Genomic DNA, 913,398 nt, shown 5'->3' with positions numbered 1-913,398 from the left:
TCTACTCCATCCATAAATTCGGGGTGTCGGTGCAGATGTCGCAGATCATGCTGTTCCTGTTCCTCGGTGCCTCGGCGCTGGGCATCCTGCTCGGCGGCCCGTTCGGCGACCGTTATGGACAGAAGGCGATGATCTGGTTCTCGATCGTCGGCGTCCTGCCCTTCACGCTGGCGCTACCTTACGCGAACCTGGAATGGACCATGGTGCTGACGGTGCTGATCGGGCTGATCCTGTCGTCGGCCTTCTCCAACATCGTCGTCTTCGCCCAGGAACTGGTGCCTGGCCGCGTCGGCATGATCGCCGGCATCTTCTTCGGCTTCGCCTTCGGCATGGGCGGCATCGCGGCCGCCGTGCTCGGCGTCGTCGCCGACATGAAGGGCATCGATTTCGTCTTCCAGATCTGCTCGTATTTGCCGTTCCTGGGACTGCTGACGGTGTTCCTGCCCAACATGAAGGAAGCGAGAAAGGCCTAGACAGTCGTTGCAAGAGGCAGAGGCAAAGTGGGCGTCGATAAGACGAGATGCCCCGCCTTGCCCTGCCCTTCCCGCGGCGAAGCAAGGCTTCAAGGCCGGTTTTGGGGATGGCAACTCCTTCAGTGAACGGGCGCGTCAGGCGCCGGCGGGATCGAGAAAAACGAAAGAGAGTGGATGAGGTCGCCGTGGAAATGCGCGACGTCGGTTCCAGTCACGGCGACAGGGCCGTTGGGCGGCCCGGACTGCCAGCGCAGCCGCCCGACGCTCGCCTATGCCGCCTATGCCGCGAGCAAGCTTTCGGCGCCCGATTTACCCGGGCAGATCACCGATTTACCCGAAGAGATTACGAATCTGCCCTGGCTGACCTACGAGGACGGCATGGCGTACCTGCCGCAGGCGCGCTGGATCGCCGGCGTTTCCCGTAAGGATGGTCACGCGCCACTTGTCGTCAACGATGCCGAACCGCTGCTGCAGGCGATCCTGGCCGGACTTGGCCGCTCGCTGCTGCCCTGTATTGTCGCCGATCATATGACGGGGCTTGCACGCCTGCCGGAGGACGGCCATCCCTTCCCCGCCCGCGAACTGTGGCTGCTGACGCATCCCGATCTACGCCACCTCGCTCGCATCGCGGCGGTCACCACCTGGATCGAAGCGACGATCCAGCGGCTCGAGACCAGGAAGGTCTAGTCGTTACGCCGCGGCACTCCGGCCTTTCGCACCGGCTTCCGCCTTGAAGATGCGGAACGTGTTGCGGCCTGCCGCCTTGGCGGCATAGAGCGCGGTGTCTGCCTTCGCGAACAGGTCGCACGGCGAGCCCGCCCCGGCAAACGCAATACCGACCGAAGCGCCCAGCCTCAGTGACTGGCCGCGGACCGCGACCGGCTTGCCCATCCTCTCGATGATGTCGCGCGCCACGCCGGAGACGGCACCTCGGTCGAGATGCGAGCCGAGCAGCACCGCGAACTCGTCGCCGCCGACGCGCGCCACCAGTTCCGCCTCGCCGCAGCCACCGGCAAGGCGCTCGGCCGCCGCCTTCAGGCACTCGTCGCCGACGACATGGCCGAACGTGTCGTTGACCGCCTTGAAGCCGTCGAGGTCGATCAACAGCAGCGCGCCGAGTGGGCGGCTTTCATCCACCTGCGCCAGCCGCGCCTGGAACCGGGCGCGGTTGGCAAGTCCGGTCATGGCATCGAATTCGGCGAGATAGCGCATCCGGTCCGAGAGGATCTTTTCCTCGGTGATGTCCTGCTTCATGCCGAAGATGCGCACCGGCACGCCTTCCTCGCATTCGACGGTCGCGGTGATGCGGATCCAGCGGCTGTGGCCGGCGAAAGTGGTGATCTCGGCGTCGAGGCTGAAGCCGCTGCGCTCGGCGATCGCGCGGCCACGCAAACTGTCCAGCGCCTTGCGCGACTCCGCCGGATAGCACTTGATGATCTGCGAGCGGTCGAGCACCGAGCCGCGTGGCAGATCGAACAGATCATAGACCACATCAGTCCAGTGCAATTCTTCGCCAGGCAGGCTGCATTCCCAAACGCCGATGCGCGCGGCGGCCGAAGCACGGTCGAAGATCTTGCGGCTGTGCGCCAGCGAAACCTCTTGCCTGGCGATCAGCGCGGCCTGTGCCGCGAGTTCGGCCTTGAGCTTGGAGATGGCAGCATCGCGACGGCGCTCGTCGGCGCTGTCGTGTCCCGCCCGCTTGCCGGGCTGCGAGGCCGGGCCTTTCGGAGCGTATGACGTATCGGGCATGGCGGAATTCCTGGCGGGCGACCACCATGGCGCAACAGCCCTTAAGACTTCGCTGACAATCCGTGGGGCTCCTCGCCCCACTACCGTGCTACGGCATGCACACATTTCCAATCAGCTGATCTTTGGCGATAGCATGCATGGCAGCTTGGTGCATGCATTGTCTGATGCTGCTGGTCGACCCCCACTCCGTCTCGGCTTTGCCGAGACACCTTGTATCTACACGAGAGAGATTTCGTGGGATTGAAGCGATTGAGCCAAGGCCCGGGCGGCCGCCCGGACCTTGGCTTGGCGAAGTCGCCCGTACCACCTGAGGTTACAGCCGCGGGAGAGCTTGGGATCTTCGCCTTCGTCACGCACGACCGAACAGTCGCTTGGTTCCAACCGTACGCACAAGGCAGGTTACCGTGAACAAGATCATTTGTGGAGTTGATGTTTCTAAGGATTGGCTGGACGCGCATATCAGGCCGAGTGGGGCGATAGAGCGCTTCGCCAACGATGCGACGGGGATCGCAGCTCTTTGCCTGTTTTGCCGCAGCCATGGCGCAGCTCTTGCGGTGATGGAGGCGTCGGGCGGCTACGAGCGGCTGGGCTTCATGCTTTTGTGGGCGCACGGCATGGAGTGCGCTCTGGTCAATGCTAGAAGCGTGCGCCGCTTCGCCGAGGCGATGGGCCATCTGGAGAAGACCGACCGGATCGACGCTGCCGTCATCGCCCATTACGGCGCAGTCAAGAAGATGGTTCCCACGCCACCGCCCAGCACTGCTCAGCAGCGCCTTGCTGCGCTGGTTGGGCGGCTTTGCCAAATTGTCGGCGATGCCACCATCAACAAGCAGCGTAGAAGTGCCGCACGCGATGCCGAGGCATGCGCCAGCATCGAGGCCATGCTGGCCTTCCTCAAACGCGAGGAGCGGCGCCTGGCAGGCGAGATCGCCTCCATGATCGATGACGATCCGCTGTGGGCCAGGCTGGGATCGGCATTCCGTTCGCTCAAGGGTGTCGCCGGGCGCACCGTCGCCCGCCTGATGGCCGAACTGCCCGAGATCGGCCTCATCTCCAACAAGGCCATCGCCAAGCTGGCAGGCCTCGCCCCCATCGCCAATGACAGCGGCAGGCGCGCCGGCAACAGGCATGTGCGCGGCGGACGCGCCGGGCCGCGTGGCATCCTCTTCATCGTCGCGGCCATCGTGGCCAAGTTCGATCCCCATCTCAAAGCGTTCACTCAACGGTTGCAACAGGCGGGAAAGCCCAAAATGCTCATCCGCATCGCGCTCGCCAGAAAACTTCTCGTCATCCTCAATGCAAAAGCACGCGACGCGAGAAGCGAGTTCGCAAATGCAACTTGACACCCCAGATAGTCGCTCTCCCCCGATCGACGGGGTAGAGGAAGGGCGCCAAGCTCTTTGCCGTCAACGCTCGTCCAGCAAAGCTCCCTTCCTTTCCCTCCGGAGGGGGGAAAGGTGGCGCTGCGAAGCAGCGACGGATTGGGGGAACCACGTAGCAATCAAGCTCGGGCTGATCAGTCACGCCAGTCACAGAAGATGTGCATAGCGTAGACGGGAGTGGGGGCGAGGAACCCAAGTCTTGCTAGCCTCAGCCCTTTCTCTGCCCACCGACAGACCTTCGCCACTTTTCCCCTTGAACGCTCCCCAAATCTGGCCTAGCCTGACTTGAGAAAAGGTTTTTCCAAACAGTTTCGATCGGGCTTGGCCATTGGCCGGGCCTTGTTCCGGCCTGTAAGAGAAAACCTTTTCCCAACTAAGGATTCCTCGGCGCGATGGCATCGGAACCTGTCCCGGTCTTCCCAAAACCCGTCACCTTGCGTGACGTGGCGGCGCAGGCCGGCGTCAGCGTCGCCACCGCGTCGAAGGCGCTCAACGACCAGGGGCGCATGACTGCCGAGACGCGCGAGCGCATCCGCGAGACGGCGCGCAGCCTGGGCTTCCGGCCGAACAGCCTGGCGCAGAGCCTGCTCCGGCGCCGCTCCTTCACCGTCGGCCTGCTCACCAACGATACCTATGGCCGCTTCTCGCTGCCGCTGATGTCGGGCATTTCCGACGCGCTGGTCGACAATGGCGTCTCGGTGTTCCTGTGCAATGTCGAGGAGGATCCGCGCCTTGGCCAGCTGCATGTCGACGCCATGCTCGACAAGCGCGTCGACGGCATCATCGCCACCGGCAAGCGCATCGACCGCCATCTGCCTGTCGATCTCTCCAATCTGCGCGTGCCCGTGATCTATGCCTTCACCCAGCCCGATCCCGACGCCGTCGCCTTCGTCTCCGACGATGCCGGCGGCGCTCGGCTGGCGGTAGAACATTTCTGCCGGCTCGGCCGCCGGCGCATCGCCCATGTCAGCGGGCCGGCGAGCTTTGCCGTGGTCCACGCCCGCGCCCAGGCCTATCGCGACGTGCTCGCCGAAAACGGGCTGCCGGTGACCGAGCCGCTGCTCGGCTCGTGGTCGGAAGCCTGGGGGCATGAGGCGGTGACGCAATTGTTCGATGGCAAGCACCAAAGACCCGACGCTGTCTTTTGCGGCAATGACCAGATCGCGCGCGGCGTCATCGATGCGTTGCGCGAGCGCGGCCTCAATGTTCCCAGTGATGTCGGCGTCATCGGCTTCGACAATTGGGAGATCGTCGCCGAAGCGACCCGCCCGCCGCTGACCTCGGTCGACATGAACCTTGTCGCCCTCGGGCGCGAGGCCGGGCTGACCCTGCTGTCACTGGTCGGTGGCCAGCCCGCCGCGCCGGGCATTCGAAAACTGCCGTGCCGGCTGGTGGTGCGGCATTCCTGCGGCCATCCGCTGGATGGCTGAAACGAAAGCGCCGCGTGATCGGCGCCAAGCCGCGGATAGCGGCCAACCTTGGAGGAGGAGAAGATGAGGAACCTGATTGCCAAACTGGCCCTGACCGCTGCCGTGCTGGGCAGCGGCCTCGGCGCTGCCGCCGCCGACACCGCCAACATCTGGGTGCGTGCCGACGGCTCGAATTTCATGCCGAGGATCGTCGACGCCTACAACAAGGGCCACACCAACCAGATCAAGCTCGACATCATCCCCAATGCCGAGATCATCCCGAAATATGGCGCTGCCGCCGCCGGCGGCACGGCGCCCGACGCACTGTCGCTCGACCTGATCTACACGCCCTCCTTCGCCGCCTCTGGCCAACTCGAGGACATCACCGACTGGGCCAAGTCCCTGCCCTATTTCGCCAGCCTGTCGCCGGCACATGTGAAGACCGGCACCTACAAGGACCACATTTACGGCCTGCCTTTCTCGGCCGACGCCTCGGTGCTGATCTGGAACAAGAAGCTGTTCAAGCAGGCCGGCCTCGATCCTGAAAAAGGCCCGACCAACTGGGCCGAGATCGCCGCCGATGCCGAGAAGGTCAACGCGCTTGGCGGCAACATCAAGGGCTTCTACTTCTCCGGCAATTGCGGCGGCTGCAACATCTTCACCTTCACGCCGCTGATCTGGGCCTCGGGCGGCGATATCCTCAGTGAAGACGGCTCCAAGGCGACGCTGGACAGCCCGCAACTGCGCGGCGCCATCGATCTCTACCGCTCGATGGTCAAGAAGGACCTGGTGCCGGCAGGCGCGCAGACCGACACCGGCGCCAATTTCTTCGCAGCCTTTGCCGCCGGCAATATCGGCATCTCGCCATCCGGCGCCTTCGCCATCGGCGCCCTCAACACCCAGTATCCCAATGTCGATTACGGCGTCACCTTCCTGCCCGGCAAGGATGGCGGCTGGTCGTCCTTTGCCGGCGGCGACAATTTCGTCGTCACCAAGGGCACCAAGAAGCTCGCCGTGGTGAAGGAGTTCCTGGACTTCGCCTATTCGCTCGAGGGTCAGACCATCCTGGCGAAGTACGGCAGCCTGCCGGTACGCGGCGACATCGCCAAGGACGCGCTGAAGGATCTCGATCCGCGCTACCAGATCGCCGCCGAGGCCATGGCCAAGGGCAAGACACCTTATTCGGTGGTGTTCAACGATCTGATCAACTCCGCCAACGGCCCGTGGACGCAGATGATCAACGAGGTGTTCTTCGGCGACGACGTCGACGGCGCCATCGCCAATGCGCAGGAGACCATGCAGTCGATCATCGACCAGGCGCCGCAGAAGTAAGCGCCGACCCCACCTCCCCCTCGAGGGGGGGTCGGACCGCAGGTCCGGGTGGGGTCGCCTCGGCAGTGCTCGACGCCTCTTTCTCGTCGGCGCGCTGCGGAGAGGACCCCACCCCCGGCCTTCGGCCGGACCCTCCCCTCAAGGGGGAGGGGACGCAGTGCCAAGGGAATCGCCATGACCACCATCACAGGCACCACCACCGCCCCGCCCCGCGCCCGAAAACTCGTCGGCGCCGGGCGCCGGCAATGGATCGGCCTGCTCTATGTCGCGCCGGCGGTGGCGCTGGTCATGGTGTTTTTCGTCATCCCGCTTGGCATGACGGCCTGGATGTCGCTGCACAACTGGCCGTTGATGGGCGAACATTCCTTCATTGGCCTCGACAATTACGGGGCGATCCTGCGCGACACCAGGTTCTGGAACGCGCTCAAATTCACCGGCTACTACACGGTGATCGTCACCATCGCGATCTTCGCCGTCGCCTTTCCCCTGGCGATCTTCATCGAAAAACCGCGGCCGCTGACCAATCTCTACCGCACCTTCTTCTTCATGCCGGCGGTGGTCGGCTTCGCCTCGGCGAGCCTTTTGTGGTCATGGCTCTTGAATGTCGATTCCGGCCTGTTCAGCCCCGCTGCCTACGAACTCGGCCTGATCGACAAGAAGTTCAACCTCTTGGCCACCTTCCAGCCGGCCTTCTGGTCGATCATCGCCATGGTGGTGTGGAAGGTCGCCGGCTTCACCATGATCATCCTGATGACCGGCCTGCAATCGATCCCGCAGGACCTGCAGGAGGCCGCCGTCATCGACGGCGCCGGACCGTTCGCGCGGTTCCGGGCGATCACCTTGCCGCTGATGCGCCGCACGCTGGCGCTGGCGCTGATCCTGTCGGTCGCCGGCTCGATCCTCGCCTTCGACCAGTTCTACATCATCCTGCGTGGCGGCCCGCGCAACCAGACGCTGACGGCGGTCTACTGGATCTTCAACCAGTCCTTCGTGTCGTTCAAGCTCGGCTATGGCGCGGCACTGTCGATGGTGTTGCTGGTCATCCTGGTGGCGCTCAGCCTCGTCCAGCTCTGGCTGCTGCGCAAGCCGGAGGGCGTCGACTGATGGCGCAGGCGATATCAGCCAAAGGCAAGCTCGCCGCCCGCTTCGCCCGGCATTCCACCGGCATCATTGCCTCGGTGCTGTTCGTGGCGCCGATCGTGTGGACGGTGCTGTCGGCCTTCAAGCCGGCGGCCGAAGCGCGCCTACCGCCGCTGCCGCCATGGCCGACCACGGGCTTCTCGCTGGAGAACTACGCCACGCTCAACTCCTTCGGCGACGGGCTGTGGGCCTCGGCGCAGAACAGCATCTACGTCTCGGTGATGACCGTCATTCTGTCGGTCATCGTCAGCGTGTTGGCCGGCTACGGCTTCTCGCGCTTCCGGTTTCCGTTCAAGGACCTGTTCTTCGTCCTCATCCTGTCGACGATCATGATCCCGTTCCAGTCGATCCTGACGCCGATCTTCCTGGTGCTGACCAAGCTTGGCCTGCACAACACGCTGACCGGCCTGGTTGGCGTCTATGTGACGCTGCAGCTGCCGTTCTCGATCTTCATGATGCGCAACGCCTTCGACGCGGTGCCGCGCGAGATCGAGGAGGCGGCGCGCATGGACGGCGCCAACAACGTCACCATGCTTTTGAAGGTGATGCTGCCACTGGTCTGGCCGGGCGTCGTCACCATCGCGCTGTTCGCCTTCCTCGGCGCCTGGAACGAGTTCCTCGCCGCCCTGGTGCTGATGACCGACCAGTCCAAATTCACGCTGCCGGTGATGATGACCGCACTGCAGTCGGGCCGCTTCGGCGCCATCGACTGGGGTGCCGTGCAGGCGGGCGTCACCGTGATGATGGTGCCCTGCCTCATCCTCTTCCTCGCTTTGCAGCGCTTCTACATCCGCGGCCTGATGGCCGGGGCCGTCAAGTAATCGCCTGACGGCCGAGGCCGTCAACTAATCGATAGAATAATGGAGTAAGTTCATGACCGCATCCGCAAAACCCGGAAAACCAAAACTCGCCTTCCGCCCGCTGCCCGTGCCGCAGGTGGACGTGCATGGCTTCTGGGGCGACCGCGCCGACGCGGTCGCGACGCGCACCGCCGACATCCTCTACGAGCGCTGTGTGGCGGCGCGCATGCTGGAGCAGATCGATCCGGACCGCCCCTCGCCCGGAATCGTTATTCCCTTCCACTCGCCCTCGCCCGACGAGGCGAACCGCCAGGGCGCCGAATTCACCGGCTCGACGGTGACGACGCAGATGTTCTGGGATTCCGATCTCGGCAAGACGATCGAAACCGCAGCCTATTCGCTCTACCGGCGCAAGAACCCGCAACTGGAGAAGAAGATCGACGCCGTCATCGACATGTATGGCAGGCTGCAGCAGGAGGACGGCTATCTCTCCAGCTGGTACCAGCGCATCCAGCCCGGCAAGCGCTGGACAAACCTGCGCGACTGCCACGAGCTCTATTGCGCCGGCCATCTGATCGAAGGCGCGGTCGCCTACTATCAGGCAACGGGCAAGCGCAAGCTGCTGGATATCACGTGCCGCTATGCCGACCACATCGCTTCGGTGCTGGGGCCGGAGCCCGGCAAGAAGAAGGGCTATTGCGGCCATGAGGAGATCGAGCTGGCGCTGGTCAAACTGGCGCGCGTGACCGGCGAGCAGAAATACATGGAGCTGGCCAAATACTTCATCGACCAGCGCGGCCAACAACCGCATTATTTCGACGAGGAGGCGCGCACCCGTGGCGCCGACCCCAAGGCCTATCATTTCAAGACCTACGAATACAATCAGTCGCACAGGCCGGTGCGCGAGCAGGACAAGGTCGTCGGCCATGCGGTCAGGGCCATGTACCTCTATTCGGGCATGGCCGACATCGCCACCGAATATGGCGATGACTCACTGCGCGTGGCGCTCGATCGGCTGTGGGACGACCTCACCACGAAAAACCTCTACATCACCGGCGGGCTCGGGCCGTCGGCGCACAATGAGGGTTTCACCAGCGACTACGACCTGCCCAATGAGAGCGCCTATGCCGAGACTTGCGCGGCGGTCGGCCTCGTGTTCTGGGCCAGCCGCATGCTCGGCATGGGGCCGAACGCCCGCTACGCCGACATGATGGAGCGCGCGCTTTACAACGGCTCGATCTCGGGCCTGTCGCTCGACGGCTCGCTGTTCTTCTACGAAAACCCGCTGGAAAGCCGGGGCAGGCACAACAGGTGGAAATGGCACCGCTGCCCCTGCTGCCCGCCCAATGTCGGGCGCATGGTCGCTTCGATCGGCAGCTATTTCTACAGCCTGGCCGACGATGCGCTCGCCGTCCACCTCTACGGCGACTCCACCGCCCGTTTCGACATTGGCGGCACGCCGGTGAGCCTGACCCAGGCAAGCCGCTACCCCTGGGACGGCGCCGTCGAGATCACCGTCGAGCCGCAAGCGCCGGTGGCGTTCACGCTGCACCTGCGCATACCGGGCTGGAGTTCCAACGCCACGCTCCAGATCAATGGTGAGCCGGTCGACCTCGATGACGTGACCAGCGACGGCTATGCCGCGATCCAGCGCGTCTGGCAGAAGGGCGATCGTGTCCGGCTCGACCTCGAAATGCCGATCGAGCGGCTCTACGCCAATCCCGAGGTCAGACAGGATGCCGGCCGCGTCGCGCTGTCGCGCGGGCCGCTGATCTACTGCGTCGAGGCATCAGACAATGACAGCCGGCTGCATCGCCTGACACTGCCGCGCACGGCAGGCATAGACGCGCATGAGGCACCCGAACTGCTGGGTGGCGTGGTGACGCTTTCAGCCACGGCGCGGGCCGATGCCGGCGACGGCTGGCAGGACGGGCTCTATCGCTCCGAACCGCCGACCAGCGTCGAGACCCGCCTGACCGCCATCCCCTATTTCGCCTGGGACAATCGCGAGCCCGGCGAGATGCTGGTGTGGCTGCGGGACGGCTGAGGTTGGCCGCAAGGCTTTCGGGCCTTGCGTTCGACTAGGTCCGGCTTGATTGAGCGGCGGCAGCAGGCAGCGCCGTTTTCGGTGCCGCTTGCGGCGCGCTGTTGTCGATATGCGCCCAGGCCGGCCGCTCGAACAGGAACATGCCGAAGCCCACGCGTTGGATGACGAGGGAGAGCACGACCGGGCTGATGATCGAGACCAGCAGCACCGCCAGGCTGAGCATGCCGGTGTCGGTCAGCAGGCCGCTTGCCAGTGCGGCGCCACGGAAGAGCGACATCGGGATGGTGAAGGCGACATAGACGACCAGCGAATGTTCGCCCAGCCAACGCAGCCATTCCATCGCGGCGAATGTGCAGAGGAAGCCGCCAAGCACGCACAGCGCCACCGCGCCGGCGACGGCCAAAGTGAGATGCAGCGGCGGCCATGCCGCCAGGCCCATCTGCATGCCGACCGGCTGCATGGCATAACCCGGCGAATAGACGAGCAGGCCGTTGACGACAGCCCATAGAGCCAAGCCGGCGACGGCCACCGCCGGGCGGGGCTGCGTCCATTCGACGAGCCGGAAAATCAACGGCGCCAGCACGAAACCAAGGTAGAAGAACACGAAATAGGCCGCGAATTGTTCGACCCCATAGCTGTCGGGATGCGGCGCCCACATCTGCAGGGCGGCAGCGATCGGGATGACGATCCAGGCGGGCACGCGAAACTGCCGCAAGAGTTTGGCGGCAAGGCCGAACACCGCCAGCATGTAGATGAACCACAGCACGCCATAGGGCTGGACGACGGCCATTGCGAGGTCGTGCAGCATGCCGCCGGGATCCCGGCTGAAGATGCCGATCTTCAGCCCGATCGAGATGATCGCCCACAGCACGTAGAAATAGAGATAGTGGACGACACGCCGGTCGACATAGCGCCGCCACGGCCGGTCGATCACCTGCGACAGGAACAGGCCGGAGATCAGAAAGAATTCCGGCATGCGGAACGGCGTTGCGAAGCCGATGACATAGTGGAGAAAACCGACGCCGCCCGTGTACTCGCCGGTGTTGTAGGCCGAGTACATCATGACCACGAGGATGATCGAGAGACCTTTGGCCGTGTCCACCCACGGCATGCGCATCGGGCTGTTCATGGCGAATCCATCCGGGGCCGGCCAAGGTGGCCAACCATCATCCGGCGATATCTAGCACCATCAAGCTTCCCAGATCGTAAACGCGGCTGGTTTTGGGGTGGCAGGATGGCTGCGCCGCGGGCCACTCCTGCCGTGTTGAAGTCATTGGCAATCTCTGCTGTCAGCGCTGTCCCTCACTGTCCTGCCGGACATCTCTCCCCGTAAACGGGGCGAGAGGGGCTGGCCGCAACGCCGGCGCCTTTCTTGCGGCGCTGACAGTTGGCGAAAGCAGCGGCAACAGCGTCCCTCGCCCCGTTTACGGGGAGAGGATGCCGGCAGGCAGGTGAGGGGCAGCGCTGACGTCGACCGTTAGATAGTAGGCTACGACGCAGCTCCTTTTCGGCCCTTCGACTTATTCAAGGCGATAGCAGCCCGCACCAATGCCTTCAGTGCCGCCGCATCGATGTCAGCACCTTCCTGAAAGTCAATAGCCCGCCGCGCATTGCCTTCGAGGCTGGAGTTGAACAGGCGCGCGGGATCGGGCAGCGCAGCACCTTTGGCGAAGGTCAGCTTGACGACGCTCTTGTAGGTCTCGCCCGTGCAGATCATGCCGTCATGCTCCCACACCGGAACGCCGCGCCACTTCCATGTCTCGACCACGTCGGGATCGGCTTGATGAATGAGCGCGCGCAGCCTGGCCAGCATCTCGCCGCGCCAGTCGCCCAATTCCCTGATCCTGCCGTCGATCAGCTCCGAGGGAGATTTGCTCTCCTGTAATCCGGTCATGCTGTTTCCTCCTCAAAAATAACAATAGAGCGCTTACATGCGCTCGCCAGGCAATTGGCTGGCCTGCTTCACCCAGGCGCTGAATTGCGCCTCGTCGAACGCGTCGTCCTCGTGGATGTTGAGGTAGCGCGTGTCCTGGCTTTTGGATTCGCCCGGCGGCACCGGCTTCAGCGACGCGCCGCGGAAGAAGGCCACCTTGATGTATTTGGTGAAGCAATGGACGCCGAGGAACCAGCCCTCGCCCTCGACGCCATAGAGTGGCGAGTTCCATTTCACCGCCTTGTGCACACCGGGCACGGCGCGCTCGATGAGCGCATCGAGCCGCCCGCCCATCTCGCGCTTCCAGCCCAGCATGGCCGCGATATAGGCCTGCACGGGAGCATCGCCAAAACCCTTGGCGATCTGCGGATTGCCGCCGGAAAGCAGTTTCGGTTCAGCCTTGGTGGCGGTCGACTTGGCCATGCCTTCCCCTCCTATCCATTGACGCGCTGCACGCGGCGTCCTTTCCCGACATAGGGCAGCACGAACATATAGAGGCCGCTGAACAGCAAAAGGAAGAGCGGCGGCAGTGGCGAATAGACCACCCAGGCCGGCGGTTGCCCAAACGCCATGGTGACGAAATTGGCGACGACGGTTGCCGTGAAGATGATCGACAGCCAGCGATGCGTTTGCCTGATCCATTTGCTCCAGTCCAAGACGACCTCCTGTGAAAACGTGTGAAACCGGGCGTTGCTACCAGCGCGCCAGCTGGGTGATCTGGATGAGATTGCCGCAGCCATCGTTCAGCTTGGCGATGGTCGAGCCGGTCACCTCGGTGGGCGCCATGCTGAACGTGCCGCCATTGGCCGTGATGCGCTCATGGTCGCCCTTGATGTCGTCGGTGAAGAACATCACCGCCGGCTGGCCCTGCTCGAACATCGCCTGCTGGTAGGTCTTGGCCGCCGGATTGTCGTTGAGCGCCAGTTGCAGCTCGGTGCCTTCAGGCTCGTCCGGCGAGGCGACCGTCAGCCAGCGGAACGGCCCGTTGCTGAAATCGGCCTTCTTGGCCAGGCCGAGCACACCGGTGTAGAAGGCAAGCGCCTTTTCCTGGTCGTCCACATAGATGCTGGTCAGTTTGATCTTCATCGTCTTTCTCCATAGGTTTTGCTGGCGGCAAGCCGCCCGGTGAAGTCAGGTGTTGGATTCGATCGGTCGGTCAGTCCGTCCGGTCGAGAAGCTGCTCCAGCTTCTCGAAGAATTGCGGCCATCCCATCTTGGCGCCGCCATAGGCCCGCCGCTGATCGGGCCGGAAGCCGGATTGCTCCATGCGCAGATGGGTTCCGGTTGGCGTCGGGGTGAGCGTGAAGGTCACCACGCTCCTGAGATCAAAGGCCGGATCCGGATGCGCGAGGTTCCAGGTGTAGGACAGCGTCTTGTTCGGCTCGACGGCAAGCACCTCGCAGTCCAGCACGCCGCCCCAATCGGCGCTGATGTTGAAGCGGTGGCCGACATCAGGCTTGAAATCGTTCTTCATCAGCCACTCCTCGATCAGATGCGGTTGCGTCAGCGCGCGCCAGAGTTTTTCAGGCGGATGGGAAATCTGCCGCTCGACGACGACAGTGCGGGTCTCCTGGGCACTATCGTTCACTGGTCCATCCTTTTGAGCAAATCCTCGAGATCGTCGAACCGGCTTTCCCAGAACCCGGCCATCTCACGTGTCCAGTCCATCAGCGGCGCCAGCGCACCGAGCTGCGCGCTGTAATGCGTCTGGCGGCCTTCGTGGCGGTCGCGCACCAGCCCGGCCTGCTTCAACAGGCCGAGATGTTTCGACACCGCCGGCTGCGAAACGCCGGACTGGCTCGTCAGCGCGCCCACCGTCTGCTCGCCCTGGCGGCACAGCCGTTCGAAGATCGCCCGCCTGGTCGGGTCGGCGAGCGTCCTGAAGAGCATGTCATGAGCGTCCGGCATGTCAGATCGATAACCCGTTGGCTATTGGTTGACGTATAACCACAGGGATATATGTTCGTCAAGCGGGGATTTGGACGGCGGAAGATTTTGAACGGGCGCAAGATTGGTTGACAGCAATGATCCTCGTCACCGGAGCCACCGGCCATGTCGGCAACGCCGTCGTCTCAAGGCTGGTATCATCAGGCCACGAGGTGGCAGCACTTGTCCGCAAACCTGAGACCGCGCAAAAGCGTCTGCCCAAGGGAATAGCGCTGCGCGTCAGTGACTACGAGGATGCCCCCACCCTGAAGGCAGCCTTCACCGGCATCGACGAACTGGTGCTGATTTCAAGCGACGGCCATGCGGATGCGGTCATGCGCCACCACGCCAACGCCATCGCGGCAGCAAGCGCGGCCGGTGTCGGCCACATCACCTTCACCAGCATCGTCGACATCGGCGAGGGGTCGCCGTTCTACTACGCGCCTGTTTACCGCGACGCAGAGCGCCGCCTGGCCGCCTGCGGCGCGCCCTCGACCGTCCTGCGCTGCGGCCTCTACAGTGATTTCATCCGCGACGCCTGGCTGATGCCCGCCCGAGAATCGGGAGAACTCGCGCTACCTGCCAGACAGGGCCTGGTTGCACCGGTCTCGCGCGACGACGTGGCAACGGCGGTCGCCGCGGCGGTGGCCAGGTCAGACAGATCCAGCGCCCTCTACACGATCACTGGAGACCGGGCGCTGGGCTTCGACGACATCGTCGCCTTCTATGCTGACGCGACAGCACAGCCCCTACGCTATCGTCCCTGCTCCCCCGGCGACTATCTGGCCTCCGCCTCGGCGCGTCTCGAAAATCCCTGGCCACAGGCCTTCACCACGCTATGCGCCTCGATCGCCGAGGGCCGCCACGTTGCGACCTCCAGCGATTTCACTGCGCTTACCGGTAAGCAGCCGGAAAGCTTTCGAGATTTTCTGGGTCGCGCAGCGTTTGGAGTGCTGACGAAAGGCTAGTTCCTCGGCTCAGTTATTTTTGATCGATTGGATGGAGATTAGCCGAGGCCTCTCAACTTCGTCATCCACGGGCGGAGCAGCCGCGCAGCGGCGTCGCGGAGACCCGAGGATCCATGCCGCGACCTTTGCCGTAAAGTGCAGCGGAGCAGAATTCTGCACCGTGGCGGCGCTCAGGAGTTCCGGCATGGATCCTCGGGTCTGCGCCGCGTCGCTTCGCTCCTTGCTCCGCCCGTGGATGACGAAGCGGTGGATGTTTCCGCCAATCGCCAAGGCAGGCGATCCGTCACAGCAGGCAACTGGTCGAAACTTCCGTGCACTAGGTGGCGCCCTGCACCCGCCCAATCTCCTGCGCCACCAGTGCCTGCAGCTGCCAAAGATTGCGGTCGCGAATACCACAGGCGTCGAGATGGCGGATCGTCTCGAACAAATATTGCGCGCCCGACCCCCAGTGACCGACAGCTCTGGCCAAGGTCGCCGCGACCGCCTGCTTGTCGAGCTTGCCGGCGTAGCGCGGATTGGCGGGATCGACGACGAAGCCGAGCGCCCGGCTCGCACCGCTCTCGGTCGTGACCTGCAGCCAGCGCGGCACGTTGACGGCGGGCAGGATCGTCATCTCGCGGCGCAGCAGCGCTTCGAGATTTTCGGCAACCGGTTCGGCGATCTCGAACACCATGCCCTGGCATTGGCCGCCACGGTCAAGCGCCATCATCAGGCCGGGCTGATCAAGCGTGCCGCGGAAGCGCTGCACGGTAAAACAGAACGACCGGTGCCAGCCCCGCGCCACGGCCCGTTCACCACCCCTCACCTCCCCGGCCGGCTTCCACAGCAGCGAGCCATAGGCGAACAGCTTCAGTGGTCCGGGCGGCGCGCTGGCGAGGATCTCGTCGCGAAACCGCGCATAGTCGGCGTCCAGCATATAGACCATGCCCGGCGTCGGCCCGGCATCCTCGACCACACGCATGGTCCGCGCCACCAGCGCCTCGGTTAGCGCCATCGGCGCCTTGCGTGGTGCGGGCTTGCGCGGTGCGGTGGAAATCGGCTTGTTCATGCTCGTGTCTCGGCCATCGCCGCCATGTTGCTGAAGGCTCGAAGATTCTCAAGGGCTGGCCGGATGCGAGTCAAAATCTGAACGGGCACGCCTAAGCGATTGAAAGGACTCAAACCACCAGCTCACGACACCAGTGGCATCGGCACCTGCAGCCCATCGATCAGCGCGTCGCGGAACAACGCGATCGGCCGGGCAAGCCGTCCGGCAGGCGGGCGGTGCAGCAGCCAGGCGCGGACTTGCGGTTTGAAGTCGGGGCAGTCGATCACCTCGACCCTGTCACGCCAGCGGCTGTCGGCGAAGGCGCCGGGCGTGACGATGCCGATGCCGTGGCCGCGCGCCACCAGCGACATTCTGAGATCGACGCTGAGCGCTTCCACGCCGACCTGGAACGGCAGCCTGGCGGCCTCGAAACTCTGGCGGATGAAGGCGCGAAAACCGCAACCGTTTTCGTTCATCACCCAGGCAAAGCGCGACAGTGAGGCAAGGTCGGCTTTCTTCGGCACGCCAAGGCCGGGCGACGCCACCAGCAGCACCGATTGCGCGCCGAGATCGTCGCAGACCAGTTCGTCCGGCGGCGCCAGGCCTTCGGCGAGGCACACCGCCACCGCGTCGAGCTCGCTGCGCGCCACCTGTTCCACCAGCCTTGGCGACCAGCCCGAGGTGATGCGCAACGTCAGCTGCGGAAAGGTGGCACGCAGACTGTCGAGTGGGAGCGCAAGTGCTGCGTCGGAGAGATAGGGCATGATGCCCAGCCGGAACTCGCCCTTGACCTCGGCTTGCGGCGACACGCCGGCCTTCAAATCCTCCAGCGAGCGCAGCACCCGCCTTCCATGCTCATAGGCCTCGCGCCCGGAGGCCGTCGGCTTCAGCGGCTTCGACTGGCGGTCGAGAAGCGCGGTCGCCAGCCCATCCTCGAGGTTCTGGATGCGGCGCGTAACGCCTGGCTGGGTGAGGTTGAGCCTGGCCGAGGCACCGACGATCGAGCCGGTTTCCACCACGGCGATGAAGGCTTCGAGATCATGGATATTCATGCGTATCTCGCATAATCATTATCGAATTGATTGAATTGTAGCATGATAAGGCTTCGGCATAAAGTCCCCAAACGATATGCCGACTTATTGAGGACCCCATGCCCGACACCAATGACGGCCAGCTGTGCGAGCGGCTTCCCGCCGGCACCATCACCGGCCCGCAGACGCTGTTGTTTGCCGCCTCCACCGGCATCATCGTCACCAATCTGTTCGCGCCGCAGACCCTGGTCGGGCTGATCGGCCCGTCGCTCGGCGCCAGTGCGGCGAGCGTCGGTCTCGTCGCCATGGCGACGCTGCTCGGCTATGCCGCCGGCCTGTTCTTCCTAGTGCCGATGGCCGATCTCGGCGAGAACCGGGCGCTGATCCTGCGCATGCTCCTGACGGCCGCCCTTGCGGCTGGCGTCGCCGCCTTCGCGCCCACCATCGCCTCGCTGCTGATCGTCCTGTTCGTTCTGGGTGCTGCCTGTTCGGCGATCCAGATCCTGGTGCCGATCGCCGCCTCGATGGCGCCGCCCGGCGAGGCCGGCCGCGTCATCGGCGATGTCATGAGCGGGCTGATGATCGGCATCCTGCTGGCGCGGCCGCTGGCCAGCCTCATCGCCGATGCCTGGGGCTGGCGCGCCTTCTACGGCCTCAGCGCCGCCGCACTCGTCCTGCTTGCCTGCGTGCTCGCCTTCACCTTGCCGCCACGGCGCCCGCAGGCGGAATCCTCCTATGGCGCGCTGATCGCCTCACTGTTCGGTCTACTGCGCGACGAGCCGGTGCTGCGGCGCCGGGCGCTGACGGCGGCGCTGGTGATGGCGGCGTTCAGCCTGTTCTGGACGGCGGTGGCCTTGCGCCTCGCGGGGCCGCCTTTCGGCCTTGGCCAACGCGGCATTGCGCTCTTCGCACTCGTCGGCGCCGGCGGTGCCGTGGTCACGCCGCTGTTCGGCCGCGCCGGCGACCATGGCTGGACGCGGTTCGCCACCATTTTCTGCCATCTCGTGCTGATCGGGGCGATGGCGCTCGCCGCCTGGGCCGGCTCCTTCCTGTCCGGAGCGACTTGGCAACCGCTGGTGCTGATGGGCGCCAGCGCCGTGCTGCTCGACATCGGCGTCACCGGCGACCAGACACTCGGCCGCCGTGCCGTCAACTTGCTTCAGCCCCAGGCCCGCGGCCGCCTCAACGGCCTGTTCGTCGGCATCTTCTTCATCGGCGGCGCCATCGGCTCATTGCTGGCCGGTGTTGCCTGGAGCTGCGGCGGGTGGCCCACGGTTTGCGCAATTGGCGCCGCCTTTGGCCTCGTCGCTCTTCTGGTTGACTGGATCAGTGGGCGGAAATGACGGCAGGCAGGGGAACACGTTCACCTTGCTGACCCTCACCTCAGCCGATCCATAGTTGTTGCCGTAGAAGTCATGGATGCCAGGCAGGCCGAATACGGCATCGTTGACATAGACATAGAGTTCACCCGATGTCTTGGGCTTGATCTCGGCGGTGAGCTTCATGTTCGCGCATTGGCCGGGGATCACCGACTCGACGGCATTGAGGACATACTCGTCATTGCCGAACCTGTTGACGCGGGCGATGGGCTTGAAATAGGGCTCCGCCCACCAGCGTTTCATCAGCGTTGCCAGATAGTGCTTGACGCTGCTCTTCGGCACGCCACGCGTATCGGCGCATAAGGTGCTGTCCTTCCAGGCGTCGGTGATTGAAATCGCAACCTCGTAGCGAACGCCTTCCTGTAGCCAATTGCCGGTGTCGCCACACATGTCAGCGGTGCGGAATACGTAGGGTGTCTCCGTCAGCCTTTCACCCTCTAGCGGATCGCCAAGCCCGGGTTTGGCACAGAAGGCGCCCATGGAGTCGGCGACCTCGAATGTTGCCTTGTTGATGACAAACAACAGCAGAACGGCCGACACGAGCAGAAATGTCATAGGCAGAACATACTCCCGCAGTCGCTCGTAGAGGCGTTGAGCGCGAGGGTCGGTTCGGATGGCGCGCGCGATGCGCAGCGAGACGGGCGTCGGCGCGGCCCCATCACGCGGGCCACGGCTGGTCAACACGGCGTAGGTACCGAGGAAGCCCAGTGCCACAGCTGCGAAGCCCAAACCGGTCTTGTAATTTCCGCCAAACCACACCGCCAGCGCACCTATGCCAAGGCCAACAGCTCCGATCAGTGAGGTGCGTCGATGCGCATCGTTTCTGCTCGACTGCAGCATCGTCGCATTGCGCCCTGTATTGACGTTCCAGGCCGATCGCGCCCGGTCGTTGATACGTGTGCGCAGAACTCCGTTGACCCAAAGGAGAACAAGAAACAGCGCCGCCAGGATTGCGGCAGGAACGGATTGCTTGGCCATGGCATCTATCCATGGCGAGGCGATGCCAGGCAGAAAGCCGCTGACCAATCCAATGATCGGCCCGACAATGCCTCGGGCCGATTGACTGAACTGGTTGCTGATGTCGAGCGTGACGTACCCTGCAAACAGCGGAAACGCCGCGAAAAGCACCGCAATCGACAACAGCACGTAATAAAGCCCGCGCCGCCACCAGACCGTGTCCAGCATCAGCTGCATGCGTTGCGTACGGCTGCCGATATGTTGCGTACTGGCTGCGACGCTGTTCCTTTGAAGCTGGTCGAGCGCGCCATGGAATTTCCTCTCCATCGCCACCAGATCGCGCTGGCGGTCGTCCGGCAATGGCAGCTTGTCGACAATGCCAGTGCCGGCCGGCGCCAGGACGCCCGCAGGCACACCGTTGAAGGGAATGCGGGCGCCGAGTGGTGTCAGCACGTCGATATGCTCCGGCAGCGAAACCGGCGCATAGTCGTCCGCACCCTTGGCCATTCGGGTGATGACGCTGGCATCGACCAGCGGCCTGACGCCCTCGCCCATCAGCGTCTTCACCGGGCGCGGATGATAGCGGTAGAAAACGCTGACGCCGGAACGGGAATCATAGATGCGGCCGGCATCGGAAGCGTAGTCCCAATAGTCGGCAACCGTCTCTGCCTTGAAACGCAAGCCCCGTTCCGCAGCTTCGCCGATCATCCAGCACAAGGGGATATGGGCAAGCCTGTCATCGGGATAGCCGCCGCCGACATTGGAGTGACAGCCGGCGAACCACACCTGCTTCAGGCGGGGGTCGGGGATCTTCTTGTCGGCCGCGGCGGCTTCTTCATTGCCCACTGCCGGGCCGGCCTCGGATTTCTTCACCGGGATCAGTTCGTTCCACGGGATCGGGAAGAAAGTGCGCCGCTCGTCGTCAATGCTGAAGGCCTGCCTTGCGCATTGAACAGGCTCCAGCAGCGTGCGCCTCTCGAAGGTGATCGGCCAGACCCACTTGTCGACCGCCTTGGTCAATTCATCGACCGGCAGGCCATAGGCAGAGACCGTATCCCAGACGCCGACGAAGGCGACCCGGATATCCTCGGCCGAGCGGGGGTCGGGCGTGCGCGGCTTGACCTGGCTGTAGTCGCGGCTTCCGGTGATCTCGTTCCAGAGCGCGAACCATTGCGCGGCGGCGTAGCGGGCGAACACCACCCAGGGCTGCCATGCGGGAAAAGCCTTCGGCCGATAGGACCGGTAGGCGGCGCGCGCGTTGCGGTCGAGTTCCTCTTCCGTCTTGAAGTTGACCAGCCCTTCGCGCGCGATCATGCCGACCAGCACGCGGATGGTGAAGGCGCCGCGGCTGAAGCCGAAGGCGAAGATCTTGTCGCCCGGTTCATAGTTCAGGCACAGGAACTTGTAGAGCGCCAGCACGCGGCGCTTGACGCCGAAGCCGAGCGCCAGGCCGATGATCTCGAACGGCTTGAACTGCGAGGTGCCGACGCCGTCGCTGAACACGGCGATCTGGTCGGCGCCGGTCAGATCGAGCGCCTGGTAGAGCCGCCACACATTGGTCTTGAACGCCTTGGCCGCGCTGTTGCCGGTGCCGTCCGCAAAGACAACGATGTTCCGGGATGGTCCATCACCTGGAACATCAGCCATTGGTTCCCCCCTTGGCGCCAGCCCTATTGCTTTGCCGCGCGCACGTATTTGTCGACCTTGCCGAGCAGACCCCAAGCGGTCAGAGCCAGCGAAATCGGCATCATGATCGGCGCCAGTCCCGGTATCGAGCCGAGAATCGGAATGAGTTCGCCCAAGGGAGATGTGGTCGCTGCCCCTCCGGCCGTTGCCGGCGTAAGCAAGGCGCTTGCCAGCACTCCAATGATCCCGAGCGCGCTCTTGCGCCCGTCGAGCAGCTTCCCCAACCATTGGCCAAGCGCCCCGTTGACCGGCGTCAGCACATTGGTGGCGGCGGAATCCGGTGGCAGCACGACAGGGTTGCCGTCCAGACCCTGCGCCAACTGGCGCAGCAGAAGCGCCAGGCCGGCAGCCGCCGCCACGGTGGTCCCCGCTCCTGTTGCCGGCGTGGTGGTTGTCGTGGTGGTTGCCGGCGTCGTCGTGGTTGCCGGTGTCGTCGTTGTCGTTGCACCAGGCTGGAGTGCAGCCAGCAGCGCCTGAATGAATTCGCTCACTTTGTCCGTCACGACAGGATCCCCTTCTTCGCCTAGGTTGGGCGTCGGTATTGGAAGCGTCTGTTCGCCGTCTTCCTCAAGCCAGCGCTCGGTTTCGAGCCGCAGCTTGTTGACGCGCCGATTGAAGCCGTTCTTGAAATGCTCGTAATTGGGATGCGCGCGCAGCTTGGCGTCATAAAGATCGATGACGTCGCCGATCAGATCCGGCAGTGGCACCTTCGGAATCGCACCCAATGTCTCGCCGCCGATGCCGCCATCAACGGCTACCGCCGCGCCATTCTGGTTGAGCGCCTTCTGCAGATAGGTTGCCGCGGTGCCAAGCCCGGCATGGACGGCGACATTGTAGACGGCGAGCGCCAGCGGACCAGGCATCGCGCCGCAGGACGATTTCGACCAGTATTGCGAGAAATAAATCTCCTTGGCTTCCTGGTACGACATGTTTGCGACGTCGGCCTTGCTGACCGGCTTGCCACGCCACGCCGCAAGCGTCTTGAAGGTGATGCCGAAATTGGTGGCGCCGCCGGGATCCTTGGGATCGTCGGAATAGCCGCCTTCGAACTCGCGAACGATTTCCTGGGCGCGTTCGAAGTTTGCCCGGCCGCCATCGGCGGGCGGCGTCACCGTCCCTTGCCCTGTCGTCGAAGTTCCGCTCCCCTGGGTAGAGCCGGCGGCCGGGCCCGTCGATGTTGGCGGCGGTGTGGTCGTCGTGCCCGTGGGTGGCTGCAGGCCCAGCGCGGAAAGCAGCAGGGTCAGTATGTCCGGCGCCAGATCGGTTTCGTCGGGAATATCCGGATTGCCTGATGTCGCCTGGTCGGCGGGACCGGCAGGCATCGGCGACGCGCCCGCATTGGCAATGGTGGGAAGATCCACGCCAAGGGCTGCCGCCGTTATCTCTCCGCACACGCCATCGGCGGCGCCTGCGCCAAACTGGCGCTTCTGGAAATCGACCAGCGCCATCAGCGACAGCCGTCCGAAGGCGCCATCGGGCGTGCCCTGCAAATCGCCTTGCTTGACCAGCGCCTGCTGTACTTTCTTGGCGAGCGCGCCCGACGAGCCGAAGCGGACGACCTGCTTCAGCACCGTGTCGGCAACCTTGTCGACGGACGACAATTCCTCGGCGGTGAACAGCAGATAGACGAAACGGGTCTGGCTGGTGCCATAGGCGCTGTCGATGAAGGCCCGCCACGGGCCGGTTTCCGGCGCCATGTTGCGCGCCGGCGATTGCGGCAAACCGCAGACCACCTGGCAGCCGGCGCTGGAATAGCCCGCCTCCGGATTGTCGTAGTAGGCGCAGTGGATATTGTCCCAGACGAAATCGCCCGAGCCCGAGCCGAAATCCAGCCTGTCCTGAAGGTCGTAATCCAGATTGTCGGCGGTGCGCCAGACCGGTTGGAAAGACGCCTGACGAAAGGCCCGGTGGCCACTCGGCTTGCCGGCCTTGTGCGTGCCGCGCTCATGTTCGAAGCGTCCAGGCATCAAAAGATTGGTGCCGGAGCCGCCCTTGGCTTTCGCATTGGTGATGTTGGGCAGGGATGGCACGGTCGAGCCCGGAAACAGCGCCACTTCGCCTGTCTCCACCTTCCACTGCCCAAGAGTGCAGCGCATGTGGCGGAAATCATAGGCGCTGAAATGCGCCGGCTGCATCTGCGCGAAAGTATTCTCGAAAGGATGATCTGGAGACAGGCCGCGAATGCCAAAGAAGACCAGTCCTTTGGCAGGAACGGCATAGCCATTCCTCTTCGCAGCGCGAGCGAGCAAGCTCGCGCTTATAGAAATGTCCGTCATTGGAGCCCCCCAATTCGGCAACTCCAAATCGTATTCTTATATTGCCTAATATGTCAAGCGACACTGATTCGGAGGCGATAGAAGATAATTCAACTTCTTCTAAAAGGCTATTCTCTTAAACCTTCAAGAAGTTCGACCGCGCCCGGGAAGCAGGGTTTATGGATAGTCAACATAAGTTGCGACCCGGCCTCGCGAAGGACTCCAGAATGCCCTGTGCCGTTCAGAACCGCGTCGAGAAACTCGCCTTGAAGGCGTTTTCCATGGCGCCCGAAGCGAACTGGCCGTCATAGGTGAAGCCGAGCCGGCTGCCTTGCCCGATGGCGAGATCGACGCCGGCCTGCAGCGCCAGCGCATCCCTTGCGATCGGCACGCCGGTCACCGTGAAGGCGCGGACAAATCTGGACATCGAGGCATCCACTGGCCCGCAATCGCGACCGTGGTGCTGGCGCCGGGACAGGATTGCTCTCCCGGATCGCGCCATCCACCTGTTCGCGTCAACTGCCGCAAGGGAACGATTTTGCCGGCAAACCGTTTTGGTCCTTGCCGGAGGGCGCCATGAACGATGCGTCGGCGAAACCCACAGGGCCTGTCCTTTCATCGACGGAGCGCGTGAACACGCTGTCGCATTTCCATCGCGCCGAGATCGCGCGCATGGCCGGATGGCGCGATCGCCTTGATAGAACCACGAACTGGGCGATCACCGTGGTCGCGGCGCTGCTTTCCGTATCGCTGTCGACGGCCAGCGCACATCATGGCGTTCTCTTGTTTGCCATGCTCTTGATCCTGCTGCTTCTGTGGATCGAGGCGCGCCGCTATCGGTTCTTCGACTTCTACCGGGCGCGCGTGCGCCAGTTCGAGCGCCACTATTTCGCGCAGATATTCTCCCCGCAGCCCGATTTCGCCTCGGACTGGCTGCTCATCGTCGGCGAAGGCCTGCGCGCGCCGAAATTCCTCCTGTCGCAGCGTGCTGCCTTGGCGCGCCGCCTGCGGCGGAATTACATCTATCTCTTCATGATCCTGCTACTGGCCTGGGTGGTCAAAATATCGACCCCCAGCCTTCAGACCGGGGAGGTCAAGGTCGGGTTCGTCGGCTCGCTTCGCGATGCCGTCGACGGCGCCGCGCTTGGCCCCATTCCCGGTTTGGCGATCGTGGTCGTTGTGGCGGTATTCTATGCCGGGCTGTTCGCCATTGTTCTTTTCGCGTCCGGCGGCGATGGCGAGCTCTCCTTCGGCGACGTCCACGTCTGACGACAGGATGACTGCAACGCAAACGGCAGCCCGCGCGTTGTGATGGTCAGCCCGCCGCGACGTCTTGAGGGAACCCATGAACCGGCAATCGGCAACGACGTCAGGCCGTATCACGGCCACTCTCGTGCTGGCTGCTCTTGTTCTGGCGCCGGTAAGCCGCGCCTTCGCCGCGCTGGCGCCCGCACATGCCTCGGGCATGGGCGGCTCGGCCGAAGGCCTGTTCGTCGCCGAGATCGTGCTTCTGCTTCTGGTTGGCCGCGGCCTCGGCGAAGTCTTCCAGCGCTATGGCCAGCCGGCGATCATGGGCCAGCTGATCGGCGGCATCCTGCTCGGCCCGTCGCTGTTCGGCTGGATATGGCCTGACGCCCAGCACCTGATTTTCTCCAGCGATCCGGCGCAAAAGGGCATGATCGATGCCGTCTCCCAGCTCGGCATCCTGCTGCTCCTGCTCTTGACCGGCATGGAGACGGACCTGCGCCTGGTGCGCCGTGTGGGGGCTGCCTGTTTTTCGATCTCGATCACCGGCGTCGTCGTACCCTTTGTCTGCGGCTTCGCGCTGTCACAGTTCCTGCCGGACTCGCTGCTGCCCGACCCGACGCAGCGCGTCGTCGCCGGACTGTTCCTCGGCACGGCGCTGTCGATTTCCTCCGTCAAGATCGTCGCCATGGTGGTGCGCGAGATGAACTTCATGCGCCGCAATCTCGGTCAGGTCATCATCTCCTCGGCGATCATCGAGGACACGATCGGCTGGCTGATCATCGCCGTCACCTTCGGCATCGCCACCAATGGCAGCCCGCAGGTTCTGCCGCTCATCACCACCGTGACCGAGGTGGCGCTGTTCATGGTGTTTTCCTTCACCATCGGCCGCCGCCTGGTGTTCACCCTGATCCGCTGGAGCAACGACTCTTTCCGCAGCGAATATGCCGTCATCACCGTCATCCTCATCATCATGGGCGTGATGGCCCTGATCACCAACCTGATCGGTGTCCACACGGTGCTCGGCGCCTTCGTCGCCGGCATACTGGTCGGGGAATCGCCGATCCTGTCCGACCATATCGAGAGCCAGCTGCGCGGCGTCATCACGGCACTGTTCATGCCGGTGTTCTTCGGCATGGCCGGCCTGTCCGCCGACCTCACCGTGCTCACCGACCCGACACTGGCACTGCTGACGCTGGCGCTGGTGGCCATTGCCAGCATCGGCAAGTTCGGCGGTGCCTTCCTCGGCGGCAGGATCGCCGGCATGTCGCTGAAAGAGGCAACCGCCGTCGGCAGCGCCATGAACGCGCGCGGGTCGACCGAGGTCATCGTCGCCAGCATCGGCCTGTCGATGAACATCCTGTCCCACAACCTGTTCACGATGATCGTCACCATGGCCGTCATCACCACGCTCGCCATGCCGCCGATGCTGCGCTGGGCACTTGGCCGCCTGCCTGTCAACGATACCGAGAAGCAGCGCGTCGACCGCGAACTGCTCGACGAGCGCGGCTTCGTCTCGAAGCTGGAACGGCTGCTGTTGCTGGTCGACGACAGTCCGGTCGGCAAGTTCACTGCCTATCTGGCGGGGCTGGTCGGCGGCGGCAGCGGCATGCCGACGACGCTTCTCCACCTCGAGGGCGGGGAGCTGCCCGTCACTACCCGCGATAAGGGTCCGGAGCGGACCTCGCAACAGGTCAAGAAGGGGGCGGCCAGAAGCGCCAGGGCCGTCAGCAAGGCCGAGGATACGCCCGTCGACAAGGTCCACCTTACCGCCCGCACCGAGATCGAGGCTACCGCCGAGACGATCGCCACGGAAGCCCGCAAGGGATACGGCCTCTTGCTGGTTGGGCTGGAAAATGCGCTGACCGACAATGCCACGTTCAGCGGCACGCTGAACGATATCACCAGTGGTTTCGACGGCCCGCTGTGCCTGGTGCTGAACGGTGCCAAATCCACCGGCAAGATGCCGGTGCTGCGCGCCGGAACCATCATACTGGTCCCCGTCAACGGCACGGCGGTCGCGCGCCGCGCCGCCGATTTCGCTCTGGCGCTGGCGCGGCCGCATAGGGCGCGCGTCAAGGTTCTCTATGTCTCGCAGGCGAGGCAAGGCAGCCGGCCGGGCTCGGTCTCGCATCGCCGCGAGGAAGCTGTATTGAAGGAAGTCGCCGATCTCGCCGACCGCTATGGAGTAGCTGTCGACACTGCGATCCGCACCCGCGCCACACCGGACAGGGCGATCGCCAGAGAGGCGGCCAAGGGCGTCACAATGGTGGTGATGGGCGTCACGCAACGCCCGGGTGAAGAGCTGTTCTTTGGCGACACCGCTACGGCTGTACTTGCCGCCGTCGCCTGTCCGGTCGTGCTTCTGGCCAGCGAACGCGTCAAGCGGGCCGAAGCCAGCGCCGAGGAGGCGGCAGCCGAAATCAGTGCCTGATGCCTTCGGCTCAGGGAACCTATATGCCGAAGAACTGCCTGCCGATCATATAGCCCAGCGCCGCCACGACGAGTGGAAACAGCGCCGGCGCGGCTTTGCTGAACAAGGAAGCCTTGTGTCCTTGGGCGGCACATAGCGTGCGTTGCCAGATTCTTGGTCATTGCGTACCCCGCGCCAAACCAATCAGTTTCGCGCATGTCGTTATCCCAAAACGCTACGCAGTTTCAGTCGACATGCATTAGAACGCGCTCATTAACAGCATGGGCGAATTAACGGCTTGCAAAGAAATTCGATCGAATAGCCGGCTTTCACACCCTCAATCCGGCAACCCTGCCGAAGGAAAATCGGCAAGTGCCGGGAACCGAATGGCTTTTTCCGGGTTGAGGCGTTCAGGGGAGCAATGCCTATTCACGGCTTCGTCAAAAGCGTCCAACACGGCGAGCGGTCATGGCGCTCCGCCATGGTCAGCACGAGCGCACGATCCACAGAATCCGACATGTTAGCCCGCACCAATCGACTCTCGCACAGATGCCGACCGATTCACGAGACGCCATGCCGCAAACCAGCACAACGACCATAGGCAATCGTCACCTTGCTTTCCTGTCGGGCGGCGGAGAGCTCGGCTGCCTGATCGCGGCGTTCGACTGGGCCTCGACCTCGATCGGACCGATCGAAGTCTGGCCGCAGAGCCTGAAGACGGCGGTCTCGCTGATCCTGCGCTCCAATGTGCCGATCGTCATGCTGTGGGGCGAGGATGGCGTCATGATCTACAATGACGGCTATTCGGAATTTGCCGGCGGCCGCCATCCGCAATTGCTCGGCTCGAAAGTGCGCGAAGGCTGGCCCGAGGTGGCCGACTTCAACGACAACATCATGAAGGTCTGCCTGGGCGGCGGCACGCTTGCCTATCGCGAGCAGGTGCTGACGCTGAACCGCACCGGCAAACCCGAACAGGTCTGGCTCGATCTCGACTATTCACCGGTGCTCGACGAAAGCGGCGAACCGGCCGGCGTTATCGCCATCGTCATCGAGACGACAGCCAAGGTCGCCGCCGAGCGCTGGCGCGCCAGCGAGCGCGACCGCCAGCGCCAGATGTTCGAACAGGCGCCGGGCTTCATGGCCATGCTGTCGGGTCCGCAGCATGTCGTCGAGCTGACTAATGCCGCCTACATGCAGCTCGTCGGCCACCGGGACATCATCGGCCTGCCGATCCGCCTGGCCCTGCCCGAGATAGAAGGCCAGGGCTTTTTCGAGCTGCTCGACCAGGTGTTCACTTCCGGCGAAGCCTTCATCGGCTATGCGCTGAAGGCCGAGCTGCAGCGCGCGCCGGGTGCGGCGATCGAAGACCGCTTCATCGACCTCGTCTATCAGCCGGTGCGAAACCCGGCGGGCGAAGTGTTCGGCATCTTCGTCCAGGGTGTCGACGTCACCGACAGGCTGCTTGCCGAACAGGCGCTGCGCCAGAGCGAGATGCAATTCCGCACCTTCGCCGAGGCGATGCCCAACCATGTCTGGACGGCGACGCCGGACGGGCTGCTCGACTGGTTCAACCCGCGCGTCTACGATTATTCCGGTGCGAAGCCCGGCGAGCTTGACGGTCAAGGCTGGGCCGACATCGTGCATCCCGACGACATCGTCGCGGCCGCAGAAAAGTGGCAACAGACGGCGGCCGCCGGCACCTTCTACGAGACCGAGTTCCGGCTGCGTCGGCATGACGGCATCTATCGCTGGTTCATTGCGCGCGCCGTCCCGATCCGCGATGCCGACGGCGTCATCCTGCGCTGGATCGGCACCAACACCGATATCGATGACCAGAAGCAGGCGGCGCAGGCCTTGTTGCAGAGCGAGCGGCGCTTGCAGCTGTCGCAGAATGCCGCCGGCATTGCGGCACTCGAACTCGACATCGCCAGCGGAACCGTGGTCGGCTCCGAGGGTTTTTGGGGTCTCTGGGGGCTGTCGCCGCGCGACAGCGTGCACATCAGTGTGCTGGAAAACATCGTCATTCCCGACGACAAGAACGTCCGCTCCAACCCGGAAACGCGTAAGAATGGCACCGCCGTGCCTGCCGTGGAATACCGCATCCGGCGGCCCGACACGGGCGAATTGCGCTGGCTGTCGCGCCACATCGATTTCGTCCATGACGAGACCGGCAAGCCTATCAAGATGTTCGGCGTCATGCAGGATGTCACCGACCGGCGCGAGGCACAGGCGCGGCAGGAACTGCTGACCCACGAGCTCGAACATCGCATCAAGAACATATTGGCGATGGTCGCGGCCATCGCTTCGCAAACTCTGCGCAACACCGACATCGCCACCGCGAGCGCCACCTTCAACGAGCGTCTGCGGGCGCTCGCCAACGCGCATGACATCTTGAACAAGACCCGTTGGACCAGCGCCTCGATCCGCGAGGTGGTCGACAACACCATCGCCACCTTCCCGCTCGAACAGATTTCGATTTCCGGCCCGGCGCTGCCGATCAATCCCAAGATGGCGCTGACGCTGGCGCTCGCCGTCAACGAGCTGGCCACCAACGCGCTGAAATATGGCGCCCTGTCGACACCGGAAGGCAAGGTGTCGATCGAATGGTCGCTGCAGCCATCGGCCGAGGCATCAGGCGAAAAGCGGCTGCTCTGGCGCTGGCGCGAGAGCGGCGGCCCGCCGGTGACGCCACCCAGCCGGCGCGGCTTCGGCCGCTTCCTGATCGAGCGCGTGCTGGGCACCGACTTCGGCGGCTCGGTGCAGATCGACTACCACCCCGACGGCGTCGAATGCGTGTTGAACGCACCGGCACCCCAGTTGCCGACAGCACCTTACTGACTACATAGAGCGTGCCATGACCACTCAGAGCCTCGCCACCGTCCTTGTCGTCGAAGACGAAGCGTTCCTGTTGTTCGCCATCGCCGACGAGCTGCGCGAGGCGGGATACGATGTGCTGGAAGCCAGCAATGCCGACCAGGCGATCCGCCTGCTGGAGAGCCGGCAGGACATCGCCATCCTGTTCACCGACATCGACATGCCCGGCTCCATGGACGGCCTGCGCCTGTCGGCCGCCGTGCGCGACCGCTGGCCGCCGGTCAAGATCATCATCACCTCGGGCAAGCGCCAGCCGGCGGCGGACGCAATGCCGAGCGGCGGCGTCTTCCTGCCCAAGCCCTACGCCCCGGCGGCCGTGGCGGCTACCATCCAGGGCCTGCTCGATTAGGCGCCGACGGCTGAGATTATGCTGCGCATTCCTCTCTTCGTCATCCTAGGGCGTAGCAAGGAGTGAAGCGACGCGGCGCAGACCCTAGGTGTTTGATCCCTGGCTTTAATGGTGTGATATTTTCTTCCGAATGGAAGGAGGCACTATGGGACAGGTTCTACACGGCCGGGCCACGACGACAGAGGCAACCCGTCGAGCAATACAAAATAGTCAAGAGAGCCTGAAGAAGCTCGCCAAGCGCTATGGCATCGATCCGAAGACGGTCGCGAAGTGGCGGCACCGAACCTCGACCGCCGATCTGCCGACCGGTCCCAGAGAGCCGCGCTCGACAGTGCTGTCGCTCGAAGAGGAAGCCGCCATCGTCGCCTTTCGCAAACATACGTTGCTGCCGCTCGATGATTGTCTATATGCCCTTCAGCCGACGATCCCACACCTGACGCGCTCGTCATTGCATCGCTGCCTTCAACGCCACGGCATTTCGAGACTGCCGGAGGTGGACGCCGACAAGCCGGCCAAGAAGAAGTTCGAGGCTTATCCGATCGGCTATTTCCACATTGATATCGCCGAGGTGCAGACCGCCGAGGGCAAGCTACGTCTCTTCGTTGCCATAGATCGAACGTCCAAGTTCGCTTATGCGCAATTGCACGAGACAGCGGGTAAGATGCTGATGGTCCAGTTCCTTCAGGATCTGATTGCGGCCGTGCCCTATGCCATCCACACCATTCTAACCGACAACGGCATCCAGTTCACCAATCGGACCTGCGATCAGCACGCCCCTCAGCACGTCTTCGACGACATTTGCGACAAGCATGGCATCAAGCACCGGCTCACAAAGATCAACCATCCTTGGACCAATGGCCAGGTCGAGCGGATGAACCGAACCATCAAGGAGGCGACCGTCAAGCGCTTCCACTATGACGACCACGATCAACTGCGTCGGCACCTCGCCGACTTCATCACGGCCTACAACTTCGCGCGCAGGCTCAAGACCCTCAAAGGCCTCACGCCCTATGAGTTCATCTGCAAAATCTGGGAAAAAGAGCCAAAACGGTTCCGGCTCGATCCAACCCATCAAATGCCGGGACTAAACACCTAGGGTCTCCGCGACGGAGCTGCGCTCCTGCTCCGCCCTAGGATGACGAAAGGAGGGAGCTCGGCGACCTTGTAAGCCACAGGAGACGCGCAAAAGTCCAGCAACTACTTATCGCTGTTCTCGAGCGCCCCGATCCCCTGCGCGATCAGGTTGGTGGCCATCACCAGCGAGATGATCGCGGCCGAATTGAACACCACCACCCACCATTTGCCGCCGGTGAGGAACCCATAGCCGTCGGCGATTGCCAGCCCCCAGTCGGCCGATGGCGGCTGGATGCCGAGGCCGAGGAAGCTGAGCGTCGCGATCGAGAAGAAGGCGTAGCCGAGCCGGGTGATGAGCTCGATCAGGATGGTCTCCCGGACATTGGGCAGTATCTCCAGGAACATGATCGCCAGCCGTCCTTCGCCGGCGAGCCGCGCGGCGCTGACATAGTCGCGTTCGCGCTGTTCGCGCGCGGCGGTGCGCACGGTGCGCGCCACCAGCGGCGCATAGGCAAGGCCGATCACCAGGATGACGGTGAGGTTGGACGGGCCGATCGCCACCAGCGCCATCGTCACAAGCACGATAAAGGGCAGCGACATGACGGCATCGAGCAGCCGCGCACCGACGGCATCGACCAGGCCGCCAAAGGTGCCGAGCACGAGGCCGATGATGCTGCCGGCTGTGACGCCGGCCAATGTCGCCAGCGGCGCTACTAGCAGGATGTCGCGCGAGCCGACGATGATGCGCGAAAGCACGTCGCGGCCGAGCTGGTCGGTGCCGAACCAGTGCACCGCGTCGGGCGCCGTCATCATCGACAGGAAATCCTCGGCGTAGGGATCGAACGGCACGAATTGCGAGCCGAACACCGCACAGGCGACCCAGAACAAGAGCACCGCCGAGCCGATCACGGTCGACGGCGCCACATCGGGCAGAAGACCACGCAGTCGGCCGAGCCAGGAGAGCCTGATGTCGCCGCGCACGGGAGACTGGGCGAGGTCGGTCATGGCGCGTTGCGCCGGCGCTGGCGCGGATCAAGCAGCGCCTGCAAGAGATCGCCGATCGCCGCCGTCGACACGAAGATCGCAGCCATCACCAGCACGCCGGCCTCGAGCATCGGAAAGTCGCGTGCCTTGGCAGCACTCAGCACCAGATTGCCGAGCCCTTGAATGCCGAACAGCGCCTCGATCACCACCAGCCCGCCGAGCAGAAAACCGCTCTGGGTGGCGATGACCGCCACCGTCGGCACCAACGCGTTGCGCAGCACATGCTTGAACAGCACCTGCGAGGGGCTGAGGCCCTTGAGGATGGCGGTGCGCGTATAGTCCGCGCCGCGCGCCTCGATCACCCCTGCCCTGGTCATGCGCGCGACATAGCCGATGAGGTTCAGCACCAGCGGCAGCGCCGGCAGGATGAGGTAGTGGCTGGACGTCCAGAAGCCGGCCCCGTCCGGCGCCGCTCCGGTGATCGGAAACCAGGCCAGCCACAGGCCGAAGACCATCAGCAGCAAAAGGCCGGAGACGAAGTCCGGCACGATCGAGAGCGAGACGCCGGTCAGCACGATCAGCCGGTCGGCAAGGCTCCCCGAGCGCAGGCCCGCGACGACGCCGGCACCGATGCCGATCGGCACCAGGAACAGCAGCACGACGCCGGCCAGTGCGGCGGAATTCTTGATGCTCGACAAAACGAACGGCGCCACCGGCGCGCGCATCGACAGCGAGTCGCCAAAATCCCCTGTGATCGCCCGGCTGAACCAGTGCCAGTATTGCGCAAGGATCGGCTGGTCGGTGCCGAGCTTGCGGTTGAGTTCGGCGACCGCCTGCGCATCGGCGAACGGGCCGAGCATGACGCGGCCGACATCGCCGGGCAGCACCTGCCCGGCGAGGAAGACCAGCGCGCTGACCAGCCACAGTGTCAACAGCAGCGAGCCCGCGCGCGCCGCCAGGGGTCGGACGATCGCGATTGAGGCGATGCCGCTCAAACGAACGACACTTTATCGAGCAGCAGATGCGAGATCGCGGTGAAACGCACGCCCTCGACCTTAGAGGAGACGATGCGGCTGTACTGCGAGAAATAGCTGATGATCAGCGGCGTCTCGTCGAGCAGCAGCGTCTGGATCTTGCCGGCGGCGAGCCGCTGCGCCTGCAGGTCGCGCGCCTTGCCATACTCGAGCAGCAGCGCGTCATAGTCCGGGTTGTTGAAATGCGCTGCGTTCCAGGCGCCCGAGCTCTTCAGCGTCGCGTTGAGGAAGATGTCGGGCGTGCCGCGATGGCCGAAATCGGTGATGCCGAGATTGGAGTCGAGCCATGGCGAGCTGCCGAATGTCGCCGAGCCGTAATAGGCATCCTGCGGCAGCACGTTTAGCTTGATGTCGATGCCGGCCTTCTTGGCGAAGTTCTGTATGATCACGGCATAGTCGGGAATGTCGTAGGCGCGTTCGGTGGTCAGCGTCACCTCGAAGCCGTTCGGTACGCCGGCCTCGCCCAGCAGGCGCTTGGCCTCGGCAATGTCCTGCTTGCGCTGCGGCACCGACGGATCGGCCGACGGGAAGATCGGCGCAAACGGCGTGTCGTTGCCGACAACGGCGCGGCCCTTCAGCAGGCCCTTGACCACGGCCTCGCGGTCGATGGTCAGCGCCAGCCCGCGGCGGATACGCTTGTCGGTGAACGGCGCCTGGTCGGTCCTGAGATGCGCCGGGTCATGCGAGCTGGCCTGCACGCTGAGCAGCTTGAAGTTCGGATTGCCTTCGATCGCCAGTTCCAGCCGCGTCGTGCTGGGGATGACGTCGAGCTGGCCGGCCTGCAGCGCCAGCACCTGCGCCTGTTCGTCGTCGAAGAACTTGATCTCGACGCGGTCGGGCAGCGCCTTGTCGCCCCAATAATCCGGGTTGCGCACGAAGCTTGCGCCTTGCTTGGGACGGAAGGAGTCCAGCTTGAACGGGCCGGTGCCGTTGAAAGTCTTCTCGAAGTCGCCGGCATAGTCGGCCGGCAGGATGACGGCGTTGTAGACGTCGGAGGAAACGTAGAACGGGAAATTGCCGTTCGACTGGTCGAGATCGAAGGCGACGGTTTCATCGTCGACGACCTTGGCGCCGCCCTTGGAGAGAATGCCCTTGTAGGCCGACAGTGCCGAGGAACCGCTGGCCGGATCGACCAGCCGCTCGAAGCTCGCCACCACGTCCTTGGCGGTCACGCTGCGGCCATCGTGGAACTTGACGCCGGGCCGCAGCTTGAAGGTCCAGCGCTTGGCCGTCTCGTCGGCTTCCCACGACAGCGCAAGCTTCGGCTGCAGCCCGTCCTTGGGATCATCGAGGATCAGGTACTCGCCGACCTGGCTGAGCACGCCGATGCTGGCCGGATCGGTGATGGTGACGGGATCGATCGCCTTGGTCGGCTGGCCGAGGCCGACGCGGACCGTGCCACCGGTGGTCGCCGCGCGTGCGCCGGATGTAAACAGCCCCTGCGAGGCGGCAAAGCCGGTGAGGCCAGAAGTGCAGCGTATTTCAAGAGGTCGCGGCGCTTGAGGAAGCCCTGCGCATATTCATCCACGGCGACATTCCAGATGTCGCCATTGGTGCCGTGCGTCGACTGGTTGCGCAAAAGATCGATGTCGGAACGTTTCGTCATTGTCAGTCTCTCATCAATTGGAGGATGGGGAGAAAAGGCCGCCGTCAGGCCGGCTGGCCGTCGAGATGGATGCGGTCGACCGCTTGCGGATAGAAGGCGATCAGGCCTTTGATCCTAGGCATTTCGTCGATCGGGTCGCGGTAGCTCCAGGCAATGTCGGGACGGATCGAACCGTCCTTCAGCAGACCCGACCAGTACGAGGCGATGCCTTTGTAGGGACATCGCGTCGTCGAATTGGACGCCGTCAGCCGCTCCAGCCGGATATCCTCCGGAGGAAGGTAGAAACGCGTCGGCAGATGGGTCTCGAACAGCAGCACCGGGCGCTTGCTGTCGGCGATGATCTCGCCGTCGAACCAGACCTGGACATGGCTGGAGCTTTGCAGCACATCGATGCGCGCATAGGGATCGCGGGCGTGGACGAAGACTTCTTCTTCCTCCTCGAACCATTGGTCGACCGCCTTCCAGGTGAAGGCGATACGGCCGGCGAGCGGCGCCAGATTTTCATCCGGGGGTGCTGTGAACGACCACGCCGCATTGGCGGCGCGCCTGTCGCCGCTGTCGATGTCCCAATAGGCGGTCTCGCCGCCGACGGCATGCGGCTCGCGATGCAGCGAGGGTTTCAGCACCGACGGATCGACCGCGGACGGCGGGAAGAAATAGATCGGCAGGAAATGATTGGAGCGCAGCACCAGCACATTGCGGCTGTCGGCGATGGTGCGCCCGCCAAATTTGACGCGGATGCGCTTGGGGCTGTGCAGGACATTGACGAGACGCGGAGCGGTGGCTTCGCGGGGTTGCAGGTTTGGCGCGGCGGTCATGATTTCCTCCTCAGGACACGGCGCGCGCATTGGCGCGCTGCTCGGCGAAGCGGTTGGCGGGACGGGCAAGGCCAAAACGGTCGCGCAACGTGCCCGGCGCATATTCGGTCGGGACCAGGCCGCGCCGCTGCAGTTCCGGCACCACCTGCTCGGCGAAATTCACCCAGTCCTCGGGCAGCAGCGGGAACATCAGGTTGAAGCCGTCGGCGGCACCCGCGACGAACCAGTCTTCGAGCTGGTCGGCGATCTGCTTCGGCGTGCCGGCAACCGTCGGCACCGAGCCGCTGTTGGCGAGCTTGCGGGCGATATCGCGCAGGCTGAGATTCTGCTTCGACCATTGCTTGACGCGGTTGAGCGAGGTGCGGCCGCCATTGAAGGTGCTCTCATCCGGCAGCGGCGGCAGCGGGCCATCAGGCGGATAAGCCGAGAGGTCGAGGCCGCTCCAGCTCGACAAAAGGTCGATGCCGACCTGGTCGGGAAGCAGGCTCTGCAGATACTCCTGCTTGTCGCGGCCTTCGGCTTCGGAGGCGGCGACGATTGGCAGGATGCCGGGCAGGATCTTGAAGCTCTCCGGCCGCCTGCCGTGGCGGGCCAGCCGCTCGTTGATGTCCTGCCGGTATTTGATGCCGTCTTCCCTGGTGCTGAAGATGGCGAAATGCACGTCGGCCTGCGCGGTGGCGAAATTCTTGCCATCCTCCGACGAGCCGGCCTGGACGATCAGCGGGTGGCCCTGCGGCGGCCGCGACACGTTGAGCGGCCCGCGCACCTTGAAATGCTTGCCCTTGTGGTCGATCGGGTGGACCTTTTCGGGGTCGGCGAAATAGCCCGACTCCTTGTCGATGAGCAGCGACTCGTCTTCCCAGCTGTCCCACAGCGCCTTGACGATATCGAGGAATTCGCCGGCCCGCTCATAACGGAAGGCGTGTTCGATGTTGCCGTCTCGGCCGAAATTGCGCGCTTCCTCGTCCATCGCCGAGGTGACGACGTTCCAGGACGCCCTGCCCTTGCTGATATGGTCGAGCGAAGCGAACATGCGCGCAACATTGTAGGGCTCGCTGTAGGAGCTCGACGCCGTGGTGATCAGGCCGATATGCCTGGTCACGCCGGCCAGCGCCGACAACAGCGTCAGCGGCTCCAGGCGGGCATTGGCGTAGTGCGCGACGCCGCTCTTGACCGAATCCCAGATCGAGACGTGGTCGGCAACGAAGATGGTGTCGATCCTGGCCCGCTCGGCCGCCTGCACCAGTTCGCGATAATAGTCAAAGTCGAGCACTTCGCGGCCCGGCGCGCGCGGATGGCGCCATGCCATGCGATGGTCGCCCTGCGGGTTGAAGAAGAACGCGCTGAGGATCATGTGCGACATCGAACTTCCCTTGCCTTCGCTGCGGAAAACCGCCGGCGCTGCGGCCTGTCGCCGTGCCCCGAAAATCGTCCTGTCCTTGAAAGTTAGATTGCGCTCAACTTTAATTCGAGTAATTTTATAGAGATTGTTCCCTGTGAAAGCGGAAGCGATTGCCCCCGATCGCGGCCCGCGCAGAAAGTGGTTTCAGGTTTCCATGTCTTCGGTTCTAAACGTCGAGCACCTCTCCGTTTCCTATCGCGGAGCCAGGCATATCCATCGCGCGGTCGATGACATATCGCTTCGCATCGGCCAGGGCGAAGCGCTCGGGCTGGTTGGCGAGTCCGGCTCGGGCAAAAGCTCGGTGGCGCTGGCGGTGCTGCGCTATCTGCCCAAACATGCCCGGGTCGAAGCCGCGCAATTGGCCTTCGAGAACCGCGAGATTCGCGACCTTTCCGCCGACCGGCTGCGCCGGCTGCGCGGCGACCGCATCGCCGCCGTCTACCAGCATCCGGGCTCGGCGCTGAACCCGAGCATGACCATTGGCGGCCAGATCACCGAGACGATCCTGCGCCATCGCCCGATGCATCACGACGATGCATTTGGCCGCGCGGCCCAGCTTCTGAGCCGCGTCCGCGTCGCCAACCCCGAACGTGTGCTGCAGCTTTATCCGCACGAGCTGTCGGGCGGCATGCAGCAGCGCGCCAACATTGCCATTGCGATTGCGCTCGACCCGTCGCTGCTGGTGATGGACGAGCCGACCACGGCGCTCGACGCTAGCGTGCAGTCCGAGATCATCGCCATCCTCGACGATCTGCGCCGCGAGCACCGCACCAGCATCCTTTTGATCAGCCACGACATCAACCTGATCCGCCGCTCCTGCGACCGGGTCTCGGTGATGCAGGCCGGCTCGATTGTCGAAACCGGCGTCGCCGGCGAAGTATTCGACAATCCGCGCCATGCCTACACAAAGGCGCTGGTTGCGGCCATTCCGACGCTCAACCGCACCAAGCGCGACGGCAGGCTGGCAGAGGATGCGAGCCCCATCGACCTCACTTCGGACGTGCCCGCCGGCGAGAGCGAGGACAACGCCCTGCCCGCGCGGCAGCGCGAAATCGCTGTCTCGTGCCGGGGCATCAAACAATCCTTCGGCGGCCAGCCGGTTTTGCACGGCATCGACCTCGACATCGCCAGCGGCGAGACTTTTGGGCTGATCGGTGAGTCCGGTTCCGGCAAATCGACACTAGCCAGGATCGTCACCGGCCTGCAGCCGCCGACGGCGGGCACGGTCGACCTATTCGGCAAGACCGTGGCGCCGCTGGTCGAGCGGCGCCAGCACGGCGAACGGCGCGACGTGCAAATGGTGTTCCAGTCACCGGACCGCACGCTCAACCCGCGCCAGCGCATCAGCCGCATCCTTGGCCGCCCACTGCGCCGTCTGGCCGGCCTGCCGCGCCGCGCGGTGCCGCAGCGCGTCGGCGACCTCCTGGCCTCGGTCCGCCTCGCCCGCACAACGGCCGAGCAAAAACCCGGAACGCTGTCCGGCGGCCAGCGCCAGCGCACGGCCATCGCGCGCGCCTTTGCCGGCCTGCCACGGCTGGTTGTGCTGGACGAGCCGACCTCGGCGCTCGACGTGTCGGTGCAGGCCACGGTTCTCAACCTGCTCAACGATCTCCAGCGCAAGCAGGACACCGCCTATCTCTTCATCAGCCATGATTTGCGGGTGGTGCGCTACATGGCCGACCGCATCGGCGTGCTCTATCGCGGCCGCCTGGTCGAGACCGGTTCATCCGACCAGATCTTCGCCGGCCCCAATCACCCCTACACGCAGATGCTGCTGGCCGCGTCTTCCAATGATGGGCAGGCCGCGACCCTGGCCGAAGCGCCCGCCATCGAAGCCGGCCCCCGCGGCTGCGCCTTCGCCGGCCGTTGCCCCTTGGCCGACGCCGGCTGTCTCAAGGCCGAACCTGTGGCCAGGGAGATCGAAGCAGGCCATTTTATCGCCTGCTGGAAACGCGCTGCCTGATCGAACCTTGGTCCAGCCGTCGCGGTGGTTTCGCTGCGGTTCTTTCGAAGCGGACCTCACCCACAAGCGAGGCGATTATATGGACTGAGATCACTCTGAAACCCTGTGGGTGAACAGGATTTGTGCTACACTCGGCCCCATTGAAAAACCCTCACTCGCTGGGTTCTTGCTGCTTGGATGACGAATACCGCAACCATCCACGTGTATCTGGCCGACGAGGGTGTTGACTGCTGGCGCCCCGCTCTCGCGACGCATCTTAACGATGACCGATACCGAATCATTGCCAAGCCGCCGATGGGTGAAGTCTGGGAATTCCAGAATGGGGACGTGGTGCACTGTGAAATATGGCGACTATCTGGCGACGGAGGCGTGATCTCAGATTGCCTCGTCGCCGTACGACGCGCGGATCATTAGGCCGGTCTCGATTTCGCGCCGGAAAGTTAAGGTCTTACGGGCCTTTAGCGCTGTCCGGAAGTTCTCTTTGGCGTTGGCTTTTGCTTGTGATCGGCTGGCTTTCGCGCCGGTAGGGTGCCTTATGCAACGGCTGCCCCATTGCCCCTACCCCCCGAGATAAAGCCGGTGCAGTTCGTCCGGCGACTTCAGCAGGTTCATGCAGTCGCCGTCATGGACGACGCGGCCGCGCCGCATGACATAGGCGCGGTTGCCGATCGACAGCGCCAATGCGGCGAACTGCTCGACCAGCAGCACCGCCAGCCCATTGTCGGCGAGCTTGCGCACCGCGCTCATCAATCGTGTCACGATGACCGGTGCCAGGCCCGCCGACATCTCGTCGATCAAAAGCACCTTGGGCCGCGTCAGCAGTGCGCGCGCAATGACCAGCATCTGCTGCTCGCCGCCCGACAAAAGGCTGGCCTTCACCGTTCGCCGCTGCACCAGTTCGGGAAACAGCGCATAGGCCTCGCCGAGATCAGCCCCTGAATGCAGGCTCACCCGAAGGTTCTCCTCGGTGGTCAGCTGGCGGAACACGGTGCGGCCCTGCTCGACATGGGCAAGGCCTTCGCGCGAGCGCACGCCGGGCCGCGTCTTCTGGATCTCGCGGCCATCGATGGCGATCGAACCGCCGGCGACAGGGATGATGCCCGACAGGCCTTCGAGCAGCGTCGTCTTGCCCGCACCGTTGGCGCCGAGCACGACGCTGATGGCGCCGCTTTCGACCGCTATGTCGAGCGACGACACGACAGGCAATTCTGCGCGGTTGATCGACAGGTTGGAAACGACGAGCTTGCTCATGCCGCCACGCTCTCTTCCTCGATGCCGAGATAGGCCTTCTTCACCGAACCCTGGTCGAGCACCTTGGCCGGCGGACCCGACGCGATGACGCGGCCGAAATCGAGCACGGTGACCTCCGAGCAGACCGCCCGCACCAGGTCCATATCGTGCTCGACCAGAAGCACCGCCGAGCCGAACAGTCTTGGGATTTCCGCGATGCGCTGCCCCAACCGCACGCTCTCCTCATGCGACTGGCCGGCGGCCGGCTCATCGAGCAGCACCACCGCCGGGCGGGCGGCGACAACGCCGGCGACGTCGAGCAGCCGCCTGGTGCCGGCATCGACCGAAACCACCAGCGTGTCGGCATCGGGACAATCCAGCCAGCCGAGGATCGCTTTGGTCTCGCTCGCCGACAGCCCCTTGGCGGCGAGCGCCAGATAGCCGCCGACCGTGAGTTCCGGCGCGATGCGGTTGGTCTGCCAGGTCCGGCGAACGCCTTCGCGGGCGCGCAGATGCGCCGGCATACCTTCCAGCGGTTTTTCGCCCAGCCGGATGCTGCCCTCATAGCTTGATAGGAAGCCGGCGACGGCATCGATGAAGGTCGACTTGCCCGCGCCGTTGGGGCCGATCAACCCGGCGACGGTGCCTGCAGCAACCGTCAAGCTGACGCCGTCGATCGCCACCACGCTGCCATAGCGCACGGTGAGCTTGTCGATGCTGAGCGCCGGGCCGGCTGCGCGACTGACCGGGCTCGGCAAGTCACTTGCCGGCGCCGATGCGGCCGCCCTCACGCGGGTCGGCATCAGCTTGCGCACTTGCCGCCGAAAAGTCTCGCTCATCGTCTCGCCTGTCGACAGTGCCTGCGTGGCGCCGATGGCGAACAGCACATTGCCGATGTCCTGCGGCAAATCGAGCCGGCGCAGGATTTCCGGAAACATCACCACCAACAAGCCGCCGATGATGGCGCCCTCGGCGAAATGCGCGCCGGTCATCACCGCCACCGCATAGAGCGACAGCGACTGCATCATGCTGAAATTCTCTGAAACCAGCGTGCCGAGATAACCGGCAAGCAGTCCGCCGGAAATGCCGGCGATGAAAGCCGAGATGGCGAAGGCCGACAGCTTGGCGGTGGCGATGCTGACGCCGTGCGCGGCCGCCGCGCGTTCGGAATGCCGCACCGCCAGCCAGGAGGCGCCAAGCCGCGAGCGGCTGAGCACTTCCAGCACCACCGCGACGGCGACATAGAACATCAGCACGAAGACGAAATAGCCTTCGTCGCTGTCGAACAGTTCCGGCCGCGGCACCTGCAGGAAGTCGGTCTGGCCGGGATAGGTCATGGTCGCCAGGATGGTGTCGAAGGCGGTGGCGAAGGACAGCGTGACGATGGCGAGGTTGATGCCGCGCAGCCTCAGCGCCGGCAGGCCGATGGCGACGCCGAACGGCACCGCCGCCAGTCCGCCGATGAGGATCCAGACGGACAGTCCGCCCGGCGCCTCGGCGAGGTTGAGATAGCCGACGGTCCAGGCGCCGACGCCGGCAAACGACATCTGGCAAAGCGCGATCATGCCGGTGCGTCCGGCGACGAGGCCGAGGCTCTGCAGCGCGACGCCGGTGATCAGCACCGAAGTGGCCAAGAACACCCAGTAGGACGGCAGCAGGCCGGCGATGACGCCGCCAAGGACGATCGCCGCGATGATAACGATCAGCGAAGCTTTCAGACTAGCGCGCTTCATCCCAACGGGCCTCCCGTTGCGACCACAGCAGGACGGCAAGCACGACCAGGAACGGAATGGCGCTGCGATACTGGCTGATGCTGTCGACCGAGCTTGCCATGCCCTCGACCAGGCCAAGCCCGATGCCACCGGCGAGTGTGCGCCAGAAGCTGCGGAACAGGCCGACAAGGGCGGCCGCAAGTGCGGGCACGACCAGCAGGCTGAGCGTCATGAAATTCGGCGAGCGCTGCGGCGCGATGATCATCAGCGCGAAGGTGGTGAAGGCGCCGGTCATGCCCCAGACCAGCAGCGACAGGAGCTGCACGCGGATGCCGAGCAGTTCGGCCGCCATCGGCCGATCGGCCAGCGCGCGCAGATTGAGCCCGACCTTGGTGGTGTTGAGGAAGAGGTCGGCCAGGATGGTGAACAGTGCCGCCAGCCCGATGGTCAGCACCGAGGCGATCGTCACCTCGACACCGGCCATGCGGAAGGCCGAACCGGGAAACAGTTCCGGCATGTTGTGCGGATGCTGGCCGCCGGTGAGCCGCAGGCCGATGGCAATGATGCCGACCAGCAAGGCCACCGTCACCGCCGCCTTGGTCGAGGCGCTGGCCTCGCCGAACCACCGCGTCATGATAAAGCCGATGGCAACGCCGACCACCGTGCCGGCGGCAATGCCGGCCAGCACAGACGGCCAGATCGGGAAACCGGCTTCATAAAGCGCGATCAGCACGAAGGTCCCCGCCGTGCCGATGGCGGCGCCGGTGAAATTGACCACGGCGACGAGCCGATAGGTGAAGACGGCGCAGACGCCGAGCAAGGCATAGGTGCCTCCGGCTGTCAGCCCCGCCACGGCGGATGTAAGCAATGCGTTCATCGGATTCCCAATTTGGAGAAATGGACTGGCTTCGAGCCGACCTCTTGTCGAGGCCGGCGCCGCCTCTCATTCTCCCGCCCGTCCTCCGCAGCAGCTGCGCTGCAGCTGCGGAGGGTGGACCGGACATTTCTCCCCGTGAACGGGGAGAAAGAGCCTGGATGCCGGCAGGCAGATGAGGAGCGGCGCCAACGCCCCGGGAGGACTCTACTTGGCCTGTGGCAGCACGACCCAGTCCGGCGTCTCGACCGTCCAGGCGCCCTTTTCCAGTCTCATCACCTTGGTCGCCTGCATCGGCGAATGCGTTTTCGCCGTACCGAAAACATAGGGGGAGCCGGAAAGCGGATTGGTGATCGGCTGCATCTCGTGCAGCGCCTTGGTCACGCTCTCGCGCGTCACCTCGCCGTCGATCGACGACACCACCTTCACGAACAGCTGGGCGGCGAGGTAGCCGCCTTGCGAGAAGGCGGTCAGCGGCCGGCCGGCCTTCTGCATGTCGGCCACCCATTGCGCGTTGGCGGCCGAGCTCTTCTCGGTGAAGGGCTCCCATTCGGTGCCGACATAGATCGGCTGTTGGGTGTCGGCCAGTGCCGAGGCGACCTGCTCGGTATAGCCGGGCGCCAGGAACAGCCAGTTGATGCCGGTGATCTTCTGCGCGTCGACGGTCTTGATCAGCTGCACCACTTGCGGTTCGACCTGGTTGGTCAGCACCGCGTCGCAGCCAGCGTCGCGCGCCTTGATCACATAGGGTGTCAGATCGCCCTGGAAGGGCAGCGTCAGGTCGATGAGATGGATCTTTTTGCCCGAGATCTTTTCCCAGTTCTCGATCGCCTTCTTGTAGGCTTCCTGCGTGCCGCCGATGATGATGAAGAAGGCGCACAGTTTTTCGCTCTTCAGCTGGTTGGTGGCGTACCAGGCCATCGCGGTCGACAGCGTGTAGGGCCCGACATTGACCGGCGCCACGTTGGGCGAGGAAAAGCAGGCGGCGTCGACGCCGAGGCCCTGCACCGACAGGATCTTCTTGCGGCTGTAGGTGGCGGAGTTGACGGCGCAGTCGAGCAGGCTGCCCGAGCCGACCAGCGCCACCGCTTCCTTGTTGTCGATGAGGTCGCGCGCGGCCTGGGCCGCGACCGCGGGATCCGCCTTGTCGTCGGCGATGGTGTAATCGATCTTGCAGCCATTGATGCCGCCGGCCGCGTTGACGGCATCGAAGGCCGCCTTTGTCGCCTTCGGCACTTCACTGAAATCGGCGGGTCCGGTAATGGTCGACACCGCGCCGACCTTGATCGTCCCGTCCTTGCAGGTCGGGCCGGCGGCCGAAGCCGTCCCGACCATGGCGGCAAGGCTCGCGCCGGCGAAGGCTGCCGCGAGCAGGCTGGATTTCCATTGCATGTCAGTCACTCCCCTGTTTTTCCTGATTCATTTTCTGATCATGCGGCGGCGCGATCCGGCGCCCTGATGCTGGCGGCGTCGATGGCCGCGAACTTCGTCAGCGTGCGTGCGATCGTCTCACGCGCAATGTCGCGCACGATGAACACCAGCCGCGTGCGCCGGTCGGCCGACGGCCAGGCGTCGAGCCGCACCAGCGGATGGAAGACATGCTGCACGCCATGCAGCACCAGCGGCCGCTCCGGCTGGTCGGTGACATGCACCAGGCCCTTCAGCCGCAAGAGATCCTCGCCCTTCAGCGCGGCGACATAATCGAGCCAGCGCGCGAAGGCCGCCCACTCGACAGGCTCGTCGATGACGAAACTGTAGGACTGGATGCCGTGATGCGCGTGGGCATGGTGGTGATGATGTTCGTGGTCATGCTTGCAATCAGGCCCGCATTCCTGCCCGGCCATTTCCAGCCAGGCGGCGATCCCATGCGGATCGGTCGCCGCGCCAAAATGCTTGATATCGAGGATGTCGAAATCGGCCTCGCCATTATACGCCAGGCTTTGCCGCGCAGTCGGCGCGAGCGTCGCCAGCCGGCGCTGCAATTCGCCCAAAACTTCGGGCGAAACCAGATCGGTCTTGGTGATCAGCAGCCGATCGGCAACCGCGACCTGCTTGGCTGCCTCCGCATGGCGGTCGAGGGTCGACCAGCCATTGACCGCGTCGACCGTGGTGACGACGCCGGCAATGACATAGCGGCCGGCGAGTTCCGGCTCGTCCATCAACGTGTGCAGGATCGGCGCGGGATCGGCCAGTCCCGTCGTCTCGATGACGACATGGGTCAGCTCAGGCACTTCGCCGGAACGGCTGCGCTCGTCCAACGCCTTCAGCGTCGCGACCAGATCGCCGCGCACCGTGCAGCAGACGCAGCCATTGTCGAGCAGCGTGAACTGCTCCTCGCTCACCTCGATCAAGAGATGGTCGAGGCCGATGGCGCCGAACTCGTTGATGATCACGGCCGCACCGGCCAGCGACGGCCGGCGCAGCAGGCGGTTCAACACCGTGGTCTTGCCCGAGCCGAGGAAGCCGGTGAGCACCGTCACCGGGATGGGGCGGTCAGCTCCGCTCATAGACCACCCTCCCCTCGAACCAGGTGGTCAGCACCTTGGTGTCGGCGATCTCGTCGGCCGGACTGTCGAGCACGTTGCGGTCGAGCTTGATGAAGTCGGCCGACTTGCCGATCTCGATCGAGCCGACCGTGTCGGCGAGCCCAATGGCGCGGGCCGAGTTGATGGTGAAGATTTCGAGCGCGGTGGCGACATCGAGCGCCTGCTCCGGCCACAGTGCGGCGCCCTTGAATTCGCCGCTCGGGTTGCGGCGCGTCACCAGCCCTTCGATGCCGTCCCAGGGATCGGGATTGGGCATGACCGGCCAGTCCGAACCACCGGCGAGCAGCGCGCCGGCCTCCAAGAGATCCTTGTTCGGCCAGAAGCGCAGTGCGCGCGCCTCACCCATCGTCTGTTTGTGGCCTTCGAGGAAGCTGGTCGGATACCACAGGAAGGGCGACAGGTCGGCGGCAACGCCGAGTTCGGCAAAGCGGGCAATGTCATCGGGCGCGATGTAGCTGGCGTGCGCGATGTGGTGGATCAGCCTGGTCGGCCCGTTGAAGGAGCGCACGACATCGATGGCGTCGAGCGCCTGGCTGACGGCGGCGTCACCCGCGCAGTGGATTTTCACGCCGAGCCCGAGCTTCTCGCATTTGCCGACCCAGCGGATCAGCTCCGGCACGGTGACGATGGTGGAGCCGCGAAAGCAGCAGCCGAGGACCGGGTCGTCGGTATAGGGCTCGTGGAAGGCGGCGGTGCGCGCGCCCGGCACGCCGTCGAGGAACACCTTGACGAAATCCGGCTTCGCATGAACGCCGCGATAGTTCTCGCGCAGCGCGATCAGCTCGTCGCCGGCGATGCCGAACATGAAGGAGGGCTCGACCGCCGGCATCGCCGACACCGACCAGGCGGTCAGTTCGCCGCGATCGTCGAGGCCTTTGAGCGCCGCCAGGATCGGCTGCATGGCGGCGGCGTCGAGGAAGGCGGTGACGCCATAGGAATTGAGCGTGGCGATCGACTGCGCCATCGCCGCCCGGTCCATCTCTTCGGTGTAGTGGCCTGATCTGGCGATGGTGCTTTCGACGATGCCGGCGGCGGATTCGATCATCATGCCGGTCGGCGCACCAGACGTCGGGTCGCGGCCGATCGAGCCTTTTTCCGGGTCGGGCGTCGCGGCGGATACACCAGCCAGGCACAGGGCTTGCGAGTTGATCCACCTGTTGTGATAGGTGTCGTCGCGCAGCATTACCGGCCGGCCCTGGCTGGCTCTGTCGAGTGCGGCCAGCGCTTCCAGCGTGTTCAGCTTCGGCAAGAGGTCGCTGCCCCACTGGCCGCCGATGATCCATGACCCTTCCGGCGCCTTGGCGGCTGCGTCGGCGACGTGCGCGATCAGCGTCTCGAAGCTTGAGGTCGGCGCGAAGCGCAGTTCGAACAGCTCCGCCTGCCCGCCCATCATCAGATGCGCATGCACGTCGACAATGCCTGGCATCAGCATGGCGCCGTCGAGATCGACAACGCGCGTCTGCGGCCCGCTCAGGCCGGCGACGGCATCCGCCTCGCCCACCGCCACGATGCGCCCGCTTTTGACGGCCACCGACGAGGCCCATGGCCGCTTGCGATCCAGCGTGTAGATGCGGCCATTGGTCAGAACCAGGTCAGCACTTCTATCGGGCATTTTTTCTCGCTCCTCACTCGCCGCCAGTTGCGCGCCATACAGGGCACTCCAGCGAACCTCGGCATTGCGTGCGGCGCCGCACTTGGCCTTGCCGCGAAATCGCTTTTGCCCCTTGTTTTTTACGTTCCCATATCGGTTCACCATGTGAACCGACGTTTTGTATGTTATATCCAGACTGCAAGCCGCAAAGGCTGCTGTCAAGTTAATTCACACGCTAAGTATCTCGGAGATTTCTGCCATGAGCACGGTCGGCAAGGCGATTTCGCTGCTGGAGCTTTTCACGCCGAAGGAGCCGGAGATCGGCCTCTCCGACATCGCCCGCAAGTCGGGCCTCGACAAGGCCACGGCGCGCCGCCTGCTGGTGGCGCTGGCCGAGCACCGGCTGATCGAGCAGGAGCCGCTGAGCCGCCGCTACCGGCTCGGCGCCGGGCTCTCCCGCCTCGCCCGCATGCGCGACGCGCATCTGCCCTTCGTGCGCGTCGCCGCGCCCATCGTGCGCGAGCTGGCGCTGGAGACCGGCGAGACCGTGCATCTCTCCGAATTCAGCGCCGGCGCGCTGCTCACCGTGCATGTCGAGCTGTCCGCAAAAGCCAACCGCGTCAGCGTCGATGTCGGCCAGATCCTGCCGCTGCACGGAACGGCTTCCGGAATCGCCTTCCTGGCCTTCTCGCGCCCGGAAACCATCGAAGCACATTTCGGCAAGCCGCTCACCGCCTTCACCCAGCACACCGTGACCAGCCGCGACGCGGTGATGGGAGCCGTACGGCTGGCGGCGGCACGCGGCTATTCGCGCAGCGCCCAGGGCTATGAGGAAGGCGTGCACTCGGTCGCCGCCCCCATCCTCGGTTCGGACGGTTTTCCCGTCGGCACGCTGGCCGTGGCCTCGCCGCTGTCGCGCATCGACGATGCCATTGCCGAGCGCCAGGGCCAGGCCGCGCGAGAAGCCGGCGCCAAGATTTCTGCCCACCTCACCGGCGAACAATGGCATGCGTCTCTGCCGTTGCGGCAGAGATAATTATCATGTTAAGTTCATGTCTGCCGCAAGCCCGCGACAAGACGGGAGGTTTCTTTGGAGGAGGAGACTAGAATGCACGCTGCCGCCCACCATGTCAGCATCGCCGACGGCGAGGCTTTCCTGTCGACATCGCGCCTTCTGTTCGGGCCGATCACGCAGCGCTTCCCGCGCGGCACGGTGCCGTCGATCCCGCAGCTTGTGTCGGTCAATCTCGGCGCCTGCCGGCTGTCCGAGATCAAGGCCAATTCGCATCTGGTGGTCAACGACCGGCTGTTCTGGCGCAGCTTCGATCCCGACGCGATCAAAATCCTGATGCAGATCAGAGGCCGCAGCCGTTTCGAGCAGCAGCAAATCGCCGTCGACCTCGGCCCGCAATCGGCGATCATATATGACCCCGTGCGCAGCTACTCCCTGCAGAACCTCAGCGATGTCGACCAGCTCATCCTGCAGGTGCCGCGCTCGACCTTCGGCGACGACACGCTCGCCCGCCTCTCCGCCCCCCTGCCGCTGCCCGGCAACGGCGACAGCCTGACCCACATCGTCTCCGGCCTGATGCAGATGGCGATCGGCGAGGCCCACAGACTGGACGAGGCCGGCAGCCGGCGCGTCGGCGACAGTCTCGTTCAGCTGGTCAACGGCCTGATCCAGGCCAAGCCCATGGCGCCCGAATTCCGCCGCTCGCCGTTAGAGGCGCTGCGCGAGCGCATCGTCGCCTATATCGACGCCAACCTAGCGCGCAGCAGCCTGTCGGCCGAGGACATCGCCCGCCACATGGGCTGCTCGCGCCGCTATCTGCACCGCGCCTTCGAAGGCGAAGGCGCCACCCTCGAACGCTTCGTCTGGGACCGGCGGCTGGAGCGCAGCAAGGAAGAATTGCTGTCCCCCGCCCGCGCCTCGGCCTCGATCTCCGAAATCGCCTTTGCCTGCGGGTTTAACTCGAGCGCGCACTTCTCCCGCGCCTTCAAGAGCCGGTATGACGTCGCGCCGCGGGAACTGAGGGAACGGTTGCGGGCGGTGGTTCATTGACGCGCGATCTTCGCTGAAAATTCCGCGCAACCGCCCGCCCTTGCGCCCAGACCTGAATGCGGCGGAGCGCTAAACGCGGCAGACCGCCATGACGAAGAACTCGCGGTAACAGAAGTCCGGATCGTCGAGCAGGCGATCGGGCCGCTGCTTCAGCTCCTGCCAATAGGCCTGGTCGGCGTCAGGCAGGGCGTAGCCCGGCGCGACGCCGGCAAGATAGGCCAGCAGGTCGCGAACATAGTCGCGCGTGAAGGCAGGCGCGGGCGCCCAGCGCTCGACCAGCCAACCCTTGCGGCTGACGACCTCCAGGCCCGCCTGCCGCAGACGCGACGGAAGCGTCGAGCCGCAATCGGTACCGAGCACGCCTCGGTCGCGAAATCCCTGCAGCCGGGCTGCCATGAAGCGCGCGAACAGGGCGCGATCCATGGGCAGGATCTGCAGGATGGTCGAATCGAAATCCTTGACCGCGAAGATGCCGCCCGGCTTCAGCACGCGCCTGGCCTCGCCGACGGCAAGCTCGAACTCGGCCGGCGTCAGATACTGCATGACATTGCCGGACCAGACGCAATCGAACGATGCGTCGGCGAATGGCAACGACAGGATGCTGCCGACATGCGTGGCAATTTCCGGCGGCTCGGACAGCGTGCCCGCGAGCGCCTCGACCCGGGCGATGTTTTCGGGCGCGAGGTCGAGTGCGGCGATGAAGCCCGATGGGCCGACGGCCCTGGCGATGAGCGGCAGGAAGCCGCCGCTGCCGCAACCGGCGTCGAGCACGCGCCAGCCCGGGCGGATACCGGCGTCGAGCAAGGCCGCCTCGTATTCGGGGCGCGACGATTCGAAATGAAGGTCGAGCCAGCCGGCCTCGCTCGCTTCATGACCGGTGGACGTTTCGTTTCTGACAGACAAATGGCTCCCCCCGGTGATGGCGCATTGCAGATAAAAGCGTGCCGAACGGCATCACGCAATGGCAGTGCTGGTCTGCGTGGAACCAACGCCGGCCTACGCCGGCAGCGACGGCTCGGTGTTGACCTCCAGCGCCTCTTCCGCCTCGTGATCGTCCGGAAGCGTGTCGCCGTGCACCCCCAGCGGCCGGCCGATCCAGACCGGATCGACCAGATGGTCGCGCTTGGGGTTGGTCGTGTTCGGGTGGATGAGGATGCTCAGGCCGCCATGGTTCAGCATCAGCCACGGGACGAGCGCGCCGAAAAGCTCGTTGGCGAAGGAGACCTGGTACATGGGCTGGTCATGCGGGCCGACTTGCCGGTCGTGCCAATTGCCCAGGCGGACGCGGAACCGTTCGCCGATGCGCAGCCGCAGCCATTCGGCATGCTGCCGTTCGGCCTGCCCGTCGAAGTAGATATGGGCGTGATAGCTGGCGATCTCCGCCAGCGGCCGTGGACTGTCTTCGCTCATCTCGATGCCCTCCCTCGCAACGTGGCGACACTCCGGCCATTGAGCCCAAGAACGCGGTTTTAAGCAAGCTCACCTGACCATCCAGAGGGTCGCGCCACCGCCGGCAAGACCAGCAATGGCTGGCACCGCTATAGCTCTCGATAATGTGTATGGCTGGCATTTGAGACTTCCCTTATCAACGACGCAGCTTTTGCCCATCCGTGGTTCCCGGACAGCCCCGTCCGAGAAAAAATGTGTTTGACGCGTCAACTGGGAGGGAAGTCGACAGGCATCGCCATTGATCCGCCGGGAAGCGGGCCATTCGTGCCTGAGGACGAGAGCGTGCGGCGCCAAAGGCGCGCTGAACGGGCGGCGTCCACCATCTTCAATTCTGCAATCAACGCGGACCACGGAGCGGGGCTGGTCGAATGTCGTTCTTTGTCTTTGCACTCATCTTCGCATTCATTCTCTGGCGGCAGCTGGGCAAGAGCCGGCGTCCGGAAAGAGCCGTCCAGCCAGAAGCCCCCGCCTCGCCGCTGGCCGCCTTCACCGACGACGACAAGGTCGAAGACATCGCCACCGATGTCGCCGGGCTGGTCTCGACCTTCCTTGGCCAAAACAGCAAGGACCTGATCGAGCAGGTCGTCAGCCGGGCCATCCAGGACTCTGGGATCAGGACCGCCGAAGCCATTGCGCCGGTCGTGCGGGCCATCTCGGCCGCCCGACCGCCGGCCCGCGAAAAGCAGCGCGCAAAATACCTGCTCGACGGCGATGGCGGCTACCGCCAGCGCACCGACCGCACCGCACGGCTGCAGCAGCAATTCGGCGGCAAAGGGCTCTGTTCGCCGCGCCATTCAGGGCCGGCGAAAGCGCAGCAGACAAATCGCTGAGCCGGAGCCAGCCAGCTCTGCCCGGCCGAAAGTCAACAGGATCAGGCACGCGCTGGGCGTGCCGGTAAATCAGGAGGGGAATTCGACATGGCAATCACCAGACAGGTCATCACGTCGCTGCAGCGCGACGGCACGGACGCGCTCGGCACCCGAACCGTGGCGATGAAGATCGTCGACGAGAGCATCGTTTCAGGCTCGCTGTTGACGGTGGAAAGCAACCATTTCTGCATCCTGAAGTCGCGCGGCGCGGTGCTCAACGTCTACGAGACCGGCCAATATGCGCTGCAGACGCCGGACAAGCCGCTGGTCGGATCGATCGTGCAAGGCTTCTTCGGCGGCTCCTCGCCCTGGGTCTACGAGGTCATCTACATCAACCGGTCCAAGCTGCTGGTGCGCAATGAGGGCATCGCCACCTCAGCCGAGATGGCGGAGATGGCCTATGTCGTCGACTACTACATCCACATCGACAGCAAGGAAGAGGCGCTCGATCTCATCACCCACATGCCGTTCGCGGGCGCGGTGATCGACACCAAGGAAATCGCCGACTATGCCGGCCCGGCCATCGAGCAGGCGATCAACCAGATCATCCAGGTCACCAAGATGGAGAACATCAACGAGCGCATCAGCGATGTGCGCGAGGCAGTGAAGCTGCACCTCACCGATTTCCTGAAGGTCTACGGCATCATGCTGAACGACCTCAAAGTGCTGATCATGCCGCGCGACGAGCGCATGCGCGAACTGATCTCGCTGCAGGCGATTGGGCTCAGCCCCATCGAGGCGGTGCGCTATTATCTGGCGCTGCGCATGGCCGACAAGGGCCTGGTGTCGGCGCCCAACGCCGCGGCCGGCCTGCCCTTCAACATTGGCGGCCAGCCGACGGGCTTCTATCCCCTGGGCGACGAGGTGGGCGCGACAAGATGAGCCGCTTCTACGAGGCCGGGCCGCTCGCCAGGGTCGGGATCAACCTGTTCTATGGCTATGGCTACAATTTCTACCGCCAGGAAAACCAGCTGCGCGCCGACGACCAGCGCGTGCGCGAGATGGCCTGCTCGCTGCTCGGCCGCGCCCGTGCCGCCGTCGACGAGGCCGAGGCCCGCTACCGGCGCGAAAACATCCAGCCGCCGACGCGGGCCAACCCGTTCCCCGACGCGACAGTCGTCGCCAACGCCCAGGCGCTCGAGCGCCTGGGCCGCGAGGTCGGCGCCCTCGAAGGCCTGATCCGCCACCAGCCGGTGCCGGAAAACGACCGCATGACCCAACGCTACCGCCAGGAAGCCGCCACGCTCGCGGCCTTGGCGGAGAAGGATGCGGTGCTCGTCGGCCAGGCGGAGCTGCTGCGGTCGATGTTGGAAGGCGTCGCGGGCGATGCGATGCTGGCCGGCAGGCGTGAGATCGAAGAGGGGATTGGCGCGATCACGGCGACGTTGCGGGAGCGGCAGACGTTTTTGCTGTGAGGTTGGCGATGAAAGCGACAGGCGGCTCGCCCATCCTCCCTTCCGCCGGCCCGCCGGGATGAGCCGCTTCCCCAAACCGCTCGCCGGCATCGCCAAGGCTTTCGGCACCGTGCACATCGTGTAGTCTGACGGTCTCCTTGGGAACATGACAAGATGAACAACCAGTCCCCGGCCGCCGAGACCCTGCCCTATCTGTCGTCGGCGGTTCTCGATCGCCTGGCGATCTCCACGCCTGACATAGTCGACGAGATCGAACGCCAGATCGTCGGCCAGCGGCGGGGCGAAGTCTGGTGCGCGCCGAAGGCCGCCGTGTGGCCGGGCGACGACCGCTACATCATGGCCACGCTCGGCGTCGCGTCCGTGCCACCAGTGCTGGCCACCAAGTCGCTGGTGGTGAATCCCCGCAACGCCCAGCGCGGACTGGCCACGATCAATTCGCTGATCACGCTGCTCGATGCCGAGACGGGTCTGCCGCTGGCCCTGGTCGACGGCAATTGGGTGACGGCCAAACGCACGGCGGGCCTGAGCGCCGTCGCCGCCAGGCGCATGGCCCGGGACGATGCGTCGTCGATCGCCTTCATCGGCTGCGGGTGCAATCGCGTGGACATTTAGAGGCATTCGCTAATCTTTTTCCCTTGCGCGAAATCCGCGCCTTCGGGCGCGGCAAAAGCAATCGCGACGCGCTTTGCGAGATGGCACGGTCGCGGGGCCTCGAAGCAATCCCCAGCGATACGGCAAGGGCCGCCGTGGAGGGCGCCGACATCGTGGTGACGACCGTGACCCTGGTGCCCGAACCCGAACCGTTCCTCAATGCGAAATGGCTGAAGCCGGGAAGCTTCACCGCCATCACCGACCTCGCATTGCCCTGGCTGCCCGCAACGATGCGCCGCTTCGACCGCATCGTCATCGACGACCTGGAGCAGGAGAAGCAGATGCCCAAACCCATGGTCGACCCAGCGCTGGTCGCCGGCGACCTGACGGGCCTTGTCTGCGGCGACTATGCGGGGCGGCAGAACCCAAGCGAGGCCACGGCGTTCGTGTTCCGGGGCATGGCCGTGGGGGATCTGGCGGTTGCGGCGCTGGCGTATATGCGCGCGCAGGCGGCGGGGGTGTTTGGGGCGTAGCTAAGGTCGGGACCGGCGGAACGGGCGCGACGTCAGCGCTGGAAGGCCTGATCCGGTGCGAGATCGAGGTGGGGATTGGCGCGATCACGGCGACGTTGCGGGAAAGACAGACGTTTTTGTTGTGAGGTGGGAGGGCGGGTGACCTAGCTTCGCAGACCGACCCTGACTGCCTTGCGCCTCATATCGGCCATTGAGATAATCGCTGCCGCTTCCCGAAAGCGGACTTCACAGGGACCGCGCTGTAGGACTCTGTTGCGCCATAAGCGTTCATCAATGGCGTCGCTGTAGGGTCGACAACGACCGAGTTGCGCCCAGGATTATCCATCTTGGCAAATGCTCGAAATGGAGGCCGCCGGATTGTCGTCACCTTCCAAAAGTCCCGCCTCGTTCAACCACTATGCGAACCTCGCCGCCCATCGGGCGACGAGAACGAAGGTCTGTCAGTCCGATGAAGCGGCCGCATCGGCCTTGAGCCAGCGGATCAGTTCCGCACGGCGCTTGGACTTGAGCTCCTGTCCTTTTCCGTTGCCCCACTCGCGAACGCCGAGCCCTGTCGGCACGCCACGGTGCCCGGCCTTCACAAGTGCCCCTATCGCGTCGGGCGGCCCGGAGGAAACGTCGAGATGCGGCTGCAGGAAGCTGGCAAAGTGATACATCGTATCAAGCCCGCCCATGTCGGCGGACTCGATGGGCCCGGTCACTGCCAACCGACGGCCAATCGAGTTTCGAACGATGGCGTCGATCGCCTCCGCCGTCGCAAAGCCAGCGGCCCACAACGACCAGGCTTCACGCAGAGCAGCAAACTGAATTCGGTTGCCAATGAAGCCCGGAAGTTCGTGATCGATGACCACCGGTTCCTTGCCCGCTGCCTTCAACTCCCGACAAATCCGCTCAACGACATCGGGCCTGGTTCGCGGGCTGCCGCAAACTTCCACCAGCGGCAGCAATTGGGGCGGATACCAGAAGTGAGCCGCGACGACACGCTCTTTTCCGGAGACAAGCGTGTCGAGGGCGCTCGCAGGATGCCCGCTCGACGACGCAAGGATCGCTTCGGGCGCGCAAATCCGGTCGAGTTCCGCGAAGATATTCCGCTTGAGATCCATGTCCTCCGGAACCGCTTCGAAAATCAGTTCGGCCATCGCGGCGTCAGCGATTTCGGTGTGAGGCAAGATACGCGCGAGCGAGGTCTCGGCGTTCTCCAGGCTCAACAGACCGGCGTCGACGAACTCTTTCAGGCTCAGGCGGATATTCTCCAGCGACCGGGTCAGACTGGCTTCACTTCGGCCGATCAAGCGCACGGTCCAGCCTGCTTTTGCGAGCACCTCGGCAATTCCGTGGCCTATGACACCATTGCCGATTACTGCGGCGATGCGGCTATCTGTAACCATCTTCTCTCCCTGCACCGGTGTGACGACCCAGGACGCTGCGCGCCCCGGGTCCTGTAAAGGCAGTGATCAATCCTGCCTTATTCGATGACGTGCGGTTCACCCACATCGGCGGCGGATGCAGGCAAGCCATGCGCTTCAAGCGCCTTAACGACCGTACCGTCGCCGTGGTAGACGGCCAAGGTCGTATCCATCGCCTTGATCAGAGCCTTGTTGTTCAAGGGCAGTAAGAACGCCGTTTGGGAAGCGAGCGTAGTCGCGGCGATCCGCTTATCCGCCTTCAACAACTTCACCTGGACATCCGAACCCTGGGTGAGGTTCAGCGCCGCACCGAACCCCTCAAGGCCGGCGTCGAGACGTCCTGCCTTTACGTCCTGCGCCAGGTTGAGTGACGACGGGTAGGTCCGTGATCCCTCGAACTGCGTTTCCATGTCGTTGACCCAGGCATAGCCTTCGATCGTGCCGACGGCCTTGCCCTTCAGTTGATCGATCGTTTCGAAACCTTTCGTGGATTCCACGGCGATCTGATCCAGATAAACCGGTGGGCTGAGCGCCACGACCTTGGCACGGGCAGCGGTGCGATAGAAGCCGCCGATGGCGACGTCGGCTCTGCCCGACTGGATGGCCGAAACGGCTGCCGGATATGTGTAGATCTGATACTCGACCTTCAGGCAGTTCTCTGCCGCGAAGCCATTGACCAAGTCACCGTCGATGCCAGCGACAGCGCTCTTGTCTTCAAACGAGTATGGCGGCGTGTTGGTGAGGGCCACCGTCAGAACACCGGCCTTGATCGGATCGAATTTGAACTTTGGCGTGCAGGCTGTGGCGCTGGCCATATGCGTTCCGAATACGATGGTGGCAGCTGCCGCGACAGCGATCTTGTATCCGATACTCATTGCTCATTCTCCTCTGTGATTGTTTGAACGACTTCGAGTTCTGTTTCCTTTGCAAAATATCCTGCGCAGCCCTCCAGGTGCGCAGAGGGCTATTTGTTGAGATGCCGGCCCATGCGCCCTTCGACGAAGCTGACAAGCCAGCCAAAAGGTATGGTTACCGCCAAATAGAAGAGGCCTGCGGCAGTCAGAACATCCAGATACTGGAAATTTGATGCGCCTATTCTGTATGCCCGGCTCAGTAGTTCGGGAATTGCTATCGTAAAAGCGAGCGACGTTACTTGAAACATGAGGATGGCGAAGCCGAGCAATGCTGGCGTGGCCACCATGACGCCTTGCGGGATCACCACATAGCGCAACATATCCCGACGGCGCATGCCGAGGGCCGATGCGGCCTCCACTTCGCCGTAAGGGACCGACTGCAATCCTGCCCGCAGGATCTCGCTGGTATAGGCCGCTGTCGTCAACGACAGGGCTATGGCGCCGCATACAAAAGGCGCGAATGTGAGCCCGACGGTGGGCAATCCGAAATACACCATTTGAAGGACGACCAATGCAGGGGCGCCACGGCCGATCTCCACCAGGACGATGCTGGTCCATCGGACGGTCCGCAGCGTGCTGGACGAGGTCAGCGCCATCATCAGCCCCGCTGGAAATCCGAAAAGCAGACACCAGAACAGCAATTGCACGCTGACCCAGAGGCCGCCGGCGAGTTGGGGAACCCAGCCCCACCATGTTCCCAAAACGTCCATCATCGCGACACCCGCTTGCGAAGCCGGGTGTCCACTGATCGCGATAGCCAGACGACTGGGATGGACAGCAGGATGTACAGTGCCGCGGCCAGCATGAACGGCAGCAAACCGCCGCCGGTGCTTTGCGCATGCTGGAACGCGCGAAACGAAATATCGGTGACACCCAGAGTGGACGCGACCGCCGAGTCCTTGAGCAGGCTGATCAGGTAAGTGGTCGCCGGCGGGATCGCGACACGCATCACTTGCGGCCCCACGATCAGTGCCATGACATCGGGCCCGGACATACCCAGAGCCGTCGCCGCCTCCGCCTGGCCGAAATGCACCGCCAGAAACCCAGTGCGGTAGATTTCTGCCAGATAGGCGGCGGAAACCAGCCCAAGACCGATCACGGATGCCTGGAAAGGGTTGAGATCGATGATCGAGGTGCCGATGCCAAAGAACAGGATGAACAGCCAGACGATTGGCGGAATACCGCGCAGGACGTCGATCAAGGTTCTGCTGACCATGCGCAGCAGAAACGACTTTGACCGGCGCATGAGAACGAGCGGAACTCCAAGCACTGCCCCAATCGCAAAAGCGACGAACGTTACTCCGAGGGTCCACGGCACACCTGCCAACAGTGTTTGCAAGGTCTCGATCATTGGCGGTCCAGGATTGCTCGGAAGAATTCGCGCGACCGTGGCGAGGTCGGGTTCTTCAAGACCGACTCGGGCGGACCGTCCTCGATCACCGCGCCATCGGCCATGACGATGATGCGATCGGCGACATCAGCGGCAAAGGTTATCTCGTGGGTGACGACGATCATCGTCATCCCGTCCTTGGCCAATTCCCGCATGACCGCGAGCACCTCGAGTCCAAGTTCGGGATCCAGTGCCGAAGTCGGCTCATCGAAGAGCATCACCTCTGGACCGATCGCCAGCGCGCGCGCTATGGCGATGCGTTGCTGCTGCCCACCCGACAGTTGCGATGGATAGGATTCAGCTTTGGCGACCAGCTTCACTCGGACGAGAAGTTGGTCGGTGCGCTCGTCAGCCTCCGCCCGGGTGAGACCCAGCACGCGCTGCTGGGGCAGCGATATGTTCTTGCGCACGGTCATGTGGGGGAACAGGTTGAAGGACTGGAACACCATGCCGGTGCTGCGCCGCAGGTCCAGGAGTGTACGGTCGGAGGTGGGGGCACCAGCATGGAACCGACGCCCGCACACCTCGATACAGCCCGACATTGGCCGTTCCAGCAGGTTTATCGAGCGCAACAAGGTGCTCTTGCCAGCACCGCTCGGCCCGACGATGGCGACCACTTCGCCACGCTGGATCTCCAGGGAGACGTCGTTGACCGCACGATGCGTACCGAACTCGACAACGATATTGCTCAGCTTGACGATGGTTTCGTCCCGAACCGCAGATATTCGCGTCGTCTGATCGGCGGCTGGCATTTTCTGTTCGTCCATCTGTGTCCTCCTTGCGGCGCGCAGCGGCCCTGGCTTGCTTCAAGCGCAGTCTTCCGTCCGCCGTGAACCGTGAGGTTCAAAACGCGCCAATTCCAGAAGTTCCATTTATCGGTACTTTGTCCCTATTTTCGGGAATTGACCAAAGTACGCTCTCATTGTCAAGCGGCGACTTCGGCCAAAGCCTCATCCACCGACTTGATGATCTCCAGAATGTCGCCGTCGGTCATCGGGGTCGAAAGCGCAAACAAGCCGTATCCGGCCGCCAGAATGCCGCGGTTGAGCAGTGCCATGTGAAAGATGCCCAGTTTCCGGCGCGCTTCGGCGTTCGGATAGACAGATCGGTAGTCGGTCACCGGCTGATCGGTGAAGTGAACCTTGAACAGCGAACCCAGGCCCACGCAAACGCCGGCCAGACCGCGCCGGGCAAACGATGCATTGATGCCCTGGCGAACGGTCTCGCCGATCCTGTCGAGCCGCTCGAAAACAGACGGCGTCAACGCTTGCATGGACGCCAGCCCGGCACGCATGGTGACAGGATTGGCCGAGAACGTGCCTCCATGTGGCAGCGCAGGTTTTCCGCGCGTTGGATCGAACACGCCCATCACGTCGGCGCGCCCGCCGACGGCGCCAACGGGAAATCCGCCGCCGATGATCTTGCCCAGAACGGTCAGATCGGGCGCAATCTCCCACAGGCCCTGCGCACCGGAATAGCCGAGCCGAAACGAGATGACTTCATCGAAGATCAGCAACACACCTGCGGCACGCGCCGCCTCGGCCAGCGCTGCAAGATAGTCCTGCCGTGCCGGAATGAGTCCGGCGCGGTTGGGCAGCGGATCGATCAGGATCGCTGCCAGCTGGGGACCGTGTTCGGCGATCACCGCCTGTGCCGTCGCGATGTCGTTCAAGGGCAGGACGAGAACGTCATCCAGCACACCTTGCGGCGTTCCCTCGGCATATGCGATCGGCGCAGGCGTATTGCTCCAATTGTCGGGCCGTGAATCGAGGCTGACTTCGGCGTAATCATAGGACCCGTGGTAGGCGCCTTCGATCTTGGCGATCTTAGGCCGGCCGGTGAACGCCCGAGCCGCCTTGATCGCCATCATCACTGCCTCGGTACCCGAGTTGGTGAACCGAACCTGATCGACCGCTGGCAGGCGCGATACAAGCAGTTCGGCGAGATCGATCTCGCTCGATGTGGGTGCTCCGAACGCGGTTCCCAACCCCAACTGGTCGTTCACAACCGCATTGATGGACGGGACCGCATAGCCATGGATCATCGACGTGAAATTGTTGATGCAGTCGATGTAGACGTGCCCGTCCGCATCCCACATGCGGCAGCCTTCGCCGCGCACCGCGTAGATCGGGAAGGGGTCGAAATAGACAGTGGTCCGCGTATTGCCGCCAGGCATCACCGCCTTGGCCCGCTCATAAAGCCTGGCAGATTCGGGAGAGTTCTCGGGATAGTTCATGTGTCGATCTCGGTTTGAAGAATGCGCATTGGGCGTCGGGCTCAATGCGCCTTGAGCTTGCCCAGCGGCGTGCGGGCAGTCTTTTTGTCTTTCCAGTCGAAATATTTCATGGCAGCCGGCAGGAACCAGGGCTTGCCGCGGTAGAACGGCATGGTCGGAAACCGATCCTGGGAGAAGACGGTCTGGCCTTTGGGGTCGCCCAATATCTGGTGGCCGATCTTGTGACCCAGATAGCTGCCCATGGTGACGCCGGCGAAGTTGTAGCCCATGGCATGCCAAAGGCCGTCCCGCCCGCCGGCGTGTGGCATGAGGTCAAACGTGCCCGCGCAAAACCCGGTCCAGACATGACTGAGCTTGACCTGCCGCAGGTCCGGTAGCACCCGCGCCATGATGGCATGCATCTTGAGGGCGATTTCGTCAGCCGACTGCATGCCGCCGGCTGTTGCGCCGCCGAGCAATATGCGGTTGCTGTCCGGCGCCGGCCGGAAAAAGTCGATGTCGGTATTGGTGTCGATGACCACGCGCCGATGCGGGATGATCTTGCGGACGAGTTCAGGCGCAAGTTCCTCGGTGGCAGCCATGTAGCCCTGGAATGGAATCACCCGTCGCGACCACCAGCCCAATCGCGCGGTCGTGTAGCCGTTGGTGGTCACGACCACGTCACGCGCCGCAACGTTGCCGGCGGTCGTTGTCACCGAGAAGCGGTACGGGCCGCCCTGGCGCACGATTCCCATCACGTCGGTCCGTCCGCAGATCAGGACACCGGCGGCGGCGGCTCTGTCCAGCAAACCCTGGTGATAAAGCCCCGGATGCAACGACCCGAGATCGGGAATGGTGGCACCGCCATGATAGATGTCGGTGGCCAGCTCCGTGCGAACGTCCTGGCGCCCGATCATCGCATAAGGCAGATCGAGGTGCTTGTTGACGGCGCCGAGTTCGCGCGCCAGCAATTCATAGTGCGCAGGCGAGGTTGCCCCGACGAAGCGGCCGTCGCGAGCGGCAAGACAGTCGATTTGCTCCTCGGTGATGAAATTCATCAAGGTCTGGTAAGCGTCATCGAGTTCGCGATAGACGCGGATCGCGTGCGGCAGGCCGCGGCTGTTCTGCAGGCCGATGAACGACTTCTTGAGCACACGGCCGAGAAACCCGGCATTGCGGCGAGCAGCCCCGGAACCTGGATCCTCGCGATCGACGACGACGACCTCTCGCCCCCTGCGCGCCAACACAAGCGCCGCGCGCAAGCCGGTGAAACCAGATCCAACAACAACGACATCCGCCACGCGAGGCAATGGGACTTCCTGACTGGCAACAGGGGTCGCGGCGTCCCACCAATAAGGCGCGAAACGCAGGGTTTCGGTTGTGACTGCGCGGGCGCCGCCGATGCGCGAACCGTTTGGCGATATCATCTTGACCTGACCAATCAGCGCTTGTGCATCACGGTGTGGCTCTGCTCGCGCGTGAACTGGGGCAAATAGTGCGGCCCGAGCCCGCCCTTGCCTGTAACGCCCGACCCCTTCCACCCGCAGAAAGGCTGCGAACCCGGCCAGGCCCCGGTCGTGGCGCCGCTGGCGCGGTTGGCATAAAGCACTCCGGCTTGGGCGTGCGCCAGGAAATAGTCGATTTCGGCCTGATCCCGTGAATAGACACCAGCGGACAGACCGTAATTGACGTCATTGCCTTCTTCGATGCCTGACTGCAGGTCGTCCACCGGCCGGATGACCAGGAAGGGCATGAAGAGCTCGTCGTTGGTCAGCCGGTCTCGCTCGCCCAATTCGACGATGGCCGGGGTGAAGTAATTGCCCGTCAGACCTTCGAGGCGTTTGCCGCCGAAATGGACAACGCCTCTGGAGCGCGCCTCTTCAACGGCGGCAGTGAAGCGGGCAACACTCGGCGCATCGTATAGCGGCCCCATGAACTGCTCACGCGCTCGCGGGTCGCCGATATGCAAGGTAGCGGCAAACGCCTTGATCGCGGAAACGAACTCATCCTTGACGGTCCTATCGACATAGACGACCGAGCAGGCACTGCACTTCTGCCCCTGCAGACCAAATGCAGATCGGGCGACACCTTCGGCCGCCACAGCAATATCGGCGTTGCGGCTGACATAGGCCGGATTCTTGCCGCCCATATCGGCGATCAATGGCTTTGCGTGGTCCTGCGCCACCAATTGACGGAAAATGCCCATGCCTGTTTCGTAAGAGCCGGTGAAGGCGATGCCATCCACATCGGCCGAGCTTACGAGGGTTTCGCCGACCACACGTCCGCCGATCACAATGTTGAATACGCCTTGTGGCAGGCCGGCCGCCTTAAGCGTGTCGGCCAGCATCAACCCGGTAAGCGCACAGGTCCGGGAAGGTTTGTAGACCACCGTATTTCCCGTCAGCAGTGCACCGCAGATCATGTTGATCGAAAGCGCCAGCGGGAAATTGAAGGGCGAGATCACGCCGAAGACGCCGTAGGGGCGCAGAACGCTTCTGGTGGTCTCGTTGCGCACCAGTTCGTTCATTGGCTGCGCGTAGCCGTTGCGAAGCTCAAGCTCACTGCGGTAGTACGCCACCATATCAAGACACTCTTCGGCTTCGCCAACGGCCTCGATGCGCGATTTGCCGATCTCGTAAAGTGCCGCCAGTGCCAGATTGTATTTCTCGGCGGCAAGCGCTTCTTCCCAGCGGGACGCGAAATCCAACCTGTCCTCCAGCGAACTTGCGGACCAGGCACCGCGCGCCGCGCTGGCCGCAGCGATTGCAGCTCGGATGTCGGATACTGTCGAGGTTGGAAACGCCCCCAACAACAGCGCACCGTCGATCGGGCTGATGATCGAATATGATGGCCCACTGGCAAATTTCGCTGTCCAGGAGCGGCCGAGTCCTTCGGCTTCAAAAATCGGAATCAACTGATCGAGCCGGTCATGAACCGGAGAAAAGTCTGTCCCGGTGTTTGAATATGTCACGCGCGGCAGGGAGCTCGGCATAAAGGGAAATCTCTCAATTAATGGCACTAAGTTCCATTTATCGGAACTCTCTTGCGATTGTCAAGCTAGGTACCATTTATTGGTTTATTGGCCTAGAAACTGGAACGGCGCTGCGCTAACCCTGTCATTCCCGACAATCAGGCAGGGCTGGTGGTGATGGACGATCTGACGAACCAGGATGGGCCGCTCGAGCGGTACATATCCGTTCTCGAGGTGTTGGCGCCTTTTCCGGAGGGCTTGGCTGCTAGTGACATCGAGACCATGCTCAGCCTGCCTAAGAGCACTGTGAATCGGCTATTGAAGACCTTGAGTGATGCAGGCCTGGTTGCAGCGAGCGGGATCAAGAGCCGCAACGTCGTTCTTGGGCGACGGCTCCTGCGCTTGCTGCATACGGCATCCGACAGCAGCTGGATCGAGATCGCGACCAAGCGGCCGCTTCAGGCACTGGCTGACAAGACCGGCGAGTCCTGCTTCATCGTCAAACTCTCCGGATTGCAGATCCGCTCGGTTAACAGTGAAGCGCCCGACACGCCCGTGCGGACATACGTGGTTCCTGGGAGTATCATGCCCATCAACGCCGCCGCCTCCGCCAAGGCAATCCTGGCATGGCAGGAAGAACAGGTCGTCGCGTCGCTGCTCGAACAGCCCCTGGCAGCCCTCACTGCGAATTCGACAACCGACAAGGCCAAGCTCAGGCAGGAGTTGGAGGTCGTCCGTGCAAAGGGTTACGCGACCGATATGGCGGAACACGTGGAGGGCCTGGCCTCGATCGCGTGCCCCATTCACACCAAGGCAATTGGTGTGATCTATGCCATCGGCCTTACCGGACCGTATCATCGTATCATTGGCGACGCGTTTGAGCGACATGTGGCCGACCTTAAGCACACGGCCGCGCAATTGGCCAAGTCGCTGGCCTTTGAGCCCGACTAGCGCACGGTCGCCGCTATGGTTGGTAGCAATGCACAGTCACCTGGATAAAGGCTCCGGCGCTAATTCTGGTCTGCCATGTCAGCCAGGTCATTTGGCCAAAGCTGAGACGGCATTTTCCCCGGTTGACGGTTGATCGTCCGCTAAGGGTCAATCTGAGACCTTGGATCCACCCGGTTGAATGTCCGCGATCGTTTTTTCGACCGCGAGAAGTTGCCTGTCCGCTACCGTGAAGAGTTTCGGGCGCCGGCAGGCGTACGAAAGTCCCCGAGGAAGGAACCCGCGGGCCACAGGCGATGGTTATGGGGATTTCGATTTTCGGCTGGTGTCGGCGATGGCGCGACCGCCGCTGGGAAGTGGCGGGTTTGATGCGGACGGACCGTTTCGCCTTTCAGTCACGCGGTATTGTCGGCTCGTCGCGCGGCCGGACGCGACCCGTTCGGCGTCGATAATGACCATGGACACGCGTGGGTCCGTTGCCGGAGGCTGAGTGCCTGCGGCTGAAGGCTGGAGCATGCCATGCCGGGTCATGGAGAGTTCTCCCGGTTCGTCGCCGTGGTGTCCGGCGGTCCGCGCGGCTGTCGCCACCGTTCGAACGTCTCGATGATGATCATGCTTCCGCCGCAGCACCGGCATGGCGGACGGAAATCAGTCGGTTCTACCGAGTTGTCGTCCTCCGACGGCGCAACGACGTTCAGCAGTTCGCGGGCGCGTGCGAGGCTGGTCTTGCGAGCGGAGCCGGCGAGCAGGCCGTAGTGCCGGATGCGGTGGAAGCCACGTGGCAGGATGTGGAGCAGGAATCGGCGGATGAACTCGTCGGTGGCGAGCGTCATGACCTGCTGCCGATCGGTGCCGTCACGACGATAGTCCTTGTAGCGGAACGTGACCCCTGCCTCATCGAACCGGATGAGGCGGCGGTTCGAGATCGCAACCCGGTGGGTATAGCGGGACAGATAGGCGAGCACCGCCTCCGGCCCGGCGAACGGCGCCTTGGCGTACACCACCCAGCGCTTCTTGCGGACCGGCGACAGGTGCCGCACGAATGCCTGCCGCGCGGACAGGTGCGCCATCGATCCGAAGAAGGCGAGCCGTCCTGCGTCGTGTAGCGCGACCAGCCGGGTGAGGAAGAGCCGTCGGAACAGCTTGCCGAGTACGCGCACCGGAAGCAGGAAGGCCGACCGAGAAGATATCCAGCGGCTTCCGTCCGGCGCGATGCCGCCGCCCGGCACGATCATGTGCAGGTGCGGATGGTGCGTCATCGCCGATCCCCAGGTGTGGAGCACCGCGGTGATACCGATGCGCCCGCCGAGGTGTCTTGGGTCGGCGGCGATAGTCAGCATCGTCTCCGCTGCCGCCTTGAACAGCAGGTCGTAGACGAGCGCCTTGTTCTGGTACGCGATGTCGGCGACCTCGGCGGGCAGCGTGAACACGACATGGAAGTAGCCGACCGGCAGCAGGTCGGCCTCGCGCTCGGCCAACCATGTCCGTGCCATCGCGCCCTGGCACTTCGGGCAGTGCCGGTTGCGGCAGGAGTTGTAGGCGATCCGCCATTGGCCGCAGTCCTCGCAAGCCTCGACGTGACCGCCAAGGGCTGCGGTGCGGCAATACTCGATCGCCGACATGACCTTGAGCTGGGCGAGGCTCAGGTGACCTGCATGGGCGGCCCGGTAAGCGGGTCCGGCAGCACGGAAGATGTCCGCGACCTCGATCGAGGCGCGCACGGCTCAGATGTCGGGCGAGACCTCTCCCGGCTTGAACAGCCCCAGTTTGTCGAGCGGGCTCGTCACGGCACGCACCGTCCGGGTCGCCACCTTCGCGTAAAGGGCGGTGTTGTTGAGCTTGGCATGCCCGAGCAGGACCTGGATGATCCGGATGTCGGTGCCGTCCTCCAGCAGGTGGGTGGCGAAGCTGTGGCGCAGCGTGTGCGGCCCGACCCGCTTGGCGATGTCGGCGGCCTGGGCCGCCTCGACGACTATGCGATAGAGCTGCCGCGTGCTGATCGGCTTCATCGCATGCTGTCCGGGGAACAGCCAGCCGTCGCGGTGCATCACGCCCTGCTGACGTCCGACCTTCCACCACTCCCGCAGAAGCGTGAGCAGGTCCTCCGAGAGCATGGCGTTGCGATAGCGCCCGCCCTTGCCACGCTCGACGCGCAGCAGCATGCGCTCGCTGTCGACGTCGGCAACCTTCAGCATCGACACCTCGGCGACCCGCAGGCCCGCGCCATAGGCGACTGACAATGCGGCCTGGTGCTGAGACACGTGGTGGCGTTGAGCAGCCGGGCCACCTCGTCGCGGCTGAGCACCACGGGCAGGTTGCGCGGATGCGCCAGCCGGACAAGCCTGCGCGCCAGGTCCGGGCGGTCGAGCGTGTGGGTGAAGAAGAAGCGCAGCGCCGACACGATGCTGTTCATCGTTGGCACGGGAACGCCGTCCTCCTGCTGCTCGATCTGGAACCGGCGCAGGTCGTCGGCGGTAGCGGTGTCTGGTGAGCGCCCGAGGAATGTCGCCAGGCGTCCGATGTCGCGGAGATAGTTGCGCTGCGTCTCGCGTGAGAAGCGCCGCATGTTCATGTCGTCGATCAGCCGCCGGCGCAGCGGGCTGACGGGTCCATCGAGAACGGGGTGCTGCATGGTCAGGCTCCTTGTTGAAGAAGCCCGTCATGCTCTGCCCCCGCCGGACGACGCTCAATGCAGGCGCGACGCCCGGCCTGTGCCCTCTACCTCAATCGCAGGCGCCCTCCCGCGCAGCGGGTTCGTTCTCCGGCCTCAGCAAGACGTTCGAGGCCTTGATGCCAAGCGATTTCGGCGAGGCCTCTACCCCCCTCACCCCCCCGCCAGCCGCGGCAGCAGAAAAATCTCCGCCCCCTGCGGCAGCTTCTTCGACCACGTATCGCGATAAATCACCCCGTCGATCGCCACGGCAATCCCGCGATCTATCCACGGCTCAAACCCGGGATACTGTTCAGCCAGTTTCCTGAACAGCTCCCTGATGTCCTTGGCCTCGACCTCGACCTTGCTCTTGCCGCCGGCGAGCTGGCCGAGCGCGCCCCAAAGGGTGACTTCGACCAGACCTACTCTCCCCGTTCCGCCTCGATGGCCGCCAGGATGCGTGGCGGCGACATCGGGATGTGGGTCATGCGCACGCCCGCCGCGTTCGACACCGCGTTGGCGATCGCCGCCAGCGGCGGCACGATCGAGGTTTCGCCGACGCCGCGCACGCCATAGGGGTGGTTGGGGTTGGGGATTTCGAGGATCTGCGTGTCGATCATCGGCAGGTCGGAGCAGACCGGGATGCGGTAGTCGAGGAAGCCGGCGTTCTGCAGCCGGCCGTCCTTGCCGTAAATATACTCCTCGTTGAGCGCCCAGCCGATGCCTTGCGCGGCACCGCCCTGGTACTGGCCCTCGACATAGGTCGGGTGCACCGCCTTGCCGGCATCCTGCACCACCGTGTAGCGGATGACCCGGGTCGAGCCGGTCTCGGGGTCGACCTCGATGTCGCAGATATGGGTGGCGAAGGAGACGCCGGCGCCGTCGGCGACGAGCTCGCTGTGGCCGGCGATCGGCCCGCCGGTCTTGCCGGATTGCAGCGCGATCTCCTTCAGCGAAAGTGCCGCGAGGTTGCCGTACTTCTCTCCCTTGGCCAGCGCATGGCCCTGTTCCCAGACCACGTCGTCGACCGGAATGTCCCACATCTGCGCGGCGCGCTCGCGCAGGATCTTGATCGCGTTGCGGGCGGCCGAGATGGTCGCCATGGAGGAGGAGAAGGTGCCGCGGCTGCCATCGGTCATGTCGTTGTAGCCGAGGGAGGATGTGTCGGCGACCACCGCCTTGAGCTGGGCATAGTCGATGCCGAGCTCCTCCGCCGCCACCAGCGACAGCGACGCCCGCGAACCGCCCACATCCACCGTGCCGACGGCCAGCGACACCGAGCCGTCCATGCCGATGTTGAGGTCCACGCAGGTCTGGCCGCCGAAGTTGAACCAGAAGCCGCAGGCCATGCCCCTGCCCTGGTTCTTGCCCAACGGCGCCTTCATGTGCGGATGGTTCTTCACCGCCTCCAGCGTCGGGCCGATGCCGATCGGGCCATAGACCGGGCCGTAGGACGAGCGTGTGCCTTCCTGCGCGGCGTTCTTGATGCGGAAGTCGACCGGATCCATGCCGATCTCCTTGGCGAGCTCATCGACCGCGCTTTCCACCGCGAACGCCGCCATCGGTGCCGACGGCGCGCGATAGGCCGCTGTCTTCGGCCGGTTGACCAGCACTTCGTAGCCCACCGTCTTGACGTTATCGAGCTTGTAGCAGGCGAACGCCGTCATGGCGCCGATCTCGGCCCAGGAGCCGGCATAGGGGCCGGCGCTGTAGCGCAGTGTCGCTTCCGCGGCGGTGATGGTGCCATCCTTGCGGGCGCCGATCTTGACGTCGATCGAGGTGGCGCTGGTCGGGCCCGAGGCGCGGAACACCTCGTCGCGGGTCATCACCAGCTTCACCGGCCGTCCGGCTTTCCGTGACAGGGCAAGCGCCACCGGCTCGGCCCAGACATGGGTCTTGCCGCCGAAGCCGCCGCCGATCTCCGAAGAGGTGACGCGCAGCTTCGAGGCTTCCATGCCGAGCAGCTGGGCGCAATGCTGGCGGTAGACGAAATGGCCCTGCGTGCAGACCCAGAGGTCGGCGGTGCCGTCGGACGAGACGCTCGCCACGCAGGCATGCGGCTCGATATAGCCCTGGTGCGTCTGCTCGGTCTTGAAGGAGCGTTCGACGATGAAGTCGGCGTGCCCAAAGCCCTGATGGACATCGCCATGGCCGAACTGGCTGCGCTTGGTGACGTTGGAGGGTTTTACCGGCTTTTCCTCGAGGCCCTCGGTGAAGATCGTGTCGTTGATCAGCGGGGCGTGGTGCTGCATCGCCTCATCGACATCGGTGACATGCGGCAGGAGCTCGTAGTCGACCTCGATCAGCTTCAGCGCTTGCCTGGCGGTGCGGGCATCGACGGCGGCGACCGCGGCCACCGCATGGCCGTCATAGAGCGCCTTGGTGCGTGCCATGCAATTGTCGAGGATGTCGTACATGGCGGCATCGCCATCGGTCAGGTCGGGCAGATCGGCGGCGGTGATCACCGCCTTCACGCCGGGAAGCTTCTCTGCCTTTGAGGTGTCGATCTTCTGGATGATGGCGTGCGCATGCGGGCTGCGCAGCACGCGGCCGACCAGCTGGCCGGCCATGTTGAAGTCGGCGCCGTAGCGGGCACGGCCCGTCACCTTGTCGACGCCGTCGGGACGGATGGGGCGTGTGCCGACGGATGTGAATTTACGCCCGGAAAAACGCGGATCGAAATTCATCTTCAGGCTCCCTTCATCACATGTGCCGCGTCCTGGACGGCGCGCACGATCTTGTCATAGCCGGTGCAGCGGCACAGGTTCCCGGCCAGGCCGAAGCGGATTTCCTCCTCGCTCGGGTCGGGGTTTTTCGCCAGCAGGTCCTTGGCCGCGATCAGAAAACCCGGCGTGCAGATGCCGCATTGCAGCGCTGCATGCTCGAGGAATTTCTGCTGCAGCGTATGCAGCTGGTCGCCATGCGCCATGCCCTCGACGGTCTCAATGCGCCGGCCTTCGGCTTCGGCGCCCAGCACCAGGCATGAGCAGACCAGCCGGTTGTCGAGGATGATTGAGCAGGCGCCGCAGTCGCCGGTGCCGCAGCCTTCCTTGGCGCCGGTCAGCCCGAGCCGGTCGCGCAGCACGTCGAGCAGCGTCTCGTCAGGCTGGCAAAGGTACTCGATGTTGTCGCCGTTGATTGTCGTCGAGACTGCTATACCAGCCATCATTTGCCTCCTGCACGTGCGTAGGCGGTCGTGGCGGCACGCCTGGCCAGCACACCCGCAACCTTGCGTCTGAAATCGATCGTACCGCGCTTGTCGTCGATGGGACGGCAAGCGCCGGCGCAGACTTTTGCCAGCCGCTCGAGGGCGGCTTCATCCAGCTTTCTGCCGATAAGCGCCTCGGCGGCCTCCTCGACCAGCAGCACGGTGGGGGCAGCCGCACCCAGCGCCACACGGGCGGCCGTGACGACGCCGTGTTCGTCGATCGTCAGGTTCACGCCGGCGCTGGCCACGGCGATATCCATCTCGGTGCGCGGAATGAAGCGCAGATAGGCATCGCCCGAACGCGGCGAGCGCTTGTCGAGCAGGATCGCTTCGATGATCTCGCCCTTGACGAGCGAGGTCTTGCCCGGCGCGATCGGCACGGCCTCCACGGCAATGGTACGCTTGCCCGACGGTCCGGCGATCAGAGCCCTGGCACCAGCCGCCACCAGCGCCGGCACGCTGTCGGCCGCCGGCGAGGCGTTGCACAGATTGCCGGTTATCGTACAACGGCCCTGCACCTGCTTCGAGCCGATCAGCTTGGCCGCCTCGACGACGCCGGGCCATGCCTTCTTCAGCGCCGCATTCTCACCCAGCACGGCGCAGGGGACAGTGGCGCCGATGCTGAAGCCTTCGGCCGTTTCGCGGATTTCGCTCAAGGAGGCGATCGACTTGATATCGATGATCAGGTCGGGTTCGACAAAACCGCCCTTCATCCTCACCAGCAGGTCGCTGCCCCCGGCCAGAATGGCTGATATGCCAGCCGATCCGGCCAATTGGCCAACGGCATCTTCGATTGAAAGCGGACGTATGTAGCGCATCGTCTCCCCTTGGATATGGCAATCTGAGCGACCGTTATAAACAATCGCCTCATAATGGCTATCCGGTTCCGCATTTGCGACGATTGGGCCAGCCGCAGAAAATCGAGTCCCAAAGCGACCTGAACCGCCCTACGCCTGCTACACAGGCTTGCGGCTGGGTTCTCAAAAAATTTGAGAGCCTGTGTCGGACTGGCCAAGCCTGGTTCGTCCTTGGGACATCGAACAGGCATCATGAAAGGACAGGATATGCCCGGTACCGTACGTTTGCACCGCGTTCTCACCACCAGCCCGGAAAAGGTCTACCGCGCCTTCGTCGAAGCCGATGCGCTGGCCAAGTGGCTGCCGCCGAACGGCTTCACCTGCACGGTCGATCAATTCGAGGCCAAGGTCGGCGGCACGTTCAAGATGTCGTTCCGCAACTTCACCACCGGTGGCAGCCATGCCTTCGGCGGTGAGTATCTGAACTCGTTCCCGGCGAGCGCCTGCGCTACACTGACAGATTCGACGACCCCAATTTGCCCGGCGAGATCCAGGTAACCGTCATCCTGAAGAAAGTCTCGGTCGGCACCGAAATCGACATCACCCAGGCTGGCATCCCCGACGTCATCCCGGTCGAGGCCTGCTATCTCGGCTGGCAGGAATCGCTGAGAAACCTGGCAAAGCTGGTCGAGCCCGAGATCAATCAATAAGGCAGGAGAAGTGCGCGGCGGTTTTCCGTCCGGAATTGCACGAAACGAACTGCTGCGGCGCCGCCGTATATGACATCGTCATCGGCGGCGGCTACACGCTGCGGTGTAGTAACCGTTGCTTTTCACCTCAGACCAATTCGGCAAGACCGCGCCAATTCCAATCAACGGCGGGGAGAATAGATGTATGGGCGGCGGATGGCGTCCATCCTGCCGCCGACCTCAAACAAATAATCAGCCACGCGGCGTCGCTGAATTGCCTCACCGATCGAGGTCGATCCCAACTGGATCGCCGAAGAAGTAGAGTTTGATTATGTCTGAAATAGTCGATACGATTTAATTCTTGACTTGTCTTTGACCCGGGGTGGGGGGCGAATGACTCATTTGGTCTTCATTCACGGTGTGGCAACAAGACCCGGGGCAGGATACAAAACGGCCGTCGAGAACAGGGACAGGCTGATCAAGGACATTCTGTTCGAAGGCAAACAGGTCACCATTCATTCGCCGCTCTGGGGGGATCTCGTACCCGCGATCGACGAGGCTGTGTTCGCCACCGCCGGCAAGGTGAAGAGCTTCGGCCTGGGCGCCGGCCTGGGTGGAGCGGACCCCGGCGCAGGCGCCCAAGGCGATTCCGCCGTGGCCGCCATTGCACAAAAGAACGCCACCGCCGCCCTTGACGCGATCTTCACGGTGCTCCTGGAAACAGTGGATGCCGAGGAACGCCTGTTGACCGACAGAGAAATCGAGGCCTTCCGCAACGCTGCCGGGCAAGTGGCGTCGGGGAAGTCGCCGATCCAGTCCAGCCAGACCAACGACGAGATTGTCTTCGAACTGGAGAAGGGATTGCCGAAGGGGTTCGGGCTCCAGAGCACAATCAAGGATGCGGTGAGCGCCGTCGCCGACCGGGTGCGGAACGCTGTCTCGACTGTCGCATTCGACGCTGTCCGGGATCATCTCAGCCCCGCAATTGCGTTCTTCCTCGGGGATGTCTTCGTTTACCTGAAGCGGGGCGACCTGCGCGACCAGATCCGCAAGAGGGTGACTGACGCAATCGCCAAGGCGCACGCTGAAGCGAAGGCGAAGAACGAACCGCTGGTGATCATCGGCCACAGCCTGGGCGGGGTGATCCTCTACGACTTGCTGTCGGCCCCTGCACCGGAACTGCCGCAAGATCTCAAGGTCGATGCGCTCATCACCGTAGGTTCTCAGCCCGGGCTGTTCCAGGCCATGGGCGTGTTCGACCGCCAGGCCCCCGCGGGAGGGCCGACGCCCAGGCCCGACAGTGTAAAGACCTGGTACAACGTATTCGACCCAATCGACCCTCTGGCCTTCAGAACCGACAAAATGTTTAGCGGCGTCGAGGACCTCTCGTTCGATTCCATCACCGGACTGGCCTCCGCCCACACGACATATTTCAAGAGGCCGCAATTCTACGCGCGCTGCCGCAAGCGGCTTCAAGACCTGAAAGTGATCTGAGGTCGAGATGACGCAGATATTCAAACGGGCAGTTGCGGGATCCGGAACGCATGCGCTGGTGGTCGGCGTCGGCCACTACCCCACCGCCAAGCCGGGGCTAGGTGTCAGGAAGGACCTGCGGACGGTTCAGGACCTCCCGAGTGCGGCCGATAGCGCCAAACTGATGTGCGACTGGCTCATCGCCAACCAGGACAAACTCGCCGCTCCTCTCGCAACGCTTGAAGTCGTGATTGCCGACCCGCCAGACCAACAGGACAGATATACATGGCTCAATGCTAAGCCGGTGGCGACTGCTGACACTGCCAATGTCTTGGCGGCGGGGACACAATGGAGCACCGAACTTACCGCCAAGCCCGGCGAAATCGCCTTCTGCTATGCTTGCGGCCACGGGGCCGGGCTGTCGACCCGACCCGTCGTCTTCCTGTCCGATCTCAACGCGAATGCGGTCAATCCCTGGGCACACCACAATATCGGCATGACAGCATCTGCCTTGCGGCACCTGGACGGGGTCGCGGCAGCCTTCTTCTTCGCGGACACCTGCCGCGAATTCATCCCGCGTTTCGAGCTCGCGAATTCGCAGGACCTGAGCCGATTCGTCACGCCTCCCGATCCTTTCGAGGTCGGACGCGATAAAGTGTCTCTGCTCTGCGCTGCATCCGAGGCTGTACTCGCCTATGAGGGACCCATGGAGGGCGGGGCCGTGAAATTCGGAAGATTCACCCAGACGCTCATCAAAGGTCTGAACGGCGCGTCCGCGCGCTGGCGTGGAAACGCCTGGTCCGTGCATCCCAGCGGCCTCTTCGACGACTTGAAGCTTTTGCAACGGGCGTACCGACCGGATTGGAGGGCCGAGCCATTCGAACCCTCCCATCCGATGACTCAGAATCAGGTGGTGTCGATCGTCAAGCCGTCCAATCCGAGACTGCCCATGCTTGTACTGACAGATCCTGAGGACGCCATGACACGCTTCGAGCTTGGCATCTGCCCGAACGACAGTGGAAAGAAGCCTTGGATCGATGCGCGGGGAGAGCCTACATCCGATGCGTGGCTGGCCTATGTGCCAGGTGGTCTGTTCCCGCTCTATGCCGTCGCCGCAGCCAATCCGGCTTGCCACGCCAGTGTCTTCGTGCCGAACAGCCCCATCTTCGAACTGAGGATACCGATCACATGAGCACCAAGCTCAGCTTCGAGGCACCTGCGGATCTTTCCGTAGGGACCGTCAAGATCAGCGGCGAGACCGGCGTTGTAAAGGAGTGGATCGCCACGCCGAACGACCGCACGCGCGACGGCTTCGACACACCGCCCGGCTTCTACATCGCTGAGATCACACCGGCCGGTGTTCGCCCCCAATCCGTCATCTTCGAGGTCAAGTCGGGGATCGCCAACAACGTCGTTATGCCGGTCTTCTCCTCGTTGGCGGCAGGCGGCAACAATCCGGTCTTTCTCAACGTATCGGATCAGAAAGCGGCCGTGGAGGCGCTCAGCAAGGCCAGGAACGAAGTGGCGCCGGATGTCAGCTTCGCATTCGAAGAGAGCTCACCAAGGACTGTCCTCAAGACAGTGAGATCGGCCGGAACCAAGAAGCGGGTCACGATCGCGCTGGCCGCCGAGGGCTTGCCAGGCAAGGAGTCCTGGAGACCGTTTCAAGGTACGACCTCCGTCGATCTCGTCAGCAACAGGCTAACCGTGCTCGTCCAGGAGCAGCAGATGCTCGCGAACGACACGCGGCCGCGTGTCCGCCTCTCTCTTGCGGTCGAGCGCGTCAGGGTGGAGCGTTTGCTGCTGCCCATGTACCGTGGAGGTACAAATGTCGCGTTGTCGCCATCACAGCTGTCCACATCGGATGTGGAGTTGGAGGTCACACCTGTCGATCCCGAACGGCGCGCGCTGTTCCGAGCCCTTGCGGCGGGTACACAGGAGGAAGCTATCGCAGTCAGTAAGGGCGTTCTCGACGGCAGCACAGCATGGCGGTACATGCGGGGAGCGGAGGCCGATCCGTGGGCGGCCATCCTGGTAAGTTTGCTGACCTTGCGGTTTCCGGACGTCTTCAACCGCATAGACCAGCATTGGGTCGACGCTCTGCTGAGCCAGGCCCCCTGGGCCTACGACTCGCACGTCATCCATGCACGGTCGCTGCTCACCTCTGCGGGGACGGATGCCGAAGCACGCCGCACAGCGGCCGCGGGCGCGGTCGCCGCGCTGGCGAAGGCGCAAGCGCTCGGCTCTCCATATTTCTCCTACTCAAACCAGCTGATCGGCGAGATGTTGATCGCGCTTGGTGCCCTCAAACAGGTCGATGAGAAGATCGCCAGCCGCAGCCGGTCGCTCCTTGCCAGATGGCAACGAGACCTACCCCTGCAATGCGAGTCGCGAGCGACGTTCAAATGGCGGCGCCGTGACCCGAAGAAACTCGCCAAGGGCACTCTGGCGCCCGATCGCAACACATCGGGCGTGTTAAGCCGCCAGCACGGAGCGATCGCGTTCCGCGGAACGATCGAACTCGGGCGGATCGGGCTGGACACAACGCCGCGGGTGGTGCCCAAGGCTTCTACGCAACGCGTTGCCAGCGATGAAACATCTGGCAAGAGCGACCAACAGTCCTGGTCGATGCCGGCGGACGCGCCGGCGTTGAGCCGCTCGCCAGGGCCACCTACCGACCCCAACAAGGGACGCTTCGGTGGAAAAGCTGAAAGCGATGGTTTCTCCGTGGTTGCCCGCTTCGATCACACCAAAAGTGAGCAGTTCGTATCTCTTACGTTGAGCGTGGTGGCCATACACGGCGCATCATCGGTCACCGGCGATCAGGTGCTGTTTTGCTTGCATCCCAGCTTCTATCCGCAGTGGGTGAGGACCACCTTCCGCGGTGAGAGCGCTTCCATATCACTCAAGACCTGGGGCGGTTTCACCGTGGGCGTTTGGATACCAAGGCAAAAGGTCGAACTCGAATGCGACCTGTCCCTGCTGTCTGATGCACCGAGGGTCATTCGCGAGCGTTAGACGAGGCTTGAAATCGAGCATGGTCCTGGTTCTCGGACTGGAGACGACGACTTCCCGGCATGACCGGGGTTAGTCTGCAGCGTGCCGCAGCCACCCATCACCGGCATACGCGACATGGCTCCGGCGCCTCGTCATACGATGTCACGCTGGACCAGTTCAAAGCGCTCTGCCCCAATCGCGTCCACTAGCGGCGTTTGCGACACTGTGCCGATCGGAGCAAACGGAGGCGGAAACACGTGACCCTCACCAACCGGGATATCATCGAGATCACCGAGTGGCGGCGCAAGCTGCACCGGCAGCCGGAAATCTCCAACGAGGAGGAGAAGACGGCGAAGGAAGTCGTCTCCTTCCTCGCCGACACGGCGCCGGACAGAGTGCTGACCGGCCTCGGCGGGCACGGCGTGGCGGCGGTCTATGACAGCGGCAAGGCCGGACCGACCGTGCTGTTCCGTTCCGAACTCGACGCGCTGCCGATCGAGGAACTGTCAGGGGTGCCGCATGCTTCGCAGGTGCCGGGCAAGTCGCATATGTGCGGCCATGATGGCCACACTGCGATCCTGGCCGCGCTTGGCCGCCAGCTCGGGCGCGAGCGGCCGGCAAGCGGCCGCGTCGTGCTGATGTTCCAGCCGGCGGAAGAAACCGGCAATGGCGCGGCCGGCGTCGTCGCCGATCCCCGCTTTGGCGAGATCGCGCCCGATTTCGCCTTCTCGCTGCACAACCTGCCCGGCGCGCCGTTCGGCGAGGTCAGGCTCAAGCCCGGCGTCGTCAACTGCGCCTCGCGCGGCATCCGCATCGTGCTCGAGGGCAAGACCGCGCATTCCTCCATGCCCGAGACCGGCATCTCGCCCATGCCGGCGATCTCAGAGCTGATGCCGGCGCTGCCCGCGCTCGGCCGCGCCACCTTCGCCGATGACGATTTCTCCATGGTCACCGTCACCCATGCCGAAATGGGCGAAGCCGTGTTCGGCATCGCGCCCGCGCATGCTGAGGTGTGGGCGACGCTGCGCACCCGCCGCGACGAGCGCATGGCCGACCTCTGCACTGCGGCCGAAGCGCTGGTCAAGGAGATCGCTGCCCGGCATCGCCTCGCCGCCCGATGGGATTACCACGAGATCTTCGTCGCCAGCGTCAACGCGCCGGACGCGGTCGAGCATCTGCAGCGCGCGCTCGACGAAGAAGGCGTCGTGCATGGGCAAGAAGCCCTGCCGATGCGCGCCTCGGAAGATTTCGGCCTGTTCGGCCACAGTGCAAAGTCGGCGATGTTCTTCCTCGGCGCCGGCGAGCGCCACCCGTCCCTGCACAATCCGGACTATGATTTTCCCGACGACCTGATCCCGATCGGCTCAAGGATCTTCATGCGCACGGCGCGCAATCTGCTGGGTGAGTTCGCCGGCCGGCGGAGGTCTGTGCCGATCCCGAAAACCGGGGCAGCCCGCGGTCATGCGGATTTGAGGTATGGGCGTTTTTGCATGCCGCGCTTGGCCTGGTAATTCGCGGCGGGAACGGGACGGCCAACGCGAAAACCCTGGATCTTGTCGATGCCGAACTCGCGCATGAGCGCGATCTGCTCGTCGGTTTCCACGCCTTCGACCAGGATCTTGTGGCCGCGATTGCGCACCAGCGCAATGATGTCCTGCAGCATCGCCATGCCCTTCGGCGTGCCGCAGTCGTGCAGGAACGAGCGGTCGATCTTGACCGTATCGAAATCGATCAGACGCAGCCACGAAAGGCCGGCAAAGCCGGTGCCGAAATCGTCGAGCCAGATCTTGATGCCGAGCAGCTTCAGGTCGCTGATGCAGCGCAGGATGTCGGAGTGCATCTCCATCTCGAGGCCTTCGGTGATTTCGAAGGCCAGCCTGTTGCCGGTCACGCCGGTCTCGCCCAGGATGGTCGCGACGGATGCGGCGAAGCCAGGCGTCTTGAGCTGGATCGGCGAGACGTTGACACTGACGACACGCACGTGATCGTCCGCCAGCAGTTCGGCGCAGACCTTCCTTATTGCCCAGCGGCCCAGTTCCAGGATCGCGCCTGTGCGTTCCGCGACGGGAATGAACAGGCTCGGCGGAACCAGCGTGCCATCAAGCATCTTGAGACGCATCAGCGCCTCTACCGCCTCGACCCGGCCCGACACGACGTCCTGGATGGGCTGATAGACGAGTGAAACGAGACCCTGGGCGATTGCGATCTTCAGAAGCGCCGCGAGGTTCTCGCTCTCGTCGCTGCTCTGCGGATCGGTCGGGTCGAACAGCCGGACACAATTGCGGCCGCCGGCCTTGGCCAGATAGAGCGCGCGATCCGCCTCGTGGATGATCTTCTCCAGCTTGGCGCCGGCCTGCGTCCTGGTAAACGCAGCGCCTACGCTCGCCGTCACGATCGAGACCCCGTCGCGCCTGAGCTCATGGGTGATCGCCAGGTTCTCCACCGTGCGACAAACGGCTTCCGCCAGCTCCGTGACCTCTTCCTTCTTGTCCATGCGGGCGAGCACGATGAACTCTTCGCCGCCATAGCGCCCGATCGAGCCATTGTAGTTCTTGATCAGATCGCTGAGCGCGTTGGCGACATGGATCAGGCAACGGTCGCCTTCCTGGTGGCCGTAGCAGTCGTTGAACTTCTTGAAGAAGTCGACATCGATGAGGATCGCCGCGAACTTGCTGCCAAGCTTTTGCCAGTCGTTCCAATAATCGCGCAGCTTCTCGTCGATGGCGCGCCGGTTCTCCAGGCCCGTAAGCGGATCCGTCCGCGACAGTCTCAGCAGGGCCTTGCCGCGTTCGGTGGCCTCCTTGTGCTGGATCTTGGCTTCCAGCGCGTTCAGGAAGACGTTGTAGCGCTCTTCGTTCAGCTTCCAGTTTATATAGGAGGTGAAGGTGAAGCATGAAACGTAGAACGTACCGAACACCATCTTGTATGTCAGAGACGCCGGCACAAAGTAGTTCACGACGTACAGAATGCACAGGATTATTGTCGACGTTACGATCGAAACCTTGAAGCTGAACGTGAAGAAAAGATTGGCACTCATCATGAAAATGGTGCCGAAGACCATATAGTAAGCGACGCTTTCCTTGTTTGCACCCAGGAATGCCGGGCACAACCAGCCGATATAGCCAAAAATGATGGCCGCGGCGCAGGTTATGTCGAGCCAATCGGTGGCGGCTCCCCGGCGAAGCTGTGCTTCCAGGATCAATAGCGCGGTCAGTCCGACCGCGAAGCGCGCCGTGATCGTATAGGGGGCGACATCCGGTATCAGCAGCAGATCCGACACCGAAAACAACACATAGATGACGACTGCGATCCAAAGCCCTGGCCTGGCGTCCGCTCTTCGTTTCGCTTGGGATTCCTTGCGGTAGAGGATGCGCAGCTCGGCCGCCCCCAGTTCCTGGCGCGGATCGTACGGTTCGACATCCACCGTATCGGCCAATCTGGACGACGCGCGCTCGTTCACAAAGCCCTGCGAAAGGGGATTTTGTGCTCCGAACCCTTTTCCAAATTCTGCCCCCACGCAGGCCGACTCCCTGGGACGACACCATTGCCGCGACGTAAAATGCAATGGCTCAACACAAGTTTGCGTTAACTCGAACCCGGAATCCGCCCGACAACTTATCTAATGAGTTGAGATGGTTAGCGGGAAATTAATCATACCGATAAAATGCCCCCGAGGCGCGTTGGCAAATGGAGTATTCTACGCAATAAGTTAACTGACTGTTAACCAAGGAGTCCTGGTGTGCAAACCGTGTTCGATGGGCAAAGCCTGATTACCGCAGAGATGATCGCCGGCAGTCTGCGTAAAGGCACGCTAGAGCATCATGGTGAAGCGTTCGAGACCGCCCGCGCCGAGCTGGCCCTCATCCTCCACGCCACACAGCAGCAGATCGAGCAGCAGAAATTTCCCGCCGAGATCGTTCGCCGCTTGCTGTCGCTGCTCAGCGCGCTGCGGGCCAAGGTGCATCCCGACGTCTGGCAGGCCTTGATACCGGTGGCGCAGAACCATCCGATCCTGAAGTACTTTCTCGAGGATCCGCTGACGCACTGGTCCTTCACCAAGCCCAGGGGCTATTCCGGCGACGCGCAGCTGCTCGACTACATCTATTGCGACCCGCATGTGGCCGAGAGCGTGGCGAGCGCCTCGGAGATCGGCAAGGCGCTTTACAGCCATACCCAGAACGTTCCGTCATGCGTGGCGGCTCGCGAACGGCGCGATCTCCTGACCCGCTATGTCGATGAGACCGCCGCCAAAAACGGACCCGAAACCGAAGTGCTGGCGATCGCGGCCGGCCATCTGCGCGAAGCCAATCGCTCCGTCGCGCTGGCCGAGGGCGGCCTCAAGCGCTGGGTCGCGCTCGACCAGGATCCGCAGAGCGTCGGGCTGATCGCACGCGACTTCCAGGGCACCGCGGTCGAGGCCATCGACGGCTCGGTGCGGACCGTACTGACCAGAGGCCACAAGCTCGGCAAGTTCGACCTCATCTACGCCTCAGGTCTTTACGACTACCTCCAGCACAACGTCGCCGTGAAACTGACCAAGACCTGCCTGCAGATGCTGAAGCCGAACGGCACATTCCTGTTCGCCAACTACGCCGAGGGCACCCCCGACGCCGGCTACCGGGAAACCTTCATGGACTGGGTGCTGCTGCTGCGCTCGGAAGTCGACATGTGGAACATCGTCAACGCCAGCGTCGACCGCAACGCCGTCGAGGCAAAGGTGTATTTTGGCGAGAACCGGAATGTGCTGTATGCGGTGATTGAGAAACGCGGGTAGGCACCAGCGCCAACATCCGGCGAGCGCCCTGCGTCAAGTGTTGCGGCGGATCGCAGTGGGCGGACAACGATTGGATAGCCGGTTCAGGAACCGGCTATCCCCCTGATGTCCCTGGCCAGCACCAGCCCGGCATCGTCGGCGACATAGCCGACATAGCGATAGTCGCGGATGAAGCTGATCCGCCCTTCCCGCCATTCCAGCCACATGAAATGAATTGGCTTCGCGGCCGCCCGGTGTTCGAAAACCGCTATCACCTCGCGGCCCTCGACCCAGGCCGGTTTGAGCCACAGGCCCTCGCTCTTGGCATAGATCGTGAAGAACGTACCAACGTCGGCGGCGCCCGAGCGCTGCGGGTGCATGGACTGCTGAAGTCTTACGTCATCGGCAAGCAGCGCGCGCAGGCCATCCCAGTCGCGCTGGTTGAACAGGCTGATGTAGCGGACCACTGCGGCCGACGCGATGCGCGCATCGGGGAGCGGGTTGGCCTGGGCGTTGATCTCCCGAAGCCGCGCGCGGCCGCGCGACAGATGCGCCTTCACCGCATCGACCGTGATGCCAAGCAGAGCGGCGATCTCGGACAGCGGCTCGTCAAGCACATCTTTCAGGATGATGACGCTGCGTTGGTTGACCGGAAGTTCCGCGAAGCGCGACACAGCGGTTTCCATCGCTTGCCTGCGCATCAGTGCCTCCACCGGGTCGGCTTTGCTGTCGTCGGCAATTTCAAGCGCCGCCTCGATCGGCTCGGCGACGCGGATCGCGCGGCTGCGCAAGAGGTCCAGCGCACGGTTGTGGGCGATGCGGAACAGCCAGGGCCTGAGCTGCGGCACCTCGCACAGTTCGTCCAGCGCGACGAAGGCCCGCGCAAACGTGTCTTGCACCACATCCTCGCCGTCGATGACCGATCCCATCAGGCGCGCGCAGTAGCGGTGCAGTTCCGGGCGCAGCGCCACGGCCAGGGCAAGCAGCCCTTCCTGTCGGTCGCGGTCCACTTCAGGCTTTCCGTCGCTCAGCAGCCGTGCCCTCCATGATCGTAACGCCCGCGTCGCCGTTGAGACCGAAGACGACGCCCTCCGCATATTGCGGGTCTTCCAGCACGGAAACCAACCTGTCGCCGAACGCCCGGGGCGGCATTGGCGCGCCGAAGCGGGTGACGAACTGTTCCGGCGTGATGCCCATCGAGCCGGCATAGGCGCCGGCCGCCGCCTCGCCGATTCCCGTTCCGAGGATTATCTGCCGGGGCAGGATCGCCTGGAAGCGGATGCCGAGGTTTTTCTCCTGCGCCACGCCATTGGCGTATTTGGCCATGAACCAGAGCATGCGCTTGGAGCCGCCATAGCCGCCCGACATCTGCGATCCGGTGACGGCCGCACCACTCGACCCAACCAGCACCCGGCTGCTAGGCTTCAGCGGCAGGTTCAGCGCCGCCTGCAGCCAGTAGAACCCGCCCTTGACATCGGTTTCCCAGGCAACGGAAAAATCCTCCCACTTCAGCTGATCCAACCGCCCCATCCGGGGCGTCGCACCGGCGTTCAGCACCACTATGTCGGGCCGAACCTCGCCGAGGATGCGATAGGCCGCATCCTCGTCCGTGACGTCGGCGGCAATGGTGGCGACCCCAAGCCGCGCCCCGACCGCCTGCAGCGCCTCGGCGCCACGCGCAACGACCGTGACGCTGGCGCCCTTCTCGACCAGCGCTTCGACCAATCCGAGGCCAAGCCCCCGGCTGCCGCCGGTGACGACGATTTTCTTGTCCTTGAGGCTCATTTGACCCTGCTCCGTTGCTTCACTGAAGCTAAGACGTTTGAGGAGAGGGAAAAGAGTCAGGGCGGTATTGAGATTCGCAGGCGGCGGCGCCAGCCCATAGCGTGAGCGCATCAAGACGCGGATGCCACCCCACATGGATTGCCGTTCGAAACCCGGGCACGCTGCGCACTGACGCTCCCATCGGTATCGCGGAGCCGCGAATCTATGCTAAGCCGCCGCCCAATCAACCAACATGAGGACGACAGCTGTGAGCGAACTGACCGTGGCCGAGGCGACCGAGAGTATCTATGCCTCGCTCCGAGCGGACAATGCCGAGATCGACGCCCATATCGCGGCACTTAAGGCAGCGCTGGCACGAGAGGGAATAAAACAGGCGGTGTTCGATCCGACCAAATTGGCGCAGAGCAACCGCTCGGGCCGCAAGTTGATGCAGGCTTATTTTCGCCAGCGCGGCGTGAGCGTGAGTTTTTCGGACTAACCCGCGCCGGCGATCTCGAGCCGTTTGAGAATGAGCAGGTGAGGATCAAGGCCGATGGAGGAATTCGTTGGTCGCTGGATTGCCGGGAATGACCGGCACAAGACCGCAACGATCGAGATCAAGATTGTCGATGGCCACCTCGTCGTCTGCGCCATCGATGGTTCCAGCGGCGAACTCGCGGAAATCCAAGACCTGACTTCTGGGAATGATGAAGTCCGTTTCACCGCCCATTGGTTATCAGGCAAAACGACCGCCTACCGGCTTCTGCTGTCGGATGGACGGATGGTCGTCCATGTCACGTTTTCCGACACCGACCATTTCAAGCGAGATTTGAACCCGGACGGGACGCACAAATGGCGCAGCGGCATACTGCACATCGCGCCCGGCCATTCGGCGGGTCATTCGCTTCGCCAGGCGATCCGCACGAGCGGGCGTACCGACGACGTCATCATTTTTCGCGACAATCTCAGCTGCGGCCCAATTGATTCCGAGGAGTCCTCGGCACGCCTGCGCTGGTGGGCGTCGTTGTATGACGAGCACGACATCGATTTCGACGATTTCTGGCGGCACGTCATGTCTACCCCGGACCGCCTCGTCGTCTGGTTCGGACGCCACAGCGCCCATGAGCATGCTTTCTTCCTGGCCCTGGTGGATCGCCTCGGCGACCGCCCCTACGACATCATCGACGTCACCCGGTTGCAAATGCCGGTGACGCGGCCCGGCGGCAAGGCGGAATTGTCGAGCCCCAGACAGGCCGTTTCGCTTATCAACGAGGAGGAACTCGCCTTGCTGCTCGGCACGGAACGCGCGATGACGAGCCAGGAACGAGAAGATGCCGCGCGGCGCTGGCGGACGTTGAAATCCGAAAACGCGCCGTTCCGTATCGTCACCGATTCCGGGCTCGTCTCGGCGCCTGAGGATGTTTTCGATGCGCTCCTGCTGGAGCGAGCCACCAAGGACTGGCGCAAGGTTGCACGGGTCATCGCCGAGACCATGGGACACAATATGGAGCCGTATATCCAGGTCGGCGACTTGATGTTGCTGAGCCGTATCGTGGCCCTTGTCGATCAGGGAAAGCTCATGGCCCATGGTGATCCCTGGCTGATGCGAAAATGCGAAGTACGGCTGCCGGATTAGCAAGATAAACGTTTGGTTTTCGGTAGGACTCCTACAGGCCCGCCAGTCTGCCCTCGGCCCATTCCTGACACCGGATGACAATCCGGCACCACGATGCGTGCCAGATCGAACACTGAGTAGATGACGAAGGCACCGGAGCATCGTGCCGGACGGTCCCCTCAACGCAAATCCGCGCGCAGGTCGCGCGCGCCGCCGATGAGCACCCCATCGGCGCCAGCGGGGCACCAGTCGGCAAATTGTTCGTCGTGATTTTACATTCAGCTATAGCTGAACTCGCCCCTCTATATCTTTGCTGAAAGAATAGCTGTCGGACCTCGCGGAACGGCTATCAATCATGCAAGCAATTGGGTAATAATTTCGGGCATGACATTTGGGCCGGGGGGCGCTTATGCAGGGAGCAACCAATTCATCCACAGCATCAGCCAAAGCCGATCCCGGCACCGTCACATTCGATCGGGTGCTGAAGGACGAGTACGAAGCAATTCATGAGCGGCGTGGCGAGCCAATCAGCGTCGACAAACCGGACAATCTCTTCGGTGTCGCCTTGTCGGGTGGCGGAATCCGCTCGGCGTCGTTTTCCCTTGGCGCATTGCAGGCCCTGAACCTCTACGGCCTGATCCCGAAGATCGATTATCTGTCGACCGTATCGGGCGGCGGCTACATCGGGGCAAGCATGGTCGCCGCGTTGACCCGCGAAGCTGACGACGCTGCTGAAGCCGCTCGCCACGCTAAGGCCCAAGGTACGGCGCCGATTGTGAAGCCCCTCAAGTTCCCGTTCGCAGATGATGAGAAAACCGGTGGCGATAGCAGTCAAGTCAAGCATCTGCGTGACAACAGCAAGTTCCTTGCGCCCGAGGGACTGAGAGATATCGGCCTATCGCTGGCGATCCTCCTTCGCGGTCTGATGGTCAACTTCCTGCTGCTGCTGACAGTGATGTTGCCTCTGGCGACGTTGCTCATCCTGGCCAACCCGACCACGGCTCATCTTAAGCGCAGTCTGATTTCGGATCTTCCACCTTTCCTGGCTTGTCCAAAGTACAATGGATTCTGGTGCTATCCCTTGGCCGACACCGGTGGCTGGCAATGGTTGCACCCCTACATCAGCGATCCGTGGATCATGAGCAAGCTCGTCGCTGTATCTTTGGGATGCTGGCTGGTCGGTTGGGCGCTGTCGCGATCCATTGTCGATTTTGCAGGCGGTGCGAGGGCAAGAGACCTCTTCGAGCCGTCGTCGCGGGGCGCCGGGATGGGCCGGGCACTGCTGGTTCTGCTTTGCGTGTCGATGATTGTCGAGCTGCAGCCATATGTGATCAATCTTGCCATCTGGTTCCAGACATCGGCGGATGTCGGCTTCACACTGAAGGCACTGGCGACCAGCGCCGTTGCCTTGATCACCTCTACGGCTGCTTTCCGCGGTGTGCTGATCGGCTGGATCGAACGGGCGCTGAACTCGCAGAAGACAGGCGCGTGGCTTCAGGGGCTGCTGGCGCAATCCGCTTTCTATGCGTTGGGCATGGCGCTGCCGCTGCTGCTCTACGGCCTGTTCATCATGCTCGTGGCCTGGGGAATCAAGATCCAGCCGCCCTTGGGTTCGCAACCATCTCTGTTCGTCTGGCTGCTCACCCGCCTTGGTGAGGCATTCCCGGTGCTGGCAAACCACTTGGCTTCATGGGGCATCACCTTCGAGCGGCCGAGCCGGGTCATTGCGGGATATGCGCTCAGTCCACACTGGTTGACCAGCGCCAACCATTTCTGGTCGTTCATCCTTGGCACCGTCGTCTTGATGGGCGCCTCATGGTTCATCACCTACAGATCATACAAGGACACCAGAGCCGGCGAGGCTCTAACCTGGAAGGTCCGTCTCGCTTTCCTTGGCGACCGATTGCGTTCGCCCAAAGTGAAGCCCAGCATCGCCTTGTATATCGTGGCCGCATTGGTGGTCGCGGCACTGGCCGCGGCGGCGGTGCGGCCCGTGGATGCAGGCGATCAATGGCCGGTGCTGTGCAACTATGTTGGGCTGACGTTGTCGGTCTGGCTTGTCACACTGTTCTTCACGGAAAATGCGAACGGCCTGCATCGTCTTTACCGTGACAGACTTCAAGCCGCTTTCAGTCTGGGTAGAACCCAGGAGACTGGGATGAAGTTGCATGAACTCAGTGACAAAGCACCCTATTTGTTGGTGAACGGAACGCTGAACGTCAAGCGGTCGACGAAAGGCACAACAACAACAACGACCGAATTTGACCCGGCCAAGCGCGGCAGAAACGCCGAGTTCTTTGTCTTTTCAAAGAAATACGTCGGAAGCGATGCGACACATTATGCGCCAGCGAAACGGTTGGCGGAATGTGAAAATCAGCTGGATCTGGCGACAGCGACAGCGATATCCGGTGCCGCCGTATCGTCCAGCATGGGCCGCATAAAGATCGGCCTGCTCGGTCCGACATTGGCAATGCTCAATCTGCGGATGGGCTTTTGGCTGACGAATCCCAAGCGGCTTCTCTATTGGGAGGAGTATCGGGGTGATATCTACGACTATCGCGATCGAGCTGCGAAAAAGGCCGTGCAGAAGGCTGAGGAGGAACTGACCAAGGCAGCCGAGGTGGAAGGGCATGCCGCGCCGACCACAGGCATTGAGGCAGTCGCCCTGGATGCCCAATCCGGGCCCCTCCCGGAGGCAGGCGCAAACGAGGCAGAGCACGAAACCCGGGCCTTGGCTGGAGCCCCGGTCAAGAAGCCTCAAGAGCGCAGCTGGGAAGAGTATATGCGCCTCTATCTGTTCCAGGAGGCCTTCGGCATATTGAGGTCGGACAGTTCGCGCATCTACATCACCGATGGCGGGCATCTCGACAATCTCGGCCTTTATCAATTGCTGAAGCGCAAGTGCAAACTGATCATCGTCGTCGATGGTGAAGCCGATCCGGGCATGAACTTCGGCGCATTCTGCGATGTGCAGCGCTTTATCCGGATCGATGAAAGCACCCGCATCGAACTGGATTGGCAGCCGATCCGCGACACCGTCATCAAGCGCCAGGCGGACAAGGTGAAACGAGAGCCAAGCGAAAGCCTGGCTCATCTGCATCATTTCGCCATCGGCCGCATAGCCTATGCCGACAAGGCGAATTCACGCGAAGAGGGACTGCTGCTCTATATCAAAGCCGCGGTGACCGGCGACGAGCCCGATTATGTGCTCGACTATGAGCGCCGCAACCCGCTGTTTCCTCACGAATCGACGGGCGACCAGTTCTTTTCCGAGGAGCAGATGGAGTCCTATCGGGCTCTCGGTTTCCACTCCGTGAAACGCGCCTTTGACGGTCTCGACATCAAAGACAAAAGCGAAGCCTACAAGCTCGAAAAAGAGCGCATCAGCCAGTTCCGAGACGAGTTGGGGGTGACGAACTACATCGATGATTGGCGGCAAAACGCGCGCAAGGCGGTCAAAGGCAAGACGTCCGGCAAGGTACAGAAACAGTCACCTGTCATGCCAAAGTCGGCGGCCACGAAGTCCACCGGTAAAGCCGGTGCTCAAGGGGTTCGCAAGCGCAAGGCACGGTCAAGAATTCCGAGGGAGATAGCGGCGTACGAATAGGGACCGAACTTGCATCCAGCAACCGGCTGTTAGCGCCAGGTTCTTAGAGCGCCACGGACGTTCGCGTTTCTGACATTGAACCGGCGGCAGCCGGCCGCGTTTTGACATTAGCCTCGCACCACCCGCGCCCTGCCGCCAAAACTCCGCATCAGGCCCTTCGGCAAGAACAGCATCGCCAGGATGATCGTCAGCCCTGAAATCACCGGGTGATAATCGGGCACCACGATGCGTGCCAGATCAAACACCGCATACATCACGAAGGCGCCGAGGATCGGGCCGAGCAGCGTGCCGGTACCGCCGACCACGGTCATCATCAGCGGCAACAGCATCCAGTCGAGGTCGAAGACCGAATCCGGGCCGACATGGAAGATGTAATAGGTGTAGAGGCTGCCGGCGATGCCGGCGATGAAGGCGCTGCCGGCGAAGGCTGCGACCTTGACCTTGAGCACATCGATGCCGTTGGCCGAGGCCGCCATCTCGTCGTCGCGCACGGCGATCAGCGCCAGCCCGTAGCGCGAGCGCATCAGCAGGCGAATGGCAAGTGCCGTGCCGACCATCAGGCCGAGCCCGACCAGATAGTGCGGCAACAGCGTGTCGAAGGTGCCGGCGGGTGCGACGACGCCGAAGGCGCCGCCGGTGAAGTCGCCGCCATTGATGAACATCACCTTGACGATCTCGCCGAAGCCGAGCGTGCCCAGCGCGAAATAGTCGCCGCGCAGTTTGGACAAAAGCGGCAGGCCGATGATGATGGCGGCCACCGCCGCGACCAGCCCGCCCAGCACCATCGTCACCGGGTCGAAATAATAAATGCGCGGATAGGCGTCATAAAGCGAGCCCCAGAGATAGTTGCCGCTCCACAGGATGGCGGTGGTGTAGGCGCCGAGCCCGAAGAAGGCGTGATTGCCGAGGCTGATCTGCCCCCCGAAACCGGCGACCAGGTTCCAGCCTTGAGCCATTATCGCGTAGATGAAGACGAAGAACAGGAACGAGAAGGCATAGCCATCGATCGCGCCGGGCAGCAGCGGCAGCAGTGCGAGCGCCGCGATGACGGCGACGGCTATCCATGTCCAGGCTTGTTTCGGCCAGGCCCGTTCCAAATAGGCTTGCTTCACCATGGTGCTCAAGCTTTCTTGTAGGGCCGGCTGAACAGGCCTTCCGGCTTGAACATCAGCACCGCCAGGAACACGCCATAGGCGATGGCGTTGGTCCAGCCGCCCGAGATGAAATACTGCACATAAGCCTCGATAAGACCGAGGATGATGCCGCCGGCCAGCGCGCCCGCGACATTGCCGATGCCGCCCAGCGCCAGCGCCACCAGCGCCTTCAGGCTGAAGATGAAACCGGCGAACGGGTTGAACGGGAAGGTGGTCGCCACCGCCACGCCTGCCGCTCCGGCCAGCGCGATGCCGATGGCGAAGGCAATCGCATTGACGCGGTGCGGGCTGATGCCCATCAGCGTCGCCGCTTCCATGTCTTCCGAAGTTGCGCGCACCGCCTTGCCGACAATCGTCTTGCGCAGGAACAGCACCACCAGCCCGGTGCCGGCGAGCGCGATCAAAAAGCCCATCGAGCGCATGAACGAGGTGCGCACGCCCAAAATCTCGATGCCGCTTGCCGTGTAGGAGGTGACGATCGCGGCGGTGTTGCCGCCCCAGATGACCGTCATCAAATTCTGGACCAGGAACATCAGGCCCACGGCGATCAAGAGCGAGATGTTGCGGTCCTCCGCGGCCGCCGCGCGGCGGAACAGGCCCTGGTAGATCAACCAGCCGACGACGAGCCCGACCGGAATGACGATCAGCAGCGACAGGAACGGGTCGATGCCCAGCCCATAGAACAGCGCCCGCACGAAATAGGCGGCGAGGATGATCATCGCGCCCTGCGCCAGGAAGATCAGCCGCATGGTGCCGAAGATGAGGCTCAAGCCCACGGCGGCGACGCCATACATGGCGCCGCCCAGCGCACCATTGAGCGACAGCTGCAGCAGGATTTCGGGAGGCGGAATGGCCTGCATCATTGCACCTCCAACACGCCCATATAGGCCTTCTGGATTTCGGGGTCGGCGATGAGCTCGGCGCCCGTGCCTTGCATGGCGAGTTCGCCGGTCTTCAGCACGAAGCCGTAATCGGCAACCTTCAGCGCCTGGTGGATATTCTGCTCGACGAGCAGGATGGTGACGCCCTGTTTGTGCAACGTCTCGATCAGCGCGAACATCTGCTGCACGACGATGGGGCTCAGGCCCAGCGACGGCTCGTCGAGGATGAGCAGCGACGGCTCCGACATGGTGGCGCGTGCGATGGCCAGCATCTGCTGCTCGCCGCCGGAGAGCGAGCCGGCCTTCTGCCCTGCCCGCTCCTGCAGCCGCGGAAACAGCGTGTAGGCTTTCTCCAGCGACTGCTTGAAGCGCTTGCGCACCCTGGGCTGGAAGGCGCCGAGTTCGAGGTTTTCCAGCACCGTCATCTGCCGGAACAGGCCGCGCCCTTCCGGCACATGCGCGATGCCCATGCCGGCGATCTCCTCCGGCGCCTTGCCGGCCAGCGGCGCGCCCGCGAGAAAGATCTCGCCGCGCTTCGGCTTCAGCAGGCCGGAGATCGTCTTCAAAAGCGTCGTCTTGCCCGCGCCATTGGCGCCGACAATGGCGACGATGCTGCCGGGGTCGACATGGATCGACACGCCCCACAGCGCGCCGACATCGCCATAGGCGACTTCGAGATTGGTGACTTCAAGCAGCCGGTTCGCCAAGATAGGCCTCGATCACTTTGCGGTTGGCGACGATTTCGCGCGGGCTGCCGTCGGCGATCTTCTCGCCATGGTCGAGCACGATCACCCGGCTGCAGACTTTCATGATGGCATCGACCTTGTGTTCGACCCACAGGATCGACACGCCCCGCTCGCTGCGCACCCGGCGGATGACATCGACCATGCGCTGGATCTCGGTCGGATTCAGCCCCGCCATCGGCTCGTCGAGCAGGAGCAGTGCCGGGCTGGAGGCGACGGCCCGGGCGATCTCCAGGAGGCGTCGGTCGGACAGCGTCATATGCGCGGTGCGGACATCGCGCTTGGCGGTCAGCCCCACCAGTTCCAGCGCCTCCTCGGCGGCAGCCGTGGCATGCCTGACACGCCCGCCTGATCCATAGACCGCGCCGACCATGATGTTCTCGAACGCGGTCATGGTGAGAACGTACGCACCAATTGGAAGGTGCGGGCAATGCCCAGCCTGCAGATGCGGTGCGGCGCCGTGCCGGTGATGTCCTGGCCACGGAAGCGGATGCGCCCTTGCGTCGGCGTGTAGAGCGCGGTGATCAGGTTGAACAGCGTCGACTTGCCGGCGCCATTCGGACCGATCAGCCCGATCAGCTCGTTGGTACCGACAGCAATGTCGATGTTGTTGAGCACGACAAGCCCGCCGAACCGCTTCTGGACCGCCTCGAGGCGAAGCAGGGTTTCGTCAGGCTGCATCGTGTTTCCGGTTCCCCAAATCGTCAGGTGCCAAATCGTCAGGTGCCAAGTCGTCAGGTGTCAAGTCGTCAGGTGCTTGACATCGCGGCGGGCGCCTAGCTTGGCAATCAGGCGCCCGCCTCCCCCGCCGCTGTCTTCACCCGCTCAGCGCTTGTCCCAGGCCGGCGCCGGCTTGTAGGTCCAGTTGCCGTCCGGGAAGATCAGCTGGTGCTTGCCTTGCCACCATTGCGTGGCGACGCTGGGGATGAGCGCAAAGCCGGTCTGGTCGAATTTGAGATCGCCAACCACCGTATCCTTGAACTCCTGGCCGAAGATCGCGTCATGCAGCGCGCCGGCATCGGTGGAGCCGGCCTTCTCGATCGCCTGCGCCAGCACCTGCGCATTGGCGTAGAAGGCGCCGACGGTCACCGAGTCCTTCTTGAACTCGGCCTCGTAGCGGTCGCCGAGTTCCTTGGCGCCCTTGTAGGGATAGCTCGCCGACCAGAAACCGTCGGTCAGGATGTAATCGGAATCGGCCCCTAGTGCTTCGTGGAACTCGCCCGTCCAGGTCCCTTTCCAGCCATGCAGATAGGGCACGGAGAAGCCGAGCTCCTTCATCTGGCGCAGCAGCGTCACCGTATCGGCCGGCGAGCCGAACACCAGCATGGCGTCGACATTGGCCGCCTTGAGCTTGGTGATCAGCGCCGAATAATCGGTGGCGCCGATCGCCCAGGGATCGTCGACGGCGAAAGTGTAGCCATACTTCTTGGCCGCCGCCTCGAAGGCGCCGCCAAAGCCCTTGCCGTCGGGCGAATCCTCGGACACCAGCGCCGGGTTCTTCGGCTTCTCATTGGCCGGCAGCTTGTCCCAGATCTCGAATGGCACCTCGGCACCCGGCCCTGGATGGAAGAAGAACAGCGCCGAATATTTGAGCTTCAGCGGCTGCCATTCAAACGGGAAGGCCGTCGTGATCATGTAGAACTTCTTGTACTTCTCGGCGACGATGGCGCCGGCGATGTTCATCGGTCCCGAATGGGTCGACAGCAGCGCATCGACCTTCTGCACCTTGATCAGGTTTTCGAGCGCCGAGGCCACCTTGCCCTCCGAGCTTTCGTCGTCGGCGACGACGAGGCGCACCGGGAGCTTCTTGCCGGCCGACTTGACCATGATGCCGCCGGCCTTGTTGATGTCGGCCACCGCCTGCTCATAGGCCCATTTCTGCTCCTTGCCGTCGCCGGCCAGCGGCCCGGTCAAGGAGATCGGCGCGCCGATGACGATCTCGGTGTCGCCGGCATTCGCCAGGCTGGTGTCGCCAAGCGCAAGCGCGCTTGTCAGAGCCAGGCCCGCCAGCATTGCCTTCAGACTGTTTCCCATTTCATCCTCCCAGGTTTTTCGATCGTGCAGACACCGTCGGTGTCCGCAGGCATGCCTCAGACCGTCGCTGCCGCAACCAGCCTGGTGTCGGTGAACTGCTCGAAACTGAGCGCCTTGCCGTCCTCCATTTCCCAGACATGGACGACGCGCGCCGACATCGGCTTGCCGGTCTTTTTGTAGGTGCCCGAATAGGTGCCGATGCCGACAATGGTGGTGCCGCCATCGACCAGTTTTTCGAGTTTCAGGGCATAGCCGTCCCACTCCTCGCCGATGCGCTTGAAGACGCCTTCGATGATGGCGTCGGGGCCGACATAGGTGCCGGCATAGGGAAAGCCCGCCATCTCGGTCCAGGCCGTGCGGCTGGTGACCGGCGCCATCATCGCGGCCAAATCCTTGGCGTCGGAGCCGGCATAATGCGCCTTGATCGCTTCGTGGTTTTTATTCATGGCGTCCCCCCGCGCGGTCAGACCGGCGCCTTGCCTTCGTCGTAGACGGTTCTGGATTTCTTCTCGATCTGGGCGCCGGCCGGTTTGTTCTCGATCTTGCCCTGGCTGGTCACGCCGAGGAATTTGCCCGTCGAGTGCATGACGTCCCAATTGTAGAAGAACAGCGAGGCGACCGGGATGATGAACTCGCGGAAGCCGAACACATACTGGTTCTCGGCGAACTTCCAGGTCGTCGCCAGGTCGACGTCGCCATGGCCGCGCTGGATGCCGACGAGGTTCTGCCAGGCATAGCGCTCGGACGAGAGATAGATGTGCTCGTAGACATGGTTTGGACTGTAAGTGTAGTGCGCGGTGAGCCCGATCAGGTCCCGGGTTGGCGCCGGCGCGATGCCGGTCGGCGCGACCAAGGGATCGCCGAGCACGCCGGCCGACCAGGTCTGCGCCACGCGCGGCTCGCCGGGCGCTTCACCGGCATCGCGCACCCGTTCGCGCACCGACAGCACGCGGCGCGTGCTGGTGTTGACGATGAAGGCCTCGTCCTCGTTCAGTCGGGCCGAGAAATCATGTTGATGAAGAACACGTTGGAGGCGACTTCGAGCGCCTCGTACCAGTCGGCGCCGGCCTCCGTGCCTTCGCTCCACGCCACCGTGTCGACGGAGGTGAAGGCGAGGTCGATGGTGCGGCCGGTGTCGAGCGTGATCTTGAAGGTCTGGCCGCGCAGCGCATCCGTCGTCGCCAACCGGTTGGTAGCGATGCCGGCGGCGAAGTCGTCGAAGTGCTTCCAGTCCGCCGGTCTGTTCTGGTCGTTCATGGCCATCTCCACATCAATCCACAAAAGCTAACGTCGGCAGGTCGACGACGGTGGCGCCGCCATCGACCGTCAGGATCGAACCGTTCATCATCGCCGCCTCCTCCGAAGCGACGAAGCAGATGACGTTGGACACCTCCTCCCGCGTCGCCGGCCGGCCAAGCGGCACGTCCTTCGTCACCAGGCGGTAGGCCTCTTCGATCGAGCCAAGCCCGTGCTTTTCGACGATCACCTCCATCTGCTCGTCGGCCATGTCGGTCGACACCCAGCCCGGGCAGATCATGTTGGTGCGCACGCCCTTGCGGCCATAGTCCCGCGCCAGCGATTTGCCGAAGCCGATCAAGGCATGTTTCATGGTGACGTAGCCGGCCGCGTCCGGGCCGGCGAACAGGCCGGCAATCGAGGCGACGACGACGATATTGCCCTTTTGCGCAATCAGGTCGGGCAGGCATTCGCGGGCGCAAACGAAAGCGGTGTCGAGATTGCTGCGCGTCGCCATGCTCCAGGTCTCGTCGCTCATCGAAATGGTCGGGCCGACGCCATGGCCGCCGGCATTGGCGACGAGGATGTCGACCGGGCCGATCTTGTCGTGCACTTCGGCCAGCGCGGCACGCACCGCCCGGGGATCGGCGGCATCGCCCTGCACCACCAGCCCGCCAATGTTTTTGGTCACCGCTTCCAGCGGCTCGCGCCGCCGGCCCATCAGCACCACCCTGGCGCCATCGGCCGCCATGCGCCTGGCGACCGCCGCACCGATGCCGGTACCGCCGCCAGTGATGAAGGCCGTCTTTCCAAGAAATCGCATGGTTCCATCCCGATTGCTGAGCGCGCCGGCTATGCGCCGATCTTCGCTGGGGATAGTGCGGCATCGGCCATTCCGCGTCTTGTCCGAGCGGGAACTTTGTTTTGACTGAGCGCGCACTTTGCGCCTTGCCCGATGAAGTGCCGCGCGACCTTTTTTTCGATCGCGCGGCCGCCACCCGCTGACTGCCGGCGGCCTATTTCTTGACTGCTTCCAAATCGATGACGATGTCGACATCCGGGCCGAGGCCGAAGCCGGCGGCGGCCTTGGCCATCGGGAAGTCGGCGGTGCTGACTTTTCCGGTGGCGGTGAACGCCGCCTTGGTCAGCGTCGCATCCCAAGGTGCGGGCGCCTCATTGACCAGCGTCACGTCGAGCGTGATCTCCTTGGACACGCCGCTGATGGTAAGGTTGCCCGTGACCTTGCCGGTCTTGTCGCTGACCTTCTCGACCTTGGTGCTTTCGAAGGAGATCGCCGGGAATTCGGCGGCGTTGAAGAAGTCGGGGCCTTTCAGATCGCTGTCGCGCTGGTCATAGGCGGTGTGCACCGAGCCGACATCGAGCTCGGCCTTGACGCTGCTCTTCGATGGATCGGCCTTGTCCATTACGATCGCGCCCTTCACGGCGCCGAACTGGCCATGCGCGGTGCCGTAAATGCCGTGCTTGATGGTGAAGGTCACCCAGGCATGCTGGCCGTCGATCTCGTAATTGTCGGCGTGCGCGACCGATGCGAAGGCGCACATCGAGGCAAAGGCAAGGGCGGCCGTCAGTTTTCTCATCGTCACGTTACTCTCCCCATTGTTGGTTGTCATTCCTTGGCTCAGGAAAAGCCAAGCGCGGCTCCGTGCGGCGCAAACAGGATCGCCGTCAGGATGGCCAATATCGCCGGCGCGGCGATCAGCAGGCCGGCAACCAGCGGCCGCAACGGCCGGGCACCGGGAACAAGGCCCCGCAACGGACCGGGCACCAGGGCGGCCACGATCAACGGCAAGGGCGAAAGCATGAGCGCGGCCGGATTGGCCTTTGGCGCCAGCAGCGCGACTTGGATCAACACCGTGGCGGCGGCAAAGATGAGGATCAGCTCGGTGCCCTTGCTCCAGGCAGTGGCCGACCCGCCACGCAGCACCGCGATATATTGGACGAGGCACCAGCCGCCGGCGAGCGCGGCAAGCGATCCCAGCAACTGCCCTGTGACGATCGAGGCGCCGAGCACCGAGATGATGGCGCCGGCCAGGCATAAAGCGAGCATGGCCGCCGGCACCAGGAACGGCTCCTCTGCCGGAGGCGATGGCGAAGCTTTCAGGGACAGCAGCATCGCGGCGCCGACGATCGCCAGCAGGCCGGCGATGAGGGCGGCGATCATCTGCAGGTCGAGTGCACCGCCGGCGATACGGCGCCAGCCGAGCCACAGCAGCGCGGCCGCAAGAGCGGCAGCGACAAGCTTGCTCGTGACGGCAGCGCTGAGCAGGCGTTCGGGCAACAAGCCGATGACGATGCCGGCAAAGGCGAGATAGATCAGCTTCTGGCTGGCGGCGACGGGCGGCACCACGGGCGGGCCGAGCGTGTCCCAGTAGAAGAACAGCAGCAGCGCGGCCGACACCAGCGAAAGCACGGGCGCGAACGGCGGCAGGGCAAATCGCGCCAGCAGCGCCATGACCACGCCGAGCAGAAACGGCAGCGCCGCCGTGGTGACCATCGGATTGCCCAGCAATGCGCTCAATTACACCCCTCCGAGCCAGCTCCCTCACCCAGCCTCCGCTTCGCTCGGCTGACCTCTCCCCGAGGGGAGAGGAGACATGCAGCGTCGCCGCCTTCCTCTTCTTCCCAGCGGGGAGAAGGCGGCCGGATGAGGGGGCGGCGCGGCGAGACCGGGTTGGCGATGATCCGTTCTTCAATCTTGACCGGCGAAGTAGCGAGCGTCTTGTCCGAGCGGGAACTTTGTTTTGACTGAGAGCGCACTCGTGCTGCCTTTGGCTTGAAGCCTGCCGATGCGCTCCATAACCCTCGCTGCACTGTGTTCACCAGCAATCGAGGAGGATGGCATGAACGAGAGAACCGTGCCGCCGATCAGCGCTGCAGCAGCCGCCTTCCTGGCGCGTTCGCACCGGCCGTTCATCAATGGCCGCTTCGTCGATGGGCTCGCCGGTGAAGGCCTCGCCGTCGACGATTCCGCTTCCGGCGAGATCGTCGCCCGTGTCCCCGAGAGCGGCCCCGAACTGGTCGACCAGGCGGTGCGCGCGGCGCGTGCCGCCCTAGATGGCCCCTGGGCCTCGATGCGGCCGGTCGACCGCCAGAATTTGATGCTGAAACTCGCCGACGCCGTCGAGGCCGATGCCGATCTGCTCGCCGAGATCGAAAGCATCGAGAACGGCAAGTCGCTCGGCGTCGCGCGCATGCTGAGCGCCGGCGGCACCGTCGACTGGCTGCGCTACTACGCCGGCTGGGCGACCAAGATCGAGGGCTCGACCTTCCAGGTCTCCATCCCCGTGCCGCCGGGCGCCAGGCATCAGGCGATGACGGTGATGGAGCCGGTCGGCGTCGTCGGCGCCATCGTGCCGTGGAATTTTCCGCTCTTGATCGGCATGTGGAAGATCGCGCCGGCGCTCGCCTGCGGCTGCACGGTAGTCCTGAAGCCGCCGCAGGAGACCCCGCTCGGCCTGCTCAGGCTCGCCGAGCTGATCGAGGCTGTCGGTTTCCCGCCCGGCGTCGTCAACATCGTCACCGGCAGCGGGTCAATCACCGGCGAAGCGCTGATCCGCCATCCCGGCATCGACAAGCTGACCTTCACCGGTTCGACGGAGGTCGGCAAGCGCGTCGGCCACGCCGCGGTCGACCGTGTCGCCCGCTTCACGCTGGAGCTCGGCTCGAAATCGCCGATGATCCTGCTCGCCGACATGGAGGAAGGCATCGAGCCGCTGATCGCGGGCCTCGGCATGTTCTTCAACCAGGGCCAGGTCTGCACCTCGGCCTCGCGGCTGCTGATCGAGAAGTCGATCTATGATCGCACGTTGGCAAGACTGGCCGAGATCGCCGACGGCATGACGCTGGGCGCCGGCCGCGATGCGGGCGCTGAGATCAACCCGCTGGTCTCGGCCAAGCACAGAAGAAGCGTCGAGGGCTTTGTCGAGCGCAGTCTGGCGGCGGGCGTCGAACGAGTCAGCGGCACACGGCCGGTGCCCGGCAAGGGCCACTATGTGGCGCCGACCATCCTGCACAATGTCCGCCCCGACATGGAGATCGTGCGCGAGGAGGTGTTCGGCCCGGTGGTGGCGGCGATGCCGGTCGCCGATCTCGACGAGGCGATCCGCATCGCCAACGACACGCGCTACGGCCTGTCGGCCTCGATCTGGACCCGCGACATGGGCAAGGCGATGACCGCCATCCACGGCCTCAAGGCTGGCACGGTATGGGTCAATTCGCACAACACACTCGACCCCAACGCCCCCTTCGGCGGCTTCAAGCAGTCCGGTATCGGTCGCGAGCATGGTCGTGCCGCCATCGACGGCTATCTCGAAACCAAGACCGTCATCATGCGCTACGCCTGACATGAGTGTCGAATACGACTACATCATCGCCGGCGCCGGCTCGGCCGGCTGCACGCTGGCCAACCGGCTGGTCAATGCCGGCAAGCGCGTGCTGGTCGTCGAGGCCGGCCCGGCCGACAACACCAGGCTGATCGACATGCCCGCCACCTTCGCCAAGGTGATCGGCACGGCGCGCAGCTGGATCTACGAATCCGAGCCCGAGCCCAGTGTCGGCGGCCGCCGGCTGCCGGTGCCGCAGGGCCGCACGCTGGGCGGCGGCTCCTCCATCAACGCCATGCTCTACATCAGGGGCCAGCCGCAGGATTATGACGGCTGGCGCGACCTCGGCTGCCCCGGCTGGGGCTGGGACGAGGTGCTGCCGGTGTTCCGGCGGCTGGAGCGCAATGAGCGGCTGGCCGGCGAGCGCCACGGCACCGAGGGACCGCTGCCAGTCTCCGATCCCCGCCACCGCCATCCCCTGTCATTGGCCTATGTCAAGGCCGCGCAACAGGCCGGCTACCGCTACAATGACGACTTCAACGGCGCCGCGCAGGAAGGCGTCGGCTTCTACCAGACGACGACCGCCAATGGCGAACGCCAGTCGGCGGCAAAGGTGTTCCTGCGACCGCTGGCCGGCAACGCCAACCTCACCGTCATCACCGATGCGCTGGTCACCGGCGTGACCCTGGAAAACGGTGCGGCGAGCGGCCTCGCCTACACCACCTCGGACGGCCAAAGCCATGCGGCGACGGCAAAGGCCGAAGTGATCCTCACCGCTGGCGCGCTGGCGACCCCGAAGCTGATGATGCTGTCTGGCCTTGGGCCGGCCGAGCACCTGACCGGGCTCGGCATTCCGGTCATCCGCGACATGCCTTCGGTCGGCCGTGACCTGCAGGATCACGTCGCCGCACCCGTCTATGCGCTGACGCGGCAGCCGGTCTCGCTGCTGGGCGAAGATCGCGGCCTTCGGGCGTTGCGCCACGGCCTGCAATATCTGCTGTTCCGGACCGGCCTGCTCACCTCCAACGTCGTCGAGAGCGGTGGCTTCTTCGACAGCGATGGCGACGGCCGGCCCGATATCCAGTTCCACGTCCTGCCGGTGATGATCGAAAGCGCCGAACACGGCTCGATCGAACGCCACGGCATGGAGCTCAACCCTTGTGTGCTGAGGCCCAAGTCGCGCGGCACCGTCAGGCTGCGCTCGCGCGACGCGGCCGACCCGATCCGCTTCACCACCGGCTTCCTGTCCGACCCGGACGATCTCGCTTTGCTGCTTGCCGGCATGAAGATCACCCGCAATATCCTGCGCCAGCCGGCGCTACGGGCAGTGGTCGCCGAAGAACTTTCGCCCGGCGAGGACGCCGACCTCTCCGACCAGGCGATTACGGACCACATCCTCGAACATGCCAAGACCGTCTATCACCCTTGCGGCACCTGCCGGATGGGCAGCGACGACGATGCGGTGGTCGATCCGCAACTGCGCGTGCGCGGCGTGCCGCGCCTGCGCATCTGCGACGCCTCGATCATGCCGCGCCTCATCAGCGGCAACACCAACGCCCCGGTGATCATGATCGCCGACCGCTGCGCCGATTTCATTCTGGGCGGTTAGCGCCCATTGCGGCCGGCCATCTGACCGCCTTGCCGAGACGGCGCTCCGTTTGCGTTTGGCTGGCAACATGGCATGCTCCTGCCGAGAGGCAGGGATTTTGCGCGCATACGTTCTCAAGCACTATGGCGGCCCCGAAAGTGCGCTGATGACGGATGTCCCGGCCCCCGTGCCGGGGCCGCGCGAGCTGCTCGTTGAAGTCGAGGCCGCGGGACTGAACCCGGTGGATTTCAAGTTCCGCCAGGGAAAGATGCGCGCGATCCTGCGGCCAAAGCTGCCGCTGGTGCTCGGCAACGAACTGGCGGGGACCGTCATTGCCGTTGGCAGCCAGGTCGAGCGGTTCCGCGTCGGCGATCCTGTGTTTGCCCGGATCGCCAAGGATCGTGCCGGCGCCTTCGCCGAGCAGGCATGCGTTGACGAGGATTACGCCGCCCACATACCCCCAGTTCTGGATTTCACCACCGCCGCGGCCGTCCCCCTGGCCGGGCTGACTGCCTTGCAGGCACTGAGAGACGTGCTCGATGTCAAACCGGGGCAGAAACTGTTCATCTCCGGCGGCGCCGGCGGGGTCGGCACTTTTGCCATCCAGATCGCCAAATGGCTCGGCGCCCATGTGACGACCACGGCTTCGAAGCGAGGGGAAGCCCTGGTGCGCTCGCTCGGCTGCGATGAGGTGATCGACTATACGGTCCAGAACATATCCAGTGTCGAAGGCCAGTTTGACGCGGGACTTGACCTGGTTGGCGGCAAGGCCCTGGACCAGATGTTCGACATCATGAAGCCCGGGACCATGATCGTTTCAGTGGCTGGCGTGCCGGAACCGCAAACCGCGATCAGGGATCTGGGCGGTCGCCGGGTTCTCTCCGCCGTCTTCTGGCTCATCAGCCACGGCGTCCGGGCCCGGGCTCGCCGCGCGGGCGTCGGCTATCGCTATTTCTTCATGCACCCAAGCGGCCGCGATCTCTCTGTGCTTGCTGAACTCATCGAGCGGGGGAAACTGAAGGTCATCGTCGACAGGACCTATCCATTTGCTGGGATTGCCGAGGCGCTCGACTATGTCGAAAGCGGACGCGCCAAGGGAAAAGTTGTTGTCACGATCCGATGAGTTGACGGCTGGCTGTTCTTCCTCCGTCTCTCTCCTTGGCGTTCGCCGCCTGCGCCAGCACGCTGAGCAGCTGGCTCGTATTGTCGATCGGGAACTGCACGCCTGCTGTCCGTGGCGCCGGTCCTGATGCTATGCCTGCTCGCGCCGCGCATCATCGTCGATGCGCTGGCGCCATGCCTGGGCGAAAGGCAGAAGGCGAAAAAGCAGGGACCATGAGCACAGTCATCGTTGTCGGCTATGTCAATTACGACCAGGTCTGGTCACTGTCCTCGCCCCTCGCCTCGGGCGCGCGCATCGTCTATTCCGGCCGCAGCGTCAGGCTCGGCGGTGGCGGCTTCCACACCGGCACCCAGCTGGCCAGGCTCGGCAACCATGTCCGGCTGATCAGCAATCTGATGGACGACGACCATGGCCGGGCAGCGCTCGCCAAATTGCAGGCGAACGGCATCTATACCGGCTGCGTCACCATCTGGGCCGGCGAAACCCGGTTCACCGAAATCCTGCTCGAGCCGAATGGCGAGCGCACCATTTTGAACCCCGGCGGCCAGATGCGCCCGCCCTTCGCCGCACCGGAGCCCGTCAGCGGTGACGCCGCCTATCTCAACGCCCTGGTGCTCGATGCCGGTCTCATCGCCTCCCTGAAGACGATTCCTCTGGTGATCTCGCAATTTCCGCTGCGCAGCGCCTCGCCGCGCCCGGCCGACATCGTCATCGGATCGCGCGCCGATTTTCCCGGCGAGGACACGCGAGCGATCTGGGAGCGAGCAACGGGGATCGCCGGGCCTCGTCTGAGGACGCTGGTACTGACCGACGGAACGCGCCCGATCTCGCTCTATGACGGCAAGGTGCTGAACCACGTCACGCCGTTGAAGCAGGTTTCCGTGCCCGACACGATCGGCGCCGGCGACTGTTTCACCGGGATATTCCTCCATGGCCTGCTCCAAGGGCTCAGCCTCGCGGTTTCCGCCGAGCAGGCAAGCCAGCAAACCGCCGAATGGCTGTCGGAACGATCCCGTACCGACTGAGCCAAGCGCTGCGGCAAGGCGGGCTTTCATGAAAATGTCATAAAAATCAAATGGAAACCGACGTTCGAGTGAACTAGAAAACGTCCGAATGTCTTGGACGGATCGCGACCGATGCGGCGGCAAGCCGGCGCATCATGATTCCAGTTTTTCATCACCCCGACGATGTCGCCGGCCTTGTCGACCGCGACCTTGAAACCGCTTCCTTGCAAGAGACCTGACATGTGGCTGAGTGAATTCGAAATTGTCCTGCGCGACCGCGTCATCCCGAACGGCGCGATCAGGATCGAGAACGGCCGGATCGCCGAAATCCGCGACAAGCCTGTCGAGCATGCCGACATCGAGGGTGGCGGCCGCCTCCTGCTGCCCGGCTTCATCGACATGCATGGCGACATGGTGGAGAGGGAAGTCGAGCCGCGCATCGGCGTGCACGTGCCGATGCGGATAGGCATTGCCGAACTCGACAAGAAGCTCGCCTCCTGCGGCGTCACCACGGCCTATGCCGCGCTTTCCTTCATCGGCGCCAGCGTCACCAGCGGCGTGCTGCGCTCGGAAGATCATACGACTGCGATCATCGACACCATTGCCGGCATGAAGGACGACCTTTTGGTCGATCACCGCATCCATGCCCGCTTCGAAGTGACCTTCACCCCGGCGATTCCCAAGCTGCAGAAGCTGATGGATGCCGGCAGGCTGCATTTGATCTCGCTGATGGATCACACGCCCGGACAGGGGCAGTACCGCGACGTCGAACTCTACATCGCCCGCATCGCCAAGGAGCGCGGCATGTCCGTCGCGGACGCGTCCGAGGTCGTCGGCAAGCGCATGGCCGGCCGTAACGGTCAGGGTGATGTGTTGAACGCGCTGCAGGATCTGTCGGCGCGTGCGCAAGCCGCCGGCATCGTGCTTGCCTCGCATGACGACGACACGCTGGAGAAGGTGGAACTGGTCCACGGCCTGGGTGCCGCGCTCTCAGAATTCCCGGTGACCCTGGAAGCCGCGCAGGAAGCCCGCAGGCTGGGCATGCATACCGCCATGGGCGCGCCCAACGCGCTGCGCGGAGAATCCTATTCCGGCAATCTTCCGCCCGCCAGGCCTACGAGGCCGGGCTGCTCGACATGGTGGCCAGCGACTACCATCCGGCCTCGATCCTGCCGGCCGTGCTTGGCCTGGCGGAACTGCGGAGCGATGGCCTGGTGGCGGCAGCGGCACTCACAAGCGCCAACCCGGCCGCAGCCCTGGGGCTCACCGATCGCGGCGCCATCGAGCCGGGGCTTTTGGCTGATCTTGTGGTGGCGGACCGCCATCCCGTGCCACGTGTGCGTGCCACCTTCCGCGCCGGCCGCATGATCTACGGCGATGGCACGCTGAGCCTGGCAGGGAAAGTAGAACGCCTTGCCGCTGCCTTGGCTGAACGGCTACCGGCTGCCTTCCGGGAAAGCGCGTAGCGCTTTCCGTTGGGAATTGCGTCAAAACAAAGAGATAGAACTAAAGCAATTCCAGGAAAAGCATGTACCGGTTCTCCCATGGGAATTGCGTCAAACAAAGAGTTGGATCAGCTCGCCGTTTCCGTGAACCGGTGAGCCGCTCTAAACGTCGAGCGCGACCATCATACCGCGCACTTCAGCCATTTCCAGCAGCATGTCCTGCAGGGTTTCGACGGCCAGCGTCGCACCGGTTATGGCCAGCAACTCGGTAATACTCTCTCTCATGGAAATGACCGCCATTCCGGTTTTCTCGGAAAGCAGCCGTCCGATGGCCGCTTGGATCAGAATATTCTGGTCAGGCATGATTCCCCTTTCATGCTGGATGACGATATAAGTTTTTCTCCAACGGTATGCTTTTTGCGCAACTTCTGCGAGCCTTAGCTTACGCTTGCAAGCCGTTTTGATGTGTCGGATCTGTATTATTTGTCCGACAGTTGCTCAGCGATGACAGCGGCGGCAGCGACCACGGCTTGCCGTCGGCTTCCATGGCTGCAAGCAGAGCCAGTGGCACTTGGTATCGGTAGAGCCCGATGAATGTCCTGCCTCCCGCCATTGCCGGCAATTCCGTGTCGAAAATGGAATATGTGCCCGATGGCTCGTTCAGGATCTCAAAGCGGTCCAATGCAAACCTCGTGTTCCCCCTGGAAAACCAGTAACGCAAACCGCCCGCCAGAAGTTGCAACGGGTGATGCTTTTTTTGTCGCCATGGAACGTATGTGCCGCCGGCACCGGCCGACGTACGAGCGATGTCGTGCGGCGGAGCGGTGAAAATCACTTCGCACCATTTTAAATCTTGACGCGTGTCAATTTTTTCTGAAACATGCGCAAACGCCGGCAAGGCATCGGCCGGCGCTCTGGGAGGAGCAATGCCTGACACGAAGGAGCGCCCGCACCGGGGCCACGCGCCGCATATCCAGCGGCTGGCAGCGACGTGTCGGCGGTTCGTGACACCAGGCGTTGGGGTCGCGTGCGTCCTGTCGGCCACTTCGTTCGCCGAACACCGAAACTGATGCGACGGCACATCAAACAATAAGGAGGAGGAAAACCATGAGCATATTTAATGGCTTAAAGCTCGGCACAGGACTGCTTGGCGCGGGCCTGCTGGCAACCATCGTCTCGGCCCACGCCGAGGACGCAGCCAAGGTCGCGGCTATCGTCAAGGGCCTCGACAACCCCTTCTTCCAGACCATGCAGAAGGGCATCGAGGAGCAGGGCAAGGCCAACGGCGTCAATGTCAGCGTCCAGGCCGCCGCCAATATGGGCGACGCCACCGGCCAGGCCGACCGCCTGACTGCGATGGCCTTGCAGGATTTCGATTGCTATCTGGTCAACCCGATCAGCGTCTCCAACCTCGTCCAGGCATTGGTGCCGGTCGCCCAGAAGAAGAAGCCGATCGTCAACATCGACTCGACCATCGACGCCGAACAGGCCAAGGCCGCCGGCTTCGCCGTCTCGACCTATATCGGCACCGACAATGTCGCCGCCGGCGCGCTGGCCGGCGAGGAAATGCTGAAGCTGGTGCCGAAGGGCGGCAAGGTCGCGCTGATCGCCGGCATCGTCGGCGATGTCGGCTCCAACGCCCGCATCAAGGGCTTCAAGCAGGCCGTCGAAGGCAAGCTCGAGGTGGTGGTGATGGTGAGCGCCGACTGGGATCGTGAGAAGGCACTGACGGCGGCCACCGACATCCTCGCCGCCCATCCCGATCTCGCCGGCTTCTTCGCCGCCAACGACATCATGGCGCTCGGCGTCGAACGCGCCGTGCAGACCTCTGGCAAGGACGTCAAGGTGATCGGCCTCGACGGCATTGTCGACGCGCTGAAGTCGATCGCGGCAGGCGAGCTCACGGCCACCGTGGCGCAATATCCCTATGTCGTCGGCGCCATGGGCGTCGAAGCCTGTGCGTTGGCGGCCAAGGGCAAGGAATTGCCCGCCAACGTGCCCGCGCCCGTGCTCCTGATCAACAAGGCCAATGCCGACGCCTCGCTCACGAACTTCCCGCGCCCCGGCGGCGACTATCCCGATCCCTTCCGCGAGATGCTGAAGTGAGCAATTCCACGGACAACGCGCCCGTCGCCCATTCGGCGGGCGCGGCGGAGGAGAGCCGCCCCTCCCTGTCGGCTCTCCTCCTGGATCCGTCCTTCTGGGCCGACTGGGCGTCCGTCGTCGGCCTGGTCGGGCTCGTCATCGTCTTCGGCATCGCCCAGCCGGTCTTCCTCAGCATCGCCAATCTCCAGGCATTGCTGCTGGCGGCAGCGATCCTGGTGGTGCTGTCGATCGGCCAGACCTTCGTCGTCGCGACCTCAGGCATCGACCTGTCGCTGGCCGCGGCCGTCATGCTCGGCGCCATCGTCCTCGGTCTGGTCAACACCGCCGGCTACGGCATCTTCATCGCCTGCGTGCTCGCGGTACTCGCCACCAGCGCCATCGGCTTCCTCAACGGCCTCATCATCACCGTCGGCAAAATTCCCGATTTCGTGGTGACGCTCGGCACGCTGTCGGCCATCACCGGGCTTGGCCTGATCATGTCGGGCGGCGAACCGACCATGGTCGGCTCGACCTTCCTGCTGAAGCTCGCTTCGGGCTCGTTCGGGCCGTTCGGCTATCCGGTCTGGGTGGCGATCGGTGCCGTCATCGCAGCACATATCGCGCTCTACCACACGCGCTTCGGCGTGCATCTGCTGGCGACCGGCGGCCAGGTCGAAAGCGCTGGTGCGCTCGGCATCCGCACCAACCGCGTCAAGATCGCCGCCTACACCATTTCGGGCTTCTGCGCCGGCCTCGCGGCCATTCTTCTGGTGGCGCGCATCGGTTCGGCCGAGCCGCAGATCAACACCAGCCTGCTCCTGAATTCGGTGGCGGCGGTGGTGCTGGGCGGCGTCAGCCTGTTCGGCGGCCGCGCCAGCATATTGGGTCCGGCCATCGGCGCGCTGATGCTGACAGCGCTGGTCAACGGCCTGACCTTGCTCAACGTCTCGGCCTTCTACCAACCACTTGCCGTGGGTGCCATCGTGGTGCTGGCAGCCCTGATCATGCGGTACCAGAAATGAGCGCCGTCAGCCCTTCCCCTGCCTCCGACGCGATCATCGCCTGCGACGGCCTGAGCAAGCATTTCGGCGGCGTGCGCGCCTTCACCGATGTCGCCTTCCAGGCGCGTCGCGGCGAGGTCACAGCCGTAATCGGCGACAATGGCGCCGGCAAGTCGACGCTGATCCGCTGCCTGGTCGGCGTGCATGTGCCGGATGCCGGCTCGATCGTCTTCGACGGCCGCGAGCATCCCTTCTCCAACCCGGATGGGGCACGCAAGGCCGGCATCGAGACCGTGCACCAGAACCTAGCGCTGATCGATGAGCTGACGGTGGCGCAGAACCTGTTTCTCAACCGCGAGCTCGTGCGCCGCATCGGCCCCTTCGCGTTCCTCGACCGCAAGGCGATGAAACGCGAGGCGCGCGCCATGCTGTCGCGCCTGTCGATCAACGTGCCGTCGATCAACCAGCGTGTGCGGCGCCTGTCGGGCGGCCAGCGGCAGGCGATCTCGATCTGCCGCGCCGTCGGCTCCGGCGCCAAGCTGGTGGTGATGGACGAACCGACGGCCGCACTCGGCGTGCAGGAGACCGCCAATGTCGAGGCGCTGATCCGGCGCCTGCGCGAGCAATCCGTGAGCGTCATCCTGGTCAGCCACAATTTCGATCAGGTGCGGCGCCTGTCCGACCAGATCTGGGTGATGCGGGCTGGAAAGATGGCAGCCACCGTGCGCGCCTCGGAGACCACGGGCAACGAGCTCGTCGCGCTGGTCACCGGCGCGGCGTAACCGCCCAATCGTGAAATCAACCGTTGGCCGCCTGGGCCGGAAATGAAATCAAGGGAGTTTGAGAGTGGCACCACTTCGTGTCGGGCTTGTGGGTCTTGGAGAAGTCGCGCAGTCGATCCATCTGCCTGTTCTGGCCGACCAGCGCGACCGCTGGGTGATCGCGGGCGTGTATGACGTGTCGCCGAGCCTGGTGACGCTCATCACCTCGCAACATGCGACGGCAAAAGCCTTCGACACGGCCGAGGCGCTGATCGCTTCGCCTGATGTCGACGTGGTCTTCGTGCTGTCATCCGACGACACCCACAGCCGCCTCGTGCGCGCGGCCATGCAAGCCGACAAGCACATCCTGCTGGAAAAGCCCGCTTGTCTCACGGTGCGCGAGATCGACGAATTGCTGGCGCTGATGCCGGCCTACAAGAAGACCCTCTTCGTCGGCTACATGCGCCGCTACGCACCGGCCTATCTGGCGGCCAGGGATGAACTGCCCGCCCATGCCGACATCACCCATGTCCGCATCTTCGATCTGATTTCGGAAGGCCGCCATTTCCTCAAGAAGAGCCAGAATGTCCTTTATCCCCGGGACATCGACCCAGCCCTGCTGGCACGCGGCGCCAAGGAGCGGGACGCACTGATCCGCGAAGTCGTCGGCGCCGACGCCCCCGCCGACCTGGTGCGCGCCTATCGTGGGCTGACGGCGCTGTCCTCGCACCACATCTCGGCGATGCGCGGACTGATTGGCGAGCCCGTCGGTGTGGTCGCCGCGCACCGCACCAATGGCGGCGCCAACACGTCGGTCACTTTCGACTACGGCCATTTCGCCTGCCTCTATGATGCGGTGGTCGACGATCTCGGCTTGTTCGACGCCATGATCGAGGTGCGCTCCAACACCCGGCGCGTGCGCATCATTTACGACACGCCCTATATCCGCAGCCTGCCGACCCGACTGGAAGTGACCGAGGCCGGCCCGCTCGGCCCGGTGACGAAAAGTTTCGGACCGCTTTATGGCGACGCCTTCTCCAACGAGCTGGAGATTTTCCATCGCCATATCACCGAGGGCACCAAGCCGCTGACCGACCTCGCCGACTCGCGGCGCGACCTGGCGCTGATGGCCGAGATCATTGAGCGCATGAAGGGGAGTGGCGGAGACGCCTGAGCGCTGCCGGCAAGGTGTCGGCAGGAACAACACGTTCCGGCAAAGATTGACTGCTGGCTCTTGCCGAAGCCGGCGGCCTCGCTCATCCATGGCGGGCGACAACAGCCGGGGCCAATGATGACCGATGCCAGCCTTCATCTCGTCGAAGCAACGATCGAGCAATTGCGCCGCGCGCTGGACGACGGTCTCGTCACCAGCGTCGAACTGGTCGCGGCGTATCTCAGGCGCATCGCGCATTTCGACCGGCATGGCATCAGCCTCAACGCGGTTCCCGTACTCAATCCTGATATGTTTGCGGAAGCGGCCGCTTCCGACCAGCGGCGGCGCAACAGTGCCACGCTCGGCCCGCTCGACGGCATCCCCTATACCGCCAAGGACAGCTACAAGGTCGCTGGCCTGACGGTGGCCGCCGGCTCGCCGGCCTTCGAACATCTCGTCGCCAATGAGGACGCCTTCACCATCGCCCGGCTGCGCGCCGGCGGCGCAGTGCTGATCGGCCTCACCAACATGCCGCCCATGGCCAATGGCGGCATGCAGCGCGGCGTCTATGGCCGCGCCGAAAGCCCCTACAATGCCGACTATCTGACCGCCGCCTTTGCATCCGGCTCGTCCAATGGCTCCGGCACGGCGACAGCGGCCAGCTTCTGTGCCTTCGGCCTCGGCGAGGAAACCTGGTCGTCCGGCCGCGCGCCGGCCAGCAACAATGCACTGGTCGCCTACACGCCGTCGCGCGGCGTCATTTCCGTGCGTGGTAACTGGCCCCTGGTGCCGACCATGGATGTCGTGGTGCCGCACACGCGGACCATGCACGATATGCTCGAACTGCTCGATGTGATCGTTGCCGATGATCCGGAAACGCGAGGCGATTTCTGGCGCGCACAGCCCTGGGTCGCCTTGCCGAAAAGCTCCGAGGTACGGCCGCAACGCTATGCTGATCTGAGGCTTGCCGGCTCGCTGCAGGGCAAACGGCTTGGCGTGCCAAAAATGTATATCGGCCGCGACAGCGAGGCCGACCGGCCGATCGAAACCCGCGCCTCGGTTATTGCGCTCTGGGAACAGGCTGCGACCGATCTCAAGCGGCTGGGCGCCGAGGTGGTGGAGGTCGATTTTCCCGTCGTCTCCAACTATGAGCGCGACCGCCCCGGCGCCCGCAGCATGGTGGAGCGTGGGCTGGTGCCGCAGGACTTCGCTGACAGCGAACTCTGGGACCTCTGCATCTGGGGCTGGGACGACTTCCTGCGCGCCAATGCCGACCCGGCGCTGCCCGATCTCACCTCGGTCGACGGTCCAAAGATTTTCCCGCAGCCGCCGGGCACGCTGCCCGACCGCTATGACGGCGGCTTCGACCTGGCGGAGTATGTCGAACGAGCGAAGCTTGGCGTCACGCCCGTCACGGATATTCCGACACTAGAAGACGGCCTGAAAGGGCTGGAAGCGACACGACGGCTCGATTTCGAGGACTGGCTCGACGCCCAAGGCATCGACGCCGTGGTCCTGCCCGCCGCCGCCGATGTCGGCCCGGCCGATGCCGACACCAACGAAGCGTCGGCGGCGCTCGCCTGGCGCAACGGCACCTGGGTCGCCAACGGCAACCTGGTTTGGCGCCATTTCGGCATCCCGACCGTCACCGTACCGATGGGCACCATGGCCGACATCGGCATGCCGGTCGGCCTGACCTTCGCCGGCAAGGCCTATGACGACGAACGCTTGCTGCGCATGGCCGGCGATTTCGAGCGCGCCACGCAGCGCCGCACTCGCCCGCCGCGCACGCCTGAACTGGCCGACGATGTGTTTTCGAGCCGACCCCGCGAGGCCAGCAATGGCAAGGCACCACCGCTGGCAATCGCGCTTGTCGCCGAGACGCGGACTTCCGGCGATCAGGACGAGATCGCGTTAACGCTCGACCTTCCGGCCGAGGCGGAGAACGCCAGCGTCAAGGTGCACGTCAATGGAGAGGCCGTCGCGATGCAGCGAAGCGGTGCGCGCTTCAGCGGGAGCACCCTCGTTCCCGCCCCCGAGCATAAGCGGATCCACAGCGTCTGGCGCGGCTCGTATGGTTCGATCGTCACAGCGGTGGTGCGGCTGGAGGATGGGCGTAGTGCCGGCGCTTATGTGGTGACGGGCGGGATTGGGTGAGGCTGCGGCCTCCCCTTTCTTCGTCATCCTAGGGCGGAGCAAGGAGCGAAGCGACGCGGCGCAGACCCTAGGTGTTTGATCCCGAGCTTTAATGGTGCGATATTTTCTTCCGAATGGAAGGATGCGCTATGGGACAAGTTCTACACGGTCGCGCCACGACGACAGAGGCAATCCGTCGAGCAATACAAAATAGTCAAGAGAGCCTGAGGACGCTGGCCAAGCGCTACGGGATCAACCAGAAGACAGTTGTGAAGTGGAAGAACCGGACGTCGGTTGCCGATCTTCCTACGGGTCCCAAAGAGCCAAAGTCGACGGTGTTGTCCGTCGAGGAAGAGGCCGCCGTCGTCGCCTTCCGCAAGCATACGTTCTTGCCGCTCGATGATTGCCTCTATGCCCTACAGCCAACGATCCCGCATCTGACGCGCTCGTCATTGCATCGCTGTCTGCAGCGCCATGGCATTTCGAAGCTGCCGGAGGTGGACGCTGACAAGCCGGGCAAGAACAAATTCAAAGCCTATCCGATCGGCTATTTCCACATCGATATCGCCGAGGTGCAGACCGCCCAGGGTAAGCTGCGTCTCTTCGTTGCCATCGACCGGACGTCCAAGTTCGCCTATGCGCAATTGCACGAGGCGGCTGGCAAGCTGGAGATGGCCCAGTTCCTTCGGGATCTGATCGCGGCCGTTCCCTACGTCATCCATACCATTCTGACCGACAACGGCATCCAGTTCACCAATCGCAGCTGTGACCGGCACGCTCCCCAACATGTCTTCGACGAAAATTTGCGACAAGCATGGCATCAAGCACCGGCTCACAAAGATCAACCATCCTTGGACCAATGGCCAGGTCGAGCGGATGAACCGAACCATCAAGGAGGCGACCGTCAAGCGCTTCCACTATGACGATCACAATCAATTGCGCCGGCACCTCGCCGACTTCATCACGGCCTACAATTTCGCGCGCAGGCTAAAGACCCTCAAAGGCCTAACGTCCTATGAGTTCATCTGCAAAATCTGGGAAAAAGAGCCAAAACGGTTCCAGTTCGATCCAACCCATCAAATGCCGGGACTAAACACCTAGGGTCTCCGCGACGGAGCTTCGCTCCCTGCTACGCCCTAGGATGACGAAGTCGTGGGTGCTTGCTATAGAAACAAAGACAGCGACACTCGCTCCCCGTCATCCGCTAGCGCCTCGCCACAAAGGCCAGGTCCCGCTGAATGACGTCTCGTTTGTCTTGCGACAGACCAGCAATCAACTTTTCGTCGAGATAACCTGCTCGAATGAGTTGCGCGAAGACAAACAGAAGCTGCGAGTAGCGATAGTCGAACGTCCGATCGATGTCCCGCCGCTGTTCGCGCAAATAGTCTTCCAGCTCCCACATGTCGGAGGGCTGCGTCACCGCACTGGCCTTGCTTTTGAAGTCAGCCATCGTCTTTGCGAGGGCCGCCTCAAGAGCCGTATCGAAGGCACGGCGCGCGAGCTTCTTTTCGGATGCGGACCAATCGAGACCATTCATTGGATATCTCCTTAGATGTCCCAGCGAATTCGGCCCAGATTTCCACGAAATTTCGCGCGCCGCTACCCTCGCGCAGCCCACACCAACCCGCGCTCCACAATCAGCGCCATCTCCGGTACCGCGAACTCATCCGCCGTGTGCCCAAGCGAACTGTAGAACACCCTGCCCGCGCCATACCGGCGCTTCCAGACCACCGGCATGACAACCCCGCCAATGCCTGGAAAATGCGTATCGCTGAAGGTCGTCGTCGCCAGCACATCGTTGCTCGGATCGACATGCATGTAATACTGCTCCGATCGGTAGGCGAAATCACTGATGCCTTTTGTGATCAGATCGTCCGGTTGTGTGATCACCACCTGATAGTCGATGATGTTGCCGGGATGCGCGACCCATTGGCCGCCGGTCATGAACTGGTAGTCGGGCTCATTGCGAAAACTGTCGCCCATCGTGCCGTGGAAGCCGCCAAGTCCGCTTCCCGCGCGAACCGCCTGCGTCAAGTTCTGCAACTCGGCCTTTTCGATCGTCGACATGGTGATGACCGGCACGATGAGATCGAAGGACGCAAGCTCCGGGTCGGCGAACAGCGCGGTGCCCTCGCCCAGCGTGACATCAAACCCGTTGCGCTGAAGCAGCGCGCGGATGATGTTGGCGCTGCGCTCGGGCGTGTGGCCTTCCCAGCCGCCCCAGGCAATCAGGGCCTTCTTCGCCATGCCGTGAACCTCCTGAATCGCCCGCCGCGATCGATGGTTACACGGCGCCGCGGTCAGCGCCAGCCCAGCGCCGGCGCGACATGGGTCAGGATCGCCTCGATGACATGGGCGTTGTAGTCGACGCCGAGTTGGTTGGGCACGGTGAGCAGCAGCGTGTCGGCCTCGGCGATCGCCTCATCCTGCGCCAGCTCCTTGATCAGCACATCCGGCTCGGCGGCGTAGCTGCGGCCGAAGATCGCCCGCGTATTCTCCTCGATGAAGCCGATCTGGTCGCGGCTTTCATTGCCGCGGCCGAAATAGGCGCGGTCGCGGTCGTCGACCAGCGCGAAGATGCTGCGGCTGACCGAGACGCGCGGCTCGCGGTCATGGCCGGCCGCCTTCCAGGCCTCGCGATAGATCCGGATCTGTTCGGCCTGCTGGATATGGAAAGGCTTGCCGCTCTCGTCGAATTTGAGCGTTGAGCTCTGCAAATTCATGCCGAGCTTGGCCGCCCATTCCGAGGTGGCGTTGGTGGCAGCACCCCACCAGATGCGCTCGCGCAGGCCCTTCGAATGCGGCTCAAGCCGCAGCAGCCCAGGCGGGTTGGGGAACATCGGCCGCGGATTGGGCTGGGCGAAGCCCACGCCGCGCAACGTGTCGAGGAAGACCTCGGCGTGATGCCGCGCCATGTCTGCGTCGCTTTTGCCTTCCTGTGGCTCGTAGCCGAAATAGCGCCAGCCATCGATCACCTGCTCGGGCGAGCCACGGCTGATGCCGAGCTGCAGCCGGCCACCAGCGATGATGTCGGCCGCGCCCGCATCCTCGGCCATGTAGAGCGGATTCTCATAGCGCATGTCGATGACCGCCGTGCCGATCTCGATGCGGCTGGTCTTGGCGCCGACCGCCGCCAGCAGCGGGAATGGCGAGGCGAGCTGGCGGGCAAAATGGTGCACGCGGAAATAGGCGCCGTCGGCGCCAAGCTGCTCGGCGGCGACGGCGAGATCGATGGACTGCAGCAGGGCGTCAGACGCCGAGCGCACTTGCGATTGCGACGAGGGCGTCCAGTGCCCGAATGACAGGAAACCGATTTTTTTCATGGCCCTGAAGTATATGCGAGCGGCACGTGCTTCAATGCCAAAACAGCGGGGTTACACACCGTCGCCCAGGCCGCAACGAGAGGGCGCGATACTCAGGAGACGCCGTGGAGGGTGGAATGCTTAGGGGAATTCGCATCGTCGAGATCGAGGCGCTGGGGCCAGCGCCCTTTGCCGGCATGCTGCTCGCCGATCTCGGCGCCGACGTCATCGTCGTCCATCGCAAGCAGGCGCCCGTGCCAGGCCTCCCCGAACGCTCGCTGCTCGATCGCGGCAAGCGCTCCATCGCGCTTGACCTCAAGGATGCCAACGATGTCGCCGTGCTGATGCGCCTCATCGCCACCGCCGACGGGTTGATCGAGGGGTTTCGGCCAGGCGTCATGGAGCGTCTCGGGCTCGGCCCGGATGCTTGCCTGGCGGCCAACAAGCGGCTGGTCTATGGCCGCATGACCGGCTGGGGCCAGGACGGTCCGCTGGCCCACACCGCCGGCCATGACATGAACTATACCGGTGTGTCGGGCGCGCTCTGGTATGCCTCCTTGCCGGGCGAGCCGCCCATGGCGCCGCCGACGCTCACCGGCGACATAGGCGGCGGCGCGCTCTATCTGGTGATCGGCATGCTCGCCGGCATCATGAACGCGCGAGCAAGCGGTGAAGGCACCGTGGTCGACGCGGCCATCGTCGACGGCTCGGCCCACATGATGAACTTGCTGATGGCGATCGGCCAGCCCGACGCGCTCGTCGCCGAACGCGGCCAAAGCCTTCTCGATGGACCGCATTGGTGCCGCGTCTACCGCACATCCGATGGCGGCTTCATCAGCGTCCAGTGCATCGAGCCGAAATTCTACGCGCTGTTCCTCGAGCGGCTTGGCCTCGCCGCCGATCCGCAATTCGCCAACCAATTCGATCGCGATCTCTGGCCGCAGCTCGGCAGCCGGCTGGCGGCGATCTTCGCCGCAAAAACCCGTGACGAGTGGACCAGCCTGTTCGAGGACTCGGACGCTTGCGTCTCCCCAGTGCTCAATCCTTGGGAGGCGGCACTGCATCTGCACATGGCCGCGCGCGGTTCCTGGCTAACGATGGACGGCATCTTGCAAGCCGCCGCTGCTCCGCGTTTTCCGGACGGGCGCAAAAGATACCGGCGAAAAGTCCGGCACGCGACGAAGATGGCGCGGAGATTCGCGCCGAACTGGCGGATCCAGCCAAAAGTCGTTGAAATCGGGCGGCTTTCAACTTCGGGGGCACCCTCGCACTTCCGGCTGCCGGGAACCGGCCAACACCGACCTCCACCCGCATCGGACCGAACCGATAGCATCTTCGCGGCACCGCCGCGATGCTCCACGGGCAGCATCGCTTGAAAGTCTTTTCATAATATCGTATACGAGTATACGAGATTTATCGGAAGGCTATAACTCATGTCCTTCGTCTCAAATCCCGGCAAGGCACCAAGGGACGCCTTGGTCATCGGCGGTGGCATTGCCGGCTGCACGCTCGCCTATGAGCTGGCCCGCCGTGGCCTCAAGACGACCATCCTCGAGCAGAGCATGATCGCGGCCGAGTCGTCGGGGCGGAACACTGGCACCTTGCTCAGCGGTCCGCAGAAAGAAGTGGTCGAACTGCTGGACGCCAGCGTCGAGGTCTATTCGGAACTCGCCGACGGGCCCGTGCCCTTCGAATTCGCCGCCATCGCGCATCTCTTGATTTCCGAGGACGACGCCCGTTTCGAGGCCGCCGCCGCAGTGGCCGAGCGCTATCGGGCGGCCGGCGTGCCAATGGAGAAAATCTCTGGCAAGGAACTGGCGCGCGACCATCCGCGCATCGGCTTCAAAGTGGCGGGCGGCTATTCCGTCGGCCGCGCCTGGACTCTGGAGCCGATGGGCGCGACACATGCCTTCGCCCATGCCGCGCGTGAGGCAGGGGCTGCGATCCGCACCGGTCTGCGCGTCGCCCAGATCTTCTCCAAAGGCGGCAAGGTCCAGGGTGTGCTGACCGACCAGGGCCTCATTCCCGCTGATCTCGTCTTCCTCGCCAACGGCCTGTGGATGTCGGAGCTTTTGCGGCGCACCGTCGGCGACGGGCCGCTGCCCGGCCTGCCCTTCACCGCCGGCCGCGGTTGGCTGATCCAGTTAGGAAAACTCGACTTCGAATTGCCATGGATCGTCGAAGAACTGACCTGGCCGGATCAGGAGGAACTCGGCCGGCGCATGCGGCTCGACGGCCTCGCCGATGTCGCCGCCCAGCGCGACGACCAGCCGGCGGTGGAGGCGATCTGCCTTAATCCGATGCGCGGCGGCGACGCCAGGCTCGGCGCCTCCGTCCAGCCCGCCTTTCGCGACCTCGTCCGCAACACCGATATGGCAAGCCGTATCGCCAGCCGCACGCTGCGCATGCTACCCGGCCTCGGCTCGCCGCAGGTCAAGAACGTCTATCCCGGCAACCGCCCGATGCTGTCCGACGGCCTGCCGGTCGCCGGCAGGACCGCCGTCGAGGGGCTGTTCCTGCATGGCGGCATGGGTTCGATCGGCATGCATGCGGCACCCGCCACGGCGCGCTGGCTGGTCGACGCCGTGCTATCGGGCGACGGCAATCCGGCACAGGAATGGCTGCGCCCCAACCGCTTTGCGGGATGGGAAACGGTCTGAGGCAGGATCAGCGAACACGCAGCCCTTGCGCATCGAAGATGCGCGTGCGGTGGGGCTGGAAGCGCAGCGTGATGGTCTCGCCGAAACGCGGCTGGTCCTCGCGCCGTTCGGCCACCACCGTTTCGCCGCTCGGCAGCACGCCGTGCACATAGGAGGTCGATCCCAGGCGCTCGGTGACATCGACGGCAAGCGCGAGTTCGACGCCCTGCTTTTCGTCAAGATGCTCCGGCCTGATGCCCAGCGTGACCTGCTGGCCGCCGACGAGCTTCGCGACAAGATGCGAGACGTCGACCCTGGCATCACCGACGAGCACGGCTTTCCCGTCTTCGACCACGCTTGCCCTTAGGAAATTCATGCGCGGCGAACCGATGAAGCCGGCGACAAAAGCATTGTCTGGATCGTCGTAGAGCGAAAGCGGCGTGCCGATCTGCTCGATCTTGCCGGCCTTGAGCACGACGATCTTGTCGGCGAGCGTCAACGCCTCGGTCTGGTCGTGCGTCACATAAACCATGGTGCGGCGGATCGACTGGTGCAGGCGCTTGATCTCGGCGCGCAATTCGGTGCGCAGCGCCGCGTCGAGATTGGACAGCGGCTCGTCGAACAGGAACAGCCGGGGATCGCGCACCAGCGCCCGGCCGATGGCGACGCGCTGGCGCTGGCCGCCGGACAACTCGCGTGGCTTGCGCCCCAGCAAGGGTTCGATCTGCAGCAGCTTCGCCACCGCGTCGACCTTTTCCTGTGATGTCTTGCGGTCGAGTCCGCGCATCTTCAGCGGAAAGGCGATGTTCTCGGCCACCGACATGGTCGGATAGAGCGCGTAGGACTGGAACACCATCGCCACGTCGCGCTCCCGCGCGGGAAGGTTGGTGACGTTGCGGTCGCCGATGACGATGGTGCCGGAATCGATCGGGTTCAGTCCGGCAATCGCATGCAGCAGCGTCGACTTCCCGCAGCCCGACGGCCCGAGCAGCACGACGAAGGAACCTTCCTCGACCTCGACCGAGACATCGTCCAGCACGTTGACCGCACCGTAGGATTTCGACACCGACCGTATAGACAAATTCGCCATCGGATTCCCTTCAGCCCTTCACGCTGCCCAGCGTCATGCCGCGCACGATCTGCCCCTGCACCAGAACGCCAAGCACGATCATCGGCAGCATGATGAGCGTGGCGGCGGCGGTCAGCGCGCCCCACTGGATGCCTTGGAAGGTCAGGAACGAGGTGATGGAGACCGGCAAGGTCTGCGTGTCGCGGCCGGTCAGCACCAGGGCGACGAAGAACTCGTTCCAGGTGAACAGCACGCACAGGATCAGCGTCGCCACCATGCCGCCGCGCGCCGCCGGCAAATAGACATGCCAGAACACGCTGAACTCGCGCGCGCCGTCGACGCGGGCCGCATCGCGCAATTCCTTCGGGATGTCGTCGAAGAAGGTGATCAGCAGCGAGATGGCGAACGGCACGTTGACAAAGGCATAGGCGGCAATCAGCAGCCAATGCTGGTTGAGCGCGCCGATCCGCGTCGCCAGATAGTACATCGGAATGACGAACAGCAGCGCCGGCGCGATGCGCAGGCTGAGGATGAACTTTTCCTTCGAGCGGCGCAGGTCGCCCGGCTGCTGCGCCAGCCCGTAGGCGGCGACCGAGCCGATGGCCACCGCCAGCGCGCTGGACAGGATGGAGATGATGAAGGAGTTGGCGAAGGCGCTGAGGAAGCCGCGATTGGCGAACACCGTGCGGTAATTGTCGAGCGTCGGGCTGAACAGCCACACCGGCGGAATGGCGAAGGCATCGCGCGTCGTCTTGAACGAGGTCACCACCACCCAGTAGAGCGGGAACAGCACCGCCAGCAAAAGCATGAGCAGCCCGACATAGAAAACCGCGCGCCGGCCCATCAGCGCTCTCCTGCTTTCGGAAACAGCACGCTGTACATGGTCAGCAGCGCGACATTGGTGAAGATGGTCAGGATGACGGCGATGGCCAGCGCGTAGGAAATGTCGAAATTGGTGAAGGCGACGATGTAGCCGTAATATTTCAGCGTCTCGGTCGACAGCGCCGGCCCGCCGCGTGTCATGATGTAGAACAGGTCGAAGGCCTTGATGCTGTCGATCGCCCGGATCAGCGCGACGATGGCCAGCGCCCGGCGCAGCATCGGCAACAGCACGTACCAGGTCACCTGCCATTCGCGCGCGCCGTCGACACGGGCCGCATTGAGCGGATCGGTCGGCGCCGATTCCAGCGCCGCCATCACCAGCAGGATGACGAAGGGCGTCCATTGCCAGATGTCGGCGATCAGCACCGCAAACAGCGCAATCTGCGGGCTGCCGAGCCAGTCGACCTGGGAGATACCGGCCAGCGACAGAAGATAATTCGCCATGCCGGTGGCGGGGTCGAACAGGAAGCGCCAGGTCAGGCCGACAACCACCGGCGTCATGATGATGGGCACCAGAAGCAGCGTCCGCACCAGCCGCTTCATGGCGAAGTCGCGGTCGAGGAACAGCACGACGGCAAGGCCGAGCGCGATCTCGATCACCGTCGCCAGCGCCGTGAACAGCACCGTGCGCCACAGCGCGGCCATGGCGCGCGGATCGCCGAAGAAGCGGAGATAATTGTCGAGGCCGACAAACTTCTCACGCCCGGCGCGCATCAGCGACAGATCGTGCAGCGAAATCCAGATCACGAACAGCGTCAGCGCGACCGATGCCACGGTCAGGCAGACGATGATCGGCTGGAAGAAATGCTTCGTCGGATCCGACGCTGTTGTCGCCACGGTCTCAATCCATCAGTTGAGGATATCGCCCTGCCGCGCACAGGGAGCGCACGCGGCAGGGCACGCCTGCCCGCTTAACGAGCGAGCGCGGCGTTGTTGGCCTCGTCCGCCTCCTTCAAGGCGTCAGCGGCGCTGGCCGTGCCGGCAAGCGCCTTGGAGACGGCGATGCCGGTGTTGTTGATGATCTCGTTGGCCTGTTCGACCGTCGGCAGATATTGCGGATTGCCGGCGTTGATGGCGGCGATCATGCCGTCCTTGAAGGCGCCATAGCGCTTGCCGAAGGCCTCGCTGTTCAGCACCGAAAGCGAGGTCACGCCGGAGTTGGGATCGGTTTCGATCGCCTTCAGCTGCTGCTCCTTGGCGGTCGCCCAGGCAGCGAACAATGCGGCCGCTTCCTGGTTCTTGGATTCGGCCGAGACATACATCGAGTGCACGGCGAGCGAGGACGAACCGCCCTTGGGCGAGGCGGACTTCATCGGCACCGGCACATAGCCAACCTTGCCGACGACCGTGGAGACGGTCGGGTCTTCATTGTAGGCGCCGTTGACGGTGGCATCGAGCGTGATTGCCGCCTTGCCCTGCTGGAACAGCAGCCGGTTTTCTTCCCAGCCGAAATTGGCGACGCCGACCGGACCGTAATCCTTCAGCAGCTTGGTGAAGGCATCGAGTGCGGCGACGCCCTCCGGCGTTGCCAGCGCCGACTTGCCGCCGGCATCGAGGAATGAGCCACCAAAACCCCAGAGATAGGCAGCCCAGACATAGACACCCTGGATGCCTTGCTGGCCGCGCATGGTGATGCCGGCGATCTGCTTGTTGGTCTTTTCCGAAATCGTCTTGGCCGCGGCCTCGATGTCGTCGAACGTCTTCGGCGCCGCAAGCCCGTACTGTTCGAACAGGTCCTTGCGGTACATAACGAAGGTGCTCTCGCCATAGACGGGCAGCCCGTAAACCTTGCCGTCGACGACGTTGGTGTTGAAATAGCCGGGCACGAAATCGGCTTTGTCGAAGTTCTCCTTGTGCTTGGCCAGGAAATCGTCGAGCGGCACGACATAGCCCGACTTCACGAAGCCCGGCAGGTAGATGATGTTGTTCTGGACGACATCGTAGCGGCCGGACTTGGAGGAGAATTCGAGCAGTTCCTTGGCCGTGATATCCTGCTCGGGCACGACTTCGAGCGCCACGTCGATGCCGGTCACCTGCTTGAATTCCGGCAACAACTTCTGGATGGCGTCGGTGGTCGGGTGGCCTTCGAGCAGCACCGACAATTGCACCCCGTTGAACGGCTTGTCCTGCGCCAGGGCCGGCAGGGCAGTGGCAAGCGCGGCGGCAGCCACGCCAAGCATCAATAGATTGCGTCTGTTAAGCATTTTTCGTCTCCCATTGTTGGGCCGCTTTGGCCTCGTTTCAAATTCTCTCTGTTTGTCTGATCGTCACCTCTAACCAAGGCGCACGATTTCGCCGCTCTCAGCCGACCGCATCATCGCCAGTGTGAGTTCGAGCGAACGAAGACCATCGCGACCGCTGGCGATCGGCATGGCGGCGCCATCCAGCCAGGCAAGCAGGCCGCCGAGCTGACGTGCCAGGTCGCCGTCGAGACGGCCGTTGACGACAGGCCAATGCTGGGTGTCGATCTCGCGCGAGGTTTCGTTGCTGGCGTAGTAGAGGCCGCTGTCGCCGCACTGCACCTCGAACGACCCTTCGGTGCCGATCAGCTCCATGCGGGCATCGATCATGTGGCGGGCGCCGGCCGGCAGCGACCAGGCGCTTTCGAAATTCACCACAGTGCCGCCGGAGAAGCGCACGATGGCCGCCAGGCTGTCCTGCGTGCCCGACGCGCCGAGCAGAATGTCGGTCTGTTGGGCATAGACGGAAACCGGATGCTGCCCGTCGAGCATCCACAGCACCATGTCGACATCGTGCACGGTGACGTGCAGCGCCAGCGGCAGCTTGCCGCCATAGCGCTTGGGGCCTTCGGTGCGGGCGCTGTTGCGCCGGGCATAGATGTGGATCGGCGCGCCGATCTTGCCTGAAGTCATCAGCTCCTTGGCCGCGGCGTAGCGCGGATCGAAGCGCAGGAGATAGCCGATGCCGAGCTTGATCTTGGCCGCCTCGCAGGCAGCGATGATGGCTTGCGCATCCGCGACCGTGGAGGAGATCGGCTTTTCGACGAATATATTGATGCCGGCCTTGGCCACGGCAACCGCCGGCGCCAGGTGCAGATTGTCGGGCGTGCAGATCGAGACGAGATCGAGATCGCGCTCGGCCGCCAGCAGCGCCTCGTGGCTGGCGTAGACCTTGCAGCCCGGCGCCTTGGCGGCAACAGCGCCGGCCAGCTCCAGATTGGGATCGACGATCGCCGCCAGTTCGCAGCCGACCAAGTCAGCAAAGATCGCGGCGTGCATGGAGCCCATGAAGCCCGCACCAATAACGGCGACGTGGCGGCGCTTGATCATGACTGGTTCCTCTTCAATTGCGGATTGGCGCTCCACGACGCGACCTGGTCGACGAAGCCGCGGGTGATGGCGTCGGGCCGCGTGATGGCGCCGCCGACGACGATGAAACGGGCACCGAGCTCAAAGCAGCGGACCGCCTCCTGCGGCGTCCAGATGCGGCCCTCGGCGACAAACGGCAGACCGGCGCCGGCGAGCTGTTCCATGAGCTGGAAATCCGGCCCGCGCTGCTGGTTGGAGTAAGGCGTGTAACCGGCCATGGTGGTGCTGATGAGGGAGGCGCCGGCATCGAGGGCGCGCTTGCCTTCGTCGAGCGTGCTGACGTCGCCCATCGACAGGCGTCCCCTCTGCGCGATCGCACCGAACATCGTCTTGAGGTCGGTCGGGCGCGGCCGGTTGGTGGCGTCGAGCGCCACGATGTCGGCGCCGGCCTCGATGACCGACGCCACATTGGCGAGCGTCGGGGTGATGTAGATTTCGGTGTCGCCACGACGCGCCTTGATCAGGCCGATGATGGGAACGCCGACCTGTCCGCGGACGGCCTCTATGTTCGCGGCACCCTCGATGCGCACAGCGGTGGCGCCGCCGAGGACAACCGACCGGGCAATGGCGGCAATGTGCTCGGGAGCGTCGAGCGGCATGTGGGATTCAGCCTGGCACGAGACAACCAGCGTTCCATCGAGCTGAGCGAGCACATCGCCTTGCACCTGGGGTTTCTCCTTCGAGCGTTACCCCTGCAATCAAGCGTGGATGAAACTTTTTGTCAAGAAACTATTTTCGGTGAAAATTTCCGTCAGAGAGCAACGCGACCCCCAACAGTCCCGCATCGGCGCCGGCCTGCGCGGCAAGGATCTGGCGCTGGAAGACCGCCGGAAGCTCCAGGGAACGCGCCTGCAGGGCCTGGATAAAACCCTCCGCCAGCCCGACGCCGCCGCCGACCGCGAAACAGTCGATGTCGACGGAAGCCGTCAGGTCGGCGAAGCCGTTGACCAGCGCATCGACGGCGGCGGCGATCACCTCGGCGGCGGCGCTATCGCCTTGCCTGGCGGAGGCGAACAGATCCGGCGCGCCAACCGGGCGGCCGAGCCGCTCACTGCCGCGACGGGCGAGTGCTGTGCCCGAGGCGATCGTCTCCAAGCAGCCCCGCCGGCCGCAGCCGCACAGCACGCCGCCGGGGTCGGACATCATATGCCCGGCATGGCCGGCAAGCCCGGTGGCGCCGGTCTGCAGGCGGCCGTCGATGACCAGGCCACAGCCAATGCCTGTCGAAACCGTGAAGAATGCGAAGTTGCGAAAGCCGCGGCCGGCGCCGACGGTGAATTCGGCCCAGGCCGCCGCCTGCGCATCGTTGACGACCAGCGGCGGCACGCCGAACGCCGTTTCGAGCGCCCGTGCCAGCGGATAGCCGTTCTCGATCGGCAAGGTCTGCGGGTTGAGCGCGGTCAGCGCGCCGTCGCGGACGATGCCCGTGGTGGCGACGGCGACGGCTTCGAGCGCATGCTTGGGCGCAAGCCCGGCGATCGCCGCGACCAGATCGTCGCCCCTGCCCGTTCTCGGCGTCGCCGTCTGGCGCCTGTCGTGCAATTGGCCGCCGCGCACTTCGGCGGCGGCGATCTTGGTCCCGCCAATGTCGACGGCGAAGACCGCACGATCAGAAGCTGCGGTCACTCACGACCTCCGCCGTGCGCCCGAGCAGCGAGAGCCGCGCCGGATCCTGCCGCATCATCTCGGCCGCCAGCGCATCGACGATCAGCAACTGGCTGATCTTCGACGGAAACGCGCCGCCGGTCAGCGGCGTTTCCGGCCAGGACGCGATCAGCGCGAGGTCGCAGGCGGCGACCAGCGGACTTTTCGAACGATTGGAGATGCCGATGACGAAGGCGCCTTGCGAGCGGGCAAGTTCGGCGATGCGCACCGCGTCGATGGTCGAGCCCGAACTCGAAATCACCACCTGCACGGCGCCCTTCTGCGTGGTTCCCGCCGCCATCACAGCCAGATGCGCGTCACCCAGCGCGCGGCTGAGCTTGCCGATGCGGGTCATCTTGTAGGCGAGATACTGCGCCGTGATCGCGGAAGCAGCGATGCCGAAACAGTCGATCGCCGTCGCCGCCAGCAACTGCCGCGAGGCGGTGGCGATATCTTCCCGGACGATCAGCTGCTCGGTTTCGCGCAGCGAGATGATGGCGGTCTCCACCAGCCGCTGGATGTCGTCGGTCGGCAAGCCGATGTCCCGCGCCCGCTCGTCGGTCGCCAGTTCCTTGGCCAGCGCCAGCTTGAAATCCTGGAAGCCGGTAAAGCCCTGGTCCCGGCAGAAGCGCATGACGCTGGCCTCGGACGAGGCTGAGGCCTCGGCAAGCTCGGTGATGCTCTGGCGCAAGGTGGCATCCGGCTGCGCCAGCACCGTCTCGGCGACGCGCGCCAATGCCGGCGTCATATCCCCGGCCGCCGCCCTCAGCGACGCAATAAGCGCATGTGTCATGAATTTCCCCGCGGTTCTCTTTGTTTGAGCATGACCTCCGGACAAACGAAACCGTTTGTCTGAGAAAACCGGTTCCCACTTTTCGGGATCATGCTCTAAAAGTGCTCCGCCACCCAGGGCGGCGGTCCGGCAAACAGCTGGTCACACAGACGCATGGCAGCCACATCGCCGATCACCTGGCCATACTGCGCCAGTTTCGAGGCGCTGCGAAAGCCCGTGAATATCTGCGCGAAAGCCTGGGCCTGCAGGGCAACGGTCGGGCACCCGCCGGCCGCCTCGCGGACCTCGACCGCGCCGCCCCTGATTTCGATCTCCAGCGCCGCCTCCGCTGAGCCGAGCCGCAGCGCCAGCCTGATATCGTCGGCATGATAGCCGCGCTGGCGCAGCGCCGCTGCCGGATCGAGCACCCGCAACAGCCATTCCTCCTGATGCGCGAGGCGCCAGCCCTTGTCCGGCATCGCCGCCACCAAATCGTCCTGCGGGCCGCCATGCCAGCGCGCCACCGGATAGACCGAGCGGAACCTGGCCAGGAACGACAGCAGCCCTTGCGCGGCGTCAGGCGAAGCGGCGTACCAGTCGCGGACATCGAGACGAGCCTCGTCACTCATATCGAGGATCAGATAGGCAGCATCGCCTTCGCAGAGATAGGCAGCGAGCGCATCGGTCGGTTCTCGCCGCAACGCGTTCCAATGCGCCGGGCCACGGCTGAGCAGCCCGGCCTCGCGGCTCGCCTTGACGGCATAGGCAGCGGCAAGGCGCGGATCGTCGAGCTCGACGCGTTCGAAGGCGAGCCTGCTCGCCGCCGGCAGGCTGGCCGTCTCGGCTTCATAGACGATTTCATGACCGGCAAGCTCGAAGCCGCTCTTGCGATAGACCGGCCGCGTCGAGGCAAACAGCGTGGCGATGGCCGCGCCCTTGCCCTGCGCCTCCGCGCACAACGCGTCGACGAAAGGCACCGCCAGCCCCTGGCCGCGACGCTCCGGCGCGATCGCCACATGCGCGATATTGGCCGCCCGCACCGGTCTGCCGTGAAAGACATGCGCCGTCTCGAGCAGCGCCGCGCAGGCCTCCGGATGCCCGCTTTCGCCGCGCAGCAGCCGCAGTGAACTGAACCCGACACTGGCGATATATTCCTCGGATCGTGCCTTGCCGAAGCCGAAAGCCCAGCTCAGCAGGCGTGCGATTTCAGGCGCATCCCCGGCCGTTGCCGCTTCAACGGTGACGGATTTGGAGTTTTTTTTCATGATTTTCTCACGATTGGCGATTTCCATCATATCCTGAAATCGCCAATGCGCAATGGGCAGCAAAACAGAAGCGGCATCGAGCCGTCGCTTATGTCCGTAAGCTCTCGTGAGGATAGCGGCCTATGTCTGCCAAAGGCAGATCAGCCGATCATTTCCCGCAATGGTGGTCGTTGATCTTGTTTATCGCGTTCGCGTCCGGCCCCACCCGATGGTAGGAACAGGCGCCCGCCGCCGTCGTGAACAGCTGCTGGTCGTAATAGCGCGGACCGCCGAACAGGAAGTCGATGAGATCGTCCTGGGCGGGAACGTAGCGTTCCGGCTCGGCCTGGTGGTGACGATGCTTGCCTCCGGCCAAGGCGGACGAGGACACAACGCAGCCCATAGCCAGGGCAACAGCGCAGATCGCAAACCGTTTCGTCGTCATCGGCAACACCCTCCTGGCCATTCGCATTCCCAATATAGGCAAAAATCGCCAGCCGAACAAAGGTTCCCTGATAGCGGTTTGCCTGCCTTGCGATTTGCATGCCGCCTTTCGCAGGCCGGCCTCACCTGAATATCGGCACACCCCTAGTCGGTCTGGATCCAGACTGACTTCGTCTCCATGTACTCATGCAGATGCTCGATGCCGCCCTCGCGGCCGTAGCCGGACATCTTCATGCCGCCGAACGGCACCGCGGGGTCGATGGCATGGTACATATTGACCCAGACCGAACCGGCCTTGATGCGGCGCGCCAGCTTGTGCGCGGTGCCGAGATGGGTGGTGAAGACCCCGGCAGCGAGGCCATAGGGCGTGGCATTGGCGCGCACCACCGCCTCGTCGAGCGTGTCGAAGGGCATGGCGGAAATGACCGGCCCGAAAATCTCTTCCCGCGCGATGGTCATCTTGTCCGACACCGCGCCGAAGACCGTGGGCGCGATGAAGTTGCCGCCATCGTAGAGCGCGCCCGTCAGCCGCGAGCCGCCGGCGACCAGTTCCGCCCCCTCATCGCTGCCAGCCTTGATGTATCCCTCCACCTTGCCGGCCTGCCGGGCATTGATCAGCGGCCCGATTTCGGTCTCAGCCTCGATGCCATGGCCGATGCGCAGCTTGCCGGCGAACTCGGCGACCCGGCGCACGAATTCGTCGTGGATTTCGCGCGCCACGAACAGCCGCGAGCCGGCGATGCAGATCTGGCCCGAATGCACGAACACCGCCATCGCCGCGACCGGAACAGCCTTGTCGATGTCGGCGTCGCGGCAGACGATGATCGGCGACTTGCCGCCGAGTTCGAGCGAAACGCGCTTGAGGTTCGTCACGCCCGCGCGCGCGATCGCTTGCCCGGTCAGCGTCGAGCCGGTGAAGACGATCTTGTTGACGTCTGGATGTTCGGCGAGCCGCGCGCCGGCCTCGGCGCCTGTACCGGTGACGATGTTGACGACGCCGTCCGGCACGCCGGCTTTCTGCATCAGCCGCGCGATCAGCAACGGTGTCAGCGAGGCGTCCTCGGAAGGTTTCAGCACGACAGTGCAGCCGGTGGCGAGCGCCGGCGCGATCTTCCAGATCGAGGCGGCGGTCGGCGCGTTCCAGGGAATGATCGCACCGACGACGCCGACCGGCTCGCGCCTTGTGAAGCTGACGATCTCACCTGGGATTGAATTGTCTATGGATTCGCCATGCAGCGTCGTCGCCATGCCGGCATAGAAGCGCAGCATGCCGATGACCCGGCGCCGGTTGGCGAGCGTACGGGTGATCGGCAGCCCCATGTCGAGCGTGTCGGAAACGCTGAGCTCTTCCCAATGCGTTTCGAACAGATCGGCGATGCGCAACAGCACGCACTGCCGCTCATAGGGCGAGAATTTCGACCACGGACCTTCGAAGGCCGCGCGCGCTGCGGCCACCGCCGCATCGATGTCGGCGGCCCCGCCACGCGGCACCGTGGCCAGCACTTCGCCCGTCGCCGGGTTGAGCGCCTGCATCACCTCACCGGACTGTGCCGCGACCCACTTGCCGCCGATGAACATCGGCCGGAATTCGCCATGGTAAAGCGTCGTGGCCTTCGCCCTCGGGTCGAAGCTCAGCGTCATCTCTTCCTCCTTGCAAGTCTCAGGCCGCGTCCGCCGGTTTGCGCGCCAGCACGAAATCCCAACTCACCGCCCAATAGGGCGATGTGAAACCAAGCTCTGCCGCGCTGGCCGGGTCCGTGACCGCCTTGAAATCCGCGACCAGCGAATCCTTCACGCCAAAGACCGCGTCTTCGGCGAGATACTGGCAATCGGGCGTGAAGATATGGGTGATGACCGGATCATAGCCCGGCGCGCTGATGATGAAATGGATATGGGCGGCCCGGTTGGGATGGCGTCCCAGCGCCGCAAGCATCTTGCCCACGGGGCCGTCGTCCGGGATCGGGTAGTAGCGCGGCTTGACGGCGCGATACCAGTAGTCACCGTTCTCGCCGCTGGTGAACACGCCGCGCAGGTTCCAGTCCGGCTGCAGCCCTTTCTGCTGGACGTCGTAGAAGCCGTCGTCATTGGTCTGCCAGACGTCGATCAGCGCGCCGGCGACCGGTTTGCCGTCGGTATCCACCACGCGTCCGCGCACCACCAGCGGCTCGCCCTTGCCGTCCCGGCAGATGTTCGCGCCGTGCTCGTAGCGCGGCGCCTCGGGCACGTAGAATGGTCCCAGAATGGTGTTCTCCGTCGCGCCGTTCGGTCGCCGGTGATTGATGGCGTCGACCAGCATCGAGACGCCGAGCGTGTCGGACAAAAGGATGAATTCCTGCCGCCAGTCCGAACACATCTGGCCGACTTCGGTCAGGAAGGTGACGCCCTTGAGCCATTCCTCATGCGTGGGCTCGATTTCCTTGATGGCGGCGTGCAGATGCTTGACCAGCACGCTCATCACCTCGCGCAGGCGCGGATCGACATCGGGCCCCATGCGCGCGTTGACGACATCGACCGAGGTTTCCTCCTCGAAATAGGGATATTTCGGCCGCTCAGCGCGCCTGGCCTCGACTTTGCCCAAGATGATCCTCCTCCATATGGCGCCGCGCCTCAGGGGCGCGGCCGTTGCCCGGCATAGGCCTGGGCGATCAGGCCCTTGATCGCTTCGCGCTCCAGCGGGCGCGGGTTCCAGTAAGGGTTGGACAGCGCCCTGTCCGTCGCAAGCTCGATGCCGCTTTGCGGCATGCCGATGTCCGCAAGCGCGCGCCGTGCACCGACCCTTCCAGCAAGATCGTAGAGCGCCATGGCCGGCTCGTCCGTGCCGAGCACCTCTCCAAGCTTGTGCATCACATCGGGCACCGCCGGCGCGTTGTAGGCAAGCGCGTGCGGAAGCACGATCGCATGCGTTTCGGCATGCGGCAGGTCGAAGCTGCCGCCGAGCGTATGGCAAAGCTTGTGATGCAGCGCCATGCCCACCGAGCCGAGGCAGATGCCGCAAAGCCAGGCGCCGTACAGCGCCTGTGCGCGCGCTTCCCGGTTGCCGGGATCGTCGGAGATGATCGGCAGGGCGGCGGCAAGCGCGCCGATCGCTTCTGTCGCCATCAGGCTGATGACCGGGTTGCGCTCGCGTGCATAAAGCGCTTCGACCGCATGCGCGATCGCATTCAAGCCGCTGGTGCCGGACATGGCCGCGGGCAGCGACAGAGTGAGGTCGATGTCGTAGATCACCACCTCCGGCAGCACTTTGGGGCTCGATTGGGTGACTTTCACCCCATCCCTGGTCTCGCCGAGGATCGGCGTCATTTCCGAGCCGGCATAGGTGGTCGGCACCACGATCTGCGGCAGGTCGGTGCGCAGCGCAATGGCCTTGGCCAGACCCGTGGTCGAGCCGCCGCCCACGGCAACGAGCCCGTCGGCCTTGATATCCAGGATGACGCGCAATGCGTCCTCGGTGATCTCCACCGGCGTGTGCATCGTCGCCCGCGCGTAGACGCCGGCGGCGCGGCCGCCAAGCTGTTCGACGAGGCGTCGCGCTCCCGGCTCCTGCGGCGGCGTTGCCAGCACGGCGACCCGCCTCAAACCCAGCCGATCGAGCTCCGCGGGCAGCTGCCGGATGGTGCCGGATCCGAAAATGACGCGGGTCGGCTGGGCGTTATAGACGAAGGGTTCCATGAATTCGCCTCGGGCTTAGAGCAATTCCAGGAAAAGTGTGAAACGGCTTTCCCACAGGAATTGCGTCAAAACAAATAGTTAGAGCAGTTCGCCGTTTCCGTGAAACGGTGAATTGCTCTAGCTCCGGTTGTCGACGCGCATCAGGAACGGATTGATGCTGACCGACTGCCAGACATTGGCCGCGTTGAAGGGATCGGCGGCATTGAATGCCCTGACATCCTCGATCTTTTCGGCGGAAAACACAAAGAGCGAGCCGATCATCGTCTCGCCGTCCCCCGCCAGCAGCGGACCCGAGATGACGGTCTTCACCTGCCCCTGGGCAAGATGCGCCTTATGAGCATCATAATTGGCCAAGCGCCTGGGCAGGGCGTCGGCATGGTCCAGGCAGTGGACGGCAAACAGTGTCACGATATTCCTCCCAAAGTGCCCGGCAGACCGTGGCCAGCGATCTGAACGCGGCGACTCCCAAAAGGGGTCGAGCGGCCTTCGAGGCTGGCGAGGAACGACAGGCGAGCAGAAGGTAGCCCGAAATATGGCTGACCGGTTCCAAGATCTGTCCAATTTGGACAAATATGATCGTATTGTGAACACCGACGACCGGCCCGCCGAAACACCATCGCACGGGCTCTCCTTTTCGGACCGATCCCTGCGCCGATGCTTTGGGCCATTGCGTTCTGCAATATCAGCGAATATGCTTGTTGTACGATCGTTCAACAAGCGTGTTTGCGAAGCCCCGATGACCTGCAATCCCCGCTACGAAATCCTGTTCGAGCCGATGCGTATCGGGCCGGTCACCGCGCCGAACCGCTTCTACCAGGTGCCGCATGCCAGCGGCATGACCAACGCGCTGCCGCGCGTTCGTGCCGCCTTTCGCGAGGCCAAGGCCGAGGGCGGCTGGGGCGTGATCTGCACCGGCGCCTGTTCGATCGACCCAAGCTCGGACGATGCACCACTGCCTTTCGCCGCGCTGTGGGACGACAACGACATCCGCGCCCATGCGCTGATGACGGAAGCCGTGCATCGCCATGGCTCGCTGGCCGGCGTGGAGCTCTGGCATGGCGGCGCGTCCGTCATGAACAGGGCGAGCCGCCTGCCGCCGCTGTCGCCGTCGGGAATTCCGTGGATGGCCACCCATGTCGGCTTCATGGGCAATCTGCGTCCGAAGACCATGGACAAGGCCGATATCAGGGAGGTCCTGCGATGCCAGGCCGAGGCGGCGCGCAAGGCGCGCACGGCCGGTTTCGACGTCGTCTATGTCTATGCCGGCATGGGCTATCTCGGCTACGAATTCCTGCTGCCGGAATACAATCATCGCGTCGATGAATACGGCGGGTCGATCGAGAACCGCGTGCGCTTCGTGCGCGAGATGATCGAGGTCACCAAGGACGCCGTTGGCAAGGATTGCGGCATCGCCTTGCGGGTCAGCCTCGAGGAACTGCGCGGCCGGCCCGGCCGTAACCAGCCTTCCGAGGCGCACGAACTGATCGAACTGCTGGCCGACCTGCCCGACCTGTTCGACGTCAAGATGGATTCCAGCCCGACCGACTGTTCGGCGTCGCGCTTCACCGGCGAAGGCAGCCACGAGCCGGTGATCGATTTCGTCAAGTCGCTGACCAAGAAGCCGGTGGTGGGCGTTGGCCGCTTCACCTCGCCCGACACCATGGTTTCGCAGATCAAGCGCGGCGTGCTCGATTTCATCGGCGGCGCGCGGCCCTCGATCGCCGACCCCTTCCTGCCGGCCAAGATCCGCGAAGGCCGCGAGGCCGAAATCCGCGAATGCATCGGCTGCAACATCTGCATTTCGAGCTGGCATGACGGCGTGCCGGTACGCTGCACCCAGAACCCGACCGCCGGCGAAGAATGGCGGCGCGGCTGGCATCCCGAACGGGTCGAGCCCACCGACAGACCGGAGCGCATCCTGATTGTCGGCGGCGGGCCAGCCGGGCTCGAATGCGCGCTCACCCTCGGCCGGCGCGGCCATGAGGTGACGCTTGCCGACGCCAGCCGCAGCTTCGGCGGGCGGCTGACCTTCGAGAAGACACTGCCCGGCCTGTCGGCCTGGAACCGCGTCGTCGATTACCGCCTCGGCCGTCTCGGCGAGATGGGCAACGTCTCACTCTATCCCGAGAGTGTTTTGGGCGCGGACGAGATCATCGATCTGGCGCCAGACCGCGTGGTGCTGGCGACCGGCGCACGCTGGACCAACATGCTCTATTCCTCGATGGAGATTCCGGTCGGCATGCTCGACCATCCCAATGTGTTCACACCCGACGACATCGCCGCCGGTAGGCTCCCGCAAGGGCCGACGCTGGTCTTCGATTTCGACAATTACTACATGGGCGGTGTCCTCACCGAGCATCTTGCAGCGCAAGGTATCCCGGTCAGCTACGTCACCCCGGCAGGTCAGGCTTCTGCCTGGACGATCATGACCAACGAGCTGCCGCTGGTGCATCGCGCGCTGGCGCGGCGCAAGGTGCCGGTGACGACGCTGAATCTCCTGAAATCCTTCGACGGCGAGATGGCGACGCTGGCGCATCTGTTCACCGGCGAGGAGAGCAGCATTGCCTGCCGCTCGGTGCTGATCGTTGGGCTGCGGCTGCCGCGCAACGAGCTGTTCGAGGCGTTGACTGAGCGGGCGGATGCTCTTGCGGCCGCCGGCATCCGCAGCGTCGATCGCATCGGTGACACGCTAGCGCCGGGCGCGATCGCTCACGCGGTGCATAGCGGCCACAAGCTTGCGCAAGAGATCGGTGCGAAGACCCGCTGGCAACCCTACCGCCGCGACACGCCGATCGTCGATGCGGTGGCGGATTTCGATATGCGCACGGCAGCCGAATAGGAGAAGGTTATGGAGCGCATCACGGCACGTCGCAGACCCGGCCGCCCGCAGCGCGAGATCGGCGGCATCGAGCAGCGGCCGTGGAAGCAGCTGACACGCCCCTACGCGCCGATCGAAATCCTGTCGGCTGATCAGGTGCAAACGATCCACGAAATGGGCCTGACCATCCTTGAGGAGATCGGCATGCGCGTGCTGCAGCCGCAGGCGCGGCAGTTCTATCGCGCCGCCGGCTGCGACGTCGACGAAGGCGAGATGCAGGTGCGCTTCGACCGCGCCATGGTCATGGAGCGCGTCGCCATGGCGCCGTCATCGTTCGAGCTGCGCGCTCGCAATCCGGAGAAGAACGTCAAGGTTGGCGGACGGCACTGCATCCTGTCGTCAGTCGGCGGGCCGGCCTATGTCATGGACAATGATCGCGGCCGCCGGCCCGGCACCTATGCCGAGATGTGCGATTATTTGAAGCTGATCCAGTCGTTCAACGTGCTGCACCAGGAAGGCGGCGGTCCGTTCGAGCCGCTCGACCTGCACCAGAACACGCGCCATCTCGACCTCTACTATGCCGAGATCACCTTGCTCGACAAGAACTGGCAGCCACAGACGCTCGGCCGCGGTCGCGCCACCGACGCGCTGGAGATGGTGGCGATATCGCTCGGCACGACGCGCGAGAAGCTGGCGCAGGAGATGCCTGTCTTCACCGGCATCATCAACACCAACTCGCCGCTGCAGCTCGACGAACCGATGGCCGAAGGGTTGATCACATTGGCCGAGCATGGACAGGTCAATGTCATCACGCCGTTCACGCTGGCCGGCGCGATGAGCCCGGTGACGCTTGCCGGTGCACTGTCGCAGCAGCATGCCGAGGCGCTGGCCGGCATCGTGCTGACCCAGATCGTGCGCCCCGGCGTGCCGGTGATGTATGGCGGCTTCACGTCGAACGTCGACATGAAGACCGGCGCGCCGGCCTTTGGCACGCCCGAATACACGCAGGCCGCGCAGATCACCGGGCAGCTCTGCCGGCTGATCGGCGTGCCGTTCCGCTCCAGCAATGTCACCGCCGCCAATTCGGTCGATGCACAGGCCGCCTATGAGAGCGCCATGTCGCTGTGGGGCTGCCTGATGGGCGGCGCCAACCTGGTTCTGCACGCGGCCGGCTGGCTCGGCGGCGGGCTGACCGCATCATTCGAAAAACTGGTCATCGATGCCGAGATGCTGCAGATGATGTCGGCCTATTTCGACCCGCCCGTGGTCGACATCGACACGCTGGCGCTGGAGGCGGTGCGCGAGGTCGGCCCGGCCGGGCATTTCTTCGGCGCGGCACACACCATGCAGCGCTACGAGCGCGCCTTCTATTCGCCGATGGTGTCCAACTGGGACAATTACGACACCTGGATGGAGCGCGGCCAGATCACCGCGCGCGAGCGCGCCAATGTCGTCTGGAAGCGCATGGTCGCCGAATACGAACAGCCGCCGATCGATCCCGGCATCGACGAAGCGCTGCGCGACTATATGGAGCGGCGCAAGCGCGAGGGTGGTTCGCCGCTGAATTGAGGGCGAGCTCATTTGAGGTTAGCGCCAAGCACCCCCCTCTGTCCTGCCGGACATCTCCCCCTCAAGGGGGGAGATTGGCCGCTTCATCGGAGGGCTCTTCTTTCAACGCTGATGATTGGCGAAGGCCGAAGTGACATCCGATCTCCCCCCTTGAGGGGGAGATGTCCGGCAGGACAGAGGGGGGTACAGCGCCGACCTGAAATTCTTATCCGCCCCGCAGCGGCCCCACCTGCCCTTCAAGCATCTCGAACCCCGCCGCCTCCGCCGCCTGTGGCGTCACCACGCTTTCGTCGAGGCACCATTCGAGCCACAGCCCGTCGACCAGCGCGATGAAATTGCGCGCCAGCGCCGGCGCATCGACTTGCCTGCCGCGCGGTACGGCAACCGCGGCGATGTCCTCGGCAAGCTCCGCCCGATAGGCATCGTAGAGTTCGCGGTGCGCCGCCTTGAGACGTGGGTTGACGGCGATCTCGCCCCACAGCGACAGCCAGATCAGCAGGTTCTCGCGGCTGAAATATTCGGGTGAAAAGTTGGAGTGCACCAGGGCGGCAAGTGCCGCCTGCGGCGACCAGTCCGATGTTTCGGCGCGGCGGCGCTTGGCCTCGGCGATCTGGTTGTTGACGCTGGCGTAGAGCGAAGATTTGTAGACCTCGACCAGCAACCCATCGAGGCTTTCGAAATGGTGGTTGATGAGGCCGCGCGAGACGCCGGCCTCCTTGCAGATGCGATCGATGGTGAAGGCGCCGATGCCGCCAACGGACAGGCAGCGTGTCGCCGCCTCGATCAGCATGGAGCGGCGTACATCCGCCTGTTCGCGGCTGAAGCGCGGCGGAGCCTTCTTCGCGCCGCGCTTCCTTTTTGCACCATCTGGTTGGGCTTCCGTCATGGACCCCAGCTAATCGATTATGCCCTTCCTGTCCATGAAGGCGCGTTCAGGCCTTCTTCTTGAACAGGACGGGATTGGGGTGGCCGTCCGGATAAATAACCGGGTCGAAAGCGGTCTTGTGGATGGCGACCAGCGGCTGGTGGCAGATGAAGACGAAACCGCCGGACTGCTCCATCAGATCCTCCATGCGGTTCGACAGAGCGATGCGCTTGGCCTCGTCGCTTTCCGCCACCAGCTGCTGGTAGCTGGTCTCGAACTCCGCGCTGTCGAAGCCGGACCAGTTGTAGGCGCCGATCTGGTCGGGGCGGAACCAGACCAGGTTTTCCGACGGATCGATGCCGCCGGCGAAGTCCATCAGCGCCAGATCGATGTTCTTGTAGCCATCGCCCTGCGTCTTGTCGCCGACGCCCCAGAAGGCGGCCTCGTCATAAGGCTGGATCTCGACCTTGATGCCGGCCTGTTCGAGGCTGGCCTGGATGATCTGCGCGGTCGCCGTGCGGATGGAATCGTTCATCACCGTCAGGGTCAGCGACAGATCGCTGACGCCGGCCTCTTTGAGCAGCGCGGCGGACTTCTCATAGTCGACTGCTGCGATCAGATTGCCGGCGCGCGCGAATTTGGTGCCGGGCTGGACGACGCCGGTGGAGCGCTTGGTCAGGTCGTCATAGACGCCGGTGAGGACCTGCCCGACATCGATGCCATACTGCACCGCCTGGCGGACCTTCAGATCCTTGAGCCGTGGGCTCAGCATGTTGATGGTCAGCCAGACATAGCGGGTCGATTGCGCCTCGATCAGCGTCGTATCGGCGGGTGGGCTCGCCTTGACCGCCTTGGTCGCCGAAATGGCGATCTTGGTGTAGTCGAAGGCATCGGCCTCGTAGGCGAGTTGGGCAGCCTGGTCGTCCGACACGACATAGATTTCGACCTTCGAAAAGTCCGGCTTCGGACCCGGCCAGTCCGGGTTGGCGGTCAGCGTCACCTTCTGCTTCTGCTGCCAGTCGGAGAAGAGATAGGGTCCGCAGGTTGCCGGCGGCTGCGTGGTGAACTTACCGCCCGCCTTCTCGGTGCCGGCGCGGCTGATGATGTGGCCGCCATAGTAAGGCAGGCTGGTGACGAAGATCGGCTGATAAGCTTCCTTCAGATGGATGATGCCGTTGCGGGCATCGACGACCTCGACGCGATCGAGTTTTTCGAACTGGTAGGCCCAGGGCGATGCCAGCGCCTTGTCGGCAATGCGTTCAAACGAGAATTTCACATCGTCAGCGGTGACCGCGCCGAAACCACCGGACCATTTCAGCCCGTCGATCAGGGTGAAGGCGATGGTCTTGGGGTCTTTCTGTTCAAGCTTTTCCGCGCCCCACAACGACCAGGGCGAGCCCTTCCGGATGTCGCCGAAATGGTTCAGCGAGACATAGATGCCGCGCATCATGACATCCTCGATGCCGCCATTCATGAAGGCAGGATCGAGGCATTGCAGATCGCCCTCCATGCGGATGCGCAGCGTGTCGCCGGTGGCCGACCAGGCAAAGCCTGGCTTCATCGCCAGGCCGGCGCCGAGCACGCCGGCCGCCTTCAGGAATGCACGTCTGTCCATGGTCCATTGTGTCATGTCAGTTTCCCCTTTGGTTTGCGGAAGCGCGTGAAAAGGCTTCCCGTTCTTGCCCACCTGAAACCAGCGGGAAATGGCAGCGCACCATCCGATCGGCGCCCATCGGCCGATAGGCCGGCGCCTCGGTCTTGCAGCGCTCACGCGCGATCGGGCAGCGCGTGTGGAACTCGCAGCCCGAGGGTCGCCGGAACACGCTCGGAATCTCGCCGGTGACGGCAGGGGTCTGGCTGCGCCGGCGCGGGTCGGGGATCGGCTCGGACTGGATCAGCGTCGCGGTGTAAGGATGCATCGGCGCGGAGAACACATCCTGCGTCGGGCCCGTCTCGACCAGCCGGCCGAGATACATGATGGCCAGCCGGTCGCTGACATGGCGGATCATGGCGAGGTTGTGGGTGACGATCATCGCGGCGAAACCGAGTTCGCGCTTGAGCTCGCCGATCAGGTTGAGCACGTCGCCCTGCACCGAGACATCGAGCCCCGCGGTCGGCTCGTCGGCAAGCAGCAGGTGCGGCTTCATCGCCAGCGCGCGGGCGACGCCGACGCGGCGCGCCTGACCGCCCGATAGCTCGTGCGGAAAGCGGTCGACGAAGGAAGCCGGCAACCCGACCAGCGCCAGGAGTGCCTTGGCCGCGGCGCGGCGATCCGGCATCGGGATACCCTGGATGATCTGCGGTTCGGTCAGCAGCGTGCCGATGCGCAGGCGCGGGCTGAGCGAGGCGACAGGGTCCTGGAACATCATCGCCGAGCGCCGGCGCATGGCGCGGAAGTCGGCCGGTGTCGCCACGTCCCTGCCCTCGAAGACGATGCGGCCGGCGGCCGCTCGTATGAGGCCGAGGATGGTGCGGGCCAGCGTCGTCTTGCCGGAACCGGATTCGCCGACCATCCCAAGCGTTTCGCCGGGCATCAGCGACAGCGTCACGCCGTCGATGACGTTGAAGCCGGGCAGCGGGAACGGATTGATCAGCCGGTTGAGCAAGCCACCGCGAACGAAGCTCACAGAAAGATCTTCGACGGCGAGCAGCGGGCTCATGGCGTCACCGCATGGCAGCGCGCGACACGGGCAGCGCCGAGTTTCACCAGCGGCGGCGCGATCGAACCGCATGGCGCGAAGGCGCGGTCGCAGCGCGGTGCGTAGACGCATCCCGATGGCGGCTGGGTCAGGTTGGGCAGCGAGCCGGGAATGGTCGGCAGCCTGTCCAACCGTTCGTGGAAACGGGCAGGATCGCAGGCGAGCAGCGCTTGCGTGTAGGGATGCTGGGCGTCGTGGAAGATCGCGTCGACCTCGCCGCCCTCGACCACCTCGCCGGCATACATGACATAGACCCGGTCGCAGAGTTCGGCGATAACGCCGAGATGGTGCGAGACGACGATGATGATGCCGTTGTACTCGCGGCGGAGTTCGCGCAGCAGATGGATGATCTGCGCCTCCATGGTGACGTCGAGCGCCGTCGTCGGTTCGTCGGCGATGAGCAGGCCGGGATCGGTCAACAGAGCGGCGGCGATGGCGACGCGCTGGCGCATGCCGCCGGACAGTTCATGCGGATAGCTCTGCATGCGCCGTTCGGCGTCCGCAATGCCGACGCGACCAAGCATGGCGGCGATGCGCGCCCGCTTCTGCGCCCGGCCAAGGTCCTTGCGGTGGTGCTGGAAGTCGACGAGCTGGTCGCCGAGGGTCAGCACCGGGTTGAACGCCGTCATCGGATCCTGGCTGACCAGCGCGATCTCGTCGCCGCGCAACAGGCGCTGATGGTGCGCGTCGAGCTTGGCCAGGTCGACGCCGTTGTAGCGGATCGACCCGTCGATACGGGCATTGGCCGGCAATAGATTGGCCAAAGCGGTGACCAGCGTGGACTTGCCGCAGCCGCTCTCGCCGACAATGCCGATGACCTCGCCGGGATGCGCCTCGATGTCGGCATGGCGAAGAGCGTGCACGCTGCCATGCGGCGTCTCGTAGCGCACGCTGAGATCACTGGCGGCGAGCGAGCCGGTCATGCCGGCCTCCGCAACTGCAGGCGCGGATCGAGATAGTCGCGCAGGCCCTCGCCGAGGAAGGTGAAGCCGAGCGTCGCCAGCACCAGCGGCAGCCCGCCGAAGATGACCATGAAGGGTGCGGCGCGGATCGAAGTGTAGCCGTCATAGAGGATCGAGCCCCAGGACGGCGTCGGCGGCCGCACACCCAGGCCGAGGAAACTCAGGCCCGCCTCGACCATGATGACGACCGGAATATCCATCGACAGAAGGATGATCAGCGGGCCGACGACATTGGGCAGCAGGTGGATGAAAATGATGCGCGCCGCACTGGCATCGATCAGGCGTTCGGCGAGGATGTAGTCGCTGTTCTTCAGCGCCAGCGTCTGCGCCCGGATCAGCCGGGCATAGCTCGGGAATGAGGTCGCGGCGATGACGATGATCAGCGTGCCGGTGCCGGCGCCGAGCAGGGTGATGATGGCGAGCGCGAACATGATCATCGGCAGCGAGTTCAGGCTGTCGAACGTGAGCACCAGGATGGCATCGAGCCACCGCGGGCCATAGCCGGCGATCAGCCCAAGCATCAGGCCAATGGCGCCGGCGATGGCCACCGAGACCATGGCGATCGTCAGCGCGGTGCGCGCGCCATAGATGACGCGCGACAGGAGATCACGACCGAGATGATCGGTGCCGAACCAATGTTCGACCGATGGCGGCTGCAGCTTGTGCAGCACGTCGATCTTGACCGGCGAATAGGGCGCCAGCCATGGCGCGAAAATGGCCGTGACGAGGAAGCCGGTGACCAGGATCAGCGCCACGCAGGTGAACGGATCGGCAAGCAGCGCGCGCAGCAGCGGAAACCGTTGTCGGTCCGGAATGGACAGCGAGGCATCAGCCACGGAAGACATCGCGCACCCTCGGATCGAGCCGCGCGATCAAAAGATCGGCGGCAATGGTGATGGAGACATAGATGGCGGTCATGATCAGCACCGTGCCCATGACGACGGGATAGTTGCGGGTGTTGACGGCGTCGGTGATCAATTTGCCGATGCCGGGCCGGGCAAACACCGCCTCGACGAAGACGGCGCTGGACAGGATGCTGCCAAGGCCGACGGCGACCAGCGAGATGGTCGGGATGATGGCGATGCGCAGCGCATATTTGGAGACGATCTTCCACTCGGGCAAACCAAACGAGCGCGCGGTGCGGATGTGCGGTTCGCCCATCACCTCCATCATCGAGGCACGCACCATGCGGGCGATGTAGCCGATCCAGCCGAGCGCGATCGCCGCCGCCGGCATGACCAGCGCCTTGGCCTGGCTGACGAAGTCCCCGCCTCGCCGGCGCCGATGGCCGGCAGCCAGCGCAGCGTGACGGCAAACAGCAGCAGCGAATAGATGGCGACGACGAAGGACGGCACGGCAATGACGCCAACGGAGAGCACGCCGATGACGGCATCGGCCGCCGTGCCGCGCCGCATCACCGACAGGCAGCCGAGCGGCACGCCGATCAGGAGCGCGACGGTAAGCGCCGTCAAGCCTAGGATCAGCGTGTTCGGCAGCGCTTCCAGCACCAGGGTGGAGACGGGCCGGTTCGACCAGACGTCGTAGCCGAGATTGCCGGTCAGCGCGTTGCGGAAGAATTCTATGATCTGCCACCAGACAGGCTGGTCGAGCCCCATGCGCTCGATCAGCAACCGCTTCAGTTCCGGCGTGGCGCGCGGACCAAGCGCCACGGTTGCCGGATCACCGGGAACCAGGAAGACGGCCGCGTACATGGCAATCATGACGAGGACGAGGATCAGGAGGCCGAGACCGATGCGCTTCACTGCATATGCGAGCATGGTCTCCCTCCTTTCCTCAGGCGAAATCGCGCCTGATGCGCCGCGTTGCCGATGCGCTGTGGACGAGCGTGCCCCGTTCTCGCGCCTCAAGCCGCCAACTCAGGTTGAAATGGGTTTCATCGGATGTCAGCTCGGTCACGGCGATCGCTTCGGTGTCGGCCTCGCCGCTGGCGATCGCCCAGCGATATTCGGTGACAAGCTTGGCCGACTGCGGATCATCGGCGCGGATGCTCATCGTGTCGCTGTTGGCCGAGGAGACGGTGATGCCGCGATCGTCATAGCGTCGGCGCCCATGGTTCGAGGTCAGTGCGATGGTCTGCACGCCCGACACGACATCTTCGGTGACAATGCGGCGATCGAAGCCTTCGTCCAGTGTCGTCGTGGGAACCGGCGGCGCGGTTTCGGCCGGCTCGAAGCGGACGTCGCGATCCCGAGGCGATGGCGGCCGCACCGGCAGCATCACTGTGCTGTCGCCGGTTGCGACCGAGAGCGTCGACAGCTTCGGCTGCGGCCACAGGATCGGCCAGTGCTGGTTGGCCAGCGCCAGACGGATGCGATGGCCTTTGGGTATGGTGCGGGCGAAATCGTTGAGCTTCAGCTTGACACGGAAGGGCGTCCCAACCGGACACGGTGTCGGATGCTCATGGCTGTCGCGATGGCTGAGATTGAGCACGCCATAGGTCATCAGCGCCGAAGTGCCATCGGGATAGACATCGCAGAGCCGAGCCGAGAGATTGACATGCGGCTGGTCGACGGTGACGAGCAGATCCAGCTCGGGCGCGCCGAGCAGGGTCAGGTCATCGTCGAGCGGAGTAGTGTCGAAGCACAGCGCCATGCCGTCTTCGCGGCGCTGGTCGATGGGCATGTCCGGACAGGAGCCGCCATAGCCGCCCCAGCGGCCGCATCGCGCCCGGCGGTGGCCGGCGAACGGACTGAAAGCGTCGCTCCCGGCGCAGGCTTGCTGCTCAGTCCGGCAGCGTTCAGATGCAGCGTGCGACGCTCGATGCGCGGCGACGGCCACTGATCCTCGGCGGCCCAGCTTCCAGCATGGTCAGGCAGATAGAAGGGCTGCGGCCGTTCTTCGCCGATGACCCAGACGCGATAAAGCGGCTCGTCCATGATGCCGGTGTCTTCGCCACACAACCAATGGCGCCACCAGCGCAGCGCCTCCTGCAGATAGCCGATCAGCGGTCCCGGCGCGCCGCGGCAGGGATAGGCATGCGACCAAGGCCCGACAATGCCGAGTTTTGGACCCGGCAGATGCTCAAGCAGGCGGGGGACAAAATTCGAGTAACTGTCCTCCCAGCCGCAGACGGCCATGACGGCGCATTCGATCGCGGCATGATCCTCGCAAACGGAGCCCTGCCGCCAGTAATCGTCGCGGCGCTGATGCGCGAGCCACACTTCCGAGAGTGAACTTGTTGCGGCAAGCCGGCTCATCCACATGGCGCGCCAGGCGTCGCCGACGATCTGCGGGTCGGGCGGCATCGCCTTCTTCACCAGCATGAAGTTCGACCACATCTCCTGCTCGGTCAGCAGCGCGCCGCCCATATAGTGGATGTCGTCGGCGTAACGGTCGTCGGTGGCGCAATTGGCGATGATCGCCTTCAGGGCCGGCGGCCGGCGCGCCGCGACCTGCAGCGCGTTGAAGCCGCCCCATGAAATGCCGGTCATGCCGACATTGCCGTTGCACCAGGGCTGGGCCGCCAGATGCGCGATGATCTCGCAGGCATCTTCCTGTTCGCGCGGCAGATATTCGTCGGCCAGGTCGCCGTCGGAATCGCCTGAGCCCCTGATATCGATGCGGGCACAGGCGATGCCGTGGCCGGCAAGCCAGGGATGGATGTCGATGTCGCGCGCCACGGTGCCGTCACGCCGGCGATAAGGCACCATCTCGACGACGACGGGCACCTTGCCCTCGCTGCGCGGACGCCACAACGTCGCTGCAATACGAGTGCCGTCGGCCAGCGTGATCCACAGCGGATCGACGGTTTCGACGGCAAAGGGAAACTCGGTTCGTACCACGGCAGGTACCCGCAAATGCTCTTGTTGAACGTTCGTACAACAAGAGCATTTGCGGCGCAATCCCGCTTCGTCTTTTTGACGCTGAATGCGAACCGTTCTTCGACGGCCGTGCGGCGCCGTTAGACTTTCTGGTCGGATGGAGGCCTATGTAGCTGCAGGCGCCTCGTCAGTGGATGCGGTCCCCGGCCCGAGGATCATCTCGGCTCCGGCACAGTCGAGGCGGATGCGCCTCTCCAGCGACGGTGCAACGGGTTCAGGCGGTGCGGCAAGCTGCGTCGTAGTCGGCCAGCACCTGGCCGATCGCTGCGTGAAAAATGGCCTCGGGATTGCCGGCCGGTCCAAGCCCGGACGGCAGCGTCGGCAGGAATTGCCGCATCAGCGTTTCGGGAATGGCAACGCCGGCAAGCGCCTCACGCAGGCGGCCGACGGCAACGCTGGCCGTTGGATTGCTCCAATAATAGCGGATGCGGTCGCTGTAGCTGTAGTGCCGCTGCAGATAGCGATCGGCTTCATTGCCGTGATAGTGGCCGTGCCAATGGCCGGGAGCGGCCAGCATCACGCGTTCCATCGTGTGGGCAAGCGACCTGTCGCCATAGTCCGCGATCATTTCGGAGGCGATCAGGTCGAGCCCGTAGAACGCCTCGCGCAGCGCGAAGGTCAGCCCTGGACCCACTTTAAGGATCGGAAAGCCGTTGCCGACAAGGGCGGTCAGCGCAGCGCGGCTCTGGTAGTCAGTGGAATGCGCCTCGTAGACGAGGGACGGTTCCTCGTCGAGCAGTCCGGTCAGCGGCTTCGATGCCTCCGGCCTGTAGGCGACGACGTTCTGGCTGCCGAACTCGACGCCCGGCTGCACGACCACGGCGATGACGCGGCCAAACGCTTCCGTCAGCCCTTCCCTGGCAAAGATCTCGCGATGAACCTCGATCGTGCGCCGCGCCGCCGCCGCCTCGGTGGGCTTCAGGTCGCTGATCGTGTGATCGACGCCGCCGGGAGCTGGAACCTCGGTGCCGATAATGTAGACCGGCAAGGCGCCACCGGTGGCGCGTGCCGCCTTTTCGGCCGCCTTGGCCAGCCGCGCGGCCCGTGTCGCGATGGTCTCGTCGTCGAGGGCCGCCGGCTCGCCGGCACAACCCATCGATGCGTCGAGATGGATCTTGCTGAAGCCGGCCCAGACATAGGCGGTGACCATGGCTTCGGCCTTGCTCATCGCCTGTGCTGCCGGCTCCGTGCGCCACGGGTTCGGCCCCAGATGATCGCCGCCGAAGATGATGCGTTGGGGGTCGAGCCCCTCCTTGCCGGCGATCTCGAGCACGAAAGCGATGAACAGGTCCGGGGTCATCCCGGTGTAGCCGCCGAACTGGTTGACCTGATTGCAGGTCGCCTCGATCAGCAGGCTGCTTTCCTTGTCCCTGACGGCGCGCCGGATGGCCGTCTGGATCACCAGCGGATGGGCCGAGCAGATCGAGGTGATGCCGTAGGGCGACCCGTTTCTGCGCGCGACTGCAAGGCCTGCGAGCGGGTTGGTCCTCATGTCGCCCTCTGCGTCCCAGCAATGAAGTTGTCCAGCACATCGAAGCCGGCGGTGCCTTCCATGGGCCCGCGCCGCGTGACGTTGCGGGCGCCGGCGGCATTGGCATAAAACAACGCCTTGGCCGGCTCCATGCCCTTGCGCCGGCAGGTGAGATAGGTCGCGCCGAAACAGTCGCCGGCGCCGGTCGGGTCGACTTCCTCGACCCGGAAACCGGCACAATCGATCCTGGCGCCATCAGCGCCGAACCAGGACGAGCCGGCGGCCCCGCGCTTCAGCACGATCTCGCCGACGCCCCTGGCAAACAACGCCTTCACCGCCTGGCATTCGTCATCGACCCCGGCGGCGGCAAGCAACTCGTCGCCGGAGGGCAACAGCAGATCGGCATCGTCGACCAGCGCTGAAAATTGCGCGCCGTCGGCGCCGTCGATCAGCTCCTTGCGCATATTCGGATCGAAAGAGGTCGAGCCGCCACGGGCCCGCACCGATTTCAAGGCATAGGCGACGATCTCCTTCAGCCCGGCCACCGACAAGGTCGAGCCCATGACATGCAGATGGCCGGCCCTGTCCGCCAGTTCGCGCGCCGCGTCGGTGAGACGGATTTGCCCGGCGGCGGATTCGGCGATGTTGTAGACGAAGTCCCTGCCGCCGTCGGGCCTGTAGCGCACGAACGCGCTTCCCGTGGGATAGCGGTCGCTGACCGACACGGCCGAGACATCGACGCCGTCGCGTCTCAGCCTGTCCAGGTTGATCGTTCCAAAATCGTCGCGGCCGACGCAGCCGATGAGCCCGGCGCCGCCGCCCAGTCTCGCCACCTGATCGATGAAGATGGCCGGCGCGCCGCTCGGGAATGGGCCGATCAGCGTCAGCGGTTCGAGGAAACCCAGGCCGGGGTCCGTCGCCATGATCTCGACCAGGATTTCGCCGGCGGTAATCGTCGGCCCCGCGGCTTCGGAGGCGATCTCCCTTCGGCGGCTCATTGCTGCAATTCCTTCTCTCCCCCAGCCGGCCCGGATGCCGTCACAGTAGCACCAGCCCCACGATAGCGCTTGGCTGCAGCCGAGGTAAATCGCGGCAAGCGCGAAGTCAACAGAAACTGCACGCATGTACACTTATTTTGCTTCGCGTGCGGCCTTCTTGAACATGCCGAACCAGGAATATCAACTCGCTTGGTGACGGTATGGCGCCGAAATCAAGCATGGCCGCCTTGACTCGGCTTTCCCATAGCGCAATAAAATGTATACGCATGTCCACTTATACATGCGCATTCGTAAAGGAGGAGACGAAATGCCTATCGGTAAGCGTATCGGAATTCTTGGCCTGTCGGCCGCCGTTTCGGCACTGGCGGCAAATGCCGCCCTGTCCGAGGAGATCACGGTTGCGACAGTCAACAATGGCGACATGATCATCATGCAGAAGCTGTCGCCCGAATGGGAGAAGGCGACAGGAAACAAGGTGAACTGGGTGGTGCTCGAGGAAAACGTGCTGCGCGAGCGGGTCACCACCGACATCGCCACCAAGGGCGGCCAGTTCGACGTGATGACGATCGGCGGCTATGAGACGCCGATCTGGGGCAAGAGCGGCTGGCTGACATCGCTCAACGATCTCGGCGACGATTATGACTATGACGACCTGATCGCGCCGGTACGCAGCGGCCTGACGGTCGACGGCAAGCTCTATGCCGTGCCCTTCTACGCCGAAAGCTCGTTCACACTCTACCGCAAGGATCTGTTCGACGCCGCCGGCCTGAAGATGCCGGAACAGCCGACCTATGACCAGATCACGGAATTCGCCGACAAGCTCACCGACAAGTCGAAGGAGCAATACGGCCTGTGCCTGCGCGGCAAGCCGGGCTGGGGCGAGAACATGGCCTTCGTCGGCACGCTGGTGAACACGTTCGGCGGCCGCTGGTTCGATATGGACTGGAAGCCGCAGCTCAATTCGGATGCGTGGAAGAAGGCGATCGGCTGGTATGTCGACACAATGAAGAAGGATGGACCTCCGGGAATAAGCTCCAACGGCTTCAACGAGAACCAGACCTTGTTCGCCTCCGGCCATTGCGCCATGTGGATCGACGCCACGTCCGCCGCGGGTCGCGTCTATGATCCGAAGCAAAGCAAGGTCGCCGACAAGGTTGGCTTCGCCAAGGCGCCGGTGGCGGTCACGCCGAACGGTTCGGCCTGGGGCTGGGCATGGAGCCTCGCCATCCCGACCTCGACCAAGAAGGCGGATGTGGCAAAATCCTTCGTCAAGTGGGCGACCTCGAAAGCCTATGTCCAGCGTGTCGGCGAGACCGAAGGCTGGGTCGCGGCACCTCCGGGAACGCGCAAGTCGACCTATGCCAGCGCCGACTACCAGAAGGCGGCGCCCTTCGCCGCGACGGTCCTTGCCGCGATCGAATCCGCCGACCCGACCAAACAGACCAAGGATCCGGTTCCCTATACCGGCATCCAGTTCGTCGCCATCCCCGAATTCCAGGGCATTGGAACCGACGTCGGTCAGGCCATTGCCGCTGCGGTGACCGGTCAGCTGTCGGTCGATGATGCGCTGAACGGCGCCCAGACCGCCGTGGAGAAGACGATGACGGAAGCGGGCTACGTCAAATAGGCGGGCTCGAGCCACACGACCAGACCAGGGGGCGGAACGTGCGCCGCCTCCTGGCGATCCCGGCCTGTCATACCTCCCGTTGCAGCGGGCCGGGAGGATGCACGGATCCGCCGAGGCAACTCCAGGAAAACTGCGGTGCGGTTTCCCTCCGGAATTGCGTGAGCAATCGGCAGGTCCGTGCGTTCCTCGCAGCAATTCGGCGAAAAGCGTGTAACGGTTTTCCCACAGGAATTGCCTGAGAAGACGCCGCCACGCATCGGCCGGCAGGCGCCAAATATCGTTTCGACCAAATATCGTTTCGAACAGTCGGGAAAGGCTGGAACCGGATATGAAACTGAAGAGCAAGACGGCGCTGATCACCGGCGGCGCGCGCGGCATTGGCCTCGGCTTCGCGCAAGCTTTCGCGCGCGAAGGCGCCAGCGTGGTGATTGCCGATATCGATATCGACCGCGCGACGCGGGCCACCGCCGCAATCGGCTCGGCGGCCAGCGCCGTCAAGCTCGATGTCACCGACCTCGATGCGATCGAGAAGGTGGCGGCGGAGGTCGACCGCGCGTCCGGCGGCATCGATATCCTGGTCAACAACGCCGCCATCTTCGACATGGCGCCGATCACCGACATCACCGAAGCGAGCTACGACAAGGTTTTCGCCATCAATCTCAAGGGGCCGCTGTTCATGATGAAGGCGGTGGCCAATCTGATGATCAAGCGCGGTCGCGGCGGCAAGATCATCAACATGGCAAGCCAGGCCGGCCGCCGCGGCGAGGCGCTGGTGACGCTTTATTGCGCCTCCAAGGCAGCGATCATCTCGGCGACGCAGTCGGCCGCGCTGGCGCTGGTCAAGCATGGCATCAACGTCAACGCCATCGCGCCCGGCGTCGTCGACGGCGAACACTGGGAGGTCGTCGACGCCCACTTCGCCCGCTGGGAGGGCTTGAAGCCCGGCGAGAAGAAGGCGGCGGTGGCCAAGTCCGTGCCGATCGGCCGCTTCGCGAACCCTGAGGATATTGCCGGGCTTGCCGTGTTCCTCGCCTCGTCCGACAGCGACTACATCCTGGCGCAAACCTATAATGTCGATGGCGGCAACTGGATGAGCTGACGCGCTCCAAGCCCGCGCTGCCGAGACAAGGGAGACTGCAATGAAGGCCATCCGATTTACCGCTGCAGGCGTCGCCGGCATGGCGGATCTTGAGCTGCCAAAGGTCAAGCCTGGACACGCTTTGGTGCGTGTCCGCGCCGCCGGCCTTTGCCATACCGACATCGAGGTGCTGCATGGCCGCTACGGCGAAGGTGCGTTTCCCCTGGTCCCCGGCCACGAATATTCCGGCACGGTCGAGGCGGTCGCCGACGATGTCACTACCGTCAAGCCGGGCGACAGGGTTGCCGTCGATCCCAACATACCGTGCGGCCACTGCGCCGCTTGCCGGAAGGGCCTGACCAATCTGTGCGCCAGCCTGAAGGCCTACGGCGTCACCGAAAATGGCGGCTTCGCCGAATTCAGCATGGTTGCCGTCGACCATCTGCATGGGATCGGCGATCTCGCCTTCGATACGGCGGCCCTTGCCGAGCCGCTCGCCTGTGTCCTCAATGGTCTCAGTGCCGCAGGCGTCGAGGCCGGCAGGAGCATACCCGGCAATGCGCTGGTCTTCGGCGCCGGGCCGATCGGCCTGCTTCTGGCGCTGTCGCTCAGGGCCAAGGGCGTGGCAAGCGTGGCGGTCGCCGACATCAGCGAGCAGCGCCTGGCCTTCGCCGAGGCGCTCGGGCTGGAACCGTTGGTGTCCGGATCGCAGGCACTGTCGACGCGGGCGCGGGGCTTCGATTTCGTCGCCGACGCCACCGGCGTCCCCAAGGTGGTCGAAGGCATGATCGGCTTCACCGCCGATGGCGGCACGGCACTGGTCTTCGGCGTCTGCGCGCCCGATGCCAGGATCTCGGTCGCCCCGTTCGAAATCTTCCGCCGGCAGATCAGGCTGGCGGGTTCGCATTCGTTGAACCGCAACATCCCGCAGGCGCTCGAGATCCTCAAACGCGATGATGGCACGATGGCGCGGCTTGTCAGCCATCAGTTGCCGCTGTCGCAATTGCTGCCGTTCTTTGCCAAGAGCAGCGGCGACCCAACGACGATGAAGGTGCAGTTTTCCGCGCAAGCGTAGCCAGGGCTATGCGGCTTCCCCTTGCGGGCCGATCGTTTGCGCAGCCGGGAGAAAAATCCTTCGGCTTTGCGCAAATAGGTGACTCACGTAGAAGGTCGAGACGGCGGGTTCAAACAGGGGGCCATGGATGGCGAAGACGATAAGAACGATGGAGGATTTTTCTGCCTTTGTCGGTCTGTCCCGCACGACGGTTTCCAAATATTTCAACGATCCCGGTTCGGTGCGGCAAAACACGCGCAGCGCGATCGAGGCCGCGCTGAAGAAGTCCGACTTCCGACCGAGCATGTTCGCCGTCAATCTCAATCGCCGCCGCAGCAACATACTGGGCGTCATCATCCCGAATTCGACGGATCCGTTCTACATGGCGCTAACGCGCCGCATCGAGACGATCGCCAATGAAGCCGGCTTCCTGGCGTTCGTGCTCTCCTCCGACGGGCGCCCCGAAATGGAAGACCAGGCGATCCAGACGTTCCGATCGATGAACATCGCCGGCGCCATCATCGCACCGCTCGGCGTACAGTCTCACCACAGGATCCTGGCCGAACTCGGATCGAGCATCCCGCTGATCTATGTCGACTCGCCGCTTGACGAGACCTCCTCGTTCGTCGGCACCGACAACAGGCAGAGTTTTCGGCTCATCGTCGACTATCTCTGCAGGTCTGGTGAGCCCCCCTGCTACTTCGCCATGCCGCTCGTCAACAACAACGCCTCGGCACGCCAGGACGCCTATGTCGAGGCCATGCAGCAGTTCAAGATGACACCTGAAATCGTGCCCGTCGCCGACATCAGATCGTGGGATTTCGAAAAATTCGGCTTTGACGAAGCGCTTCGCATCCTGCAGGCGCAGGGTTTCCCGACGAAGACGGTGCTTTGCGCCAACGACCGTGTTGCCTTCGGCGTGATCGCCGCCGCGTTCCAGCTCGGCTTGAAGGTCGGCCATGGCGCGGATTGCGACCTGCGGGTTGCCGGACACGACGACCACCCATTGTCGCGCTATGCCTGCCCACCGATCACGACGGTCGCGCAGAACTACAACGAGATCGGCCGCCTGGCCATCGAACTGCTGCTGTTGCGGCTGGATGAAAAGGCGGTGAAACGCGAACGCGGACGCATTCTGCTTAACGCCGAACTGATGCTGCGAAGCTCAGCTTGAATTTGCGCAGAATGCGCATCGTGGTGGTTCACCCAGCATTTCCTTAGGCGAGAACCAGTCTAGCCAAAAGGACCGCAAAGATAAGCGAGAGAGGTATGGCGAGAAGCCAGCGAGCTTCCAGAATGCTGTTGTGCTGGTTATCCATTTCGGACCTAGTACCAGCGTCCACGGCCGTAAAAGCCGCCGCCGCCCAGCACGATAACAATAAGAACTATGATCAGAATTGTGGTGATATCCATATCCGCCTCCTGAGCGCGCCCGGCAGGGTTTGCCGTTCACCGCTCTTGCCCTGTAGGGCATCGATTGTTCCTGTCACCTTGACACCCATCAACGTTCCGCACGGCATTGTTGTTCCGACGAACCCATCAGGCATATCCGCCCAACGGCACTGTTGGCCCGCATCTCGGCTGGAAAGGTTTCACAAACCATGTCCGGGTCCACCAAGGAACCAACCGGCCTGACGATTTCTTTAGCTGCATGACAAATCCTGGCACGCTCGGAACGGAAGATCACGATCACACCGATTCAGTCCGTGGGCCGCTCGAATTGCCATCCCAACATCAGGATGCTGAAGGCGATTTCGGCGGTCGATTTGGATATGGCCATCCCGCTCACAGGCCGGATCCTTTTACCACCTACACGTTCTCGGCCGGGGCTGTTCGTCCTCTGCCGGTCAATAAGAAGAAAAGATGGCGCTGACCACTGTGCAAAAACCCTATGAAACAGCCTATTTCGCCAGGAAGCACGGGATCACACAGGCCCAGGCACGACGGATCACCAAGGACTTCGGCCCTTCACGTGTCAGGTGCGACACAGCCGCCCAGGATCTGAACTTGGCCCAGACAGAGCTCATCGCCTTGCATGAGCGTCGGCAGCATCTGTGTCTTCGAAACCGAAGGAATAGCTGATCCTGGACGCAGACTGCCAAAGCCGATGCATTGGTGTCTTGGCACAATCATCGAAGCCACTTCCTGAACCTCGCGGCTTTGTTCCGCACGAATGCAGCAGCTGCCGCATCACACGTCCTGCGCGACGGTCCATTCGCGGCAATGATGAACTTGGCGTCTCTGAGCGTGAGACCGTGCTTCTTTGCAAAGTGGATTGCTCCATAAGGCTCGTCTTGGGGTATGCCCCCGTTCGTGTAGGCCATTTGTGCCTCGCATGACGGATGGTTCGGCTTCGGCCTCTTCCGCCCGCCCAGCCTGGTACATCAACCTTCGACGACAGGCGAAGGTTCCGATCAGAGGTGGAACCTCCAACTATAGGGCGAGGTTTAAGCTTGATGTTCGAAGGCTTTCAACTTGAGACAATCCAGCTGCCCGAGGCGACGCTTCGGGTCAGGCACGGCGGTACAGGAACACCGGTCCTGCTTCTGCATGGCCATCCTCGCACGCATGCCACGTGGCACCGTGTTGCGCCGCTTCTCGCGGAAAACCACACGGTGGTTTGTCCAGATCTCCGCGGCTTCGGGCAGTCTTCGATTCCAAGGGATAGTCACGATCATGCGGGTTCATCCAAGCGCGCCAAGGCGAGGGACTGTGTCGCGCTCATGCGCCATCTGGGTTTTGATCGCTTTGCCGTCGGCGGGCACGATCGCGGAAGCTACACCGCTTTCCGGATGGCGATGGATCACCCATCCGCCATAACGCATCTCATCGTTATGGATAGCGTTCCCATCCTGGAAGCGCTGGAGAGATGCGACGCCCGCTTCGCTACCGAGTGGTGGCATTGGTTCTTCTTTGCCCAGCCCGACAAACCGGAACAGGCGATCATGGCCAACCCCGAAGCCTGGTATGGCGGCTCCGCCGATCAGATGGGTGCGGAGCCGTATGCGGACTACAGGGCAGCTATTCTCGACGCTCGTGTCGTCCATGGGATGATCGAGGATTATAGGGCCGGCCTCTCGCTTGACCATCTGCATGACGCCGATGACCGAAAGGCCGGCCGACGGGTCCAATGTCCCACCATGGTTCTATGGTCGATGCGCGATGATCTGGAACGGCTTTATGGCGACGTGCTCGGCGTATGGCGCCCTTGGACGACAAGTTTGCGGGGGAAAGGCATCGCCTGTGGACACCACATGGCCGAAGAGGCGCCAGAGGTGCTGGCGTCAGAAATCCTGGCTTTCTTGCATGGTGCAAAGCCGACCTCCGAGGCCGGCCCGTCAGCGGCGTGATACCTAGCCCAGAGATGGAGCCCTACTTGCCTCGGTCAGCCAGCAAGCAGGCCTTCGAGTTTGCTGGTCAGTTCATCAAAGCTGAACGGCTTGCGAAGGACGGCACGGTTGCTGAAGCCTTCGCGCATGTCGCGATCGGTGTTGCCAGTCGAATAGATGAACGGCACGCCGCGCTCGGCAAGCGCGTCGGCAACGGCGTTGCTGTCGTCGCCATCCAGGTTCATGTCCAGCATGACGGCATCGAACGTCTGCGTTTCGATCAGGGCGATCGCTTTTTCGATCGTGGCGGCTGAGGTCACCGATTGGCATCCAAGATCGCCCAGCATGTCTTCAATCATCATCAGGACCAGAATTTCATCCTCGACAACGAGCACGCGCCGGCCAGAAAGCAGTTTATCCATCGCGAATTCCCGGTACCGGAATGTTCATCGTGCAAATCAACCCGTCCGGGCGGTAGTCGAGTTGCACAGTGCCTTCGAGTTCGTGGGTGAGGCCGCGCTCGATCACGCGCGAACCGAACCCCTGTCGCGACGGTGGCGTAACCGGCGGTCCATCCTTCTCCCGCCAGCAAAGGATCAATCGACGGTCATCCGGCGCCGGCTCGATCGTCCAGTCGATCCGGATCGAGCCCTTATCATTGGAAAACGCACCATATTTCACCGCGTTGGTCGCGAGTTCGTTGAAGGCGATGCCGAGCGCCAGCGCCGCCCTTGTCGAAAGGCGGATGTTCTCGCCTGATATCACCAGGCGTTCCGCCCGCCCGTCGGTGACGTCGAACGGTTCCAGGGCATCGTGAAGCACATCGAGCAGCCCGGCGCTGTGCCAATTTTCACGGGTCAGCAAATTGTGCGACCGGGAGAGCGCAAACAGCCGGGACTCGACGGCTTCGCGGATCGCCCGCGGATCGGAATTGACTCGCGATGCCTGCCAGACGATCGACTGCACCGTTGCAAGCGTGTTCTTCACACGATGGTTCAGTTCGTCGATGAGCATTTTGGATTGTGCCTGCTCCTCCTTGTGTTTGGTCAGGTCGACGAAGGAGGTAAAATATTGGACGATGGCGCCGCTCTTGTCGTGGACAGGACTGGCAAAAAGGCCCGCCCAGAATTCGCTGCCGTCCTTGCGCCTGTAAAGAATTTCCGCACCCGTCTCCGCATTGGCTTCGAACTCGACCTTGATGCGTTTCAACGCCCCGGCGTCGGTGCCGTCCGCCATCAGGAAATTGAAGGGCTGACCCAGAACCTCTTCCCTAACGTAGCCGGTCAGGGCGAGGAAGGCGTCATTGGCAAAGATGATGGGATTGCCGGGCTCTTTTGCATCGGTGAAAACCATGGCCATTCGTGTTGTCTCGGCGGCAACCACGAACGGGCCAAGGTCGTCGTGAAAGCCCGCGACCTCGGCTTCGGCGTCCTGCTGCTCTTCGGACTTGGCGACTACGCTGGACATGTCGTTAACCGGTCGGCGTCCGCTATGCCGTTGACCGCCATCGCGCTTCTCCCGTGGTTAAGGGGCGAAAGCGTGATCGACTCTTTCAATCGCCAGCGCCCACTCACAGGCTGACGACACCCGCTTTGTACGCTTCCGACACTCGATTAGCGAGTCATTCCACACGCGGTCCGCAGCCGTCAAGGAACGCTGCCCCCCAACAATCGTTCCAGCGAGGATTGGCGTGGCGGCGGCCAATGAGCCGCGTCAACCGGGCGTGGCGGCACGGTGAACAGGATGGTTTTCCCGGTTTCATATCCTGACCACGAATGGCAAAAGCGCCTGTCCCGCCCGGTCCGCAGCAACGGTGGCGCGCCCCCGCAGCTTGTCAGTGACCGGCCATCAGTCAACGAAATCAACGCGATGCAACGAGGCTCGCCAGACAGGATTGGCTAACCGAGGGTCTGAAAATCCTCTAACCATTGATAAATAACGATAATGGTGGGCCCGGAGGACGTATTAGAACCGTTGATTTTGTTGGCTTTTTCGTGGGCCAAAATCAGAAATCTCCCCGTATCGTTCCGTATGCTCCCGCGGCAGCCAAACAGTCGAGTTTAGGGACAACGGAACTTGCTGGCCAAGCTGCAGACAACGATCCAACTGCAGAGGCAACACTGGCGGCACCTGCTAGAGCGCAACAGATGACTTCCTTCGCTTTGGCGCCACATAGCTTTGCACCAAGCACAACGTGTTCGCGACGACCAGTTCGCGACCTTGTCGCCAACCTCGATGCTGCCCTCCGCCACGGAAGAAGAGCCTGGCGCGTCTGGTGCCTTCCTCAAGCCTGCGCTAATCTTGCAATCTTATTGGCTTGGGGGAATGGCGTGCCGAACCGTCAGGGCAAAGGTGACTATCGGGGAGGATCAACGGTCCTCTCGAATTCTGGCCATGGTTTCAGCCCGCTTGCACCCGCCCCGAGTCCCACAAGCGTCGACGAAGTGTTGAAGCTGGGTTTTTGGTTCCCTGCATCTGAAGCGAAAAAGCCGAAGCGCAAACGGAAGCGTCGCGGACGTCGGCTATTATATTCCTGACCGCCGATGGCCGTTGCGCATCAGGCACTGCGCCCAACGATCTTCAAGACTAGCTCGTGAGCCTGCAATACTGCCTCCAATGCCGCGTGCGCCGACAGCATGGCGTCTATCAGTTCAGCCGGCAGCGGATCGTCCCCCGCCGCCCGGCGCACCGCCTGCTCGAAAGCCCCGCGTCCGACCTTGCCCAAGCAGAGGCCGAATGAACTCAGCGAGCGGCGGATGCCGTTCTCCGGGTCCCGGAACTTGGCCTTCAGATTGCGCAGCGTTGCGCGATCTTGTGCATGTGGATCCTGTGGCAGAGCGCTGCCGGTTCGGGCGGCTGCATCGCCGTCGTTTGCGGAAGTTCCCTCTTACACTGCGTGTTCCTGCTATCGGTGGAGATGGACCCTTGAGCGAGAATCGTGAGCTAGCCGCAATCCACGAAGACGCCGTGTTCTACTACCAACCAAACGGCGCTTACCGCGGCTGCGACGAAATCGACCGCATCGCAGGGCGTGATCAAGGCCACTCAACCTGACTTTCAATATGTGCGCCACAAAGCATTGAATAAATCCGTTCGCTGGCGTTCGGCATCTGTCGGCACATACAGTTTGACACCAACGCCACGTCCAACGGACCTCCGGCATACTCCCGGCCGAACATTTCAAAGTACCGTCAGGGCCAGTGAGGTTCGTGACGGCACTTTCTTCGTCTCAATCGGTTGAACATAAAAGAGTTCCCCGTCACGGCCGATGCGCGAAAAGCCGCGTTGTGACCGGCAGGTGTCACAGCTTTCCTACTCCGTAGTGCCAGCTTTTTTTCTGCGCCGATTGGTGTGCGACTGCGCGACGGCCATTTGCAACTCGGGTGGGATCTCCAACGGCGCATTCTCTGCCTCATGTGGGTTCTGCAGCCCCTGGACGTGGACGGTCGGAAATGGCAGTTCGATGCCCTGCTCCTTGAAGGCTTGGCGGATGCGTACATAGAATTTGCGTTTCATACCGAAGGCGCCTCCGGGTCTGGTCATGGCCTTGACCCTCAACACGATGCCGTACTCGCCGAATTCCTGTACGCCCTGCATCTTGATCGGGTCCAGCACCCAGTGTTTGAACTCGGGATCTTCCGCCAGTTCGAGACCGATCCGCTTGATCAGCTTGCGAGCGAAGTCGATATCGGTGTCATAGCCGACGGTGATGTTGAATTTGTCGATAACCCAGTCACGGCTCTGGTTCTGGACTGCCCCGAGTTCACCGAACGGTATGGTGAACAGCGGACCACGATGGTGGCGCAGCTTCACCGAGCGCAGCGAGAAGCTTTCCACCGTACCCTTGTAATTGCCCGAGGAAATATATTCGCCGACACGAAACGCATCATCGAGCAGAAAAAACACGCCCGAAATGACGTCCTTGACGACGGTTTGTGCGCCAAAGCCCACAGCGACGCCGACGACGCCAGCGCCGGCGATCAGCGGGCCGATCTGGATACCCAAAGAGGCGAGCATCATCAGCACCGCCATCACGATGATCAATGCGAGCAGCATGTTCTGGAGGATCGGCAAGAGCGTGTGCAGCCGTGCCTGCTGCGCATCGAGGATCGGAACGTCCTCCTCGCTGATCACAGGGTGCGGCATTTCGATGCCCAGCTTTCGTTCGATCAAAGCCTTGATGATCGACCAGCCGAAATCGGCTGCGAGGGCAATGACCACGACGTTGATCAAGCCGCGCAATATGAACGTCGTCGTAGTATCGCTGTCGCGCATGGATTGCATGTCCAGGCCCCAGACACGCGCGAGGAAGTAAGCCGCCGCCAGGATCAACATCATCCGGATTCCGCGATCGATGACCGCGATCGTCACCGCCGGGATGGTAGGCCGGCCGACATCTTCCGAACCCGGCCGCAGGACGAAATTGACCCCGCGCTGCGTCAGCACGATTGCCAAAGGCAGGACGAATGCGGCCAAGGTAAACCAGAACCATATGTACAGGCCGGCGATACGCTCCACAAACAGAGCGACGAAATAAGCAGTCAACAACCATGTTGCTGCCGTGTGACCGTGCCCATCGTCCCGCCGCATTCTTGGCCGGCGCCAGACGGCAAGCAGCAAGAGCACCAGCAGCACGAAATCGGCGCCCACCGACAGGACCATCATCCCGTCGCGGTCGATGCCGAGACCGGGCAGGAGGATAAAAGCGGCTGCGAAGAAGGCGAAGACGCCGACGATCCGCGATAGCCAATAGGACCAATGGTCGGCGGTCTCGTTGGTGATCGGCAAGGCACGAACCTCGACGGCGTTCTCGACATGCATGAAGGAAGGGACGAGCAGGGCTATGACGTACGTGCGCACACCCCATGTAACGACTGCCGCCATCAGAAATGTCAGCACAATCTCACGGATGAGCACTGGCCAGTCGAACAACATGAACGCGCCGGCGCTGCCCACCGCGAACGAGACAATCAGCAGGCTGGAATAAAGCAGCCGACCACCAATCTTCTTGGCCCGCCCGATGGGCGTATCCTTCGGTTGGGCGATAATCCAAAGACGAAATGGACGGGTGAGTTTGTACGTGGCCCAGGTCAGCGCCAGCCCGGCGGCGATGAAAATCGCAACCAGCAAAAATACGCCGGCTGGCCCCCTGCTGGACATATCCTCCATGGTCGCTTCCCGAACGCGCGCGAACTGGCCAGGCAGCGAGGGCAAGGTTCGCACGATCCGTTCGATATGATGCTTGATCCGATCGAGCGTCGAGGATGCCATCGTATTCATCTGGCCGGGTGCGGCCACGGCGTCGGACGATGCGTCGGCCGGCGAAACTCCTGCCGCGGCAGGCGCTGCCGTTGACCCGGCGTCCTGATTTCGCTGTTCGGCCACCCAGGCCTTCACTGACGGATCGTCGAGAAGCTCGAACAGCTGTTTGACCCTTTCAGGCGGGACGCTCGCCGCCTGCGCCTGTGCCGGACCAGCCAGCAAGAGGGCGATACCACAGAGGAGCGGCCCGACAATCAGGACAAACATCGCAGTCAGATATCCGAGACGTCGTGCCCGGCGCGCCAGATTCCTGGCTCCCAATCGTCGAATCATGCGTGGCATCGTGCTGTAACCTTCCGGTCAAATCGGCAAGCAACGACATCTATGTCCGTCGTCGCTACTAACTTCAACAAGCCAATGTTGTGGTGCAAGGCGTCATCAGTGCGGGCTAGACCGTTGCGCCGGGTACTTGGCGGTGTCTACTAGCCGCCAGGGGAGGTATTTCGACCTCGGCTCGGGCCTCCGGGCGTTTCCATGAACCGGGCATCGGTGATTCTGGGCACAGAACGCCGGCACCAGGATCCCAGGCCATACACGAGGGGCATGAGCGCTTGCCATTCAGCCTGTCACCAAGCCTTTTTGCCTGCCTCTAATCCGCCCCGACCTTGACAGAGCAGTGCTGCCATCCGATGCCGTCATCCGTTTTTGACATTCGCCGACTCTTGCCGAAGAAAACGAAAGCTCGATGGCCAACGATAATGCGAACGGCGGTACCGCTTCCGAAGCCCTTGCGTGGACCGCGTTGCGGAACGCCGCGTCGGATTGCGGCCGCGGCTCGCGCTCGATCGATCCGCAGTCCCTGCGCGCGCTCCCGGCAGGACGTAAGTGGATATATGAGATCGCCAAGGTGGTCTTCGACGGCCTTATGGCCGGAAGCCTGTCGGTGCCGGCGCAATTGGCTGCCAGGTGGGACAGGTTCGGCGGGGCCATCACCGAGTTGATCATCGAACTCGGCAAGGTCTGGGACAATCCCGCAGCGGGTCGCCGCGTCCAGTATCAGCTTGAGCAAATGCTTCTCGATGCCGACGATCTTGCCGCGCCGCGCAAGCTGGCGCGGACACTTGGAATTCGCGTCGACGCACGCAATCCGACCGCGATCGAACTACCGGAAGGCATCGACCGAATTTATGCCTATCTGATGATCGACGGCCAGATCGAGGCTGTCGTGCAGTTTGGCGTGCTCGGGACAGTGACAAGGGATCATTGGATTGAGTTGATCCGGAATATCGTGCCCGCTGAGCGGCTTGCAGACAGTACGGCAAGGCTTGCAGGACGATCTGCTGTGCCGCAGGAGGGCGCCGGTGCCGACACGTCAAACACGCTTGCGGCCGAGGCATTGTTGTCCACAGCCGAACGCCGGTCCGATCCGGACAGTCACTTCGGCAAGCTCGCCCAATTGGCCGCTGAAGCGCGGGAACTGGTCCGGTCGAGCGCCGAACCAGCACAGCCTCCTGCGGCGCCGCGCCGAGCACGGGCCACGGACAGGAATGATCGCACGGCGTTCTGGAATAGCTATTTCGCGACCGAGGATCCGTGGAACTACGGCTCGTTCTATGAGCAGGAAAAATATGAGCGGCAGCTCGAAATCCTGCCTGCCGGTCCCATCGGACGGGCGCTTGAGCTGGCCTGCGCGGAGGGCCACTTCACGCGGCAGCTGGCGTCGCGTGTGAGCCATTTGACCGCAACCGACATCTCCGCCATAGCCATCGAGCGGGCCCGTGCGCGATGCAGCGATCGGCCTAACATTGAGTTCGGCGTGCTGGATTTCGCTGCGGACACGCTGCCGGGTGAGATGGATCTGATCTTTTGTTCGGAAGTGCTCTACTATCTGGATGATCTCGCCGAGTTGCGGCGCATCACCAAAAAATTCGCCGAGGCGTTGGCGCCTGGCGGCACTTTCATCAGCGCACACGCATTCGTGCTGCGTGACAATGTTGAAAGGACGGGCTTCGACTGGAACACATTCGGTGCCCAGGCGATCTCGGAGACGCTGGCAGCGACCGAAGGCCTCGTCCTCGAGCAATCGATCCAGACCGAGCTCTATCGCATAGACCGCTTCCGCCGCCTGTCACCGGACGATGTGGTGACGGAACCGAGGATTGATCATGTGCCGATCCGCGCACCCATCGAAATCGGGGTCGCGCGAAATATCATCTGGGGCGGGGCGCGGGCCTTGCGCCGCGACGTCGCGCGTAACGAGCGGCGCCAGCGTATCCCCGTCCTCATGTATCACGGCGTCGCCGAGGAAGGTGCGGCCGCGCTCGCCCGTTTTCGGCTCACGCCCGCCGCATTCGCCAGCCAGATGGCATGGCTGCGCGCCAATGGCTTTCACGCGATTAGTTCAGAGCAGCTGGAACAGTTCATCGCCAACCGTCAGCCTTTCGTTGGCCGCCCTGTGCTCATCACCTTCGATGACGGCTTCCAGAACTTTGCCGACCATGCCTGGCCGACCTTGCGCGCCAACGACCTGACCGCGGAAGTGTTCCTGGTGACGGACTTGGTGGGTGAAAGTGCACAGTGGGACGCCCACAGCGGTCCGCCGACGCCGCTTATGGACGCTGGGATGGTGCGACGCCTCGCCGGCGAAGGTGCCTTCTTCGGAAGCCATATGGCGACACATCGCGCGATCGATGGTCTGTCGAGCTCTGACCTGGCCGCCGAGCTCCTGCGCTCCCGTATGTTCATCGAACGCTGGACCGGTCGGCCAACCACGGCGTTCGCGGCACCCTTCTCCGTCACTGACCGACGGCTTGGCCGGCTGGCCAAGGAGTGCGGCTATCGAATCGGCTTCGGCCGCAAACACGGGCCGGCGGACCTCGATTGCGATCCCATCGACCTTCCGCGCATCGAGATTCGCGGGGATCGCTCGCTCGATGACTTTGTTGCCATTGTCGAGGCCGTGCTCGAATGAACGGTGAACTTGTCTATTGGGCGACTTGCGACACGGCCGACATCAGCTCCCGTGGGTTTGGCGCCCCAAACATGTATCGCCCGCCCTCTGGAACCTCCGTGAAGCTCCAGCGTACGATCCCCTGCCGGTCCAGCAGGAACTGACCGACCAGTTGTCCGTGTCCCGTTGCCATCATCTGCTCGTCGGCTTCGGTCAGTTCGTAATGGTCCCTCTTGTTGAGGATTTCGCCGGCCGCCATAGGATCCATGGGACCGGGCAACTCGCCTGGTATGTCGACCCGCATATCCATTGCCGCTGCCATCGACACCTTGTACGGCCAGTTCGTCTCGTTTTGGGTGAATTCGAGATTGGGCAGTCCAAAAGCACGATGTGAAGCGCGTTCAGGGTCGGAGGCCGCAAGCAGATTCGGCATCGGGTGGTAGCGGAAATAGAGACGCGCCCGTTCGATCGGCGTGTTGACCACCGTCAGGCTCTCCACACCCTTTTCGCGCAGCTCCGGATCAAGCCGCGCCTGGGCGGCGATATGGCGCCGGCAAAACGCGCAATGCAGGCCTCGAAACAGGCCGACCAGCACCGGTTTTTGCCCGCGAAAGTCGTCAAGCGCGATCTTGCCTTCTTGGGTAATGGCGTCGAGTATCACGTTCGGCGCACGGTCGCCCGGTTGAAGCGGTACCAAGTCACTAGGCGCAGACATTGTCCAACCTCCCGCCCGGCTAGTCGAGAAAAGGCAGCACCACAAGCGCTTCCGGGTCGAGCCCGTGCTGGGCGCATATATCCTGCGCCAGGGAAAAGTAGCGTTCGGCCTCGGCCAGATTGTCGAGATCGAGATTAAGCGTTGCAAGACCATCATAGCACGGAAACAGCAGTTGGGGCTCGCCCGTTTCGCAGGCGACATCCAGTGCTTCGTGGAACAAGCCAACCGCCAGTTCCGGGCGGCCGTTGCACTGGTGGATCTGCCCAAGCACGATCAACGGCACCGGCAGGTGCTCGCGCTGGTCGAGTGCCCGATCGATCTCAATGGCCTTCTCTGCGGCAGGCACGCCCTCTGTCGGACAGCGATCCGTGAAAGTACAGCAAGCGACCGCCAGATTGGCCAGCAGGCGCGCCTGGAAGCCCAAATCACCGATACGGCGCGCCACGTCGAGACCGCGCCGACAGACTTCGATCGCCCGTGCCGGATCGATGGTCGTGTAAAGCACGCCGAGATTGGTGTAGCCACGGCAGGCCGCGCCCAGCAGACCGGCGGCTTCGGCCAATTCGATGCTGCGCTCAACCTGACGCACGGCCTCATGGTTTCGCCCGAGGCGAGCTAGCGCGACAGCCTTGGTATTGAGTGCCTCGGCGGTCACAAGAGTGGCATCAGCCCCCACCTCGGAGACCTGCTCCGTCGTCAGAGTGCCTACGCAATCCAGCGCCGCGTCTGCCCATTTTGCCGCGAGAGCGTGATCTCCGCTCCGGAATGCCTGTCGGCCACGTTCTTGCCAGAGATGCGCCTGCTCGATCGGAGCATCCGCTCCATCCAGAAGCGCTGCCGCTTCAGCATAGCGGGATTCTGCGTTGTCCCGCTTGCCGACGTCCCAGAGCAGCCGACCGATCTTGCGCAAAACTCGCGCCGAAGCGACACGATCGGCTGACTCGCGATATACCTGCAGCACCGTCTCGTAGTGCTGGTGCGCGATCTCGCGGCGGCCTGCCGGGCCGCTCAAATCGGCAATGCGCTCTGCAATTGCCAGTTTGAGCGGTGTCTGCCCGATCGCGCCCAACGCAGTCAGTGCGCGCTCGTAGAAACGAAGGGCGTCGTCGTTGGCGTATATTGTGCGAGCGCGATCGCCTGCCGCCTGTAGGTAATGCGCGCCTCTCTCCCGCTCGGCGCTCAGTGCGAAATGATGACCGAGCACGGTCAAATCCTCGAGCCGTTCCGGCTTGTCGCCGTACAGGTGCTCCAAGGCGGCACCGACCCGCCCGTGGATGTCGGTCCGGCGTTGCAGGAGCAGATTCTGGTAGATCACGTCCTGCAGCAATGTTTGCGTAAAGCGGTAGCTCTGCGATGATGCCGAGCCTGATCCGGCAACTTCCTCGATGATCTCCGCATCGCAAAGTAGTTCGCAGCCGGCTTCCAGCCGGCCGGGGTCGGCTGTCACGGTTTTTAGAAGTGTGGCATCGAAGCGCGGGCCGATTACCGCGGCTTCCTGGGCCAACCGGCGCACCTCCTGGGGCAGCCGGTCAACACGAGCAAGCAACATTGCCTGGATGGTGGCGGGAATGCCGGTTGCGACTTCGCCCACCGCAGTCCGCCACCGCTGGCCCTCACGCATCAGTACACCGCGATCGATAAGGCCGCGAACGATCTCCTCTACAAAAAGCGGGTTGCCACCCGCGCGCTCGAGGATCTGGTCGGGAAGCCCGCTTGCGGAGTTTACCCAACCCTCGCCGAAAAGCGCCGCCAGCAGGCTGCGTCCGTCATCACTGTTGAGCGGAGAAAGCCTGAGCGCTGTGTGACTGACCCGACTTGAGTCGAGTTGGCCGTTGTCCGGCCCCGGACGATGCGTGACCAGCAACATCAACCGCGTGCGTTCCAACCTGTCCATCACGAAACGGAGTGCCTCGAGCGACACGGCGTCGGCCCAGTGCAGGTCTTCGACGACAATCAACAGCGGCGACAACGCAAGCCGCCGTTCGATGATAGTGCGGACGGCGTAGAGAATTTGCCGCCGCAGCTGCTCGGGCTCGACATGCTGCAAGGTGCCATCGGGGTCGCCAAGGCCAAGCACATGGTAGAGCAAAGGCATCAGCCGTTTCGCTTCTTCGCCCTGCAGGCCGAGATCGGTAAGCAAGTCTGCGAGCTTCCCCCGCATCTCGTCCCCATTGTCGTTTTGCATCATCCCGGCAGCGCTGCGCACCACCGCGCCCAAGGCGCCAAATGATTGTTCGCCAAGCGGTGAGCAGGTGGCCTGCCGCACGGCGACGTTGCGAAAACGATCCTCGTCGCCGACGCGGGCGACGAACTCCTTCACAAGCCGCGATTTCCCGATACCGGCTTCTCCGACGAGGCGGACAAGTTGGGCAGAGCCGCCGCACGCCTGGTCAAGGCTCTCCAGCATTCTATGGAGCTCCGCACCACGACCTATTATCGGCGCGCCGAGGCCGAGCGCCTCGAGCCCACGCGCTGCACGCGGCGCCGCAAGCGGTGCATCCAGTCGATGGACGAGCACACTGCCAGCCTTGCCGCGAAGCACGACATCGCCCAGCGGTTCGTAAGAGAAGGCATGCCGGGTCAGCCTGTGCGTGAGCTCGCCTACCAGCACCTCACCCGGTGCGGCCAGCGATTGCAGGCGCTGCGCCGTATTCACCGTGTCGCCGGTCACCGAATAGGATTTGGCGGTGCCGATGCCCAATCCGCCAGTGACGACTGGACCGGTGTTTATGCCGATGTGGAGCAGCAGAGGCGTGCCGGAGTGGGGGGCACTTTCGCCGAGCCGCGCCGTCCGGGCGATCATGTCGAGAGCGGCGCGAAGCGCACGTTCCGGATCGTCCTCATGCGCGACCGGCGCACCGAACAAAGCGAGCAGTGCATCGCCGATGAATTTGTCGACGAAACCACCAAAGTTTCGCACAGCCGCCGTCAATTCCTTGAACAGTTCGTTCTGCAGCGCTTGCATGACCTCGGGGTCGAGCTGCTCGCTGAGTGTCGTGAAGCCGCAAAGGTCGGCGAACAGGACCGTTACCGTCCGGCGATCGGCGTCAGAGACGGGATGCAGCCCATCTTCGCTTTCGATGTTCGCAAGCAGCGACGGAGTTCGAGAAGGCGGCACAATGGTCCGACTTGCTGTCGGAGCAGGCCGTTCGACGGCTTTTGCGGGCGCACCGACGCTTGCCCCACACTTTGGACAGAACTCGAAATCCGGTGCGCAGAGGTAGCCGCAACTGGCGCATGGCACGGGCTGGCGCCTGCCACACCTCGGACAGAAAGCGAAGCCGCCATCAACCTCGAAACCGCAGCCCGAGCAGTCCATAGGACAAGACCTCACTAGAGCATGATGCCGAAAAGTGTGAAGCGGTTTTCGGACGACATCATGCTCTATCTCTTTGACTTAGAGGCGGATTCAGATTTCAGGTCGATTCGACCTGAAATCATCCGGCTCTAGGGGCCGTGTCGGCGCGATCTCGCCACGCACTTCACGGCCAGGGTATTTGCAAGGATGAACCGATAGCCGTCGACCGGCAAGCGCGGTGTGGTCCTGTGGCGGAGCGCTGCCGATGCCGGCGGTGCGTGGCGTCGTTTGCGAAAGTTCCCTCTTGCCGCCGTCTTCCTGCTATCGTGGGGATGAGGAGACGGACCCTTGAGCGAGAATCGTAAGCTGGCGGCAATCCTGGCTGCGGATGTGGTTGGATACAGCCGGCTCGCAAGCGCGGACGAAGATCGTACTTTGGCGAGGTTGCGGGCACTGCGCAGCGACCTGATCGATCCAATCATCGCAGTGCACAACGGGCGTGTGATCAAGCGCACCGGGGATGGGGCGCTGGTTGAGTTCCGCAGTGTGGTGGATGCCGTGCGCTGCGCCATTGAGGTTCAGAATGGTATGGTCGAGCGCAATGCCGGCGTGCCGCAGGACCGCCGCATAGAGTTCAGGATCGGCATCCATCTGGGGGATGTGGTCGAAGAAAGCGACGGCGACCTGATGGGCGACGGCGTCAATATCGCCTCGCGTTTGGAGGGCGTCGCGGCGCCCGGCGCCATCTGCCTGTCCGAGGATGCCTATCGCCAGGTCAGGGCGAGGCTCGACCTCTCGGTCAGCGATCTCGGCAGCACGCAGCTCAAGAACATCGCCGAGCCGATCCGGGTCTATTCGCTGCAAGTCGGCAGCGTCGGGACCAAGGCGGCCGCGACCTCGGAAACCGCGACGAGCCGGCCGGCTGCGGCGGCGCCGCCGAAGCTGTCGATCGCCGTCCTGCCGTTCGCCAATATGAGCGGTGACGCCGAACAGGACTACTTCGCCGACGGCATCTCCGAAGACATCATCACGGCGCTGTCCAAACTGTCGCAGCTCTTCGTCATCGCACGCAATTCGTCGTTCACCTTCAAGGGCCAGAACGTCCATGTGCAGGAGGTGGGCACGAAGCTCGGCGTGCGGCATGTGCTCGAGGGCAGCGTGCGCAAGTCGGGGAACAGGGTGCGGATCACCGCGCAGCTCATCGATGCAATCTCGGGCGGCCATCTTTGGGCGGAGCGGTTCGATCGCGACCTGACCGACATATTCGCCGTGCAGGACGACGTGACACAGCAGATCGTCGGTGCGCTGGCGCTCAATCTGACCGAGGACGACCGCCTGCGGCTGGCGCCGGAGCATCCGCGCAACGCGGAGGCGTATGACTGTTTCCTGCGGGGCCGGGAGCTGTGGCACCGGCTGACGAAGGACACGAACGCGGCGGCCCGCGACCTACTGCAACGTGCCATCGAACTGGACCCGAAATTTGCCTCGGCCTACGCTTTCCTCGCCCTCACGCACGGCCTCGACTACCTGAACAGGTGGAGCGCGTCACCGCCGGCTTCGATGGCGCAAGCGGAAGAGGCTGCAACGCGAGCGGTAGCGCTGGATGACAGCGATCCCTGGGCGCACTGGGCGCTGGGCATCGCGAGGCTCTACACACGACGGCACGATGAGGCCATCGAGGAGGCCGAGCGCGCGATAGCCCTCAATCCGAACTTCGCCGAAGGCCACGTCATCCTCGGCGAGGCGCTGCACTATTCGGGCAGAGCCGAAGAGGCCCTCGAGAGCTTCGCCCGGGCCAAGACCTTGAATCCATACTTTCCGGATGTGCTTCTGCATTTCCAGGCTTCGGCCTGGTTTCAACTGCGAAGGTACGAAGAGGCCGTTGACCTTCTGATGCAAAGGCTGGCTCGCAACGCCGCCACCGACGTCTCGCGCGCGCTTCTGGCCGCCAGCTACGGCCATCTGGGTCGTTTGGAGGAGGCCCGCGCGGCATGGCAGGAGGTGCTTCGCGTCAATCCCGACTATTCGCTGGAATACCGTCGCAAAGTCGTGCCTTACAGGAATCCCGCCGATTTCGAACTCATTGTCGACGGCCTCCGCAAGGCCGCTATCGTACAATGACAAATGAGGCCATGCTGCTGCGCACCAGCAACCTGAAGTAAGGCCTGAAGCGAGGCTCAGGTCGCCTTGATTCCTGCTTGGCCGATCTTGCGCCACCGGGCGTTATCGCGAACCAGCTTCAGGTCGTCGGTCGTCTCGGCAAAAGTCCGCAAACGGTATTGCCGGAGCAGGTCCGGGAAGAGCGCCCCTTCCGGCAGGCAGGCTAGCTGCTCGCGGACCGAAATCCTTTCATCGATGACCCGCATGCCCCAGGCATTTTCCCGAACCTGCAGCTCCGCAGCCAGATCGCGCTCTTCCGGCACGTTTTCGTCCAGCACAGCCAGCAGGATCTGATGGAAAAGTGCGACATAGCCAATCTGTCTCAGGCCGCCCACAACCCGCGCCCGCGGCAATATGGCAAGGACGAGGAACGTCAGGAACAGGTTCGGCAGCAGCAGTCCGTCCAGCAGCGCCTGCTTGAGATGCGGCCGTTCGAACGGGATGGAAAGGCCATGCGGCCTGTCAAGCTCGATCAGGTGTCCGTTCTCGAGGACGAGCTTGCGCACGCGCTCCTCGCGGATGCCCCAGAAATAGGCGGTGGTATTGGGCAGGAATCTGCCAAATGGGCCCGATGCGGCCTCTTGCAAGGCACGTTCGAGACGCTGGCGCCTTGCAGGCTCAATGAGCAGCCTGGAAAGAAGGCTGCCATCATCTTCTAGATGCCGCGCCATGGCAGAAGCGGCGAGCCGATCGTCGATGAAAACCGGCAGGGCCATGCCGGAACGATCCCAATCGGCGACCAGATCCTCGTTGAGGGCTGTCAGCGCATCGGCGGCGGTTCCAAACACCTTGTCCTGGCTGGAAAGCAACGTGCCCAGCCAGCGGCTGGCATCCGTTTCATCGCCCACCGCTTCGAGTGCGCGCTTGTTGAGTGAGACGGGACCGGCCACGCAGGCGCTTTTGCGGCACAGTTTGTGGCGCCCATGCCGAACAGGTTGACCTTGTCGTCGCCGACATCGAGCCATCCCGGCCCCTCCCGGCCAATTGTCTCCATGGTCATCGTCGTTCCCATGAAGCAGAAGAAGGCCGACAGCCCGTTTTCGACCGCGCCGAGCCAGGCAAGCAGGAGGGCGTCGAAGGTGATCCGGTCCATAAGAAGCAGGCAGTGCAGGCCGGACTGAATCACCGGTCTGTGCTCGAACTCGTCGAGCGCCTTGCCGATCTCCTCAGCCAGCATGATCATACCGAGGCGCTGCTGCAGGACTTCGCGCAGGATCGAGCGGGCAGCGATCGCCGGGCCCGATGCAGGCCTTGCCACCGGCCGCCACAGATGGCGGGCGTAATCGGAAACCGGTGCATTCCAGTTCTGCTCGATGTCACGCACAACTTCCGGGCAGAGCCGCGACAGCACAGCCAGAATTTCCACCGGCGGCGTAGGGGTTGGGTCAAAGACGGCGGTCATTGGTCCCGTCTAGCCGCTTGCGGTGCAAACGCCAAGGGAGACAGCGGATCTCAGAACCGCAGCCGGGCCATGCTCAGGAGGTCGTGGTACTGGCCGTCGGTAAAACCGGCCTTCACATGCCGGCCTTCGACCTCGAAGCCGTGGCTTGTGTAGAGACGGACCGCCGGTTCGTTGTCGGCATAGACGGTCAATTCGACCCGCTTCAGGGCGCGCCAGTTGTCGGCCACGTCAAGCAGCGCGCCAAGTATGGCAGAGCCGATGCCCTTGCCGACAAAGGCGTCGTCAAGGCCGATATTGATCTCGCCGATATGCGAACGGCGCGGCGAACCCTGCACAACAAGGTTGCCATGGCCGACGACCTTGCCGTCCAACTCGGCAACGATCCAGGTGGTTTCCTGGCCGGACTTGGCGATGCGCCGCTCCACCTGCTCCACCATCTCGAAGGGCATCCTGAGCGTACCCCAGCGGAAGCCCGGCATGTTGAAGATGGCGCAAAGCGCCTCCGCATCGCTCGGCCTTACGGCGCGGAGCCGCGGCTGGATTTTCTCAGCGGAGGTCGTGCTGGTCATGGCGTTCCCGGCTACAGCAATTCCAGGAAAAGTGTGAGCGGTTTTCCGCCCCGGAATTGCGTCAGAACAAAGTGATAGAGCAGTTCGCCGTTTCCTTGAAACGGTGAAATGCTCGAAGGCAATCGGCTCGGCACGATGCACCGGACGTCACCTGAAAATCCAGCCGTCTCTGCACCTTATTATACCGTTTGCGAGCTGAAATGGCGGGAAGCGGCGTAGAGTTTGAAGATGCCGCTGACGGCGATCCAGCCGAAAAGGGCGAGCCAGCACAATGTTTTAGTCGCCGTCCAGTCGATCCGGTGCACCGCGGCGTCGGTGATGACCAGGCCAAGGATGGCAAGCAGGCCGACCAGAAATTGCGCCAGGCCGAGCACCAGCAGTTCCTCGCGCGGCGCGTTTTTCCAGACGAGGTATGTGCCGCCGGCGCCGGCGAGGAAGATGGCGCTGTAAACCTGGCCATGGAAGGGATCGACCGGCCATGGCCAGCTGCTGCTGACTATCCTGGGAAACAGCAGCATGCCGGCGCCATAGAGCCCAAGGATCGCCATTTCCGCCAACATGTGGCCGCGCCATGCGGGGTTTAGGGGCACGCCTTTTGCCGAAGGACGGGCCCTGGCCCACCACAGGAACAGCCCGGATACCGCGGCCGAGGACAGATAGACCAGGAACCAGAGCGAGGCCGCTTTTCGTTCGAAGTTGAAATAGCCGAGATTGATCAACGATACCGCCGACACGATGACGGTGAAGATGAAGGCCATGACGAGCACCAGCCTGCCGGGCGACCAGCGGTTCCAGAACAAGAGCGCCGCCATCACCGCCATTTCGGCGGTGTAGAAGCCGCCGAGGAAGCGGGCACTGAATGGCGTGACGGGCCAGGGCCAGTGCGGCTTGACCAGCGCCGGCGCGAAAAACAGGCCGGCGCCCACGATCAGGACGATGATGACCCCAGCGGAGAAAATGCGCAGGGCTGCTGGAAATGGCGGGTTGTCGGACGTCTGCATGGAAAGGGCCCCAAAAGGTGAATACCCGTGGACCATCATAGTGCCGCTTGCGGTCGGATGGAAATCGAGCTGTCACCAGGCTTGTCTATTCGAATGGCCGTACGATCCGTTTCGACGTAAAATGAATCACTCGGACCAAGGAGCGGTCCGGTCAACCCGCCTCGGGAGGCGCATTTTCCGGAGCCTGCACGATGAACGAAGCTCAGGATCTGTTCTCGCTTCTGCGGCAATCGACCGATGTCGATCCACGGGCAATCGACGCGATCAAGCGAACCATCGCGGAGGGCAATGACCGCGAGCTTTGCCGCATCAATGCGCCAGCCTTCGCCAGCAAGCATGGCCTCGACGAGGAGAGCGCCATAAGCGCCTTTCTCCATGCGGCGCGGGTGGGCATCTTCGACATTTCCTGGAATGTTCTGTGCCCCGGCTGTGGCGGCGTGCTCGACACCAACGCCACGCTGAAAACCCTGCAGAAGGACGAATACACCTGCGCGCTGTGCGCCGAGGGCTATTCGCCGACCCTCGACGAGATGGTCGAGGTGACATTCACCGTCAGTCCCCGCGTGCGCAGGATTGCCGCCCACAATCCACACGAACTGCCGATGGTGGAATATTTCCGCCAGATCTACTGGGCGTCCGGCGTCGATCTGCCGGACGAGGATTTCGCGAAAACGATCGAAGCGTTCTCGCTGGAGGATATCGAGCTTGCGCCCGGTGAAAAGGCGGTTCTGCCCATACAGCTTCCGTCCGAATTCATCATTATCTTCGAGCCGGTCACCCATTCAGCGCAGTTCATCGACGTGAAGGGCGATCCAACAAAGGAGCGCCGAAGCCTCTCTTTGGTCTTCGACCGCGACCATGTCCAGAACCAGACGCTGGAGATGCAACCCGGCCCGTTGCGCATTTCGCTGGAAAACAGGACCGACACCCGCGTGCTGCCGACGGTCTTCGTCGCCGGCCAGGTATTGCATGATTTCCTCGGCAAACGCCGGCCCTTCCTCACCGCCAAGCGCTTGCTCACCAACCAGACGTTCCGCGATCTCTATCGCACGGATACGCTCGATATCAACCAGCGCCTGAAGATCACCAGCCTGACTTTCCTGTTCACCGACCTGCGCGGGTCGACCGCGCTTTACGAGCGGGTGGGCGACCTTTCAGCCTTCGATCTTGTGCGCGCGCATTTCCAGGTTCTGCACGAGATCGTCGCGGCGGAGGCAGGCGCGGTGGTGAAGACGATCGGTGATGCGGTGATGGCGACCTTCGCGACGCCTGATCGTGCGATTGCTGCGGCCCTCAGGATGCGCGATGCCATGCGTGCACTCAACGACAAGGGCGGGCGCGAGGATCTGCTGCTCAAGATCGGAGTCCATGCCGGCCCCTGCATCGCCGTTTCCATGAACGAGCGACAGGACTATTTCGGCCAGACGGTCAACATTGCTTCGCGGGTCCAGAACCTTGCCAACGCACAGGCGATCTTCGCCACCCGTGCCGTGGTCGAAGACAATCTCACCGCCGCTCTGTTGCGCAGGAACGCGCTGACGCCCGTGCCCCACGAGGTCTCGCTGCGCGGCATTGAGCGGGAGATAGCAGTATATACGATCCCTTGAAGACTTGGCCCCTGAAGACGTGGGATCGTCTCCACCCTCACACGCGCCTGCTGAGAAAATAGCGATCGGCGGGCTCCGAAGTTGGCGGCGGGAGGCGTTGCAACTGCGGGTGATCGAGCGGTGTGCCGCTGACCGCGAAGCCGCCGACGCGAAGCATGCGAGCAATCAGATCGGGAAGCCAGGTGGAGGTCACTGCATCGCGATCGTCATAGCCGGTGCCGATGTCGGCATGAACAAGAGCGGCGTCGATGCCAATGAACCTGACCCCTGTCTCGCGTATTTCGCCGAGCACGAGGTTTTCAGCGTCGGGAATTGAGCTGGAGTGTGCGCCGACTTCGCGGTCGAACACCAGGATCCGGCGCCCGGGCAGGCGCTCGCGCAGATGGTGGAACGTCCGGCCATTGCCGAGGCCGAGCTCAAGCACAGGCCCCTCCATCTTCGCCACCTCGGGGCAGATTTGATTGAGAATGTCGCGCTGCGCGCTCATCCTGCTGATGAAATTATCGAGGCGACTCATATGCGTTTGTGTGTCCCGAACCAGCTCAAGAGATCGGCAATGCCCCACGACCAGAACGGTTCACGGGTGAAACCCGAGGGCGACGTGTTTAACCCCGATCGCGTCTCGCCCCATATAGAGGCGAACCATGAACACTGCGACAGTCGAACAAGGCTGCCGACTAGGATCATACCGGGTGGGTCCGGCGCCCCGGCGTGGAGGAATGGCGATCTCACTTATAGGGGTCCGCGGCGTCCCGCAACCCGTCGCCGAAGAAGTTGAACGCCATGATGACGAGAATGACGGGGAGCATCGGCAAAAGCAGCCATGGATAGAAGGCGATCACGCTGACGCTGCGTGCCTCGGTGAGCAGGATGCCCCAGCTGGTTGTCGGTGCCCTCAGGCCGAGCCCGAGGAAGCTCAGCGCCGTCTCGCCCAGGATCATGCCGGGTATGGAGATCGTCGCCGTCGCGATCAGATGCGACATGAAGCCAGGAATGAGGTGACGCCCGATGATGCGGCTGCTGCTGGCACCCATCAATTGCGCGGCCAGAACGTAATCCTCCTCGCGCAAGGCTAGAAGCTTTGAACGCACGGCCCGCGCCAGTCCGGTCCAGTGGATTAGCCCGAGAATGACGGTGATGCCGAAATAGATCAGGATCGGGCTCCAGGTTATCGGCATGATCGCCGCCAGGGCCAGCCACAGCGGAATGCTGGGGATCGATTGCAGAACTTCGATTATCCGTTGAACGATCAGGTCGAAGATACCGCCGTGATAGCCCGCCAGTCCGCCGATGACGATGCCGAGCACAAAGCTGAAACTGATGCCGACGAGGCCGATTGTCAGTGAGATGCGTGCGCCATAGATGATGCGCGAGAGCACATCGCGCCCTAGCCTGTCGGTGCCGGCCAGAAAGAGCTGGCCGCTTTCGGCGGGGCAGACAAGATGCCTGTCACCTTCGATAAGGCCCCAGAACCGGTAACTGTCGCCCTTGCAGAAGAAGCGGATCCGCTGAACATCATCCTGCTGCTCCATGTAGTTTCGCTTGAGCGTGTCCATATCCAGCGTCATGTGGCGGCCATAGACGAACGGCCCGACGAACTGGCCGTTGTGGAACAGGTGCACCCGCTGTGGCGGCGAATAGATGTAGTCCATGTTGCGCGTGTGCAGATTGTAGGCGCCAGGAACTCGCAGATCAGTATCCCGAAATAAAGCGCTGCCAGGAATATGCCGGATACGACGGCAAGCCGGTGCTTTCGGAATTTCCACCACATCAGCCGCAACTGCGACGCCTGATAGACCTTCGATTGCTCCGGCGTCATCGCCTCGACCGACTGCAGGTCAAAGGGCGCGACGGAAATGTAGTGTTGCAGTGGAGCACCCGGAGCGGGCAGCGGCGATTGCGTGTTCATTTGGTGCTGCCGCCCTGCAAACGAATTCGTGGATCAAGCAGCGCCAGCGCCAGGTCGGAAATCAGCACACCGATGACCGTCAGGAAGGCGAGGAACATCAGGAACGACCCTGCCAGATACATGTCCTGGCTTTGCAGTGCCCTGATCAGCATCGGCCCGGTCGTTTCCAAAGACAGCACGATCGCGGTGATTTCGGCGCCGGAGATGATGGCCGGCAGGATAGAGCCGATGTCGGAAATAAAGAAATTGAGCGCCATGCGCAGCGGATATTTGACCAGCGCCTTGAAGGGATGAAGGCCTTTGGCGCGCGCGGTCACGACATATTGTTTGTGTAGCTCGTCGAGCAGATTGGCGCGCAGCCGCCGGATCATGCTTGCCGTGCCCCCGGTGCCGATGATCAAGACCGGAATCCAGAGATGGGCGAGGATCGACTTCGCCTTGTCCCAGCTCATAGGCTCGCCGAGATATTGCTGGTCCATGAGATGGCCGATGGACGTGCCGAACCAGATGTTGGCGAAATACATCAGGATCAGGGCCAGCATGAAGTTCGGAATGGCAAGGCCGAGAAGGCCCAAGAACGTCAGGCCGTAGTCGCCCCAGCTGTATTGGTGCGTGGCGGAGTACATGCCGATCGGAAAGGCGATGAGCCAGGTGACGATGATCGTGACGAAGGAAACCAGCACGGTCAGCCACATTCGGTCCCCGACGACGTCGCGAACCGGCAGCTCATATTCGAAGGAATAGCCGAAATCGCCGTGCAGCATCCCGCCGACCCAGTAGAAGTAGCGAATGACCGGCGGCTGGTCGAAACCATATTCCTTGCGCATCATCTGGATGCGATCGGAATCCACCGCTTCGCCCTGAGCCCGAAGCTCGGCAACATAGCTGTCGAAATAGTCGCCTGGCGGAAGTTCGATGATCGTGAACACCAGCGCCGATATGACCAGCAGCGTTGGAACCATCACGGCGATGCGCCAGACAATATATCGAAGCACGCTCAGGTCTCTCCAAGCCAGAATGTATCCGGCATATAGACACCGAAATAGGCAGTCGGGTCGTAGCCGTAGAGCGCCTTGTCAGGCAGGTTGCGCAGCCGAGAGGACGCCAGAACCGGCTGATATGTTGCGTTCACCGTGCCGATCGAAAACACCTGATCGGTGTAGATCGATAGCATTGAATTCCAGATTTCGGCGCGCTCCGCGGCTTCGGTTGATGCATTCCAGCGCTTGAGCAAAGCCATCAGCTCGACCACGGGCGGAAGATCGGGCGCCTCACCGACCGTGCCATGAGACAAGTAGTGAGCACCCCAGAGCGGCCATTGCAGTTGGTCGTCGATGGTGGGGGCCAACTGGTACGGGTTCATGTCGGCGGTCGGCACGCCGTTGTCGATGCCCGACCACATCGACATCATGATCTCGCCGCCAAGCGCGCGGCTGCGGAAGATGTCTCGCTGCGAAGTCCGGATGAACAGGGCAATGCCGATCTTGCGCCAGTGATCGGTGATGAGTTCGAGCGCGTCGGTTTCCAGGGTACTTTCGCCGGCCGTTTCCACGATGACCTGCGCCGGGCGTCCGTCGGGAAGTATCCGCAAGCCGTCATCGTCACGCCTCTGAAGCCCGACCTCGTCGAGCAGCGCATTGGCCTGGTCGGGATCATGGGCGACCCAGGCTTTCGCGAATTCCGGCCGGTAGAGCGGGCTCTCCGGCAGGACTGTATCGGCACTTTCCTGCGCCAATCCGTAGAACACGGCCATGTTGATCTCGCGCCTGTCCACAGCGAGCGAAAGTGCGCGGCGCACGCGCACGTCACGGAAGAGGTCACGCCACACCTGGTCGGCACAATTCAGATTGGGCAGCAGCGCCAGCCGCGAGCCCTGTGTGCGTTTCCAGAGATGCATCTTCACCGGGTAGCGCTTCTCCGCGTCCTTCAGGAAGGAGTAGTCGGTGAAGTCAATTCCCATGCATTGCAGGTCGCTCTCGCCCGCGCCGGTCTTGGCGGAAATGATCGCCGACGAGCTGACACTCATGACAATCCGGTCAACATAGGGCAGTTGCCGGCCATTCTCGTCTATTCGATGAAAGAACGGGTTGCGCTCGAAGACGAACTGCTCAGCCGGCGGCTTGGTCCGATTCTGCCAGGGATCGAGCGTCGGCAGATCCGGGTTCTCCGGGCGATACTGCCGCGACATGCGGATATGCAAGAGCGTCCATTTCTTGGCCCGGTACTCCTTCATTAGGCCGGCGAGCCGGAATGGATCCTGATATTTCTTGTGGAACTGCTTGAGATAGGCGGCCGGCAGAACAAGCGGTAGCGGCGAAGCAGCGGCGAGCTTTGGCAGGAAGTCGGGATTGGGCGCATCCCAACTATAGCGGACCGTCAACGGATCGACGATCTCGAAGCGAGGCGGCTTGCCGTCCGCCAGGAGGGCCGGGCGAGCCCGCCTTCCGAAAGCTCATCGTTCAGCCAGACATCTTCCCAACAATAGCGAAAATCCTCCGGCGTCAGCAGGCTACCGTCGGACCATTTATGTCCTTCCCGTATCTTGAAAGTGAAGACGCGATCATTCGCTACATCGAAACTTTCCAGAATGTCGGGTTGCATCTTGAGCTTTTCGTCATAGCCGACCAGCCGAGCATACCCGTAGATCGTCATCATCCGGATATCTTTCTGGCTGCCGATGATCGTGCGCAGCGTGCCGCCATACTGGCCGGGCTGCCGGCCCATCGCAGCGAGATTCAACGCGCGCGGGCTCTTGGGCAGGCGTTCGGCGAGTGCCGGCAGAGCCCTGGCCTTCAACCGCGGTTGAAGAAATTCCGGCTCCAGATCGCCGGCGCGCACCGTGCCCGGCAGAAATGCCGAAGCCATGACGCCAAGGAGGGTGCGCCGGCGGATCAATGGCGTAGCTCGCTGACATCGGCCGAACGTCGGGCCAGCACGAGGTGGCCGCCGCCAAGATCGAGCGGCGACAGCATATCCTCGTCGCCCTCATCGCGGAATTGCGGTCCCCATGCGCTGGTGTCGGAAGCGCCGCTGAGCTTCAGCGTCTTGAAATCCATCGGCCTGTCGAGATCGGGGAAAGGTACCGCGGCGACCAGTGAGCGAGTGTAGGGGTGGATCGGCTTCCTCAGCAGGATTTCGCGCGGCGCAAGCTCGACGATACGCCCGCCGCACATCACCGCGATGCGGTCTGCCATGTAGTCCACCACCGCCAGATTGTGGGATATGAACAGGTAGGTCAGGCCTAGTTCTTTCTGCAGGTCCTTCAGAAGGTTCAGGATCTGCGCCTGGACAGAGACATCGAGCGCCGAAACCGGCTCGTCGCAGATCAGGAGTTCAGGCCCTAGCGCCAACGCGCGCGCGATGCCGATACGCTGACGCTGCCCGCCCGAGAAGCTGTGCGGGTAACGCTTGATGAAGCGCGGATCGAGCCCGATTGCCTGCATCAGGCTCTTGACCGTGGCTAGTCGGGACGCGGCATTGCCGCGTTGATGGATTTCCAGCGGCTCGCTCAAGATGTTCTCCACCGTCATGCGAGGTGAAAGCGACGAAACCGGATCCTGGAAGACCATCTGGATTTTCGCGCGCAGCATGCGCAGGGTGTCTCCCTCGGCCTCTAGGACGTCGATTGATCTGTCGCGGCCGTTGAAGACCACGGAGCCGCCGCTAGGGGTGACAGCCCGCATCAGCATCTTGCTGACGGTGGTTTTGCCGGAGCCGCTTTCGCCGACCAGACCCAGGCACTCACCCCGCCTGATATCGAAGCTCACGCCGTCCACGGCGCGAACAGACGTTTGATGATCCCCGCCAAACCATCCGGACTTGCGGATGGTGAAGACCTTTTTCAGATCCCTGACCGACAGCAGGATGTCGTCGGGCCCCTTCGATGCCGGCGCCGTCTGCTTGCCGAGCAGGTTCTCGACATTCACCGGCACCTCGCGGAGCGCCTTTAGCCTTTCGCCGGGCTTCAGGTCGAAATGCGGGACGGCTGCCATCAGGCCCTTCAGGTAAGGGTGGCCCGGCCGGCGGAATATTGCCTCCACAGGTCCCGCTTCCATGATCTCGCCATGGTACATGACCACCACCTCGTCGGCGACATTGGCGACAACGCCGAGGTCGTGCGTGATCAGCAGCATCGCCATGTTCAGCTTGGTCTGAAGCCCGCGCAGCAATTGCAGGATTTGCGCCTGGATGGTGACGTCCAACGCTGTCGTCGGCTCATCGGCGATCAGCAAAGCGGGCCGGCAGATGAGAGCCATGGCGATCATGGCGCGTTGACGCAATCCTCCCGAAAGTTCAAACGGATACATGTCGTAGGCGCGCTTGGGATTGGGAAAGCCGACAAGGCTGAGCATTTCCTCGGTCTGTGCCTTGCGCTCCGCCCGAGCCATGGGCGTATGAATCTGCAGGGATTCGCTGACCTGGTTGCCGATCGTGTGCAGCGGTGACAGTGATGTCATCGGCTCCTGAAAGATCTTGCCAATGCGGCTGCCTCTCAGCGCCCGGATTTCGGGTCCATCACGCGGCATCTGCAGGATATCCTGCGTCGTGCCGGGCTTTTCAGGATCGGAAAACAGGATACGGCCGCGAACATGGGCTGTGTTCGGCAAAATGCCCATCACGGCCTGGCTGAGAACCGATTTTCCGGAACCTGACTCGCCCACAAGCGCGGTAACCTTGCCGGGCAGCACGCGAAGACTTGCGCGCCTGACGGCATGCAACGGCCCCCCGATAATGGCAAAGAGATGCCAACATCCTCGATCCGCAGCAGATCAAAACCCGAATTCATTCTCACACCAGCCCCACTCTGGCAGTCCAGAAACCGAGACTAGCGCATTGCCAGCTTAGAGCAACTTGGATTCGAAACGGTCGCCAGTGGCGGAACCGACGAACCGGACTGCCTACCAATGGCGTTCGGACCGGATCGTGGCGGTTACTGGAGCTTCGCCGGGTCGCCCGCCGATATCCGCGCGGTATCGCGATGAAGCAGCATGACCTGCTCGGCGTCCGATCTTCGGTCGTGGGCCGGCTCCAGCGCAGCGTCTTCATCGAGTGCGAGAGCACCCGACAGATCGGGTGCAAGCACCGTCAGCTTCTGCTTGATGCCCCGCAGTTCCTCCTTGCCGAGCGTCAACCAGCTGCTGGCGCCGCAGTAGCTGGCGAAGTCTTCGCTGGCGAGAACGCTGTGCGGATATTTCTTGGTCAGGGTCTGTAGGCGCTGGACCTCGTTTACGGCCGAGCCGAAGACAGAGAATGTGAGCCGGTCGGTAAGCCCGACATTGCCGAACATCACATTACCCACATGCAGGCCGATACCAAATTGTATGTCGCCCAGCCCCCGCTCCTTTCTGCGCAGATTGAGATCCATCATGCGCGCGGTGGCCTTGTGCGCTGCCGCAAGAGCAGCCTGGCAGGCGATCTCGGACTGCGAGCGGTGCCTTTCGCAAGGGTAGACGGCGATGAAGCCATCCCCCAGGAAACTCATGATCTGCCCGCCTCTGCGATTGAAAGGTGCAGCAATGGCATCGAAAAACTGGTTCAGCGTATCGATATAGATTTCGCGGCCAGAGGTTTCGGCAAGCCTAGTCGACCCGCGCATATCGCCCATGACCAGTGCGGCCCGGATCGTGTCGCCCTCGCCGCGCTTGATCTGGCCGTCCAGCACGCGCCTGCCGGCGTCGCCGCCGAGATAAGTGGTCATCATGTTGTCGGCGAGCTTGGTGAGCACCGCCATCTTGGTTGCGATAGCGAGATGGTTCTGGATTCGCAGCAGCGCCGCAATCATGCTGTCGCTGAAGCCTGCAGCACTGTCGGTGGACCAAGACCCCAACATGCCCTGACTGGTGTTGCCGTTGAAGGGATGGACGAAAGCCATGTAATCGGTGACGCCCATAAGCTTGAGCTCATCGAAAACAGGAAACTCCGACGGCTCCGACGCGTTGAACCGGCGCCGCAGATGGTCGAGCTTGTTGCTGAGCAGATGGTAGTATGGGCTGGTCAGGAATCTGTCGGACTGCACGCCGCCCTCCTTGCGGAAGCCTTCCATTTCCATGCCCTGGCCGCGAAGCCAGGTGAAGCCAAGCGCGTCATAAAGCGGATGAAGCATCGAAAAACTCAAATGCACCCGCTTCAGTGGCAGACCGGCGGCAGCCAGCCGTTCACAAAAGCCTTTTACCAATGTTTCCAGGTCGTTGCCGGCCAGCGCCGACTGGGTCAGCCAATCGGCAACCTTATCCATGAGAATGGTGGAAATTTCTGCTTGCGCTGTGTTCATGCTGTCTCGAAACCCGTCCATTGATCCGCCATAACTCAGTCCGCCAACGATCCAAAGATAAGCCGCCGAAGTCAACGAGGCTGGCTTCGGCGGCAAAAGCGGCGATGACTGTCCTTGCAGCCAAGGAGCAAGCGCAACTGCATTTATCATTATGTGGCGAGGCTGCCGGCGAAGTGCAATCACGATCCTGACATCGGGCAAAAAATTCGCCGGCTCAGACGCCGTCAGGCCTTCACCACCGTCTCTCGGGCCAGCCCGAGGCGGCCAAAAACATTGCGTGTGTCGACGATCAGAAGGGCGTGATCAGCGATCGTCTGATAGTCGATCGCGTCGTGGTCGGTTGCAACGACGACAGCATCGAAATCCTTTAAGGCCGCCTCGGTCAATTCGACCGAGCAACGCCCCTTGATCGCCATATGCTCCCGTGTGGTCGGGATCTCGGTAACATGCGGATCGTGGAATTCCGCCTTGCCGCCCCATTCCTCGATGAGTTCAATGAGCCGCAGTGAGGGGCTTTCGCGGATGTCGGGCACATTCTTCTTATAGGCTAGCCCGATGATGAGAATGCGCGAGCGGCTGAGCGCTTTGCCGCAGCGCCGGTCCAGTGCCTTCGCCAGTTCATCGACCACATGACGCGGCATGGCCGTGTTGATCTCCGCCGCCAGCTCGATGAAGCGGGTCGGCAGTTCGTATTCGCGCGCCTTCCACGTCAGATAGAAGGGATCGATCGGGACGCAGTGCCCGCCAAGTCCCGGGCCAGGATAGAAAGGCATATAGCCGAAGGGCTTGGTCTTTGCCGCCTCGATCACCTCCCAGATGTCGATGCCCATCGCACCGAGCACGACCTTCAACTCGTTGACGAGGGCTATATTGACCGAGCGGAAGATGTTTTCCGTCAGCTTGACCGCCTCGGCGGTCGCCGTGGTGGAAACCGGAACGACGGTCTCGACCACGTTCTGGTAGAAAGCCTGCACGAGCGTCGCCGCTTCAATGCCGTCGCCTGCCACAACCTTGGGGATCGTCGCGACTACAAAGCTGCGGTTGCCGGGATCCTCGCGTTCGGGCGAGAAGCCGAGGAAGAAGTCTATCTTCGACTGCAAGCCGGTTTCTTCCAGTATGGGCTTGACCACGTCGTCAGTGGTGCCGGGATAGGTGGTCGATTCCAGCACGATCAGCTGGCCGAGACGCAGATGCTTCGCGATGGTGCCTGCCGTGTTCCTGACAAAGGAGAGGTCTGGCTCACGGTGTTTCGTCAGCGGTGTCGGAACGCAGATGATGATGACATCGCAGACGGCCAGTTCGGCAAAGTCCGCGGTGGCGCGGAACCGTCCGCTCGCCACCTGGCTGGCAAGGGCTGTCGACGTCACCGCCTCAATGTAGGATTGGCCGTTGTTCAGGCTCTCGACCTTCTGGGCTTCGATGTCGAAGCCGGAAACCTGGAAGCCGGCGTGTGCGATCGCAACCGCCAACGGCAACCCGACATAGCCCAGTCCGATCACGCCGACCTGTGCGACGCGCGTCGAAATCCGGTTCAGAAGACTGTCATATGTCGATCGTGAGGCGTCCAAAAAACTGCTTTCCCGTCAATTCGGACAGACTACCCGCGCCCATGGCGGGGCTCACCGGGTCCCAAAGAACCATGGCCGAGGCATATTGCCGAAAATCGATTTCCGCAAGCCGTCATTGGACCGGCGCCTTCGCCTTCAGGCTTGCGGCAGCCATCGCATAGCCGCCGTCGGCGCCATCGATGAAATGAACATGATCGGGCTGCAGCGGCGAGATGACGAGGCAGGTCATCAAGGCCGACTTCTGGCGGTGCAGGCCATAGCTGCAAATGCCCGCCTCTTCCGCCTGTTTCAGCCGGTTCTCGATCCGGTGTAAGACATCCGCGTCAACATCGATGGTCATCTTCAAGCCGTCGTCGAACTTGCGGAAATCCGAATTGCTGGCCACCTCGCGTTTGTAGACCTTCGGATCGAAACGGCCGATCGTCCAGCCAAATCTATCGGTGACAGCCGTAAGCGTCATCAGGAACATCACCCACAGCTTCACCCGCCACCGCCGCCCTGGCGGCGCCGTGGCCCGCGCCTCAACATCGAGGCCGGCGGGCAACAGACTGTAGGCCGGCCCGTCCACCGGCACCGGGTGGCCATCACGCTCCTGCCTGCCGGCAAGGGCGATGATGTCGGACGCCAGAAACTGAAAACCGCGCAAGTCTCGCGAAGCCCCCGGTATGGCTATGATCGAGACGATTTCGCCGTGCCGGGCTTCGATCGGGTTCCAGCGGCAGGAGAGGCCCGTCAGATCCGGCCGCGCGCCGGCCGGCGCAGGGTCGATGCGGTAGCGCCCGGCTTTCATCTCGGCTTCCGCCCAACTGCCGCCACCGCCGGCGAACATGGCATAGAAGGCCGCTTCGGAGGCCTGGAACCTCGCCACGCGAACATCGAAGCCTTGCGCTCTTATGTCCTTTATCGGCACGATTGCCGCACGCAAGGTCAGGTCCAGTTCGTCCGCCACCCATCTCTGGACAGAAGCCAGCGCGTTGCGGGCGATCTCAAGCGCCGAGCCGGGAAACGCCACGAGTGCGCCGTCGCCGCCGAAGACATAGGGAAGATCTTGCCGGCCCAGCGCATTGAGCAGCGCCGAAATGACGCTGGCGCCGGCCATATTGACGGTTTTATAGCGCCCCGCCTCGATCGCCTTGGTCGAGCCGACAATGTCGGCGGTGGCCAGCGCCCAGCCATCGGGCAGAGGCCGATAATTGTCGATATCGGCAACGCTTTCGAACTTTGCGAAGACTGGCAAGGAACCGACAAACGGGTCGGACGCGACAGCTGTTTCCATGAGCATTAGATAGCACATTCCAACGCTTGAAGGTGAAGTCGATCGTGCTTCGAAATTGACTTGCGCAGGCTTTCCGATGATAGGGTCGCGCGATGCGAATTGCCTTCTACGCGCCGCTGAAGTCACCCAATCATCCCGTCGTCTCCGGCGACCGCCAGATGGCACGGATGCTGGTCAAGGCGCTGGAGCACGGAGGGCATAGCGTCGAACTGGCATCTGAGTTGCGCTTCTATCTACGCCAGCCGGAGCCGAAAAGTTTCGATGCGCTCAAGATAGAGGCCGCGGACGAAGCCGCGCGGCTGACCAAGCTTTGGCATCGTGACGGCAAGCCCGATCTCTGGTTCACCTACCATCCCTATTACAAGGCGCCCGACTTGATCGGGCCCGAGCTGGCGTCGACCTTTGCTGTCCCCTATGTGACAGCGGAAGCCTCCTATTCCAGGCGACGCAACGCCGGCTTGTGGGCCGATAGCCAGGCGTTGGTGGCGCGAGCCATCGAAAAGGCGGCGCTGAACATCTGCTTCACCCAAAGGGATCGCCAGGGGCTGACAGATGCGATTCCCCAGGCCGTTTTCGATATGCTTTCGCCCTTCATCGACACATCGGCATTCCGCGACATGCCGTCACGGGGTTGTCCGACGCGCCTCGTTACCGTCGCCATGATGCGCCCGGGCGACAAAGTCGAAAGCTATCGCATGCTGGCGCAAGCCCTCGGCTCGATCGGCCACCTGCCCTGGACCATGTCGGTCGTCGGGGACGGGCCTGCCCGTGACGAGGTCAAAGCGCAATTCGCCGGCTTGCCCGCCGACCGTATCGAATGGCTTGGCGCGATCGAGCCGGCCGCCGTGCCGGATGTTCTTTACAGCGGGGGAATCTACGTCTGGCCGGGTTACGGCGAGGCCTATGGCGTTGCCTATCTTGAAGCACAGGCCGCCGGCCTTCCGGTGGTGGCTCAAGACATTGCCGGCGTGCCGGAGGTCGTGCGGGATGGCCAGACCGGGTTTCTCACTCCGCCGGGCGATGTCGAGGCGTTCGCTTCCGCCATTGCAAGGCTTCTGGCCCGTAACGACGAAAGAACCATCATGGCCGCACAAGCCAGACGTTTCGTCCTCGAGGAACGTTCCCTAGGCGGTGCAGCGGCGCGGCTGGCCGAACTTCTCAAAAAGATCCCGGTCTCATGACATCCGACCCCATCTGGCAGCCCTTGGTGGAAGAACTGGCGCGCCTGCAACGGGCGGGCCGCAAGGCGGAGTTCTGGCTGCGCGACGATGATGCCGTGGATCCGACGCCGGCGCTTGATCGGCTGCTCGACCTCACCGGCGAATTCGCGGTTCCGGTCACTCTGGCCGTCATTCCGGCGCAGACCGACGGGAAGCTTGTCGTGCGGCTTGACGAGGCGCCGCAGGCCACGGTCGCCATCCATGGCTGGGCGCACCGAAATCATGCGCCCGAGGACCAGAAAAGCAGGAGCTCGGCGTGCATCGGCCACGCGAGGCGGTGCTCGATGAGCTGGCTCGCGGACTGTCGCACATAGCCGGACTGCACGGCACACGTGCCGTTCCGATGCTGGTGCCGCCCTGGAACAGGATCGACGCCGGCATGGTATCCGACCTTGGATCGATAGGGTTTGCGGCATTGTCGGTCTTCGGGCCGCCGAAGCCGGCTTCCCTGGCGGTCATCAACAGCAATGTCGACATCATGGATTGGCATGGCACGCGCGGCTGCCGCGACCATGGCCTGTTGGTTCAGGCCATCATCGCGCAATTGCAGCAAGCATTCGACGGCGGCGAACCGGTCGGCCTGCTCACCCATCATCTCGTCCATGATGAATCGGCCTGGCTTTTCCTCGAACGGCTGTTCGCAGTCACCGCGCGGACCGAAGCCTGCGCATGGCTTCCGATCCGGACATTGATTGGGCGCAGCGTCGCTGGAGCATGATCCCGAAAAGTGGAATCCGATTTTCTCGGACAAACGGTTTCCGTTTGTCCTGAGATCATGTTCAAACAAGGAGAGGAAAAATAGCTCAGCGCTTTTTGGGCAAAGAGACCGGGAATTGGAGCGTAAGGCCATCCCGCGCCGCAAAAGCGCCGGCAAACCTGTCCTTGGCCAGTTTCTCCATCGCGTCCAGTTGCTCGTCGGTGCGTGTCGGATCGTGGTGAAACAGCGCGAGCCCTCGCGCACCGGCCGCCTCACAGAGCTTGACGCCCTGTTGCCATGTCGAGTGCCCGTTCCCGCGACGGCGTTCCATTTCCTTCTCGGTGTAGGTGCAATCGTAAATGACGAGGTCGGCATCTCTGATCAGGCCGAGCACCGACTGATCGAGTTTGTCCGGCTCGTGCTCGGTGTCTGTGATCACCGCCACGACGCGACCTCCCCATTCGACCCGGTAGCCTATGCAGCCGCCCGGATGGGTTAGACTGCCGGTCCGAACCACCACCCCTTCGCGCGGCCGAAGCACGTCTCCGGACACGAAATCGCGGCAGTCGAGCTTTGCCTTGCAGACGTCCATTTTCACCGGAAACCACGGCGGCCGTATGAACTCATCGATCATCTGCCGGGTCGTCATGCGTCCTGCAAGATGCCCGGACCAAACCGTAAGTTTGACGCTCGGGTCAAAGATCGGCGCAAAAGCCGGCAGCCCGATGATGTGATCGTAGTGGCAATGGGTGAAAAACAGGTCGAAATCGGTCACATCCGCCGCCTGAAACGCCCTGCCGGCAGGCCGCAAGCCCGAGCCAGCGTCGAACAGAAGCGTATGCTTGCCGCATCGCATCTCGATGCAGTTTGTGTTGCCGCCATAGCGAACGAATTCTGGCCCGGATACCGCAATGCTGCCGCGCACGCCCCAAAATCTGACCTGGAAAAAATCGTCGTCCATGCTACTTTTCGCCCATCGTAGCTCTAGGCGGTTCGTGCGTCGATCAGATCCGCGGTCGTATGGCTTAGCCGGTCGGCAAGAACACGCAATATCTCGATGGTCATTTCCGGAAACTCCTTCATAAGCCTCAGGAAGTGATCCTTGCGGATTCTCAAGGCCTCCAGATCACTCGCCGCTCTGACGGTGGCAGTGCGGGAGCTGTTGCACAATATGGCGATCTCGCCGACGATCGAATTTGGCAGCAGTTCGGCAACTTTTATCGGCCCGCTGTCGGAATCGACCAGAATATCCGCCCTGCCCGAAAGGATGACATAGGCGGCGTCTGCCTCGTCGCCCTGCCGGAAAAGGATCTGGCCGGCGCTGTAGCTCACGCGATCGGATGTGAACGCGAGCAGCTTGAGCTTTGCCGGCTCGATGCCAGAGAACAAGGGAACGCGTTGCAGCATTCCAACTTCATCCTTGAGCAGCATTGTCGCAAACCTTCCTAAATTCGCGTCTGCCAGACTATGACAGAAGTTCCTTGAAGATACCGTTCTCTGCCAAAAGTGTCTCGTGCGTACCGTCCTCCACCAATTGGCCTGAGTCAAAGACGATAACGCGATCGAACATCATCGCCATTGCCGGACTCGTCACGACCCACACAATTGCCGGCGCATGGTCGTCGCGTCTGGCTTCCTCGAGCACGTTTCGCAGCACCTTGTCCTGAACGCGCTGGTCGAGCGCCGACAGCGGTCGGTTGAGAATGAGAAAATCAGGACGCTTGAGCAGGGCCCGGGCAACATCGAGCTTCTGTCGCTGTCCACCGGTCAGCCGCCTGCCGCCGGCGCCGACGTTGAAGTCCAGGCCGACATCCAGAAGCTCGGCGTAAAGTCCCAGCTCGTCAAGAATGTCGTAGACGATGGAGCGTATGCGGTCCGGCGCGTCGGGATGGTTGTTGCCCACACGCCCGAACAGGACGTTATCCATGACGGTGGCCGCGGCAATGTATTTGGCAGGATCATACCGTTCGATCGCACCCTGCAGCTCGGACGGCAGGTTTTCATAAAACTGGTTGCGTGCGGCGACGATCTTGCTCATCAACTCGTCGCTCAGCAGACCGAAGCGGTGCCGGGGCTCGATATAGGCAAAGCTCAAGGTGATGATCATGGCCCGGTCGGCCTCCGAAACCACCTCGTAGGGACGGTTCTTGAGCCGCTGCAGCAAGGTCTCGTAGGCGGGGATCTCCTCGGCGCTCATGAAGGCGAGCTGCTGGAAGAACTGGTGATCGGGCGGCAGGTCGGCAAACAGCTCGATCGCCTGTTCGGCGATCTCCATGCCCATTTCGTAGAGCGTGCGGTCGAGGCCGGCTTGCTTCAGCACAGAAGCAAAATAGGGATTGGCCGCCAGTGCCTTGTCGGCCAGTTCGGGGCCGGCGGCAGCGCCGAAGAGCAGGTTCTGGCCGATCGTCGCTTCGGTGTTGTAAGCGCCCGGCTCGAAAGGAACCACCAGTTCGCGCAGCCCTTCCTGTTCCAGCCGGGTTCGCAGCGCTGCACGCAGTTCGACGATCCGCCCGGCAAGTTTCGTGTGACGCGTGAGGTCGGCCGACGAGCGCAAGCCAAGATCCAGAATGTCGCGCGACAGAAGAACCGCGTCGAGCACCCGGCGCACCGCTTCAAAGAGGTCGTGCGGGCCGGTAGCACCGGCGGAAGCATAGTCGATCCAGTCGCTATGGGTATCGAAATCCGGATTGCCCGACCGGCGCGCCTCGTCGATGTTCCAGCGCTGCTGGTCTGCCGCGGCGCCGTCATAAGTCACCGATGTCAGCGGCGCATGCTTCAGCCCGTAGAGCAGGTTATCGCGCAGGCTTGCGTGGAACAGGAAAACATCCGACGAGGCGTAGGACATCCGCCGGCCGGTCACTGCTTCGGGGAGTTCAAGCAGGTCATCGGCGCCCGAAGCGACCTTTCCGCTTTCCGGCCAGTTCAGCCGCGCGAAAGCTTCTGCCAGCGCCTCCGCTCCACCTGTTGAGGTGCTGACCAGCGCCACCGTCTCAGCCGGCTTGACCTGCATGGAGATACGGTTGAGGAGCATTGCACCGCCATCGTCTGCTATGGACAGACCGATCGCCGACAGAGGGTTTGTCATCGGACCGGGATCGTCGACCGTCAGTGCTCCGATTCCCGGCGCAATGATATCCTCGACGGTGAACTGTTCAACGACCTGCTGATATTTGACCTGGACGTCCTGCCGATCCTGATCCCAGTCGATCAGTTCCTTCATCGGTCCGGGCAGGTCCTTGTAGGCGCCGATCACGGCCACGAGCTGGCCGACGTCCAGCCGGCCCCCGATGACCAGATACCCGCCGATCATGTAGAACAGAAAGGGCGTGAGCTGCGCGAGAAAATTGTTGAGGAACTTTACCATGAACTTCCATTGGTAAAGATCGAAGCGGATCTTGAAGATCAGCCCGAGCCGGGCAGCTATGTCGGCGCGCTCGTAGTTTGACGTGTCGTGGACGTGAACCGCGCCGATGCCGTCGACGATTTCGCCAACCCGGCCCGAAAGCGCGCGCGCCGTCAATTGCCGTTGGCGCCCGAGCACGATCAGCCGCCGCCGCATTCGCGGGATGAGCACGATCTGGATCGCCACGATCACGAGCGCTATCGTTCCGAGCCAGACGTTCTGGACCATGATGAACAACATGGCTGTCAGCGCCTGGCCGCCGAGCAGCACCGGCTGCAGGAAGGCATCGCCGATGAAGCCGCCCAGCGGCTCCACCTCGTCCTTTACCATGGTCGCCACTTCGGCGGATTTCACCCGCTTGAAGTAAATCGGCGGAAACCGCAGCACACGATCGACCAGATCGAAGCGGATACGCCGCAGCATGCGTTCGCCGAGGCGACCCTTGTAGGTGTTGATGTAGAGTTTGAACAGGCCGTTGATGACGACCAGCAAGAGGAACACAAGGCTCAGGGCAAGCAGCGTCGCCGTCCGGTCGAGTTGAAAACCGGAGAAGAACTGGACCTCGCCAATGAACGGCAGATTATAGTGCAGCCTCATGAATGGCAGGGTCGCGCCCGGTTGCTCGAACCCCTTGCCCTGGATCGGGCCGTTGACGATCAGCTTCGGCAGATCGAAGGACATGAAATACGGGATCATCGAAAGCAGGACGATCATCAATATCCAGATCTGCTGCTTCCTGGTGTGCTTCCAGATATAGCGGGCTAGGCTGGGTTCCATATGCGGCTGTGGGTCCTTCAGTTGGCAGGATGCAGGATGCAAAAGCACCTGCCGGCGAAGGGCGTATCGGCAATGTCTTCGTCGCCAACGACAAACTCGAAGCCGCAATGCATGCAGGACACCAACGGTCCGGACAGATGCAACCGGTTCTCTCCAGGCAATGGCGAAGCGGCTAGCAGCATAATCATGTCCGCGGATCAAACAGCCTTGCAGGGGCAAGATTGCGTTGTGTCGCCCGAAATCCCACCCTACAAGACGAATATGATGGATGTCACGCAACCACGCAATGCCGGCTTGGACGGGCACGAGCAAGCCCTGGACCTCACGCGGGGAATTGCTGCCTATGTCAACCACCCTCTCGTGGCCGGGCTGGCGCGCGTCATCGCCAAGCATCCGAGGGCCGATATCGCCAACGCCTTCAACCACAAGCAGGTCGCCTGCAAGATGTGGGCGCTCGACAAGCTGTTCGAAAGCGACGGCGGCCGGTTCGGCGCATATGGGTTCTGGGCGGATGGTACGGCGTATTGCCGGCAATGCTTTTCAACGACGCCCGTTTCGACATCGCGGCGATCGACAGCATCGACATCGATCCCGAAGTCGGGCCGGTCGCACGGACCCTCAACCGGGAAGCCGGCGACCGCTTCCGGGCCCTGACGGAAGATATGTACGCACTAGACTATGCGGCCGGGCGGCCCGACCTGGTGGTCAATACGAGCTGCGAACACATAGCCGATCTCAGCGCCTGGCTTGCCCTGCTTCCGCGAGGCACGAATGTGCTGCTGCAATCGAACGATTATTTCAGCGAGCCGACGCACATTAACTGCGTGCCTTCACTTGCAGCCTTCGAAGCCATGGCGGCGCTGCGGGAGATCAGCTTCTCCGGCGAACTGCCGACAAAAAAATACACGCGCTTCATGCTCATTGGAACTGTTTGAAGCGCGTTGCGCGAATCGAACCCAGACGCGGCCCCACGTTGGAGCATGATCTTTTCCGAAAACCGGATTCCACTTTTCGGGATCATGCTCTAGGATTTCGGGGACCAGGTTCGATACCGGTCGCGCAGAATCTGCGCCGAGCGACGCGCGCCTTCCAGATCGAGACTATGCGAGGTTGGCGCCGGCCTCGCAAGCGCCTGTTTAACCGCTTGCGCCAGACCTTCAGGCGTCAGGTCCTTTTCCGTCAGTACCGTTGCAAGACCGAGCTCTTCGAGCATCAGGGCGCGAACCGTCTGTTCGGTTTCCCCGCTGGCTGCAAAGGGAACGAGCAGCGAGCGACACCCCGCGCGCAGGATATCGCAGACCGTGTTGTAGCCCGCCTGCGAGACCGACAGGCGGGCGCCAGCCAGCAGGCTGGCGAAATCCTCGCGGAACCGGAAGATGGACAGGCCCGAGGTGGCATCGCCTGCAATCGCGTCAAACTCGTCTTTCGGCAGGTTCGGGCCGGTGATCAGACACCATTTCCAGGCGTTGTCGGCATTGCGCGCCGCTGCGATGGTGGACCGGACAAGGCTCTTTCCCGCAGCCCCGCCGCCAACCGACACCAGAACGTCGAAGCGCTCGGAGGCCGCGGGCGCCCGCGGTGCGGCAACGAGCCCTGTGTAGGCGACCTCGGCCCTGATCGCGCCGGCCGGTGGAAATGTCTTGTCGATGGTTGCGAAAGCCGGATCGCCATGGACCATGACAAGGTCGAAATGCCTGTTGACGAGATCGACCGTTTCCTCGTTTCGGCCCGGCTTGACGCGCTCCTGAAGGATGTCGCGCACGGACGTCGCCAAAAGCGGTCTGGGCGACGTCGCTTCGATGGCCTCGATCAGCGGCAAGAGTTCGAAACGCATCTGCCGGCGCCCAAAGGGAAACGCCTCGACAATGACGATATCAGGCCTGCAATCCCGAAATGCCTGCAGCAACATCTCGGAGCGCGATTTCTTGAAATCATCGTCGATGGGTTTGCCCTGCAGGTCGACAAGCCCGGAAAATCCTTCATCTCCGGAGGTGACAGGCGGCAAAGTTACAGATTTTACACCCGGTCCCGGAAACCCCGCGATCGGCGCTCCGCCGGTCACGACGGTTACGTCAAACCCGTCATCGGCCAGAGCAGCCGCAATGCGGCTGGCGCGCGCGAGATGGCCGATGCCGAGCAGGTGCTGGACATAGAAGAAAGCGCGCAGCCGCTTCATTCGGCGGCCCGCCACTCCCGCTCGAACAGGTCCTTGAGCTGTCCAATGCTTGCCACATGATCGAAATTGCCGCGCACGCGCCGCTCTGCGGCGTCGCCGAGGCGGGCGCGCAGCACGGGATCACGGATCAGGCGCTCCAGCGCCTGTGCCAGGGCAATCGGGTTTTCCGTGGGAACCAGCAGCCCGGTTTCATCCGGCGATAGAAGCTCCGGCACGCCGGAAATATCCGTCGACAAGCAGGCAAGCCGCTGGCTAGCCGCCTCCACCAGAACATTCGGCAGACCGTCCCGGTCGCCATTTGCGGTGATCCTGCAGGCCAGGGCGAAGATGTCGGCGCAGCGGTAGTGCTCAAGCACCTCCTCCTGCGCAAGCGCGCCTTTCCAAGAGACGCGACCATCCAGTCCGAGCTTTCGCGCCAGCGCCTTGAGCCCTTCCAGTTCCTCGCCGCCGCCGATATGCTCGAAACGCCACGCCAAATCACCAGGCAAGAGGGCAAGGGCCTCCAGCAAGGTATCGTAACCTTTCTTTTCAACGGCGCGCCCGACACTCAGAACGACAACCGGTTCGTCCTGCGCCGAGCCGTCATGCTGTTTCCGCGTCTCGCCGAAACTGCCGAAGCGATCAAGGTCGAGCCCATGATAGCTCAGATGCACAGACGAGTTGCCGTTAGCGAGTTTTTTCAGACGGTCGAAACCGACTTTCGTGCAAGTGACCGTCCAGCGCGCCGAGGCAAGCTTGCCAACCAGATCCCAGTCCGCCGAAGTCCAGATGTCCTTGGCATGGGCCGAGCAGCTCCAGGGCAGGCCACGAAGCTGGCTGGCATAGCGCGTCACCGATGCCGGCGTGTGCGCGAAATGTGCATGCAGCCAACCCGCGTCTTCCGGCCATTCGGCGGCCAGCACGAGCGCTTGCCCGAAGCGGCGCACGCGATTGCGCGTAAAGTCGCGGGGATATCGGCCGCCAGCGATCCGAGAGCGCGCCAGAAGCCCGGCCGCAGCAGACAAGCAAACAGCGAGCGAACCACGCGCAACGGCTCTTCATGCAGATATTCCGGCAGATAATGGACGGGCGCTTTGATCTCGTCATGCACGGGGTGGCGTCTTGCGTCGGTCGGCCGCCTGAGCGCGACGAGTATCAGGTCGAACCCCGCACGCTCCAGACCGAGCAGTTCCTGAGCGATGAAGGTTTCCGACAGCCGCGGATAGCCCTTCAGAACCACGACGATCTTGCGATGTTGCAACTCAGTTCATGCCTTCAATGACCGAAAGGTGATGACCGGCCCGCCGGTCGAGCAGTTCTGCAACGATTTCGGAAATATGAGGCAGCCCTTCCAGCGTTAGATGCGGATTGCTCTGCGATGGGCGAGGCCGGTCCGGCAGAACCTTCAGTGCATCGGCAAACCGCTGGGAATCCTCGGCTTCCTCCGGCAAAAGCATCTCGATGAGGCCTAGTTCAGCTGCGCGCCGCGCGCGGATCAGTTGTTCCTCGCGGGGCTTGACGCGCGGCACGATCAGCGCCGGCTTGTCGAAAGACAGTATCTCGCAATAGGTGTTATAACCGCCCATCGCCACCACCGCCTTGGCGCCGGCAATCAGGTCTTCCATGCGGTTGTCGAACTCGATGATCTTGATATAGGGAATCTTGGACCCCTTCCTGAGCAGCTTGTTGCGCTTGCGCGCCGGCATGTAAGGCCCAAGCACGATCAGCGCCCTATGCTGCAATTGCGGATCCTGCTGATAGGCATCGATGACGTCGTGGATCAGTTCGGCGCCGTCACCGCCACCACCGGTGGTAACGAGGATATAGTCGCCCTCGGGCCGGTGGCCGGGCAACTCGTTCTTCTGCAGGCTGCGTTGCAGGAAACCGACGAACTTCATCTTTGCCCTGACTGCCGGCGGCACATCCAGGCCGGTCAACGGATCGTAGAAATCCGGCGGGCCATAGGCCCAGACCTTGTCGTAGAACAGGCCTATCTTGCGCATCACATCCCTACGTGCCCACTCTGCTTCGAGCAGATGCGGCGCGTCCATCACCTCGCGCAGGCCAAGCACGAGCGTGGTGCCCCGCGTCTTGAGGTAGGACAGCGTGTCCTCGATCTCACCGCGCAGGCCGAGTGGTTCCTTGTCGACGATGAAGATATCCGGCCTGAAGGTCTCGGCTGTGTGGCGGATGATTGACTGGCGCATCCTTAGCGTCTCATGCAGATCGATATCCTTTTCCAGCGAGGTGTATTCGCCGTTGCGCAGCTTGATGACGCTGGGGATCTTCACGAAGTCGACACGGGCGCGGTAGTCGAAGGCGCCAGCGATGGTCGCACCCGAGATGATAAGCACCTGAAGTCCGCGGAAATCCTCGACCAGCGAATGCGCGATCGTCCGGCAGCGCTGCAAGTGGCCGAGCCCGAACGTGTCGTGGCTGTACATGAGAATTCGAGCATTGTGTACGTGCTGGGTCATTTTGAACGTCTTTTAGAATTCTCGCCTTGAGGACCGTGGGTGACCCCACAGGCTTCGAAACCGTCCTCGCAGGGTCTACCGACCTCTTTTGAAACATGAGGCCGCAATTTTCAATTTGTATTACCCAGGAGGGTCCAAGGATGACGCTCTCCTGATTGTGTCTTCAGGCTGATCGTCGTCCGCTATACGACTTTCGACAATGTCGTCCAAGCTCATTAATCACTTCGAGGTCAGGCTATTCGAGCCGCCGCGTGACAGCGCCTCGTGGCTGAAAGTGGCGCCGGGAGTAGGGTAACGACCTGCGAAACTCGGCGAAAGGGCTATTTTAGCGTGGAAAGGCATAGGATTATCTGCGGCTTGTTGACTATCGACGCCACATCATCAATTGGACCTCGGTTGTCGGCAAGCTATTGATTTTCAGAAGATAGGTTCTGATTGGCTGCTGGCGACAAAGGAGCAGCGGGAAAATCTGACGGTATTTCCGGCGATACATCCAGGAGGGATCGAGTTCCGGCGGCCAAACGCTTCCTGTGCAAGGCGCTTGCCATCCTGACGATCGAGCTTCAGGGCAAATGCATTCGCAAATTCAAATCCATGTGAATTGGCGCCCGTCCAAGTGAAGCACCGCGTCATGGGGGACGGCAAGCGCCATCGCCTCGTCCTGTGTCAGGCCGGCGAGCATGAAGGCCATTACCCTTATGTTCCCGGTATGCGACACGACGAGTACCGGCTGCCCCGGATCGAGATCGGCCAGGAAGCTTTCCATTAAACGCGCCAGATCGGCGTAGCTGTCACCATCATGGGAGTCGAAATTCCAGCGGTCCGCCTTGCGTCGGCGGCGCTCGGCGGGAAAACGCTCCTTTACCTCCAGCGTGGTCATCCCCTCCCAGCGGCCGAACGAGGCTTCCGCGAGACGAACGTCGATGTTGACCTGGCTTTCGGCAATCCCCACTTCCAAAGCCGCCATGGCAATCGTCTCCCGCGCCCGCTTGAGCGGCGACGTATAGGCCGCGATCCGGGCAGGTTTCACGCCGAGACGTTCGAAATGAGCCTTCAGCCTACCGCCATTTTCCGTGGCCTGCCGCCGCCCGGGAACCGCCAAGGAATGGTCGCTGCGGCCCTGAAAGCGCCCCTCGGTATTCCACCGGGTTTCTCCGTGACGCATTGCGAAGAGTAGGCGTTTGACCATATTTGGCCTAATCGGCCCGAAGCTGTGATTTTGGCCAAATTGAGGAACAATCAGAGAACATTATGGCTTGCCCTTTGCCTGCGACAGGAACATGGTGACGTTTTCGGCAGTAAATTTGAAGCCTCTGCGGTCAGGGATCCGGAAGGCCGGCGGCCCAAAGGCCCGTTCACCAAGCTCAGGGCTTCGGGCGGGGTTTGGGACTGGAAATGAACGGTCCAAGATCACCGGCATCCACCCCACGCGGTCGCACTATCCTATCTCCGCCGACAGGTCCTGAACGACATTACTTCTCTGATCTTGCTATAACTGTATCGTATCTTGGAAGTCTGAGAAGAAACCATCGAAAAATGATCAGAGGGTTCACCCTCTTGAATCGCTTCGTTCGTCATCAATTGCCACACCGCCGGAGTGGATAGATCAGCCCTATCCGCTCGGAAGCGTCCTTTCAAGACATTTGAATCACGCGATTGTGATCTCATCCGCCCATCAGCGGATCCCACGAAACCAACCACGGACCCTATTCAGCTATCGATACCCCCATCCTTCTGTTGGCCTTGACCCAGTCACAAAACAAAAACAGCCCGGGCGCTTGCGCGCCTGGGCTGGATTTCAGCTCTAAGGAACCAGCCCTTAGAACGAGCGCTGGAAGCGGAGGATACCGCCGACGCTGCTCTTCTTGTCGGCGCCGGTCCAGTTGGAGAAGTCGGCGTCGTCGTACTTGCCTGCATTGAGGTAATCGACTTCGGCCGTGACCGTGAAGCCCGGAACGACGTCAAAGGCGATGTTCGCAGCGACGCCGAGGTTCTTCCGCTCGTCATACGAGATCTGAATGTTGAACGAGGTCTTCTCGCTGAACTTGTAGGTGCCACCGCCCCACACTGCCCACGACAGCGCTCGACCGACCTGTTCGAAAGCAGGACGGCTTCGTGTGGATCGGGCTCGAGTGAAGCGACGTTCCGATATTTCAGTTTTCCGTCGCTATTGTCCGGATCGGGTCATTCTCGTCGGTTGTGGCCTGTCTGTTCACGTCCGGTCACGAAGCAATCCCGGACATCCGAGTTCACCGTTGGTGATTCACATCGCAGCGACAGTAAGCACCTTTACGCTTGCCTTGAAGGCATCCTATTTTGGAGGGTATAGCCGCTCGTGGGCGTAGCGTGGGCATAGAATGTCGGTAATGCCTTTCTTAAGAATTTACGCGCCGCTCAACGCGGTGCTGGCTGCGCCTGGGCTTCTGGCGATGGCAGCGCTCACAATACCGGACATGTCCGGACGAAGCAGACTGGCTCTGGCTGCCCTGCTCGCTGTCATCTGGGGCGCCTATCTCCTGCAACTGGCCGCGACGCTGCTCAAGCGCCGGACGGGAGACCTTCGGGACAGGACGCCCAAAATCGCCATCGATGTGCTCGCGGTCTTGGTTCCACTCGCCGCATTTCTGCTCGTCGGCACGCCCGACCGGGGCCTCTACTGTGCTGTCTGGCTGCTGAAACCGCTGCGCGACTCGACGTTCTTCCCGGTGCTGGGCAGGGTCCTGGCCAATGAAGCGCGCAATCTGATCGGCGTCACCACGCTTTTCGGCGTCGTTCTGTTCGCTGTCGCGCTCGCGGCCTATGTCATCGAGCGCGACATCCAACCGGAAAAGTTCGGCAGCATCCCCCAGGCAATGTGGTGGGCGGTGGTCACGCTTTCCACGACCGGTTATGGCGACACTATCCCGCAAAGCTTCGCCGGCCGCGTCCTTGCCGGAGCGGTCATGATGAGTGGCATCGGTATCTTCGGGCTCTGGGCCGGCATTCTTGCCACGGGCTTCTATCAAGAAGTCCGTCGCGAGGATTTCGTCCGCAATTGGCAATTGGTCGCCGCCGTGCCGTTGTTTCAGAAGCTCGGCCCGGCCGTGCTGGTCGAGATCGTGCGCGCTTTAAGAGCTCGCACGGTGCCGGCGGGCGCCGTGATCTGCCGCATTGGCGAGCCCGGTGATCAGATGTTCTTCGTCGTGGAGGGGCGCGTCAGCGTCGCGACGCCGAATCCGGTTGAGCTTGGCCCTGGCGCCTTCTTCGGTGAGATGGCGCTGATCAGCGGGGAACGGCGTTCGGCAACCGTCAGCGCCGCAACGGTGGTCTCACTTCTGTCGCTGCACGCGGCGGATTTCCAGATGCTGTGCAGCAGCAGCCCGGAGATCGCGGAAATCATCCGCAAGACCGCGCTCGAGCGGCGCGGGGCGGCACAACGCAACAGTCCATCTACCGACTTGGAGCCCTGAGGCCGCTCCAGCGGCGCTACGACCCCTTCTTGACGTCTGGAAGGCTCGTCACGCCATCCGCGAGTGCGCGCGCAAACACCCGCAGCGTTGCCGTGTAGTTGATGAAGCGGTTCTTACCGAGCTAAATCAGATCGCCTTCCTCGAGCGCGAAACTGCGCCCTGCCGCTGTCGTTATTCGGTTGATCGCCTTGCGGTTGAAAGCCGGATACCGTGAACGCGGAGATTGCGGGGCGTCACCGCTTCGACGAACGCGCTTACCGCCTTTGATCCCGACCAGTCGCGGCTGCCGCTTTTGAAATGGCGTCGCCCCAAACTTCCATTGCTGAGTCGGCGATGCGCCCGGCTGCCTCACGAATCGGCTCAAGTCAAGACGATACCGGCTTGCGAGCCGGGTATTTTGCTGACATGCTCACTTTCTTATATATGGGGTTTTGCACTGTGGCAGGTGTTCAAATGGAAGGGCAAAAGCATGGCAAAGGAATCTTCGAATTCCGTTTCTTCAGAAAAGAAGGCGGACGGAAATCTTATAGGTAACGCAGACGGAAACGGGCTGAACTTCATGGGGGTCCAGGCTCGCGAAAACGGGGGCTCCGGCGACCCTGTAGGTGTCGACAAGATACGTGATCTGCTGTTCGGCAACCAGATGCAGGACTATGACCGCCGCTTTTCCAAGCTTGAAGAACGGGTCTTGCAGCGCTTCAAGGATGTCGAATCCGAGGCCAAGCGCAATCTCGAAATGTACGAGTCGAATGCAAAGAAGCAGATCGATTCGCTCGCGGGGCAATTGCGGAGCGAGAAAGACTCACGAGCCGATGCCGACAAGGAGATCGACCGGAATCTTCGCGAGCAAAATCAGGCCCTTGAAAAGCAGGTGCGCACGTTGTCGGATCAATTGAGCGCGCTTGAGCGCGACGTTTCGGACCGGATAAATCGGAACGATCATTTGCTGCGCGAGGAAATCAAGCAGAAGAATGAAGGCGTTCAGATGCTGATCGAGAAGATGTTTGCCGATCTCAGCAACGTCAAGACCGACCGAAATCTTTTGGCTGGCCTGTTTGTCGAGGTTGCAAAGTGTCTCAATCAGGATCCCGTTGGGAGCAAGAACAACTCGGACCGTAGCTGGAAAGTGAGTTGATGGGACCTTGACGTCAACCGTCGACCCAATCAACCTACCGCAAAGAACAGCCTCGAACGATACAGAGATTGATCGCGAGGCTCTGGCTCGTCTTTTGATCGAAATTGCCCGGAACGTTGATCCGGACTACCGTGCGCAGTTCGAGGCAGTTCCAACCGCCGATCCGCGCATGGAAACGCTGCGCCAGTTGCTGGTCAGCCGCGAAATTTCGGAGCTTTCACGAGTTACGCATCTGCTGGATGAACCGGAGCAGCTCGCGGCAGCCGTGGGCGACGTTCTTCCCAGTGCGGCCGCTCGAGCGCCTCATGCGCAACTCGGCGAGGCCCTTGCGCCAGCTGTCGAAAGGGCTGTGCAACGGTCGATCCAGAAGAGCCCACGCACGCTGACGGATATATTATACCCGGTGTTTCTGCCGGCAATTCGCAAGTCGATCGGGGAAAAGATCGACCAGACCTTTCAGTCGCTGAATGAAACTTTACGACATATATTTACCTGGCACGGGCTCAAGTGGAGATTTGAATCTTGGAGAACCGGCGCTAGCTTTTCTGAAGTTGTTCTTAAGCATTCTCTTGTATATCGTGTAGAACATGTCTTTCTCATTAGCCGCACTTCTGGACTTTTGATATCGCATGTAGCTGCCGACAACGCAACGAGCGAGGATCCTCAGCTTATTTCTTCGATGCTTAGTGCAATTCAAGATTTTGTGAAAGACTCATTTAACGAAAAAGAACAGAGCAGTCTGGACACTATCCGTCTTGGTGACCTTCGTCTCTGGTCAGAAGTTGGACAGTTCGCGACCTTGGTTTCGGTGATCCGAGGAAATCCACCAGAGGAATTACATGAAATAGTTCGCGATGTATTGCTTCGCATCCATGAGGAATGCTCACAGGCTTTAGGGGAGTTTGACGGCGACAGTTCGCAGTTGGCCGGCGTAGAGGCGCAATTGCAGACGTGCGTTGAGCTGAAACAGGAGGAATCAAACCAGGGGTTTCCGTGGCTGGTAGTGGTTGCAGCCCTGCTGCTTTTGGTTCCGGCAGGCGGTTGGTTCCTTCTTTCCTGGCAATCCGGGCAGCGCTGGCAGGCCTATGTGTCGCAACTGGAGACCCAGCCGGGCATCATCGTTGCCGAACAAAAGGTAAGCTATGGCCAATTCTATATTTCCGGCCTGAGAGACCCGCTTGCCGCCGACCCGCAAGCTCTGCTGCACGGAACGCAGGTCGATCCCGCCCGCGTTCATTCGCAGTGGCGGTTCTATCAGAGCCTTGAGCCGGAGTTCGTGTTGAAGCGGCTGACGGCGTCGCTGGCTCCGCCGGATACAGTACGACTTTCGATCGTCAATGATCGCATCGTTGCCGAAGGCGAGGCTCCTGCCACGTGGATCAACCGGGCGCAAGCCGCCGCCCAGCAGCTTTCGGCAGGCGGGCCGGTGTTCGATATCTCCAGGGTCCGTGATGTAAGCCTCGAAGAACGCGAGGCGGATCGCTGGCAGGCCTATGTGTCGCGACTGGGGACCCAGCCGGGCATCATCGTTGCGGAACAGAAGATACGCGACGGCCACTTCTATGTTGCCGGCCTGAGAGACCCGCTTGCCGCCGACCCGCAGTCGCTGCTGTCGGGAACGCAGGTCGATCCCGCCCGCGTTCATTCGCAGTGGCGGTTCTATCAGAGCCTTGAGCCGGAGTTCGTGTTGAAGCGGCTGACGGCGTCGCTGGCTCCGCCGGATACAGTACGACTTTCGATCGTCAATGATCGCATCGTTGCCGAAGGCGAGGCTCCTGCCACGTGGATCAACCGGGCGCAGGCCGCCGCCCAGCAGCTTTCGGCAGGCGGGCCGGTATTCGATATCTCCAGGGTCCGTGATGTAAGCTCCGAGGAACGCGAGGCGGATCGCTGGCAGGCCTATGTGTCGCGACTGGGGACCCAGCCGGGCATCATCGTTGCAGAACAGAAGATACGCGACGGCCAATTCTATATTGCCGGCCTGAGAGACCCGCTTGCCGCCGACCCGCAGTCGCTGCTGTCGGGAACGCAGGTCGATCCCGCCCGGGTTCATTCGCAGTGGCGGTTCTATCAGAGCCTTGAGCCGGAGTTCGTGTTGAAGCGGCTGACGGCGTCGCTGTATCCGCCGGATACAGTACGACTTTCGATCGTCGATGATCGCATCGTTGCCGAGGGCGAGGCTCCCGACACCTGGATAGATCGGGCGCGCGCAGCGGCCCGACAGCTTTCGGCAGGCGGACCGGAATTCGACATCTCCAAGGTTCGCGATGTGAGCCCCGAAGCACGCGCGGCGGAGCATTGGCAGTATTATGTCTCGCGACTTGAGGCCCAACCGGGAATCATCGTCGCCCAGCAAACGGAGAGGGGCGGACATTTCTACATTTCCGGCCTCAGAGACCCGCTTGCCGCCGACCCGCAGTCGCTGTTGTCTGGAACGCAGGTCGATCCTGCCCGCGTTCATTCACAGTGGCAATTCTATCAGAGCCTTGATCCGAAGTTCGTGGTGAAGCGGCTGACGGCGTCCCTGACCCCGCCGAAATCGGTTCTGCTTTCGATCATCCAGGGTCGCATCGTTGTCGTGGGTGAGGCTCCTGCCAACTGGATCAACCGGGCGCGGGCCGCCGCCGAACAACTTTCGGCGGACGGAGTGGTTCTGGATGTCTCGCAACTGCATGAGCTGGACCTTGCAGAACTCAATCATTTGAGAGAGGCCATCCAGACAACCGATATCTTCTTCTCTTCCGGCAAAGTTGTGCCGGGACCAGAGCAGATGCCGGTTCTCGACAGGTTGGCGGATCAAATAAAGGAATTCGCCCAAAATGCCCGCGAGTCAGGCGTAACGGCGCGGTTCATGTTGACCGGCCATTCGGACGGCACGGGCCGTGAGACGGCCAACGCGTCGATCAGCGCCGCCCGCGCGGAGACAGTTCGTGCGCTTCTCAACAAGCGCGGCGTCGCTCCGGAACTGCTGCTGGTTCGGGGCGCGGGCACCTTTGAACCGGCTGTGCCAGAAAATAGTCAAACAGGTAGCTCCACCAATCGCCGGGTTTCGGTTACGGTAAACCTGGACTAGGGCGGAGCCCAAGATGTTGCAAAAAAGATCTGCATGCTGGGCGGGTTCTCTGTCGGCAAGACGAGCCTGGTCCGCAGGTTTGTGCAAAGCATCTTTTCAGAAACCTACCTGACCACGGTGGGCGTGAAAATCGACAAGAAGAGTGTCGCACTACCGGACAAAACCGTGGATCTGATTTTGTGGGATTTGGCCGGCGAAGATGATATCGGCTCATTCCGCGTCAGCCATGTGCGAGGTGCGACAGGGCTCGTGCTTGTCGTCGATGGAACCCGCGCCGCTACTCTTGCCGCAGCGCTCACGCTGCGCGAGCGCGTCGAGGCCGAATTCGGCGCTATGCCGTTTGTATTGCTGTTCAACAAATCCGATTTGGCCGATAAGTGGGTGATACCGGATGGAGAGATTGATGAACTGAGGCAACGCGGATGGCAAATCTATCTGACAAGTGCGCTTTCGGGCGAACATGTCGATGACGCGTTTCGTCAACTTGCTTCGATGGTCACGAAATAGACCATGCATAGATTGCCAAGAGAAGTCGGAAAATGGACCTACAATTTCTTCTACAACGAGCACTCTATCGCATATGTGAAAATTGACGCCCAGCTTTGCATAGCGACGAAGGGCGGTAACGTTAAACATTACGGGCTCTCATCGCTTCGCATTGGTAAGCCTGTTGCCGATCAGCTTGAATTCATGGAAGGTTTGCTGCCTTGCCCGGAGCTTCCATATCATATGCCTATGGTCGAACTGCCCAGCGGCCGTGTCGCGGATCTTCATCTTTTTGCTGACGATGACTGCGTGTGGCTGCTCTTTCTCGACGTCACTGCCGAACGAGACAATAAGCGGCGGCTTCAACAGAAGGCTTATGAAATGACGCTCCTGCAAGAGAGGGAGCGTCAACTCAACGAGAAATTACAATCGATGAACGAGGCGTTGAGGGAGAGCCAAGAGGGATTGCAGCGCGAATACCAGCGCGCCGAAACCCTGCTCCTCAACATTCTTCCGGCGTCGATCGCGGAGCGGTTAAAGTCAGACGAACAAATTGCCGACAACCACGCAGAGGTAAGTGTGCTTTTTGCCGACATCGTCGGTTTTACGGAAAGAGCGCGGAGCGTCGGAGCCGTGACGACGCTCGCTATTTTAAATTACTTCTTCAAGGCGGCGGATCGGCTGTCGGACCAATACGGCTGCGAAAAGATCAAGACAATCGGCGACTGCGTCATGGTGGTCGCTGGCATGCCCGCCGCGCGATCCGATCATGCAGAAGCCCTCGCGCGCTATGCACTTGAGCTGCGGGAGGCGGTTCAGCACGAACGCTTCGCCGGAGAACGGCTAAGGCTCAGAATTGGAATTAACTCAGGACCAATCGTCGCGGGCGTCATAGGCAAAAGGCGGTTTGCCTACGACCTGTGGGGCGAGACCGTTAATCTCGCCGCACGTATTCAAACGTCCGCGGAGCCCGATGAAATCCGTATTTCGGATGCAACCCGCAGACTGCTTGGGCCAAATTTTGCTTGTGACCCACTCGCGGAAACGGAACTGCGTGGTACAGGTAGAGTGCGAATGTGGCGCCTCCCGGCTTGATTTGCCGCTTGGCGGTGCCGACCCTGGAGCGCATCACCCGGTGCAGGCGTACCGCGTGATCGTCGACGGCCGGCGAAGGGAACGTGATCAGACGGTTGCGGTGATAATGATAGTTGGAGAATGCGATCAGCGATTCGCTTCGACTGCGGTAATGCCATCTGAGAGACCTTTCGGAGATAGCCGCGCTTCGTCGCGGAATTCTTGGGCTCTTCGAACGTCTTCGCCGGCAAGGTGTCTGAGATCACCAGCAATGCCGTCAGGATCGCCACGTCGGCTGGACAGTTTGACGTCCCGACAACGCTCAATTCAACTCAAAGAACTAAGCGTAAGCCACTGATTTGTAACAAGTTGGTGGGCCCGGAGGGACTCGAACCCCCAACCAAGCGGTTATGAGCCGCCGGCTCTAACCATTGAGCTACAGGCCCCACGCGGGCTGGATTAATGTTTTTCGCATCGCGGCACAAGGCTTTCCCGCCAGGCTTTCGCGGATCGCCCAAATCAACCCATAATCGCGCTCTACTCGACCTTGGCGACTGGATCGCAGACCAAGGAGATTTTCATGACCAAATACGTTTTGCCCCTCGCGCTCGCCGCTGCAATCGCTTTTCCGGCGATGGCTGGAGCCGCCGATTCGCCGACGCCCGCCCGCATCATTGTTTCGGGCGAAGGTGAAGCGACCATCCCTCCCGACCTGGCGTTGCTGTCGCTCAGCGTGATGCGCGAAGCCAAGACGGCGCGTGCGGCACTCGACGCCAACAACGACGCCATGGCCGCCGTGATCGCGGCGATGAAGGCGGCGGGCATCAAGGATCGCGACCTGCAGACCGCGGGCATCCAGATCAACCCGCGTTACAACTACACCAACAAGCCGGACGGCAGCCAGGAGGCCGAGCTTGTCGCCTACCAGGTGACCAACACGCTTGCGGTGCGCGTGCGCGACATCGACAAGACCGGCGAAATCCTCGACAAGGCCGTGTCGCTCGGCGTCAACCAAGGCGGCGGCATCTCCTTCACCAATGACAACCCGGCAGCGACCATCGACGCGGCCCGCAAGAAAGCTGTGGCCAGCGCAATCGCCAAGGCCAAGACGCTTGCGGAAGCCGCCGGCGTGAGCATTGGCCGGGTGCTGGAGATCTCCGACCAGAACATCGCCCCGCCGCCGATGGCGATCAACGCCAAGGCCTTCGACGCCGCCGCCGGTGCGGCAGTGCCGACGCAAGCCGGCGAGAACGCCTACAACGTTCAGGTCACCGTCACCTTCGAACTGAAGTAAGCAGCCCAAATGATGCGTGGTCGAGCCTTGCCCGGCCACGCATATGCCTTCGGCAAACGCTGTGCATGAAAAACCCCGCGGGATCGCTCCCGCGGGGTTTTTCGAGCCGCACCCGTCGGATAGAGACAGGGGCTCTGCTAGCACAGGCTAACCCTCACAGAGGGTTAGCCGCAAACCTCAGCGATAGATGACCGGGCAGCCGCGCTCGTTGGCGAACACGATGACGACGCGGTCGCCGTCCTGGCGGCCCATCACCTTCACAGTGCGGCGGCTGACGTCGACGATGCGGGCGCGGTCAAGGCCCATGCGCTCGGCCTTGTCGAGGGCGCGATCCGGCGAGCAGCCGCGGCGCCAGCCGTCACCGCGCCAGTCGTCACGGCGCTCATCGCGGCGATGCCGATAGCCATCGTCGCCGGCGTAGACGCCGAAGCGCGGATCCTGGTTGTTGCCGAAGCCGAGATAGAGGCTGTCGGCGTGGGCGGGAATGGCCGCCAGCGTGCTGAGGCCGACCAGCGCCGAAAGGGCCGCCGTCTTGATCTTGTTGTACATGGTTCTCTCTCCTTGTTGCGGGCTTGCGCCCCTCCTCGTGAAACCGATGCAGGGAGAATGCACTGGCCTGCCTGAACTGTTTACGAACCCGCCGTTCATCTGCGGTTCATGTGGCGGATGGGCAATGGTGTAACGCTGGCCTTACGGCTCGTCGTCCAGCATATAGTCAAAATAATCCTCAGGCTCGGCCAGCTCGGTCTCGCTCGCCTTGACCCGGCCGCGCATCGAGATGCCGGCCTCGTGCACGGTCTCGGCGCTGCCGGACACCAGCCGATGCCACCAATAGAGGTCGCGGCCCTCGGCCACCAGCCGGTAGGCGCAGGTGCTGGGCAGCCAGCTGATGGTGCGCACATTCTGCGGCGTCAGCCCGACGCAATCGGGGACGCGCGCCAGCCGGTTGGCGTAATCCGAGCAGCGGCAGGTTTGTGCGTCGAACAACCGGCAGCCGACGCTGGTCCAGTAGATCTCGCCGGTATCCTCGTCCTCGAGCTTCGACAGGCAGCATTTGCCGCAGCCGTCGCACAGCGATTCCCATTCGGCTGGGCTCATCGCTTCCAGCGTCTTTGTTTTCCAGAATGGCGTTTCCATCCTGGGGATGTGGCCCCGGCCGCCGCCGAGGTCAAGCGCGGCAACGGTTGAAATGGGCCGCAATCCGGCCGTATGACACGAAGTTGCCTTCAAAAGGCCGGCCAATCGCCCCGTACAACTTCTATCGCTGCCAAACTGGAACCAATCGGGCTAAGATCGGTTTCGGCAAGGATGGGACCCCACAAGGAGAGTTTTCGATGAAACGCCAACCACGGATTCTGGCAGGCACCGCACTTGGCCTGTTGATGGCATCCGCGCCGTTGGGCGCGTACCCGCTGCAAGGCAATGCCGCGTTCGGCCCGGCCCAGCGCACGTCAGCCCCGTTCACTTTGGCGCAAGCCGCTTGCGCCGAGGGCGAGTCGGCCGAAGCCTGCGCACAGAAGCAAGGAAAGAAAAAGCAGGAGCAGCCCGCCCAGGCGGAGCAGCCGGCGCAAGGTGAGCAGCAGCCGCGCAAGAAGCGTGACCAGCAGCAGCAGACCGAACAGGCGCCTGCCGAGCAACCTGCGCAAGGCGAGCAGAAGCCACGCAAGAGGCGTGATCAGCAACAGCAGACCGAACAAGCCCCCGCAGACCAGCAGGCGCAGCCGGAACAGCAACCGCGCAAGAAGCATAACCAGCAGCAGCAAATCGAGCAGGCGCCCGCTGGCGAGGCCGCTCCCGCAATCGACGAACAGCAGCCGCGCAAGAAGAAGCGCGACCAGCAGCAACAGACCGAACAGGCGCCAGCCGGCGAAGCCGCTCCCGCAACCGATCAACAGCAGCCGCGCAAGAAGAAGCGCGATCAGCAGCAACAGACCGAACAGGCGCCAGCCGGCGAAGCCGCTCCCGCAACCGACCAACAGCAGCCGCGCAAGAAGAAGAGCGACCAGCAGCAGCAGACCGAGCAGGCACCGACCGGCGAGGCCCCGGCTGGCCAGGCTGAACCCGCCAACGACAACCAGCCGACCAAGCCCGGCAAGAAACACAAGAAGGACCAGCAGAAAGCGGCGCCCGCCGAGCAGGCCCCGGCAGTAACGCCAGAAGCCGCCCCGACGCCGAAGGAAGCCCCTGCCGGCGAAGCGACACCGAAGATTACACCGGCTCCCGCCGGCGAGCAGCCAGCGGTCCAGGACAAGACAAAAAAGCACGGCAAGAAACCGGCTGGTGAGCAGCCTGCCACCGGCCAGCAGCCGGCCAATGGCGAACAGCCGCAGACAGGCAAGCAGCCCGTGACTGGTGAACAACCGGCCACCGGCGAGCAGCCAGCCAACGGCAACAAGGCCGCGCCTGTCCAGGGCGAAACCCCGGTGCAGGGCGAAGCACCCGCCGACAAGAACGCTGCCCCCTCCTCGACAGCCAGAAGGACGCCGAGCGCAAAGGTGGCCGCAAGCATGGCGACAAGAACGGCCAGCAGAATGGCGAGCAGCAGAGTGGTGGCCAGAACGCCCAGCAAGGTGGCGATCAAGGCCAGAAGCCGGTGGTCGCTCCTGTCGATCAGGGCCCGCCGCCCGCCGACGACAAGGCCGCCCAGCAGCAGATAAAGCCTGAAAAGTTGGTCCCGGTGACCGAGGAAAAAGGCAAGCGCCTAGATCGCGCACCCGACGAGAACATCCGCGACCGCCGCCGTCCGAAGGGCGTCGACGTGCTCAAGGAGATCGGCGACCGCGTCATCATCCAGCTCGGCGGCCAGACGATCGTCCAGAGCGATGAAGGCTCGCGCATGAATCGCGGTGCCAAGGACGTCTATTACGAGGACCTCCCGCAAGGCCGTCGACGCGAGACGGTCGAGCGTGACAATGAAGTCCAGATCGTCACCATCCGCAACCGCTACGGCGATGTCATCCAGCGTTCGCGCATCACGCCGGACGGGCGCGAATATGTGCTGAGCTATGTCGACGAGCGGAACTATCAGGATGAGGGCGACTGGCGCGATCCCGGCGACGACCTGCCGCCGATGCGGCTGACCATCCCACGCCGCGACTACATCCTGGATTCGGAGGATGTACAGAGCGCAGACGACTACTACACCTTCCTCGATCAGCCGCCGGTGGAGAGGGTCCAGCGTCTCTATTCGATCGACGAGGTCAAGCGCTCGGCTCGCGTGCGCGACATCGCACGCCGCGTCGACCTCGACACGCTGAACTTCGAATTCGGTTCGTCCTCGATCTCCGACACCGAGGTGCAGAAGCTCGAGGGCGTCGCCAACGCCATGGAGAAACTGCTGAAGAAGAACCCGGCCGAGACCTTCCTGATCGAAGGCCATACCGATGCCGTCGGCAAGCCGGAGGCCAATCTGGCTTTGTCGGACCGCCGCGCCGAAGCGGTTGCCGAAGCGCTGACCAATGCCTTCGGCATCCCGCCGGAAAACCTGACGACACAGGGCTATGGCGAAGAGTATCTGAAGATCAACACGCAGGCACCCAACCGCGAGAACCGGCGTGTCGCCATCCGCCGCATCACCTCGCTGGTGGCGCCTGTCGCCAGCAACAATTGACTTGGCTTTCCAGAGGCTTGAAGTGGCTTCTGGAATCAGGTCGGCAAGCAAGTCCCATCCCGGTCAGCCGGGATGGGACGGAGTGCGGACCACATGCCCTGGGTCAACAAGATTTGTACGGGCATTGGAGCCGGCTCATTGAATCGCGGGCTCGCACACCCCAGATTCTGGTCTGGGCGTTCCCTGCCCCATCCCGACTCCAGCGGGATGCATTGAGCCCCGCCGGCCCCCTCCGGCGGGGTTTTTGCTCCCCAATTTATCTTGCAAACGGGAGCAGCGTGGTCGAAATACGGTCCACTCCGAAAAAGAGAACCAAGCGGAACCATCCTATGAAGCGTCTCGAACTTGCTATCGAATCGATCATTCTCGCCTCGCGCTGGCTCCTCGTCGTCTTCTATATCGGATTGGCTCTGGCATTGGCCGTCTACGCGCTGTCCTTCGGCAAGAAGCTCTACGAGTTCGTCACCGTCGCCTTCACGCTCGGCGACACCGACACCATCCTGAAGATGCTCGGCCTGATCGATGCGGCACTGGTCGCTTCGCTGGTGGTGATGGTCATCATCTCGGGCTACGAGAACTTCGTCAGCCGCTTCGACGACCAGGATGGTGGCGTCCATTGGCTGGGCACGATCGACGTCGGTTCGCTGAAGGTCAAGGTCGCCTCGACCATCGTCGCCATCTCGTCCATCCACCTCCTGCAGGTGTTCCTCAACTCGTCCTCCTACACCACCGAACAGCTGATGTGGCTGACCATCATCCACCTTGCCTTCGTCGTCTCCGCCTTCATGCTCGCCTACATCGACCGGCTGATGGGCCTGAGCAAAGGCAAGAAGGACGAGATAGGCTGACACTCGACGCGGACTGGCCAAAAAACTTCGTCATCCCAGGGCGAAGCAGCCGCGCAGCGGCGTCGCGAAGACCCTGGGATCCATTCCGTGACATCAGCCGTAGAGTGCAGGGGTGCAGAATTCTGGACCGTGGCGACGCTCCGGAGTCCCGGCATGGATCCCGGGGTCTGCGCCGCGTCGCTGCGCTCCTTGCTTCGCCCCAGGATGACGAAGCTACGCCTGCTGGAACTATCTCGAAATGATGTGCTCTGCGTCGAAGGGCTAGTAGATATTCTTGATCTTGCTGTCCGTCCGCGCAAACACTTCGTCGGGCACGAAAAAGTCGCCGGCCAGCGGCCCGGTCGCGCCTGGTGAATAGACCGAAAAGTCGCTGACGCCCTCGGCGCGCAGCACCTCCTCGTCGATGTAGAAATTGCCTGATGTCTCGCGCGACGGTCGCATGAAGATGGCGCGCGCGGCATCGGCCATGATGTCGGGCGACCGGCTCATTGCCGCCACCGTCGCACCGCCCAGAAGATTGCGCACCGCCGCCGTGTCGATGGTCGAGATCGGCCACAGCGAATTGACCGCGATGCCGTCCCTGGCGAACTCCACGCTCATCCCCAGCGTGCACATCGACATGCCGAACTTGGCCATGGTGTAGGCGACATGGTTCTTGAACCACTTGGCCTTCATGTCGAGCGGCGGCGCCAGATTCAGGATGTGAGGATTGCCGGCTAACTTCAAATGCGGAATGCATGTTTTGGACACCAGGAAGGTGCCCCGCGTGTTGATCTGGTGCATCAGATCGTAGCGCTTCATGTCGGTCTCCAGCGTGCCGGTGAGCTGGATGGCGCTGGCATTGTTGACGCAGATATCGATGCCGCCGAATTTCTCGACAGTTTTCGCGACCGCCTCGGCGACCTGCGCCTCCTCGCGGATATCGCACAGCATAGGCAGCGCCTTGCCGCCGGCCTGCTCGATCTCCTCGGCCGCCGTGTAGATCGTGCCCGGCAGCTTGGGATGTGGCTCGGCGGTCTTGGCGGCGATCGTCACGTTGGCGCCGTCACGCGCCGCACGCAGCGCAATCGCCAGCCCGATGCCGCGTGATCCGCCGGAGATGAACAGCGTCTTTCCCTTGAGCGACATTTCCTGCGCCTCCCTTGTAACAGAGCAGGCGCGAACCTTTGCGCGGCAGACGACCACAGCGCAAGGCCAGATACGCCCGACACCGGTTACGCTGCGTAGGGTTTAAACCAGCACCAGCCCTTGCCGCATCGCAATCGCAATGGCGTCCGTGCGGTTGGCGGCGCCGAGCTTGATCAGGATCGCGGCGACGTGAAATTTCGCCGTATGAACGGAAATGTTGAGCCGCCGCGCGATCACCTTGTTGGGCGCGCCTTCGGCGAGCAGCGCCAGCACCTCGGCCTCGCGCGGTGACAGCGACGGGCGGGGGGCAACACCATCGTCGAGCTGTTCCTCACCGAACAGCCCGCCTTCGTTTCCAACTCTGTTGGCTGCATCACCACGATCGAAATCGTCATGGCGATCCGGCGTCGAGCGCCCGTCGCCGGACACCCGGTAGCCGGCCGCCGCCAGTCTGACGGCAGCCGCGATCAAAGTTGCATTCGCAGCCAACGGCAGCACGGCAAACACCAGGCCTTCTGGCCGGATAGCGCGCACGGAGAGCAGAACTTGTGGGGGCGGAGTGTGGCCTGCCCTCACCCGATCGATCCAGGCCGCGCTGTTGGCAACAACGTCATCGACGATGGCGACATCGGCAACCCCGCCGCCGGCCACGACCGGCAGCAGATCGTCCGACATGGCAAGCGAAGCCGACAGGCGCTCGGCGCGCGCGGCATCGCGCAGTGCGATCAGCACCACGAGCTGGCGTTCGCCGCTTGCCACTTCCGGCCCAGCCACATCAGGCCCAACCACGTCTAGCCTCGTCAGCGTGTCGCTTTCCATCAGCCCTCTCAGCTCAGCGGCTTCTCGCCGATAGTCAGCACAACATCACGCTGTTCGCCGCCGCGCACCACGCCAAGCGTCACCGAAACACCGGCGCTGTCGGGTCCGAGCCGGCGGATCAGGTCGCGCGGACCATGCACGGCCTCGCCGTTCCACGCCACGATGATGTCGCCCAGCGACAGGCCGGCGGCCTTGGCCGGGCCGTTGTCGTCGAGGCTCATCACCATCGCGCCATGCGCATCGCGGTCACGCACCGGGTGCAGGCCGGCGCCAAGATAGCCGCGTGCGACATGGCCCTTTTCACGCAGCGTCGCCACCGCCCGCTCGATCGTCTCGTAAGGCATGACCAGCGCACGGCCACGCGGCCCGAACAACAGCATGCCGATCAGCGCGCCCTTGGCGTCCAGCACCGGGCCTCCCTCGAAGCGGCCGCCGGCGCCGACAGCCAGGTTGATGCGCCGGTCGATCGTGCCGCCGCGCATCGAGCGCCAGGCCGGGCCGACTTCGCCGACCGAGCCCGACACCGCCAGCGCCGAGCCCTGGCTGTTGCCGATGGCAATGGCGATGTTGCCCGGTCGAACGGCATCGGCCTTGGCAAGGACAGGTGCTGCGGCCGCATCCGCGGGCTTCAGCAGGGCGACACCAGTCGACGGATCGCGGCCGACCAGCTCGGCCTTCGCCGTCTCGCCCGAAGCCAGCGTCAGTTCGATCTCCTCGCCGGCCTCGACAGCCTCCTCGGCGGTGACGAAATAGCCGTCGCCCCAATGGAAGGCGCTTGCCGTGCGGTGATGATGGGTGGCGAAGCTTGCCGTTGCCGGCGCCGCCTTGGCCGCGAGATCGGCGATGGCGTCGGAAAATGCGCTCAGATTAAAATCGCTCATAGTGGTCTCCTGGGTTCTGTCATGCCCCAGATATCGCTCGGCAGCGCCCCCGGAGGTACTCGCCTGACGGCTAGTTGCTGGTTTGACTGGCCATCTGGTCAGGTCGCGGCGGTTCCGACCGCTCCGCACATATAGTCACGATCAAGCCTGAAAACACGGAGCCCGCTCATGGCCCTCGCCGCCCAGAAATTCGAACCCGATGACACGCTGCTCGACGCCTATTCCATGACGGTCGCCGATGCCGTCGACCGTATCGGCCCGGCCGTCTGCCGCATCGAGCGTATTGGCGGCCAGGGCGGCCATGGTTCCGGCTTCGTCATTGCGCCGGACGGACTGGTCGTCACCAATTTCCATGTCGTCGGCGACGCCAGGACGGTCCGCGTCTCGATGCCGGACGGCGCCTCCAGCGAGGGCCGCGTGCTCGGCCGCGATCCCGACACAGACATCGCGCTGGTGCGCGCTGACGGCAGCTTCGCCGATGTCGCGCCGTTGGGCGATTCCAAGCGGCTGCGGCGCGGCCAGATCGCCATCGCCATCGGCAATCCGCTCGGCTTCGAATGGACGGTCACATCAGGCGTCGTCTCCGCCCTTGGCCGCTCGATGCGTGCTTCGACCGGGCGCCTGATCGACGACGTCATCCAGACCGATGCCGCACTCAACCCCGGCAATTCCGGCGGGCCGCTGGTGTCGTCGGCCGGCGAGGTCATCGGCGTGAACACCGCCATGATCCATGGCGCGCAAGGCATTGCGTTCGCGGTCGCCTCCAACACCGCCAATTTCGTCATTTCGGAAATCATCCGCTTCGGCCGCGTGCGCCGCGCCTTCATCGGCGTCTCGGCCGACACCACCAATTTGCCGCGCCGCGCCGCCCTCCTGTCGCAAGTGTCGACCAGCACCGCTGTGCGGCTGCGCAGCGTCGAGAAGGAGGGCCCGGCGGCCAAGGCCGGTCTTAAAGAAGGCGACATCATCGCCGCGATCGATGGCCGCCCGGTCACCGGCGTCGACGACCTCGTGCGCATGCTCGACGCCGAACGCATCGGCCGCGAAACGCTGTGCACGGTGGTGCGCCGTACCGGCGTCAGCCAGGTGGCGGTGACGCCGGTAGCGCGGGCGAGTTGAGGCCGCCGCTCAAGCCCCTGCCGCCCCCTCGGCGTACTGCGCCAAAAATTCCGCGCTGGGCGGGATCGGCTTGATGATATCGATCAGGACGCCGTTGGGATCCCTGGTGATGAAATGGCGCTGGCCGAAGGGCTCGTCGCGTAGCGTTCGCAGGATCGGCAGGCCGGCGGCAACGACGCGCTCATAGACCGCGTCGGGATCGCGGACCTCGAAATTGATCAGCAGGCCTGACGTGCGCCCCCGCCCCTCTTCCGGGATCGTCTCGTGGTCGCCCTGGACGATGCCGAGGTTGACGCGTTTGTTGTCGACCGACTGCAGATGCACATACCAGTCGCTTTCAAACAGCGGCTGGAAGCCGAAATGCCTGACGTAGAAGGCCGCCGTGCCGGCGACGTCGCCGGTCATCAGCACCGGGTAATAGCTGGTGGTCTTCATCTTTCTTTCTCCCTGGACATAACATACAGTCTGTATGTAAATTGAATTAACATACAGGCTGCATGTATGCAACAAGAATCCGCGCGCCGTTCCAACCGCGACCGCACCGAGGCGACGCGCGCCGACCTGATCGCGGCGGCGCGAAAACTGTTCACCGAAAAATCCTATGCCGAGACCGGCACGCCTGAGATCGTCGCCGCGGCCGGCGTGACGCGCGGCGCGCTCTATCACCATTTTGCCGACAAGCAGGCGCTGTTTGCCGCCGTGGTCGAGCAGGAGGCACAGGCGGTGGCGCAAGAGATCGACCGCGCTTCGCCATCCTCGCTCGAAGCCCGTGATGCACTCATCGCCGGCTCCGACGCCTATCTCGCCGCCATGCGCGCCCCCGGCCGCACCCGGCTGTTGCTGCTTGATGGGCCGGCCGTGCTTGGCCGCGCCGTCATGGATGCGATCGACAACCGCCACGGCAACCGTTCGCTGCGCGAGGGCCTGGTCGCGGCAATGCGGGCCAACACGATGACGCGATTGCCGGCCGAGGCACTGACCGCGCTGCTAGCATCCGCCTTCGACCGCGCAGCACTTGCCATCGAGGCCGGCGCGTCGGCCGAGGATTACCGCGCCGTTCTCATGGCGCTGATTGACGGACTTTCCCGCGCCTGACGCGATTGGTCGGTCACTTGGTCGATCGCAACGCAGCGACGGCCAGAAGCAAGTTCAGCCAGAGGATCCTTCCGCGCTAGCGCTGGATGACGTGTCCGTCCAGCGCCGGAACAACGCACTGGCGTTGACCCCTCCAAAGCCGAAGCCATTGGAGATCGCGTAGTCCATCTCCATTGGCCGGGCCTGGTTTGCGACGAAGTCGATCCCGTCGCCGGCCGGATCGGGGGCGGTCAGATTGAGCGTCGGCGGCGCGACCTGATCCCTGAGCGCCAGGATCGTGAAGATGGCGCCAAGCCCGCCGGCCGCCCCCAGCAGATGTCCGGTCGCCGCCTTGGTTCCGCTGACGGCTATGCTGAAATCCGCGCCAAAGAGACTTTTGATCGCCTCGATTTCCCCGGCATCGCCGACCGGCGTGGAGGTGGCGTGCGCATTGAGGTGGCGGACGTCCCGTGCTGAAATGCCGGCTTGGCTGATCGCGATCTCCATGGCTCGGCGCGCACCGTCGCCATCCTCGGGACCGGACGTGATGTGATAAGCGTCCGCCGTTGTGCCGTAGCCGACAAGCTCGGCGAGCGGCTTGACGCCGCGCGCGAGCGCGTGGCTCAACGCCTCGACGACCAGGACACCGGCTCCCTCGCCCATGACGAAGCCGTCGCGCAACATGTCGAACGGACGGGAGGCCTGATCGGGACGGTGATTGAAGGATGTCGAGAGAGAGCGTGCCGCCGCGAAACCGCCGAGACTGACCGCGTTCATGCAGGCTTCGGTTCCGCCGCACACCGCGATGTCGGCTTCATTGGCGCGGATAAGACGCGCCGCATCGCCGATCGCCTGAATCCCGGCCGCGCACGCCGTCACCGGAGCACCAAGCGGTCCCTTGAAGCCGTATCGGATCGAAATTTGTCCCGCTGCCATGTTCACCAAGAACGATGGCACCGTGAACGGCGAGAGACGCCGAACCCCGCGCTGATCGACGGTCCGCACAGCTTCGGTTATCGCCGGAAATCCTCCGACACCCGAAGCGATGATCGTCGCGGTACTGGCCTTGTCATCGTTCGAGACTGGTTTCCACTTGGCCTGGGACAGCGCTTCTTCCGCCGCCGCCAGTGCAAAGAGAATGAAGCGGTCTGCCTTGCGCTGTTCCTTCGGAGCCAGGACAGTGTCGGGATCGAAGCCAGCTTCAGGGTCTTCCTGCAGCGAAGGAACCGTTGCGCCGATCTTTGCCGGCAGGTCTCCCACCACATCCTCCGCAAGCCTCCGGATGCCCGAGCGACCAGCCAGCAGCCGGGACCAGGAAGTCGCCACGTTGGCTCCGAGCGGGCTAACTGCTCCCATGCCTGTAATAACGATACGACGCATGTGTACTCCAGCTGTCATTCTGTCGGGTCTCTTCGCGCGACGGTGTCATGCCGACGCTTGATCGCGATCACCGCTTGTTCATTTCGGCGAAGGAACGCCTGAGGTCGTCAAAGGTGCGCGCAATGCGTACCGGAGCGGAGCTATTCTCGCGAAGCCGCAATTCGCTTGACTTGGCCAGCAGCAGCACTGAGAAAACGCTGCGACATCTCTTCATCTTTCAGGATACGGGAGATCGTTACGGCACCCACCATGAGCGACAGCATCGCCATGGCTTTGTGGTGGTCTCCCGGTGCTTCAGCAACAGGCATCAATTGGTCGAGAATCTCGAGGTGAGCCGCGATGCCATCCTGGAATGGCTCTCTCACCTCCTCGCTTTGACGCGCCGCGTCCGAGCCAAGCGCCACCAGAGGACAACCCTCGCTCTTCGTTTCGCGATGTCCGGGTGAAAGGTAGAAACCGATCACGGCCTCAAGTGGGTCAGGGCTTGCGGCGGCAGCGGTCGACCATCTCCGGGTCGCGTGCTCCATCGCCCGCCTTGATGCTTTTGCAGCCAGATCGTCCTTGGAATCAAACTGCTTATAGAATCCACCCTGAGTGAGGCCGGCGCTCTTCATCAGGTCCTTCAGCCCGATACCATCGAAGCCATGCTCTCGAAAAAGCCGGCTCGCGGCGTTGATGACCGCTTCGCGATTTGCCTCCGCCTGCGCACGACTCACTCTCATGTCGATCTCAATTTGGATTTCATTCGACATTAATATCAGAGATAGAGTTAGATCACAATCTATTTGAAACACCACCCGCCAACAAGGGAAACGGCAACGCCTTTCTGCGGCCTGACGTCCTGGTTCGGCCATCGCCGAACTCACCCCTGCGCGTTGGAGATTTCCGGCTCCTCTTCAGGCACCTCGCCCGGCTCGAACTCGTTGAAGCAGCCGAGCCCGCTCTTGAACCGGTCGATCAGCCAGGCCGCCGCCGGCTTCGGGGTGCTGTCGTTGCGGTACATGGCAAACATCGGCGAGCGCACCTCGCTAAAGGGTTCGAGGTCGAGTTCCACCAGGCGACCAGTGGCCAGGTCGTCGGCGATCAGCCAGCGCGGCAGGCCGCCCCAGCCCAGCCCCTCGCGCATCAGAATATGCTTGGTGCGCACATCCGTCAGCCGCCAGGTGCGGTAGGCGAAAACGCCGAAGTCGCGTCCCTTGGTGCGTTCGGACTGGTCGGTGACGACAAGCTGGGTGTGCTCGCGCGCATCCTCGATCGCCACCGGTTTCGGCAGCAGCGCCAGCGGGTGGGTGGGCGCGGCAGCCAGCACGATCGACATGAAGCCGATGCGCACAAGGTGAATGTCGTGGACCTCGCCAAGCAGGCCGCCAATGCCGAGATCGGCCTGCCCGCTGACGACATGGTCGGGAATCAGGCCGAGCGTGCCGATATGCAGGCGCAGCATCACGGTGGGGAACTGCGCCTCGAACGCCTTCAGCACCCGCACCAGCACCGGCGAAGGCAGCGCTGAGTCGACCGACAGCGCGACCTCGGCCTCCAGCCCCTGATGGTGGCCGTCGACGCGCGAGCGGATGCGCTGCAGCACGCCGATCATGCGGCGCGCATCCTCCAGCATCGCCCGGCCGATTTCGGTCAGTTGCGGCTCGCGCGTGCCCTCGCGCTCGAACAGCTTCAGCCCAAGCTGCGCCTCGAGATTGGCGATGCCGTAGCTGATGACGGACTGCGCCCGGTTGAGCTTGCGGCCGGCGGCCGAGAAACTCCCGCTATCGGCAACGGCGACAAATATCTGAAGCTGGTCGAGGGTCGGGTTGGGTTGCATCGGTGTATCTATTTTGTGGATGGATCGTATAGAAAATATACCAGTTTATCTGATGGATTGATAGCCCCATATGTGGCGGGACAATTCAATTCCCACTGGAGAGACCCGCTATGTCCATTCTTCTCGTTACCTCGAGCCCGCGTGGCTCCGCTTCGCACTCGACCCGCATCGCCACCGAATTCGCCGAAAAGCTCGTCGCCGCCGACCCATCGAACACGCTTGTCGTGCGCGACCTCGTGGCGAACCCGCTGCCGCATATCGATGCCGACTATTCCACCGGCATCTACACACCCGCCGAAGCCCGCACCGCGCGCCAGGCTGAAGTGGTCGGCGTTTCCGACGTCGTACTGGACGAGCTGTTCGCCGCTGACACGGTGATCCTCGCCACCGGCTTCATCAACTTCAACATCTCCTCGACGCTGAAGTCGTGGGTCGATCACATCGCCCGCTCCGGCAAGAGCTTTGCCTATGGCGAAGGCGGCCCCAAGGGCCTCGTCACCGGCAAGAAGGTCTACATCGTGCTGGCTTCGGGCGGCATCTATTCCGAAGGTGCGGCCGTACAGTTCGATCACGCCATTCCCTATCTGCGCGGCGTGCTCGGCTTCCTCGGCATGACCGATGTCGACGTCATCCGTATCGAAGGCGTCGGCATGGGCCCTGACGCGGTGACCGCCGCACTCGCCAAGGCGACCGCCAAGGTCGACGCCGTGGTGGCAGCCAGCCAGCAGGTTGCCGCGGCTGCGTAAGGCTGCCGATCATCTGAACTGGAAAGGCAGGCGCCGGGCGCCTGCCTTTTTCTTATCAAGCGTCCTTTGCGTCGTCCTGCTGGACCTCGGACAGCGGCGGCAGCACGACAGCCGGATGGCGGCCTTCGCGCAGCATCAGCCCGAGACTGTAGTCGACGGCCAGCTTCATGGCACCGAGCGCCGTGCCGCCGTCTTCCAGCGAACTGACGGCGATCCGTGTCGGCCATGCAAGTTCCGCCGCGACGTGCTCGACGTTTTCCGTCATCAGCGGGTTTCTGCCGACACCGCCGCCAAGCACGATCAGGCCGGGGTCAAGCATGCCGATGCAGCCGGCCGCCAGCCTGCCGATATCGGCAGCATGGCGCGCGACGGCCGCTATTGCCGGCGGCGAGCCCTCGAGCGCGCGCGCAAACAGATCCTTGGCCGAGTCGGGCGGCGCGCCTTCCCCGGCGGGCCAGTCGACACGGCAGCGCTCGATCAGCGCCCGCGAGCCAAGATAATGTTCGAGCCCTTCACGATAGGGCGTCTCGCTGGCCGACCACGGAAACGGCATGCGGCCGATTTCGCCGGCCGCACCGCCGGCACCGCGAAACAAGCGTCCCTCAGTGATGAAGCCGAGGCCGACCCGCACGCCAACCTGCAGAAAGGCGAAGGTCTGGTGGCCTTGCGCGGCGCCAAAATGCATCTCGCCAATGGCCGCGCAGTTGACGTTGTTTTCGAGGATGATCGGCACTTCGACACTCCGCCGCAGCAGGCCGAGCACGGCGGACGGCCCACCGGGCCGGTCGAAGCGATCGTTGGAGACGATGCGCGGCACGGCCACCGCAATGGCACGCAGCGCGCGAAAACTCTTGGCCACCCTGGCCATGGTGGCACGCGCCACCGACAGCACGACGGCGCCGACCGCGTCGGCATCGCCAGCTATCGTTTCCGGGATGGGTTCTTCGATCGATGCCAGCTTCTGTGCGTCCATCGAATAGGCGACGGCGCGCACCTGGGCGGCGCCGACGTCGACGCCGATCGCGTAGCCGGCGCCCGGGCCGATGCCGTAGATCGTCGCCGTGCGGCCAATGGCGCCACGCTCCAGCCCGCGCGAGGCAACGAGGCCGAGCGCACTCAGCTCCGACACCGCCGCCGACATGGTCGGCTTCGACAGGTCGAGCATGGCGCCAAGCTTCGGCCGCGTCACCGGCCCGTGCGCGGCAAGCACGCGCAGCACGGCCCGGGCGCTGTCGGTCAGATTGGGGATTTCCGCAGCCGCCATCTCAGCCGTTCGACCTTTGCCCTGAAATCCTGTTGTCGTCGGTCGCGCGCGAAATCACCGGCACGACTCACAGGTGCATGCATGTTCCCCTGAATGCCCCATCGCCCAGCGGTTTGGCAATTTCCACGAGCATGATCTCAAATCGAAGATCAAACGCCGCCAAAAAAAGCACGAACAAGACAAGCTAGACTTCGGTCGGTGACCACGGTTTCAGCTTGATATCGGTCTGGCGGTAGCGGAACACGATATCGGTGAGGCCGGCCGCGTCCTGCATGTCGCCGACAATGAGCTGGATGGCGATGATCTCCAGAATGGCATCGGCAATGGCGTTGCCGAGCGCTGGAATGGAGATCACCACAAGCCTGTCGGCTGGAGCGACATCGCCGCGCCGCGTCACCAGCACCGAGGGACAGCCCAGCGCCGCAACATCCTGCGCGATCTTCACCTCGCGGCCATCGCCGATGGCGATCAGTCCGGTTGCCGCATCCTGCGATTCCATCGGTCCGTGCAGATAGTTGAGCGTATCCCATCCCGATGCCGGCACCCGAACGGCCTCGCGGATCAGCATCGCCGCCTCGCCGGCATTGGCGAAGCCGACACCGGCGCCGACGATATCGATGGATGCTCTGCCTTGCAGCAGCCGGGCCGCCTGGCCCGCAGCGCTTTGCGCGCCAGAGAGAACGGTGGCGACAGCGCTGGGCAAACGCGTCCAGTCGAAGCTGTTGCCGGCAAGCCTGTCGATCAGCATGCCAAGCGCCAGCAAGGTCCCGGTATAGCCGGTCGAACTGGCGCCATTGTCGGCGCCCGAATCCGTGGCAAGCACGGCGCCGGTGAGAGTGGCCAGCGGATTGTCGCTGCCACGGCAGACCGCGAGGCGCGGCGACGCCGAGGCCTCGCGCATGACGTCGGAGATCTCGCGGCTCTGCCCGGAGGCCGAGAGCGCGATGAACGCAACGGCGGCTGCATCTGTCCGACCATAGAGATCGGTCGGCGTATAGGCAAAAGCCTTGATACCGGAGGCGCGCAGATAAAGCGCGCCGGCCAGCGCGGCCTGGTAGCTGGCGCCGATGCCGGCAAGCCCTATCGTCTTGCCGGCGAAGGCCCGCAGATCAAGACCGTCCAACGCGACCGCCACCGAACGCCGGCCGATTTCGAGACTTTCCGTCTGGCGCGCCACCGCCGGGCGATAGCCGATACGCTTCATTATTCAAACGACTCCAATTTGCGAGGACAGCCCTTGGCCGACGAGCAGCCGCCGGGCCAAGGCGACCGCACCCAGCACAGGCGGTTCGCGCAGCAGCAGCACCTGGCTCGACGGCGACACCTTTGCCATGGCCTCGACAAATGCCGCCATCAGCATCGGCTGCTCCGAGATGACACCGCCGCCAGCCACGACCAGGGCGGGATTGGCGCCGCGTTCGATCAAGAGTTCGACCAGCGCGGCCAACCCTGCGCCGCCTTCCCTGATGACGCGGATGGCGAGAGCCGAGCCGGCGATCGCCGCGGCGAACACGGCATTGGCATAACGGCCCCAGACCGCCGCACCGCGCGTTTCGTTGAGCAGGATGCCGAGCTTGGTCTGGTCGTCTGTATCGAGTTCGCGCATCAGCGCGGCAATCAGCGGGTCGCCATCCTGGCCCCGGTCGAGGCTGTGCCGGATTGCCTTGGCCGCCTCGCGCACCAATGCCGGCGCGCTGCCCTCGTCGCCAAGGATCCAGCCCCAGCCGCCCGCGGCCAGCATCTTGCCATCGGCCGTGCGCGCCACCGCGATGGAGCCTGTGCCGGAGACGACGCCGATGCCATCGATATAGCCAGCGGCAGGCACCATCAGTTCGGCATCGTTGACCACCTGCACCGCACCACCGGTCCTGCTGGCCAGCAGCGCCTGGAAGCGCAGGCATTGCTCGTCCGTGTCACAACCGTGCGCTCCAACCGCCATGGCCGCTGGCGCGAAGCCGCACAATCCGGCGACGATCCCGGCCAGTGTCGTCGCATCGGTTTCCATCTGGCGGATGCGCCAGCTCTCCGTCACCAGCACCTCGTCGGCGATCGCGCGCTCGCCCTGGCACGCCATGATGCGTGTCTTGGTGCCGCCTATATCCACGCCTGCAATGATTTTCTGGGTCACCGACATCCACCGCGCACGCCGGACGAAGCGGGTCGCCTCGTCTCAATCCACATTAGTTAGGAAACTTTACAAACTATCTTCCCAGACGGCAAGAACTATGATTTGATAATCGTCGTAAAAAGCGCATCAAGCGCGAATGGGAGATTGCAACATGAGCAGGAGAAGGATTGGGCTGGCCCTCGCGGCCGCGTCTTTCGCATGGGGATTGGCAGCCGGCGTGGCGCATGCCACCGACATCTCGTTCTGGACCTGGCGCCAGGAAGACAAGGCCGCCTACAACGAACTTTTCGCCGACTTCACCAAGGCCAACCCGGACATCCATGTGAAGTTCGAGTCCTTCCCGGACGAGAACTATCCGACCATCGTCTCGACGGCGCTGGCCGCCGGCAAGGGCGGCGACGTCATCCACACCCACGCCTATGGCTGGCTCGAGCAGTTCGTGAAGGCGGGCTATTTCGAGCCGCAGGATCTGACCACGGTGCCTTCGCTGGCCAACCAGCCCGCCGATGCGCTGGTGGCCGGCACCTACCGCGCCGACAAGAAGGTCTATTCCCTGCCCTTCGCCTCGCAGACGCTCGGCCTGTTCATCAACAAGGACGTCTTTGCAAAAGCCGGGCTGACGCCGCCGACCACATGGGATGAGTTCATCACCGTCAGCAAGGCGCTGAAGGACAAGGGCATTTATCCCCTCGCCAACGGCATGGGCACCAGCTGGTTCAACGAAATGTTCGTAGCCATCTTCACCAACCCGTTCCTCGGCCAGGACTTTGTCAGCGACCTGACGTCGGGCAAGACCACCTTCAAGGACCCGCGCTATATCGCGGCGCTCGGCAAGCTGCTGGAACTGCGCGACTATATGCCGCCCGGCTTTGAAGGCATCGACTACGACACCGCCGGCCAGTTGTTCATCAGCGGCAAGGCGGCGATGCTGGCCGGCGGCAGCTTCGACATCGCCAGCTACCGCACCCAGAACCCGGCCATCAACATGGACTTCATCGCCCCGCCAATGGCCAAGGCCGGCGATACGCCGCAGGTGACCAAGTTCTTCGACGGCGGCTATGCCGTCAACGCCAAGTCGGCCAACAAGGAGGCCGCGCTCAAGCTGGTCAACTGGATGGGCACCAAGGAGTTCGGCGACAAGTTCTCCGCTTTGCTCGGCAACATCTCGCCAATCAAGGGCGTCGTCATCAAGGACGAGCTTCTCGCCCATGTCGCCAAGTTGAACGAAACCGCCATGCCGCATATCAATGTCGTCTACTTCCGTTTCGAGAAGCCGACGGGATCGGAGCTGCTGCAGGGCGACATCACTAAGATGATGTCGGGTTCGATCACCCCGGACCAGCTGGCCGCCGACCTGACCAGCGGCCTCGCCAAATGGTACAAGCCTTTCCAGGGCAAGTGACATGAGCATCGGCCGGCGCCACACCACAAAAGCCTTTCCGTGGCGCCGGTCACTCTGGATCGCGTCCCTGCTGACACCGGCCCTGGTGGTCATGGTGCTGTTCGTGCTCTGGCCGCTGCTGTCGGCCTTCCGCCTTGCCTTCTATGAGTTCAACGGCTTGCAGCCGATCGGATTCATCGGCTTCGAAAACTTCCGCAAGGTGCTGTTTGAACAGCCTTATAGCGACTGGACCTACAATGCGCTGAAGCACAACATCATCGCCTTCGTGGCGCTGATGGTGTTCGAGAACGGCACCGCCTTCCTGCTCGCCTATGCCTTGCTGAAGGCGCTGCCCGGCCACCGCATCCACCAGGTCATCGTCTTTCTTCCGGTCGTGCTGTCGGCGGTCATCGTCGGCTTCCTGTGGAAACTCTTCCTGCACCCGCTGTTCGGTCTGGTGAACCAGACGCTAGCGCTGGTCGGCATCGGCGCCATCCCGTGGCTTGGCAATGAACACACGGCACTGGGCAGCATCCTGTTCGCCAATGTCTGGCACTGGCTCGGCTTCCCGACCCTGGTGCTGCTCGCCGGCATGCAGCGCGTCAGCAAGGAAGTGATCGAGGCCGCCCGTCTCGACGGCGCCGGCGACTATGTGCTGATGACGAAGATCATCTGGCCGCTGATCGCGCCGAGCGTGACCATCGTCACCATCCTGACCTTCATCGGCAGCTTCAACTGGTTCGAAATCCCCTACGTCATGGCCGGCCTCACCGGCTCGCCCGGCGGCGCCACCGACGTGCTCGGCCTCTATTTCTACCGCACCGCCTTCGGCTCGACGACGACCGGCATCCAGGATTTCGGCCAAGGCAGCGCGCTGGCCGTGATGATGTTCATCATCGTTGCCGGCGTCACCGCAATCGCGCTTCGCTACCTGCGCCGCCGCGAGATCGAACTGTGAGCGCGACAACCCGCACCGCGCAACCCGCCGAACTGTTGAAGAACGGCGCCATCCAGCTGATGCTGGCGATCAACGCCGTCATCATGATCTATCCGCTGTTCGTCATGGTGACGTCGTCCTTCAAGACCAATGCAGAGATCTTCAGTTCGCCCTTCGCCCTGCCGGCGCACTTTTCGCTGGCCAATGCCGAGCGGGTGTGGAGCGAAACCAACTTCGTCCGCTACCTCGCCAATTCCGTCGGCATCACAGTGGCCGCGGTGGCGCTGATCCTTCTGTTCAGCACCATGGCCGCCTACGCCATTGCCCGCTACCAGTTCAGGCTGAGCGCATTGGTGCTGATGTTTTTCCTAAGCGGCATGACGGTGCCGCTGAAACTGGCGATCATTCCGCTGTTCATCCAGCTGTATTCGCTTGGTCTGGTCGACAGCTATGCCGGCCTGGTGCTGGTCTATGTCGCCATGGGCATTCCCTCGGCGGTGTTCATCATGACCGGCTTCCTCCGGACCTTGCCGCGTGAACTGGAAGAGTCCGCACGCATGGACGGCGCCAGCGAATTTCGCATCATGCGCTCGATCATGCTGCCGCTGGCGCGCCCGGCGCTCGTCATCGTCGCGATCCAGAACGCGGTTCCGATCTGGAACGACTTTTCTTTCCGCTGGTGCTGATCACGTCGGACAATCTCAAGACGCTGCCGCAGGGCCTCACCGTCTTCGTCGGCGAATTCACCACCGACTGGGGCGTGCTGTTCACCGGGCTGACGCTGGCGGCGCTGCCGATCACCCTGCTCTACATCGTGCTGTCGAAGCAGTTCATCTCGGGCATCACCCAAGGTGCGGTGAAATAAGGCGCGGTGAAATAAGCTGCGGTCAAATAGACGAGGAATCTTCAAGTGGCGAACCAGAACAAGATCATCATCACCTGCGCGGTCACCGGCTCGATCCACACGCCGTCAATGTCGCCGCATCTGCCGGTGAGCGCGCAAGAGATCGCCGATGCCGCGATCGGCGCGGCCGAGGCGGGTGCTGCCATCGTCCATCTGCATGCGCGCAATCCCGCCGATGGCCGGCCCGACCAGTCGACCGAGGCCTTCGCGCCCTTCCTGAAGGTGATCAAGCAGCGTTCGGACTGCGTCATCAACATCACCACCGGCGGTGCCGCGACGATGAGCGTCGAGGAGCGCGTCAAGCCGGCGGCGACCTTCGCGCCGGAAGTCGCCTCGCTCAACATGGGCTCGATGAATTTCGGCCTCTATCCGATGCTGGAACGCTTCAAGACGTTCGAGCATGACTGGGAACGGCCTTATCTCGAAGGCTCGCGCGACCGCATCTTCCGCAACACTTTTGGCGACATCGAGCACATATTGCGCACCTGCGCGGAGAACGGCACGCGTTTCGAGATCGAATGCTACGACATCGGCCATCTCTACACGCTCGCCCATTTCGTCGAGCGCGGCCTGGTCAAGGCGCCGTTCTTCATCCAGAGCGTGTTCGGTATCCTGGGCGGCATCGGCACCCATCCGGAGGATGTCGCGCATATGAAGCGCACCGCCGACCGCCTGTTTGGACAGGATTACCACTGGTCGGTGCTGGGCGCTGGCCGCAGCCAGCTGCCGATCGCCACCCAGGCGATTGCGCTCGGCGGCAATGTGCGCGTCGGGCTGGAGGAACTCGCTGTGGATCGGCAAGGGCCAGCTGGCGAAATCGAACGCCGAGCAGGTAAGGAAGGTGCGCCAGATCATCGAGGGGCTCGGCGCCTTCGTGGCCACTCCTGACGAGGCGCGGCAGATCTTGCAACTCAAGGGCGGCGACAAGGTCTCTTCTAAGGAAAAAACCAATGAGTGCGCTCACCATAACAGGCGTCGAGAAGGCCTATGGCAAGGCCAGGGTTATCCACGGCGTGTCGGTCGATATTGCATCGGGTGAATTCGTCATCCTCGTCGGTCCGTCCGGTTGCGGCAAGTCGACCTTGCTGAGAATGATTGCCGGGCTGGAAGACATCAGCGCCGGCGAGATCGCGCTCGAAGGCAAGGTCATCAATGACGTCGCGCCGAAATCGCGCGACATCGCCATGGTGTTCCAGAACTATGCGCTCTACCCGCATATGACGGTGCGCGAGAACATGGCCTTCGCGCTGACGCTGAAGAAGACCGACAAAAGCGAGATCGACGCCAAGATCATGCGCGCCGCGACGATCCTCGGACTGAAGGATTTGCTGGAGCGTTATCCGCGCCAGTTGTCCGGCGGCCAGCGCCAGCGTGTCGCCATGGGCCGCGCCATCGTGCGCGACCCGAAAGTCTTCCTGTTCGACGAGCCGCTCTCCAACCTCGACGCCAAGCTGCGCGTGCAGATGCGTACCGAGATCAAGGCGCTGCACCAGCGCCTGGGAACCACCATCGTCTACGTCACCCACGACCAGGTCGAAGCCATGACCATGGCCGACAAGATCGTCGTCATGAATGGCGGCATCGTCGAACAGGTCGGCGCCCCGCTCGATCTCTACGACCGCCCGGCCAATCTGTTCGCCGCCCAGTTCATCGGCTCGCCGTCGATGAACATCCTGCAGGGCCGCACCACGGCGGACGGTTTTACCGCCAGCGACGGCATCGTGTTTCCGCTGCCGGTGTTGGAACAGGGCGAAAGCGCGCTGGCCTGGGGCATCCGGCCAGAGCATCTCAGGCTCTCCGACAGCGGCGTGCCGGCCGTGGTCGAAGTGGTCGAGCCGACCGGCGCGGAAACGCTTGTCATGGCCAAGGCTGGCAACAACACGCTGAGCGCACTGCTGCGCGAACGTATTCCCGTGATGCCGGGCCAACAGGTTTTCCTCGCGCCAGACCTGAGCCAGTTGCATCTGTTCGACGCCAGCGGTCGGCGCATCACGTCCACGGTCCAGTAAACGCGGGCGCCCGCCTGGCTTTTGTTGGATTCTATCCGATGAAATGTCTGAGCAGGCCCGCAGCACCCACGCCGATCAGCACGGTCGGCAGCATGGAGAACCGCGTCGCCGCGACGAGAGTGATCGCCAAGGCCAGCAGATCGCCCGGATTCCGGGACACGAAAGCCGGCGCGATGACCGAGATCAGCACGCAGCCCGGTGCTGCCTCCATCACCGCCGTGGCACGGGCGCTGAGCGTGCGGTTGCGGAGCACGACATAGCCGCCGATCCGCGTCAGATAGGTGACCCCTGCCATTAGCACGATGGTGAGAAAGGTTGCCGCGTCGATCATGCATCACCTGCCATCAGCCAGGCAGCGGCGAGCCCCGACACCGCGCCCGCCGCGACATACCAGGCGCCGGGAACGCAGAGATAGACAAGGGCGGCAACGACCAGGCTGACCAGCCAGGGTCGCGCCGCCGCCACGCTCTTCCACATGCCGCGCATCAGCACCAGGAAGACGGCCGGAAACGCCATGTCGAAACCGTAGTGCTGGACATCGCCGAGCATCGGTCCGAGCAGCGCGCCCGTCGCCGTGAAGCCCACCCAGGCCAGGTACATCGCCAGCGCCGCGCCCATATAATAGCGCGGGCTGAAGGCCGGCGTGATCCCGGCGGCAGCGCGCTGTTTGGCATCGGCAAGGCCCAGCGCCCAGCTTTCGTCGCATAGGAAGAACAGCGCTGGAAACGCCTTGCGGCGCGGCAGGCCGCGCAGGAACGGTGCGAGCGCCGCTCCCATCAGCAGATGCCGGCTGTTGACCAGGAAGGTTATGGCGACGATGAGCAGGATATGCGGCGGCGACGTCCACAACTGGATCGCCGCGAATTCCGAACCGCCGGCGAAATTCAGCCCCGTCATCATGGATAGCTCGACCGTGGTCAGCCCTTTCTGCGTCGCCTGCGCGCCCAGCACCAGAGCATAGGGAATGGTGCCCAACAGCACCGGCGCGCAGGACGCGACGCCCCGGCGGAATTCGGATCCCGAGCCATCGCCCGCCGCCTCGACCGTCTGTGAAATGCTCATGCTCTACCATCGGCCGGCCCCGCGGCCGCCGCTTCCCTGCGTTTTGAACTCTCGTGATACCGGCGGCAAACATACCCGCACCTCTCCGCAATTTGGTTGCGAAGATTGTCGCATTTCACCTATTCTTGGCACCAGATGTCACAGATATCAAAAAAGATGGAGTTCAACACCATGAAACTCGATGACATCGACAGGCGCATCCTGCGGGCGCTGCAGCGCGACGGCCGCATGGCCAACAATGATCTGGCCAATGAGGTCGGGCTGTCGCCCTCGCCTTGCCTGCGGCGCGTGAAGCTTCTGGAGGAAGCCGGCGTCATCGACCGCTATGTCGCGGTGCTCAACCCGGCCAGCATTGGCAAGGGCCTCACCTTCTTCACCCGCATCTGGCTGAAGACGCAGGACGAGGACACGATCGAGCATTTCGCCACCGAAGTGGCCAAGCTGCCGCAAGTCATGGAATGCTACCTGATGCTCGGCGACTGCGACGCCATGGTGCGCGTGGTGGCGGCCGACATCAACGACTATCGCCGCTTCCAGTCGGAGCATCTGAGCCGCATCAAGGGTGTCCAGAACGTCAAGACCGACGTGCCGAGCTGGACGATCAAGTACACATCGGAACTGCCGATCTGAGGTGCCCCACAAGCGAGAGGAAACCGATCATCAATCCGTTCCGACGATGCCGCCTTGCCAATGCTCGTTGGGCACCGAAACCTCGCGCATGAAATCCACGAAGCTGCGCACCGTCTGCGACAGCTCGCGCTTGCTCGGGAACAGCAGATTGACCTCGACCGGCGCGATGTCCCAATCGGTGAGCAGCGGGACGAGGTGCCCTTCGGCGAAATCGTCAATACAGAGATAAGTTGAAAGCACGCCGAGACCGGCGCCGTTGCGAACAAGTTGATGGATGGTCAGCGCATCGTTGACGCTGACCCGGTTGCGGACATCGACCGTGGCCATCTCGCCGCCCCGGTAAAAATGCCAGGTCCGCGTCCGGCCGTCGCCGCGAGGCATCTCGATGCATTCATGCTTTGACAGCTCTGCCGGCGTCAGCGGCGTGCCGTGCCGGGCGAGATAGTCCGGCGAAGCGGCGAGGCAGCGGCGCACGCTGCCCAGGCGTGTCGCCACGAGTGCGGAATCCGGCAGCGGCCCCATCCGGATCGCCACGTCGACCCGCTCGGCGACAAGATCAAGGTCTCGACTTGTCAGGTCGAGCGACACATCGACATGGGGAAAGCGGGCGAGGAATGCGGGCAAATGCCGTGACAGGACATTGATGCCGAAGCCGATGCCGGCGCTGACCCGCAGCAAACCGCGCGGCTCGCCGGCGAGGCTCTCGACATAGGTCACCGTCTCGTCGATCCGCACCATCAGCTCGACGCAGCGTGTCTGCAACGCCTCCCCGGCGGCGGTCAAGATCACGGCGCGGGTGGTGCGCTGAAACAGCCGCGCACCCAGCTGCTGCTCCAGCCTTGCGATGTTGCGGCTGACCGTCGATTTCGGCAGGCCGAGCGCGCGGCCGGCAATCGAGAAGCTGCTGGTCGCCGCCACTTTCTCGAAAACGCGCAGGTCATTGAGATCGATCATGCCGGCGACTGTTCCATCCGTGGGACAGTGAGTCCAGCCGGTCGAACGACCTTTTTGCTGTGCCGGCCCTAACTAGCAGGTACCACTGACACGAAAGCTGGCAACCCGCCGGTACCCCCCTTGGAGGCCAGACATGCCCGAATTCGAAATCCCCGCTGACGACCTCGATCGCCAGCTCTCGGTCGTCGATCCCGACGATGCATCGCTTCAGCATCTGGCCGTGGTCGGCGACACCTACACCGTGCTGCTTTCCGGCACACAGACGGCCGGACGCTTCTGCCTGATCGACATGAAGGTTCCCGATGGCGGCGGCCCCGGCCCGCACCGGCATGATTTCGAGGAAATGTTCCACCTCCTGGAAGGCGAGATGGAGTTCACCTTTCGTGGCCAAAAAAGCGTGGCCAAAGCAGGCATGACGGTGAACATCCCCGCCAACGCGCCGCATTCCTTCAAGAATGTCTCAGGCGCTGATGTGCGCATGTTATGCATGTGCGCACCCGCCGGGCAGGAGGTGTTCTTTGCCCAGGTCGGAACACCGGTCGAGAGCCGTACCGCATCCGCGCCGGAGCTGACAAAGGACGAATTCGGCGCCTTTCTCGCCAAAGCCGCGGCGCTCGCTCCGGAATTCCGCACCGAACTTCTCAAGCCTTAGGACCAACTCATGAGCGTCGAAATCCACCCCGAGGACGAGAGTGACCGCGCGGTCATGCAAGCGATGCGCGACATGCTGGCGACGTTGCCGGCGCTGGAGTTTGCGCCGGCGTCGCGGCCAGCCTTCGAAGAGCTGATGCAACACACGCCTGCCGCCGACGGGATCAGCTTCGAGACAGGCACGGTCGGGGCGGTATCGGGCGTATGGTGCCGGCCAAAGGCCGGTTCCTCACGCGCCGTGATCCTCTACCTTCATGGCGGCGCCTATGTGCTCGGCTCGGCCATCGGTCACCGCAACTTCGTCAGCCAGATCGTGCAGCGTGGCGGCGCACCGGCCTTCATTCCAGACTACCGGCTGGCACCCGAGCACGCTTTTCCGGCCGCCATCGACGATGCGCTCAGTGTATTCACCGGGCTTTGCGAAATGGGCCAAGAGGCGATCGCGATTGCCGGCGACTCGGCTGGCGGTGGCCTTGCGCTGTCATTGCTGACGCTGGTAGCGGCCAAGGCCACGAAGGGCACTGGCGTCATGCCGCGTTGCGCGGTGCTGATGTCGCCATGGGCCGATCTTGCGCTGGCCGGCGGCTCGATGCAGACGAGAGCGGAAGCCGACCCGTTGGTGAAACGCGACGAGCTGAAAAAGGCGGCTGACCTCTATCTCAAAGGCGCCGATCCCAGCGATCCACGCGCCTCGCCGCTCTATCAGCCCCTGGGCAGACTGCCGCCGCTGCTGGTCCATGTCGGCGATGACGAGATCCTGCTCGACGATTCACGCCGCGTGGTCGAGGCGGCGTCGAGCGCGGACGGCGATGCAGCGCTGCATATCTGGGAAGGCATGACGCATGTTTTCCCCTCGAACCTTGCCCAGCTGCAAGCCGCGCGCGACGCTGTCGACATGGTGGGAGCCTTCCTCCGCCAGCATCTCTAACGCATGTCGCCCAATCTCGGGCTTTTACCCCTGACTATTCGTTCGCTAAAATGGCTTTGCAGCACGGCGCGAAACTTCTGCATCGTCTTTTCGGTCGTCGGCGCATCGGCTGCCGCGAAGCCCATGACGAGGCCGTTCTGCTCCGTGCCGTGACGGTACTGGATCGACAAAGCCGAGACGTTGATGCCCTGCTGAAGCGCCGCCTCGGCAACCGCCCAGTCGCTGCATTTCTCGCGAAAAATGCCGACGACCTGGATGCCGGATTCGGTGGCGTGGAAATCCAGCCACTCGCCCAGATGCCTTTGCGCGCTTTCGAGGAAGAACTGGCGCCTCTCCGCATAGAGGCGCCGCATGCGTCTGAGATGGCGGGTGAAATGCCCTTCGTTCATGAAATCCGCGAGCGCCGCCTGGGTCAGCAAGGGGGCGAACTGGCCGCTGACGCTCAGCGCCGAGACGATCGTATGGTCTATCGCCTTGGGCGCCACCATGAAGCCGAGGCGCATCGCCGGGAAAAGTATCTTGGCGAAGGTGCCGACATAGACCACACGGTTTGACGCGCCGATGCCTTGCAGTGCCGGAATGGGCTGTCCCTGGAAACGGTATTCGCCGTCATAGTCATCCTCGATGATCCACGAGCGCCAGGTCTCGGCCATGTGCAAGAGATTGAGCCGCTGTTCCATCGGCATGGTGATGCCGAGCGGGTGATGGCAGGAGGGCGTCACGAAGATCATGCGCGGAATGACAGGCGGCGGATCAAGGTTCCAGCCGGCGTTGCTGACGCGCAGCGGCGCCAGTTTCGCCCCGGCCGAGACAAAGGCCGAACCGGCCCCGTAATAGCCCGGCTCCTCCATCCACACCGTATCGCCGTCATCGATCAGCAGCCGGGCCAGGAGATCGAACGCCGATTGCGCGCCATTGGTCACCACGATCTGCTCGGCGGTGCACTTCACGCCGCGCGATGCGGTGAGGTAGCGCGCTATCGCCTCGCAAAGCGGTGGATAGCCTTTGACGTGATAGGTGCCGAAAAGATCGATATGCGCGAATTTTGCGCGGCGGCTGAGCAGTTTCGACCAGGTGTTGAACGGAAAATTATCCCGGGTCCGGCATGCCGGGATGAAAGGCAAGCATGCCCGGCCGGCCATGATGGTAGGGTTGCGCAAGCATTGTCTGCCCGCGCCGCGATATCGGATTGGCGTCCTCGAGCGATACATCTTCCACCGCCACCGAGCGGGTCGGCAGGTCCATCACCACTGAGGGTCTGCGTGGCCGTATGGCGAGATACCCTTCCAGCGCCAGCTGATCGCAAGCGGCAATCACCGTGTTGCGCCCGACATTCAGATCCCGCGCCATGACCCGTGTCGAGGGCAATGCGTGGCCGCTCGGCAGCACGCGCCGTTCGATCAGGCCGCGCAACTGGACATAGAGCTGCCGATGCAGATTGGCGGGGCTCTCGCGATCGAGCGCCATGCCGTCGACGGGAAAACTGGTCTTCATCTGGTTCCCAAAAATCAATCGGATCTGGCTCTCACAATGGAACCAAAGCAGCCTTAGGCTCAAGAAAAAGCGTTCGGGTTCAGATGGGGCTGGCCGATGCAGTGCATAAGGGTGGGCGTGATCGGTGCGGGCGGCGTCGCCCAGGTCGAGCACATCCCGAACCTGCTCAAGCTGCACCGGCAGTTCAAGATCGTCGGTGTCTACGACCCTTCGCGCAAAGTCCGCGCCTTCGTCGGCGAGGAATTCGGCCTCGAAACATCCGCCGATCTCGACGCGCTTCTCGCCATGCCGCTTGACGCCGTGATCATCGCCTCGCCGGATGCGCTGCACCGCGAACAAAGCCTCGCCGCCTTCGCCAAGGGGCTGCATGTCTTCTGTGAAAAGCCGCTTTGCTACAGCGCAGACGATATCGACGAATTGATCGCCGCCAGGGATCGCGCCGGAAAGGTGCTCCAGGTCGGCTACATGAAGCGTTTCGACCCGAGCTACGAGGCGGCATTGAAAATGCTGCCCGGCACGGCGCGGACGCTTCGCTACATTTCGGTCGAGGTCAACGATCCCGACGCCTGGCCCTTCATCCGGCACGCCTCCACTTGCCGGGGTGACGACGTCGCGGCGGAATTGATTGCCTCGACCGAAGCCAGGCAGCGCGAACAGGTGGAGCGCGCGGTGCCGGGGCTGGACGATCCCGACGCCTTTCGCGGCTTTGTCGGCGCCTTTTGTTCGTCGATCGTGCATGATGTGAACGCCGTCCATGGCTTGCTCGATGCACTCGGCGTCGTCGATGGTGAAATTGTCGGCGCCTCGCTCTTCGCCAAAGGCGAAGGCGGCCAGGGCACTGTCCGGCTGCTCGACGGCGAGGCGCTGTGGACCATGGCGCATGTTGCCGTTCCCAAGCTGCCCGATTACCGCGAGCGCATCACGCTCTACTTCGACGACGCCGCGCTCGAGCTGGAATTCCCCTCGCCCTATCTCAACCACCAGCCGACACGGCTGACGCTGCGCACCGGCGACGGCCATACGCTTTCCAGCCGCGATATAAGCAGCGGCTACGAGGAAGCATTCGTCGAGGAGTTGAAAGGTTTCTGGTCGGCGATCGTCGAAGGCTCAGCCGTGCGCAACACCGCCGAGCATGCCCGCCGCGACATGACGCTGCTCGCCGGCCTCGCCCGCCATCACCTAGCCCAGTCGAAGCAATCAGGAGTTCGCCCGTGACGGTTCGCATCGGCATCAACCCGATCACCTGGTCCAACGACGACGTGCCGGAGCTCGGCGGCGATACGCCGCTTGACGTCTGCCTCAGCGAAACCAGGCAGGCCGGCTATGCCGGCACTGAACTTGGCGGCAAGTTTCCGCGCCGCTCGGCCGAGCTGAAGCCGATCATGCAGCGCTATGGCCTTGCCGTGATTTCCGGCTGGTATGATGGCCGCTGCGACGAGAAGGATGTCGGTGCGGAAATGGATGCGATCACGCCGCATCTCCAGCTTCTGAAGGATATGGGCTCGACCCATGTTGTCTACGCCGACACCTCGCGCGGGCGCCACAACGCCATCTGGGGGCCGATCTCGCAGCGCCCTGCGCTCGGCGCGGAAGAATGGCCGGCCTATGGCCGCAAGCTGACGGCGCTGGCAGAGAGGATGGCGGATTTCGGCGTGCGCATGGCCTTCCACCACCATATGGGAACCATCGTCGAGACCGATGCCGAGGTCGGCCTGTTGATGCGGCACACCGGCGAAGCGGTCGGCCTGCTCTACGACACCGGCCATTCGACATTTTCGGGTGGCGATCCGCTTGCCCTGATCAAGGCGCACGTTAGCCGAGTCGTGCATGTGCATTGCAAGGACGCCCGCAAACCCGTGCTCGAGCGCGCCCGCGCCGAGGACATGAGTTTCATGGGTGCGGTCATGGAAGGGATCTTCACCGTTCCCGGCGACGGTTCCATCGACTACCCCGCCATTTTGCGCGTGCTGGCCGACAATGGCTACAGCGGCTGGCTGGTCGTCGAGGCCGAGCAGGATCCCAACAAGGCCAATCCGCTGACCTATGCGACGATGGGATTTCAGAACCTGTCGCGCATGGCGCGGCAAGCCGGATTTGACGTCATCGAGTGATTGAGGCCGCCATGCGGCCTCTGGGGAACCAGTGCTGAGGAACGGAACTGGAATGAAGGGGCAACTGGACTGCCGACCGTAATTGCGGCGGCGGAAAACAAACAGGAGGTTCTATGTTTTCGCTTGCGAAATTAGTAAAGCTTGCGCTCGGCCTGCTGGCCGGCTTCACCATGATGACGGCGGCCACGACCCTTGCGGCCGCCGACGAGACTCGGGTGGTGTTCGTCACCCACGGCCAGAGCGGCGACCCCTACTGGTCGGTGGTCAAGAACGGCATGGACGATGCCGCCAAGACGCTCGGCGTCAAGGCCGATATCTGGCGCCCGAAACCTTCGACATGGCCAAGATGGCGCAGATGATCGACGCCATCGCCGCCTCGAAGCCCGACGGCATGGTCGTCTCGATCCCCGACGCGGCCGCCCTTTCGGCTCCGGTCAAGAATGCCATCGCCGCCGGCATCCCGGTCATCATCATCGATTCCGGCGGTTCGAAACTCACGCACGATCTTGGCGGCCTGCTGTTCATGGGGCAGGATGAATTCCAGGCAGGCGTCACGGCCGGCGAGCGCATCAAGGCGCTCGGCCTCACCAAGGCGGTCTGCGCCAACCACGAGGTCGGCAATTCGAGCCTCGACGACCGTTGCGCCGGCTTTGCCAAGGGCCTGGGCGTCGATGTGCCGGTGATGAACGGCGTCATCGACCCGACCGAAATGAAGAACCGCGTGATCGCCTATATGACCGCTCATGCCGATACACAGTTCATTCTTGCCGTCGGCGCCAGCGGTGCCGAACCGACGCTTGCCGCGCTTGATGAATTGGGCCTGTCGGGCAAGGTGAAGACCGGCACGTTCGATCTCTCCCCCACGATCCTGCAGGCCGTCGTCGCCGGCAAGATGGAATGGGGCATCGACGCCCAGCAATACGCCATGGGCTACATCCCGGTCGCGATGTTCGATCTCTGGAAGAAGTACAAGATCATGCCGATCGCCGACTATCCGACCGGCCCCGGCTTCGTCACCAAGGACACCGCCGCCTCGGTTATCGAGCTGTCGAAACTCGGCAAGCGCTAGGACTGGCGGCCGGGGCCTTGCCCCGGCCGTTCTTACTTGGGTGAAGGGCAAGCAGCCATGGTTTCAGAGACTAGCGACGAGCGGGTCCGGTCCGTCTCACGCCTGAGCCGCCTGTTGAGCAGGCCGGAACTTGGCGCGGTCGCCGGCACCGTGTTGGTCTTCGTGTTCTTCGCCATCACGGCGGGGGGCACGGGACTGTTCAGTGCCAAGGGCATCATCAACTTCCTCGAAGTCTCGGCCCAGCTTGGCATTCTCGCCGCCCCGGTGGCTCTGCTGATGATCGCCGGCGAGTTCGACCTGTCGGTCGGCTCGATGATCGGCTTTGCCGGCATCCTCATCGCCATCCCCGCTGTTTTCTGGGGCTGGCCGATCTGGCTGTCGCTGCTGTTCACCTTCGCCGTTTGCGGCGGCATCGGCGCGCTCAACGGGCTCGCCGTCGTCAGGACCGGCCTGCCCTCCTTCATCGTGACGCTCGGCAGCCTGTTCATGCTGCGCGGCCTCACCCTTGGCCTCACGCGCGGCATTTCGGGGCGGACCCAGGTGTCGGGCGTGCACGAGCTGGCGTTGCACGATCCGCTGAACAGCCTGTTTTCGGGACAGGTGTTTTCCGGCCTGATCGCCAGGCTTGCCGACATCGGCCTGATCGGCAAGCGGGCGGACGGCCTGCCATCGATATCAGGCATTCCGGTGTCGATCGTGTGGTGGATCGTGCTGACCCTGGCCTGCACCTGGCTGTTGACGCGCAGCCGCTTCGGCAACTGGATTTTTGCAGCCGGTGGCGAAGCCAATGCCGCGCGCAATCTCGGCGTGCCGGTGGCGCGCACCAAGATCACGCTGTTCGTCATGACGGCACTAGCGGCCGCGCTTTTTGCCGCGATCCAGGTGCTTGTCACCGGCTCGGCCGACACGCTGCGCGGCACGCAGAAGGAGTTCGAGGCCATCATCGCCGTCGTCATCGGCGGCACGCTGCTCACCGGCGGCTATGGATCGGCCATCGGCGCCATGTTCGGCGCCCTGATCTTCGGCGTGGTGCAGATGGGCATCTTCTACACCGGCATCGACACCGACTGGTTCAAGCTGTTCATGGGCGCCATGATGGTCATCGCGGTGTTGTTCAACAGCTATGTGCGCAACCGCGCCATGAGGAGCCGGTGATGGCCGAGCCCTATGTCGAACTGAAGTCGGTCAGCAAATATTTCGGCTCGGTCGTGGCCCTGAAGGATGTGTCCTTCGATGTCTGCCCCGGCGAGGTGCATTGCCTGCTCGGCGACAATGGCGCCGGCAAGTCGACGCTGATCAAGACGCTGTCCGGCGTCTACACGCCGGACGAAGGCGAGATCCGTGTCCAGGGCAAGCCGACACGGTTTGCCTCGCCCGCCGATACGCGTAACAGCGGCATCGCAACCGTCTACCAGGACCTGGCGCTGGTGCCGCTGATGAGCGTGGCGCGCAACTTCTTCCTCGGGCGCGAGCCGATGCGCAAATTCGGGCCGATCAGCCAGTTCGACGCCGACTTCGCCAACCGCACCGCCTATGACGAGATGTCGGCGATGGGCATCCAGCTGCGCGATCCCGAACAGCCCGTCGGCACGCTGTCGGGCGGCGAACGGCAGTGCCTGGCCATAGCGCGTGCCGTCTATTTCGGCGCCAAGGTGCTGATCCTCGACGAGCCGACATCGGCGCTGGGTGTCCACCAGGCCTCCGTGGTCCTGAAGCTCATCGTGCAGTCCAAGGCACGCGGCATCGGCGTCATCTTCATCTCCCACAACGTTCACCACGCCTATGTCGTCGGCGACCGCTTCACCCTGTTGAAGCGCGGCCGGAGCACCGGCACCTACGCCAAAGGCGAAATCACCCGCGACCAGCTGCTCAATCTGATGGCGGGCGGCAAGGAACTGGTGGATCTGGAACAGGAATTGGCGAAGGCGGCGAGGAATGGGCCGGCGACGTAGGTGATCCTAGAGCAATTCCAGGAAAAGTGTGAGCGGTTTTCCGTCCGGAATTGCGTCAAAACAAAGAGTTAGAGCGGTTCGCCGTTTCCATGAAACGGTGAAATGCTCTAAGTCGAACGGCAGCTTTGCGCCGCATAGCTTTTGGTCTTCAGTCATGCCGTCGTGGCCGTTGCCGCGCGGCGCCGATTTTCTGGAGTGATAAGCCGCGCCCAACACGGCGAATTCGTAACCCTACTCCGCGGCCGTCTCCGATGGCGCCTCTGCCGGCCCCGAAGGCTCGGCCTCGGCACGGGGCTTGCGCCGTGAAAACAGCGACCTGAGCGTGACGTAGAACACCGGCGTCAGGAACAGGCCGACGAAGGTGACGCCGAGCATGCCGGAGAACACCGCGGTGCCGAGCGACTGGCGCATTTCCGCGCCCGGGCCCGTTGCGATCATCAACGGCACGACGCCGAGGATGAACGCGAAGGCGGTCATCAGGATCGGTCGCAGCCTGAGCCGGCAGGCTTCGACGGCAGCCTCGGCGATCGACAGGCCGCGTTCCTGCGCCTGCCGCGCGAATTCGACGATCAGGATCGCGTTCTTGGCGGCAAGCCCGATCAGCACGATGAGGCCGATCTGCACGAGGATGTTGTTGTCCAGCCCTCGCAAAGACACGCCGACCAACGCCGCGAGCACGCCCAGCGGCACCACCAGCACAATGGCGAACGGCAGCACCCAGCTTTCATATTGCGCCGCCAGCGCCAGGAACACGAACAGCACCGACAGTCCGAAGATATAGACAGCGGCATTGCCGGTGTTGCGCTCCTGATAGGCGAGCTCAGTCCATTCATAGGAGGTACCGGCCGGCAGCGTCTTTGCCGTGATCCCTTCCATCAATGCCAGCGCCTCGCCAGTGGAAACGCCGGGCGCCGCGTTGCCCTGCAGCGGCACCGAGACGTACATGTTGTAGCGCTGGACCAGCGCCGGGCCAGTGACGTCGCGGATCTCGACCAACGTGCCGAGTGGAACCAGCGCGCCGGTCGCCGAGCGCACCTTCAGTTTCAAGATGTCGGCGCGATCGAGGCGGAACGCCTGGTCGGCCTGCGCCCGCACCTGGTAGACGCGCCCGAAAGCGTTGAAGTCGTTGACGTAAGCAGTGCCCAAATTGATCGACAGCGTCTCGAAGATGTTGGGGATCGGCACGTTCAGGATGCGCGCCTTGTCGCGATCGATCGCCAGGAAGAATTGCGGGCTCGACGCTGAGAACGTCGTGAACACGCCCGTCAGCCCGGCGTCTTGTTGGCCTTGCCGGCGATTTCGTAGGCAAGCGCCAGGATCTGCCGCATGTCGGCGCTGTTGCGCTCCTGGATCTGGAGCTTGAAGCCGCCGGCATTGCCGACGCCGCGGATCGGTGGCGGCGGCAGTGCGATAATGAAGGCTTCCTTGATGCTTTGCAGGCTGCCGAACAGATTGCCGATGACCTTGGTCGCCGACTGGCCGGCCTTCAGTCGCTCGTCAAACGGCTTGAACCTGGCGAAGATCACGCCCGCGTTGGTGGCGTTGGTGAAGGTCGCGCCGGAGAAGCCGGCGAAGGCGACTGCGTAGTCGACGCCTGGTGTTTTCTGGATGATCTGCGACGCCTGCTGGACGACCGCATCGGTCCTCGATAGCGAGGCGCCGTCCGGCAACTGGATGACGACGATCGCATAGCCCTGGTCGAGCGACGGAATGAAACCGCGCGGCACCGTCTGCACCATGTAGACAGTGGCGTAGATGAGGGCCGCGAAAACGGCCAGCATGGCGGTGATCGCTATCCGCGAGCCGACCAGCACGCGGATGATGCTCGAATACCAATGGGCGACCCTGTCGAAGCCGCGATTGAAGCCGTCGGCGAGCGTCCGTCCGAACCGCGCCAGGAAAAAGCGCGGCGGCGCCGCCGCGGCGTGGTGCGGCTTGAACAGCAGTGCGGCCAGCGCCGGCGAAAGCGTTAGAGAATTGAATGCCGAGATCGCCGTCGACACCGCGATGGTGATCGCAAACTGCAGGTAGAACTGCCCAGAAATGCCGGGGATGAAGGCTGTCGGTACGAACACGGCGATCAGCACCAGCGAAATCGCGATGATGGCCGTTCCGACTTCGTTCATGGTCAGGTGCGACGCCGGATTGGGCGCCAGCCCACTGGCGATGTTGCGCTCGACGTTCTCGACCACGACGATCGCATCGTCGACGACGATGCCGATCGCCAGAACGAGGCCGAACAGTGTCAGCATGTTGAGCGAGAAGCCGGCGGCATAAAGCACCGCCAGCGTGCCAATCAGCGACACGGGGATCGCCACGATCGGCACGATCGCCATGCGCCAAGATTGCAGGAAGACGATGATGACGACGATGACCAGCAACATCGCCTCGAGGATCGTCTTGTAGACCTCCTGGATCGACTCGGCGACGAACTCGGTCGGATTGTAGACGATGTCGTAGCTCAACCCCTTCGGGAAGTCGCGGGACAGCTCCTTCATCTTGTCCTGGATCTCCGCGGCCGCGGCGAGCGCATTGGTGCCCGGCCGCTGGAAGATGGCGAGCGCCACCGCCGGCTTGCCGTTGAGATAGGAGTTGGTGACGTAATCCTTGGCGCCGAGCTCGATGCGTGCCACGTCCTGCAGCTGGATCAGGCGGCCGTCCTCGGTCGATTTGACGATCACGTATCGGAAGTCGCGTGCGTCGTTGAAACGGCCTTGCGTGGTGACCGTGTACTGGAACGCGGTGCCCATGTTGGTCGGCGGCGCGCCGATCGAGCCGCCCGACACCTGGACGTTCTGGTCGCGCAGCGCCTGCACCACATCGCCCGAGGTCATCCCCAAAGCGGACAGTTTTTCCGGATCGAGCCAGATACGCAGCGAATATTCGCGTTCGCCGAAGATGATGAGGTCGCCGACGCCGTCCAACCTGAGCAGTATGTCGCGCACCCGCGAGCGGGCGTAGTTCGAGACGTAGAGCTGATCGTAGGTATTGTCGGGCGACAGCATGTGCACGACCATCATCAGGTCGGGCGAGCTCTTGGTGGTGGTGATGCCGAGGCGGCGGACTTCTTCGGGCAGGCGCGGCTCGGCGACCGACACGCGGTTCTGCACCAGCACCTGCGCCTGGTCGAGATTGGTGCCCAGCTTGAAAGTGATGGTCAGCGCCATCGCCCCGTCACCCGACGAATAGGACGACATATAGAGCATGCCCTCGACGCCGTTGATCTCCTGCTCGATCGGCGTTGCCACCGTCGCTGCGACCGTCTCGGCGTCGGCGCCCGGATACTGCGCGCGAACGACGATGGTCGGCGGTGCGATCTCGGGATATTGCGAGACCGGCAGCTGGGTATAGGCAATCCCGCCGAGGATCAGCAGGACGATCGAAACGACCGATGCGAAGATTGGGCGGTCGACGAAGAAATGTGCGAACCTCATTGCTGCAACCCGGCGGTCTCGGCCTTGGGCGGCAACGTCACCATCTCGACCTTCACCTTGGTGCCGGGCCTAGCGTGCATCAGCCCGTTGACGATGATCGTCTCGTTGCCGGTCAGGCCCGAGCGGATCACCCGGTAGCCGTCGAGAAGCGGGCCGGTGCGCACGGGCTTCGCCGAGACCATCCCGGCCTCATCCACCAGGAACACGATGCGGCGATCCTGATCGGCGCCGATCGCCTCGTCGGGCACCAGCACGCCGCTATGCGGCAGCGACCCCGGCACGTTGATGCGCCCGAACATGCCTGGCTGGAGAACGCCGTCGGCGTTGGGAAACCTCGCACGCACCCGCATGGTGCCGGTCGCGTTGTCGATCCGGTTCTCGGCAAAATCGAGCTTGCCTTTGAATACCGCCTCCGCGCGGTCGGCGACGCGAACCGCCACCTCGAGCCCGCCGGCGCCTTCCTGCATGCTGCCGCCACGCTCCTTCGCGTCGCGGGCGTAGCTGAAATACAGGCGCTCATCGACGTCGAAATAGAAGTCGATCGGATCGCGCGTAACGATGGTCGTCAGCAAGGTGGAATCCGGCTGCACGAGGTTGCCGACCGACACCAGACGGCGGTCGATGCGGCCGGACAAGGGCGCCTTGATCTCGGTGAATTCCATGTTCAGGCTGGCCGTCGTCAGCGCAGCCGTCGCGCCCTGCATCTGCGCCTGCGCCGAAAGGTATTCCCGCCGGCGGTCGTCGACCGTCGCGGTTGAGATATTGCCGGTCTTGGCGAGTTCGTCGGCGCGATCCAGCTGCATCTTGGAGAATTCGAGCAGACTCTTGGCGACGTCCACTTGCGATTTGGCGGCATCATAAGCCGCCTGGTACGGACGCTGGTCGATGGTGAAGAGCAGGTCGCCCTTGTTGACCAGTGCGCCGTCCTTGAAGCTGACCTTGTCCAGATAGCCGCTGACGCGCGAACGGATGGCGACCTGGTCGACGGCTTCGAAGCGCCCGACGAACTCGTCGTCTTCGACGATTTCACGGACCACCGGCTTGGCCGCTGTTACCACGGGTAGCTGCTGGTCCTGCGCAAACGCAGTGCTGCTGAAAGCCATGCCGAGCAGGAATGCCGCCGACACGGCCGCGCGGGCAAGCCAGCCGACCGATCGACGGGGTCGCCCACCCGCGTCGCGATGCAATTGCGCATTCTCTGGGGTGTCCATTTGCGTCCTCGCTCGCTGGACCCGGAGGTCGGTTGATCCGCTTCTACGCTCAGGCTTTCTCGTCGAGATCAGAGCACTGCAGTGTTGTGCATGGCAACATGATCATTTTCCATGTGGGCTGAAATGTCCACCCTGTGGCTGCCCCGCCACCGGGCCAAAGCCAGTCGCGATTTAAAGGATTCAGGATTCCCTTGATGGACGGCTTATGATTCATATTGGTCGAAGGAGATCGATATGGGCATCACCACGCCGGCCGGATTCAATGGACTGCAACACTTCGGCATCGAGCAGTGCGTTGACATATCCCTCCCGCTGCAGCCGTTGTTCCGCCTCGCTCATTGAAGACGATACATCGACACAGAGGTAGAAGCACCGGCACCTACGCCAAAGGCGAAATCGACCGCGACCGGCTGTTCAATTTGATGGCGGGCGGCAAGGAACTGGTGATCTGGAACAGGAACTGGCGAAGACGGCGAGAAATGGACCGGCCTGAGGTACGGCGCCGGCTTGGAACGAAGCATTCGCCTCTCGCCTACCCCAGCGTAAGCTTGTTATTGTGCAGTGCAGCAACGATGTTGCTGCATGTGCATTGTGCTCGGGCTTCCGCCATTCCGGCGGTCTAGGATCTCGGTTTGCGGAACATCTCAGATACGATCGCCCGCCTTTCGGCCATGCGAGGCCGGACGGCATTTTCCCAACCGGGCCATCTCGACAGCCTGTCCGACCTGGCCACGTTCGGGTCCAATCCGGGCGCCTTGCGGGCACGCTTCTACGTTCCTGAGAACCTGCCACGCGGAGCCGCACTGGTCGTGGTCCTGCACGGCTGCACGCAGACGGCGGCCGGTTATGATCACGGGTCCGGATGGTCGCCTGGCAGCAGAGGAAGGATTTGCTGTGTTGCTGCCGGAACAGCAGCGCGCCAACAATGCCAATCTCTGCTTCAACTGGTTCGTGCCCGAAGATGTCACCCGCGATCGCGGCGAAGTGCTCTCCATCCGCCAGATGATCGAAGCCATGGTGACGAAGCATGGCCTGGACCGCCGGCGCGTTTTCGTCACCGGCCTTTCCGCCGGCGGCGCCATGGCAGCAGCAATGCTGGCAACATATCCGGAGGTGTTCGCCGGCGGCGCAATCATCGCGGGCCTTGCCTATGGCAGCGCGTCGACGATCCCGGAAGCTTTCGATCGCATGCGTGGCCATGGCGGCCCGTCCAAGTCGGAGCTCCAGCGACGTCTGGCGCAGGCGTCATCGCATAAAGGGAGTTGGCCGAAGATTTCGATCTGGCAGGGCACGGCCGATCACACGGTGGCGCCGGCTAATGCGGATTCCCTTGTCGCCCAATGGCAGGGCGTTCATCGCGTCGGGGCAAGCCCTGTTCGAAAGGAGGCCGCCGATGGACAAACGCGGCAGGTCTGGTGCGACGCCGATGGCAATGAGGTAATCGAAAAATACGCCATTGCCGGCATGGGCCACGGCACCCCCTTGAAGACGGGGGGGCAGGACGGCTTGGGCCATGCCGCGCCGTTCATGCTGGATGTTGGAATATCGTCGACGAGACGTATGGCGGCCTTCTGGGATCTTGCGAGCCGGGATGCACCAAGAGGGGCGAAGCCTGAGGCGGCCGTAGCGAACCCCACTGCGGGTAGGGACTTGCGCCCATATATTGCGCCGGAAAGGTCGAGGCCAGCGCGGGTTGAACCTGCCGAACAACCGCGTCCGGATGGTTCACGCGCTTCTGCTACAGGCGTGGGCAAGGTGATTGAAGATGCGCTCCGCGCTGCCGGCTTGATGCGCTAGCCAAAGGCTTTTCGGCAGATTGGCCCCGCCGCCTTTCGGCGGCGAGGCCTTGTCGATCAAACTCGGTTCACGTCGCGAGCGCCGTCGCGGCCGATTTCGTTCGAGCGGTAGTTCTCCGCGTCAGGGTCGAAGCCGGTCCAACCATCGGCCCGGTATTCGCCGCGCCGTTCCTGCAGGTCGACGGACCTAGCCTGTCCCAGGATCCTTTCGGCCCCCGGCACCAGCTGGTCTTCGACCTTGGCTGTGACCAGCGTGCCGCCACGACGCACGCCCTCGGCGTAGACATGGGCATCATTCTCAGGGACACCGGAATCGGTAAGCGCCCCGACGATGCCCCCAGCGGCACCGCCAACCACGGCGCCGCCAACGGCACCGACGGCAGTGGCAGCCAGCCACCCGGCGGCGACCACCGGACCAACACCCGGAATGGCCATCAAGCCAAGCCCAGCGAGCAGTCCACCAGCGCCGCCGATCGCGGCTCCCAGTCCAGCCCCACCGGCAGCGTCGTCGGCGGCCTTGGACCCGTTGTCGTCGTGCTGGTTGTTCGAATTGCTGGAAACGATGCTGATGTCGTCACGCGCGATACCGCTGGCTTCCAGTTCGCCGACAGCGTCGGAAGCATCATCGTAATTGTCGAAAAGTCCGGTTACGGTTTTCATGGTTTTGATCTCCTGGATTTCAGTTTCAGTTGGTGCCGGCAACGACGTTGCCCTTGTAGTCCAGCGCCACGGTGGTGTTCTTGCCGTCCTTGTTGGCCTGGCCACGCCAGATGCCCTGGTAGTCCTTGGTCAGCTTCGACACATCGGCGAAGCCGGCATCCTGGATGCGGCCCTTGGCCTGGTCCTCGGTGAAGCTGTTGGCACCGGGAAGCGGAGGCATGGGGTCGGGTGCGCCGCCGACCGTGTTCTTGGGCGTCTGCGAATCCGAGGACTGGGTGCCCATTGTCGCCGCGATCTTCTCGATCATCTCCTGGTGCATCTTGAGCGTCGGCGCCGTCTGCTGGGCGAACGTCTTCAGCTCGGCGTTGTCGCCATCCTTCGCGTAGCTCTCGAACAGCGTCACGGCATCGGTGTGCGCGTCGCGCTGCATCTGGACATAGGGCGCGTCGATCGGATCCTTGCCGTTCTGCAAAGTGTCGACATCACCCTTATGCTTGGCGTCCAATTCCTTGGGAACCGTGAGCTTCTGTTCGCCGGCGATCGTCTCCAGCTTGGCGTTGGCCGCACCGTGATCGTCGATCATCTTTTGAGCGAAATCCTTGACGCTCTGGTTCTGCACCTTGGCTTCGGCAACCTTGCTGGAATCGACCTCGAACATGCCGCCGGCAGCGGCCTTGTTGACGAAGTCCTGCGCGCTGTCGGCGGCAAGTGCAGGCAGGGCGAAAGCCATGGCTGTGGCTGTGACCAGTGAGGCCAGCAATAGGCGGGTTTTCATGGGGAAGGTCCTTTTTATGCACACATGTGCTGTGGACCTAATCTGCGCTCGAAGTCTTTGTTCCGAAGGATCAGAGATAATCTGCCGGTGGCTGCGGCTTTGGTTTATCTAACGAGCGCGTGGGCGCGCTGAAAATTGCCGTACGCGGCCATCGGCGTCAGCGGCGAATACGACGAAAAAGAGTTTCTACAATCACGTTGAACCGCTCCGGGTCGTCAAACGCCCGGGCTGCGAGCATGGCTCCGTATACGGTCGCCATGAACGCTTGGGCCTCGATCTCGGGCGATGCCTCAAGATGCAGGGCGCCCTGCTCTACACCAAGTTCGAACAGCCGTTCCAGCCATTTGCCGAGATCGGTGAAATGGCCACGAACGGAAAGCGCCACCTCTTCAGGTAGACCGGGCAATTCAGCCGCCAGGACAGCGGCCAGGCAGAAGGGAGCGGACTGATCCTTGATACAGCGTTCCCAATACCCTGTGTAAAACCGCAGCTGATCTGTTGCGACCGGCGAGCCTTCCTCCAACGCTGCAATCTGAGCTCGGATACCGGCACGCGCTTGTTCGACAACGGCGACCACCAGATCGACTTTCGAGGGAAAGTGGTGGTGAATGCTGGCCTTGCGAATGCCAAAGCGCTCCGACAGATCGGCATAGCTGAAGCCGTTATAGCCAACACGCATGATGAGCTGGGCAGCTCCGCCAACCAATTTGCCCGCAGTGTCACTGAGCGCGATGTTCATCGTCTACCTTCCAATAGGTCGAGGTAGGAAATTTTGCCGATCCTTGCAAGATTTGTCCAAGGCATCGGCCAAGGGTGCAGCATGGCCGCCAATCCTTTCGACAGGAAATGCGCCGTCCCTCCTAGGGACAGCGCACCACTCGTCAGTGGAAAGGATGTCAGCATCTCCAACAGCCCTTTCAAAGGGCGCACCTAGCCGGCGGTTCGCGGTGACTTGCGAAGGATGTCGCTGACCGTCAGCCACACCGCCGACACCAGGAAGTAGAACGCGCCAAACGCGGCATAGGGTGCGACATTCGTGATGCCGATATCGTCAACGCCGCCAGCCATCTTGACAAAAAAGATGCCGGCCAGCGCCGATTGGGCGCCGCTCAAGATCATCGCCCACTGCGCGCCACTGGTCTTCCAGCGCCGCACTGCGGTCATCAGCTGAAACAAGCCGGACAGTGCAGCCCAGACGCCATAGATGGCGAGCACTGCGTTCATGCTGCTGGTCAGCGCGATAGCGACCGCCAGAGTGGCAAGCGCGCTGATGACAAAGTTCAGCAACTGAGACTTGTTGCGGCTTATCCCACCTGTGCGCTGGGCATCGACGAAGTTCGCCAAGGCATCCCAGGCGGGATACGCCACCAGCATGATCGCGGCCAGCGGCGGCATGGTCCTGGCGACGGTAAAGGCCAGTGCGACCCACAACGCCGAGACAGCAAACCGCACAAAGTAATAGCTTTTGAGCCATGCGTTCGAAGCTTGGGCGAGGCTGCCGGTATTTTGAGCAAGGGTGTTTTGAGCAGGCATAGCTGTTTCCAACATTGGTTGATAAGATGCCTACCTACTAGAAGGTAGACAGATTGATGTCAACAGAAACGTCGCCTGAGTGCGGACCAGCTTCGGGCGAAACCGCCGTCTGCTTCTGTTCGGCCACCCGGCAACGGCGATGCCGTAAATGTGTATGAAGCGTTCCCTACTTGCCGATCCTCCCTCCCCTATAATTTTGACGAGCAAATTGGTCGTTGGATCGATTTTACCGTCATGCAGGGATGGAGAGATATGCTCACGCTTACAATCAACGGACAGTCGCGAAACGTCGATGTGCCGGAGGACATGCCGCTTCTGTGGGTGCTGCGCGACCACCTCAATCTGGTCGGCACCAAATATGGCTGCGGCATCGCCCAATGCGGCGTTTGCACGGTGCATGTGGCCGGCAAGCCGGTGCGTTCCTGTCAATTGACCGTCGGCGATGTCGGCACCCGCGCGGTCGTCACCATTGAAGGCATCGGCGGCACGCCCAACGGCGCCAAGGTGCAGCAGGCCTGGATGGAAGCCGCGGTACCGCAATGCGGCTATTGCCAGGCCGGCCAGATCATGTCGGCCACAGCGCTGCTGGACGGTAATCCGCAGCCCGACGATGCCGACATCGACGCGGCGATGGCCGGCAATCTCTGCCGCTGCGGGACCTATATCCGCATCCGCCGGGCGATCAAGAACGCCGCCGCCAAATCGGCCTGACCATGAAGAAAATCATCGGCATCGTCGTTGCGGTCATTGTCGTCGTCGCGCTTGGTTTCGCGGGCTGGCTTTATCTTGGCCGCGATCCGATGTCGTTTGCCGCCGGCTCGACCGTGGCGCTCGCGGATTACCATGGCGGCGATGTCACCGGCGTTCCGGCTGAGCTTGCCAATGCCGCTCTTGTGAAGCGCGGCGAATATCTGATCCATGCCGCGGACTGCCAGGCCTGCCACACCGCTCCGGGCGGCGCGCCTTTCGCCGGCGGCTTCGCCTTCAACATGCCATTCGGTACGATCTATTCCACCAACATCACGCCGGACAGAGAGACCGGCATCGGCAATTACAGCGACGCCCAGTTCCTGGCCGCCGTGCACAAGGGTATTCGCGCCGACGGCGCAAAACTCTATCCCGCCATGCCCTACAGCTCCTACACCTACATGACCGATGCCGACGCGCTGGCCATCAAGGCCTATCTCTTCACGCTGGCGCCGGTAAAGGCCCCGGCCAGGCAAAACCAGCTTTCCTGGCCCTTCAGCCAGCGCAGCCTGGTGGCGGTGTGGAACGTGATGTTCAATCCCGACGAACGCTTCCATCCCAACACCAGCCAGAGCCCGCAATGGAACCGGGGCGCCTATCTCGCCGAGGCGATCGGCCATTGCGGCGAGTGCCACACACCGCGCAACCTGGCTTTTGCGCTGGACAACCACACCAAATTCGCCGGCGCCCTCACCGCCGGCTGGCGCGCCTACAACATCACCGGCGACAATGTTTCGGGCATCGGCGACTGGAGCGACGAGGACTTCACGTCCTATCTGTCCACCGGTCATGCCAACGGCCATGGGGGCGCCGCCGGCCCGATGGGTGAAGCCGCCGACGACAGTCTGAGCTATCTCGTGCCGGACGACACCCGTGCCCTGGTGACCTATCTGCGCAGCATACCCGCCCATGCCAGCGACCTGCCGCGCACCGTCACGACCGCTGCGCCAGCCTCTTACAAGGAAGGGGTGACGGCCGATGCCAATATACGTGGCGAAAAGATCTTCGCCGGCGCCTGCGCCTCTTGCCACGACTGGACCGGTGTTAGCCCGGTCACCGGCTTTGCCACGCTGACCGGCGTGCGCGCGGTGAACGATCCCAGCGCCACCAATGTCGCGCAGACGGTCATCAACGGCGTCAACCGCAAGACCGCCGACGGCACGATCTTCATGCCGGCCTTCGGCGCTGGCTATTCGGACGACGACATCGCGGCCGTGGCCAATTACGTCACCGCCCGGTTTGGCGCCAAAGGCGCTGACTTGACAGGCAAGGATGTGAGCGCCCTGCGACAGCAGGCAGCCCAACAATCCAAGGAGACCCCCAATGGCTGACACGCAGTTTGCCCAGTCCGATGCTTACTTATCGGCGCTGATCCGCGAGGTCCGTTCGGTGCCGCCTAGCGCGCCGACGACCATGGGGCGACGCACCTTCTTCAAGCTGGCCGGCGCGGGCGCGGCGGGGTTGGTGCTGGGCTTCCACCTTGGCGGCGTGGCATTCGCGGCGGATGTCGCGAATGTCGACACGCCTGATGTCAAGAACCCGGCGATGAACGCCTTCATCCGCATCGCTCCCGACAACACGATCACCATCTATTCCAAATGCCCGGAGATCGGCCAGGGCATCAAGACCTCGTTCGGGGTGATCATCGCCGACGAACTCGATGCCGACTGGAACCATGTCGTCATGGAGCAGGCCGACATCAATCCCAAGGTCTATGGCAGCCAGGGCGCCGGCGGCTCGACCTCCATCCCGCACGCCTGGGACCAGCTGCGCCAGGCCGGCGCCGGCGCAAAGGCAATGCTGATCGCCGCCGCCGCCGGGCAGTGGCTGGTGAACCCCTCAGAGATCACCGCCAGGGATTCCGTCCTCACCCATGCCGCCAGCGGCCGGTCCGCAACCTATGGCTCGCTTGCCGCCGCGGCGGCGAAAATGCCGGTGCCCGACCCCAAGAGCCTGAAGCTGAAAAGCCGTGCGGACTACCGCCTGATCGGCAAGCGCTATCGCGGCGTCGACGATCCCAAGGTGGTCACCGGCAAGCCGCTGTTCGGCATCGATGTCCAGCTGCCCGGCATGGTCTATGCCACCTACACCGAATGCCCGGCGGCAGGCGGCAAGGTCAGGTCCTTCAACGTCGACGAGATCAAGGCTGAGCGTGGCGTGCTCGACGCCTTCGCCGTCGACGGCACCGGCATGATGGTCGAAGTGATGCCGGGCGTGGCGATCATCGCCAGGGATACCTGGAGCGCCTTCCAGGCCAAGGACAAGCTGCAAGTGGATTGGGACCTGAGCGAAGCATCGAAGGACTCCACGTCGCGATTTTCGGCTGAGGCCCGCAAGCTGGCGGCCAGTTTCCCGGAAAAACCCGACGACAATGTCGGTGACATCGACAAATCCTTCGCCAATGCCGCCAAGACGGTGGAGGCCTATTACGAATATCCCTTCGCCGCGCATGTGCCGTTGGAGCCGATGAACACCACGGCGCACTGGCATGACGGCGTGATGGAAATGTGGGTGCCCACCCAGCAGCCCGATCGCGGCCTGCCACTGATCGCGAAGGCGGCGGGCATACCGCCGGAAAAAGTGGTGATGCATCAGACCCGCGTCGGCGGCGGTTTCGGGCGGCGGCTGGTCAATGACTATGCCTGCGAGGCGGCGGCCATCGCCAAAAGGGTCAACGCCCCGGTCAAGTTGCAATGGACACGGGAAGACGATTTCGCCCATGATTTCTACCGGCCCGCCGGCTACCATCAGTTCAAGGGCGCGATCGATAAAGCTGGCAGGCTCGATGCCTGGCAGGAGCATTTCATCACCTTCACCGCCGACGGCAAGAAGGAAGCCTCGGGCGCCAATCTCACCGACAATCTGCGATATTCGATCAAGGCGCCCAATCTGCGCCGCGCCAAGACCATGTTGCCGCTGAAAATCCCGACCGGCGCCTGGCGCGCGCCGGGCGACAATGCCCAGGTCTTTGCCGCGCAGAGCTTCATGCACGAATTGTCGCTGGCTTCTGGCCGCGACCATGTCGAATTCCTCATCGATGCGGTGAACCGCGACGTGCCCGAACTGGTGCCTAAGGACAAGAGCATCAACTTCAGCCCAAGCGGGCCACCGACGTCATCAAGATGTGCGCCGACAAGGCGGGCTGGGGCAAGACGCTGCCGAAGGGCAGTGGGCTCGGCCTGGCCTGGTGCTACTCGCATGCCGGCCATGTCGCGCAGGCGGTCGAGCTCAGTGTCGATGCCAACAAGCGGATCAAGATCGCGCGCATCCTGGTGGTGCTCGATGTCGGCCCCATCATCGACATGGCCGGCTCCGAAGCCCAGGCGCAGGGCGCGTCGACCGACGCGCTCTCGACCGCCATGGGGCTCAAGATCAACATCGAAAATGGACTGATACAGGAGCAGAACTACAACGCCTATCCGATCCTGCGCATGCCTTTCGCGCCGATGACGATCGATCCCTACTTCATCCAGTCGGACAACCCGCCGACCGGCATGGGCGAACCCGCCTTCCCGGCGCTGGCGCCAGCCCTCGGCAACGCCATTTTCGCCGCCACAGGAGAGCGCGTGCGCCTGCTGCCGCTGCGCGATCTGGGTTATTCGCTGGCGGTCTGACGGATCACGTCAGGCGGCAAATGTCTCTACCTTGGCCGCGAACGCATCGACTTGCGTTTCCTGCGTTGCCCATGACGTGACCAGACGAATGACGGATGACGACTCGTCATGGGGTTCCCAGACGTAGAAATCAAAATGATCCTTCAATTCATCGATGAGGACATTGGGCAGGATCGGAAAAAGCTGGTTCGTTTCGGTTTCGGCAGCGAAACGGTAGCCAGCCTCCAGGATTTTCGATGACAGGCGCTGAGCCATGCCGTTGGCGTGCCGGGCAAGGTCGAAGTACAACCCGTCGCGGAACAGCGTCCTGAACTGCAGACCCAGCACACGCCCCTTCGCAAGAAGTGCCCCACGCTGCTTGATGTGGAACCTGAATTCCTCGCGCAGTTCGCGATTGGGAATGACGATTGCCTCGCCCAGAAGAGCGCCGACCTTGGTGCCGCCGATCCAGAAAATGTCCGTGAGTTCCGCGATGTCCTTCAAGGTGACGTCGTTCGTCTTCGCAGCCAGGGCCGCCCCCAGCCGCGCTCCATCCAGCAGAAGGAGAAGGCCGCGCTGCTTGCAGAGATCTGAAATCTCCTTGAGCTCCGCCTTCGTGTAGAGCGTGCCGACCTCGGTTGCATTGGAAAGATAGACCAGTCGGGGCTTGGCCATGTGCGGAAAGTGGGCATTCGCCTTCAGGGCGGCGACAATACTGTCCGGCGTCAGTTTTCCATCGACCGGAGGCACGGTGATGATCTTGTGGCCCGTGGCCTCGATCGCGCCGGTTTCGCGGACGACGATATGGCCGCTTGCAGGCGCGATCACGGCTTCATGGGATCGCAAAACGCTCGACATGATCAGGATGTTTGCAAGCGTACCGGTTGTGACGAACCAGACATCCGGATTGACGTCGCCCATATGCTGGCGGATCAGGCCCCGCGCTTCCGCTGAATAGGCGTCGTCGCCATACGCCGTCTGCTGAGCCATGTTGGTTTCGGACAAGGCTTTGAGAATGTCGGGATGCGCGCCTTCGCTGTAGTCGTCCAGGAAGCTGTGTCGGTTCATCGTGATCTCCATCGGCGCATGGCGTTGCCGGCGCGGCTCGTTCTAAAGCAGCGCATGCGCCCTGTTTTGTAAAAAATTGCTCAGAGTGAGGAGCTGGCTCTCAGCATGCCGGGCGTGTAACCTAGGGACCGGCGGAACACGTGCGTCATATGCGCCTGATCTACGAAGCCGACGGCCGCCGCGGTGTCGGCGAGATCGTTTCCCGCGAGGATCAGGGTCGAGGCCCGGCGCACACGCACCTGCGACAGGTAGGCATGCGGCGGCAGGCCATAGACCGCCTTGAATTGCCGCAACAGGTGAAACTTGCTGATGCCCGCAAGCTCCTTCAGATCGGACAGGCTGATGAGATCGGCGTGGCGATCTTCGAGAAGCTCGCGAACCTGGCGGAGCGCCGTCCAATGCCGCCCTTGCTCCGCCAGAGGACGCCGGCCGGCATGGCGTTCGACCGTCATCCGTACGGTGGCGAGATAGAACGTTTCGAACTCGAGACTTTGCAGATGCGGCGAGGCCGTCATCTGGTGAAGCCGCTGCAGGCAGACATGCAGTTCAGGATCGTCGACGGCGGGGGAGTTGAAGACGACATCGGGCGTGCCGAAAATATCCTCTGCGGCTTGCCCGATCAGGGACGCGGCTGGATAGAACATCCGGTAGGTCCAGCCATTCTCGGCTCCCACCCAACCCTCGTGCACCATGCCGGGAGAAATCAGGCAGACCGTTCCGCGCGGCAGATCGACCCGATGCTTGCTGTCGTATGAAAACGCCTGACAGCCTTCCTCGATAATCCCGATGGCGAACTCTTCATGGAAGTGCGGTTGGAAACGATGGTTGCGATAATTCGCCCACAAGAACAGCGTGTCGGCTAGCGCGCTGGAGCGCCACATCTGAACCGTGTTGACCCCTGGGGGCATGTCGTCCTTCCAAGACTGGCGCGGCGGGCAGGATTGCGGCAAGGACACTGCTTATACCGTAGCGCGATCGACGGTGAAACTTTGCGTCGGCCGCAAAGCGTCAGGGTTGGAGATGGCCTGGTCGCCTTTGTCCCAGATTAAGCCGAGGAAGTCGTTCCCTCAATCGTGGGATGCCCCTAGCTCACGCCCGCCGCCGTCTCTGTCGCCTGCGAAAGCGCATCCAGCGCGGCCGGAAGAACGGTGATCGGCAGATAGCCAAAGCCGAGGCGCAGGATGGCGGAGGACTCGCCAAACCAGGCACCGTCACCGATCTGAAGGTCCGCTTCGGGCAGAGCCGACCAGAAGCGATCGACTGCTGCCGCATCGAATGCGTCCGGATTCAACCGAAGGCAGCACAGTGCCCCGCCATCCGGCCTCACCCAATCGACACGCCCCTTCAGGCCGTCGACCCACGCGGCGACTTTCGACACTCCCCCCGCCAGCAGCCCCCGACGCTCGCTCAGGATCGTCTCGCGGTTTTCGAGGACGACGGCGGCCAGGGTCTCGTCGAGCGGAGAGCCCGAGATCACGATGTTCATCTTGGCGGTCGCCAGCCGGTCGCGAAGCCCGGCGTCCCTCACAGTCAGCCAGCCGACGCGAAGTCCCGGCGCGCCATGCGCCTTCGATACGGACCCGCCGATGATGATGGGCCCCTCCAGTGCGGCCGAGCTCCGTGGCGGCGTCTCATCGCCGTAGGTCGCATCGCGATAGGTCTCGTCGACGAACAGAGTTGCGGCGGGCGCCTTGGCGCGCATCAGCGCCAGGATAGCCTCGATCTCCGCCACGGAAGTTCGAACACCGCTCGGGTTCTGCGGGCTGGCGATGCTGACCAGCCTTGTCCGTTCATTGAGCAGCGGCTCAAGCAGGTCCGCCGTGAGCCGGTAGCCTTGATCGAATGTGAGGCGGCATTCGCGCACAACGACACCCGAGGCGATAAGCGAGGCGCGCGACGGTGGAAAGCATGGCATGGCGATCACCGCCTCGTCGCCCGGACGGCAGAGTTCGAAGGCAAGCAGGAACAGGCCCAGCGCCATGCCTTGCGTGGTAACGACTTGATCGGGCTGAACGCCCGTCAGCGCCGCGATGGCAGAGCGAAGGCGCGGCAGGCCGGCGGAACAGCCATAGCCCATCTTGAGATCCTGCAGCGCGGCAGCGCCGCCAGCCAGGTCGATGAGTTCACCGAAGGTCAGATCCTGCGCCGTGCTCTCGGCGAGGTTGAAGCGCCGGTTGACGTCCAGCAGCGAGATGATGTCGTTTCGCGGGAAGCGTCCCTCCGGCTCGCGTCTCATGCTGGCCTCCGCGCGATGACATCGATTTCGACACGCGCGTTGAGCGCCAGCCTCGCCACCTGCACGGTCGTGCGCGCCGGAAAGGGCGCTGAGAACACCGTCCCGTAGATGGCGTTCATAGCGGCAAAATCGTTCATGTCGGCAAGGAACACATGCGTCTTGATCACATGGTCGAAGCCAAGGCCGGCTGCGGTGAGCACGCGCCTGAGGTTCTCGAAGGCCTGACGCGTTTCTCCCTCGATGCCGCCGGCGACCATCGCGCCTGTCGCCGGATTCTGGCCGACCTGGCCCGACACGTAGAGGAGATCGCCGGCCCAGACGGCTTGAGCAAAAGGCCCGACGGGCGGCGTCAGATCTGGTGCGGTAACAGTCGTCCTGGTCATGTCATGCTCCTCGGTCCGGTTGGCGATGGCGTCCGATCCGGTTTGGGTGTGCCATCGGTTTACGGAAAGCACGATCCGATCTACGCTTCTTGTCCGATCTTGACTTTTTGCCTGATTGGCGACCATGCCGGCCCAGCAATTCGAAAGCCTGCTCGACAAAGCAACATTCCGCAGCTCGCGAATGTTCGGCGGCATCGATCTGATGTCGGCAAGGTTCGTGCGGCACAGCTTCGCGCCACACACGCATGACGAGCTGATGATCGGCATCATCCATGCCGGCGTGAAATCGTTCCGGCGCGGAAGGTCACGGGAATATGCAGCACCGGGCAGCCTGTCGGTCGTCAATGCCGGCGAAATGCATACCGGAGAGCGCGAGCACGGAAGCGAGCTGATCTACGCGGCCCTCTACGTGCCGCAAACCGCCCTTGCCACGATGCTGGCTGATGCTGGAAACGGATATCCCGAAATCAAGCGACCAGTCGTCGACGACCGCGACATCTGGGACTGCCTGGGGGCCGCCCATCGGCTCGCCATGGCCAGCGACGACGCCGCCGCCGAGGAGGCGATGATCTCCGGCATGTCCCTGCTGTTCCAGCGCCATGGGACCGGCCGGGCAGTCCAGTCCGAAGTGGCGGCCTGCTCGAAGGCGGTCAACCGCGCGGTGGAATTCCTGCAAGCACATGCCGGCGACCGCATCAGCCTCGAAGAGGCTTCAACGGCATCCGGCGTCGGACCGTTTCACCTCATCAGGCTTTTCCAGAAACATCTTGGGTTGACCCCATACGCCTATCTCACTCAAATCCGGATCGCACGGTCGCGGCGCCTGTTGAGACTTGGCCAGCGCGTCGCGCAAGTTGCGCTGGATGTGGGTTTCGCCGACCAGGCGCATTTCACCAAACGCTTCAAGCAGCTTACCGGTACGACGCCGGCCTTCTATGCCCGATCGATGCAGTGACTGCCAGTCCGATGTCCCGGTCCAGCGCCCTTACATCCGCGCCCTGGCCGAGCTGGGGTCATAGGGCGAATCCGCGATGACTTCAGCGGTCTTCCATTCCCCCAGAATGGCGACGTCGAGCTTCGTGCCGGGCTTGCCGAGACGCTCGGGCAGCAGCGCCAGCGCCAGATCATGTCCGAGCGTGTAGCCATAGCCGCCCGATGTGATGCGCCCGACCAGCTCGCCGCCGATGTAAGCCCCTCGCTGGCAAGCGTGCTGGCGCCGTCGGTCTCGACCCTGAGCGTCACCGACCGGCGCTGGTCGTTTTTGTCCTTGTATTTCAGCACCGCATCGCGGCCGACGAAATCACCCTTGTCGAAGCGGATGAAGCCCTCGAGCCCGCTCTCCAGCGCGTTGAGCTCCGGGTTCATGTCGCGATACATGGCGCGGTAGGATTTCTCCAGCCGCAGCGATTCCAGCGCGTGCAGCCCGACGAGCCGCATGCCGTGTTTCTCGCCCTCCCTCAGGATCGCGTCGAGCAATTGCCGCTGGTAGGCCATGGGGTGGTAGAGTTCCCAGCCGAGCTCGCCTTCATAGTTGACGCGCAGCAGTCGCACATCGCTGGCAAGCGCCAGGTTGCCTGACTTCACGCCGAACCAGGGAAAGCTCGCATTCGACAGATCGATCTCGGTCAGCGGCTGTAGAACCTCGCGTGCCTTGGGGCCAACGACCGTAAAGCAGCCGCGCTCGTTGGTGACATTCTCTAGGCTGACGCTGCCGTCGGCGGGAAGCAGTTTTGAGAGATCGTCGAAATTCCAGCGCTCGGCGCGCGGCGTCGATATGAGGTAGAAGCTGTCTTCGCCAAGGCGCGCCACCATGTATTCCGCCTGCACGCCGCCGGCAGGTGTAAGGTGATGCGCCAGCACCGCCCGGCCTGTCGCCGGCAGGCGGTTGGCGAGGATCTTGTCGAGCCAGGCGGCCGCGTTCGGCCCCGACACCTCGAACTTGGTCATCGGCGTCATCTCGACCAGGCCGACGGCGTTACGCACGGCCTGCACCTCCTCGCCGACGAACACGCCCTTGGCGGTCCAGCGCCAGCTATACTGGTCCTTGGCCTCGACGCCCTTGGGCGCGAACCAGTTCGGCATTTCCCAGCCGTTGAGCACGCCCCAGACCGCGCCCAGCTCGGTCAACCGTGCGTAGGACGGCGCGGTCTTCTGTGGGCGGGCGGCGGGCATGTCCTGTCCCGGATATTTCTGTTCCGCATGCGTGCCCCAGGCCTCGCGGACTTTCTCGCGTGTCCAGGCCTTGTTGGCATGGTCGCCGAAGCGGCGCGGATCGAGATCGGAGGTGTCGAGACTGTTGCCGCCTTCGACGATCCGTTCCGACAGATAATAGCCGATCGTACCGCCCCACAGGATGCCGCCGGGCACGCCCTCGGCCAGCCACACATTGGGCAGGCCCCGGGCCGGTCCCATCAAGGGAAGCTCGTCCGCCGTCATCTGGAAGGGACCGCGGACATTGGCCTTGATCCCGGCGCGTCCCAGCGCCGGCACAAGCTGCGTCGCCTGCTCCCAGTTCCATGACACCGCATCGAAATCCTCCTCGACGAGATCGGCGCCGAACCAGGCGGGAACGCCATCCTCGGCGAACAGTTTCAAGTGTTCGGTCCGCTCGTAGGGTCCGAACATGAAGCCGTCGCCTTCCTCGCGCAGATAGCCTTCAAAACCCTCGTCGCGCAGGATCGGCATTTCGGCACGCCCCTGCTTTTTGCGCTCGACGATCTCCGACACCGGCTCGGTGATCCAGTACTGGTGCAGGATCGGGATGGCGGGGATGTCGAGGCCGAGCAGCGCGCCGGTCTGGCGCGCGTAGTTGCCGGTCGCGCAGACCACATGCTCGCAAATGATGTCGCCCTTGTTGGTCGCGACCCGCCATTCGCCGCCGGCAGTCCGCTGAAAGCCGGTGACCTCCGTGTTGAGATGGATCTTGGCGCCCAGATCCCGTGCGCCCTTGGCCATGGCGTGGGTCACGTCGGCCGGCGCGATATGGCCGTCATCGGGATGATACAGCGCGCCCAGCATATGCTTGTTGTCGAGAAGCGGGCACAGCGCCCTCGCCTCGCCCGGCGACAGCAAATGCGCCCGCATGCCCTGGACATCGGCGACGCTCATATAGCTCTTGTATTCGTCGAGCCGGTCCCTGGAGTTGGCGATGCGCAACTGGCCGCATTTGTGCCATCCGACCGGCTGCCCGGTCTCGGCCTCGAGCCCTTCATAGATCTCGATGGTCTTGTTGATCATCCGGCCGATATTGATGTTGCGGGCATAGGACGGGACGAGGCCCGCCGCATGCCAGGTCGAGCCGGCCGTCAGCTGCGTGCGTTCGAGCAGTGCGACATCGGTCCAGCCGCGCTTTGCCAAGCCGTACAGGATACCCGCGCCGACGCACCCGCCACCAACAACCACCACCCGCGCATGTGTCTGCATCGACCCACCAAATCCCAGTCATTTCCAACGTGCAGCGTCGAAGCTACAGGCGGGGAAAGGCCGTGTAACGTCTTCAAAAACTAGGGGTGATGATAAGCTGGATTTATGCAGGCAGTACCGGGTCGCACGTTCCGACCGCGCCATCAGGCGCCGCGCCGGAGTTGCAGGCAGCATAGGGGCAATTGAAACGGCGGGCTTGGGCAGAAAGCCGATATCGCTTCAAGTCCCCTTTTTGCCCTCAGGCTTCCGATGCCGGGGAGCATCTTGCTCAACGGGGGTGTCGGTCCCGGCACCACCCGTCTTGAACCAATCGACGAATGCCCGCAGTTTCGCCGGCTGGAGGTCACGCGACGGGAAATAGATGTGAAGCTGTTGCGGCTCCGGCTCGTAGGCGTCCAGCACGCTGACCAATTCGCCGGATTCTATGGCCGCCTCCTCGGTAACTCGGAACCGCTGGGCCAATCCCAGTCCGGCCCGCGAAGCCAGTGCGAAATGTCCGTTGTCGTCCAGGATGAGGACTGCCGGCGGATCCAGCTGGATGGTTTCTTCGCCACGCCGCAGTGTGAGCGGCTCCAGCCGGCCGCTCCCGGGAAAGCGATAGCGTATGACCGCATGCCGCGACAGGTCTTCGGGCGTTTGCGGCTCGCCGGCCCGCGCCAGATAGTCCCGGCTGGCGAGCATGGACCGACGCAGCGGCGGCCCCAGCGGGACGGAGATCATATCCAGCTCCAGCGTGCCTCTGAAACGTATGCCCGCATCGAAGCCGCCGCTGACGATGTCGGTCAGGCGGTCGTCCGTCGACAACTCCAGCCGGATTGCCGGGTAGCGCCTGACGAAACCGACCAGCGTGGGCAGGATGCAGATCTCGGCTGCAAGCCTCGACAACGTAATCCTCAGATGTCCGGACGGCTCGCCGTCCACCTCCCTGGCGGTTTCGATGGCTCCAGCAAGGAGACCAATCGGTCCTTCGATGGTTTCCAGCAACTGGCGCCCGCGCTCGGTAAGCCTGACGTTACGGCTTGTCCGATCGAACAGACGTATTCCCAGGCGAAGTTCAAGCTGTCGGATCGACTGGGAGACCGCCGAAACCGAGATACCGAGCCGGCCGGAAGCCGCGGTGAACCCACCAACCCGTGCCACCATGCGGAAGACAGGCAGCCCGGCCAGGATACTACTTTCCATCGTTAAGTCTGTCTTCATGATGCTTGCAGAAATGTGCCCGTTTTTATTGAGGGTTGTCGAGCCTATTTCTCTGTTCAGGGCCGAAACGGAGATTGAACAATGTCGCGAGAAACAACCTTTCCGACGCGTCGTCCTGCTGCTCATCAACACCGCCTACGAAGGAATGCTCGGGCTCTTGCCCCAGGCGATCGCCAAGGCACTCGGCAGCTGATGCAGCTCGCCCCTTCGAGCCGGGAGGGTTCCGCCCGGCGCCTACACTTGCCCATACGTGCAAATTCAGGAGTGAGACATGACGGCAACGTTTGATTTTTCCGGCAGGGTTGCGCTCGTCGTCGGCGCCAGCAAAGGAATTGGCGCCGAGACGGCCAAGGCGTTCGGCCGAGCCGGAGCCGCGGTCGTGGTCGCGGCGCGAAACCAATCGGCAATCGACGAGGTCGCGCGGCAAATCCAGGAGGCAGGAGGCCGGGCGCTTGCCATCCAGGCCGACGTCACCGATCCCGGCAGCATGGAAACCCTCGTCTCAAGAACGATTGCCGCGTTCGGCCGTCTGGATGCAGCGTTCAACAACGCGACCGATGGGCCGAGGCCCGCGCCGCTCGCGGAGATCGATCCGGAAGCGTTCGACAGAGGCATCCGCACCAACATTCACGGCACGTTTCATGGCATGAAGTTCCAGATCGCGGCCATGCTGGAGAACGGCGGCGGCACCATCGTCAACATGGCTTCGACGGCCGGGGTCGAGGGCGTCTCGGGGCTTTCCGCCTATGTGGCGGGCAAGGCCGGCATCATTGGATTGAGCCGCGTTGCAGCCCTCGATTATGCCGACAGGAACATCCGCGTGAATGTCATCGCGCCAGGCCCCATCCTGACCCACCATTTGGAGGCTGCCGGACAGGAAGCGCAGCGCATGGCCGCAATGGCCGTTCCGATGGGTCGGCTGGGAACGGTCACGGATGTCGCCGACGCCGTATTGTGGCTTTCATCGCCATCGTCCGGGTTCATGACCGGAGCGGTCCTCCCTTTGGACGGAGGACAGCTTTCTGGTCGTGTCATCAAATCGAACTTCAGGCGCGACGCCTGACGCCGCGGCCATCGACCTTACGGTCCTGGATGGCGGGCTGCCGACCTACCCGAAAATCCGCTCGCCCTGCTCATCCACCAGCTGCATCCCCTTCTTGATCGAGATGTCGACGGCGTCGTCGAGCCCGGCAAAGCGGTCGGCGCGGATGAATTTGTGCTCCTTCACCACGCCGTCGATCTCCTTGGAGACGATGCCGCAGGTCTGGTACTGGCCGTCGGCCTTATAGGGGGTGGCGCTGATCAGGAAACCCTTGTGCTCGACCTGCTTGGCCGGTGCCGCACTTTTGGGCTCGGCCGCTTCCCCGCCGCCGCCACCGCCGAAAAGACGTTTCAGAAAAGACATCGCTCAAATCTCCTTGTTCGCCCTGCAAACCGCGGTCCATTCGCGATTCACGACGTTTTCGCCCCAGCATGCGCGAATGTGCCGCCGCGTTCCAGCCCCCTGATGAAGACGGCGACCAGCAGCTCGATCTGCTGGTCGATCTCGTCGGCCTGCCGGCGCACGGATCTGGCCGCATAACCGCCGGTGACGATGCCATGCACGCTTGACCACAGCGTGCGCGCGGCGATGCGGCGCGTATCGTCGTCGAGGTCGAAGTCGCCGCCGGCAAGCACCTGGGCGATGATCTCGAACAGCTGGTCGAGCCGCGATTCATAGGCATCCGGCTCGGCCAGCGTCGGGCGCCGCCTGTTGAAGGCGAGCAGCGCCGGCCAGCTGCCCGGATGCGCTTCGACAAAGCGCACATAGGCGCCCGCCAGCGCCAGCAGGCGCTGGCGCACATCGGTGATGCCGCGTTTGCCGAGATCGGCCATCGCTGCCGCCCCTGCCGCACCCAGCCGGTCGAGCAGCCGCATGTTGACGGCACGGTGCACCCCGTCGAGATCGGAAAACAGATTGTAGACCGAGCCGACCGAGATGCCCGCCTGCTCGGCGATGGTCCTGGCCTTCAGATTGTCCATGCCGCCCTCGTTGAGCAGCACCTCGGCAATCGCCAGCACCCGCTCGCTTATTTCTTCCCTGTCCAGTGCCATGCTTGTCCTTGTAGATGCCCGTGCCCTCAGCCCAGGCTGCAAGTGTTTCGAACCACGATCGTCCTTTCGTTTACCATATAAGGGATTTCGTGAACAGCGTTCAAAAACAGCTTGAACAATGTTCATTTCCTGTTATGTTGGCTTCGTGAACATTGTTCACGCAACAATTCGAAGGGAGAAGAACCATGCTTAGCCTGATCAGAACATTGCTCGACGGCGCCAGCGCACGGGCCGAGGACGGCCTCAAGGATCGCTTCGCCATCGACCTTCTGGCGCAGCGCATCCGCGACGCCGAGGCGGGTCTTGCCGCCGCCAAGCAGACGCTTGCTTCGCTGATCGTCCGTCAGCGTGCCGAGCAGGCCGGTCTCGACCAGCTCGAGCGCCGCCACGCCGATCTCGAAAGCCGCACCATCAGCGCGCTGGCCGCCGGCAACAACGGGCTTGCCGAAAGCGGTGCGGCTGCCGTCGCCGAACTGGAGAATGAACGCGAAGTCCGCCGCGCCACCGTGCAGAGCCTCGGCGAAAAGACGTTGCGGATGCGCGTTTCGGTGGAGCGGGCGCATCGCCGCATCATCGACCTCAACCAGGGCATGATCTCGGCGCGGGCCATCGATGCCGAGCGCAAGGCGCAGTCACGCCTCGTCAGGTCGATCGGCAATTCGGGAAGTCTCAACGACGCCGAAGAGCTCTTGGCCCGCATCAAGGGAGCCAGCGACCCGTTCGAGGAGGCCGGCATTCTCGACGAGATCGACGGCGAGCTGCGTCACGAAGCGATCCGCGATCGCCTTGCCGACGCCGGTCACGGCCCGGCGGTGAAGGTGCGCGCCAAGGACGTGCTCGAGCGCCTGAAGACCCTCAACTGAAAACCAGCCTTCGCAGACCTGATCTCATCAAACCCAAACATCAAATCAACGGAGAACTCCAATGAACGCCAATCAGACCTACATCATGTTCAACACCGCCTCGGTCGGTGCCGCCTATTTCATGCTCGGCCTGTCGCTATGGCTGGCACCGGTCGACCTGGCGACCAAGGGCTACTGGGCCATGGGCATCCTGCTGCTCACCGGCAGCCTGGTGAACCTGGTCAAGTACCGCACCGATGAGCGCCTGTCGTCCGAGATGACCGCCAAGATCGAGAAGGCGCGTAACGAAAAGCTGATCAGCGAATATGTCGGCAAGGAATGATGCCATCCGCATCACCGCCAACAAAAAAAGCCCGGGTCTCCCCGGGCTCTTTTGCGTACCGAGAAGTGCCGCCCGCCTCAGCGAGGCGAAAGCGCCTCCAGTGCTTCGGCGGCGGCTTCGAGAATGGCGATAGCCTCGGCCTGCTTTTCAGCCGGGGCATCGACGATCTCGCCCAGCGCCGCGCGCAGCCGGTGGCGGATGGCGCGGAATTCGTCGCGCGTTTCAGAGCGCTCGCCACGGCCACCACGGCCACCGCGTCGTTCGTCGCTATCGTCGTTCCAGCCGAACCAGTCGCGCGCCTTGGCCATCTTGCGGCCGAAACGCTCGAGGTGTTCGAGCACGCCGTCGATCATCTCGCGATTGTCGGCAAGATGCGCCTGCCCGGCCTCGGTGATGGAAAACACCTTCTTGTTGCCTTCGCTCGACGAGACGGCATAGCCGGCCTCTTCCAGGAAGGTCAGCGTCGGGTAGACCACGCCCGGGCTCGGGCTGTAGATGCCGCTGGTGCGCTCTTCCAGCGCCTTGATGATGTCGTAGCCGTGGCGCGGCGCCTCGGCCAGCAGCGACAGCGTGATCAGCTTGAGGTCGCCGTCGGCCAGCATGCGGCCGGCCCGGAACATGTCGCCCGGGCCACCGCGTCCGCCACCGCGACCGCCATGGCCGAACGGGCCGAAGCCGCCACCACGCCCACCGAATTTGCCGGCCATGTGCATGAACATGCGCTCACCGAAATGACCGCGCCCGAAATGATTGTCTTTGTGCATTGATTGCTCCTTGAGTTCTATCTTACGATATATCTTAAGTAGGCGCGTGCTTCCATGGAGTCAAGATATATCTTACGATGTATCTGAATGCCGCGCCAGCCGGGTCGATCTCCCGGTCCGGGGCGTTCCATTCAACGGGATGAATTCGCTACCAGCGGCCCTTGCGCCGGTTCCAGGCGTAGAGCAGGTCGGCGAAGCGATCATAGGCAAAACGCGTCAGCGGCAAGGCAACCGGATTGCCGAAAAGCGTGGCCAGCCAACCCTCGCCGGGTGTCGCCTGCCATATGGCAATGGCGACGTCGGCGCCGACCAGCAAGCGGCCATTCGCATCGGTGGCGTGCAGCCGACGGCGTATATCTTCCAGCGAGGCGCCATGCCCGGCAAGCGCCGCCGGCTCCAGATTGATGTCGCGAAACGCAATCCGCCCGGCCTTGACCGCTTCGATCAGCCGCCGCTTCTGCCAGCTGATGCCCGCATCGCAGACAGGGCAGCGCGTGTTGTACCAAACGGTCAGTTCAGGCCTGGGTGTTTGCTTGAGCATGATCTTGGCATGCTCAGCCGTGGCCATGCCGGTGATGCAGGTCGGGATAGTGCGGATGCCGGTGGCGCATCGGCGCATGCCGGTGCCAGTGCGAATGCGGCTCGCTCACCGGCCCGTCATGATGGTGCTGGTGGTGTTCGTCATGCACGTGGCTGTGCTCGTGTTCCAGTTCCTCATGGTCGTGCTCATGTTCATGGCGCTCCGACAGGTGCAGCCACAGCCCGACGCCCATCAGCAGCCCGGCGATCGCCAGCTTGAGCGTGACGGCATCGCCCAGCATGACGATGGCCAGCAGCGCACCGATGAACGGGGCGAGCGAATAATAGGCGCCGGTCCGCGCGGTGCCGAGATAGCGTAACGCCAGGATGAACATCACCAGGCTGACGCCGATGCCGGAGAAGCCGACGGCGGCCGTTGCCACCACGATTGACGCTGGAGGAAACGAAGCCCCGGCGGCAAGCGCCAGCCCGACATTGACGACACCCGCCACCAACCCCTTGAGCATGGCAATCACCACCGGATCGGTGGCCGAGATCTTGCGGGTGAAATTGTTGTTCACCCCCCACGCCAGGCATGCGCCGGCGACCAGCATGGCACCAAGGTTGAAGGCGACGCCGTCGCCTTGCCACGACAGCAGAACGGCGCCGGCAAGGATGGCGAAGGCGCCCAGAAGCAGACGCCGGTCGACATTCTCGCGGTAGACGAGCCAGGCGATCGCCATGGTCGCCAACCCCTCGAGATTGAGCAGCAGCGCCGAACTGGACGCGGTGTTCAACGTCAGGCCGAACATCAACAGCACCGGCGCGACGATGCCACCCATGCCGATTGCCAGCGCCAGCCACGGGATATCCCTGGCAGCCAGCTGCGCCTCGCCGGCGGCGGCCTGTTTGCCGCGAAGCAGGCGATAGAGCGCGAGGCCGACACCGGCGCCGAGATAGAGCAAGCCGGCCAGCATGAAGGGGTTCACGGCATCGAGCAGCAGCTTGGACAGTGGCGGCGTCGCGCCGAACAGGACAGCCGAGCCAAGGGCGAGCGGCACGCCGGGCCAAAGATGCGAATGCGTTTCGGACATGATCTCACCCTCTGTCGCGTTGCGCGTCACTTGCCGCGCATGGCCGCCTTCGGCCCGATGCATTTGTTGTCGCGAAACAGCGCCCACTCTTCGCACAGGCGCCCTTTGGGCAGCCGGCAAAACCCGTATTCGTTGCCGGCCTTGTCCTTCCTGATCACCAGGCGCCCGCCGATCTCGCCACAATGGACGGATGCCGGATTGGCCATGCCGACCGGCTTTTGCGCAGCAGCGGCGGTGAACGGCATCGACGATATCAAGGCAAGGCCGATAGCCAATATCGAGACGTTCTTCATCGCGATCTCCCCTCGCCACATTCTATCACGGCCACGCGTCCCGTCCTGCGGCAAAGCGCCGTCAGGCCGGTACGCGACCATCGACTCCCAAAAAACCAGCCGAGTGCTTCATCCAAGCGAGGAGATGATCTCGCGGTAGGCGAATTCCGGGAAAGCCTTCAGCGTCCGTGACTTGAGGTTTCCGTTCGCGGCCAGCATCAGCGCGAAACGCGCCAGCACCGCATCGTCGGGCGCCTCGACCACCGCCACCATGTCGAACTCACCCATGGTCAGGTAGAACGCCTTGAACGACCCGCCCATGTCTCCCAGCTGCTTCCTGGCGGCGTCGAGGCGCTTGGGCGAATCGCGCACGTTCTTCGCGCCCTGCTCGGTCCAGTTCATCAGCATGATGTAGGTCGTCATGGTACGCCTCCTTCCGGAGCCACGGAGCACGGCGGCTTCGCCGGGGCGGGCATCCGGGTTGTCGCCCAGAAAATGCATCCGAGGCGAAATTATCCTCCCGCGGCGAACGTCCGGCAAGGACGCATCCACGCCATCATTTGCAGGCTCGAGGTGACACGCGGCGGCGGCCAGGGAAAGCCGGTTTGAAAAACCGCCTGATTGCGGCAATCTCCATCGGTTTGGAAATCTTCGGCCAATATCCAAGACCCGATGCGGCCGCAGGAGAGCTTCATGCGCGAGACAACAGACCTGCCGCCTGAACGGATCGACATTCCTGCCGCATGGACCGGCGAGGACATGGCGAAGCATCCCGGGAATTGGCTGGTCGAATTGGATCCCCGGGACGTCGCCGAGCTGGAAGCGGCGGCAACCGGCTTTCTCGCCGGTTCGCAGGATATCGGCGGCCTGACCAAGGCCGACTTCCCCTTGCCCCGGCTCGCCGGTCATCTTGCCGCGCTTCGCCAAAAACTGATCGCAGGCATCGGCTTCGAGGTGCTGCGCGGGCTCCCGGTCGAGAGATATTCGGCGCAGATGGCGGCAACGATCTTCTGCGGATTGGCGCGCATCTGGGAAGCGCACGGTCGCAGAATGCCCAGGGCCATATACTCGGCCATGTCCGCGATATCGGCGCCGACGCGAAGGTCGCCACGACGCGCATCTACCAGACGGCGGAACGCCAGACGTTTCATACAGACTCCGCCGATGTCGTCGGCCTGCTCTGCCTGAGGGATGCCATGCAAGGCGGCGAGTCGCTGCTGGTCAGCACGGTGACGATCTACAACGAGATGCGCAAAAGCCGGCCCGATCTGGTCCGCCTGCTGTTCGATCCGATCGCCACCGACCGGCGCGGCGAGATACCGGAAGGCGAAAAACCCTATTTCGAGATTCCGGTCCTGAACTGGCATGCCGGATTGCTGACCGGCATCTATCAGCGCCAGTACACGGCGTGATGGCCGATGGCAGGGCCTATCGCCGTGAAGGCGAAGCCTGGCGGCAGGCTCGACAGCAGCTCATTCACCGCATGATTGATCGCGGCATGGCCCGTTGCCGAGGCATCCGGCTCGTAGAGCACGGCCTTCCGGATCACGAATGCCGGAGGAGGCGGATCGCTCAAAAACGCTCGATCCGATGTCTCTCGCCTGTCCGGTCGAGAAACTATCGTTCACGGCCGCGCGCAATGCAACGCCCGGCTGAACTGCGACAGGCCCGCCAGCGCTGCCGGGCGCGCGAGCTCGGCGCACTCGTCTGAAGCCGAAAGAAGCACCCGCCCCAATGGCGGGTGCTTCTTTATGCCTGATGCGACCTATGCCTTGAAGAAGGCCAGCAGGTCGGCGTTGATGACATCGGCATGGGTGGTCGCCATACCGTGCGGAAAGCCCTTGTAGACTTTGAGCTCGCCCTTCTTGAGCAGCTTGATCGACAGCAGCGCCGAGTCGGCGATGGGGACGATCTGGTCGTCGTCGCCATGCATGACCAGCACCGGCACGTCGATTGCCTTCAGATCCTCGGTGAAATCGGTCTCCGAGAACGCCTTGATGCAATCATAGTGCGCCTTGGTGCCGCCCATCATGCCCTGGCGCCACCAATTGTCGATGACGCCCTGCGAGACTTCAGCGCCCGGACGGTTGAAGCCGTAGAACGGACCGGCAGGAACGTCGCGGAAGAACTGGGCGCGGTTGGCCGCCTGGGCGGCGCGGAAACCGTCAAACACCTCGATCGGCAGGCCGCCGGGATTGGCAGCTGTCTTGAGCATGATCGGCGGCACAGCCCCGATCAGCACCGCCTTGGCGACACGGCCGCCTGAGCCGTACTTCGCGACATAACGCGCCACCTCGCCGCCGCCGGTCGAGTGGCCGACATGGATGGCGTTCTTGAGGTTGAGATGCGCGGCAAGTTCGGCCACATCGGCGGCATAGGTGTCCATCTCGTTGCCGATATCCGTCTGGGTCGAGCGGCCATGGCCGCGGCGGTCATGGGCGATGACGCGGTAGCCTTGCGCCAGGAAGAACAGCATCTGCGCGTCCCAATCGTCGCTGCTCAACGGCCAGCCATGATGGAAGACGATGGGCTGACCGGTTCCCCAGTCCTTGTAGAAAATCTGCGTGCCGTCCTTGGTGGTGATCGTGCCGCTGCCGGAGCCGGACTTTGTCTGCGAAGCCATCTCAATCTCCTCTGATTGTCTTTCGCGATAAACAATATCGCGATATTTATACCGCTAACGCAGGTCGAAGGCCTTGTCTACAAAAATATGTATCGCGATATCATTTTTCGTGGTACATATTTCGTGATTAATCGGCAAAGGAATCCGTCGTGCCTCTCCCGTTGGACAATCAGCTCTGCTTCACGCTCTACGCCACCTCGATGGCGATCAACCGCACCTACAAGCCGATGCTGGACGAGATGGGGATCACCTATCCGCAATATCTCGTGCTCAACGCGCTCGCCGAGGCCGACGGCATGTCGGTCGGCACGATCGCGCACCGGCTCGCTTTGGAATCGAGCACCATCACACCGCTGGTGAAGCGGATGGAACAGGCCGGCCTGGTCACGCGCCAGCGCAGCCAGACCGACGAGCGCCAGGTGCAGGTCGACCTGACATCAGCCGGTCGCGCGCTGCTGGTCCAGTGCAACTGCCTCAACGAGACCTTGATCGAGCGCTCGGGCATGACACTGGCAGAACTTGATGCGCTGAACCGCCAGATCCAGGCGCTGCGTGATGCGCTGAGCGGCAATCAGGAGTAACCGATGCCAGGCGCTCCCGGGCGCCTGTGCTGTAACCGCGGTCGCGTGGGCGCTGCGATCAACCGATGATATCGAGGACGTCATCCGTTTCGATCACGAAGGCCGGACATTCGCCATCTACCGCAGCCCCGACGATGCCTTCTTCTGCACCGACGGGCTGTGCACACATGAGAAGGTGCATCTGAGCGACGGGTTGGTTATGGAACACAGGATCGAATGCCCGAAGCACAACGGCGTGTTCGACTACCGGAGCGGCGAAGCGCTGCGCGCACCGGTCTGCGTGAACCTGAAAACCTACACCACGAAGGTCGAGGACGGCCGCGTGTACATTGAGGTCTGACATGTCCGATACCTTTACGCTTGCGGCTTGCGTCGAAATGCTCTGGCGCGACAAGCCGATGGAATGGCGCGTCAAGCGCCTCACCGAAATGGGTTTTCAGGTCGGCCTCTGGAACTGGCCCGAGCACGATCTCGCAATGCTGGAGAAATCCGGCGCCAGCTTCTCGATCATGAACGGCTATTTGCGCGGCAGGCTTGCCGACGACGAAGGTGCCGCCGAACTTTTGAAGACAGCGAAGGAGACGGCGGCGGTCGGCAAGCGGCTCGGCGTCGCGCGGCTCAATCTGCACGGCACCGGGCTGGGCGATGGCGGCCTGCCGGTCACGCCGTGCGAGATCGTCACCGGAGCCATGTGGCTCAAGGCGCGCGAGACGCTGAACCGCATTGCCGACCTTGCCGAGGCCGAGGGCGTGACCTTCACGCTGGAGAATCTGAATCTGCCGGTCGACCATCCCGGCGTGCCGTTTGGACGCGCGGAAGACACGCTTGCGCTGGTCTCGAGCGTCAACCGGCCGGGCCTGCGTCTCAATCTCGATCTCTACCATGCGCAGATCGGCGAAGGGAATTTGATCGAGCTGTGCCGCGCCTGCCTGCCATGGATCGGCGAGGTTCAGGTGGCCGACGTGCCCGGGCGCATGGAGCCCGGCAGCGGCGAGATCAATTACCGGGGCATCGCCCGTGCGCTGAAGGACATGGGCTATCGCGGGCCAGTCGGCATGGAGGCGTTCGCCTCCGGCGACCCCGAGACAGCCCTGCTGGCCTTCCGCGAAGCTTTCACCGTCTGAGGAAACAAAATGGTCGCCAAGAGCCCTCGTCCAACCGTCGCCGACATCCGCGCCATGAAGGGCCGCGGGCAGAAGATTTCCATGCTGTACGTCACTTCGCTCGAAGAGGCTGCGGCGGCGGATGCGGCCGGTGTCGACATGCTGTCGATCGAAGGCCGCTTCTTCTCGCCCGAGATGCGCGAGGCGGCCGGCCGCTGCTTCGTGCAGGTCGGGCTTCCCTATGGCCCCGCCGGCAATCTGGTCACGGCGGAGGACTATCTGAAAACCGCCTACCACTTCATGCGCATCGGCGGCGACTGCTTCTACTGCGCCGCCTCGCTCGATATCCAGAAGACGCTTTGCGACAACGCCGTACCGGTCATCGCCCATGTCGGCCTGATCCCCTCGCAATGCACCTGGACCGGCGGCTTCAAAGCCGTCGGCAGGACGGCCGAGAGCGCGCGTGCGGTGTGGGATCACGTCAAGCGGCTGGAAGCCATCGGCTGCTTCGGCGCCGAGCTGGAAGTGGTGCCGGACCGGGTCGCCGAACTGATCACTGGGAGTACGCCGATGATCATGCTCGGCATGGGCGCCGGACCGCATGCCGACGCGCAGTATCTGTTCAGCGAGGACGTGCTCGGCCACACATCAGGCCACAGACCGCGCCACGCCAAGACCTATCGCAACTTCGCCGCCGAGTATGAGCGGCTGCAGCGCGAGCGCATCGCCGCCTACCGCGAGTTCATCTCCGACGTGAAGACAGGCGCCTACCCCGAACCGCAGCACGTGGTCGCCATCACCGACGACGAGCTTGCGGCGTTCAAGATCGCCCTGGGCCTCTGATTTCTCCGGCCTACGGCGATCAGCTGGCCGAATGCCAGACGACGTCAGCTGGCGAACTCTGCTCAAGAACCAAATCGACATTCGGCATGTCGTTGCCATGCACCTTGGCCTCGGCATCCCTCGTTGAATAGCCGAGATCGGTCCACCTTTTCAGCAGCCGCTCTTCCAGTTGGGCGCGAGATTCCGTGAGGAACAGTGTCAGGTCGAACAGCCGTGCCAGACCAGACCATGGCGCGCGGTTGAGGAGCAGATAGTTGCCCTCCACGATCACATAGCGGGTTGCCGAAGCGATGAGCCTCGCTCCGGCGCGTGACAGGTCCAGGCTTCTGTCGAAGGTCGGCACGGCGACGGTGGCCTCGGTGTCACGCACGCGGCGCAAGGTCAGTTCGAAGCTGTCGAAATCGAATGTCTGGGGTGCGCCCTTGCGATGACGCAGTCCAAGCTGGTCGAGCACGGCATTGTCGTAGTGAAAGCCATCCATCGGCAGGATCTCGGCGCCTTCCGATGCCAGTTCCGACCGCAATCGCTCGGATATGTATGATTTGCCGGCGGCCGGCGGGCCGCCAATCGCAATCATGACGCGGACACCGCCGGCCTCGGTTTTGCGAATGCGCGATACGAGATCGTTCCAGTCGTTCATGATCTGCTCGAGGCGTCCTAATCGTTGCCTGCCAGCCAGCGGACGATGTTCGCCATCAGCTTGCCGTAGAGCGGCCATCCCAGGAAATCCTGCGACAGCCAGTGCGGGCCGATGTCGGTTGCCCAGGCCACCGTGCGGCCGCGGCCGTGATTGCGGACGGCAAGCAACGGCCAGTCCGCGCCGCGATGGTGGCATGTCGCCAGAAGCCGGGATGAACCGTCGCTCCTGAAATCCAGCTTGTTCATGCCGAGGATCGGCGGCAATGGCCCCTCGAGGCCGGCAAGGATCGGATGTGACGGCTGCAGGATGGAGGTCTGCAGACCCTGCGGCACCTCCATGCCGTCGCAAAACGGCAGGCAGCGGACCGGCAGCACATCCTCGACCGGGGTGTCGTAGAACCGCGCCGTCCCGAACATGCCCTGAAATCCCATATAGCCGCCCGCCAGCATCAATCCGCCGCCCGCTTCAACATAGGCTTTGAGGACCTCGAGCCGGTTGACGCCGACACGCCCGGCACGGGCATCCGGCGTCACCAGCAAGGTCAGCGCGCCGACATCGGAGATCACCACCGCCTGGAACTCAGCGAGCGCATCAAGGTCGAAGGGAAACTCGGCGGCGCAGCGATCGCCGCCGATCTGCGTCACCGCAATGCCCTCCGCGGCGAGCGCGGCATTGAAGGCTGTCGCACCATTTACCCACGCAGCACTCGTCAGCACGTCGCCACCGGCAGCGACCGAAGTCGTCGCCGCGAAGGTCTCGCCTGCCAGCAAGAGTTTCATCGTCGCCTCGCGATTTCCGACTGAAGATTGAAAGGCGGGCGCCGGCTTGAACCGGCGCCCGCAAAGCCTTGGGAGGCTTAGAACTTGAACTCGGCCAGGTTTTCCGGCGTCACGATCTTGGCCGGTCCCAGGATCAATTCGCCACCGGCGCCGATCGTGTATTCACCGAGCCGGCCGGCGCTGAACTTGTCGCCTTCCTTGCCGGTGATCTTGCACTGAGCAAGCGCCTGGGCCGCCTGGTAGGTCAGGTAGCCGAGATCGGAAACATTCCACCAGATGTCCTGGGCAGCGCCATCCTTGATGTATTTCGAGATCAGCGTCGCGGGCGCCAGACCCGTCAGCTTGACCTTACCGATGAGTCCTGCTTCCTCCAGCGCACGCGCCGCGGCGGGCAGGCCGATGCCAGCCGGGACGATGATCGCCTTGAGGTCGGGGAAGGCCTGCACCAGCGCCAGCGCCTGCTGCTGGTTGATCTGCTCGCTCTCCTCACCATAGGCGACCTGGACCAGCTTCATCTTGGCGAATTTCGGCTCGGCCGCCATCTTCTTCTTCATGAAGTCGATCCAGGCATTCTGGTTGGTCGCCGTCGGCGTTGATGACAGGATAGCGAACTCGCCCTCGCCTCCGGTCAGATTGTAGGCGCTCTCCAGCATCATCTCGGCCAGGCTGTCGCCCTTGGCCTGGTTGACGAAGATCGAGCGTGCGTCGCCGGCAACATCGGAATCGTAGGAGACGACCCTGACGCCCTGCTGTGCCGCGCGTTTCAAGGCCGGGGCGACGGCGTTGGCGTCATTGCCGGAAATCGCGATCACACCGACCTTTTGCGAGACCAGGCTGTTGATGAAATCGATCTGCGCTTCGGCCGTTGCTTGCGAAGGCGCGACCTGGATCGCCTTGCCGCCGATTTCCTTGGCGGCCTCCTCGGCGCCCTGCTGGGCAACCTTGAAGTAGGGATCGGTGTCGAGCTTGGGCAGGAAGCCGACCGTGACCGGTTCCTTGGCGCATTCCTGGCTGAGAGCCAGCGAGGTCGGTGCGAGCAGAACCGCGGATGCGAGCAAGGCTAATCTAAACGCTTTCATTGTGACTCCTCCGTCAGAACATTCGGGCTTGAAGGAAGGGGCCCGAGATCACCCCTTGGTTTCGCGCAGGACGCGCGATCTTGAGAGCCGCTCCTCCAGGGAGCGCCAGTAATTGCCGACCAGCAGCGAGCCGATCAGAAGCAGGCCGATGATCATGCCTTGCGCGTCGCCGCCGATCTGGTTGAGCGCCAGCACGTTGCGGATGATGGCAATCAGCAGCAGCGCCAGCATGACGCCGGTGAGCCGCCCCTTGCCGCCAAACACGCTGACGCCGCCGAGCAGGACGATGGTGATGACGTCGAGCTCCATGCCGAGCGCATTGTTGGCGCGGGCATTGGAAAGCCGCGCCGTGTAGACGATGCCGGCAATGGCCGCGACGACGCCGGAGATGACGAACAGCTTCAGCACCATTTTTCGCGTGTCGATGCCGGAATAGCGCGCCACTTCGGGGCTGCCGCCGAGCGCGTAGATGCGCTTGCCTGTCGGCGTCTTCTGCAGCACGACCGCAAACACCGGCGCCAGCACCAGGAAGGGCACGATGGTCCACGGGATCTGCGTACCCGACAAATTGTTGATGCCGAAATCGACGACCGCGGGCGGCAATATGTTGACCGAACCGGTGCCAAGCAGGATGTAGCCAATGCCGCGATAGAGCGCCATTGTGCCGAGCGTCACCACCAGCGACTGCAGCCCGAGCCCCGAAACCAGATAGCCGTTGAAGGCGCCGAGCAGACCGCCGGCGACAAGTGTCAGCGGGATGGCCGCCAGCGTCGGCACGCCGGCCTGGACGAGCAAGCCGAAGACGACGGAGGTCAGCGCCAGCACCGAGGCTATCGACAGGTCGATCTCGCGGGTGATGATGAGCAGCGTCATCGGCAGGATCAGCAACGCCTTTTCCGAGGCGCTCGCCGCCAGTTGCGAAAGGTTGAAGCCTGAGACGAAGTTCGGCACGAAGACCGCCGCGTAGAGAAAGATGGCGAGGCAAGCGGTCGCCAGCAAAAGGTCCCAGAAGTCGATCGAGCGCAGGAATTTTCTCATCTCGCCCTCGCCTGTCTTGCCTGCTCGGCGCGCCGCACGATGAAGGTGTCGATGCCGATGGCGACCAGGATCACCAGGCCGTAGACGCCCTGCAGCCACAGCGGATCGACGCGCACCAGCGTCAGCCCGTTCTTGATGACCAGCAAAGTGAGTGCACCGAGGATGATGCCGAGCAGCGTACCCGAACCGCCACGGATGGCGACGCCGCCGACCACCGCCGAAGCGATGACCGTGAGCTCGAAGCCGAGGGCGACACGGGCATCGATGGTGGCGTAGCGCGATGCCCAGAGCGCCCCGCACAGGCCACCGAGCAGGCCGGCCGTGCCGAAGGCAAGCAGGATACGCCGGTCCACCGGAATGCCTATGAGACGCGCGCCGTCCGGATTGGAGCCTGTGGCAAACAGCTCGCGCCCGATGGCCGTGCGATAGAGCAGCACATAGCCGGCGCACAGGATGAGAATGGCGATGACGACGATCAGCGGCACGCCGGCGACCTTCAGCCCAGTCATGTCGAGCCACGCCTGCGTGACCTCGTCGGCGCTGACCTGGTCGCCGGCCGCCCAGATCGAGTTGAAGCCGCGAAAGATCGACATCGAAGCCAGTGTGACGACGATGGCCGGTATCTTTCCCCTGGTGACGACCAGGCCGTTGAGGAGGCCGGCCGCGGTGCCGACCGCGCATGCGGTCGCCAGGCCGATGCCGATGTCGAGTCCCGGATAGGCCTGAACCATGCTGGCCGCCATATAGGCCGAGAGGCCGATCACGGCGGCGATCGAAAGATCGATGTTGCGGGTGATCAGCACCAGCATTTGCGCGAGGGCCGCGACGATCAGCAAGGCCGCGTCCATCGACAAAGCGGTCAGGTTTGCCGCGCTCACCATGCGCGGGTTGATGATGGTGACCGGGATGGCGACGGCCAGCATCGCGGCAAGCAGCCCGAACTCCCGCCGCTTCAGGAAATCGAATGATCCTCCGGTCTTCTCCTCGCGAACGGCTCGCTCCATCTGCTGTGCCTGGTCGGCGCGTTCATCGGTCCTGGTCGCCGCTTCCAGGACTTTTTCCTGGGTTGCTTGCCCGCGCGCGAACTCGGCCGTCTGGTGGCCTTCGCGCAGCACGACGATGCGATCGCACATGCCGATCAGTTCAGGCATTTCCGACGAGATCAGCAGGATCGCCATGCCTTGCGCAGCAAGGTCGGCGATCATCGCATGCACTTCCGCCTTGGTGCCGACGTCGATGCCTTGCGTCGGCTCGTCGAGGATGAGGACGCGCGGCTCGGTGCGCAGCCATTTGGCCAGCACCACCTTCTGCTGGTTGCCGCCCGACAACTCCTTGACAGGCTGTCCGTAGCCGGAAAAACGCAGCTTCATGCGCTTCAGCCAATCCGCGACCAGGTCGATGGCGCGGTCGGTGCCGTAGAAGCCGGCTGGAGCGGCCTTATCGAGAACGGGCAGCACCGCATTGTCGAGGATGGAGAAGTCCATCACCAGGCTCTGGCCCATGCGGTCTTCCGAGACATAGGCGATGCGCGCATCCATGGCATCGCGCGCCGATGCGAAATGCACGGGCCTGCCATCGATCAGGATTTCACCGGCATCCGGCTGATCGATGCCAAACAGCGCGCGCGCGATCTCGGTCCGCCCGCTGCCGACCAGGCCGCCAAGGCCCAGCACCTCGCCGGCGTGAAGCTTGAGGTCAATGCCGGAAAAGCCGCCGGCGCGCGAAAGCCCCCTCGCCTCCAGCACCAGCGCACCGGTGGCGTGGTGTCGTTCAGGGTAGAGGTCGGTGACTTCACGGCCGACCATCATGCTGATGGCGGCGGCGCGACCAAGCTCGGCCTTCGGCTTGACACCGATCAGGCGCCCATCACGCAGCACCGCGATACGGTCGGCGATGCGGAAGATCTCATCCATGCGGTGGCCGACGAACATCATCGCCACGCCGTGGAGCCTGAGATCCGCAACGACGGTGAACAGCCGCTCGACCTCGCGCTGCGACAAGGCTGCCGTGGGCTCGTCCATGATCAGCACGCGCGCATCCAGCGACAGCGCACGCGCGATCTCGACCAGTTGCTGTTCAGATGTGCGCAGCGTTCCCAACCGCGTTGCGGCCGGCACATCGAGGCCTACCGTCGCCAGCACCTTGCGCGCGCCGGCAAGCATGGCGGTATTGTCGATGCCGCCGAAGCGGTCGCGCGGCATGTGGCCGAGATAGATGTTCTCGGCCACCGAAAGGTCCGGAAACAGGCCGGGATGCTGGTGCATGACCGCAATGCCCGCCGCCTGCGCATCGTGCGGCGATCGGAAGACTATCGCCTTGCCGTCGACCTCGACGTGACCGCTGGTGGGAGAATGCACGCCGGCCAGAAGCTTGACGCAGGTGCTCTTGCCGGCGCCGTTTTCGCCAAGCAGCGCCAGCACCTCACCGGAGCGCAGTTCGAAGGAGGCGTCCTTGAGCGCAACGGTGCCGCCGAAAGCCTTCGTCGCCTGAACCAGGGCAACGGGAACAGCAACATCCCGCACCCTCGCCGCGTCGGCCTCGCTCTGTGTGCCCGAGTGCAGCACATCTCCTCCCTGGTCTAGTTATTTTTTCAATTTGCTATATTAAATAGAGCTGGATCGCAACTGGAAAATTGACTTACGCGGTTCCAACGCGCAGTGTTGCGTCGTGCACGGGTGCGCTCAAAGCGCCTCGATCGCAGCAGTTTCAAAGCTGTAGGCGATCAGGGTGGCTTCGCGAGAATAGATGGGGAGAGGCCGGTTTTGTCCGGAAAAGGTAGCAATTCTGTCAAGGTTCGGCACTACAATGAGCGTTTCGTGCTCGATGCCATCCGTCGCCTTAAGGAAGCCTCCAAGTCGGACTTGGCGCGCGCGGCAAACCTGACGCCGGCCGCGGTCGCCGCCATTGTTGACGGCCTGGAGTCGTCTGGATTGGTAAAGCAAGTGGGAAAAAGGTTCGGACAACGCGGATCGCCCTCCACGCTCTACAGGCTGACACCGGAGCGGATCTACAGCGTCGGCATCAAGATCGGCCGGCGTGCGCTGGAAGCCGTACTCGTCGACTTCGCCGGCGAGGTTCGGGCACGCGAGTCACACGAATACCGCTTCCCCGATCCCGATCTGGTGCTCAAGGCCGGCAACATGTCGCTGGCCAATTTCGAAAAACTGGTCGACGGGCTTGGCGATGCCAGCATCGTCGGCGTCGGTATCGCCTCACCGTATTTCCTCGGCGGCTGGAGCGAGGAACTCGGCTTTCCCGACGATCTCGGCAGCCGTTGGGAGGCCATCGACCTGACGACATGCTTTGCCACACCGCCGAAGACGCCGGTGTTCGTCGAAAACGATGCCACTTCGGCGGCGCTGGCCGAACTTGTTCAGGGCGCCGGCGCCCGGTTCCGCGACTTCATGCACATATCGATCGATACTTTCGTCGGCGGCGGGCTGGTGCAAGGCGGCAAGGTCCATACCGGGCCGCACGGCAATAGTGCCGCGCTCGGCCCATTGCCGGTTTCGCCCTCGAGTCTCGATTCGGTGGCGGCCAAGCCGGCGCGCTACCAAAGCCTGCTGCATCGCGCCTCGATCTACGTGCTGGTCAATCATTTGAAGTCACGCGGCGTGGTGATCAATCGTGTGCGGGAGCTCGATCCGCTGCCGCCGGGCGCACGCGAGCCGCTGTTCGAATGGATCGACGATTGTGCGAATGCCCTCGTCGAGGCGATCATCGCCATCACTTCGATCATCGACATCGAGGCCATCGTTCTCGACAGCATCCTGCCGCGGCCGATCCATCTCGAACTCTTGGCAAGGGTGCAGACCCAGTTCAACCGGACCAGCGCCATCGGCATCGTAGCGCCGGAGATCGTGCCAGGGCAATTCGGCCCGGAAGCCTCGTCGATCGGCGCTGCCATGCTGCCATTCTCGGCGCTGCTGGCACCCGACAGCGGCGTGCTGATGATCGGCAAGGACCGGACGAAGCTGCTTAGCGCGCTTTCGACGCTGACTGGAAACTAAGTACCAGGTGCAGACGGCACCCACAGCCAGTCCTACGCAATCATCTGCTCCGGCTGCAAGGCCGAGGCTTGCGATCACGAAGCGGTGACGGCTGTAACGCAGGCCCGGTAGGCCGCGAAGACTGGACATAGGCGCCGGGCAAAGCATTTGCGGCGTGTCCAGCGGAAGTCTGGGCGCGGTCCGCCAACACCTCAAGGAATCCACGATCATGTTGAATAGGCGTACTTTTCCACCACGCTCGTCGCCGGGGTGGCGGCGGGCATCCTGGCGGGCTCCGCCAAGGCGCAAGCCCAGACGGGCTCCAAGGTTCGCCCCGAGGTTCGCCCCGAGGTCCGCAATGTCGTCCTGGTCCATGGCGCCTATGCGGATGGCTCGTGCTGGTCGGAGGTGGTTGGCCTGCTGCAGCAGGCCGGCTTCAACGCAACCGTCGTCCAGCACCCGCTGACCACGCTGGAGGCGGGCGTCGAGGCAACACGCCGTGCGATCGCTCTCCAGGATGGACCGACGATCCTTGTCGGACACTCCTTTGCCGGCATGATCGTCAGCGAGGCGGGGGTGGATCCAAAGGTTTCCTCGCTCGTCTATGTCGCGGCGCGCGCGCCCGATGCCGGTGAAGACTATACGGCGCTCGCCAAGACGTTTGCGGCGCCGCCCGCCTCGGCAGGCCTTGTCTGGTCCGGCGGCTATGGCAAGCTCAGCGAGGAGGCTTTCCTGCGCGATTTCGCCGGCGGTATTCCTCGCGAGAAGGCGCGTATCCTCTATGCCGTCCAGGGACCGATCTCGGACAAGCTTTTCTCCGGCAAGACAACCCAGGCGGCCTGGCGCTCGAAGCCAAGCTGGTATGCCGTCTCGACCGAGGATCGCACCATCAACCCGGATCTCGAGCGCTTCATGGCCAAACGCATGAAAGCCAAGGCCATCGAGGTGAAGGCAAGCCATTTGTCGCTGATCTCTCACCCGCGCGAGATCACCCAGCTCATCTCGCAGGCCGCTCAGTTAGAGCAATTCCACGCAAAAGTGTGAAACGGTTTTCCCGCGGGAAAAGCGCATAGCGCTTTCCCTTGGGAATTTCGTCCAGACAATGAATTAGAGCAGGTCGCCGTTTCCGTGAAACGGTGAACTGCCCTAGCGAGGCTGGCCGCGTCTGGGCGGTATGGAATTCAACCGCCCGGGGCCGGCTCGTTCGAATGTCGCGACCCCAAGCCGACCGGCCGGCCGGGCACTGCGGCCGTGGTGAACAGCCCCGGCGCGGCTTGAAGGGCGCTCGCGCAGCGCCAAGGTCAACATCAATCAATCGCGTCGCCTTTTCGTGGGGAGCATGCAGTGCCAAAGCGGATTGAGCTTGCGTCATGGCAACGTCGATTGGCCTAGCCAGTGCGGGCCAGCCAGTCGCGGCGTTCGTTGCACGGACTTGCCATCAAATGGGATCGATATGCTTCCTTCGTTCGTCCTCTAATGTGCAGGCTGGCATAAAAGGAAATTGAGCATGATGAGCGGCGGGGAGTTGACCTGTAGGCTCTCAATTCTGCTATAGGGTGTAGCGCGAGTAATGCTTCGGCAAAGGTGAGATGTATGGGTGTCAACAGCCCCAAGATAAGCGGCTTCGTCATAACCTACAACAGTGGAGAAATTCTCAAGACTTGCTTGCGTTCCTTGCGATTTGTCGATGAGCTCATTATCGTCGACAAATCATCCACCGACGGTAGCGCTGCTGTTGCGGCCGGCTTTGCCGACAAAGTCATCTCCGTGCCCTGGTCGCCATTGCCCACCGAGACGCGGTTCGTCGCCTACGACGCCTGTTCACACGACTTCATACTCTATCTCGATCATGACGAATGCCTCAGCGTCGAAGCCATTCGCTGGATAAGGGAAAATGCCGGCTCCCACCCGGCTGGCGTGTTTCGCTTCCCCAAGCGCGAATACATTATGGGTCGCCACGACGATGATGCCTATTACTGGCCGTCCTACAATGTGCGCGCCTTTCGCCGCGGCGCCGCGGAATTCGTTTCGACACTGCATGAAGAGGTCGGACGAATAACGGGCGAGGTCTGCGATGTCCCGCATGATGGAGGCGTGTGCATCCACAATTTGTCGCATCGGGATGCGCATCAATGGATTGAAAAAACCAATCGTTATACGAGCGAGCGAGACAGGGTCTCGTTCTTCGACGCCAGCACCCCCCTGGAGACTTTCGGGCAGAAGCGCATAGCGTACTGGCTGGCTCAGTCCAGGTCGCGGTCGGACTATGTTGTCGCCACCGCGCTGCTGCGGGCGGTCTACGATATAGTGGACCGGGTAAAACTGTGGGAAGCACGGGATGGCCTTGATGGCGACGCGGCATTCGCCGCCGTCTGCTCGGAATTGGAGGCAACCTACGATATTGCCGAACGGGCGAAGCTCTGGGAGACCCCCGGCGGACCTGAGGAAGAGGCAATATTCGCCGCCGTCCGCAAGGAGATGGAAGCATTTCATGACCCGTTGAGGTCCGACCGCCGTCAAACGTCCGCGCAAGCCGCCGGACCGAAGGTCCGACCGAAGCCGCCATCCCGTCTCGAAAAAGACCTTGAAAAAGATCCTCTCGCGCTTGACGGGAAGACGGCGTTGACGCCGAAAAACGGCGCGCCTGGATCCGCCATCCACGCCCCGCCGCTTCGTGTTTTGACCCTGATGGCGCGTCACGGGACCGAGAAGTATCCGACCGCATGGCAGGACTTGCGCGCTATGTTCGCCGACCAGATGCCGGACGTTGCGCATCGCATGCTCGTGATCGACAATGCGCTGCCAGTCGGTCACGGCTCCGATCTCGACTGCGAGGTCGAGCTGATCGGCGCGTCGAACGACGATTGGGAGTTCTCGGCGTGGGACGGCGGTATCAATCATACCGGCGCCAAACTTCATCACTATGATCTCATCCACTTGGCCACTTCGGCTTTCGCGGCATCCGCATCCGACCATCTCAAATTGATGGATGGCGGCTTGTTGCGGTCGTTCCTTGATTTAAAAGGGGCGCTGGGCCGCATTGATTTTCACGGCGAGGCCATCTCGATTTTCGGAATCCCTTCGCAAGCTTGGCTCCGCAGCTCGTTCATCCTGATGCAGCCGCGGCAACTCAGCGGCCTGGGATCTTTGGTAAGCGTCAGCTGGAACGCGCCGATTTTCAGCGGCAACCCCCGGCAACCCTTCCGTGATGACGCTCCGATCTCAAAGGGATATCAGCAGTTTTTGCTGCGTTGGCTCACCGGCGACGGAGCCGGCAAAGGGCCAGTCTGGCATTCAAGGTTCGATCTTACGCCTGAAACGCTGCCGTTTTTCGAAAGCAAGGCCCGGGCTATTCTCAATGAGCAGATGCTCACCAACCGGTTGCTGGCCAACGGATGCGCGCCTGTCGACGTGACATGGCTGGCGCGGAAGGCCCGGGCGACGAGCACGCAATCCCAGAATGATATTCCGGATTGGCGCGTGCAGGTCAGCTCCCGAGCGCAAGCCAAACGCACTTTGACCCAAAAGCTCCGCCGCCGGTTGTCTAAACTTATGTCGTGGCAATGATGCCGACCATCGTTCGTCGCCGCCGCAGGCATAGCCAGCCCAACCGCTTGCACCTGTGGCCACCTTCCGCTATAGAGCCGCCACCCGCGTAGACACCCTTGGAGGCAACGCGGCGGAAGGCCGCCTCACCCGGCGGCTTTCGACGTTTACGGTCCAGGCGCACTGCCCACCGCGAACGCTCCAGAACAACCCGAAAGGAAATGCCATGAGCCACGACACTTACGAGCTCAAGGCCGAAGCACGCGAACAGGTCGGTAAGGGGTCCGCCCGTGCAGTTCGCCGCAACGGTAAAGTGCCTGCAGTAATCTATGGTGACAAGCAGCCTCCCCTGGCAATCGCGCTCACCTACAAGGACATCTACTACAAGATCCATGGCGGCGGGTTTCTGACCACGATCGCCACGATCGATGTCGACGGCAAGAAGATCCAGGTCCTGCCGAAGGACTTTCAGCTCGACCCGGTCAAGGATTTCCCTGTCCATGTCGACTTCCTGCGCATCGGCAAGGACACCGAAGTCAACGTCGACGTGCCTGTCCACTTCATCAATGAGGACAAGTCGCCCGGCATCAAGCGCGGCGGCGTGCTCAACATCGTGCGTCACGAAGTCGAGTTCCACTGCCCGGCCAATGCGATCCCGGAATTCATCACCGTCGATCTCACCGGCACCAACATCGGCGACTCGATCCACATCTCGGCGGTCAAGCTGCCGGCCGGCGTCAAGCCGGTCATCTCCGATCGCGACTTCACCATCGCGACCATTGCCGGCTCGTCGGCAATGAAGCCGGAGACGGAAGAGACGGCTGAAGTGGCTGCACCTGAAGCGGCCCCTGCCGCCGAAGAGAAGTAACTCTTTCCCGCCCGGAGCAGACGATGCTGCTGTTTGCAGGTCTCGGCAATCCGGGCGCGAAATACGCTGGCAACCGGCACAATGTCGGTTTCATGGCGGCGGACGCTATCGCCCGCCGCCATTCCTTTTCGCCCTGGTCGAAGAAATTCCAGGGCCTGATTTCAGAAGGCACGCTCGGTGGCGAAAAGATCGTCCTGATCAAGCCGCAGACCTTCATGAACCTGTCCGGCCAGTCGGTCGGCGAAGCGCTGCGCTTCTACAAGCTCGACCTTTCCGCGCTCACCGTCTTCTATGACGAGATCGATCTTGCCGAAGGCAAATTGCGCATCAAGACCGGCGGCGGCGCCGGCGGCCATAACGGCATCCGCTCGATCGACGGCCATGTCGGCAACGCCTATCGCCGCGTGCGCATCGGCGTCGGCCATCCCGGCGTCAAGGAAATGGTCCAGCATCACGTGCTCGGCGATTTCGCCAAGGCCGACCGCGAATGGCTCGATCCCTTGCTCGATGCGATCGCCGACAACGCCGCCATGATCGTCAAGGGCGACGAATCCGGCTTCATGAACAAGGCCGCGCTCGCCGTCCAGGGCAAGGCGGCCCCAGAGCCGGAAAAGCCGGCGCAAAAGCAGGCTCCAAAACAGCAGAGCCACATCCGCCAGGCACGCCCGCAACAGGCGCCCGCCAAGCTGCCGGAATCCGGGCCGATGGCCGCCATGCTGAAGAAACTGTTCGGAAAAGACTGAAGCGACCGGCGCCGCCTGACAATACAGGCAGCGCCGACCTTGCAAAACTACATCGCGCCGACGGCCATGCCTTTGGTCGTCTCCTCGATCGCATCCTTCACCAGCGCCATGGCCTTGACGCGATGGCCGCCCTTGTCTGGCAAGGCCGCCTGAAGCTGGTTGAGCGCCGCCTGGAGATCGGACAACGCCTTGCTCATATGCGGTTGCGCGGCATCGGCCGTGCTGGTCGAAAGAACCGTTGCACTGCCGGCAATGGCAGCTCCAGCCATGCCGAGCACGGCGATATTGCGCAGACTGTCACGACGGGAAAGCTTGAATTCGGTCATTTCAGAACTCCCTCTCTGGTGAAACTGTCGTCACGCGACGCCGCTAAATTAGCTCACGCAAGCATCACGCCGTATTGACGAACGCGTGATCGGCGGCCGGCGCGCCTTGCCGTCAGGCGATGCCCCAGGCTAGCAGTTCACCCAGCGTCGGCGGCAGACGGCATCGGAATGGCGGACACTGTTTCTGATTTAGCCGCACAAGCCAGGAAACTGGGGCTGGCCGGCGATTTCGGGACGGCTCATCAGCTGATCGACCGGGCCGCGCTTCTTGCCGGCGACGACCCCACAGGGCGTGCGACATGCGCCATCGAGCGCGGCCGGCTGTACAATTCCGCTGGACAGCGGGATCTGGCGCGGCCGCTGTTTGAAGAGGCATGGCGGTTGGCGCGAGAGGCACGGGCCCATGCCCTGGCGGCCGATGCGGCCCATATGATTGCCATCGTCGGAACGCTCGACGACGCCGTCGAATGGACCGCGATTGGCCTTGCCTATGTCGGCGAACATCCGCAGGCCGAGCGATGGTGCGGGCCGTTGCTCAACAATCTCGGCTGGTCCTATTTCGACGCCGGCCGGTTCGAGGATGCATTGCCTGTCTTCGAGCAGGCGGTGGAGGTGCGGCGGTCGAACGGCCATGCCCGGGAACTGCGCGTCGCCCGCTACGCCGTCATCAGGACGTTGCGCGCGCTCGGCCGCTTCGACGAGGCCCGGCGGCTTGCCGAAGAGACGGCCAGCGCGGCGGAAGTCGACGGCGATCAGGCGCCTTACATTCACGAGGAACTGGCCGAGTGCCATGCCGGGCTCGGCGACTTGGAACGCGCACGCTCGAGCGCGCGCCTCGCGCTAACCGTCCTCGGGAACGACCCAGCCTTTGCCGGCCAGGAACCCCGCCGCCTCGCCAGATTGCGAGACCTGGCAGGCTGAACGCCGGTCTTGGGTTCGCCTCCGCCGGGCCACCCGTCCCGCTGGGGGCTTGACGTTGATCACCCCTATCGCCCATAGCCCTCATCAAATTTCGCTTTTCCCGATAGGACTGGACACAATGGGTTTCAAATGCGGCATCGTTGGCTTGCCCAACGTCGGCAAGTCGACGCTCTTCAACGCGTTGACCAGGACGGCGGCGGCGCAGGCCGCCAACTATCCGTTCTGCACCATCGAACCGAACACCGGCGAGGTAGCGGTGCCCGATCCGCGCCTGCAGAAGATCGCCTCGATCGCCAAGTCGAAGGAGATCATCCCGACTCGCATCTCCTTCGTCGACATTGCCGGCCTGGTGCGTGGCGCCTCGAAGGGCGAAGGGCTGGGCAACCAGTTCCTCGCCAACATCCGCGAGGTCGACGCCATCGTGCACGTGCTGCGCTGCTTCGAGGATGACGACATCACCCATGTCGAGGGCCGCATCGACCCCGTCGCCGACGCCGAGACGGTCGAGACCGAGCTGATGCTCGCCGACCTCGACAGCCTCGAGCGCCGCATCGTCCAGATCCGCAAGCGCGCCTCGACCAAGGACAAGGAAGCGACCACCGTCCTGCCGATGATGGAGGCCGCGCTCGAACTGCTGCAGGCCGGCAAACCGACCCGCATCCTGCTCAAGGGCATTTCGGCCGAGGATTTGCGCATCCTGCAGGGGCTGAACCTGCTGACCTCGCACCCCGTGCTCTATGTCTGCAACGTCGCCGAGGCCGACGCCGCCACCGGCAACGAGCACACCAGGGCGGTGGACAAGATGGCCACCGCACAGGGCGCCGGCACCGTGGTGATCTCGGCCGCGATCGAGGCCGAAGTCGCCCAGCTCAGCGATGAAGAAGAGATGGAATTCCTGTCCTCGCTCGGCCTCGACGAGCCTGGCCTCAACAAGGTCATCCGCGCCGGCTACGATCTGTTGCACCTCATCACCTATTTCACCGCCGGACCGAAGGAAACGCGCGCCTGGACCATCCACAAGGGCGACAAGGCCCCGCAGGCCGCCGGCGTCATCCACACCGACTTCGAGCGCGGCTTCATCCGCGCCCAGACCATCGCCTATATCGACTACATCACGCTGGGCGGCGAAGTGGCGGCCAAGGAAGCCGGCAAGGCGCGCGACGAAGGCAAGGAATATGCCGTCCAGGACGGCGACGTCCTGCTGTTCAAGTTCAACACTTGATGTCTTGAAGCACGCGGCTCGTCGCAGCGCGCCATGTAGGCTAAGGCAGGAACCTACATGGCGCAGTGGGTACGAATTGCAGCCTCGATACTGTAAAGCGTACCGCTAGGTGATCTATATCTGGGTAGACGAAATCACTTGGCCTCAATTGTGCGATAAATACATCGCTATGACCTAGTTCCTCCTAGACACCCCACTCATTCTGCGTATCGATGTACCGGGGTGGAGGATGCGACGATGGTAACACACGTCTTCGGGGGGCCAGACACCCCCAAGAAGCTCCGTTGCTTGCAGGAATATCTTCGAGCCTTTGCTATCGCTTTGCGCGATCAGGAATTCGCTTGCATTTACATCGACGCTTTTGCCGGCTCTGGGACCCGTACAGAAGTCCGCCCCGGTCTTCCTCTCTTCGGTTCAGAAATGGCAGAACCCGAAGAGGTAACGACACAGGGGTCGGCTAGGATTGCAATCGAAGTCGACCCGCCGATGCATTCCATCGTCCTGATCGAACAGGATAGCTCCCGTTTCGCGCAACTCGAAGAGTTGATCTCTGAGTATCCCAATCGCAAGATAATTGCTCGGAACGGGGATGCTAACGCTCTTGTCCAACGCCTTTGCAAGCGCACAAATTGGCGTGGTCCAGAGACAGTCGGCCGGGGAATTCGTGGCGTTGTCTTCCTGGATCCCTATGGCATGGAGGTTTCCTGGGACACGGTAAAGGCCATCGCAGCAACAGAAGCCCTAGACTGTTGGTATTTCTTTCCGTTGTCAGGTCTCTACCGAAATGCTCCCCATGACCCAGCAAAGCTCGATCCGAGCAAGCAGGCAAGCCTGGATCGCGTTCTAGGAGCAACCGATTGGCGCGAGCATTGGTATAGTCACGAAAGTACTCGCCAAGACCTATTCGAAACGAACGGGCAAGCAGTTCGCCGAGCAGATGTGAACGCTATCGAATCCTACGTGAAGGAGCGCCTACGAACAGTGTTCAAAGGGGCTGTTTTGGACCCAGTTCGTCTTCATCACAAAGGCGGTGCACCATTGGCTTCACTCTTTTTCGCTGTGTCAAACACAAGCCCAGCCGCAGTCGCACTAGCGACAAAGATGGCCTCTCATATTCTCAAATCGGGAAGATTGTCCCAAAGCCGATCGCGATAGGTGCGACCTGTCACCTTCTTGTTCTTGCCGCCCCACTGTTTAAAGAAGAACGCTGTGTCTGCATCGGTGCATTGGTCGAAAATCTCGTCCACCCATCGAGTATCTAGGGGCCTAGCCTGCGGTCCGCTTTCGCCTCCGACGATTGCCCAGTGAATGCTCTTAAGATTGGCGCCAGCGACAGAGCCGATCAGGGGCTCGAATGAAACAAATCTCACGGCGGCAGGAACCGCCCGAAGTTCATCCAGCCTGTGCAGCACCCGACTATCTTCGACACTGGTGCCGAGCCAGACGTTCGGAAGCACATTGAACTCAGGGAGGAGAGTACTTCCGACATCCTATCGGGCCGCTTTGTCAGAATTTGATAGGTGTGGCGAGGCGTTGCGGCCATGACCTGCCATATCTCAGCGATGAAGGCTGTTGGCACCTCCGCATGAAAGAGATCAGACATTGAGTTTACGAAGACACGCTTGGGCTTCTTCCATTCTTGCGGAACGGAAAGCGACGCGTGGTCAAATTTAATCTTGCCTGTCCATTTCGCTTTGCCACCACTTTTGCGTGTCACTCCTACGTATTTGTCCACTCCCATGGCTTCCAGCCGAGCAGCCATCCTCATCGCGTAGCAATTTGTGCATCCGGCAGTAAGGATTGTGCAGCCGGCGACCGGGTTCCAAGTCGCATCTGTCCATTCGATTGATGTTTCGGCCATCACATCACCTTCCGTGTTGATGGAAGAGTGGCATAGACATTGTAAACGTCACTCTAAGACATACTCTAGGAATTTGTTCACAACGAGGCCTTTGATTGGCCCTCATCGCCCCACCACCATCCGGCCGCCCACCCAGACCGTGGCGATATTCGCCCGTGCCGCATTGAGCACGATCTTCTGGAAGACATCGTCGAGCGTGTCGTCGGCGGCGTTGATGTGGATGTTTGACGCGCTCGCCCTCGTATCGATCAGCAGCGCGTCGAACTCATGGCCGGCGCGAAAACTGCCCGTCGGCAGGTCGAGCGCTTCCGCGCCGCCGGCGGTCGCCATCCAGAACGCCTCCTGATGCGTGATCGGCTCGCCGGGCGCACCGCGCTGTTCTGGCGGCAGGCCGGCGTGGACGCCGCTCTGCAGCGTCCTCGACGCCGACAATGCGTGCCGGCAGCCGTCGAACAGCGACGGGCTGTAGCCACCGGAAATATCCGTGCCCAGCCCGACATGCATGTGCCGGTCCAATGCCGCGCGCAGCGGAAACGCGGCATTGGCGAAGTAGACATTGGAGAGCGGACAATGGGCGACGCCGGCGCCCTTCTCCTTGATCAGGTCCATATCCTGCCCGTCGATGAAATTCGAATGCGCCAGGATGGTGTGGCGCGTCAGCAGGCCGAAACCGTCCAGGCTTGCCGCGTCGGTGCGGCCGAAACGCTCTTCCACGAACTGCTTTGCCCAATCGCTCTCCGAACAATGTGTCTGGACGTGGCAGCCGAATTCGGTCGCGAGCTCACCCAGCCCTTGCAACGCCGCATCCGTGCAGCTCGGGATGAAGCGTGGCGTGATCACCGGGTGGACCAGCGGCCTCTCGCCCGGATCCAGGGACCTGACCGCCGCGATGAAACGTCTGCTGTCCGCGACAGCGCTGGCCGCATCGGCATCGCGGTAGGAGGGCGGACACTGCTCGGGATCGTCCATCACCACCTTGCCGACCAAAGCGCGCTGGCCTTTTTCAAGACATGTCTCGGCAAGCACCAGGCTCGCCTCGACATGGACGGTGGCGAAATAGAGCGCCGTGGTGGTGCCGTTGGCGAGCAGGTTGTCGACCAGATCGGCGTAGACCTCGCGCGCATAGCCGACATCGGCATAGCGGGCCTCGAGCGGAAACGTGTATTTCTGCAGCCAGACTTCGAGCGGCACATCCAGCGCCTTGCCCATCTGCGGCCATTGCGGCGCATGGATGTGCAGGTCGACTAGGCCAGGCAGCAGGAACTGACCATCGGCAAGCTGCACCAGCGTACCGGACTGGCGGGCATCGCTTTCTCGCGCCTCATAGTCCGGATGACCGGGCGCCAAAATCTCGGCGATACGCCCCTGCGCGTCGATGCTGAACAGATAACTCTCAAGCACCTCCAGCCGGCCGCGCTCCGGCGTGTGGAAGGCGGTGCCACGCAGCGTGAAGGGCTTTCTTGTCATCTGTCGCTCCGGTTGCGCTGGCGCGTGCGACCGCCCTGCGTGGCCCCATTAAAAAACAGTTGGCAAAGCTTTGCGCCGCTGTCCTTTTTGCCGCCGACTGATCACATGATCAGATGGGGATTTCCAGAGGGGACATCATGGAACGCGTTGCGCCAGAAATCACTTTGATCGCCCAGCCGGACGATCCATTGCCCCTGGGCAAGGCCGCCCTGCTCGGCCTCCAGCACGTGCTGGCGATGGACGTCTATATCGTGCCGTTCATCATCGCGTCGGTGCTCGCCTTCAGCGTCGGCGATGCCGGCGCCTTCATCCAGTCTGCCTTCGTGGCGGCAGGCATCGCGACGCTGATCCAGTCGCAATTGCTGATGCGGCTACCGGTCGTGCAAGGGCCGTCCTTCGTCCCGATCGGCGCGGTGCTGGCGATTGCCTTCGGCGCCGGCGGCGGCATTGCCGGCCTTTCAGCTGTGGTCGGCGCGCTCATTCCGGGCGCCATACTGGTCATGCTGCTGGGGTCGCCGACCAAGCTTTTCCATCGCCTCGTCAACCGCTTCGTCCCGCCCATCGTCGGCGGCGCCATCATCATCGTCGTCGGCGTCGCCCTGATGCCGGTGGCGCTCAGGGAAAGCGTGTTCGCCGTCCACGGCACCGCCACCGTCGGTGGCAACATCATCCTCGCCTTCATCGCCGCGGCGGTGCTTGTCGGCTGCATGCTGACCGGCATGGCGCTTGGCGCGAAAGGCGCCTGGCTGCGCCTGCTTTCCGTGATCATCGCGCTTGTGGCCGGCAGCGTCGCAGCCGCTTTCATGGGTCAATTGAACATGACCGGCGTTTCCGCCGCGACCTGGTTCTCCATGCCGCGCATTGCCTTCCTCAATCTCGACGTGACCTTCTCGCTGTCGGCGACGCTGACGATGCTGATCGTCTATATCGTCGTCCTGGCCGAAACCACCGGCACCTGGTTCGCGGTCGGCGCCGTCATCGACAGGCCGCTGTCGGATGAGCAGCTCGACAAGGGCGCCACCGGCGAAGGCCTCGGCTGCCTGATCAGCGCTCTGCTGTGCAGCACGCCGGTCACCGGCTACTCGTCCAACGCCGGCATCATCGCCATCACCGGCATCGCCAGCCGCGCCGCCTTTGCCGCGGCCGGTATCTTCCTGGTGCTGTTCGGGCTGATCGGCAAGCTATCGGCGGTGATCGCCTCGATCCCGGGGCCGGTCATCGGCGGTGTCTTCGGCGTGCTGTGCGTCGTCATCGCCATGAACGGTTTTCGCGTGGTGCGCGGCACGCCGCTGACCGAGCGGAACATGCTGGTCATCGGCCTGCCGATCCTGATGGCGCTGTTTGCCACGCTGGCGCCGCCAGACTTCGTCAAGACGCTGCCGGATATCGTGCAGTATATTCTGGGCTCATCCATCGCCTTCGGCGCCGTCTGGGCCATCGTGCTGCACCAGATCCTGCCGAACGCGCGATAGAGAGATCGGGAGGCCGGACACCAGAGTCCCGGCCTCCCCGATCCCCGGCCTCCCAATCCTTGTCGATGAACTTCGCCCCCGAAAATGAACTGCCGCAGGCGCTGAAGAACAGGCTCTCCGGCTACCGCTGGCACCGCCAAACCATCGGCCAATCACAGGCCGGCGTGTTCCGGCTGGTGGCCGACGGCAAGCCGGCCCTGTTCCTGAAATGCGAGCGCAACGGTCCCTTTGCCGAACTCGCCGATGAAGCCGCGCGGCTGCGCTGGCTTGCCGGACAAGGCATCGCCTGCCCTGATGTGATCGCTTGGGAAAGCCATGCCGGTCACGACTGGCTGCTGATGTCGGCGATCGCCGGCGAGGATCTGGCGTCGGCGCCGATCGATCCGGCTGATGTCATCGACATCATGGCCAGTGCGCTTCGCGAACTGCATGCGCTCGACATCCGCTCCTGTCCCTTCGACCATCGCCTCGACCGACGGATCGCGGTGGCGCGGGCCCGCATGGATGCCGGCGAAGTCGACGAAAGCGATTTCGACGACGAACGGCAGGGCTGGACCGCCACGAAGGCCTTTGCCGAGCTTGAGGCGCTGAGGCCGGCGACCGAGGATCTTGTCGTTACCCATGGCGACGCCTGCCTGCCGAATTTCATGGCCGCCGAAGGCCGTTTCAGCGGTTTCATCGATTGCGGCCGGCTGGGCGTCGCCGATCGCCATCAGGATCTGGCGCTCGCCTGCTGGAGCATCCGCTATAATCTCGGCGAGACCTGGATAGAGCCTTTTCTCGAACGTTACGGGCCACCGGAAGCAGAGCCAGCGAAGCTTTCCTGGTACCGGCTCCTCGACGAGTTTTTCTGAGCGGCCGATGCCGGCCCGGCGACATCCCGGGCTTGTCTTGATTTTGTCATGCCACAGGTCTAAGCGGCTGGCACACGGTCGCGCACGCGACGAAGAGCCGTGCAATCCGACACGACGCGCAATCCGAACCCACCTTCGCAGGGAGATCTGGCGATGATCAAGGCATTTGTCGTGGACAATGACCGCCTGCGCGTCGTCGACGACCTGCTGGCGGATGGCGACAGGGTCGTCTGGGCCGACCTGATCAGTCCGACCAAGGAGGAAGAAGCTACCATCGAAAGCTGGCTCGGCGTCGCCATCCCGACCCGCGAGGAGATGGAGGAGATCGAGATTTCCAGCCGTCTCTACATCGAGGACGGCGCCTACTTCATGACCGCCACTCTGCCCGCCCAGACCGAAGTCGATGATCCCCTGATGTCGCCGGTCACCTTCGCGCTTGCCGGAAAAAGGCTGATCACCATTCGCTATCATGAGCCGAAGGCGTTCAAGACCTTCCCGCTGCGCGCCGAAAAGGTGGCGACCGGCTGCACCAGCGGCGACACCATCCTGATCGGCCTGCTGGAGGCGATCGTCGACCGTCTCGCCGACATCCTCGAGCGCGCCGGCCGCGACATCGAGGCGATTTCGCGCGACATTTTCGAGGCACGCTCGACCAAGGTGTCGAAGCGCAACCGCGACTTCCAGGAACTGCTGAAAGCCATCGGCCGCAAGGAGGACATCGCCTCGTCCGTCCGCGACAGCCTGATCTCGCTGCAGCGCCTTGCCGGCTTCCTCGCCCATGTCGCCACCCAGACCAAGATGAGCAAGGACGTCCGCGCCCGCATCAAGACGCTGACGCGCGACGTGCTGTCGCTCGCCGACCACGCCACCTTCCTGTCGCAGAAGATCTCCTTCCTGCTCGATGCCACGCTCGGCATGATCTCGATCGAACAGAACGCCATCATCAAGATCTTCTCGGTCGCCGCCGTCATCTTCCTGCCGCCGACGCTGGTCGCTTCGATCTACGGTATGAATTTCGACATCATTCCCGAGCTGAAATGGCAGCTCGGCTATCCCTTCGCCATAGGCCTGATGATCCTGTCGGCGATCCTGCCCTTCTGGTATTTCCGCCGCCGCGGCTGGCTCTGACCGCTGCCGCCAATGCCGGCTGCCTCAGGCTGGCTCACCAGAAAGGACTTGACCAAATCGCGCGCGGCCTGCATCCGGGTTCGCCGATCCATGCGGATCGCGTTCTGCAGGGATGCCAGACCATGAGCGCAAAAACATGGGCCTATGAGGATTTCGTCGAGGGCGCCTCGTTCGACCTCGGCACCAAAGAGGTGAGCGCGGCCGAGATCGTCGCGTTCGCCAGCGAATTCGACGCCCAGCCGATGCATCTCGACGAGGAGGCCGGCAAAGCCAGCATCCTGGGCGGCCTGTCGGCTTCGGGCTGGCACACCTGCGCCATGTTCATGCGCATGCTGTGCGATGCCTTCCTGCTGGACTCCACATGCCAGGGCGCGCCCGGGGTCGATCAGGTCAAGTGGAAGAAACCGGTTCTGGCCGGCGATACGCTCAGAGGCAACCTGGTTGTCCTGGCCAAGCGCCTGTCGCGCTCGAAGCCGCAACTCGGCTTCGTCACCATGCGCAGCGAGCTGGTCAACCAACGTGGCGAAAGCGTCTTCGAGCTTGAGAATTCCGTCATGTTCCTGACGCGTGATGCGGCGGGGAATGCGGCATGACCCTCGACGAATTCTTCCGCATCGGCACCACGGTGACGCTGGGCTTGCACACATTCGAAGCCGAAGCGATCAAGGCCTTCGCCCGCAAATACGACCCGCAGATCTTCCATATCGACGAGGAGGCCGCCAGGAAGAGCGTGCTCGGCGGGCTTTGCGCTTCCGGCTGGCACACCGCGGCCACCTGGATGAAGCTCAACCTCGAAGCCCGCATGGATGCCGAGGGCGCCAACTGGAACGGCCCAGGCCCGATGCCCGAATTCGGCCCCTCGCCCGGCTTCAAGAACCTGAAATGGCTGAAGCCCGTCTATGCCGGCGAGACCGTCACCTTTACGCGGACGGCGGCTTCCCACCGCCCAATCTCATCGCGCCCCGGCTGGCGGCTGCTGGCGCTCCGCTCGGAAGCCTTCGATTCGACCGGCGACAAGGTGCTGGAGTTCGAGAGCGCCGTGCTGGTGAAGGTGGAGTAAGGTATGTCGCGCCTCCCTTCTCCCCTTGTGGGAGAAGGTGGATCGGCGCGCAGCGCCGAGACGGATGAGGGGTGTTCCAGCGGAGTGAGACGTTGGCGTTCCCTGGAACACCCCTCATCCGACCTCGCTTCGCGAGGCCACCTTCTCCCACAAGGGGAGAAGGAAGAACCGCTCCCTCAATGCCCTTCAAACCCGATCAGCGTCCGCACCGGCACACCCAGCGCCTCAAGCTTGGCGCGCCCACCCAGGTCGGGCAGATCAATGACAAAGCACGCCGCCAGAATATCGGCGCCGATCTGGCGCAGCAGCTTGACCGCCGCTTCCGCGGTGCCGCCGGTGGCGATCAGATCATCGACCAGAATCACCTTCTCGCCAGGGGCAACGCCGTCCTTGTGCATCTCCATCTCGTCCAGCCCGTATTCCAGGCTGTAGGCGACGCGCACCGTCTCATAGGGCAGCTTGCCCTTCTTGCGGATCGGCACGAAACCGGCCGAGAGCTGATGCGCGACGGCGCCGCCGAGGATGAAGCCGCGCGCTTCGATGCCGGCGATCTTGTCGATCTTCTGGCCGGCATAGGGATGCACCAGCTCGTCGATGGCGCGGCGAAAGGCGCGCGCATTGCCGAGCAACGTGGTGATGTCGCGAAACAGGATGCCGGGCTTGGGATAGTCCGGAATGGTGCGGATCGACGCCAGCAGCGCGTCTTCGAGCGAAGGTTTCATGAGGCGGCTCCGGGTGATCCAGCTGGCAAGTGCGAACGGCGCAGGGACCAAACCCGACGCGACCGACAACGGCTAGCGCGATGTGACGCCCGAGACAAGCGCATCCGGCAAGGGATTGGCCTCGTTCGCTCTGTCCCATGCCTGCGCGGCGATCTTCCACTGCCCTTCGCTCTTCACCAGCAACAGCATTTCCATGGACCGGCTGGTCTCGGCACTGTTCTCGATCATCTCCGCCGCGACCGCCGCGATCGCGATGTTGCCGAAAACGCAGATATCGGTGCCGAGCACGGTCTCCTGGAGCGATCGCAGCGACGTGCGTGACAGGCCGCGCATCCGCTCGACGAAATCGACAACGGCGATGCGTCTTGCCGGGCGGGCTGCCGGATAGAGGCCGGCGTCATCCAGGAAATCGCCGGCAAACCCATCCCACCCAGGGGCGACACTCTCATCCCAGCTAAGGCTGGCAAACTGCCGGTCGATGACGGCCCGTATCGCGTCCTCGTCCGTACCCATTCCGTTCGCCATGATCCGCTCCTTCCGTTCGGCTGCCTGCACTGGAGATTGGCACGCGACACTTTTCCGATCGAATTGCAGCCCATAAGCTTCATAGCCCGTCCGATCTCGATCCGCATCTGTTTGAGCGCCGCGCTATGCCAAAGGACTTATTGCCGAACCCGCGCATAGGGGTAGAAAGGGGCGCCTGAAGCGCCCCTTCCGGTCGAACCATGGCCGCTACATGACCCATCTTCTGCGGAAAATACCGATCGTCCTCATGGCAACCTCGCTCCTGAGCTGGGCGCCGGCAGCCGTCTCGGCTGCCGAGCGGGCCAGTTGGACGGTCGTGCTACGCCCGACAGATTTCGTGGTCGGCGACGCGCTTGGACAATTGCATACGCATCGACAATGGATCACTGGATTCGACGAACGGTCCGGCGTGTTCGAGATCGCTCTGCGCAGAAAGGCAATCGCGATTTCGGCGCCGCGCTGTCGGATGGACTATCTGATTTTGACGATCCCCGTTTATTACCCTGAAAATCCGAAGCAGGCATCCGTCCGCGAACGTCGCGTGGTCTATGATGCTCTCGTCGCACTGCAGGCGAAAGGCAAAGGCAGCGCAACTGTTGGCGTTGAAGCGCCTGAGCCCCTCGCTCGCCTGGGAAAACGAGGTATCGAGCTTCTTGCCTGCAACCTGTACTTTGCCTTTCCAATATCGGTGCAAGTGTCGACGCAATGAGCTGTTGCCGGCTTCAGTCCCCTGGGTCCCTCTGCGCGAGAACGAAGACAAACTGACGTGGCGGCTGGCGCGCAGAGAAGCACCCAAATCGCGTCGCATGAATCCGCTTCGACGCGACGCGCTTTAGAGCAATTCCAGGAAAAGTGTGAGCGGTTTTTGGAGTGCGCCCCTCGGAGCGGACAGATTGACTAAGCAGAATTGACTTGGAAGCCGGGCTTTCGAAGGATGGAAGCCATGACTGCACATCGCGCGCACAGCATCGAGTTCAAACGTCAGGTAGTGCAAGAGTTCCTCTCCGGTGAGACGCTTCATGGTCTGGCCAGGCGGCACGAACTAGCGCGTAACCTGATCCGTATCTGGGTCCAGAAATACGAGGCCGGCGCCTTCGACGAGGATGTAGCGGCGGCCGAGACGATGCAGACCTATGAGGCTCGGATCGCCGCGCTGGAGCGGCTGGTAGGCCGGCAAGCCTTGGAAATCGAGTTTCTAAAGGGGGCTCTGAAAAGCGCACCACGTCCCAGAAGCGGGCCTACATCCGTGATCACCGGCCCCGCGGTGTCTCCATCGCTGAAGGATGCCGGCTGATGGGGATCGCGCGATCAACCTACTACGATCAGCCCGAAACCGCCGTGGATGACACAGCGCTCGTCGAGACGATGGGTGAGATCTCCGACAGCTTCGAAGCCTACGGCTATCGCCGCATGCAGGCGGCGCTGCGGCAGAGCGGCATTGTCGTGAACCACAAGAAGGTCAGACGATTGATGCGCGAGCATGATCTGCAACCCAGGATCAGGCGACGCTTCATCTCCACCACGGACAGCAATCATGAATTGCCGATCTTCCCGAACCTGGCGAAGGACGTGACACTCCATGGCCCGAACCGGCTTTGGGTAAGCGACATAACCTACGTGGCGATTGCGGCAGGCTTCGTCTACGTCGCGGTCATCTTGGATGCCTGGTCCCGCAAGGTCGTTGGTTACGCCATCGGCCGGTCGATCGACGCGCGCTTGACCGTTGCAGCATTGAAGGCGGCAATCGAACGGCGAAAGCCGCCGCCGGGCTGCGTCCATCACTCGGATCGAGGCGCGCAATATGCCGCGCTCCTCTATCGCAATCTTCTCGCCGAGCACGATCTTATTGGATCGATGGGTCGGCGCGGCAATCCCTACGATAATGCCAAAGCGGAAAGCTTCATGAAGACGATGAAGGTCGAAGCCATCTATCCGATGGCCTATGAAACCTTCACCGACGTCGCTGAGGACCTTCCCCGCTTCATTGATGAGGTTTACAACACTCGCCGATTGCACTCAGCGCTCGGCTATCTCAGCCCGCAACAGTTCGAAGACCAACACGCCCGGAAGATGGTCAAAACTGCCGCCTGATCCTGTCCGCTCCGAGGGGCGCACTCCATTTCCCGGGCAAAGCGCGTAGCGCTTTCCCTAGGAATTGCGTCAAAACAAAGAGTTAGAGCGGTTCACCGTTTCCATGAAACGGTGAACCGCTCTAGGACTTACATTCCGAGATCGGAACGAAGCTCGGCCTTGGCCACTTCATACTCGGCCTTGAAGTCGTCGCGGTTGAGCAGGACCGCGGCGATGACGCTGCCGGAAATCTTGCCCATCTCGACATCGGACGCATAGTGGATGCCGCCAACCTCACGGTTGTGGGCGTATTCGGCCGCGCGCGCCATGATCTCGGCGCGCTTCTCGGGAACCATGTCGGCGAGGATGATGCCCATCATGGTGCCGACGGTGGCGTGGCCGGACGGCCAGGAGCCGGAGCTCGACAGCTTGACCGCCGGCTTGACGAGATCGCTGAGCTGGTGCGGACGCGGACGCTTCCAGACATCCTTGGCCGGATCGACGACGGCGCCTTCGGTCTCGACCACGCGGTCGAAGAAAGCGCTGAACTTCGGCAGCTTCTCCTTGTTGAAATTCGGCCCCATCACATTGGCGAAGCGCCAGACATTCTCCTCGGCGTCGGCAACGGCGCTGGCTACCATCTCGGGCGTGCGCGTCACCTGCAGCGTCAGCACCTCGCCGAGTTCGGCCTTGGTCTGCGCCGAATCGTTGGCCGGCGGCGGCGGCAGGATCATCGTCAGGTCGATGTCTTTGTTGGTGACGAAGGGTTTTGCGTCTTCGGCCCGGGCGGCCGAGCCGATGACCAGCAGCAACAGACCTGCCGCCAGCGATGCGTATTTCTTCATGGGTGCGATCCTTCGTTGAGAATGATGCAGGATCGCCATATGCGATGACGGTCATGTGACATCACCGCCCCCCGGAAATACGAAAGGGCGCCTCGAGGCGCCCTTTCGTATTCGTATGCTGCCTTGGCGCTGCTTAATGCGCCACGCCTTCCCACACCTTGCGCTTGACGAGGTAGACCAGCGCACCGAACACCAGCAGGAAAAACAGCACGTTGATGCCGGTATGCTTGCGGGCTTCCATGTGCGGCTCTGCCGCCCACATCAGGAAGGTTGCCACGTCGCGGGAATACTGGTCGACTGTCTGCGGTGCACCGTCATCATAGGTCACCTGGCCGTCGGATAGCGGCTTGGGCATTTTCAGCGACACGCCGGACATGAAGTACGGGTTGTAGTGCGTGCCTTCCGGGATGACCATGCCGGCAGGCGGCGTCTGGTCGTAGCCGGTCAGCAGCGAGTGGATGTAGTCGGGGCCACCCGCGTCATACTGGGTGAAAATGTCGAAGACGAATTGTGGAAAGCCGCGCTCGACGCCGCGCGCCTTGGCCAGCAGCGACATGTCGGGAGGTGCCGCACCGCCATTGGCGGCCGCGGCCGCTTCCGTGTTCGGGAACGGCGCCGGGAAATAGTCCGACGGCTTGCCGGGACGGTCGAACATGTCGCCGGCATCATTGGGGCCGTCATGGATCGTGTAGGTCGCCGCCAGCGACTTGATCTGCGCATCCGAATAGCCAAGGTCCGACAGGGTGCGGAAGGCCACCAAATTCATCGAATGGCAGGCCGAGCAGACTTCCTTGTAGACCTTCAGGCCGCGCTGCAACTGGCCCTTGTCGTAGGTGCCGATCGGGCCGGTGAAGCTCCAGCTCATTTCCTTCGGCTCATTGATCGGGAAATGCGTCGGCGCCGCCGCGTTGTGCGCCTCTTCGGCCGCGAAGGCCGCAGTGCCGGCGGCCACAAGGCCGATCAGCGCCAGCGAGGTGAGAATCTTCTTCATGCCAAATCCCCTTAGATTCTCTACCGCTCAGCCCTTGGTCTCTGGCGCGGCCGTGGCGCCCGCCGGATGCCCGCTGCCACCCTTGTTCTTTTCAAGCACCGCCTCGGTTATCGAGTTCGGCACACGCCGCGGCGTCTCGATCAGGCCAAGCACCGGCAGCGCGACTAGGAAGAAGCCGAAGTAGAACAGTGTCGCCGCTTGAGCGTAGCCAACGTAGTTGCCCGTGAACTCACCTATCAGGAGGGTCAACAGACCGCCGCCTTCCGCCGGCTGCGAACCCAGCCAGCCAAGCAGGATGGCATCGGCCACGAACAGCCAGAAGAACAACTTGTACCAGGGACGGTAGACCGCCGAGCGAACCTTGGAGGTGTCGAGCCACGGCACCAGGAACAGCATGACAATGGCACCGAACATGCATAGCACGCCGCCGAGCTTGGAGTTGATCGGCCCGACATTGAAGGTGATGGCGCGCAGGATCGCGTAGAACGGCAGGAAGTACCATTCCGGCACGATGTGGGCCGGCGTCTTCAACGGATTGGCGACGATGTAATTGTCGGGATGGCCGAGATAGTTCGGCAGGAAGAAGATGAAATAGGCGAAGATGAACAGGAACACGATCATGCCGAACGCGTCCTTGATGGTCGCGTAAGGGGTGAAGGCGACGGTGTCGGTCTTCGACTTGACCTCGATGCCGGTCGGGTTCGACTGGCCAACGACATGCAGCGCCCAGACGTGCAGCACGACGACGCCGGCGATCATGAACGGCAGGAGGTAGTGGAGCGCAAAGAAGCGGTTCAGCGTCGGGTCGTCGACGGAGAAGCCGCCGAGCAGCAGCTGCTGAATCCAGTTGCCGACCAGCGGAATGGCACTGAAGAAGCCGGTGATGACGGTGGCGCCCCAGAAGCTCATCTGCCCCCATGGCAGCACGTAGCCCATGAAGCCGGTCGCCATCATCAAGAGGTAGATGATGCAGCCGAGGATCCAGAGCAACTCGCGCGGCGCCTTGTAGGAACCGTAATAGAGGCCGCGGAAGATGTGCATGTAGACGGCGATGAAGAAGAACGAGGCGCCGTTGGCATGCATGTAGCGCAACAGCCAGCCGGAATTCACGTCGCGCATGATCTTCTCGACCGAGCCGAAGGCGAGATTGGTGTCGGACGTGTAGTGCATGGCCAGCACGATGCCGGTCAGGATCTGCGCCACCAGCATGATCGACAGGATACCGCCGAAGGTCCACATGTAGTTGAGGTTGCGCGGCACCGGATAGGCGACGAAGCTGTCATAGACCAGCCTGGGCAGCGGCATGCGGGCGTCGAACCAGCGTTCGATACCGGTTTTGGGCGTGTAGGTCGAGTGTCCCTCGCTCATCGAAATGTCCCCCTGCCTCAACCGATAAGGATCTTGGTATCGGAAATGAATTTGAATACCGGCACAGCCATGTTCTCGGGCGCCGGGCCTTTGCGGATGCGGCCGGCGGTGTCGTATTGCGAACCATGGCACGGGCAGAACCAGCCGCCGAAATCGCCTTCCTGGCCGAGCGGAATGCAGCCCAGATGCGTGCAGACCTGAACCATCACCATCCAGGCTTCCTTGCCGGGCGTGGTGCGGTTGGCGTCGGTCGCCGGTGCGTCGGCCGGCAGATTGGCGTTGCGGGCGATCGGATCCTTGAGATCGGAGAGATTGACGGCCTCGCCGTCCTTCATTTCCTTCTCGGTGCGGTTGCGCACCACGACCGGCTTGCCGCGCCATTTGACGATCAGCGAACTGCCAGGCGTCAGCGAAGCGACATCGACCTCGACCGAAGCGAGTGCCAGCGTCGAGGCATCAGGGCGCATCTGGTCGATGAACGGCCAAGCGAAGGCACCGGCGCCGACAACGGCGGCCATGCCCGTGGCGACATAAAGAAAATCTCGACGATTGGGATCGTGGATGTCGGTTGCGCTCACGGGTGCCTGATCCTTTCGCCTCTTCCGCGCCGGTGGCCGAGCCTTGTTCCCCGCTCAATCACGCCAACCCGACAGCGCATGGCGAACAGGCTAGCGAATTCCTCCGGCATTTGGACTTCGGTTTATGCGTGAAGCCCGTTTTTGTCCAGACGGGTGAAGGCACAAGGGCAGATTGTCGCGGGACAAAATCCCCTATTGCCCGGCGGGACGGCGAATGGCCGCAAAGGGCGGCTAAACAACCGGGAAATATCAGCAAAATCCGAGGTTCCGGCTTGCCTCGACACGGGGCGTTGGTGTGATCTATCCTCCCAAGCATGGCACACGTCATAGACCGTGAGGAATGGGCAGTTCGCTCCGACCACTGGAAGGGCGAGTTGCAATGCGGTGCCTACGGCTCCAACTCCTGCCTGATCTTCAACTACCTGCCTGATGAAGGCGGCGGCCCGCGGCTGCACGCTCACCCCTACGCAGAGATCTTCATCATCCGCCAGGGCACCGGCCTGTTCACCGTCGGCGACCAGGAAATCGAGGCTTCCGCCGGCCAGATCGTCATCGTGCCGCCCCACACGCCGCACAAATTCACCAATCTCGGCCCGGGCCCGCTGGAAACCACTGACATTCACGAGAACGGCAAGTTCATCACCGAATGGCTCGAATGATCCTTACATTGCTCCCAGCCGGACAAGCACCGCCTTGGGTATGCCATACTCGCGGATGACGGCCTCGTGCCTGCGCAGGCCGCAAAGTTCGCGCTGGATGAAATAGGCATGCACGGCCGCGGCAGCCTCCTTGAGAAGCCGGGGGCGCAGTTCCTCGTCTGCATTCTCGCTTAGCCGAGCCAGCGCTTCCTCGACCTTTTGGCCAGCCCGGCCGAGTGCCGCCGCCTTCTCAGCCAGGATCTCATGGCCAAGCGCGTCGAAGGCGGCTTCAGCGGCCGAAGAGCCGGCAGATGGCGGACGCAAGGACATTTCAGTTCCCCTTCCCGAACACCAGGCGGTGGGTGACGAATTCTTCGCCTGCCACGCGCTGAAAGCCAAGCCTTTCATAGAAGCCGAAGGCTTGCGGCGGCGCGCGCGTGTTCAACACGCTGAAATACTGGCGGGCCCGATCTATGACGGTCTCGACCAGCATGCGGCCAAGGCCGGCACGGCGGTGAGGCGCGCTGACGAACAGGTGCCGGACCCGGCCCTGCTCCCTGCCTTCGAAATAAGGATCGATGTTCAGCCCGCAGACACCGGCGAGGTCCCGGCCATGCCATGCCCCGTAAAGCGCCTCGCCCCGCTTCAGGAACTTGTTACGGCCGCCAGAGTCATGCCCGCTTGCCCAGCCATCCGCCAGGCGCACCAGCATCCAGTAGCCTTCCAGTCGGCTCTCGTCCTTCAGCCAGTCGAAGGCCGGCGCGGTCGGCCGCAGCCGCCTGATCCCATAACCGATCTCGGAGCCGACCTGTGGACTGGTCTCTGGCGTCCCACCCATGCGCCTACTCCGCCGGCCGCGTCTCTTCGAGCACGCTTTCCTCGTGATAGAGGAAGCCGCCGGACTGTCGCTTCCACAGCCGCGCATAAAGCCCGTCGAGCGCCACCAGCTCGTCATGCGTGCCTTGCTCGACGATGCGGCCGCCGTCCAGCACCACGAGGCGGTCGAGGGCGGCAATCGTCGACAGCCGGTGAGCGATGGCGATGACCGTCTTGTCCTCCATCAGCCGCGTCAGATTCTCCTGGATCGCCGCCTCGATGTCGGAATCGAGCGCCGAGGTCGCTTCGTCGAGGATCAGGATCGGCGCGTCCTTGAGGAAGACACGCGCGATCGCCACACGCTGGCGCTGGCCGCCCGACAGTTTCACGCCGCGCTCGCCGACAAAGGCCTCGTAGCCGGCGCGGTCCCGGTTGTCGCGCAGGTCCAGGATGAAGTCATGCGCCTCGGCCTTCCTCGCCGCGGCGATCACCTCCGCATCGGTCGCGTCGGGCATGCCGAGCTTGATGTTGTCGCGCAGCGAACGGTGGAACAGGGCCGTATCCTGGCTGACGACGCCGATATTGCCGCGCAGCGAATTTTGCGTGACATCGGCGACGTCCTGTCCGTCGATCAGGATCTTGCCGCTCTCGAGATCGTAAAGGCGCAGGATCAGATTGGCGAGGGTCGTCTTGCCCGCACCCGACGGCCCGACCAGCCCGACCTTTTCGCCCGGCTTGACGACGAGGTCGATGCCGTTCAGCACGCCGAACCCCTTGCCGTAGTGGAACTCGACATTCTTCACGTCGATGCGCCCGCCGGCGACGACAAGCTCCCTGGCATCGGGCGCGTCGATCAGCCCGAGCGGCTGCGAGATCAGCGCCTTCGAGTTCTCCAGCACGCCAAGGTTCCGAAGAATGCCGTTGAGCTGCATCATCACTCGGCCAAGCAGCATGTTGAGCCGCAGCACCAGCGACAGCGTGAAGGCGACCGCGCCGACGGTGATCGAGCCCTCCACCCAGAGATAGACGGCAAAACAGCCGATCGCCGTGATCACGATGCCCGACAGCGTCGTCAGCGCCATGCGCACGCCGGTGAGCCGGCGGGTGAAGGGGCGCAGCGCGTCGAGATAGATGTCGAAGCCGTTGCGGATGTAACGGTCGTCGCCATCGGCCGAGAACAGCTTCAGCGTCTGCACGTTGGAATAGGAATCGACGATGCGGCCATTGATCATCGAGCCTGCTTCGGCCGTGGCCTCCGCATGCTTGCGGATCGCCGGCAGATAGAGTTTTGCCAACCAGCCGAAGGCCGCGATCCAGATCACCACCAGCGCCGCCAGCCGCCAGTCAAGGCTGGCGACCAACGCCAGTGTCGTCACCGTGTAGACAAGCATGAACCAGATGACTTCGATGAAGCTTTCCATCAGGTCGCCGGTGGCCTGCCCCGCCTGCCAGACTTTCGTCGCGATGCGGCCGGCGAAATCGTTCTGGAAGAAGGCGTAGGACTGGCGCGAGACGTGCCGGTGCGCCTGCCAGCGTACCAGATTGTAGAAGCCGGGCGTGATCGTCTGCTCGTCGACCAGCGCCGACAGACCGACGACGATGGTGCGGATGACCAGCACCACCGCGATCATGAAGACAAGCTCGGGGCCGGCGGCGGCCCACAGCGCGTGCCAGCTGCGCTCGCCGGGAAGCTGGTCGAGGATGTCGACCAGCCGCCCGACGAAGTAGAACAGGCCGGCCTCGACCAGCGGCGCGATGCCGCCGATGACCAGCATGGCGAAGAAGGCGAACTTCGCCTGGCCGACATAGTGCCAGAGAAACCCGCCGACGCTCGACGGTGGCCGAAGATTCGCCGGCTCCCTGAACGGATAGACCCAGTTCTCGAACCAGCGATAAACGGCTGTCATCATTCGGCAGCTTGGCCCTTTGCAACAGTGTCGTTGGCCACATCGGCCGGAATATCCTCGAGCAGGAACCCACCCGACTGGCGCTGCCAAAGCTGCGCGTAGAGCCCGCCCTTGGCGACCAGGTCCTCGTGCGAACCTTCCTCGATGACCCGACCCTGGTCCATCACCACAAGCCTGTCCATCGCCGCGATGGTAGACAGCCGGTGGGCGATGGCGATGACGGTCTTGCCTTGCATGAGCTTGTAGAGGTTCTCCTGAATGGCCGCTTCCGCCTCGGAATCCAGCGCCGACGTCGCCTCGTCAAGGATAAGTATCGGTGCGTCCTTCAACATAACGCGAGCAATGGCGATGCGTTGCCGCTGGCCGCCGGACAATTTGACGCCGCGGTCGCCGACATAGGCATCGAACCCCTTGCGGTCCTTGTGGTCGGAAAGCCCGCCGATGAAGTCCAGCGCCTCGGCGCGCCGCGCCGCCTCGACAAGCATTTCGTCACTGGCGTCCGGCCGGCCATAAAGGATGTTCTCGCGCACCGAGCGATGCAGCAGCGAGGTGTCCTGCGTGACCATGCCGATCTGGGCGCGCAGCGAATCCTGCTTTACGCCGGCGATCTCCTGGCCGTCGATGAGGATCCGGCCGCTTTCCAGATCGTAGAAGCGCAGCAGCAGGTTGACCAGCGTCGACTTGCCGGCGCCCGAGCGGCCGACAATGCCAACCTTCTCGCCCGGCCTCACCGCCAGCGACAGGTTTTCGATGACGCCTTTCTGCTTGCCATAGTGGAAGCGGATGTCCTCGAATCGGATCTCACCCCTGGCAACGCTGATCTCCTTCGCATCCGCCCTGTCCTCGACCAGGCGCGGCAGCGAGATCGAGGCAATGCCGTCCTGCACCGTGCCGATGTTCTCGAACAGGCCCGACATTTCCCACATGATCCATTGCGACATGCCCCACATTCTGAGCACCAGGCTGATAACCACGGCGACGGCGCCGATCGTCACCACCTGGCCGAGCCATAGCCAGAGCGAGAGCGCGGTCACCGAGAACAGCAGCAGCGCATTGAGGATGTAAAGCAGGCCGTAGAGCACCGTCACCAGCCGCATCGAGCGATAGACCGTGTCGAGAAACCCGGCCATCCCCTCCTTGGCGAAAGTGGCTTCGCGGCGCGCATGGGAGAACAGCTTGACCGTCTGGATGTTGGTGTAGCTGTCGACGACGCGGCCGGTCATGGTCGAGCGCGCATTGGCCTGCTCCTCGCCGACCTTGCCGAGCCGGGGAATGAAGTAACGCAGCAGCGCGATATAGCCGACCAGCCAGACCACGAGTGGTGCCGCCAGCCGCAAGTCCGCCGAGCCGACGATGACCAGCATGCCGAGGAAATAGACGATGACGTAGTTGAGAACCTCGATCAGCTTGATGACGCAGTCGCGTACGGCAAGCGCGGTCTGCATCAGCTTGGTGGCGATGCGGCCGGCGAACTCGTCCTGATAGAAGGCCATCGACTGCTTCAAAAGATAGCGATGCACCTGCCAGCGGATGCGCATGGGATAGTTGCCCATCAAGGTCTGCTGGTTGAGCAGCGAATGCAGCCATACCGTGCCCGGCAGCGCGAACAGCACGATGAAGGCCATGCCGGCGAGCTTCCAGCTCTCGGTCTGAAGAAAGGTCTCGCGGTTCTGCCCCGACAGCCAGTCGACGATGCGGCCCATGAACCCGAACATCCACACTTCGGCAATGGCGATCGACGTCATCAGGACCGCGTCCGGAATGATGTAGGGCAACGCGCCGCGCGTGTAGTGCAGGCAGAAGGCGACCAGCGTCTTGGGTGGCTCGACCGGCTCCGCTGCCGGGAACGGATCGAGCCTTTTTTCAAACCAACTGAACGACATGAGAAATGCTCACAAATCTGTTTTCCGCTTACGCGGCTTGGCGACGTCCGAAGTCCCGGGCTGTGTGGCGCCGAGGGCCGACGGTCCGGAATCATCCGAACCGTCGGCCCTGCTTCGCGCAATATAGGGGTTCGCGGGCTTTTCGCCGACAGGCTCGCTTGCCGATCCTGACGGCGCGGTGTCGACAAGCCTGATTTTCGCACCCGGCCGGACCAGCCGGATGATCCGGCGCACCAGTGAAGGCCGGCTCGGATCGGGCACCGCGCGCGAAAAATCGACATCCGGCAGCATGCCGCGATGCGGGCGGCGGCGGACTTCGGCATGGACCGCCGACGAATAGGTGTCGCCGATCAGCAGCGCCCAGGTTGGCAACCGGTGGGTATGCAGGCTCCTCGAGCCAGGTATTCTGTAGGGATCGAACATCGGTCCGTCCTCCGTATGAAAATAGAGATGAGAAGGCGAAGCAACATCGTCCGCCGGCATTCGGCCGGAGGCATGGATTGCGTCTGTCCGCAACCGACGCTCGGCATCGGTCCGGACATGATCAGGTGGGGCGTTCAGCCCTTTTGACTTTTTGAAAAACATCGCAGGATTCCTTCGAGAGCCGAAAAATCGTTTCGGCGGGAATCGGTGCGATCAAGTCTTAGAGAACTAGGAGAATTGTCGTACCGAAACCGCCGGCAGGCAGGTAAGCCCACGAGAGGGGCGCTGGATGTACATGGTCATCATGAGTTTCCCCTCCATCGGTTCGGGTTGACAATGCTGGCCGTATACCCGACTTCGAAAAAAATGGCCACCCGCAGCTCCCGCAATTTCCAAAACCACGACCCCGCTGTTGCCGATCTGCCACTTATTAGAAGGACGCGGAAATGAACTGTCGTCTCCGCATCGCGCTCTACCAGCCGGACATTGCCGGCAATACCGGGACAATCCTGCGCTTCGCCGCTTGCCTCGGCCTTGGCGTCGATATCATCGAACCGGCCGGCTTTCCGCTCTCCGACAAGGCGCTCAAGCGCGCCGGCATGGACTACCTCGAAATGGCTGCCCTGACCCGGCACATTGACTGGAACGCCTTCGAGGACTGGCGCAAGAAAGACGGGCGCCGGCTGGTGCTGCTGTCGACCAAGGCGACGACCCCCTACACCAGCTTCAGCTTCGCGGACGGCGACATCCTGCTGTTCGGCCGCGAATCCGCAGGCGTGCCGGACGCGGTCCATCAGGCGGCGGATGCGCGGCTGACCATCCCGATGCAGGGTAGCGCGCGCAGCATCAATGTCGCGCTGTCCGTCGCCATGGTGGCGGGCGAAGCCGTCCGGCAACTCGGATAGGATCCGCAGCCCGTCGATGACACCATGCTTGCCGTCGCCGACAACAGCGGTTTCTCCAGCCATTCTCACCCAGGCGCACATCGCCTTCTCCTGTCATTTGCCCACTCGACAGTTCTTCGCTACAAGCTCAACTTAACTTGAGGTCAAGCGGAAAATGGGAAATGGCTCCAGCAACGGAATTGACGGTCGGCCAGGTAGCCATGCGCAGCGGCGTTGCGGTGTCGGCGCTGCATTTCTATGAGGCGCGCGGGCTGATCCGTAGCCACCGCACGCCAGGCAACCAGCGTCGCTACGGCCGCGACGTGCTGCGGCGGGTGGCGATCATCAAGGTCGCCCAGGAGGTCGGCATCTCGCTGGCCGAGATCGGTGCCGCACTTGAATCACTGCCCGAGGGCCGCACGCCGACGCGCAACGACTGGAACCTTTTGTCGACCGCCTGGCGCGACGGGCTCGACCACAAGATCGCCCAGCTGAAGAAACTGCGCGACGGGCTGACCGACTGCATCGGCTGCGGCTGCATGTCGATCGACAAATGCCCGCTTCGGAACAAGGGCGACCGACTGGCAAGGGAAGGCACCGGCGCGAGACGGCTGGTGGCACGCTGAGCGCGTTCCCTGGCGGCAAACTCAGGAGGCGAAGCTGCGAGCCAGCGCGACCAGGGCCGCCTGATTGTGGACATCAGTCTTTTCGAATGCGCTTTTGAGATTGTGGCGCACGGTCCCGGGCCTGATCGCGAAATGGGCGGCTATGGCATTGACGCTCATGCCGCCAGCCAGCAGACAGACGATCTCGCATTCGCGCCGCGTCAGGCCGAATGTTTCGGTCAGCGCGACGTGCTCGAATCGAAGGGGGGCGCTCGGCTCCTTGATGAAGATGACGACGCGCGGCGCCCGCAATCCGGGCTCGGCGATGCCGAGCCGCCATGCCGGCATGATATCGAGCAGCAGCGGCAAGCGATGGTCGCGGCGCGGCAGATGCAGCCTTTGTCCGCGATCCGCCGGGGAGACCGCCGCGGCGGCGATAGCCTTGCGCAATTGCTCGGTGAGCGCCGGTGTCGCCGCCTGCAACTGGCCCGCGACCTGGGCCAGCCCATCGCCGCGGCTGAGAATCTGTGTGGCCCGTGCGTTGACGATGAGCGGACGGCCTGTCGCGTCGAGCACGATCGCCGCCTCGTCCAATCGTTCGATGATTGTCGTCAGCCCCGCTGCCTGCTCGTTGCTGATCCGCAGCCTTTGATACAGCAATTGGGCGCGTGTCAAATGGGGGAAAAGTTGCTCCAGAGCCCGGCTTTCCCCTTGCACGAAACCGCCCTTCTGGCGTGAGCGGCAGACCCACATGCCGAGTGGCAAGCGCGAATCGTCGTGTGATATGCCGGCTGCATAGAACGTGCCCAGCGGCCGAACGATTTCATTGTAGTAGCCGCTTCGTTCGAAGTCGGTGTCCGTGTGGACTTCGCTGCTGCTGACGACCGCCGCTCCCGGCGGCAAACTGGCGAGATGGGAGTTGAGCAGCGGCGCCAGCAGTCTGGAGGCTTCCGGCGACAGGAAACGCTCGACATCGGCGTCTTCCATACCGGTCCGCGCGATGAACGGGGCCGCCGACATCGGCTGGTTGTTCATCACCAGATATGCGTGATCGGCGCGGAGCAAACCGGTTATGCCCGCGAGGGCAGTTGCCCACGTGCTTGGATCAAGGGCCGCCTGGTAGAAGATGTCGATGAGGGCAAGGGCTTCAGTGTCCAAATCGTGCCCCTGCTGGCCACATTCCGAAAACCTGACCCCTCGCAAATAGCACGGGTACAACCGTGGCGCGTGCACAACACCGTGACCAGCAGTTGAAAGACACTGCCCATATGGGCAATGCGGTCACGTTAAATTTCGCGGATCAATGCTTGCAAGGGCGCCGGCTCTCCCAGTTCCGGCGGATTGCAGCGGGGTGGTTCGTGAAGAAGATATCAACACCGGTTCATGCGCGGGCGCACGAACTCTTGCCTGTCGGCGGCGCCACATCGGGTGGCGCGCTGCGCAGCCTTGCGCTGGCCGCAGGTGTCGTTGCGGCCGTTTCGTTCGCCGCCGGCACGGCGTCAGCCGGCGACTATGCGGCGGGCGGGGGCACCATAACCAGCGGCGGTAATGCGACAGCACTTGGCGATGGCGCCAACGCGACTGGCTCACAGGCAACCGCTGTCGGCGCCGAAAGCACCGCCACCGGTGCCTCCGCGACCGCAACGGGAACCTCCAGTCAAGCCAATGGCGCGGCGGCGACAGCCGTAGGCGATGGCGCCAACGCAGCTGGCTCGCAGGCAATCGCGGTAGGCTTCGACAGCCACGCCATCGGTGCCTCCGCGAGCGCGGTGGGAGCCTCCAGTCAAGCCAATGGCACAGAGGCAACAGCCGTAGGACAGGCTAGCGGCGCGACCGGTCTGGATGCCACGGCTGTCGGCGTAAACAGCAGCGCAGCCGGCGAGGGCGCCACGGCGATCGGCGCGATCAGCGGCGCAAACGGCAATTCCGCAACAGCGATAGGCGTACTCAGCAATGCGACCGGCACCAACGCCACAGCGACGGGCCAGGGCAGCATCGCGAATGGCAACAATGCCACCGCGACGGGGCAGTACAGCGCGGCGAATGGCGCGGCTGCGAGTGCCTTTGGCCAGGGAAGCACGGCGACGGGCGACGCTGCGAGTGCCTTCGGCCAGAACAGCCAGGCCAATGGCGCGTTGGCAACCGCGACCGGACAAGCCAGCAACGCAACCGGCAACGCCGCGACTGCAACCGGCGCCGACGCCGCAGCCATCGGCACCGCTGCCACGGCGACAGGCCAGGGCTCCACGGCGACCGGTTTCTCGGCGAGCGCGATGGGCGCCAACAGTACCGCGACCGGTTTCGCGGCGACCGCGCTGGGAACCGCCAGCACTGCCACTGGCGACGGTGCCTCCGCGACGGGCGGGTACGCCAAGGCGACCGGTGCCGCGGCGACCGCAGTGGGAGTCGACAGCATCGCCAAAGGCGACGCGGCCACGGCGGTAGGCGAACTCAGCGAGGCCAATGGCACCACCGCGAGTGCCTTCGGCCAGGTCAGCCATGCCGAAGGGGACCATACCACGGCCATCGGCGAGGCCAGCCAGGCGATCGGGGACGGCGCCACCGCGCTTGGCGCAAGCGCTGCCGCCAACTATGCCAATTCGACCGCCATCGGTGCCGGCGCAACGACCACGGCTGCCAACCAGATGTCGCTTGGCACCGCGTCGAGCACCTACCGGATGTCCGGCATCGGCTCGGCGGCGAGCCTCGCCGCGCAATCCGGCCCGACCACCTTCGTCACCACCGATTCAGCGGGAAATCTCGCCAGTTCGGCCTTCAGCCCGCAGGACATCTCCGCGCTCCAGTCCAGCGTCGGCACCTTGCAGACGCAGATGAAACAGGCCTTCGAAGGCACTGCTGTCGCCATCGCCATGGGCGCCAGCGCCCTGCCCTCGGACAAGCGATTCGCGATTTCCACCAACTGGGGCAATTTCCGTGGCCAGAACGCCATCGGCGTGGCCGCGCAAATGCGCCTGACCGACTATGCCGTGGTGAATTTCGGTCTCGGCGGCGGATTTCAACAGGGCGGTATCGGCACCCGCGCGGGCGTAACATTCGCGTGGTGAGCGCCAGGCCTTTCACGCTGCGCCTGGCGACACTGGCGTTGGTGTTGGTCATCGGCTGTTGCGGCGGGCGTGCCGAGACACAGACACCAAAGCCGGCGCAGATCGACCGCAACGGCGTGCTGATCCTGGTCCGCTCGGCGCTGCTCGCCCTCGACGAAGCCAACAAGACCGGCAACTACACGGTTCTGCGCGATCTCGGCGCCCCCGGGTTCCAGGTCAATACGGCGGCGCGGCTCGGCGATATCTTCGCCAAGGAACGCAACGAAAATCTAGACCTCTCGGGCGTCGCGGCGATCGACCCGCAGCTCTCCGTGCTGCCGCAGATCGAACCCGATGGCCTGATGAGGATGGCGGGCTTCTTTCCCTCCATACCCGCACCGGTTAATTTCGAACTCGCCTTTGCGTCGGTGAACGGGCAATGGCGGCTGTTCGGCATCTCTGTTTCGATCGGGCAGGTTGCGGCCGCCCCGCAGCCCGCTGGCCCGCAGGTCGCCGAGGCCAGGAAAACAGCGCGGGTGACGAAACGAAGACAACCTCCCCCGGCCGCGCCCAAGCAGCCGTGACGGTGCAAACTGCAGGCAGGCGGAAACCGGTTCCGGCCCGCGAAAGGGCCTGACCCATGTCGTGCGGACGGTAAGCCGCCCGCGTGCACTTCTTGGACGAGTGCTTCCCTGTTACCGCGTTTTGAACGGGATCATGATCGGGTCCGTGACAACGTCTTCCGGGTCAACGGCAATCGACTCATTGCGCACATCGGGTCTTGTCGCTTGGCGCGACTCGCCGCATGCGGTGGAGGCGCTTCCCGCCGTTGCAAGTGCCTGCTCCAGGCCAAGTTCACCCTCGACACGCGTAAGCATCACATCGGGCGTCGCCCCGAGAATGTCCCTGAAGCCTGGAAAATCCAACGGCGTCTTCCGACTCAAGGAGCTAACATTAATCTCCCACCGAAAACGGAAGCGAACGCGGTCGGAGTGAATACCGATCACACCGCTCTCCGGTGATAGTACCGATACCCTCGCTATGCACCCTGTGCTGCCGGTGAAATACCACAGCTGGCTACCTTGCGAGACAAGGGCAAGATCGAGTTGTCCATGATTGCTGGCAACGTCGACAACCGTTACCGAAGCGCCGCCGCCGTTCCAGCGACCGATGGCGATATCCGATTATAGCCGGGGTTCGGCCACGCGATGAGGACTTTCGTCGCAGCCCCGCCACCGCCTGGCCAAACTTCATCTCTGAAGCCGGAGCGACAGAGCTCGCGGTATTGCTCTGCTCCCACAGGGATGATGCAACGGACCTTCTTTGCCTCCTGATCACTCTGGCGAGCACGCTCGGAACACGCCTGTGAGGCCGCTTGCCGGTGGGAGACGACAACTTCGGCCGACTTGCAGTCCAGACTGCCGTTGATCTGCATGACGCGCCTCGACCTGTCGTCGAATATGTATTTGGCTATTTCGCCGACGGCGGCATCGGTTTCCGTCGCATCGGCGTCCACCGCACCGAGCATGCCGAGAGCGGGAATTGCGGCATCGGCGTTCGCAGCAGGTCCCTCGGCCAGGATGTTCGAGATCATCGCGGCAAGCTCGCGCGGCGTCTTTTGCCCGGGAACGTCAATACCGGCCGGGTCGATCCGGACACCATCGAACACGAACTTCAGGATATCGGGATCAAACGTTCTGTAGGAAGTCCTCATCGAATGAGACCCGCGTGTATCAGAGTCTCTCACGCCATAGGGAAGAAGCCGCGCAACGAACGATCGGCGAAGGGGCTGGCTGGTTTCCCAGTAAGCCAACAAGCTTTCTTTACCGCCACCGATTTCCGATAACTGCATCCCGCGCTGTTCCTGTCGAAGAGAGGCGGACATCAAGGGAGGAGAGCCGATCCACAGCGTCAGCCGGTTGGCAGGCGGGGTTCCAGCTTCCCGTATCGATCGGGCGCAACGGGTGAATCCGGTCGCTGCCGTGAACTGGACGTATGCAGTACGCCGCTTCATGCAGTCATCGGCGTCTTCGACGACGATACGCTGATCGAAACGATCCTTGTTGCCGCCCCAGGACGTCGTCACCTGAAACAACCCGGATTCCGCCAGCGCCAGAACCGCTTCATCACCTGAGGAGGACACCCCGATGATATGCAAATGGTAGGGCGGCTTTGACGACGGCGAAGACGTCGTGATCGAGGCGACCTGTCTCCTGTGGTAAGCCCGCAAAACGTCATCGGCTTCAGGCTTGAGGAGAATGGCGGCGGCAACAAGAACGACGACTATGCCCAATGGATAGCCCCCTGTCTTGCGATCGGTGGCCACCAGTCGAACCGCATATATGAAGAGACCCAGGAGTATGGACCAGATCAGAACGACTAAAGGGAGAACAGTGACGGCGAATATGGCCACGCCTTCCAAGCAAGCTATCCCTTTTATCCGCAGTTCCCACTGACGCTCGTGTCCACGAGAACGTGTAGCCTGCGGCGATTACAACCGGGTTAATAGCAGTTGGGAAATGCCTCTCAATCGCCGTCGATGGCGCTGGCAGATCGGGCGAGGCGCGAGCGATTGGCTAGTCAGTCCGCCACCGGCAACCGCCTGATCGTGAACTCGATCAAATCCCCCGGGCGCTCGAACCAGCTTTCGATCTCGGTCCAGTAGGCCTGCTTGGGGAAGCGCTCGAACCATTCCTTGGCCTTGAGCCGCGCGTCCGAGCGCGGCAGGACGAAGGTCTCGCGTAAAAAACCGTCGCGCGGCATGCGTGCGCGTTCGGCACGGCTTTGGTCGAGCCTTTTCTTCAGGCCATCCAGCGGCGGTCTTGCCGGCGTGCGCACGAAACAACTCCTTGCACAGCAGCGCATGACCCCGAAACCGGATTTCGGAAAGGATCATGCGCAAAACCAAAGTGACTTGACCCTGTCCCTCAAGAGATTAGGGATCGCGCCCGGAAAAGACGAGTCTTTTGTCGACTCACCGCCCCGCAACCGGAGACGGCGCTTTGGAACGACCTGAAATACCCGCTGGCCTGCCCGCCGACATCGAAGAGAAGAAGATGAAGGCACGCCTGTGGTTCGAAGCCTTGCGCGAACGCATCTGCGGCGCCTTCGAGCAGATCGAGCAGGATCTCCAGGGCCCGCTCGCCTCATGGTCACCGGGCCGGTTCGAAAAGACGCCTTGGGAGCGTGACCAGGGCAAGGGCGGCGGCGGCACAATGTCGATGATGCACGGCCGCGTCTTCGAGAAGGTCGGCGTCCACACCTCGACCGTCTATGGCGAGTTCTCGCCCGAATTCAGGAAGCAGATGCCCGGCGCCGAGGAAGATCCGCGCTTCTGGGCCTCCGGCATCTCACTGATCGCCCATCCCTGGAACCCCAACGTTCCGGCCGTGCATATGAACACGCGCATGGTGGTCACCTCCAGGCAATGGTTCGGCGGCGGCGCCGATCTGACGCCGGTGCTCGACCGCCGCCGCACCCAGGACGATCCTGACACCGTCGCCTTCCATCGCGCCATGCAATTCGCTTGCGAAAAGAACGCCGACGTCGCCGACCATCCGAAATTCAAGACCTGGTGCGACGAGTACTTCTTCTTAGCCCACCGCAACGAGCCGCGCGGCACCGGCGGCATCTTCTTCGACTGGCTGCATTCGGGCGAGGACAAAGGCGGCTGGAATGCCGATTTCAACTTCGTCCAGGATGTCGGACGCTCCTTCCTCGTCGTCTACGGCCACCTCGTGCGTGCCAACTTCAACGAGAACTGGACCGACGGCGACCGCGACGAACAGCTCATCCGCCGTGGCCGCTATGTCGAATTCAACCTGCTGCACGATCGCGGCACCATTTTCGGCCTGAAGACCGGGGGCAATGTCGCCGCGATCCTCTCCAGCCTGCCGCCGGAGGTGCGCTGGCCGTAACATCAGCCAGAGCAATTCCGTCCGGAATTGCTCCAAATCAAGGACACTGAGCAAGCGGTGCACGATGCTTTGATGCAACCAGACCGGCCCTTGCGTGTTATAGTCTTCGCCCCGCTCACGTCCGGGAATTCAATCTGGAATGGACCGTGAGCCAAAAAAGTGGCGGAGCCTCGATTGGCTCCCCGGAGGAAAAGGAGAAATCCGATGAAGGCATTCCACTGCGGGTCGCTCGTTCCCGGCTGTGACTGGCACACCCGTGCCGACGAGGAAGCCGAAGTGATGCGCCGTGCCGTCGAGCATATGCGCGAGACGCATGGCGAGACCGTTATCCGCGAGACGATGGTCGAGGCGATCCGTTCGCGCATCGAGAAGGTGCGCGACGCCGCCTAGGTTTTGCCCGGCCTTGCTTCGTGGGCGGCGGCCAGTTAACCGCGCCGACGCTCACCATTCGACGAAGCGGACAGACGGTGTTCGCCGCGCCGCCCGCGAGTAGCGTTTGACGCCATCGCGGGCGCGGCGCGAGCCACATTTTTTCAGTCAAAAATCATATTTGCCTCCGCTAAAGTAAACCCTGCGGTAACCGAACCCGTGCCAATGTCACACGGATAATCCGGCTACAGTGGGCTGCCAGAGAAGCCCGTCGCCACCAGGCACTGATCCGGAACGGTGGGGCGAGGTGTTTCGCGCATGCGCGAAAAATCCGGCAATCGATTGGGTTTCCGCACGGCGGCGCCGCTGCTGTGGGCGCTCGTCGGGGCGTCCCCGGCCATTGCGCAGGAAATGACGACATCGTTGGTCGACATCCATCAGGGTTCACCGCTCAGCGATCGCGCGAGGAGCCTGGGCAATGGTGGTTACGAACTGCAGAACGGAACCTTTGTCTCGTTCAACCAATGGTATCGCGCAAGCTGGGTCGACATGCATGTCGACCTTTTGACCCAGATCACCGAGGATACCGGCATCCTTTGGGGGTTCGGGACCGGAGAAGAGGGCGAGAAGTATCGGATCGCGCCCAGCCTCAAGCTTGGGTTCCTAACTCAGATGCATCCGAACCCCAACAGCACGCTTTCCCTGTCGTTCACCGCGACCTTCGGCGGCAAGCTCACCGAAAAGTCCTGCGAGGCCGACTATGGCGATCTGGGTAGCTACAGCGTCAATTGCCGGCTCGCGGCCAGCCAGATGGCGCCTGAGGAAACCTTGAAATATCTGGTTAATGCTAAACCGGAAAGCCAGCATCTCTGGCTGAACTACCGTGTTACTTTCTGATGGCCGCGAGGCTGCAAATGAGGAATTCATCGCCCCGAAAGCGATCGCTCATCCTGGTTCTTGTCTGACTGGAGTAGGAACATGTCGGGTACTTGCATGAAGTTCGGCCTCGCCGCCGCCCTCGTCATCCTCTCAGTGCCATTCGCCTTGGCGCAGGAGGCCCTTGACACCGATGAGATGGCCGCGCTCTGCCACGGTGGCGGATCCATATGCGTGAGCGCGACGATCCCGGCCGCGCCGGCGACGCAGACGGTAAAGAGCTGGATGAGCCCCGATGTCGGCGCCGCATGGGCCGCAGGGTACAAGGGCAAGGGCGTCACCATTACCATGGTCGACGACTTCAGCAGCACGTCGCGCTTCTCCGGCAATTTCGGCCTCGGGGTTCAAACCCAGCGGCACGGTGAATGGACCCGCGAGGAAGCCAGCATGGTTGCGCCCTTGGCGACGATCAGGTCGAAAGACTTCACCACCGGTTCATACGTCCCGCTGGCGAGCGGGCTGAACGTGCTCAATCTGAGCTACGGCATGTACGCCAAGGCCGGCTACAGCTCAAACCAGATCGGCTGGGCACCGGAGGAAGCTTCGATCATCTCCTACGCCACCAAAGGGTTGGCCGTTGTCTCCAAGGCGGCTGGCAACGACTCGGTTGCCGTGGGCGGCGTCACTGGCGGCCAGCAGGATTATCTCGACCTAGCCCTGGTCGGCAAAGCCTCGGCGATCTTCGTCGGCGCGCTGTCGACCAACGGCACGACGTCCAACAAGGCCCAGCTTGCCTGGTATTCCAACTACGCCGGCTCGAACACGGCTGTGCAGAGCCATTTCCTCGTCGTGGGTGTCACTGGCGACAAGACCGGCCTTTACGGCACCTCCTTCGCCGCGCCGATCATTTCAGGGTATGCGGCGATCATCGGCAGCAAATTCACCAGCGCGACGCCGACCCAGATCACCAACGATCTGCTCAATACGGCTCGTACGGATACCTTGGTCAACTACAACCCCTCCGTCTACGGCAAGGGCGAGGCAAGCCTTTCGCGCGCCCTGGCTCCGGTAGCAATCAGATAGGAAGATAGCGCTTCGCTCGATTCGCCGGGTCGCGCAGAGCAGCCTTCGTGCAAAGATCTATGTTTCCAGTGCCTTCGCGGCGCGGTCAAGCAGCGCGCCGCGATCGGGCGCAAACCCCGCTTCGATCCATTCCGCCTCGAGATTCTTGAGGATTTCGCCCAGTTTCGGCCCCGGCGTTGCGCCGAGCGCCGCCAGATCGGTGCCTTTCAGCGGAAACACCGGCTTTTCCCATTTGAGTGCGAAGGCCAGCAGGCGCGAAAAGCCGCCCGCTTCGAGCAGCGCGGCATTGTCTTCGACAGCGCGCACCCGCGCCGCGGCAAGCGACAGTCGCAGCCGATCGACAAACCCTTGCTTGTCGCCGCGATAGAGCCTTTTCGCCAGTTCGCCCTCGGTCGTCTTCGGCTCGACGGCGGTGGAGAGTGCCCAGTGGCGCAAGCGGTCTGATTCCGCAGTCGAAAACCTCAGCCGCTCGGCCAGCATCTTCATACGCGCGGCATCCGGCGGTACGATCGCCGCCAACCGCAGCAGCGGATCCGCCACCCAGCCCAGATCCTTCTCGGCCTTGGTCAGCCCGTGGATGGCATCGATGCCCCATTTCTCGCTTTCCGGCAGCGCGGTGGTCAAAACGCTGGCCTGCCGCATCCAGAGCAGCGCCCGCGACGGGTCGGGCGCCGACAAGAGCTTCTTCAGTTCGGACCAGACGCGCTCGGCCGAGAGTTGGGCCAAGCCCTCCTTCAGCCGGGCGCAGGCCTTCAGCCCCTCGGCGTCCGGCCGGCCATCGCCATACCAGGCGAAGAAGCGGAAGAAGCGCAGGATGCGCAGATAATCCTCGCGAATGCGCGCTTCCGCATCACCGATGAAGCGCAGTCGCCGCGCCTCGATGTCGGCGATGCCGCCGACAAGGTCGACGACAGTGCCGTCGGCCTCGGCGTAGAGCGCATTGATGGTGAAGTCGCGCCGCTCGGCGTCCAGCCTCCAGTCGCGCCCGAACGACACTTTGGCGCGGCGGCCGTCGGTCTCGACATCGGCACGCAAGGTGGTGATTTCATAGGGTTTTCCACCGGCGACCACCGTGATCGTGCCGTGCTCGATGCCGGTCGGCACCGCCTTGAAGCCCTCCGCCTCGGCGCGGCGGATGGTTTCTTGCGGCAAACAGGTGGTGGCGATGTCGATATCGGCGACCGGCTGGCCCATCAGCGTGTTGCGCACGGCGCCGCCGGCTACACGCGCCTCCTCACCGCCTTCAGCCAGGGCGGCAAGCAGGCGCTGCAAATGCTTGTCGGCGAGCCAGTCGGCCCTGCCCGCGATCGAAACACTCACGCATAGAGCCTTTCATAGAGCGTACGGATGATGCCGGCGGTGACGCCCCAGATGCGCCGGTCGCCATAGGGCATGTCGTAGAAGAACCATTCGAGATCGTTCCACATGCGGCTGTCGCGCTTGTGGTTCACCGGATCCATCAGGAAGCGCAGCGGCACTTCGAAGGCGGCATCGACCTCCTCGGCGTTCAAAGTCAGCTGGAAGCCGGGCCGCACGATGCCCAGCACCGGCGCGATCCGGTAGCCGCTGCCGGCGACGTAGTCGGGCATGCGGCCGATGATCTCGATGCGGTCCCCGCCAAGCCCGATCTCCTCGAAAGTCTCGCGCAGCGCCGCCGCCTCCGGGCTGGCGTCGGTGGAATCGATGGTACCGCCGGGAAAGGCCACCTGCCCCGAATGGTTGCGCAGCTTTTCGCCCCGTTTGGTCAGCAAAACCGTCGCCTCGCCGTCATGATCGACCACCGGGATCAGCACCGCCGCATTGCGCAACGCCTTGCTCTGGTTAAGCCGCGGATGACCCGGATTGAAGCGATGGTCGCCATAGTCGTCGCCGGCATGCGCCTGCGGCTGCGCGGCGAAGCGCGCGCGAAAATCCGCCGATGAAAACGGCGCCGGCGATACCTGATCCATCATGCGCTCAGCCGCTTCAGTTGGTCCGCCGGCATGATCGGGAACACGGCGCCCTTCGAGCGCACGGCAAACATCGTCTTGCCGCCGATTTCGATTTCTTCGCCATGCCCGACCAGTTCATACATGACAGGCCGGCCCACCAGCGCCTCCAGCCGGCCGCGCACCAGCACATAGGGTTTCAACCCGCCGGTCTCGTTCTCGTCGACGAAGCGCAGTGGCCGCTCCGGCCCCGCTTCGACCACATCGCCAACATTGGTGCGGAAGGTGATGATCTGTTCGTCGCCACTGCCCGAAACATCCACTTCGACGGCGACGAAGGGCGCGTCGGCGACGCGGATGCCGACCTTTTCCACAGGCGTCACCAGATAGGTCCTGCCGTCGGCGTCCTTGCGCAGCACGGAGGAGAAAAGCTGCACCAGCGGCATGCGGCCAATCGGCGTTCCCAGATAGAACCAGGTGCCATCGGCCTTGATCTCCATGTCAAGATCGCCGCAAAAGTCGGGATTCCAGCGTTCGACGGGTGCCGCGCCCTTGCCGGCACGCGCCGCGCGCGAGATCAGCGCCTCCAGGCCGCTCGCCTCGGTGGCGCTCGTAAGGCTTTGTTCGCGATGTTCGTCGTGTTCCGTCATCGTCACGAAATAGTCACTGTTGTTCCGCTTGTCAGCCTAAGTCTGTGATTTAAGTTCGACCATAGGCGCTACGCGAGGCCGAATCGCGGCAACCTATGATATGATGCGGGCCGGTATTTCCAACCAAAGGGATCGATGCGGCATGAGCGTGATGGTCAAGGAAAGCCCGATCAGCGATACGGACATGGTCGCCGAGGCCGAGAAGGCGCTGGCCGACATTTCCAGGATCCGCGACGGGGTCGGCCGGGTGATCTTCGGCCAGGAGAACGTCGTCGAGCGCACGCTGGTGGCGGTGCTGGCCGGCGGCCATGCGCTGCTGGTCGGCGTTCCCGGCCTCGCCAAGACCAAGCTGGTCGAAACGCTGGGCGTCGTGCTTGGCCTCGATTCGCGCCGCATCCAGTTCACGCCCGACCTGATGCCGTCCGACATCCTCGGCTCCGAGGTCATGGAGCAGGACGACACCGGCAAGCGCTCCTTCCGCTTCATCTCCGGGCCGATCTTCGCCCAGCTGCTGATGGCCGACGAGATCAACCGCGCCTCGCCGCGCACCCAGTCGGCGCTGCTGCAGGCGATGCAGGAATACCATGTCACCATTGCCGGCGCCCGCTATGACCTGCCGGCACCCTTCCATGTGCTGGCAACGCAGAACCCGCTGGAGCAGGAAGGCACCTATCCGCTGCCCGAAGCCCAGCTCGACCGCTTCCTGATGCAGGTCGATATCCTCTATCCCGAGATCGAGGCCGAGCGCCGCATCCTGCTGGAGACCACCGGCATCGAGGACGCCAAGGCCCAGAACGTGCTGCAGCCGGCGCGATTGAAGGAAATCCAGACGCTGATCCGCCGCATGCCGGTGCCCGAAAGCGTCGTCGAGGCGATCCTCACTTTGGTGCGCTCGGCGCGCCCGGGGCAAGGCAATGCCGAGACCGACAAGCATGTCGCCTGGGGCCCCGGCCCGCGCGCCAGCCAGGCGCTGATGCTGTGCACGAGGGCGCGGGCGCTCTACGACGGGCGGCTGGCGCCATCGGTCGACGATGTGCGTGCGCTGGCCGAGCCGGTGCTGCAGCACCGCATGGCGCTGACCTTCGCCGCCCGCGCCGAGGGCACCAGCGTGCGCGATGTGGTGGCAAAGCTCGTGAAAGGAATTTGATGGCGCGCATCGGCGAGGTCCAGGCTCCGGCAGCGACGCGCGACGCGCTCGCCCGTGGCCGGTTGCGGGCTTCGCTTGTGCCCGACCTGCTGGTCGAGGCCCGCCGCATCGTCAACACCGTGATCGCCGGCTGGCATGGCCGCCGCAAGCGCGGCATCGGTGAGAATTTCTGGCAGTTCCGGCCCTATGTCGAGGGCGATTCCTCGCGTATCGACTGGCGCCGTTCGGCCCGCGACGACCACACCTATGTGCGCGACCGCGAATGGGAAGCCGCCCATACGGTATGGCTGTGGGCCGACCCCTCGCCGTCCATGCTCTACAAATCGACCGGCGCCAGCGTCTCCAAGCAATCGCGCGCGCTGGTGCTGGCGCTGGCCATGGCCGAATTGCTGTCGCGCAGCGGCGAGCGCATCGCCTGGCCGGGCCTGACCGACCCGTTCACCGCCCGCAACGGCGCCGAACGCATCGCCGCCCAGTTGATGCATGCCGGCGACTTGCCTGCCAAGCCTGACCTCACAGACATCAGGCGCTTCTGCGACATCGTCATCGCCAGCGATTTCCTCGATCCCGTCGAAGAAACGATGGAGTGGCTCGACGTGCTCGCCCGCCACGGTGTGCGCGCCCATCTGATCGAGGTCGCCGACCCGGCCGAAGAAACCTTTCCCTATGCCGGCCGCACCGAATTCACCGATCCCGAGACCGGCGACAAGCTGACGGCCGGACGCGCCGAGATGCTCGGCGATGAGTATCGCCTGCTCTACACCGCCCGCCGCCAGGAGTTGGCCGGCTGGTGCAAGCGGCTCGGCTGGAGCTTTACCGTCAACCACACCGATCGGCTGGCGTCCGACGCGCTGGTGCGCCTGCACATGGCAATGACCGCCGACGGCGGCTATGCCGGTAGCGGTCGTGCCGGCATGACCGCCAGTGGCGATCAGCCCAGGCCGACCGCCGGTGGCGGTCGTGCCGGAAAGGCGGTCGCATGAGCTGGCTACCGCTCTCCTTTGGCGCCCCCATGGTGCTGTGGGGCCTGCTGGCGCTGCCGGTGATCTGGTGGCTGCTCAGACTGACGCCACCCAAGCCGCAGACCGAAATCTTCCCGCCGCTGAAAATCCTCGCCCGCGTGCTGAAGCGCGAGGAGACACCGCATCAAAGCCCCTGGTGGCTGACGCTGCTCAGGCTGCTGATGGCGGGGCTCATCGTCGCGGCCCTTGCCGAACCGGTGTTCAATCCGCGCGAAAAACTGCCGGCCGAGGGCGCGGCCCTTGCGCTGGTCATCGACAATGACTGGGCCAGCGCCGCCGACTGGAACAAGCGCGTCGCCACCGCCGAGCGGCTGATCAAGGATGCCGGCTCGAACGGCGTACCGGTCATCATCGCCTTCACCGCCGAAAAGGCCAATGCCGAGATCGGCCCCTTCGATGCCGCCGCCGCACTCGACCGGCTGCGCGCCGCCAAGCCGCGACCGATCCCGACCGACCGGCCCGCCGTCTATGCCCGCGTCGCCGGCGTGCTGGAGACCTTGCCCGGCGCCAGCGTCGCCGTGCTGGCCGATGGCCTCGCGGCCAAGGGTGACGAGGCCGCCTTCAACACGCTGTTGTCGAAGAATGCCGCCCGTGTCGTCTGGGCCGTTGCCGACCGGCTTTCGCTGACCGGTCTGACCGGCGCCGACAACCAGGTCGACGGTTTTGCGCTCACCGCCATCCGCGCGCCGGGCGATCCGGCGCCGGCGCAGGTCACCGCCGGCGCCTTCGACGACAAGGGCCGCCGCATCGCCGATGCGACGCTGACCTTCGCACCGGGCGAAGCCACCGCCACCGGCACGATGGCGGTGCCGTTCGAGCTGCGCAACGACTTCGCCTCGATCGCGCTCGACGGTGAGCGCCAGGCGGGTGCGGTGCGCGTGCTCGACGAAAGCTCCAAGCGCCGCCGCGTCGGCCTGTTGTCGCAGGCCGAGGCCGACCAGGCGCAGCCGCTGCTGTCGCCGCTCTACTACATCAGGCGCGCGCTGCAGCCCTTCGCCGATCTGGTCGAGCCGTCGAGCGCCGATCTTGCCGACGCCATCCCGCAGATCCTCGACCAGAAGCCGGCGATGATCATCATGGCCGACGTCGGCACCATTCCAGCGCAGGTCCGGCAAAGGCTGGTCGACTGGGTCGACAATGGCGGCACGCTGGTGCGTTTCGCCGGTTCGCGGCTGGCCGCCGCCGGCAATGATGATGATCTGCTGCCGGTCCGCCTGCGCACCGGCGAGCGTTCGCTCGGCGGCGCGCTGTCATGGACATCGCCGCAACCGGTCACCGAATTTCCCAAGGCCGGCCCGTTCGCCGATCTGGCGCCGCCGACCGAGGTAACCGTGAACAGACAGGTGCTGGCCGAGCCGACACCCGATATTGTCGAGCGCACTTGGGCCGCTCTTGCCGATGGCACGCCGCTGGTCACCGGGCTGAAGAAAGGCAAGGGCACGCTGGTGCTGTTCCACGTCACGCCCGAGGCGACCTGGTCGAACCTGCCGATCTCGGGCAGCTTCGTCGAGATGCTGCGCCGCATCGTCCAGCTGTCGCGCAACCAGGGCGCGGCGATCGCCAATGCCGAAGCCGCCGCCACATCGCTGGCGCCCTATCGCATGATCGCGGCCGACGGCTCGCTGGTGCCGCCGACGCCGGATGCGCGGCCTCTGGTGCCCGGCGCCGGCGCGCTGCCGGTGACCTTCGAGAACCCGCCCGGCCTCTACGGCTCCGAGACCGGCGTCTTCGCCCATAATTTGCTCGATGCTGCCAGCACGTTTGCGCCGCTGGCACGGCCGCAAATCGCCGGGCCGGTCACCACGATCCAATATGCCTTCGACGAATCGCGCAATTTGAAAGGCGCGCTGGTCGCGGCCGCCCTGGTGCTGATGCTGCTCGACACGCTGGCGGTGTTCTGGATGGGCGGCCTGTTTTCGCGCCGGCCGCGCCGTGCCGGCGCGGTGGCAACCACCGCGGCGGTCTTGATTGCGCTTGGCGCGCTGTTCGGCCATGCCGATTTCGCCCGCGCCGACGATGCCAAGCCAGGCGACGATGCGGCCATCGAGGCGATTTCGAAGACCCGCATCGCCTATGTGCTGACCGGCGTGCCGGGCGACGATTCGATCAGCCGCGCCGGGCTCGAAGGCCTGACCCGCTTCCTGATCGAGAAGACGGCGCTCGAACCCGGCGCGCCGGCCGGCGTCGACATTTCGAAGGACGAACTATCCTTCTATCCCTTGATCTACTGGCCGATCGATCCGGCCGCACCCATGCCCAGCCAGGCCGCGATCGCGCGCATCGACGCCTATATGCAGCAGGGCGGCACGGTGCTGTTCGACACGCGCGACCAGTTCGCCAACGGCATCGGCGCCGATTCCACCAGCCCGGCGACCGAGCGGCTGCGCGACATCCTCGGCAACCTCAACGTGCCGCCGCTGGAGCCGGTGCCGTCGGACCATGTGCTGACCAAGTCCTTCTTCATCCTGCCGGAATTTCCCGGCCGCTTCGCCGGCAGCCCGCTTTGGGTCGAGGCATCGCTCGATGCCAGCAATGCCGACAACCGTCCGGTGCGCACCGGCGACGGCGTCTCGCCGATCATGATCACCGCCAATGATTTCGCCGGCGCCTGGGCGGTCGACGAGAATGGCGACCCGCTGCTGCCGACCGTGCCGAACGACCCGATGCAGCGCATCTATGCGCTGCGCGCCGGCGTCAACATCATGATGTACATGCTGACCGGCAACTACAAATCCGACCAGGTGCATGTGCCCATACTGCTCGAACGGCTGGGGCAGTAAGATGAGGCTCCTCGTTGCTCGACTTGAGTGGATCGACCCTCCCTGCAAGAGGGAGGGTAAGACATGAACTGGTCGATCTCCTTCGAACCGCTGATCTCCTGGCCGCTGCTGGCTTTGGTGCTGGTGCCGCTGGCGCTGCTTGCGCTTGTCGGCCTGTGGTTTCGCCAGCGCGGCGGTGTGCTGCGCTTCGTCGCCCTGCTGGCGCTCGCCGCCGCTTTGTTCAACCCGGTGTTCCTCAATGAGGAGCGCGAGCCGCTGAAGAGTGTCGTCGCGCTCATCGTCGACCGCAGCCAGAGCCAGGACATTGGCGACCGCACCAGGCAGACCGATGAGGCGGTGGCCGGGCTGCAGCAGCGTCTTGGCCGCTTCAAGCAGTTCGATGTCCGCGTCGTCGAGGCCGGCAAGTCCGATGCCGCCGAGGAGCGTACCGAAACGCGGCTGTTCGGCGCGCTGGAAGGCGCCTTCCGCGACGTGCCGCCGTCGCGCATCGGCGGCGCCATCATGATCACCGATGGCGAAGTGCACGACGCGCCCCCGAGCGCGCCCGACTTCAACGCCCCGCTGCATGCTTTGATCACCGGCAATGACCACGAGAAGGACCGCCGCATCCGCTTCGAGAACGCGCCGCGTTTCGGCATCGTCGGCAAGCCGCTCGACATGACCTACCGCGTCATCTCGACCGAAAACGAGACCGGCCCGGTCGATGTGCGCGTTTCGGTCAATGGCGAGCAGGTCTCGGTCGAGCATGCAACAGTCGGCCAACCAATGCCGCTGCAGGTGACCATCCCGGGCGCCGGCCGCAACATCATCGAACTCGCCATCGACCGCGAACCGGGCGAATTGACCGACACCAACAACCGCGCCATCGCGCTGGTCGACGGCATCCGCGAGAATCTGCGTGTGCTGCTCGTATCGGGCGAACCGCATGCGGGCGAGCGCACCTGGCGCAATCTCTTGAAATCCGACGCCTCGGTCGATCTCGTCCATTTCACCATTCTGCGGCCGCCGGAAAAGCAGGACGGCACGCCGATCAACGAATTGTCGCTGATCGCCTTCCCGACCCGTGAGCTGTTCGTCGAGAAGATCAAGGATTTCGACCTCATCATCTTCGACCGCTACCAGCACCGCGACGTGCTGCCGATCCTCTATTACGACTACATCTCCGAATATGTCGAAAAGGGCGGCGCGCTGCTGATCGCCGCCGGCCCCGAATATGCCGGCGAGGCTTCGATCGCGCGCACGCCGCTGATGTCGGCCCTGCCGGCGATGCCGACCGGCGAGGTGGTCGAAAAGGCCTTCTATCCGCGGCTGACCGAACTCGGCCAGCGTCATCCGGTGACCCGCGGCCTCGATGGTTCGGCCACCGAGCCGCCGCACTGGAGCCGCTGGTTCCGCACCATCGGCGTGCAGAACCCGCAAGGCGAAGTGGTGATGAAGGGTGCCGACAACCGGCCCCTGCTGCTGCTCGACCGCAAGGGCGAAGGCCGCGTCGGCATGCTTCTGTCCGACCAGGGCTGGCTGTGGGCGCGCGGCTTCGAGGGCGGTGGCCCGCATGTCCAGCTCTACCGGCGCATCGCCCACTGGCTGATGAAGGAGCCGGAGCTTGAGGAAGAGCGGCTGACCGCCGAGGGGCGCGGCATGGTGCTGGAGATCCGCCGCCAGACCATGGCCGACGATCCCGGCCCGGCGCAGATCATCACCCCGTCCGGCAAGACCGTCACCGTCAAGCTCGACAAATCCGAACCCGGTGTCTTCCTCGGCAGCGTCCAGACCAACGAGATCGGCCTGTTCCAGGTCGCCAATGGCGATCTCACCGCGCTCGCCCATGTCGGGCCGGTCAATGCGCCGGAATTCGCCGACGTCGTCTCCACCGAAAACCGGCTGAGGGCGCCAACTGAGGCCACCGGCGGCAGCGTGCGCCGGCTGGCCTCATCCACGGCCCTCGGCAGCGACGTGACCTTGCCTTCCATCGTGCCGGTGCGCTCGGCCGGCGAGGCCTCCGGCAGCGACTGGATCGGCCTGCGCACCACCGACGACAGCGTGCTTAAGGCCGTCTCGCGCGTGCCACTGTTCGGCGGCTTCCTCGGCCTCGGCCTGCTGCTGCTGGCGATGGGTTCGATGTGGTACCGCGAGGGACGGTAACGCGACGCCGTTTTCCTTCTCCCCTTGTGGGAGAAGGTGGATCGGCGCGCAGCGGCGAGACGGTTGAGGGGTGTTCCAGCGGAGTGAGGCGTAGGCGTTCCCTGGAACACCCCTCATCCGACCTCGCTTCGCGAGGCCACCTTCTCCCACACGGGGAGAAGGGAAGAACCCTGCTCTACTCCTCCGGCTCGGTCGTGAACAGCAGCGGATAGCCCTTGGCCTTGCCGGCGTCGGTGGCCCGCGTCGCCTTCGTCTCGGCGACATCCCTCGTGAACACCGCGACCACACAGACACCGAGCCGATGCGCGGTGATCATGACGCGGTGCGCCTGGTCCTCGCTGAGCTTGAACTCGCCCTTCAGCACCGTCACCACGAATTCGCGCGGCGTGAAATCGTCATTGATGAGGATGACCTTGTAGAGCTTCGGCCGCTCGGTCTGCGGCTTGACCTTGGTACGCGGTTTTGTGGTGATTTCAGGCATCGGAACCGACAGTTTCGCGATCGGGCTTCACCGCGCATTTTGCCACGGGCGGCAGCGATCGTCCATTTTGATTGGCGTGCGGACCACCGGCGGGGGAGCCCGGTCATTCACAATCATGTGGGGAATTATCGGTCGCGGTTCAACGGCCCTGACGGCCGAAGACACGGTGATGCGCGGCGGCATCCGCCCGGCGCTCCAACCACGCCGCGATCGGCCATCCGGCAACGCAGACCAGCGTCACGGCAAGGAGCACGATCAGCAGCCACGCCTGGACAGGCGTAATGTAGTCCCAGTTGCTGGAAATTATCGGCGCGAACAGCGACGGTTCGGTGCGGCCACTGGCCGGGTCGGGCACGGGGCTGGCGGTAAGCAGAATCAGCGCCCTGGCGACACCGGTGGCCACGAGGCCGCCAATCACCATGGAACGCAAAATGGACGAAAGCCGCTTCTTCATGCGGATTGTCCTACATGGCCGGCGTTGAAAACGGGTAAATGCGATCGAGGTGGCTGGCTGTGAGCCCGCCGGTGTTCAGCCGCTCGATCGGGTGCCTGGCAGAAGGCCGCCCCAGCCAGTTGCGGCTGGAACGGCCTTGATAGAACTGACCTCGAAACCGATCAGGGCTTCTTCTTCGGAGCCGCCTTCGGAGCAGCCATCGGGGCGGTCTTCGCGGGGGCCTTCTTGACCGGGCACTTGTGCTTCTTGGTCACCTTGCAGACGGCCTTCTTGGCGACCTTCTTCGGAGCAGCCTTGGCCGGAGCGGTGGTCGTCGCGGCAGCAGCCGGAGCAGTGGTCGTGGTGGCGGCAGCAGCCGGGGCAGCGGTCGTGGTGGCGGCAGCGTTGCCGAGAACCGGCATCGAGAAGGCGAGAGCGACGGCGAGACCAAGGGCGGACAGGAGGGGCTTTTTCATGGCTTCGTTTTCCTTTTTATGCGGGTCGATTTTGAGTGTCACTGAACTGGGTCGTTCGGTGTCACTCCAAGCAGCTTCAAAGCGTTGGCGAGCATCCGGATGCCCTGCGCCTGTTTCTTGGCGGCACAGTACCGGTTGCCCTTCCTCTGAAGTGCCTTTGCCGCGGTGACCTGCGTTGCCGTGGCATGGGTTTCGAGGGCTTCATCAAATTGGTGGCTGAGATTGGCGCACCGTTCGCTCCGGGTGAGCGGCGCCTTTGCGTCCGACTGGCCGACAGCGGCAGTGACCAGGCCAAGGCCCAGCAACGCACCCAACAAACTGATCGACAAGCTTGGCATCGGTTTTTCCGTGAACCCGGAGATAGCGTCGCAGCCGATAACCTGACCGCCACGGCACCGTTATGCCGCCCTACCTTTTCAGGAGTTTTTCCCGATTGTAGAATTTTGTTTCTGGATTGTGTCTGGCCGGAGCGCCGCGAAGAGGCCATAGCTTTCCATGTGGAGAAGGCGGAATTCATTCTCCCTTGAAAAGCAAGGCACTGGCCAACATATGGCCCGAATTCTATCGTGTGGCTCACCAGCCAGAATACTGGCCGGCAATCGAGACAGGGCACCCCGTGAAATCCGACGCACACATACTGATCGTCGACGACGACAAGGGCATCCGCGACCTGCTTCAGGAATTCTTCCAGAAGCGGGGGCTGCACACTTCGGTTGCCGCCGACGGCACCGAGATGGAGGCCATCCTGCGCCGCGCGCAGGTGGATCTCATCGTGCTCGATGTGATGCTGCCCGGCAAGAGCGGGCTGGAACTGTGCCGTGACCTGCGCGCCCAGTATACGACGCCGATCATCATGCTGACCGCCGTCACCGAGACCACCGATCGCGTGGTCGGCCTGGAGATGGGCGCCGACGACTATGTGCCCAAACCCTTCGACCCGCGCGAACTGCTGGCTCGCATCCGCGCCGTATTGCGGCGCAATGGCGCCGCCGAGCCGAAGCGCGCCACCACCAAGCAGATCTACCATTTCGCCGGCTGGACGATGGACTGTTCGCGGCGCCGGCTGACGGCGCCCGACGATGTCAGGGTCGAGCTGACCATGGCCGAGTTCAACCTGCTGCAGACCTTCGTCAAGAGCGCCCAGCGCGTGCTGACCCGCGACCAGCTGATCGAACTCTCCGGCGGCGACAGCGACTATTCCTTCGACCGCAGCATCGACATCCTGGTCAGCCGGCTGCGGCGCAAGATGGAAGATGACCCCGAAAACACCGAAACTGATCCTGACGGTGCGCAGCGGCGGCTACCAGTTCCTGCCCGAGACAACCTTCGAATGAGACGTTTCCTGCCGCAGACCTTGCCTGTCTGGGTGCTGCTGATCGTCATTGCCGGCCTTTTGATCAGCCAGGTCGCGACCCTCTACATCGTGTCGCGCGACCGCGCCGCCGCCAACGATGTGGTCGATCTCTATCGTCTCAACGACCGCGCCTTCTCTTTGGTGCAGCTGATGAGCAACGCCACGCCCGAGGAGCGCAAGGCAACCGCGGCAGGCCTGTTCAACGCGACCTATGCCCTCACCGTCTCGGACACGCCCGCCGTCACCTCCTCGATCGCCGGCGACGACGAACTGGCCGAACTCGAGGACATCCTTGTCGGCCGGCTGTCGAAGTTCGGCGTCACCGACGCGCGCGTGCGGCGCGATCCGGCGACGCGCGAGGCCGACGACGCCAGCACCGTATCCGGCCCCGATATCGGCCAGGTCGAGCGCGACCTTCTGGTGCTGGCCGCCGACTTCGCCCAGAGCGACAAGCTGACGGCCTCTTTGCGCTTCGCCGACGGCCAGTGGCTGAACTTCACCGAGCCGATCACGCCGGTCGGCCCGATCCTGAGCTTCGACAGCCTGCCGCTCTATTCGCTGATCGCCGGCCTGGTGGTGATCATGTCGATCTGGTCGCTGCGCCGGTTGACCGCGCCCTACCGGATGATGGAAACCGCCGTGAACCGGATCGGCAAGGATTTGAAGAGCCCGCCGATCGCCGAGTCGGGCAGCCGCGAGGTGCAGGCTGCAGCCAGGGCAATCAACGCGATGCAGACGAGGCTACGCGAATATGTCGAGGACCGCGAACATCTGGCCGCGGCACTCGCGCATGATTTGCGCACGCCGATGACGCGCATGCGGCTGCGGCTCGAACTGTTGCGCAAATCGGCGGTTCGCGAGGCGCTGGCGCATGATCTCGCCGATGTCGAGAGCATCGCCAGTTCCGTGATCGACTTCGCCACTTTCGAGGTGAACGAGGAAAAGACCGAGCGCATCGATTTCTGGTCGTTCGTGGAATCGATCGCCGACCCTTATCCGGAGGTCTCGTTCGACAATGACGACACCCGCTCACGCGGCCTGATCTGCATCGCTCGACCGGTGGCGCTCAGGCGCTGCGTCACCAATCTGGTGCAGAACGCCGTCACCTACGGCAAGAAGGCGCATCTCAGCCTGCACCGCTCGGACGGCACCATCACGCTCACCATCCGTGACGAAGGACCGGGCATACCGCAGGCCCAGATCGACGCCGTCTTCGGCTCCTTCGTGCGCCTGGAACAGTCCCGCAACCGGCAGACCGGCGGCCTCGGCCTCGGCCTCACCATCGCCCGCAACATAGCGCGCGCCGCCGGCGGCGAGATCCGCCTGTCCAACCATCCGCAGGGCGGATTGCTGACGGAGCTACGACTGCCGCTGGCGGCGTAAGGCTACCCAGAACAACAGGCAGCTTCGGTGGCCCCTGCCTCGCCTGCTCTGACTTTAAATATTTGGGACGTGTTCCGTTTCCACCGAAAGACATCGGCGACAAACACCGCCGGTGAGGCGACCTGCCATCACGACCGAAGACGCCACCGCCGAGCGGGACGTTCAGAACAGCCGGCAGGTAATTGGCACGCCGTTGCTGAAATCACTAACGTTAGCTACAAGTACCTGATGAGGCGTTTCGCTACATAGACGTGAGCGGCATCGATGAAGCAGTTGAAGACTGCGTTATTGTTGGGTGCGGTTTTGAGCTTTTGCATGGGCGTGCCGTCTTTCCCGGCTAGTGCGGACCAGGCAACCGAGGCTCGACACGGCGTCGCTGTTGAGTTTGAAGGTATCCAATGGTCCGTCGAGCATCATGGCGCCAATGTAAGATTGCAATGCCAAACTGACGCATGCGGAGGAAAGACTGCACGGTGCCAGCTGATGATTTTCAGCAGCCACCCAGATGAATCGGCCGGCGCAGCGGAGATCCGCTTCAACAATAATGTGCTCGCAGAGACGCAAGCGAGGGGCTATGACGTCATTGTAGTTGACGAACCTGCGACCCATGACGTTGGGAACAGGATTGCCGGATTATCCTCATTGCGACTCAGCAAACAGGGCAAAAATCCAACGCGGCTATGGACCGCTCAAGTCAATGCCGCGTTCGGTATAACCGGCTTGGCATGTTGGGGGCCAGAGAGCAAATACGCTTCTGAACTTCCCAATTGGATGTCGCTGCTTCAGCACATGTCGATCCCAGGACAACGTTGAGGAACGTGATGGGCTGCTGACGAGCGGCAAAGATGTAGTCGATAGCGAAGTTCACCTTCGCAGCACCGCGCTCAGCACATCCCTGATACCGATGGCGCCGACGAAGCGCGACTGGTCGTCGAACAGCGCCACGGGGGCGGTCTGCGAGCGGTGCATGGCCAGCATCACGGTTTTCAGCGAGGTGCCCGGATTGGCCCAGAACACTTGCGCTGCTTCCTCCGGCTGGGCCTCGACATCGGCGCAGGACACCCACACCGCCGGCTTGCCGTCGCGTTCGGCCGCTGCCACCAGCCCATGCTCGTCGATCTTGAAGCGCGTCGTCTTGCGCCGGTCGAGCCACACCCAGCCATTGTCGCCGTGATCGAGGTCGCGGCTGTCGCGCATGACGTTCCAGGCGGTGAGCACCGACAGCGGGTTCACATTGGCGATGAAGTCGCGGACGTAATCGTTGGCGGGGCGCAGCACGATGTCTTCCGGCGCGCCGGTCTGGACGATACGCCCGCCTTCCATGATGGTGATGTGGCTGCCGATCTTCAGCGCCTCTTCCAGATCGTGGCTGACGAAGATGATGGTCTTCTTCAGTTCCGCCTGCAGCTGCAGCAATTCGTCCTGCAGCTTGGTGCGGATCAGCGGGTCGAGCGCCGAGAACGGCTCGTCCATCAACAGGATCGGCGCCTCGGTGGCAAAGGCCCGCGCCAGACCGACGCGCTGCTGCATGCCGCCCGACAGTTCGTGCGCATATTTCTTCGACCACTGGTCGAGATTGACCAGCTTGAGCTGCTTGTGCACGCGCTCCTTGCGCTCGGCCTCCGGTACGCCGGCGAGTTCGAGGCCGAGGCCGACATTTTCCTCGACCGTGCGCCATGGCAGCAGGCCGAATTGTTGGAACACCATCGCCACCTGCTTCTGGCGCAGCCGCCGCAAGGTGGCCTGGTCGCAGGTCACGACATCGACGATCTTGTCGCCGTCCTTGACCAGCACCTGGCCACGCGACACCACGTTGAGCCGGTTGACCGCCCTGAGCAACGTCGACTTGCCGGAGCCTGACAGGCCCATCAGCACCGAGATCTCGCCCTCGTGCACGGTGAGGCTGGCGTCGGCGCAGCCCAGCACATTGCCGGTCTTCTCGAGAATTTCGGCGCGCGTGGCGCCCTTGTCGATCATCGCCAGCGAGCCGGCCTGGTCGGCGCCGAAGACGATATCGACGTTCTTGAAATCGACGGCGACGGTCATTTCTTGCCTCCAACGCCAATGCGGGTCATTCGGTCGAGAACGATGGCGAGCACGACGATGGCGAGTCCTGCCTCAAGCCCAAGATCGATGCGGCGCGAACCAAGCGCGCGGTTGATTTCGGTGCCGAGGCCGCCGGCGCCGATCAGGGCCGCAAACACCACCATCGACAGCGACAGCATGATCGACTGCGTCAGGCCCGCCATGATGGTGGGCAGTGCGGAGGGCAGTTCCACCTTCCACAACAGCTGGCTCTTGGTGGCTCCGAACGCCTCGCCGGCCTCGATGATCGACTTAGGCACCGAAACGACACCCAGATGCGTCAGCCGGACCGCGGTCGGAATGACGAAGATGATGGTGACGATGAGGCCGGGCGCATTGCCGAGGCCGAACAGGGTCAAGACCGGGATTAGGTAGACGAAGGTCGGCAGCGTCTGCATCAGGTCGAGCACCGGCAGCATGATGCGGTAGACCTTCGGCTTGTGCGCCGCCCAGATGCCAAGCGGCACGCCGATGGCCATGGCCATGGCGGCGGCCGCGACGACCAGCACCAGCGTCTGCACGGTCTGCTTCCAGAGGTTCTGGTTGATGATGAAGATCAAGCCAAGGAAGACGCCGATGGCGAGCGGCCGCGACCGCTGCAGCAGCCAGGCGATAACAGCGATGACCAGCGCCAGCGGCACCGGCGGCACCATCAGCAGGATGTTGACCAGCCCGTCGAGCAGGAAATTGAGGCCATTGGAGAAGGCCCTGAAGATGGTGTCGAAATTGTCGGTCAGGAAGCCGAAGAACGCCTTTCCCCAGGCGCCGATCGGGATTTTGTGATCGACCATGAATTGCGAAATCGGATCCATCTCACCCCTCTTCGTCCAGGAGCCGTCCTGCTCTCGGCTCGCGCAACGTCATCTTGTCACAGGATATGAAAAAGGGCAGCCTTTTCTAAGATGGCTGCCCTTCCTGGTTCGGCTTTGCCGAATTCAGTCGGCTCAGCTTCCGAGCGCGGTCTTGATGGCCGCTGCCGCGTCGCCACCGTCAAAGGTGGTCACACCGGCGATCCAGGGGGCAACCGCGCCCGGATTTTTCTTCAGCCAGTCGGTCGCCACCGTGGTGGCATCGCCGCCCTTGAGGATCGCGTCCATCATCTGGCCTTCCATATCCAGATTGAACTTCAAATTGGCGATCAGCTTGCCGGCATTCGGGCATTCGGTGGTGTAGCCCTTGCGCACATTGGTGAACACGGTGGCGGCGCCGAAGCCGCTATCGCCCATGCCGTCGAGATAGGTGATCTTCATGGCGCCCATCACCGGATGCGGCGTCCAGCCGAGGAAGGCAATCCACTCATTGTTCTTCATCGACTGCTCGGCCTGCGTCAGCATGCCGGCCTCCGAGGATTCGACCAGCTCGAAGCCGTCGAGCTTGTCGGCGGGATTCTTGATCATGTCGAGGATGATGCGGTTGCCGTCATTGCCGGCCTCGATGCCGTAGATCTTGCCGTTGAACTTGTCCTTGAACTTGCCAAGGTCGGTCAGCGACTTGACGCCGGCATCCGCGACATAGGTCGGCACGACGATGCCGTAGCCGGCGCCGGTCAGGTTGGTGCTGATGGTCTCGACCGAGCCATCGGCGGTATAATCCTTGATGTCGTTGGTCATCGACGGCATCCAGTTGCCGAGGAAGACATCAAGATCCTTGTTCTTCAGCGACGCCATGGTCACCGGCACTGAAAGCTGGATCACCTTCGGCTCGTAGCCGAGCGCGGTGAGCAGCGCCGAGGCAACCCCTGTGGTGGCCTGGATGTCGGTCCAGCCGACATCGGAAAGACGCACGGTCTTGCAGCTTGCCGCATCTCCGGCAAAGGCGGCGCTGGTGGACAACAAAGCCGCCAGGCCAAGGCCGGCGGCGAAGGAATTCATACGCGACATAGTTAGTCTCCCATTGTGATTCTTTGGCGAAGCGTAGTTACGGTTTCTCTGCCCGCCTTGTTTCGTCAGCCAAACACCATTCTGGTGTGGATTCAAGCGCTAAGGCAATCACGATCAACGGCGCGGACTGGCCAATCAGCGACACGGTTGACGCTTTTGTCGTGCAAGGCTGCTTTTTCAGGGGAATGCGGCGGCGGCCCCTCCCAGTGCCGAGGCAAGTCGGCTTAAAAGAGCGGCATGGCCAAGCTCTATTTCCACTACGCGACGATGAATGCCGGCAAGACGACGATGCTCTTGCAGGCGTCGTACAATTATCGCGAACGCGGCATGACGACGATGCTGTTCGTCGCCGGCCATTACCGCAAGGGCGACAGCGGCCTGATCTCCTCGCGCATCGGGCTGGAGACCGAGGCCGAGATGTTCCGCGACGGCGACGATTTGTTCGCCCGCGTCGCCGAACATCACGACCATACGACGGTGCATTGCGTCTTCGTCGACGAGGCGCAGTTCCTTGAGGAGGAGCAGGTCTGGCAATTGGCCCGCATCGCCGACCGGCTGAACATCCCGGTGATGTGCTACGGCCTGCGCACCGATTTCCAGGGCAAGCTGTTTTCCGGCTCGCGCGCGCTGCTGGCGATCGCCGACGATCTGCGCGAGGTGCGCACGATCTGCCGCTGCGGCCGCAAGGCGACGATGGTCGTGCGCCTCGGCGCCGATGGCAAGGTGGCCCGCCAGGGCGAACAGGTGGCGATCGGCAAGGACGTCTATGTCTCGCTCTGCCGCCGTCACTGGGAAGAAGAAATGGGCCGTGCCGCGCCCGACGATTTCATCGGCTTCATGAAATCCTGACTCGCGATCCGCGTCAGGCCGTCGAGACGCGCCTTAGCGGAAACCGCCAGCCCAGCCGGACACCGAGCGTCGCCACGGCGATCAGCACCATGCCGGCGGCCTGTGCCGGCCCGAGCGGATGCCCGTAGACCGCCCAGTCGATGATAATGGCAACGACCGGATAGATGAAGGTGATGATGCCGATCACCGGCGTCGTCAGGCGCGGAAAGGCCGAGTTCATCAGCACATAGGCAATGCCGGTGTGCAGCACGCCGATGCTGACCAGCCAGCCCCATGAATGCGCGGGAACAGGCTCGCCGATCCCGGCGAAAGGCGCGAGCATGACAATCCCGACGATCGTCTGGCAAAGCACGGTGACCTCCGCGCGCTGCTGGCCGAGGCCTTTGGCGAGGATCGTCGCCACCGCATAGAGCAGCGCGGCAACCAGCGTCAGCGCGATGCCCAGCGCCCATGCCGTGCTGGCCTGCGCATGCGAAACCACCAGCCCGCTGGCCAGCACGACGCCAAGGAACGCGCCGAGCATCCACAGGATCTGGTCGAGCGAGATGCGCTCCTTGAGGAAAACCACGCCGATGATCACCACAAAGAACGGCTGCACGTGATAGACGATCGTCGTCGTGGCGATGGACGTCATGGCGAAGCCGGCGAAGAAGGCCGTCCAGCTCAGCACCATGCAGGCGCCGGCGAGCGCGGCCAGCGCCAGGCGGGTCGGGGACAGGGTGCGGTCCGGCAGATAGCCTCGCAGAAAGCACCATGCGCCGAGGAACATGGCGCCGAAGACGCAGCGCCAGAACACGATCGTCACGGGATGCAGCCCCGCTTCCGTCACGAAGGCGCCAACCGTGCCGGCGATCGTCATCGCGAAGGCGAGGCTCGCGGCCGGAAAACGGGAGGTTGGCAGGTCCTTCATCGAAGGCTCCTCAAACGGAGAAGACTCATTTGGCCAGCAGGATAGCTTTCAAACAAGTGAATAGATTTGGACCTAGCTATTCGATATGCTGATAGCACCATGGCTGCTCCGCTTGACCTCAATTTGCTGAAAACCTTCGTCGCCGTCGTCGAAAGCGGCAGCCTGTCCAATGCGGCACCGCGGGTCGGCCGCAGCCAGTCGGCGGTCAGCATGCAGATGCAGAGGCTGGAAGAGATGGTCGGCAACCAGCTTCTGGTGCGAGGACCGAGAACCGTTACCCCCAACGCGATCGGCGAGGACTTTCTCATCTATGCGCGCCGGCTGCTGAAGCTGTCGGACGAGGCCTGGGCGAGCGTCACCCGGCCGAAGGAGACGGGCAGCGTGCGCCTTGGCGTACCGGACGACTATGCGGCCTTCCTGCTGCCGCCGGTCCTGTCACGCTTTGCCGAGGACCATCCGCTGGTGACGGTCGAACTGATCTGCGAACAGTCGACCGCGCTGGTGAAAACCCTGGCGGAAGGGCGACTCGATCTGGCGATCATCACCCGTTTGCCGGAACAGGCGCTCGAGGTGATCCGGCTCGAACGCTTCGTCTGGGTCGCCTCGCCAAACCATGTCGCGTGGCAGGCCGATCCCTTGCCCGTCGCGCTGTTCGAGCCCGGCTGCGCCGCCAGGATGAATGTCCTGCAGGCGCTTGGCGAAGCCGACCGATCCTACCGCTGCACCTATTCCAGCGCCTCCCTGCTTGGCCTCATCGCGGTCGTGCAGGCTGGGCTTGCGGTCGCGGGTCTAGCTCAGCGCAGCGTGCCGCCATCACTGCGCATCATCGGCTCCAATGAAGGGCTTCCGGTACTGCCGGATCTCGAAATCGGCATCCTGCGCAACCCGGCGTCAACGACGCCGGCGGTCGATCGGCTGCATGATTTCCTGCGCCGCGACCTCGCGCAGCAGGCCTGAGATTCCATCGTCCGGTCGCAGGAAATTGGGCTGAACTCCGCCCTTGCCAATCCGCCACGATGCAGCGTTTGTTAAGGGCTCGGTCCTATAAGGCCGTCAGCCAGAGCTCTCCGGGGTCAGCCATGCTTCGAGCCGTTTCCTCAGCCGCCCTTCTTCTGCTTGCCACCTCCGTTGCCGCTCATGCCGGCGGCGACCCCGTGCAGGGCAAGCACGTCTTCAACCGCTGCATCGCCTGCCATGAAGCAGCCAGCGACCGCGACAAGGTCGGCCCGCATCTGCTGGGTGTCGTCGGCCGCACCGCGGGTACAGCCGAGAGCTTCCTTGGCCATTATTCGGAGGCAATGAAGGGTGCGGGCGCTGGCGGTCTTGTCTGGGACGAGGCAAATCTTGCTGAATATCTCAGGGCTCCCAAGCTCAAGGTTCCCGGCAACAAAATGGCTTTTGGCGGCCTGACCAATGATGACGACATCGCCAATGTCATCGCTTATCTGAAGGCTGATCCGAAGCCCTGAACGCGCGCTGTGCGCCGCATGACGGCGCTGGCTTTGCCTGCAACCGGTTCAATTCCCTGCCGAATTCAGCATATCCGCGTTGGCGAGGGTCGACTGCTTTGCCGGCATGAAAGTTCAATGGCAGTTGAACTAAGCCTGACCGGCCGGCTAATCACGCCATGACCCCACCTTCATTGTCTTTCAAGGCCTTGGCGGATTCTTTTGTTTTCACACCGCCTCAATCTTCACGTCTTTCAATCCCCGGATGCCCCACATATATTCGCCGCTGTTCGCAACCAGCGATCGGAAGCCGAAGCGGGAGGCCCCTATGGCGACATTGCAGAATTTCGATGCCGAAATTGCCAAGACCAAGCAGGTCGTCCAGGACATGCGCACCAAGATCGAGCAGTCCGGCACCGTGCTTGATACGCTCGCCACCGCGGACAAGAAGATCGGCGACGCCAATTTCGACATCGAGAACGCCCGCATCGAGGATGTGCTGAAGCAGCAGAAGGTGATGGAAGGCAACATCGCCGACCTGATCATCGGCCTGGAAGACGCCACCAATGTCTTCGGCGCCGAGTTCGAGAGCATGAAGAACTATTCCGGCTGGGAAAATTTCGTCGGCATCTTTTCGTCGCAGCGCAAGCAGCGCATGCGCACCGACCGCGTCCGCAACATGTCGCTGGCCGGCAATCTGCAGGAACTGCTGGCCAAATCCGACACCATCGTCGGCATCCTGAAGGCGCAGAAAGAGGTTCTCGACCAACGCTACAAGACCTCCGAGGCCAGCCTGTCGCAGGTCATCGAGCGCCGCAAGACCACCATGTCCAACCTCGAAGCCGTGCAGAAGCGCATCGAGGAACTCAATCCGATGCTGCTCGACATCGAGAACAAGATCGCCGCCTCGACGAACCAGAAGGACCGCACACAGCTCGAAGGCGAACGCTCTGTGCTCGCCACCGAATACAACGAAAAGCAGGCCAAGGAGCAGGAGCTGCTGGCCGAAAGCCAGACGCTGGAGCGCTACACCTCGATGTTCCAGACCTTCGTCGATTCGCTCAACAACCAGATCGCCGCGCAGTCGACGCTGATCAACAAGCTGACCATCGATACCGAGCAGCGCATCGTGCTCTACAAGGCCCTGGAAGATTCGCTGAAGACCGCCGCCCAGCAGGACGTCGCTCACAAGATCAACACGCTGGGCAGCCAGGTCGACAACACCGCCGAGGAAACCATGGCCGGCATTGGCGCCGCCTCGCAAAAGCACATTGGCGACCTGCTCGAGATGCATGAGAAGAACATGGTCGCCAGCGCCGATATCCAGCGCCGCAAGAAGCTCGCCGACGATGCCTTCGCCCGCCGCTTCGACGAAGTGCTGAAGAAGCACAATTCGGCCAACTACGTGCAGTCATAATTGCCGCGCGCACCGGTGCGACAATCCCAGGGCTGACAGCATGACCCCCGAAAACGACGCGGCGGCGCGGTATTTCTCGGCAATCACGGCGGCGCTCAGCGGCCTTGAAGTGTTCATGCGCGACGACCGCTCGCCGCTCTACCGGCATGGCATCGTCGCCAAGATCGTTGCCGAATACATCGCCCGGCTCGACAAGTCCTTCTCCTGCTGGCGCAACCGGCTGGGCTTCATGGACACGTTCCGCATTTCGCGCGCCGAAAGCGGTTTTCCTGTCTTCCAGAACCTGCTCGAGCTGGAGAACGACCGCCGCCAGGCTGACAGCCGGCTCGCCAACATCCCGCTGGCCGGCGAGCTGCGCGAGGAGATGGCCGACTTCATCCTGCGCCACAAGGAATTCCCCGAGGCGCTGCAGAAATCGATGGCCGAGCGGCTCTATCTCGAGGACGTCAAGAGCGAGCAGACTTTCGGGCCGTTCACGTTGGCGCAGACGGCCAAGGTCTCGGTCAACCCGAAGACGGCGCGGCCCTACTACCTCGTCCACTGGGCGACCTTCGACGGCAGCGCCAACCTGCCTTTGGTCTACATGGTGACGGTGGAGGATTCCTCGGAAAGCATGATCCGCCAGCTCGTCGACAGCAACGGCAAGCTCAACGACAAGGTCGACATCCCGCTGCCGGTCGACGGCCTGCTCAATCCCGAGCTTGCCCACCGTTTTGACGATTTCACCGAGAAGAACTCGGCCTACACGCTGTCGCCGGCGACCATTGCGGTGAACCTCGACAAGGATTTCGAGCCGCTGCACCCCAAGCAGTTGCGCCGCGTCGTGCTCGGCCCTTTCTATTCGGCCGGCATTACCGACAACAATTCGACGGTGACGGAAGTGCTGGCCAAGGTGCGCAAGCCCGAAAACGCCTGGCTGCTGACCTGGACCATCCAGGAGGTCTATTCCAAGGGCGAGAAGCCCGGCCGCAAGGGGCTGTTTTCCAGCGAAAAGACGACGCAGGAATTCTTCATCAACACCGATGATCTGGAAGCCGCGCGGCAGGGCGTGTCGAGCTACGAGAACCACGCGCTGATCCCGCACGAGGCCTACCAGGCGCTCTACGCCGCCGGCGAAGCCCAGAAGATTTTTGGCGGCTACAAGGTTCATATCCTGTCCAACGGACAGGTCATCTCAGACGTCTGACCGTCACACCACGGAGCATCCTTCATGGACACCGGCCTGACCACCATCCCGGAAGCGGCGATCGAGAAGCACCGCGCCATGGCGCAGAGTTTTATCACCCGCATCGTCGTGCTGGAGGACCCATCGCGCGAATCCGGCACGGCCTTGGCCGGCACCAACCGCCGTTTTGTCTCTACGGTCTCGGTCGGCTCGGTGCGCCGCACCCGCGAGGTCGAGTTGACGAAGACCGTCGGCGCCGTCCATCCCGACGACCAGTTGCTCACCATCCCCCAGCACACGCTTCTGTTTCGCGCCCGGCGCGGCACGGCGATTGCGCTCGCCGTATCGGATGTCTTCGCCGAAGGCTCCGATCTCGAAAGCCTGCAGGCGAAAAACACCCGCGCGCCGCTCGAGGGCGACGAGGCTTCCGTCTTCAAGAAACTCCTGTCGGCCTCGGCCTACATCTCGGCTTTCAGCCTCGCTTCCTACCTGTTCCAGCTGATCGACAGCGATGGCGAGGCGCCCAACGACACGCCAGAGCCGGACTTTCTCTTCGACACGCCGCAGGATGCGGTGAAGTCGATCCTCGCCGGCCTCGACAAGGCGATAGCGGGCTCGAAGGACGATGCCGACCTGATGACCAGGGCGCGCGCCTTTGCCCGCGTCGCCATAGACGGGCTGCTGGCCAGAAAAGGCCGCTTCGATGGCATCGGCCCGTTCGAGAATGCCCATATCCGTATCGACGCCGACGACTTCACCCTCGATGGCTTCGACGTGGCGCCGGGCAAGCGCTCCAAGCCGCTGGTGATGACCTTCAAGAAGCCGGAAGAGGTCGTCGGCAACCACATCGCCAAATACCAGTCGGTCAAGCTCGCCAGGATGCTGATGGCCTATGATTTCGAGCGCGAGCTGAACCCCTTCGTCGAACTCGGCGGCTTCCTGTTCACCTTCATCGGCGACGGCGCGCCCGGCACCGGCAAGACGACTTTGATCCAGATGATCGCCGGCCTCGTCAACGGCTATTGCCAGGTCGCCGGCTATCCCTTCGCCTATGAGAATTTCGGCGTCGACCAGATCTCGTCCTATCAGGGCAAGTCGGGCCAGAACTGCCGCCAGTTCATCAACAATGTGCTCAATCCCCGCGTCATCGGCTTCGGCACCATCGACGACATCGACCAGGTGGCCGCCAGACGGTCCGACGACCGCGCCTCGGCCGGCCAGCAGGAAATCACTGGCGTCCTGATGGATGCCTTCGCCGGTGCTTCAACCGTCGTGCGCGGCAACTGCTCGTTCGGCATGTTCTCCAACTATCCCGAAAATGTCGACGACGCGCTGCGCCAGCGCGCCGGCGCCCGCTGGCTGGTCGACGGCCCGCAGACCCGCGACGACTACATCGACATCTTCGTGCTGCTCGCCGGCAAAAACCACGAGATCCCTCTGGGCAAGCACGAGCTCTACGCCGCGCAGGAGATCCAGCGCGCCGTGACCGAGGCCTATGAAGAGCATGAGAAGCCAAGGGAAGACGGGCTGATGAAGGTCTACGAGCGCTACATGAAGGAGAACGGCGCGCCCAAGACCATGGCCGATATCGGCACCTATCTGCACCTGATCAAGGACGCCGAGCCGCGCTTCACCGGCCGCGCCATCAAGAACGTTACCGACGCCATCAAGATGCGCGCCATGGACATCGAACTGCCCGACGACTGGTTCGAAAAGCCGGAAGCCTTCATGCACAAGGGCTATGACGAGAAGAAAGCCATGATCGAGGAACTGCGCGGCCCGTTCTCGATGGACATGGTCATGCAGGAGATCAACCGCTACGCCGACAGCGAGTTCCGCTATTCCGACAAGTCCGACGATGCCGCGGTCGAGAAGCTCCTGCGCGATGCGCGTCTGCGGGAGAGGGCCGCGCGCGAGATGGAGGAGATGAAGAAGAAGGGCAATTGGAATGCGTAGACCTTCGTCGACGGCGGAAGACGCGCCGCACGCAGCCAAGAAACCCGACCTTCTGCGCGACAACGAACTCATCTATGGCCGGCTGCTGACCGTCGACGAGCCTCATCTGATCGATCGCTACAACAAGGCGCTGGCCGCGTTCGGCAAGAAGCCCACCAAGCTCACCAGCTTCCAGATCGACCGCACCGGTTTCTCGCCCGAAGTGGCCGAGGAATGCGGCGACTACGATTATCTCGACCCCGACGAGGTCAATCGCCGCTTCATCATCCTGACGCCGTCGCAGATCGACCTGCCGGTGGTGCACACCGCCTTCTCCAACACCTCGCTGCTGATGTTCGAGTTCATGTCCAAGAACCAGCGCGCCATCGACGCGCTGACCATCAAGGACGTCATCTACGGCGAGATCGAGGACTCCGTTCCCAAGGTCAACGACATCGAGGACCTGCTGTCGATCAACCAGGTCGAGTTCAAGGTGCTGTCGGCGGAGGATGTGCTGGGCAAGGCCGCCGAACTCGGCAAGCTTGTCGACCGGCTGAAGCAGGAGCCCGACGCCTGGCGCGACAATGCCATGCTGACCCGCATGGTGGAGTTGGCGAAGGTCTGCGGCGATATCCGCGAGAACGCGCTGGTGCCCGACCAGGTGATATTCCGCCACAACGCTTACTGGACCAGCCATTTTGGCGGGCTCTACGTGTTCGTCGATCCCGACATGACGACGGTGATCAGCGATCCGGCTGCCCCTGGCTTCCGCCGCTCGCGGCCATGGCAGGTGAGCTATCTCTCGATCAACGACGCCGACAAGGTGTTCAAATTCCTGGCCAGCACCGGCCGCATCGAATTGCCGCGCGCCTCCTGGGTCGAAGCCTCGGGCTATCTCGAACACCGGGCCGAGATGGTGGTGCGCGCGCTGATCCGCGACGCCGAGCCGGACCGCAATTTGACCGATGTCGACAAGGTCTGGCTGCAGACATGGATCCAGAGCCATGCCGACCTGATCACCAAGGACGGCAATTTCCCCTTCCTCAACGCCGCCAAGCGCGAGATCGCCCAGCTTGGCCACCTCAAGATCGACGATGTCTTCCCGCAGCAGCGCTTCCTGGTGATCCGCGCCAAGCCGGACCATCCCGACGCCTGGCTGACCAATCGGCTGATCTCGGATTTCGTGCCGTCGGACTTCGTCTCGCGCTACATCTTCAATAAGGACGGCTTCTACAAGGATTATGACGGCTTCAGCGACGCCTGGCGATCGCATGTTGTGGACGTTCTGAAAACCACATATTTGAAGGACAAGGTGGCGTTTCGCACACGCCTCTACGGCCTGACTGACTAGAACGAAATGAACTGTCATTTCGTTCTAACTTATTGTTTGGCGCATGATTTTATCCAAAAAGTCTGCAACTTTTTGGCATCATGCTTTGAGGGGATGACACAGCCATGCTCGATCCGATCGTGAACTTCTTCACCCGGATTTTCCAATGGATCGGCCGCGGCATCGGCCTTTTGATCGGTGTCATCCTGTGGCCCTTCCTGTGGGCGGGCAGCTGGTACAAGCAGCGCGGCTGGATCCTGAAGGCCGTGGTCGGCCTGGCCGTGCTGGTCCTGATCGGCCTCTATGCCAACTTCTTCTATGCCACGCAGTGGTGGAACAAGTTCAACCCGAACTACCCTGACACCTACACGTTCGAGAAACGCAATGTCTCCGCCGGCGAACAGGTGGCCGCCGGTGCCGGTACCGATACCGCCAAGACCTGCGGCAACTCCGGCATCGCCCAGGTGGCGGCCGACCTGACCGATTTCAACGTCAACCAGAATGCCTGGATCTCCTCGATGATCCTCTACAAGCTCGGCCTATTCGGCATCGACTGGGACGACACGCCGTGGATGGACAACAAGGCCTCGTTCCAGCGTGGCATCAACCAGGCGGTAAGGCGCACGGCGACCGAGCTGGCCGACAATCTCGGCCGCGTGCGCACGACCTCGCAGATCGATGCCGACCTGCAGGATGCGCGCGGCAATCTGCAGTTCGACGAATACACTTGGTATTTCGGCGTCAGCCCGTTCGGCCCGAAGACGCCGACGCCGAGCTATTATCGCGACGCGGTGCGCAAGCTGCGCTCGTTCAACGCACGGCTGGCCACCTGCCAGGCTACTTTCGATGCCCGCGCCGACAATCTGAAGCAGTACATCGACCGCATCGCATCGGACATCGGCTCGACCTCGGCCATCCTCAAGGAGCGCGCCGAGAACCACAACAATGGCTGGTTCGACACCCGCGCCGACGACCGCTACTGGTTCGCCTATGGCCAGCTCTATGCCTATTACGGCCTGATGAAAGGCGCCCAGGCCGATTTCGAGGACGTCATCAAGGAAAAGCACCTGCAGAGCCTGTGGGACACGATGGACGCGCAATTCGTCTCGGCGCTGCGCATCCAGCCCTTCATCATCGCCAATGGCCGCGAGGATGGCTGGCTCTTGCCGACGCACCTGACAACGATGGGCTTCTACATCCTGCGCGTGCGCTCCAATATGGTCGAAATCAGCAACGTGCTGACGCAGTAACCCTTTAGGCTTCGGCCCAGGCGATGGCGGATTTGCGTCGTCGCCTCTGTCGCATTCGGTGCATTGTGCGGCTGTTTTGAGACGGCGGAAGCGCCCTTGCTCTGGCTTCTATACGGCGCGGCAAGCGGAGCCAGAAAGAACCGAGGACAGGTCGGCCGGCCGCGGAAGAATTTTCTCTATAGGAAACATAGTTGCATGGAAGTTGACGCCACGGCAGCGACAGGGTTAGAACATGCCCGCGCGCCCGGTTCCAGCCTGCTTGCGATAGAAACCAACCCCGTCCCCTCCACCGTACAATCCAGAGGAAAGCCGTCATGGCCGAAGTGAAGTCCGACATCGAGATCGCGCGCGGCGCCAAGAAAAAGCAGATCCAGGAGATCGGCCAGAAGATCGGCATCCCGACCGAACATCTGCTGCCCTATGGCCACGACAAGGCCAAAATCTCCGCCGAATTCATCAAATCGGTGAAGGGCAACAAGGACGGCAAGCTGATCCTGGTCACCGCCATCAACCCGACCCCGGCCGGCGAAGGCAAGACCACCACCACCGTCGGCCTCGGTGACGGTCTGAACCGCATCGGCAAGAAGGCGATCGTCTGCATCCGCGAGGCTTCGCTCGGCCCGAATTTCGGCGTCAAGGGCGGTGCCGCCGGCGGCGGCTATGCGCAGGTCGTGCCGATGGAGGACATGAACCTCCATTTCACCGGCGACTTCCACGCCATCACCACCGCGCACAATCTGCTTTCGGCATTGATCGACAACCACATCTACTGGGGCAATGAGCTCGGCATCGACACCCGCCGCGTGATGTGGCGCCGCGTCATGGACATGAACGACCGGGCGCTGCGCGAAATCATCTGCTCGCTCGGCGGCGTCGCCAATGGTTTTCCGCGCGAAGGCGGCTTCGACATCACCGTCGCCTCGGAAGTCATGGCGATCCTGTGCCTGTCGAACGATCTGAAGGATCTGGAAAAGCGCCTCGGCGACATCATCGTCGCCTACCGCCGCGACAAGTCGCCGGTCTACGCCCGCGACCTCAAGGCCGACGGCGCCATGGCCGTGCTTTTGAAGGACGCCATGCAGCCCAACCTCGTGCAGACGCTGGAGAACAACCCGGCCTTCGTGCATGGCGGTCCGTTCGCCAACATCGCGCACGGCTGCAACTCGGTCGTCGCCACCACGACGGCGCTGAAGCTAGCCGACTATGTCGTCACCGAAGCCGGCTTTGGCGCTGATCTCGGCGCCGAAAAATTCTTCGACATCAAGTGCCGCAAGGCGGGCCTCAAGCCGGCGGCAGCCGTCATCGTCGCCACCGTGCGCGCCATGAAGATGAATGGCGGCGTCAAGAAGGAAGACCTCGGCAAGGAAAACGTCGAGGCCGTCAAGAAAGGCTGCGCCAACCTCGGCCGCCACATCGAAAACATCCGCCAGTTCGGCGTTCCGGCGGTGGTTGCCATCAACCACTTCTATTCCGACACCGACGCCGAAATCCAGGCGATGAAGGACTACGTCGCCTCGATGGGCGAAGAGGCGATCCTGTGCAAGCATTGGGCCAAGGGCTCTGCCGGCATCGAGGAACTCGCCAACAAGGTGGTGGCGCTGGCCGAATCCGGCGCGTCGCAGTTCGCCCCGCTTTATCCCGATGCGATGCCGCTGTTCGAGAAGATCAACACCATCGTCCAGCGCATCTATCGCGGCTCGGAAGCGATCGCCGACAAGTCGGTGCGTGACCAGCTCAAGGCCTGGGAAGACGCCGGCTACGGCAATCTGCCGGTCTGTATGGCCAAGACCCAGTATTCCTTCTCGACCGACCCGAACCTGCGCGGCGCGCCGACCGGCCACACCGTGCCGGTGCGCGAGGTCAGGCTTTCGGCGGGTGCCGGCTTCGTCGTCATCATCTGCGGCGAGGTCATGACCATGCCCGGCCTGCCCAAGGCACCGTCCTCGGAGAAGATCTTCCTCAACGAGGCCGGCCAGATCGAAGGCCTGTTCTAAGATCCTTCAGTTCCCAAAAAGCGAAGGGCGCCGCAGCGATGCGGCGCCCTTTTTGTTCGCGGATCGTCCTACGCCGCGCTGCGCGCCAGCGCCCGCTGATTGGAGGCGTAGATCGTGTCGCGCTCCGGCAAGGCGCCAGTCTTCAGGCACTCGGCCCATTCGGCGGTCTTGAGCACCGCGGCGAAGCGCGACTGCAGGATGATCGTGACCACGCGGTGGATCTCCTCAGCCGAGGCATAGCCGGCGCTGTTGGCGTAAGGCACCGAGCCGGTCGCATCCGACAGGAACTCGACAGCAAAGCCCGCATGCACGGCATGGATGATGGTCGACAGGTCGCAATTATGCGTCATGTAGCCGACGACCGTCAGCGTATCGATGGCATTGGCGCGCAGCCATGCCTCGAGGTCGGTGCCGGTAAAGGCGGAAGGCAGCATCTTCTCGACATAATGGTCGCGGCCACGCCTGGCGATCTCCGGATGCAGTTCGCCGCCGTGACTGCCCTTGGCGAAGATCGGCGACGTCTCGGGCGCCATCTGCTTGATAACAACCACCTTGATGCCGGCGGCCGCCGCGGCATCCATGGCGCGTGCCACATTGACGACGCTGTCGCGGAACGGCGGATGCTGGATGGCCAGGTTGCCGCCATCATAATCGTTCTGGACATCGACGACGATCAGCGCGCGACGCGGCGTGGTGTTGGCTGGGGCAGACATGGTGTTTTCCTTTCCGGCTTGAATGCGATGGGCGAAAACTAGGCTGGTCGGCGATCGACCAAAAGTGGCCCGATTGACATCATTCGAAAGAATTGGGACAATCCGATTTTCCCTTGCTGGAAGCAGCCCATGACCGCCCCGATCATCGCCGTCCTCGCCTTCGACGGCATCAGCCCGTTCCATCTCTCCGTGCCTTGCCTGGTGTTCGGTGAGGACAGGACATCCCTTGGCCTGCCGCGCTTCGAGTTCCGCATCTGCGCGGTCAAGGCCGGCCCGATCCACACCGAGGCCGGACTGACCATTGCCGCGCCGCACGGATTGGAAGGCCTCGATGGCGCAGACATGGTCATCATCCCCAGCTGGCATCATCTCGGCCAACAGCCGTCGCCGCTGCTGGTGGCGGCGTTGTGCCAGGCACACCAGCGCGGCGCCTTGATCGTCGGCCTGTGCCTTGGCACCTTTGCCATTGCCGCGGCCGGCCTGCTTTCCGGGCGCACTGCCGCGACGCACTGGGCCTATTCCGAGCGGCTGCAGAAACTTCATCCCGACATCAAGGTCGACCCCACCGTGCTTTATGTCGACAATGGCGATGTCGTGACCTCGGCCGGTGTCGCCGCCGGCCTCGATTGCTGCCTCCACATCGTGCGCGCCCGCTATGGCGCGGAAGCAGCACTGCGGCTTGCCCGCCAGATTGTGCTGTCCCCGCATCGGCAGGGCGGGCAAGCACAGTTCATCGAGCATCCGGTGGCAAGAAGCGCCAACGCCGACCGTTTCACCCAGGCCCTCGACGCCGTGCGCGCGACACTCGGCGAGACGCACAGCCTGGACAGCGTCGCCGAGGCCGCCGGCCTGACAAGGCGTACCTTCACCCGCCGTTTCCAGAAATCGATCGGCACCAGTTTTGGCGACTGGCTGACAAGCCAGCGCATCGAACTGGCGCAACGCCTGCTGGAAGCAACGGAGAAATCCATGGACATTGTGGCCTTCGAAGCCGGCTTCGGCAGCGCCACCTCGCTGCGCCAGCATTTCGCCGCGAGGCTGCGGACATCGCCGGTGCAATACCGACGGGAATTCTCCAGGCGGATAGATCGGGACGAACGGATGGCGCACACCTGATCGCTTACGAGAAGCACTCAGCGCTTAACTGGTCTCGCCGGATTGCCAACCACAGTCGTGTTCGCAGCCACGTCGCGCGTCACCACCGCGCCGGCGCCGACGATGGCGCCCTCGCCGATGCTGACGCCGCCAAGGATGATAGCGCTGCCGCCGATCCAGGCATGGGCGCCGATCTCGACCGGCCTGGCGATCTCCAGTCCCGCTTGCCGGCCGGCAGCCTCCTTGTGGTGCTCGGCGCAGTAGATCTGCACATTGGGGCCGAGCAGCGTTCCCTTGCCGATGCGGACGCTTGCCGTGTCGAGAATGGTGCAGCCGGCATTGAGGAAAACATTGTCGCCTAGAACGATGTTGAACCCATAGGCGCAGTGGAACGGCACCTCGACGCGGGCGCCCTCGCCGACGCCGCCGAGCAATGCCTTCAGGCCTGGCCCGAGATTGCCGCGCTGCCGCGGCGGCAGGCAATTGTGCTCGAACACCGCGTCGCGCGCCGTGACACGCAAGGCCTCCAACTCGTCATCTAGGCAAGTGTACCATTCGCCGGCCGCCATCTTCGCGCGCTCGCTTCCAGCCATGGCGGGTCTCCAATTGACGTCATTGCAAAGCATAGTTGCGGCCAGCAGAAAAGCGCCAATCCAAGTACTGGTCAAATATCGGACCTATGGTAGCCTGCCGCCTCAAGGCCGTCCTGGCCGGGTGATCGAGGGGGATCAACATGCTCTATCTTCTTGCACTTCTGATCGGCGTCATCGCCGGTCTGCGCGCCATGACGGCGCCGGCCGCGGTCGCCTGGGGGGCCTATCTCGGCTGGCTGCCGGTTGCCGGCACCTGGGCAAGCTTCATGAGCCATTGGGCCGCTGTCGGCATCTTCACCATCCTCGCCATCGTAGAGCTCGTCACTGACCAGTTGCCGTCGACGCCAAGCCGTAAAGTGCCGCAGCAATTCGGTGCCCGCATCCTGCTTGGCGCCTTCAGTGGCGCAGTGATCGGTGCGACAGGTGGTTCCACCATAGGCGGCCTGATCGCCGGCGCCATCGGCGCGGTCATTGGCACGCTGGGCGGTGCCGAAGCGCGCGGCCGGCTGGCCACCGCCTTCGGCAAGGACCCGCCCGCCGCCTTCATCGAGGACGCGGTGGCGATCATCGGCGGCCTGCTGATCGTGGCGGCGGTGGCATGACGGCAAAAACCTACGACGCCATCATCATCGGCGCCGGACAGGCCGGTTCTCCCTTGGCCGGCCGGCTGACTTCAGCCGGCATGAGCGTGGCGCTGATCGAGCGCAAGTTGGTCGGCGGCACCTGCGTCAACACCGGCTGCATGCCGACCAAGACCATGGTGGCCAGCGCCTATGCCGCGCATCTGGCGCGGCGCGCGGCCGATTATGGCGTGACGCTCTCCGGCCGGTCGGCGTCGATTACAGCAGGATCAAGGCGCGCAAGGACAAGGTCACAAACGACTCCCGCACCAATCTGGAGACATGGATCGCCGGCATGAAAGGCTGCACGCTCTACCGCGGCCATGCACGCTTCGAATCCGCCAACACCGTGCGTGTCGGCGATGACCTTCTGACCGCCGAAAAGATCTTCCTCAACACCGGCGGCCGCGCCTCGGTGCCGGACCTGCCCGGCATCAACGACATCGACTATCTGACCAATTCCTCGATGATGGATCTCGACGTCCTGCCGCGCCATTTGATTGTCGTCGGCGGCAGCTACATCTCGCTCGAATTCGCGCAGATGTTCCGCCGCTTCGGCTCCGATGTCACCGTCATCGAGAAGAGCCCGCGCCTGACCGGCCGCGAGGACGAGGAGGTCTCCTCCGCCATCCTGTCTATCCTCGAAAACGAAGGCATTGCGGTCCATGTCGGCGCCGACGACATCGGCTTCGCCAAACAAGGTAACGACATCGCCGTGACCTTCTCCGCCGGCAAGCCGCCCGCGGTTGGCTCGCACGCGCTGCTGGCGCTGGGACGCACTCCCAACACCGACGATCTCGGCCTCGACAGAGCCGGCGTCGCGGTCGACAAGCGGGGCTTCGTCATCGTCGACGACCAGTTGCAAACCAGCGTGCCCGGCATCTGGGCGATGGGCGACTGCAACGGCAAGGGTGCCTTCACCCACACCTCCTACAACGACTACGAGATCGTCGCCGCCAACCTGCTCGACAATGATCCGCGCAAGGTGAGCGACCGCATCGAGGCCTATGCGCTCTACATCGACCCGCCGCTCGGCCGCTGCGGCATGACCGAGGCGGCGGTGAAGAAATCCGGACGCCGCGGGCTGGTCGGTCAGCGGCCGATGACGCGCGTCGGCCGCGCCGTCGAAAAGGGCGAAACGCAAGGCTTCATGAAGATCCTCGTGGACGCCGATACCAGGGAAATCCTCGGCTGTTCGGTGCTCGGCCCGGGCGGCGACGAGGCGGTGCATTGCGTGCTCGATTTGATGTACGCCAAGGCGCCGGTCGACATGCTGGCGCGCGCCGTGCACATCCATCCAACCGTCTCGGAGCTGCTGCCCACCATCGCCCAGGAGTTGAAGCCGCTGGCCTGATATCTACTCGACAGCTTCCGGTCCGGCCAGCTTCGCCTCCAGCCGGCTCAGCAGAAGCACGGCTCCCTTCAGTTCATCGGCGCCAACGTCGCTAAGCAGATCGGCGCGCAGCACCGCCAGCAGGCGCTCGATCTCGATCACCCGCACTCGCCCGGCATCGGTCAACGACAGGATCTTGGCGCGCCGGTCGATGGCGTCCTCGGTGCGCGTCACCAGCCCCTCTTCGACCAGCAGGTCTACGATACGCACCAGCGACGGCCCTTCGAAACCGAGATGGTCGGCAAGCACGCCCTGGCGCAGATTGTCGCCGAGCCTCGACAGCATCACCAGCGGCATGGCGGTGGCATGCGACAGGCCGCAATCGTCGAGCGCCTTGTCAGCCGCGCGCCGCCACAGCCTCGCGACCGATATCATGAGTGGGCCAAATCTGGCGCGATCCGGGTCTTGCTTGGTCATGACGAAAATGATAACATGCTATCTATTAGGATGCGATACGATTCTTCTGCTTGGGCGATTTCCGCGCCGCCGGAAGCCAGACGAACCAGACCTTGACAGATCGCCAGCGCGACTTGAAGCCCGCGCGACCACGAGGCATCGCATTCCGAAATGCGCGAGGAACACGATGTCAGAACAAGATGATACCGACATCTCCGGCGGCGCCTGGCTGCTCGTCCTTTTCGGCCTGGTGCTGATGATCATCGGTCTGCCGCTGCTCTATGGCGGCGTCCAGTTCATCGGCCTCGGCGGCTCCTGGTATTACGCGCTGGCCGGCGCCGGCATCATCGTCTCCGGCTTTCTATACGCCTTGAGCCGGCGCGCCGGCTTCTGGCTCTGCATTCTCATCTTCCTCGCCACGGTTGCGTGGGCGCTGTGGGAAGCCGGGCTGGATTTCTGGCCGCTGGTGCTGCGGCTGGTCGCGCCGTCCGTGCTGGCCGTCATCGCCCTTCTGTTCGCGCCACTGTTTCCGTCATCCGGGGGCGGCAAGCGTGGCCCGTTCGCCCTTGCCGGCATTCTGGTGCTCGGGCTGATCGCCACCGCAGCCTATGCCTTCCAGCCGCATGGCATGATCCGCGACACGGTGGCCACCGCTGAGACGCCGGCGCCGGCCGCCGCGACACGCCGATCCCTCGATCGCGGCGACGACATCATCGCCTATGCCTCGCCGAAGGCACCGTGATCCGCAAAACCCTCATGCGGATAGTCTGAAAACGGGGCGCCTTAGCGCCCCGTTTCGATCTGCTCCACGCTTTCTGCATTGCTGCATTGCAGCAATAGACATTGCGCCCGGTATGGATCCTCGCGCAGTCTCGAAATTGAACCGATTCAGTCTGGACGCCCCATGCCTTTGCCGATCCTTGCGCTTGCCATTGCGTCCTTCTGCATCGGCACCACCGAATTCGTCATCATGGGCCTGCTGCCGGAGGTCGCCGCCGACCTTGGCGTGTCGATCCCTTCGGCAGGCCTGCTGGTCACCGGCTATGCGCTGGGCGTTGTCTTCGGCGCTCCGATCGTCGCCATGGCCACCGCGCATTTGCCGCGCAAGCCTGTGCTGGTCGGGCTGACTGCCTCGTTCGTCGTCGGCAATCTGTTCTGCGCCATCGCGCCTGACTATTGGACGCTGATGGCCGCGCGCGTCTTCACCGCTTTTGGCCACGGCGCTTTCTTCGGCATCGGCTCGGTCGTTGCCGCCAGCCTGGTGCCGCGCAACAAGCGTGCCAGTGCCATGGCCTTGATGTTCGCCGGACTGACGCTGTCCAACATTCTGGGCGTTCCCGCCGGCACGGCTCTTGGCGAAGCTTTAGGCTGGCGCTCCACATTCATCGCCGTCGTCGGCATCGGTCTGATCTCGGTCGCGGCCATCGCCTGGCTGGTGCCGTCCGATGTCGCCGAACCAAGCGGCGGCGGCCTGCGCGGCGAGTTGCGGGTGCTGGGCAAATTGCAGGTCTGGCTGGCGATGCTGATCGCCGCCCTTGCCTCGGCCAGCCTGTTTGCCGTCTTCACCTACATAAAACCCTACCTCACCGACGTGTCCGGCCTGTCGACCTCCGCGGTTACCTGGGTGCTGCTGCTGTTCGGCGCCGGCATGACCATCGGCAACATCATCGGCGGCCGGCTGGCAGACTGGAAGCTGATGCCGACCGTCATCGGCACGCTGCTGTTGATGGCGGTGCTGTTCGTTGGCTTCATGCAGTTCGGCGCCATTGCCAGTGTCGCCATCGGCATCGTCTTCCTGTGGGGCCTGCTCATCTTCGTCGTCGTGCCGCCGCTGCAGATCCGCGTCGTCGAGGCGGCGTCCGAAGGACCGAACCTTGCCGCCACGCTCAACCAGGGCGCCTTCAATGTCGGTAATGCCAGCGGCGCCTGGATCGGCGGCGTGGCGCTGTCCGCCGGCGTTTCCTACGCCCACCTGCCATTGGTCGGCGCGGTGCTCGCTTTGCTGGCGGTCACCGTCGCGGTACTCTCGCAAGCGCTGGACCGGCGGGCACCTGTCCCGCTTCAGGCTGCCGCGGAGTAGCTGCCTGTCGCCCAAAAGCATGCCCACGGGCTTGACCCGAGGGTGCGCAGCGGTTTTGGGACAACGACATGCAGCAAGGCAAAAGACCACCCTTGCGCCCATAGCGTGGGCGGGCTGGACCAATCGACATCGGTACTCTCAAATGGGCATGTCTTCTCGCTCTAATGGAGGAAGTCATGCAGAAATCGATCGAACGCATCGCCGGTGACAGCGAAGGCGTTTCCTACGAATTCCCGGTGTTCCGCTTCGCAGGTAGCGACAAGGCGGCACCCTCGGCCTATCTGCAGGCGGCCCTCCATGCCGGCGAACTGCCGGGCGTCGTCGCCATCGACGCTTTGATGCCGATGCTGAACAAGGCCGCAGCCGAGGGCCGCATCAAGGGCAACATCACCATCGTGCCCTGGGCCAACCCGATCGGCCGCGCGCAATATCATTTCGGCGAGCATCAGGGCCGCTTTCACCTGGGCACCCGCACCAATTTCAACCGCGCCTTTCCGCTGCTTGCCGCGCCCGACGCCAAGCTCTTGCCCGACACCAGCTTTGGCGGCGCCGACCAGCGCCTGAAGTCACGCCTGGTGCAGCTGTCGCTCGGCCACGACATTGTGCTCGACCTGCATTGCGACGACGAAGGCCTTGCCTATCTCTACGTCCACACCAGCCTGTGGCCGGCCATGGCCGATTGCGCCGCCGCCATGGGCATCGATGCGGTGGTGCTGTGGAGCGAAGACAGCGACGGCACTTTCGAGGGCGCCTCGATCATGCCCTATCAGAACGTTCCCGCCGATGTGGCGAAGTTCGACCGCCGTGTCGCCACCACGGTCGAATATCGTGGCATCCTCGATGTCGATGGCGCGCTGGCTGGCGCTGATGCCGAAGGTCTCTACCGCCTGCTGGTGGCCCGTGGCGTGGTCACCGACAGCGCCCTGCCTGCGCCGGGTCCGTTCAAGGGTGTCGTCGCTCCCTTGGAAAACATCGACATGATGCCCGCCCCCCGGGCCGGCGCTGTGCTCTACGACGTGAAGCCCGGCGACCGCGTCGCCAGGGGCGACCGTCTCGCCACCATCGTCCACGCACCGGGCGAGACCGGCGGCCGCGCGGAAGTGTTCGCGCCGCAGGACGGCATCATCCTGACCCGCCGCTCGCGCCGCATCATCCGCGCCGGCGAGGACCTGCTGAAACTGGTCGGCGACAGGAAGAGCGCCGACGCCAGATCAGGGACGCTCGAGGACTGAGGAAGCTTGCCTGGTAGTTTGCCGAAGCGTCCCATAGCTTCGTCATTCTAGGGCGGAGCAAGGAGCGAAGCGACGCGGCGCAGACCCTAGAATCCATGCCGTTACATCTGTGCACCACAACGGTGCAGAATTCTGCGCCGTTGCACTCCACCTCCAAGGTCGCGGCATGGATCCCAGGGTCTCCGCGACGGAGCTTCGCTCCTGCTTCGCCCAGGGATGACGAAGTGGGGGGTCTCGCCTTATCCCCTACTGGCTGCCCCGTGCAGCACCACTATCCGGAGATCGCCAGCCGCGCCTTGGCCTCAAGCCATTCCGCCATCTGCCGGTACGGCACAGGGCCGTGGCTGATGCGGGCGACGCCGAGTTCGGCCAACCGCTGGCGCGGCGGCACATGCGCCAGCGCTATGATGTTGACCGGCAGGTTCGTCGACTTGCAGAGCGTCTCGATCAGGCCCTCGTCACCAAGACCCGGCGCAAAGAAGCCGCTCGCTCCGGCCTTTTCATATGCCTGCGCCCGCTCGATGGCCTGATCGAGCAGTTCGTCGTCATGCGCGTCCGGCTTCGCCTTGAGGAAGATGTCGGTGCGTGCGTTTAGGAATGCCGGAATGCCGGAAGCCTTCACGGCAGCGGCGGCGGCTTCGATGCGCGTTACCTGGACGTCGATGTCGTGCAGGCCGCTGCCGCCGACAATCTGATCTTCGAAATTGAAACCGATGGCGCCGGCGCGCAACGCCAACGTCACCGTGCGAGCAACGAATTCCGGATCGACCCCGTAGCCGCCTTCGAGGTCCATGGTCACCGGCAGGTCGACCGCTGCCACGATGCGCTTGATGTTGTCGAGCGCCAACTCCAGCGGGATTTTCTCGCCATCGGGATAGCCAAAGGCGGCCGCGACCGGCCAGCTTCCGGTGGCGATCGCCTTGGCGCCCGCCTTCTCGACGATCTTCGCCGAGCCCGGATCCCAGGCATTGTAGAGAACGATCGGGTTGCCCTTGACGTGAAGGGAATGGAACGTCCGCGCGCGCTCGGCCTGTTCGGTCATTGGTGTTTCCCGTTCTCTCGATGTTGGATGTATAGTCTAGGCAACGCCGCAGGCTCTGGCGATGTGCCATGAGCCTGGGAAGCGGCGGCCACCGAACAGGCTTTCAAATCAGTTGCGCATCCGGTTTTTCGCCGCTATGGATTTCGCCATGAACATGCGTTCGACCAAGACCATTTGGTGGTGGGCCTGCTGACAGCGGCCTGTTCGAACGCGCGTGCGTGAAAGAGAGGGTGGCCGCAACGGAAAGTCCGGGCGGCCATTTGTTTTTTGCGAAGCCAGTCCCGGGTCCGTTGCCCCAACAAGCTGATGGAGACGGCAATGACGATGAAGGTTCTGGAAAACGGCGCTGAAAGCTTCGTGACCGCAGGTGGCATCACCATCACCCGCGAGCGCCACGACCGGCCCTATGCAGGCGCGATCGACGCTTACGTCGATGGCTTGAATTCGCGCCGTGGCGCGGTGTTTTCTTCGAACTACGAATATCCCGGCCGCTACACGCGCTGGGACACCGCCATCATCGATCCGCCGCTGGTGATCTCGGCGCGTGGCCGTGCCATGCGCATCGAGGCACTGAACGGCCGTGGCGAGGCGCTGTTGCCGGTCATCGGCAAGACGCTGGGTGGTCTTGCCGACATCACCATCGCCGAGACGACGAAAAAACTGATCCGCCTCGACGTCGCCAAGCCCGGCAGGGTCTTCACCGAGGAGGAACGCAGCCGCGTGCCTTCGGTGTTTACCGTGCTGCGCGCCATCACGGCCCTGTTCAAAACCGCTGAAGACGCCAATCTCGGCCTCTACGGCGCCTTCGGCTACGACCTCGCCTTCCAGTTCGACCCGGTCGACTACAAGCTCGAGCGCAAGCCGAGCCAGCGTGACCTCGTCCTGTTCCTGCCCGACGAAATCCTCGTCGTCGACCATTATTCGGCCAAGGCCTGGACCGACCGCTACGACTATTCAGGCGAGGGTTTTTCGACCGAAGGCCTGTCGCGTGACGAAATCGCCGAGCCGTTCAAGACCGCCGACCGCATCCCGCCGCGCGGCGACCATGAGCCCGGCGAATACGCCAATCTGGTGCGCAAGGCGATGGATTCATTCAAGCGCGGCGACCTGTTTGAGGTCGTGCCCGGCCAGATGTTCTACGAGCGCTGCGAGACGCAGCCGTCCGAGATTTCGCGCAAGCTGAAGTCGATCAACCCGTCGCCCTATTCCTTCTTCATCAATCTGGGCGAAGGCGAATATCTGATCGGTGCCTCGCCGGAAATGTTCGTGCGCGTCAACGGCCGCCGGGTCGAGACCTGCCCGATCTCGGGCACCATCAAGCGCGGTGACGACGCCATTTCCGACAGCGAGCAGATCCTGAAGCTGCTCAACTCCAAGAAGGACGAGTCCGAGCTGACGATGTGCTCGGACGTCGACCGCAACGACAAGTCCAGGGTTTGCGAACCGGGGTCGGTGCGCGTCATTGGTCGCCGCCAGATCGAGATGTATTCGCGCCTGATCCACACTGTGGACCACATCGAAGGCCGGCTGCGCGAAGGCATGGATGCCTTCGATGCCTTCCTGTCGCATGCCTGGGCGGTCACCGTCACCGGCGCGCCGAAACTGTGGGCCATGCGTTTCATCGAGCAAAACGAGAAGAGCCCGCGCGCCTGGTATGGCGGGGCGATCGGCATGGTCAATTTCAACGGCGACATGAACACCGGCCTGACGCTGCGCACCATCCGCATCAAGGACGGCATCGCCGAGGTGCGCGCCGGCGCCACATTGCTCTTCGACAGCATCCCCGAGGAAGAAGAAGCCGAAACCGAATTGAAGGCATCCGCCATGCTCTCCGCCATTCGCGACGCTAAATTGGGCAATGCCGCCAGCACCGAGCGCACCACCGCGCGCGTCGGCGATGGCGTCAACATCCTGCTCGTCGATCACGAGGACTCCTTCGTCCACACGCTGGCCAACTATTTCCGCCAGACCGGCGCCAATGTCTCGACCGTGCGCACGCCAGTGCCTGAGGAAGTCTTCGACCGGCTGAAGCCGGACCTGGTTGTGCTGTCGCCAGGACCGGGCACGCCGAAGGATTTCGACTGTGCCGCCACCATCAAGAAGGCGCGCGCCCGCGACCTGCCGATCTTCGGCGTCTGCCTTGGCCTGCAGGCGCTGGCCGAGGCCTATGGCGGGGAGTTGCGCCAGCTGCATATTCCCATGCATGGCAAGCCCTCGCGCATCCGTGTCTCGAAGCCGGGCATCATCTTCTCCGGCCTGCCCAAGGAAGTCACCGTCGGCCGCTACCACTCGATCTTTGCCGATCCGGTGCGGCTGCCCGATGATTTCATCGTCACGGCGGAGACCGAGGACGGCGTCATCATGGCCTTCGAGCACCGCAAAGAGCCGATCGCCGCGGTGCAGTTCCACCCGGAATCGATTATGACGCTCGGCCACAATGCCGGCATGCGCATCATCGAGAACATCGTCGCCCACTTGCCGCGCAAGGCCAAGGAAAAGGCAGCCTGACCTCGATGGCCGAAGCCGAGAACACGATGGCGATCGCGGCCAAGGCGGCCGCGAAGCGCAAGGTTGCCAACCTTGCCTTCTGGTCGATCGTGATCGCCTTTGTCGTGCTCGCACTGAAGGCCGCCGCCTGGTACATCACCGGCTCGGTAGCGCTCTATTCCGATGCGTTGGAATCGATCGTCAACGTCATTGCCTCGGGCGCCGCCTTCTGGGCCATCCAGGTCAGCTACAAGCCGGCCGACCAGGATCACCCCTTCGGCCACCACAAGGCCGAGTATTTTTCGGCGGTGCTCGAAGGCGTGCTGATCGTGCTCGCCGCACTGTTGATCCTCAACGAGGTCTGGCGCTCCTGGCAGGCGCCGGCGCCGCTGGAAAAGCCCTGGAACGGCCTTGCCGTCAACGGTATTGCCACGGTCATCAATGCCTTCTGGGCCTGGACGTTGATCCGCGCCGGACGGGCCGAGAAATCGCCAGCACTGGTCGCCGACGGCAATCACATCATGACCGATGTGGTGACCTCGATCGGCGTCTTCGGCGGCCTGGTCGGGGCGATCCTGACCGGCTGGCAGATCCTCGATCCGGCGCTCGCTGTCCTCGTCGCACTCAACATCCTGTGGCAGGGCTGGCATGTCATCGGCTCGTCGATGAACGGCCTGATGGACCGCGCCGTCGACACCGCCGAGCACATGCGCATCCGCGACATCATCTCGGCCAACTGCAAGGGCGCGCTGGAGGTGCATGACCTGAAAACCCGCATCGCCGGCCGCGCTACCTTCATCGAGTTCCATCTGGTCGTCGACGCCGACATGTCGGTCGGCGCCAGCCACGTCATCTGCGATCGCATCGAGGACGCGCTGAGAGCCGAAATCCCCTCGGTGCGCGTCACCATCCACGTCGAGCCGGATGATGAGGCCAAGCTGCCGAAAGGCACGACGGCCGTGCCGTTCGCCTGAGGCGATTTTCGTCACGACTTTAGAAAAATAGCCGAAGCGTCTCGACTTCGTCATCCACGGGCGGAGCAGGAGCGAAGCTCCGTCGCGGAGACCCGAGGATCCATGCCGCGACCTCGGACGAAGCATACAGCGGAACAGAATTTCTGCACCCCAGCAGCGCTCGGATGTCACGGCATGGATCCTATGGTCTGCGCCGCGTCGCTTCGCTCCTTGCTCCGCCATAGGATGACGAAGCTGGTGCTCAAGGTGCGCAGGCTGATTGCGGCATTGGCTCCAGCCGATAGACCTTGTCGTCCGATCTCGTCTTGCCGTCGGCGGCCTTCGAGCAGAGATCGACGATCGCCAGGCTGCTGTTGGGATTGGCCAGCATCATCATGCCGTTGGCGCCGCGCTTGAGGAAGATTTCCTTCTGCGCGATGTCGCAGGAGAAATCGCTCATCTTCGAGCTCGCGGCACAGCGCCACTGGTCCGCCTCGCCCTGGCAGGAATAGGTCTGCGTGACCTTGCCCGACTTCAGCCGCGTCGTGACCGAGACGGCAATGTCGGCGCCGTCTGGCCAGTTGGCAACGTCACCCCCCGAAGCATAGGAGGCGAGTTCCACAGGCCCGCGAAAAACCCGGATCGACTGCGTCAGCTGGTCGGGGTGCGAGGCCAGGTGCGAGGCGTCATAGTCACGGCCATAGCAGAAGGCCTGGTCGGGCTTCAACCGCTCGCGCAAGGGCGCCCCAAGTGCCGGATCGATCGGATCGATGCGCGCGAACTCCGCCTTGCAGGTCGCGACCGGCATCGGGTCGAGCCGGAAATTGTCGTCCTCCGAGCCGAGCGCCTGCCTGTCGTATTCCGCCTTGCCGAGTTGCTCCTCCGAGTCCGGATCGAGGTAGATATCGGGCGACAGGTCGGACAGCAGCACCCGGCCCTTGTCGTCGACCTTCAGCGACGCCAGCGTGCGGTCGCAATCCATGCCGCAGCGGATCGGCCCTGATGTGCCGTCCTCGGATTCGTGATTGCACCAGCCGCTGGCCCATTGCGGCGCCTTGGCGCCGCGCACGGTGGTGGTGACAAAGCCATTGTAGGAGGTGTCGGAATTGGCGGTCGGTTCCTCGTTCGGCCGGCTGACCGGGTCATGGCCGTAGTAGAAGAAGATCCGCGCCACCTTCTGCTTCGGATGCGCCTTGAGATGGGCCGCGTCATAGACCCGGCCGAACAGGCGTCCGCGCCGTTCGGGCTGAGTTCTTTAAGTTTAAGCGTGTCGTCAGCGCCCGCCCTGCCTGACAGCAGACCGAGCAGCACAACGCCAAATCCGGCACCGGCAATTGTCTTCCATTCCCCTGCCCTGAACGTCATGTGACCTCTCCTCGCATCGACAGGACGTAACGTCAATTTATGCTAGTATTGCGGCCGGAGCCACGCAAGTTGCGGTGAATCCAAGGAGGATGCCATGCGCCGGCGCGACATGTTCCGCGCGGTTCTTGCCGGAACCGGAACGTTTCTTGGCCTGCGGGCCGTGCAGGCGGCGGCCACGGAAACCGCACGGCTGAAGGTCGCCTATCACCTCAGCGATGTCGACAAGGTCAATTTCGTGCTCGGCAACATCAAGAACCACTATGAGGGCACCGGCGGCAATGTCGATATCGTGCTGGTCGTGCATGGCCCGGCCCTGGCCGCCTTCAAGTCGAAAGGCATATCGGCCGCGGTCTCCGGCCGCTTCGCCGGCCTGGTGCAGCAGGGGCTCGAGCCGCAGGCCTGCGCCAACACCATGCAAGGCATGGACATTTCGCTCGCCGACCTGCTCGAAGGTTTCCATGCCGCCGACAAGGGCGGCGTCGTCAAGCTCGCCGAACTGCAAAGCCAGGGCTATGCCTATCTCCGGCCATAGTGCACAGTCTTGACTCCGGGGCCGGGAACGGCTGGTCTCGTTGAACCTCCGGAGGACCAGCAGTGCCCGCCACGACCGCGCTTACCATTCCCGATCTCGCCGGCAAGGCGGTGCTGGTCACCGGTGCCTCGACCGGCATCGGTGCGGCGCTCGCGCTGGCTTACGCCGCGCAGAAATCCAAGGTAGCGCTGCACTACAATTCGAGCCGCGACGCCGCCGAGAAGCTCGGCAAGACCATTGCCGACGGTGGCGGCGAGGTCTTCCTTGTTCAAGGCGATTTCTCCATCCCCGCCGATGTCGAGCGCGTCGTCGAGGACAGCGCGCAGCATTTCGGCCGCCTCGACGGACTGGTCAACAATGCCGGCGGCATGCTTGGCCGCGTGCCCTACGCCGAACAGACCGAGGCGCATTACGATGCGGTGATGGACCTCAACGCCCGTTCCGTGCTGACGGCGTCACGCAAGGCGATTCCGTGGCTGAAGAAGCAGGGCGGCTTCATCGTCAACACCTCGTCGATCGCCGCGCGCAATGGTGCCGGCGGCGGCGCCGGCCTCTACGGTTCGGCCAAGGCCTTCGTCTCCAACGTGACGCGCGGCATGGCCAAGGAACTGATCGGCTTCGGCATCCGCGTCAACGCGGTGGCGCCAGGCACAATTCTCACACCGTTTCACCAGCGCTATTCGACCGACGAGCAGATGAAGGGCATGGTCGCCACCATTCCGCAGGGGCGCGCCGGAACGGCTGAAGACTGCGTCGGCGCCTACCTGTTCCTCTCGTCCGATCTGTTGAGCGGCTACATCACCGGCCAGGTGATCGAGGTGAATGGCGGCCAGTTGATGCCGTGACCGGGCAATTGCATACTGGTGACCCACATACTCTTGTCGAAGATTTTTGAAGGGAGACGAAGGGAATGTACGGACTGATCGGCAAGATGCGGGCGGCGCGCGGCCAGCGCGACGCGATCATGGATGTCCTGCGCGCCAGCACCGGCGCCCTGCCGGGTTGCTTGAGCTATATCATTGCCCGCGACCCCGCGGATGCCGATGCGATCTGGGTCACCGAAGTGTGGACGGACGCCGAAAGCCACAAGGCCTCGCTGCAGCTTCCGGAAGTGCAGGCGGCTATCGCCAAGGCACGCCCCTTCATCGCCGGCTTCGAGTTCCAGGTGGAGACCCACCCTGTCGGCGGCTTCGGGTTGGCTGACGGCAAGACGGGCTGAGGCTCGCGTCCAGCTTTTTCAGCACGGCGGGGTTCGCATCGCCGTGCTTCGCGTCTAAGACCGAAGAATGGATTCCTCGGCCGAACAGCCACCTCCTGACCAACCCGCCGCCGAGCGCATGGCGCGGATAGGCAGGCCCTGGCAATGGCTGATCCTGCTCACCATCTCCGCCCTGTTTGCCGGCGCGCTCGAACTCGCTGCCTTGCCGGCGGCGCTCTTGATCGGGCCGATGCTGGCGGCCATCGTTGCCGGCACCAATGGCGCCACGGTTCGCGTGCCGCGCCTGTTGTTCGGCTCCGCCCAGGCCATTGTCGGTTGCCTCGTCGCCGCGTCGATTTCGGCCGACATCTTTCCCGTCTTCTACCAGGAGTGGCCGCTGTTCCTTGGCGTGGTGATCGCCACCGTCGCGGCCTCCAGCCTGCTTGGCTGGCTGATCAGCCGCTGGCGCATCCTGCCCGGCACCACCGCCGTCTGGGGCTCCTCGCCGGGTGCGGCCACCGCCATGGTGCTGATGGCCGGTGCATTCGGTGCCGACCAGCGGCTCGTCGCCTTCATGCAGTATCTGCGCGTCATCTTCGTCTCGATGACGGCAGCGATCGTCGCCAAGATGTGGGTCGACACGTCGGGGATCGAGATCCCGCCGATCATCTGGTTTCCGCCGATCGATCTGCAAGCCTTTGCCGCCACCATCGGCATCGCGCTGGTCGGCGGGATGGCGGGAAAGCTGTGCCGGCTGCCCTCGCCCTTTTTTCTCGGCACCTTCATCTTCGGCGCCGTCATCCATCTCGGCCTTGGTGTCGAGATGCAGTTGCCGCCATGGCTGCTGGCGGTCAGCTACGCCATGGTCGGCTGGTCGATCGGGCTGAACTTCACCAGGCCGATCTTGCGCCATGCGACGCGTGCACTGCCGCAGATCATCGCCTCGATCGTGGCGCTGATCGCCTTTTGCGGCGGGCTCGCCTTCCTGATCAGCCATCTCCTCGGCGTCGATCCGCTGACCGCCTATCTGGCGACCAGCCCCGGCGGCATGGACAGCGTCGCCATCATTGCCGCCGCGGCGCAGAACGTCGACATCTCCTTCGTCATGGCGCTGCAATCGGCGCGCTTCCTGATCGTGCTGCTGGTCGGCCCGAGCGTTGCTCGGCTGGTGGCCAGAAGCATCCGGGAATAGATCGGCTTTCAGTGCCTTTGGTGGACTACTCCTCGCCACCCCCGTTTTCGCCCTGCGCGCCGCGGCGCCAATAGGCGGTGACCAGATGCCTGTCGCGTGGCAAGCCCCATTCCTTGCGCGCGATCTTGCGTATCTCGCGGAAGTCGGTGAACTCGCATCCGGCCCACACAAAGAGACCATCGGCAAGTGCGGCGTGGCTGCGCTCCCTGAGCGCTGCCGGCAGCAGGCCGGCGGCGCCGGCCTCGCGGCCATGCCGGTAGAGCCAGGTGATGTCGATATTGTCGCCTTGCGGCAGCGCGATCCGATCATCGGGACCATCGACCTCGATCAGCGCCTCGGCGCGAGTTGAGCGCGGCAGGTGCTCGAGGATCCTGCCAATGGCCGGCAGCGCGGTGTCGTCACCGACGAGAAGCAAGGTCCGCGCTTTCGGTGCATCGCCGCCACCGGGTCCGATCATGCCGATCACGTCTCCCGCCCGAGCGTTCTGCGCGAAGGCGGCGGCCGGTGTGTCCTGGCCGGGATGCAGCACGAAATCGACATCGAGCCAGCCGCCTGCCGAATCTATCGCCCGGATCGTGTAGACCCGCACGGTGAGCGCGTCCTCGCCCGCGGGCCAGACCAGCAGGCCATCAGGGCCCACCGAGGGCCAGACCGGCCTTCGGCCACGCGGCGGCAACAGCAGCCGCATGTGCAGGCCGCCATGGGTGAAGCGGTCGAGATCCGTGCCAGCGAAGCGCAGGCGCTCCATGTGCGGCGAAATCCGCATCGACGACATCACCGTGATCTCGCGGAAGAAGACCGGCGTGCCGGCATCGCTGCCGTCGCCTTGCCAGCGCAATCCACTGGCCGTGCCGAGATGCCGGGCGACATGGCCGGCAACCGTCATCTTCATGTAGGACAGGCAGGTCTCGTCGATCGCCGCGACACGGACCAGCATGGCGTCGTCCTCGATCGTGGCGCTCAACGACCCGTAATACAGGCGAAGCTCCCAACGGTCGGCAGCGCCGGTTTCGATCTCGAATTCGCCGTGCTCAGCGCGCAGACGCTCGATCGCCGACCTGATTGCCTCGTCGCTGATCCGGGTTTGCGCACTCAACTGGTCCATCGCTGAAATCCTTCGATAGCGGTCCAAACGAAGCCGCCGAAAAAATCTCGGCCTCGTCGCCATCGCCGGCATGCCACAGCGCCGCCAGGGTTTCCACAGAAACTTGACTTAAGTAATCATATTTTATCAGGACGCCGGAGAAAGCGGCCTATGCCCGCTCGGCTTTGCCGTCATCGAGGTCAAAGCGCAAACGTCCGGCTTCGATCCGCACGCGCAAGTGGCGATACGTCGCGAGATAGCGGATCCCGACGATAACAGCCGCAAAGCCGGCAATAGCGGCCACGCCAAGCGCCCAGCGTGGGCCGATGTCATCGGCCACCCAGCCGACCAGCGGCGCGCCGAGAGCGGTGCCGCCCAGCGTTGTGGCCAGAAGGATCGCCATCACCCGCCCGCGCATCGCGGGGTCGGTCGAGAGTTGCACCAGACCGATCGTCGAGGTGGTCATCGTCTGCGCCGAGACGCCGATGACAACGAGCGCGAGGCCAAACAGCCAGTAGTTTGGCATGATCGCGGCCAGGCTGAAGCCAAAGCCGAAAATCGCGGCACCCGCCAGAAGAAACGCCAGGCGGGGTTGCTCGCGCCGGGCGGCCAACAGCGCGCCGCTCACCGATCCGATCGCCATGGTAGACGTCAACAGCCCGTATTGGCCGGCTCCTGCGTGAAAGACCGACACGGACATGGTCGAAATGAAGATGGGGAAGTTGAGCCCGAACGTGCCGATCAGGAAGAGCATCAGAAGGACGGCTTTGAGGTCGGGGCGCTTCCACACATAGGCAAAGCCCTGGGCAAGGCCGCCGGAGCTCCGCTGCGCCTTGTCCTTCAGATGAAGCTCATTGAGACGCAACAGGCCGAGCGAGGCAAGGACAGCGGCAAACGACGCCGCGTTGATCAGAAAAACCCAGCCGGAGCCGACGGAAGCGATAGGGCGCCGGCGACGGCAGGCCCGATCATCCGCGCGACATTGAACGAGGTGGAATTCAGCGCCACGGCATTCGACAGGTCTGTCTCGCCGACCAGATCCGAGACGAATGTCTGGCGCGCGGGTGAATCGAACGCGGTCGTGCAGCCGAGCAGGAAGGCGAACACATAGACGTGCCACAATTGCACCAGCCCGGCGACGGTGAGCAGGCCGAGACCGAGCGCAAGCAGGCCCATGGCGCCCTGCGTGGCGAGCAGCAGCTTGCGACGGTCGAGGTGATCGGCGGCAAAGCCGGTCCATGGCAGCAGCAGGATTTGCGGCGCGAACTGCAGCGCCATCACCACGCCCATGGCGGTCGCGTTGTTGTGGGTCAGTTGGGTCAGCACCAGCCAGTCCTGCGCGGTGCGCTGCATCCATGTTCCGACATTGGACACGATCGCGCCGCCGGCCCAAATCCGGTAATTGAAATTGGCCAGCGAACGGAACGTGCCTTTAGCCGGACCGCTCATCCGTCGACCGGGGAATTGCCGCCGTTGAAGCGGCCGAACATGCGTGCCATCACCACCCCCATGAGGAGGGTGCCCAGCCCCAGCGCGAGGACGTCAGCCGTGGATCGCAGGTCGAAATCTCCGACACGGATCACCAGGAGATAACCGATCGCCAGGTTCAAAAATCCCCACAGCACATTCACGGTCGAGGAGGAATGGCCCTGGCCACGCGGCTTGGCGAAGGGACTTTGAAACGGCCGCCCCATCACGCCACTGACGAAATGCGGCACGGCATTGGTCAGCACGGCGCCACCGAAGAAATAGGACACACAGTCGATCCATTGCATTGTCAGGCACTCCTCTTCGCCAAGAGATCAAGGATGTCCCGCGTCGTGCCGCTTTCGCCCAGTTTCGGGAAAATATGCACGATGCTGTTGGCGTGGGCTTCGGGATTGCCGTCCGTCATGGCATCGACGGCCAGCGTGACATTGAACCCGAGATCGCGGGCATGGCGTGCAGTTGCCTCTACGCCCATGCTGGTGGAGACGCCGGCGACCACGACCTGGGTCACGCCCTCGCCCTTCAGCCAGGCTTCGAGATCGGTGTTGACGAAAGCGTCGACCGTGCGTTTGGTCACGATGTGGTCCGCCGACTCCTGCTGCAATTCGGGGATAAGATCAGCCCAGCCTGCGGGAAATTCCCGCATGCGAGGCGCCTGTTCCGTCCGGCCCGGGGGCGCGCCGGCAACGTTGACGAGCACGACCGGCAAGCTGCGGCCGCGGAACGCTCCGGCGAGCGCGCTCGCCCGCTGCACGACCTCGCTGACCGGATGGACAGCGGGCAAGGAGACAATGCCTTTCTGCAGGTCGATGACGATGAGTGCCGTTTTCTGGTCAAGCGTGGTGACTGCCATCCGTGTTTTCCTTCCGATGATTGGAACAGCGGCGCATTGCACGCCGGACGATTGGTCAGAAGTCGGCGAGGCGTCCGAGCAGTTCGACGGCACCTGCGAGTTGCTCCTGCTCGTCGTGGTCAAGCTTCGACTGGATGGCGCGGAACAGCCAATCCTGCCTTGCCGCCCGTCCGGTCGCGATCATGTCCCGGCAGGCCGGTGTGAGCGACAGCAGGGTCTGGCGGCCATCGGCCGGATCCGGCGCGCCTTCCACCAGACCGGCCACTTGCAGCGCCGAAAACAATGGCGCCCATCGATTGCGGACGCATATCCTGAGCGCGCGCCAGCGTCGTCACCGTCGCCGGGCCCTCTCGGTCCAGATGCAGCACCACTGACTTCTGCGACGAGGTCAGATCGCCGTCGCCTGCCTGTTCACGCAGGCGCCGGATCAGCCGGCCGGCGACAACCCGAAGCTCGGCCGCCAAAGCCATCGCACGCATGGTTTCGGGGTCGTTTTGCGGAGGCAACTGATCTTTCATGGCGGCTTTGTAGCATATATGAAGGTAAACTTCAAAGCTTGACTTCATATATCGAGCAGAGCACAGTTCCCACGCCGACGGCTGAAGGCCGGATCCAGTGCGACGCCGACGATGACGCTATTGTCGTTGGCGACGGGCCACAACGCGTATCTTCCTGCCGATCGCGGGCGACTTGCTCTACCTGTTTGCCGCAGAGGTGATTACGCGGCTTGGCAAGGGCACCGCCGGCCAAGCGCTTCTCATGAATACAGGTGCGACGGCCCGTGGGCTACGTTGCCATTCAACAAGGCAAAAGGCATGTGACAGCGACCAACAGACCATTACGCTTGGTGGTTCACTCACTCTGGCGCATGGACTTGGTGTTCAACCGAAGCTCTACCAAGCGTATCTGGTAAATGTGATCACGGATGGCGGTTATTCGCCCGGTGATGAGGTGATTGTCAATCCAAACACCAGTATGAATGACCCCAGTTCGCGTAGCGCATCACTCAATATCTGGCTCGTACAGGCACAGCGTCAACTTTCTCTGCTGCTTGAAAAAATGGCCTGTTGTGGAAGTACCATAAAACGCGCGCAACCTCTGCATTGACCCTGTCGATCATCCGCTTGTTGATGTGGACTCTCGGGGCGAGTTGGACCAAGCTTGGCGGTCTCTTGTCCACGACGAAATGTGCTTGAGTGCATAGAGCCGGCGTTAACTGGTAGATCGTGTTGCGCGCCGCCGTCATCTGATTTGGGCTGAAGAGAGCAACGTCAACGGCAGCCTTAAGGCGTTCAGTGCTGGTGAACAGCCTCTTTGCGGCATTTCTTGAAACTATGTAGCCGCACGCGCCCAGATGTTGCCCGAGAAGCCGCCTGGCTGAGTATCCCTCCGCAACGGTAACGTGCTGTCTACCCAGCCTCACTCGATTGAAGAATGTTTCGAGTTTGATGATGTCGGCATTTGGCGGGATCCAATTGTCATCAACCAGCACCGACCCAGCGTCATGACTGAAAACTACATCGTCCTCGAACACGGCACCATATTCTTCAGGGCCGTCTGCGATTATTTTCCAACAAAGCCGATGACTTAGAAAGCAACAAACCTCAGTCGCGGTAAGCGGGGAGCTTCGAATGGGAGCCCTTCTTTCACGTCAACCCCAGCGACACGTTCAAAGGCAACCCCAACACGAGAAAATTCAGATGCGACGGCGACAAGCCGCTCAACTGACCGATCAAGGTTAATTACCAAGCATTTCATTTCCGCCACCGCTTAAAACGGCACTAGTAGCAGCGGGATTTTTAGAGTGCTAGTCAAACCCGTTACAATTTCACCCGACATCTGGGGCAGCATGACCACCTAAAGCTGGAAATTGTTGTACGAGCTTGGGCTTAGGTCTATCGCTCACCACTTGCCGGCGTCTATTTCGCGTATGACCTAAAGACTCACGGGGTCCACCAAGTTTCGATTTGCCATCGTTCCTGACCCCGCATGGGATACGTAGGAGGTTGGTTGGGAGGCGCCGGCGCCGGACGAATCGCGGCTTGGCGTAGTGGATATTTCGACCGAAGGCTCTTGGGTCGAAACGCGCTGCAAGAACCGTGGCATCCCCTACCATCGACTGTCGGGGCGCACGCCTGCGGCCGCAAAGGTCTGGGTCTGCCGCAACGTTCTCCCGCGCATCCTTGCCCGAGGCCGTCAGCTTCGGCTGAAAATCAAGCATCTGTCTCTTCACCCCACCTTCCTCCACCCTGGGCAAAGGCTGTGTGTCGCAAGGCGGTCGGGAAGGAAATCGACGAAGACGCGCACCTTCGGTGACAGATGGCGATTGGAGGGCCACAGCATCCGGAACTGGCCACGGCCGTCGACATGATCGTCCAGCACGGTGCGCAGCTTTCCGTCGCGCAGCGCCTCGCAGACCAGGAAATCGGGCATGCAGGCGATACCGAGTCCGGCAAGCGTGGCTCCCTTCAACGCCTCCATGTTGTTGCAGGTCAGCATCGAACGGATCTGCGGTTCGGCGCTTCCGGTCATGAATGGCCATTCCAGCAGCCTGCCGCTGTTCAGAAAGCGGAAGTTGATGCCGAAGTGCCTGGTGAGATCCGCCGGCTCGCCGGGAGTGCCATGGCGGTCGAGATAGGAGGGCGCCGCGCACAAAAGCATGCGAAACGGTGCAACGGGTCTCGACACCAATCGTGAATCGGGCAGCTGGCCGCTTCGAATGGCGACGTCGATGCCTTCCTCGATGACGTCGACGATGCGGTCGTTGAAATCGATGTCGAGTTCGATCTCGGGATAGCGGGCCATGAACTCCGACAGCACCGGCAAAAGCAGATGGTAGGTGACGATCGGGGTCGAGACGCGCAGCCGGCCGTGCGGCGTTTCCCGGGTCCGCGACAGCATCGCCTCGGCATCGTCGATGTCGTCGAGGATGCGTCGCACCCGCTCGTTGAACAATCTGCCCTCTTCCGTCAGGCCGATCCGCCGCGTGCTGCGCTGCAGGAGCCGCACGCCGAGCTCCTGTTCGAGCCTCGCGACACTCTTGCCAACGGCGGAAGCCGAAATGCCGAGCGCACGTCCGGCGGCAATGAAACTGCCGAGCTCGGCGGTACGGGCGAAGGCCAGGAGGCCGCTGAGACGATCCATTGCATTCTTCCATTCGAGCGTTTTAGTCCGGTATATCAGGAGATATAATACCATTTTTCCTGAAAGGACGTCGACCTATCTTGTCATTACGACCGGCGCCACGACCCACGCGGCATGCCGGCGGATGCTGCTTCAGATAGGAAAATCCATGACCTCGAAGACCACAACCGGCCCGGCCGAGAATGGTTCGTGCTCTTGTCGGTATGCCTTGCCGCAATGACCATGCCGTTGACCTTCACCGGTCCGGCCGTCGCGCTGTCCCGCATCGCGGCCGATCTCGGCGGCAGCCCGATCGCGCTCAACTGGGTGACGAACGCCTTCATGCTGACCTTCGGCGCCAGCCTGATGGCGGCTGGCGCGCTCGCCGACAACCACGGCCGCAAGCGCATCTTCCTCGCCGGGCTCTGCCTCTATGTCGCTGCGTCACTGGGCGCCATGCTGGCGCCCGACATCGTCTGGTTCGACATCTTCAGGGCCGCGCAAGGGATCGGCAGTGCCCTGGCCTTCGCCGGCGGCGCCTCGGCCCTTGCCCAGGAATTCGAAGGGCCGCTGCGGCTGCGCGCCTTCTCCTTCCTCGGCACCAGTTTCGGCATCGGCCTCGCCTTCGGTCCGATCGCCTCGGGCCTGCTCATCTCCGCATTCGGCTGGCGGTCGATCTTTGTTCTGGTGGCGGCACTGGCGATCGCCTCGGCAGTGCTGGGCCTGCGCACCATCAAGGAATCGCGCGACCCGGACGCGACCGGCCTCGACTGGGCGGGAGCCGGCACCTTCACCATCGCGCTGGCCTCGCTGACCTATGGTGTCCTGCAGGCGCCGCAGAGTGGTTGGGCCAATCCCCTCGTCATCGCCCTGCTTGCAGCGGCGGTCCTCTTCTTCACCGCGTTCGTTATCGTCGAGCGGCGTGTGCGCCGGCCGATGCTCGATCTCACGCTGTTTCGCTTTCCCCGCTTCGTCGGCGTCCAGTTCCTGGCGGCGGCGCCCGCCTATGGCTTCGTCGTCCTGCTGGTGCTGTTGCCGATCCGCTTCATCGGCATCGAAGGGATGAGCGAGATCAAGGCCGGGCAGCTGATGATCTGCCTCTCGGGGCCGTTGCTGATCCTGCCCCTGCTTGCCGGCCAGCTGGCGCGCTGGATCGCGCTGGCCACGATCTGCGGCGCGGGCCTAGTCGCCGCCGCCGCCGGCCTCGTCTGGCTGAGCCTGACGCCACCGGTCGCCATCGCGCTGGTGGCGCCGCTGGTGCTGATCGGCATCGGCATCGCCCTGCCCTGGGGATTGATGGACGGGCTCGCCGTCAGCGTCGTGCCGAGGGAACGCGCCGGCATGGCGGTCGGCATCTTCAACACCACGCGTGTCGCCTGCGAGGGCGTGGCGGTGGCGATCGTCATGGCGACCCTGTCGGGCTTCACCGCCGCGCAGCTCGCCGCCCAGGGAGCCTCTTCCAGGGATGCGGCTGCCGCGGCGCAGTTGCTGGTGACCGGCAACGTCGGTGAAACGGCGCAACATCTGCCGACGGCAAGCGCCGTAGCCCTGGTCCAGGCCTACGAGACGGCGTTCGACAGGCTGCTGATCGTGCTGGCGGCAATCACCATCGTCACCGCCCTTGTCGTCTTCCTCGGCCTGCGTCGCGGATCGGCGGCGGAACACGAGGCTGTCCCGCTGCCGGCATGCCAGGAAGGCTAATCTTAGGTGATGACAAGGCTCGCTATGCGGTCGCCGTCCAGCGTGAAGGTCATGTCACCCTCGCCGTTGAAGCCCTTGCCCTTGACCGCGATGCGGACGCGATACGTGCCGTCCGCCGGCGTAATGCTGACGATGCTGAGATGCGACTTCACGCCGATATTGTCCGACTGGTTCCAGCGCGCGATCTGCTCGCGGCCCTGGAAAGACCGGCCCCAGTCGCTCAAAACGCGTCGTCGGCAAAGGTGCCAAGGAAGGCTTCGGTATCGCCTTCATTGGTGGCCTCGACAAAGCGGCGGATGGGGTCTGGTGTCGGTATCATCTGTGCCCAAGGTTCAGGTCAGGCCGAGTCGAAAACGATGGCTTCCGAGAACCGGAGCGGAGCGTACTTAAAGTACGTGTTGGGTGGACGGCCCCCGACGGCATCGCGATGTGCCAGATTGAGGTCGTTGCAGATCTCAAACCAGGGAGACCGTCCGTGGATAAACTTATTCGCATTGGCATGGATACGTCAAAGAGCGTTTTCCAGTTGCATGGCGTGAATGAAGCTGAACAGCCGGTGTTGCGCAAGAAGCTGCGGCGCAATCAGGTGCTTGCCTTCTTTGCCGAGCTTTCGGGACTGAAAATTGGCATGGAGGCCTGTGGCGCGGCGCACTACTGGGCGCGGGAATTGCGCGCGCTGGGCCATGAAGTGGTGTTGCTGCCGCCGCAGTACGTGAAGCCCTATGTGAAGCGCTCCAAGTCGGATGCGGCGGACGCCGGGGCGATCTGTGAGGCGATGAGCCGGCCAGAGATGCGTTTTGTTCCGATCAAGAGCGCCGACCAGTTGGGATCGCAAATGCTGGCGAAACTGCGCGCGCGGTTCATCGGCCGGCGCACGCAGCTCGCCAATTCGATCCGAGGCTTTGCGGCGGAGTTCGGTCTTGTCGCGCCCAAGGGGCTTTCCCGCCTCGGCGATCTGCTGGCTGACATTCGCGCTGATGTGACGATCCCGGACACGGCCAGGGACATGTTCGAGACGCTGGCGCGCGATTATGCGCATATCAGCGCCGAGGTCGCCACGCTCGATGAGAAGCTGCTTGCGCTTCACAGACAGAGCGAAGTGAGCCAGCGGTTGGCCGCCATACCGGCGGTTGGTCCCGTCGGAGCGACGCTGCTGGCCATCAAGGTTACGGATGCGCATGGCTTCAGATCGGGACGGGACTTTGCCGCCTGGCTCGGACTGACGCCGAAGAACCATTCAACAGCAGGTAGAAACAGGCTCGGCGTAATTACCCGCGCCGGCGACGAGATGCTGCGAAGTGTGCTGGTGGCGGGCGCGACCGCTCTCATCCAGCACATGCGGCGTGGCAGCAAACGGGTCTGGCCGTGGTTACGGGCCTTGATTGCGCGCAAAGCTCCCAAGCTGGCAGCGGTGGCGCTGGCCAACAAGCTCGCTCGGATCGCCTGGAGGTTGATGGTCAGCGGCGAGCATTATCGCCCTATCAGCGCCATCTATCCGACCTCGGTGCAGCCGTAAGAGATCAGAGTTCGGCGTCGAGTTCACGTTCGACGTCGAGGCCGGAACTTGCAAGCAGAGGAGAAGATGGTGTGACCGGTCGAACCGGGACAAGCGAGGCATTCCGAGGTGCTCACCGGCAGCCAATGTCGTGTACGTGTTTGGAACTCGCTATCCGTGAAGCCCATCTTGGCCAGCGCTCACAAATCCGCGCGCAAAAGGCCGGACATATGAGCGCAAGCGATCCGATCAAACCATCCCAACCGAGCCTTGCAAGCAGGGGGCCGTCCACATATGAGCACCGGAAGCGCAGGTATCAGCCATTTGCAGGCCAGCCTCACCTGAATATCAATGCACCTTAGTCCAGTCTGTGCATTAGATCATCATCCAGCCAGCGGCCGAAGAAATAGACCAGCTGCTTGTGCCACCACGGCCAGTCATGGCTGACGTCGCCGCCCCAATAGTCGACCCAGGCGGGAATCGACTTGTCGCGCAGGATCTGTTCCAGCCGGCGCGTCTCGACCAACATGCGCTCTTCCCAGGCGCCTTGCCCGCAGCAGAAGATCAGCCTCAGCGTTTTCAGCCGGGCCAGCAGTTTCTGGTCGACGATGCCCGGCAGATAATCGAGCGGCGAGTTGTAGAAGATATCGCCGTCGAGCGCCTTGCCGAAGAAATCGCGGGCTGAATAGACGCCCGACAGCGAGATGACGCCGCAGGCGAGTTCCGGAAAGCGGAAGACGAAATTCGAGGAATGGTAGCCGCCCATCGAGCAGCCCGAGAACAGCGGCTTCAGCTTGCGCCCGCCATTGGCTGCTGAGGCGGTGGACAGGATTTCCGGCAACGCCTCCTCGCGCACATAGCGGAAATAGGCCTCATGTCTGGCAATACGCTGCGCGGCGTCGACATGTTTGTTGAAGAAGGATTCCGAATCGATGCCGTCGACCGTGAACAGCTGGATACGGCCGGTGTCGATGAATTCGGCCAGCGCGCCCACGCCGCCGGAATCCTCGAACTGGAAGAACCGCCCCTGCGAGGTCGGGAACACCACCACCGGCCGGCCGGCATGGCCGTAGCGCTTGTATTCCATGTCGCGGCCGAGCTTGTCCGAGAAATGCTTGTGATAGGAGATGTCCATGGCCTCAGGCCTTTTCCGCGTGGATATAGGCGACTGCCTCGCGCAGATCAGCCTGATCCTTCGAGCGCATCTGGTAGGCGTAATTTCCCATGGCGCGGCTGAAAACCTCTTCTATTGGCTGATGGTGGACGATCTTGTCGCGGTGCGCGGCTAGCACGTCCTCGTGGCTGTGCAAATAGTGGAGGTGCCGCTTGCGGCTGGCATAGGCGGTGAAATACTTGCCCTCATAGGGCCCGCCGGCAGCGTCCTTGACCACCATGTCGGCCCATGCCGCGTAGACATCGATGTCGAATGTGTAGTTGATGGCGTCGGTCATCCAGGCGCCGGGCGGGCGCATGTTGACCTCCAGCGCGATGATGCGGTCGTCCCTGGTCTCGAACAGTTCGATATGGAAGAAGCGCTCGCGCACGTCGAACGCTTTGAGGATCTTGCGGCCGGCCTCCTCGACAACGGGTCGGATCCGGGGAAAGCAGGTGTAGCTCATGTGGCGGTCCTTGTTGACCACGTCCATGACGCTCTGGTCGTAGCGGTGGCTGGCCGCCAGCACCACCTCGCCGTCGCGGTTGACCAGCCCGTCATAGGTCACCACCAGCCCTTCGATGAACTGCTCCATGACGAAGGTCACATCCTCGGGCTTGTCCCGGAAGAACTGGTCGAGCTCCCCTGTGTTGGAGATCTTGAAGGTGTTGGAAGCGCCGGAGCCCGAATCCGGCTTCACCACCACGGGGTAACCGACGCGGCGGATGAAGGTCATGGCGCCGGCGCGGTCGGAGCATTTGCGCTGCGCGATGGTCTCGACGCCGCTCTTGCGGAAGAAGGCGCGCATGCGGCTCTTGCGCTTCAGATTCTTCACGAAATCGAGCTTGGTGCCGTAGATGTTGAAGTCGGTGCGGATGTTGGCTTCCAGCTCCAGCCAGTGCTCGTTGAGCGATTCGAAGCGGTCGATGCGGCCCCATTTGTGGATGAAATGGCCAATCGCCCGGAACACCGCATCGTAGTCCTCCATGTCGGCGATGCGGTAATATTCCGAAAGTGCTGCCTTCAGTCTGCCGTCCAGCGCGTCATAAGGCGCGTCGCCAATGCCGAGCACGGTGGCGCCGGCCTTCTTCAGCCGGTCGCAGAAATCAGCGCCGTTGGTCGGAAAATGCGGCGAGAAGAACACGAAATTCATGGACAATCCCCTCCCGATGACAAGGCACCGCAGCCCCGTCGGCACCCAAGTCTGGCGCATTTGCGGCGCGTGGGGAAGAGCGCCTGCACCAGGGATAATGTTCAACAGATTCAGCACCCGCTTGCCTCTGCGGGGGCGCTCCTGTATGAGAACCGGCATGAACACGCGCGCCATCACCGCTTCCCGTCAGACCGGCTTTGCCGGCGAGACCGTTCGCGCGCTTGCCTCGACCCTGCTTCTTCTCGGCCTTATCGGCGATCGCCGGGTTCGCTGAAGGAGCGCCCGGCGGTCGAACCGCCGCGCAAGCGCATGCTCCTTGGCCAGTCTCAAAATTGGCAGTCACATCAAGCGAACGAAAATCTGGTAAAGGCGCCACTCGCCAGCAATCCGTCCAGGACGGATCCGAGGGCCGCCGGGAGAACAAGACGATGAACGCACGAGAACAAATCCGCCCGATGCCGCGGTAGCCGGCAACGACGCGGGATCAGCGCGGGGCATGCCCGACGCGGCCCGCAAATATCAACCCTATCCGACCGTTGGCCTGACCGACCGCACATGGCCCTCAAAGGTCATCGACAAGGCGCCGATCTGGTGTTCGGTCGACCTGCGCGACGGCAACCAGGCGCTGATCGACCCGATGGGCCATGAGCGCAAGGCGCGCATGTTCGGCTTGCTGCTCGACATGGGCTTCAAGGAAATCGAGATCGGTTTCCCCTCGGCCTCGCAGACCGATTTCGACTTTGCCCGCTGGTGCATCGAGGAAGGCAACGTGCCTGCCGACGTGTCGCTGCAGGTGCTGGTACAGTGCCGGCCTGAGCTGATCGCCCGCACCTTCGAGGCGCTGAAGGGCGCCACCAACCCGATCGTGCACTTCTACAATTCGACCAGCGAATTGCAGCGCCGCGTCGTCTTCGAAAAGGATGTCGGCGGCATCAAGCGCATCGCCACCGACGCGGCCAAGATGATCACCGACATGGCGGCCAAGGCCGGCGGCGGCTACCGTTTCGAATATTCGCCGGAAAGCTTCACCGGCACCGAGCTCGAAGTGGCGCTGGAGATCTGCAACGCCGTCACCGAGATCGTCAGGCCGACTTCAGACAACAAGCTGATCATCAACCTGCCGTCGACGGTCGAGATGTCGACGCCCAACATCTATGCCGACCGCATCGAATGGATGTGCCGCAACCTGGACAACCGTGAGAACCTGATCATCTCGCTGCATCCGCACAATGACCGCGGCACCGGCATCGCCACCACCGAGCTCGGCCTGATGGCCGGCGCCGACCGCGTCGAAGGCACGCTGTTCGGCAATGGCGAGCGCACCGGCAATGTCGACATCGTCACGCTGGCGCTCAACATGTACACGCAAGGCGTCGATCCGGGCATCGACTGCTCCGACATCAACCGGATGAAGGACGTCTACGAATATTCGAACCAGTTGAAGATCCCCGAGCGCCACCCCTATGTCGGCGAGCTCGTCTACACGGCGTTTTCCGGCTCGCACCAAGACGCCATCAACAAGGGCATGAAGGCGCTGAAAAAGGCCAACACCAGCCTGTGGGAAGTGCCCTATCTGCCGATCGACCCGGCCGATGTCGGCCGCAGCTATGAAGCGATCATCCGCATCAACTCGCAGTCGGGCAAGGGCGGCATCGCCTATGTGCTGCAGGCCGACTACGGCCTCAATCTGCCGCGCAATCTGCAGATCGAGTTCAGCCAGGCGATCCAGGCGATCACCGATGCCGAAGGCAAGGAGGTGCCGGCCAAGCGCATCCACGATAGTTTCCTCGAAACCTACATCGACCAGCCGGGCGCGCGCCTGAAATTCCTCGACCACCACACCTATCCCGACACCGTGGTCAAGGGCCGGCGCGTGGTCGAGGCGGTCATCCTCGACAACGGCAAGGAAGTGACCATTACCGGCACCGGCACCGGCCCGATCGACGGTTTCGTCGATGCGCTGTCGCGCCATGTCGGCGTCGAGATGTCGGTGCTCGATTATTCCGAGCACTCGATGCAGCGCGGCTCGAATGCCTCGGCGATTTCCTATGTCGAAATGGAATATCCCGGCGGCAAGCTGTTCGGCGCCGGCATCAACACCAACATCGTCGCCGCCTCGCTGGAAGCGGTGACGTCCGCCGCCAACCGCATTGTCGGCCGCAAGACGCGGTAGTCTCTGCCGAGTACCGGCGCGAGCAGCCTGACCGCTCTCGCGCCGTATTCCTCGAGCCCGATCAAGGTCTTGGTCGCCAAATTTGCAATGGTCCCAATGGGATGCTCCGGCGCCCATCGTCCCGCGGCCGACGTCGGCCGGGTCATTAACCACCGAAGAATTATCCCGTGTGGTACGCGATCGCATAATGCGTGTATGCTTGTATGGCGGTGCGAGCCCTATATGATCGTGCCTCAACCTGTGCCGACTTCGAGAGGATCGACACTTGCAGCATGCCACGCCTGCCGCCCCCGCAGTGCGCGAGACACTGGAGCGACTGCTCGCCAGCGAAACGTTCGGACGATCCGAACGCGCGCGCAAGCTGATCCGTTATCTTGTGGAACGTGAGCAGGCCGGCGAAGCCAACAGGCTCAAGGGCTTTTCCATCGCCATGGACGTCTTCGGCAAGGACGGCGATTTCGATCCGTCGACCGATGCCGTGGTGCGTGTGCAGGCAGGCAGGCTGCGCGAATTGCTGCAGCAGTATTTTGCCAATGAAGGCGTCGCCGAGCCCGTCCGCATCGCCATTCCACGCGGCGGCTACGTCCCGGCCTATGAGCTCAACGCGATCCGTTTGCCGGAAGCAGCCAAACCCGCCGAACAGACGGCAGCGTCAGTGGCTCCATCTGAGCACCCCGGCGCTGCCGAGGATACCCTTGCGGCCGCCGCATTGTTGGCACCGGCAGCCCCCGTACCCTCGGTGGCGCGCCATCTCAGGTTCTTCTGGATGGCGATCGCCGTCGTCATCGCCATGCTCGGTGTCCTGATCCTGCGTCAGGGCAGCGGTGCGCTGCTGGCAAGCGGTGACTTGCCCGCTGCGCTCGCGACTGCCAGCCAAACCAGCACCGTTGTACCATCGGCGATCGCTGAAGCCCTGCCGCTCGTCTACATTGACGTCAAGGCCGACGGTACCGATGCCAGCCGTGTCGCCTCATCGCTGCGTGCCGGCCTGAGCGGCTTCGATACGATCGACTTCATCGGTCGCGATACGATCAACAGGCACGACCCCGCCAACGACGCCACCAGCTTCATCTTCGACATTATGGCCGGCCCGAACGCTGGCGACATTACGATCGAACTGCAGAGCGTGGCGTCCGGACGGGTGCTCCTTTCACGCAATCTCACGCCGGCCGACAGCGCCCCCGCCATTATCGAGGATCGCGTTGCCGACATGCTGAGCTCGGCACTTCCCGCCTCGGGCACGATCTACAACTATATCGAGCAGACAGGCGCGCCAAACGGCCTAACCGAATGCCTGCTGCTCAACGACAAATATTATCTCGACCAGAATGCCAGAACCCACGAGGCCGCTTATCGCTGCCTGGAGACGTTGGCCAATGCCGGGGCAAAATCCTCGCTCGTCTATTCGGAACTTGCATCTCTGCAGGTTGAGGCGGTCTCCGATCACTATGCCTATCCGCCCAATGCGACGATCGAAAAGGCCGTCGAGTTTGCTCATCGCGGCGTTCAGATGGGGCCGACCAGCCCTTACGCGCATCGCGCCTATGGCTACGTCAGTTCGCGCCTCGGCAATACGGACGAAGCAATCCGCTGGATGCGCAAGGCCTATGAACTCAATCCCTATGATCTGGGCATGGCCGCCGCTTACGGCTATGGGCTGATCTTCGCTGGGCGCTACGCGGAGGGGACGCCAATCCTGACCCATGCGGCCGAGACGTTCAGCGGCCACTCCACATGGTGGGACTACGGCCTGTTCGTCGGTGATTTCATGCTGGGCGACATGAACAAGGCCATCGCGGCCAGCATGGCATTGAGAACCACTGCAACGAAATCGCATTATCTGGCGGCGCGTCTGATCGGCGCCAAGGCTGCCGGACAGGACCATCTGGTGACCACGCTGCTGGACGAACTGAACACCAAGTTCCCCAAATTTGCCGCCGACCCGCGCGCGACCTTCGTCGAGCGGAAATATCCGGCCGATCTGACTGAGCGGCTGGTCGGCGCCTTGCGCGCCGCCGGGCTTGGCAACGCCAGCTGAAGTTCAACAGACCGGGACCGCTTGGACCAATGGAATTGCTGGGCGTTCGCCCGCACAGAATAAAGCGCTGATTTGCCGGCTTTTGCCGAACGAGCCCGACAAATTACATGCTCGCGCTCACGAACAATCGCGAAAATTTTACTGGCTATGGCGCTGGACGAGGAGCAATCCAGCCGCATTTGGTGCCTGGTCCCGCGCTTTTCTCAGTCCCGCAACAAGCCTCCAGCTTCATGATTCCATCGCTCTATGCCGCCGAACAAGGATCTGGTTCGAAGACCATCGTCCTGCTGCATGGTTTCGGCGGTTGCCACGATGTATGGCGCGAGGTGATCGCGTCCCTGTCGCCTCCCGCGCGCACGCTAGCCTATGACCTGCCGGGACACGGGCTGTCGCTCGATTTCCCGGGTGCCGGTCCGGCCAAGGTGGCCGCCAGGGCGGTTCTCGCCGATCTGTCGGCGCGAAAACTGAAGCGCGTTCATCTTGTCGGCCATTCAATGGGCGGCGCCGTGGCGATGTTGATGGCGTTGGCCGAGCCCGACAAAGTGGCCTCGCTGACGCTTCTGGCTCCAGGGGGGCTTGGCCCCGAGATCAATGGGCCGCTGCTGCGCCGCTACGCAAGCGCACGGGGTTCGTCCGAGATTCGGGACTGCCTTATCGCCATGTCCAGCCCTCACAGCCAGCCCCCGGAACGCATCGTCGATGTACTTTGTGAGATGCGTGGGCGGCCCGGCCAGGTGCAAAAACTCGCTGAAATCGCGGCCGCCATGACCGCTGATGATCGGCAAGGCGTTATCCCGCGTGACCGTCTCGACGGGCTTAACATGCCTGTCATGGTGGTGTGGGGCGCCGACGATGTGGTGCTGCCCTCCGCCCAGGCGGATGACCTGCCGGCGCATTTTCATGTGCATCATGTGCTGGAGGCCGGCCACATGCTTGCCGAGGAAGCGCCCGATCTCGTTGCCGACATCGTTCGCCGCAACATGAACCGCCGTGCCAGGCCGCATCGCCCGAATTTGGCGGCGACTGGCTAACTTTCGCCTGTCCCGGACACATCGATCTCGCCAGTGCATTTTGCCGGCGGCTGTGTTAACCCCGTGTTAACCAAACCCGCGAGGCAGACGCCGATGAAGGACGCAGGCGAAAAGATCGATCCGTCAAGAAAACTGTCCGATGCCATCCGCGATGTGAAGAACGCCTTCGCCGATCGCGACGACGTCGTCGTCGACATGCGCGAGGCGCATCGCATGCGCCTCGATCTGCTGGCCGCCGAACTCGCGCCCGTCTTTGCCGACGTTCCCGCCGACATCGACAATTTCGACTTCGTCGTTTCCTCGGGGTTGCAGCCGCGCCTGTGGATCGATGCCGTCAGCCATGTCGCGATGGGGCGCGACCGCCGCACCTACCGCTTCCTCAAGGACACCCGCATCGGCCGCGTGGTGCTTGCCGAATCGACCGAGATGAAGCCGGTTGCCGATTCCGTGACGCGCTATGTCGCCGAGCGCGTCGTCGAGCGCCAGAGGATGATGGAAGGTGGGGTCGAGGCCGCCGGCATGAAGCGCGCCGAGGTAGCTGAAGCCGAGCCGCCGCTGCGCTCGCCGCAACGCAGCAAGGGCTGGTCGGCCTTTCTGTCAGGCCTTGGCCTGGTCGCCGCCGGCGCGCTGGTCGGCCTGGCGGTGTCGGTCGCCCTGTTCTGGGACCGCATCGTGGCGATGGGGCTCAGCCTGCGGCCATAGCGGCAGCAGCCGCCACGCCAATCTCCAGCGTCTGCAGATCGGCAGGCGGCATCGCCGGCCCGGTCAGGCCGCGCCGCGTCAGGCGGATGCGCCAATTGCCCTTTTCGCCATCGATATCGAACAGATTGTACTGCGCCGCCGGATGCTTGCCACCGGGCGCCTGGCCGGCGGCGGCGACGCCGACCGCCGGAATCCGGACCGTCCGGGTACCGATGAAGAACAGCGACGGCAGATGCGAATGGCCGTGCAGGACAAGCTCGGCGCCATGGCGGCGGATGATCTTGTGGAAGCGTGAGATCCCGAACAGCCGCTTGTGCTGCGAGACCGCGCCGCGCACCGGCGGATGATGGATCATGATCGCGCGAAACAGGCCTTGCCCGCCGGTGTCGCGAAGGATCTTGCCGAGCCGCTCCGCCTGCCCTTCCATGAAGAACCCATTGGCCATGAAAGGTGCCGTGGCGCGCGCCGTCGAAACGCCGATCAGCGCGACATTGCCGCGCACGCGCAGATAGGGAAATGCGTTGCGGTCGACCGGCGTGTTGACGCCGTCGCCGCTCATCCAGGCGGCCCATGACCGGCAGACCTTATCGAAGGCGCCTGGCACATAGGCATCGTGATTGCCCGGAACCACCGAAACATCGTGCGGCGATCCCAGCGTCTCCAGCCAGTGTTTGGCCATCTCGATCTCGCCGTCGAGCGCCAGATTGACCAGATCGCCGGTGACGGCAAGGTGATCGGGGTTTTGCGCCTTGATGTCGCCGGTGATGGCGTCGATGACGGCATCATGCATGTGGCGGCGGCGGTTGCGCTGCCAGTTGACATAGCCGAGCACGCGCTTGGAGGCGAGATCGCGATAGGATACATCGGGGAGCGGCCCCAGATGGACATCGGAAATATGCGCGAGCCTGAACATGTTTCTTTCATAGGCGACGCGCACGCGGCTTTCCACCCACGGTTTCGCTGGCGATGACGAACGATCCTGAAACCGCTTTCCGCCAGACGGGCTGGCCGGGGCTACGGGCCAGGCTGTTCCATCTCTATTTCGTGCTGCGGCGGCCAATGACGCTCGGCGTGCGCGGCCTCGTCCATGACACCGCGACCAATTCCGTCTTCCTCATCCGTCACACCTATGTGCCTGGCTGGCAGCTTCCCGGCGGTGGCGTCGAGGTCGGCGAGACGCTGGCCGAAGCGCTGGCACGGGAACTCGCCGAAGAGGGCAACATAGCGCTGGCAGCACGGCCGGTGCTGAAGTCGATGCATTTCAACCGCCGCTCCAGCCGCCGCGACCATGTCGGCTTCTATCTCATCGAGCAGTTCAGCCAGACGGCGCCGAAGCAACCGGACCACGAGATCGCCGAGGCCGGCTTCTTTCCGCTCGACCGTCTGCCCAAGGATACGACACCGGCGACGCGGCGGCGCATCGCAGAGATTTTTCAGGATGAACCCGCGTCGCCCTATTGGTAGGTTTGCCTTAGCTGTTTAAAAAGTTCTGAGCTGTATTGATCAAGAAAATACACGGGGGCGCGGTTCCATGGATATCGAACAAGTAAATTCAGTGAGCGTCTGGCCCTATGTCGGCTTTTACAGTCTGATGATGGTGGGTTTGACCGCCGTGTTTGTCGGCATAGCAATGATGTTTCCGTCACTACCGGACAGCTTCGGCCATGCAAGCGGCTTCGCCATTACGTTCGGGTCGACCTCTTTCGCCTCCTACAAATTCATCAAGAGGAACCTTCGGCTTTTCAATCGAGACGAATATTGGAAGATAACGCTTTTCTCGTCTCTGGCCTCGTGCCTGCTGTCACTGGTGTTCGTAGGCCTTGCTGTCGCGGGCGGAGCCATGCCGGGAAGCGATACCATGCCTGCTCTCGTCTGGGTTTTCGTCCTGCTGTTTGCCGGGCTTGTGGTTTTCGCTATCAACGCCTGGGGCTATTCCAGCCGTATGGGCAAGAGTTTCCTGAAAGCGGAGCTTGCCAGACAGGCGCGCGCCTCAACACCGAGACCTTCCGGTAAGTCTCGGCGATTTCAAACCGCGAACCGCCCCCGATCATGCGGCGCGTCATAGTCGAGTTCCGGTCCGACCGGCACGATCCGTGTCGGATTGATCGTCTCATGGCTGGCGTAATAGTGCGCCTTGATGTGGTGCAGGTTCACGGTCGCGGCGACACCAGGCACCTGGTAGAGGTCGCGCAGATAGTTCGACAGGTTCGGATAGTCGGCGATGCGGCGCAGATTGCATTTGAAATGGCCGACATAGACCGGATCGAAGCGCACCAGCGTGGTGAACAGCCGCCAGTCGGCCTCGGTGATGCGGTCGCCGACGAGATAGCGCTGTTTTGACAGCCGCTCCTCCAGCGTATCCAGCGCCGCGAACAATTCGCCGAACGCCTCTTCATAGGCGCGCTGCGTGGTGGCAAAGCCGGCGCGGTAGACGCCGTTGTTGACCGCGGGATAGACCAGCGCGTTAACGCGGTCGATCTCGCGCCGCAGGTCCTGCGGATAGAAGTCGAGGCTCGCATCGCCCCATGCGTCGAACGCCGAATTCAGCATCCGGATGATCTCGGAAGACTCGTTGGAGACGATCGTCTGCTCCTTCTTGTCCCACAGCACCGGCACCGTCACCCGGCCGGAATAGGCGGGATCGGCCTTGGCATAGATCTGGTGCAGGAAATCGAGGCCGTAAAGCGTGTCGCCGGTGGCGCCATCCTCGGCCAGGAATGTCCAGCCATTGGCGCCCATGAAATGATGCACGACCGAGACGGAAATGATGCCTTCGAGCTTCTTCAGCGCGCGAAAAATCAGCGTCCGGTGCGCCCACGGGCAAGCGAGCGAGACATAAAGGTGATAGCGCCCGGGTTCCGCCTTGAAGCCGCGTGTCCGGCCTTCGGCCGGCGCCCCGTCAACGGTAATCCAGTCGCGCCATTGCGACTGCGTCCGCACGAACCTGCCGCCATTGTCCGCCGTATCGTACCAGCGATCCTGCCACCTGCCTTCGACCAGCAATCCCATGCAACTCTCCTTGCGTCCTTTCGTGCAATGTAGGCGCAAGGCTGCCCTGTCGAAGACGTCAGGCGCTGAACAGACCGTCACTTGACGGAGACGGCGGACATATCAGGCCGATTGCAGCGGCAGAAAATTGATGCTAGCGGACACTCCGCATGTTCGACTTTGCTTTGATCCGGTTTGACCGACGACGAAAGGGCGCCCGCGCTTGATGAAGCGCTGACTGGCGAATGCTGCCGTTTGCAGCAAACCTTTCCTCCTTACCGGAACGCAAAGACCATGAGCCTTGCCGACGTGAAATACCTGCCGGAAACCCCGGCGCACGACATCCAGATCGAAGCCATCAACGACGAAGCCTTCGGGCCCGGCCGTTTCGTGCTGGCCGCCTACAAGATCCGCGAAGCCGGCGGTCACGAGCGCGCGCTGTCCTTTGTCGCGGTCGACGGCGACCTCGTCGTCGCCTCGGTGCGCATGACCCGCATTGCCGCCGGCGCCGGGCGCGCGCTGATGCTCGGGCCGCTTGCGGTGCGGCCGGCCTTCAAGAATCTCGGCATCGGCCGCCGGCTGGTGGCGATCGCACTCGAGGCCGCCGTCAAGACCGGCGCGCCCGCCGTCATACTGGTCGGCGACGAGCCCTATTACGGGCCGCTCGGCTTCAAGCGCATCCCGCGCGGCCAGATCTCGATGCCGCGCCCCGTCGACCTCGACCGCCTTTTGTCGCACGAGATCACACCGGGCGCGGTCGCCAGGCTCACTGGCGAGGTCGGTCATGCCAGCCAGGCCAGGGTCGCAGAACACGTCTAGAGCCTGTTCCATCCCGACTGAATCGGGATGGGGCTCTATCTCTTTGTTTGAGCATGACCTTTTCCGAAAACCGGCATCCACTTTTCGGGATCATGCTCAAGGCAATGGCTTGACCTTGGCCGTCGATCCGGGCCTGATCCGGTCCTGTTCCCATAGCAAAGGATGACGCCATGAATCCGAACGGCCAGATCGCGATCGTGACCGGCGGCGGCTCCGGTCTTGGCGAGGCGACGGCGCGCGCGCTTGCCGCCAAGGGTGCCCGCGTCGCCATATTCGATGTCGGCATCGACCGCGCCGCCAAGGTCGCGGCCGACATCGGCGGCATTGCCGTGCAATGCGACGTCAGCAGCGCCGACAGTGGTGCCGCAGCCGTCGCCGAGACGGCGAGCAAGCTGGGCGAACCGCGCATCCTGGTCAATTGCGCCGGCATCGCCATTGGCGTGAAGACGATCGGCAAGGACGGGCCTCATCCGCTCGACCAGTACCGCAAGGTGATCGAGGTCAACCTGATCGGCACCTTCAACATGATCCGCCTCGTCGCCGACCGCGCGGCGAAGCTCGAGCCGCTGCAGGGCGGCGAGCGCGGCGTCATCGTCAACACCGCTTCGGTCGCCGCCTATGACGGCCAGATCGGCCAGGCCGCCTATTCCGCCTCCAAGGGCGGTGTCGTCGGCATGACACTGCCGGTGGCGCGCGACCTTGCCCGTTCCGGCATCCGCGTCTGCACCATCGCACCCGGTATCTTCAAGACACCGATGATGGCCGGCATGCCGCAGGACGTGCAGGATTCGCTGGGCGCCGCCGTGCCCTTCCCGTCGCGCCTCGGCGAGCCATCCGAATATGCCGCGCTTGCCCTGCACATCATCGAAAACCAGATGCTGAACGGCGAGACCATCCGCCTTGACGGCGCCATCCGCATGGCGCCGAAGTAATCAACTTAGCAGGGCAAGACCCTTGGACGATCGAAAGAAAGACGTGATCCGCGAGACCGACGCCGAGGCGATCCGGTTGGCGAAGACACTTCTGCGCAGCGCCCGTTTCGGCGCCCTTGCGGTGCTGGAGCCGCAGACCGGATCGCCGCTGGCAAGCCGGGTCGGTGTCGCCACAGACATCGACGGCGCACCACTGATCCTGGTTTCGATGCTGTCGGCGCACACGCCTGCCATGCTTGCCGATCCACGCTGTTCCCTGCTGCTCGGTGAGCCCGGCAAGGGCGACCCGCTGGCGCATCCGCGCCTGACGCTGATCTGCCAGGCATCGCGGCTCGAGCGTGGCTCGGACGCGCATGCGCGCGCCGAGCGCCGCTATCTCAACCGCAATCCCAAGGCGAGCCTCTATGCCGGGCTCGGCGACTTCTCGATCTTTCGCCTCGAGCCGCAGCGCGCCAGCCTCAATGGCGGCTTCGGCAAGGCCTATCTGCTCGATCGCTCCGATCTTGTCACAGTCGGCTCCATCGTCGAAGAGCTTGCGGCGAGCGAACAATCCGCCGTCGATCACATGAACGCGGACCATCTCGATGCGATCGCCGTTTATGCGCATCACTATGCTGGGGCATCTGGCGACGGCTGGAGCATCGCCGGTTTGGACGCCGATGGCATGGATCTGGTGTCGGGAGACAATGTTTGCCGGGTATTCTTCCCACAACCTCTGGTATCAGCGCGGGACTTACGACCCGTTCTGGTCGAAATGGCCAGGAGCGGCAGGGCTGCCGGGCAGGAAAACAACCAAACTTAATTGCATTTGATCAAAAGCAACACTTGAGATTTGAAAGAAATGTTCTACCTTTCGGAAATGGCGCTGACTCGTCAGGGGCCGTTCGCAAGTGATTTTTTGGATTCAGGCCCCATTGCCCCCATGGTGCCTCGATGATCAAACAGCATGGGGCATTCATGGTCTCGACAAAGCTAGCCGCCAACGCCGAATCGGCCGCCGAATTTTTGATGCTGATGGGCAACGAAAAACGGCTGTTGATCATGAGCTATCTGATCGACGGTGAAATGTCGGTCGGCGCCATCGCCGAAAAGGTGATGCTCAGCCAATCCGCCCTCTCGCAGCATCTGGCCAAGTTGCGGGCGCTCGACCTCGTGGAAACCCGCCGCGACCGTCAGATGATCTACTACTCCTGCAAATCAGATGCGGTGCGCGAGCTGCTTGTCGTGCTGGATGGTATTTTCGGCACCGGCAAGGAAGACCTGTCCCAGATGGCGCAGAGATTGCGCCGCGCCGGGACTTGACCGGACGCTCCTGCGGCCGTTTACCTCGCTGACGATTTCCGGAGCGTGGCTTGTGTGTCTTTCTCGACGCACGAACCGCGCTCTCGATTTTTGAGCGGAGGACATGGACCCAATTCGCATCGACGACCCGCGGGATCCACGCGTCGCCGCCTATCTCGACATCCGCGAACGTGATCTCGCCGGCCGGCAAGGCCGTTTCGTCGCCGAAGGCAAGGTGGTGCTCGACCTGCTTCTGACGTCCGGACGCTTCGGTGCTGAATCAGTGCTGGTGCTGGAAAACCGGCTCAGCGGTCTGAACGACATCCTGCACAAGGCGCCGGTGGACCTACCGGTCTACGTCGTCACCACAACGGTGATGGACGCGATCGCCGGCTTCCACATGCATCGCGGCATCCTGGCCATCGGCCGCAAGGAGACGCCGCTAGCGGCCGGACCATTGCTGGATGCCTTGCCCGCCCAAGCCTTGGTGGTGGTGCTCGTCGGCATCGCCAACCACGACAATATGGGCTCGATCTTTCGCAATGCCGCCGCCTTCGGCGCCGGTGCCGTGCTGATGGACGCCACGTGCTGCGATCCGCTGTACCGCAAGGCGATCCGCGTTTCGGTCGGCGCGGCGCTGAAAGTACCCTTCGCCTCCTTCACCGACACTTCCGGCTTTACGGCGATGCTCGCCGAACGGGGGTTGAACAATTCGCCCTGTCGCCGCGCGGACGAACCGATATTCGCGATGCAAAGCCGGCCGGGCGCCTGGCGCTCTATCTCGGCACCGAGGGTGAAGGCCTGCCCGAAAGCCTGCTGGCGCGCCTGCAAACCGTGCGTATCACCATGTCGCAAGGCTTCGACAGCCTGAACGTCGCCGCAGCGTCAGCTATCGCGCTGCACCATTTTTCGCACCGCTAAATGGCTGCGTCACAGCTTCAGTTCGCGGCCTTCTGCAGAGCCCGCACACGGTCGGCGAGGCTGCGGTCGCCGCCGTCGGATCGGCTGTCAGCCGGCGCCGCCAGCGCCTTGGCGATCGGTGAATCAGGTCCCTCGAGCTTGGCCGTCAGGTGGACGACTTCAGCCGCCAGCTCATTCATCTGCTCGCGCAGCGCGGCACTGCCATTGGCCGAACCCGACGATGCCATGGCGCCGAGATCGGCCTTCAGCCGCTTGTTCTCGCGCGCCAGCGCCGTCAGCCTCGCCTCCAGCCGCTCGCGATCGCTGTCGAGCTTGGCGATCGCCTGATCCAGATCATCGCGCCTCGCGGCCTCGTCATGTCTGCCCGCTTCATCCGGCTTGCCGACCAGCCGCAAGGCCGGCCCGCCGTCCTCGGCCTTCGCCTTTTCGCGCAGCCGCGCCAGCTCCTTTTCGCGGCGGTCAAGCTTGTCCTCGCGATCAGCGAGCGTTGCCAGGAGCCGTTCGACCTTCTTGTCGAGTTCGGCCGCCCTTTTCTTCTCCGCCTTCAGGGCATCGCGCGCGGCCTTGCTTTCGGCCGCGATCTCCTGCTGGCGCCGATCCGCTTCCTTGCGCTGGCCACGCAGCAGCGAGATGTCGCTGGCAAGCTTCTGCAATTCGGATTCGCGCGCCACGAGCTCGATCTGCCGGCTGGAGGAGGAAAAACTGGCATCGTCGTACATGTGCTCCAGCTTTTCGAGCTCGAGCGCCCGTTTCTCCAGCTTGCGCTCGGTTTCCTTGAGCCGCTCCGAAAGCTGATGCAGTTCCTCTTCGCGCTGCCGCAGCGCCTCGCTCTTGGCGCCGAGTTCAGCGAGCGCGTGGTTCTTGTCCGTGCGCTCGACCGCCAGCCCCTTCAGCGCCTCGCGGCCGCGATTGATCTCGACGAGTTGTTCGGCCGCTTTCTCGCGCAACGCCTTGACGTTCATTTCGAGGCGGCGCGTCGCCATGGCGTACTCGGCCCGGATGCGGTCCTTGTCGGCCAGGATCTCGGACTGCGTCAGCGGAATAGAGGCCTCGATGCGCCTGCGGGTCAGCGCGACGGCACGACGCCAGACGGCCGGAGCCACCATCAGCGCCAGAAAGCCGGCGCACAGAAAGCCGAGGGCAAAGAACAGGACCGACTGAACCAAAGGACAACCCGCTATCGGCGGCAACCACTTGGATTGAACCGCATCATACTGGCATGGCGGAAATCCGGCGCTGCGGCAAGAGCTTGCCGCGGCGCATTGGGGGTCACAGGCCTACAAATCCCATCGAAAAGCCAGCATTGCGGTCATGACGGGTGGGACTTTAGAACGGATTCCACGTCGCCCGCTCGGTCAGCTTCAAATAGCCGAGATTGACGCCGAGCCGGGCGCCGACACCGGTGCGGATCGGCACCAGAAGCACATTGTTGTTCTTCAACACATTGAAGCCGACGCCCGCCACCACATAGGCCGACCCGGCCACGCCGCCATAGCGGTTATAGAGATTGCTGACATCGTCGAGATTGTAGACCAGCATCATCACCCGGGACCCTTCGCCGCCGAAATCCCAGCCCAGCGACGGGCCTTGCCAGAACACTTTGTGGTCGCCGGCGTTCTTGGTGTAGAGCGTGCCCTCGCCATAGGTCAGGCCGCCGATGAGCGCGCCCGACCCCTCCTCACCAAGCAGATAGCCATTGGGCAAGCCGTAGGAGGCGAAGATCTTCTCGACGACGGTGGCGAGCCCACCCGATGTCGCGCCGAAGAACTTGTGACCGGAATCGATAATCTCCTGAGCGGTGTATTCCTGGGCCCTCAGGGCTGAGGTCGAGAAGACGAGAACGCCCATGAGCGTGATCGCCATTGAGAGGACACGGAGGAAACTCCGGTCGTAGAATCGGGAAAACATGCTTCCAATCTCCGTCATGGAGCACTTTCGCCGACGCCTCGCATCCGGTCCGGCTCTTTAGGCGGCCGTTAAGGATGACTGTTAGGGGCAAACTATGCCGTAATCCTTTTTCAACCATTAACTCCCACAGGAAGATGGCGGTTCGAAGGCTGGCTTTTGGGGTCGCGCGGGGCCGGCAGGCTACGCGAACACGCCATTTGCCGTGACGACAATTTTGGGTTTGTTGCTGTACGTACGAGTGCTGTGTATTCAGAAAGCCTCGGGTTGGAGCGTGATTCGTGTTGGGCAGGCGCGACGATCAATCGCTCGGCCACGAATTGTGGAATTTTGCAGGGATTTTCACCGATGGCCGATCTGTTCACCCTCTCCGCGCCTGACCTGGCGGCGCTTCTGTGCAGCCGCGTCTGCCACGACATCATCTCGCCGGTCGGCGCGATCAACAACGGGCTTGAACTGCTTGACGAGGGCGGCGCCGACGAAGACGCCATGCGGCTTATCCGCCAGAGCGCCAAGAACGCCTCGGCCAGGCTGCAGTTCGCCCGCATCGCCTTCGGCGCGGCAGGCTCCGCCGGCATGCTGATCGACACCGGCGACGCCGAAGCGGTGGCAATCGCCTTCCTCAAGAATGAAAAGCCGGAACTGACCTGGAATGGGCCCCGCGCGCTGCTGCCCAAGAACAAGGTCAAGCTGCTGCTCAACCTGATCCTGGTCGCCAATGCCGCCATTCCGCGCGGCGGCAAGCTGGTCGTCACCCTCGAGAATCTCGAAACCGAGCCGCGCATTTCGCTTTCGGCAAGCGGCCCGATGCTGCGCGTGCCGCCGAAATTCCTCGAACTGCATTCCGGCCACAAGCCGGAAGAGCCGATCGATGCGCATTCGGTGCAGCCCTACTACACGCTGCTTCTGGCCCGCGAGGCCGGCATGACGATATCGATCCACGCGACGGCGGAAGAAATCGTGCTTTCGGCAGCCTGAGCATCCGGCCGACCTGCAAGGCAAATGAAGTATTTCAACTGCCTAATATTGCCGTAACGGCTCGATCGTAAGCGTTGAGCTTTTCCCGATCGGCCGCATCGAAGCATCTGCAAAGAAAAGTCCTCCAGACGGTATCTTTGCAAAAATTTTACCTAAAGGCTTTTCGGGTTCTTTACCAGATCGGTCTAGGGTGGTCACCAGATGCCCGCACGACCGGATCGCCCCAGGGCAAAGAGGACCCGGAATGAAACGCTGCATGTTCGTCGACGACTCAAGCGTCATCAGGAAGGTTGCAAAACGCATCCTGGGCGGTTCCGACATGGTGGTCATCGAAGCAGCCAGCGGGCTTGATGCACTGGAGATGTGCGCCGCCGACATGCCCGACATCATCGTCGTCGACGGCGCCCTGCCGGACGTGCAGGCGGTTGACCTCATCCGCCGCGTGCGCGCCATGGAAAGCCCGATCAAACCGCAGATCCTGATCTCGCTGGTCGAGCTCGATATCGCCTCGATCATGCGGGCCAAGCGCGCCGGCGCCCAGGGCTATCTCTTGAAGCCCTTCAACCGCCCACAGCTGCTCGAGCGCTTTCGCACCCTGAAAATCGCCGCCTGAAGCAATTCCAGGAAAAGTGTCAAACGGTTTTCCCGGGAAAAGCGCGTAGCGCTTTCCCTTGGGAATTGCGTCAAAACAAAGAGTTAGAGCAGTTCGCCGTTTCTGTGAAACGGTGAAATGCTCTAAGGCCTGCGGCAACGCGCCCTTAATTATGAACCGTAACGCAAAAAACCCGGCCGAGGCCGGGTTTTTTGTCGAAGATGGCAATAATTCAGTCGGCGCTGGCGCTTAGGCGCTGACGCGAATGTCTTCGGGTTCGCGCAGCACGTAGCCCCGGCCCCAGACCGTCTCGATGTAATTCTGACCACCGGACGCGGCGTCGAGCTTCTTGCGCAGCTTGCAGATGAAGACGTCGATGATCTTCAGTTCCGGCTCGTCCATGCCGCCATAAAGGTGGTTGAGGAACATTTCCTTGGTGAGCGTGGTGCCCTTGCGCAGCGAGAGCAGCTCCAGCATCTGGTATTCCTTGCCGGTGAGATGCACGCGCTGGCCGCCGACTTCAACGGTCTTGGCGTCGAGGTTGACCACCAGGTCACCGGTGGTGATGACCGACTGGGCGTGGCCCTTGGAGCGCCGCACGATGGCATGGATGCGCGCCACCAGCTCGTCCTTGTGGAACGGCTTGGTCATGTAGTCATCAGCGCCGAAGCCGAGGCCGCGTACCTTGTCCTCGATGCCGGCCATGCCGGAGAGGATGAGGATGGGCGTCTTTACCTTGGAGAGGCGAAGCGTTCTCAAGACCTCGTAGCCGGACATGTCGGGCAGGTTGAGATCGAGAAGTATGATGTCGTAGTCGTAGAGTTTGCCCAGATCGACACCCTCTTCGCCGAGGTCCGTCGTATAGACATTGAAACTTTCCGATTTCAGCATCAGTTCGATGCTTTGTGCGGTTGCACTGTCATCTTCTATCAGCAGAACACGCATTTAATTCCCCTTTTCTGCTGCCGGACCATCTTAAGACCCGTCCGGATCCGGAGCAGTGGTTGCCTTGTGCAGAGGCTGCCATTGAATGGTTAACAAAACCTAATTTCCCGTCCACGACGGTACCAGATTTTTTAACCCCTTTCTACACCCTCTTGAATCTAATAACGAATCACAGACCCAAATTCCTAATGCAACACATTAATAACCTGGACTAAGCGACTCCAGGGACTCATCGATGCGCTTCCGAATCGGCGACCGGAATTTTTACCCGGCCTTAAGTCCTGACCCGTATGATTAACAATGCCCGTAAACGAATGGTTACCGCCGGCAAAAAACTTTAGGGTTTTGTTTCCCATAGTTCGGGGAAAGCCGGTGGACACGGGCAACGCCTGGGCCTTTCCAGGTGGTTTGGACGATATGTGCGGGTGTGCGTTTCCGGGAGTACCGAATCATGAAGTCACGTGAAAACCTCGTTCGGCTGAAACAGTTTCAGGTGAATGAGAAGCGGCGGCAGCTGCTGCAGCTCGACATGATGATCGCCGAGTTCGAACGCATGGCCGTCGAACTGGAGCTTCAGATCACCGCCGAGGAAAAGAAAGCCGGCATCACCGACATCAATCATTTTGCCTATCCGACCTTCGCCAAGGCGGCACGCTTGCGCCGCGACAACCTCAGAAACTCACAAGGCGACCTCGCCCAACAGCGAAGCGCTGCCGAATCATTACTCGGCGAAGCTGAAGCGGAGCTTTCGAAGGCTGAAATGCTGGAGTCGCGCGACACCAAGATTCGCGAGGCCGAAACCGGCGGCCGCAGCGCCATGATCGGCTGAACCTGCCGATATCCAAATCGTCAGCGTCCGCGAGCGCGCACCTCGTCGGGCGATAGCTTCGCACCGCACCCGCCGCGGAGATCACCGATCTAAGCGGCCCAATCGCCCTCATTTGCCGCAATCGCCCTGGCACGGGCATCTTTGATGTCAGGCGCGTGCTGCTCCGCCCATGCCCTGATCTGGGTGAGCAGTGCCGCCAGATTCTGGCCGAGCTCGGTCAATTCATATTCGACGCGCGGCGGAATGACCGGGAAGATCTCACGCCGCACCAGGCCGTCGCGCTCCAGCACACGCAATGTCTGCGTCAGCATCTTGGGCGTGATGCCTTCGAGCTTGCGGGCAAGCTCGCCATTGCGCAGCCGGCCTTTGCGCAGCGCGCAGACCACCAGGTAGACCCATTTGCTGGCCAGCATCTCCAGCACGGTGTGCGACGCACATGTCCGCCGGAAGGCGTCATAACCAAAAGGGGATTCGAAGTCACTATCCATGAGGTACCTATATATCAAGGAGGTACATACTGGACAAGAGAATGTTACTATCCAAATGATAGCGGCACCAACCAAGCAGGAGACATCCCATGCGTGCCGTTATCCAGAATTCCGTCGGCGGACCCGACGTCCTCGTTATTGCCAATCAGGCTGACCCCAAGGCAAAGCCCGGCGAAGTGCTGGTTCGCGTCAAGGCAGCAGGCATCAATCCGGTCGATGGCGCCGTCCGCGCCGGCTATTTTCCACTGCTTGGCGAGCCGCCCTTCGTCCTCGGCTGGGATATATCGGGGACCGTCGAGGCGCTGGGCGCCGGCGTCACCGGCCTCAAGGTCGGCGATGAGGTGTTCGGCATGCCGCGCTTCCCCGAACAGGCAGCGGCCTACGCCGAACTGGCCGCAGTGCCGGCCGGCGAGATCGCGCTGAAGCCGAAGGCGGCGGACCACGTCCAGGCAGGCGCATTGCCGCTGGCCGGCCTGACAGCCTGGCAGGGCCTTGTCCGCCATGGCGCATTGAAATCGGGCCAGCGCGTGCTGGTGCATGCGGCGGCCGGCGGCGTCGGCCATCTGGCGGTGCAGATCGCCAAGGCGCGCGGCGCCTATGTCATCGCCACCGCCAGCCCCAACAAGCTCGATTTCGTCCGCGAGCTCGGCGCCGACGAGGTCATCGACTACACCAAGGGTGATTTTACCAGCCAGGTCAGCGAGATTGATCTGGTGCTGGAGCCGATGGGTGGGGAGCATGCCGAACGCTCGCTGACGGTCATCAGGAATGGCGGCGTGCTGGTGTCCTTGCTGAACCTGAACGACACCACCAGGGCGCTGGCCAGCGCGCGCGGCATCCGGGTCGAGCGCATGTCCGTCGTGCCTGACCGCGAAGGCCTTTTGGAACTTGGCCGGCTGATCGACGCGAACAAGCTCACCGTCCATGTGGCGAAGAGCTTCCCGCTCGAAGAGGCCGGTGCCGCCCACGCCTTTCTCGCCACCAGGCCGATCGGCAAGGTGGCGCTGACGGTCTGACGCCAAGAGACGGCTTCGAAAAAACAAAGGGCGCGGAGTGCCGCGCCCTTTGATGTGCTCAGCCCGACCCTAATGTCGGTATTGCTGGATGCGCGTGGTGCGCAGCCCGGCAAGGCCATATTCGTCGATCGACGCCTGCCAGGACAGGAATTCCTCGGTGGTCAACTTGTAGCGTTGGCATGCCTCTTCGAGGCTCAAAAGCCCGCCGCGCACCGCCGCGACGACTTCCGCCTTGCGCCGGATAACCCAGCGACGCGTGTTCGTCGGCGGCAGATCGGCAATCGTAAGAGGGCTGCCGTCAGGCCCAATAACATACTTGACTCTAGGTCTAACCAGATCGGTCATCGTACTCTCTACAAAAAACTCAAAGACCCAATCCCCGCCACGTTACCGCCACAGCTTTAAAAATTGCCTAAGCAGACCCTAATGACTAGGTAAGGATCGTGAACGCCGCGTTAGGGTTTTCGCAGGCATTTGAAATATCCGGCTGGAAGCCTTGGTTTGGCTGGGAAAAATCCCGCTGATCGCGGATCGTCCGCAATCCGTGAATTGCCCTGCAAGCTGGCGTCGCCGGAAAGCTTGACCTATATTCTCGACATTGGCATTCAGATGCCGCGCAGAATGAAAGCATCATGAACAGTCTCGATCTTCCCGGACGTCCCGAAAACACCCGCATTGTCGTCGCCATGTCGGGCGGCGTGGATTCGTCCGTGGTCGCCGGCCTGTTGAAGCGCGAGGGCTATGATGTCGTCGGCGTCACCTTGCAGCTTTACGATCACGGCGCGGCGACGCACCGGGCCGGCTCATGCTGCGCCGGACAGGACATCGACGATGCCCGCCGCGTTTCCGAGACGCTCGGCATCCCGCATTACGTGCTCGACTACGAAGAGCGCTTCCGCAAGGCGGTCATCGACCCCTTCGCCGAGAGCTATGTCGCCGGCGAAACGCCGATCCCTTGCGTCTCCTGCAACCAGACGGTCAAGTTCGCCGATCTCCTGGCGACCGCCAAGGAGCTCGGCGCCGATGCGCTCGCCACCGGCCACTATATCCGCTCCGGCGCCAACGGCGCCCACCGCACGCTCTACCGGCCGGTCGATGCCGACCGCGACCAGAGCTATTTCCTGTTCGCCACCACGCAGGCGCAGGTCGACTATCTGCGCTTTCCCTTGGGCGGCCTGTCGAAGCCGCAGGTTCGCGCCATTGCCGAGGAGATGGGGCTGACTGTGGCCGCCAAGCAGGACAGCCAGGACATCTGCTTTGTGCCGCAGGGCAAATATTCCGACATCATCGCCAAGCTGAAGCCGACCGCCGCCAATCCGGGCGACATCGTCCACATCGACGGCCGCGTGCTCGGCCGCCATGAGGGCATATTGCGCTACACGATCGGCCAGCGCCGCGGCATCGGCATTGCGTCGGGCGAACCGCTCTATGTCGTCCATCTCGACGCCGAGCGGGCCCGCGTCGTGGTTGGCCCGCGCGAGGCGCTGGAGACGCACAAGATTTTTCTGCGCAACATGAACTGGCTGGGTGACGGTGCCCTGGCTGATGTTCCGGCCCGCGGCCTCGAACTGTTCGCCAAGGTGCGCTCGACCCGGCCGCCGCGTCCGGCAGTGCTGCGCCACATCGCAGGTGTGACGTCGGTCGAATTGGCCGACGGCGAGTCCGGCATCGCCCCCGGACAAGCCTGCGTGCTCTATTCCGACGACGGCAACGAGGCCCGCATCTTCGGCGGCGGCTTCATCGAGCGTTCCGAGCGCGGCGCCGAGGCCGAGGCCATGCTGACGAAGCTTGCGGCAAGGCCGGCACAGGTTCCGGCCGAATAGGCGCTAGCCTCTCAGAGACCGTTTCGAAATTCGCTCTGGCGAGTCATATGGTGGTGGTTTTCGAGAACCGGAGCGCAGCGGACATTTGGGTCCGTGAGCACCGGAAGCGCAGAAAACGCCGCCAGATGGCCGCCGGAGTAGAGTTTCCAAACGGTCTCTAAGACTTGGTGTGGGTGACCGTGCCCGCCGTCAGGATGCGCAGCACCCTGATCGCTTCCTCGCCGCTGGTGCGCGGTTCGGCGCGCGTCTCGATGCACTGGATGAAATGCTCCAGCTCGCGCGTCAGCGGCATGCCCTGGGCGACCGCGACATAAGACGGCTCATTGGTGGTGAACGCCCATTGGCCGCTGTCCTGCCAGACCGCGTGGCGGTAGACGGCAAGCTTGCGCTCCCATGGCTCGACATCGTCGAACACCGCCATCGCCTTTGTGCCGACCACGGTCAGCCGCCGTTCGCGATAGGGGTTGAGCCTCGAGGTGAAAAGATGGCTGCGCAGGCCGTTGGGAAAACGCATGTGCAGATGCGCGAAATCACTGAGGTTGTCGAGGAGTGCCGCACCCTCGCCGCGCACCTCGATCGGCTCGGTGCCGGTGATCGCCAAGATCATCGACAGATCGTGCGGCGCCAGATCCCACAACGCATCGTTCTCGGTGTGGAATTTGCCAAGGCCGAGCCGGTGCGAATGGATGTAGCGGACTTCGCCGAGTTCGCCCTTGTCGATCAGCCCCTTCAGCGTCTCGAAGGCGGGATGGAAACGCAGGACATGGCCAACCATGAAGACGCGGCCATTGTCCTTGGCCGCCTGCACCGCGCGCTCGGCATCCGGCACGGTCAGCGCAATCGGCTTTTCCACCAGCACGTCCTTGCCGTTTTCAGCGGCGCGTACGGCAAGGTCGGCATGGAACTGCGGCGGCAAGGCCATGACGATGGCGTCGATATCGTCACACACGAACAGCTGGTCGGGCTCGATCGCCAGGCAATCCTGTTCGCTGGCAAAGCCTTCGGCACGGGCCCGGTTAGCGTCGGAAACCGCGTGCAGCGCGCCGAGCGCCTTGAGGGTGCGGATGTGGTTGCTGCCCCAGTATCCGCAACCGAGGACTGCAATGCGCGGCTTCATCTGTTTCAAACTCTAAAAACTCGTGGCCGAGACATAGCGACGTGCCCCTTCGAACTCAACCCCGGCGGTTGCAACCAAATGTCCACGCGGCAAAGCTTTTTCGGCAAAGAGAATATGCGGCGATATGGAATGCTTCGAAGCTTGACAGGCTCGCCCTCCCAACCTTATATCCGCGCGACCTTGGCGAACGCCTCGAAATGCCTTTCGATTTAAGGCGGATTTCGGGCCTTTCGCCGCCCTGGCGGGGTAGCTCAGTTGGTTAGAGCACGGGAATCATAATCCTGGGGTCGGGGGTTCAAGTCCCTCTCCCGCTACCACTACCTGGTCGAACCGCGATACCAGCTTCAAGCGCGCCGCGTTGGGCTTTGGATGGGGCAGCAGCCAAAAGCGCAATTCACGAGAAGCAAGCAAGCCCTCAGACCATTCTCCATGGCCTCGGTATTCTTTCGACGCACCCAATCGAGCCACAGCCCGTCCATCGTCGCAGTAATGCTGTCTACGAGGAATGGGATTGATTCACGGCCCTTCGTTCTCTCATCCGCTATCTGGCACAGGATCTCCGAAAGTTCATTTCGGAAATGCTCGTAGAGCGAGATCTCGGTTCTCATAATATCGTCGGATGCCAAGGCGGCAGACCAGAGGTCGATCCGGACCCGCAAGAAGTCCCTTTCGAGGAAATCGGGGGTCAAGAACGTTCCCAGAAAAATCTTGAGCTGCTCACTTGGCGATTTGGAACCCTTGGCGCGTTGGTCGCTGACGGCAGCTACCAAGAGCTTTGACGTATACCGATAGGTCTCAACGAGGACCTCGTTCATGTCTTTGAAATTATAGGTTATGTGACCCAAGGATATATTGGGATGCTCGGCAATTTTTCGAGCCGTCAACTTGGCGTAGCCGACCTCCTTGATGCACTTGAATGCCGCCTCGATGATCTCGGCTCTCCGCTCCTCGGAGGTCAGATAGGTTCGTGGGGATTTCCGCATTGCCGCCATCTGATCCCTGCTTTCAGCGTCCATCGACAGAACCGGCTTTCGGTTCCAAATGCAAATAATGGCGAGGCTCGCCATGCCTGACGGTCTCTTGACAATGGATATAGTACGTTCGTACAACATTGGTACATACGTACTAATAATTTGGAAACCCGATGACCTCCGCCGTTTCAGATGGGATCGTAAAGGGCCGCGTCGAGCCTGGCTTCGAACCTGTTGCGGACGAATTCAAGAGGAATTTCACCGAGCGAGGCGAAGTCGGCGCCGCCTTCGCAGCCGTACATTCGGGCCGAACCGTTGTCGACATTTGGGGCGGCAATGCAGCCCCTGGCCGACAATGGCAGCAGGACACCCTCCAAGTCGTCTTTTCCGGCACCAAGGGCCTGTTGGCGGGGTGCATGTTGATCCTGATCGAGCGCGGTCTAGTGGATCTTGATGCGCCGGTCACAAAATACTGGCCTCAATTTGCACAGGGCGGGAAAGAACGCATTCTCGTTCGCCATATCGTTTCCCATCGTAGTGGGGTCCCCGGTGTCGCAACTCCGTTGTCGGTAGCTGACGTGCCGGACTACGAGAAAATAGAAGGCCTGCTTGCAACGCAGCCTATTGCAAACGACCCCGATGCCTTCGCTTGCTACAACGGACTGACAATTGGCTGGCTGTGCGGGGCCATTATCCGTCGAGTTGACGGCCGGCCACTCGGACAGTTTTTTGCCGACGAGATCGCTCGGCCATTGAATCTCGACGCATGGATTGGTCTGCCACGCGATCTCGAACCGCGTGTGGGCGAGATCGAAGTTGAGGACGCAATAGGCTGGGTCGACGCAGATCCGGAAAATCCAATCAACCGATCGATCTGGAGAAATCCGCCGCTACTCACCGCCCATACCAATGCATGGAACACGAGGGCATTTCACGCCGGTCAGATTGGTGGGGCCGGCTGTATCGCGGCGGCTCGTTCCATGGCTCGCTACTACGGCTGTCTCAGCCAGGGCGGCGTGATCGATGGCGTGCGTATTCTTAAGTCTGAGACATTGGATCAAGGTTTGATCGAGCGTTCGCGCTTCACAGATCCCTATTTTTCCGAGCCGATGGCCTTTGCCACGGTCTTTGCGCTTCAGACACAAAAGATGCGTTTTGGGCCGGCTCCCGATGCCTTCGGGCATTCCGGCGCTGGCGGCTCCATTCATGCGGCCTGGCCTTCACGAAAGACAGGGTTCTCTTACACGATGAACCAGATGAGGAGCGATCCAGACGATCGCCGCTCGCGCTTCGTGCTGGAGAAGCTCTTCCAGGCAGTGAATCCGCAATAGGCAATGTTGGATACGCAAAAAAGGGGAGAAAAAAATGCCGGACGAATTCGAAGCTATGGCAAGGGCCGTGGTCCGGGGCAGGCTGAGCCGGAGGGAGTTTCTTGGACGGGCTGCAACATTGGGGATCAGCGCCGCATTGGCGCAAAACCTGCTCGTTGGCGCGGTCCAAGCTGCAACTCCGGCGAAGGGAGGCACGTTGAAGGCGGGCATGGTCGGCGGCGAATCGACGGACAGCCTCGACCCCGCGACTTGGGCGAGCCAGGTGCCTCTGACATTCGGACGGGCTTGGGGTGAGGCTCTGGTCGACGTCAGCCCGGACGGTTCGATCGCAATGAAACTCGCGGATCAAGTGAGCTCGTCGAAAGATGCCAGGACCTGGACGTTTAGAATAAGAAAAGACGTATCCTTTCACGATGGAAGGAAGCTAACGCCCGCTGACGTCGTAGCGACGATCGAGCGACATTCCGACGCAAAATCGAAGTCGGGCGCCCTTGGTTTGATGCGCGGGATCGAGACGATCAAAGCTGATGGCGACAGCGTTGTCATAGGTTTGAAAGATGGCGACGCTGATCTGCCCTACATCCTGGCGGACTATCATCTGGCGATCCAACCAAATGGCGGCAAGGACAATCCAGCGGCAGGAATAGGAACCGGGCCGTACAAGATTTCGACCAACCAGCCGGGTGTGCGGCATGCTGCAGAGAAGTTTTCTGGATACTGGAACGACGATGTAGGCCATGCCGGCTCGGTCGAGATCATTGTGATCAATGACACAACGGCTCGCACCGCCGCGCTTCAGGGTGGCCAGGTCAACATAATCAATCGTGTCGAGCCGAAGATCGTTGAGCTGGTCAAGCGGGTACCCGGCGTCACGATCCGTACCGTTGCAGGAAGGGGACATTACCTGTTCGTCGCGCACTGCGACACGGCGCCCTTTGACAACAATGACCTCAGGCTGGCGCTTAAATACGCGGTTGACCGTGATGAAATGGTCAAGAAAATTCTGAACGGCTACGGCAGTGTCGGGAATGACAGCCCGATAAACGCAACCTACCCGCTCTACACGCCCGCCGAGCAAAGGTCATTTGACCCGGACAAAGCCGCCTTCCATTACAAGAAATCCGGACACAGCGGCTCGATCCTTCTGCGAACCTCCGAGGTCGCGTTTCCCGGCGCGGTCGATGCGGCGCAGCTTTATCAGCAGAGTGCTTCCAGGGCGGGCATCAAGCTGGATATCAAGCGCGAACCTGGAGACGGCTACTGGTCGGAGGTGTGGAACAAACAGCCATTTTGCGCTTCTTATTGGGGTGGGCGACCAACGCAGGATCTCATGTACACAACGGGATATTATTCCAAGGCCGATTGGAACGAAACCCGATTCTTTCGCGACGATTTTGACAAGATGCTCAATCAGGCCCGCTCGGAACTGGACACTGAAAAGCGTAAGAAACTATACGCTGACATGGGATCCATCGTCAGGAACGATGGCGGGGCCGTCATCCCCATGTTCAACGATTACATCGACGCAACGGGTCCGAATGTAGAGGGCTGGGTCGACGATCCAAATTACGAAATGTCCGGCGGCTCAGCCTTGATACGCTGTTGGATGAAGTCCTAGTCGAGCGACGTGCCGTCGATCTCTAACGCGGCGATTGAACTATGCCGTCATCTGCTTGAGCGCCTTGAGCAGGCGCAGATGCGTGTGGGAATGGTGGTGTCGGACATGCACGGCCGAATAGATCGGATGTGAGATCTTCGGCGCATCGGCAACCAGCTGCGCAACCCCCTCCTGCCGCAATTTCGTCGCCACCGTTTCGGTGACGAAGGCAGTGCCGCCCCGGCTTCGCAGGAGGTAGGCGACGGCGCCGCCATTTCCGGTCGACACCGGTACGTTTTCCAGCTCCGGCAGCATCTGCCTGTGGGCGCGATTGAAGAAGGCGGAATAGTTGGCGCGGATATAGTCCGCCGGCGTGACCGCGTCGAACGCGACACCGCGCGTCGACACCATGACGAAATTCTCTTCGGCGATCTGCTCGTAATGCATGTCGGGAAGATGTTGCGGCGAGTAGAGCACCGCCAGATCGAGGCTGCCGGTCGTCAGATCCAGGATCATCTGGTTGGAATAGTCGATCTCGACGTAGATCGCCAGTTTGGGCAGCGTCGTCCGCACCCATTCGAGCCACCCCTCCAGCACGCGCTCGTAGAGCTCGAACTGGATGCCGATGCGGATGAGTTGGTCGAACTTGCCGACCGACTGGATCTCGCGGCGGGCATCGAGCCATCTGAGCTTGACGGCGCGCGCATGGTCCTCGAAGCGGATGCCGGCGACGGTCGGCTCGGTGCCGCTCTTGCCGCGGATGAACAGCTGCTTGTCGAGCAGCGTTTCCAGCGAACGGATGCGGCTCGAAACGGTCGACTGGGTGATGCCCAGCCGCTCCGCCGTACGGTTGAAGTTGCGGGTCTCGATCAGGTCCAGGAACGTGTCGAGCAGTTCGATCTGCATCTCGGCCACCCAGCGCAAACGCTTCGCAATGGCTACCGCTTTTTGGCCAGGCCCGACAATGGCTAATCGGAATCTTCGATTAACACCACATGCCGGGTTGCGTTGCCGGATATCGCCTTCAGGCGCAGATTTGCAGCACCTTTCAAACATCCGCCACGGCAGGTCATCCATCCATGTTCATCGTCGACACCGACGTCCACAATTACTGGTCCAGCGCCGAGGTCCTGCTTCCCTATCTCGAACCCTATTGGCGCGACTTCCTGGTTCGCGGCGAAAAGCCGGGTCCGGCGGGAAGCTTTCCGCACGGCCACCGCCCATGGCTGCATCCTGAGGGATTCTCGCGGCACGACATCAAGCCGCGGACCGAGGAGGACAATTATCTGATCATGAAGGAGAAACACCTCGATCTCTATGACATCGACGTGGCAATCCTCACCGCCGACGAGCCGCTGGAAGCCTCGACGCTGGCCAACTACCACTACGCCAACGCGCTGGTGAAAGCCTACAACGACTACATGATCGACTGGTGGCTGCCGAAGGACCGGCGCTTCAAGGGATCGATCATCATTTCGCCGACCGACCCGCACGGCGCCGCTGCCGAGATCCGCCGTCTCGGCGCCCACAAGGACATCGTTCAGGTGCTGGCCAGCCACGGCTCGCAACGCCCTTACGGCGATCCGTTCTATCATCCAATCTTCGAGGCCTGCACCGAAGTCGGATTGCCCTTCGCCATCCATTTCGGCGGCCAGGGCGGCGTCAATCACAATGCCATCGCCAGCGGCCCGACGACCTATTACTGGGAAACGCATGCGCTGCTCAGCCAGCCGGCTATGACCCATGTCGTGAGCATGATCTCCAACGGCGTGTTCGAGAAATATCCCGACCTCTATTTCGTCGTCATCGAATGCGGCGTGTCCTGGGTGCCATCGCTGATGTGGCGGCTCGATGCCAACTTCAAGGCGCTGCGCAAGGAGACGCCGTGGTTGAAAATGCTGCCGTCGGAATATTGCCGCCGCAACATCCGCTTCAGCACCCAGCCGCTCGAACAGCCGCAAAACGTCCGCCATCTCTGGGAAACGCTGGAGCACATGGATGGCCAGAACACGCTGCTTTTCGCCTCCGACTATCCGCACTGGGACTTCGACGCGCCGACCAACATCCACATCCCGCCGGCCTGGCGCGACAAGGTGATGGGGCTGAATGCGCTCGAGGTCTACAAGCGCATCGAGGCACCCGCCGCCAGCGCGAGGGTCGCGTGATGGCGGCCACGGCAGCAGCCGCACCAGTCCGGGGCCGCACCTTTGCCTGCAAGGTTGACGAGGTCGCGATCGGGCAACCCAGGATCGTCGCCTTCGGCCGCGTGAGCATCGGCATATTCCAGCTCGACGACGGCTATGCCGCCTTGCTCAACATTTGCCCGCACCGCGCAGGCCGGCTTTGCGAAGGGCCGGTATGCGGAACCACCAGGCCGACCGACCGGGCGGAATTCGTCTATGAGCGCTCAGGCGAGATCGTTCGCTGTGCCTGGCATGGTTGGGAATTCGAGATCAGGTCGGGAAAATGCCTCGTCGATGACAGGCTCAAGGCGCGGACATTTCCGGTCGAGGTCGTCGGCGAAGACCTCTATCTCGAACTGGGCCGGTAGGCGGCGAACGGAAGGTGACGACAGTGGAAACCGTGAAATTCACGCAGATGAAGGATGGCGACCGCGAGGATTATGCTTTCCTGACCGACCATGAGATCGAATACGCCGCCGGCACGGCCGACCGGCTGCTGGCGGCCATGGTCGAACTCGACAAATCCCTGTCCGGCTACAAAGTCACGCGGCTTGGCCATTCGCTGCAGGCCGCGACGCGGGCCTGGAATGCCGGCGCCGACATCGACTGGGTGGTGTCGGCGCTGCTGCACGACATCGGCGATATCTACGCGCCTTACAACCACGATGAATACGCCGCCGCCATCATCCGGCCGTTCGTGCGCGAGCAATGTGCCTGGGTGGTCGAGAAGCACGGTGATTTCCAGCTGCTCTATTACGGCGAGCATGTCGGCGCAAATCCGCACAAACGCGAGGCCTTCCGGGACAGCGCCTATTTCGACGATTGCGCCGAATTCTGCGAGAAATGGGACCAGTCCAGCTTCGATCCCGATTATCCGACCAGGCCGCTGGAATTCTTCGCGCCGCTGGTGAAAGAGGTGTTCGCTCGCAAGAGCTATGGTTCCGCAGTCATCAGGACCGGTGTGCGTGTTCCTATGTCGGACGAGAGTGTCGCGTTGGCGCGATCGGCAATGTAGGACACATTGGCGGTTGTCTTGCCCGGCACCGAAGTCCAACCGATGCAGCTATTCCGTTGGGCTCAAATCGCTCCGCCATAGCGGCGAAGCCGAAAGGCGCGCTAGGCGGCGGTGATCGGGACGCCGGCGGGCCAGTTCCGCCGCTGATCGCTTTGGTCGGCCATGTCTTTGCTGCGTGCGACGAAGCGGCGCCAGCCGCCGAATGAGGAGATGTCGAGGGCACCGTCCAAGCCAGCGGTTTCGACCAGAAAACCCTTGGCCGGGGCGCCGTCGTCGAGTTCGATCGTGCCGATGCCGAGCGGTGCCGGAATACCGTCGACGAAACGGCCGAAGGCCTCCGGCTCGAGCCGCCAGATCTCGACGTCGATCCGCGTGCCGCCGTCGGCAACCCTGATCAAGCCGGGCTTGGGCACAGACTGGCCGGCCAGCGCATAGAGCCTGTAGGAGGCGGCCGTCCTGGTCGCGCGCAGGAACTGTGCACCGAGCTGGCTGAGCTGGCCGTTGAGCGGCATGCCAGACAGATGCGCGCCGACCACCACCAGGTCGATCAAACCATCGCAGGGCGCGGCGGTCGCCGGCTGCAGGCTGGGCTGCGGCCAGCCGGTTGCACCGAGGACAAGGCCGCTCGCCGCGTGGATATCGCGAGCAAGAGCAGCGGTCAGCCAATCCCTGCCCGCCATGGCCAGCAACGTCACGCTCATCGGCAGCCCGTCGTCGCGCTTGCCGGTCGGCACGGCGATGCCGCACATGTCGAGCAGATTGACGAAATTGGTGTAGGTGCCGAGCCGGCTGTTGGTGGTGATTGGATCGGCGAGCACGGCGTCGAGCGCATAATGCGTCGGCGCGGTCGGCACGCAGAACAGGTCGACCGAAGCGATGACCGGCGCGAGCTTCGCCTTATAGGCCTGCAGCGCATAGAGGCCCTTGAAAGCGTCGGCCGCCGACAGGCCGCGAGCGCCACCGATGATCTTTCGCGTTACCGGATGCATCGCCGCTTCGTTGGCGTCCATGAAGTCGCGGATCGCGGCGTAACGTTCGGCCACCCAGGCGCCTTCGTAGAGAAGATTGGCGGTGGCGTAGAAATCGCCGAACCGGATTTCCACCAGCCGGCAGCCGAGCTTTTCCAGAAGGCCAAGAGCCGCCTCGAAGCCGGCCTGCATCGAGGCATCGCCGAAGAATTGCAGGTCCGCCTTTGCCGGCACGCCGACGCTCAGCACCGGCGGCCGCGCGGCAAGCGCCGGCACCTTCACGGTTCGCGAATAAGCATCAGCGGCATCCTTGGCGGCCGCGAAAGCGAACACCGCATAGGCGTCGTCGACGGTGAGCGCGAACACCGAGATGCAGTCGAGCGTGCGACAGGCCGGCACCACGCCGACGGCCGACAGCGCGCCGACCGTCGGCTTCAGCCCGACGATGTTGTTGAGGCCGGCGGGGATGCGGCCGGACCCGGCCGTATCGGTGCCAAGCGCGAAGGAGACGATGCCACGCGCCGTCGCCACCGCAGACCCAGACGAGGAGCCGCCCGGCACCAGGCTGGCATCGATGGCGTTCCTCGGGATCGGATAGGGCGTGCGCACGCCGACCAGTCCGGTCGCGAACTGATCGAGATTGGTCTTGCCGACCACCAGCGCACCGGCGGCCTTCAGCCTCGCGACCACGGTGGCGTCCTTGTCAGGCGTATAGGCATATTCGGCGCAGGCGGCGGTGGTCGGCATGCCGGCAACGTCGATGTTGTCCTTGACCGCGAACGGCACGCCCCACAGCGGCTTACCCACCGGATCGAACGGTCCGAGCTCTTGCGCCTGCGCCAGCATGTCCGCCTTGGCGGCGAGATGAATGAAGATGCCGGGATCGTCGGCCGCCGCGATGCGCTCATGCACGGCATCGATCATGTCGGCGACGGCGACACCGCCGGCATAGGCCGTGTGCAGACTGCCGATGTCGAAGCGGATTTCGCTCATGTGGCCTCTCCCAGAATGATCACCGGCAGGTCCCACTGGATCAGCACGACGCAGCCGTCCTTCGTCCACACCGAATGCTCGGTGCCGACCGGATTCAGGATGACGCTGCCGGAGGGATAATCGCCATTCTCGTCGCTCTGCGTGCCCTCAAGCACGACGATGGTTTCCAGCCCGACATGGCGATGGCGCGGCACGCCGGCGCCGGGCCGGTAGTCGAGGATGGCGACCGACGGTTCGACCGGTCCGCCCTTGAGCAGCCAGTGCACCGTGATGCCGTCGCGAAAAGGCTCGAATGCCAGCTCGCGCCAGCCGCCATCGATGAGGCCGGCAAAACTCAGATTAGCCATTGGCAAGTCCCTGCAGAACCTGGTCGGTCGTTGCCGTCCAACCGACGATGGCGCCTTGCGCCCGGATCATGGCGATGGCGGCCGCCTTGAACTCGGGAAAATAGCTTTCCGTCGCGTCTTCGGCGAGCAGGCATTCGTAGCCACGATCATTGGCCTCGCGCATCGTCGTCTGCACGCAGACTTCGGTGGTGACGCCGGCGAAAACCAGTTGCTGCGCGCCGAGCCGCTTCAGCTCGTCACCGAAGCTGGTCGCATAGAAGGCGCCCTTGCCGGGCTTCTCGATGACGATTTCGCCCGGCAGCGGCTTGAGTTCGTCGAGGATCGCCGTACCCGGCTCGCCGACGATCAGCACCCGACCCATCGGCCCGACATCGCCGATGCGGATCGATGGATTGCCGCGATTGCGCTTGGCCGGCGGCAGGTCGGAGAGGTCGGCGCGGTGGCACTCCATGGTGTGGATCACCGGCAGGCCGGCGGCGCGGAACCCCTCGATCAGCTTCTTCACCGTCGGCACGATGGCCGTGACACGACTGACATCGTTGCCCAGGCTGGCGCCGAAGCCGCCCAGTTCGGCGAAGTCGCGCTGCATGTCGATGACGACCAGCGCCATCGTGTCGGGCTTGAACGCAAACGCGAACGGCTGCGCATCGATTTCGGCCATCAGTGATGTCCTGCCATATGCTCGCCGATGGTCTGCACGCTCGCCCCGGCGATCGGCGTTTCATAGACCAGCGCGCCGTCCGACATGACGAAGATGCGGTCCGACAGTTCCAAGAGCTCGTCGAGATCCTCTGACATTAGCAGCACGGCGGCACCGGCATTGCGCGCCTTCATGATGCGGGCGCGGATTTCGGCCACCGCCGAGAAATCGAGGCCGAAGCAGGGGTTGGAGACGATCAGCAGATCGACCTCGCCGGTCAGCTCGCGCGCCAGCACCGCGCGCTGCACATTGCCGCCCGACAGCGAGGCGATGGGCGAGGACAGCGAGGCGGTCTTGACCTTGAACTGGTCGACCAGCCTGGCGCTGAAGGCACGGATGGCACTGGTGCTGATCCAGCTCACCGGTCTGCCGTTGCCGTCCATGTCGAAGGTGCGAAAGAGATGTTCTCGGCCACCGTCATTTTCGGCGCGCAGGCATTCTTCAGCGGCTCTTCGGGAATGAGCCGCACATTGAGCGCGCGCGCCTCGGCCCGCGTCGCCGCGTAGGCGGAACCGCGAACCAGCACCTCGCCGCCGTCGCGCGGACGCTGGCCGGCCAGAACTTCGAGGAATTCCTTCTGGCCGTTGCCGGAAATGCCGGCAATGCCGACGATCTCGCCCGAACGCACGCCGAGATCCTCGATGCGGATCGATTTCAGCCCGGTCCTGTCCGGCGCCTTCAGCGATTTGACCTTGAGCACGATCTCGGCGTCGGGTTTCGGCGCCGCACGGCTGTCGAGCGCGGCGATCGGCTGGTCGCCGATCATCATCGCCGCCATCGCCTTGTGGTCGAGATCGGCGACGCGGCCGGTTCCCGTCAGCTTGCCCTTGCGCAGCACGCTGACATCATCGGCGAAGGCGGTGACCTCATGGAATTTATGCGAGATCATCAGCACGGTCAGGTCGCCCGCCTTGGTCATGTCGCGCACCAGGCCCAGCACCTCCTGCGCCTCGCCAGGCGTCAGCACCGAGGTCGGCTCGTCCAGCACCAGGAAGGAGCGGCCGAGATAGAGCTGCTTGATGATTTCGAGCTTCTGCTTCTCGCCGGCCGCGAGTTCCGCCACCTTGACGTCGAGCGGCAGCTTGAACGGCATGCGTTCCATGAACACGGCGAGATCGCCACGCTCCTTGCGCCAGTCGATGATGCCGGGAACCTTTTCGCGCGAGATGACGAGGTTCTCAGCCCCCGTCAGCGACGGCACGAGGGTAAAGTGCTGGTAGACCATGCCGAGCCCGAGCGCCGAGGCGTCGCGCGGACTGGCGATCGCCACCTCGCGGCCATCGACCAGGATGTCGCCGGAGGTCGGGTGGTAAAAACCCATCATGCATTTGACCAGCGTCGACTTGCCGGCGCCGTTCTCGCCGAGCAGTGCGTGGAAGGAGCCCGCCGGCACTTTCACCGACACGGCGTCCAGCGCCGTGAAGCCGCCGAAACGCATGGTCATGCCGATGGTTTCGACGCCAACCGCTTTTTTGTCGATCATCGTGGCCTCCTCACGGCAGCTGCGCGACAAGCGCCTTCGAATTCGACACCGTGCCGAAGACGCCGCCCTGCATCTTGATCATCTTGATCGCCGCCAGATGGTTGCCGTAATCGGTCGCCCCGCAGCAATCTTCCAGCATCATGCATTCATAGCCGCGGTCATTGGCCTCGCGCATGGTGGTGTGCACGCAGACATCCGTGGTGATGCCCGTCAGCACGATATTCTGGATGCCGCGCTGGCTGAGGATCAGCTCCAGATCGGTGGCGCAGAACGAGCCCTTGCCCGGCTTGTCGATGATCGGCTCGCCCTCGATCGGGTAGAGGTCGGGGATGATGTCCCAGCCCGGCTCGCCACGCACAAGGATGCGCCCGCACGGACCGGGGTCACCAATGCCGGCATTGATGCGGCGCGAACGCCAGCGCTTGTTGGCCGGCAGGTCGGCGAGATCGGGCCGATGTCCCTCGCGTGTGTGGATGATGGTGTAGCCCTTGGCCCGCATCGCCGACAGCACCGCCTTGATCGGTTCGATCGGCGCCCGCACCAGCGACAGATCGTAGCCCATATGGTCGACATAGCCGCCCGGCCCGCAGAAATCGGTCTGCATATCGATGATGATCAGCGCCGTGTTGTCAGGCCGCAGATCACCATTATAGGGCCACGGATAGGGCTCGGCGTCGATCGTGTGCTGGGTGATTTCGGCTCTGGCGTTCATAGGCAAAACTCCAGTCATTTGGTGCCAGTCATTTGGTGATCGACAATTCGCCCGGCGCGCCCGCAAGCGAGCGTGTCGGCGACGAGGTGGCGATCATGATGATGAGGGTGAGGATGTAGGGAGCGGCGTAGAACAGATAGTAGCCTTGCGTGACGCCGACCGATTGCAGCGCCGGCCCGAGCGCCCCTGCCCCGCCGAACAGAAGGGCAGCGGCAAAGCAGCCGAGTGGGTTCCAGCGCGCGAAGATGACCAGCGCCACCGCCATCAGGCCCTGGCCCGACGAGATGCGTTCGGTCCAGCTGCCGGGATAGTAGAGCGACAGATAGGCGCCACCGATGCCGGCCAGCGCGCCGCCGACACCGGTGGCGAGCAGCCGCACCGTATCGGGGTTGAGGCCCATGGCGCGCGCGGCATCCGAACTGTCGCCGACGACGCGCACGATCAGCCCGGCGCGCGTGTTGCGGAAGGCCCACCACAGGATGACCGACAGCACGGCGCCGATCAGGAACAGCACATTGACGTCGAGCGCCGCCTGCACCTGCGGAATGTCGGACCAGCCGCCGAACGGGATGGCCGGCAGATTGGGCGCCTTCGGCTTGATGAACGGCTTGCCGAAGAAGAAGGCGAGGCCCGAGCCGAACAGCATCAGCGCGATGCCGATGGCGATGTCGTTCACCTTGGGGAATTTGCAGATCCAGCCGTGGAACAGGCCGAAGCACAAGCCGGCGAAGGCCGCGGCGAGCAGGCCGAGCCAGGGCGAGTTGGTCATCACCGCCACCGCATAGGCGGTCATGGCGCCGAACACGAGCGTACCCTCGAGCCCCAGATTGATGCGGCCGGACCGCTCGGTGATCGCCTCGCCCAGCGAGACGAAGATGAACGGCGTCGACACACGGATGGCGCCGCCCAGAATGGCCAGCGGCACGCCCCAGAGGCCGATCTCTGTCGCATCCATCAGGCAGTCCCCCGCACAAGATCGGGTCGCTTCCAAAGATCGGGATTGAAGGCCTTGAAGCGGCCGTAAAAGGTTTCGCTGAACAGGATGACAATGAAGATCATGCCTTGTAGCACCAGCACGGTGGCGTCGGGCAGGTCCATGCGGCGCTGGATCAGCCCGCCGGAGGCGTCGATGCCGCCGAGCAGTATGGCGACCGGGATGATGGCCAGCGGGTTGTGGCGGGCCAGGAAGGCGACGAGGATGCCGGTATAGCCGTAGCCGGCGGCGAGCGAGGCATTGGCGCTGCCTTGCACGGCGGCGACCTCGAGCATGCCGGCAAGCCCGGCAAAGCCGCCGGCCAGCGCGGTGAAGCCGACGATGAGTGGCCCGACAGCCAGCCCCTGCACCTGCGCGGCCCGCACATTGCCGCCGGCGATGCGCGCGGCGAAACCCCAGCGGGTCTTTTCGATGAGCACCCAGGAGAGGATGCAGGCAACGACGCCGACCATCAGCCCCCAATGCACGTCCATGCCCGGAATGTTGCCGATGCGGTAGATCTCCGCCAGCGGCTGCGTCGACGGCTTGTTGAGCGAAGCCGGGTCGCGCAGCGGCCCTTCCACCAGCTGGTTCATCAGCGCGATGGCGATGTAGGCCATCAGCAGGCTGGAGATGGTTTCGTTGACGGCCCGGTAGTGGCGCAGCGCGCCGACGGCACCGATCCAGATGCCGCCGGCGGCCATGCCCGCCACGCCCATGGCAAGAATGACGATTGGGGAAGGCGCGCCGCTGAGCGCCACGCCGGTGGCCGCGGCGGCGACACCGCCGAGCACGATGGCGCCCTCGCCGCCGATGACGACGAGGCCGAGCCGCGCCGGCAGCGCCACGCAGAGTGCCGCCAGAAGCAGCGGTGCGGCCCGTGACAGCGAGTTCTGGATGGAGAACCAGGAGCCGAAGCCACCCCGCCACATCGTCTCGTAGAGCAGGATCGGCGACTTGCCGACAAGCGCAATGAACAGGCTGAACAGCGCCATGCCGACGACCAGCGCCACGAGCGGAATGACGAAAGCCTCCGCCCGCCGCGCGATCCATTCCAGCGCCGCCGGATAGAACCTGGCGCCGAATAGTGCCGGCACACCGGCTCCTGTCACCGTATCCGTCATCGCCCCGCCCCCCTCAGATCACGCGGTCGAGCCGACGACGCCCTCGACCAGATAGTCCATGCTTTCGAGTTCGATGGCGGTTTCGACGAAGGCCTGGCCGGCGGTGGCGACGACAGCGCCCTTGTTGCTCTTCAGCGGACCCTTGATGACGGCGAAGCCGCCCTTCATCATTTCGGCCAAAGTGGCGTCGAACTGCTTGCGCGCCGGTTCGCCGACGGCGGGACCGAGCGGGCTCATCTTGACGAAACCGTCGGCCAGGCCGCCGCGGGTGAAATTGGGCAGCGGCGTGCCGGCGACGAGATCGTCGACGAACATCTTGTAGACCTTGGCCCAGTTCCATTCGGCGCCGGTCAGGTATTTTTCCGGCGCCAGCGGGCTCTGGTTGGCATGGTAGCCGCAGACGAAGGCGCCGCGCCCGGCCGCCGTCTCGACCACCACTTTCGGGCTGTCGACATGGCAAGTGATGACATCGGCGCCCTGGTCGACCAGCGCATTGGTGGCTTCCGCTTCCTTGACCGCCAGCGACCACTCGCCGGTGAAGATGACCTGGCAAGTGATGGTCGGATCGACCGAGCGCGCGCCGAGCAGGAAGGAATTGATGTTGAGCAGCACCTGCGGGATTGGCTTGGCGGCGACGAAGCCGAGCTTCTTGGTCTTCGAGGTGTGGCCGGCGACGACGCCATTGAGATACTGGCCCATGCCGATATAGCCGAAATAGGAGCCGGCATTCATCGGATGCTTGGCCTTGTCCACATGCCGCCGCAATGGCGGAACTGCACGTCGGGGAATTTCGCGCAAATGGCCAGCATGTGGGGATCGAAATAGCCGAACGAGGTCGGGAAGATCAGCGAGGCGCCGTCGAGGTTGATCATCGATTCCATCGTCTTCTGGACATCGACCGTCTCCGGCACGTTCTCCTCCTCGACGACGGTGATGCCCTCGATGCCCTTCAGCGTCGCCGCCCCTTCGGCATGCGCCTGGTTGTAGCCATAGTCGTCCTTCGGCCCGACATAGATGAAGCCGACGGTGACAGCGGCGGCAAATGCCCTGCTGACGGGAAAGGCCGCGGAGGCAAGCCCGAGTGCCGCTCCGGCGGCGGAGGTCTTGAGCAGCTGGCGGCGACTAAGCATGAATCGGTCGGTCATCTCTTATGCTCCCCTATAGGACCCTTTCCGGGTCGGTTAACGCCTTCTCAAGAAAGTGCATGCAATCGCTGTGCCAGTTCAAAAACTTAAATTTATATAACAAAATCAGCAAACAATGTCTTTTGCATTGCACAATCAAAAGGCAATTGCATACACTTTTTGCCTTCAAGATAGCCAATTTGACAAGCCGATTAAAACATAGGCATAGAGGGTGTGGCCTGAGTCGGATCGCTCCGTTCGGCCGCTGATTTCAGGGACTCGGGAACACCGAAGCACGGGAGGGGAAGTCGTTTTGTCGGCAAAGCGCGGGTTGATCCGGTCGGGCACGACCGTCGACCAGATGGTGCGGGCGATCGGCGACCGCATCGTCACCGGCGTGCTGCGTCCGGGCGAAAAACTCGATGAGGTCTCGCTTGCCGCCCGCTTCGAGGTGTCACGCACGCCGGTGCGCGAGGCGCTCGGCCAGCTCAGCGCCATGGGCCTCGTCGAAAGGCGGCCCAACAGGGGCGCCATCGTCGCCGTCGTCACCCAGGAACATCTCACCTCGATGTTCGAAAGCATGGCCGAGCTCGAAGGCATATGCGCGCGCTTCTGCGCCGAGCGCATGACCGGCAGCGAGCGCCGCGCGCTCGAGACCGAGCATCAGGCCTCGGCGCGGCTGGTGCGGCTGGGTGCCGAGGAAGACTATGAATATTTCAACACCGAGTTCCACAGCAGGCTCTATCGCGGCGCCCACAGCACGCACATCCAGGAGCTGACCGCGACGACGCGCAGTCGCCTCGCCCCCTTCCGCCGCGCCCAGTTCAGGCTGGCTGGTCGGCTGGCCAAATCCTGGCAGGAGCATGACGCCATTGTTACGGCGATCCTGCGCGGCGATGCCGCTGCCGCAGGCAAGGCGGCCAAGGATCACGTGTCAATCGTCAGCGAAGCCAGCACGGCGTTTATCGTTGGCGACCAATCGAGGGCCGAGCCACAACACCCATGAGGACCTCCGGCTCGCCTTCAGGGCCGGAGCCCCGTGCGATGCGGGAAAAATAGCCATAGCGGCAGGAGACGCGATTACTCGCCCAATATGACCCCGGATGCCACGATTTGTGCCGTGCGCTGGGTCAATTTCTCGCGTTTCACAAGCGTGGGTTTGACGTAGGTCTTCTTCATCATCATCACGATCCGCTGGCGGTGGCACCGGGACTAAACGACCTCGGCACGCCAACGTTCCACGAGACCCGGCGGCGGCTGGCATCGAAGGCAGCCGCCCTTCTCGTCACCGTGCGCTCAGCGCGACCATGCGGTCGAGCGCCGCGGTCAGGCCGTGCAACGACACCGGGAATGTCAGTGGCGTCTCGGCGTCTGTCGTGACATTGAGCTTCAGCACCTCGCCTCCCCTCAGCTTTCCAAGTGTCGGCCGATCGATGGCAAAGACCGCGATGCAACCCGTTGGCAGGCAGGTTCTGAAACGCTGCGGGGACAAGGGCGGCTGATCGTCGATCTGAAGCGCCACGCCGGAATCGAGCAAGATGCCGAAGGGCAGAAGCAAGGTAGCCATCGTCGACCCGTCCGCGCGTCTCTGTATCTCCACGGCGAGGAGCCTTTGGCCGTTCTTCTGGACCTGGTCCTGCGAAAGCGAGCAGACCCTCGCATTCTCCTGGACAGAGCAAGCCACGCTCCAGTCCTGATAGACTTCGCGCAGTGATGACGGCCCGTCTGGAACAGCTGCCACCTGTTGCTGTGCCGATGCGGGCGACATCAATGAAAATGCAATCGCTCCGCAGGCGCAGGCGGCCTTGAGGCCACGTTTCATGTGCAGACCCACTCGCGGACCTTGCATTTGCTACCCGACGCCTGGCAGGCCTGCAAAGCGAGGTCTTCGGCCTCCCGGCGGGTCTCGGCCGAGTTCACGCCCCAGGGCGTGAAACGGTTCTCGACCTTGTCGGCCAGGGCGAGCGCACCGCAGTGCTTGTAGGGAAAGCCGGTCTCGTCGTCATCATTCCAATGGCGATGGTTGCGGAAGACGGCGACGACGTTGCAAGCCTTTCCGCCCGCGTTCTCGCAATATTTCTGCGCGATGTCCTTGGCCTCCTGCCGCTTGTCGGCGCCCCAGAAGAAGCCGTATTTGCTATCGGCCTGCGAATAGGCGATGGCCGCCCAGATGCCTTTTTCCTCCTGCTGCGGCTCCGGCGGCGCCACCAGGTCGGCCGAGACGACTTGTCCGCTCCACAACAAGGTCAAGCCCAAAACTGCCAATGCCTGCAATTTCATGGTCGGCACCCCTTTCCTTGATCCCGTTCGCTCGCCTACTTCGCCGCCGAAGCGACGGAGATCACCACGCAGCTTTTGCCCGTCGGCAGGAGAAGGGCTTCACCGGCATTGCCGCCGAGCTCGTACACCTCGACCTGGCCAAGATGGTCGGTGATCTTGCTGCCCTGCGGAAGGATGGACGGGATGTCGGCGCACGGGCTGGCGAATGGCGCCACCCGCACCATCGCCCCCTCGCACCCCGAAGCGGTCGGCGATGCGAAAACGACGCCGGCGGCAGGCCCGCTATAGTGTTCCGTCGCATAGTCCATGCCGACAAAAGCCTGGACGGCATGCTTGTCGGCGGCCTGGTCGTTCCACAGTGATTTGACGCTGTATTTCGTGCCGGTCGTCAAAATCTGTCCGAGCACCGGATAGACGGTCGAACAGGCTTGCACACCGGCTTGCTTGACATGCTCGAGGAAAGGCGTGTCGGGAAGCGCCGGGTTGGCTGCCTCGGGCTGCGCGGCCGTCGCGCTGCCGACCAGGTTGGCGATCGCGGCGTAGTTGCCGGCGGCGAAGCCGAGGCCCGCCACGACAAGCCCCAACAGCGAGAATCCGACGACACGTGGCCAGCGCCGCCGCGTCGGTTCGACGAGCCTTTGTCGATCCGCCTCGACGGTCGGGCTGCTGCGTTTTGCGGATATGAACTGGTCCTGCTGGCTCATTGTGCTGCCCCGGTTATTTGACTGGCGAAAGGGCCGCCGTCAGCCCCTTGAGTGTTGCTGCGGTCACGGTGATCGTCTTGCCGTCGACGGTCGGGTAGGAGATCGCCGGCGTCGCGTTCTTCGAGATCTGTTGGCGCATGACAGGCCCGACCGGCAACATGCCGACACAGACCATTTCGTTGCAGCCGTTCAGGTGAACGTCGATCGCCTGGCCCAGCCCGTCGAACTTCAGCGACACCAGCCCGTCGCTCCTGGCGTTGGGCGCGGTGCGCAGGATCATGTACGGCTTGCCGTCCTGCGTGGCGGCAAGCGACCAGCTGAAGGCCATCTTGCCCGACGCGTCCTCGATCACCTGCGAGACATTGCAGACCTTCTTGCGGGCCTTGAGGTTCTCGTCGCAGATCAGAGTCCAATTCTCGAACGGACGGATGGTGCGCTGATAGGTTCCCAGTTTCACATCGGGCGGCAGCACCACATCCGACGGCTTGATCCTGTACGGTGCGGAAACCTGTCCTGCGGCCGGCGCGAGGCCGCCGCAGAGCGCCAGGCAAGTCAGTGCGGCAAGTCCTTTCATTCCTGCCTCAGTTCAAGGTGAAGCTGAGGCCGGCGCCGACGCCGACATTTCCGCCCGCGGCCGTGCCCGACACATTGCCGCGGATGCGGCCGTCCTCGCTGGTGTAGCCCGCACCGAAGGCGAAGGCGCTCGCGTCCCGCCAGAAGCCGCCGCCCGCCGCGACGCTCAGCTTTCCGGGCCGGTCATCGTAGCGCAGCGAGGCCGCGGCGAGCCCGATTGCCGCCGCCTGCCTGGCTTCGTCGCGGATTCCGCCGATGTCCGTATTGAGCTGGCTGAGCTTCTGGTCGGTGTAGTCGTTGGCCTGTTGCAAGGTCGTGGCCGCCACCTTGTCGGTATAGGTGTTGGACGTGTTGATGCTCGTGGCCAGCCCCTGGTTCAGCTGGTTGACGTTGACCGCATCGGTCCCGGCAACGCCGGGACCGACATTGGAGATGACAACCGGCGCGTTGACGTCGCCGCCCTGCAGCGTGATGGTGTTCGTCTTGTTGCCGCCCTGAGTGTCATAGGTCACCGCATTCTGGGTGAGTGATCCGAGGCCCGATTTCAAATCCTCGACCGACGTGTTGGTGGCGTAGAGCTGCGAGCCGTTTATCGCATCGGTGCTGTTGGCGTTGATCTGCCCGGCGGCGACATTGGTGATCGTCCGCTCGGCGCCGGCAGCACCGACGCTGACGGTTCCGACCGGAGTGGTCCCGGCAAAGGTGTAGGTCTTGCCGTTGATGACGGTGCTGGACGTGCCGACCGCGGTCTGCGTCACCGAGCCCGAACCCAACGCCACATCATTGGCATTATTGGCCTTGGCGCCCTGGCCGAGCGCCACCGCGCCTTGGCCCGTGGCCGTCGAGCCATTGCCGGCGGCGAGGCTGTTGGTGCCGCTGGCCACGCTCGCCGGTCCGATCGCGACGCTGTCGGTGCCGCTGGCGGTGGAGTCGGCCAGCGTCGAATTGGCGTGGAAATACTTGATGCCGCCGCCATTGGTGATGTTGGTGAGCGCATTGTCGACCGCGGTGAAGCCGTCAGAGACGGTCGTATAATTGTTGCCCTGGATGGTGTAGGTCGGTCCGGTGATCGAGCCGTCGGGATTGACCGTGGTGCCGCCGCCGAACAGGTTGGCGACGTTCTGCGATACGCCCTTAAGCTGGGAGACATTGACGGCATCGGTATCGGCCGAGCCCGCCGCGACATTGGTGAGCTTGCGTTCGGCCCCAGCTGAGCCGATCGACACCTCGCCGACCGAGGTCTGCGGGGCGGTGAGGGCAAAGGCCGTGTAGCCGGTCTGGGCGCCGACCGTGGTGACGGACTGCGCGCCCAGCGCGACGCTGTTGATGAAAGTGCTTTGAGCGCCGGCGCCGAGCGCCACCGACTGGATGCCGGACGCCAGCGAATTGGTGCCGAGCGCCAGGCCGTCGGCCAGCATGACGTGGGCGTTCTGGCCGATGGCCGTGCCGCCGGGTGCGGTCTGGTCGACGATGGCGCCATTGCCGATGCCGACGCCATTGTCGCCGTTGACGACCGTCGTCGGGCCGACCGCGACCGATTCCGCCCCGACCGCGAGCGAGTCGCCGGCCGTAGAATTGGCATGGAAATACTTGGTCGACGTCGACGAGACCGAGGCGATGGCGCCGGCGAGCTGGCGCACCGTCACCGCATCCTGATCCTGCGTGCCGTCGGCGACATTGGTGATCTGCCGGTAGGACGTGTCCGTGCCGACCGAAACGGCGCCGAGCAGCGTCTTGTCGGTCGTGTTGTACTGGATGAAGTTGGACGGACCGGCGGCGATCTGGCCGGTGGCCGGCGCCAAGGCGCGATCGGAAACCGAGTCGGAACCAAGGGCGACGCTGCCATCGATGCTGGCCTGGCTGTCGCGGCCGAGCGCCAGACCGCTGACGCCGGTCGCGGTCGCCTGGTAGCCGACGGCGGTGGAGCCGATCCCTTGCGCGAAGGAATCAGTTTGCGCCAACCCGGTCTCGTTGGTGCGGGCGTAGCGGATGCCCACGCCATTGGCGTCGGTATAGGCGGTCGAGGTAGCGCCGGCGATGTTGCTGATCGTGTTGCCAAGATTGGTGACGTCACCGCCGATGGTGGTGATCGAGTTGCCGAGATTGGTGATGTCGGCAGTGTTGGCGGCGATGTCAGTCGTGTTCTGCGTCACCTGCTGGTTGGTGGCGAAGAGCTGCGAGCCGTTGACCGCGTCGGTCGAGCCGCCGTTCAACTGTCCTGCCGCGACATTCTGGATCTGGCGCTCGGCTCCAGCCGAGCCGACCGAGAAGGCGCCGGCCGGCGTGGTGCCGGCGAAGGTGTAGTTCACGCCGCCGATCGTCGCGCCGCCAACCGCGGTGGTTGTGCCCGACGTAGAATTCAGGCCGATCGCCACGTCACCGGCATTGTTGGCCACGGCATTCGGTCCGACCGCGACGGAATTCGTTCCAAGGGCCTGAGAATCCGGCAAGGTCGAGTTGGCGTGGAAATACTTGATGCCGCCGCCGCCGTTGATGTTTGTGATCGTGTTGCCGAGATTGGTGATGTCGACGGTGTTAGCGGCGATATCGGTGGTGTTCTGCGTCACCTGCTGGTTGGTGGCGAACAACTGCGAGCCGTTGACCGCGTCGGTCGAGCTTCCACTCAACTGTCCGGCCGCGACATTCTGAATCTGGCGTTCGGCTCCCACCGAACCGACAGAGAACGCTCCGGCAGGCGTGGTGCCGGCGAAGGTGTAGTTCACGCCGCCGATCGTCGTGCCGCCCACCGCCGTCGTGGTGCCGGATGCGGAATTCAGGCCGATCGCCACGTCACCGGCATTGTTGGCCACGGCGTTGGGTCCGACCGCGACGGAATTCGTTCCAAGGGCCTGCGAATCCGGCAAGGTCGAGTTGGCGTGGAAATACTTGATGCCGCCGCCGCCGTTGATGTTGGTCAGCGTCGTGCCGATGGCGTTGACCGCCTGGTTGGTGGCAAAGAGCTGCGAGCCGTTGACCGCGTCGGTCGACGTCAAGCTGATCCGCCCCGCCGCCAGATTGGTGAGCGTGCGTTCCGCACCGGGCGCGCCGATGCTGACCGTCGAGGTCGGATTGGTGCCCTGGAAAGCATAGGTCGTGCCGTTGATCACCGCATTGGGCGTGCCGACCGCTGCGACCGTCACCGAACCAGAGCCCAGCGCCACGTCGCCGGAGCTTGCCGCCGCCGTCGCGCCATTGCCGAGCGCGACATTGCCGGCGAGACCCGAAGCACCCGCCGTCGAGCCGTTGCCCAGCGCCACGGAGCCCTGTCCGATCGCCTTGTTGTTGTTGCCGATGGCAACGGCACCGTTGGCCTGGTTGGCGGCGGTGGCGGTTGCCGTGCCGTCGCTGTTGGCGATGTTGTTGGCGCCGCCGGTGAACGCACCCGTGCCGCTGGCATAGCTCGGATCGCCGATGGAGACAGCGCCGTTGCCGTAGGCGGTGTTGCCGGAGCCGATGGAGACGGCCTTGCCACCGGTCGCCACCGCATTCGTGCCCATCGCGACCGCCTCGGCCGAGTCTGCCTTGGCATTGGTGCCCACGGCGATGGCATCCACTGCGCTCGCGATGGCCTGATAGCCCATCGCGCTCGCCCTGAGCTGGCTGGCATTGGATGACCAGCCCGCGGCGAACGAATAGTTGGCGCTAGCCGTGGAGCTGACACCGACAGCGGTGGCGTTTCCTCCCGAAGCGACGGCGAACGTGCCCAGCGCGCTTGAGCCCGCCCCGGTGGCACTGGCGTTGACGCCGAGCGCGACTGAATTGACGCCACTTGAGACCGTGCCGGCGCCCAGCGCCATCGCGCCGCCCGTGCCGGAAGCCGCCGCATTCCAGCCGAGAGCCACCGAGTATTGTCCCGACGCTTTGGCGATGTAGCCGACCGCCGTCGCTTCGAGGTTTGAGGCCGCCGCTCCATTTCCGACCGCCGTGGACTGGTTGCCCGACGCGTTGGCTGATGTACCGAAGGCGCTGGCGCCGGTTCCCGTCGCGGAAGCGGTCGTCCCAACGCTGGTGGACCAAGCCCCCGTGGCGGTCGCCGCATTGCCAATCGCGACCGCTTCGAACGTAAAGCCGGCGGGCGCGGGTCCGCTCGCATTGGCATTGTTGCCGATGGCGATCGGAGAGCCGCCGGTGCCGGTCGCGACTGCCTGGGCGCCGGTTCCGATGCCAACTTGCGAACCAGCGCCGCCGGTGGTCGCCCCGCCAAGCGTAACAGTGGCCGCGCCCGCGACGGAGGTCGCGGCCACAACAATGGCGAACGCGGCCGCCGGCCTCAGAACTGCGCTGACAGATGCCCCAACGCCGAGCATGCCAAGCCCATGCCCCCTGCGGCGCATGCCGAGCACGCGATGGGCCATGCGCAGAACCGCCATCAGGCGGCGGCGAGCCGAGCGGGAGCCATGATCGGCGCCAGCAATCCAGTGTCTGGCGAAATGCACTGTCCGACGCTGAACAAACGGGCCGCTCGAAATGCGATTGTCGGTCATGGTTCCCTCTCCGCTGGCCGGCATGGAATCGTCTGACAATTCCAATCCCCAGCAGGAAGACATGATTCCTGCTTGCAGTATTTCACGAAATTGCTGTGTCGTGAGAAAAAACCGGAGCAACAAGACGGAGGTTAACGGCTCGTTACCTTAGCCCTGGCTTTAGAACCAAGTAATAAGATAATGCAGCAAGCGTCGTCTCATCTAATCTTCGAGTTAAACTTGCCCACCCGCGCCTGCAATGGCGTCACCTGCCGGTATTTCTTCATGACGGTGGTAAAATGGCTCTGGCTTGAAAACCCGGCCAGATTGGCGATATCGGCGATCGCCATGCGGCTGTCGGCAAGCAGCCTTTCGGCGAAGTCCAGCCGCAGATCGAGGACGTACTGATGCGGCGGCATCCCGAACGTCCTGGAGAAGGCCCGCATGAAGTGATAGGGTGAAAGCCCGCAAACCGCAGCCATCTCGGCAAGCGCCAGCTTGCGCGTAAAGTTCTCATAGAGGAATTCCTGCACACGGCGGGCGCTGCGGGCCGAAAGCCCGCCTTTTACGTTCAGCGCCGGTTGTCGCATCGCCGCTTCGGCCTTTGAAGCAAAGCTATTGACTGCCGCGCACTGCATGTCCGTGGACGATCCCCGCTTCCAAATGCTGAAGCACCAAAGCGCACCTGATGATGACTCGCGCCAAGGATGGGCACAGTCACGACCCGCGTATTTTGGAAAATACCGGAACCTTTGTAGGAAATTCCGGTCTTTTGAAATCTGGTCGACGAGTGTGGCCACGTTGCCATATCAGCGCTTTCAGGTCTTGACTGGAGCATAGCCGGTCGGCGTCCTTCCTCTGTACTTCTTCATGGTGGCGGCCAGATGACTCTGATCCGAAAACCCGGCGAGGTAGGCGACTTCGGCAATTGCGAGCTCGCCGTCGACGAGCAGCCTTTCCGCCAAGTCCAGGCGCAGATTGATCAGGTAGCGATGCGGCGGCATCCCGAACGTCCTGGCGAACCTTGCGATGAAATGGTTGGGTGAAACCCCCGCGACGGAAGCGAGTTCAGCGACCATGACTTTTCGCACAAAGTTCTCGTCGAGATATTCGCGCACGCGCCGAGCGCCAACGGCGGAGAGCCCGCCTTTGGGCGTCAAGGCCTGCTTGCTGCGGCCCGTGTAGGTGCGCAGCAGATGCACGCCGAACACCGTCAGCAGCGAGTCCAGATAAAGTTCGTTCGGAGGCAGCGTCCCTGTCAGCTCGGCAGTGATCATCCGGGCTATATCGAGAGCCCTCAGATCAACCGTGCCGAACGCAGGCGGTTCGAGCTCTGTATCGGTGACATCGAACTCGTGAGCAGCCAGTTCCGACAGCGCTTCTGGCGATATGGAAATGACGGCGTTTTCCCTGGTTTGCGACCAGGCAAGCGTGCTGTCGACGCCCGCGGGATTGATGACCAGGCATCCGACCGGAGCATCATATTCGGTGATCCTGTCACTGCCGAGCGAGGCTCTGAATTTGCGTCCCGGCCTCAGCACAATTCCCGTGGAATGCTCCCTGGCCAGGAATGTCTGCGACCCAGGACCGCGGACGGAATGGATGACGCTGCCGCGCGCCGTAGCGCGTCTGGGGCCGGCACTTTCCGGAATGATGTCCAGGACATATCGGGCTGTCCGATCGACGCCCCGGGAAACGCCGCTTTCCCGAGCCTCGTCCGCATTTTTCATTCGCCTTGCCTCAGCCGCCGCCTGAAATCCCCCTAGCCCCTCGTTGCCCAAAACCACAGTAACGCACAAGCCGCTGATAGGAAAGAACATCCGTACTCACACAAAAACTTGTGTTCGGACAAAAAGAAAAAATATCGCCAACGAAGCAAGGCGGTGAGCATACTTTTTTGCCCGGATGGTGAGCGCGTTTGGCTCGTCGGATTCGGTATGAACCGGCCACGCATTTTCGCGCTATTTATCGAGTGCTGATACTGCGGCACTGTCCGGCGTCGGCATATCTATGGCCTGGTTTCTGCGTTTGAAATTCGCCGCAGCACGGAATCGGCGGGGTCGCGGCAGGCTTTTACAAATCGCCGCGACGTTTTTCGTACAGATCCCAGGTGAGTTCCACAAAAGCCAAGAGAACATCGTCCTGGTTCCAGCCGGCAGCGACCGCAGCCTGGACGATTTCACGGACGAAAGGCCGCAACTGGCCCTGGCATTGAGCCGATATGTCGCCGCCCTCCATCGGAGGCCCCCCGAAGTTGAACGTCATCATTTGGCGCCTCCCGTCGCCTGCGATCAAAGTGTTACATCGCTAATTTCATTCCTCCTGATATACAATATATGTGGCACCAAAGTACAGGAAGCCCGGGGATCAAAGCAGCAAAGAACGATGCCGGACCACGCCGGCTCTATGCTTTCCCTCGGGTCATGTTGGCTTTCCCAGGCGGGATTCCAGGGAAATTACATCGGCTCAATCCTGCTGGAACAGACACCTTCAGCCGAAGCGCTGACCCGACCGCGACCGCCTTCCGCCGAAGGCGCGTCCGCATTGCCTTCTGCGACCGCTCGCTGGATAGTCCCGGCAATGTTCGAGACTGTTGCGACTCACTGGACCCAAATCCTGGCGATCATCTCGGTGGTGATGGCGACCGTCGGCATCGCCCACGCCGTCATGACCAAGGAGGATGTGCGGGCCGCCACCGGCTGGGTCGGCGTGATGGTGCTGTCACCGATCCTTGGCGTGCTGATCTATGCCGTGGCCGGCATCAACCGCATCCGCCGCGCCACGATCACCGCGCAGCGCCCGCTTGCCGGCGATGCGATGTCCGCCAAGCATGAACGCGACATCACCGCCGAGGAAGCCCTGATCGTCGAGCGCTACGGTCAGCGCTTCACCGGCCTGCGGACGTTGGGCGACAGGGTGGCGCGGCGCGCGCTCAACCCGGGCAATACCATCGACGTGCTGGAGACCGGCGACGAGGCCTATGCCGCCATGTGCGCGGCGATCGACGGGGCCGAACGCAGTGTCCTGCTCGAAACCTATATTTTCGACAATGATGCCGTCGGCCTGCTTTTCGTCGAATCGCTGGCCGGCGCTGTCGGGCGCGGAGTCACCGTTCGGGTCTTGATCGACGCCGTCGGCGCCCGTTACTCCGTCCCCAGCATCCTCGGCCATCTGCGCCGCGCCAACATCCCAGCCGATGTCTTCAACGGCAACATCGTCATGGGCTTGCGCCTGCCCTACGCCAACCTGAGAACCCACCGGAAAATCCTGGTGGTCGACGGCACCGTCGCCTTTACCGGCGGCATGAACATCCGCAAGGGTTTTTCCGCCGAGTTTGCAGGCTCCAACAGTGCCAGGGACACGCATTTCAAGGTCACCGGACCTGTCGTCGCCGACCTGTTCTCGGTCGCTGCCGAAGACTGGCGTTTCTCCACCAACGAAGCGCTGAAGGGCGATGCCTGGCGAATTGCCCCGCTGTCGCCGGCAGCCGGCCAGCCGATGCTGGTACGGGCGGTCGCATCCGGGCCGGATGCCAGCAATGAGACCAACCACAAACTGCTGATCGGCGCCTTCTCGATCGCGCGCAAGTCGATCCGCCTGATGTCGCCCTATTTCCTGCCGGACCGGGAACTGATCAGCGCCTTGATCACCGCCGCCCGGCGCGGCGTCGAGATCGATGTCGTGGTGCCCGCGGTCAACAATCTCTTCCTCGTCGACCGCGCCATGACCGCGCAATTCGACCAGATCCTCAAGAACTATTGCCGCATATGGCGAACGGAGGGGCCATTCGACCATTCCAAGCTGCTTTCGATCGACGGCGTGTGGGCCTATGTCGGCTCGTCCAACCTCGACGCCCGATCGCTGCGGTTGAATTTCGAGATCGATCTGGAGGTCCTCGACGCAGGCTTTGCTCGTGAGATCGAAGCCCGGATTGGATCAGCAATCGAAACGGCTATCCCTGTCACGCTGGACGCCTTGCGGGCCCGGCCGTTCATCATCCGGCTGTTCGACCGTATCCTGTGGCTGGGATCGCCCTATCTCTAGATGGGTTCTCACCCTATCTCTAGAACAGGCGCCATCTTTAACAAAACGACGTGTTTGACGGATAGTTTGATGTCAACCATGGAACATAAGCGCAAAGACTCTATTTGAGGTGCATGGTGAGACCAGCAGGCATGGCAGGCACACGGTGCGGATGAACGAACGCAGCCTCCCCGCAACCATGCTTTTGTCCATTCGCGACAGGCGGATGCAGAAGGCAAACGCCGCTGCACACAAGGCGACCGCTACCACCGGAACGCTGGTCGCTTCCTACAACGTCCACAAATGCATCGGCGTCGACCGCAAGTTCGATCCCGAGCGGACCAGCCGCGTCATCCGTGAAATCGATCCGGACGTCATCGCCCTGCAAGAAGCGGACAACCGCTTCGGCGACCGTGACGGACTTCTCGACTTGCCCCGCCTCGAGCGGGAAACCGGCCTGGTGCCAGTGCCGATTTCCGCCACCGGCAAGGGCCATGGCTGGCACGGCAATGTCCTCCTGTTCAAGAAGGGCGTCGTCCGCGACGTGCATCAGATCAGGCTTCCCGGCCTGGAACCCCGCGGCGCGGTGGTGGCGGAGATCGACCTCGACGGAAACCGGACCTTGCGCGTCATCGCCGCTCATCTCGGTCTGCTGCGCCATTCGCGCTCGCAACAGGCCCGCGTCGTGCTGGACATCATGAGCAGCGCCGACGAGAAGCCGACGCTCCTGCTTGGCGACCTCAACGAATGGCGGCTCGGCAACCGCTCGGCGCTCAATACGCTGCATGCGACGTTTGGGCCGCAGCCGCCAGCAGTCCCCACCTTCCCCTCAAACCTGCCGCTCCTGGCGCTCGACAGGATCATGACCAACCGACACGGCATGATCACAGCGGTGGAAGCGCATGATACGCCGCTTTCGCGCGTTGCCTCCGACCATCTGCCGCTGACGGCCTTCGTTCGCTTGTAGCGCCGTCGCCCCGGCCGCTGATGGCCGGATCAAACACGACGGCCGTGAAAAGCTTACCAAAGCGTATTGGAACGCTAAGCCATTCCGCGAGTTGATGTAACTTAAGGAGGACGAAAACATGAAGAAGTTATTCTTGGCTTCCATGGTGGCATTGGCCGCCACAGCCGCAGTCATTGCGCCCACACAAGCCGCAAGCGTGATCATCCAATCCGACGACAACAACCAGTATTCACCGGACGACCAATCCGACAATGGCCAGATCGTCGTTCGCCGCCATCACCGGCATAATTACGACAACCAGTATGGCGACGACCAGAACGTGCAATACGACGACAACAACAATGGCGAGTATCGACGTCACCACCGGCACCATAACTGCCACATCGAGATCATCAAGCACTGGCGCCACCATCACAAGGTGATCGAGCAGGTCCGCGTCTGCGGCTGAACCCGCATCCTGTCTTTGCAGCAAGACGACATGATCCGCTTCCGACAGGAAGCGATTCATGGCGCCAAGCGATGATGCGGCACAGCCACGCCCTTTAAACGGACGTGGCCATGCCGCATTGCACAATTTCTCCGCCTTGCCCACAATGCCGGCATGGTCCGATCCTCCCTAGCCGTCCTGGTGATCGACGAAAATCGCATCCGCGCCTCGATCATCGAGGCCGGCCTGCGTGAGGCCGGCCATCAGCGGGTCACGGTCATCCATGACGTGACCGGCATTGCCCGGCGGATCGCCGAGATCGAACCCGACGTTATCGTCATCGATCTCGAAAATCCCAACCGCGATATGCTCGAAAACATGTTCCAGCTGTCGCGCGCCGTAAAGCGCCCGATCGCCATGTTCGTCGACCGCTCCGACCAGGCCTCGATCGAGGCGGCGGTCGATGCCGGCGTCTCGGCCTATGTCGTCGACGGGCTCAGGCAAGAGCGCGTCAAGCCGATCCTCGACATGGCGGTGAGCCGCTTCAATGCCTTCTCGCGCATGGCGCGCGAGTTGGAAGAGGCGCGCAGCGAGCTCGAGAGCCGCAAGGTCATCGATCGCGCCAAGGGCATTCTTATGAAGTCGCGCGGCCTCTCCGAAGAGGCCGCCTACGCGCTGCTGCGCAAGACGGCGATGAACCAGAACCGCAAGATCAGCGACATCGCCCAGAGCCTGGTGACCGCCGCCGGGCTGCTCGGACCAGCGGAGGACGAATGAGCATGGGCGCCGAGCACCAGATCACTGCCGGCTTCATGCCGCTTTTCGACAGCGCCGTGCTGGTCGCCGCAAGCGAGTTGGGCTTTGCCGCACGCGAAGGCATTGACCTGACGCTGCACCGCGAGACGTCGTGGGCCAACATCCGCGACCGCATCGCCATTGGCCACTTCGATCTCGCGCATATGCTGGGACCCATGCCGCTCGCCTGCAATCTCGGGCTGACGCCGCTCGCTTCCGAAACCATCGTGCCGTTCTCGCTTGGGCTTGGCGGCAATTGCGTCACCATCTCCAACGCCGTCTGGGCCGGGATAGTGGCGCATGGCGCTGAAGCCGATCTCGATCCGGCGCGCGCCGGGGTGGCACTTGGCGCATTCATCCGTGAGCGGGTGCAAGCTGGCCGCGAGCCGCTGCGCTTTGCCGTCGTGCATCCGCATTCCGGCACAATTACGAACTGCGCTACTGGCTCGCCGCCTGCGGTATCGATCCCGACCGCGAAATCGAGATCGTCATCGTGCCACCGCCCTTCATGGCCGACGCGCTGGCCACCGGGCGCATCGACGGCTACTGCGTCGGCGAGCCCTGGAACAGCGCTGCGGTCGCCGCCGGCACCGGCCATATCGTCACCGTCAAGGCGCTGTTGTGGAAGAACAGCCCCGAGAAGGTGATCGGCGTACGCAAGGCCTGGGCGGACGAGAATCCCGAGGCTCTGGCGGCACTGCTGCGCGCGCTGCATCATTCGGCCCGCTGGTGCCAGGATCCTGCCAACCGCGCCGAATTGGCCGCGGTGATGGCGCAGCCCGGCTTCCTCGGTCTGCCGCCCGCGGTGCAGATGCCGATCCTGACCGGCCATCTAGGGCTGGGCGGAGGAGCAGAACGGACCATCGACGATTTCTTCCTGCCCTTCGACAAGGCGGCGAACTTTCCGTGGAAGAGCCATGCGCTGTGGTTCTACACGCAGATGGTGCGCTGGGGGCATGTCGCGCACACGCCTGAAAACCTCGCCATTGCACGCGAATGCTATCGGCCCGACCTCTACCGCTCGGCGCTGAAGCCACTCGGCGTGGCGCTACCCGGCGCCAATTCGAAGGTCGAGGGCGCGCTCAAGGTCGCCACCGCGGTCGGCGCGACCGGGGCCGGCCTGGTGCTTGGTCCGGACGGTTTCTTCGACGGTCAGATCTTCGATCCCGACGAGATCGACGCCTACATCGCGCGCCAGAAATCGGCCCACGCGGAAGCCTGATCATTTCAGCGCCATTCTTGTGCATTGCACAAAAATTGTGCGTACGGCGACTCTAATGAACAATCTTTGGCCCGTTCACCATAGTGCCCGGCACGCCGTCGACGGGCACGCGTCGCTGATTTCATTTATGTTTTTCCTTTCTCCGCAAACTGGCACGGTTCCTGCTTTGAAATAATCAGGCCCTTCGTGGGTCACAGGCGTCCAATGACGGGCGCCACAGGCAAAGCTGCCGCTCAGGTCAAAACGCGCTCCCGGTCTCTCGGGCGCGAAGACCTGGCCGGCGGCTTTTTTGTTTTGGAATCGCGTTCAACCGGAGACGACGATGAAGAAGACGATGAAGAATTGGATCGGGACGGGAACATCCCTCAAGGATGTGACGCGTCGCGATTTTCTGGTCAGCAGCGCCATGACGGCAGGCCTGTTCGTGGCGGCCCGCAAGCTTTTCCCCTCCGGCGCCTATGCCGCCACCGCCGCGCCGGAAGTCACCGGCGCCAAGCTCGGCTTCATCGCGCTCACCGATGCCGCGCCCCTGATGATCGCCAAGGAGAAAGGCCTGTTCGCCAAATTCGGCATGCCCGATGTCGAGGTGCTGAAGCAGGCCTCCTGGGGCGCGACGCGCGACAATCTGATGCTCGGCGGTGCGGCCAACGGCATCGATGGCGCCCACATACTGACGCCGCTGCCTTACCTGATGCACACCGGCAAGGTGACGCAGAACAACCAGCCGATGCCGATGGCGATCGTGGCGCGGCTCAACTACGACTGCCAGGGCATTTCAGTCGCGCAGGAATATGCCGGCACTGGTGTCGGCCTCGACGCCTCCAAGCTGAAGGATGCCTTCGCCGCCAAGAAGGCGGCCGGCAAGGACCTCAAGGCCGCCATGACCTTCCCGGGCGGCACGCACGACCTCTGGCTGCGCTACTGGCTGGCCGCCGGCGGCATCGATCCCGACAAGGACGTCTCGACCATCGTCGTGCCGCCGCCGCAGATGGTGGCCAATATGAAGGTCGGCAACATGGACGTGTTCTGCGTCGGCGAGCCGTGGAACGAGCAGCTCGTCCACCAGGGCGTCGGCTTCACCGCCGCCACGACAGGCGAATTGTGGAAGGGCCATCCGGAAAAGGCGCTCGGCCTGCGTGCCGAGTTCATCGAAAAATACCCGAACGCCACCAAGGCGATCCTGATGGCCGTCATGGAAGCCCAGCAATGGTGCGAGGCCAAGGAGAACAAGGACGAGATGGCCGCCATCATCGGCAAGCGGCAATGGATGAATGTGCCGGTCGCCGACATCATCGGCCGCCTCAAAGGCGACATCAACTACGGCAATGGCCGCGTCGCCAACGGCACCGACCTCTACATGAAGTTCTGGAAGGGCGGCGTCTCCTACCCCTTCAAGAGCCACGACAGTTGGTTCCTCGCCGAAAACATCCGTTGGGGTAAGTTCGCGCCGACCACCGACATCAAGACCCTGGTCGACCAGGTCAACCGCGAGGATCTGTGGCGCGAAGCCGCCAAGGACCTCGGCGTGGCTGCCGCCGACATCCCGGCTTCTTCCTCGCGCGGTGTCGAGACCTTCTTCGACGGCAAGATCTTCGATCCGGCCAACCCGTCCGCCTATCTCGACAGCCTGAAGATCAAGGCATCGGCGTAGTCGGCGCAAACGGCGCAATGCGCCGTTTGTCCCCCCAAGCGCATGCGGCGTCACCGCCGCTTGTCGCCAGTGCCCCCACGGAGTTTTTCCCAGACATGTCGATCCAGACTATCGAGGATACCAAGGTGAAGGCATTCCCCGCCAAGCCGGCCGAAATCATCGCGTTCACCGCCAGGGCGCGGCGCCGTTTCGATCCGCTCGCGATCGCCGGCAAGCTGGCGAGCACGCTGGTGCCGCCCATCATCGTCATCGCCCTGATGCTCGTCGTCTGGCAGGTCGCCTGCTCGTCGCCCACATCGAGCCTGCCGCCACCAAGCCAGGTGTGGAACGAGGCCTACGACCTGATCGCGCATCCGTTCTTCAACAATGGCCCGCAGGATATCGGCCTGGCCTGGCGGGTGCTGATCTCGCTGCAGCGCGTCGCCATCGGCTTTGGCCTGGCGGCGATCGTCGGCGTCGCGCTCGGCGCGCTGGTCGGCCAGTCGATCTGGGCGATGCGCGGCCTCGATCCGGTATTCCAGATCCTGCGCACGGTGCCGCCGCTGGCCTGGCTGCCGTTATCGCTGGCGGCATTCCGCGATTCCAGCCCGTCGGCGCTGTTCGTCATCTTCATCACCTCGATCTGGCCGATCATCATCAACACCGCCGTCGGCGTGCGCAACATTCCGCAGGACTATCGCAACGTCGCCCGCATCCTGCGGCTCAACCAGCTCGAGTTCTTCGTCAAGATCATGGTGCCGGCCGCAGCGCCCTACATCTTCACCGGTCTGCGCATCGGCATCGGCCTGTCCTGGCTCGCCATCGTTGCCGCCGAAATGCTGACCGGCGGCGTCGGCATCGGCTTTTTCATCTGGGACGCGTGGAACTCGTCGCGGCTGCCCGACATCATCGTCGCGCTCGCCTATATCGGCGTCACCGGCTTCTGCCTCGACCGCATGGTCGCGGCGGTCGGCGCCTTCGTCACCCGCGGCACAACGGCAAAGTGAGGAAAGCGCCATGACGGCCTATCTGAAACTCGACCATATCGACAAATCCTTCGCTCGGGGCGGCCAGGTCAGCGAGGTGCTGAGGGATATCAGGCTGACCATCGACAAGGGCGAATTCGTCTCCATCATCGGCCATTCCGGTTGCGGCAAGTCGACCTTGCTCAATCTGATCGCCGGGCTGACCAAAGTGTCCGCCGGTGCCGTGCTGCTCGAGGACAAGGAAGTCGACAGCCCCGGCCCGGAACGCGCCGTGGTGTTCCAGAACCACTCGCTGCTGCCATGGTTGACCGTCTATGAAAACATCAACCTTGCGGTGTCGAAAGTCTTCGGCCGCTCTAAGACCAAGGCCGAGCGGCATGACTGGATCATGCGCAATCTCGACCTCGTGCAGATGGCGCACGCCAGGGACAAGCGGCCGGCCGAGATTTCGGGCGGCATGAAGCAGCGCGTCGGCATCGCTCGGGCGCTCGCCATGGAACCGAAGATCCTGCTGCTCGACGAGCCGTTCGGCGCGCTCGACGCGCTGACGCGCGCCCATCTGCAGGACGCGGTGATGGACATCCATTCCAGGCTCGGCTCGACGACGATCATGATCACGCACGATGTCGACGAGGCGGTGCTGCTCTCTGACCGCATCGTCATGATGACCAACGGCCCGGCGGCGACCATCGGCGAAGTGCTTCCCGTGCCGCTGGCGCGGCCGCGTCGGCGCGTCGAACTCTCTTCCGACCGCACCTTCCTGCGCTGCCGCGAGGCGGTGCTGAAGTTCCTCTACGAACGCCACCGCTTCGTCGAAGCCGCGGAGTAACGCCATGACCGAAAAACTCGTCATCATCGGCAACGGCATGGCGCCCGGTCGGATGCTGGAGCACCTCCTGGAGCAGGCGCCGGGCCGCTACGCCGTCACCATCTTCAACGCCGAGCCGCGCGTCAATTACGACCGCATCATGCTGTCGCCGGTGCTGTCCGGCGAAAAGGCCTATGAGGAAATCATCATCCACGGCGACGGCTGGTACATCGCCAACAACATCACCCTCTACAAGGGCCACAAGATCGTTGCCATCGACCGGGCGGCGAAGACCGTCACCTCCGATCACGGCGTCACCGAGCCCTACGACAAGCTCGTCATCGCCACCGGCTCGGTGCCGTTCATCATTCCGGTGCCGGGCCACAATCTGCCGGGCGTGCTGACCTATCGCGACCTCGACGATGTCCAGGCGATGATGCTGGCTGCCCAGTCGCGCGCCAAGGCCGTGGTCATCGGCGGCGGCCTGCTGGGACTGGAGGCGGCTGCAGGCCTCAACGCGCAAGGCATGGACGTCACCGTGCTGCATGTCATGCCTACGCTGATGGAGCGCCAGCTCGATCCTGCCGCCGGCTATCTCTTGCAGCGCGCGGTCGAACAACGCGGCATCAAGGTCATCACCAAGGCCAACACGCAAGCGATCACAGGCAACGGCAAGGTCGAGCAGGTGGAACTCGCCGACGGCACCATCATCCCGGCGACGCTGGTGGTCATGGCCGTCGGCATAAGGCCGAATTCGGCGCTGGCTAAGGAAGCGGGCATCGCTGTTAACAGAGGCATCGTCGTCGACGCAGGCATGCGCAGCAATGATCCCGACATCTACGCGCTCGGCGAATGCGCCGAGGTCAACGGCATGGTCTACGGGCTGGTCGCGCCGCTCTACGAGATGGCGCGCGTCGCCGCCCACCAGCTTGCCGGCAACGAGGCGGCCGCCTTCGTCCATATGGACACGCCGACCAAGCTCAAGGTCACCGGCATCGACCTGTTCTCGCTCGGCGACTTCGCCGAGGGCGAGGACCGCCAGGAGATCGTGCTGCGCGATGCGGCGGCCGGCGTCTACAAGCGCCTGGTGCTGAAGGACGATCGCATCATCGGCACCGTGCTCTATGGCGAGACAGCGGACGGCGCCTGGTTCAACGACCTGAAGAAGAAGCAGACCGATATTTCGCAAATGCGCGACACGTTGATCTTCGGCCAGTCCTACCAGGGGGGTGCCCCGCTGGACCCTATGGCGGCCGTTGCAGCCTTGCCGGATGATGCGGAAATCTGCGGCTGCAACGGCGTCTGCAAGGGCAAGATCACCGGCGCGATCACGGCCAAGGGCCTGACCTCGCTCGACGATGTGCGCGCCCACACCAAGGCGTCAGCCTCCTGCGGTTCCTGCACCGGGCTGGTCGAAAAACTGATGGTGCTGACCATCGGCGACAAATACAATCCTGCCGCCGTCCAGCCCATGTGCGGCTGCACGACGCTCGGGCATGACGAGGTGCGCCGGCTGATCATCGCCAAGCGCCTGAAGACCATTCCCGCCGTCATGCAGGAGCTGGAATGGACGACCTCCTGCGGCTGCGCCAAATGTCGGCCGGCGCTCAACTATTATCTCGTCTGCGACTGGCCGGACGACTACGCCGACGACTACCAGTCGCGCTTCATCAACGAGCGGGTGCATGCCAACATCCAGAAGGACGGCACCTATTCGGTGGTGCCGCGCATGTGGGGCGGCGTGACCAACGCCGCCGAACTGCGCGCCATCGCCGATGTCGTCGACAAGTTCGATATCCCGATGGTCAAGGTCACCGGCGGCCAGCGCATCGACATGCTGGGCATCCGCAAGGAGGATCTGCCGGCGGTGTGGGCCGATCTCGGCCAGGCCGGCTTCGTCTCCGGCCATGCCTACGCCAAGGGCCTGCGCACGGTGAAGACCTGCGTCGGTTCGGACTGGTGCCGCTTCGGCACGCAGGATTCGACGGGGCTGGGCATCCGCATCGAGAAATTCATGTGGGGTTCCTGGACCCGGCCAAGGTCAAGATGGCGGTGTCCGGCTGTCCGCGCAACTGCGCCGAGGCGACCTGCAAGGATGTCGGCGTCATCTGCGTCGACAGTGGCTACGAGATCCACTTTGCCGGGGCAGCGGGCCTCGACATCAAGGGCACCGAAGTGCTCGGCATGGTCAGGACCGAGGACGAGGCGCTGGAGCACATCGTGGCGCTGACGCAGATGTACCGCGAGCAGGGCCGCTATCTCGAACGCATCTACAAATGGGCCAAGCGCATCGGCATCCCCGAGATCAAGCGCCAGATCATGGACGATACGAGCAAGCGCAAGGCCTACTACGAGCGCTTCGTCTTCAGCCAGAAATTCGCCCAGGTCGACCCATGGTCGGAACGCGTGTCCGGCAAGGACAAGCACGAATTCCGGCCAATGGCTTCGGTCGGGTTTGCCGAGGCGGCGGAGTGATGGAGACGTTTGCGCGAGGCACCCCCCTCTGGCCTGCCGGCCATCTCCCCCTCAAGGGGGGAGATCAGCCGTCATCAAAGGTTTCGCCAATCTCCAACGTTGCAAGATGGGCAGCAAAATCAAAGCTGCCAATCTCCCCCCTTGAGGGGGAGATGTCCGGCAGGACAGAGGGGGGTGCCTTGGCGCATTCCTATCAAGCAAAGGCAGCTCAATGAACTGGATCGCCATCGGCACCCTCTCCGACATCCCTCGCCGTGGCGCGCGCTGCGTCGCCACGCCGCAAGGCAAGGTCGCTGTCTTCCGCACCCAGGACGATCAGGTCTATGCCATCGACGACCACTGCCCGCACAAGGGCGGGCCGCTCAGCCAGGGCATCGTCCACGGCACGGCGGTGACCTGTCCCCTGCACAATTGGGTGATCTCGCTGGAGACAGGCAAGGCGCTCGGCGCCGACGAGGGCGTGGTGCGCACCATCCCGGTCAAGATCGAGGGCGAGCGCCTGTTCCTGGCGCTGGAAGCGCTGGCCAGCCGCGCCGCCTGACCATGGAGATTGACGCAGCACGCGAGGTGAGGACCACCTGCCCCTATTGTGGGGTGGGCTGCGGCGTGCTGGCGAAGGTCGCCGCGGACGGGCAAGTGTCCGTCCGCGGCGACCCCGATCATCCCGCCAATTTCGGCCGGCTCTGCTCCAAGGGCTCGGCACTGGCCGAGACCATCGATCTCGACGGCAGGCTGCTCTATCCCGATATCCACGGCCGCCGCGCCGGCTGGGACGAAGCGCTCGATCTCGTCGCATCGACCTTCTCGCAAACCATCGCCGAGCATGGGCCGGATGCCGTCGCTTTCTATGTCTCGGGCCAGTTGCTGACCGAGGATTATTACCTCGCCAACAAGCTGATGAAAGGCTTCATCGGCTCGGCCAACATCGACACCAATTCGCGCCTCTGCATGGCCTCGTCCGTCGCCGGCCACCGCCGCGCTTTCGGCTCCGACACGGTGCCGGGAACCTACGAGGATATGGAACTCGCCGATCTTATCGTGCTGGTCGGCTCCAACCTCGCCTGGTGCCATCCCGTGCTCTACCAGCGCATCGCCGCCGCCCGGGAAAAGCGGCCGGAGATGAAGATCGTGCTCATCGACCCGCGCCGCACCATGACATCGGACGTCGCCGACATGCATCTGGCGATCGCGCCGGATGGCGACGTCGCTTTGTTCACCGGCCTGCTCGCCTGGCTCGGCCAGCACAACGCGCTCGACCGCTCCTACATCACCGCGCACACGACCGGCTTCGGCCAAGCCCTTTTCGCCGCCTCGGCGCTCGACCTTGCCGGCGTCGCCGCGGCCACTGGGCTGAGCGAAGACGAGCTTGGCCGCTTCTACAGCCTGTTTGCCGCCACCGCGAAGACGGTGACCGTCTACAGCCAGGGCGTGAACCAGTCGTCATCCGGCACCGACAAGGTCAATGCCATCATCAACTGCCATCTCGCCACCGGCCGCATCGGCAAACCGGGAGCCGGCCCGTTCTCGGTGACCGGCCAGCCCAACGCCATGGGCGGCCGCGAGGTTGGCGGCATGGCCAACATGCTGGCCGCCCATATGGAGATCGAAAACCCCGAACATCGCGACCGCGTGCGGCGCTTCTGGAACGTGCCGGCCGTTGCCGAAAAGCCTGGCCTGAAAGCGGTCGAGATGTTTCAAGGCGTCGCCGACGGGCGCATCAAGGCGCTGTGGATCATGGCCACCAACCCGGTCGATTCGATGCCGGACGCCGACGCCGTCGAAGCGGCGATCAAGGCCTGTCCGTTCGTCGTGGTCTCGGACGTGCTGGCCAGCACCGACACGATCCGCCATGCCCATGTCCGGCTGCCCGCCGCCGCCTGGGGCGAGAAGGACGGCACCGTCACCAATTCGGAGCGCCGCGTCTCGCGCCAGCGGTCGTTTTTGGCGGCACCCGGCGAGGCGAGGCCGGACTGGTGGATCATCGCGGAGGTGGCGCGGCGGATGGGGTTCGGCGAGGCGTTTGCGCATGAGACGCCGGCGGCGATTTTTGGCGAGCATGCTGCGCTGTCGGGGTTCGAGAATGATGGCGCGCGTGATTTCGATATTGGTGCGTATGCCAGTGTCGATGATGAGACCTACGCAGGCCTTGAGTCTTTCCAATGGCCAGCGCCGAACCCAGCCACCCCCCTCTGGCCTGCCGGCCATCTCCCCCGCAAGGAGGGAGATCGGCTGTTGTCTCGGCCTTCGCCAACCCCCAACGTTGAAAGTGGGGAGCCGGCGTCGAAGCTGCTGATCTCCCCCCTTGCGGGGGAGATGTCCGGCAGGACAGAGGGGGGTGTTCAAGCTCGCCCCCCCACCACCCGCTTCTTCGCCAACGGCAATTTCTACACCCCCGACCGCAAGGCCCGCTTCATCGCCATCCGCGCCACCACGGAAAGCCGCACCACCCCCGATTTCCCGCTCATCCTCAACACCGGCCGGATCCGCGACCACTGGCACACCATGACGCGGACCGGCAAAAGCCCGCGTCTGTCCCAGCACATCGCCGAGCCCTTTGTCGAAATCCATCCCGTGGACGCGCAGCATCACGGCATCGGTGACGCCGACATCGTGCGTATCTCCAGCCCGCGCGGTGACGTGCTGGTCCGTGCCCTGATCACGCCCCGCCAGCGCCGGGGCAGCGTCTTCGCGCCGATGCATTGGACCGATCAGTTCGCGGCAAAAGGCCGGCTCGACGCACTGACCGCACCGCTCATCGATCCAGTCTCAGGCCAGCCGGCGCTGAAGCATGTCGCGGCCCGCATCGAGAAATTTGCCGCCAAGGTCTTTGGTTTTGCCGTGACGCGGCAACGTCCCGAAGCGATCACCGCCGATTATTGGGCATCAGCCCGCTGCAAGGGCGGCTGGCGGGTCGAGCTTGCCTTTGCCGACGACGCTGCCGACTGGACAGCCTTCGCCGGTTCGCTCTTCGATGCCTCCTCGGCCGAAATGCTCGCCTATCATGACCGCGATGCCGGCCAGCATCGCATTGCCGCCTTCGACGGCGAGCGCCTTGTCGGCGCCTTGTTCGTTGCGCCCGGCCCGGTCGCGGTGTCGCGTGGCTGGGCGGCTGGACAACTCGAAGAGGTCCACGCCAGCCAGCGCGAACGCTTCCGGATCGTCGCCGGCCGCGCCGGTGCCGAACGGCCCGATGCCGGCGCGACCGTCTGTTCCTGTTTCAGCATCGGGGCCAACCAGATCATCGCGGCCGTGACAGCCGGCTGCACCACCGTCGAAGCCATCGGCGGCGCGCTGAAGGCCGGCACCAATTGCGGCTCCTGCCGATCCGAGATCCGCGCCATCATCCAGGCCAGCCGCGTTCAGGCGGCCGAGTGAACAGCGCCCTTCCTTAGCTGACGAAATAGCGCTGCCATTCGAAGTCGGTGATGTGCGACGCCTGCCAGGCATCGAACGCTGCCTGCTCGGCCCGACGGCTTTCGGCGTAATTGTCGCGGAAGGCTTCACCAAACGCCTCGGCGCAGAAATCGGATGCCGCGAACGCCACAGGCTGACATGCTGATGTGCGCCGCAGGCGCTTTCCTTGCCCGGCGGCTGGAAGCGCGTCATGATTGTCCCGACATCGCGCATTGGTGGCAGCACATGAGGGGTTGAGATGATCGTTTATGATTTCACCGGCAGGCACGCGGTCGTGGCCGGCGCGGGCGGCGGCATGGGCGAGGCGATCACGCTGGCACTGCTCGATGCCGGCGCTTCCGTCACCGCCATCGACGTCAAGACCCGCCCGGCATCGCTGGCCGCTTATGACGACAGGCTCACCTTCGCCCAGGGCGATTTGACCGACGCCGCCTTCGTCGAACAGGTGATCGGCACGGCCGGTCGCGAACGCGGCGGCATCGACTATCTCGCCAATGTCGCCGGCGTGCTGTGGTTCGGCCGTGACAAGTCGGCGCTCGAAATGGACCTCGACGTCTGGGACCAGGTCTTCAACATCAATCTGAAATCCTTCGTCCACACCGCACGCTCCGTCGTTCCGCACATGCGCTCGGGCGGACGCGGCGGTGCCATGGTGCATTTCTCGACCATCCAGTGGTATCGCGGCGACGCCAACCCGCAGGACGCCTACCAGGCCTCGAAGGCCGGTGTGTGCGCGCTGTCCAAATCGCTGGCCATGCAGCTTGCTGGCGAGCGCATCCGCTCCAACGCCATCTGTCCCGGCATGGCGCTAACCCCGCTGCAGGCGCGCTGGGACACCGAGGAAAAGCGTTCGGCCGTGGCCAGCTACGCGCCGCTCGGCCGCATCGGCACGCCGCAGGACATGGCCAATGCGGCGCTCTTCCTGCTCTCCGACGCCGCGAGCTACATCACCGGCATCGAGCTTGCCGTCGATGGCGGCCTGTTGATGCGCATGTAGCTAGAGCAATTCCAGGAAAAGTGTGAGACGGTTTTCCGTCCGGAATTGCGTCAAAACAAGGATATAGAGCGGCTCGGCGTTTCTGTGAAACGATGAGCCGCTCTAGGTCGCGGCTGGCCAGCAAAGCAGCAATCCGGGGCGATTGAGCGGCCAGCAGGGCTGCGCCAAACCTGTCCAACTGTTAATTCGACTTGGGGTCGTTTCGGTCATATTGGTCGATGGGGGTGAGAGATGCCGCCATGGATCAGCAATTGGAAATGCCCCTGCAGACGACCGTCGCGCCACGCCGTTCGCGTGGCTGGATCCCGTGGCTGATCTTCATTGCCATTGTCGCCGCCACCGGCGCCTATCTCTATCAACGCCCGCATGTCGAGGCCAGGCAACCCGGCGGCAGACGCGGCGCGCCGACGACGATCGGCGCCGCCACCGTCGAAAAGGGCACCATAGACGTCACGCTCAACGCACTCGGCACGGTGACGTCGCTCTCCACCGTCACCGTCAAGTCGCAGGTCACCGGCCCGCTCATCCAGGTCAATTTCAAGGAAGGCCAGGACGTCAAGAAGGGCGACCTGCTGGCTGAGATCGACCCCCGCCCCTTCCAGGCGGCACTCGCCCAGGCCCAGGGCCAGCTGGTGCGCGACCAGGCCATGCTGAAGGATGCTGGGCTCGACCTCGTCCGCGACCAGAAGCTGGTGGCCCAGGGGACGGCGACACCGCAGACCCTCGACGCGCAGGTCGCCCTTGTCGCGCAGGACCAGGGCTCCGTCCAGGTCGACCAGGCGATGATACAGACCGCCACCCTCAATCTCGACTATTGCCGCATCCTCTCTCCCGTCGATGGACGGGCCGGCCTGCGCCAGGTCGATGAGGGCAACTATGTCACCCCAGGCGATGCCAACGGCATCGTCATCATCACTCAAGTCCAGCCGATCAGTGTGCTGTTCACCGTGCCCGAGGATGAACTGCCCGCGATCGCGCAACGCATGCAGCAGGACGCCACGCTGCCCACCACTGCCTTCGACCGCGCCGGAGCCAAGAAGCTCGCCGACGGCCAGCTCGAGACCTTCGACAGCCAGATCGATCCGAGCACAGGCACCATCAAGCTGCGGGCGGGCTTCGCCAATGAAGCGCGCGTCCTCTATCCGAACCAGTTCGTCAACGTCGGGCTTCTCGTCGACGAGCACAAGGACGTGGCGATCGCCCCGATCGCGGCGATCCAGCGCGGCCTGCCCGGCACCTTCGTCTATCTGGTCAATCCCGACAGCACCGTCGCCGTGCGCAAGGTCACGCTCGGCGTCACCAATGGCGAACGCGTCGAGATCCTCGCCGGCCTGAATCCCGGCGACCGCGTCGTCGTCGACGGCGCCGACAAGCTCCGCGACGGCGCCCATATCAACCTTCAGCAGGACGGCCAGGCGCCGGCCCCGGCTCCGGCACAACCACCCTCGCAGGCATCAACGCCCGCGCCGGCAGGGACAGCGCCGCCAACTCAAACGCAGGCACCCGACCAGCCGGTGACGGATGCGCCGAATCCGGACAACGCAGGCAAGCACAAGGGCCACAAGCATCGACATTCGGACTCGGGGCAGGCGGACTCGGGGCAGTCGGAGTCCGGGCAGCAGCAATGAGCCCGTCGCGCGCCTTCATCCTGCGGCCGGTGGCGACATCGCTGTTCATGGTCGCCATCATGCTGTCCGGCCTGCTGGCCTATCGCTATTTGCCGGTCTCGGCCCTGCCCGAGGTCGACTATCCCACCATCCAGGTGCAGACCTTCTATCCCGGCGCCAGCCCTGACGTGATGACGTCCTCGGTCACGGCACCGCTGGAGGTCCAGCTCGGCCAGATCGCCAACCTCAACCAGATGAACTCGGTGAGTTCGGCCGGTTCCTCGGTCATCACGCTGCAGTTCAGCCTGGCGATCTCGCTCGACGTCGCCGAGCAGGAGGTGCAGGCCGCCATCAACGCCGCCGGCAATCTGCTGCCAGCCGACCTGCCGGCACCGCCGATCTACGCCAAGGTCAACCCGGCCGACGCGCCTGTGCTGACGCTTGGCCTGACCTCGGCGACGATGCCGCTGCGCGACGTGCAGCAGCTTGCCGACACCAGGCTGGCGCAGAAGATATCGCAGCTGCCGGGCGTCGGCCTGGTCCGCCTCAGCGGCGGCCAGCGCCCCGCCGTGCGCGTCCAGGCCGATCCGCGCAAGCTCGCCGCCTACGGCCTCAATCTCGACGATCTGCGCACCACTTTGGGCAGCGCCAACGTCAACACGCCGAAGGGCAATTTCGACGGACCGTCGCGCGCCTACACCATCAATGCCAACGACCAGCTGAAGAGCGCCGACGAATACCGCTCGCTGATCGTCGCCTACAAGGACGGCGCGCCGGTGCGGCTGAGCGATGTGGCCGATGTGGTCGACGCCACCGAGAACAACCGGCTGGCCGCCTGGATGAACAGCACGCCGGCGATCATCCTCAACATCCAGCGCCAGCCCGGCGCCAACGTCATCGACGTGGTCGACCGCATCAAGGCGCTGCTGCCGCAGCTCCAGGCCTCGCTGCCCAACGCCGTCGACGTCAAGGTGCTGACCGACCGTACCACGACCATCCGCGCCTCGGTGCGTGACGTCGAATACGAGCTGACGCTGTCGATCATCCTCGTCGTGCTGGTCATTTTCGTCTTCCTGCGCAGCGCGCGTGCGACGCTCATTCCGAGCCTGTCGGTTCCCCTGTCGCTGGTCGGCACGCTTGGTGTCATGTACCTGTTCGGCTTCAGCCTCGACAATCTGTCGCTGATGGCCCTGACCATCGCCACCGGCTTCGTCGTCGATGACGCCATCGTCGTCATCGAGAACGTCGCCCGCTATGTCGAGGAGGGCTCGACACCGCTAGAAGCGGCGCTGAAAGGCTCGCAGCAGATCGGCTTCACCATCATCTCGCTGACCGTTTCGCTGATCGCGGTGCTGATCCCGCTTCTGTTCATGGGCGATGTCGTCGGCCGGCTGTTCCGCGAATTCTCCATCACGCTGGCCACCACCATCCTGATCTCGGCCGTGGTGTCGCTGACGCTGGTGCCCATGGCCTGCGCCAAGCTGCTCAAACCGGTGGCGGCGGTGCGCGAGAACGCCCTGCAGCGGGCCAGCCGCGACTTCTTCGACTGGGTGATCCGCGGCTACGGTCGGGCGCTGACCTGGGTGCTCGACCGGCAGACGCTGATGCTCGTGGTGGCGGCGGCGACCCTGGTGCTGACGGCGGCCCTCTACGTGGTCATCCCCAAGGGGTTTTTCCCCGTGCAGGACACCGGCGTCATCCAGGCCATCACCGAAGCGCCGCAGTCGATCTCCTATGCCGCGATGGCCGATCGCCAGCAGCAGCTGGCCGCCATCATCCTCAAAGACCCCGATGTCGACAGCCTGTCGTCCTTCATCGGCGTCGACGGCACCAACACGACGATGAATGTCGGCCGCATCCTGATCAACCTCAAGCCGCATGAAGAGCGCAGCGCTGATATCACCGCGGTCATCGCGCGCCTGAAGCAGGAAGCCGCGTCGGTGGCGGGCGTAACGCTCTACATGCAGCCGGTTCAGGACTTGACCATCGACGGCCAGGTCAGCCGCACCCAGTATCAATTCGTGCTCCAGGACGCCAATGCCGACGAACTGGGAGAATGGACGCCGAAGCTTCTTGCCAGGCTGAACACACTGCCGCAGCTCGCCGATGTGGCCAGCGACCTGTCGAACAGCGGCCTTGCCGTCTTTGTCGACATCGACCGCGACCAGGCCGCGCGCTTTGGCATCACGCCGGCGACGGTAGACAACGCGCTCTACGATGCTTTCGGCCAGCGCATGGTCTCGACCATCTACACCACGTCAAGCCAGTCCCGCGTCATTCTCGAGGCAGCCCCGTCCGAACAGGATTCGCTCAAGGCCCTCTCTTCCGTCTACCTGCCCTCGTCGACAGGCGGCGCGCCGGTGCCGCTGTCTGTGGTGGCAACCACTCATGTCGCCACCACGCCGCTGCAGATCACCCATATGGGGCAATTCCCCGCCACCACCGTCTCATTCAACCTGGCGCCCGGCGCGTCGCTCGGCGAGGCGGTTACGGCGATCCAGCAGGCCCAAACCGACATCGGCATGCCGCTCAGCATCCTCACCAGTTTCCAGGGCGCGGCGCGCGCCTTCCAGGCGTCGCTCGACAACACGCTGTTCCTGATCCTGGCGGCGGTGGTGACCGTCTACATCGTGCTCGGCGTGCTCTATGAGAGCTTCATCCACCCAATCACCATCCTGTCGACGCTGCCTTCGGCCGGCATCGGCGCGCTGCTGGCGCTGATGATCGCCGGCCAGGACCTGACCATCATCTCGATCATCGGCATCATCCTGTTGATCGGCGTGGTCAAGAAGAACGCCATCATGATGATCGACTTCGCGCTCGACGCGCAGCGCAATGAAGGCAAAGCGCCGCGCGAGGCGATCTACCAGGCCTGCCTGCTGCGCTTCCGACCGATCCTTATGACGACACTGGCAGCGATGCTGGGTGCCTTGCCGCTGATGCTCGGCACCGGCGTCGGCTCGGAACTGCGCCATCCCTTGGGCGTCTCCATCGTTGGCGGCCTGTTGCTTAGCCAGTTGCTGACGCTGTTCACCACGCCGGTGATCTATCTCTGGTTCGACCGCCTCGCCGCCCGCTTCCGAGGCATCGAACCCAATCCTCCCCGCGGACATGGCGCGGACGCCAGGCCATGAACCTGTCGGTTCCTTTCATCCGGCGGCCGGTGGCGACGACGCTGCTGACTTTCGGCCTGCTGGCGGCCGGGCTGGTGGCGTTTCCGCAATTGCCGGTGGCGCCGCTGCCGGCGGTCGACTACCCTGTCATCTCGGTATCGGCCTCGCTTCCTGGTGCCAGCCCCCAAGTGGTTGCAAACACCGTCGCCAGCCCGCTCGAGCGACATCTCGGCGAGATCGCCGACGTCAACGAAATGACCTCGTCGAGCAGTGTCGGCAGCGCGCGCATCACCTTGCAGTTCGGGCTGGACCGCGACATTGACGGCGCCGCGCGTGACGTCCAGGCGGCGATCAACGCCGCCCGCGCCGACCTGCCGTCGAGCCTGCGCTCCAATCCCACCTATCGCAAGGTCAATCCCGCCGACGCCCCGATCCTCATCCTGTCGATGACATCGGACACGCTGTCCAAGGGCCAGCTCTTCGACGCCGCCAGCACCGTGCTGGCGCAGAAACTCTCGCAGGTCGACGGCATCGGCGAGGTGTCGGTCGGCGGTAGCTCGCTGCCAGCGGTGCGCGTCGAGCTCAACCCGCAGGTGCTCTATGATTACGGCATCGGGCTGGAGGATGTGCGCGCAGCCCTTGCCTCGGCCAATGCCCACAGCCCCAAGGGCGCCATCGACGTCGGCGACCAGCGCTACCAGATCTACGCCAACGACCAGGCCAACCAGGCAGATGCCTATCGCTCGCTGATCGTCGCCTACCGCGACGGCGCGCCGGTCAGGCTTTCCGATGTCGGCCAGGTCAATGATTCCGTCGAGAACATCCGCAATGCCGGTCTCGCCAATGGCAAGCCGGGCGTGCTGATCATCCTCAACCGCTCGCCCAACGCCAACATCATCGCGACGGTCGACCGGGTGAAGGCGCTGCTGCCGACGCTGCGCGCCTCGATCTCGCCGGCCATCGATCTGTCGCTGGCGGTCGACCGTTCGACCACCATCCGCGCCTCGCTGAGCGAAGTCGCGCAAACGCTGATGATCGCTATCGGCCTAGTGATCCTCGTCGTCTTCGCCTTCCTGCGCGACGTGCGCTCGGCGCTGGTGCCGATCGTGGCCGTGCCCGTATCCCTGGTCGGCACGCTGGGCGCCATGTACCTGATGGGCTTCAGCATCGACAATCTGTCGCTGATGGCGATGACGGTAGCCACCGGCTTCGTCGTCGACGACGCCATCGTCGTGCTCGAAAACATCGCCCGCCACACCGCTTCCGGCATGGGCCGCATGGAGGCGGCGATCAAGGGCTCCCAGGAGGTCGGCTTCACCGTGCTGTCGATGAGCCTGTCGCTGATCGCCGTTTTCATCCCGATCCTGCTGATGGGCGGCATCGTCGGACGGCTGTTCCGCGAATTCGCCATCACGCTGTCGGCGGCGATCCTGGTCTCGCTCGTCATCTCGCTGACCACCACGCCGATGATGTGCTCGATCCTGCTTCGCCCCGAGGGACAGCGTGACCATGGCCGGCTCTACCGCTTCAGCGAGCGTATCTTCGAGAGCATGCTGAGTGGCTACCGCCGATCGCTATCCTGGGCGCTCGACAATCCGCTGCTGATCATGGCGGTGCTGGCGGCAACGCTCTGCCTCAATGGCTACCTCTATGTCACCATCCCAAAAGGCTTCTTCCCGCAGCAGGACACGGGACGGCTGACGGGCTCGATCCAGGCCGACCAGGCAACCTCCTTCCAGTCGATGTCGCAGAAGCTCACCCAGTTCGCCGGCATCGTCAGCAAGGATCCAGCCGTCGATGCCGCTGTCGCCTTCACCGGCGGCGGCCAGACCAATTCCGGTTCCATGTTCGTGTCGCTGAAGCCGCTGGCCGAGCGCAAGATCTCCGCCGACCAGGTCATCGCCAGGCTGCGGCCCAAACTGGCTGTGGTGCCGGGCGCCACGCTCTTCCTGCAGTCGGTGCAGGACATCCGCGTCGGCGGGCGGCAGTCGAACGCGCAGTACCAGTACACTTTGCAAGGTGACAGTTTCGACGAACTGGCGGAGTGGGCGCCGAAGCTCGCGGCCGCGCTGCAAACGGAACCCAAGCTCACCGACGTCAACTCTGATCAGCAGAACAAGGGCCTGGAAGCCGACGTCACCATCGATCGCGACACCGCAACGCGTCTCGGCATATCAGCCAGCGAGATCGACAACACGCTTGACGACGCCTTCGGCCAGCGCCAGGTGTCCACCATCTATGTCCAACGCAACCAGTACCACGTCATCATGGAGGTGGCGCCGCAATACTGGCAAAACCCCGATGCGTTGAAAAAAGTCTATGTCAGCACATCGGGCGGATCGGTGGGTGGATCGCAGTCGAGCAATGCGGTGGCCGGCACGTTTGCTGTATCAGGCAAGTCCACCAGCGCCCAATCGGTCGCCGCCGACGCAGCACGCAATCAGGCCAACAATTCCATCACCAGCACCGGCAGGACGGCGGCCTCGACCGGTTCGGCGGTCAGCACCGGAGCCGAGACCATGGTGCCGCTGTCGGCTGTTGCGCACTATGGCCTCGGCAGCACGCCGCTGTCGGTCAACCACCAGGGTCTGTTCGTCGCCACCACGCTGTCGTTCAATCTGGCGCCGGGCGTCGCGCTCAGCGAAGGCGTCGCGGCCATCAACGCGGCCGCCGACCGCATCGGCATGCCGGCCACCATCCATGGCAGTTTCCAGGGCACGGCGCGCGTCTTCCAGGACTCGCTGTCCGACCAACCGCTGCTGATCCTTGCCGCGCTGATCGCCGTCTATGTCGTGCTCGGCATTCTCTACGAAAGCTACGCGCACCCGCTAACCATTCTGTCGACCTTGCCATCGGCCGGCGTCGGCGCCTTGCTGGCGCTGACCCTGTTCAACATCGAGTTCTCGATCATGGCACTGATCGGCATCATCCTGTTGATCGGCATCGTCAAGAAGAACGCCATCATGATGATCGACTTCGCGCTGGCCGCGGAGCGCAACGAAGGCAAGCCGGCGCATGACGCCATCTACCAGGCATGCCTGCTGCGCTTCCGCCCGATCATGATGACGACCATGGCGGCCCTGTTCGGCGCCGTGCCGTTGGCGATCGGCCTTGGCGAAGGCGCGGAACTGCGCCAGCCGCTCGGCATCGCCATCGTCGGCGGCCTGATCCTGAGCCAGATCCTGACCCTCTACACCACGCCGGTCATCTACATCTATGTCGACCGCTTCGGTCGTTGGTGCCGGCAATTGCGCTCGCGGGCACGGTACCACTGGCAGCCAGGTCTTCAACCCGGAGAGTGAGGCGGGAATGGGATGGCGGCTCTCTCCGCCGATCACAAACTGTCGACTTTGCGTTCCTTGCCGTCTAACGGACTGGAACGCTCCTATATGGATTGTGCGGGCCACGAACCGCCGGCGATGAGAGGATCATCGCGACGCGACGGGAGCAGATTGGCCCGCGATCGGAAAGCGTTACCCATACCGCTTTTCCCGTTGAAGGGAGGCGCAACCATGCGCAGTTTTACACCGAAGATCATAGCAATCGCATCGCTTCTGGCGGCGGTGCCCTTATCGAGCGCTTACGCGGTGCATCGCCACAGGGTCGAGCCCGGCGGCATGTCCGTCGAGGCACGAGCGGTCCTGGACCAGTTGCAGGGCGTGAAGCAGGGGATTGTCGAGGCAATGGATGCAAAGGCGATCACCCCTGAGCAGGAGCACACTCTGATGATGCAGGCCGACAACATCCATCGCTCGGCCACGGGTGGCGGCGCATACCAAAGCTTGCTCGGCCAGATCGAGAACCTGGATCAGCAACTGCAAAACGATTCGGGCGGTGGCTTCTACATCGGCGACGGCTCCGATGGCGGCTACTACCCGAACGGCTGACGCAGGCCGACAATGACCGCACGGCGCCCCAGACAGATTTCAGGGGCGCCGGTTTTTCTATCCGACCCTCGCGCACACAGGCGGGAGCAAGGCTAAGCCTACTGGACAGAGGCGATGGCGCAGATGGAAGCGGTGTCGCCAAGATCCTGGCAGATGGCGGGGCCACCGAAGCGAGGATCCTCGACCAGCGCTTGTGTTTCGTCGGCGGCTGGCTGTCCGGTGAAGAAAACCGGGACAGGCTGCCCGCCACCATGGCTGGCCGCACTGTAGGCGACGACGCTGGCGGTGTCGGCCGATGGCGCGACACTGCTTGGCTGCACCACCAGATCGGCGCCGACATAGGTCAGGTCGTAATTGGCCGAGGCGGCAAGACTGCCCCTGTTCGATGGCGTAGCTGCCCGGCGCACTTGCCGTGGTCGCATCGGTCGAGAGCGAGCCGGCGAGCGTGTCGCCGCCAACCAGCCCGAGCCCGCCGATCGTGTAGGTGAGCGGCGGATTGGTTGAGCCCTGCGGCCGGCTTTGCGCGTCGGCGACGACGGTAATGGCCCGCTTGCCAATTGTGAAATCGGCGCCGGCATAGGTGATGTCGTAGTTCGCGTTGGCGGCATTGGTGATCGTGCCCTGACCGATCGCATAGGCGCCGACATTCTCACCCGAAGCACGATCAAGCGCGCCGACAAGGGCGGTACCAGTGCCAAGCGCCGATGTCGTGTAGCCAAGCGTCGGATCGGTATTGCCGTAGATCTTGCCCTGACCGACATTGGCGGTCACCGTGACCGCCCGCTTGCCGATGGCGAAATTGGCGCCGACATAGGTGATGTCGTAGTTCGCGTTGGCGGCATTGGTGATCGTGCCTTGCCCGATCGTATAGGTGCCGACGTTCTCGCCTGCGCCACGGTCGAGCGCGCCGACAAGAGCCGTGCCGCTGCCAAGGTCGGAGAAGGTGTAGCCGAGTGATGGATCGGCATCGCCATAGGTCTTGCCCTGGCCGGCATTGGCCGTGACGGTGATCGCCCGTTTGCCGATCGCGAAACCCGCGCTGGCAAAGGTGATGTCATAGTTCGCGTTGTTGGCGTTGGTCAGCGAGCCCAGGCCGATGGCGTAAGTCCCGACATTCTCGCCGGCGGCGCGGTCGAGGCTTCCGACCAACGCCGCGCCCGTGCCGAGATCCGAGTAGGTGTAGCTATAGGATGACGGATCGCCATTGCCGTAGGTCTTGCCTTGGCCGGAATTGGCCGTGACCGTGACCGCCCGCCTGGCAATGGTGAAATCGTTGCTGACGAAGCTGATGTCGTAGTTCGCATTGTTGGCATCGCTCAGCGTGCCCTGACCGATCGCATAGGCGCCGGCATTCTCGCCACCGGCGCGATCCAATGCACCGACAAGAGCGGCGCCCGTGCCAAGACCCGAATAGCTATAGCCATAAGACGACGGATCGGCATTGCCATAGGTCTTGCCTTGCCCGGAGGTCGCGGTGACGGTGACCGCGCGCTTGCCGATGCTGAAGCTCGAGCCGGCGAAACTGATGTCGTAATTCGCATTGTCGGCATTGGTCAGCGAACCCTGGCCAAGGGCATAGCTGCCGACATCTTCGCCCGCAGCGCGGTCGAGCGCGCCGACAAGGGCCGCACCACTGCCGAGGTCGGAGTAGCTATAGACATAGGATGACGGGTCGGCGTTGCCGTAGGTCTTGCCTTGTCCGGAGGTCGCTGTGACGATGACCGCGCGCTTGCCGATGTTGAAGGTCGAGCCGGCAAAGGTGATGTCGTAGTTCGAATTATCGGCATTCGTCAGCGAACCCTGGCCAATGGCGTAGGTGCCGACATCCTCGCCCGAAGCGCGATCGAGTGCGCCGACCAGCGCCGCGCCACTGCCGAGGTCGGTATAGCTGTAGCCAAGGGTCGGATCGGCGTTGCCATAGGTCTTGCCCTGGCCGGAATTGGCCGTGACGGTGACCGCCCGTTTGCCGATCGCGAAATCCGCGCTGGCGAAGGTGATGTCGTAGTTCGCGTTGTCGGCATTGGTCAGCGAACCCTGTCCGATCGCGTAGGTGCCGACATTCTCCCCTGAAGCGCGGTCGAGCGCACCGACAAGAGCAACACCCGCGCCGAGGTCTGAATAGCTGTAGCCATAGGACGATGGATCGGCATCGCCGTAGGTCTTGCCCAGGCCGGAATTGGCCGTGACGGTGACGGCGCGCTTGCCGATGCTGAAATCCTTGCTGACGAAGCTGATGTCGTAGTTCGCATTGTCGGCATTCGTCAGCGTGCCCTGGCCGATGGCGTAGCTGCCGACAGTCTCACCAGAATCGCGGTCGAGCGCCCCGACGAGAGCGACACCCGTGCCGAGATCCGAGTAGGTGTAGCCATAGGACGACGGATCGGCATCGCCGTAAATCTTGCCTAGGCCCGAATTGGCCGTGACGGTGACCGCCCGCTTGCCGATGCTGAAATCGGCGCCGACGAACGTTATGTCGTAATTGGAGTTCGCGACGTCGAGCGTGCCCTGGCCGATGGCATAGGTGTCGGCATTCTCGCCCGCCACGCGGTCGAGATTGCCCGTCAGCGACAAGCCGCCGAGATTGGAAACCGAGTAGGTATAGGCAGCCGGATCGCTGTCGCCATAGACCTTGCCTTGCCCCTGATCGACGGTGACGGTGATGGCCCGTTTGTCGATGGTGAAATTGGCGCCGACATAGGTGATGTCGTAGTTGGTGTTGTTGGCATTGGTCAGTGAGCCCTGGCCGATCGCATAGGCGCCGGTATTCTCGCCAGCGTCGCGGTCGAGCGAGCCCGCCAGGGCGACGCCATTGCCGAGATCCGAAACCGTGTAGGTGTAGGAGGCGGGATCGTCATCGCCATAGGTTTTGTGCTGGCCGGGATCGGCTGTAACCGTGATGGCCCGCTTGGCGACGCTGAGCAGTCCCGTGCTGCTGAAGGCGAAGCCGTAGCCGTTGCGCGTGGTGAGAGTGCCGGCGCCGATGGTGATCGCATAAGGCCCGCCACCGACCTGCTCGTCGGCGGGCAGCGTGGCGGACGACAGCGACGGCGCGCCGGTGAATGTGTTGGCGGCATTGTCGCCGAGATAGACATTGGCGACGCCCGCCTGATAACCGGACACAGAGTAGGCCAGCGCCGGCACCGTGGTGTCGCCATAGGTCTTACTGGTGTTGGTCGAGGTAAAGGTCAGCGTCGGCTGGTAGGCGAAGACATAGCGGTTGCCGCTCGCGCTCACCGTCGCGCCGGCAGCAGTATTCCACACCGCCGTGTTGCCGCTGTTGAGATTGCCGAAAATGTTGCCGGTCGGGTTTGCCGCATAGACCAGCCAGCGCCCGCTGGTCGCGGTGACGGCGTCGCTGCCACGGCTGTTGACGAAGCTGCCCATTGCCGACAGCACCGGATCGGTGCCGCTGACCTTGGCGCCGGCCGCGATCGTCAGGTTGCCTGTTGTTTGAAGCTTGACCTGGCCCGTCGTGGCGGCACCAGTTGTGGTCACGCCGCGCGCGCTGGCGACGGTGCCAACGGCAAGGCCGCCTTGGTCGTACAGGCTGACCGACCCTGCATTGGCCGCGATCGTGCCTATCTGATTGCCGCCATTGTCCAGGGCGAAGTCGCCAGTACCGCCGAGAACAAGTGATGCCGCGACCAGCCCGTGCGTCTGCGTGACCGTGCCGTTCGACGACAGCGCCAGCGTGCCGGCGCCGATCGACACCGCCTGATCGATGGCGAAGGTCGTCGCCGCCGTCTCGATCTGCCAGTTGGCGAAGGACAGGCTGCCGACATAGGTCGAGCCGACCGTCGCAGAAGCCGCGTCTTGCAACGCCGAAAGGGACGTGATCGAGCTGTCCGCTTCGTCGAGGCGCCAGTTGCCGTAGACGTTGAGGTTGGAGACATTGCCGCCCGACAGGCCCGTCCGGAACGTCACGCCGTTTTGCGCGCCCGAGCTGTTGTCCGGATCCGCATCGCGGACGGTGTAGGCCAGCACGCTGTCGTTGATCCGGCCAGTCGGCACGGCGATGTAGTAGTAGCCGTTGACGCCGGTGGTGACCGTGCCGATGTCGACACCGTTCGAGACGCCGGTGACGAAGCCGGGATTCTTCACATAGTAGGGCTGCTTCGTGCCGGAAGAGAGCGGGGTGACACCGCTGTCCTTGTAGGCAATGCCGGAGATGGCCTGGACGCCGTTTGGATAAAAGCTCTTCAGATAAGGATAAAGGCCTCCGGTGCCGCCACCGAAGGCCGCGCTCAGGCTGGTGGCGGTGCCGCTCTGCAACTGCGCCGTGGTGAGGCCGGTGCTGGTGACGCCGGCGGTGCCGTTACCGGATACGCCTGTGGTCGTTCCGGACGTCGTGGTGTCGAAATAGACGTTCGTGACCGTCCCGTACGAGAAGCCGACGCTGCCCCCGATGGAGGTAGAGCCGGTCGTCCCGTTGACTGCCCCGGTGGAATAGCCGTCGCTGACGGCGCCGCTGTTGAATCCGACCAGGCCGCCTACATAAAGACCGCCGAGCACGCTTCCCGAGGCATAGACCTGGCTGACAATGCCGCCGGGGCCATTGTAGCCGACGATACCGCCGACATTGTTTGCGTTGTTGCTGTCGACGGCCACGGTGGAGAATGATCGCGTGACAGTACCGTCGTTCCGGCCGACCAGACCGCCCGAACTGCTGACGCCTTGCAGATAGCCGCTGGCCCAGACGCCGGAGATCGTGCCGTTGTTCCAGCCGGCAATGGCGCCGGTTTCGTAGGAACCGCTGGTATAGCTGTCCACCAGCCCGACATTGCGCACCACGCCGGCCGCGCCGACATAGCCGAACAGACCGACATAATTCGCCGGAATCTGTCTGACCCAGATCTGGTTGATGATATGGCCGAGACCGTCGAAGGTGCCGTTGAAGCCGTTGCCGCCATTCTGGATGTTGGTGTTGCCATCCGTGCCGAGCGCCGTGAAGCCGAGAAGGTTGTTCCAGGAGTAGGTGGAGCTGGCCTCGATGTCGTTGGCGAGTGCGTAGCGGCCGTTCAGGCCGGCGTTGATCTGTTGTAGCTGGTTGACGTCGTAGATCAGCGTATAGCTCTGCCCGTTGATCGACAGCGCCTGCGCCCCTTGCGTGCCCGTGAAAGTGATCTCCGCGCCGAGCGCATAAGAGATCGCGCCGCCGCTGCCGCCATTGTTGGTGACCAATGAAATGCCGCCGACACCGCCGATGGTGGCACCCGCGTTGAAGACGATCGAATGATAGGCGCTGAGCGTCAGCGTGTTGGCGCTCCAGCTGATCGGCGCGGCGATGGTGATGTCGCCGGCCTGCGCGCCGCCGCTGCCGGTGGAGATGGCGACGTTGGCCAGCGCCAGCTGGTTCTGCAGCGTCGTGACATTGATGACGCTGTCATTGGAGCTGGCGGTGAAACCGCCGGTATCGGCACCATTCGAGATGGTGACGTTGTAGGGGTCAAGCAGAAGATCGCCGGTATCGCCAAAGCGGGCGCGCAGGTCGACCGAACCGGTGAAGTCGAGACGCTGCTTGCCGGAGACTTCGGTGAAGCCACCATTACCGCCGTCCTCGCCACCGCGAGCCGATATTTTGCCGGCGAAACTCGTCACTTCGTCCGACCAGACGATTACCGTGCCACCGTCGCCGATACCAGTGGCGTCGGCTTTGATTGTCGTGGCTGCATCGATCTCAGTCGTGGCGGCGGTTTGCAGCGTGCCTTTGCCGTGCTTGTCGCCACCGATCTTGACGATGCCGCCGCCATCCTTGCCCGAGGCGTCGACGACGGCATGTCTGAGCTTCAGCTTCCTGCCGGTCACTGTGACCTTGCCGCCCTTGCCGCCAGCCTTGGCCGAAGCGTCGAGCTTGCCGGAGATCTCGACCGAGCCGTCGCCACCACCCAGCACAATGGCGCCGGACTTGCCGGAGACGCTGCGCGCCTCGACAACGCCCGACATGTTGACCGCCTGGCGTGCTGCATCGCGCACAGCCGCCGCCTTGAGCTCGACTGTCCCGCCATCCGCGCTGATCAGGCCGGAATTGCTGACCAGCGCGTTGCTGCCATCTGCCTTGGTCGGCACGGAAACCTGGAGAAAACCGTCGCCGGAAAGATCGAGCGTCGCCTTTTCGCCCGAACCCAGCCCGACCTTGCCGAGTGGCACGCTGATCGAGCCGGCATTGTCGACGCTGCCGCCGATCAGCGCGGCATATCCGCCACGGCCGATGCTGATCGAGCCTTGATTGGAGACCGCTGACGAAGCACCCTTGCCCTCGAACTCCAGCTTACCAGCCTTGAAGTCTTCGTCGCTGATATCGAGCGAGGAGGCGACGAAGCTCGCGGCACTGACCTTGCCGGTCTTGGAGATGGCGATGCCATTGGGGTTGACGAGAAACACCTGGCCATTGGCGTTGAGCTGGCCTGATATGGTCGATTTGGTGCCGCCGGTGACGCGGTTGAGCATAGTGGCCGACGATGACGGCTGGTCGATGTTGACGGTCGCACCCGCGCCGATCGAAAAGCTCTGCCAGTTGACGATGGCCGAATTGGTCGACTGTTTGATGCTGAGCTGCGAGGACGACGGGTTCGAGATGGTGACGCCGCCGGAGGCAACACTGCCGCCGGTCGGCAGTTCCTGTGCTCGCGCCGAGGTGAAGCCGACAAGCGCGGTCGAGGCCAGCAGCAGCGCCATCAGCGGCGCGCTGGTGCGGTTGAAGCGGTGTGGAGAGAGGGTCTGACGCGGCATGGCTGCGCTCCGTGCCACTACTGGACCGACGCGACAGTACAGACGGAAGCGGTCTGCGCCATGCCCTGGCAGAACGCGAAGCCATCAAGCCGCGGATCCTCGACCAGCGTTTGCGTATCGCCGTCCACCGGCTGGCCGGTGAAGAAAACCGGAGCCGGGGCGCCGGCACCATACGCATAGCTATTGTAGGCGACCGTGCTGGCCGCGTCCGGTGCCGGGACCGTGTTGGGCGGCGAGACAACCAGATCGGCGCCGACATAGGTCAGCTCGTAATTGACGGAGGCGCCGAGGCTTCCCTGTTCGATCGCGTAGCCGCCCGGTGCGCTGGCCGGCGTCGCCGCGGTCGAGAGTGCGCCGGTGAGCGTGTCGCTGCCGACCAATCCCAGCCCACCGATCGTGTAGGTGAGCGGCGGGTTGGGCATGCCTTGCGGCCGGCTTTGCGCGTCGGCCACGACCGTAATGGCGCGTTTGCCGATGGTGAAATCCGAGCTGACATAGGTGATGTCGTAGTTCGAATTTGCCGCGTTGGTCAGCGTGCCCTGGCCGAGCGCGTAAGCGCTGGCATTCTCGCCTGCGGCCCTGTCCAGCGCGCCGACCAGGGCGATGCCATTGCCAAGATAGGAATAGCTGTAGCCATAGGACGACGGATCGGCGTCGGCGTAGGTCTTGCCCTGGCCGGCATTCGCCGTGACCGTCACCGATCGCTTGGCGATGCTGAAGTCGGCTCCGGCATAGCTGATGTCGTAGTTTGAATTGGCCTCGTTGGTGATACCGCCCTGGCCGATCGCATAGTTGCCGACCGTCTCTCCGGCAGCGCGGTCGAGAGCGCCAACCAGCGCCACGCCGGTGCCGAGGCTGGTGAACGTATAGCTGTACGAGGACGGATCGATATCGCCATAGGTCTTGCCCTGGCCGGCATCGGCCGTGACCGTCACCGACCGCTTGCCGATGCTGAAGCCGGCATCGACATAGGTGATGTCATAGTTCGAATTGGCGGCATCGGTGAGCGTGCCGCGTCCGATCGCATAATTGCCGACATTCTCGCCGGAGGCGCGGTCGAGCGCACCGACCAAAGCCGTACCATTGCCGAGATCGGAATAGCTGTAGCCATAGGACGACGGATCGGCATCGCCATAAATCTTGCCCTGCCCGGCATTGGCCGTGACCGTCACCGCCCGCTTGGCGATGCTGAAATCGGTCCCGACATAGGTGATGTCGTAATTCGAATTGTCGGCGTTGGTCAGCGTGCCCCGCCCGATCGCATAACCGCCGACATTCTCGCCCGAAGTGCGATCGAGAGAGCCAACCAGTGCGACACCCGTGCCAAGGTCCGAATAGCTATAGAGGTAGGATGACGGATCGGCATTGCCGTAGGTCTTCCCTTGGCCAGCGGTCGCAGTGACCGTGATGGCCCGCTTGCCGATGCTGAAATCGTTGCCGACGAAGCTGATGTCGTAGTTCGAGTTGGCACCGTTGGTGAGCGTGCCCTGCCCGATGGCATAGCTGCCGACATCCTCGCCCGAAGCGCGGTCGAGCGCGCCGATCAGCGCCACACCAGTGCCAAGGTCCGAATAGGTATAATCGTACGATGACGGATCGGCATTGCCGTAGGTCTTGCCCTGGCCGGCTGTCGCTGTGACCGTGACCGCCCGCTTGCCGATGCTGAAGCTGCCGCCGACATAAGTGATGTCATAGTTCGAATTGGCGGCGTCGGTCAGTGTGCCCTGGCCGATCGCATAGGTGTCGACATCCTCGCCAACGTCGCGGTCGAGCGCGCCAACCAGCGCCGCGCCGCTGCCGAGATCGGAGTGGGCGTAGCCATACGACGACGGATCGGCATTGCCGTAGGTCTTGCCCTGGCCAGTATCGGCCGTGATGGTGATTGCCCGTTTGCCGATGCTGAAATTCGAACCGACATAGGTGATGTCGTAATTCGCATTGTTGGCGTTGCTCAGCGAGCCCTGGCCGATCGTGTAGGTGCCAACATCCTCGCCCGCATCGCGGTCGAGCGCGCCGACCAGATGCGCTCCACTGCCAAGGTCGGAGACCGTATAGCCGTAGGACGACGGATCGGCATTGCCGTAGGTCTTGCCCTGGCCAGTATCGGCCGTGACGGTGATTGCCCGTTTGCCGATGCTGAAATTCGAACCGACATAGGTGATGTCGTAATTCGCATTGTTGGCGTTGCTCAGCGAGCCTTGGCCGATCGCATAGGTGCCAACATCCTCGCCCGCGTCGCGGTCGAGCGCGCCAACCAGCGCCGCGCCGCTGCCGAGATCCGAGTAGGTGTAGCCGTAGGATGATGGATCGGCATTGCCGTAGGTCTTCCCTTGGCCAGCGGTGGCAGTGACCGTGACAGCCCGCTTGCCAATGCTGAAATCGTTGCTGACGAAGCTGATATCGTAGTTCGAATTGCTTGCGTTGGTGAGCGAACCCTGGCCGATGGCGTAGCTGCCGACATCCTCGCCCGAAGCGCGGTCGAGGGAGCCAACCAGGGCCGCGCCCGTGCCGAGATCCGAATAGGTATAGCCGTAGGATGACGGATCGGCATCGCCGTACGTCTTACCCTGGCCGGCGGTCGCCGTGACCGTGATAGCCCGCTTGCCGATGGTGAAATCGTTGCTGACGAAATTGATGTCGTAATTCGCATTGGCGGCGTTGGTCAGCGTGCCCTGGCCGATCGTATAGGTGCCGGCGTCCTCGCCGGCGTCGCGGTCGAGCGCGCCGACAAGTGCCGCGCCGTTGCCGAGATCGGAGTAGGTGTAGCCATAGGACGACGGATCGGCATTGCCGTAGGTCTTGCCCTGCCCGGAATTCGCGGTGACGGTGACCATCCGCTTGGCAACGGAAAGCAGGCCACTGCTGCCGAAGGCAACGGCGTAGCCGTTCAGCCCAGCGACGTTGGCGGCATCGATAGTGATCGTATAGGTCCCGGCTCCGAGCTGCTGGGTGGCAAGCGTAGCGGGGGTATAGAGCGTCGGCGCGCCGGTGAAGGCGGTGGTGGCGCTGTCGCCGAGATAGGCGTTGGCCACCCCTGCCTGATAGCCCGAGACCGAATAGGTCAGCGTCGGCATCGCGTCGCCGTAAACCTTCGACGCATTGTCGGAGGTGAAGGTCAGCGTCGGCTGGTAGGCGAAGACATAGCGATTGCCCGTCGCACTTACGGCGCCGCCGGCAGCCGTACTCCAGATCGCCGTGTTACCGCTGTCGAGGTTGCCGAATGTGTTGCCGGTCGGACCTGCGGCATAGACAAGCCAGCGGCCTGTTCCGGAGACCGAAACCGCGTCGCTGCCACGGTTGTTGACGAAGGCGCCACCAGCCGAGAGCACGACATTGGCGTTGCTGCCGGCGGTGACTTTAGCCGTGGATGCGACCGTCAGCTTGCCTGGGGTCTTGACCGTGACCGCGCCGCTCGCGGTCACGCCGTTGACGCCTGCGACGGTTCCAACCGTCAGGTCGCCGTTGTCGGTCACGCTGACTGTTCCGGTCGAGGCCGCCAGAGTGCCGATCGCATTGCCGGCATTGTTGAGCGCATAATTGCCGCCGCTGCCCAGCAGGAGAAGGCTGCCCGCGCTTATTGAGGCCGTCTGGGTCACCGTTCCCGTCGAGGAGAACACGAGCGTGCCCGGCACATAGGCGGCCTGGTCGATGGCGAAAGTCGCTCCCGACGGGTCGATCTCCATATTGGCAAGCCCGCCGATCAGGCTGGAAGCTGTGGCGTTGCTGCCGACCGCTGTGGCGCGCGCGCCGTTGAGCGCCGACAGCGTCGCCGCGGAACCTTGCTGCTTGAGATAGGCACCGTAGATCGACAGGCCGCTTATGTTTCCGGTGGCGTTCTGCTGGAAGGTGGCGCCGGCCGAGGGTCCACTCGACGTCACCAGCACCTGGCTCCCGCCCGCGGCGATGGTGCCGTTGGGCAGCAGGAAATAATAATAGCCATTGGCGCCGGTCGAGCCGACCGCCGAGGCCGGCGTCATCGTGCCGTTGACCAGGATGTTGGTGGCGACGCCGGCAAGCGGTGTCGTGCCACGATCGCTGTAGGCCGTCCCGGTCACCACCTGCGGTGTCGTCGGATAAAGCCATTTGAAGTAAGGCAGGCTGGTGTTGGCGACGAGACCCCAGGTCGACGACGAGAAGCCGGTCTGCAGCGCCGCCATCAGCTGTGCCGTCGTCTTGCCGGTGGCGCTGGCGCTTGCACCTATGGTGATGCCGGCACCGATGCCCGAGAGGCCGGCGCCGGCCGTATCGGTGTCCCAGTAAGACGTCTTGACGGTCGCCGGCTTGTTGTTGCCCGACGTGTCGGCCATGTTGTTGCCGACCAGTCCGCCGACATTGGTCGTGCCGCTGACGAAGCCGATCGAATAGGAGCTCTGTATGCGGCCAAAAAGGGAAACACCGCCGGAATAGACCGAGCCGTTGAGCCCGACAAGGCCGCCGACATTGCTGGTGCCGTAGACGGCGCCGGTCGCGTAGGTGCCGGTCGTGCCGGCGATCGCACCGACGATGCTGAGATTGCGCCCCACCAGGCCACCGACCTGGTCAACGCCGCGCACCACACCGGTGGCGAAGGAGGTATCGATGTAGCTGCCGGAATCATTGTTGCCGACCAGCCCACCGACCGCGGTGACGCCGGTCACCGCCCCGGTTGCATAGGCTTGCGTGGCGCTGAAGGTGGAGAGGCCGATCAGGCCGCCGACATTGTTGCGTCCGGTGACGGCACCGGTTGCATAGACCGTGTCGCTCGGACCGCTGCCAACTTGACCCGAGGCCTGCCCGAACAGGCCGCCGACATTGTCGCCAGTCGCCGTAACAGTCCCGGTCGCAAAGGAGGTGTTGTAGAAGCCGGCCAGGACATAGCCGAACAGGCCGCCGACATTGTTGCGGCCGCTGACCGCCCCTGTCGCCGAAGCGGCAACATTGGTGCTGACGGCTTCCACCCAGCCGCTGCTGGAATTGTTATAGCCGGCGAGACCGCCGACATAGTCACGGCCACTGACCGCGCCGCTTGCCGAGACATCGTTGATGTAGCCGGCTTCGATCGAGCCGGCGAGCCCGCCGACATAGTCGCGCCCGCTCACTGCCGCCGAAGCGGACACGTTCATGAGATAGAACGGATAGTAGGTGCTGCCATCGCTCGCATAGCCGTGATTGCCGCCGAGAAGCGCGCCGACATGGTCGCGCCCGGTAATCGAGCCGCCGGCCACTTTGACGTTCTGGATGGTTGCGGCGTTGGCATAGCCGAACAGGCCGACATAGTCGGTCGTCGGCCGGTTGATGAACAGGTTGGAGACGGTGAGGCCCTTGCCGTCGAACGTGCCGGTGAAAGCATGTTCGTTGGTCGTGCCGAACGGCAGATTGGAATTGGCCGGGAAACCAGTGCCGGCATCGAGCGCGCTGCCGATCGGCACGAAGCCGGCGGCACCCCATACGCCCTGACCGCCTGCCGTCGTGCTAGCATCGATATCGTTGCCGAGGGTGTATTTGCCGTTGAGATTGAGCGCCATCAATTGCAGCTGGTGTGCATTGGTGATGGTGGTCGAATATTCCGACAAAAGCATCGGCCGCGTGCCGCCGGCAGCACCTCCGGCATTGTTCAGCGTCGAGTCGGCGTCGACGATCACCCAGCCGGCGCCACCACCCGTGGTGCCGAAGGTCCAGCCGGTGAAGCTCGACGCTGTCAGGAAGTCGCTGGTGTGCAGCCCCGTTCCGCCGGTGGCGGTGTTGGGCCCCCAGCCGGCGGCGGCAGTGGCACCCGTGGTGTCGAGGTCGAAATAGGACGAGGCAATGCTGCCGCTGTTGTAGCCGACGATCCCGCCAGGCGTCGCGCCAATCAGCGCACCGGTGGCGTAGGAGTTTGTGACCGTGGTCGTCGCGTCCAGGGAAGCACCGACGAGCCCGCCGACATAGCCCTGGCTGGCGTTGACCGCGCCCGTCGCATAGGACGTGCCGATGCTGGCCGTGCCTCTCGTGGAGCCGACGAGGCCGCCAGCCTGGGTGGAGCCGTCACCGTACACGGTACTCGAGGAATAGGATGTCGCGATCGAGGCGCTGTCGAGATTACCGACCAGGCCTCCTGCCTTTGACGCATTCCCGGACGTTACGGTTCCCGTGGCGAAGGACCCGGTGATCGAGGCGCCAAAGCTGGCGTCGCCGACAAGGCCGCCACCGCTGCTCTGCCCGCCTACGGTTACCGCGCCGCTGGCCGAAGAACCGGTGATGCTGCCGGCGAAAAGAGCGCCGACAATACCGCCGGCATTGTCGGTATACCCGGCTTGCACGGTGGCGGTGGAGATCGCACCACTGATCGTGCCGCTGCTGAAGCCAATGAGGCCACCGACGGAGCGATAATAGTCCGCGGTCGTCCTCACGCTGCCCGAGACGGTAACGGCACTGACCGTTCCCTCATTCGTGCCGGCGAGGCCGCCGATGGTAGCGCTGTTGGCTGAGCCGCTCGTTCCCAAGATCACGACATTCGCCAATTTGAGATTACGCACAATGGCGCTGCCGGCGATGTCGCCGAACAGGCCGACGCTGCTGTCGGGCGACGTTATGGTCAGGTTGGAGATAGTGTTGCCGAGACCGTCGAAAGTCCCATTCAGCGTGTCGACGACAGCCGAGGTGAAGAGCGTCCCGGTCGCATCGATGCCGCGTCCGAGCGCGAAATTGGCGCCGCTGTTGTTCTTGATGTTGCGCAGGTCGTTGAGCGTGTTGACCAGCATCGCCGCGTTGAGCGTGCCGCCACCCGCGATGTTGCCGGAATAATTCTCGGTTGGATTGGCGTAGCTTGTCGTGTTGACGCCGCTTCCCGCCGGATTAACCGTGGGGTTGTGATAGATCGAGACGACGCCCGAGGTGCTCGCCTTGATCGCGCTGCTGGCGAAGCTCACCGTGCCAGTCCCGGTGCCCGAGCTGTCGGCGCGCAGGTTGATGGCCCCGCCGCCGCTGCTCGTCAGGCTCGCATTGACGACGATGTTGCGATTGGCGCTGAGCGTCAGCGAATTTCCGCTCGCCCAGGTCACGGCATTGGCCACGGTGATGTCGCCGGTCTGGCTGCCGGCGGTGCCGGTCGTGACCGTGACATTGGCATTGGCGAGCGCGCTCTGCAGCGTCGAAACGCGCAGGATCGAGTTGTTGCCGCTGGCGGTGTAGATCCCCCCGATCCGGAAGCGGCAGGCGAGCCCGCAGTGGTCTGGATCGTCAGATTGTAGGGATCGAGCAGCAGGTACCCCGTATCGCCGAATCGTGCGCTGAGGTCGACATTACCGTCGAAATCGAGGACGCCATGGCTAGACACCTCGGTAGACCCGCCATTGCCGCCCTGCTCGCCGCCGCGCGCCGAGATCATGCCCTCGAAACCCGTTACCGCATCGGACCAGACAATGACGGTGCCGCCATTGCCGTTACCGGTGGCATCGGCCTTGATGGTCGTCGCCGCGTCAATCTCGGTGGTGTCGGCGTGCTGGAGCGTACCGGAGCCCTGATAGTCGCCGCCGATCTTGACCGTACCGCCGCCGTCCTTACCCGAGGCATCGACCTTGGCTGCCTTGAGCTTCAGCTTGCGGCCGGTGACCGTGACCTTGCCGCCCTTACCGCCGGCCTTGGCCGAGGCATCGAGCGTGCCGGTGATTTCGACGGAACCCTCATCCCCACCGAGCACGATGGCGCCAGACTGGCCCGAGACCGTGCGGGCCTCGATGACACCGGACATGTTGACCGCCTGGCGCGCCGCATCGCGCACTGCAGCCGCCTTGAGCTCGACCGTCCCACCATCGGCGCTGATCAGACCGGAATTGCTGACCAGCGCGGTGCTGCCGTCGGCCTTGGTCGGCACGGAAACCTGCAAGAAGCCGTCGCCGGAAAGATCGAGCGTTGCCTTCTCGCCGGAACCCAGCCCGACCTTGCCGAGTGGCACGCTGATCGAGCCGGCATTGTCGACGCCGCCGCCGATCAGCGCGGCATAACCGCCACGGCCGATGCTGATCGAGCCCTGGTTGGAGACGGCGCTTGAGGCTCCGTTGCCCTCGAATTTGAGATTCCCTGCCTTGAAGTCCTCGTCGCTGATGCCGAGCGATGAGGCGACGAAGCCGCCGGCGGCACTCACCTTGCCGGTCTTGGAGATGGCGATGCCGTTGGGGTTGACGAGGAAGACCTGGCCGTTGGCGTTGAGTTGGCCTGCTATCGTCGATTTGGTGCCGCCGGTGACGCGGTTGAGCATCGTCGAGGTCGACGTTGGCTGGTCGATGTTGACGGTCGCACCCGCGCCGATCGAAAAACTCTGCCAGTTGACGATGGCCGAGCTGGTCGACTGCTTGATGCTCAGTTGCGAGGATGACGGGTTCGAAATGGTGACGCCGCCGGAGGCGACGCTGCCGCCGGTCGGCAGTTGCTGCGCCCGCGCCGAGGTGAAACCGACAAGCGCGGTCGAGGTCAGCAAAAGCGCCATCAGCGGCGCGCTGGTGCGGTTGCGGCGGTGTGGGGGGTGGCTTCGCATGCTCACACCTCAGAACTGGATCGCGCCGGCGAGCGAAAAGCGATCGCTGGTCGGCAGATGGTCGTCGCGATGCTGGCGGCCCCATTCCAGCGTCAGGCTGGCGTTGGTCGCGTCGCCCGCGAGCGCCGTGCCGACCTTCAGCCCAAGCCCGTATGACGCGCCGACGATATCGGCCGTCTCGAGCACGGTCGGCATTTCGAGATGGACCTGCCCGACAGCGCCGAAGACATAGGGCGATAGCGAAACGATGCCGCCGGTGAATGGCACGTACCAGGGCGAGGACAGCTCGCCGCGCACCACATAGCCGGAATCGCCCTGCAGCGCGCCGGCGTCGAAGCTCGACAGGCCATTGGGGCCGACCAGCCCGATCTGCTCCGACTGCAGCAGCGGCTTGCCGAACGAGGTCTGCGCGCGGGCATAGAGATCGAGGCCGAGATGCGTGGCCAGCGGCTGGCTGTAGCTGGCCTGGACCTCGAGCTTCTGGAAGGCGGCATCGGCCCCCTGGCGTGACAGCGGCAGCAGCGGTGTGGCATCGGCGGCCGAGCGCGCGCCGAGCCCGTCAATGCCGAACGAGGCCACGACATTGCCGGTGAAGACGCCGCCGAGCGGCGTGAACCAGGTGGCGTCCGTGCCGAACCTGACGATGCGCAGCCGATCCTCGGCGATCGGCAGCGAGATCGGCGTCACCGCATTGAGAAAATCGTTCTGCGCGTCGAAGGAGAGTTCGCTGCTGACGGTCAGTTCACGGCTGCGGATCCAGGGATAGCGAAGCCTGGCCGAATAACGCTCGAACTCGCTGCCAAAGCCGAGCGTGCCGGGCTCGGCGGTCGGATTGGCGCGTGTGCGGGTGGCTTCCAGGTTGAGCGTCAGCCCGTCATAGCCGATCGGCACAACGATGCCGGCGGCATAGTTGCGGTTGCGCGGAGCATCGGTGAACAGGCCGCTCTCACCGCCATCGGGATAGCCGCCGATGCGCACATAGACGAGTTCGCCGAGGCCAAGCAGCGAGTTGAAATCGACACCGACGCCCGTCGACCAGCGCTGCAGCGATGGCGATAGCGAGTTGTCCACGGTGACCTGGCCGCCAAGCGGATGGTACTTGCCGTCGATGACCAGCACGCTGGCGCCCTTGGCGGTGCCAGCCTGCAAGGTCGAGCGCAGCCTGGCGCCCGGCGTGTCGCCGGCCAGAAGCAGCTTGCGCTCGATCGCCGACAGCTTGATGCTTTTTTGCCCGACCAACGGCGCCAGCGTTGCCTCGACCCGTCCGCGTATGCGCTCGGGCAGGTTGCTGGTGTCGATCCGTTCGAGATAGCCGTCGATGACGACGAGCCTGAGCCTTGCGCCGTCATTGAGCTTCTGCGCCGGCAGCACGACCCGGACCAGGGCATAGCCGGCGCGGCCATATTCGGTCTCCAGCGCGCGCGCCGCGGCAAAGATTTCCGCCGCCGTCACCGTGCGATGGGCGAGGCCCGCAACGATCTTGCGCGTCGCCTCGGCCATGTCTGGCAGGCCGCCCTCGACGCTGACGTCCCTCAGTTTGACTTTCAGCTTCTCGGCGCCCGCCGGCGCCTCGAGACCCGATCCTTCCGGGATCGTAACGCCCGCCATGTTGGTCTGCGGCGGCGGCCGGAAAGTTGGTGGTGTGATCTGGCTGGCGGTCTCAGCGAACGCACCGGCGGGGAGCCCTAGACATATCGAAGCGGCGAGCATGGCGGACCACCCACCCCCCCCGGGCCTGCGGGAAACAGGCAGGCCATCGGCTTGTTTGCCAATCGCGATCTTGCTTCTATACTTCACCAGCCACTCGTAATTCGAGGTACATGCGGGCAAGGCTTCGCCGCCGGGCGATCTCTGATCGCTCGTCTTTGCCGCCGTTTCTCGAATTCATGTCCGAAAGGCATGCCCCGCCCCTCGGATGACGCGGAAACTATGCCTGGCCCTGATGAAGGTCAATTCAACCTGCGGCCGTTCGGCTGACTATTATTGGGAGGGGTTTTTCAAGCTATAGCAATTAGTTAGCAAGTTGCGCCGCCAACCTGTCGCACTTTGACCGGTCCAGTTCTCGGCATTTGGTACCTCTGGACACAAGTGTTGAAGGCTGGAAAATGGGCAACGAAACCACGCTGTTGGAGTTGACTCGAAAGAGCTGGAGGATGGTGCTGAATTTGGAAGATATTGCCGGCCATCCGGCGTTGCATCGCTTCGTTCAGGAGCAGTCGCTGGCGTTGATCCAGATCTATGAAGAGAGCCCCAGGCTGGCTTCCATCTTTGCCACGCAGCAGCGCTGGCTGATGGGCCATGTCGGCCTTGCCATGCATTTCAGGCGCGACCCGAACGACCGCCGCAAGGAGCTGACCGTATCGCGTTTCATCGAGGTCGTGCACAAGAACGCCGTGGCCAGCCGCAACACGGCGGACGCTTTCATCAAGGAGATGCTGCATTACAACATCGCCGAGTATGTGGCGGGCGGCGACGGCCGCACGCATCCCCTGCAACCGACGGCGGCCACCATCGAGAGATTCACCGGCTGGGTAATCGCCCATCTGCGCACGCTCGACCATATCGATGGCGGCGACCGGCTGGCCAGATACCTGGACCGGCCCGACATGCTTGCGACGCTGCAGCCGCTGGTGGCTGACGGCCTGCTTGCCTCAAAGCCGGTGCGCGAACCCAACCAGACCTTTTCCCTGTTCATCTGGCTCAACAATGGCGGCATCGTCATGGACTGGCTGATGTCTGGCATCGATCCCGACCATGCCGGCCTGGAGCGGATACCGACCAGCGTGGTTTCGATCGGCGACTTCGCCAAATGGCTCAAACTGTCGCGGACCCATCTCGGCCGCAAACTGCGCACCGCGGAGGAGCTCGGCAGCATCGGCTGGCTTGGCCAGCGTGGCCATTCAGTGATGTGGGTGTCACACGGGTTCTATGAGGAATACATGACCGTCCAGGCCGCCAAGCTGGCCGTCGTCGACAGCGCCTTCGAAGCCTGTTTTCCACGATCGCAAAGCGCTGGCTGAGCAGCGCCGCGCACGAGAGCAATTCCAGGAAAAGCGTGAAACGGTTTTCCCGGGAAATGCGCATAGCGCTTCCCCTTGGGAATTGCGTCGGAACAAAGTCGATAGGTTCTACATTTCCTCGAGGTAGTGAATCGCTGCCACGATTTACGCCCACTGTACACATTCACTCACTATTGACGGCCGGCGTCTGGACACGGGCCGCGAAGGCTGAAAATGTGTCTTTGCGTCTTCGCGGCAAGGGGGCTTATCGCAGCGGGGGAGAATGGCGCTCACATTGGAAGAAATTGCCGCTCATCCGGCATTGCATCGCTGTGTTCGCGTCCAGGCGCAGGCGATGAACCAGACCTATGAGACGAACCCGCGGCTTTCCTCGGTGTTCGCCACGCAGCAACGCTGGCTGATGGCCCATATCGGCCTTGCCCTGTATTTCAGGCGCGAGCCTGACGACTATCGCAAGGAACTGACAGCGGCGCGTTTCATCGACGTGATCCGGCAGCATGCCGTGGCCAGCCGCAACACCGCCGACGCCTTCATCAAGGAAATGCTGCACTACGGTTTCATCGAGTATGCGCCCGCGACACAGGACGGCCGCATCCGCCCCCTGCAGCCATCGGTGACCTCGTTGGAGCCGGTTACCCTCTGGCAGATGGCGCATCTGCACACGCTGGACAGTCTCGACGGTGCGAACCGCCTGGCCCTGTTCCTGGCCCGGCCGGACGCACTCGCCATGGTGCAGCCACGGATCGCCGATGGCCTGCTCTCGTCCAATCTGGTGCGCGAGCCCAAGCAGACCTTTTCCCTGTTCACCTGGCTCAACAATGGCGGCGTCGTCATGGACTGGCTGATAGCGGGCGTCGATCCGGATCATGCCGGCCTCGATCGAATCCCGACGGGTATCGTGTCGATCGGTGATTTCGCCAAGTGGCTGAAACTGTCTCGAACCCATCTGGCGCGCAAGCTGCGCGATGCCGAAGACCTCGGCAGCATCGGTTGGCTCGGCCAACGCGGCAATTCGGTGATGTGGATGTCGCCCGATTTCTACCAGGAATACATGGCCGCCCAGGCGGTGAAGCTGGCCATTATGGATGCCGCCTTCACCGAAGCCTTTGCTTCGACGACAGACCACTGACCGTTGCGGCATCCCCCATGCGGGGGATGCACGAACCCGCGATGGCCGCTAGCACTTCAGTTGTCGCCATGCGCGGCATTACGATTGGAGAGGGACCTGCATGAAAAAGCGTTACGAAAAACCGACGCTGGACAAGCGTCAGAAGCTGTCCAGCGTCACGGCGGCATGTACGCCCTCAACCTGTGTCGATTGACGCTCGCGGGCTTCACCGACACTGACCTCAGGCAAACCTCGGCGCTCTCACTCGATGTCGAATGAGACGCCCTGGGCAAGCGGCAGCGCCTTGGAATAGTTCACCGTGTTGGTGGCGCGCCGCATATAGGCCTTCCATGCGTCGGAGCCGCTCTCGCGGCCGCCGCCGGTTTCCTTTTCGCCGCCGAAAGCACCGCCGATCTCGGCTCCCGACGTGCCGATGTTGACATTGGCGATGCCGCAGTCCGAACCATCGACACCGAGGAAGCGCTCGGATTCCTGCAGGTCCCGGGTGAAGATCGACGACGACAAGCCGGCGCCGACCGCATTGTGCTCGTCGAGCACGGCGTCGAAATCCGAATATTTCATCACATAAAGGATCGGCGCGAAGGTCTCTTCGGTCACCGGCGAGACTTGGCTTTGCATCTCGACCAGCGCCGGATGCACATAATAGGCATCGGGATGGCCGTTCTCGACCCGCGTGCCGCCGGTCACCTTGCCGCCATGGGCGGTGGCCTCCTTCAGTGCCTTCTGCATGGCGTCGAAGGCGGCCTTGTCGATCAGCGGCCCGACCAGCGAAGAAGTCTCCAGCGGATTGCCGACGGAAACGCTCTGATAGGCTTTCTTCAGCCGCGGCACCAAGGCATCGTAGACGCTGTCATGCACGAACAGGCGCCGCAACGTCGTGCAGCGCTGGCCGGCCGTGCCCATGGCGCCGAAGGCGATGGCGCGCAGCGCCATGTCGAGATCGGCGGTCGGGCAGACGATGCCGGCATTGTTGCCGCCGAGCTCCAGCACGGCGCGTGCAAAACGCTTGGCCAGGCGTGGGCCGACATCCCGGCCCATGCGCGTCGAGCCGGTGGCCGAAACCAGCGGCACCTTGGGATGGTCGACCAGGATTTCGCCGACGGCGCGGTCGCCGATCAGCACCGGCGCCAGGCCCTGCGGCGCGTCGGCACCGAAACGCTTCACAGCGCGCTTGAAGATCGCCTCGCAGGCAAGTGCGGTCAGCGGCGTCTTCTCCGACGGCTTCCACACCACCGCGTCACCGCAGACCAGCGCCAGTGCCGCATTCCACGACCACACCGCGACCGGGAAGTTGAAGGCCGAAATGACGCCGACGACGCCGAGCGGATGCCAGGTTTCCATCATGCGATGGCCCGGACGTTCGGTGGCGATGGTCAGGCCGTACAATTGCCGGGACAGACCGACAGCGAAATCGCAGATGTCGATCATCTCCTGCACTTCGCCGAGGCCCTCGGACGGGATCTTGCCGACCTCGATCGACACCAGCCGGCCAAGCTCGGTCTTGTGCGCACGCAATTCCTCGCCAAGCAGCCGCACCAGTTCGCCGCGCCGGGGACCCGGCACCATCCGCCAGGACTGGAACGCCTTGTGCGCGGCATCGATGGTCTTGCTCGCATCGGCGGGCGAAATCGTCTTCAGCGCGGCAATCTCTTCGCCAGTTACCGGGCTGCGCACGATGAGGTCGCCACCGACAAGCGCGTCCTTGGCCACACCCAGTTTCGCCAGAAGCTCAGCCGTTTCCTTCGCTATGGTCATTTTTGTCCCTTTCAGATCCCATCATATGGCGTCGGGTCAAAGCCTCGCGCCATGTCGCCCGCGTGCCGGAAGGCACTTCAGGCGCAGTCATGGCGTGGCATTACTCGTTTCAGGGGAAAATCGCCACCCCGGCATGGTCCAAGCCCAAATTACACGATTGAGCCAGAGACGATCGAGCAAGACGGGTGGACGCGGCTCAGTTGGCCTTCTTCGCCGGAGCGCGCACGGCACCGTCTTTCATCAAGCGGTCGATATGCATGCGGATATGGGCCGCTTCCGCCGCCGTGTTGGCAAGCGCGATGGCGCGATCGAAAGCGACACGCGCTTCCTCGCCCCGGTCGAGCTGCATCAGCAGCCCGCCCTTGAGGCCGAAGAAGTGGAAATAGCCGGAAAGCCTCGGCTCCAGCGGTTCGATCATGGCAAGGGCGGCTTCCGGGCCGCGTACCTTGGAGACCGCCACCGCGCGGTTGAGCGTGATGACCGGCGACGGCTGCATCTGTTCGAGCAAGCCGTAGAGCAGGTCGATCTCCACCCAGTCGGTATCCTCGGCCTTCTCTGCCCGCGCATGCAGGGCGGCGACCGCCGCCTGCACCTGGTAGGGGCCGGGCTTGCGATGGCGCAATGCCTTGTCGACAAGGGCCAGTCCCTCGTCGATCGTCTTGCGGCTCCACAGGCCGCGATCCTGGTCCTCGAGCAGCACGATCTCGCCATCTTCGCCGAAGCGGGCCGGCGCGCGCGCATGCTGCAGCAAAAGCAGCGCCGTCAGCCCCATGATTTCGGGCTCGGTCTGGAACAGCCTAAGCAGCAGCCGGGCGAGCCGGATCGCCTCCTCGCAGAGCGGCGCACGCGCCGGCGCCTCGCCGCTGTTGGTCGAATAGCCCTCGTTGAAGATCAGGTAGACCATCGCCGCGACGGCCGCGAGCCGCTCGGAGCGCTCGACCGCGCCAGGCGTCTCGAACGGCACGCCGGCGTCGGCAATGCGCGCCTTGGCGCGGGTGATGCGCTGCTCCATGGCGCTCTCGCCGACCAGGAAGGCGCGCGCGATCTGCTTGACGGTGAGACCGGAGACGATGCGCAGCGCGACCGCGATCTGCTGCGTTGCCGGCAGATCGGGATGGCAGCAGATGAACAGCAACCGCAATATGTCGTCGCGGTAATGCGCCCCGTCCAGCCGCTCGGCGATGTCGCTCTCGGCATCTTCGAGATCGGAGATCTGGTCCTCTCCCGGCATCGGCGCCTGCTTGGCGCGCTTGCGCACAGCGTCGATGCCGCTGTTGCGGCCGACAAAGATCAGCCAGGCCGCCGGGTCACGCGGCGGCCCGTTCTGTGGCCAGTTCTTCAGTGCCCTGAGGCACGCATCCTGGAAAGCCTCCTCCGCCGTATCGAGATCGCGGAAATAGCGCAGCAGCGCGCCCATCGCCTGCGGGCGGGCGGAGCTGATCGCGGAGCTGATCCAGGCCAGTTCGGTCATACGGCCACCTTGGTGGGATTGAACACCGACACCGGCCGGATCTCATAGGATCCGCCGCTCGGGTTGACCTCGGAGAGCTCACGGGCGAATTCGACGGCCTGATCAAGATCGGCGCATTCCAGCGTGTAGAAACCGAGGAACTGCTCCTTGGTCTCGGCGAACGGCCCATCGATGACGACCGATTCGCCCTTGACTTTCCGCAGCGTCGTCGCCGCCGTCGTCGGCAAAAGCCGCGCTACCGGGCCGAGCCGGCCGGCCTTGGCGTACTTGTCCTGAACGTCGAGGAGGTTGGCCATGACTTCATCGTCCTGCGCCTTGCTCCAGGAGCTGACGACGTCTTCGGAGGCATAGCATAGGATGGCGTAGAGCATGGTTGGTCCTTTTCTGTATCAAAGGACGAAACAGTAGGACCGATCCCGACACGGCGTCGATAAAAAAATCCGGATGGAGCGACCGCCAATTGCTGCGCGTCACCGTTCGTGCGTCTTCAACCATCTCAGCACAAGCGCTTCCTCGTCATCGAGACCGTCTATGGACCACTTGCGCTTGTTGGCTTGCGTCATTTCATCAAGCAATCGCCCCTGCGACCAGGCCTCGAAAACCTGCGGGTGGATATAGCATTTGCGGCAGACGGCGCGCGTATTGCCCAGCCGCTCGGCCACTCTGTCGATGACACTGTTCATCACCCGCTTTTGCTGGGCCTGGCTTTCGGGCAGTTCCGTCTGCGCAAACAGCGACGCGGCATGGATGGTGCCACCCCAAGTGCGGAAATGCTTGGAGCTGAACGCATCGCCGGCAGCGTCCCGGATGTAGCGGTTGACGTCGTCGGAGCGGACCGGGCGCCTGTTGCCGTCCTCGTCGAGATACTGGAACAGCTTCTGGCCCGGCAGGTCCTGCGCGCCCCGCACGATCCCGGCGATGCGGCGATCGACCAGCTTCAGTTTCCATTCCTTGCCGGATTTGCCCTTGAAGGCGAAGCGCAGGCTCGATCCCTTGATGTCGACATGGCGGTCGCGCAACGTCGTCAGGCCGAAGCTCTTGTTGTCGCGTGCATAGGCGGCATTGCCGACGCGGATCATCGTGTTGTCGAGCAGCCAGACGACCGCGGCGACGACGCGCTCGAACGGCAAGCCATGACGGCGCAAATCGCTGTCTATCGTGCGCCGCAACTTGGCCAGGCTTTCGGCGAAATCGACGAGGCTCGAATATTTGGCGTCGTCGCGTTCTTGCGCCCATTGCGGATGATAGCGATACTGTTTGCGTCCCCGCTGATCCCTGCCGGTCGCCTGGATGTGGCCATCCGCGTCGGGCGAAATCCAGACATCCGTCCAGGCCGGCGGAATGACGATCGCCTCGATACGCGCCCTGGCGGCATCCGAGACTGGCTTCCCATTCGGTCCCTTGTAGGAAAATCCCTTGCCTGTCTTCAGCCGCCGGATGCCGGGCTCGGCATCGCTGACATAGGTCAGAGCGGCGTCCCTGGCCGAGATCTGCGCCCCATTCTTCGGCGCAGCATCCCCGTCGGTTGACCGGCCGTGCGGCAATCCGGGTGTCTGCAGCATATAAGCTCCACGCAAATATGCGTAGATAAGCTGTTGGCCGGCTGCTGGTTCCACGCCCGCGCGAAAGTCGGCTGTGCCGCATCGGCGGATGACGGAGCTTGACGACTACAAGGCGTCCTGCAGTTCTATCCCCGGAGCCGATAGCCGGCGTCGCACCGCGAGCTTGAGCTTGTAGCGCAGGCAGCGCCAGGCCTCCGACCGTCGTTTCGGCGCAGCCGCGGCCACCGCCAGGAAGCGCGCCGCGGTGTCCAGGTCGCCACGCGCATAGTGAACGCGAGCAATCTTGAGGGCGACAAGCCCCTCCCTGGTCTTCAGCGCCGAGACCGGGATGCTGCAATCGGTGAGCGTGCGCAGCTCGCGGCGCCAATCAAGAAAGCGCTTCACCGGCTTGATGGCAAAACGATCGTCGGAGCGCATCGGCGAGACCTCATAGACCATCACAGGCTGCTGAATCATGGCCAGCGACGCCGTACTCATCAGCCGCGCCCAAAACAATGTGTCCTCATCATAGGCCAGCCCGACAGGAAACCGCGTTTCGCCGACCAGGTGTCGGGATGCCAGCACGCTGCCCACCGCGACCGACCTGATATCGCCTTTCACATAGGCCGCGGCGTTTGCCAGACAGCCAGCCTGATATCCATTCGGCACCTTGATCTGCCGGTCCTGCCCGTTCACCCGACGCCGGTAAGCGCCAACGATCATGTCGGCTTTTGCCTGGCGTTCGGCCTGCTGGAGTAATGCACGCAAACCGTCCTCAAGATGCAGGTCGTCAGCATCGATCAGATACACCCAGGGGCAGAGCACCTGCGCCAGTGCAATGTTGCGCGCGCCACCGGCATCGCGGCAATTGGCCCGCAGCACGCGCAGCGGCAGAGACAATTTCGCGGCGGCCTGCAGTGCCACGGCAGCCGTACCGTCTGACGATGCGTCATCGACGAGCAGTATCTCACCGATAATCCCGGCCTCGCTGGTGAGAGACGCCAGCGTTGCGGTGATGGTTTTCGCCGCATTGTGGGCAGGAATGACGACGCTGACCGCTTTCAATGCCAAACCCCGCGCCCGCGCGCATCAATGCTGCAACGATTGGTCCCCTCGAAACCGACCTGAGGGTAACTGCCACTTCATCATTTGAGAAGTCATCTTTATTGGTACCAAATTGTACCCGAGGTCCACTTGGTGCGGACCCGTCCGCTTTCACGCCTTTTCGAGCGCGACCGGAATGACGTCGACAGCCTGCTCGCCAACCTGTCCGCCGGTGGTTTTCAGCACGCCGACAATCGGTGCGACATCGGAATAGTCGCGGCCATAGCCAACGGTGATGTGGTCATTGCTGGCCCGCATGCCATTGGTCGGATCGAACTCCTGCCAGCCGGCGTCGCGTCCGCACCAGACCTTGACCCAGGCATGCATGGCATCGGCGCCTTCCAGCCGGGGCTTGCCCTTGGGCGGGATGGTGCGCAGGAAGCCGCTGACATAGCCGGCCGGAATGCCCAGCCCCCGCAGCCCGGCGATCATAATGTGCGAAAAGTCCTGGCAGACACCGCGCTTCAGCTTGAAGGCATCGCTGGCCCGGGTCCGCACCGTGGTTGCGTCACCATCATAGGTGAAATCGCGGTGAATACGGTTGCACAGGTTCATTGCCGTACCGGCGGCCGAACCGGCAATGCTGTCTCGTGCGTAGGCGGTGATCGCCGCATCGATGCCGGAGTGAGCGCTTCCCGCCAGAAAATGATGCGGTGACGCTGACGCCAACGACCGCACCGAGCCCAGCTCCTGCCTGAGCCGGCCGATATCGGGCGACACGTCGAGACCAGGCTCGGGCCGCGACACGGATACGCGTGCGCTCATGCGGATGTCGAGCGCGTCATGCGCATCGCGAAAGGCGATCGAGGTGACGTTGTTGCCGAAGAAGTCCGAAAAATCCGACCGTTCATTGGGTGCCGGCGTAAACGACAGGGATGCCGCGATGACGCGCTGCACGCCTGATATCGTCGATGGCAGCACGCGGATCTGGTGGCGGCCGCCGCCGGCCGCCGCTGCATAATCGTAATGGAGATGAAGCCTGATGTCGTAAAGCATATGCTAGCCGAAATAGGCCTTGGCGAGGCTGTTGTAGAGACCGCCGATTTCATAGGCGAGTTCGTCCAGCGCCTTTGCCGTCATGTCCGAAGGCTCCTTGATGGCGATGGCCGTGTTGAGCTGCAGGATCTCCTTCGCCGCCGGCGACATATGCCCCTCGCCGCCGACCGATGGCAACAGGCCGATCTCGGCCTTCAGCCTTTCCAACTGGAACAGGATGGAGCGCGGATTGAGCGGATCGAGTGCGAGAAGATCGATCACCGTGCGCCGGCCGGCCTGCACCGGATACTGCCGGCGATGGGTCATGACGCTGTCGCCGATCTCCAGCATCATGTCGAGCGCGCCGTCCGGCGCCTTGGCACGGGTCAGCCGGGACAGCGTACGGGCGATCTGGATGCCGCGTTCGAGCCGCCGGCCGATCTCGAGGAAACGCCAGCCCGCGAAGCGGTACATGTTCTCGTGCAATAGGCCGGAAAAGCCGGCGAGCTTGCGCAGGATCACCGTCATCGCCCGTGTCGCGTCGTCGCCCGGCGCCACCGTCGTCGCGAACTGATGGATGGTCTTCGACAGGTCCTTCAGCGCCAGCCAGCCATCGGGCGAGAAGCGGTCGCGGATCTGGCCGGCGCTATAGACGGCGCTGTCGAGCGTGCCGATCAGTCCTGACGGGATCGCCGTCTCGACGTCGATGCCGAAAGGCTCAAGATAATCCCTGATGTCGGCCAGCAGCGGCATGTCCGGGTCGGACGTCTCGGCCAGCCGCACATGATAGGCGCGCAGGATGCGCACCGTGTCTTCCGAGCGCTCGATATAGCGGCCGAGCCAGGTCAGGTTCTCAGCCGCGCGGCTGGGCAGGCTGCCCGGCCTCGTGCGGGTAAAGCTGTCACCCTCCTGCGGCAGCAGCGTTTCGCGCTCGACAGGCCTGTCGCTGACCACCCAGACGTCCGCCGCCTGGCCGCCGCGCTGCATCGCAATCGCCGTCGGGTCGAGCGACATCCCGACGCGGGCAAACCCGCCGGGCATGACCGTCCAGCCGTCGGGCGTGCGCGCCAGATAGACGCGCAGGCTCGCCGGCCGCGGCTCCAGCCAGCCGCCGACAAAGACCGGCGTCGTCGACAGCGTCACCGCTTCCTGGCCAACGAAGGCGCCGCCATCGCGTTCGATGCGCGCCACCAGCTCGGCCCGCTCCCCGGCCGACAGTGCCGAGCCGAGCGTGGTCTGGCCATCATCCTCGAAGGCAAGCCTTGTCGACAGCGCCGGGCCGACCACCATGCGGTCGATATTGGCCAGCACATGGGCGCGTTCGGTTGCTTGCCCGCACCACCACGTCGCGACGCTCGGCAGCAACAACTCCTCGCCCCGCAAGGCGCGTGAAATCTTGGGCAGGAAAGCGAGCAGCGCCCGCGTCTCCATCAGGCCGGAGCCCAACGCATTGACGGTGGACACCGCCCCTTGCCGGATCGCCTCGACCAGCCCCGGCGTGCCGATCTGCGAATCCGATCGCAGTTCGAGCGGATCGGCGAAGGCGGCATCGAGGCGGCGCCAAAGCACGCTGATCGGCATCAGGCCCGAAACGGTGCGCACCATCAGCCTGCCGCCGGAAACGGTCAAATCCTCGCCCTCAAGCAGCATGATGCCGAGATAGCGGGCGATATAGGCGTGTTCGTAGTAGGTTTCGTTGAGCGGCCCCGGCGTCAATATGGCGACGCGGCCATCGCTTTCCCTGGCCATGCCGATCAGTGCGTCGCGAAAACGGCGGAAGAAGCCGGCAAGCCGGTGCACATACATCTCGCCGTAGATATCGGACAGCGCGCGCGTGGTGGCGACGCGGTTTTCAAGCGCAAAGCCGGCGCCAGACGGCGCCTGCGTACGGTCGCCCAACACCCACCACTGGCCGTCTGGCCCGCGGCCAAGCTCGAAGGCACAAAAATGCAGGTAATGGCCGCCGGCCGGCGTGGTGCCCACGACAGGGCGCAAATATTCGGGGCTGGCGGCGATCAATCCAGCCGGCAGGATGCCTTTTTCGACGAGCCGGTTCGGCCCATAGATATCGGCGATGGTTTCCTCGAACAGCTCGGCGCGCTGGACGAGCCCGGCGCTGATCGCGGCCCATTCGGCGTCTTCGATGAGCAGGGGCACATGCGCCAGCGGCCATTCGCGCTCATTGGCGCCGGCCTTGTCGTAGACGCGGTAGTAGACGCCGGCATCGCGCAGATACTGGTCGGCGCGGGCAAAACGCTGGCCGAGCTTCTCGGCGCCGAGATCGTCGAGCGCCTCGATGAAATGCTTCCACACCGGACGAGGATTGCCTGCGGCGTCGACCATCTCGTCGACGACGCCGTCGATCGGCTGGTAGTGCTCCAGCAGGCTATGGACCTGCGGCTTGCCGCGTATCCTTTTGTGATTCCCCTTTGCCATCGCTGATCAGAGTCTTGCCGGCCGCCTGAGGTCAAGGGTCATCGGGAAATCTTCCGCTGGTTGTTCTTCGCGCAGCACATAGCCTGATGGCGTGTGGCCGCGTGGTTCGAAGCGGGCGAGCCGCCGTGCCTCCGCCTCGTTGCCATTGACCGGGAAGGTGTCGTAGTTGCGGCCACCGGGATGCGCGACATGGTAGACGCAGCCGCCGACCGCTCGCCCCGACCAGCGGTCATAGATGTCGAACACCAGCGGCGTGTTGACCGGCAGCGCCGGATGCAGGCCCGAAGCCGGCTGCCAGGCCTTGAAGCGCACGCCCGCCACCGCCACCTCGCGGTTGTCGGTCACCTTCATCGGCACGATGCGGCCGTTGCAGACGATGGCGTGGCGCTCCGGGTTCAGGCCTTCGGTCTTGACCTGCAGCCGTTCGACCGAGGAATCGACGAAGCGCACCGTGCCGCCGATCGCACCTTGCTCGCCCATGACATGCCATGGCTCCAGCGCCTGCCGGAGTTCCAGCTTGATGCCCGCATGCTGGACCTCGCCGCAGAAGGGAAAGCGGAATTCGAGCTGGGCGTCGAACCATTCGGGGCGGAACTCGAAGCCGTTGAGCTTGAGGTCGTCGAGCACATCAAGGAAGTCAGCCCAGACATGATGCGGCAGCATGAAGCGGTCGTGCAGCGATGTGCCCCAACGCACGAAACGGCCATTGAGCGGGTTCTTCCACGCGCGGGCAATGATCGCCCTGACGAGCAATTGCTGCGCCAGCGACATGCGCGCATTGGGCGGCATCTCGAAACCACGGAACTCGACCAGCCCGAGCCGCCCGGTCGGACCATCCGGCGAGAACAGCTTGTCGATGCAGATTTCCGAGCGGTGCGTATTGCCGGTGACATCGGTCAGAAGGTTGCGGAACAGCCGGTCGACCAGCCACGGCAGCGGCGCATTGCCTTGATCGGGATGCGGCACCTGCGCCATGGCGATTTCGAGTTCGTAGAGCGAATCGTGACGCGCCTCGTCGAAGCGCGGCGCCTGGCTGGTCGGGCCGATGAACAGGCCGGAGAACATGTAGGACAGCGAGGGATGCCGCTGCCATTGCAGCACCAGGCTCTTCAACAGATCGGGCCGGCGCAGGAACGGGCTGTCATTGGGCGTCGCGCCACCGACCACGACATGATTGCCGCCGCCGGTGCCGGTGTGGCGGCCGTCGATCATGAACTTGTCGGCGCCAAGCCGCGTCAGCCGGGCCTCCTCGTAGATCGCCGTCGTCGTCGCCACGCAATCCTGCCAGTTGGCAGCTGGATGGATGTTGACCTCGATGACGCCGGGATCGGGCGCCACACGGATGACCTTGAGGCGCGGATCGTGCGGCGGGCCATAGCCCTCGATATGCACGGGCAAGCCGATGGCACGCGCCGCGTTCTCGGCGGCGGCGACCAGTTCGAGATAGTCTTCCAGCGCCTCGACCGGCGGCATGAACACGCAGAGCCGGCCGTCGCGCGGCTCGACCGAAAGTGCCGTACGCACCGCGCCGCCGATCTCGGTGATTTCTTGCTCCACCCGGTCTTGCTGACCGCTGGCCGCCGTGAAGGAGACCGCCTGCTGGCGGCGCGCCATCTCGTCGGCGCCTTCCAGTTCGGCTGGGGCCGCCGTGGGCAAGATCGCCTCACGCGCGGGCAGCGCCCCACGCGGCAGCGACGGATCGACCGGCACGATGTAGGGGAATTGCGCCGGCGGCACATAGGGCAGCGTGCCCAGCGGCAGGCGGTAGCCGACCGGTGAATCGCCCGGCACCAGGAACAGCCGGCCGCGCCGCGTCTTCCATTTTTCCGAGCGCCAGCGTGGGCCCGACGCCTGGCTGTTCCAGCGCTGCACCGGCAGCACATAGCCGGACGGTTTGGTCAGCCCGCGCTCGAACACTTTCGCCATGCGGCTGCGTTCTTCCGGGTCCTCCAGCTTGGAATTCGACGGATCGACATTTTCGGGCAGCTTGCCTTCTTTGAGCAGCCATTCGGCCGGATCCTCATAGGCTTCGCTGACCATGGTCTTGTCGATGCCAAGCTCGCCGGCGATCGCTGTCAGCAGGCTTTCGGCCTGCTGTGGGCCGATATTGGCCGAGCTTTTCTCCCGCGCGATCAGCGACGGGTCGCTCCACACCGGCTGGCCGTCGGCGCGCCAATAGAGCGAGAAGGTCCAGCGCGGCAGGCTTTCGCCGGGATACCATTTGCCCTGGCCATAGTGGAGGAAACCGCCCGGCGCGAAACGCTCGCGCAGTTTGCGGATCAGCGCGTCGGCCTTTTCGCGTTTGGTCGGGCCGACGGCGGCGGTGTTCCATTCAGCGGACTCGAAATCGTCGATCGACACGAAGGTCGGCTCGCCGCCCATCGTCAGCCGCACGTCCCCGGCCGCAAGTGCTGCATCGACCTTGTTGCCGAGCGCATCCAGCGCCTGCCAGCTTTCATCCGAAAATGGCTTGGTGATGCGCGGATGCTCGGCGATGCGGTCGACCCGCATCTCGAAGCCGAATTCAACATTGGCAAAGCTCGCCATGCCGGAAATCGGCGCCGCATTGCGGAAATGCGGCGTGGCGGCGAGCGGCACATGGCTCTCGCCGGTGAGCAGGCCCGAGGTCGGGTCAAAGCCGATCCAGCCGGCACCGGGAAGATAGACCTCGCACCAGGCGTGCAGATCGGTGAAATCGACCGCGGTGCCGGCCGGGCCATCGAGTGCGATGAGGTCAGGCTTCAGCTGGATCAGATAGCCGGAGACGAAGCGGGCGGCGATGCCGAGATTGCGCAGGATCTGCACCAGCAGCCAGCTCGAATCCCGGCACGAGCCCTTGCCTGCGGCCAGCGTTTCCTCCGGCGAGAACACGCCGGTCTCCATGCGCACGATATAGGCGATCTCCCGCTGCAGCCGCGCATTGAGATCAACGAGGAAATTGACGGTGTTGGGAGCGCTGCGCTCGACAGTCCTGAGGAAGGCCGAGAGCAGCGGACCCGCCGGCTCAGGTGTGCGGTAGATGGCGAGATCGTCGCGGATTTCTTCCGGGTATTCGAACGGAAACGTCTCGGCCGACGGCTCGACGAAGAAATCGAACGGATTGTAGACCGTCATGTCGGCGACGAGGTCGACCTCGATCTTCAGCTCGCTTACCGGCTCCGGAAAGACGAAGCGGGCGAGGAAGTTGCCGTAAGGATCCTGCTGCAAATTGACGAAGTGGTTCGCCGGCTCGACCTTCAAAGAGTGGCTGAGCACCTTGGTACGGGAATGCGGTGCCGGCTGCAGCCTGATGATCTGGGGCCCGAGCACCACCGGCCGGTCGTATTTGTAGTGGGTCAGATGGTAGACGGCTGCCAGAATTGCCATGGGGCCCCGGAGATCGGCGTTTCAAACGAATTCGCCGAACCCTGACACATCTGCCGGCCATTCTCCAAGCACAGATGTTGCGGTGCACCTAATTTAAGCAGCTAGTGAACGCGCAACGGCGCTGGGTGACCGATCATCGACACCTGCCTGTCTCCGGCGTTGGCGATTGGCGAAAGCCTTCGTATCTTCGTCATCCTGGGGCGGAGCAAGGAGCGAAGCGACGCGGCGCAGACCCCGGGATCCATGCCGGGACTTCGGACAAAGGATGCAGCGGATCAGAAGAACCCTTGCGACCTGCCCTGGAATATCCTGCACCGCAGCGGCGCCTTGACGTCACGGCATGGATCCTCGGGTCAAGCCCGAGGATGACGAACCGTAGGGCTCAAAAGAATGCCTGAATGCCCGTCTGCGCCCGTCCCAGGATCAGCGCGTGCACGTCATGCGTGCCTTCATAGGTGTTGACGGTCTCCAGATTCTGCGCATGGCGCATGACGTGGTAGCCGATCTGGATGCCGTTGCCGCCATGCATGTCACGCGCCTGGCGGGCGATGTCGAGCGCCTTGCCGCAATTGTTGCGCTTGACGATCGAGATCATCTCCGGCGCCATCTTGCCTTCGTCGAGCAGCCGCCCGACGCGCAACGAAGCCTGCAATCCGAGCGCGATCTCGGTCTGCATGTCGGCGAGCTTCTTCTGGTAAAGCTGCGTGCCGGCCAGCGGCTTGCCGAACTGCTTGCGGTCGAGGCCATATTGGCGGGCGCGATGCCAGCAATCTTCCGCGGCGCCCATCGAACCCCAGGAGATGCCGTAGCGAGCCCGGTTGAGGCAGCCGAACGGGCCGCCAAGCCCCTTGGCGTTTGGCAGCAGCGCGTCTTCGCCGACCTCGACGCCTTCCATCACCACTTCGCCGGTAATCGACGCCCGCAGCGACAGCTTGCCGCCGATCTTCGGCGCCGACAGCCCCTTCATGCCCTTTTCCAGCACAAAACCGCGGATCTCGTCCTTGCCGTTCTCGCCCTTCAACTTCGCCCAGACGACGAAGACGTCGGCGACCGGCGCATTGGAAATCCACATCTTCGAGCCGGAGAGCTTGTAGCCGTTGGCGGTCTTTTCGGCGCGTGTCTTCATGCCGCCCGGGTCGGAGCCGGCATCCGGCTCGGTCAGGCCGAAACAGCCGATCCACTCGCCGCTGGCGAGCTTGGGCAGGTATTTCTTGCGCTGCTCGTCCGAGCCATAGGCATAGATCGGATACATCACCAGCGACGACTGCACCGACATCATCGAGCGATAGCCGGAATCGACACGTTCCACTTCGCGCGCGACCAGCCCGTAGGTCACATAGCTGGCGCCGAGCCCGCCGAATTCTTCCGGAATGTTGATGCCGAGCAGGCCGGCATCGCCCATCTCGCGAAAGATCGCGGTGTCGAAGGTCTCGTTGAGATAGGCGTCCTCGATGCGTGGCGCCAGCTTGTCGCCGGCAAAGGCCGCCGCACCGTCGCGCACCATGCGCTCATCTTCCGAAAGCTGGTCCTCGATCAGGAACGGGTCTTCCCAGACGAATGCATTCTTGTCGGCGGCCATGGCTCTCTCCCGGACTTGGTGCATGCCGGCGAAGGTGCTCAATGGCTTTGGCAACAACCGCATGCGTGAAGCAAAATCTTGGCCCGGCTTATCGGCCCGCAGCTCGAAAAAATCAAACGAAATTGCTTCACTGATCAATGAGCGTTAGGAATGGATCATGAGTGTCCAACGTCGCCTCTTGCCGAACATCAGCGCCCTCGCCGCCTTCGAGGCCGTGGCCAGGCTTGGCAGTTTCACCGCCGCCGCCCAAGAGCTGGATCTGACCCAAGGCGCGGTCAGCCGCCAGATCAGACTGCTGGAGGACCAGTTCGGCCGCCGATTGTTCGAGCGCGACAGCCGCAATGTCCGGCTGTCGACAGCGGGCGAAATCTACGCCGAGGCGGTGCGGTCAGCGCTTGGCCAGTTGCGCGATGCGGCCCTTGGATTGATGAGCAATCGGCATAGTGGCATCCTGAACCTCGCCATTTTGCCGACCTTCGGCACGCGCTGGCTGATGCCGATGATCCCTGATTTCGTCGAGAACAATCCCGACATCACGATCAACTTCGTCACCCGCGTCGGCCGCTTCGACTTCGCCAGGGAGAGGCTGGATGCCGCCATCCATTACGGCCTGCCGGACTGGCCGGAAGCAGACTCGACGCTTCTGGTGCGCGAAACGGTGGCGCCGGTGGTGTCACCCGCTTTCCTCGCCGGCCGCGCCATCGCCACACCGGCCGATATCGGCCGCCTGCCGCTGCTGCACATGGCAACGCGCCCCGGCGCTTGGACCGAATGGTTCGAGCACCAAGGCCTGAGCGCGCCGACCGGACCGGGCATGCAGTTCGAACAGTTCGGCACCGCCGCCCAGGCCTGCATGGCTGGCCTTGGCGTGGCGCTGTTGCCGCTCATCCTCATTGCAGGCGAATTGCAGCGTGGCCAGCTTGTACCCGCGCCCGGCCAGCCGATGCAAAGCCGCAGCGCCTATTATCTCGTCGTCCCGCACGACAAGCGCGGCCATCCGCCGGTCGCCAGTTTTCGCGACTGGCTGCTGGGCCAGCTTGAGAAGGAGCCGGCTGTTCTGGCCTGGTAGCTACTTCCGCTTCAGCGCATCCGCCAATGCCGCGCCGAACGCGCCTTGCTGGGCTGGCCGTTCCGGCTGGCGCTGCGGTGCCGGCGAGCGCGGCGCCGGCCTGCCGCCGCCATTGTCGCGCGGCCCGCCTTTCGATGCGCCGCCCTCGCCGACGTCCTTGCGCATGGAAAGCGCGATGCGCTTGCGCTTGATGTCGACATCGACCACGCGCACCTTCACCACATCGCCGGCCTTCACCACCTCATGCGCGTCCTTGATGAAACGGTCGGCGAGTTGCGAGACATGCACCAGCCCATCCTGGTGGACACCGATATCGACGAACGCGCCGAAGGCGGCGACATTGGTGACCGTGCCTTCCAAGAGCATGCCGGGCTTCAGATCCTTGATGTCATCGACGCCGTCGGCAAAGGTCGCCGTCTTGAAGCCGGGGCGCGGATCGCGGCCGGGCTTTTCCAGTTCGGCAAGAATGTCGCGCACCGTCGGCAGGCCGAAACGCTCGTCGACGAAGACGCGCGGATCGAGCGCCTTGAGCGCGGCACTGTCGCCCATCAGCGAGCGCACATCACGGCCGCAGGCGGCGACGATCTTCTTGGCCACACCATAGGCCTCGGGATGCACCGACGAGGCGTCAAGCGGCTCGCTGCCATTGGCAATGCGCAGGAAGCCGGCGGATTGTTCGAACGCGCGCGGCCCGAGCCGCGGCACCTTGAGCAGGTCCTTGCGGCTGGCGAACGGCCCGGTCGCATCGCGATGCGCAACGATGGCGTCGGCAAGCGACGCGCCAAGGCCGGAAACACGCGCCAGCAGCGGCGCCGAGGCGGTGTTGAGGTCGACGCCGACCGCGTTGACCGCGTCCTCGACCACCGCTTCCAGCGAGCGGCCAAGCCGATACTGGTCGACATCGTGCTGGTACTGGCCGACACCGATCGATTTCGGTTCGATCTTGACCAGTTCGGCGAGCGGATCCTGCAGCCGCCGCGCGATCGACACCGCGCCGCGCAACGACACGTCGAGCCCGGGAAATTCCGCCGCTGCCGTCGCCGAGGCCGAATAGACCGAGGCGCCAGCCTCGCTGACGATAACCTTCAGCGGCTTCGGCCCGCCATCGGAAGGCATGTCGGACAGCATGTCGGCGACCAGCTTTTCCGTCTCGCGGCTGCCGGTGCCGTTGCCGATCGAGATCAGCTCGACCTTGTGCAGGCGGATGAGCTTGGCGAGTTCGGCCTGCGTGCCGCGCACATCGTTCTTCGGCGGGAACGGATAGACCGTCGTCGTTGTCAGCACCTTGCCGGTGCCGTCGACCACCGCAACCTTGACGCCGGTGCGGATGCCGGGGTCGAGGCCCATCGTGGCACGTGAGCCGGCGGGCGCGGCGAGCAGAAGATCCTTCAAGTTGCGGGCAAAGACATGGATCGCCTCTTCCTCGGCCCGCTCGCGCAGGTCGCGCATCAAATCGAGTGTCAGGTGCAGCGAAAGCTTGATGCGCCAGGTCCAGCCGGCAACGTCCATCAGCCAGCGGTCGCCGGGCAGGCTGGCGCCGATGGCATAGGCGTTGGCGATCATCCGTTCGACCGGTTTCACCGGCGAGGCATCATCCGCATCGACCTCGATGTCGAGCGACAGCACCTCTTCGTTGCGGCCGCGCAGCATGGCGAGCGCACGATGGCTCGGCACATTTGCCCAGCGCTCGACATGGTCGAAATAGTCGGAGAATTTTGCGCCGGCCTCCTGCTTGCCGTCGACCACCCGGGCCCGCATGAAGGCGCGTTCCTTCATGTAGGCGCGCAGCTTGCCGACCAGGTCGGCATTCTCGGCGAACCGCTCCGACAGGATGTCGCGCGCGCCTTCCAGTGCGGCCTTGGTGTCGGCCACCTCCTCGGTGACATAGGCGAGCGCCAGCTCGGCGGGCACCAGCGAACGGTTGGCAAGGATCGCCTCCGCCAGCGGCCCCAGCCCGCGCTCCCTGGCGATCTCGGCCTTGGTGCGGCGCTTGGGCTTGTAGGGCAGATAGATGTCTTCAAGTTCCGCCTTGGTGGCGGCGGCGGCGATCTTGGTCTCAAGCTCCTCGGTCAGTTTGCCCTGTTCGCGGATCGAGCCGAGGATGGTGTCACGACGGGCATCGAGTTCGCGCAGATAGGCGAGCCGCTCGGCAAGGTCGCGCAGCTGCGTGTCGTCCAGCCCGCCGGTCACCTCCTTGCGGTAACGCGCCACGAACGGGACCGTCGCGCCCTCGTCCAGCAGTTCGATCGCCGCGGCCGCCTGTTCGGGCCGTGCCTTGATCTCGGCCGCGATGATGGCTGCGATGCGCTTGATGTCGGATGCCATGTCATTCCCACTCTTCTCGAAAAGAGCGGCGACCATAGGCGCAGACACTCAGTCCGCCAACCGCCGCGCTTCCATCAACCCGGCAGGTCCACAGGAAAGCGCGCGCTAATGTGGCGTTCAGGCCATTCGGCTCAGCGCCTCGAAAAACGCGACCAGCTCGAGATCCAACGGATCGTCGACCGGCTCCGGCTGCGACGACATCTTGGATATGACGACTTCGGTCGTGGGGTCGACATAGAGCCATTGGCCGTGGATGCCGATACCGCAATAGGCGCCGTTCTCGTGTCCGGTCTGGTACCATTTGTTGCGATAACGGCCTTTTGGGAACAGCGGCAGCATCGCGCCACGCTGCCAGGCGTCCGCACTGCCGCCGGTGCTGGTCGTGTCGCGCACCCAGGTCTCCGGCACGATGCGGCGGCCATTGACCGTGCCGCCTTGCCGCATCATCTCGCCGACACGCGCCAGGTCGCGCGGCGTCACCGAAATGCCGCCGGCGGTGCGTGCCGTGCCTTCCATGTCGACGCCGATCGAGGCTTCGCTGACGGCACCAAGCGGCCGCCACAATTTCTCGCGCATCAGATCGGTGAAGCGCTGGCCCGATGCCCGCTCCAGCAGCAGGCCGAGCAGGTCGGAATTGGGCGAGCGGTAGCGGAAGGTCTGGCCATGCGGCTCCGCAAGCCGCTGCAGGCTCAGGATGAATTCGCGCAGGCTTTCCGTGCCGCCGCCCGGGTTCCACAGCGTGGCGCGGCGATAGCGGGCAAACGCGCTTTCCGGATCGAGATAGGCCTCCTCGAAATCGAGGCTGACGCTCATGTCGAGCACATGCCGGCAACTGGCATCGCCATAGGCCGAGCCGGCGGCTTCGGGAATATACTGCGTCACCGGCGCTTCCGGATCGAACACCCCCTCGCCTTCCAATATGCCGGCGATGATGGCGGTGACCGACTTGCTGACCGAGAAGATGATGTGGCGGGCGCCGAAATCCATATGCGGTGCGAACCAGTCGCCAATGATCTTGCCACCCTTCATCACCGTCAGCGCGTCGGTGCTGGAGCGCGTGAGGAAGTCGGCCACCGTCTCCGGCACGCTGGCCACCGAAACCTTTTCGCCGAGCAGGCCGTCCATATCCCGCACAGGTGCTTCGACACCACCTGCTACCGCCGTCACGCGTGCCGTCGGCACCAATTCGCCTAGGTTCTGGAACGACCATCGGTTGAACGGGTTTTCCCGCCAGTTGGAAAGCAGCACCTCGTTGCGGCGGAAGCCGTGGCGGGTCTCGAACGCGGTCTTGCCGGTCATGGCGTTTCCTTCCAGGTCGATTCTTGTGGGGTCTCAGCTCAGCGCTGCGGCAATGGCGTGCACGGCCTTCAGCGTCGCCGTGGAGTAGGCGAGATTGCTGAAATCCGGCCAGGTCGAAAGCTTCACCACGACCATTCCTGTGTTCCAGTCGATATGGATCATCTGTCCGAACACGCCCCGGCACATCAGCGCGCGCGAGCTGGGATTCTCGATCCAGAACTGGTTGCGGTAGCTGCCTTCGGGCAGGCTGGGGCCGAAGTCCGCCCCATGCTTGCCGTTGCGCGTCGCCTCGATCCAGTCGGCCGGCACGATGCCGCCGCCATTGTCGAGGATCACCTGGCCGAAGCGGCCATAGTCGCGCAGCGTGGCGTTGAAGCCGCCATCGGCCACGGCATAGCCGGCGCTGTCGACGGTGAAGCAGGCGCTTTCGTCGGCGCCGAGTTTTTGCCAGAGCTCTTCGGAAACCAGCTGCGGCAGACGCTTGCCCGTCACCCGTTCCATGATGAAGGCGAGCACGTCGGTCTCGATCGAACGGTACTCGAACTGGGCGCCATGCGGACGGGTGGTGTCCTTCAAGCCCAGGATCAGCTCGAACATATGCGAGGGCCAGCGAAAGTCCGGATCGCTGCCCGGCGGCACCGGCTTCCAGCCGGTGGCGACATCGACCTGGCCGATATCGGAATAGCGGTCGGTATACTCTTCGGAAAAACGCACGCCCGTCGTCATGTCGAGCACGTGCTGGACGCTGGCGCCGGCCCAGCCGGTGGCGCCAAGCTCCGGCAGATAGTCGGTGACCGGCCTGGCCGGATCAATCAGGCCGCGTCCGGCCAGTATGCCGAACACCGCGCCGGTGACGGATTTCGCCATCGACTGCGACAGATGCAGCGTGCGCTCGTCCATGCCGTTGAAATAGCGCTCATAGGCAATCTTGCCGTTCTTGAGCACCAGAAACCCATCCGTATAGGTCTCATCGAGCAGCTCGGCGAGCGTTGTCGGCTTGCCCTCGCTGTCCTCGACCGCCAGCTCGTCAAGATCGACCTCGGCGCGTTCAAGACGGTGGCGATGGCCATTGCCGCGCCAGACTTCGGCGGTCGGCAGAATTTCCCTGATGTGCTGGAACGCCCAGCGGTTCCATGGCGGCCGGTCCCAGTCGAGCCTTGGCGGCACCAAGGCGGGCGGCGACCCCTGCATGATCGGCGGCCGCGGGTCGCTGTTGCGATAGGAGTCCATGAAGCCATTCCCGGAAAAGAAAAGACCCGGCGGCGTGTGCCGCCGGGTCTTTCATGCAGCGATTACTTCTGCAGTTCGGTCCAGATCTTGGTGTAGATGTCCTGGATTTCCGGCGCGCACATCTTCTGGAATTCGCCTTTCGGCTTGGCGTCCGCCGGAATGACGACTTCCGGCGCATCCTTCATGTCGGCCGGCATGTACTTGTCCGAGCCGGTGATGGCGTTGGCATAGCGGTGGAAGGCCGAGAGGCCGGCCGCGTTTTCCGGATCCATGATGAAGTTCTGGAAGAGCTTGGCGTTGTCGACGTTCTTGGCTTCCTTCAGAACGACGACGTTATCGCTCCACAGGCCGTAGCCTTCCTTCGGATAGTTGTAGTGGATGGCCGGATTGGCCAGTCGCTGGCGCAGCGCCGAACCGTTCCAGTCGCTGGTGGCCTTGAAGTCGCCGGCGCCCATCTTCTCGATGGTGTTGTATTCCATGGCGATCCAGTTCGGCTTGGCGGCGACGAGCGTGTCACGCACCTTCTTCAGCACCGCCTTGTCATCGGTGCACTGCTGGCCACCGACATATTTGATCGCCGCGAAGATGACGTCATTCATCTCGGGAACGACGTTGACCTTGCCCTTCAGCTCGTCCGGCGTGTTGAAGATGATGCCCCAGCTGTCAGCCGGCCCCTTGTAGGTGTCGGTGTTGACGACGACACCAACCGTGCCCAGTGCCCACGGCACCGAATATTTGCGGCCGGGGTCGAAGTCGGGATTTGCCCATTCCGGCGCCACGTTCTTGAAGTTCTCCATCTTGCCGGGATCGGTTTCGAGCACGAGACCTTCCTTGATCCAGATCGGCACGTAGGTCTGCGAGGGCACCGCGATGTCGAAACCGGTGCCGCCCTGGCGGACCTTGGCGAGCGCCGTGTCGTTGGAATCGTAATCGGTGATGGTCACCTTGATGTTGTATTTGTCCTCGAACTTTTTGATCACGTCGGGGCTGGTGTAGTTGCCCCAATTGTAGATGTTGAGCACGCCGTCGGCGCGGGCCAGGCCCGTCGAAGCGAGCAGCGCCAACCCCATGGCGCTCGCTGTTGTCTTCCAGTTCATCGTTCTAACTCCCATTTCAGGTTCAGTCTCGTTTCCTGCTGACGAAGAAAAACAACGTGACGATCGCGACCGAAAGCAGCAGGAAAGCGGTCGATATCGCGTTGATCTCGGGTGTGATGCCGCGGCGGATCTGGCCGAGCATGTAGGTGGGCAGCGTGTCCTGGCCGCCCGATTTGACGAACTCGGTGATGACGACATCATCGAGCGAGATGACGAAGGCCAGCATCAGGCCAGCGAGGATACCGGGCCACAGAAGCGGCAGCGTGATGCGGCGGAAGGTCTTCCACGGCGTCGCGTAGAGATCGGCCGCGGCGCGCTCCAGCGTCAGGTCCATATTCTCCAGTCGCGCCCGGATCGGCAGATAGGCGAACGGAATGCAGAACGCCGTATGCGCGGCGACCAGGTAGCCGATGCCGGAATAGCCGGTGAAGATCTTGATGCGCGAGAAGAAGATCAGCAGCGCCACGCCGGTGACGATCTCGGGCACCATCAAGGGCTGGTTGATCGCCGCATATTTGAAGGTAAGGCCGGGATAGGACGCGGTGCGCGTGGTGGCGAGCGCGGCCATGGTGGCAAAGATGGTCGACAGCACCGCCGCGATGGAGCCGATCTGGAACGAACGCAGTGTCGCGTCGATAACCTGCGTGTTCTGGTATGCCGACTGGAACCATCGCAGCGAAAGGCCACCCCATTCGGACGTCGAGTTCGCCGCGTTGAAGGCGTAGATGACCAGCACGATGATGGGCAGATAGAGCACGACGAAACAGGTCGCCGCGATCGTCGTGAAGCCCGGCTGGTGCTTGATGGAGAAGTTGCTAGCCATGACGCACCCCCGACTTGCCGGCATTGCGCACATAGGCAAGCAGCGCCATCATCACGATGATCATCACCGTGATCGACAGCGCCGAGCCAAGCGGCCAGTTGCGGCCCTGCCCGAACTGCAATTCGATCAGGTTGGACAGCATCATGTTCTTGCCGCCGCCAAGCACGCTCGGCGTCACATAGGCGCCGAGGGCTGGAATGAAGACCAGGATCGAGCCGGCGATGACGCCGGGTTTGACCAGCGGGAAAATGATCTTCCGCAGCACCTTGAAGCGTGTCGCATAGAGATCATAGCCCGCCTCGACGAGGCGGAAATCGAGCTTCTCCATGCTGGCGTAGATCGGCAGCACCATCAGCGGCAGGTAGACATAGGCCATGCCGATCAGGATCGCCGTGTCGGTGTAGAGGATCTGGATCGGCGCCGAGATGATGCCGAGCTTGAGCAGGATGGTGTTGATGATGCCTTCGTTGCGGATGATCTGCAGCACGGCGAAGGTGCGGATCAGGAGGTTGGTCCAGAACGGGATGGTGATCAGGAACAGCCACAGATCCCTGGTCTTTTCGCTGCGCGTCGCCATGAAATAGGCGGTCGGGAAACCGAGCGCCAAGGTCGCCAGCGTCGTCACCACCGCAAGCTTGATCGAGCGCCAGAAGATGGTGACATGCGCCGCCGCGAGCGAAAGCGTGTCGTCGAAAATGTCGCGTTCCAGGAACACCGATGTCCAGGCGTCGGGCGAGAACTGCCATTTCACATCGCCATAGGCGCCGGGCGTCAGGAACGAATAGACGAGCACGATCAGCAATGGGCCGGTCGCGGCGAGCAGGATGACCAGCAGCGCTGGCGCTGACAAAAGCCAGCGGTCACGGACATCACGCCGCTCCGCCGCCTTGGCGACTTCTTCCGCGGTGGCCATCAGTCCCTCAGCACTTGCGCGGCGTCGTTGCCGATCAGGATGCCGACCTTGTCGCCACGCTCGAAACCGCAGCCTGCGCTGCGCGTGTTCTGCTGGCGCACGGTGAAGGCCTCGCCGCTGTCGAGCTCGACATGGATGTGCGTGTCGGTGCCGAAATAGACGATGTTCTCGACGGTCCCCGACAGATCGCCCTTGTCCTTCGTCAGCTTGGCATGCTCTGGCCGCACCACCACGGTGGCGTTGTCCTTCGGCTGGAAGCCTTCGGCAACGGTCGCCTCGATGGTCGTGCCGGATTTGAGCGTTGCGCGCGCCTTGCCGTTGCCGACGCCCGATATGGCGGCGGTGAGAAAATTGGTTTCGCCGATGAAGTCGGCGACGAAGCGTTCCGCCGGCTTGTCGTAGATGTCCCAGGGCGAGCCGACCTGCAGGATCTTGCCCGACGACATCACAGCGATGCGGTCCGACATGGTCAGCGCTTCTTCCTGATCGTGGGTGACGAAGATGAAGGTGATGCCGGTCTCATGCTGCAGCCGCTTCAACTCGATCTGCATCTCCTTGCGCAGCTTGTAGTCGAGTGCAGAGAGCGGTTCGTCGAGCAACAGCACTTTCGGCTGCGGCGCCAATGCCCGGGCCAGCGCCACGCGCTGCTGCTGGCCACCGGAAATCTGGGCCGTGCGCCGGCCCGCCAGCGCTTCCATCTTGACCAGCTTGAGCATCTCGGCGACGCGCGCCTTGATCTCCGCCTTGGGCTTGCCGAGCATCTCCAGGCCAAAGCCGATATTGTCGGCCACGGTCATATGCGGGAACAGCGCGTAGGACTGGAAGACGGTGTTGACCGGCCGTTTGAAGGGCGGCAGCGGCGCGATGTCCTGGCCGTAGAGCAGGATTTCACCGGCGGTTGGAAAGTCGAAGCCGGCAATCAGCCGCAAAAGAGTGGTCTTGCCGCAGCCGGACGGTCCCAGCAGGGTGAAGAACTCGTTTTCGCGGATCGATACCGAGACCGTGTCGAGGGCCGCGACTTGCCCCTCACCCGATCCGAAAATTTTGCTGACGTTTACTACTTCAATCGCATTCCGATCCGGTTTGTCCGGCACGATTACGCCTCACTGTTGACCCCGCTCTTGCTGGCGGAGCTGTTCCCCTGTTCGATGTGACCACACGCCCGGTATGTTGGCAAGCCCGGCATTGAATCACAGTTCAGTCAGTCATTTGGCTGGCAAGTCTCGTGCCATTGTCAGGCCTGATAGGTGACTTTGCCGCCGCAGATCGTCGTCACCGGCCGCAGCTTGTGCAGATCGGCCGGCGCCGTTTTCTCGATATCGGCCGACAGGACAACAAGGTCTGCCATATAGCCTGATTTCAACATGCCTTTGCGTTGCTCGGCGAATTCGGCATAGGCGCCCTCGACCGTGCAGGCGGCGAGCGATTCATGCAGCGAGAAACTCTGGTCGGGTCGCTTTCTGCCCACGGTTTGCGCATCACTGCCGCCTGGATGCTCAGGATCGGGTCGATGGGCGCCACCGGCCAGTCCGAGGCAAACACGACATGAGCGCCGGCGTCTTTCAATGTTCGCCAGGCATAGCTAAGCGGCCAGCGGGCCGGCCCGATACGCGATACGGTCGGCTCAAGCGGGAAATCCATGGCGCCGGGCGGATGCGACGGCTGCATCGACGCGATGACGCCGAGTTCGGCGAAACGCGGCACGTCTGACGTGGTGGTGACTTCGATATGCTCGACCCGGTGCCGGCTGTCGCGCTCGCCGTTCGCTTTCCGCGCAGCCTCGTAACCATCAAGCACGGCTCGCACGGCGCCATCCCCGATCGAGTGCACCGCGATCTGCAGCCCACGCCTGTCGATGGCGACCGCCAGATCGATGAACTGCTGTGGTGTGAACAGCGGCTCGCCGACCCAGTCCGGACGGTCGGCATAGGGCTCGACCATGACCGCCGTCCAGGAATCGAGCACGCCGTCGTAAAACACCTTGACCATGCCCGACGACAGCCACTCGCTGTTGTAGCGCTCGGCCATGACGGACGCCTTGTCGAGTATGTCGAGCGTCATGAAATTCTTGTAGTGGAAGGGGATCTGCACGCGGCAGGGCAAGCCTTCCTCGGCCTCGATCTCGGCCAGCAGCTCGAGCTGGTAGAGATTGCCGTCCATGTTCTGGATCGAGGTGATGCCGTGGCGCGCGCACCAGGCAAGCCCGCGCCGCATGATGTCGCGGTCGGCGGCCCGCTCAGCAGCAGACGGCATCGGGTCCGGCTCGCCGCCGGTCGCCAGCCCCAGCCGCACCCGGCCCTCGCCGGCAAGATCGAGCACCGGGCCGAAGGCTTCGCCCTCGCGCAGTTCGCCCGCCGCCAGGCCGTTGTCGCCCATAACGATCTCGTTGCCCGGGCCAAGCGCACGGCCATGCAGGATGCCGGCCATCTCCAGCGCCTTGGTGTTGGCCCACATCGTGTGGTGATCGGGCGCCGCCATGCAGAAGGGGCGATCCGGCAGGATGGCGTCAAGGTGATGCCGCGTCACCCGCTCGTTGCCGAGCACGGTATAGTCGACGCCTTGCCCGACCAGCATTTTTGCGTCGGGCTTTGTCGATGCATAGTCGCGGATCGCCTTTTGCAGCGCCTCGAAACCATGGACACCGCCAAGCTGAAGATGCGCGAGCTCTGCCCCGCCCGAGAACAGATGCATATGAGCTTCGATGAAACCGGGCAGGACCGAACCGCCCTTGGCGTCGATCACCTGTGTCGCCGTTCCCTTGAGCTCTTCGATTGCAGCGCGGCTGCCGATGGCGACGATGGCGCCGTCCTTGACGGCAACGGCCTCGGCGGCGGGATTGTCATCGTCCATGGTCAGCACACGACCATTGATGACGATCAGATCCGCACTACGACCCGCACCCGTGACAGACATCGCGACTCCGCGCTTTTTGATGACCGACTGAGACCGACAATCCTCTTGTCCGACAAGCTGCCACGTCACCGCGGCGGCGCTATCGGACGAAAAGTGATGCCAGTGCGCTGTTTTGAAATTCCCCTTGTGATCTCTGAAAACAGCGTGGATAAAAGAATGCGACTAATTATTCGCGTTTGTCAACGTGCCGAATTTCGAATGTATTGTGGACAACACCCTGCTCCTGTGTCCGGACCCAGCGGGGAACGAGGGCGTCAATCCGTGAAGCGCAGTCTCAGCCGCGAAACCAGGATGGCGCTCGAGCCACGCAAGCAGCCGCGGCAACAACGGTCGAGCAAGGTGGTCGACCGGATTCTCGACGCGGCGCTGATCCTGACGCGGGAGCAAGGAACCAGGACGCCGACGACGCTCGCCATTGCGCAGCGCGCGGGCCTGTCGGTCGGGTCGATCTATCAGTACTTCCCCAACAAGGAAGCCATTCTTCTCGACCTTGCCCGGCGCTGGCTGTCCTCCTTTCCCGAGGTGATCGCCAAGCGCATCAAGGTCCCCCCGCCCACCAACCGGGAAGAGTTCCGGCGCGAAGTGCGCAAGCTCTTCATCGATACCTCCAGGATATATCTCGAAAACGCCACGCTGATGCCTGTGATCGAGGCCATATCTGGCAATGCCGACCTCAGGCCTATCCAGGACGAATATGACGAGCAGATCATCGCGCTCTACGCCGCATGGCTGCAGCATGTGAACCCGGCGCTAGAAGACAAGATCGCCAAACGGCTCGGCCTGGTAATGATGGAGGTCGGGCACGCCTGCCGGCTTGTCGGCATGAAAAGAGATCGCAAGACATTCGACCTCATCGAGGACGATGTCGAATCCATGTGGCTTGCTCTGGTGAGCCCCTATCTCAACCTTGACTGACTTCGCACTTCGAGAGGGACTTTATGAAGACTGTCTATTCGCCGCTTCATGCTGGCCATGCCGGCCAGATGGAATTGGTCACTTCAGCCATCGTGCCGGGTTTTGAAAAGCCTTCGCGCGCCGAATTCATCAAGGCGCGGGTCGAAAGCGAGAAGCTCGGCCCGATCGTCCTGCCGCTCGAGCACGACCTTGCCGCCGCCAAGCGCATCCACAAATCGGACTATATCGACTTCCTGCCGACGGTCTGGCCGCAATGGGTAGCCTCCGGTCACGAGGGCACGGCCATGCCCTTCACCTGGCCGACGCGCGGCCTGCGCGGCGACGTGCCGCCAAAGCGTGTCGATGCGCTGCTCGGCTACTATTCCTTCGATGCCGGCGCCACCTTCGTCGAAGGCACCTGGGCCGCCATCAAATCGTCCTACGACGTGGCGCTGACCGCGGCCGGCCTGGTCAAGGGTGGCGAGAGGTCGGCCTTCGCGCTCTGCCGCCCGCCTGGCCACCATGCCGGCGCCGGATTCATGGGCGGCTATTGCTACATCAACAACGCCGCCGTCGCCGCGCAGTGGTTCCTTGACCAGGGCGCCAAACGGGTCTCGATCCTCGATGTCGACTACCACCATGGCAACGGCACGCAGGAGATCTTCTACGACCGCGCCGACGTGCAGGTCCTCAACCTGCATGGCGATCCCCTGGTCGAGTATCCGTTCTTCCTTGGCCATGCCGATGAACGTGGCGCCGGCGCCGGCGAAGGCTTCAACATCAACTATCCCATGCCGTTCGGCACCGGCTGGGACGCCTGGAATGCGTCGCTGGAGGATGCCTGCGCCAGGCTCGCCGCTTACGCACCCGACATCGTCATCGTCTCGCTCGGCGTCGACACCTTCGAGAAGGACCCGATCAGCCAGTTCAAGCTGAAAAGCCCGGACTACCCCAAGATCGGCCGCCGCATCGCCAAGCTCGGCCTGCCGACGCTGTTCGTCATGGAAGGCGGCTATGCCGTCGAGGAGATCGGCGTCAACGCCGTCGGCGTGCTGACCGGTTTCGAGGACCGGTAAGGCTGCTGCCGGCACGCGGCTGACAACGACGGAGAAGAGAAAAAAAGGGCGGCTTGGCCGCCCTTTTTTGCGAGCTACGCTGCGGCGCCAGCGCTTGGCGTCGCCACTAGTGCGACAGGCTTGCGCGACCGCCCGAGATAATAGACCGCAGCCGCCGCGATGACGCCGGCGGCCAGTATGCCGGCCGCCAGGACCGGCCGATACCAGAACCAGGCGATCGCGATCGTCGTCGTGCCGACCAGGATCGCCAGGAAGAAGGCAATGATGCCCGTCCCCATCCGCGCCATGCTGCCGAGGAACGGAATGACGTCGAGGATCACGCCGATCGGGCTGAGGAACAGGGCAAAGCCGATCGTCAGCAGCAAAAGGCCGCCGGCGCGCAGCAGCCAGGTGATCAGTGTGTTGGCGCTGACCGCGTCGGCGAACATCTTGTCGGCCGGCACCTGGCCGGTATCGACCATCAGCAGCGCATCGCCGGCTTGCGTCTGGTACGGCTCGAAGCGGCTGCCGGCCTGGCGCGCGACGATGCTGACTACACCGAGCGGCGCCAGTTCGTAGCCGATACGATAATCGCCCAATGCAGGTGTCGTGTTGTCGCTGCCGAGATAGATCCTGCCATCGACGATGCTGAGCGGCTTCGTCCCGGTATAGGCGGCCTTGATCGCAGCCGACTGATTGGCCGACAGCGAGTAGTCCTTGTCGCCCTCGATGCGATCGAGCACTGGTGTATCCAGATCGAAGGCGACGAGCTTGCCCTGCGGGATCTGGAAGGCGCGGCTGTGGATCGCCATTGGCGGATTTTGATGGCCGTCCGGCTTCTTGAAATCGGATGAATCGATCTGGCTGTCGTCCCACACCTTCGAATAGCTGTAGGTGGTCTCCGTCTCCTCGCCGCCGCCAAGCTTCTTGGTGGTCTCGGATTTGGACTCTTCCTTCCACTGGTACATCTCGACGCTGCGCGACAGCCGCAGCCCTTGCGCCGCGATGCCGAAATCCGGATCGGACAGCCCGCTGTCGGCCGTCACCGGCCCGCTGACATGCACCAGTCTGCCGTCATTGCCGGCATCGACGCTGTCGGCGTTGATCGAGACAACAGCGCCCGACCCTTCGGCCAGCGAGCGCGCCGTCTGCACCGCGCGACCCTCGTTCCAGAACAGCCCGATCACCATCAGCACGATCAGCAGCAGGCCGAAAATGACCCCACCGACCGCGCGCTTGATCCGCCCGAACCACGAGACTGACGTAACTTCCCGAAATGAATCGCTCATCGTTTCCCCCGAAACCAAAGATACCAAGATTTAAGCGCGGCCGGCGGCCGCACATCGAGCCGATCAATCGGCGTGGATTTGCGCGCCGCAGTCCTTGGCGCCGGCGCAAGAGTGCACCGCTCGCGTCGTGCCGCCATCGCCGACCCGCCACGGTGAAGCGGACAGCGGCGTCTGGCTGTTGGCGCCGAGAAGGTCGAGCGCCCGCATCGCCGTCTGTTCGCCAGCCTCGTCACGCTTGACGATCTCGACATCCTTGAGGCCGATCGCGACAAGCTGCCGCATCACCACGTCGGGATCACCGGCAACGACGATCAGCGACGGCTCCAGCGACGACAATGCCAGCGCTTGTTTCTGCACCGCATCGAGCGTCAGTTGGGTGCGCGCCGCCATCCGGCTTTGCTGATCCTCGAGCGTCGAACCGCTGCCGACCGCGCCAATCAGCGAGCCGAACAGACCAGCCGAGGTCTCCGCCGATCCGGCCAGCGCGCGGCGATAGACCGTCACCGTGCGGTCGACCTCGTCCTGCGCCACCGGCAAGGTGGTCAGGCCGGCAAACCCCTTCAGGATTTCGGTGATCGCCGGACCGGTATTGGCCCGCTCGACGGTGGTTGCCACCACCAGCCCCGAGCCGGCCTTCATCGGGCTCATCAGATAGCTCGACACGCCATAGGAATAGCCCTTCTCCTCGCGGATCACCGAATTCAACCGGCTGGAGAAATCATCGCCAAGCAGATTGGCGACCGCGGTCGATTCGGCGCGCTCGCCTTCGTCGGTGCCGGGCGCCGGCCGCGCCACGAACAGCGCCGACTGGCTGGCGCCGGGTTCGGGCACCAGCAGCACCTTCTGGCCAGCGTTGAAATGCGCTGCCGGCGACGGTTCGACGGCGTGGCCTGTGGCGTCGCCTGTCCATGTGCCGAATGCCTTTTCAAGGCCGGCCGCGACTGTCGCGACCGGCATCGGGCCGACACTGTAGAAGGTCACCGCCTTCGGCGTGAACTCCGCCTTGAACGCTGCACTCGCCTCGTCGAGCGAGATCGAGGCCAGCGCCTTTGCCGACCAGTCGGCCGCGGCCTTGCCTGGCACCTGCGGAATAAGCGCCGCCTTCGCCACGCGGCCGGCAACGCCCGGCAGATCCGCCTCGCGGCCGTTCAGCCAGTCGACCGTCTGTGCCATCAGCACGGTCCATTCGGTCTTGTCGAAACGCGGTTTCAGCACCGCGTCGGCAAGCAGGCCAAGACCTTGATCCAGTTTTTCCGGCGGCACGCCAAGCGTCATCGAAGTCGTCAGCGTGCCGGCCTGATAGCCGATGCCGGCGCCGATGTCGCTGGTCGCCTTGGCGAAGTCGGCCGAACCGCGATCGGCCGAACCCCGCGTCGCCATGCTGGCGGCAAGCTCCAGCAGCCCCTCCTTGCCTTCCGGCACACTGTTCCAGCCGCCTTGCGCACTCGCCGCGACATAGACCATCGGCGCTTCCGGCATAGTGTAGTGGACGAGCTTGATGCCGTTGGAGAGCGTCGCCGTTTCCATGGCGGGCAGTGTCGCCGTCGGCGCTTGCCCGGCCGGATGCTTCGGAATGTCGATCGCCACCCGCTCCGGTGCCGTAAAGGGCTGCGGCGTGCCGGACGAACCTATCAGCGCGTCGGGATAGCCGCCGCGCGGGCCCGGCTTCAGCACCAGCACGCTGGCGTCTTCCGGTTTCAAGTGCCGCTTGATCGTCGCTTCGACATCAGCGGCGCTGGCGGTCTTGACGCGCGGATCGTCGACCAGCGCGCTCTGCGCATCGCCGAGAATGTCGGCATTGTAGGAGACAGTGCCGGCGCGATCCTTCAGCGCCTCGTTGCCGAGCCGTGCGGCCTGCAATATGCCGTTGCGCGCGCGTTCGACATCAGCCGGATCGAGCGGCGTCTTCTGGAAATCGGCGAAGGCGGCTTTCATCGCGCTTTCGAGCGCTTCCGGCGTCACGCCCGCCGCCGCACCCGCCTCGAAAGTGAAGCGCCCGCCGAGCAGGCCGCCCGTCCAGCTCGCGCTGGCATAGGTGGCGATGCCTTGCTCCGAGACCAGCCGGTTGCGCAGAAACCCATAGTCGCCATTGCCGAGCAGTTCGGCGGCAATGCTGAGCGCGCCATTGTCAGGCGACTGCGCCGCCGGGCCGCTGAAGCCGACCACGACGACGGGGCTCGGCACGCGATCCTCGAGCACCAGCTTGAGCCGCGCCTGCGTCGGTTCCGGCACGGCGGGCCGCGCCACATCGGCGCCGCGCGGTACCCGGCCGAACGTGTCTGCAATCAGCGCCTTGGTGTCATCGACCTTGAGGTCGCCGACCAGCACCAGCACCGCATTGTTGGGCAGATAGTAGGTGTTGAAGAAGCCTCTGACATCGTCGAGCGTTGCCGCATCGAGGTCGGCGACCGAACCGATGACCATGCGGCTATAGGGATGCGGCTTCGGAAACAACCCGGACCAGAAGGCTTCCCAGCCCGATGCGCCGGCCTTGTCGAGCACGTTCTGGCGCATCTCGTTCTTGACCACCGAACGCTGCAGGTCGAGCTTGGCCTGCGTCACCGAGCGGCCGAGATTGGCCATGCGGTCGGCTTCCAGCGACAGGATCATCGGCAGTGACGACGACAGGCCGTCGACATAGAACACGGTGCCGTCCTCGGTGGTCCAGGCATTGATCTCGTTGCCCAGGGCGGCATGCGCACCGAACACGTTCGGCCAGGCTGGCGTGCCGGAGAACATCAGGTGCTCGAACAGATGCGCGAAGCCCGAGCGGCCCGCCGGCTCATTCATCGACCCGACGCGGTAGCGCAGGTTCATCACCACTTTCGGCGCACGATGGTCGGGCACCAGCACCACCTGCAGCCCGTTGTCGAGCGCATAGGTGACGATTGGCTCGGCCTTGGCGGGCGCTGCCGCACCGGCAAAAACCGCGAGCACCACCGTGAACGCCAGGAAAACCTGCTTCATGATTACCCCCCCCAATGCCGATGGCTGCGAAACAAGCGCCACCAATCTAGCCCAGTCCGATCGAAGGGAAGCCCACCTCCCTGCCGATCGCCGAGAACCTATCGGAATCGATCGGTCCTCGATACGGCAGCTTCGCAACAACCTCTGGCTTTTTCGTGTCAGTGTTTTCAGGCAGCCCCGATGCAGCGAAAGTGTGTTGGGCGTTACTCTGAGTCGCACGCGAGTCCACCGGATTCGATTTTGTCAAATCGCGTTTGATGTCGGATTCATCTGCGGGTAGATTAGACCCGAATCAGCCGGTCCATGGGGGGCGCGGCGACCACCCAAAGTCTCACGTTCCGGAGTTTTCCGGCGCCAGACGCGGATGTCTTCGCGTTCCCTGAATGGATTCCGTCTGGTTGGGCGCGGCCCCGCGCCTCGTGTGCGTCTCGTGAAAGTAACGCGTTTTAGGGTTCGGCGGCTGGCCTCCAGCATCCGGGCAGCAGAAACGATTCCGGCCAAAAGCAACAAGAATGAGCAGTCCCGCCGCGCTTCTTCAATCCGATACATTGGGCTCGCGCCTGACGTCGCGCGGTGATTTGACCAGCTTCTTCATGGAGCTGACCGCCGAGATCGGCGCCGACAGCTACATGCTGGTTGCCATCGTCCACGACCAGGACCGCAACGACGCGCGCATCGTCTCCTCGAACTGGATCTTCGACGCCATCGAACTGATCGGCAAGCGGCTGATCGCCAGCCTTGCCCAGGGGACCCTCACCGTCGCGCCCGGCATCCGTCCAAGGCCGCTGGTGGCCGCGGAGGCGCCCGATGCCGACGGGCTGGTCTCCGGCGAAGAGGCCCGCCTTCTCGACGTGCTCGGCCATGCCGAAATCTATTCGCTCAGGCTGAATGTCGGCCGCCAGCGCCTGTTCGCCCTGTTCTCGGCGGCGGCGGCCGGCCAGATCGACCAGCCGGCGCTGATGAAGGCACAGCTGAAATGCTGCTACGCGCTTTCGCATATTCCGCAACTGATCGCTGCCGCGGCCATGCAGGATCCGCTGTCCGATCGCGAGCGTGAATGCCTGTTCTGGGTCTCGGAAGGCAAGACCACCGATGAGGTGGCGGTCATCCTTGGCGTGTCCTCCAACACCGTCAACAGCTACATCACCCACGCCATACAGAAATTTGCGGCCTCGAACCGCGCGATGGCCATCGCCACGGCGATCAGGAGTGGCATCATTTGAAACAGGCCGACATCAAAGACGCAGCGGAGGCCCTTTTCAACGAGCAGCGCAGCCCGTTCGGCGCCTTCTCGCTCAGTTCCGAAACCCATCACGCCGTCACCGTCCCGGATGCCGTGCGCCGCTGCCGCTGGATATCGGTCGACATCAACGCCTCAGCCTTCGGCCTGTACTTCGTCAGCCCGTCGCCGGAGCGGGCGCGGCTGGTCCCGTGTTTCGATTCCGACTATCCCGGCATTGCCGTGGCGACGAAGTTCATCTCGGGCGCCAATGGCGAAGAGATCGTGCGCCACACCCACAATTCGACGGAGCCACGCTGGTGGACGGATGACGGCGTCGCCGCGATGGCCGAGACGTTCGGCAACCTCGCCTGGACCGCACAGATGGCGCCGCTGGCGCCCGGCACCAGCGGCATCGCCTTTCCCGTCCACGCCGATCGCGGCCAATGCGGCCTCGTCGTCTTCCTGGGATCGGAGATCGCGCTGCCGCAGGATGCGCTCTACGAAATCCACGCCCGCTGCTTCTCGCTGTTTGCCGCCGTCGCGCGTATGCGTCCGGGTGACAGCGGCAGGATGCGCGCCATCTCCAAACGTGAACTCGAATGTCTGAAGCTGACCGCCAACGGCAACACCAGTGAGGAAATCGCGCGGCTCCTGAAGCTGTCGGTCCACACCGCCAACCAGTATCTGACCCAGTCGACGCAAAAGCTCAACGCCGTCAACCGCAACCAGGCGGTCGCCAAGGCGCTGCGGTTAGGTCTGATCGAGTAATAGCGTCGTCTGGCGAGGTGCTTCAGAAAGCCAGCGGCTCGACCTTGCGAATCCGCGCCTGTTCGATCACCGCTTCGAGCAGCGCCGTATTGTGCTCGGGGTCCTCGCCGGGCTTTTCGAACGACACGTAATTGACCGCGACCGAGTTGCCGGCATCGCTCAGCGTCAGCTGGAAATAGACGGTCACGCCCGGCGGCCGCAACTCCAGATCGAGCACGATGCGCGGGCTGCCGCTCCAGTCGACATGCGCCTCGCCGCCATGGCCGAGCCTGAGCGTACCCGGCATGAAGAACAGCTCCACCGCTGAATCGACCAAATCCGACAGGCAGGCGAAATGCTCCAGCCGGATGAAGGCGATGTAGTCGGCGACATCGATCAGCCTCAGTTCGCCGACCACTTGCTCGATGGCGCTGGCGACGATGATCTCGCGGGATTTTGCGTGCGGTTGGCGGTTCATGAAATCTGTCTGCGCTCAGCCTTTTTCGAGTAGACGATCCGCACCAGTTCGGCGACGGCCTGGTAGAATTGCGACGGGATCACATTATCGACCGAAACTTGCTTGTACATGGAGCGGGCGAGCGCCACGTCCTCGAAGATCGGGATGTTGTGCTCCTTGGCGATCTCGCGGATTTTCAGCGCCACCAGATCCTGACCCTTGGCCACCACCAGCGGCGCCGAATCCTCGTCACGCACATATTTCAGCGCGATCGAGAAGTGCGTCGGGTTGGCGATGATCAGCGTCGCGCGCGGCACCGCAGTCATCATCCGCTTGCGCGCGCGGTCGCGCGCCAGCGAGCGCAGCCGCGACTTGACGATCGGGTCGCCCTCCGACTGCTTGAACTCGTCCTTGACCTCCTGCTTGCTCATGCGCAGGTCCTGCTTCCAGTGGAAGCGCGACCAGACGATGTCGATCGCCGCGATCAGTCCCATGACGAAGACGATCGCCACCAGTATGTCGACCGCGATGCCGCGGATGACGAGGCCGAAAGCGACCGGATTGGTGATCATTCCGGCGAGCAGCTTGCGGTGATCCTCCGACAGCGTGAAGGTGAGCACAGTGATGGCGAAGCCGACCTTGGCCAGGGATTTCAGGAACTCGACCCAACCCTGGGCGCCGAACATCCGGCTCCAGCCCTTGGTGATCGAAATGCGCGAAAGCTGCGGCCTGATCCGCTCGCCGACGAATTGCGGCATGTTCTGGAGCACCGAGGCGCCGATGCCGGCAACGGTTAAAAGCACCAGCAGGCTGATGAGGGCGCGGCCCAGTTCCAGCATGACGAGCTTGTAGAGCGCGATGACATCGGTCTCGGTGTCCATCGGCCAGGCCTCGGGCTTCTCGAGGAACATCGACAGGAACATGCCGAGGTCGATGACCGCGTCCTTGGCATAGAAGACGGTGAAAACCAGTATGGCGACGAAGGAGGCGAGGATTGCGGTTTCCTTCGAATGGGGCAGCTTGCCCTGTTCGATGGTGTCGCGGACTTTCTTTTCCGTCGCCTCTTCGGTTTTGGAGTCCTTGTCGGTGGTGTCGGACATGCCTTAGGCGGCGTTCTGTGTCGCGGGAAGTTCGAATGCGCCTTCACGCGACAGCCGGATCGTCGTCGTCACGATCGTCTTGCGCGCCGTCATGATGTCGGCGAGAGGAATCCCTTCCGACCCCTGTCCGAGTTCGGCTTCGATCATGCGCCGCGACCGCGCGCCGATCGCCGACAGCACCGCTTCGGCGAGCGCCGCCGACGTGCCGCGCAGCGCCAGCGTGACGAGCTCGGTCGACAGCCCGTCGAACAAAAGCACGCGCGCCTTCTGGGTGAGCAGCGGCAGGTCGTCGAAAGCGAAAAGCCGTGCCCGCACACCGTCGAGGTCGGGCGTGCCGGCGGCTTCCAGGTCCTGCATGACCTCTTCGAGCAGCGGCTTGTCCAGCTCGTTGAGCACGCTGGCGACGCGCGCCTGCCCGGCCGAAGTGTCCTTGGTCGAGGTTTCCGCCAGCACGCTGGCGCGCAGCCTGTTCTCGACGATCCTGGTGGCGGCGTCGGGAACATTGGCCATCGTCACCATGCGCTTGATGATTTCGCCGCGCATCGGCTTGATCAGCGTCAAAAGCACGCTCGCCGCCGCCTGCGGCGCCAGCTTCGACAGCACCATGGCCGCCGTCTGCGGATGTTCGCCGGCCAGGAAAGCGCCCAGCCGCGTGGGTTCGAGCTTTTCGAGATCGGGCCAGATCGGCGGCGGCCCTTCAGGTGCGGCCTCCGGCTTCTTGTTGCCCATGATGGCGCTCATCTCTTCGGGCGACAGCGATTCGTTGAGGATGGTGTCCATCCTGTCGGCGGAATCGAGCAGGCCCGCGCCCTCGGTGAATTCGGCCTCGAATTCGGCGACGATGCGCTCGAGATCGCTCTGCGGAATGGTCCTGAGCAGCCGGGCGCCCTCGATCAGCGCCTTCAGCTCTTCCTGCTTGAAGAATTTCAAGAGGCGGCTTGCGGACGGCTTGCCCATCGCCACCAATATGGCGGCCGCCTTCTGCGCGCGCGTCAGGGTCGTCAGCGGCGTCATGCTGCCTCTCGCCTCCGCTGCAACCGGCAAGCCCCACCAGCCATGTTTAGGCGCCCTTCGTGCCGGCGATGATTTCGGTCAGCCTGATGCCGAAGCGCGAGGGGTCGCTCTCAAGCACCGTGATCTCGCCGCGGGCGATCTTGCGGCCGTTGACCACGACGTCGACCGGTTCGCCGATGCGGCGGTTGAGCGCGACCGTCGAGCCCTTCTGCAGCGCCATCAGATCGGCAACCGCCATCTCGGTGCTGCCGAGGATGATCTGGACATCGACGGGAATGTTCATGATGACGTTCGAATTGGCGCCCGCGGCCGCCCTGAACGCCGCGTCCGGGCGCTGCTCCTCCTCATGCAGGACCCCGCGCAATTCCTCGATGGCGCGGTCGAGCTGCTCGTCCGGCTGGTCGAGTTCTGCTTCCACTTTGGTCTTGGCCATGCGTCTTCTCCAAAAGCTCAGGCGCGCCCGGCACCGGCCGGCATGAGCCCATCGATGAAATCCTGCCCGGCATCGAAAGGATGCCTGATTCGGACGGTGTAATTCTGCCCCAGTTTGCCGAACTCGCATACGAACAGCGTCTGGCCGCGCGCACTGAGCCGAGCCCTTGATTGCGCCGTTTCCTCGAAGTCGATGACCTGGCCCACTTCGAGACTGGCGAGGTCGCCAAGCGTCAGCCGCGCCAGCGGCATGGTGGCTTCGAGCGCCACCGTCGAGCGCATCACCTCTTCCGAAAAGCGCTCCCGCCAGCTCGGGCCGTGGTCATCCCCACCCGCGTTCGCAGCGCCGTCGCGGCTGGCCAGCACGATACGCTGCGGCATCGTCACAGTCACTGTGCCGCTGTCGGCTGGCGTCGAGATGCCAAGAACGATGCGCAGTGCCGCGCCATCACGCAAAACGTGCCGTTTGGCTTCGGCGCCCGACATCGCGCGCGGTACGGGCAGACGCAGGTCGAGCGAGCGCCGCCCCGATCCGTTCAGTGCCTGCGCGACCTGCTGAAACAGCATGGTCGAGACATCGACCTCGATCTGCGACAGATCACGCTCGATCGGCGATGCCGGCGTCTCCGGGTCGCCGCCGAACAGCGTGCAGACCATGATCGCTATCGCCGGCGCATCGATCACCAAGGTCATGGCATCGGAAGACGTGGATGATGCCACGATGGTCATGGCAAACGTATCGCCGGCACGCGAGCGCGCCTCCGAGACGCGGCTGACCTCGACGGCCCTGAGATCGACGGTGACCGGAACGCCAAGCTCACTGGTCAGGCTCTTTTGCAACAGCGGCGCGGCGCGCTCGGCCATGGCCCGGCCGGTACCGATGACCTGGGCGGCCTCGCCGCTGTCGCCGACCAGACGCTCGATGATCAGCGAGCGCGCTTGCGCGGGGCTGCCTGGACTGGTCATGACAGTTTTGCCGCCGTTCTGTCGAACATCGCTCAGGCGGCCTTCTTTTCAGCGGCGGTGGTGTTCATGGTGCTTTGCTCGACAGCGTCGATGGTCGGCCGCTCATAGGACGAGATGGTCTTGCGGCCGAATTCGATCGCCACCTGCGGCAGCGCACCGTTCATGTAGGCGAGCAGCGTCTGCTTGACGATGATGTAGAGGCGGTTCTTCTTCTCGCGCACTGTCTTGATCTTGGTGGCGACGGGCCCGACCACGGCATAGGACAGGAAAATGCCGAGAAAGGTGCCGACCAGGGCGGCGCCGATCAGGCCGCCGAGGATTTCCGGCGACTGGTCGAGTGCGCCCATCGCCTTGACCACGCCAAGCACGGCGGCGACGATGCCCAGCGCCGGCAGGCCGTCGCCGACCGCGACCAGCGCATGATAGGCCTTCATCTTGTCGCTCTTGATGGTCTGGATTTCCTCGTCCATCAGCGCCTCGATCTCGTGCGAGCGGGCATTGCCGATGATGATGATGCGGCAGTAGTCGCAGATGAAATTCATCAGGTCGTGATTCTTGAGAACCGTCGGAAAGGCCTGGAAGATGGCTGATTCTTCGGGATTGTCGATATGCGCCTCGACCTCGCTGCGCGATTTCGAGCGCAATTCGCGCATCAGGCTGTGCAGCACGCCGAGCGTTTCCAGGTAATCCTGTTCCTTCGGCACCGCCTGCTTGAAGGCTTCAAGAATGCCCCTGCCGGTATCCTTGACTGTCTTCATCGGGTTGGCGACGAGGAAGGTGCCCAGCGCAGCGCCGCAGATGACCACGGCTTCCCAGGGCTGGACCAGCACGTGCAGATGCCCGCCCATGGCCATGAAGCCGCCAAGGACGCAGCCGAGCGTCACCACAAGTCCAATCAGAATGCCCACGGCAGGTCCTTCCGCATTTCACGTCAGGTGCAAGGGATAGTCCCCGTGCCTTGTGTGAGGCTTGAATCCGAGCCGCCATGGAAGCGAATGTTGGCGATTCAGTTTCGCGCAAGGAAGTGAGGTTATTGTCGCGATATTAAGCTTCGGCCGGAGGCATGACGTTGCTCAGTACCTTTACCAGCTACCAGTTGATCACCAAGGACATCACCAAGTCTATCGACCGCATCGAGCAGCAGCCGACGGTCGATCGCGATACGCAATATTATCTCGCCAACATCACCAAGGTGAAATCGATCGACGATTTCGTCAACAATGACCGGCTGTTCAAATATGCCATGAAGGCCTACGGGCTGGAGGACATGGACTATGCCAAGGCCTTCATGGTCAAGGCCCTCAAGGAAGGCGTTACCGACCCCAACAGCTTTGCCAACAAGCTGACCGACAAGCGCTATGCCGCGTTCGTCAGTGCCTTCAATTTCGCCGCCAACGGTGCCGATGCGACCATCTACAACAAGGCACAGCAGCTGGTTACGAAGAACTATGCCACCCAGGCGCAGATCGCCGGCCTCGACCCGAACTCCGACTATGTGAAAGGCGAGACGACCTACTATCTCGCCAACATCACCAAGGTGAAGTCTGTCGACGACCTGATGTCGAACAGCCGGCTCTACACCTATGCCCTGGCCGCATACGGTCTCGACTCGGCGACCGAGGACAAGGACCTGATCAAGCAGGTCCTGCAAAGTAAGGTGAGCGACCCTGCCAGCGTCGCCAACAAGCAGACGAACCCAGCTTACGCGGGACTGGCATTGGCCTTCAATTTCGAAGCCAATGGCGATAACGCTACCACCATCAACGCGGCGCAGCAGCCGACCGTCGACAAATACCTGCGCCAGACCCTTGAGGAGAATGCAGGTCAGACCAATGAGGGTGTCCGGCTGGCGCTCTATTTCCAGCGCAAGGCGCCAGACATCACCAGCTGGTACGACGTGCTGGCCGATACGGCCCTTGCCACCGTCGTGCGCACCGCGCTGGGGCTGCCCGATTCCTTCGCCACGGCCGACATCGACAAGCAGGCGCAATTGTTCGAGCAGAAGCTCGACCTCACGGATTTCACCGATCCCGCGAAGCTCACCAAGTTCCTGACCCGCTTCACCAGCATGTACGAGATCAACAACCCGACCTCGACGGCCGTGACGTCAGTCAGCGTGCTCTTCGCTCAGCCGGTCACGTCGGGCATCTCCACCGACCTGATGATGGCCATGCAGAAACTGAAGTTCTGATCATGCAGGATAGTCTCTACGTCGCCCTTTCCGCGCAGATGGCGCTTGAGCGCCGGCTCGACACCATCGCCGACAATGTCGCCAACGCCAACACCGTTGGCTTTCGCGCCACCGGCGTGAAATTCGAGGACGTGGTGTCGGGCACCGGGCAGAAATCGGTGTCCTTCGCCTCGTCCGGCAAGACCTATCTTTCGGGCGCCCATGGTTCGCTGAGCGAGACCGGCAACCCCTTCGATTTCGCCATCCAGGGCGACGCCTGGTTCGCCATCGACACGCCGGCCGGCACCGTCATGACCCGCGACGGCCGCTTCTCGATGAACGAGAATGGCGAGCTGATGTCGCTCGAAGGCCATCCGGTGCTCGACGCCGGCGGCGCGCCGATCCAACTCGACCCCCGCAACGGCCCGCCCAAGGCCGGCGCCGACGGCTCGCTGCGCCAGAACGACCAGCTTGTCGGCTCGATCGGCCTCTACAATTTCGATCCCGGCCAGAATTTCGTGCGTTACGGCAATTCCGGCATCGTGCCTTCGCGCACCCCCGAGCCGGTCACCGATCGCTCCGATGTCGGCATCGCCCAGGGTTTCGTCGAGGAATCCAACGTCAATCCGGTGATGGAGATGACGCGGCTGATCATGGTCCAGCGCGCCTTCGAGAACACCGCGGCGCTTATGCGGCAAACGGATTCCTCCACCGACGAGGCGATCAAGACGCTCGGCTCGAAGTCGTAGCATGTCGCTTGACCGGTCCTCCATCCGCGCACCCGAAATCCAGCTCCAGCCGGCGCCGGAGGATCGGTTGGCCGCGTTGGAACGGGTTATCAGGCGCTTCAGCAACGCCGATGGGCTGGTCAAGCGTGGCGGTCTCGTCACCGAAGTGACGCCGACGCATTACAAGGTGCGCGGACTTTCCGATTTCGCCAGGCTGGGCGACATGGTCGAACAGCGCGGCCAGACCGGCTCGCGCCGCGGCGAGATCGTCAAGATCAGCCGCGACGAGGTCGTCGTCGCTCCCTTCGAGCGCAGCGCCGATGCCGGCATCGGCGACGCCGTGTTCCGCAGGGGACCGCTCGCGGTGGCGCCGCACGGCTCATGGCGCGGCCGCACGATCGACGCGCTCACCCGGGCGATCGATGGCGGCCCGCCGCTGATCAGGGGCGACGACCTGTCGGGCAGTTCCACGACACCCGGTGCCATGGCCCGGCAGCGCGTCGGCACCGCCTTCATGACCGGCGTCAGGGTCATCGACATCTTCACGCCGCTTTGCTTCGGCCAGCGCATGGGCGTCTTTGCCGGTTCGGGCGTCGGCAAGTCGACCCTGCTCGCCATGCTCGCCGGCGCCGACGCGTTCGACACCGTCGTCGTGGCGCTGATCGGCGAACGCGGCCGCGAAGTCCGCGAATTCCTCGAGGACACGATCGGCGACAGCATGGCCAAGACCGTGGCCGTCGTCGCCACCAGCGACGAAAGCGCCATGATGCGCCGGCGCGCACCCGACACCGCCATGCGCGTCGCCGAGCACTTTCGCGACCAGGGCCACCGTGTGCTCCTGGTGCTGGATTCGATCACCCGCTTCGCCCACGCCTTGCGCGAGGTGGCGACGGGAACCGGCGAGCCGCCGGTCGCCCGCGGCTATCCCGCCTCGGTTTTCACCGAACTGCCCAAGCTGCTCGAGCGCGCCGGGCCGGGGGCTGAAGGCCCCGGGATTGAAGGTAAGGGCTCGATCACCGCCATCATTTCCGTGCTGGTTGACGGCGACGACCACAACGATCCGGTTGCCGATTCCGTGCGCGGCATCCTCGACGGCCATGTCGTGCTCGACCGTGCGATCGCCGAGCAGGGCCGCTATCCGCCGGTCAATCCGCTGTCGTCCATATCGCGCCTGGCCGGCAAGGCCTGGAGCGTCGAACAGCGCGCTTTGGTGACGCGGCTGAAGTCGATGATCTCCCGCTTCGAGGACACGCGCGACATCCGCCTGCTCGGCGCCTATCAGGGCGGCGCCGACGCCGAGCTCGATATCGCCGTGCGCCAGGTGCCGCTGATCTACGAGGCGCTGACGCAATCGCCCAGGGACCGCCCGTCAGCCGATCCATTCTCCGATCTCGCCCGCCATCTCAAGGGAAAGCTGAATGCCGAATCAGGAGACTGAACGCCAATATACCGAGCGCATCCTGAACGAGATGATCGCAGAGGCGAACGCCGCCGAGGCAGCTCGGGCCGAGGAAGATAGGGCCGCCAAGGCAAAGGCTGCCAGCGCCATAGCCGCCAAGACCGCGGCTGTTCTGGCCAGGGCCGCCAAGCCGGCTCTGGCCAGAGCCAAGCCGGCTATACCCAGATCAGAGCCGGCTCTACCCAGATCCGAACCTGTTCCGGCTCAGGCTGCCGTGTCCGCCATGCATGTGATTCCCCGCGTAGAGCCCGCCGAGATGACGCAGGCAAGCCGCGAATCGCTGATCGACGGCCTGTTTCCCGTCACCGAATGGCCGCAACCACCAAAGGCGCAATTTCCAAAATTGCGCAAGAAGGCGGACCGGCGAAGCGACTTCGTCATCGCCGCGCTCGGCGTCACGCTCGGCCTGATCTGCGCCCTGTTTCCCTGGTATATCTTCTTCAACCCGGAGCAGTTCGGCGTTCAGGCGATCAAGTTTGGCGGCACCGGCACCAATTCGGGACGCGCGGGCGGTGGCGTGGTCGCCTCGCGCAGCGCGCCGCTGACGGCCAAGGACGTTCCCAACACCAGCATCGACCTGCTCGCCACCGGAACGGTTCAGGATGATGCCACCCCGGCACAGCCGCCCGGCGACCAGCCCTTCCCCGCCGATGTCGCGAAGTTCCGTATGGTCCATGTCGCCAACGGCCGCGCCATGATCGAGGACGACACCGGCCTGTGGATCGTCCAGCGCGGCTCGACGCTGCCGGACTCGAGCACGGTATCGTCGATCGAGCAGCGCAACGGCAAGTGGGTCATGCTGACCAGCACCGACCAGGTGATCCAGCTTTCCAGGTAGGCTGTCGCGGTTCTGCCAGAGCGGTATTCTCGGACAAACGGTGCCCGTTTGTCCAATAATACCGCCTCTCGCTTTTCGGCCTCATGTTCTAGCGGCCGACCGCAAGGTCCGCGCAAGACTGGCGGCCTAGTCTTTGGGCACATGCCCGGAGATTCCCATGGAGCCCGTTTCCCTTTTCGATCTCGCCGCCAAGCAAGCGCAGTGGCTTTCCGTGCGACAGTCGGCGATCGCCGGCAACATCGCCAACGCCAACACGCCGGGCTACACGGCAAATGACGTCGAGCCCTTCGAAAAGGTGCTCGACCGTACCGCGGTGTCGCTGCAGACCACCGAGGCCGGCCATCTCGGCAGCGCGGCGACCAATGCCGGCTTCACCATCAAGCCGCAGGAAGATGACGGCGTGGTCATGCCGTCCAAGAACACCGTCGTGCTTGAAGACCAGCTCCTCAAGGCCGGCGAGGTGCGCCGCTCCTTCGAGCTCAACACGGCGATCGTCAAGGCCTTCCATTCGATGATGATGATGGCGGTAAAGAGCTGACCATGGACGCGCTGACCGCAGCCCTGAAAGTCGCAGCATCCGGCCTCGGCGCCCAGTCCGAGCGTCTGCGCGTGGTTTCTGAAAATCTCGCCAATGCCCAGTCGACCGGCACCACGCCCGGCGCCAACCCCTATCGCCGCAAGACCATCAGCTTCGTCTCAGAGCTTGACCGGACCTCCGGCAGCTCGACGGTTGAAGTGAACTCGATCGACCGCGATCCGAGTGATTTTCCCGTCGAATTCCAGCCCGGCAACGAGGCCGCCGACGAGAAGGGCTACGTCAAGATGCCCAACGTCAACGTGCTGATCGAAATGGCCGACATGACCGAGGCCAACCGCTCCTACGAGGCCAACCTGCAAGTCGTGAAGCAGGCGCGCGACCTCATTTCAATGACCATCGACCTGATGAGGAACCAATGATCGTGAATGGCATCGGCGCGCTTAACCTGAAGCCCGGGCTGGGCGATATGGCGACCGACCTGCTTCAGGGCGGCGTCGCGCCGGCGACAGCCGGCAATCTCGGCACCTCCTTCGCCGAAGCGGTGAGCCAGGCGGCCTCCAAGACCGTCAACACGCTGCAGAACGCCGAGCAGGTGTCGCTGCAGGCGCTCAAGGGCGATGCCGACACCCGTCAGGTGGTCGATGCCGTGATGAGCGCCCAGCAGGCGCTTCAGACCGCCGTCGCCATCCGCGACAAGGTCGTTTCGGCCTATCTCGAAGTCAGTCGAATGGGTATTTGAGGAGTTAGGGCATGAAAGCACTTGCCATCGCCGCCACCGGCATGAATGCCCAGCAGACAAATCTGGAAGTCATCGCCAACAACATCGCCAACATCAACACCACCGGCTACAAGCGCGCGCGCGCCGAATTCTCCGACCTGCTCTACCAGGTCGACCGCACGCAAGGCGTGCCCAACCGCTCCAACGCCTCGCTGGTGCCGGAGGGCGTTTCGATCGGCCTTGGCGTCAAGACGACGGCCGTGCGCAACGTGCACACCCAGGGCGAACTGACCAGCACCGGCAACAGTTTCGACATGGCGCTGACCGGCAGGGGCTGGTTCCAGATCGAGGGCGCCGACGGCGGCACGCTCTACAGCCGCGCCGGCGCCTTCAACACCAACGCCACCGGCCAGCTGGTGACGGTGGACGGCGCCAGCGTCATTCCGGCCATCACCGTGCCGACCAATGCGGTCGAGGTGATCGTCAACAAGACCGGCCAGGTCTTCGCCCGCATCGACGGCCAGACCGCCCTCCAAAGCCTCGGCCAGCTCCAGATCGCCAACTTCGCCAACGAGGCGGGGCTCGCACCGCTCGGCGACAACCTCTTCCAGGAAACGGCGGCTTCCGGCCCGGCCAATGTCGGCGTTCCCGGCGATCCCGGCTTCGCCACCATCCAGCAAGGCTATCTCGAGGCGTCCAACGTCGACCCGGTCAAGGAAATCACCGAACTGATCTCGGCGCAGCGCGCCTATGAGATGAACTCCAAGGTGATCCAGGCCGCCGACGACATGGCCTCGGTTGTCTCCAAGAACATCAGGTAAGGGACGATGGCCATGCCGATCTCCTGCTCCGCATTCCGCCGCACCACGCTCATCCTTGCGCTGGTAGCCGGCGGCGTGCCGGCTTTTGCCCAGGAATTGACAAGCCAATCCACAACTGGCCAATCGGCAACGCAGATCGCCAGCAATCAGCCTGTCGGCGAAGTCGTGCTGATCCCCAACCGTGTCATCTATCCCGGCGAGACCATCGAGCTTGCCGCCCTGAAGCAGGTGACCCTCATCCCGGGCAAGCACAAGCCCGACGCCATGGCGACGCGCTCCGAGGAGCTTCAAGGCAAGATCGCCAAGCGCACGTTGCTGCCCGGCCGCTACATTCCGTCAGCCGCCATCCGCGAAGCCTGGCTGGTCGAACAGGGTGCTGCCGTTCAGGTCTTCTTCATCGCCGGCGGACTGACGATATCGGCGACCGCAGTGACCTTGCAGCCGGGTTCGGCCGGCGACCTCATCAAGGTTCGCAACAGCGACAGCGGCAAGATCCTCTCCGGCACCGTGATGGCCGACGGAACCATCCAGGTCAGCGCTTCATGATGCGCCCGCTTGCCCTTCTGCTCGCGGCCACGCTCGGCCTGCAGCCGGCGCTGGCCGACGGCCTGACGCCCAAGGCCAAGCGCGAACTCGCCGCCAGGAACGGCGGCGTCGACAACGATCCCGAATATGATCCGGCGACAACCACCCGCATGTTCCGCGTTTCGCCCGGGCCGAGCTCGCTGCCGCCCGGCCAGGTCGCCTCGCGCATCAAGGACATCGCCCAGCTGCAGAGTTCGCGCGACAACCAGTTGGTCGGCTACGGTCTTGTCATCGGGCTCGCCGGGTCAGGCGACAGTCTGCGCAATTCGCCGTTCACCGAACAGTCGATCCGCGCCATGCTGGAAAATCTCGGCATCGCCACCGAAGGCGGCAGCGCGCGCGCCAAGAATGTCGCCGCTGTCATCGTCACCGCCAATATGCCGCCCTATGTGCAATCGGGCGCCCGTATCGACATCGACGTCTCCTCGATGGGCGACGCCACCTCGCTTGCCGGCGGCACGCTGATCATGACGCCGCTGAAGGCGGCAGACGGCGAAATCTATGCCGTCGGCCAGGGCGCGGTCATCGTTTCCGGCTTCATCGCGCAGGGTCAAGCCCAGCAGTTGACGCAGGGTGTCCCGACCGCCGGCCGGGTGCCGAACGGCGCGATCGTCGAGCGGCAGGTGAAAGCGGAATTCGACGACCAGTCGACGCTGACGCTGCAGTTGCGCAATCCCGATTTCTCGACCGCCATCCGCATCGCCGACGCGATCAACGACTATACCAGCCAGCGCTTCGGCATGCGCGTGGCGGGCGAGCGTGATTCCCGCACCGTGCAGATCAGAAGACCGAAGGGCGTTTCGGCCGCGCGTTTCTATGCCGAGATCGAAAACCTGGTGGTCGAATCCGATACGCCGGCCCGCGTCGTCATCGACGAGCGTACCGGCACCATCGTCATCGGCAACGACGTCAAGATCTCGCGCGTCGCCATCAGCCACGGCACGCTGACGGTGCGCATCACCGAAGCGCCGCGCGTCGTTCAGCCCGAGCCTTTCTCGAAAGGCGAAACCGCCGTCGAGCCGTTCACCGCCATCGACGCCAGCCGGCCCAATGGCCGCGTCGCCGTGCTTGACGGGCCCGACCTGCAAACCCTTGTCTCCGGCCTCAACCGTCTCGGCGTCAAGCCGGACGGCATCATTGCCATCCTGCAAGGCATCAAGTCGGCCGGCGCCCTGCAAGCCGATCTGGTTCTCCAATAGGCGATGCCGATGATCCTCTCCCCCTCTTCTCATGAAAGACGTCGCTCCCGCGCAATCCTGTTAGCGGCCATGGCAATCGCGGCCGTGTCGGTTGCCAGTGGCGGCGCTCACGGTGAGGATGTCGTTCGCCAGGTTCTGCCTGGAGCGCAGCCCGCGGTGGCACCGCAGCAATTGACGCGGGAAAAGGCGCCGGACCAGAGCGAGATCGAACGCTTCTGCTCCAACATCGCCGACGCCGCCCGCGACCGCCGGTATGCCTTGCAGGCCGAGGAGCTGAAGCAACTGCAGGCCGGCATCGACGAGCGCATGAAAGCGCTGGACGCAAAGAAAGCCGAATACGAGACCTGGCTAAAGCGGCGCGAGGTCTTCCTGGCCCGGGCCGAGGATGGCGTCGTCAAGATCTATGCCGGCATGAAGCCGGATGCGGCGGCCGAGCGACTGGCAATCGTCAACGCCGACCTGGCCGCGGCCATCCTGATGAAGCTCGATTCACGCAAGGCCAGCGTCATTCTCAACGAAATGGACCAGAAGGCGGCGGCGACGCTCACCGGCATCATGGCCAGCGCAGCCCGAAGGGTAGATCCGTCATGATCCGCAAAACGCTCATCTTGTGCGCGGTCGCGATGCTGTCGGGCTGTGGCACGGACCTGCGCCAAGTCGGCAAGGAACCGGCTCTGTCGCCTGTCGGCTCCGGCGTGAGCGACGGCACCACTGGCTCGCTTTATCCGGAACCACCAACAGCACCGGTAAGGAAATTCTCGCTGTGGAACGACCGCCAGAGCCGGCTGTTCACCGACCCGCGGGCGCTGTCGCAAGGCGACATTCTCACTGTCAAGATCTCGATCAACGACAGGGCCAATTTCAAGAACCAGAATGACCGCAGCCGCTCCGCCGACCGCAAGCTCGGTTACGACATCAGCGCGCAGTGGGACAAGCTAAGCACCGCAGGCAAGGGTTCTGGCGCTCTCAACTCCACCACCGACACTACGGCCAATGGCGAGATCAAGCGATCGGAGACCCTCGAACTCAATGTCGCCGCCATCGTCACCGACGTCCTGCCCAACGGCAACCTGATGATCAGGGGCTCGCAGGAAGTGCGCGTCAACGCCGAACTGCGGGTGCTGACCATCGCCGGCATCGTCAGGCCCGCCGATATCGGCGGCGAGAACACGATCCCCTACGAGCGCATCGCCGAGGCCCGCATCTCCTACGGCGGACGCGGCCGCATCACCGAGATCCAGCAGCCCGCCTACGGCCAGCAGGTCCTCGACCAGGTTCTTCCGTTCTAGGGATTGGAGAACCAAGCACCATGGCCAATGTCGAACAGGTTCAGCCTCGCAAGGGTCCTTCCCTTGTCGTCCAGGGCGCCATGCTGCTCGTGGTGACGGCCGCCGCAATCGGCATGGGCTGGATGTCCGGCGGCTATCTCAAGGGCGTCGGCGCACCGTCATCGGTGCCGGCTGCGCCTGAAAATGAGGGCAAGGTTGCCGAGCCCGCCGCCGCGCAACAGCCAGGCACGGGGCCGACGCTCGTCGTGCTGGCGCCGATCACAACCAACATAGCCTCGCCCGCCGACACCTGGATCAGGATGGAAGTATCCGTGGTCTACGACGCGCCGCAGCCGCCGGCGATGGCCGAGGACATCCATCAGGATCTTCTGGCCTTCGTGCGCACGCTGAAGATGCATCAGGTCGAGGGCGCCAGCGGTTACCAACACCTGAAAGCCGATCTCGAGGAACGCGCCTCGATCCGCAGCCAGGGACACGCCAAACAGGTTCTCATCAGGACATTGCTGCTCGAATGAAGAAGTTCCTTCTCGCCGCGGCGCTGATCGGCGCCGCCACATCGATCGCGGCGGCTCAGCAGCTGGACCTGGGCGGCATCGGCAAGGCCGACGGCACCACCGTGGGCTACATCATCCAGATGTTCGGCCTGCTGACCGTTCTGTCGGTGGCGCCGGGGCTGCTGATCATGGTGACGAGCTTCACCCGTTTCGTCATCGCCTTCTCGATCCTGCGCGCCGGCATCGGCCTGCAGTCGACGCCGGCAAACCTCATCCTGATTTCGCTGTCGCTGTTCATGACCTTCTATGTCATGGCGCCGACCTTCGATCAGGCCTGGAACACCGGCGTCAAGCCGCTGATGGACAACCAGATCAGCCAGACCGTGGCCTTCGAGAAGATCTCGGATCCGTTCCGCACCTTCATGCTGCACAATGTGCGCGACAAGGATTTCGACCTCTTCGCCGATCTTGCCCGCGAGCGCGGCCAGGTCGTTGCCAAAGAGACGGTCGACCTGCGCATCCTGGTGCCCGCCTTCATGATCTCCGAGATCCGCCGCGGCTTCGAGATCGGCTTCCTGATCGTGCTGCCCTTCCTGGTCATCGACCTGATCGTCGCCACCATCACCATGGCGATGGGCATGATGATGCTGCCGCCCACCGTGGTGTCGCTGCCGTTCAAGATCCTGTTCTTCGTCCTGATCGACGGCTGGAATCTGCTCGTCGGCAGCCTGGTGCGATCCTTCAACTGACCTCGCCGTCTCGGCGCAAAGCGTCGACTGCCGCAAGGGCCGCGCAGTGCGCGAGGCGTCGATTTTTTCTCCAATTATTTTTGCTTAACCGTCCAGTTTAGGTCTTTGGTAGGAACTCGCCGCCATAGTCGCTCGCAGATGGCGGGTGACCCAAACGCAACGGTCATTGGCATGATGCCGCTCCGTCATACCGGACAATCCGGTATGCAAAAAACACCTGTAAAAACAAGGTACGAGTAGCCATGTCCAGTATCATGACGAACAGCGCCGCATTGACGGCCCTGCAGAGCCTTAACGCCACCCAGAACAACCTCTCCACCACCCAGGCCCGCATCTCCACGGGTTATCGCGTTTCCCAGGCTTCGGACAACGCTGCCTACTGGTCGATCGCCACCACCATGCGCTCCGACAACCAGGCCATGTCCACCGTTTCGGACTCGCTCGGCCTCGGCGCTTCGAAGGTCGACACCGCCTACACCGGCATGAACAGCGCGATCACCACCATCAACTCGATCCAGCAGAAGCTGACCGGCTCCTACGGTCAGACCGACGCCGCCAAGGAAAAGACCCAGGTCGAAATCGCCGCCCTTCAGGCACAGCTGAAGAGCTACGCCGACGGCGCCACCTTCTCCGGCACCAACATGCTGTCGGTAAACAGCGGCGCGACGGCCACCACCGCTGCGGACGTCAAGGTCGTTTCAGCCTTCAACCGCACCTCCGCCGGCGCAGTTTCGATCTCGACGATCGACGTCAACGTGGAAAGCATCAAGCTGTATGAAGCCGGCACCGCCGCGACCTCGAAGGGCATCCTGGACGCCAATCGTCTCGGCATCTCCGGCGCCGAGACTGCCACGGCTTCGACTCCGACCCTGGGTGCTGCCGCTGCGGCCACCGACACCTATTCGGTCGCCAGCCTGTCCATCTTCTCGGGCACCACTGCCGCCAGCGATAGCCAGATCTCGCAGATGATGACGGTTGTCGACGCCGCGCTCAAGGACATGACGACCGCCGCCACCAAGCTCGGCGCCGCCAAGAGCTCGATCGACCTGCAGAAGACCTTCACCTCGAGCCTGATGGACTCCATCGATCGCGGCGTTGGCCAGCTCGTCGATGCCGACATGAACAAGGAATCGACTCGCCTCCAGGCCCTGCAGGTCCAGCAGCAGCTCGGCGTCCAGGCGCTGTCGATCGCCAACGGCTCGTCGCAGTCGATCCTGTCGCTCTTCCGCGGCTGATCGCGCTCAACCGGTTACAGCTAGCAAACGGGCCGCGCCAAAAGCGCGGCCCGTTTTGCGTTTGCTCCAGCCCCACGCAACCCTCGTTTCTTAACCCTCGAAAGCGAGCCTTTAACAGGCCGTTAACCATAACAAGCTAGTCATGGTTAACCATAGCTTACAACGGATTGGCGAATCGGCCCGGTCGGGACGACGGCAATCGATGGGCGGGCCAGCGGCTCGCGAGGGCAACGCCGGTTTTTGAGAAAGACCGGCCTAGGAAAAAGGAGCGAGTTTCTTGGCGAGCATCATGACAAACGCTGCGGCGTTGACTGCACTTCAAAGCCTCAACGCCACCAACAAATCGCTCGAACAGACGCAGGCCCGGATTTCCACGGGCTACAGGGTCTCCCAGGCCTCCGATAACGCTGCCTACTGGTCGATCGCCACCACGATGCGCTCCGACAACCAGGCGCTTTCGACCGTGCAGGACGCGCTCGGCCTCGGCGCTTCGAAAGTCGACACCGCCTACACAGGCATGAACAATGTGCTGACGAGCATCGGCCAGATCAAGACCAAGCTGCTTTCCACCGTTGGCCAGACGGACGCCGCCAAGGCAAAGACGCAAACCGAAATCACGGCACTCCAGGCGCAGATGAAGTCCTTTGCCGATGCTGCCACCTTCTCGGGTTCGAATTTCCTTTCGGTGACGTCAACGCAGGTCACTGCCGCCAATGACGGCGTCCAGCCCGACGCCAAGATCGTCTCCTCCTTCAACCGCTCCTCGTCCGGCGCCATCTCGCTCGGCACGATCGACATCGATGTCGAGAGCACGAAACTGTTCGATTCCGGTCTCTCCACCGCCGTCAAGAACCAGGGCACGCTCGACCGCAAGACATCCGTATACGCGACAGCGGCGGCCCAGAACCTGTACGATACCGCCTATGCGGCCACGCTCGCCGCCAACGGCACTGACATCGCCGCCAACGCCGCTGGCCAGACGGCGGCGGGGGCGACGGTTGCCAAGATCGACAACGTTTCCGCCTTCAATCTCGACATTACGGCGGCCGGCGTGACCGACGACATCATCACCCAGATGATCGGCAAGATCGACAAGGTCATGAGCCAGCTGACCGACCAGGCCACCATCCTCGGCGCCGCCAAGAGCAGCATCGACCTGCAGAAGACCTTCACGCAGAGCCTGATGGACTCCATCGACCGCGGCGTCGGCCAGCTCGTCGATGCCGACATGAACAAGGAATCGACCCGCCTGCAGGCGCTGCAGGTGCAGCAGCAGCTCGGCATCCAGTCGCTGTCGATCGCCAACAGCTCGTCGCAGTCGATCCTGTCGCTGTTCAAGAACGGCTAATTCAGCCGTAACTGACAGATACCTACCTCCAATTCACGGGCCGCGCCGCAAGCGCGGCCCGATTTCATTTTCGCACAAGCTTCGAGGGCTAGTGTTCCGGCGGACAATCATGCTGGGAGTCGCTCTATCGTGCCGGAACAGATCCAGAGCATCATCTCTAACCTCCGCGGTTTTGGAGTGAAGCGCCTCGCCATGCTGGCGGGCATCGCCGTTCTGGTGATGGGCGTCATCGGCATCGCCTCGGTCTACCTCAACCGCCCGGCCTACGACACGCTCTATGTCGGCCTCGATCGTTCCGACGTGAACCAGATCGGCCTGGTGCTGGGCGAGGCCGGCATCGGCTTCGACGTCGGCGCCGACGGAACCTCCGTGCTGGTGCCGGCCGGCACCACGGCGCAGGCGCGCATGCTGCTTGCCGAAAAAGGTCTGCCGACCAGCGCCAATGCCGGCTACGAGCTGTTCGACAATGTCGGCGCTATGGGCCTGACCTCGTTCATGCAGCAGATCACCCGCGTGCGTGCGCTGGAAGGCGAGATCGCCCGCACCATCCAGTCGATATCGGGCATCAAGGCGGCGCGCGTTCACATCGTCATGTCCGAGCGTGCCAATTTCCGCCGCGACGAACAGCAGCCCTCGGCATCGGTCGTCATCCGCTATGCCGGCATCGACGCCGAGAAAAGTGCCCAGTCGATCCGCCATCTCGTCGCCGCCGCCGTGCCTGGCCTGTCGGCCGACAAGGTGACGGTGCTCGATTCCAACGGCAACCTCTTGGCCGCCGGCGATGATCCCTCCAACACCAGTGCGGCCCGCACGCTCGGCGTCGAGCAGACCGTGGAGGCGCAGATCGGCGACAACATCCGCCGCGCGCTGGCGCCGTATCTCGGCCCCGACAATTTCCGCGCCAGCGTCAAGGCCGAGGTCAACACCGACACCCGCCAGACGGAAGAAACCATTTTCGATCCGAATTCACGTGTCGAGCGCTCGGTGCAGTCGGTGCGCGCCAATGAAAACAGCAACCAGAAGCAGGCTTCGACCCGGCCAGCGTCGAGCAGAACCTGCCCGAGACCCAGGCGACCAGCACAGACGGTCCGCAAACCTCTTCGGCGAACGACCGCAAGGAAGAGATCACCAACTACGAGATCAACTCCAAGAAGATCGCCACTGTTTCCAACGGCTACACCGTCACCAAGATGTCGATCGCCGTCGTCGTCAACCAGGACCGGCTGAAGGCGATCCTGGGCAAGGACGCGACCCCCGAGCAGATCGCCAAGCGCGTCGCCGAGATCCAGAAGATGGTCAGTTCCGCCACCGGCTTCGATGACAAGCGCGGCGACGTCATCGACGTCTCGGCGGTCGAATTCATCGACGGGCTCGACGGCGAGGCGATCCCGCAGGCTGGAATGCTGGATTCCATCGGCCAGCACGCCGGCACGCTGATCAACGCCGGCGCTTTCATCGTCGTCGTCTTCCTGGTGGCCTTCTTCGGCCTGCGGCCGATGGCGGCGGCGCTGACGGCGAAGGCGACGCCCGCTTTGTCGGGTCCGAATTTCGATGAAGTCCAGCGTTCGCTGCCGACACCGGAGGCAGCCGCTTCCGCCGATGCGGGCGCCGCCATGAACGCCTTGCCGAGCTCACGGTCCAGTGCCAATGCGCTCGACGATCTTCGCCAGAAGATCAGGCCGGCGCCACAGGAGCGACTTGCCCGCATGGTCGACCTCAATGAGGAGCGCACCGCGCAGATCCTGCGCAAATGGGCCGCCCAGGAAGTCGCGGCATAAACCATGGCCTCCGCAGCCCTTTTCGATCTTCTCCCCGATTTCGGTACGCGCACGCCGCGCGTCAGCCAGCCTCAGGCCGCGTCCGAACAGAGACCGGAAGCATCCGCACCGAAGGCCGATATCGGCACGCTGATCGCCGAGGCGGTTGCCCAGGCGGAGGCAACGCTGGCCGAACGGCTTGTCGCTGCCCATGACGCGGCCCTGGAAGCGGAGCGCCAGGCGAATGCCGAGGAAGCGCGGATTTTTCTCGAAAGCTTCGGCGGCGATATCGGCAAGGCGGTCTCGCTGCGCATCGACGCCATGGAAACGCGCGTGACGGACCTCGTCGCCGCCACGGTCGCCCGCATTATCGGCGGCGTTGTCAGCGACGACCTGCGGAAGCGTTCGCTCGAGGCGCTTGCCGGCGCGGTTCGCGAAGCCGTCGGCGATGGCGAAGCGGTGCGCATCGCCGTGCGCGGGCCGCTGTCGCTGTTCGAAACGCTGAAGGCATCGCTTGGACCACGCATTGCAAATCTCGACTTCATCGAGGCGCCCGGCTTCGACCTGACGGTAACCATCGACGAGGCCGTGTTCGAAACACGCATCGCCGAATGGTCGGCAACCCTTTCCGAGGTCTTGTCATGAGTGTCGCCGAGGCCGATCACGGCAGGCACGAGATCATCATCGTGCGGCGGGCTCATGACGACCACGACGAAGCCCATCATGGCGGCGTCTGGAAGATCGCCTTCGCCGACTTCATGACCGCCATGATGTGCTTCTTCCTGGTGATGTGGCTGATAAACGCCGCCAACGAACAGACCAAGGCGGCCGTCGCCAGCTACTTCAACCCGGTAAAGCTGGTCGACCGCAATTCGAGCCGCAAGGGCCTGGAAGACCTTGGCGACGGGCCGAGCGCGATCGGCACGACCGCCCAAAACCCGCAAAAGGCCACAGCCAAGGCTGGTCAGGGCGGCAATGGCGAGGCGGGTTCATCCGACCGCAAGCAGGAAAAGCAGGACCCACAGCGGCCGCAACAAACCGACGATCATCTCTTCGCCGATCCTTACGCCGTGCTCTCGGAAATCGCCACCGATACCGGCGTCATGCAGAATGTCAGCCAGAAGGGCGATGGCGGCGCGCAGAGCGCCGGTCCGGCGACGGGCGCCTCGGGCGGCGCGTCCTACCGCGATCCCTTCGAGCCCGATTTCTGGTCGCAGCAGGTCGCCACGCCCGCCGCCGAGGCGAGTGCGCAGCGCCCCAAGATCGAGGGCGACCCGCTCAAATCAGGTGACAAGGCCGCGGAAACACAGGTCGCCAAGGTCAAGGCCGTGCCGCCCGCACCGCCCGTCAAGGACGCACCGCTCGAGCCCCTGGCCGGAGATGGCAAGGACGCCGCAGCAGCGATGGCCAAGATGGGCGATACGAAGGTCGGCGAAACCAAGGCCAGCGAAACCAAGGCCAGCAGCGCCAAGCCTGCCGATACCAAGGCTGGAGACAGCAAGGCCGCGGCTGCCGCCAAGGCGGATGCCGCAGCCGCCGCTCAAGAGACGACCGCACCTGAAGCCGGGCAAAAGCCGCCGACCGCCGCTGCCGTGAAGGCGGCTGCCGACGTCAAGCGGCAGCTGGCCGATGCCTTCAAGCCCGGCGACAAGCTGCACGACGGCGTCTCTGTCGAAGCCACCGACAAGGGCGTCGTCATTTCGATCACCGATCAGCTCGACTTCGGCATGTTCGAAGTCGGATCGGCGGTGCCGAGCCGCGAACTGGTGCTGGCGATGGAAAAGATCGGCCGCATCATCAACAGCCAGAAAGGCACCATCAGCATCAACGGCCACACCGATGCACGGCCCTTCCGCAGCGCCGGCTACGACAATTGGCGGCTGTCGACGGCGCGCGCGCATTCCGCCTACTACATGCTCGTGCGCGGCGGCGTCGACGAACGCCGCATCACCGAGGTCGCCGGCTTCGCCGACCGCCAGCCGAAGGATCCGGCCGATCCCCTGTCGGCGGCCAACCGCCGCATCGAGATCCTGATGGCGAACGGCGGATGAAGCGGGCGGCCGTCACCAGCCGGCTGATGGGCCTGTTGCTGCTGGCAGCCGGCTATCCGTCGGTCGGCTTTGCCCAGGATACGCTGCAGCCTTACCAGCTGGTGCGCTCGCTGCAGCTCGTCCAGGACCGCATTGCCGCCGGCGATCACGCCGCGATGCCGATGCAGGCCAAGCTGCTCGAGATGACCGATACGCGCCTGCGCGAAGCGGATGCCGAGGACTTCAAGGACCCCAAGAATTTTCACGCGCTGCTGGTCTACGGCATGAGCGGCGGCAATCCGGCTACCGTCGAGGCGGCAGTGTCTCGCGCCACGTCGATAGATGCCCAGGACCTTGTGATCGCGAAGGGCATTATAAACTATCTGGTCGGCCGGCCTGCCGGCGCTATCGAAGTCCTGAAGCCAATCGATCCTATGACGCTGCCTAGCGACCTCGGCGCCTTTCTTGCCCTGGTCAAAGGATCACTGATGGCGACGGACGACCCGGCGGCGGCGCTGACGTTGCTCGACGAGGCCAAGCTGCTCAGCCCTGGCACGCTGGTCGAGGAGTCGGCACTGCGGCGCTCGGTCGGCATTGCCGTGACGCAAGGCGATGCGGCGCGTTTCGCGCTCGCCTCCACCCAGTATGTCGAGCGCTATCTCTATTCGCCCTATGCCAGCCAGTTCGCCGATTCCTTCGTCTCCGGGGTCATCACGCTGCACATGTCGATCAGCCAAGACAAGCTGGCCGATATCACCGCGATGATGGATCCCGAGCGCGAGAAGGTGATCTATCTGCGCATCGCCCGCCGCGCCGCGATCGACGGCCTGAGCGAATTGTCGGCCTTCGCCTCGGCACGGGCAGAGCAGGGTCGCGACGGCAACACCAATCAAGGCGATCCGCGCGCGCTGCTCTATTCCAGCCTGTCGACCGTGACTTCGGACACGACCGCGGATGTACGCGCCAAGCTCGGCAAGATCGACCGCAGCAGGCTGTCGGACGGTGACCGTGCCCTGCTCGACGCCGCCCAGGCCATCGCTGGTGAAATGGTGGCGCCGCCCGCAGCCGCTGCACCGCAGCCCAAACCTGAAGTCGCCGCCGTGCAGGCCGCCGACGAGGCTGGATTGCCGCCTGTCGAGGGTGCCGTCTCCGAGCAGCCTGCCGCCCCGCCGTCCGGCGGGCCAGCGGCCGCTGCGCCGAACGCGCCGGCGCCTTCAGCCGGTTCAGCGACGGTCCTGCCGGCATCCGCGCCGGCGACCTCTGCCGGTCCCGACACGACCGATCCGACCGACGCCGCCATGATGAAAACCCGTCGACAGCTCGACCTGATCGACCAGATGCTTGGAGCCGCCCCGAAATGACCCCCAGCCTCGGACCGGCCCTGCCAGGATTTACCGCCGCGCGCACGGCGGAGCAGTCGGCCGCGCCCGGCAAGCAGGATGATGCCGGTTTCGGCAGGATGGTGCATGGCAGCGCAAGCCAGGCGGAAAAACAGCCGACGGCCGAGGCCGGGACGCGCGACCCGCGCAGGAGCAAACTTGCCGCCGACCTTGCGGCACAGACAGGCGAGGACGAACCGATGCCGTCCGGCAAGGTGAGGACCACGCCGACCGGATTGACGGCTGCGAAATCCACAAAAGACGGCAAGGCTGTCGAGGCGGACAAGGACGCCGATACCGAAACGCCGGCGACCGACGCCGCCGCGACGCCGCTCGACGACCATCTGCCTCTGCTGATGGCGTTTCATGATCTGCGCCATTTCTCGACATCGGCCAAGTCGGCCGACGCAGGCGAAGCCGGACAGGAACCGGCGCTCGGCGGGCAGCTTTTGCCGAAGGCCTATCGGGCGACATCGGGCGTCGGACATGACGACCTCGAACCGATGTCGGAGCCAGAGCGGGCATCGCTCGTCGACGGGCCGCTGACGAAGCTCGAGTCCGTCCGCGACGCCGGTGCTGGCGCGCCGCGGCGTGACAATGCAATCGCTGCCGCCCTACTGCCTGAGACCACCGCCGCCGAGGTGCCGGGCGTGGAGCCGAAGCAGGCGGCGCCGCAGCTGAAGTCCATCGCCGACGTCCAGTCCTCGTTGCGGTCGGAGCCAGGAAAACAGCTCTCGGCGCAGGCGCGCGTCGACGTGGTTTCCGAGCGCAGCTTCCCTGCCCCGCCGCAGGCGCCTATGAGTCAGGCAGCGCTCAACGTAATCAACGCCGTAGCGGCCGATGTTGGCACGAAGCAGGCATTTTCGACAGCCTCCGCCAGCACTCCGCTGGCCAGTTCTGTTGCCGTTCCGACACATGTGTTGAAGATCGAACTTCACCCGGCCGAACTGGGCATGGTCACGGCCCATCTTCGCCTCTCCGGAGAACAACTCTCGATTGAACTGAAGCCCGAAACACACGACGCCTACCGCCGGCTTTCCAGTGATAGCGAAGCAATCGTCAAGTCGCTGCGCGGGCTGGGCTTCGAGGTTGATAAGGTCACCATCATGCAACCGTCAGTGGCCGTTCCGGCTACAACCCGGGCGGATGCAACCGCCTCGCTCAGCGCCGCGCCTGGCCGCGACCAGTCTTCCTTTCAGCCCGGAAACTCCAGCAGCGGAAACAGTGGAGCCGGCGGCCAGCAACCGGGCCAGCAGTCCGCAAGGGGGAACCATGATGACGCGCAAGCACTCGGCCGCGCCGCTTCGCCATCTCGCGAGCGCACTGGCGGCGATATGTTTATCTAGCCTCGCGAACGCCGCCCTCGCGGCCACCAATCCCTGCGAGCCCGAGATCCTGCGCGCCGCCGACCGCTACGGCGTGCCCGCCGGCATCCTCTATGCCGTTGGCCTGACCGAGACCGGCAAGAAAGGCAGCCTTCAGCCTAATGCATTGAATATAGAAGGAAAAGCGGTCTTCCCGAGGAGCCGGACCGAGGCGCTTGCCACCTTCGCCAATGCGCAGCGCGAGGGCAAGACGCTGATCGATCTCGGCTGCATGCAGATCAACCACCACTATCATTCCTCGCATTTCCGCAGCGTCGAGGACATGCTCGACCCGCGCCAGAACGTCGACTACGCGGCGCGTTTCCTGGCCAGTCTCCATGCCCGCCACGAAACCTGGTCGATGGCCGTCGCCCGCTATCATGCCGGTCCCGACAACGACCCGGCGCAGAAGGTCTATGTCTGCAGGGTGATCGCCAACATGGTTGCCACCGGCTTCGGCAAGTGGACAACCAACGCCCGCACCTTCTGCAACCCGTAAGCGTATTTTCTGCTTCTAATACGCCAATCGCACTGCTTTGGGGTTGCCGTTTTGACTTGCTCAAAACTTGCCACCAAAAGCATATCTGGCTGCACGCTAATGCAACCGGTGCGATTCCAGACTCCCAAGAAACTAGTTACAAGAAATGACGGTTGTTCAGGTTTCCCGCCAGCGGTTACGCCTTTTCCCACGGGGCAGATGTGCTGATTCGGAAGGCGGGGCCGATGATCGTGATCGTTGACGAGCGAGAGCTCGTAACTGAGGGATACAATTCACTTTTTGATCGCGAGGGCGTCGCCTGTGCGGGCTTCGCGCCTGGCGAATTCGGCGAGTGGGTGAACTCGGCCGCCGACACCGATCTGCGTTCGGTGCGGGCCTTCCTGATCGGCGACTGCCGCGACGGCGCAATCTCTCCACGCCAGATCCGCGACCGCACCGGCGCTCCGGTCATTGCGCTCAGCGAGCAGCATTCGCTGGAAAACACGCTGCGGTTGTTCGAGAGCGGCGTCGACGACGTCATCCGCAAGCCCGTCCACATCAGAGAGATCCTGGCCCGCATTACCGCCATCCGCCGTCGTGCCCATGAGGATGTCGCCTACACCGAGATCGGCGCCATGCGCATCTTCATGGACGGCCGCGACCCCGAGATCGATGGCCAGCCGCTGCCCTTGCCGCGCCGCGAACGCCGCATCCTCGAATATCTGGCGAGCAACCGCGGCCGCCGCGTCACCAAGACCCAGGTCTTCAACGCCATCTACGGCATCTTCGACGAAGAGGTCGAGGAGAACGTGGTGGAAAGCCACATCAGCAAATTGCGCAAGAAACTGCGCGAGAAGCTGGGCACCGACCCGATCGATTCCAAACGCTTCCTCGGCTACCGGCTGGTGTTCTGATGCCGCGCCGCGCCAGCTTCGCGCAAGACAGGACGCGTAGCCTCAAAGCCAGTGGCATGGACATAGCGGAGACGTTTCGATGAGCCTCTACGGAATGATGCGGACCGGCGTTTCCGGCATGAACGCACAGGCCAACCGCCTGTCGACGACAGCCGACAACATCGCCAATTCCGACACCACCGGTTACAAGCGGTCTTCGGCCGAATTCTCGACGCTGGTCATGCCGTCGACGGGTGGTGCCTACAATTCCGGCGGCGTCACCACGACAATCCGGCAGGCGGTCACTGATCCGGGCGTGCTTCAATACACCACCTCGGTCTCGGATCTTGCCGTCGACGGCAATGGCTTCTTCGTCGTTCAGAATCCGAGCGGCACGCCTTTCCTGACCCGCGCCGGCGCCTTCGTTCCCGACGCACAGGGCAGGCTGGTCAACGCGGCCGGCTTCCAGCTGATGGCCTACAGCTACGCCAATGGCACGCCGGCAGCGACGGTGAACGGCTTCGAAGGTCTGGAGCCGGTCGTCATCTCTGATCAGGGATTGACCGCAACGCCGAGCACCACGGGAACCTACAGCGGAAATCTGCCGGCGGGCGCGACACCGGTCGCCGCCGGCAACCTGCCCTCCACCAACTCGGCAGGCGCGCAATACACTTCGAAGTCGTCGATGGTCGCCTATGATAACCTCGGCAACAAGAAGCTACTCGACGTCTATTTCACCAACACCGGTGCCGGCACCTGGGAAGTGGCGGTCTTCGATCAGTCCAAAGCGACGGCTGGAACCGGCTTCCCCTACGCCGCCGGCGGTGCACTCGGCTCGGCCAACCTGACCTTCGACACCACGACCGGCAAGCTGACCGGCACGCCCACAGGCATAACGTTCACCGTGCCGGGTGGCGCTGGCCTCAATCTCGACCTGTCGAAGCTGACCCAGCTCGGCACCGGCTTCACCGTTTCCGACGCCCAGGTCAACGGCAACGCGCCGAGCACCATCGACAAGATCCAGATCAGCAAGGACGGTACCATCTACGCCCAGTACAAGGACGGCACCTCCAAGCCGCTCTACAAGATTCCGCTGGCCGATGTGCAGAGCCCCGACCAGCTCAAGGCGCTGCCGGGCAATGTCTACGCGCAAGGAACTGACTCCGGCGCGGTCCGTGTCGGCTTTGCCAATGAGGGCAAGGCCGGTTCGATCATCTCCGGCGCGCTCGAGAATTCCAACGTCGATATCGCCACGGAACTCACCGACATGATCGCCGCGCAGCGCAGCTACACCGCCAACTCCAAAGTCTTTCAGACAGGTTCCGACCTGATGGACGTCCTTGTTAACCTGAAGAGATAAACCCGGGCGCCGCCCGTGAAAGACCAGCATGTCGCTTTCCTCCGCACTAAGCATCGCCCAATCGGCGCTTCTGGCCACCTCACGGCAGACAAGCGTTGTCACCCGCAACGTGGCAGACGCCAACAACCCGGACTATTCGCGCCGCATCGCGCTGGTCACCAGCACGACGCCCGGCGCGCGTTCGGTTGATATCCAGCGCGCGACCAACGACCTGCTGTTCCGTCAGAACCTCGGCGCTCTGTCCGCCTACGCCGGCCAGAGCGCGCTCTACAGCGGCATGGATCAGCTCGACGTTTCGGTGAATGGCGTCGACAATGCGTCATCGCCCTCGACCGCGATCGGCAATCTGCAGCAGGCGCTGCAGCTCTACGCCACTTCGCCGTCCAACCAGAATCTCGGCTCGAGCGTCATCGACGCGGCCAAGCAGGTCGTGCGCTCCCTGAACGATGGCTCCAAGGCCATTCAGGATTTTCGTACCCAGACCGACGGCCAGATCGATACGGCCGTCAAGGACCTCAACTCGCTGCTCAACCAGTTCCAGGATGCCAACACGGCGGTCATGTCCGGAACCCGCTCCGGCACCGACGTTTCCGATGCGCTCGACCAGCGCGACGCATTGTTGAAGAAGATCGCCAACTACATTCCGGTCTCGACCTTCACGCGTGGCGACAATGACATGGTCATCACCACGGGTGACGGAACCACATTGTTCGAGACGATCCCACGCACCGTCAGCTTCGCCCCCTCCTCGGGCTATGCCGCGGGTGCGCCCGGCAACACAGTCTATATCGACAATGTACCGGTCTCGGCTGGAACCGGCGGCAACACCACCGCCAGCGGCACGATCGCCGGCCTGCTGCAATTGCGCGACGGCGTCGCCTCGACCATGCAGGGCCAGCTCGACGAGACCGCGCGCGGCCTGATTACCGCCTTCGCCGAAACCGCACCGTCAATGCCCAACGCCGCCGGCCTGTTCACCTGGTCGGGCGCGCCGGCAGTGCCGGCCGCGGGCACGCTCGTCAACGGCCTTGCTGGAACGATCAAGATCAATGCCGCAATGGATCCCAGCGCCGGCGGCAACCCGACATTGCTGCGCGACGGTGGTGCCAACGGTGCGACCTATGTCGCCAACACCACTGGCGGGGCTTCCTATTCCAATCTTCTGGTTGCCTATGGTGACCAGCTCGACAAGCCGATGGCTTTCGATCCGGCGGCCGGAATTTCGGCAACGTCCAGCGTTGCCGACTACGCCGCCAATTCGATCGGCTGGCTGCAGGGCGTGCGTCAGCAGGCTTCGACCGCCGCCGATGCCAAGCAAGCCCTGGCGCAGCGCAGCTCTGAGGCCTTGTCCAACGCAACCGGCGTCAATGTCGACCAGGAAATGTCGCTGATGCTAGATCTCGAGCACACTTACCAGGCATCAGCCCGGATGATGAAAACCGTTGACGACATGATGACGGCGCTGTTCAGCGCGGTGGGATAAGCCATGACTTCAGTCTCTACTGCTGCTCTTACGAATGCCATGCGCTATCAGCAGATGCGCATGCAGTCCGATCTGGTCAAAGCCACGAAGGAATCCTCGACCGGCAAGGTCGCCGACGTCGGCCTGGCGCTTGGCGGGCGTACCGCACAATCCGTGACCTTCTCGCGCGACCTCGACCGGCTCAACGTCATCGTCGATTCCAACGGACTGGTCGCCGCCCGGCTCTCATCGACCCAAACCTCGCTCAGTCAGCTCTCAAGCGTGGCGCAGACCTTCCTGTCCAGCCTGACATCGGCATCATCGGGGGACTCCTCGCAGAGCCTGACCCAATCGGCCGGCAAGACCACCATCCAGCAACTCGGCTCGATCCTCAACACCAGCGTCAACGGCGAATATCTGTTTGCCGGCACCAACACCGACGTCAAGCCGATCAACGATTTCACGGCCGCCGGCTCTCCCGCCAAGGCGGCCTTCGACGCCTCCTTCGTTGCCAAATTCGGCTTCACGCCCAGTGATCCGCTCGCAGCCAACATCACCGCGGCCCAGATGGATGATTTCATCACCAACGATGTCACACCGCAGTTCATGGGCGCGGGTTGGCAGGCCAACATGTCGAATGCCACTGACCAGCAGATCGTCAGCCGCATCGCGCTCAACGAAACCACCGAGACCTCCACTGGCGCCAACAGCGACGGCATCAAGAAGCTCGCAATGGCGGCCGTCATCGTCACCAGCCTGATGTCCACCAACATCAGCCAGGCGGCCAAGGACACCATCGTCAACCGCACGCAGACAATGGTCGGCGAATCGCTGAGCGGCATCGCGCAGGTCCAGTCCCAGACCGGTATCGTGCAGAAGCGCGTCTCCGACGCCACCGACCGCATGAAGACGCAGGTCGACCTGTTCGAGCGCCACATCCTCGATCTCGAAGCCGTCGACCCGGCCGAGGCCGCCACCCGGGTCTCCAATCTGACGCAACAGATCGAGAACTCCTTCGCGTTGACGGCACGGCTGCAGCAGCTCAGCCTGTTGAATTACCTGAAGTGAAAGCACTCTGAATCGGAACGGTAGAGCCAACGATGTACCAATTCTCCTACGCCGACGTTCAGAGCACCTCCGTCTCGGACGCCAAGGACCGTGAGCGCGAGCTTCTGACCCGCTCGATCGACATGCTGTCGGCGGCAGCGTTGGCCGGCCAGGATTCGATGGCGGCGGTGGAGGCACTGAATTTCACCAACCGCGTCTGGACCATCTTCGTCGAGGATCTCGGCTCCAGCGACAATGCGCTGCCCAAGGAATTGCGCGCCAACCTGATCTCCATCGGCCTGTGGCTGCTGCGCGAGGCGGAGGACATCCGCCAGGGCCGCACCAACAATTTCGAAGGGCTGATCGAAGTGTCCCAGATCATCCGCGACGGCATTCAATGACCAACACGCTGAAGATATCGCTGAAGCCCAACGAGAAGATCTACATCAACGGCGCCGTCATCCGCGTCGACCGCAAGGTCACCGTCGAGCTGATGAACGACGTGCAGTTCCTGCTCGAAAGCCATGTGCTCCAGGCCGACCAGGCATCGACGCCGCTGAGGCAGCTCTATTTCATCGTGCAGGTCATGCTGATCAACCCGGCCGGCGCTGATGAGGCCCGCGAGATGTTCCGCCGCTCGCTGCCGCTGCTCATTGCAAGCTTCGAGGACGCTGATATCTGCAGCGCGCTGAAACAGATCGACCGCATGGTCGGCGAGGATCATATCTACGAGGCTTTGAAGGCGATCCGTTCGCTCTATCCTCTCGAACGCCGCGCGCTTGGCGGCAATGACGATGTTCCGGGCGCCGCGCGCCCGCTGGCCGTGGGAGCACGCTACTAATGACCGTGGACATGACGACGACGATACCGGTTGGCGCCAATTCGACGACCACGTCGACCTCGAAGACGGCGGTCGACTATCAGTCCTTCCTGAAGCTTCTGATCGCCGAGATGAAGAACCAGGATCCAACCAAGCCGATGGATTCGACGGCGTATGTGGCCCAACTCGCCACCTTCTCGCAGGTCGAGCAATCGGTACAGACCAACACCAAGCTCGACCAGATCATGTCATCGTCGGCGCTGTCGCAGGCCGACGCGATTATCGGCCGCAACATCACGTCGGCCGACGGCAAGACCAGCGGAACAGTGGCCTCGGTGACACTCGCCAGCAGCGGACTGATCGCAGTGCTGCAGGATGGCACCCAGGTTCCCGTCGGCGCAGGCGTGTCGATCAAGCCGGCAAGCTAGGCCAACCTCCGACATGAACGAGGCCGACGCACTCGACATCGTCCAGTACGCTGTGTGGACGGTGCTGACCGCGTCCGCTCCGGTGGTGCTGGTCGCCATGGCGGTCGGCATCGGCATCGCCCTCATCCAGGCGCTGACGCAGATCCAGGAAATCACCTTGACCTTCGTGCCGAAGATCGTCGCCATCATGTTGGTGGTGGCGCTCACCGGCCCGTTCATCGGTGGCCAGATATCGGCCTTCACCAACGTCATCTTCCAGCGCATCCAGAACGGGTTCTGAACCCTTCGAAGGAAGGTGCGTCGAGTGCACTCCGCAATTGCTTGAAAAAAGCGGTTCGCTTGCGGCCGACCCGGTTCCGGTTAGATTGCCGTGTGGCCACTCCCGGCCAGGCGATCGTTTTGTCCCAATGGCTTCTCGCAGACCCCTGAACCAACCCAGACCGGCCGGCGGACCATGTGCGGCATAGCCGGCGTCTGGCGCAAGCGGAACCCGATCGCGGGCGGCGATCTCGCCGATGTCGGCCGCATGAAGCAGGCACTGGAGCATCGCGGTCCGGACGACCATGCCACATGGAACGACAGCCGGCTGGCGCTCGGTCATCGGCGGCTCTCGATCATCGATTTGTCGACGCAAGCGCGCGAGCCGATGCTCACCGCCTGTGGCAAGGGCGTGCTGGTCTACAATGGCGAGGTTTACAATTACCGGGCACTGCGCGCGACGCTTGAGGCTGAAGGCAGGCGGTTCCGAACGGTTTCGGATGCCGAAGTGGTCCTCGAAGCCTTGCACCACTGGGGTCCGGACAAGGCCATTCCGCTGTTCGACGGCATGTTTTCCCTCGCCTATTTCGACATGCGGGCCGGTGCGCTCTGGCTTGCCCGCGATCGCCTCGGCATCAAGCCGATGTCGGTGGCCGAGACGAGTGAGAGAATCCTCTTCGCCTCCGAGGACAAGGCGATCCTTGCCTGTGACGGCGTTGCACGCGGCATCGATGCGCGCGAGATCACGTTGCGTCTTGCCTGGCAAAGTCGCGACTCCAGCTCCAGCCTGTTCGAGGGCATAGAGCGGCTGCCGCCGGCGGGTCTGTGGAAGATCACCGACGCCGGCATCGAGAAGCGCTGTTTCTGGCATGTCCTCGATGTGCTCGACGCCGCCCGCATCACCGGCGACACCGCCAGCGACGCCGAGCACATGGCGATGCTGGAGGCGTTGATCGAAGACAGCGTCGGACTGCACTGCATTACCGATACCAGGCTGGCCGCGGCTTGCAGCGGCGGCGTCGATTCCGGTCTCGTCACGACGCTGGCGAAACGGTTCCGGCCGGAGATGACAGCCTATGTCGTCGATCCGCGCATCGGCCACAGCGAGGCCGAAGACGCCGCACGCACCGCGCGCCATGCCGGCGTGCCGCTGAATAGGGTTCCCATCGACAAGGACCGGTTCCTCGAACTGTGGCCAAGAACCATCTGGCATCTGGAGAGCGATGGCTGGCATGCGAGCCATGTCTGCCTGCTGGCGCTTGCCGAGCAGTGCCGGGCCGACGGCATCAAGGTGCTGTTGACCGGTGAAGGCGCCGACGAGCTTTTTGGCGGCTACGACTGGCAGGAAGCCAGCATGCGACCGTGGCGGCCATGGTCATGGCCGCAACGCCTGTTTCGCTCCAGGGCCCGGCTTGCCCGAAGGTTCGAGCGCCTGCGTCATGCCCCCTTCCGGACATCGGTTGCGGGTGGCCATGGCTGGGACCGCAACATCGTGCTCAGGGCGCTGTCGCCGGAACTGAATTTCCTTCAGACCAAGATCTTCGACCGGCTCGAGCCGGTGGAATCACTCAGCGACCGCGCCTTCCTGGGATGCTGCCTTCACGACATGTATGCGCATCTGCAGGACCTGTTGAACAGGCATGACCGGCTCAGCATGGCGGCCTCGGTGGAGCTCAGGGTACCGTTCCTCGAAAACCGGCTGATCGACTTCGCAATCCATCTGCCGAGGCGGCACAAATATCGCCACAAGCAGGGAAAATGGCTGTTGAAGAAAGTCGCCGAAAAACACATTCCGCCTCAGAATGTGAACGCCCGCAAGAACGGCTTCCAGGTATCGAACAACTTCACCACGGGCACCGAGGGCCTGCTGCTCGGCGGCTTGCTGCGCGACGTCATGAAGTGGCCGGCGGCTTCGGTCGAAGACCTGATCGAGCTGGCAAAGCGGGACCAGCCGTCGCGGTTGCGGCTCGTCGGCATGGAGCTTTTCCTTCGCCTGCATGCCGGCGGTCAGACCACCGGAGACCTCACCGACGCGCTGCATGCGGCGGTCCGGGATGCTCGCTGAGGAGAACGAATGGCATGGCATTTCGCGATGCCGACGCAGGCGTGGCCCTCTTCTATCCCCTTGTTGGACCATGATCTTTTTCGCATGACATTCGCCCTTTGCGGCGCGATGCCATAGTTTCGGCAAACGATGCGGAGAAACCGCTGGGATCAGCACGCCGTGGCAGGAACCCATCCATGATTGACGAGAAACCGGATAGCGAAGGCGCTTCGGCGCTGGCGCCCTTCCGGCATGGCATTTTCCGCGCGGTGTGGGCCGCAAGTCTCGTTTCCAATTTCGGTGGCCTGATCCAGGGCGTCGGCGCCGCCTGGATGATGACCACGATCGCCACCTCGCCCTATCAGGTTGCCCTGGTCCAGGCCTCGACCACCTTGCCGATCATGCTGTTTGCGCTTGTCGCCGGCGCCATCGCCGACAGCTTCGACCGGCGCAAGGTGATGCTGGTCGCGCAGACCTTCATGCTGGTCGTTTCGGTGCTTCTGACGGTGTTCACCTACTACCACCTGCTCACGCCCTGGACGCTGCTTGCCTTCACCTTCCTGATCGACAGCGGCACGGCGCTCAACAGCCCGTCCTGGCAGGCGTCCGTCGGCGACATGGTTCCGCGCAACAAGGTGCCCGCGGCCGTTGCGCTGAACTCCCTGGGTTTCAACCTGACACGCAGCGTCGGTCCGGCGATCGGCGGCATCATCGTCGCGGCCGCCGGTGCCGCGGCCGCCTTCGCGGCCAACGCGGTCAGCTATATCGGCCTGATCATCGTGATGGCGCGCTGGAAGCGCGACGTGCCGGTATCGACCTTGCCGCGCGAATCGCTGGGCGCGGCCATGGGCGCCGGCCTGCGCTATGTCGCCATGTCGCCCAACATCGGCAAGGTGCTGGTCAGGGGGGCGGCCTTCGGCTTCAGCGCCGGCGCCGTCCTGGCGCTGCTGCCGCTGGTGGCGCGCGATGTCGTCAAGGGCGACGCCTTGACCTACGGCATCATGCTTGGCGCCTTCGGCATCGGCGCCGTCGGCGGCGCGCTGATCAGTGTACGGCTGCGGCAACTGCTCTCCAGCGAGACGATGGTGCGCTGTGCCTTCGCCGGCTTCGCGGTCTGCGCCTTCAATGCCGCGATCAGCCATCACGCCTGGCAGACGTCGCTCGGCCTGCTGGTCGGCGGCGCCTGCTGGGTGATCGCGCTGTCGCACTTCAACGTCACCGTACAAATGGCGACGCCGCGCTGGGTGGTCGGCCGGGTGCTGTCGGTCTATCAGACAGCCACCTTCGGCGGCATCGCACTGGGCAGCTGGATCTGGGGCGTCGTTGCCGACGCGCACGGTGCCGAGACCGCGCTGATCGCGGCCGCCATCACCATGCTGGCGGGCGGTGCCATCGGCCTTTTGCTGCCGCTGCCGCAGCAGCAGGTGCTGAACCTCGACCCGCTCAACCGCTTCAAGGAGCCGCATCTGGCGCTCGACCTGAAGCCGCGCAGCGGTCCCATCGCCATCATGATCGAATACATCATCCGCCACGAGGACGAGACGGAATTCCTCGCCACCATGGCCGAGCGTGGCCGCATCCGCCGCCGAGACGGCGCCCGCAACTGGACGCTGGCGCGCGATCTCGAAAATCCCACAATATGGATCGAGCACTACCACACGCCGACCTGGCTCGAATATGTCAGGCACAATGGCCGCATCACTCATGCCGACGCCATGGTCGGTGACCGCTTGCGGGCACTCCACAGCGGCGACGAGCCGCCGCGCGTGCGTCGCGTCATCGAGCGCCCGACCACCGCAGGCACCGCGCTGGTGATGGCCAAGGGGCCGATCGAGCACTGATGGTGCCCAGGGCTGAACTGATCCTTCGGCAAAATAGCCGGCCCGCCTATTTTGCCAGCAAGGCGAGAAAACCATCGAGGCTTTGCTTCATCAGCGCCTCGGCGTTCTCCGCACCACCCCACTGGGCAAACTGACCATCGATCCACATGCGGGCGAGACCGTAGACCAGCGCACGTGCCTGCAGGGGAACGCCTTCAATATCGGTTTTCCGCAACTGCCCGGCCGCGCGCGCGTCCTCCAGCATTCGCACCATCAGACCGCGGATTTCTTCATTGAGCCCGACAAGCGTCTCGGAGGCATCGAAATCGATCGCCCGGCGCATCGAGATGATCTCGAAATGCGTCGGGTTGTCGATGACCCAGCGCAGATAGGCGACCCCTAGCGCCCGAAAGCGCGACAGCGGGTCCAGTTGTTCTGCTTTGTCGAGTTCGACCGATATCCCGGCACGGAACCGGCGCATCGCCTCTTCGGCCACGGCGGTCATCAGCGCGGTCTTGGTCGGGAAGTGCCGGAACGGCGCTCCTGACGACACGCCGGCCCGCTTGCCGGCTTCACGCACCGTTACCTGATCGACGCCATCCTCCCTGGCAATGGCAAGGGCGGCGTCGATCAGCGCCTGCCGCAAACTGCCGTGATGATAGGTCTTGCGTTGCGTCGCCATGCCCCTGTCCCCATCACAATCCGGCGATCGGTGCAAGCACGACTTACTTCTGGATTGCAATGGCAACCAATCAATGTAAGTAGTGATTACATATTCTGCTCAGGAGGCTTCATGGACACCGTCGCACCACCCCTTGCAACCAGGGCAACGAGCCGCTGGTGGCTGTTCTGGCTTTTGGCCGCGATCATTCTTGCGCTGTCAGGGCTTGTCGCATTCCGCGGCGATTTCTCGGTCGAAGCGGTTCGCCAGGTCGTGCGGCTCACCGCACAGATGTCGCTGATCCTGTTCTGCATCGCTTTTTCGGCATCAGCGCTGGCGCGCCATCTGCCGAGCGCATTCACACTGTTCCTGCGCCATCATCGGCGCCAAGTCGGATTGGCCTTTGCTTTTTCGCATGGCGTCCATGCGGTCGCCCTGTTCGTTTTCGCGCAGACGAGTCCGGATCAATTCGATGACGCCACGGATACCGCGATGTTCGTTTTCGGCGGCCTTGCCTATCTGTTCATCATCGCCATGGCGGCGACGTCCTTCGATCGCACGGCTGCATGGATCGGACCACGCGCATGGCGCATCCTTCACACCGTCGGCAGCTACGACATATGGCTGACATTTCTGATTGCCGAGGGCAAACGCGCGGTCCACGACGTCTACTATTGGCCCTATGTGGCGGTTCTCATCGCCGTCATGGCCATTCGCTGGTGGGGCGGCAAAACGCGGTCGGCCGCCGGCTAGCCCGCTCACCAAGCTCGCCCGACAGCCTGGCGATAGCCAAGGGCCGATCGCGCTCTGACTTGAGCCCGGCGACCGTCTGTCAGCCGGTGCTCTGGATCATGTAGAGCTTGCGCGTGGTTTCCCGGATGCGCCATTCGCCCTTCCATCCCTGCGGCAGCACGAGAAGGTCGCCCGGCCCCAGCTCGCGCGTCTCGCCGTCGGCGCGGCTCACCTCCACCCGCCCCGAAATGATGTGGCATATCTCCGACGAACTTGTGCGATCGGCGGTGAAGCGGCCGGGCGTGCACTCCCAGATGCCGATGTCGACGGTCCCGTCCGGCGACTGGAAGAACGAGCGCACGGCCTCGACCTGATCCCCCTCGATGCAGGTCGGCTTGGGTGAGAACGTGCCGATATCGGCCTTGGCGAGATCGTGGAAAGTCGAAAGGTCGATCAAATTGGACTCCATGGATCAGTGGCCCGTGATGCTGTCAGCGAGCGCCGCCAGTCTCGATGTATGCGCAAGCCCAGCGGCCTCGCGCCCGTCAGCGATGCGATAGAGCTGGTACATCGAATGGACGCCGAGCCAGCGGAACGGCTCCGGCTCCCATGGCCTGACCTTGCGGTTGACCCAGGGCAGCTTCGTCAATTCCGTGTCCTGGCCAAGGATCAGGTCGGCCAGCGTGCGTCCCGAAAGATTGGAGCTCGAGACCCCAAGCCCGACATAGCCGCCGGCCCAGCCGATGCGGGTCGCGGGATCGAGGCCGACGGTCGTGCACCAGTCGCGCGGCACGCCGAGCACGCCGCACCAGGCGTGGTCGATGCGGCAGTTCGCCGTCTGCGGCAGCAGCGTCGTCAGTATCTGATGCAGCTGGTCGATCGTCGCCTGCTGCGTCTGCCCATTGACGTCGGTGCGCGAGCCATAGCGATAGGGCACACCGCGCCCACCCATGGTGATGCGCCCCTCGCGCGTGCGCTGGGCATAGCAATAAGCGTGGGCGGCGTTGCCGAGAAGCTCATGCCCTTCCCAGCCGATCTGGCGCCAAAGCTCCTCGGACAGCGGCTCGGTGACGATCTGCGCGCTGTTGAGCGCCAGCCAGGTCCGCTCCTCGCCAGGAATGCCTGCTGTAAAACCCTCCGTTGCGCGGATGATGGTTTCGGCCCGCACCGTGCCGCGGTCGGTCGCAACGCTGCCCTTGGCGATGGCCGTCACCGTCGTCTTTTCGTAGATCGGTACGCCCAGCCGCTCGACGGCGGCGGCAAGACCGCGCACCAGCTTGGCCGGCTGCACCCGCGCCTGGCCGTGAACGACGAAGCCGCCCATGACGTTGCGGATATTGATGCGCGCCCGCGTCGCCGCTTGATCCAGCATTTCGACGCGGTCCGGATCGACATCCCAGGCGCGGATCGTTTCGCACTCTTCGCGCGCGCGTTCGAGCTGCGCGGGATTGGTGGCCAGCGTCAGATTGTCGACGCGGCGGATATCGGCGTCGATGCCTTCTTCGGTCGCCACGCGGATCACCTCGTCGACGCAGCCCGCCATAGCCGCCTGCATGGCACTCACACCTTGCCGGCTCGAGGTCTTGAGATATTTTTCGCGCGACCAGGAGAAACCACCCGACAGCCAGCCGCCATTGCGGCCCGAAGCGCCAAAACCGGCAAACTCGCGCTCGATCAGCGCGATGCGCAGCGAAGGCCTGGCCTTCTTCAGATAGTAGGCGGTCCACAGGCCGGTATAACCGGCGCCGACGATCGCGACATCGGCTTCGATATCGCCGGGCAAGGGTGGCCGGAATGCTGGAACCCCTCCCAGATCCGCATACCAGAACGATATGTCGCCGTTGCGTTTGGCTTGCATGGAATGACTTTCGAATTGATTGGGATCAGGTCAGCGTCGCGTCGGCCGAGCTGTCATCGGCCAGAAGCTTGGCGTCGGCACCGTCGAAGCAAAGTTCCACCTTGTCGCCAAGGCCAAAGCTGTCGCCGGTCAGCGGCGAGCGCACGACCGCCGTGGAGCCGTCGGCGAGCCTGACTTCGTATTTCGATCCGGAACCGAGATAGATGGCTTCCGCAATCGTCCCGGGCAGCCGGTTGGTGGTGCCTGCTGCTTCCTGGCCGGGTCGGCGGATGGCGAGTTTTTCGGGGCGCAGCAGCATGACCGGACGGGCCTCGCCGGCGATCCGCCGCGGCGCCGTCACCGTCTCGCCGGCGATGCTCAGCGCCGTGCTCGCGCCGTCGCTTCTCGCCTCGCCGCGCAATACGGTGGAATCGCCGATGAAGCGGCCGACGAACAGCGTCGCCGGTTCATCATAGAGCTCGCGGCCGCTGCCGACCTGCTCGATCCGCCCGCGATTGAACACGGCGATGCGGTCCGACAGCACCAGCGCCTCCTCCTGGTCGTGCGTCACATAGACGAAGGTGGTTCCGAGCTCGCGATGGATGCGTTTGATTTCGAGCTGCAGCCATTCACGCAGCTTCTTGTCGAGCGCGCCGAGCGGCTCATCCATCAGCAACAGCGGCGGGTCGAAGACGATGGCGCGGGCCAGCGCCACGCGCTGCTGCTGGCCGCCTGACAGTTCGCTGGGATAACGATGCGCGAAGTCGCCCATCTTGACCATGTCGAGCGCCCTTGCGACGCGCGCCTTTCGCTCCGCCTGGTCGACGCCGCGCAGCGTCAGTGGATAGGCGACGTTGCGGCCGACGCTCATATGCGGGAACAGCGCGTAGTGCTGGAAGACGACGCCGATGTTGCGCTTGTGCGCCGGCACGCCGACGACGTTCTTGCCGCCGACCAGCAGCTTGCCGCTGGTCAGATCGGTGAAGCCGGCCACGACATTCAGCGTCGTGGTCTTGCCGGAGCCGCTCGGGCCGAGCAGCGTCATGAACTCGCCTGGCTCGATCCGCAACGAAACGCTGTCCAGCGCCTTGAAGCCGCCATAGGCCTTGCTGATCGATTCGAGATCGATCGCCGCGCCCTTGCTCTCCTGTGCCTGCTTCATTGGCGTCCTTTCCGCTCGCGACCAAGAAGAAGCATGCCGCCGCCGATCAGGATCGTGGTGGCGCAAAGCAGGATCGTGCCGACGGCGGCAACCGTCGGGTCGGCGTCGCGGGTGATCGAGGAGAATATCTGCACGGGCAAAGTCTTGAGATAGGGGTTGGTGATGAACAGCGACACGACGATCTCGTCGAAGGAGGTGGCGAAGGCAAAGAGCAGGCCGGACAGCATACCGGGCAGGATCAGCGGCAGCGTCACCGTGCGGAACGTTGTCAGCGCGCCCGCGCCGAGGCTCGCCGCCGCCGTCTCGAGGCGCCTGTCGAAGACTTCGAGACTGGCCGAGACCGCGATCAGCACGAAGGGAAGCGCAAGGACGGTGTGGGCAAGCACGAAGCCTAGCAGCGTTCCGACGAGATGGGTGTCGAGATAGACGGCATAGATGCCGATGGCGAGCACCACGCCTGGCACCACCATCGGCGTCAGCATCAGCATCCGCAGCAGGCTGGCCGGCCCGGCCTTCATGCGGTCAAGGCCGAAGGCGGCGAGCGTGCCGAGCACAGTCGCCAGCACCGCCACGATCGAGGCGACCTTGAGCGAATTGATGAAGCTGTTCGACCAGTCCGGATTGGTGGCAAAGTTCTGGTACCACTGCCAGGAGAAGCCCTGCGGCGGAAACGCCAGCGACTTGTTCTCGTTGAACGACATCGGCACCACGACCAGCGTCGGCGCCACCAGCCATATGGCCACCAGCAGGCAGACTAGGCCCAGAGCCAAGCGTGTGAACGGCCTCATCTCCATCAGCGCCGCTCCGCTTCACGATACCTGGAGCGCATCACCGGCGCCGCCAGCGCCAAGAGCACGAAGGTTGCGACCAGCAGCACCACGCCCATCGCGCCGCCGCGGCCCCATTGCAGCAGGCTGAGCACTTGCGTCTGCACCAGCGTCGACAGCATGGTGGAACGCGGACCGCCGAGCAAAGCGGGGGTGATGTAGAAGCCCAGCGCCAGGATGAAGACGATGATCGCGCCGGCATAGACCCCCGGCAGAGACAGCGGCAGATAGACGGTGAAGAAAGCGCGGGACGGTCGCGCGCCAAGGCTTTGCGCCGCGCGCATCAGCCTGAGGTCAATGCCTTTCATGACCGAATAGAGCGGCAGGATCATGAACGGCAAAAGCACCTGCGCCATGCCAATCACCACGCCGGTCTGGGTTCGGATCAACTTGACGCCACCAAACCCGGCCGCGCGCAGCAGTGAATTGATAACGCCCGAATCCTGCAGCAGGATCACCCAGGACAGAGTGCGAACCACCCCACTCACCCAGAATGGGATCAGCACGCAAAGCACCAGCACCAGCCGGACGCGCGGACCGACCGCGGTCATCAGATAGGCGTAGGGGTAAGCCGCGATCACGCAAACCAGCGTGACCCAGGCCGAGATGGCGAAGGTCCGCTGGAGCACGGTGAGGTTGACAGGCGCGCCAAAGAACCAGGCATAGTTCTGCACGCCCCATTCCGGCTCCGACACGCTGCGCAGCACGATGGTGAACAGCGGATAGCCGATCACCGCGACGAGTAGGATCAGCGCCGGCGCGGTGAGCGCGAACGGCCGCCATGCCCGCCCCGGCCGCACATCGGCGGTGGGTTGGGTCGGAAGCTCGGACGCGCTCACGATCTGCCTCTCGTTCGCTGGTTCAGTTGCCGGCCATCAACGCCGACCACTTCTCCTGCGCCACCGCGAAGTTCGGAACCCAGAACTTGAAGTTCTGCTTGTAGCCCTGCTTCTGGCGATCCGGAGTATTGGTCAGGAAGGCAGCCACGGAAGCGTCGACCTTGGGCTGCGCATCGCTGTTGATCGGCGTGTAGGATGTCTGCTCCGCCAGGACTTCCTGTGCGTGCTTGCCGAGATAGGCATTGAGCAGCGCGTAGGACGCGTCCGTATCCTTGACGCCGACGGGGATCGTCATCTGGTCCATCACCACCAGCCAGTCCTGCCAGGCCGGCGCGTACTTGGCGCCGTTCTTGACCGCGGTCATGGCGCGGCCTGTCCACATCATCAGCATGTCGGCCTCGCCGGATTCCGCCAGCTGCTGCGATTCAGCACCCGTCTTCCAGAAAATAGTATCGGGGCCGAGCTTGCGGACCACATCGATAGCCTTGTCGATATCGGCCACCGTCATCGCCTTCGGGTCGCCGCCGGCAACCTTGAACGCCTGTTCCAGCAAGCCGCCCGTCGGGCTGCCGGAGCCGTCGATTCCGCGCACGCCCGGGAACTTTGCCGTGTCGAAGAAGTCGGCCCAGCTCTTGGGCGGATTATCCTTGTACTTTTCCTTGTTGTACATCAGCACGACGCCGTAGTTCATCGCCGGCACCGAGCACTCGCCGACCTGGCCTTCCGGGATTTTCGAGACGTCGAGCTTCGTCAGGTCCAGCTTCTGGAACAGCTTGCCGCAATAGACGTAAGGCGGCAGGTCGTCGGTGTCGACGACGTCCCAGGCTACATTGCCGGACTCGACCTGCGCCTGCAGCTTGGCGATCTCGGTCGGTCCGTCATTGAGCAGCTTGACGCCGGACTTGTCGACGAACTCCTTCAGCGCGGCCGCCTGGCCGTCCTGGTAGATGCCGCCATAGGAGACAAACGTCAGCGTCTTGCCCTTCAGCGACCCTTCCTTGACCTCGCCTGCGACCGGCTTTTCCTGCGCGAACGCCGCGGTTGCCAGCACGCCAAGCGCCATCACGGCGCTGAGATACAAAGCTTTTGTTTTCTGCATGATTGTCATTCTCCCATTGATGCCCGCATTGGATTGGACCTACCTGGCCGCGAGCGGTTTCCAGGCCGTGTATTGATCGAGTTCGGCGCGCACCGAGGTCGGCGGCGCGATGATCCACATCACTTCGGCTCGGCCACTGCCGATGTTCTCGGAGCGATGCGGTGTCGAGGTCGTGTATTCGATGCTGTCGCCCTCCTCGAGCACGTGGCGCGCCTCGCCGAGCGAGACCTCGACGATGCCGCGCAGCACGACGAGCATCTCGTGCGCGTCGCCGTGGGTGTAGCGATCGGGCCCGGTCGAACCGCCAATGTCGAATTCCCCGACATAGACTTCCATGTCGCTCAGCGGCGGGCGCGACAACAGCATCTTGCGGCAGCCGTCGCTGGGCGGCAGGCTCGGCCGTTCGCTGCGTCTTAGAACGCCATGGTTTTGCGCTGTGCTTTCCTCGAACAGCATGGCGACGCTGACGCCAAGCGCCGAAGCCATCTGGTTGAGCGAGGCGGTGCTGGCGCCGGTCAGGCCGCGTTCAAGCTGGCTGATGAAACTGGCGCTCGTTCCGGTCGCTTCCGCAAGCTCCCGCAAGGACAGCCTGCGGGCGAGACGAAGGCTCTTGAGCCGCATGCCCAGCACCTGATGGGCATGCGTCGCGGCCGATACGTCGCCCGTCTTTACCGAAGTCTTGTCGGACCCCTTGCTCATGCGGTCTTCCACCTCACTTAACATGTTGTACAGTGGCACTGTACAATTGGCAAGCCACGCATGATGTCAGGAGCGCACCGATATTCGGGCCAGGCTTGCTCAAATCGGAAGGTGTTTTCGCGGGAGAACGTGCGTGCCGGTCGACAAGGAGATGCGCAGGGCGCCCTACCCCTCGCCCGACAGGTCCCGGCGCGCCTTTTCGAGTTCTTCGGCATAGCGCCGCATCAGATGGCCCTCGGTCAGCAGTCCGAGCACAATGTGGTCGGTGAAATCCTCGACCACCGCCAGTTCTTCGGCGCCGGCGCGCTGGAACGTCTCGGCGGCGGTCTGCACGTTCATGCTGGGCACCAGGACGGCATCCTTGTACTGGGCGAGATCGCGCACCGGCACCTCGCCGCCGGCGGGATCGCTGTGCAGTTCGGCCACGATCAGCACACCGACATACTGATCGCCCGGATCGACGGCGATGACGCGCTGGGCGGAGCCGAGCGGGATTTGCTTGCGGAAGGCGGCCAGCGTCGTCGAGGCATCGATGGTCTTGATGTCCTTGCGCATCATCGAGCCGACGGTGAGGCTGCGCATCCAGCCGACATCGTGGGCGCTGCGGATGGTTTCACCACGCAGATGGAAGCGCCATGTCGAGAACGAATAGCCGAAGGTTTCGCGCACCAGGATCGCCGCCATGATCGAGGCGGCCAGAACGACGCCGGTGAGCGTCAGGTCGCGTGTCGATTCCAGTGCCAGGAAGGTCATCGTCAGCGGGCCGCCGACGACGCCGACGGCAAGCGAGGTCATGCCGACGACGGCGGCGACCGAAGGGTCGATGCCGGTCGCCGGCGAGACCAGCGCCATCACGTCGGCGAATGCCTTGCCGAGCAGCGCACCGAGGAACAACGAAGCGAAGAACAAGCCGCCGCGAAAGCCGGAGCCGAGCGAGATGGCCGACGCCGCGAGCTTGAGCACGAAGACACTCGCGACAACAGCCAGCCCATAATTCATGGCGAATTCGCGATGCAGCGCGCCATGGCCGCTGGACAGGACCTGCGGCGTGATCAGCCCGAGCAGGCCGACGAGGACGCCGCCGATGACGGGGCGCAGCGAGGTATCGATCGACAGCCTGTTGAAACCGCGTTCGATCAGCGTCACCAACTGCATGATGGCGATCGAAGCCGCACCGCCCAGCAGCCCGAGCAGCAGGAACGGCACGTACTGGCTGGGCGTCAGCGCCGGCAGCCCTGAAAGCTCCAGCGGAAACGGCACGCCGCCGAACATCTCCGCCGTCAGCGAGGCTGAGATCGCGGCCGTCATCACCGGCGCGACATTGGCGACCGAGTAGATGCCGATGACCAGTTCGAAACCGTAGAAGGCGCCGGTCAGCGGCGCATCGAAGGCGGCGGCGATAGCGCCGGCCGCACCGCAGCCGACCAGGATGCGGACATCGTTGCGGCGCAGCCTGAAGATGCGCGCCAGCCGCGATGCCAGGCCGGATCCGACCTGCGTGTAGCCGGCTTCCAGTCCGACCGAGGCGCCGAAGCCGCTGGAGATCATCGTCTGGCCGGCGATGATGAATGTGTCGGTCAGCGACATGCGCCCGCCATAGAGCGCGTTGGCTTCGATCGGATCGACTGGGGTACGGAATTTACGCAACCGCAGCCAGATCACGCTGAGCCCGAGCAAGGCGCCACCGACCGCCGGTATCAGCGCCTGCACCGGACTGGCGAGCGAGAACATGCCGGAAAGCCGGCCGCCGGGCTGAACGCCGAACAGGAGCCCATGCAGATCCTGCACGATCTGGCTCATCGCCGTGACCAGTATACCTGCCATGACCCCGACGACGCCGGCCAGGATGACGACGGCGATGCCGCGCGCCTCGAGCAGCGGAATAGACCTCAAAAGCACCGCGCGCAGCCGGCGGGCGTAGACTTGTGGTTGGTTTTTGGAAAGCACCGGGGCGGCTCGCCGATATCGAAAGGGACGTGGAAGGCTGATACGCCTGGGGATACCGCATGGCAACCGCAATACCGGCTACCCCTGCGAGGATCGTTTTCGAACGGCTTAGAGGCTTCTTTTGATCAATCCCGGAGCCCAAAAGGCATAAGTGAGCCGGTCATCCGAAACCGGCACCGGATTTCGTAGCGATGGCCTGCTCCCGCTCGCCCGCGCAATCGACGTAGCGCCTGAAAAATGGTATTTTAGCCAGTCTCTATATTCCCTCAAGGAGGAGAACATGAGTGCGCGGGGGTTTTTTTCGTTAGCTGCTTGCACGATTTTTTTGAGCTCGTCTGCAATGAGCAGCTCGAGCATAGATATGCCAGTTAAGCAGGATATTTCATACTCGATGTCTCTTTTGCTCGGTGGCAATGCGGAACAACAGAGCCGGCCGACAGAAGGATCTCTTCAGCTTGCGCAGCAGGACGTCTGCTGTCCTGGTGGTTATCCCTGGTACCGTAATTCAACCAACATGTGTTATGGCAGCTATGAAGATTGCCACGATACGGATGGCGGAGGTTGGTCCTGCAGACAGGTCAACGCCTGCTAGGCCTCTCGGAGAGCAGCGGAATTGATCTGACGAGCGCCGCGCGAAGCCGGCGGGTCTAGACTTCGTTGTGGTTTCTGGAAGGCACCGATGCGGCTCGGCAGACCCGGAGCCGCAGCCGATCAGGTCGGCGTGGGCTCACCGGCTTCATAGAGCACAAGATTGCGCTCGCCGATGCCAAGCGCCGGCCAACTCGCGCGCCAGTCAGCAATGTGCGGCGAGCGGAAAGGCGCTTCAAGCGCCGCTTTGTCGCGCCACACCTCGGTGACCCGGATCAGCCCGGCGTCGAGCACATCGCGTGCATAGGAATATTCCAGGCAGCCATCCTCGGCGCGGCTGCCTGAAACCATGCGTTCCATCACCGGCCTTGCCTCCTCGAACCTGTCGGGCGGCAAGCGGATCGTGCCAATGATCAGGAGCATGGGTTTCCCTTCCTTCGCGACATCAAGTCCAGCCACTTTCCCACCCTCGCGCAAGCTTGGCCAGCTACCCTCGCCGGGCTGTCCTATGTGCGGCAACCTATGGTTCGAGGAAGAGAATGGCGATCAGCGAAAGCATCCAGCCCGGCGCGGTGGCCAAGAATGGCCGCGATGTCTTTTTCGCGCTCGGCATCGTCATCATCCTGGCCGTGCTGTTCCTGCCGATTCCGGCCTTCCTCATCGACATCGGTCTCGCCTTCTCGATCGCGCTGTCGGTGCTGATCCTGATGGTGGCGCTGTGGATCCAGCGGCCGCTCGATTTCTCCTCGTTCCCGACCGTGCTGCTGATCGCCACCATGCTTAGGCTATCCCTCAACATCGCCACCACGCGCATGATCCTGTCGCACGGCAATGAGGGCACGCACGCCGCCGGCTACGTCATTGCCGGCTTCTCCAAGCTGGTGATGGCCAGCGACTTCGTCATCGGCCTCATCGTCTTCATGATCCTGATCGTGGTGAACTTCATCGTCATCACCAAGGGCGCCACGCGTATCGCCGAAGTCGGCGCCCGCTTCACCCTCGATGCCATTCCCGGCAAGCAGATGTCGATCGACGCCGATCTCTCCGCCGGCATGATCGACGACAAGACCGCGCAGTTGCGCCGCCGCGAACTGGAAGAAGAGAGCTCCTTCTTCGGCTCGATGGACGGTGCCTCGAAATTCGTGCGCGGCGACGCCATCGCCGGCCTCATCATCACCGCCATCAACATCGTCGGCGGCATCGCCATCGGCTATATCAGGCACGGCATGGGCATGGGCGAGGCCGCCGACGTGTTCATCAAGCTGTCCGTCGGCGACGGCCTCGTCACCCAGATCCCGGCGCTGATCGTCTCGCTCGCCGCCGGCCTGCTGGTGTCCAAGGGCGGCACCCGCGGCTCGACCAACCAGGCCGTGTTCGGCCAGCTCGGCGCCCATCCGCGCGCGCTTTACGTGGCGGCGGCGCTGCTGGTGCTGCTCGGCCTGATGCCCGGCCTGCCGCTGTTCCCCTTCTTTGCGCTGGCCGGCGGCATGGCCGCTCTCGGCTACATCATCCCGATGCGCGCCAACCGCGTCCTCGCCGCGGCCGAAGCGTTGAAGACCCAGGAGAAGGCGACCAAGGTCGAGGAGGAAAAGAACTCGGTCAAGGCGTCGCTCGCCACCGCCGAGATCGAACTTCTGATCGGCAAGCAGCTGTCGACCCGGCTGCTGGTCTCGCATCAGGAACTGGTCTTCCGCATGGCCAAGATGCGCAAGAAATTCGCCCAGCAATACGGCTTCGTCGTGCCGGAAGTGCGTGTTGCCGACGATTTCGCCATCCCGCCGAAGAGCTATCAGATCAAGGTGCATGGCACGGTGGTCGCCGAATATTCGATGCGCGTCGGCGAGATCATGGTGCTGCTCGGCAGCCGCGACGTGCCCGAAATCCCGGGCGAGGAGATCCGCGAGCCGGCCTTCGGCATGCGCGCCTATTCCGTCATGGAAACCTTCGCCGAGGATTTGAAGCGCGAGAACTACACCTTCGCCGACAACATGTCGGTGCTGCTCACCCATCTCTCCGAGGTGATCCGCAACAACCTGCCGCAGCTTCTGTCCTACAAGGACATGAAGGCGCTGCTCGAACGCCAGGACCAGGAATACCGCAAGCTCGCCGACGAGATCTGCACCACGCACATCTCCTATCCCGGCCTGCAGGCGGTGCTGAAGCTGCTGCTCGCCGAGCGCGTCTCGATCCGCAATCTGCACCTGATCATCGAAGCCATCGCCGAGATCGCGCCGCATGTGCGCCGCACCGAGCAGATCGTCGAGCATGTCCGCATCCGCATGGCGCAGCAGATCTGCGGCGACCTCTCCGAAGGAGGCGTGCTCAAGGTGCTCCGCCTCGGCAACCGCTGGGACCTTGCCTTCCACCAGAGCCTCAAGCGCGACGCCAAGGGCGAGGTGCGCGAGTTCGACATCGATCCGCGCCAGCTCGAGGAATTCGGCCAGGACGCCACCAAGGCGATCAAGAAATTCCTCGAAGCCGGCGAGCGTTTCGTCCTCGTCACCGCGCCCGACGCCCGCCCCTATGTACGCATGATCATCGAGCGCCTGTTCACCACGCTGCCGGTGCTCTCCCATGTCGAAATCGCCAAGGGCGTCGAGATCAGGGTGCTCGGGACCATATCGTGAGCGTTCTTTCGCAGAGCGTCGTCATCGCGGCGTTCCTCGCCTTCTGCCGCATCGGCGCCTGCTTCATGCTGATGCCGGGCCTGTCCAGCGCCCGCGTGCCGGTGCAGGTCAGGCTGTTCGTGGCGGTCGCCGCCACCGGCGGCCTGCTCGCCTTCCTGTGGGACCGCATCATTCCCTTCGTCGATCCGCGCCCGCAGATCCTGGTGCCGATGATCATCTCGGAACTTCTGGTCGGCGGGCTGATCGGCGCCATGACCAGGCTTTACATGGAAGCCCTGCGCTTCATGGGCTCGGCGATTGCCATGCTGATCGGCTATGGCGGCTCGGGCGGGCCGGCGATCGAGGAGCCGGAACCGCAGGCGGCGCTCGCCGCCATCATCTCGTTCTCGGCGCTGTTGATGCTGTTCGTCTTCGATTTCGACCACGAGATCGTCCGCGCCCTGGTGGCGTCCTACACTGTCGCGCCGGTCAACATCTTCTTCAACCCGCAGGCCGCGCTCGTCGACATCACCGACACCGTGTCGGACACCTTCTTCCTGGTCATCCGCCTCGGCAGCCCGTTTGTCGCCTATGCCATTCTGGTCAATCTGACGATCGGCTTCGTCAACAAGCTGACCCCGCAGATCCCGATCTATTTCATCTCCCAGCCCTTCGTCATCGCCGGCGGCATGATCATCTTCTATTTCGCCATCGGCACCATGCTGTCGCTGTTCGTCGACGGCTTCGTCGACCTGACTTTGGCGAGGTGAAATGAGATGAGCACGCGCAAGGATCGCCTGAAGAAACTGGTCAAGGTGCAGGAACAGCTGAAGGCGCTGCACGAGACCCGCCACGCCAGCTTCCTGGCCGTGGCGAACGCCGCCGAGGCCGAGGCCAGGGAATTGATCGGCCATTTCGACCAGGACAATTCGCTGTCCGGCCTGTTCCCCGATCTCTATCACCGCCGCATCGCCCAGGCCGTGGTGCGCCAGGAGAAGAGCCTGGAAAGCGCCAAACAAGAAGTCGGTCTCATCGCCGCGGCAAGCGCACGCACCAACATGGTCGAGCGCGCCTACAAGGACATACGCAACCGCGACGAGCGCGAGAGCGCCGACCGCGAACGGCTGGATCTGATCGCGCAGAAGCGGGGGGAAGAGTAGCGGCTACAACTCTGCCTGTGTCAGATCCTGCGGAGCGCGTCAGCGGGGAGAAGGCGCGTGGCGCGCCAGGCCGGGTAGAGCGCGCCGAGGGGCCCGGCGATGAAGACGAAGATCAGCGCCTGGGCGATCGACCAGCCTGACAAATAAGGCACGATCAGACCCGCCGCGAACTTTGTCTTCGCCGCCATTTCCATTGTCAGGGCGCCGAGAATGATCCCGATGACCCCGCCGGCTGCGCTCATGATCACACCTTCGATAAGAATGAGCCGAAGAATCCGTCTCGGAGACCAGCCAAGCGCTGCGAGAACTCCAATCTCGAATGTCCGTTCGTTCACGGCCATCAGAAGTGTATTGGCAACGGCGACAGAGGCCATCGCCATGACAACCAGTGAAATTGTCCGGGCAATCGCCTGAAGCAGATCGAAGATGCGGATGCTGTTGGCAAACTGCTCGGTGTCGCCTACCGCGAACCCTGGTGCCGCCGCGATGAGCCTGGTTCGGGCAACAGCGATGTCGTTCTTCTCGAGCGGGCGCTTCAACCTCACCTCGTACAAGGTAAACACGTCTTCCCGCGACAGGAGTTGCTGTAGCCCTTCGAGCGGAACGATCGCGCTGTTCTGGTTCAGCACTGACGAGAACGACGCGATGCCGACAATCTGGTAGGGCTGGAACTGGAGTTCGACAGTATCACCGACCCGCTTGCCCAATGCGGTGGCGATCGACTCGCCAAGGATCACGGGCCACTGGTCCCCCGGTGCAGGGATTCGTCCCGACAAGAGGTGCATATCGTTCCACAGGAAACTGCCGGCGGGCCAACCGGCCATGACAATATTCGCATCGTCGTCGGCGGTGGTGATGTTCAGGAGAACGCCCGACACGGCCTCAACGTTTGGCACTGCGGTAAGCCCGGAGCCCAGGGACTTGGGCACGGTGCTGCTCACCAGATTGAACGCACCGCGCTGACTCACCACCAGGTCCGCGCCGTTCTCATCGATTCCCGATGAGAACGAGCGCTGGACGCCGGCGGTCAGGCCGGTAAGCGCCACAAACCCCGCCACCGCCAAGGCAATGCCGAGAACCGTAAGGAGCGTGCGAAGCGGACGTGCAATGAGACCGCGCAACGGAAGGGTCAGCTCTGTCATGGGGTTAGCCGATCCGCAACGCCGGCGCGGGCGTCGACATCGCCCCCATTCGGCTGTCCGAACGGATGCAGCCGTCGGAGATCTCTATACGCCGACCGCACAGTGCGGCCACGTCCTCGTCATGGGTCACGACGATCACCGCGGTTCCGAACTCGCGATGCACGTTGCCAATGATGCTCATCACGGATTGGCTCGTCTGCACGTCGAGGCTTCCAGTCGGCTCGTCCGCAACGAGAAGCTTCGGACGGTTGGCAAGCGCCCGCGCAATTGCAAGCCGCTGGCGTTCGCCGCCCGAAAGCTCAGCCGGCCGGAGCGTGGCGCGCTCGGCAAGACCGAAATGTGCCAGAAGTTCGAGCGCGCGAACGCGACGCTGCCGCGCTCCGCCGAGGTTTCCCAGCAAAGCCACTTCGATGTTCTCGCGCGCCGATAAGGACTGGAGCAGGAAGAAGTTCTGGAAAACGATGCCGATCTTGCTTGCCCGTACGGCTGCCCATGCAGCCCTTCCGTTGATGGCCCTTCCTTCGAACCGGACTTCGCCGCGCGTCGGCCGGTCAAGCCCACAGACCAGGTTCAGGATCGTAGATTTGCCGCTCCCGCTCCGGCCGACAATGGCGACGGTCTCGTCATCCTCGATCGCAAGCGACACATCGTTGACGGCGACAATGCGGCCGCCGTCAAAGTCGCGGCCGACATTGCTCAATTCGACGAGGAGGGACATGAGCACGAGCGAGGAGTCATACTCGGCCTTTCCTGAGGTCGGCGACAAGTGCTGGGATCGAGCCGCCGTTGCCGGCGAGCAGTTGGGCAACACGATCCCGCTGCTGCACGGTCACGGAGCCGCCGTCGACAAAGACATCGCCGATGCAGAGTTGTCCGCGGCAGTGGCGGACACGCCAGTCCACGGACGTTGGGCCGTGGAGCGGCCGGCGGAATTCGCTGCGCACCAGGATATCGCCGTTGGGCAGAGCCTTCGTCCCGAGCACTGTGAAAGTCTTGTCCTGCGTCCGCTCCAGCTTGTCGGCCAGCCTGTGTGCAATGGCATAAAGAAGCGCATCGACCACCGAGGCGCGGTCGTCTGCACTCGCGCGGCGCCAATACGTCCCGAGCACGGCTTGGGCGATGCCCCTGCCGTCGAACGCCGCGGAGATCGAGCGGAGCTGCCCCTCGGCGGATCCACCGTGCCCAAGCGCAATCGCCGCCTGGCGCACAGTCTCAACCAACTTGACCGCGTCGCTCTGCTCATCGGCAGATGCCGAAAGCGATGGGGCGCAGATCGCGAGCAGCGCGGAGACGAGCAACAGCCGGGCCAACGCTGCCCAGCTTGCGTGCGACCATAGGCCTGCTGTCATGATCCTATGTCATCCAATGCGTTGTTGGCTGTCAACATCGAGCCTCTCAGGCGCCTGTGCAGGCGCATGCCCAAAAGCCGCAGCCAGCGGTTCGAGGCGCGCTACGCGCGCTCTCTGCCTTTCCGTCAGGTCGGGATGGCGGTTACGCACCTGTTTGACGAACGTCGCGGCGACCTGCGGCATCCGCTCCTCGCAGCTGGGGGAAAATGGCAGGCCCAGTTCACGGTAGATCCGCTTCATCTCGCCTATCGGGTCAGCAACAAGATCCTGCAGCCGCACTTCTACGAAGTCGGCGGCCGGAATGCGAGCTCTATCCGCCAGATAGTGCATCTCTGTCGCGAGATATTCGTGAGCGATGATCTCCTCCTGCTCGTCCTCGGGCAGTGGTGGCTGCAGGGCGAATGCACGTTGCAATTCGCGCGCCAGAAGGAGGTTGGACCGGAACACCGCTTCCGGCGAACGGGAGATGTGGACAAACTTGGCGCCCGGAAACATTTCTAAGAGGTAGCGGACGCGCGCCGTATGGCTCGGCGACTTGAGCAGAAGTCGCCGCCCGCCCGCAACGAGAGCAAGCTTCTGCACGAAAGCGAACTGATGTGAGCGCCACCGGCTGAACTCGTCCGCCGAAAGCGCGTCGAGATCGTGAAATCGATTGAAGAAGGCCTGCTGGTGGGGAAGTATCGCGCGTCCCGCGAGGACGGACATCCCACCCATATTGTTCAACGCGAAGTCATCCTCCGCTGGCAAGCTGGCACCCACCGGCACCACTGCGTTGAGGCGCGTCAACGGTAGCAAGGGTACGAAAAGGTAGCGCAGGACAGCCCAGCCGAGGACGAATGTCTGGGGCGCCAGGACCTGCGGCCAGCTCGGCGATCTCAGGCTCGGATCGGCTGCCAGCAGGTTCTGCAAAAACGTCGTCCCGGATCGGAAGTAGCCGAGGACGAACACGGGGGCGTTGTCCCGCTCCATCCGGGGAGGTCGCAGCCGCAGCCATACCCCAACGATCACGCGCTCCGGCAAGGAGGCGACCGTGCTGATCACGGAAAGCAGGAGCAGGAGAACCAGGCGCGGCCAATAGGCGGGAGGGATCTGGCCTTGCGCGCGCCACAGGATCCTCAGTACGGCGTCAAGAGGTGCCACGCACATGAAGTGCGGGTACGGCAAATACGGCACCAGCCAACGGGCTGCGAAAGCTCGGATGCGGTGTCGGACATTGTTCGATGGCATCGTCAAGGAACTTATGATCCATAGGTTCAGATGTTCAAACCGGCCAGGTCGCCAGACCTCCTCAGGCAGTCCGGAACATCATCGTCTCGGTGGTCAATCCCGGCCCGAACGCCATGCCGCAGCCGAGCAAGCCTGACGGCTCCTTCAGCATTTCGGCCATCACGAACATCACGGTTGCCGATGACATGTTGCCGTATCGCCGGAGCACTTCGCGCGATACAGCGAGCGCGGTCGGCTCCAGTTTGAGTGCCCGCTCGACCGCGTCGAGCACGGAGCGGCCGCCGGGATGCACCGCCCACAAATCGATCTCCTTGGCGGGCCGGCCGCCGAGGATGGCCGGGTGCTCGTTGCGCAGCGTCTCGCGGACCGCGCCGGGAACCTGGCCGGACAGCACCATGTCAAAACCGTCGTCGCGGATGTGCCAGCTCATCAGCTCCTTGCGCTCGGCCGCGACGATGGCGTGGAAGCTTTCGAGCAGGATGCCGTGCGGTTCGGCCGTTACCAGCGCGGCCGCGCACCCGTCGCCCCACAGGCAGAACGAGATCAGCTTCTCAAGCTCGGTGGCTTCCCTGAAATGCAGCGTGCACAATTCAATATTGACGATCAGCACGCGGGCTTTCGGGTTGGAGCGCACGATATGGCGTGACAGTTTCAAAGCGTTGATGGCGGCATAGCATCCCATGAAGCCGACGATAGTGCGCTCGACCGACGTCGGCAGGCCGCATCGCTGCACCAGCTCGAGGTCGATGCCAGGCGCCGAAAAGCCGGTGCAGCTCGTCACGATCAAATGTGTGATCAGCGAGCGGTCGTCGTCGGCCAGCAGTGTGTCGACGGCCTTTTGCGCGAGCTCCGGCGCAGCAGCTTCGTACATCTCCATACGGATTGCTGTGCTGGCGAACGAGCCCCTGACCGATGTGCCGTCGCGGTCGATTGCTCCACCGCGCGGATCGTCGGCAGGCGCAAAGCAGGAATAGCGATGTTCGATGCCGGCGAGACTGACCATTCGCTCGAAGAGCGTAAGGCGCTGGGCATCGTTTTCAAGCAGCGAAGCTCCATAGCGGAGGAAGAATTGGTGCACGTCGTGTTCGGGAACTGACGTGGCAATACGGTTCAGATACGCCTGAGGGGACAAAATTGCTCCGACAATGAGCCCAATCGGGCCCATAAGAGGTCTAGGAATTGGGGAAGCGCTTCCTAAAGCAAACGTCGGCATAAGGCATTTTATTGCGCGGCGCCGATATTTCTCATTAGTAAACTCTGATACCAGCCTTCGGCATTGTACGAAAGAGACCGAGCCCACTTCATTAAGGAGGTCGATAAAAGACATGGGTTCAATTCGGCGCTCGGCTATCCCAGCCTGCCGCAGTTCGGGGATCACATATCCGGCAGACTGGCAGATCAACAGCCTGATAAATATCCACATTCACGGGCGCACTTCACCAGGGACCACAAGGCAGCAGCTCTTCGATTGCGCCATTCGGGTTTCCGAAAAATGTTGGCGAGTTTCCGAAAATGTTGGCGAATTTCCAAAAATGTTGGCAGTCGATTCATCTGCCCTTCGTCTGAAACCACGATGCCGTGCGATCGAATTGAGCACGGCGCACGTTCGCGTGAAGTGATATCAGCTCTCTTTTGGCATAGGGTGTCATTTTGGTCGTCACTAAAAGCCTATTTGCCCGACGACCGATTGAGGCCCCAAAACTCCGATCTATCGCATGACCGACATAAACATCCGACATCTGGAGCCAGAACTCCTCGACGGCCTCCCGGCCGATGATCCTCGTGCGATTGCATCCCGTCGTGATCTCGTTCGTATCAATGCATTGATGTTCCAGGCCAGGTTCATGGCATCACTCCTGCGAACGAACGTACCGGCGCCGCCGCTGCGCATCCTCGAACTGGGCGCCGGTGACGGAAAGTTCATGCTGACAGTGGCGCGGCTGATGGCGCGGCGTTGGCCCAACGTCGAGATTGTCATGGTCGACAGGATCGACCTGATCGGCAAGGATGTGTGCAATTCTTTCGCTGAATTGGGTTGGCGGGCGCAACCCGTAACCGCCGACATATTCGATTGGACAGTGGACAGGCCCTTCGATCTTGTTTGCGCCAACCTTATCCTCCATCACTTCGACGACACGCGCCTGCTGGAGCTGTTTGCCCGGATCATGACGATGGCCCCGGTGCTCGTCGCGACGGAGCCGCTCAGGGCCAAGGTGCCACTTGTCGCGACGCGGTTCCTGCGACTGATCGGCGCCTGCGCGGTGACACTGAACGACGCGGCGCAAAGTGTCCGCGCCGGCTTTCGCGGCACGGAACTTTCACAATTGTGGCAAGCGTCAGGTGGAACGCCCGTGATGGAGGCCCGCAAAGGCCTCTTCACTCAAGGGTTCGTCGGTCGCAGCATGCCCGGCACAAAATGATGCACGACGCTATCGTCATCGGTGCCGGCCCCGCCGGCAGTTCTACCGCCATTGCGCTGGCCCAGCATGGTTGGTCGGTGGCAATGGTGGAGAAGGTCGCGTTTCCGCGCCGAAAGGTCTGCGGCGAATTCATGTCAGGTACCAGCCTTGCCTTGCTCGACCAGTTGGGCGTCGGCGAGATTTGGCGCGCGGAAGCCGGCCCCGAAATACGTCGCGTCGGGTTCTTTTCGAGCGATGTCTCAGCCGAGGCGCGAATGCCGCGCGCCAAGACGGGCCTCGGCCGCGCTCTCGGCCGCGATCGTTTGGACTACGTCCTGTTGCAGGCTGCCGAACGGGCGGGGGTCGAAATCCTCCAGCCTTGCAAGGCTGTCGCTATTCGTCGGCACGATAATTTGCAGTTCGTTACTGTGGAGATGGACCAGCAACAAAAGGTTTTGAGCGCGCCTGTAATCATTGCCGCGCACGGATCCTGGGAAGCCGGGAAACTCCCAAGCCAGATTGAAAGAACGAGCCAACCTTCCGATCTTTTCGGGTTCAAAGCGCATTTTACCGGCGCAGCACTTGCGCCCGACCTGATGCCGCTGCTGGTGTTCCCGGGCGGCTATGGTGGAATGGTAACGGCGGACCATGGCAGGGTTTCAATTTCCTGCTGTATCCGCCGGGATGTTCTATCCGGGCTGCGCCAGCGTTCTGGAAATAGTGCGGCCGCCGATGCATTGTGGCGCCATGTCCTGGCCTCGTGCCGAGGCGTGGGAACCGTGCTGGCCGGTGCCGAATTGGATGGCCCATGGCTCGCCGCGGGACCGATTCATCCCGGTATTCGAGCTGGCTATGATCAGGGTATCTTCCGCGTCGGCAACATCGCAGGTGAGTCACATCCTGTAATCGCGGAAGGGATTTCGATGGCGCTGCAATCCGGCTGGCTCCTTGCGAGAGAACTGATCGCGTTGGGTAAAGGCCACGAGGGTCACGACGAGGCCGGACGTCGCTACGAAAGGCAATGGCGCCGGCAATTCTCGACCCGTTTGCGTGCCGCGGCCTTGATTGCCCGAATAGCGCTTGGGCCTGGCGGCGCGACAGCTATGCGCGCCGTGATCAAGAATTTTCCGGCGGCTTTGACACTTGGCGCTCGATTGAGTGGAAAGACCCAGCCTGTTCCGGGCTTTTGACGTCAAGTAGGGCTGCTCATTGACCAGCTGTATGCGGCGCTGCGGACGTCGAGCATATCCGCGGAACGAAGAGGAGCTGCGAGCGCTCAGTGCCCGAGCTCGCTTTCAAACGGCATCCAGCTCGGGCCTTTTCGGCAAGCTGTATTGCGGAGGACCTGCAACCTTCGGGCTCGGATGGAAGCGCGCGCCTTTTAGCCAAAGCTTCAGCGCTTCCCAGTGAATACCGGCGATGATCTTCAACGTCACAAAGGGAAACTTGACCAGGCACGCGCCAAGGTCCGGCGTCGCAAGCCGTCGTGCGGCGCCAGTAAAGGTCGCCGCCAGCAGCGGTTCGCCATTCTCGGTCTCATGGATGCGCAGCCTGACCGTCTTGCCCGGCGGCAGAATGCGAAAATAGTAATGTGCGTCCATGCCGACGAAGGGTGAGACATGGAAGAGCTTGGCTTGTGTCTGGCGCACCCCTGCTGGGCCGAGTTCGCCCGGCCGGATCGGCAACACGTAGATATGCCGGCCACCGAACGTGTTGCGCACCGCATAGATCAAGGCGATCAGCGCGCCGGCGGCGTCGTAGCAGAAATACACCGAGATCGGATTGAAGACGTAGCCGAAGATGCGGGGATAGGCGAGCAGCAGCACGCGCGCCGCCGGCTTGCCCAGGCCGGCATCGGCGAGCTGCCGGTCGACGAAGGCCCGCAGGGTTTCGCCTGGGGTGTCGACATGATCGCTTTCATGGAAAGATGCCAGGCCGTGCCGATTGACCCGCAACAGCCATGTCATGCGGCCGAGCTCGGCAAGCCTGTCTATATCGACCAACAATGAGAACACGCGATAGACAAAGCGGTGGCCGAACGGCTTCAGCCGCGCATGCATGACCTCACCCGGATACAGCACGCCCGCCGCCAGCGGCGGCGGACCATTTTGCTCCAGGGTGGTGACGCGTTGCTCCATGTCCGGGAAATGCTTTCTATTCTGCCGCCAGGAGAACTCCGGGCAAAGCGCCCTCGCCGCGCCGCCATGGCACTTTGGCGCCGAGCGCAATCGCCGCGTCGAGGCCCGAGCGCAAGCCATCCTCATGAAAGCCGTGTCCGGTCCACGCACCCGCGAAATAGGTGCCGCGCACGCCTTGGATATCATCGAGACGGGCTTGCGCGGACAGGGCACGCGCATCGTACTGCGGATGGTCGAACATCCATTCGCCGAAGACCAGTTCCGGGCGCGGCTCGACGACCGGGTTCAGCGACACGAAGAGCGGCTTTGCCGCATCGATCCCTTGCAGGCGGTTCATCCAGTAGGTGACCGATACTTCCGGTTCGTCGCGGTCGCAGGAGCAGCGCAGATAGTTCCACGCCGCCCAGGCGGCCCGTCGCTTCGGCATCAGGCGCGGGTCCCGATGCAGGACGACCCGGTTGGGGCGATACGATATGGCTGACAGGATCGCGTCCTCGACGCTCGAGGCGTCGCCGAGCATAGCCAGCGCCTGGTCGCTATGCCCAGCGATGATCACATTGTCGAAGCGCTCCGGCGCGTCATCACCGGCCCACACGGTAATGCCAAACGCATCGCGCACCATTGTCTTGACCGGTGACGACAGGCGTAGCGCCGACCCGAGCGGCGCCAGCAGCTTTTGCAGATAGTTGCGCGAACCGCCGCTTACCGTGCGCCACATTGGCCGCGTATCATTGTCGATCAGCCGATGGTTCTCGAAGAAGCTGATGAAGCTTGCAGCCGGATAGTCCAGCATTTTGGCGCGTGGCGTCGACCAGATGGCCGCCGCCATCGGAATAAGATAATTGTCGCGAAAGCCCGCGGAGAAGCCGCGGGTGCGAAGATAGTCGCCGATCGAGACGTTGCCCAGCGTGCCGCTGTCGCGCTCGGCGACGCATGCCTTGTTGAAGCGCAGGATTTCGCGCAGCATCCACAGGAAGCCGGGCGAAAAGACATTGCGCTTCTGGGCGAAGATGGTCCGCAGCGTCGAGCCGCACCATTCGAGCTTGCCGCCATCGAGCGAGAGCGAGAAGCCCATGTCGCTCTCATGCGTGGCCACACCGAGATGCGAAAACATCGCGGTGAGATCCGGGTAGGCCAGCTCGTTGTAGACGATGAAACCTGTGTCGACAGAAATTGGTGTGCCGTCATAGTCGATGTCGACCGTGGCGGTATGACCGCCCGCACGGTGCGAAGCTTCATAAAGCGTGACATCGGCACTCGGGTGCAAAGCCCATGCGGCGGCGGCGCCTGATATGCCCGAACCGATGATGGCGATTTTCTTCCGGCCGTTCGAGCCACCACGGTGTATGGGCACAATGTTCATCGAAAATCCTTGTTGGAAATCAAGCCTGTAAGGTGCGGGCGGCACCCTGGAACCTTTGTAGATACGGGAGGATCCGGCGTGAGTTTCACTGTGCGGTCGAGGTATTTTGTCGCGAGGTGAAGAGGCATCAGACCTACCCGGTCACTCGCATCGTCAGCGGGCGCGGGACCAGTTGACCGACTTGCAAACCAGGCCCGCCGACAAGGCAGCCTCGCGTGACCAGTTTCTGCCCGGCCACCTTGAGCTGGATCGCATAGGTCAGTGCCCGCTTCGCATCGAAGGCCTTGCCGGCTAGCGTGTCGGCGGACTTCGGCTGCAGCGTCATGACAAGCTTGTCGCCAACGGCTTCCCCGCCGCTGGTGTCCTTGATCCACACATTGGTGGCCCAGATATGCGTGCCGCATGGGGCGATCCGCACTTTTGCGTTTCCATCGCTACGATTCCATGTGCCGCTGGGGTCAGGTGCCGATGCCGCAAACGCCGATCCGCAGAGCGAGACAAAAAACAAAAGGCCTGCCGGCACTGCCAGTCGGTTCATCAGTCGCCCTTGTCATCCGTTTTGCGAAGCTACGGACGACATGCCGGGCGAGTTTCGGCCGGTCGAAACTATCGCGGCTGAAAACCGTTGCTGAGATCAACAGCCACTGGGATTTCGGGAGCGGACATGATCAAGACCTACGGCATCGCCTATCTGACGACGGCAGTCGTGTTCCTGTGCATCGATGCTGTCTGGCTGACGGTGATGAGCAGCCGGCTCTACAAGCCGCTGCTGGGGCCGATCCTGCTCGATGATTTCAACGTCAAGGCAGCAGCACTTTTCTACGTCATCTACATCGCCGGCGCCGTCTATTTCGCGGTGCTGCCCGCCTTTCAGAGCGGATCATGGACGACCGCGGCGGTGAACGGCGCTGTGTTCGGCTTGTGCGCCTATGCCACCTACGATCTGACCAACCAGGCGACGCTGAAGAACTGGCCCGTCGCGGTCACCATCGCGGATATCTGCTGGGGCACGGTGCTCACCGCGATCGCGGCGACGGCGGGTTTCCTCGTCTCCAGTGCCTTGTCGCGACCTGCCTAGCAGTCGTCAGCCTTGGCCGGGGGACTGATCAGGTTCATCACGAGAAGACCGATGAAGGCGGTAAGCGTGCCAGCGCTCAGGGCGTTCATCTTCAAAAAGCCCGCATATTCCTCGGCGGAGTAGTGGTGGACGGGGGCGCCGTAGCGGCCATGCAGGACCGTGAAGGCCAGCATGCCGACAACAGCTATGGCGATCGCAATAATACGTTCGCCAGGCCGGAACAGCACGAAGCCAAGCAGCACGCAGGGCAACAGAAAGATCTCCACGCCGGAGGCGACGCCGAAGACCTCGGCGCTTAGCACCGTGTTGCCGATCCCGGCGAGCGGCAGCAGCGCCCGCCCGGCGCGACCGTTGACGCGGGCGACTGCCGGAACCGCCAGGAAGAACGGCGTCGAAAGGAATGTGTAGAAGGTTGGCGCGATGTCGGGGCCCACGGACCAGTAGACATAGAGCGGATAGAACGGCTGGTTCCAAAGCACGACAAGAGCGACCAGATTGGCAGTGGCCACGAGAGGGTCGTCATGGGCGAAGTAGGCCTTCGCCGCGTTCCAGAACGTCCTCAACATTCCCGATCGAACCGGCGTTTCCAATCTCATGTAGCCGCGCGCAGGCGATAGTGGCTGACGCCCCATTCCTCGCCATTCGCATGTCCGAGCAATCCAGCGGTTGCGAGGAAAAACAGACGCCAGCGCCGGCGCCAGATCAAGGCCTCCTTGCCGTAGACCTCGGCGAGGATGCGGTCGACCTCGGGCAGGTTGGCGTCCATATTGGCGAGCCACTGGTTTGCGGTGCGCTGGTAGTTGCGGCCATTCCATCGCCATTCCTGCTCGACGTCGAACAGGGCCGGGAACTGCCGGATCAGATCGTGGCTCGGCATGATGCCGCCGGTGAAGAAATGCTGGGCAATCCAGTCGGACTTGTCGCGATGGTCGAAACGGTATGACCGGCTCTTGTGGGTGAAGACATGGATGAAAAGCCGCCCCTCCCGCGTCAGCCAGGAGTGCACGCGTTCGAGCAGCTTTTGCCAATTAGACATATGCTCGAACATCTCGACCGAGACGATGCGATCGAACATGCCGTTTGGATGAAAACTGTTCATGTCGGCCGTGATGACGCGGATGTTGGCGAAACCCCTCTCCCGAGCCTGCCCTTCGATATACGCCCTTTGAGGCGCCGAGTTGGAGACCGCGGTAATCCTGGCGGTGGGAAAACGCTCCGCCATGAACAGCGTCAGCGAACCCCAGCCGCAACCGAGTTCGAGGATGTCCTGGCCATCGGCGAGATCGGCGTGAGCAACGGTTTCCTCCAGCGCGAGCACCTCGGCCTGCGCCAGGCTCTCGTCGCCGCGCCGGTAAAGGTAGGAAGAGTATTTGCGCCGCGGCCCGAGCATCAGTCCAAAGAAAGCCGGTGGCAATTCGTAGTGCTGCTCGTTGGCTGCTTGCGTGTGCTCGGCAATCGGATGATCGGCCATGGCATGAACGAAGGCCTGCTCATGCATGGCTGGGTTTTCGAGTAGGTTTCGACGTGTGCGTCCGACCAGCAAGCCGATGCCAGTTCGGGTCACGGGATCTGGAAACGGGCTGCGTTCGACGGTGCGTATGGCGGATGCGATGAGGCTCACGATGCCGGACCCTTTGATGTCTGTGGAGGGATATTGCGGGGCGGCCCCGGCCAGAACGCATTTGCGCGCGCCTGGTAAGCACGGAATTTTTCGCCACGCGATTTCAGCATGTGCGCTTCGAGCGGCGGGATGCCGGACACATGAACCAGGAGCCAGTACATGAAGAGCGGGCCCGAGATGGCGACCCAGCCCCATGGGTAGGCGCCGGTGAGGTCCAAGGCGATCGCGACATAGGCCAGCCAGCCGAACCACTCGAAGAAATAGTTGGGATGGCGCGAAAGTCCCCACAGCCCGACGTCGCAGACTTTTCCGCTGTTGGCAGGATCTTTGCGAAACCGCGCAAGCTGGCGATCGGCCAGGCCTTCGCCAAGGATGGCAATCGCCAGAATCGCAATGCCCAGCCAGTCGCCGATTTGTAGATGCGGTACCGGATTGCGGGCCGCGGCGAAGATGGACAGCACAAGCAGCAAGGCAGCGCCGGCCTGCACCTGCAGAAACAGAAAAAGCCGGCGTGGAAAATCCTTGCCCCATTCGCTGCGCAATTGCGCGTAACGCGGATCGTCGCCACCGCGCAGGGTCCTGGCGACGATATGCAGGCCAAGCCTGATCGACCAGATCGCCGCGAGCAGGGCAACGATGACAGGCCTTGTCGTCGGTTGCTGCCAGCCGGACAATGGAACCAACGCCATAGCGATACCGGCGGCGCCCACCGCAAACGACCAGATCGCATCCACCCAGCCAGACTTGCCGCTCCGAATTGCAATCGCCCACGCGATCGCCATTACAAGCGACAGGCAAATGGCTGCACCGAAAAACAAGCTTGCAAACGTCACATCGTAGCCCTGCACGATCATCGCGATCTGTTGCGTGAGGTACGGATCGGTGTGGAGGCAAGTTTCCCGCGCCCCACTCAAATTCGAACCGGCAAGCCTGCCACAAGCTTGTTGAGGCATGGTCTGGCTAAGGAAACCCGACAAAAGGCGGACTTTCTTGGCGATTTCACCACCCAGCGACATTGTTATGGATGTCGCCCGAGCTGCCGATCCTATGGATATCGAGGCTGCCCGCGCCGCGCTGACCAAGCGCGCGGGTGGTGTCGCCGGCACGTTCTCGGTCGATACGGCGGCGTCCGTCGATGCCGGCTCGATCCTATCGCGCGCCACGGCTGACAAGGCGGCGGCGACAGCCGATCCGGCCAAGAAATTCAAGAAGTTCGAGGCGATGGTCTTGCAGACCTTCATCCAGAATATGCTGCCCAAGGATACCGAGGGCGTCTATGGCAAGGGTCTCGCCGGCGACATGTGGAAATCGCAGCTCGCCGAGCGCGTCGCCGACGTCATGGCCGAGCGCGGCGGCATCGGCATCGCCAAGTCGCTGCTCGCCGACCACTATATGGACGGCAAGCGCAAGGTGCCGATCGGCCCGGTTTCAAATGGACCGGAAAAGACCGAGATCGATCAGCAAACCCGGCTGTCCACCTCGCTCCTCCAGGAATTGCAGCGCAAGGCCGCGAGGTCGATGACCGGCGACGAGACAACCATAAAAACAGATATCAAGATCTAGGCTGGGAAACACCATGACCGACTCTTCCGAATTCACCGCCAACCTGCCGGCGCGCACCACCGCGTCGGAGGCTCCGATACCGTTCGCGCGGCCCGGGAACCTTGCCGCCATCATCGGCCGCATCGAGGAGGTTGTCGAAGAAGAGACCGCCGGTATCCGCAGCGACACCAGCTATGACCTCAAGGCGTCGAACGCTCGCAAGAGCCGCTATCTCTACGAGCTGACCCGCGCCATAAAGGGCGGCAGCGAAGCCGAGTTCCTCGAACAGCACCGCGAGGGCCTGACCCGGCTGCGCCAGAAACTGGCGAAGAACGAGGCGGCGATCCTGGCGCATCTGAGCGCGGTCAACGAGGTCGCCAGCCTGCTGCGCAGTGCCATCCAGCGTGCCGAAACCGACGGCACCTACTCCGCCGGCGAATTCGGCCGGATGAAGGGCTAGCGCGCAATGACGCTGGGCTCGGGCTCTGAATGATCAAGGTCATCGCCATCGCGGTCTGGGTCTGCGCCGCCACGCTCGGCGCGGTGTTCTATTCGTTCCAGGCCGCCGGTGAAAAAGGCGTCGGCGAAAAACCTAAGCCGATGCTGGGTGGGCTGGATTACGTCAAGACCGACGTCATTTCGGTGCCGCTGATCCGCGACTCCAAGATCGGCGGCTATTTCCTGGCCAAGCTGGTCTACACCGTCGAGCCGGAGCAGATAAAGAAACTGTCGATCCCGGCCGAAGCGCTGATCACCGACCAAGTCTACAGCTATCTCTACTCCAATCCCCAGATCGACTTCACCAAGAAGGCGACGATCGACCTCGATGCCTTCCGCGCCGCGATCCGTGACGCCATCAACACCCGCGTCGGCGCAACCCTGGTGCATGAGGTTCTGATTGATCAGGTCAACTTCCTGAGCAAGGACGAAATCCGCGACAACTGGCTGCGCCGCCGGCAGGATTCCGACACCGCGGCGTCCGATACCACCAAGCCGGTCGAAGCGGAGGCACCGCCGGCCCACTGACCACTGGTGCCCACCAGCTTGCCCGGTGCGGCGATAGGATCCAGCCTCCAGGATTCGCGTTGACGTAAACGTCAACCCGAAGCTATATGCGGCAGCGATTGTAATCGCCGAAGAGGCAGCATGGGTTTCGGTCGGACCGAAGCACCGTCGCGCGACAGATGCAACCAGACAGGAGAACAGCGTGAGCGTTCAGGAGATTGCCGAGAAGATCAAGTCGCGCGTGGCCAGCAGCGGGTTCGATCGTTCAGTGAAGTTCGACACCGGCGGCGACGGCGTCATCGTTATCGACGGCGCAACCGTCTCGACATCGGATGCCCCCACCGATTGCACCATCAAGCTCTCGCTCGACGATCTCGATTCGCTGATCGCTGGCGACTTGAACCCGACCATGGCGTTCATGACCGGCAAGATCAAAGTCGAAGGCGACATGACGGTGGCCATGGCGCTCAGCCAGCTGATCGGCTGACGGCATGGATTTCGCAAGCCATACGATGGCTTGCGTAGACATGCATCGAGACAAGGCTGAAGCGCGCCACATGATCCATCTGGACGCGCTTTGGCCCTGGTCGGGACACCGTCTTCAGGACGGCATTTTCGTTCCACAGGCTTCGGCAATCTTGGCACGAAACCTTCATGCGGCAGAGAACCGCAAGCTGCTCATACCTTTGATTGTGAAATCATCCATTTAGTCTGACCTCGGCTCCACAAGGGCGGCAAAGCAGCGAGGTCGGTAATGAATATCCATAGTGTTCGAGCAGTGGCGCGTGCGGTTCTGATCGCCGCTCTGGTTTCGGTGACAGCGGCGGCCGCCGCCGACGAGCGTGTCCTGATTTCCTACGAGGCCACACCTTCCCTGGGCTTCGACCTGCCAAAGCTGAAGACGGCCGGCTATGCTGACCGGGCTGCCTTTTCGGCGCAGGTACTTGAGAAAATCGTGCCAAAAATTGTCGCCAGCATCGGCGTCGATCCGGCGGTGCTCGAGACGGAAGTCACACCGGGTGGCTATCTTCTCAAGACCAACGCCTCGCTGCAGACCGAGGCCACGCTCGACGACGCGACCGCCGATCGTCTGGCCGCTGCTTTCGGCTACATTTTCCACCAGCACAGCGTGCTTGTCTCTCGGCTGGACGACAGCAGCGGCAGCACGGGCTTCGTCACCGTCCGCTTCCCCAAGGATACGCTCGATGCCACTGTGGCACAGCGCTTCTTCGAAAAAGCGGATGCCGTGGAAAAGGGCCTGGGCGGCGGTTACACCGCCTTTGGCGACGAGCAGATATTTCTCAATGTCGTGGACGGCAACGGCAAGCCCTATAGCGGCCTCGACAATGCAGCATTTCTGGATGGGCTGAAGCGCACCGCGACCGCGTTCGGGCCGCCGGCGCCGCAAGTATCGGACTCCGGAACGGCAGCGGCCCGCTTCATCGGCAACGACTGGGACAAGGCCCCCAAAGGCGAGGACTACTTAGCTCGCCTCGGAGGTGCCGGTTCCCCGGCCGTGACCGGCCTGGATGCCGTCGCGGCCGAGTATGCCGCGCTGATTTCAGCCAGCGCGTTGCACTTCGGCTGGAACTGACAGCTTGCGGCCGGACGCCTTCAGCGTGCCGTGCACGCCATCAAGCGCTCCGTCCACCAGTTCCAGCGCCAGCAGGCGGTGCCGCTCATAGGGGCCTGGCATCGCCAGCCGGCCCGTCTTGTCGGCCGAGAAGCCGAAGCGTCCGTAGTAGGGCGCATCGCCGACCAGCAGGATGGCCGCGTGGCCGAGACGCGCGGCCTCGGCAACGGCATGGCGCATCAGCGCCGAGCCGATGCCGGCATTCTTGAGCGACGGGTCGACGGCAAGCGGGCCAAGCAGCAACGCCGCCGGACCGCCCTCACCTAGCCTGACATCCCACAGCCGCACCGTGCCGGCGACGCCGCCCGACGCATCGCGCGCGACGAAGGCCAGGCCTTCCGACGGCCGGCGGCCCCGCCGCAGCTTCTCCGACGATTTGGTCTTGCGCTTCGGCCCCATGGCACGATCGAGCAAGGCTTCGCGCGCCGCTATGTCGGCAACGGTTTCGGCGACCATCACGAAGGCCGGCGCATGAGCTACGATTTCAACTGACATTTCCATTTCCGCGATCCTTCACGAGCGGAGCTTGTTCCACAGGCGAGCCCAAGCAGGCGCCTAACGCCCACCTGGGATGATCTGATCGGCTCTTTCGAACCGTCAGATCACGTAGGATCGGAGAGGCTCGAAGCCGTTGAACGCGACCGCCGAGTAGGTGGTCGTGTAGGCGCCGGTGCCTTCGATCAGCACCTCGTCGCCGATGGTCAGCGACAGAGGCAGCGGATACGGCGTCTTCTCGTACATCACGTCGGCCGAATCGCAGGTCGGGCCGGCGAGCACGCAAGGCGCGGTCTCGGTGCCGTCATGGCGGGTGACGAGGGGATAGCGGATCGCCTCGTCCATCGTCTCGGCCAGGCCGCCGAACTTGCCGATGTCGAGGAACACCCAGCGCACATTGTCATTGTCGGCCTTCTTCGAGATCAGCACGACTTCCGACTTGATGACGCCGGCATTGCCGACCATGCCACGGCCCGGCTCGATGATGGTTTCGGGAATGGCATTGCCGAAATGCTTGCGCAGCGCCGAGAAGATCGCCTGGCCATAGGCCTGCGCCGCCGGCACATCACGCAAATAGCGCGTCGGGAAACCGCCACCCATATTGACCATCTTCAAGACGATGCCTTCGTCGGCGAGCGTGGCGAACACCTTCTTGGCATCGGCCAGCGCACGGTCCCAGGCGGTCAGGTCGGTCTGCTGCGAGCCGACATGGAACGACACGCCATAGGCATCGAGGCCGAGGTCCTTGGCATGGCGCAGCACGTCGACGGCCATCGCAGGCACGCAGCCGAACTTGCGCGACAGCGGCCATTCGGCGCCCTCGCCATCGGTCAGCACGCGGCAGAACACGCGGGCGCCGGGAGCGACGCGGGCGATCTTGTCGACCTCTTCGACGCAATCGACCGCGAACAGCCGGATGCCGAGCTGATAGGCGCGTGCGATGTCACGCTCCTTCTTGATGGTGTTGCCGAAGGAGATGCGGTCCGCGGGCGCACCCGCGTCCATCGCCATCTCGACTTCGGCAACGGAAGCGGTGTCGAAGGACGAGCCCATCGCAGCAAGGAGGCGCAGGATTTCCGGCGCCGGGTTTGCTTTCACCGCATAGTAGATCTTGGAATCGGGCAACGCCTTCTCGAAGGCGCGGAAATTGTCGCGCACGACATCGAGGTCGACGACAAGGCAGGGGCCGGACGGACGTCGGGTGGCGAGGAAGTCGAGGATGCGCTGGGTGGCCATAGGGTATCTCCAAACACGCCTTTCGGCGCGCACAAGGGTGCGGACGCGGGCTGTCGGCCTCGCGAACACGCGGTGGACAAAGGCGGGACGGAAAATCCATGGAACCAGCCGGTGGAGACCCCGGAACCATGAAACGCCGTCTCGCGGCGATGAACCTTGGCCTTGCCCGGCTTCGGTCCGCTTTGTCTGCCTTGGCTTGGATTGGGAGAACCCCGTTCCGCACTACCGGCAATGAAGGTGTGCCTCTTCAGTAACCCCGGTCTTTGGACAACCGGCAGAGAACCAGAAAGGCCCGCACCGTCGTTGCTTCAAGGTGTCCTCGGGCTGGCGGTTGGCCGCTAGACCGACTGGAGGGGTTGGCTCCAGTTACCTTACCGATTTCCCTCACCATTCGAGGATCGGCGGACACCCACAGGCACGTGCGACTTTGGGCAAGCGCGATATATGGCTGGTTGCCGTCACAATCAATAAAAATCGTATCCAAGGTTGTAAAATTTCTGGCATCGAACAATGTTGGGGCAACCGTATCCGGATATCGAACGATGCCAGGCACGCACGGCCCCTACAACGCCTTCCTCGATCTTCGCCGGATGCCGGTGGCTCACGCCGAGCTTGGCCCGCTCGCCGGCCTGCGGCTGGCGGTCAAGGACATCTACGACGTTGCCGGCTACCGCACCGGTTGCGGGAATTTGCAGAAATTCGCGGAAAGCCATGCCGCCTCGCGCACGGCGCCCGCCGTGCAGGCGATTCTCGATGCCGGCGCGCGCTTCGTCGGCAAGACACAGACCGACGAGCTCGCCTTCGCGCTGTTCGGCCAGAACGCGCATTTTCCGTTTCCGGTGAACCCGGCCGCACCGGACCGTGTCACCGGCGGCTCGTCGTCTGGTTCGGCTTCGGCCGTGGCGGGCAGGCTGGCCGACATTGCCACCGGCTCCGACACCGGTGGCTCGATCCGCGCGCCGGCGAGCTTTTGCGGGCTGATCGGGCTGCGCACCACGCATGGCCGCATTGCGCTCGATGGCACGATGAAGCTTGCGCCGAGCTTCGACACGTTCGGCTGGTTCGCCGACGACATCGAGACCTACGAGACGGTCGGCAAGCTGCTGCTTGGCCGCGACCCGCATCAGCATTCCCTGGACCGCCCGCTATCGCTCACCTGGCTTGACGAGATGGTAGCCCGCCCGGCGCTTGCCGAATATGCCGGCATGAAGGGACTGGCGAGCACGATTTTCGGAGCGCCGGCAGCGTCGACGATGCGCTTCAGCTCTACCCCCGATGAACTCTACTGGTGCTTCCGCCGGCTGCAGGCCAGGGAAGCCTGGGCATGCATGGCGACTGGATCACCAGCGGCGAGCGCGACCTTGGCCCCGGCGTCGAGGAGCGTTTCGGCTTTGGCCGTGCCGTCGATGACCGCACAGCGCAGGCCGAGAAAGTGCGCCGCCTGACCTTCCGCGGCGAACTCGGCGCCTTGCTTGGCAAGGACGGCTTCCTTGTTCTGCCGACGGTGCCGGGCCCGGCGCCCTATGTCGACTCGACGCCGGAGCAGTTCCAGGCCTATCGCGAGCGGGCACTGCATCTCCTGTGCCTGGCCGGCCTGTCGGGCTTCCCGCAAATCACCTTGCCCATCGGCTCGGTAGCCGGCGCTCCGTTCGGGCTTTCGCTGCTTGGCCCTTCCGGCAGTGACATTGCCCTGATACGGCTCGGCCGAAAACTTCTCGACGCAGCACAAAGGGCCTGAACCATGGACACACTGACCCGCATGCGCGCCTTCATCGACGTCGTCGAGGCCGAGGGCTTTTCGGCGGCGGCGCGCAAGATCGGCCGCTCCAAGGCGCTGCTGTCAAAATATGTGCGCGAGCTGGAGGACGAACTCGGCGCGTTGCTCCTCAACCGCACCACGCGCCAGTTCTCGATGACCGAGGCCGGCCACACCTATTACCGGCGCGCCTCGGAGATCGTGCGCGAGGTCGACAGCCTGGCGGACGCCGTGCGCGAATCCTCCGGCGACGTGCGCGGCAGGATCAAGCTGTCGGCGCCGCGCACCTTCGCCGACGCGCCGATCGGCCAGTCGCTGATCGACTTCGCCAAGCAGCACCCCGACATCGTGCTCGACATCCAGCTCGACGACCGCTTCGTCGACCTGGTCGAGGAAGGTTTCGATCTCGCGGTGCGCATCTCGCGCCTGGAGAATTCGTCGCTGATCGCCAGGCGGCTGGCGCCATTTTCGGTAAAACTCTGCGCCTCGCCCGAACTGATCGCCAAGCATGGCATGCCGACGCGGCCACAGGATCTCGGCCACATGCCCTGCATCGTCGACACCAATGGCCGCGGGCTGAACAACTGGGCATTCAAGGGCGACAACAATGATCAGTTGAGCGTCGCCGTGTCGGGGCCGATCGAAGTCAACAGCCCGATGGCGGCGCGAGCCGCCGCCTTATCGGGGCTCGGATTTTGCATCCTGCCGGATTTCATTGCCTCGCCCGATCTCAAGAGTGGTGCGCTTGTGACGGCGCTCGACGACCGCATCCTGTCCGGCGGCGGCATCTTCGCCGTCTACCCGCATCGTCGCTATCTGCCGGCAAAGGTCCGCGTTTTCGTCGACTTCCTTGTGCAGTGGTTCAGGACGCGCGAGGTCGCTTGACCTACTTCAACCATCTCGCGGTCCCAATTTCGCCCCCTTTCTGGTAACTCTCGACACTCTCTCCGAGGCCGATGGAATCGCGACCGAGAATGCACCTCAAACGGCACGCAATCATGCTGGCTTCGGCCTTGGCGGCGACCTTTGCCGCGACGGGGCCGGCTTACGTGCATCCGCACGTCTTCGCCGAGGCCCGCCTCGACGTGATCCTGTCCCCGGATCACCAAAGTGTGAAAGCGCTGCGTCATCTCTGGCGCTTCGACGACCTGTTTTCGAGTACGGTGATGATGGAGTTCGACAAGAACTCCGACCTGAAGCTTGACGACAAGGAGCTGAAGGATGTCGCCGACACCGTTCATGCCTCGCTGGCCGAATTCAACTATTTCCAGCTCGTCACGCAGAACGGCAAGGACGTGACGATGACGCCTCCACCGCATCTGATGGCCAATTTCGACAACGACCAGTTGATCATCCTGTTCGAGTCCGAACCCAAGGCACCGATCAAGCTGACCGGCACGATCGACATCGGCGTCTACGACCCGACCTTCTACACGGCGATCGACTTCACCGAGGATTCCAACATCACGGTTACAGGCCTACCGTCGAATTGCACCAGCAAGGTGGTCCGGCCGGATCCGGATGAAGCCATCAAGGAAAACCAGAAGACATTGACGGATGCCTTCTTCAACGACCCGACGGGCACCGACATGAGCAAGATCTTTGCCACCAAGCTCGAACTGACCTGTCAGCCAGAAGGATGAAGCCGGTGACGAAACCGTCCCTGCGTTTGGCACTCGGCCTGTTGGCCCTCGCCTTTGCCGCGATGCACTTTGCCAATGCCGCGCACGCCCAGTCCTCGCTCGGCATCGGCGTCAATGACGGCATGGCGCCGACCACCGGTCCGTTCGCCCACATCCTGATGTGGATCAATCTCAGACAGCAGGAATTCTATCGCGCGCTGGCGACAGCCATGAAGGCGATGCGCCAGGACAACAGCAAGATCTGGATCCTCATCGGCCTGTCCTTCGCCTATGGCATTTTCCATGCCGCCGGCCCCGGCCACGGCAAGGCGGTGATCTCGTCCTACATGGTCGCCAATGAAGTGGCGCTGCGGCGCGGCATCCTGTTGTCCTTCGTCTCCGCCCTGCTGCAGGGCCTGACGGCGATCGCGGTCATGCTGCTCGCCTATTTCGTCCTGCGCGGCACCACCATTTCGATGACCGACGCGGCCTGGTTCATGGAGATCATGAGCTTTGCCCTCGTCACCCTGTTCGGCGCCTGGCTGCTGTGGCGCAAGCTCGGCCCGTCCATCCTGCGCCTGTTTGGCAGGGCTCCGGCCTACAGCCTGTCGGCCGCTCACGCCGGCCATTCGCATGCCGGCCATTCTCACGCGGGTCATTCCCACGCCGGCCATTCACATGCCGCGCACAGCCATTCGGCGCATGCCCATTCGCATGCGCTCCAGGTCCATGACGATCATGACCATGTCCATGACCTTTCGCACGACCATCATGATCACGCCGCTCATGACCACCATCACGACCATGGCGCACACGATCATGCAGATGGCGAGGTCTGCGAAACCTGCGGTCACTCGCATGCGCCCGATCCGGCGCTGCTGTCGGGCGATCGCTTCGACTGGCGCACCGCCTGGTCGGCGGTGGCCGCCGTCGGTATCCGCCCCTGCTCCGGCGCGCTCATCGTGCTGAGCTTCGCGCTGCTCAACGGGCTCTGGCTCGGCGGCCTGCTGTCGGTGCTGGCAATGTCGCTGGGAACCGCCATCACCGTCTCGGCGCTGGCAACGCTCGCCGTGACCGCCAAGAACTGGGCGGTGTATTTCGCCGGCGACGGACGCATGGGCAACCACATCCATTCGATCGTCGAGATCGGCGGCGCCGCCTTCGTCTTCCTGTTCGGACTGCTGCTGCTGTCGGCAAGCCTGACAGGCAGCGTTTGACCGAAGGTGTGTTGAGATTCAGGTCAGGCCGTGCCGAGAACGGTTGATACCGAGAACCGGAGCGGAGCGTACTTTTCGTACGTGAGCACCGGAAGCGCAGGTATCAGCCGTTCGCAGGCCGGCATCACCTGAATATCAATACACCTTGCCGTCCAGCTCATCCTCGATATGAGCGCGGATGATCTCGTCAAAGCTCTTCTCGGCGCTGAAGCCGAGTTCCCTTGAGCGCCGGGCTTCGAAGCGGGTCGGCCAGCCCTTGACGATCGCCCAGATCGTCTCGTCCGGCTCCTCGCGGATCAGCTTTACCACTTTCGGCCCGGCGATGCGCTCCAGCGCCTCGATCTGCTCGCCGACGGTGACGGCGACGCCGGGCATCGTCAGATTGCGGCGCGGCCCGACGGCGGCGCCGTCGATCCCCGCCGCATGGATCAGGAAATTCACCGCCGAGCGCGGGCTGGCATGGGTGTGCACGACCGAGCGCGGCACCGGCAGGATCGCCTCGTGGCCGCTCAGCGGTTCGCGGATGATGCCGGAGAAGAAGCCGGAGGCCGCCTTGTTCGGCTTGCCGGGCCGCACGCAGATCGTCGGCAGGCGGATACCGATGCCGTCGAAGACGCCGCGCCTGGAATAGTCAGCGAGCAGCGCTTCGCTCATCTGCTTCTGCGTGCCGTAGGAGGTCAGCGGCGTTGGGTGGAATTCATCAGGGATGACATCCGGGAACGGTGCGCCGAACACGGCGATCGACGAGGTGAAGACGACACGCGGCGCAAAGCCCGCCAGGCGGATGGCATCGAACAGGGCGCGCGTGCCGTCGAGATTGACGCGGTAGCCGAGATCGAAATTGGCCTCCGCCTCGCCCGACACGATGCCGGCGAGATGGAAGACGACGTCGGGGCGCGATGCGACCAGGCTTTCAGCGGCACCTGCTTCGGCGAGGTCGCCGGTATGGGTGTTGATGCTGACGCCATCCATGGCCGGGGCCTGCGGCGGCACGATGTCGTGCAAATCGAGCGCGGTGATCTTCTCCCCACGCAGCGTGCCGTCCTTGGCCAGCCTGGTGATGAGCTTGCGGCCGACCATGCCTGCGGCGCCGGTGATCAGAATGCGCATGCCAAAATTCCCTTACTTGCCCTGATTTTTTCGCTGGGTGCGCGCGCGCAGCCAAAACACGAGGAAAAACGCCAGCACGAAGACAGTGCCGAAGATACCGGCGAGCACGGTCGAAAAACTGCCGAGTGCCAGCATCACCGTCGGCAGATAGAAGGCGGCAATGCCGAACAGCAGCATGATCCAGACCGCCGCGATGGCCGCATTGCGCGTGTCACGGTCCATCATGCCGCACCGGAGCGGCGGTCATTCGTCGGGCTGGGTTTCAAAGCTGGAAAACTCCTGAGGCAGGTCCGATCAATGGTCATCAATCGGGCCTAGTGATGGTGGCCGTGATGCGCAGCCGCTTCGTGCTCATGCTCGTGATCGTGGTCGTCACCCTCATCAGCGCACTGGCCGAATTCCGGTTCCACCGTGGCATGGCTGATGCCGTGCTCGCTGGCAAGCCGCTTCTTGATGGCGCTGACCGCCTGATACGCATCGACGCCCTCATCGAGGCAGGCATGCAGCGTCGCCATGTTGCTTGAGCCATCGAGCGACCAGACATGCATGTGGTGCACTTCGCGCACGCCCGGGATCGTCGTTTCCAGATCCTTGGCAACCAGATCCCGGTCGAGGCTTGGCGGCACACCTTCGAGCAGCACATGGGCGGCGGCGCGCATCAGCGACCAGGCCGTCGACAGGATCAGCAGCGAGACCAGCACCGACAGGATCGGGTCGATCGGCGTCCAGCCAGTCGCCAGGATGACCAGTGCCGCCACGATCGCCGCCGCCGAGCCGAGCAGATCGCCCAGCACATGCAGAATGGCGCCGCGCATGTTGAGGCTTTCGCGGTCGCCGCCATGCAGCACGAAGAAGGAGCCGAGATTGACCAGCAGGCCGAGGATCGCCACCACCAGCATCGGTCCACCCAGCACCGGCGCCGGTGCGAGCAGGCGGTCCCAGGCCTCGTAGACGATCCACAGCGCGATGACGAAGATGGCGATGCCGTTTGTGTAGGCGACCAGTGTCTTGACCCGGCCGAAACCATAGGTGAGCTGGCCGGTCGCCGGCCGCCCCGTAAGATGGAAGGCATACCAGGCAAGGCCGAGCGCGATGGCGTCGGCCAGCATGTGGCCGGCGTCCGCCAGCAGCGCCAGCGACCCGGTGAAGAGACCGCCAAGCGCTTCAGCCACCATGAAGCCCGCCGTCAGACAGGCCGCGATCAGCACGCGTTTCTTGTCGGTCGAGCCATGCACATGGCCGGCGCCATGGTCGTGTCCAGCGTGATCGTGTCCGCCGTGATCGTGGCTATGCGCCAATGGCAAACTCCCGTTGCGCGCCGAAGCTCATGCGCCGAACTCCGCGCGACAATCCTCGAGCCGTCGCTTCTGCTGGCCGTCGCCATCGAAATTGGCCGGATCGAGCCACGCCTCATAGGCCTTGCGCAGGGCCGGCCATTCCTTGTCGATGATCGAATACCATGCAGTGTCGCGGTTTTCACCCTTGACGATGAGGTGCTGGCGGAAAATACCCTCGAACTTGAAGCTGAACCGTTCCGCGGCCCGCTTCGACGGCTCGTTGCGGTTGTTGCATTTCCATTCGTAGCGGCGGTAGCCGAGCTCGTCGAAAATGTATTTCATGAACAGGAACTGCGCTTCCGTCGCCGCAGGTTTGCGCGAGATCAGCGGCCCCCAATAGATGTTGCCGATCTCGATGACGCCATAGGCTGGATCGATACGCATCAGCGTCTGGCGCCCGGCGACCTTGCCGCTGGTCTTGTCGATGATGGCAAAGAACAGCGGATCCTCGCTGGCTTCGACCTTGTCCAGCCAGGGCTGGAAGGCGGCGCGGGTTTCCGGCGGATAGTCGGGCAGCCAGGCGAAGCGGCCGTCGACATCGGACACCGAAGACGCTTCATAGAGACCGTCACCGTGCTTTGCGGCGCTCAGCGGTTCAAGCCTGATATATCGACCGTCGATCGCCTTACGCTCCGGCCGCGGACGCGGTTGCCAATCTTTGAGATTTTCCGACACCCAAAACTCCAATCCGTTTGACTTTTGCCTGGTGAAGCTCACAAAAACGCAACCCAACAGTAAGAACCACACGGACGGGAAAAATGCTCCACACGATTTCGGCCTTCGACCGTCTCGGCGAGGAAAATGCCTTCGCGGTGCTCGCGCGGGCGACCGCACTTGCGAGCCAGGGCCGCGACATCGTCAATCTCGGCATCGGCCAGCCCGACTTCAAGACGCCGCAGCACATCGTCGAGGCGGCGATCAAGGCGCTGCGTGACGGCCACCACGGCTACACGCCGGCCAATGGCCTGTTGGCGACGCGCGAGGCGGTGGTGCGCCGCACGCTGACCACCACCGGCGTCGAGGTCTCGCCCGAGACGGTGATGATCCTGCCCGGCGGCAAGCCGACCATGTTCGCGGCGATCCTGATGTTCGGTGAGCCGGGCGCCGAGATTCTCTATCCCGATCCCGGTTTTCCCATCTACCGCTCGATGATCGAGTTCACCGGTGCAGCACCCATCCCCGTGCCGATGCGCGAGGAGAATGGCTTTGCCTTCTCAGCCGAAGAGACGCTGGCGCTGATCACCTCCAAGACCAGGCTGCTGATCCTCAACTCGCCGGCCAACCCGACCGGCGGTGTGACGCCGCGCGCAGAGATCGAGAAGCTGGTCAAGGGGCTGGAGAAGCACCCTGATGTCGCGATCCTCTCCGACGAAATCTACGATGTGATGACCTATGACGGCGAGACGCATTGCTCGCTGCTCGCCTATCCCGAAATCCGCGACCGGCTGATCGTGCTCAATGGCTGGTCGAAGACCTGGGCGATGACCGGCTGGCGCATGGGCTGGTCGATCTGGCCGAATGGCGATAAGGGCGCGCATCTCTATGACAAGGTGCGCAAGCTGGCGGTCAATTGCTGGTCCTGCGTCAACGCGCCGAGCCAGTTCGCCGGCATCGCGGCCATCGATGGCCCGCAGGACGACGTCGACACCATGATGCGCGCCTTCGACAACCGCCGGAAGATCGTCGTCGAAGGCCTGAACGCCTTGCCCAACATTTCCTGCATCACGCCCAAAGGCGCGTTCTACGCCTTCCCCAATGTTTCGAAGACCGGCTGGAAGGCCAAGAAGCTTGCCTCAGCCTTGCTCGACGAGGCCGGCGTGGCGCTGATCGGCGGCCCCGATTTCGGCATTCTCGGCGAAGGCTATATCAGGCTTTCCTACGCCAACTCCGAGGAGAACATTTTGCGCGCGCTGGAACGGATCGGGGCGTTCCTGGCGAAGTAGACTTCAAAGCAGGCCAGTGCCCTCTTCCAGATGGCTTGCGGCCGGCCGCCATGTCGATGTCATGATCCGTCCGGAGCCCAAGGGCCAAGACTGGGCGTACATGTCGGGAACGGTTACGGTCCTGAGATCAGGATCGAACCGGGGTGCCCTAGATGTTCTATGCAATCCTTGCCTATCATGTGGAAGACGCGATCAAGGCGCTGACGCCGCAGGAAGATGCGGCACTGATGGCCGATCTGCTCGGGATCACCACCCAGCTTCGTGAGGAAGGCACGCTTGGACCGTCCGCGCGTCTGGGAGCGACGCAGAATGCCTTCACCTTGCGCGGCCCGGGCGACGGCGTGATCATCGACGGTCCTTTCGCCGAGACCAAGGAACAGCTGCTCGGCCTCTATGTCGTCGACTGCGCCACGCGAGACGCGGCCATCGCGATCGCCCGCGACCTTCGCCGCGTCAATCCGACCGCGGTCTACGAGATCAGGCCCATTCTGTTGTTCAAGCCCGGCGTGCCACTGGCGGGCAAATGAGCTGGCAACGCCAGAACCCGCCGCTCACCCACGTCCCACGAACGGCATCTTGGTCGCCATCACGGTCATGAACAGCACATTGGCGTCGAGCGGCAGGCTGGCCATGTGGACGACGGCGTCGGCAACGCGCTGGACGTCCATCACCGCTTCGGCGGCGATCGAGCCGTTGGCCTGCGGCACGCCGACGGTCATCGGCTGCGCCATGTCGGTCAGCGCGTTGCCGATGTCGATCTGGCCACAGGCGATGTCATAGGGGCGGCCGTCCAGCGCCAGCGTCTTGGTCAGGCCGGTAATGGCATGCTTGGTTGCGGTATAGGGCACCGAGCCCGGGCGCGGCGCATAGGCCGACACCGAGCCATTGTTGATAATGCGGCCACCCATCGGCCGCTGCTTGCGCATGGCGCCGAAGGCGGCGCGCGCGCACAGGAACGAACCGGTGAGATTGACGCCGACAATATCGTTCCACACCTCGACCGGGATCTCGTCGATCGGCGTCGACTTATAGCCCATGCCGGCATTGTTGAAGAGCAGGTCGACGCGGCCGAAGGCTTCCGCCACCGTCTCGAACAGATCCTCGACCTCACCGGCCTTGCTGATGTCGCAGGCGACCGCCAATGCCTTGGCATCCGTCTTCCCGGCGTCGGCGATCGCTGCATCCAGCACCGCCTTGCGGCGGCCGCAGAACACCGTGTTCCAGCCGTTCTTGAGCAGCGCTGTGGCAACGCTCTTGCCGATACCCGTGCCGGCGCCGGTGACAATGGCGGTTTTTTGCTCGGTCATATCTATCCTCCGGCAGCGCCGCGCGTGCCCGACTGATTTTCAAGATTTGGCTCGGCAGAAGGCATCGCAAATGACGGCAGCGATGGCAAGCACAGCCGGGAGGGCATGCCCTCGAAAAGTGGAATCCGGTTTTTGGAGAGAGCCCTGACAAGGGCCGACAAAAAGGGCGGTCATTGGCGACCGCCCTGATCTGAATCGGGCTTGGGAGGAGGAAAAGCCGATCCGACTGTTTAGAATCATGCGCTTCCTGAGTTAACCAAAGGTTAACGCCGAAAAGGCGGCCTGTCCCGATCTGAACCTACCAGCGCGGATTGGGCGAGGTACCTGCCTTGGCTGGCACCTTGGCCGCCGAAACCGTCGCCTCGACATGGTCGACGAGCGCGTCCGGCAGGCCGAGCCGGCCGGCGAGCAGGTCGAGATAGCCGCGCTCGGCGCGCGTGTCGGGATCGATGGTGAGGCGCGAGGCCGTATAGAGTTCGAGCTTCTGCGCGTCGGTGTGAGCACCCGCCACCAGCGTGTCGAGGTCGAGCGGGCTCTCCAGCTCCGCCATCAGGAATTTCTCGGCATCGGAGCCGATGCCCGAAAGGCTGAGCTTGCCGGCGATCTTCTTGCGCTCCTCGTCGTCGACATGGCCGTCGGCCTTGGCCGCGGAGATCATCGCCCGCACCAGGGTCAGCGTGAACTCGTCCTCGCCCTGCGGCGCCTGCGACGGGTGGAAGGCGGTGTCCTTGGGCGGCGGCAGCAATTCCGGTTCGCCGGCAGCGGGCGCCTGTTCAGGCGCATTGCCGGCCTTGTAGTTCTGATAGGCCTTGTAGGCGAGGCCACCGATCGCAGCCAGGCCACCGAGCTTCACCGCGGCACCGGTCACTTCGCGGCCGGCACCTGTTCCAAGCAGCACTGCCGCGAGCGCGCCGGCGGCCAGCGGATTGTCCTTGGCCATCTGCACCGCTTGTCCAGCCTTGTCGCGGACGGTGCCGCTGGTGCCGGGAATTTGCGAGCCGAGCAGATCGTCGAGAAGCTTCTTGGGATCGAACATTCAGTGCCTCCAGCATATGCCCGGCCGAACGGGCAGGTTTCGAACGCCGAAGACGTAGGTCCCGAAGCTTGACATTGCAATGACAGGCCGCCGCTTTGCCGCGGCTCCGACGCCTGATCAGGACCCGATATGCGGCCCCTTGCCCCGCGCCTCAGCAAGCTCGACCTGCCGCTGGCGCTCGGCGTAGCGCTGACGGTCCTCGTCGGTACGGGCATCGAAACAATGCGGGCAAGAGACGCCGGCGGCATATTTCGGCGACGCCAGCTCGCTTGCCGTCAGCGGATGGCGGCAGGCGCGGCACAGTTCCGCATCGCCCTCGGCGAGGCCGTGCGACACCGAAACCCGCTCGTCGAAGACGAAGCACTCGCCTTGCCACAGGCTCTGTTCGGCCGGAACTTCCTCCAGGTATTTGAGGATGCCGCCCTTGAGATGGAACACGTCCTCGAAGCCGAGCGACTTGACGTAAGCCGTCGCCTTTTCGCAGCGAATGCCGCCGGTGCAGAACATCGCCACCTTGCGGCCTTCGAGTTCCGACCGGTGCGCTTCCACCCAGGCCGGGAATTCGCGAAAGCTCGCGGTGGCCGGATCGACCGCGCCCTTGAAGGTGCCGATCGACACCTCGTAGGCGTTGCGCGTGTCGATGACGATCGTGTCTGGCTCGGAAATCAGCGCGTTCCATTCGGCGGGCACGACATAGGTGCCGGCGCTAGTGGCCGGGTCGATGTCCTCGACGCCCATGGTGACGATCTCGCGTTTCAGCCGCACCTTCATGCGATGGAACGGCATGTCCGCGGCTGCGCTGTACTTGATCTCGAGGCCCGCCAGGCCGTCGACGGCTTCGATATAACAGATGAGCTCGGCGATCGCGGCCTCGCTGCCGGCGACGGTGCCGTTGATGCCTTCACGCGCCAGAAGCAGCGTGCCCTTGATGCCGCGTCCGCAGCAGAAGGCCGCGAGCGGCGCGCGCAGCGTCTCGAAGGCGTCGAGCCGGGCAAACCGGTAGAGCGCGGCAACGCGGACGGGCTGGGATGGAGCGGACAGTGTCATTGCCAGAGCAACTAGACGCTCGTAAAAGCCGATTCAAGGCGAAACCGGCTTCGGTGACTGTCATGGCCCTGTCGGGGAAGAGCCGGTAAGCTGTCGCACGGCGCGTGACATCGCGACACGCCTGGTTTCGTGGACAGGCAAACACCCGTCTGCTAATCGGTTGAAATGACGCCTGCTATAGCTTGATACGGAGAGACAGATGCCCAGCAAGACCGAAAAACTCCTGTCGCTCCTCAACGGCCAGCCGGTCATCCCGGTGTTGAAGATCACTGATGTCGCCAATGCCGTGCCGTTGGCCCGTGCCTTGGCACGCGGCGGCCTGCCGGCAATCGAGATCACGCTGCGGACTGCCGATGCGCTCGAAGCGATCCGGCGGGTGGCGGCCGAGGTCGACGAAGCCATTGTCGGCGCCGGCACCATTCTCGACGCCAAGCAGTTCGACGAAGCAGCCAGCGCCGGCTCGCGCTTCATCGTCAGCCCCGGCATCACCCGCGAGCTTCTGGCGGCCGCCGCCGACAGCGAGGTTCCACTGCTGCCCGGTGCCATCACCCCGGGCGAGATCATGGCCGCGCGCGAGGCCGGCCTGCGCTTCCTTAAATTCTTTCCGGCCGAGCAGTCCGGCGGCATTGCCTCGCTGAAGGCCTTTGCCTCGCCGCTCGCTGATGTCCAATTCTGCCCGACCGGCGGCATCACCGGCAAGAACGCCGCCGACTATCTCAGCCTGCCCAACGTCATCTGCGTCGGCGGATCCTGGGTCGCGCCCGACGACATGGTCAAGGCCGGCAAGTGGGACGAAATCGAAGCCCTCGCCCGCGCTGCCAGCCAGCTCGGGAAATAGCCTTCGCTCACCAGGGCAAAGGACCGTTCTCATCGAAATATCCGCCGGTGGGTCCGCCGGCCTTCAGCGTCGCCAGTTGCACGATGATCCCTGCAGCCTGCTCCACCGTACGGCCGCCTCTATGCGCATTGAGATCCGTCGCGGTGTAGCCGGGAGCGGCGGCGTTGACCATGATGCCGCGCGGCGAAAGCTCCCGGGCGAAGGCCACGGTGATGGCATTGAGCGCTGTCTTCGAGCTGCCATAGCCCATGACATTGGGCGACTGGCTGTTGCCTGCGGCGCGCGCGATCGAACCGAGATTGCTGCTGACCATGACGATGCGGGCGGCGGGCGATGCCAGGAGCAGCGGCAGGAACGCCTGGGTGACGCGGACCGGGCCGAAGACGTTGACGTCGTAGGTGGCCTTCATATCGGCGACATCCTCCCGGCTCGGCGGCCGTTCGTAACGGCCGTCCGGGCCGAGTGCGTCGACATAGCCAGGCGCGATGCCGGCATTGTTGACCAGCGCGTCGAGGCCGGGTGCCCGCGCCGTCAAGGTTCCGGCCGCGGCCGCCACGCTGTCGTCGCTACTGACGTCAAGCTCGAGCCATTCGACGTCGAGCCCTTCGTTGCGCAGCGCCTTTGCCGCGGCTTCCCCGCGCTCGGCATCGCGGGCGCCGAGCCAGACCTTGAAGCCTTTTGTCCCCAGCCGGCGAGCGGTCTCGAGGCCGATACCTTTGTTGGCGCCGGTGACCAGCGCATTCATGTTCGTCGTCATGTCCATGTCTCCTTCTTGGTGACCTGGATATGACGTGCGTCGATCCGTTTCGCGCGCCGGATACTCGCGTCCTCTTGCCTAATCCTCTCAACTGGTTGCGCGGCCTGCATGGATCGGCAATGCTGTGGACATGGAAGAAGCCCTGCAGGAATTGATCGCCATCGCCGGCCGCCATGCGCATGGGCGGCGCACCAAAACAGCCATCCCGCGTGTCACCATCGGCCGCAGCGAGGTTCCGAGCCCGCCGCTGCCCGAGCTTTGCCAGCCGACGGCGCTGTTCGTGCTGCAGGGGACAAAAACAGTGCTGATCGGCGACCGCACGCTGCGCTATGGCGCCGGCAGCTATTTCGTCTATGCGGTGGAGACGCCCGCCACCAGCCAGCTGCTCGAGGCGAGCAGCGCCTGTCCCTATGTGGCCATCGCCTTCGCCCTCGATATCGAGCTGATCGCCGCCCTGATCATCGACCACAAGCCGGCGCTCGACGGCGACAGCTTCGTGACCAACCGGGCCGATGACGAACTGCTCGATGCCTGGCGCCGCATGCTGCGGCTCCTCGACCGGCCGGCCGAGATTCCCGTGCTCGCGCCCATGCTCGAACGCGAGATCGCATTCCGCCTGTTGCAAGGTCCGCAAGGCGCGAAGCTGCGCCAGCTCGCGCGCGCTGACGGCCGCCTGTCACAGATCCGCCGCGCCACCGCCTGGATACGATCGCACTACAACGAGCCTATCGACGTGACGGATCTGGCCGCGCTCGCGCATATGAGCAACGCTTCGTTTCACCGCCACTTCAAGGCGGCGACCGCCATGAGCCCAATCCAGTATCAGAAGCAGGTCCGTCTGCTGGAGGCGCGTCACCTGCTGATCGCTGAGCCAGGCAGCGCCACGCGCGTCGCCTTTGCCGTCGGCTATGAAAGCGCATCCCAGTTCAGCCGGGAATATGCGCGCCATTTCGGACTGCCGCCGGCGCGTGACGCCGCGCGGCTTCTCGCCAGGGGCGAGGCCGCCACGCTGGAAATCGACTGATGCATGTCGCCCAGAAGTGACGATGGGCGACACATGGAAAGCCCGGCCGGCTCTCGCCGACCGGGCCAATTCTCCGGATCCTATCGGTTCCGGATCAGTGGCAGACCTTGACCTGCTCGGTCACCCTGTGATGGTGAACCCAATGCGTGACCAGCCTGGTCCTGCAGTGATGCCTGCCATTCTTGATGATCACGGTTTCGGCTTGCGATGGAGCGACCGCGGCCGAGGCTGCAACCAATGCCAGAACTGATGCCAGTAGAATCTTCTTCATGAATATCCCCAGGTTGGAACGCACCCTTACTAACCCGGAAATGGGCCGGCCGTTCCGGCTTCACGAGAAGTTCAGCCGCGCGTGAATCTTGCAGCGATCGGCGCGCCGCATGCGTCACGGCTTTGGACAGCAAAAAGCCGCGCCGGTTGCCCAACGCGGCTTCTGTCATCTCTGGCCAGGCGGTTACTTCGTCTGGAAGCGGGCGACCGACATGAACTTGACGGCATTGCCGGTGAAGCGATTGACGTCAGCCACCTCGTTGCTCGGCTGGAAGCCGGCCGTGTAGACCTCGCTCGGCGGCGTATGCACGATATTGTAGGCGTAGCCCGGGGCCGTCGTCGCGCTCGAAACGGTGGCGACGTTTTCACCGCTGGTCAGCGCCCAGCGGGCGGCCTGGGTGCTGCGGCAACCACCATGGCCCTGGGGCCGGGCTTCTGGTCGCGGGCGGTGGCCCTGGCTTCCTTGCGGGTCGTCTTCACGCCGGCGCCGATCGCGGCGGCCGGATCGGAACCGGCCGGACGAGCAGCAACAGCCTGGCGCGGCGTTGCTACATCGACATAAGACGGATCGTTGAAGGCCGAGCGCGGCTCTTCAGCCAGCGACGCAACCTGATATTCGTCGGCATTGCCGGCTTGGGCGCTGACTTGGGCGTTGGCCTCGTCGAGCACGGCCTTGACGGCGTCCGGCTTGGCCGGCTCAGGCCGCGCCGAAGGCAGAACCGAGAACGCATCGGTCACGGTGCTGCCCTGTTCGGCCGTATCAGCCAGCGCCATCAGCACATCCTTGCTGGGCGGCGGTGCGAGTTCCGCCGGCAGCGTGCGTTCGGGACGCCATGTCGGCAACGGGATGTTGTTGACGGCAACCTGCGCCGGATCGGCGACTGCAGCCGCCGATGCCGCGGCAGGGTCAGCCTTGCTGAAAGGCATGTTCGCCGGCGCCTGCGCGGTCGCCACTGCCTGTTCGGTGGTCGCCGTCGCGTCCGCCATGGCGAACGGAACATTCTCAGGCTGCGCGCCGACATCGACCTTCGGCCGCGGCGCGAAATCGGGCAGCGGAATTTCCTTGGCCGGCAGCGCGGCAATGATCGTTTCCGGCGTATCCTTTTCCGGTTCCGGAGCCTGCTCGTCGGCAATCTGCGGAATGTTGGCGCGTTGCGCATTCTCGGGCGCGACGATGGCAATGCCTGGCAGGTTGCTGCTCTTGGCGGCAGCAGTCGGCTTCAGGTTTCTCGGCTTGGGCGCGGGAGCAGCCGAAGCGGTCTCGACATCGGCGCTATCGTCGGCCTCGTCGTTGCCGCCACCGCCGAAGAAGGCAGAGAGGAACCCGCCGGATTTCTTGCTGCCGCCACCGGCGCTGGCCAGTTCGATGTTGGGTGTGCCGGAGCCCTTGCGGGACTTGTAGGAGGCGAGCGCCTGTTCATAGCCGGGCAGCGGCCGGCCGTCGCTCGGCACATGCAGCGTCTTGCCGTTGGGGAACAGGCTGACCAGTTCCTGGCGGCTGATGCCGGGCCAGTGGCGCACATTGCCGACATCCATATGGACGAACGGCGAACCGGAGGTCGGATAGTAGCCGACGCCACCGCCCTGCATCTTGAGGCCGATGTTGCGCAGCTTCTTCAGCGGCACGCCGGGAATGTAGAAATCCATCGCCTTGCCGAGCATGTGCTGGCTCTTCTCGGCAACACCCCGGCTGCGGCTGCGCAGCATCGAGTTGGTCGACGGCGAACGGTAGCCGCACACGACCTGGATATAGTCGGTGGCGCCGCTTTGGCGATATGCCTCCCAGACTAGGTCCAGCAGGCGCGGATCCATCTTGGTCGGCTCGTTGCGGCGCCAGTCGCGCAGGATGATGTTGATCTTCCGCAGGCCCTCGGGATCGTAGCGGCCATTGCGCTTGTAGACGATCTCCGCCTTCTCATGCGTGTGGAGGTGGTAGAGCTTCAGCGAACGAACTTCGGCCTGGGCGCCGGTGGCGGCCGCGGCAACCAAACCAAAAGCGACGATCACCGCTGCCAGCCATCTCGGCCAGACGCTCAAATGATGATGACGCCCGTTTGTGAGTCGTTCGATTCTGTTCAAATCAAAAGGCCTTGCAGGCTGCCGTTTGTCCCCGGATTTGCCCAAACGGATGTGTCGTTTTCACATCCGAATATCGATCCTAATGGTTAATCATCGCTTATTGAAGCCGAAATGCGGTAACACCATGGCGATATCCCGTCAAAAATTGTTCACAAGGTTTCTTGGTAAACCGCTGGTTTAGATCAGGATTCCGGCTTTGGCCGAACACGTTCTGTTACCGTTAGCCTTAATGCGTGAACAGACCTGTCCACAGGCTTGCCATATTCCAGCCGAAACCCCGATACAGGGCCAATTCTGCCATTGCAAGCTGGTCCCGGCCTTGCAGCGGGAGCGTGATCCCAATCTTCAGACAAGGTGGCGCGCAAACGAACAGACAGAATCCGGATCGGTGGATGAAACCCGCGCTACGACGCGAGCCGGTCGACGCGGCCAGTCTCCGGGTCGATGCCGTATTCCTTGAGCTTGCGGTAAAGCGTCGAACGGCCGATGCCGAGGCGGCGTGCGACTTCGCTCATCTGGCCGTTGTAGTGATCGATGGCGAGCTTGATCATCTCGAGTTCAACATCGGCCAGCGCCCGCACATTGCCGCGTTCGTCGAGCGCCCGCAGCGTACCGAATCTGGGCTGAAGCACAGCCGACCGGTCCGGCTCGGCCATCGGGGTGGAATCGCCCTCCGGGACCTCCTCGTCGCGCGATCCTGGAGGCGATGAAAAGTGCGGTGTCGCGTCGTCCGTTTCGAGATTGACGGTGCCTTCCACCTGCGCCCGAATCTGCGGGAAATCATCGACATCGAGCACATCGCCGTCACACAGCACCGAGGCGCGGAAGACGGCGTTTTCGAGCTGCCTGATGTTGCCGGGCCAGTCATAGGCCTGCAGCACGGCAAGTGCGGACGCCGAAATGCCTTGCAGGCGGTGGCGCGGGTCGGCGGGCGCCACCTTCTCCATGAAGTGCGTGACCAGATGGGGAATGTCGTCGCGGCGGTCGCGCAGCGGCGGCACGAAGATCGGATAGACGTTCAGCCGGTAGAACAGGTCCTCGCGGAATTTGCCGTCCTTGACCTGCTGCAAGAGGTTGCGGTGCGTCGCCGAAATCAGCCTGATGTCGACCCTGACGGTGGCGCGGCCACCGACCGGATCGACCTCGCCGTCCTGCACGGCGCGCAGCAGCTTGACCTGCACGTCGAGCGGCAGGTCGCCGATCTCGTCGAGGAACAGCGTGCCCGAATGCGCTTCGACGAACTTGCCGGTGTGCTTGTCGGTGGCGCCGGTGAACGAGCCCTTCTCATGGCCGAACAGGATCGATTCGACCAGATTGTCGGGAATGGCGCCGCAATTGACGGTGACGAACGGTTTCGAGCGGCGGTCGCCGGTGCCCTGGATGGCGCGCGCCACCAGTTCCTTGCCAACGCCGGATTCGCCTTCGATCAGGATCGGGATGTTGGACGCCGCAGCTTTCTGTCCGAGGCGTATCACCCTGTCCATGGCCGGACTGTGGGTGATCATGTCCCTGAAGGTCAAAAGCCCGCCGCGTTTGCGCGATGTGCGCTTGACCTCGCCCTCGACCGCCTCGACCTTGAGCGCATTGGCGATCGACGCCTGCAGCCTGTCGGGGGACGCCGGCTTGACGACGAAATCGAAGGCGCCGTGGCGCATCGCCGACACCACGGTTTCGATCCCGCCCTGGGCGGTCTGGACGATGACCGGGACGGTGATGTCGCGTTCGCGCATCGCCTTCAGCACCCCGATGCCGTCGACACCGGGCATGACCAGGTCGAGGATCACCACCGAAACGTCGCGGGCGCCAGGCCCGTCGAGCACGTCGAGGCCGGCGGCACCACCGTCGACGACGATTGCCGTGTGGCCGAAGCGTGTCACCGCCGCCTCGAGCAACCGGCGTTGCACGGGATCGTCATCGACTATGAGTATGGAACCTGTCATGACTTTCTGAGTCGCCCGCTCGAAATCCCCATGGATCATCTTGGCACAGGGTTCTAAATAAGGTTTCAAAAAACCCGGTGAACGAATTGCTTAGGATTTGACCGGCTTCTCTGTTCCCCCTTGAATTCTCTCTCCTTGATGCAAAAAAGGTATTGTCGATGCGCATGATGTTTGGTCGGCGGCTTGCGGCACCAGCGTCCGGTCAGGGCGCGGCCGAGCTTGGCGATCTGCCGGAATGGAACCTTGCCGACCTCTATGCCGGCATGGAAGCCCCGGAACTGAAGCGTGACATCGCCAGGGCCGCCGCCGACGCGATCGCCTTCGAGAGCCGCTGGAAGGGCACGCTCGCCGCCGAGGCCGGGCGCGGCAGCACCGGCAGGCTTGGCGAGGCGCTGGTCGCCTACGAGGCTCTCGAGGAACTGATCGGCCGCATCGTCTCCTATGCCGGCCTGGTCTACGCCGGCAACACCGCCGATCCGCAGCGCGCCAAGCTCTATGGCGACATCCAGGAGAAGATGACCGACGCCAGCGCGCATCTCCTGTTTTTCGCGCTCGAACTGAACCTGATCGAGGACGCCGCGATCGAAAGCGCACTGGCCAGCGACTCCGCTTTCGGCCACTACCGGCCCTGGGTGCTCGACCTCAGAATGGACAAGCCCTACCAGCTCGAGGATCGCGTCGAGCAGCTTTTCCATGAGAAGTCGATTACCGGACGCGGTGCCTGGAACCGCCTGTTCGACGAGACGATGACCGACCTCCGCTTCGACGTCGAGGGCGAGGAACTGACGCTGGAGCCGGCGCTCAATCGTCTGCAGGATGCCGACGGCGAGGTGCGGCGCCGCGCCTCCGAGGCGCTGGCCGCGACCTTCCGCAAGAATTTGCGCACCTTCACGCTGATCACCAACACGCTGGCCAAGGACAAGGAAATATCCGACCGCTGGCGTGGCTTCGAGGATATCGCCGATTCACGCCATCTCGCCAACCGTGTCGAACGCGGCGTGGTCGATGCGCTCGCCACCGCCGTGCGCGAGGCCTATCCGCGCCTGTCGCACCGCTACTACGCCATGAAGGCGCGCTGGCTCGGCATGGACGTGATGAACCACTGGGACCGCAACGCGCCGCTGCCGGAGACACCGCAGGCGGTGATCGGCTGGGACGAAGCCAGGAACACCGTGCTGTCCGCCTATCAGCGCTTCTCGCCCGAGATGGCCGAGATCGCCCGCGCCTTCTTCGACCGCAACTGGATCGACGCGCCGGTGCGCCCGGGCAAGTCGCCAGGCGCCTTTGCCCATCCGACTGTGCCCTCGGCCCACCCCTACGTGCTGCTCAACTACATGGGCAAGCCGCGCGACGTGATGACGCTCGCGCATGAACTCGGCCACGGCGTGCACCAGGTGCTGGCCGCCGGCCAGGGCGCGCTGATGGCCTCGACGCCGCTGACGCTGGCCGAGACGGCCTCCGTCTTCGGCGAGATGCTGACCTTCCGCTCGCTGCTGGAGCAGACCACCGACAGGCGTGAGCGCAAGGCCATGCTCGCCCAGAAGGTCGAGGACATGATCAACACGGTGGTCCGCCAGATCGCCTTCTACGAATTCGAGCGCAAGGTGCATGCCGAGCGCCGCAACGGCGAACTCACCTCCGACAGGCTCGGCCAGTTCTGGCTGGAAGTGCAGGCCGAAAGCCTCGGTCCCGCGATCAAACTGCGCGACGGCTATGAGGTGTTCTGGACCTACATCCCGCACTTCATCCACTCGCCCTTCTATGTCTATGCCTATGCTTTCGGCGACTGCCTCGTGAACTCGCTCTACGCCGTCTACCAGAACGCCGAGCGCGGTTTTCAGGACAAGTATTTCGAGATGCTGCGCGCCGGCGGCACCAAGCATCATTCGCAGCTTCTGGCGCCCTTCGGCCTCGACGCCACCGACCCCGCCTTCTGGCAGATCGGGCTCGGTGTCATCAGCGGCCTGATCGACGAACTGGAAACGCTCGACGGTTGAGACCTCTCCGCCTGCGAAAAACAGTTTAGCCGGAATGCATGTTTGGATCGCACTATTCCTGCGCTAAATATTTGTTCTTGAAGAACTCTCGACGGACGTTTTCCCGTAGCTTTCCGCAAGCTCTATGATAGCCTTCGCTGCAAGCTCAGCCGGAGCGCATGCGGATCGGCGAGGGAAAATCTCAGCCGGACGTGACGCTCAGGCGAACGCGACAACGGCCGTTGGCCATGGGCAAGCAAAGCCGATTGCCGACCGCTCGAACCGAGGCCGGCTGTTCTGCGAACCCGCGGAACCATCATCGAGTAGTCCATCGCCGAAGGTCATGACCCACGGCAGACGGATCTGACTGGAGAGAGACAATGGGCACTTTTTTCTACGTGGTCCTGGCGTTCCTGGTAGGCGTGTTGGTTGGCTGGTTCATCTGGGGTCGCCTGCGTGGTGAGCTCGACAGTCTGCGTGGCGACCTCGACCGCACCCGCAGCGAGCGCGACCGGCTGCGCGCCGACAGCGACCGCCTGACCGGCGAACTCAACGCATGCGGCAAGACCCGCGCCGACCTCGAGCGCCAGCTGCGCGACGCGCAGGCATCCACGGGTGCTGGTGGAGCAAAGGCTGCCAGTCAGCCGCCGGCAGCCCTGTTGTCGACGCCGCCGGCCGCGGCCAAGTCCGCTCCGGCGGCAGCCAAGCCAGCGCCTGCCAAACCAGCCGCGAAGGCCGCGCCGGCGAAGGCCACCACCGCCAAGTCGGCAGCACCGAAGCCAGCGGCCGCCAAACCCGCCGCGAGCAAACCCGCAGCTTCCACGGCTTCGGCGGCAAAGAGTTCGCCCGCGCCCAAGGCAGCCGCCGCGAAGACGGCTGCACCGGCAGCAGCCAAGCCAGCGGCGGCCAAATCAGACAATCTGCGCCGACTGATCGGCATTGGCCCGGTCAACGAGAAGCTGCTCAAGGCGCAAGGCGTTACCAGCTTCGCCCAGATCGCTGCCTGGACCGCCGCCGACATCAAGCGGATCGAGGATGTGATGAACTTCGATGGCCGCATCGCGCGCGAACGCTGGATCGAGCAGGCCAAGCTGCTCGCCGCCGGCAACGAGGCGGAGTTCGCCAAGCAGTTTCCGACAGCCGGAACCGCCAGCAACACCTGAGCGGCAGAGGCAGGACAATTTACGACCGGCGGCGCCATGGTGCCGCCGGTTTGTTTTGCCGGCAAGGTCCGCCCACAGGTCGTCACAGAGGCCGACCCAAAAGGTCGGCTTTGAGGGGCAAGGTGCCGCTCCCTCGATTGCGCGCGGGCGGCCCCCCATATAGAGCGGTCAACGGCTTCATCGATCCCGGTCCCCATGTCCCTGCCCGCCGCCATTTTCCGCAACGACGAAAGCGCGCGCCAGCTCGTTTTCGACCGGCCGGCCGACATCATCGTGGCGCATGAGGCAAAGGACTTCCCGGCGGCGTTGCAAGCAGCACAGGCCGCCCATGATGCCGGCAAATGGCTGGCCGGCTATTTCTCCTATGAGGCTGGTTACCTGCTCGAACCGAAGCTTGTTCCCTTGCTGCCGAAGGGACGTCGCGCGCCGCTGGTCTGCCTCGGTGTCTTCGACGCTCCGGCCGAAGAAGCGGTGCCGCCGCGCAATGCAGCAACCCCGAACGGCCCGATCTTCGATGCAAGGGCTGTCTGGTCGTTCGAGGATTACGGGAAACGCTTCTCGCGGCTGCACCAGCACATCAGGCAAGGCGATTGCTACCAGGGCAATCTGACCTTTCCGGTGCAGGCGCAATGGTCGGGCGACCCGCTTGCCGCCTTCGATGCGCTGACCGAACGCCAGCCGGTGAAGTATGGCGCGCTGGTGGCGCTGGGTGACCCGATCGTGCTGTCGCGCTCGCCCGAACTGTTCTTCGAGATCGATGCCGCGGGGATGATCGAGACCCATCCGATGAAAGGCACGGCACCGCGCGGCGCGACCAAAGCCGAGGACGAGCGGCAGAAGACCTTCCTGCGCAATGACGAAAAGAACCAGGCCGAGAACCGGATGATCGTCGACCTCTTGCGCAACGACATCTCGCTGATCAGCGAGGTCGGCACCTTGGAGGTGCCGGAACTGTTCCGCATCGAGAGCTACCCGACCGTCCACCAGATGGTGAGCGACGTCAGGGCGAAGCTGCTGCCGGGGCTCTCGATCCGCCAGATCTTTGCAGCACTCTTTCCCTGTGGCTCGATCACCGGCGCGCCAAAAATCCGAGCCATGGAGATCCTGCACGATCTGGAGGGCACGCCACGCGATGTCTATTGCGGCGCCATCGGCTGGATTGCACCTGGCGGCACGATGCGTTTTTCCGTGGCGATCCGCACCATCTCGCTCTTTGCCAGTGGCGAGGCCGTCTACAATGTCGGCGGCGGCATCGTCTTCGATTCGACGCCTGAGGAGGAGTATCAGGAGTGTCTGCTCAAAGCCCGCTTCGCGACGGGGACGCCGCCGATTTCGAGCTGATCGAGACCATGCGCTGGCAGCCCGAGACGGGCTTCCTGCGCTTCGATCGCCACCTTGCGCGCCTCTATGGCTCGGCGGCGGAACTCGGCTTCGCCTGCGATCCGCAAAAGATCGGCGCCGTGCTGGGCAAGGCGATCGACGGCTCCCGAACCGCCATGCGCACGCGGCTCGCTCTGGCGCGCAACGGCGAAGCCACCGCCTCGGCACAACCCTATGAACCGCTCGCTGCCGACAAGGTCTGGGTGCTGCGGCTGGCGCGGACGCGGCTCGATTCCGGCAACACGCTGCTGCGCCACAAGACCAGCCGGCGCCAGCTCTACACCCATGCCCGCTCCGAATATCTCGTCACCCAGGCCGACGAGGTGATCCTGGCCAATGAGCGCGGCGAAATCTGCGAAGGCACCATCACCAATGTCTTCGCCGATTTCGGCGACGGCGTGTTGGCAACGCCGCGGCTCGATTGTGGCTTGCTGCCTGGCGTATTGCGCGCCGAGCTTCTGGATGAAGGCCGGGCGGAGGAAGCGATCTACACCTACGATGATCTGAAGTCGGCCAAGGCACTCCTTGTCGGCAATTCGCTGCGCGGCCTGATTCCCGCAAGGCTGGTGTGACCAGGAGAATGCCATGTTCGTCGTTTCGCTGAACTACAAGGTGCCTCTGACCGAGATCGACGGCTTGCAGGCGGCGCATATCGAATGGCTGAAGGCCTGCTATGCGGAGGGTGTCTTCATTGCCTCCGGGCCGAAGAAACCGCGCACCGGCGGCATCATCATCGCGCAATGCCCGCGCGAAATCCTCGACGCCAGGCTGGCTGCCGACCCCTTCGCCAAGGCAGGCGTCGCGGACTACGATGTCACCGAATTTCTGGCCAGGATGACTGCCGCCGGTCTCGACGCTTTCAAGGAAGCATGAGCTTTGGTCGAGGCCCTGCCCACCCACACCCCCTATGATGGCTCGTCGAAGCTGTTCAACATCGGCCTGAAGCCGCTCGACCCCGCAAGCTGGATCGAGGTCGATAGCCATCTTCTGCCCTATCTCGCCGAGAAGCGCCGGCTTTATGCCGAAATGCCCGAACGGGTCTTCGTCGAGGAGGACGGGACGCAGGACGCCCAACGGGAAGTGTTCGAATTGCTCGGCGCATATTTGCCGGAGACATTTCCGCACACCCATCGCCACACCGATGCGGGCGTCGAGGTCGTGGGCGCCGCGAACCACCCGGCTTTGCCTTCGGGCCTTGCCGACGCGCCGCTGGTCGCTGCCTCGCTGCTGGTCCAGGAAGACCTGATCCTGATGCGCCGCGACGACAGCGGCTGGCGGCTCGCGGCGGGTTCGTTGTGCTTTCCCTCATCCTGGTCGCTCACCGAAAAATTCGGCAAGCCGCTGCAGCAGATCCACGAGCCCGTGCCGGGCTTCGGCCCGGGCACGCGCCCTGCCGCATTGATCAACCGCATGTTCGACGGCTTGCAGGGCCAGGCGGTCGAACGCTTCAACTGGTCGATCCAGGCCGACAATGCGCTCTACCATCCGCTGTCCAATGTCGAGCGCATCGACCGCGCCTCCAATCGGCCGACACGCTTCCCCGACGGTGACGTCAAGGCGCACGCCTTCATCCGCGTCGAGCGTCAGACGCTGCGCAAGCTGCCGTCCTCACGCGACATCCTGTTCACCATCCGCATCCATCTCGACCCGCTCGCCGTGCTGGCGCGACACCCCGACCGGGGGACACTCGCGCCGTCCTTTGCCGCTCAATTGGAAGCGCTCGATCTCGACCAGCTCGACTATAAGGGCCTGACATCAGACCGCGACCGGCTGATCGAACTTTTGAACACGATGACGCGCTGAGCCACGCTACAGGCTGCCCGCCAGGAAATCGACGAATGCCCTTGCCCTGGCGCTAGCCTTGCGTCCGGCCGGAAACAGCGCCCACAGTTCAACAGGCGGCAGCGCCCAGTCGACCAGGATCGGCCGCACAGCGCCGCTGCGCAGTTCCCGGTCGAACATCCATTCGGAGCCGACCGTGAAGCCGATGCCGGCAAGGACTGCCTCACGTACCCCTTCGGCCGACGTCACGCGCAGCCGCCCCTGACCGGCAAGCGAAACCTCTTCGGCGCCTCTTTGGAACGTCCAGCGATTGGAAACGCCTGCCTGGACGAAAAGGATCGCCTCGTGCCGCGACAGCTCATCCGGTGCCATGGGTTCGCCCGCGCGCGCGAGGTAGGAGGGTGCCACCACCACGAGACGACGACAGCTGGCGATCTTGCGCCCGATATGGGCGGCGGCGAAGCTTTCACCCAGACGCAGCATGACATCCACCCCTTCCTCGACGAGGTCGACATTCCTGTCGTCCATCGCCACCTCGACGTCGAGCTTCGGGTGAGCGTCCAGAAAGGCTTTCAGCCGCGGCACGACATGCAGGCGACCGAAGGTCACTGAAGTGCCGATGCGCAGCAGGCCGGTGAGTGCCGCCGCCGCACCCCGCGCCGCGTTCTCGGCTTCGTCGGCCTCGTCGACTGCGCGTTTGGCGCCTTCGTAGAAACCCAAACCAGCCTCGGTCGGCGACAAACCTCGAGTGGTGCGCGACAGCAAGCGCACGCCGAGCCGTTCCTCAAGCTGCGCGATCGCCTTCGAGACGGCGGGCTGCCCGACGTGCAAATGCCGTGCGGCGGCCGAGAACGAACCGGTTTCGACGACCCGTATGAAGGTGTTCATCGCTGCCAGCCGGTCCATCTATTCTCCCCAGGAATTAGTTATATGGCAATTCTCACACTACCTGAACGATTTTGGAATGACCAATTGACCGATGTCAGATTCATCCAGCCATTCGGAGAAACAAAATGGGCAAGCTCAACAACAAGGTCGCCATCGTCACCGGCGCCGCGCGAGGCATCGGTGCGGGCATCGCTAAGCGGCTGGCGGCGGAAGGCGCCGCCGTCGTCGTCAACTACGCCACCAGCCATGAGGCCGCCGAACGCACCGTGAAGGAGATCGTCGCCAGCGGCGGCAAGGCGACCGCGGTTCAGGGTGATGTGGTCGAGGCCGCCGATGTCGAAAAGATGTTCGAGGCTGCAAGGATCGCATTCGGCAAGCCAAGCATTCTGGTCAACAACGCCGCCACGGCTGTCTTCGGCGCCTTCGAGGAAGCGAGCGAGGCCGACTATCGCCGGTTGTTCGACACCAACGTGCTGGGCACCATCCTGACCGTCAAGGCGGCGATGCGACACTTTCCTGAGAGCGGCGGCAGCATCGTGAACATCGGCACGATCAGCAGTTGGAACCCGGTACCAAACACCAGCCTCTATTCCGCGAGCAAGGCGGCGATCGACACGCTGACGCTCAGCCTGTCGAGGGAACTTGGATCGCGCAATATCCGAATCAACATCGTGGCGCCCGGCTACACCCATACCGAAATGACCGAGGGCATGGTTGGCACCGATTTCGGCAACATGCTGATTGCCGGCGTCCCACTTGGTCAGCGCTTCGGCAAGCCCGAGGACATTGCGCCGAGCGTGGCCTTCCTCGCCTCGGATGAGGCGGCCTGGCTGACCGGCGAGCGCATCAGCGCATCCGGTGGCGCTCGCTGATACAACGCCGGCTTAACATTCGCCATCGGGCAGGCCGTGGCCTCCCGATGGCATCGACGAGCGCCTCCGGCAGGAGGCAGCGCAAGCGTTTTCGCTGCTTTTCCCTTTATTGTGACAATGATCTATGGTTTGTCGCGCGGCGGCTAGGCAGCCGTGGTGAAGCGTTGTCCGAAGGAGTGCTCGATAAAATGGCGAATGAAAACTGGCCCGTTTACGGTGAGATCACCGGCCCCGTGGTGATGATCGGCTTCGGCTCGATCGGACGGGGAACGCTGCCGCTCATCGAACGCCATTTCAAGTTCGACAAGTCGCGCATGACGGTCCTCGACCCACGCGATACCGACCGCAAACTGCTCGACGAGCGCGGCATCGCCTTCGTCCAGGAAGCGGTGACCGAGAAGAACTACAAGAAGCTTCTGACGCCGCTGCTGACCAATGGCGGCGGCCAGGGCTTTTGCGTCAATTTGTCGGTCGATACCGGCTCCGTGGACCTGATGCGCCTCTGCCGCAAGCTCGGCGTGCTCTACATCGACACCGTCGTCGAGCCGTGGCTCGGCTTCTATTTCGACGCCAAGGCCGACAATGCCAGCCGCACCAACTATGCGCTGCGCGAAGCGCTGATCAAGGAAAAGCACGACAGACCGGGTGGCGCCACCGCCGTCTCCACCTGCGGTGCCAACCCCGGCATGGTCTCGTGGTTCGTCAAGCAGGCGCTGGTCAACCTCGCCACCGATCTTGGCCTGGAGTTCTCGGAGCCCGCGCAGGAAGACCGCGAGGGCTGGGCCAAGCTGATGAAGAAGGCCGGCGTCAAGGGCATTCACATCGCCGAGCGCGACACCCAACGCGCCAAGAAGCCGAAACCGATGGATGTGTTCTGGAACACCTGGTCGGTCGAGGGTTTCATCTCCGAGGGCCTGCAGCCGGCCGAACTCGGCTGGGGCACGCATGAGAAGTGGATGCCGAAGAACGCCAAGAAGCACAAGCACGGCTCCAAGGCCGCGATCTATCTGGAGCAGCCCGGCGCCAACACGCGCGTGCGCTCCTGGTGCCCGACGCCGGGCCCGCAATACGGCCTGCTGGTGACGCATAACGAGGCGATCTCGATCGCCGATTTCTTCACCGTGCGCTCGAAGAAGGGCAAGGTCCAATACCGGCCGACCTGCCATTATGCCTACCATCCCTGCAACGACGCGATGCTGTCGCTGGACGAGATGTTCGGCGCCGCCGGCAAGCCTCAAGCTGTGCACCACGTGCTCGACGAGAACGAGCTGGTCGACGGTGTCGACGAGCTCGGCGTCCTGCTCTACGGCCACGACAAGAATGCCTACTGGTACGGCTCGCACCTCTCGCTCGCCGAGGCGCGCAAGCTGGCGCCCTATCAGAACGCCACCGGCATGCAGGTCACCTCCGCGGTTCTGGCCGGCATGGTCTGGGCCCTGGAAAATCCGGATGCCGGCATCGTTGAGGCCGACGAGATGGACTACAAGCGCTGCCTGGAAGTGCAGTCGCCCTATCTCGGACCGGTCGAAGGCCATTACACCGACTGGACGCCGCTCGACAGACGCCCGGGGCTGTTCCCGGAGGACCTCGACCGCAGCGATCCGTGGCAATTCCGCAACATCCTCGTCCGATAGCACCCAGCGGAACACGCCCCCTGCCTTGCAATCGCCCGGAAATCGGGCGATTGAAGGCATGCGGACTGAGGAGAGGATTTTCATATGAATATTGCGCGCAAGATTCTTTCGATGAGCGTTGCAGCAGTTGCGTTGGCGGGGCTTGCTGCCTGTACGACCAGCGGGCCCAATGAGCCGCCGATGGCAGCGGCGCCGAAAGGCGTCGAAGGCTCGTGGATCGACGGCACGGGCAAGGCGCTTTCGACATTCAACGGCGGAAAATACAAGACTGTTTCCGCCGAGACCGGAGAGCCGTTCGCCGAGGGCACTTACACCATGACCGGCGCCACATCGCTCGAGATCACCGGCACCTCGTTGATCCGCCACACGCAGATCAACACCAACTGCCTGATGGTGTCCATCAATCAGCTCAACTGCACGGACTCGGCCGGCAAGAACTTCGTGTTTACACGTCGTACTTGAACCAGCACGGACCGAGCTAAAAGGACGGCGGCCCTGTGGCCGCCGTCCTTTTTTTGCATTTGCAAATACCCCGGGTTTTTCGCCCAAAATACCCCAGGTTTTTCGCCAGAAAATACCCCGGGTTTTGCTCTTGCAAATACCCCGGTTTTGCGCTTGCAAATACCCCCGGTTTTGCGTTTGCAAACGCCCCCCCGGCATTTCCACTTGCGTCAGCCGGAACGCGATGGGAACATGGTCAAAACGCTGGCTGTTATACCCCAGTCAAGCAAAGGCGCCAAACGCCTCTGGTCAGCCTACCGGGAGACGAAGATGAAGAAGCTTGCCGCCATTGCCGCCCTGTCCGTATCGACGCTTGGCCTGTCGGCCGGCGCATCCTTTGCCGACTACACACTGAACATTTTGCATTTCAATGATTGGCACAGCCGCATCGAAGGCAACAACAAATACGAATCGACCTGTTCGGCCGACGAAGAGACCAAGGGCGAATGCATCGGCGGCGCCGGCCGGCTGATCACGGCGATCGCCAAGGAACGCAAGAAGCTCGAAGGGCAGAACGTGCTGCTGCTCAATGCCGGCGACAGCTTCCAGGGATCGCTGTTCTACACCACCTACAAGGGCACCGTGGAAGAGGAATTCCTCAATCAGATAAAGCCCGACGCGGTGACGCTCGGCAACCACGAATTCGACGACGGCGAGAGCGCGCTGGTGCCTTTCCTCGACAAGGCGAAGTTCCCGATCGTCAGTGCCAATGTCGTGCCCAACGACAAGTCCGGCGCAGCCGGCAAGATCAAGCCGTCGATCGTCGTCGAGGTCGGTGGCCAGAAGATCGGCATCGTCGGTGCCGTGACCAACGACACGCCCGAACTCGCCTCCCCCGGCCCCAACATCACCATCGCGGACGACGTCAAGTCGATCACCGCCGAGGTCGAGAAGCTGAAGGCACAAGGCGTCAACAAGATCATCGCCGTGACCCATATCGGCTACCGGCGCGAGCGCGATGTCATTGCCAAGATCCCGGGCATCGATGTCGTCGTCGGCGGCCACAGCCACTCGCTTCTGTCGAACACCGATCCGAAGGCGGAAGGGCCCTATCCGACGATGGTCGACAATCCCGACGGCTACAAGGTGCCGGTCGTGCAGGCGGCCTCCTACTCAAAATATCTCGGCGAGTTCAAGATCGTGTTCGACGACAATGGCGTCGTCAAATCGGCAAGCGGCGACCCGATCTATCTCGACAAGTCGATCACGCCCGATCCCGCCGTACTTGCCCGCATCAAGGAGCTCGGCGCGCCGATCGAGGCCCTGAAGAACAAGGAAGTGGCGGAGACCACCGACGTCATCGACGGCAGCCGCGAGAATTGCCGCGCCAAGGAATGCGCGATGGGCAACCTCGTCTCCGACGCCATCCTCGACCGCGTCAAGGGACAGGGCGTCGAGATCGTCATTTCCAATGGCGGCGGCCTGCGCGCCTCGATCGACAAGGGCACCGTCACCATGGGCGAGGTGCTGACCGTACTGCCATTCCAGAACACGCTGGCCACCTTCCAGATTTCCGGCAAGGACCTGGTGGCCGGTCTCGAAGGCGGCCTCAGCCAGATCGAGGACGGCGCCGGCCGCTTCCCGCAGGTGGCGGGCCTCAAATATTCCTTCGACAAGTCGGTCGCGCCCAATGCCGGCCGCGTCAAATCGGTGGAGGTGATGGAGAACGGCGCCTGGACGCCGATCAATCCCGACAAGGACTATCTGGTCGCCACCAACAACTATGTCCGCCAGGGCGGCGACGGCTACAAAATCTTCGCCGAAAAGGCCAAGAACGCCTATGACTACGGCCCCGGCCTCGAACAGGTGGTTGCCGACTATCTCGCCGCCCACCGGCCCTACACGCCCAAGCTCGACGGCCGCATCACCGAGATCGCCGCGACCGTCGCGGCGGCCCCCGCCGCCGAGCCGGCCAAGCCTGCCGAACCGGCAAAGCCTGCGGAGACCGCACCGGCCACGCCAGCTCCGGCCGAGGCCGCCAAGCCGGCTGAACCGGCGAAACCCGCGGATGCGGCTCCGACAATGCCCGAATTGCCCGCCAACTCAGGCGATATCGCCAACACACCACCGGCCATATCGACGGAGGCAGCGCCTCCGCCACCGGCCCCGCCGGCTCCCGCGGCTCCAGCACCTGCACCAGCCGAACCGGCAAAACCGGCCGAAGCTGCCCCTGCACCAGCGGCACCCGCGCCGGCGCCGGCGGAACCCGCGAAGCCAGCCGAAAGCAGCCATGTCATCGTCGCCGGTGACACCTATTGGGATCTGGCCAAGAAAGCCTATGGCGACGCGACAAAGTGGAAACAGATCTATGACGCCAACAAGAGCCAAAAGCCCCACCAGCTTAAGCTTGGCGCGACGCTGACCATTCCGGCCAAGTAACGCCGCTTCGGTTCTGCAATGACAAGCCCGCCTGGGAAACCGGGCGGGTTTTGCGTTTTCAAGCTAAGGTGCGGCCAGACGCGGCATTGAAAACCGGCGCGCCGTCGCTAGTTTCGCGCCGTGTCCGGAGAACCCTTATGACGCTTTCCACTCCTGTCGATTCCAAAGCCGCGAAGGCCCTCGGCCCACGGCCGGCCGGGCATCCGCCGGTCAAGACCGGCAAGGTCGGTGTCATGCTGATCAATCTGGGCACGCCTGATGGCACCGACTTCAAGCCGATGTGGCGGTATCTCCGGGAATTCCTCTCCGATCCGCGTGTCATCGAGCTCAACAGGGCGATCTGGTATCCGATCCTCTACGGCCTGGTGCTCACCACGCGGCCGAAGAAGTCGGGCGCCAACTATGCCCGGATCTGGAACCGGGAGAAGAACGAGTCGCCGCTGCGCACCTACACCCGTGCTCAGGGCGAGAAGCTGGCCGAGGCGTTGCGCGACCTGCCCGATGTCGTCGTCGATTGGGCGATGCGCTATGGCAATCCTTCGACCGCGAGTGTCGCTGAGAGGCTGGTCGCACAGGGCTGCGACCGCATTCTTTCGTTCCCTCTCTATCCCCAGTATTCGGCGACCACGACGGCAACCGCCAACGACCAGCTGTTTCGCGCCTTGATGAAGATGCGCGCTGCCCCCGCCGTCCGCAGCGTGCCGCCTTACTATGACGAACCGGTCTATATCGAGGCGCTGGCGCGTTCGATCGAACAGCATCTGACGACACTCGATTTCGAGCCGGAGGTGGTCATCACCTCCTATCACGGCATCCCGAAACCCTATTTCGAGAAGGGTGATCCCTATCATTGCCACTGCCAGAAGACGACGCGTCTCTTGCGTGACCGACTGGGTTGGGATGACAAGAAACTGATCATCACCTTCCAGTCGCGCTTCGGCGCGCAGGAATGGCTGCAGCCCTATACCGACAAGACCGTGGAGAAACTGGGCAAGGACGGCGTGAAGTCGATCGCCATCGTCAATCCCGGCTTTTCGGTCGACTGCATCGAGACGCTGGACGAGATCGGCCGCGAAGCGGCCGAGACTTTTCATCACGCCGGCGGCAAAAACTTCGCGCACATCCCTTGCCTCAACGACAGCGCCGAAGGCATGGCGGTGATCGAGGCAATGGTGCGGCGCGAACTGTCCGGCTGGGTCTAGCACCCGGAACAACGGCCACTTCGGAGCGTTGAGCAGTTCCTCCGGAGAACTCGATGCCCCGCAAACTCGACCTCAGAACCGGCCGGCCCGTCTGGTCCGCCTATCGCGCCCCTGCCGTGCCGACATCGGCGCTGACCCGCGACGTCAAGACCGACGTGCTGATCATCGGCATGGGCATCAGCGGCGCCATGATGGCCGAGGCGCTGACGGCGGACGGTCATGCCGTGATCTGCATCGACCGGCGCGGGCCGCTGAAAGGCTCGACCGCCGCGACCACGGCGCTGGTGCAATTCGAAATCGACCAGCCGCTTTCAACGCTCTCGAAGATGATCGGCAAGGCCAAGGCACAACAGGCCTGGCGACGCTCTCGGCTCGCCGTGACCAATCTTGCTGGCCGTATCGCGGAACTTGGCATCAACTGCGGCCCAAATCGCACCCAGTCACTCTATCTGGCAGGCACGGTGCTGGGTCCGTCGGAACTACGGGAGGAAGCCGACGCGCGACGGCAAGCTGGCATCCAGGCGACCTATCTCACACCGGCCCCGCTGGCCGAGCGATACGGCATCGACCGGGACGGCGCCATCCTCAGCCACGGCAACATCGCGCTCGACCCCCGCAAACTGACGGCCGGGCTATTGCTGAAGGCACTGGAGCGCAAGGCCCGCTTCCACGCACCCGTCGAAGCGACGGCGATCGAAGACAGTGCCGACGAGGTCGTTGTCGCCACAAAAGACGGTCCGACCATTGCGGCGCGACATGTCGTTTTGGCCACCGGCTACGAATTGGTCGACATCGTGCCGGCGGCCGCCCACCAGATCATCTCGACCTGGGCGATCGCGACGCGCCCCCAGCCCCAAAAACTCTGGCCGGGTGCGGCGTTCATCTGGGAGGCGTCGGATCCCTACCTCTACATGCGCGCCACGGCCGACGGCCGTGTCATTTGCGGCGGCGAGGACGAGGATTTTGTCGACGAGACGCGGCGCGACGAACTGATCGCCGACAAGAGCGCCCACATCGCCGAAAAACTCGGCCGGTTATTCCCCGATCTCGACGTCAGGCCTGAATTCGCCTGGACCGGCTCCTTCGGCACAACCACCACCGGCCTGCCCTATATCGGCGCCATCCCCAGGCATCCGCGCATCCATGCAGTCATGGGTTACGGTGGCAATGGCATCACCTTCTCGCGCATCGCTTCCGAAATCATTTCGGCGTCGATCAAAGGGATAGCCGACACGGATGCAGAGCTGTTCGCTTTCAACCGGTGAGTGCAAACCGACAAACAATCCCTCATCACCTGATTGTAACGCACCTGAAACACACTTAAGTCTTTGGTGAAGTCGGCTGCGCGGGAACGGCTCTCGCGGCCTGCTTCTGAGGGAGAGCCAAATGGATTTCAGTGGTTTCGATATTGCGATTGGTGCACTTGCCCTTCTGGTACTGGTGCTTCTCATCAAAGGCATCAGGACCATTCCGCAAGGCTACAATTATACGGTGGAGCGCTTTGGCCGTTACACCAAGACACTGAGCCCCGGCCTCAATTTCATTTTTCCGTTTATCGACCGCATCGGCGCCAAGATGAACATGATGGAACAGGTGCTCGACGTTCCGAGCCAGGAGATCATCACCCGCGACAACGCCATCGTCGGCGTCGACGGCATCGCCTTCTTCCAGATACTCAACGCGGCTCAGGCCGCCTACCAGGTTTCCGGCCTGCAGAACGCCATCCTCAACCTGACGATGACCAACATCCGTACCGTGATGGGTTCCATGGACCTCGACGAACTGTTGTCGAACCGCGACGCCATCAACGAACGCCTGCTGCGCGTCGTCGACGAGGCGGCGCATCCGTGGGGCATCAAGATCACCCGCGTCGAGATCAAGGACATCAACCCGCCGGCCAACCTCATCGAATCGATGGGCCGCCAGATGACCGCCGAGCGTAACAAGCGCGCGCAGATCCTCGCCGCCGAAGGCCTCAAGCAGTCGCAGATTCTCGAAGCCGAAGGCCGCAAGGAGGCTGCCTTCCGCGACGCCGAGGCCCGCGAGCGCTCCGCCGAGGCCGAAGCCCGCGCCACCCAGGTGGTGTCGGAAGCCATTTCCAAGGGCGACGTGCAGGCGCTGAACTACTTCGTCGCGCTGAAATACACCGAAGCGCTGGGCAGGATCGGCACCGCCACCAACAGCAAGATCGTGCTGATGCCCTTCGAGGCGTCGTCGCTGATCGGCTCGCTCGGCGGCATCGGCGAAATCGCCAAGGAAGTCTTCCGCAGCGAAGGCACGACCGGCGCGCAAAGGCAGACCGCTCGCCCGCCGGTCGTGCGTCCGACCGATAATTGAAGTCTCCAACAGAGGAGAACACCATGATCGATCGTGTCATTTCCGAACTCGGCCCGTGGAGCTGGATGGTTCTGGGCTTTGTCCTGCTGGTGATGGAAATCATCGCGCCCGGCATCTTCATGCTGTGGATTGGCATCGCCGCGCTGATCATCGGCGCGGTGTCGCTGCTGATCTGGGATGCGGCGATCTGGACCTGGCAGGTCCAGGTTCTCGCTTTCCTGGCGCTGTCGCTGGTCTCGGCCTATGTCGGCAAGAGGCTGGTCGGCGGGCGCCATGACCCGACCGACCAGCCGCTGCTCAACCGGCGCGGCGCGCAGATGGTCGGCCGCATGGCGACACTCGCCGAACCGATCGCCAACGGCCGCGGCCGCATCAAACTCGGCGACACGCTATGGCGCGTCTCCGGCCCGGACCTGCCGGCCGGCACGCAGGTGCGCGTGACAAGTGCGGCGGATACGGACCTGGAACTGACGGTGGAACGGGTCTGAATTTTAGACAATGCCAACGCGCAAGGTGTGTTGAGATTCAGGTCAGGCCGAGTCGGAGTCGAAGACGGGCGCGAAGCGACCAAAATGGCTGATACCGAGAACCGGAGCGGAGCGTACTTTTCGTACGTGAGCTCAGTTCTACTGCGACGCAGTAGAACGGGGAAGCGCAGGTATCAGCCATTTGCAGGCCGGCCTCACCTGAATATCAACACATCTTAGGCTGCGCCAATGCGCAGCAGGTCATGAAAATGCACCACGCCAAGCGGCATGTTGTTCTTGGTCACCACCAGCGCGCCGATATTGTGCTCGTTGAGCAGCGCGATTGCCGTGCCGGCAAGCGTCTGCGGGTCGACCGTCTTGGGCGTGCGGGTCATCACCTCGTCGACGATGACGTCGGCCAGGTGGCGGTGCAGGTTGCGCGCGACATCGCCGTCGGTGATGATCCCGGCCAATTCGCCATTGGTGTCGACGATCAGGACGCAGCCGACCTTCTTCTGCGACAGCGTCATCACCGCTTCCGGCATCTTGGTGCCGAGAAGCGCCAGCGGAATCTGGTCGCCGACCCGCATGATCTCGGAGACCAGCGTCAGGTTGGCGCCGAGCTGGCCGCCGGGATGGAAGGTGCGGAAATGGTCCGGCGTGAAACCGCGCGCCTCGAGCAGCGCGATCGCCAGCGCATCGCCGATGACCAGTTGCAGTAATGTCGATGTCGTCGGCGCCAGACCGTGCGGGCAGGCCTCCGGGGTGCGCGGCAAAAGCAGCACGACGTCGGCCGCACGCGCCAGCGCCGATGTCTCTCCAGCGGTTATGGCGATAAGCGGAATGGAGAAGCGCCTGGAATAGGCGATGATGCCCTTGAGCTCAAGGCTTTCGCCCGACCACGACATGGCGATGATGGCATCGTCCTTGGCGATCATGCCGAGATCGCCATGGTTGGCCTCGACGGGATGGACGAAGAAGGCTGGCGTGCCTGTGGAGGCCAGCGTCGCCGCGATCTTCGAACCGATATGGCCGCTTTTGCCGACGCCGGTGACGATCAGCCGGCCTTCGATCTTCGAGATCATGTCGACGGCCTGCGCGAAAGGCGCGGCAAGTCCATTCTCGAGCGCTTCGGCCAGGGCGGCGATCCCGGCCTGCTCGGTTGCCACCGTTCTCAGTGCCGAATCAATCGACGCTTGCCTGTCCAGGGGCTTCTTATCCAGGGATTTCGCATGCATGGGTGATGCGATTAGCGCTTTGCCGCCCGCCTGTCCAACAGAAATGGCTGTGGGGCCCGGAGGGCAGAGAGCTCGGACGCGCCGCTCGATCCCGCAAACAGCAGCACTTTAACCGGACGAACGATCGCTGCCTCAACCCTCCGTTAACCATCCCCATTTACGGTTCGGTAAGTATGGCGCGCATAGCGCCGCGCAAGCAGTGGTGGCGATGTCCGGGGCCCAGCCAGAAAAATCGAGAGGACGACAGGGCAAGGCGGTCTGCGCCCTGCTGCTGGCGACCAGCATGCTTGCCTTGCTGCGCCCGAGCGCGCTTCATGCCCAGGAAACCGAGCTGCGCGGCGAGGTTTCCGAATCGGCGATCCTGTCCGACCAGCAGCGCAAGGCAAGGCAGCTCGCCCTTGCCGCCCAGGGCCAGCAGGCGCCGGGTAATGCCGCGCAGGACGATACGCCGGCGCGCACCTATCTGCCGGCCAGCGCCGGCGCTGTCCCCGACGACACGAACACCGATGCCGCCACCGGCAGCGTTTTCGATCCGCCACAGGCGACCGACGATGCCTCCACCGACAATCCGACGCCGCCCAAGCCTCGCCGCCGCCCATCGAGCGCCGGGCAGAACGCGAAGGATCAGGACAAGGCCAAAGCGGGCACCAAGACGGCCGACAAGTCGAAAAAGAAGAAAAAAACGACGGCTGCAACCACCGACACCACCGCTTCAACGACGGCCTCCACGACGGACGCTGCCGGTACGACCGACACGGATGAGGAGACGGCCAACCGTCGTGCCCTCACCGTCGACAGCGCCGACAGGCAGAAGCTCGACCCCGGCGCCGAGCGCACTGCCGCCATCGAAGGCCAGAACAAGAAAGCCGAAGAGGATCCGTTCGCGCCCACCGGCGTCAAATGGGGCTCCTTTGTCATCCGGCCATCGATCGAACAGGGGCTGACCGCCACGACGAATGGTGATTCGAGCAGTGCCGGCACCTCGGCGCTGCTGTCGGAGACGGCGTTGCGCTTTACCGCCGTTTCGGACTGGCGTGAAAACTCCGCCACCATCGACGGCTATGGCCTGTTTCGCGAAACCGTGTCGGGCTACCCGGTTCACAATGCCCAAGGCCGCATCGAAGGCCAGCTCAATGCCGACCTCGACAACGAACTGCGCGCCATCGCCAAGCTCGGCTACGAAGCCGTGCCGGAATCCGCATCGTCGCCCGATGCCATTGCCGGCGTCAGCACCCAGCCGCTGCGCCAGACGATCGACGGCAGCCTCGGCGTCGAAAAACACATCGGCAAGATGCAGTACACGCTGACCGGCGCGGTCTCGCACGACTTCTATGGCGACGCCAAGCTTTCAGACGGCACGTCGCTGTCGCAGAAGGATCAGGACAACACGCTCTACACGGCGACCTTGCGCACCGGTTACGAAATCTCCCCGGCCCTCACCCCGTTCACCGAAATCGAGGTCGGCCGCCGGGCCTATGATCAGCGCATCGACAATGAAGGCTTCGAGCGTTCCTCGACGCGGCTCGGCGCCCGCGCCGGCTTGCAACTCGACATGGGTGAGAAGCTGTCGGGTGAATTCTCGGCCGGCTGGCTGCGGGAAGCGATCGATGACAAGAACCTGGAGGCGATTTCCGGCGCCACCGTCAACGCCGACCTCAAATGGTCGCCGGAGCGCGGCACCACGATCGGCCTGACTGGCAAGACCACCGTCGAGACCACGACCACATCAGGGGAAAGCGGCGATATCCTTTACTCCGGCCGCCTGACCGGTGAACGCCAGATCCGCGCCAATCTCACCGCAAATGCGGCGCTCGGCCTCGACTGGCGCCACTATGTCGGCATCGATGGCCATGACCGGATCTTGAGCGCCGAGACCGGGCTGACCTGGTGGCTGAACCGCTATGCCGGTCTCACCACAAGGGTGAGAACCGAGAAGCTGACCAGCAACCTGCCCGGCCGCGACTACACCGCCAACAGCATCTATCTCGGCCTGAAGGTGCAGCGCTGAGAACGTCCCAGCTTCGTCATCCTGGGGCGTAGCAAGGAGCGAAGCGACGCGGCGCAGACCCCAGGATCCATGCCGCGACTTATGAGCGCCTCTGCGGTGGTGAGCCTGGAGACATCGTTCCGGACCGCTAACACTCTGGGTCCCATGTAACGGAATGAATCCTCGGTCTCCGCGACGGAGCTTCGCTCCTGCTCCGCCCGTGGATGACGAAAGCGGGGCCTAAAACGCGGCCCCGCGGCGCTCGGACGGCTTCATCTCGTCGAGCAGCGTGCGGATGACGCCGGCCATGTTCTCGTTCATGTCGCTGCGCCACAGCGCGAAGGCGACATTGGCCTCGACAAAGCCTTCCGGCGAGCCGCAATCGAAGGTACGGCCCTGATAGTGGTAGCCGTAGAAAGCCTGCTGCTTCTCCAGCTTCAGCATCGCGTCGGTGAGCTGGATTTCGTTGCCGGCGCCCTTTTCCTGGCCTTCGAGGATCTTGAAGATCTCGGGCTGCAGGATGTAGCGGCCGTTGATGTAAAGATTGGACGGCGCGGTGCCGGTCTTCGGCTTCTCCACCATCTCGGTGATGCGGAAGCCGTGATGCGTATCCTCGCCGCGGCCGACGATGCCGTATTTGTGGGCCTCTGCCGGGTCGCATTCCTGCACGGCAATGATGTTGTTGCCGGTTTCCTCGTAGAGCTCGACCATCGACTTCATGCAGCTCTTTTCCGACTGCATGATCATGTCGGGCAACAGAAGCGCGAAAGGCTCGTCGCCGACCAGTTCACGTGCGCACCAGACGGCATGGCCGAGACCCATCGGCACCTGCTGGCGGGTGAAGCTGGTTTGCCCCGGCGCCGGCTGCAGCCGCTGCAGGCGGGCAAGCTGCTCGTCCTTGCCGCGCTGGGCCAACGTGTCATAGAGCTCGAACTGGATATCGAAATGATCTTCGATGACCGCCTTGTTGCGGCCCGTCACGAAGATGAAATGCTCGATGCCGGCCTCCCGTGCCTCATCCACCACATACTGGATGACCGGCCTGTCAACGACGGTCAGCATCTCCTTGGGAACAGCCTTTGTGGCCGGGAGGAACCGCGTGCCGAGACCGGCGACCGGGAAAACTGCCTTGCGAACTCTCTTCATGCTTTCAATTATCCGTTTGCTGCCCGGCTCCGCAATCCCTGTCTCGCGACATTTTCACGCCGGAATTGAAGATTACTGGGGCGGGTGAGGGAAACTTCCACCGGTTAAAGCATCGAGGGTGTCTTTTCGTTCCAGGCGACACCTATGGTAAACTAATTCCTAACCCGGTTCGGCGATGAATGGTCTTTCCTGAGACAGAGAAGGAGGAAAACATGTCCGTTCGCAATGCCGCAAAACGTTTCACCAGCGTCATGACGGCCGCCAGCCTCTCGCTCGCTCTGCTGATGCCTGCCGGACCAGCCTTCGCCGACGCCGGTTTCCGGCAATGGGTCGCCGGCTTCCGCGCCACCGCCGTGGCGGGTGGCGTTTCCGGCGCCGTCTACGACCAGGCTTTCAGGGATATCAAAGAGCCCGATCCGGTCGTGCTGGAAAAGGCCCGCACGCAGCCCGAATTCACCGCACCCGCCTGGGACTATTTCGACAACCGCGTCCACGACCAGTCCGTCGCCGTCGGCCAGCAGATGGCGAAGAAATGGAAGCCGTGGCTGGACAGGATCGAAGCGCGGTTCGGCGTCGACCGCTACATTCTGCTCGCCATCTGGTCGATGGAATCGAACTATGGCGAGATCCTCAAGCGTGACGACATCATGCGCAATGTCGTGCGCTCGCTGGCGACGCTGGCCTATGGCGATCCGAAACGGTCGAAATACGCCCGCACCCAGCTGGTCGCGGCCCTGAAGATCCTGCAGACGGGCGACATCGATGAAAGCCACCTGATGGGCTCCTGGGCCGGCGCCATGGGCCAGACCCAGTTCATCCCCACCAGCTACCAGCACTATGCCGTCGACATGGACGGCAACGGCAAGCGCGACATCTGGAATTCCATCCCCGATGCGCTGGCGACATCAGCCAATTTGTTGAAGAAGAATGGCTGGCAGGCCGGCAAGACCTGGGGCTACGAGGTCACGATACCGGCCGGAAAACTGCCCGCCGGATCGAAGACGCTGGCGCAATGGCAGGCGCTCGGCGTCGTCAGGGCCAATGGCAAGCCGTTCAAGAACCCTACCGACAAGGCGACACTGAAGGTGCCGGATGGCCGTGGCGGGCCGGCCTTCCTGATGATCAGGAATTTTTCCGTCATCAAAGCCTACAACAATGCCGACAAATATGCCCTCGCGGTCGGCCTTCTTGCCGACGAGATCGCCGGCTCCACTGGGCTCGTGCAGGACTGGCAGCGGCCTTTCACCAAGCTCTCCTTCGAGGAAAGGCAGGAGCTGCAGAAGCGGCTTTCGCAGCACGGGCTTTATGACGGCAAGTTCGACGGCAAGATCGGTGACGGCACCAAAACAGCCATCATGACCTATCAGGCAAAGGTCGGCTTGACCCAGGACGGTTACCCGAGCATGGAAGTGCTCAAATGGCTCAGACAAAAATAGAGCCGGCCACGGCGCCACGCGCGTTTCCAGCGCACTCGGCGGGCGCCATGGCACTTTGAACTTGCGCCCGGCCGCAAAACCGGCTCCGGTTTGCGGAACCAGGCACAAGGGGATGGAGGAGTGATTGGTTTCGGCCGCGCGTATCGCGATCCTTGTTCGTCGCACGCCGATCCTTTGTCTTGCGATCGTCCTGCTGGCGATCGGCGCCGCCGGCGCCTTCCATGCACCGGCCATGGCGCAGGAGCAGCCGCAGCAAAATCGTGGATGGTCGTTGCGCGACCTTCTGTTTCCGCGCCGCAGCGAGCGCGTCGAGCCACCGCTCGACATCCAGAAGGCAAAGCCGAAGCCACGCAAACCCCGGGTCCCACGTGCACCCGTCGAACCACAAGTACCGATAGCTGAGAAGGCGCCGGACGCTCGGACTGTCCTGGTGGTCGGAGACTTCATGGCGTCCGGCCTCGCCGAAGGCCTGGACACCGCTTTTGCCGATAATCCCGCCGTCCGGATCGTCGTTCGCTCCAATGGTTCATCCGGCTTCGTGCGTGATGATTTCTACAACTGGCCCGAACAGATCAAATCGTTGATCGAGACCGAGAAACCGGCCGCCGTGGTCGTCATGCTGGGCTCCAACGACCGCCAGCAGATGAAGGTGGGGGACGTGCGCGAGCAGCCCCGGTCGGAGAATTGGACCAAGGAGTATGAGCGCCGCACCGACGAACTCGGCAAGGCCATCGCCGACGCCAAGGTGCCGTTCCTGTGGGTCGGCATGCCGGCCTTCCGGGTGCCGAAGATGACGTCCGACATGCTGGCCTTCAACGACATCTACCACAAGGCCGCCGAAAGCCATGGCGGCGAATTCGTCGATGTCTGGGACGGCTTCGTCGACGAGAACGGCGCTTTCATCACCACCGGCCCCGACATGAACGGCCAACCGGTGCGGCTGCGCGCCGATGACGGCATCAACGTCTCCAAGGCCGGCAAGCGCAAGCTTGCCTTCTACACCGAAAAGCCTTTGGCCAAGATCCTGGGCCTGGCCGCGCCCGGCAGCCTGGCCCCGGCGACAGCACCGGCGGGCGCGCCTGTCGAGGCACCGGCGCCGGCCGCCGCACCCATTGTCATCGACCGCACCGCACCGATGCTGCTCAGCGATCCGGCGCTCGACGGCGGCACCGAACTGCTCGGCGCCGCGCCGCCGGCAAAGGCCAATCCGGCTCTCCCTGGCGAACGACTTGTGATCGAAGGCAAGGCGCCTCAGGCTTCGCCCGGACGCGCCGACGATTTCGCCTGGCCGCCGAAGGCCGAGCCACCGGCGACGGCCGCGGCGGCCGACACGACGACGGCGATCACCCCCTGAACCACCCGAATGTTTGATGGAATGCCTTTCCTGGACTGCTCGTCAGGCAGGCAAGGTGCCGGCACCATTGCCGCGAGACAGGGTTTCGGTCAGGAAAGAGAGCAGGGGCTGCACGACGCGCGCCTCCACCGTTTCCTCCCCGATCACCACAATCTCCGTCATCGGCAGCACCGGCCACAGTTCGGACGGAGGGATGATCCGCACCCCTTCCTGGACGAAGGAGCGGCCCAGGACCGTGACGCCGAAACCTCCGGCGACGGCCGCGCGCGCACCGTTCAGGCTGTTCACCGTGCATGCCACGTCCCAGTCGCGCCTTATCGAATCGAGCGCGCGGATCGCGACGCCGCGATAGGTGCACGGCGTTGGCAGAAGCACCAGCGGCACAGGTTCGAGCGATTGTTGGTCATAGCCGGTCGAACCGATCCACACCAAGGGTTCGCGCCAGATGACGCGGCCGCGCTGGGCGCGGCCATCCTTCTTGGCGATCACCACATCGAGCCGGTCATTCTCGTAAGCGGAAAGCAGGTCGCAACTGAGGCCCGTCATCAGTTCCAGCCGCAGGGCCGGCCAGAGCGCGGCGAATTTCGCCAGCAGCGCCGGCAGATGATGCGGAACGAAGTCTTCCGAGATGCCTATGCGCAGGCGCCCGACATCAGCCGGTGCGACCAGCGTGCGCACCGCGATGTCGTTGAATTCCAGCATCCGGCGCGCCGCCGACAGCAAGCGTTCGCCTTCTCCGGTCAGAACCAGCGAGCGGCTCGTCCGGTTGAACAGGGGCCGGCCGAGCAGCTCTTCCAGCCGGATGATCTTCTGGCTGACGGCGGATTGCGACCGGCCGACCACGTCGGCTGCAGCGGTAAAGCTGCCCGTTTCCGCCACGGTTGTGAACGCGCGCAGAAGGTCGATTTCGAGGTCGGGATACCGCATCGGGGGTCCTCTGATGCCGAAGGCCGATACTTAGCCAGAAACGTTTCAGATCGATACCATTAGATTTATGCGTTTCCGTTCAACTTACCGAAACGACAGAGTCCGCTCGGGTCCATGGCGACGGGAATGTCGAATGCATGCAATGGTGCTGAAGGCTGCGGCTGAAAACATCGGCCGGAAGGATCACGAGGCGATGCTGCGGGAAATTGCCACGCTGGCCGAGGACGGCAAGGTGCGTCCATTAATTGATCCCGCCCGGTTCGGGCTGGAGCAACTTCCCGATGCCTTTCAGCACCTCGAGAGCGGACGAAGGCTCGGGCGGGTCGTCGTGGATCTGATGCGAGGCTGATGATGGTCGAGACACTGAGTGGGCTGACTGAAGCGGACATTCGCAACGCGGCGGAGGCGATCCTGCGAGCCGAGCGCGAGGGCGAGGCTATGCCGCCGCTCAGCGGCCAGCACTCCGGGCTCAGCCTTGATGACGCCTATCGTGTCCAGGATCTGCTGACACGGACGCGGCAAGCGCAAGGCATCGCTCTTGCCGGCTACAAGATCGGCCTGACATGGCGCACGACGCAGATCGCCTGCGATCTCGACGCGCCGATCCATGGACGGATCCTGCGCCATGCGGTCCACAAGAGCGGCGCGAGCCTCACGGCAAAGCGCCTGGTCAAGCCGCATGTCGAGGTCGAACTTGCCTTCATCATGGGCCGTGACATCGACCGGCCGATCGAAAATCTCGACGAACTGCTTGCCGCGACGGACTGTATCGTGCCGGCGCTGGAACTCGTCGACCACAGGATGGCGCCACCGCGTATCGTGGCGGATACGGTCGCCGACAATTCGGCCTTTGCCGGCGTCATCCTGTCCGACCAACGCTTCCGACCAGGCGACATCGACAGCCGCTGGGTCGGCGCCACTCTGTCGCGCAACGGTGTCGTTGAAGAAACCGGCTTGTCGGTCATCGGCATGGGTCATCCGGCCACGTGCGTGGCCTGGCTTGCCAACACGCTGCTGAAGCGGGGCGAGCGTCTGGCCGAGGGCGACATCGTCATGTCGGGCGCCTTTGCCAGAGCCGTGCCGGTCGCCAGCGGGGACGCCTTCACCGCCGATTTCAACCAGTACGGCACGCTCGATGTTTCGTTCACCTGAGCGACCGCCATCCCGGTCGTCACTGGTTTTCGCACGACGCAACTAGATCCGACGGCTCGGTCCGTCCTTGGAGAAAAGCAGATGAACACCCGCAATAGCTGGGAAAAGCCGGTACCACCGCCCGTCGCGCAGATGGCAAGCATGGTTCGCGAAAACCGCATGGATCGGCGCGAATTCCTCGCCATCGCCAGCATCATGGGCCTGAGCGCGGCAGGCGCCTATGGCCTCATTGGCCTGTCGGCGCCGGTACCGGCGCAAGCGGAAGAACCGAAGAAGGGCGGCGTGCTCAAGATCGCCATGCTCGTCAAGGAGCTCAAGGATCCGCGCACCTTCGACGGCGGCGAAATGGGCAATCTCGGACGCCAGTTTCTGGAACCGTTCGTCGAATACACCACCGACTACACCTTCCAGCCCAAGCTGCTCGAAGGCTGGGAGATCAACGAAGACGCCACCGAGTATGTCCTGCACCTGCGCAAGGGCGTGAAATGGAACAATGGTGACGACTTCACCGCCGAGGACGCGTTGTTCAACCTCAACCGCTGGTGCGACAAGAAAGCGCCGGGCAATTCCATGGCCGGCCGTCTGGGCGTGCTCATCGACGAAGCCACCGGCAAGGCGCGTGAGGGCGCCATTGTCCGGGTCGACGACCATACGATCAAGCTGGTGCTGTCCAAGTCGGACATCTCGCTCATTGCCAATTTCTCGGATTTCCCTGCCTTGCTGGTGCACCGCAGTTTTGAGGAAACCGGCTCCAATCTGGCGAAGCATCCAATCGGCACCGGCGCCTTCGAACTCGTGACATACGAAACATCCGTCCACGCCGTTTACAAGCGGCGCGAAAGCCCATGGTGGGGCGGCGAAGCCCTGCTCGACGGGGTCGAATTCATCGACTACGGCACCGACCCCAACGCGATAGCGAGTGCTTTCGAGGCTGGCGAAGTCCATTGCAATTTCGAAACCACGGGCAACCAGATCGATGTTCTCGACTCCATGGGCCTCCAGCGCAGCGAAGCTGAGACCGCGGCAACCGCCGTCGCCCGTTTCAACGTGGCCAGCAAGCCTTACGACGACCAACGGGTCCGCAAGGCCATGCAGCTCGCCGTCGACAATGCGGCCGTGCTGAAGCTCGGCTACAGCGACCGCGGCACCCCTGCCGAAAACCACCATGTCAGCCCGATCCAGCCCGAATATTTCCCGCTGCCGAAAGTGGGACGAGACCTCGACAAGGCGAAAGCCCTGATGCGCGAGACGGGCCAGCAGGATTTCGAGCACGACCTGATAAGCAGCGACGACGACTGGCACAGGGACACGGCCGACGCGATTGCCGGACAACTTCGGGAAGCCGGTTTCAAGGTCAAGCGCACCGTGTTGCCCGTCTCGACCTTTTGGGGGAACTGGACGAAATATCCGTTCTCGCTCACCGGCTGGACGATGCGGCCATTGGGCGTACAGGTGCTGGCGCTTGCCTACCGCAGCGGCGGAGCCTGGAACGAGACCGGTTTCTCGAACCCCGAATTCGACGCCAAGCTCAATCAGGCCCTGTCCATCGCCGATGCCGAAAAACGCCGCGTCGTCATGCAGGACATCGAGAAAATCCTCCAGGATTCAGCTGTCATCATCCAGCCGTACTGGCGCAAGATTTTCGTGCACTTCGTCGCGGCGGTGAAGAACCGCCATGCCCATCCCCTCGACCAGATCCTGCAGCTGGACAAGGTCTGGCTGGACAGCTGAAGGTCGCGCGACGGCACCGCGTTGCAGTTCCGAATGGGATCTGCCGATCGAAATGAAACACGTCGCCATCCGAGGCGACGTGTCGTCCTGTCGGACCCGATCTCAGCGTGGCAGGACGCTCGACCCCATCAGCGCCTCGTCGATCGAGCGTGCCGCCTGGCGGCCTTCGCGGATCGCCCAGACGACCAGCGACTGGCCACGGCGCACGTCGCCCGCCGCATAGAGCCGGTCGACGCTGGTGCGATAGTCGCGGTCATTGGCCTCGACATTCCTGGAGCGGCGGCTGTCGGTGGTGATTGTCATCTCACCCTCCAATTCCTTCGCCACGCCCACCGCCGCTGGCCCGGCAAAGCCGATGGCGATGAAGGCGAGATCGGCGCGGATGACGAATTCGGTGCCCGGGATCGGCTTGCGCTTGTCGTCGACCTCACAGCACTTGACGCCGGTCAGTTGGCCCTCTTCGCCGATGAATTCGAGTGTCGCCACCTGGAATTCGCGCTCGGCGCCTTCGGCCTGCGAGGACGAGGTGCGCATCTTGGTCGCCCAGTAGGGCCAGACCGAAAGCTTGTCTTCCTTTTCCGGCGGCTGCGGGCGGATGTCGAGCTGGGTGACGCGCACGGCGCCCTGACGAAAGGCAGTGCCGACGCAGTCGGACGCGGTATCGCCGCCGCCGACGACGACGACATGCTGTCCGCCGGCGATGATCGGATGCGACGGCCAAGCCACCGACTGGATCGGCTCGCCGCCGACGCGGCGGTTCTGCTGCACCAGATAGGGCATCGCATCATGCACGCCGCCGAGATCGTCGCCGGGAATGCCCGCCGCACGCGGCGTTTCCGACCCGCCGCAATAGAGCACGGCATCATGTTCGGCGAGCAGTTCGGCCACAGGCTTGTCGACGCCGACATTGACGCCGCAATGGAAGGTCACGCCCTCGCCCTGCATCTGCTCGATGCGCCGGTCGATATAGTGCTTCTCGATCTTGAAGTCGGGAATGCCGTAACGCATCAGCCCGCCCGGGCGGCTCTCGCGCTCATAGACATGGACGTCATGGCCGGCGCGACCGAGCTGCTGCGCGGCCGCCATGCCGGCGGGACCGGAGCCGATGATGGCGACCCGCTTGCCGGTCTTCTTCTCCGGCGGATAGGGCCTGATATGGCCGGTCTCATAGGCCTTGTCGGCGATCGCCTGCTCGACCGTCTTGATGGCGACCGGAATGTCCTCGAGGTTCAGCGTGCAGGCTTCCTCGCAAGGTGCGGGGCAGATGCGGCCGGTGAACTCCGGGAAATTGTTGGTCGAATGCAGGTTGCGGATCGCGTTGTCCCAGTCCCTGTTGTAGACGAGGTCGTTCCAGTCGGGGATCTGGTTGTGGATCGGGCAGCCCGTCGGCCCGTGGCAGAACGGAATGCCGCAATCCATGCAGCGCGCGGCCTGTTTCTCGACCTCCTTGTCCGACATCGGCAGCGTGAATTCGCGGAAATGCCGGATGCGGTCGGAGGCCGGCTGGTACTTGTGCACCTGCCGGTCGATTTCGAGAAAGCCTGTTACCTTGCCCATGGTCCAGTTCCTGCTGTCCAGATGGTGCGGTTTTCGCCGCACCCGTTAACCTCTTGAGGCAGCCATGGCAAGCTTGCACCCGAGGTCAAACCGTCGATGAAGGTGGGCCGGGAAACCTGGGCTCCCCGGCAATTGCGAAAATCTATTCGGCCGCGACGCCCATGCGCATGCGTTCCATCTCGATCAGCGCGCGGCGGTATTCGACCGGCATTATCTTGCGGAATTTCGGCCGGAATGTCGTCCAGTCATCGAGGATCTCGCGGCCGCGCACCGAACCCGTGAAATGAACGTGGTTCGAGATCAGCTGGTAGAGCCGCTCCTCGTCATGGCTGGTCATGTCACCGGACACGTCGACGCGACCCTTGTGGTCGAGGTCGCCGCCATGGTGCAGCAGCCTTTCCATGAGGTCGTCTTCTTCCGGCACCGGCTCCAGCTCGACCATCGCCATGTTGCAGCGCTCGGCGAAATCGCCGGCCTCGTCCAGCACATAGGCGACGCCGCCCGACATGCCGGCGGCGAAGTTGCGGCCGGTCTTGCCGATGACGACGACGATGCCGCCGGTCATGTATTCGCAGCCATGGTCACCGACGCCCTCGACGACGGCGGCCACGCCTGAATTGCGCACAGCGAAACGCTCGCCGGCGACGCCGGCGAAATAGGCCTCGCCCTCGGTCGCGCCATAGAGGACGGTGTTGCCGACGATGATCGATTCCGCCGCGACGATCTTGGCCTCTTCCGGCGGCCGGATGACGATGCGCCCGCCCGACAAGCCCTTGCCGACATAGTCGTTGGCGGCGCCGACGAGCTCGAACGAGATGCCACGCGCCAGGAAGGCGCCGAAGGACTGGCCGGCCGTGCCGGTCAGCTTCACCGAGATCGTGTCCTCGCGCAGGCCTTTGTGCTTGAAGCGCTTGGCGACTTCGCCCGACAGCATGGCGCCGGTTGAACGGTCGACATTGCGGATGTCGACCTCGATCTTGACCGGCTGCTTGCTCTCAAGCGCGGGCTTGGCAAGTTCGATCAGCTTGCGGTCGAGCACATCGTCGATCGGATGCTTCTGCCGTTCGGTCCAGTGCACCGCTTCATGCGGCGCATCGGGCTTGTAGAACATCTTCGAGAAGTCGAGCCCGCGCGCCTTCCAGTGCACGATCAGGTCGCGCTTTTCCAGAAGGTCGGTATCGCCGATGATCTGGTCGATATGGGTGAAGCCCATTTCGGCGAGCAGCGCCCTCACCTCTTCCGCCACGTAGAAGAAGAAGTTGATGACGTGCTCGGGCGTGCCCTTGAACCGCTTGCGCAGAACCGGGTCCTGCGTGGCGACGCCAACCGGACAGGTGTTGAGATGGCACTTGCGCATCATGATGCAGCCGGCCGCGATCAAAGGCGCGGTCGAGAAGCCGAACTCGTCGGCGCCGAGCAGCGCGCCGATGATGACGTCGCGCCCAGTGCGCAAGCCACCATCGACCTGCAACGCTACTCTGCTGCGCAAGCCGTTCAGCACCAGCGTCTGGTGCGTCTCGGCAAGGCCCATTTCCCATGGGCTGCCGGCATGCTTGAGCGAGGTCAGCGGCGAGGCGCCGGTGCCGCCATCATAGCCCGAAATGGTGATGTGGTCGGCGCGCGCCTTGGCGACACCCGCCGCGACCGTGCCGACACCGACCTCCGACACCAGCTTGACCGAGACGTCCGCCGCCGGATTGACGTTCTTCAGATCGTAGATCAGCTGCGCCAGATCCTCGATCGAATAGATGTCGTGATGCGGCGGCGGCGAGATCAGGCCGACGCCCGGCGTCGAGTGCCTGACCTTGGCGATGGTGGCGTCGACCTTGTGGCCAGGCAACTGGCCGCCTTCGCCAGGCTTGGCGCCCTGCGCCACCTTGATCTGCATGACATCGGAATTGACGAGGTATTCAGCCGTCACGCCGAAACGACCCGAGGCGACCTGCTTGATCGCCGAGCGTTCGGGGTTCTTGCCACCGCCAGGCAGCGGCAGGTAGCGGTCAGCCTCTTCGCCACCCTCGCCGGTGTTCGACTTGCCGCCGATGGCGTTCATGGCGCGTGCCAGCGTCGTGTGCGCCTCGCGCGAGATCGAGCCGAACGACATCGCCCCGGTCGAGAACCGCTTGACGATGTCGGCCGCCGACATGACGTCGTCGAGCGCGACCTTCTTGCGCCCGGTCTCGTCGGCCAACTTGATCTTGAACAGGCCACGAATGGCCTGGGCGCGCGCCGTTTCGCTGTCGATCTGCGCCGAATACTCCTTGAACGTCTCCCACGAGCCCTGGCGCACGGCGTGCTGCAGGGTGGCGACCGCGTCGGGCGACCACATATGCGCCTCGCCGCGCATGCGGAACAGATACTCGCCACCGACTTCGAGGCTGTTGCGCAGCACCGGGTCGTTTCCGAAGCCCTCGGTGTGACGGCTGACCGTCTCGCCGGCGACCTCATCCAGCCCGACGCCTTCGATCAGCGTCGCGGTGCCGGTGAAATATTGCTGCACGAAATCCGTCTTCAGCCCGATGGCGTCGAAGATCTGCGCGCCGCAATAGGACTGGTAGGTCGAGATGCCCATCTTGGACATCACCTTGAGGATGCCCTTGCCGATCGACTTGATGTAACGCGAGACGACTTCGTAGGCGTCGACCTCTTCCGGCAGCTCGCCGCGCTTGTGCATGTCGAGCAGCGTATCGAAGGCGAGATACGGGTTGATCGCTTCGGCGCCATAGCCGGCAAGGCAGCAGAAATGGTGCACTTCGCGCGGCTCGCCGGATTCCACGACGAGGCCGACGGAGGTGCGCAGCCCCTTGCGGATCAAATGATGATGCACCGCGGCCGTCGCCAGCAGTGCTGGAATGGCGATGCGGTCCGGGCCGAGCTGACGATCGGACAGGATGATGATGTTGTAGCCGCCGGCGACCGCCGCTTCCGCGCGTTCGCACAGGCGGTCGATGGCGCCCTGCATGCCGGCAGCGCCCTCGCTCGACCCGTAGGTGATGTCGATCGTCTTGGTGTCGAAGCGGTCCTCGGTGTGGCCGATGGAGCGGATCTTTTCGAGATCGCCATTGGTCAGGATCGGCTGGCGCACTTCGAGCCGCTTGCGGCGCGAATTACCGACCAGGTCGAAGATGTTGGGCCGCGGCCCGATGAAGGACACCAGGCTCATCACCAGCTCCTCGCGGATCGGATCGATCGGCGGGTTGGTGACCTGGGCGAAGTTCTGCTTGAAATAGGTGTAGAGCAGCTTCGACTTGTCCGACATCGCCGAGATCGGCGTGTCGGTGCCCATCGAACCCACGGCTTCCTGGCCGGTGGTCGCCATTGGCGACATCAACAGCTTGGTGTCTTCCTGGGTGTAGCCGAACGCCTGCTGGCGATCGAGCAGGCTGACATCCTTGCGCAGCGCGCGCGGCTCGACCGGCTTCAGATCTTCCAGGATGAGCTGCGTGTTGGCGAGCCAGGTCTTGTAGGGATGCTTGGTCGCGATCTCCGACTTGATTTCCTCGTCGGGAACGATGCGGCCCTTGGCAAGGTCGATCAACAGCATGCGGCCGGGCTGCAGCCGCCACTTCTTGACGATCCTCTCTTCCGGCACCGGCAGCACGCCAGCTTCCGAAGCCATGATGACGCGGTCGTCGTCGGTGACGATGTAGCGTGCCGGGCGCAGTCCGTTGCGGTCGAGCGTGGCGCCGATCTGGCGGCCGTCGGTGAAGGCGACCGCCGCCGGGCCATCCCATGGCTCCATCAGGGCTGCATGGTATTCGTAGAAAGCCTTGCGGTCGGCACCCATGAGCTTGTTGCCGGCCCAGGCTTCTGGGATCAGCATCATCATGGCGTGGCTGAGGCTGTAGCCGCCCTGGAACAGGAATTCGAGCGCATTGTCGAAGCAGGCGGTGTCGGACTGGCCGTCATAGGAGATCGGCCACAGCTTCGAGATGTTGTTGCCGAACAGTTCGGAATCGACCGAAGCCTGGCGCGCCGCCATCCAGTTGTTGTTGCCGCGCACCGTGTTGATCTCGCCATTGTGGGCGACCATGCGATAGGGGTGCGCCAGCTTCCACGACGGGAAGGTGTTGGTCGAGAAGCGCTGGTGGACGAGGATCAGCGCGGTTTCGAAACGCGGGTCCTTGAGGTCCTTGTAATAGGCGCCAACCTGGTAGGCCAGGAACATGCCCTTGTAGACGATGGTCCGCGCCGACAGCGACACGCAATAGGCGCCGATGTCCTTGTTGTCGTTCTCTGCATAGATGCGGCCGGATATGACCTTGCGCAGCAGATAGAGCCTGGCCTCGTACTCTTCGTCGTCGGTAATGTCTGGTGTGCGGCCGACGAAGATCTGGCGATGGAATGGCTCTGACGCCACGATATCAGGTGCCTTGGACAGCGACGAATTGTCGACGGGCACGTCGCGGAATCCGAGCAGCGGCAGCCCCTCGGACTGCGCCGATTCGGCGATGATGTCCTCGATATGGGCGCGCAGTGCCGCGTCCTGCGGCATGAACCAGTGTCCGACACCGTACTGGCCCGCCGGCGGCAGTTCGATGCCCTGGGCTGCCATCTCCTCACGGAAGAACTGGTCGGGAAGCTGCACCAGCACGCCGGCGCCATCGCCGACCAGCGGGTCGGCGCCGACGGCGCCGCGATGCGTCAGGTTTTCAAGCACGGCAAGGCCGTCCTTGACGATCTGATGCGACTTCACGCCCTTCATGTTGACGATGAAGCCGACGCCGCATGCATCATGCTCGTTGCGCGGATCGTAGAGGCCCCGAGGGGCAAAACCGGTTCGGCCAATGTCGGTTCGGCCAATGGCGGTTCGAGACGTATTTTTGACGGCAGCCGCTTTCGTCTGCGCGGCCTGGCCGTTCGTCGCAGAGAGCGTCATGTCCGTCATTGTCCTGTCCTCCATTCCAGCCCTTCAGGCGCTGGCCATTCTTAGGTCGCTAATTTGCCTCGGCAAGCGCTTGGCTCACCCTGATCCTTGCGGCACGTCTTGCGAAATCCTTGCCGAACCAGGCGGCTTTCCGCATGGTTCGCATCTGGTATCGTACAGGCCAGCGTCTGGCCGTCCACCTGTCGCTCGCAGCAACAGCTGGAGAGGCCAATATGTTACGCCAATCCGGCCTGTTTTGTGCGACAAAATAAGACAGCACTACTGTCCTAAATTTTTATGGCAGAATTCCCCGACGCACACAAGACCGATTCACAAAAAACTTGGGCTTTCCGCGACATAAAATTACGTGAAGTGGAGGAGAAACGTAAGCTTCGGTCGCCAACCCGTTAGCGCTGAGTTGATTGGCTTTAACGGTTTTCCGGCATCTGGCCCCTTGCGATCGGCTTGGGAAACCGGTCAACTCCGCGTCGAATTCCCCCAAAAACCCCGATTTCCTCAAGACATAGGCAGACGCATGTTCTTCGCTTCCGACAATTGGGCAGGCGCCCATCCCAACATCGTTGCCGGCCTGTCGGCCGCGGCCGGCGGCTTTGCCACCGCCTATGGCGACAGCGCACTCGACCAGGCGGTCTACACCAGGTTCAGCGAGATTTTCGAACGCGAGGTCGCGGTGTTCTTCGTGGCGACCGGCACCGCCGCCAACTCGCTGTCGTTGACCACCTTCAACAAGCCCGGCGGCATTTCCTTCGCCCATCGCGAATCGCATGTCATCGAGGACGAGTGTGGTGCGCCGGAGTATTTTTCCGGCGGCTCGCGCTTGCATGCCATCGACGGCGCGCTGGGCAAGATCGATCCGCACAATCTGGAGCGGACCATTGGCCGCTTCGCGCCCGAAATCGTCCATTGGGGACGGCCAATGGCGATTTCCATCACCCAGTCGACCGAGGTTGGCACCATCTATGGTCTGAACGAGATCGAGACGATTTCGGCCATCGCCAAAGAACATTCCGTGCCGCTGCACATGGATGGCGCCCGCTTTGCCAATGCGCTGGTCGCGCTTGACACGACGCCGGCCGAAATGACCTGGAAACGCGGTGTCGACATCCTGTCCTTCGGCGGCACCAAGAATGGCTGCTGGTGCGCCGAGGCGATCGTGCTGTTCGACCTCGACCGCACCAAGGAATTGGCCTTCCTGCGCAAGCGTGCCGCTCAGCTGTTTTCGAAGTCGCGCTTCGTCGCCGCGCAGTTCGAAGCCTATTTCAAGGACGGTCAATGGCTCGACACCGCGCGCCACGCCAACGCCATGGCCGCGCGCCTCGCCGCAGCAATCGAGGATTCGGCCCACGCCAAGCTGGCGTGGCTGCCGCAAGCCAACGAGGTGTTCGCGGTGATCAAGAAGACCGAGGCCGACAGGCTGCAGGCGGCGGGTGCTGCCTTCTACGACTGGCACAAGCCGCACGGCTTCGACGGCCATATCGGCGAGGACGAACTGCTCTATCGCTTCGTCACCAGCTTTGCCACGACGTCGGAGGATGTCGACCGCTTTGGCCAGCTGATCGCCTGAGCCCCGAGATCGCGAGCAAGCAAACGACCAAGTCGCCCCTTGGCTCGACAATGCGGCTGGTCCGTCCAGCACCAAACGTCCTCGGCTTCTACGATGGCCGCATCGACGGAACGCGTGCCTGGTCGGACGCACCGAACTGGCTCGACGACGGCGCCTATGCGCTGGGCATATGCACCTATGCGATCGTCGATGGGTCGCAGGCGCTTGTCTATGACACGCACATTTCCCTGCCCCATGCCCGTTTCATCAGGCAAACGGTTGAAGCCATGGGGGTAACCTCGATCCGGGTTGTGCTCAGCCACTGGCATGACGACCATATTGCGGGCAACCAGGTGTTCCAGGATTGCGAGATCATCGCCAACGACCTGACCGCCGCGGCCCTGGCGAGCAACCGCGCTGAAATAGAAGGTGGCAGTCCGCCGATCATGCCGCTCGTCCTGCCGAACAGGACTTATGCTAGCAGCCTCAGCCTGATGGTTGGATCGATCGCGGTCGAGCTTCACCAGGTCGAAATCCACAGCCATGACGGCAGTGTACTGCTCATGCCCGGCACCGGCCTATTGCTGGCGGGCGACACGCTGGAGGATCCAATCACCTATGTCGCCGAACCGGAGCGGCTGGTCGAACATCTGATCGATCTCGAACGCATGGCCGGCTGGAAAATAAACCGGATCCTCCCCAATCACGGCTCCCTGGAAGCAATCGAGGCGGGTGGCTATGACACGAGCTTCATTGCAGCGACGCAGGCCTATGTCGGCAAGCTGCTTGCCTGTAGGCACGAACCCGATCTGGCAAGACAGGATCTGAGAACGTTTGGCGCCGACATGTTCGCCACCGGTGCGGTGGAGTATTTCGCGCCATACGAGGCCGTTCACCGGCAAAATGTCGAAGCCGTTATCGCCACCGGCCAATAAAAAGCGGCGCCTTTCGGCGCCGCTTTCGTCTCGGGAGGAGACGCTTCTATTCCTGGGCTGCGTTACGCGGCCGTCTTGGCCTCGATCTGCTTGGCCTTGGCCGGAGCCGAGGTGATCGCGATCTTGCGCGGCTTCAACTCCTCGGGGATGTTGCGCTTGAGGTCGACGAAGAGCAGGCCGTTCTTCAGCGCGGCGCCGACGACTTCAACATGATCGGCAAGCTGGAAGCGGCGCTCGAAGGCCCTGGAGGCAATGCCGCGATAGAGCAGCTCGGAGCCTTCACCAGTGCCCTCGTCCTTGCGCTCACCCTTGACGGTCAGCACGTTGCGGTGGGCTTCGATCGAGATTTCCTCGTCCGAGAAGCCGGCAACCGCCATCGAAATCCGGTAGGAATCCTCGCCGGTGCGCTCGATGTTGTAGGGCGGATATGTCTGCGCGCCATCGGGCTGCGCAAGCGAATCCAGCATGGTGAAGAGACGGTCGAAGCCGACGGTCGAGCGATAGAGCGGGGAAAAATCAACGTGACGCATGAGGTGTTCTCCTGTTGAGCAACATGGTTTGCGTATGGCCGGTGCGAAACCCGTGAGCGGCGTTTCGGGAGGACCAGCGGCCCCGACATTGGCGACCGCAACCCACATCTGGGGAGCACCCGAATGCATTTCAAGTTTCGCCTGGCGGCAAAAACTGAAACGGCCTGCCCTTCATGAACGGCAGATGAACCGGCGCTTCGGCGCGCGTTCAGACAGCCAGCGCTAGAGTGTCCTCAAGATCAAGGACAGGCGGCACCAGAGTTACAGAGGTGCCGCGACGAGGCCGACCGGGTGTTAACGTCCCTTCCTCCCGGATCGACAGGGGCCGGAAGCACGCCTTCGAGCGGCTTCCGGCCTTCCCCGTTGCAGCCCCGGCATAGGCCGGATTTGCTTTGCTTTTGATGCATTGGCGTCTATCACCTTGGGCAGGGGCCAGCCACGACAGGCTGGCACGTGAAGACGCCGAGCACAAAGCGCCGAATGACGGACCTTTTCCACGAGACGCCGATTTTCCACGAAACCGAGGGCAATCCGCGACCGGAAAACGCCACCGGCGGCTTCTTCGTCACGCGCGATCGCAAGAAAATCCGCTATGGCCTGTTCGCGGCGGTGGCGCGTCCGATGCGCGGCACCGTTGTGCTGCTGCCCGGCCGCAACGAATGCATCGAGAAATATTTCGAAACCATCCGCGACCTTGCCGCCCGCGGCTTTGGCGTCGCCACGCTCGACTGGCGGGGCCAGGGCGATTCCGACCGGCTGATCCGCGATCGCCAGCGCGGCTATGTCCGCTCCTTTCGCGACTACACGGCCGATCTGGAGCAGTTCTTCGAGGAGATCGTGCTGCCCGATTGCCGCGGACCGTACTACATCCTTGCCCATTCCGCCGGAGCGGTGATCACGCTGCTTGCCGCGCCGTCCATGGTCAACCGCGTGCGGCGCATGGTGCTGATCGCGCCATTCCTGACCCTGCCCGACCTGCCGGTCTCGATCAGCACCGTCCGCCGCGTCTGTTCGTTTTTCTGTTTTTTGGGCCTTGGCCGACTTTATGCCGCCTGGGGGCCAAGGCCGAGACAGACGCTATCTTTCGAGGCCAACAAGGTGACGTCGGATCCGCAGCGCTACCGCCGCAACACCCGCATCTATGAAGAGTATCCGCAACTGGCGCTTGGCGGGCCGACGATCCGCTGGCTGCAGGCAGCGGCAAAGGCGTCGGAAGCCGTCAGCGACCCCGATTTCATGGCCCGGATTCAGGTGCCTCTGCTGATCATCGCCGCTGGCGCCGACCAGGTCGTCTCGACCAAGGCGGTCGAGGCCTATGCCAGAAGTCTGAGGCTCGGTTCACTGCTGATGATCGACGGCTCCAAGCACGAAATCCTGCAGGAAGTCGACCTCTACCGCGAACAATTCCTCGCCGCCTTCGACGCCTTCATTCCCGGCTCCGACGACCCGACGGCCTGACCGGTAGCGCAGGCCGGCATAGCTGACACACCGTTGTCAGGATGATCGGCCGGCAGCGGCCCATGGCACGCAAACTGCTAAAGATTCTGACAGCCCGCACCCATCCCGGAATGCTCATCTGCATGCGTCGAATTGAACGCCATGGAGATGAGATCATGACCGAGAAAACCTGCGCCGCCTGCGATTGCCAGCTCGATGCCAACCCGATTCGCGTCAAGGTCGGCGGCAAGACCGTCGAGGTCTGCTGCGAGGAATGCGCCCAGGCGCTGAACGAAGCCGGCGCCTCGGCGGCCGGCACCGGGGAGGACTGAGCCATGCGCCCCGATCATGCAGCGGCACAACGCCTGGCTGGCCAGATCCCGGCACCGCCAGAAACTCTTCGGCAATCCTTGCACGCCCGATGCACCGCGGCGGCGAGATGGCTCGGCCGCAGCTGGAGAAGCGCCGAAGTCGCCTTGCCTTGCTGGAAATGACCGATGAACAGCTCAAGGATATCGGTCTGTCACGCGGCGATGCCTATTCGGAATTCAGGCGGCGCTAAAGCAATTCCGGGAAAAGTGTGAAGCGCTTTGCCCGGGAAATGGAGTGCGCCCCTCGGAGCGGACAGATTGACTAAGCAGAATTGACTTGGAAGCCGGGCTTTCGAAGGATGGAAGCCATGACTGCACATCGCGCGCACAGCATCGAGTTCAAACGTCAGGTAGTGCAAGAGTTCCTCTCCGGTGAGACGCTTCATGGTCTGGCCAGGCGGCACGAACTAGCGCGTAACCTGATCCGTATCTGGGTCCAGAAATACGAGGCCGGCGCCTTCGACGAGGATGTAGCGGCGGCCGAGACGATGCAGACCTATGAAGCTCGGATCGCCGCGCTGGAGCGGCTGGTAGGCCGGCAAGCCTTGGAAATCGAGTTTCTAAAGGGGGCTCTGAAAAGCGCACCACGTCCCAGAAGCGGACCTACATCCGTGATCACCGGCCCCGCGGTGTCTCCATCGCTGAAGGATGCCGGCTGATGGGGATCGCGCGATCAACCTACTACGATCAGCCCGAAACCGCCGTGGATGACACAGCGCTCGTCGAGACGATGGGTGAGATCTCCGACAGCTTCGAAGCCTACGGCTATCGCCGCATGCAGGCGGCGCTGCGGCAGAGCGGCATTGTCGTGAACCACAAGAAGGTCAGACGATTGATGCGCGAGCATGATCTGCAACCCAGGATCAGGCGACGCTTCATCTCCACCACGGACAGCAATCATGAATTGCCGATCTTCCCGAACCTGGCGAAGGACGTGACACTCCATGGCCCGAACCGGCTTTGGGTAAGCGACATAACCTACGTGGCGATTGCGGCAGGCTTCGTCTACGTCGCGGTCATCTTGGATGCCTGGTCCCGCAAGGTCGTTGGTTACGCCATCGGCCGGTCGATCGACGCGCGCTTGACCGTTGCAGCATTGAAGGCGGCAATCGAACGGCGAAAGCCGCCGCCGGGCTGCGTCCATCACTCGGATCGAGGCGCGCAAGGCGGATTCAAACGGTCGTCGCAACACCGATTGTGTGTCCTCATGGCAGCAACTCGTCAAGCGCTTCTGCCGGCGTCTTCCAGTTCAAGGTCTTTCTCGGTCGAGCATTGAGGGCCGCGGCCACAGCGGCGATTTCGTCAGCGCTGTAGATGCTCAGATCAGTGCCTTTCGGGAAGTACTGACGCAGCAGCCCGTTGGTGTTCTCGTTAGTGCCACGCTGCCACGGGCTTTGCGGATCGCAGAAGTAGACCTGGACGCCGGCATCGATCTTGAGGCGATCATGCTGGGCCATTTCCGCTCCCTGATCCCAGGTCAGCGAACGGCGGAGTTCTTCGGGCAAAGTGATGATGGTGCGCGTAATTGCGTCGCGGACGGCTTCGGCTCCGTGTCCGGCAAGCGCAGGGCCATTCTTCATGCGCGGAGCTTCGCCATGCCCCGCGAGCCGGGGAAGATGAAGCAGCATCGTGAAGCGCGTCGTACGCTCTACCAGCGTGCCGATCGCCGAGCTGCCAAGACCAAGAATGAGGTCTCCCTCCCAGTGACCCGGCACCGCGCGATCGGCCGCTTCGGCGGGGCGTTGGCTGATCATGATCTCCGGCAAGACAAAGCTTTTGCCTCGCCTGCGTACGCGCGCCCTGGGGACCCGCAGCACGCGCCCCGTTCGCAAGCAGGCCGACAGTTCGCGGCGTAGCGCTCCCCGACCCTGAACAAACAGGGCTTGATAGATGGCTTCGTGGCTGATGCGCATCGTCTTGTCGTCCGGGAAGTCGATCGGCAAGCGTCGGGCAATCTGCTCCGGGCTCCAAGCTCTGGCCCATCGCCGATCCTTTCGCGGGCCATGCCGGCGGCCCTTCCACGGAACGGCGGGACCAGGAACGGCGGTGCCGCTCGGGGTCATGACGACGCCTGCCAGTCGCTGTTCTACATAAGTGCGCAAGGTTGTGTTGAGCGCAAGCTTGGTCGGTTTGGACCGACGGGCCGATCGCTCGGCGTGCCATTGGGCTGTCGATGCACGATACTCCAGGCCGCCGCTGCGTGTCGCGGCATTGCGTCGTAGCTCACGAGAGATGGTCGAGGCAGATCGGCGTCCGATCTCGCGCCTCGAAAGGCCCTGAACGCGAAGAAGTGCGATCTCCTCGCGTTCCGCAAACGAGAGATACCGCCCGGACGGCGGCTTGGCCGAAGATCTGAACATTGCTGGTGGCATGCCGCCTGCCTTTCGGAACAACCTGGTTCCCACAGGCTGCGACATACCGGCCGCCAGCGCAGCATCCTCGCTGGTCATTCCCTGCGCGATCCCCAACCAGAACTGCTGGAGTTCAGATCGCCCTGCGACTGGCGGCCGCCCCGGTGACGGCAACGGCGCCCGCCCAGACCGGTTTGATCGTCGCTTTCGAATGCCCATCGCAACCTCCTGCGTACAGGTGTTGCGACGACCGTTTGAATCCGCCCAATATGCCGCGCTCCTCTATCGCAATCTTCTCGCCGAGCACGATCTTATTGGATCGATGGGTCGGCGCGGCAATCCCTACGATAATGCCAAAGCGGAAAGCTTCATGAAGACGATGAAGGTCGAAGCCATCTATCCGATGGCCTATGAAACCTTCACCGACGTCGCTGAGGATCTTCCCCGCTTCATTGATGAGGTTTACAACACCCGCCGATTGCACTCAGCGCTCGGCTATCTCAGCCCGCAACAGTTCGAAGACCAACACGCCCGGAAGATGGTCAAAACTGCCGCCTGATCCTGTCCGCTCCGAGGGGCGCACTCCAAAAGCGCGCAGCGCTTTCCCTGGGGAATTGCGTCAAAACAAAAACAGAAGCAGTTCGCCGGTTCCATGAAACGGCGAACTGCTTCTGTGGGATCGAGCAGCGCTTGCCGAGAAGTCTCCTGACAGGACTGGGCAAGCCGATTGCGTAGAATGCCCCTCGCGCCGCCGGAACTTTCCGGCGCGGGGAAAGAGCTCAACGGCCATGTCGCAATTCACGGTTCAGCCGCTTCTCGATACCGGCATCGTCAAGGTGCGGGATGTCGTCTGCAGCGGCGAATGCCGGCACAGGAGCGATGAGGAATGCACGTCGGCCACGCATCTGGTGTTTCCCTATCGCGGCGTCTTCGTGCGCCATGTCGGCCGCAATGACGCCGTGGCGGAAGCCAATCAACTGCTGTTCTTCAATGAGGCTGAGCCTTATCAGGTCAGCCACCCGGTCGAGGGCGGCGATGCCTGCCTCGACCTGGTCATCGAGGAAGGCCAATTGCGCGAACTGACGCCGAAGGAGCAGTTGCGCGCCGGCGACCGCCTGGCGTTTCGTCGCCAGCGCCGACGTGTTGATCCCCGCGCGCAGGCACTGGTGGCACTGCTGCGCCACAGCCTGAGCCGCAATGTCGCCGAAACGCTGGAGGCCGAGACGCTTGCGCTGACGCTGGTGCGGCGCTCGCTCGGCGAGCGCACCTCGCATGTCGCGGGCGCCAGCCCCGGGCGGCAAAAACTGGTCGACCGCGCCAAGCTCGTGCTGGCGTCGGACCTGTCGCGGCGCTGGACGCTGGCCGAGATTGCCGCCGAGGTCGGCGTTTCGCCGGTCTATCTGACGCAGGTATTCCAGCAGGTCGAGGCCATGCCGCTCTATCGCTATCATCTGCGCCTGCGGCTGGCCCGTGCGCTCGACCTGCTTGGCCGCTACGACAATCTGACCACTTTGGGCATGGACCTCGGCTTCTCCAGCCACAGCCATTTCAGCTCAGCGTTCAGGCAGGTCTACGGGCGCACGCCGGCGGAGTTCCAGCGCTCGATCAAGCCGCGCTGAAGCCATTTCGCTAGGGAAGGCAGGGAGATATCAGCCGCGCAAGGCAGCCATGGCGGCCGCGTGAAGCTCCGGCGTCGCCGCCGCCAGCACATCGCCGCCCTTTTCCGCCGGCCCGCCATCGAAGGTGGTGACGACGCCGCCGGCCTTCTCGATGATCGGGATCAGCGCCACGATGTCGTAGGGCTTCAGGCCGGGGTCGGCGACGATGTCGACACTTCCCGAGGCAATCATGGCGAAGGCATAGCAATCGGCCCCGTAGCGGGCGAGCTGGACCTGTTTCTCGAACGCGTCATAGCGCGTGCGTGCCTCGCCCTTGTACAGCGCCGGCGTCGTGGTGAACAGCGTTGCCTCCGCCAGGCTGGTTGTCTTGCGGGTCGAAAGCTTGCGCGGGCCGCCCGGCCCCTCATAGTGCGAGCCAGAGGCGTTGGCGTAGAACAGTTCGCCGGTGAAGGGCTGCGCCATCATGCCGGCGACAGCATCCCCATCGACCGTCAGCCCGACCAGCGTCCCCCACACCGGCAGGCCGGAAATGAAAGCGCGCGTGCCGTCGATCGGATCGATCACCCAGACATGCCGGCTGGAGATGTTCTCGCTGCCATGCTCCTCGCCGAGAATGCCGTGGTCGGGATACTCGGCCGATATCAGCGCCCGGATGGCGCGTTCCGTCTCGCGGTCGGCTTCCGTGACCGGGTCGAAACTGCCTTTTTCCTTGTTGGCCACGGCACCTTGGGCGCGAAAGCGCGGCAAGGTCTCGGCCGCTGCCGCTTGCGCGATACGGCGCATGAAATCGATACTGATGTCCAACTGATTCTCCCGCATTGCAGAGTGCCCGACCGGGCTCTGCCGACACTTTCCCGCCAAAACAAGCCTGTTTATCGATTTATTCGCCGTGACAGCTGTTGCCAAAATGTCACGCAAGCGTCATCGAAACGCAATTTCCACATCACTCTGAATTAAAAAAGCCTGAAGGTCGCTTGACATTTGTGCACCGCACAATACCCTCGACCTCGGACAGGTTTTCCTGTCCATGCCCTCCTTGGGCGTTTCCTCCCTAGACTTCGACCGTATCGTGCAAACGATGCGGTCTTTTTTACGCCTTGCACCCCTGGCCGGCTATTTTACTCCGCGGCCAGCGGCAGGTCGATGAAGTGGTGGTCGGGCATTGCCATCAGATCCGCTGAAAATCGTGTCAGATCGTCGGCCAGCGCGTCGAAGCCGGCAGCCTTCTCGAATGTCCGCTCATTCATGTAAAGCCCGCGATTGACCTCGATCTGCAGCGCATGCAGATGGCGCGCCGGACGGCCATAATGCTCGGTGATGAAGCCGCCGGCATAGGGCTTGTTGTGGGCGACGGTATAGCCCATCGCGGTCAGCAGGCCGATCGCGGTCTCGGTCAGGGCAGCGGTGGCGGAGATACCGAAACGGTCGCCGATGATGAAGTCCGGCCGCAGGCCGCTGTCACCGACACGGATGCTTGCCGGCATCGAATGGCAATCGATCAGCACGGCAAAGCCGAAACGGGCATGGGTTCTGGTCAAAAGCCGCTTCAGCGTTTCGTGGTAGGGCTTGTAGACGGCCTCGATGCGGGCAACGGCTTCGGCCAGCGGCAAGCGGCCGGAATAGATGTCGAGCCCCTCACCCACCAGCTTGGGCACGGTGCCAAGTCCGCCCGCCACCCGCGCCGAGCGGATGTTGCAGAAGGACGGCACCGGCTCGGCGAACATGCGCGGGTCGAGTTCCCAGGGCTCGCGGTTCACGTCGAGATAGGCGCGCGGGAAATTCGCCGCCAGCATCGGCGCGCCCAACGCCACGGCGCCGCCGAACAGCTCGTCGACATAGCAATCCTCCGAGCGGCGGATGGCATTGCGGTCGAGCCTCGCCATGGCAAGGAAGCGTTCCGGATAGTAGCGGCCGCTATGCGGCGAGTTGAACAGGAAGGGCACGCGCTGCTCGGCGCCCGATCGGATTTCGAAGGGTGGAACGACCGAAAAATCCTCGGCTGCCGTCTTCAATTTGAACGAACCCGAAAACACCAGTGCATCATCGTATGAAAGTGCCACCTTGCTGGTCGCATGTCCAGCATTTCGCCGCGCACATGGCCTTGGCAAATGCGGATAATGCTTCGCCGCGTTCACTTGATGTTTACCGTCACCTCCTCATATACAGGATGGTTAACGGGCTGCCTCGGCGGCAGGCTCGGGCGGGTGATTCGGACGGGATATCATGGCACGCATTCTTCTGGCGGAAGACGACGACGATATGCGTCGGTTCCTCGTCAAGGCGTTGGAACGCGCCGGCTACCAGGTCAGCGATTTCGACAATGGCGCCAGCGCCTATGAGCGGTTGCGCGAGGAACCGTTCTCGCTGCTGTTGACCGACATCGTCATGCCGGAGATGGACGGCATCGAGCTGGCGCGGCGCGCCACCGAGATCGATCCAGACCTCAAGGTCATGTTCATCACCGGTTTCGCCGCCGTTGCGCTGAACCCGGATTCCAAGGCGCCGAAAGACGCCAAGGTGCTGTCGAAGCCCTTCCACCTGCGCGACCTCGTCAACGAGGTCGAGAAGATGCTGCAGGCGGCCTGAGCCGCCTTCCGCAAAGGCATCGCCGCTGCGGCGAGACGACGCCTTCTTTCCTTTTTCTCGCTATTGACGCGCCGAACCAAAAATGGTGTATGCGCGGCTTCGGATGGGCGTGTAGCTCAGCGGGAGAGCACTGCATTGACATTGCAGGGGTCACAGGTTCAATCCCTGTCACGCCCACCATCCTCTTAGAAAACAATGAGTTAGCCTAGGTTTTCACTGGTGAGACATCCAAGGGATGCATCACTGTGCACAATCCGACGTATCTGGAACTCTCACGGAACCGTATATTCTACTTCCGTTGGCCGTTGACCAAGCCTTGCCCCGTCACGGGCGAAAGACCGGCGAGCATGAAAATTTCGCTACGGACCCGACTTCCTAAAGAAGCATTGTACCTAGCACGTAGGCTCAGCTATGTCGGCGAAGTACTCACTGAACGATGGGCTGCGACCGACATGCGTTACGACGAGATACGGTCGGCTCTGAAGATCCACTTCCAAGCCCTGCTGGAACGGAGCAAAGCCGAGATAGCCGAGAATGGTAGGCTCTCGCCCTTAGATGTTTCTGTTTACAAAAATGGCCTTGCCTTGGCACGGGACGCGGTCGCCCTGAATGACGATCTATCCCCGGCAGAGACTGACGACGAATTACTCGCTCGCTTCGCTGGCCTTCACAAACTGCCACTGGCGCCCGGTACAGCAGCACACGCGACCTTCAAGCTAGAGATCAAAAGAGCATACGGCGACTATTGCGCGGCGGTGCTGGCTCACGATCAATCGTTCGAGAATTTCGATTTCACATCCAGCGATACACCCAAGCCCCAATCAGACGCTCTTGGTCGGAAGGCATCTACCGGCTCGCTGCACGAAGTCAGTGCGAAATTCATCAAAGAGGAAGTATGGGCAGGACGCTGGGTACAACGCTCAGAAGAGCAGAAGCGCCAGCACATCGAACTCCTGAAGGAAATTTTAGGCCCAGACCTTGCGATGCACAGCGTTACAGCCTCAGAAGCGCAACGGGTAAAGAGGTGCTTCTGAACTACCCCCGGAACCGAAACAAGACCGGAGCTACGCGCAATCTAACCATTGCCGAAATAGGCACGTTGGAGGGACACGAGAAGCTGACTGTCCGCACCGTCAACACATATCTTCAAACCTACAGTGGCCTGTTTGGCTGGGCTAAGCGGAACAAGTACGTTTCGGAGAATGTGTTCGATGGCGCCACGGTCCGGGAGAATAAGCGCCACGAAGGTGAAGCTCAGAGAGAAGCCTTCTCCGAAGGCCAGATCGCAACAATGCTGCATGAACTGCTAACAAACGAACGCGGCCTCCTGACGCGTGATTTTCAGAAGTGGGGTCCGCTGATTGGCCTGTACACTGGTGCCCGTCTCAATGAAGTCTGCCAGATACATGTCGCGGATATCAAACAGATCGAGGGTGTGTGGTGTTTTGATCTCAACGATGAGGGCGACGAGAAACGTCTAAAGAATGTAGCATCACGTCGCAAAGTCCCCGTTCACAGTCGGCTACTGGAATTAGGATTGCTCGCGTATGCGGATGCGATGCGGGTACGAGGACAGGAACGCTTCTTTCCGGAGTTTTCATACAGCCCAAAGGAAGGATACGGTCGCGCGCTCGGACGATGGTTCAACGAAAGGTTCCTCGTCAAACTCGGGATCAAGTCAAAGGACTTGGTATTCCATAGCTTCCGGCACGGGATGGTTACGGCGCTCATGCGGGCGGGCGTTGAGGAGAATCTGGTCAAAGCTATTGTTGGGCACAAAAGGCAAGGCGTGACCCAGGAACACTATTTCAAGCAGGGCTATACGATCCAACAGATGCAGCTTGCCTTGGAGAGGTTCTAGGCGTCTTCGATGCTGCGAATCAAGGCCACGATATCGAGATCAACGATCGCAGCAAGGTCGATCAGTTCAACAAGATCAACCCTTCGTTCTCCGCTCTCGATATTGGCTATGAATGGCTGACGCCTGCCGAGCGCAGACGCGACCTGAACTTGGGTCAGGCCTTTGGCCCGCCGCGCCTCTGCAAGGGCCGCAGCTATCATCATGTGACGTTGCGAATGTACGGACTTGGGCATGAACGCTTGACTGAGTGATCAAGCGCGGCCTAAGCCCAAGGCGAGAATATCCAAAAATCGGATATCTCAGCCCGCTACCGCTTACGAGGACCAACTCATGGAATTGCTGCTCGTGTTGGCGGTGCTAGTGGCCGGTACCTTTTGGTATCGTTCGTCTCGCGCTCCGTCTCCTAAGGAAGCCCGTACAGATAGCCAAGAGTGGGTCAGACCCTTCATTGTCTACTACACGGCACGGGAGATGCAGACTTCCACAGGCGGCGCTCTTCCTGACCACGTTCGGGCCTTGATTTCGGGTCGGATCGATGGGCACCAGCAGCAATCGTTGCTGGCAGCGATCGGCATGTACCAATCTTTTGTGCATAAGCGCACGCGACGTGCTGGCGACTATGAACTGGTCATAGGTGAAGCAAGAGACTTTCTGCGGGCCGAGATACAGACGCTCAGCAATCCCATCGCCACTCGAAGCTTCCTAAGTCGTACATACAAAAAAGAGACAGGACTAGAGATTGCCGAGGATGAACTTGCTCGCCAGTTCAAAGAGATAGCCGATGATGTCCGGGGCAACGACCAAGCCGGATCCAAGCTACGTAGCGTCCTACTGAAAGACAGCATGAATGAGATGTTTGTAGACCACCACGGTAAGGAGCTACTGGCATTTTCGAAGGACATGTGCGCCGATTTCGATCCCACCGTTTAAACGCCCATTCCGAGCCAGCTGAGAGGCATGACCAGGCGGACGCCCAATCGGAGCTGACACAGGCACGGCAACGCTCAGCGACCTCCCCCAACCGTCTAGCGAGAGATTGTCGCCGGAGCCGAGGTCGCTGATGCAAGCGACCCAATTTTGTGACTAGCCGGGCAATGCGTTCCGCTGAGCCGAAGTTGTTTGTCAGTATCTAATCATTGTATCTGCTAGCGCAGTTATCACGTAGGAACATATCGTACAGCCAGTATCTACAATTAGCGATCCATTGGATAGATATCGTTACCGCGGTGTATGGTATTTGTTAATCATATGCATACAACATAGTTATATAATAATTATCTATCAGTATCATCTGATGCATCATCTTTGTGATGATCGGCTGTCGACGGCCATTGATATAGATGCGTACACGTTAGCTCGGCTGTGTCTGAGCTGTATCTATTAGGTATCTATAGGTATCGGTTAAACTGATACCATTTTCGGATCGGGGATTGTGTCTCCACTTATGAGGTGGTCCAGCCTCGGCCAACGGAACCCAATCAACCCTACCGACGCACACTCTAAGCATACGGGACGACGAAACCACTAGGCCAAAGCCTTTTGCACGGTCGCTTTCGAAAACCCTACGTCCGCAGCAATCTTCCTAATGCTTACACCCTGCTCTTTCAGCTCTCTGATACGATGCTCGACATCGGCAGTGACAAGCTTGGGTCTGCCTCCCATCCTACCCTCAGCCTTGGCTTTGGCTATCCCTTCCATTTGTCGCTCTCTACGTATCTCAGTCTCAAACTCAGCGATGAGTGCCAGGATGCCCATTACCAGCTTGCCAGTACGGGTGGTGGTATCGACTGCGGCATCGTCCAAGACTTTGAACCCCACGCCCTTGTCGGCAAGCTCGGTTACGATCTTGTACAGGTCGGCTGTGGAGCGAGCTAATCGATCAAGCTTGGTGACGATCAAAGTGTCGCCCTCACGCACATAGCGCATGCACTCGGCTAGCACCGGCCTTCCACCATCAAGGCCGGAACGCTTCTCTGAGAACACCTTGCTGGCACCGGCTGCCATAAGTCGGTCCACCTGTGACTGATAGTCCTGCTGTCCAGTCGAAACGCGTGCGTATGCCACTATGCTGCCCATGTCCGTACCCTTTGTTCTAGGTTAATGTGGACACACAGATAGTGGACGCAAAAGGTACAGTCAATGCCTACGTGCCACAAAGGTATACCAACATGTACACGCCGGACAACGTATTGGGGTCCCAGCACGCAAACACACCAAGTTATCCGACAGGCCCGCCGGGGGACAATGAGGAGAATGCCGTGTGAGATACCCTTACGAAAAAATTTGCTACTCTAAAGCAGCGCAACGAATCAGGCACCGATCAAAAAAGGCTTCTCGAATTGTTTTAAATTTCTCTGCTAACGATAAATATACGGCTCGTGCTACGGCTCATGACCCAGTAACGTAGGTCTCACATGATAGTCAGCTTTCACAATCCAGATCGCTACATGGCAGATCTGCGCACAATAGTGGCGCAAGGCAGGAAGCGGATAGGTTTTCTTATGGGCGCGGGTGCCGCTTCGGGTCTCATAGTGCCCGCTACCGGCAAGCCGCTGATACCAGCTGTCGCAGGTCTAACGACCGAAGTACTTCAAGCGCTTCATGCCGACTACGGTCCTGTTATTGCTGCAATCAAGGCGATCCACACAGACGCTAATATTGAGACCGTGTTATCAAGAGCGCGAACACTCGCCAATGTATTGGGAAATAACAAAGTCGATGGCCTTGATGGCCCTGCCTATGAACGCTTCAGCAAGCGCATTTGTGACGAGATTGGTGTAAGGGTCAACGTAAGACTACCTAGTGGAAGCACCCCTTACCGCGACTTAGTCAATTGGATCGTCGGTACCGATCGGGACAATCCTATCGAGATATTTACAACTAACTATGACTTACTCCTTGAAGAGGCATTGGAGGACGCAGGCGCCCCATATTTTGATGGCTTCACAGGCGGGCGCGAACCCTTCTTCGACCCTTCTACAGTAGCTGCTAATGATCTGCCGCCTCGCTGGACAAGGCTCTGGAAGGTGCACGGATCGCTTGGTTGGAAAGCCAATTCACGCGGGGAGGTAACTCGTACAGGGGACGGGTCCGCTACTCATCTAATTTTCCCCGAGCATCTTAAGTACGATCTGACACAAAAGGCTCCGTATGCCGCTTTGTTCGATCGGCTACGAAGCTTCTTAAGTACCAAAGATACACTGCTGATTTCCATAGGTTTCTCGTTCGGGGATGCACATGTATCCGCTCGTATCGACGAAAGTCTGGCTGCCAATCCGTCGGCAAGTCTGTTCGCTTTTCAGTATCAGGAACTTGCAAAGGAACATGCCGCAGTCACGTTAGCGGAGAGGCGTCCCAATTTTAGCGTCTACGCTCGTGATAAAGCTGTGATCAATGGCGTAGCTGCGGAGTGGCGTCCTGGCGACCTTCCAACACGTGATTGGGAACCGATCCGCGCCACATACTGGGGTATAGTAGGTGCGGGCAGCCCCCGCTTCCTGTTAGGTGATTTCACTAGCTTTGCCCGCTTCTTTGTAATGTCCCGCTCCGGTCAGGCTCTAGGGCCGTCCGCAGCTTCGCCGGCAGCGGTCCCTGTTTCGAGCGGCGCTCCTGCTGCATCATCTTCTCCGTCGCCAGCACCTTCTTCAGGTGCAGCCTCATGACGCCGACAATCTTAGGGTCGGTAGGAGCTGTCACAGGTGCGACTGTTAGCGTCCGGCTCGCATCCAGTGTGTCGTCAGGTATCGCAATTATAGGCGGGCGTAGCTATCGCATCGGCAGGTTGGTAGCTTTGTCCGTATCCCACAAGGGTACCACAATCTTTACGGCATCATTGCTGAAGTTGGTGCTAGCGCCACCCCGAGCACTCTAGTCGATATCCACGACCGAGGTGAGAGGTGGATGACAGTCCAACTTGTGGGCGAGATCGTTGAGGCGTCTTTTGAACGGGGGATAAGCCAGTACCCCAACATCAACGATGATGTACACCTAGTCACAGAGGATGACTTGAATGTCATTTATGGCTTGGAGGCAGCAGGGCAGGTCGTTGTAGGTCGATTGGCTAATGCGGAGAGTGTGCCTGTTCGTATCGACCTAGACAGGTTGGTTACGCGACACAGCGCGGTACTGGGGTCTACGGGATCAGGTAAGTCCACGACGGTGGCGAGCCTCCTGAGGTCGCTGTCACTGCCCGGGGATATAGGTTTTCCGAATGCACGTATCTTGTTGCTCGATATCCATGGAGAGTACGCTCCCGCCTTGAAGGGGTTAGCAGAAGTCTTCCGTGTTTCTCCCCTAAAGGGCGAGAGCAAGCTAGTCATTCCCTACTGGGCGCTGCCGCCGTCTGAGATTTTGGACTTCCTGATGGGTAAGCTCGATGACAGGGCGTCTACAGCAGTCCTGGATAAGATATTTGCTGCGAAACAGGCTCGCGTTGCTGCGTCTCCTGTCGCTGGTATCGATCCTGTTTCAATGACGGTAGACAGCCCCCTGCCCTACAGTCTGAGGCAGCTATGGTTCGACTTGATTGACCCCGAGGTCCGCACTTGGAACGATTCAGCACGAACTGTCCCAGCTCTCTTGGCGGCCGGTAACGCAAGCTCATTGCAGCCGCCGCAATATAGTCCTGCAACAACAAACAACACCGCTCCCTATTTGAACAATGCAAACGTTTTGGGTATTCGGAGACAGCTCGACCGAATGCGATCGCGACTGTTAGATAGGAGGTTCGAGTTCCTATTAAGTCCGGGCGATTGGGCTCCTGATACCGCTGGGGTGACGGGTAAGGACCTGCCGGAGTTGCTTCAAGCGTGGCTCGGGCATGGCAAACCGATCACAGTGTTAGATCTTTCTGGCATCCCCAGCACGGTGCTAGTCCAATTGATCGGATCAATCCTAAGCATAATTTACGAAGGCCTCTTTTGGGGACGGGAGCGTCCAGAGGGCGGGCGCCAAAGACCTCAACTTGTGGTCATGGAGGAAGCTCACCGGTACTTAGGCAAAGACGCAGACAGCCCCGCTCGCAGTATGGTCCAGAGAATTGTCAAGGAAGGGAGGAAGTTCGGCATTGGAGCCATGATCGTTAGCCAACGACCATCAGAGATCGATGACACCATACTTTCCCAGTGTGGCACCTTCATTGCGATGCGTCTGAGCAACAGCTCGGATCGAACCAGAGTGCAGGCAGCGCTGCCGGACAATCTCAGCGGCATTGCCGATAGTTTACCCGTACTTCGAACAGGAGAAGCAATCATCACCGGCGAGGCAGCAAGGATGCCCGTAAGGTGCCGATATCGCTACCTCCCGCAGGTAGCAGGCCGAACAGTGAGGATCCTGGCGTGGCAGAGAGCTGGAGGAAGGCACCTACGCCGGAAGAGTACAACACCATGGTTGCAGCATGGCGAGCGCAAGACCCGTCTTGGTCTGCTGATGAGAGCAACGGGAGTGACAATGGACAGGTTGCCGGTAGCGTCCAGTAACATAGCTGAAGTCGGCTACGACGCGTCCTCTGAAACTTTAGAAGTGATGTTTCGCACAGGAATGGTGTACCAGTACTACAATTTCCCTGGCTTTATGTACGAGCGCTTCATGCAGTCGTCGTCCCTTGGAGCGTTTTTCAACGCTGAAATTAGAGGGCGATACCCCGAGACCCGTTCGTAACGGCAGAAGCTCATTTGCGGACTCCTGTTTAGGCACTAAGGTACAGGCCACGAGTTAAGACTGGCGCGTTTTTGGGGGTTCCATGAAGATCTACCAGCAGGCAGCCTTCGTTCTATTTCAGGGCACATTTGTCGCCGTTCCGTCACCGTCGTACGCAGCGGATTGCCCGAGAGGCGACACTCGACAAGAACACCATGTTGGCAACTTCAACTTCGTCACCAACTCCTGGGTCGAAGAAACCGGTAAGCTACGCCGATATGTATCATGTGTCGGAAATCTTGACCGCGATACGGACTTACTCGTCACCTGGCATGTAGCCGGTCCAAAAGACACTTATGTGCCATCAGATGAGGTACGAGTAGAACCACGGGTAAGCAACGATCTCAGCCCGAGAGCGGTCAATGGTTGCATAAAGTACGGAAATCTTGGTGACTATACGGACGCACAGTTCATGGGCTCAAAAATAGACGAACAGGAGAACGCAAAAGACAACCCATGTATCGCCTCGAACACATCGGGCGGTTCCGAACAGGCCGAAGCTGGGATACCAGAGGACGGGTACACAGATCAGGTTCGTGTATTTGTCCCGAGCGATCCCAATAAGCCTCACGATACAATGCTGGAGATTGATGGGGTAATTGGTATCGTTCCTAGGGACGGTGCGCTGGAGAGCTTTTTCACTTACAGCGCTCAACGATACAAGGGAAGACCGGATGGCAACCCTGACAATATCAGGGTGCGACCTGTATTCCTGAAGGCCCAGGATGCGTACTACAAAGCGTTCTTCGAAACGAATAAGGAAGGTACTCCGCTAGGCACTAAAGGCGATATCGTCTTTAGGATCTCCGGTGCAGAGGCCAGCGTAGTGCCAGTTACAGCCTACTATGAATTTGTTTCCTTGGACAACCGCATTGTGGGGTCCATACCTATGCCTATGTTCGGTCCAAAACAGTGAAGAAGATTTTTGACGCTGTATTCAGTGTCACGCCAAGTGTAGCACTTACGTTTGCTAACGAATGGATTGATCTTTTCAAAAATACGGCAATCCTGCGGCCAGATATGCCTCGCGCTTTGGTCAACACCTCGCTCGCCCTTTCTGTATTCCTATCGGTCGTCTTTGTTCTAATCGGTGGCTCGTGGGATCGCGCGTACAAGCTCGGAATAAGCAAGAACCTACTAGTAGTTTCAATGGTGCTAGCGATCTGGTGTTACGGCTCTCGCCTTTTCCTCAGTTGGCCCCGCACCCGCGTCGTGCAGAGCATGGTCACCTCGATGTGGGACCTCTGTGGCTGCATTTTTGTTGTGGCGGCCATCATGACCGTTTCCTTCGCCACGATGTACGCAGTATCGAAAAGTTCCGGAGCTGGAGAAGGCCGGTAAACCGAACCAAAGTCGCCGCCAGCGCGCCCAGCAGCCCCGTTGGAGAGCTTTTGGCGGCAACTCAGGATACTTCACCGTCCTTGTCCGCATGCCTCAGGCGGGCCTCCCTGGCTTTTCCACTCAATCAGCTCTTCGACATTTGCTCAAATGCCTCCCACCTAGTATGTGGTGAGGCATTGAAGGGAGGCATTGCGCCTCCCGGTCTTGCCAGAATGCCCAGCAGCATTGGGCTTCGAGACGACGGTGGGTAGCCCTGTCACGCCCACCATCCAGACATAGGCGATAGCTCTGCCGAGCTTTTTTGCCGGTCGCGTCGGCCGCTCCACGATAATGGCCGGATCGAGCCACCATTATCGGTCACCATTTCCACGCCGTCCTGAACAAGCGTGAGCGCCTGGAATCCTTGCCAGCGCAGATAGTCGTTGTTCTTGGCGGACGTCCGATCGGTCGGCCTTCATCTATTCGGCCGATGCGCTGGATCGAAGAGGGCGCCACATTGAAACCGATCCTCTCGGATCGTTGGACATCCCAAAACCTTGTCCAGAAAGCCCCGCTTGACTCCCGGTCGGCGGGGCTTTTCATGCGTTCAACTCGCTAAAACGAGTTGCCGGCGCTAACCACGCGGTCTGGCTTTCGGCCCTGGCGAGCTTTCCGCCGGGTTTGCCGCCAATTTGGCGAATCGCCGATCTCTTAGCCGCAGGAACTTCCCTTTGCCAGGAGCTCATCGCGGTCACCATCATCCGCGGCCGTTCGGCCATACGTCGCAGCAATCACATAGTCGGCTTTGTTCGTTCGATAATCTTCTTTTTGCACAGACATCGTTTCCTCCCGGTCTGCGGCCTTTCCCTCCTTTTGGCCTGACGGGAGGGATTAACTGCCGGAGTCTCGCGCGAGTCTACCAATTGGGGATTGTATTAAAATGATACACGCCAAGCCACGGCGAACCGGGGACGTGGCTCTGGGCGCCGAGATTGTAGATCTCGCAGGGCTGCCTCTCCTGCACCTCCGCAAATCCCCGAGGCAGGGGGGATACTTCCACCCAATCTCGTTCGGCTCAGACGCCTGCTACGGCACACAGGCTCTTCATCCGCGATACAGCAAGGTCGGGATCGGCCAGCAGACCTGCCTGGTCGGCAAGGCGAAAGATTTCGGCATAATGGCGGATGCCGCGCGCCGACTGCATGCCGCCGACCATCGTAAAGTGGTCCTGGTGGCCGTTCAGCCAGGCCATGAAGACGATGCCGGCCTTGTAATATTCGGTTGGCGCCTCGAAGATTTTTCGCGATAGCGGCACCGTCGGCGCCATCAGCGCGTCATAGCCGGCCTGATCGCCCGCGGCGAGCCTTGCCAGGGCGGCGTTGGCGACCGGCGCGATGGCGTCGAAAATGCCAAGCAGCGCGTGCGAATGCCTGTTGCCGTCTCCGGCGATCAGCTCGGGATAGTTGAAGTCGTCGCCGGTGAACATCACGACACCGTCCGGCAGCCGGTTGCGGAGCGCAACCTCCTTGCCGGCATCGAGCAACGATATCTTTATGCCTTCGACCTTACCTGCGTGGCGCTCGATGATGGCGACCACCGTATCGAGCGCGGTCTCGAAATCGTTGCTGCCCCAATAGCCCTTCAAGGCCGGGTCGAACATGTCACCCAGCCAGTGCAGGATGACCTTGCCGGAGGCCTGGCTTAAGATGCGGTCATAGACGGCGGCGTAGTCGTCCGGCCCCTTCGCCACTGTAGCCAGTGCGCGGCTTGCCATCATGATCGCCTTGCCGCCCTGCCCTTCGATGAAAGCGAACTGCTCCTCATAGGCAGCGATTACGTCGTCGAGCGTCCTGGCGGCGGCCGGCGCCAGGTGGTCGGTTCCGGCGCCCGAGGCTAGATCGGCGCCCGGAACCGTTCGCGCCTCGGCGATCGAACGGCGGATCAATTCCTTCGCATTGGCCCAGTCGAAGCCCATGCCGCGCTGCGACGTGTCCATCGCCTCGGCGATGCGGAAGCTGAGCCGCCACAGATGATGGCGGAACGCCATCGTCCTGTCCCAGTCGACGACGGGCCGCGACCATGGATCGGTCATTTCATGGGGATCGGCAACGACATGCGCAGCGGCATAGGCGATGCGCGAAAAGCGCGCGCCGATGTCAGGCTGCACCGGTTGTCCGACAAGCGCGTAACGGGTGTTGCGGCCACCTTCACCAGGCAAGGCAATGTCCATCGATCTCTCCCTTCACAGCGCCTATAAATGGAACGTTCCAATAAATCAAGAACCTTTAGATTGGGAGCGCATTGGCGGGCAAATGCTGCGTTGCAGCACGGAAAGCCTTATAAGCCAAGCCATTTGAGTACGCACAATCGGCTTTTCAGGCTGAGAAAAATTCTCGGTTGACTCACGATTGAACCAATGATTAGAACGTTCCAATAAATCTGATCAGGAAAACCGGGAGGAGATATCAGGATGGCCAGCCGGGCCAAGGCGACGATCTTCGACATTGCCCGCGAGGCGGGCGTGTCCAAATCGACGGTGTCGCTCGTGCTCCAGGGCAGTGGGCTGATCCGGCCTGAGACGGCGGTCAAGGTGCGCAAGGCGATCGAGGATGTCGGCTATGTCTACAACCGCGGCGCCGCCAATCTGCGCAAGGCCCATTCCAACGTCATCGGCATGGTCATCAACGATCTCACCAATCCCTTTTTCGCCGAACTGGCGGTCGGCATGGAGCGCGTCTTCCAGTCGGCCGGTATCGTGCCGTTCATCGCCAACACGGCAGAGAATCCGGTGCGCCAGGAAGAGGTGCTGAAGTCGCTGATGGAGCAAGGCGTTGCCGGCCTCATCGTGTCGCCGGCGCGCGGCACCACGCCAGGCGCCTTCCGCCGCCTGGAGATGGCGGGCCTGCCGGTGGTCTTCGCCATGCGCCGCTTGCCTGAGAGCCGCATCCCGGTGATTGCGCCCGACAATCATCGCGGCGCCTATCTCGCCACCGCTCACCTCATCGGCAAGGGACATCGCCGGCTGGTCTTCTTCGGCGGCTCGTCCGATCTGGTGGTCTATCACGAGCGCCTTGGCGGCTTTCGCGAAGCCTGCGAGACGCAAGGCATCGCCGCGGGCGACACGCTGGTCGTCGAGGGCGAGACCAGCCGCAGAGGCGGTATCGCGTGCCTGGAAACGGCTCTGGCGATGGCTGAACCGCCGACCGCTGCCCTCTGCTTCAACGATGCCGTCGCCTTCGGCGCCATGCTGGCTTTGCGCAAGCGTGGGCTTGAGCCCGGTGCGGATTTCGCCATCGTCGGTTTCGACGACGTGGCCGAGGCCGAGCATTACATGCCGGCTTTGACCAGCGTCGCTGTGGACTCGGCGGGCCTTGGCGAACGCGCCGCCCACGTCATGCTGAAAATGATCCAGTCGCGCACCACGCGGGCCGAGGATCATATCGGCGCGGTCAATCTCGTGGTCAGGGAAAGCTGCGGTCCGGATCGCCGTTCGCGAAACAGGGCTACGGGAACGGGAGGCGCCGCGTGAGTATCAGATGGGGGCTGATCGGCGCCAGCACGATCGCCAGGCAATTCATGATCAATGCCATTCGTGCGCAAGAGGGCGGCGAGATCACGGCGGTGATGAGTTCCAGTCCCGAACGCGCGAAGGCCTATGCCGGGGAAAACGACATCCCGCTTGCCGTCTCGACGCTCGGCGGCCTCCTCGGTGCGGATGTCGACGCCGTCTACATCTCGACCACCAACGAACTGCATCTCGAACAGGCGCTCGCCGCCATCAAGGCGGGAAAGCATGTCCTGTGCGAGAAGCCGCTGGCGCTGACCAGCGCCGACGCGCGCAGAATGGTCGCTGCGGCCAGGGCCGCGGGCATCGTGCTCGGCACCAACCATCATCTGCGCAATGCCGGCGCGCATCGCGCCATGCGCGACGCCATCGCCTCCGGCCGCATCGGCAAGCCGATCGCCGCACGCGTCTTCCATTCCGTCTATCTGCCCGAGACTCTGCAGGGCTGGCGCATCACCAGGCCGGAGGCCGGCGGCGGCGTCGTGCTCGACATCACCGTGCACGATGCCGACACGCTGCGCTTCGTGCTGGGCGACGATCCGGTCGAGGTCTCGGCCTTCACGCAAGTCGCCGGCATGGCCGGCAGCGGACTGGAAGACGGCGCCATGTGCATCTGGCGCTTCAAGTCCGGCCTCATCGCCCAGTCGCATGAAGGCTTCACCACCAAATTCGCCGGCACCGGCTTCGAGGTGCATGGTTCGGAAGGCTCGCTGATCGCCAGCAATGTGATGACCCAGAAGCCGGATGGCTCGGTGCTGTTGCGCACGGCCAATGGCGAAGAGGAGCTGAGCTTCGATCGCGGGGATCTCTACACAAGATCCGTGCGCCAGTTCCACGCCGCGATCCGCGGCGAGGGCCAACCTGCCGCCACCGGCGAGGACGGCATCTGGTCGCTGGCCTCAGCCGAGGCGGCGCTTCAATCGGCCAACTCCGGCAAGGCCATCAAGATCGACCCGAAACTCGGGAGCATGAATTGAGCAAGGTCGTTTCCGCAGCGCAGGCAGCCAGCCTGATCAGGGATGGCATGGTCGTTTCCGTGTCGTCGTCGAGCGGCCTCGGCTGCCCGGACGCGGTGTTGGCCGCCATCGGCGAACGCTTCGACGGGGAAGGCCACCCAAAAAATATCACCACGCTGCACCCGATCGCCGCCGGCGACATGTATGGCATCAAGGGCATCGACCATCTCGCCAAGCCCGGCCTGTTGAAGCGTACGCTGTGCGGCTCCTACCCGTCCGGCCCCTCTTCCGCCGAGCCGCCGCAGATCTGGAAGATGATCGGCGACAATTCGGTTGCCGCCTACAACGTGCCGTCGGGCATCCTATTCGACATGCACCGCGAGGCCGCCGCCAAGCGGCCGGGCGTGCTGACCAAGGTCGGTCTCGATACCTTTGCCGACCCGCGTCACCAGGGCTGCGCCATGAACGCCGCCGCCAGCGAACCGATCGTGTCTGTGCAGCAGTTCGACGGTGAGGAATGGCTCTATTTCCGCTCGATCGTGCCGCAGGTCTCGATCATCCGCGCCACCACGGCGGATGAGCGCGGCAACCTCACCTATGAGCATGAGGGCGCCTATCTCGGTGGCCTCGAACAGGCGCTCGCCGCCCGCAACAATGGCGGTGTCGTCATCGCGCAGGTCAAGCGCGTCGTCGAGAACGGCACGCTGAAGCCGCATGATGTGCGTGTGCCGGGCGTGCTGGTCGACCACATCGTCGTCGCGCCCGACCAGTTGCAGACGACGCTGACGCCTTACGACCCGGCGATTTCGGGCGAGATCTTCCGGCCATTGTCGACCTTCCGCAATGCCGAGATGAACGTGCAGAAGGTCATCGCGCGCCGCGTCGCCATGGAGCTGCGCGACGGCATGGCCGTCAACATCGGCTTCGGCATCTCGGCCAATGTGCCGCGCATCCTTCTGGAAGAAGGCCAGCACGGCAAGGTCACCTGGGTGATCGAGCAGGGCGCGGTCGGCGGCGTGCCGCTGCTCGACTTCAAGTTCGGCTGCTCGTCGAACGCCGACGCGTTCATGCCCTCGCCGCACCAGTTCATCTATTTCCAGGCCGGCGGCTTCGACGCCTCGCTGCTGTCTTTCCTGCAGATCGACCGCCACGGCTCGGTCAACGTCTCGAAACTGTCGGCACGGCCGCATGTCACCGCCGGCGCCGGCGGTTTTGTCGACATCACCGCGCGGGCAAGGAAGATCGTCTTCTCCGGCTTCTTCAATGCCGGCGCCAAGCTTTCGCTGGCCGATGGTGGCATCCGCATCGACCAGGAGGGCAAGGTCAAGAAGGTGGTCAACGAGGTCGAGCACATCTCCTTCTCCGGCAAGCGCGCGGTCGCGCAGGGCCAGGACATCACCTATGTCACCGAGCGCTGCGTGATGAAGCTGACGCCCGATGGGCTGATGGTGACGGAATTGGCGCCCGGCATCGACCTCGAGCGCGATGTGCTGGCGCAGTCCGAAACACCGCTCGGTGTCGCCAACGATCTCAAGGTGACGCCGTCAGCGCTCTATCAGGATCAACCGATCGGCCTGTCGCTCAATGGCGGCGCCTCGCTCGGAGGCGCGCATGGCTGAGCGCCTCGTCACCTTCGAGCAGGACGGCGCCATCGGCATCGTCACCTTGCGCCGGCCGGAAAAGTTCAATGCGCTGGATATTCCGATGCTGCGCGCGCTCGAAGCCGCGCTCGACGAAGCGGAGCTGGCCGAAGGTGTGCGCGTCGTGCTGGTCCGCGGCGAAGGCAAGGGCTTTTGCGCCGGCGGCGATGTCGAGGCGTGGGCGCAGATGAGCGCCGCTGATTTCCAGGTGCAATGGGTGCGCTACGGCCACCGCGTCTTCGACCGGCTGGCCAGGCTCAGGCAACCGACCATCGCCGTGCTGTCCGGCCATGCGCTGGGCGGCGGGCTGGAACTGGCGGTCGCCTGCGATTTCCGGGTCGCGGAAACACACGTCAAGCTCGGCTTCCCCGAAACCTCGATCGGCGTCGTGCCCGGCTGGTCCGGCACGCAGCGCGCCGTGCGCCGCTTCGGCGCACAGACGGTGCGGCGCATGGCGCTGGGTGGTGAAGTTTTCCTGGCGGCCCAGGCACTCGTTCTGGGCATCGTCGACAGAGTTGTCGAAACCGGCGGTGGGTTAGCCGAAGCCAAAAGTTGGGCTGAAAAGATCGCCGAGCGCGGCCCGCTGGCGACGGAAGCGGCCAAGCTGATGATCGCGGTGGCCGAAGGCGAGGAAAGTGCCGCCGCGACCGAAGCACTGGCCAGCGGCTTCATCGCGCTCACCGGCGATCTCAAGGCTGGCGTGACTGCTTTCAAGACCAAGCAGAAGCCGGCATTTTCAAGAAGCTAGAGAAAACAATCCTGATGAACGCCCCCCTCAACATCGCCATGCCCGCGGAAGCTTCGGCAGCACCAAAGGCTTACAGGCTGCTGATCGACGGCAAGCATGTCGATGCCCGCGACGGCCGCACGCTGGAACGCAAGAGCCCCGGCCACGGCTTCACCGTTTCGCATTATGCGCAGGCCGGCGAGGCCGAGGTGGAAGCCGCGGTGCAGGCCGCGCACAAAGCGTTCGAGACCGGCCCCTGGCCGCGCATGAAAGCCTCCGAACGCGCCGCGATCCTGCTCAAGGCGGCCGACCTGATCGAGGCGCGGCTGGAAGACATCGCCCGGCTCGACGCGCTGGAATCCGGCAAGCCGATCGCCCAGGCGCGCGGTGAGATCGGCGGCGCCGTCGACATCTGGCGCTATGCCGCTTCTCTCGCCCGCACGCTGCACGGCGAGAGCTACGCCAATCTCGGCGACGCCATGCTGGGCGTGGTCGTGCGTGAACCGATCGGTGTCGTGTCGATCATCACGCCATGGAATTTCCCGTTCCTCATCGTCAGCCAGAAACTGCCTTTCGCGCTCGCCGCCGGCTGCACGGCCGTGGTCAAGCCGAGCGAGATGACCTCGGCCTCGACCTTCGTGCTGGGGGACATCCTGCTCGAGGCCGGCCTGCCTGCAGGCGTCGTCAACATCCTTGCCGGCCTGGGAGCCGATGTCGGCGCGCCGATGGTCAACCATCCCCTGGTCGAGATGGTGTCGTTCACCGGCTCCACCCGCGTCGGCAAGATGACCATGGCGTCGGCCGCGCAGTCGCTGAAGAAGGTCTCGATGGAACTCGGCGGCAAGAACGGCCAGATCGTCTTCCCGGATGCCGACCTCAAGGCAGCCGCCGACGCGGCGGTGTTCGGCGGCTTCTTCAACGCCGGCGAATGCTGCAATGCCGGCAGCCGGCTGATCGTCCACGAGGCGATCGCCGACGATTTTCTTGCCGCCGTCAAGGCACTTACCGCCAGGGTGAAGGTCGGTGATCCGCTCGATGATCGAACCAAGGTCGGCGCGATGATCTCGTCCGACCATCTGACCAAAGTGACGGATTACGTGGCGGCAGCCGCAGGCGAAGGCAGCAATGTCTACAGCGGCGGCAAGCAACTGGCCTCGAATGCCGGCCAGTATCTCGACCCCACCATCTTACGCAACGTCACCGAGAGCATGGCGATTGCGCGTGAGGAAGTGTTCGGCCCGGTGCTCTCCGTGCTGACTTTTGAAACGATTGAAAAGGCGTTGCACATCGCCAACAACACGCCCTATGGTCTGTCTGCAGGCGTGTGGAGCGCCAGCATCGACACTTGCATGTCGGTGGCGCGTGGGGTGCGTTCGGGGACGGTTTGGGTGAACACATTCATGGAAGGTTATCCCGAGCTGCCTTTTGGGGGCTACAAGCAGTCCGGTCTCGGACGCGAACTCGGCAAGCGCGCCGTCGAAGATTATACCGAGGAAAAGACAATCCAGTTTCATCGCGGCCAGCGCACCGGATGGTGGGTCGGCTGAGTTTGGAAGAACCCGGTGGGCTTCCACCGGTCGTGTAATGCAACAAGGGAGGAAGTACATGTTGCGCAAACTGCTTATCGGAACGGCTCTTGCGACGAGCTTTGCGTTCTCGGCGCATGCCGCGGACGTCAAGGAAGTGCAGATGCTGCATTGGTGGACGTCGGGTGGCGAAGCGGCCGCTCTTAACGTCCTCAAGGGCGATCTGGCCAAGGAAGGCTATGCCTGGAAGGACGTGCCGGTGGCCGGCGGTGGCGGCGACGCTGCCATGACCGCGCTGAAGGCGATGGTCGCGGCCGGCAACTACCCGACCGCCTCGCAGATGCTCGGCTACACCGTGCTCGACTATGCGGCGGCCGGCGTCATGGGCGACCTGACCGAGACGGCGAAGAAGGAAGGCTGGGACAAGTCGGTTCCGGCGGCCCTGCAGAAGTTCTCGGTCTATGAAGGCAAGTGGGTCGCGGCTCCGGTCAACGTCCACTCGGTCAACTGGCTGTGGATCAACAAGGCCGTCATGGACAAGATCGGCGGCACCGAGCCGAAGACCTTCGACGACTTCGTTGCCCTGCTCGACAAGGCCAAGGCTGCAGGCGTGATCCCGCTCGCGCTCGGCGGCCAGAACTGGCAGGAAGCCACCATGTTCGATTCGGTCGTGCTGTCGACCGGCGGACCTGAGTTCTACAAGAAGGCCTTCAACGACCTCGACGATGCTTCGCTCAAGTCCGACACGATGAAGAAGTCGTTCGACAACCTCGCCAAGCTCGTCACCTATGTCGACCCGAACTTCTCGGGCCGCGACTGGAACCTTGCCACCGCCATGGTCATCAAGGGCGATGCCCTGGTGCAGGTCATGGGTGACTGGGCCAAGGGTGAGTTCCACGCCGCCAAGAAGACCCCCGGCACGGACTTCCTGTGCTATCGCTTCCCGGGCACCGACGGCTCCGTGATCTACAACTCCGACATGTTCGGCATGTTCAACGTTCCGGACGACCGCAAGGCCGCCCAGGTAGCACTGGCCACCGCCACCCTGTCGAAGAGCTTCCAGTCGGCCTTCAACGTCGTCAAGGGTTCGGTTCCGGCCCGTACCGACGTTCCGGACACCGACTTCGACGCTTGCGGCAAGAAGGGCATCGCCGACCTGAAGAAGGCCAACGACGGCGGCACGCTGTTCGGCTCCTTGGCCCAGGGCTATGGCGCGCCTCCGGCTGTCGCCAATGCCTACAAGGATGTCGTCTCGAAGTTCGTCCATGGTCAGATCAAGACCTCGGACGAAGCCGTGACCGAGCTGGTCAAGGCGATCGACGACGCCAAGTAAGCGTCAAGCCTGAAAACACCTTCCCCGCTTCGGCGGGGGAGGTTTTATCTCAACGATTGGCCGGCTCAACACCATGCCGACCAAGGACCCGTATGCACGGGCCGCCTTGCCGCCTGACGGCAGAGCATGGACGACCCGAAACGGGAGGAGCTCATGAGCACGGTAGCAACAAGCCAGATCAAGCTGAAGCCGGAGCATGTCAGGCCGCGCGCCTCGGTGCGCTCGCGCCTGCAGGATGCCTTGCCGAAGATCGTGCTGGCGCCGAGCTTCGCCATCACCATCGTCTTCGTTTACGGCTTCATCCTGTGGACGATCTATCTGTCCTTCACCAATTCCAAGACCTTCCCGTCCTATGTCATCACCGGCTCGCGCGCCTATCAGCGGCTGTGGGGCTGGACTTTCGACACCGACCCGCCATCGAGCTGGTATACGTCGATCACCAATATGGGCATTTTCGGCTTTCTCTACATTGCCATCTGCCTGGCCCTCGGCCTGTTCCTGGCCATCCTGCTCGACCAGAAGATCCGCGGCGAAGGCGTGCTGCGGCCGATCTACCTCTATCCGATGGCGCTGTCCTTCATTGTCACCGGCGTCGCCTGGAAATGGTTCCTCGATCCCGGTCTCGGCCTCGAACAGACCTTGCACCAGTGGGGCTGGACGAGCTTCCACTTCGACTGGATCAAGAACAAGGATTTCGTCATCTACACGGTGGTCATCGCCGGCGTCTGGCAGGCCTCCGGCTTCATCATGGCGATGTTCCTGGCCGGCCTGCGCGGCATCGACGGCGAGATCATGAAGGCGGCGCAGATCGATGGCGCCACCACCTTCCAGCTCTATCGCCGCATCGTCATTCCTCTGCTGCGGCCAATCTTCCTGTCGGCCTTCATCGTGCTCGCGCACCTCGCCATCAAGTCTTACGATCTTGTCGTGGCGCTGACCTCAGGCGGCCCCGGTGGCTCGGCCTGGCTGCCTTCCAACTTCATGTATGAGTACACTTTCAAGCGCAACGAGATGGCCGTCGGTTCGGCCAGTGCGGTGATCATGCTGATGACCATCGTCGCCATCATCGTGCCCTACCTCTATTCGGAACTGCGGGAGAAACCGCGATGAGCGCTGTCGCCACCCCTGCCCGCCAGGCCTCTAGCGGTATAAGCACCAAGACCCTCAACCGTGTCGTCATCTACGGGCTGCTGGCGCTGTTTGCGCTGTTCTACCTGATGCCGCTCTTCGTCATGCTGGTCACCTCGTTCAAGACCATGGACGAGATCCAGAACGGCAACATGCTGGCGCTGCCCAAGGCGCCGACCTTCGACCCGTGGCTGAAAGCCTGGGGCGAGACCTGCGTCGGTCTCACCTGCGCCGGCATCAAGGGCTATTTCTGGAACTCCATCAAGATGGTGGTTCCGGCCGTGCTGATCTCGACCATGCTCGGCGCGCTCAACGGCTATGTGCTGACCAAATGGCGCTTTCGCGGCGCGACGCTGGTGTTCGGCCTGATGCTGTTCGCCTGCTTCATCCCGTTCCAGTCGGTGCTGCTGCCGATGGCGACGATCCTCGGCAGCGTCGGCCGTTTCGGCGTGACGCTGCAGAACTCGGTCGGAACAAGCTTCGGTCTCGGCAATTCGACGGTCAACCTCGTCTTCGTCCACGTCGTCTACGGCATCGGCTTCACCACGCTGTTCTTCCGCAACTACTACGAGGCCTTCCCGACCGAATTGATCAAGGCCGCCCAGGTCGACGGCGCCTCCTTCTTCCAGATCTTCCGCCGCATCATGCTGCCGAACTCGATGCCGATCTTCGTCGTCACCGTCATCTACCAGTTCACCAACATCTGGAACGACTTCCTGTTCGCCTCGGCCTATGCCGGCACCGGCGACGCCATGCCGATGACCGTGGCGCTCAACAATGTCGTCAACACCTCGACCGGCGTCGTCGAATACAACGTCAACATGGCGGCCGCGATGATCGCGGCTCTGCCCACCCTGATCGTCTATGTCGTCGCCGGCCGCTATTTCGTGCGCGGGCTGATGGCGGGCGCGGTCAAGGGCTGACCAATTCTGAAGGAACGACCATGGCTTTTCTGGAAATTGACGGGTTGAAGAAGCGCTTCGGGAATGTTGAGATCCTGAAGGGCATCGATGTCGAACTCGAAAAAGGCGGCTTCCTGGTGCTGGTCGGCCCATCCGGCTGCGGCAAGTCCACCTTGCTCAACACCATTGCCGGCCTCGAGCAGATCACCGAGGGCGAGATTCGTGTCGACGGTCGCGCCATCAACGATCTGCACCCTTCTAAGCGAGATATCGCCATGGTGTTCCAGAGCTATGCGCTCTATCCGAACATGACGGTGGCCGGAAACATCTCCTTTGGCATGGAGATGCGCGGCGTGCCGGCCGATGAGCGCCAGAAGGCGATCGACAAGGTGGCCAAGGTGCTGCAGATCGGCCACCTCCTGCAGCGCAAGCCGAGCCAACTCTCCGGCGGCCAGCGCCAACGCGTCGCCATGGGCCGGGCGCTGGTGCGCGACCCCAAACTGTTCCTGTTCGACGAGCCGTTGTCCAACCTCGACGCCAAGCTGCGCGTCGACATGCGCATCGAGATCAAGCGCCTGCATGCCACCACCGGCACCACCATCGTCTACGTCACCCACGACCAGATCGAGGCGATGACGCTGGCGACCAAGATCGCCGTGATGCGCGACGGCGAGGTGCAGCAGTTCGGCACGCCGGCCGAAATCTACAACAACCCCACCAACCTGTTCGTCGCCGACTTCATGGGCTCGCCGGCGATGAACCTGATCCCGGCGACCATCGCCACATCGGGCAATGCGCTGTCCGTCGTGCTGCAGCGCGAGGCGCGCGAGCCGATCACGCTGCCGATGGCCAATGCGCCGGCGGGTCTCTCGGCATTCCAGGGCAAGCCGATCATCTTCGGCGTGCGGCCGGAAGCGCTGACCGATCCGGAGGGCGCCGAGCGCAATGCCTCGAACATCGCCACCGCCGACCTGCACATCGAGGTCGTCGAACCGGCCGGCTCCGACACCTTCGCGGTCACCAATCTCGGCGGCAAGCCCGTTGTGGCGCGGCTGCGCGCCGACGCCAACATCCAGCCGGGCACCAGCACGCCGCTCGCCTTCAACCTGACCAAGGCGGTGTTCTTCGATCCGGCGACCGAGAACCGCATTCGCTAATGTATGTCGCCCAAAAGTGGATCCGGTTTTGGGGCAACGACATGCATCAAAACAAAAACCTAAAGCGCGTCAGGACGCGATTTAGACCATGACAAATCCGGACATCGTCATCATCGGCTCCGGCATCGGCGGCGCCACGATCGCCTCCGGTCTGGTCGGCAGCGGCGCCTCGATCCTGATGCTGGAGCGCGGCGAGCCCTTGCCGGCAACCCCGCATGCACGCGACACGCGCTCGATCTTCGTCGACGGCCACTATCGGCCAAAGGAGATGTGGCGCGAGGCCGGCGGTGCCGCCTTCAATCCCGGCAATTACTACTATGTCGGCGGCAATTCGAAATTCTATGGCGCGGTGCTGATCCGCTACCGCAAGGAAGATTTTTCCGCCATGGGCCACTTCGGCGGCGTCTCGCCAGCCTGGCCATTTTCCTATGACGAATTCGAGCCCTGGTATTCCAGGGCCGAGCAGCTGTTTCGCGTGCGCGGTACGCTGGGCGAAGATCCGACCGAACCCTTCCACTCGATCCCCTATGCCTTCAAGCCAGTGCCCGACGAAGCACCGATCGCGCGAGCCCGCGCCGAGCTCAAGGGCCTCGGCCTGCATCCGGCCTCTTTGCCCCTCGGCGTTGATATCGACACCTGGCTGAAGGAGGGAAAAACCGGCTGGGACGCGTTTCCAAACACCGGCCAGGGAAAGATGGACGCCCAGACCGCACCGCTCGCGGCGGCGCTCAAGGACAGCAACATCCGGCTCGAGACCGGCTGCTATGTCGAGTATCTCGAAGCGGCCGCCGACGGCAAAAAAATCGCCGCCATCCACTACCGGCAGAATGGCGAGTTGAAGAAAGTATCGCCGAAACTGGTCATCCTCTCCGCCGGCGCGGTCAATTCGGCCGTCATCCTGCTGCGCTCGCCCTCATCCGATGGCAAAGGCCTTGCCAATCGTTCCGACCAGGTCGGCCGCAATTTCATGAACCACAATTCCAGCGCCATGCTGGCCATCGATCCGCGCCGCAGGAACGATTCCGTCTACCAGAAGACGCTGATGCTGAACGACTATTATCTCTCCGACGGCAAGGGCGGCAAACCGCTCGGCAATGTCCAACTGCTCGGCAAGATCGACGGCAACATGCTGAGGGCCAACGTGAAATACGCGCCGAGATTCGCGCTCGATTTCATGGCCGGCCATGCCGTCGACTGGTACCTGATGTGCGAGGACCTGCCCGATCCCGAAAGCCGCATCATGGTCGACGGCAAGGACATCGTCATGCAGTGGCGGCGCTCCAACATGCAGTCGCTCGACGGGCTGACCAAGGTGATGCGCGAAAACTTCCGCGCCTGCGGTTATCCCCTCGTGCTGTCGCGCCCCTTCGACAAGCGCACGCCCTCGCACCAGTGCGGCACGGTCAAGATGGGCGACGATCCCGCGACCGCGCCGCTCGATCCGTTCTGCCGCGCCTTCGACCACCAGAACCTGTTCGTCGTCGACGGCAGTTTTTTGCCGAATTCGGCTGCGGTTAATCCAGCACTGTCGATCGCGGCTCAGGCACTGCGCGTGGCCGAGCACATCCGCAAGGTGGAGCTTGCCGCATGACCCGCCCCGCTGCCATCGTCACCGGCGGCGCGCGCGGCATTGGGCTGGCCTGTGCGGAAGCGCTGGCCGATGCTGGATTCGACCTCGTGGTCGCCGATCTGGCCCAGAAAGCCGCAGACGGACTGGCCGAGAACATCGCCGCACGCGGCGCGAAATTCGCTTACGCCCAATGCGACATCGCCAATCTCGATAGCCACGCCGCACTCGTCGATGCCGCCATGCGCGCCTTCGGCCGCATCGATTGCCTGGTCAACAATGCCGGCGTCGGCGCCATGGTGCGCGGCGATCTGCTCGAACTGAAGCCGGAAAATTTCGACCGCACGATGGGCATCAATCTGCGTGGCACGGTGTTCCTCAGCCAGGCCATAGCCAAGGCGATGCTGGCGGCACCCGGCGATCACCCAAAATCAATCATCACCGTCACCTCGGTCAGCGCCGAGATGGCCTCGCCGGAACGCTCCGACTACTGCATCTCGAAGGCCGGGCTCTCCATGTGGGTGAAGAACCTGGCGCTGCGGCTCGCGCCTGAAAACATCGGCGTCTTCGAGTTGCGGCCAGGCATCATCCGCACCGACATGACGGCAGGCGTGACCGCCAAATACGATGCCCTCATCGAGGGTGGACTGGTGCCGGCAAAACGCTGGGCGAAGCGTCAGACATCGGCGCGGTGGTGGCGACGCTCGCCGCCGGCAAGCTCGGCTTTTCGACCGGCTCGATCATCAATGTCGACGGCGCGCTCTCCGTGCCGCGGTTGTAGGTGGATACTGATATGACCGACTACATCATCGTGGGCGCCGGCCCGGCCGGCTGTGTCCTGGCCAACCGGCTGAGCGAGGACCCGACGAATTCCGTGCTGCTGCTGGAAGCCGGCGGCAAGGACTGGCACCCCTACATCCACATGCCGGCAGGCTTTGCCAAGATGACCAAGGGCATTGCCTCCTGGGGCTGGTCGACCGTGCCGCAAAAGCACATGAAAGACCGCGTCTTCTGGTACACGCAGGCCAAGGTGGTCGGCGGCGGCTCCTCCATCAACGCCCAGATCTACACGCGCGGCAATGCCCGCGACTACGATGCCTGGGAGAAGGAAGAGGGCCTCGCCGGCTGGGGCTATCGCGACGTGCTGCCCTATTTCAAACGCGCCGAGAACAACCAGCGCTACGCCAACGACTTTCATGGCGACCAAGGCCCGCTCGGCGTGTCCAACCCGATCTCGCCGCTGCCGATCTGCGAAGCCTATTTCCGCGCTGGCCAGGAGATGGGCATCCCTTTCAATCCGGACTTCAACGGCGCCACCCAGGAAGGCGTCGGCTACTACCAGTTGACCCAGAAGAACGCCCGGCGCTCCTCCGCTTCGGTCGCCTATCTCAAGCCGATCCGCGCGCGCAAGAACCTGACGGTCAGGACCGACGTGTTGGTGACCCGCATCGTCGTCGAGAAGGGCCGCGCCATCGGCGTCGAGATTGTCGACAGACCTGGCGGCGAGACAAAAATCCTGCGCGCCGATCGCGAGGTGATCGTTTCGTCCGGGGCCATCGGCTCGCCGAAGCTGCTGATGCAGTCGGGCATTGGCCCGGCCGATCATCTGAAATCGGTGGGCGTCACCCCGGTGCATGACCTGCCCGGCGTCGGTTCCAATATGCAGGACCATCTCGACTTGTTCGTCATCGCCGAATGCACCGGCGATCACACCTATGACAACTACGCCAAGCTGCACCGCACGGCCTGGGCCGGCCTGCAATATCTGCTTTTGAAGAAAGGGCCGGTCGCCTCCAGCCTGTTCGAGACCGGTGGCTTCTGGTACGCCGACCCCACAGCCGCCTCGCCCGACATCCAGTTCCATCTCGGTCTGGGCTCCGGCATCGAGGCCGGCGTCGAGAAGCTGAACAATCCCGGCGTCACCTTGAACTCGGCCTTCCTGCGGCCGCGCTCGCGCGGCACGGTGCGGCTGAAGAGCGCCGATCCGGCCGACCATCCGCTGATCGATCCCAACTACTGGTCCGATCCCTATGACCGCGCCATGTCGATCAAGGGGCTGCGGCTGGCGCGCGAGATCATGCGGCAGAAGGCGCTGCAGCCCTATGTCTTGCGCGAAGTGTTGCCTGGCCCGTCACTCGCCAGCGACGACGAGCTGTTCGACTATGCCTGCCGTACCTCCAAGACCGACCATCATCCGGTCGGAACGTGCCGCATGGGCCATGACGACATGGCGGTGGTGACACCGGATTTGCGGCTGCGCGGCATCGAAGGTCTGCGCGTCTGCGACGCCTCGGTGATACCACGTGTGCCCTCCTCCAACACCAATGCCCCGACCATCATGGTCGGCGAAAAGGGCGCCGATCTGGTGCTCGGCCGCGAGCCGCTGCCGCCGGCTGTGTTTTCCGGAAACCGGGCTGCTTAGGAGCAAAAAAGATGATCAGGCACTGTGTCTTTGTCAGGTTTCGCGGCGATGTCCCCGACGGTGAGCGCGCGGCAATCCACGCCGACCTCGAAGCGCTACGACAGGTGATTGACGGCATGGACAAAGTCCACTTCAGCGCCAATGTCAGCCCGGAGCCGTTCGCCCGCGGCTTCAGCCATGGCTTCACCATCGATTTCCGCGATGCCGCTGCGCGCGACGCCTATCTCGTGCATGAAGCGCACCAGCGCGCCGGCGCCCGGCTTGTCGCCGCGCTCGAAGGCGGCACCGACGGTTTGATGGTCTTCGACCTCGATCTTACGAAAAAGTGACCGGCGGTTCTTCGAAAGCCGGCTGATCGCTGTTCTCTTTTGCGAACCGGGCGACATATCGTTGCTCGGGGGAGCCAAAGGAGGACGCCTTGAATCTCACTGCCGAGCAGAAGAAAACCGTTCTGGCCTCATTCCTGGGCTGGACGCTCGATGCTTTTGATTTCTTCCTTCTGACATTCCTGCTCACCGATATTGCGAGTGAATTCCAGACGGATGTCCCGGCGGTCTCAAAGGCATTGTTCCTGACCTTGGCAACGCGCTTCATCGGTGCGTTCTTCTTTGGCATGCTCGCCGACAAATACGGGCGCAAGCCCATCCTCATGCTCAACATCGTCAGCTATTCGGTGATCGGTGCGCTCGCCGCCTTCTCGCCCAATCTCGGTATTTTCCTGGCGCTGCGCGCACTGTTCGGCATCGCCATGGGCGGAGAATGGGGGCTCGGCAGCTCGCTCGCCATGGAATCCGTTCCGCCCAGCGCCCGCGGCATCGTCTCTGGCATCCTGCAATGCGGCTATCCGGCCGGCTATCTGCTGGCGGCGGTGGTCTATGGCCTGCTCTACCAGCAGACGATCGGCGGCTACACGATCGGCTGGCGCGCCATGTTCCTGCTCTCCTTCGTACCGGCGCTGATCGTGCTCTTCATCCGCTCGCACGTGCCGGAGTCGCCCGCCTTCGTCGAGGCGCAGAAGGCACCCAGGCCTGGCCTGCTGGAAACGCTTCAGAAGAACTGGGGTGTCGCGCTCTATGCGGTTGTGCTGATGATGTTCTTCAACTTCTTCAGCCGTGGCACGCAGGACCTCTACCCGACCTTCCTGAAGAAGCAGCATGGCTTCGATCCACACACGGTGAGCTGGATCACTATCGTTGCCAATCTCGGCGCCATCGCGGGCGGCCTGACCTTTGGCGCGCTTTCCGAGAAGATCGGCCGCGTCAACGCGATCACGCTCGCCTGCCTGATCGCCCTGCCATCGATCCCGCTATGGGCCTACTCGGCCACGCCGTTCATGCTCGCCGTCGGCGCCTTCATCATGCAGGTCGCGGTTCAGGGCGCCTGGGGCGTCATCCCGGTGCACCTCAATGAACTGTCGCCAGGCTCCGTGCGCGCGACCTTGCCGGGCTTCATCTACCAGGCTGGCAATCTCGCTGCCTCCTATGGCGGTCCGTATCAGGCTGGGATCGCGGAAAGCGCCGGAGGCAGCTACGGCTATGCGCTGGCGCTTTTTGCCGGCGTGGTCGCTGTCTGCATCATCGTCGTCATCCGCTTCAGTCCGGAGCGGCGTGGCCAGGTGATGACGGTTCTGGAGCGCAGCTAACCCAGCCGGAGCGCGATAACTCCGGCGACGATGCTGAGCGCGGCCGCACCGCGCCAGCCCGTCATCTTCTCGCCGAGCGCGTAGACCGAGATCAGCATGGCGAACAGGATCGAGGTCTCGCGCAGCGACGCCACCGAGGCGATCGGCGCCTTGGTCATCGCCCACATCACGATCCAGTAGGCGGCACCACTGAGCACGCCGGTGAACAGCCCGGTCTTCCAGTCGCGCGCCAGAACGGGAAGCGCCTTGGGCCCGCGGAAGATGAGGCACAGCACCAGCGCGCCAAAGGCATCGCAGATGAACAGCCAGGCAGCATAGCTCTGCGCTGTTGCCGCCAGCCGCGCGCCGCTGCCGTCGGACAGTGTATAGCTGGCGATGAAGATCGAGGTGCCCAGCGCAAAGCCGACGGCGCGCAGGTTGAGCTTCTCCAGATGCGCGCCGCCGCGAAACGACATCACCAGCGTGCCCGCCGACAGCAGCAGGATGCCGACAATGGCAAGCGGCGCCGGCACTTCGGCAACGACGAACATGCCGCCGATCGCCGCCAGCAAAGGCGCCGTGCCGCGCGCCAGCGGATAGGTCTGGGCGAAGTCGCCGGCCTGGTAGGCGCCGATCAGGAAGGTCCTGTAACCCATGTGGAAAATGACGGAGGCGATGATGTAGGGCCACACCTCCGCCTTCGGAAACTCGACAAAGGGCAGCACCACGAGTGCGGCGGCGCCCATGCCGAGCGTCATCAGCGTGATCGACAGGAAGCGGTCGAGATGGACCTTGACCAGCGCGTTCCAGATCGCGTGCATGGCGGCGGCGGCAAGCACCGCGAAGAAGACGAAAAGCGTCATTTTGGGCTTACCGACCTCCCAAGCCGAGCGGCGTTTCGAGGTCGATGTCGATCCGGACCGGGAAGTGATCGGACGCCACCTCGCCCATATCGGATCCGACCGAGCGCACCCGCCCGGCGAACATGCCGCCGACGAAACAGTGGTCGAGCCGACGCTTTGCCAGTCTGCCATCGATGATCTTCTCATGGGTGTGGAAGTCATCCGCCGGTTCGATCGCCACCGCGGCGGCATCGACGAAGCCGTCGAGATAGGCCGCACCGCGATGATAGGGCGTGCTCCCGACGATGCGGCGATATTCGGCGCTGCCCGGCTCCATATTGAAATCGCCCATCCAGATCGCCGCCAGCGGGTTTTCCGGTTCGGCTTCGCCGCTGGTCCAGTTGCGCGCGGGCTCGTCGTCGATGCCGCTCCACGGCCCGCCCTCGGACGGCGCGCGGCGATGTTGGGCGAGCAGATAGTCGATCTGCTCCAGCCGCTCCTCTGCCGCGATATGCGCCAGATGCAGCGACAGTAGCCGCACCGGGCCGGCCGGCGTGCGGATCATGCATTCGAGTGCCGCGTTGCGCGTGTTGAGCGGCCGCAGCGTGCGGCGCATCGGCAGTGCATGCAGCCGCGACCAGGCGATCGGTAGCTTCGACAGCACCATGGTGCCGAACTGCCGCCGCCGGTTGACCAGGCGGCCGTCCCGCCGATCGCTGGCGTCCATGTCGAAGGCCGGCCCGTAGACCCAGTGGTAGTCGGGCAGCAGGCGCGACAGCAGCTCCGGCTGGTCGTCGAAATTGCTGCGCTGCCAGTGCCGCTCGACCTCCTGCAGCGCAATGATGTCGGCGTCGGCAACGATCCGCGCCGCGCGCGAAAGATCGTAGCGGCCGTCGCTGCCGAATCCGTACTGGATGTTGTAGCTGACCAGCTTCATTGCTTATCCGGCTCACTTTCGGTGATGGCAGTAGCGGTTCGATGGATTGGTTGCAATGTGCAGGAGAATGGCAGCGGCTTGTGCCAGAAGCGCCCCCCTGCCCCGCTGCGCGATCATGCACCGATTCCGGACCACTCCGGTATCCTCCGCGCGCCGGAAAACGACGCGAGCGTCCCGTGAAGCGATAGCGTGAAGTTGGTGCTAGTCGGTCGTCAGCGGCTGGAACCGGCCAGCCGGAGACGCCGCCAGCTCCGCCCAGTCGATCTCTTCCTCCAGCCGGTGATAGGCTTCATCGCCGATCGTACCGTTGCGGCGCAGTTCCTCCAGCGTGTCGCGCTGGCGGTTGATGGCATAGAGGCGCAGCCGGTCGTATTCGGTCGCGGCTTGAGCGTCCTCCGGGTTTTCCGCAATGACGCGCTGAGCCTCGTACTGTTCGCGCACGACAGCCGCCGCGGCCGATGTCTTGCGGCTCAACACATCGAGTGCTGCCTGCATGATGGCAACGCGCGCCTGCGCCACCTCGCGGTCTATTGTCGTATCCGGGTCGAAGTTGAGTATCCGCAGCAGAGGCTTGAGCGTCATCCCCTGCAGCACCAGCGTACCCAGAACCACAGCGAAGGCGGCAAGCACGATCGGATCGCGGCCGGGAAAATCGGCCGGCAGGGCAATGGCCACCACCAGCGTCACCAGCCCGCGCATGCCGCACCAGCCGACGAGCACGGCGCCGCCAAATGTCGGGACATCCCGCCTTCTGTCCTCGCCACCGAAGCGGGCAAACCATCGTATGATCGCCACGTAGCTCGCCACCCAGACGAGGCGTGCGACGATGACGACAACCAGCACCGTGGCGGCGAACAGAAGGGCCTGGCCTTGCCCTTCGCCCGAAAGCCGGCCGACGATCGATCGCGCCTGCAGGCCCATCAGCACGAAAGCCAGCACGTTGAGCACGAACACCGCCGTCTCCCAGACCGAATAGGTGCTGACGCGCCGCCTTGCCGACATGTGGCGCGGCGCCCGGCGCGCGAGGGTCATGGCGTAGACGACGATGGTGATGATGGCCGAAAGGCCCAACTTGTCCGCCAGGATCCAGACCCCGAACGTTCCGGCGAATTGCACCACCGTGCTGCTCGCCGCGTCCTCTATCTTTGCCAGCGTCAGCAGCGAGAAGCGGCCAAGCACATAGCCGGCGATCAGGCTGCCTATGGTCGACAACAGGATCGTCGGAATGGCGTTGCTCAGCATGATCGAGCCGAGCGCCGCCGAAACCGCCAGCCGGTAGATCAAGAGCGCGGTGGCATCGTTGAGCAGGCTCTCGCCTTGCAGGATGGCGGTGATGCGGTGCGGCACCTTGAATTGCCCGAGCACGGCGGATGCCGCCACCGCATCCGGCGGCGCGACGATGGCGCCGAGCGCGATTGCCGCCGCGATCGGCAGGCCGGCCATCTTCCAGCCGACGAAGGCAACGACGACGGTGGTGAAGACGACGGCGCCAAGCGCCAGCAGAACCAGCGACAGCCGGTAGCGCTTGAGGTCGCGCAGCGAGGTGTCATAGGCCGCATCGAGAAGCACCGGCGCGATGAACAGGGCAAGCGCCAGTTCCGGATCGATCTCGATCATTGGCGCGCCAGGCACGAAGGCAATCCCTACCCCGGCCAAAGCCAGCAGGGACGGATAGGGGATCTCCAGCTGCCGCGACAGCGCGGTCAGCGCAACAGCCGTCAAAAGCAGGACAAGGGTGAGTTCGAAAAGAGCCATGGGCTTTTATATCCGTGAGACGGGATTGCCGGCGCAAATATCCTGCAGGATGCGGTGGATTGGCCATCAAACTCAAGCCCTCTGGCCATACGCCTCAAACCGCCTCCTGTCCTACAAGAACGGCATGATCCTCATCGGCCAGATGACTCGCCCTTCGTGCGCCGCGTCGGCATCGCGCTGACCCTCTATGGCATAGCCTTCGAGCATCGTCCGTGGTCGGCTTTCGGCGATGCCGACAAGATACGGCCCTATAACCCGCTGACACGGGTGCCGACCCTGGTGCTGGACAATGGCGAGGTGCTGATCGAAAGCCATTTGATGCTCGACTATCTTGATAGTCTCGTCCCGGTCGAGAAGAGGATGTTTCCGACAGAGGAGCCGCTGCGCTATCAGGCGCTGAAAATCTCAGCCCTGGCCACCGAGCTCGGCGACAAGGCGGTCAGCCTGTTCTACGAGAAGCGGCTGCACGAGAAGATCTCCGACCTCTGGGCTGGGCGCTGCAGCAAGCAGATCGAGACCGTGCTTGCCGTGCTGGAGGCCGACCGTGCCAAACGGTCGACACCTTACTGGTTTGGCGACCGCATCGGTCATGCCGACATCGCGGTTGCCGCCGTGCTGCGCTTCATCAGCGAGGCACATCCGGGGCTCATTTCGCTGGCTGCCTTTCCGCTCTGGAAGCCCACGCCGCGCGGATGGAAGCCCTGCCGGTCTTCCAGGTGATTTCGCAGCCCTTCATCGCACCAGCTTGAAGCCGGGCCAGCATAACAATCAGCCTTGACCTTTGAAAACCAGCGGTCGTTTATTACTGATCGCCAAAGTCATGTCGCAACAATTGGTTGATCGAGGACCTCCCATGCTGAGATTGTCTGCAACGTTGTTCACATTGATACTGCTCTCGCCGGCGGCTGGCGCTTCCGCTTTATATGATGAGTTGGCGGCAGCTAAGATCAAACTACTGGGAACGACGCGACCGGACCCGGGCATGGGACTTTGGGCGCAGCAGACTAACGGGACGTTGATTTCTCTCATCGAAGGGAAGTGGATCGACCTTGGTTATTCCGACCTGACCAGCGAAGACAAGATGAAGCAATACTGCGACAAGTTTGGAGAGTCCTTCAAGAAATTGACGGACTATTCCTTCGACATTATTGGTCCGATTACCCGCTCGAAGCACGCGGTCCACAGAGAGTACATTTTCAAAACGGGGATATCCTATAACTACCGATGGAACATCGAACAGCAAATTGAGGTGCTCGGCAGTGGAAACGGCAAGGAAATTCTGAAGAACGCCAACGGGACGAGTGCCTTGCTGATGATGTCACCCAATACCCTGCTGGAGATCGATTTCAGCTTCGCACAACCTATCCTTTGGGGACGTTGCCCCACCGAATAGGCCGCAGCGGCCTGGCTCCGCCTCTAACTATCCAAAGTAATGGTGGTGCTGCTAATGCAGCACCAGCATATCGCTCGACGAGAACGATATGTCGGCCTTTTCGCCAACGGCGGGCGGCGGTGTGGCCGGGCTGTTGAACGTGTCGAGCGACACGGTGTTGCCGCCGATGCCGACACGAACCCGGATCACCGAGCCGAGGAAGTGCACTTCGGAGATTTCGCCCGACAGGCTGGAGTCACGGCCAGGCTGGAGGCCGAGCGAGATCGCTTCCGGCCGCAGCGCCAGCGACAACGTGTCGCCGGACTTCGAGCCGTTGAGCTTGCCCTTGAGCGAGACTTGCTGCGTGTTGACCTGTACCGTGCCGGCCGCGGCATCGGTGACCTTGCCTTCGAGCACATTCAGCGTGCCGACGAAATTGGCGACGAATTTGGTTGCCGGCCGGTTGTAGATCTCGAACGGCGTGGCGACCTGCTCGGCCTTGCCGCCATACATGACCGCGATGCGGTCGGAGATCGACAGCGCCTCTTCCTGGTCGTGGGTGACGAAGATGGTGGTGATGCCAAGCTTCTTCTGAATCGACCGGATTTCTTCACGCAGCGACACACGCACCTTGGCATCGAGCGCCGACAGCGGTTCGTCGAGCAGCAGCAGCTTCGGCTTCGGCGCGATCGCACGCGCCAGCGCGATACGCTGCTGCTGGCCACCGGAGAGCTGGTAGGGGTAGCGATCGGCCATCTGCGGCAGCTTGATCATGTCGAGCATCTCGGCGACGCGCTTGTCAGCGTCGGCCTTGTTCATGCCTCCGACTTTGAGGCCGAAAGCGATGTTCTGTGCCACCGTCAGGTTCGGAAACAGCGCGTAGGCCTGGAACACCATGCCGACATTGCGCTGGTTGGGCTTCAGCCGGGTGATGTCCTTGCCGGCAACGACGATCTTGCCGGCCGACGGCTCCTCGAAGCCGGCAACCATGCGCAGGACCGTGGTCTTGCCGCAACCGGATGGTCCGAGGAACGAGACGAACTCGCCCGGCTCGACGTCGAGGCTGAAGTCCTGGACCACGGTGTTGGACCCGTAGGACTTTCTCACGTGCTGGATGGACAGGAATGGCTCGGCCATGGCTTTTTCTCTCAGGTCAATTCGGGCGGTTCGACGACTTGGGCGCGAAACGGGACAGGATCTGGATGAGCGACATGCAGCCCCAGGTAATGGCGAAGGCGATGATGGCAAGGGCTGCCGGTTCATAGGCGCGGTTGGCGCCGATGTTCTGCAAATACGGGCCAAAGGCCGGGCGGTTGAGCAGGCTGGCCATGGTGAACTCGCCGATCACGATGGCAAAGGTCAGGAAGGCGCCCGACAGCACGGCGATCAGCACATTGGGCAGGATGACGCGGCCGATGATCGTCCCCCAGCCGGCGCCCAGGATCTGCGCTGCTTCCGTCAACGTCCGCACGTCGATGGTGCGCAGTCCGGTGTCGACGGCACGATACATATAGGGCAGCGCCAGCGTCGCATAACCGATGACCAGCAAGGCATTGGCGCCCATATTGCTGCCCAGGAACGGCAGCGGCGAATTCGAGCCGTACATCCTGATGTAGCCGAAGACGATGACAATGGCCGGAATGACCAGCGGCAAGAGCGTGATGAACTCGACAATCGGCCTGAGCTGCGGCAGGCGCAGCCGGATCCAGTACGCCGCCGGCACCACGATCAGCACACCCAGTATGATGGTGAAGACCGCCGCGACCACCGAATACAGGAAGGTCGACTGGAAGCGCGCGTCACCCAGCACGATCTGATAGGCGTCGAAGGAATGAACGCCGCGCCGCATGCGCAGCGAGAACTCGACCGTCGCCATCAGCGGGATGAAGAAATACGCCGCACCGACGATGAAGACGACCCAGGCCCAGAATTTTCCCGACTTCATTTGAGCCACCTTTCGGAGCGAGTCCGGAACCAGATGTAGAAGACATTGGCCAAGCCCGTGATGACGATCATGCCGAAGGCGATGGCATAGCCGAGTTGCGGGTTGTGCAGCACGTCGCCATTGATCTGCGAATAGAGCTTGATGGGAACGATGTTGAGCGCCGGGCCGGCAAACGCGTAAGCCGTGGCGATGGCGCCGAAGGAATTGGCGAACAGCAGGATCACGGTGCCGAGGAAGCTTGGCCACAGGACCGGTATGACCACCATGCGCCAATACTGCGACTGCGTGGCGCCGAGCGTAGCGGCCGCCTCGCCCCATTCCTTCTTGATGCCATCGATGGCCGGCACGATGATCACCACCATCAGCGGGATCTGGAAGAACAGATAGACCGCGATCAGGCCCGACGTGGTGAGAAAATTGAAGCCCATCGCGTAGATGTTGATGTTGAGAACATCACGCAGAAGCGTTGTGACGATGCCGACGCGGCCAAGCGTGGCCAGGAACGCGAAAGCCAGCGGCAGACCGGCGAAATTCGAGGCGACACCGGAGAAAGTGAGCGTCGCGGAGCGTGTCCAGCTGGGAAGCCCGCCGCGCACGATGGCGATGGCTATTGCCAACCCGGCAAAGGCGCCGATGATGGCCGACCAGAAACTGATCTTGATGGAAACCCAGTAGGAGCTGCTGATCGACGGATCGCTCATCAGTTGCAGGATGTTGTCCAGCGTAAAGCTGCCTTCGCTGTTCTGAAAAGCCCCAAACACGAGATAGATCGTGGGCAGGATCAGGAACATCAGGGCGAAGATGAAGAAAGGCGCCACGCCGATCCATTGCGTCGGCAGGCGGAAAGCGGTCGCCGCATTCGGCGGCGCGGGCTGGGTGGCAATCGTTCGATTTGAAAGCGAGAGATCGGTCATGCGCCGGCTACCGTCTTCGAGGGAGGGCCGGGCGGCCTCACGACCGCCCGGTGGATTTCAAGTGTTACTTGACGTTGGCGCCGACAACGGCGTCCCAGTTCTTGCTGATGGCTTCCTTGGCCTTGGCCTGCTCGTCGAGCGACGGGAACGCGGCCGCGGCATAGGATTCCGCCGGCGGCAGCTTGGCCAGCACGTCCGCCGGGATCTTGCCGTTCTTGGCGAGATCGTTGAAGCGGATCGGGTGGCAATAGCCCTTCAGCCAGCCAATCTGGCCTTCGTCGGAATAGAGGTATTCCATCCACAGCTTGGCTGCGTTCGGATGCGGCGCAAAGGCGCTGATCGCCTGAACGTAGACACCGGCGACGACGCCGGTCTTCGGCACGATGACGTCGACGGGCGGGTTGCCCTTCAGCGTATCGCGGCCAGCAAGCGCGTTGTAATCCCAGTTGATCAGGATCGGGGTCTGGCCCTGGGCGAGCGTTGCCGGCTTGCCGACGACCGGGACGAAATTGCCGGCGGCGTTGAGCTTCTTGAAGAAGTCCAGGCCAGCCTTGCCGGCGGCTTCACCGGCAGCGGCGCCCGTCGACAGGCCGGAAGCATACACAGCCTGGATGGCCTGGTTCGAAGCGCGCGGATCACCGGCGACAGCAACCGCATTGGCGAATTCCGGCTTCAGGAGATCGGCCCAGTCCTTCGGCGATTCCTTGATCAGGTCCTTGTTCACCATGAACGACAGCACGCCGTAATAGTCGCCGTACCAAGCGCCGTCGGCATCCTTGGCGCTGTCCGGGATCGAATCCCAGGTCGACACCTTGTAAGGCAGCAGCAGGCCGTCCTTCTTGGCGGTCGGGCCGAAGGACAGGCCAACGTCGATAACGTCGGGAGCCTGCGGGCCCTTATTGTCCTTGTTTGCCTTGATCGCCTCGACCTCGTCGCCGGAGCCGGCATCGGGGTTGAGTTCGTTGACGGTGATTTCCGGATACTTCGCCTTGAAGCCGGCGATGACGTCGCCGTAACCGCACCAGTCGTGCGGCAGCGCGATGGTGGTGAGCTGGCCCTCAGCCTTCGCGGCCTTGACGAGATCATCCAGCGAAGCCGCGGACGAAATCACCGACGACACCATAAGGGTCGCGGCCGAAAGGGAAAGCACCTTCCCCGTGAATTTGAACATGTGTTCTCTCCGTTGAACTGACGCCGTTGGACGCCTGCGATGCGGTATCGTTTTCATGTGACAGCCAGATGAAAGCTTTATGAAACCATTGGCCGGCAGCAGAAAAAGTTAACTCTTTTTAACGGGCTGTAGCAATTAGCCATCACTTATTTTTCCGGCTAATCACTTTCCGCCTTGCATTTCATCCTTTCCCCCCTTGGTTTGCCCTGATTTTCCAGATCAATTTTCGGCAATGACGATGCCGTCAGATCGTGCCTGCGATAGCGTTTTCCAGCAACGTCAGCGCCGCCTTCTTGGTCAGCTTCACCGGATTGCCGCCGGCGGTCGGATCGACCACCGCCATGTCGGCGATCAGCACCTTGCGCTTCTTGTCCATGTCGAGCCCCTTGATCAGGCCCGGCAGCGCGTGCGGCACCTTCAAATCCTTGCGCAGCTTGATGATCGCCTTGGCGAAGCCGTCGAAGCCGCCCTTGATGCCGCAATAGGCGGCGAGCCGGGCAATACGCTCCTCGATTGAGTCCCGGTTGAAGGCGAGCACATAGGGCATGAACACCGCGTTGGTCATGCCGTGATGGGTGTCGTAGAGCGCGCCGATCGGGTGCGACAGCGAGTGGATGGCGCCCAGTCCCTTCTGGAAGGCGGCGGCTCCCATGGCGGCGGCACTCATCATATGGGCGCGCGCGACAAGGTCCTTGCCGTTGGCATAGGCCTTCGGCAGGTTCTCGAACACCAGCCGGACGCCTTCGACGGCAATACCGTCGGCCATCGGGTGATAGCCCGGCGCGCAATAGGCTTCGAGGCAGTGGGCAAGCGCATCCATGCCGGTGCCGGCGGTGATGAAGCCTGGCATGCCGACCGACAGCTCCGGATCGGCGATCACGATCGCCGGCAAAAGCTTCGGATGGAAGATGACCTTCTTGGTGTGCGTCTCCTCATTGGTGATGACGCCGGCGCGGCCGACTTCCGAGCCGGTGCCGGCCGTGGTCGGCACGGCGATGATCGGGGCGATCGCGTCGGAATTGGCGCGCGTCCACCAGTCGCCGACATCCTCGAAATCCCACACCGGCCGCGTCTGGCCCGCCTGGAAGGCGATCAGCTTGCCGAGATCGAGCGCCGAGCCGCCACCGAAGGCGATGACGCCGTCATGCTTGCCCTTCTTGAACACGGCGATGCCGGCAGTGAGGTTGGAATCGACCGGATTCGGCTTCACCTCGGAGAACACGCCATAGGGCACCTTGGCATCGTCAAGGATCTTCAGCGTCGAAGCGACAACCGGCAGCTTGGCCAGACCCGGATCAGTGACGAACAGCGGCCGCTTGATGCCGGTGGCTGCCAACACCTCGGGCAGCTCCTTGATGCGCCCGGCGCCGAAGCGGACGGTGGTGGGATAGTTCCATTTGGAGATCAGCTTGGACATTGCTTGTCTTTCAAAAAAATCAGATGGCTTCGCGCAGGTGGAAGGATTTCGGCCGGGTCAGATTGTCGTAGCCGATGGCCGACAGTCCCGCCCCCTTGCCGGTGTCCTTGACGCCAGTCCAGACCAGCGCCGGATCGAGATAGTCGCAGCGGTTCATGAACACCGTGCCGGTCTCGATGCGGTTGCCGATCGCCACCGCGTGCTCGGTGTCGCGGGTCCAGATCGAGGCTGTCAGGCCATAGGCGCTGTCGTTCATCAGCGCGATCGCCTCTTCGTCATTGCGCACCTTCATGATGCCGACGATCGGGCCAAAACTTTCCTCGCGCATGACGCTCATCTGGTGGTCGACTTCAGTCAGCACTTCCGGTGCCAGATAGGGCGAACCGGCCTTGTCGTTAGCCACCTTCATGTTGATGTGCGCCTTGGCGCCCTTGCGCAGCGCCTCGGCTTTCTGCTCGCGGATCAGGTCGGCGAAACGCGCCTGCGCCATCGGCCCCATTGTCGTCGCCTGTTCCAGCGGATTGCCGACGACATAGTTCTTGGTCTCGGCGATGAAGCCTTCGACGAACTCGTCATAGACCTTCTCATGCACATAGACGCGCTCGATGCCGCAGCAGCACTGGCCGGAATTGTAGAAGGTGCCGTCGACCAGATTGGCGACCGCATGGTCCATCTTGGCGTCGGGCAGCACATAGGCCGGATCCTTGCCGCCAAGCTCGAGGCCGAGCGTCATGAAGGTGCCGGCCGCCGCCTTTTCGATGGCACGGCCGCCGCCGACCGAACCGGTGAAATTGACATGGTCGATCTTGCCCGAGCCGAGCAGCTTCTCGGTCTGGGCGTGATTGAGCACGACATTCTGGAACACGCCCTTGGGCAGGCCGACCTTGTCGAAGGCCTGCTGAAAACGCTCGCCGACCAGCAGCGTCTGCGCCGCGTGCTTGAGGATGACGGCGTTGCCGGCCATCAGCGCCGGCACGATGGTGTTGACAGCGGTGAGATAGGGATAGTTCCACGGCGCGATCACCATGACCACGCCGAGCGGATCCTTCTTCACATAGCGGCGGAAGCCGTCCTTCGGGTTGGAGGCGGGAACCGACCTTAGCGCCGCCTCCGCGATCTCGACCATGTAATTGGTGCGTTCCTTGACGCCACCAAACTCGCCGCCATAGCGCACCGGACGCCCCATCTGCCAGGCGATCTCCGGCACGATCTCGTCGGTCATCGCCACCAGCGCTTCGAGCATCGCCAGCATGTACTTGCCGCGCTCGACGATCGGCGTCTCGGCCCACTTCTCCTGCGCCGCCTTGGCGCGCTCGACAGCGGCATTGATCGCCTGGTCCGTAGCCACGGACCGCTCGGCATAGATCGAGCCATCGATGGGGGATATCAACTTGACCGTTTCGGTCATTCCTTCAGTCCTCGCACTTCATGAAATCTTGATTTTGACGTCGCCCGCCGTTCAGACGATGGCTAAGGGAGGGCGACGTCGACATAGTTTAGTACCGCTCGAAACCCCTGTGCAGTTCCCAATCCGTAATGCGGCGGTCGTATTCGAACTGCTCCCACTTGGCGGTGTGGACATAATGTTCGAGCACGTCCTCGCCGAGCGCCTGCTTCAGCATCTTCGACTTGGCCAGCGTCTCGGTGGCGTCGCGCAGCGTCTTCGGGATCTCCGGCAGGCGCGAGGCCTGATAGGCATCGCCGACGAACGGCTTCTGCAATTCGAGCCTCTCGTCGATGCCGGCGAGGCCGGCGGCGATCAGCGCCGCGAAGGCGAGATAGGGGTTCAGGTCGGCACCGCCGATGCGGCATTCCATGCGGATGCCCTTGGTGCCCTCGCCGCACAGGCGGAAGCCGGCGGTGCGGTTGTCCTCGCTCCACATGATCTTGGTCGGCGCGAAGGTGCCGGCCTGGAAGCGCTTGTAGGAGTTGATGTAGGCGCCAGGAACCAGGTGAACTCCTTGGCATACTTCAGCTGCCCCGCCGCCCATTGCTGGCCGAGTGTCGACAGCGTCCAGTCGGCCTTCTTGTCGAAGAACAAAGGCGTCTTGCCGTCGGCGCTCCACAGCGAATTGTGGATATGGCTGGAGTTGCCGGCGAGGCCGTAATTGTATTTCGACATGAACGAGATCGCCTTGCCCTCGGACTCGGCGATTTCCTTGGCGCCGTTCTTCAGGATGACGTGGCGGTCGGCCATGTCGAGCGCCTCTGCGTAGCGCACATTGATCTCTTCCTGGCCCGGCCCCCACTCGCCCTTGGAGTTTTCGATCGGGATGCCGGCGGCTTCCATCTCGTTGCGAAGCCGGCGCATGACGCCCTCTTCCTTGGTGGTGATGCCGATCTGGTAGTCGCCAATATAGGGCGAGGCGGTGTCGAGGCCCTGCCAATGCTTCTTGCGGGCGGAATCGTAGGTCTCGTTGAACAGATAGAATTCGAGCTCGGAAGCGAAGTAGCCGATATAGCCACGCTCCGTCAGCCGCTTGACCTGCTTCCTCAGGATGGCACGCGGCGAATGCGGCAGGTCGTCATGGGTGTGGTGGTCGAGCACGTCGCAGATCACCAGCGCGGTCTTTTCCAGCCACGGAATGCGCCGCAACGTCGCCAGATCCGGCTTCATGACGAAGTCGCCATAGCCCTTCGACCAGCTTGCCGCCTTGTAGCCTGGCACCGGCTCCATATCGATGTCCGCGGCCAGCAGATAGTTACAGCCATGCGTTTCGTCATGCGCGGAATCGACGAAATACTGCGCCAGGAAGCGCTTTCCGGCCAATCGTCCCTGCAGGTCGACGATGCAGGCCAGCACCGTGTCGATCTCACCGCTGGAGACCGCTTTCTTCAACTGATCGAACGAGAAATTTCCGGCCATTCCTTTGGCACTCCAGCGCTTGTCGTTTCGGGCTTGTCACATTGAACGAGTGCGAAGCCGTGGCGAGAGAACTCGCCACGGCTTCGGCTTGTTGCTTAGGCAGTTTCGCCGACAGCCTTTTCGGCAGCTGCGATGACTGCCTTGCGCTTGGCGATTGCCGCTTCGCCGATAGGCGGACCTTGGAAGCGGCGGTTTTCAATGGCGAACCAAAGAATTGCCAGGATGATCGCAAAGCCAACCGAATAGTACCAAAGACCCGGTACAAAATCCGAGGCAGGGACAGGCGGATTGGCCGCGGCGTCGCCCGGCGAGCTGGGAATGGACACGACGAAGGCATGACCGCCAATCGTGACCAGGACCGTGCCGATCATGACGATGACAGCGAAAACTTTCGACAGGCCGCCAAGGCGGAAACTGCCGAAGCTTGTCCAGGTTTTGCCTTCGGCAAAGAACCCGGCCACGATCGGCATGGCGTACGAAATATAGAGATACATCGCGCAGCCGGTGGAGAGTGCGGCAAAGGCGTTGAGCGGCGTCGTCACCGCGGTCAGCACGACTGCCATGATGGCCGAGAACCAGATCGCCGCCACCGGAGTGCGGTACTTCGGGCTGACCGAACTCAGCACGCCGGAGAATGGCAAACCGCCATCACGAGCAAACGCATAGATCATCCGCGACGTGGAGGTCACGGCGGCCAATGCGCAAAGGAAGTTGGAGATGATCACGCCGATCAGCATCAACTTGCCGATGAACGACGTCATGATCGCTGCGATAAAGAGATTATTGAAGGAACTCCAGCCCGATGCAGCGGCGGCATTCAAATCCGGGATTGCCATGATCATGACGAGGATCAGCACGAAACCGAACACGCCGGACCAGAAGACCGAATGCAACATGCCCTTGTGCACGGTGTCACGGGCATTGACCGTTTCTTCCGCCGTGTGCGCGGAAGCGTCAAAGCCGGTGATGGTGAACAGCGGATAGAGAAGCCCAATGATGATCGCCATCAGCGGACCCGTTTGCGGCGAAACGCCGCCTCCCGGCGCGCCCGTGTTGTTCACAAAAGCGAATGCCTTGCTGATATCGAAGCTTGGCGCCGCCATCAAAAACATGACGATAAGGATGACGGTGACTGCGAGGATCAGATAACCGGAAAAATCCGTCAGAATGGTCGTCAGCCTGATGCCGAAATGGTTCAGCAAGGCTTGCGCCGCGGTGATGACAGCGACTGAACCAATTTGCGTCCCCATCCCCCAGCCGGAAACGTCCCAGCCGAGCACCGAACCGAAGAACAAATCCCGGGTGATGAGATAGAGAAACACGTTCACAGCCGGGATGACGAACAGCAGCCCGAGCAGATTGACATAGGCCGTTGCCCAGCCCCAGAACCGGCCGCCAAGGATTGACGACCAGTGGTACAGGCTGCCTGCCGTCGGGTAGGCGGATGCAATCTGGCCGAGACTGGCGGCAACGATAAGTGCATACGCGCTGCCGATGATCCAGCCGATGGTCAATGAAAATGGGCCGCCCGTCGAAAGCGCGATCGGAAACGATCCGAATCCGCCGGACAAGATGCAGATGATGGAGAACGAGATGGCAAAGCTCTGGAACGCCCCCATGCGCCGGGATAGTTCCTGGGCGTAGCCCATGCTGTGAAGGATCTTTACGTCCTCCGACTTGTCGACGTCTATTTGACCTGGTGCTGCCATTTGAAGTCCCCTGTTTTGTTTCTCAGCTGGCCGATTGGACTGACTTTCTGACTGAATGCGATCTGGGCCGCGTGGCCTCCTCTGGTTCCAGATCCGAAAAAATACCCGTGAGCAGATCCGCCCATTTCCGCTGCCCGGTCTCGCCGGAGATTTCGTCGTTGCGGATTTCGATCATCGCGCAGGGCAGCCCGCGCGAGCGCGCATGCCGTTCCAGCGTGAAATAGACGCGGTCGGCAGGCGAATAGGGTTCGTTGACGCCGACGGTGACGCCGGAAAGCCGCTTGAGCGCCGATATCAGCGGCGACGCCAGCCGGCGATCCTCGTCATGGATGATGCCGATGTGCCAGGGCCGGTTGCGGCCCTTGTAGACCGGCGTGAAGGAATGGACGGAAACCAGCCGGGTCTCCTGGCCGCGCGCCAGCCGCTCCTCGACGATGCGTTCGATGGCGCTGTGAAACGGCTGCCATGACATGGCGACCCGCGCCGCAAGCTGTTTTTCCGACAGGCCGGTATTGCCCGGTATGGCTGTCGTCTCGCTGACCGGCGGCACCAGGTCTGGCGCGTCGAGCGGCCGGTTGCAGTCGATGACGAGGCGCGAAATGCGGGCTTCGACCAGCGTCGCATCGAGCGCCTGCGCCACGCGCATTGCCACCGGCAGCGCACCGGGATCCCAGGCAATGTGGCGCGACAGGTCCTCGGCGGCAAGGCCGAGTGTGCCGAATTCGGCGGGAAGGAAATTGGAAGCGTGATCGCAGGTCAGCACGAAAGGGCTCGATCCGCCAGGGTTGGTTACCCCCACGGTATCAGACGATGCAAGGCTGGCGGGCCGTGCTTTCTCCATAGTCTGCGGTCCCCGGGGAGCGCTGTATCGTATGTTACGTATTTTGCCTCATTGCGTCCCTATGGATGATTTCATACAGTTTACCCGGCTTTGTCAAATGCGATCTCATGGGCAAGGCCAAGGGGTGGGGGAAAGATGATTTCCAGCATTGCCGAACTGATCGCCGACCGCATCGGCACGATGCCGGCCAGCGAACGGCGCGCGGCCCAGACGCTGATTGCCAGCTATCCGATGATCGGCCTGAAGACGGTCGCCGAATTCTCGACCGCCGCCGGCGTCTCCTCGCCGACCATCCTGCGTTTCGTGGCCCGGCTCGGCTTCCAGAACTATCCGGAATTCCAGTCGAGCCTGCAGGACGAACTGGCGGCGCAGCTGCAGTCGCCGGCGATACGGACCCTCAACCCGCCCTCGCCCGGCGGCGGCACGGTGTCGCCGATGCTGGAAGCAACGCTCGACAATATGCGCGAGACCTTCCGCCACCTCTCGGACAAGCAGCTTGCCGATATCGCGGCACGGCTTGCCGACCGGCGGGGCAAGACATTCCTCATCGGCGGCCGCTTCACCGACCCGCTGGCGCGCTACATGGCCGCCCACCTCGCCGTCATCCAGCCCGATGTCTTTCACCTTGCCGGCCAGGAGAGCATGTGGCGCGACAGGCTGATCGACATGGGCAAGCGCGACGTGCTGGTGATCTTCGACATCAGGCGCTACCAGGACAGCCTCGTGCGCTTCGCCGAGAAGGCGCATCAGCGCGGCGTCCAGATCGTGCTGTTCACCGACCAGTGGCTGTCGCCGATCGCCCGTTTTGCCCGTCATGTCATCGCCGGACGAACCGCGGTGCCGTCCGCATGGGATTCCTCGGCCGCGCTCTTCGTCGTCGCCGAAACGCTGATCGGCGCCGTCACCAGGCAACTCGAGGCCGACGGCGCGCGGCGTATTCGGGAAATGGAAGGGCTGCGTTAAGCGGCTCTGGCCAGTCGCATCCGTCCCTGATCAAGCGTGCAGACATCACGTTACCGAGATTTAATGTGCACGATTGCGTGATAATTGCCATAAACCGATGATATCGGGGGGTGGGTGGCCGGTTTTGGTCCCCAGCCCTCGTCGTCGCTGCATCCGCTTCCACTTGGAACCGGCAGAACGATTTTTGCCGCTGGAGTGCCGATGTCGGGTTGGAAACAGATTGTCCTTGCGCTTGTCGTCGTGGTCGCCGCCGCGGCCGCGTGGGCGCGCTTCTACCCCGGCGCTCCCGAAGTGCTGGCGCGCTGGGGCATCGACTGGGCCTATGGCGCGACGCCTCCAGCGAAGGACACTGCGACAGCTGGCTCCCGGCAGGCGGGGCGCAACGGCGCCCAGATTGCCACCATCGTTGCATCGCCGGCCGCCTCGGCTGTCATCAACGACCGCCTGCAGGCGATCGGCACCGGCCGCGCCAACGCCTCGGTGACCGTCAATCCCTATAGTTCCGGCCGCCTCGCCGAACTGCTGGTCGAATCCGGTACTCATGTCGACAAGGGACAGATCATCGTGACGCTTGATTCCGAAACCGAGATCATCTCCCAGGATCGGGCCAAGCTCGCTCTGCAGGATGCGCAATCCAAGCTTGACCGCGTCAAGTCGCTGCGCGCTTCCAATGCCGCGACGCCGGTCGCCGTTGCCGACGCCGAAGTGGTGCTGGCGGGCGCCAAGCTGGCGCTCCAGGATGCCGAGCTTGCGCTGCAGCGCCGCTCCATCCTGGCGCCGATCGCTGGCACTGTCGGCATCCTGCCGATCTCGGCCGGCAACTACGTCACCAACCAGTCGGCGATCGCCACGCTCGATGACCGCTCCTCGATCCTCGTCGATTTCCAGGTGCCAGAGCGTTTCGCCGCCGCAGTCAAGGTCGGTGGGCAATTGACGGCAACGCCGATCGCCAATCCGAGCAACGCCTATACCGGCACGATTTCGGCCATCGACAACCATATCGACGAAAAGAGCCGCACGCTGCTGGTCAAGGCCAAGATCGCCAATCCCGCCGACTCGCTACGCGCCGGCATGTCGTTCTCCATCATCATGAAATTCCCCGGCGAAACGTATCCCGCCGTCAGCCCGCTGGCGATCTTGTGGGGGTCGGACGGCGCCTATGTCTGGCAGATCGAGGACGGCAAGGCCAAGCGCGTGCCGGTGCGCATCATCCAGCGCAACACCGAGACCGTGCTGATCGACGCCGAGATCAACAGCGGCGACATGGTCGTCACCGAAGGCACGCAGAACGTCAGCGAGGGCGGAGAGGTCCGCATCGCCGGCCAGGAGCAGCATCCCGCCAACGCCGCCGAAGGCTCATGACCGGACCCGTCAACGCCGCCAGCGATACCGGCTTCACCGCCCTGTTCATCCGCAGGCCGGTCATGGCCTTCGTGCTCAACGTCCTCATCGCGGTTGCCGGCCTCGCCGCCTTCTACGGCGTCGAGATCCGCGAACTGCCCGACGTCGACCGTGCCGTGATCACGGTCTCGACAACCTTCGAAGGGGCCGCGGCCGAAACCATCGACCGCGAACTGACCGACACGATCGAGGGCGCCGTTGCCCGCGTCTCCGGCGTCAAGTCGATCTCGTCTTCCTCCTCCTTCGGCTCGAGCCGCGTCACCATCGAATTCAACGACGGCGTCGACCTCAATGTCGCCGCCTCCGATGTGCGCGATGCCGTCGGCCGGGTTGCCAACCAGATGCCGGACACCGCCGATCCGCCGCGCATCGTCAAGGCCGACGCCAATTCCGACGCTGTGATGCGCCTGGCAGTGACATCGGACAACATGTCGATCCAGGACATGACTGTCGTCGTCCAGGACCAGATCGAGGACGAACTGGCCGCCGTGCCCGGCGTCGCCGACGTCCAGGTCTATGGCGACCGCGACAAGATCTTCCGCATCGACGTCGACCAGAACAAGCTCGCCAGTCTCGGCTTCACGGTAGCCGACCTCAGGGCGGCCCTTGCCTCCGTTGCCTTCGATTCCCCGGCCGGTTCGATCACCACGACGAACCAGGACCTGATTGTCCGCACGACGGCCGACGTGACGACGCCCGAGGATTCGAAAACATCATCATCGGCGGCACGACGCGCATCCGCGACGTCGCCACCGTCACGCTCGGCCCCGATGTCGGCCAGACGACGCTGCGCTCCGATGGCAAGACCGGCATCGGCATCGGTATCATCCGCCAGGCGGAATCGAACACGCTCGACATCTCGACCGGCGTCCAGGCCGCCGTCGCCAAACTGCAGGAGAACCTGCCCAAGGGCATGGCGATCAAGATCACCAGCGACGACGCCGTCTTCGTCAAGGGCGCCGTGCACGAGGTCGAAATCGCGCTCGGCCTGTCGGTGACCATGGTGCTGATCGTCATCTACATCTTCCTGCTCGACTGGCGCGCCACGCTCATCCCAGGCCTGTCGATGCCGGTCGCCATGATCGGCACCATCGCCGCCATCTATCTGGCCGGCTTCTCGGTCAACATCCTGACGCTGCTCGCCATGGTGCTGGCCACGGGCCTTGTCGTCGACGACGCCATCGTCGTCCTGGAAAACATCGTGCGACGGCGCAATGAAGGCATGGGGCCGCGGGCCGCCGCCGTGCTCGGCGCGCAGGAAGTGTTCTTCGCCGTCGTCGCCACGACGCTGACGCTGGTCGCCGTCTTCGTGCCGATCTCGTTCCTGCCCGGCCAGACCGGCGGCCTGTTCCGCGAATTCGGCTTCGTGCTTGCCATGTCGGTGCTTCTGTCCTGCGTGGTGGCGCTGACACTTTGCCCGATGCTCGCCTCACGCATGCTGACCGGCGCATCGCTTCACCATGAAGGTGGCCACGGCATCGGCGCCCGGATCGGCGGCGCGTTGAATGCCGCCTACAAACGGGTCCTGCACGCATGCCTCGACGCGCCCTGGATCGTCGTTCTGGTTGCGGTGCTGTTTGCCGGCACCGCTTTCGCGCTGTTCGGCACCATCCGCCAGGAACTGACACCGACCGAGGATCGCGCGGCCGTGCTGTTGCGCATCAATGCCCCGCAAGGCGTCAGCCTCGATTACACGACGCAGCAGATGCAGAAGATCGAAAAGCTGATCCAGCCGATGCGCGATTCCGGCGAGATCCGTTCGACCTTCGAGAATGCCGGCCAGAACGGTTCCTACAATTCCGGCTTCATGGTGATGACGCTCGCCCCTTGGAACGAGCGCAGCCGCAGCCAGCAGGAAATCATGGCCGAGATCAGCCAGCTGACCAAGCAGGTGCCGAGCGTGCGCATCTTCCCGGTGCAGCCCAACAGCCTCGGCATCCGTGGCGCCGGCAACGGCCTGCAATTCGCGCTGGTCGGCAACGACCGCAAGGCGCTCGGCGACGCGGCGGTGAAGATCATCGCCGAGATGCAGAAGGACCCGCGCTTCCAGACGCCGCGCCTGTCGATCGACCCGACGCAGCCGCAGCTGGCCGTCGCCATCGACCGCGAGCGTGCCTCCGACCTCGGCATCGACATATCAGGCCTCGCCAACACCATGCAGGCCATGCTCGACGGCAACGACGTAGTCGATGTCTACATCGCCGACCGCAGCTATGGCGTGAAGCTGGTCTCGACCACCAATCCGATCAACGATCCGACCGATCTGGAAAATGTCTTCCTGAAGACAGCCGACGGCCGCTTCGTGCCGATGTCGACCATCGCCACGCTGACCGAACGCGCGGTGCCGCCATCGCTGTCGCGCGAACAGCAGCAGCCATCGGTGGCCATCACCTCCAACCTCTCCGGCAATTTCGCGCTGGGCGATGCGCTGAGCCAAGCCGAGGCGATCGCCACGCCGCTGCTGCCGCCCGGCAGCCGCATCCTGCCACTGGCCGAGGCAGCGACGCTGGGCGAGACTAACAGCGCCATGGTCACCATCTTCGGTTTCGCGCTGGTTATCATCCTGCTGGTGCTGGCCGCCCAGTTCGAAAGCTTCGTCAGCGCGGTCATCATCATGGCGACGGTGCCGCTTGGGCTGGCCTGCGCCATCTTTGCCTTGCTGCTGTCAGGCACCAGCCTCAACGCCTACAGCCAGATCGGCCTGGTTCTCCTGGTCGGCGTCATGGCCAAGAATGGCATCCTGATCGTCGAGTTCGCCAACCAGCTGCGCGACCGCGGACTGGGCGTGCGCGAGGCGATCGAGCAGGCCTCGACCATCCGCCTGCGGCCGGTGATGATGACGATGATCTGCACCATACTTGGCGGCGTGCCGCTGGTGCTGGCTGCGGGCGCGGGTGCCGAGGCACGCGTGGCGCTCGGCTGGGTGATCGTGGGCGGTCTGGGGCTGGCCACCATCTCGACACTGTTCCTGACGCCGGTCGCCTATCTCCTGCTTGGCCGCTTCGTCACCCCGAAGACGCATGAGGAAGCGCGCCTCAAGCACGAACTCGAGGAAGCCGCCTACACCAATATGGAGCCGGCGGAGTAGGTAAAACTCCGGGGCGCGGCTAGCTGCTTTCCGTCTGCAATCTCGTCGGAGATAATGCCGCTATTTCAGCAGCCGGCCTTCGATCGACCAGCGCGCGGCGAGGAAATTCAGCACCGCCGCCACGATGACACCGCCGATCTTTGCCGGCCACACCCCGGCAATGCCGGAGAACAGCGCGATCGAAAGGCTGGAAACGCCGAGCGAAATCAGCGCCCCCAGCGAGACAAAGCGCAGGAAGGCATCGCGCAGCCGGATGGCCCGATCGCGCTCGAACGACCACAAACTGTTGGCCGTGAAGAGAAGATGACGGCAATGAACCAGGAGGTGACATTGGCCGGCAGCGGCGGGACATGCAGCTTGAGCAGCACGAAGAAGCCGGCAAGGTCGATGGCCGTGTTGACCAGTCCGACAATGGCAAAGCGGACGATCTTGCTGCCGGTCGAACGCCGGGGCTGGTCCGCGCCGCTCATCCCTGGCCGTCCATGATCTCGACACCGGCGCGGGCGAGGCTCGCGCCGAACGCTTCCGAGGCCAGGAGCGCGAACTCCACCTCGCGCACGCCTTGCATCGGGTCGCGCGTCCGCAGCGTCTCGTCGACATGGCCGGGATGGCACATGAACAGCCCGCGTTCCGGCAGTGCGTCGACGGCGGCTTGCAGAACAGGCGCAAATCTCTCGGGTTGCCGCCAGTCATAGATGCCGGCGAGCGGCTCGAAAATGCTGAAGCCGGTGCGCCGCATCGACCCATTGAAACCGGCAGCCACGGCGGCGATCGCCGCGACTTTCGGTGCCACGGCGGCGTTGCCCAGCGCCGGCGCACCGCGCAGCGCCGGCATGCCGCCAGCTTCGGAAAAATGCGCCCGCAGCCATTTGCGCACGACAGGCAGGAAATGCACGTGCTGGTGGCCGTCGATGAAGTCAGGCTGGCGGCCAAGCGCCTCGACGAAGCGGCTGTACTGCGCGTCGAGCTCGGCATGGACATCCCGCTCGTCGATGCTGCCGCGCAGGATCGGCAGTGCCAGCGAACGCAGCGGCGGCAGCCGGCCTTCCGGCGCCAGGCTCGACCGGCCGGTGACGGCAGGCTGGTCGGTCAGGGTCAGGTGTAGCCCGATCGCCGCGCGCTCGCGCAGCGGCATGATACGCGCCGCTGCGTCAGGCCATTCGGGAAAGCCGGTCATGCAGCTGGTGCCGGTCAGGCGGCCGCGATCGAGCAGGTCGAGAATAGCGGCGGAAACGCCGGGCGCCAGGCCGTAGTCGTCAGCGATGAGGCGGATGCGTCGCGTCATGCGCCGGGCGCGCCTGACGGCCTGTCCGGAACCTCTCCGCGCACGACATCGCGCACGATATAGACCGGCCGATCCTTGCTCTCCGAAAGCGTGACCCAGACATATTCGCCGATCAGGCCGAGCAAGGTGAGGTTGAGGCCGCCGAGCAGGACGACGGCGACCATCAGGCTGGGATAGCCGGGGACGGCGATGCCGTAGAACATCACCTCGAAGAACACCTTGGCGCCGTAAACGAGGCCCGCCAACGCCGCCAGCATCCCGCTCAGGCTGATGATGCGCAACGGGATGACGGAAAAGGAGGTAAAACCCTCCAGCGAGAAGGCGATCAGGTTGAGCCGGCTCCATTTCGACGTGCCGCTGGCGCGGTTCTCCGGCGAATAGGGCATGGCCTTCTGGCGAAAGCCCGCCCAGGCGAATAGGCCCTTGTTGAAGCGCCGCTTGTCACGCAGGCTCGTCAGCGCGCGCACCACGGCACCGCGCATGACGCGAAAATCTCCCGCATTCTCCGGAATGTCGAAACGCTGGCTGCTGTTGATGAGGCTGTAGAAAAGCCGCGCCAGCTGGCTGCGCCGCCAGCTGGCCTCGCGGCGGTCGTTCTGCGCGTAGACGACATCGATATCGCGGTTTTCCACCAGTTCGGCGATCATCTTCAGGCTGGTGTCCATCGAATGCTGGAGGTCGGCATCCATGACCAGCGCCATGTCACCGCGCGACTGGTCGAGGCCGGCGAGCACCGCGACCTCCTTGCCGAAATTGCGGCTGAGCCGCACGATCTCCCAGGAACCCGACAGCGCCCGCGAAAACCGCTCCGCGCTATCGTCGCGGCTGCCGTCGTCGACCAGGATCTTGTGGACAGCCATGCCGAAGCGCTGCGCCACCGTGGCTTCTAGCTTGTCGAGCAATGCGGCAAACGCCGATGCCGATTGCGCCTCGTTGAAGAACGGCGCCACGATATCGAGAACAGGCCGCGACTCAGCCATTTGCCACAGGCCTTTCATTCATCACATTGTCTCGCGTCACCTTGCCTCGTGCTTTCGCCCAGAACCACCAGACCAGGGAACCGGCGATAACCGTGACCGTGATCGGCCGGAACCAGGGATACGTCAAATCCTGGATATGGCGTTCGACGCCGGTTAGCCCCGTAAGGAACAGGGTCACCGCCAGCACCGAGGCCAGGACACCACCCCGTTCCTCGCGCCACAACAAGGCGATAGCGAGACCGGCAGGCACGGCGATCATGGCATAGGTGTTGGGCTCGACGCGCGGATTGAAGACGCACATGTAGAACGTCGCCGTCAGGAAGATGGCGAGCCCGGCCGTCCCGCGTTCGAGCTTGCGGTCGAACCAGATAACCGCGGAGAGCGTGAACACGGCCATGACGATGCGCACGATCGTGGCACCGAATTCCGGGAGGGGCAGCCCCATTTTGGTGAAGGGCGCCGTGAAGTCGGTGGGAACGAAGTGGCTGGTGTTGTCGACAGCCATCGAGGTCAACATCTGGCCAAAAACACGATACTGGTCGTTGAGATAGCTGGCGGAAGCGAAAGCATAGGGCAAAGCGAGGACGAACAACACGGCCAGCACCAGCACCGGTATCAGCCGGAAACGCAGGGCTCCCACCAACAACAGCATGATGATCGCGGTCGGCTTGGCGATGATGGCAACCGAAGCCCAGAAAAAGGTTTCGGCCCGCCGACCTTCGAGCGCCGACAAAGTGAGAAGCCAGCACGCCCCGGTCAACAGGATCGTCGCCTGGCCGTTGCGGATCGCCCCCAGCGCCATCGGCAGGGCGAGAAACAGCCCGAAGGAAAGCAGCCATGGCAATTCCCCACCGCCGAGCTTGCGCACCTGCCGCATCGCCGCAAAGGTCAGCACCGCGAAGCCAATGATATGCCACACCAGGCCGCCCAGATGCGGACCGAGCTTCACCAATGGAACATATAGCGCGGCAAAGGCCGGCGCGTAGAGATACCCCATCTCGGACTGGATGTTGTAGAGCGGCCGCCCGGAGAGAAATTCCTGGCTGCCATATCTGTAGGCCGACAGCACGCTGCGCGTGTCGGGTGCCAACAGGACGAGGACAAGAACGACCAGAAACGCTCCGATCCACAGGCCAAGTCCCAAACGGTCGAAAACCGGCTTGGACATCGTCATCAAGACACCCCACAACACCCGGAACAGGCTCAGTCCAGCACTGTCCCGGCATTCGATGGCGGCGGCATATCACGGACAAAGCGGCGTGGCATAGGGGGCTGAAAGACGCGGCCATCAAGTCGACGCGCCGCCGCGGACGGTCAGGCACTGCGACGGCCTGGCTGAAGCGAGACCTCCGAAAGCCTCGTATTCGCGCTTCCACCGCCGCTTCGAATAGCGTCAAGGCCTGATGAACACCTTGCCATTGGGCTTGGCCAGTTCGGCCGGTACCCGCTCGATCGCCTCGGCGAGCGGCACGACCGCCGTTACGTCGGTCGACCAGCGCCCGTCGGAAAAACGCTTCTGCGCTTCCAGGATCGCCGGACCACGGCGCTCCTTGAATTGCCGCATCCATTCGCTCAGCCAAAAACCTTCGATGTGCTTGTGCTGGAAGATCAGCTGGCCGGGCTCACGGATGATGGTGGCATCCGTGTCGAGCCGGCCATAGATGATCCAGCGCGCCCGTTTCGGCATCGCATGGAAGATCGCCGAAGCCAGCGGCCCGGTGACCGCATCGAGGAAGATGCGCGGCTGTTCGGCCTTCATCACCTCGCGCAGCGCGGCCTCGAAATCCGGCGCCTTCTCGTTGAGCACATGGGCAGCGCCGATCTCTTTCAGAAGCGCGATCTGCTCATCGCGGCGCACGGTGACGATTGGCCGAAAGCCCTCTTCCTTGGCGAGGCCGATGATCAGCTTGCAGAGCTGGCTGGCGCCTGCGGTCATGATGAAGGCCTTTTCGCCCTCCTGTTTGACGATGTCGAACATGGCAATCGCGGTGAGCGGATTGACGATCATCGCCGCACCATCTTCGTCACGAACCGTGTCGAGAAGCGGAATGCAGGCCGCCGCCTCGGCGACGGCAAATTCGGCCCACGAGCCCCAGTTGCTGAGGCCGGTGGCGAAGGCGACGCGCTTGCCGACGAGGCTTTTGGGATAGGGTTCGTCACCCCCGGCGACGACGGTGCCGACACCCTCGAAGCCGGCCGGCCGGCCCTTGGCGCGCGGCTGGCCGTACTGGCCCTTGATGAAGGCGACATCGGACGGATTGATCGAAGCCAGGCTGACCTTGATCAGCACCTGTGTCGGTCCAGGCGCCGGCACCGCGATGCTGCCCGGCTCGAGATAGGGCTCCATCGCCTCGAGCACACTGCCGCTCGGCGTCTTGGTGTAGCCGTCGCCGACCAGGAGCAGTGCCTTCATTTCGGAGGGGATGGTCATCGGTGACACTCCTTGGTTGCGGCGGAAAGACCGTATGCGGCGGGCCGAGCTTAACGCTCAGACTTTCTCCTGCGTGTATTTCTTCAGCTCCGTCCGTGCCACCTGGCGGCGATGCACGGCGTCTGGCCCGTCAGCGAGGCGCAATGTCCTCAGATGCGTCCATGAGCGGGCCAGCGGCGTGTCCTGGCTGATGCCTTGCGCACCAAACATCTGTACGGCCTCGTCGGTGACCTTGAGCGCGACGCGCGGCGCGATGACCTTGATCTGGCTGATCCAGGGGGCCGCAGCGCGCGCATCGCCATGGTCGATCATCCACGCCGCCTTGAGGCAGAGCAGCCGGGCCATCTCGATCTCCATGCGGCATTCGGCGATGATGTCGAAATTGGCACCGAGTTTCGCCAGGGGCTTGCCGAAGGCTTCGCGGCGCACCGAACGCTGGCACAGCATCTCCAGCGCCATCTCGGCCTGGCCGATGGCGCGCATGCAGTGATGGATGCGACCGGGGCCAAGCCGCCCTTGCGCGATCTCGAACCCCCTGCCCTCGCCGAGGATCAGGTTCGAGGCCGGTACCCTGACATTGTCGAAGCGAAGGTGCATATGGCCATGCGGTGCATCATCGTCGCCATAGACCTGCATGGCGCGGACCTTGGTCACGCCTTTCGTGTCCGAAGGCACCAGGATCATCGAATGGCGGCGGTGCTGCGGCTCGCCGTCGCCGCCGGTCCGCACCATGACGATGTAGATGGCGCAGCGTGGATCGCCGGCGCCCGACGCCCACCATTTCTCGCCGTTGAGCACATAGTCGTCGCCCTGCCACTCGCAGCGCATGGCAATGTTGGTGGCATCGGATGACGCGACATCAGGCTCGGTCATCAGATAGGCCGAGCGGATTTTTCCATCCAAAAGCGGTTCAAGCCATGTTTTCTTGTGGTCGGCCGAGCCGTAGCGCTCCAGCACCTCCATATTGCCGGTGTCGGGGGCCGAACAGTTGAAGGTCTCGGCGCCGAGATGCGCCTTGCCCATCTCCTCCGCCAGATAGGCATATTCGACGGTGGACAGGCCGTAGCCGCGCTCCGAGCCGGTCAGCCAGAAATTCCACAGGCCGCGCTCTCGTGCGGTCTTCTTCAGCCCTTCGAGGATCTCGCTCTGGCGCGCGCTGTAGACCCAGCGATCGCCTGCCTTGCCCACCTCGCCCAAGAATTCCTTGTCGAGCGGCATGATCTCGTCGCGCACCATAGCCGCGACGCGCGCGTGGATCGGCTTCAGCCGCTCGGTCATGCCGAGATTCATCTCCGTCATCGGTCGCTAACCCTTCATACAGGCCGGGCATTTTACCCGTGGCAAGGATGACCGTACTTCGGATAGCCTTGTCAACGCGAACTGTTTGCCCGCATGTCGAGGCAAAGCGCGGAGGATTGGAATGGCCTATCTCGACGAGCTGTTTTCGGTGGCCGGCAAGATCGCGCTGGTGACGGGAGGGGCGACTGGCATCGGCCGCATGGCGGCAACCGCGCTGGTGAAAGCCGGCGCCAGCGTCATGATCGCTTCGCGCAAGGGCGAGGATTGCATCAAGGTCGCCGCCGAACTGAACGGGCTTGGTGCGCCTGGCCGGGCCGAAGGCTTCGCCGGCGACGTTTCCAGCGAGGCTGGCATCGCCGCACTCGTCGCCGAGGTCAAGGCGCGGACCGGCAAGCTCGATATTCTGATCAACAATGCCGGCGTTTCCTGGGGCGCACCGCTGGAGAGCTTCCCCTATTCGGCATGGGCCAAAGTGCTTGGCGTCAATGTTACGGCCGTCTTCCACCTGACGCGCGAATTGCTGCCGCTGCTCGAAGCCGCCGCCAGCGATGCCGATCCCGCCCGGGTGATCAATCTGGGTTCGGTGATGGGCACGCAGCCGCTGGCCGACGACGCCTATTCCTACACCGCCTCCAAGGCCGCGGTGCATCATCTGACGCGCACGCTCGCGCTCGAATTCGCCGCACGCCGTATCACCGTCAACGCCTTCGCTCCCGGCCCTTTCCAGAGCCGGATGACGGCCTTTGCCACCGGTACGGATGAACAGGCCAGGCATGTCGGCAGCCATGTTCCGATCGGCCGTATCGGCGCAGCGGATGACATTGCCGGCGCAACGCTCTATTTGTGCAGCCGTGCAGGCAGTTATGTCACCGGCGCCATCCTGCCGATCGACGGCGGGCAGTCGGTGCAGCATGGATTGACCTTGTTCAAGGAATGACATTTTCCGGCCGTAGAAGCCGGAGGTGAACTGGAGGACATGAGCGTGGAACCGATCAGTCTCGATGTGCTTCTGGCCAGTGTCGGCAAGGAAGTTGGCGTCTCACCGTGGCGGGTGGTGACGCAACGCATGATAGACCAGTTTGCCGACGCCACCGACGACCACCAGTTCATCCACTGCGACCCCGAGCGGGCCAAGCGCGAGACGCCGTTCGGCGGCACCATCGCGCATGGCTTCCTGTCGCTGTCGCTGCTCTCGGCAATGACCTTCGAGACCATGCCGCCGCTGGAAAACGGCAAGATGGGCGTCAACCATGGCTTCGATTCGCTGCGCTTCCTGGCGCCTGTGAAGACCGGAGCGCGCATCCGCACCCATTTCGTGCTGGCCGACGTCAAGGTCAGACCGTCGGGCTGGGTGCAGACCGCGCATGACGTGACGATCGAGATCGAGGGCTCGAAGAAACCGGCGCTGACCGCCCGCTGGCTGACGCTCACCCTGATCGAACGCCAGCCCGAGACCGCATGAGCGACGCCAACGCGCTCGACCAGGCAGCGCTTGCGCCTTACCTCGAGGCGGAAATCCCGGGCTTTTCCGGGCTCGCTGCAATCGAAAAGTTCAAATCCGGCCAGTCGAACCCGACCTATCTGCTGACGGCGGCCAGCGGCCGCTATGTGCTGCGTGCCAAGCCGCCCGGGCAATTGTTGAAATCGGCGCATCAGGTCGACCGCGAATTCCGGGTGATGAAGGCGCTTGCCGGCACCGCCGTACCGGTGCCCGAAATGCTGCATCTGTCGGCCGAAGATTCGCCGATCGGCCGCATGTTCTATGTGATGGATTTCCTCGACGGTCGCATCTTCTGGGATCCGGCGCTGCCGGAAGCGCGCGACAATGACGAGCGCGCCGCGATCTACGACGCCATGAACGGAACGCTCGCGGCCCTGCACGACGTCGATGTCGAGGCCGTGGGTCTCGGCGATTTCGGCCGACCAGGCAATTATTTCGAGCGGCAGCTGGCGCGCTGGACCAGCCAGTACCGCGCCTCGGAAACCGGCACCATTGCCGACATGGACCAGCTGATCGCCTGGCTGGAAACGCACATGCCCGTAGATGACGGCCGTGTCTCGCTGGTGCATGGCGACTACCGGCTGGACAATCTGATCTTCGCGCCGGACCAGCCAAAGGTCATCGCGGTGCTCGACTGGGAGCTGTCAACATCGGGCCACCCCTTCGCCGACATCGCCTATCAGTGCATGCAATGGCGACTGCCGCATGCCTCCGGTTTTCGCGGCCTGGGCGGCATCGACCGTGGGGCAATCGGCCTGCCCTCCGAAGAAGATTATGTCGCCGCCTATTGCCGTCGGCGCGGGATCAGCGGCATCGGTAACTGGACGTTCTTCCTGGCCTTCTCCTTCTTTCGGTTGGCGGCGATCTGCCAGGGCGTCTACAAGCGCGCGCTGGACGGCAACGCCTCCAATCCCGAAAAGGCCAGAACCTACGGCGAAGCCGTGAAACTGCTGTCGCATCTTGCCGCAAGACTGATCGATAAGGAGACGTGATGGTCCGCTTTGACGGAGCAACGGTGCTGATCACGGGTGCCGCCGGCGGGCTTGGCCGTGGTGCCGCGAAAGGCTTTGCCGCCGAGGCTGCGCGACTGGTGTTGTCGGACATCGACGAAAAGGCGCTCGCCGATCTTGCAGCTTCCTTGCCGGTCGAAACGGCTATCCTGGCCGGCAACATCGCCGACGAGAAACTGTCGGAGGATCTGGTCAGGCTGGCGGTCGAAAGATTCGGCCGGCTGGATGTCGCCATCAACAATGCCGGGATCGTCCAGAGTTTCGTGCGGCTGCCGCAAGTGCCGTCGGATGAGGCCCGCCGCGTGCTGGAGATCGACCTGCTCGGCGTCTTCTATGCCATGAAGCACCAGATCCCGCAGATGGAGCGGCAGTTCAAGGCTACGGCCAAGGGCGGCGCAATCGTCAACATCGCCTCGGTTGCCGGGCTGGTTGGCGCGCCGAAACTTTCGGTCTATGCCGCCGCCAAACATGGCGTCGTCGGGTTGACCAAATCGGCGGCGGCCGAATACGCGACCAAGGGTGTGCGCATCAACGCCATCTGCCCTGCCCACACCAGGACGGCGATGGTGGACAGCTTCGTGCGCGTATCCGGCGCGCCGGAGGCAGAGGCGTTGGCCGAACTGACACGCGGCGTGCCGATGAAACGCGTGGCGGAAGTCGATGAAATCATCACCGCCATCCTGTTCGCCGCCGACCCGGCCAATTCCTTCATGACCGGCCACGCGCTGGCCATCGACGGCGGTGTCGGCGCCATCTGACTCCAAGATCTCACTCCCATGCCGCTTGGGAACTTCCCGTGCCCTTGTCCGTTTCCGTACAGCGTATATAATTTAGCCAGGCACCAACCAAACGAAGGCACCAGATCTTGCCGCCGAGCGTCCAGAAACGCCGCGAAAAACAAAAGGCCGAGCTGCGCTCCGAACTGGTCGAAGCCGCGCACAAGCTTGTCCAGGAAGAAGGCTATGAAGGCCTCACCATCCGCAAACTGGCCAAGCGGGTCGGCTATGCGCCGATGTCCGTCTATTCCTATTTCTCCGACAAGCAGGACATCCTGTTCGCGCTCGCCGAAGACGCCTTCGAGACGCTTGCCCGCCGCATCGAGGAGCATCCGTCCGACGACCCGATCGAGGCCCTGCGGGCGGTGATGACCGAATATGCCGCCTTCGGCCTTGGCAATCCCAATGAATACCGCACCGTTTTCATGACCGAAAAGACCACGCCGCCGGAAGGCCGGAGTTTTGAAGAAATGCACGAGGCCAACCCGGCGATGAAGGCGCTGATCACCCGGGTCGAAGCCTGCGTCGTCGCCGGAAAATTGCAAGGCGATCCGCGCGCCATCGCCACCATGCTGTGGGCGGTCGGCCACGGCACGATCTCGTTGCTGATCACCTTCCCCTTCTACCCCTTCGGCGACCCATATGCTTTCGTGAAACGGATGTGCGATCTCCAACTGGCCGCACTCAGCACCCAGAACGTGCCGCCATTGACCGAGACTCCGGTCGACTGCTGAACGACATCTCCGTCGTTTCCACACGTCCTCGCCACCCTTCCCAACCAAACTGAGGGTAATTTCTTGGTTAACAAAAAATTTATCGTACGCGTACGATCTTGACTTGAACTTCGCGATCGACGGTCGTATTTGTACGTCGTGCCGTACATGTACGGAAAAAATTCAACCGTCGAAAACGGAGACTGACAATGAAAAAGACCCTCCTCACCCTCGCCGCCGTGTTGGCCCTTTCCGGTTCGGCCTTCGCCGCCGGCACCACCCAGCCGGTCAAGCACATGCCGGCCGCGACTTGCGTCGACACCAAGACCAATGTGAAGCTCGATTGCGCCTCGACCGGCTCGGTCGAGAAGAAGGGCGCCACGGAAAACACCGCTGAAGGCAAGGGCCCGCGCCTCGGCATCAGCATCAACCCGTGGATCGTGCCGAGCGCATTCTGAGCTTCGAGTGCATACCCGCCCGGGGTTTCCCCGGGCATAGGTGGGATACCTAGCCTCGGCTTTGCGCCTGATATTGAGTCGGTGCGCAGCCAACCTTGCCACTGAAGGCGGTGCTGAAGGCACTTGCCGATTGATAGCCAACATCGGCGGCGATCTGGCTAAGCGGTTTCTGACTATGCAGCAATGCATCCTTGGCCAGTGCCATGCGCCATGCCAGTAAATATTCGACCGGTGCTGCCCCGACGACATCGACGAACCGCCGCGCAAAGCGCGAGCGTGACATTCCGACACTTTTTGCGAGCTCGGCGATCGTCCACGCTCTGCCGACATCCGAATGGATGTGGCCGAGCGCCCTGGACAATTGCGGATCGGCAAGGCCGCCAAGCAGGCCCTGTGGCCGCGTCGCATGCCGCGCACCATCCCGCCGCAGCGTTTCGATCAGCATCACTTCGATCAGCCGCGCCAGCACCATGTCCCTTGCCGGTCTGGCAGCACGGTTTTCGTCGACGATGATCCGCATCAGGCTTCCAAGCCTTTCCCCGGCCTCCTCCGCCGCCCGGATATGGGTGAAGCGTGGCAACAGGCCGAACAAAAGATCGGCGTTGGCCGGATCGCAGAGGATCAGGCCGCCAAGGATGCGCGTCGTCGGGCCTTCTCCCCAGCCGACCCTGAGTTCATTGTCGACCGTGTTGCGCTCCTTGAATTCGGCGTCGGACAGCACAAGCTTCGCGCCCGGCCGGCTGACGAAGCACGGCGACGACGGCTGAGCGGCCAGCAGGTAATCGCCCACGCACAGCTGCACCGCATCGGCGTCATCGGGCTGAAACCAGCACTCGCCTTCGGTCACCAGATAGAAAGTGGGGTCGCTCTGATAGGGCGAACGGATACCCCACTCCCCGGTTGCGGCGAGATTGCCGAGGAGCAGCGTCCTTGGGCGCAACAGGGCAACAATGTCGGTCAACGGGTCCAAATGAGACGATCCGTAATCTAATTGGCACTGTTCATTATAGATCAGATCAGAACTTTTACCTAGATCAGCCGCATAACCTCAAGGAGTTATGTGAATGGCCAAGACCGTCCTCATCACCGGCTGTTCGTCAGGACTGGGCAAGAGCACTGCAAGGCACTTCGCCGCCCAAGGCTGGAACGTCATCGCGACAATGCGCAAGCCGGACCAGAGCCTCGCCGCCGACTATCCCGATCAAATGCTTGTCCTGCCCCTCGACGTCACCAATGCCGTCAGCATCGAGACCGCCATTGCCGCCGGCATTGGGCGCTTTGGCCATATCGACACCGTCGTCAACAATGCCGGCGTCAGTGTCCTCTCGATCTTGGAAGCCACCGCGAAGGAAACGATCCGCGGCATTTTCGAGACCAATGTCTTCGGCATGATGAATGTCATGCAGGCGGCGATCCCGCATCTGCGTGCCCATGGCGGCGGCACAATCATCAACATCAGTTCCGGCGTCGGCCTGGCGGCTGTACCGCTGCTAGCGCTGTACACCGCGACCAAGCATGCCGTCGAAGGCCTGTCGGAATCGCTGTCCTACGAACTTGAATCGCAGAACATCCTGGTCAAGCTGGTCGAGCCCGGCGCCATGCGCACCACCAGTTTCACCGCCAACACCATGGCGGCATCGCAGGCCGTTTCAGTACCGGCGACATACAAGCCCTACTTCGACCACATGATGCAATCGATGATGAACTACCCGCTCCCGGATGCCGATGAGCAGCAGGTCGTTGCGACGATCCACGCGGCGGCAACCGACCCATCACACCGCCTGCGCTACCTCGCCGGCCCGGATACGGAGGAGATGGCAAGACTGCGCTGGTCGACCTCGGAAGACGAATATCTGTCGACCATGAACCGGTTGATGGGGCAGACCGCGTGGCGCGACGGCAATCCTGGCTGATCGCTTTGCGCGAAGGCTGCCAATCAGCCGATCGAGACCGGCAGTCTGGCCGCTGAACTTTCAAAGGCCGCGTCGATCAGCCTCTGCATGTCGGCGGCGCGCCGGAAGGACGGGGCGCCATTCTGCCCGGCATCCAGCGCGTCGACAAAACGCTGGGCGTTGCGCTTGGCGTCCGGCAGGGCCAGCTCTCGCCAGAGCTGAACATCGACGTCCTCTCCCAGGCACGCCGACAGCCGCGCCGCCTTGCCATCGGTCTCGACCTTGAGCGCTCCCTTGGTGCCATGCAGCGCCAGCGACAGATCATTGCCATGGCCGGTTGTGTAGCGGCTCGCCATGATCGTCGCCAGCGCGCCGGATGTCAGCCTTGCCGTCATCGCCACACTGTCATTGGCGTCCAGCACATAGTCGCCGATCCGGTTGCCCTCGGCCTTCGGAAACGTCACCAGATCGGCGTGCAGGCTGACAATATCCTGGGCCGCGCCATAGGTGGCGAAGTCCAGGATGTGGATGCCGACATCGCCCAGAACCCCGGTCGAACCATGCCAGCTCGACAGGCGCCACAGCCATTTGTCCTCGACGCGCCAGTCCCCCCAGGATTTGCTGACCAGCCAGCTCTGCTTGTAGCTCGCCTCGACATGGCGCAATTCGCCGATCGCGCCCGCCAACACCAGACGCCGTGCCTCCTGGATCGCCGGTGAATTGCGGTAGGTGAGATTGACCATGTTGACGAGGCCGGCGGCCTCGGCCGCTTCGGTCATGGCAAGCGCATCGGCATGGTTCGGTGCCAGCGGCTTTTCGCAAAAGACATGTTTTCCCGCGGCAAGCAGCGCCAGCGTCGTCGCCTTGTGCACACCGTCAGGAGTCGCGTTGATGGCGGCGTCGAAATCGCCCCAGGCGATCGCCGCTTCAAGGCTCTCGAAAGAAACGCCGATCTCGTTGGCGGCGGCAAACGCCGCCGCGCGGCCAGGCAGCTGATCGACACAGGCGACAATGCTGCAGCCAGGGACCTTTGCGAACTCTTCGATATGATGTCCGGCGATCCAGCCGGTGCCGAGCAAGAGCAGGCGATGCATCAGATCAGGTCCCCCATCAACTCAACCCCTTGTCGCCATCGGCATGCAGGCGCAGGCCCTTCTGCACGATCTTCTCCTTGGCCTTGTCCGTCGGCACGTTCGGCGCATTGGTGATGCCGGACCATGCGGGCGCCGGGTTGTGCGCCCAGTGCACGGCGTTGCGCAGCACCTGCTGCACGCCCGCATTGTGATAGATCGGATAGGTCTCGTGGCCGGGTGAAAAATAGAAGATGCGGCCCGCGCCACGCTGGTAGGTCAACCCGGAGCGGAACACCTCGCCGCCCTCGTACCAGGAGACAAACACCGTCTCCAGCGGCTCCGGCACCGCGAACGGCTCGCCATACATTTCCGTCTCGCCGATCTCCAGGCATTCGCCGATGCCTTGCGCGATCGGATGGCTGCGGTTGATCGCCCAGACGCGCTCGCGTTCGCCCGCCTCGCGCCATTTCAGCGAACAGGGCGTGCCCATCAGCCGCTTGAAGATCTTCGAGTAATGGCCGGAATGCAGCACGATCAGCCCCATGCCTTCCCAGACCCGCTTCTGCACGCGCTCGACGATCTCGTCCTTGACCTCGCCATGCGCCGCATGCCCCCACCACAGCAGCACATCGGTGGCTGCAAGACGCTTCTCGCTCAGGCCGTGCTCGGGTTCCTGCAAGGTGGCGGTGGTCGCCTCGATGCCCTTGTCCTGGTTGAGCGCCGTGGCAATCGTGCCATGCATGGTCAACGGATAGAGGTCACGCACGGCGACATTGGTCTGCTCATGGACATTCTCGCCCCAGACGACAGCTTTTATCGGCATTTTTTCCTCTCCAAAGCGCTTTGAATATCTCAACTGGCAATACCTTGGGAAGATGCCTTTCAACCAAAATTGCGGAAAATCAGGGCTTGCGGGGTTTCCGCCCGGGGACGGTCTTGGCTTTGCCCGGCTTGGCGGGCGCGCCGGGGATCGCCGAACTGGTGATGGACACCGGATCGCTGGCCGGAAAGGTGTCCTCGAGGCCTTCCTCGAGTTCCTGTTCGGCGCTTGGCGCTTCGTGTTGCTCATGCTCAAGCGAGCGCACGGCGGCCGTCTTTTTCACCGGCGACTTCGGCGCGGATTTTGATGGCATCGGCATTTCTCCCTCGACCTGTTGCCGCACAACGGATGCGGGCGGCAAACGTTCCGGGTCAGCCAGCCGCGTCGCGGGCTCCCTCGGACAGGAAAGTAAAGACATAGTCCGAGAAGGAACGCCAGCATTCCACCCGGAAGGCATCGTCGGCGGTGCGCAACAGCACGATCTCGGCCTTGCCGAGAATGGTGCGCGAGGCCGCTCCCACCGGGAAGGCGTCGAGCGACAGATCCTGCGGACAGCCCGCATTGATCGCGGCTTCAGCCGCCGGACCGGTAACCGATATCGCAATGTTGCGATGCGAGATGCCGACTGACGAATGCAACGCGGCAACCGTGGCGCAATCGGCCAGCGGGTCCTTGCCGGCTTCGTCGATGACCAGCCATTCGTCAGGGCCGAGCCATAGTGCGGTGCGCCCCGTCTTCGACGCCGAAGTCTTCGGCTTCTTCGGCAAGGTCAGGCCAAGTGCCTTCGACAGGGCAGCGACCGAAGCCTCCGGCGCGCGCAACGAGATGCGCTCCGCCGGCGGCAGCACTTCAACCTTGACGCCGGTCGCCGATGTGGCGCGGCCAGCCAACGCCGGACGGCGCTCGACCGAAGGCGATGCGGCCGGAGCCGTTTTCTTTGCAGCAGCCTTAGCCATTGAGGCGCCCTCCCGTCTCGTCGAAGAACACCATGCCGGTAACCTCCACCTCGATCACCCCGTTCGGCATCGGCACATGGAGCGTATCGCCCATCCGGTCGCGGCCGCCGGCAACCAGCGCCAGCGCGATGGAGCGGCCGCAGTTCTGCGACCAATAGCTCGAGGTGACATGGCCGATCATCTTCATCGGGATCGCTTGTTTGGGATTCTCGACGATCTGTGCGCCCTCTTCCAGCACCACCTTCGGGTCCTTGGTCTTGAGACCAACCAGCTGCTTGCGGCCCTTGGCGACCAGGTCCGGCCGCGTCAGGCCGCGGATGCCGACGAAATCGGTCTTCTTCTTGCCGACCGCCCAGTCGAGGCCGGCGTCGTTCGGCGTCACCGTGCCGTCCGTGTCCTGGCCGACGATGATATAGCCCTTTTCGGCGCGCAGCACGTGCATCGCCTCGGTGCCGTAGGCGGCCGCACCATGCTTCTGGCCCTCGGCCCACAGCGCTTCCCAGACGGCCTGGCCGTAGTCGGCCGGCACATTGACCTCGAAGCCGCGCTCGCCGGTGAACGACATGCGGAACAGCCTGGTCGGCACGCCGCAGATCTTGCCTTCGCGCACCGACATGTGCGGCAGCGCCTCGTCGGACATGTCGATGCCTTCGACCAGCGGCGCGATGATGTCGCGCGACTTCGGCCCTTGCACGGCAATCACCGCCCACTGCTCGGTGATCGAGGTCAGCCAGACATTGAGATGCGGGAACTCGGTCTGGAGATAGTCCTCCATGTGGTTCATGACGCGCGGCGCGCCGCCCGTCGTCGTCGTCACATGGAAACGGTCCGGCGCCAGTCGGCCGACGACGCCGTCATCATAGATGAAGCCGTCCTCACGCAGCATGATGCCATAGCGGCAGCGGCCGGGTTCCAGCTTCTCCCACGGATTGGTGTAGAGCAGTTCCATGAACTTGGCGGCGTCAGGCCCGACGACTTCGATCTTGCCGAGCGTCGAGGCGTCGAACAGGCCAGCATTGGTGCGCACCGCGACACATTCGCGGTCGACAGCCTTATGCATGTCCTCGCCGGCCTTGGGGAAATACCAGGCGCGCTTCCACTGACCGACATCCTCGAACACCGCGCCTTGCGCTTCGGCCCAGGGATGGATCGCGGTTCTGCGTGTCGGGTCGAACAGCGGCCCGCGCGCATGGCTGACGATCGCGCCGAAGGTGACCGGCGTGTAGGGCGCGCGGAAGGTGGTCAGGCCGACTTCCGGGATCGGCTTGCCCAGCGTCTCGGCGGCAATCGCCAGGCCGTGCATGTTGGAGGTCTTGCCCTGGTCGGTCGCCATGCCGTTGGTGGTGAAGCGCTTGACGTGCTCGATCGAACGCATGCCCTCATGCACCGCCTGGCGGATGTCCTTGGCGGTGACGTCGTTCTGAAAATCGACGAACGCCTTGACCGTCGTGTCCGGGCCGGCGCCTGGGGCCGCACCCAGCATGCCGCGCGACCAGCTTTCCGAAGCGTCGACCTTCGGCTTGGTGCCCTTGGCGGTCTTGGCGCCGGCATCGTTGGCGCCGGCATCCTTGGCCGCCTTGGCGCCAGCCGCATAGGCTTCGTCGACAGTCGCCGACAGCCCGTCAGTGCCGTTACAGGCGCCGACCGAGACGCAGTCCTGCGCATAGGTGCCCGGCACGAAGCGCTTGGTCTCGTCGTTGAAGGCGACCTTGCCGCGCGACTGCGAGAACAGGTGCACTGACGGCGTCCAGCCGGCCGACATCAGGATGGCGTCGACGGGAATGGTGCGTTCGCCGCCGCCATTCTTCGGCTGCACGGTCATCGAGGATACCCGGAGCTTGCCGCCGGCGCGGATGACCGCGCGGCCGAAATTGATCTCGATGCCGAGCGCCCTCGCCTCGTCGATCACCGGACCTGTCGGGTTGTCGCGCAGATCGACGATCGCCGCGACGTTGATGCCGGCTTTCTTCAGGTCGATCGCCGCCGCGTAAGCGGAATCATTGGCGGTGTAGACGCCGACATTCCTGCCGACCGCCACGCCATATTGGTTGAGGAAGGTGCGCGCCGCGCCGGCCAGCATGATGCCCGGCCTATCATTGTTGGCGAACACCATGTGGCGCTCGATGGCGCCGGAGGCCAGCACAACGCGCTTGGCACGCACCTGCCACAGCCGCTCGCGCGGCAAATCATGGCCAGGAGCCTTCAGTTGATCGCTGACGCGCTCGACCAGGCCGACGAAATTCTGCGCGTAGTAACCAAACGCCGTCGTGCGCGAGAGCACGCGGACATTGTCCATGGCGGTGAGCTTCGCTACCGCCGCAGTTGCCCAGACAAAACCGTCCTGGCTGTCGATCTTCGCCCCGGTCTCGAAACGCAGGCTGCCGCCGAACTCGGCCTGCTCGTCGGCGAGGATGACGCGCACGCCGGTCTCGGCCGCTGCCAATGCCGCCGCGATGCCGGCGGCACCGCCGCCCAGCACCAGCACGTCACAATGCGCATAGCGCGAGGAATAATGGTCGGGATCAGGCTTGTCGGGAGAAACGCCGAGGCCAGCGGCTTCGCGAATCTTGGGCTCGTACAGGCTCTTCCAGGCCGCCTTCGGCCACATGAAGGTCTTGTAGTAGAAGCCGGCCGAAAACATCGGCGATGCCAGGTCGTTGACCGCGCCGACGTCGAAGGAAAGCGACGGCCAGCGGTTCTGCGAATTGGCGGCGAGCCCATCATAGAGCTCCTGCACGGTGGCGCGCACATTCGGCGTCTTGCGCGCATCGTCACGCACGATCTGCACCAGCGCGTTCGGCTCTTCCGCGCCGGCCGACAGGAAGCCGCGCGGCCGGTGGTACTTGAACGAGCGGCCGACCAGATGCACGCCATTGGCAAGCAGTGCGGAGGCCAGCGTGTCGCCCTCGATGCCGGTATAGGACTGGCCGTCGAAGCTGAAGCGCGCGGTCTTGGCCTGGCTGAGGCGACCGGCTCTCGGGATGCGGAACGCGCCGCTCATTTGGCAACTCCCGGCAGCTTGGCGGGTTTGGGTTCGCCGGCCTTGTAGGTCATGACGAACTTGTCGGTAACGGTGTCGCGCACCGCGTTGAAGAAGCGCGCACAGCCATGCATGTGCCGCCAGCGCTCATAGATGATGCCCTTGGGATTCGAGCGGATGAAGAAGAACTTTTCGAAGTCGTCATCGCTCTCGCCCGCAATATTGGCCGAGCGCGCAATATGCGCCTCGCCGGCGTTGCGGAATTCGAGCTCCGGGCGCTCTTCCTCGCAATAGGGGCAGCGGATGAGAAGCATCGTCTTCGTTCCTACAATTCGCCGTGGCCGACGTGGGCGCCGGCCGGTTGGTCGCAAAGCCTCTGGCCCATGGCCGCGAATGGCGCGACGAGCCGAATGCGCTCCTCCACGCTTGCAGCCGGGCGAAACAGGTCGCGATACGCCATATTGCCGATGGTGAGTTGCATCGGATCGGTCGTGACGATGACGCGACGTGGCTCGAATGGTTCGTCCTCGCTGAGATCGGCAGGCCTGTTCTCCACGAACATCACCACCTTCTGGCCACCACTCCACACGCAGGCCAGGACGCCGTCGTCGACCGAAAACGGCCAATTGGCTTCGTTTCCAGCGCGGCTGATCGGCTGCGTGCGTACTTCGTACGGCGACGGCAGATGGAACATGCCCTGTTCCCCCGCCAGCACCAGCGGCATCGCGACAGCCAGCTCGGCCATCATCAGTGCGCCACCGCCGCCGCCGCCGCCTCGTCGATGAGGCGGCCGGTGCGGAAGCGTTCGATGGTGAAGGGCGCGTTGATCGGGTGCGGATCGTCCTTGGCGATGGTATGGGCAAAGACATGGCCCGAACCAGGCGTCGCCTTGAAGCCGCCCGTGCCCCAGCCGCAATTGACATAGAGGCCGGGCACCGGTGTCTTGGCCAGGATCGGCGAACGGTCCGGCGTGACGTCGACAATGCCGCCCCAGGAGCGCAGCATCTTCATGCGCGTGAAGATCGGGAACATCTCACAGATGGCGTCGAGCGTATGCTGCAAGATGTGCAGGCCGCCGGTCTGCGAATAGGAGACATACTGGTCGGTGCCGGCGCCGATCACCAGTTCGCCCTTGTCGGACTGCGAGATATAGGCGTGCACCGTGTTCGACATAACCACGCAAGGCACGATCGGCTTGATCGGCTCCGACACCAATGCCTGCAGCGGATAGCTTTCCAGCGGCATGCGCACGCCAGCCATGTTCATGATGACCGAGGAATGGCCGGCGGCGACCACGCCGACCTTCTTGGCGCCGATGAAGCCGCGCGTCGTGTCGACGCCCAAGACCGCGCCATTGGCCGCCCGCTTGACGCCGGTGACCTCGCAATTCTGGATGATGTGGACGCCGCGCGCCGAAGCGCCGCGCGCATAGCCCCAGGCCACCGCATCGTGGCGCGCCGTGCCGCCGCGACGCTGCAGGGCAGCCCCGACGACCGGATAGCGCGCATCTTTGGAGATATTCAGCGGCGGGCAGAATTCCTTCGCCTGCTCCGGCGTCAGCCATTCATTGTCGATGCCGTTCAGCCGGTTGGCATGGACATGGCGTTTCAGCACCTGGATGTCGTGCACATTGTGCGCCAGCATCATGACGCCGCGCGCCGAATACATGACGTTGTAATTGAGTTCCTGGGAGAGCCCATCCCACAGCTTCAGCGCATGGTCGTAAATCCCTGCGCTCTCGTCATAGAGATAGTTGGAGCGGATGATGGTGGTGTTGCGGCCGGTATTGCCGCCGCCGAGCCAACCCTTTTCCAGCACCGCGACATTGGTGATGCCGTGCACCGTGGCGAGATAATAGGCGGTGGCCAGGCCATGGCCGCCGGCACCGACGATGATGACGTCGTATTCCTTCTTGGGCTCAGGCGAGGACCACTGCTCCTCCCATCCCTTGTGGCCGCGCATGGCCTCGCGGGCGATGGCGAATACCGAATATTTTTTCAACGTCCTGGCCTCGCAAATGGCGGCAGGGCGTTTCACTCAGCCCCGGCGCGCGAGGTGTATCACTAGCGAAACAGCGCTTCCACCCTTGCGCTGTTTGCGACGGCGCTTGCCGTTTTGCGCCGCGACGAAAAAGGCGCACGTGGGCTGGCTCCCATACGGGCCTTCAGCCACATTGTCTGCCGCGAATCTCCGGAGGACGAATATGGGCAACGCCTGGTGGAATCTGACGTTGCGCTTCCTGCTCGAGCTTGCCGCCTTGCTCGGCCTCGGCATAGCGGGCTGGAACCTCTCCGAAGGATGGTGGCGCTGGATCCTGGCATTGGCCCTGCCCCTCATTGCGGCCGTACTGTGGGGGACTTTCGCGGTGCTCGACGACCCAAGCCGGTCGGGCCGGGCTCCCGTTCCGGTTCCGGGCACGGTACGGCTGGCGCTCGAACTCGTCATCCTGTTCGGCGGCGCGGCCGGATTCTATGCCGCAGGCTACACCACCACAGGCATCATCGTCGCCCTGCTCATCGCCATAAGCTACGCATTTTCACTCGACCGGCTCGGTTGGCTGCTGAAGCAATAGTTCGGAACGACGCGACCTGTGCAGGTATCGGGTGGCTCCGACCTGCCCCATCTGCGACCAAGCATCCCGATTGCCGGTGAGACCGGCACGAAAAACAGGGATGCAGAAAAATGTTCGCACTCGCCAACAAGATCGCCATCGTCACCGGCGCCAGTTCCGGCATCGGCCGCGCCACCGCAAAACTCTTCGCCGAGGAAGGTGCAAGGGTCGTCGTCTCCGCCCGCCGTCAGGCCGAGCTCGACACGCTGATCGCGGAGATCTCAGACGCGGAAGGCACCGCGATCGCCCTTGCCGGTGATGTCAGGGACGAAGCCTATGCGAAGGCGCTTGTCGATCTGGCTGTCGAAAATTTTGGCGGCCTCGACATCGCCTTCAACAATGCCGGCGCCGTCGGCTTGATGGCACCTTTGCCCGACATGCTGCCGGCGACATGGCACGAGACGATGGACATCAACCTGACCAGCGCCTTTCTCGGCTCAAAATACCAGATACCGGCGATGCTGGAGCGCGGCGGCGGCTCACTGATCTTCACGTCGAGCTTTGTCGGCTACACTGCCGGCATGCCGGGCATGGCCGCCTACGCCGCTGCCAAGGCCGGCCTAATCGGCCTGACACAGGTTCTGGCCGCCGAATACGGGCCAAAAGGCCTGCGCGTCAACGCATTGCTGCCGGGCGGCACGGACACGCCGGGCGCGACGACGACCACGCCCGAGGCCCGCGCATTCGTCGAAGGCATCCATGCCTTGAAGCGCATGGCACAGCCGGAGGAGATCGCCCGCTCGGCGCTTTATCTCGCCTCCGACGCCTCGAGCTTCACCACGGGAACGGCGCTGTTTGCCGACGGCGGCGTCTCGATCAACCGGACGTGAAGGTTTTTTGCGCCGAACAGGCCGGTTCGCCGCTTTGACGCAGGCAGCCGGTCTTGCTTTTTCCGCGCGATTTGGCGATTCCGTTTCTTGTCGAAACGGGTCCCGAAACCATGATGCTGATCCGAACCTATGTGGCCGCGAGCGCAATCGAGGGCGTCGGCATGTTCGCCGCCGAGCCGATCCGGAAAGGCGCCTCGATCTGGCGCCTCGACCCAGATTTCGACCGGCTGATCCCGATGGACAAATATGAGGCGGCGCCGCAGCCTCTGAAGGAATTGCTCGACCGCTATGCCTATCCGAGCCCGGATCGGCCGGGCTTCATGGTCTATGAGGTCGACAATGGACGCTTCATGAACCATTCGGCGACGCCGAACACCGACTTTTCGCAATATGGCGGCGCGACCGCGACCCGGGACATTGCCGCCGGCGAAGAGATCACCTGCGACTACGGCGAATTCTTCGAGGATTTCGAGCGGCTGCATCTGGCCACGGCGTAGCTGGCGCCCTATCTCGGGCCTACCGTGGCAATTTGGCTGTTGTCCTGCATTTCGACTGTGGACAGCGCAGCCTGATTCTGCTATCAGCCGCCACAATTCGTGGTGTCGACCGCCGCGGAGGCTAGTGGCTATGGCCGCTTGCCTGATGATATCAAACCCGAAAGACAGGATTGCCCGTGCAGGTACTCGTCCGCGACAATAACGTTGATCAGGCGCTTCGCGCGCTCAAGAAGAAGATGCAGCGCGAAGGCATTTTCCGCGAAATGAAGATGCGCGGTCACTACGAGAAGCCTTCCGAGAAGCGCGCCCGTGAAAAGGCTGAAGCCGTTCGCCGCGCCCGCAAGCTGGCCCGCAAGCGTGCTCAGCGCGAAGGCCTGCTGCCGATGACGCCGCGCCCGGTTGCTGCTGGCGCCGCCGGCGGTGCAGGTGGTGCGCCGCGGCCGCCGCGGTTCTAACGCCTATTTTTCGTCCTTTTCGAAGGATACTAGAGGTGGCGCGATGCGGAATCGCCGCCACCTTTTTGTTTTGATTGTGACCCGGCCCGGAGGGGGGATCCGGACCTGAACGACGCGGCGCAAGTGAGGACAGGGCAGACATGAACGCAACGAGCGTGGAGCGCGGGACCGCATTGCGTGGTTTCGCCCTGACAGCGGCCCTGCTTTCCGGACTGGTGCTGGCCGGCTGCCAGACATCTGGCCCGACCGGCGAGTTCAACAACATCGACAAGGCGCAAGGGTCGAGCGAGAACATCTCGTCGCTTTCGGCGGTGATCCAGCGCAATCCCCAGGATCCGGAAGGCTACAATGTGCGCGGCTCGGCCTATGGCCGCGGCGGCCAGTACCAGGCGGCGCTCAAGGACTTCAACCAGGCCATCCAGCTCAATCCGAATTTCTACCAGGCCTATTCGAACCGCGCGCTGATCCAGCGCTTCCTTGGCAATCAGACGGCCGCGCTCGACGACTACAACAAGTCGATCCAGATCAACGGCAATTATGACGCCGCCTATATCGGTCGCGGCAATCTCTACCGCAAGGCGGGCCGCACCCAGGATGCCTTCAGCGATTTCCAGAAGGCGATCCAGCTCGACACGACGGACGCCCGCGCCTACCACAATCGCGGCCTGATCTATCAGAGCCAGGGCCAGCACAAATTCGCCATCGAGGATTTCTCGACCGCCATCTCGCTGGCGCCGGATGCAGCCGAACCCTACAACGGCCGTGGCCTCTCCTATCTGGCGACCGGCGACGAGGACAATGCCTTCTCCGACTTCAACATGGCCATCAAGCTCGACGGCCAGAACGCCGAAGCCTGGGCCAACCAGGCGCTGATCTACGAGCGGCGCGGCGACAAGGCGAAGGCGGCGAAGTCCTATCGCGAAGCCGTGCGCCTCAACCCCAGCTACCAGCCGGCCAAGGACGGCCTCGCCCGCGTCAGCTGACATAACTTTGGCAGATCCGGGCTTCGGCATATCCGGCTAAGCATCATGGAGCCGTCTGCGTGTCCAAAAGGACACGCAGCGCCGAAGATCGCCGCCAATCCGGCAACCGCGCGTTAACCCCTGCAGCAAGCCGTTAACCCTTGCCTTGTTCACGCCAAGTTTTCGACGGAACGGTCTGGCCACTCTAGCCGTTATTTCCAAGCGATTTGCGAAAGGACCTCCCCATGATCAAGAAACTCGTCTGCGCCGCTGCCCTTGCAACGACCGTATTCGCTGCCGCCCCGGCCAGCGCCGGCAAGCTGCAGCTCGGCACGCTCGACTGCACCATCGATGGCGGCACCGCCTACATCGTCGCTTCCAACAAGGGCGTGTCCTGCGTCTTCCGTCCCTATCACCATGGCCCGTCGGAGATTTACACCGGCGTCATCTCCAAGATCGGTGTCGATCTCGGCCAGACGCATCAGGGCCAGCTCGTCTGGGCGGTTTTTGCCGCGACCCGCGACCGCGATGCGGGTGACCTTGCCGGCAGCTATTACGGCGTCAACGCCGAGGCGAGCGTCGTCACCGGTGGCGGCGCCAATCTGCTGGTCGGCGGCTTCGACAGCGCCTTCATGCTGGAGCCGCTCAGCGTCCAGGCGCAGACCGGCGTCAATCTCGCCGTGGCCGTGACTTCGCTTGAGCTGATCCACTCGCTGAAGTGATTGCATGGAGCCATAGGCTCCTCTCTACTCTGCGGCGCGGAACTGGATAGGATGGTTCCGCGCCGTTTTGATTTTTGAGGGGAACAGTATGCCGAAGACAGCCATCGCCGCTGCCGCGATTGCAATCGTGCTTGGCGCGCCACAGGCGAAGGCGCAGGACCGGGGCATCGAACTCGGCACGCTTGAATGCGCCATATCGGGCGGCACCGGCTTCATCTTCGGCTCGAGCAAGGATCTGAGCTGCACCTTCACGCCGACCGACAAGAGCTTCGCGCCGGAAGCCTATTTCGGTGCCGTCAACAAATATGGCCTCGACATCGGCACGACAAAGCAGGCGGTGATGCGATGGCTGGTGCTGACGCCGCTGAAGAACATCTACGCGCCTGGTGCGCTGGCCGGCGACTATATCGGCGCCAGCGCTGAAGTGACGGCGGCCGTCGGCGCCGGCGCCAATCTGCTGGTCGGCGGTTCCTCGCAGGCCTTCACACTCCAGCCGCTCAGCCTGCAGACGCAGACCGGCATCAATCTCGCGATCGGCGTCAGCCAGTTCCAGCTGCGCAGCACCGAGAACTGATCTCTTGAAAAAACCGCTTGAACTCAACCGCGGTTGAGGTCCTACAAGCCCACCCCGACCGGACCAGCACCTTGATGGCACGCTGTCCGGCGCTGTTGCTGCGCATGCTCCTGCCGGAAACCCTTGCTGGCTTCTGGTGCCATGCGCCGGCATCGAGATATGCAGGACTGGGGTGGACATGACTGAAATCAGCACAAACAGGGTCGACTGGCGCGCATTGTGGGCGAGCGGCGACCTGGCACGCTTCTGCTTCATCAGCCTCGGCATCCTGCTGCACGCCACCAACGAGACGATGGTCGCGACCGTCATGCCGGCCATGGTCGGCGAACTGGCCGGGGTGCAGCTCGTCGGCTGGTCGCTGGCGATCTACGAGCTCGGCGCCATCGTCGCCGGTGCCGCGGCCGGACGGCTGGTGAGCTATGTGGCGCTGCGCACCAATATGGTGGTCGCGGCCCTGCTCTACGCGGCAGGCGCGCTGATCTGCGCCACCTCGCCTTCCATGCAATTGTTCCTGGCCGGCCGCCTGATCGAGGGGCTGGGCGGCGGCGCGCTGGTGTCACTGGCTTTCGTCTCGGTCGAGCGGCTGTTTTCGCGCGCCATCTGGCCGCAGCTTTTCGGCATCATGTCGGCGATCTGGGGCGTCGCGGCGTTCAGTGGCCCGTTGCTGGGCGCAATCATGACGGAATTGCTGTCATGGCGTTGGGCCTTCGGCGTCTTCACTCTTGGCGGCACCGCCATGGCGCTGGCCAGCTTCCTCGTGCTCAACACGCCGGAGGCGACGCGACCGAGCGCAAGCGCGGGCAAGGTGCCGCCCTTCCCGTTCGCCGCCCTTGCCTGCCTTGCCGTCGCCGTGGTGCTGATCGCCTCGGCCGGCGTCGACATTGCCGTGCTGCGCTCGTCGCTGCTGATCGTCCTTGGCCTCGCCGGCCTGGCGCTGTTCTTCACCATCGACGCGCTGAAGCCGCGCTCGCGGCTGTTCCCGTCGCGGCTGTTCTCGTGGCGCACCCCGGTTGGCGCCGGCATGACCATGGTCGCCGCCTTTTCCGTCGCGACCTGCTCCTTCGGCGTCTACGGACCACTGCTATTGACCAGCCTGCACGACATTCCGCTGCTGACCACCGGCTACATCATCGCCGCCGAATCGATCGCCTGGTCGATCCTCTCGATCCTCGTCGCCAACGCGCCGCCGCAACGCGAGCGGCTGATCATTGTCGCCGGCGCGCTGATGATCGCGGTGGGCATTGCCGGCTTTGCCTACACGATACCGCTGGGTTCCATTCCGCTGATCCTGGTCTGCGCCCTGCTGCAGGGCGGTGGGTTCGGCATTGCCTGGCCGTTCCTGACCCGCGTCATCGTCGCCTCCGCTCCGGATGACGAACAGACCATCGCCTCGGCCGCGGTGCCGACCATGCAGCGCATCGGCTATGCCGTGGGTGCCGCCCTTGCCGGCATCGTCGCCAATGCCAGCGGCTTTTCACAAGGGCTGAATCACGACGCCGCTGCCAATGTCGCGAGCTGGCTGTTCCTCGCTTTCGTACCGCTCGGCATCCTCGGCTGCCTGGCAGCCCTACGAGCGTCAGCGCCCGTTGCTCGGCTTCGGGGAGCTATCGGCTAAAAGCAACCGCTTGGCAATCTGAGCATGTCGGCGAGTTCGAGCAGGTCCTTCGCTTTGTAGTCCCAGCCATCCTGCGCTTTCTGGTTACCTGCCTTGGAAGGGTCTCCGGCATTAGCGCGAACGATGTAGGCGGTCTTCAATCCGCAACGGCGGGCCGCTTCCAGGTCGTAGTCATGCGCCGCCACCAGCATGGCTTTCTCCGGCTGGACCTCGAGCAACTCGCAGGCACGCAGGTAGACCTGCGGCATGGGCTTGTAAGCCTGAGACATATCGGCGCCGACGACAAAATCCCACGGCAGATTGTTGAACCTCGACACGTTCACCAGAAGCCGGGCGTGTCCATCGGACAGCGGAGCGATGATGAAACGCGACTTCAGGCGAGAGAGACCCTCACCCAGATCCGGCCAAGCCTTCAGGCGGTGCCAAGACAGATTGAGGTCTTCAAGTTCCTCCGGTGGCAACGATGCGCAGGACAACCCGAATTCCTCGAGGCTGGAAACGAGATTTTCTCTGTTCACCTGATCGAGGGAAACGAATGGTCGCTTACCCGTCCGCATCGGATCGACCGAAGTGTCATAGCGTCCTACCCACGCATCGGCAAAACCAGCAGGGTCTACGTGGCCAAACTTGTGGCGTTTCAGAAACTCCCCAACCTCGGCCGTGATGCTGCCGCGCCAGTCGACCATCGTCCCCAGGACGTCAAAAAACAGAACTTCAATATTGCGCACGTTTGCTCCTTAGTCGCGATACGAGGGGTCGGTCTTATCCAACTGCCGCTTGAGGTAGTCGAAGTGCGCGAATGCCTGATCATTGTAAGGAAGCCAGCCATCGGCCGTCTTCTGGGCGAGGTCGTCGGACATGACATTGAGAGGCTGGCCAGTTGAATATGCGAGCACAAGGATCTTGGCCGCGCGCTCCACGAAATAGAGGTCTTTAAAAGCCTCGGCGACTGTCCGGCCCGTAACCGTCACGCCATGGTTGCCCATGATGATGGCGCTCTTGTTGCCAAAAGCCGTCGCCAAGCGTCGCCCTTCGGCGGCATCGTCGGCAATGCCCCCAAACCCGAGATCAATGCCGAGCTTGCCAAAGAAACGGGCCGTGTTCTGGTCGACAGGCTTCATGTCAGGATCTTTGAGGCTGGCCAGCGCTGTCACATACGGGGGATGGCAATGCAGCATAACCCTGACCTCGGGGCGCGCGCCGTGCACGGAGCCGTGGATCGTCCACGCGGAAGGATCTGGAGCGTCAGGCCGAGTCATCACCTCGCTGTCGCCCGCGTTAAGAACCAAGAGATCGCTCGCCCGAATCTCCGCAAAATGCCGCCAGCGCGGGTTCATGAGAAATGTCTTCCCATCAGCGGAAAGTGCGGCACTGAAATGATTTCCGACCGATTCATGCCAATCGAACTGGGCTGCCAGACGAAAGGCTGCGGCAAGATCGACCCGGAGCGACCGTGTTTCGTCCGCAGTCAGTTCGGAGGGACGGAGCTGGGCGTTCATAAACTCTCTCTGGTTAATCTGTGCTTATGTTGTGACCGCAAGTCGGCCGTCCATAGTTGCCACAATCGCCCCATCAGGTTAGGTTTGGAAGGCCTGAAAGGCTAATCCGACATAAGCAAGAGGTTATGATATTGCGTCGACATCTCCCTCCCCTTCGGCTTCTGTCGGCCTTCGAAACCGTGGTGCGTGCAGGCGGCGTCCAGAGCGCGGCGGCAGAGTTGAACGTCACGCAGCCCGCCGTCAGCCAGGCACTTCGGAACCTCGAGGACCACATCGGCACGAAGCTGCTCGATCGGCGGATGCGTCCTGCTGCGTTGACCGACGCGGGCCGGGTTCTGCTTCACGCGGTTTCGGACGGAATGGATCGGATCGAGAGCGCAATCGGAAAAATCAGGGCACTGGAGCGAAACGAACAAAACGTCGTTACGATCGCTTGCACTGTCTGTACTGGCACATATTGGCTAATGCCGCGTTTGGCGACGTTCTACACCCGGCATCCTGACATTGTTGTTCGGGTCGTGCCAACGTCGGGCAGCCCGCAATTTACGCCCGAAGCCGACTTGTTGATCCGCTATGGCGCGGGCGACTGGCTTGATGGGACTTGCGAACCGCTTTTCGATGAGCGCTTGATCCCAGTCTGCAGCCCTAAGGCCGCTGAGCGGCTCGGCTCTGGCAATTTCGCGCAAGCTACCCTCCTCCACGTTGAAACTGACGAGGAATTTTCGCCCGGCTGGGACGACTATTTCGACGCGACCGGCCTACCGCACGACCGGCAAGGAGATCTCTCTTTCGGCAACCACGTTCAAGCGACCCAGGCTGCGTTGGCAGGGATGGGAGTGATGCTCGGATGGATCGCGAATACCGGTGACCTCGTCCGGGAGGAGCGGTTGGTGATCTTCCGTAATCAGCCAATCATACCTGGCGGCACCTACTACTTGATGAGCCCGCTGCAGGGTTCGGGCAAGCCGGCATCCGAGTTGTTGGCGTCTCACCTGCGGACTTGCGTGGCGGCCTCATAGCTGCTGCCGCCCGGCTCTACATAAGCCAGCTCACTCGACCACACGCAGCCGGTAGCCGACACCGGTCTCGGTGGTGATGTGGTGCGGCTGGTCGGGGTCTTCTCGATCTTCTGCCTGAGCTGCCTGACATAGACCCTGAGATATTGCACGTCGGTCGTGTCACCCCAGATCTGTTTCAGGATGAAATGGTGGGTCAGCACCTTGCCGGCATGCTGCACCAGGATGCGCAATATGTCGTATTCCTTTGGCGAGAGTTTTATCTCCTTGCCCTCGACCTTGACGATGCGCTTGACCAGATCGACGCTGAGGTCGCCGCTTTGGAATACAGGCTTTTCGCCCTGTTGCTGGAACTTGTGCCGCAGCGCCACGCGGATACGCGCCACCAGTTCGTTCATGCCGAACGGCTTGGTGACATAATCGTCGGCACCGAGTTCCAGAGCCTGGACGATGCCGGCCTCGTCGGTGCGGCTGGAGAGAATGACGACGGGAATGTCGAGGCCATCGTCACGCCATTTGCGCAGCAGCTCATGGCCACTCATGCCGGGCAGGCCGAGATCGAGCAGCACCAGGTCCGGCTTTTCCTGGTCCATCAATTCGATCGCCGCCTTGGCGTTCGGCGCCTCGCTGACCGCATAGCCCTGGCTGCCGAGGCCGACGCGAAGCAGTTTGCGGATCGGCGGCTCGTCATCGACAACCAATATCCTGACATTCGCGTTCGTCATGCCAAATCATCCACATCGTTGTCGTCCGTATTGGCGGCGCTGAGATCGGGCGGGTTCGTCGGCTTCGGCATTTTGATGGTGAAAACCGCGCCCGAACGGTCGGTTCGGTTTGCCGCCGTGATCGTGCCCCCCATCGCCTCGATGAAGCCGCGGCAGATAGACAGGCCGAGCCCGGTGCCGGCGCGAACCTGGTCACGCTTGCGCACCCGGTAGAACGTGTCGAAAATCCGTTCCAGATCACCGGGGGGAATGCCCGGCCCCTCATCCATGATCTGCAGGATGACGGAGCCATTGTCGCTCCAACCCTGCACGCGGATCGTCGAGCCTGATGGCGCATACTTCGCCGCATTGTCCAGAAGATTGAACAGCGCCTGCTCGAAGAGCACGGGATCGACTTTCAACATCGGCAAATCCGAGGGGATATCCACCTCCGTCTTGTGCTCGCCGATGATTTTCCTGGCTCTCTGCAGGGCGGAGCCGACGGTGTCGCCGACATAGTGGAAAGCGAAGTTCGGCTCCATTGCGCCGGACTCGATCTTGGTCATGTCGAGCAAATTGGCGATGAAGCGGTTCAGCCGCTCGGATTCGTCGAGCACGGTCGTCAGCAATTCCGCCCGGTCCTCTTCGGGAAGTGCCGGCGCGAATTCCCGCAGTGTGCCGGCCGCGCCCATGATGGCGGCGAGTGGCGTTTTCAGATCATGCGAAATGGAGGTCAGCAGCGCCGAGCGCAACCGATCGGCCTCGGCCAGGAGCTTGGCCCGGTCGACATCGGCGACCAGCTGGATGCGTTCGATCGCCACCGCTGCCTGGTCGGCGAGCGCGTCGAGCAGGCGCTGCTGTTCCGGCGTCAGCAGCGGCCCCTGTTTGTCATTGTCGAGGCCGACGACACCGATTGCCGTACGTCCTGTCCGCAACGGAAGATAGAGGCGCTTGGCGCCTGGCAGCGTGTCGGCGCCGCGCCCCGCGGCGCGATTGTGCTCCCAGGCCCAGCGGGCGGCCGCGATGTCGGCCTCGGCCAGCGTGTCGTCGGGCGGATAGCCGGCCTTGACGGTGATGGTGCCGTCTTCGGGCAGGAGCAGCACCACGCGCAGCTTCAGCATCGAGGCGATCTGGAAGGCGGTGGCCCACAGCACGTCGTCGAGCGTGCCGGCGCCGGCGAGCTTCTTTGAAAAGAGGTAGATGTCCTCCGTGGCCCGAGCCCGCGAGCGGGCGGCGACTGCCTGGCGCTGCACGCGCACCGTCAGATTGCTGGCAATGACGGCGACAACCAGGAACACGCCGAGCGCGACAATGCTCTCCGGATCCCGGATCGTCAGCGTGTAGCGCGGTTCCAGGAAGAAATAGTTGAAGGCAAGGGCGCTGGCGAGACAGGCGTACAGAGCCGGCCACAGACCGCCGGTCACCGCCGACGCCAGCACCCCGATGAGGAAGATGATCGCGAGGTTGCGAACGTCGAGAAATTGATCGAGCAGGACGGCAAAGGCGAGCGAGCCGGCGACAAAGGCCGTGGCCTTCAGATAGGGCCAGATCTCGAACTGCCGCTGCTCATCCGCCGACTTGACGCTTCTCGACGTCGCCTCGGAACTGCGTTCGTTTCCCGAAATGACATGCACGCTGATGTCGCCGGCATTGCGGATGAGATCATAGGTGAGCGATCCCTCGATCAATTCGCGCCAGCGCGAGCGGGTTGGCCGGCCGACCACGATATGGGTGAAATTGTTCGCCGTCGCATAACGCACGATGTCTTGCGCCACGTTCTGACCCGGAATGGTCGTCACCTCGGCACCAAGTTGTTGGGCGAGGCGCAAATTGTTTGCAAGCCGGTCCTTGTCCTCCTCGGGCATGCTGGCCGAGCGGGGACTGTCGACATGCAGTGCCGTCCACGGGGCACGCAGCCGGTCGGCCAGCCGGCGCGCATAGCGGATGCGGGCCGCACCGCCCAGGCGCGCGTCGAGGCAGACGAGGACCCTTTCCCCGGCGGCCCAGGGGCCTTGGATGGCGTGGGACTGCATGTGATTGAGCAATTGTTCGTCGACGCGCTGCGCGGTGCGGCGCAGCGCCAGTTCCCTCAGCGCCGTCAGATTGCCGGGCGAAAAATAGTTTTCGATGGCGCGCTGGGCGGTGTTGGGGAAGTAGACCTTGCCTTCCTCGAGCCGCTTGATCAGGTCGTCGGGGGTGAGATCGATGATCTCGACATCGTCGGCCTGGTCGATGATGGAATCTGGAACCGTCTCGCGAACCCTGACCTTGGTGATCTGGGCGACGACATCGTTCAGGCTTTCGACATGCTGGACGTTGAGCGTCGTGTAGACATCGATGCCTTGCGTCAGGATTTCCTGGACGTCGAGATAGCGCTTGGGGTGGCGGCTGCCGGGCGCGTTGGTGTGGGCGAGTTCATCGACGAGAACCAGCGCGGGGCGCCGGGCAAGGATGGCGTCGATATCCATCTCATCGAGCATGCGCCCCTTGTAGTCGACCTTGCGGCGGGGAATGATTTCATAACCCTCGACCAGGGCCTGGGTTTCCTTGCGGCCATGCGTCTCGACGACGCCGATCACCACATCGATGCCGTCGGCCAGCCTGGCACGGCCCGACATCAGCATTTCGTAGGTCTTGCCGACACCTGGTGCCGCGCCAAGGAATATCCGCAGGCGGCCGCGTCCCTCCCGCTCGGCATGCTCGAGCAGCGCGTCAGGGGAAGGTCTGTTTTCGTTGCTTCGGTCGTCCGGCATCAGGATCGATCATGGAGAGGTCCGGGGATGCTGTCGATCCCCGGCCTTCGCCATCAACTACTTAGCGGCGTCCAGCGCCAGGTTGAGAGCCAGTACGTTGACCACCGGCTCTCCCATGAAGCCGAGTTCCCTGCTCTCGACCTGACCGTCGACAAGCGCCTTGATCTTGGCTGCGTCGATGCCCCTGGCCTTGGCCACGCGGGGGACTTGGAAATAAGCGGCCTCAGGGCTGATATGGGGATCGAGGCCGCTGCCCGATGACGTCACCATATCCATCGGCACAGGCTGGCTCGGATTCTCCGCCTTCAGCTTGTCGGCATCGCCCTTGATGCGCTCGATCAGCTTGGGATTGGTCGGGCCGAGATTGGTGCCGCCGGAGGCGGTGGCGTCGTAGCCATTGCTGCCGGCCGCCGAAATCCGGCCATGGAAATACTTGTCACTGGCAAAGCCCTGGCCGATCAGTTCGGAGCCGATGACCTTGCCGTCCTTCTCGATCAGGCTGCCATTGGCCTGGCGCGGGAACAGCGCCTGGGCAATGCCGGTCATGCCGATCGGATAGATCAGGCCGGTCAGGACCGTGAAGAAGACGATCATGATGATCGCGGGTCTTATCTGGGTGAGCATGGAGATGTTCCTCAGAGCAATTCCAGGAAAAGTGTGAAACGATTTTCCGTCCGGAATTGCGTTAAAACAAAGAGTTAAGCGAGGCCGAGGGCGGTGACGATCATGTCGATCGCCTTGATGCCGACGAAGGGGACGACGATGCCGCCAAGACCGTAGACCAGCAGGTTGCGGCTGAGCAGCGCGCCGGCGCCGATGGCACGATACTTGACGCCTTTCAGCGACAGCGGGATCAGCGCGATGATGATCAGCGCGTTGAAGATGATCGCCGAGAGGATTGCGCTCTGCGGCGTCGCCAGATGCATGATGTTGAGCGCCTGCAGCGGGCCGGTGGTCTGCCCCGGCGCGACGTAGAAGACGGCGAACATGGCCGGGATGATGGCAAAGTACTTGGCCACGTCGTTGGCAATCGAGAAGGTCGTCAGCGAACCGCGCGTCATCAGCAGAGCCTTGCCGATCTCGACGATCTCGATGAGCTTGGTCGGATCGCTGTCGAGATCGATCATGTTGCCGGCTTCGCGCGCGGCAACCGTGCCGGTGTTCATGGCAACGCCGACATCGGCCTGGGCAAGAGCCGGCGCATCATTGGTGCCGTCGCCGCACATGGCGACCAGCTTGCCCTTGGCCTGTTCGTCGCGGATCAGCTTCAGCTTGTCCTCGGGCGTCGCCTGGGCAAGGAAGTCGTCGACGCCGGCTTCCGCCGCGATCGCGGCAGCCGTCAACGGATTGTCGCCGGTGATCATCACCGTGCGGATGCCCATGCGGCGCAGTTCGGTGAAGCGTTCGCTGATGCCGCCCTTGACGATGTCCTTGAGATGGACGACGCCGAGCAGGCGCCCGTCGCGCTCGACCGCCAGCGGCGTGCCGCCGGACTTGGCAATCTCGTCGGCGACCGCCTGGAGATCCCTGACGGACTCGCTGCTTGGGCGCGTGCCGTGGGCAGCAACCGTCGACTGATTGACATGGGCAAGCACGGAATCGACCGCGCCCTTGCGCACCGACGAGCCGTCGACGTCGACGCCGCTCATGCGGGTCTGCGCGGTGAAGGGAACGAAGGTTGCGTGCAGTGTTGCCATGTCACGGGCGCGGATGCCGTATTTCTCCTTGGCCAGGACGACGATCGAGCGGCCTTCTGGCGTTTCGTCGGCGAGCGAGGCGAGCTGCGCCGCGTCGGCCAGTTCCTGTTCGGTGACGCCCTTGACCGGGCGGAATTCCGTCGCCTGGCGGTTGCCGAGCGTGATCGTGCCGGTCTTGTCGAGCAGCAGCGTGTCGACGTCGCCGGCCGCCTCGACGGCACGGCCGGACATCGCCAGCACATTGAAGCGCACCAGGCGGTCCATGCCGGCGATGCCGATCGCCGACAGCAGCGCGCCGATGGTGGTCGGGATCAGGGTGACGAACAGGGCGACGAGCACCGTCACCGAGATATAGCCGCCCGAATAGGAGGCAAAGCTCGGGATCGTCGCGGTAGCCAGCACGAAGATCAGCGTCATGCCGACCAGCAGGATGTTGAGCGCGATCTCGTTCGGCGTCTTCTGGCGTTCGGCACCTTCGACCAGTGAGATCATGCGGTCGAGGAAGGTGTGGCCGGAGGCGGCCGTGATGCGCAAGCGGATCCAGTCGGACAGCACCTGCGTGCCGCCGGTGACCGCCGAACGGTCGCCGCCGGATTCGCGGATGACGGGGGCCGATTCACCGGTGATCGCGGCTTCGTTGACCGAGGCGACGCCTTCGATCACCTCGCCGTCCGACGGGATGATGTCGCCGGCCTCGACGAGGACGATGTCACCGACCTTCAGGCTGGTGCCGGGCACCAGCTTGAACCTGGTCCTGTCCTCGCCGGCCAGAAGCTTGGCCTGGGTCTCGGTGCGCGCCTTGCGCAGCGAGTCGGCCTGCGCCTTGCCGCGCCCCTCGGCGACTGCCTCGGCGAAATTGGCGAACAGCACGGTGAACCACAGCCAGATGATGATCTGCAGCGTGAACTTGAAATCACCGCCACCGGTGATGAGATCCCTGACGAACAGAACGGTGGTCAGCGCCGAGACGACGGCGACGACGAACATTACCGGGTTCTTGATCAGGGTGCGCGGGTTCAATTTCTTGAAGGCTCCGCCGATGGCGGGCCACAAGATGCGGGCATCCATGATGCTCGCGGATTTGGACTGGCTCATTTGTTGGCTCCAGTATCGATGTTGTTGGCAGGCACCGATCGATCGGATGCCGAAGGAAGATGCGGCGGCCCATAGACCAGCAGCCAGATGAAGATCATGACTGCCGCAATGCCGAGGAATGTGGACACGGTCGGGAAAGGAGGGGGGATTTGCTCCCCCCTCCCTGTCGGTCCGACGCTCAACCTTGCGACGAATGTTTTTGAACCAGGACATGATTTTGACCCAAGACGGGGCGCTCTTAGAAGGTCTGACCATGGATCATGGCCAGGTGTTCGACGATCGGTCCGATCGCCAGCGCCGGGAAGAAGGTAAGGCCGACGACGATCAGGATGACGCCGACCAGCAGGCCGACGAACAGCGGACCGTCGGTCGGGAAGGTACCGGCGGAGGCGGGCACCGTCTTCTTCGTCGCCAGCGAGCCGGCGATGGCCAACGCCGGGATGATGACGAAGAAGCGACCCATCCACATGGTGATGCCGAGCGTGATGTTGTACCAGGGCGTGTTGCCGGAAAGGCCGCCAAAGGCCGAGCCGTTGTTCGCCGCCGCCGAAGTGTAGGCATAGAGAACTTCGGAGAAGCCGTGCGGACCGCCATTGGCCATCGAGGCCACGGCGCTTGGCAGCACGACCGCGATGGCTGTGAAGGTCAGCATCGCCAGCGGCAGGCAGAGGATGGCGAGCATCGCCATCTTGACCTCCTTGGCCTCGATCTTCTTGCCGAGATATTCGGGCGTGCGGCCGACCATCAGGCCGGCAACGAAGACGGCAACGACGATGAACATCAGGATGCCGTAGAAGCCGGCGCCGACACCGCCGACGATGACCTCGCCGAGCTGCATGTTGATCATCGGGATGAAGCCGCCGAGCGCGGTGAACGAGTCATGCATGGCGTTGACCGCGCCGCAGGAGGCGGCCGTGGTGATGACAGCAAACAGTGCCGACAGGGCGATGCCGAAGCGGGTCTCCTTGCCTTCCATGTTGCCGCCGTCGATGCCCAGCGCGTGCACCAGCGGGTTGCCGGCGGCTTCCGCCCAGTAGCAGATGGTGACGCCGGCGATGAACAGGACACCCATCGTGGCCAGGATCGCCCAGCCCTGGCGCTGGTTGCCGACCATGCGGCCGAAGACGTTGGTCAGCGAGGCGCCGAGCGCGAAGATCGTGACCATCTGGATGAAGTTCGAGATCGCGTCGGGGTTTTCGAAAGGATGCGCGGCATTGGCGTTGAAGAAGCCGCCGCCATTGGTGCCAAGCATCTTGATGGCGACCTGCGAAGCGACGGGACCAAGGGCGATGGTCTGCTTGGCACCTTCGAGCGTGGTGGCGTCGACATACGGCCGAGCGTCTGCGGCATGCCCAGCCAGACATAGACAAGGGTGAGCACGATGCAGGCCGGCAGCAGGATGTAGAGCGTGCAGCGGGTCATATCGACCCAGAAATTGCCGATCGACTTGACCGAGGCGCGGGCGAAGCCGCGGATCAGCGCGACCGCGATGGCGATGCCGACCGCCGCTGACATGAAGTTCTGCACCGTCAGGCCGGCCATCTGCACGAGGTAGGACATCGTGCTTTCGCCGCCATAGTTCTGCCAGTTGGTGTTGGTCACGAAGCTGACGGCCGTGTTGAAGGAAAGGGTCTGCTCAACGGCAGGCATCCCGGCCGGATTGTAGGGCAGGACGCCCTGCAGCCGCTGCAGGACATAAAGCACGAGGAAACTGGCCAGGCTGAAGAAAATGATGCCTGCCGCGTAAACGGTCCAGTGCTGCTCCTCGCGCTCGCTGGTTCCTGCAATGCGATAAAGGGCCCGTTCGACGGGCCCGAGGATCGGCGAGAGAAATGTGCGGTCGCCGTTGAAAACGCGGTACATGTAGCCGCCGAGCGGCTTCACCAGCAGAACGACGACCACGCAGTAGGCGAGGATCTGTATCCATCCGTTGAATGTCATGGCTGTAGCTTTCCGTGCCTTGCTGTTGCCGTCAGAAGCGTTCTGGGCGAACGAGGGCGTATGTCAGGTAGGCGAGCAGGAACAAGGTCACACCGCCGCCGAGGATATAGTCGAGAAGCATGTTGCGATCCTCCGGGTTAAAGAATGTCGCAGACTTTGATGTAGGCGACGGAAAGGGCGAAAAACAAAATCTCCAGCCCGACAACGACGATATCCATCGTGCATGTTCCTTATCTTCGTTTTATTTGCGCTTCGTACTGTACGCCTGCTATCGGCAGGCTGAAATCATATGGAAACACTCCGTCACGATAGATTATCGCGACCGAGCTGTGTGTTCCCTGGAGAATATGGACCCGAACGCCATAAAGGTTCGAGACGGCGCGGGGTGGAAAGAAATAGGAATTTTATAAAGATTTTCGGGACGCAGATCGCCGTAGCTGGACCCCTCGGCTGGCCGGTTCAGCCATCGCGGATAGGCGGGACAGGCGCGACGCGCGGCGAGCACCCAACATGTTCGTGGTGTGATCGCGCAAGCGTACCTATGCGCTCGAGAAGGAGTGCTTTTCCTTACCAATCAGTAAGTCGCCGATCTAGGCAATGCCAGCTAACCATCACAGTCGGCAGTGAACGGCACTTTGCTGCCCGGTGGGCCTCCACCCGCCGAAGCTAATGGCGGCCCGCTGCCCGCGCTGATCCGGCGGCAGCGGGCCGCCGACACGCACAAAATCCCTCGCGGGCTACCTCCTTACGAATCCGTAAGTCGCGCACCTGGCCCGGTCTCATAAGGTGTCTCGGAGCAGCGAACATCAATGCCGCCCTTTCGCTGCTCTTGGGTGCAAGCCCAACAGCCCGCTGCCCCCCAAACAAGTCCCGGCAGCGGGCTGGTCACTACTAGCCCTTCGACAGGCGAAGCTACCCGGCAGGACCATTGTCGGTGAAGGGCTGGGCACTGCGGACAATCAGGCGGCGTAGCCACCATGGCCGCGCGCGACGGCGCGCGCCACGATGACCGGCTCGATCTCGGGGCCAGAATGCCGGGGGCCTTTCGCGAATTCGACGAGCGCATGGCGCGCTTCATCCCTGGTGATGCAACCTTCCAGCGCAAGGCCACAGGCCTCGACGGCATGGCGATGGAGAGGACCATAGGGTGGAAAGAAATAGGAATTTTATAAAGATTTTCGGGATGCGTATCCGGCGGAACAAATCCCCTAATGCGAGATTGTCGACCTGAGGGCTCAACAAAGGATATGACAATGGCAAAACAGAAAATGCTCGACGACCTGTTTCACGACACGCTGAAAGACATCTATTTCGCCGAAAAGAAGATATTGGCGACGCTGCCGAAAATGGCCAAGGCCGCGCAAAGCGCCGAGCTGAAGGCGGCCTTCGAAAAGCACCGCACCGAAACCGAAGGCCATGTCGCGAGGCTGGAGAAGGTCTTCGGCGTCATCGGCAAGAAGCCGGTCGGCAAGACTTGTGCCGCCATCATGGGCATCACCGAGGAAGGTGCCGAGATCATGGAGGAGTACAAGGGATCTCCCGCGCTCGACGCCGGCCTGCTGGCCGCCGCGCAAGCGGTCGAACACTACGAGATCTCGCGCTATGGCACGCTGCGGACGTGGGCCGGTGAACTCGGCCTGAACGAAGCCGTGACGCTTCTCGAAGCGACGCTGAAGGAAGAGAAGGCTACGGACCAGGCGCTGACCACGATCGCCGAGTCCGCTGTCAACGTCGCCGCCGAAGCCGCGTAAATCTGCAAGATTAACCGGCCCAAGGTGTATTGAGATTCAGGTCAGGACGCGCCGAAAACGGTGGGTTTCGAGAACCGGAGCGGAGCGGACATGAAGTCCGTGAGCACCGGCCTACGCCGGCCGTAGCCTTAGCTGCCACGTCACTCATGGCAGCTTCGGCCGGCGAAGGCCGGAAGCGCAGTTTGCAGGCCGGCCTCAACTGAATATCAATACACCTTTAGCGCGGCTCCCGCATCATGCTCAGATAGGTCGGATCGAACTCGGCGATCTCCTGCAGCCGGTGCCAGTCTAAAATGGTCACCGTGTGGTTTGCCCAGCTGACGACGCCGACCTTGCGCAAGGCGCCGATAACCCGGTTCATGTGCACCACCGACAGGCCGAGCACGTCGGCCATCTCTGCTTGCGAGAGCGGCAGATGAAAGCTCATGCCGTTGGTGCGCTGCACCACCTGCAACCGCACGAAAAGCTCACAGACGAGATGGGCCAGATGCGAGGTCTTGGAGCGTCGCCCCATGGCGACGATCCATTCGCGGTGGATGGCGCCGTCGACCAGCGTGTCCAGCCACAACAGCCGGGTGAGATGCGGCGCCTGCTCGGTGATGGTGCGAAGCCGACCGTGATCGGCGAACATGACATGGCAAGGAGACAGAGCGACGATGCCGTGATCCATGGTCTTCAGCAGGAAGGCATGGAGATCGACGAAGTCGCCGGGCACCTGCAACGAGGTGAACTGCCGGCCGCCATTCTCCAGCACCTTGTAGCGCGCCGCCAGCCCATCGAGGATCAGCGTCGAATAGGTCGGGCGCGATCCCGACGCGACAATGTCCTGGCCGATGGCGAAATGCCGTTCGAACGTCATCGCGCCGGCCAGCAGCGCCTTCTCGGCATCGGACAGCGCGTCGTGCTGGCCGAGGTTCAGGTATAGGGATTCAAGCACCGTAACCTCCGGCGAAAGGGCTTCAGAAGCCGATCGCCAAGTGTTTCCATCGGAAGCAAGGCGGCTTCGGATGCACTAAGGCCTTTGGGCACTGATGAGCATTAACATTTGTTAGGCCCGCTTGTTCCAAATGCCACCGTTGGTGGAACAACTGCCCGGCCCGCGAATTGTCGGTTGAATATCACGCCATTTCAACAACCTGAGGTCCAGCCCATCATGCCTCGATATTATCTTGACCTGTACAATGGCGACGGCCTTACGGTCGATGATGACGGCCAGGTCTTCGAAACGCGCGAACGCCTGCGGCGCGAAGCGATCCGCATTCTGCCCGACATCGTCCGCGACGAGATGATCGAGAACGACCGCACGGCCATTACCGTCAAGGTGCGCGACGAGAGCGGACGCCATGTCTTCGAGGCATCGCTCGTCGTCTCTTCGGGGTGGTGCGACTGACGGCCCTCCCGGGCATCGATGACAAAAGTCATCCGACCATCATTTGTAATCGCCGCCCTCGCCGCAACGCTGCACCATGCGGGGCCGGAAGAGGCGGCGTTCCGAACCGCCGCCGCCTGCGGGATGGAGGTAGCAGCAGATGAACCGTGCAAAAGTCGACACCCAGCGCGACGAGCGCGCCAAACGTGAATCGCAGATCGTGATCGATGCCGAGCGGGCGGCCCGCGAGGCAAAGACCGCCAGGCTGAGAGAGCTGCGCCTTGCCGCGCAGGCAGCGCAGGAGCCTGATCCGACGAGGCGCAAGACTGCACGCCGGGGCACAGCTTCGAAAGGGTGATTGCCCAAAAGCGCTGGGCAAACATCACGCGATCTTCCCTTGGCAAAGTGAAAGCCCGGCTGTGAGGGCCAGGCCGAGCTTTCTGTGGCGGCTGATGTCGAATTGGCCACCACGACGGCGGGTGGCCGCAAAAATCAGGCGGCGTAGCCGCCATAGCCGCGCGCGACGGCGCGCGCCACGATCACCGGCTCGATCTCGGGCCAGAGAATGCCGGTGGCTTTCGCGAAGTCGACGAGCGCATGGCGCGCCTCATCCCTGGTGATGCAACCTTCCAAGGCAAGATCACACGCCTCGACGGCATGGTGATAGAGCGGACCACGGCGCGACGTCGTCCAGTTGGTCAGCAAATCGTGCATCTCGGCCAGCGAAGCGATCTCGCGCTTGAAGCCGAGGCCGACGGTCAGCGCCACCGGCGAATGAAACAGCTTGTCGTACATGAAACGGCTCCTGATTATCGCAGCGCCATGAGAAATATCCGGGCTGGTCCACGGACGGGACGCCGTGAAACGCGCGGCAGCGCGGGAGGTTCCAGATGGACGCTTTTATTCCTCCGCGCTGATAGGCCGTGGGCTACATCAGATGACCGGTCCACCAGCCATGGCTGCTGCTGACGCGGATCAGCAGCATACCTATGCCGGAGACCATCGCCCAGTAGAGCGGCGTGCCGACTTTCCAGCGATCGTCGTCGGCAGCCGCGCCCACGAGCGTCTTGCGGGCGCCGTAGAGACCGACAAGCAGCCCCAGATTGATGAGGATGTCGAGCCAGACGACACCCCGAGTGGCATATTCACCTCCAGGTATGCAGAGCCGCCAGACGAAGGGCAGGATCAGAAGGGCCGCCAGCACCCGGAACGGCGTCCATGACACGGGTTTGCTTCGGCTGATATCCGGCATGGTCTCCCCCCTCAAGGAGGAGACGGTATAGCAAGAATCCGGCGCCCTTCATTGCTTGAAAGGACACGAAGTGGTGAACGCTGACTTCGCTATTGGCCATCCCTTGCGCGATTGCGAAGCCGACATGAAAAGCGTTCGGTCGAGCCGGCCAGGTTGCAGCGGAACTATGCCGAACGCCTTTTGATAGAGCGCGAGCGCATTCGCAGGGGGCATTTTGACCTTAATCATCGGCCTTCCGACGGCACCGGGCGCTTCAAAGGCGCTGCTATGAACGCGCGGGTGGCTGCACGTCCTTTCGCTTCAGTGTGAACTTGATGCTTGCCTCTGCACCTGCTTCAGCGATGAACAGGAGTTCGCCCTTGGCGCTCAGCGTCAGGCCGACCTCTATCTCCTCAATCGACCATTCCTTCGAACGGGCAGCGATGGTCGAGCTCAATTTCATGAGCGTATCGACGGTCCTACCCCATTGCTCTTGGACCTCGGCTGCCCCCACCCTGGCGACACGTCCGAGGCCCGGCACCCAGTCGCGCATCGAATGATGCTCGACCGACGGATCGGGCGGCAGCGGCGGCGTGGTGTCTCCTTCGGGTACGAAGATTGAGATTTCATATTCATCCGGCGCGAGCTTGGTCATTACAGCGCTCCTCTAAAGGTACGGAAGGACATCGAGAGCGAAGATCGCCTGCTCGAAATTCTGGGCAAGCCCGCGGGTCCCGGTGGGGGCGCTCGGCACATTCAAGGCGCCGCGGTACAGACCGATGGCATCGCCATTGGCGCCGCGAATGAGCGCGCCGGAATCGCCGCGCGTGGCGGGCTGGTCGAGATAGAGACTGACCCCGACCTGGCGAGTGTTGAGCACCCCGCAATTGTTTTGGACTTCAACGACGGTACGCGACAGTTGCCCCGACTGACAGGCGATTGTCACCGGCATGCCCACAGCAGCAAAGCTTAATACAGGCAGCGGCGCCGGCATATGTGCCGGCGCCGGCGTTAGTACGAAGGCGGCATCAACCGGCTGGAAATAGCAACGCCCCAGACTCGCGACATTGCCCGACGCCATCGGCACGGCGCGGCCTGGCCTGTTGCTCCCGATAGCGTGTCCGGCGGTGAGCACGCCCCACAGTGAAGTGGTTTTGCACTGCGCCCAGCAAGCGCTGGTCGCGCCACTTGGGTGGGCGAGGTGCAGATCGACTTCCGATTGGCGGAACGCGAGCGCGAAACGCGCCTCATTAAGGCGCGGGAAGGTGATAGTGTCCACAATTGCAAAGGTCGGTCCGCTCCATTGCGGAACGTCAATAATGAGTCCGAGCCCCGCCTCTTCGGATTTGCGGTCGAAGAGACCGAACGAAACCTGGCCCATGTCCAGTCCCGGCCCCGCCGGGGATATCCACGGCCCATCCCGCCAGAACCGGTCGTAAAAGCGGTCGGATCGATAGCGCCCAAGACCCAGTTCCGAGAAAATCGCATAGGTCCAGCGGGTCGCCCGTGAGACCAATTCTCGATCCCCACCGATGAAGTCGCCCAACGTTCGATCTCATCGAGGACATCGCGCGGCACCTGTTCCGGAGGCGGGTCTTCCGGCGGCAGAGATTCGCGCAGATAGGCGCCCGAATATTCCATGAGATCACCCTCCCGTTCTACCACATTCATGAATCGCAAAACTTACTGCAGCCATGATATAGCATCATCCCACAAACGTTGCGCGAAATGTGCATTAGCCAGGTAGCTCTTCACAAGCAGCAGCTATTGTCACGAACAGACGCTCCTGCGGTAACTGCGGAATGACTGTAAGGGTGCGAAAGCCGCCAGAACTCGTTTCATACACACAAGTATCGGGCAATCGCGGGGAAACGGCGGTTCCCTATACCGCAGGTGTACTCGGTGATCGGCGATAATATCGGGCCATAGAGGGATTTCGGGCAACTGGCGGAGAGAGCGTCCGCCACGCTGCAGATCCAAGACGTAGCAATCTAAGGAAAATACCGTTTTTATTCAGATACATAGAATTTCTATGAGTCTCATCCCATTGCACCCGGACTCATGATGTTGCATTTTTTTAGGTGGGTCCAATGATGGGTCTTGGAGTAGGCGATGCCGGTGAAGGCGAAAGAGCTTGGAGCGTTGGACATCAAGCGACTGTCGAAACCTGGGTTGCATGCGGTAGGGGGCGTCGCGGGCCTCGCTCTACAGGTCAAGAAAACTGGCGCCAGATCGTGGTTACTCCGGATCTCCATAGCACAACGCCGACGCGAGATTGGCCTTGGTGGTTATCCGGATGTCACGCTTGCACAGGCGCGAGACAAGGCACGGGCGATGCGTGCGACGGCAGATTCTGGAGCCGATCCGGCCGAGCGGAGGCGAGCCGCGAAGATGGCATTGCGATCTTCCTTGGCAGGCGAAATCACTTTCGATGAAGCCGCACGACGGTGGCACAAATCCAAACGTCCAGAATATCGAAATGAAAAACACGCTGCCCAAGTACTGACCACGATCCTGACCTACGCCTCGCCCGTATTTGGATCTTTGCCGATTAGGTCCATCACGCTTGCCCACATCATCCAAGTCATGGAACCCATTTGGACGGAGAAAACCGAGACAGCGACGAGGCTACGTGGGCGGATCGAGAGTGTTTTATCTTGGGCCACTGTGTCGGGTTTTCGTTCTGGAGAGAACCCTGCCCGATGGAAGGGCAACCTCGATGCGATCTTGCCCAAGCCGAGAAAGCTTAGGCAGCGTGCCACCATGCAGCCCTTCCGTTCGACCTAGTTGCGGATTTCTTGGCGGCTTTGAAGCGGATCGAAGGTGTGGGAGCACTAGCGCTTGAATTTGCCATCTTGACAGCGGCCCGGTCAGGCGAGGTCCGCGAGGCAAGGTGGGATGAGTTTGATCTGCAAAATTCAGTGTGGACCGTTCCGGCTCAACGAATGAAAACGGGTAAGGAACACAGCGTCCCCTTGTCGCGGCAAGCAATGGCTGTGCTAAAGAACGTGCCGAGGTTTCTAGGCTCGGAGCTGGTCTTCACGGCGCCTCGTGGTGGTCTTTGTCTGACATGACGTTGTCGGCGGTCATGAAGCGAATGGGCGTTCCAGCAGTCCCGCACGGGTTCCGTTCATCGTTTCGAGATTGGGTTGCGGAGCGCACTGCATATCCGAGCGATGTTGCTGAGATGGCATTGGCGCATTCCATAAGGAACAAGGTCGAGGCTGCCTATAGACGGGGCGACCTCTTTGAAAAGCGCAGACAGCTTATGCAGGACTGGGCCGATTTTTGTGCCCCATAGTGCGGGCTGATACACAGTCTTGACTGAGACAACTTCGGCCGCTACCCCTCTCCATATACCCAGTTCGATTGTCGCGCCTAAAAGCTCACAAATTCGAACGATTGAACATAAACCTCAGCGCATGACGTGCGGGGCCGTGGGCAGTTGCCCATTGCTAACGCAGGGCCGTCAATGTCGCTACCTCAAGAGATCTTCTATTCCGTACACGATGTCGCGGAGCGCTATCGCATTTCCGTAAACAGCGTCTGGCGTTGGGCTTCGGTTCGCCCAGATTTCCCTAAGCCGGTCAAAATTGGCCCTGGCTGCACCCGTTGGCGGCTAACCGAACTTCAAATGTTTGAGGGAGGCTCATCAGCTTACGCGGAGTGCCGAAAACTCCCGCCGTAGACGTGGCTCGAGGCTGTTTCGGAAAGCTACAAAGCTGGGATTTCTTCCGTACCTGGAAGACGCAAACTCTATTCTCCGGAGATTTTAAGATGGGTTGGAAAGCCACAAAGTGGGCGGCGAATGTCAAAGCCGGCAACGCTGGCGCAAAACTAGTTCTTCTGGCGATGGCAAGCTTTGCAGATGACACTGGGTTCTGCTGGCCATCCGACCTCAAGTTGGAGAAGGTGACCGAGTTATCCGTACGTTCAGTACGGGATAAGAAGCGCGACTTGGAAACGCTCGGGCTGATCAAAACAGCGCTTAAGCGCGGTCGCGGTGGAAAGATTCTTCGGCAGGAAATCCAGCTCAACATGAACGCTGAGCCAGCGGCAAATGCCACCGAATTACAAGGCGAACACCACCGGCAATCTGTGCAACAGCCACCGGCAGATGGTGCATCCCATATAGATAATCGATCAAATGAATGGTCAGTAAACATAAAAGAGCGTGGGAAAGCACCAGATGGTTCAGCCTACTCCAAAGTCTCGCTCCTGAAACAAGAATTCGAGGAATGGTTCGACCTCTATCCCCACAAGGTCGCCAAAAAACTAGCTCTCGCTGCTTTCGTCTCTGCCCGCGAGAAAGCTCCAATGTCGGATTTGAAAGCGGGTTTGGAACGATATGTACGAGACAAGCCAGAGCGTTATGCGTGGTGTAACCCGGCGACTTGGCTAAATCAGGAGCGCTGGGCTGACAAGCCGCAGCACCTCACGTCGCCTATGTACAATTCTGGCAACCGCCCCGTATCAAAGGCGATGGTGTTGGCTCATCTCATGCAAAACCCTTGTCGAGACCTCGATACACATGACTACGACCGAGATCATTAGAATGACGAACTCCATCGAAGATATGAGAATGTTCGATGTCTCTCGCTTTGACTGGTGTCCGCGAAAGATTGACGAAGAAATAAGGAAATATCTGCGCGTGCTGAATGTGATTGTTATAAAAAGCATCGGTGGTCCGCAGCCACATGTGGTAAAAACTTGCAGCGATTCGCAAATCGCATACGAGTACTCGATTTATGCGAGCGAACATTCTCTAGTTGACGCGATCAGGTATGTACAAGGTTGGTTGTCGCCAGCGGATCGTAGGGCAACCGTAGGATGGCTAGCAGAGCTGTCGGTCATCGTTGCGCAACGCGCTGATGATTTGCGTACCGAAGCTCTTCGTATGGAGGCGTATATCGCAAGGCTCGCTCGATATCCCGCCGACGTTGTGAAAACGGCCTTGATAGAAACACGTTGGAAATTCTGGCCGACTTGGAAGGAGCTAGGCGACCTGTGCGACAGATTGGTTGGTCCGCGTCGCTACAAGCTCAGAGTTTTAACGGAGGGTCGGAGATGTGGAGATGTGCCGCCAGGCCCGATGGGCGCGCGGAGCCAGTGGGAACGCGACCGCGCCCTCCAGATCCTAGCCCAACATAGATTTGCGCCGAACACCGAGGATATGGCCGCCAATCCTGACATGAACGACCGTTTGACGCCGCCAGAGTTCTCCGCCGAACTCCCCGAGAAACCGGCGGGTGGTTCGAAGACAACCAAGCCATGAACAAGTTGGGAAAAGTTAGGTTATGAAAAAACTTACAGAGAAGCAGCGACTGTTTGCTCACGAATATCTCGTCGATATGAATGCCACTCAAGCCGCAGTCCGAGCAGGCTATTCAAACAAACGAGCTGACGTCGAAGGCTGTGATCTGCTCAAACACGCTGGCGTAGCCCTCCTTGATCGAGCAACTGAAATTTGATCGAGCAGAGCGGGTCCAGTTCGATTCTGACGCTCTGCTTGCTCGACTTAGGGAGCAGGCGGATGCTGATTTGGCCGACATCTTCGATTCAAATCAAGCGCTTAAGCCCATTCACGATTGGCCGCTGGTTTGGCGCGGTGGTCTCATCCGGGCTATCGACACACAAGAGGTCTTCGAGCGTGATGAAAACGGCAAGAAAATTGTGGTCGGACGCGTCGTTAAAATCAAATTCAGTGACCGACTGCGAGTACTTGAGCTCATCGGAAAGCACGTCAAAGTGAAAGCTTTTGATAGCCGTGGCGAACAAGATACGGTCGACGCCATTGACGAATTTTTGGCTGACGTAATGGGGAATTCGATACGACCCAAGGTCAACTGACTGCTTACGGGACATGTGCTTTCTTCCCACAATTTATGCTGACCGTGTAAGTCAAATGTCCGTCTTACTAGGTAACATTAAACGACCGAGGAACGAACCCGCTGCGCGGGAGGGCGCCTGCGATTGAGGTAGAGGGCACAGGCCGGGCGTCGCGCCTGCATTGAGCGTCGTCCGGCGGGGGCAGAGCATGACGGGCTTCTTCAACAAGGAGCCTGACCATGCAGCACCCCGTTCTCGATGGACCCGTCAGCCCGCTGCGCCGGCGGCTGATCGACGACATGAACATGCGGCGCTTCTCACGCGAGACGCAGCGCAACTATCTCCGCGACATCGGACGCCTGGCGACATTCCTCGGGCGCTCACCAGACACCGCTACCGCCGACGACCTGCGCCGGTTCCAGATCGAGCAGCAGGAGGACGGCGTTCCCGTGCCAACGATGAACAGCATCGTGTCGGCGCTGCGCTTCTTCTTCACCCACACGCTCGACCGCCCGGACCTGGCGCGCAGGCTTGTCCGGCTGGCGCATCCGCGCAACCTGCCCGTGGTGCTCAGCCGCGACGAGGTGGCCCGGCTGCTCAACGCCACCACGTGTCTCAAGCACCAGGCCGCATTGTCAGTCGCCTATGGCGCGGGCCTGCGGGTCGCCGAGGTGTCGATGCTGAAGGTTGCCGACGTCGACAGCGAGCGCATGCTGCTGCGCGTCGAGCGTGGCAAGGGCGGGCGCTATCGCAACGCCATGCTCTCGGAGGACCTGCTCACGCTTCTGCGGGAGTGGTGGAAGGTCGGACGTCAGCAGGGCGTGATGCACCGCGACGGCTGGCTGTTCCCCGGACAGCATGCGATGAAGCCGATCAGCACGCGGCAGCTCTATCGCATAGTCGTCGAGGCGGCCCAGGCCGCCGACATCGCCAAGCGGGTCGGGCCGCACACGCTGCGCCACAGCTTCGCCACCCACCTGCTGGAGGACGGCACCGACATCCGGATCATCCAGGTCCTGCTCGGGCATGCCAAGCTCAACAACACCGCCCTTTACGCGAAGGTGGCGACCCGGACGGTGCGTGCCGTGACGAGCCCGCTCGACAAACTGGGGCTGTTCAAGCCGGGAGAGGTCTCGCCCGACATCTGAGCCGTGCGCGCCTCGATCGAGGTCACGGACATCTTCCGTGCTGCCGGACCCGCTTACCGGGCCGCCCATGCAGGTCACCTGAGCCTCGCCCAGCTCAAGGTGATGTCGGCGATCGAGCATTGCCGCACCGCGGCGCTCGGCGGTCATGTCGAGGCCTGCGAGGACTGCGGCCAATGGCGGATCGCCTATAACAGCTGCCGCAACCGGCACTGCCCGAAGTGCCAGGGCGCGATGGCACGGACATGGTTGGCCGAGCGCGAGGCCGACCTGCTGCCGGTCGGCTACTTCCATGTCGTGTTCACGCTGCCCGCCGAGGTCGCCGACATCGCGTACCAGAACAAGGCGCTCGTCTACGACCTGCTGTTCAAGGCGGCAGCGGAGACGATGCTGACTATCGCCGCCGACCCAAGACACCTCGGCGGGCGCATCGGTATCACCGCGGTGCTCCACACCTGGGGATCGGCGATGACGCACCATCCGCACCTGCACATGATCGTGCCGGGCGGCGGCATCGCGCCGGACGGAAGCCGCTGGATATCTTCTCGGTCGGCCTTCCTGCTTCCGGTGCGCGTACTCGGCAAGCTGTTCCGACGGCTCTTCCTCACCCGGCTGGTCGCGCTACACGACGCAGGACGGCTCGCCTTCTTCGGATCGATGGCGCACCTGTCCGCGCGGCAGGCATTCGTGCGGCACCTGTCGCCGGTCCGCAAGAAGCGCTGGGTGGTGTACGCCAAGGCGCCGTTCGCCGGGCCGGAGGCGGTGCTCGCCTATCTGTCCCGCTATACCCACCGGGTTGCGATCTCGAACCGCCGCCTCATCCGGTTCGATGAGGCAGGGGTCACGTTCCGCTACAAGGACTATCGTCGTGACGGCACCGATCGGCAGCAGGTCATGACGCTCGCCACCGACGAGTTCATCCGCCGATTCCTGCTCCACATCCTGCCACGTGGCTTCCACCGCATCCGGCACTACGGCCTGCTCGCCGGCTCCGCTCGCAAGACCAGCCTCGCACGCGCCCGCGAACTGCTGAACGTCGTTGCGCCGTCGGAGGACGACAACTCGGTAGAACCGACTGATTTCCGTCCGCCATGCCGGTGCTGCGGCGGAAGCATGATCATCATCGAGACGTTCGAACGGTGGCGACAGCCGCGCGGACCGCCGGACACCACGGCGACGAACCGGGAGAACTCTCCATGACCCGGCATGGCATGCTCCAGCCTTCAGCCGCAGGCACTCAGCCTCCGGCAACGGACCCACGCGTGTCCATGGTCATTATCGACGCCGAACGGGTCGCGTCCGGCCGCGCGACGAGCCGACAATACCGCGTGACTGAAAGGCGAAACGGTCCGTCCGCATCAAACCCGCCACTTCCCAGCGGCGGTCGCGCCATCGCCGACACCAGCCGAAAATCGAAATCCCCATAACCATCGCCTGTGGCCCGCGGGTTCCTTCCTCGGGGACTTTCGTACGCCTGCCGGCGCCCGAAACTCTTCACGGAGGCTGACTGTCTGCTTGTGGGACGAAATCGCTATAAGCAGTCATCCCGCCCACTACCAGGCAGGGCCATCGCAGAGCAGTCGAACAGCGAAGCGAAATGACCGGTATCCTCATACCGCATGACATCGATTGCGGGATGTTGGACGCGCGTTCAGCTATGCACGTGTTCGCTCCAGGAACCCCAGATCTCATGCACTTGCTTGTCGCGGATGCCTTCGGAGCCATGAAGTCGATGGTGTCGTCGACAGATCTTCCGCGGTGATACGACAAGGAAATCACGACATCGAGAGGATTTCGCACGATGTCTCCATCGTGAGAGCAAGTTTGCAGGTAAGAAAGAGGTGGCCTCGCCCGCAACACGATGGTCGGTGCGTATCACCAGCTGGCAACGGAAGGCTATCTTGCAAGTCGGCAGGGCGCGCCCGGTGGTCGTCAACCTGCCCGTGAACTTCACCGATCGAGGCAACAAAACAGGCGTCATGGCAATTTGACGTCCGCTCTCCGCGCGGGGAGAGCCTGATGCAGCAACCTCTCCATCACGGATTTCGTGGGATCAGGTTTATCGCTTTCCGCCGGCCATCTTCGTGGAAGCAGGTAGTCGCCGCAGGCCAAGCATGGCCGCAGCACCGATCAACGGTCCAGGTACTAGAAGCAGGAATGCCCAACGCCAGCCGCCAAGCAAGCCCGCTACGCGCGGGATCAACCCGATGACCAGCACGGTAAGGGCAAAGCCGAGCCCGAGTTGGACGGACAGCGCCGTGCCGACAAAGCGCCTGTCGCCAAGCTCCGTCACCGCCGCCGAGAACTGCGCGGAATCCCCGATGACTGAGATGCCCCAGACCAGTGCGACCAGGACGAACAGCCAGAGCGGCCCGTCAAAGACAAAGCCGATGGCCAGCGCACAGAGGCCGGACACGATCATCATTCCTGCCGTGGTCAGGCTGCGACCGAAGCGGTCGGACAACACGCCGCCAAGCAGGCAGCCGGCGACACCCGCCGCGATGGCGCAGAACGTGAGCAGTGATGCAAAAGCCGGCGACGGTTGACCCTGCACTTCGAGCGCAGCCCGGGCATAGGTGAGCAGCCATGCCCACATCGCATAGAGTTCCCACATGTGGCCGAGATAACCGATATTGACCAGCAGCAGCGGCCTGTCGCCGAAAATTGCGCCTATCTGGCGCGGATCGAAGATCGCCTTGCCGAATGGATGCGGCCCTTCGCCAGCGAACAACCAGAATATCGTGGACCCGATGAGTGTCGCGACGCTTGCGGCAAGCACCACCGATTGCCAGTCGAGCGAACCGGTCAGAGCCCGGAACAGATGCGGCAGCGCCGAACCCAGTGTCAGCGCACCGATGACGGCGCCGAGCGCCAGTCCCCTGCCTCGTATGAACCAGGTCGAGACCAGCTTCAGCGCGGGCGGATAGACACCGGCCAACGCAACGCCGGTGAGGATGCGGGCAGCGACGATGCCGACCTGTCCGGGCTGCAGCAACAGACAGGCGTTGGCGGCGGCGGCAAGCAGTGCGGAAACGGCCATCAGCCGGTTCAACCTGACGACGTCGGGCAGGTTGACGAGGCTCGAGACCAGCGCGCCGGCAACGAAGCCGATCTGCACGCCATTGGTCAGCAATGCCTCGATCGTGCCCGAGAGAAGCCACGCCGCCTTCAGCTCGGGCGTGATCGCGGTAGCTGAAAACCAGGTGGTCAACGACAGCACCACGGCGAGGCAGAGCAAGGCAAGTACGCACCAGCGATGCGTATCCTTGACCAGGACGGCCTCGGCCGCGCTATCAGAACTCAGCTGGAGCGCCATGACTAACCACTCAGCCGCGAGCCAGCGGCACGGTGAACACAGTCGCGGTGCCGGCCAGGCAGACGTCGCCGGCCTCATTGCGCACCGAGGTCTCGATCTTGCAGATCGGCTTATCGGGGCGCACCTCCTTGATCTCGACGCGGCCGGTGATCATCTCGCCGACGCCGACCGCCTTGACGAACTTCCAGCCGACTTCGAGGAACACCGTGCCCGGACCGGGAAGGTCCTCGGCTACCAGCGCATTGAGGATGCCGGAGGTGACGCCGCCCTGGACGATGAGCTTGCCGAACACGGAGGCCTCGGCCAGCGCCCTGTCGTAGTGCAGCGGATTGCGGTCACCGGTCATCTCGGTGAAGGCTGCGATGTCTTCGGGACGCGTGCGCCGAGAGCGCTCGGCGAATGCGCCCACTTGCGGGCGTCCCTTGACGACGCCAATCCAGCCATCCTGTGTCTTTGCATTCATGGGCTCACTCCAAGTTAGGTTGCGTTATGTGGCTGAGCCAGCCACCGCTGGACCACGCTGCCAAATCGTGACGGTAAGATCAGGTCGTGCCCTTTGTCAGGAACCAGTCCCGGTAGTTCGTTACCTTAAGCAGGTGGCGTCGAACGTCTTCGATGGATGGGCCTTGGCGGACTAGCGTCCAAAGGTTCGAGGGCGGTAAGGTTTCCATTCCGAAAGAACGATGCATTTTTTAAACCTTTGTTTGAATTCAGCGGTTCGACCGCGGCTTGCTACTCACTGAGCAATGTTTCGTTGCGTAGTCGCTTCGACCCCCGGTTGGCATGAGCTACCTCTCTCCTGTTAGACGAGCCTTTACTCGCCAGGGTCAGGGCTGTGGTCGTTTGCCGCCCGCGCACCGCGGGGCTGCGGCCGGGCATATCGCACTGGGACAACTGCACAATCTCGGCTTTCATCACCGTGCTGAACTGCCGATGCCTGTCCTCTATGTCGAGCAACGTCCAGTTGAAGGATGCGATGGCGTCGGTGGCGTCGAGGATTTGCCCGCTGATCAGATCGCGCTCGCGCTGGTAGACCTCAAAGGCCTTGGCGGTGTTATCGAGGATTGCACAGGCAAGGCTTTCGCTGTCGCGCAGCGCATCGGAAATACCGTGCGACGTGATCGGGTCGCGGAAGAATCCGGCATCACCGACAAGCGCCCAGCCTGGACCATGCGCTTGGCGCAGGAAACCCGGCGCGCCACGAAAGACATGGATTCTTCCGCGAGTTGCCTTCCCGGCCTGTGCGGCTAATTCTGGAGACAGTGCGTGCAGAGTAGCCATGCGGGCGTCTTCGTGGCCACCTCGAAAGCGTTCGTCGAACTGTTTTGTCGGCACCGAGGCCACGATGCAGGCGAGGCCGTCATTGGTCGGGATGAACGAGCCGCTTATACCCTCGCGAAAATACCAATGGTAGCTGCTCTCCGGCTCGACCGGCACGTAGGCGTAGAGATGGGCGGCCGAAACTTGGCCGCGCCGCAGCGTCTGCGCTCCACAGCGCTTCGCCACCAGCGACCCAATCCCATCCGCCCCAATGACTATGTCGGCTGTGACGGTAAGATGCGTTCCGTCAGAAGTGAGTATCTGAACGCCACGCATCCTGGCATCGGCGCCGCTGACAAGATCCGCAACGACCGTGTCATGCAACACCTCGGCGCCGGCCTCGCGGGCTGCATCGACCAGCGTCCTGTCCAGCAGCGTGCGCCTGGGCGCAATCAGGCCGGGCAGCCGCGGGCTCGCGCGCAGAGGTATGGTGATTTCCTGATCGCCATAGTGGAAGGCGGTCGCGGTTATCAGGGGCGTGCCGGCGTCGAGCAGCCTCTTCAGCAGGCCCCAACGCGACAGCTGGAGAACAGCCGGGCGCATCAGCGCATGCGTCGACAACGTGTCCGATCCATAGGCCCTGCGGTCGAGCGCAAGGACTCGCAGCCCGGCTCGCGCAAGCAGCATGGCGGTCGAGGCACCGGCACAGCGAGCGCCGACGATGATGGCGTCGTAATGGGAACAGCCTGGTTTGGTGCGCATTTTGATGTCCTTACGCAGTGGGAGATTTCGGTGGCTATCGCTCGCTCGTCCGCGCCGACGCCGCCGATGAAGATGGGATGACGCCCGCGCAGCACGGAATTCAGCTAAGGAATGTTGAGGCGCGCCCTCCGTCGCCGCCCTAGATCGCCACTGAGCGGAGACGCGACTTTATTTGGCTCGTTGACCTGTCGAGGTAGTCGGCGATATGGGTGCTGAGCTCGCGCACATCGTCCTCAGCGCCGTGGATGAAGCTCGATTTCCGGCGACGCAAGTAAGGCAGCCCCAACACATACACCCCGGGAACGTCAGCAACACCGCGACTATGCTTGAGGTCGCCCTTGCGATCGAAGATCGGCAGGTCCAGCCATGAAAAATCCGGCCGAAAACCGGCAGCCCATAGCACCGTGCGAATGTCTTCCCCGAGTTTGAGTTCCAGCTGTGACGTCTCACCGACTACGGTAGGAACGAAGCATTCGGTGGGACCGATGCCGGACGGGGCATTCGCCTCTGCCCATTGGTCGATCCAAGCGAGCAGCCGGTTCATCTTCAGGTCGGCGAGCGCGCAGACGTTGCGCAGCGATCCGGAAAATTGGGCTACAGAGTCGCGAATGCCCATCAGCCGCCCGACGATTTTGACGCCCTGTCCTTGCAGGACATTGAGGTCGAGCGTCGCGCGGTCCGATGTGCCGACAAGCTGTGGCGACGGTACTCTTCGGGCGCGGTCGGGGTCGTCTACGTCATCGATGCGCTGGTCTAATACGCCCGTCGCGAGCATCCACCATTGAATGTCGCGACCTCGATAGACGCGCGGCAGCCGAACGTGTTCGCCTACCGCGAGCGTTACAGGCCGGCCGCTGAGCTGAATCTCCTGTGCCAATTGCAGGCCTGTAGCCGATGCCCCAACCACCAACACCCCGCCAGGGGCAAGTTGCCGCGGATTGCGGTAGGTGTGAGCCGATAGCTGTTCGACATTGGCTGGCATGGCCTCGGCCAATCTCGGTATGACCGGCTTGTTGAACGCACCAGTCGCGAGCACGACGGCTTGGCACAGCCAGTCCCCACGCGAGGTCCCGACCCGAAAGCCGTGTCTGCTCTGCGCGACTCTGGTGACGGCGGTGCGCGTAAGAACCGGTGCTGATGTGTATGTGGCGTAAGCGGAAATGAAATCGGCAGCCTGGCCGGCGCTCATGTAGCCGTCCGGGTCATCGCCTTGGTATGGGTAGCCGGGGAGCCGCGCCATCCAATTGGGGGTTAGCAAACGGAGTGAATCCCAGCGCTCCGTGCGCCAGGTATTCGCGACCTCGCCTCGCTCGAGAACCACATGCCTGAGCGAGCGTTGGCCTAGCAGATAACTCATGGCCAGGCCTGAGTGACCGGCACCGATGACGACGACGTCAACGGTGCCGACGATCCCGCGCGATGCGCTTTCGCTCATCAGGACTTGCTCGAAGTGACCGTGACATCGGTCGGGTTGGCGATCACGTCGAAGACGGCCGAGCGCTTTTGCGACTGCGCGACGAGAGCGGCGATGTCTTCAGCGCTGGCGTCGGCGTCGATATCGTAGTGCACCTTGATGCCGTCGAAACCATTACGCACGTCCGGATCAATGCCGAGGATACCCTGGATGTTCATGCCGGCCTCAAGCGTAGCCTTGACCGAGTGGAGCTGGATGTTGCGGTTTTGCGCGACAGCCGCGATGCCCGCGGTCAGGCAACCGGCCAGGCCGACCAGCACAAACTCCACCGGCGTCGCGCCGTTGTCTTCTGACGCGAAGACTTCCGGGTGATCGGACTCGAACTTGTAGGTCTGGCGATGCTGGTGTTCTGTTCCCAGGCCGAAAAATCCATTCACGATGGCCCGGTTGTGGGTGCCCTTTACCCATTCACTGGTTGCTCTCCACTTGAAGCGTGCGGCCTCAGGGGCATCCTTGAGCGCCTCACGGGCGCCAAGCAGGGCGGCTACATTGACGCCATTCGTGGCGGTTTCTGTGTGCTTGGTCATAGGTCGTACTCCTGTTGATAGGTGATGGGTCCGAATCTTTCAGCGGACCGATGTTTTCCCATGGGGATGCTGTACGCGGCATGGGAGTGGACGTGGAATCGCCGGACAAGACGCTACGCTGGCTTAACTCCGGCAAGGCCAAGCCAACCGATTGCAGAGGTTAAGGGCGATGGGCCTCGTTCAGAGGAACCTGCCCCAGGTGCTTGACGTGAGCCTTTTAGGACGGTGCGTAACCGGCCAGCCTATGTCCTTTTGAATTTCCATCGGTAGGCTGTGCAGAACCCGTTCGGACTTTCGTGCTTCACGGGCATTTTTGAAGGCCGCCCCATAGCGCGCGAGCGTTTCAAACATTGACATTTTCTTCTCCTGTAGAGCCTTGGGGCACCGAGGGATTATCCAACGGCCGTTCGACGACTGTTGAATGCTCCACATTTGTATCTGGAAGGTTCCACCGAAACCGCCATTCGGTAACAAAGATCGCAGACGTTGAAATTTTCCCACAACTGTCGCCGCAAGCTCGTGGATGCTGATGCGACATTTGCCTCTTTGATCGTCAGCGCGTCGTCGAGAGAATACAGAAATGTACCTGAGTGCCTGGCGACCCAGCGTTCACCGGACATGCGCGACGCGAAAAAGAAGATGAAGTGGCAAAACTTGGCCATCACATTGGCCGCGGACGCGACGAAAACCTCCGCATCGGGCAGAACGAAGGAGACAACGGCATTGGCGGGCTCGACGGATTCGATCCTGTTTGGCGTCACGACAAGGCGCACGACCTCGCCGCTTTCCGGATCGGGCGACGTGATGCGTGCCGGACGGTCGAGAATTTCGGGAATGAACAGGCTGTCCCAGGCACACCACGTCGATAGAGTGCGACCGTCCACCTCGAAGCAGTGATGCATCGGTGCCGTCGCCAGCCCGCCAAAGCCGAGCACACGCCCCCGATCGTCAGAGTAGACGAAAGGCTTGATCGAATCTCGTTGGAGAAGCTCATGGCCCGCCGCGGCAGAAATCCCGAGTGCCCGGCCCAACTGAGCGGCATCGACCGCACGACCTTTTGCAAGTTCGAGACGTGGACCAACCTTACCTGTTTCCCCCTAATCGCGGTCAGCGCCGGTCGTATCTGCCTCGGTGCTGCCTCACTCAATACATTGAGCGGTCCTTCGACGGAGGATGCCCGAATTGAACCCGGTACGTCTGGGAAAAGTAAGAATGCGATGTGAAGCCCGACGCCACCGCAACCTCGAGAACCGACATGCCGGTCTGACGCAGGAGTTCTCGCGCCCGGCGCAATCTCAAATCGACATAATAGCGGCCTGGTGAGATCTCCATGTGTCGCAGGAACAGACGCTCCGCCTGGCGAACGGAGGTCCCCGCACACTTTGCCACCGCGCTGATGGGTAGGGGGTCGGATAGATTGCTGGACATGATGTGGATGACCTTGCGCAACCGCTCCGACTTTCCCTTCAGGTTCCGCTCGGGGCCTATTCGCTGCCGTTCGGCCGGAGGGCGTATGTGCTCGTGTTGAAGCTGATTGGCCACCAGGTTCGTGAGGTTGGCGCCTGAATTCCTACGCACTATCTGCAACATGAGGTCTATGGCTGCCGTGCCGCCCGCGCAAGTGAACCGTTTTCGATCGATCTCGAAGACATTGTCGGTGCACTCTATCGAGGGGAATCGCTCCTTGAAGACGTTGCGAATTTCCCAGTGGATTGTGCATCGGTGGCCATTCAATAGCCCAGCCTCGGCGAGCAGGTAGGTGCCGGCCGAGAATGTGCCGATTGTGCGGCCATGTCTGTCAAACTCCCTCAATAAGGCGATTGCCTTGCGCTTGTCCGGGAAGTCAGCAACCTGGTCCGAGCAGATGAACAGGCAGTCTGCCGTGGCAATGTCGGTGAAGGTCTCTTCGGATTGAAAAAAAGCGCCGACGGATTCGCCATCAAGTGAGATCGTCTTCCATTCATAGAGAGGGTGGCCGGCCTGCGCGTTCGCGGCCCGCAGTGTCTCGATCGCGCATACCAATGAAAGCATTGGAAATTTAGGTGTGAGTAGGAACACAAACTTCCAAGTTACCGTGGACGGATCGCTCATCGTGCAGAGCCCGGAAACGCCAAAGATATCCCCCATTCCTGATCGCGACGGATGCAAAGCCACAAGCAAAGGCTCACTGCTTCAGCGGCACCTGTCTCATCTCAAGGTGAAGGTCCTTGCCGGTGTAGGGATGCGCCTCGCAGACCGCCTCGTTGAGCTCGACGCCAAGGCCAGGCTCCTTCGACGGGATGACGTTGCCATCCTGCCATTCGATCTTCTTCTTCAAGAGCGTGGCGTGGAAACCGTCCCACTGCTTCAGCGATTCCAGGATGAGAAAGTTGGGCAGCGTCACCGCCAGCTGGATGTTGGCCGCACCGACGATCGGCCCGCAATAGCAGTGGGGAGCGATCTGGATGTGGTAGGCCTCGGCCATGGCGGCGATCTTCTTGGTTTCGAGAATGCCACCGGAGCGGCCAAGATTCGGCTGCAGGATGGTCGCAGCGCGGTTTTCGATGACGCGGGCGAATTCGAACTTCGTCGTCAGCCGCTCGCCGGTGGCGATCGGGATCGACGTGCCGCGGGCGACCTGCGCCATCACTTCGGGCATATCGGGCGGCACCGGCTCCTCGAACCACAGCGGATCATAGGGTTCGATGGCGCGCGCCATGCGCAAGGCGCCGGAAGCGGTGAACTGGCCGTGGGTGCCGAACAGGATGTCAGCCTGGTTGCCGACGGCCTCGCGGATCGCCTTGACCATGCGGATCGACAGGTCGATGTCGGGCAAGCGCGGTTGGTGGCCGTCAAAGGCGGTGTAGGGACCGGCCGGGTCGAGCTTGACGGCGTTGAACCCCTGCTCGACGCAGTCGAGGGCTTCGGCGGCGGCCATGTCGGGATCGTTGAAGGCGTTGCGCCCCCCGCTTTCGCCAGCGTTGGTATGCACCGAGCCGGTACTTGGATAGAGATAGGTGTAGGAGCGCAACGTCTCATGCACCTGGCCGCCGAGCAATTTGTAAACGGGCTTGTTGGCTTCCTTGCCGACAATGTCCCAGCAGGCCATTTCCAGCGCCGAGAAACAGCCCATGCCGGTCACATCGGGACGCTGGGTAAACCCTGAGGAATAGGCGCGGCGGAAGAAGTTCTCGATGTCGTGCGGATCGTGGCCGACGAGATAGCGCTCGGCCATGTCCTCGACGAGCTTGGCCGTGATGTGGGCGGAGAAGGTGGCGTTGTAGGCCTCGCCATAGCCCACCACGCCGCCATCAGTGGTCAGCTTGACGAAGATGAAATATTTGCCGCCGATGCCGGGCGGCGGATTGCCGACAACCCAGGTCTTGACGTCGGTGATCTTCATACTCGTCTTCTCCAGAATTTCGCCGATGCGAAATCGCAGGGCCAATAGGCGCTCGAAGCGCAGCGTCAGCACAGCAAGCCTTGCGAAGCGTTTGCTGCCCATGCGCAATAGTAGAGCGCGCTAGCAGGAGCTCTTCTCGGCTTACGCCAACCTTTGTGTGAAATGCGGCGAACTCCAGCGGTCGCTAGTGATGGCTACTGCCGCGGCCGCGAGAGCGGGCTGGTATTGGGACGTGCCCATCCCAGGTGTCAGGGCAATAGGGAGTTCTCTCGGCGATAGGGGAGCGGCGACAGCCCGTATATCGCCTTGAATTCGTTGGAGAACTGCGATGTCGACATATAGCCGCACCGCAACGAGATTTCCGTCACGGCAAGCTTTGTCTCAAGCAGAAGTTTTCGGGCGCTGCGCATCCGCATGGTCACGTAATACTGCTTTGGAGTAGCCCCGAGCGACGAGACGAACTGCCGTTCAAGCTTGCGGCGTGAGATGCCGATGCGCTTGGCAATCATCTCGACAGTGATCAGGGTCTCGATATGGTCTTCCATGAGGGCGACGGCCCGCCTGACGGATTCGGTCGATATCGGATCTTCGACCTCCACACGGCGTTGAACCGCGCTTGACGGGCGCCTGCGCGAATAAATCAGAAGATCAGCGACATCGGCGGCAAAGACCGAACCATGCCTGTCGCCGATGATCTGCAGCATCATGTCCGTCGCCGCGATGCCGCCTGCGCAGGTGTAGAATCGCCCGTCCTTCACGAAGATATCCTTTGTGGCGGTCACGTCAGGAAACATCTCGGCGAACGAAGGAGCGTCGTCCCAGTGGATGGCGCAACGTTTGCCGTTCAGCAGCCCTGAGCGCGCCAGCGCCCAGACACCGGCGGACACGGCTCCGATCTCCGCGCCGCCGTGACTGATATGCTGAAGCCAGCCACGCACGGTCCTGTCCTGGTGCAGATAGCCGTCAAGGCCGCCAACGATGATGACGAAGTCGGACGTCCTGACCGAGCCGAGCGGTAAGTCGGCGTTGATGCTTATGCCGGTGGAAGACAGGACCGTGTCAGTAGTCGCGACGATCTTCCAGTTGTAAGCCTCATACTTGGCGACACGATTTGCTATCCGCAGCGTGTCGACGACACAGCCGAGTTGCAGCAGCGTAAATTTGGGTAGCAACAGAATGGACACGCTCTGTGCTGGCGTCGGCACCATTTCCGGATTGATCGGACGATTTGGATGCACGGCTTGTTCCTGAATGTTCGCGCCAGATTATTATAGGCCCGCACCGCTCCTAGTCATCTCGCTGACGCAAAGAGCCGGCGGCCCATTCTAGGCACCGCCGGCTCTGTGGTCTTTCGAAGTCCGCTCGCTCAGGCGGGACAGTTCATCGCGCGACCCGGATCTCTCATGGTGCGATGGGGGCGTATTTGCCATCATGCCATTGATTGATGTCATACTTGGCGTCCTTGATGTCGCCCTTCTGGTCAAACACAATCGGCCCGATAACCGTATCGATCGGCTTCCCGTCCTTCAGCGCTGCCGCAACCGCGACCGGATCATCGGAGGCGGCGCGCTCTATGCCTTGGGCTATCGCCTGGATGGTCGCGTAGGCAAACAGTGTGTAGCCCTCCGGTACAAAGCCACCCATCTTGATCTTCTCGACGGCTTCCTTGGCCTCCGGCTTGGCTTGAGGGTCCGACGGAAATGCGAAAAGCGTGCCTTCTCCTGCCGGCCCGGCAATCTGCCAGAACTCCGGCGATGCAATCGAATCCGGCATGATGAGCTGCAATTTATAGCCCATGTCGCCGGCTTGACGCATAATCAGGCCGCCCTCCGGGAACTGGCCGCCGAAATAAAGCACGTCGACCTTCATTTCCTTCAGCTTGGTCAGGACCGCGCTGTAGTCCTTCTCGCCTGGATTGATGCCGTCGAACAGCACTTCCTTCAGGCCCGCCTCGTTCATCTTCGAGCGGACAGCTTCGGCCACGCCTTGTCCGTAAGCTGCCTTGTCATGCAGGACCGCAACGTTCTTGCCCGCGAATTTTTTTGCCATCCATGGGCCGATGAAGGCGCCCTGCTCATCGTCACGCGTATAAAGACGCATGATCGTGCTCCAGCCCTTCTTGGCCGCCGCGTCGGTCAGTTCAGGGTTGGACGAGGAAGGGCTCATCATCAGGATGCCGCTTTCGGCATAGATAGCGGATGCGGGGATGCTGGAGCCGGAGCATGCATGGCCGGCGACGAACTTGATGCCGCCGCCCGCGATGCGGTTGGCGACCGATATCGCCTGTTTCGGATCGCAGACATCGTCCTGGATCGACAGGTTGATTTGGCGGCCATTTACGCCGCCCTTCGCGTTGATTGCCGCGGCTGCGGCCTGCGTACCCTGCTTGAACTGATCCCCGATATTCGCGATCGGCCCGGTCATGGGACCCACCACCGCGATGGTGATGTCTTCCGCGAAGGCCGAGGAAACGCTCAACATGCTCCCGATCAACGCTGCCCGTAAAATCGTGCTGATTTTCATGCCATCTCCCCAAGGTCCATGGTTATTGTCGATAGGCTGTTTTGGCCCGGCTTTGCATATCGCGCCCTGAAAAAGGGATTGCTGCCGAGTGCACAAGCCAACGAGACCGGCCGATCATGGCGGGTTTTTCATCCGTGGCTTTGCATTTTCAGCCAAGTTTTGTTGACTATTGAATCGCGATCGGTGGGTCCGGCTCTGATGAACATCAGCCGCATCGATCTGGCCGATGCGGCCAGCCCTGAACGTCTCGTCCTGGAGATCCTCAAGCACGAGCCGCAGCTGGCGATCCCGGTGCCCATCGAGGAACTGTGTCTCCGCCTCGACATTCTCGAGATCGTCCCGCTGACGACTGACGGCTATGAGGGCGGCCTTCTGACCTCGGCCGACAAGTTCAACGGCACGATTCTTTTCAACGCGGCGAGCCCAAGGGAGCGGCGGCGTTTGATCGTGTCCCAGGGAGTGGTGTAGCTGACGGCTTGGTCGCCGCGCTCTCCGGCTTGGGGCCGGGCTGATCAGCGTGCCACGGCTGGCAGGCTGATGAGCGGATCATCGCTCATTTGGCTGATGGTTTCCAGCGTCATGTATCTGGCGCGTTGCACGGCCCATTCGTCGTTCTGTTCGAGCGGCCTACGCTTTGCCGTCCGTCTCGCATCAGGCGCTAAGTTGCCCGTTCCGGCGGCCGGCTCAAGCGGCAAAATCTGACTCCGTTGTCGACCTCAGATCGGACAAGTACCAGTCGCAGGGTCTTCAGGAAGGAAGAAGCTTCGCCGCTCGCAAGGGGTGAGTTCGCGAGGCACGGTGCGCCGGGCGAAGTCAATGAGGTCGTTGGGTGTCTGGAAGACGCGAACGATACGAACCCTTTCGTCGCCGGAAACAATAGCGACCTGGGTGCCGTCGGAACTGAAATCTGCGCGTGTAAGGCCCGGTCGAACGGTCGCCTCGTCCTGGCTGGCAAGGACGGCAACCTGGCGCCCCGATTGCGTCGCCCACAGCCGGACCGTGCGATCTTCGGAGGACGCGGTCACGACATACAAACCACTGGGACTGAACTGGGCGCTGTCCACCGCGCCACTGTGGCCCCTAAGAGCGGCCCTTTCCAGTCCGCCAGCGACGCTCCAGATTCGGACGGTTCCATCGCGTGAGGCAGTCAGCAGCGACTGGCTGTCGGGGCTGAAGGCGACCACCGTCACCTCGTCGGTATGTCCCTGTAGCGTTGCGAGGTTTGCTCCGTCCATGGCCGACCAAATTCGGGCCGTGTGGTCGCGTGAGCCCGTGGCGACCAGTTGACCGTTCGGATTGAAGGCCGCTGCCGTGATGCGATCCCGATGCCCCACAAGAGCCTTAAGCTCAGCCCCATCCGCCTTCAGGAGGTGGCCCGCATTGTCTTCCCTGGCCGCGAAGATCAGACGTCCGTCAGGGCTAAGAATGGCCTGCGGCAGCTTGCTGCTTGTATTGATGACGGCTAGCTCGGTACCGGTCGCCGCGTCCCACAGTTGGGCGGTGCCGTCGATCGATGCCGAAACAAGCGATTTGCCATCGCGACCAAACTGGATCTGGATCAGTCCGCGATGTGATTGGAACCGGGCGGTCTCGAATCCGCTGGCCACCTCCCAAATTCGGACCTGGCCCTCAAGAGATGCCGTCGCGACGTGCCTTCCATCGGGACTGAACGTCGCGCGTTGAACGATCTCATGGGTATCGAGCCGGATTATCTCGCGCCCGCTCACAACATCCCACAGATGCGCCACGCTGTCGCCGCCACCGGTCAGCAGGTGGACATTGTCGGGACTGAAGACCGCGAAAGTCGGCCGATATTCATGAGAGAGCGTGCTCGTCAGTGCGCCGTCGACATCCCACAGCCGAGCGGTGCCATCGTGTGAAGCAGTGAGAAGAATGTTGTTGTCAACCGGGCTGAATTCCAGATGCTCGACCAAAGATCCATGACCGGCGATCGTCGTGACCAATGAGGCGCGTTCAACGTCCCAGATGCGGATCGGCCCATTCACCGAAGCGGTCGCCAGGAAGCGGTCGTCCGGACTGAAAGCGCCGTTCATCTCCTCATCGCGTTCATCCGCACCGATATCAGCCATCTTCAAACCCGAAACCTCCTGGCCGAGCAGGCCATACAGCGTTCCTGACGCTCCATCCCAAATCCGGGCAGCGCCGTCGAGTGATACCGTGGCGATTCGCTGACCCCCGTGACTGAAAATCACGCCGTTCAATTGCATGTCGCTCTTGTGGCCGGCCAACTTTGCGATCTCCGTTCCTTTCGACACATCGAGAAGGCTGGAAGTGCCGTCGTATGAAAACGGGCCGCACAGCAGCCGGCTTCCGTCCGGGCTGAACGCCAGGCCGTAGGGCCGGGAGTTCACCCGGATTGACCGCGTCAGTGCGCCATCTGCGATATTCCAGATCGAAACAAGGTGCTTGCGCGCCATCGCGAAGCTGCGGCCGTCCGGACTGAAGTCGGCCCGCGCATATCCCTCGCTGCTTACACTCAGGACTTTTTTTCCGGTCCGAGCGTCCCAGAGCACTGCATCGCTGTTCTCCCCCGCCGTCAGCACCTGGTTGCCATTCGGGCTGAAGATTGCCGTTGGATAATTACCTACCGGCTGCAGGATGAAGAGCTGTTCCCCCGAGATGGCGTTCCAGAGGCGTGCGTTGCCGTCCCTCGCGGCCGTCAGGATACGACTTCCGTCCGAGCTGAATTCAGCCCTCTCCACGGCCCCTTCATGACCTTTTAGAACTGCAGTTTCGGCACCGCTGGAGATGTCCCAGACGACTGCAGTTTTATCGTAGGATGCGGTGACGATGTGATCGCCGGCCGGATTGAATGCCGCATCCGCAACGCCGGCGCCATGCCGGAAGATTTTGATCTGGCGGTGCGCCAGCAGAGCCTTGTAGAGGGCTGCCTCCGCTTCAAAGAGATATGGCCGCTCGGACTGGTCTTTCGAGGACAGTGCTTCGAGCGCCAACAGGATCGCAGCCTCGGTGTTGCCTGTCGCCGTGGACTGCTCCGAAAGAAACGACAGCGAAAGAAACTGATTGCGCAGCGCCTGGTCGCGTTGCCATCTTGCTTCCTCCTGCGCCCTGAAGGCGACCAGTGCGCCTGCGCCCGCCATGAGAGCGAGCACTATCGCCACAATCGCGGCATTGCGTGTACGGAGGGCAAGCCGGATTGCCGCGGCAGCCGCGAGGCTCCGCCGCTCGGCCTCGCGCTCCACTCGCTCGCGTTTTGCCTCTTCGGCGGCCTCGATTAGCGCCAGCTCAGCCTGCCGGTCCTTCTCCTCTCTCTGCTGATGGGCACTCAAGGACGCCTCTATGTATTCAAGGACGTCATGGTCGACCTCCTCCCGTCTTGACAGCATCAGCTCTTCGCCCTCCGCGAGACGTTTGCCGGACGGAAGGAGAAGCTCTCGATTCCTGCTCTCCAGGTGCCAACGGTGGGCGTCGGCCCTGAGGCGGTCGCGCGTCTCGAGGAAATTCCGGTTTGCATTCACAATGTCACCAGCGCGCGGCCAACGGCTCAACAGTGCTTCATGTGCAACGCGAACGAAAACATGCCCTCCAGCGTCCTCATCGCTGACGAGGAGCCGTGCGTCGATCAGAGCCCTGACGAGGGCCGATCGCGCGGGAGTGCCTGCAACTTCGGCGAACAGGGCCGGACGTGCCGTGACCGTATCGTCGCCCGGACTTGCTGTTGTGAGGGCGCCCAGTACCGGAGGTAAGGCCTCCTGAATTTCGGGCGCCAGCAAGTCTACGACTTCATCGGCGCGGCGCGCGATTGCGCCTTCGAGCCCGCCGAGCGCGCGATAATGCGCAAAGGTGAGAACTCGGCGCTCGCGGCCGGCCTCGTACAACGCGTCAAGCACAAACTCGAGAAGCGGCAATGATCCGGGATCGGCAGCTGCTGCCTCCTGCAGCACATCATCGAGCTGCCCCAACTCGGCACTCTCCTCAAAGCGGAGCCCGGCAACGCCCGCCGGTTCGCGGATGATCTGCGCGATCTCTGGGCCAGTCGGCGGCAGGAGTTCATAGCTGGCGAGGCCGTCCTTGAGCGCCGAGAAACCCGCGACCTCACCGCAGCGGTGAAAAAAGTCCGAACGGATCGCCGCTATTACCCAGACCAGTCCGCTCGCGGCCAGCACCGCCATGAACCGCACAAGGGCCTCGCGCGTCTCCGGCTGCCTCTCCGTCGTGAACAGTTCCTCCAGCTGATCGATGGCGACAAGCAATCTGATCTGCGAGCGGGGCGACCCGGCGGCCTTGCCAAGTGCCTGTCGGACCATCGCCAGCGCCCGATCCGGCGCGCTCCTACAGAGCAGAGCAAACTCCGCGGCTGTTACTTCGCAGGCCAGCTCCGGCACAGCAGCTTCACTAAGGAGTGCCGCAGCCAGCACAGCGAATGTATCCGGTCCTTCGGAGAGGCGGATCAGGCAGCGGCGCCACAAGGTTATGCCCGCCACGGCTCCAGGCCGGGTCAATGACGGCAGCAGGCCAGCGCGCAGGAGGGAAGACTTGCCGCAACCGCTCATTCCGTAGATGAGCAGGAATGCCGTACCGCCGGCTGCCTGCTGCTCCAGTCTAGCAGTGCAGGCAGCAATCGCCCGCGCTCGGCCGAAGAAGAGGTCGGCATCTTCGAATTCGAAGGCATCGAGGCCGCGAAATGGCGACCTGACCGGTTCCTCCGAAGCAAGGGGGACGCGGTAGATGCGGAAAGCGCGCGCGACGTTCTTCAGCTTGTGCTCGCCGAGATCAACGAATTCCAGCGAGAGTCGGTCTTGAGCCTGGGCGTGGACCGATTCCGTGACGCAAATCCCGCCCGGTCGCGACAACGTTTGCAGATGCGCGGCGACCTCGACGGCCTCGCCCGCGAGATGGTCGCCCTCGGCGACGACATAACCCAGGTGAACGCCGATGCGGAAGCGCAGGCGCTTTGTCTCGGGAACTTCGCAGTTCCGCCTATCGACGTCATGCTGGATCTCGCTCGCACACCGCATCGCCTCGACAGGGCCGGTGAACTCGGCGACCACGCTCTCTTCGGCGCTCCAGAACACGCGACCTGCGTGTTGAACCAACAGCCGATCGATGATCTGCTTGTACGCCCGGAAAGTTGCAGCAGAGATCCGTTCATCCTTGCCTGTCAGCCGGCCCTCAGCGGCCACTTCGGCGGCCAAGATGGTGGCCATTCTCGGTCCGGCATTTGAGGGAAGGACCAGCCTGTAACCGCGCCTCGGCACTGTCTGCACGACGGCCTGCCGATCGTCGTTGAGCGCCGCACGGATCTCGTGAATGCATTGCACGAGGCTGTCATCAGTCACAGCTATCCCGTTCCAGACCGCCTTCATCAGGTCGTCCTTGGTGATGACGCGATCAGCGTTCTCCAGAAGGTGGCGAAGCACCGCGAAGGTCTGGTGGCGAAGTGCGATTGTCCTGTTGGACTTGTCGCGCAAGGTCTCGCTGCTCAGATCGGCGGTAACGCCGTTGAGTACGAACGTCGTGGGCGGCGAGCTATTCAAGCCGGTTCCCTTAAGCACGAAGCCGCAGTCCAATTCTTCGATCCTAGCACGGTTTCGCCCTGCGAAGAGCGATCACACCATACAGACCGGTGGGGAGCACAGATTTCGGCGATTGATCGGAAGCCGTTCGTGACCCGCGAGACGCCTCTGACCGACAATTGCGTTGTCAGCGAGAGGTTCGCCATGGGCTTGGTGCAGATTACTCGATGTGCGGGTACAGGACCGGTGCTACGGCTCACTGGCGTCTGCCTGCTCACTCTATTCTTCGCGGTCACGTCTCAGGCTCACTCGACCGACCGTCCAGCGGACGACCTGGCCGAAGTCGATCTGCGATTGATCCTTGCCGTGGACGTCTCGCCCTCGATGAGCAGAGTTGAGCAAAGAGTGCAACGCGACGGCTACGTCGGTGCCTTCCGCCACGCGGACATCGCGAGGGCAATCAAGTCGGGAGAGCGGGGTAGAATCGCAGTGCTCTATCTGGAGTGGGCAGGGCCAAGTCAGCAAACAGTCATTATGCCTTGGACAATTGTCGAAAGCCTCGACGACGCCCTGACTTTGGCAGACAGGCTCGCGGCGCTGCCGTTGACTGAAGGCCGCGGAACGTCGATTTCCGGCGCATTGTCGGCCGCGAATGATCTGTTCGCGAAGAGTGGCTTGCGCAGTCCGCGCAGGGTTATCGACGTATCGGGCGACGGACCCAACAATGCCGGAGCGCTCCTTGACCCCATCCGGCAGGTTCTTCTCGCGGAAGGTGTGACGATCAACGGGCTGCCTATCGCACTGCCCCGGATTGGCGGGGCCGACGGGTTTGCGATGTACGACCGTTCCTACCTGCAATCCTATTTCGAGCGCTGTGTCATTGGCGGACCAGACGCATTTGCAATCAGCGTGACCGAGGCCGCTATGTTCGCCACCGCAGTCCGTCGAAAGCTGGTGCGTGAAATCTCCATGAACATGGGTCAGGTGCTCTACGCCGCCTACACCGCGCGTTCAGACCGGACGGTCGATTGCAACGTGATCGGTCAGTTGCCGGGCCGGTAAAGATAGACGATGGGGTGACCGCGATGTGGAGGGTGGGCAGCAAGGGAATGCCTTTCGCGCACCGCTGCCTACAGTCACATTGAGTCTGCTTGCGGGACCCCAAGGCAGCCATTGCCCTCAGCAGCGGTGAACCCCGTCGAAGGTCGAGACGTTAGCGCTTGTCCCCGCGTAGGTCTGGAAATGGCGCGACCACGACCTCCATAATGATCCCCGCGATGTCTGCTTCCGGCACTAGCAAGATCTGCCGATATGACCGAGATTGGGCGCAAAGCAGTCGCTGCGAGTTGGGTCACCAGCTGGCTTCGAAATATGACGAAAACGTCGTCTCAGTGTGAAAATCGTATTTCACACTGACGAACATCATCGACACCACAAGGTTTCATGAGTGTTTCCCAAAGGCAATTGACCCAACGCGAGAGCACACTCTTCACATGGGTGGGGTCGCAGGTTCAATCCCTGCATCGCCCACCATCCAACTACCTAAAAACGTTGGATGAATTGGTCCGGACGGAAATCCCAAAAAACCGGCACTGGCGTGTAACTGGCGCGTAACCTAAAAACCTCGGCTCCAAGTGCAGAATCTTAGCCGGATGAACTCGACGCTCCCAGGTTCTCCACTGTCGCACCCACTTTGGGCGGGCGGCTGTGGGGGATGGCGTAGCCATCGGGTGCGGTTAGTATGTTCTTGGTGTTGGCGAATGCACCAATCCAGGGGGGAAGCATGGCAAATCTTGACCACTCAGCAGTTGCAGCGGCAGCAAAGGGCCGCTTTGACACGGCCTATGACCGCACAAAGAAGCTTTCCGATTTCGTGGGAATGTTGACCCGCCTATCGTTCTTGGTCCTGCTCGGCACTTTAGTTGCGAACGACATAGGCACCGGCTTCAACTTCGCAGTTGTAATTCATTGGTGCGCCCTGCTGGCCATTATCGGGATATCCATCAAGCTGTCGCTCATGGTCGCATCGGTTATCGGCACCAAGTTGACTGAGGTCATAAACTTGCAATTTGCGCGGGTTCCGGGCGGCGTGAGCCTCTTACATCCCGTGCGGATTGTCTTCGAAATATTCTGTTTGCTCGCAGTTCTCGGCCTTAGCAGTTCTCTAATTTCATACGGAGCTAAACTCGTAGACCGCATGACCGACCACACCCACGTTCAAGGTCAGTGATCTGCCGATTCGACAGCCTGCCTAGGGTGCATTTTCGCTATTTGTTGCGCGAGGTATATCTCAGGGCCTCGCTCACCCATTTCGTTGGCTTTCAGCCCAGCGGCCAAAAGCTCCATTTTAGTCAGCGGCGCAGCTTTCACCCGTTTCGGCTCAATGGCTGAGAGGAATGAAAGCTGCTCCATGGTCAGGCGGCCTCGCCAAACAGCGATAACTGCCTATCATCGGAAGGCGTCCGAAGGCCGTAAAACTCCCTCGCCTTCTTAATGGTGGCGGACCCGCGCCACATCGGTTTATCGATGCAGGCGTTCTGGATGGGCCACCCAGCCCAAATACGAAGGCCGCTAGGGTCGCATTCGTAGCTAGGGGTATCTGGGCCGCAACCGCCTCCTCCGCCTGACATCTCATATGCAAGCGCTTCGGCAACGTCGTGGTCGGTCATTGGGGATTTAGCCCGCTGCTCCCACCGTTCCAAACATCCCTCTATCCGGCTTGTGGCGCGCCGAAAGCAGTGATCGGCGTGCTCCGGCAGGAATGGTCGGGTACCGTAGTCGGACACATCTGCACCTCCCCTTAAGCCACTCGGACGGTCGGCCGGACAATCTCAATGTCGTCGTCCTGACCCTTAATCTTCAAGTCGACCGTCACCGCCTTCATGGTGAAGCGGGCAAGGCGGAACGCCTCGTGCTTGGCCTCGTCCAGCGGCATGGTCTTGCCGACGTATTCGTCTCGGCTGGCAATCTCGCCTTCGCGGTCGTCGCCGAACTGGTTGGGGTCGATATAGCCGGTCGCGGCTTTTGCAGCTTCGCGCTCTCTAACTAATTCCAGTTCCCATTCCTGTATTTGCATTCCGTATGTCATGGTCATTACTTCTATTGGTTTACCATAGACTGACATAGCCTTGGGTATCGGCAAAGTAAAATATGCATAAAAGGAATAAATTAAGCATCCGATACGGTTAACCAAGCCCCGCGCCGTTTATTGAAACACAGTCCTTAAAGGTATACGGTCGCCCCACCTTTCACAGGAGTCTTACCCTGATGGCCAAGCTGCCCTTTTTCAGCAAATCAAATCTGCCAGACCTCGGCAACCTCACATTGGAGGAGCTGACCGCGCTGCATACCCATGTCGGCAAGCATCTGGTCGACCGCAAGGAAGCGCGTATCAAGGAATTGCAGGCGGAGCTAAGGTCTCTCGGCGCCGTCGGCGGTGGTGACCCGGTCGGCATTAAGAAGGCCGCCAAAAGGCCGCGCGTGGGCAACGGTCAGACGGTCGGTGGTGAGTTGGGCAATGCAAAAGGAGCCGGAGGCGAAAGCAGCGGCGGCAAGTCCCGCGCCAAGCCGCCCGTGAAGTATAAGGACGACAAGGGCAATGCCTGGACGGGTCGCGGTGCTACCCCAAAATGGTTGGCTGCCTATGAGGCTGAGGGTCGCAGCCGGGAAGATTTCTTGATATAGACTTCGCGGGACTTGAAAGCCAAGCAGCGGGGGCCATGAATGGATCTGGATATCGCCAACGCTGCGTTTATAGCGCTTGTTCAGGCATTAAAGCGCAATCCTCGTGTTCGACTGACATTGCTGTCAGTGAGCCTCTTCGTCGTGCTCGGATTGGTGATTGGCGTCTCAGCGATCAACTTTTTCCCGATCACTTATAACGGCACTCGGGTCACGTTTCAGCAAGTCTTTGTCCCGTTCCTCGTGACCTTTTTCCCAGCGCTAAGCCTATTTGTCGCCTGCCTCCTGTCATTTCAGGAAAAGCTGCCGATAGATTTATTGGGGGACGGCACCATTAGTGCAAGCTTCCTTGGCTATCGCGTGAGCATTGGTAGCCATGCTCCAGCCAGAAGGAGGCCAAGAGCTGCGGCAGCAACGGCGGCTGAGGCGCAAGCGACCAAATCTCAGGACATCATGGACGATATAAATCTCAGCCTTGCCCAGCTGGTTGAGTATTACGTTATCAACAAGGGTCAGGCAAAAAGCAGCTTTCGTGTAAGCTTGATGGCGATCGTCGTGGGGTTTGTGACCATAATAGCTGGCGTTTGGTTGTCGTACACGGGGCGGCTTGAAAACCAGAACCCGGCCTACCTCTCGGTGCTTGCCGGTGTCATTTTCCAGTTTATCGGTGGCGCCTATTTCTATCTCTATAGCCGGAGCCTCATCCAGCTCAATTTCTTCTTTTCGCGCCTAGCCATGATGCAGGACACGATGCTCGCAGTCCGTTTATGCGAAACCCTTCCCGAAGGTCGAGAGCGCAACTCGGTGCTGGAGCGCTTGATTTTTATGATTGTATCGCGCGATCCCAAGGTCCCGCAGTATCTGGCCGAAGAGAAGGTGGCCCGCCCTAAGCCGGAACCGAAGACAAAGCCGATTCCCAAGGCAACCGACAAAAGAGCTGGGTAGCCAATAGAAATGCCCCTCCATAAGAAGGGGCAATCTGGGCGCACTCTGGTGGGACTTTTCCTGAGAGGGCAGCGACAGTCCGACATTCACCCTGCTGGCATTGGGGTCGGTCCCGAGCTGTTCCAGACAGGCTCATGAGGGTGAGGTGCATTGACACGGGTTCACGATATTCTCGCGCCCGCTCGCAGTTCCTTGGCCTAGAGGGCCTTCAGTGGTGGTATCTCGAAAAAGAACAAGGGTAGCCAGTTGGTTTCCCTGATGTAGCGGTTGATGGTGTGCCTCTGGGCCATTGTCGGCGCCTCGGCCCCACCCTCCAGCACCACCTGCTTGACGCCGTCGAGCGGTTCCGGTGGCGGGTTTATCGTAAGCCCGCGCCCGTCCCGCTTGATATAGACATCGTACAAAGGCGGGTATGCGTCACAATCGCGGTAAAACTCCAGTATCATGTGAGCCTCCGTGGTCGGGGAAGGTTTAACGCGGTCCCCGTGACGCGGCAGGTATAGGCGTCTCTCCTGCTGCCTAGATAGGCCACCCCCTTCCGATTGCCTGAAACTCGTTTGCGGCCTCCTTTGGCGGAGCCCTTTGTTCCGGCATTGCTGCCTCCTTAAACGTGTGAGGTATTTACCTTCACAGCATGAGTCGAGTTTAAGGAACGGGCAATAAAATTAACGGGGCCTAGCGAGGCTTAACAAGTATACGAGAATAATCGTTGACGATCTTTAAGCGTACCGACAGGATTCAGGTGGGGTTGTGGCTGCCAACACACCCGGCCCCGCCTAATTACCTGTGTTGGAGGCAATGAAAGTGTTGGCATGTGGAATGCAAATTTACGTGGGTGATAGTCACCCGTCCTTCAAAGAAGTCGATTGACGAAGGCAGCTCGCAAGATAGGTGGCGGACGCAAGGGGTTTTAGGGCGTGGATATGTTCCGCCCACAATCCAAAGCGGCCTTCTCTCAATGACCTTCGAAAATCGGCAACTGGCGAGAGAATTTCTGATGGACCATCGAGAGGACCTCCGCTGCTCAGGCTATTCGAAGGCAACTGTGGCAAAAGCCAAAATCACGGTCGAACTTGTCAGGATCGACGCATGAGCCGCTATTTCTCATGGCAGCACGCCATCATCAAAAGCCAGCTCGAACCGACAACCCGCCACGTCTGCCTGACCATCGGTTGCCACATGGCGGCCGACGGGTCTGGCTGTTTCCCCAGCTACCAGCATATTGCAGATGAAACCGGCTTAAGCCGTCGTTCTGTCATTGAGCATGTCGCCAAGGCGGCCGAGGCGGGTTGCCGTTGTCGGCCAAGGTCAGGGACTACTCAGCCCCCAGCATCATCGGCTTTCCATCGTCGGTCGTCGCTAAGCCTTCGCCGACCTGGTCCTCTCCATGAAGCTCCCAGACGATGCGGATTTTATGTGACCACTTCTGGTACTTGTCGCTGAAGTGATGCCCCAAATCGATAACTTGGTGGCAGATGGCCATAAACTGGCCTTGGGGTGCGATTTGAAAATCTTCGCCGCCCCGTGATGCAATTAATCCCATATTCCTCGCTTTCTCTTAGTTGATTTCCACGTCCACGACGCTCAAGCGCCATGGTGTCGGCTTCGATGTTATAGCCGCGCAGGCGCACGGCTTCGACCAGAGCAGACGGACCCCGTTCGGCGGACAATTGGTCGATAAGGCTGACCAGCTCATTTACCTGCTCATTCCAGCGCCGGTCATCCGAGCGCTTCTTCGCGGTTCGCATAATATCAGCCAGCGGCGACATCCCTTGTGTATTCACGGTCTTATTCCCTCCTTTGGTTATTGGGTATAAGAATAGTGCGCCGTCATTACTTCTATGGCAAGTAAATAGTATAACAATATTTTTGCAGACCTATTGCCAAACCTTAAAAGGTGGCTCAGCATCCTATTGCTAACCAACCAATAAGGAATAACGACATGACCTATAATCCCCTTCAACCGACTTGGGCCGACCGTATGGCGGATGGCTTCTGGACGCGCGTGAATAAGCTCATCGCGGAGAACCGGCGCCCCATTCTGGCAACGTGCGCTGGCCTGCTGCTGGCCGGGCTGGCAATTTAATCAAAGAGAAAGCGAGGAATATGAATGCAATACGAATTGATCATAAAGATATTGGCCGCAAGGTTATCAACGTCAAAGGCGAAGTCCTGACCATCGCGAGAATCCACGACGAAAGACGCTGTAGTGTTCACGAGGAGATGTTCACTTATTATCGCGACGGGACATGCCCAGGCGTGCCGAGCGAGAACATTGTTCGCTTTAAGGACGAGCCTACACTCCATCTCCAAGCAGGAAAATATTACTGGACGCGCGATGGGCGGAAGGCCTACATCACAGCAGTTATCGACAATCCGTTTGGGAAATCAGAGTGCGATGACTACCCTGCGCGCGGCTTCATCGATGCCAGCACTGTCTTTCGTGGCTGGAGGCTAGGCGGCCAGTGGATTGGTGGTGAGGAAACCCCGAATGACCTCGTCGCCGAATGGGTCGAGCCGAAGCGCATAAAGGGCTGGTTGAATGTGTACGCCGACCGTCTCTTTGAGAAGGAGGTCAATACCCGTCCCTGCGATGGCTACGCTGGTCAAGGCATTCACGCCGATCGAAGCCGAGCCGATGATGGGGCCCAAAGAGCAGCCAAGAAATTCGGCGCTAAACGCATCGCCTGCATCGAAATCGACATGCTGGAAGGCCAAGGCCTCAAAGGGGAGGCAGGCCGATGAGCTTCTGGCACCTCATCGCCCTACCCTTCACCATGTGGGGCAAGCGCCCGCTCCCGTCCACGGCGCACCAGCTTGGCATCCAAGCCCGAGCCACGGACCATCTCGTCAAGCACGGGGTGATTGACGCCCGTACCGTGATGCTGATGGGCACAACTGACGCGCGGAAGATTTTACCCGCCTACGTCGGCAAGGGTATCTCTATCGGGCCGAAAACCAGCGGGGACATTTCTCTGTGCCCAACCGCTCCGGCCAAGGCAGCTACCGCGTGCACTATTGGACCGGCAAGCGGCCGGGCGAACGCCGGGCAAATGTTCGGGGAGGTGTGAAGTGAGCAACTTAACGCCCGTTCTGGACGTGCTGACCACCCCGTTTGGCCTGTTCATCCTGATAATTGTACTGCTGATCGGTGGTCTGATCCGGTCTGCGTTGTCACCGAAAGCCTAACCGCAACGGAACCTTCATAAGGCCCGAAGGTTGGGGCTGGTGGCGGCGGACCTTTTGCTCCCCTCAGCGAATGAAAAGCCCTCCAAGCCGTTCGCCGTCACGCCCTCTTTGAGCGGCGTCGCTTGACCACGACCTCAGCGAATTTCTCCGGCCCAAAGCCCTGCGTCGTCATGCGCGGCCGGGAGTTGCGGCTGATACGGGCCATGTCGCGGATAACCTTGTGTTCGATGTGCGCGTATAGGAACTCCTCAGCGCTCTGAGCCCTTAGCTGATTCATGGCGATGGCGTGCCTCTGGGAGCCAACAATGCGCGGCCCGGTCTCGTTCCACCCGAGCAGAAGGATCTTGGTGGTTGTCAGCGGAAATGTCACCATCACCGTCTTGTTCATAAAGCCGTGGTCCCCGTAGATAGGATGTGAGGTCTTCGGGTCCACGTAGCGTGTGAGCGGATTGTCGCTAGTGATGAGGAATCCATGCGCCAGCTCCATCACGCACCAATTCATGTCGAAGAAGATAGGTGCCAACTCGTCGGCTACTTCTATCACGTCAAGCGTCCATTCCTTGGTCAACTCGATGCGATATGACGATGGGTCTACAAGGCCGTTCCGAAGCGCTTCCTTCACTTCGTCGGTGAGTTTCTTTCCGTCCTCCTTTTCAATCCGGCGGACCATCGTGGCGAATGCGCCGTCGTGAATACCGGTGGCGTAATTGTGGATCTGCATGCTGCGCCCGGCCATCTCGCCTGCATCGCGGCGCATAGCGGACGTGCGTGTGTACATCGTCGCCAGAAACTGCGCGAAATGCCCACGGTCCACATCGGTCTTTGACGGAATCTTGCCCTCCAGAAGGGCCTTGTAGACCGGCGCTGCATTACTCTCGATGCGGGACAGTGTCTCTTCAAGCTTGGTGTCGTAGGTGCCATCCTCGCGCTCGATGGAATAGAAGTGCGTCTGCACCGCTGTTTCTTCCGGAATCGCCGACCATGCCGCGCCGGTGTTCTTGTTGTACGTCCAGACCTGGCCCTTCTGCCCTGCGAAATACGCAAGGTGAAGCCGGGGAATGACGTGCTGTCCCTTGGGTACTGAGGATTTGGTCATGGTTCGCTAGCAGACTGAAAAGTCAGAGCCGGCAACTAGATAATGCTCCCGGCTCTAGCTAGTCATTTGCCCTTCTTCGCGCCTTTGCGCTGGGCGAGGTCGGAGGCCGCAACTTCCTTTTCCTTCTTTGTCGACTTCGGGTCGCGCAGGATCTTTCCCGCGTCCGAAGCTGGTTTCTTGCCGGTTGCCATTGTCGATTCTCCTTTTGTTACGACGGAGCAAGCAGATTCTCGCTCCAATGAAGAGTCAACGGGGCGGAATCACTAACCCACGAAAGATGGGCGGATGGTCTTTACTTGCCAGCTGATTCAGTACGCCGCTATAATCCAGCATCGCAAAATCTGGACGCCCTTCTGGTTTTAAGCCTGAGTTCAAAGACCAGGCTGAGGAGCTGTGCCGTATCGGCGCCATCGACCTAGACCTGGCTGAACACTTCGGCGTCCACCTCGATACCATTCACGAATGGAAGAAGGTCCACCCCGATTTTTCCGAGGCCATAAAGAGAGGCAAGGCTGTAACCGACCGTCGCGTGGCTGAAAAGCTTATCGACCGAGCCTCTGGCGCCGAGTGGATTGAGCAGAAAGAAGTCAAGCTCAAGCGCACCGAGTACGAGAACGGCAAGAAGGTGCTGGAGGAAGAGTATGTTGAGGTTGACAGGGGAACGGCGGCTTCTCGCGCCCCAAGAACGATAGCGGACGTTCAGCCCGGTGGGACCAAGGTCTGAAGTTGGCCAAAGCGGACCTTCTATCGCGGCTGGTTGCGCATACACGCGGGTGCTACGCTCCCAGCAAACCCACGTGACGTCTTTGTAGTCCAGGAGGCATCGTGGCGCGCCCGGAACGAAAGCTTGTGGCGGTTTTGGCAGCGGACGTGGCTGGCTACTCGCGTTTGATGGGGGCCGATGAGGCCGGGACTCTCTCCATCTAAAGGCACTGCGCGCCGAAGTGATCGATCCAAAGATCGCGCAATTCAGGGGTCGGCTGGTCGGCACCGCGGGCGACAGTCTGCTGATCGAGTTTCCCAGCGCCGTCGATGCGCTGCAGTTCGCAGTCGAGACGCAAGAACGCATAACGGCACGCAATACGGATCTTCCTGAAGACCGGCGCATGGCCTTCAGAATGGGTGTCAACGCCGGTGAGGTTATCCTAGATGAGACGACGATCTACGGCGACTGCGTAAACGTGGCCGCCAGGCTGGAAAAGGTCAGCGAGCCCGGAGGTGTCGTCATTGGACGCAGCGTCTACGATCAAGTGAAGGGAAAGATCCCCTATACGCTCGTCGACCTGGGCGAGCATACGATGAAGAACATTGCTGGGCCTGTGCGTGCCTACCGGGTTCAAACAGAAGAGCGGGATGATCCACCTTCAGCGTCAATTGCTTCAGCGGAGGATTTGCCGCTCCCGTTCAAGCCATCGGTGGCGGTGCTTCCTTTCACAAACATGTCGGTGGACCCCGAGCAGGATTATTTCTCGGATGGAATAGCCGAGGACCTCATCACCGAGCTCAGTCGCAGTCAGAGTCTGTTCGTGATCGCGCGCAATTCCTCGTTCGTTTTCAAGGGTCAATCCGTAAACATCACCGAGGTCGGAAGGAAGCTCGGTGTACGGTACGTCGTCGAGGGAAGCGTTCGAAAGGCTGCTGCACGCGTCAGGATCACTGCGCAGTTGATAGAAGCGGCCACTGGCAATCACGTCTGGGCCGAGCGCTACGATCGAGACCTCGATGACCTTTTCGCCGTTCAAGACGAGGTGACAGAGAGGATCGCCTGGGCACTGTTCGGCAAGGTAGGCGCTGCTGAGATCGTTCGGACCAGGCAAACGCAAACGAGCCTCAGCGCATATGACGCGTTCTTGCGCGGCATCGATGCTATGCACCGATTCACCGAGAAGGACACCGTCGCTGCTGTCGAGTTCTTAAAGCTGGCTCTTGGCTGGGAGCATGATTCGGCGCGGGCGCACGCATCGCTCGCGGACGCCTACGCGACCCTCTCCGTTTTCAGAGCTGATGGAGACATGAAGGCGTTGGCCATGCAGTCGGCCTTGCGGGCTATCGAACTCGGCGACGCCAGCGGACTGGCAGAGGCAGTCGTCGCCGCCCTGCATGGATGGAAAGGGGAGTTCGAGGCCGCCGAGACTCATTGGCAACGCGCGCTCGCGATGGGCCCCACAAACCCGAACGTACTCGTCTGGGTCGGGTACATCTGCCTTTGGAGCGGTCAACTCACGAAGGCCCGCGAGATCGGCGAGCGGCTCAGACGGCTGAGTCCGCTCGAACACCGCGATGTCCACGAGCTACTCGCATTCGCTTACTATCTGCTCGGTGAATATGAGGCTTCGCTGGATTCGTTCCGCCGTTGGGACAACGACAACTATGATCGCGGGTTCGCCAATCTGGCTGCGTGTTTGGGACAGCTCGGACGCATCGACGAGGCAATATTGGCTTGGGGCAGGTGCCTCGAGCGCAAGCCTGGTTTCACTCTAGGTGACTACAAGCGCGGCTCTCCATATCGCCGACAAGAGGACGTGGAGCACTGGCTAGATGGCCTGCGGAAAGCAGGCATTGCGGATTGACGGATGACCGATGAGCAATCAGGCGGTCCGTCGGGAGCGCAACTGCCGTCAATCACTGACCCGTGACGATTTTGGTCCAGGTGCGCGTCGCCACGCGCTGCGTCTTCGGGTCATACGGAAAGACGGTGAAAAGCTTCTTTAGCGTGGCATCGTCAGGATAGATCGACTGGTCGCCGAGAATGCTTCTTTCTACGAATTTTTGTGAGGCCTTGTTGCCATTGGCAAAGAATACATAATTTGTGTTCTTGGCGGCGACTTCAGGCTTCATGAGGTAGTTGATGAAGGCATTAGCTTCGTCCAAATGCGGTGCATCTGCGGGGATTGCTAGTTGATCGAACCACATCACAGTGCCTTCCCGAGGGATCGAGTAGGCGATTGTGACGCCGTTACCGGCTTGAGCGGCACGGTCTCGCGCCTTCAGGACGTCGCCCGACCAGCCGATCGCCAGGCAGATGTCGCCGTCCGCCAAAGCGTTGATGTACTCGGATGACTCGATTTTGCGGACGTCGGGACGGATACGCGTCAATGCCTCTTCGGCCTTGCCGAAGTCTTCCGGCGAGGTGCTCTCGGGGTTCAGCCCAAGATAATTCATCGTGATGGGCAGGATTTCGGTGGGCGAATCGACCACGTAGACTCCGCAATCGGCGAGCTTCTTCAGCTTTTCGGGATCGAAGAAGACGTCCCAACTGTCGAGTCTGTCGACACCAAGCGCGGCTTTGATCTTCGAGGTGTTGTACCCCAAACCCACCGTGCCCCACATGTAGTTCACCGAATATTGGTTGCCCGGGTCGTACTTGGCGGTGCGCTGCTCGATGACGTCCCACATGTTGGCGATGTTGGGCAACTTCGACCTGTCCAGCTTCCGGAAGACGCCGGCCTCGACCTGGCGGGCCAAGAAACTGGCGCTTGGCACGACGACGTCGTAGCCGGAGCCGCCAGTGAGCAGCTTGGTCTCGAGGATCTCGTTGGAGTCAAAGACGTCGTATACGACCTTTATACCGGTGTCCTTGGTGAAGTTGTCGATGACCGAGGGATCCACGTAGTCCGACCAGTCGTAAAGGTTGACGACCTTGTCGGCAGCGTGCGCGGACAGGGTGATGGCCCCGGCGAGCAACGATGCAGCCGACCAAAGAAGCGCCTTGCGGATCATGTGCTCACCATTGGTTGGAGTCACAAGCTGCGAACGCCGTACTTTGTACACGGCCGCGCACGGTTGCAATATTAGCACATGTTGAAAGGAGTAAGAGTTGAATGGGCAAACTCGGTCGTCGAATGCGCCACCGTGACGTGCAGTGCAATCAGATCGTCTGTGGAACAAGCGGCCTCTAAGGCCACTTGCCAAGCTGGTTGGCAATGTCGGGAACTGACCCAAACGTGCCGTCTCGGCTCTTCGCTCGGATGTCCGCATTTGGGATGCGGCTAGGGTCCGCTCAACCGACTGACATGCTGAAGGGTTTCGGGTGCCGAGAGGCGTACGAAAGCCTCTCATGCAGGAACCCGCGGGCCACAGTTGATGGCTATGGGGATTTTAGTTTGCGGCTGATGTCGGCGACGGCGTGACCGCCCCCGTTAGGCGACGCGGTGGACACGGACGGACCGCTCAGTGAAGCCTCCGCACAGCCTTGTAGCCTCTGCGCGCAGGCGGACGGGCCCCTGCGGGCCTCGCTGAGCACCATGGGCGCGTGTGGGTCCGTCGCCGCAGGTTGAGCGCCTGTGGCTGGAGGCTGAATCAGACCATGCCGGGTCATGGAGCGGTCTCCCGGATCGGTGCCGATGCGTTCGGAGGTCCGGGCGGCTGCCTCCTCCACCGTTCGAACACCTCGATGACGATCAAGCGTCCGCCACAGCAGGAGCATGGCGGCCGGAAGTCCTCTGGTTCGTCTGGTGTGTGGTCATCGGACGGGGCAGCGACGCCCAGCAGTTCGCGGGCGCGTGCGAGGCTGGCCTTGTGGGCGGAGCCGGCGAGCAGGCCATAATGTCGGATGCGATGGAAGCCGCGCGGCAGGACGTGGAGCAGGAAGCGGCGGATGAACTCATCTGTGGCGAGCGTCATGACCTGCTGCCGGTCGGTGCCGTCGCGGCGATAATCCTTGTAGCGGAAGGTGACCCAGCCTCTTCGAAGGCGATCAGGCGGCGGTTCGAGATCGCAACCCGGTGGGTATAGCACGACAGATAGGCGAGCACCGCCTCGGGACCGGCGAAGGGCGGCTTGGCGTAGACCACCCAGCGCTTCTTCTTGACGGGAGCCAGGTGGCGTAGGAAGGCCCGACGATCGGCGAGGTGCGCCGCCGATCCGAAGAAGGCGAGCCGACCGGCGTCGTGCAGCGCGACCAGCCGGGTCAGGAACAGACGGCGGAACAGCTTGCCCAGTACCCTGACTGGGAAAAGGAAGGCCGGCCGCGACGATATCCAGCGTGACGCGTCCGGCGCGATGCCGCCGCCTGGCACGATCATGTGCACGTGCGGATGGTGCGTCATCGCCGATCCCCATGTGTGAAGCACGGCCGTGATGCCGATGCGTGCGCCGAGATGCTTCGGATCGGCGGCGATCGTCAGCATCGCCTCCGATGCCGCCTTGAACAGCAGGTCATAGACCAGCGCCTTGTTGTGGAAGGCGATGTCGGCGACCTCGGCGGGCAGCGTGAACACGACGTGGAAGTAGCCGACTGGTAGCAGGTCGGCTTCGCGCTCGGCGAGCCAGGTGCGCGCGGCCGCGCCCTGGCCCCTGGGACAGTGCCGGTTGCGGCAGCTGTTATAGGCGATCCGCCATTGGCCGCAGTCCTCGCAGGCCTCGACATGACCGCCGAGCGCCGCGGTGCGGCAATGCTCGATCGCCGACATCACCTTGAGCTGGATGAGGCTCAGGCGACCTGCATGGGCGGCCCGATAGGCGGGGCCGGCAGCACGGAAGATGTCGGCGACCTCGACAGAGGTGCGCACGGCTCAGCCGGGCGGCGTCTTGCCTTCCATCAGCGCCATCAGCCGGTCGAGCGGCCCTGCGACCGCATGGATCGTCCGCGTCGAGACCTTGGTGTAAAGCGCGGTGGTATCGAGCTTGCTGTGGCCAAGCAGCACCTGGATGACGCGGATGTCGACATCCTGTTCGAGCAGATGAGTGGCGAAGCTGTGGCGCAGCGTGTGCGGGCTGACGCGCTTGCGGATGCTGGCGACTTCGGCTGCTTCCTGGACCGCGCGATGCAGTTGCCGCGACGAGATCGGCGCCGTGCAGCTGCGCCCTGGGAACAGCCAGCCATGCGGGAGCATCACCCCGCGCCGCCTGCCTTCGCGCCACCACAGCCGCAGCAGTTCCAGAAGTTGCGACGAGAGCATGGCGTTGCGGTCCCTGCGTCCCTTGCCCTTCAACGCGGATCAGCATGCGTGTGCTATTGATGTCGTCGACCTTGAGGTGCGCGACCTCGGACACGCGCAGACCAGCGCTATAGGCGACACCGAGCGCGGCCTTGTACTTGATGCCTGGCGCCGCTTCGAGCAGCCGCGCCCCGCTTCCTCCACGCTCAGCACGTCGGGCAGCTTGCGCTGATACCTCATAATCACCAGCGCGCGCCAGATCCCCGCTTCAGCGTCACGAGGAACAGGAACCGCAATGCCGAGACCGCGCCATTGATCGTCGCAGGGCCGACGCCGCTCTCATGCTGATGCAGCTGGAATCGGCGGATGTCCTCAGCCGTCGCAGTGTCGGGCGAGCGGCCAAGGAACACAGCGAAGCGCCGGACATGACGAACGTAGTCCTGCTGCGTATGTGGTCCCAGACCCCGCATCAGCATGTCTTGCTGCATGCGCTGGCGAAGCGGTGTGATCGGAGCATCGGTCGACAAGGTAGCCATGGCGAGTTCCTCTCGTTGAAGGGAACTCCATGGTCGGATCGCGGTCTCTACCTGCTCAAGGCCTATGAATACGCGTCATCTCAGAACTAGGCGACCCTCCCGCGAAGCGGGTTCGTGCACGCGGCGCAAAGTTGCCGTCCGGTCAGCGCCTTAGGAAGGTCGCCTGTGCGTTTGCAGCGGCCATCCGGCAATCTCCGGTTCTGATTAAAGCGGTTACGCCACAGGAAGGCCGCATCACCTACAAAGGATCTGATGAAATAGGCGCGCTCGGAACAAACACATCAGTCCTGCGAACACGCAGGTTATGGGCGGGAAAGTAGGCACTTTCCTATTGGTGGGTCTAAAGGGGGGTCGAGAAAAAGACCAGCTAATATCATATTGATTTAAAAAAGTAATATCGGAATTATGGCGGAGAGAGCGGGATTCGAACCCGCGTTACGGTCTCCCGTAAACACACTTTCCAGGCGTGCGCCTTCAACCACTCGGCCACCTCTCCGTCCTTGCATGTCGCGCCGGCCGGTTTCGCCGCGCGGGTTGGGGAGATGCATCTCCTTTAGGGCTGCGGCGCGGAAATTCCGAACCATGGACGCCGCCCAACCAGCGGACATCCTTCCCCGGCACCTGAGCCGTCGAAGCAACAGGCGCGGGGCTCATCTAGTCGATCCCGCGCCGAATGCCAAGCCATAACGGTGCTCTATTCGCTTTGCCGGCCACATGGTGTTTCGCGGGGCCGCCGTCGCGCCCGTTTGCGGGGTGCCCGCACCCCGAATGATGTGCACAGGCAAGGCAGCAGGACCCGCCGTGCTTGACTTCGCCGCCGGCCGGCTGTCGAGTGAAGCAGAGGCTTTGCGGGGGCATTGTCCAGACATGACATCAAGCAGCGAACAACCGGGCAGTGGAATCCCGGGGGATAGAGGGGCGCCAGCCGGCCGCCCGGGCGGCGACCTTTTTTACGTCCCGGTCGGCTGGCTCATCTTCGTCATGGCGTGGTCGGTCTATGGCCTGGCGTCGGCCTGGTGGCTGGTCGGCAATTCCGGCGTGCCCGACAAGGTCCTCTATTTCCTGCTAGGCGGGCTTGTCGCCAATGTCATCGTCATCCTGTGGGGGCTTTACCTGCTCGGCCTTGCCTTTGGCCGCTCGGGGCGCTTCCCCCGCCATTTCACCATCTGGCAGATCACCCTCATCGTCTGGGTGCTGGCAAGGCAGGCCTATGTGCTCACCGTGCCGGAATTCGTCTTCTCCGCCAGGAGCCTGGGCATCACCGCCATCGAGATCGGCGTCGGCCTGCTTTGCATCTATTTGCTGCGCGGCGGCTCCGGCGCCGAGACCGTCTACGCCAAACCAGAGACCGAGGCGCCGCCGGTCCTGGTTTCGATTGCCGCCGCCTTGCTCGGCATCGTCCTCGGCGCCGCCATCGGCGCGGTGGGCGGTTTCTTCGCCGGTTCGGTCATCGCTGATGTCGCCGAGGTAAGCTGCTTCGAAGGCGGCTGCGGCTATTTCGCCGCCTTCTTCGGCCTGGGCGGGCTGGTGGTCGGCGCCATTGTCGGTGGCATTCTTGCCGTCTGGCTCGTTCACAGGCGCAAGCGCAAGCCGGTGGCATAAAGAGAGGAAGCCCTTCAAATTCGCGTATCGCGGTTGCGGGCAAGCCATGCGCACTCTATTTCTCGCTGGTGCCGGAGATCCCGTCCAGGATCGGCCGGGGGAGAGCTTGATGTTTCGCTTCATTTTTCGTCTTGCCGCCATGGTGGCGCTGTCGGTTTCCGTCATCATGGCGGTGCTCGACACAACGCGCACGGTGGCGGCTTCGGCGCTTGTGCTGACCCCGCTCAACGCCAGCTGGCTGGCGGTCTCGCCGGACACGCGGGCGGCCTTCGAAACCTTCGTCCGCGCCAAGGCCGGTCCGCTGCTGTGGGACGGCGCCATCGCCTGGGTGCTCAACCAGCCGGGCTTTGCCGTGTTCGCGGTGCTGGCCTTCCTGCTCTACGCCATCGGCTACAGGCGCCAGCGGCGCACGGGCCAATTCGCCGCCAACTGATCGATTTTCTTGCACCCTGACGGGAAGGAAGGCCGCGCATGTTCTTTCTCAGCGACATGCTGAACAAGAAGCTCAATCTGCCAAAGCCGTCCGAGGCTTTGCCGGGCCGTGCCAAGGCGATCCCGACACCATCCAAGCACCATGTCCTGAAACGGCCGCTCAAGGGCCCCTACCCCGAGGGGCTGGAGACGGCGATGTTCGGGCTTGGCTGCTTCTGGGGCGCCGAGCGGCTGTTCTGGCAAATCGAAGGTGTCTGGGTCACGGCCGTCGGCTATGCCGGCGGCATCACGCCCAATCCGACCTATCAGGAAACCTGCACCGGACTGACCGGCCATGCCGAAGTGGTGCTGGTCGTCTTCGACCCCAAGATGATCTCCTATGCCGAACTTCTGCGGCTGTTCTGGGAAAGCCATGACCCGACGCAAGGCATGCGCCAGGGCAATGATGTCGGCACCACCTACCGCTCCGCGATCTACACGTCCGGCGATGCGCAATTCCAGGCGGCGAGCGCCTCGCGCGACGCCTATCAAGCCCAGCTGCGCGGGGCCGGCCACGGCAAGATCACCACCGAGATCGCGCCGGCGCCCGCCTTCTACTTCGCCGAGGCCGATCACCAGCAATATCTGGCGAAGAACCCTTACGGCTATTGCAACCTCAAGGGCACCGGCATCGCCTGCGCCATGCCGGCCGCCACCGCTTAACTGCTTGCGCGCAAGGATCGGACTGCCGCGCGGCCTGCGCGTGGCACGCTTTTCCAAAAGGTCAAAATTCCGCGTGAATTTTGTTTCGGGCCGTGCCAGATTGCCCAGGAGCGGGAGGGGAATGCACTCCTGGCTGACGTCGCGTGGCTGCCGGTGAACCGGGCAGCCAGGCGGTGCGTAACGGAAAAAATAACCGACAGGGTGTGGATCACATGAAACGTATCGTTCTCGGCCTCCTGGCCGCAACCGCAATGGTTCTTCCGGCTTTCGCCGCGGATGTCCAGCCGGCCATCCTTTATGATCTGGGCGGCAAGTTCGACAAATCCTTCAACGAGGCAGCCTTCCATGGCGCCGAGAAATTCAAGACCGAGACCGGCGTCGCCTATGTCGAGTTCGAGGTGTCCAACGCCTCGCAGCGCGAGCAGGCGCTGCGCCGCTTCGCCGAGGACGGCCACAACCCGATCGTCATGGCCGGCTTCGCCTGGGAGGATGCGCTGAAGAAGGTCGCGGCCGAATACCCCGATCTCAACTTCGCCATCATCGACGATGCCGTCGACCTGCCCAATGTCCGCTCGCTGGTGTTCAAGGAGAACGAAGGCTCCTACCTCGTCGGCATCATGGCGGCGATGGCATCGAAGTCGAAGAAGGTCTCCTTCATCGGCGGCATGGACATCCCGCTGATCCGCAAGTTCGAATGCGGCTATGTCGGCGGCGCCAAGTCGGCCGGCGCGACCGACGTCATCCAGAACATGACCGGCGACACGCCGGCTGCCTGGAACGATCCGGCCAAAGGCGGCGAAATCGCCAAGACGCAGATCGACCAGGGCTCCGACGTGGTCTACGCCGCGGCCGGCGGCACCGGCGTCGGCGTGCTGCAGGCGGCGGCTGATGCCGGCAAGCTCGGCATCGGCGTCGATTCCAACCAGAACGGCCTGCAGCCCGGCAAGGTTCTGACCTCGATGATGAAGCGCGTCGACGTTGCCGTCTACACCACCTTCATGGACGGCAAGAACGGCACCTTCAAGGGCGGCCTCGAAAACCTCGGCCTCAAGGAAGGCGGCGTCGACTACGCCATGGACGACAACAACAAGGCGCTGGTGACGGACGAGATGAAGGCGGCGGTCGAAAAGGCCAAGGCCGACATCATCTCCGGCAAGATCCAGGTGCATGACTATACCGCTGACAACGCCTGCCCGTATTGATCGGCAGCGCTATACAGCCATGATCTGCAACCGCCGGGCGCAAGTCCGGCGGTTTTGCGTCGGCCTACAATTTCCCGACGAGATAGCCGAGCGCGAAGACCGCGATCAGCACGATGGCGATGATGGTGCCGCGTCGGCCGCCAAGCGAATGCACGCCAACGCCGTACGGTGACCGGGACAGGCTTCGGATTACCGGGCGCTGCTTGGCATCATTGCCACCCAGGCCAACGCTGCGCATCTGCGGCAATTCGGCGATACGCTGGGTGACCAGTTCCCAATGATTGGCTGGCAGGCCACCAGGTTTTTCGGCACGGTCGAACATATGCATGCGTTCGGCAAGCTGCAGCACGGCGTCGCGGAAGGCGGGGTCGATTTCCAGATCGCGCTCGGCCCGTTCGCGCTCCGCGTCGTTCATCAGGCCAAGCACATAGTCACCGGCCCTTGCGATGCGGTCGCTCATGATTTGCGCCTTCCCCTTTTCCTCACCAGTGCGGCGGCTTGGTCACGGGCACGTCGGGTGCGGCCTGCTCCTCCAGCGCCAGGAAGCGGTTGGTCAGCGCGTCGAGCTTGCGCTGCATGCGCTCGATCGCCGTCCACTGCTCGGCAATCTGGCCCGACAGCTCCTCGATGGTGTTTTCCTGCTCGGCGGCGCGGATTTCCAGCGTCGTCAGCCGGTCGACGGGCATGATCATTCGCAATCCCTGATCTTGCACCCCAATGCCTTGCATCGTGATGCGAATTTCGATGTCGTCATATTAGCGAATATGAAGCCTGCGGACACGTTGGAAATTGACAAGCGCACCGGGATTTGCCGAGAGTGGATGCTGCTCCGCCAATTGGCACGGGCGGAGCGTCATGCTAGGCGTTTTGACCAAGCGATAAAAAAATAAGAGTGGGACTGGCTGCATGGCGCAAGCCGCAATCGAACTGATCGGCATCAACAAGAGTTTTGGCGCCGTGCGCGCCAACCGCGACATCAATCTGGAGATCGCGCGTGGCACCATCCACGGCATTGTCGGCGAAAACGGCGCCGGCAAGTCGACGCTGATGTCGATCCTCTATGGTTTCTACCAGGCCGACAGCGGCGAGATCCGCGTCGGTGGCAAACCGGCATCGATCAAGACGCCCAACGACGCGATAGCGCTCGGCATCGGCATGGTGCACCAGCATTTCATGCTGGTCGACAATTTCACGGTGCTGGAAAACATCATCCTCGGTGCCGAAACCGATGCGCTTCTGAAGAGCAGCATCGCCAAGGCGCGTTCCGAGCTGGAGCGGCTGGAGCGCGAATACGGTCTCGAGGTCGATCCCGACGCCATCATCGAGGAACTGCCGGTCGGCCTGCAGCAGCGCGTCGAAATCCTCAAGGCGCTCTATCGCGGCGCCGAGATCCTGATCCTCGACGAGCCGACCGGCGTGCTCACACCGGCCGAGGCCGACCATCTCTTCCGCATCCTCGGGCAACTGAAGCAACAGGGCAAAACGGTGGTGCTGATCACCCACAAGCTGCGCGAGATCATGGCCATCACCGACACCGTGTCGGTCATGCGCCAGGGCACGATGGTGGCGACCAGGGAAACCAAGAAAACCACGGTCGAGGAACTGGCCGAACTGATGGTCGGGCGGCGCGTGCTGCTGAGGGTCGAAAAGGGCGAAGCCGAAGCCGGCACCGTCAAGCTCGCGGTCAAGAACCTGACCGTCAGGGATTCGCGTGGCGTCACCATGGTCGACGACATCTCCTTCGATATCAGGGCCGGCGAGATCGTCGGCATCGCCGGTGTCGCTGGCAACGGCCAATCCGAACTGCTCGAGGCGATTTCCGGCATCCGGCGGGCCGTTTCAGGTTCTGTCATGCTCGACGGCAAGCCGATCGACCTGACGGGTGCCGCCGATCCCGGCGAATTGCGCGACCGCGGGCTCGCCCACGTGCCGGAGGATCGCCACCATGTCGGGCTGGTGCTGGCCTTCGAGGAGAACGAGAATTCCATCCTCGGCTATCATGACGACCCCCGCTATCTCAAAGGGCCGTTCCTCAACGTCGACGCCATCATGGCCGACGCCAAGCACAAGATCGAGAAATATGACATTCGCCCCGGCAATCCGCGGCTGAAGACCGCCAACTTCTCCGGCGGCAACCAGCAGAAGATCGTGCTGGCGCGGGAAATGGAACAAGACCCGGGTGTCTTGATCGTCGGCCAGCCGACGCGCGGCGTCGATGTCGGCGCCATCGAATTCATCCATAAGCGCCTGATTGCCATGCGCGACCAGGGCAAGGCGGTGCTGGTGGTTTCGGTCGAGCTCGACGAAATCCGCTCGCTCTCCGACCGCATCCTGGTGATGTTTGCCGGCCGCATCGTCGGCGAGCGCGGCCCGGAGGCGACCGAAGGCGAACTTGGCCTGCTGATGGCGGGCGTCGAGCGCCAGGAGGCCGCGCAATGAGCACGCCTTACGCCAAACTGCCGGCCTGGGCCGATTATGGGCTGATCCCGCTGATCAATCTGTCGGTGGCTTTCATCGTCGCCGGCTTCGTCGTGCTGCTGGTCGGCGAAAATCCGTTTCGCGCCGCCGTCATCCTGGTTGAGGGCGCCTTCGGCAAGGGAACCGGCATCGCCTTCACCCTCTTCTATGCCACCACCTTCATCTTCACCGGACTTTCGGTGGCGGTGGCGGCGCATTGCGGCCTGTTCAACATCGGTACCGAGGGGCAGGCCTACATCGCCGGCCTCGGCATCGCCATCGTCTGCCTGTCCTTCGACAGCGTGCTGCCCTGGTGGCTGACATTTCCGCTGGCCATCGTCGCTTCGACGGTGGTAGGCGCCTTGTGGGCGCTCATCCCCGCCTATCTGCAGGCCAAGCGCGGCTCGCACATCGTCATCACCACCATCATGTTCAACTTCATCGCCGCCTCGATCATGGTCTATCTGCTGGTGGGGCCCTTAAAGCCGGCAGCCTCGCAAGCGCCGCAGACGCGCAATTTCCTCGCCGGCGCGGAATTGCCGAAGCTCAACTGGATCATCGAACTGTTCGGCGCCAAGATCCGCTCGGCGCCACTCAACATCACCTTCCTGCTGGCGCTGCTCATGGCCTTCCTGGTCTGGCTGCTTATCTGGCGCACCAAGCTCGGCTATGAGATGCGCACCTATGGCCACAGCCCCAAGGCAGCGCGCTATGCCGGCATTTCAGAAACCCGCATCATCATCACCGCGATGATGATCTCGGGCGCACTGGCCGGCATGATGGCGCTCAATCCGGTGATGGGCGACCAGCACAATGTCGCGCTCGACTTCGTTTCCGGCGCCGGCTTCGTCGGCATTGCCGTGGCGCTGATGGGGCGCCTGCACCCGGTCGGCATCGTGCTGGCGGCGATCCTGTTCGGCATGCTCTATCAGGGTGGCGCCGAACTCGCCTTCGAGATGCCGGCGATCAGCCGCGACATGATCGTCATCATCCAGGGTCTGGTGATCCTGTTCGCCGGCGCGCTGGAGCATATGTTCAGGCCTTACATCCAGGCAGTGTTCGCCTCGTTCAGTCCGCGATCGGTCGGCATGGAAGCGGTCAAGGGAAAGGGCGCCTGAGATGGATGTCTTCATCGCCATCGTGCAGATACTCGACTCCACCATCCGCCTGTCGGTGCCGCTGCTGCTCGCTTGCCTCGCCGGCCTTTATTCGGAACGCGCGGGCGTCTTCGACATCGGGCTCGAGGGCAAGATGCTGGTCGGCGCCTTCGCGGGCGCGGCCGCCGCGTCGGTCTTGCATTCGGCCCTTCTCGGCCTCGGCATGGCCATCCTGGTCTCGGTCGCCTTCGCGCTGATCCACGGCTTTGCCTCGATCACCCATCGCGGCAACCAGATCGTTTCCGGCGTGGCGATCAACTTCATCGCCGCCGGCTCGACCGTCATGCTCGGCCAGGCCTGGTTCAGCCAGGGCGGACGCACGCCGGCGCTGCAGCCGGGCGAGCGGTTCGAGGCGATTGTCTGGCCCGGCGCCGATGCGATCCGGGACGTGCCGATCATCGGACCGATCTACGCGGAGCTGATCTCCGGCCACTCGATACTGGTCTACATCGCCTTCCTGATGGTGCCGTTCACCTGGTGGGTGCTGTTCCGTACCCGCTTTGGCCTGCGGCTGCGCGCCGTCGGCGAGAATCCGGCTGCCGTCGACACCGCCGGCATTTCGGTCGCCTGGCTGCGCTACCGCGCCCTGATCTGCACCGGCATCCTCACCGGCATCGCCGGTGCCTATCTGTCGATGGTGCAGAATGGTGGCTTCGTGAAGGACATGACCGCCGGCAAGGGCTATATCGCGCTGGCAGCACTGATTTTCGCCAAATGGAAGCCGGTCAACGCCATGTTCGCCTGCCTGCTGTTCGGCTTCCTCGATGCGGCGGCCATCCGCTTGCAGGGCTCGCCGCTGCCGATCATCGGCAAGGTGCCGGTGCAGTTCATGCAGGCGCTGCCCTATATCCTCACCGTCATCCTGCTCGCCGGTTTCATCGGCAAGGCAATCCCGCCGCGCGCCGGCGGCGTGCCCTACGTCAAGGAACGCTAAGGTCACGGCTCGGCGCGGCAAGCGCCGGGTTTTGGACACGATCATCGGAGAGAACAACTGAATGTCGCATGATCTGTTCGAAGCGGCCAAGACCGCCATGGCCAAGGCCTATGCGCCCTATTCGAAGTTTCCCGTGGGTGCCGCCTTGCGCACCGAGGACGGACGCGTCTTCACCGGCGCCAACATCGAGGTCGCTTCCTATCCGGAGGGCTGGTGCGCCGAAAACCACTGCGCTCGGCCATTACATCATGGGCGGCGGCGGCAAAATTGTCGAAATCGCAGTCCTTGCCGAACGCATGGCCAAATGCTCGCCTTGCGGCGGCTGCCGCCAGCGGTTGGCAGAATTCTGCCGCCCGGAGACAAAACTCTACCTCTGCGACAACACAGGCGTGGCCGAGACCGTGACCATGGGCGACATGCTGCCCTACGGCTTCCGCGGCGACATGCTCAAATGAAGTGCTGGCTCAAATGAAGAGATGGCTGCAATGACCGAAAAGGCGGTGGACCATCTGATCGAAAGGCTGGACGGCCTGGCGCCGTCGACAGCACTGGTGCTGGGGTCGGGCCTTGGCGTCCTGGTCGACCGGATCGAGCACCCGATCCGCGTCCCCTATGCCGACCTGCCGGGCTTTCCCAGGAGCGGCGTCAGCGGCCATGCCGGCGAAGTGGTGGCCGGGCTGTTTGCCGGCGTTCCGGTGCTGATGCTGTCCGGCCGCGCCCATTACTATGAGCACGGCAATGCTGCCGCGATGCGCCCGGTGCTGGAAGTGCTCGCCGGCGTCGGCATCACCAAACTGATCCTCACCAATGCCGCCGGTTCGGTCGACCCGGACATGCCGCCGGGCTCGGTGATGCTGATCACCGACCACATCAATTTCTCCGGCAGCAACCCGCTGATCGGCGAGCCGAGCGACCGCCGTTTCGTCGGCCTCACCGAAGCCTATGATGCCGGCATCCGCAAGGCGATCGAAGGCGCGGCGAAGGCGACCGGCACCGCGCTGCACAAAGGCGTCTATATGTGGTTCTCCGGCCCCTGCTTCGAAACGCCGGCCGAAATCCGCATGGCGCGCATCATGGGTGCCAACGCGGTGGGTATGTCCACCGTACCGGAAGTCATTCTCGCTCGCTTCCTTGGCCTGCGCGTCGCCGCCTGCTCGGTCATCACCAATCTGGCGGCCGGCATGACCGGAGCCGAACTTTCGCATCAGGAAACCAAGGACATGGCGCCGGTCGGCGGGTCGCGGCTGGCAACGGTCCTGCACAGAGTGTTCCGCGACGGACTGCTGGAGAGCTGATGCTTCCGCAGGAAATCATCCGCCACAAGCGAGACGGCCACAGGCTGTCTGCTGGTGAAATCGCCGCCTTCATCGACGGCGTGACATCGGGCGCCGTCAGCGATGGCCAGGTCGCGGCTTTTGCGATGGCGGTGTTCTTCAATGGCATGAACCGCGACGAGGCCGTGGCGCTAACGCTGGCCATGCGCGATTCCGGCGATGTGCTCGACTGGTCGGATCTGCCCGGCCCCGTCACCGACAAGCATTCGACCGGCGGCGTCGGCGACAATGTCTCGCTGATGCTGGCGCCGATCGTCGCTGCCTGCGGCGCCTATGTACCGATGATCTCGGGCCGTGGCCTTGGCCATACCGGCGGCACGCTGGACAAGATGGATGCGATCCCCGGCTACACCAGCCAGCCGGATATCGCACTGTTTCGTAAGGCGGTGCTGGAAACAGGCTGCGCCATCATCGGCCAGACCGCCGATCTGGCACCGGCCGACCGCCGGCTCTATGCCATCCGCGACGTCACCGGCACCGTGGAATCGGTGCCGCTGATCACCGCCTCGATCCTGTCGAAGAAGCTGGCTGCCGGTCTGGGCTCGCTGGTGCTCGACGTCAAGGTCGGCAATGGCGCCTTCATGGAGAAGTCGCGTGACGCGACCGCGCTTGCCAACAGCCTCGTCGAGGTCGCCAGCGGCGCCGGGCTGAAGGTCTCGGCGCTGATCACCGGTATGAACGAACCGCTGGCCTCGGCCGCCGGCAATGCCGTCGAGGTGCGCAATGCCGTCGACTTCCTCACCGGAAGGTTCCGCGACAAGCGGCTGGAGGACGTGACGCTGGCGCTGGCCGCCGAAATGCTGCAGTCGGCTGGGCTGGTGTCATCCAATCAGGATGGCATGCGGCGCGCCACCGAGACGCTGACCAGCGGCCGCGCCGCTGCCACCTTCGCCCGCATGGTTGCCGTGCTCGGCGGCCCCGCCGATTTCATCGAAAGGCCGGAAAAATATCTGGCCGTGGCGCCAACGGAATTCACGGTCAAGGCGACGACGAATGGCTTCGTCACCGGCATCGCCACCCGCGACATCGGCCTTGCGGTGGTCGGCCTGGGCGGCGGGCGCACCCGGCCTGATGACAAGATCGACCCCAGCGTCGGCATCACCAGGCTGCTGCCCATTGGCGCGGAAGTACATGCCGGAGATGCCCTGGCGCTGATCCACGCCCGCTCACCCTCCGATGCCGAGGCGGCCGCAGCCGCTGCAGTTTCGGCTTACGCGATCGGCGCTTCGAAACCACCAGCGGACAAAACCGTGATCCGGCGGATCCTGCCGCGCGGTTGATTATTGGACAAGCAGCAGCGTGCCGTTTTCGGCCTGGTATTTGCCGAGCCGGTTGAGGAAGCTCATGCCGATCAGATTGGTTTGCAGCGCCTTGTCGTCGAGCACGATGGCCTGCACACTGTCGATGCTGATGCTACCGATCTGCAGGCGATCGATCGTCACCACCGCCGCCTTGATCGTTCCGTTGGCAGTGCTGACCTCACGGTTGAAATCGGACGGGTTGAGCGACAGCCCGATCCGGCGCGCCGTTGACGTATTGACCGCGACCAGTGTCGCGCCGGTGTCGATCATGCCGTCGACCTGACGACCATTGAGTTTGAAGGTCGACGAGAAGTGTCCGCGCCCGTCCGCCGCGACGACGACCTTGCGACCGGTCGGCAGCGGCGCCACCGGCTTGTCGGGAACGGATGCCAGGTTGACCTCCGGTTGTGCCTCGACCTCGGGCTTGGCCGTCACCGCCGATTTCAGCAGGTTTTCGAACATCTGCGGATTCGACTGGTAGACAACCGGGATCGATGCCGATGTACCGGCAAAGATGCTGAGGATGAGAAGCTTGCGCAACATGGATCGGCCTTCGTGAAAGCCGATGCTTATGCCAGGATGGTGTTTGCCGCTTTAACGCGCGTCGAAACCATCGCTTTGCGTAAACATTTGGTAAATCGGACCAGGCAACTTTGCCTGGTACTACTTCGTCCCGTACATGCGGTCGCCGGCGTCGCCGAGACCCGGCATGATGTAGCCCTTTTCGTTGAGTTGGCGGTCGATGGACGCGGTGAACACCGGAACGTCTGGATGCGCCTTGGTGAAGCGCTCGATGCCTTCGGGCGCCGCCAGCAGGCAGAGGAAGCGGATGTTGGTGGCGCCACGCTGCTTCAGCTTGTCGATCGCCGCAATCGCCGAATTGGCGGTCGCCAGCATCGGATCGACGACGATGACCAGCCGGTCGGCGAGATCGCTCGGCGCCTTGAAGAAATACTCGACCGCTTCCAGCGTTTCGTGGTCGCGGTAGAGACCGACATGGGCGACGCGCGCCGCCGGCACCAGGTCGAGCAGGCCTTCCAGCAGACCGTTGCCGGCGCGCAGCACCGAGGCGAAGACCAGCTTCTTGCCCTCCAGCGTCGGCGCTTCCATGGTCTCCATCGGCGTTTCGATCGTCGTCGTCGTCAGTTCGAGATTGCGGGTGACCTCGTAGCCGAGCAGCAGCGATATCTCGCGCAGCAGCCGCCGGAAGCCGGCCGTCGAAGTCTCCTTCTTGCGCATGATGGTCAGCTTGTGCTGGACAAGCGGATGGTCGACGACTGTGACGCCCTTCATGGTGGTCTCCTGACGCATGCGTGTCGCTCGAAACTGCGCGCATGAATCCCCGGGGATATGTCGCGCTTCAAGCTGTCTGGACGAACCCTAGCGACAATGCAGCGGCCAAGGAACCGCTTGGCCGCCACCGACCACAGCTTTGTCGGCAGAAATCAGCGTGCCGCGCCGTTCAGCCTCGCAAGAAGTGCTGTCTTGGTCTTGCGATCGACGAAGGCGGCCTCGATAGCGGTTCTGGTGACGGCTGCCAGCGCCTTCTCATTCATCGCAAAATGCTCCGCTGCAATATCGTATTCGCGCTTCAGCGAGGTCCAGAAATAGGGCGGATCGTCGGAGTTGAGCGTCACCTTGCAGCCGGCTGCTTGCAGCGCCGGGAAGGGATGGTCGGCAAAACTGTCGAACACCTTGAGCGCGATGTTGGAACCGGGGCAGCATTCCAGCACGATGCCTTCGTCGGCGATGCGCCGCACAAGGTCAGGGTTTTCGATGGCGCGCACGCCATGGCCGATACGCGAGGGTTTGATATGATCGAGCGCCGACTGCACGGTCTCCCAACCCGTCAGTTCGCCGGCATGGATGGTGATGCCGAGCCCAGCCTCACGCGCGATCTCGAAAGCCCTGACATAGTCCTCCATTTCGCCCATGCGTTCATCGCCGGCAACGCCGAAGCCGGTAACCAGCGGATGCCCGCAGCGCGCGGCGAAGCGCGCCGCTCGTTCGATCGACTCGACGCCGACATGGCGCACGCCGGTGACGATCATGCGGCCCTCTATGCCGGTCTTGGCCTTGGCGCGGAGCATGCCTTCGCCGAGCGCGTCGGTATAGGCCTTGGGCGACAGGCCGGCCTTCGTCGCATGGTCCGGCGAGGTGAAGACCTCGGAATAGATGGCCCCGTCTCGGGCCAGGCTGGTCAGATAATGGTCGGCCAGCCGCGCATAATCCTCCTCGGTGCGGAACAGATCGGCGGAAAAGTCGTAAGCCGCGAGGAAGGACGTAAAATCGTGCCAGACAAACGAGCCGTTCTGGATATAGGGCGAGGTGTCCTTGCCGTATTTCTGCGCCTGGCGGATAACGAGTTCGGGCGCCGCTGCCCCTTCAATGTGGCAGTGCAGTTCCGCTTTCAAAGGCATTCAAACATCCCGTCGGTCAGTCCAGGTCTTGAAAACCCACCACCTGGAAGCGCGGCTGAACACCGCGCCTTAAACAATAGCGCCCACAGCATCGATCGGCTATGGTCCCGCCGGTTTTATGACGGATCAAAAAAATGTCAGTTGAGAGAACCACGGCCGCGGGCGGCATGGAAACCTCCTATGGTTTCAAGCGTGTAGGGGAAGGCGAAAAGCAGTCCCTGGTCAACGATGTTTTCCACAAGGTCGCCAATCGCTACGACCTGATGAACGATCTGATGTCGGCCGGCCTGCACCGGCTGTGGAAGGATGCCATGGTGACATGGCTCAATCCGCCGAAACGCGCGGGCTGGAAGGTCCTGGATGTGGCCGGCGGCACCGGCGACATCGCCTTCCGCATCGTCGATGCCAGCCATGGCAACGCGCATGCCACGGTGCTCGACATCAACGGCTCGATGCTCAGTGTCGGCCGCGATAGGGCGCAAAAGAAAGGCCTGTCCGGCAACACCGATTTCGTCGAGGCCAATGCCGAGGAACTGCCCTTCACTGATGCCACCTTCGACGCCTACACCATCGCTTTCGGCATCCGCAACGTGCCGCGCATCGATGTGGCGCTCAGCGAAGCGTTCCGCGTGCTGAAGCCCGGCGGCCGGTTCCTGTGCCTGGAATTTTCCGAGGTCGAGATGCCGCTGCTCGACAAGGCCTATGAAGCCTGGTCGTTCAACGCCATTCCCAGGATCGGCAAGATGGTCACCGGTGACGGCGAGCCCTATTCCTATCTGGTTGAATCGATCGCGAAATTCCCCAACCAGCAGAACTTCGCCGCGATGATTTCCCGCGCCGGCTTCGACCGCGTTTCCTTCCGCAACTATTCGGGCGGCATCGCCGCGCTGCATTCGGGCTGGAAGCTTTGAGGCGGCATCGCATTTCCCATCCTCGATATAGCTCGTGCCGGCCGCAAGGCCCGGCCTGGGTGCAGCCATGAGCAGCGTCGGTGCTGGTTTCAGGCTCGCACGGGCCGGCTGGGTGCTGGTGCGCGAGGGCGTCATCGCCGCTTTGCCGGGTGAGGAACTGTCCGGCCTGCCGAAATTCGGCTGGCGGCTGGCGCGGCTGTTTACCCGGCGGCGCGCGCTCGCCTATGAGCGCAGCGACCGGCTGGCCAAGGCGGTGGTCCGGCTCGGCCCGTCCTATGTCAAGCTCGGCCAGTTCCTGGCGACGCGGCCTGACGTCGTCGGCAACGACATGGCGCTCGATCTCGCCATGCTGCAGGACAAGATGCACACCTTCCCGAAGGCCGAGGCGGTCACGGCCATCGAAGCCTCGCTCGGGCGCAAGGTGGGCGATCTCTACGCCGAGTTCGGCGACCCGGTCGCCGCCGCTTCCATCGCCCAGGTCCATGCCGCCGAAACCATCCATGACGGCGTTGCCACCAAGGTCGCGGTGAAAGTCATCCGGCCCGGCGTGCGCCGCCGCTTCTTCCATGACCTCGAAAGCTATTTCCTTGCCGCCCGCCTGCAGGAGAAATACATCCCGTCATCCCGCCGGCTTCGGCCTGTCGAGGTGACCGAGACGCTGGCGCAGACCACCAAGATCGAGATGGACCTGCGCCTCGAGGCGGCGGCCCTGTCGGAACTCGGCGAGAACACCAGGGACGATCCAGGCTTTCGCGTGCCTTACGTCGACTGGGAACGCACCGGCCGCGACGTGCTGACCATGGAATGGGTCGACGGCGTCAAGATGAACAACATCGCAGGTCTTGAAGCCGCCGGCCATGACCTGAAGGCGATCGCCGCCAATCTCATCCAGTCGTTCCTGCGCCACACGCTGCGCGACGGCTTCTTCCATGCCGACATGCATCCTGGAAACCTGTTCGTCGAGGCCAACGGCACCATCGTTGCCGTCGATCTCGGCATTGCCGGCAGGCTCGGCAAGAAGGAGCGCCGCTTCCTCGCCGAAATCCTCTACGGTTTCATCACGCGCGACTATCTGCGCGTCGCCGAAGTGCATTTCGAGGCCGGCTACGTGCCGCGCCAGCACAATGTCGCGGCCTTCGCGCAAGCGATCCGCGCCATCGGTGAGCCGATCCATGGCCAGCCGGCCGAGACCATTTCCATGGCCAAGCTGCTGACGCTGCTGTTCGAAGTGACCGAGCTCTTCGACATGGCGACAAGGCCGGAATTGATCCTGCTGCAAAAGACCATGGTGGTGGTCGAGGGCGTAGCGCGCACGCTCGATCCGGCCTTCAACATGTGGAAGACGGCCGAGCCGGTGGTCGGCGGCTGGATTGCCGGCAATCTTGGCCCGCGCGGCATGATGATCGATGCGCGCGATGGCGCCAAGGCGCTTTTGACGCTGGCCCGCCAGGTGCCCGAGCTTGCCGCGCGCACCGACCGGCTGTCGCGCGAAATCGACCTGATGGCCGAGCATGGGCTGCGCTTCGACGAGACCACGGCGCGTGCCATCGGCAAGGCCGAGGCGCGCTACAGCCGCTCAGGCCGCATGGCGCTGTGGGTGATCGCGCTGACGCTGGTCTATATCGCCTGGAAGATCCTTTAGGCCCAGAAATCGAAGCTCCAGCTCGCAACTTGCGGCAAATTGATTGCATTGCTATCATTGCCATCGGACAGATGAGCAGAGCGCAATCACATGGCAAGCATCACGATCCGCAACCTCGACGATGAGGTCAAGGAGCTGCTGCGCCGATTGGCGGCGGAAAACGACCGCTCCATGGAAGAGCAGGCACGGGTGATGATCCGGGCCGCTGTCGACGGTCAGATCGGACCCGGCCGTATCGACCAGATCGAAAAAACTCTCCGCGAGCTGACCACTGCGCACGGTACAGCGACTCCGGTCGCGGCCCCCGCGGGCAAGGTCCTTCCGCGCGGCAGCCTCTCCGGCAAGCGCATCCTGCTCATCATCGGCGGCGGCATCGCCGCCTACAAGGCGCTCGACCTGATCCGCCGGCTGCGCGAGCGCGGCGCGGCGGTGCGCGTGGTGATGACGTCAGCGGCACAGGAATTCATCACCACCCTGTCTGTCGGCGCGCTCTCGGCCGATCATGTCTTCACCGAATTGTTCGACCGCAATGACGAGCATGATGTCGGCCACATCAGGCTGTCGCGCGACGCCGACCTTTTGGTGGTCGCGCCCGCCACCGCCGATCTGATGGCCAAGCTTGCCAACGGCCATGCCAACGATCTTGCCTCGACCGTGCTCATCGCCACCGACAAGCCAGTGCTGATGGCGCCGGCGATGAACCCGAGGATGTGGGCGCATCCGGCCACCCGCCGCAATCGCGCGACATTGGGCAAGGACGGCATCGCCTTCATCGGCCCGGCCAAAGGCGAGATGGCCGAAAGCAATGAGGCCGGCGAAGGCCGCATGGCCGAACCGCTGGAGATCGTCGCCGCGATCAAGGCGCTGCTCGATGCCGGCCCCAAGCCGCTCACGGGGCGCAAGATCATCGTCACCTCCGGCCCGACACACGAGCCGATCGACCCGGTGCGCTACATCGCCAACCGCTCGTCCGGCAAGCAGGGCCACGCCATCGCCGCGGCGTTGGCGAAGCTGGGTGCTGATGTGCGCCTCGTCTCGGGTCCCGTAAGCATTGCCGACCCGGCCGGTGTGAAGACCATCCATGTCGAGCGGGCGCAGGAGATGCGCGATGCGGTCGAACAGCTTCTACCCGCCGACGCCGCTGTGTTCGTCGCCGCCGTTGCCGACTGGCGAACCGAGAATTCGGCCGGTGAGAAGATCAAGAAAGTAGCGGGTGAAGGCCCGCCGGTGCTGCGCATGGTCGAGAACCCCGACATCCTTGCCTGCGTCGGCCATCACAGCCGGCGACCCGGTCTGGTCATCGGTTTCGCCGCCGAGACGCAGGATCTTTTGCGCAACGCCGAGGCCAAGCTCAGGAAGAAAGGTGCCGATTTCATCGTCGCCAACGATGTATCGCACGAGAGCGGCATCGGCCCTTCAGGCGTCATGGGCGGTGATCGCAACCGGGTGCGGATCGTGTCGAAGGTCGGCGTCGAGGAATGGCCCGAAATGACCAAGGACGAGGTGGCGGCGCGGCTCGCCGCCCTCATCGCAGAACGGTTGAAAACAACAGTCGTTTGACGCGCATTAGATAGGATACGCGGCGCCAGTTGGACGCCGCGCATCAGATTCCGGACTAAGCCGTCAGTTCGACAACAGTTCCGCCGTGCGGGCGAGCGCCCCGCCGAAACCGTTGAGCGGAATGGAAAAGCTCACTGCTTGCCCGGTATCGGCCGCGAAGGCATCGATCTTCAGCGTCGTGCCGTTCTTGAGCAGCGGCGTGACATTGGCATCGAACGCCACCGGCACCAGACAGCCGACCACCTGGCAAGTGTTGAACGCCAGGCTACCGTCGAGCTTCTGGTCGTCGATGGTCAGGGTAACGCCCTTGGCCAGCGCCAGGCCAAACGGCAAGGCAAGGGTCCCGGTCGCGTCGTCGCCGGTCTTGCTCGACAGCTCGATGGCCAGCAGCCGCTGGTTGCTTTGCTTGTTGAATTGCTGATGCGACAGGCTGCAGACCTTGTTCGTGCCCGATATCTGGCAATTGACCGTCCAGTCGCCATGGGTTTCGGACAGAGCCGATGCACCCCCGGGCAGCTGCGGCGCATCGGCGGCGGGCGCCGGCGTCGCCGCTACCTTGTCGCCCTTGGTCTGCGCGGCCATGGCTGGCAGCCCGACAATGCAGGCCACACCCAACATCGCTGCGAAATACGCGCATTTCCTCATCAAGACCTCTCCCGCCGGGCTCCGTCTCGAGCCAGCCTAGAAACTGACCTTGAAAGACGCGCTGACTGCATTCTGTTTGACCGTTTCCCCGAAAGCGCCGTTATACCTGACGGACATGCCGACGCCATTGACGCCATTCAACTCGAGGCCGGCGCCGACCCGATAGAGCGGCGAATCGATCGCTTCCGTCAAGTGCAATGCGGGGTTGCCGGGCAGATTCTCCGCCGCCGCTGGCCGGATGGCCGGCAGAGGGCGTGATTGATTTCAAGGCGGCCGATGTGCCGGCCATGGCATCGCCGGACAAACGCCCTATATACGAAGAATGAACAGGATCTTTCGCAGGAATGAGTGGATGTCTGCGCGCCGACCGTCGATGAAACTTGCATCGGCGGTGCTGGCCGCGGCGATTGTGGCAGGCTTTGCGCTGCCCGCCTCTGCGCAGGTGCTCAATCCCACCACCAACCGCAACGCGTTGATCCAGCAGAACGAGCTGCAGACCTTGCAGAACCGGGTGCAGCGGCAGCAATTTCAGCAGCAGCAACAGCAGTATCGCGCCCAGGACCGCGTGATCGTCCAGCAGCCGCCGCCGGTGGTGCCGCAGGTCAGGCCGAGCTGTCAGACGCAGATAATCGGCAACACGGCTGTGAGCACCTGTCGCTGACAGGTGGACCACTCTTTTAATTAGCCGACTTACATGATAGGGGCCTTCGAGTGCCCCCGCGGCAGTTTGGGTTTTGCAAAGGCGCCACATCACGCTATGGGGCACTTGCACCGACTGGATTTTGACGAATGGCAGCCACCAAGAAAAAGGCCGTGCGCAAGGCCAAGAGAGGCGAGCGGATCCGCCAGGTCGCGGCGATCCCCTTTCGGCGGAACGCGCATGGCGACATCGAGGTAATGCTGGTCACGTCGCGGACGACGCAGCGCTTCATCGTCCCCAAGGGATGGCCGATGAAAGGCAAGAGCGGGCGCAAGGCCGCCACCATCGAGGCGATGGAAGAAGCCGGCGTGCTCGGCAAGACATTGAAGCAACCGGCGGGCACTTATTCCTATTGGAAACGGCTGGCCAACAACTTCATTCGTGTCGACGTCATCGTCTATCTGCTTGAGGTCACCGAGGAACTGGCCAACTGGCAGGAAGCCAAGCGGCGGCAGCGGGCATGGCTGGCACCGGCCGATGCGGCGATGCTGATCGACGAGCCGGACCTTTCGACGCTGGTGGCAACCTTGACGATTCCCGGACCTGTGCCAATCGAAGCCGGCTGAGGCAGTCTCTCAGCCGCTCGTATCGCCGTCTTCGGGGAGAGGGCGTACCGGTGTGCCGGTATAGGCCCACAGCCACTCACGCGGCAGCGGCCCTTTGTTTCGTTCGCTCTGCTGCGACTGCTCCCAGGCATGCGCCAGAATGCCTACAGAACGCGACAGCACGAAGAGCCCGCGTGTCAGGGGCGGCGGGAAGCCGAGTTCGCCATAGATGACAGCCGTGGCGCCATCGATGTTGAGCGGAATCTTCTTGCCCTTGCGCCGCGCGACATCCGCCTCGATCGCTTCGGCGATATCGGCGAACCGCCCATTGACGACGCCACGCGCGGCAAATTCGCGGGTCAGGTCCAGCAGCCGTGGCGCGCGCGGATCGACCGGGTGAAAGCGGTGGCCGAGCCCCGGCACGTAACCCTTTTCCTCGGCGAAGAACCGGTCGAGCCGTGCCGAAACCGCCTCATCCAGTGCCGTTCCGCCATCGATCGCCACGGCGATATCGCCGTAGAAGGACAGCGCCTGCTCGCCGGCGCCGCCATGCACGTCGCCGAGCACATTGATGGCCGAGGCCATGGCGCTGTTGATGCCGACGCCGCAGGTTGCCGCCATGCGGGCAATGGCGATCGACGGCGCCTGCGGTCCGTGGTCGACGGCAGCGCCCAGCGCAATGCCGAGCAGTGCCGCTTGGTCCTCGCTGGGCAATTCACCCCGCAACATCAGCCAGATCATTGCCGGAAAGCTGACGCGGCCGATCAGGTCCTGGACTTCATAGCCTCGCAGCCGGATGACGCCGGGGCTCATCTCGATGATGCCGGTCTGCCACCATTCCTCACCGCGTTCACGGCCAGTTTTCTTCTGTGTATCGCTCATGCCCGGGCCTTTGCCTTGGCGCGTGGCGGCAGGTGGGCGAAGATCTCGTCAATATGCGCGCCCAGCGCCGGCGGCGGCTTCGTCGGCAAAGGCGCTTCACCATCGACCATGAAGCCGCCGCGCAGAACCGTCAGCGGCCTGTCCATCCCGGCCACATCGTCAAAATTCGCGGTCACCTGGCGTTCGAGCACTTGCGGTTCGGCCAGCACTTGCGGGATCGTCAGCACCCTGCCCGCGGGCACGCCGTCGCGATTGAAGATTTCTTCCCAGGCCGCCGCCGGGGCACTCACCAGGGCCTCCTCGATCTCGGCTTTCAGCGCCGCGCGATTGCGCTTGCGTGTCTCGCGCTCGGCAAAGCGCGGGTCCGACGCCAGTTCCGTTCGGCCGATCAGCCGGCACAGCGTCACGAACTGCTCCTGCTTGTTGGCGGCGATGTTCAGCAGGCCATCGCCGGTGCGGAAAGCGCCGGAAGGTGCCGCCGTCATGTTCTCATTGCCCATCGGCTTGGGATCGACCCCTGCCGTCAGGTAGTTGGAGACCGGCCAGCCAAGCGCGGAAAGCGTGCATTCGAGCATCGAAACGTCGAGAAAGGCGCCGGCGCCCGAGGTTTTCTGCCTGACCAGCGCCGCCGCAATACTGAAGGCACCGACCAGCCCGCCCAGCGTATCGGCAACGGGATAGCCGACACGCAACGGTGCCGTCTCCGGCGTGCCGGTGATGCTCATGATGCCCGACAGGCCCTGGATGATCTGGTCATAGGCAGGATTGTCGCGCATCGGCCCGGTCTGGCCAAAACCCGATATCGCGCAATAGACGAGACCGGGGCGGACCGCCTTCAGCGCCTCATAGCCAATACCAAGCCGATCCATCACGCCGGGTCGAAAATTCTCCACCAGCGCATCGGCACTGGCGACCAGATCGAGGAAGCGCTCGCGATCCGCTTCCTTCTTCAGGTCGAGCACTACGGATCGTTTGCCGGCGTTCTGCGCCAGGAAGGAGGCGCCCATGCCGGCTTGGTTGAGCTTTGGCGAGCCGCCGAGCTGGCGCGCCAGGTCGCCGCCTTGCGGCCCTTCGACCTTGATCACGTCGGCCCCGAGCAGTGCCAGCTGATAGGCGCAATAAGGCCCGGCCAGGACATTGGTCAGGTCGAGGACGCGGATACCGGAAAGCAGGTCTGTCATATCTCTTCTGATCGATCAGGCATCGCCCGGCACGTGCTCCGGTCCGCGCCGCCGGCGATGTTCGATGAAGGCCCAGATATGCGGCCCGGCGAGGCCGATGAAGGCGAGCGTCAGCAGCGTCAGCGACAGCTTGTGCGTATAAAACACCGACCAGTCGCCATTCGAGATGGTCATTGCCCGGCGGAACTGGGTTTCGGCGAGCGGCCCCAGGATCATGCCGATGATGACGGGCGCGGTCGGGAAGTCGAAGCGCCGCATCAGGAAGCCGGCCGCCCCCAGCAGATAGAGGATGACGAGGTCGATCGGTGACTGCGAGATGCCATAGGTGCCGACGGTAGCGAACACCAGGATGCCGGCATAGAGCTGCGGCGCCGGGATCTTCAACAGCCGCACCCACAGCCCGATCAGCGGCAGGTTGAGGATGACGAGGATGACGTTGGCGATGAACAGGCTGGCGATCAGGCCCCAGGCCAGGTCGGCCTGCGTCGTCAAAAGCAGCGGCCCCGGATTGATGCCGTAGCTCTGGAACGCCGACAGCATGATCGCCGCCGTCGCCGAGGTCGGCAGGCCAAGCGTCAGCATCGGCACCAGCACGCCGGCGGCGGACGCATTGTTGGCGGCCTCGGGACCGGCAACACCCTCGATGGCGCCGACCGTGCCGAATTCCTCCTTGTGCTTCGACAGCTTCTTCTCGATGGCGTAGGACAGGAAGGTCGGGATTTCGGCGCCGCCGGCCGGCATGGCGCCGATCGGGAAGCCGATCGCGGCCCCGCGCAGCCAGGCCTTCCATGAGCGGCCCCATTCGGCCGCGGTCATGTAGAGCGAACCTTTCAGCGGCACGATCTCGTCCTTGCCGGCATAGCGGCGCGAAGCCATGTAGAGCGTCTCGCCGACGGCGAACAGGCCAACGGCGGCGATGATGACGTCGACGCCGTCCAGCAGTTCGGTCGAGCCGAAGGTGAAGCGCGGCTGTCCGGTCTGCAGGTCGACGCCGATCATGCCGATGACGAAGCCGGCAAACAGGCTGGTGAGCCCCCGCACCGAGGACGAGCCGAGCACGGCCGAAACCGTGATGAAGGCCAGCACCATCAGCGAGAAATACTCGGCCGGGCCGAAAGCCAGGGCGAACTTGACCACCACCGGCGCCAGGAAGGCGACGCCCAGCGTGCCGATGGTACCGGCAACGAAGGAGCCAATCGCCGAGGTGGCAAGGGCGGCGCCGCCACGGCCGGAGCGCGCCATCTTGTTGCCTTCCAGCGCGGTGACGATGGTGGCGCTTTCGCCGGGCGTGTTGAGCAGGATCGACGTCGTCGAGCCGCCATACATGGCGCCGTAATAGATGCCGGCAAACAGGATGAAGGACGCTTCCGGCGCCACCTGATAGGTGATCGGCAGAAGCAGCGCGATGGTCAGCGCCGGCCCGAGACCGGGCAGCACGCCGATGGCGGTGCCGAGCGTGGTGCCGAGCAGGCACCACATCAGGTTCATCGGCGTGAAGGCGACCGAGAAGCCGTGCGCGAGATGGCCAAGCGTTTCCATGGCGTCAGCCTCCAAACGCGCCGATGATCGCATCGATCACCGTGTTCAACTGGTTCTCGATGAAACCGGCGCCGATGTTGACGCCAAGCGCCCTGGCGAAGCCGAAATAGGCGGCCAGCGCCAGGATAAGGCCGGTAAGCGCATCACGCAGCGTACGCTTGCTGCCGAAGCCATAGCAGACGAGAACGAACATGATGACCGATGCCGCGGTGAAGCCGAGCGGGCGGATAAGCAGCAGGTTGGCGACCAGGCCGATGACGACGAAACCCATCGCCTTCCAGTCGGTCGGCGTTTCCTTTTCCTCCTCCGGCTGCCAGCCGCCGCGAAACGCGGCGAGGATGAGCAGCAGGGACAGCACCACCAGGCCGACCATGGTGAGATAGGGGAAGACGGTCGGGCCAACCTTGGAATAGAGCGGCGACACCGGGATCGCCAGCGTCTGCCAGGCAACGGCGCCGGCACAGGCGAGAAGGCCGATGCCAACAAGCAATTCCGGCACGGCAAGGCGCGAGGGCGCCGCCGGCTGGTTAATGGTGCTCATGAATATCCTCCCCGATATGGTTAGCCCGCTATGGTTGGCCCCGTATGGTCAGCCAAGACAGCCGGCATGCCGCTGCCAGCTTTCACCGTACCTTCGCTCGTTGACCGGTCGCACTCCCTTGCGGTCGGCTGGAACTGAAAAATGGGGGACGGCTCGCACCGTCCCCCTAGGGAAAATCAGGCGAGACCGAGATCCTTGAGGATGGCTTCGATACGCGCCGAATCCTCGGCGACGAATTTCGCATAGTCGTCGCCGGTGAGCAGGATGGGCGTCCAGTTGCGGTTCTTGCACTCAGCGGCCCAGGCATCGCTCTTGGCCATGGTTTCGACCAGCGTGATCAGTGCCGCCTTGTCGGCGTCGGACACGCCGGGAGGCGCGAAGACCCCGCGCCAGTTGAACAGTTCGACATCAACGCCGGCTTCCTTCAGCGTCGGCGCGTCGATGCCGTCCTGGCGCTTGTCGGCCGAGATGGCGAGCAGCCTGAGCGCGCCGGCCTTGACCTGTTCGGAGAATTCGCCGAAGCCGGAGATGCCGGCCGCCACCTGGTTGCCGAGCAGCGCCGACAAGGCCTCGCCGCCGCCAGCGAACGGCACATAGGAAAGGCTGGTCGCCGGAACGCCGACGGTCTTGGCGATCAGGCCGAACAGGATGTGGTCGGAGCCACCGGCGGAACCGCCGGCCACGGGAACCTTCGTCGGATCGGCCTTGAGCGCGGCGACGAAATCGGCGGCGGTCTTGAATGGCGACTCCGCCGGCACCACCAGGGCCTCGAACTCACCGGTGAGGCGGGCGATCGGCGTGACCTGCGTCAGATTGTTGGCAGCCTTGTTGGCGATGATGGCGCCGACCATGACCATGCCGGCAACCATCAGCGAATTGCCCTTGCCGTTCCATTGGCTGATGAATTGCGGCAGCCCGACCGTGCCGCCGGCGCCGCCGACATTGGTGATCTGCGAGCCGGAGATCAGCTTCTCGCTGCGCAGCACCTGATCCATGGTGCGCCCTGTCTGGTCCCAGCCGCCGCCGGGTGCCGCCGGCACGAAAATCTGGATCTGCGGTGCGCCTTCGGCGAAAGCGGGCGTGAGATGAAGTCCTGCAAGGCCGGCAGCGCCCGCCGCCGCCGTGCTCATCAAAAATCTGCGTCTGTTCAGCATGGGATTCCTCCAGATCACGACACCTCCTCCGGTGCCTGCCAAACGCGCCTGCATTCACAGACCCGTGATCGAGTTCAAGCAGATGTTACCGAGTTCTGTCAACGGGAACGATATTCTGCTAGACAGAACGGTCCAGTGGCGCGACAGAGTGGCTCCGCTCGGGCTTCTCCGAACTGGGAATTGCGATGGACTTACCAAGCAGATCGACTGACGCAGAAAACCGGCGCGCGTCCGCTGACGGTGTTGCTGCACTTGATCGGGCGATCGCCATCCTCGATGCCTTCACCACGGCCGACCGCTCACTCAGCCTGGCCGAAATCGCGGCGCGTACCGGCCTCTACAAGAGCACGATCCTGCGGCTGGCGAATTCGCTGCTGCACGGGCAGCTGCTCGAGCGCCTGGCCGACGGACGCTACCGGGTCGGGCCAGCCGCCTTTCGGCTCGGCGCGCTCTATCAGCGTTCGGTCGTGGCGGTCGATATCCTGTTGCCGATCATGCGCGACCTTTCCGAGCACAGTTGGGAGAGTGTTGCCTTCTATGTCCGCTCGGGCGACGTCCGCACCTGCCTCTATCGTGTCGAATCCAAGCATCCGATCCGCTACACGATACGCGAGGGCGACGTATTGCCTCTGCTTGTCGGCTCCGGCGGACGCGTGCTCGCAGCGTTTTCCGGCCAGCCGGGCGAACCCTACGAGACCATCCGCAGAACCTGCAATTGCCTCGCCGTGGGTGACCGCGACCCCGACACGGCAGGCGTCTCGGCGCCGGTATTCGGGCCGGGACGCGTGCTGCTTGGCGCCTTGACGCTGGCTGGTCCGAGTTCGCGCGTCGACGCTGCCTTCCTTCAGCGCATGAAACGTCCGCTGCTCGAGGCGGCGGCTCGCGCCACGCGTGCGTTCGGCGAAGACGCCTCGTTGCTGGAGCAAGCCAGTCTTGCCGCGGAGGCTCCGCCCTAGCTCCCATGGTTGCGGCCCGGAAGGCTAGATAAATTTCAAATACAAATTGATCAAACTTGAAGCAATTGCTTGACGCAGCGTAATATTCGGCTCGCTTGTGGAAAGGATCGGTTTTGTAAAAAAGGGAATTATTTATTCGCTGTTAAGCCCGCCCGTGATAACCGGATTGTTGTCGCCATCTGAGCGACATGAGGGAAGAACAGCGTCTTAAACCGACGGGTGTAACAAGTCGGACAGACGCGCTGACAGGATCATGGCCCGTCCGTGAATTCGATGAAGCTGTCATCGAGGAACGCCAGCCCCCGTCTTCTCGGGATCGTCTGGCCGTTCATCGCCGTCGTCCTCATCCAGGCGCTGGTCGCCAGCCTCAGCCTCTACACGCTTTCGGCGGTACGCGCCTATGTCGGCGGCGAGAGCCAATGGTCCAAGGGGCAAAAGCACGCCATCTATTTCCTCAGCCTTTATGCGGACACCGGCAATGAAGAGTTCTTCAGCGAGTATCGCGAAGCGATCGCCGTTCCGCTGGCCGACCGCTCGGCCCGCCTGGCACTTGAGCAGCCCGAGCCCGACACTGAAGCGGCGCGCGCCGGCTTTCTGCAGGGCAGAAACCATCCGGACGACGTTGCCGGGATGATCTGGCTGTTCCAGAATTTCCGCAGCTTCATCTATCTCGACACAGCTATCCGCCACTGGACCGCCGCCGACACGATGATCCTCGCCATCCGGCAGCTCGGCGACGCGATGCACGCGACGTTGAGCAAGGGGCAGGCGTCACCGGCTGAGATCAACGCCTGGAAGACGGATATCCATCAGCTGGATCGTCAGATCAGCCCTCTTTCCAAGGCCTTCTCGGACAGTCTTGGCGAGGGATCGCGCTTCATCCGCGTGCTGCTCACATTTGCCAATCTCGTCACCGCCGCCTTGCTGATCCTGCTTGCCGTGTGGCGCACACGCAAGCTCCTGGCGCAGCGCCAGGCCTTCCAGCTGGCGCTCAATACCGAGCGCGAGCGCGCCCAGATCACCCTGGCTTCGATCGGCCAGGCCGTGATCAGCACCGGGGCTGACGGACGGCTGGACTATATGAACGCGGTCGCCGAGAAATTGTTGGCATGCCCGTTCAGCGGCGCCAAGGGCAAACCGATCGCTTCGCTGTTCCGGCTGGTGGACAAAGACACCAGCGTTGAAGAACCCCGACTGATTGAATGCCTGCTCGCCGGCGAACCGCGCCGTTCCAGCGCCCGTCCGCAATTGCTGCAGCGGCCGGACGGCTCTGTTGTTCCCGTCGCGCTGACCGGCGCGCCCCTGCTCGTTTCCGGTGAAGTCGTCGGCGCGGTGCTCGCCTTCCACGACATGACGCGCGAAGAGGACTATATCGAGCGGCTTTCATGGCAGGCTTCGCATGACGCGTTGACCGGGCTCGCCAACCGGCGCGATTTCGAAAGCCGGCTCGAAAAGGACGATCGTCGAATTGCAGGGCCAGCCCCGGCAGCACGCCTTGATGTATCTCGATCTCGACCAGTTCAAGCTGGTCAACGATACCTGTGGCCATGCCGCGGGCGACCAGTTGCTGCGCCAGATCTCCGCGCTGCTGACCCACGAATTGCGACCGGGAGACGTGCTGGCCAGGCTGGGCGGCGACGAATTCGGCGTGCTGCTCATTGATTGCGATGCCGGCGGCGCCGCCGACATCGCCGAACGGCTGCGCGCGGCCGTGCAAGACCTGCATTTCGCCTGGGACCACAGGCCTTTCAACACCAGCGTCAGCATCGGCATGGTGCAGATCGCCGATGCGCAAGTGACGATCGAGGAAGCGCTGCGGGCCGCCGACGTCGCTTGCTACATGGCCAAGGAAAAGGGCCGCAACCGCGTCCAGATCCACAGCGACGGTGACATGGCCTTGCGCGAGCGTTTCGGCGAGATGGCCTGGGTGCAGCGCCTGCACGCCGCCTTGGAGCAAAACCGCTTCAGGCTCCATGCCCAGGAAATCTGGCCGCTCAACGACGACGCCGCCGAGGCGGGAGCGCATATCGAAATCCTGTTGCGGCTGACCGACGAAGACGGCAGCTTCGTCACCCCACAGAGCTTCATTCCGGCGGCCGAGCGTTACGGCCTGATGCCGTCGATCGACCGCTGGGTGGTGCGCAACACCTTCTGCGTCCTGGCCGCACGGCAAGCCGATCCGCGCACGCCGCCGATCACGACATGCGCCATCAATCTTTCCGGCGCGACTTTCGGCGACGAGACCTTTCTCGGCTTCCTGCGCGAGCAGTTCCTCATCCATGGCATTTCGCCGGCCGTGATCTGCCTGGAGATCACCGAAACCAGCGCCATCGCCAATCTCACCAGCGCCATGCGCTTCATTGCCGATCTGCGCGGACTGGGCTGTCGCTTCGCGCTCGACGATTTCGGCTCCGGCATGTCATCCTTCGCCTATCTCAAGCACCTGCCGGTCGACTACCTCAAGATCGACGGCAGCTTCGTCAAGGACATGGTGGAGGATCGCATCGACCGTGCCATGGTCGAGATGATTCACCACATCGGCAAGGTCATGGGCAAGCGCACCATCGCCGAGTTCGTCGAGAACGACGGCATCATCGCCGCCCTGAAGACGATCGGCGTCGACTATGCCCAAGGCTATGGGATCGCCAGACCGAAGCCTTTCGATGCCTCGACGGTGCTGCTCGGCCCGGGCGTCAAATCGGCCGCGGCCGAAGCCGCCGATCCGTGGACCGACCTTGCGCGCAAGCTGCGCCGCAAGGCCGGCTGAAGCGCGCTCAGGGCCGCCGCTCCAGCAGGATGGTCGGGGCATCGTGATAGAGGGTCCGCGTCACCTCGCTGTAGCCGCACTTCCTGGCGACACTCTGTGAAGCCGTATTTTCCGGATCGATAATGCAGACGGTTTTGGCACGTCCGAAAGTCTCGTCGCCCCAGACATGCACGCGGCTGACGATCTCGGTGGCAAGGCCGGCACCGTGCACGGCCGGCGCCAGCGCCCATCCCGCCTCGGGAATGCCTTCGATCGACGGTTCCATGTCGCGCTTTAGGTCGTGAAAGCCGGCCTCGCCGACGAAGCGGCCTGTCGCCTTCTCCTCGATCGCCCAGAAGCCGTAGCCCAGCAGCGACCACAGGCCGGCGTGACGCAGGAAGCGCATCCAGCTTTCTTCGCGCGTGCGCGGCTTGCCGCCGATGAAGCGGGTGACGACCGGGTCGGCCCACATGGCGACATAGGCGTCGAAATCGTCCAGCCGGTGCGCCCGCAGGATGGTTCGCTGCGTCTCGATGACGGGGGCGACGGTCACTTGGCGGTTGTTCATGGGATTTGCCTCGCTGATGGTGTCCGCGCTTAGCAAATCGCCCCCGCGATGCAAGGGCCAGCAGAAGATGCGCCATCATCCAGAACCGCAATGTGCAATGTTCTGCAGTGAGAAATCCGTTCGACGATGTTATCTTTTCGGCAGGCTGATTCAGCACGTCGCGACGCGCCTTTTTCAGACGCGGCTGGTGCTCAAACCCAAGGGAGAAAACATGGACACGACCGACCTTGTGCTTGCCATTGTCCATCATCTGCTGGTGTTTTCCCTGGCAGGGATCATCGGCGCCGAATTCGTGCTGATCCGCGGCGACCTGCCCGCTGTGACGCTCAAGCGGCTCGCCGGCATCGACCGTCACTATGGCATCATCGCCGCGCTCATCATCATCGTCGGCATCGGCCGTGTCTTCTGGGGCCTCAAGGGCTGGGAGTTCTATGTCTACAACTGGGTGTTCTGGGCCAAGATGGCGGCGTTCGGCATTGTCGGCCTGCTGTCGATCATCCCGACTATCCGTTTCATTTCCTGGAACCGTCAGGCCGGCGCCAATCCCTCCTTCACTGTACCGGCGAGCGAACTGGCCTCGGTGAAGACCTATATTCGCGCCGAGGCCTTCGTCTTCCTGCTGATCCCGGTCTTCGCGGCGGCGATGGCGCGCGGTTACGGCTACTAATCGTCTGCGGCAATCACTTCGATCGGAGCAATCTCCACCAGCGGCGCCGGGACGCTGGTCGTCTTCTCCTCGGCCTTGCAGATGTCGGCGATGACGCAGGCCGGACAATCCGGCTTGCGTGCCTTGCAGACATAACGGCCATGCAGGATCAGCCAGTGATGCGCATGGCGCATATATTCGTCCGGAATGATCCTCAGCAGCCCCTGCTCGACCTGTTCGGGCGTCTTGCCAGGCGCCAGGCCGAGCCGGTTGCCGATGCGGAAGATGTGCGTGTCGACCGCCATCGTATGCTGGCCGAAGGCCATGTTGAGCACGACATTGGCGGTCTTGCGCCCGACTCCGGGCAGCTTGACCAATTCATCGCGGTCGTCGGGCACCGCGCCGCCATGGTCGCGGATCAGCGCCTCGGATAACGCGACCACATTCTTGGCCTTGTTGCGCCACAGCCCAATGGTCCGGATGTAGTCGCCGACCTTGGCCTCACCCAGCGCCAGCATCTTCTGCGGCGTGTCGGCCGCCTTGAACAGCGGCCGCGTCGCCTTGTTGACGCCGGCATCGGTCGCTTGCGCCGAAAGCACCACCGCCACCAGCAGCGTGAAGGCGTTGACATGTTCGAGCTCGCCCTTCGGCTCCGGCCGCTGCACCGAAAAGCGCCGGAAAATCTCATGCACTTCGGCCGGACTGTAGCGCGAAGTCCGCCGCACCGGCCGTGGACGCGGTTTGGCATTCGAACCATCGCGCCGGCCGGCCGGCAGCTCTTTTTCGGGCATGGAAGAATCTTTGGACTTGGGGCTCGCCATTTCCCTCCTATAATATCCTGTCATGAGCGACACAAACGCCTCGTTTCGGGCTGACGAGCCCTTCTTTCACGCATTGCTGACCCCACACCGGTCGCTGGGCAAGACGGGCTTCCTGGTCCTGATGGGCGCGCTGCTGTTCGGCTGGCTGGTGACCGGCGCGTTTTTCCTGTCGCGTGGCGCCTGGCCGGTGTTCGGCTTCTTCGGCCTCGACGTCATCGCCGTCTACATCGCCTTCCGTGCCAACTATCGCGCCGCCCGCGCCCGCGAGGAAGTGTCGGTCTCCCGCACCAGCCTCGACATCCGCAAGACAGCCCCTTCCGGGAAATCGGAAGCGCATCGCTTCAATCCGTTCTGGGCACGGTTTTCGGTCGCCCGGCACGCCGAGATCGGCATCACCAAAATGACGGTTGAAGGCCAAGGCCAGAACGTGCCGATCGGCGGCTTTCTCGACCCCGAGTCCCGCGAGAGTTTTGCGACGGCCTTTTCGCGCGCGCTGGCAAAAGCCAAGTCTTGACTTGGAGATTTAGTTATTTTTTGTTTCCATCGAAATTAAATAAGATGGGAGATTGCAATGATAGATCGTTATACGAAATCGATTCTAACGCTGATCGGGATCATGTTGTGTGTGATTTCAATTCAGCTCTCGTTCCGAGACGCAGTGGCTCAAAATAGAAATTGCGGCGGATCGGCAGAGGAGGCATGTTTCGTTACCACTCAGCCCGTCTCAAGAAATATAGGGGTTGATACAACCTGGCTGAGGGTAATCACCAGGCAATAAATGTTTGGACAAACTATCTGCTCAAAACCTGTACCGCAAAAGCCTGCCGACCTTGCGCAACGCCGGAATGTGTTTCCACAGCCGAACGAACAGTTTGGCGGACCAGCCCATGCGGGCGGCATGTTCAGGCTTGTAGGCGGAAATATCCTCGACGAAGCGCAGCTTTGGGACCGCCAGTTCCAGTTCGTGCGGATCGTCGATCGCCCAGTGAACCTCGGCGCCCGTTGCCTTGATGGTCGGATTGAGTCGAAGCAGCGTCAGCCCGAAACGGCTGTAGGCATCGAACATCAGCTCGCCGCCGGCAAGATGCGAGACAAGCCGCGAAACCAGGCGCAGCCCTTCGTCGGCGGGCAGATAGGGTGTCAGCCCCTCCGCCACCACGATGGCCGGGCGGTTGCGGGGCACTCCGGCCAGCCAGCCGGGCTCGGTCACCGACGAAGCAATGAGGTGGTAATGGTCGCGGGACGGGTAAAGCTTGCGCCTGAGGTCGATGACCTGGGGATAGTCGACATCGAACCAGTCCACGCCTGGTGGCGGATCGACACGGAAGATGCGCGTGTCGAGCCCGCAACCCAGATGCAATACGATGGCGCGGGGATTTCTGGCCAGAAAATCCTCAACACGAACGTCCAGTGTCTTGGCCCGGATCGCCAGGCCAATGCCGAGATTCTCGTCGACCTTGAGCCTCGCAAAATCATAGTCGATCTTGCGTACCGCCTCGTCGGCGAAGTGATCCCCAAGCAGCGACTGCGGCAGCCGGCTCTCCAGCGCCTTGCCGTAGAGCGTCATCAGCAAGGTTTCCTTTGCCCCGGTCAGATGCACTTTCTCGCCAGCCATGAGTGACTCCGGGGCTCGCAATCGGAGTCTATCTGGGCATGCGCGGCAAGAAGGCAAGTTTCGGGTGGCGAACGGCGCCCCAAGGGGCGATATTCCTGGTCAAGGAGACAGTTCGATGAGCACACAGACAGCAGTCCTCAAAAAGGACATCACGCCGCAAGGCAGCGACTACGAGATCGTGCGCCGCGCCATCGAGAAGATCAGCCTCGACTATCGCGATCAGCCTTCGCTGGAAGAACTGGCCGAAGAGGTCGGTGAAACCCCGACCGGCCTGCAAAAGCTCTTCACCCGCTGGGCCGGCCTGTCGCCCAAGGCCTTCCTGCAGGCGGTGACGCTCGACCACGCCCGCCGGCTGCTCGATTCCGGCATGCCCTTGCTTGAAACCTCGTTCGAACTGGGCATGTCCGGTCCCGGCCGGCTGCATGATCTGTTCGTCACCCATGAGGCGATGTCGCCGGGCGACTACAAGACGCGCGGTGCCGGGCTGACCATCCGCTACGGCTATCACCCCTCGCCGTTCGGCACCGCCCTGATCATGGCCACCGACCGTGGGCTTGCCGGCCTCGCCTTCAGCGACCCGGGCGAAGAACGTGCGTCGTTCGCCGACATGTCCAGCCGCTGGCCAAACGCCATCTATGTCGAGGATATGACTGCCACCGGGCCCTACGCCGCGCGCATCTTCGACCAGTCACTGTGGCGCCCCGACCAGCCGCTGCATGTCGTCATGATCGGCACCGACTTCCAGGTTCGCGTCTGGGAGGCGCTGCTGCAGATTCCGATGGGCAAGGCCCGCACCTATTCCTCGATCGCCGCCAGCATCGGCGCACCAAGCGCCAGCCGCGCGGTCGGTGCCGCCAATGGCGCCAACCCGCTCTCTTTCGTGGTGCCTTGCCATCGCGCCATCGGCAAGTCCGGCGACCTCACAGGCTATCACTGGGGGTTAACCCGCAAGCGCGCCATCCTGGGCTGGGAGGCGGGGCAAGTGTCGTCCTGAATATCGATTTTCCACCGAAGAAATTTACAAATCTTGATCGGAGAAAAGTATTACTTGGATTCTATCTGAAATTCAGGGCACAACCGGGGACAACCTTCGGTTCTTTATAGAATGTTATTTCGGCGCATTATTTAAGTTTACGCTAAATTAACCACGATAAAGCGATCATGACTCATATTAATTCGGGCAATCCGACTTAATAGGAGGTCTCGATGAAGCTGTTGCGCACCGCCTTCGGTGCAGCCTTGCTGGTCGCATGTCTGGACAAGCCTGCGTTGGCCACAACGCAGAATGTCATTTTCAATGGCACGATCACCCCGACCTGCACGCTTGTCATTGCCACCAATGGCACGATGACGGTCAGTCCCGACCTCCAGACCCTCAGCTCCCACAACAGCGGCGGCTCGGCCGGAACCGTCACGCTGACGACGACAGGCGGCGTATCGCTGAGCGTCGATCCTGTTACCACCACGACGGTGCCGTCGGCTGACACGACATCGACTACCTGGACACCAACCTACTCCTCCGCCGGTGCGCACTCCATCGTCGAGACCGGCTCGGCGACCGCCATCAGCACACCCGGCGCCGACCTTGTCTCGGTCCATCTCGCCGGCACCAAGGGCGGCAGCAACCGCTTCGCCAACGGAAACTATCAGGCAACGGTAACGCTTCGCTGCGAGTAGCGTTCGGGAAGGAGGCATCCTTGACACTTTTTGGAACCCTGGCGACGGCGCTGGCCGTCGGCATGATCCCTGTTGCCGCTGCGGCCCAGTCGATGTCGCCGATGCGCGGTGAGGTCAACAGTTTCACCGACGTCTTCGCGGTTCGCGTCTTCCCGGCCAATCCATACGACCAGAAGATCAAGGTCGAAATCCACGTCTACGACCAGGATTTTCAGCCGGTGGACGCCAGGATCTCTCCGAGTGTGTTCCAACTGGGGTCCCAGGCCTCCCGTCCTGTCCTTGTGGTCGTGCCCTTCGGCGGCGCTGCCGAGCGTAAAGTGCGTATCTGTACCGAAAGCATCCCCTTCCCCAATCAACAGACGCAGATAAGGGCACAGATATGCGGAAAGTTTTTTGGGCACCGCAAGTCCTGACGCTGGCACTCGCGGTTGCTGTGACAGGCACCGTTCCAACCCAGGCCCAGGACCAGATCTACAATCTCAACCAGAACGAGAACGGCTTCAATTTGCCCGGTGTCACCTTGCCCCAGGGCCAAGACGAGGTCCATGCCGCGGACGGCACCACTTGCCGTTCCGCCGTTTCTGGTTCCGGTGCCTATGTCGATCTCGGCGTTATCAGAGGCAACAACCAGACGGACAATGGCGTCGCCACCTACGGCCGGGTGGTGATCCCGATCGGGCGTACGCCGAAGCGTCTCGACTGCAGCCGGCTGTACGAACTTGAGGTCCAGCGCCTGCAGCTGGAGCTGAAACTGCTCAAAATGGGCCTCGGCGGCGACGGCCAGACGGCGAGCGTGGCCGCCGGTGCTCCCGCCACCGCGGCCGCAGCATCACCTGGATGGGCCAACGAAGGCTGGAGCATCAGGACCGGGAATAGCAATGGCAAGAAAAAGAAGAAGAAATAGCCGCGCACTGCTTGCGATGGCTGCACTTGCCGGCTTCTGCCTTCCGGCGCAAGCTGCAATCATCGGCACCTGCACCATCATGGTCGGGCCATCGGGAACGATGAAGGCAAATCCCGCCATCAATATACTTGGCTCCAAGCAGGCCGGCGGATCCAGCGCCAGCGCCACTATCGTGGCAAGCTCCTTGCTGTGCTCGATACTTAACTTGCTTGACTGCTATTCGGTTTCGGCGCCGGCGCCTGCCGCATTCTCGTCGGCGCCGAGCGGCGGCGGCACCAATGTGACCTTCGCCTCGGTCTTCCGCCTCGACGGCTCGGGGGTCGATATCAACGGCAGCGTGCCGCAAAGGGTCGTCAACGGCACCCACCCCATGCAAGTCGATCTCACCGCCACCAAGTCGAGCGGTATCTTTCCTGCCGGCACCTATCAGGGCACCGTCACCGTGCGCTGTGAATAGGCACGACGCCACAAATTGGGCTGGACCATTCGCGTGGTCTGGCAAGCCGAGGCCTTACGGGTTAGCTTCCCGCGCGATTGGAAAGCCCTGCGTTCGCCCGAACGCTCTGTGGACGTTCCAACAGTTTGAATTTGTGCCGGCAGGAGGCCTTGCTTGATTATCGTCATCGGCTCGATCAACCTCGACCTTATCGCCAAAGTCGACCGCCTGCCGACCCCCGGCGAAACGGTGAGCGGCTCCGGTTTCGCCACCGCGCCTGGCGGCAAGGGCGCCAACCAGGCGCTGGCCGCCGCACGCGCCGGTGTCCCTGTGCGCATGGTCGGCGCCGTCGGCAAGGACAGTTTCGCCGCTGAGGCGCTGGCATTGCTGCGCGAGGCCAAGGTCGATCTGTCGGGCGTCGGCGAAACCTTTGCCTCGACCGGCACGGCGCTGATCATGGTCGGCGACGACGGCGAGAACATCATCGCCGTGGTTCCCGGCGCCAATGCTTCCGTGGTGCCCGGCGACCTCTCCAAGGCCTTTCTGAAAAAGGGCGATGTCGTGCTTTTGCAGCACGAGATCCCGCTGGCGACCGTAGACGCCGCACTCGACCAGGCACGGGCGGCCGGCGCCATCACCGTGCTCAACACCGCGCCTTTCCAGGGCGATGCGGCGGCTTTCCTCAGTAAGGCCGATTATGCCGTCGCCAACGAAACCGAATTCGACCTCTATGGCGAGGCGCTGGCGTTGAAGGGCCGCGACCGGGCGGCACGCATGCGCGACTTCGCCGCGAAAACCGGCCGCACCATCGTCGTCACGCTCGGCGGCGACGGCGTGATGGCGGCGACGCCGGGCGATTTCCTGACCGTTGCGGCCATGAAGATCACGCCTGTCGACACGGTCGGCGCCGGCGACACCTTTTGCGGCTACTTCGCTGCCGGCCTGTCGTCCGGCCTTGCGCTCGACAAGGCCCTGGCGCGCGCCGGTGCGGCCGGCTCGCTTGCATGCCTGAAGCCTGGCGCTCAACCAGCGATCCCATTGGCCAGGGATGTCGATCAGGCCTTGCAGGAAGCCCGCTGAAATGATGCGCCCCCGGACGAAACATGCCGTGCCACCGGCCGGCGATATCTGCCGCCTGTCGGCTGTCGAACTGGCCGACGCGATCCGCCGCAAGACACTGTCCGTACGCGAGGTGGTGACGGCCTTCCTCGATCGCATCGAGGCGGTCAACCCGCTGGTCAACGCCATCGTCTCGTTGCGCGACCGCGGCGATATCCTGCGCGAGGCCGATGCGGCCGATATCAGGCGGCAGGCTGGTATCGAAACCGGCTCGCTCTTCGGCTTGCCGATCGCCATCAAGGACCTCGCCTCGACGACCGGCTTGAGAACCTCCTTCGGCTCGCCGATCTTCGCCGATTTCGTGCCGCAGGAAGACGATTTCTTCGTTGAGCGCATCCGCGACGCCGGCGCCATCATCATCGGCAAGACCAATGTCCCTGAATTCGGGTTGGGATCCAACACCTACAACAATGTGTTCGGGCCGACGCTGAACGCTTTCGACCCGGCGCTGACTGCCGGCGGTTCGAGCGGCGGTGCGGCGGTGGCGCTGGCGCTCGACATGGTGCCCATTGCCGACGGCAGTGACTTCGGCGGTTCGCTGCGCAACCCCGCCGCCTGGAACAATATCTACGGCTTCCGCCCGTCGCAGGGGCTTGTGCCCGGCGGGCCGGACTTCGAGGTCTTTCATGCACAGATGGGCGTCGAGGGGCCGATGGGCCGCAACGTTGCCGACATGGCGCTGCTGCTCGACGTGCAGGCGGGCTACCATCCGCAGGCACCCCTATCCTATGACAAACCAGGCTCGTTCCTCGAAGGGCTGGCAACGCCGGCAACCGGCGGCCGCATCGCCTGGCTCGGCGATCTCGGCGGCCATCTGCCGCTCGAACCGGGCATCCTCGATCTCTGCGAGGCGGCACTTGGCCGGTTCGCGGATGCATCCTTCCCAGCGGAACCCTTGCTGCCGGATTTCGATTTCGAGGCGCTGTGGCAGGCCTTCGTGACGTTGCGCCAGGCCAGCAGCGGCTGCGCGCTCAAGGTCCACCACGATGACCCTTCGAGGCGCGGCCTGCTGAAGCCGGAAGCCATCTGGGAAGTCGAGAACGCAATGCGGCTGACGGCGCCGCAGATCCGCGCGGCCTCGGTCATCCGCACCTCCTGGCATCGCACGCTGCTGTCGATCTTCGACCGCTTCGACCTCATTGCCTTGCCGACCGCGCAGGTCTTCCCCTTCGATGTCGGCACCCACTGGCCGCACGAGGTCGCCGGGCGACCGATGGACAGCTATCACCGCTGGATGCAGGTTTCAGCCTTTGCCACGCTGGGCGGCTGCCCGGCGGTCAATGTGCCGGTCGGCTTCGACGACAAGGGCCGGCCAATGGGCATGCAGCTGATCGGCCGGCCGCGCGGCGACCTTGCCGTGCTCAAGGCGGCCGCCGCCTATGAGGCGACGCTGCCCTGGCAGGCCGGCGCTTGACCCGCCTGTAGCGGCCCGGCGCTTCGCGTATGGCTTGCGCGGAGGCTGTCGCCATGCATTGATTGTCGCCTGCTGGATCGACAGCATTCCAAGGGAAAAACCATGTCGCTGGAACTCTACGCCGCTTATGTCCTCGCCTGCATCGTCATCATCCTGGTGCCCGGTCCGACGGTCACGCTGATCATCGCCAACAGCATCCGCCATGGCGCCCGCGCCGGCCTCGCCAATGTCGCCGGCACGCAGGCCGGGCTTGCCATCATGATCGCCATCGTCGGCATCGGCCTCAACACGCTGATCGCGGGCATGGGCCACTGGTTCGAATGGGTGCGGCTGATCGGCGCCGCCTATTTGATCTGGATGGGCGTCCAGATGTTCCGCTCCAAGGGCACGCTGAACGCCGACGGCACTGCGAGGAAGCCGCGCGGCGGCTTCTTCCTGCAGGGCCTGCTGGTGGCGCTGAGCAATCCCAAGACGCTGGTGTTCTTCGGCGCCTTCTTTCCGCAGTTCATCGCGCCGCAGGGCAATTACACGCTGCAGATCGTCGTCATGGGCCTGACCGCCATGATCTTCGCCGCCATGTCGGATTCGACCTATGCTCTGGCCGCCAGCCGCGCCGGGCGCCTGCTGTCGGCGAGCCGCATCAAGCTCATGTCGAGGATCAGCGGCAGCTTCCTGGTCGGCGGCGGCCTGTGGCTGGCGTTTTCAAGGTCGAAGTAAAGGCGACCGCGAGGCACGCGCCGCAAAGAGTTGCAACGCCCTGGAATGGCAACCGATTGAAAGTGTGCTCTCCCACCACCACATGAATCTGTATCGGGGGATTCATGTCTGTCTTTTGGACTTGGGATGGTTTGAAGAGGAACGCGCCTGGCGTGATCCTCTTCATCGGTGCGTTTGCGATTATGCTCACGTTGGCGGCAAACAAATGGGCCAATGACGAAAGCCCGATCCGGTCTGTCGGTGCCATCGATGCAACGATCAAAAGTGCCCAATGGAGAGACGGTAAGTACATCCTCTATGTGCTTGTTCTCAATGATGGCTCGTCTGTGCTCATCGACGACGACCGCCCGCATCTGATTGGGTCAGATGCCAGCATTGAACGCGTGACACGCGACAACGGTTTCGTCTCCTACCGGTTTCCCGAGTGAGACATGGCGACAGGATTTTCTCTCAAAAGCCGCTTGCTCCTGCTTCAGGCCGAATATCGCGAGGCGGTTATAGGCATCGCCTTCTTCTGCGCACTGCCTCTGGCGGCACTGATCCCGATTGCGATGAACCAGAACAATCCGGTCGTCGGCACGCAACGCGTTGAGGGCATCGTTGAAAACGCCACGCCTATGCCCGTAGCCCCGAAGGCCGTCTCCGGTCGCGGACTTTATTACCAATATGGCATCCGTCTTAACGACAATGCCCTGATTTTTGTCGACGGCGAGCTAGATACACCGCACGTGATCGGATCGGAAGTGACGATCGAACGGCAGCACCACAAGAACAGCGCCGACACTTTTCGACTGCTCCTCGATTGAGCAAGCGAATGCGGGCCATCCAAAGCGCGCAGCTGTGGACGGCCCGCATCGACGCAAAAACTAAAGCCGCGCCAGCCTCTCCACCAGCAGCGCGAAGAAGCCGTCATGGTCGATGTCGCGCATCACCATGGCGTTCTTTTCCCGCTTGGTCACACCCCACCAGTCGATCACGGTCATGCCCATGGTCAGTTCCGAGGCGGTTTCCACGCTGACATTGCAGTTGCGGCCCTTGAACAGCTCCGGCTTCAGCAGATAGGCGATGACGCAGGGGTCGTGCAGCGGCCCGCCATCGGTGCCGTATTTGCCCTCGTCGTAACGCTCGAAGAATTCCAGCATGTCGGCGGTCGCGATGCCGACCTTGGTGCCGAGCGCGCGGAAGGCTTGCGTGCGCTTGGTGGTGGTCAGCGCCTTGTGGGTGACGTCGAGCGGCATCATTACGATCGGAATGCCGGCCTTGAACACCAGATCGGCGGCCTGCGGATCGACATAGATGTTGAATTCGGCCGCCGGCGTGACGTTGCCGCCCTCGAAGAAGCCGCCGCCCATCAGCACGATTTCCTTGATGCGCGGCGCGATGCGCGGTTCGCGGATCAGCGCCAGCGCGATGTTGGTCAGCGGCCCGAGCGGGCAGAGCGTGATGGTGCCGCTCTCTTCCTTCATCAGCGTCTCGACGATGAAGTCGACGGCATACTGCTCCTGCAGCTTCATCGTCGGCTCGGGCAGCTGCGGCCCGTTGAGGCCGGTCTTGCCATGCACTTCCTCGGCGGTGACCAGTGTGCGTGCCAGCGGGCGGATGGCACCGGCATAGACCTTGATCTCCGGCCGGCCGGCCAGTTCGCAGATCTTGCGAGCATTCTTTTCGGTTAATTTCAGCGGCACGTTGCCGGCAACGGCGGTGATGCCGACGATCTCCAGCTCGCTGCTGCCGAGCGCCAGCAGAATGGCGACGGCGTCGTCCTGGCCGGGATCGGTGTCGATGATGATCTTGCGTGGTTGGGGCATTTCAATTCCTTGTTTGGCTGGCCGTGAGCTCACCGGGCCGATCACACGCCGCAAGGACGCCGAACCGGCTGCAAGCTGCCGAACCGCTCGACCGGGAACGGTCCCGACCCCAGCGCTTCTCCTTGCATCCGCGCGTCGTTTCAAGCGCCATGTCGATTATTCCTGTGAGTCCAAGGCCTGGTCTTTTTGGGCGGGTCTTCTGGTGGCTTGAACTTGGTCGCGGGGCGGACCATATCAAGAGCATCGGGAAAAATGCCACCTGGGTTTTTCCACTTTATGTCGCTCTTGAGAGGACAGTGTAACATGAGCCGAATGACGCCTTTCTCCAGCCCGCTTCTCCTTGGTTTCGACGCCATGGAAAAGACTCTGGAGCGCTTGGCGAAATCCGGTGATAGCTACCCTCCCTACAACATCGAACGGCTCAGCGGTGCTGACGGCAAGGCCGAAAGGCTGCGCATCACGCTCGCCGTCGCCGGTTTCGCCGAAAGCGATCTCGATGTGACAACGGAGGAGAACCAGCTGGTCGTGCGCGGCCGTCAGACCGACGATACCGAGCGCGAATTTCTTCATCGCGGCATCGCCGCGCGCCAGTTCCAGCGTTGCTTCGTTCTGGCCGACGGCATGCGGGTGATCGCAGCGGAGTTGAAAAACGGCCTTTTGTCGATCGACCTCGATCGGCCGGAGTCCGAACGGCTGGTACGGAAAATAAACATATCGGTGAAAGACTGATCTTTACCGATGGCTCTCATGCGGGATGGCCTTGAGCGGCGTCCTCGCGCCAAGGAGGCTTGAAATGACCAGAACTGAAACGATCACCATGACCAATGGCGAATTCGCCCATCTCGGCGAGGGCTCGGTCGCTTATCTGCGCAAGGTCTCGAGCGACGAATTGCTCGGCCGTTTCCCCAATCTCGGTGAAATCGCGCCCGGCATGGAGCTGTGGGCGCTGTTTGCCGCCAATGGCCAGCCGATCCTGCTTTCCGATGCGCGTGACCGCGCTCTGGCCGGCGCAATGGAAAACGACCTGACCACGGTCGCTATTCACTAAAGCAATTCCAGGAAAAGTGCTTAGCGGTTTTCCGTTCGGAATTGCGTCAAAGAAAGAGTTGGCGATCGGTTGGCTGAAACGAAAAGGGCCGCTCACGGCGGCCCTTGGCGATCTCATCCAAAATCCGGCTTCAGGCCGCGTGCGAGGCCTGGGTGTCCGACAACAGCGCGTGGATCGCCGTGGCGTCGCGCGTTCCCCTGACCTTGGCCACCGTATCGGCGTCACGCAGCACGCGCGCGATGCGCGACAGCGCCTTAAGATGATCGGCGCCTGCCCCTTCCGGCGCCAACAGCAGAAACACCAGATCGACGGGCTGGTCGTCCAGCGATTCGAAATCGACCGGCGTTTCCAGCCGGGCGAAAACACCGGCGATCCGCTTCACGCCGGCGAGCTTGCCATGCGGAATGGCGATGCCATTGCCGACGCCGGTCGAGCCCAGCCGCTCACGCTGCAGGATGGTGTCGAACACTTCCCTCTCCGGAATGCCCGAAATCGCCGCTGCCCGTTCGGACAGCAATTGCAGAAGCTGCTTCTTGGAGTTCGCCTTCAACGCCGGCAAAATCGCCGGAACGCTGATAAGATCGCTCAGATCCATGCTTGAAAATCCCTTGTTCGCCTGCCGTCACCAGTCCCCACCCCTCGTGCGGCTGGCTTTTATCCCTGTGCGACCTTGGTCGTGGACGGGTCGATCCAGCCAATGTTTCCGTCGGGCCGGCGATAGACGATATTGAGATGGTCGGTTCCGGCGTTGCGGAAAACGAACACCGGACTGTCCTTGGTATCGAGTTCGATGACCGCCGAGGCCACCGACATGGTCTTCAGCGTCATGGTCGATTCGGCGACGATGGCCGGCGCGAAATCCTCCGGGATCTCCTCGTCGTCATCGGCAAGCGGCGCCATCACCGTATAGGCGATGTCGGTCAACTCACCATTGCCATTGCCCGAATTGTGCGATTTGAGACGGCGCTTGTAGCGCCGAAGCCGGGTCTCCAGCCGATCGGCCGCGGCCTCGAAGGCGAGCGTCGGATCCTGGGCATCGCCGGTAGCCTGCAGCGAGGCGCCGGAATCCAGCCGGATCATGCAATCCGCCGAATAGCGCGAGCCCGATTTGATGACGGTGACGTGTCCCGCAAAGCCGCGATCGAAGTATTTGCCGATCGCTTCGCCGACACGATCGTTGATGCGTGTGCGGAACGCATCGCCGATATCCATGTGTTTTCCCGATATGCGCAGATTCATCTGAAAACTGACCTTCCTTGCTCAGGCTTCAAACTGGCCTGAGTTTATACTCGTGATCCGTGCGCACAAGCTTTGCGGCGTCACTCGCGCCGATTTAAATCCGAACTTTCCGGTTGATCACAAGCCGCCCTTTTGACCGTCCCGAGGCCATTGTCGTGACGGACCATCCGCTAGCGGGCATCGGGCCCGTCTCATGCGGGCGGGCTTCTAGCCACTTCCCCACGGCTTGTCAATGAAGCTCGAAAGCTGTGGAAAATCGAGAACCCTTAACGCCCTGCGCTGGCGAGCGCCCGCTTCTCGCGCCGGCGCTGCACGGAAGACGGAATATTCATGCCTTCCCGGTACTTGGCGACCGTGCGCCTTGCAATATCGACGCCGCTCTCCTTGAGCATGTCGACGATCGCGTCGTCGGACAGGACGTCGACGGGTTTCTCCTCGTCGATCAGCTGCTTGATGCGATCCCGCACCGCTTCGGAGGAATGCGCGTCGCCGCCGCCCGACGCGGCGATCGAGGCGGTGAAGAAATAGCGCAGTTCGAACACGCCGCGCGGGGTCAGCATGTATTTGTTGGCGGTGACGCGGCTGACGGTCGATTCGTGCATGCCGATGGCGTCCGCCACCGTGCGCAAATTGAGCGGCTTCAGCTGGCGCACGCCATGGACCAGGAACGCATCCTGCTGGCGCACGATCTCCGAGGCCACTTTGAGGATCGTCTTTGCCCGCTGGTCGAGGCTGCGTGTCAGCCAATTGGCGTTTTGCAGGCACTCGGCTAGGAAATCCTTTTCCGCCTGGTTCTTGGCCTGCGGCGAGACCTGGGCGAAATAGATATGATCGACCAGCACACGCGGCAGCGTTTCGGCGTTGAGTTCGACGGTCCAGCTGCCGTCATTGGCCGCACGCACCTCGACATCGGCGACGATGGCGTCGCTGGCGCCGCCCGAAAACGCCATGCCCGGGCGCGGATCGAGGGCCCGGATCTCGGCCAGCATGTCGAGCAAATCCTCCTCGTCGACGCCGCAGATCCGCTTCAGGGCCTGGAAATCGCGCCGCGCCAGGAGTTCGAGATTGGCGACCAGGGCCTTCATCGCCGGATCGAGGCGGTCTCGTACCGCAAGCTGCAGCGAAAGACATTCGGCAAGATCGCGGGCGAACAGCCCGGCCGGCTCGAAGGTCTGGCACACCGCCAGCACCTTGGCCACCGTGGCAGCATCGGTGCCAAGACGCGCGGCGACCTCGGCTAGGTCCGCGCGTAGATAACCGGTCTCGTCGAGCCCGTCGGCGAGGTCGGCCGCGATCAGCCGCGCCGCGGGATCGGCGAAGGCGAGTGCGACCTGCTCGCCGACATGGTCGCGCAAGGTGATGGCGCCCGCCGCCATGTCGCCGGCGTCAAGCCCCTCGGACGAGGAGCCACCGCCATTGCCAGAAGCCGATTTCCATTGCGCCGTCAGGTCGGGTCCGAGCCGCTCGCTGGTGCCGGGATCGTCGGGAAACAGGTTTTCCAGCGACGTATCGAGTTTTTCCGAAATCGCCTCGGCGCTCCATCCCGCCTCGTTCTCGAACCAGTCGCCGTCGGCGGCCGCTTGCGGCTCGGCCTCGGTCTTCTGCGCCTGGTCGCTCGCGGCGTCGTCCTGCGGCTCGGCGCGCTCCAGAAGCGGGTTGCGCTCGATTTCCTCGTCGATGAAGTGCTCGAGTTCGAGATGGGTGAACTGCAGCAGCCGAATCGACTGCATCAGCTGCGGCGTCATCACCAGCGACTGCGATTGTCGGAGCTGTAGTTTCGCCGCCAACGCCATGGTTCGGTTTCAAACGCCTCCTCTACGCGTCCGGACTTACCGGAAATGAATTTCGCGGCCGGTCATAGAAACTGGCCCGGCTTTTGCTTGTCAAGGCAAAGCCTAGCAAAAGCCGCTTACCGGAGCGTTATGCCGGAGCAAAATCGCGGAAAAACATCCCGTTACACGCAAAAAATCGTGTCAGGAAACAAATTTCACGCCCAAGGCAATTCCAGGACAACTGCGTTGCGGTCCGGAATTCCGCGGAAAAAGAGTCAGAGCGTAAAACCCTCGCCGAGGTAAAGCCGCCGCACATCCGGGTTCGCCACCACTTCGTCGGCGCGGCCATGAGTCAGCACCTGGCCGGCATGGATGATGTAGGCGCGGTCGATCAGCCCGAGCGTCTCGCGCACATTGTGGTCAGTGATAAGGACGCCGATGCCGCGTGCCGTCAGATGGCGCACCAGTTGCTGGATATCGGCGACGGCGATCGGATCGATGCCGGCAAAGGGCTCGTCGAGCAGCATGTAGGCCGGGCGCGTCGCCAGCGCGCGCGCAATCTCCAGGCGCCTTCGCTCGCCGCCGGAGAGCGACATGGATGGCGCCTTGCGCAGATGGCTGATGTGGAATTCCTCGAGCAGTTCGTCGAGACTGCGCTCACGCACCTTGCGGTCCTTTTCGACCACCTCGAGCACGGCGCGGATATTCTGCTCGACGTTGAGGCCGCGGAAGATCGACGCCTCCTGCGGCAGATAGCCGATGCCGAGGCGCGCACGGCGGTACATCGGCATCGAGGTGACGTCGAAGCCGTCGATCTCGATCGTGCCTTCATCCACCGGCACCAGGCCGGTGACCATGTAGAAACACGTCGTCTTGCCGGCGCCGTTGGGCCCGAGCAGCCCGACGGCCTCGCCGGCACGCACGCCGATGGTGACGCCACTGACCACCTTGCGGCCCTTGTAGCTCTTGGTCAGGCCCTTGGCGATCAAGGTTCCCTTGAACTTCGCCTTGTCGACAGTGATCGTGGCCGGAGCCGAAATCTTGCTTGCGGCTCGTCCCGGAAGACGCGCCGTCAGCGATGACAGGCTGGCCATCAGGGGTTCGTCGCTCCCGATTTCGGCGCATCCGATTTCGGCGGGGGCGTGATCGACATCTGGACACGCTGCCCAGCGCATGGATCAACCTGGGCCAGCCCGCTTTTCATCTGCACGGTAAGCTTGCAGCCGACCAGGACGTTGTCGTTTTGCGAAAGGACGACCTTTTTGCCCGAAAGCACCAGCACCTGGCTCTTCATGTCGAAGCTGCCCTGATCGCCGGTCGCGACCTGCTGATCCGACTTGATGTAGACCTTGTCGGAGATCTCAAGATGGTCGATGTTGGCCGAGCCGGTCATCGCCGCGCCCGCGGCTTCCGTGCCCTTGGCGGCGGCATTCGGATCCTTGATGTAATAGACCATCATCTTGCCGGCCTTCATCAGCGTCGGTCCCTGGACGACGGTGACATTGCCCGTGAAGATGGCGACATTTTCAGCCTGCCGGACTTCGAGCTTGTCGCTTTCGATCTGGATCGGCTTGTCGCCGGCCAGTTTGAGACCTGACACCTGACTGGCGGCGCCGGACTGTGCCAGCGACGGCGCCGTCCCCAGCAGGAGCAGCGCTGACGTTGCGGCCGCAAGCCGTGTCGAACTATTGAGCCACATTCGCTTCTTCGCCCTTTGCCTCAGCCGCCTTCACGCTGGCGGGATCGATGTTGACGCGCACCCGTTTCTCGAACACCAGGACCTTGCCATTGTCCTGGACCGACATGGAATCCGCTGTGATCTGCGACCCGCCACGGCTGACATCGACGGGATCATCCGTCTTCATAGTGCCTTTGCCCATGTCGAGGAAGACCGATTTGAACTTGGCTTGCATGCCGTCGGTCGTGGTGATCATGACGTCACTGGTCATTTTCATCGTATTGCCGTCGCGATCGTAGGTCCCGCGCGAGGCTTTGATCGCAGCGACATTATCCGGCCCGACCGGCACCTTGGCGTCTATGCCTTCGAGCTCGATGATGCCTTGCGTGTTGACATCCTGTATCGCCCGCAGGGCTGTCATCGAATAGGGCTGCTTCTGCTTGGTGAAACCGTTGAGCTTGGGATTGGCCATCACCAGCTTGCCGTTGGAAAAGGCGGCGCCTTCCGCCTGCACCGCGACGGAGACGGGTGCGGCGAGATAGGAGTAGACCGGGAAGGCGACGGCGATCAGCGCCGCAGCCAAGGGCACGGCGAATTTGAGCACGCGCACGCGGCGCGAATGACGCTGGGCGCGGTCGAACGCATCGCCCCGCGTCCAGCCATCCGCCGGGGGAGCCAACTCCATCTCGGGGCTGGTCGGTTCATTCGATCGCGCTAACATGACTGCTTTCTTCTAAACCCCTGCCCGCCAGGGAGCACCGCCTATAGGTGGGGGGCCGGTGCCCTCAAGCAAGCACAAGCCCACGAAAACCGCAAAAATGTGACAACTGACGTTGTACAAACGAAAACGAGGTCAGCACAACAGCCGGTACTTCATAGCAGAAATGGACACGCCTGCGCCGTTTTTTCATCGCCGCCGTTTCACCCCCTTACCTTGCGTCCCTTGCGCAGGCCAGTCACAAAACTGACAGCGTTGGGATCGCCTTGGGCGGATTGCCGCGCCATATGGGAGAGGGAACTGCTTCCCGCTGAGGACATCATGGTCTAAAAGCGTCCGTTCCCGCCGACTGTGAGGCTGACCATGGCATTGAGAGCCGACGACCTGATCGACCGCCGCCGTTTGCGGCGCAAGCTGACATTCTGGCGTGTTGCGGCCATCGGCATCGTCGCCCTCGGGGTGATTGCGCTGTCGGCCTGGTTTTATCGCGACGATCTCGGCGGCTCGACTGTCGACCACATCGCCAAGGTCAGGATCGAAGGCACGATCACCGAGGACGAGGAACTCATCAAGCGGCTGGAGGACATCCGCAAATCGTCGAAGGTGAAAGGCGTGATCCTTGCGATCGATTCACCCGGCGGCACCACTGTCGGCGGTGAATCGATCTACGAGGAAGTGCGCAAGGTGGCCGCCGACAAGCCGGTCGTGGCCGAAGTCGGCACGCTCGCCGCATCGGCGGGCTATATGATCGCCAGTGCGGCCGACCACATTGTCGCCCGCAAGACCTCGATCGTCGGCTCGATCGGCGTGCTGATCCAGTATCCTGACGTCAGCGGACTGATGGACAAGCTCGGCGTCAAGCTGGAGGAGGTGAAATCCTCGCCGCTCAAGGCCTCGCCCTCTCCCTTCAAGCCGACCAATGACGACGAGCGCGCCATGGTCCGCAAGCTTATCCTCGACAGCTACGACTGGTTCGTCGGCATCGTCGCCGAACGCCGCAAGATGACCCACGAACAGGCACTGGCGCTTGCCGATGGGTCGATCTTCACCGGCCGCCAGGGTGTCGCCAACGGCCTGATCGATGCCGTCGGCGGGGAGACCGAGGCGGTCGATTGGCTCGCGACCAAGGGTGTCGATGCCAAGCTCAAGGTGGTCGAATGGAAGGACACGGACCGACGCGGCAGCTTCCTGTGGTCAAAAGCCATGGTGAAAATGGCCGGCAGCGCACTCGGCCTGCCGGACTCCAGCAGCGATGTCATCCACGAACTTGGCGCCGACCGCTTGTTTCTTGACGGCCTCGTTTCCGTCTGGCACCCTTGAGCGTCGTTTGGGACAGCTGAAAAAGCCAATAAAATCATCCTCATAATTTCGACCGCACTGCTTTCACGGGGACCCGTCTGATGATCAAGTCCGAACTTGTGCAGATTATTGCCACGCGCAATCCGCATCTTTTCCTGCGCGACGTCGAAAACATTGTCGGCGCGATCTTCGACGAGATCACCGACGCCCTTGCCGAAGGCAACCGGGTCGAGTTGCGCGGCTTCGGTGCTTTTTCGGTGAAAAACCGCCCCGCCCGCATCGGCCGCAACCCGCGCACCGGCGAATCAGTCGAGGTCGAGGAGAAATGGGTGCCGTTCTTCAAGACCGGCAAGGAACTGCGCGAAAGGCTGAACGGCGGCAAGTAGGCTTCAGCGCCAGCTTCCGACGGAAAACATAATGCTCAATCGTTTCATGCTCATCGTGGTCTTCGTGCCCCTGGCGATCATCCTGATCGCGCTTGCCGTCGCCAATCGCGAACTCGTCGCCTTCACGCTGGACCCGTTCAATCCCGGCAATCCGAAGCTGACGCTCACCTTGCCGCTGTTCATCTTCCTGTTCCTGGCGCTCGCCATCGGCATGATCGTCGGCAGCCTGGCGACCTGGGTCAAGCAGGGCCGCTACCGCAAGCTGGCGCGCCAGCGCGGCGTCGAGGCCGAAAACCTGCGCCAGGCGGTCAGCCGCGCGCCCTCGGCACCGCAGGCGCCGGTTCAGGGGTCAGCCCAAGGATCAGCATTGCCGAAGCCGACCAATTGAGCCGCCGGCCGGCGGTTTTCTTTCCACGGAGCTTTTCATGCTGACCATTTCGGCCGCCGAGGTCGATCATGCGCTGACCTTTCCTGGACTGGTCGAGACGTTGCGCACGGCATTTCGCGATGGTGCCGTACAGCCCGTCAGGCACCATCATCCGGTCGAACGGCCCGACGGCGCAGCCTCGACCCTCTTGTTGATGCCGGCTTGGACCGATTTCAACGCCGCTGGCACATCTTCCGGCGGCTATATCGGCGTCAAGATCGTCACCGTCTCGCCAGACAACAACGCCATCGGCAAGCCGGCGGTGATGGGGCTCTATCTCCTGCTCAATGGCAGCACCGGCGAACCGGAAGCCCTGATCGACGGCCAGCGGCTGACGCAGTGGCGCACCGCCTGCGCCTCGGCGCTGGCGGCTTCCTATCTGGCAAGCGAGGACGCCTCCAGGCTGCTGGTGATCGGCGCCGGCGCACTGTCGCCCTTTCTCGCCAAAGCACATTCAGCCGTGCGGCCGATCAAGACCATCCGCATCTGGAACCGGACGCTGGTCAATGCCGAGAAGGTCGCGGCCGATCTGCGCGCCGATGGTTTCGCGGCAAGTGCTGCAAGTGATCTCGATGCCGAACTTGCCGAGGCTGACATCATCTCCTCGGCAACGATCGCCACCGAGCCGCTGATCAAGGGCGCGCTGCTGAAGCCGGGAACCCATGTCGACATGGTCGGCGCTTTCACGCCGACCATGCGCGAAAGCGACGACGATGCGATCGCGCGCGCCAGCGTCTATGTCGACACCCGCGCCGGCGCCACCAAGGAGGCCGGCGACATCGTCATCCCGCTTGCGTCGGGCGTGCTGAAGCCGGAAGCCATCCTCGCCGACCTGCATGAACTGGCGCGCGGCCAGAAGAAGGGCCGCGCGAGCGCCGACGAGATCACGCTGTTCAAGTCGGTTGGCGCGGCACTTGAGGACCTTGCCGCCGGCATCGCCGTCTACAAGGCGCTCAAGTCGTAGCCTCTGCAAGCGTCTTCGCGGCACCCATCGCGTCGGCGATCAGACGAAAATCGTGATCGTTGATTTCGAAAAGACCAAAGCGAAGCTGATACCCCCAGTTCGACTTGCCGGCGGTGAAGTCCAGCCGGTCGAGCAGTGGCTTGATCGGCGTTTCCTCGGCCGTCGCCCACTCGACGTCGCGTCGGAACGGCGTGAAGCCGCCGCCCATCTCGCCCTGATAGGGCTCGCCTTCCCGCACGGTGCCAATTGCCGTGAAAGCCTGCAGGCCATCCTTTTCGCCCAAAATCGTGGTCGGCGAATAATAGACGATTCCGTCGCCAGGTTTGACGCGGCGCAGAGGAGCCGCCTTGCCGTGGTTGACCTGCATGAAGCCGGCGGCCCGACCGCGCCGGACATGCTGCGCCGACGCAACCGCGATCCAATACGCGCTCATTTCTGTTCCCCATCGGACAGCCAGTAGACGCGCAGACGATGATTGTCGGGGTCGAGCGCAACGAAGGTGCGGCCGAAATCCAAGTCGGTCGGCGTCTGCAGGATCTTCAACCCGCGCCCGGCCCAGTCGGCGTGGGTGGCATCGACCGCGTCGGGCGTCGCCAGCGCAAACACGATCTCGGCGCCGCCACCGGATGCGGCCGCCGCCGGCTCCACCGTGTGGCGCGACCAGAGGCCGAGCTTGAAGCCGTTGTCGAGCACGAACAGCACGAAGGTCGGCGCGCTTTCGACCGGCTCGCGCCCCAGCAGCGCGCTGTAGAAGGCGCCGCTCTCCAGCGGCTGGTCGACATAGAGGATGACGAAATTCGGCGTGGTCATGTGCGCTCTCCAAAGTTCAGCGTTTCGATCTACTGAACTTAGAATAGGATACTGTCAGATTCTGGCAGTAGCTGTCATCACCCACGCGGCTTGTCGAGCGTCGCCCGCCATTCCTTGAGCAGCACCTGGCGCCGACGTGGATAGCGCGCATCGGTGGCGTTGAGGGCGGATATGCGATCGGCGCGAAAATGCCGGAAATCCTGTCGCATCTCGCACCACGCCACCACCACCCTCACCTTGTCGAAGAAGCCGAGCGCGAACGGCCAGACGACACGTTGTGAAGCAGCACCCCCGGCATCGCGATAGAGAAAGCCGAGTTTTCGTTCGTTGCGGATGGCCTGTCGCACGACGCCGAGATCTATGCCTTCAATGGCCGTCATGGGAGGCCCGACCAGCAGCGTCGAGGCATCGAGATCCTCGCGCAGATCGTCCGGCAGCACGGCCGCGATCTTGGCCAGCGCGTTGGCGGCGGCGGCCGACAGGCGCTGGTCCGGCTGCTTGGCGACCCAGCGCGATCCCAGCACGATGGCCTCGATCTCCTCGTCGCTGAACATCAGCGGCGGCAGCATGAAGCCGGGCTTCAGCACATAGCCCAGACCCGCCTCGCCCTCGATCGGCGCGCCTTGCCCCTGCAGCGTGGCAATGTCGCGGTAGAGCGTGCGGATCGAAATGCCCATCTCGTCGGCCAGCGTATGCCCGCTCACCGGCCGGCGATGCCGGCGCAGGCACTGGATGAGGTCGAGCAGGCGTTCGGAGCGGGACATGATTCTCGGGACTTGGGACCAGGTCCACGATAGAACCGCATGGGCGCGGCAGGAAGCCAGGACGGTTTCCCATCCAGCGACGCCGCCGCGCGAACTCGTTCAGAGGTCAGAGCCGAAACACCTTGACCTCATTGCCGCGCTCCAACGCCTTGTTGGCGATGAAGATCTCCGCCTTCGACTGTTCAACCTCGCGATCAGCGAGAACCCGCAGCATCGCTTCCAGCCGGCGCAGCGCGATCGCCTTGTTGCGGTGCTGCGAGCGTTCGTTGCGCGCCGTCACCACAATGCCGGTCGGCAGATGGACGGCCCGCACCGCACTGTCGGTGGTGTTCTGATGCTGTCCGCCGGGACCACCGGCCCGCAGCGTCTCAAAGCGAACATCCGACACCGCGATCGAAACCCCGGCAGGCGCTGCCGCCGCCAAGTCTACCACCTGCACACCGACGAACCAGTTCTGGCGCTTGTGGCCCGCACGCACCGGACTCTTGAAGACGAACTTGACGGTGCCACAATAGTCCTGCGCCAATGCTTCGGCGTTGCGGCCCTCGAGGCTGAGCACGGCGGATTTGGCGCCATGCCGGTCCGGTCGGTGGCCAAACGCGACCTCGACCGTACAACCAAGCCGGCCGGCTTCCTTCGCGATGATCTCCACGAGCGCCATCAAGGCGATGCGGCATTCGACCGGTCCGTTGCCTGAGGTGACGAGCATGTCAATCGCGGCCATGGTTCGCCCTCCTTGCCATACGGTCGCGAGATGGCTTCTTGCGTGTCCGGTCGGGCGGGCCCTCCATCGCCTTCTTGTAGGTCACCAGCGGTTTCATCGCCGCAAGCGTCACGACCAGGCCGGCATCGGTGAGATCCTGCACCACCTGCCCGGCATCTTTGTAGGCGGAAGCCGCTTCCTCGATGACCAGATTGCGGTCGTCGCAGATCAATTGCCCGCCCCATGCATTTCTCAGCAAGGCGTCACGTTCCGACCTGTTGCGCCCGGCACGGCCGTGCATGGTGGCACGGTCGTATTTGCGGCCGGCGCCATGCGAAATGCCGCCCAGCGAGGGACCCGTCCCATCGAGCGCCCGCACGACATAGCTCAGGCTGGCGCGTGAACCAGCGATCGGTGCCAAATCTCCCGCCCGCACCGCGGCCGAGCCCTTGTGATGGACGAAACCATCGGCCCGGTCGCGGACAAGGTTGTGCGGCACATCGGCCACCAGCCGCGCTTCGCTGCGCAAGGCGCTTGCCGCACGATCGGCGATCAGCCGGCGGTTGAGCGATGCCCAGGTGACGCAAAGGTTATGCTGGCGACGCCAGTTCCTGCCCTCCACGGACTCCGGATCGAGTCCGGCCGTGACCGCCGACTGGAGGTCCAGCATCTGCCCGAAGACAAAGGCACCAAGCCCGCGCGAGCCGGAATGCACCAGGAGATAGAGCTTCTGGCGGTCGAACAGGCCTTCGCCGGCCGCATCGGCCTGGTCGACCGCCTGCAGCTCGCAGAAATGGTTGCCGCCGCCGATCGTGCCCAGCGCATCCGGATAGAGATCCGTCGGCAGGTCCGAGGCAGCGAGCGCCGCACGCGGGTCGACATCTTCCGCTTCGATCTGGCGCAGGCTCTCGACGGCCTTGTCGATCCTGAGTTTGCGCAATGGCAGATCGAGCTCGAACAGCGACATGCCGCAGCCAATGTCGTTGCCGATCAGTTGCGGGTGCAGCCGCTGCGACAGGACGGCAATGCCGGTCGGGCCGTATTTGCCGGGATGCAGGTCTGGAAAGGCCGCAACCGAGGTGACGCCGGGCAAGGCCGCGACGGTTTTCAGTTGCTGAAGTGCCGCGCCCTCGATCCATGTCCGCGGCGAAAAACAATGCTGGATGTGCGCAGCAGGCGCGACGCACGGCGAAGGGAGGCCGGGGCCTCCGATAAAATTGCCCATGATAAGAACACTTCTGGATAAAGGTCACAAACCGGACGCCGTCAGGCATCCGTTCGACCGGCGTCAGTCAGCAAAATGCTGGCTTACGCCGGAACCCTCGAGGGGTGCGCGGTGAAGATGCTCGTCATCTTTCGCTCCCATTCCAGAAACAACAATGGCGCCCTCATAAACGAAGCGCGCGAAAAAACCAAGTGCGACGCCGCAACACCATCGCACGGCTTTGAAGGCCCGGCCTTCCAATCTGTGCCAATCGAGCTGCAGGCCATCGCTTGTTGCGCCGCCGCTGTCCTCATGCCAAAAGCGGCACGCCGCTCGGAGATGCTCCTGCTTGAAGTCTTTTCGCGACAAACGCCGCGACAGCCGCCCGCCCGCGAAAGGCGGAAGCGGAGAGGCGCGTCCGCACGAGACGCGTGGCGCCGCACGACCGGACGCCAGGCCGCGTGAGCGGCCTGACACCAGAACCGACGATCGCACCGAACCTAAATCCGCACCGCGCATCCTCGCCCGCCGCGAAGGGACGCTGCCCGCTGAACAACTTCCGGTAATCCTCGAAGTAGCACCCAACGCCGATTACGCGCTGCTCGACAGCGGCGCCGGCGAAAAACTTGAACAATACGGCCCCTACCGCATCGTGCGGCCCGAGGGCCAGGCGATCTGGCAGAAGGCCTTGCCGGCGAAGGACTGGGAGCGTGCCGACGCAATCTTCACCGGTGATACCGACGAGGAAGGCATCGGCCGCTGGCGTTTTCCCAAAACACCGCTCGGCGAAACCTGGCCGATGAAGCACGACGGCATCGACTATCTCGGCCGTTTCACCTCGTTTCGCCATGTCGGGGTCTTTCCCGAACAGGCCTCGCACTGGGACCACATGGCCGGGCTGATCGCGGCGGCCAGACGGCCGGTCAAGGTGCTGAACCTGTTTGGCTATACCGGCCTTGCCTCGCTGGTGGCGGCCCGCGCGGGCGCCGAGGTCACCCATGTCGATGCCTCGAAGAAGGCGATCGGCTGGGCGCGTGAAAACCAGGAGATGGCCGGGCTCGGCAGCAAGCCGATCCGCTGGATCGTCGACGACGCGGTGAAATTCGCCGAGCGCGAAGAGCGCCGGGGCAGTCGCTACGACATCATCTTGTTCGACCCGCCGGCCTATGGCCGCGGCCCCAAGGGCGAGGTCTGGCAATTGTTCGAGGACCTGCCGGCGCTCACCGACCTTTGCCGGGCGATCCTGACGCCGAAACCGCTTGCCGTGGTGCTGACCGCCTATTCGATCCGCGCCTCCTTCTTCGCCATCCACGCTCTGATGCGCGACACCTTTGCCGGCATGGGCGGCAGGGTTGAATCGGGTGAGCTGATCATCCGCGAAAAGTCCGCCGGCAGGGCGCTTTCGACCTCACTGTTTTCGCGTTGGGTGGCCTGAATGCCCCGGAGTCTTGAATGAACGAACGGCACGTCGGCGCACCCGGCCAGGTGAAGGAAGTCACCAGCCTCGCCAATCCGCTGATCAAGGACATCAAGGCGCTTGCGCTGAAGAAATTCCGCGACCAGCAGAACGCCTTCATGGCCGAGGGGTTGAAGCTGGTCATCGATGCGCTCGATTTGGGCTGGCAGATCAGGACGCTGGTGTTCGCCAAGGCCGGGCGCGGCAATGCCGCGGTCGAAAAGGTCGCGGCGCGCACGGTCGCCGCCGGCGGCACGGTGCTCGAAGTGTCGGAAAAAGTGCTTGTCGCCATCACCCGCCGCGACAATCCGCAAATGGTGGTCGGCGTCTTCTCGCAGAGATTCCTGGCCCTGAAAGACATCCGCGCCGACAATGGCGATGTCTGGGTGGCGCTCGACCGGGTGCGCGATCCCGGCAATCTCGGCACCGTCATCCGCACCGTCGATGCCGTCGGTGCCAAGGGCGTCATCCTGGTCGGCGACACCACCGATCCTTTTTCGGTGGAGACGGTGCGCGCCACCATGGGTTCCATCTTCGCCGTGCCGGTGGCCAAGGCGACGACCGAGGCTTTCCTTGCCTGGCGCGGCGGGTTTTCGGGCCTCGTCGCCGGCACGCATCTGAAAGGCGCCGTCGACTACCGCTCGGTCGATTTTTCCCGTGGGCCGGTGTTGCTGATGATGGGCAATGAGCAGCAGGGCCTGCCCGAAAGCCTGGCGGCGAGTTGCGACAGGTTGCTCAGGATTCCGCAAGCCGGCCGCGCCGATTCGCTCAATCTCGCCGTCGCCACCGGCATCATGCTGTTCGAGATCCGGCGCGGCGCGCTGAAGCTCGAACCAATCGCCGACCAGCAATGAAGGTTGCCCGCCCGTGAGATCATGGTCCCCCTACGCGTTGCTCGTCGTCGCGGCCATTGCGCTCGATCAGTGGATAAAGCACCTGGTCGAGGCTGGCCTGCCCTTCCAGGAAAAGCTCGATCTGGTGCCGTTCCTGGCGCTGTTTCGCACCTACAACACCGGCATCGCCTTCTCGATGTTCTCCTCCTTCGGCGACACCGGCCTGGTGGTCATCGCCGTGCTGGTCGTCGCTTTCGTGCTCTACCTCGCCACCCGCACGCCATCGGCCCATGTCATCGCCCGCACCGGCTTTGCCCTGATCATCGGCGGCGCGCTGGGCAATCTGATCGACCGCGCCGTTTACGGCCACGTCATCGACTACATCCTGTTCCACACGCCGGTCTGGTCCTTTGCCGTCTTCAATCTCGCCGACGCCTTCATTTCCGTGGGCGCGGCACTGGTCGTCTTCGACGAACTCATCGGCTGGCGGCGCGAGCCCAAGCCTTCGAACGCCAAGCCTTCCAAAGATTGACCGCAGGCGGCCATTGCCGCACAGTCCACACCGAGCAAGCTCGCGGAGAAAAGATGTCCGAAACCTTCAAAGCCATCCTCGTCTCGCGCGACGCCGACAAGAAGCAATCGGTGGCTGTGACGGATCTCACCGACGCCGACCTGATGGAGGGCGACGTCACCGTCGCGGTCGAAGCGACGACGGTGAACTACAAGGATGGGCTGGCCATTACGGGCAAGGCGCCGGTGGTCCGCCGCTGGCCGCTGGTGCCGGGCATCGATTTCGCCGGCACGGTGATCTCGTCCTCCAATCCCGATTGGCGCAAGGGAGACAAGGTCATCTTGAACGGCTGGGGCGTCGGCGAGACGCATTTCGGCGCCTATGCCGGGCGCGCCCGCGTCAAGGGCGACTGGCTGGTGCCGCTGCCGGAAGGCATCAGCGCGCATGACGCGATGGCGGTCGGCACCGCGGGCTACACTGCCATGCTCTGCGTCATGGCGCTGGAGCGGCACGGCATCCTGCCCGACCGCGGTCCTGTCGTGGTGACGGGCGCCGCCGGCGGCGTCGGTTCGGTCGCGGTCTCTATCCTGTCCAGCCTCGGTTACCACGTCATTGCGTCGACCGGCCGCAACGCCGAAAGCCCCTATCTGATCAACCTCGGCGCCGCCGAGGTGATCACGCGCGACGAGCTCAACCAGCCTGCCAAGCCGCTGGCCAAGGAACGCTGGGCCGGCGGCATCGATTCGGTCGGCAGCCACACGCTGGCCAATGTGCTGTCGATGACCTCCTATGGCGGCGCGGTCGCGGCTTGCGGCCTCGCCGGCGGCATGGATCTGCCGTCGAGCGTCGCCCCCTTCATCCTGCGCGGCGTCTCGCTGCTTGGCGTCGATTCTGTGATGGCGCCGAAGGCCGTGCGCATCGAGGCCTGGCGGCGCATCGGCTCCGATCTCGACCTGCAGAAGCTCGCCAGCCTGTCGACGACCATCGGCTTCGACGGCATCATCGATGCCGCGCGCGACATCGTCGACGGCAAGATCCGCGGACGCGTCGTCGTCGATATGTAAGCCCGCCGAGCGGGTCGCGGACGGCGGACGGATTGCCAACCGAGTGGCGAATCCGCCGCTGCCGGGACAAAAACGCCCTATCCGCTAAAATTCGAACGATCCGCCGCAATTTTCCATAATCTCTGTCTGGCAAGGATTTCGCATGATCGCGGAATCCGACAGCCAGCAGGTGGACAAAGGCGACGACGTCGATGCGTTTGCCGCACCGGCGCGGCGGTTCATCGCTGCGCCGCCGCCGCTGGTGCCGGAGCAGCAATTGGCCAGGCGGGAAAGCCTGCCGCTGCTGACCTTCGTTGCCATCATCATACTGGCGGGCCTCGCGCATCTGACCGGGGCGCCGATCTTCATCAGCCTCGCATTGCTGGCAACCGGCCTCGCCGGCCTTGGAATGCACCTGCATGCCAGACGCAGCGTCCACCGCACCGTGGTGCTGCTGGACGAGACCACCGCCCGCAGCCGCGCCGAGATCGAGACGCTGGCCGACCGCATGTGGGAAATGCAGGAAAGCGAGGAGCGCTTTCGCGGCCTCATCGACGCGCTTGGCGATCTCGTCATCCATCGCGACCGCGACGGCTACATCGTCTATGCCAACAAGGTGTTCGCCGATCTGGTCGAAACCGATCAGCGCGACCTTGCCGGCAAGACCCTTGCCGAACTCGGCATCGAGGTCGGCATCGTGCCCGACGCCGCCTTTTCCGACCATGAGTGCCTGAGTTCCACCGACGTCGCCATCCGCACGCCGAGCGGCTCGCGCTGGTTCTCCTGGATCGAATTGTCGGTGCGCGACAAGGATAGCGGCGCGGTTTCGCATCGCGCCATCGCCCGCGATATCACTGCCCGCAAGCGCGCAGAATCCTCGCTGATCACCGCGCGCGAGCGGGCCGATATGCAAGCCAGGCCAAGTCGCGCTTCCTCGCCACCGTCAGCCATGAAATCCGCACGCCGATGAACGGCATCATGGGCATGGCCAGGCTTTTGGCCGACACCAGCCTGTCGCCGGAACAGCAGACCTATGTCGGCGCCGTCTCGACCTCTGCCAGCGCCTTGCTCGCCTTGATCGAGGATCTGCTCGACTATTCCAAGATCGAGGCCGGCCGCTTCGATCCGGAGCCGCAGCCGATGTCGGTGCGCGAGATCGCCGACAACATCATCGAATTGCTGGCCGCGCGCGCCTTCGCCAAGGATATTGGCCTCGGCTGCCACGTCGAACCGGATGTACCGCAATTGATCACCGCCGATCCTGGCCGGGTCAGGCAGGTGCTGCTCAACCTCATCGGCAACGCCATCAAGTTCACCGACAGCGGCGGTGTGCTGGTCAGCGTCGCGCGCGCCCGCACCGAGAGCAGCGACCGCATCTGCTTCACCATCACCGACACCGGTCCCGGCCTGCGCGACGAGGACATGGAGCGGATCTTCGAAGAGTTCGAGCAGGCCGACGGCACCTCGACGCGCGCACATGGCGGGGCGGGGCTGGGGCTTGCCATCTCCAGGCGCCTGGTGGCTGCCATGGGCGGCACGATTTCGGTCTCCAGCCGGCTTGGCCAGGGGTCGGAATTCGTCTTCGAAATCCCAGCCACGGAGGCCACGGGGGCGCCACAGGGCCGGCAGAACGTGCTTGCCGGCAGACGCGCGGTGATCCTGTCGAGGAACGCCGTCGAGGCCGACGCCATCGCCCGCACCATCCGCGCCAATGGCGGCACGGCCGGTATCGCCACCACCGTGGCGCAGGCCGCCCCCCTGGCCGAGGGCTGCGACGCGCTTCTGGTCGACGCGGCCATGGAGGAGAGTGACGGCAGGCTGCTCAAGCGGTTGCGCCAAAGCGGCTTTTCCGATTGCGAAGCCATCACGCTGATCGCGCCGACCGACCGCGGCATGCTTGGCGAATTCCGAGCCAGCGGCTACGCGACCTTCCTGGCCCGGCCGGTGCGCGGGGGAACACTTTTGCGTGTCCTTTTAACCAGCCATGCGCCGGCCCTTGCCCAGCCGCAGCCGGAAAAGCGCCGCACTCCGGCACTTCGCGCCTCAAGCGACCGCCAGCAGGGCCTGTCCGTGCTGATCGCCGAAGACAACGACATCAATGCCATGCTGGCTCGCGCCACGCTGTTGAAGGCGGGGCACCGCGTCAAGGTGGTCGGCAATGGCAAGGCCGCCGTCGAGGCCGTCACCAGCGCCGGGCACAAGCACCGCTTCGACGTGGTGCTGATGGACCTGCATATGCCGGTCATGGACGGGTTGGACGCCATTGCCGCGATCCGCCGCCATGAAGAGGAAACATCGGCGGCGCCCGTGCCGATCATGGTGCTGTCGGCCGACAGCCAGGAAAAACCCGCCATACGGTGCTCGCCCACGGCGCCAGCGGCTTCGTCACCAAGCCGCTCGACCCCGATGCGCTTGTCAGCGCCGTCGAGGGCCAGGTCGCCGCTTGAACAGGTTTTTTCCGGCGCGCGGCTAGTGCATTTCGCGCGAAAGTGACTCCGTTTTTGCGACGACGACATGCATGAAAACAAGGACCTGACGCGCGTTGCCTGGGCTCGCGCAAACGCGACGGGCTTCATGTTTCCTCACCTAACGTAGCCGGTTGACCGTTTTCGCCAGCCGACGAAGTATTGCCCGCGACGCCGTATCACGGTACTGTCACAATCCTGTTGCACCTACACCGTATCCCCGTGCCAAGAGGGATGGCTCGAAGGAGAATCACTCGTGCATACAGTTATGCCGGAATGTGACACTCGGCCAAACGCCAGCAGCGCCTTGCTTGCCGGACGTAACGTCGATTCCGTCATAAAAGGCGCAGCACTCGGCCGTATCGGCAATCTCGAAGTGCGGCTCGCCCGCAACGAGGCCGAGATCGCGGCCGCGCAGGAAGTGCGCTACCGCGTATTTTACGACGAGCTTGGCGCCAGGAAGGACCTGTTCCAGGCGCAGGACCGTCGCGACGCCGATCGGTTCGATCCGCTCTGCGACCATCTTCTGGTGCTGGATACGACGCTTTCCGGCCCCGAACATCGCCGTATCGTCGGTACCTATCGCCTGCTGCGGCAAGAAATCGCGGCCACCGCCGGCGGCTTCTATTCCGAAGGCGAGTTCGAGCTGACCAAGCTCATCGCCCGTCACCCCGGCCAGCGTTTTCTCGAACTCGGCCGCTCCTGCGTTTTGCCGCAATACCGTTCGAAGCGTACCATCGAGGCGCTGTGGCAAGGCATCTGGGCGTACATCAACCACTACGAAATCGGCGTGATGACCGGCTGCGCCTCTTTCCACGGCACCGTGCCGGCCGCTCACGCGGAGGCGCTCACCTATCTTGCCCATCACTGCCGTACCAACTCCGCCTGGGACGTGCGCGCGGTTTCCGATCGGTACTGCTCCATGGATTTGATGCCGATCGAGGCGGTCAATGCCAAGGCGGCGATCGCGGCGATGCCGCCCCTGGTCAAGGGCTATCTGAGGGTCGGCGCCCGCATCGGCGACGGCTGCGTCATCGACCGCGAATTCTCGACCGTCGACGTCTTCGTGGTGATGCCGGTCAAGGAGATCGGCGCCCGCTACGTCAACTACTATGGCGGGGAAGCGCAGCGTTTCGCGGCGTGAAGGCAGTAGGCAGTAGGCAGTAGGCAGTAGGCAGTAGGCAGTAGTGAAGACGTTGCGATTCGTGCTTTTTGCCTACTGACTAATCCCTACCCCCTAATCCCTCTCTTACGGAATATCTTCCGGCCGCCTTCCCGGCCGGCTCTTGTAGGACGGAAACGACCAGCCGAAACGCAGCGCGCCGCCGCGCACGGCGAGCGCCACGACGAAGCCGGCCAACCCCGAGACGATCTGCGGCAATCCGGCGACGTCGCCCAGTGTGAAGATCGCGGCGCCCGCCAGAGCGGCCGTCACATAGATCTCCGGTCTCAGCAGCACCGACGGCTCGCCGGCCAAGAGATCGCGCAATATGCCGCCGAAGGTTGCCGTCAGCATGCCGGTGATGATCGAAACCACCGGCGAACCGGTGATAGCCAGGCCCTTTGCCGCGCCCATCACCGAAAAGGCGGCCAGCCCGATGGCGTCGAGCCACAGCAGCAGCTTGTAGCGGGATCGACGCGGTGCGCGGTGAAGAAGACCAGAACCGCCACGACAGCGCAGATCAGCACATAGTCGCGGTTTCCCACCCAGAAGACCGGCACGTTGAGGATGAGGTCGCGAAACGTGCCGCCGCCAATGCCGGTGACGCTGGCCAGGAACAGGAAACCGATAATGTCGAGCTGTTTGCGCGAAGCAGCCAACGCCCCGGTCGCCGCAAAAACGGCGACGCCGGCATAGTCGAGAAGGGCGATGGGATGCATGGAAGGCCAAGGCAGTAAGGGAATAGGGCAGTAAGGCAGTATGTTTAACACGAAGCCGGAGGGGTTGGGACGCCCCCTATCCTCCTACCGCCCTACTGCCTAATCCCTAACTACGCATCCCTCTCCGCCTCGTCATTCACCGGCCCCGGCTCGACCGGCGCCTCGGCGGCAATTTTCGGGCCGCCCTTGGCGACGCCGACCATGGCCGGACGCAGCACCCGCTCGCCGATCGAATAGCCCGGCTGCACGACCTGGACCACCGTGTTGGCCGGGACATCGGGATTGGGCACTTCGAACATCGCCTGGTGGAAATTGGGATCGAACTTCTCGCCTTCGGGAGTAAGCTTCTTGACCCCGTGCCGTTCCAGCGCCGACAGCATGGCACGCTCGGTCAGGTCGACGCCTTCGATCAGCGCCTTGAAGCCGGCGTCGCCCGACGCCTTGGCCTCGGCGGGTATGGCGTCCAGCGCCCGGCGCAGATTGTCCGACACCGACAGCATGTCGCGAGCGAAATTCGCAACCGCATAGGTGCGGGCGTCGTGCACGTCGCGCGCGGTGCGGCGGCGCAGGTTCTCCATCTCGGCCGCGACGCGCAGCGCGCGGTCCTTCAACTCTTCATTTTCCTTCAGCAGTCGCACAAGCGCTTCATAGTCGCCGTCGATGCTGCCTTCCGTGCGCTCGGCATTGGCCTCGGCCGCCTCGGCTTCACTGGGCGCGCGTTCGTCTTTTGCCTGGTCGCTCATCGCCGTTTCCCGTCATCTCGAATGGTGTGGATTTTGTGCCCGATATCGAGGTTTGGCAGCCAAAAATCAAGGGGTAAGGCACCGGGAGGACCTTCGGGGGTCCATACGGTGATCAATGACACTCCTTCGATTTTAATTCAAATTTTACCGTATTTGCCGGCTTGGCTTGCCACAGAAGCGTGATGCGGGAACCATTCCCTTGCTGGAGGAGTTTCGGAACCGACAAAGGATTTTGAAACGATGACCCGCGACAAGGCTGAAAAGGGAGAAAAGCTCGCCACCGAAGTCAGGCGCCAGTTTGGCGCCGAGGCGATGACGCGCTTTCTGCGCACCTTGCCGGCTTTTCGTGCCGAAGCCGACATTCCCAATCGCTTCAGGGAGTTGCTTGAGCATCTCGATCGGCTGGAAAGCAGTACGGGCGGTGGCGGACAGCGATAACCGTCCACCAATTCGGCTTAAACATCCAGCGCCATGCCGGTCTCGGCGTCGAACAGGCTCACCTTGGCGATGTCAGGCTCGACAAAGAGCGTCTCGCCGGGGCGGGCGCTGATTCTGTCGCGAAACACGGCGACCGCCGGTTCACCGCCGATCGTCAGATGAACCTGGGTTTCTGACCCCATCGGTTCAACCACGCCGATCAATGCCGCAATTCCCTTGTCAGGGGCAACGACACTCAAATGCTCGGGCCGGAATCCGTACTGGACCATCTTTCCGTCCACCGCGTTGAAGCGTGAACCGGCCGGCAGCAAGGTTCCGTCTCTTGTTCGCACCACCGGCATGCCGTTGTGGTTTGCGACCACGCCGTTGATGATGTTCATCGACGGCGAACCGATAAAGGTGGCGACAAACACGTTGACCGGACGATCGTAGAGATCGAGCGGACTGCCGATCTGCTCAACCCGCCCATTGTTCAACACGACGATCTGGTCGGCCATGGTCATGGCTTCGACCTGATCGTGCGTCACATAGACGGTGGTGGTGCGCAGGCGCTGATGCAATGCCTTGATCTCGGCGCGCATTGCCACGCGCAATTTGGCGTCGAGGTTCGACAGCGGTTCATCAAACAAGAAGACCTGCGGATTGCGCACGATCGAGCGTCCCATGGCGACACGCTGCCTCTGGCCACCCGACAGCTGCCGCGGATAGCGGTCGAGCAGCAGCGTCAGGCCCAGGATTTCCGCGGCCTTTGCCACCCGCTCGGCCTTTTCCGCCTTTGGCGCTTTGGCAAGCGTCATCGAGAACGCCATGTTTTCGGCGACCGTCATGTGCGGGTAGAGCGCATAATTCTGGAACACCATGGAGATGTCGCGTTGCTTCGGCGGCAGGTCGTTGACGACCTTGTCGCCAATGCTGATCGTTCCGCCCGAAATGTCCTCCAGTCCGGCGATCATGCGCAGCAGTGTGGACTTTCCGCAGCCCGACGGACCGACCAGCACCACGAACTGACCGTCCGGAATCTTGACCGAGACGCCATGCAACACCTCATGCCCGGCGTAGGATTTGAGGACGTTGGCGATTTCGACTGAAGCCATCGGGATCTTCCTGGGATTGGTGAGGCGAGACGTTCAGGTCCCGCTCACATGTATCTTGTCGGTAGACAGGGCACCTTCCGCGATCAGCAATCCGATGCCGCCGTTGGTGAACGCCTCCGCACTGATGTCCTGCGCCTCGAGCGACACACCGCCGAAGAGCGCAGCTATGCGCGTACCCTTTACGGTCAGCGTCACCGGAATGGTCTTTTCGAAGACGAGATCGAAATCGGTCTCGGCTAGAACGAGCGTGTCCATGTCCCTTGTGCGGACGATCTGCAGCTTTCCGCTGCGGGTGGCACGCACGGCATAGTAGCGCCGCAGTCCCTGGACGCGCGCGCAGACGCCGCCATAATTGCCAAGGTGAATGACGATGTCGCTTGAGACTTTGTAATCGGTCCATTGCCGCGTGCCGTGAATAACGATGCCCTCGTCACGGCTTTGCGAAATGCGGAAACTGGGCGGATAGCGTTTGGAAAAGAAGCTGACGCCGTTGACCCAGGCCATGCGCCAGAAATCGCTGTCGCCGGCGGGGCGATGCAGCGTCAGTTCCGGTGCGCCATCCCATCTGAGATAGTCGAGCAGCACGCGGCCGTCGGCGCGCTTGCCGTCACTGGCGAGTACGACACCGATCTCGGCGATCGGCTGGCCATCCAGGTCCGGCATTCGCCATGAAAGCGTGCGGTCCTCACCGGCATTCAAGGTGATCGCATCGCCGTCAATGTCGCGCAGATGGTCATCGCCATCATAAGCGCGGATGCGCAGCCGAACCGACACCGCGCCCTTGTTGTGCCGATCGGCGACGACGCGTGCCTGGACCACTTGCCCCGGATAGACCAGCGGCGTCGCCATCAGATCGTAGGTGCGCATCGACAGCACCTCGCGCGGCGAGAATGTCGGCGTCGTGACGGCGGCAGTCAGGCCGGGTGCCAGTGCCTCGTAGTTTATGGTCAGGGCACGGGCGTTCTCGAACTCGACATTGCCGACGCGAACGCCATTGGCGGAGCCGTGCCCCTCCACCGGCCGAAAGCCTTGCTGGCTGCCAGACAGCGAGAAGTGAAACTGCGCGCCGCCCTTCGGCGCATCGAGCGGCTTTCCGCCGGCGAGCGCCATGCCGAGGTTGGCGATGTAGTAGGCCGTGCGCACCGCGTCGTTGATCGAGTTGCCACCATCGGCCGAGGAGATCAGCAGGCGGTCGGCGATTGGCCCACGCCAGTCCGGGCCGGCCTCGATCCCGTCGAGGCCGAGCATCAGGGCGATCAGGCAGCCGACATTGCCGGCATTGCAGTCGGTGTCCCAGCCGGAGGTGTTGACGATCATCTGCGCCTTCTGGAAATCGTTGGGCGCATAGAGCACGGCCATCACCATCAGCGCGTGATTCGGCACGACGTGGCAGTTGCCCGGGTATTTGTCGTAGCCGTATTTATCCTCGATCTTCTGCCGTGTGTCGTGCCAGTCGGGATATTCTTTCACCCAACCGCGGATGTCGGCGATCAGCTTTGCGATCAGGCTATCACGCGGGATGACCGACAGGCCGGTATCGATGAGGTGGTCGATGTCGTCAGACACGAAGGCTTCAGCCTCCATCGCCGCCCACAGCATCGCCGCATGGACGGATTGGCCATCGTGCGAAACCTTGCCGGCCTGCTCGGCAAGCTTTGCCGCCAGCTCCGGCTGCCCCGGCGCAACCATTGCCCAGCCATCGATGAATATCTGTGCGCCGATCTGCTCGGCGACCGTCAGACCGTTGGTGGCGATGGAACCCGAATGCGGCGCCGGGATGCCCTTCTTGAGGTTGAGCCACGCGGTATGCTCGGTCGAATTGCCGCTGCCGCCCCACCACAGGATAGAGCGTTCCTCGACGATGTAGTTGAGCCACGCCTTGCCTATGGCCTCGGCCGGCAAATCGGACGAGATGCCGTAATCCTCGAGCGCGCGGATGAAGGTAAAGGTGCCGGCGACATCGTCGTCGGTCACCACCAGTGGTTGGTTCAGGCGCTCATGTACGTAATAGTCGATCGGCCCGAGCTCCTTCATGATCTTCTGGTAGGTCCAGCCCTCGAACGGCCGGCCGAGATAGACGCCCACCAGCTTGCCAAGCACGCCGGCATAGACCCGTTCCAGATAGTCGTTTGGAATCTGCATGTTCTGCTCCAGATAGTCGAAAGATTTCAGCCCTTTACCGAGCCGCCCGCCATGCCTTCGATGAACCGTTTCTGCATGGCGACAAACAGCACCACCACCGGCACCACGATGATCAGCGCCGCCGCCATGATCTCTCCCCAGTCGGAACTGTATTGTCCGCTGAGCAGGTAGAAGCCGATCACCGCGGTGACCTTGTCCGCCTTCTGTAGGAAGGTCGCGGCGATCAGGAATTCGTTCCAGGAATTGAGCCCGATGATCAGCGCCACCGTCAGGATGCCGGGCGACACGATCGGCAGCATGACCTTGGAAAACACCTGCCAGTGGGTGGCGCCATCGATCAGCGCGGCTTCCTCGAGCTCCTTTGGCACGGCGATGAAATACGTCCTCAGCAACATCACCGCGAACGGGCTGTAGAGCGCGGTGTAGATCAGCGCGACGCCAAAGACGTTGTTGATCAGTCCGAGCTTGGCGTAGCCGAAATAGAGCGGGAAGATATAAAGCTGGATCGGCGCCGTGGTCGTCGCCAGCAGGTAGAATGTCCAGATCTTCCACGACGCGATTTTCTTGCGCGCCAGCACATAGGCCGACAGCGAGGACGTCGAGCAGACGAGAACGATCGTCGTGCCGGAAAGCAGCAATGAATTGACGAAGGTTGTCGAAAACTTGGCGTGTTTCCAGGCGTTGACGAAGTTCTCCCAGCGGATGGGGTTTGGCAGTGACAGCGGGCTTTGCACGATCTGCGCTGCCGGCTTCAAAGAATTGAGCACCAGCAAGGCGATCGGAAACAGCGCAATGAATGCACCGATGCCGAGCACGATGTAGGAGATCGTCAGAGTGGTCCGGCTTTCGACCATTCTCATTGCTCGCCCTCCTGCGTCTGCAGGCGCACGTAGAAGAACGTGCCGACGAGGCCGAACAGGCTGATGACCAGCGCCGCCGCGGCTGCCTGGCCGACATTGAGGTCGTAGAAGGCATGGCGGTAGGCCAGCGTCGACAGCACCTCACTCGAAAACGCCGGGCCACCCTGGGTCAGGATGTAAACGAAGTCGAAGGCAAGGAAGCTCCAGATCACCGTCATGATCAACATCAGCATGATGGTCGGTCGAATTGCGGGCAAAAGCACATAACGCATCATCTGCCCGTAGCTGGCGCCCTCGATGCGCGCCGCCTCGATGTGCTCCTGCGGCACCTGCCGCAGTGCCGCGAAGAAAATGACGCACAGAAATCCCCACCAGTGCCAGAGGTCGACGGTCGCGACGCCGAACAGTGCCGTCGATGGCTGCGCCAGCGGGTTGGCCACCGGCATGCCCATGCGGGCCAGCAGGCCGAACACGCCGGTGACGGGGCTGTAGATCATGCCTTGCCAGACCCGCGCCGTGATAACGGTGGCGATGACCACGGGCAGGAAGTAGACGACCTGGAAAAAATTGCTGCCTCGCCTGACGATTAAAAGCATCGAGGCCGCCAGCAGTCCCATGGCGATCGGCACGACGAGGAAGATGCCGGTCCAGATGATGTTGTTGGTCAGCGCCGACCAGAAGACGCCGTCGGCAAACAGTGCCCGGAAATTGTCCAGTCCCGAAAAAGTCGGCGTCGAAATGCCGTCCCAGTTGCAGAACGCCAGGACGACCGTCAGCAATGCCGGAACCAGCACGATGACGAAATTGATGATCAGCGTCGGGACGAGATAGAGCCGGTGCATGGACGATTGCCCTGGGGTTGGGAGGGCGCCGGTTGGGCGCCACTCCTTCAGCTGGTTCAGATGGTTCGCGGCGTTGCCGGCGTCCGGCCTAGGCCCGCTTCGGAACCGCCGGCACCTTGCCGGCCGCCTTTTCCTGCTGGAAGGTTTCGTCGAGCTTCTTGAGGTAATCTTTTGAGGTGGTCTTCTTCAGCCAGACTTCCTCCATGCCGCTGACGAGATAGGTGTCGGTGGCGGGCGGCAGGAAGGTCCAGGTCGTATAGCCGTACTGGCCGGCGCCGACAGCCGACGACAGGTTCTTCATCACCTCGGTGTAGAGCGGCAGCACCTTGTCGGAGAGCTTTACCCCCGACAGGTCTTTCAAAGGCAGGTTCCACTCGCCTTGCCACACGGAATTCATGTCACCGTAGAATTTTTCGCTGAACATATAGTCGAGCACCGCAGCCGCACCGTCGGCGTTCTCGGATTTCGCGTTGATCGAGAGCGTCGAGCCGATGCCGAGCGCATAGACCGGCGGACCGCTCGTGCTCGGAAAGCCAACGAAAGCCGCCTCGGCGTTGTTGGTCGGGAAATAGGTCGGGATGTTGGTGAAACTCCAGGTTCCGCTCGGCGCCATGCCGGCCTGGCCCGTCGCCACCTGGGCGAAAGCCTGCTCCAGCGTCAGCGAGAAGTAATTCGGGCCGAAATAGCCCTTCTGCCACCATTCATCGAGCTTATCGATGGCCGCCAGGATGGAGGCGTCCGTCCACGGAATGGCGCCGGTCAGTGCCTTGTAAACATTCTCGGGGCCAGCCACCGAATTGAGCACGATCGAGACATGATGCTCGTTGGCCGGCCGCCAGTCGGCATTGCCGGAGCCGAACGGAACCAAGCCCTTGCCCTTCATCTCGTCGGCGAGCGCCTCGAGCTCAGCGATGGTGGTGGGCGCCTTCCAGCTGTTCTTGTCGAACAGCGTCTTGTTGTAGAAAAGGCCCAGCGTCTCGTAGGTCTTGGCGAGTGCGTAGAGCTTGCCCTCATATTTGCCCAGTTCCATGAACAGCGGCAGCAGCCGGTCGTCCCAGCCGAGTTTTGCAGCATAATCGTCGAGCGGCAACAACTGCCCGGCCTGCGCCATTGACGCGACATAGCTCGGACCGGCTGTAAAGACGACGTCCGGGCCACTACCCGAGAGCATGGCTATGCGGAGCTGCTTGTCGAGGTCGGAACCGCGGAAATCGATCGAAAGATCGTCCTGCGGATGCGCCGCATTGAACGGGTCGACCAACAGGGTCTTGAGCTCGTCCTGGTTTTCGGGCGAGGCGGATTCATACCAGAAGCCGACCGGCTTCTTGTCGTCGGCAAAGGAAAGGCGTGGCAGCAGCGGCAGGGCGGCGAGGCCGAGGCCGGTCTTGAGCAGTGTACGGCGTTCCATGTTTTCTCCTCCGATATTCTCGTTTCTTGGTTTCAGGTTGAGCCGCGTTCGATCAGGCTGAAGGGCATTTCGAGCGCAGTGCCCGCGCCTGGCTTGGAGCCGCGCAGCCTTTCCATCAGGATCTGTGCCGCCTTGACCCCAATGTCGCCCTGGAATTGGGCGACAGTGGTGAGCGACGGCGTGACCAGCCGTGCCGCCGAAATATCGTCGAAGCCGGCGACGGCGATATCGCCTGGGATAGCGATGCCGCGATCGCGCAGCGCCTGCATCACACCGATGGCCATGAGATCATTGGCGGCGAAGATCGCCGTCGGGGCGTAGCTGCTGGCCAGCACCGCCTCGGCGGCCCGGGCGCCGCCGGTTTCACTGAACTCTTCGTCTATGACGACATGAGGCGTGCCACCGGCCTCGGTGAGCGCGGTGCGGTAGCCCTCGACCCGCACGCCCTGAGGCCCGCCCCGACCAGCGACCATGGCGATGCGGTGATGGCCGCGACCAATGAGAAACTGTGTTACCGCCAGGGCGGCGGCGTAACTGTCGATGAAAATATCGTCGATGGCGATGTCGCCACCGCGTTTCTTGCTCGATTCGATGCGCACCACCGGCACGCCGGCATCGATCAGCGGCTTGAAGTCGCCGGCGCGCAGGGTGAAAAACACGCCGATCACGCCGTCGACCCGCCCCTGCCTGGACCAGTCCAGGAAATGCCGCTCGCGCTCGGCGGAGCCATCGGTGCTGACCGCGATCACGTCATAGTTGAGGTCCTCGGCCACCGATTGGATGCCGCGCATCAGCGCCGGATAGAAGGGATTGGTGATGTCGGGCACGATGCAGGCGATAGTCATGGTGCGATTGGTCTTGAGCGCCTGGGCAAACCGGTTCGGCGTATAGCCGAGCTGCACCGCTGCCTTGGTGATCCGTTCCCAGGTTTCCGACGACAGCGCCGGAGACCCGCCGCCGCTCATCACCATCGAGACGCTGGCCTGCGAGACCCCGGCCAGCCGTGCGACATCCTTTTGCGTGGCTCGCTTCAAGAAATATGTCCTTATACGTATTAGTGATACGTATCAAAACGGACGTGAACCCGAAAGTCAAGTGCTCGAATCTCAGGGCGGACTGACGCATGCCCATCTGGAAATCGCCTGTCGCGCGACAATTACGCACAGTAATTTTGCGTGATGGTTGCCTTGCGGTGGCCACAAGCCCCGCCTATGCTTCCTGATGAACATGATTTCCCCCGATGCGGCCGCCAACAGCAGGCGTGCCTGGCTAAAGATTCTGGCGCGCTACAAGAAGCCGGATCGGCGACGCAGCGCCATCGAACTCGCCATCACCCTCATTCCGTTCGCCACGCTCTGGGCGCTCTCTTCGGCCGCCTATGCCTACGGCCATTGGTGGGGGCTGATCCTGATCCTGCCGGCGGCCGGGTTCCTGGTGCGGATCTTCATGATCCAGCACGATTGCGGCCATGGCTCCTTCTTCGCCAATCGTTACGCCGACGACTGGATCGGCCGTGCGCTCGGCGTCCTGACGCTGACGCCTTACGATTGCTGGCGGCGCGCCCACGCTGTGCATCATGCCAGTGCCGGCAATCTCGACGAGCGCGGCATGGGCGACATCCGGACGCTGACCGTTGCCGAATACCGGCAATTGTCCTGGCGCGGACGCCTTGCCTATCGGCTCTACCGCCATCCCCTCGTGATGTTCGGCCTGGGGCCGATCTGGCTGTTCATCTTCGAGCAAAGGCTGCCCATCGGCATGATGCGCGGCGGCCTGACACCCTGGGTGTCATCCATGACCACCAATCTCGCCATCGCGGTTGCGGCGGCCATTCTCATCTGGGCCGTCGGCCCCGGCGCCTTCCTGGTCGTCCATCTGCCGATCGTCATTCTCGCCGGTTCGGCCGGCATATGGCTGTTCTACGTGCAGCACCAGTTCGAGGAGACGGAATGGGCAAAGGATGACGACTGGGAATTCCAGCATGCCGCCCTGCATGGCTCGTCCTACTACGATCTGCCGCCGGTGCTGAATTGGTTTACCGGCAACATCGGCGTCCATCACGTCCATCACCTCTCCGCCAAGGTGCCGGGCTACCGGCTGCAGGAAGTGCTGCGGGATTATCCGGAGCTGCGTGGCATCGGTCGCGTCACGCTGCTCGACAGCCTGCGTTGCGTCAAACTGGCATTGTGGGATGAGAACCGCCGCAAGCTGGTGTCGTTCCGCGAAGCACGGACAGCGGTCTAGGCAAGTTCAGGAAAAGTGTGAACGACGACCGCCGCGCCATGGCGCGGCGGCGGAGCAAACGTCCCGTTCAGGCGGCCTGGCGCTCGTCGCGCATCAGGATTTCGCCATGGCGGATCTCGGTGCCCAGCACTTTCAGACATTCGCGGATGAAGTTGGACAGGCCCGGCCAGCCCTTGGCTGAAACCAGATTGCCGTCGACATGGGCGCCGGTCGGCGCGACGTCGATATAGATGCCGCCGGCCAGCGTCACTTCAGGCTCACAATAGTGCAGTGCCGCCACTTCCCTGCCCCGCACCACGCCGTCGACCGCGATCAGGATCTGCACGCCGTGGCAGATGGTGAAGATCGGCTTGCCGGTCTCGTGGAAATGCCGCACCAGCGCCTGCACCCGCTTGTCGATACGGATGTATTCGGGACCGCGCCCGCCCGCCGCGTAAACGGCGTCGTATTGGGCCGGGTCCACCTCGGAAAACGTCTTGTTGAGGATGTAGTCGTGGCCGAGCTTTTCCGTGTAGGTCTGGTGGCCTTCGAAGTCATGCAGCGAGGTCTTCAGGATATCGCCCGCCTTCTTGTCCGGACAGACGACATGCACGGTGTGGCCGACGGCATGCATGGCCTGTTCAAAGACGAAAATTTCATACTCCTCGCTGAACTCGCCAACGAGCATCAATATTTTCTTGCCAGCCATTCCCGGTTCCTCCCTTGTGGCCATTTATTTCGGGGTGCGAAATAATGGACCTATCCTAAGGGCAGGCCGGCGAAAGGGAAAGTGTAAATCGCATAATTGGTACGACCAGTTTTCTCCATTCCAGACAAAAGACGCTACAAGGCGCTTCACCTCGAACAAAAATAGCATCGCTGGTTCGACCAGAGTTGCAGTCAGGCGGCCGCCTTGATCATGTCCGCCGCCTTCTCGGCGATCATGATGGTCGGCGCATTGGTGTTGCCACCGATCAGGGTCGGCATCACCGAGGCATCGACGACCCGCAGCCCCTGCAATCCATGCACTTTGAGCTCAGAATCGACGACGGCCATGGCGTCGACGCCCATCTTGCAGGTGCCGACCGGGTGATAGATCGTGTCCGCGCGGGCGCGGATATGCGCCATCAGCTCGGCATCGCTCGATACGCCGGCGGTGTAGATTTCCTTGTCGCGATACTTCGCCAGCGCCGGCGCCTCCATTATGCCGCGCATCATCCTGACGCCCTTGAGCAGCAGGCCGGCGTCGCGTTCGTCCTCGAGAAAGCGCGGGTCGATGCGCGGCGGCGCTGTCGGGTCCGGGCTCGACAGCCCGACCTCGCCACGCGAATGCGGCCTGAGCACACAGACATGGCAGGAAAAGCCATATCCCAGATGCAGCTTACGGCCATGATCGTCGACGATGGCGATGCAGAAATGCAGCTGCAGATCGGGCCTGTCGATCGCCGGATCGGATTGAGGAAAGCGCCGCCTTCCGCATAGGGCGTGGCGATCATGCCGGTGCCGCTCTTGCGCCAGCGCAGCATATGCCGCAGCAAGCCAGGCAGACCGCGCAGGCCGATGCCCATCATGTCGGCATCCTTCGATTTCCAGCCCATGATGAAATCGAGATGATCCTGCAGGTTCTTGCCGACGCCGGGCAGTTCGTGAACGACCGGAATTCCGTGCGCTGCAAGCTCGACAGCCGGTCCGATCCCTGACAGCAACAACAGCTGCGGCGAGCCGAACGCACCGCCGCAGACGATGACCTCGCGCCTGGCTTTCGCCACGGCCTCACTGTTACCCTTGCGATAGCGCACCCCGGTGGCGCGCTTGCCGTCCAGCACAATGCCGGTGGCATGCGCACCGGTGATGACGGTGAGGTTCGGCCGGTTCATCGCCGGATGCAAATAGGCGGCCGCCGCCGAGCAGCGCTCGCCGTTCTTGGCCCCGCCCCAGAATTGCGTGACCTGGTAGAGCCCCGCCCCTTCCTGCTCCGGCCCGTTGAAATCGTCATTGCGGCGGATCTGGTTTTCGCCGCAGGCCTCGACAAAGGCTCTTGAGATCGGCCGCGGCTCCTGTTGTTCGCCGACCCGCAGCGGCCCGTCGCCGCCATGCAGTGCGTCGGCGCCGCGTTGATTGCCTTCGGCGCGCTTGAAATAGGGCAGCACCTCGTCCCATGACCAACCCTGGCAGCCGAGACCGGCCCATTTGTCGTAGTCGCCGCGATGCCCTCGCGTGTAAAGCATGGCGTTGATGGCACTGGAGCCGCCGAGCGCCTTGCCGCGCGGCTGGTAGCCCTTGCGGCCGCCCAGTCCTTGCTGCGGTACCGTCTGCAATCCCCAATTGTTGATCTTCGGCCGCCCCGGCAGCAGGGCGATGATGCCGGCCGGCGCGCGGATGAGCAGGTTCCTGCCCTCGCCGCCGGCTTCAATCAGGCAGACGGTAACGGATGGATTTTCGGACAGCCGTGCGGCAAGCGTGCACCCGGCGGAGCCACCGCCGCCGATGACATAGTCGAAGTCCATGGCCTTCCTCCCTCGCGCCGGCGGATATTTCCGTCCGGACAACCAAGAGAAGGCCCGATCACAGTCTTTGTAAAGGCGCGCGGAATTACCGCTGCGTCAGTTGCCCCGCAGTCGCCGCCAGGAGTATTTCGGTCCCTTCGGCTCCGACGCTTCGGTCGGCTGGTAGTAAAGCCCCAGCCCGCCGGTACGGCCCTCTTCCAGGCGCTTCAACAGCACCGGGTTGGAGATTTCGAACTCGTCGAAGCCCAACCGCAGCATATGCGGCAACGGGTCGACCAGCACCTGGCCGGTAGCGCGAACGGCACCTTCGAAATGATAGCGGCTGCGCAGCAGTTCAGCCTTGGAGAAGGAGCGGCCGTCGCTGAAGGCCGGGAAAACCAGCGCCACCAGCGACAGCTGGTCGAGCAGGTCTGCGATCTTCTCGAGCTGGTCGCCGGGCTGCAGCACCACGCCGAGCCGCTCTTTGGCGGACCGGCGCACCTCCGGATCAAGGTCGAGGAACGCCTGCAACGGCAGGATAAAGCGGCCATTGCCGGAAAGCGCGTCAGCACTTTCGGCATGAGCCCACTCATCCTCGCGAAAACCCTCAGGGGTCCAGAGCCGGGTCTCCGGTGTCGTCGTTTCGGTCATCAAAAATCCTAAGCCCAAATCTTGGGGTGTGTTGAGATTCAGGTCAGGCCGAGTCGAAAACGATGGGTTCCGAGAACCGGAGCGGAGCGTACTTTTGGGTACGTGAGCACCGGAAGCGCAGGAAACCACCGTTTGCAGACCGGCATCACCTGAATATCAATATACCCTATAGTGATGCGTCGGTCAGCGACACTTCCAGTCCCGACAGGTGAATGCCGCACTCGGTCTTGGCATGACCGGCCCAGCGGCCGCTACGTGCGTCCTCGCCCGGCTGCACCGGTTGCGTACACGGGAAACAGCCGATCGACAGATAGCCATAGGCGACCAGCGGGTTTTCGCGCAGCGCATGGGCGCGCATATAGTCGGCCTGGTCCGATGTCGTCCAATGCGCCAATGGATTGATGCGAATGCGCGCGCCGACCGCCTCGAATACCGGCAACGCTGCCCGCGTCGAGGCCTGGAAGCGCTTGCGCCCGGTCAACCAGGCTCGGAACGGTGCCACCCCGCGCGCCAGCGGCTCGACCTTGCGCACGCCGCAACAGGCATCGGTGTTGCTTTGGTGCAGATTGCCCGTCGGGTCGATCCGCTCGAGCGCGGCCTCGTCGGGCTTGATCACCCGAATGTTGGTCAGCCCGAAATCGGCGACGAGCGCGTCGCGATAGCCGAGCGTCTCCTCGAAATGCTTGCCGGTGTCGAGGAAGATGACCGGCAGCGTGCGGTCGATCTCGGCGATCATGTGCAGCAGCACCGCCGAATCCGCGCCGAAGGACGACACCGCGGCGATCTCGTCGTGAAACAGTTCGCGGGCCGAGCGTTCGATGATCTCGAGCGGCTTCAGGTGGCCATAGCGCGCATCAAGCCCCGCCGCTTTCGCGGCGGCGCCGTCATCGACATCGGCGATGCGGTCAAGCGGCCTTGGCTTCGCCAGCATAGAGCGCCTCCTTGAACGGCGCGGGACCGATACGGCGGTAGGCGTCGATGAATTTTTCTTGGGCATTGAGCCGAAGGCCGAGATAGGTCTCGACGATCAGCTCGATGGCATCGGTGATCTCTTCCGACGAGAAGCCGCGGCCGATGATTTCGCCGACTGACGTGTTCTCGTCGGCCGAGCCGCCCAGCGTCACCTGATAGAGCTCGGAGCCCTTCTTCTCGACGCCGAGTATGCCGATATGGCCGACATGGTGATGGCCGCAGGCATTGATGCAGCCGGATATCTTCAGCTTCAATTCGCCGATTTCGCGCTGCCGTTCCAGCGAGGCGAAGCGTTGCGAGATTTCCTGCGCGATCGGGATCGAGCGTGCGGTGGCCAGCGCGCAATAGTCGAGCCCCGGGCACGCGATGATGTCCGATATCAAATTGGAGTTGGCCGTCGCCAGCCCGATGTCGACCAGCGCGTCATAGACCGCCTTGAGGTCGCTCCGCGCCACATGCGGCAGGATCAGGTTCTGCTCATGGCTGACACGCAGCTCGTCAAAGGCGTATTTCTCGGCGATGTCGGCAACCGCTTCCATCTGGCTGTCGGAAGCATCGCCCGGCACCTCGCCGATGCCCTTGAGCGAAATCGTCACCGCCGCGTAGTCGGGATGGCGATGCGTCACCACGTTCTGGTCGAGCCACTCCGAGAAGCCCTTGGAATCGAGGCGCGCCAGCTTGACCGCCTGGTCGCCGTCCGGCCGGTCGGTCAGCGCCGGCGGCGCGAAATAGGCCTCGATGGCACGGATGTCGGCATCCGGCAGCTTCAGCTCGGCGTCCTTCAACTCCTGCCACTCGGCCTCGACCTGGCGGGTGATTTCCTCGACGCCGGTCTCGTGCACCAGGATCTTGATGCGCGCCTTGTACTTGTTGTCGCGGCGGCCATAGAGGTTGTAAACGCGCAGGATCGCCGTGCAGTAGGACAGCAGGTCGGCTTCCGGCAGGAAATCGCGGATCTTCCTCGCCACCATCGGCGTGCGGCCCTGGCCGCCGCCGATATAGACGGCGAAACCGAGCTCGCCGGCGGCGTTCTTCTTCACATGAAGGCCGATGTCATGGGTCTGGATGGCGGCACGGTCGCGCTCCGCCCCTGTCACCGCGATCTTGAATTTCCGGGGCAGGAACGAGAATTCCGGATGCACCGAAGACCATTGCCGCAGGATTTCCGCGTAGGGGCGCGGATCGGCAACCTCGTCGGCGGCCGCACCGGCAAAGTGGTCGGCGGTGACGTTGCGGATGCAATTGCCGCTGGTCTGGATGGCGTGCATCTCGACGCTGGCGAGATCGGCCAGGATCGCCGGAATGTCCGACAGCGCCGGCCAGTTGAACTGGATGTTCTGGCGCGTGGTGAAATGGCCGTAGCCCTTGTCGTATTTGCGGGCGATGTGGCCGAGCATGCGCAGCTGTTTGCCGTTCAGCGTGCCGTAGGGCACCGCGATGCGCAGCATATAGGCGTGCAGCTGCAGGTAGACGCCGTTCATCAGCCGCAGCGGCCGGAACTGGTCCTCGGTGATCTCGCCGGACAGCCGGCGCTGGACCTGGTCGCTGAACTCGGCGACGCGGGCCTGGACAAAATCGTGGTCGAACTCATCGTAACGGTACATGCTTCGTCTTTCAGGGCGCGTCCGCCCGTTTCACTCAAATCCTGGCTACGCCGCCCGCTCGGCCTGCTTGCCGAGATCGCTGCGGATGGTCGGCCCCGCAGCGCGGATCTTTTCGCGCAACCGCACCGGCTCGACAATTCCGTCGACGACGTCCGCGTCGATCAGATTGACGTCGACCACTTCATTGTCGGCATAGGCCTTGGCCCCGATCGCCTCCAGGCGGTCCTCGGCCGCCTTGTCATGGGCCAGGTCGGCGTGGTCCACCGTCTCGGCCCAGCCGCCATCGGCGTACCAGACGGCGATGCCATCGGTCAGGCGGTTGGCGGTCAGTATCTTCATGGCTGAACCTTCTCAGTGGCGGCAATGGCCGCGCCTTCATACCTGTGTGCGGCAAGCGGCTCGGACCGTTCAAAATTGGCGCCGGCAACCGCATCGCCGATGATGGTCATGACAGGCCCAGAAAGATCGCTACGCGCTTCCAGCGACGGCAGGTCGGCCAACGTGCCGTGGAAACAGCGCCGGTTGGCCAGGCTGGCATTCTCGACCACCGCGACTGCGGTATCCGGCGACAGGCCGGCTTCGATCAGCCGGCCGGCGACTTCAGCCGCGACCGATCGGCCCATATAGACGGCGACCGTGGCGCCGGAAATGGCGAGCTTGGCCCAGTCGGGCAATGAGTTGCCCTTGAGATCATGGCCGGTGGTGAACACCATCGACGACGACACGCCGCGCAGAGTGAGTGGCAGTTCGAAATCGGCGGCCGCGGCAAAGGCCGCGGTGACGCCGGGAACCACCTCATAGGCGATGCCCGCTTCGCGCAGTGCCGCCATCTCCTCGCCGGCACGGCCGAACACCAGCGGATCGCCCGACTTCAGCCGCACCACACGCTTGCCCTGTCGGCCGAGTTCGACCAGCAGCGCGTTGATCTCGGCCTGGCTCTTGGTGTGGCAGCCCTTGCGTTTGCCGACCGGAAGCCGCTCGGCATCGCGGCGACCCATGGCAACGACCGCCTCCGGCACCAGCGCGTCATGGACGATGACATCGGCTTCCATCAGCAGGCGGTGTGCACGAAGAGTCAAAAGATCCTCGGCGCCGGGACCGGCACCGACCAAGGCGATATGGCCCGCAGCCGGTGCGTTCGACAGCAGAAGATCCACAGCCGCATCATGCGCCTGCGACAACTGGCCGGCTTCGACGGCATGGGCCGGAGCACCCTGGAAAAAACTGTTCCAGAAGCGGCGGCGGGCATTGCCTTTCGGCAGCAATTTCTCGGCCGCACCACGCAGCGAAGCGGCGAGCGTTGCCAGCGATCCGAGCGACGGCGACAGCATCTGATCGATGCGGCCGCGCAACATCTGGGCAAGCACCGGGCCGGCGCCTTCGGTGCCGATGGCAATGGCGACCGGCGCGCGGTTGACCAGCGCCGGTGTGAAGAAATCGCAGAGCTCAGGCCGGTCGACGGCATTGACGGGGATGCCCAGTTTCCGCGCGTCCGCCACGACGCGGCGATCGAGCGCCTCATCGCCGCTGGCGGCAAACACCATGACCGCGCCTTCGAGCTGCGAGGCATCATAAGCTGCCGCGACATGGCTGGCGCCGGACTGGATGATGAAGGCAACCAGCTCCGGCTCGGCGTCTTCGGCAATGATGCGCAGCACCGCGCTCGACTGTCCGATCAGCCGCGCCTTGGCCAGGGCTTCCTCGCCGCCGCCGACAATGGCCACCGCTTCGCCCTCGACCCGCACGAAGACGGGAAAGGCGTTGAGCTTGGCATTGGCATGCGGCATGACAAAAGCAATCCGGGAACAGGTTCGCAGTTTTACGCCCGGGCGCGAAAAACCAGAAGCAAAGCACTCGCGCATCCTGTGATGGCAGGCAATCGCTTTTTCGCAACTGCGAAAGGCAGGAGAAAAATATTCCACATCCAGAGTATGGGCGGATTCAAGTCGCTGAAACGGGCCTTGATTTCAGGTCTTTTTAGCCGCCTGCCATTTGTTTCGCAAAACAGTTTTTTCTAATTTCTACCAATTCAGTAGATTAAAGCCGCTGATCGCCGATTTTCGACTCTCGGCCTCGGCCGGCGGGCATTCAACTGGCCTGTGCAGGTGGAACATTACCGCTCCGCAAGGCGTTCCCATCACGTCCACTACCCAAAATCGAAACCGCAGCGGAGTGCCGCTTGAGGCGTGGCCGCAGCAAGGAAAGGAACCCATCATCATGGGCACGATCAAGCTGAAGCACGGCATGTGGGTCATGGTCGCCGACGGCGAAAAAGCGCTCTTCCTCAAGAATGCCGGCGACAACAAGTTTCCCAACCTTGAGGTCGTGCAGATGATGGAGCAGGAGAATCCGCCAACCCGCGAACAAGGCACCGACAGTCCAGGCCGGCACAATGATGGCCCGTCGGTGCATCGCAGCGCCGTCGAGGACACCGACTGGCACCGGATCGGCAAGGAGCGCTTCGCCGATGACATTGCCGCCCGGCTCTACAAGCTCGCGCATGGCGGCGAGTTCGACAGCATCGTGCTTGTCGCCCCACCCGTGGTGCTTGGCGCCATGCGCAAGAAACTGCACAAGGAAGTCGAGGACAAGGTGGCCGCCGAGATTTCAAAGACTCTGACCAACCACACCATATTCGAGATCGAGGCCTTGCTGCGGGCAGCCTGACCCCAGGCCACGGATCGGCTATAGAAACGAATGCCATCAGGAGCCCAAATCTGACCGGCGGCTGCTCAGCCGCCGGTCAGGCATTTTGCCGCCGCACCGTCGATTTTCGCGCCCTGCGGGTTGCATCACCGTCACCCCTTCCACCATATTGCAAAACAGGCGGCGGCTTCGGGCGGCGCATATCCGACATCTCTGGTTTGAAAGGCGCTCCATAGACAATGCCGCATGACACGCCCCTTATCGCCACCATCGTCGCCGGTCTGGGGCTGGCTTTCGTCTTCGGCGCTCTCGCCAATCGCTTCCGCATTCCGCCGCTGGTCGGCTATCTCATGGCCGGCGTGCTGGTCGGGCCGAACACGCCCGGTTTCGTCGCCGATGCCGGCCTTGCCAACGAGCTCGCCGAAATCGGCGTCATCCTGCTGATGTTCGGCGTCGGCCTGCATTTCTCGCTGAAGGACCTGCTGTCGGTCCGCGCCATCGCCGTGCCCGGCGCCATCGTCCAGATCGGTTTTGCCACCGCACTCGGCGCCGGGCTGTCCTGGATGCTCGGCTGGTCGATGGGCGCGGGTCTGGTGTTCGGCCTGGCGCTGTCGGTCGCCTCGACCGTGGTGCTGCTGCGCGCGCTTCAGGAACGCCGGCTGATCGAGACCGAACGCGGCCGCATCGCCGTCGGCTGGCTGATCGTCGAGGACCTCGCCATGGTGTTGGCGCTGGTGCTGCTGCCGGCCCTTGCCGGCGTGCTCGGCGGTCAGGAGCAGGCGGATGTGCATTCGAGCGGCCTGCTGTCGCTGCCGGCCAGTTACGGCATCTGGGGCGTCGTCGGCATAACGCTGGCCAAGGTCGCTGCCTTCGTCGTCGTCATGCTGGTGGTCGGCCGCCGGGTCATCCCCTGGATCCTGCACTACGTCGCCCATACCGGGTCGCGCGAGCTGTTCCGGCTGGCAGTGCTGGCCATCGCGCTCGGCGTCGCTTTCGGCGCGGCAAAACTGTTTGGCGTCTCGCTGGCGCTCGGCGCCTTCTTCGCCGGCATGATCATGAGCGAGTCCGAGCTCAGCCACCGCGCGGCCGAAGAATCGCTGCCTTTGCGCGATGCCTTTTCGGTGCTGTTCTTCGTCTCCGTCGGCATGCTGTTCGACCCGTTCAGCCTGTTCAGCAATGGCCTGCCGATCCTGGCGACGCTGGCCATCATCGTCATCGGCAAGTCGCTGGCGGCCTTCGTCATCGTCATCGCCTTCGGCTATCCCCTGGCGACAGCCTTGATGATTTCAGCTAGCCTTGCCCAGATCGGCGAATTCTCCTTCATCCTGGCCGAACTCGGCGTCGGGTTGAAACTTCTGCCCGAGCAGGGCCGTGACCTGATCCTGGCCGGCGCCATCCTGTCGATCGTGCTCAACCCGCTGATGTTCCTGGTCATCGACTGGATGAAACCGTGGCTTGAAGCGCGTGCCGCCCGGACGGCACCGCCGGCGGACGCCAAGCCGGTCGGTCCGGCGACGGAACCGGGCCAGGTGGCCTCGGTCGCCGCAACCTCCAAAAAGAAGACGGTCCACCGCCGAAAACCGCACTCATCGGCCATGCCATCCTGATCGGCTACGGCCGTGTCGGCAGCCTGGTCGGCGCGGCGCTGAAAGAGGCTGCACTGCCCTTCCTCGTCATCGAGGACGCCGACAAGACGCTGGCCAGGCTGAAGACGGACGGGGTCGAGACCGTCGCCGGCAATGCGGCCAACGCCGAAGTGTTCGCCGCCGCCAATCCCGAAGGCGCAAGGCGGCTGATCCTCGCCATCCCGAACGCCTTCGAGGCCGGCCAGATCGTGCTGCGGGCACGCGCCGCCAATCCCGGTATCAACGTCGTCGCCCGAGCCCATTCCGATGCCGAAGTCGAGCATCTCAAGGGGCTCGGCGCCGACACGGTGATCATGGGCGAGCGCGAGATCGCGCGCGGCATTGTCGAAGAGGTGCTCGGTCACAAGCCGGAGGCGGCTTGAGCCGTCCGTAGCCTAGGCTGATCGTACGAACGCAGAACCGCCATTCTGTGCGATGCTGCTGAGATATTGTGCGGGAGGCTTGCCGAGCGCCTTTTTGAACATGGTGATGAAAGCTGTGACGGACTCATAGCCGAGATCGCCCGAAACCCGCTGAACGCTTGCGCCCGAAGCCAGCTCCCTGATCGCGACGATCAAGTGCAATTGCTGGCGCCAGCGGCCGAAGCTCAAGCCGGTCTCCTTCACCACGAGACGAGCGAGACTGCTCTCGCTGAGCGCGACGCGATTGGCCCACTCCGCCAGCGTGCTTCGGTCAGCGGGATCGTCCGCCAGCGCTTCGGCGATCCGCCGCAAGCGCGGCTCGGAGGAGATCGGCAGATGCAATTGCTGGACAGGCATATCAGGCAGTTCGGCAAGCAGGACGCTTCCCAGGAAAGCGCACCTCGCATCGTCCGGCGCACAGTCCGATAGCTCGATGATGAGCTCGCGCAGCAGCGGCGAGATCGAAAGCGTGCAGCACCGGTCCGGCAGGTCGGCAGCACCCGGCTCGATGTAGACGAAGAAAATCCGGGCATTGGCTGTCGCGATGTTGCTGTGCTCCATGCGGCTCGGCACCCACACGCCGCAATGCGGCGGCACCATCCACAGGCCACTGGGAACGCGGCAGGTGACACCGCCGCCGAGCGCGAAGACGAGTTGCCCCTTTCGATGCCAATGGGCTGATACCTCCGCTCTGGTTTCGGGGACGTCGACGCGCACGGCAATCGCCGGCGCTGAAAACTCATCCACATCGAAATTGAGCCAGGGATAGCGAAGGGGTTGTTTCATGGTTGACGACTTTTAGCGATCGATTGCTTTTATATCTAGATTATTCGTCGGCGCAAATCGATAGGCTCGGGTCTTTCTCGCCGCAATTGGCAAAGGTGTACCCCATGCTCGCGCTCACCGTCTCTTCCGACAACGCAGCCAGATTGAAACTCGCCGAAGTGGACGAGCCACAGCCTTGCGCGCACGAAGCGCTGGTCGCCGTCCACGCAACCTCGTTGAACCGTGGCGAACTGCGCCTGCTCACCATACGTCCGGACGGCTGGATACCTGGCCAGGACGTCGTCGGGTTCGTCGAACGGGCAGCAGCCGATGGCTCCGGGCCAGCCGTGGGCACCCGGGTCGTGGCCTTGGTCGACGAGGCCGGCTGGGCCGAACGGGTCGCCGTTCCGGCCGAACGTCTCGCCGTCCTGCCGGAGGAGGTCAATTTCGTCTCGGCGGCCACGCTTCCGGTCGCGGGCACGACGGCGCTGAGGACGTTACGTCATGGCGGTGACCTCGCCGGGCAGCAGGTGCTGATCACCGGTGCGAGCGGTGCGGTCGGCCGTTTCCAGATCCAGATCGCCCGCGAGCAAGGCGCCTCGGTAACCGCAATCGCCGCCGCCCGGCATGCCGACGATCTCCGCGGCCTTGGTGCCGAACAAGTGGTAGAGGCGATCGAATTGGCCAAGGGGCCGTTTTCGCTGATCACCGAGTCGGTCGGCGGCGAAAGCCTCGCCCACGCGATCGAACGCATCGCGCCTGGCGGGACCATCGTCATGTTCGGTTCGAGCAGCGGCGAACTCACGCCGGTTGGCTTCCGCCAGTTTGTCCCGGGCCATGAGGGCGCGAGGCTTCAGACCTTCGCCTACTACACGTCCGGCTCGGGCATTGGCGCGGATATCGCCTCGCTGCTCACTCTGGTCGCGGCCGGCCGGCTGGAAACCCGCGTCGCCTTGACCATGCCGTGGACGGATATCGCCCAGGCCCTGGACGCTCTGCGCCAGCGCAGCTTCAGCGGCAAGGCTGTTCTCACCATAGCCGGATAAGCCGGCCGTTTTGGTCGACCACGCCGCACTCCGGCACGGGCTGGAGGCGGCTGACGATTCATTTTCCGCAATCCCCAAATCAAGGCGCTCAGGCGCCAACACCAGGTCAGGAGTCTCCAATGACGGTTAGAGAAATTGTCAGAACATCGAGCGGCCAGGGGCTTCTCCTGGTCGGCATCATGCTGATCGCATCAACGCTTCGCGCGCCCATCACCGGCGTGGCGCCGATGCTCGGCATGATCCGGCAAACCAGCGGCATCAGCGCGGCCGAAGCGGGAATGCTGACCACCCTTCCCTTGCTGGCGTTCGCGGCGATCTCGCCTTTCGCGGCCGGCCTTGCGCGCCGATATGGCATCGAAAGGTCGTTATTCGCCGCGCTGCTTGTTGTTGCCACCGGTATTGTCCTGCGCTCGACCGGCCCCCTCTGGGCGCTGTTCGTCGGCACCGGCACGCTTGGGGCCGGCATTGCTGTCGCAAACGTGCTGCTGCCAAGCTTGCTGAAACGCGATTTTCCCAACCGGGTCGCCAGCCTGACCGGCTTCTATGCCATCGTGTCCGGACTTTCGCAGGCATTGGCATCGACAGCGGCGATCCCGCTCGCCCAACTGCCGGGGTCGAACTGGCATCTCTCGCTTGCCTGCACGCTGATCTTTCCCGTCGCCGCCCTGATTGCCTGGGCGCCCCAGCTTCAAATGCCCGCCGCCCAGGAGCGAGCGGCAGCCTCCACGCATGACCGCGGACACCTCTGGCGCTCGGCCCTTGCCTGGCAGGTTACGGGCTTTCTTGGCCTTACCTCGCTGGTCTTCTATGTGATCGTCGGATGGTTGCCCTCGATCCTGGCGGAGGCAGGCTATCCCGCGGCGACCGCGGGCTCGCTGCATGGGCTCTGTCAACTGGCCATCGCGATCCCCGGCCTGCTGCTCGGCACCGCCGTCAGGCGCATGAAGGACCAGCGCGTCATGGCCATCGGCATGGCCCTGATCACATGCCTCTCGCTGCTGGGCCTGTGGCAGTTTCCGGCCCTTGCAGCACTTTGGATCGCGCTGTTCGGCTTCGGCGCGGGTGCCGCCTTCATGCTGGGCCTCTCCTTCGTCAGCCTGAGGGCTTCGCACAGCCAGGAGGCGGCAGCGCTGTCGGGAATGGCGCAATGCCTGGGCTATTCGCTGGCCGCCGCAGGCCCGCCGCTGGCTGGTCTTGCCCATGACGCAACCGGGAACTGGAGCCTGGCCCTGGGCGCCTGCGCCGTCGCCACCTTGCTGATGGCGGTCCTGGGAAGCCTTGCTGGACGGGCGAGGACGATCTGAGCCAATCGCCTAGCCGCTTTAGGAGACGAGCTTATAGCTTCACAATCGTGAGCCCGGCGTCGACAAGCCGTCTCCTGATACTTTGAACGTCACCCGGCGGGACGTCCCATTGCCACGTGATCGGCGACAGTTTCCGTATGACGCCTAACGAGTTCTGTTCAATCCAGTTATCCAGTCGTTTGCCCTCGATCCGCCGATCCAGATGGCCTTTCGACAGCAGGTTGAAAGGATATAGATCGCGAAGATTCTGATCCAGTTGTCGCCGCGCACTTTCGGTGCGGAACGTCTTGCCGAACGAGAACGACTGCTCCTTCATCGCAGCCGGTGGACCGTAAAATGTCTTGTCCTCGGTTGCGAAACGGGAAGATGCTGACCCGTGCGCAAATGCCCTCGGCCCCCAGAAATACGGCATCGACAAGCCTATCCCATAGACAGGTTGCAACTCGTCGCAAACCAGTCTGACGATCTTCTGGAATGTCTCATCGGGATCCGGCGTCGCAGCTCTGTCGATATGGACTTCGAAGCATTTAAAGCTATCGAGGGAGCAGGCAATATCGATTGCGAAATCCGACAGTGAGTCGGACTTTCTCCTCCAGAGATAGCCGAGCGTTTGCCACTCCTGTTTGTGAAGCACATCACGTTTGATGAAATTCCGATAGAGATAGTCTTTGCTGCGACTGCCGCCGACGACTGTCGCAATATCCGGCTGGGAACCAACAATCTCTACGAGATTGTCGAGTATGTCCCGCGCTCGGAATATGTCGAGCTCCGCGGCCCATTCGTAGATGACGAGCGACCCAACGACGTTGGTTTCCGTGTAGCGCTCGAAATCCTCACTCAAACGTGCTGGCCGCCATTGATGTGGATTTCCGAGCCCGTCACATAGGACGCCTGCTGCGAGCACAGGAAGAAGATAATGTCGGCGACTTCCGCTGTGGTGCCGAGGCGCCGCAGCGGAATCGTCTCGACGATCTTGTCCGTGCCCGGCGACAGGATCGCGGTATCGATCTCGCCCGGCGCGATGGCGTTGACGCGGATGCCGTGCGGGCCGAAATCATGCGCCATTTCGCGCGTCAGCGAGCCGAGTGCCGCCTTCGATGTCGCATAGGCGGTGCCGGCGAAAGGATGCACGCGGGTGCCGGCGATCGAGGTGACGTTGACGATCGAGCCCTTGGCCGCGGCTAACTCTTTGAACAACCCCCGCGCGAGCATGATCGGCGCGAAGAAATTGACCTGGAACACGTCACGCCAGACATGCATCGGCGTGTCGATCGAGTCCATGCGGCTGTTGCCGTCCTTGAGTTTCGGCGAAATGCCGGCATTGTTGACCAGCGCGTGCAACTGGCCGCCATGCGCTTCCAGCCGATGACGGATTTCCGAGACGGCGATACCGACATCTTCCTGATCGGCGAGATCGACCCTGATGTGGTCTTCCGGCCCTGCCGGCCACGGGCAATCCTCGGCAAAGGCCTGGCGGGAGCAGGTGATGACGCGCCAACCCTCGCGCGAGAAGCGCTTGACCGTGGCGTGTCCGATGCCGCGGCTGGCACCGGTCAGCACGATGGTTTTTCTGGTGTCGAGTTCAGCCATGTCGCGGTCTCCGGCCGGAGGTGTAGCCGAACACCGTGGCGCTGGCGAGAGGCGGATTGACGCCGCTGCAACCCGCCGGGGCGACCGCCGTCAGCCGCCGCCCAGAATATCCAGGATCGAGGTCCGCTTCTTCTTGAGCGGACCGCCGACACTGCCTGGCGGCACAGGATGCCCGACCGAGGCGGTTGTGCCATTGTCCGCAGGCATGTCGAAGCCATCGGCATCGACGGTCTGGGCAGGCCGCGCCACGCGGGCCGGTGCTGGCGCTCTGGTCGCCGGGGCAGCTACCTGCGCTGATGGCGCCTGCTGGACAACCGACGCTGACGGAACTGGTGCCGGCTGGTTGTTGTCGACAGAGGGTATGTCGTCGGGCACGATCGTGTCGGCAGGCGTCGATTTCCAGGTTCCGGGCAGCGGCCGCACCGGCACGCCTTCATGCGCGGCGACCATGAATTCGTGCCAGGCCTGCGCCGGCAGCGCACCGCCGGTGACCTTCTTCATCGCCGTGCCGTCATCATTGCCGAACCAGACGCCGGTGGTGAGATTGGCGGTGTAGCCGACGAACCAGGCATCGCGCGAATTCTGGCTGGTGCCGGTCTTGCCGGCCGACGGCCAGGCAAAGGCCGCCTTTTTTGCCGAGCCGAACTCGACCGTGCCCATCATCATCGAGTTCATCATGCCGACGATCTCGGGTTTGACCACGCGCGGCGCGTTGCCGCCGCCGCTGTCATAGAGCACCTTGCCCTCGGCGGTGGTGATGCGGCGGATGAAATGGATATCCGGCTTGTAGCCGCCATTGGCGAACGGCACATAGGCCGAGGTCAGTTCCAGCGGCGTCACTTCCGAAGTGCCGAGCGCGATCGAGGTGTTGGCCTGCAGATCGGACTGGATGCCCATGCGGTGCGCGGCCTCGACGACGGCGTTCGGCCCGACTTCCATGGTCAATTGGGCAGCAACCGAATTCAGCGACTTGGCCAGCGCCGTCGCCAGCGTCACCTTGCCAAAATACTTGCCGCCGTAATTGTCGGGCGTCCAGTTGCCGATCCTGATCGGCGCATCGTTGCGCGTGCTGTCGGGCGTACGGCCGGCTTCGAGTGCCGCCATATAGACGAACGGCTTGAAGGCCGAGCCCGGCTGGCGGCGCGCTTCCGAGGCACGGTCGAACTGGCTGGTCGAATAGTCGTAGCCGCCGACCATGGCGCGCACCGCGCCGGAATCGTCGATCGACACCAGCGCACCCTGGGTGACGTTGAGCTTCTTGCCGCTTTCATCGATCAGCCGGCGGATCGACTGTTCGGCAAGCTTCTGCAGGTTGAGGTCGACGGTGGAGTCGATGACGATGTCGCCGCGCACGTCGCCGATCAGGTCGGGCAGTTCTTCCATGATGGTGTCGGCGACATAGTTTTCCGAGCCCGTCCAGTAGGACGGCGAACGCGTCGCCGGCGCGCTGAGCGCTGTCTTCAGTTCCTTGTCGCTGATCTTGCCCTCGTCGCGCATGGCGGCGAGCACCAGCTGCGAGCGGTCCTCGGCGGCCTTTGGATCGCGCGCCGGCGACAGCCGCGACGGCGCCTTCAACAGGCCGGCCAGCAGGGCTGCTTCCGACAAGGTGACGTCACGCGCGCTCTTGCCGAAATAACGCCGCGAAGCCGCCTCGACACCATAGGCGCCGGAGCCGAAATAGACCCTATTGAGGTACATTTCGAGGATCTGGTCCTTGGTGTGCTTGTGCTCCAGCCACAGCGCCAGCAGCACCTCCTGCACCTTGCGCTCCAGCGTGCGGTCGGGCTTCAGGAACAGATTCTTGGCCAATTGCTGCGTCAGCGTCGAGCCACCCTGCGAAAAATGCCCGCCGAGAAGGTTGGTCACCATGGCGCGCGACAGGCCGATCGGGTCGACGCCGAAATGCGAATAGAACCGGCGGTCCTCGATGGCGATGACGGCTTCCGGAATATAGGGCGACATTTCGTGCAGGCCGACGGCCTCGCCGCCGCTCATGCCCCTGTTGGCGAGCAACTGGCCATCGACCGAGACGATCTTGATGTTGGGGGCGCGGTCGGGGATCGACCAGGTCGTCGCCGCAGGCATCTTGGCGCCATAATAGACGACGACGCCCGCCACCGCGATGCCGCCCCAGATGGCGAGCACGAAGCACCAGTAGAACAGCCGGCCAAGCACGCCGAACAGGCCGCGCCGGCTTCTGCCACGCCCACCGCGCGACGATTTCGCCTTCGACGATTTGCGTTTGGCGGAGGCTTTGCGGTTGCTGGGCACGACGCGGTCCTCCTCGCTCACCGAAAGACCCGGCTGGGATCGCGCCTGTGGCGGTCCCTCGAAACTGGGCTCGATGCGGCTGTCTCTGCGGTTCGCCATGCCTGCGCTTGCTATCCCCGGTGCCTATGGCGCTCCGGTTGCAGAGTAGATGCGGCGATTTAAGGGCGGGTTAAAGCAGGGTTTATGCACCCTTTTGAAATTCCTTACGATTTTCTAAATTCTTTACCGCTGCCGCCGCCACTGTGTAATGGCCGGGCGCGTTGAGCAGAAACGGTCCCATCCTCCGATGAGCCGATCATCGATGCGAGGGAGAAAAACGCCAGCGTCTGCTCTTCGCAAGTCATCGCCACGACGCTGTTGGAACGGTCGACGTCGAGGCCCTTCGGGCCGCCTTCCTCCGGACTGGCCCTGCCGCGCAGGAAGGTTTCCTCGTCGAGCACGGCGACGGAGCGCGCGGACACGCGGTACCCGTTCCAGTCACCGTCGCCGGCATAGACATGCACCATACGGCTGCCGGCGTCGGCGACCAGTATGTGCCGATCGTCGTTGGTAAAGCGCACGCCGTGCGGATAGCCGGCATGCCGCAGGACACCTGCCGGCTCTGTGTCAGGCCCAAGCGCCGCTGACATACGGTAAAGTTTGACGTCCTGGGTGCCGTGGCTGCTGACCGCGATCCAGCAGCCATCATGGCTGAGAGCGATACCGTCCGGTATATCGAGACCACGCTCCAGCAACCGCTGGTTGCTCGTCATGCGATAGCCGAGCCACTGGTTGACCACGCGCCTTGTGACCAGATGCGTGTAGTTGTTGCAGACCAGCAGGCTGACGCGGCCCCGCGACTCGCGCCTGACGGCAATCGAACCCGGCGAATTCAGCTTGCAAGGCCGCCTGCCCTTTATCAGGCGAATGGCTGATATCTCGCGACTTTGGCCGGCCGGTTCTTCGCGGGGCAGGCTGAAGATCGCAACCAGCCCGTCTCGGTTGCCGATCGCCAGGGTGCGACCATCGATGAAATCCAGGCCATGGATTTCGCCCATATTGTCTGATTTCAGCTCCATGAAATCATGGATCGTGACATCGGGACCACCAGGTCCGGCCCCGATGTCGATGCTCAGGATCAGCAAACGCTTGCGCGCATAGCCGGCGATTACCAGCAATCGATTGTCCGGTGAAAAGCGCAAATCCTCGGTGCGTCCGATCGCCGAAAGCGCGGCCCGCACCGCCGCACTGGCCTTGAAGTTGATCGCGGAGATCATTGGCGACCCACCCAGGGGATCGAACGGAAGGGATCGAGAAGTGCCCAACTGCTCCCGGTCCCCGACTGCTCCCGGCCCATTGACGACTGTTTGCCCACTTTGATGTTGCCGACTAAGCCTGATCGCGGCTCACAGGTTCCAAGGGCTGGAGGCCTACCGCCTCGCAAAACAGCGCGCCTGACCAAGGTATTGCTCACGCCTCTTGGCATGCAGCCAGCCGGCGCCGCGCCCCAATCGACGGCAGGCTCAGTTCTGCTGGATCGAAATGCCCTTGTCGTCGATCTTGAGCTCGACGCCTTTCGGCTTGGTCTGCTCGCGGTAGACATAAATGCCGAGCGCAATGACCACGACGACGAGCGCGCCAATGAGGAGGTAGAGTGTGTTCTGCTTCATGGCGCGCTCTTTCCGATGTCAAGCCTCACGCTCGCTTCAAGACCTTGACCAGCACCAAAAGGATGATGGCGCCGATCGTGGCGTGGATGATGGAGGCGAGAATGCCGCCGCCGATGGAAAAGCCGATCCGCGGCAACAGCCAGCCAGCGATGAACGCGCCGACGATGCCGACGATGATGTTGCCGATCAGGCCGAAGCCGAAACCGGAAACGATGAGACCGGCAAGCCAGCCGGCGATGGCACCGATAATGATGAAGACGAGCAGGCTTTCGACACCCATAACGATTTCCTCCGAGCAAGAGGGCGAGCACGGAGCGGAAGGCTCCGAATCGGCCCCGATATCAACGGCTTTAGGCTATTCGAAAGCTGCCGGCCTCACCAGCTTAGCGCTCACTGATCGTCATCGTCGCCGGAAGCGGGCCGCCAGCTGGTCGGCTCGACCTTCTTTTGGGTGTTGCTGTCGGTGTAAACCCACCACCCGCCATCGCGATGTTGCGCGATCGATTCGTTGATGACGCCGTCGGCGTCCTTCCACATGACGGAGACCTTGGAGCCGTCGGTCGGTGCGGTCGATATCGGCTTTCGGTCCGCCATGTCATCCCCTCCCTCAAGCAATTCCGCAAAAACACATAGTTGAGCCGACAAAACGCTAAGGCTTGCATCTGGTTCCAAACCGGCCACCTCAGCCGGCCACCGGCCGAGCCGTCAGCTGTGAGCGAAGATATCCTCTTCGTCCCAGCCCATCAGATCGAGTTTGGCACGCGTCGGCAGGAAGCGGAAGCAGGCATCGGCCTCCTTGGTCCGCCCGTCGCGCGCCAGCCGCCCGGCCAGCACATCGCGCAGCCGGTGCAGATAGAGCACATCGGAAGCGGCATATTCGAGCTGTTCGGGCGACAGCGTCTCGGCGGCCCAGTCCGACGATTGCTGCGCCTTGGACAGGCCGACGCCGAGCAGCTCGAAGCAGATGTCCTTCAGCCCGTGCCGGTCGGTATAGGTGCGGGTCAGCCGCGAGGCGATCTTGGTGCAGAACACCGGTTCGGGCATCACCCCGAACGCGTTGTAAAGCACCGCAAGGTCAAACCGGCCGAAATGGAAGAGCTTCGTCACGTTGCGGCTCTTCAGTAGGCTGACGAGGTTCGGCGCCTTCTTCTGGCCGGGTGCGATCTGGATGACATCGGCCGTGCCGTCGCCCGGCGATATCTGCACCACGCACAGCCGGTCGCGATGCGGGTTCAGCCCCAGCGTCTCGGTGTCGATGGCCACCGCCCCGACATTGTAGTGCGAAAGGTCGGGCAGATCATGCTTGTGGAAACGGATATCGGCCATTGTCTTCTCCGGTCGCGGCTTACCCCGTCCTCGCCGCGATCCGGTGAAAAATCAACAAGAAAACTTGTTTTCGCCGCTCAGCGCGTCAGCGCGTCCAGAATTCGCGCCCAGGAGCGCTGGCCCTTGTGGAAGGATGAGAGCTCATATTTCTCGTTGGGCGAGTGGATGCGGTCGTCGTCGAGGCCGAAGCCGACCAGCAGCGATTCCATGCCGAGATAGGTCTGGAAATCGCCAACCACGGGAATGGAGCCGCCGCTGCCCGTCGTCACCGCCGGCTTTGGCCATTCGTCCGACAGCGCTATCTTGGCCTTGGCCAGGAACGGCGAGTCATAGGAAAGCTGAATCGCAGGTGATCCGCCATGCGGATGGAACTCGACCGAACAGTCGGCCGGAATGCGCTCCTCGACGAATTTCTGGAAAGCGTCGCGAATCTTGGCCGGGTCCTGCTTGTGGACGAGGCGGAAGGACACTTTTGCCGAAGCCTCCGCCGCGATCACCGTCTTGAACCCCTTGCCGGTATAGCCGCCAATGATGCCGTTGAACTCGGCTGTCGGCCGCGCCCAGGTCAATTCCAGCACCGAGCGGCCTTTTTCGCCCGATGGGATCGACAGGCCGACAGGCCCAAGGAAGGTCTCGGCCGTCTCGCCGAGCGTCTCCCACGATTTCAACACCTGCGTCGGCGTTTCCTCAACGCCGTCATAGAAGCCCGGGATGGTGATATGGCCGTCCTTGTCGTGAATGTCCGCCAAAACCTTGGCCAGGATGCGGATCGGATTGGCGGCAGCGCCGCCATAGAGACCGGAATGCAGGTCGCGATCGGCGGCCTTCACCGTGATCTCCTCGCCGACCAGCCCGCGCAGTGCCACGCAGATCGACGGCGTGTCGCGATCCCACATACCGGTATCGCAGACCAACGCGAAATCGGCCTTGAGCTCGTCGGCATTGGCCTCGAGGAACGGCTTGAGCGACGGCGAGCCGGACTCCTCCTCGCCCTCGAACAGGATGGTGATCCTGCACGGCAGATTGCCATGCACCTGCTTCCAGGCTCGGCAAGCCTCGACAAAGGTCATCAACTGGCCCTTGTCGTCGGCCGAACCGCGCCCGGTGATCACCTTGTGGTCAGGCCCGACCTCCTTGATGGCAGGCGCGAACGGATCGTTTTCCCACAATTCGATCGGGTCGACCGGCTGTACGTCATAGTGGCCATAGAACAGCACATGCGGCGCGCCAGCCGGCCCTTCATGATGTGCAACCACCATCGGGTGGCCTGGCGTGTCGCGCACGCTGGCGTCGAAGCCGATCAGCTTGAGTTCGGCCACCAGCCATTCCGCCGCCTTGCGGCAGTCGGCGGCATAGGCCGGATCGGTGGAGATCGACTTGATCCTGAGCAGGCCGAACAGCCGTTCGAGGCTCTGGTCGAGATTCTTGTCGAGGCGATCGAGGACGGGGGAAACTGCGGACATTTGCAAAGCCTTTCGATTCAGTACCGGAACCGTAGAGGCAGAGCGGCGAAACGAAAAGCCCGGGACCATTGGACCACGCGCGAGTTGGCTGCCGCAGGTCAAAAAAGACCGCCGTGGTGGAGGGGGAACCACGGCGGTCCTGTACTCGAAACGATGCGGCAGCCCGGAGAGGGGGGATAGGCTGCCGCAATTGTCCGGGATAGGCGGGGGACGGGCCTTGCTCCGGACTCGGCGAAAACTGCCGATGACCTGTATTTGGGTCTGTGAAAGTGGCGATTCAAGGGCCTCAACGTTACACTTTTGTAACGTGCCCGTGAGCGGGCCTGTATAGGCGGGAATTGTCAGGGTGTTGGCGGAACCGATACCTGGCAATGTCTTTGGCATGGACCAAGCCATCGCGCCGCGCTATCCCTGCCGGCATGAAAAAAGGCGATCATCTCTTCCTTGTCGACGGCTCCGGCTACATCTTCCGGGCCTATCACGCCCTGCCGCCGCTGACCCGCAAGTCCGACGGCCTTCCGGTCGGTGCCGTTTCCGGTTTCTGCAACATGCTGTGGAAGCTGATGCAGGATGCCCGCAACACCGATGTAGGCATTGTGCCGACGCATTTCGCGGTCATTTTCGACTATTCCTCGAAAACCTTCCGCAACGACCTCTACCCCGAATACAAGGCCAACCGTTCGGCACCGCCCGAGGATCTGATCCCGCAATTCGGCCTGATCCGACAGGCGACCAAGGCGTTCAACCTGCCTTGCATCGAGATCGAAGGTTATGAAGCCGACGACCTCATCGCCACTTATGCCAGGCTGGCCTGCGAGGCCGGCGGCGACACCACCATCATCTCCTCCGACAAGGATTTGATGCAGTTGGTCGGCGCCACGGTCGGCATGTACGACCCGATGAAGGACCGCCAGATCGGCATCCCCGAGGTGATCGAGAAATGGGGGGTGCCGCCGGAAAAGATGGTCGATCTGCAGGCACTGACCGGCGACTCGGTCGACAATGTGCCCGGCGTGCCCGGCATCGGCCCGAAGACGGCGGCGCAGTTGCTGGAGCAGTTCGGCGACCTCGACGGGCTGCTGGCCCGCGCCGGCGAGATCAAGCAGGACAAAAGGCGCGAATCGATCATCGCCAATACCGACAAGGCGCTGATCTCGCGCCAGCTGGTGACGCTGAAGAACGACGTGCCGGTGACCGACGGACTGGACGATTTCGTGCTGCATGCCCCAGACGGGCCGAAGCTGATCGGTTTCCTGAAAACCATGGAATTCACCTCGCTGACCCGCCGCGTGGCGGAAGCGACCAGCACCGAGGCCGGCGACGTCCAGGCTGTCGCCGTGACCGTCGAACGCGCCGACAACGCGCACGGCCCCGATGTCGGCGCCGGAGCGCCGGCCCGGAGCGGTGCCGAGCCTGGCCAGGCCAACGGAGCGGCAACCACTGCAGCGGACGCCGCCAAGCAAGGCGACACCCCTTCCCTGCTCTCAGCCTTGCGGCTGGAGCGTGCGGCAACCGGCAAGATCGACACGTCGGCCTATCCCTGCATTCGCGATATCGCGACGCTGAAAGCCTGGGTCGCCGAGGCGCGGGAGGCTGGTGTCACCGCCTTCGACGTCAGGGCGACGTCGGGCGATCCGATGCAGGCCGAACTTATCGGCTTGGCAATCGCCACGGCGCCCGGCCGCGCCGGCTACATTCCCTTTGCCCACAAGAGCGGCAATGGCGACCTGCTCGGCGGCGGTGCGCTCGAAAACCAGATTCCGCTTCGCGAGGCGCTGGCGGCGCTGAAACCGCTGCTCGAGGACAAATCGGTCCTCAAGATCGCGCAGAACCTGAAATACGATCTGGTCATCATGAGCCGCTATGGCGTCGATGTCGCGCCGTTCGACGACACCATGCTGATCTCCTACGTGCTCGATGCCGGCACCCCGCATGGTCACGGCATGGACGCGCTTGCCGAAAAATGGCTTGGCCATACCCCGCTCGTGCTCAAGAACGTGACCGGCTCCGGCAAGAGCGCCGTCGGTTTCGACCAGGTCGACATCGACAGAGCGACCGCTCATGCTGCGGAAGACGCCGACGTGACGCTGCGGCTCTGGCTGGTGCTGAAACCCCGGCTTGCCGCCAAGGGCCTGGTGTCGGTTTACGAGCGGCTTGAGCGGCCGCTGGTACCGGTGCTGGCGCGCATGGAGCAGCGCGGCATCTCCGTCGACCGGCAGATCCTGTCGCGGCTGTCGGGTGAACTGGCGCAAGGTGCTGCCCGGCTCGAAGAGGAAATCTACCAGCTCATCGGCGAGCGCATCAACATCGGCTCACCCAAGCAGCTCGGCGACATCTTGTTCGGCCGCATGGGCCTGCCCGGTGGTTCGAAAACCAAGACCGGGCAATGGTCGACCTCGGCGCAGTTGCTGGAAGACCTTGCCGCCGAAGGCCATGAACTGCCGCGCAAGATCGTCGACTGGCGCCAGCTGACCAAGCTGAAATCGACCTACACCGACGCGCTGCCAGGCTTCATCCACCCGGACACCAGGCGCGTCCACACCTCCTACGCGCTGGCCGCGACGACGACGGGCCGGCTGTCATCCTCCGACCCGAACCTGCAGAACATTCCGGTGCGCACCGCCGAAGGCCGCAAGATCAGGACCGCCTTCATCGCCGACAAGGGCAACCGGCTAGTCTCGGCCGACTACAGCCAGATCGAACTGCGCGTGCTCGCCCATGTCGCCGAGATCCCGCAACTACGGCAGGCTTTCGCCGACGGCGCTGACATCCACGCCATCACCGCGTCGGAAATGTTCAACGTGCCGGTGGAAGGCATGCCTTCGGAGATACGCCGCCGCGCCAAGGCGATCAATTTCGGCATCATCTACGGCATTTCGGCCTTCGGCCTCGCCAACCAGCTGTCGATCCCACGCGAGGAGGCGAGCAACTACATCAAGAAATATTTCGAGCGCTTCCCCGGCATCCGCGATTATATCGAGGAAACCAAGGCCTATGCCCGCGAGCACGGCTTCGTCGAAACGATCTTCGGCCGCCGCATCCACTATCCTGATATCAGGTCGTCCAACCCGTCGCTGCGCGCGTTCAACGAGCGCGCCTCGATCAATGCCCGCCTGCAAGGCACCGCCGCCGACATCATCCGCCGCGCCATGGTGCGCATGGAGGAAGCGCTGGACAAGGCAAAACTATCGGCCCGCATGCTCTTGCAGGTGCATGACGAACTGATCTTCGAAACAGTCGAGGCCGAAGTTGAAGCGACGATCCCGGTCGTGCGCCATGTCATGGAAAACGCGGCAATGCCGGCGGTATCGATGTCGGTGCCGCTGCATGTCGACGCGCGGGCCGCGAACAACTGGGACGAGGCGCACTGAGGCTCCGCCGCTTCGTCATCCTAGGGCGAAGCAAGGAGCGAAGCGACGCGGCGCAGACCCTAGGTGTTTAGTCCTGGCGTTTGATGGGTTGGGTCGAGTCGGAAGCGTTTGGGCTCTTTTTTCCAGATTTTGCAGATGAACTCATAAGGTGTGAGCCCTTTGAGGGTCTTGAGCCTGCGGGCGAAGTTATAGGCTGTTAGGAAGTCGGCGAGGTGCCGGCGCAGTTGATCGTGATCGTCATAGTGGAAGCGCGTGACGGTGGCCTCCTTGATGGTGCGGTTCATCCGCTCGACCTGGCCGTTTGTCCAGGGGTGATTGATCTTGGTAAGCCGGTGCTCGATGCCATGATCGGCGCAAACGTCGTCGAAGACATGCTGGGGGGCATGGCGGTCGCAACTGCGATTGGTGAACTGGATGCCGTTGTCGGTCAAAATGGTATGGATGACATAGGGCACGGCTGCGATCAGATCCCGAAGGAACTGGACCATCGTGATCTTTTCGGCGGTCGCATGCAGCTGGGCATAGGCGAACTTGGACGTCCGGTCGACGGCAACGAACAGACGCAACTTGCCCTCGGCGGTCTGCACCTCGGCGATATCGATATGGAAATAGCCGATCGGATAAGCCTCGAACTTCTTCTTGCTCGGCTTGTCGGCGCCCGTCTGCGGTAACCGCGAAATGCCATGGCGCTGAAGGCAGCGATGCAATGACGAGCGCGTCAGGTGTGGGATCGTCGGCTGAAGGGCATATAGACAATCATCGAGCGGCAGCAACGTATGTTTGCGAAAGGCGACGATGGCGGCTTCCTCTTCGAGCGACAGCACTGTCGAGCGCGGCTCTCTGGGACCGGTCGGCAGATCGGCGGTCGAGGTTCGGTGCCGCCACTTCGCGACCGTCTTCGGATCGATGCCATAGCGCTTGGCGAGCTTCTTCAGGCTCTCTTGACTATTTTGTATTGCTCGACGGGTTGCCTCTGTCGTCGTGGCCCGGCCGTGTAGAACCTGTCCCATAGTGCCTCCTTCCATTCGGAAGAAAATATCACACCATTAAAGCCAGGGATCAAACACCTAGGATCCATGCCGTGACGCCCGAACGTCACGGCTGTGGAGATTATTCTGCACCGCTGCAATCGTCGGAAATGTAACGGAATGGATCCTAGGGTCTCCGTTCCGCTTCGCGTTCACTTCGCCCTGGGATGACGAAGAGAAGACTTAGGCAGCCTCGGCTCGGCACTTCGCACACACACCGCGAAACTCGATCACCGCCTTCTTGGCGGCGAAGCCGGTGGAGCGCACCCATTCGTTCAGCCGGTGGTCGACGTCGTGATCCGACATCTCGGTCACTTGCCCGCAGGTGTCGCAGATGGCGAAGGCGGTCATCGAATGGCTATGATCGTGCGGTTCGGCGCAGGCGACGAAGGAGTTGATGCTTTCCAGCCGGTGCACGAAGCCGGATTTGACCAGCGTGTCGAGTGCTCGATAGACCTGCAATGGCGCGCGAAAACCGCGCTCGCGCAACTGGTCAAGCAAGGTGTAGGCGCTGAGCGGCCCGCTGGCGGCCTCGAGCTTCTCGAGCACGCACACCTGGTTTTTCGTCAGCACATCCCTTGCCGCCATGGTCTCGTTCCAACTTGTCCTGCGCCATCCCAGGCTGTTTGCCCGTGCAAACGGTCTGATCCCATTCAGATAGCGACGAACCGCCGTCTTTGCTACTCTTCTGTTGTTGTCCCGGGCCAATCGATCACGCGCGGGCACATTTGATGGCGAAGCGATATTCAAAATACTGACAAAATCCTCGACGAGGATAGTTTCGCTTGGGAAATTCGATCGGGCTTGGGGAAGCAATATGATCAAATTGACACGCCGGACGCTGCTTGTCGGCACGTCGGCGCTGATGGCGGCCGGTGCGGTATCGTTCCGGGCACTGGCGGCATCGCGCACCTACCATGCGCTGCTGGTCGCCTGCACTGAATATCCTGCCCTGCCGCAGAGGAACTGGCTGATCGGGCCGAAGAACGATGCCGGCCTGGTGCACGAGTATCTGCTGAAGAATGTGCCCGACCCGGTTAGGTTCGCGCCCGAAAACGTCACGCTGCTCGCCAAGGATGTGCCCGGCGCCAAAGGTTTGCCGACCCATGCGGCGATCAAGACGGCACTCGCCGACCTTGCTGCCAAGGTTCAGCGCGACGATTTCGTCTACCTGCATCTGTCCGGCCACGGCGCCCAGCAGCCGGAGAGGGTCAAGGGCGACGAGACGGACGGGCTCGACGAGATCTTCCTGCCCGTCGACATCGAAAAGTGGATCAACCGCGATGCCGGCGTGCCGAACGCGCTGGTCGACAACGAAATCGGCGACGCGCTCGACGCCATCCGCAACAAGGGCGCCTTCGTCTGGGCGGTGTTCGACTGCTGCCATTCCGGCACCGCCACCCGCGCCGTCGAAGTCGATGACGAGCTGGAGCGCAAGGTCGAGTTCGCCGACCTGGTCGGCGGCGACGAGGCGGCAAGAGCGGCGGCCATCAAGACCTATGAGGACACGGTCGCAGGCGCCTCGCGCGGCCTCGACGAGAATGGCGCGCGCAAGCCCGCCTTCAACCTGACGCCGACCGGCGGTGAGCCGATCACCAAGGGCAAGCTGGTCGCCTTCTATGCCGCCCAGACGGTGGAGACGACGCCGGAAATGCCGCTGCCCAAGGGCACGACGGATGCGCCGCGCTTCGGCCTGTTCACCTTCACCATCCTGTCGAAACTGGCGGAGAATCCAAGCGTCACCTATCGCCAGCTCGGCCAGGCCGTGCTGCAGCAATACTCGGCCGACAGCCGCACCCGGCCGACGCCGCTGTTCGAGGGCGAACTCGACGCGCGCGTCTTCGGTACCGACAAGACCGACGCCGTCATGCAATGGCCCATCGTCGTCAAGGACGGCGAGGCGACGATCGGCGCCGGCCTGCTGCATCGCCTGACGCCGGGCAGCAAGCTCGCCATCCTGCCGTCAGCGCTGTCGTCGCTGTCCGACGCGGTCGGTTATCTCGAGGTGGAGTCGGCAAAAAACCTGGAGAGCCACGTCAAACCGGTCGAGTTCGATAAGAAACCGGCACTCAAAATGGCCGACATTCCCACCAACGCCTATGCGCGGGTGGCGGAGATCGCCGTCGACTACAAGCTCACCGTCGCACGGCCGGCCGCAACGAAGGGATTGGAGAAGGAGACGGAGCTCGTCAATTCGGTCCTCGACGAACTGGCCGCGGCCAAGGAGACCGGCTTCAACATCGAGCTGGTCGACCCCGGCAAAAGCGCCGAGCTGCGCTTCGCGGTGATGCGCGAGAACGCCATTGAAGGCGCCGCCAAGGACGCGTCCGACAAGCCGGCGCTGTGGTTCCTGCCGGCATCGGGCGACGTGACCCTGAAGGACGGCGGCAAGCCACCGTTGATCATCATCCATCCGGATGATCGCCAGAAGCTGGTGGACGCCACCACCAGGAATTTGCGCACCATCTTCCGGGCCACCGGGCTGTCGCGGCTGGCGGCGGCCTCCGACTACAAGCCCGAGGATGTCGACGTCCAGTTCCAGGTCAAGCGCCGCGACAAGGATGGGCTTGAGCCGTTGCAGGCGTCGGCGGTGCCGCGCGTCTCGCCGGGCGACGAGGTGCATGTGCTGGCCAAGAACAGTTCGGACCAGCTGGTCGACATCAACGTGCTCTACGTCGGCAGCGACTATTCGATCACCCACATCGTTGCCGAGCGCCTCGCCCCACAGGCAACGCTCGAGGAAGGGCTGCTCGCCTTCACCGACACCAGCTTCGGCATGGAGCGGATGATCGCGGTGCTGACCGAGGCGCCGCCCGAGAGCGAGAAGGAAGATTTGAGCTTCCTGGCGCAGGACGGTGTCGCCTCGATGACGCGTGGCCTCGGCCCCTCCAGCTTCTCCGACATGCTCGCCGATATCGGCGCGGCGCCGCCGACCCGCTCGGTGATGCGGCTTGCCGACAAGAGCGGCCCGAAGGGCGCGGTGATGATCTTCCCGATGGAGACGGTGCCACGCGCCTGAGTTCCGGCGCCAGGGCTGCGCGGCGCTGTTGCGCCGGCTCTTGCACGATTGGCGTGATATGAGAACATTCCGGCCGCAGCCATGGTGCATGATGGCCGGACAAAAGCAGATAGGATCGATTGTGAAGAACTCTGTGTTTTCCTGGCGTGGAGCGATGGCCGGTTTGGCCGGCAGCCTGATGCTGATCGCCAACGCTTCGGCAGAGGACGCTTGCGGCCTGTGCGTCAAGCAGATCGTCACCAACTCGGAATTGGCGACGTGTTTTCTCGACCAGTACGACCAGATCGCCAAAAGCAACGGCAACGCTGTCGTGGTCGACCTCTCAAGCTGTGCCTCGCGCGGCATCGTCGAGGCATTGCCGTCACCGACAAAGGCGCCTGCGGAACCGGACGTGCAGTTTATGGTTTCGCGCCCGCAACTGCAGTGCCTGAAGAAGCAGCTGGAGGCACCGGGCGTCGTGCTTGATCCCTCCGCCACCATCGAACTGGACAACTGCAAATGAAGAAGCCGGGGGCACGACAAAGCAGACACCGGTGGACGCGCCCGCCAAGGCGCCGGCGGCAAAGCAGACGCTGCCGGAAACCACCGAAGGTTTCCCCTGGCCGAGCAGCCATGAGATCAAGAAGGAGAGCAATCCCTTCACCGACCGCGACTGGCGCATGCTCATCTATGCCTGGTCGGGCATGCTGGTGCGTTTCGCCATCATCTTCACCCTGGCATTCTCCGTCTACCAGTTCCTGGCCAACCAGGAGCAGAAGCGCGTCGAGCAGACCATGTCACTGGTCGAGCTTTGGGAAACCAAGGACTACCAGCAGGCGCAGCGGGCGCTGAAAGATCGGCTCGCGGCCCTCAATGCCAAATACGACAATCTGCTCAGCGCCAATCCTTCGCCGACCGAGGAACAGGTTTTTCGGCAACGCATCGGCATCGAAGCGATGACCGCCTCCGGTGGCGACATGCCGCTCGCCGATTTCAGCGAGAATTTCGACCGCATCGTCTATTTCCTCAACCGCCTGTCCTTCTGCGTCGACGGTAACCTGTGTTCGCGCAAGGTGACCGATGCCTATTTCCGCGACTACGCCGTCTCGTTCTGGAGTTATTTTGCCGGCTATGTCGACAAGCAGCGCAAGGCCGGTTCACCCACCTTCGCCACGGCGATCGAAGCCTATGTGCGCAACGGGCCACCGGCGGCCGAAGCCAAATAGCGATGGGAAAAGCCCGGGTCAGCGTCCGCCTGATGCGTGCCTGCAGGTGGCTGGCCATGGCTGGAGCTTTGGTCACGGCCTCGTTCGCCCGCGCCGAGGACGCCCCGGATTTCCATCTCGACCTCGACACCGGAGGCCATACCGCCCGGATTGCCGACCTCGCCTTCACACCGGATGGCGAGGATATCGTCTCGGCATCCGACGACAAGACCATCCGCATCTGGGACTGGCAGAGCGGCGTGACGCTGCGCACCATACGCGGCTATCTCGGCAATGGCAGCGACGGCAAGATCTTCGCGATTGCGGTTTCTCCGGATGGCAAGACGATCGCCGCCGGCGGCTATTTCGGCGCCAGCCTCGGCGACAAGCCGCCCTATGGCGACATCAGGCTGTTCGATTTCGCCAGCGGCAAGATCAAGGCCGTGCTCAAGGCCGCCGACTACGCGACCTATGACCTCGCCTTTTCTCCCGATGGCAAGACGCTTGCCGCCGGCGGTGCCGACGGCGTCGTCTATCTGTGGAAACAGGACGACAAGGCCACGTCAGGCTGGACGCTGGACAAGAAGCTCGACGCCGATTCCTGGCACATCGACAAGCTGGCCTTCGCCGCGGCGGGAACCCGGCTGGCGGCGACCACGACCGACAACGGCATCCGGCTCTGGGATGTCGCCAAGGGCGAGGAGATCGCCTTGCCGGCCGACGCCGAGCCATTGCGGGACATCAGCGTCATGGCGCTGGCCGCCTCGCAGGATGGCAGCCTGTTTGCCACCGGCAGCAAGGACGGCCAGGTCCAGCTCTGGCGCGCGGCCGACGGCACGCTGGTGCGCGCCATGCCGAGGCAGGATTTCCTCATCGGCTCGCTGACCTTCGCCAAGGGATCGCGGCTGATCGCTTCCTGCGGCTATCGCTGCGCCGACAAGCATCGCTCCATCGTCTGGAACACCGACAGCGGTGAGAAACTGCTCGACTATGCCGGCCATGACGGCACGGTCTATGCCAGCGCCGCCAATGCCGACGGCTCGCTGGTGGCGACCGCCGGCGGCACGCGCAACGCCATCCAGGTCTGGGACCCGGCGACAGGGGAACGCAAGACCTTGCTGCAGGGGGTGGGGGAGCCGGTGACTGCCATCGGCATCGACACGGCGAACGGCATCATCGCCTGGAGCAATGCCAACCCCTGTCCCGAGCGTGTGGCTTGCCCGGAACAGATGGGTGCGCTGGACAAGGGGCTGGAGCTGCCCACCACCGAGCGATTCTTCGAGGATCCGCAGCCGTTGACGGAGCCGGGCTCGTTTGCCCGCGCCGCGCTAAGCGACGGTGAGTGGTCGCTGCACGCCACTCAAGGCGGCAAGGACGCACTGGAAAACGCGGTGCTGGAGATCGCCAATGGCGGCAAAATGGTGCGCTCGATCGAGAACGATGCCACCAACGGCTTTGTCCATTCCGCTTTCACGCTGATCGATAACGGGCTCGGCCTGATCACCGGCGGCAATGACGGCACGCTGCTGGAATACAAGGCCGCGACCGCCCGGGTTTCCGGCGAATTCACCGGCCATACCGGCGAGATCAACGCCATGGTCGCCTCGGAGAAAGCCGGTCTTCTGGTCACCGGCAGCGCCGACCAGACGGTGAGGCTGTGGAACCTGAAGACGCACGAGCTGATCGTGTCGATGTTCTTTGCCGGCTCGCAATGGATCGCTTGGATGCCGCAGGGCTACTACTATTCCTCCGATGAGGGCGACAAGCTGATCGGTTGGCAGGTCAACCAGGGCCGCGACCATGAAGGCCGCTTCATCCGCGCCGGCCAGTTGAAGAAATATCTCTGGAGCCCGGAAATGGTGCGCCGCGCCATCATCCTGCGCAGCGCCAAACAAGCGGTGAGGGAGATGCGGCCGGGCGTCGATAATGAGCTGCAGAAGCTTTTGCAGCGCAAGCCGCCGGAATTCGGCATCCGCCTCGCCGATGACCAGAGCAAGGTCCGCGACGGTTATGTCGCCGTCGAGATCACAGGCGCCAAGGAAGCCGGCACCGATGTCGCCGGCTTCTCGATCCTGTCGAACAGCCGCAATGTCGGCGACATTGCCACGCGTTCGGCCGACGGCAACAAGACCATCGTCGAGATCCCGGTCGAGAATGGCCAAAACACCATCCGCATCACCGGCACCAACGAGTATGGCTATCTGACCGAGCGCAGCGTGACGGCGCTGGCGAGGAAGGTCGAGAAGGCCGAGGCCAAGGGCAAACTCTATGTCGCTGTCATCGGCGTCGACAAATATCCGTTCCTGACCGACGCCTGCTCCGGCCACGCCTGCGATTTGCGCTACCCTGTCGACGACGCCACCGAATTCCTCAAAGTGATCGCGCAGAAATCGGCGCCACTGTTCTCATCGATGGAGACGCTGGTTCTGGTCAACCGCGAGGCGCTCGACGAAAGCCCTGACAAGGCGCAGCAGACCTACACGGTCGCCAGCGCCGACAACATCATGGAACCGGACTCGCACACGATCGACGACCAGCTCGCCGATTTCCTCGACAAACCCGGCGAGCACGACACCACCATCATCTTCGTTGCCGGCCATGGCATCAACATCGACGAAGACTACTATTTCATCCCGACCGATGGCCGCAAACAGGATGCCGACCGCTGGAAGCGTTCCTCGCTTGTCGACTGGGGTGATATCCAGAAGTCGGTCGAACGGGCCAAGGGCATGCGCTTCATGCTGCTCGACACCTGCCATGCCGCCAACGCCTTCAATCCGCGCCTGGAGAAGGACGCGCAGGACGCACGCATCGTCGTGTTCTCGGCGACCGCCGCCAACAACACCGCTGCCGAACTGCCCGAACTCGGCCACGGCGTCTTCACCTATTCGATCCTCGAAGGCCTGCGCGGCAAGGCAAGAACCTCGGATGGCGGCGTCACGCTGTTCGGGCTCGCCGATTTCATTTCGCGTGAAGTGGTGCGGCTGACATCGTCGAAGCAGAAACCGTTCTACTATGTCGGCGGGGTGGAGAACATTGTGTTGGCCGAGCCGTGAGGGGGCCAAGTCTGCGCCAAGGCACCCCCCTCTGTCCTGCCGGACATCTCCCCCTCAAGGGGGGAGATTGGCTGTTACTTTCGACTTCGCCAATCGTCGACGATTCGAATGATGAGCCGGCGACGAAGAGAGCAATCTCCCCCCTTGAGGGGGAGATGTCCGGCAGGACAGAGGGGGGCCGTCTCGCGCGATCGTGGCCCATTATCGCAGCAGCATTTTTCCTCCTCCTCTTGCCCCTCCCCACCTTCGCCGCCCCGATCGTCTGCCCGCCCGGCACCGAAAACTTCCCGCCTTTCTACGACGACGCCACGCTGTTCAAGAATGCCATCGCCAGCGTCGCCAATGTCCAACCATCAAACCAGCGGTTGACCGGTATCACCGTACCGCACCATCTGCTGGCCGCTGACCTGGTGGCGCTCGGTTTCCGGGCAGCGTCCGGCTTCCGCTACAAGCGCATCGTCATCCTGTCGCCAGACCATTTCCACAAGACGCACAAGCTCTACGCCACCACGCTGCGCGGCTTCGACACGGTGCTTGGCCCGGTTGCCGCCGACACCGATGCCGTTCGCCTTTTGGAGAAGAATGGCGACATGGTCGAAGAATCCTGCCTGTTCGACAAGGAACATGGCGTGCGCGCCATGCTGCCTTTCCTCCACCACTATTTTCCCGAGGCGAAAATCGTGCCGGTGGCGATGTCGGTCAAGGCGAAGCGCGGCGACTGGGACAGGCTGGCGGAGGCACTCAAACCGATCGTCGACCAGGACACGCTGATCGTCGAATCCACCGACTTTTCGCACTACCTGCCGCAACATGATTCCAGGCGTTTCGACCAGCAGACGCTGAACCTGCTGGCCGCCGGATCGCTCGACGGCATCGCGGGGTTGCGCCAGCCCGATCACGCCGATTCCGTCGGCGCGCTCTACATCCAGACCAGGCTGCAGCGCGAACTGTTTGGCGCCCAGCCGCTGGTCGTCGCCAATGAGAACTCGCAGGAACACACGTCCGACTATGTCGAGCGGACCACCAGCTATGTCGTGGCGCTGTTCGGCGCCTTCGGCCCCGGCTTCAACAACCCGGCACGGCCGAAGGACAGGATCTACTATCTCGCCGGCGACGTGAATTTCGGCCGCGCCATGAAGAAGATCCTGGTCCGCGACGGCGTCGCCGACCGCATCGTCGACAGCATTCTTTCGCTGACCGGATCGCGGCCGCTGATCGTCAATCTTGAAGGCGTCATCCTGCCCAACGTGCCGGAAGCGATCGACGATATGACGCTGGCCATGCCGGAAGACCTTACTGCCAGCATGCTGAAGCGGCTGCACGTCGCCGGCGTCGGCCTCGCCAACAATCACGCCTATGACCTCGGCCCGTCTGGCTATGCCGAGACGCTGCGCGCTCTGGTCGAGGCAGGCATCCCGCATTTCGGCCAGGGCGAGACGCTGGCGCTTGCCGATCTCGATCTCGTCGGCCTGACCGACATCGACACCAACGGTTCGAAGAACACCGACCTGCTGACCCCTGCTCTGCTGGACCGGCTGCTGCATGAAAATGCGCAGCGGCCGGTGGTCGCCTTCGTTCATTGGGGCCGCGAGTACAAGACCGAACCGTCGCCGCGTGAAAACAGGCTTGCCGATGAGATGCGGTTGCGTGGTGTCTCGGCCATTGTCGGCGGCCACCCGCATGTGTCGAGCGAGGCGATCGTCCCGCTTGCCGGCGGCGATGTGGCGGAAGTCTATTCGCTCGGCAATTTCCTGTTCGACCAGAGCGCGCAACGCTCATCCGGATCGATGCTGGAACTGCGCGTCTTCGCCCAGGGCACGATCTTCACCAGGCTCATCCCGCTGCCCAATTATTTCGAGATGGGCCGGAAATAACTACCCACAGCCGGCCATGCTGCGCGGCAGATAGCAGGCCGCTGGCTCCGTCTTGGTCTCGAACAGCGACTGCTTCGGCCGGAAATAGAAGAAGGTCACCGGCTTGCTCTCGCGCACGCTGCCGTCGGCGAAATGGGCGGCGATGCTGAAACTGTGGATCGATGACATCGCCGACCACATCTTCAGCCGTGCCGTATAGGCGCTGACGTTCTTGTTGCCGCGCACCGGCATGGGAATAGTGTAGTCATGCTTGCCGATCGGGAACTCGATGTTCTGGTAGCGCATCGCTTCCGGGCTGCCGCCACCGCCATCACCGCATTCGGCCATCGATTCGGGAACCTCGAAGACCGCCATGGTCATCTGGGTGCGGAAGGGCTCGCTCTGCTGGTAGACATTGCCCTGATCGTCCGCCCAGGAATAATCGAACTTGCCGATCGCGTTCAGCGTCATCGCCTGGTTGAAATTGCCGAGATAGTCGCCGACCTCGCCGAACCTGATCTTGTTGGTGAGCTGGCTGCGGCAGACATTGAGACTGTCGACCGAGGGACAAGGGAAGCGTCCCGTTTCCAGGCTCGCCGTATCGACGCCGGCCTCGTCGAGCACGCTCTTGATCGACACGTCGACGCCCTCGCCGAAACCGCCTATGTCCTTGGTGAACATGCGGCTTGGCTGGCCGGTCGGGTTGCCCTCCTCGTCCACCGTGGTGAACTGGATCGACATCTTCATATCCTTGGCGTCGCCCCAGCCATTGTTGATGATCGTGAAATCCGGCCGAAAGCCGATGCAGCCGAAATGCTCGGAGATCGACAGCATCGGCTTGCGGTAGGCGTCGCTGGCAGCAACCTTCATTTCCAGACTGTCGAGCTTGACCCTGGACTCGTCTGTCGTCTTCAGATCGACCTCGGCAAAAGCCGGCGTGTCCTCCCAGTTTGGGCCGTCATAGACATTGCTGGTGTTGACCGTTCCGGTGCCGTTCCAGGCGTCGTTGTAGAGGTTGTCTTCCGGATAGATCGCAACGTCCTCGTCGCGCACCAGATGCTGGTATTTCATGTCGGCCTGCTGGGTCATGCGCTGGTCGACGATGACGCCGATCTCGACCTTGTCGGCATCGCCGCCGCCGGCCTGCGCCTTGAGCAGGCCGCCGACCCTGGCATCGGCCAGCACGTCCGGGCGCGAGCCGCCGACCTCCTTGCCCATCACCCATTGCGATTCATAGACCGTGCCGCCGGCGAGCCGGGTCTGGCCCTTGCCGTTCTTCAGCCCATCGACAAAAGAGCCGGCAAAGATTTCGCCTGTTTTCGACAGCAGCCGGCCCTCGCCATTAGGGACGCCATCGACGAATTGCCCCTCATAGCGGTTGCCGTCGGCATCGACATGGATGCCTTTCCCGTTGAGTGCTCCGCCAAGCCAATGCCCATTAAAGAATTCGCCCGAGCGCAGGTCGAGCCGGCCTTGCCCATCGGGCCGGCCGTTCCTGACATCACCGAAATAGCTGGAGTAGACGGTCTTCGGATCATAACTCGCCGAGCCGCGCACCCGCCACACCAGCCTGCCCTTGCCGTTGATCGTGCCATCCTGGGCAATCGTCTTATCGGGCGACTGGCCTGCCGCCGGCTCCCAGACGAAGTCGAGGTTCTTTTCCGGATGGAAGTCCCAGACACGCACGGTCCGGCGCAGCACCGAACGTGTGTCGGCCTGATAGAGGATCTGCACGCGCTCCGCCCAGGCGCCGCCGACAGGGGCCGGATCGGCGAAAGCCGCCGAAAGCATCAGCGTGGCCAGCATCGATGCGGCCGCGACCCCGAACACTGCCCTTGTCCGCGCCATCCCTTGAGCCCCTTCGGATGCCAACCCCTTGGCAAGCCAAGCGTAGTCGCGGTGCCTGCCTCGTGCAAGCAGAAGGATCGGCACGAAAAAGGCGGCGGGATTGACCCGCCGCCTTTGCGTTCTCTGCGAACCCAGCCCGGATTATTTGTACAGGCTGTTGATCCACTGGATGTTGGCGGCGTTCAGACGCACGGCGGTGTTCGCTTCGGGGCTTTCCGCCACGTTCACGCCGGTGATGATGCGCTGCTTGGAGTTGTTGTCGTAGGCATAGACCGAGCTGCCGCTCGACCCCGGGAACGTATCGCAGTCATACTGGAAATATTCCGGAGCGATGTTCTCGGCTTTCACTTCGCAGCTCGCTTTCCACATCGTGCCCATCGGCTTGTCGCCGGGATAGCCGACGAGGTTGGCGGTGAAGTCGCCGAGATCGTCATAGTTGGCGTAGCCCAGCCAGCCGAGGTTGGTGCCGACATCCTGCTTCAGCGTGATGATGCCGAGATCCCACGGGATGACCGAACCATAATAGCCCTGGTAGTTGTCGATGAAGCCCTGCAGCACATAAGCGCTTTCATAGGTGAAAGCGCCGAACGGTGCGTCATCGGCAGTGCTGCCATTGAGGCCCGGCACGAACAGATAGTCGGACAACCAGTCCTTGTCCTCATGACTGTAGAGGCAGTGCGCCGCGGTGAGCACGGTGCGCGGGCCGATCAGGGTTGCCGAGCAGCTGCCGTAGCCGGTCTTCGACTTGGCTTCGAGATAGCCGATTGCAGAGAACGGATAGGTCTTGGTGTTCTTGACCTGCTCGCGATCGTCGGTGCCGAAAACCTGGCGGCCGGCCTCGCCTTCACCGAGCCCTGGATCCTCGGTCTTGCGCGGGCCACCTTCTGTTCCATTGGCCGGCGCATTCAGTTCCTTGATGATGAGCTCGCGCAGCGCTTCGCTCGGCTCGATCTTGATCACCTTGCCATCGGCGGAACGTCCGACGATGCCATAGGATTTCACAGCCGTTTTCTCGTCGGTGAGCGGCGCGGCGCGGCTGTCTTCGTCAGTAAGCTTCGGTGTCGTGATCGGCTTTGCTCGACCAGCCTTGAAGTCGCCTGAAGATACGTCCCGCATGCTTTCGCCATTACCGGCACTGGCGGAACCAGGGTCGGCGGCGAAAACCGGGACCGTCCACATTGCGGTGGAAAGCAATGCGGACGCAATCATAACGTTTGTCAGTTTTGTCATGGTGAGACTCTCCCAAAAGTCAGCAAGGACTGGATCAAAATACAGAAATATTGTCGAGATCGTGGTGGTAGCGAAAAAATGGTTAAGGCAATCGGCGCACGCACCGGCTCGTTGTTTGCCACGGTCAATCTAAGCCCCCGCCAAAAGACCCGATCGCGACATACTGCCTAAAATAATCCTAGATTGGCAATGACAAATCGCTTCCACGTAGCCCGTGGGGGGCTATAGGATTTTGTGCGGGTTCTACTCGCGGGCACGGTTAGCAAAAGTGGGCTTCGGTTTTGTGACCGATCGCGCGCCGTTTCGATACGGCACGCGTGCGGATCGCTGAACCGGCAGCACCTCCTTGCACAATGCCCGGCGTCGATCTGCGCGGGAGAATTGTCTCAGGAGGGTTCAGGTGCACATCACAAATCGGTTCGGACCAATCGCTGCCGCATCGCTGCTTGGCATTGCCGCTGCCTTTGTATCAATCAACACGGGCCGGGCGGATGAAAGCACCGCAAGGCCCGAAGCGGCGGTCTCGCCGATGCAGCGGGTGACCGACGCCAGGGCCAAGGCAGCGGCGGAGAACCCCGACGGCGCCGACCGGGTCTATGGCGGCAACCAGGCCGAAAAGGGCGCCTATCCTTTCCAGGTCGCACTGCTCACCTCCGCCAGGCTGGACGAGAATCCCGCCTCGCAGGCCAATGCACAATTCTGCGGCGGCAGCCTCATTGCCCCGCAATGGGTGCTGACGGCGGCGCACTGCCTTAACGACAAGGGCAAGCCAATCTCGCCGGACTCGGTCACCGTGCTGACCGGCGCCACCGACCTCAGCGAAGGCAAGCGCCACAAAGTGGTGCAGGTCATCGTCAACGAGGGTTATAGCGAGCAGACACTCGACAACGACCTCGGCCTGCTCCGGCTTGCCGATACGGCCGATGCGCCGACCATCAAACTTACCCATGAGGCGACCCCCGACACCGGCAAGACCACCGTAACCGGCTGGGGCAAGATGCAGGACGGGACGTTCCCGACCACGCTGATGGTCGCCGACCTCGATCTGCAGCCGAACACTGCCTGCAACAGCGGCATCAAGGCCATCTATGCCCATGATTTGAAGGCGGCGCTTGGCGATCTGTCCCACCGCATGCGCTATTCGGAAAAAGGCATCGATGCCGCCGCTAACGCGATCGCCGCCGACATGACCGACCCGCTAACCAGCAACATGATCTGCGCCGGCACCACCAGCGGCGTGCGCGATGCCTGCAACGGCGACAGCGGCGGCCCGCTGTTCATCACCGGCGCCGACGGCCCGGTCCAGGTCGGCGTCGTCAGCTGGGGCGAAGGCCCGGCCGACGGCAGTGCGGCCTGCGGCCACAAGGACGCCTATGGCATCTACACGCGGCTGGCCAACTATGGCGGCTGGATCGAGGCGAAGATGAAGACCCCTGCTCCGGCGCCGGAAAAGCCGAAGGCAGGGCTGGGCACCGCCCAGAAGCCGAAGACGCCCTGAAACGCGGCATTTGCTTTCATATGAAAACGGCGGGAGATGTCCCGCCGTTTCTGTTTGCCGGCTTGTCAAATGGAGCTATTCCCTTGGCAACCCTATTTCCTCGGCGGACCTTTGCGCTCGGCGGAGGCCGCCCACAGATTGATGTCGGATTCGCGCGCGTAGCTATCAATCTCCGCCAATTCGGCATCGCTGAAGTCGAGCACCTTCAGCGCGCCGACGCAGTCCTCGACCTGCTCCGGCCGGCTGGCGCCGATCAGCGCCGAGGTGACCTTGCCCTTGCGCAGCACCCAGGCCAGCGCCATCTGCGCCAGCGTCTGGCCACGCTTGCCGGCGATGGCGTTGAGCGCCTTGATGTTGGCGATGGTGCGGTCGTTGATGAAGGCCGACTTCAGCGACTTGCCCTGCGAGGCGCGGCTGCCTTCCGGGATGCCGCCGAGATACTTGTCGGTCAACATGCCCTGGGCTAGCGGCGAGAACACGATCGAGCCGACGCCGAGCCCTTCCAGCGTATCGAGCAGGCCGTCTTCCTCGACCCAGCGGTTCAGCATCGAATAGCTCGGCTGGTGGATGACGCAGGGCGTGCCGAGCTGCTTCAGTATATCGGCGGCCTCACGGGTGCGCTGCGAATTGTAGGACGAGATGCCGGCATAGAGCGCCTTGCCCGAGCGCACCGCATGGTCGAGCGCCCCCATGGTTTCTTCCAGCGGCGTGTCGGGATCGAAGCGGTGCGAATAGAAGATGTCGACATAGTCGAGCCCCATCCGCTTCAGGCTCTGGTCAAGGCTTGCCAGCATGTATTTGCGCCCGCCCCATTCGCCATAGGGGCCAGCCCACATTTCATAACCGGCCTTGGTCGAGATGATCAGCTCGTCGCGATATCCGGCAAGGTCGGTGCGCAGGATTTCGCCGAAAGCGGTCTCGGCCGAGCCGGGCGGCGGCCCGTAATTGTTGGCGAGGTCGAAATGGGTGATACCGAGATCGAAGGCCTTGCGGGCAATCGCCTGCTTGGTCTTGTGCGGCGTGTCATTGCCGAAATTGTGCCACAGGCCAAGCGAGATCGCCGGCAGCTTGAGGCCGGACCGTCCGCAACGGTTGTAGATCATTTTTTCGTAGCGGTTTTCTGCGGCGATGTAGGGCATGGGAAATCCTCAGGATCAGGCGGCGCGGGGATCGCCGGAAGGAACAATTGAATCGATGCTCGCCCTCTCCTTACCCCCTCCCCGGCGAAACGGGGAGAGGGAGATTTGAAAAATTATCGATAATCCCTGTAGCCTATTTTTTCTTGGCCAGCAGTTCCTTGGCTGCCTTGACGCCAAGGGCGGCCGGCCGCTCGCATGTGGTCTGCATGGCGACGAATTTGCCCGTCTCGCCGGAGCGCAGGATGCCGGTCATGACATCGACGGCATGCAGCGCCAGTTCCATCGAACACCGGTGCGGACGCCCCTCGACGATCGCCAGCGCCATGTCGGCGAGACCTGATGTGCGGTAATTGGCCATCATGCCCTGGCCATGCATCTCATTGGGAACGCCAAGCGGGTGCTTCCATTTCGGCAGCTTCTTGACCGGCTTGCCTTCTTCGGTGAAGCGCACGTCGCCGCCGAAGAAGTTCGGATCCGGCACGAACACCGTGCCCGCCTCGCCGTAGAGTTCCATCGGCGCATGGCCGTGAGCCCAGACATCCCAGCTGGTGTTCAGCGTCACCACGGCGCCATTCTCGAACTCCAGCAGACCATGGATGGTCGTCGGCGTGTTGACCGGAATTTTTTCGCCCGAGCGCGGTTTCGATGAAATCGTCCGTTCCTTTGCCGGTGTCGTCGCGAAGGCCGCCACCTGCTTCACCGGCCCGATCAGCTGGATCAGATTGGTGATGTAGTAAGGCCCGATATCGAGCACCGGCCCGGCGCCGGGCTGGAAGAAGAAATCCGGATTGGGGTGCCAATGCTCCATGCCGTGGCCCATGACATGGCAGGTACCGCTGGTGATCTTGCCGAGCTTGCCCTCGTCGATCAGCTCACGCACCAGCTGGTGCGCACCGCCGAGGAAAGTGTCTGGCGCCGAGCCGATGCGCAGCCCTTTCTTCTCGGCCCGCGCCTTGAGGTCCTGGCCCTCCTTGAGCGAGAGCACGAACGGCTTTTCCGAATAGACGTGCTTGCCGGCGTCGAGCACCTGCTTCGACACCTCGTAATGCACCGCCGGTATCGTCAGATTGACGATGATGTCGATGTCATCGGCCTTGAGCAGGTCCTCGACGGTCTCGGCGCGCAGCTTGAATTCCTTCGCCCGCGCCCTGGCCGCATCCATGTTGATGTCGGCGCAGGCACGCATCTCGATGCCGCGAAACAGCGGCGCCAGCGAGAAATACGCCTTCGAGATGTTGCCGCAGCCGATGACGCCAATACCCAGTTTCCCAGTACCCAGCTTCTTTGCCATGATGATTGTTCCTAGTAAGCCTTGACGGATGCGATCGAGCGGCGGGCGAAGCGCTCGATGTCGTTGGGGTTGTCCTGTTCCATGACAAAGTATTTTGCCGCGCTCTTGGCCCGCAACAGTTTGATCAGGCCGGCCCAGTCGATCGTGCCGTGGCCGACATCCGACCAGCCATCCTCGTCCAGTCCTTCGCCCGGCTTTGCAATGTCCTTGACATGTACGGCGACGATGCGCTTGCCGTGCTTTTCGATCCAGGGCAGCGGATCGGCGCCGCCGCGCACCACCCAGGCGAGGTCCATCTCCCAGCCGATGCCGGGGGCGGAAGACAGGATGTGATCCTGCGGCACCGAGCCGTCGGCGAGTGCCTTGAACTCGAAATCATGGTTGTGCCAGGCAAAGCCATAGCCGGCCTTCGAGGCCACCTCGCCGACCTTGGCCAGACGCTCGCCGAAGCCACGCCAGCCAGCCGCGTCGGACGGCCTTTGCTCTGCCAGGAGATAAGGGCAAATCAAGAGCTTGATGTCGAGCGCCTCGGCGATCCTGCGCACGCCGTCGAAATCCTTCTCCAGCGCGTCGATGGAGAAGTGTCCGGTCGGCATGGAAAGGCCGTTCTTGTCGAGTTCGGCGCGGAAGGCCTTGGGATTTTCATAGACGCCGCCGAAGCCTTCGACTTGCGTGTAGCCAAGCTTGCCGAGTGTTTCCAGCACGCCTGTCCAGGGCAGGAAATTGCGGGCGCTGTAAAGTTGGAATGACCAGTTCATCGTCTTTGTCCGTTTCTGCTTGGGGATGGTCTTGGGCGGATGGTTCTTGGGGAGAGATTTAGAGGCGGTTGCCGGTTTGGGCATCGAAGAGCGAGGCCCGCATCGGATCGAAGCCGATACTCACCGCATCGGCATTTTTCGGCGTGCGCTCCGATGTCACCCGGACGGTGAAATTCTGCTTGCCGAGCTTCAGCCAGACCAGCGTATCGGAGCCCATCGGTTCGACGACTTCGACATTTGCGTCAGCCGTAAACGGCCAGCCGGCGCCGCTGTTGAAGGCGACATGCTCGGGGCGCATACCGAACACGGCCGGCCCCGGCACCGGCTCCTTCTCGAAGGCGTAGGTCGCCAGCGGAATGCGCACATCCTCAACGGCGAAGTGCCAGTCGCCCTTGTCCTTCTCCAGCCTGCCGTCGATGAAATTCATCGCCGGCGAGCCAAGGAAGCCGGCGACGAAACGGTTGACCGGGCGGTTGTAGATGGTCTGCGGCGCGTCGAGCTGCTGGATGACACCGCCCTTCATCACCGCGATGCGGTCGGCAAGCGTCATCGCCTCGATCTGGTCGTGGGTGACGTAGATCATGGTGTTCTGCAATTTGCGGTGCAAAAGCTTGATCTCGACACGCAGTTCCGAGCGCAATTTGGCGTCGAGGTTGGACAGCGGCTCGTCGAACAGGAAGACGTCGACATCGCGCACCAGTGCGCGCCCGATCGCCACGCGCTGGCGCTGGCCGCCGGACAGTGCCGAAGGCTTGCGCTGCAGCAGCGGCTCGATCTGCAGAATCTCCGCGGCGCGCGCGATGCGTTTGGCGATTTCGTCCTTGGGCAGGCCTGCGACGCGCAGGCCGAAGGACAGGTTCTTCTCCACCGTCATCTGCGGATAGAGCGCGTAGGACTGGAACACCATGCCGATGCCACGGTCCTTCGGCTCTTCCCAGGTGACGTTCTTGCCCTTGATGAAGATGCGGCCTTCGGAAACGTCGAGCAGGCCGGCAATGCAGTTGAGCAAGGTCGACTTGCCGCAGCCGGAGGGACCCAAAAGCACGATGAACTCGCCTTCGGCGACATCGAGATTGAGCGTCTTCAGCACCGTCACCGCGCCGAAATTCAGCGACAGATCCTGGATCGATACGCTGGTGCCGTTTTGCGCCATGTCCATCAGCCTTTCACCGCGCCGGCGGCGATGCCGCGCACGAACCATCTTCCCGAGATGAAGTAGATGATCAGAGGTACCGCCGCCGTCAGAATGGTGGCTGCCATGTTGACATTGTACTCCCGCACGCCGGTCGTGGTGTTGACGATGTTGTTGAGCTGCACCGTCATCGGCCAGTTGGACCGCCCGGCAAACACGATGCCGAACAGGAAATCGTTCCAGATGCCGGTGACTTGCAGGATGACGGCGACGACGGTGATCGGCACCGACATCGGCAGCATGATGGAGAAGAAGATGCGCCAGAAACCCGCCCCGTCGACCCGCGCTGCCTTGAACAGCTCGACCGGCAGCGCCGCATAGAAATTGCGAAACAGCAGCGTCAGGATGGGCATCCCGAAGATCGTGTGAATGATGATGATGCCGGGAAGGGTCGCGAACAGCCCGACCGAGCTCAGGCCGATGATCAGCGGATAGATCACGACCTGATAGGGCACGAAGGCACCGAAGACGAGCAAGCCGAAGAGCAGATTGGCGCCCTTGTACGGCCAGAAGGTCAGCGCATAACCGTTGATCGAGGCGCAGATGATCGAGATGATCACGCTCGGCACGGTGATCTTCACCGAATTGTAGAAGCCAGGGCTGAGGCCGTTGCAGTCGCGGCCGGTGCAGGCATGCAGCCAGGCGTCGGCCCAGGGTTGAAAGGTCGGCTCGAGCGGCAAGCTGAAAAGATGTCCGAGCCTGATCTCCGGCATCCCCTTCAGTGAGGTAACGATCATGATGTAGACCGGGATGAGGAAGAACAGCGCCGCAACGACCAGGAAGGCATAAAGGCCGATGCGACCGGCCGATGTCCGCCGTGGTTTTCGGCCCGAAGGGCGCGACGCCAGCCTGATTCGGCTGTTCTTGAGTGGTGATCACGCCGGCGGTCATACGGCTGCTTCCCGCTGGCGATTTCGCCGCCACAGAACAAGTCCGCCGAAAGCCAGCACGACCAGCACCGGCAGCAGCATCATCGTTGCCGCGGCCATGCCCTGGCCGACGTTCTGGCGCACTGTGATCAGCTGGATGACGTAGACCGCCGGCATCGAGGTGGCGATGCCGGGACCGCCGCCGGTCATGGCGATGACCAGATCATAGACCCGCACCACGCCGACACATTGGAGAACGAAGGCGGTGGCGAAGGCGCCCTTCATCATCGGCGCCACGATGGAGACATGCGTGCGCCATGTCGGGATACCGTCGACCTTCGCCGCTTTCCAGATCTCCTCGTCAACGCCGCGCAGGCCAGCAAGCAGGATCGCCATCGTCACGCCCGATCCCTGCCAGATGCCCGCCACGACCAGCGCGTAGATCGCGGTATTGGCGTCAACCAGAGGGGCGAAGCTGAAGCTCGACCAGCCCAGATTGCGCATTGCCTCCTGCAGGCCGAGATTGGGATCAAGCACCCACTGCCAGACGAGGCCGGTGACGATCAGCGACATGGCGAAAGGATAAAGGAAGATCGAGCGGAACAGGTCCTCCTGGCGGATGCGCTGGTCCATGAAAACGGCGAGCAGATAGCCGAACACCATGTTGCAGGTGATGGACATCAGGCCGAAGAACCAGATGTTGTTGACCGAGACGAGCCAGCGGCTATCGGCCCAAAGCCGTCTGTACTGCGCCAGGCCGACGAAATCGTAATTGGGAAAAAGCTTGGAACTGGTGAACGACCAGAGCACCGAGAAGCCGATGCCGATCACGAAGACGCCGACGGCAACGAGAATCATCGGTATCGTCCCGATGACGGCAGGCAGGTGAAATCTGCGCCTCCATCTCCTCTGCATCGTTCGTCTTTCTCCGCTTCTACCGACGCGCTGGACCATCTGCCGACGCGAAAGTCAGCCTCCGCCAGGTTCGCAACCGCCGCGGCTTCCGATCCTGCGATGCCAGCCCGCCGACAAAGGCTTTCTGCTTGGCGAGCCGAGGTGGGACCGAGGCGCCACTGCATTAGCGGCGCCTCGGGTGCTGATCGGCTTCTAGTCGGAATTTCCGATGATGGTGGCGAACTTCGCGGTGGCGTCGTCGGCCGTCATGGAGTCGTCGGCGAAGAATTGCGCGACGAGCTCATTGAGCTGCTGGTTGGTGTTCTCGGTGATGAACCGGTTCGTCGCGGTGACGATGTTGGCCGGATCTTCCACCGCCTTCAGCGACTTCTGCATGCATGGGTCGGCCGTCGACATGTCGACATCGCCACGCACGGGCATCGACCCCTTGGCGTTGTTGAAGGCGACCTGAACCTCAGGGCTGATGAGCAGTGCGGCAAGACGCTTCTGCGCTGCCTCGACATCCGGATTGTTCTGCTTGAAAAAGACGATGATGTCGCCGTCGGTGCTGACCACCGGCTTGGCCTCGTTCAGGCCGATCATGCAGCCGAAATCCTTGACGCCGGTCATGCCGGCGGCCGCGAATTCGCCGCGCGCCCAGTCGCCCATCACCTGAAGTCCGGCCTTGCCGGTGATCACCAGATTGGTGGTGTCGTTCCAGTTGCGGTTGGCGTAGCCATTGTCGGTGAACTGTTTCAGCGTCCTCAACTGGGTGAAGACGCCTTTCATCTCGGGGCCGCCGGCAATTTCGGCGCTCTTCTTCGTATACATCTCGTCACGCTTGGCGACGCCGAGAGCCTCGGTGACCATGTCCTGGAAGAGCAACTGGATCTGCCAGCCGTTTCCGTCGCCGCCGATGGCGAAGGGAATGAGGCCTGCCTCCTTGATCTTCGGCGCGGCCGCGATGAATTCGGCCAGGTTCTTCGGCTCCGGCACGCCGGCTTTCTCGAACACCGGCTTGGAGTACCAGGCCCAGTAGTTCGAATGGATGTTGACCGGAACGCACCACCAGTGGCCGTCGACGAGGCAGGCGCTGCCGATCGCCTTCGGGCGAATGACCTGATCCCACTTGCCGGCGGTCGCGACGTCGGTGAGGTCGAGCAGCTTGCCGCCCGAGATCAGTTCCTCGTACTGGCGACCGGGATTGAACTGAGCCGCACCGGGCGGATCGCCACCGAGCACGCGCTGCATGACGGTCGAGCGGGCGGTTTCGCCCAGGGCAATCGCGCTGTCCACCCACTTGTCGCCGTGGCCGTCATTGTCGAAGGCCTTTGCGAACTGCGAGACCGCCGCCGACTCGCCCTTCGACGTCCACCAGTGGATGACTTCCAGGTCCGCGGCCTTGGCCAGGCCGGCAAACTGCAGCGCGGCCGATGCTGCCAGCGCAGCGGTCAAAATCCTGTATCGCATTTCGGTTCCTCCCAGAATCTGAAACGTTACAGATTTTGGATAAGGCAATTGCGGGGATGACGCAACCCTGGGCGGGCGCGTCGTCCGATATTTTTTCGAGACGCGAACAAAATACACCAACGGCGTCCTCGTTGTGCGCCGCAATATGAGCGATCGCAGCGCAAAACAAACAGTTCGGCTACGGAAGCCGGCAAAACGCGCGCTGGAAGCGCGCTTCGCCTTGTATTCCCAAGAGAAATCACGACCACGTGTTCGCCTGCGTATTCGCCAACCGGCAATCGAGATTGGCAATCTGTAACGTTTCAGTATATTGCCGCCTTCGCCGGGCTTGAAATTGTGCGATGCCGCAAATCGCGGCGATTGCCGACCCGCCCTGCGACTGCTATGCGCCTGACGGGCGGGACGAATGGACAGACGGCGTACGGAAAAGAACGAAGAGAATTCGGCCAGGGAGCGGCCAACGCTGAAGACGCTTGCCTTCATGACCGGGCTCGGCGTCACCACCGTATCGCGCGCCCTGAAGGACGCGCCTGAGATCGGCGCCGAGACCAGGCGCCGCGTCCAGCTGGTCGCCAAGCAGATCGGCTACCGGCCCAACCGCGCCGGGGTGCGCCTGCGCACCGGCAGGACCAATGTCATCAGTCTTGTGCTCAACACCGAACGCGAGATCATGAGCTTTGTCTCGGACATCATCTACGGCGTTTCGGAAGTGCTCGCCGACACGCCCTATCATCTGATCGTCACGCCCTATTCGCGCTCACAGGATCCACTCGATCCCATACGCTATCTGGTCGAGACCGGCTCCGCCGATGGCGTCATCATTTCACGCACGCAGCCGAATGATGCCAGGGCCCGCTATATGCTGGAGCACGGCATTCCTTTTGCAACGCATGGCCGCACCGATATGGGGCTGGTTCACCCCTATCATGATTTCGACAATCACGCTTTCGCGGTCGAAGCCGTACGGCGCCTTGCGAGCATGGGACGCCGCAAGCTCGCTCTGCTGGCACCCCCCATTGGACTGAGCTACCACAGCCATACGGTCAACGGCTTTGCCGATGCGCTGAGCGAGGTCGGCGCCAGCGAGATCCCGTTCAGCACCGTGTCGATCGACCATTCGATCGAGCAGATCAGAACGAGGACCGCGCAGCTGATGCGCCGCTCCATCAGGCCGGACGGCTTCGTCAGCAGCGGCGCGGCGGCCACGCTAGCGCTGGTCGCCGGCATTGAGGATGCCGGCCTCAAGCTTGGCCGCGACGTCGACATCGTCTCCAAGCAATCATCGGACCTTTTGCATCTGTTTCGGCCCGAATTGCTGATCGTCAACGAGAACTTCCGGTTGGCGGGCTCTGAACTCGCCCGCTCGGTGCTCGGCTGGATCGGCGGCGCAGCACCTGGCTCGCTGCAAAGTCTCAGCGTGCCAGGCGAGGTCCTGGCCTACCAGCGGTCCATGGCCTAGCCGGCAGCGCCACTGCCCCACGGCCCGTGGAAGGCACCCTGCTCGCCGATGCGTTCGAAGCCATGCGCGCCGAAGAAGTCGCGCTGCGCCTGGATCAGGTTCGACGTGCCGCGGCCCTGGCGATAGCTGTCGAAATAGGCAAGAGCGGAAGCCAGCGCCGGCGCCGGCGAGCCGGCCTCCGATGCCTTGGCAACAACGCGCCGGAGCGACGGATGCGCCTCCTGCATCATGGTGATGAAGGCCGGCGCCATCAAAAGGTTGGTCGCGGCGCCGCCCGAGCCGAAGGCGTCCGCCATCGTGTCCAGCATCTGCGAGCGGATGATGCAGCCGGCGCGCCAGATCTTGGCGATGGTCGGCATCGGCAGGTTCCAGTTGAACTCCTTCGAGGCGCCGCTCATCACGGCAAAACCTTGCGCATAGGCGGCGATCTTGCCGGCGAGAAGCGCCAACTCGAGGTCTTTCAGAAATGCCGCCTTGTCGCCCGCAATCTTGGTCACGCCGATATTGCCATAGGCTTTTTCGGCCGCCTGACGCTCGTCCTTGATCGAGGACAGCACGCGTGCCGCCACCGCCGCCTCGATCGCGGTCGCCGGAATGCCGAGCTGCTGCGCCTCGATGACAGACCATTTGCCGGTTCCCTTCTGGCCGGCGCGGTCGAGGATGATATCGACCACCGGCTTTCCGGTCTTCGGATCGTCGGCGGCCAGAACCTTGGCGGTGATCTCGATCAGATACGAATCGAGCCGGCCCTTGTTCCAGTTTTCAAAGACGGTGCCGATCTCCTTCGGCCCCATGCCGAGGCCATCGCGCAGGATGCCGTAGATTTCGGCGATCATCTGCATGTCGGCATATTCGATGCCGTTGTGGATGGTCTTGACGAAATGGCCGGCGCCGTCGGTGCCGAGCCATGCCGCACAGGGCTCATCCTTGAATTTGGCGGAGATGGCGGTCAGCACTTTTTCGACGCGCTTCCAGCTATCTTCCGTACCGCCGACCATGATCGACGGTCCGTGACGCGCGCCCTCCTCGCCGCCGGACACGCCCATGCCGATGAAGGTGAGGTTCGAATCGGACAGCTCGGAGAAGCGCCGCATCGTGTCGCGGAAATTGGCGTTGCCGGCATCGATGACGATGTCATTGGCCGACATCACGCCACGCAAGGCCTCGATCTGTTCGTCCACCGGCTTGCCGGCCAGCACCATGATGATGACCGGACGCGGCGGTTTGATCGCGGCGGCGAGTTCTTCCAAGCTATAGCAGGGAACAACCATGTCCCTCAGCGCGCCGGCATTCTCGACAAAAGCGTCGGTGCGTGCCCGGGTGCGGTTGAAGACGGCGATGCGGTGCCCGTGCTCGGCGATATTGAGCGCCAGGTTGGAGCCCATCGTGCCAAGGCCGATCAGGCCGATTTCGGCTTTTTCCATCGTTTCTTCCCTGCTTTCGGATCTTGTTGGTTGGAGCCCGAGATTTGGTGGGATGCCCACTCTTCCCAAGATGATTGACGGGCCTTTCGGGTTGCGTCAACCGCCTCGCCGAATTGTGTTGCGTCCACGATGTGCGAGATTCACGTCAGGCCGAGTCGACAAGGTTGCGTTGGCCCACTGGCGACGGGGGCCAAGTGACGTTCTGTCATTGGGTGCTATCCTCTACCAAGGGCGACGAACGCAGTGGTTCGGGCGGTACGCGGTCGGGACGGCGTCCATGGCTTTAGTGTATTCGAAAAAGCTCGGAATAAGCCCCAACTTGATAGCCTGGGCGACGCATCTGTCACCGGCGTTCGAAGTGCTTGCCTGAGAAAGGCAAATTTCCAACTTTGTCATTGAAACTGGCGGGGGAGCCTTGATTGAGCTATAACTGATCCGGCCGGAGCGAATGGATACTACCGTTACATCGCCCTTCCTCCATCCAGCGGGGTCGAAGATATAGTGAAGCATGCGCTTGTCAGGATATTTTGACGCTGTCGCAGCGTAGATCGTCATGACAAGCACGTTGGCAAATGACCTAACGCCCATATCAACTTTCATATCCGAATCCGAGGCAGTGAGCTCGAGCCTTTCCCCAAGCTCGAAGGCAAGCTCTGAAAGCGCTTCGCCATCACCTTCTTGCGCCATTGGCCAAAGCAGCCCCCACTGCTTTTCACATTGGTCATTGGAGTAGGCCTCTGCGGCAAGCTTCAGACGCTCCTCACGACTCAAAGTCGAGGCCGCGTTTGCGTTACCTGTGAGATCGCATCCGCAGAAAAGAAAAAAGACCAGAAGACCGCAACATACTTTCGCTATAGGTCGGGCTGACACGGCCGCTGACTCAATTGTTTTCTGCCAAGAAAAGTGCTCCGTCAGCAGCATCGCCCCGATCTCGAACATTTCAATACATCAATAAAACCAATGAACCGCACAAGGTGAATCGCAGCTTATGCGGAAAACGAAAACATAGCCATCTGGCATATTCGCGCTAGGACTCATTCTTTGCCAAGGAGCCAACCTAGCGAAAACCTTAGTCGCCGCGAATGTCGACAGGCGACTCGATCTTCACCATCTGGAAATCCGAGACCAGGATGTCGATGCGCACCGTCCAGCGACCAGGCAGCGGAATGACGAGGTTGTCGACACGCCAGCTGCCATCGCCGGGTTTGGTTGCCGCGCGCTTCAGCGGCTCGATGCCGGAATCCGGCTTCGACAGCACCAACGTCACTTCCTTGGCGTCGAGCGGCCCGAAATCGCCGGTCATGATGATCATCGAGGCTGCGACCGGGCCGGCATGGCCGGGCGTGATGCTGAGGTCGGCCATCGCCTGCAAAGCGTGGATATGGACCGAGACCGGTTGCGCCGCTGCGATCGCCAGTGCCCGTGGCGGCGGCGTGAAGCGCCAGCCAGCGGCAATGCCGAAGATCGCCAGCACGATCAGCATTTCGACGCCGATCGACCGGGTGAGCCTGTGTTGCACCTCCGTAGCGCCCGCCTCGGCCGAGGCGGTGAGTTTCCAGCGATTGACCGCAGCCAGCGTGAACAGGAAGACGAGCAGCGTGAGCTTGACCAGCAGCAGCCGACCATAGGCGGTGCCGACCAGCGCCGAGGGCGTCTGCACCTGGATGACGGCCAGCACGATGCCGGCCGCGGCAAGCACGGCCACGACAGGCAGGATCGCCGCGGAGAAGCGGCGCAGGAAAGCAACGGCGTCGGCCGTCTGGCGCTTCAGCGCGAGACCAAGCGGCACCAATGCGCCGGCCCAGAAGGCGATGCCGACGCCATGCACGAACACCATCGGCCGCGTCAGCCATTGCGGTTCGGCCGCACTGGCGTGGCCGCTGGCGGCAAGCGCAACGCCGACGCCGGCCAGCCCGGCAAACGCAAATGGCTTGGCGAGTACACGCGGTCCGGCCAGCGACAAGAGGCCGAGCCCCAGCGCAATGAGAGCGACCAGCACCGTCCAGCCGAAGCTGGTGCCGAGCCCGGTCCGCCAGATCACTGCTTGCGCGAGATGGGAGAGCGGCGCCCCGAGCGCATCAAGCCCCTGAAAGCCGAGCGACAAGGGTGCCGCCAGCAGCCCACACGGCATCACTGCCGTGACAAAGCGTTGACCGGCTTGTCCCTCACCGCCGAGCCAGGCAAGGGCAAAGGCGCCGCCGACGCCGAGGAAAAGCCCGATGTAGAGAAAGACCTTGCCGATCCAGATCGCCGACCGCAGCGGCCAGTCGACGGCCTCGGACACGGCGGGCGGTTCGCTTGGCGCGCCGATGGAAAACAGCAGCGAACCGCCGACCGGATGGCCGTCGGCGGAAATGACACGCCAGCTCAGCACATGCGTACCGGATTTGAGCACTTGTGGATTGTCGATTTCGACGGTCTGGTCGGTGAGGCGGAAGGATGTCAGCGCGACAGGCGTGCCATCTGGCTTCACCAGCGTCAGCACCAGCGGCGAAACCGGCTCGCTGAAGGTGAGCGAGAACCGTGCCGGAGCCTGCGCCAGAACCGCACCGTCAGCCGGGTCGATCTTGATCAGTGCGGCATGGGCAAAGGCCTGATCTGTCGAGGCCATGACGATGAACAGCATGATCAGGGCCAGCACTCCGCCGGCAATGCGGCCGAGGGGCTTGCCGGTCGGACCGACCATACACAGGGAAGATATTGCGCTCATGGCATGCCTTGGGATGCGGCGCGCCCTTACGAGCAGAGCGCGCCGCGAGAAGATTACTTCTTCGGCAAGAGCTTGATGCCGGGCGCGGGGTTCTCCAACGCGTCTTCATCTTGCCCCGCCGCCGGAATCTCGATCCAGCGGTCGGTGGCGCCATCGCATTCCTGCACCACCGGGAAGTACAGCTTCTGGCCGACGGGCAGATCTGCCGTCAACGTCGCGCGGAAGACGAACTCGTCGTAGAATTCATCCGGCAAATTGCCGCCGCTCCAGTCGACTTCCTTGACACCGTCGGTCACCGCCTGACCGTAGAGCTGGTAGGATTTTTCATATTTGCCCTTCTTGGTCTGCAGCGTCCAGCCCGGCTTCGGCATCGGCTTCACCGCGATCACCCCTTCCGGAATCTGCACGCGCACGGCGGTCGTCGCCTTGCCGTCGCAACCATGCGGCACGCGCAGCACTGCCTTGTCGGTCGAGCCGACCGCCGCTTCCTGGGTTTCGAGCGTGATGTGCGCGAAGGCGGCATTCGTCCCCAGCGCCAGCATCGCGCCGGCTGCCAAAAGATACTTGTTCATGATGGTCCCTCTAGAATCTTGATCGGTACGATGGCCGGTTCAGTCGTTGTCTTCTTGAGGCGCCGCGCTGCCCATGGCTTGCACGGCGAATTTGATCGTCACCGTCCCGGCCTTTTCGAAGGTCAGCGTGGCGGCGAACATCTCGCCTTGCTTGGGTGGCTGCTTCAAATCCATGAACATCACATGATAGCTGCCGGGACCCAAAACGACCTTGCCGCCGGCTGGAATCTCCAGGCCGCCGATAACCGGCCGCATGGTCATGACGCCGTCCTTGACACCCATCTCATGCAACTCGGCCTTTTCAGAAATGTCGGAGGAAATCGACACGAGCCGGTCCGGCGTGCTGCCATTGTTGGTGATGGCGAAATAGCCGCCGGCCACCTTGGCGCCGGCCGGCGTGGCACGCGACCAGGGATGCCCGATCTCAAGATCGCCGACCTTGAATTCATGCGCCAGGACGGACTGGGCGCCGACGAACATGATCGCAAAAGCCAGCGCGACAGCGCCGAGACGCTGCTGGACGTGGGACAGAATGCGGCTGAACTGAGTGCCCGCTGCTATCGGGGAAAAATGGGACATGGTTGCTCCATGAAGTGATGATCGCGCCGTTACCGGCCGCGAGCTATTTCGGTCTTTGGATGGATGCGCCCGCGAAAGGTTCCGCCAGGCAAGCAAGCTCAGACCGCCAGCGGCGGCGCGCGCGGGTTCGACGGCGAGCGTTCGCGCGCGAAGTCGAGATGAATGCTCGCCGGAAAGACGAAGGCGACCGCTTCGAAGGAAAGGCTGCCCAGGGCCAGCCCGGTATCGGGCGGCGGTGCAAAGGCAGATGAGAACATGCTGCAGCCAAGCATGCAACAGGCCGGCAGATGCGACGGGTGCTGGTCACCGTCAGGACGCTGGGTGGCGCCATCACGGGTACAGATGATGTTGCCGAAAGCGTCGAGCTGCGCGGCATTCGGGCCGGTGCCGAAGGCGAACGCGCCGAGCGTCGACTGGAGCAGCAGCAGGTAGGCCGCGACAAGCGCGACCGGCATGCTCCAGCGTGTCCCCTTCTTGCTCAAATGACTTGCCTGTTCAAACCATCTGCCTCTTCAGGCTTGGAAGGATACCTATCATGGCAGCGGCAGGTCGAAAATCGGCAATTCGATGCTGCGGCAACGCGGCGCGATTAGGATTTCTGTAGTGGCCGGCTTTCAGGGATCGAGGTCAAAAGCGTGTTACGCGCCGACTTCAGGTGCTTGCGACACGCGGCATCGACCTTGCCGAGGTCGCGCGATTTGAGCGCCTCGATATAGGCAAGATGCTCGCCGACCGCGACTTCGTTGCGCTCGCGCTCCTGCGCCTTGTTCCACTGGTAGTGGTAATGGAAGATCATGGCGATGACGTCGTAGAAATCGACGATGAAACGGTTGCGCGACGCACGGTGGATAAGCCGGTGGAAACGCTCGTCCAGCTCCGAAAACTCGTTGAAGCGCGTGGCGATCTCGCGTGCCAGCTGGCGATGTTCGTCCTCCAGACGGTCGAGATCGGTCCAGACCGGGCTGTCCAGCGGCAAAGCGACGAAGGCAGCCGCCGAGCGCATTTCGAACATCTCGCGGATTTCGGTCAGCTCCAGCGCGAAGGCCCGCGTAAACCCCTTGAGCACCCAATGGCTGTTGCGGCGCTTCTCGATCAGGCCGAAGCGCGAGAAGCGGATCAGGAACTCGCGCACGCTGGTGGTGCCGACGCCGATCTCGCGCGCCAGTTCGAGCTCGTTGATCTGCATGCCGGCCTCGGCGCCGCCGGCGAGCAGCCTGCGCATGAACGACCGCTCGATGATCTCGGCCAGCGTGTCGGTCTCTTCCTCAGGGAAGAAGTCGTCGGGACGCGGGTCGCGCAGCACCGTCTTGGCGCGCTTGTTCCAGGCGATCAGGCCGGTTTCCTCCATGCGCGTCAGGATGCTGCGCACGGTGGTGCGGCTGACGCCGAGCAGCGCGCCCAGCTCCGGTTCCGACGGCAGGCTGCGCGTTTCGTCGAGCAGCCTGAGGCACCTGTTGTAGGCGTCCTTGTAGACGTTGTTGCTCTTCGACATCCCCTGCCCCATTCACGCCAGCGCTTGCGGCGGCCGGCTTGAAGCGCAATATGACGTTCCCATGACCCTGAAAAGCGGGAATCGCTTTCGCTGGGGTCCGGTCCGTTGTTTGCAGCGCCACCACCAGCCAGAGGCACGCGGAACGCCTGCGAAAAAACAATTGACGCAAAACTGTTTTTTCACGATAAAAGACATTAACTCTTAACAGGCGCGTGTCAATCCGCGCATCCCAGGATCACCCAGGAACCCGCCCGTGAACGTCTCCAATACCATTCTTCTGTCCCCGCCGACAATGTCGCCGTTGCCAATGGCCGCATCGAGATCGGCACCGCTCTGCCAGGCGGCGCGCTTGCCACCGCGGTCATCGAACCCGGCCACAAGGTGGCGATCAAGCCGATTGCCGCCGGTGAAGCCGTGGTCAAATACGCCCAGGCGATTGGCCGCGCCACGCAGGACATTGCGGCGGGCGAGCATGTCCATTCGCACAATCTGGTGTTCGAGGCCGGCCGCCTGCCGGTGGTGCCGCCGAGCGAAGCCGAACATGCGACGGAGGCCGACCGCGCCCGCACCTTCATGGGCTATCGCCGCGCCGACGGCCGCGCCGGCACGCGCAACTTCATCGGCATTGTCGCCAGCGTCAATTGCTCGGCCACCGTCTGCCATTCCATCGCCGACACCGCCAACCGGACCTTGCTGCCCAAATATCCCGGCATCGACGGCTTCGTGCCGATCGTCCACGGCCAGGGCTGCGGCATGAGCGGCACCGGCGACGGCATGATGGTGCTGCACCGCACGCTGGCCGGCTATGCCCGCCACCCGAATTTCGGCGGCGTGCTGATGGTCGGCCTCGGCTGCGAGGTCAACCAGCTCACCCTCTACGGCCAGAAGGGCGTTTCCGCCGGCAAACGCCATTTCAACATCCAGGACGCCGGCGGGTCGCGCAAATCGGTGGAAAAGGCGATGGACGTGCTGGCCGAGATCGCCGAGGAAGTCGGCCAGTTGAAGCGCGAGCCGATCCCGGTCAGCGAGATCGTCGTCGGCCTGCAATGCGGCGGCTCCGACGGCATGTCGGGCATAACAGCCAATCCGGCACTGGGCGCGGCTGTCGACATCCTGGCCGGCGTCGGCGGCATCGGTATCCTGTCCGAGACGACGGAAATCTACGGCGCCGAGCATCTGCTCGCCTATCGCGCGGCGACGCCCGAAATCGCCAAGAAGCTCGATGGCTATGTGAAGTGGTGGGAAGACCACGTCGCCAAGCATGGCGCTTCGATCGACAACAACCCCTCGCCCGGCAACAAGCGCGGCGGCCTCACCACCATCCTGGAAAAGTCGCTGGGCGCGGTCGCCAAGGGCGGCCAGACGCCGCTTAACGGCGTCTTCGGCTATGCCGAGAAGGTCACTGGCAACGGACTGGTGTTCATGGACACGCCCGGCTACGACCCGGTCTCGGCCACCGGCCAGGTCGCGGGCGGCGCCAATGTCATCGTCTTCACCACCGGCCGCGGTTCCTGCTTCGGCTGCCGGCCGACGCCGTCGATCAAGGTCGCCACCAACTCGACCATGTATCATCAGATGGAAGAGGACATGGACGTCAATTGCGGCGTCATCGCCTCGGGCGAAAAGACCATCGCCGGCATGGGCCGCGAAATCTTCGAACTGATTGTCGAGACGGCTTCGGGCCGCAAGACCAAGAGCGAGGATTTCGGCTACGGCGACAACGAGTTTGTGCCCTGGCATCTCGGCGCGACGCTCTAGATTTGGCTGATATGTGGTAGAATGGCCGGGCCGGACAACGGCCGGCAACTGGGAGGCTTTGCATGGAAAAACGCCACATCGGCCGGACGGCGCTCGAGGTCACCGAGGTCAGCTTCGGTGGTGCCGCGATCGGCGGCCTCTATCGCGCCTGTTCGCGCGAGGCGGCGATGGAGACGCTGCAAGGCGCCTGGGAGGCAGGCTTGCGCTATTTCGACACCGCGCCCTTCTATGGTTTCGGCCTGTCGGAGCGGCGCTTCGGCGATTTCCTGCGCTACAAGCCGCGCGATTCCTATGTGCTGTCCACCAAGGTCGGCCGTCTATTTCACCCCGTGCCTGAAGACCAGGTTCCCGACCACTCCTATGTCGACCCGCTGCCCTTCGCGCTCGACTACGACTATTCCTATGACGGCATCATGCGGTCGGTCGACTTCAGCTATGCGCGGCTTGGCCTCAACAAGATCGACATCCTCTATGTCCACGACATCGGCGCCTACACGCATGGCGTCGAGAAGACCAAGCAGCACTTTCGCCAGTTGATGGACGGCGGGCTCAAGGCGCTCGAGGAGTTGAAGCGCTCCGGTACGATTTCCGCCTATGGGCTCGGCGTCAACGAAGTCCAGATCTGCCTCGACGTGATGCGCCGGGCGCCGCTCGACTGTATCCTGCTCGCCAGCCGCTATTCCTTGCTCGACCGTAGCGCGGAGGCGGAACTGCTGCCGCTGTGCCGGGCGCAGCAGACATCCCTTGTCATCGGTGGCGTCTTCAACTCCGGCATATTGGCGACAGGCCCGGTGACAGGCGCGCATTTCGACTATGCGCCGGCCACCGCGGATATCCTTCACCGTGTCGATGTGATGGAGAAGATCGCCGGCGAAGGCGGCTATCCCTTGGCTGCCGCGGCGTTCCAGTTCCCCCTGCAAGATCCAGTGGTTGCCACCGTGCTGACCGGTACCGCCAAACTGGCGAACCTGACACGCAACCTCGAACTGCTCGACGTCGACGTGCCGGAGACGGAATACCAGAAATACCGTCCCTACACGGTGGTGCAGGAGCTGGGATGAAGGCGGCATCTTGCCGACATGCCCTCGATGGCGGGCTCTAACTTCACAAATCCGCGACATCTCTGAGAGAATGAACATTCCACATTGACTAAATCATGGAATTAATATTCCATGATTCTACGGAGCGAAACGGGAGCTTCTGGCTGCATCTTGGGAGGAGCAGCGAGCGAATGTGTCTCTGCCTGCCATGGGAAGTCAGGCGCGAAACACCGCTTGCATCGTCCAGGTCGATGCACTATCAAAACAGCGTAAATGTTTTTTATTGATAAAGTTCTGTTTGGGCCGCGCCTATCCGGACGGAGCTTTCCGTAACGTTCACCGGGCGACTTAGGGAGGAATCCTAATGAAATTCGTGACCAGCATTCTCAACCGCCGCGCCGTCATGGCACTGGCAGCAGCTTCGATGCTCGCCGGCGTCATGCATTCGGCGCCGGTTTCGGCGGCGGACGTGACCATTCCGATCATCGTCAAGGACACCACGTCCTTCTACTGGCAGATCGTTCTGGCCGGCGCCCGCAAGGCCGGCAAGGATCTCGGCGTCAATGTGCCGGAACTCGGCGCCCAGGCTGAAACCGACGTCAACGGACAGGTCTCGATCCTCGAAAACGCCGTCGCCAGCAACCCGGCCGCAATCGTGATTGCGCCCACCGAGTTCAAGGCGCTTGGCAAGCCGATCGACGAAGCCGCCGCCAAGGTCAAGGTTATCGGCATCGACTCCGGCGCCGACTCCAAGGCCTTCACTTCGTTCCTGACCACCGACAACGTCCAGGGCGGCCGTGTTGCCGCCGACGGCCTCGCAGCCGCCATCGGCGCCGCCAATGGCGGCAAGATCGAGGGCGACGTCGCCCTGATCACCAACGCTCCCGGCGCCGGCTCGCTCGAACAGCGCAAGCAGGGCTTCACTGAACAGCTCAAGGCAAAGTATCCGGGCCTGAAGCTGGTCGCCGACAAATATGCCGACGGCCAGGCCACCACCGGCCTCAACATCGCCACCGACCTGATCACCGCCAACCCGAACCTCAAGGGCATCTTCGCTTCCAACCTGATCATGGCGCAGGGCGTCGGTCAGGCTGTCGCCGAGAACAACCTTGGCGGCAAGCTGGCGCTGGTCGGCTTCGACAGCGACGAGAAGCTGATCAAGTTCCTCAACGACGGCGTCATTTCCGCCCTCGTCGTCCAGGATCCGTACCGGATGGGCTATGACGGCATCAAGACCGCGCTCGCCGCATCCAAGGGCGAGAAGGTCGAAGCCAATGTCGACACCGGCGCCAATCTGGTGACCAAGGCCAACATGAAAGACCCCAAGATCGACGCGCTGCTCAACCCGAAGCTCTGAGCCGTCGCATCCACAATCGTTTCCGGGGCCTCGCGCCCCGGAAACATCCACTGCCGGCACAAACGGCTTGGCAACACGCAAGCTTAGGCTAGGCTGTTTTTCGGGGCGCATGTCCTTGCCTCCCCGCGTGCCAATCTGGGGGCCAATCTGGGAGGATTGTCATGATTTCGACGGCGCAGGACCTGCATCCCGCCCCCGCGCTGGAACCAGGGCGGACGATCCTCGAACTGCGCGGGCTGGAGAAGCGCTATCCCGGCACGCACGCGCTGAAGCCGGTCAATCTCGCTTTCAAATCCGGCGAGATCCACGCCATCGTCGGCGAGAACGGCGCCGGCAAATCAACCCTCATCAAGCTCCTGACCGGGGTCATGCCACGCACCTCAGGCGATGTCTTCTGGGAAGGCAAACCGGCAGCGCTCGCCACCCCGCATGAGGCGATGGCGCTAGGCATCAACGCCGTGCATCAGGAGGTCGTGCTCTGCCGTCATTTGACGGTCGCCGCCAACATGTTCCTCGGCGAGGAGAATTCGCGCTTCGGCATCCTGCAGCAGCGCGCCATGGTCAGGGAAGCGCAGAAGATCATCGACGATCTCGGCTTCGACCTGCCGGCACATGTCGTGCTCGGCGACCTCACCATCGGCCAGCAGCAGCTGATCGCCGCCGCCCGCGCCACCGTGCGCGGCACCAAATTCCTGATCTTCGACGAACCGACCGCCTACCTGACCCGCAAGGAGGCCGACCAGCTCTTCACGCTGATCCGCCGGCTGAAGGGCGAAGGCGTGACGATCATCTACATCAGCCATCGCATGGAGGAAGTGTTCGAGCTCGCCGATCGCGTCTCCGTGCTGCGCGACGGCACGCTGGTCGGCACCAGGAACATAGCCGAGACCAACGACGCGGAACTGGTCAAGATGATGATCAACCGCTCGATCGAGCAGGTCTATCACAAGGAGCATTTTACCCCCGGCGCCGCAATCGTCGAGGCCAGGAACCTGTCGGGCAAAGGCTTCGAAAATGTCTCGATGACCGTCCGCGCGGGCGAGATCATCGGGCTCTATGGCCTGATCGGCGCCGGGCGCAGTGAATTCGTCACCACGCTTTACGGTCGCCACCGCAAGTGGGCAGGCGAGATCCTGTGGGAAGGCAAGCCGGTTCAGGTCAACTCCGAGCATGACGCGATCAAGCTCGGCATGGCGCTGGCGCCGGAAAGCCGCCGTGACCAGGGTCTTTGCCTCAATTTGCCGGTCGGCCTCAACCTCAACCTGCCGATCTACAAGCGCATCTCCAGCAATTTTTTGATCTCCAACACAAAGGAGAAGGCCGAGGCCGATCGCCAGATCGCCGGCTTGAGGATCAAGACGCCGACGCGCGGCGCGCTGGCGTCGAGCCTTTCCGGCGGCAACCAGCAGAAGATCGTCATCGGCAAATGGCTGGCGCATGGCGCCAAGCTGTTCATCTTCGACGAACCGACGGTCGGCGTCGATGTCGGCACCAAGGCCGAAATCTACCGTCTGTTCGGCGAGCTGCTGTCGAAGGGCGCCGGCATCATCCTGATCTCGTCCTATTTGCCGGAGGTCTACGAACTGGCCGACACACTGCATGTGTTCCGGCGCGGCAAGCTGGTGGCCACGCATGGGTTCCACACCGCCAGTCACGAGGACATTCTCACGCAGGCGCTCGCCGAGAAACAAGAAAAACTGGGAGGACAGACATGAGCATCGAGGCGATCCCCGCCGAAAAACCGAAGCGCAACTACAACGTCCTGTTCGGATTGACGCTGCTGGCGCTGCTGGTGCTGCTCTGGATCGTCCTTTCGCTGGCGACGCCAAGCTTCGCCTCGGGCAACAACATCGCCAATCTTCTGCGCCAGGGGTCGATGATCGCCATCATGGCGGTCGGCCAGACCTTCGTCATCATCACCGGCGGCATCGATCTGTCGGTCGGCGCGGTGGTCGGCTTCGCCACCGTCGTCGTCGCGATGATGATCAATGCCGGCTTCCCGATCTGGCTCGCCATTCTGGTGACACTGCTGGTCGGTGTCGCCATCGGCATGTTTCACGGCTTCGGTATCGTCAAGATGGGCCTGCCACCCTTCATCATCACGCTGGCGACGCTGACCTCGCTGCGCGGCATCGGCTTGCTGATGACCAACGGCAATTCGATCAACATCAACAGCGACACATTCACCGCCTTCTCGCGCAATTCCTTCATCGGCATCCCCAATCTGTTCTGGATGGTGATCTTGGTCGGCATTCCGGCCTATATCTTCCTGCATCACAGCCGCTGGGGCCGGTATCTGTTCTCGGTCGGCTCCAACGCCGAGGCCTCGCGCCTGTCCGGCGTCAACGTCCAGCGCACCATCTACATGGCCTACACGCTGTCAGGTCTGTGCGCGGCCTTCGTCGGCGTGCTGCTTGCCGCCCGCATCGGCATCGGCAACCCGACCCAGGCAGAGGGCTGGGAGCTGCAGGCGATCGCCTCGTCGGTCATCGGCGGCACCTCGCTGTTCGGCGCGGTCGGTTCGGTACACGGCCCGCTGCTCGGCGCCTTCATCCTGGCCACCATCAACAACGGCGCCAACCTGCTCAACGTCAACTCGTTCTGGCAGCGCATCATCACCGGCGCGCTGATCATCATCATCGTCTACTTCGACGGGCTGCGGCGCCGCGGCAAGTAGACCGACTCGCAATCGATCGCCGGCCCGACTTGACTGCCGGGCCGGCGATTTCATTAGAGACTGGATTGAAACATGAAAGCCGTCGTCTGCCGCTCGCCCGGAGACCTTGTCCTGGAAGATCGCCCGGCACCTGGCGCCCCGCCCGCCGGCTGGGCTCTGGTCGCGGTCAGCCATGTCGGCATCTGCGGCACCGACTACCACATCTTCGAGGGCAAGCACCCGTTCCTCGCCTATCCCCGCATCATGGGCCACGAAGTGTCAGGGACGATCGTCGAAACCGGCGAAGGCGTCGACCTTGCCGTTGGCGAACCGGTCGTCATCAACCCCTATCTCTCCTGCGGCAAGTGCATCGCCTGCCGGCACGGCAAGCCCAATTGCTGCGTCAGGATCGAGGTGCTCGGCGTCCATCGCGACGGCGCCATGTGCGAACATGTTCTTGTCCCGGCGCAGAATCTTTATCCGGCAAACGGCCTGTCGTTGGCCGATGCCGCCGCCGTCGAATTCCTCGCCATCGGCGCGCATGCCGTGCGGCGCGCGGGCGCCGAACCCGGCGCCCGCACGCTGGTCATCGGCGCCGGCCCGATCGGCCTCGGCACCGCCATCTTCGCCCGCATTGCCGGCCTAGACGTGACGCTGCTCGACATGAGCAGTGAAAGGCTCGCCTTCGCCGACAACGAACTTGGCTTCCGGACCCTCGACGGGTCACGTGGCCCAGTCCTGGATCTGGTCAGGGAGGCGACATCAGGCGAAGGCTTCGATGTGGTCTTCGACGCCACCGGCAACACCCAATCGGTGCAGTCGGCCTTCGCCCATGTCGCCCATGGCGGCACACTGGTGCTGGTCAGCGTCGTCAAGGACGACATCGTCTTTTCCGACCCCGAATTCCACAAACGCGAAATGACGCTGATCGGCAGCCGCAATGCGCTGCGTGCCGACTTCGACCACGTCGCCGCCTCGATCCGCAACGGTGCGGTGCCCCTGGCCAAGCTCGTCACCCACCGCACATCACTTGCCGATACGCCGCGCGATCTCGCCCGCTGGGCGCATGAGAAATCCGGCCTGATCAAGGCTGTGATCGAGGTGGGGTCATAAACATGGCAAGCGGTGAATTGGTTTGAATTGAAGACGTCCCGCGCAGGTCTACCCCCACTCCGTCTCGGCTTCGCCGAGCCACCTTGTATCTACACGAGAGAGATTTCGTGTAGATACAAGGTGGCGCTGCGCAGCAGCGACGGAGTGGGGAAGGCGATCCTCAAACGCCAAGCCGCTGACAAGTGAGCCCGACCGACCTGGTCTGATATCAGCGTGAGTCAGATAATCACGGTCTCGTATAAGGCCGGCACTCCCTACAGCGCCGACAGCCTCAACTCCACCCGCTCAGCCGAGAAACGCGTCTCCGAAAACTGGATCGGCTGGCCGTCCGGCGTCACGTTGACAGCCACCGTGACCAGCACGATAGCGCCCGGCTGCAGATCAAGGGCGGCGAGATCGGCCGCATCGGCGTGGCGCGCCGACAGCACGGTCGATTGCCGGAGATAGTCGTCTATGCCGAAGCGGGCCAGCGACGCGGTGATCGAGCCGGTCTCAGCCATCGCCTTGTCGATGCCGGCAAAGCGCCTGGCCTCGAACCAGCCGGCAGCGCGCGACACCGGCCGGCCATCGGCCTCGCCACGTGTCTCCAGCCTGATCACCTCGGCTCCCCTGGCCAGGCCAAGTCCCTCGGCGACACGCTGGCTGGCCGGCTCTACCGATGAGGAGAGCAGCACGATATGGCGTTCCGATGTCTGCCCCTGCAGACCGGTCGAAAACCGCGTGCGCGCACCGATCGGATAGGACAGCCGCTTGCGTGACAGCACGAAGGTGCCGCGCCCCTGTTCGGCACGCAGCACGCCTTCCTGCACAAGCGCCGATATGGCGCTGCGCACCGTGTGGCGGTTGACGCCATAGCGCTCGGCAAGCGCCACCTCCGGCGGCAGCGCGGCATTCTCGGCGAAATCGCCGGTGGCGATCGCCTGCAGAATCCTGTCGGCGATCTGCCGCCACAACGAAACGCCGCTGCGCCGCTCGATACTGTCAGCCGCCAACTGCCCAATCATAACTTCCCCCAGCCTTATTTCGCTTGTCATCCACTCGTCATGGACTCGCGTTAGGTAATATGTATAATTTGTATAGTTGTCTATATCAATAGACAAATCTAGCAAAGAGGAATGCTGCCGATGCGAGGACAGGAAGCCCGCGACCAGGCCGAACGCAAGGCCGCCATGGCGACGCTGGCGCAATCGAGCGGCGACGACATCGTTCGGCTCTGGAACGAGGCTGGCCTGCCTTCACAAGCCGAACTGCTGCGCGGTCCCGAGACAGGGCTGGTGACGCTGCGCGGCCGTATCGGCGGTGGCGGCGCACCCTTCAATGTCGGCGAAGCGACCGTCACCCGCGCCACTGTCCGGCTGCCATCTGGACAGGTCGGCCATTGCTACGCGCTCGGCCGCGACAAGCAAAAGGCGAAGCTGGCGGCAATAGCCGACGCGCTGTGGCAGGACCCTGCCCGCCGCGCCGAGGTCGAGACCAGGCTGATCGCGCCTCTGAGATCGGCGCTAACGGCTGCGCAGGAAAACGCCGCGCCGAGACGGCGGCAACGAAGGTGGATTTCTTCACCATGGTTCGCGGAGAAGACTGATGGATATCGCAGCGCAATCGATCGAGGGCGGCTTCGCCGATCCGGTGTTCAACGCCCAGACCGTTTTCCGCGCCGTCATGGACGCGATGGCGCGGCCGGGCAGCGTGCAGCCTTTGCCGGCCTTGGCCCGCCCGCCGGCGCCGCTCTCGGCAACCGCTGGCGCCGTAGCCTTGGCGCTGTGCGACAACGACACGCCGCTCTGGCTTGACCCGGCCCTGCACACCTCCGCCGCGATCGGCTCCTGGCTTGGTTTCCACACTGGCGCACCGCTCGCCAACACGCCGGCCGACGCGGATTTCGCCTTTGTCGCCACACCCGCCGAGATGATGGCGCTCGATGGCTTTTCACAGGGAACGCAGGATTATCCCGACCGCTCGACCACGCTGATCCTGCAGGTCAGCGACCTGACCTCAGGCGTTCCACTGCTGCTCGAAGGCCCCGGCATCGAAACCAGCGCCATGATCGCCCCGGCGCAGATGCCGCGTCATTTCGTCGAGCAGTGGAAGCAGAACACCAAGCGCTTCCCGCGCGGCGTCGACATCATCCTCGCCACCGCTGAAGGCGTAGCCTGCCTGCCGCGCACGACGCGCATCAAGACCATGGAGGCTTGAAGATGTATGTCGCGGTAAAAGGCGGCGAAGCCGCAATCGCCAACGCCCACAGCCTGCTCGCCGACCGTCGGCGCGGCGACCGTTCGGTGTCGGCACTGCGCCTCGACCAGATCGTCGAGCAGCTGGCGCTCGGCGTCGACCGGGTGATGAGCGAAGGCTCGCTCTACGACCGGGAACTCGCCGCATTGGCAATCGTCCAGGCCCGCGGCGACATGATCGAGGCGATCTTCCTGGTGCGCGCCTACCGCACCACGCTGCCACGCTTCGGCTACAGCAAGGCCATCGATACCAGCGCGATGCGGGTCGAACGGCGCGTCTCGGCAACCTACAAGGACCTGCCCGGTGGTCAGCTTCTCGGGCCGACCTTCGACTACACGCACCGGCTGCTCGACCCCGAGCTTGCCGCCGGCGCCGATGTCGCCGAACCCTTGCAGCGTGAGACGGAGGCGCAGGCCATGCCGCGCGTCTCGGCGATCCTCGCCCGCGAAGGCCTGATCGAACCGGATGGCGAGATGCCGCAGGACCATGTCCCCGGTGACATCACCCGCGAGCCGCTGGAATTCCCGATGGCGCGCGACATCCGCCTGCAGGCGTTGTCGCGTGGCGACGAGGGTTTCCTGCTGGCGCTCGGCTATTCCACCCAGCGCGGCTATGCCCGCAACCATCCCTTTGTCGGCGAAATCCGCATCGGCGAGGTCGAGCTGGAACTCGACGTTCCCGAACTGCCCTTCGCGGCATCCCTCGGCGCGGTGCGGGTCACCGAATGCCAGATGGTCAACCAGTTCAAGGGATCGGCCAAGGCGCCGCCACAATTCACCCGCGGCTACGGCCTGGTCTTCGGCCAGAGCGAGCGCAAGGCGATGGCCATGGCGCTGTGCGACCGGGCGCTGCGCGCCTCTGAACTCGGCGAGGACATTGTCGCCGCCGCCCAGGACGAGGAGTTTGTCATCTCGCATTCCGACAACGTCCAGGCGACCGGCTTCGTCGAGCATCTGAAGCTGCCGCACTATGTCGATTTCCAGGCTGAACTCGACCTCGTACGCCGCATGCGCGCCGAATATGAGGCTCGCGAAAACCCCGCGAAGGTCGAAGAGAAGCGGGAGGCCGCGGAATGATCGAAGGCCTGTCCCACATGACCTTCATCATCCGCGATCTCGAGCGGATGACTGCTATCCTTGAAGGCGTATTCGAAGCGCGCGAGGTCTATGCCAGCGACGCCGAACAGTTCTCGCTGTCGCGCGAAAAATTCTTCCTGATCGGCGATATCTGGATCGCCATCATGGAAGGCGAGGCGCTGCCGGAGCGCAGCTACAACCACATCGCCTTCAAGATCGATGACGCCGATTTCGACCGTTACGCCGAGCGTGTCGCCAAGTTAGGCCTCGACATGCGCCCGCCGCGTCCGCGCGTCGAGGGCGAAGGCCGCTCGATCTATTTCTACGACGACGACAACCACATGTTCGAACTGCACACCGGCACGCTCAATGAGCGGCTGGCGCGCTATGCCAGGGGATTGGAGACGGTGCAATGAACTTAGTGCCCGACGCCCCCATGGCCGCCACCATCGTGGGAATGACCGCCATAGCCATCATACCCGGAGTAGCCACCACCTCCGCCGCCCATGGACTCACCTTGAGAGCCCTCCTTTGGGGCCGGAAGAACCATGCGCCGAAGGAAAAAGAGAACGACTCCGGCGAACACCACCAACAGAATTCCGAGATGCATCCATCCGGTCGAGTTCATCTGAATTCGCCCCTGTTTCCGCGTCCTGGACGTCAATTCGATAGCACAAAGCGGATGTGATCGCCATGACCGACATCGCCACCTACAACTTCGCCTATCTCGACGAGCAGACCAAAAGGATGATCCGCAGGGCGATCCTCAAGGGCATCGCCATCCCCGGCTATCAGGTGCCGTTCGCCTCGCGCGAAATGCCGATGCCCTATGGCTGGGGCACCGGCGGCGTCCAGGTCACCGCCTCGATCATCGGCCCCGACGACGTGCTGAAGGTGATCGACCAGGGCGCCGACGACACCACCAACGCGGTCTCGATCCGTGCCTTCTTCAAGAAGGTCACCAATGTCGCCGTCACCACCGACACCGCCAGCGCCACCATCATCCAGACCCGCCACCGCATCCCGGAACATCCGCTGACCGCAGGCCAGGTACTGGTCTACCAGGTGCCGATCCCGGAGCCACTGCGCTTCCTCGAACCACGCGAGACGGAAACGCGCAAGATGCATGCGCTGGAAGAATACGGCCTCATGCATGTGAAGCTCTATGAGGACATCGCCAAGCACGGCCGCATCGCCACCACCTACGCCTATCCGGTGAAGGTCGAGGGCCGCTATGTGATGGACCCCTCGCCAACGCCGAAATTCGACAATCCCAAGATGCACCGCTCGCCGGCCTTGCAGCTGTTCGGCGCCGGCCGTGAAAAGCGCATCTACGCGGTGCCGCCCTTTACCGAAGTCGTCAGCCTCGACTTCGAGGATCATCCATTCGAGGTGCAGACCTTCGACCAGCCTTGCGCACTGTGCGCGGCGGAAAATGTCTATCTGGACGAGGTCATCCTCGACGACCATGGCGGCCACATGTTCGTCTGCTCCGACACCGACCACTGCGAGAAGCGGCGCGCGGACGGCCATCGCGGCCATCTTGCCCCCAATCCTGCCCCAGAAACCCATTTTGCCTCAGAAACAGGGGAGCCGGCACAATGACCGACGAACCGCTGCTGCGCGTCTCGGCGCTGTCCAAATTCTACGGCTCGCGCGTCGGCTGCGACAACGTCTCCTTCGACCTGTGGCCGGGCGAGGTCCTGGCTGTCGTCGGCGAATCCGGTTCCGGCAAGACGACGCTGCTTAACTGCCTGTCGACGCGGCTGCTGCCATCCTCCGGCACCGCCAGCTACCGTATGCGCGACGGCCAATTCCGCGAGCTCTACCGCATGAGCGAGGCCGAACGCCGCTTCCTGATGCGCACCGACTGGGGTTTTGTCCATCAGAACCCGGCCGACGGCCTGCGCATGACGGTGTCGGCCGGCGCCAATGTCGGCGAACGGCTGATGGCGGTGGGCGACCGCCACTATGGCAAGATCCGCGCCACGGCGGTCGACTGGCTGTCGCGCGTCGAGATCGAAGAAGATCGCATCGACGACGAGCCGCGCGCCTTTTCAGGCGGCATGCGCCAGCGCCTGCAGATCGCCCGCAATCTCGTCACCGGCCCACGGCTGGTGTTCATGGATGAGCCGACGGGCGGCCTCGACGTCTCGGTACAGGCGCGCCTGCTCGATCTCCTGCGCGGGCTGGTCACCGATCTCGGCCTTGCCGCCATCGTCGTCACCCACGACCTCGCGGTGGCGCGGCTTCTGTCGCAGCGCATGATGGTGATGAAGGACGGCCGCGTTGTCGAAAGCGGCCTCACCGACCGCGTGCTCGACGATCCGCGCGCGCCCTATACGCAGCTCCTCGTTTCTTCCATCCTGCAGGTGTAACCATGCCGACGCCCCTCGTTGTCTCCGACGTCGCCAAGAGCTTCACCATGCATCTGCGCGATGGCATCAAACTGCCTGTCGTTTCCGGTGTCTCGTTCTCGATCAAGGCCGGCGAATGCACCGTGCTCGGCGGCCCGTCCGGTGCCGGCAAGAGCTCGATCCTGAAGATGCTCTACGGCAACTATGCCGTCGACGAGGGCCAGATCATCGTCAAGCATGAGGACGGATTGATCGATCTCGCCCATGCCAGCCCGCGCACCGTGCTTGCCGTACGCCGGCAAACGATCGGCTATGTCAGCCAGTTCCTGCGCACCGTACCGCGCGTCTCGGCGCTCGATGTCGTCGCCGAGCCGCTGGTCGAGCGCGGCGAAGAGCGCGAAATTGCCCGCGGCAAGGCACGCGCCTTGCTGGCGCAGCTCAATTTGCCGGAAAAACTCTGGGCCCTGCCGCCGGCGACCTTCTCCGGCGGCGAGCAGCAGCGCGTCAACATCGCGCGTGGCTTCATCACCGAGCATCCGATCCTCCTGCTCGACGAACCGACCGCCTCGCTCGACGCCAAAAATCGTGACGTGGTGATCGAACTCATCGCCGCCAAGAAAGCGGCCGGCGTCGCTTTGCTCGGCATCTTCCACGACCATGATGTGCGCGAGGCGGTGGCCGACCGCATCATCGACGTCACCGCTTTCGCTCCAGGAAAAATCGCGGCATGACCAGGAAATTGTCGGAAACGCCGTTGGTTCACCCGACGGCGGAGGTACACAATTCTACGCTTGGCCGCTGGACCGAAATCGCCGACCGCAGCCGGGTTTCGGAAAGCGAACTCGGCGACTATTCCTACATGATGCAAGACTGCGCCGTCTGGTGCGCGACGATCGGCAAGTTTGCCAACATCGCGGCAAGCGTGCGCCTCAACGCCACCAACCACCCGACATGGCGGCCGACGCTGCACCACTTCACCTACCGCGCCTCGGACTATTGGGACGACGCCGAGCACGAGAGCGAATTCTTCGCTCAGCGCCGCGCCAAACGCGTCACCATCGGCCACGACACCTGGCTCGGCCACGGCTCGACCGTCCTGCCCGGCGTCACCGTCGGCGATGGCGCCGCGGTCGGCGCCGGCGCCGTCGTGTCGAAGGATGTCGCCCCCTATACCATCGTCGCCGGCGTGCCGGCCAAGCCGATCCGCGAGCGCTTCGACCGCCGCACCGCCGAGCGCTTCCAGGCACTCGCTTGGTGGGATTGGGACCACGCCAGGCTGCGCGCGGCGCTGGACGATTTTCGCGCGCTTGAGGCAGAGGCTTTCCTCGAGAAGCATGGCGACTGACAATTTGCGTTCGCCCGCGGCGGCGAATAGCGATCGGCCTTGAGGCCGTATTTAGCCCATTATTGGGTGTACTTTTACCACACTTGAGAGTCGTGGAGGTCGGTATGCTCAAACGGTGGATTGGGCCTTGCCTATTTGGGCTAGCGGCGCTCCTGCCTCAGCATGCCATCACGGCCGAACTGCCAAAGACCGATCCTCGCGGCGCTGTCTTGTGCGCTTGGATGATTTATACCGAAATTGAAGCGGTCGGCGAGGCCTGCTCTCCGCAACAGGATCGCGACTTTCTCGTCTTCCTTCAATCTCAGATCGATCGCATTAAAGCGTTTATCGTGCGGGATTCAGATACCACGCAGGCGACGCTCGAGGAGCAGCAACGCCAAGTCCGGGCGAGCGAGGCGCATCGCAGCAGTGTCTCGTGCCAGCCGGACAGCGAGAGTATGCAAATGTACAATGCAATCAAGTCGGTCGACCGTCGGCAAATTATTGCCGATATGGATAAGCTCCTTGAAGTTGATCGTGAGCCTGTAGCAAATCCTTGCCTTTGAAGGTCCTTCGCGTCCGGTCCTGTTTCATATCCGTGACACATGACTCGGACAGGACCCCATCTCCCCCAAGGAGATCGCCATGCTCGACATCGTCAGACCCTCGCTCGCCGGATTCTTCGCCGGCTCCAATCCAACACCACCAGCGCATCTCGGCACACGCTACGACACGTCAGGCAATTTCCTGACCGAGCCCGGCAACACCGTCGTCAGCCATCTCACCAGCGGTTCGCCGTCCGAGGCCGTGGTGCTTGCGGTGCGCGACAAGATGCTGGCGATGCCCGACGCCGACCGGCTGGCCTTCACGCCCGTCTCCAGCCTGCATATGACGCTGTTTCAGGGCATCATCGAATATCGCCGCCGCTTGCCCTACTGGCCGCAGGACGTGCCGCTCGACACCAGCATCGATGCCATGACCCGCCTCTATCTGGAGCGCTTGAAAGGGTTCGAGGGTTTCGGACCCTTCAAAATCAAAGTGGTCGAAATCGTGCCGACCGGCCTTACTGTTGCCGGTGCGACCGACGAGGACGTGCGCATCATGCGTCAATGGCGCGATGCGTTGGCGGTGCCGTTCGGCTACCGGCACCCCGATCACGACGCTTATGTCTTCCACATCACCTTCGCCTACCAGATCCAGCGTCTGGCAGATGACAGAGCCGCCGCGTGGCAGGCGCTGTTCGATGAGGGCCTGGCACTTTTCGCACGGCAGGCACCGGTGATCGAGATCAAGGCCCCCGCCTTCTGCGCCTTCCGCGACATGAAGCATTTCGAGGAATTGCTGGTGCTTGGCTGATTGCCGGCTGGGCGTCAGCCGTCGCGCCTGTGGAGCGTAACAAAACTGACATGCTGGCGACACGGCAGGTTCATGTGGCTGGGTTAGGCGAGAGCCTGACGATCAATAAGGCCCGGACTGGAGCCCAGCCCCATGTCAGCAAGCTCTGCCACACTCGAAATCCGCGGCGTCAGCCGACGATTTGGCAAGAACACCGCTGTCAGCAACGTCAACATCTCGATCCCGCAGGGTCAGATGGTCGGCGTCATTGGCCGTTCGGGTGCCGGCAAATCGACCCTTCTTCGCATGATCAACCGTCTTGTCGACCCCAGCCAGGGGTCGATTTTTTTTGACGGCGCCGAGGTCTCCCAGCTGCGCGGCTCGCCGCTGCGGCGTTGGCAGCGCGACTGCGCCATGATTTTCCAGCAGTTCAACCTGGTGCCGCGTCTCGACGTGCTGACCAACGTGCTGCTTGGCAAGTTGAACCACCGTTCGACCCTGTCCAATCTTCTCGGCATGTTCTCGCGCGCCGAGTGCGCCGAGGCGGTCGCCGCGCTCGAGCGGCTCGACATCGCCCGCACCGCGCTTCAGCCAGCCGGCACCTTGTCTGGTGGACAACAGCAGCGCGTCGCCATCGCCCGCGCCCTGATGCAGCAGCCCAAGGTGATCCTCGCCGACGAGCCGATCGCCTCACTCGACCCGCTCAATGCCAAGGTGGTGATGGATTCGCTGCAGGACATCAATCTGCGTGAAGGCATCACCGTCGTCACCAATCTGCACACGCTCGATACCGCGCGCACCTATTGCAACCGCATCATCGGCATGGCCGCCGGCAAGGTCGTCTTCGATGGCCCGCCCGAAGAGCTCAACCGCGAGGCCGTGCGTCTCGTTTATGGCGCCGACAGCAATGGCGGCGAAATCGCCGAGGCCATCACCTCGACCAGCGTTGCCTTCAGGCAAAAGATTGCAGCATCCGCCGGACCGCTCGAGCCTGCATTCCCAGGTTACTGAGTTCAAGAAAGAGCGGCTCGGATCGTCCGCCCACGTCAAGGGCACCTGTCCAAATCGATAACGCTGCCGGCGCGGGGCCGGAACCTACAGGAGAGATAACAGATGTTCAGGAAGATGGTTCTCAGTGCCGTTTCGGTGCTCGCCATGGCCACCAGCATGGCCCACGCCGCCGATCTGAAGGAATTCCGCGTCGGCATTCTGGGCGGTGAAAACGAAACCGACCGGCTGCGCAACTACCAGTGCCTGGCCGACCATCTGAAGACCGAATTCGGCTTCGAGAAGGTCTCGCTGTTCCCCGCCGCCGACTATGACGGCGTCATCCAGGGCCTGCTCGGCGGCACGCTCGACTTCGCCGAACTCGGCGCCTCCGGCTACGCCAGCGTTGTCTTGAAGGACCCGAAAGCCGTCACCCCGATCCTCACCACCCAGCAGACCGATGGCGCAACCGGCTATTATTCGATCGGCCTGGCGCTCAAGTCCTCCGGCATCACCGACATCAAGTCGGCCAAGGGCAAGAAACTTGGCTATGCCGATCCGGATTCGACCTCCGGCTATCTGATCCCGCTGACCCAGATTCCGAAGACCACCGGCGCTTCGAACGAGACCTTCTTCGCTTCGACCCAGTTCAACGGCGGCCACGAGAACAACGTTCTGGCCGTGCGCGACGGCAAGGTCGACGTCGCGGTGGACGATTCCTCCGGCATCGGCGACTTCAAGAACGGCTACACCTCCGGCACCTTCCACAAGGAAGTCGCCAAGGGCGCCGTCGACCCCAACGACTTCGTCGAAGTCTGGCGCTCGGGCCTGATCCCGAACGGCCCGCTGGTCGTGCGCACCGCGCTCGGCGACGAGATGACCGCCAAGCTCGCCGCTTTCTTCACCGAGCTCCCGAAGAAGGACAAGGCCTGCTTCGAAGGCGTCGAAGGTGGCGATTTTACCGGCTACGTCCCGGTGAAGCCGGACTTCTACAGCGTCATCGTCGAAGCCCGTAAGGCAGCCATCGGCGGCTAACGGCGAAATCGAAAAGGGCGGTGTAAAAAAACACCGCCCTTCTTGCATCTCCGATCATGACCCTTTCCGTGACAGCCCCCTCTTTGACAGCCTCTTCTGGCGCCACCCACCAGATGGCCGATGCCTGGCGGCGCCAGACGTCGCTGCGCCGGTTCTATACGGTGCTCGGCGTCGGCCTGCTGCTCGTCGCAATGTTCGCCAGCATGTGGTTCGCCGACGAGGCCAATGCCGGGCACTTCTTCGACCGGCTGCCGCATATCCTGGATTTCCTGAGCTGGCTCATCCCCAAGGACTGGAACGACGTCTGGCGAGCCTTGCTCGACATTGCCTCGCCGCATGACACCGGCACGCAGGAATTCAACTTCCCGCTCGGCCGCGTCTATGTCTGGGGCGGGTTCTACATCCCCGAATATTTCGAGCTGATGCTGACCACGGTGAACATGGCCCTGGTTTCGACCTTCATCGGCTTCATCTTCGCGGTGCCCTTTTCCTTCATCGCCGCGCGCAATCTGACGCCCCATCCGGTGCTCCGGCTGGTCGTCAAGCGTTTCATGGAGCTGTTGCGCGCCTTTCCGGAAATCGTCATCGCCGGCCTGTTCGCGGCCATCGTTTCGGCCGGTCCGATCGCCGCCATCATCGCCATCGGCCTGCATTCGATCGGCGCACTCGGCAAGCTGTTCTACGAGGTCAACGAGAACATCGACATGCGTGCCGAGGAAGGTCTGCGCGCGGTCGGCGCCAACTGGTTCGAGCGGGTGCGCTTTGCCGGCCTGCCGCAGGTGCTGCCCAATTTCATGTCCTACACACTGCTGCGCGTCGAGATCAATGTCCGCGTCTCGACCATCATCGGCGCCGTCGGCGGCGGCGGCATCGGCGAGGAATTGAAGCTGTCCATCTCGCGTGGCTTCGGCGCCAAGACGCTGGCGCTGGTGCTGCTGTTGTTCACCACCATCTTCATCATCGACCAGTTTTCCGCCTGGCTGCGCCGCAAGCTGGTCGGCGAACAAGCCTTTATGATGGGAGCATGAACCATGGCGACCATGACCGCCGAGGAGATGCTGTCGATCGAGGAGCGCTATCCCCAGGTGTTCCGGCGGCCGCTCTACAAGCGCTTCGCCCCGCTCTTCCTGTTTATCGGCATCCTGACTTACCTCATCTACGTCCTGTGGTTCTTCAGCCTGCCGCAGGTGCTGCGGGAATCGCACTGGGAGCGTCTGCCGCTCTTCCTCACACAATGGGTCAGCTACGATTTACAGCCCGAATTCCGGCTCGACCAGCCGGAGATCACGCCCAAATACCCGCGCTTTTCCGCTCTTGGCGAGAACCCGAACCCCGACTGGGTGATCAAGAACCCGGACGGCACCTTCACAGTGCTGATCGACGGTCCGGCAAAATCCGTCACCTTCGACAAGGCGCAGGCGACGATCGTCGCCAACGGCCAGACCGTGCCGGTTTCGCTGACCAGCGGCAAGCCGGTGATCACGGGCCCGGTGCCGGACTGGATCACCGCGCATGACGACGAAGTGGTCGCCAAGATGGGCTTCGTCGGCGAGGTGCGCGTCACCGTCGACCGCGTCAAGGTGCGCAAGCGCTTCCTCGGCTGGGCGAATTTCGTCTTCGACACGCGCTCGCCCTTCTTCGGCAAATCAGCGGGAGAAGTGGTTTCCCTGATCATATCCGGGCCCGAGCTGAAACCGGGCACCTCGAATCTGGCGCTGGCCGGCGACAACATCTGGAACAACGCCCAATGGCAGCACGGCGACGTCTGGACGAAGCTGCTGCAGACCATCGTCATGGCGTTCCTTGGCACGCTGCTCGGCGGTATCGTCGCCTTCCCGCTGGCCTTCTTCGCCGCCCGCAACATCACGCCGAGCGGCGCGCTCAGCCAGGTGCTCAAACGCTTCTTCGACTTCATGCGCTCGGTCGATATGCTGATCTGGGCGCTGTTCTTCACCCGCGCCTTCGGCCCCGGCCCGCTGGCCGGCAGTGCTGCGATCTTCTTCACCGAGATCGGCACGCTCGGCAAAACCTATTCCGAGGCGCTGGAAAACATCGACGACAAGCCTCGTGAAGGGGTGCTGTCGACCGGCGCCAACGGTCTCCTGGTGCAGCGCTACGGCGTCATGCCGGAAGTGATACCCGTCTTCATCAGCCAGACGCTCTACCAGTGGGAATCCAACACCCGCGGCGCCACCATCATCGGCGCCGTCGGCGCCGGCGGCATCGGCCTGAAATTGTGGGAAGCGATGCGCACCAACTCCAACTGGGCCAACGTCTTCTACATGGTGCTGCTGATCCTGCTCGTCGTCTTCATCTTCGACAACATCTCAAACTTCCTGCGCCGCAGGCTGAGCCGCACCATCCACGACTACAACAGGATCCAGGCCGAGCAGGGGTGATCGGCCTGACGCCAGCGGCCACACCTCGCGCCTTCGTCATCCACGGGCGGAGCAAGGAGCGAAGCGACGCGGCGCAGACCCGAGGATCCATGCCGTGACGTCTGCGCTAGAGCGGTTCACGGCTTGATGGAATCGAAGGGGATTCCCGATTTGTCGGTTTTGTGATTCAAGATGCTGGCTGGAGTGGAGGCCAGCATCTGATGACCCGACCTCTTTCCAATGACCTTCGCGAGCGGGTTGTGGCGGCAGTTTTGAGTGGTGAAAGCCGCCGGTCTGCCGCCAAACGGTTCGGCATTTCGATTTCGGCCGCGGTGAAGCTGTTGCAGCGCCATGGGACGACCGGCTCGGTGGCGCCGGGCAAGATGGGTGGGCATCGCAAGAGGCTACTGGAGCCGCACCGTGCCTTCATCGAGGCGCGTATACGTGAGATGCCGCATCTGACGCTGCACGGTCTGAAGGATGAGTTGGCTGGTCGCGGGGTCAAGGTCTCGCACAACGCGGTGTGGTTGTTCCTGCGCCGCGAGGGCCTAAGCTTCAAAAAAAACGCTGTTCGCCCTTGAGCAGGCGCGCGCCGATATTGCCCGCAGGCGTCAGCGATGGCGATCCTGGCAGACCGGTCTCGATCCGCAGTGCCTGGTCTTCATCGATGAGACTTGGATCAAGACCAACATGGCTCCGCTGCGAGGTTGGGGGCCGAAGGGCAAGCGGCTGCGCGGCCTGGCTCCGCAAGGGCACTGGCGCACGCTGACCTTCCTTGGCGCGCTGCGCTGGGATCGGCTCGCAGCACCTTGCGTCTTCGACGGACCGATCAACGGCCAATGCTTCCGCGCGTATGTCGAGCAGCAGCTCATCACCGTTCTGAAGCCCGGCGACATCGTCGTCATGGATAATCTGGGAAGTCATAAGTCGGCGGCCATCAGGCAGATGATCAAGGCTGCCGGTGCCAGGCTCTGGTACCTGCCGCCCTACTCTCCGGACCTCAATCCGATCGAGCAGGCCTTCGCCAAAACCAAACACTGGATGCGTCAGGCTCAGAAACGCACCGTCGAGGAAACTTGGCGCCACATCGGCCACCTCGTCGAAACCATCGATGCAGCCGAATGCAGGAACTACTTCGAAAACGCAGGCTACGCTTCCGTCAAAACGTGAAAGGCTCTAGAATGCAGCGGTGCAAAAAAGAGGTATCGATTCGCTTTCCTGTCGGCACCGCCGCGGCGCTCGACAGTCGCGGCATGGATCCTCGGGTCTCCGCGTCCGCTGCGCTCCCGCTCCGCCCGTGGATGACGAAGGGAGGAGCTAAGCCGCCTTCTTCCATCCATTCCTGATATGCTTATACCCGTCCCGATAAACCGCTTCCGGCGTCTCCGCGAAATCGCGCCAAACCTTTGTCGCCGCGGCCAGATCCTTCAGCGAACGGCCAAACGCTTCGATGGTCAGCCAGTCATCATAGCCGCTCTTGCGGATCGCCGCGAACGTCTCTGCCCACGGGATGTTGCCACGCCCAGGCACGCCGCGATCGTTTTCCGAAATGTGGATGTGCACGACATTCCGGCGGTGCTTTGTGTAGGCGCCGATCGGGTCGGCCTCCTCGATATTGGCATGAAAAGTGTCGTACATCGCCTTGATGTGCGGCCGGCCGATGGCATCGACGTGCTCCGACAGGTCCGCCATCGTGTTGAGAAGATAACATTCGAAGCGGTTCAGCGCCTCCAGCCCGATGGTGACGTTGCGCTTGCCGGCATGGTCGCCGATGGTGCGCTGGGAGGCGACGGAACGGTTCTTCTCGGCGGGTGTCGGCCCGCTGCCGGAGAAGGCGCCGAGCGTCGAATGCAGAGGTCCGCTGAGCGTCCTGGCGCCAAGCGCATCGGCGCAATCGACAGCCCATTTCATGTACTCGACACCGACCTTGCGGGTCGCGGCATCCGGCGAGATCAGGTTCATTGAGGGATCGCCCATCGCCGAGACTGCGGTCCGCTCCAGCCCGATGCGGTCGAGCAGGTCGCCGAGCTTTTTGTAGTCGTCCGGC

General features: G+C 63.0%; 822 protein-coding genes, 4 tRNA genes and 48 pseudogenes (2 of these 874 cut by a window edge). 432 read left to right on the top strand and 442 right to left on the bottom strand.

The window, feature by feature from the left end; genetic code table 11:
* Both AC0V7N_RS14985 and AC0V7N_RS14980 read left to right on the top strand, forming a co-directional pair.
* On the top strand, nt 1-473 hold the 3' end of the coding sequence (locus AC0V7N_RS14985) for an MFS transporter (protein WP_475458738.1). 751 nt of this gene lie to the left of the window's left edge; the window shows 473 of its 1,224 coding nt (coding positions 752-1,224); its start codon lies beyond the left edge, outside the window; it ends in the stop codon at nt 471-473.
* A gap of 228 nt (nt 474-701) precedes the next feature.
* The gene (locus AC0V7N_RS14980) at nt 702-1,160 is read left to right on the top strand and encodes a LysR substrate-binding domain-containing protein (protein ID WP_475458735.1); all 459 of its coding nucleotides are present in this window, start codon (nt 702-704) and stop codon (nt 1,158-1,160) included.
* Between the two features lie 3 nt (nt 1,161-1,163).
* Here the strand turns inward: AC0V7N_RS14980 and AC0V7N_RS14975 are convergent, their stop codons facing one another.
* On the bottom strand, nt 1,164-2,222 hold the full coding sequence (locus tag AC0V7N_RS14975) for a diguanylate cyclase domain-containing protein (RefSeq protein WP_475458733.1): 1,059 nt from the start codon (nt 2,220-2,222) through the stop codon (nt 1,164-1,166).
* A 404-nt stretch (nt 2,223-2,626) separates the two neighbouring features.
* Here AC0V7N_RS14975 and AC0V7N_RS14970 point away from each other — a divergent pair, with 404 nt between their 5' ends.
* From AC0V7N_RS14970 to AC0V7N_RS14945, 6 genes are all read left to right on the top strand, one after another.
* Nucleotides 2,627-3,565, top strand: a complete 939-nt coding sequence (locus AC0V7N_RS14970) for an IS110 family RNA-guided transposase (RefSeq protein WP_475456790.1) — start codon at nt 2,627-2,629, stop codon at nt 3,563-3,565.
* Nucleotides 3,566-3,996: 431 nt separating this feature from the next.
* Complete coding sequence (locus AC0V7N_RS14965; RefSeq protein WP_475458731.1) at nt 3,997-5,034, top strand: LacI family DNA-binding transcriptional regulator; 1,038 nt, start codon at nt 3,997-3,999, stop codon at nt 5,032-5,034.
* A 63-nt stretch (nt 5,035-5,097) separates the two neighbouring features.
* Nucleotides 5,098-6,345, top strand: a complete 1,248-nt coding sequence (locus AC0V7N_RS14960) for an ABC transporter substrate-binding protein (RefSeq protein ID WP_475458728.1) — start codon at nt 5,098-5,100, stop codon at nt 6,343-6,345.
* A 174-nt stretch (nt 6,346-6,519) separates the two neighbouring features.
* Nucleotides 6,520-7,449 (top strand): carbohydrate ABC transporter permease, encoded by a 930-nt coding sequence (locus AC0V7N_RS14955; RefSeq protein ID WP_475458726.1) that lies wholly within the window; start codon nt 6,520-6,522, stop codon nt 7,447-7,449.
* Nucleotides 7,449-8,306, top strand: a complete 858-nt coding sequence (locus tag AC0V7N_RS14950; protein ID WP_496627931.1) for an ABC transporter permease subunit — start codon at nt 7,449-7,451, stop codon at nt 8,304-8,306. The genes AC0V7N_RS14955 and AC0V7N_RS14950 overlap by 1 nt, the downstream gene beginning before the upstream one ends.
* 52 nt (nt 8,307-8,358) lie before the next feature.
* On the top strand, nt 8,359-10,332 hold the full coding sequence (locus tag AC0V7N_RS14945) for a glycoside hydrolase family 127 protein (RefSeq protein ID WP_475458723.1): 1,974 nt from the start codon (nt 8,359-8,361) through the stop codon (nt 10,330-10,332).
* A 34-nt stretch (nt 10,333-10,366) separates the two neighbouring features.
* Here AC0V7N_RS14945 and AC0V7N_RS14940 read toward each other — a convergent pair whose 3' ends face one another.
* From AC0V7N_RS14940 to AC0V7N_RS14910, 7 genes are all read right to left on the bottom strand, one after another.
* Nucleotides 10,367-11,461, bottom strand: a complete 1,095-nt coding sequence (locus AC0V7N_RS14940) for an acyltransferase family protein (RefSeq protein WP_475458720.1) — start codon at nt 11,459-11,461, stop codon at nt 10,367-10,369.
* A 360-nt stretch (nt 11,462-11,821) separates the two neighbouring features.
* On the bottom strand, nt 11,822-12,226 hold the full coding sequence (locus AC0V7N_RS14935; protein ID WP_475458718.1) for a DUF1801 domain-containing protein: 405 nt from the start codon (nt 12,224-12,226) through the stop codon (nt 11,822-11,824).
* 33 nt (nt 12,227-12,259) lie between these two features.
* Complete coding sequence (locus tag AC0V7N_RS14930; RefSeq protein ID WP_475458716.1) at nt 12,260-12,688, bottom strand: DUF1801 domain-containing protein; 429 nt, start codon at nt 12,686-12,688, stop codon at nt 12,260-12,262.
* 11 nt (nt 12,689-12,699) lie between these two features.
* Nucleotides 12,700-12,921 carry a hypothetical protein gene (locus tag AC0V7N_RS14925; protein WP_475458714.1) on the bottom strand — a complete coding sequence of 74 codons (222 nt, stop codon included), beginning with the start codon at nt 12,919-12,921 and terminating at the stop codon, nt 12,700-12,702.
* 37 nt (nt 12,922-12,958) lie between these two features.
* Nucleotides 12,959-13,351 carry a VOC family protein gene (locus tag AC0V7N_RS14920; RefSeq protein WP_475458712.1) on the bottom strand — a complete coding sequence of 131 codons (393 nt, stop codon included), beginning with the start codon at nt 13,349-13,351 and terminating at the stop codon, nt 12,959-12,961.
* Between the two features lie 70 nt (nt 13,352-13,421).
* On the bottom strand, nt 13,422-13,853 hold the full coding sequence (locus AC0V7N_RS14915; RefSeq protein ID WP_475458710.1) for an SRPBCC family protein: 432 nt from the start codon (nt 13,851-13,853) through the stop codon (nt 13,422-13,424).
* Nucleotides 13,850-14,173, bottom strand: a complete 324-nt coding sequence (locus AC0V7N_RS14910) for an ArsR/SmtB family transcription factor (RefSeq protein WP_096448610.1) — start codon at nt 14,171-14,173, stop codon at nt 13,850-13,852. The genes AC0V7N_RS14915 and AC0V7N_RS14910 overlap by 4 nt, the downstream gene beginning before the upstream one ends.
* A 116-nt stretch (nt 14,174-14,289) precedes the next feature.
* On the opposite strand from AC0V7N_RS14910, the gene AC0V7N_RS14905 reads away from it, so the two are divergent.
* Complete coding sequence (locus tag AC0V7N_RS14905) at nt 14,290-15,159, top strand: NAD(P)H-binding protein (RefSeq protein ID WP_475458707.1); 870 nt, start codon at nt 14,290-14,292, stop codon at nt 15,157-15,159.
* Between the two features lie 316 nt (nt 15,160-15,475).
* Here AC0V7N_RS14905 and AC0V7N_RS14900 read toward each other — a convergent pair whose 3' ends face one another.
* Both AC0V7N_RS14900 and AC0V7N_RS14895 read right to left on the bottom strand, forming a co-directional pair.
* A complete protein-coding gene (locus AC0V7N_RS14900) occupies nt 15,476-16,207 on the bottom strand; it encodes a gamma-glutamylcyclotransferase (protein ID WP_475458705.1) in 732 nt (243 codons plus the stop codon).
* Nucleotides 16,208-16,329: 122 nt separating this feature from the next.
* Nucleotides 16,330-17,238, bottom strand: coding sequence for a LysR family transcriptional regulator (locus AC0V7N_RS14895; RefSeq protein ID WP_475458702.1), 909 nt, complete (start codon nt 17,236-17,238; stop codon nt 16,330-16,332).
* Between the two features lie 98 nt (nt 17,239-17,336).
* Between AC0V7N_RS14895 and AC0V7N_RS14890 the strand changes: the two genes are divergently transcribed.
* A complete protein-coding gene (locus AC0V7N_RS14890) occupies nt 17,337-18,560 on the top strand; it encodes an MFS transporter (RefSeq protein ID WP_475458699.1) in 1,224 nt (407 codons plus the stop codon).
* Here AC0V7N_RS14890 and AC0V7N_RS14885 read toward each other — a convergent pair.
* From AC0V7N_RS14885 to AC0V7N_RS14875, 3 genes are all read right to left on the bottom strand, one after another.
* Complete coding sequence (locus AC0V7N_RS14885) at nt 18,447-21,200, bottom strand: phospholipase effector Tle1 domain-containing protein (RefSeq protein ID WP_496627930.1); 2,754 nt, start codon at nt 21,198-21,200, stop codon at nt 18,447-18,449. The genes AC0V7N_RS14890 and AC0V7N_RS14885 overlap by 114 nt on opposite strands.
* Nucleotides 21,201-21,223: 23 nt before the next feature.
* Complete coding sequence (locus tag AC0V7N_RS14880; protein WP_475458695.1) at nt 21,224-23,515, bottom strand: glycosyl hydrolase 108 family protein; 2,292 nt, start codon at nt 23,513-23,515, stop codon at nt 21,224-21,226.
* Between the two features lie 220 nt (nt 23,516-23,735).
* On the bottom strand, nt 23,736-23,921 hold the full coding sequence (locus AC0V7N_RS14875) for a hypothetical protein (RefSeq protein WP_475458693.1): 186 nt from the start codon (nt 23,919-23,921) through the stop codon (nt 23,736-23,738).
* Between the two features lie 149 nt (nt 23,922-24,070).
* On the opposite strand from AC0V7N_RS14875, the gene AC0V7N_RS14870 reads away from it, so the two are divergent.
* From AC0V7N_RS14870 to AC0V7N_RS14850, 5 genes are all read left to right on the top strand, one after another.
* Nucleotides 24,071-24,763: a DUF2270 domain-containing protein gene (locus tag AC0V7N_RS14870; protein ID WP_475458690.1), complete on the top strand. Its 693-nt coding sequence runs from the start codon at nt 24,071-24,073 to the stop codon at nt 24,761-24,763.
* Nucleotides 24,764-24,839: 76 nt separating this feature from the next.
* The gene (locus AC0V7N_RS14865; protein ID WP_475458688.1) at nt 24,840-27,173 is read left to right on the top strand and encodes a cation:proton antiporter domain-containing protein; all 2,334 of its coding nucleotides are present in this window, start codon (nt 24,840-24,842) and stop codon (nt 27,171-27,173) included.
* A gap of 552 nt (nt 27,174-27,725) precedes the next feature.
* Nucleotides 27,726-29,990: a PAS domain-containing HWE histidine kinase family protein gene (locus tag AC0V7N_RS14860; RefSeq protein ID WP_475458685.1), complete on the top strand. Its 2,265-nt coding sequence runs from the start codon at nt 27,726-27,728 to the stop codon at nt 29,988-29,990.
* 16 nt (nt 29,991-30,006) lie between these two features.
* Nucleotides 30,007-30,375 carry a response regulator gene (locus AC0V7N_RS14855; RefSeq protein WP_475458683.1) on the top strand — a complete coding sequence of 123 codons (369 nt, stop codon included), beginning with the start codon at nt 30,007-30,009 and terminating at the stop codon, nt 30,373-30,375.
* A 145-nt stretch (nt 30,376-30,520) separates the two neighbouring features.
* Nucleotides 30,521-31,471: an IS481 family transposase gene (locus AC0V7N_RS14850; protein WP_475458680.1), complete on the top strand. Its 951-nt coding sequence runs from the start codon at nt 30,521-30,523 to the stop codon at nt 31,469-31,471.
* Between the two features lie 101 nt (nt 31,472-31,572).
* On the opposite strand, the gene AC0V7N_RS14845 is transcribed toward AC0V7N_RS14850, so the two are convergent.
* From AC0V7N_RS14845 to AC0V7N_RS14825, 5 genes and pseudogenes are all read right to left on the bottom strand, one after another.
* Entirely contained in the window at nt 31,573-32,454 is an 882-nt protein-coding gene (locus AC0V7N_RS14845) for an ABC transporter permease (RefSeq protein WP_475458678.1), read from the bottom strand.
* Entirely contained in the window at nt 32,451-33,404 is a 954-nt protein-coding gene (locus AC0V7N_RS14840; protein WP_475460339.1) for an ABC transporter permease, read from the bottom strand. The genes AC0V7N_RS14845 and AC0V7N_RS14840 overlap by 4 nt, the downstream gene beginning before the upstream one ends.
* Before the next feature lie 20 nt (nt 33,405-33,424).
* Nucleotides 33,425-35,073: pseudogene (locus tag AC0V7N_RS14835) on the bottom strand (ABC transporter substrate-binding protein).
* 44 nt (nt 35,074-35,117) lie between these two features.
* Entirely contained in the window at nt 35,118-35,891 is a 774-nt protein-coding gene (locus tag AC0V7N_RS14830; protein WP_475458673.1) for a DUF427 domain-containing protein, read from the bottom strand.
* A gap of 10 nt (nt 35,892-35,901) precedes the next feature.
* Nucleotides 35,902-37,254: an LLM class flavin-dependent oxidoreductase gene (locus AC0V7N_RS14825; RefSeq protein ID WP_475458671.1), complete on the bottom strand. Its 1,353-nt coding sequence runs from the start codon at nt 37,252-37,254 to the stop codon at nt 35,902-35,904.
* A gap of 193 nt (nt 37,255-37,447) precedes the next feature.
* Between AC0V7N_RS14825 and AC0V7N_RS14820 the strand changes: the two genes are divergently transcribed.
* The gene (locus tag AC0V7N_RS14820) at nt 37,448-39,256 is read left to right on the top strand and encodes a dipeptide ABC transporter ATP-binding protein (RefSeq protein WP_475458669.1); all 1,809 of its coding nucleotides are present in this window, start codon (nt 37,448-37,450) and stop codon (nt 39,254-39,256) included.
* Between the two features lie 558 nt (nt 39,257-39,814).
* On the opposite strand, the gene AC0V7N_RS14815 is transcribed toward AC0V7N_RS14820, so the two are convergent.
* The 6 genes from AC0V7N_RS14815 to AC0V7N_RS14790 form a co-directional block, all read right to left on the bottom strand.
* Nucleotides 39,815-40,507 carry an ABC transporter ATP-binding protein gene (locus AC0V7N_RS14815; RefSeq protein ID WP_475458667.1) on the bottom strand — a complete coding sequence of 231 codons (693 nt, stop codon included), beginning with the start codon at nt 40,505-40,507 and terminating at the stop codon, nt 39,815-39,817.
* Nucleotides 40,504-42,219 carry a branched-chain amino acid ABC transporter ATP-binding protein/permease gene (locus tag AC0V7N_RS14810; RefSeq protein ID WP_475458664.1) on the bottom strand — a complete coding sequence of 572 codons (1,716 nt, stop codon included), beginning with the start codon at nt 42,217-42,219 and terminating at the stop codon, nt 40,504-40,506. The genes AC0V7N_RS14815 and AC0V7N_RS14810 overlap by 4 nt, the downstream gene beginning before the upstream one ends.
* Complete coding sequence (locus AC0V7N_RS14805) at nt 42,206-43,075, bottom strand: branched-chain amino acid ABC transporter permease (protein ID WP_475458662.1); 870 nt, start codon at nt 43,073-43,075, stop codon at nt 42,206-42,208. Before AC0V7N_RS14805 ends, AC0V7N_RS14810 begins: the two co-directional genes overlap by 14 nt.
* A gap of 204 nt (nt 43,076-43,279) precedes the next feature.
* On the bottom strand, nt 43,280-44,407 hold the full coding sequence (locus AC0V7N_RS14800) for an ABC transporter substrate-binding protein (RefSeq protein ID WP_475460337.1): 1,128 nt from the start codon (nt 44,405-44,407) through the stop codon (nt 43,280-43,282).
* A gap of 95 nt (nt 44,408-44,502) precedes the next feature.
* Nucleotides 44,503-45,579 carry a CobW family GTP-binding protein gene (locus tag AC0V7N_RS14795; RefSeq protein ID WP_475458659.1) on the bottom strand — a complete coding sequence of 359 codons (1,077 nt, stop codon included), beginning with the start codon at nt 45,577-45,579 and terminating at the stop codon, nt 44,503-44,505.
* Entirely contained in the window at nt 45,566-47,230 is a 1,665-nt protein-coding gene (locus AC0V7N_RS14790; RefSeq protein WP_475458657.1) for an amidohydrolase, read from the bottom strand. The genes AC0V7N_RS14795 and AC0V7N_RS14790 overlap by 14 nt, the downstream gene beginning before the upstream one ends.
* Before the next feature lie 238 nt (nt 47,231-47,468).
* On the opposite strand from AC0V7N_RS14790, the gene AC0V7N_RS14785 reads away from it, so the two are divergent.
* Together AC0V7N_RS14785 and AC0V7N_RS14780 are read left to right on the top strand one after the other, a co-directional pair.
* Nucleotides 47,469-48,245, top strand: coding sequence for an IclR family transcriptional regulator (locus AC0V7N_RS14785; RefSeq protein WP_475458655.1), 777 nt, complete (start codon nt 47,469-47,471; stop codon nt 48,243-48,245).
* A 72-nt stretch (nt 48,246-48,317) separates the two neighbouring features.
* Nucleotides 48,318-49,271 carry a helix-turn-helix domain-containing protein gene (locus AC0V7N_RS14780; protein ID WP_475458653.1) on the top strand — a complete coding sequence of 318 codons (954 nt, stop codon included), beginning with the start codon at nt 48,318-48,320 and terminating at the stop codon, nt 49,269-49,271.
* 69 nt (nt 49,272-49,340) lie between these two features.
* Here AC0V7N_RS14780 and AC0V7N_RS14775 read toward each other — a convergent pair whose 3' ends face one another.
* Together AC0V7N_RS14775 and AC0V7N_RS14770 are read right to left on the bottom strand one after the other, a co-directional pair.
* Complete coding sequence (locus AC0V7N_RS14775; protein ID WP_475458651.1) at nt 49,341-50,174, bottom strand: class I SAM-dependent methyltransferase; 834 nt, start codon at nt 50,172-50,174, stop codon at nt 49,341-49,343.
* A 93-nt stretch (nt 50,175-50,267) separates the two neighbouring features.
* Nucleotides 50,268-50,681, bottom strand: coding sequence for a DOPA 4,5-dioxygenase family protein (locus AC0V7N_RS14770; RefSeq protein WP_475458648.1), 414 nt, complete (start codon nt 50,679-50,681; stop codon nt 50,268-50,270).
* Nucleotides 50,682-51,088: 407 nt separating this feature from the next.
* On the opposite strand from AC0V7N_RS14770, the gene AC0V7N_RS14765 reads away from it, so the two are divergent.
* The 4 genes and pseudogenes from AC0V7N_RS14765 to AC0V7N_RS14750 all read left to right on the top strand — a co-directional run bounded on the left by AC0V7N_RS14765 (nt 51,089) and on the right by AC0V7N_RS14750 (nt 54,128).
* A complete protein-coding gene (locus AC0V7N_RS14765) occupies nt 51,089-51,550 on the top strand; it encodes a hypothetical protein (protein WP_475458646.1) in 462 nt (153 codons plus the stop codon).
* A gap of 87 nt (nt 51,551-51,637) precedes the next feature.
* Nucleotides 51,638-52,471, top strand: coding sequence for an SPFH domain-containing protein (locus AC0V7N_RS14760; protein ID WP_475458644.1), 834 nt, complete (start codon nt 51,638-51,640; stop codon nt 52,469-52,471).
* Nucleotides 52,468-53,004 carry a hypothetical protein gene (locus AC0V7N_RS14755; protein ID WP_475458641.1) on the top strand — a complete coding sequence of 179 codons (537 nt, stop codon included), beginning with the start codon at nt 52,468-52,470 and terminating at the stop codon, nt 53,002-53,004. The genes AC0V7N_RS14760 and AC0V7N_RS14755 overlap by 4 nt, the downstream gene beginning before the upstream one ends.
* Before the next feature lie 153 nt (nt 53,005-53,157).
* Nucleotides 53,158-54,128: pseudogene (locus AC0V7N_RS14750) on the top strand (ornithine cyclodeaminase family protein).
* A gap of 440 nt (nt 54,129-54,568) precedes the next feature.
* Here the strand turns inward: AC0V7N_RS14750 and AC0V7N_RS14745 are convergent.
* The 8 genes from AC0V7N_RS14745 to AC0V7N_RS14710 form a co-directional block, all read right to left on the bottom strand.
* On the bottom strand, nt 54,569-55,516 hold the full coding sequence (locus AC0V7N_RS14745) for a 3-hydroxyacyl-CoA dehydrogenase NAD-binding domain-containing protein (protein WP_496627929.1): 948 nt from the start codon (nt 55,514-55,516) through the stop codon (nt 54,569-54,571).
* Nucleotides 55,517-55,593: 77 nt separating this feature from the next.
* Complete coding sequence (locus AC0V7N_RS14740) at nt 55,594-56,409, bottom strand: transporter substrate-binding domain-containing protein (RefSeq protein ID WP_496627928.1); 816 nt, start codon at nt 56,407-56,409, stop codon at nt 55,594-55,596.
* Between the two features lie 89 nt (nt 56,410-56,498).
* Nucleotides 56,499-57,161, bottom strand: coding sequence for an amino acid ABC transporter permease (locus AC0V7N_RS14735; protein WP_475458635.1), 663 nt, complete (start codon nt 57,159-57,161; stop codon nt 56,499-56,501).
* Nucleotides 57,158-57,799, bottom strand: a complete 642-nt coding sequence (locus tag AC0V7N_RS14730) for an amino acid ABC transporter permease (protein WP_475458633.1) — start codon at nt 57,797-57,799, stop codon at nt 57,158-57,160. The genes AC0V7N_RS14735 and AC0V7N_RS14730 overlap by 4 nt, the downstream gene beginning before the upstream one ends.
* A complete protein-coding gene (locus AC0V7N_RS14725) occupies nt 57,796-58,605 on the bottom strand; it encodes an ATP-binding cassette domain-containing protein (protein ID WP_496627927.1) in 810 nt (269 codons plus the stop codon). The genes AC0V7N_RS14730 and AC0V7N_RS14725 overlap by 4 nt, the downstream gene beginning before the upstream one ends.
* 158 nt (nt 58,606-58,763) lie before the next feature.
* Entirely contained in the window at nt 58,764-60,074 is a 1,311-nt protein-coding gene (locus AC0V7N_RS14720) for an aspartate aminotransferase family protein (RefSeq protein ID WP_475458628.1), read from the bottom strand.
* 41 nt (nt 60,075-60,115) lie between these two features.
* Nucleotides 60,116-61,354 (bottom strand): NAD(P)/FAD-dependent oxidoreductase, encoded by a 1,239-nt coding sequence (locus AC0V7N_RS14715; RefSeq protein ID WP_475460335.1) that lies wholly within the window; start codon nt 61,352-61,354, stop codon nt 60,116-60,118.
* A 140-nt stretch (nt 61,355-61,494) separates the two neighbouring features.
* On the bottom strand, nt 61,495-63,045 hold the full coding sequence (locus AC0V7N_RS14710; protein WP_475458626.1) for an aldehyde dehydrogenase family protein: 1,551 nt from the start codon (nt 63,043-63,045) through the stop codon (nt 61,495-61,497).
* Nucleotides 63,046-63,201: 156 nt separating this feature from the next.
* On the opposite strand from AC0V7N_RS14710, the gene AC0V7N_RS14705 reads away from it, so the two are divergent.
* Complete coding sequence (locus AC0V7N_RS14705) at nt 63,202-63,975, top strand: IclR family transcriptional regulator domain-containing protein (RefSeq protein ID WP_496627926.1); 774 nt, start codon at nt 63,202-63,204, stop codon at nt 63,973-63,975.
* Between the two features lie 524 nt (nt 63,976-64,499).
* Here the strand turns inward: AC0V7N_RS14705 and AC0V7N_RS14700 are convergent.
* From AC0V7N_RS14700 to AC0V7N_RS14675, 6 genes and pseudogenes are all read right to left on the bottom strand, one after another.
* Nucleotides 64,500-65,693, bottom strand: coding sequence for an IS91 family transposase (locus AC0V7N_RS14700; RefSeq protein WP_475453809.1), 1,194 nt, complete (start codon nt 65,691-65,693; stop codon nt 64,500-64,502).
* 3 nt (nt 65,694-65,696) lie between these two features.
* Nucleotides 65,697-66,604, bottom strand: a pseudogene (locus AC0V7N_RS14695) (tyrosine-type recombinase/integrase).
* Between the two features lie 192 nt (nt 66,605-66,796).
* Nucleotides 66,797-67,042, bottom strand: a complete 246-nt coding sequence (locus AC0V7N_RS14690) for a MoaD/ThiS family protein (RefSeq protein WP_140575064.1) — start codon at nt 67,040-67,042, stop codon at nt 66,797-66,799.
* A 2-nt stretch (nt 67,043-67,044) separates the two neighbouring features.
* Nucleotides 67,045-69,309 (bottom strand): xanthine dehydrogenase family protein molybdopterin-binding subunit, encoded by a 2,265-nt coding sequence (locus tag AC0V7N_RS14685; RefSeq protein WP_475458624.1) that lies wholly within the window; start codon nt 69,307-69,309, stop codon nt 67,045-67,047.
* Between the two features lie 2 nt (nt 69,310-69,311).
* The gene (locus AC0V7N_RS14680) at nt 69,312-69,788 is read right to left on the bottom strand and encodes a (2Fe-2S)-binding protein (protein WP_172349299.1); all 477 of its coding nucleotides are present in this window, start codon (nt 69,786-69,788) and stop codon (nt 69,312-69,314) included.
* Nucleotides 69,788-70,648 (bottom strand): FAD binding domain-containing protein, encoded by an 861-nt coding sequence (locus AC0V7N_RS14675; protein ID WP_496627925.1) that lies wholly within the window; start codon nt 70,646-70,648, stop codon nt 69,788-69,790. Before AC0V7N_RS14675 ends, AC0V7N_RS14680 begins: the two co-directional genes overlap by 1 nt.
* A gap of 246 nt (nt 70,649-70,894) precedes the next feature.
* Between AC0V7N_RS14675 and AC0V7N_RS14670 the strand changes: the two are divergent.
* The 5 genes and pseudogenes from AC0V7N_RS14670 to AC0V7N_RS14650 form a co-directional block, all read left to right on the top strand.
* Nucleotides 70,895-71,337 (top strand): annotated as a pseudogene (locus tag AC0V7N_RS14670) (SRPBCC family protein).
* A gap of 372 nt (nt 71,338-71,709) precedes the next feature.
* Nucleotides 71,710-72,810, top strand: coding sequence for a hypothetical protein (locus AC0V7N_RS14665; RefSeq protein ID WP_496627924.1), 1,101 nt, complete (start codon nt 71,710-71,712; stop codon nt 72,808-72,810).
* Nucleotides 72,811-72,817: 7 nt separating this feature from the next.
* On the top strand, nt 72,818-73,981 hold the full coding sequence (locus AC0V7N_RS14660; protein WP_475458617.1) for a hypothetical protein: 1,164 nt from the start codon (nt 72,818-72,820) through the stop codon (nt 73,979-73,981).
* Nucleotides 73,978-75,807: a pYEATS domain-containing protein gene (locus AC0V7N_RS14655; protein WP_475458616.1), complete on the top strand. Its 1,830-nt coding sequence runs from the start codon at nt 73,978-73,980 to the stop codon at nt 75,805-75,807. The genes AC0V7N_RS14660 and AC0V7N_RS14655 overlap by 4 nt, the downstream gene beginning before the upstream one ends.
* 236 nt (nt 75,808-76,043) lie before the next feature.
* A pseudogene (locus AC0V7N_RS14650) lies at nt 76,044-77,189 on the top strand (amidohydrolase); the annotation flags it as partial.
* A gap of 56 nt (nt 77,190-77,245) precedes the next feature.
* Here the strand turns inward: AC0V7N_RS14650 and AC0V7N_RS14645 are convergent.
* Complete coding sequence (locus tag AC0V7N_RS14645) at nt 77,246-79,246, bottom strand: putative bifunctional diguanylate cyclase/phosphodiesterase (protein ID WP_475458614.1); 2,001 nt, start codon at nt 79,244-79,246, stop codon at nt 77,246-77,248.
* A 279-nt stretch (nt 79,247-79,525) separates the two neighbouring features.
* Here AC0V7N_RS14645 and AC0V7N_RS14640 point away from each other — a divergent pair, with 279 nt between their 5' ends.
* Nucleotides 79,526-80,560, top strand: coding sequence for a class I SAM-dependent methyltransferase (locus tag AC0V7N_RS14640; protein WP_475458612.1), 1,035 nt, complete (start codon nt 79,526-79,528; stop codon nt 80,558-80,560).
* 83 nt (nt 80,561-80,643) lie between these two features.
* On the opposite strand, the gene AC0V7N_RS14635 is transcribed toward AC0V7N_RS14640, so the two are convergent.
* Together AC0V7N_RS14635 and AC0V7N_RS14630 are read right to left on the bottom strand one after the other, a co-directional pair.
* Entirely contained in the window at nt 80,644-81,570 is a 927-nt protein-coding gene (locus AC0V7N_RS14635) for a sigma-70 family RNA polymerase sigma factor (RefSeq protein ID WP_475460333.1), read from the bottom strand.
* Complete coding sequence (locus AC0V7N_RS14630) at nt 81,551-82,324, bottom strand: SDR family NAD(P)-dependent oxidoreductase (protein ID WP_475458610.1); 774 nt, start codon at nt 82,322-82,324, stop codon at nt 81,551-81,553. The genes AC0V7N_RS14635 and AC0V7N_RS14630 overlap by 20 nt, the downstream gene beginning before the upstream one ends.
* A gap of 232 nt (nt 82,325-82,556) precedes the next feature.
* Between AC0V7N_RS14630 and AC0V7N_RS14625 the strand changes: the two genes are divergently transcribed.
* The 3 genes from AC0V7N_RS14625 to AC0V7N_RS14615 all read left to right on the top strand — a co-directional run bounded on the left by AC0V7N_RS14625 (nt 82,557) and on the right by AC0V7N_RS14615 (nt 87,525).
* Nucleotides 82,557-82,802, top strand: coding sequence for a hypothetical protein (locus AC0V7N_RS14625; protein WP_475458608.1), 246 nt, complete (start codon nt 82,557-82,559; stop codon nt 82,800-82,802).
* A gap of 54 nt (nt 82,803-82,856) precedes the next feature.
* Nucleotides 82,857-83,939 (top strand): DUF3658 domain-containing protein, encoded by a 1,083-nt coding sequence (locus AC0V7N_RS14620; RefSeq protein WP_475458606.1) that lies wholly within the window; start codon nt 82,857-82,859, stop codon nt 83,937-83,939.
* 388 nt (nt 83,940-84,327) lie between these two features.
* Complete coding sequence (locus tag AC0V7N_RS14615; RefSeq protein ID WP_475458604.1) at nt 84,328-87,525, top strand: patatin-like phospholipase family protein; 3,198 nt, start codon at nt 84,328-84,330, stop codon at nt 87,523-87,525.
* A gap of 107 nt (nt 87,526-87,632) precedes the next feature.
* Here the strand turns inward: AC0V7N_RS14615 and AC0V7N_RS14610 are convergent, their stop codons facing one another.
* From AC0V7N_RS14610 to AC0V7N_RS14555, 12 genes are all read right to left on the bottom strand, one after another.
* Nucleotides 87,633-88,640 carry an ABC transporter permease subunit gene (locus AC0V7N_RS14610; RefSeq protein ID WP_496627923.1) on the bottom strand — a complete coding sequence of 336 codons (1,008 nt, stop codon included), beginning with the start codon at nt 88,638-88,640 and terminating at the stop codon, nt 87,633-87,635.
* 5 nt (nt 88,641-88,645) lie between these two features.
* On the bottom strand, nt 88,646-89,542 hold the full coding sequence (locus AC0V7N_RS14605; protein WP_475458600.1) for a branched-chain amino acid ABC transporter permease: 897 nt from the start codon (nt 89,540-89,542) through the stop codon (nt 88,646-88,648).
* Complete coding sequence (locus AC0V7N_RS14600; RefSeq protein WP_496627922.1) at nt 89,539-90,267, bottom strand: ATP-binding cassette domain-containing protein; 729 nt, start codon at nt 90,265-90,267, stop codon at nt 89,539-89,541. The genes AC0V7N_RS14605 and AC0V7N_RS14600 overlap by 4 nt, the downstream gene beginning before the upstream one ends.
* Entirely contained in the window at nt 90,248-90,697 is a 450-nt protein-coding gene (locus tag AC0V7N_RS14595) for an ABC transporter ATP-binding protein C-terminal domain-containing protein (RefSeq protein WP_496627920.1), read from the bottom strand. The genes AC0V7N_RS14600 and AC0V7N_RS14595 overlap by 20 nt, the downstream gene beginning before the upstream one ends.
* Complete coding sequence (locus tag AC0V7N_RS14590; RefSeq protein WP_496627918.1) at nt 90,694-90,984, bottom strand: ATP-binding cassette domain-containing protein; 291 nt, start codon at nt 90,982-90,984, stop codon at nt 90,694-90,696. The genes AC0V7N_RS14595 and AC0V7N_RS14590 overlap by 4 nt, the downstream gene beginning before the upstream one ends.
* 144 nt (nt 90,985-91,128) lie before the next feature.
* The gene (locus AC0V7N_RS14585; RefSeq protein WP_496627917.1) at nt 91,129-92,337 is read right to left on the bottom strand and encodes an ABC transporter substrate-binding protein; all 1,209 of its coding nucleotides are present in this window, start codon (nt 92,335-92,337) and stop codon (nt 91,129-91,131) included.
* Between the two features lie 56 nt (nt 92,338-92,393).
* Nucleotides 92,394-92,783, bottom strand: coding sequence for a nuclear transport factor 2 family protein (locus AC0V7N_RS14580; RefSeq protein ID WP_475458588.1), 390 nt, complete (start codon nt 92,781-92,783; stop codon nt 92,394-92,396).
* A gap of 17 nt (nt 92,784-92,800) precedes the next feature.
* Nucleotides 92,801-93,286 (bottom strand): MoaF C-terminal domain-containing protein, encoded by a 486-nt coding sequence (locus AC0V7N_RS14575; RefSeq protein ID WP_496627916.1) that lies wholly within the window; start codon nt 93,284-93,286, stop codon nt 92,801-92,803.
* 41 nt (nt 93,287-93,327) lie between these two features.
* Nucleotides 93,328-93,594 (bottom strand): MoaF N-terminal domain-containing protein, encoded by a 267-nt coding sequence (locus tag AC0V7N_RS14570; protein WP_496627915.1) that lies wholly within the window; start codon nt 93,592-93,594, stop codon nt 93,328-93,330.
* A gap of 13 nt (nt 93,595-93,607) precedes the next feature.
* Nucleotides 93,608-94,396, bottom strand: a complete 789-nt coding sequence (locus tag AC0V7N_RS14565; RefSeq protein ID WP_475458583.1) for an SDR family NAD(P)-dependent oxidoreductase — start codon at nt 94,394-94,396, stop codon at nt 93,608-93,610.
* A 193-nt stretch (nt 94,397-94,589) separates the two neighbouring features.
* Nucleotides 94,590-95,171: a YceI family protein gene (locus tag AC0V7N_RS14560; protein ID WP_475460331.1), complete on the bottom strand. Its 582-nt coding sequence runs from the start codon at nt 95,169-95,171 to the stop codon at nt 94,590-94,592.
* Nucleotides 95,172-95,212: 41 nt separating this feature from the next.
* Nucleotides 95,213-96,112 carry a hypothetical protein gene (locus AC0V7N_RS14555; RefSeq protein WP_475458581.1) on the bottom strand — a complete coding sequence of 300 codons (900 nt, stop codon included), beginning with the start codon at nt 96,110-96,112 and terminating at the stop codon, nt 95,213-95,215.
* Nucleotides 96,113-96,434: 322 nt separating this feature from the next.
* Between AC0V7N_RS14555 and AC0V7N_RS14550 the strand changes: the two genes are divergently transcribed.
* From AC0V7N_RS14550 to AC0V7N_RS14535, 4 genes are all read left to right on the top strand, one after another.
* Nucleotides 96,435-97,937 (top strand): aldehyde dehydrogenase family protein, encoded by a 1,503-nt coding sequence (locus AC0V7N_RS14550; RefSeq protein ID WP_475458579.1) that lies wholly within the window; start codon nt 96,435-96,437, stop codon nt 97,935-97,937.
* A 1-nt stretch (nt 97,938) separates the two neighbouring features.
* A complete protein-coding gene (locus tag AC0V7N_RS14545; RefSeq protein WP_475458577.1) occupies nt 97,939-99,525 on the top strand; it encodes a GMC family oxidoreductase in 1,587 nt (528 codons plus the stop codon).
* A 97-nt stretch (nt 99,526-99,622) separates the two neighbouring features.
* Complete coding sequence (locus tag AC0V7N_RS14540) at nt 99,623-100,627, top strand: NADP-dependent oxidoreductase (RefSeq protein ID WP_475458575.1); 1,005 nt, start codon at nt 99,623-99,625, stop codon at nt 100,625-100,627.
* Between the two features lie 212 nt (nt 100,628-100,839).
* Nucleotides 100,840-101,652, top strand: coding sequence for a PfkB family carbohydrate kinase (locus tag AC0V7N_RS14535; RefSeq protein ID WP_475458573.1), 813 nt, complete (start codon nt 100,840-100,842; stop codon nt 101,650-101,652).
* Nucleotides 101,653-101,678: 26 nt separating this feature from the next.
* Here AC0V7N_RS14535 and AC0V7N_RS14530 read toward each other — a convergent pair whose 3' ends face one another.
* Nucleotides 101,679-101,873 carry a hypothetical protein gene (locus AC0V7N_RS14530; protein ID WP_475458571.1) on the bottom strand — a complete coding sequence of 65 codons (195 nt, stop codon included), beginning with the start codon at nt 101,871-101,873 and terminating at the stop codon, nt 101,679-101,681.
* Between AC0V7N_RS14530 and AC0V7N_RS14525 the strand changes: the two are divergent.
* Nucleotides 101,872-103,097 (top strand): annotated as a pseudogene (locus AC0V7N_RS14525) (alpha-D-ribose 1-methylphosphonate 5-triphosphate diphosphatase). The gene AC0V7N_RS14530 and the pseudogene AC0V7N_RS14525 sit on opposite strands and share 2 nt — an antisense overlap.
* A gap of 141 nt (nt 103,098-103,238) precedes the next feature.
* On the opposite strand, the gene AC0V7N_RS14520 reads toward AC0V7N_RS14525, so the two are convergent.
* A complete protein-coding gene (locus AC0V7N_RS14520) occupies nt 103,239-103,439 on the bottom strand; it encodes a hypothetical protein (RefSeq protein ID WP_475458566.1) in 201 nt (66 codons plus the stop codon).
* A 79-nt stretch (nt 103,440-103,518) separates the two neighbouring features.
* Complete coding sequence (locus AC0V7N_RS14515) at nt 103,519-104,013, bottom strand: hypothetical protein (protein WP_475458563.1); 495 nt, start codon at nt 104,011-104,013, stop codon at nt 103,519-103,521.
* A 170-nt stretch (nt 104,014-104,183) separates the two neighbouring features.
* On the opposite strand from AC0V7N_RS14515, the gene AC0V7N_RS14510 reads away from it, so the two are divergent.
* The 6 genes and pseudogenes from AC0V7N_RS14510 (at nt 104,184) to AC0V7N_RS14485 (ending at nt 111,313) form a co-directional block, all read left to right on the top strand.
* Nucleotides 104,184-105,182: a sugar ABC transporter substrate-binding protein gene (locus AC0V7N_RS14510; protein WP_475458561.1), complete on the top strand. Its 999-nt coding sequence runs from the start codon at nt 104,184-104,186 to the stop codon at nt 105,180-105,182.
* Nucleotides 105,179-106,183: an ABC transporter permease gene (locus AC0V7N_RS14505; RefSeq protein WP_475458559.1), complete on the top strand. Its 1,005-nt coding sequence runs from the start codon at nt 105,179-105,181 to the stop codon at nt 106,181-106,183. Before AC0V7N_RS14510 ends, AC0V7N_RS14505 begins: the two co-directional genes overlap by 4 nt.
* A complete protein-coding gene (locus tag AC0V7N_RS14500; protein WP_027044431.1) occupies nt 106,180-106,944 on the top strand; it encodes an ATP-binding cassette domain-containing protein in 765 nt (254 codons plus the stop codon). Before AC0V7N_RS14505 ends, AC0V7N_RS14500 begins: the two co-directional genes overlap by 4 nt.
* Nucleotides 106,945-107,008: 64 nt before the next feature.
* On the top strand, nt 107,009-108,097 hold the full coding sequence (locus tag AC0V7N_RS14495; protein ID WP_475458557.1) for a Gfo/Idh/MocA family protein: 1,089 nt from the start codon (nt 107,009-107,011) through the stop codon (nt 108,095-108,097).
* Nucleotides 108,098-108,214: 117 nt separating this feature from the next.
* The gene (locus tag AC0V7N_RS14490; protein ID WP_475458554.1) at nt 108,215-110,233 is read left to right on the top strand and encodes an amidase; all 2,019 of its coding nucleotides are present in this window, start codon (nt 108,215-108,217) and stop codon (nt 110,231-110,233) included.
* Between the two features lie 128 nt (nt 110,234-110,361).
* A pseudogene (locus AC0V7N_RS14485) lies at nt 110,362-111,313 on the top strand (IS481 family transposase).
* A gap of 103 nt (nt 111,314-111,416) precedes the next feature.
* Here the strand turns inward: AC0V7N_RS14485 and frp are convergent.
* From frp to AC0V7N_RS14470, 3 genes are all read right to left on the bottom strand, one after another.
* A complete protein-coding gene (gene frp, locus AC0V7N_RS14480; protein WP_475458552.1) occupies nt 111,417-111,749 on the bottom strand; it encodes a fluorescence recovery protein in 333 nt (110 codons plus the stop codon).
* A 62-nt stretch (nt 111,750-111,811) separates the two neighbouring features.
* Nucleotides 111,812-112,459, bottom strand: coding sequence for a ThuA domain-containing protein (locus AC0V7N_RS14475; RefSeq protein ID WP_475458550.1), 648 nt, complete (start codon nt 112,457-112,459; stop codon nt 111,812-111,814).
* Between the two features lie 53 nt (nt 112,460-112,512).
* A complete protein-coding gene (locus AC0V7N_RS14470; RefSeq protein WP_475458547.1) occupies nt 112,513-113,535 on the bottom strand; it encodes an LLM class flavin-dependent oxidoreductase in 1,023 nt (340 codons plus the stop codon).
* A 116-nt stretch (nt 113,536-113,651) separates the two neighbouring features.
* On the opposite strand from AC0V7N_RS14470, the gene AC0V7N_RS14465 reads away from it, so the two are divergent.
* Nucleotides 113,652-114,890, top strand: coding sequence for a CoA transferase (locus AC0V7N_RS14465; protein ID WP_496627914.1), 1,239 nt, complete (start codon nt 113,652-113,654; stop codon nt 114,888-114,890).
* A gap of 57 nt (nt 114,891-114,947) precedes the next feature.
* A complete protein-coding gene (locus tag AC0V7N_RS14460) occupies nt 114,948-116,174 on the top strand; it encodes an NAD(P)/FAD-dependent oxidoreductase (protein ID WP_475458543.1) in 1,227 nt (408 codons plus the stop codon).
* 7 nt (nt 116,175-116,181) lie between these two features.
* On the opposite strand, the gene AC0V7N_RS14455 is transcribed toward AC0V7N_RS14460, so the two are convergent.
* The 14 genes from AC0V7N_RS14455 to AC0V7N_RS14390 form a co-directional block, all read right to left on the bottom strand.
* Complete coding sequence (locus tag AC0V7N_RS14455) at nt 116,182-117,243, bottom strand: ABC transporter ATP-binding protein (protein ID WP_475458541.1); 1,062 nt, start codon at nt 117,241-117,243, stop codon at nt 116,182-116,184.
* Nucleotides 117,244-117,253: 10 nt separating this feature from the next.
* A complete protein-coding gene (locus tag AC0V7N_RS14450; RefSeq protein ID WP_027044438.1) occupies nt 117,254-118,066 on the bottom strand; it encodes a carbohydrate ABC transporter permease in 813 nt (270 codons plus the stop codon).
* On the bottom strand, nt 118,066-118,941 hold the full coding sequence (locus AC0V7N_RS14445) for an ABC transporter permease subunit (protein WP_496627912.1): 876 nt from the start codon (nt 118,939-118,941) through the stop codon (nt 118,066-118,068). The genes AC0V7N_RS14450 and AC0V7N_RS14445 overlap by 1 nt, the downstream gene beginning before the upstream one ends.
* Nucleotides 118,942-119,015: 74 nt before the next feature.
* A complete protein-coding gene (locus tag AC0V7N_RS14440; protein ID WP_475458537.1) occupies nt 119,016-120,308 on the bottom strand; it encodes an ABC transporter substrate-binding protein in 1,293 nt (430 codons plus the stop codon).
* 69 nt (nt 120,309-120,377) lie between these two features.
* Nucleotides 120,378-121,394: a Gfo/Idh/MocA family protein gene (locus AC0V7N_RS14435; protein ID WP_475458534.1), complete on the bottom strand. Its 1,017-nt coding sequence runs from the start codon at nt 121,392-121,394 to the stop codon at nt 120,378-120,380.
* Nucleotides 121,391-122,098, bottom strand: a complete 708-nt coding sequence (locus AC0V7N_RS14430) for an N-acetylmannosamine-6-phosphate 2-epimerase (protein WP_475458532.1) — start codon at nt 122,096-122,098, stop codon at nt 121,391-121,393. The genes AC0V7N_RS14435 and AC0V7N_RS14430 overlap by 4 nt, the downstream gene beginning before the upstream one ends.
* 64 nt (nt 122,099-122,162) lie before the next feature.
* The gene (locus AC0V7N_RS14425) at nt 122,163-123,059 is read right to left on the bottom strand and encodes an N-acetylmannosamine kinase (RefSeq protein WP_475458530.1); all 897 of its coding nucleotides are present in this window, start codon (nt 123,057-123,059) and stop codon (nt 122,163-122,165) included.
* Nucleotides 123,043-123,870 carry a MurR/RpiR family transcriptional regulator gene (locus AC0V7N_RS14420; protein ID WP_475458528.1) on the bottom strand — a complete coding sequence of 276 codons (828 nt, stop codon included), beginning with the start codon at nt 123,868-123,870 and terminating at the stop codon, nt 123,043-123,045. Before AC0V7N_RS14420 ends, AC0V7N_RS14425 begins: the two co-directional genes overlap by 17 nt.
* A gap of 95 nt (nt 123,871-123,965) precedes the next feature.
* Entirely contained in the window at nt 123,966-125,114 is a 1,149-nt protein-coding gene (locus AC0V7N_RS14415) for a GNAT family N-acetyltransferase (protein WP_475458526.1), read from the bottom strand.
* Nucleotides 125,115-125,262: 148 nt separating this feature from the next.
* Entirely contained in the window at nt 125,263-125,538 is a 276-nt protein-coding gene (locus AC0V7N_RS14410) for a hypothetical protein (RefSeq protein ID WP_475458524.1), read from the bottom strand.
* Nucleotides 125,539-125,681: 143 nt separating this feature from the next.
* Nucleotides 125,682-127,178: an aldehyde dehydrogenase family protein gene (locus tag AC0V7N_RS14405; protein ID WP_475458522.1), complete on the bottom strand. Its 1,497-nt coding sequence runs from the start codon at nt 127,176-127,178 to the stop codon at nt 125,682-125,684.
* Nucleotides 127,179-127,197: 19 nt separating this feature from the next.
* Complete coding sequence (locus AC0V7N_RS14400; RefSeq protein ID WP_475458519.1) at nt 127,198-128,115, bottom strand: intradiol ring-cleavage dioxygenase; 918 nt, start codon at nt 128,113-128,115, stop codon at nt 127,198-127,200.
* Between the two features lie 29 nt (nt 128,116-128,144).
* Nucleotides 128,145-129,206 (bottom strand): maleylacetate reductase, encoded by a 1,062-nt coding sequence (locus tag AC0V7N_RS14395; RefSeq protein ID WP_475458517.1) that lies wholly within the window; start codon nt 129,204-129,206, stop codon nt 128,145-128,147.
* A 117-nt stretch (nt 129,207-129,323) separates the two neighbouring features.
* Complete coding sequence (locus AC0V7N_RS14390) at nt 129,324-129,614, bottom strand: YciI family protein (RefSeq protein ID WP_475458514.1); 291 nt, start codon at nt 129,612-129,614, stop codon at nt 129,324-129,326.
* A gap of 328 nt (nt 129,615-129,942) precedes the next feature.
* On the opposite strand from AC0V7N_RS14390, the gene AC0V7N_RS14385 reads away from it, so the two are divergent.
* Both AC0V7N_RS14385 and AC0V7N_RS14380 read left to right on the top strand, forming a co-directional pair.
* Nucleotides 129,943-132,045 (top strand): oxidoreductase, encoded by a 2,103-nt coding sequence (locus AC0V7N_RS14385; RefSeq protein ID WP_475458512.1) that lies wholly within the window; start codon nt 129,943-129,945, stop codon nt 132,043-132,045.
* Between the two features lie 9 nt (nt 132,046-132,054).
* Nucleotides 132,055-133,593 (top strand): trimethylamine methyltransferase family protein, encoded by a 1,539-nt coding sequence (locus AC0V7N_RS14380; protein WP_496627911.1) that lies wholly within the window; start codon nt 132,055-132,057, stop codon nt 133,591-133,593.
* 205 nt (nt 133,594-133,798) lie between these two features.
* Here AC0V7N_RS14380 and AC0V7N_RS14375 read toward each other — a convergent pair whose 3' ends face one another.
* The 11 genes and pseudogenes from AC0V7N_RS14375 to AC0V7N_RS14325 all read right to left on the bottom strand — a co-directional run bounded on the left by AC0V7N_RS14375 (nt 133,799) and on the right by AC0V7N_RS14325 (nt 144,430).
* Nucleotides 133,799-134,479, bottom strand: a complete 681-nt coding sequence (locus AC0V7N_RS14375) for a TetR/AcrR family transcriptional regulator (protein ID WP_475458510.1) — start codon at nt 134,477-134,479, stop codon at nt 133,799-133,801.
* A gap of 46 nt (nt 134,480-134,525) precedes the next feature.
* The gene (locus tag AC0V7N_RS14370; protein ID WP_475458507.1) at nt 134,526-136,088 is read right to left on the bottom strand and encodes an ABC transporter substrate-binding protein; all 1,563 of its coding nucleotides are present in this window, start codon (nt 136,086-136,088) and stop codon (nt 134,526-134,528) included.
* Between the two features lies 1 nt (nt 136,089).
* Nucleotides 136,090-137,118 carry an oligopeptide/dipeptide ABC transporter ATP-binding protein gene (locus AC0V7N_RS14365; protein ID WP_475458505.1) on the bottom strand — a complete coding sequence of 343 codons (1,029 nt, stop codon included), beginning with the start codon at nt 137,116-137,118 and terminating at the stop codon, nt 136,090-136,092.
* Nucleotides 137,115-138,080: an ABC transporter ATP-binding protein gene (locus AC0V7N_RS14360; protein ID WP_475458503.1), complete on the bottom strand. Its 966-nt coding sequence runs from the start codon at nt 138,078-138,080 to the stop codon at nt 137,115-137,117. Before AC0V7N_RS14360 ends, AC0V7N_RS14365 begins: the two co-directional genes overlap by 4 nt.
* On the bottom strand, nt 138,077-138,964 hold the full coding sequence (locus tag AC0V7N_RS14355; RefSeq protein WP_496627910.1) for an ABC transporter permease subunit: 888 nt from the start codon (nt 138,962-138,964) through the stop codon (nt 138,077-138,079). Before AC0V7N_RS14355 ends, AC0V7N_RS14360 begins: the two co-directional genes overlap by 4 nt.
* Complete coding sequence (locus AC0V7N_RS14350; protein WP_496627909.1) at nt 138,948-139,355, bottom strand: ABC transporter permease subunit; 408 nt, start codon at nt 139,353-139,355, stop codon at nt 138,948-138,950. The genes AC0V7N_RS14355 and AC0V7N_RS14350 overlap by 17 nt, the downstream gene beginning before the upstream one ends.
* Nucleotides 139,289-139,897: an ABC transporter permease gene (locus AC0V7N_RS14345; RefSeq protein ID WP_496627908.1), complete on the bottom strand. Its 609-nt coding sequence runs from the start codon at nt 139,895-139,897 to the stop codon at nt 139,289-139,291. Before AC0V7N_RS14345 ends, AC0V7N_RS14350 begins: the two co-directional genes overlap by 67 nt.
* A gap of 16 nt (nt 139,898-139,913) precedes the next feature.
* On the bottom strand, nt 139,914-140,918 hold the full coding sequence (locus tag AC0V7N_RS14340; RefSeq protein WP_496627907.1) for a CocE/NonD family hydrolase C-terminal non-catalytic domain-containing protein: 1,005 nt from the start codon (nt 140,916-140,918) through the stop codon (nt 139,914-139,916).
* Nucleotides 140,861-141,808, bottom strand: a pseudogene (locus AC0V7N_RS14335) (CocE/NonD family hydrolase); the annotation flags it as partial. The pseudogene AC0V7N_RS14335 and the gene AC0V7N_RS14340, both read right to left, overlap by 58 nt.
* Before the next feature lie 367 nt (nt 141,809-142,175).
* Entirely contained in the window at nt 142,176-143,453 is a 1,278-nt protein-coding gene (locus AC0V7N_RS14330; protein WP_475458495.1) for a D-tagatose-bisphosphate aldolase, class II, non-catalytic subunit, read from the bottom strand.
* Entirely contained in the window at nt 143,450-144,430 is a 981-nt protein-coding gene (locus tag AC0V7N_RS14325) for a tagatose kinase (protein ID WP_496627906.1), read from the bottom strand. Before AC0V7N_RS14325 ends, AC0V7N_RS14330 begins: the two co-directional genes overlap by 4 nt.
* A 307-nt stretch (nt 144,431-144,737) precedes the next feature.
* Between AC0V7N_RS14325 and AC0V7N_RS14320 the strand changes: the two genes are divergently transcribed.
* The 5 genes from AC0V7N_RS14320 to AC0V7N_RS14300 all read left to right on the top strand — a co-directional run bounded on the left by AC0V7N_RS14320 (nt 144,738) and on the right by AC0V7N_RS14300 (nt 151,539).
* Complete coding sequence (locus tag AC0V7N_RS14320) at nt 144,738-146,057, top strand: ABC transporter substrate-binding protein (RefSeq protein ID WP_475458489.1); 1,320 nt, start codon at nt 144,738-144,740, stop codon at nt 146,055-146,057.
* Nucleotides 146,058-146,385: 328 nt separating this feature from the next.
* Nucleotides 146,386-147,156: an L-iditol 2-dehydrogenase gene (locus AC0V7N_RS14315; RefSeq protein WP_475458487.1), complete on the top strand. Its 771-nt coding sequence runs from the start codon at nt 146,386-146,388 to the stop codon at nt 147,154-147,156.
* A 40-nt stretch (nt 147,157-147,196) separates the two neighbouring features.
* Nucleotides 147,197-148,210: a zinc-dependent alcohol dehydrogenase family protein gene (locus tag AC0V7N_RS14310; RefSeq protein ID WP_475458485.1), complete on the top strand. Its 1,014-nt coding sequence runs from the start codon at nt 147,197-147,199 to the stop codon at nt 148,208-148,210.
* A 148-nt stretch (nt 148,211-148,358) separates the two neighbouring features.
* A complete protein-coding gene (locus AC0V7N_RS14305; protein WP_475460329.1) occupies nt 148,359-149,363 on the top strand; it encodes a LacI family DNA-binding transcriptional regulator in 1,005 nt (334 codons plus the stop codon).
* 1,282 nt (nt 149,364-150,645) lie between these two features.
* Nucleotides 150,646-151,539, top strand: a complete 894-nt coding sequence (locus AC0V7N_RS14300; protein WP_475458482.1) for an alpha/beta fold hydrolase — start codon at nt 150,646-150,648, stop codon at nt 151,537-151,539.
* Nucleotides 151,540-151,574: 35 nt separating this feature from the next.
* On the opposite strand, the gene AC0V7N_RS14295 is transcribed toward AC0V7N_RS14300, so the two are convergent.
* Nucleotides 151,575-151,940 carry a response regulator gene (locus AC0V7N_RS14295; protein WP_475458480.1) on the bottom strand — a complete coding sequence of 122 codons (366 nt, stop codon included), beginning with the start codon at nt 151,938-151,940 and terminating at the stop codon, nt 151,575-151,577.
* A complete protein-coding gene (locus AC0V7N_RS14290; RefSeq protein WP_496627905.1) occupies nt 151,933-152,985 on the bottom strand; it encodes an HWE histidine kinase domain-containing protein in 1,053 nt (350 codons plus the stop codon). Before AC0V7N_RS14290 ends, AC0V7N_RS14295 begins: the two co-directional genes overlap by 8 nt.
* 1,458 nt (nt 152,986-154,443) lie before the next feature.
* Here AC0V7N_RS14290 and AC0V7N_RS14285 point away from each other — a divergent pair.
* Entirely contained in the window at nt 154,444-154,572 is a 129-nt protein-coding gene (locus AC0V7N_RS14285; protein WP_258582168.1) for a hypothetical protein, read from the top strand.
* 258 nt (nt 154,573-154,830) lie between these two features.
* Here the strand turns inward: AC0V7N_RS14285 and AC0V7N_RS14280 are convergent, their stop codons facing one another.
* A complete protein-coding gene (locus tag AC0V7N_RS14280) occupies nt 154,831-157,047 on the bottom strand; it encodes a mechanosensitive ion channel domain-containing protein (RefSeq protein WP_496627904.1) in 2,217 nt (738 codons plus the stop codon).
* Nucleotides 157,048-157,687: 640 nt separating this feature from the next.
* Between AC0V7N_RS14280 and AC0V7N_RS14275 the strand changes: the two genes are divergently transcribed.
* A complete protein-coding gene (locus tag AC0V7N_RS14275) occupies nt 157,688-159,751 on the top strand; it encodes an SAM-dependent methyltransferase (protein WP_475458472.1) in 2,064 nt (687 codons plus the stop codon).
* 13 nt (nt 159,752-159,764) lie between these two features.
* Here AC0V7N_RS14275 and AC0V7N_RS14270 read toward each other — a convergent pair whose 3' ends face one another.
* Both AC0V7N_RS14270 and AC0V7N_RS14265 read right to left on the bottom strand, forming a co-directional pair.
* Nucleotides 159,765-160,445: a redoxin domain-containing protein gene (locus AC0V7N_RS14270; RefSeq protein ID WP_475458470.1), complete on the bottom strand. Its 681-nt coding sequence runs from the start codon at nt 160,443-160,445 to the stop codon at nt 159,765-159,767.
* 19 nt (nt 160,446-160,464) lie between these two features.
* Entirely contained in the window at nt 160,465-163,764 is a 3,300-nt protein-coding gene (locus AC0V7N_RS14265; RefSeq protein WP_475458467.1) for an adenylate/guanylate cyclase domain-containing protein, read from the bottom strand.
* Between the two features lie 327 nt (nt 163,765-164,091).
* Between AC0V7N_RS14265 and AC0V7N_RS14260 the strand changes: the two genes are divergently transcribed.
* On the top strand, nt 164,092-165,864 hold the full coding sequence (locus AC0V7N_RS14260) for an adenylate/guanylate cyclase domain-containing protein (RefSeq protein ID WP_475458465.1): 1,773 nt from the start codon (nt 164,092-164,094) through the stop codon (nt 165,862-165,864).
* Between the two features lie 56 nt (nt 165,865-165,920).
* Here the strand turns inward: AC0V7N_RS14260 and AC0V7N_RS14255 are convergent, their stop codons facing one another.
* The 3 genes from AC0V7N_RS14255 to AC0V7N_RS14245 all read right to left on the bottom strand — a co-directional run bounded on the left by AC0V7N_RS14255 (nt 165,921) and on the right by AC0V7N_RS14245 (nt 168,875).
* A complete protein-coding gene (locus AC0V7N_RS14255) occupies nt 165,921-166,793 on the bottom strand; it encodes a hypothetical protein (RefSeq protein ID WP_496627903.1) in 873 nt (290 codons plus the stop codon).
* A gap of 562 nt (nt 166,794-167,355) precedes the next feature.
* The gene (locus AC0V7N_RS14250) at nt 167,356-167,874 is read right to left on the bottom strand and encodes a GNAT family N-acetyltransferase (RefSeq protein ID WP_475458461.1); all 519 of its coding nucleotides are present in this window, start codon (nt 167,872-167,874) and stop codon (nt 167,356-167,358) included.
* 179 nt (nt 167,875-168,053) lie between these two features.
* A complete protein-coding gene (locus AC0V7N_RS14245; protein WP_475458459.1) occupies nt 168,054-168,875 on the bottom strand; it encodes a hypothetical protein in 822 nt (273 codons plus the stop codon).
* Between the two features lie 191 nt (nt 168,876-169,066).
* Between AC0V7N_RS14245 and AC0V7N_RS14240 the strand changes: the two genes are divergently transcribed.
* On the top strand, nt 169,067-170,482 hold the full coding sequence (locus AC0V7N_RS14240) for an adenylate/guanylate cyclase domain-containing protein (RefSeq protein WP_475458457.1): 1,416 nt from the start codon (nt 169,067-169,069) through the stop codon (nt 170,480-170,482).
* A gap of 37 nt (nt 170,483-170,519) precedes the next feature.
* On the opposite strand, the gene AC0V7N_RS14235 is transcribed toward AC0V7N_RS14240, so the two are convergent.
* From AC0V7N_RS14235 to AC0V7N_RS14200, 8 genes and pseudogenes are all read right to left on the bottom strand, one after another.
* The gene (locus AC0V7N_RS14235; RefSeq protein WP_475460327.1) at nt 170,520-170,999 is read right to left on the bottom strand and encodes a class I SAM-dependent methyltransferase; all 480 of its coding nucleotides are present in this window, start codon (nt 170,997-170,999) and stop codon (nt 170,520-170,522) included.
* Between the two features lie 211 nt (nt 171,000-171,210).
* Nucleotides 171,211-172,391: pseudogene (locus AC0V7N_RS14230) on the bottom strand (ABC transporter permease).
* Complete coding sequence (locus AC0V7N_RS14225; protein WP_464614488.1) at nt 172,388-173,386, bottom strand: ABC transporter permease; 999 nt, start codon at nt 173,384-173,386, stop codon at nt 172,388-172,390. Before AC0V7N_RS14225 ends, AC0V7N_RS14230 begins: the two are co-directional and overlap by 4 nt.
* 2 nt (nt 173,387-173,388) lie before the next feature.
* Nucleotides 173,389-175,286 (bottom strand): annotated as a pseudogene (locus AC0V7N_RS14220) (ABC transporter substrate-binding protein).
* Nucleotides 175,283-177,177: pseudogene (locus AC0V7N_RS14215) on the bottom strand (ABC transporter ATP-binding protein). The pseudogenes AC0V7N_RS14220 and AC0V7N_RS14215 overlap by 4 nt, the downstream one beginning before the upstream one ends.
* Before the next feature lie 144 nt (nt 177,178-177,321).
* Complete coding sequence (locus AC0V7N_RS14210) at nt 177,322-178,662, bottom strand: adenylate/guanylate cyclase domain-containing protein (protein ID WP_475460325.1); 1,341 nt, start codon at nt 178,660-178,662, stop codon at nt 177,322-177,324.
* Nucleotides 178,663-178,886: 224 nt separating this feature from the next.
* Entirely contained in the window at nt 178,887-180,230 is a 1,344-nt protein-coding gene (locus tag AC0V7N_RS14205; RefSeq protein WP_258582153.1) for a nucleotide sugar dehydrogenase, read from the bottom strand.
* A gap of 112 nt (nt 180,231-180,342) precedes the next feature.
* The gene (locus AC0V7N_RS14200; protein WP_258582152.1) at nt 180,343-181,524 is read right to left on the bottom strand and encodes a DUF3095 domain-containing protein; all 1,182 of its coding nucleotides are present in this window, start codon (nt 181,522-181,524) and stop codon (nt 180,343-180,345) included.
* Nucleotides 181,525-181,598: 74 nt separating this feature from the next.
* Between AC0V7N_RS14200 and AC0V7N_RS14195 the strand changes: the two genes are divergently transcribed.
* The gene (locus AC0V7N_RS14195) at nt 181,599-182,687 is read left to right on the top strand and encodes a glycosyltransferase (RefSeq protein ID WP_496627902.1); all 1,089 of its coding nucleotides are present in this window, start codon (nt 181,599-181,601) and stop codon (nt 182,685-182,687) included.
* A pseudogene (locus AC0V7N_RS14190) lies at nt 182,684-183,444 on the top strand (polysaccharide deacetylase family protein). Before AC0V7N_RS14195 ends, AC0V7N_RS14190 begins: the two are co-directional and overlap by 4 nt.
* A gap of 85 nt (nt 183,445-183,529) precedes the next feature.
* Here the strand turns inward: AC0V7N_RS14190 and AC0V7N_RS14185 are convergent.
* From AC0V7N_RS14185 to AC0V7N_RS14175, 3 genes are read right to left on the bottom strand one after another with little or no spacing between them, the layout of a single operon-like run.
* Nucleotides 183,530-184,384 (bottom strand): MBL fold metallo-hydrolase, encoded by an 855-nt coding sequence (locus tag AC0V7N_RS14185; RefSeq protein WP_475458445.1) that lies wholly within the window; start codon nt 184,382-184,384, stop codon nt 183,530-183,532.
* Between the two features lie 23 nt (nt 184,385-184,407).
* Nucleotides 184,408-184,854, bottom strand: a complete 447-nt coding sequence (locus AC0V7N_RS14180; protein ID WP_475458442.1) for a cyclic nucleotide-binding domain-containing protein — start codon at nt 184,852-184,854, stop codon at nt 184,408-184,410.
* Between the two features lie 34 nt (nt 184,855-184,888).
* Nucleotides 184,889-187,603 carry an ABC transporter transmembrane domain-containing protein gene (locus AC0V7N_RS14175; RefSeq protein ID WP_475458440.1) on the bottom strand — a complete coding sequence of 905 codons (2,715 nt, stop codon included), beginning with the start codon at nt 187,601-187,603 and terminating at the stop codon, nt 184,889-184,891.
* Nucleotides 187,604-187,867: 264 nt separating this feature from the next.
* Between AC0V7N_RS14175 and AC0V7N_RS14170 the strand changes: the two are divergent.
* Nucleotides 187,868-188,538 (top strand): annotated as a pseudogene (locus AC0V7N_RS14170) (class I SAM-dependent methyltransferase).
* Nucleotides 188,539-188,627: 89 nt separating this feature from the next.
* Here AC0V7N_RS14170 and AC0V7N_RS14165 read toward each other — a convergent pair.
* The 3 genes and pseudogenes from AC0V7N_RS14165 to AC0V7N_RS14155 all read right to left on the bottom strand — a co-directional run bounded on the left by AC0V7N_RS14165 (nt 188,628) and on the right by AC0V7N_RS14155 (nt 192,235).
* Nucleotides 188,628-189,779 carry a glycosyltransferase family protein gene (locus AC0V7N_RS14165; protein WP_475458438.1) on the bottom strand — a complete coding sequence of 384 codons (1,152 nt, stop codon included), beginning with the start codon at nt 189,777-189,779 and terminating at the stop codon, nt 188,628-188,630.
* Nucleotides 189,776-191,019: pseudogene (locus tag AC0V7N_RS14160) on the bottom strand (glycosyltransferase). Before AC0V7N_RS14160 ends, AC0V7N_RS14165 begins: the two are co-directional and overlap by 4 nt.
* 1 nt (nt 191,020) lies before the next feature.
* Nucleotides 191,021-192,235, bottom strand: a complete 1,215-nt coding sequence (locus AC0V7N_RS14155; protein WP_258582144.1) for a glycosyltransferase family protein — start codon at nt 192,233-192,235, stop codon at nt 191,021-191,023.
* A 435-nt stretch (nt 192,236-192,670) separates the two neighbouring features.
* Here AC0V7N_RS14155 and AC0V7N_RS14150 point away from each other — a divergent pair, with 435 nt between their 5' ends.
* The gene (locus AC0V7N_RS14150; RefSeq protein WP_475458433.1) at nt 192,671-192,835 is read left to right on the top strand and encodes a hypothetical protein; all 165 of its coding nucleotides are present in this window, start codon (nt 192,671-192,673) and stop codon (nt 192,833-192,835) included.
* On the opposite strand, the gene AC0V7N_RS14145 is transcribed toward AC0V7N_RS14150, so the two are convergent.
* From AC0V7N_RS14145 to AC0V7N_RS14135, 3 genes and pseudogenes are all read right to left on the bottom strand, one after another.
* Nucleotides 192,822-193,424 (bottom strand): histidine phosphatase family protein, encoded by a 603-nt coding sequence (locus tag AC0V7N_RS14145; protein ID WP_475458431.1) that lies wholly within the window; start codon nt 193,422-193,424, stop codon nt 192,822-192,824. The genes AC0V7N_RS14150 and AC0V7N_RS14145 overlap by 14 nt on opposite strands.
* A 60-nt stretch (nt 193,425-193,484) precedes the next feature.
* A complete protein-coding gene (locus AC0V7N_RS14140; protein ID WP_496627901.1) occupies nt 193,485-193,655 on the bottom strand; it encodes a hypothetical protein in 171 nt (56 codons plus the stop codon).
* A 399-nt stretch (nt 193,656-194,054) separates the two neighbouring features.
* Nucleotides 194,055-194,312, bottom strand: a pseudogene (locus AC0V7N_RS14135) (porin); the annotation flags it as partial.
* A gap of 280 nt (nt 194,313-194,592) precedes the next feature.
* Here AC0V7N_RS14135 and AC0V7N_RS14130 point away from each other — a divergent pair.
* From AC0V7N_RS14130 to AC0V7N_RS14110, 5 genes are all read left to right on the top strand, one after another.
* Entirely contained in the window at nt 194,593-195,684 is a 1,092-nt protein-coding gene (locus tag AC0V7N_RS14130; RefSeq protein ID WP_475458429.1) for a cyclic nucleotide-gated potassium channel, read from the top strand.
* 223 nt (nt 195,685-195,907) lie between these two features.
* Nucleotides 195,908-196,819, top strand: coding sequence for a hypothetical protein (locus tag AC0V7N_RS14125; protein ID WP_496627900.1), 912 nt, complete (start codon nt 195,908-195,910; stop codon nt 196,817-196,819).
* Nucleotides 196,820-196,826: 7 nt separating this feature from the next.
* Nucleotides 196,827-199,892, top strand: coding sequence for an OmpA family protein (locus tag AC0V7N_RS14120; protein WP_475458426.1), 3,066 nt, complete (start codon nt 196,827-196,829; stop codon nt 199,890-199,892).
* A gap of 33 nt (nt 199,893-199,925) precedes the next feature.
* Nucleotides 199,926-200,399, top strand: coding sequence for an ADP-ribosylation factor-like protein (locus tag AC0V7N_RS14115; RefSeq protein ID WP_496627899.1), 474 nt, complete (start codon nt 199,926-199,928; stop codon nt 200,397-200,399).
* Between the two features lie 3 nt (nt 200,400-200,402).
* Nucleotides 200,403-201,473 (top strand): adenylate/guanylate cyclase domain-containing protein, encoded by a 1,071-nt coding sequence (locus tag AC0V7N_RS14110; RefSeq protein ID WP_475458423.1) that lies wholly within the window; start codon nt 200,403-200,405, stop codon nt 201,471-201,473.
* Nucleotides 201,474-201,822: 349 nt separating this feature from the next.
* On the opposite strand, the gene AC0V7N_RS14105 is transcribed toward AC0V7N_RS14110, so the two are convergent.
* Nucleotides 201,823-201,898: transfer RNA gene (locus tag AC0V7N_RS14105), tRNA-Ile, on the bottom strand.
* Between the two features lie 134 nt (nt 201,899-202,032).
* Here AC0V7N_RS14105 and AC0V7N_RS14100 point away from each other — a divergent pair.
* Nucleotides 202,033-202,746 carry an SIMPL domain-containing protein gene (locus AC0V7N_RS14100; protein WP_475458421.1) on the top strand — a complete coding sequence of 238 codons (714 nt, stop codon included), beginning with the start codon at nt 202,033-202,035 and terminating at the stop codon, nt 202,744-202,746.
* 177 nt (nt 202,747-202,923) lie between these two features.
* Here the strand turns inward: AC0V7N_RS14100 and AC0V7N_RS14095 are convergent, their stop codons facing one another.
* Together AC0V7N_RS14095 and AC0V7N_RS14090 are read right to left on the bottom strand one after the other, a co-directional pair.
* Nucleotides 202,924-203,295, bottom strand: coding sequence for a hypothetical protein (locus AC0V7N_RS14095; RefSeq protein ID WP_475458419.1), 372 nt, complete (start codon nt 203,293-203,295; stop codon nt 202,924-202,926).
* Between the two features lie 141 nt (nt 203,296-203,436).
* Nucleotides 203,437-203,883: a YcgN family cysteine cluster protein gene (locus tag AC0V7N_RS14090; protein ID WP_258582123.1), complete on the bottom strand. Its 447-nt coding sequence runs from the start codon at nt 203,881-203,883 to the stop codon at nt 203,437-203,439.
* Between the two features lie 47 nt (nt 203,884-203,930).
* Here AC0V7N_RS14090 and AC0V7N_RS14085 point away from each other — a divergent pair, with 47 nt between their 5' ends.
* The 3 genes from AC0V7N_RS14085 to AC0V7N_RS14075 all read left to right on the top strand — a co-directional run bounded on the left by AC0V7N_RS14085 (nt 203,931) and on the right by AC0V7N_RS14075 (nt 207,204).
* Nucleotides 203,931-205,403, top strand: coding sequence for a hypothetical protein (locus AC0V7N_RS14085; RefSeq protein WP_496627898.1), 1,473 nt, complete (start codon nt 203,931-203,933; stop codon nt 205,401-205,403).
* A gap of 20 nt (nt 205,404-205,423) precedes the next feature.
* Complete coding sequence (locus tag AC0V7N_RS14080) at nt 205,424-206,356, top strand: OmpA family protein (protein ID WP_496627897.1); 933 nt, start codon at nt 205,424-205,426, stop codon at nt 206,354-206,356.
* A gap of 329 nt (nt 206,357-206,685) precedes the next feature.
* Nucleotides 206,686-207,204 (top strand): TIGR00645 family protein, encoded by a 519-nt coding sequence (locus tag AC0V7N_RS14075; protein ID WP_475458414.1) that lies wholly within the window; start codon nt 206,686-206,688, stop codon nt 207,202-207,204.
* 261 nt (nt 207,205-207,465) lie between these two features.
* Here AC0V7N_RS14075 and AC0V7N_RS14070 read toward each other — a convergent pair whose 3' ends face one another.
* The 3 genes from AC0V7N_RS14070 to AC0V7N_RS14060 all read right to left on the bottom strand — a co-directional run bounded on the left by AC0V7N_RS14070 (nt 207,466) and on the right by AC0V7N_RS14060 (nt 210,032).
* On the bottom strand, nt 207,466-208,332 hold the full coding sequence (locus AC0V7N_RS14070) for an SDR family oxidoreductase (protein ID WP_475458411.1): 867 nt from the start codon (nt 208,330-208,332) through the stop codon (nt 207,466-207,468).
* A 102-nt stretch (nt 208,333-208,434) separates the two neighbouring features.
* Entirely contained in the window at nt 208,435-209,151 is a 717-nt protein-coding gene (locus AC0V7N_RS14065) for a LuxR C-terminal-related transcriptional regulator (protein ID WP_496627896.1), read from the bottom strand.
* 8 nt (nt 209,152-209,159) lie between these two features.
* A complete protein-coding gene (locus tag AC0V7N_RS14060; protein ID WP_475458408.1) occupies nt 209,160-210,032 on the bottom strand; it encodes a S1C family serine protease in 873 nt (290 codons plus the stop codon).
* 168 nt (nt 210,033-210,200) lie between these two features.
* Between AC0V7N_RS14060 and AC0V7N_RS14055 the strand changes: the two genes are divergently transcribed.
* Entirely contained in the window at nt 210,201-211,151 is a 951-nt protein-coding gene (locus AC0V7N_RS14055; RefSeq protein WP_475458406.1) for a S1C family serine protease, read from the top strand.
* Between the two features lie 9 nt (nt 211,152-211,160).
* Here the strand turns inward: AC0V7N_RS14055 and AC0V7N_RS14050 are convergent, their stop codons facing one another.
* Nucleotides 211,161-211,586 (bottom strand): VOC family protein, encoded by a 426-nt coding sequence (locus AC0V7N_RS14050; protein WP_475458404.1) that lies wholly within the window; start codon nt 211,584-211,586, stop codon nt 211,161-211,163.
* A 66-nt stretch (nt 211,587-211,652) separates the two neighbouring features.
* Between AC0V7N_RS14050 and AC0V7N_RS14045 the strand changes: the two genes are divergently transcribed.
* Complete coding sequence (locus AC0V7N_RS14045) at nt 211,653-212,246, top strand: TetR/AcrR family transcriptional regulator (protein ID WP_475458402.1); 594 nt, start codon at nt 211,653-211,655, stop codon at nt 212,244-212,246.
* Between the two features lie 54 nt (nt 212,247-212,300).
* Here AC0V7N_RS14045 and fabF read toward each other — a convergent pair whose 3' ends face one another.
* The 3 genes from fabF to AC0V7N_RS14030 form a co-directional block, all read right to left on the bottom strand.
* Nucleotides 212,301-213,605, bottom strand: coding sequence for a beta-ketoacyl-ACP synthase II (gene fabF / locus AC0V7N_RS14040; protein WP_475458399.1), 1,305 nt, complete (start codon nt 213,603-213,605; stop codon nt 212,301-212,303).
* A 140-nt stretch (nt 213,606-213,745) separates the two neighbouring features.
* Nucleotides 213,746-214,327, bottom strand: coding sequence for a TetR/AcrR family transcriptional regulator (locus tag AC0V7N_RS14035; RefSeq protein ID WP_475460321.1), 582 nt, complete (start codon nt 214,325-214,327; stop codon nt 213,746-213,748).
* 140 nt (nt 214,328-214,467) lie between these two features.
* The gene (locus AC0V7N_RS14030; RefSeq protein WP_475458397.1) at nt 214,468-215,424 is read right to left on the bottom strand and encodes a LysR family transcriptional regulator; all 957 of its coding nucleotides are present in this window, start codon (nt 215,422-215,424) and stop codon (nt 214,468-214,470) included.
* A 110-nt stretch (nt 215,425-215,534) separates the two neighbouring features.
* Here AC0V7N_RS14030 and AC0V7N_RS14025 point away from each other — a divergent pair, with 110 nt between their 5' ends.
* Nucleotides 215,535-216,170, top strand: a complete 636-nt coding sequence (locus AC0V7N_RS14025) for an FMN-dependent NADH-azoreductase (RefSeq protein ID WP_475458395.1) — start codon at nt 215,535-215,537, stop codon at nt 216,168-216,170.
* A gap of 55 nt (nt 216,171-216,225) precedes the next feature.
* Here the strand turns inward: AC0V7N_RS14025 and AC0V7N_RS14020 are convergent, their stop codons facing one another.
* From AC0V7N_RS14020 to AC0V7N_RS14010, 3 genes are all read right to left on the bottom strand, one after another.
* Nucleotides 216,226-217,434, bottom strand: a complete 1,209-nt coding sequence (locus tag AC0V7N_RS14020; protein WP_475458393.1) for an ROK family transcriptional regulator — start codon at nt 217,432-217,434, stop codon at nt 216,226-216,228.
* A gap of 184 nt (nt 217,435-217,618) precedes the next feature.
* Nucleotides 217,619-218,638, bottom strand: a complete 1,020-nt coding sequence (locus tag AC0V7N_RS14015) for an SIS domain-containing protein (RefSeq protein ID WP_475458391.1) — start codon at nt 218,636-218,638, stop codon at nt 217,619-217,621.
* A 3-nt stretch (nt 218,639-218,641) separates the two neighbouring features.
* A complete protein-coding gene (locus AC0V7N_RS14010) occupies nt 218,642-219,562 on the bottom strand; it encodes a BadF/BadG/BcrA/BcrD ATPase family protein (RefSeq protein WP_475458389.1) in 921 nt (306 codons plus the stop codon).
* 151 nt (nt 219,563-219,713) lie between these two features.
* Here AC0V7N_RS14010 and AC0V7N_RS14005 point away from each other — a divergent pair, with 151 nt between their 5' ends.
* From AC0V7N_RS14005 to AC0V7N_RS13980, 7 genes are read left to right on the top strand one after another with little or no spacing between them, the layout of a single operon-like run.
* Nucleotides 219,714-220,964, top strand: coding sequence for a sugar ABC transporter substrate-binding protein (locus AC0V7N_RS14005; protein ID WP_475458387.1), 1,251 nt, complete (start codon nt 219,714-219,716; stop codon nt 220,962-220,964).
* Between the two features lies 1 nt (nt 220,965).
* Nucleotides 220,966-221,901 carry a carbohydrate ABC transporter permease gene (locus tag AC0V7N_RS14000; RefSeq protein ID WP_475458385.1) on the top strand — a complete coding sequence of 312 codons (936 nt, stop codon included), beginning with the start codon at nt 220,966-220,968 and terminating at the stop codon, nt 221,899-221,901.
* Nucleotides 221,898-222,566, top strand: coding sequence for an ABC transporter permease subunit (locus AC0V7N_RS13995; RefSeq protein WP_496627895.1), 669 nt, complete (start codon nt 221,898-221,900; stop codon nt 222,564-222,566). The genes AC0V7N_RS14000 and AC0V7N_RS13995 overlap by 4 nt, the downstream gene beginning before the upstream one ends.
* Nucleotides 222,560-222,745 carry a hypothetical protein gene (locus AC0V7N_RS13990; RefSeq protein ID WP_496627894.1) on the top strand — a complete coding sequence of 62 codons (186 nt, stop codon included), beginning with the start codon at nt 222,560-222,562 and terminating at the stop codon, nt 222,743-222,745. The genes AC0V7N_RS13995 and AC0V7N_RS13990 overlap by 7 nt, the downstream gene beginning before the upstream one ends.
* A gap of 45 nt (nt 222,746-222,790) precedes the next feature.
* Complete coding sequence (kce, locus tag AC0V7N_RS13985) at nt 222,791-223,672, top strand: 3,5-dioxohexanoate:acetyl-CoA acetone transferase (RefSeq protein ID WP_503428551.1); 882 nt, start codon at nt 222,791-222,793, stop codon at nt 223,670-223,672.
* Nucleotides 223,626-223,823 (top strand): hypothetical protein, encoded by a 198-nt coding sequence (locus AC0V7N_RS40915; RefSeq protein ID WP_503428550.1) that lies wholly within the window; start codon nt 223,626-223,628, stop codon nt 223,821-223,823. The genes kce and AC0V7N_RS40915 overlap by 47 nt, the downstream gene beginning before the upstream one ends.
* Nucleotides 223,735-224,793, top strand: a complete 1,059-nt coding sequence (locus AC0V7N_RS13980; protein ID WP_475458379.1) for an ABC transporter ATP-binding protein — start codon at nt 223,735-223,737, stop codon at nt 224,791-224,793. Before AC0V7N_RS40915 ends, AC0V7N_RS13980 begins: the two co-directional genes overlap by 89 nt.
* Before the next feature lie 31 nt (nt 224,794-224,824).
* Here the strand turns inward: AC0V7N_RS13980 and AC0V7N_RS13975 are convergent, their stop codons facing one another.
* Nucleotides 224,825-225,124: an AzlD family protein gene (locus tag AC0V7N_RS13975; protein ID WP_475458377.1), complete on the bottom strand. Its 300-nt coding sequence runs from the start codon at nt 225,122-225,124 to the stop codon at nt 224,825-224,827.
* A complete protein-coding gene (locus AC0V7N_RS13970; protein ID WP_475458374.1) occupies nt 225,121-225,855 on the bottom strand; it encodes an AzlC family ABC transporter permease in 735 nt (244 codons plus the stop codon). The genes AC0V7N_RS13975 and AC0V7N_RS13970 overlap by 4 nt, the downstream gene beginning before the upstream one ends.
* A 171-nt stretch (nt 225,856-226,026) precedes the next feature.
* On the opposite strand from AC0V7N_RS13970, the gene AC0V7N_RS13965 reads away from it, so the two are divergent.
* Nucleotides 226,027-226,485, top strand: a complete 459-nt coding sequence (locus AC0V7N_RS13965; protein WP_027044481.1) for an Lrp/AsnC family transcriptional regulator — start codon at nt 226,027-226,029, stop codon at nt 226,483-226,485.
* A 30-nt stretch (nt 226,486-226,515) separates the two neighbouring features.
* On the opposite strand, the gene AC0V7N_RS13960 is transcribed toward AC0V7N_RS13965, so the two are convergent.
* Entirely contained in the window at nt 226,516-227,439 is a 924-nt protein-coding gene (locus AC0V7N_RS13960) for a LysR family transcriptional regulator (protein ID WP_475458372.1), read from the bottom strand.
* A gap of 133 nt (nt 227,440-227,572) precedes the next feature.
* Between AC0V7N_RS13960 and AC0V7N_RS13955 the strand changes: the two genes are divergently transcribed.
* Nucleotides 227,573-228,091 (top strand): cupin domain-containing protein, encoded by a 519-nt coding sequence (locus AC0V7N_RS13955; RefSeq protein WP_475458370.1) that lies wholly within the window; start codon nt 227,573-227,575, stop codon nt 228,089-228,091.
* A gap of 9 nt (nt 228,092-228,100) precedes the next feature.
* Entirely contained in the window at nt 228,101-229,018 is a 918-nt protein-coding gene (locus AC0V7N_RS13950; protein WP_475458368.1) for an alpha/beta hydrolase, read from the top strand.
* On the opposite strand, the gene AC0V7N_RS13945 is transcribed toward AC0V7N_RS13950, so the two are convergent.
* Together AC0V7N_RS13945 and AC0V7N_RS13940 are read right to left on the bottom strand one after the other, a co-directional pair.
* Nucleotides 229,015-230,178, bottom strand: coding sequence for an aminotransferase-like domain-containing protein (locus AC0V7N_RS13945; protein ID WP_475458366.1), 1,164 nt, complete (start codon nt 230,176-230,178; stop codon nt 229,015-229,017). The genes AC0V7N_RS13950 and AC0V7N_RS13945 overlap by 4 nt on opposite strands.
* Nucleotides 230,108-230,512 (bottom strand): GntR family transcriptional regulator, encoded by a 405-nt coding sequence (locus tag AC0V7N_RS13940; protein ID WP_475458364.1) that lies wholly within the window; start codon nt 230,510-230,512, stop codon nt 230,108-230,110. Before AC0V7N_RS13940 ends, AC0V7N_RS13945 begins: the two co-directional genes overlap by 71 nt.
* Nucleotides 230,513-230,608: 96 nt before the next feature.
* On the opposite strand from AC0V7N_RS13940, the gene AC0V7N_RS13935 reads away from it, so the two are divergent.
* The 6 genes from AC0V7N_RS13935 to AC0V7N_RS13910 all read left to right on the top strand — a co-directional run bounded on the left by AC0V7N_RS13935 (nt 230,609) and on the right by AC0V7N_RS13910 (nt 235,644).
* The gene (locus AC0V7N_RS13935) at nt 230,609-231,727 is read left to right on the top strand and encodes a Gfo/Idh/MocA family oxidoreductase (protein WP_496627893.1); all 1,119 of its coding nucleotides are present in this window, start codon (nt 230,609-230,611) and stop codon (nt 231,725-231,727) included.
* Nucleotides 231,724-232,623, top strand: a complete 900-nt coding sequence (gene iolE, locus AC0V7N_RS13930) for a myo-inosose-2 dehydratase (RefSeq protein ID WP_475458356.1) — start codon at nt 231,724-231,726, stop codon at nt 232,621-232,623. Before AC0V7N_RS13935 ends, iolE begins: the two co-directional genes overlap by 4 nt.
* Before the next feature lie 113 nt (nt 232,624-232,736).
* Entirely contained in the window at nt 232,737-232,982 is a 246-nt protein-coding gene (locus tag AC0V7N_RS13925) for a hypothetical protein (RefSeq protein ID WP_475458354.1), read from the top strand.
* A complete protein-coding gene (locus AC0V7N_RS13920) occupies nt 232,961-233,692 on the top strand; it encodes a substrate-binding domain-containing protein (protein WP_496627892.1) in 732 nt (243 codons plus the stop codon). Before AC0V7N_RS13925 ends, AC0V7N_RS13920 begins: the two co-directional genes overlap by 22 nt.
* 57 nt (nt 233,693-233,749) lie before the next feature.
* Nucleotides 233,750-234,847, top strand: coding sequence for an ABC transporter permease (locus tag AC0V7N_RS13915; protein ID WP_475458349.1), 1,098 nt, complete (start codon nt 233,750-233,752; stop codon nt 234,845-234,847).
* Entirely contained in the window at nt 234,847-235,644 is a 798-nt protein-coding gene (locus AC0V7N_RS13910; protein WP_475458347.1) for an ATP-binding cassette domain-containing protein, read from the top strand. Before AC0V7N_RS13915 ends, AC0V7N_RS13910 begins: the two co-directional genes overlap by 1 nt.
* A gap of 6 nt (nt 235,645-235,650) precedes the next feature.
* On the opposite strand, the gene AC0V7N_RS13905 is transcribed toward AC0V7N_RS13910, so the two are convergent.
* From AC0V7N_RS13905 to AC0V7N_RS13885, 5 genes and pseudogenes are all read right to left on the bottom strand, one after another.
* Nucleotides 235,651-235,857: a hypothetical protein gene (locus AC0V7N_RS13905; RefSeq protein WP_496627891.1), complete on the bottom strand. Its 207-nt coding sequence runs from the start codon at nt 235,855-235,857 to the stop codon at nt 235,651-235,653.
* Between the two features lie 18 nt (nt 235,858-235,875).
* Nucleotides 235,876-239,078, bottom strand: a pseudogene (locus AC0V7N_RS13900) (efflux RND transporter permease subunit).
* Nucleotides 239,075-240,181, bottom strand: a complete 1,107-nt coding sequence (locus tag AC0V7N_RS13895; protein WP_496628012.1) for an efflux RND transporter periplasmic adaptor subunit — start codon at nt 240,179-240,181, stop codon at nt 239,075-239,077. The pseudogene AC0V7N_RS13900 and the gene AC0V7N_RS13895 overlap by 4 nt, the downstream one beginning before the upstream one ends.
* Before the next feature lie 318 nt (nt 240,182-240,499).
* Nucleotides 240,500-240,628: a DUF1194 domain-containing protein gene (locus tag AC0V7N_RS13890; RefSeq protein WP_475458343.1), complete on the bottom strand. Its 129-nt coding sequence runs from the start codon at nt 240,626-240,628 to the stop codon at nt 240,500-240,502.
* Nucleotides 240,625-240,810 carry a hypothetical protein gene (locus tag AC0V7N_RS13885; protein ID WP_475458341.1) on the bottom strand — a complete coding sequence of 62 codons (186 nt, stop codon included), beginning with the start codon at nt 240,808-240,810 and terminating at the stop codon, nt 240,625-240,627. Before AC0V7N_RS13885 ends, AC0V7N_RS13890 begins: the two co-directional genes overlap by 4 nt.
* A 111-nt stretch (nt 240,811-240,921) precedes the next feature.
* On the opposite strand from AC0V7N_RS13885, the pseudogene AC0V7N_RS13880 reads away from it, so the two are divergent.
* Nucleotides 240,922-242,086, top strand: a pseudogene (locus AC0V7N_RS13880) (extracellular catalytic domain type 1 short-chain-length polyhydroxyalkanoate depolymerase).
* A 56-nt stretch (nt 242,087-242,142) separates the two neighbouring features.
* Here AC0V7N_RS13880 and AC0V7N_RS13875 read toward each other — a convergent pair.
* The 4 genes from AC0V7N_RS13875 to AC0V7N_RS13860 form a co-directional block, all read right to left on the bottom strand.
* Complete coding sequence (locus AC0V7N_RS13875; protein ID WP_475458339.1) at nt 242,143-242,745, bottom strand: general stress protein; 603 nt, start codon at nt 242,743-242,745, stop codon at nt 242,143-242,145.
* A gap of 25 nt (nt 242,746-242,770) precedes the next feature.
* Nucleotides 242,771-243,520, bottom strand: coding sequence for a DUF4142 domain-containing protein (locus tag AC0V7N_RS13870; RefSeq protein ID WP_475458337.1), 750 nt, complete (start codon nt 243,518-243,520; stop codon nt 242,771-242,773).
* A gap of 157 nt (nt 243,521-243,677) precedes the next feature.
* Complete coding sequence (locus AC0V7N_RS13865; RefSeq protein WP_475458335.1) at nt 243,678-244,259, bottom strand: TetR/AcrR family transcriptional regulator; 582 nt, start codon at nt 244,257-244,259, stop codon at nt 243,678-243,680.
* A 191-nt stretch (nt 244,260-244,450) separates the two neighbouring features.
* Nucleotides 244,451-245,053 (bottom strand): DUF308 domain-containing protein, encoded by a 603-nt coding sequence (locus tag AC0V7N_RS13860; RefSeq protein ID WP_475458333.1) that lies wholly within the window; start codon nt 245,051-245,053, stop codon nt 244,451-244,453.
* Between the two features lie 252 nt (nt 245,054-245,305).
* Here AC0V7N_RS13860 and AC0V7N_RS13855 point away from each other — a divergent pair, with 252 nt between their 5' ends.
* Genes AC0V7N_RS13855 through AC0V7N_RS13840 form a run of 4 tightly spaced genes read left to right on the top strand, consistent with a single transcriptional unit; the run spans nt 245,306 to nt 249,414 of the window.
* Nucleotides 245,306-245,764, top strand: a complete 459-nt coding sequence (locus AC0V7N_RS13855) for a (2Fe-2S)-binding protein (protein WP_475458331.1) — start codon at nt 245,306-245,308, stop codon at nt 245,762-245,764.
* Between the two features lie 2 nt (nt 245,765-245,766).
* Nucleotides 245,767-247,131 (top strand): c-type cytochrome, encoded by a 1,365-nt coding sequence (locus tag AC0V7N_RS13850; RefSeq protein WP_475458329.1) that lies wholly within the window; start codon nt 245,767-245,769, stop codon nt 247,129-247,131.
* Entirely contained in the window at nt 247,124-249,193 is a 2,070-nt protein-coding gene (locus AC0V7N_RS13845) for a xanthine dehydrogenase family protein molybdopterin-binding subunit (RefSeq protein ID WP_475458327.1), read from the top strand. Before AC0V7N_RS13850 ends, AC0V7N_RS13845 begins: the two co-directional genes overlap by 8 nt.
* Nucleotides 249,160-249,414: a hypothetical protein gene (locus AC0V7N_RS13840; RefSeq protein ID WP_475458325.1), complete on the top strand. Its 255-nt coding sequence runs from the start codon at nt 249,160-249,162 to the stop codon at nt 249,412-249,414. Before AC0V7N_RS13845 ends, AC0V7N_RS13840 begins: the two co-directional genes overlap by 34 nt.
* A gap of 9 nt (nt 249,415-249,423) precedes the next feature.
* Here the strand turns inward: AC0V7N_RS13840 and AC0V7N_RS13835 are convergent, their stop codons facing one another.
* The 4 genes from AC0V7N_RS13835 to AC0V7N_RS13820 all read right to left on the bottom strand — a co-directional run bounded on the left by AC0V7N_RS13835 (nt 249,424) and on the right by AC0V7N_RS13820 (nt 253,080).
* The gene (locus AC0V7N_RS13835; protein WP_475458323.1) at nt 249,424-250,461 is read right to left on the bottom strand and encodes a threonine aldolase family protein; all 1,038 of its coding nucleotides are present in this window, start codon (nt 250,459-250,461) and stop codon (nt 249,424-249,426) included.
* Between the two features lie 80 nt (nt 250,462-250,541).
* Nucleotides 250,542-251,411, bottom strand: coding sequence for an AraC family transcriptional regulator (locus AC0V7N_RS13830; RefSeq protein WP_475458321.1), 870 nt, complete (start codon nt 251,409-251,411; stop codon nt 250,542-250,544).
* 134 nt (nt 251,412-251,545) lie between these two features.
* Nucleotides 251,546-252,697: a pyridoxal phosphate-dependent aminotransferase gene (locus tag AC0V7N_RS13825; RefSeq protein ID WP_475458319.1), complete on the bottom strand. Its 1,152-nt coding sequence runs from the start codon at nt 252,695-252,697 to the stop codon at nt 251,546-251,548.
* Nucleotides 252,694-253,080, bottom strand: coding sequence for a RidA family protein (locus AC0V7N_RS13820; RefSeq protein WP_475458316.1), 387 nt, complete (start codon nt 253,078-253,080; stop codon nt 252,694-252,696). The genes AC0V7N_RS13825 and AC0V7N_RS13820 overlap by 4 nt, the downstream gene beginning before the upstream one ends.
* Before the next feature lie 124 nt (nt 253,081-253,204).
* Here AC0V7N_RS13820 and AC0V7N_RS13815 point away from each other — a divergent pair, with 124 nt between their 5' ends.
* A complete protein-coding gene (locus AC0V7N_RS13815; protein ID WP_475458314.1) occupies nt 253,205-254,035 on the top strand; it encodes an AraC family transcriptional regulator in 831 nt (276 codons plus the stop codon).
* 30 nt (nt 254,036-254,065) lie between these two features.
* Here AC0V7N_RS13815 and AC0V7N_RS13810 read toward each other — a convergent pair.
* Together AC0V7N_RS13810 and AC0V7N_RS13805 are read right to left on the bottom strand one after the other, a co-directional pair.
* Nucleotides 254,066-256,503, bottom strand: a pseudogene (locus AC0V7N_RS13810) (GcvT family protein).
* Between the two features lie 219 nt (nt 256,504-256,722).
* Nucleotides 256,723-257,685: a LysR family transcriptional regulator gene (locus AC0V7N_RS13805; protein ID WP_475458312.1), complete on the bottom strand. Its 963-nt coding sequence runs from the start codon at nt 257,683-257,685 to the stop codon at nt 256,723-256,725.
* Between the two features lie 16 nt (nt 257,686-257,701).
* Between AC0V7N_RS13805 and AC0V7N_RS13800 the strand changes: the two genes are divergently transcribed.
* Nucleotides 257,702-257,896, top strand: a complete 195-nt coding sequence (locus AC0V7N_RS13800; protein WP_475458309.1) for a hypothetical protein — start codon at nt 257,702-257,704, stop codon at nt 257,894-257,896.
* A gap of 78 nt (nt 257,897-257,974) precedes the next feature.
* Nucleotides 257,975-258,766 carry an SDR family NAD(P)-dependent oxidoreductase gene (locus AC0V7N_RS13795; RefSeq protein ID WP_475458306.1) on the top strand — a complete coding sequence of 264 codons (792 nt, stop codon included), beginning with the start codon at nt 257,975-257,977 and terminating at the stop codon, nt 258,764-258,766.
* A gap of 45 nt (nt 258,767-258,811) precedes the next feature.
* Here the strand turns inward: AC0V7N_RS13795 and AC0V7N_RS13790 are convergent, their stop codons facing one another.
* Both AC0V7N_RS13790 and AC0V7N_RS13785 read right to left on the bottom strand, forming a co-directional pair.
* Complete coding sequence (locus tag AC0V7N_RS13790) at nt 258,812-259,108, bottom strand: HlyU family transcriptional regulator (RefSeq protein ID WP_475458304.1); 297 nt, start codon at nt 259,106-259,108, stop codon at nt 258,812-258,814.
* Nucleotides 259,109-259,155: 47 nt separating this feature from the next.
* Nucleotides 259,156-259,797, bottom strand: a complete 642-nt coding sequence (locus AC0V7N_RS13785) for a TetR/AcrR family transcriptional regulator (protein WP_475458301.1) — start codon at nt 259,795-259,797, stop codon at nt 259,156-259,158.
* A gap of 185 nt (nt 259,798-259,982) precedes the next feature.
* Between AC0V7N_RS13785 and AC0V7N_RS13780 the strand changes: the two genes are divergently transcribed.
* Entirely contained in the window at nt 259,983-260,660 is a 678-nt protein-coding gene (locus tag AC0V7N_RS13780; protein ID WP_475458298.1) for a PspA/IM30 family protein, read from the top strand.
* A gap of 61 nt (nt 260,661-260,721) precedes the next feature.
* Nucleotides 260,722-260,982 carry a YiaA/YiaB family inner membrane protein gene (locus AC0V7N_RS13775; RefSeq protein ID WP_027030482.1) on the top strand — a complete coding sequence of 87 codons (261 nt, stop codon included), beginning with the start codon at nt 260,722-260,724 and terminating at the stop codon, nt 260,980-260,982.
* Nucleotides 260,983-261,059: 77 nt separating this feature from the next.
* On the opposite strand, the gene AC0V7N_RS13770 is transcribed toward AC0V7N_RS13775, so the two are convergent.
* From AC0V7N_RS13770 to AC0V7N_RS13750, 5 genes are all read right to left on the bottom strand, one after another.
* Nucleotides 261,060-261,746, bottom strand: a complete 687-nt coding sequence (locus AC0V7N_RS13770) for a PadR family transcriptional regulator (protein ID WP_475458295.1) — start codon at nt 261,744-261,746, stop codon at nt 261,060-261,062.
* 148 nt (nt 261,747-261,894) lie between these two features.
* Nucleotides 261,895-262,314 (bottom strand): thiol-disulfide oxidoreductase DCC family protein, encoded by a 420-nt coding sequence (locus tag AC0V7N_RS13765; RefSeq protein WP_475458292.1) that lies wholly within the window; start codon nt 262,312-262,314, stop codon nt 261,895-261,897.
* Nucleotides 262,301-263,359, bottom strand: a complete 1,059-nt coding sequence (locus AC0V7N_RS13760) for a DMT family transporter (RefSeq protein ID WP_475458290.1) — start codon at nt 263,357-263,359, stop codon at nt 262,301-262,303. Before AC0V7N_RS13760 ends, AC0V7N_RS13765 begins: the two co-directional genes overlap by 14 nt.
* Nucleotides 263,360-263,385: 26 nt before the next feature.
* The gene (locus AC0V7N_RS13755; protein ID WP_475458287.1) at nt 263,386-263,652 is read right to left on the bottom strand and encodes a putative hemolysin; all 267 of its coding nucleotides are present in this window, start codon (nt 263,650-263,652) and stop codon (nt 263,386-263,388) included.
* 108 nt (nt 263,653-263,760) lie between these two features.
* Nucleotides 263,761-264,054, bottom strand: coding sequence for a GYD domain-containing protein (locus tag AC0V7N_RS13750; protein WP_475458285.1), 294 nt, complete (start codon nt 264,052-264,054; stop codon nt 263,761-263,763).
* Between the two features lie 270 nt (nt 264,055-264,324).
* Here AC0V7N_RS13750 and AC0V7N_RS13745 point away from each other — a divergent pair, with 270 nt between their 5' ends.
* Complete coding sequence (locus AC0V7N_RS13745) at nt 264,325-264,819, top strand: hypothetical protein (RefSeq protein WP_496628056.1); 495 nt, start codon at nt 264,325-264,327, stop codon at nt 264,817-264,819.
* On the top strand, nt 264,717-265,043 hold the full coding sequence (locus tag AC0V7N_RS13740; protein ID WP_496628011.1) for a TauD/TfdA family dioxygenase: 327 nt from the start codon (nt 264,717-264,719) through the stop codon (nt 265,041-265,043). The genes AC0V7N_RS13745 and AC0V7N_RS13740 overlap by 103 nt, the downstream gene beginning before the upstream one ends.
* Here AC0V7N_RS13740 and AC0V7N_RS13735 read toward each other — a convergent pair.
* The gene (locus tag AC0V7N_RS13735) at nt 265,022-265,180 is read right to left on the bottom strand and encodes a hypothetical protein (protein ID WP_496627890.1); all 159 of its coding nucleotides are present in this window, start codon (nt 265,178-265,180) and stop codon (nt 265,022-265,024) included. The genes AC0V7N_RS13740 and AC0V7N_RS13735 overlap by 22 nt on opposite strands.
* 216 nt (nt 265,181-265,396) lie before the next feature.
* The gene (locus tag AC0V7N_RS13730; protein WP_475458281.1) at nt 265,397-266,254 is read right to left on the bottom strand and encodes an alpha/beta fold hydrolase; all 858 of its coding nucleotides are present in this window, start codon (nt 266,252-266,254) and stop codon (nt 265,397-265,399) included.
* A gap of 149 nt (nt 266,255-266,403) precedes the next feature.
* Here AC0V7N_RS13730 and AC0V7N_RS13725 point away from each other — a divergent pair, with 149 nt between their 5' ends.
* From AC0V7N_RS13725 to AC0V7N_RS13710, 4 genes are read left to right on the top strand one after another with little or no spacing between them, the layout of a single operon-like run.
* Nucleotides 266,404-266,835 (top strand): MarR family winged helix-turn-helix transcriptional regulator, encoded by a 432-nt coding sequence (locus AC0V7N_RS13725; protein ID WP_027044057.1) that lies wholly within the window; start codon nt 266,404-266,406, stop codon nt 266,833-266,835.
* Between the two features lie 52 nt (nt 266,836-266,887).
* Nucleotides 266,888-267,175: a MocE family 2Fe-2S type ferredoxin gene (locus AC0V7N_RS13720; protein ID WP_475460319.1), complete on the top strand. Its 288-nt coding sequence runs from the start codon at nt 266,888-266,890 to the stop codon at nt 267,173-267,175.
* Nucleotide 267,176: 1 nt separating this feature from the next.
* The gene (locus AC0V7N_RS13715; protein WP_475458278.1) at nt 267,177-267,959 is read left to right on the top strand and encodes a TIM barrel protein; all 783 of its coding nucleotides are present in this window, start codon (nt 267,177-267,179) and stop codon (nt 267,957-267,959) included.
* Between the two features lie 9 nt (nt 267,960-267,968).
* Complete coding sequence (locus AC0V7N_RS13710; protein WP_475458276.1) at nt 267,969-268,781, top strand: 3-methyl-2-oxobutanoate hydroxymethyltransferase; 813 nt, start codon at nt 267,969-267,971, stop codon at nt 268,779-268,781.
* Between the two features lie 19 nt (nt 268,782-268,800).
* Here AC0V7N_RS13710 and AC0V7N_RS13705 read toward each other — a convergent pair whose 3' ends face one another.
* The 5 genes from AC0V7N_RS13705 to AC0V7N_RS13685 all read right to left on the bottom strand — a co-directional run bounded on the left by AC0V7N_RS13705 (nt 268,801) and on the right by AC0V7N_RS13685 (nt 274,881).
* Nucleotides 268,801-269,421: a nucleoside/nucleotide kinase family protein gene (locus AC0V7N_RS13705; protein ID WP_475458274.1), complete on the bottom strand. Its 621-nt coding sequence runs from the start codon at nt 269,419-269,421 to the stop codon at nt 268,801-268,803.
* A gap of 17 nt (nt 269,422-269,438) precedes the next feature.
* Nucleotides 269,439-270,200 carry a glutamine amidotransferase gene (locus AC0V7N_RS13700; RefSeq protein ID WP_475458272.1) on the bottom strand — a complete coding sequence of 254 codons (762 nt, stop codon included), beginning with the start codon at nt 270,198-270,200 and terminating at the stop codon, nt 269,439-269,441.
* 77 nt (nt 270,201-270,277) lie between these two features.
* Nucleotides 270,278-271,279 carry a rhamnose ABC transporter substrate-binding protein gene (locus tag AC0V7N_RS13695; protein ID WP_475458270.1) on the bottom strand — a complete coding sequence of 334 codons (1,002 nt, stop codon included), beginning with the start codon at nt 271,277-271,279 and terminating at the stop codon, nt 270,278-270,280.
* 48 nt (nt 271,280-271,327) lie between these two features.
* On the bottom strand, nt 271,328-272,317 hold the full coding sequence (locus AC0V7N_RS13690; RefSeq protein WP_475458268.1) for an ABC transporter permease: 990 nt from the start codon (nt 272,315-272,317) through the stop codon (nt 271,328-271,330).
* The gene (locus tag AC0V7N_RS13685; RefSeq protein WP_475458266.1) at nt 272,314-274,881 is read right to left on the bottom strand and encodes an ATP-binding cassette domain-containing protein; all 2,568 of its coding nucleotides are present in this window, start codon (nt 274,879-274,881) and stop codon (nt 272,314-272,316) included. Before AC0V7N_RS13685 ends, AC0V7N_RS13690 begins: the two co-directional genes overlap by 4 nt.
* Nucleotides 274,882-275,079: 198 nt before the next feature.
* Between AC0V7N_RS13685 and AC0V7N_RS13680 the strand changes: the two genes are divergently transcribed.
* The 5 genes from AC0V7N_RS13680 to pth all read left to right on the top strand — a co-directional run bounded on the left by AC0V7N_RS13680 (nt 275,080) and on the right by pth (nt 281,463).
* Entirely contained in the window at nt 275,080-276,327 is a 1,248-nt protein-coding gene (locus AC0V7N_RS13680; RefSeq protein WP_475458264.1) for an ROK family transcriptional regulator, read from the top strand.
* Nucleotides 276,328-276,576: 249 nt separating this feature from the next.
* A complete protein-coding gene (locus AC0V7N_RS13675; protein ID WP_496627889.1) occupies nt 276,577-277,350 on the top strand; it encodes an alpha/beta fold hydrolase in 774 nt (257 codons plus the stop codon).
* 549 nt (nt 277,351-277,899) lie between these two features.
* Nucleotides 277,900-279,873 (top strand): glycosyltransferase, encoded by a 1,974-nt coding sequence (locus tag AC0V7N_RS13670; RefSeq protein ID WP_496627888.1) that lies wholly within the window; start codon nt 277,900-277,902, stop codon nt 279,871-279,873.
* A gap of 205 nt (nt 279,874-280,078) precedes the next feature.
* Complete coding sequence (locus tag AC0V7N_RS13665) at nt 280,079-280,720, top strand: 50S ribosomal protein L25/general stress protein Ctc (RefSeq protein WP_475458257.1); 642 nt, start codon at nt 280,079-280,081, stop codon at nt 280,718-280,720.
* Between the two features lie 23 nt (nt 280,721-280,743).
* Nucleotides 280,744-281,463: an aminoacyl-tRNA hydrolase gene (gene pth, locus AC0V7N_RS13660; RefSeq protein WP_475458255.1), complete on the top strand. Its 720-nt coding sequence runs from the start codon at nt 280,744-280,746 to the stop codon at nt 281,461-281,463.
* Between the two features lie 47 nt (nt 281,464-281,510).
* On the opposite strand, the gene AC0V7N_RS13655 is transcribed toward pth, so the two are convergent.
* Nucleotides 281,511-281,789, bottom strand: a complete 279-nt coding sequence (locus AC0V7N_RS13655; protein WP_475458252.1) for a hypothetical protein — start codon at nt 281,787-281,789, stop codon at nt 281,511-281,513.
* 168 nt (nt 281,790-281,957) lie between these two features.
* On the opposite strand from AC0V7N_RS13655, the gene AC0V7N_RS13650 reads away from it, so the two are divergent.
* The 3 genes from AC0V7N_RS13650 (at nt 281,958) to AC0V7N_RS13640 (ending at nt 285,087) form a co-directional block, all read left to right on the top strand.
* Complete coding sequence (locus AC0V7N_RS13650; RefSeq protein ID WP_475458250.1) at nt 281,958-282,710, top strand: tetratricopeptide repeat protein; 753 nt, start codon at nt 281,958-281,960, stop codon at nt 282,708-282,710.
* A 118-nt stretch (nt 282,711-282,828) separates the two neighbouring features.
* Nucleotides 282,829-283,932 carry a redox-regulated ATPase YchF gene (ychF, locus tag AC0V7N_RS13645; RefSeq protein WP_475458248.1) on the top strand — a complete coding sequence of 368 codons (1,104 nt, stop codon included), beginning with the start codon at nt 282,829-282,831 and terminating at the stop codon, nt 283,930-283,932.
* Between the two features lie 288 nt (nt 283,933-284,220).
* Nucleotides 284,221-285,087 carry a three-Cys-motif partner protein TcmP gene (locus tag AC0V7N_RS13640; RefSeq protein ID WP_496627887.1) on the top strand — a complete coding sequence of 289 codons (867 nt, stop codon included), beginning with the start codon at nt 284,221-284,223 and terminating at the stop codon, nt 285,085-285,087.
* Here the strand turns inward: AC0V7N_RS13640 and AC0V7N_RS13635 are convergent.
* Both AC0V7N_RS13635 and guaD read right to left on the bottom strand, forming a co-directional pair.
* A pseudogene (locus tag AC0V7N_RS13635) lies at nt 285,042-285,793 on the bottom strand (DUF5131 family protein). The gene AC0V7N_RS13640 and the pseudogene AC0V7N_RS13635 overlap by 46 nt on opposite strands.
* 102 nt (nt 285,794-285,895) lie before the next feature.
* On the bottom strand, nt 285,896-287,260 hold the full coding sequence (guaD, locus tag AC0V7N_RS13630) for a guanine deaminase (RefSeq protein ID WP_475458244.1): 1,365 nt from the start codon (nt 287,258-287,260) through the stop codon (nt 285,896-285,898).
* Between the two features lie 137 nt (nt 287,261-287,397).
* On the opposite strand from guaD, the gene AC0V7N_RS13625 reads away from it, so the two are divergent.
* The 5 genes from AC0V7N_RS13625 to AC0V7N_RS13605 all read left to right on the top strand — a co-directional run bounded on the left by AC0V7N_RS13625 (nt 287,398) and on the right by AC0V7N_RS13605 (nt 291,774).
* Nucleotides 287,398-288,732 (top strand): uracil-xanthine permease family protein, encoded by a 1,335-nt coding sequence (locus AC0V7N_RS13625; RefSeq protein WP_475458241.1) that lies wholly within the window; start codon nt 287,398-287,400, stop codon nt 288,730-288,732.
* A gap of 65 nt (nt 288,733-288,797) precedes the next feature.
* Nucleotides 288,798-289,586, top strand: a complete 789-nt coding sequence (locus AC0V7N_RS13620; RefSeq protein WP_475458239.1) for an APH(3')-II family aminoglycoside O-phosphotransferase — start codon at nt 288,798-288,800, stop codon at nt 289,584-289,586.
* A gap of 153 nt (nt 289,587-289,739) precedes the next feature.
* Nucleotides 289,740-290,714 carry a magnesium/cobalt transporter CorA gene (gene corA / locus AC0V7N_RS13615; protein ID WP_475458237.1) on the top strand — a complete coding sequence of 325 codons (975 nt, stop codon included), beginning with the start codon at nt 289,740-289,742 and terminating at the stop codon, nt 290,712-290,714.
* A 122-nt stretch (nt 290,715-290,836) separates the two neighbouring features.
* Nucleotides 290,837-291,307 (top strand): MaoC/PaaZ C-terminal domain-containing protein, encoded by a 471-nt coding sequence (locus AC0V7N_RS13610; protein ID WP_496627886.1) that lies wholly within the window; start codon nt 290,837-290,839, stop codon nt 291,305-291,307.
* The gene (locus AC0V7N_RS13605) at nt 291,304-291,774 is read left to right on the top strand and encodes a MaoC family dehydratase (protein WP_475458235.1); all 471 of its coding nucleotides are present in this window, start codon (nt 291,304-291,306) and stop codon (nt 291,772-291,774) included. Before AC0V7N_RS13610 ends, AC0V7N_RS13605 begins: the two co-directional genes overlap by 4 nt.
* A 176-nt stretch (nt 291,775-291,950) precedes the next feature.
* Here the strand turns inward: AC0V7N_RS13605 and AC0V7N_RS13600 are convergent, their stop codons facing one another.
* A complete protein-coding gene (locus AC0V7N_RS13600; RefSeq protein WP_475458232.1) occupies nt 291,951-292,496 on the bottom strand; it encodes an adenine phosphoribosyltransferase in 546 nt (181 codons plus the stop codon).
* 72 nt (nt 292,497-292,568) lie between these two features.
* Nucleotides 292,569-293,021, bottom strand: a complete 453-nt coding sequence (locus AC0V7N_RS13595) for a nuclear transport factor 2 family protein (RefSeq protein WP_475458230.1) — start codon at nt 293,019-293,021, stop codon at nt 292,569-292,571.
* A 211-nt stretch (nt 293,022-293,232) separates the two neighbouring features.
* Between AC0V7N_RS13595 and AC0V7N_RS13590 the strand changes: the two genes are divergently transcribed.
* The 3 genes from AC0V7N_RS13590 (at nt 293,233) to AC0V7N_RS13580 (ending at nt 295,112) form a co-directional block, all read left to right on the top strand.
* The gene (locus tag AC0V7N_RS13590) at nt 293,233-293,730 is read left to right on the top strand and encodes a hypothetical protein (protein WP_475458228.1); all 498 of its coding nucleotides are present in this window, start codon (nt 293,233-293,235) and stop codon (nt 293,728-293,730) included.
* 234 nt (nt 293,731-293,964) lie between these two features.
* Entirely contained in the window at nt 293,965-294,315 is a 351-nt protein-coding gene (locus AC0V7N_RS13585; RefSeq protein ID WP_183460044.1) for a transposase, read from the top strand.
* Nucleotides 294,264-295,112, top strand: a complete 849-nt coding sequence (locus AC0V7N_RS13580) for an IS3 family transposase (protein WP_475460315.1) — start codon at nt 294,264-294,266, stop codon at nt 295,110-295,112. The genes AC0V7N_RS13585 and AC0V7N_RS13580 overlap by 52 nt, the downstream gene beginning before the upstream one ends.
* A 128-nt stretch (nt 295,113-295,240) precedes the next feature.
* On the opposite strand, the gene AC0V7N_RS13575 is transcribed toward AC0V7N_RS13580, so the two are convergent.
* From AC0V7N_RS13575 to petA, 4 genes are all read right to left on the bottom strand, one after another.
* A complete protein-coding gene (locus AC0V7N_RS13575; RefSeq protein WP_475458226.1) occupies nt 295,241-295,936 on the bottom strand; it encodes an acid phosphatase in 696 nt (231 codons plus the stop codon).
* Nucleotides 295,937-296,069: 133 nt separating this feature from the next.
* Nucleotides 296,070-296,927, bottom strand: coding sequence for a cytochrome c1 (locus tag AC0V7N_RS13570; protein ID WP_475458224.1), 858 nt, complete (start codon nt 296,925-296,927; stop codon nt 296,070-296,072).
* A 27-nt stretch (nt 296,928-296,954) separates the two neighbouring features.
* The gene (locus tag AC0V7N_RS13565) at nt 296,955-298,295 is read right to left on the bottom strand and encodes a cytochrome b (RefSeq protein WP_475458221.1); all 1,341 of its coding nucleotides are present in this window, start codon (nt 298,293-298,295) and stop codon (nt 296,955-296,957) included.
* A gap of 17 nt (nt 298,296-298,312) precedes the next feature.
* Nucleotides 298,313-298,813 (bottom strand): ubiquinol-cytochrome c reductase iron-sulfur subunit, encoded by a 501-nt coding sequence (gene petA, locus AC0V7N_RS13560; RefSeq protein ID WP_246707446.1) that lies wholly within the window; start codon nt 298,811-298,813, stop codon nt 298,313-298,315.
* A 374-nt stretch (nt 298,814-299,187) separates the two neighbouring features.
* Here petA and AC0V7N_RS13555 point away from each other — a divergent pair, with 374 nt between their 5' ends.
* Nucleotides 299,188-299,532 carry a cupin domain-containing protein gene (locus tag AC0V7N_RS13555; RefSeq protein ID WP_475458219.1) on the top strand — a complete coding sequence of 115 codons (345 nt, stop codon included), beginning with the start codon at nt 299,188-299,190 and terminating at the stop codon, nt 299,530-299,532.
* Nucleotides 299,533-299,535: 3 nt separating this feature from the next.
* On the opposite strand, the gene AC0V7N_RS13550 is transcribed toward AC0V7N_RS13555, so the two are convergent.
* From AC0V7N_RS13550 to AC0V7N_RS13530, 5 genes are read right to left on the bottom strand one after another with little or no spacing between them, the layout of a single operon-like run.
* Nucleotides 299,536-299,841 (bottom strand): DUF6665 family protein, encoded by a 306-nt coding sequence (locus AC0V7N_RS13550; RefSeq protein WP_475458217.1) that lies wholly within the window; start codon nt 299,839-299,841, stop codon nt 299,536-299,538.
* 1 nt (nt 299,842) lies between these two features.
* Nucleotides 299,843-300,349 carry a GNAT family N-acetyltransferase gene (locus AC0V7N_RS13545; RefSeq protein ID WP_475458215.1) on the bottom strand — a complete coding sequence of 169 codons (507 nt, stop codon included), beginning with the start codon at nt 300,347-300,349 and terminating at the stop codon, nt 299,843-299,845.
* 4 nt (nt 300,350-300,353) lie between these two features.
* A complete protein-coding gene (locus tag AC0V7N_RS13540) occupies nt 300,354-302,237 on the bottom strand; it encodes an ABC transporter ATP-binding protein (RefSeq protein ID WP_475458213.1) in 1,884 nt (627 codons plus the stop codon).
* Entirely contained in the window at nt 302,234-304,117 is a 1,884-nt protein-coding gene (locus AC0V7N_RS13535; RefSeq protein ID WP_475458211.1) for an ABC transporter ATP-binding protein, read from the bottom strand. The genes AC0V7N_RS13540 and AC0V7N_RS13535 overlap by 4 nt, the downstream gene beginning before the upstream one ends.
* Nucleotides 304,118-304,126: 9 nt before the next feature.
* Nucleotides 304,127-304,540: a hypothetical protein gene (locus tag AC0V7N_RS13530; RefSeq protein ID WP_475458209.1), complete on the bottom strand. Its 414-nt coding sequence runs from the start codon at nt 304,538-304,540 to the stop codon at nt 304,127-304,129.
* A 446-nt stretch (nt 304,541-304,986) separates the two neighbouring features.
* Between AC0V7N_RS13530 and AC0V7N_RS13525 the strand changes: the two genes are divergently transcribed.
* Both AC0V7N_RS13525 and soxR read left to right on the top strand, forming a co-directional pair.
* On the top strand, nt 304,987-305,445 hold the full coding sequence (locus AC0V7N_RS13525; RefSeq protein ID WP_172225271.1) for a tRNA (cytidine(34)-2'-O)-methyltransferase: 459 nt from the start codon (nt 304,987-304,989) through the stop codon (nt 305,443-305,445).
* A 161-nt stretch (nt 305,446-305,606) separates the two neighbouring features.
* Nucleotides 305,607-306,050, top strand: a complete 444-nt coding sequence (gene soxR, locus AC0V7N_RS13520) for a redox-sensitive transcriptional activator SoxR (protein WP_475458206.1) — start codon at nt 305,607-305,609, stop codon at nt 306,048-306,050.
* A gap of 21 nt (nt 306,051-306,071) precedes the next feature.
* On the opposite strand, the gene AC0V7N_RS13515 is transcribed toward soxR, so the two are convergent.
* On the bottom strand, nt 306,072-307,187 hold the full coding sequence (locus AC0V7N_RS13515; RefSeq protein ID WP_475458204.1) for a helix-turn-helix transcriptional regulator: 1,116 nt from the start codon (nt 307,185-307,187) through the stop codon (nt 306,072-306,074).
* 200 nt (nt 307,188-307,387) lie between these two features.
* On the opposite strand from AC0V7N_RS13515, the gene AC0V7N_RS13510 reads away from it, so the two are divergent.
* Both AC0V7N_RS13510 and AC0V7N_RS13505 read left to right on the top strand, forming a co-directional pair.
* Nucleotides 307,388-309,094: a YadA-like family protein gene (locus AC0V7N_RS13510; protein ID WP_475458202.1), complete on the top strand. Its 1,707-nt coding sequence runs from the start codon at nt 307,388-307,390 to the stop codon at nt 309,092-309,094.
* A gap of 38 nt (nt 309,095-309,132) precedes the next feature.
* Nucleotides 309,133-309,657, top strand: a complete 525-nt coding sequence (locus tag AC0V7N_RS13505) for a hypothetical protein (RefSeq protein ID WP_475460313.1) — start codon at nt 309,133-309,135, stop codon at nt 309,655-309,657.
* A gap of 111 nt (nt 309,658-309,768) precedes the next feature.
* Here the strand turns inward: AC0V7N_RS13505 and AC0V7N_RS13500 are convergent, their stop codons facing one another.
* From AC0V7N_RS13500 to AC0V7N_RS13490, 3 genes are all read right to left on the bottom strand, one after another.
* Nucleotides 309,769-309,999, bottom strand: a complete 231-nt coding sequence (locus tag AC0V7N_RS13500; RefSeq protein ID WP_475458200.1) for a hypothetical protein — start codon at nt 309,997-309,999, stop codon at nt 309,769-309,771.
* Nucleotides 310,000-310,211: 212 nt separating this feature from the next.
* Nucleotides 310,212-311,495 (bottom strand): hypothetical protein, encoded by a 1,284-nt coding sequence (locus AC0V7N_RS13495; protein WP_475458198.1) that lies wholly within the window; start codon nt 311,493-311,495, stop codon nt 310,212-310,214.
* A gap of 158 nt (nt 311,496-311,653) precedes the next feature.
* A complete protein-coding gene (locus AC0V7N_RS13490; protein ID WP_027030665.1) occupies nt 311,654-311,911 on the bottom strand; it encodes a hypothetical protein in 258 nt (85 codons plus the stop codon).
* A 164-nt stretch (nt 311,912-312,075) separates the two neighbouring features.
* On the opposite strand from AC0V7N_RS13490, the gene hemF reads away from it, so the two are divergent.
* The 4 genes from hemF (at nt 312,076) to AC0V7N_RS13470 (ending at nt 315,318) form a co-directional block, all read left to right on the top strand.
* The gene (gene hemF, locus AC0V7N_RS13485; RefSeq protein ID WP_475458196.1) at nt 312,076-312,990 is read left to right on the top strand and encodes an oxygen-dependent coproporphyrinogen oxidase; all 915 of its coding nucleotides are present in this window, start codon (nt 312,076-312,078) and stop codon (nt 312,988-312,990) included.
* Between the two features lie 204 nt (nt 312,991-313,194).
* Nucleotides 313,195-313,380 carry a DUF1059 domain-containing protein gene (locus AC0V7N_RS13480; protein WP_095201919.1) on the top strand — a complete coding sequence of 62 codons (186 nt, stop codon included), beginning with the start codon at nt 313,195-313,197 and terminating at the stop codon, nt 313,378-313,380.
* Between the two features lie 297 nt (nt 313,381-313,677).
* Complete coding sequence (locus AC0V7N_RS13475; protein ID WP_475458193.1) at nt 313,678-314,256, top strand: hypothetical protein; 579 nt, start codon at nt 313,678-313,680, stop codon at nt 314,254-314,256.
* Nucleotides 314,257-314,337: 81 nt separating this feature from the next.
* Nucleotides 314,338-315,318, top strand: coding sequence for a S8 family serine peptidase (locus AC0V7N_RS13470; RefSeq protein WP_475458191.1), 981 nt, complete (start codon nt 314,338-314,340; stop codon nt 315,316-315,318).
* A 57-nt stretch (nt 315,319-315,375) separates the two neighbouring features.
* Here the strand turns inward: AC0V7N_RS13470 and AC0V7N_RS13465 are convergent, their stop codons facing one another.
* Genes AC0V7N_RS13465 through AC0V7N_RS13455 form a run of 3 tightly spaced genes read right to left on the bottom strand, consistent with a single transcriptional unit; the run spans nt 315,376 to nt 317,896 of the window.
* Complete coding sequence (locus AC0V7N_RS13465; protein ID WP_475458189.1) at nt 315,376-316,638, bottom strand: CCA tRNA nucleotidyltransferase; 1,263 nt, start codon at nt 316,636-316,638, stop codon at nt 315,376-315,378.
* The gene (locus AC0V7N_RS13460) at nt 316,635-317,267 is read right to left on the bottom strand and encodes a CoA pyrophosphatase (protein ID WP_475460311.1); all 633 of its coding nucleotides are present in this window, start codon (nt 317,265-317,267) and stop codon (nt 316,635-316,637) included. Before AC0V7N_RS13460 ends, AC0V7N_RS13465 begins: the two co-directional genes overlap by 4 nt.
* A complete protein-coding gene (locus AC0V7N_RS13455; protein WP_475460309.1) occupies nt 317,267-317,896 on the bottom strand; it encodes a DUF1285 domain-containing protein in 630 nt (209 codons plus the stop codon). The genes AC0V7N_RS13460 and AC0V7N_RS13455 overlap by 1 nt, the downstream gene beginning before the upstream one ends.
* Before the next feature lie 142 nt (nt 317,897-318,038).
* Between AC0V7N_RS13455 and AC0V7N_RS13450 the strand changes: the two genes are divergently transcribed.
* From AC0V7N_RS13450 to AC0V7N_RS13435, 4 genes are all read left to right on the top strand, one after another.
* Nucleotides 318,039-319,043 carry an AAA family ATPase gene (locus tag AC0V7N_RS13450; protein ID WP_475458187.1) on the top strand — a complete coding sequence of 335 codons (1,005 nt, stop codon included), beginning with the start codon at nt 318,039-318,041 and terminating at the stop codon, nt 319,041-319,043.
* On the top strand, nt 319,043-320,026 hold the full coding sequence (locus AC0V7N_RS13445) for a DUF58 domain-containing protein (RefSeq protein WP_475458185.1): 984 nt from the start codon (nt 319,043-319,045) through the stop codon (nt 320,024-320,026). The genes AC0V7N_RS13450 and AC0V7N_RS13445 overlap by 1 nt, the downstream gene beginning before the upstream one ends.
* Nucleotides 320,023-322,845 carry a DUF4159 domain-containing protein gene (locus tag AC0V7N_RS13440; protein ID WP_475458182.1) on the top strand — a complete coding sequence of 941 codons (2,823 nt, stop codon included), beginning with the start codon at nt 320,023-320,025 and terminating at the stop codon, nt 322,843-322,845. The genes AC0V7N_RS13445 and AC0V7N_RS13440 overlap by 4 nt, the downstream gene beginning before the upstream one ends.
* 63 nt (nt 322,846-322,908) lie before the next feature.
* Complete coding sequence (locus AC0V7N_RS13435; protein WP_475458180.1) at nt 322,909-324,987, top strand: hypothetical protein; 2,079 nt, start codon at nt 322,909-322,911, stop codon at nt 324,985-324,987.
* Between the two features lie 175 nt (nt 324,988-325,162).
* Here AC0V7N_RS13435 and clpS read toward each other — a convergent pair whose 3' ends face one another.
* From clpS to AC0V7N_RS13415, 4 genes are all read right to left on the bottom strand, one after another.
* Entirely contained in the window at nt 325,163-325,468 is a 306-nt protein-coding gene (clpS, locus tag AC0V7N_RS13430) for an ATP-dependent Clp protease adapter ClpS (RefSeq protein WP_027044011.1), read from the bottom strand.
* Nucleotides 325,469-325,607: 139 nt separating this feature from the next.
* Complete coding sequence (locus AC0V7N_RS13425) at nt 325,608-325,922, bottom strand: hypothetical protein (RefSeq protein WP_027044010.1); 315 nt, start codon at nt 325,920-325,922, stop codon at nt 325,608-325,610.
* Nucleotides 325,923-326,083: 161 nt separating this feature from the next.
* Nucleotides 326,084-326,377 carry a hypothetical protein gene (locus AC0V7N_RS13420; protein WP_475458178.1) on the bottom strand — a complete coding sequence of 98 codons (294 nt, stop codon included), beginning with the start codon at nt 326,375-326,377 and terminating at the stop codon, nt 326,084-326,086.
* Nucleotides 326,378-326,415: 38 nt separating this feature from the next.
* The gene (locus AC0V7N_RS13415) at nt 326,416-326,715 is read right to left on the bottom strand and encodes a hypothetical protein (protein ID WP_019860700.1); all 300 of its coding nucleotides are present in this window, start codon (nt 326,713-326,715) and stop codon (nt 326,416-326,418) included.
* Nucleotides 326,716-326,993: 278 nt separating this feature from the next.
* On the opposite strand from AC0V7N_RS13415, the pseudogene AC0V7N_RS13410 reads away from it, so the two are divergent.
* The 3 genes and pseudogenes from AC0V7N_RS13410 (at nt 326,994) to AC0V7N_RS13400 (ending at nt 329,927) form a co-directional block, all read left to right on the top strand.
* Nucleotides 326,994-327,711 (top strand): annotated as a pseudogene (locus AC0V7N_RS13410) (response regulator).
* Nucleotides 327,708-329,114 (top strand): ATP-binding protein, encoded by a 1,407-nt coding sequence (locus AC0V7N_RS13405; protein ID WP_475458175.1) that lies wholly within the window; start codon nt 327,708-327,710, stop codon nt 329,112-329,114. Before AC0V7N_RS13410 ends, AC0V7N_RS13405 begins: the two are co-directional and overlap by 4 nt.
* A 264-nt stretch (nt 329,115-329,378) precedes the next feature.
* On the top strand, nt 329,379-329,927 hold the full coding sequence (locus tag AC0V7N_RS13400; RefSeq protein WP_475458172.1) for a hypothetical protein: 549 nt from the start codon (nt 329,379-329,381) through the stop codon (nt 329,925-329,927).
* 51 nt (nt 329,928-329,978) lie between these two features.
* Here the strand turns inward: AC0V7N_RS13400 and choV are convergent, their stop codons facing one another.
* The 3 genes from choV to choX all read right to left on the bottom strand — a co-directional run bounded on the left by choV (nt 329,979) and on the right by choX (nt 333,079).
* On the bottom strand, nt 329,979-331,160 hold the full coding sequence (choV, locus tag AC0V7N_RS13395; protein WP_475458170.1) for a choline ABC transporter ATP-binding protein: 1,182 nt from the start codon (nt 331,158-331,160) through the stop codon (nt 329,979-329,981).
* Complete coding sequence (gene choW, locus AC0V7N_RS13390; RefSeq protein ID WP_475458168.1) at nt 331,157-332,011, bottom strand: choline ABC transporter permease subunit; 855 nt, start codon at nt 332,009-332,011, stop codon at nt 331,157-331,159. Before choW ends, choV begins: the two co-directional genes overlap by 4 nt.
* A gap of 132 nt (nt 332,012-332,143) precedes the next feature.
* The gene (choX, locus tag AC0V7N_RS13385; RefSeq protein ID WP_475458166.1) at nt 332,144-333,079 is read right to left on the bottom strand and encodes a choline ABC transporter substrate-binding protein; all 936 of its coding nucleotides are present in this window, start codon (nt 333,077-333,079) and stop codon (nt 332,144-332,146) included.
* Nucleotides 333,080-333,316: 237 nt separating this feature from the next.
* Between choX and AC0V7N_RS13380 the strand changes: the two genes are divergently transcribed.
* Entirely contained in the window at nt 333,317-333,928 is a 612-nt protein-coding gene (locus AC0V7N_RS13380; protein WP_027044004.1) for a thymidine kinase, read from the top strand.
* Between the two features lie 13 nt (nt 333,929-333,941).
* On the opposite strand, the gene AC0V7N_RS13375 is transcribed toward AC0V7N_RS13380, so the two are convergent.
* The gene (locus tag AC0V7N_RS13375; protein ID WP_475458164.1) at nt 333,942-334,838 is read right to left on the bottom strand and encodes a DMT family transporter; all 897 of its coding nucleotides are present in this window, start codon (nt 334,836-334,838) and stop codon (nt 333,942-333,944) included.
* Between the two features lie 99 nt (nt 334,839-334,937).
* Between AC0V7N_RS13375 and AC0V7N_RS13370 the strand changes: the two genes are divergently transcribed.
* From AC0V7N_RS13370 to AC0V7N_RS13335, 8 genes are all read left to right on the top strand, one after another.
* Nucleotides 334,938-335,795: a LysR substrate-binding domain-containing protein gene (locus tag AC0V7N_RS13370; RefSeq protein WP_475458162.1), complete on the top strand. Its 858-nt coding sequence runs from the start codon at nt 334,938-334,940 to the stop codon at nt 335,793-335,795.
* A gap of 122 nt (nt 335,796-335,917) precedes the next feature.
* On the top strand, nt 335,918-336,307 hold the full coding sequence (locus AC0V7N_RS13365; RefSeq protein ID WP_475458160.1) for a c-type cytochrome: 390 nt from the start codon (nt 335,918-335,920) through the stop codon (nt 336,305-336,307).
* A gap of 307 nt (nt 336,308-336,614) precedes the next feature.
* Complete coding sequence (locus AC0V7N_RS13360) at nt 336,615-337,703, top strand: hypothetical protein (protein ID WP_475458158.1); 1,089 nt, start codon at nt 336,615-336,617, stop codon at nt 337,701-337,703.
* A 40-nt stretch (nt 337,704-337,743) separates the two neighbouring features.
* Nucleotides 337,744-338,889 carry a hypothetical protein gene (locus AC0V7N_RS13355; protein WP_095201941.1) on the top strand — a complete coding sequence of 382 codons (1,146 nt, stop codon included), beginning with the start codon at nt 337,744-337,746 and terminating at the stop codon, nt 338,887-338,889.
* 24 nt (nt 338,890-338,913) lie between these two features.
* A complete protein-coding gene (locus tag AC0V7N_RS13350) occupies nt 338,914-340,824 on the top strand; it encodes an AAA family ATPase (RefSeq protein WP_475458156.1) in 1,911 nt (636 codons plus the stop codon).
* Nucleotides 340,817-342,154, top strand: coding sequence for a DUF6638 family protein (locus AC0V7N_RS13345; protein WP_475458154.1), 1,338 nt, complete (start codon nt 340,817-340,819; stop codon nt 342,152-342,154). Before AC0V7N_RS13350 ends, AC0V7N_RS13345 begins: the two co-directional genes overlap by 8 nt.
* Before the next feature lie 104 nt (nt 342,155-342,258).
* Nucleotides 342,259-343,383, top strand: coding sequence for a DUF2333 family protein (locus AC0V7N_RS13340; RefSeq protein ID WP_475458152.1), 1,125 nt, complete (start codon nt 342,259-342,261; stop codon nt 343,381-343,383).
* Between the two features lie 314 nt (nt 343,384-343,697).
* Nucleotides 343,698-345,377 carry a formate--tetrahydrofolate ligase gene (locus AC0V7N_RS13335; protein WP_475458150.1) on the top strand — a complete coding sequence of 560 codons (1,680 nt, stop codon included), beginning with the start codon at nt 343,698-343,700 and terminating at the stop codon, nt 345,375-345,377.
* A gap of 68 nt (nt 345,378-345,445) precedes the next feature.
* Here AC0V7N_RS13335 and AC0V7N_RS13330 read toward each other — a convergent pair whose 3' ends face one another.
* Nucleotides 345,446-346,090, bottom strand: a complete 645-nt coding sequence (locus tag AC0V7N_RS13330) for a cysteine hydrolase family protein (protein WP_475458148.1) — start codon at nt 346,088-346,090, stop codon at nt 345,446-345,448.
* 129 nt (nt 346,091-346,219) lie between these two features.
* On the opposite strand from AC0V7N_RS13330, the gene AC0V7N_RS13325 reads away from it, so the two are divergent.
* The gene (locus tag AC0V7N_RS13325; RefSeq protein WP_475458146.1) at nt 346,220-347,206 is read left to right on the top strand and encodes a GlxA family transcriptional regulator; all 987 of its coding nucleotides are present in this window, start codon (nt 346,220-346,222) and stop codon (nt 347,204-347,206) included.
* A 17-nt stretch (nt 347,207-347,223) separates the two neighbouring features.
* Here the strand turns inward: AC0V7N_RS13325 and AC0V7N_RS13320 are convergent, their stop codons facing one another.
* Nucleotides 347,224-347,778 (bottom strand): sugar O-acetyltransferase, encoded by a 555-nt coding sequence (locus tag AC0V7N_RS13320; protein WP_475458143.1) that lies wholly within the window; start codon nt 347,776-347,778, stop codon nt 347,224-347,226.
* Between the two features lie 140 nt (nt 347,779-347,918).
* On the opposite strand from AC0V7N_RS13320, the gene AC0V7N_RS13315 reads away from it, so the two are divergent.
* Both AC0V7N_RS13315 and AC0V7N_RS13310 read left to right on the top strand, forming a co-directional pair.
* Nucleotides 347,919-348,380 (top strand): DUF4126 domain-containing protein, encoded by a 462-nt coding sequence (locus AC0V7N_RS13315; RefSeq protein WP_475458141.1) that lies wholly within the window; start codon nt 347,919-347,921, stop codon nt 348,378-348,380.
* Nucleotides 348,377-349,752: pseudogene (locus tag AC0V7N_RS13310) on the top strand (FAD-containing oxidoreductase). Before AC0V7N_RS13315 ends, AC0V7N_RS13310 begins: the two are co-directional and overlap by 4 nt.
* A 3-nt stretch (nt 349,753-349,755) precedes the next feature.
* Here AC0V7N_RS13310 and AC0V7N_RS13305 read toward each other — a convergent pair.
* Entirely contained in the window at nt 349,756-350,166 is a 411-nt protein-coding gene (locus tag AC0V7N_RS13305) for a MarR family winged helix-turn-helix transcriptional regulator (RefSeq protein ID WP_475458136.1), read from the bottom strand.
* 208 nt (nt 350,167-350,374) lie between these two features.
* On the opposite strand from AC0V7N_RS13305, the gene AC0V7N_RS13300 reads away from it, so the two are divergent.
* The 3 genes from AC0V7N_RS13300 (at nt 350,375) to AC0V7N_RS13290 (ending at nt 353,499) form a co-directional block, all read left to right on the top strand.
* Nucleotides 350,375-350,929: a hypothetical protein gene (locus tag AC0V7N_RS13300; RefSeq protein ID WP_475458134.1), complete on the top strand. Its 555-nt coding sequence runs from the start codon at nt 350,375-350,377 to the stop codon at nt 350,927-350,929.
* 162 nt (nt 350,930-351,091) lie between these two features.
* Nucleotides 351,092-352,267: an MFS transporter gene (locus AC0V7N_RS13295; RefSeq protein WP_475458132.1), complete on the top strand. Its 1,176-nt coding sequence runs from the start codon at nt 351,092-351,094 to the stop codon at nt 352,265-352,267.
* Between the two features lie 176 nt (nt 352,268-352,443).
* Nucleotides 352,444-353,499 (top strand): M14 family metallopeptidase, encoded by a 1,056-nt coding sequence (locus AC0V7N_RS13290; protein WP_496627884.1) that lies wholly within the window; start codon nt 352,444-352,446, stop codon nt 353,497-353,499.
* 271 nt (nt 353,500-353,770) lie between these two features.
* Here AC0V7N_RS13290 and AC0V7N_RS13285 read toward each other — a convergent pair whose 3' ends face one another.
* Nucleotides 353,771-354,541 carry an isocitrate lyase/PEP mutase family protein gene (locus tag AC0V7N_RS13285; protein WP_475458130.1) on the bottom strand — a complete coding sequence of 257 codons (771 nt, stop codon included), beginning with the start codon at nt 354,539-354,541 and terminating at the stop codon, nt 353,771-353,773.
* 318 nt (nt 354,542-354,859) lie between these two features.
* Between AC0V7N_RS13285 and AC0V7N_RS13280 the strand changes: the two genes are divergently transcribed.
* A complete protein-coding gene (locus AC0V7N_RS13280) occupies nt 354,860-357,049 on the top strand; it encodes an anthranilate synthase (protein WP_475458128.1) in 2,190 nt (729 codons plus the stop codon).
* A gap of 5 nt (nt 357,050-357,054) precedes the next feature.
* Complete coding sequence (locus AC0V7N_RS13275) at nt 357,055-358,002, top strand: cation diffusion facilitator family transporter (protein ID WP_475458126.1); 948 nt, start codon at nt 357,055-357,057, stop codon at nt 358,000-358,002.
* Nucleotides 358,003-358,243: 241 nt separating this feature from the next.
* On the opposite strand, the gene AC0V7N_RS13270 is transcribed toward AC0V7N_RS13275, so the two are convergent.
* Nucleotides 358,244-359,155 carry a hypothetical protein gene (locus AC0V7N_RS13270; RefSeq protein ID WP_496627883.1) on the bottom strand — a complete coding sequence of 304 codons (912 nt, stop codon included), beginning with the start codon at nt 359,153-359,155 and terminating at the stop codon, nt 358,244-358,246.
* A gap of 285 nt (nt 359,156-359,440) precedes the next feature.
* Here AC0V7N_RS13270 and AC0V7N_RS13265 point away from each other — a divergent pair, with 285 nt between their 5' ends.
* The 4 genes from AC0V7N_RS13265 (at nt 359,441) to AC0V7N_RS13250 (ending at nt 362,268) form a co-directional block, all read left to right on the top strand.
* Complete coding sequence (locus AC0V7N_RS13265; RefSeq protein ID WP_475458121.1) at nt 359,441-359,878, top strand: DsrE family protein; 438 nt, start codon at nt 359,441-359,443, stop codon at nt 359,876-359,878.
* A 62-nt stretch (nt 359,879-359,940) separates the two neighbouring features.
* Entirely contained in the window at nt 359,941-360,723 is a 783-nt protein-coding gene (locus AC0V7N_RS13260; protein ID WP_475458119.1) for an SDR family NAD(P)-dependent oxidoreductase, read from the top strand.
* A 65-nt stretch (nt 360,724-360,788) separates the two neighbouring features.
* Nucleotides 360,789-361,097: a putative quinol monooxygenase gene (locus AC0V7N_RS13255; RefSeq protein ID WP_475458117.1), complete on the top strand. Its 309-nt coding sequence runs from the start codon at nt 360,789-360,791 to the stop codon at nt 361,095-361,097.
* Nucleotides 361,098-361,164: 67 nt separating this feature from the next.
* On the top strand, nt 361,165-362,268 hold the full coding sequence (locus AC0V7N_RS13250) for an AbrB family transcriptional regulator (RefSeq protein WP_475458114.1): 1,104 nt from the start codon (nt 361,165-361,167) through the stop codon (nt 362,266-362,268).
* Between the two features lie 25 nt (nt 362,269-362,293).
* On the opposite strand, the gene AC0V7N_RS13245 is transcribed toward AC0V7N_RS13250, so the two are convergent.
* The 5 genes and pseudogenes from AC0V7N_RS13245 to AC0V7N_RS13225 form a co-directional block, all read right to left on the bottom strand.
* Nucleotides 362,294-363,373: a siderophore-interacting protein gene (locus AC0V7N_RS13245; protein WP_475458112.1), complete on the bottom strand. Its 1,080-nt coding sequence runs from the start codon at nt 363,371-363,373 to the stop codon at nt 362,294-362,296.
* A 148-nt stretch (nt 363,374-363,521) separates the two neighbouring features.
* A pseudogene (locus tag AC0V7N_RS13240) lies at nt 363,522-364,705 on the bottom strand (MFS transporter).
* 92 nt (nt 364,706-364,797) lie between these two features.
* On the bottom strand, nt 364,798-365,127 hold the full coding sequence (locus AC0V7N_RS13235) for a hypothetical protein (RefSeq protein ID WP_475458108.1): 330 nt from the start codon (nt 365,125-365,127) through the stop codon (nt 364,798-364,800).
* A 2-nt stretch (nt 365,128-365,129) separates the two neighbouring features.
* Entirely contained in the window at nt 365,130-365,693 is a 564-nt protein-coding gene (locus tag AC0V7N_RS13230; RefSeq protein WP_475458106.1) for a cysteine hydrolase family protein, read from the bottom strand.
* Between the two features lie 55 nt (nt 365,694-365,748).
* Nucleotides 365,749-365,958, bottom strand: a complete 210-nt coding sequence (locus AC0V7N_RS13225; RefSeq protein WP_496627882.1) for a winged helix DNA-binding protein — start codon at nt 365,956-365,958, stop codon at nt 365,749-365,751.
* Between the two features lie 425 nt (nt 365,959-366,383).
* Here AC0V7N_RS13225 and AC0V7N_RS13220 point away from each other — a divergent pair, with 425 nt between their 5' ends.
* Nucleotides 366,384-366,800: a hypothetical protein gene (locus tag AC0V7N_RS13220; RefSeq protein ID WP_475460695.1), complete on the top strand. Its 417-nt coding sequence runs from the start codon at nt 366,384-366,386 to the stop codon at nt 366,798-366,800.
* Here AC0V7N_RS13220 and AC0V7N_RS13215 read toward each other — a convergent pair.
* Both AC0V7N_RS13215 and AC0V7N_RS13210 read right to left on the bottom strand, forming a co-directional pair.
* Nucleotides 366,700-367,326 carry a glycosyltransferase family 25 protein gene (locus AC0V7N_RS13215; protein ID WP_496628010.1) on the bottom strand — a complete coding sequence of 209 codons (627 nt, stop codon included), beginning with the start codon at nt 367,324-367,326 and terminating at the stop codon, nt 366,700-366,702. The two genes, AC0V7N_RS13220 and AC0V7N_RS13215, sit on opposite strands and share 101 nt — an antisense overlap.
* A gap of 596 nt (nt 367,327-367,922) precedes the next feature.
* The gene (locus AC0V7N_RS13210) at nt 367,923-368,837 is read right to left on the bottom strand and encodes a LysR family transcriptional regulator (RefSeq protein WP_475458100.1); all 915 of its coding nucleotides are present in this window, start codon (nt 368,835-368,837) and stop codon (nt 367,923-367,925) included.
* A gap of 189 nt (nt 368,838-369,026) precedes the next feature.
* Between AC0V7N_RS13210 and AC0V7N_RS13205 the strand changes: the two genes are divergently transcribed.
* Nucleotides 369,027-370,517, top strand: coding sequence for an MFS transporter (locus AC0V7N_RS13205; protein WP_496627881.1), 1,491 nt, complete (start codon nt 369,027-369,029; stop codon nt 370,515-370,517).
* Nucleotides 370,518-370,519: 2 nt separating this feature from the next.
* On the opposite strand, the gene AC0V7N_RS13200 is transcribed toward AC0V7N_RS13205, so the two are convergent.
* Nucleotides 370,520-370,741, bottom strand: coding sequence for a nuclear transport factor 2 family protein (locus AC0V7N_RS13200; RefSeq protein WP_496627880.1), 222 nt, complete (start codon nt 370,739-370,741; stop codon nt 370,520-370,522).
* Nucleotides 370,742-370,992: 251 nt separating this feature from the next.
* Here AC0V7N_RS13200 and AC0V7N_RS13195 point away from each other — a divergent pair, with 251 nt between their 5' ends.
* Complete coding sequence (locus AC0V7N_RS13195; RefSeq protein WP_475457122.1) at nt 370,993-372,033, top strand: IS110 family RNA-guided transposase; 1,041 nt, start codon at nt 370,993-370,995, stop codon at nt 372,031-372,033.
* A 337-nt stretch (nt 372,034-372,370) separates the two neighbouring features.
* On the opposite strand, the gene AC0V7N_RS13190 is transcribed toward AC0V7N_RS13195, so the two are convergent.
* The gene (locus AC0V7N_RS13190) at nt 372,371-373,147 is read right to left on the bottom strand and encodes an alpha/beta hydrolase-fold protein (protein WP_496627879.1); all 777 of its coding nucleotides are present in this window, start codon (nt 373,145-373,147) and stop codon (nt 372,371-372,373) included.
* A 4-nt stretch (nt 373,148-373,151) separates the two neighbouring features.
* On the bottom strand, nt 373,152-374,318 hold the full coding sequence (locus AC0V7N_RS13185) for an ATP-grasp domain-containing protein (RefSeq protein ID WP_475458092.1): 1,167 nt from the start codon (nt 374,316-374,318) through the stop codon (nt 373,152-373,154).
* A 496-nt stretch (nt 374,319-374,814) separates the two neighbouring features.
* Between AC0V7N_RS13185 and leuA the strand changes: the two genes are divergently transcribed.
* From leuA to AC0V7N_RS13165, 4 genes are all read left to right on the top strand, one after another.
* On the top strand, nt 374,815-376,491 hold the full coding sequence (gene leuA / locus AC0V7N_RS13180) for a 2-isopropylmalate synthase (RefSeq protein WP_496627878.1): 1,677 nt from the start codon (nt 374,815-374,817) through the stop codon (nt 376,489-376,491).
* A gap of 265 nt (nt 376,492-376,756) precedes the next feature.
* Nucleotides 376,757-378,529 carry a tetratricopeptide repeat protein gene (locus AC0V7N_RS13175; protein ID WP_475458088.1) on the top strand — a complete coding sequence of 591 codons (1,773 nt, stop codon included), beginning with the start codon at nt 376,757-376,759 and terminating at the stop codon, nt 378,527-378,529.
* Nucleotides 378,530-378,759: 230 nt separating this feature from the next.
* A complete protein-coding gene (locus AC0V7N_RS13170; protein ID WP_475458085.1) occupies nt 378,760-379,560 on the top strand; it encodes an alpha/beta fold hydrolase in 801 nt (266 codons plus the stop codon).
* Nucleotides 379,561-379,653: 93 nt separating this feature from the next.
* Nucleotides 379,654-380,262, top strand: coding sequence for a hypothetical protein (locus AC0V7N_RS13165; protein WP_475458083.1), 609 nt, complete (start codon nt 379,654-379,656; stop codon nt 380,260-380,262).
* Here the strand turns inward: AC0V7N_RS13165 and AC0V7N_RS13160 are convergent.
* On the bottom strand, nt 380,246-381,175 hold the full coding sequence (locus tag AC0V7N_RS13160) for a metallophosphoesterase family protein (protein ID WP_475460307.1): 930 nt from the start codon (nt 381,173-381,175) through the stop codon (nt 380,246-380,248). The two genes, AC0V7N_RS13165 and AC0V7N_RS13160, sit on opposite strands and share 17 nt — an antisense overlap.
* Before the next feature lie 53 nt (nt 381,176-381,228).
* On the opposite strand from AC0V7N_RS13160, the gene AC0V7N_RS13155 reads away from it, so the two are divergent.
* Both AC0V7N_RS13155 and AC0V7N_RS13150 read left to right on the top strand, forming a co-directional pair.
* A complete protein-coding gene (locus tag AC0V7N_RS13155; RefSeq protein WP_475458081.1) occupies nt 381,229-381,726 on the top strand; it encodes an NUDIX domain-containing protein in 498 nt (165 codons plus the stop codon).
* Nucleotides 381,727-381,793: 67 nt separating this feature from the next.
* Nucleotides 381,794-382,327, top strand: coding sequence for an ABZJ_00895 family protein (locus AC0V7N_RS13150; RefSeq protein ID WP_475458079.1), 534 nt, complete (start codon nt 381,794-381,796; stop codon nt 382,325-382,327).
* On the opposite strand, the gene AC0V7N_RS13145 is transcribed toward AC0V7N_RS13150, so the two are convergent.
* Nucleotides 382,288-383,271, bottom strand: coding sequence for a glutathione S-transferase family protein (locus tag AC0V7N_RS13145; RefSeq protein WP_475458077.1), 984 nt, complete (start codon nt 383,269-383,271; stop codon nt 382,288-382,290). The genes AC0V7N_RS13150 and AC0V7N_RS13145 overlap by 40 nt on opposite strands.
* A gap of 273 nt (nt 383,272-383,544) precedes the next feature.
* On the opposite strand from AC0V7N_RS13145, the gene AC0V7N_RS13140 reads away from it, so the two are divergent.
* From AC0V7N_RS13140 to AC0V7N_RS13120, 5 genes and pseudogenes are all read left to right on the top strand, one after another.
* Nucleotides 383,545-384,069, top strand: coding sequence for a GNAT family N-acetyltransferase (locus AC0V7N_RS13140; protein ID WP_475458075.1), 525 nt, complete (start codon nt 383,545-383,547; stop codon nt 384,067-384,069).
* A gap of 170 nt (nt 384,070-384,239) precedes the next feature.
* Nucleotides 384,240-385,001, top strand: coding sequence for a 3-hydroxyacyl-CoA dehydrogenase (locus tag AC0V7N_RS13135; RefSeq protein ID WP_475458072.1), 762 nt, complete (start codon nt 384,240-384,242; stop codon nt 384,999-385,001).
* A gap of 22 nt (nt 385,002-385,023) precedes the next feature.
* On the top strand, nt 385,024-385,803 hold the full coding sequence (locus AC0V7N_RS13130; RefSeq protein ID WP_475458069.1) for a HugZ family pyridoxamine 5'-phosphate oxidase: 780 nt from the start codon (nt 385,024-385,026) through the stop codon (nt 385,801-385,803).
* A 155-nt stretch (nt 385,804-385,958) separates the two neighbouring features.
* Nucleotides 385,959-386,303 carry an ArsR/SmtB family transcription factor gene (locus AC0V7N_RS13125; protein ID WP_475458066.1) on the top strand — a complete coding sequence of 115 codons (345 nt, stop codon included), beginning with the start codon at nt 385,959-385,961 and terminating at the stop codon, nt 386,301-386,303.
* 103 nt (nt 386,304-386,406) lie between these two features.
* Nucleotides 386,407-387,203: pseudogene (locus AC0V7N_RS13120) on the top strand (TrmH family RNA methyltransferase).
* Nucleotides 387,204-387,220: 17 nt separating this feature from the next.
* Here AC0V7N_RS13120 and AC0V7N_RS13115 read toward each other — a convergent pair.
* A complete protein-coding gene (locus AC0V7N_RS13115) occupies nt 387,221-388,369 on the bottom strand; it encodes a coiled-coil domain-containing protein (protein WP_475458061.1) in 1,149 nt (382 codons plus the stop codon).
* A 160-nt stretch (nt 388,370-388,529) separates the two neighbouring features.
* A complete protein-coding gene (locus tag AC0V7N_RS13110) occupies nt 388,530-389,066 on the bottom strand; it encodes a DUF1134 domain-containing protein (protein WP_244277619.1) in 537 nt (178 codons plus the stop codon).
* A gap of 390 nt (nt 389,067-389,456) precedes the next feature.
* Here AC0V7N_RS13110 and chpT point away from each other — a divergent pair, with 390 nt between their 5' ends.
* Together chpT and AC0V7N_RS13100 are read left to right on the top strand one after the other, a co-directional pair.
* Nucleotides 389,457-390,086, top strand: coding sequence for a histidine phosphotransferase ChpT (gene chpT, locus AC0V7N_RS13105; RefSeq protein WP_475458059.1), 630 nt, complete (start codon nt 389,457-389,459; stop codon nt 390,084-390,086).
* Between the two features lie 244 nt (nt 390,087-390,330).
* Nucleotides 390,331-390,699, top strand: a complete 369-nt coding sequence (locus AC0V7N_RS13100; protein ID WP_140607090.1) for a response regulator — start codon at nt 390,331-390,333, stop codon at nt 390,697-390,699.
* A 228-nt stretch (nt 390,700-390,927) separates the two neighbouring features.
* On the opposite strand, the gene ctrA is transcribed toward AC0V7N_RS13100, so the two are convergent.
* Complete coding sequence (ctrA, locus tag AC0V7N_RS13095) at nt 390,928-391,623, bottom strand: response regulator transcription factor CtrA (RefSeq protein WP_006203583.1); 696 nt, start codon at nt 391,621-391,623, stop codon at nt 390,928-390,930.
* Nucleotides 391,624-392,074: 451 nt separating this feature from the next.
* Here ctrA and AC0V7N_RS13090 point away from each other — a divergent pair, with 451 nt between their 5' ends.
* A complete protein-coding gene (locus AC0V7N_RS13090; protein WP_140705050.1) occupies nt 392,075-392,452 on the top strand; it encodes a flagellar export protein FliJ in 378 nt (125 codons plus the stop codon).
* Nucleotides 392,453-392,541: 89 nt separating this feature from the next.
* On the opposite strand, the gene AC0V7N_RS13085 is transcribed toward AC0V7N_RS13090, so the two are convergent.
* Entirely contained in the window at nt 392,542-392,940 is a 399-nt protein-coding gene (locus AC0V7N_RS13085) for a winged helix-turn-helix transcriptional regulator (RefSeq protein WP_475458056.1), read from the bottom strand.
* 89 nt (nt 392,941-393,029) lie between these two features.
* Here AC0V7N_RS13085 and AC0V7N_RS13080 point away from each other — a divergent pair, with 89 nt between their 5' ends.
* Complete coding sequence (locus AC0V7N_RS13080; protein ID WP_496627877.1) at nt 393,030-393,956, top strand: zinc-binding dehydrogenase; 927 nt, start codon at nt 393,030-393,032, stop codon at nt 393,954-393,956.
* A gap of 69 nt (nt 393,957-394,025) precedes the next feature.
* Here the strand turns inward: AC0V7N_RS13080 and sciP are convergent, their stop codons facing one another.
* On the bottom strand, nt 394,026-394,301 hold the full coding sequence (sciP, locus tag AC0V7N_RS13075; protein WP_006203587.1) for a CtrA inhibitor SciP: 276 nt from the start codon (nt 394,299-394,301) through the stop codon (nt 394,026-394,028).
* A gap of 287 nt (nt 394,302-394,588) precedes the next feature.
* Between sciP and mnmA the strand changes: the two genes are divergently transcribed.
* Nucleotides 394,589-395,779, top strand: a complete 1,191-nt coding sequence (mnmA, locus tag AC0V7N_RS13070) for a tRNA 2-thiouridine(34) synthase MnmA (protein WP_475458050.1) — start codon at nt 394,589-394,591, stop codon at nt 395,777-395,779.
* 157 nt (nt 395,780-395,936) lie between these two features.
* Here the strand turns inward: mnmA and AC0V7N_RS13065 are convergent, their stop codons facing one another.
* A complete protein-coding gene (locus AC0V7N_RS13065) occupies nt 395,937-396,896 on the bottom strand; it encodes a Gfo/Idh/MocA family protein (RefSeq protein WP_475458048.1) in 960 nt (319 codons plus the stop codon).
* Between the two features lie 240 nt (nt 396,897-397,136).
* On the opposite strand from AC0V7N_RS13065, the gene AC0V7N_RS13060 reads away from it, so the two are divergent.
* Nucleotides 397,137-397,213: transfer RNA gene (locus tag AC0V7N_RS13060), tRNA-Met, on the top strand.
* Nucleotides 397,214-397,240: 27 nt separating this feature from the next.
* Here AC0V7N_RS13060 and AC0V7N_RS13055 read toward each other — a convergent pair.
* Nucleotides 397,241-397,963, bottom strand: coding sequence for a TetR/AcrR family transcriptional regulator (locus AC0V7N_RS13055; protein ID WP_475458046.1), 723 nt, complete (start codon nt 397,961-397,963; stop codon nt 397,241-397,243).
* Between the two features lie 77 nt (nt 397,964-398,040).
* On the opposite strand from AC0V7N_RS13055, the gene AC0V7N_RS13050 reads away from it, so the two are divergent.
* Together AC0V7N_RS13050 and AC0V7N_RS13045 are read left to right on the top strand one after the other, a co-directional pair.
* Nucleotides 398,041-399,198, top strand: coding sequence for a serine hydrolase domain-containing protein (locus tag AC0V7N_RS13050; RefSeq protein ID WP_475458044.1), 1,158 nt, complete (start codon nt 398,041-398,043; stop codon nt 399,196-399,198).
* A 34-nt stretch (nt 399,199-399,232) separates the two neighbouring features.
* Nucleotides 399,233-400,816, top strand: a complete 1,584-nt coding sequence (locus tag AC0V7N_RS13045) for an ABC transporter substrate-binding protein (RefSeq protein WP_475458042.1) — start codon at nt 399,233-399,235, stop codon at nt 400,814-400,816.
* A 39-nt stretch (nt 400,817-400,855) separates the two neighbouring features.
* Here the strand turns inward: AC0V7N_RS13045 and AC0V7N_RS13040 are convergent, their stop codons facing one another.
* A complete protein-coding gene (locus AC0V7N_RS13040; protein WP_258581789.1) occupies nt 400,856-401,701 on the bottom strand; it encodes a LysR family transcriptional regulator in 846 nt (281 codons plus the stop codon).
* A 173-nt stretch (nt 401,702-401,874) separates the two neighbouring features.
* Here AC0V7N_RS13040 and AC0V7N_RS13035 point away from each other — a divergent pair, with 173 nt between their 5' ends.
* The 3 genes from AC0V7N_RS13035 to AC0V7N_RS13025 are packed head-to-tail and all read left to right on the top strand — an operon-like array spanning nt 401,875 to nt 403,993.
* Nucleotides 401,875-402,960, top strand: a complete 1,086-nt coding sequence (locus AC0V7N_RS13035) for an amidohydrolase family protein (RefSeq protein WP_475458040.1) — start codon at nt 401,875-401,877, stop codon at nt 402,958-402,960.
* Entirely contained in the window at nt 402,960-403,346 is a 387-nt protein-coding gene (locus tag AC0V7N_RS13030; RefSeq protein ID WP_475458038.1) for a Rieske (2Fe-2S) protein, read from the top strand. The genes AC0V7N_RS13035 and AC0V7N_RS13030 overlap by 1 nt, the downstream gene beginning before the upstream one ends.
* Nucleotides 403,347-403,369: 23 nt before the next feature.
* The gene (locus tag AC0V7N_RS13025) at nt 403,370-403,993 is read left to right on the top strand and encodes an HD domain-containing protein (RefSeq protein ID WP_475458036.1); all 624 of its coding nucleotides are present in this window, start codon (nt 403,370-403,372) and stop codon (nt 403,991-403,993) included.
* Between the two features lie 101 nt (nt 403,994-404,094).
* Here AC0V7N_RS13025 and atzF read toward each other — a convergent pair whose 3' ends face one another.
* The 8 genes and pseudogenes from atzF to AC0V7N_RS12985 form a co-directional block, all read right to left on the bottom strand.
* On the bottom strand, nt 404,095-405,954 hold the full coding sequence (gene atzF, locus AC0V7N_RS13020) for an allophanate hydrolase (RefSeq protein ID WP_475458034.1): 1,860 nt from the start codon (nt 405,952-405,954) through the stop codon (nt 404,095-404,097).
* Nucleotides 405,951-406,301 carry a cupin domain-containing protein gene (locus AC0V7N_RS13015; protein ID WP_475458032.1) on the bottom strand — a complete coding sequence of 117 codons (351 nt, stop codon included), beginning with the start codon at nt 406,299-406,301 and terminating at the stop codon, nt 405,951-405,953. The genes atzF and AC0V7N_RS13015 overlap by 4 nt, the downstream gene beginning before the upstream one ends.
* The gene (locus AC0V7N_RS13010) at nt 406,294-406,962 is read right to left on the bottom strand and encodes a cysteine hydrolase family protein (protein WP_475458030.1); all 669 of its coding nucleotides are present in this window, start codon (nt 406,960-406,962) and stop codon (nt 406,294-406,296) included. Before AC0V7N_RS13010 ends, AC0V7N_RS13015 begins: the two co-directional genes overlap by 8 nt.
* Nucleotides 406,962-408,484 (bottom strand): annotated as a pseudogene (locus AC0V7N_RS13005) (ABC transporter ATP-binding protein). Before AC0V7N_RS13005 ends, AC0V7N_RS13010 begins: the two are co-directional and overlap by 1 nt.
* 10 nt (nt 408,485-408,494) lie before the next feature.
* Complete coding sequence (gene biuH, locus AC0V7N_RS13000; protein WP_475458028.1) at nt 408,495-409,196, bottom strand: biuret amidohydrolase; 702 nt, start codon at nt 409,194-409,196, stop codon at nt 408,495-408,497.
* 28 nt (nt 409,197-409,224) lie between these two features.
* Nucleotides 409,225-410,151 carry an ABC transporter permease gene (locus AC0V7N_RS12995; RefSeq protein ID WP_258581780.1) on the bottom strand — a complete coding sequence of 309 codons (927 nt, stop codon included), beginning with the start codon at nt 410,149-410,151 and terminating at the stop codon, nt 409,225-409,227.
* On the bottom strand, nt 410,151-411,293 hold the full coding sequence (locus AC0V7N_RS12990) for an ABC transporter permease (RefSeq protein ID WP_475458025.1): 1,143 nt from the start codon (nt 411,291-411,293) through the stop codon (nt 410,151-410,153). Before AC0V7N_RS12990 ends, AC0V7N_RS12995 begins: the two co-directional genes overlap by 1 nt.
* Before the next feature lie 18 nt (nt 411,294-411,311).
* Nucleotides 411,312-412,438 (bottom strand): annotated as a pseudogene (locus AC0V7N_RS12985) (BMP family ABC transporter substrate-binding protein).
* Between the two features lie 340 nt (nt 412,439-412,778).
* Between AC0V7N_RS12985 and AC0V7N_RS12980 the strand changes: the two are divergent.
* Entirely contained in the window at nt 412,779-413,423 is a 645-nt protein-coding gene (locus AC0V7N_RS12980; RefSeq protein ID WP_475460305.1) for a GntR family transcriptional regulator, read from the top strand.
* 279 nt (nt 413,424-413,702) lie between these two features.
* Here AC0V7N_RS12980 and AC0V7N_RS12975 read toward each other — a convergent pair whose 3' ends face one another.
* The 8 genes and pseudogenes from AC0V7N_RS12975 to AC0V7N_RS12940 form a co-directional block, all read right to left on the bottom strand.
* Nucleotides 413,703-414,266, bottom strand: coding sequence for an invasion associated locus B family protein (locus AC0V7N_RS12975; RefSeq protein ID WP_475458021.1), 564 nt, complete (start codon nt 414,264-414,266; stop codon nt 413,703-413,705).
* Nucleotides 414,236-414,697, bottom strand: coding sequence for a DUF4189 domain-containing protein (locus AC0V7N_RS12970; protein ID WP_496627876.1), 462 nt, complete (start codon nt 414,695-414,697; stop codon nt 414,236-414,238). Before AC0V7N_RS12970 ends, AC0V7N_RS12975 begins: the two co-directional genes overlap by 31 nt.
* A 35-nt stretch (nt 414,698-414,732) precedes the next feature.
* Nucleotides 414,733-415,401: a hypothetical protein gene (locus AC0V7N_RS12965; RefSeq protein WP_475458016.1), complete on the bottom strand. Its 669-nt coding sequence runs from the start codon at nt 415,399-415,401 to the stop codon at nt 414,733-414,735.
* A 13-nt stretch (nt 415,402-415,414) separates the two neighbouring features.
* On the bottom strand, nt 415,415-415,975 hold the full coding sequence (locus AC0V7N_RS12960; RefSeq protein WP_475458014.1) for an invasion associated locus B family protein: 561 nt from the start codon (nt 415,973-415,975) through the stop codon (nt 415,415-415,417).
* 7 nt (nt 415,976-415,982) lie between these two features.
* A pseudogene (locus tag AC0V7N_RS12955) lies at nt 415,983-420,221 on the bottom strand (YadA-like family protein); the annotation flags it as partial.
* Between the two features lie 434 nt (nt 420,222-420,655).
* Nucleotides 420,656-421,237 (bottom strand): AraC family transcriptional regulator, encoded by a 582-nt coding sequence (locus AC0V7N_RS12950; RefSeq protein ID WP_475458012.1) that lies wholly within the window; start codon nt 421,235-421,237, stop codon nt 420,656-420,658.
* A gap of 18 nt (nt 421,238-421,255) precedes the next feature.
* Nucleotides 421,256-422,257: a helix-turn-helix domain-containing protein gene (locus AC0V7N_RS12945; protein WP_475458010.1), complete on the bottom strand. Its 1,002-nt coding sequence runs from the start codon at nt 422,255-422,257 to the stop codon at nt 421,256-421,258.
* A gap of 253 nt (nt 422,258-422,510) precedes the next feature.
* Nucleotides 422,511-422,705 carry a hypothetical protein gene (locus AC0V7N_RS12940; protein WP_475458008.1) on the bottom strand — a complete coding sequence of 65 codons (195 nt, stop codon included), beginning with the start codon at nt 422,703-422,705 and terminating at the stop codon, nt 422,511-422,513.
* A 312-nt stretch (nt 422,706-423,017) separates the two neighbouring features.
* On the opposite strand from AC0V7N_RS12940, the gene AC0V7N_RS12935 reads away from it, so the two are divergent.
* The 11 genes and pseudogenes from AC0V7N_RS12935 (at nt 423,018) to AC0V7N_RS12885 (ending at nt 437,145) form a co-directional block, all read left to right on the top strand.
* Entirely contained in the window at nt 423,018-424,481 is a 1,464-nt protein-coding gene (locus AC0V7N_RS12935; RefSeq protein WP_475458006.1) for a phospholipase D-like domain-containing protein, read from the top strand.
* Between the two features lie 145 nt (nt 424,482-424,626).
* Nucleotides 424,627-425,427 carry an endonuclease/exonuclease/phosphatase family protein gene (locus AC0V7N_RS12930; protein ID WP_496627875.1) on the top strand — a complete coding sequence of 267 codons (801 nt, stop codon included), beginning with the start codon at nt 424,627-424,629 and terminating at the stop codon, nt 425,425-425,427.
* 118 nt (nt 425,428-425,545) lie between these two features.
* A complete protein-coding gene (locus tag AC0V7N_RS12925; protein ID WP_475458002.1) occupies nt 425,546-425,875 on the top strand; it encodes a hypothetical protein in 330 nt (109 codons plus the stop codon).
* 153 nt (nt 425,876-426,028) lie between these two features.
* The gene (locus tag AC0V7N_RS12920; protein WP_475457999.1) at nt 426,029-426,631 is read left to right on the top strand and encodes an ANTAR domain-containing response regulator; all 603 of its coding nucleotides are present in this window, start codon (nt 426,029-426,031) and stop codon (nt 426,629-426,631) included.
* Between the two features lie 2 nt (nt 426,632-426,633).
* A pseudogene (locus AC0V7N_RS12915) lies at nt 426,634-427,871 on the top strand (CmpA/NrtA family ABC transporter substrate-binding protein).
* 322 nt (nt 427,872-428,193) lie between these two features.
* Entirely contained in the window at nt 428,194-429,522 is a 1,329-nt protein-coding gene (locus AC0V7N_RS12910) for an ABC transporter substrate-binding protein (protein ID WP_496627874.1), read from the top strand.
* A 95-nt stretch (nt 429,523-429,617) separates the two neighbouring features.
* Nucleotides 429,618-430,508, top strand: coding sequence for a nitrate ABC transporter permease (gene ntrB / locus AC0V7N_RS12905; RefSeq protein WP_475457997.1), 891 nt, complete (start codon nt 429,618-429,620; stop codon nt 430,506-430,508).
* A gap of 10 nt (nt 430,509-430,518) precedes the next feature.
* Entirely contained in the window at nt 430,519-431,316 is a 798-nt protein-coding gene (locus AC0V7N_RS12900) for an ABC transporter ATP-binding protein (protein ID WP_475457994.1), read from the top strand.
* A gap of 4 nt (nt 431,317-431,320) precedes the next feature.
* A pseudogene (nirB, locus tag AC0V7N_RS12895) lies at nt 431,321-433,770 on the top strand (nitrite reductase large subunit NirB).
* A 211-nt stretch (nt 433,771-433,981) separates the two neighbouring features.
* Nucleotides 433,982-434,311, top strand: coding sequence for a nitrite reductase small subunit NirD (nirD, locus tag AC0V7N_RS12890; RefSeq protein WP_475457988.1), 330 nt, complete (start codon nt 433,982-433,984; stop codon nt 434,309-434,311).
* Nucleotides 434,312-434,313: 2 nt separating this feature from the next.
* On the top strand, nt 434,314-437,145 hold the full coding sequence (locus tag AC0V7N_RS12885; protein ID WP_475457985.1) for a nitrate reductase: 2,832 nt from the start codon (nt 434,314-434,316) through the stop codon (nt 437,143-437,145).
* A gap of 13 nt (nt 437,146-437,158) precedes the next feature.
* Here AC0V7N_RS12885 and AC0V7N_RS12880 read toward each other — a convergent pair whose 3' ends face one another.
* Nucleotides 437,159-437,314 carry a hypothetical protein gene (locus AC0V7N_RS12880; protein ID WP_475457983.1) on the bottom strand — a complete coding sequence of 52 codons (156 nt, stop codon included), beginning with the start codon at nt 437,312-437,314 and terminating at the stop codon, nt 437,159-437,161.
* Between the two features lie 108 nt (nt 437,315-437,422).
* Between AC0V7N_RS12880 and AC0V7N_RS12875 the strand changes: the two genes are divergently transcribed.
* The 5 genes from AC0V7N_RS12875 (at nt 437,423) to AC0V7N_RS12855 (ending at nt 446,788) form a co-directional block, all read left to right on the top strand.
* Nucleotides 437,423-438,181 carry an SDR family NAD(P)-dependent oxidoreductase gene (locus tag AC0V7N_RS12875; protein WP_475457981.1) on the top strand — a complete coding sequence of 253 codons (759 nt, stop codon included), beginning with the start codon at nt 437,423-437,425 and terminating at the stop codon, nt 438,179-438,181.
* 239 nt (nt 438,182-438,420) lie between these two features.
* Nucleotides 438,421-439,809: an efflux RND transporter periplasmic adaptor subunit gene (locus AC0V7N_RS12870; protein ID WP_475457979.1), complete on the top strand. Its 1,389-nt coding sequence runs from the start codon at nt 438,421-438,423 to the stop codon at nt 439,807-439,809.
* Entirely contained in the window at nt 439,806-442,922 is a 3,117-nt protein-coding gene (locus AC0V7N_RS12865; protein WP_475457977.1) for an MdtB/MuxB family multidrug efflux RND transporter permease subunit, read from the top strand. The genes AC0V7N_RS12870 and AC0V7N_RS12865 overlap by 4 nt, the downstream gene beginning before the upstream one ends.
* Complete coding sequence (locus AC0V7N_RS12860; protein WP_475457974.1) at nt 442,919-446,203, top strand: efflux RND transporter permease subunit; 3,285 nt, start codon at nt 442,919-442,921, stop codon at nt 446,201-446,203. Before AC0V7N_RS12865 ends, AC0V7N_RS12860 begins: the two co-directional genes overlap by 4 nt.
* Before the next feature lie 210 nt (nt 446,204-446,413).
* Nucleotides 446,414-446,788, top strand: a complete 375-nt coding sequence (locus AC0V7N_RS12855; protein ID WP_475457973.1) for a hypothetical protein — start codon at nt 446,414-446,416, stop codon at nt 446,786-446,788.
* A 57-nt stretch (nt 446,789-446,845) separates the two neighbouring features.
* Here the strand turns inward: AC0V7N_RS12855 and AC0V7N_RS12850 are convergent, their stop codons facing one another.
* The 4 genes from AC0V7N_RS12850 to AC0V7N_RS12835 are packed head-to-tail and all read right to left on the bottom strand — an operon-like array spanning nt 446,846 to nt 463,616.
* Nucleotides 446,846-453,517, bottom strand: coding sequence for an MBG domain-containing protein (locus AC0V7N_RS12850; RefSeq protein ID WP_475457970.1), 6,672 nt, complete (start codon nt 453,515-453,517; stop codon nt 446,846-446,848).
* 17 nt (nt 453,518-453,534) lie between these two features.
* Nucleotides 453,535-460,548: an MBG domain-containing protein gene (locus AC0V7N_RS12845; protein ID WP_496627873.1), complete on the bottom strand. Its 7,014-nt coding sequence runs from the start codon at nt 460,546-460,548 to the stop codon at nt 453,535-453,537.
* On the bottom strand, nt 460,533-462,008 hold the full coding sequence (locus AC0V7N_RS12840; protein ID WP_496627872.1) for a two-partner secretion domain-containing protein: 1,476 nt from the start codon (nt 462,006-462,008) through the stop codon (nt 460,533-460,535). Before AC0V7N_RS12840 ends, AC0V7N_RS12845 begins: the two co-directional genes overlap by 16 nt.
* A 9-nt stretch (nt 462,009-462,017) precedes the next feature.
* Nucleotides 462,018-463,616, bottom strand: a complete 1,599-nt coding sequence (locus AC0V7N_RS12835; RefSeq protein ID WP_475457966.1) for a ShlB/FhaC/HecB family hemolysin secretion/activation protein — start codon at nt 463,614-463,616, stop codon at nt 462,018-462,020.
* Between the two features lie 545 nt (nt 463,617-464,161).
* Here AC0V7N_RS12835 and AC0V7N_RS12830 point away from each other — a divergent pair.
* On the top strand, nt 464,162-465,028 hold the full coding sequence (locus tag AC0V7N_RS12830) for a hypothetical protein (protein ID WP_475460301.1): 867 nt from the start codon (nt 464,162-464,164) through the stop codon (nt 465,026-465,028).
* A 262-nt stretch (nt 465,029-465,290) separates the two neighbouring features.
* A complete protein-coding gene (locus tag AC0V7N_RS12825) occupies nt 465,291-466,157 on the top strand; it encodes a hypothetical protein (RefSeq protein WP_475457964.1) in 867 nt (288 codons plus the stop codon).
* 240 nt (nt 466,158-466,397) lie between these two features.
* On the opposite strand, the gene amaB is transcribed toward AC0V7N_RS12825, so the two are convergent.
* From amaB to AC0V7N_RS12780, 9 genes are all read right to left on the bottom strand, one after another.
* Nucleotides 466,398-467,912 (bottom strand): L-piperidine-6-carboxylate dehydrogenase, encoded by a 1,515-nt coding sequence (gene amaB / locus AC0V7N_RS12820; RefSeq protein ID WP_475457962.1) that lies wholly within the window; start codon nt 467,910-467,912, stop codon nt 466,398-466,400.
* Between the two features lie 196 nt (nt 467,913-468,108).
* Nucleotides 468,109-469,383 (bottom strand): RNA polymerase sigma factor, encoded by a 1,275-nt coding sequence (locus AC0V7N_RS12815; protein WP_475457959.1) that lies wholly within the window; start codon nt 469,381-469,383, stop codon nt 468,109-468,111.
* Nucleotides 469,380-469,754 (bottom strand): YciI family protein, encoded by a 375-nt coding sequence (locus tag AC0V7N_RS12810; protein ID WP_475457957.1) that lies wholly within the window; start codon nt 469,752-469,754, stop codon nt 469,380-469,382. The genes AC0V7N_RS12815 and AC0V7N_RS12810 overlap by 4 nt, the downstream gene beginning before the upstream one ends.
* A gap of 99 nt (nt 469,755-469,853) precedes the next feature.
* A complete protein-coding gene (locus tag AC0V7N_RS12805; protein WP_475457955.1) occupies nt 469,854-470,945 on the bottom strand; it encodes a DNA topoisomerase IB in 1,092 nt (363 codons plus the stop codon).
* A 105-nt stretch (nt 470,946-471,050) separates the two neighbouring features.
* Nucleotides 471,051-471,989, bottom strand: coding sequence for a glycosyltransferase family 2 protein (locus AC0V7N_RS12800; RefSeq protein WP_475457953.1), 939 nt, complete (start codon nt 471,987-471,989; stop codon nt 471,051-471,053).
* Between the two features lie 150 nt (nt 471,990-472,139).
* Nucleotides 472,140-473,024 (bottom strand): transglutaminase family protein, encoded by an 885-nt coding sequence (locus AC0V7N_RS12795; protein WP_475457951.1) that lies wholly within the window; start codon nt 473,022-473,024, stop codon nt 472,140-472,142.
* A gap of 3 nt (nt 473,025-473,027) precedes the next feature.
* Nucleotides 473,028-475,439 (bottom strand): circularly permuted type 2 ATP-grasp protein, encoded by a 2,412-nt coding sequence (locus tag AC0V7N_RS12790; RefSeq protein WP_475457948.1) that lies wholly within the window; start codon nt 475,437-475,439, stop codon nt 473,028-473,030.
* A gap of 6 nt (nt 475,440-475,445) precedes the next feature.
* Nucleotides 475,446-478,805, bottom strand: a complete 3,360-nt coding sequence (locus tag AC0V7N_RS12785) for a transglutaminase family protein (RefSeq protein WP_475457946.1) — start codon at nt 478,803-478,805, stop codon at nt 475,446-475,448.
* A gap of 382 nt (nt 478,806-479,187) precedes the next feature.
* Nucleotides 479,188-480,384, bottom strand: coding sequence for an acyl-CoA dehydrogenase (locus tag AC0V7N_RS12780; protein ID WP_475457944.1), 1,197 nt, complete (start codon nt 480,382-480,384; stop codon nt 479,188-479,190).
* A gap of 22 nt (nt 480,385-480,406) precedes the next feature.
* Here AC0V7N_RS12780 and AC0V7N_RS12775 point away from each other — a divergent pair, with 22 nt between their 5' ends.
* The gene (locus AC0V7N_RS12775) at nt 480,407-480,532 is read left to right on the top strand and encodes a hypothetical protein (RefSeq protein WP_475457941.1); all 126 of its coding nucleotides are present in this window, start codon (nt 480,407-480,409) and stop codon (nt 480,530-480,532) included.
* 9 nt (nt 480,533-480,541) lie between these two features.
* Complete coding sequence (locus AC0V7N_RS12770) at nt 480,542-481,453, top strand: LysR family transcriptional regulator (protein WP_475457939.1); 912 nt, start codon at nt 480,542-480,544, stop codon at nt 481,451-481,453.
* On the opposite strand, the gene AC0V7N_RS12765 is transcribed toward AC0V7N_RS12770, so the two are convergent.
* The 8 genes and pseudogenes from AC0V7N_RS12765 to AC0V7N_RS12730 form a co-directional block, all read right to left on the bottom strand.
* Entirely contained in the window at nt 481,454-483,778 is a 2,325-nt protein-coding gene (locus tag AC0V7N_RS12765) for a Tex family protein (RefSeq protein WP_475457937.1), read from the bottom strand. It lies immediately after the preceding gene.
* 117 nt (nt 483,779-483,895) lie between these two features.
* Nucleotides 483,896-485,077 (bottom strand): serine hydrolase domain-containing protein, encoded by a 1,182-nt coding sequence (locus AC0V7N_RS12760; RefSeq protein WP_475457934.1) that lies wholly within the window; start codon nt 485,075-485,077, stop codon nt 483,896-483,898.
* Between the two features lie 33 nt (nt 485,078-485,110).
* A complete protein-coding gene (locus AC0V7N_RS12755; protein WP_475457932.1) occupies nt 485,111-486,307 on the bottom strand; it encodes a serine hydrolase domain-containing protein in 1,197 nt (398 codons plus the stop codon).
* Nucleotides 486,308-486,369: 62 nt separating this feature from the next.
* Nucleotides 486,370-487,404 carry an ABC transporter substrate-binding protein gene (locus tag AC0V7N_RS12750; RefSeq protein ID WP_475457930.1) on the bottom strand — a complete coding sequence of 345 codons (1,035 nt, stop codon included), beginning with the start codon at nt 487,402-487,404 and terminating at the stop codon, nt 486,370-486,372.
* Between the two features lie 22 nt (nt 487,405-487,426).
* The gene (locus AC0V7N_RS12745) at nt 487,427-488,227 is read right to left on the bottom strand and encodes an ABC transporter permease (protein WP_475457928.1); all 801 of its coding nucleotides are present in this window, start codon (nt 488,225-488,227) and stop codon (nt 487,427-487,429) included.
* Complete coding sequence (locus AC0V7N_RS12740) at nt 488,220-489,140, bottom strand: ABC transporter permease (protein WP_475457925.1); 921 nt, start codon at nt 489,138-489,140, stop codon at nt 488,220-488,222. The genes AC0V7N_RS12745 and AC0V7N_RS12740 overlap by 8 nt, the downstream gene beginning before the upstream one ends.
* Nucleotides 489,140-490,234: an ABC transporter ATP-binding protein gene (locus tag AC0V7N_RS12735; protein ID WP_475457923.1), complete on the bottom strand. Its 1,095-nt coding sequence runs from the start codon at nt 490,232-490,234 to the stop codon at nt 489,140-489,142. Before AC0V7N_RS12735 ends, AC0V7N_RS12740 begins: the two co-directional genes overlap by 1 nt.
* Before the next feature lie 140 nt (nt 490,235-490,374).
* Nucleotides 490,375-492,053, bottom strand: a pseudogene (locus tag AC0V7N_RS12730) (amidohydrolase).
* A 45-nt stretch (nt 492,054-492,098) separates the two neighbouring features.
* Between AC0V7N_RS12730 and AC0V7N_RS12725 the strand changes: the two are divergent.
* Both AC0V7N_RS12725 and AC0V7N_RS12720 read left to right on the top strand, forming a co-directional pair.
* Nucleotides 492,099-492,968, top strand: coding sequence for a TetR/AcrR family transcriptional regulator (locus AC0V7N_RS12725; protein ID WP_475457919.1), 870 nt, complete (start codon nt 492,099-492,101; stop codon nt 492,966-492,968).
* A gap of 23 nt (nt 492,969-492,991) precedes the next feature.
* On the top strand, nt 492,992-494,023 hold the full coding sequence (locus tag AC0V7N_RS12720; RefSeq protein ID WP_475457917.1) for a histone deacetylase family protein: 1,032 nt from the start codon (nt 492,992-492,994) through the stop codon (nt 494,021-494,023).
* A gap of 74 nt (nt 494,024-494,097) precedes the next feature.
* On the opposite strand, the gene AC0V7N_RS12715 is transcribed toward AC0V7N_RS12720, so the two are convergent.
* A complete protein-coding gene (locus AC0V7N_RS12715; RefSeq protein ID WP_475457915.1) occupies nt 494,098-495,291 on the bottom strand; it encodes a TMEM43 family protein in 1,194 nt (397 codons plus the stop codon).
* 63 nt (nt 495,292-495,354) lie between these two features.
* On the bottom strand, nt 495,355-498,258 hold the full coding sequence (locus AC0V7N_RS12710) for an insulinase family protein (protein WP_496627870.1): 2,904 nt from the start codon (nt 498,256-498,258) through the stop codon (nt 495,355-495,357).
* A gap of 512 nt (nt 498,259-498,770) precedes the next feature.
* On the opposite strand from AC0V7N_RS12710, the gene AC0V7N_RS12705 reads away from it, so the two are divergent.
* On the top strand, nt 498,771-499,481 hold the full coding sequence (locus AC0V7N_RS12705; protein WP_258581718.1) for a helix-turn-helix transcriptional regulator: 711 nt from the start codon (nt 498,771-498,773) through the stop codon (nt 499,479-499,481).
* Nucleotides 499,478-500,248 (top strand): helix-turn-helix transcriptional regulator, encoded by a 771-nt coding sequence (locus AC0V7N_RS12700; RefSeq protein WP_475457909.1) that lies wholly within the window; start codon nt 499,478-499,480, stop codon nt 500,246-500,248. The genes AC0V7N_RS12705 and AC0V7N_RS12700 overlap by 4 nt, the downstream gene beginning before the upstream one ends.
* A 22-nt stretch (nt 500,249-500,270) precedes the next feature.
* On the opposite strand, the gene AC0V7N_RS12695 is transcribed toward AC0V7N_RS12700, so the two are convergent.
* From AC0V7N_RS12695 to motA, 6 genes are read right to left on the bottom strand one after another with little or no spacing between them, the layout of a single operon-like run.
* Nucleotides 500,271-500,705, bottom strand: coding sequence for a BspJ family T4SS effector nucleomodulin (locus AC0V7N_RS12695; RefSeq protein ID WP_027045467.1), 435 nt, complete (start codon nt 500,703-500,705; stop codon nt 500,271-500,273).
* Nucleotides 500,702-501,784, bottom strand: coding sequence for a flagellar biosynthesis protein FlhB (flhB, locus tag AC0V7N_RS12690; RefSeq protein WP_475457907.1), 1,083 nt, complete (start codon nt 501,782-501,784; stop codon nt 500,702-500,704). Before flhB ends, AC0V7N_RS12695 begins: the two co-directional genes overlap by 4 nt.
* Nucleotides 501,785-501,787: 3 nt before the next feature.
* Nucleotides 501,788-502,798: a flagellar motor switch protein FliG gene (locus AC0V7N_RS12685; RefSeq protein WP_475457905.1), complete on the bottom strand. Its 1,011-nt coding sequence runs from the start codon at nt 502,796-502,798 to the stop codon at nt 501,788-501,790.
* 46 nt (nt 502,799-502,844) lie between these two features.
* Nucleotides 502,845-503,231 carry a flagellar motor switch protein FliN gene (gene fliN, locus AC0V7N_RS12680; RefSeq protein WP_019860938.1) on the bottom strand — a complete coding sequence of 129 codons (387 nt, stop codon included), beginning with the start codon at nt 503,229-503,231 and terminating at the stop codon, nt 502,845-502,847.
* A 17-nt stretch (nt 503,232-503,248) separates the two neighbouring features.
* Entirely contained in the window at nt 503,249-504,196 is a 948-nt protein-coding gene (locus tag AC0V7N_RS12675; protein ID WP_475457902.1) for a FliM/FliN family flagellar motor switch protein, read from the bottom strand.
* Nucleotides 504,197-504,228: 32 nt separating this feature from the next.
* Complete coding sequence (gene motA / locus AC0V7N_RS12670) at nt 504,229-505,104, bottom strand: flagellar motor stator protein MotA (RefSeq protein WP_475457900.1); 876 nt, start codon at nt 505,102-505,104, stop codon at nt 504,229-504,231.
* A 161-nt stretch (nt 505,105-505,265) separates the two neighbouring features.
* On the opposite strand from motA, the gene AC0V7N_RS12665 reads away from it, so the two are divergent.
* From AC0V7N_RS12665 to AC0V7N_RS12510, 32 genes and pseudogenes are all read left to right on the top strand, one after another.
* On the top strand, nt 505,266-506,387 hold the full coding sequence (locus AC0V7N_RS12665) for a DUF1217 domain-containing protein (protein ID WP_496627869.1): 1,122 nt from the start codon (nt 505,266-505,268) through the stop codon (nt 506,385-506,387).
* Nucleotides 506,388-506,389: 2 nt separating this feature from the next.
* Nucleotides 506,390-507,115 carry a flagellar basal-body rod protein FlgF gene (gene flgF / locus AC0V7N_RS12660; RefSeq protein ID WP_475457896.1) on the top strand — a complete coding sequence of 242 codons (726 nt, stop codon included), beginning with the start codon at nt 506,390-506,392 and terminating at the stop codon, nt 507,113-507,115.
* A gap of 1 nt (nt 507,116) precedes the next feature.
* Complete coding sequence (gene fliI, locus AC0V7N_RS12655) at nt 507,117-508,532, top strand: flagellar protein export ATPase FliI (RefSeq protein ID WP_475457894.1); 1,416 nt, start codon at nt 507,117-507,119, stop codon at nt 508,530-508,532.
* Nucleotides 508,513-509,391, top strand: a complete 879-nt coding sequence (locus AC0V7N_RS12650; protein ID WP_475457892.1) for a hypothetical protein — start codon at nt 508,513-508,515, stop codon at nt 509,389-509,391. Before fliI ends, AC0V7N_RS12650 begins: the two co-directional genes overlap by 20 nt.
* A 157-nt stretch (nt 509,392-509,548) precedes the next feature.
* Nucleotides 509,549-509,929, top strand: a complete 381-nt coding sequence (gene flgB / locus AC0V7N_RS12645) for a flagellar basal body rod protein FlgB (RefSeq protein ID WP_019860948.1) — start codon at nt 509,549-509,551, stop codon at nt 509,927-509,929.
* A 2-nt stretch (nt 509,930-509,931) separates the two neighbouring features.
* Entirely contained in the window at nt 509,932-510,348 is a 417-nt protein-coding gene (gene flgC / locus AC0V7N_RS12640; RefSeq protein WP_475457889.1) for a flagellar basal body rod protein FlgC, read from the top strand.
* Nucleotides 510,345-510,668 (top strand): flagellar hook-basal body complex protein FliE, encoded by a 324-nt coding sequence (gene fliE, locus AC0V7N_RS12635; RefSeq protein WP_475457887.1) that lies wholly within the window; start codon nt 510,345-510,347, stop codon nt 510,666-510,668. The genes flgC and fliE overlap by 4 nt, the downstream gene beginning before the upstream one ends.
* 11 nt (nt 510,669-510,679) lie before the next feature.
* On the top strand, nt 510,680-511,468 hold the full coding sequence (gene flgG, locus AC0V7N_RS12630) for a flagellar basal-body rod protein FlgG (protein ID WP_475457885.1): 789 nt from the start codon (nt 510,680-510,682) through the stop codon (nt 511,466-511,468).
* Nucleotides 511,469-511,474: 6 nt separating this feature from the next.
* A complete protein-coding gene (flgA, locus tag AC0V7N_RS12625; protein WP_475457883.1) occupies nt 511,475-512,014 on the top strand; it encodes a flagellar basal body P-ring formation chaperone FlgA in 540 nt (179 codons plus the stop codon).
* Nucleotides 512,011-513,252, top strand: a complete 1,242-nt coding sequence (locus AC0V7N_RS12620; RefSeq protein ID WP_027045481.1) for a flagellar basal body P-ring protein FlgI — start codon at nt 512,011-512,013, stop codon at nt 513,250-513,252. Before flgA ends, AC0V7N_RS12620 begins: the two co-directional genes overlap by 4 nt.
* 3 nt (nt 513,253-513,255) lie before the next feature.
* Nucleotides 513,256-513,843 carry a MotE family protein gene (locus tag AC0V7N_RS12615; protein WP_475457879.1) on the top strand — a complete coding sequence of 196 codons (588 nt, stop codon included), beginning with the start codon at nt 513,256-513,258 and terminating at the stop codon, nt 513,841-513,843.
* Nucleotides 513,840-514,541: a flagellar basal body L-ring protein FlgH gene (flgH, locus tag AC0V7N_RS12610; RefSeq protein ID WP_475457877.1), complete on the top strand. Its 702-nt coding sequence runs from the start codon at nt 513,840-513,842 to the stop codon at nt 514,539-514,541. The genes AC0V7N_RS12615 and flgH overlap by 4 nt, the downstream gene beginning before the upstream one ends.
* 20 nt (nt 514,542-514,561) lie before the next feature.
* Complete coding sequence (locus AC0V7N_RS12605) at nt 514,562-515,056, top strand: flagellar basal body-associated FliL family protein (protein ID WP_475457875.1); 495 nt, start codon at nt 514,562-514,564, stop codon at nt 515,054-515,056.
* A complete protein-coding gene (gene fliP, locus AC0V7N_RS12600; protein WP_475457873.1) occupies nt 515,053-515,784 on the top strand; it encodes a flagellar type III secretion system pore protein FliP in 732 nt (243 codons plus the stop codon). Before AC0V7N_RS12605 ends, fliP begins: the two co-directional genes overlap by 4 nt.
* 242 nt (nt 515,785-516,026) lie before the next feature.
* Nucleotides 516,027-517,019, top strand: a complete 993-nt coding sequence (locus AC0V7N_RS12595) for a flagellin N-terminal helical domain-containing protein (protein WP_475457871.1) — start codon at nt 516,027-516,029, stop codon at nt 517,017-517,019.
* A 277-nt stretch (nt 517,020-517,296) separates the two neighbouring features.
* On the top strand, nt 517,297-518,367 hold the full coding sequence (locus tag AC0V7N_RS12590; RefSeq protein ID WP_475457868.1) for a flagellin N-terminal helical domain-containing protein: 1,071 nt from the start codon (nt 517,297-517,299) through the stop codon (nt 518,365-518,367).
* A 192-nt stretch (nt 518,368-518,559) separates the two neighbouring features.
* Nucleotides 518,560-520,145, top strand: a pseudogene (fliF, locus tag AC0V7N_RS12585) (flagellar basal-body MS-ring/collar protein FliF).
* A gap of 3 nt (nt 520,146-520,148) precedes the next feature.
* The gene (locus AC0V7N_RS12580; RefSeq protein WP_475457866.1) at nt 520,149-520,769 is read left to right on the top strand and encodes a hypothetical protein; all 621 of its coding nucleotides are present in this window, start codon (nt 520,149-520,151) and stop codon (nt 520,767-520,769) included.
* Nucleotides 520,766-522,175 (top strand): MotB family protein, encoded by a 1,410-nt coding sequence (locus AC0V7N_RS12575; protein ID WP_475457864.1) that lies wholly within the window; start codon nt 520,766-520,768, stop codon nt 522,173-522,175. Before AC0V7N_RS12580 ends, AC0V7N_RS12575 begins: the two co-directional genes overlap by 4 nt.
* Nucleotides 522,172-523,515, top strand: a complete 1,344-nt coding sequence (locus AC0V7N_RS12570) for a MotC family chemotaxis protein (RefSeq protein WP_496627868.1) — start codon at nt 522,172-522,174, stop codon at nt 523,513-523,515. The genes AC0V7N_RS12575 and AC0V7N_RS12570 overlap by 4 nt, the downstream gene beginning before the upstream one ends.
* A 218-nt stretch (nt 523,516-523,733) precedes the next feature.
* Nucleotides 523,734-524,879, top strand: a complete 1,146-nt coding sequence (fliK, locus tag AC0V7N_RS12565; RefSeq protein WP_475457858.1) for a flagellar hook-length control protein FliK — start codon at nt 523,734-523,736, stop codon at nt 524,877-524,879.
* Nucleotides 524,809-525,396: a transglycosylase SLT domain-containing protein gene (locus AC0V7N_RS12560; protein WP_475460299.1), complete on the top strand. Its 588-nt coding sequence runs from the start codon at nt 524,809-524,811 to the stop codon at nt 525,394-525,396. The genes fliK and AC0V7N_RS12560 overlap by 71 nt, the downstream gene beginning before the upstream one ends.
* Nucleotides 525,397-525,620: 224 nt before the next feature.
* Nucleotides 525,621-526,289 (top strand): response regulator transcription factor, encoded by a 669-nt coding sequence (locus AC0V7N_RS12555; protein WP_010911291.1) that lies wholly within the window; start codon nt 525,621-525,623, stop codon nt 526,287-526,289.
* A 79-nt stretch (nt 526,290-526,368) separates the two neighbouring features.
* Complete coding sequence (locus tag AC0V7N_RS12550) at nt 526,369-527,628, top strand: flagellar hook protein FlgE (protein ID WP_475457856.1); 1,260 nt, start codon at nt 526,369-526,371, stop codon at nt 527,626-527,628.
* 28 nt (nt 527,629-527,656) lie between these two features.
* Entirely contained in the window at nt 527,657-529,111 is a 1,455-nt protein-coding gene (flgK, locus tag AC0V7N_RS12545) for a flagellar hook-associated protein FlgK (RefSeq protein ID WP_475457854.1), read from the top strand.
* Nucleotides 529,112-529,114: 3 nt separating this feature from the next.
* Nucleotides 529,115-530,158: a flagellar hook-associated family protein gene (locus AC0V7N_RS12540; RefSeq protein WP_496627867.1), complete on the top strand. Its 1,044-nt coding sequence runs from the start codon at nt 529,115-529,117 to the stop codon at nt 530,156-530,158.
* A 32-nt stretch (nt 530,159-530,190) separates the two neighbouring features.
* On the top strand, nt 530,191-530,538 hold the full coding sequence (flaF, locus tag AC0V7N_RS12535) for a flagellar biosynthesis regulator FlaF (protein WP_475457852.1): 348 nt from the start codon (nt 530,191-530,193) through the stop codon (nt 530,536-530,538).
* Nucleotides 530,535-530,978, top strand: a complete 444-nt coding sequence (gene flbT, locus AC0V7N_RS12530; RefSeq protein WP_475457849.1) for a flagellar biosynthesis repressor FlbT — start codon at nt 530,535-530,537, stop codon at nt 530,976-530,978. The genes flaF and flbT overlap by 4 nt, the downstream gene beginning before the upstream one ends.
* Nucleotides 530,978-531,385, top strand: a complete 408-nt coding sequence (gene flgD / locus AC0V7N_RS12525) for a flagellar hook assembly protein FlgD (RefSeq protein WP_027060064.1) — start codon at nt 530,978-530,980, stop codon at nt 531,383-531,385. Before flbT ends, flgD begins: the two co-directional genes overlap by 1 nt.
* Nucleotides 531,386-531,398: 13 nt before the next feature.
* Nucleotides 531,399-531,665: a flagellar biosynthesis protein FliQ gene (gene fliQ / locus AC0V7N_RS12520; RefSeq protein ID WP_010911298.1), complete on the top strand. Its 267-nt coding sequence runs from the start codon at nt 531,399-531,401 to the stop codon at nt 531,663-531,665.
* A 174-nt stretch (nt 531,666-531,839) separates the two neighbouring features.
* Nucleotides 531,840-533,708 (top strand): asparagine synthase (glutamine-hydrolyzing), encoded by a 1,869-nt coding sequence (gene asnB / locus AC0V7N_RS12515; protein WP_475457846.1) that lies wholly within the window; start codon nt 531,840-531,842, stop codon nt 533,706-533,708.
* Between the two features lie 176 nt (nt 533,709-533,884).
* Nucleotides 533,885-535,528 (top strand): MFS transporter, encoded by a 1,644-nt coding sequence (locus tag AC0V7N_RS12510; protein ID WP_475457844.1) that lies wholly within the window; start codon nt 533,885-533,887, stop codon nt 535,526-535,528.
* A gap of 46 nt (nt 535,529-535,574) precedes the next feature.
* Here AC0V7N_RS12510 and AC0V7N_RS12505 read toward each other — a convergent pair whose 3' ends face one another.
* Nucleotides 535,575-536,189, bottom strand: a complete 615-nt coding sequence (locus AC0V7N_RS12505) for a TetR/AcrR family transcriptional regulator (RefSeq protein ID WP_475457841.1) — start codon at nt 536,187-536,189, stop codon at nt 535,575-535,577.
* Between the two features lie 111 nt (nt 536,190-536,300).
* Between AC0V7N_RS12505 and AC0V7N_RS12500 the strand changes: the two genes are divergently transcribed.
* Nucleotides 536,301-536,921, top strand: a complete 621-nt coding sequence (locus tag AC0V7N_RS12500; protein WP_475457839.1) for a hypothetical protein — start codon at nt 536,301-536,303, stop codon at nt 536,919-536,921.
* A 79-nt stretch (nt 536,922-537,000) separates the two neighbouring features.
* Here AC0V7N_RS12500 and AC0V7N_RS12495 read toward each other — a convergent pair whose 3' ends face one another.
* The 9 genes from AC0V7N_RS12495 to AC0V7N_RS12455 form a co-directional block, all read right to left on the bottom strand.
* Nucleotides 537,001-537,369: a cupin domain-containing protein gene (locus AC0V7N_RS12495; RefSeq protein ID WP_475457837.1), complete on the bottom strand. Its 369-nt coding sequence runs from the start codon at nt 537,367-537,369 to the stop codon at nt 537,001-537,003.
* A gap of 3 nt (nt 537,370-537,372) precedes the next feature.
* Nucleotides 537,373-538,758 carry an FAD-dependent oxidoreductase gene (locus AC0V7N_RS12490; RefSeq protein ID WP_496627866.1) on the bottom strand — a complete coding sequence of 462 codons (1,386 nt, stop codon included), beginning with the start codon at nt 538,756-538,758 and terminating at the stop codon, nt 537,373-537,375.
* Between the two features lie 25 nt (nt 538,759-538,783).
* Nucleotides 538,784-539,899 (bottom strand): ABC transporter ATP-binding protein, encoded by a 1,116-nt coding sequence (locus AC0V7N_RS12485; RefSeq protein WP_475457832.1) that lies wholly within the window; start codon nt 539,897-539,899, stop codon nt 538,784-538,786.
* Nucleotides 539,896-540,693 (bottom strand): ABC transporter permease subunit, encoded by a 798-nt coding sequence (locus AC0V7N_RS12480; RefSeq protein ID WP_496627865.1) that lies wholly within the window; start codon nt 540,691-540,693, stop codon nt 539,896-539,898. Before AC0V7N_RS12480 ends, AC0V7N_RS12485 begins: the two co-directional genes overlap by 4 nt.
* On the bottom strand, nt 540,693-541,565 hold the full coding sequence (locus AC0V7N_RS12475; protein WP_475457829.1) for an ABC transporter permease: 873 nt from the start codon (nt 541,563-541,565) through the stop codon (nt 540,693-540,695). The genes AC0V7N_RS12480 and AC0V7N_RS12475 overlap by 1 nt, the downstream gene beginning before the upstream one ends.
* Nucleotides 541,566-541,587: 22 nt before the next feature.
* On the bottom strand, nt 541,588-542,664 hold the full coding sequence (locus tag AC0V7N_RS12470; RefSeq protein WP_475457826.1) for an extracellular solute-binding protein: 1,077 nt from the start codon (nt 542,662-542,664) through the stop codon (nt 541,588-541,590).
* Nucleotides 542,665-542,703: 39 nt separating this feature from the next.
* Complete coding sequence (locus AC0V7N_RS12465) at nt 542,704-543,363, bottom strand: helix-turn-helix domain-containing protein (protein WP_475457824.1); 660 nt, start codon at nt 543,361-543,363, stop codon at nt 542,704-542,706.
* A 165-nt stretch (nt 543,364-543,528) separates the two neighbouring features.
* Nucleotides 543,529-545,310 carry a chloride channel protein gene (locus tag AC0V7N_RS12460; RefSeq protein ID WP_475457821.1) on the bottom strand — a complete coding sequence of 594 codons (1,782 nt, stop codon included), beginning with the start codon at nt 545,308-545,310 and terminating at the stop codon, nt 543,529-543,531.
* 711 nt (nt 545,311-546,021) lie between these two features.
* A complete protein-coding gene (locus AC0V7N_RS12455) occupies nt 546,022-546,321 on the bottom strand; it encodes a putative quinol monooxygenase (RefSeq protein ID WP_475457819.1) in 300 nt (99 codons plus the stop codon).
* A 116-nt stretch (nt 546,322-546,437) separates the two neighbouring features.
* Here AC0V7N_RS12455 and flhA point away from each other — a divergent pair, with 116 nt between their 5' ends.
* The 3 genes from flhA to AC0V7N_RS12440 are packed head-to-tail and all read left to right on the top strand — an operon-like array spanning nt 546,438 to nt 549,664.
* Nucleotides 546,438-548,525, top strand: coding sequence for a flagellar biosynthesis protein FlhA (gene flhA / locus AC0V7N_RS12450; RefSeq protein WP_027045515.1), 2,088 nt, complete (start codon nt 546,438-546,440; stop codon nt 548,523-548,525).
* On the top strand, nt 548,522-549,274 hold the full coding sequence (gene fliR / locus AC0V7N_RS12445; RefSeq protein ID WP_027045516.1) for a flagellar biosynthetic protein FliR: 753 nt from the start codon (nt 548,522-548,524) through the stop codon (nt 549,272-549,274). Before flhA ends, fliR begins: the two co-directional genes overlap by 4 nt.
* Nucleotides 549,275-549,280: 6 nt before the next feature.
* A complete protein-coding gene (locus AC0V7N_RS12440) occupies nt 549,281-549,664 on the top strand; it encodes a hypothetical protein (protein WP_475457816.1) in 384 nt (127 codons plus the stop codon).
* Between the two features lie 20 nt (nt 549,665-549,684).
* Here the strand turns inward: AC0V7N_RS12440 and AC0V7N_RS12435 are convergent, their stop codons facing one another.
* The 5 genes from AC0V7N_RS12435 to AC0V7N_RS12415 form a co-directional block, all read right to left on the bottom strand.
* On the bottom strand, nt 549,685-550,806 hold the full coding sequence (locus AC0V7N_RS12435; RefSeq protein ID WP_475457813.1) for an ABC transporter permease: 1,122 nt from the start codon (nt 550,804-550,806) through the stop codon (nt 549,685-549,687).
* A gap of 4 nt (nt 550,807-550,810) precedes the next feature.
* The gene (locus tag AC0V7N_RS12430) at nt 550,811-551,524 is read right to left on the bottom strand and encodes an ABC transporter ATP-binding protein (protein ID WP_475457810.1); all 714 of its coding nucleotides are present in this window, start codon (nt 551,522-551,524) and stop codon (nt 550,811-550,813) included.
* 16 nt (nt 551,525-551,540) lie between these two features.
* On the bottom strand, nt 551,541-552,155 hold the full coding sequence (locus AC0V7N_RS12425) for a Tgt2/MlaC family protein (protein ID WP_475457807.1): 615 nt from the start codon (nt 552,153-552,155) through the stop codon (nt 551,541-551,543).
* Nucleotides 552,156-552,164: 9 nt separating this feature from the next.
* On the bottom strand, nt 552,165-553,382 hold the full coding sequence (locus tag AC0V7N_RS12420) for a sulfotransferase family protein (protein WP_475460297.1): 1,218 nt from the start codon (nt 553,380-553,382) through the stop codon (nt 552,165-552,167).
* A gap of 61 nt (nt 553,383-553,443) precedes the next feature.
* Nucleotides 553,444-554,805, bottom strand: a complete 1,362-nt coding sequence (locus AC0V7N_RS12415) for a type III polyketide synthase (protein WP_475457804.1) — start codon at nt 554,803-554,805, stop codon at nt 553,444-553,446.
* 292 nt (nt 554,806-555,097) lie between these two features.
* Here AC0V7N_RS12415 and AC0V7N_RS12410 point away from each other — a divergent pair, with 292 nt between their 5' ends.
* The gene (locus AC0V7N_RS12410; protein WP_475457801.1) at nt 555,098-555,802 is read left to right on the top strand and encodes a class I SAM-dependent methyltransferase; all 705 of its coding nucleotides are present in this window, start codon (nt 555,098-555,100) and stop codon (nt 555,800-555,802) included.
* On the top strand, nt 555,799-556,971 hold the full coding sequence (locus AC0V7N_RS12405) for an NAD(P)/FAD-dependent oxidoreductase (RefSeq protein ID WP_475457799.1): 1,173 nt from the start codon (nt 555,799-555,801) through the stop codon (nt 556,969-556,971). Before AC0V7N_RS12410 ends, AC0V7N_RS12405 begins: the two co-directional genes overlap by 4 nt.
* A 105-nt stretch (nt 556,972-557,076) precedes the next feature.
* Here the strand turns inward: AC0V7N_RS12405 and AC0V7N_RS12400 are convergent, their stop codons facing one another.
* The 3 genes from AC0V7N_RS12400 to AC0V7N_RS12390 all read right to left on the bottom strand — a co-directional run bounded on the left by AC0V7N_RS12400 (nt 557,077) and on the right by AC0V7N_RS12390 (nt 559,700).
* Nucleotides 557,077-557,919 (bottom strand): DUF1365 domain-containing protein, encoded by an 843-nt coding sequence (locus AC0V7N_RS12400; RefSeq protein ID WP_475457797.1) that lies wholly within the window; start codon nt 557,917-557,919, stop codon nt 557,077-557,079.
* 16 nt (nt 557,920-557,935) lie between these two features.
* Entirely contained in the window at nt 557,936-559,282 is a 1,347-nt protein-coding gene (locus AC0V7N_RS12395; protein ID WP_475457795.1) for an NAD(P)/FAD-dependent oxidoreductase, read from the bottom strand.
* Between the two features lie 133 nt (nt 559,283-559,415).
* A complete protein-coding gene (locus AC0V7N_RS12390; RefSeq protein ID WP_475457792.1) occupies nt 559,416-559,700 on the bottom strand; it encodes a DUF2147 domain-containing protein in 285 nt (94 codons plus the stop codon).
* A 249-nt stretch (nt 559,701-559,949) separates the two neighbouring features.
* Here AC0V7N_RS12390 and AC0V7N_RS12385 point away from each other — a divergent pair, with 249 nt between their 5' ends.
* The gene (locus AC0V7N_RS12385; RefSeq protein ID WP_475460295.1) at nt 559,950-560,360 is read left to right on the top strand and encodes a DUF2177 family protein; all 411 of its coding nucleotides are present in this window, start codon (nt 559,950-559,952) and stop codon (nt 560,358-560,360) included.
* Here AC0V7N_RS12385 and AC0V7N_RS12380 read toward each other — a convergent pair.
* From AC0V7N_RS12380 to AC0V7N_RS12370, 3 genes are read right to left on the bottom strand one after another with little or no spacing between them, the layout of a single operon-like run.
* Nucleotides 560,357-560,926 (bottom strand): hypothetical protein, encoded by a 570-nt coding sequence (locus tag AC0V7N_RS12380; protein WP_475457790.1) that lies wholly within the window; start codon nt 560,924-560,926, stop codon nt 560,357-560,359. The genes AC0V7N_RS12385 and AC0V7N_RS12380 overlap by 4 nt on opposite strands.
* 26 nt (nt 560,927-560,952) lie before the next feature.
* Nucleotides 560,953-561,981 (bottom strand): SAM-dependent methyltransferase, encoded by a 1,029-nt coding sequence (locus AC0V7N_RS12375; RefSeq protein ID WP_475457788.1) that lies wholly within the window; start codon nt 561,979-561,981, stop codon nt 560,953-560,955.
* The gene (locus AC0V7N_RS12370) at nt 561,978-562,814 is read right to left on the bottom strand and encodes a DUF1295 domain-containing protein (protein WP_475460293.1); all 837 of its coding nucleotides are present in this window, start codon (nt 562,812-562,814) and stop codon (nt 561,978-561,980) included. Before AC0V7N_RS12370 ends, AC0V7N_RS12375 begins: the two co-directional genes overlap by 4 nt.
* A 118-nt stretch (nt 562,815-562,932) precedes the next feature.
* Between AC0V7N_RS12370 and AC0V7N_RS12365 the strand changes: the two genes are divergently transcribed.
* From AC0V7N_RS12365 to AC0V7N_RS12345, 5 genes are all read left to right on the top strand, one after another.
* Nucleotides 562,933-563,544: a rod-binding protein gene (locus AC0V7N_RS12365; protein ID WP_475457785.1), complete on the top strand. Its 612-nt coding sequence runs from the start codon at nt 562,933-562,935 to the stop codon at nt 563,542-563,544.
* A 13-nt stretch (nt 563,545-563,557) separates the two neighbouring features.
* A complete protein-coding gene (locus AC0V7N_RS12360; RefSeq protein ID WP_475457783.1) occupies nt 563,558-563,983 on the top strand; it encodes a hypothetical protein in 426 nt (141 codons plus the stop codon).
* 29 nt (nt 563,984-564,012) lie between these two features.
* A complete protein-coding gene (locus AC0V7N_RS12355; RefSeq protein ID WP_475457781.1) occupies nt 564,013-564,549 on the top strand; it encodes a hypothetical protein in 537 nt (178 codons plus the stop codon).
* Between the two features lie 181 nt (nt 564,550-564,730).
* Nucleotides 564,731-565,015, top strand: coding sequence for an SCP2 sterol-binding domain-containing protein (locus tag AC0V7N_RS12350; RefSeq protein ID WP_027043088.1), 285 nt, complete (start codon nt 564,731-564,733; stop codon nt 565,013-565,015).
* A gap of 327 nt (nt 565,016-565,342) precedes the next feature.
* Nucleotides 565,343-566,122, top strand: a complete 780-nt coding sequence (locus AC0V7N_RS12345; protein WP_475457779.1) for a hypothetical protein — start codon at nt 565,343-565,345, stop codon at nt 566,120-566,122.
* On the opposite strand, the gene AC0V7N_RS12340 is transcribed toward AC0V7N_RS12345, so the two are convergent.
* Together AC0V7N_RS12340 and odc2 are read right to left on the bottom strand one after the other, a co-directional pair.
* Nucleotides 566,090-566,662, bottom strand: a complete 573-nt coding sequence (locus AC0V7N_RS12340; protein WP_475457776.1) for a GNAT family N-acetyltransferase — start codon at nt 566,660-566,662, stop codon at nt 566,090-566,092. The genes AC0V7N_RS12345 and AC0V7N_RS12340 overlap by 33 nt on opposite strands.
* Before the next feature lie 96 nt (nt 566,663-566,758).
* A complete protein-coding gene (gene odc2 / locus AC0V7N_RS12335; RefSeq protein ID WP_475457774.1) occupies nt 566,759-567,892 on the bottom strand; it encodes an ornithine/lysine decarboxylase in 1,134 nt (377 codons plus the stop codon).
* A 542-nt stretch (nt 567,893-568,434) separates the two neighbouring features.
* On the opposite strand from odc2, the pseudogene AC0V7N_RS12330 reads away from it, so the two are divergent.
* From AC0V7N_RS12330 to AC0V7N_RS12315, 4 genes and pseudogenes are all read left to right on the top strand, one after another.
* A pseudogene (locus AC0V7N_RS12330) lies at nt 568,435-569,630 on the top strand (amidase).
* 3 nt (nt 569,631-569,633) lie between these two features.
* Nucleotides 569,634-570,533: a LysR family transcriptional regulator gene (locus AC0V7N_RS12325; protein WP_475457770.1), complete on the top strand. Its 900-nt coding sequence runs from the start codon at nt 569,634-569,636 to the stop codon at nt 570,531-570,533.
* A gap of 89 nt (nt 570,534-570,622) precedes the next feature.
* Nucleotides 570,623-571,291, top strand: a complete 669-nt coding sequence (locus AC0V7N_RS12320) for a DUF1007 family protein (RefSeq protein ID WP_475457768.1) — start codon at nt 570,623-570,625, stop codon at nt 571,289-571,291.
* Nucleotides 571,288-572,487, top strand: a complete 1,200-nt coding sequence (locus tag AC0V7N_RS12315; protein WP_475457766.1) for a nickel/cobalt transporter — start codon at nt 571,288-571,290, stop codon at nt 572,485-572,487. The genes AC0V7N_RS12320 and AC0V7N_RS12315 overlap by 4 nt, the downstream gene beginning before the upstream one ends.
* A 135-nt stretch (nt 572,488-572,622) precedes the next feature.
* Here the strand turns inward: AC0V7N_RS12315 and denD are convergent, their stop codons facing one another.
* The 4 genes from denD to AC0V7N_RS12295 form a co-directional block, all read right to left on the bottom strand.
* A complete protein-coding gene (gene denD / locus AC0V7N_RS12310; protein WP_475457764.1) occupies nt 572,623-573,597 on the bottom strand; it encodes a D-erythronate dehydrogenase in 975 nt (324 codons plus the stop codon).
* 12 nt (nt 573,598-573,609) lie between these two features.
* Entirely contained in the window at nt 573,610-573,822 is a 213-nt protein-coding gene (locus AC0V7N_RS12305; protein WP_027043097.1) for a hypothetical protein, read from the bottom strand.
* 89 nt (nt 573,823-573,911) lie between these two features.
* Nucleotides 573,912-574,895, bottom strand: coding sequence for a cation diffusion facilitator family transporter (locus AC0V7N_RS12300; RefSeq protein WP_475457762.1), 984 nt, complete (start codon nt 574,893-574,895; stop codon nt 573,912-573,914).
* Nucleotides 574,896-574,922: 27 nt separating this feature from the next.
* Nucleotides 574,923-575,609, bottom strand: coding sequence for a GNAT family N-acetyltransferase (locus AC0V7N_RS12295; protein WP_475457760.1), 687 nt, complete (start codon nt 575,607-575,609; stop codon nt 574,923-574,925).
* An 83-nt stretch (nt 575,610-575,692) separates the two neighbouring features.
* On the opposite strand from AC0V7N_RS12295, the gene AC0V7N_RS12290 reads away from it, so the two are divergent.
* Together AC0V7N_RS12290 and AC0V7N_RS12285 are read left to right on the top strand one after the other, a co-directional pair.
* Complete coding sequence (locus AC0V7N_RS12290) at nt 575,693-576,877, top strand: pyridoxal phosphate-dependent aminotransferase (RefSeq protein ID WP_475457758.1); 1,185 nt, start codon at nt 575,693-575,695, stop codon at nt 576,875-576,877.
* A 152-nt stretch (nt 576,878-577,029) separates the two neighbouring features.
* Complete coding sequence (locus tag AC0V7N_RS12285; protein ID WP_475457756.1) at nt 577,030-577,404, top strand: YciI family protein; 375 nt, start codon at nt 577,030-577,032, stop codon at nt 577,402-577,404.
* Between the two features lie 24 nt (nt 577,405-577,428).
* Here AC0V7N_RS12285 and AC0V7N_RS12280 read toward each other — a convergent pair whose 3' ends face one another.
* The 3 genes from AC0V7N_RS12280 to trhO all read right to left on the bottom strand — a co-directional run bounded on the left by AC0V7N_RS12280 (nt 577,429) and on the right by trhO (nt 580,267).
* Complete coding sequence (locus AC0V7N_RS12280) at nt 577,429-578,184, bottom strand: SDR family oxidoreductase (protein WP_475457754.1); 756 nt, start codon at nt 578,182-578,184, stop codon at nt 577,429-577,431.
* 298 nt (nt 578,185-578,482) lie between these two features.
* Nucleotides 578,483-579,220 carry a tellurite resistance TerB family protein gene (locus tag AC0V7N_RS12275; RefSeq protein ID WP_475457752.1) on the bottom strand — a complete coding sequence of 246 codons (738 nt, stop codon included), beginning with the start codon at nt 579,218-579,220 and terminating at the stop codon, nt 578,483-578,485.
* A 117-nt stretch (nt 579,221-579,337) separates the two neighbouring features.
* The gene (gene trhO, locus AC0V7N_RS12270) at nt 579,338-580,267 is read right to left on the bottom strand and encodes an oxygen-dependent tRNA uridine(34) hydroxylase TrhO (protein WP_475457749.1); all 930 of its coding nucleotides are present in this window, start codon (nt 580,265-580,267) and stop codon (nt 579,338-579,340) included.
* 199 nt (nt 580,268-580,466) lie between these two features.
* On the opposite strand from trhO, the gene AC0V7N_RS12265 reads away from it, so the two are divergent.
* Nucleotides 580,467-581,105: a 2-dehydro-3-deoxy-phosphogluconate aldolase gene (locus AC0V7N_RS12265; protein ID WP_475457747.1), complete on the top strand. Its 639-nt coding sequence runs from the start codon at nt 580,467-580,469 to the stop codon at nt 581,103-581,105.
* Nucleotides 581,106-581,112: 7 nt separating this feature from the next.
* On the opposite strand, the gene AC0V7N_RS12260 is transcribed toward AC0V7N_RS12265, so the two are convergent.
* Nucleotides 581,113-581,862 carry an SDR family oxidoreductase gene (locus AC0V7N_RS12260; protein ID WP_475457745.1) on the bottom strand — a complete coding sequence of 250 codons (750 nt, stop codon included), beginning with the start codon at nt 581,860-581,862 and terminating at the stop codon, nt 581,113-581,115.
* Nucleotides 581,863-581,992: 130 nt separating this feature from the next.
* Between AC0V7N_RS12260 and AC0V7N_RS12255 the strand changes: the two genes are divergently transcribed.
* Nucleotides 581,993-582,886, top strand: a complete 894-nt coding sequence (locus tag AC0V7N_RS12255; RefSeq protein ID WP_496627864.1) for an AraC family transcriptional regulator N-terminal domain-containing protein — start codon at nt 581,993-581,995, stop codon at nt 582,884-582,886.
* Nucleotides 582,887-582,980: 94 nt separating this feature from the next.
* Here the strand turns inward: AC0V7N_RS12255 and AC0V7N_RS12250 are convergent, their stop codons facing one another.
* The 3 genes and pseudogenes from AC0V7N_RS12250 to AC0V7N_RS12240 form a co-directional block, all read right to left on the bottom strand.
* Nucleotides 582,981-583,157, bottom strand: a complete 177-nt coding sequence (locus AC0V7N_RS12250) for a hypothetical protein (RefSeq protein WP_475457741.1) — start codon at nt 583,155-583,157, stop codon at nt 582,981-582,983.
* A gap of 183 nt (nt 583,158-583,340) precedes the next feature.
* A pseudogene (locus AC0V7N_RS12245) lies at nt 583,341-585,193 on the bottom strand (peptidoglycan L,D-endopeptidase MepK).
* Nucleotides 585,194-585,639: 446 nt separating this feature from the next.
* The gene (locus AC0V7N_RS12240; RefSeq protein WP_475457737.1) at nt 585,640-587,175 is read right to left on the bottom strand and encodes a sigma-54-dependent transcriptional regulator; all 1,536 of its coding nucleotides are present in this window, start codon (nt 587,173-587,175) and stop codon (nt 585,640-585,642) included.
* Nucleotides 587,176-587,333: 158 nt separating this feature from the next.
* Between AC0V7N_RS12240 and AC0V7N_RS12235 the strand changes: the two genes are divergently transcribed.
* From AC0V7N_RS12235 to AC0V7N_RS12210, 6 genes are all read left to right on the top strand, one after another.
* Complete coding sequence (locus AC0V7N_RS12235) at nt 587,334-589,172, top strand: M3 family oligoendopeptidase (protein WP_475457735.1); 1,839 nt, start codon at nt 587,334-587,336, stop codon at nt 589,170-589,172.
* A gap of 359 nt (nt 589,173-589,531) precedes the next feature.
* Nucleotides 589,532-590,314, top strand: a complete 783-nt coding sequence (locus AC0V7N_RS12230; protein WP_475457733.1) for a helix-hairpin-helix domain-containing protein — start codon at nt 589,532-589,534, stop codon at nt 590,312-590,314.
* 183 nt (nt 590,315-590,497) lie between these two features.
* Nucleotides 590,498-591,655, top strand: a complete 1,158-nt coding sequence (locus AC0V7N_RS12225) for an aminodeoxychorismate synthase component I (protein ID WP_496628009.1) — start codon at nt 590,498-590,500, stop codon at nt 591,653-591,655.
* Nucleotides 591,604-592,266: an aminotransferase class IV family protein gene (locus AC0V7N_RS12220; RefSeq protein WP_475457731.1), complete on the top strand. Its 663-nt coding sequence runs from the start codon at nt 591,604-591,606 to the stop codon at nt 592,264-592,266. Before AC0V7N_RS12225 ends, AC0V7N_RS12220 begins: the two co-directional genes overlap by 52 nt.
* Before the next feature lie 13 nt (nt 592,267-592,279).
* On the top strand, nt 592,280-592,567 hold the full coding sequence (locus AC0V7N_RS12215) for a YciI family protein (RefSeq protein ID WP_475457728.1): 288 nt from the start codon (nt 592,280-592,282) through the stop codon (nt 592,565-592,567).
* A gap of 3 nt (nt 592,568-592,570) precedes the next feature.
* Nucleotides 592,571-593,497, top strand: coding sequence for a heme-dependent oxidative N-demethylase family protein (locus tag AC0V7N_RS12210; protein WP_475457726.1), 927 nt, complete (start codon nt 592,571-592,573; stop codon nt 593,495-593,497).
* 6 nt (nt 593,498-593,503) lie between these two features.
* On the opposite strand, the gene AC0V7N_RS12205 is transcribed toward AC0V7N_RS12210, so the two are convergent.
* Complete coding sequence (locus AC0V7N_RS12205; RefSeq protein ID WP_475457724.1) at nt 593,504-594,382, bottom strand: LysR family transcriptional regulator; 879 nt, start codon at nt 594,380-594,382, stop codon at nt 593,504-593,506.
* A 107-nt stretch (nt 594,383-594,489) separates the two neighbouring features.
* On the opposite strand from AC0V7N_RS12205, the gene AC0V7N_RS12200 reads away from it, so the two are divergent.
* The 8 genes from AC0V7N_RS12200 (at nt 594,490) to AC0V7N_RS12165 (ending at nt 603,777) form a co-directional block, all read left to right on the top strand.
* A complete protein-coding gene (locus AC0V7N_RS12200; protein ID WP_475457722.1) occupies nt 594,490-595,236 on the top strand; it encodes an SDR family NAD(P)-dependent oxidoreductase in 747 nt (248 codons plus the stop codon).
* Between the two features lie 188 nt (nt 595,237-595,424).
* Nucleotides 595,425-596,870 (top strand): homospermidine synthase, encoded by a 1,446-nt coding sequence (locus AC0V7N_RS12195; RefSeq protein ID WP_475457720.1) that lies wholly within the window; start codon nt 595,425-595,427, stop codon nt 596,868-596,870.
* Nucleotides 596,871-596,954: 84 nt separating this feature from the next.
* Nucleotides 596,955-597,332 (top strand): outer membrane lipoprotein Omp10, encoded by a 378-nt coding sequence (gene omp10 / locus AC0V7N_RS12190; RefSeq protein WP_496627862.1) that lies wholly within the window; start codon nt 596,955-596,957, stop codon nt 597,330-597,332.
* 309 nt (nt 597,333-597,641) lie between these two features.
* Nucleotides 597,642-599,750, top strand: a complete 2,109-nt coding sequence (locus AC0V7N_RS12185) for a 5'-nucleotidase C-terminal domain-containing protein (RefSeq protein ID WP_475457716.1) — start codon at nt 597,642-597,644, stop codon at nt 599,748-599,750.
* Nucleotides 599,751-599,887: 137 nt separating this feature from the next.
* A complete protein-coding gene (gene hemH, locus AC0V7N_RS12180; RefSeq protein ID WP_496627861.1) occupies nt 599,888-600,952 on the top strand; it encodes a ferrochelatase in 1,065 nt (354 codons plus the stop codon).
* A gap of 53 nt (nt 600,953-601,005) precedes the next feature.
* Entirely contained in the window at nt 601,006-602,217 is a 1,212-nt protein-coding gene (locus AC0V7N_RS12175) for an NAD(P)/FAD-dependent oxidoreductase (protein WP_475457714.1), read from the top strand.
* A gap of 121 nt (nt 602,218-602,338) precedes the next feature.
* Nucleotides 602,339-603,289 carry an SPFH domain-containing protein gene (locus AC0V7N_RS12170; RefSeq protein ID WP_475457712.1) on the top strand — a complete coding sequence of 317 codons (951 nt, stop codon included), beginning with the start codon at nt 602,339-602,341 and terminating at the stop codon, nt 603,287-603,289.
* Nucleotides 603,290-603,312: 23 nt separating this feature from the next.
* The gene (locus AC0V7N_RS12165) at nt 603,313-603,777 is read left to right on the top strand and encodes an NfeD family protein (RefSeq protein WP_258581631.1); all 465 of its coding nucleotides are present in this window, start codon (nt 603,313-603,315) and stop codon (nt 603,775-603,777) included.
* 215 nt (nt 603,778-603,992) lie between these two features.
* Here the strand turns inward: AC0V7N_RS12165 and AC0V7N_RS12160 are convergent, their stop codons facing one another.
* Nucleotides 603,993-604,994, bottom strand: a complete 1,002-nt coding sequence (locus AC0V7N_RS12160) for a KpsF/GutQ family sugar-phosphate isomerase (protein WP_475457710.1) — start codon at nt 604,992-604,994, stop codon at nt 603,993-603,995.
* A 208-nt stretch (nt 604,995-605,202) separates the two neighbouring features.
* Between AC0V7N_RS12160 and AC0V7N_RS12155 the strand changes: the two genes are divergently transcribed.
* On the top strand, nt 605,203-607,002 hold the full coding sequence (locus AC0V7N_RS12155) for an outer membrane beta-barrel protein (RefSeq protein ID WP_496627860.1): 1,800 nt from the start codon (nt 605,203-605,205) through the stop codon (nt 607,000-607,002).
* 219 nt (nt 607,003-607,221) lie between these two features.
* Here the strand turns inward: AC0V7N_RS12155 and galU are convergent, their stop codons facing one another.
* Nucleotides 607,222-608,127, bottom strand: a complete 906-nt coding sequence (gene galU / locus AC0V7N_RS12150; RefSeq protein ID WP_027030893.1) for a UTP--glucose-1-phosphate uridylyltransferase GalU — start codon at nt 608,125-608,127, stop codon at nt 607,222-607,224.
* Between the two features lie 212 nt (nt 608,128-608,339).
* Here galU and AC0V7N_RS12145 point away from each other — a divergent pair, with 212 nt between their 5' ends.
* Together AC0V7N_RS12145 and AC0V7N_RS12140 are read left to right on the top strand one after the other, a co-directional pair.
* Entirely contained in the window at nt 608,340-609,563 is a 1,224-nt protein-coding gene (locus AC0V7N_RS12145) for a lytic murein transglycosylase (protein WP_475457707.1), read from the top strand.
* A 124-nt stretch (nt 609,564-609,687) separates the two neighbouring features.
* Nucleotides 609,688-610,917: an SGNH/GDSL hydrolase family protein gene (locus tag AC0V7N_RS12140; RefSeq protein ID WP_475457705.1), complete on the top strand. Its 1,230-nt coding sequence runs from the start codon at nt 609,688-609,690 to the stop codon at nt 610,915-610,917.
* Between the two features lie 42 nt (nt 610,918-610,959).
* Here the strand turns inward: AC0V7N_RS12140 and AC0V7N_RS12135 are convergent, their stop codons facing one another.
* On the bottom strand, nt 610,960-611,844 hold the full coding sequence (locus AC0V7N_RS12135) for a LysR substrate-binding domain-containing protein (RefSeq protein WP_475457703.1): 885 nt from the start codon (nt 611,842-611,844) through the stop codon (nt 610,960-610,962).
* Between the two features lie 133 nt (nt 611,845-611,977).
* Here AC0V7N_RS12135 and AC0V7N_RS12130 point away from each other — a divergent pair, with 133 nt between their 5' ends.
* The 3 genes from AC0V7N_RS12130 to AC0V7N_RS12120 all read left to right on the top strand — a co-directional run bounded on the left by AC0V7N_RS12130 (nt 611,978) and on the right by AC0V7N_RS12120 (nt 614,727).
* The gene (locus AC0V7N_RS12130; protein ID WP_475457701.1) at nt 611,978-612,193 is read left to right on the top strand and encodes a zinc-binding dehydrogenase; all 216 of its coding nucleotides are present in this window, start codon (nt 611,978-611,980) and stop codon (nt 612,191-612,193) included.
* A gap of 2 nt (nt 612,194-612,195) precedes the next feature.
* Nucleotides 612,196-612,996, top strand: coding sequence for a 2-keto-4-pentenoate hydratase (locus AC0V7N_RS12125; RefSeq protein ID WP_475457699.1), 801 nt, complete (start codon nt 612,196-612,198; stop codon nt 612,994-612,996).
* An 81-nt stretch (nt 612,997-613,077) separates the two neighbouring features.
* A complete protein-coding gene (locus AC0V7N_RS12120) occupies nt 613,078-614,727 on the top strand; it encodes an ABC transporter substrate-binding protein (protein WP_475457697.1) in 1,650 nt (549 codons plus the stop codon).
* 102 nt (nt 614,728-614,829) lie between these two features.
* Here AC0V7N_RS12120 and AC0V7N_RS12115 read toward each other — a convergent pair whose 3' ends face one another.
* Nucleotides 614,830-616,284, bottom strand: coding sequence for a glutamate synthase subunit beta (locus AC0V7N_RS12115; protein ID WP_475457695.1), 1,455 nt, complete (start codon nt 616,282-616,284; stop codon nt 614,830-614,832).
* 142 nt (nt 616,285-616,426) lie between these two features.
* The gene (gene gltB, locus AC0V7N_RS12110; protein WP_475457693.1) at nt 616,427-621,172 is read right to left on the bottom strand and encodes a glutamate synthase large subunit; all 4,746 of its coding nucleotides are present in this window, start codon (nt 621,170-621,172) and stop codon (nt 616,427-616,429) included.
* A 514-nt stretch (nt 621,173-621,686) separates the two neighbouring features.
* Here gltB and AC0V7N_RS12105 point away from each other — a divergent pair.
* Nucleotides 621,687-622,736, top strand: a complete 1,050-nt coding sequence (locus tag AC0V7N_RS12105) for a threonine aldolase family protein (protein WP_475457691.1) — start codon at nt 621,687-621,689, stop codon at nt 622,734-622,736.
* Nucleotides 622,737-622,786: 50 nt separating this feature from the next.
* Nucleotides 622,787-623,650, top strand: a complete 864-nt coding sequence (locus tag AC0V7N_RS12100) for an MBL fold metallo-hydrolase (RefSeq protein WP_475457689.1) — start codon at nt 622,787-622,789, stop codon at nt 623,648-623,650.
* 62 nt (nt 623,651-623,712) lie between these two features.
* Here AC0V7N_RS12100 and AC0V7N_RS12095 read toward each other — a convergent pair whose 3' ends face one another.
* The gene (locus AC0V7N_RS12095; RefSeq protein ID WP_013893124.1) at nt 623,713-624,180 is read right to left on the bottom strand and encodes an Hsp20 family protein; all 468 of its coding nucleotides are present in this window, start codon (nt 624,178-624,180) and stop codon (nt 623,713-623,715) included.
* A gap of 480 nt (nt 624,181-624,660) precedes the next feature.
* Here AC0V7N_RS12095 and AC0V7N_RS12090 point away from each other — a divergent pair, with 480 nt between their 5' ends.
* From AC0V7N_RS12090 to AC0V7N_RS12070, 5 genes and pseudogenes are all read left to right on the top strand, one after another.
* Nucleotides 624,661-625,638 carry an alpha/beta fold hydrolase gene (locus tag AC0V7N_RS12090; RefSeq protein WP_475457687.1) on the top strand — a complete coding sequence of 326 codons (978 nt, stop codon included), beginning with the start codon at nt 624,661-624,663 and terminating at the stop codon, nt 625,636-625,638.
* A gap of 62 nt (nt 625,639-625,700) precedes the next feature.
* Nucleotides 625,701-625,949: a hypothetical protein gene (locus tag AC0V7N_RS12085; RefSeq protein ID WP_496628055.1), complete on the top strand. Its 249-nt coding sequence runs from the start codon at nt 625,701-625,703 to the stop codon at nt 625,947-625,949.
* Between the two features lie 3 nt (nt 625,950-625,952).
* Nucleotides 625,953-626,179, top strand: a pseudogene (locus AC0V7N_RS12080) (DUF1127 domain-containing protein).
* A 117-nt stretch (nt 626,180-626,296) separates the two neighbouring features.
* Nucleotides 626,297-626,647 carry a transposase gene (locus AC0V7N_RS12075; RefSeq protein WP_183460044.1) on the top strand — a complete coding sequence of 117 codons (351 nt, stop codon included), beginning with the start codon at nt 626,297-626,299 and terminating at the stop codon, nt 626,645-626,647.
* On the top strand, nt 626,596-627,264 hold the full coding sequence (locus AC0V7N_RS12070) for an IS3 family transposase (RefSeq protein ID WP_475460291.1): 669 nt from the start codon (nt 626,596-626,598) through the stop codon (nt 627,262-627,264). Before AC0V7N_RS12075 ends, AC0V7N_RS12070 begins: the two co-directional genes overlap by 52 nt.
* On the opposite strand, the gene AC0V7N_RS12065 is transcribed toward AC0V7N_RS12070, so the two are convergent.
* Entirely contained in the window at nt 627,194-628,360 is a 1,167-nt protein-coding gene (locus AC0V7N_RS12065) for an IS30 family transposase (protein ID WP_475460289.1), read from the bottom strand. The genes AC0V7N_RS12070 and AC0V7N_RS12065 overlap by 71 nt on opposite strands.
* On the opposite strand from AC0V7N_RS12065, the gene AC0V7N_RS12060 reads away from it, so the two are divergent.
* Both AC0V7N_RS12060 and AC0V7N_RS12055 read left to right on the top strand, forming a co-directional pair.
* A complete protein-coding gene (locus tag AC0V7N_RS12060; protein ID WP_475457685.1) occupies nt 628,329-628,898 on the top strand; it encodes an integrase core domain-containing protein in 570 nt (189 codons plus the stop codon). The two genes, AC0V7N_RS12065 and AC0V7N_RS12060, sit on opposite strands and share 32 nt — an antisense overlap.
* A 229-nt stretch (nt 628,899-629,127) precedes the next feature.
* The gene (locus tag AC0V7N_RS12055) at nt 629,128-629,958 is read left to right on the top strand and encodes a helix-turn-helix domain-containing protein (protein ID WP_475457683.1); all 831 of its coding nucleotides are present in this window, start codon (nt 629,128-629,130) and stop codon (nt 629,956-629,958) included.
* Between the two features lie 30 nt (nt 629,959-629,988).
* Here the strand turns inward: AC0V7N_RS12055 and hisN are convergent, their stop codons facing one another.
* Nucleotides 629,989-630,762: a histidinol-phosphatase gene (gene hisN, locus AC0V7N_RS12050; RefSeq protein ID WP_475457681.1), complete on the bottom strand. Its 774-nt coding sequence runs from the start codon at nt 630,760-630,762 to the stop codon at nt 629,989-629,991.
* A gap of 314 nt (nt 630,763-631,076) precedes the next feature.
* Nucleotides 631,077-632,018 (bottom strand): N-formylglutamate amidohydrolase, encoded by a 942-nt coding sequence (locus AC0V7N_RS12045; RefSeq protein ID WP_475457679.1) that lies wholly within the window; start codon nt 632,016-632,018, stop codon nt 631,077-631,079.
* Nucleotides 632,019-632,181: 163 nt separating this feature from the next.
* Here AC0V7N_RS12045 and cpdR point away from each other — a divergent pair, with 163 nt between their 5' ends.
* The 4 genes from cpdR (at nt 632,182) to AC0V7N_RS12025 (ending at nt 634,405) form a co-directional block, all read left to right on the top strand.
* Nucleotides 632,182-632,544: a cell cycle two-component system response regulator CpdR gene (gene cpdR, locus AC0V7N_RS12040; protein WP_006199474.1), complete on the top strand. Its 363-nt coding sequence runs from the start codon at nt 632,182-632,184 to the stop codon at nt 632,542-632,544.
* A 105-nt stretch (nt 632,545-632,649) separates the two neighbouring features.
* Nucleotides 632,650-632,724: transfer RNA gene (locus AC0V7N_RS12035), tRNA-Val, on the top strand.
* Between the two features lie 272 nt (nt 632,725-632,996).
* Nucleotides 632,997-633,578 carry a hypothetical protein gene (locus tag AC0V7N_RS12030; RefSeq protein WP_496627858.1) on the top strand — a complete coding sequence of 194 codons (582 nt, stop codon included), beginning with the start codon at nt 632,997-632,999 and terminating at the stop codon, nt 633,576-633,578.
* Nucleotides 633,569-634,405, top strand: coding sequence for a tyrosine-type recombinase/integrase (locus tag AC0V7N_RS12025; RefSeq protein WP_496627857.1), 837 nt, complete (start codon nt 633,569-633,571; stop codon nt 634,403-634,405). Before AC0V7N_RS12030 ends, AC0V7N_RS12025 begins: the two co-directional genes overlap by 10 nt.
* On the opposite strand, the gene AC0V7N_RS12020 is transcribed toward AC0V7N_RS12025, so the two are convergent.
* The gene (locus AC0V7N_RS12020; RefSeq protein WP_496627856.1) at nt 634,402-634,608 is read right to left on the bottom strand and encodes a helix-turn-helix domain-containing protein; all 207 of its coding nucleotides are present in this window, start codon (nt 634,606-634,608) and stop codon (nt 634,402-634,404) included. The two genes, AC0V7N_RS12025 and AC0V7N_RS12020, sit on opposite strands and share 4 nt — an antisense overlap.
* A 127-nt stretch (nt 634,609-634,735) precedes the next feature.
* Between AC0V7N_RS12020 and AC0V7N_RS12015 the strand changes: the two genes are divergently transcribed.
* Nucleotides 634,736-635,335 (top strand): hypothetical protein, encoded by a 600-nt coding sequence (locus tag AC0V7N_RS12015; RefSeq protein WP_496627855.1) that lies wholly within the window; start codon nt 634,736-634,738, stop codon nt 635,333-635,335.
* Between the two features lie 594 nt (nt 635,336-635,929).
* Here the strand turns inward: AC0V7N_RS12015 and AC0V7N_RS12010 are convergent.
* Nucleotides 635,930-636,481 (bottom strand): recombinase family protein, encoded by a 552-nt coding sequence (locus AC0V7N_RS12010; protein ID WP_496627854.1) that lies wholly within the window; start codon nt 636,479-636,481, stop codon nt 635,930-635,932.
* 371 nt (nt 636,482-636,852) lie between these two features.
* Between AC0V7N_RS12010 and AC0V7N_RS12005 the strand changes: the two genes are divergently transcribed.
* The 4 genes from AC0V7N_RS12005 (at nt 636,853) to AC0V7N_RS11990 (ending at nt 641,443) form a co-directional block, all read left to right on the top strand.
* Nucleotides 636,853-638,067, top strand: a complete 1,215-nt coding sequence (locus tag AC0V7N_RS12005; RefSeq protein ID WP_496627853.1) for an SIR2 family protein — start codon at nt 636,853-636,855, stop codon at nt 638,065-638,067.
* A 238-nt stretch (nt 638,068-638,305) separates the two neighbouring features.
* The gene (locus AC0V7N_RS12000) at nt 638,306-640,063 is read left to right on the top strand and encodes a helicase HerA-like domain-containing protein (protein WP_496627852.1); all 1,758 of its coding nucleotides are present in this window, start codon (nt 638,306-638,308) and stop codon (nt 640,061-640,063) included.
* A gap of 82 nt (nt 640,064-640,145) precedes the next feature.
* Nucleotides 640,146-641,018, top strand: coding sequence for a hypothetical protein (locus tag AC0V7N_RS11995; protein WP_496627851.1), 873 nt, complete (start codon nt 640,146-640,148; stop codon nt 641,016-641,018).
* The gene (locus tag AC0V7N_RS11990; protein ID WP_496627850.1) at nt 641,015-641,443 is read left to right on the top strand and encodes a hypothetical protein; all 429 of its coding nucleotides are present in this window, start codon (nt 641,015-641,017) and stop codon (nt 641,441-641,443) included. The genes AC0V7N_RS11995 and AC0V7N_RS11990 overlap by 4 nt, the downstream gene beginning before the upstream one ends.
* A 1,054-nt stretch (nt 641,444-642,497) precedes the next feature.
* On the opposite strand, the gene AC0V7N_RS11985 is transcribed toward AC0V7N_RS11990, so the two are convergent.
* Nucleotides 642,498-643,652: a dihydrodipicolinate synthase family protein gene (locus AC0V7N_RS11985; protein WP_475457666.1), complete on the bottom strand. Its 1,155-nt coding sequence runs from the start codon at nt 643,650-643,652 to the stop codon at nt 642,498-642,500.
* A gap of 240 nt (nt 643,653-643,892) precedes the next feature.
* Between AC0V7N_RS11985 and AC0V7N_RS11980 the strand changes: the two genes are divergently transcribed.
* The 14 genes and pseudogenes from AC0V7N_RS11980 to AC0V7N_RS11915 all read left to right on the top strand — a co-directional run bounded on the left by AC0V7N_RS11980 (nt 643,893) and on the right by AC0V7N_RS11915 (nt 659,987).
* On the top strand, nt 643,893-644,951 hold the full coding sequence (locus tag AC0V7N_RS11980; protein ID WP_475457664.1) for a LacI family DNA-binding transcriptional regulator: 1,059 nt from the start codon (nt 643,893-643,895) through the stop codon (nt 644,949-644,951).
* 47 nt (nt 644,952-644,998) lie between these two features.
* The gene (locus AC0V7N_RS11975) at nt 644,999-645,964 is read left to right on the top strand and encodes a Gfo/Idh/MocA family protein (RefSeq protein WP_475460287.1); all 966 of its coding nucleotides are present in this window, start codon (nt 644,999-645,001) and stop codon (nt 645,962-645,964) included.
* A gap of 47 nt (nt 645,965-646,011) precedes the next feature.
* On the top strand, nt 646,012-647,562 hold the full coding sequence (locus AC0V7N_RS11970; protein ID WP_475460285.1) for an acyl CoA:acetate/3-ketoacid CoA transferase: 1,551 nt from the start codon (nt 646,012-646,014) through the stop codon (nt 647,560-647,562).
* Nucleotides 647,555-648,331 (top strand): enoyl-CoA hydratase/isomerase family protein, encoded by a 777-nt coding sequence (locus AC0V7N_RS11965; RefSeq protein WP_475457661.1) that lies wholly within the window; start codon nt 647,555-647,557, stop codon nt 648,329-648,331. The genes AC0V7N_RS11970 and AC0V7N_RS11965 overlap by 8 nt, the downstream gene beginning before the upstream one ends.
* Nucleotides 648,332-648,345: 14 nt before the next feature.
* A complete protein-coding gene (locus AC0V7N_RS11960; RefSeq protein WP_475457659.1) occupies nt 648,346-649,857 on the top strand; it encodes an aldehyde dehydrogenase family protein in 1,512 nt (503 codons plus the stop codon).
* Between the two features lie 58 nt (nt 649,858-649,915).
* Complete coding sequence (locus AC0V7N_RS11955; protein WP_475457657.1) at nt 649,916-651,169, top strand: ABC transporter substrate-binding protein; 1,254 nt, start codon at nt 649,916-649,918, stop codon at nt 651,167-651,169.
* 153 nt (nt 651,170-651,322) lie between these two features.
* Nucleotides 651,323-652,279, top strand: coding sequence for a carbohydrate ABC transporter permease (locus tag AC0V7N_RS11950; RefSeq protein WP_475457654.1), 957 nt, complete (start codon nt 651,323-651,325; stop codon nt 652,277-652,279).
* The gene (locus tag AC0V7N_RS11945) at nt 652,276-653,220 is read left to right on the top strand and encodes a carbohydrate ABC transporter permease (protein WP_475457652.1); all 945 of its coding nucleotides are present in this window, start codon (nt 652,276-652,278) and stop codon (nt 653,218-653,220) included. The genes AC0V7N_RS11950 and AC0V7N_RS11945 overlap by 4 nt, the downstream gene beginning before the upstream one ends.
* Nucleotides 653,221-653,240: 20 nt before the next feature.
* Nucleotides 653,241-654,356, top strand: coding sequence for an ABC transporter ATP-binding protein (locus AC0V7N_RS11940; protein WP_475457650.1), 1,116 nt, complete (start codon nt 653,241-653,243; stop codon nt 654,354-654,356).
* Nucleotides 654,357-654,444: 88 nt separating this feature from the next.
* Nucleotides 654,445-655,947: a GMC oxidoreductase gene (locus AC0V7N_RS11935; protein ID WP_475457648.1), complete on the top strand. Its 1,503-nt coding sequence runs from the start codon at nt 654,445-654,447 to the stop codon at nt 655,945-655,947.
* Nucleotides 655,944-656,704: pseudogene (locus AC0V7N_RS11930) on the top strand (3-ketoacyl-ACP reductase). The gene AC0V7N_RS11935 and the pseudogene AC0V7N_RS11930 overlap by 4 nt, the downstream one beginning before the upstream one ends.
* 12 nt (nt 656,705-656,716) lie before the next feature.
* Nucleotides 656,717-658,345 carry a GMC family oxidoreductase gene (locus AC0V7N_RS11925; RefSeq protein WP_475457646.1) on the top strand — a complete coding sequence of 543 codons (1,629 nt, stop codon included), beginning with the start codon at nt 656,717-656,719 and terminating at the stop codon, nt 658,343-658,345.
* 11 nt (nt 658,346-658,356) lie between these two features.
* Nucleotides 658,357-658,674 carry a Dabb family protein gene (locus tag AC0V7N_RS11920; RefSeq protein WP_475457643.1) on the top strand — a complete coding sequence of 106 codons (318 nt, stop codon included), beginning with the start codon at nt 658,357-658,359 and terminating at the stop codon, nt 658,672-658,674.
* An 89-nt stretch (nt 658,675-658,763) separates the two neighbouring features.
* Nucleotides 658,764-659,987 carry an MFS transporter gene (locus AC0V7N_RS11915; RefSeq protein WP_496627849.1) on the top strand — a complete coding sequence of 408 codons (1,224 nt, stop codon included), beginning with the start codon at nt 658,764-658,766 and terminating at the stop codon, nt 659,985-659,987.
* Here the strand turns inward: AC0V7N_RS11915 and AC0V7N_RS11910 are convergent.
* From AC0V7N_RS11910 to AC0V7N_RS11900, 3 genes are all read right to left on the bottom strand, one after another.
* Entirely contained in the window at nt 659,984-660,829 is an 846-nt protein-coding gene (locus AC0V7N_RS11910) for an EamA family transporter (RefSeq protein WP_475457641.1), read from the bottom strand. The two genes, AC0V7N_RS11915 and AC0V7N_RS11910, sit on opposite strands and share 4 nt — an antisense overlap.
* 7 nt (nt 660,830-660,836) lie before the next feature.
* Nucleotides 660,837-661,745, bottom strand: a complete 909-nt coding sequence (locus AC0V7N_RS11905; protein ID WP_475457639.1) for an endonuclease/exonuclease/phosphatase family protein — start codon at nt 661,743-661,745, stop codon at nt 660,837-660,839.
* Nucleotides 661,746-661,946: 201 nt separating this feature from the next.
* The gene (locus AC0V7N_RS11900; protein WP_475457637.1) at nt 661,947-663,500 is read right to left on the bottom strand and encodes a cation:proton antiporter; all 1,554 of its coding nucleotides are present in this window, start codon (nt 663,498-663,500) and stop codon (nt 661,947-661,949) included.
* Between the two features lie 124 nt (nt 663,501-663,624).
* On the opposite strand from AC0V7N_RS11900, the pseudogene AC0V7N_RS11895 reads away from it, so the two are divergent.
* Together AC0V7N_RS11895 and AC0V7N_RS11890 are read left to right on the top strand one after the other, a co-directional pair.
* Nucleotides 663,625-664,249, top strand: a pseudogene (locus tag AC0V7N_RS11895) (glutathione S-transferase family protein).
* 32 nt (nt 664,250-664,281) lie between these two features.
* A complete protein-coding gene (locus AC0V7N_RS11890) occupies nt 664,282-664,893 on the top strand; it encodes a hypothetical protein (RefSeq protein ID WP_496627848.1) in 612 nt (203 codons plus the stop codon).
* Nucleotides 664,894-664,944: 51 nt separating this feature from the next.
* Here the strand turns inward: AC0V7N_RS11890 and AC0V7N_RS11885 are convergent, their stop codons facing one another.
* The 9 genes and pseudogenes from AC0V7N_RS11885 to AC0V7N_RS11845 form a co-directional block, all read right to left on the bottom strand.
* Nucleotides 664,945-666,009: an ABC transporter ATP-binding protein gene (locus AC0V7N_RS11885; RefSeq protein ID WP_475457633.1), complete on the bottom strand. Its 1,065-nt coding sequence runs from the start codon at nt 666,007-666,009 to the stop codon at nt 664,945-664,947.
* Nucleotides 666,010-666,025: 16 nt separating this feature from the next.
* On the bottom strand, nt 666,026-666,817 hold the full coding sequence (locus AC0V7N_RS11880) for an ABC transporter permease (protein ID WP_475457631.1): 792 nt from the start codon (nt 666,815-666,817) through the stop codon (nt 666,026-666,028).
* A complete protein-coding gene (locus AC0V7N_RS11875; RefSeq protein WP_475457629.1) occupies nt 666,814-667,731 on the bottom strand; it encodes an ABC transporter permease in 918 nt (305 codons plus the stop codon). Before AC0V7N_RS11875 ends, AC0V7N_RS11880 begins: the two co-directional genes overlap by 4 nt.
* A 64-nt stretch (nt 667,732-667,795) precedes the next feature.
* Complete coding sequence (locus AC0V7N_RS11870; RefSeq protein ID WP_475457627.1) at nt 667,796-668,902, bottom strand: ABC transporter substrate-binding protein; 1,107 nt, start codon at nt 668,900-668,902, stop codon at nt 667,796-667,798.
* A 244-nt stretch (nt 668,903-669,146) separates the two neighbouring features.
* The gene (locus AC0V7N_RS11865) at nt 669,147-670,319 is read right to left on the bottom strand and encodes an iron-containing alcohol dehydrogenase (RefSeq protein WP_475457624.1); all 1,173 of its coding nucleotides are present in this window, start codon (nt 670,317-670,319) and stop codon (nt 669,147-669,149) included.
* Nucleotides 670,320-670,338: 19 nt separating this feature from the next.
* The gene (locus AC0V7N_RS11860; RefSeq protein WP_475457622.1) at nt 670,339-671,727 is read right to left on the bottom strand and encodes an aldehyde dehydrogenase family protein; all 1,389 of its coding nucleotides are present in this window, start codon (nt 671,725-671,727) and stop codon (nt 670,339-670,341) included.
* 88 nt (nt 671,728-671,815) lie between these two features.
* Nucleotides 671,816-672,936: pseudogene (locus tag AC0V7N_RS11855) on the bottom strand (glutamine synthetase family protein).
* A gap of 344 nt (nt 672,937-673,280) precedes the next feature.
* Nucleotides 673,281-674,894, bottom strand: a complete 1,614-nt coding sequence (locus tag AC0V7N_RS11850) for an amino acid permease (protein WP_496627847.1) — start codon at nt 674,892-674,894, stop codon at nt 673,281-673,283.
* Nucleotides 674,895-674,916: 22 nt separating this feature from the next.
* Entirely contained in the window at nt 674,917-675,735 is an 819-nt protein-coding gene (locus AC0V7N_RS11845; protein WP_475457615.1) for an N-formylglutamate amidohydrolase, read from the bottom strand.
* Between the two features lie 135 nt (nt 675,736-675,870).
* Here AC0V7N_RS11845 and AC0V7N_RS11840 point away from each other — a divergent pair, with 135 nt between their 5' ends.
* The 3 genes and pseudogenes from AC0V7N_RS11840 to AC0V7N_RS11830 all read left to right on the top strand — a co-directional run bounded on the left by AC0V7N_RS11840 (nt 675,871) and on the right by AC0V7N_RS11830 (nt 681,187).
* Nucleotides 675,871-676,698: a MurR/RpiR family transcriptional regulator gene (locus AC0V7N_RS11840; RefSeq protein ID WP_027030940.1), complete on the top strand. Its 828-nt coding sequence runs from the start codon at nt 675,871-675,873 to the stop codon at nt 676,696-676,698.
* Between the two features lie 201 nt (nt 676,699-676,899).
* A complete protein-coding gene (locus tag AC0V7N_RS11835; protein WP_496627846.1) occupies nt 676,900-678,060 on the top strand; it encodes an efflux RND transporter periplasmic adaptor subunit in 1,161 nt (386 codons plus the stop codon).
* Nucleotides 678,057-681,187, top strand: a pseudogene (locus AC0V7N_RS11830) (efflux RND transporter permease subunit). Before AC0V7N_RS11835 ends, AC0V7N_RS11830 begins: the two are co-directional and overlap by 4 nt.
* A gap of 60 nt (nt 681,188-681,247) precedes the next feature.
* Here the strand turns inward: AC0V7N_RS11830 and AC0V7N_RS11825 are convergent.
* From AC0V7N_RS11825 to AC0V7N_RS11795, 7 genes are all read right to left on the bottom strand, one after another.
* The gene (locus AC0V7N_RS11825) at nt 681,248-681,469 is read right to left on the bottom strand and encodes a GtrA domain-containing protein (protein WP_496628054.1); all 222 of its coding nucleotides are present in this window, start codon (nt 681,467-681,469) and stop codon (nt 681,248-681,250) included.
* Nucleotides 681,394-681,657 (bottom strand): GtrA family protein, encoded by a 264-nt coding sequence (locus tag AC0V7N_RS11820; protein WP_496627845.1) that lies wholly within the window; start codon nt 681,655-681,657, stop codon nt 681,394-681,396. Before AC0V7N_RS11820 ends, AC0V7N_RS11825 begins: the two co-directional genes overlap by 76 nt.
* On the bottom strand, nt 681,654-682,472 hold the full coding sequence (locus tag AC0V7N_RS11815) for a ChbG/HpnK family deacetylase (RefSeq protein ID WP_475457609.1): 819 nt from the start codon (nt 682,470-682,472) through the stop codon (nt 681,654-681,656). The genes AC0V7N_RS11820 and AC0V7N_RS11815 overlap by 4 nt, the downstream gene beginning before the upstream one ends.
* The gene (locus tag AC0V7N_RS11810) at nt 682,469-683,452 is read right to left on the bottom strand and encodes a glycosyltransferase family 2 protein (RefSeq protein WP_475457607.1); all 984 of its coding nucleotides are present in this window, start codon (nt 683,450-683,452) and stop codon (nt 682,469-682,471) included. Before AC0V7N_RS11810 ends, AC0V7N_RS11815 begins: the two co-directional genes overlap by 4 nt.
* Entirely contained in the window at nt 683,445-684,626 is a 1,182-nt protein-coding gene (locus AC0V7N_RS11805; RefSeq protein WP_475457605.1) for a glycosyltransferase family 87 protein, read from the bottom strand. Before AC0V7N_RS11805 ends, AC0V7N_RS11810 begins: the two co-directional genes overlap by 8 nt.
* A 219-nt stretch (nt 684,627-684,845) precedes the next feature.
* Entirely contained in the window at nt 684,846-685,883 is a 1,038-nt protein-coding gene (locus tag AC0V7N_RS11800) for a zinc-binding dehydrogenase (RefSeq protein WP_475457602.1), read from the bottom strand.
* Nucleotides 685,884-685,940: 57 nt separating this feature from the next.
* Nucleotides 685,941-687,182: an acyl-CoA dehydrogenase family protein gene (locus AC0V7N_RS11795; RefSeq protein WP_475457600.1), complete on the bottom strand. Its 1,242-nt coding sequence runs from the start codon at nt 687,180-687,182 to the stop codon at nt 685,941-685,943.
* A 121-nt stretch (nt 687,183-687,303) separates the two neighbouring features.
* Between AC0V7N_RS11795 and AC0V7N_RS11790 the strand changes: the two genes are divergently transcribed.
* From AC0V7N_RS11790 to AC0V7N_RS11765, 6 genes are all read left to right on the top strand, one after another.
* Nucleotides 687,304-688,119 carry an SDR family oxidoreductase gene (locus AC0V7N_RS11790; RefSeq protein ID WP_475457598.1) on the top strand — a complete coding sequence of 272 codons (816 nt, stop codon included), beginning with the start codon at nt 687,304-687,306 and terminating at the stop codon, nt 688,117-688,119.
* Between the two features lie 39 nt (nt 688,120-688,158).
* Nucleotides 688,159-688,644 carry a MaoC family dehydratase gene (locus AC0V7N_RS11785; protein WP_280175382.1) on the top strand — a complete coding sequence of 162 codons (486 nt, stop codon included), beginning with the start codon at nt 688,159-688,161 and terminating at the stop codon, nt 688,642-688,644.
* Complete coding sequence (locus AC0V7N_RS11780) at nt 688,641-689,675, top strand: phosphotransferase (protein WP_475457596.1); 1,035 nt, start codon at nt 688,641-688,643, stop codon at nt 689,673-689,675. The genes AC0V7N_RS11785 and AC0V7N_RS11780 overlap by 4 nt, the downstream gene beginning before the upstream one ends.
* On the top strand, nt 689,675-690,451 hold the full coding sequence (locus AC0V7N_RS11775) for an SDR family NAD(P)-dependent oxidoreductase (protein WP_475457594.1): 777 nt from the start codon (nt 689,675-689,677) through the stop codon (nt 690,449-690,451). The genes AC0V7N_RS11780 and AC0V7N_RS11775 overlap by 1 nt, the downstream gene beginning before the upstream one ends.
* 107 nt (nt 690,452-690,558) lie before the next feature.
* On the top strand, nt 690,559-691,203 hold the full coding sequence (locus tag AC0V7N_RS11770) for a TetR/AcrR family transcriptional regulator (protein ID WP_475457592.1): 645 nt from the start codon (nt 690,559-690,561) through the stop codon (nt 691,201-691,203).
* 188 nt (nt 691,204-691,391) lie between these two features.
* On the top strand, nt 691,392-691,640 hold the full coding sequence (locus AC0V7N_RS11765) for a DUF680 domain-containing protein (protein WP_475457590.1): 249 nt from the start codon (nt 691,392-691,394) through the stop codon (nt 691,638-691,640).
* A gap of 49 nt (nt 691,641-691,689) precedes the next feature.
* Here the strand turns inward: AC0V7N_RS11765 and AC0V7N_RS11760 are convergent, their stop codons facing one another.
* Complete coding sequence (locus AC0V7N_RS11760) at nt 691,690-692,601, bottom strand: AraC family transcriptional regulator (protein WP_475457588.1); 912 nt, start codon at nt 692,599-692,601, stop codon at nt 691,690-691,692.
* A 103-nt stretch (nt 692,602-692,704) separates the two neighbouring features.
* On the opposite strand from AC0V7N_RS11760, the gene AC0V7N_RS11755 reads away from it, so the two are divergent.
* Nucleotides 692,705-693,553, top strand: coding sequence for an SDR family oxidoreductase (locus tag AC0V7N_RS11755; RefSeq protein WP_475457586.1), 849 nt, complete (start codon nt 692,705-692,707; stop codon nt 693,551-693,553).
* A 23-nt stretch (nt 693,554-693,576) separates the two neighbouring features.
* Here the strand turns inward: AC0V7N_RS11755 and AC0V7N_RS11750 are convergent, their stop codons facing one another.
* From AC0V7N_RS11750 to AC0V7N_RS11715, 8 genes are all read right to left on the bottom strand, one after another.
* Complete coding sequence (locus AC0V7N_RS11750) at nt 693,577-694,626, bottom strand: Gfo/Idh/MocA family protein (protein ID WP_475457584.1); 1,050 nt, start codon at nt 694,624-694,626, stop codon at nt 693,577-693,579.
* Between the two features lie 16 nt (nt 694,627-694,642).
* Nucleotides 694,643-695,428 carry a ThuA domain-containing protein gene (locus AC0V7N_RS11745; protein WP_475457582.1) on the bottom strand — a complete coding sequence of 262 codons (786 nt, stop codon included), beginning with the start codon at nt 695,426-695,428 and terminating at the stop codon, nt 694,643-694,645.
* Nucleotides 695,429-695,507: 79 nt separating this feature from the next.
* Nucleotides 695,508-695,738, bottom strand: a complete 231-nt coding sequence (locus AC0V7N_RS11740; protein ID WP_475457580.1) for a hypothetical protein — start codon at nt 695,736-695,738, stop codon at nt 695,508-695,510.
* A gap of 58 nt (nt 695,739-695,796) precedes the next feature.
* Complete coding sequence (locus AC0V7N_RS11735) at nt 695,797-696,381, bottom strand: sarcosine oxidase subunit gamma (protein ID WP_475457578.1); 585 nt, start codon at nt 696,379-696,381, stop codon at nt 695,797-695,799.
* A complete protein-coding gene (locus tag AC0V7N_RS11730; protein ID WP_475457575.1) occupies nt 696,374-699,382 on the bottom strand; it encodes a sarcosine oxidase subunit alpha in 3,009 nt (1,002 codons plus the stop codon). Before AC0V7N_RS11730 ends, AC0V7N_RS11735 begins: the two co-directional genes overlap by 8 nt.
* The gene (locus AC0V7N_RS11725) at nt 699,379-699,675 is read right to left on the bottom strand and encodes a sarcosine oxidase subunit delta (protein ID WP_095199452.1); all 297 of its coding nucleotides are present in this window, start codon (nt 699,673-699,675) and stop codon (nt 699,379-699,381) included. The genes AC0V7N_RS11730 and AC0V7N_RS11725 overlap by 4 nt, the downstream gene beginning before the upstream one ends.
* An 11-nt stretch (nt 699,676-699,686) precedes the next feature.
* Nucleotides 699,687-700,109, bottom strand: coding sequence for a hypothetical protein (locus AC0V7N_RS11720; protein WP_475457572.1), 423 nt, complete (start codon nt 700,107-700,109; stop codon nt 699,687-699,689).
* The gene (locus AC0V7N_RS11715; RefSeq protein WP_475457570.1) at nt 700,109-701,362 is read right to left on the bottom strand and encodes a sarcosine oxidase subunit beta; all 1,254 of its coding nucleotides are present in this window, start codon (nt 701,360-701,362) and stop codon (nt 700,109-700,111) included. Before AC0V7N_RS11715 ends, AC0V7N_RS11720 begins: the two co-directional genes overlap by 1 nt.
* A 202-nt stretch (nt 701,363-701,564) precedes the next feature.
* Here AC0V7N_RS11715 and AC0V7N_RS11710 point away from each other — a divergent pair, with 202 nt between their 5' ends.
* From AC0V7N_RS11710 to AC0V7N_RS11675, 8 genes are all read left to right on the top strand, one after another.
* On the top strand, nt 701,565-701,933 hold the full coding sequence (locus AC0V7N_RS11710; protein WP_475457568.1) for a DUF2568 domain-containing protein: 369 nt from the start codon (nt 701,565-701,567) through the stop codon (nt 701,931-701,933).
* Nucleotides 701,934-702,043: 110 nt separating this feature from the next.
* Nucleotides 702,044-702,802 (top strand): SDR family oxidoreductase, encoded by a 759-nt coding sequence (locus AC0V7N_RS11705; protein WP_475457566.1) that lies wholly within the window; start codon nt 702,044-702,046, stop codon nt 702,800-702,802.
* Nucleotides 702,803-702,912: 110 nt separating this feature from the next.
* On the top strand, nt 702,913-703,299 hold the full coding sequence (locus AC0V7N_RS11700; protein ID WP_064981678.1) for an SET domain-containing protein: 387 nt from the start codon (nt 702,913-702,915) through the stop codon (nt 703,297-703,299).
* A gap of 176 nt (nt 703,300-703,475) precedes the next feature.
* A complete protein-coding gene (gene rpsU / locus AC0V7N_RS11695; RefSeq protein ID WP_023810129.1) occupies nt 703,476-703,754 on the top strand; it encodes a 30S ribosomal protein S21 in 279 nt (92 codons plus the stop codon).
* A 140-nt stretch (nt 703,755-703,894) separates the two neighbouring features.
* Entirely contained in the window at nt 703,895-704,737 is an 843-nt protein-coding gene (locus AC0V7N_RS11690) for a tetratricopeptide repeat protein (protein WP_475457563.1), read from the top strand.
* 224 nt (nt 704,738-704,961) lie between these two features.
* Complete coding sequence (locus AC0V7N_RS11685) at nt 704,962-705,438, top strand: DUF992 domain-containing protein (protein ID WP_183463020.1); 477 nt, start codon at nt 704,962-704,964, stop codon at nt 705,436-705,438.
* A gap of 88 nt (nt 705,439-705,526) precedes the next feature.
* Nucleotides 705,527-706,012 (top strand): DUF992 domain-containing protein, encoded by a 486-nt coding sequence (locus AC0V7N_RS11680; protein WP_475457561.1) that lies wholly within the window; start codon nt 705,527-705,529, stop codon nt 706,010-706,012.
* A 178-nt stretch (nt 706,013-706,190) separates the two neighbouring features.
* The gene (locus tag AC0V7N_RS11675; protein ID WP_475457559.1) at nt 706,191-707,627 is read left to right on the top strand and encodes an MFS transporter; all 1,437 of its coding nucleotides are present in this window, start codon (nt 706,191-706,193) and stop codon (nt 707,625-707,627) included.
* Here the strand turns inward: AC0V7N_RS11675 and AC0V7N_RS11670 are convergent.
* Nucleotides 707,624-708,355 (bottom strand): haloacid dehalogenase type II, encoded by a 732-nt coding sequence (locus tag AC0V7N_RS11670; RefSeq protein ID WP_475457557.1) that lies wholly within the window; start codon nt 708,353-708,355, stop codon nt 707,624-707,626. The two genes, AC0V7N_RS11675 and AC0V7N_RS11670, sit on opposite strands and share 4 nt — an antisense overlap.
* Before the next feature lie 9 nt (nt 708,356-708,364).
* A complete protein-coding gene (locus tag AC0V7N_RS11665) occupies nt 708,365-709,126 on the bottom strand; it encodes a class II aldolase/adducin family protein (protein ID WP_475457555.1) in 762 nt (253 codons plus the stop codon).
* 125 nt (nt 709,127-709,251) lie between these two features.
* On the opposite strand from AC0V7N_RS11665, the gene AC0V7N_RS11660 reads away from it, so the two are divergent.
* Entirely contained in the window at nt 709,252-710,145 is an 894-nt protein-coding gene (locus AC0V7N_RS11660) for a LysR substrate-binding domain-containing protein (RefSeq protein WP_475457553.1), read from the top strand.
* Between the two features lie 30 nt (nt 710,146-710,175).
* Here the strand turns inward: AC0V7N_RS11660 and AC0V7N_RS11655 are convergent.
* The 7 genes and pseudogenes from AC0V7N_RS11655 to AC0V7N_RS11625 form a co-directional block, all read right to left on the bottom strand.
* A pseudogene (locus AC0V7N_RS11655) lies at nt 710,176-710,867 on the bottom strand (response regulator transcription factor).
* Nucleotides 710,864-713,599 (bottom strand): DUF4118 domain-containing protein, encoded by a 2,736-nt coding sequence (locus tag AC0V7N_RS11650; protein WP_496627844.1) that lies wholly within the window; start codon nt 713,597-713,599, stop codon nt 710,864-710,866. The pseudogene AC0V7N_RS11655 and the gene AC0V7N_RS11650 overlap by 4 nt, the downstream one beginning before the upstream one ends.
* A gap of 57 nt (nt 713,600-713,656) precedes the next feature.
* Complete coding sequence (gene kdpC, locus AC0V7N_RS11645; RefSeq protein ID WP_475457548.1) at nt 713,657-714,223, bottom strand: potassium-transporting ATPase subunit KdpC; 567 nt, start codon at nt 714,221-714,223, stop codon at nt 713,657-713,659.
* A gap of 74 nt (nt 714,224-714,297) precedes the next feature.
* Nucleotides 714,298-716,391 (bottom strand): potassium-transporting ATPase subunit KdpB, encoded by a 2,094-nt coding sequence (gene kdpB / locus AC0V7N_RS11640; protein ID WP_475457546.1) that lies wholly within the window; start codon nt 716,389-716,391, stop codon nt 714,298-714,300.
* A 238-nt stretch (nt 716,392-716,629) separates the two neighbouring features.
* Nucleotides 716,630-718,254 (bottom strand): annotated as a pseudogene (gene kdpA, locus AC0V7N_RS11635) (potassium-transporting ATPase subunit KdpA).
* 109 nt (nt 718,255-718,363) lie between these two features.
* Nucleotides 718,364-718,453: a K(+)-transporting ATPase subunit F gene (gene kdpF / locus AC0V7N_RS11630; RefSeq protein WP_032918612.1), complete on the bottom strand. Its 90-nt coding sequence runs from the start codon at nt 718,451-718,453 to the stop codon at nt 718,364-718,366.
* A gap of 838 nt (nt 718,454-719,291) precedes the next feature.
* Nucleotides 719,292-719,432 carry a hypothetical protein gene (locus AC0V7N_RS11625; protein ID WP_496628008.1) on the bottom strand — a complete coding sequence of 47 codons (141 nt, stop codon included), beginning with the start codon at nt 719,430-719,432 and terminating at the stop codon, nt 719,292-719,294.
* Nucleotides 719,433-719,585: 153 nt separating this feature from the next.
* Between AC0V7N_RS11625 and AC0V7N_RS11620 the strand changes: the two genes are divergently transcribed.
* Entirely contained in the window at nt 719,586-720,083 is a 498-nt protein-coding gene (locus AC0V7N_RS11620) for a YciE/YciF ferroxidase family protein (RefSeq protein ID WP_027043200.1), read from the top strand.
* 217 nt (nt 720,084-720,300) lie between these two features.
* Here AC0V7N_RS11620 and AC0V7N_RS11615 read toward each other — a convergent pair whose 3' ends face one another.
* Complete coding sequence (locus AC0V7N_RS11615) at nt 720,301-721,020, bottom strand: Crp/Fnr family transcriptional regulator (RefSeq protein WP_258591351.1); 720 nt, start codon at nt 721,018-721,020, stop codon at nt 720,301-720,303.
* Nucleotides 721,021-721,236: 216 nt separating this feature from the next.
* Here AC0V7N_RS11615 and AC0V7N_RS11610 point away from each other — a divergent pair, with 216 nt between their 5' ends.
* Nucleotides 721,237-721,473 carry a DUF6894 family protein gene (locus AC0V7N_RS11610; RefSeq protein WP_183463046.1) on the top strand — a complete coding sequence of 79 codons (237 nt, stop codon included), beginning with the start codon at nt 721,237-721,239 and terminating at the stop codon, nt 721,471-721,473.
* 139 nt (nt 721,474-721,612) lie between these two features.
* Nucleotides 721,613-721,810, top strand: coding sequence for a hypothetical protein (locus AC0V7N_RS11605; protein WP_096450078.1), 198 nt, complete (start codon nt 721,613-721,615; stop codon nt 721,808-721,810).
* Between the two features lie 134 nt (nt 721,811-721,944).
* Here AC0V7N_RS11605 and AC0V7N_RS11600 read toward each other — a convergent pair whose 3' ends face one another.
* The 4 genes from AC0V7N_RS11600 to AC0V7N_RS11585 all read right to left on the bottom strand — a co-directional run bounded on the left by AC0V7N_RS11600 (nt 721,945) and on the right by AC0V7N_RS11585 (nt 724,229).
* Nucleotides 721,945-722,247, bottom strand: coding sequence for a DUF982 domain-containing protein (locus tag AC0V7N_RS11600; protein WP_475457538.1), 303 nt, complete (start codon nt 722,245-722,247; stop codon nt 721,945-721,947).
* Nucleotides 722,248-722,380: 133 nt separating this feature from the next.
* On the bottom strand, nt 722,381-722,704 hold the full coding sequence (locus tag AC0V7N_RS11595; RefSeq protein ID WP_475457536.1) for a hypothetical protein: 324 nt from the start codon (nt 722,702-722,704) through the stop codon (nt 722,381-722,383).
* A 265-nt stretch (nt 722,705-722,969) separates the two neighbouring features.
* Nucleotides 722,970-723,338, bottom strand: a complete 369-nt coding sequence (locus AC0V7N_RS11590) for a Pepco domain-containing protein (protein ID WP_475457534.1) — start codon at nt 723,336-723,338, stop codon at nt 722,970-722,972.
* Between the two features lie 12 nt (nt 723,339-723,350).
* A complete protein-coding gene (locus AC0V7N_RS11585) occupies nt 723,351-724,229 on the bottom strand; it encodes a hypothetical protein (protein WP_496627843.1) in 879 nt (292 codons plus the stop codon).
* A gap of 566 nt (nt 724,230-724,795) precedes the next feature.
* Between AC0V7N_RS11585 and AC0V7N_RS11580 the strand changes: the two genes are divergently transcribed.
* The 8 genes from AC0V7N_RS11580 to AC0V7N_RS11545 all read left to right on the top strand — a co-directional run bounded on the left by AC0V7N_RS11580 (nt 724,796) and on the right by AC0V7N_RS11545 (nt 730,857).
* Nucleotides 724,796-725,470: a phage integrase central domain-containing protein gene (locus AC0V7N_RS11580; RefSeq protein WP_496627842.1), complete on the top strand. Its 675-nt coding sequence runs from the start codon at nt 724,796-724,798 to the stop codon at nt 725,468-725,470.
* A gap of 38 nt (nt 725,471-725,508) precedes the next feature.
* The gene (locus AC0V7N_RS11575) at nt 725,509-725,757 is read left to right on the top strand and encodes a tyrosine-type recombinase/integrase (RefSeq protein WP_496628007.1); all 249 of its coding nucleotides are present in this window, start codon (nt 725,509-725,511) and stop codon (nt 725,755-725,757) included.
* A gap of 703 nt (nt 725,758-726,460) precedes the next feature.
* Nucleotides 726,461-727,237, top strand: coding sequence for an LvrA C-terminal domain-related protein (locus AC0V7N_RS11570; protein ID WP_496627841.1), 777 nt, complete (start codon nt 726,461-726,463; stop codon nt 727,235-727,237).
* A gap of 1 nt (nt 727,238) precedes the next feature.
* Nucleotides 727,239-727,958: a hypothetical protein gene (locus AC0V7N_RS11565; RefSeq protein WP_496627840.1), complete on the top strand. Its 720-nt coding sequence runs from the start codon at nt 727,239-727,241 to the stop codon at nt 727,956-727,958.
* A gap of 22 nt (nt 727,959-727,980) precedes the next feature.
* The gene (locus AC0V7N_RS11560) at nt 727,981-728,154 is read left to right on the top strand and encodes a terminase small subunit (protein ID WP_475457522.1); all 174 of its coding nucleotides are present in this window, start codon (nt 727,981-727,983) and stop codon (nt 728,152-728,154) included.
* Nucleotides 728,132-728,533, top strand: coding sequence for a terminase small subunit (locus AC0V7N_RS11555; protein WP_475457519.1), 402 nt, complete (start codon nt 728,132-728,134; stop codon nt 728,531-728,533). The genes AC0V7N_RS11560 and AC0V7N_RS11555 overlap by 23 nt, the downstream gene beginning before the upstream one ends.
* Nucleotides 728,534-728,751: 218 nt before the next feature.
* On the top strand, nt 728,752-729,660 hold the full coding sequence (locus AC0V7N_RS11550; RefSeq protein WP_475453807.1) for a tyrosine-type recombinase/integrase: 909 nt from the start codon (nt 728,752-728,754) through the stop codon (nt 729,658-729,660).
* A 3-nt stretch (nt 729,661-729,663) separates the two neighbouring features.
* Nucleotides 729,664-730,857, top strand: coding sequence for an IS91 family transposase (locus tag AC0V7N_RS11545; protein WP_496627839.1), 1,194 nt, complete (start codon nt 729,664-729,666; stop codon nt 730,855-730,857).
* A gap of 859 nt (nt 730,858-731,716) precedes the next feature.
* Here the strand turns inward: AC0V7N_RS11545 and AC0V7N_RS11540 are convergent.
* The 11 genes from AC0V7N_RS11540 to AC0V7N_RS11490 all read right to left on the bottom strand — a co-directional run bounded on the left by AC0V7N_RS11540 (nt 731,717) and on the right by AC0V7N_RS11490 (nt 742,901).
* Nucleotides 731,717-732,973 carry an MFS transporter gene (locus AC0V7N_RS11540; protein WP_475457514.1) on the bottom strand — a complete coding sequence of 419 codons (1,257 nt, stop codon included), beginning with the start codon at nt 732,971-732,973 and terminating at the stop codon, nt 731,717-731,719.
* A gap of 10 nt (nt 732,974-732,983) precedes the next feature.
* A complete protein-coding gene (locus AC0V7N_RS11535) occupies nt 732,984-733,436 on the bottom strand; it encodes a MaoC family dehydratase (RefSeq protein WP_475457512.1) in 453 nt (150 codons plus the stop codon).
* A gap of 269 nt (nt 733,437-733,705) precedes the next feature.
* Complete coding sequence (locus AC0V7N_RS11530) at nt 733,706-734,995, bottom strand: NAD(P)/FAD-dependent oxidoreductase (protein ID WP_475457510.1); 1,290 nt, start codon at nt 734,993-734,995, stop codon at nt 733,706-733,708.
* A gap of 139 nt (nt 734,996-735,134) precedes the next feature.
* A complete protein-coding gene (locus AC0V7N_RS11525) occupies nt 735,135-736,430 on the bottom strand; it encodes an NAD(P)-binding domain-containing protein (RefSeq protein ID WP_475457508.1) in 1,296 nt (431 codons plus the stop codon).
* Nucleotides 736,430-736,996: an OsmC family protein gene (locus AC0V7N_RS11520; protein WP_475457506.1), complete on the bottom strand. Its 567-nt coding sequence runs from the start codon at nt 736,994-736,996 to the stop codon at nt 736,430-736,432. Before AC0V7N_RS11520 ends, AC0V7N_RS11525 begins: the two co-directional genes overlap by 1 nt.
* A gap of 180 nt (nt 736,997-737,176) precedes the next feature.
* On the bottom strand, nt 737,177-737,353 hold the full coding sequence (locus AC0V7N_RS11515; RefSeq protein ID WP_475457504.1) for a hypothetical protein: 177 nt from the start codon (nt 737,351-737,353) through the stop codon (nt 737,177-737,179).
* A 35-nt stretch (nt 737,354-737,388) separates the two neighbouring features.
* Nucleotides 737,389-738,027 carry an organomercurial lyase gene (merB, locus tag AC0V7N_RS11510; RefSeq protein ID WP_475457501.1) on the bottom strand — a complete coding sequence of 213 codons (639 nt, stop codon included), beginning with the start codon at nt 738,025-738,027 and terminating at the stop codon, nt 737,389-737,391.
* A gap of 112 nt (nt 738,028-738,139) precedes the next feature.
* Nucleotides 738,140-739,123 (bottom strand): GlxA family transcriptional regulator, encoded by a 984-nt coding sequence (locus tag AC0V7N_RS11505; RefSeq protein ID WP_475457498.1) that lies wholly within the window; start codon nt 739,121-739,123, stop codon nt 738,140-738,142.
* Nucleotides 739,124-739,160: 37 nt separating this feature from the next.
* Nucleotides 739,161-740,378: a mandelate racemase/muconate lactonizing enzyme family protein gene (locus AC0V7N_RS11500; protein ID WP_475457496.1), complete on the bottom strand. Its 1,218-nt coding sequence runs from the start codon at nt 740,376-740,378 to the stop codon at nt 739,161-739,163.
* A gap of 248 nt (nt 740,379-740,626) precedes the next feature.
* Nucleotides 740,627-741,586 (bottom strand): helix-turn-helix domain-containing protein, encoded by a 960-nt coding sequence (locus AC0V7N_RS11495; protein ID WP_496627838.1) that lies wholly within the window; start codon nt 741,584-741,586, stop codon nt 740,627-740,629.
* 193 nt (nt 741,587-741,779) lie between these two features.
* Nucleotides 741,780-742,901: an ABC transporter substrate-binding protein gene (locus tag AC0V7N_RS11490; RefSeq protein WP_475457492.1), complete on the bottom strand. Its 1,122-nt coding sequence runs from the start codon at nt 742,899-742,901 to the stop codon at nt 741,780-741,782.
* 198 nt (nt 742,902-743,099) lie between these two features.
* Here AC0V7N_RS11490 and AC0V7N_RS11485 point away from each other — a divergent pair, with 198 nt between their 5' ends.
* The gene (locus AC0V7N_RS11485) at nt 743,100-743,369 is read left to right on the top strand and encodes a hypothetical protein (RefSeq protein ID WP_475457489.1); all 270 of its coding nucleotides are present in this window, start codon (nt 743,100-743,102) and stop codon (nt 743,367-743,369) included.
* Between the two features lie 248 nt (nt 743,370-743,617).
* Here AC0V7N_RS11485 and AC0V7N_RS11480 read toward each other — a convergent pair whose 3' ends face one another.
* A complete protein-coding gene (locus AC0V7N_RS11480) occupies nt 743,618-748,453 on the bottom strand; it encodes an nSTAND1 domain-containing NTPase (protein ID WP_496627837.1) in 4,836 nt (1,611 codons plus the stop codon).
* A 96-nt stretch (nt 748,454-748,549) separates the two neighbouring features.
* On the opposite strand from AC0V7N_RS11480, the gene AC0V7N_RS11475 reads away from it, so the two are divergent.
* Entirely contained in the window at nt 748,550-749,461 is a 912-nt protein-coding gene (locus AC0V7N_RS11475) for a DUF1194 domain-containing protein (RefSeq protein WP_475457486.1), read from the top strand.
* 721 nt (nt 749,462-750,182) lie between these two features.
* A complete protein-coding gene (locus AC0V7N_RS11470) occupies nt 750,183-750,629 on the top strand; it encodes a hypothetical protein (protein ID WP_475457484.1) in 447 nt (148 codons plus the stop codon).
* Here the strand turns inward: AC0V7N_RS11470 and AC0V7N_RS11465 are convergent.
* Complete coding sequence (locus AC0V7N_RS11465; protein WP_496627836.1) at nt 750,623-750,811, bottom strand: hypothetical protein; 189 nt, start codon at nt 750,809-750,811, stop codon at nt 750,623-750,625. The two genes, AC0V7N_RS11470 and AC0V7N_RS11465, sit on opposite strands and share 7 nt — an antisense overlap.
* Before the next feature lie 388 nt (nt 750,812-751,199).
* Nucleotides 751,200-751,493 (bottom strand): hypothetical protein, encoded by a 294-nt coding sequence (locus tag AC0V7N_RS11460; protein WP_475457481.1) that lies wholly within the window; start codon nt 751,491-751,493, stop codon nt 751,200-751,202.
* 173 nt (nt 751,494-751,666) lie between these two features.
* Here AC0V7N_RS11460 and AC0V7N_RS11455 point away from each other — a divergent pair, with 173 nt between their 5' ends.
* Nucleotides 751,667-752,083 carry an H-NS family nucleoid-associated regulatory protein gene (locus AC0V7N_RS11455; RefSeq protein WP_496627835.1) on the top strand — a complete coding sequence of 139 codons (417 nt, stop codon included), beginning with the start codon at nt 751,667-751,669 and terminating at the stop codon, nt 752,081-752,083.
* Between the two features lie 39 nt (nt 752,084-752,122).
* Nucleotides 752,123-753,025, top strand: coding sequence for a TRADD-N-associated membrane domain-containing protein (locus tag AC0V7N_RS11450; RefSeq protein WP_475457474.1), 903 nt, complete (start codon nt 752,123-752,125; stop codon nt 753,023-753,025).
* 197 nt (nt 753,026-753,222) lie between these two features.
* Here AC0V7N_RS11450 and AC0V7N_RS11445 read toward each other — a convergent pair whose 3' ends face one another.
* Nucleotides 753,223-753,471, bottom strand: coding sequence for a hypothetical protein (locus AC0V7N_RS11445; RefSeq protein ID WP_475457472.1), 249 nt, complete (start codon nt 753,469-753,471; stop codon nt 753,223-753,225).
* 643 nt (nt 753,472-754,114) lie between these two features.
* On the opposite strand from AC0V7N_RS11445, the gene AC0V7N_RS11440 reads away from it, so the two are divergent.
* Nucleotides 754,115-754,468 (top strand): helix-turn-helix domain-containing protein, encoded by a 354-nt coding sequence (locus AC0V7N_RS11440; RefSeq protein WP_475457470.1) that lies wholly within the window; start codon nt 754,115-754,117, stop codon nt 754,466-754,468.
* Here AC0V7N_RS11440 and AC0V7N_RS11435 read toward each other — a convergent pair.
* Nucleotides 754,438-754,809 carry a hypothetical protein gene (locus AC0V7N_RS11435; protein WP_475457468.1) on the bottom strand — a complete coding sequence of 124 codons (372 nt, stop codon included), beginning with the start codon at nt 754,807-754,809 and terminating at the stop codon, nt 754,438-754,440. The two genes, AC0V7N_RS11440 and AC0V7N_RS11435, sit on opposite strands and share 31 nt — an antisense overlap.
* A gap of 158 nt (nt 754,810-754,967) precedes the next feature.
* On the opposite strand from AC0V7N_RS11435, the gene AC0V7N_RS11430 reads away from it, so the two are divergent.
* The 3 genes from AC0V7N_RS11430 to AC0V7N_RS11420 are packed head-to-tail and all read left to right on the top strand — an operon-like array spanning nt 754,968 to nt 756,096.
* Nucleotides 754,968-755,111, top strand: coding sequence for a hypothetical protein (locus AC0V7N_RS11430; RefSeq protein ID WP_475457466.1), 144 nt, complete (start codon nt 754,968-754,970; stop codon nt 755,109-755,111).
* A 20-nt stretch (nt 755,112-755,131) separates the two neighbouring features.
* Nucleotides 755,132-755,770, top strand: a complete 639-nt coding sequence (locus AC0V7N_RS11425; protein WP_475457464.1) for a hypothetical protein — start codon at nt 755,132-755,134, stop codon at nt 755,768-755,770.
* Nucleotides 755,767-756,096, top strand: coding sequence for a hypothetical protein (locus tag AC0V7N_RS11420; RefSeq protein WP_496627834.1), 330 nt, complete (start codon nt 755,767-755,769; stop codon nt 756,094-756,096). The genes AC0V7N_RS11425 and AC0V7N_RS11420 overlap by 4 nt, the downstream gene beginning before the upstream one ends.
* 215 nt (nt 756,097-756,311) lie before the next feature.
* Here AC0V7N_RS11420 and AC0V7N_RS11415 read toward each other — a convergent pair whose 3' ends face one another.
* The 3 genes from AC0V7N_RS11415 to AC0V7N_RS11405 form a co-directional block, all read right to left on the bottom strand.
* On the bottom strand, nt 756,312-757,310 hold the full coding sequence (locus tag AC0V7N_RS11415) for a DUF4238 domain-containing protein (protein WP_475457459.1): 999 nt from the start codon (nt 757,308-757,310) through the stop codon (nt 756,312-756,314).
* Between the two features lie 62 nt (nt 757,311-757,372).
* The gene (locus AC0V7N_RS11410; RefSeq protein WP_475457457.1) at nt 757,373-757,501 is read right to left on the bottom strand and encodes a hypothetical protein; all 129 of its coding nucleotides are present in this window, start codon (nt 757,499-757,501) and stop codon (nt 757,373-757,375) included.
* Nucleotides 757,502-757,725: 224 nt separating this feature from the next.
* Entirely contained in the window at nt 757,726-758,079 is a 354-nt protein-coding gene (locus tag AC0V7N_RS11405; protein ID WP_475457455.1) for a hypothetical protein, read from the bottom strand.
* Nucleotides 758,080-758,254: 175 nt separating this feature from the next.
* On the opposite strand from AC0V7N_RS11405, the gene AC0V7N_RS11400 reads away from it, so the two are divergent.
* Entirely contained in the window at nt 758,255-759,880 is a 1,626-nt protein-coding gene (locus tag AC0V7N_RS11400; protein ID WP_496627833.1) for an adenylate/guanylate cyclase domain-containing protein, read from the top strand.
* Nucleotides 759,881-759,932: 52 nt separating this feature from the next.
* Here AC0V7N_RS11400 and AC0V7N_RS11395 read toward each other — a convergent pair whose 3' ends face one another.
* The 4 genes and pseudogenes from AC0V7N_RS11395 to AC0V7N_RS11380 all read right to left on the bottom strand — a co-directional run bounded on the left by AC0V7N_RS11395 (nt 759,933) and on the right by AC0V7N_RS11380 (nt 764,221).
* Entirely contained in the window at nt 759,933-761,030 is a 1,098-nt protein-coding gene (locus AC0V7N_RS11395) for a polyamine ABC transporter substrate-binding protein (RefSeq protein ID WP_475457451.1), read from the bottom strand.
* A 594-nt stretch (nt 761,031-761,624) separates the two neighbouring features.
* A pseudogene (locus AC0V7N_RS11390) lies at nt 761,625-762,820 on the bottom strand (IS91 family transposase).
* Nucleotides 762,821-762,823: 3 nt separating this feature from the next.
* A pseudogene (locus tag AC0V7N_RS11385) lies at nt 762,824-763,725 on the bottom strand (tyrosine-type recombinase/integrase).
* A gap of 406 nt (nt 763,726-764,131) precedes the next feature.
* A tRNA-Ser gene (locus tag AC0V7N_RS11380) sits at nt 764,132-764,221 on the bottom strand.
* A 305-nt stretch (nt 764,222-764,526) separates the two neighbouring features.
* Here AC0V7N_RS11380 and AC0V7N_RS11375 point away from each other — a divergent pair.
* The 4 genes from AC0V7N_RS11375 to AC0V7N_RS11360 all read left to right on the top strand — a co-directional run bounded on the left by AC0V7N_RS11375 (nt 764,527) and on the right by AC0V7N_RS11360 (nt 767,663).
* Entirely contained in the window at nt 764,527-765,327 is an 801-nt protein-coding gene (locus tag AC0V7N_RS11375) for a hypothetical protein (protein ID WP_496627832.1), read from the top strand.
* Between the two features lie 109 nt (nt 765,328-765,436).
* Nucleotides 765,437-765,760, top strand: coding sequence for a hypothetical protein (locus tag AC0V7N_RS11370; RefSeq protein WP_475457446.1), 324 nt, complete (start codon nt 765,437-765,439; stop codon nt 765,758-765,760).
* A gap of 38 nt (nt 765,761-765,798) precedes the next feature.
* Entirely contained in the window at nt 765,799-766,461 is a 663-nt protein-coding gene (gene msrA, locus AC0V7N_RS11365; RefSeq protein ID WP_475457444.1) for a peptide-methionine (S)-S-oxide reductase MsrA, read from the top strand.
* 212 nt (nt 766,462-766,673) lie between these two features.
* Complete coding sequence (locus AC0V7N_RS11360; RefSeq protein WP_475457442.1) at nt 766,674-767,663, top strand: BMP family lipoprotein; 990 nt, start codon at nt 766,674-766,676, stop codon at nt 767,661-767,663.
* 64 nt (nt 767,664-767,727) lie between these two features.
* Here the strand turns inward: AC0V7N_RS11360 and AC0V7N_RS11355 are convergent, their stop codons facing one another.
* Both AC0V7N_RS11355 and AC0V7N_RS11350 read right to left on the bottom strand, forming a co-directional pair.
* A complete protein-coding gene (locus AC0V7N_RS11355) occupies nt 767,728-768,123 on the bottom strand; it encodes a hypothetical protein (protein ID WP_475457440.1) in 396 nt (131 codons plus the stop codon).
* A 22-nt stretch (nt 768,124-768,145) separates the two neighbouring features.
* Nucleotides 768,146-768,352: a SlyX family protein gene (locus AC0V7N_RS11350; RefSeq protein ID WP_475460281.1), complete on the bottom strand. Its 207-nt coding sequence runs from the start codon at nt 768,350-768,352 to the stop codon at nt 768,146-768,148.
* 217 nt (nt 768,353-768,569) lie between these two features.
* Between AC0V7N_RS11350 and AC0V7N_RS11345 the strand changes: the two genes are divergently transcribed.
* From AC0V7N_RS11345 to deoA, 6 genes and pseudogenes are all read left to right on the top strand, one after another.
* Entirely contained in the window at nt 768,570-770,102 is a 1,533-nt protein-coding gene (locus AC0V7N_RS11345) for an ABC transporter ATP-binding protein (protein WP_475457438.1), read from the top strand.
* A complete protein-coding gene (locus AC0V7N_RS11340; RefSeq protein ID WP_475457436.1) occupies nt 770,099-771,238 on the top strand; it encodes an ABC transporter permease in 1,140 nt (379 codons plus the stop codon). The genes AC0V7N_RS11345 and AC0V7N_RS11340 overlap by 4 nt, the downstream gene beginning before the upstream one ends.
* A gap of 1 nt (nt 771,239) precedes the next feature.
* Nucleotides 771,240-772,211, top strand: coding sequence for an ABC transporter permease (locus tag AC0V7N_RS11335; RefSeq protein WP_027043213.1), 972 nt, complete (start codon nt 771,240-771,242; stop codon nt 772,209-772,211).
* A 61-nt stretch (nt 772,212-772,272) separates the two neighbouring features.
* A pseudogene (gene cdd, locus AC0V7N_RS11330) lies at nt 772,273-772,666 on the top strand (cytidine deaminase).
* A gap of 30 nt (nt 772,667-772,696) precedes the next feature.
* Complete coding sequence (locus AC0V7N_RS11325) at nt 772,697-773,506, top strand: purine-nucleoside phosphorylase (protein WP_475457431.1); 810 nt, start codon at nt 772,697-772,699, stop codon at nt 773,504-773,506.
* Nucleotides 773,506-774,825, top strand: a complete 1,320-nt coding sequence (gene deoA, locus AC0V7N_RS11320; protein WP_475457429.1) for a thymidine phosphorylase — start codon at nt 773,506-773,508, stop codon at nt 774,823-774,825. The genes AC0V7N_RS11325 and deoA overlap by 1 nt, the downstream gene beginning before the upstream one ends.
* Here deoA and AC0V7N_RS11315 read toward each other — a convergent pair whose 3' ends face one another.
* The 3 genes from AC0V7N_RS11315 to AC0V7N_RS11305 form a co-directional block, all read right to left on the bottom strand.
* Nucleotides 774,826-775,389, bottom strand: a complete 564-nt coding sequence (locus AC0V7N_RS11315) for a TIGR02281 family clan AA aspartic protease (protein ID WP_475457427.1) — start codon at nt 775,387-775,389, stop codon at nt 774,826-774,828.
* Between the two features lie 120 nt (nt 775,390-775,509).
* Nucleotides 775,510-776,139, bottom strand: coding sequence for a uracil phosphoribosyltransferase (gene upp, locus AC0V7N_RS11310; protein WP_172234653.1), 630 nt, complete (start codon nt 776,137-776,139; stop codon nt 775,510-775,512).
* Between the two features lie 152 nt (nt 776,140-776,291).
* Complete coding sequence (locus AC0V7N_RS11305) at nt 776,292-777,266, bottom strand: adenosine deaminase (protein WP_475457425.1); 975 nt, start codon at nt 777,264-777,266, stop codon at nt 776,292-776,294.
* Between the two features lie 134 nt (nt 777,267-777,400).
* Here AC0V7N_RS11305 and ubiE point away from each other — a divergent pair, with 134 nt between their 5' ends.
* From ubiE to coaBC, 3 genes are all read left to right on the top strand, one after another.
* On the top strand, nt 777,401-778,177 hold the full coding sequence (gene ubiE / locus AC0V7N_RS11300; protein ID WP_475457423.1) for a bifunctional demethylmenaquinone methyltransferase/2-methoxy-6-polyprenyl-1,4-benzoquinol methylase UbiE: 777 nt from the start codon (nt 777,401-777,403) through the stop codon (nt 778,175-778,177).
* Between the two features lie 67 nt (nt 778,178-778,244).
* On the top strand, nt 778,245-779,819 hold the full coding sequence (gene ubiB / locus AC0V7N_RS11295; RefSeq protein WP_475457420.1) for a 2-polyprenylphenol 6-hydroxylase: 1,575 nt from the start codon (nt 778,245-778,247) through the stop codon (nt 779,817-779,819).
* A gap of 90 nt (nt 779,820-779,909) precedes the next feature.
* Nucleotides 779,910-781,379 (top strand): bifunctional phosphopantothenoylcysteine decarboxylase/phosphopantothenate--cysteine ligase CoaBC, encoded by a 1,470-nt coding sequence (gene coaBC, locus AC0V7N_RS11290; RefSeq protein ID WP_475457418.1) that lies wholly within the window; start codon nt 779,910-779,912, stop codon nt 781,377-781,379.
* 63 nt (nt 781,380-781,442) lie between these two features.
* Here the strand turns inward: coaBC and AC0V7N_RS11285 are convergent, their stop codons facing one another.
* Together AC0V7N_RS11285 and AC0V7N_RS11280 are read right to left on the bottom strand one after the other, a co-directional pair.
* Nucleotides 781,443-782,024 carry an invasion associated locus B family protein gene (locus AC0V7N_RS11285; RefSeq protein ID WP_475457416.1) on the bottom strand — a complete coding sequence of 194 codons (582 nt, stop codon included), beginning with the start codon at nt 782,022-782,024 and terminating at the stop codon, nt 781,443-781,445.
* A gap of 36 nt (nt 782,025-782,060) precedes the next feature.
* On the bottom strand, nt 782,061-782,216 hold the full coding sequence (locus AC0V7N_RS11280) for a hypothetical protein (RefSeq protein WP_475457414.1): 156 nt from the start codon (nt 782,214-782,216) through the stop codon (nt 782,061-782,063).
* Between the two features lie 160 nt (nt 782,217-782,376).
* Between AC0V7N_RS11280 and AC0V7N_RS11275 the strand changes: the two genes are divergently transcribed.
* Both AC0V7N_RS11275 and AC0V7N_RS11270 read left to right on the top strand, forming a co-directional pair.
* Nucleotides 782,377-782,685 carry a hypothetical protein gene (locus AC0V7N_RS11275; protein WP_475457411.1) on the top strand — a complete coding sequence of 103 codons (309 nt, stop codon included), beginning with the start codon at nt 782,377-782,379 and terminating at the stop codon, nt 782,683-782,685.
* Nucleotides 782,686-782,813: 128 nt separating this feature from the next.
* Complete coding sequence (locus tag AC0V7N_RS11270; RefSeq protein WP_475457409.1) at nt 782,814-783,290, top strand: NUDIX hydrolase; 477 nt, start codon at nt 782,814-782,816, stop codon at nt 783,288-783,290.
* 9 nt (nt 783,291-783,299) lie between these two features.
* Here the strand turns inward: AC0V7N_RS11270 and AC0V7N_RS11265 are convergent, their stop codons facing one another.
* The 5 genes from AC0V7N_RS11265 to AC0V7N_RS11245 form a co-directional block, all read right to left on the bottom strand.
* The gene (locus AC0V7N_RS11265) at nt 783,300-784,151 is read right to left on the bottom strand and encodes a citryl-CoA lyase (RefSeq protein WP_475457407.1); all 852 of its coding nucleotides are present in this window, start codon (nt 784,149-784,151) and stop codon (nt 783,300-783,302) included.
* Entirely contained in the window at nt 784,148-785,332 is a 1,185-nt protein-coding gene (locus AC0V7N_RS11260) for a CaiB/BaiF CoA transferase family protein (protein ID WP_475457405.1), read from the bottom strand. The genes AC0V7N_RS11265 and AC0V7N_RS11260 overlap by 4 nt, the downstream gene beginning before the upstream one ends.
* 15 nt (nt 785,333-785,347) lie before the next feature.
* Entirely contained in the window at nt 785,348-786,871 is a 1,524-nt protein-coding gene (locus AC0V7N_RS11255; RefSeq protein WP_475457403.1) for a tripartite tricarboxylate transporter permease, read from the bottom strand.
* A 4-nt stretch (nt 786,872-786,875) separates the two neighbouring features.
* Nucleotides 786,876-787,412 (bottom strand): tripartite tricarboxylate transporter TctB family protein, encoded by a 537-nt coding sequence (locus tag AC0V7N_RS11250; protein WP_475457401.1) that lies wholly within the window; start codon nt 787,410-787,412, stop codon nt 786,876-786,878.
* Nucleotides 787,413-787,588: 176 nt separating this feature from the next.
* Entirely contained in the window at nt 787,589-788,566 is a 978-nt protein-coding gene (locus tag AC0V7N_RS11245; RefSeq protein WP_475457399.1) for a Bug family tripartite tricarboxylate transporter substrate binding protein, read from the bottom strand.
* A gap of 185 nt (nt 788,567-788,751) precedes the next feature.
* Between AC0V7N_RS11245 and AC0V7N_RS11240 the strand changes: the two genes are divergently transcribed.
* The 3 genes and pseudogenes from AC0V7N_RS11240 to AC0V7N_RS11230 all read left to right on the top strand — a co-directional run bounded on the left by AC0V7N_RS11240 (nt 788,752) and on the right by AC0V7N_RS11230 (nt 792,289).
* Complete coding sequence (locus AC0V7N_RS11240) at nt 788,752-789,522, top strand: IclR family transcriptional regulator (protein WP_475457397.1); 771 nt, start codon at nt 788,752-788,754, stop codon at nt 789,520-789,522.
* Between the two features lie 273 nt (nt 789,523-789,795).
* Nucleotides 789,796-790,842 (top strand): annotated as a pseudogene (locus AC0V7N_RS11235) (PAS domain-containing protein); the annotation flags it as partial.
* 178 nt (nt 790,843-791,020) lie between these two features.
* Nucleotides 791,021-792,289 (top strand): EAL domain-containing protein, encoded by a 1,269-nt coding sequence (locus AC0V7N_RS11230; protein WP_496627830.1) that lies wholly within the window; start codon nt 791,021-791,023, stop codon nt 792,287-792,289.
* Between the two features lie 7 nt (nt 792,290-792,296).
* Here AC0V7N_RS11230 and AC0V7N_RS11225 read toward each other — a convergent pair whose 3' ends face one another.
* The gene (locus AC0V7N_RS11225; RefSeq protein ID WP_475457395.1) at nt 792,297-792,836 is read right to left on the bottom strand and encodes a GNAT family N-acetyltransferase; all 540 of its coding nucleotides are present in this window, start codon (nt 792,834-792,836) and stop codon (nt 792,297-792,299) included.
* 211 nt (nt 792,837-793,047) lie between these two features.
* Here AC0V7N_RS11225 and AC0V7N_RS11220 point away from each other — a divergent pair, with 211 nt between their 5' ends.
* Nucleotides 793,048-793,503: a DUF2214 family protein gene (locus AC0V7N_RS11220; protein ID WP_475457393.1), complete on the top strand. Its 456-nt coding sequence runs from the start codon at nt 793,048-793,050 to the stop codon at nt 793,501-793,503.
* Here AC0V7N_RS11220 and nth read toward each other — a convergent pair.
* Nucleotides 793,500-794,303 (bottom strand): endonuclease III, encoded by an 804-nt coding sequence (gene nth, locus AC0V7N_RS11215; RefSeq protein ID WP_496627829.1) that lies wholly within the window; start codon nt 794,301-794,303, stop codon nt 793,500-793,502. The genes AC0V7N_RS11220 and nth overlap by 4 nt on opposite strands.
* Nucleotides 794,304-794,325: 22 nt before the next feature.
* On the opposite strand from nth, the gene AC0V7N_RS11210 reads away from it, so the two are divergent.
* Nucleotides 794,326-794,817, top strand: coding sequence for a DUF2244 domain-containing protein (locus tag AC0V7N_RS11210; protein WP_475457389.1), 492 nt, complete (start codon nt 794,326-794,328; stop codon nt 794,815-794,817).
* Between the two features lie 285 nt (nt 794,818-795,102).
* Here AC0V7N_RS11210 and AC0V7N_RS11205 read toward each other — a convergent pair whose 3' ends face one another.
* Nucleotides 795,103-795,918: a class I SAM-dependent methyltransferase gene (locus AC0V7N_RS11205; protein WP_475457387.1), complete on the bottom strand. Its 816-nt coding sequence runs from the start codon at nt 795,916-795,918 to the stop codon at nt 795,103-795,105.
* Nucleotides 795,919-796,033: 115 nt separating this feature from the next.
* On the opposite strand from AC0V7N_RS11205, the gene AC0V7N_RS11200 reads away from it, so the two are divergent.
* From AC0V7N_RS11200 to AC0V7N_RS11155, 10 genes are all read left to right on the top strand, one after another.
* Nucleotides 796,034-796,912 (top strand): methylated-DNA--[protein]-cysteine S-methyltransferase, encoded by an 879-nt coding sequence (locus tag AC0V7N_RS11200; protein ID WP_475457385.1) that lies wholly within the window; start codon nt 796,034-796,036, stop codon nt 796,910-796,912.
* Nucleotides 796,913-797,124: 212 nt separating this feature from the next.
* Nucleotides 797,125-797,595, top strand: coding sequence for a hypothetical protein (locus AC0V7N_RS11195; RefSeq protein ID WP_475457383.1), 471 nt, complete (start codon nt 797,125-797,127; stop codon nt 797,593-797,595).
* A gap of 62 nt (nt 797,596-797,657) precedes the next feature.
* Nucleotides 797,658-798,008, top strand: a complete 351-nt coding sequence (locus tag AC0V7N_RS11190; RefSeq protein WP_475460277.1) for a hypothetical protein — start codon at nt 797,658-797,660, stop codon at nt 798,006-798,008.
* Nucleotides 797,975-798,499, top strand: a complete 525-nt coding sequence (locus AC0V7N_RS11185; RefSeq protein ID WP_475457380.1) for a hypothetical protein — start codon at nt 797,975-797,977, stop codon at nt 798,497-798,499. Before AC0V7N_RS11190 ends, AC0V7N_RS11185 begins: the two co-directional genes overlap by 34 nt.
* Complete coding sequence (locus AC0V7N_RS11180; RefSeq protein ID WP_475457377.1) at nt 798,474-798,956, top strand: hypothetical protein; 483 nt, start codon at nt 798,474-798,476, stop codon at nt 798,954-798,956. The genes AC0V7N_RS11185 and AC0V7N_RS11180 overlap by 26 nt, the downstream gene beginning before the upstream one ends.
* 153 nt (nt 798,957-799,109) lie before the next feature.
* On the top strand, nt 799,110-800,015 hold the full coding sequence (locus AC0V7N_RS11175; RefSeq protein WP_475457375.1) for a ribokinase: 906 nt from the start codon (nt 799,110-799,112) through the stop codon (nt 800,013-800,015).
* A gap of 1 nt (nt 800,016) precedes the next feature.
* On the top strand, nt 800,017-801,468 hold the full coding sequence (locus AC0V7N_RS11170) for an amidase (protein ID WP_475457373.1): 1,452 nt from the start codon (nt 800,017-800,019) through the stop codon (nt 801,466-801,468).
* A gap of 102 nt (nt 801,469-801,570) precedes the next feature.
* Entirely contained in the window at nt 801,571-802,185 is a 615-nt protein-coding gene (locus AC0V7N_RS11165; protein ID WP_172224173.1) for a LysE family translocator, read from the top strand.
* A 152-nt stretch (nt 802,186-802,337) separates the two neighbouring features.
* Nucleotides 802,338-802,613 carry a hypothetical protein gene (locus AC0V7N_RS11160; protein WP_475457370.1) on the top strand — a complete coding sequence of 92 codons (276 nt, stop codon included), beginning with the start codon at nt 802,338-802,340 and terminating at the stop codon, nt 802,611-802,613.
* A gap of 3 nt (nt 802,614-802,616) precedes the next feature.
* Complete coding sequence (locus AC0V7N_RS11155; RefSeq protein WP_475457367.1) at nt 802,617-802,991, top strand: hypothetical protein; 375 nt, start codon at nt 802,617-802,619, stop codon at nt 802,989-802,991.
* Nucleotides 802,992-803,051: 60 nt separating this feature from the next.
* On the opposite strand, the gene AC0V7N_RS11150 is transcribed toward AC0V7N_RS11155, so the two are convergent.
* Entirely contained in the window at nt 803,052-803,993 is a 942-nt protein-coding gene (locus AC0V7N_RS11150) for a nucleoside hydrolase (RefSeq protein ID WP_475457365.1), read from the bottom strand.
* A gap of 303 nt (nt 803,994-804,296) precedes the next feature.
* Between AC0V7N_RS11150 and AC0V7N_RS11145 the strand changes: the two genes are divergently transcribed.
* Together AC0V7N_RS11145 and AC0V7N_RS11140 are read left to right on the top strand one after the other, a co-directional pair.
* Entirely contained in the window at nt 804,297-804,722 is a 426-nt protein-coding gene (locus tag AC0V7N_RS11145; RefSeq protein WP_013893014.1) for an Hsp20 family protein, read from the top strand.
* Between the two features lie 64 nt (nt 804,723-804,786).
* Nucleotides 804,787-805,041 carry a BQ00720 family protein gene (locus AC0V7N_RS11140; RefSeq protein WP_013529590.1) on the top strand — a complete coding sequence of 85 codons (255 nt, stop codon included), beginning with the start codon at nt 804,787-804,789 and terminating at the stop codon, nt 805,039-805,041.
* 130 nt (nt 805,042-805,171) lie between these two features.
* On the opposite strand, the gene ptsN is transcribed toward AC0V7N_RS11140, so the two are convergent.
* From ptsN to lptC, 6 genes are all read right to left on the bottom strand, one after another.
* Complete coding sequence (gene ptsN / locus AC0V7N_RS11135; protein ID WP_027031063.1) at nt 805,172-805,636, bottom strand: PTS IIA-like nitrogen regulatory protein PtsN; 465 nt, start codon at nt 805,634-805,636, stop codon at nt 805,172-805,174.
* Nucleotides 805,637-805,695: 59 nt separating this feature from the next.
* On the bottom strand, nt 805,696-806,280 hold the full coding sequence (gene hpf, locus AC0V7N_RS11130) for a ribosome hibernation-promoting factor, HPF/YfiA family (protein WP_027043252.1): 585 nt from the start codon (nt 806,278-806,280) through the stop codon (nt 805,696-805,698).
* 266 nt (nt 806,281-806,546) lie between these two features.
* A complete protein-coding gene (rpoN, locus tag AC0V7N_RS11125; protein WP_475457361.1) occupies nt 806,547-808,073 on the bottom strand; it encodes an RNA polymerase factor sigma-54 in 1,527 nt (508 codons plus the stop codon).
* Nucleotides 808,074-808,327: 254 nt separating this feature from the next.
* Complete coding sequence (lptB, locus tag AC0V7N_RS11120; protein WP_475457359.1) at nt 808,328-809,146, bottom strand: LPS export ABC transporter ATP-binding protein; 819 nt, start codon at nt 809,144-809,146, stop codon at nt 808,328-808,330.
* On the bottom strand, nt 809,146-809,751 hold the full coding sequence (locus AC0V7N_RS11115; protein ID WP_475457357.1) for an LptA/OstA family protein: 606 nt from the start codon (nt 809,749-809,751) through the stop codon (nt 809,146-809,148). Before AC0V7N_RS11115 ends, lptB begins: the two co-directional genes overlap by 1 nt.
* A complete protein-coding gene (gene lptC, locus AC0V7N_RS11110; RefSeq protein WP_475457355.1) occupies nt 809,738-810,451 on the bottom strand; it encodes an LPS export ABC transporter periplasmic protein LptC in 714 nt (237 codons plus the stop codon). Before lptC ends, AC0V7N_RS11115 begins: the two co-directional genes overlap by 14 nt.
* A gap of 360 nt (nt 810,452-810,811) precedes the next feature.
* On the opposite strand from lptC, the gene sppA reads away from it, so the two are divergent.
* The 4 genes from sppA to lhpI all read left to right on the top strand — a co-directional run bounded on the left by sppA (nt 810,812) and on the right by lhpI (nt 813,524).
* Nucleotides 810,812-811,768, top strand: a complete 957-nt coding sequence (gene sppA, locus AC0V7N_RS11105; protein WP_475457353.1) for a signal peptide peptidase SppA — start codon at nt 810,812-810,814, stop codon at nt 811,766-811,768.
* An 80-nt stretch (nt 811,769-811,848) separates the two neighbouring features.
* A complete protein-coding gene (locus AC0V7N_RS11100; RefSeq protein ID WP_475457351.1) occupies nt 811,849-812,133 on the top strand; it encodes an integration host factor subunit beta in 285 nt (94 codons plus the stop codon).
* A gap of 31 nt (nt 812,134-812,164) precedes the next feature.
* The gene (locus AC0V7N_RS11095; protein ID WP_475457349.1) at nt 812,165-812,521 is read left to right on the top strand and encodes a DUF1049 domain-containing protein; all 357 of its coding nucleotides are present in this window, start codon (nt 812,165-812,167) and stop codon (nt 812,519-812,521) included.
* A gap of 37 nt (nt 812,522-812,558) precedes the next feature.
* Entirely contained in the window at nt 812,559-813,524 is a 966-nt protein-coding gene (gene lhpI, locus AC0V7N_RS11090; RefSeq protein WP_475457347.1) for a bifunctional Delta(1)-pyrroline-2-carboxylate/Delta(1)-piperideine-2-carboxylate reductase, read from the top strand.
* On the opposite strand, the gene AC0V7N_RS11085 is transcribed toward lhpI, so the two are convergent.
* From AC0V7N_RS11085 to AC0V7N_RS11065, 5 genes are all read right to left on the bottom strand, one after another.
* Entirely contained in the window at nt 813,514-813,957 is a 444-nt protein-coding gene (locus AC0V7N_RS11085) for an EVE domain-containing protein (RefSeq protein WP_475457345.1), read from the bottom strand. The genes lhpI and AC0V7N_RS11085 overlap by 11 nt on opposite strands.
* Nucleotides 813,954-814,334 (bottom strand): VOC family protein, encoded by a 381-nt coding sequence (locus AC0V7N_RS11080; protein ID WP_475457343.1) that lies wholly within the window; start codon nt 814,332-814,334, stop codon nt 813,954-813,956. The genes AC0V7N_RS11085 and AC0V7N_RS11080 overlap by 4 nt, the downstream gene beginning before the upstream one ends.
* Nucleotides 814,335-814,411: 77 nt before the next feature.
* Complete coding sequence (locus AC0V7N_RS11075) at nt 814,412-815,098, bottom strand: helix-turn-helix transcriptional regulator (protein WP_475457341.1); 687 nt, start codon at nt 815,096-815,098, stop codon at nt 814,412-814,414.
* Nucleotides 815,099-815,204: 106 nt separating this feature from the next.
* Nucleotides 815,205-815,822 carry a peptide chain release factor H gene (prfH, locus tag AC0V7N_RS11070; protein ID WP_475457339.1) on the bottom strand — a complete coding sequence of 206 codons (618 nt, stop codon included), beginning with the start codon at nt 815,820-815,822 and terminating at the stop codon, nt 815,205-815,207.
* Entirely contained in the window at nt 815,809-817,026 is a 1,218-nt protein-coding gene (locus AC0V7N_RS11065; protein ID WP_475457336.1) for an RNA ligase RtcB family protein, read from the bottom strand. Before AC0V7N_RS11065 ends, prfH begins: the two co-directional genes overlap by 14 nt.
* Before the next feature lie 328 nt (nt 817,027-817,354).
* On the opposite strand from AC0V7N_RS11065, the gene AC0V7N_RS11060 reads away from it, so the two are divergent.
* The 6 genes and pseudogenes from AC0V7N_RS11060 to olsB all read left to right on the top strand — a co-directional run bounded on the left by AC0V7N_RS11060 (nt 817,355) and on the right by olsB (nt 824,457).
* Complete coding sequence (locus AC0V7N_RS11060; RefSeq protein WP_475457334.1) at nt 817,355-818,440, top strand: RsmD family RNA methyltransferase; 1,086 nt, start codon at nt 817,355-817,357, stop codon at nt 818,438-818,440.
* Between the two features lie 17 nt (nt 818,441-818,457).
* Nucleotides 818,458-819,315: a TrmH family RNA methyltransferase gene (locus AC0V7N_RS11055; RefSeq protein WP_172224135.1), complete on the top strand. Its 858-nt coding sequence runs from the start codon at nt 818,458-818,460 to the stop codon at nt 819,313-819,315.
* A gap of 13 nt (nt 819,316-819,328) precedes the next feature.
* Nucleotides 819,329-819,826 carry a signal peptidase II gene (gene lspA / locus AC0V7N_RS11050; RefSeq protein WP_475457332.1) on the top strand — a complete coding sequence of 166 codons (498 nt, stop codon included), beginning with the start codon at nt 819,329-819,331 and terminating at the stop codon, nt 819,824-819,826.
* A 53-nt stretch (nt 819,827-819,879) separates the two neighbouring features.
* Nucleotides 819,880-820,869: an acrylyl-CoA reductase (NADPH) gene (gene acuI / locus AC0V7N_RS11045; protein ID WP_475457330.1), complete on the top strand. Its 990-nt coding sequence runs from the start codon at nt 819,880-819,882 to the stop codon at nt 820,867-820,869.
* Between the two features lie 142 nt (nt 820,870-821,011).
* Nucleotides 821,012-823,295: pseudogene (locus AC0V7N_RS11040) on the top strand (hybrid sensor histidine kinase/response regulator).
* Between the two features lie 286 nt (nt 823,296-823,581).
* Nucleotides 823,582-824,457, top strand: a complete 876-nt coding sequence (gene olsB, locus AC0V7N_RS11035; RefSeq protein WP_056577807.1) for a l-ornithine N(alpha)-acyltransferase — start codon at nt 823,582-823,584, stop codon at nt 824,455-824,457.
* A 105-nt stretch (nt 824,458-824,562) separates the two neighbouring features.
* On the opposite strand, the pseudogene AC0V7N_RS11030 reads toward olsB, so the two are convergent.
* Together AC0V7N_RS11030 and grpE are read right to left on the bottom strand one after the other, a co-directional pair.
* Nucleotides 824,563-825,194: pseudogene (locus AC0V7N_RS11030) on the bottom strand (trimeric intracellular cation channel family protein).
* Nucleotides 825,195-825,304: 110 nt separating this feature from the next.
* Nucleotides 825,305-825,937, bottom strand: coding sequence for a nucleotide exchange factor GrpE (gene grpE, locus AC0V7N_RS11025; protein WP_475457327.1), 633 nt, complete (start codon nt 825,935-825,937; stop codon nt 825,305-825,307).
* A 240-nt stretch (nt 825,938-826,177) separates the two neighbouring features.
* Between grpE and AC0V7N_RS11020 the strand changes: the two genes are divergently transcribed.
* The gene (locus tag AC0V7N_RS11020) at nt 826,178-826,375 is read left to right on the top strand and encodes a hypothetical protein (protein WP_475457325.1); all 198 of its coding nucleotides are present in this window, start codon (nt 826,178-826,180) and stop codon (nt 826,373-826,375) included.
* A gap of 17 nt (nt 826,376-826,392) precedes the next feature.
* Here the strand turns inward: AC0V7N_RS11020 and AC0V7N_RS11015 are convergent, their stop codons facing one another.
* From AC0V7N_RS11015 to AC0V7N_RS10990, 6 genes are all read right to left on the bottom strand, one after another.
* Nucleotides 826,393-827,469: a sn-glycerol-3-phosphate ABC transporter ATP-binding protein UgpC gene (locus tag AC0V7N_RS11015; protein ID WP_496627828.1), complete on the bottom strand. Its 1,077-nt coding sequence runs from the start codon at nt 827,467-827,469 to the stop codon at nt 826,393-826,395.
* Nucleotides 827,470-827,502: 33 nt separating this feature from the next.
* Nucleotides 827,503-829,611 (bottom strand): ADP-ribosylglycohydrolase family protein, encoded by a 2,109-nt coding sequence (locus tag AC0V7N_RS11010; RefSeq protein ID WP_475457323.1) that lies wholly within the window; start codon nt 829,609-829,611, stop codon nt 827,503-827,505.
* Between the two features lie 26 nt (nt 829,612-829,637).
* Entirely contained in the window at nt 829,638-830,471 is an 834-nt protein-coding gene (locus AC0V7N_RS11005; protein WP_475457321.1) for a carbohydrate ABC transporter permease, read from the bottom strand.
* The gene (locus AC0V7N_RS11000) at nt 830,468-831,313 is read right to left on the bottom strand and encodes a carbohydrate ABC transporter permease (protein WP_475457319.1); all 846 of its coding nucleotides are present in this window, start codon (nt 831,311-831,313) and stop codon (nt 830,468-830,470) included. Before AC0V7N_RS11000 ends, AC0V7N_RS11005 begins: the two co-directional genes overlap by 4 nt.
* An 88-nt stretch (nt 831,314-831,401) precedes the next feature.
* Nucleotides 831,402-832,721: an ABC transporter substrate-binding protein gene (locus AC0V7N_RS10995; RefSeq protein ID WP_475457318.1), complete on the bottom strand. Its 1,320-nt coding sequence runs from the start codon at nt 832,719-832,721 to the stop codon at nt 831,402-831,404.
* A gap of 32 nt (nt 832,722-832,753) precedes the next feature.
* The gene (locus AC0V7N_RS10990) at nt 832,754-833,755 is read right to left on the bottom strand and encodes a LacI family DNA-binding transcriptional regulator (RefSeq protein WP_475457316.1); all 1,002 of its coding nucleotides are present in this window, start codon (nt 833,753-833,755) and stop codon (nt 832,754-832,756) included.
* A 187-nt stretch (nt 833,756-833,942) separates the two neighbouring features.
* Between AC0V7N_RS10990 and AC0V7N_RS10985 the strand changes: the two genes are divergently transcribed.
* The gene (locus AC0V7N_RS10985; protein WP_475457314.1) at nt 833,943-834,965 is read left to right on the top strand and encodes a fatty acid desaturase; all 1,023 of its coding nucleotides are present in this window, start codon (nt 833,943-833,945) and stop codon (nt 834,963-834,965) included.
* 67 nt (nt 834,966-835,032) lie between these two features.
* Here the strand turns inward: AC0V7N_RS10985 and AC0V7N_RS10980 are convergent, their stop codons facing one another.
* The 7 genes and pseudogenes from AC0V7N_RS10980 to cysG all read right to left on the bottom strand — a co-directional run bounded on the left by AC0V7N_RS10980 (nt 835,033) and on the right by cysG (nt 842,444).
* A complete protein-coding gene (locus tag AC0V7N_RS10980) occupies nt 835,033-835,653 on the bottom strand; it encodes a DJ-1/PfpI family protein (protein WP_475457312.1) in 621 nt (206 codons plus the stop codon).
* Nucleotides 835,654-835,844: 191 nt separating this feature from the next.
* Nucleotides 835,845-837,451: pseudogene (locus AC0V7N_RS10975) on the bottom strand (GMC family oxidoreductase).
* 96 nt (nt 837,452-837,547) lie between these two features.
* Entirely contained in the window at nt 837,548-838,081 is a 534-nt protein-coding gene (locus AC0V7N_RS10970) for a DUF934 domain-containing protein (RefSeq protein ID WP_475457308.1), read from the bottom strand.
* Between the two features lie 166 nt (nt 838,082-838,247).
* Entirely contained in the window at nt 838,248-839,012 is a 765-nt protein-coding gene (locus AC0V7N_RS10965; RefSeq protein ID WP_475457306.1) for a phosphoadenylyl-sulfate reductase, read from the bottom strand.
* Nucleotides 838,987-840,657 (bottom strand): nitrite/sulfite reductase, encoded by a 1,671-nt coding sequence (locus AC0V7N_RS10960; protein WP_475457304.1) that lies wholly within the window; start codon nt 840,655-840,657, stop codon nt 838,987-838,989. The genes AC0V7N_RS10965 and AC0V7N_RS10960 overlap by 26 nt, the downstream gene beginning before the upstream one ends.
* A gap of 45 nt (nt 840,658-840,702) precedes the next feature.
* Entirely contained in the window at nt 840,703-840,996 is a 294-nt protein-coding gene (locus AC0V7N_RS10955) for a DUF2849 domain-containing protein (RefSeq protein WP_475457302.1), read from the bottom strand.
* Complete coding sequence (gene cysG, locus AC0V7N_RS10950) at nt 840,993-842,444, bottom strand: siroheme synthase CysG (protein WP_475457300.1); 1,452 nt, start codon at nt 842,442-842,444, stop codon at nt 840,993-840,995. Before cysG ends, AC0V7N_RS10955 begins: the two co-directional genes overlap by 4 nt.
* On the opposite strand from cysG, the gene AC0V7N_RS10945 reads away from it, so the two are divergent.
* From AC0V7N_RS10945 to AC0V7N_RS10935, 3 genes and pseudogenes are all read left to right on the top strand, one after another.
* Nucleotides 842,436-842,675 carry a hypothetical protein gene (locus AC0V7N_RS10945; RefSeq protein WP_475457298.1) on the top strand — a complete coding sequence of 80 codons (240 nt, stop codon included), beginning with the start codon at nt 842,436-842,438 and terminating at the stop codon, nt 842,673-842,675. The genes cysG and AC0V7N_RS10945 overlap by 9 nt on opposite strands.
* A gap of 199 nt (nt 842,676-842,874) precedes the next feature.
* Nucleotides 842,875-843,324 carry a baeRF12 domain-containing protein gene (locus tag AC0V7N_RS10940; protein ID WP_475457296.1) on the top strand — a complete coding sequence of 150 codons (450 nt, stop codon included), beginning with the start codon at nt 842,875-842,877 and terminating at the stop codon, nt 843,322-843,324.
* A gap of 218 nt (nt 843,325-843,542) precedes the next feature.
* Nucleotides 843,543-845,327 (top strand): annotated as a pseudogene (locus tag AC0V7N_RS10935) (cation:proton antiporter domain-containing protein).
* Here AC0V7N_RS10935 and AC0V7N_RS10930 read toward each other — a convergent pair.
* Nucleotides 845,324-846,136, bottom strand: coding sequence for an AraC family transcriptional regulator (locus AC0V7N_RS10930; protein ID WP_475457292.1), 813 nt, complete (start codon nt 846,134-846,136; stop codon nt 845,324-845,326). The pseudogene AC0V7N_RS10935 and the gene AC0V7N_RS10930 overlap by 4 nt on opposite strands.
* Nucleotides 846,137-846,240: 104 nt before the next feature.
* Between AC0V7N_RS10930 and AC0V7N_RS10925 the strand changes: the two genes are divergently transcribed.
* Nucleotides 846,241-847,161 carry a zinc-binding dehydrogenase gene (locus tag AC0V7N_RS10925; RefSeq protein WP_475457290.1) on the top strand — a complete coding sequence of 307 codons (921 nt, stop codon included), beginning with the start codon at nt 846,241-846,243 and terminating at the stop codon, nt 847,159-847,161.
* A 119-nt stretch (nt 847,162-847,280) separates the two neighbouring features.
* The gene (locus tag AC0V7N_RS10920; RefSeq protein WP_475457288.1) at nt 847,281-848,465 is read left to right on the top strand and encodes an MFS transporter; all 1,185 of its coding nucleotides are present in this window, start codon (nt 847,281-847,283) and stop codon (nt 848,463-848,465) included.
* A gap of 31 nt (nt 848,466-848,496) precedes the next feature.
* Here the strand turns inward: AC0V7N_RS10920 and AC0V7N_RS10915 are convergent, their stop codons facing one another.
* The 9 genes from AC0V7N_RS10915 to AC0V7N_RS10875 form a co-directional block, all read right to left on the bottom strand.
* Nucleotides 848,497-849,306, bottom strand: a complete 810-nt coding sequence (locus tag AC0V7N_RS10915) for a hypothetical protein (RefSeq protein WP_475457286.1) — start codon at nt 849,304-849,306, stop codon at nt 848,497-848,499.
* Nucleotides 849,303-850,055, bottom strand: coding sequence for an SDR family NAD(P)-dependent oxidoreductase (locus AC0V7N_RS10910; protein ID WP_475457284.1), 753 nt, complete (start codon nt 850,053-850,055; stop codon nt 849,303-849,305). The genes AC0V7N_RS10915 and AC0V7N_RS10910 overlap by 4 nt, the downstream gene beginning before the upstream one ends.
* 90 nt (nt 850,056-850,145) lie before the next feature.
* Entirely contained in the window at nt 850,146-852,425 is a 2,280-nt protein-coding gene (locus AC0V7N_RS10905) for a transglycosylase domain-containing protein (RefSeq protein WP_475457282.1), read from the bottom strand.
* Between the two features lie 104 nt (nt 852,426-852,529).
* Nucleotides 852,530-853,582, bottom strand: coding sequence for a hypothetical protein (locus AC0V7N_RS10900; protein ID WP_475457280.1), 1,053 nt, complete (start codon nt 853,580-853,582; stop codon nt 852,530-852,532).
* Between the two features lie 246 nt (nt 853,583-853,828).
* The gene (locus AC0V7N_RS10895; protein WP_082525739.1) at nt 853,829-853,975 is read right to left on the bottom strand and encodes a hypothetical protein; all 147 of its coding nucleotides are present in this window, start codon (nt 853,973-853,975) and stop codon (nt 853,829-853,831) included.
* A 25-nt stretch (nt 853,976-854,000) separates the two neighbouring features.
* Nucleotides 854,001-854,255, bottom strand: a complete 255-nt coding sequence (locus AC0V7N_RS10890; protein WP_095199549.1) for a GlsB/YeaQ/YmgE family stress response membrane protein — start codon at nt 854,253-854,255, stop codon at nt 854,001-854,003.
* Between the two features lie 110 nt (nt 854,256-854,365).
* Entirely contained in the window at nt 854,366-854,569 is a 204-nt protein-coding gene (locus tag AC0V7N_RS10885; RefSeq protein ID WP_475457278.1) for a hypothetical protein, read from the bottom strand.
* 111 nt (nt 854,570-854,680) lie between these two features.
* Nucleotides 854,681-855,301, bottom strand: a complete 621-nt coding sequence (locus AC0V7N_RS10880) for a ribonuclease D (protein ID WP_475457276.1) — start codon at nt 855,299-855,301, stop codon at nt 854,681-854,683.
* 77 nt (nt 855,302-855,378) lie between these two features.
* Complete coding sequence (locus AC0V7N_RS10875; RefSeq protein WP_475457274.1) at nt 855,379-856,764, bottom strand: M20/M25/M40 family metallo-hydrolase; 1,386 nt, start codon at nt 856,762-856,764, stop codon at nt 855,379-855,381.
* 419 nt (nt 856,765-857,183) lie between these two features.
* Between AC0V7N_RS10875 and polA the strand changes: the two genes are divergently transcribed.
* A complete protein-coding gene (gene polA, locus AC0V7N_RS10870) occupies nt 857,184-860,135 on the top strand; it encodes a DNA polymerase I (protein ID WP_475460275.1) in 2,952 nt (983 codons plus the stop codon).
* A 59-nt stretch (nt 860,136-860,194) separates the two neighbouring features.
* On the opposite strand, the gene AC0V7N_RS10865 is transcribed toward polA, so the two are convergent.
* Together AC0V7N_RS10865 and AC0V7N_RS10860 are read right to left on the bottom strand one after the other, a co-directional pair.
* Nucleotides 860,195-861,145: an IS481 family transposase gene (locus AC0V7N_RS10865; RefSeq protein WP_475457272.1), complete on the bottom strand. Its 951-nt coding sequence runs from the start codon at nt 861,143-861,145 to the stop codon at nt 860,195-860,197.
* Between the two features lie 201 nt (nt 861,146-861,346).
* Nucleotides 861,347-861,751 (bottom strand): Fur family transcriptional regulator, encoded by a 405-nt coding sequence (locus AC0V7N_RS10860; RefSeq protein WP_475457270.1) that lies wholly within the window; start codon nt 861,749-861,751, stop codon nt 861,347-861,349.
* Between the two features lie 229 nt (nt 861,752-861,980).
* On the opposite strand from AC0V7N_RS10860, the gene AC0V7N_RS10855 reads away from it, so the two are divergent.
* The 5 genes from AC0V7N_RS10855 to amrB all read left to right on the top strand — a co-directional run bounded on the left by AC0V7N_RS10855 (nt 861,981) and on the right by amrB (nt 870,296).
* Entirely contained in the window at nt 861,981-864,182 is a 2,202-nt protein-coding gene (locus AC0V7N_RS10855; protein ID WP_475457268.1) for a caspase family protein, read from the top strand.
* 178 nt (nt 864,183-864,360) lie between these two features.
* A complete protein-coding gene (locus AC0V7N_RS10850; RefSeq protein ID WP_477356040.1) occupies nt 864,361-864,684 on the top strand; it encodes a hypothetical protein in 324 nt (107 codons plus the stop codon).
* A gap of 31 nt (nt 864,685-864,715) precedes the next feature.
* Nucleotides 864,716-865,387 carry a DUF4760 domain-containing protein gene (locus tag AC0V7N_RS10845; protein WP_496627826.1) on the top strand — a complete coding sequence of 224 codons (672 nt, stop codon included), beginning with the start codon at nt 864,716-864,718 and terminating at the stop codon, nt 865,385-865,387.
* Between the two features lie 56 nt (nt 865,388-865,443).
* Complete coding sequence (locus AC0V7N_RS10840) at nt 865,444-868,422, top strand: caspase family protein (protein ID WP_475457262.1); 2,979 nt, start codon at nt 865,444-865,446, stop codon at nt 868,420-868,422.
* 230 nt (nt 868,423-868,652) lie between these two features.
* Complete coding sequence (amrB, locus tag AC0V7N_RS10835) at nt 868,653-870,296, top strand: AmmeMemoRadiSam system protein B (RefSeq protein WP_496627825.1); 1,644 nt, start codon at nt 868,653-868,655, stop codon at nt 870,294-870,296.
* On the opposite strand, the gene AC0V7N_RS10830 is transcribed toward amrB, so the two are convergent.
* A complete protein-coding gene (locus AC0V7N_RS10830; RefSeq protein ID WP_475457256.1) occupies nt 870,297-872,105 on the bottom strand; it encodes an MORN repeat-containing protein in 1,809 nt (602 codons plus the stop codon). It lies immediately after the preceding gene.
* Nucleotides 872,106-872,264: 159 nt separating this feature from the next.
* Nucleotides 872,265-873,353 carry a trypsin-like serine peptidase gene (locus AC0V7N_RS10825; RefSeq protein ID WP_475457254.1) on the bottom strand — a complete coding sequence of 363 codons (1,089 nt, stop codon included), beginning with the start codon at nt 873,351-873,353 and terminating at the stop codon, nt 872,265-872,267.
* A 400-nt stretch (nt 873,354-873,753) separates the two neighbouring features.
* Here AC0V7N_RS10825 and AC0V7N_RS10820 point away from each other — a divergent pair, with 400 nt between their 5' ends.
* Complete coding sequence (locus tag AC0V7N_RS10820) at nt 873,754-874,851, top strand: S1 family serine peptidase (protein WP_475457252.1); 1,098 nt, start codon at nt 873,754-873,756, stop codon at nt 874,849-874,851.
* A 92-nt stretch (nt 874,852-874,943) separates the two neighbouring features.
* Here AC0V7N_RS10820 and mgrA read toward each other — a convergent pair whose 3' ends face one another.
* The 7 genes from mgrA to AC0V7N_RS10785 all read right to left on the bottom strand — a co-directional run bounded on the left by mgrA (nt 874,944) and on the right by AC0V7N_RS10785 (nt 882,464).
* Entirely contained in the window at nt 874,944-875,990 is a 1,047-nt protein-coding gene (gene mgrA / locus AC0V7N_RS10815; RefSeq protein ID WP_475457250.1) for an L-glyceraldehyde 3-phosphate reductase, read from the bottom strand.
* Between the two features lie 133 nt (nt 875,991-876,123).
* Nucleotides 876,124-877,281 (bottom strand): Gfo/Idh/MocA family protein, encoded by a 1,158-nt coding sequence (locus AC0V7N_RS10810; protein WP_475457248.1) that lies wholly within the window; start codon nt 877,279-877,281, stop codon nt 876,124-876,126.
* An 11-nt stretch (nt 877,282-877,292) separates the two neighbouring features.
* Entirely contained in the window at nt 877,293-878,039 is a 747-nt protein-coding gene (locus tag AC0V7N_RS10805) for a sugar phosphate isomerase/epimerase family protein (protein WP_475457246.1), read from the bottom strand.
* A gap of 58 nt (nt 878,040-878,097) precedes the next feature.
* Nucleotides 878,098-879,198, bottom strand: coding sequence for an ABC transporter ATP-binding protein (locus AC0V7N_RS10800; protein ID WP_475457244.1), 1,101 nt, complete (start codon nt 879,196-879,198; stop codon nt 878,098-878,100).
* Nucleotides 879,198-880,085, bottom strand: a complete 888-nt coding sequence (locus AC0V7N_RS10795) for an ABC transporter permease subunit (protein ID WP_496628006.1) — start codon at nt 880,083-880,085, stop codon at nt 879,198-879,200. Before AC0V7N_RS10795 ends, AC0V7N_RS10800 begins: the two co-directional genes overlap by 1 nt.
* A 33-nt stretch (nt 880,086-880,118) precedes the next feature.
* Nucleotides 880,119-881,015 (bottom strand): carbohydrate ABC transporter permease, encoded by an 897-nt coding sequence (locus AC0V7N_RS10790; protein WP_475457240.1) that lies wholly within the window; start codon nt 881,013-881,015, stop codon nt 880,119-880,121.
* A gap of 192 nt (nt 881,016-881,207) precedes the next feature.
* Entirely contained in the window at nt 881,208-882,464 is a 1,257-nt protein-coding gene (locus AC0V7N_RS10785; RefSeq protein ID WP_475457238.1) for an ABC transporter substrate-binding protein, read from the bottom strand.
* Between the two features lie 406 nt (nt 882,465-882,870).
* Here AC0V7N_RS10785 and AC0V7N_RS10780 point away from each other — a divergent pair, with 406 nt between their 5' ends.
* The gene (locus AC0V7N_RS10780; RefSeq protein ID WP_475457236.1) at nt 882,871-883,923 is read left to right on the top strand and encodes a LacI family transcriptional regulator; all 1,053 of its coding nucleotides are present in this window, start codon (nt 882,871-882,873) and stop codon (nt 883,921-883,923) included.
* On the opposite strand, the gene gnd is transcribed toward AC0V7N_RS10780, so the two are convergent.
* The 7 genes from gnd to AC0V7N_RS10745 form a co-directional block, all read right to left on the bottom strand.
* A complete protein-coding gene (gnd, locus tag AC0V7N_RS10775; protein WP_475457234.1) occupies nt 883,920-885,347 on the bottom strand; it encodes an NADP-dependent phosphogluconate dehydrogenase in 1,428 nt (475 codons plus the stop codon). The genes AC0V7N_RS10780 and gnd overlap by 4 nt on opposite strands.
* A 222-nt stretch (nt 885,348-885,569) precedes the next feature.
* Entirely contained in the window at nt 885,570-886,286 is a 717-nt protein-coding gene (locus AC0V7N_RS10770; protein ID WP_475457232.1) for a hypothetical protein, read from the bottom strand.
* Nucleotides 886,287-886,416: 130 nt separating this feature from the next.
* The gene (locus tag AC0V7N_RS10765) at nt 886,417-888,057 is read right to left on the bottom strand and encodes a copper resistance CopC/CopD family protein (protein WP_475457230.1); all 1,641 of its coding nucleotides are present in this window, start codon (nt 888,055-888,057) and stop codon (nt 886,417-886,419) included.
* A 53-nt stretch (nt 888,058-888,110) separates the two neighbouring features.
* Nucleotides 888,111-888,629: a YcnI family copper-binding membrane protein gene (locus tag AC0V7N_RS10760; RefSeq protein ID WP_475457228.1), complete on the bottom strand. Its 519-nt coding sequence runs from the start codon at nt 888,627-888,629 to the stop codon at nt 888,111-888,113.
* 39 nt (nt 888,630-888,668) lie between these two features.
* A complete protein-coding gene (locus AC0V7N_RS10755; protein WP_475457226.1) occupies nt 888,669-889,208 on the bottom strand; it encodes a copper chaperone PCu(A)C in 540 nt (179 codons plus the stop codon).
* 98 nt (nt 889,209-889,306) lie between these two features.
* On the bottom strand, nt 889,307-889,663 hold the full coding sequence (locus AC0V7N_RS10750) for a DUF2946 family protein (RefSeq protein WP_475457224.1): 357 nt from the start codon (nt 889,661-889,663) through the stop codon (nt 889,307-889,309).
* A gap of 134 nt (nt 889,664-889,797) precedes the next feature.
* Nucleotides 889,798-890,700 (bottom strand): GntR family transcriptional regulator, encoded by a 903-nt coding sequence (locus AC0V7N_RS10745; protein WP_475457222.1) that lies wholly within the window; start codon nt 890,698-890,700, stop codon nt 889,798-889,800.
* 234 nt (nt 890,701-890,934) lie between these two features.
* Here AC0V7N_RS10745 and AC0V7N_RS10740 point away from each other — a divergent pair, with 234 nt between their 5' ends.
* The 6 genes from AC0V7N_RS10740 to AC0V7N_RS10715 all read left to right on the top strand — a co-directional run bounded on the left by AC0V7N_RS10740 (nt 890,935) and on the right by AC0V7N_RS10715 (nt 898,624).
* Nucleotides 890,935-892,458, top strand: coding sequence for a UxaA family hydrolase (locus tag AC0V7N_RS10740; RefSeq protein WP_496628005.1), 1,524 nt, complete (start codon nt 890,935-890,937; stop codon nt 892,456-892,458).
* Nucleotides 892,459-892,520: 62 nt separating this feature from the next.
* On the top strand, nt 892,521-893,519 hold the full coding sequence (locus AC0V7N_RS10735; protein ID WP_475457218.1) for an aldo/keto reductase: 999 nt from the start codon (nt 892,521-892,523) through the stop codon (nt 893,517-893,519).
* 343 nt (nt 893,520-893,862) lie between these two features.
* Nucleotides 893,863-894,855 carry an ABC transporter substrate-binding protein gene (locus tag AC0V7N_RS10730; protein ID WP_172348527.1) on the top strand — a complete coding sequence of 331 codons (993 nt, stop codon included), beginning with the start codon at nt 893,863-893,865 and terminating at the stop codon, nt 894,853-894,855.
* 161 nt (nt 894,856-895,016) lie between these two features.
* On the top strand, nt 895,017-896,570 hold the full coding sequence (locus tag AC0V7N_RS10725) for a sugar ABC transporter ATP-binding protein (RefSeq protein WP_475457216.1): 1,554 nt from the start codon (nt 895,017-895,019) through the stop codon (nt 896,568-896,570).
* Nucleotides 896,567-897,532, top strand: coding sequence for an ABC transporter permease (locus AC0V7N_RS10720; protein ID WP_172348525.1), 966 nt, complete (start codon nt 896,567-896,569; stop codon nt 897,530-897,532). The genes AC0V7N_RS10725 and AC0V7N_RS10720 overlap by 4 nt, the downstream gene beginning before the upstream one ends.
* 72 nt (nt 897,533-897,604) lie before the next feature.
* On the top strand, nt 897,605-898,624 hold the full coding sequence (locus tag AC0V7N_RS10715; RefSeq protein WP_475457213.1) for a zinc-binding alcohol dehydrogenase family protein: 1,020 nt from the start codon (nt 897,605-897,607) through the stop codon (nt 898,622-898,624).
* Between the two features lie 254 nt (nt 898,625-898,878).
* Here AC0V7N_RS10715 and phnF read toward each other — a convergent pair whose 3' ends face one another.
* Nucleotides 898,879-899,628 (bottom strand): phosphonate metabolism transcriptional regulator PhnF, encoded by a 750-nt coding sequence (gene phnF, locus AC0V7N_RS10710; RefSeq protein ID WP_475457211.1) that lies wholly within the window; start codon nt 899,626-899,628, stop codon nt 898,879-898,881.
* A 120-nt stretch (nt 899,629-899,748) separates the two neighbouring features.
* Between phnF and phnG the strand changes: the two are divergent.
* From phnG to AC0V7N_RS10630, 16 genes and pseudogenes are all read left to right on the top strand, one after another.
* A pseudogene (phnG, locus tag AC0V7N_RS10705) lies at nt 899,749-900,209 on the top strand (phosphonate C-P lyase system protein PhnG).
* On the top strand, nt 900,209-900,820 hold the full coding sequence (gene phnH / locus AC0V7N_RS10700; protein ID WP_475457207.1) for a phosphonate C-P lyase system protein PhnH: 612 nt from the start codon (nt 900,209-900,211) through the stop codon (nt 900,818-900,820). The pseudogene phnG and the gene phnH overlap by 1 nt, the downstream one beginning before the upstream one ends.
* Before the next feature lie 2 nt (nt 900,821-900,822).
* Nucleotides 900,823-901,935, top strand: coding sequence for a carbon-phosphorus lyase complex subunit (locus AC0V7N_RS10695; protein WP_475457205.1), 1,113 nt, complete (start codon nt 900,823-900,825; stop codon nt 901,933-901,935).
* Entirely contained in the window at nt 901,932-902,351 is a 420-nt protein-coding gene (gene fosX, locus AC0V7N_RS10690) for a FosX/FosE/FosI family fosfomycin resistance hydrolase (protein ID WP_475457203.1), read from the top strand. Before AC0V7N_RS10695 ends, fosX begins: the two co-directional genes overlap by 4 nt.
* Nucleotides 902,348-902,623 (top strand): hypothetical protein, encoded by a 276-nt coding sequence (locus tag AC0V7N_RS10685; protein ID WP_475457201.1) that lies wholly within the window; start codon nt 902,348-902,350, stop codon nt 902,621-902,623. Before fosX ends, AC0V7N_RS10685 begins: the two co-directional genes overlap by 4 nt.
* 5 nt (nt 902,624-902,628) lie before the next feature.
* A complete protein-coding gene (locus AC0V7N_RS10680) occupies nt 902,629-903,540 on the top strand; it encodes an alpha-D-ribose 1-methylphosphonate 5-phosphate C-P-lyase PhnJ (RefSeq protein WP_475457199.1) in 912 nt (303 codons plus the stop codon).
* Nucleotides 903,537-904,313 (top strand): phosphonate C-P lyase system protein PhnK, encoded by a 777-nt coding sequence (gene phnK / locus AC0V7N_RS10675; protein WP_015315654.1) that lies wholly within the window; start codon nt 903,537-903,539, stop codon nt 904,311-904,313. Before AC0V7N_RS10680 ends, phnK begins: the two co-directional genes overlap by 4 nt.
* Before the next feature lie 2 nt (nt 904,314-904,315).
* Complete coding sequence (gene phnL, locus AC0V7N_RS10670) at nt 904,316-905,023, top strand: phosphonate C-P lyase system protein PhnL (protein ID WP_475457197.1); 708 nt, start codon at nt 904,316-904,318, stop codon at nt 905,021-905,023.
* A complete protein-coding gene (locus tag AC0V7N_RS10665; RefSeq protein ID WP_475457195.1) occupies nt 905,020-905,637 on the top strand; it encodes a DapH/DapD/GlmU-related protein in 618 nt (205 codons plus the stop codon). The genes phnL and AC0V7N_RS10665 overlap by 4 nt, the downstream gene beginning before the upstream one ends.
* Before the next feature lie 104 nt (nt 905,638-905,741).
* A complete protein-coding gene (locus tag AC0V7N_RS10660) occupies nt 905,742-906,182 on the top strand; it encodes a hypothetical protein (protein WP_475457193.1) in 441 nt (146 codons plus the stop codon).
* Between the two features lie 79 nt (nt 906,183-906,261).
* Nucleotides 906,262-906,972 carry a DUF1868 domain-containing protein gene (locus tag AC0V7N_RS10655; protein ID WP_475457191.1) on the top strand — a complete coding sequence of 237 codons (711 nt, stop codon included), beginning with the start codon at nt 906,262-906,264 and terminating at the stop codon, nt 906,970-906,972.
* Nucleotides 906,973-907,104: 132 nt separating this feature from the next.
* Complete coding sequence (gene phnC, locus AC0V7N_RS10650) at nt 907,105-907,962, top strand: phosphonate ABC transporter ATP-binding protein (protein ID WP_475457189.1); 858 nt, start codon at nt 907,105-907,107, stop codon at nt 907,960-907,962.
* Nucleotides 907,963-908,064: 102 nt separating this feature from the next.
* The gene (phnD, locus tag AC0V7N_RS10645; RefSeq protein ID WP_475457187.1) at nt 908,065-908,973 is read left to right on the top strand and encodes a phosphonate ABC transporter substrate-binding protein; all 909 of its coding nucleotides are present in this window, start codon (nt 908,065-908,067) and stop codon (nt 908,971-908,973) included.
* Nucleotides 908,974-909,029: 56 nt separating this feature from the next.
* Nucleotides 909,030-910,001 (top strand): phosphonate ABC transporter, permease protein PhnE, encoded by a 972-nt coding sequence (gene phnE / locus AC0V7N_RS10640; RefSeq protein ID WP_027043332.1) that lies wholly within the window; start codon nt 909,030-909,032, stop codon nt 909,999-910,001.
* A gap of 3 nt (nt 910,002-910,004) precedes the next feature.
* On the top strand, nt 910,005-911,372 hold the full coding sequence (gene phnE, locus AC0V7N_RS10635; protein ID WP_475457184.1) for a phosphonate ABC transporter, permease protein PhnE: 1,368 nt from the start codon (nt 910,005-910,007) through the stop codon (nt 911,370-911,372).
* A gap of 200 nt (nt 911,373-911,572) precedes the next feature.
* A protein-coding gene (locus AC0V7N_RS10630; protein ID WP_475457182.1) for an IS630 family transposase occupies nt 911,573-912,521 on the top strand; the annotation gives its coding sequence in 2 pieces (ribosomal slippage) (nt 911,573-911,908 and nt 911,910-912,521; 948 coding nt in all).
* Nucleotides 912,522-912,668: 147 nt separating this feature from the next.
* Here the strand turns inward: AC0V7N_RS10630 and AC0V7N_RS10625 are convergent.
* A protein-coding gene (locus AC0V7N_RS10625; protein WP_475457180.1) for a sugar phosphate isomerase/epimerase family protein crosses the window boundary here: on the bottom strand, nt 912,669-913,398 show its 3' portion. The gene runs 122 nt beyond the window's last position; the window shows 730 of its 852 coding nt (coding positions 123-852); its start codon lies off the right edge, out of view; the stop codon is at nt 912,669-912,671.

This window comes from Mesorhizobium kamtschaticum, from assembly GCF_056174585.1.
This window is presented reverse-complemented; position numbering and strand designations above follow the sequence as displayed.

Coding starts and splice junctions, on each gene's coding strand:
- AC0V7N_RS14975 (WP_475458733.1), bottom strand. CDS start 2,222: ATGCCCGATACGTCATACGCTCCGAAAGGCCCGGCCTCGCAGCCCGGC.
- AC0V7N_RS14965 (WP_475458731.1), top strand. CDS start 3,997: ATGGCATCGGAACCTGTCCCGGTCTTCCCAAAACCCGTCACCTTGCGT.
- AC0V7N_RS14960 (WP_475458728.1), top strand. CDS start 5,098: ATGAGGAACCTGATTGCCAAACTGGCCCTGACCGCTGCCGTGCTGGGC.
- AC0V7N_RS14955 (WP_475458726.1), top strand. CDS start 6,520: ATGACCACCATCACAGGCACCACCACCGCCCCGCCCCGCGCCCGAAAA.
- AC0V7N_RS14950 (WP_496627931.1), top strand. CDS start 7,449: ATGGCGCAGGCGATATCAGCCAAAGGCAAGCTCGCCGCCCGCTTCGCC.
- AC0V7N_RS14945 (WP_475458723.1), top strand. CDS start 8,359: ATGACCGCATCCGCAAAACCCGGAAAACCAAAACTCGCCTTCCGCCCG.
- AC0V7N_RS14940 (WP_475458720.1), bottom strand. CDS start 11,461: ATGAACAGCCCGATGCGCATGCCGTGGGTGGACACGGCCAAAGGTCTC.
- AC0V7N_RS14935 (WP_475458718.1), bottom strand. CDS start 12,226: ATGACCGGATTACAGGAGAGCAAATCTCCCTCGGAGCTGATCGACGGC.
- AC0V7N_RS14930 (WP_475458716.1), bottom strand. CDS start 12,688: ATGGCCAAGTCGACCGCCACCAAGGCTGAACCGAAACTGCTTTCCGGC.
- AC0V7N_RS14920 (WP_475458712.1), bottom strand. CDS start 13,351: ATGAAGATCAAACTGACCAGCATCTATGTGGACGACCAGGAAAAGGCG.
- AC0V7N_RS14910 (WP_096448610.1), bottom strand. CDS start 14,173: ATGCCGGACGCTCATGACATGCTCTTCAGGACGCTCGCCGACCCGACC.
- AC0V7N_RS14905 (WP_475458707.1), top strand. CDS start 14,290: ATGATCCTCGTCACCGGAGCCACCGGCCATGTCGGCAACGCCGTCGTC.
- AC0V7N_RS14900 (WP_475458705.1), bottom strand. CDS start 16,207: ATGAACAAGCCGATTTCCACCGCACCGCGCAAGCCCGCACCACGCAAG.
- AC0V7N_RS14895 (WP_475458702.1), bottom strand. CDS start 17,238: ATGAATATCCATGATCTCGAAGCCTTCATCGCCGTGGTGGAAACCGGC.
- AC0V7N_RS14890 (WP_475458699.1), top strand. CDS start 17,337: ATGCCCGACACCAATGACGGCCAGCTGTGCGAGCGGCTTCCCGCCGGC.
- AC0V7N_RS14885 (WP_496627930.1), bottom strand. CDS start 21,200: ATGGCTGATGTTCCAGGTGATGGACCATCCCGGAACATCGTTGTCTTT.
- AC0V7N_RS14880 (WP_475458695.1), bottom strand. CDS start 23,515: ATGACGGACATTTCTATAAGCGCGAGCTTGCTCGCTCGCGCTGCGAAG.
- AC0V7N_RS14875 (WP_475458693.1), bottom strand. CDS start 23,921: ATGTCCAGATTTGTCCGCGCCTTCACGGTGACCGGCGTGCCGATCGCA.
- AC0V7N_RS14870 (WP_475458690.1), top strand. CDS start 24,071: ATGAACGATGCGTCGGCGAAACCCACAGGGCCTGTCCTTTCATCGACG.
- AC0V7N_RS14865 (WP_475458688.1), top strand. CDS start 24,840: ATGAACCGGCAATCGGCAACGACGTCAGGCCGTATCACGGCCACTCTC.
- AC0V7N_RS14860 (WP_475458685.1), top strand. CDS start 27,726: ATGCCGCAAACCAGCACAACGACCATAGGCAATCGTCACCTTGCTTTC.
- AC0V7N_RS14855 (WP_475458683.1), top strand. CDS start 30,007: ATGACCACTCAGAGCCTCGCCACCGTCCTTGTCGTCGAAGACGAAGCG.
- AC0V7N_RS14850 (WP_475458680.1), top strand. CDS start 30,521: ATGGGACAGGTTCTACACGGCCGGGCCACGACGACAGAGGCAACCCGT.
- AC0V7N_RS14845 (WP_475458678.1), bottom strand. CDS start 32,454: ATGACCGACCTCGCCCAGTCTCCCGTGCGCGGCGACATCAGGCTCTCC.
- AC0V7N_RS14830 (WP_475458673.1), bottom strand. CDS start 35,891: ATGACCGCCGCGCCAAACCTGCAACCCCGCGAAGCCACCGCTCCGCGT.
- AC0V7N_RS14825 (WP_475458671.1), bottom strand. CDS start 37,254: ATGTCGCACATGATCCTCAGCGCGTTCTTCTTCAACCCGCAGGGCGAC.
- AC0V7N_RS14820 (WP_475458669.1), top strand. CDS start 37,448: ATGTCTTCGGTTCTAAACGTCGAGCACCTCTCCGTTTCCTATCGCGGA.
- AC0V7N_RS14815 (WP_475458667.1), bottom strand. CDS start 40,507: ATGAGCAAGCTCGTCGTTTCCAACCTGTCGATCAACCGCGCAGAATTG.
- AC0V7N_RS14810 (WP_475458664.1), bottom strand. CDS start 42,219: ATGAAGCGCGCTAGTCTGAAAGCTTCGCTGATCGTTATCATCGCGGCG.
- AC0V7N_RS14805 (WP_475458662.1), bottom strand. CDS start 43,075: ATGAACGCATTGCTTACATCCGCCGTGGCGGGGCTGACAGCCGGAGGC.
- AC0V7N_RS14800 (WP_475460337.1), bottom strand. CDS start 44,407: ATGGTCGGGACGGCTTCGGCCGCCGGCCCGACCTGCAAGGACGGGACG.
- AC0V7N_RS14795 (WP_475458659.1), bottom strand. CDS start 45,579: ATGAGCGGAGCTGACCGCCCCATCCCGGTGACGGTGCTCACCGGCTTC.
- AC0V7N_RS14790 (WP_475458657.1), bottom strand. CDS start 47,230: ATGCCCGATAGAAGTGCTGACCTGGTTCTGACCAATGGCCGCATCTAC.
- AC0V7N_RS14785 (WP_475458655.1), top strand. CDS start 47,469: ATGAGCACGGTCGGCAAGGCGATTTCGCTGCTGGAGCTTTTCACGCCG.
- AC0V7N_RS14780 (WP_475458653.1), top strand. CDS start 48,318: ATGCACGCTGCCGCCCACCATGTCAGCATCGCCGACGGCGAGGCTTTC.
- AC0V7N_RS14770 (WP_475458648.1), bottom strand. CDS start 50,681: ATGAGCGAAGACAGTCCACGGCCGCTGGCGGAGATCGCCAGCTATCAC.
- AC0V7N_RS14765 (WP_475458646.1), top strand. CDS start 51,089: ATGTCGTTCTTTGTCTTTGCACTCATCTTCGCATTCATTCTCTGGCGG.
- AC0V7N_RS14760 (WP_475458644.1), top strand. CDS start 51,638: ATGGCAATCACCAGACAGGTCATCACGTCGCTGCAGCGCGACGGCACG.
- AC0V7N_RS14755 (WP_475458641.1), top strand. CDS start 52,468: ATGAGCCGCTTCTACGAGGCCGGGCCGCTCGCCAGGGTCGGGATCAAC.
- AC0V7N_RS14745 (WP_496627929.1), bottom strand. CDS start 55,516: ATGGTTACAGATAGCCGCATCGCCGCAGTAATCGGCAATGGTGTCATA.
- AC0V7N_RS14740 (WP_496627928.1), bottom strand. CDS start 56,409: ATGAGTATCGGATACAAGATCGCTGTCGCGGCAGCTGCCACCATCGTA.
- AC0V7N_RS14735 (WP_475458635.1), bottom strand. CDS start 57,161: ATGATGGACGTTTTGGGAACATGGTGGGGCTGGGTTCCCCAACTCGCC.
- AC0V7N_RS14730 (WP_475458633.1), bottom strand. CDS start 57,799: ATGATCGAGACCTTGCAAACACTGTTGGCAGGTGTGCCGTGGACCCTC.
- AC0V7N_RS14725 (WP_496627927.1), bottom strand. CDS start 58,605: ATGGACGAACAGAAAATGCCAGCCGCCGATCAGACGACGCGAATATCT.
- AC0V7N_RS14720 (WP_475458628.1), bottom strand. CDS start 60,074: ATGAACTATCCCGAGAACTCTCCCGAATCTGCCAGGCTTTATGAGCGG.
- AC0V7N_RS14710 (WP_475458626.1), bottom strand. CDS start 63,045: ATGCCGAGCTCCCTGCCGCGCGTGACATATTCAAACACCGGGACAGAC.
- AC0V7N_RS14705 (WP_496627926.1), top strand. CDS start 63,202: ATGGACGATCTGACGAACCAGGATGGGCCGCTCGAGCGGTACATATCC.
- AC0V7N_RS14685 (WP_475458624.1), bottom strand. CDS start 69,309: ATGAATTTCGATCCGCGTTTTTCCGGGCGTAAATTCACATCCGTCGGC.
- AC0V7N_RS14680 (WP_172349299.1), bottom strand. CDS start 69,788: ATGGCTGGTATAGCAGTCTCGACGACAATCAACGGCGACAACATCGAG.
- AC0V7N_RS14675 (WP_496627925.1), bottom strand. CDS start 70,648: ATGCGCTACATACGTCCGCTTTCAATCGAAGATGCCGTTGGCCAATTG.
- AC0V7N_RS14665 (WP_496627924.1), top strand. CDS start 71,710: ATGACTCATTTGGTCTTCATTCACGGTGTGGCAACAAGACCCGGGGCA.
- AC0V7N_RS14660 (WP_475458617.1), top strand. CDS start 72,818: ATGACGCAGATATTCAAACGGGCAGTTGCGGGATCCGGAACGCATGCG.
- AC0V7N_RS14655 (WP_475458616.1), top strand. CDS start 73,978: ATGAGCACCAAGCTCAGCTTCGAGGCACCTGCGGATCTTTCCGTAGGG.
- AC0V7N_RS14630 (WP_475458610.1), bottom strand. CDS start 82,324: ATGAGCCTCAAGGACAAGAAAATCGTCGTCACCGGCGGCAGCCGGGGG.
- AC0V7N_RS14625 (WP_475458608.1), top strand. CDS start 82,557: ATGAGGACGACAGCTGTGAGCGAACTGACCGTGGCCGAGGCGACCGAG.
- AC0V7N_RS14620 (WP_475458606.1), top strand. CDS start 82,857: ATGGAGGAATTCGTTGGTCGCTGGATTGCCGGGAATGACCGGCACAAG.
- AC0V7N_RS14615 (WP_475458604.1), top strand. CDS start 84,328: ATGCAGGGAGCAACCAATTCATCCACAGCATCAGCCAAAGCCGATCCC.
- AC0V7N_RS14610 (WP_496627923.1), bottom strand. CDS start 88,640: ATGGTGAAGCAAGCCTATTTGGAACGGGCCTGGCCGAAACAAGCCTGG.
- AC0V7N_RS14605 (WP_475458600.1), bottom strand. CDS start 89,542: ATGATGCAGGCCATTCCGCCTCCCGAAATCCTGCTGCAGCTGTCGCTC.
- AC0V7N_RS14595 (WP_496627920.1), bottom strand. CDS start 90,697: ATGACCGCGTTCGAGAACATCATGGTCGGCGCGGTCTATGGATCAGGC.
- AC0V7N_RS14590 (WP_496627918.1), bottom strand. CDS start 90,984: ATGCAGCCTGACGAAACCCTGCTTCGCCTCGAGGCGGTCCAGAAGCGG.
- AC0V7N_RS14585 (WP_496627917.1), bottom strand. CDS start 92,337: ATGGGAAACAGTCTGAAGGCAATGCTGGCGGGCCTGGCTCTGACAAGC.
- AC0V7N_RS14580 (WP_475458588.1), bottom strand. CDS start 92,783: ATGAATAAAAACCACGAAGCGATCAAGGCGCATTATGCCGGCTCCGAC.
- AC0V7N_RS14570 (WP_496627915.1), bottom strand. CDS start 93,594: ATGAACGACCAGAACAGACCGGCGGACTGGAAGCACTTCGACGACTTC.
- AC0V7N_RS14565 (WP_475458583.1), bottom strand. CDS start 94,396: ATGCGATTTCTTGGAAAGACGGCCTTCATCACTGGCGGCGGTACCGGC.
- AC0V7N_RS14560 (WP_475460331.1), bottom strand. CDS start 95,171: ATGAGAAAACTGACGGCCGCCCTTGCCTTTGCCTCGATGTGCGCCTTC.
- AC0V7N_RS14550 (WP_475458579.1), top strand. CDS start 96,435: ATGAACGAGAGAACCGTGCCGCCGATCAGCGCTGCAGCAGCCGCCTTC.
- AC0V7N_RS14545 (WP_475458577.1), top strand. CDS start 97,939: ATGAGTGTCGAATACGACTACATCATCGCCGGCGCCGGCTCGGCCGGC.
- AC0V7N_RS14535 (WP_475458573.1), top strand. CDS start 100,840: ATGAGCACAGTCATCGTTGTCGGCTATGTCAATTACGACCAGGTCTGG.
- AC0V7N_RS14530 (WP_475458571.1), bottom strand. CDS start 101,873: ATGTCAGGTCTCTTGCAAGGAAGCGGTTTCAAGGTCGCGGTCGACAAG.
- AC0V7N_RS14520 (WP_475458566.1), bottom strand. CDS start 103,439: ATGCCTGACCAGAATATTCTGATCCAAGCGGCCATCGGACGGCTGCTT.
- AC0V7N_RS14510 (WP_475458561.1), top strand. CDS start 104,184: ATGAGCATATTTAATGGCTTAAAGCTCGGCACAGGACTGCTTGGCGCG.
- AC0V7N_RS14500 (WP_027044431.1), top strand. CDS start 106,180: ATGAGCGCCGTCAGCCCTTCCCCTGCCTCCGACGCGATCATCGCCTGC.
- AC0V7N_RS14490 (WP_475458554.1), top strand. CDS start 108,215: ATGACCGATGCCAGCCTTCATCTCGTCGAAGCAACGATCGAGCAATTG.
- frp (WP_475458552.1), bottom strand. CDS start 111,749: ATGAATGGTCTCGATTGGTCCGCATCCGAAAAGAAGCTCGCGCGCCGT.
- AC0V7N_RS14475 (WP_475458550.1), bottom strand. CDS start 112,459: ATGGCGAAGAAGGCCCTGATTGCCTGGGGCGGCTGGGAAGGCCACACG.
- AC0V7N_RS14470 (WP_475458547.1), bottom strand. CDS start 113,535: ATGAAAAAAATCGGTTTCCTGTCATTCGGGCACTGGACGCCCTCGTCG.
- AC0V7N_RS14465 (WP_496627914.1), top strand. CDS start 113,652: ATGCTTAGGGGAATTCGCATCGTCGAGATCGAGGCGCTGGGGCCAGCG.
- AC0V7N_RS14460 (WP_475458543.1), top strand. CDS start 114,948: ATGTCCTTCGTCTCAAATCCCGGCAAGGCACCAAGGGACGCCTTGGTC.
- AC0V7N_RS14455 (WP_475458541.1), bottom strand. CDS start 117,243: ATGGCGAATTTGTCTATACGGTCGGTGTCGAAATCCTACGGTGCGGTC.
- AC0V7N_RS14450 (WP_027044438.1), bottom strand. CDS start 118,066: ATGGGCCGGCGCGCGGTTTTCTATGTCGGGCTGCTCATGCTTTTGCTG.
- AC0V7N_RS14440 (WP_475458537.1), bottom strand. CDS start 120,308: ATGCTTAACAGACGCAATCTATTGATGCTTGGCGTGGCTGCCGCCGCG.
- AC0V7N_RS14435 (WP_475458534.1), bottom strand. CDS start 121,394: ATGATCAAGCGCCGCCACGTCGCCGTTATTGGTGCGGGCTTCATGGGC.
- AC0V7N_RS14420 (WP_475458528.1), bottom strand. CDS start 123,870: ATGACACATGCGCTTATTGCGTCGCTGAGGGCGGCGGCCGGGGATATG.
- AC0V7N_RS14415 (WP_475458526.1), bottom strand. CDS start 125,114: ATGAAAAAAAACTCCAAATCCGTCACCGTTGAAGCGGCAACGGCCGGG.
- AC0V7N_RS14410 (WP_475458524.1), bottom strand. CDS start 125,538: ATGACGACGAAACGGTTTGCGATCTGCGCTGTTGCCCTGGCTATGGGC.
- AC0V7N_RS14405 (WP_475458522.1), bottom strand. CDS start 127,178: ATGACGCTGAGCTTCGACCCGAGGGCGAAGGCCACGACGCTTTACCAT.
- AC0V7N_RS14395 (WP_475458517.1), bottom strand. CDS start 129,206: ATGGAACCCTTCGTCTATAACGCCCAGCCGACCCGCGTCATTTTCGGA.
- AC0V7N_RS14385 (WP_475458512.1), top strand. CDS start 129,943: ATGACCTGCAATCCCCGCTACGAAATCCTGTTCGAGCCGATGCGTATC.
- AC0V7N_RS14380 (WP_496627911.1), top strand. CDS start 132,055: ATGGAGCGCATCACGGCACGTCGCAGACCCGGCCGCCCGCAGCGCGAG.
- AC0V7N_RS14375 (WP_475458510.1), bottom strand. CDS start 134,479: ATGACGGAAGCCCAACCAGATGGTGCAAAAAGGAAGCGCGGCGCGAAG.
- AC0V7N_RS14370 (WP_475458507.1), bottom strand. CDS start 136,088: ATGACACAATGGACCATGGACAGACGTGCATTCCTGAAGGCGGCCGGC.
- AC0V7N_RS14365 (WP_475458505.1), bottom strand. CDS start 137,118: ATGAGCCCGCTGCTCGCCGTCGAAGATCTTTCTGTGAGCTTCGTTCGC.
- AC0V7N_RS14360 (WP_475458503.1), bottom strand. CDS start 138,080: ATGACCGGCTCGCTCGCCGCCAGTGATCTCAGCGTGCGCTACGAGACG.
- AC0V7N_RS14355 (WP_496627910.1), bottom strand. CDS start 138,964: ATGTCTTCCGTGGCTGATGCCTCGCTGTCCATTCCGGACCGACAACGG.
- AC0V7N_RS14350 (WP_496627909.1), bottom strand. CDS start 139,355: ATGCCGGCGGCGGCGATCGCGCTCGGCTGGATCGGCTACATCGCCCGC.
- AC0V7N_RS14345 (WP_496627908.1), bottom strand. CDS start 139,897: ATGCTCGCATATGCAGTGAAGCGCATCGGTCTCGGCCTCCTGATCCTC.
- AC0V7N_RS14330 (WP_475458495.1), bottom strand. CDS start 143,453: ATGAGGACCAACCCGCTCGCAGGCCTTGCAGTCGCGCGCAGAAACGGG.
- AC0V7N_RS14325 (WP_496627906.1), bottom strand. CDS start 144,430: ATGAGCCGCCGAAGGGAGATCGCCTCCGAAGCCGCGGGGCCGACGATT.
- AC0V7N_RS14320 (WP_475458489.1), top strand. CDS start 144,738: ATGCCTATCGGTAAGCGTATCGGAATTCTTGGCCTGTCGGCCGCCGTT.
- AC0V7N_RS14315 (WP_475458487.1), top strand. CDS start 146,386: ATGAAACTGAAGAGCAAGACGGCGCTGATCACCGGCGGCGCGCGCGGC.
- AC0V7N_RS14310 (WP_475458485.1), top strand. CDS start 147,197: ATGAAGGCCATCCGATTTACCGCTGCAGGCGTCGCCGGCATGGCGGAT.
- AC0V7N_RS14305 (WP_475460329.1), top strand. CDS start 148,359: ATGGAGGATTTTTCTGCCTTTGTCGGTCTGTCCCGCACGACGGTTTCC.
- AC0V7N_RS14300 (WP_475458482.1), top strand. CDS start 150,646: ATGTTCGAAGGCTTTCAACTTGAGACAATCCAGCTGCCCGAGGCGACG.
- AC0V7N_RS14295 (WP_475458480.1), bottom strand. CDS start 151,940: ATGGATAAACTGCTTTCTGGCCGGCGCGTGCTCGTTGTCGAGGATGAA.
- AC0V7N_RS14290 (WP_496627905.1), bottom strand. CDS start 152,985: ATGTCCAGCGTAGTCGCCAAGTCCGAAGAGCAGCAGGACGCCGAAGCC.
- AC0V7N_RS14280 (WP_496627904.1), bottom strand. CDS start 157,047: ATGTTTGTCCTGATTGTCGGGCCGCTCCTCTGTGGTATCGCCCTCTTG.
- AC0V7N_RS14270 (WP_475458470.1), bottom strand. CDS start 160,445: ATGTCTGCGCCTAGTGACTTGGTACCGCTTCAACCGGGCGACCGTGCG.
- AC0V7N_RS14265 (WP_475458467.1), bottom strand. CDS start 163,764: ATGGACTGCTCGGGCTGCGGTTTCGAGGTTGATGGCGGCTTCGCTTTC.
- AC0V7N_RS14250 (WP_475458461.1), bottom strand. CDS start 167,874: ATGACCAGCACGACCTCCGCTGAGAAAATCCAGCCGCGGCTCCGCGCC.
- AC0V7N_RS14245 (WP_475458459.1), bottom strand. CDS start 168,875: ATGCAGACGTCCGACAACCCGCCATTTCCAGCAGCCCTGCGCATTTTC.
- AC0V7N_RS14240 (WP_475458457.1), top strand. CDS start 169,067: ATGAACGAAGCTCAGGATCTGTTCTCGCTTCTGCGGCAATCGACCGAT.
- AC0V7N_RS14235 (WP_475460327.1), bottom strand. CDS start 170,999: ATGAGTCGCCTCGATAATTTCATCAGCAGGATGAGCGCGCAGCGCGAC.
- AC0V7N_RS14210 (WP_475460325.1), bottom strand. CDS start 178,662: ATGAACACAGCGCAAGCAGAAATTTCCACCATTCTCATGGATAAGGTT.
- AC0V7N_RS14200 (WP_258582152.1), bottom strand. CDS start 181,524: ATGTGCTATCTAATGCTCATGGAAACAGCTGTCGCGTCCGACCCGTTT.
- AC0V7N_RS14195 (WP_496627902.1), top strand. CDS start 181,599: ATGCGAATTGCCTTCTACGCGCCGCTGAAGTCACCCAATCATCCCGTC.
- AC0V7N_RS14185 (WP_475458445.1), bottom strand. CDS start 184,384: ATGGACGACGATTTTTTCCAGGTCAGATTTTGGGGCGTGCGCGGCAGC.
- AC0V7N_RS14180 (WP_475458442.1), bottom strand. CDS start 184,854: ATGCTGCTCAAGGATGAAGTTGGAATGCTGCAACGCGTTCCCTTGTTC.
- AC0V7N_RS14175 (WP_475458440.1), bottom strand. CDS start 187,603: ATGGAACCCAGCCTAGCCCGCTATATCTGGAAGCACACCAGGAAGCAG.
- AC0V7N_RS14165 (WP_475458438.1), bottom strand. CDS start 189,779: ATGAAGCGGCTGCGCGCTTTCTTCTATGTCCAGCACCTGCTCGGCATC.
- AC0V7N_RS14155 (WP_258582144.1), bottom strand. CDS start 192,235: ATGACCCAGCACGTACACAATGCTCGAATTCTCATGTACAGCCACGAC.
- AC0V7N_RS14145 (WP_475458431.1), bottom strand. CDS start 193,424: ATGGTCAAACGCCTACTCTTCGCAATGCGTCACGGAGAAACCCGGTGG.
- AC0V7N_RS14140 (WP_496627901.1), bottom strand. CDS start 193,655: ATGCCGGTGATCTTGGACCGTTCATTTCCAGTCCCAAACCCCGCCCGA.
- AC0V7N_RS14130 (WP_475458429.1), top strand. CDS start 194,593: ATGTCGGTAATGCCTTTCTTAAGAATTTACGCGCCGCTCAACGCGGTG.
- AC0V7N_RS14115 (WP_496627899.1), top strand. CDS start 199,926: ATGCTGGGCGGGTTCTCTGTCGGCAAGACGAGCCTGGTCCGCAGGTTT.
- AC0V7N_RS14110 (WP_475458423.1), top strand. CDS start 200,403: ATGCATAGATTGCCAAGAGAAGTCGGAAAATGGACCTACAATTTCTTC.
- AC0V7N_RS14100 (WP_475458421.1), top strand. CDS start 202,033: ATGACCAAATACGTTTTGCCCCTCGCGCTCGCCGCTGCAATCGCTTTT.
- AC0V7N_RS14095 (WP_475458419.1), bottom strand. CDS start 203,295: ATGTACAACAAGATCAAGACGGCGGCCCTTTCGGCGCTGGTCGGCCTC.
- AC0V7N_RS14090 (WP_258582123.1), bottom strand. CDS start 203,883: ATGGAAACGCCATTCTGGAAAACAAAGACGCTGGAAGCGATGAGCCCA.
- AC0V7N_RS14075 (WP_475458414.1), top strand. CDS start 206,686: ATGAAGCGTCTCGAACTTGCTATCGAATCGATCATTCTCGCCTCGCGC.
- AC0V7N_RS14070 (WP_475458411.1), bottom strand. CDS start 208,332: ATGTCGCTCAAGGGAAAGACGCTGTTCATCTCCGGCGGATCACGCGGC.
- AC0V7N_RS14065 (WP_496627896.1), bottom strand. CDS start 209,151: ATGGAAAGCGACACGCTGACGAGGCTAGACGTGGTTGGGCCTGATGTG.
- AC0V7N_RS14060 (WP_475458408.1), bottom strand. CDS start 210,032: ATGAGCGATTTTAATCTGAGCGCATTTTCCGACGCCATCGCCGATCTC.
- AC0V7N_RS14055 (WP_475458406.1), top strand. CDS start 210,201: ATGGCCCTCGCCGCCCAGAAATTCGAACCCGATGACACGCTGCTCGAC.
- AC0V7N_RS14050 (WP_475458404.1), bottom strand. CDS start 211,586: ATGAAGACCACCAGCTATTACCCGGTGCTGATGACCGGCGACGTCGCC.
- AC0V7N_RS14045 (WP_475458402.1), top strand. CDS start 211,653: ATGCAACAAGAATCCGCGCGCCGTTCCAACCGCGACCGCACCGAGGCG.
- fabF (WP_475458399.1), bottom strand. CDS start 213,605: ATGCGTCGTATCGTTATTACAGGCATGGGAGCAGTTAGCCCGCTCGGA.
- AC0V7N_RS14035 (WP_475460321.1), bottom strand. CDS start 214,327: ATGAGAGTGAGTCGTGCGCAGGCGGAGGCAAATCGCGAAGCGGTCATC.
- AC0V7N_RS14030 (WP_475458397.1), bottom strand. CDS start 215,424: ATGCAACCCAACCCGACCCTCGACCAGCTTCAGATATTTGTCGCCGTT.
- AC0V7N_RS14025 (WP_475458395.1), top strand. CDS start 215,535: ATGTCCATTCTTCTCGTTACCTCGAGCCCGCGTGGCTCCGCTTCGCAC.
- AC0V7N_RS14020 (WP_475458393.1), bottom strand. CDS start 217,434: ATGGCGGCTGCGGAAATCCCCAATCTGACCGACAGCGCCCGGGCCGTG.
- AC0V7N_RS14015 (WP_475458391.1), bottom strand. CDS start 218,638: ATGAAGCGTATCGGCTATCGCCCGGCGGTGGCGCGCCAGACGGAAAGT.
- AC0V7N_RS14005 (WP_475458387.1), top strand. CDS start 219,714: ATGAGCAGGAGAAGGATTGGGCTGGCCCTCGCGGCCGCGTCTTTCGCA.
- AC0V7N_RS14000 (WP_475458385.1), top strand. CDS start 220,966: ATGAGCATCGGCCGGCGCCACACCACAAAAGCCTTTCCGTGGCGCCGG.
- AC0V7N_RS13980 (WP_475458379.1), top strand. CDS start 223,735: ATGAGTGCGCTCACCATAACAGGCGTCGAGAAGGCCTATGGCAAGGCC.
- AC0V7N_RS13975 (WP_475458377.1), bottom strand. CDS start 225,124: ATGATCGACGCGGCAACCTTTCTCACCATCGTGCTAATGGCAGGGGTC.
- AC0V7N_RS13970 (WP_475458374.1), bottom strand. CDS start 225,855: ATGAGCATTTCACAGACGGTCGAGGCGGCGGGCGATGGCTCGGGATCC.
- AC0V7N_RS13965 (WP_027044481.1), top strand. CDS start 226,027: ATGAAACTCGATGACATCGACAGGCGCATCCTGCGGGCGCTGCAGCGC.
- AC0V7N_RS13960 (WP_475458372.1), bottom strand. CDS start 227,439: ATGATCGATCTCAATGACCTGCGCGTTTTCGAGAAAGTGGCGGCGACC.
- AC0V7N_RS13955 (WP_475458370.1), top strand. CDS start 227,573: ATGCCCGAATTCGAAATCCCCGCTGACGACCTCGATCGCCAGCTCTCG.
- AC0V7N_RS13950 (WP_475458368.1), top strand. CDS start 228,101: ATGAGCGTCGAAATCCACCCCGAGGACGAGAGTGACCGCGCGGTCATG.
- AC0V7N_RS13940 (WP_475458364.1), bottom strand. CDS start 230,512: ATGAAGACCAGTTTTCCCGTCGACGGCATGGCGCTCGATCGCGAGAGC.
- AC0V7N_RS13935 (WP_496627893.1), top strand. CDS start 230,609: ATGCAGTGCATAAGGGTGGGCGTGATCGGTGCGGGCGGCGTCGCCCAG.
- AC0V7N_RS13925 (WP_475458354.1), top strand. CDS start 232,737: ATGTTTTCGCTTGCGAAATTAGTAAAGCTTGCGCTCGGCCTGCTGGCC.
- AC0V7N_RS13920 (WP_496627892.1), top strand. CDS start 232,961: ATGGCCAAGATGGCGCAGATGATCGACGCCATCGCCGCCTCGAAGCCC.
- AC0V7N_RS13915 (WP_475458349.1), top strand. CDS start 233,750: ATGGTTTCAGAGACTAGCGACGAGCGGGTCCGGTCCGTCTCACGCCTG.
- AC0V7N_RS13910 (WP_475458347.1), top strand. CDS start 234,847: ATGGCCGAGCCCTATGTCGAACTGAAGTCGGTCAGCAAATATTTCGGC.
- AC0V7N_RS13895 (WP_496628012.1), bottom strand. CDS start 240,181: ATGGCTTTCAGCAGCACTGCGTTTGCGCAGGACCAGCAGCTACCCGTG.
- AC0V7N_RS13890 (WP_475458343.1), bottom strand. CDS start 240,628: ATGAGCGAGGCGGAACAACGGCTGCAGCGGGAGGGATATGTCAACGCA.
- AC0V7N_RS13885 (WP_475458341.1), bottom strand. CDS start 240,810: ATGCTTCGTTCCAAGCCGGCGCCGTACCTCAGGCCGGTCCATTTCTCG.
- AC0V7N_RS13875 (WP_475458339.1), bottom strand. CDS start 242,745: ATGAAAACCGTAACCGGACTTTTCGACAATTACGATGATGCTTCCGAC.
- AC0V7N_RS13870 (WP_475458337.1), bottom strand. CDS start 243,520: ATGAAAACCCGCCTATTGCTGGCCTCACTGGTCACAGCCACAGCCATG.
- AC0V7N_RS13865 (WP_475458335.1), bottom strand. CDS start 244,259: ATGAACATCGCGCTCAGTGACACTGCGGGCAAATTGGTTGGCGGAGCT.
- AC0V7N_RS13860 (WP_475458333.1), bottom strand. CDS start 245,053: ATGCCTGCTCAAAACACCCTTGCTCAAAATACCGGCAGCCTCGCCCAA.
- AC0V7N_RS13855 (WP_475458331.1), top strand. CDS start 245,306: ATGCTCACGCTTACAATCAACGGACAGTCGCGAAACGTCGATGTGCCG.
- AC0V7N_RS13850 (WP_475458329.1), top strand. CDS start 245,767: ATGAAGAAAATCATCGGCATCGTCGTTGCGGTCATTGTCGTCGTCGCG.
- AC0V7N_RS13845 (WP_475458327.1), top strand. CDS start 247,124: ATGGCTGACACGCAGTTTGCCCAGTCCGATGCTTACTTATCGGCGCTG.
- AC0V7N_RS13840 (WP_475458325.1), top strand. CDS start 249,160: ATGGGGCTCAAGATCAACATCGAAAATGGACTGATACAGGAGCAGAAC.
- AC0V7N_RS13835 (WP_475458323.1), bottom strand. CDS start 250,461: ATGAACCGACACAGCTTCCTGGACGACTACAGCGAAGGCGCGCATCCC.
- AC0V7N_RS13825 (WP_475458319.1), bottom strand. CDS start 252,697: ATGAGACGCGAGCCGGAGGGACGCTTCCCGCGAAACGACATCATCTCG.
- AC0V7N_RS13820 (WP_475458316.1), bottom strand. CDS start 253,080: ATGACCAGGACGACTGTTACCGCACCAGATCTGACGCCGCCCGTCGGG.
- AC0V7N_RS13815 (WP_475458314.1), top strand. CDS start 253,205: ATGCCGGCCCAGCAATTCGAAAGCCTGCTCGACAAAGCAACATTCCGC.
- AC0V7N_RS13805 (WP_475458312.1), bottom strand. CDS start 257,685: ATGGAAAGTAGTATCCTGGCCGGGCTGCCTGTCTTCCGCATGGTGGCA.
- AC0V7N_RS13800 (WP_475458309.1), top strand. CDS start 257,702: ATGATGCTTGCAGAAATGTGCCCGTTTTTATTGAGGGTTGTCGAGCCT.
- AC0V7N_RS13795 (WP_475458306.1), top strand. CDS start 257,975: ATGACGGCAACGTTTGATTTTTCCGGCAGGGTTGCGCTCGTCGTCGGC.
- AC0V7N_RS13790 (WP_475458304.1), bottom strand. CDS start 259,108: ATGTCTTTTCTGAAACGTCTTTTCGGCGGTGGCGGCGGCGGGGAAGCG.
- AC0V7N_RS13785 (WP_475458301.1), bottom strand. CDS start 259,797: ATGGCACTGGACAGGGAAGAAATAAGCGAGCGGGTGCTGGCGATTGCC.
- AC0V7N_RS13780 (WP_475458298.1), top strand. CDS start 259,983: ATGCTTAGCCTGATCAGAACATTGCTCGACGGCGCCAGCGCACGGGCC.
- AC0V7N_RS13775 (WP_027030482.1), top strand. CDS start 260,722: ATGAACGCCAATCAGACCTACATCATGTTCAACACCGCCTCGGTCGGT.
- AC0V7N_RS13770 (WP_475458295.1), bottom strand. CDS start 261,746: ATGCACAAAGACAATCATTTCGGGCGCGGTCATTTCGGTGAGCGCATG.
- AC0V7N_RS13765 (WP_475458292.1), bottom strand. CDS start 262,314: ATGGCCACGGCTGAGCATGCCAAGATCATGCTCAAGCAAACACCCAGG.
- AC0V7N_RS13760 (WP_475458290.1), bottom strand. CDS start 263,359: ATGTCCGAAACGCATTCGCATCTTTGGCCCGGCGTGCCGCTCGCCCTT.
- AC0V7N_RS13755 (WP_475458287.1), bottom strand. CDS start 263,652: ATGAAGAACGTCTCGATATTGGCTATCGGCCTTGCCTTGATATCGTCG.
- AC0V7N_RS13750 (WP_475458285.1), bottom strand. CDS start 264,054: ATGACGACCTACATCATGCTGATGAACTGGACCGAGCAGGGCGCGAAG.
- AC0V7N_RS13745 (WP_496628056.1), top strand. CDS start 264,325: ATGCGCGAGACAACAGACCTGCCGCCTGAACGGATCGACATTCCTGCC.
- AC0V7N_RS13730 (WP_475458281.1), bottom strand. CDS start 266,254: ATGGCTTCGCAGACAAAGTCCGGCTCCGGCAGCGGCACGATCACCACC.
- AC0V7N_RS13715 (WP_475458278.1), top strand. CDS start 267,177: ATGTCCGATACCTTTACGCTTGCGGCTTGCGTCGAAATGCTCTGGCGC.
- AC0V7N_RS13710 (WP_475458276.1), top strand. CDS start 267,969: ATGGTCGCCAAGAGCCCTCGTCCAACCGTCGCCGACATCCGCGCCATG.
- AC0V7N_RS13705 (WP_475458274.1), bottom strand. CDS start 269,421: ATGAACGACTGGAACGATCTCGTATCGCGCATTCGCAAAACCGAGGCC.
- AC0V7N_RS13700 (WP_475458272.1), bottom strand. CDS start 270,200: ATGAAACTCTTGCTGGCAGGCGAGACCTTCGCGGCGACGACTTCGGTC.
- AC0V7N_RS13695 (WP_475458270.1), bottom strand. CDS start 271,279: ATGAAAGCGTTTAGATTAGCCTTGCTCGCATCCGCGGTTCTGCTCGCA.
- AC0V7N_RS13690 (WP_475458268.1), bottom strand. CDS start 272,317: ATGAGAAAATTCCTGCGCTCGATCGACTTCTGGGACCTTTTGCTGGCG.
- AC0V7N_RS13670 (WP_496627888.1), top strand. CDS start 277,900: ATGGGTGTCAACAGCCCCAAGATAAGCGGCTTCGTCATAACCTACAAC.
- AC0V7N_RS13665 (WP_475458257.1), top strand. CDS start 280,079: ATGAGCCACGACACTTACGAGCTCAAGGCCGAAGCACGCGAACAGGTC.
- pth (WP_475458255.1), top strand. CDS start 280,744: ATGCTGCTGTTTGCAGGTCTCGGCAATCCGGGCGCGAAATACGCTGGC.
- AC0V7N_RS13655 (WP_475458252.1), bottom strand. CDS start 281,789: ATGACCGAATTCAAGCTTTCCCGTCGTGACAGTCTGCGCAATATCGCC.
- AC0V7N_RS13650 (WP_475458250.1), top strand. CDS start 281,958: ATGGCGGACACTGTTTCTGATTTAGCCGCACAAGCCAGGAAACTGGGG.
- ychF (WP_475458248.1), top strand. CDS start 282,829: ATGGGTTTCAAATGCGGCATCGTTGGCTTGCCCAACGTCGGCAAGTCG.
- guaD (WP_475458244.1), bottom strand. CDS start 287,260: ATGACAAGAAAGCCCTTCACGCTGCGTGGCACCGCCTTCCACACGCCG.
- AC0V7N_RS13625 (WP_475458241.1), top strand. CDS start 287,398: ATGGAACGCGTTGCGCCAGAAATCACTTTGATCGCCCAGCCGGACGAT.
- AC0V7N_RS13620 (WP_475458239.1), top strand. CDS start 288,798: ATGAACTTCGCCCCCGAAAATGAACTGCCGCAGGCGCTGAAGAACAGG.
- corA (WP_475458237.1), top strand. CDS start 289,740: ATGATCAAGGCATTTGTCGTGGACAATGACCGCCTGCGCGTCGTCGAC.
- AC0V7N_RS13610 (WP_496627886.1), top strand. CDS start 290,837: ATGAGCGCAAAAACATGGGCCTATGAGGATTTCGTCGAGGGCGCCTCG.
- AC0V7N_RS13605 (WP_475458235.1), top strand. CDS start 291,304: ATGACCCTCGACGAATTCTTCCGCATCGGCACCACGGTGACGCTGGGC.
- AC0V7N_RS13600 (WP_475458232.1), bottom strand. CDS start 292,496: ATGAAACCTTCGCTCGAAGACGCGCTGCTGGCGTCGATCCGCACCATT.
- AC0V7N_RS13595 (WP_475458230.1), bottom strand. CDS start 293,021: ATGGCGAACGGAATGGGTACGGACGAGGACGCGATACGGGCCGTCATC.
- AC0V7N_RS13590 (WP_475458228.1), top strand. CDS start 293,233: ATGACCCATCTTCTGCGGAAAATACCGATCGTCCTCATGGCAACCTCG.
- AC0V7N_RS13585 (WP_183460044.1), top strand. CDS start 293,965: ATGACTGCACATCGCGCGCACAGCATCGAGTTCAAACGTCAGGTAGTG.
- AC0V7N_RS13575 (WP_475458226.1), bottom strand. CDS start 295,936: ATGAAGAAATACGCATCGCTGGCGGCAGGTCTGTTGCTGCTGGTCATC.
- AC0V7N_RS13570 (WP_475458224.1), bottom strand. CDS start 296,927: ATGAAGAAGATTCTCACCTCGCTGGCGCTGATCGGCCTTGTGGCCGCC.
- AC0V7N_RS13565 (WP_475458221.1), bottom strand. CDS start 298,295: ATGAGCGAGGGACACTCGACCTACACGCCCAAAACCGGTATCGAACGC.
- petA (WP_246707446.1), bottom strand. CDS start 298,813: ATGGCCGCCGTTGTCGGCGCCGGTGCCTTCGCTTGGCCGTTCATCGAC.
- AC0V7N_RS13555 (WP_475458219.1), top strand. CDS start 299,188: ATGGCACACGTCATAGACCGTGAGGAATGGGCAGTTCGCTCCGACCAC.
- AC0V7N_RS13550 (WP_475458217.1), bottom strand. CDS start 299,841: ATGTCCTTGCGTCCGCCATCTGCCGGCTCTTCGGCCGCTGAAGCCGCC.
- AC0V7N_RS13545 (WP_475458215.1), bottom strand. CDS start 300,349: ATGGGTGGGACGCCAGAGACCAGTCCACAGGTCGGCTCCGAGATCGGT.
- AC0V7N_RS13540 (WP_475458213.1), bottom strand. CDS start 302,237: ATGATGACAGCCGTTTATCGCTGGTTCGAGAACTGGGTCTATCCGTTC.
- AC0V7N_RS13535 (WP_475458211.1), bottom strand. CDS start 304,117: ATGTCGTTCAGTTGGTTTGAAAAAAGGCTCGATCCGTTCCCGGCAGCG.
- AC0V7N_RS13530 (WP_475458209.1), bottom strand. CDS start 304,540: ATGTTCGATCCCTACAGAATACCTGGCTCGAGGAGCCTGCATACCCAC.
- AC0V7N_RS13525 (WP_172225271.1), top strand. CDS start 304,987: ATGAACTGTCGTCTCCGCATCGCGCTCTACCAGCCGGACATTGCCGGC.
- soxR (WP_475458206.1), top strand. CDS start 305,607: ATGGCTCCAGCAACGGAATTGACGGTCGGCCAGGTAGCCATGCGCAGC.
- AC0V7N_RS13480 (WP_095201919.1), top strand. CDS start 313,195: ATGAAGGCATTCCACTGCGGGTCGCTCGTTCCCGGCTGTGACTGGCAC.
- AC0V7N_RS13475 (WP_475458193.1), top strand. CDS start 313,678: ATGCGCGAAAAATCCGGCAATCGATTGGGTTTCCGCACGGCGGCGCCG.
- AC0V7N_RS13470 (WP_475458191.1), top strand. CDS start 314,338: ATGTCGGGTACTTGCATGAAGTTCGGCCTCGCCGCCGCCCTCGTCATC.
- AC0V7N_RS13460 (WP_475460311.1), bottom strand. CDS start 317,267: ATGGATCAGGTATCGCCGGCGCCGTTTTCATCGGCGGATTTTCGCGCG.
- AC0V7N_RS13455 (WP_475460309.1), bottom strand. CDS start 317,896: ATGACGGAACACGACGAACATCGCGAACAAAGCCTTACGAGCGCCACC.
- AC0V7N_RS13450 (WP_475458187.1), top strand. CDS start 318,039: ATGAGCGTGATGGTCAAGGAAAGCCCGATCAGCGATACGGACATGGTC.
- AC0V7N_RS13445 (WP_475458185.1), top strand. CDS start 319,043: ATGGCGCGCATCGGCGAGGTCCAGGCTCCGGCAGCGACGCGCGACGCG.
- AC0V7N_RS13440 (WP_475458182.1), top strand. CDS start 320,023: ATGAGCTGGCTACCGCTCTCCTTTGGCGCCCCCATGGTGCTGTGGGGC.
- AC0V7N_RS13435 (WP_475458180.1), top strand. CDS start 322,909: ATGAACTGGTCGATCTCCTTCGAACCGCTGATCTCCTGGCCGCTGCTG.
- clpS (WP_027044011.1), bottom strand. CDS start 325,468: ATGCCTGAAATCACCACAAAACCGCGTACCAAGGTCAAGCCGCAGACC.
- AC0V7N_RS13425 (WP_027044010.1), bottom strand. CDS start 325,922: ATGAAGAAGCGGCTTTCGTCCATTTTGCGTTCCATGGTGATTGGCGGC.
- AC0V7N_RS13420 (WP_475458178.1), bottom strand. CDS start 326,377: ATGAAAAAGCCCCTCCTGTCCGCCCTTGGTCTCGCCGTCGCTCTCGCC.
- AC0V7N_RS13415 (WP_019860700.1), bottom strand. CDS start 326,715: ATGCCAAGCTTGTCGATCAGTTTGTTGGGTGCGTTGCTGGGCCTTGGC.
- AC0V7N_RS13405 (WP_475458175.1), top strand. CDS start 327,708: ATGAGACGTTTCCTGCCGCAGACCTTGCCTGTCTGGGTGCTGCTGATC.
- AC0V7N_RS13400 (WP_475458172.1), top strand. CDS start 329,379: ATGAAGCAGTTGAAGACTGCGTTATTGTTGGGTGCGGTTTTGAGCTTT.
- choV (WP_475458170.1), bottom strand. CDS start 331,160: ATGACCGTCGCCGTCGATTTCAAGAACGTCGATATCGTCTTCGGCGCC.
- choW (WP_475458168.1), bottom strand. CDS start 332,011: ATGGATCCGATTTCGCAATTCATGGTCGATCACAAAATCCCGATCGGC.
- choX (WP_475458166.1), bottom strand. CDS start 333,079: ATGTCGCGTATGAATTCCTTCGCCGCCGGCCTTGGCCTGGCGGCTTTG.
- AC0V7N_RS13380 (WP_027044004.1), top strand. CDS start 333,317: ATGGCCAAGCTCTATTTCCACTACGCGACGATGAATGCCGGCAAGACG.
- AC0V7N_RS13375 (WP_475458164.1), bottom strand. CDS start 334,838: ATGAAGGACCTGCCAACCTCCCGTTTTCCGGCCGCGAGCCTCGCCTTC.
- AC0V7N_RS13370 (WP_475458162.1), top strand. CDS start 334,938: ATGGCTGCTCCGCTTGACCTCAATTTGCTGAAAACCTTCGTCGCCGTC.
- AC0V7N_RS13365 (WP_475458160.1), top strand. CDS start 335,918: ATGCTTCGAGCCGTTTCCTCAGCCGCCCTTCTTCTGCTTGCCACCTCC.
- AC0V7N_RS13360 (WP_475458158.1), top strand. CDS start 336,615: ATGGCGACATTGCAGAATTTCGATGCCGAAATTGCCAAGACCAAGCAG.
- AC0V7N_RS13355 (WP_095201941.1), top strand. CDS start 337,744: ATGACCCCCGAAAACGACGCGGCGGCGCGGTATTTCTCGGCAATCACG.
- AC0V7N_RS13350 (WP_475458156.1), top strand. CDS start 338,914: ATGGACACCGGCCTGACCACCATCCCGGAAGCGGCGATCGAGAAGCAC.
- AC0V7N_RS13345 (WP_475458154.1), top strand. CDS start 340,817: ATGCGTAGACCTTCGTCGACGGCGGAAGACGCGCCGCACGCAGCCAAG.
- AC0V7N_RS13340 (WP_475458152.1), top strand. CDS start 342,259: ATGCTCGATCCGATCGTGAACTTCTTCACCCGGATTTTCCAATGGATC.
- AC0V7N_RS13335 (WP_475458150.1), top strand. CDS start 343,698: ATGGCCGAAGTGAAGTCCGACATCGAGATCGCGCGCGGCGCCAAGAAA.
- AC0V7N_RS13330 (WP_475458148.1), bottom strand. CDS start 346,090: ATGTCTGCCCCAGCCAACACCACGCCGCGTCGCGCGCTGATCGTCGTC.
- AC0V7N_RS13325 (WP_475458146.1), top strand. CDS start 346,220: ATGACCGCCCCGATCATCGCCGTCCTCGCCTTCGACGGCATCAGCCCG.
- AC0V7N_RS13320 (WP_475458143.1), bottom strand. CDS start 347,778: ATGGCTGGAAGCGAGCGCGCGAAGATGGCGGCCGGCGAATGGTACACT.
- AC0V7N_RS13315 (WP_475458141.1), top strand. CDS start 347,919: ATGCTCTATCTTCTTGCACTTCTGATCGGCGTCATCGCCGGTCTGCGC.
- AC0V7N_RS13305 (WP_475458136.1), bottom strand. CDS start 350,166: ATGATATCGGTCGCGAGGCTGTGGCGGCGCGCGGCTGACAAGGCGCTC.
- AC0V7N_RS13300 (WP_475458134.1), top strand. CDS start 350,375: ATGTCAGAACAAGATGATACCGACATCTCCGGCGGCGCCTGGCTGCTC.
- AC0V7N_RS13295 (WP_475458132.1), top strand. CDS start 351,092: ATGCCTTTGCCGATCCTTGCGCTTGCCATTGCGTCCTTCTGCATCGGC.
- AC0V7N_RS13290 (WP_496627884.1), top strand. CDS start 352,444: ATGCAGAAATCGATCGAACGCATCGCCGGTGACAGCGAAGGCGTTTCC.
- AC0V7N_RS13285 (WP_475458130.1), bottom strand. CDS start 354,541: ATGACCGAACAGGCCGAGCGCGCGCGGACGTTCCATTCCCTTCACGTC.
- AC0V7N_RS13280 (WP_475458128.1), top strand. CDS start 354,860: ATGACGATGAAGGTTCTGGAAAACGGCGCTGAAAGCTTCGTGACCGCA.
- AC0V7N_RS13275 (WP_475458126.1), top strand. CDS start 357,055: ATGGCCGAAGCCGAGAACACGATGGCGATCGCGGCCAAGGCGGCCGCG.
- AC0V7N_RS13265 (WP_475458121.1), top strand. CDS start 359,441: ATGCGCCGGCGCGACATGTTCCGCGCGGTTCTTGCCGGAACCGGAACG.
- AC0V7N_RS13255 (WP_475458117.1), top strand. CDS start 360,789: ATGTACGGACTGATCGGCAAGATGCGGGCGGCGCGCGGCCAGCGCGAC.
- AC0V7N_RS13250 (WP_475458114.1), top strand. CDS start 361,165: ATGGATTCCTCGGCCGAACAGCCACCTCCTGACCAACCCGCCGCCGAG.
- AC0V7N_RS13245 (WP_475458112.1), bottom strand. CDS start 363,373: ATGGACCAGTTGAGTGCGCAAACCCGGATCAGCGACGAGGCAATCAGG.
- AC0V7N_RS13235 (WP_475458108.1), bottom strand. CDS start 365,127: ATGCAATGGATCGACTGTGTGTCCTATTTCTTCGGTGGCGCCGTGCTG.
- AC0V7N_RS13230 (WP_475458106.1), bottom strand. CDS start 365,693: ATGGCAGTCACCACGCTTGACCAGAAAACGGCACTCATCGTCATCGAC.
- AC0V7N_RS13210 (WP_475458100.1), bottom strand. CDS start 368,837: ATGGATCGTCTCAGCGGCCTCCTGGCCTTCGCCCGTACCGCCGAGCTC.
- AC0V7N_RS13190 (WP_496627879.1), bottom strand. CDS start 373,147: ATGGACATCTCCTATCACAAGCATTTCTCGGACAAGCTCGGCCGCGAC.
- AC0V7N_RS13185 (WP_475458092.1), bottom strand. CDS start 374,318: ATGAATTTCGTGTTCTTCTCGCCGCATTTTCCGACCAACGGCGCTGAT.
- leuA (WP_496627878.1), top strand. CDS start 374,815: ATGCCCGACGCGGCCCGCAAATATCAACCCTATCCGACCGTTGGCCTG.
- AC0V7N_RS13170 (WP_475458085.1), top strand. CDS start 378,760: ATGATTCCATCGCTCTATGCCGCCGAACAAGGATCTGGTTCGAAGACC.
- AC0V7N_RS13165 (WP_475458083.1), top strand. CDS start 379,654: ATGAAGGACGCAGGCGAAAAGATCGATCCGTCAAGAAAACTGTCCGAT.
- AC0V7N_RS13160 (WP_475460307.1), bottom strand. CDS start 381,175: ATGTTCAGGCTCGCGCATATTTCCGATGTCCATCTGGGGCCGCTCCCC.
- AC0V7N_RS13155 (WP_475458081.1), top strand. CDS start 381,229: ATGACGAACGATCCTGAAACCGCTTTCCGCCAGACGGGCTGGCCGGGG.
- AC0V7N_RS13150 (WP_475458079.1), top strand. CDS start 381,794: ATGGATATCGAACAAGTAAATTCAGTGAGCGTCTGGCCCTATGTCGGC.
- AC0V7N_RS13145 (WP_475458077.1), bottom strand. CDS start 383,271: ATGGGATTGCTGGTCGAAGGCAGGTGGCAGGATCGCTGGTACGATACG.
- AC0V7N_RS13140 (WP_475458075.1), top strand. CDS start 383,545: ATGAGCCTTGCCGACGTGAAATACCTGCCGGAAACCCCGGCGCACGAC.
- AC0V7N_RS13135 (WP_475458072.1), top strand. CDS start 384,240: ATGAATCCGAACGGCCAGATCGCGATCGTGACCGGCGGCGGCTCCGGT.
- AC0V7N_RS13125 (WP_475458066.1), top strand. CDS start 385,959: ATGGTCTCGACAAAGCTAGCCGCCAACGCCGAATCGGCCGCCGAATTT.
- AC0V7N_RS13110 (WP_244277619.1), bottom strand. CDS start 389,066: ATGGCGATCACGCTCATGGGCGTTCTCGTCTTCTCGACCTCAGCCCTG.
- chpT (WP_475458059.1), top strand. CDS start 389,457: ATGGCCGATCTGTTCACCCTCTCCGCGCCTGACCTGGCGGCGCTTCTG.
- AC0V7N_RS13100 (WP_140607090.1), top strand. CDS start 390,331: ATGAAACGCTGCATGTTCGTCGACGACTCAAGCGTCATCAGGAAGGTT.
- ctrA (WP_006203583.1), bottom strand. CDS start 391,623: ATGCGTGTTCTGCTGATAGAAGATGACAGTGCAACCGCACAAAGCATC.
- AC0V7N_RS13090 (WP_140705050.1), top strand. CDS start 392,075: ATGAAGTCACGTGAAAACCTCGTTCGGCTGAAACAGTTTCAGGTGAAT.
- AC0V7N_RS13085 (WP_475458056.1), bottom strand. CDS start 392,940: ATGGATAGTGACTTCGAATCCCCTTTTGGTTATGACGCCTTCCGGCGG.
- AC0V7N_RS13080 (WP_496627877.1), top strand. CDS start 393,030: ATGCGTGCCGTTATCCAGAATTCCGTCGGCGGACCCGACGTCCTCGTT.
- sciP (WP_006203587.1), bottom strand. CDS start 394,301: ATGACCGATCTGGTTAGACCTAGAGTCAAGTATGTTATTGGGCCTGAC.
- mnmA (WP_475458050.1), top strand. CDS start 394,589: ATGAACAGTCTCGATCTTCCCGGACGTCCCGAAAACACCCGCATTGTC.
- AC0V7N_RS13065 (WP_475458048.1), bottom strand. CDS start 396,896: ATGAAGCCGCGCATTGCAGTCCTCGGTTGCGGATACTGGGGCAGCAAC.
- AC0V7N_RS13055 (WP_475458046.1), bottom strand. CDS start 397,963: ATGGCGAGCCTCGCCATTATTTGCATTTGGAACCGAAAGCCGGTTCTG.
- AC0V7N_RS13050 (WP_475458044.1), top strand. CDS start 398,041: ATGACCTCCGCCGTTTCAGATGGGATCGTAAAGGGCCGCGTCGAGCCT.
- AC0V7N_RS13045 (WP_475458042.1), top strand. CDS start 399,233: ATGCCGGACGAATTCGAAGCTATGGCAAGGGCCGTGGTCCGGGGCAGG.
- AC0V7N_RS13040 (WP_258581789.1), bottom strand. CDS start 401,701: ATGCAGATCGAACTGCTCGACACGTTCCTGGACCTGATCGAGACCCGC.
- AC0V7N_RS13035 (WP_475458040.1), top strand. CDS start 401,875: ATGTTCATCGTCGACACCGACGTCCACAATTACTGGTCCAGCGCCGAG.
- AC0V7N_RS13030 (WP_475458038.1), top strand. CDS start 402,960: ATGGCGGCCACGGCAGCAGCCGCACCAGTCCGGGGCCGCACCTTTGCC.
- atzF (WP_475458034.1), bottom strand. CDS start 405,954: ATGAGCGAAATCCGCTTCGACATCGGCAGTCTGCACACGGCCTATGCC.
- AC0V7N_RS13015 (WP_475458032.1), bottom strand. CDS start 406,301: ATGGCTAATCTGAGTTTTGCCGGCCTCATCGATGGCGGCTGGCGCGAG.
- AC0V7N_RS13010 (WP_475458030.1), bottom strand. CDS start 406,962: ATGGCCGAAATCGATGCGCAGCCGTTCGCGTTTGCGTTCAAGCCCGAC.
- biuH (WP_475458028.1), bottom strand. CDS start 409,196: ATGAACGCCAGAGCCGAAATCACCCAGCACACGATCGACGCCGAGCCC.
- AC0V7N_RS12995 (WP_258581780.1), bottom strand. CDS start 410,151: ATGGATGCGACAGAGATCGGCCTCTGGGGCGTGCCGCTGGCCATTCTG.
- AC0V7N_RS12990 (WP_475458025.1), bottom strand. CDS start 411,293: ATGACGGATACGGTGACAGGAGCCGGTGTGCCGGCACTATTCGGCGCC.
- AC0V7N_RS12980 (WP_475460305.1), top strand. CDS start 412,779: ATGGTGCGGGCGATCGGCGACCGCATCGTCACCGGCGTGCTGCGTCCG.
- AC0V7N_RS12975 (WP_475458021.1), bottom strand. CDS start 414,266: ATGCAAGGTCCGCGAGTGGGTCTGCACATGAAACGTGGCCTCAAGGCC.
- AC0V7N_RS12970 (WP_496627876.1), bottom strand. CDS start 414,697: ATGAAATTGCAGGCATTGGCAGTTTTGGGCTTGACCTTGTTGTGGAGC.
- AC0V7N_RS12965 (WP_475458016.1), bottom strand. CDS start 415,401: ATGAGCCAGCAGGACCAGTTCATATCCGCAAAACGCAGCAGCCCGACC.
- AC0V7N_RS12960 (WP_475458014.1), bottom strand. CDS start 415,975: ATGAAAGGACTTGCCGCACTGACTTGCCTGGCGCTCTGCGGCGGCCTC.
- AC0V7N_RS12945 (WP_475458010.1), bottom strand. CDS start 422,257: ATGTTCTTTCCTATCAGCGGCTTGTGCGTTACTGTGGTTTTGGGCAAC.
- AC0V7N_RS12940 (WP_475458008.1), bottom strand. CDS start 422,705: ATGATGACGTTCAACTTCGGGGGGCCTCCGATGGAGGGCGGCGACATA.
- AC0V7N_RS12935 (WP_475458006.1), top strand. CDS start 423,018: ATGTTCGAGACTGTTGCGACTCACTGGACCCAAATCCTGGCGATCATC.
- AC0V7N_RS12925 (WP_475458002.1), top strand. CDS start 425,546: ATGAAGAAGTTATTCTTGGCTTCCATGGTGGCATTGGCCGCCACAGCC.
- AC0V7N_RS12920 (WP_475457999.1), top strand. CDS start 426,029: ATGGTCCGATCCTCCCTAGCCGTCCTGGTGATCGACGAAAATCGCATC.
- AC0V7N_RS12910 (WP_496627874.1), top strand. CDS start 428,194: ATGAAGAAGACGATGAAGAATTGGATCGGGACGGGAACATCCCTCAAG.
- ntrB (WP_475457997.1), top strand. CDS start 429,618: ATGTCGATCCAGACTATCGAGGATACCAAGGTGAAGGCATTCCCCGCC.
- AC0V7N_RS12900 (WP_475457994.1), top strand. CDS start 430,519: ATGACGGCCTATCTGAAACTCGACCATATCGACAAATCCTTCGCTCGG.
- nirD (WP_475457988.1), top strand. CDS start 433,982: ATGAACTGGATCGCCATCGGCACCCTCTCCGACATCCCTCGCCGTGGC.
- AC0V7N_RS12885 (WP_475457985.1), top strand. CDS start 434,314: ATGGAGATTGACGCAGCACGCGAGGTGAGGACCACCTGCCCCTATTGT.
- AC0V7N_RS12875 (WP_475457981.1), top strand. CDS start 437,423: ATGATCGTTTATGATTTCACCGGCAGGCACGCGGTCGTGGCCGGCGCG.
- AC0V7N_RS12870 (WP_475457979.1), top strand. CDS start 438,421: ATGGATCAGCAATTGGAAATGCCCCTGCAGACGACCGTCGCGCCACGC.
- AC0V7N_RS12865 (WP_475457977.1), top strand. CDS start 439,806: ATGAGCCCGTCGCGCGCCTTCATCCTGCGGCCGGTGGCGACATCGCTG.
- AC0V7N_RS12860 (WP_475457974.1), top strand. CDS start 442,919: ATGAACCTGTCGGTTCCTTTCATCCGGCGGCCGGTGGCGACGACGCTG.
- AC0V7N_RS12855 (WP_475457973.1), top strand. CDS start 446,414: ATGCGCAGTTTTACACCGAAGATCATAGCAATCGCATCGCTTCTGGCG.
- AC0V7N_RS12850 (WP_475457970.1), bottom strand. CDS start 453,517: ATGCCGCGTCAGACCCTCTCTCCACACCGCTTCAACCGCACCAGCGCG.
- AC0V7N_RS12840 (WP_496627872.1), bottom strand. CDS start 462,008: ATGCGAAGCCACCCCCCACACCGCCGCAACCGCACCAGCGCGCCGCTG.
- AC0V7N_RS12835 (WP_475457966.1), bottom strand. CDS start 463,616: ATGGCGGGCGTTACGATCCCGGAAGGATCGGGTCTCGAGGCGCCGGCG.
- AC0V7N_RS12830 (WP_475460301.1), top strand. CDS start 464,162: ATGGTGCTGAATTTGGAAGATATTGCCGGCCATCCGGCGTTGCATCGC.
- AC0V7N_RS12825 (WP_475457964.1), top strand. CDS start 465,291: ATGGCGCTCACATTGGAAGAAATTGCCGCTCATCCGGCATTGCATCGC.
- amaB (WP_475457962.1), bottom strand. CDS start 467,912: ATGACCATAGCGAAGGAAACGGCTGAGCTTCTGGCGAAACTGGGTGTG.
- AC0V7N_RS12815 (WP_475457959.1), bottom strand. CDS start 469,383: ATGACCGAACTGGCCTGGATCAGCTCCGCGATCAGCTCCGCCCGCCCG.
- AC0V7N_RS12810 (WP_475457957.1), bottom strand. CDS start 469,754: ATGCTCTACGCCATCCTATGCTATGCCTCCGAAGACGTCGTCAGCTCC.
- AC0V7N_RS12805 (WP_475457955.1), bottom strand. CDS start 470,945: ATGCTGCAGACACCCGGATTGCCGCACGGCCGGTCAACCGACGGGGAT.
- AC0V7N_RS12795 (WP_475457951.1), bottom strand. CDS start 473,024: ATGCTTTACGACATCAGGCTTCATCTCCATTACGATTATGCAGCGGCG.
- AC0V7N_RS12790 (WP_475457948.1), bottom strand. CDS start 475,439: ATGGCAAAGGGGAATCACAAAAGGATACGCGGCAAGCCGCAGGTCCAT.
- AC0V7N_RS12785 (WP_475457946.1), bottom strand. CDS start 478,805: ATGGCAATTCTGGCAGCCGTCTACCATCTGACCCACTACAAATACGAC.
- AC0V7N_RS12780 (WP_475457944.1), bottom strand. CDS start 480,384: ATGGCCGCCGACAAGAATGCATTCGTCTGGGAAGACCCGTTCCTGATC.
- AC0V7N_RS12775 (WP_475457941.1), top strand. CDS start 480,407: ATGCCGGCGAAGGTGCTCAATGGCTTTGGCAACAACCGCATGCGTGAA.
- AC0V7N_RS12770 (WP_475457939.1), top strand. CDS start 480,542: ATGAGTGTCCAACGTCGCCTCTTGCCGAACATCAGCGCCCTCGCCGCC.
- AC0V7N_RS12765 (WP_475457937.1), bottom strand. CDS start 483,778: ATGGCATCCGACATCAAGCGCATCGCAGCCATCATCGCGGCCGAGATC.
- AC0V7N_RS12760 (WP_475457934.1), bottom strand. CDS start 485,077: ATGACCGGCAAGACCGCGTTCGAGACCCGCCACGGCTTCCGCCGCAAC.
- AC0V7N_RS12755 (WP_475457932.1), bottom strand. CDS start 486,307: ATGGACTCCTATCGCAACAGCGACCCGCGGCCGCCGATCATGCAGGGG.
- AC0V7N_RS12750 (WP_475457930.1), bottom strand. CDS start 487,404: ATGAACTGGAAGACAACAGCGAGCGCCATGGGGTTGGCGCTGCTCGCT.
- AC0V7N_RS12745 (WP_475457928.1), bottom strand. CDS start 488,227: ATGGCTAGCAACTTCTCCATCAAGCACCAGCCGGGCTTCACGACGATC.
- AC0V7N_RS12740 (WP_475457925.1), bottom strand. CDS start 489,140: ATGGCCACCGCGGAAGAAGTCGCCAAGGCGGCGGAGCGGCGTGATGTC.
- AC0V7N_RS12720 (WP_475457917.1), top strand. CDS start 492,992: ATGAAGACTGTCTATTCGCCGCTTCATGCTGGCCATGCCGGCCAGATG.
- AC0V7N_RS12715 (WP_475457915.1), bottom strand. CDS start 495,291: ATGAGCGATTCATTTCGGGAAGTTACGTCAGTCTCGTGGTTCGGGCGG.
- AC0V7N_RS12710 (WP_496627870.1), bottom strand. CDS start 498,258: ATGAAGCAGGTTTTCCTGGCGTTCACGGTGGTGCTCGCGGTTTTTGCC.
- AC0V7N_RS12705 (WP_258581718.1), top strand. CDS start 498,771: ATGAGCAGTCCCGCCGCGCTTCTTCAATCCGATACATTGGGCTCGCGC.
- AC0V7N_RS12695 (WP_027045467.1), bottom strand. CDS start 500,705: ATGAACCGCCAACCGCACGCAAAATCCCGCGAGATCATCGTCGCCAGC.
- flhB (WP_475457907.1), bottom strand. CDS start 501,784: ATGTCCGACACCACCGACAAGGACTCCAAAACCGAAGAGGCGACGGAA.
- AC0V7N_RS12685 (WP_475457905.1), bottom strand. CDS start 502,798: ATGACGCCGCTGACGACCCTGACGCGCGCGCAGAAGGCGGCCGCCATA.
- fliN (WP_019860938.1), bottom strand. CDS start 503,231: ATGGCCAAGACCAAAGTGGAAGCAGAACTCGACCAGCCGGACGAGCAG.
- AC0V7N_RS12675 (WP_475457902.1), bottom strand. CDS start 504,196: ATGACCAGTCCAGGCAGCCCCGCGCAAGCGCGCTCGCTGATCATCGAG.
- flgF (WP_475457896.1), top strand. CDS start 506,390: ATGCAGGATAGTCTCTACGTCGCCCTTTCCGCGCAGATGGCGCTTGAG.
- fliI (WP_475457894.1), top strand. CDS start 507,117: ATGTCGCTTGACCGGTCCTCCATCCGCGCACCCGAAATCCAGCTCCAG.
- AC0V7N_RS12650 (WP_475457892.1), top strand. CDS start 508,513: ATGCCGAATCAGGAGACTGAACGCCAATATACCGAGCGCATCCTGAAC.
- flgB (WP_019860948.1), top strand. CDS start 509,549: ATGGAGCCCGTTTCCCTTTTCGATCTCGCCGCCAAGCAAGCGCAGTGG.
- flgC (WP_475457889.1), top strand. CDS start 509,932: ATGGACGCGCTGACCGCAGCCCTGAAAGTCGCAGCATCCGGCCTCGGC.
- fliE (WP_475457887.1), top strand. CDS start 510,345: ATGATCGTGAATGGCATCGGCGCGCTTAACCTGAAGCCCGGGCTGGGC.
- flgG (WP_475457885.1), top strand. CDS start 510,680: ATGAAAGCACTTGCCATCGCCGCCACCGGCATGAATGCCCAGCAGACA.
- flgA (WP_475457883.1), top strand. CDS start 511,475: ATGGCCATGCCGATCTCCTGCTCCGCATTCCGCCGCACCACGCTCATC.
- AC0V7N_RS12620 (WP_027045481.1), top strand. CDS start 512,011: ATGATGCGCCCGCTTGCCCTTCTGCTCGCGGCCACGCTCGGCCTGCAG.
- AC0V7N_RS12615 (WP_475457879.1), top strand. CDS start 513,256: ATGCCGATGATCCTCTCCCCCTCTTCTCATGAAAGACGTCGCTCCCGC.
- flgH (WP_475457877.1), top strand. CDS start 513,840: ATGATCCGCAAAACGCTCATCTTGTGCGCGGTCGCGATGCTGTCGGGC.
- AC0V7N_RS12605 (WP_475457875.1), top strand. CDS start 514,562: ATGGCCAATGTCGAACAGGTTCAGCCTCGCAAGGGTCCTTCCCTTGTC.
- fliP (WP_475457873.1), top strand. CDS start 515,053: ATGAAGAAGTTCCTTCTCGCCGCGGCGCTGATCGGCGCCGCCACATCG.
- AC0V7N_RS12595 (WP_475457871.1), top strand. CDS start 516,027: ATGTCCAGTATCATGACGAACAGCGCCGCATTGACGGCCCTGCAGAGC.
- AC0V7N_RS12580 (WP_475457866.1), top strand. CDS start 520,149: ATGGCCTCCGCAGCCCTTTTCGATCTTCTCCCCGATTTCGGTACGCGC.
- AC0V7N_RS12575 (WP_475457864.1), top strand. CDS start 520,766: ATGAGTGTCGCCGAGGCCGATCACGGCAGGCACGAGATCATCATCGTG.
- AC0V7N_RS12570 (WP_496627868.1), top strand. CDS start 522,172: ATGAAGCGGGCGGCCGTCACCAGCCGGCTGATGGGCCTGTTGCTGCTG.
- fliK (WP_475457858.1), top strand. CDS start 523,734: ATGCCGTCCGGCAAGGTGAGGACCACGCCGACCGGATTGACGGCTGCG.
- AC0V7N_RS12560 (WP_475460299.1), top strand. CDS start 524,809: ATGACGCGCAAGCACTCGGCCGCGCCGCTTCGCCATCTCGCGAGCGCA.
- AC0V7N_RS12555 (WP_010911291.1), top strand. CDS start 525,621: ATGATCGTGATCGTTGACGAGCGAGAGCTCGTAACTGAGGGATACAAT.
- AC0V7N_RS12550 (WP_475457856.1), top strand. CDS start 526,369: ATGAGCCTCTACGGAATGATGCGGACCGGCGTTTCCGGCATGAACGCA.
- flgK (WP_475457854.1), top strand. CDS start 527,657: ATGTCGCTTTCCTCCGCACTAAGCATCGCCCAATCGGCGCTTCTGGCC.
- AC0V7N_RS12540 (WP_496627867.1), top strand. CDS start 529,115: ATGACTTCAGTCTCTACTGCTGCTCTTACGAATGCCATGCGCTATCAG.
- flaF (WP_475457852.1), top strand. CDS start 530,191: ATGTACCAATTCTCCTACGCCGACGTTCAGAGCACCTCCGTCTCGGAC.
- flbT (WP_475457849.1), top strand. CDS start 530,535: ATGACCAACACGCTGAAGATATCGCTGAAGCCCAACGAGAAGATCTAC.
- flgD (WP_027060064.1), top strand. CDS start 530,978: ATGACCGTGGACATGACGACGACGATACCGGTTGGCGCCAATTCGACG.
- fliQ (WP_010911298.1), top strand. CDS start 531,399: ATGAACGAGGCCGACGCACTCGACATCGTCCAGTACGCTGTGTGGACG.
- asnB (WP_475457846.1), top strand. CDS start 531,840: ATGTGCGGCATAGCCGGCGTCTGGCGCAAGCGGAACCCGATCGCGGGC.
- AC0V7N_RS12510 (WP_475457844.1), top strand. CDS start 533,885: ATGATTGACGAGAAACCGGATAGCGAAGGCGCTTCGGCGCTGGCGCCC.
- AC0V7N_RS12505 (WP_475457841.1), bottom strand. CDS start 536,189: ATGGCGACGCAACGCAAGACCTATCATCACGGCAGTTTGCGGCAGGCG.
- AC0V7N_RS12500 (WP_475457839.1), top strand. CDS start 536,301: ATGGACACCGTCGCACCACCCCTTGCAACCAGGGCAACGAGCCGCTGG.
- AC0V7N_RS12495 (WP_475457837.1), bottom strand. CDS start 537,369: ATGGAGTCCAATTTGATCGACCTTTCGACTTTCCACGATCTCGCCAAG.
- AC0V7N_RS12490 (WP_496627866.1), bottom strand. CDS start 538,758: ATGCAAGCCAAACGCAACGGCGACATATCGTTCTGGTATGCGGATCTG.
- AC0V7N_RS12485 (WP_475457832.1), bottom strand. CDS start 539,899: ATGAAGCAGGCACAGGAGAGCAAGGGCGCGGCGATCGATCTCGAATCG.
- AC0V7N_RS12480 (WP_496627865.1), bottom strand. CDS start 540,693: ATGGAGATGAGGCCGTTCACACGCTTGGCTCTGGGCCTAGTCTGCCTG.
- AC0V7N_RS12470 (WP_475457826.1), bottom strand. CDS start 542,664: ATGCAGAAAACAAAAGCTTTGTATCTCAGCGCCGTGATGGCGCTTGGC.
- AC0V7N_RS12465 (WP_475457824.1), bottom strand. CDS start 543,363: ATGAGCAAGGGGTCCGACAAGACTTCGGTAAAGACGGGCGACGTATCG.
- AC0V7N_RS12455 (WP_475457819.1), bottom strand. CDS start 546,321: ATGCTCCTGATCATTGGCACGATCCGCTTGCCGCCCGACAGGTTCGAG.
- flhA (WP_027045515.1), top strand. CDS start 546,438: ATGGCGATCAGCGAAAGCATCCAGCCCGGCGCGGTGGCCAAGAATGGC.
- AC0V7N_RS12440 (WP_475457816.1), top strand. CDS start 549,281: ATGAGCACGCGCAAGGATCGCCTGAAGAAACTGGTCAAGGTGCAGGAA.
- AC0V7N_RS12435 (WP_475457813.1), bottom strand. CDS start 550,806: ATGACAGAGCTGACCCTTCCGTTGCGCGGTCTCATTGCACGTCCGCTT.
- AC0V7N_RS12430 (WP_475457810.1), bottom strand. CDS start 551,524: ATGTCCCTCCTCGTCGAATTGAGCAATGTCGGCCGCGACTTTGACGGC.
- AC0V7N_RS12425 (WP_475457807.1), bottom strand. CDS start 552,155: ATGACAGCAGGCCTATGGTCGCACGCAAGCTGGGCAGCGTTGGCCCGG.
- AC0V7N_RS12420 (WP_475460297.1), bottom strand. CDS start 553,382: ATGCCATCGAACAATGTCCGACACCGCATCCGAGCTTTCGCAGCCCGT.
- AC0V7N_RS12415 (WP_475457804.1), bottom strand. CDS start 554,805: ATGTGGATATTTATCAGGCTGTTGATCTGCCAGTCTGCCGGATATGTG.
- AC0V7N_RS12410 (WP_475457801.1), top strand. CDS start 555,098: ATGACCGACATAAACATCCGACATCTGGAGCCAGAACTCCTCGACGGC.
- AC0V7N_RS12405 (WP_475457799.1), top strand. CDS start 555,799: ATGATGCACGACGCTATCGTCATCGGTGCCGGCCCCGCCGGCAGTTCT.
- AC0V7N_RS12400 (WP_475457797.1), bottom strand. CDS start 557,919: ATGGAGCAACGCGTCACCACCCTGGAGCAAAATGGTCCGCCGCCGCTG.
- AC0V7N_RS12395 (WP_475457795.1), bottom strand. CDS start 559,282: ATGAACATTGTGCCCATACACCGTGGTGGCTCGAACGGCCGGAAGAAA.
- AC0V7N_RS12380 (WP_475457790.1), bottom strand. CDS start 560,926: ATGTTGAGGACGTTCTGGAACGCGGCGAAGGCCTACTTCGCCCATGAC.
- AC0V7N_RS12365 (WP_475457785.1), top strand. CDS start 562,933: ATGGTCTGGCTAAGGAAACCCGACAAAAGGCGGACTTTCTTGGCGATT.
- AC0V7N_RS12360 (WP_475457783.1), top strand. CDS start 563,558: ATGACCGACTCTTCCGAATTCACCGCCAACCTGCCGGCGCGCACCACC.
- AC0V7N_RS12355 (WP_475457781.1), top strand. CDS start 564,013: ATGATCAAGGTCATCGCCATCGCGGTCTGGGTCTGCGCCGCCACGCTC.
- AC0V7N_RS12340 (WP_475457776.1), bottom strand. CDS start 566,662: ATGGAAATGTCAGTTGAAATCGTAGCTCATGCGCCGGCCTTCGTGATG.
- odc2 (WP_475457774.1), bottom strand. CDS start 567,892: ATGGCCACCCAGCGCATCCTCGACTTCCTCGCCACCCGACGTCCGTCC.
- AC0V7N_RS12325 (WP_475457770.1), top strand. CDS start 569,634: ATGGACACACTGACCCGCATGCGCGCCTTCATCGACGTCGTCGAGGCC.
- AC0V7N_RS12320 (WP_475457768.1), top strand. CDS start 570,623: ATGCACCTCAAACGGCACGCAATCATGCTGGCTTCGGCCTTGGCGGCG.
- AC0V7N_RS12315 (WP_475457766.1), top strand. CDS start 571,288: ATGAAGCCGGTGACGAAACCGTCCCTGCGTTTGGCACTCGGCCTGTTG.
- denD (WP_475457764.1), bottom strand. CDS start 573,597: ATGCGCATTCTGATCACCGGCGCCGCAGGCATGGTCGGCCGCAAGCTC.
- AC0V7N_RS12305 (WP_027043097.1), bottom strand. CDS start 573,822: ATGATGGACCGTGACACGCGCAATGCGGCCATCGCGGCGGTCTGGATC.
- AC0V7N_RS12290 (WP_475457758.1), top strand. CDS start 575,693: ATGCTCCACACGATTTCGGCCTTCGACCGTCTCGGCGAGGAAAATGCC.
- AC0V7N_RS12285 (WP_475457756.1), top strand. CDS start 577,030: ATGTTCTATGCAATCCTTGCCTATCATGTGGAAGACGCGATCAAGGCG.
- AC0V7N_RS12280 (WP_475457754.1), bottom strand. CDS start 578,184: ATGACCGAGCAAAAAACCGCCATTGTCACCGGCGCCGGCACGGGTATC.
- AC0V7N_RS12275 (WP_475457752.1), bottom strand. CDS start 579,220: ATGTTCGATCCCAAGAAGCTTCTCGACGATCTGCTCGGCTCGCAAATT.
- trhO (WP_475457749.1), bottom strand. CDS start 580,267: ATGACACTGTCCGCTCCATCCCAGCCCGTCCGCGTTGCCGCGCTCTAC.
- AC0V7N_RS12265 (WP_475457747.1), top strand. CDS start 580,467: ATGCCCAGCAAGACCGAAAAACTCCTGTCGCTCCTCAACGGCCAGCCG.
- AC0V7N_RS12260 (WP_475457745.1), bottom strand. CDS start 581,862: ATGACGACGAACATGAATGCGCTGGTCACCGGCGCCAACAAAGGTATC.
- AC0V7N_RS12255 (WP_496627864.1), top strand. CDS start 581,993: ATGGAAGAAGCCCTGCAGGAATTGATCGCCATCGCCGGCCGCCATGCG.
- AC0V7N_RS12250 (WP_475457741.1), bottom strand. CDS start 583,157: ATGAAGAAGATTCTACTGGCATCAGTTCTGGCATTGGTTGCAGCCTCG.
- AC0V7N_RS12240 (WP_475457737.1), bottom strand. CDS start 587,175: ATGACAGGTTCCATACTCATAGTCGATGACGATCCCGTGCAACGCCGG.
- AC0V7N_RS12235 (WP_475457735.1), top strand. CDS start 587,334: ATGCGCATGATGTTTGGTCGGCGGCTTGCGGCACCAGCGTCCGGTCAG.
- AC0V7N_RS12230 (WP_475457733.1), top strand. CDS start 589,532: ATGGGCACTTTTTTCTACGTGGTCCTGGCGTTCCTGGTAGGCGTGTTG.
- AC0V7N_RS12215 (WP_475457728.1), top strand. CDS start 592,280: ATGTTCGTCGTTTCGCTGAACTACAAGGTGCCTCTGACCGAGATCGAC.
- AC0V7N_RS12205 (WP_475457724.1), bottom strand. CDS start 594,382: ATGGACCGGCTGGCAGCGATGAACACCTTCATACGGGTCGTCGAAACC.
- AC0V7N_RS12200 (WP_475457722.1), top strand. CDS start 594,490: ATGGGCAAGCTCAACAACAAGGTCGCCATCGTCACCGGCGCCGCGCGA.
- AC0V7N_RS12195 (WP_475457720.1), top strand. CDS start 595,425: ATGGCGAATGAAAACTGGCCCGTTTACGGTGAGATCACCGGCCCCGTG.
- omp10 (WP_496627862.1), top strand. CDS start 596,955: ATGAATATTGCGCGCAAGATTCTTTCGATGAGCGTTGCAGCAGTTGCG.
- AC0V7N_RS12185 (WP_475457716.1), top strand. CDS start 597,642: ATGAAGAAGCTTGCCGCCATTGCCGCCCTGTCCGTATCGACGCTTGGC.
- hemH (WP_496627861.1), top strand. CDS start 599,888: ATGACGCTTTCCACTCCTGTCGATTCCAAAGCCGCGAAGGCCCTCGGC.
- AC0V7N_RS12175 (WP_475457714.1), top strand. CDS start 601,006: ATGCCCCGCAAACTCGACCTCAGAACCGGCCGGCCCGTCTGGTCCGCC.
- AC0V7N_RS12170 (WP_475457712.1), top strand. CDS start 602,339: ATGGATTTCAGTGGTTTCGATATTGCGATTGGTGCACTTGCCCTTCTG.
- AC0V7N_RS12165 (WP_258581631.1), top strand. CDS start 603,313: ATGATCGATCGTGTCATTTCCGAACTCGGCCCGTGGAGCTGGATGGTT.
- AC0V7N_RS12160 (WP_475457710.1), bottom strand. CDS start 604,994: ATGCATGCGAAATCCCTGGATAAGAAGCCCCTGGACAGGCAAGCGTCG.
- AC0V7N_RS12155 (WP_496627860.1), top strand. CDS start 605,203: ATGTCCGGGGCCCAGCCAGAAAAATCGAGAGGACGACAGGGCAAGGCG.
- galU (WP_027030893.1), bottom strand. CDS start 608,127: ATGAAGAGAGTTCGCAAGGCAGTTTTCCCGGTCGCCGGTCTCGGCACG.
- AC0V7N_RS12145 (WP_475457707.1), top strand. CDS start 608,340: ATGTCCGTTCGCAATGCCGCAAAACGTTTCACCAGCGTCATGACGGCC.
- AC0V7N_RS12135 (WP_475457703.1), bottom strand. CDS start 611,844: ATGCGGTATCCCGACCTCGAAATCGACCTTCTGCGCGCGTTCACAACC.
- AC0V7N_RS12130 (WP_475457701.1), top strand. CDS start 611,978: ATGCATGCAATGGTGCTGAAGGCTGCGGCTGAAAACATCGGCCGGAAG.
- AC0V7N_RS12125 (WP_475457699.1), top strand. CDS start 612,196: ATGGTCGAGACACTGAGTGGGCTGACTGAAGCGGACATTCGCAACGCG.
- AC0V7N_RS12120 (WP_475457697.1), top strand. CDS start 613,078: ATGAACACCCGCAATAGCTGGGAAAAGCCGGTACCACCGCCCGTCGCG.
- AC0V7N_RS12115 (WP_475457695.1), bottom strand. CDS start 616,284: ATGGGCAAGGTAACAGGCTTTCTCGAAATCGACCGGCAGGTGCACAAG.
- gltB (WP_475457693.1), bottom strand. CDS start 621,172: ATGACGGACATGACGCTCTCTGCGACGAACGGCCAGGCCGCGCAGACG.
- AC0V7N_RS12105 (WP_475457691.1), top strand. CDS start 621,687: ATGTTCTTCGCTTCCGACAATTGGGCAGGCGCCCATCCCAACATCGTT.
- AC0V7N_RS12100 (WP_475457689.1), top strand. CDS start 622,787: ATGCGGCTGGTCCGTCCAGCACCAAACGTCCTCGGCTTCTACGATGGC.
- AC0V7N_RS12095 (WP_013893124.1), bottom strand. CDS start 624,180: ATGCGTCACGTTGATTTTTCCCCGCTCTATCGCTCGACCGTCGGCTTC.
- AC0V7N_RS12090 (WP_475457687.1), top strand. CDS start 624,661: ATGACGGACCTTTTCCACGAGACGCCGATTTTCCACGAAACCGAGGGC.
- AC0V7N_RS12085 (WP_496628055.1), top strand. CDS start 625,701: ATGGCACGCAAACTGCTAAAGATTCTGACAGCCCGCACCCATCCCGGA.
- AC0V7N_RS12075 (WP_183460044.1), top strand. CDS start 626,297: ATGACTGCACATCGCGCGCACAGCATCGAGTTCAAACGTCAGGTAGTG.
- AC0V7N_RS12065 (WP_475460289.1), bottom strand. CDS start 628,360: ATGCCACCAGCAATGTTCAGATCTTCGGCCAAGCCGCCGTCCGGGCGG.
- AC0V7N_RS12055 (WP_475457683.1), top strand. CDS start 629,128: ATGTCGCAATTCACGGTTCAGCCGCTTCTCGATACCGGCATCGTCAAG.
- cpdR (WP_006199474.1), top strand. CDS start 632,182: ATGGCACGCATTCTTCTGGCGGAAGACGACGACGATATGCGTCGGTTC.
- AC0V7N_RS12030 (WP_496627858.1), top strand. CDS start 632,997: ATGCGTTACGACGAGATACGGTCGGCTCTGAAGATCCACTTCCAAGCC.
- AC0V7N_RS12020 (WP_496627856.1), bottom strand. CDS start 634,608: ATGATGATAGCTGCGGCCCTTGCAGAGGCGCGGCGGGCCAAAGGCCTG.
- AC0V7N_RS12015 (WP_496627855.1), top strand. CDS start 634,736: ATGGAATTGCTGCTCGTGTTGGCGGTGCTAGTGGCCGGTACCTTTTGG.
- AC0V7N_RS12010 (WP_496627854.1), bottom strand. CDS start 636,481: ATGGGCAGCATAGTGGCATACGCACGCGTTTCGACTGGACAGCAGGAC.
- AC0V7N_RS12005 (WP_496627853.1), top strand. CDS start 636,853: ATGGCAGATCTGCGCACAATAGTGGCGCAAGGCAGGAAGCGGATAGGT.
- AC0V7N_RS12000 (WP_496627852.1), top strand. CDS start 638,306: ATGACAGTCCAACTTGTGGGCGAGATCGTTGAGGCGTCTTTTGAACGG.
- AC0V7N_RS11995 (WP_496627851.1), top strand. CDS start 640,146: ATGAAGATCTACCAGCAGGCAGCCTTCGTTCTATTTCAGGGCACATTT.
- AC0V7N_RS11985 (WP_475457666.1), bottom strand. CDS start 643,652: ATGGACATTGCCTTGCCTGGTGAAGGTGGCCGCAACACCCGTTACGCG.
- AC0V7N_RS11980 (WP_475457664.1), top strand. CDS start 643,893: ATGGCCAGCCGGGCCAAGGCGACGATCTTCGACATTGCCCGCGAGGCG.
- AC0V7N_RS11975 (WP_475460287.1), top strand. CDS start 644,999: ATGATCAATGCCATTCGTGCGCAAGAGGGCGGCGAGATCACGGCGGTG.
- AC0V7N_RS11970 (WP_475460285.1), top strand. CDS start 646,012: ATGGTCGTTTCCGTGTCGTCGTCGAGCGGCCTCGGCTGCCCGGACGCG.
- AC0V7N_RS11965 (WP_475457661.1), top strand. CDS start 647,555: ATGGCTGAGCGCCTCGTCACCTTCGAGCAGGACGGCGCCATCGGCATC.
- AC0V7N_RS11960 (WP_475457659.1), top strand. CDS start 648,346: ATGAACGCCCCCCTCAACATCGCCATGCCCGCGGAAGCTTCGGCAGCA.
- AC0V7N_RS11955 (WP_475457657.1), top strand. CDS start 649,916: ATGTTGCGCAAACTGCTTATCGGAACGGCTCTTGCGACGAGCTTTGCG.
- AC0V7N_RS11950 (WP_475457654.1), top strand. CDS start 651,323: ATGAGCACGGTAGCAACAAGCCAGATCAAGCTGAAGCCGGAGCATGTC.
- AC0V7N_RS11945 (WP_475457652.1), top strand. CDS start 652,276: ATGAGCGCTGTCGCCACCCCTGCCCGCCAGGCCTCTAGCGGTATAAGC.
- AC0V7N_RS11940 (WP_475457650.1), top strand. CDS start 653,241: ATGGCTTTTCTGGAAATTGACGGGTTGAAGAAGCGCTTCGGGAATGTT.
- AC0V7N_RS11935 (WP_475457648.1), top strand. CDS start 654,445: ATGACAAATCCGGACATCGTCATCATCGGCTCCGGCATCGGCGGCGCC.
- AC0V7N_RS11925 (WP_475457646.1), top strand. CDS start 656,717: ATGACCGACTACATCATCGTGGGCGCCGGCCCGGCCGGCTGTGTCCTG.
- AC0V7N_RS11920 (WP_475457643.1), top strand. CDS start 658,357: ATGATCAGGCACTGTGTCTTTGTCAGGTTTCGCGGCGATGTCCCCGAC.
- AC0V7N_RS11910 (WP_475457641.1), bottom strand. CDS start 660,829: ATGACGCTTTTCGTCTTCTTCGCGGTGCTTGCCGCCGCCGCCATGCAC.
- AC0V7N_RS11905 (WP_475457639.1), bottom strand. CDS start 661,745: ATGAAGCTGGTCAGCTACAACATCCAGTACGGATTCGGCAGCGACGGC.
- AC0V7N_RS11900 (WP_475457637.1), bottom strand. CDS start 663,500: ATGGCTCTTTTCGAACTCACCCTTGTCCTGCTTTTGACGGCTGTTGCG.
- AC0V7N_RS11885 (WP_475457633.1), bottom strand. CDS start 666,009: ATGGCCGAGCCATTCCTGTCCATCCAGCACGTGAGAAAGTCCTACGGG.
- AC0V7N_RS11880 (WP_475457631.1), bottom strand. CDS start 666,817: ATGAAGTCGGGAAAATTCTGGGCCTGGGTCGTCTTCATCGTCGGTGCG.
- AC0V7N_RS11875 (WP_475457629.1), bottom strand. CDS start 667,731: ATGACCGATCTCTCGCTTTCAAATCGAACGATTGCCACCCAGCCCGCG.
- AC0V7N_RS11870 (WP_475457627.1), bottom strand. CDS start 668,902: ATGTTCAAATTCACGGGGAAGGTGCTTTCCCTTTCGGCCGCGACCCTT.
- AC0V7N_RS11865 (WP_475457624.1), bottom strand. CDS start 670,319: ATGTCCAAGCTGATCTCCAAATGGAACTATCCCACCACCGTCCGCTTC.
- AC0V7N_RS11860 (WP_475457622.1), bottom strand. CDS start 671,727: ATGACCGAAACGGTCAAGTTGATATCCCCCATCGATGGCTCGATCTAT.
- AC0V7N_RS11850 (WP_496627847.1), bottom strand. CDS start 674,894: ATGGCAGCACCAGGTCAAATAGACGTCGACAAGTCGGAGGACGTAAAG.
- AC0V7N_RS11845 (WP_475457615.1), bottom strand. CDS start 675,735: ATGGAGAAAGCACGGCCCGCCAGCCTTGCATCGTCTGATACCGTGGGG.
- AC0V7N_RS11840 (WP_027030940.1), top strand. CDS start 675,871: ATGATTTCCAGCATTGCCGAACTGATCGCCGACCGCATCGGCACGATG.
- AC0V7N_RS11835 (WP_496627846.1), top strand. CDS start 676,900: ATGTCGGGTTGGAAACAGATTGTCCTTGCGCTTGTCGTCGTGGTCGCC.
- AC0V7N_RS11820 (WP_496627845.1), bottom strand. CDS start 681,657: ATGAGCGGCGCGGACCAGCCCCGGCGTTCGACCGGCAGCAAGATCGTC.
- AC0V7N_RS11815 (WP_475457609.1), bottom strand. CDS start 682,472: ATGACGCGACGCATCCGCCTCATCGCTGACGACTACGGCCTGGCGCCC.
- AC0V7N_RS11810 (WP_475457607.1), bottom strand. CDS start 683,452: ATGGCTGAGTCGCGGCCTGTTCTCGATATCGTGGCGCCGTTCTTCAAC.
- AC0V7N_RS11805 (WP_475457605.1), bottom strand. CDS start 684,626: ATGACGATGTCCAAGCCGGTTTTCGACCGTTTGGGACTTGGCCTGTGG.
- AC0V7N_RS11800 (WP_475457602.1), bottom strand. CDS start 685,883: ATGACCATCCCCTCCGAAATGAAGGCACTGCTCCTGGTCGGCGACGGC.
- AC0V7N_RS11795 (WP_475457600.1), bottom strand. CDS start 687,182: ATGACGGAGATGAATCTCGGCATGACCGAGCGGCTGAAGCCGATCCAC.
- AC0V7N_RS11790 (WP_475457598.1), top strand. CDS start 687,304: ATGGCCTATCTCGACGAGCTGTTTTCGGTGGCCGGCAAGATCGCGCTG.
- AC0V7N_RS11785 (WP_280175382.1), top strand. CDS start 688,159: ATGAGCGTGGAACCGATCAGTCTCGATGTGCTTCTGGCCAGTGTCGGC.
- AC0V7N_RS11780 (WP_475457596.1), top strand. CDS start 688,641: ATGAGCGACGCCAACGCGCTCGACCAGGCAGCGCTTGCGCCTTACCTC.
- AC0V7N_RS11775 (WP_475457594.1), top strand. CDS start 689,675: ATGGTCCGCTTTGACGGAGCAACGGTGCTGATCACGGGTGCCGCCGGC.
- AC0V7N_RS11765 (WP_475457590.1), top strand. CDS start 691,392: ATGAAAAAGACCCTCCTCACCCTCGCCGCCGTGTTGGCCCTTTCCGGT.
- AC0V7N_RS11755 (WP_475457586.1), top strand. CDS start 692,705: ATGGCCAAGACCGTCCTCATCACCGGCTGTTCGTCAGGACTGGGCAAG.
- AC0V7N_RS11750 (WP_475457584.1), bottom strand. CDS start 694,626: ATGCATCGCCTGCTCTTGCTCGGCACCGGCTGGATCGCCGGACATCAT.
- AC0V7N_RS11745 (WP_475457582.1), bottom strand. CDS start 695,428: ATGCCGATAAAAGCTGTCGTCTGGGGCGAGAATGTCCATGAGCAGACC.
- AC0V7N_RS11740 (WP_475457580.1), bottom strand. CDS start 695,738: ATGCCATCAAAATCCGCGCCGAAGTCGCCGGTGAAAAAGACGGCCGCC.
- AC0V7N_RS11735 (WP_475457578.1), bottom strand. CDS start 696,381: ATGGCTAAGGCTGCTGCAAAGAAAACGGCTCCGGCCGCATCGCCTTCG.
- AC0V7N_RS11730 (WP_475457575.1), bottom strand. CDS start 699,382: ATGAGCGGCGCGTTCCGCATCCCGAGAGCCGGTCGCCTCAGCCAGGCC.
- AC0V7N_RS11725 (WP_095199452.1), bottom strand. CDS start 699,675: ATGCTTCTCATCCGCTGCCCCTATTGCGAGGAAGAGCGCCCGGAGCTC.
- AC0V7N_RS11720 (WP_475457572.1), bottom strand. CDS start 700,109: ATGATGGCCGAGCTGGCTGTCGCGATGCCGCTGGTGCTGGCGGGGGAA.
- AC0V7N_RS11710 (WP_475457568.1), top strand. CDS start 701,565: ATGGGCAACGCCTGGTGGAATCTGACGTTGCGCTTCCTGCTCGAGCTT.
- AC0V7N_RS11705 (WP_475457566.1), top strand. CDS start 702,044: ATGTTCGCACTCGCCAACAAGATCGCCATCGTCACCGGCGCCAGTTCC.
- AC0V7N_RS11700 (WP_064981678.1), top strand. CDS start 702,913: ATGATGCTGATCCGAACCTATGTGGCCGCGAGCGCAATCGAGGGCGTC.
- AC0V7N_RS11690 (WP_475457563.1), top strand. CDS start 703,895: ATGAACGCAACGAGCGTGGAGCGCGGGACCGCATTGCGTGGTTTCGCC.
- AC0V7N_RS11685 (WP_183463020.1), top strand. CDS start 704,962: ATGATCAAGAAACTCGTCTGCGCCGCTGCCCTTGCAACGACCGTATTC.
- AC0V7N_RS11680 (WP_475457561.1), top strand. CDS start 705,527: ATGCCGAAGACAGCCATCGCCGCTGCCGCGATTGCAATCGTGCTTGGC.
- AC0V7N_RS11675 (WP_475457559.1), top strand. CDS start 706,191: ATGACTGAAATCAGCACAAACAGGGTCGACTGGCGCGCATTGTGGGCG.
- AC0V7N_RS11665 (WP_475457555.1), bottom strand. CDS start 709,126: ATGAACGCCCAGCTCCGTCCCTCCGAACTGACTGCGGACGAAACACGG.
- AC0V7N_RS11660 (WP_475457553.1), top strand. CDS start 709,252: ATGATATTGCGTCGACATCTCCCTCCCCTTCGGCTTCTGTCGGCCTTC.
- AC0V7N_RS11650 (WP_496627844.1), bottom strand. CDS start 713,599: ATGCCGGACGACCGAAGCAACGAAAACAGACCTTCCCCTGACGCGCTG.
- kdpC (WP_475457548.1), bottom strand. CDS start 714,223: ATGCTCACCCAGATAAGACCCGCGATCATCATGATCGTCTTCTTCACG.
- kdpB (WP_475457546.1), bottom strand. CDS start 716,391: ATGAGCCAGTCCAAATCCGCGAGCATCATGGATGCCCGCATCTTGTGG.
- kdpF (WP_032918612.1), bottom strand. CDS start 718,453: ATGCTTCTCGACTATATCCTCGGCGGCGGTGTGACCTTGTTCCTGCTC.
- AC0V7N_RS11620 (WP_027043200.1), top strand. CDS start 719,586: ATGGCAAAACAGAAAATGCTCGACGACCTGTTTCACGACACGCTGAAA.
- AC0V7N_RS11610 (WP_183463046.1), top strand. CDS start 721,237: ATGCCTCGATATTATCTTGACCTGTACAATGGCGACGGCCTTACGGTC.
- AC0V7N_RS11605 (WP_096450078.1), top strand. CDS start 721,613: ATGAACCGTGCAAAAGTCGACACCCAGCGCGACGAGCGCGCCAAACGT.
- AC0V7N_RS11600 (WP_475457538.1), bottom strand. CDS start 722,247: ATGTACGACAAGCTGTTTCATTCGCCGGTGGCGCTGACCGTCGGCCTC.
- AC0V7N_RS11595 (WP_475457536.1), bottom strand. CDS start 722,704: ATGCCGGATATCAGCCGAAGCAAACCCGTGTCATGGACGCCGTTCCGG.
- AC0V7N_RS11590 (WP_475457534.1), bottom strand. CDS start 723,338: ATGACCAAGCTCGCGCCGGATGAATATGAAATCTCAATCTTCGTACCC.
- AC0V7N_RS11580 (WP_496627842.1), top strand. CDS start 724,796: ATGCCGGTGAAGGCGAAAGAGCTTGGAGCGTTGGACATCAAGCGACTG.
- AC0V7N_RS11570 (WP_496627841.1), top strand. CDS start 726,461: ATGGGTTGGAAAGCCACAAAGTGGGCGGCGAATGTCAAAGCCGGCAAC.
- AC0V7N_RS11565 (WP_496627840.1), top strand. CDS start 727,239: ATGACGAACTCCATCGAAGATATGAGAATGTTCGATGTCTCTCGCTTT.
- AC0V7N_RS11560 (WP_475457522.1), top strand. CDS start 727,981: ATGAAAAAACTTACAGAGAAGCAGCGACTGTTTGCTCACGAATATCTC.
- AC0V7N_RS11550 (WP_475453807.1), top strand. CDS start 728,752: ATGCAGCACCCCGTTCTCGATGGACCCGTCAGCCCGCTGCGCCGGCGG.
- AC0V7N_RS11540 (WP_475457514.1), bottom strand. CDS start 732,973: ATGGCGCTCCAGCTGAGTTCTGATAGCGCGGCCGAGGCCGTCCTGGTC.
- AC0V7N_RS11535 (WP_475457512.1), bottom strand. CDS start 733,436: ATGAATGCAAAGACACAGGATGGCTGGATTGGCGTCGTCAAGGGACGC.
- AC0V7N_RS11530 (WP_475457510.1), bottom strand. CDS start 734,995: ATGCGCACCAAACCAGGCTGTTCCCATTACGACGCCATCATCGTCGGC.
- AC0V7N_RS11525 (WP_475457508.1), bottom strand. CDS start 736,430: ATGAGCGAAAGCGCATCGCGCGGGATCGTCGGCACCGTTGACGTCGTC.
- AC0V7N_RS11520 (WP_475457506.1), bottom strand. CDS start 736,996: ATGACCAAGCACACAGAAACCGCCACGAATGGCGTCAATGTAGCCGCC.
- AC0V7N_RS11515 (WP_475457504.1), bottom strand. CDS start 737,353: ATGTCAATGTTTGAAACGCTCGCGCGCTATGGGGCGGCCTTCAAAAAT.
- AC0V7N_RS11505 (WP_475457498.1), bottom strand. CDS start 739,123: ATGGGGGATATCTTTGGCGTTTCCGGGCTCTGCACGATGAGCGATCCG.
- AC0V7N_RS11500 (WP_475457496.1), bottom strand. CDS start 740,378: ATGAAGATCACCGACGTCAAGACCTGGGTTGTCGGCAATCCGCCGCCC.
- AC0V7N_RS11495 (WP_496627838.1), bottom strand. CDS start 741,586: ATGGTGCCGACGCCAGCACAGAGCGTGTCCATTCTGTTGCTACCCAAA.
- AC0V7N_RS11490 (WP_475457492.1), bottom strand. CDS start 742,901: ATGAAAATCAGCACGATTTTACGGGCAGCGTTGATCGGGAGCATGTTG.
- AC0V7N_RS11485 (WP_475457489.1), top strand. CDS start 743,100: ATGAACATCAGCCGCATCGATCTGGCCGATGCGGCCAGCCCTGAACGT.
- AC0V7N_RS11470 (WP_475457484.1), top strand. CDS start 750,183: ATGGCAAATCTTGACCACTCAGCAGTTGCAGCGGCAGCAAAGGGCCGC.
- AC0V7N_RS11465 (WP_496627836.1), bottom strand. CDS start 750,811: ATGGAGCAGCTTTCATTCCTCTCAGCCATTGAGCCGAAACGGGTGAAA.
- AC0V7N_RS11460 (WP_475457481.1), bottom strand. CDS start 751,493: ATGACCATGACATACGGAATGCAAATACAGGAATGGGAACTGGAATTA.
- AC0V7N_RS11455 (WP_496627835.1), top strand. CDS start 751,667: ATGGCCAAGCTGCCCTTTTTCAGCAAATCAAATCTGCCAGACCTCGGC.
- AC0V7N_RS11450 (WP_475457474.1), top strand. CDS start 752,123: ATGGATCTGGATATCGCCAACGCTGCGTTTATAGCGCTTGTTCAGGCA.
- AC0V7N_RS11445 (WP_475457472.1), bottom strand. CDS start 753,471: ATGATACTGGAGTTTTACCGCGATTGTGACGCATACCCGCCTTTGTAC.
- AC0V7N_RS11440 (WP_475457470.1), top strand. CDS start 754,115: ATGAGCCGCTATTTCTCATGGCAGCACGCCATCATCAAAAGCCAGCTC.
- AC0V7N_RS11430 (WP_475457466.1), top strand. CDS start 754,968: ATGACCTATAATCCCCTTCAACCGACTTGGGCCGACCGTATGGCGGAT.
- AC0V7N_RS11425 (WP_475457464.1), top strand. CDS start 755,132: ATGAATGCAATACGAATTGATCATAAAGATATTGGCCGCAAGGTTATC.
- AC0V7N_RS11420 (WP_496627834.1), top strand. CDS start 755,767: ATGAGCTTCTGGCACCTCATCGCCCTACCCTTCACCATGTGGGGCAAG.
- AC0V7N_RS11415 (WP_475457459.1), bottom strand. CDS start 757,310: ATGACCAAATCCTCAGTACCCAAGGGACAGCACGTCATTCCCCGGCTT.
- AC0V7N_RS11410 (WP_475457457.1), bottom strand. CDS start 757,501: ATGGCAACCGGCAAGAAACCAGCTTCGGACGCGGGAAAGATCCTGCGC.
- AC0V7N_RS11395 (WP_475457451.1), bottom strand. CDS start 761,030: ATGATCCGCAAGGCGCTTCTTTGGTCGGCTGCATCGTTGCTCGCCGGG.
- AC0V7N_RS11370 (WP_475457446.1), top strand. CDS start 765,437: ATGTTTCGCTTCATTTTTCGTCTTGCCGCCATGGTGGCGCTGTCGGTT.
- msrA (WP_475457444.1), top strand. CDS start 765,799: ATGTTCTTTCTCAGCGACATGCTGAACAAGAAGCTCAATCTGCCAAAG.
- AC0V7N_RS11360 (WP_475457442.1), top strand. CDS start 766,674: ATGAAACGTATCGTTCTCGGCCTCCTGGCCGCAACCGCAATGGTTCTT.
- AC0V7N_RS11355 (WP_475457440.1), bottom strand. CDS start 768,123: ATGAGCGACCGCATCGCAAGGGCCGGTGACTATGTGCTTGGCCTGATG.
- AC0V7N_RS11345 (WP_475457438.1), top strand. CDS start 768,570: ATGGCGCAAGCCGCAATCGAACTGATCGGCATCAACAAGAGTTTTGGC.
- AC0V7N_RS11340 (WP_475457436.1), top strand. CDS start 770,099: ATGAGCACGCCTTACGCCAAACTGCCGGCCTGGGCCGATTATGGGCTG.
- AC0V7N_RS11335 (WP_027043213.1), top strand. CDS start 771,240: ATGGATGTCTTCATCGCCATCGTGCAGATACTCGACTCCACCATCCGC.
- AC0V7N_RS11325 (WP_475457431.1), top strand. CDS start 772,697: ATGACCGAAAAGGCGGTGGACCATCTGATCGAAAGGCTGGACGGCCTG.
- deoA (WP_475457429.1), top strand. CDS start 773,506: ATGCTTCCGCAGGAAATCATCCGCCACAAGCGAGACGGCCACAGGCTG.
- AC0V7N_RS11315 (WP_475457427.1), bottom strand. CDS start 775,389: ATGTTGCGCAAGCTTCTCATCCTCAGCATCTTTGCCGGTACATCGGCA.
- upp (WP_172234653.1), bottom strand. CDS start 776,139: ATGAAGGGCGTCACAGTCGTCGACCATCCGCTTGTCCAGCACAAGCTG.
- AC0V7N_RS11305 (WP_475457425.1), bottom strand. CDS start 777,266: ATGCCTTTGAAAGCGGAACTGCACTGCCACATTGAAGGGGCAGCGGCG.
- ubiE (WP_475457423.1), top strand. CDS start 777,401: ATGTCAGTTGAGAGAACCACGGCCGCGGGCGGCATGGAAACCTCCTAT.
- ubiB (WP_475457420.1), top strand. CDS start 778,245: ATGAGCAGCGTCGGTGCTGGTTTCAGGCTCGCACGGGCCGGCTGGGTG.
- coaBC (WP_475457418.1), top strand. CDS start 779,910: ATGGCAAGCATCACGATCCGCAACCTCGACGATGAGGTCAAGGAGCTG.
- AC0V7N_RS11285 (WP_475457416.1), bottom strand. CDS start 782,024: ATGAGGAAATGCGCGTATTTCGCAGCGATGTTGGGTGTGGCCTGCATT.
- AC0V7N_RS11275 (WP_475457411.1), top strand. CDS start 782,377: ATGTCTGCGCGCCGACCGTCGATGAAACTTGCATCGGCGGTGCTGGCC.
- AC0V7N_RS11270 (WP_475457409.1), top strand. CDS start 782,814: ATGGCAGCCACCAAGAAAAAGGCCGTGCGCAAGGCCAAGAGAGGCGAG.
- AC0V7N_RS11265 (WP_475457407.1), bottom strand. CDS start 784,151: ATGAGCGATACACAGAAGAAAACTGGCCGTGAACGCGGTGAGGAATGG.
- AC0V7N_RS11260 (WP_475457405.1), bottom strand. CDS start 785,332: ATGACAGACCTGCTTTCCGGTATCCGCGTCCTCGACCTGACCAATGTC.
- AC0V7N_RS11255 (WP_475457403.1), bottom strand. CDS start 786,871: ATGGAAACGCTTGGCCATCTCGCGCACGGCTTCTCGGTCGCCTTCACG.
- AC0V7N_RS11250 (WP_475457401.1), bottom strand. CDS start 787,412: ATGAGCACCATTAACCAGCCGGCGGCGCCCTCGCGCCTTGCCGTGCCG.
- AC0V7N_RS11245 (WP_475457399.1), bottom strand. CDS start 788,566: ATGCTGAACAGACGCAGATTTTTGATGAGCACGGCGGCGGCGGGCGCT.
- AC0V7N_RS11240 (WP_475457397.1), top strand. CDS start 788,752: ATGGACTTACCAAGCAGATCGACTGACGCAGAAAACCGGCGCGCGTCC.
- AC0V7N_RS11230 (WP_496627830.1), top strand. CDS start 791,021: ATGTATCTCGATCTCGACCAGTTCAAGCTGGTCAACGATACCTGTGGC.
- AC0V7N_RS11225 (WP_475457395.1), bottom strand. CDS start 792,836: ATGAACAACCGCCAAGTGACCGTCGCCCCCGTCATCGAGACGCAGCGA.
- AC0V7N_RS11220 (WP_475457393.1), top strand. CDS start 793,048: ATGGACACGACCGACCTTGTGCTTGCCATTGTCCATCATCTGCTGGTG.
- nth (WP_496627829.1), bottom strand. CDS start 794,303: ATGGCGAGCCCCAAGTCCAAAGATTCTTCCATGCCCGAAAAAGAGCTG.
- AC0V7N_RS11210 (WP_475457389.1), top strand. CDS start 794,326: ATGAGCGACACAAACGCCTCGTTTCGGGCTGACGAGCCCTTCTTTCAC.
- AC0V7N_RS11205 (WP_475457387.1), bottom strand. CDS start 795,918: ATGGCTGGCGAGAAAGTGCATCTGACCGGGGCAAAGGAAACCTTGCTG.
- AC0V7N_RS11200 (WP_475457385.1), top strand. CDS start 796,034: ATGAGCACACAGACAGCAGTCCTCAAAAAGGACATCACGCCGCAAGGC.
- AC0V7N_RS11195 (WP_475457383.1), top strand. CDS start 797,125: ATGAAGCTGTTGCGCACCGCCTTCGGTGCAGCCTTGCTGGTCGCATGT.
- AC0V7N_RS11190 (WP_475460277.1), top strand. CDS start 797,658: ATGATCCCTGTTGCCGCTGCGGCCCAGTCGATGTCGCCGATGCGCGGT.
- AC0V7N_RS11185 (WP_475457380.1), top strand. CDS start 797,975: ATGCGGAAAGTTTTTTGGGCACCGCAAGTCCTGACGCTGGCACTCGCG.
- AC0V7N_RS11180 (WP_475457377.1), top strand. CDS start 798,474: ATGGCAAGAAAAAGAAGAAGAAATAGCCGCGCACTGCTTGCGATGGCT.
- AC0V7N_RS11170 (WP_475457373.1), top strand. CDS start 800,017: ATGATGCGCCCCCGGACGAAACATGCCGTGCCACCGGCCGGCGATATC.
- AC0V7N_RS11165 (WP_172224173.1), top strand. CDS start 801,571: ATGTCGCTGGAACTCTACGCCGCTTATGTCCTCGCCTGCATCGTCATC.
- AC0V7N_RS11155 (WP_475457367.1), top strand. CDS start 802,617: ATGGCGACAGGATTTTCTCTCAAAAGCCGCTTGCTCCTGCTTCAGGCC.
- AC0V7N_RS11150 (WP_475457365.1), bottom strand. CDS start 803,993: ATGCCCCAACCACGCAAGATCATCATCGACACCGATCCCGGCCAGGAC.
- AC0V7N_RS11145 (WP_013893014.1), top strand. CDS start 804,297: ATGAGCCGAATGACGCCTTTCTCCAGCCCGCTTCTCCTTGGTTTCGAC.
- AC0V7N_RS11140 (WP_013529590.1), top strand. CDS start 804,787: ATGACCAGAACTGAAACGATCACCATGACCAATGGCGAATTCGCCCAT.
- ptsN (WP_027031063.1), bottom strand. CDS start 805,636: ATGGATCTGAGCGATCTTATCAGCGTTCCGGCGATTTTGCCGGCGTTG.
- hpf (WP_027043252.1), bottom strand. CDS start 806,280: ATGAATCTGCGCATATCGGGAAAACACATGGATATCGGCGATGCGTTC.
- rpoN (WP_475457361.1), bottom strand. CDS start 808,073: ATGGCGTTGGCGGCGAAACTACAGCTCCGACAATCGCAGTCGCTGGTG.
- lptB (WP_475457359.1), bottom strand. CDS start 809,146: ATGGCCAGCCTGTCATCGCTGACGGCGCGTCTTCCGGGACGAGCCGCA.
- AC0V7N_RS11115 (WP_475457357.1), bottom strand. CDS start 809,751: ATGTGGCTCAATAGTTCGACACGGCTTGCGGCCGCAACGTCAGCGCTG.
- lptC (WP_475457355.1), bottom strand. CDS start 810,451: ATGTTAGCGCGATCGAATGAACCGACCAGCCCCGAGATGGAGTTGGCT.
- sppA (WP_475457353.1), top strand. CDS start 810,812: ATGGCATTGAGAGCCGACGACCTGATCGACCGCCGCCGTTTGCGGCGC.
- AC0V7N_RS11100 (WP_475457351.1), top strand. CDS start 811,849: ATGATCAAGTCCGAACTTGTGCAGATTATTGCCACGCGCAATCCGCAT.
- AC0V7N_RS11095 (WP_475457349.1), top strand. CDS start 812,165: ATGCTCAATCGTTTCATGCTCATCGTGGTCTTCGTGCCCCTGGCGATC.
- lhpI (WP_475457347.1), top strand. CDS start 812,559: ATGCTGACCATTTCGGCCGCCGAGGTCGATCATGCGCTGACCTTTCCT.
- AC0V7N_RS11085 (WP_475457345.1), bottom strand. CDS start 813,957: ATGAGCGCGTATTGGATCGCGGTTGCGTCGGCGCAGCATGTCCGGCGC.
- AC0V7N_RS11080 (WP_475457343.1), bottom strand. CDS start 814,334: ATGACCACGCCGAATTTCGTCATCCTCTATGTCGACCAGCCGCTGGAG.
- AC0V7N_RS11075 (WP_475457341.1), bottom strand. CDS start 815,098: ATGTCCCGCTCCGAACGCCTGCTCGACCTCATCCAGTGCCTGCGCCGG.
- prfH (WP_475457339.1), bottom strand. CDS start 815,822: ATGGCCGCGATTGACATGCTCGTCACCTCAGGCAACGGACCGGTCGAA.
- AC0V7N_RS11065 (WP_475457336.1), bottom strand. CDS start 817,026: ATGGGCAATTTTATCGGAGGCCCCGGCCTCCCTTCGCCGTGCGTCGCG.
- AC0V7N_RS11055 (WP_172224135.1), top strand. CDS start 818,458: ATGAACGAACGGCACGTCGGCGCACCCGGCCAGGTGAAGGAAGTCACC.
- acuI (WP_475457330.1), top strand. CDS start 819,880: ATGTCCGAAACCTTCAAAGCCATCCTCGTCTCGCGCGACGCCGACAAG.
- olsB (WP_056577807.1), top strand. CDS start 823,582: ATGCCGGAATGTGACACTCGGCCAAACGCCAGCAGCGCCTTGCTTGCC.
- grpE (WP_475457327.1), bottom strand. CDS start 825,937: ATGAGCGACCAGGCAAAAGACGAACGCGCGCCCAGTGAAGCCGAGGCG.
- AC0V7N_RS11020 (WP_475457325.1), top strand. CDS start 826,178: ATGACCCGCGACAAGGCTGAAAAGGGAGAAAAGCTCGCCACCGAAGTC.
- AC0V7N_RS11015 (WP_496627828.1), bottom strand. CDS start 827,469: ATGGCTTCAGTCGAAATCGCCAACGTCCTCAAATCCTACGCCGGGCAT.
- AC0V7N_RS11010 (WP_475457323.1), bottom strand. CDS start 829,611: ATGCAGATTCCAAACGACTATCTGGAACGGGTCTATGCCGGCGTGCTT.
- AC0V7N_RS11005 (WP_475457321.1), bottom strand. CDS start 830,471: ATGAGAATGGTCGAAAGCCGGACCACTCTGACGATCTCCTACATCGTG.
- AC0V7N_RS11000 (WP_475457319.1), bottom strand. CDS start 831,313: ATGCACCGGCTCTATCTCGTCCCGACGCTGATCATCAATTTCGTCATC.
- AC0V7N_RS10995 (WP_475457318.1), bottom strand. CDS start 832,721: ATGGAACGCCGTACACTGCTCAAGACCGGCCTCGGCCTCGCCGCCCTG.
- AC0V7N_RS10985 (WP_475457314.1), top strand. CDS start 833,943: ATGAACATGATTTCCCCCGATGCGGCCGCCAACAGCAGGCGTGCCTGG.
- AC0V7N_RS10980 (WP_475457312.1), bottom strand. CDS start 835,653: ATGGCTGGCAAGAAAATATTGATGCTCGTTGGCGAGTTCAGCGAGGAG.
- AC0V7N_RS10970 (WP_475457308.1), bottom strand. CDS start 838,081: ATGACCGAAACGACGACACCGGAGACCCGGCTCTGGACCCCTGAGGGT.
- AC0V7N_RS10965 (WP_475457306.1), bottom strand. CDS start 839,012: ATGCTGGCGAAGCCAAGGCCGCTTGACCGCATCGCCGATGTCGATGAC.
- AC0V7N_RS10960 (WP_475457304.1), bottom strand. CDS start 840,657: ATGTACCGTTACGATGAGTTCGACCACGATTTTGTCCAGGCCCGCGTC.
- AC0V7N_RS10955 (WP_475457302.1), bottom strand. CDS start 840,996: ATGAAGATACTGACCGCCAACCGCCTGACCGATGGCATCGCCGTCTGG.
- AC0V7N_RS10945 (WP_475457298.1), top strand. CDS start 842,436: ATGCGGCATGACAAAAGCAATCCGGGAACAGGTTCGCAGTTTTACGCC.
- cysG (WP_475457300.1), bottom strand. CDS start 842,444: ATGCCGCATGCCAATGCCAAGCTCAACGCCTTTCCCGTCTTCGTGCGG.
- AC0V7N_RS10940 (WP_475457296.1), top strand. CDS start 842,875: ATGGGCACGATCAAGCTGAAGCACGGCATGTGGGTCATGGTCGCCGAC.
- AC0V7N_RS10930 (WP_475457292.1), bottom strand. CDS start 846,136: ATGAAACAACCCCTTCGCTATCCCTGGCTCAATTTCGATGTGGATGAG.
- AC0V7N_RS10925 (WP_475457290.1), top strand. CDS start 846,241: ATGCTCGCGCTCACCGTCTCTTCCGACAACGCAGCCAGATTGAAACTC.
- AC0V7N_RS10920 (WP_475457288.1), top strand. CDS start 847,281: ATGACGGTTAGAGAAATTGTCAGAACATCGAGCGGCCAGGGGCTTCTC.
- AC0V7N_RS10910 (WP_475457284.1), bottom strand. CDS start 850,055: ATGGCTGAACTCGACACCAGAAAAACCATCGTGCTGACCGGTGCCAGC.
- AC0V7N_RS10905 (WP_475457282.1), bottom strand. CDS start 852,425: ATGGCGAACCGCAGAGACAGCCGCATCGAGCCCAGTTTCGAGGGACCG.
- AC0V7N_RS10900 (WP_475457280.1), bottom strand. CDS start 853,582: ATGATCTCCGCGATCAACTTCAAGGCCAGTGCGGCGGTGCGGGCCGCG.
- AC0V7N_RS10895 (WP_082525739.1), bottom strand. CDS start 853,975: ATGAAGCAGAACACACTCTACCTCCTCATTGGCGCGCTCGTCGTCGTG.
- AC0V7N_RS10890 (WP_095199549.1), bottom strand. CDS start 854,255: ATGGGTGTCGAAAGCCTGCTCGTCTTCATCATTATCGGTGCCATCGCC.
- AC0V7N_RS10885 (WP_475457278.1), bottom strand. CDS start 854,569: ATGGCGGACCGAAAGCCGATATCGACCGCACCGACCGACGGCTCCAAG.
- AC0V7N_RS10880 (WP_475457276.1), bottom strand. CDS start 855,301: ATGGCCGATATCCGTTTCCACAAGCATGATCTGCCCGACCTTTCGCAC.
- AC0V7N_RS10875 (WP_475457274.1), bottom strand. CDS start 856,764: ATGTCCGCAGTTTCCCCCGTCCTCGATCGCCTCGACAAGAATCTCGAC.
- polA (WP_475460275.1), top strand. CDS start 857,184: ATGAAAAAAGGCGATCATCTCTTCCTTGTCGACGGCTCCGGCTACATC.
- AC0V7N_RS10865 (WP_475457272.1), bottom strand. CDS start 861,145: ATGGGACAGGTTCTACACGGCCGGGCCACGACGACAGAGGCAACCCGT.
- AC0V7N_RS10860 (WP_475457270.1), bottom strand. CDS start 861,751: ATGGCGGCAAGGGATGTGCTGACGAAAAACCAGGTGTGCGTGCTCGAG.
- AC0V7N_RS10855 (WP_475457268.1), top strand. CDS start 861,981: ATGATCAAATTGACACGCCGGACGCTGCTTGTCGGCACGTCGGCGCTG.
- AC0V7N_RS10850 (WP_477356040.1), top strand. CDS start 864,361: ATGCTGATCGCCAACGCTTCGGCAGAGGACGCTTGCGGCCTGTGCGTC.
- AC0V7N_RS10840 (WP_475457262.1), top strand. CDS start 865,444: ATGGCTGGAGCTTTGGTCACGGCCTCGTTCGCCCGCGCCGAGGACGCC.
- AC0V7N_RS10825 (WP_475457254.1), bottom strand. CDS start 873,353: ATGACAAAACTGACAAACGTTATGATTGCGTCCGCATTGCTTTCCACC.
- mgrA (WP_475457250.1), bottom strand. CDS start 875,990: ATGCCCTACATCGCCGCAGAAAACCGCTACGAAAAAATGATCTACAAC.
- AC0V7N_RS10810 (WP_475457248.1), bottom strand. CDS start 877,281: ATGGCAAAGAAGCTGGGTACTGGGAAACTGGGTATTGGCGTCATCGGC.
- AC0V7N_RS10805 (WP_475457246.1), bottom strand. CDS start 878,039: ATGAACTGGTCATTCCAACTTTACAGCGCCCGCAATTTCCTGCCCTGG.
- AC0V7N_RS10800 (WP_475457244.1), bottom strand. CDS start 879,198: ATGGACATGGCGCAAAACGGCACCAGCGTATCGATCCAGGATCTGTCG.
- AC0V7N_RS10790 (WP_475457240.1), bottom strand. CDS start 881,015: ATGCAGAGGAGATGGAGGCGCAGATTTCACCTGCCTGCCGTCATCGGG.
- AC0V7N_RS10785 (WP_475457238.1), bottom strand. CDS start 882,464: ATGCGATACAGGATTTTGACCGCTGCGCTGGCAGCATCGGCCGCGCTG.
- AC0V7N_RS10780 (WP_475457236.1), top strand. CDS start 882,871: ATGGACAGACGGCGTACGGAAAAGAACGAAGAGAATTCGGCCAGGGAG.
- gnd (WP_475457234.1), bottom strand. CDS start 885,347: ATGGAAAAAGCCGAAATCGGCCTGATCGGCCTTGGCACGATGGGCTCC.
- AC0V7N_RS10770 (WP_475457232.1), bottom strand. CDS start 886,286: ATGTTCGAGATCGGGGCGATGCTGCTGACGGAGCACTTTTCTTGGCAG.
- AC0V7N_RS10765 (WP_475457230.1), bottom strand. CDS start 888,057: ATGAGCGCAATATCTTCCCTGTGTATGGTCGGTCCGACCGGCAAGCCC.
- AC0V7N_RS10760 (WP_475457228.1), bottom strand. CDS start 888,629: ATGAACAAGTATCTTTTGGCAGCCGGCGCGATGCTGGCGCTGGGGACG.
- AC0V7N_RS10755 (WP_475457226.1), bottom strand. CDS start 889,208: ATGTCCCATTTTTCCCCGATAGCAGCGGGCACTCAGTTCAGCCGCATT.
- AC0V7N_RS10750 (WP_475457224.1), bottom strand. CDS start 889,663: ATGCCGGTCGCGCTTGTCGCGGCCTACCTGCTGCTGCTCCAGTCGACG.
- AC0V7N_RS10745 (WP_475457222.1), bottom strand. CDS start 890,700: ATGTCGAAGAGCAACAACGTCTACAAGGACGCCTACAACAGGTGCCTC.
- AC0V7N_RS10735 (WP_475457218.1), top strand. CDS start 892,521: ATGGAAAAACGCCACATCGGCCGGACGGCGCTCGAGGTCACCGAGGTC.
- AC0V7N_RS10730 (WP_172348527.1), top strand. CDS start 893,863: ATGAAATTCGTGACCAGCATTCTCAACCGCCGCGCCGTCATGGCACTG.
- AC0V7N_RS10725 (WP_475457216.1), top strand. CDS start 895,017: ATGATTTCGACGGCGCAGGACCTGCATCCCGCCCCCGCGCTGGAACCA.
- AC0V7N_RS10720 (WP_172348525.1), top strand. CDS start 896,567: ATGAGCATCGAGGCGATCCCCGCCGAAAAACCGAAGCGCAACTACAAC.
- AC0V7N_RS10715 (WP_475457213.1), top strand. CDS start 897,605: ATGAAAGCCGTCGTCTGCCGCTCGCCCGGAGACCTTGTCCTGGAAGAT.
- phnF (WP_475457211.1), bottom strand. CDS start 899,628: ATGATTGGGCAGTTGGCGGCTGACAGTATCGAGCGGCGCAGCGGCGTT.
- phnH (WP_475457207.1), top strand. CDS start 900,209: ATGGATATCGCAGCGCAATCGATCGAGGGCGGCTTCGCCGATCCGGTG.
- AC0V7N_RS10695 (WP_475457205.1), top strand. CDS start 900,823: ATGTATGTCGCGGTAAAAGGCGGCGAAGCCGCAATCGCCAACGCCCAC.
- fosX (WP_475457203.1), top strand. CDS start 901,932: ATGATCGAAGGCCTGTCCCACATGACCTTCATCATCCGCGATCTCGAG.
- AC0V7N_RS10685 (WP_475457201.1), top strand. CDS start 902,348: ATGAACTTAGTGCCCGACGCCCCCATGGCCGCCACCATCGTGGGAATG.
- AC0V7N_RS10680 (WP_475457199.1), top strand. CDS start 902,629: ATGACCGACATCGCCACCTACAACTTCGCCTATCTCGACGAGCAGACC.
- phnK (WP_015315654.1), top strand. CDS start 903,537: ATGACCGACGAACCGCTGCTGCGCGTCTCGGCGCTGTCCAAATTCTAC.
- phnL (WP_475457197.1), top strand. CDS start 904,316: ATGCCGACGCCCCTCGTTGTCTCCGACGTCGCCAAGAGCTTCACCATG.
- AC0V7N_RS10665 (WP_475457195.1), top strand. CDS start 905,020: ATGACCAGGAAATTGTCGGAAACGCCGTTGGTTCACCCGACGGCGGAG.
- AC0V7N_RS10660 (WP_475457193.1), top strand. CDS start 905,742: ATGCTCAAACGGTGGATTGGGCCTTGCCTATTTGGGCTAGCGGCGCTC.
- AC0V7N_RS10655 (WP_475457191.1), top strand. CDS start 906,262: ATGCTCGACATCGTCAGACCCTCGCTCGCCGGATTCTTCGCCGGCTCC.
- phnC (WP_475457189.1), top strand. CDS start 907,105: ATGTCAGCAAGCTCTGCCACACTCGAAATCCGCGGCGTCAGCCGACGA.
- phnD (WP_475457187.1), top strand. CDS start 908,065: ATGTTCAGGAAGATGGTTCTCAGTGCCGTTTCGGTGCTCGCCATGGCC.
- phnE (WP_027043332.1), top strand. CDS start 909,030: ATGACCCTTTCCGTGACAGCCCCCTCTTTGACAGCCTCTTCTGGCGCC.
- phnE (WP_475457184.1), top strand. CDS start 910,005: ATGGCGACCATGACCGCCGAGGAGATGCTGTCGATCGAGGAGCGCTAT.